Source organism: Dactylosporangium sp. CA-139114 (assembly GCF_050955725.1).
Classification (GTDB): Bacteria; Actinomycetota; Actinomycetes; order Mycobacteriales; family Micromonosporaceae; genus Dactylosporangium.
In genome coordinates this window covers 1,883,806-2,794,461 of record NZ_CP192080.1, presented here as the reverse complement: position 1 = coordinate 2,794,461, position 910,656 = coordinate 1,883,806, and the positions used below count along the sequence as shown (strand labels likewise).

At 72.8% G+C, this 910,656-nt stretch carries 826 protein-coding genes, 5 tRNA genes, 11 pseudogenes and 2 riboswitches (2 of these 844 cut by a window edge); of the genes and pseudogenes, 392 read left to right on the top strand and 450 right to left on the bottom strand.

The window, feature by feature from the left end:
• The 3 genes from ACQP2P_RS12650 to ACQP2P_RS12640 form a co-directional block, all read left to right on the top strand.
• Window positions 1-435 carry the 3' portion of a tyrosine-type recombinase/integrase gene (locus ACQP2P_RS12650; RefSeq protein ID WP_433615768.1) on the top strand. Its footprint begins 303 nt before the window's first position, so the window shows 435 of its 738 coding nt (coding positions 304-738); its start codon lies off the left edge, out of view; its stop codon occupies window positions 433-435.
• Window positions 432-1,034 carry a hypothetical protein gene (locus ACQP2P_RS12645; RefSeq protein WP_433615766.1) on the top strand — a complete coding sequence of 201 codons (603 nt, stop codon included), beginning with the start codon at window positions 432-434 and terminating at the stop codon, window positions 1,032-1,034. Before ACQP2P_RS12650 ends, ACQP2P_RS12645 begins: the two co-directional genes overlap by 4 nt.
• Before the next feature lie 187 nt (window positions 1,035-1,221).
• Window positions 1,222-1,761 (top strand): hypothetical protein, encoded by a 540-nt coding sequence (locus ACQP2P_RS12640; protein ID WP_433615764.1) that lies wholly within the window; start codon window positions 1,222-1,224, stop codon window positions 1,759-1,761.
• On the opposite strand, the gene ACQP2P_RS12635 is transcribed toward ACQP2P_RS12640, so the two are convergent.
• Window positions 1,758-1,970 carry a hypothetical protein gene (locus tag ACQP2P_RS12635; RefSeq protein ID WP_433615762.1) on the bottom strand — a complete coding sequence of 71 codons (213 nt, stop codon included), beginning with the start codon at window positions 1,968-1,970 and terminating at the stop codon, window positions 1,758-1,760. The genes ACQP2P_RS12640 and ACQP2P_RS12635 overlap by 4 nt on opposite strands.
• A gap of 137 nt (window positions 1,971-2,107) precedes the next feature.
• Here ACQP2P_RS12635 and ACQP2P_RS12630 point away from each other — a divergent pair, with 137 nt between their 5' ends.
• The 7 genes from ACQP2P_RS12630 to ACQP2P_RS12600 all read left to right on the top strand — a co-directional run bounded on the left by ACQP2P_RS12630 (window position 2,108) and on the right by ACQP2P_RS12600 (window position 6,764).
• Entirely contained in the window at window positions 2,108-2,701 is a 594-nt protein-coding gene (locus tag ACQP2P_RS12630; protein ID WP_433615760.1) for a hypothetical protein, read from the top strand.
• A 220-nt stretch (window positions 2,702-2,921) separates the two neighbouring features.
• Window positions 2,922-3,065 carry a hypothetical protein gene (locus ACQP2P_RS12625; RefSeq protein ID WP_433615758.1) on the top strand — a complete coding sequence of 48 codons (144 nt, stop codon included), beginning with the start codon at window positions 2,922-2,924 and terminating at the stop codon, window positions 3,063-3,065.
• Complete coding sequence (pqqC, locus tag ACQP2P_RS12620; protein ID WP_433615756.1) at window positions 3,044-3,742, top strand: pyrroloquinoline-quinone synthase PqqC; 699 nt, start codon at window positions 3,044-3,046, stop codon at window positions 3,740-3,742. Before ACQP2P_RS12625 ends, pqqC begins: the two co-directional genes overlap by 22 nt.
• Complete coding sequence (pqqE, locus tag ACQP2P_RS12615) at window positions 3,739-5,130, top strand: pyrroloquinoline quinone biosynthesis protein PqqE (protein WP_433615755.1); 1,392 nt, start codon at window positions 3,739-3,741, stop codon at window positions 5,128-5,130. The genes pqqC and pqqE overlap by 4 nt, the downstream gene beginning before the upstream one ends.
• Before the next feature lie 4 nt (window positions 5,131-5,134).
• Entirely contained in the window at window positions 5,135-5,659 is a 525-nt protein-coding gene (locus ACQP2P_RS12610) for an MBL fold metallo-hydrolase (RefSeq protein ID WP_433615753.1), read from the top strand.
• Complete coding sequence (locus tag ACQP2P_RS12605) at window positions 5,656-5,895, top strand: hypothetical protein (protein WP_433615751.1); 240 nt, start codon at window positions 5,656-5,658, stop codon at window positions 5,893-5,895. The genes ACQP2P_RS12610 and ACQP2P_RS12605 overlap by 4 nt, the downstream gene beginning before the upstream one ends.
• Window positions 5,896-5,945: 50 nt before the next feature.
• Window positions 5,946-6,764, top strand: coding sequence for a hypothetical protein (locus ACQP2P_RS12600; RefSeq protein WP_433615750.1), 819 nt, complete (start codon window positions 5,946-5,948; stop codon window positions 6,762-6,764).
• A 76-nt stretch (window positions 6,765-6,840) separates the two neighbouring features.
• Here ACQP2P_RS12600 and ACQP2P_RS12595 read toward each other — a convergent pair whose 3' ends face one another.
• On the bottom strand, window positions 6,841-7,551 hold the full coding sequence (locus ACQP2P_RS12595) for an SDR family NAD(P)-dependent oxidoreductase (RefSeq protein ID WP_433615749.1): 711 nt from the start codon (window positions 7,549-7,551) through the stop codon (window positions 6,841-6,843).
• Window positions 7,552-7,557: 6 nt separating this feature from the next.
• On the opposite strand from ACQP2P_RS12595, the gene ACQP2P_RS12590 reads away from it, so the two are divergent.
• Window positions 7,558-7,869 carry a hypothetical protein gene (locus tag ACQP2P_RS12590; RefSeq protein ID WP_433615747.1) on the top strand — a complete coding sequence of 104 codons (312 nt, stop codon included), beginning with the start codon at window positions 7,558-7,560 and terminating at the stop codon, window positions 7,867-7,869.
• On the opposite strand, the gene ACQP2P_RS12585 is transcribed toward ACQP2P_RS12590, so the two are convergent.
• A complete protein-coding gene (locus tag ACQP2P_RS12585) occupies window positions 7,848-8,369 on the bottom strand; it encodes a DUF6221 family protein (RefSeq protein WP_433615746.1) in 522 nt (173 codons plus the stop codon). The two genes, ACQP2P_RS12590 and ACQP2P_RS12585, sit on opposite strands and share 22 nt — an antisense overlap.
• A gap of 315 nt (window positions 8,370-8,684) precedes the next feature.
• On the opposite strand from ACQP2P_RS12585, the gene ACQP2P_RS12580 reads away from it, so the two are divergent.
• Window positions 8,685-8,852 (top strand): hypothetical protein, encoded by a 168-nt coding sequence (locus tag ACQP2P_RS12580; RefSeq protein WP_433615745.1) that lies wholly within the window; start codon window positions 8,685-8,687, stop codon window positions 8,850-8,852.
• Window positions 8,853-9,115: 263 nt separating this feature from the next.
• Here the strand turns inward: ACQP2P_RS12580 and ACQP2P_RS12575 are convergent, their stop codons facing one another.
• Complete coding sequence (locus tag ACQP2P_RS12575; protein ID WP_433615743.1) at window positions 9,116-9,727, bottom strand: hypothetical protein; 612 nt, start codon at window positions 9,725-9,727, stop codon at window positions 9,116-9,118.
• Between the two features lie 385 nt (window positions 9,728-10,112).
• Between ACQP2P_RS12575 and ACQP2P_RS12570 the strand changes: the two genes are divergently transcribed.
• The 5 genes and pseudogenes from ACQP2P_RS12570 to ACQP2P_RS12550 form a co-directional block, all read left to right on the top strand.
• Window positions 10,113-11,060: a phosphodiester glycosidase family protein gene (locus tag ACQP2P_RS12570; protein ID WP_433615741.1), complete on the top strand. Its 948-nt coding sequence runs from the start codon at window positions 10,113-10,115 to the stop codon at window positions 11,058-11,060.
• Window positions 11,061-11,063: 3 nt separating this feature from the next.
• Window positions 11,064-12,134: a glycosyltransferase gene (locus ACQP2P_RS12565; protein ID WP_433615740.1), complete on the top strand. Its 1,071-nt coding sequence runs from the start codon at window positions 11,064-11,066 to the stop codon at window positions 12,132-12,134.
• A gap of 56 nt (window positions 12,135-12,190) precedes the next feature.
• The gene (locus tag ACQP2P_RS12560) at window positions 12,191-12,811 is read left to right on the top strand and encodes a DUF4956 domain-containing protein (protein WP_433615739.1); all 621 of its coding nucleotides are present in this window, start codon (window positions 12,191-12,193) and stop codon (window positions 12,809-12,811) included.
• Window positions 12,808-13,578: a polyphosphate polymerase domain-containing protein gene (locus ACQP2P_RS12555; RefSeq protein WP_433615738.1), complete on the top strand. Its 771-nt coding sequence runs from the start codon at window positions 12,808-12,810 to the stop codon at window positions 13,576-13,578. The genes ACQP2P_RS12560 and ACQP2P_RS12555 overlap by 4 nt, the downstream gene beginning before the upstream one ends.
• Window positions 13,575-14,513: pseudogene (locus ACQP2P_RS12550) on the top strand (carbohydrate-binding domain-containing protein); the annotation flags it as partial. The gene ACQP2P_RS12555 and the pseudogene ACQP2P_RS12550, both read left to right, overlap by 4 nt.
• Window positions 14,514-14,837: 324 nt before the next feature.
• Here ACQP2P_RS12550 and ACQP2P_RS12545 read toward each other — a convergent pair.
• A pseudogene (locus tag ACQP2P_RS12545) lies at window positions 14,838-15,842 on the bottom strand (Hsp70 family protein); the annotation flags it as partial.
• A gap of 123 nt (window positions 15,843-15,965) precedes the next feature.
• On the opposite strand from ACQP2P_RS12545, the gene ACQP2P_RS12540 reads away from it, so the two are divergent.
• On the top strand, window positions 15,966-17,372 hold the full coding sequence (locus ACQP2P_RS12540; RefSeq protein WP_433615736.1) for a hypothetical protein: 1,407 nt from the start codon (window positions 15,966-15,968) through the stop codon (window positions 17,370-17,372).
• Window positions 17,373-17,385: 13 nt separating this feature from the next.
• Here ACQP2P_RS12540 and tsaA read toward each other — a convergent pair whose 3' ends face one another.
• The 4 genes from tsaA to ACQP2P_RS12520 form a co-directional block, all read right to left on the bottom strand.
• A complete protein-coding gene (tsaA, locus tag ACQP2P_RS12535) occupies window positions 17,386-17,802 on the bottom strand; it encodes a tRNA (N6-threonylcarbamoyladenosine(37)-N6)-methyltransferase TrmO (RefSeq protein ID WP_433615735.1) in 417 nt (138 codons plus the stop codon).
• A gap of 30 nt (window positions 17,803-17,832) precedes the next feature.
• Window positions 17,833-18,444, bottom strand: coding sequence for a mycothiol-dependent nitroreductase Rv2466c family protein (locus ACQP2P_RS12530; RefSeq protein ID WP_433619114.1), 612 nt, complete (start codon window positions 18,442-18,444; stop codon window positions 17,833-17,835).
• A gap of 531 nt (window positions 18,445-18,975) precedes the next feature.
• On the bottom strand, window positions 18,976-19,143 hold the full coding sequence (locus tag ACQP2P_RS12525; protein ID WP_433615734.1) for a hypothetical protein: 168 nt from the start codon (window positions 19,141-19,143) through the stop codon (window positions 18,976-18,978).
• Between the two features lie 169 nt (window positions 19,144-19,312).
• Window positions 19,313-20,539 carry an MFS transporter gene (locus tag ACQP2P_RS12520; protein ID WP_433615732.1) on the bottom strand — a complete coding sequence of 409 codons (1,227 nt, stop codon included), beginning with the start codon at window positions 20,537-20,539 and terminating at the stop codon, window positions 19,313-19,315.
• 61 nt (window positions 20,540-20,600) lie between these two features.
• On the opposite strand from ACQP2P_RS12520, the gene ACQP2P_RS12515 reads away from it, so the two are divergent.
• Window positions 20,601-21,245, top strand: coding sequence for a CGNR zinc finger domain-containing protein (locus ACQP2P_RS12515; RefSeq protein WP_433615730.1), 645 nt, complete (start codon window positions 20,601-20,603; stop codon window positions 21,243-21,245).
• A gap of 20 nt (window positions 21,246-21,265) precedes the next feature.
• Complete coding sequence (locus ACQP2P_RS12510) at window positions 21,266-22,018, top strand: alpha/beta hydrolase (RefSeq protein ID WP_433619113.1); 753 nt, start codon at window positions 21,266-21,268, stop codon at window positions 22,016-22,018.
• Between the two features lie 1,148 nt (window positions 22,019-23,166).
• Here the strand turns inward: ACQP2P_RS12510 and ACQP2P_RS12505 are convergent.
• The 3 genes from ACQP2P_RS12505 to ACQP2P_RS12495 form a co-directional block, all read right to left on the bottom strand.
• On the bottom strand, window positions 23,167-24,573 hold the full coding sequence (locus ACQP2P_RS12505) for a hypothetical protein (protein ID WP_433615729.1): 1,407 nt from the start codon (window positions 24,571-24,573) through the stop codon (window positions 23,167-23,169).
• A gap of 90 nt (window positions 24,574-24,663) precedes the next feature.
• On the bottom strand, window positions 24,664-26,997 hold the full coding sequence (locus ACQP2P_RS12500) for a putative bifunctional diguanylate cyclase/phosphodiesterase (protein WP_433615727.1): 2,334 nt from the start codon (window positions 26,995-26,997) through the stop codon (window positions 24,664-24,666).
• 593 nt (window positions 26,998-27,590) lie between these two features.
• Window positions 27,591-28,544 (bottom strand): Lrp/AsnC family transcriptional regulator, encoded by a 954-nt coding sequence (locus ACQP2P_RS12495; protein WP_433615725.1) that lies wholly within the window; start codon window positions 28,542-28,544, stop codon window positions 27,591-27,593.
• A gap of 84 nt (window positions 28,545-28,628) precedes the next feature.
• On the opposite strand from ACQP2P_RS12495, the gene ACQP2P_RS12490 reads away from it, so the two are divergent.
• Genes ACQP2P_RS12490 through ACQP2P_RS12480 form a run of 3 tightly spaced genes read left to right on the top strand, consistent with a single transcriptional unit; the run spans window position 28,629 to window position 31,407 of the window.
• Window positions 28,629-30,041 (top strand): MFS transporter, encoded by a 1,413-nt coding sequence (locus ACQP2P_RS12490; RefSeq protein ID WP_433615724.1) that lies wholly within the window; start codon window positions 28,629-28,631, stop codon window positions 30,039-30,041.
• Between the two features lie 20 nt (window positions 30,042-30,061).
• A complete protein-coding gene (locus ACQP2P_RS12485) occupies window positions 30,062-30,808 on the top strand; it encodes an MBL fold metallo-hydrolase (RefSeq protein WP_433615723.1) in 747 nt (248 codons plus the stop codon).
• Window positions 30,805-31,407, top strand: a complete 603-nt coding sequence (locus tag ACQP2P_RS12480) for a DedA family protein (protein ID WP_433615721.1) — start codon at window positions 30,805-30,807, stop codon at window positions 31,405-31,407. Before ACQP2P_RS12485 ends, ACQP2P_RS12480 begins: the two co-directional genes overlap by 4 nt.
• Here ACQP2P_RS12480 and ACQP2P_RS12475 read toward each other — a convergent pair.
• A complete protein-coding gene (locus ACQP2P_RS12475; protein WP_433615719.1) occupies window positions 31,397-32,176 on the bottom strand; it encodes a class I SAM-dependent methyltransferase in 780 nt (259 codons plus the stop codon). The two genes, ACQP2P_RS12480 and ACQP2P_RS12475, sit on opposite strands and share 11 nt — an antisense overlap.
• An 8-nt stretch (window positions 32,177-32,184) precedes the next feature.
• Window positions 32,185-34,242: an alkaline phosphatase family protein gene (locus tag ACQP2P_RS12470; protein ID WP_433615717.1), complete on the bottom strand. Its 2,058-nt coding sequence runs from the start codon at window positions 34,240-34,242 to the stop codon at window positions 32,185-32,187.
• 124 nt (window positions 34,243-34,366) lie between these two features.
• Here ACQP2P_RS12470 and ACQP2P_RS12465 point away from each other — a divergent pair, with 124 nt between their 5' ends.
• The 7 genes from ACQP2P_RS12465 (at window position 34,367) to ACQP2P_RS12435 (ending at window position 41,632) form a co-directional block, all read left to right on the top strand.
• Complete coding sequence (locus tag ACQP2P_RS12465) at window positions 34,367-35,890, top strand: CHAD domain-containing protein (protein ID WP_433615715.1); 1,524 nt, start codon at window positions 34,367-34,369, stop codon at window positions 35,888-35,890.
• A 95-nt stretch (window positions 35,891-35,985) separates the two neighbouring features.
• On the top strand, window positions 35,986-36,342 hold the full coding sequence (locus ACQP2P_RS12460) for an effector-associated constant component EACC1 (RefSeq protein ID WP_433615714.1): 357 nt from the start codon (window positions 35,986-35,988) through the stop codon (window positions 36,340-36,342).
• Between the two features lie 13 nt (window positions 36,343-36,355).
• Window positions 36,356-37,624, top strand: a complete 1,269-nt coding sequence (locus ACQP2P_RS12455; RefSeq protein ID WP_433615713.1) for a YqgE/AlgH family protein — start codon at window positions 36,356-36,358, stop codon at window positions 37,622-37,624.
• Window positions 37,625-37,641: 17 nt separating this feature from the next.
• Complete coding sequence (locus tag ACQP2P_RS12450) at window positions 37,642-39,648, top strand: SIR2 family protein (protein WP_433615711.1); 2,007 nt, start codon at window positions 37,642-37,644, stop codon at window positions 39,646-39,648.
• A 138-nt stretch (window positions 39,649-39,786) separates the two neighbouring features.
• A complete protein-coding gene (locus tag ACQP2P_RS12445) occupies window positions 39,787-40,128 on the top strand; it encodes a hypothetical protein (RefSeq protein ID WP_433615710.1) in 342 nt (113 codons plus the stop codon).
• A gap of 94 nt (window positions 40,129-40,222) precedes the next feature.
• Window positions 40,223-40,858 (top strand): hypothetical protein, encoded by a 636-nt coding sequence (locus ACQP2P_RS12440; protein ID WP_433615709.1) that lies wholly within the window; start codon window positions 40,223-40,225, stop codon window positions 40,856-40,858.
• A 174-nt stretch (window positions 40,859-41,032) separates the two neighbouring features.
• Complete coding sequence (locus tag ACQP2P_RS12435) at window positions 41,033-41,632, top strand: HD domain-containing protein (protein ID WP_433615708.1); 600 nt, start codon at window positions 41,033-41,035, stop codon at window positions 41,630-41,632.
• A 76-nt stretch (window positions 41,633-41,708) separates the two neighbouring features.
• On the opposite strand, the gene ACQP2P_RS12430 is transcribed toward ACQP2P_RS12435, so the two are convergent.
• The gene (locus ACQP2P_RS12430; protein WP_433615707.1) at window positions 41,709-42,578 is read right to left on the bottom strand and encodes a fructosamine kinase family protein; all 870 of its coding nucleotides are present in this window, start codon (window positions 42,576-42,578) and stop codon (window positions 41,709-41,711) included.
• A gap of 164 nt (window positions 42,579-42,742) precedes the next feature.
• On the opposite strand from ACQP2P_RS12430, the gene ACQP2P_RS12425 reads away from it, so the two are divergent.
• On the top strand, window positions 42,743-44,164 hold the full coding sequence (locus tag ACQP2P_RS12425; protein WP_433615706.1) for an FAD-binding oxidoreductase: 1,422 nt from the start codon (window positions 42,743-42,745) through the stop codon (window positions 44,162-44,164).
• A 251-nt stretch (window positions 44,165-44,415) separates the two neighbouring features.
• Here ACQP2P_RS12425 and ACQP2P_RS12420 read toward each other — a convergent pair whose 3' ends face one another.
• The 5 genes from ACQP2P_RS12420 to ACQP2P_RS12400 are packed head-to-tail and all read right to left on the bottom strand — an operon-like array spanning window position 44,416 to window position 48,501.
• Complete coding sequence (locus tag ACQP2P_RS12420) at window positions 44,416-45,369, bottom strand: ATP-binding cassette domain-containing protein (RefSeq protein ID WP_433615705.1); 954 nt, start codon at window positions 45,367-45,369, stop codon at window positions 44,416-44,418.
• Window positions 45,370-45,397: 28 nt separating this feature from the next.
• Window positions 45,398-46,153, bottom strand: coding sequence for an ABC transporter permease (locus ACQP2P_RS12415; RefSeq protein ID WP_433615704.1), 756 nt, complete (start codon window positions 46,151-46,153; stop codon window positions 45,398-45,400).
• 10 nt (window positions 46,154-46,163) lie between these two features.
• Window positions 46,164-47,318 (bottom strand): glycosyltransferase, encoded by a 1,155-nt coding sequence (locus ACQP2P_RS12410; protein WP_433615703.1) that lies wholly within the window; start codon window positions 47,316-47,318, stop codon window positions 46,164-46,166.
• Entirely contained in the window at window positions 47,315-47,593 is a 279-nt protein-coding gene (locus tag ACQP2P_RS12405; protein WP_433086204.1) for a hypothetical protein, read from the bottom strand. Before ACQP2P_RS12405 ends, ACQP2P_RS12410 begins: the two co-directional genes overlap by 4 nt.
• A 2-nt stretch (window positions 47,594-47,595) precedes the next feature.
• Complete coding sequence (locus ACQP2P_RS12400; RefSeq protein WP_433615702.1) at window positions 47,596-48,501, bottom strand: methyltransferase domain-containing protein; 906 nt, start codon at window positions 48,499-48,501, stop codon at window positions 47,596-47,598.
• A 727-nt stretch (window positions 48,502-49,228) separates the two neighbouring features.
• Here ACQP2P_RS12400 and ACQP2P_RS12395 point away from each other — a divergent pair.
• The 17 genes from ACQP2P_RS12395 (at window position 49,229) to ACQP2P_RS12315 (ending at window position 64,631) form a co-directional block, all read left to right on the top strand.
• On the top strand, window positions 49,229-50,650 hold the full coding sequence (locus ACQP2P_RS12395) for a class I adenylate-forming enzyme family protein (RefSeq protein WP_433615701.1): 1,422 nt from the start codon (window positions 49,229-49,231) through the stop codon (window positions 50,648-50,650).
• A complete protein-coding gene (locus ACQP2P_RS12390; protein ID WP_433615699.1) occupies window positions 50,647-50,922 on the top strand; it encodes an acyl carrier protein in 276 nt (91 codons plus the stop codon). Before ACQP2P_RS12395 ends, ACQP2P_RS12390 begins: the two co-directional genes overlap by 4 nt.
• A gap of 2 nt (window positions 50,923-50,924) precedes the next feature.
• Complete coding sequence (locus tag ACQP2P_RS12385) at window positions 50,925-51,167, top strand: hypothetical protein (RefSeq protein WP_433615697.1); 243 nt, start codon at window positions 50,925-50,927, stop codon at window positions 51,165-51,167.
• Window positions 51,168-51,240: 73 nt separating this feature from the next.
• On the top strand, window positions 51,241-52,308 hold the full coding sequence (locus ACQP2P_RS12380) for a beta-ketoacyl-[acyl-carrier-protein] synthase family protein (protein WP_433619111.1): 1,068 nt from the start codon (window positions 51,241-51,243) through the stop codon (window positions 52,306-52,308).
• Window positions 52,305-52,763, top strand: coding sequence for a beta-ketoacyl synthase chain length factor (locus ACQP2P_RS12375; RefSeq protein WP_433615696.1), 459 nt, complete (start codon window positions 52,305-52,307; stop codon window positions 52,761-52,763). Before ACQP2P_RS12380 ends, ACQP2P_RS12375 begins: the two co-directional genes overlap by 4 nt.
• A complete protein-coding gene (locus tag ACQP2P_RS12370) occupies window positions 52,760-54,022 on the top strand; it encodes a beta-ketoacyl-[acyl-carrier-protein] synthase family protein (RefSeq protein ID WP_433615694.1) in 1,263 nt (420 codons plus the stop codon). The genes ACQP2P_RS12375 and ACQP2P_RS12370 overlap by 4 nt, the downstream gene beginning before the upstream one ends.
• A gap of 29 nt (window positions 54,023-54,051) precedes the next feature.
• The gene (gene hppD / locus ACQP2P_RS12365; RefSeq protein ID WP_433615692.1) at window positions 54,052-55,152 is read left to right on the top strand and encodes a 4-hydroxyphenylpyruvate dioxygenase; all 1,101 of its coding nucleotides are present in this window, start codon (window positions 54,052-54,054) and stop codon (window positions 55,150-55,152) included.
• On the top strand, window positions 55,149-56,066 hold the full coding sequence (locus ACQP2P_RS12360) for a phytanoyl-CoA dioxygenase family protein (protein WP_433615691.1): 918 nt from the start codon (window positions 55,149-55,151) through the stop codon (window positions 56,064-56,066). Before hppD ends, ACQP2P_RS12360 begins: the two co-directional genes overlap by 4 nt.
• A 19-nt stretch (window positions 56,067-56,085) precedes the next feature.
• Entirely contained in the window at window positions 56,086-56,883 is a 798-nt protein-coding gene (locus ACQP2P_RS12355) for a DUF3050 domain-containing protein (RefSeq protein WP_433615689.1), read from the top strand.
• 11 nt (window positions 56,884-56,894) lie between these two features.
• Entirely contained in the window at window positions 56,895-57,860 is a 966-nt protein-coding gene (locus ACQP2P_RS12350; RefSeq protein ID WP_433615688.1) for a thiamine pyrophosphate-dependent dehydrogenase E1 component subunit alpha, read from the top strand.
• Window positions 57,857-58,837, top strand: a complete 981-nt coding sequence (locus tag ACQP2P_RS12345; RefSeq protein WP_433615687.1) for an alpha-ketoacid dehydrogenase subunit beta — start codon at window positions 57,857-57,859, stop codon at window positions 58,835-58,837. Before ACQP2P_RS12350 ends, ACQP2P_RS12345 begins: the two co-directional genes overlap by 4 nt.
• 1 nt (window position 58,838) lies before the next feature.
• Window positions 58,839-59,609 (top strand): SDR family NAD(P)-dependent oxidoreductase, encoded by a 771-nt coding sequence (locus ACQP2P_RS12340; protein ID WP_433615686.1) that lies wholly within the window; start codon window positions 58,839-58,841, stop codon window positions 59,607-59,609.
• Window positions 59,610-59,620: 11 nt separating this feature from the next.
• Complete coding sequence (locus ACQP2P_RS12335; protein WP_433615685.1) at window positions 59,621-61,252, top strand: AMP-binding protein; 1,632 nt, start codon at window positions 59,621-59,623, stop codon at window positions 61,250-61,252.
• Window positions 61,245-62,642: a condensation domain-containing protein gene (locus ACQP2P_RS12330; protein ID WP_433615683.1), complete on the top strand. Its 1,398-nt coding sequence runs from the start codon at window positions 61,245-61,247 to the stop codon at window positions 62,640-62,642. Before ACQP2P_RS12335 ends, ACQP2P_RS12330 begins: the two co-directional genes overlap by 8 nt.
• On the top strand, window positions 62,639-63,562 hold the full coding sequence (locus tag ACQP2P_RS12325) for a 3-oxoacyl-[acyl-carrier-protein] synthase III C-terminal domain-containing protein (protein WP_433615681.1): 924 nt from the start codon (window positions 62,639-62,641) through the stop codon (window positions 63,560-63,562). The genes ACQP2P_RS12330 and ACQP2P_RS12325 overlap by 4 nt, the downstream gene beginning before the upstream one ends.
• A 26-nt stretch (window positions 63,563-63,588) precedes the next feature.
• Window positions 63,589-63,873, top strand: coding sequence for an acyl carrier protein (locus ACQP2P_RS12320; protein WP_433615680.1), 285 nt, complete (start codon window positions 63,589-63,591; stop codon window positions 63,871-63,873).
• Window positions 63,870-64,631 (top strand): 2-hydroxy-acid oxidase, encoded by a 762-nt coding sequence (locus ACQP2P_RS12315; RefSeq protein WP_433615678.1) that lies wholly within the window; start codon window positions 63,870-63,872, stop codon window positions 64,629-64,631. Before ACQP2P_RS12320 ends, ACQP2P_RS12315 begins: the two co-directional genes overlap by 4 nt.
• On the opposite strand, the gene ACQP2P_RS12310 is transcribed toward ACQP2P_RS12315, so the two are convergent.
• Genes ACQP2P_RS12310 through ACQP2P_RS12300 form a run of 3 tightly spaced genes read right to left on the bottom strand, consistent with a single transcriptional unit; the run spans window position 64,612 to window position 67,573 of the window.
• The gene (locus ACQP2P_RS12310; protein WP_433615676.1) at window positions 64,612-65,220 is read right to left on the bottom strand and encodes a 4'-phosphopantetheinyl transferase family protein; all 609 of its coding nucleotides are present in this window, start codon (window positions 65,218-65,220) and stop codon (window positions 64,612-64,614) included. The genes ACQP2P_RS12315 and ACQP2P_RS12310 overlap by 20 nt on opposite strands.
• Window positions 65,217-66,455, bottom strand: coding sequence for a PLP-dependent aminotransferase family protein (locus ACQP2P_RS12305; protein ID WP_433615674.1), 1,239 nt, complete (start codon window positions 66,453-66,455; stop codon window positions 65,217-65,219). The genes ACQP2P_RS12310 and ACQP2P_RS12305 overlap by 4 nt, the downstream gene beginning before the upstream one ends.
• A complete protein-coding gene (locus tag ACQP2P_RS12300) occupies window positions 66,455-67,573 on the bottom strand; it encodes an alpha-hydroxy acid oxidase (RefSeq protein ID WP_433615673.1) in 1,119 nt (372 codons plus the stop codon). The genes ACQP2P_RS12305 and ACQP2P_RS12300 overlap by 1 nt, the downstream gene beginning before the upstream one ends.
• Before the next feature lie 68 nt (window positions 67,574-67,641).
• Here ACQP2P_RS12300 and ACQP2P_RS12295 point away from each other — a divergent pair, with 68 nt between their 5' ends.
• From ACQP2P_RS12295 to ACQP2P_RS12280, 4 genes are all read left to right on the top strand, one after another.
• Window positions 67,642-68,232: a GDSL-type esterase/lipase family protein gene (locus tag ACQP2P_RS12295; RefSeq protein ID WP_433615671.1), complete on the top strand. Its 591-nt coding sequence runs from the start codon at window positions 67,642-67,644 to the stop codon at window positions 68,230-68,232.
• Window positions 68,232-69,167 (top strand): alpha/beta hydrolase, encoded by a 936-nt coding sequence (locus tag ACQP2P_RS12290; RefSeq protein ID WP_433615669.1) that lies wholly within the window; start codon window positions 68,232-68,234, stop codon window positions 69,165-69,167. The genes ACQP2P_RS12295 and ACQP2P_RS12290 overlap by 1 nt, the downstream gene beginning before the upstream one ends.
• A gap of 103 nt (window positions 69,168-69,270) precedes the next feature.
• Window positions 69,271-71,118, top strand: coding sequence for a glycosyltransferase (locus ACQP2P_RS12285; protein ID WP_433615667.1), 1,848 nt, complete (start codon window positions 69,271-69,273; stop codon window positions 71,116-71,118).
• Window positions 71,119-71,128: 10 nt separating this feature from the next.
• The gene (locus ACQP2P_RS12280) at window positions 71,129-71,755 is read left to right on the top strand and encodes a class I SAM-dependent methyltransferase (RefSeq protein WP_433086155.1); all 627 of its coding nucleotides are present in this window, start codon (window positions 71,129-71,131) and stop codon (window positions 71,753-71,755) included.
• A 12-nt stretch (window positions 71,756-71,767) separates the two neighbouring features.
• Here the strand turns inward: ACQP2P_RS12280 and ACQP2P_RS12275 are convergent, their stop codons facing one another.
• The 3 genes from ACQP2P_RS12275 to ACQP2P_RS12265 are packed head-to-tail and all read right to left on the bottom strand — an operon-like array spanning window position 71,768 to window position 74,181.
• Complete coding sequence (locus ACQP2P_RS12275) at window positions 71,768-72,568, bottom strand: AfsR/SARP family transcriptional regulator (protein ID WP_433615664.1); 801 nt, start codon at window positions 72,566-72,568, stop codon at window positions 71,768-71,770.
• A gap of 6 nt (window positions 72,569-72,574) precedes the next feature.
• A complete protein-coding gene (locus ACQP2P_RS12270; RefSeq protein ID WP_433615662.1) occupies window positions 72,575-73,225 on the bottom strand; it encodes a polysaccharide deacetylase family protein in 651 nt (216 codons plus the stop codon).
• Window positions 73,222-74,181: a glycosyltransferase gene (locus tag ACQP2P_RS12265; protein ID WP_433615660.1), complete on the bottom strand. Its 960-nt coding sequence runs from the start codon at window positions 74,179-74,181 to the stop codon at window positions 73,222-73,224. The genes ACQP2P_RS12270 and ACQP2P_RS12265 overlap by 4 nt, the downstream gene beginning before the upstream one ends.
• A 276-nt stretch (window positions 74,182-74,457) precedes the next feature.
• Here ACQP2P_RS12265 and ACQP2P_RS12260 point away from each other — a divergent pair, with 276 nt between their 5' ends.
• From ACQP2P_RS12260 to ACQP2P_RS12235, 6 genes are read left to right on the top strand one after another with little or no spacing between them, the layout of a single operon-like run.
• Complete coding sequence (locus tag ACQP2P_RS12260; protein ID WP_433619110.1) at window positions 74,458-75,768, top strand: aspartate aminotransferase family protein; 1,311 nt, start codon at window positions 74,458-74,460, stop codon at window positions 75,766-75,768.
• Complete coding sequence (locus tag ACQP2P_RS12255) at window positions 75,762-76,772, top strand: NAD-dependent epimerase/dehydratase family protein (RefSeq protein WP_433615659.1); 1,011 nt, start codon at window positions 75,762-75,764, stop codon at window positions 76,770-76,772. The genes ACQP2P_RS12260 and ACQP2P_RS12255 overlap by 7 nt, the downstream gene beginning before the upstream one ends.
• The gene (locus ACQP2P_RS12250) at window positions 76,772-77,710 is read left to right on the top strand and encodes a UbiA prenyltransferase family protein (RefSeq protein WP_433615657.1); all 939 of its coding nucleotides are present in this window, start codon (window positions 76,772-76,774) and stop codon (window positions 77,708-77,710) included. The genes ACQP2P_RS12255 and ACQP2P_RS12250 overlap by 1 nt, the downstream gene beginning before the upstream one ends.
• Window positions 77,707-78,723 carry a glycosyltransferase family 2 protein gene (locus ACQP2P_RS12245; protein ID WP_433615655.1) on the top strand — a complete coding sequence of 339 codons (1,017 nt, stop codon included), beginning with the start codon at window positions 77,707-77,709 and terminating at the stop codon, window positions 78,721-78,723. The genes ACQP2P_RS12250 and ACQP2P_RS12245 overlap by 4 nt, the downstream gene beginning before the upstream one ends.
• Complete coding sequence (locus ACQP2P_RS12240) at window positions 78,720-79,736, top strand: glycosyltransferase family 2 protein (protein WP_433615654.1); 1,017 nt, start codon at window positions 78,720-78,722, stop codon at window positions 79,734-79,736. Before ACQP2P_RS12245 ends, ACQP2P_RS12240 begins: the two co-directional genes overlap by 4 nt.
• Window positions 79,733-80,803: an endonuclease/exonuclease/phosphatase family protein gene (locus tag ACQP2P_RS12235; RefSeq protein WP_433615652.1), complete on the top strand. Its 1,071-nt coding sequence runs from the start codon at window positions 79,733-79,735 to the stop codon at window positions 80,801-80,803. The genes ACQP2P_RS12240 and ACQP2P_RS12235 overlap by 4 nt, the downstream gene beginning before the upstream one ends.
• A 1,502-nt stretch (window positions 80,804-82,305) precedes the next feature.
• Here ACQP2P_RS12235 and ACQP2P_RS12230 read toward each other — a convergent pair.
• The 3 genes from ACQP2P_RS12230 to ACQP2P_RS12220 all read right to left on the bottom strand — a co-directional run bounded on the left by ACQP2P_RS12230 (window position 82,306) and on the right by ACQP2P_RS12220 (window position 89,461).
• Window positions 82,306-82,449: a hypothetical protein gene (locus tag ACQP2P_RS12230; protein ID WP_433615651.1), complete on the bottom strand. Its 144-nt coding sequence runs from the start codon at window positions 82,447-82,449 to the stop codon at window positions 82,306-82,308.
• A 986-nt stretch (window positions 82,450-83,435) separates the two neighbouring features.
• Window positions 83,436-86,468 carry an FtsX-like permease family protein gene (locus ACQP2P_RS12225; RefSeq protein ID WP_433615649.1) on the bottom strand — a complete coding sequence of 1,011 codons (3,033 nt, stop codon included), beginning with the start codon at window positions 86,466-86,468 and terminating at the stop codon, window positions 83,436-83,438.
• Window positions 86,465-89,461, bottom strand: coding sequence for an FtsX-like permease family protein (locus ACQP2P_RS12220; protein WP_433615648.1), 2,997 nt, complete (start codon window positions 89,459-89,461; stop codon window positions 86,465-86,467). Before ACQP2P_RS12220 ends, ACQP2P_RS12225 begins: the two co-directional genes overlap by 4 nt.
• A 115-nt stretch (window positions 89,462-89,576) precedes the next feature.
• Here ACQP2P_RS12220 and ACQP2P_RS12215 point away from each other — a divergent pair, with 115 nt between their 5' ends.
• The 3 genes from ACQP2P_RS12215 (at window position 89,577) to ACQP2P_RS12205 (ending at window position 92,752) form a co-directional block, all read left to right on the top strand.
• Window positions 89,577-91,139: an Hsp70 family protein gene (locus tag ACQP2P_RS12215; protein ID WP_433615646.1), complete on the top strand. Its 1,563-nt coding sequence runs from the start codon at window positions 89,577-89,579 to the stop codon at window positions 91,137-91,139.
• A 2-nt stretch (window positions 91,140-91,141) separates the two neighbouring features.
• The gene (locus ACQP2P_RS12210) at window positions 91,142-91,645 is read left to right on the top strand and encodes a hypothetical protein (protein ID WP_433615644.1); all 504 of its coding nucleotides are present in this window, start codon (window positions 91,142-91,144) and stop codon (window positions 91,643-91,645) included.
• A gap of 327 nt (window positions 91,646-91,972) precedes the next feature.
• Window positions 91,973-92,752, top strand: a complete 780-nt coding sequence (locus ACQP2P_RS12205) for a methyltransferase domain-containing protein (protein WP_433615643.1) — start codon at window positions 91,973-91,975, stop codon at window positions 92,750-92,752.
• A 236-nt stretch (window positions 92,753-92,988) separates the two neighbouring features.
• Here the strand turns inward: ACQP2P_RS12205 and ACQP2P_RS12200 are convergent, their stop codons facing one another.
• Window positions 92,989-93,270 (bottom strand): MarR family winged helix-turn-helix transcriptional regulator, encoded by a 282-nt coding sequence (locus ACQP2P_RS12200; protein ID WP_433615641.1) that lies wholly within the window; start codon window positions 93,268-93,270, stop codon window positions 92,989-92,991.
• A gap of 152 nt (window positions 93,271-93,422) precedes the next feature.
• Between ACQP2P_RS12200 and ACQP2P_RS12195 the strand changes: the two genes are divergently transcribed.
• Window positions 93,423-93,584, top strand: a complete 162-nt coding sequence (locus ACQP2P_RS12195; RefSeq protein ID WP_433615639.1) for a hypothetical protein — start codon at window positions 93,423-93,425, stop codon at window positions 93,582-93,584.
• Window positions 93,581-94,768 carry an NAD(P)/FAD-dependent oxidoreductase gene (locus tag ACQP2P_RS12190; protein ID WP_433615638.1) on the top strand — a complete coding sequence of 396 codons (1,188 nt, stop codon included), beginning with the start codon at window positions 93,581-93,583 and terminating at the stop codon, window positions 94,766-94,768. The genes ACQP2P_RS12195 and ACQP2P_RS12190 overlap by 4 nt, the downstream gene beginning before the upstream one ends.
• Before the next feature lie 15 nt (window positions 94,769-94,783).
• Here the strand turns inward: ACQP2P_RS12190 and ACQP2P_RS12185 are convergent, their stop codons facing one another.
• From ACQP2P_RS12185 to ACQP2P_RS12170, 4 genes are all read right to left on the bottom strand, one after another.
• Entirely contained in the window at window positions 94,784-95,620 is an 837-nt protein-coding gene (locus tag ACQP2P_RS12185) for a carbohydrate ABC transporter permease (RefSeq protein ID WP_433615636.1), read from the bottom strand.
• A 1-nt stretch (window position 95,621) separates the two neighbouring features.
• Window positions 95,622-96,503: a carbohydrate ABC transporter permease gene (locus ACQP2P_RS12180; protein WP_433615634.1), complete on the bottom strand. Its 882-nt coding sequence runs from the start codon at window positions 96,501-96,503 to the stop codon at window positions 95,622-95,624.
• Window positions 96,504-96,505: 2 nt separating this feature from the next.
• On the bottom strand, window positions 96,506-97,912 hold the full coding sequence (gene ngcE, locus ACQP2P_RS12175; RefSeq protein ID WP_433615632.1) for an N-acetylglucosamine/diacetylchitobiose ABC transporter substrate-binding protein: 1,407 nt from the start codon (window positions 97,910-97,912) through the stop codon (window positions 96,506-96,508).
• A 75-nt stretch (window positions 97,913-97,987) separates the two neighbouring features.
• Entirely contained in the window at window positions 97,988-98,947 is a 960-nt protein-coding gene (locus ACQP2P_RS12170; RefSeq protein ID WP_433615631.1) for an N-acetylglucosamine kinase, read from the bottom strand.
• 53 nt (window positions 98,948-99,000) lie between these two features.
• Here ACQP2P_RS12170 and ACQP2P_RS12165 point away from each other — a divergent pair, with 53 nt between their 5' ends.
• The 4 genes from ACQP2P_RS12165 to ACQP2P_RS12150 all read left to right on the top strand — a co-directional run bounded on the left by ACQP2P_RS12165 (window position 99,001) and on the right by ACQP2P_RS12150 (window position 104,035).
• The gene (locus ACQP2P_RS12165; protein ID WP_433615629.1) at window positions 99,001-99,897 is read left to right on the top strand and encodes a MurR/RpiR family transcriptional regulator; all 897 of its coding nucleotides are present in this window, start codon (window positions 99,001-99,003) and stop codon (window positions 99,895-99,897) included.
• A complete protein-coding gene (murQ, locus tag ACQP2P_RS12160) occupies window positions 99,894-100,799 on the top strand; it encodes an N-acetylmuramic acid 6-phosphate etherase (RefSeq protein WP_433615627.1) in 906 nt (301 codons plus the stop codon). Before ACQP2P_RS12165 ends, murQ begins: the two co-directional genes overlap by 4 nt.
• Window positions 100,800-100,903: 104 nt before the next feature.
• Complete coding sequence (locus ACQP2P_RS12155; protein ID WP_433615625.1) at window positions 100,904-102,127, top strand: C39 family peptidase; 1,224 nt, start codon at window positions 100,904-100,906, stop codon at window positions 102,125-102,127.
• Between the two features lie 6 nt (window positions 102,128-102,133).
• Entirely contained in the window at window positions 102,134-104,035 is a 1,902-nt protein-coding gene (locus ACQP2P_RS12150; protein WP_433615624.1) for an N-acetylmuramoyl-L-alanine amidase, read from the top strand.
• On the opposite strand, the gene ACQP2P_RS12145 is transcribed toward ACQP2P_RS12150, so the two are convergent.
• From ACQP2P_RS12145 to ACQP2P_RS12120, 6 genes are read right to left on the bottom strand one after another with little or no spacing between them, the layout of a single operon-like run.
• Window positions 104,028-104,798, bottom strand: coding sequence for an NlpC/P60 family protein (locus ACQP2P_RS12145; protein ID WP_433615622.1), 771 nt, complete (start codon window positions 104,796-104,798; stop codon window positions 104,028-104,030). The genes ACQP2P_RS12150 and ACQP2P_RS12145 overlap by 8 nt on opposite strands.
• Window positions 104,795-105,892 carry a mandelate racemase/muconate lactonizing enzyme family protein gene (locus tag ACQP2P_RS12140; protein ID WP_433615620.1) on the bottom strand — a complete coding sequence of 366 codons (1,098 nt, stop codon included), beginning with the start codon at window positions 105,890-105,892 and terminating at the stop codon, window positions 104,795-104,797. Before ACQP2P_RS12140 ends, ACQP2P_RS12145 begins: the two co-directional genes overlap by 4 nt.
• Window positions 105,889-106,668, bottom strand: a complete 780-nt coding sequence (locus tag ACQP2P_RS12135) for a serine hydrolase (protein WP_433615619.1) — start codon at window positions 106,666-106,668, stop codon at window positions 105,889-105,891. The genes ACQP2P_RS12140 and ACQP2P_RS12135 overlap by 4 nt, the downstream gene beginning before the upstream one ends.
• Before the next feature lie 5 nt (window positions 106,669-106,673).
• On the bottom strand, window positions 106,674-108,416 hold the full coding sequence (locus ACQP2P_RS12130) for an ABC transporter substrate-binding protein (protein WP_433615617.1): 1,743 nt from the start codon (window positions 108,414-108,416) through the stop codon (window positions 106,674-106,676).
• Window positions 108,417-108,425: 9 nt separating this feature from the next.
• Window positions 108,426-109,391 carry an ABC transporter permease gene (locus ACQP2P_RS12125; protein WP_433615615.1) on the bottom strand — a complete coding sequence of 322 codons (966 nt, stop codon included), beginning with the start codon at window positions 109,389-109,391 and terminating at the stop codon, window positions 108,426-108,428.
• 6 nt (window positions 109,392-109,397) lie between these two features.
• Window positions 109,398-110,345 carry an ABC transporter permease gene (locus ACQP2P_RS12120; RefSeq protein ID WP_433615614.1) on the bottom strand — a complete coding sequence of 316 codons (948 nt, stop codon included), beginning with the start codon at window positions 110,343-110,345 and terminating at the stop codon, window positions 109,398-109,400.
• 116 nt (window positions 110,346-110,461) lie between these two features.
• Between ACQP2P_RS12120 and ACQP2P_RS12115 the strand changes: the two genes are divergently transcribed.
• Both ACQP2P_RS12115 and ACQP2P_RS12110 read left to right on the top strand, forming a co-directional pair.
• The gene (locus ACQP2P_RS12115; RefSeq protein ID WP_433615612.1) at window positions 110,462-111,679 is read left to right on the top strand and encodes a hypothetical protein; all 1,218 of its coding nucleotides are present in this window, start codon (window positions 110,462-110,464) and stop codon (window positions 111,677-111,679) included.
• Between the two features lie 68 nt (window positions 111,680-111,747).
• Window positions 111,748-113,709: a methyl-accepting chemotaxis protein gene (locus ACQP2P_RS12110; protein WP_433615611.1), complete on the top strand. Its 1,962-nt coding sequence runs from the start codon at window positions 111,748-111,750 to the stop codon at window positions 113,707-113,709.
• Between the two features lie 67 nt (window positions 113,710-113,776).
• On the opposite strand, the gene ACQP2P_RS12105 is transcribed toward ACQP2P_RS12110, so the two are convergent.
• Window positions 113,777-115,981, bottom strand: a complete 2,205-nt coding sequence (locus ACQP2P_RS12105; protein WP_433615609.1) for a PAS domain S-box protein — start codon at window positions 115,979-115,981, stop codon at window positions 113,777-113,779.
• A 58-nt stretch (window positions 115,982-116,039) separates the two neighbouring features.
• Between ACQP2P_RS12105 and ACQP2P_RS12100 the strand changes: the two genes are divergently transcribed.
• Complete coding sequence (locus tag ACQP2P_RS12100) at window positions 116,040-116,795, top strand: SAM-dependent methyltransferase (protein WP_433615608.1); 756 nt, start codon at window positions 116,040-116,042, stop codon at window positions 116,793-116,795.
• A 15-nt stretch (window positions 116,796-116,810) separates the two neighbouring features.
• Here the strand turns inward: ACQP2P_RS12100 and ACQP2P_RS12095 are convergent, their stop codons facing one another.
• The 4 genes from ACQP2P_RS12095 to ACQP2P_RS12080 all read right to left on the bottom strand — a co-directional run bounded on the left by ACQP2P_RS12095 (window position 116,811) and on the right by ACQP2P_RS12080 (window position 121,944).
• Complete coding sequence (locus ACQP2P_RS12095) at window positions 116,811-117,167, bottom strand: hypothetical protein (RefSeq protein ID WP_433615606.1); 357 nt, start codon at window positions 117,165-117,167, stop codon at window positions 116,811-116,813.
• A gap of 87 nt (window positions 117,168-117,254) precedes the next feature.
• Window positions 117,255-118,886: a S1C family serine protease gene (locus ACQP2P_RS12090; protein ID WP_433615604.1), complete on the bottom strand. Its 1,632-nt coding sequence runs from the start codon at window positions 118,884-118,886 to the stop codon at window positions 117,255-117,257.
• 341 nt (window positions 118,887-119,227) lie between these two features.
• The gene (locus tag ACQP2P_RS12085) at window positions 119,228-120,574 is read right to left on the bottom strand and encodes a class I SAM-dependent methyltransferase (protein WP_433615602.1); all 1,347 of its coding nucleotides are present in this window, start codon (window positions 120,572-120,574) and stop codon (window positions 119,228-119,230) included.
• Window positions 120,571-121,944: an FAD-binding oxidoreductase gene (locus ACQP2P_RS12080; RefSeq protein ID WP_433615600.1), complete on the bottom strand. Its 1,374-nt coding sequence runs from the start codon at window positions 121,942-121,944 to the stop codon at window positions 120,571-120,573. Before ACQP2P_RS12080 ends, ACQP2P_RS12085 begins: the two co-directional genes overlap by 4 nt.
• 394 nt (window positions 121,945-122,338) lie before the next feature.
• Between ACQP2P_RS12080 and ACQP2P_RS12075 the strand changes: the two genes are divergently transcribed.
• The gene (locus ACQP2P_RS12075; protein WP_433615598.1) at window positions 122,339-123,415 is read left to right on the top strand and encodes a hypothetical protein; all 1,077 of its coding nucleotides are present in this window, start codon (window positions 122,339-122,341) and stop codon (window positions 123,413-123,415) included.
• 81 nt (window positions 123,416-123,496) lie between these two features.
• Here the strand turns inward: ACQP2P_RS12075 and ACQP2P_RS12070 are convergent, their stop codons facing one another.
• Window positions 123,497-124,069, bottom strand: coding sequence for a TetR/AcrR family transcriptional regulator (locus tag ACQP2P_RS12070; protein WP_433615596.1), 573 nt, complete (start codon window positions 124,067-124,069; stop codon window positions 123,497-123,499).
• An 84-nt stretch (window positions 124,070-124,153) separates the two neighbouring features.
• Here ACQP2P_RS12070 and ACQP2P_RS12065 point away from each other — a divergent pair, with 84 nt between their 5' ends.
• Window positions 124,154-124,801 (top strand): NAD(P)-dependent oxidoreductase, encoded by a 648-nt coding sequence (locus ACQP2P_RS12065; protein WP_433615594.1) that lies wholly within the window; start codon window positions 124,154-124,156, stop codon window positions 124,799-124,801.
• Between the two features lie 118 nt (window positions 124,802-124,919).
• Here the strand turns inward: ACQP2P_RS12065 and ACQP2P_RS12060 are convergent, their stop codons facing one another.
• The 3 genes from ACQP2P_RS12060 to ACQP2P_RS12050 all read right to left on the bottom strand — a co-directional run bounded on the left by ACQP2P_RS12060 (window position 124,920) and on the right by ACQP2P_RS12050 (window position 128,496).
• Window positions 124,920-126,683, bottom strand: a complete 1,764-nt coding sequence (locus tag ACQP2P_RS12060) for an ABC transporter substrate-binding protein (protein WP_433615593.1) — start codon at window positions 126,681-126,683, stop codon at window positions 124,920-124,922.
• A 431-nt stretch (window positions 126,684-127,114) separates the two neighbouring features.
• Window positions 127,115-127,537, bottom strand: a complete 423-nt coding sequence (locus ACQP2P_RS12055; RefSeq protein ID WP_433615591.1) for an RpiB/LacA/LacB family sugar-phosphate isomerase — start codon at window positions 127,535-127,537, stop codon at window positions 127,115-127,117.
• Between the two features lie 26 nt (window positions 127,538-127,563).
• Entirely contained in the window at window positions 127,564-128,496 is a 933-nt protein-coding gene (locus tag ACQP2P_RS12050) for a DMT family transporter (protein WP_433615589.1), read from the bottom strand.
• Between ACQP2P_RS12050 and ACQP2P_RS12045 the strand changes: the two genes are divergently transcribed.
• A complete protein-coding gene (locus ACQP2P_RS12045; RefSeq protein WP_433615588.1) occupies window positions 128,495-129,886 on the top strand; it encodes a PLP-dependent aminotransferase family protein in 1,392 nt (463 codons plus the stop codon). The two genes, ACQP2P_RS12050 and ACQP2P_RS12045, sit on opposite strands and share 2 nt — an antisense overlap.
• A 727-nt stretch (window positions 129,887-130,613) precedes the next feature.
• On the opposite strand, the gene ACQP2P_RS12040 is transcribed toward ACQP2P_RS12045, so the two are convergent.
• Both ACQP2P_RS12040 and ACQP2P_RS12035 read right to left on the bottom strand, forming a co-directional pair.
• Entirely contained in the window at window positions 130,614-130,970 is a 357-nt protein-coding gene (locus ACQP2P_RS12040) for an STAS domain-containing protein (RefSeq protein WP_433615586.1), read from the bottom strand.
• Window positions 130,971-131,294: 324 nt separating this feature from the next.
• Complete coding sequence (locus ACQP2P_RS12035) at window positions 131,295-132,440, bottom strand: cytochrome P450 (protein WP_433615584.1); 1,146 nt, start codon at window positions 132,438-132,440, stop codon at window positions 131,295-131,297.
• 364 nt (window positions 132,441-132,804) lie between these two features.
• Between ACQP2P_RS12035 and ACQP2P_RS12030 the strand changes: the two genes are divergently transcribed.
• Entirely contained in the window at window positions 132,805-133,434 is a 630-nt protein-coding gene (locus ACQP2P_RS12030; RefSeq protein WP_433615583.1) for an alpha-ketoglutarate-dependent dioxygenase AlkB, read from the top strand.
• Between the two features lie 646 nt (window positions 133,435-134,080).
• Here ACQP2P_RS12030 and ACQP2P_RS12025 read toward each other — a convergent pair.
• Both ACQP2P_RS12025 and ACQP2P_RS12020 read right to left on the bottom strand, forming a co-directional pair.
• Complete coding sequence (locus tag ACQP2P_RS12025; RefSeq protein WP_433615581.1) at window positions 134,081-134,308, bottom strand: hypothetical protein; 228 nt, start codon at window positions 134,306-134,308, stop codon at window positions 134,081-134,083.
• Between the two features lie 484 nt (window positions 134,309-134,792).
• The gene (locus ACQP2P_RS12020; RefSeq protein ID WP_433615579.1) at window positions 134,793-134,960 is read right to left on the bottom strand and encodes a hypothetical protein; all 168 of its coding nucleotides are present in this window, start codon (window positions 134,958-134,960) and stop codon (window positions 134,793-134,795) included.
• 1,426 nt (window positions 134,961-136,386) lie between these two features.
• On the opposite strand from ACQP2P_RS12020, the gene ACQP2P_RS12015 reads away from it, so the two are divergent.
• Window positions 136,387-140,682, top strand: a complete 4,296-nt coding sequence (locus ACQP2P_RS12015; RefSeq protein ID WP_433615577.1) for a galactose-binding domain-containing protein — start codon at window positions 136,387-136,389, stop codon at window positions 140,680-140,682.
• A 597-nt stretch (window positions 140,683-141,279) separates the two neighbouring features.
• Here the strand turns inward: ACQP2P_RS12015 and ACQP2P_RS12010 are convergent.
• Entirely contained in the window at window positions 141,280-142,176 is an 897-nt protein-coding gene (locus tag ACQP2P_RS12010; RefSeq protein WP_433619109.1) for a GlxA family transcriptional regulator, read from the bottom strand.
• A gap of 382 nt (window positions 142,177-142,558) precedes the next feature.
• Window positions 142,559-143,110, bottom strand: coding sequence for an isochorismatase family protein (locus ACQP2P_RS12005; protein WP_433615575.1), 552 nt, complete (start codon window positions 143,108-143,110; stop codon window positions 142,559-142,561).
• Window positions 143,111-143,259: 149 nt separating this feature from the next.
• On the opposite strand from ACQP2P_RS12005, the gene ACQP2P_RS12000 reads away from it, so the two are divergent.
• Window positions 143,260-144,036, top strand: coding sequence for a class I SAM-dependent methyltransferase (locus tag ACQP2P_RS12000; protein ID WP_433619107.1), 777 nt, complete (start codon window positions 143,260-143,262; stop codon window positions 144,034-144,036).
• Between the two features lie 224 nt (window positions 144,037-144,260).
• On the top strand, window positions 144,261-145,088 hold the full coding sequence (locus ACQP2P_RS11995) for a histidinol-phosphatase HisJ family protein (RefSeq protein WP_433615573.1): 828 nt from the start codon (window positions 144,261-144,263) through the stop codon (window positions 145,086-145,088).
• A gap of 9 nt (window positions 145,089-145,097) precedes the next feature.
• Here the strand turns inward: ACQP2P_RS11995 and ACQP2P_RS11990 are convergent, their stop codons facing one another.
• Together ACQP2P_RS11990 and ACQP2P_RS11985 are read right to left on the bottom strand one after the other, a co-directional pair.
• Complete coding sequence (locus tag ACQP2P_RS11990; RefSeq protein ID WP_433615571.1) at window positions 145,098-146,201, bottom strand: lytic polysaccharide monooxygenase; 1,104 nt, start codon at window positions 146,199-146,201, stop codon at window positions 145,098-145,100.
• Window positions 146,202-146,410: 209 nt separating this feature from the next.
• The gene (locus ACQP2P_RS11985) at window positions 146,411-146,998 is read right to left on the bottom strand and encodes a TetR/AcrR family transcriptional regulator (protein WP_433615569.1); all 588 of its coding nucleotides are present in this window, start codon (window positions 146,996-146,998) and stop codon (window positions 146,411-146,413) included.
• A gap of 50 nt (window positions 146,999-147,048) precedes the next feature.
• Here ACQP2P_RS11985 and ACQP2P_RS11980 point away from each other — a divergent pair, with 50 nt between their 5' ends.
• Entirely contained in the window at window positions 147,049-147,846 is a 798-nt protein-coding gene (locus ACQP2P_RS11980; protein WP_433615567.1) for a class I SAM-dependent methyltransferase, read from the top strand.
• A 1-nt stretch (window position 147,847) separates the two neighbouring features.
• Here ACQP2P_RS11980 and cobN read toward each other — a convergent pair whose 3' ends face one another.
• A complete protein-coding gene (gene cobN, locus ACQP2P_RS11975; protein ID WP_433615566.1) occupies window positions 147,848-151,393 on the bottom strand; it encodes a cobaltochelatase subunit CobN in 3,546 nt (1,181 codons plus the stop codon).
• A gap of 37 nt (window positions 151,394-151,430) precedes the next feature.
• Window positions 151,431-151,549: riboswitch (cobalamin riboswitch) on the bottom strand.
• A gap of 52 nt (window positions 151,550-151,601) precedes the next feature.
• Here cobN and ACQP2P_RS11970 point away from each other — a divergent pair.
• From ACQP2P_RS11970 to ACQP2P_RS11955, 4 genes are all read left to right on the top strand, one after another.
• Window positions 151,602-152,666 carry a precorrin-3B synthase gene (locus ACQP2P_RS11970; protein WP_433615564.1) on the top strand — a complete coding sequence of 355 codons (1,065 nt, stop codon included), beginning with the start codon at window positions 151,602-151,604 and terminating at the stop codon, window positions 152,664-152,666.
• On the top strand, window positions 152,663-153,301 hold the full coding sequence (locus tag ACQP2P_RS11965) for a precorrin-8X methylmutase (RefSeq protein WP_433615563.1): 639 nt from the start codon (window positions 152,663-152,665) through the stop codon (window positions 153,299-153,301). The genes ACQP2P_RS11970 and ACQP2P_RS11965 overlap by 4 nt, the downstream gene beginning before the upstream one ends.
• Window positions 153,298-154,809 carry a precorrin-2 C(20)-methyltransferase gene (locus tag ACQP2P_RS11960; RefSeq protein WP_433615561.1) on the top strand — a complete coding sequence of 504 codons (1,512 nt, stop codon included), beginning with the start codon at window positions 153,298-153,300 and terminating at the stop codon, window positions 154,807-154,809. Before ACQP2P_RS11965 ends, ACQP2P_RS11960 begins: the two co-directional genes overlap by 4 nt.
• A gap of 92 nt (window positions 154,810-154,901) precedes the next feature.
• A complete protein-coding gene (locus tag ACQP2P_RS11955) occupies window positions 154,902-155,273 on the top strand; it encodes a hypothetical protein (protein WP_433615558.1) in 372 nt (123 codons plus the stop codon).
• A 51-nt stretch (window positions 155,274-155,324) separates the two neighbouring features.
• Here ACQP2P_RS11955 and ACQP2P_RS11950 read toward each other — a convergent pair whose 3' ends face one another.
• On the bottom strand, window positions 155,325-156,077 hold the full coding sequence (locus ACQP2P_RS11950) for a siderophore-interacting protein (protein ID WP_433615556.1): 753 nt from the start codon (window positions 156,075-156,077) through the stop codon (window positions 155,325-155,327).
• Window positions 156,074-157,075 carry an ABC transporter substrate-binding protein gene (locus ACQP2P_RS11945; protein WP_433615555.1) on the bottom strand — a complete coding sequence of 334 codons (1,002 nt, stop codon included), beginning with the start codon at window positions 157,073-157,075 and terminating at the stop codon, window positions 156,074-156,076. The genes ACQP2P_RS11950 and ACQP2P_RS11945 overlap by 4 nt, the downstream gene beginning before the upstream one ends.
• Before the next feature lie 154 nt (window positions 157,076-157,229).
• Here ACQP2P_RS11945 and ACQP2P_RS11940 point away from each other — a divergent pair, with 154 nt between their 5' ends.
• The 4 genes from ACQP2P_RS11940 to ileS all read left to right on the top strand — a co-directional run bounded on the left by ACQP2P_RS11940 (window position 157,230) and on the right by ileS (window position 163,259).
• Window positions 157,230-158,120: a FecCD family ABC transporter permease gene (locus ACQP2P_RS11940; protein ID WP_433619105.1), complete on the top strand. Its 891-nt coding sequence runs from the start codon at window positions 157,230-157,232 to the stop codon at window positions 158,118-158,120.
• Complete coding sequence (locus ACQP2P_RS11935) at window positions 158,117-159,118, top strand: FecCD family ABC transporter permease (protein WP_433615553.1); 1,002 nt, start codon at window positions 158,117-158,119, stop codon at window positions 159,116-159,118. The genes ACQP2P_RS11940 and ACQP2P_RS11935 overlap by 4 nt, the downstream gene beginning before the upstream one ends.
• Window positions 159,111-159,944, top strand: coding sequence for an ABC transporter ATP-binding protein (locus ACQP2P_RS11930; RefSeq protein WP_433615552.1), 834 nt, complete (start codon window positions 159,111-159,113; stop codon window positions 159,942-159,944). Before ACQP2P_RS11935 ends, ACQP2P_RS11930 begins: the two co-directional genes overlap by 8 nt.
• Window positions 159,945-160,160: 216 nt before the next feature.
• Window positions 160,161-163,259 (top strand): isoleucine--tRNA ligase, encoded by a 3,099-nt coding sequence (gene ileS, locus ACQP2P_RS11925; protein WP_433615551.1) that lies wholly within the window; start codon window positions 160,161-160,163, stop codon window positions 163,257-163,259.
• 64 nt (window positions 163,260-163,323) lie between these two features.
• Here ileS and ACQP2P_RS11920 read toward each other — a convergent pair whose 3' ends face one another.
• The 4 genes from ACQP2P_RS11920 to ACQP2P_RS11905 all read right to left on the bottom strand — a co-directional run bounded on the left by ACQP2P_RS11920 (window position 163,324) and on the right by ACQP2P_RS11905 (window position 168,557).
• Window positions 163,324-164,049: a cobalt-precorrin-6A reductase gene (locus tag ACQP2P_RS11920; RefSeq protein WP_433615549.1), complete on the bottom strand. Its 726-nt coding sequence runs from the start codon at window positions 164,047-164,049 to the stop codon at window positions 163,324-163,326.
• 17 nt (window positions 164,050-164,066) lie between these two features.
• Window positions 164,067-166,223: a ricin-type beta-trefoil lectin domain protein gene (locus ACQP2P_RS11915; RefSeq protein WP_433615547.1), complete on the bottom strand. Its 2,157-nt coding sequence runs from the start codon at window positions 166,221-166,223 to the stop codon at window positions 164,067-164,069.
• Window positions 166,224-166,325: 102 nt separating this feature from the next.
• A complete protein-coding gene (locus ACQP2P_RS11910; protein ID WP_433615546.1) occupies window positions 166,326-166,895 on the bottom strand; it encodes a hypothetical protein in 570 nt (189 codons plus the stop codon).
• A gap of 255 nt (window positions 166,896-167,150) precedes the next feature.
• On the bottom strand, window positions 167,151-168,557 hold the full coding sequence (locus ACQP2P_RS11905; RefSeq protein ID WP_433615544.1) for a ricin-type beta-trefoil lectin domain protein: 1,407 nt from the start codon (window positions 168,555-168,557) through the stop codon (window positions 167,151-167,153).
• A 570-nt stretch (window positions 168,558-169,127) separates the two neighbouring features.
• Here ACQP2P_RS11905 and ACQP2P_RS11900 point away from each other — a divergent pair.
• Complete coding sequence (locus tag ACQP2P_RS11900) at window positions 169,128-170,090, top strand: hypothetical protein (protein ID WP_433615542.1); 963 nt, start codon at window positions 169,128-169,130, stop codon at window positions 170,088-170,090.
• A gap of 358 nt (window positions 170,091-170,448) precedes the next feature.
• Here ACQP2P_RS11900 and ACQP2P_RS11895 read toward each other — a convergent pair whose 3' ends face one another.
• Together ACQP2P_RS11895 and ACQP2P_RS11890 are read right to left on the bottom strand one after the other, a co-directional pair.
• A complete protein-coding gene (locus tag ACQP2P_RS11895; protein ID WP_433615541.1) occupies window positions 170,449-171,645 on the bottom strand; it encodes an ROK family protein in 1,197 nt (398 codons plus the stop codon).
• 115 nt (window positions 171,646-171,760) lie between these two features.
• Entirely contained in the window at window positions 171,761-172,840 is a 1,080-nt protein-coding gene (locus tag ACQP2P_RS11890; protein ID WP_433615539.1) for a hypothetical protein, read from the bottom strand.
• 135 nt (window positions 172,841-172,975) lie between these two features.
• On the opposite strand from ACQP2P_RS11890, the gene ACQP2P_RS11885 reads away from it, so the two are divergent.
• Window positions 172,976-173,710, top strand: a complete 735-nt coding sequence (locus ACQP2P_RS11885) for a LamG-like jellyroll fold domain-containing protein (protein ID WP_433615538.1) — start codon at window positions 172,976-172,978, stop codon at window positions 173,708-173,710.
• On the opposite strand, the gene cobM is transcribed toward ACQP2P_RS11885, so the two are convergent.
• The 5 genes from cobM to ACQP2P_RS11860 are packed head-to-tail and all read right to left on the bottom strand — an operon-like array spanning window position 173,707 to window position 179,938.
• On the bottom strand, window positions 173,707-174,450 hold the full coding sequence (cobM, locus tag ACQP2P_RS11880) for a precorrin-4 C(11)-methyltransferase (RefSeq protein ID WP_433615536.1): 744 nt from the start codon (window positions 174,448-174,450) through the stop codon (window positions 173,707-173,709). The two genes, ACQP2P_RS11885 and cobM, sit on opposite strands and share 4 nt — an antisense overlap.
• Window positions 174,447-175,970: a precorrin-6y C5,15-methyltransferase (decarboxylating) subunit CbiE gene (gene cbiE / locus ACQP2P_RS11875; RefSeq protein WP_433615534.1), complete on the bottom strand. Its 1,524-nt coding sequence runs from the start codon at window positions 175,968-175,970 to the stop codon at window positions 174,447-174,449. The genes cobM and cbiE overlap by 4 nt, the downstream gene beginning before the upstream one ends.
• Complete coding sequence (locus ACQP2P_RS11870; protein ID WP_433615533.1) at window positions 175,961-177,289, bottom strand: cobyrinate a,c-diamide synthase; 1,329 nt, start codon at window positions 177,287-177,289, stop codon at window positions 175,961-175,963. The genes cbiE and ACQP2P_RS11870 overlap by 10 nt, the downstream gene beginning before the upstream one ends.
• On the bottom strand, window positions 177,283-177,885 hold the full coding sequence (gene cobO, locus ACQP2P_RS11865; RefSeq protein WP_433615531.1) for a cob(I)yrinic acid a,c-diamide adenosyltransferase: 603 nt from the start codon (window positions 177,883-177,885) through the stop codon (window positions 177,283-177,285). Before cobO ends, ACQP2P_RS11870 begins: the two co-directional genes overlap by 7 nt.
• A 4-nt stretch (window positions 177,886-177,889) precedes the next feature.
• Complete coding sequence (locus ACQP2P_RS11860; protein WP_433615530.1) at window positions 177,890-179,938, bottom strand: VWA domain-containing protein; 2,049 nt, start codon at window positions 179,936-179,938, stop codon at window positions 177,890-177,892.
• A gap of 57 nt (window positions 179,939-179,995) precedes the next feature.
• Window positions 179,996-180,120, bottom strand: a riboswitch (cobalamin riboswitch).
• Between the two features lie 102 nt (window positions 180,121-180,222).
• Here ACQP2P_RS11860 and ACQP2P_RS11855 point away from each other — a divergent pair.
• The 4 genes from ACQP2P_RS11855 to ACQP2P_RS11840 all read left to right on the top strand — a co-directional run bounded on the left by ACQP2P_RS11855 (window position 180,223) and on the right by ACQP2P_RS11840 (window position 183,300).
• Window positions 180,223-181,092, top strand: coding sequence for a hypothetical protein (locus ACQP2P_RS11855; RefSeq protein ID WP_433615528.1), 870 nt, complete (start codon window positions 180,223-180,225; stop codon window positions 181,090-181,092).
• Between the two features lie 121 nt (window positions 181,093-181,213).
• Window positions 181,214-181,999, top strand: a complete 786-nt coding sequence (locus ACQP2P_RS11850; protein ID WP_433615527.1) for a hypothetical protein — start codon at window positions 181,214-181,216, stop codon at window positions 181,997-181,999.
• Between the two features lie 74 nt (window positions 182,000-182,073).
• Window positions 182,074-182,442: a hypothetical protein gene (locus tag ACQP2P_RS11845; protein WP_433615525.1), complete on the top strand. Its 369-nt coding sequence runs from the start codon at window positions 182,074-182,076 to the stop codon at window positions 182,440-182,442.
• A gap of 324 nt (window positions 182,443-182,766) precedes the next feature.
• Window positions 182,767-183,300 (top strand): hypothetical protein, encoded by a 534-nt coding sequence (locus ACQP2P_RS11840; protein WP_433615524.1) that lies wholly within the window; start codon window positions 182,767-182,769, stop codon window positions 183,298-183,300.
• A 27-nt stretch (window positions 183,301-183,327) separates the two neighbouring features.
• Here the strand turns inward: ACQP2P_RS11840 and ACQP2P_RS11835 are convergent, their stop codons facing one another.
• The 5 genes from ACQP2P_RS11835 to ACQP2P_RS11815 form a co-directional block, all read right to left on the bottom strand.
• Window positions 183,328-184,431: a hypothetical protein gene (locus tag ACQP2P_RS11835; RefSeq protein WP_433615522.1), complete on the bottom strand. Its 1,104-nt coding sequence runs from the start codon at window positions 184,429-184,431 to the stop codon at window positions 183,328-183,330.
• Window positions 184,432-184,633: 202 nt separating this feature from the next.
• Window positions 184,634-185,071: a hypothetical protein gene (locus tag ACQP2P_RS11830; RefSeq protein WP_433615520.1), complete on the bottom strand. Its 438-nt coding sequence runs from the start codon at window positions 185,069-185,071 to the stop codon at window positions 184,634-184,636.
• 123 nt (window positions 185,072-185,194) lie between these two features.
• Window positions 185,195-185,959: a phosphodiesterase gene (locus tag ACQP2P_RS11825; protein ID WP_433615518.1), complete on the bottom strand. Its 765-nt coding sequence runs from the start codon at window positions 185,957-185,959 to the stop codon at window positions 185,195-185,197.
• Between the two features lie 85 nt (window positions 185,960-186,044).
• On the bottom strand, window positions 186,045-187,616 hold the full coding sequence (locus tag ACQP2P_RS11820; protein WP_433615516.1) for an MDR family MFS transporter: 1,572 nt from the start codon (window positions 187,614-187,616) through the stop codon (window positions 186,045-186,047).
• On the bottom strand, window positions 187,613-188,062 hold the full coding sequence (locus ACQP2P_RS11815; protein ID WP_433615514.1) for a MarR family winged helix-turn-helix transcriptional regulator: 450 nt from the start codon (window positions 188,060-188,062) through the stop codon (window positions 187,613-187,615). Before ACQP2P_RS11815 ends, ACQP2P_RS11820 begins: the two co-directional genes overlap by 4 nt.
• A gap of 94 nt (window positions 188,063-188,156) precedes the next feature.
• Between ACQP2P_RS11815 and ACQP2P_RS11810 the strand changes: the two genes are divergently transcribed.
• Window positions 188,157-188,735: a TetR/AcrR family transcriptional regulator gene (locus ACQP2P_RS11810; protein ID WP_433615512.1), complete on the top strand. Its 579-nt coding sequence runs from the start codon at window positions 188,157-188,159 to the stop codon at window positions 188,733-188,735.
• Window positions 188,736-188,806: 71 nt separating this feature from the next.
• Here ACQP2P_RS11810 and ACQP2P_RS11805 read toward each other — a convergent pair whose 3' ends face one another.
• The gene (locus ACQP2P_RS11805; RefSeq protein ID WP_433615510.1) at window positions 188,807-189,145 is read right to left on the bottom strand and encodes a hypothetical protein; all 339 of its coding nucleotides are present in this window, start codon (window positions 189,143-189,145) and stop codon (window positions 188,807-188,809) included.
• A 48-nt stretch (window positions 189,146-189,193) separates the two neighbouring features.
• Here ACQP2P_RS11805 and ACQP2P_RS11800 point away from each other — a divergent pair, with 48 nt between their 5' ends.
• The gene (locus tag ACQP2P_RS11800; RefSeq protein WP_433615508.1) at window positions 189,194-189,799 is read left to right on the top strand and encodes a DUF402 domain-containing protein; all 606 of its coding nucleotides are present in this window, start codon (window positions 189,194-189,196) and stop codon (window positions 189,797-189,799) included.
• A gap of 249 nt (window positions 189,800-190,048) precedes the next feature.
• On the opposite strand, the gene ACQP2P_RS11795 is transcribed toward ACQP2P_RS11800, so the two are convergent.
• The 7 genes from ACQP2P_RS11795 to ACQP2P_RS11765 all read right to left on the bottom strand — a co-directional run bounded on the left by ACQP2P_RS11795 (window position 190,049) and on the right by ACQP2P_RS11765 (window position 192,776).
• Complete coding sequence (locus ACQP2P_RS11795) at window positions 190,049-190,333, bottom strand: hypothetical protein (protein WP_433615506.1); 285 nt, start codon at window positions 190,331-190,333, stop codon at window positions 190,049-190,051.
• Window positions 190,334-190,554: 221 nt separating this feature from the next.
• A complete protein-coding gene (locus ACQP2P_RS11790) occupies window positions 190,555-190,839 on the bottom strand; it encodes a hypothetical protein (RefSeq protein ID WP_433615504.1) in 285 nt (94 codons plus the stop codon).
• Window positions 190,840-191,044: 205 nt separating this feature from the next.
• Entirely contained in the window at window positions 191,045-191,326 is a 282-nt protein-coding gene (locus tag ACQP2P_RS11785; protein WP_433615502.1) for a hypothetical protein, read from the bottom strand.
• A gap of 1 nt (window position 191,327) precedes the next feature.
• Window positions 191,328-191,552 (bottom strand): hypothetical protein, encoded by a 225-nt coding sequence (locus ACQP2P_RS11780; RefSeq protein WP_433615501.1) that lies wholly within the window; start codon window positions 191,550-191,552, stop codon window positions 191,328-191,330.
• Entirely contained in the window at window positions 191,542-191,826 is a 285-nt protein-coding gene (locus ACQP2P_RS11775) for a hypothetical protein (RefSeq protein ID WP_433615499.1), read from the bottom strand. Before ACQP2P_RS11775 ends, ACQP2P_RS11780 begins: the two co-directional genes overlap by 11 nt.
• Window positions 191,827-191,930: 104 nt before the next feature.
• Window positions 191,931-192,215: a hypothetical protein gene (locus tag ACQP2P_RS11770; RefSeq protein WP_433615498.1), complete on the bottom strand. Its 285-nt coding sequence runs from the start codon at window positions 192,213-192,215 to the stop codon at window positions 191,931-191,933.
• A gap of 324 nt (window positions 192,216-192,539) precedes the next feature.
• A complete protein-coding gene (locus tag ACQP2P_RS11765; RefSeq protein ID WP_433615496.1) occupies window positions 192,540-192,776 on the bottom strand; it encodes a hypothetical protein in 237 nt (78 codons plus the stop codon).
• Window positions 192,777-192,994: 218 nt separating this feature from the next.
• On the opposite strand from ACQP2P_RS11765, the gene ACQP2P_RS11760 reads away from it, so the two are divergent.
• Entirely contained in the window at window positions 192,995-193,546 is a 552-nt protein-coding gene (locus ACQP2P_RS11760) for an RNA polymerase sigma factor (RefSeq protein WP_433615495.1), read from the top strand.
• Entirely contained in the window at window positions 193,533-194,276 is a 744-nt protein-coding gene (locus ACQP2P_RS11755) for a hypothetical protein (protein ID WP_433615493.1), read from the top strand. Before ACQP2P_RS11760 ends, ACQP2P_RS11755 begins: the two co-directional genes overlap by 14 nt.
• Window positions 194,277-194,293: 17 nt before the next feature.
• Here the strand turns inward: ACQP2P_RS11755 and ACQP2P_RS11750 are convergent, their stop codons facing one another.
• Window positions 194,294-194,950, bottom strand: coding sequence for a response regulator (locus ACQP2P_RS11750; RefSeq protein WP_433615491.1), 657 nt, complete (start codon window positions 194,948-194,950; stop codon window positions 194,294-194,296).
• A gap of 5 nt (window positions 194,951-194,955) precedes the next feature.
• Window positions 194,956-196,995 carry a sensor histidine kinase gene (locus tag ACQP2P_RS11745; protein ID WP_433615489.1) on the bottom strand — a complete coding sequence of 680 codons (2,040 nt, stop codon included), beginning with the start codon at window positions 196,993-196,995 and terminating at the stop codon, window positions 194,956-194,958.
• Window positions 196,996-197,130: 135 nt separating this feature from the next.
• Between ACQP2P_RS11745 and ACQP2P_RS11740 the strand changes: the two genes are divergently transcribed.
• Entirely contained in the window at window positions 197,131-197,763 is a 633-nt protein-coding gene (locus ACQP2P_RS11740; RefSeq protein WP_433615488.1) for a hypothetical protein, read from the top strand.
• A 67-nt stretch (window positions 197,764-197,830) separates the two neighbouring features.
• Here ACQP2P_RS11740 and ACQP2P_RS11735 read toward each other — a convergent pair whose 3' ends face one another.
• Window positions 197,831-198,334: a chemotaxis protein CheX gene (locus tag ACQP2P_RS11735; RefSeq protein ID WP_433615486.1), complete on the bottom strand. Its 504-nt coding sequence runs from the start codon at window positions 198,332-198,334 to the stop codon at window positions 197,831-197,833.
• Window positions 198,335-198,528: 194 nt separating this feature from the next.
• On the opposite strand from ACQP2P_RS11735, the gene ACQP2P_RS11730 reads away from it, so the two are divergent.
• The 7 genes from ACQP2P_RS11730 (at window position 198,529) to meaB (ending at window position 206,414) form a co-directional block, all read left to right on the top strand.
• The gene (locus ACQP2P_RS11730) at window positions 198,529-199,110 is read left to right on the top strand and encodes an ATP-dependent Clp protease proteolytic subunit (RefSeq protein ID WP_433615484.1); all 582 of its coding nucleotides are present in this window, start codon (window positions 198,529-198,531) and stop codon (window positions 199,108-199,110) included.
• 89 nt (window positions 199,111-199,199) lie between these two features.
• The gene (locus ACQP2P_RS11725) at window positions 199,200-199,592 is read left to right on the top strand and encodes a hypothetical protein (RefSeq protein ID WP_433615482.1); all 393 of its coding nucleotides are present in this window, start codon (window positions 199,200-199,202) and stop codon (window positions 199,590-199,592) included.
• Window positions 199,589-200,977, top strand: a complete 1,389-nt coding sequence (locus ACQP2P_RS11720) for a hypothetical protein (RefSeq protein ID WP_433615480.1) — start codon at window positions 199,589-199,591, stop codon at window positions 200,975-200,977. Before ACQP2P_RS11725 ends, ACQP2P_RS11720 begins: the two co-directional genes overlap by 4 nt.
• Window positions 200,931-201,524 (top strand): hypothetical protein, encoded by a 594-nt coding sequence (locus tag ACQP2P_RS11715; RefSeq protein ID WP_433615479.1) that lies wholly within the window; start codon window positions 200,931-200,933, stop codon window positions 201,522-201,524. Before ACQP2P_RS11720 ends, ACQP2P_RS11715 begins: the two co-directional genes overlap by 47 nt.
• A gap of 77 nt (window positions 201,525-201,601) precedes the next feature.
• Window positions 201,602-203,311: a methylmalonyl-CoA mutase subunit beta gene (locus ACQP2P_RS11710; protein ID WP_433615476.1), complete on the top strand. Its 1,710-nt coding sequence runs from the start codon at window positions 201,602-201,604 to the stop codon at window positions 203,309-203,311.
• Window positions 203,308-205,455 carry a methylmalonyl-CoA mutase gene (scpA, locus tag ACQP2P_RS11705; protein WP_433615474.1) on the top strand — a complete coding sequence of 716 codons (2,148 nt, stop codon included), beginning with the start codon at window positions 203,308-203,310 and terminating at the stop codon, window positions 205,453-205,455. The genes ACQP2P_RS11710 and scpA overlap by 4 nt, the downstream gene beginning before the upstream one ends.
• Before the next feature lie 17 nt (window positions 205,456-205,472).
• Complete coding sequence (gene meaB, locus ACQP2P_RS11700; protein ID WP_433615473.1) at window positions 205,473-206,414, top strand: methylmalonyl Co-A mutase-associated GTPase MeaB; 942 nt, start codon at window positions 205,473-205,475, stop codon at window positions 206,412-206,414.
• Here the strand turns inward: meaB and ACQP2P_RS11695 are convergent.
• On the bottom strand, window positions 206,411-206,629 hold the full coding sequence (locus ACQP2P_RS11695; RefSeq protein ID WP_433615471.1) for a ferredoxin: 219 nt from the start codon (window positions 206,627-206,629) through the stop codon (window positions 206,411-206,413). The two genes, meaB and ACQP2P_RS11695, sit on opposite strands and share 4 nt — an antisense overlap.
• Before the next feature lie 103 nt (window positions 206,630-206,732).
• Between ACQP2P_RS11695 and ACQP2P_RS11690 the strand changes: the two genes are divergently transcribed.
• The 3 genes from ACQP2P_RS11690 to ACQP2P_RS11680 all read left to right on the top strand — a co-directional run bounded on the left by ACQP2P_RS11690 (window position 206,733) and on the right by ACQP2P_RS11680 (window position 209,695).
• Entirely contained in the window at window positions 206,733-207,281 is a 549-nt protein-coding gene (locus ACQP2P_RS11690; protein ID WP_433615469.1) for a hypothetical protein, read from the top strand.
• 40 nt (window positions 207,282-207,321) lie between these two features.
• Entirely contained in the window at window positions 207,322-208,365 is a 1,044-nt protein-coding gene (locus tag ACQP2P_RS11685) for a coiled-coil domain-containing protein (RefSeq protein ID WP_433615468.1), read from the top strand.
• A gap of 73 nt (window positions 208,366-208,438) precedes the next feature.
• A complete protein-coding gene (locus ACQP2P_RS11680; RefSeq protein ID WP_433615466.1) occupies window positions 208,439-209,695 on the top strand; it encodes a hypothetical protein in 1,257 nt (418 codons plus the stop codon).
• A 31-nt stretch (window positions 209,696-209,726) separates the two neighbouring features.
• Here the strand turns inward: ACQP2P_RS11680 and ACQP2P_RS11675 are convergent, their stop codons facing one another.
• Window positions 209,727-210,623: a LysR family transcriptional regulator gene (locus ACQP2P_RS11675; protein ID WP_433615464.1), complete on the bottom strand. Its 897-nt coding sequence runs from the start codon at window positions 210,621-210,623 to the stop codon at window positions 209,727-209,729.
• Window positions 210,624-210,698: 75 nt separating this feature from the next.
• Between ACQP2P_RS11675 and ACQP2P_RS11670 the strand changes: the two genes are divergently transcribed.
• Window positions 210,699-210,998 (top strand): CBU_0592 family membrane protein, encoded by a 300-nt coding sequence (locus ACQP2P_RS11670; RefSeq protein ID WP_433615462.1) that lies wholly within the window; start codon window positions 210,699-210,701, stop codon window positions 210,996-210,998.
• Here the strand turns inward: ACQP2P_RS11670 and ACQP2P_RS11665 are convergent.
• The 7 genes from ACQP2P_RS11665 to ACQP2P_RS11635 all read right to left on the bottom strand — a co-directional run bounded on the left by ACQP2P_RS11665 (window position 210,965) and on the right by ACQP2P_RS11635 (window position 223,024).
• Window positions 210,965-212,329, bottom strand: coding sequence for a hypothetical protein (locus ACQP2P_RS11665; protein WP_433615461.1), 1,365 nt, complete (start codon window positions 212,327-212,329; stop codon window positions 210,965-210,967). The genes ACQP2P_RS11670 and ACQP2P_RS11665 overlap by 34 nt on opposite strands.
• Before the next feature lie 25 nt (window positions 212,330-212,354).
• Window positions 212,355-215,888 (bottom strand): DNA polymerase III subunit alpha, encoded by a 3,534-nt coding sequence (dnaE, locus tag ACQP2P_RS11660; protein WP_433615459.1) that lies wholly within the window; start codon window positions 215,886-215,888, stop codon window positions 212,355-212,357.
• Window positions 215,889-215,991: 103 nt separating this feature from the next.
• Window positions 215,992-217,974 carry an SWIM zinc finger family protein gene (locus tag ACQP2P_RS11655; protein ID WP_433615458.1) on the bottom strand — a complete coding sequence of 661 codons (1,983 nt, stop codon included), beginning with the start codon at window positions 217,972-217,974 and terminating at the stop codon, window positions 215,992-215,994.
• Window positions 217,971-219,110: a VWA domain-containing protein gene (locus ACQP2P_RS11650; protein WP_433619104.1), complete on the bottom strand. Its 1,140-nt coding sequence runs from the start codon at window positions 219,108-219,110 to the stop codon at window positions 217,971-217,973. The genes ACQP2P_RS11655 and ACQP2P_RS11650 overlap by 4 nt, the downstream gene beginning before the upstream one ends.
• Before the next feature lie 50 nt (window positions 219,111-219,160).
• Complete coding sequence (locus ACQP2P_RS11645) at window positions 219,161-221,509, bottom strand: DUF5682 family protein (RefSeq protein WP_433619102.1); 2,349 nt, start codon at window positions 221,507-221,509, stop codon at window positions 219,161-219,163.
• 145 nt (window positions 221,510-221,654) lie between these two features.
• Window positions 221,655-222,779 (bottom strand): ATP-binding protein, encoded by a 1,125-nt coding sequence (locus ACQP2P_RS11640; protein ID WP_433619101.1) that lies wholly within the window; start codon window positions 222,777-222,779, stop codon window positions 221,655-221,657.
• An 80-nt stretch (window positions 222,780-222,859) separates the two neighbouring features.
• Window positions 222,860-223,024 carry a hypothetical protein gene (locus tag ACQP2P_RS11635; protein ID WP_433615457.1) on the bottom strand — a complete coding sequence of 55 codons (165 nt, stop codon included), beginning with the start codon at window positions 223,022-223,024 and terminating at the stop codon, window positions 222,860-222,862.
• A gap of 186 nt (window positions 223,025-223,210) precedes the next feature.
• Between ACQP2P_RS11635 and ACQP2P_RS11630 the strand changes: the two genes are divergently transcribed.
• Window positions 223,211-223,576 carry an MmcQ/YjbR family DNA-binding protein gene (locus ACQP2P_RS11630; RefSeq protein WP_433615455.1) on the top strand — a complete coding sequence of 122 codons (366 nt, stop codon included), beginning with the start codon at window positions 223,211-223,213 and terminating at the stop codon, window positions 223,574-223,576.
• 33 nt (window positions 223,577-223,609) lie between these two features.
• Here the strand turns inward: ACQP2P_RS11630 and ACQP2P_RS11625 are convergent, their stop codons facing one another.
• Window positions 223,610-223,735 (bottom strand): hypothetical protein, encoded by a 126-nt coding sequence (locus ACQP2P_RS11625; protein ID WP_433615453.1) that lies wholly within the window; start codon window positions 223,733-223,735, stop codon window positions 223,610-223,612.
• A 101-nt stretch (window positions 223,736-223,836) separates the two neighbouring features.
• Here ACQP2P_RS11625 and ACQP2P_RS11620 point away from each other — a divergent pair, with 101 nt between their 5' ends.
• Together ACQP2P_RS11620 and ACQP2P_RS11615 are read left to right on the top strand one after the other, a co-directional pair.
• Window positions 223,837-225,555 carry a BTAD domain-containing putative transcriptional regulator gene (locus ACQP2P_RS11620; protein ID WP_433615451.1) on the top strand — a complete coding sequence of 573 codons (1,719 nt, stop codon included), beginning with the start codon at window positions 223,837-223,839 and terminating at the stop codon, window positions 225,553-225,555.
• 163 nt (window positions 225,556-225,718) lie between these two features.
• Window positions 225,719-226,261 carry an RNA 2'-phosphotransferase gene (locus ACQP2P_RS11615; protein WP_433615449.1) on the top strand — a complete coding sequence of 181 codons (543 nt, stop codon included), beginning with the start codon at window positions 225,719-225,721 and terminating at the stop codon, window positions 226,259-226,261.
• Here ACQP2P_RS11615 and ACQP2P_RS11610 read toward each other — a convergent pair.
• On the bottom strand, window positions 226,245-226,655 hold the full coding sequence (locus ACQP2P_RS11610; RefSeq protein ID WP_433615448.1) for a hypothetical protein: 411 nt from the start codon (window positions 226,653-226,655) through the stop codon (window positions 226,245-226,247). The genes ACQP2P_RS11615 and ACQP2P_RS11610 overlap by 17 nt on opposite strands.
• Before the next feature lie 94 nt (window positions 226,656-226,749).
• On the opposite strand from ACQP2P_RS11610, the gene ACQP2P_RS11605 reads away from it, so the two are divergent.
• Complete coding sequence (locus tag ACQP2P_RS11605) at window positions 226,750-228,498, top strand: DEAD/DEAH box helicase (RefSeq protein ID WP_433619099.1); 1,749 nt, start codon at window positions 226,750-226,752, stop codon at window positions 228,496-228,498.
• A gap of 37 nt (window positions 228,499-228,535) precedes the next feature.
• On the opposite strand, the gene ACQP2P_RS11600 is transcribed toward ACQP2P_RS11605, so the two are convergent.
• On the bottom strand, window positions 228,536-229,360 hold the full coding sequence (locus tag ACQP2P_RS11600) for a MarR family winged helix-turn-helix transcriptional regulator (protein ID WP_433615446.1): 825 nt from the start codon (window positions 229,358-229,360) through the stop codon (window positions 228,536-228,538).
• Window positions 229,361-229,521: 161 nt separating this feature from the next.
• Between ACQP2P_RS11600 and ACQP2P_RS11595 the strand changes: the two genes are divergently transcribed.
• Window positions 229,522-229,896 carry a DUF7662 domain-containing protein gene (locus ACQP2P_RS11595; protein WP_433615444.1) on the top strand — a complete coding sequence of 125 codons (375 nt, stop codon included), beginning with the start codon at window positions 229,522-229,524 and terminating at the stop codon, window positions 229,894-229,896.
• 636 nt (window positions 229,897-230,532) lie between these two features.
• Here the strand turns inward: ACQP2P_RS11595 and ACQP2P_RS11590 are convergent.
• From ACQP2P_RS11590 to ACQP2P_RS11560, 7 genes are all read right to left on the bottom strand, one after another.
• A complete protein-coding gene (locus ACQP2P_RS11590; protein ID WP_433615442.1) occupies window positions 230,533-230,946 on the bottom strand; it encodes a hypothetical protein in 414 nt (137 codons plus the stop codon).
• An 82-nt stretch (window positions 230,947-231,028) separates the two neighbouring features.
• On the bottom strand, window positions 231,029-232,210 hold the full coding sequence (locus ACQP2P_RS11585) for an adenylosuccinate synthetase (RefSeq protein ID WP_433615440.1): 1,182 nt from the start codon (window positions 232,208-232,210) through the stop codon (window positions 231,029-231,031).
• Between the two features lie 8 nt (window positions 232,211-232,218).
• Window positions 232,219-233,184 carry a hypothetical protein gene (locus ACQP2P_RS11580; protein ID WP_433615438.1) on the bottom strand — a complete coding sequence of 322 codons (966 nt, stop codon included), beginning with the start codon at window positions 233,182-233,184 and terminating at the stop codon, window positions 232,219-232,221.
• 9 nt (window positions 233,185-233,193) lie between these two features.
• On the bottom strand, window positions 233,194-234,144 hold the full coding sequence (locus ACQP2P_RS11575; protein ID WP_433615436.1) for a serine/threonine protein kinase: 951 nt from the start codon (window positions 234,142-234,144) through the stop codon (window positions 233,194-233,196).
• Complete coding sequence (locus tag ACQP2P_RS11570) at window positions 234,141-234,893, bottom strand: NUDIX hydrolase (RefSeq protein WP_433615434.1); 753 nt, start codon at window positions 234,891-234,893, stop codon at window positions 234,141-234,143. Before ACQP2P_RS11570 ends, ACQP2P_RS11575 begins: the two co-directional genes overlap by 4 nt.
• A gap of 334 nt (window positions 234,894-235,227) precedes the next feature.
• On the bottom strand, window positions 235,228-235,566 hold the full coding sequence (locus tag ACQP2P_RS11565; protein WP_433615432.1) for a hypothetical protein: 339 nt from the start codon (window positions 235,564-235,566) through the stop codon (window positions 235,228-235,230).
• Window positions 235,567-235,728: 162 nt separating this feature from the next.
• The gene (locus ACQP2P_RS11560) at window positions 235,729-236,121 is read right to left on the bottom strand and encodes a hypothetical protein (protein WP_433615431.1); all 393 of its coding nucleotides are present in this window, start codon (window positions 236,119-236,121) and stop codon (window positions 235,729-235,731) included.
• Window positions 236,122-236,982: 861 nt separating this feature from the next.
• Here ACQP2P_RS11560 and ACQP2P_RS11555 point away from each other — a divergent pair.
• Window positions 236,983-237,354 carry a type II toxin-antitoxin system RelE/ParE family toxin gene (locus ACQP2P_RS11555; RefSeq protein ID WP_433615429.1) on the top strand — a complete coding sequence of 124 codons (372 nt, stop codon included), beginning with the start codon at window positions 236,983-236,985 and terminating at the stop codon, window positions 237,352-237,354.
• Window positions 237,351-237,683 (top strand): helix-turn-helix domain-containing protein, encoded by a 333-nt coding sequence (locus tag ACQP2P_RS11550; protein WP_238010356.1) that lies wholly within the window; start codon window positions 237,351-237,353, stop codon window positions 237,681-237,683. The genes ACQP2P_RS11555 and ACQP2P_RS11550 overlap by 4 nt, the downstream gene beginning before the upstream one ends.
• 275 nt (window positions 237,684-237,958) lie before the next feature.
• Here the strand turns inward: ACQP2P_RS11550 and ACQP2P_RS11545 are convergent, their stop codons facing one another.
• Window positions 237,959-238,126 (bottom strand): hypothetical protein, encoded by a 168-nt coding sequence (locus ACQP2P_RS11545; RefSeq protein ID WP_433615427.1) that lies wholly within the window; start codon window positions 238,124-238,126, stop codon window positions 237,959-237,961.
• 806 nt (window positions 238,127-238,932) lie between these two features.
• Between ACQP2P_RS11545 and ACQP2P_RS11540 the strand changes: the two genes are divergently transcribed.
• The 6 genes from ACQP2P_RS11540 (at window position 238,933) to ACQP2P_RS11515 (ending at window position 243,654) form a co-directional block, all read left to right on the top strand.
• Window positions 238,933-239,247, top strand: coding sequence for a helix-turn-helix domain-containing protein (locus tag ACQP2P_RS11540; protein ID WP_433615425.1), 315 nt, complete (start codon window positions 238,933-238,935; stop codon window positions 239,245-239,247).
• Between the two features lie 56 nt (window positions 239,248-239,303).
• Window positions 239,304-239,822: a DUF6933 domain-containing protein gene (locus tag ACQP2P_RS11535; protein WP_433615423.1), complete on the top strand. Its 519-nt coding sequence runs from the start codon at window positions 239,304-239,306 to the stop codon at window positions 239,820-239,822.
• Between the two features lie 933 nt (window positions 239,823-240,755).
• Entirely contained in the window at window positions 240,756-242,861 is a 2,106-nt protein-coding gene (locus ACQP2P_RS11530; RefSeq protein WP_433615421.1) for an N-6 DNA methylase, read from the top strand.
• Window positions 242,858-243,082 carry a hypothetical protein gene (locus tag ACQP2P_RS11525; protein WP_433615419.1) on the top strand — a complete coding sequence of 75 codons (225 nt, stop codon included), beginning with the start codon at window positions 242,858-242,860 and terminating at the stop codon, window positions 243,080-243,082. Before ACQP2P_RS11530 ends, ACQP2P_RS11525 begins: the two co-directional genes overlap by 4 nt.
• Before the next feature lie 93 nt (window positions 243,083-243,175).
• Window positions 243,176-243,394: a hypothetical protein gene (locus tag ACQP2P_RS11520; protein ID WP_433615418.1), complete on the top strand. Its 219-nt coding sequence runs from the start codon at window positions 243,176-243,178 to the stop codon at window positions 243,392-243,394.
• Window positions 243,391-243,654, top strand: coding sequence for a hypothetical protein (locus ACQP2P_RS11515; RefSeq protein ID WP_433615416.1), 264 nt, complete (start codon window positions 243,391-243,393; stop codon window positions 243,652-243,654). The genes ACQP2P_RS11520 and ACQP2P_RS11515 overlap by 4 nt, the downstream gene beginning before the upstream one ends.
• Window positions 243,655-243,680: 26 nt before the next feature.
• Here ACQP2P_RS11515 and ACQP2P_RS11510 read toward each other — a convergent pair whose 3' ends face one another.
• Entirely contained in the window at window positions 243,681-245,243 is a 1,563-nt protein-coding gene (locus tag ACQP2P_RS11510; RefSeq protein WP_433615414.1) for a hypothetical protein, read from the bottom strand.
• 547 nt (window positions 245,244-245,790) lie between these two features.
• On the opposite strand from ACQP2P_RS11510, the gene ACQP2P_RS11505 reads away from it, so the two are divergent.
• A complete protein-coding gene (locus tag ACQP2P_RS11505; protein ID WP_433615413.1) occupies window positions 245,791-246,255 on the top strand; it encodes a hypothetical protein in 465 nt (154 codons plus the stop codon).
• A 128-nt stretch (window positions 246,256-246,383) separates the two neighbouring features.
• Here the strand turns inward: ACQP2P_RS11505 and ACQP2P_RS11500 are convergent, their stop codons facing one another.
• Together ACQP2P_RS11500 and ACQP2P_RS11495 are read right to left on the bottom strand one after the other, a co-directional pair.
• On the bottom strand, window positions 246,384-247,262 hold the full coding sequence (locus tag ACQP2P_RS11500) for a hypothetical protein (RefSeq protein WP_433615411.1): 879 nt from the start codon (window positions 247,260-247,262) through the stop codon (window positions 246,384-246,386).
• A gap of 317 nt (window positions 247,263-247,579) precedes the next feature.
• Window positions 247,580-249,031, bottom strand: coding sequence for a hypothetical protein (locus tag ACQP2P_RS11495; protein ID WP_433615410.1), 1,452 nt, complete (start codon window positions 249,029-249,031; stop codon window positions 247,580-247,582).
• Between the two features lie 739 nt (window positions 249,032-249,770).
• On the opposite strand from ACQP2P_RS11495, the gene ACQP2P_RS11490 reads away from it, so the two are divergent.
• Complete coding sequence (locus tag ACQP2P_RS11490) at window positions 249,771-250,265, top strand: hypothetical protein (RefSeq protein ID WP_433615408.1); 495 nt, start codon at window positions 249,771-249,773, stop codon at window positions 250,263-250,265.
• Between the two features lie 50 nt (window positions 250,266-250,315).
• Window positions 250,316-250,549 carry a hypothetical protein gene (locus ACQP2P_RS11485; protein WP_433615407.1) on the top strand — a complete coding sequence of 78 codons (234 nt, stop codon included), beginning with the start codon at window positions 250,316-250,318 and terminating at the stop codon, window positions 250,547-250,549.
• A gap of 528 nt (window positions 250,550-251,077) precedes the next feature.
• Here the strand turns inward: ACQP2P_RS11485 and ACQP2P_RS11480 are convergent.
• Genes ACQP2P_RS11480 through ACQP2P_RS11470 form a run of 3 tightly spaced genes read right to left on the bottom strand, consistent with a single transcriptional unit; the run spans window position 251,078 to window position 254,332 of the window.
• On the bottom strand, window positions 251,078-251,725 hold the full coding sequence (locus ACQP2P_RS11480) for an HAD family hydrolase (RefSeq protein WP_433615405.1): 648 nt from the start codon (window positions 251,723-251,725) through the stop codon (window positions 251,078-251,080).
• Between the two features lie 43 nt (window positions 251,726-251,768).
• The gene (locus ACQP2P_RS11475) at window positions 251,769-253,739 is read right to left on the bottom strand and encodes a hypothetical protein (protein WP_433615403.1); all 1,971 of its coding nucleotides are present in this window, start codon (window positions 253,737-253,739) and stop codon (window positions 251,769-251,771) included.
• A 41-nt stretch (window positions 253,740-253,780) separates the two neighbouring features.
• Entirely contained in the window at window positions 253,781-254,332 is a 552-nt protein-coding gene (locus ACQP2P_RS11470) for a RipA family octameric membrane protein (protein ID WP_433615401.1), read from the bottom strand.
• 67 nt (window positions 254,333-254,399) lie between these two features.
• Here ACQP2P_RS11470 and ACQP2P_RS11465 point away from each other — a divergent pair, with 67 nt between their 5' ends.
• Window positions 254,400-255,113, top strand: a complete 714-nt coding sequence (locus ACQP2P_RS11465) for a hypothetical protein (RefSeq protein WP_433615399.1) — start codon at window positions 254,400-254,402, stop codon at window positions 255,111-255,113.
• Here the strand turns inward: ACQP2P_RS11465 and ACQP2P_RS11460 are convergent.
• The 9 genes from ACQP2P_RS11460 to ACQP2P_RS11420 form a co-directional block, all read right to left on the bottom strand.
• On the bottom strand, window positions 255,089-255,856 hold the full coding sequence (locus ACQP2P_RS11460) for a hypothetical protein (protein WP_433615397.1): 768 nt from the start codon (window positions 255,854-255,856) through the stop codon (window positions 255,089-255,091). The genes ACQP2P_RS11465 and ACQP2P_RS11460 overlap by 25 nt on opposite strands.
• On the bottom strand, window positions 255,853-257,064 hold the full coding sequence (locus ACQP2P_RS11455) for an amidohydrolase family protein (protein WP_433615395.1): 1,212 nt from the start codon (window positions 257,062-257,064) through the stop codon (window positions 255,853-255,855). The genes ACQP2P_RS11460 and ACQP2P_RS11455 overlap by 4 nt, the downstream gene beginning before the upstream one ends.
• Window positions 257,048-258,331 carry an aminotransferase class III-fold pyridoxal phosphate-dependent enzyme gene (locus ACQP2P_RS11450; protein ID WP_433615394.1) on the bottom strand — a complete coding sequence of 428 codons (1,284 nt, stop codon included), beginning with the start codon at window positions 258,329-258,331 and terminating at the stop codon, window positions 257,048-257,050. The genes ACQP2P_RS11455 and ACQP2P_RS11450 overlap by 17 nt, the downstream gene beginning before the upstream one ends.
• A complete protein-coding gene (locus tag ACQP2P_RS11445; RefSeq protein WP_433615392.1) occupies window positions 258,328-259,683 on the bottom strand; it encodes an RtcB family protein in 1,356 nt (451 codons plus the stop codon). The genes ACQP2P_RS11450 and ACQP2P_RS11445 overlap by 4 nt, the downstream gene beginning before the upstream one ends.
• Entirely contained in the window at window positions 259,671-261,281 is a 1,611-nt protein-coding gene (locus ACQP2P_RS11440; RefSeq protein ID WP_433615390.1) for a PEP/pyruvate-binding domain-containing protein, read from the bottom strand. Before ACQP2P_RS11440 ends, ACQP2P_RS11445 begins: the two co-directional genes overlap by 13 nt.
• A complete protein-coding gene (locus ACQP2P_RS11435; RefSeq protein WP_433615388.1) occupies window positions 261,278-262,264 on the bottom strand; it encodes a hypothetical protein in 987 nt (328 codons plus the stop codon). The genes ACQP2P_RS11440 and ACQP2P_RS11435 overlap by 4 nt, the downstream gene beginning before the upstream one ends.
• 51 nt (window positions 262,265-262,315) lie before the next feature.
• A complete protein-coding gene (locus tag ACQP2P_RS11430; RefSeq protein WP_433615386.1) occupies window positions 262,316-262,483 on the bottom strand; it encodes a hypothetical protein in 168 nt (55 codons plus the stop codon).
• A 1,268-nt stretch (window positions 262,484-263,751) separates the two neighbouring features.
• Entirely contained in the window at window positions 263,752-265,362 is a 1,611-nt protein-coding gene (locus ACQP2P_RS11425; protein ID WP_433615384.1) for a hypothetical protein, read from the bottom strand.
• Between the two features lie 18 nt (window positions 265,363-265,380).
• Entirely contained in the window at window positions 265,381-266,289 is a 909-nt protein-coding gene (locus tag ACQP2P_RS11420) for a lipase family alpha/beta hydrolase (protein WP_433615382.1), read from the bottom strand.
• A 118-nt stretch (window positions 266,290-266,407) separates the two neighbouring features.
• Here ACQP2P_RS11420 and ACQP2P_RS11415 point away from each other — a divergent pair.
• The 3 genes from ACQP2P_RS11415 (at window position 266,408) to ACQP2P_RS11405 (ending at window position 270,767) form a co-directional block, all read left to right on the top strand.
• A protein-coding gene (locus ACQP2P_RS11415) for an IS3 family transposase (protein ID WP_433604076.1) occupies window positions 266,408-267,642 on the top strand; the annotation gives its coding sequence in 2 pieces (ribosomal slippage) (window positions 266,408-266,687 and window positions 266,687-267,642; 1,236 coding nt in all).
• 618 nt (window positions 267,643-268,260) lie between these two features.
• The gene (locus tag ACQP2P_RS11410; RefSeq protein ID WP_433615380.1) at window positions 268,261-268,542 is read left to right on the top strand and encodes a formyltransferase family protein; all 282 of its coding nucleotides are present in this window, start codon (window positions 268,261-268,263) and stop codon (window positions 268,540-268,542) included.
• A 395-nt stretch (window positions 268,543-268,937) separates the two neighbouring features.
• Window positions 268,938-270,767: a DUF262 domain-containing protein gene (locus ACQP2P_RS11405; RefSeq protein WP_433615378.1), complete on the top strand. Its 1,830-nt coding sequence runs from the start codon at window positions 268,938-268,940 to the stop codon at window positions 270,765-270,767.
• 198 nt (window positions 270,768-270,965) lie between these two features.
• Here ACQP2P_RS11405 and ACQP2P_RS11400 read toward each other — a convergent pair whose 3' ends face one another.
• From ACQP2P_RS11400 to ACQP2P_RS11380, 5 genes are read right to left on the bottom strand one after another with little or no spacing between them, the layout of a single operon-like run.
• Window positions 270,966-273,263, bottom strand: coding sequence for a UvrD-helicase domain-containing protein (locus tag ACQP2P_RS11400; RefSeq protein ID WP_433615376.1), 2,298 nt, complete (start codon window positions 273,261-273,263; stop codon window positions 270,966-270,968).
• The gene (locus tag ACQP2P_RS11395; RefSeq protein WP_433615374.1) at window positions 273,260-279,919 is read right to left on the bottom strand and encodes a DEAD/DEAH box helicase; all 6,660 of its coding nucleotides are present in this window, start codon (window positions 279,917-279,919) and stop codon (window positions 273,260-273,262) included. Before ACQP2P_RS11395 ends, ACQP2P_RS11400 begins: the two co-directional genes overlap by 4 nt.
• The gene (locus ACQP2P_RS11390; RefSeq protein WP_433615372.1) at window positions 279,916-285,375 is read right to left on the bottom strand and encodes a class I SAM-dependent DNA methyltransferase; all 5,460 of its coding nucleotides are present in this window, start codon (window positions 285,373-285,375) and stop codon (window positions 279,916-279,918) included. Before ACQP2P_RS11390 ends, ACQP2P_RS11395 begins: the two co-directional genes overlap by 4 nt.
• Window positions 285,372-288,317 carry an SNF2-related protein gene (locus ACQP2P_RS11385; protein ID WP_433615370.1) on the bottom strand — a complete coding sequence of 982 codons (2,946 nt, stop codon included), beginning with the start codon at window positions 288,315-288,317 and terminating at the stop codon, window positions 285,372-285,374. The genes ACQP2P_RS11390 and ACQP2P_RS11385 overlap by 4 nt, the downstream gene beginning before the upstream one ends.
• Window positions 288,318-288,369: 52 nt before the next feature.
• Window positions 288,370-289,446, bottom strand: coding sequence for a serine/threonine-protein kinase (locus tag ACQP2P_RS11380; protein WP_433615368.1), 1,077 nt, complete (start codon window positions 289,444-289,446; stop codon window positions 288,370-288,372).
• A 162-nt stretch (window positions 289,447-289,608) separates the two neighbouring features.
• Here ACQP2P_RS11380 and ACQP2P_RS11375 point away from each other — a divergent pair, with 162 nt between their 5' ends.
• On the top strand, window positions 289,609-289,938 hold the full coding sequence (locus ACQP2P_RS11375) for a hypothetical protein (protein WP_433615366.1): 330 nt from the start codon (window positions 289,609-289,611) through the stop codon (window positions 289,936-289,938).
• Between the two features lie 16 nt (window positions 289,939-289,954).
• Here the strand turns inward: ACQP2P_RS11375 and ACQP2P_RS11370 are convergent, their stop codons facing one another.
• Together ACQP2P_RS11370 and ACQP2P_RS11365 are read right to left on the bottom strand one after the other, a co-directional pair.
• A complete protein-coding gene (locus ACQP2P_RS11370; RefSeq protein ID WP_433615365.1) occupies window positions 289,955-290,158 on the bottom strand; it encodes a DUF397 domain-containing protein in 204 nt (67 codons plus the stop codon).
• 12 nt (window positions 290,159-290,170) lie between these two features.
• Complete coding sequence (locus ACQP2P_RS11365) at window positions 290,171-290,956, bottom strand: DUF5753 domain-containing protein (RefSeq protein ID WP_433615363.1); 786 nt, start codon at window positions 290,954-290,956, stop codon at window positions 290,171-290,173.
• Between the two features lie 255 nt (window positions 290,957-291,211).
• Between ACQP2P_RS11365 and ACQP2P_RS11360 the strand changes: the two genes are divergently transcribed.
• Entirely contained in the window at window positions 291,212-291,514 is a 303-nt protein-coding gene (locus tag ACQP2P_RS11360) for a hypothetical protein (RefSeq protein WP_433615361.1), read from the top strand.
• Window positions 291,515-291,775: 261 nt separating this feature from the next.
• Here the strand turns inward: ACQP2P_RS11360 and ACQP2P_RS11355 are convergent, their stop codons facing one another.
• From ACQP2P_RS11355 to ACQP2P_RS11345, 3 genes are all read right to left on the bottom strand, one after another.
• Window positions 291,776-292,441: a prepilin peptidase gene (locus tag ACQP2P_RS11355; protein WP_433615359.1), complete on the bottom strand. Its 666-nt coding sequence runs from the start codon at window positions 292,439-292,441 to the stop codon at window positions 291,776-291,778.
• A 10-nt stretch (window positions 292,442-292,451) separates the two neighbouring features.
• On the bottom strand, window positions 292,452-292,736 hold the full coding sequence (locus ACQP2P_RS11350; RefSeq protein ID WP_433615357.1) for a winged helix-turn-helix transcriptional regulator: 285 nt from the start codon (window positions 292,734-292,736) through the stop codon (window positions 292,452-292,454).
• 175 nt (window positions 292,737-292,911) lie between these two features.
• The gene (locus ACQP2P_RS11345) at window positions 292,912-293,250 is read right to left on the bottom strand and encodes a hypothetical protein (protein ID WP_433615355.1); all 339 of its coding nucleotides are present in this window, start codon (window positions 293,248-293,250) and stop codon (window positions 292,912-292,914) included.
• A gap of 365 nt (window positions 293,251-293,615) precedes the next feature.
• Here ACQP2P_RS11345 and ACQP2P_RS11340 point away from each other — a divergent pair, with 365 nt between their 5' ends.
• From ACQP2P_RS11340 to ACQP2P_RS11275, 14 genes are all read left to right on the top strand, one after another.
• Window positions 293,616-294,119 carry a hypothetical protein gene (locus tag ACQP2P_RS11340; protein WP_433615354.1) on the top strand — a complete coding sequence of 168 codons (504 nt, stop codon included), beginning with the start codon at window positions 293,616-293,618 and terminating at the stop codon, window positions 294,117-294,119.
• Window positions 294,113-295,018, top strand: a complete 906-nt coding sequence (locus ACQP2P_RS11335) for a hypothetical protein (protein ID WP_433615352.1) — start codon at window positions 294,113-294,115, stop codon at window positions 295,016-295,018. Before ACQP2P_RS11340 ends, ACQP2P_RS11335 begins: the two co-directional genes overlap by 7 nt.
• 156 nt (window positions 295,019-295,174) lie before the next feature.
• The gene (locus tag ACQP2P_RS11330; RefSeq protein WP_433615350.1) at window positions 295,175-295,783 is read left to right on the top strand and encodes an SAF domain-containing protein; all 609 of its coding nucleotides are present in this window, start codon (window positions 295,175-295,177) and stop codon (window positions 295,781-295,783) included.
• Between the two features lies 1 nt (window position 295,784).
• Entirely contained in the window at window positions 295,785-296,606 is an 822-nt protein-coding gene (locus tag ACQP2P_RS11325) for a hypothetical protein (RefSeq protein WP_433615349.1), read from the top strand.
• The gene (locus ACQP2P_RS11320; protein ID WP_433615347.1) at window positions 296,603-297,985 is read left to right on the top strand and encodes a CpaF family protein; all 1,383 of its coding nucleotides are present in this window, start codon (window positions 296,603-296,605) and stop codon (window positions 297,983-297,985) included. The genes ACQP2P_RS11325 and ACQP2P_RS11320 overlap by 4 nt, the downstream gene beginning before the upstream one ends.
• Entirely contained in the window at window positions 297,976-298,875 is a 900-nt protein-coding gene (locus tag ACQP2P_RS11315) for a type II secretion system F family protein (protein ID WP_433615345.1), read from the top strand. Before ACQP2P_RS11320 ends, ACQP2P_RS11315 begins: the two co-directional genes overlap by 10 nt.
• The gene (locus ACQP2P_RS11310; protein ID WP_433615344.1) at window positions 298,872-299,771 is read left to right on the top strand and encodes a type II secretion system F family protein; all 900 of its coding nucleotides are present in this window, start codon (window positions 298,872-298,874) and stop codon (window positions 299,769-299,771) included. Before ACQP2P_RS11315 ends, ACQP2P_RS11310 begins: the two co-directional genes overlap by 4 nt.
• 58 nt (window positions 299,772-299,829) lie before the next feature.
• A complete protein-coding gene (locus tag ACQP2P_RS11305) occupies window positions 299,830-300,021 on the top strand; it encodes a hypothetical protein (RefSeq protein ID WP_433615343.1) in 192 nt (63 codons plus the stop codon).
• 148 nt (window positions 300,022-300,169) lie between these two features.
• Window positions 300,170-300,523, top strand: coding sequence for a TadE/TadG family type IV pilus assembly protein (locus ACQP2P_RS11300; RefSeq protein ID WP_433619097.1), 354 nt, complete (start codon window positions 300,170-300,172; stop codon window positions 300,521-300,523).
• Window positions 300,520-301,017: a TadE/TadG family type IV pilus assembly protein gene (locus tag ACQP2P_RS11295; RefSeq protein ID WP_433615341.1), complete on the top strand. Its 498-nt coding sequence runs from the start codon at window positions 300,520-300,522 to the stop codon at window positions 301,015-301,017. Before ACQP2P_RS11300 ends, ACQP2P_RS11295 begins: the two co-directional genes overlap by 4 nt.
• A gap of 240 nt (window positions 301,018-301,257) precedes the next feature.
• Entirely contained in the window at window positions 301,258-301,623 is a 366-nt protein-coding gene (locus ACQP2P_RS11290; protein WP_433619095.1) for a hypothetical protein, read from the top strand.
• A 44-nt stretch (window positions 301,624-301,667) separates the two neighbouring features.
• A complete protein-coding gene (locus tag ACQP2P_RS11285; RefSeq protein ID WP_433615339.1) occupies window positions 301,668-304,511 on the top strand; it encodes a BTAD domain-containing putative transcriptional regulator in 2,844 nt (947 codons plus the stop codon).
• Window positions 304,508-305,386, top strand: a complete 879-nt coding sequence (locus ACQP2P_RS11280) for a DUF2637 domain-containing protein (RefSeq protein WP_433615337.1) — start codon at window positions 304,508-304,510, stop codon at window positions 305,384-305,386. Before ACQP2P_RS11285 ends, ACQP2P_RS11280 begins: the two co-directional genes overlap by 4 nt.
• Before the next feature lie 742 nt (window positions 305,387-306,128).
• Complete coding sequence (locus ACQP2P_RS11275; RefSeq protein WP_433615336.1) at window positions 306,129-307,520, top strand: hypothetical protein; 1,392 nt, start codon at window positions 306,129-306,131, stop codon at window positions 307,518-307,520.
• Window positions 307,521-307,655: 135 nt separating this feature from the next.
• Here ACQP2P_RS11275 and ACQP2P_RS11270 read toward each other — a convergent pair whose 3' ends face one another.
• The 5 genes from ACQP2P_RS11270 to ACQP2P_RS11250 all read right to left on the bottom strand — a co-directional run bounded on the left by ACQP2P_RS11270 (window position 307,656) and on the right by ACQP2P_RS11250 (window position 310,067).
• Window positions 307,656-308,315: a hypothetical protein gene (locus ACQP2P_RS11270; RefSeq protein WP_433615334.1), complete on the bottom strand. Its 660-nt coding sequence runs from the start codon at window positions 308,313-308,315 to the stop codon at window positions 307,656-307,658.
• A gap of 204 nt (window positions 308,316-308,519) precedes the next feature.
• Window positions 308,520-308,900 (bottom strand): hypothetical protein, encoded by a 381-nt coding sequence (locus ACQP2P_RS11265; RefSeq protein WP_433615332.1) that lies wholly within the window; start codon window positions 308,898-308,900, stop codon window positions 308,520-308,522.
• A complete protein-coding gene (locus ACQP2P_RS11260) occupies window positions 308,897-309,118 on the bottom strand; it encodes a hypothetical protein (protein WP_433615331.1) in 222 nt (73 codons plus the stop codon). The genes ACQP2P_RS11265 and ACQP2P_RS11260 overlap by 4 nt, the downstream gene beginning before the upstream one ends.
• Window positions 309,115-309,522: a hypothetical protein gene (locus ACQP2P_RS11255; protein WP_433615329.1), complete on the bottom strand. Its 408-nt coding sequence runs from the start codon at window positions 309,520-309,522 to the stop codon at window positions 309,115-309,117. Before ACQP2P_RS11255 ends, ACQP2P_RS11260 begins: the two co-directional genes overlap by 4 nt.
• On the bottom strand, window positions 309,519-310,067 hold the full coding sequence (locus ACQP2P_RS11250; RefSeq protein WP_433615327.1) for a hypothetical protein: 549 nt from the start codon (window positions 310,065-310,067) through the stop codon (window positions 309,519-309,521). The genes ACQP2P_RS11255 and ACQP2P_RS11250 overlap by 4 nt, the downstream gene beginning before the upstream one ends.
• Window positions 310,068-310,910: 843 nt before the next feature.
• Between ACQP2P_RS11250 and ACQP2P_RS11245 the strand changes: the two genes are divergently transcribed.
• Entirely contained in the window at window positions 310,911-311,486 is a 576-nt protein-coding gene (locus ACQP2P_RS11245; RefSeq protein WP_433615326.1) for a hypothetical protein, read from the top strand.
• A 168-nt stretch (window positions 311,487-311,654) separates the two neighbouring features.
• On the opposite strand, the gene ACQP2P_RS11240 is transcribed toward ACQP2P_RS11245, so the two are convergent.
• The 11 genes from ACQP2P_RS11240 to ACQP2P_RS11190 all read right to left on the bottom strand — a co-directional run bounded on the left by ACQP2P_RS11240 (window position 311,655) and on the right by ACQP2P_RS11190 (window position 325,388).
• Window positions 311,655-312,194 (bottom strand): hypothetical protein, encoded by a 540-nt coding sequence (locus ACQP2P_RS11240; protein ID WP_433615324.1) that lies wholly within the window; start codon window positions 312,192-312,194, stop codon window positions 311,655-311,657.
• 89 nt (window positions 312,195-312,283) lie between these two features.
• Entirely contained in the window at window positions 312,284-313,546 is a 1,263-nt protein-coding gene (locus tag ACQP2P_RS11235) for a hypothetical protein (RefSeq protein ID WP_433615322.1), read from the bottom strand.
• 470 nt (window positions 313,547-314,016) lie between these two features.
• Window positions 314,017-315,060, bottom strand: coding sequence for a C40 family peptidase (locus ACQP2P_RS11230; protein ID WP_433619094.1), 1,044 nt, complete (start codon window positions 315,058-315,060; stop codon window positions 314,017-314,019).
• Window positions 315,048-315,863, bottom strand: a complete 816-nt coding sequence (locus ACQP2P_RS11225) for a replication-relaxation family protein (RefSeq protein ID WP_433615320.1) — start codon at window positions 315,861-315,863, stop codon at window positions 315,048-315,050. The genes ACQP2P_RS11230 and ACQP2P_RS11225 overlap by 13 nt, the downstream gene beginning before the upstream one ends.
• Window positions 315,864-315,925: 62 nt before the next feature.
• Window positions 315,926-317,530, bottom strand: coding sequence for a type IV secretory system conjugative DNA transfer family protein (locus ACQP2P_RS11220; RefSeq protein ID WP_433615319.1), 1,605 nt, complete (start codon window positions 317,528-317,530; stop codon window positions 315,926-315,928).
• Complete coding sequence (locus tag ACQP2P_RS11215; RefSeq protein WP_433615317.1) at window positions 317,527-318,909, bottom strand: hypothetical protein; 1,383 nt, start codon at window positions 318,907-318,909, stop codon at window positions 317,527-317,529. Before ACQP2P_RS11215 ends, ACQP2P_RS11220 begins: the two co-directional genes overlap by 4 nt.
• 32 nt (window positions 318,910-318,941) lie before the next feature.
• On the bottom strand, window positions 318,942-320,708 hold the full coding sequence (locus tag ACQP2P_RS11210; RefSeq protein ID WP_433615315.1) for a VirB4 family type IV secretion system protein: 1,767 nt from the start codon (window positions 320,706-320,708) through the stop codon (window positions 318,942-318,944).
• Window positions 320,705-321,664: a PrgI family protein gene (locus tag ACQP2P_RS11205; protein WP_433615314.1), complete on the bottom strand. Its 960-nt coding sequence runs from the start codon at window positions 321,662-321,664 to the stop codon at window positions 320,705-320,707. Before ACQP2P_RS11205 ends, ACQP2P_RS11210 begins: the two co-directional genes overlap by 4 nt.
• A 6-nt stretch (window positions 321,665-321,670) precedes the next feature.
• Window positions 321,671-323,827 carry a hypothetical protein gene (locus ACQP2P_RS11200; protein ID WP_433615312.1) on the bottom strand — a complete coding sequence of 719 codons (2,157 nt, stop codon included), beginning with the start codon at window positions 323,825-323,827 and terminating at the stop codon, window positions 321,671-321,673.
• Between the two features lie 2 nt (window positions 323,828-323,829).
• Window positions 323,830-324,270 (bottom strand): pilin, encoded by a 441-nt coding sequence (locus ACQP2P_RS11195; protein WP_433615310.1) that lies wholly within the window; start codon window positions 324,268-324,270, stop codon window positions 323,830-323,832.
• 287 nt (window positions 324,271-324,557) lie between these two features.
• Window positions 324,558-325,388: a hypothetical protein gene (locus tag ACQP2P_RS11190; protein WP_433615308.1), complete on the bottom strand. Its 831-nt coding sequence runs from the start codon at window positions 325,386-325,388 to the stop codon at window positions 324,558-324,560.
• Between the two features lie 679 nt (window positions 325,389-326,067).
• On the opposite strand from ACQP2P_RS11190, the gene ACQP2P_RS11185 reads away from it, so the two are divergent.
• The 5 genes from ACQP2P_RS11185 to ACQP2P_RS11165 all read left to right on the top strand — a co-directional run bounded on the left by ACQP2P_RS11185 (window position 326,068) and on the right by ACQP2P_RS11165 (window position 329,951).
• Window positions 326,068-326,808 (top strand): hypothetical protein, encoded by a 741-nt coding sequence (locus ACQP2P_RS11185; RefSeq protein ID WP_433615307.1) that lies wholly within the window; start codon window positions 326,068-326,070, stop codon window positions 326,806-326,808.
• Window positions 326,801-328,141: a DNA methyltransferase gene (locus ACQP2P_RS11180; RefSeq protein ID WP_433615305.1), complete on the top strand. Its 1,341-nt coding sequence runs from the start codon at window positions 326,801-326,803 to the stop codon at window positions 328,139-328,141. Before ACQP2P_RS11185 ends, ACQP2P_RS11180 begins: the two co-directional genes overlap by 8 nt.
• Window positions 328,138-328,347, top strand: coding sequence for a helix-turn-helix transcriptional regulator (locus ACQP2P_RS11175; protein ID WP_433615304.1), 210 nt, complete (start codon window positions 328,138-328,140; stop codon window positions 328,345-328,347). The genes ACQP2P_RS11180 and ACQP2P_RS11175 overlap by 4 nt, the downstream gene beginning before the upstream one ends.
• Window positions 328,348-328,350: 3 nt before the next feature.
• Window positions 328,351-329,538 carry a tyrosine-type recombinase/integrase gene (locus ACQP2P_RS11170; protein WP_433615302.1) on the top strand — a complete coding sequence of 396 codons (1,188 nt, stop codon included), beginning with the start codon at window positions 328,351-328,353 and terminating at the stop codon, window positions 329,536-329,538.
• A gap of 194 nt (window positions 329,539-329,732) precedes the next feature.
• Complete coding sequence (locus ACQP2P_RS11165; RefSeq protein ID WP_433615300.1) at window positions 329,733-329,951, top strand: hypothetical protein; 219 nt, start codon at window positions 329,733-329,735, stop codon at window positions 329,949-329,951.
• Window positions 329,952-329,953: 2 nt separating this feature from the next.
• Here the strand turns inward: ACQP2P_RS11165 and ACQP2P_RS11160 are convergent, their stop codons facing one another.
• The gene (locus ACQP2P_RS11160) at window positions 329,954-331,279 is read right to left on the bottom strand and encodes a bifunctional 3-(3-hydroxy-phenyl)propionate/3-hydroxycinnamic acid hydroxylase (protein WP_433615298.1); all 1,326 of its coding nucleotides are present in this window, start codon (window positions 331,277-331,279) and stop codon (window positions 329,954-329,956) included.
• A 62-nt stretch (window positions 331,280-331,341) separates the two neighbouring features.
• Here ACQP2P_RS11160 and ACQP2P_RS11155 point away from each other — a divergent pair, with 62 nt between their 5' ends.
• The 3 genes from ACQP2P_RS11155 (at window position 331,342) to ACQP2P_RS11145 (ending at window position 334,578) form a co-directional block, all read left to right on the top strand.
• Complete coding sequence (locus ACQP2P_RS11155) at window positions 331,342-332,646, top strand: diguanylate cyclase domain-containing protein (RefSeq protein ID WP_433615296.1); 1,305 nt, start codon at window positions 331,342-331,344, stop codon at window positions 332,644-332,646.
• Between the two features lie 12 nt (window positions 332,647-332,658).
• Complete coding sequence (locus ACQP2P_RS11150) at window positions 332,659-333,972, top strand: ABC transporter substrate-binding protein (RefSeq protein ID WP_433615294.1); 1,314 nt, start codon at window positions 332,659-332,661, stop codon at window positions 333,970-333,972.
• A 111-nt stretch (window positions 333,973-334,083) separates the two neighbouring features.
• The gene (locus ACQP2P_RS11145) at window positions 334,084-334,578 is read left to right on the top strand and encodes a DUF892 family protein (protein ID WP_433615292.1); all 495 of its coding nucleotides are present in this window, start codon (window positions 334,084-334,086) and stop codon (window positions 334,576-334,578) included.
• Here the strand turns inward: ACQP2P_RS11145 and ACQP2P_RS11140 are convergent.
• Genes ACQP2P_RS11140 through ACQP2P_RS11125 form a run of 4 tightly spaced genes read right to left on the bottom strand, consistent with a single transcriptional unit; the run spans window position 334,575 to window position 337,888 of the window.
• The gene (locus tag ACQP2P_RS11140; protein ID WP_433615291.1) at window positions 334,575-335,348 is read right to left on the bottom strand and encodes a putative protein N(5)-glutamine methyltransferase; all 774 of its coding nucleotides are present in this window, start codon (window positions 335,346-335,348) and stop codon (window positions 334,575-334,577) included. The two genes, ACQP2P_RS11145 and ACQP2P_RS11140, sit on opposite strands and share 4 nt — an antisense overlap.
• Window positions 335,345-335,986, bottom strand: coding sequence for a response regulator transcription factor (locus ACQP2P_RS11135; protein WP_350618483.1), 642 nt, complete (start codon window positions 335,984-335,986; stop codon window positions 335,345-335,347). Before ACQP2P_RS11135 ends, ACQP2P_RS11140 begins: the two co-directional genes overlap by 4 nt.
• Window positions 335,938-337,227, bottom strand: coding sequence for a sensor histidine kinase (locus ACQP2P_RS11130; RefSeq protein WP_433615290.1), 1,290 nt, complete (start codon window positions 337,225-337,227; stop codon window positions 335,938-335,940). Before ACQP2P_RS11130 ends, ACQP2P_RS11135 begins: the two co-directional genes overlap by 49 nt.
• A gap of 49 nt (window positions 337,228-337,276) precedes the next feature.
• Window positions 337,277-337,888 (bottom strand): pyridoxamine 5'-phosphate oxidase family protein, encoded by a 612-nt coding sequence (locus ACQP2P_RS11125; protein WP_433615288.1) that lies wholly within the window; start codon window positions 337,886-337,888, stop codon window positions 337,277-337,279.
• A gap of 78 nt (window positions 337,889-337,966) precedes the next feature.
• Between ACQP2P_RS11125 and ACQP2P_RS11120 the strand changes: the two genes are divergently transcribed.
• On the top strand, window positions 337,967-339,307 hold the full coding sequence (locus ACQP2P_RS11120; protein ID WP_433615286.1) for an aspartate aminotransferase family protein: 1,341 nt from the start codon (window positions 337,967-337,969) through the stop codon (window positions 339,305-339,307).
• Window positions 339,308-339,398: 91 nt separating this feature from the next.
• On the opposite strand, the gene ACQP2P_RS11115 is transcribed toward ACQP2P_RS11120, so the two are convergent.
• The 8 genes from ACQP2P_RS11115 to ACQP2P_RS11080 are packed head-to-tail and all read right to left on the bottom strand — an operon-like array spanning window position 339,399 to window position 347,652.
• Window positions 339,399-340,532 carry an ABC transporter substrate-binding protein gene (locus tag ACQP2P_RS11115; RefSeq protein WP_433615284.1) on the bottom strand — a complete coding sequence of 378 codons (1,134 nt, stop codon included), beginning with the start codon at window positions 340,530-340,532 and terminating at the stop codon, window positions 339,399-339,401.
• 15 nt (window positions 340,533-340,547) lie between these two features.
• On the bottom strand, window positions 340,548-341,297 hold the full coding sequence (locus tag ACQP2P_RS11110; protein ID WP_433615282.1) for an ABC transporter permease: 750 nt from the start codon (window positions 341,295-341,297) through the stop codon (window positions 340,548-340,550).
• Window positions 341,294-342,052: an ABC transporter ATP-binding protein gene (locus tag ACQP2P_RS11105; RefSeq protein WP_433615280.1), complete on the bottom strand. Its 759-nt coding sequence runs from the start codon at window positions 342,050-342,052 to the stop codon at window positions 341,294-341,296. Before ACQP2P_RS11105 ends, ACQP2P_RS11110 begins: the two co-directional genes overlap by 4 nt.
• Window positions 342,049-342,921, bottom strand: coding sequence for an ABC transporter permease (locus ACQP2P_RS11100; protein ID WP_433615279.1), 873 nt, complete (start codon window positions 342,919-342,921; stop codon window positions 342,049-342,051). Before ACQP2P_RS11100 ends, ACQP2P_RS11105 begins: the two co-directional genes overlap by 4 nt.
• On the bottom strand, window positions 342,918-343,913 hold the full coding sequence (locus ACQP2P_RS11095) for a TIGR03842 family LLM class F420-dependent oxidoreductase (protein WP_433615277.1): 996 nt from the start codon (window positions 343,911-343,913) through the stop codon (window positions 342,918-342,920). Before ACQP2P_RS11095 ends, ACQP2P_RS11100 begins: the two co-directional genes overlap by 4 nt.
• A 3-nt stretch (window positions 343,914-343,916) precedes the next feature.
• The gene (gene mmsA / locus ACQP2P_RS11090) at window positions 343,917-345,401 is read right to left on the bottom strand and encodes a CoA-acylating methylmalonate-semialdehyde dehydrogenase (protein WP_433615275.1); all 1,485 of its coding nucleotides are present in this window, start codon (window positions 345,399-345,401) and stop codon (window positions 343,917-343,919) included.
• Between the two features lie 8 nt (window positions 345,402-345,409).
• Window positions 345,410-346,819, bottom strand: a complete 1,410-nt coding sequence (gene hydA, locus ACQP2P_RS11085; protein WP_433615273.1) for a dihydropyrimidinase — start codon at window positions 346,817-346,819, stop codon at window positions 345,410-345,412.
• On the bottom strand, window positions 346,816-347,652 hold the full coding sequence (locus tag ACQP2P_RS11080; RefSeq protein WP_433615271.1) for a nitrilase-related carbon-nitrogen hydrolase: 837 nt from the start codon (window positions 347,650-347,652) through the stop codon (window positions 346,816-346,818). Before ACQP2P_RS11080 ends, hydA begins: the two co-directional genes overlap by 4 nt.
• 227 nt (window positions 347,653-347,879) lie before the next feature.
• On the opposite strand from ACQP2P_RS11080, the gene ACQP2P_RS11075 reads away from it, so the two are divergent.
• Together ACQP2P_RS11075 and ACQP2P_RS11070 are read left to right on the top strand one after the other, a co-directional pair.
• On the top strand, window positions 347,880-349,196 hold the full coding sequence (locus ACQP2P_RS11075; protein WP_433615269.1) for an aminotransferase class I/II-fold pyridoxal phosphate-dependent enzyme: 1,317 nt from the start codon (window positions 347,880-347,882) through the stop codon (window positions 349,194-349,196).
• 189 nt (window positions 349,197-349,385) lie between these two features.
• Window positions 349,386-350,132 (top strand): SGNH/GDSL hydrolase family protein, encoded by a 747-nt coding sequence (locus tag ACQP2P_RS11070; RefSeq protein WP_433615268.1) that lies wholly within the window; start codon window positions 349,386-349,388, stop codon window positions 350,130-350,132.
• A gap of 54 nt (window positions 350,133-350,186) precedes the next feature.
• Here the strand turns inward: ACQP2P_RS11070 and ACQP2P_RS11065 are convergent, their stop codons facing one another.
• A complete protein-coding gene (locus tag ACQP2P_RS11065) occupies window positions 350,187-351,290 on the bottom strand; it encodes an acetate/propionate family kinase (protein WP_433615266.1) in 1,104 nt (367 codons plus the stop codon).
• An 18-nt stretch (window positions 351,291-351,308) separates the two neighbouring features.
• Between ACQP2P_RS11065 and pta the strand changes: the two genes are divergently transcribed.
• Both pta and ACQP2P_RS11055 read left to right on the top strand, forming a co-directional pair.
• A complete protein-coding gene (gene pta, locus ACQP2P_RS11060) occupies window positions 351,309-353,351 on the top strand; it encodes a phosphate acetyltransferase (RefSeq protein ID WP_433615264.1) in 2,043 nt (680 codons plus the stop codon).
• Between the two features lie 83 nt (window positions 353,352-353,434).
• Window positions 353,435-353,785: a VOC family protein gene (locus ACQP2P_RS11055; RefSeq protein WP_433615263.1), complete on the top strand. Its 351-nt coding sequence runs from the start codon at window positions 353,435-353,437 to the stop codon at window positions 353,783-353,785.
• 354 nt (window positions 353,786-354,139) lie between these two features.
• On the opposite strand, the gene ACQP2P_RS11050 is transcribed toward ACQP2P_RS11055, so the two are convergent.
• Both ACQP2P_RS11050 and ACQP2P_RS11045 read right to left on the bottom strand, forming a co-directional pair.
• Window positions 354,140-354,901 carry a M23 family metallopeptidase gene (locus ACQP2P_RS11050; protein ID WP_433615261.1) on the bottom strand — a complete coding sequence of 254 codons (762 nt, stop codon included), beginning with the start codon at window positions 354,899-354,901 and terminating at the stop codon, window positions 354,140-354,142.
• Window positions 354,902-355,575: 674 nt separating this feature from the next.
• Entirely contained in the window at window positions 355,576-356,358 is a 783-nt protein-coding gene (locus ACQP2P_RS11045) for a helix-turn-helix domain-containing protein (RefSeq protein WP_433615259.1), read from the bottom strand.
• Between the two features lie 338 nt (window positions 356,359-356,696).
• Between ACQP2P_RS11045 and ACQP2P_RS11040 the strand changes: the two genes are divergently transcribed.
• The gene (locus ACQP2P_RS11040) at window positions 356,697-358,154 is read left to right on the top strand and encodes an SDR family NAD(P)-dependent oxidoreductase (RefSeq protein WP_433615257.1); all 1,458 of its coding nucleotides are present in this window, start codon (window positions 356,697-356,699) and stop codon (window positions 358,152-358,154) included.
• A 3-nt stretch (window positions 358,155-358,157) separates the two neighbouring features.
• On the opposite strand, the gene ACQP2P_RS11035 is transcribed toward ACQP2P_RS11040, so the two are convergent.
• Window positions 358,158-358,859 (bottom strand): bifunctional nuclease domain-containing protein, encoded by a 702-nt coding sequence (locus tag ACQP2P_RS11035; RefSeq protein WP_433615255.1) that lies wholly within the window; start codon window positions 358,857-358,859, stop codon window positions 358,158-358,160.
• 104 nt (window positions 358,860-358,963) lie between these two features.
• Window positions 358,964-359,629 (bottom strand): sporulation protein, encoded by a 666-nt coding sequence (locus ACQP2P_RS11030; protein ID WP_433615253.1) that lies wholly within the window; start codon window positions 359,627-359,629, stop codon window positions 358,964-358,966.
• 38 nt (window positions 359,630-359,667) lie between these two features.
• Here ACQP2P_RS11030 and ACQP2P_RS11025 point away from each other — a divergent pair, with 38 nt between their 5' ends.
• Window positions 359,668-360,069, top strand: coding sequence for a MerR family transcriptional regulator (locus ACQP2P_RS11025; protein WP_433085848.1), 402 nt, complete (start codon window positions 359,668-359,670; stop codon window positions 360,067-360,069).
• 16 nt (window positions 360,070-360,085) lie between these two features.
• Here the strand turns inward: ACQP2P_RS11025 and ACQP2P_RS11020 are convergent, their stop codons facing one another.
• Window positions 360,086-360,712: an FMN-dependent NADH-azoreductase gene (locus ACQP2P_RS11020; protein WP_433615251.1), complete on the bottom strand. Its 627-nt coding sequence runs from the start codon at window positions 360,710-360,712 to the stop codon at window positions 360,086-360,088.
• 96 nt (window positions 360,713-360,808) lie between these two features.
• Between ACQP2P_RS11020 and ACQP2P_RS11015 the strand changes: the two genes are divergently transcribed.
• A complete protein-coding gene (locus tag ACQP2P_RS11015) occupies window positions 360,809-361,354 on the top strand; it encodes a MarR family winged helix-turn-helix transcriptional regulator (protein ID WP_433615249.1) in 546 nt (181 codons plus the stop codon).
• Here ACQP2P_RS11015 and ACQP2P_RS11010 read toward each other — a convergent pair.
• Window positions 361,311-361,865 (bottom strand): TIGR03086 family metal-binding protein, encoded by a 555-nt coding sequence (locus tag ACQP2P_RS11010; RefSeq protein WP_433615247.1) that lies wholly within the window; start codon window positions 361,863-361,865, stop codon window positions 361,311-361,313. The genes ACQP2P_RS11015 and ACQP2P_RS11010 overlap by 44 nt on opposite strands.
• Before the next feature lie 94 nt (window positions 361,866-361,959).
• The gene (locus tag ACQP2P_RS11005) at window positions 361,960-363,138 is read right to left on the bottom strand and encodes an MFS transporter (protein ID WP_433615245.1); all 1,179 of its coding nucleotides are present in this window, start codon (window positions 363,136-363,138) and stop codon (window positions 361,960-361,962) included.
• A gap of 136 nt (window positions 363,139-363,274) precedes the next feature.
• Between ACQP2P_RS11005 and ACQP2P_RS11000 the strand changes: the two genes are divergently transcribed.
• The 3 genes from ACQP2P_RS11000 (at window position 363,275) to ACQP2P_RS10990 (ending at window position 364,887) form a co-directional block, all read left to right on the top strand.
• A complete protein-coding gene (locus tag ACQP2P_RS11000; RefSeq protein ID WP_433615244.1) occupies window positions 363,275-364,066 on the top strand; it encodes a lytic polysaccharide monooxygenase in 792 nt (263 codons plus the stop codon).
• Window positions 364,063-364,656: a DUF305 domain-containing protein gene (locus ACQP2P_RS10995; protein WP_433615242.1), complete on the top strand. Its 594-nt coding sequence runs from the start codon at window positions 364,063-364,065 to the stop codon at window positions 364,654-364,656. Before ACQP2P_RS11000 ends, ACQP2P_RS10995 begins: the two co-directional genes overlap by 4 nt.
• A 78-nt stretch (window positions 364,657-364,734) precedes the next feature.
• Window positions 364,735-364,887: a hypothetical protein gene (locus ACQP2P_RS10990; protein WP_350618424.1), complete on the top strand. Its 153-nt coding sequence runs from the start codon at window positions 364,735-364,737 to the stop codon at window positions 364,885-364,887.
• On the opposite strand, the gene ACQP2P_RS10985 is transcribed toward ACQP2P_RS10990, so the two are convergent.
• The 3 genes from ACQP2P_RS10985 to ACQP2P_RS10975 all read right to left on the bottom strand — a co-directional run bounded on the left by ACQP2P_RS10985 (window position 364,888) and on the right by ACQP2P_RS10975 (window position 367,714).
• Entirely contained in the window at window positions 364,888-365,694 is an 807-nt protein-coding gene (locus ACQP2P_RS10985) for a hypothetical protein (RefSeq protein WP_433615240.1), read from the bottom strand.
• A gap of 73 nt (window positions 365,695-365,767) precedes the next feature.
• Complete coding sequence (locus ACQP2P_RS10980) at window positions 365,768-366,238, bottom strand: hypothetical protein (RefSeq protein WP_433615239.1); 471 nt, start codon at window positions 366,236-366,238, stop codon at window positions 365,768-365,770.
• A 222-nt stretch (window positions 366,239-366,460) separates the two neighbouring features.
• Complete coding sequence (locus tag ACQP2P_RS10975) at window positions 366,461-367,714, bottom strand: hypothetical protein (protein WP_433615238.1); 1,254 nt, start codon at window positions 367,712-367,714, stop codon at window positions 366,461-366,463.
• Between the two features lie 156 nt (window positions 367,715-367,870).
• On the opposite strand from ACQP2P_RS10975, the gene ACQP2P_RS10970 reads away from it, so the two are divergent.
• Window positions 367,871-368,938 (top strand): MerR family transcriptional regulator, encoded by a 1,068-nt coding sequence (locus ACQP2P_RS10970; protein WP_433615236.1) that lies wholly within the window; start codon window positions 367,871-367,873, stop codon window positions 368,936-368,938.
• Window positions 368,939-369,053: 115 nt separating this feature from the next.
• Here ACQP2P_RS10970 and ACQP2P_RS10965 read toward each other — a convergent pair whose 3' ends face one another.
• Window positions 369,054-369,740, bottom strand: coding sequence for a TVP38/TMEM64 family protein (locus ACQP2P_RS10965; RefSeq protein WP_433615234.1), 687 nt, complete (start codon window positions 369,738-369,740; stop codon window positions 369,054-369,056).
• Between the two features lie 89 nt (window positions 369,741-369,829).
• Here ACQP2P_RS10965 and ACQP2P_RS10960 point away from each other — a divergent pair, with 89 nt between their 5' ends.
• The 4 genes from ACQP2P_RS10960 to ACQP2P_RS10945 all read left to right on the top strand — a co-directional run bounded on the left by ACQP2P_RS10960 (window position 369,830) and on the right by ACQP2P_RS10945 (window position 374,329).
• Window positions 369,830-370,036 carry a hypothetical protein gene (locus ACQP2P_RS10960; RefSeq protein WP_433615233.1) on the top strand — a complete coding sequence of 69 codons (207 nt, stop codon included), beginning with the start codon at window positions 369,830-369,832 and terminating at the stop codon, window positions 370,034-370,036.
• A gap of 74 nt (window positions 370,037-370,110) precedes the next feature.
• Window positions 370,111-371,190, top strand: coding sequence for a HesA/MoeB/ThiF family protein (locus ACQP2P_RS10955; RefSeq protein WP_433615231.1), 1,080 nt, complete (start codon window positions 370,111-370,113; stop codon window positions 371,188-371,190).
• Window positions 371,184-372,356 carry a hypothetical protein gene (locus ACQP2P_RS10950; protein WP_433615229.1) on the top strand — a complete coding sequence of 391 codons (1,173 nt, stop codon included), beginning with the start codon at window positions 371,184-371,186 and terminating at the stop codon, window positions 372,354-372,356. Before ACQP2P_RS10955 ends, ACQP2P_RS10950 begins: the two co-directional genes overlap by 7 nt.
• A gap of 86 nt (window positions 372,357-372,442) precedes the next feature.
• Window positions 372,443-374,329: a diguanylate cyclase domain-containing protein gene (locus ACQP2P_RS10945; protein ID WP_433615227.1), complete on the top strand. Its 1,887-nt coding sequence runs from the start codon at window positions 372,443-372,445 to the stop codon at window positions 374,327-374,329.
• A gap of 30 nt (window positions 374,330-374,359) precedes the next feature.
• On the opposite strand, the gene ACQP2P_RS10940 is transcribed toward ACQP2P_RS10945, so the two are convergent.
• Window positions 374,360-375,112, bottom strand: coding sequence for an N-acetyltransferase (locus ACQP2P_RS10940; RefSeq protein ID WP_433615225.1), 753 nt, complete (start codon window positions 375,110-375,112; stop codon window positions 374,360-374,362).
• Window positions 375,113-375,293: 181 nt separating this feature from the next.
• Here ACQP2P_RS10940 and ACQP2P_RS10935 point away from each other — a divergent pair, with 181 nt between their 5' ends.
• A complete protein-coding gene (locus ACQP2P_RS10935) occupies window positions 375,294-378,197 on the top strand; it encodes a putative bifunctional diguanylate cyclase/phosphodiesterase (protein WP_433615224.1) in 2,904 nt (967 codons plus the stop codon).
• A gap of 12 nt (window positions 378,198-378,209) precedes the next feature.
• On the opposite strand, the gene ACQP2P_RS10930 is transcribed toward ACQP2P_RS10935, so the two are convergent.
• The 4 genes from ACQP2P_RS10930 to ACQP2P_RS10915 form a co-directional block, all read right to left on the bottom strand.
• Window positions 378,210-378,695, bottom strand: coding sequence for a GNAT family N-acetyltransferase (locus tag ACQP2P_RS10930; RefSeq protein ID WP_433615222.1), 486 nt, complete (start codon window positions 378,693-378,695; stop codon window positions 378,210-378,212).
• Window positions 378,696-378,707: 12 nt separating this feature from the next.
• Window positions 378,708-378,953 (bottom strand): hypothetical protein, encoded by a 246-nt coding sequence (locus tag ACQP2P_RS10925; RefSeq protein WP_433615220.1) that lies wholly within the window; start codon window positions 378,951-378,953, stop codon window positions 378,708-378,710.
• Window positions 378,954-379,045: 92 nt separating this feature from the next.
• Complete coding sequence (locus tag ACQP2P_RS10920; RefSeq protein WP_433615219.1) at window positions 379,046-379,267, bottom strand: hypothetical protein; 222 nt, start codon at window positions 379,265-379,267, stop codon at window positions 379,046-379,048.
• Complete coding sequence (locus tag ACQP2P_RS10915; protein WP_433615217.1) at window positions 379,264-379,746, bottom strand: hypothetical protein; 483 nt, start codon at window positions 379,744-379,746, stop codon at window positions 379,264-379,266. The genes ACQP2P_RS10920 and ACQP2P_RS10915 overlap by 4 nt, the downstream gene beginning before the upstream one ends.
• Window positions 379,747-379,853: 107 nt before the next feature.
• Between ACQP2P_RS10915 and ACQP2P_RS10910 the strand changes: the two genes are divergently transcribed.
• A complete protein-coding gene (locus ACQP2P_RS10910) occupies window positions 379,854-380,309 on the top strand; it encodes a DUF1203 domain-containing protein (RefSeq protein ID WP_433615215.1) in 456 nt (151 codons plus the stop codon).
• A 166-nt stretch (window positions 380,310-380,475) separates the two neighbouring features.
• Here ACQP2P_RS10910 and ACQP2P_RS10905 read toward each other — a convergent pair whose 3' ends face one another.
• The 3 genes from ACQP2P_RS10905 to ACQP2P_RS10895 form a co-directional block, all read right to left on the bottom strand.
• On the bottom strand, window positions 380,476-382,005 hold the full coding sequence (locus ACQP2P_RS10905; RefSeq protein ID WP_433615213.1) for a cellulose binding domain-containing protein: 1,530 nt from the start codon (window positions 382,003-382,005) through the stop codon (window positions 380,476-380,478).
• A gap of 247 nt (window positions 382,006-382,252) precedes the next feature.
• A complete protein-coding gene (locus tag ACQP2P_RS10900) occupies window positions 382,253-383,083 on the bottom strand; it encodes a helix-turn-helix domain-containing protein (protein ID WP_433615212.1) in 831 nt (276 codons plus the stop codon).
• Window positions 383,084-383,297: 214 nt separating this feature from the next.
• Entirely contained in the window at window positions 383,298-383,543 is a 246-nt protein-coding gene (locus ACQP2P_RS10895) for a DUF397 domain-containing protein (protein WP_350618298.1), read from the bottom strand.
• A 205-nt stretch (window positions 383,544-383,748) separates the two neighbouring features.
• Here ACQP2P_RS10895 and ACQP2P_RS10890 point away from each other — a divergent pair, with 205 nt between their 5' ends.
• The 3 genes from ACQP2P_RS10890 to ACQP2P_RS10880 are packed head-to-tail and all read left to right on the top strand — an operon-like array spanning window position 383,749 to window position 385,125.
• A complete protein-coding gene (locus tag ACQP2P_RS10890) occupies window positions 383,749-384,477 on the top strand; it encodes a GGDEF domain-containing protein (protein WP_433615209.1) in 729 nt (242 codons plus the stop codon).
• A gap of 10 nt (window positions 384,478-384,487) precedes the next feature.
• Complete coding sequence (locus tag ACQP2P_RS10885) at window positions 384,488-384,691, top strand: hypothetical protein (RefSeq protein ID WP_350618294.1); 204 nt, start codon at window positions 384,488-384,490, stop codon at window positions 384,689-384,691.
• A complete protein-coding gene (locus ACQP2P_RS10880) occupies window positions 384,688-385,125 on the top strand; it encodes a hypothetical protein (RefSeq protein ID WP_433615207.1) in 438 nt (145 codons plus the stop codon). Before ACQP2P_RS10885 ends, ACQP2P_RS10880 begins: the two co-directional genes overlap by 4 nt.
• On the opposite strand, the gene ACQP2P_RS10875 is transcribed toward ACQP2P_RS10880, so the two are convergent.
• Entirely contained in the window at window positions 385,046-385,792 is a 747-nt protein-coding gene (locus ACQP2P_RS10875; protein ID WP_433615205.1) for an endonuclease/exonuclease/phosphatase family protein, read from the bottom strand. The two genes, ACQP2P_RS10880 and ACQP2P_RS10875, sit on opposite strands and share 80 nt — an antisense overlap.
• Window positions 385,793-385,803: 11 nt before the next feature.
• Between ACQP2P_RS10875 and ACQP2P_RS10870 the strand changes: the two genes are divergently transcribed.
• Both ACQP2P_RS10870 and ACQP2P_RS10865 read left to right on the top strand, forming a co-directional pair.
• Window positions 385,804-387,081, top strand: coding sequence for an ArgE/DapE family deacylase (locus tag ACQP2P_RS10870; protein ID WP_433615202.1), 1,278 nt, complete (start codon window positions 385,804-385,806; stop codon window positions 387,079-387,081).
• Between the two features lie 132 nt (window positions 387,082-387,213).
• Window positions 387,214-387,552 (top strand): PadR family transcriptional regulator, encoded by a 339-nt coding sequence (locus ACQP2P_RS10865; RefSeq protein ID WP_433615200.1) that lies wholly within the window; start codon window positions 387,214-387,216, stop codon window positions 387,550-387,552.
• Between the two features lie 47 nt (window positions 387,553-387,599).
• On the opposite strand, the gene ACQP2P_RS10860 is transcribed toward ACQP2P_RS10865, so the two are convergent.
• Complete coding sequence (locus ACQP2P_RS10860; protein WP_433615198.1) at window positions 387,600-388,388, bottom strand: AraC family transcriptional regulator; 789 nt, start codon at window positions 388,386-388,388, stop codon at window positions 387,600-387,602.
• 48 nt (window positions 388,389-388,436) lie between these two features.
• Between ACQP2P_RS10860 and ACQP2P_RS10855 the strand changes: the two genes are divergently transcribed.
• The 5 genes from ACQP2P_RS10855 to ACQP2P_RS10835 all read left to right on the top strand — a co-directional run bounded on the left by ACQP2P_RS10855 (window position 388,437) and on the right by ACQP2P_RS10835 (window position 397,113).
• Window positions 388,437-388,847, top strand: coding sequence for a DUF2000 family protein (locus tag ACQP2P_RS10855; protein ID WP_433615196.1), 411 nt, complete (start codon window positions 388,437-388,439; stop codon window positions 388,845-388,847).
• A gap of 264 nt (window positions 388,848-389,111) precedes the next feature.
• Entirely contained in the window at window positions 389,112-389,879 is a 768-nt protein-coding gene (locus tag ACQP2P_RS10850) for an alpha/beta fold hydrolase (protein ID WP_433615194.1), read from the top strand.
• 976 nt (window positions 389,880-390,855) lie between these two features.
• Complete coding sequence (locus ACQP2P_RS10845) at window positions 390,856-392,319, top strand: MFS transporter (RefSeq protein WP_433615192.1); 1,464 nt, start codon at window positions 390,856-390,858, stop codon at window positions 392,317-392,319.
• Between the two features lie 295 nt (window positions 392,320-392,614).
• On the top strand, window positions 392,615-395,620 hold the full coding sequence (locus ACQP2P_RS10840; protein WP_433615191.1) for an ATP-binding protein: 3,006 nt from the start codon (window positions 392,615-392,617) through the stop codon (window positions 395,618-395,620).
• A gap of 95 nt (window positions 395,621-395,715) precedes the next feature.
• Window positions 395,716-397,113 carry an FAD-dependent oxidoreductase gene (locus ACQP2P_RS10835; protein WP_433615190.1) on the top strand — a complete coding sequence of 466 codons (1,398 nt, stop codon included), beginning with the start codon at window positions 395,716-395,718 and terminating at the stop codon, window positions 397,111-397,113.
• A 66-nt stretch (window positions 397,114-397,179) separates the two neighbouring features.
• Here ACQP2P_RS10835 and ACQP2P_RS10830 read toward each other — a convergent pair whose 3' ends face one another.
• On the bottom strand, window positions 397,180-398,190 hold the full coding sequence (locus ACQP2P_RS10830) for a TDT family transporter (protein WP_433615189.1): 1,011 nt from the start codon (window positions 398,188-398,190) through the stop codon (window positions 397,180-397,182).
• Window positions 398,191-398,261: 71 nt separating this feature from the next.
• Here ACQP2P_RS10830 and ACQP2P_RS10825 point away from each other — a divergent pair, with 71 nt between their 5' ends.
• Window positions 398,262-399,158, top strand: a complete 897-nt coding sequence (locus ACQP2P_RS10825) for a LysR family transcriptional regulator (RefSeq protein ID WP_433615187.1) — start codon at window positions 398,262-398,264, stop codon at window positions 399,156-399,158.
• A gap of 29 nt (window positions 399,159-399,187) precedes the next feature.
• On the opposite strand, the gene ACQP2P_RS10820 is transcribed toward ACQP2P_RS10825, so the two are convergent.
• The gene (locus tag ACQP2P_RS10820; RefSeq protein WP_433615185.1) at window positions 399,188-399,607 is read right to left on the bottom strand and encodes an ankyrin repeat domain-containing protein; all 420 of its coding nucleotides are present in this window, start codon (window positions 399,605-399,607) and stop codon (window positions 399,188-399,190) included.
• Window positions 399,608-399,693: 86 nt separating this feature from the next.
• On the opposite strand from ACQP2P_RS10820, the gene ACQP2P_RS10815 reads away from it, so the two are divergent.
• On the top strand, window positions 399,694-400,830 hold the full coding sequence (locus tag ACQP2P_RS10815; protein ID WP_433615184.1) for an FAD-dependent monooxygenase: 1,137 nt from the start codon (window positions 399,694-399,696) through the stop codon (window positions 400,828-400,830).
• A gap of 16 nt (window positions 400,831-400,846) precedes the next feature.
• Window positions 400,847-401,446 (top strand): hypothetical protein, encoded by a 600-nt coding sequence (locus ACQP2P_RS10810; protein WP_433615182.1) that lies wholly within the window; start codon window positions 400,847-400,849, stop codon window positions 401,444-401,446.
• A gap of 93 nt (window positions 401,447-401,539) precedes the next feature.
• Here the strand turns inward: ACQP2P_RS10810 and ACQP2P_RS10805 are convergent, their stop codons facing one another.
• The gene (locus tag ACQP2P_RS10805) at window positions 401,540-401,884 is read right to left on the bottom strand and encodes a hypothetical protein (RefSeq protein ID WP_433615181.1); all 345 of its coding nucleotides are present in this window, start codon (window positions 401,882-401,884) and stop codon (window positions 401,540-401,542) included.
• 633 nt (window positions 401,885-402,517) lie between these two features.
• Between ACQP2P_RS10805 and ACQP2P_RS10800 the strand changes: the two genes are divergently transcribed.
• From ACQP2P_RS10800 to ACQP2P_RS10790, 3 genes are all read left to right on the top strand, one after another.
• Window positions 402,518-402,895: a hypothetical protein gene (locus ACQP2P_RS10800; RefSeq protein ID WP_433615180.1), complete on the top strand. Its 378-nt coding sequence runs from the start codon at window positions 402,518-402,520 to the stop codon at window positions 402,893-402,895.
• A gap of 1 nt (window position 402,896) precedes the next feature.
• Window positions 402,897-403,094, top strand: coding sequence for a hypothetical protein (locus tag ACQP2P_RS10795; protein WP_433615178.1), 198 nt, complete (start codon window positions 402,897-402,899; stop codon window positions 403,092-403,094).
• 321 nt (window positions 403,095-403,415) lie between these two features.
• Window positions 403,416-404,204 (top strand): hypothetical protein, encoded by a 789-nt coding sequence (locus ACQP2P_RS10790; protein WP_433615177.1) that lies wholly within the window; start codon window positions 403,416-403,418, stop codon window positions 404,202-404,204.
• Between the two features lie 137 nt (window positions 404,205-404,341).
• Here ACQP2P_RS10790 and ACQP2P_RS10785 read toward each other — a convergent pair whose 3' ends face one another.
• From ACQP2P_RS10785 to ACQP2P_RS10735, 11 genes are all read right to left on the bottom strand, one after another.
• A complete protein-coding gene (locus ACQP2P_RS10785) occupies window positions 404,342-406,300 on the bottom strand; it encodes a discoidin domain-containing protein (protein WP_433615175.1) in 1,959 nt (652 codons plus the stop codon).
• A 245-nt stretch (window positions 406,301-406,545) separates the two neighbouring features.
• Window positions 406,546-407,160 (bottom strand): alpha/beta fold hydrolase, encoded by a 615-nt coding sequence (locus ACQP2P_RS10780; RefSeq protein WP_433615174.1) that lies wholly within the window; start codon window positions 407,158-407,160, stop codon window positions 406,546-406,548.
• Entirely contained in the window at window positions 407,157-408,251 is a 1,095-nt protein-coding gene (locus ACQP2P_RS10775) for an LLM class flavin-dependent oxidoreductase (RefSeq protein WP_433615172.1), read from the bottom strand. Before ACQP2P_RS10775 ends, ACQP2P_RS10780 begins: the two co-directional genes overlap by 4 nt.
• Entirely contained in the window at window positions 408,248-409,198 is a 951-nt protein-coding gene (locus tag ACQP2P_RS10770; protein ID WP_433615170.1) for an ABC transporter ATP-binding protein, read from the bottom strand. The genes ACQP2P_RS10775 and ACQP2P_RS10770 overlap by 4 nt, the downstream gene beginning before the upstream one ends.
• Before the next feature lie 201 nt (window positions 409,199-409,399).
• The gene (locus ACQP2P_RS10765) at window positions 409,400-410,341 is read right to left on the bottom strand and encodes an ABC transporter ATP-binding protein (RefSeq protein ID WP_433615169.1); all 942 of its coding nucleotides are present in this window, start codon (window positions 410,339-410,341) and stop codon (window positions 409,400-409,402) included.
• Complete coding sequence (locus ACQP2P_RS10760) at window positions 410,325-411,110, bottom strand: ABC transporter permease (protein ID WP_433615167.1); 786 nt, start codon at window positions 411,108-411,110, stop codon at window positions 410,325-410,327. Before ACQP2P_RS10760 ends, ACQP2P_RS10765 begins: the two co-directional genes overlap by 17 nt.
• Window positions 411,107-412,054 carry an ABC transporter permease gene (locus ACQP2P_RS10755; protein WP_433615166.1) on the bottom strand — a complete coding sequence of 316 codons (948 nt, stop codon included), beginning with the start codon at window positions 412,052-412,054 and terminating at the stop codon, window positions 411,107-411,109. The genes ACQP2P_RS10760 and ACQP2P_RS10755 overlap by 4 nt, the downstream gene beginning before the upstream one ends.
• Window positions 412,051-413,580, bottom strand: coding sequence for an ABC transporter substrate-binding protein (locus ACQP2P_RS10750; RefSeq protein ID WP_433615165.1), 1,530 nt, complete (start codon window positions 413,578-413,580; stop codon window positions 412,051-412,053). The genes ACQP2P_RS10755 and ACQP2P_RS10750 overlap by 4 nt, the downstream gene beginning before the upstream one ends.
• A 91-nt stretch (window positions 413,581-413,671) precedes the next feature.
• A complete protein-coding gene (locus tag ACQP2P_RS10745) occupies window positions 413,672-414,541 on the bottom strand; it encodes a hypothetical protein (protein ID WP_433615163.1) in 870 nt (289 codons plus the stop codon).
• The gene (locus tag ACQP2P_RS10740; RefSeq protein ID WP_433615162.1) at window positions 414,538-414,975 is read right to left on the bottom strand and encodes a cupin domain-containing protein; all 438 of its coding nucleotides are present in this window, start codon (window positions 414,973-414,975) and stop codon (window positions 414,538-414,540) included. The genes ACQP2P_RS10745 and ACQP2P_RS10740 overlap by 4 nt, the downstream gene beginning before the upstream one ends.
• Window positions 414,972-415,382 (bottom strand): RrF2 family transcriptional regulator, encoded by a 411-nt coding sequence (locus tag ACQP2P_RS10735; protein WP_433615160.1) that lies wholly within the window; start codon window positions 415,380-415,382, stop codon window positions 414,972-414,974. The genes ACQP2P_RS10740 and ACQP2P_RS10735 overlap by 4 nt, the downstream gene beginning before the upstream one ends.
• Before the next feature lie 102 nt (window positions 415,383-415,484).
• On the opposite strand from ACQP2P_RS10735, the gene ACQP2P_RS10730 reads away from it, so the two are divergent.
• Entirely contained in the window at window positions 415,485-416,261 is a 777-nt protein-coding gene (locus ACQP2P_RS10730; protein ID WP_433615158.1) for a hypothetical protein, read from the top strand.
• On the opposite strand, the gene ACQP2P_RS10725 is transcribed toward ACQP2P_RS10730, so the two are convergent.
• Entirely contained in the window at window positions 416,230-416,793 is a 564-nt protein-coding gene (locus ACQP2P_RS10725; RefSeq protein WP_433615156.1) for a TetR/AcrR family transcriptional regulator, read from the bottom strand. The two genes, ACQP2P_RS10730 and ACQP2P_RS10725, sit on opposite strands and share 32 nt — an antisense overlap.
• A gap of 176 nt (window positions 416,794-416,969) precedes the next feature.
• Here ACQP2P_RS10725 and ACQP2P_RS10720 point away from each other — a divergent pair, with 176 nt between their 5' ends.
• On the top strand, window positions 416,970-417,911 hold the full coding sequence (locus ACQP2P_RS10720; RefSeq protein ID WP_433615154.1) for a hypothetical protein: 942 nt from the start codon (window positions 416,970-416,972) through the stop codon (window positions 417,909-417,911).
• Window positions 417,912-417,971: 60 nt separating this feature from the next.
• Here the strand turns inward: ACQP2P_RS10720 and ACQP2P_RS10715 are convergent, their stop codons facing one another.
• From ACQP2P_RS10715 to ACQP2P_RS10695, 5 genes are all read right to left on the bottom strand, one after another.
• Window positions 417,972-419,036: a sugar ABC transporter substrate-binding protein gene (locus tag ACQP2P_RS10715; RefSeq protein ID WP_433615152.1), complete on the bottom strand. Its 1,065-nt coding sequence runs from the start codon at window positions 419,034-419,036 to the stop codon at window positions 417,972-417,974.
• Between the two features lie 10 nt (window positions 419,037-419,046).
• On the bottom strand, window positions 419,047-420,651 hold the full coding sequence (locus ACQP2P_RS10710; RefSeq protein ID WP_433615150.1) for a methyl-accepting chemotaxis protein: 1,605 nt from the start codon (window positions 420,649-420,651) through the stop codon (window positions 419,047-419,049).
• Window positions 420,652-420,726: 75 nt separating this feature from the next.
• Window positions 420,727-421,170 (bottom strand): hypothetical protein, encoded by a 444-nt coding sequence (locus tag ACQP2P_RS10705; RefSeq protein WP_433615148.1) that lies wholly within the window; start codon window positions 421,168-421,170, stop codon window positions 420,727-420,729.
• A 61-nt stretch (window positions 421,171-421,231) separates the two neighbouring features.
• Complete coding sequence (locus ACQP2P_RS10700) at window positions 421,232-421,987, bottom strand: SDR family NAD(P)-dependent oxidoreductase (RefSeq protein WP_433615146.1); 756 nt, start codon at window positions 421,985-421,987, stop codon at window positions 421,232-421,234.
• Window positions 421,988-422,196: 209 nt separating this feature from the next.
• On the bottom strand, window positions 422,197-422,400 hold the full coding sequence (locus tag ACQP2P_RS10695) for a hypothetical protein (RefSeq protein ID WP_350618232.1): 204 nt from the start codon (window positions 422,398-422,400) through the stop codon (window positions 422,197-422,199).
• A gap of 172 nt (window positions 422,401-422,572) precedes the next feature.
• Here ACQP2P_RS10695 and ACQP2P_RS10690 point away from each other — a divergent pair, with 172 nt between their 5' ends.
• The 3 genes from ACQP2P_RS10690 to ACQP2P_RS10680 all read left to right on the top strand — a co-directional run bounded on the left by ACQP2P_RS10690 (window position 422,573) and on the right by ACQP2P_RS10680 (window position 425,133).
• Window positions 422,573-423,427 (top strand): aldo/keto reductase, encoded by an 855-nt coding sequence (locus ACQP2P_RS10690; protein WP_433615144.1) that lies wholly within the window; start codon window positions 422,573-422,575, stop codon window positions 423,425-423,427.
• An 82-nt stretch (window positions 423,428-423,509) separates the two neighbouring features.
• A complete protein-coding gene (locus tag ACQP2P_RS10685; protein ID WP_433615142.1) occupies window positions 423,510-423,860 on the top strand; it encodes a YciI family protein in 351 nt (116 codons plus the stop codon).
• A gap of 70 nt (window positions 423,861-423,930) precedes the next feature.
• Entirely contained in the window at window positions 423,931-425,133 is a 1,203-nt protein-coding gene (locus ACQP2P_RS10680) for an RNA polymerase sigma factor (RefSeq protein WP_433615140.1), read from the top strand.
• Here the strand turns inward: ACQP2P_RS10680 and ACQP2P_RS10675 are convergent.
• Both ACQP2P_RS10675 and ACQP2P_RS10670 read right to left on the bottom strand, forming a co-directional pair.
• Complete coding sequence (locus ACQP2P_RS10675) at window positions 425,108-426,916, bottom strand: diguanylate cyclase domain-containing protein (RefSeq protein WP_433615138.1); 1,809 nt, start codon at window positions 426,914-426,916, stop codon at window positions 425,108-425,110. The genes ACQP2P_RS10680 and ACQP2P_RS10675 overlap by 26 nt on opposite strands.
• Window positions 426,913-429,261 carry a putative bifunctional diguanylate cyclase/phosphodiesterase gene (locus ACQP2P_RS10670; RefSeq protein ID WP_433615136.1) on the bottom strand — a complete coding sequence of 783 codons (2,349 nt, stop codon included), beginning with the start codon at window positions 429,259-429,261 and terminating at the stop codon, window positions 426,913-426,915. The genes ACQP2P_RS10675 and ACQP2P_RS10670 overlap by 4 nt, the downstream gene beginning before the upstream one ends.
• A gap of 152 nt (window positions 429,262-429,413) precedes the next feature.
• Between ACQP2P_RS10670 and ACQP2P_RS10665 the strand changes: the two genes are divergently transcribed.
• The 3 genes from ACQP2P_RS10665 to ACQP2P_RS10655 are packed head-to-tail and all read left to right on the top strand — an operon-like array spanning window position 429,414 to window position 432,381.
• Window positions 429,414-430,250: a serine/threonine-protein kinase gene (locus ACQP2P_RS10665; RefSeq protein ID WP_433615134.1), complete on the top strand. Its 837-nt coding sequence runs from the start codon at window positions 429,414-429,416 to the stop codon at window positions 430,248-430,250.
• Window positions 430,251-430,271: 21 nt separating this feature from the next.
• Complete coding sequence (locus ACQP2P_RS10660; protein ID WP_433615132.1) at window positions 430,272-431,093, top strand: class I SAM-dependent methyltransferase; 822 nt, start codon at window positions 430,272-430,274, stop codon at window positions 431,091-431,093.
• Between the two features lie 25 nt (window positions 431,094-431,118).
• Window positions 431,119-432,381, top strand: coding sequence for an aldehyde dehydrogenase family protein (locus ACQP2P_RS10655; protein ID WP_433615130.1), 1,263 nt, complete (start codon window positions 431,119-431,121; stop codon window positions 432,379-432,381).
• Between the two features lie 50 nt (window positions 432,382-432,431).
• Here the strand turns inward: ACQP2P_RS10655 and ACQP2P_RS10650 are convergent, their stop codons facing one another.
• From ACQP2P_RS10650 to ACQP2P_RS10635, 4 genes and pseudogenes are all read right to left on the bottom strand, one after another.
• Window positions 432,432-433,205 (bottom strand): S1 family peptidase, encoded by a 774-nt coding sequence (locus ACQP2P_RS10650; RefSeq protein ID WP_433615128.1) that lies wholly within the window; start codon window positions 433,203-433,205, stop codon window positions 432,432-432,434.
• Window positions 433,206-433,217: 12 nt separating this feature from the next.
• Window positions 433,218-433,412: a hypothetical protein gene (locus ACQP2P_RS10645; protein WP_433615126.1), complete on the bottom strand. Its 195-nt coding sequence runs from the start codon at window positions 433,410-433,412 to the stop codon at window positions 433,218-433,220.
• Window positions 433,413-433,585: 173 nt separating this feature from the next.
• A pseudogene (locus ACQP2P_RS10640) lies at window positions 433,586-434,704 on the bottom strand (right-handed parallel beta-helix repeat-containing protein); the annotation flags it as partial.
• Window positions 434,689-435,108, bottom strand: a complete 420-nt coding sequence (locus ACQP2P_RS10635) for a MarR family winged helix-turn-helix transcriptional regulator (protein WP_433619092.1) — start codon at window positions 435,106-435,108, stop codon at window positions 434,689-434,691. The pseudogene ACQP2P_RS10640 and the gene ACQP2P_RS10635, both read right to left, overlap by 16 nt.
• Window positions 435,109-435,186: 78 nt before the next feature.
• On the opposite strand from ACQP2P_RS10635, the gene ACQP2P_RS10630 reads away from it, so the two are divergent.
• On the top strand, window positions 435,187-436,974 hold the full coding sequence (locus ACQP2P_RS10630) for an ABC transporter ATP-binding protein (protein WP_433615124.1): 1,788 nt from the start codon (window positions 435,187-435,189) through the stop codon (window positions 436,972-436,974).
• Between the two features lie 89 nt (window positions 436,975-437,063).
• Window positions 437,064-437,300 carry a hypothetical protein gene (locus ACQP2P_RS10625; protein ID WP_433085581.1) on the top strand — a complete coding sequence of 79 codons (237 nt, stop codon included), beginning with the start codon at window positions 437,064-437,066 and terminating at the stop codon, window positions 437,298-437,300.
• 29 nt (window positions 437,301-437,329) lie between these two features.
• Here the strand turns inward: ACQP2P_RS10625 and ACQP2P_RS10620 are convergent, their stop codons facing one another.
• From ACQP2P_RS10620 to ACQP2P_RS10595, 6 genes are all read right to left on the bottom strand, one after another.
• On the bottom strand, window positions 437,330-437,791 hold the full coding sequence (locus ACQP2P_RS10620; protein WP_433615123.1) for a TspO/MBR family protein: 462 nt from the start codon (window positions 437,789-437,791) through the stop codon (window positions 437,330-437,332).
• A 126-nt stretch (window positions 437,792-437,917) separates the two neighbouring features.
• The gene (locus tag ACQP2P_RS10615; RefSeq protein WP_433615122.1) at window positions 437,918-440,194 is read right to left on the bottom strand and encodes an Hsp70 family protein; all 2,277 of its coding nucleotides are present in this window, start codon (window positions 440,192-440,194) and stop codon (window positions 437,918-437,920) included.
• Window positions 440,195-440,241: 47 nt separating this feature from the next.
• Window positions 440,242-441,105 carry a glycoside hydrolase family 88 protein gene (locus tag ACQP2P_RS10610; RefSeq protein ID WP_433615120.1) on the bottom strand — a complete coding sequence of 288 codons (864 nt, stop codon included), beginning with the start codon at window positions 441,103-441,105 and terminating at the stop codon, window positions 440,242-440,244.
• Window positions 441,106-441,112: 7 nt separating this feature from the next.
• Window positions 441,113-441,550, bottom strand: coding sequence for a nitroreductase family deazaflavin-dependent oxidoreductase (locus ACQP2P_RS10605; protein ID WP_433615119.1), 438 nt, complete (start codon window positions 441,548-441,550; stop codon window positions 441,113-441,115).
• A gap of 12 nt (window positions 441,551-441,562) precedes the next feature.
• Complete coding sequence (locus ACQP2P_RS10600; protein WP_433615117.1) at window positions 441,563-442,858, bottom strand: AI-2E family transporter; 1,296 nt, start codon at window positions 442,856-442,858, stop codon at window positions 441,563-441,565.
• Window positions 442,859-442,898: 40 nt separating this feature from the next.
• Window positions 442,899-443,798, bottom strand: a complete 900-nt coding sequence (locus ACQP2P_RS10595; protein WP_433615115.1) for a lipocalin family protein — start codon at window positions 443,796-443,798, stop codon at window positions 442,899-442,901.
• A gap of 282 nt (window positions 443,799-444,080) precedes the next feature.
• On the opposite strand from ACQP2P_RS10595, the gene ACQP2P_RS10590 reads away from it, so the two are divergent.
• Together ACQP2P_RS10590 and ACQP2P_RS10585 are read left to right on the top strand one after the other, a co-directional pair.
• Window positions 444,081-444,374, top strand: a complete 294-nt coding sequence (locus ACQP2P_RS10590; protein WP_433615113.1) for a DUF3040 domain-containing protein — start codon at window positions 444,081-444,083, stop codon at window positions 444,372-444,374.
• A gap of 392 nt (window positions 444,375-444,766) precedes the next feature.
• Window positions 444,767-445,507: a 3-keto-5-aminohexanoate cleavage protein gene (locus tag ACQP2P_RS10585; protein ID WP_433619090.1), complete on the top strand. Its 741-nt coding sequence runs from the start codon at window positions 444,767-444,769 to the stop codon at window positions 445,505-445,507.
• A 76-nt stretch (window positions 445,508-445,583) separates the two neighbouring features.
• On the opposite strand, the gene secA2 is transcribed toward ACQP2P_RS10585, so the two are convergent.
• Entirely contained in the window at window positions 445,584-447,911 is a 2,328-nt protein-coding gene (gene secA2, locus ACQP2P_RS10580) for an accessory Sec system translocase SecA2 (RefSeq protein ID WP_433615111.1), read from the bottom strand.
• A 162-nt stretch (window positions 447,912-448,073) separates the two neighbouring features.
• On the opposite strand from secA2, the gene ACQP2P_RS10575 reads away from it, so the two are divergent.
• Window positions 448,074-448,898: a Sir2 family NAD-dependent protein deacetylase gene (locus ACQP2P_RS10575; RefSeq protein WP_433615109.1), complete on the top strand. Its 825-nt coding sequence runs from the start codon at window positions 448,074-448,076 to the stop codon at window positions 448,896-448,898.
• Window positions 448,899-449,068: 170 nt separating this feature from the next.
• Here the strand turns inward: ACQP2P_RS10575 and ACQP2P_RS10570 are convergent, their stop codons facing one another.
• Window positions 449,069-449,590: a type 1 glutamine amidotransferase domain-containing protein gene (locus ACQP2P_RS10570; protein ID WP_433615107.1), complete on the bottom strand. Its 522-nt coding sequence runs from the start codon at window positions 449,588-449,590 to the stop codon at window positions 449,069-449,071.
• 91 nt (window positions 449,591-449,681) lie between these two features.
• Between ACQP2P_RS10570 and ACQP2P_RS10565 the strand changes: the two genes are divergently transcribed.
• A complete protein-coding gene (locus ACQP2P_RS10565; protein WP_433615105.1) occupies window positions 449,682-450,167 on the top strand; it encodes a GNAT family N-acetyltransferase in 486 nt (161 codons plus the stop codon).
• Between the two features lie 5 nt (window positions 450,168-450,172).
• Here ACQP2P_RS10565 and alc read toward each other — a convergent pair whose 3' ends face one another.
• The 10 genes from alc to uraD all read right to left on the bottom strand — a co-directional run bounded on the left by alc (window position 450,173) and on the right by uraD (window position 460,377).
• Window positions 450,173-451,129, bottom strand: a complete 957-nt coding sequence (alc, locus tag ACQP2P_RS10560; RefSeq protein WP_433615103.1) for an allantoicase — start codon at window positions 451,127-451,129, stop codon at window positions 450,173-450,175.
• Window positions 451,126-452,430 carry an allantoinase AllB gene (gene allB / locus ACQP2P_RS10555; RefSeq protein ID WP_433615101.1) on the bottom strand — a complete coding sequence of 435 codons (1,305 nt, stop codon included), beginning with the start codon at window positions 452,428-452,430 and terminating at the stop codon, window positions 451,126-451,128. Before allB ends, alc begins: the two co-directional genes overlap by 4 nt.
• Window positions 452,427-453,593, bottom strand: a complete 1,167-nt coding sequence (locus ACQP2P_RS10550) for a DUF6986 family protein (protein ID WP_433615099.1) — start codon at window positions 453,591-453,593, stop codon at window positions 452,427-452,429. Before ACQP2P_RS10550 ends, allB begins: the two co-directional genes overlap by 4 nt.
• A 1-nt stretch (window position 453,594) precedes the next feature.
• Entirely contained in the window at window positions 453,595-455,811 is a 2,217-nt protein-coding gene (pucD, locus tag ACQP2P_RS10545) for a xanthine dehydrogenase subunit D (RefSeq protein WP_433615097.1), read from the bottom strand.
• The gene (locus ACQP2P_RS10540; protein ID WP_433615095.1) at window positions 455,808-457,145 is read right to left on the bottom strand and encodes an 8-oxoguanine deaminase; all 1,338 of its coding nucleotides are present in this window, start codon (window positions 457,143-457,145) and stop codon (window positions 455,808-455,810) included. The genes pucD and ACQP2P_RS10540 overlap by 4 nt, the downstream gene beginning before the upstream one ends.
• A complete protein-coding gene (locus ACQP2P_RS10535) occupies window positions 457,142-457,600 on the bottom strand; it encodes a (2Fe-2S)-binding protein (protein WP_433615093.1) in 459 nt (152 codons plus the stop codon). Before ACQP2P_RS10535 ends, ACQP2P_RS10540 begins: the two co-directional genes overlap by 4 nt.
• Window positions 457,591-458,442: an FAD binding domain-containing protein gene (locus ACQP2P_RS10530; protein ID WP_433615092.1), complete on the bottom strand. Its 852-nt coding sequence runs from the start codon at window positions 458,440-458,442 to the stop codon at window positions 457,591-457,593. Before ACQP2P_RS10530 ends, ACQP2P_RS10535 begins: the two co-directional genes overlap by 10 nt.
• 205 nt (window positions 458,443-458,647) lie before the next feature.
• Window positions 458,648-459,505 (bottom strand): factor-independent urate hydroxylase, encoded by an 858-nt coding sequence (gene pucL / locus ACQP2P_RS10525; protein WP_433615090.1) that lies wholly within the window; start codon window positions 459,503-459,505, stop codon window positions 458,648-458,650.
• A gap of 4 nt (window positions 459,506-459,509) precedes the next feature.
• Window positions 459,510-459,812: a hydroxyisourate hydrolase gene (gene uraH, locus ACQP2P_RS10520; RefSeq protein ID WP_433615088.1), complete on the bottom strand. Its 303-nt coding sequence runs from the start codon at window positions 459,810-459,812 to the stop codon at window positions 459,510-459,512.
• Between the two features lie 70 nt (window positions 459,813-459,882).
• Window positions 459,883-460,377 (bottom strand): 2-oxo-4-hydroxy-4-carboxy-5-ureidoimidazoline decarboxylase, encoded by a 495-nt coding sequence (uraD, locus tag ACQP2P_RS10515; RefSeq protein WP_433615086.1) that lies wholly within the window; start codon window positions 460,375-460,377, stop codon window positions 459,883-459,885.
• 200 nt (window positions 460,378-460,577) lie between these two features.
• Here uraD and ACQP2P_RS10510 point away from each other — a divergent pair, with 200 nt between their 5' ends.
• On the top strand, window positions 460,578-461,852 hold the full coding sequence (locus ACQP2P_RS10510; protein WP_433615084.1) for an AAA family ATPase: 1,275 nt from the start codon (window positions 460,578-460,580) through the stop codon (window positions 461,850-461,852).
• Between the two features lie 531 nt (window positions 461,853-462,383).
• On the opposite strand, the gene ACQP2P_RS10505 is transcribed toward ACQP2P_RS10510, so the two are convergent.
• The 5 genes from ACQP2P_RS10505 to shbA form a co-directional block, all read right to left on the bottom strand.
• Complete coding sequence (locus tag ACQP2P_RS10505) at window positions 462,384-463,031, bottom strand: response regulator transcription factor (RefSeq protein ID WP_433615082.1); 648 nt, start codon at window positions 463,029-463,031, stop codon at window positions 462,384-462,386.
• Window positions 463,032-463,885: 854 nt separating this feature from the next.
• On the bottom strand, window positions 463,886-465,106 hold the full coding sequence (locus ACQP2P_RS10500) for a sensor histidine kinase (protein ID WP_433615081.1): 1,221 nt from the start codon (window positions 465,104-465,106) through the stop codon (window positions 463,886-463,888).
• 599 nt (window positions 465,107-465,705) lie between these two features.
• A complete protein-coding gene (locus ACQP2P_RS10495; protein ID WP_433615079.1) occupies window positions 465,706-466,464 on the bottom strand; it encodes a GNAT family N-acetyltransferase in 759 nt (252 codons plus the stop codon).
• 67 nt (window positions 466,465-466,531) lie between these two features.
• The gene (locus ACQP2P_RS10490; protein ID WP_433615078.1) at window positions 466,532-467,431 is read right to left on the bottom strand and encodes an anti-sigma-D factor RsdA; all 900 of its coding nucleotides are present in this window, start codon (window positions 467,429-467,431) and stop codon (window positions 466,532-466,534) included.
• 79 nt (window positions 467,432-467,510) lie between these two features.
• The gene (gene shbA / locus ACQP2P_RS10485) at window positions 467,511-468,083 is read right to left on the bottom strand and encodes an RNA polymerase sigma factor ShbA (protein WP_433615076.1); all 573 of its coding nucleotides are present in this window, start codon (window positions 468,081-468,083) and stop codon (window positions 467,511-467,513) included.
• 125 nt (window positions 468,084-468,208) lie between these two features.
• Between shbA and ACQP2P_RS10480 the strand changes: the two genes are divergently transcribed.
• From ACQP2P_RS10480 to ACQP2P_RS10420, 13 genes are all read left to right on the top strand, one after another.
• Window positions 468,209-469,144, top strand: coding sequence for an ABC transporter ATP-binding protein (locus tag ACQP2P_RS10480; RefSeq protein WP_433615074.1), 936 nt, complete (start codon window positions 468,209-468,211; stop codon window positions 469,142-469,144).
• Entirely contained in the window at window positions 469,141-469,890 is a 750-nt protein-coding gene (locus ACQP2P_RS10475; protein WP_433615073.1) for an MlaE family ABC transporter permease, read from the top strand. Before ACQP2P_RS10480 ends, ACQP2P_RS10475 begins: the two co-directional genes overlap by 4 nt.
• A 1-nt stretch (window position 469,891) precedes the next feature.
• A complete protein-coding gene (locus ACQP2P_RS10470) occupies window positions 469,892-470,695 on the top strand; it encodes an MlaE family ABC transporter permease (protein ID WP_433615071.1) in 804 nt (267 codons plus the stop codon).
• A complete protein-coding gene (locus ACQP2P_RS10465; RefSeq protein WP_433615069.1) occupies window positions 470,692-471,957 on the top strand; it encodes an MCE family protein in 1,266 nt (421 codons plus the stop codon). The genes ACQP2P_RS10470 and ACQP2P_RS10465 overlap by 4 nt, the downstream gene beginning before the upstream one ends.
• Entirely contained in the window at window positions 471,954-472,973 is a 1,020-nt protein-coding gene (locus tag ACQP2P_RS10460; protein ID WP_433615068.1) for an MCE family protein, read from the top strand. Before ACQP2P_RS10465 ends, ACQP2P_RS10460 begins: the two co-directional genes overlap by 4 nt.
• Window positions 472,970-473,941 (top strand): MCE family protein, encoded by a 972-nt coding sequence (locus tag ACQP2P_RS10455; RefSeq protein ID WP_433615066.1) that lies wholly within the window; start codon window positions 472,970-472,972, stop codon window positions 473,939-473,941. Before ACQP2P_RS10460 ends, ACQP2P_RS10455 begins: the two co-directional genes overlap by 4 nt.
• Window position 473,942: 1 nt before the next feature.
• Window positions 473,943-475,106 carry an MCE family protein gene (locus ACQP2P_RS10450; protein WP_433615064.1) on the top strand — a complete coding sequence of 388 codons (1,164 nt, stop codon included), beginning with the start codon at window positions 473,943-473,945 and terminating at the stop codon, window positions 475,104-475,106.
• Complete coding sequence (locus ACQP2P_RS10445) at window positions 475,103-476,473, top strand: MCE family protein (RefSeq protein WP_433615062.1); 1,371 nt, start codon at window positions 475,103-475,105, stop codon at window positions 476,471-476,473. Before ACQP2P_RS10450 ends, ACQP2P_RS10445 begins: the two co-directional genes overlap by 4 nt.
• Complete coding sequence (locus ACQP2P_RS10440) at window positions 476,470-477,672, top strand: MCE family protein (RefSeq protein ID WP_433615060.1); 1,203 nt, start codon at window positions 476,470-476,472, stop codon at window positions 477,670-477,672. The genes ACQP2P_RS10445 and ACQP2P_RS10440 overlap by 4 nt, the downstream gene beginning before the upstream one ends.
• A gap of 18 nt (window positions 477,673-477,690) precedes the next feature.
• Window positions 477,691-478,503, top strand: a complete 813-nt coding sequence (locus ACQP2P_RS10435) for a hypothetical protein (protein ID WP_433615058.1) — start codon at window positions 477,691-477,693, stop codon at window positions 478,501-478,503.
• 13 nt (window positions 478,504-478,516) lie between these two features.
• Window positions 478,517-478,987, top strand: a complete 471-nt coding sequence (locus ACQP2P_RS10430) for a hypothetical protein (RefSeq protein WP_433615056.1) — start codon at window positions 478,517-478,519, stop codon at window positions 478,985-478,987.
• Window positions 478,988-479,051: 64 nt separating this feature from the next.
• Window positions 479,052-479,582: a MarR family winged helix-turn-helix transcriptional regulator gene (locus ACQP2P_RS10425; RefSeq protein ID WP_433615054.1), complete on the top strand. Its 531-nt coding sequence runs from the start codon at window positions 479,052-479,054 to the stop codon at window positions 479,580-479,582.
• Window positions 479,579-480,178: a hypothetical protein gene (locus tag ACQP2P_RS10420; RefSeq protein WP_433615052.1), complete on the top strand. Its 600-nt coding sequence runs from the start codon at window positions 479,579-479,581 to the stop codon at window positions 480,176-480,178. Before ACQP2P_RS10425 ends, ACQP2P_RS10420 begins: the two co-directional genes overlap by 4 nt.
• On the opposite strand, the gene ACQP2P_RS10415 is transcribed toward ACQP2P_RS10420, so the two are convergent.
• Window positions 480,137-481,531, bottom strand: coding sequence for an MFS transporter (locus tag ACQP2P_RS10415; protein ID WP_433619088.1), 1,395 nt, complete (start codon window positions 481,529-481,531; stop codon window positions 480,137-480,139). The two genes, ACQP2P_RS10420 and ACQP2P_RS10415, sit on opposite strands and share 42 nt — an antisense overlap.
• Before the next feature lie 108 nt (window positions 481,532-481,639).
• On the opposite strand from ACQP2P_RS10415, the gene ACQP2P_RS10410 reads away from it, so the two are divergent.
• Window positions 481,640-482,017, top strand: coding sequence for a MarR family winged helix-turn-helix transcriptional regulator (locus tag ACQP2P_RS10410; RefSeq protein WP_433615050.1), 378 nt, complete (start codon window positions 481,640-481,642; stop codon window positions 482,015-482,017).
• Complete coding sequence (locus tag ACQP2P_RS10405) at window positions 482,017-482,892, top strand: aldo/keto reductase (protein WP_433615048.1); 876 nt, start codon at window positions 482,017-482,019, stop codon at window positions 482,890-482,892. The genes ACQP2P_RS10410 and ACQP2P_RS10405 overlap by 1 nt, the downstream gene beginning before the upstream one ends.
• Window positions 482,893-482,915: 23 nt before the next feature.
• Here ACQP2P_RS10405 and ACQP2P_RS10400 read toward each other — a convergent pair whose 3' ends face one another.
• From ACQP2P_RS10400 to ACQP2P_RS10385, 4 genes are all read right to left on the bottom strand, one after another.
• On the bottom strand, window positions 482,916-484,124 hold the full coding sequence (locus tag ACQP2P_RS10400; protein WP_433615046.1) for a vWA domain-containing protein: 1,209 nt from the start codon (window positions 484,122-484,124) through the stop codon (window positions 482,916-482,918).
• The gene (locus tag ACQP2P_RS10395) at window positions 484,124-485,293 is read right to left on the bottom strand and encodes an AAA family ATPase (protein ID WP_433615044.1); all 1,170 of its coding nucleotides are present in this window, start codon (window positions 485,291-485,293) and stop codon (window positions 484,124-484,126) included. The genes ACQP2P_RS10400 and ACQP2P_RS10395 overlap by 1 nt, the downstream gene beginning before the upstream one ends.
• Before the next feature lie 7 nt (window positions 485,294-485,300).
• Window positions 485,301-486,443: a hypothetical protein gene (locus ACQP2P_RS10390; protein WP_433615042.1), complete on the bottom strand. Its 1,143-nt coding sequence runs from the start codon at window positions 486,441-486,443 to the stop codon at window positions 485,301-485,303.
• 105 nt (window positions 486,444-486,548) lie between these two features.
• Window positions 486,549-487,019: a hypothetical protein gene (locus ACQP2P_RS10385; RefSeq protein WP_433615040.1), complete on the bottom strand. Its 471-nt coding sequence runs from the start codon at window positions 487,017-487,019 to the stop codon at window positions 486,549-486,551.
• Window positions 487,020-487,068: 49 nt separating this feature from the next.
• On the opposite strand from ACQP2P_RS10385, the gene ACQP2P_RS10380 reads away from it, so the two are divergent.
• The 4 genes from ACQP2P_RS10380 to ACQP2P_RS10365 all read left to right on the top strand — a co-directional run bounded on the left by ACQP2P_RS10380 (window position 487,069) and on the right by ACQP2P_RS10365 (window position 490,194).
• Entirely contained in the window at window positions 487,069-487,749 is a 681-nt protein-coding gene (locus ACQP2P_RS10380; RefSeq protein WP_433615038.1) for a response regulator transcription factor, read from the top strand.
• On the top strand, window positions 487,746-488,996 hold the full coding sequence (locus tag ACQP2P_RS10375) for a sensor histidine kinase (protein ID WP_433615037.1): 1,251 nt from the start codon (window positions 487,746-487,748) through the stop codon (window positions 488,994-488,996). Before ACQP2P_RS10380 ends, ACQP2P_RS10375 begins: the two co-directional genes overlap by 4 nt.
• Window positions 488,997-489,077: 81 nt before the next feature.
• The gene (locus tag ACQP2P_RS10370) at window positions 489,078-489,467 is read left to right on the top strand and encodes a hypothetical protein (protein ID WP_433615034.1); all 390 of its coding nucleotides are present in this window, start codon (window positions 489,078-489,080) and stop codon (window positions 489,465-489,467) included.
• 16 nt (window positions 489,468-489,483) lie between these two features.
• Window positions 489,484-490,194 carry a class I SAM-dependent methyltransferase gene (locus tag ACQP2P_RS10365; RefSeq protein WP_433615032.1) on the top strand — a complete coding sequence of 237 codons (711 nt, stop codon included), beginning with the start codon at window positions 489,484-489,486 and terminating at the stop codon, window positions 490,192-490,194.
• A 22-nt stretch (window positions 490,195-490,216) separates the two neighbouring features.
• On the opposite strand, the gene ACQP2P_RS10360 is transcribed toward ACQP2P_RS10365, so the two are convergent.
• Window positions 490,217-491,083, bottom strand: a complete 867-nt coding sequence (locus tag ACQP2P_RS10360; RefSeq protein ID WP_433615030.1) for a LysR family transcriptional regulator — start codon at window positions 491,081-491,083, stop codon at window positions 490,217-490,219.
• A 74-nt stretch (window positions 491,084-491,157) separates the two neighbouring features.
• Between ACQP2P_RS10360 and ACQP2P_RS10355 the strand changes: the two genes are divergently transcribed.
• Window positions 491,158-491,886 carry a CTP synthase C-terminal region-related (seleno)protein gene (locus ACQP2P_RS10355; protein WP_433615028.1) on the top strand — a complete coding sequence of 243 codons (729 nt, stop codon included), beginning with the start codon at window positions 491,158-491,160 and terminating at the stop codon, window positions 491,884-491,886.
• Here the strand turns inward: ACQP2P_RS10355 and ACQP2P_RS10350 are convergent, their stop codons facing one another.
• From ACQP2P_RS10350 to ACQP2P_RS10340, 3 genes are read right to left on the bottom strand one after another with little or no spacing between them, the layout of a single operon-like run.
• Window positions 491,887-492,660 (bottom strand): hypothetical protein, encoded by a 774-nt coding sequence (locus tag ACQP2P_RS10350; RefSeq protein ID WP_433615026.1) that lies wholly within the window; start codon window positions 492,658-492,660, stop codon window positions 491,887-491,889.
• A 30-nt stretch (window positions 492,661-492,690) separates the two neighbouring features.
• Window positions 492,691-493,827 (bottom strand): amidase family protein, encoded by a 1,137-nt coding sequence (locus ACQP2P_RS10345; protein ID WP_433615024.1) that lies wholly within the window; start codon window positions 493,825-493,827, stop codon window positions 492,691-492,693.
• Window positions 493,828-493,847: 20 nt separating this feature from the next.
• Window positions 493,848-494,708 carry a GDSL-type esterase/lipase family protein gene (locus ACQP2P_RS10340; protein WP_433615022.1) on the bottom strand — a complete coding sequence of 287 codons (861 nt, stop codon included), beginning with the start codon at window positions 494,706-494,708 and terminating at the stop codon, window positions 493,848-493,850.
• Window positions 494,709-494,790: 82 nt separating this feature from the next.
• Between ACQP2P_RS10340 and ACQP2P_RS10335 the strand changes: the two genes are divergently transcribed.
• The 5 genes from ACQP2P_RS10335 (at window position 494,791) to ACQP2P_RS10315 (ending at window position 498,661) form a co-directional block, all read left to right on the top strand.
• Complete coding sequence (locus ACQP2P_RS10335; RefSeq protein WP_433615020.1) at window positions 494,791-495,789, top strand: LLM class flavin-dependent oxidoreductase; 999 nt, start codon at window positions 494,791-494,793, stop codon at window positions 495,787-495,789.
• Window positions 495,790-496,014: 225 nt separating this feature from the next.
• Window positions 496,015-496,524: a GNAT family N-acetyltransferase gene (locus ACQP2P_RS10330; RefSeq protein ID WP_350622824.1), complete on the top strand. Its 510-nt coding sequence runs from the start codon at window positions 496,015-496,017 to the stop codon at window positions 496,522-496,524.
• Entirely contained in the window at window positions 496,521-496,844 is a 324-nt protein-coding gene (locus ACQP2P_RS10325) for a DUF952 domain-containing protein (RefSeq protein WP_433615018.1), read from the top strand. Before ACQP2P_RS10330 ends, ACQP2P_RS10325 begins: the two co-directional genes overlap by 4 nt.
• Complete coding sequence (locus tag ACQP2P_RS10320) at window positions 496,844-497,707, top strand: septum formation family protein (RefSeq protein ID WP_433615016.1); 864 nt, start codon at window positions 496,844-496,846, stop codon at window positions 497,705-497,707. Before ACQP2P_RS10325 ends, ACQP2P_RS10320 begins: the two co-directional genes overlap by 1 nt.
• A 126-nt stretch (window positions 497,708-497,833) precedes the next feature.
• Window positions 497,834-498,661 (top strand): gluconokinase, encoded by an 828-nt coding sequence (locus tag ACQP2P_RS10315; RefSeq protein WP_433615015.1) that lies wholly within the window; start codon window positions 497,834-497,836, stop codon window positions 498,659-498,661.
• Here ACQP2P_RS10315 and ACQP2P_RS10310 read toward each other — a convergent pair.
• Window positions 498,642-500,414 carry a thiamine pyrophosphate-dependent enzyme gene (locus ACQP2P_RS10310; RefSeq protein WP_433615013.1) on the bottom strand — a complete coding sequence of 591 codons (1,773 nt, stop codon included), beginning with the start codon at window positions 500,412-500,414 and terminating at the stop codon, window positions 498,642-498,644. The genes ACQP2P_RS10315 and ACQP2P_RS10310 overlap by 20 nt on opposite strands.
• 65 nt (window positions 500,415-500,479) lie before the next feature.
• Between ACQP2P_RS10310 and ACQP2P_RS10305 the strand changes: the two genes are divergently transcribed.
• A complete protein-coding gene (locus tag ACQP2P_RS10305) occupies window positions 500,480-501,682 on the top strand; it encodes a hypothetical protein (protein WP_433615012.1) in 1,203 nt (400 codons plus the stop codon).
• A 78-nt stretch (window positions 501,683-501,760) separates the two neighbouring features.
• On the opposite strand, the gene ACQP2P_RS10300 is transcribed toward ACQP2P_RS10305, so the two are convergent.
• Entirely contained in the window at window positions 501,761-502,525 is a 765-nt protein-coding gene (locus tag ACQP2P_RS10300) for an FKBP-type peptidyl-prolyl cis-trans isomerase (RefSeq protein ID WP_433615010.1), read from the bottom strand.
• Window positions 502,526-502,808: 283 nt separating this feature from the next.
• On the opposite strand from ACQP2P_RS10300, the gene aceB reads away from it, so the two are divergent.
• The 4 genes from aceB to ACQP2P_RS10280 are packed head-to-tail and all read left to right on the top strand — an operon-like array spanning window position 502,809 to window position 508,234.
• Complete coding sequence (aceB, locus tag ACQP2P_RS10295; protein WP_433615008.1) at window positions 502,809-504,368, top strand: malate synthase A; 1,560 nt, start codon at window positions 502,809-502,811, stop codon at window positions 504,366-504,368.
• A 29-nt stretch (window positions 504,369-504,397) separates the two neighbouring features.
• Window positions 504,398-505,852, top strand: coding sequence for an FAD-linked oxidase C-terminal domain-containing protein (locus ACQP2P_RS10290; protein WP_433615006.1), 1,455 nt, complete (start codon window positions 504,398-504,400; stop codon window positions 505,850-505,852).
• Between the two features lies 1 nt (window position 505,853).
• Window positions 505,854-507,047 (top strand): FAD-binding oxidoreductase, encoded by a 1,194-nt coding sequence (locus ACQP2P_RS10285; protein ID WP_433615004.1) that lies wholly within the window; start codon window positions 505,854-505,856, stop codon window positions 507,045-507,047.
• Entirely contained in the window at window positions 507,047-508,234 is a 1,188-nt protein-coding gene (locus tag ACQP2P_RS10280) for a (Fe-S)-binding protein (protein ID WP_433615002.1), read from the top strand. The genes ACQP2P_RS10285 and ACQP2P_RS10280 overlap by 1 nt, the downstream gene beginning before the upstream one ends.
• A 91-nt stretch (window positions 508,235-508,325) precedes the next feature.
• On the opposite strand, the gene ACQP2P_RS10275 is transcribed toward ACQP2P_RS10280, so the two are convergent.
• Window positions 508,326-509,003, bottom strand: coding sequence for a hypothetical protein (locus tag ACQP2P_RS10275; protein WP_433615001.1), 678 nt, complete (start codon window positions 509,001-509,003; stop codon window positions 508,326-508,328).
• Between the two features lie 113 nt (window positions 509,004-509,116).
• Between ACQP2P_RS10275 and ACQP2P_RS10270 the strand changes: the two genes are divergently transcribed.
• Complete coding sequence (locus tag ACQP2P_RS10270; RefSeq protein ID WP_433614999.1) at window positions 509,117-510,856, top strand: ABC transporter ATP-binding protein; 1,740 nt, start codon at window positions 509,117-509,119, stop codon at window positions 510,854-510,856.
• 107 nt (window positions 510,857-510,963) lie between these two features.
• Here the strand turns inward: ACQP2P_RS10270 and ACQP2P_RS10265 are convergent, their stop codons facing one another.
• From ACQP2P_RS10265 to ACQP2P_RS10255, 3 genes are read right to left on the bottom strand one after another with little or no spacing between them, the layout of a single operon-like run.
• Complete coding sequence (locus ACQP2P_RS10265; protein WP_433614998.1) at window positions 510,964-511,539, bottom strand: HdeD family acid-resistance protein; 576 nt, start codon at window positions 511,537-511,539, stop codon at window positions 510,964-510,966.
• Window positions 511,540-511,552: 13 nt separating this feature from the next.
• Window positions 511,553-512,335: a DnaJ C-terminal domain-containing protein gene (locus ACQP2P_RS10260; protein ID WP_433614996.1), complete on the bottom strand. Its 783-nt coding sequence runs from the start codon at window positions 512,333-512,335 to the stop codon at window positions 511,553-511,555.
• 29 nt (window positions 512,336-512,364) lie between these two features.
• Complete coding sequence (locus ACQP2P_RS10255; RefSeq protein WP_433614994.1) at window positions 512,365-512,946, bottom strand: Hsp20/alpha crystallin family protein; 582 nt, start codon at window positions 512,944-512,946, stop codon at window positions 512,365-512,367.
• Window positions 512,947-513,101: 155 nt separating this feature from the next.
• Between ACQP2P_RS10255 and ACQP2P_RS10250 the strand changes: the two genes are divergently transcribed.
• A complete protein-coding gene (locus tag ACQP2P_RS10250; RefSeq protein WP_433614992.1) occupies window positions 513,102-513,497 on the top strand; it encodes a DUF2267 domain-containing protein in 396 nt (131 codons plus the stop codon).
• On the opposite strand, the gene ACQP2P_RS10245 is transcribed toward ACQP2P_RS10250, so the two are convergent.
• Together ACQP2P_RS10245 and ACQP2P_RS10240 are read right to left on the bottom strand one after the other, a co-directional pair.
• Complete coding sequence (locus ACQP2P_RS10245) at window positions 513,494-514,333, bottom strand: NAD-dependent epimerase/dehydratase family protein (protein ID WP_433614990.1); 840 nt, start codon at window positions 514,331-514,333, stop codon at window positions 513,494-513,496. The genes ACQP2P_RS10250 and ACQP2P_RS10245 overlap by 4 nt on opposite strands.
• A gap of 78 nt (window positions 514,334-514,411) precedes the next feature.
• Window positions 514,412-515,443, bottom strand: a complete 1,032-nt coding sequence (locus ACQP2P_RS10240) for an NAD-dependent epimerase/dehydratase family protein (RefSeq protein WP_433614989.1) — start codon at window positions 515,441-515,443, stop codon at window positions 514,412-514,414.
• Between the two features lie 113 nt (window positions 515,444-515,556).
• On the opposite strand from ACQP2P_RS10240, the gene ACQP2P_RS10235 reads away from it, so the two are divergent.
• The 8 genes from ACQP2P_RS10235 to ACQP2P_RS10200 are packed head-to-tail and all read left to right on the top strand — an operon-like array spanning window position 515,557 to window position 521,411.
• Window positions 515,557-516,216, top strand: coding sequence for a glycosyltransferase family 2 protein (locus ACQP2P_RS10235; protein WP_433614987.1), 660 nt, complete (start codon window positions 515,557-515,559; stop codon window positions 516,214-516,216).
• The gene (locus ACQP2P_RS10230; protein WP_433614985.1) at window positions 516,213-516,842 is read left to right on the top strand and encodes a TIGR04282 family arsenosugar biosynthesis glycosyltransferase; all 630 of its coding nucleotides are present in this window, start codon (window positions 516,213-516,215) and stop codon (window positions 516,840-516,842) included. Before ACQP2P_RS10235 ends, ACQP2P_RS10230 begins: the two co-directional genes overlap by 4 nt.
• Entirely contained in the window at window positions 516,839-517,492 is a 654-nt protein-coding gene (locus ACQP2P_RS10225; protein ID WP_433614983.1) for a methyltransferase domain-containing protein, read from the top strand. Before ACQP2P_RS10230 ends, ACQP2P_RS10225 begins: the two co-directional genes overlap by 4 nt.
• On the top strand, window positions 517,468-518,580 hold the full coding sequence (locus ACQP2P_RS10220; protein ID WP_433614982.1) for a molybdopterin-dependent oxidoreductase: 1,113 nt from the start codon (window positions 517,468-517,470) through the stop codon (window positions 518,578-518,580). Before ACQP2P_RS10225 ends, ACQP2P_RS10220 begins: the two co-directional genes overlap by 25 nt.
• A complete protein-coding gene (locus tag ACQP2P_RS10215) occupies window positions 518,577-518,984 on the top strand; it encodes a hypothetical protein (protein ID WP_433614981.1) in 408 nt (135 codons plus the stop codon). The genes ACQP2P_RS10220 and ACQP2P_RS10215 overlap by 4 nt, the downstream gene beginning before the upstream one ends.
• Entirely contained in the window at window positions 518,981-520,240 is a 1,260-nt protein-coding gene (locus ACQP2P_RS10210) for a glycosyltransferase 87 family protein (RefSeq protein ID WP_433614979.1), read from the top strand. Before ACQP2P_RS10215 ends, ACQP2P_RS10210 begins: the two co-directional genes overlap by 4 nt.
• Window positions 520,241-520,249: 9 nt before the next feature.
• On the top strand, window positions 520,250-520,534 hold the full coding sequence (locus ACQP2P_RS10205) for a YciI family protein (RefSeq protein WP_433614977.1): 285 nt from the start codon (window positions 520,250-520,252) through the stop codon (window positions 520,532-520,534).
• 31 nt (window positions 520,535-520,565) lie between these two features.
• Window positions 520,566-521,411, top strand: coding sequence for an SWIM zinc finger family protein (locus ACQP2P_RS10200; protein WP_433614975.1), 846 nt, complete (start codon window positions 520,566-520,568; stop codon window positions 521,409-521,411).
• On the opposite strand, the gene ACQP2P_RS10195 is transcribed toward ACQP2P_RS10200, so the two are convergent.
• Window positions 521,314-521,835, bottom strand: coding sequence for a hypothetical protein (locus tag ACQP2P_RS10195; RefSeq protein WP_433614973.1), 522 nt, complete (start codon window positions 521,833-521,835; stop codon window positions 521,314-521,316). The genes ACQP2P_RS10200 and ACQP2P_RS10195 overlap by 98 nt on opposite strands.
• A 109-nt stretch (window positions 521,836-521,944) precedes the next feature.
• Here ACQP2P_RS10195 and ACQP2P_RS10190 point away from each other — a divergent pair.
• The 3 genes and pseudogenes from ACQP2P_RS10190 to ACQP2P_RS10180 form a co-directional block, all read left to right on the top strand.
• Window positions 521,945-522,616, top strand: a pseudogene (locus ACQP2P_RS10190) (ABC transporter ATP-binding protein); the annotation flags it as partial.
• Between the two features lie 50 nt (window positions 522,617-522,666).
• Window positions 522,667-523,683, top strand: coding sequence for an ABC transporter permease subunit (locus ACQP2P_RS10185; protein WP_433614971.1), 1,017 nt, complete (start codon window positions 522,667-522,669; stop codon window positions 523,681-523,683).
• A gap of 78 nt (window positions 523,684-523,761) precedes the next feature.
• Window positions 523,762-525,084 (top strand): hypothetical protein, encoded by a 1,323-nt coding sequence (locus ACQP2P_RS10180; protein ID WP_433614969.1) that lies wholly within the window; start codon window positions 523,762-523,764, stop codon window positions 525,082-525,084.
• 87 nt (window positions 525,085-525,171) lie between these two features.
• Here ACQP2P_RS10180 and ACQP2P_RS10175 read toward each other — a convergent pair whose 3' ends face one another.
• Window positions 525,172-525,798: a hypothetical protein gene (locus ACQP2P_RS10175; protein ID WP_433614967.1), complete on the bottom strand. Its 627-nt coding sequence runs from the start codon at window positions 525,796-525,798 to the stop codon at window positions 525,172-525,174.
• A gap of 104 nt (window positions 525,799-525,902) precedes the next feature.
• On the opposite strand from ACQP2P_RS10175, the gene ACQP2P_RS10170 reads away from it, so the two are divergent.
• On the top strand, window positions 525,903-526,670 hold the full coding sequence (locus ACQP2P_RS10170) for a DUF3105 domain-containing protein (protein ID WP_433614965.1): 768 nt from the start codon (window positions 525,903-525,905) through the stop codon (window positions 526,668-526,670).
• Complete coding sequence (locus tag ACQP2P_RS10165) at window positions 526,654-527,565, top strand: septum formation family protein (protein ID WP_433614963.1); 912 nt, start codon at window positions 526,654-526,656, stop codon at window positions 527,563-527,565. The genes ACQP2P_RS10170 and ACQP2P_RS10165 overlap by 17 nt, the downstream gene beginning before the upstream one ends.
• Here the strand turns inward: ACQP2P_RS10165 and ACQP2P_RS10160 are convergent.
• Window positions 527,539-527,952 (bottom strand): hypothetical protein, encoded by a 414-nt coding sequence (locus tag ACQP2P_RS10160; protein ID WP_433614961.1) that lies wholly within the window; start codon window positions 527,950-527,952, stop codon window positions 527,539-527,541. The genes ACQP2P_RS10165 and ACQP2P_RS10160 overlap by 27 nt on opposite strands.
• Entirely contained in the window at window positions 527,949-530,840 is a 2,892-nt protein-coding gene (locus tag ACQP2P_RS10155) for a DEAD/DEAH box helicase (protein ID WP_433614959.1), read from the bottom strand. Before ACQP2P_RS10155 ends, ACQP2P_RS10160 begins: the two co-directional genes overlap by 4 nt.
• Window positions 530,841-530,965: 125 nt before the next feature.
• Here ACQP2P_RS10155 and ACQP2P_RS10150 point away from each other — a divergent pair, with 125 nt between their 5' ends.
• Window positions 530,966-534,118, top strand: a complete 3,153-nt coding sequence (locus tag ACQP2P_RS10150) for a penicillin acylase family protein (RefSeq protein WP_433614957.1) — start codon at window positions 530,966-530,968, stop codon at window positions 534,116-534,118.
• On the opposite strand, the gene ACQP2P_RS10145 is transcribed toward ACQP2P_RS10150, so the two are convergent.
• The gene (locus ACQP2P_RS10145) at window positions 534,115-534,597 is read right to left on the bottom strand and encodes a pyridoxamine 5'-phosphate oxidase family protein (RefSeq protein ID WP_433614955.1); all 483 of its coding nucleotides are present in this window, start codon (window positions 534,595-534,597) and stop codon (window positions 534,115-534,117) included. The two genes, ACQP2P_RS10150 and ACQP2P_RS10145, sit on opposite strands and share 4 nt — an antisense overlap.
• A gap of 51 nt (window positions 534,598-534,648) precedes the next feature.
• Window positions 534,649-535,194, bottom strand: coding sequence for an AAA family ATPase (locus ACQP2P_RS10140; RefSeq protein ID WP_433614953.1), 546 nt, complete (start codon window positions 535,192-535,194; stop codon window positions 534,649-534,651).
• Window positions 535,195-535,280: 86 nt separating this feature from the next.
• Here ACQP2P_RS10140 and ACQP2P_RS10135 point away from each other — a divergent pair, with 86 nt between their 5' ends.
• From ACQP2P_RS10135 to ACQP2P_RS10100, 8 genes are all read left to right on the top strand, one after another.
• Window positions 535,281-535,664: a hypothetical protein gene (locus ACQP2P_RS10135; protein WP_433614951.1), complete on the top strand. Its 384-nt coding sequence runs from the start codon at window positions 535,281-535,283 to the stop codon at window positions 535,662-535,664.
• Between the two features lie 302 nt (window positions 535,665-535,966).
• Window positions 535,967-536,977, top strand: coding sequence for a LacI family DNA-binding transcriptional regulator (locus ACQP2P_RS10130; RefSeq protein ID WP_350622959.1), 1,011 nt, complete (start codon window positions 535,967-535,969; stop codon window positions 536,975-536,977).
• A gap of 42 nt (window positions 536,978-537,019) precedes the next feature.
• The gene (locus ACQP2P_RS10125; RefSeq protein WP_433614949.1) at window positions 537,020-537,835 is read left to right on the top strand and encodes an exodeoxyribonuclease III; all 816 of its coding nucleotides are present in this window, start codon (window positions 537,020-537,022) and stop codon (window positions 537,833-537,835) included.
• 492 nt (window positions 537,836-538,327) lie between these two features.
• Window positions 538,328-539,329, top strand: a complete 1,002-nt coding sequence (locus ACQP2P_RS10120) for an ABC transporter permease (protein ID WP_433614948.1) — start codon at window positions 538,328-538,330, stop codon at window positions 539,327-539,329.
• A 193-nt stretch (window positions 539,330-539,522) separates the two neighbouring features.
• Complete coding sequence (locus ACQP2P_RS10115) at window positions 539,523-541,280, top strand: ABC transporter substrate-binding protein (RefSeq protein WP_433619086.1); 1,758 nt, start codon at window positions 539,523-539,525, stop codon at window positions 541,278-541,280.
• Between the two features lie 148 nt (window positions 541,281-541,428).
• Complete coding sequence (locus ACQP2P_RS10110) at window positions 541,429-542,430, top strand: ABC transporter permease (protein ID WP_433614946.1); 1,002 nt, start codon at window positions 541,429-541,431, stop codon at window positions 542,428-542,430.
• A gap of 52 nt (window positions 542,431-542,482) precedes the next feature.
• Entirely contained in the window at window positions 542,483-543,562 is a 1,080-nt protein-coding gene (locus tag ACQP2P_RS10105; RefSeq protein WP_433614944.1) for an ABC transporter ATP-binding protein, read from the top strand.
• Window positions 543,563-543,669: 107 nt separating this feature from the next.
• Entirely contained in the window at window positions 543,670-544,704 is a 1,035-nt protein-coding gene (locus tag ACQP2P_RS10100) for an ABC transporter ATP-binding protein (RefSeq protein ID WP_433619084.1), read from the top strand.
• 25 nt (window positions 544,705-544,729) lie between these two features.
• Here ACQP2P_RS10100 and ACQP2P_RS10095 read toward each other — a convergent pair whose 3' ends face one another.
• A complete protein-coding gene (locus ACQP2P_RS10095; RefSeq protein ID WP_433614942.1) occupies window positions 544,730-545,146 on the bottom strand; it encodes a response regulator in 417 nt (138 codons plus the stop codon).
• Between the two features lie 17 nt (window positions 545,147-545,163).
• On the opposite strand from ACQP2P_RS10095, the gene mgrA reads away from it, so the two are divergent.
• Complete coding sequence (gene mgrA / locus ACQP2P_RS10090; protein ID WP_433614940.1) at window positions 545,164-546,168, top strand: L-glyceraldehyde 3-phosphate reductase; 1,005 nt, start codon at window positions 545,164-545,166, stop codon at window positions 546,166-546,168.
• Here mgrA and ACQP2P_RS10085 read toward each other — a convergent pair.
• Window positions 546,145-546,696: a protealysin inhibitor emfourin gene (locus ACQP2P_RS10085; protein WP_433614938.1), complete on the bottom strand. Its 552-nt coding sequence runs from the start codon at window positions 546,694-546,696 to the stop codon at window positions 546,145-546,147. The genes mgrA and ACQP2P_RS10085 overlap by 24 nt on opposite strands.
• A 132-nt stretch (window positions 546,697-546,828) precedes the next feature.
• On the opposite strand from ACQP2P_RS10085, the gene ACQP2P_RS10080 reads away from it, so the two are divergent.
• A complete protein-coding gene (locus tag ACQP2P_RS10080; protein WP_433614937.1) occupies window positions 546,829-548,124 on the top strand; it encodes an MFS transporter in 1,296 nt (431 codons plus the stop codon).
• Between the two features lie 1,411 nt (window positions 548,125-549,535).
• On the opposite strand, the gene ACQP2P_RS10075 is transcribed toward ACQP2P_RS10080, so the two are convergent.
• Window positions 549,536-551,089 (bottom strand): DUF2334 domain-containing protein, encoded by a 1,554-nt coding sequence (locus ACQP2P_RS10075; protein WP_433614935.1) that lies wholly within the window; start codon window positions 551,087-551,089, stop codon window positions 549,536-549,538.
• Window positions 551,090-551,497: 408 nt separating this feature from the next.
• Here ACQP2P_RS10075 and ACQP2P_RS10070 point away from each other — a divergent pair, with 408 nt between their 5' ends.
• Together ACQP2P_RS10070 and ACQP2P_RS10065 are read left to right on the top strand one after the other, a co-directional pair.
• Window positions 551,498-554,137, top strand: a complete 2,640-nt coding sequence (locus ACQP2P_RS10070; protein WP_433614933.1) for a hypothetical protein — start codon at window positions 551,498-551,500, stop codon at window positions 554,135-554,137.
• A 657-nt stretch (window positions 554,138-554,794) separates the two neighbouring features.
• On the top strand, window positions 554,795-555,691 hold the full coding sequence (locus tag ACQP2P_RS10065) for a glycosyltransferase family 2 protein (RefSeq protein WP_433614932.1): 897 nt from the start codon (window positions 554,795-554,797) through the stop codon (window positions 555,689-555,691).
• Window positions 555,692-556,243: 552 nt separating this feature from the next.
• Here the strand turns inward: ACQP2P_RS10065 and ACQP2P_RS10060 are convergent.
• The 9 genes from ACQP2P_RS10060 to ACQP2P_RS10020 all read right to left on the bottom strand — a co-directional run bounded on the left by ACQP2P_RS10060 (window position 556,244) and on the right by ACQP2P_RS10020 (window position 559,820).
• A tRNA-Ser gene (locus tag ACQP2P_RS10060) sits at window positions 556,244-556,329 on the bottom strand.
• 18 nt (window positions 556,330-556,347) lie between these two features.
• Window positions 556,348-556,432: transfer RNA gene (locus ACQP2P_RS10055), tRNA-Ser, on the bottom strand.
• Window positions 556,433-556,639: 207 nt separating this feature from the next.
• Window positions 556,640-556,712 (bottom strand) — tRNA-Leu (locus tag ACQP2P_RS10050).
• Window position 556,713: 1 nt separating this feature from the next.
• Window positions 556,714-556,786: transfer RNA gene (locus tag ACQP2P_RS10045), tRNA-Ala, on the bottom strand.
• Window positions 556,787-557,069: 283 nt separating this feature from the next.
• Window positions 557,070-557,513 carry an HNH endonuclease gene (locus tag ACQP2P_RS10040; RefSeq protein WP_433614930.1) on the bottom strand — a complete coding sequence of 148 codons (444 nt, stop codon included), beginning with the start codon at window positions 557,511-557,513 and terminating at the stop codon, window positions 557,070-557,072.
• Between the two features lie 58 nt (window positions 557,514-557,571).
• Window positions 557,572-557,644: transfer RNA gene (locus tag ACQP2P_RS10035), tRNA-Leu, on the bottom strand.
• Window positions 557,645-557,927: 283 nt separating this feature from the next.
• On the bottom strand, window positions 557,928-558,548 hold the full coding sequence (locus ACQP2P_RS10030; RefSeq protein ID WP_433614928.1) for a hypothetical protein: 621 nt from the start codon (window positions 558,546-558,548) through the stop codon (window positions 557,928-557,930).
• A gap of 82 nt (window positions 558,549-558,630) precedes the next feature.
• A complete protein-coding gene (locus ACQP2P_RS10025) occupies window positions 558,631-559,041 on the bottom strand; it encodes a response regulator (protein WP_433614926.1) in 411 nt (136 codons plus the stop codon).
• 59 nt (window positions 559,042-559,100) lie between these two features.
• On the bottom strand, window positions 559,101-559,820 hold the full coding sequence (locus ACQP2P_RS10020; protein ID WP_433614925.1) for a hypothetical protein: 720 nt from the start codon (window positions 559,818-559,820) through the stop codon (window positions 559,101-559,103).
• Window positions 559,821-560,308: 488 nt separating this feature from the next.
• Here ACQP2P_RS10020 and ACQP2P_RS10015 point away from each other — a divergent pair, with 488 nt between their 5' ends.
• Both ACQP2P_RS10015 and ACQP2P_RS10010 read left to right on the top strand, forming a co-directional pair.
• Window positions 560,309-561,274 carry a sodium:calcium antiporter gene (locus ACQP2P_RS10015; RefSeq protein WP_433614923.1) on the top strand — a complete coding sequence of 322 codons (966 nt, stop codon included), beginning with the start codon at window positions 560,309-560,311 and terminating at the stop codon, window positions 561,272-561,274.
• A 35-nt stretch (window positions 561,275-561,309) separates the two neighbouring features.
• Window positions 561,310-561,696: an STAS domain-containing protein gene (locus tag ACQP2P_RS10010; RefSeq protein WP_433614921.1), complete on the top strand. Its 387-nt coding sequence runs from the start codon at window positions 561,310-561,312 to the stop codon at window positions 561,694-561,696.
• Here ACQP2P_RS10010 and ACQP2P_RS10005 read toward each other — a convergent pair.
• From ACQP2P_RS10005 to ACQP2P_RS09990, 4 genes are all read right to left on the bottom strand, one after another.
• Complete coding sequence (locus ACQP2P_RS10005; RefSeq protein WP_433614919.1) at window positions 561,693-562,382, bottom strand: hypothetical protein; 690 nt, start codon at window positions 562,380-562,382, stop codon at window positions 561,693-561,695. The two genes, ACQP2P_RS10010 and ACQP2P_RS10005, sit on opposite strands and share 4 nt — an antisense overlap.
• Window positions 562,383-562,852: 470 nt before the next feature.
• The gene (locus tag ACQP2P_RS10000) at window positions 562,853-563,512 is read right to left on the bottom strand and encodes a hypothetical protein (protein ID WP_433614917.1); all 660 of its coding nucleotides are present in this window, start codon (window positions 563,510-563,512) and stop codon (window positions 562,853-562,855) included.
• Between the two features lie 125 nt (window positions 563,513-563,637).
• Window positions 563,638-564,921, bottom strand: coding sequence for a citrate synthase (locus ACQP2P_RS09995; RefSeq protein WP_433614915.1), 1,284 nt, complete (start codon window positions 564,919-564,921; stop codon window positions 563,638-563,640).
• 236 nt (window positions 564,922-565,157) lie between these two features.
• Entirely contained in the window at window positions 565,158-566,456 is a 1,299-nt protein-coding gene (locus ACQP2P_RS09990; RefSeq protein WP_433614914.1) for a hypothetical protein, read from the bottom strand.
• Window positions 566,457-566,532: 76 nt separating this feature from the next.
• On the opposite strand from ACQP2P_RS09990, the gene ACQP2P_RS09985 reads away from it, so the two are divergent.
• Genes ACQP2P_RS09985 through ACQP2P_RS09975 form a run of 3 tightly spaced genes read left to right on the top strand, consistent with a single transcriptional unit; the run spans window position 566,533 to window position 569,022 of the window.
• Window positions 566,533-567,207 (top strand): uracil-DNA glycosylase, encoded by a 675-nt coding sequence (locus ACQP2P_RS09985; RefSeq protein WP_433614912.1) that lies wholly within the window; start codon window positions 566,533-566,535, stop codon window positions 567,205-567,207.
• Window position 567,208: 1 nt separating this feature from the next.
• On the top strand, window positions 567,209-568,345 hold the full coding sequence (gene macS, locus ACQP2P_RS09980) for a MacS family sensor histidine kinase (protein ID WP_433614910.1): 1,137 nt from the start codon (window positions 567,209-567,211) through the stop codon (window positions 568,343-568,345).
• A gap of 44 nt (window positions 568,346-568,389) precedes the next feature.
• Complete coding sequence (locus tag ACQP2P_RS09975; RefSeq protein WP_433619082.1) at window positions 568,390-569,022, top strand: response regulator; 633 nt, start codon at window positions 568,390-568,392, stop codon at window positions 569,020-569,022.
• On the opposite strand, the gene ACQP2P_RS09970 is transcribed toward ACQP2P_RS09975, so the two are convergent.
• Complete coding sequence (locus ACQP2P_RS09970) at window positions 569,019-569,342, bottom strand: hypothetical protein (RefSeq protein WP_433614908.1); 324 nt, start codon at window positions 569,340-569,342, stop codon at window positions 569,019-569,021. The genes ACQP2P_RS09975 and ACQP2P_RS09970 overlap by 4 nt on opposite strands.
• A 109-nt stretch (window positions 569,343-569,451) precedes the next feature.
• Here ACQP2P_RS09970 and ACQP2P_RS09965 point away from each other — a divergent pair, with 109 nt between their 5' ends.
• Window positions 569,452-572,898, top strand: coding sequence for an SCO7613 C-terminal domain-containing membrane protein (locus tag ACQP2P_RS09965; protein ID WP_433614907.1), 3,447 nt, complete (start codon window positions 569,452-569,454; stop codon window positions 572,896-572,898).
• 24 nt (window positions 572,899-572,922) lie between these two features.
• Here ACQP2P_RS09965 and ACQP2P_RS09960 read toward each other — a convergent pair whose 3' ends face one another.
• The 6 genes from ACQP2P_RS09960 to ACQP2P_RS09935 all read right to left on the bottom strand — a co-directional run bounded on the left by ACQP2P_RS09960 (window position 572,923) and on the right by ACQP2P_RS09935 (window position 580,978).
• Entirely contained in the window at window positions 572,923-573,813 is an 891-nt protein-coding gene (locus ACQP2P_RS09960; RefSeq protein ID WP_433614905.1) for a Gfo/Idh/MocA family protein, read from the bottom strand.
• Between the two features lie 72 nt (window positions 573,814-573,885).
• The gene (locus ACQP2P_RS09955) at window positions 573,886-574,875 is read right to left on the bottom strand and encodes a lysophospholipid acyltransferase family protein (RefSeq protein WP_433614904.1); all 990 of its coding nucleotides are present in this window, start codon (window positions 574,873-574,875) and stop codon (window positions 573,886-573,888) included.
• A complete protein-coding gene (locus tag ACQP2P_RS09950) occupies window positions 574,876-575,709 on the bottom strand; it encodes a patatin-like phospholipase family protein (protein WP_433614902.1) in 834 nt (277 codons plus the stop codon).
• Window positions 575,702-577,372: a protein kinase domain-containing protein gene (locus tag ACQP2P_RS09945; RefSeq protein WP_433614900.1), complete on the bottom strand. Its 1,671-nt coding sequence runs from the start codon at window positions 577,370-577,372 to the stop codon at window positions 575,702-575,704. Before ACQP2P_RS09945 ends, ACQP2P_RS09950 begins: the two co-directional genes overlap by 8 nt.
• A 201-nt stretch (window positions 577,373-577,573) precedes the next feature.
• A complete protein-coding gene (locus ACQP2P_RS09940; protein WP_433619080.1) occupies window positions 577,574-578,833 on the bottom strand; it encodes a glycosyltransferase family 4 protein in 1,260 nt (419 codons plus the stop codon).
• Between the two features lie 216 nt (window positions 578,834-579,049).
• A complete protein-coding gene (locus ACQP2P_RS09935) occupies window positions 579,050-580,978 on the bottom strand; it encodes an amylo-alpha-1,6-glucosidase (RefSeq protein ID WP_433614898.1) in 1,929 nt (642 codons plus the stop codon).
• A gap of 221 nt (window positions 580,979-581,199) precedes the next feature.
• Between ACQP2P_RS09935 and ACQP2P_RS09930 the strand changes: the two genes are divergently transcribed.
• Complete coding sequence (locus tag ACQP2P_RS09930) at window positions 581,200-583,845, top strand: MGH1-like glycoside hydrolase domain-containing protein (RefSeq protein WP_433614896.1); 2,646 nt, start codon at window positions 581,200-581,202, stop codon at window positions 583,843-583,845.
• A 140-nt stretch (window positions 583,846-583,985) separates the two neighbouring features.
• Here the strand turns inward: ACQP2P_RS09930 and ACQP2P_RS09925 are convergent, their stop codons facing one another.
• Window positions 583,986-586,628 carry a putative bifunctional diguanylate cyclase/phosphodiesterase gene (locus tag ACQP2P_RS09925; protein ID WP_433614894.1) on the bottom strand — a complete coding sequence of 881 codons (2,643 nt, stop codon included), beginning with the start codon at window positions 586,626-586,628 and terminating at the stop codon, window positions 583,986-583,988.
• A gap of 395 nt (window positions 586,629-587,023) precedes the next feature.
• On the bottom strand, window positions 587,024-587,665 hold the full coding sequence (locus ACQP2P_RS09920) for a hypothetical protein (RefSeq protein ID WP_433619078.1): 642 nt from the start codon (window positions 587,663-587,665) through the stop codon (window positions 587,024-587,026).
• A gap of 232 nt (window positions 587,666-587,897) precedes the next feature.
• Between ACQP2P_RS09920 and ACQP2P_RS09915 the strand changes: the two genes are divergently transcribed.
• Entirely contained in the window at window positions 587,898-589,532 is a 1,635-nt protein-coding gene (locus tag ACQP2P_RS09915; protein WP_433619076.1) for an FAD-dependent monooxygenase, read from the top strand.
• Window positions 589,533-590,122: 590 nt separating this feature from the next.
• On the opposite strand, the pseudogene ACQP2P_RS09910 reads toward ACQP2P_RS09915, so the two are convergent.
• Window positions 590,123-590,893, bottom strand: a pseudogene (locus tag ACQP2P_RS09910) (PP2C family protein-serine/threonine phosphatase); the annotation flags it as partial.
• Between the two features lie 63 nt (window positions 590,894-590,956).
• Between ACQP2P_RS09910 and ACQP2P_RS09905 the strand changes: the two are divergent.
• Entirely contained in the window at window positions 590,957-595,438 is a 4,482-nt protein-coding gene (locus tag ACQP2P_RS09905; RefSeq protein ID WP_433614892.1) for a LuxR C-terminal-related transcriptional regulator, read from the top strand.
• A gap of 361 nt (window positions 595,439-595,799) precedes the next feature.
• On the opposite strand, the gene ACQP2P_RS09900 is transcribed toward ACQP2P_RS09905, so the two are convergent.
• Both ACQP2P_RS09900 and ACQP2P_RS09895 read right to left on the bottom strand, forming a co-directional pair.
• On the bottom strand, window positions 595,800-597,164 hold the full coding sequence (locus ACQP2P_RS09900) for a serine/threonine-protein kinase (protein WP_433614890.1): 1,365 nt from the start codon (window positions 597,162-597,164) through the stop codon (window positions 595,800-595,802).
• Between the two features lies 1 nt (window position 597,165).
• A complete protein-coding gene (locus ACQP2P_RS09895) occupies window positions 597,166-598,164 on the bottom strand; it encodes a LacI family DNA-binding transcriptional regulator (protein ID WP_433614888.1) in 999 nt (332 codons plus the stop codon).
• Between the two features lie 136 nt (window positions 598,165-598,300).
• Here ACQP2P_RS09895 and ACQP2P_RS09890 point away from each other — a divergent pair, with 136 nt between their 5' ends.
• The 5 genes from ACQP2P_RS09890 (at window position 598,301) to ACQP2P_RS09870 (ending at window position 603,639) form a co-directional block, all read left to right on the top strand.
• Complete coding sequence (locus ACQP2P_RS09890; RefSeq protein WP_433614886.1) at window positions 598,301-599,119, top strand: serine/threonine-protein kinase; 819 nt, start codon at window positions 598,301-598,303, stop codon at window positions 599,117-599,119.
• A gap of 178 nt (window positions 599,120-599,297) precedes the next feature.
• Window positions 599,298-599,465 (top strand): LPXTG cell wall anchor domain-containing protein, encoded by a 168-nt coding sequence (locus ACQP2P_RS09885; RefSeq protein ID WP_433614885.1) that lies wholly within the window; start codon window positions 599,298-599,300, stop codon window positions 599,463-599,465.
• A 3-nt stretch (window positions 599,466-599,468) separates the two neighbouring features.
• A complete protein-coding gene (locus ACQP2P_RS09880) occupies window positions 599,469-600,779 on the top strand; it encodes a glycosyltransferase family 2 protein (protein ID WP_433614884.1) in 1,311 nt (436 codons plus the stop codon).
• Between the two features lie 62 nt (window positions 600,780-600,841).
• Window positions 600,842-602,014 carry a non-hydrolyzing UDP-N-acetylglucosamine 2-epimerase gene (gene wecB / locus ACQP2P_RS09875; RefSeq protein WP_433614882.1) on the top strand — a complete coding sequence of 391 codons (1,173 nt, stop codon included), beginning with the start codon at window positions 600,842-600,844 and terminating at the stop codon, window positions 602,012-602,014.
• A 17-nt stretch (window positions 602,015-602,031) separates the two neighbouring features.
• A complete protein-coding gene (locus ACQP2P_RS09870; protein WP_433614880.1) occupies window positions 602,032-603,639 on the top strand; it encodes a DUF2334 domain-containing protein in 1,608 nt (535 codons plus the stop codon).
• A 1,443-nt stretch (window positions 603,640-605,082) separates the two neighbouring features.
• Here ACQP2P_RS09870 and ACQP2P_RS09865 read toward each other — a convergent pair.
• Complete coding sequence (locus tag ACQP2P_RS09865; RefSeq protein ID WP_433085325.1) at window positions 605,083-605,445, bottom strand: hypothetical protein; 363 nt, start codon at window positions 605,443-605,445, stop codon at window positions 605,083-605,085.
• A 144-nt stretch (window positions 605,446-605,589) separates the two neighbouring features.
• On the opposite strand from ACQP2P_RS09865, the gene ACQP2P_RS09860 reads away from it, so the two are divergent.
• The 3 genes from ACQP2P_RS09860 to ACQP2P_RS09850 all read left to right on the top strand — a co-directional run bounded on the left by ACQP2P_RS09860 (window position 605,590) and on the right by ACQP2P_RS09850 (window position 609,880).
• Window positions 605,590-606,885, top strand: coding sequence for a hypothetical protein (locus tag ACQP2P_RS09860; protein ID WP_433614878.1), 1,296 nt, complete (start codon window positions 605,590-605,592; stop codon window positions 606,883-606,885).
• Window positions 606,882-607,637, top strand: coding sequence for a 3-ketoacyl-ACP reductase (locus tag ACQP2P_RS09855; protein WP_433614876.1), 756 nt, complete (start codon window positions 606,882-606,884; stop codon window positions 607,635-607,637). Before ACQP2P_RS09860 ends, ACQP2P_RS09855 begins: the two co-directional genes overlap by 4 nt.
• An 89-nt stretch (window positions 607,638-607,726) precedes the next feature.
• The gene (locus ACQP2P_RS09850; protein ID WP_433614874.1) at window positions 607,727-609,880 is read left to right on the top strand and encodes a transglycosylase domain-containing protein; all 2,154 of its coding nucleotides are present in this window, start codon (window positions 607,727-607,729) and stop codon (window positions 609,878-609,880) included.
• Here the strand turns inward: ACQP2P_RS09850 and ACQP2P_RS09845 are convergent.
• The 5 genes from ACQP2P_RS09845 to ACQP2P_RS09825 form a co-directional block, all read right to left on the bottom strand.
• Window positions 609,843-611,246 carry an MFS transporter gene (locus ACQP2P_RS09845; RefSeq protein WP_433614873.1) on the bottom strand — a complete coding sequence of 468 codons (1,404 nt, stop codon included), beginning with the start codon at window positions 611,244-611,246 and terminating at the stop codon, window positions 609,843-609,845. The genes ACQP2P_RS09850 and ACQP2P_RS09845 overlap by 38 nt on opposite strands.
• Before the next feature lie 193 nt (window positions 611,247-611,439).
• Window positions 611,440-612,153, bottom strand: a complete 714-nt coding sequence (locus ACQP2P_RS09840) for an ABC transporter permease subunit (RefSeq protein ID WP_433614871.1) — start codon at window positions 612,151-612,153, stop codon at window positions 611,440-611,442.
• Window positions 612,153-613,064 carry an ABC transporter ATP-binding protein gene (locus tag ACQP2P_RS09835; RefSeq protein ID WP_433614869.1) on the bottom strand — a complete coding sequence of 304 codons (912 nt, stop codon included), beginning with the start codon at window positions 613,062-613,064 and terminating at the stop codon, window positions 612,153-612,155. Before ACQP2P_RS09835 ends, ACQP2P_RS09840 begins: the two co-directional genes overlap by 1 nt.
• A gap of 1 nt (window position 613,065) precedes the next feature.
• Window positions 613,066-613,932: an ABC transporter permease gene (locus ACQP2P_RS09830; RefSeq protein ID WP_433614867.1), complete on the bottom strand. Its 867-nt coding sequence runs from the start codon at window positions 613,930-613,932 to the stop codon at window positions 613,066-613,068.
• On the bottom strand, window positions 613,916-614,869 hold the full coding sequence (locus ACQP2P_RS09825; RefSeq protein ID WP_433614865.1) for an ABC transporter ATP-binding protein: 954 nt from the start codon (window positions 614,867-614,869) through the stop codon (window positions 613,916-613,918). Before ACQP2P_RS09825 ends, ACQP2P_RS09830 begins: the two co-directional genes overlap by 17 nt.
• 99 nt (window positions 614,870-614,968) lie before the next feature.
• On the opposite strand from ACQP2P_RS09825, the gene ACQP2P_RS09820 reads away from it, so the two are divergent.
• A complete protein-coding gene (locus ACQP2P_RS09820; protein WP_433614863.1) occupies window positions 614,969-616,093 on the top strand; it encodes a diguanylate cyclase in 1,125 nt (374 codons plus the stop codon).
• 594 nt (window positions 616,094-616,687) lie between these two features.
• Here the strand turns inward: ACQP2P_RS09820 and ACQP2P_RS09815 are convergent.
• The 11 genes from ACQP2P_RS09815 to ACQP2P_RS09765 form a co-directional block, all read right to left on the bottom strand.
• Window positions 616,688-618,052, bottom strand: coding sequence for an alkaline phosphatase family protein (locus ACQP2P_RS09815; RefSeq protein ID WP_433614861.1), 1,365 nt, complete (start codon window positions 618,050-618,052; stop codon window positions 616,688-616,690).
• Between the two features lie 118 nt (window positions 618,053-618,170).
• Window positions 618,171-619,319: a metabolite traffic protein EboE gene (gene eboE, locus ACQP2P_RS09810; protein WP_433614859.1), complete on the bottom strand. Its 1,149-nt coding sequence runs from the start codon at window positions 619,317-619,319 to the stop codon at window positions 618,171-618,173.
• The gene (locus ACQP2P_RS09805) at window positions 619,319-620,167 is read right to left on the bottom strand and encodes a TatD family hydrolase (protein ID WP_433614858.1); all 849 of its coding nucleotides are present in this window, start codon (window positions 620,165-620,167) and stop codon (window positions 619,319-619,321) included. Before ACQP2P_RS09805 ends, eboE begins: the two co-directional genes overlap by 1 nt.
• Window positions 620,167-620,757, bottom strand: a complete 591-nt coding sequence (locus ACQP2P_RS09800; protein WP_433614856.1) for an EboA domain-containing protein — start codon at window positions 620,755-620,757, stop codon at window positions 620,167-620,169. The genes ACQP2P_RS09805 and ACQP2P_RS09800 overlap by 1 nt, the downstream gene beginning before the upstream one ends.
• A 255-nt stretch (window positions 620,758-621,012) precedes the next feature.
• On the bottom strand, window positions 621,013-621,855 hold the full coding sequence (locus tag ACQP2P_RS09795) for a sugar phosphate isomerase/epimerase family protein (RefSeq protein ID WP_433614854.1): 843 nt from the start codon (window positions 621,853-621,855) through the stop codon (window positions 621,013-621,015).
• A gap of 439 nt (window positions 621,856-622,294) precedes the next feature.
• Complete coding sequence (locus ACQP2P_RS09790; RefSeq protein WP_433614852.1) at window positions 622,295-623,113, bottom strand: SCO3242 family prenyltransferase; 819 nt, start codon at window positions 623,111-623,113, stop codon at window positions 622,295-622,297.
• Window positions 623,114-623,216: 103 nt separating this feature from the next.
• Window positions 623,217-624,350: an inositol-3-phosphate synthase gene (locus ACQP2P_RS09785; RefSeq protein WP_433614850.1), complete on the bottom strand. Its 1,134-nt coding sequence runs from the start codon at window positions 624,348-624,350 to the stop codon at window positions 623,217-623,219.
• A 468-nt stretch (window positions 624,351-624,818) separates the two neighbouring features.
• Complete coding sequence (gene yidC / locus ACQP2P_RS09780; protein ID WP_433614849.1) at window positions 624,819-625,421, bottom strand: membrane protein insertase YidC; 603 nt, start codon at window positions 625,419-625,421, stop codon at window positions 624,819-624,821.
• 1,154 nt (window positions 625,422-626,575) lie between these two features.
• Window positions 626,576-626,830: a DUF6412 domain-containing protein gene (locus ACQP2P_RS09775; RefSeq protein WP_350626284.1), complete on the bottom strand. Its 255-nt coding sequence runs from the start codon at window positions 626,828-626,830 to the stop codon at window positions 626,576-626,578.
• A gap of 253 nt (window positions 626,831-627,083) precedes the next feature.
• Window positions 627,084-629,846 (bottom strand): ATP-binding protein, encoded by a 2,763-nt coding sequence (locus ACQP2P_RS09770; RefSeq protein WP_433614847.1) that lies wholly within the window; start codon window positions 629,844-629,846, stop codon window positions 627,084-627,086.
• Window positions 629,847-630,206: 360 nt separating this feature from the next.
• Window positions 630,207-630,335 carry a hypothetical protein gene (locus ACQP2P_RS09765; protein ID WP_433614846.1) on the bottom strand — a complete coding sequence of 43 codons (129 nt, stop codon included), beginning with the start codon at window positions 630,333-630,335 and terminating at the stop codon, window positions 630,207-630,209.
• A gap of 194 nt (window positions 630,336-630,529) precedes the next feature.
• Here ACQP2P_RS09765 and ACQP2P_RS09760 point away from each other — a divergent pair, with 194 nt between their 5' ends.
• The 3 genes from ACQP2P_RS09760 (at window position 630,530) to ACQP2P_RS09750 (ending at window position 633,940) form a co-directional block, all read left to right on the top strand.
• Window positions 630,530-631,297, top strand: coding sequence for a DUF72 domain-containing protein (locus ACQP2P_RS09760; RefSeq protein ID WP_433614844.1), 768 nt, complete (start codon window positions 630,530-630,532; stop codon window positions 631,295-631,297).
• A 506-nt stretch (window positions 631,298-631,803) separates the two neighbouring features.
• Complete coding sequence (locus tag ACQP2P_RS09755) at window positions 631,804-632,268, top strand: MarR family winged helix-turn-helix transcriptional regulator (protein WP_433614842.1); 465 nt, start codon at window positions 631,804-631,806, stop codon at window positions 632,266-632,268.
• A 277-nt stretch (window positions 632,269-632,545) separates the two neighbouring features.
• On the top strand, window positions 632,546-633,940 hold the full coding sequence (locus ACQP2P_RS09750; RefSeq protein ID WP_433614840.1) for a serine/threonine-protein kinase: 1,395 nt from the start codon (window positions 632,546-632,548) through the stop codon (window positions 633,938-633,940).
• Window positions 633,941-634,255: 315 nt separating this feature from the next.
• On the opposite strand, the gene ACQP2P_RS09745 is transcribed toward ACQP2P_RS09750, so the two are convergent.
• From ACQP2P_RS09745 to ACQP2P_RS09735, 3 genes are all read right to left on the bottom strand, one after another.
• On the bottom strand, window positions 634,256-635,056 hold the full coding sequence (locus ACQP2P_RS09745) for a sugar phosphate isomerase/epimerase family protein (RefSeq protein WP_433619075.1): 801 nt from the start codon (window positions 635,054-635,056) through the stop codon (window positions 634,256-634,258).
• Window positions 635,057-635,853: 797 nt separating this feature from the next.
• Window positions 635,854-637,005 (bottom strand): Gfo/Idh/MocA family protein, encoded by a 1,152-nt coding sequence (locus ACQP2P_RS09740; protein ID WP_433614838.1) that lies wholly within the window; start codon window positions 637,003-637,005, stop codon window positions 635,854-635,856.
• 9 nt (window positions 637,006-637,014) lie between these two features.
• Window positions 637,015-637,704 carry a cupin domain-containing protein gene (locus tag ACQP2P_RS09735; RefSeq protein ID WP_433614836.1) on the bottom strand — a complete coding sequence of 230 codons (690 nt, stop codon included), beginning with the start codon at window positions 637,702-637,704 and terminating at the stop codon, window positions 637,015-637,017.
• 82 nt (window positions 637,705-637,786) lie between these two features.
• Between ACQP2P_RS09735 and ACQP2P_RS09730 the strand changes: the two genes are divergently transcribed.
• Window positions 637,787-638,809, top strand: coding sequence for a LacI family DNA-binding transcriptional regulator (locus tag ACQP2P_RS09730; RefSeq protein ID WP_433619073.1), 1,023 nt, complete (start codon window positions 637,787-637,789; stop codon window positions 638,807-638,809).
• Window positions 638,810-638,878: 69 nt separating this feature from the next.
• Here ACQP2P_RS09730 and ACQP2P_RS09725 read toward each other — a convergent pair whose 3' ends face one another.
• From ACQP2P_RS09725 to ACQP2P_RS09660, 14 genes are all read right to left on the bottom strand, one after another.
• Window positions 638,879-639,604 carry an isocitrate lyase/PEP mutase family protein gene (locus ACQP2P_RS09725; RefSeq protein WP_433614834.1) on the bottom strand — a complete coding sequence of 242 codons (726 nt, stop codon included), beginning with the start codon at window positions 639,602-639,604 and terminating at the stop codon, window positions 638,879-638,881.
• Between the two features lie 120 nt (window positions 639,605-639,724).
• Window positions 639,725-640,555 carry a hypothetical protein gene (locus tag ACQP2P_RS09720; RefSeq protein WP_433614832.1) on the bottom strand — a complete coding sequence of 277 codons (831 nt, stop codon included), beginning with the start codon at window positions 640,553-640,555 and terminating at the stop codon, window positions 639,725-639,727.
• Between the two features lie 427 nt (window positions 640,556-640,982).
• Window positions 640,983-642,038 (bottom strand): LacI family DNA-binding transcriptional regulator, encoded by a 1,056-nt coding sequence (locus ACQP2P_RS09715; protein ID WP_433614830.1) that lies wholly within the window; start codon window positions 642,036-642,038, stop codon window positions 640,983-640,985.
• Between the two features lie 209 nt (window positions 642,039-642,247).
• Entirely contained in the window at window positions 642,248-642,496 is a 249-nt protein-coding gene (locus tag ACQP2P_RS09710) for a hypothetical protein (protein ID WP_433614828.1), read from the bottom strand.
• An 802-nt stretch (window positions 642,497-643,298) separates the two neighbouring features.
• On the bottom strand, window positions 643,299-643,922 hold the full coding sequence (locus ACQP2P_RS09705) for a hypothetical protein (RefSeq protein ID WP_433614826.1): 624 nt from the start codon (window positions 643,920-643,922) through the stop codon (window positions 643,299-643,301).
• Window positions 643,919-645,976, bottom strand: a complete 2,058-nt coding sequence (locus ACQP2P_RS09700; RefSeq protein ID WP_433614825.1) for an RICIN domain-containing protein — start codon at window positions 645,974-645,976, stop codon at window positions 643,919-643,921. The genes ACQP2P_RS09705 and ACQP2P_RS09700 overlap by 4 nt, the downstream gene beginning before the upstream one ends.
• Before the next feature lie 251 nt (window positions 645,977-646,227).
• A complete protein-coding gene (locus tag ACQP2P_RS09695; RefSeq protein ID WP_433614823.1) occupies window positions 646,228-647,625 on the bottom strand; it encodes a sensor histidine kinase in 1,398 nt (465 codons plus the stop codon).
• 38 nt (window positions 647,626-647,663) lie between these two features.
• Entirely contained in the window at window positions 647,664-648,350 is a 687-nt protein-coding gene (locus ACQP2P_RS09690; RefSeq protein WP_223102380.1) for a response regulator transcription factor, read from the bottom strand.
• A gap of 194 nt (window positions 648,351-648,544) precedes the next feature.
• Entirely contained in the window at window positions 648,545-649,777 is a 1,233-nt protein-coding gene (locus tag ACQP2P_RS09685; RefSeq protein WP_433614821.1) for an FAD-dependent oxidoreductase, read from the bottom strand.
• Window positions 649,777-650,325, bottom strand: coding sequence for a QsdR family transcriptional regulator (locus ACQP2P_RS09680; RefSeq protein WP_433614819.1), 549 nt, complete (start codon window positions 650,323-650,325; stop codon window positions 649,777-649,779). The genes ACQP2P_RS09685 and ACQP2P_RS09680 overlap by 1 nt, the downstream gene beginning before the upstream one ends.
• Window positions 650,312-651,229, bottom strand: coding sequence for a threonine/serine dehydratase (locus ACQP2P_RS09675; RefSeq protein WP_433614817.1), 918 nt, complete (start codon window positions 651,227-651,229; stop codon window positions 650,312-650,314). Before ACQP2P_RS09675 ends, ACQP2P_RS09680 begins: the two co-directional genes overlap by 14 nt.
• Before the next feature lie 5 nt (window positions 651,230-651,234).
• Window positions 651,235-651,999 carry a crotonase/enoyl-CoA hydratase family protein gene (locus ACQP2P_RS09670; RefSeq protein ID WP_433614816.1) on the bottom strand — a complete coding sequence of 255 codons (765 nt, stop codon included), beginning with the start codon at window positions 651,997-651,999 and terminating at the stop codon, window positions 651,235-651,237.
• A gap of 160 nt (window positions 652,000-652,159) precedes the next feature.
• Window positions 652,160-652,357 carry a hypothetical protein gene (locus ACQP2P_RS09665; protein ID WP_433614814.1) on the bottom strand — a complete coding sequence of 66 codons (198 nt, stop codon included), beginning with the start codon at window positions 652,355-652,357 and terminating at the stop codon, window positions 652,160-652,162.
• A 60-nt stretch (window positions 652,358-652,417) separates the two neighbouring features.
• Window positions 652,418-653,110, bottom strand: coding sequence for an ArsR/SmtB family transcription factor (locus tag ACQP2P_RS09660; protein WP_433614812.1), 693 nt, complete (start codon window positions 653,108-653,110; stop codon window positions 652,418-652,420).
• A 120-nt stretch (window positions 653,111-653,230) separates the two neighbouring features.
• On the opposite strand from ACQP2P_RS09660, the gene ACQP2P_RS09655 reads away from it, so the two are divergent.
• Both ACQP2P_RS09655 and ACQP2P_RS09650 read left to right on the top strand, forming a co-directional pair.
• The gene (locus ACQP2P_RS09655; protein ID WP_433614811.1) at window positions 653,231-654,208 is read left to right on the top strand and encodes a pirin family protein; all 978 of its coding nucleotides are present in this window, start codon (window positions 653,231-653,233) and stop codon (window positions 654,206-654,208) included.
• On the top strand, window positions 654,209-654,475 hold the full coding sequence (locus tag ACQP2P_RS09650; RefSeq protein WP_433614809.1) for a GNAT family N-acetyltransferase: 267 nt from the start codon (window positions 654,209-654,211) through the stop codon (window positions 654,473-654,475).
• On the opposite strand, the gene ACQP2P_RS09645 is transcribed toward ACQP2P_RS09650, so the two are convergent.
• Complete coding sequence (locus ACQP2P_RS09645) at window positions 654,450-655,322, bottom strand: SCO6745 family protein (protein WP_433614807.1); 873 nt, start codon at window positions 655,320-655,322, stop codon at window positions 654,450-654,452. The genes ACQP2P_RS09650 and ACQP2P_RS09645 overlap by 26 nt on opposite strands.
• 158 nt (window positions 655,323-655,480) lie before the next feature.
• Between ACQP2P_RS09645 and ACQP2P_RS09640 the strand changes: the two genes are divergently transcribed.
• The 3 genes from ACQP2P_RS09640 to ACQP2P_RS09630 all read left to right on the top strand — a co-directional run bounded on the left by ACQP2P_RS09640 (window position 655,481) and on the right by ACQP2P_RS09630 (window position 657,872).
• Window positions 655,481-655,663: a hypothetical protein gene (locus tag ACQP2P_RS09640; protein ID WP_433614806.1), complete on the top strand. Its 183-nt coding sequence runs from the start codon at window positions 655,481-655,483 to the stop codon at window positions 655,661-655,663.
• Between the two features lie 80 nt (window positions 655,664-655,743).
• A complete protein-coding gene (locus ACQP2P_RS09635) occupies window positions 655,744-656,313 on the top strand; it encodes a TetR/AcrR family transcriptional regulator (RefSeq protein ID WP_433614804.1) in 570 nt (189 codons plus the stop codon).
• An 89-nt stretch (window positions 656,314-656,402) separates the two neighbouring features.
• Window positions 656,403-657,872 (top strand): MFS transporter, encoded by a 1,470-nt coding sequence (locus ACQP2P_RS09630; protein WP_433614802.1) that lies wholly within the window; start codon window positions 656,403-656,405, stop codon window positions 657,870-657,872.
• A gap of 305 nt (window positions 657,873-658,177) precedes the next feature.
• Here the strand turns inward: ACQP2P_RS09630 and ACQP2P_RS09625 are convergent, their stop codons facing one another.
• From ACQP2P_RS09625 to ACQP2P_RS09610, 4 genes are all read right to left on the bottom strand, one after another.
• Complete coding sequence (locus ACQP2P_RS09625; RefSeq protein WP_433614800.1) at window positions 658,178-659,428, bottom strand: MFS transporter; 1,251 nt, start codon at window positions 659,426-659,428, stop codon at window positions 658,178-658,180.
• Between the two features lie 34 nt (window positions 659,429-659,462).
• Complete coding sequence (locus ACQP2P_RS09620; RefSeq protein ID WP_433614798.1) at window positions 659,463-660,464, bottom strand: YhjD/YihY/BrkB family envelope integrity protein; 1,002 nt, start codon at window positions 660,462-660,464, stop codon at window positions 659,463-659,465.
• A gap of 575 nt (window positions 660,465-661,039) precedes the next feature.
• The gene (locus ACQP2P_RS09615) at window positions 661,040-663,373 is read right to left on the bottom strand and encodes a chorismate-binding protein (protein WP_433614796.1); all 2,334 of its coding nucleotides are present in this window, start codon (window positions 663,371-663,373) and stop codon (window positions 661,040-661,042) included.
• 711 nt (window positions 663,374-664,084) lie between these two features.
• Window positions 664,085-665,053: an aldo/keto reductase gene (locus ACQP2P_RS09610; RefSeq protein WP_433614794.1), complete on the bottom strand. Its 969-nt coding sequence runs from the start codon at window positions 665,051-665,053 to the stop codon at window positions 664,085-664,087.
• A 52-nt stretch (window positions 665,054-665,105) separates the two neighbouring features.
• Here ACQP2P_RS09610 and ACQP2P_RS09605 point away from each other — a divergent pair, with 52 nt between their 5' ends.
• Window positions 665,106-665,492 carry a MerR family transcriptional regulator gene (locus ACQP2P_RS09605; protein ID WP_433614792.1) on the top strand — a complete coding sequence of 129 codons (387 nt, stop codon included), beginning with the start codon at window positions 665,106-665,108 and terminating at the stop codon, window positions 665,490-665,492.
• An 85-nt stretch (window positions 665,493-665,577) separates the two neighbouring features.
• On the opposite strand, the gene ACQP2P_RS09600 is transcribed toward ACQP2P_RS09605, so the two are convergent.
• Window positions 665,578-666,435: a hypothetical protein gene (locus tag ACQP2P_RS09600; protein WP_433614791.1), complete on the bottom strand. Its 858-nt coding sequence runs from the start codon at window positions 666,433-666,435 to the stop codon at window positions 665,578-665,580.
• A 485-nt stretch (window positions 666,436-666,920) separates the two neighbouring features.
• Here ACQP2P_RS09600 and ACQP2P_RS09595 point away from each other — a divergent pair, with 485 nt between their 5' ends.
• A complete protein-coding gene (locus tag ACQP2P_RS09595; RefSeq protein WP_433614789.1) occupies window positions 666,921-667,316 on the top strand; it encodes a response regulator in 396 nt (131 codons plus the stop codon).
• Window positions 667,317-668,015: 699 nt separating this feature from the next.
• Window positions 668,016-669,005, top strand: coding sequence for a YihY/virulence factor BrkB family protein (locus tag ACQP2P_RS09590; protein ID WP_433614788.1), 990 nt, complete (start codon window positions 668,016-668,018; stop codon window positions 669,003-669,005).
• A 456-nt stretch (window positions 669,006-669,461) separates the two neighbouring features.
• Here the strand turns inward: ACQP2P_RS09590 and ACQP2P_RS09585 are convergent, their stop codons facing one another.
• Both ACQP2P_RS09585 and ACQP2P_RS09580 read right to left on the bottom strand, forming a co-directional pair.
• Window positions 669,462-669,854, bottom strand: a complete 393-nt coding sequence (locus ACQP2P_RS09585; RefSeq protein WP_433614787.1) for a roadblock/LC7 domain-containing protein — start codon at window positions 669,852-669,854, stop codon at window positions 669,462-669,464.
• Window positions 669,851-671,710, bottom strand: a complete 1,860-nt coding sequence (locus ACQP2P_RS09580; RefSeq protein ID WP_433614785.1) for an ATP-binding protein — start codon at window positions 671,708-671,710, stop codon at window positions 669,851-669,853. The genes ACQP2P_RS09585 and ACQP2P_RS09580 overlap by 4 nt, the downstream gene beginning before the upstream one ends.
• Window positions 671,711-671,909: 199 nt before the next feature.
• Between ACQP2P_RS09580 and ACQP2P_RS09575 the strand changes: the two genes are divergently transcribed.
• Window positions 671,910-673,817 carry a DUF1800 domain-containing protein gene (locus tag ACQP2P_RS09575; RefSeq protein ID WP_433614783.1) on the top strand — a complete coding sequence of 636 codons (1,908 nt, stop codon included), beginning with the start codon at window positions 671,910-671,912 and terminating at the stop codon, window positions 673,815-673,817.
• Between the two features lie 5 nt (window positions 673,818-673,822).
• Entirely contained in the window at window positions 673,823-675,649 is a 1,827-nt protein-coding gene (locus tag ACQP2P_RS09570; RefSeq protein ID WP_433619071.1) for a DUF1501 domain-containing protein, read from the top strand.
• 185 nt (window positions 675,650-675,834) lie between these two features.
• Here the strand turns inward: ACQP2P_RS09570 and ACQP2P_RS09565 are convergent, their stop codons facing one another.
• Together ACQP2P_RS09565 and ACQP2P_RS09560 are read right to left on the bottom strand one after the other, a co-directional pair.
• Window positions 675,835-676,239: an SSI family serine proteinase inhibitor gene (locus tag ACQP2P_RS09565; RefSeq protein WP_433614782.1), complete on the bottom strand. Its 405-nt coding sequence runs from the start codon at window positions 676,237-676,239 to the stop codon at window positions 675,835-675,837.
• Between the two features lie 729 nt (window positions 676,240-676,968).
• Complete coding sequence (locus tag ACQP2P_RS09560) at window positions 676,969-677,853, bottom strand: IS982 family transposase (protein WP_433614781.1); 885 nt, start codon at window positions 677,851-677,853, stop codon at window positions 676,969-676,971.
• 137 nt (window positions 677,854-677,990) lie between these two features.
• On the opposite strand from ACQP2P_RS09560, the gene ACQP2P_RS09555 reads away from it, so the two are divergent.
• Window positions 677,991-678,596, top strand: a complete 606-nt coding sequence (locus ACQP2P_RS09555; protein ID WP_350615423.1) for a MarR family winged helix-turn-helix transcriptional regulator — start codon at window positions 677,991-677,993, stop codon at window positions 678,594-678,596.
• A 233-nt stretch (window positions 678,597-678,829) separates the two neighbouring features.
• Entirely contained in the window at window positions 678,830-679,174 is a 345-nt protein-coding gene (locus ACQP2P_RS09550; protein WP_433614779.1) for an STAS domain-containing protein, read from the top strand.
• Between the two features lie 91 nt (window positions 679,175-679,265).
• On the opposite strand, the gene ACQP2P_RS09545 is transcribed toward ACQP2P_RS09550, so the two are convergent.
• The 4 genes from ACQP2P_RS09545 to ACQP2P_RS09530 all read right to left on the bottom strand — a co-directional run bounded on the left by ACQP2P_RS09545 (window position 679,266) and on the right by ACQP2P_RS09530 (window position 684,339).
• Window positions 679,266-679,838, bottom strand: a complete 573-nt coding sequence (locus tag ACQP2P_RS09545; RefSeq protein WP_433614777.1) for a GtrA family protein — start codon at window positions 679,836-679,838, stop codon at window positions 679,266-679,268.
• Between the two features lie 53 nt (window positions 679,839-679,891).
• Window positions 679,892-681,247, bottom strand: coding sequence for a hypothetical protein (locus ACQP2P_RS09540; protein ID WP_433614775.1), 1,356 nt, complete (start codon window positions 681,245-681,247; stop codon window positions 679,892-679,894).
• A 256-nt stretch (window positions 681,248-681,503) separates the two neighbouring features.
• Window positions 681,504-682,505, bottom strand: a complete 1,002-nt coding sequence (locus tag ACQP2P_RS09535) for a glycosyltransferase family 4 protein (RefSeq protein ID WP_433614773.1) — start codon at window positions 682,503-682,505, stop codon at window positions 681,504-681,506.
• Between the two features lie 202 nt (window positions 682,506-682,707).
• Window positions 682,708-684,339: a RecQ family ATP-dependent DNA helicase gene (locus ACQP2P_RS09530; protein ID WP_433614771.1), complete on the bottom strand. Its 1,632-nt coding sequence runs from the start codon at window positions 684,337-684,339 to the stop codon at window positions 682,708-682,710.
• Window positions 684,340-684,364: 25 nt separating this feature from the next.
• Here ACQP2P_RS09530 and ACQP2P_RS09525 point away from each other — a divergent pair, with 25 nt between their 5' ends.
• Both ACQP2P_RS09525 and ACQP2P_RS09520 read left to right on the top strand, forming a co-directional pair.
• Window positions 684,365-685,450, top strand: a complete 1,086-nt coding sequence (locus tag ACQP2P_RS09525) for an S-(hydroxymethyl)mycothiol dehydrogenase (RefSeq protein ID WP_433614769.1) — start codon at window positions 684,365-684,367, stop codon at window positions 685,448-685,450.
• A 224-nt stretch (window positions 685,451-685,674) separates the two neighbouring features.
• Window positions 685,675-686,247 carry a PadR family transcriptional regulator gene (locus tag ACQP2P_RS09520; protein ID WP_433614767.1) on the top strand — a complete coding sequence of 191 codons (573 nt, stop codon included), beginning with the start codon at window positions 685,675-685,677 and terminating at the stop codon, window positions 686,245-686,247.
• A gap of 151 nt (window positions 686,248-686,398) precedes the next feature.
• On the opposite strand, the gene ACQP2P_RS09515 is transcribed toward ACQP2P_RS09520, so the two are convergent.
• A complete protein-coding gene (locus tag ACQP2P_RS09515; RefSeq protein ID WP_433614766.1) occupies window positions 686,399-686,761 on the bottom strand; it encodes a DUF2795 domain-containing protein in 363 nt (120 codons plus the stop codon).
• Window positions 686,762-686,916: 155 nt separating this feature from the next.
• Here ACQP2P_RS09515 and ACQP2P_RS09510 point away from each other — a divergent pair, with 155 nt between their 5' ends.
• Together ACQP2P_RS09510 and ACQP2P_RS09505 are read left to right on the top strand one after the other, a co-directional pair.
• Window positions 686,917-687,651, top strand: a complete 735-nt coding sequence (locus ACQP2P_RS09510; RefSeq protein WP_433614764.1) for a hypothetical protein — start codon at window positions 686,917-686,919, stop codon at window positions 687,649-687,651.
• Window positions 687,652-687,654: 3 nt separating this feature from the next.
• Window positions 687,655-688,074 carry a ChaB family protein gene (locus ACQP2P_RS09505; RefSeq protein WP_433614763.1) on the top strand — a complete coding sequence of 140 codons (420 nt, stop codon included), beginning with the start codon at window positions 687,655-687,657 and terminating at the stop codon, window positions 688,072-688,074.
• Window positions 688,075-688,138: 64 nt separating this feature from the next.
• On the opposite strand, the gene ACQP2P_RS09500 is transcribed toward ACQP2P_RS09505, so the two are convergent.
• The 11 genes from ACQP2P_RS09500 to ACQP2P_RS09450 all read right to left on the bottom strand — a co-directional run bounded on the left by ACQP2P_RS09500 (window position 688,139) and on the right by ACQP2P_RS09450 (window position 699,368).
• Window positions 688,139-689,026, bottom strand: a complete 888-nt coding sequence (locus tag ACQP2P_RS09500; RefSeq protein ID WP_433614761.1) for a DMT family transporter — start codon at window positions 689,024-689,026, stop codon at window positions 688,139-688,141.
• Window positions 689,023-689,871, bottom strand: coding sequence for an AraC family ligand binding domain-containing protein (locus ACQP2P_RS09495; RefSeq protein WP_433614759.1), 849 nt, complete (start codon window positions 689,869-689,871; stop codon window positions 689,023-689,025). Before ACQP2P_RS09495 ends, ACQP2P_RS09500 begins: the two co-directional genes overlap by 4 nt.
• A gap of 86 nt (window positions 689,872-689,957) precedes the next feature.
• Window positions 689,958-690,659, bottom strand: coding sequence for an ABC transporter ATP-binding protein (locus ACQP2P_RS09490; protein WP_433614757.1), 702 nt, complete (start codon window positions 690,657-690,659; stop codon window positions 689,958-689,960).
• Window positions 690,656-691,357, bottom strand: a complete 702-nt coding sequence (locus ACQP2P_RS09485; RefSeq protein WP_350615401.1) for an ABC transporter ATP-binding protein — start codon at window positions 691,355-691,357, stop codon at window positions 690,656-690,658. The genes ACQP2P_RS09490 and ACQP2P_RS09485 overlap by 4 nt, the downstream gene beginning before the upstream one ends.
• Window positions 691,354-692,445 (bottom strand): branched-chain amino acid ABC transporter permease, encoded by a 1,092-nt coding sequence (locus tag ACQP2P_RS09480; RefSeq protein WP_433614755.1) that lies wholly within the window; start codon window positions 692,443-692,445, stop codon window positions 691,354-691,356. Before ACQP2P_RS09480 ends, ACQP2P_RS09485 begins: the two co-directional genes overlap by 4 nt.
• Window positions 692,442-693,314: a branched-chain amino acid ABC transporter permease gene (locus ACQP2P_RS09475; protein WP_433614753.1), complete on the bottom strand. Its 873-nt coding sequence runs from the start codon at window positions 693,312-693,314 to the stop codon at window positions 692,442-692,444. The genes ACQP2P_RS09480 and ACQP2P_RS09475 overlap by 4 nt, the downstream gene beginning before the upstream one ends.
• Before the next feature lie 4 nt (window positions 693,315-693,318).
• Window positions 693,319-694,506 carry an ABC transporter substrate-binding protein gene (locus ACQP2P_RS09470; RefSeq protein ID WP_433614751.1) on the bottom strand — a complete coding sequence of 396 codons (1,188 nt, stop codon included), beginning with the start codon at window positions 694,504-694,506 and terminating at the stop codon, window positions 693,319-693,321.
• Between the two features lie 21 nt (window positions 694,507-694,527).
• Complete coding sequence (locus ACQP2P_RS09465; protein ID WP_433085145.1) at window positions 694,528-695,106, bottom strand: GTP-binding protein; 579 nt, start codon at window positions 695,104-695,106, stop codon at window positions 694,528-694,530.
• Window positions 695,103-695,495, bottom strand: coding sequence for a roadblock/LC7 domain-containing protein (locus ACQP2P_RS09460; RefSeq protein ID WP_223102326.1), 393 nt, complete (start codon window positions 695,493-695,495; stop codon window positions 695,103-695,105). Before ACQP2P_RS09460 ends, ACQP2P_RS09465 begins: the two co-directional genes overlap by 4 nt.
• A 57-nt stretch (window positions 695,496-695,552) precedes the next feature.
• Entirely contained in the window at window positions 695,553-698,417 is a 2,865-nt protein-coding gene (locus ACQP2P_RS09455; RefSeq protein WP_433614749.1) for a sensor histidine kinase, read from the bottom strand.
• Window positions 698,418-698,786: 369 nt separating this feature from the next.
• Window positions 698,787-699,368 carry an aldolase/citrate lyase family protein gene (locus ACQP2P_RS09450; protein WP_433614747.1) on the bottom strand — a complete coding sequence of 194 codons (582 nt, stop codon included), beginning with the start codon at window positions 699,366-699,368 and terminating at the stop codon, window positions 698,787-698,789.
• Between the two features lie 822 nt (window positions 699,369-700,190).
• Here ACQP2P_RS09450 and ACQP2P_RS09445 point away from each other — a divergent pair.
• Together ACQP2P_RS09445 and ACQP2P_RS09440 are read left to right on the top strand one after the other, a co-directional pair.
• Window positions 700,191-700,631 (top strand): hemerythrin domain-containing protein, encoded by a 441-nt coding sequence (locus ACQP2P_RS09445; protein WP_433614746.1) that lies wholly within the window; start codon window positions 700,191-700,193, stop codon window positions 700,629-700,631.
• Between the two features lie 557 nt (window positions 700,632-701,188).
• Window positions 701,189-701,980, top strand: a complete 792-nt coding sequence (locus ACQP2P_RS09440; RefSeq protein WP_433614744.1) for a helix-turn-helix domain-containing protein — start codon at window positions 701,189-701,191, stop codon at window positions 701,978-701,980.
• Window positions 701,981-702,841: 861 nt separating this feature from the next.
• Here ACQP2P_RS09440 and ACQP2P_RS09435 read toward each other — a convergent pair.
• Entirely contained in the window at window positions 702,842-703,576 is a 735-nt protein-coding gene (locus tag ACQP2P_RS09435) for a TetR/AcrR family transcriptional regulator (protein ID WP_433614742.1), read from the bottom strand.
• A gap of 289 nt (window positions 703,577-703,865) precedes the next feature.
• Here ACQP2P_RS09435 and ACQP2P_RS09430 point away from each other — a divergent pair, with 289 nt between their 5' ends.
• The 6 genes from ACQP2P_RS09430 (at window position 703,866) to ACQP2P_RS09405 (ending at window position 713,110) form a co-directional block, all read left to right on the top strand.
• Complete coding sequence (locus ACQP2P_RS09430; RefSeq protein WP_433614740.1) at window positions 703,866-705,080, top strand: fibronectin type III domain-containing protein; 1,215 nt, start codon at window positions 703,866-703,868, stop codon at window positions 705,078-705,080.
• Between the two features lie 94 nt (window positions 705,081-705,174).
• Window positions 705,175-707,754, top strand: coding sequence for a fibronectin type III domain-containing protein (locus ACQP2P_RS09425; RefSeq protein ID WP_433614739.1), 2,580 nt, complete (start codon window positions 705,175-705,177; stop codon window positions 707,752-707,754).
• 78 nt (window positions 707,755-707,832) lie between these two features.
• Entirely contained in the window at window positions 707,833-708,759 is a 927-nt protein-coding gene (locus tag ACQP2P_RS09420; protein ID WP_433619070.1) for an AAA family ATPase, read from the top strand.
• A 4-nt stretch (window positions 708,760-708,763) separates the two neighbouring features.
• Window positions 708,764-709,873 carry a DUF58 domain-containing protein gene (locus ACQP2P_RS09415; protein WP_433614737.1) on the top strand — a complete coding sequence of 370 codons (1,110 nt, stop codon included), beginning with the start codon at window positions 708,764-708,766 and terminating at the stop codon, window positions 709,871-709,873.
• Window positions 709,870-712,110 carry a DUF3488 and transglutaminase-like domain-containing protein gene (locus ACQP2P_RS09410; protein WP_433614735.1) on the top strand — a complete coding sequence of 747 codons (2,241 nt, stop codon included), beginning with the start codon at window positions 709,870-709,872 and terminating at the stop codon, window positions 712,108-712,110. The genes ACQP2P_RS09415 and ACQP2P_RS09410 overlap by 4 nt, the downstream gene beginning before the upstream one ends.
• 115 nt (window positions 712,111-712,225) lie before the next feature.
• On the top strand, window positions 712,226-713,110 hold the full coding sequence (locus ACQP2P_RS09405; RefSeq protein WP_433614733.1) for a DUF72 domain-containing protein: 885 nt from the start codon (window positions 712,226-712,228) through the stop codon (window positions 713,108-713,110).
• A gap of 71 nt (window positions 713,111-713,181) precedes the next feature.
• Here the strand turns inward: ACQP2P_RS09405 and pth2 are convergent, their stop codons facing one another.
• Window positions 713,182-713,532: a peptidyl-tRNA hydrolase Pth2 gene (pth2, locus tag ACQP2P_RS09400; RefSeq protein WP_350615380.1), complete on the bottom strand. Its 351-nt coding sequence runs from the start codon at window positions 713,530-713,532 to the stop codon at window positions 713,182-713,184.
• 176 nt (window positions 713,533-713,708) lie between these two features.
• On the opposite strand from pth2, the gene ACQP2P_RS09395 reads away from it, so the two are divergent.
• Window positions 713,709-714,350 carry a class I SAM-dependent methyltransferase family protein gene (locus ACQP2P_RS09395; protein WP_433614730.1) on the top strand — a complete coding sequence of 214 codons (642 nt, stop codon included), beginning with the start codon at window positions 713,709-713,711 and terminating at the stop codon, window positions 714,348-714,350.
• Between the two features lie 126 nt (window positions 714,351-714,476).
• Here the strand turns inward: ACQP2P_RS09395 and ACQP2P_RS09390 are convergent, their stop codons facing one another.
• Genes ACQP2P_RS09390 through ACQP2P_RS09380 form a run of 3 tightly spaced genes read right to left on the bottom strand, consistent with a single transcriptional unit; the run spans window position 714,477 to window position 716,549 of the window.
• The gene (locus tag ACQP2P_RS09390) at window positions 714,477-715,286 is read right to left on the bottom strand and encodes a metal-dependent hydrolase (protein WP_433614728.1); all 810 of its coding nucleotides are present in this window, start codon (window positions 715,284-715,286) and stop codon (window positions 714,477-714,479) included.
• A 43-nt stretch (window positions 715,287-715,329) separates the two neighbouring features.
• Complete coding sequence (locus ACQP2P_RS09385) at window positions 715,330-715,983, bottom strand: SDR family NAD(P)-dependent oxidoreductase (protein ID WP_433614726.1); 654 nt, start codon at window positions 715,981-715,983, stop codon at window positions 715,330-715,332.
• A 56-nt stretch (window positions 715,984-716,039) separates the two neighbouring features.
• Window positions 716,040-716,549 (bottom strand): DUF1707 domain-containing protein, encoded by a 510-nt coding sequence (locus tag ACQP2P_RS09380; RefSeq protein WP_433614724.1) that lies wholly within the window; start codon window positions 716,547-716,549, stop codon window positions 716,040-716,042.
• 189 nt (window positions 716,550-716,738) lie between these two features.
• Between ACQP2P_RS09380 and ACQP2P_RS09375 the strand changes: the two genes are divergently transcribed.
• Window positions 716,739-718,037, top strand: a complete 1,299-nt coding sequence (locus ACQP2P_RS09375; RefSeq protein ID WP_433614722.1) for a sensor histidine kinase — start codon at window positions 716,739-716,741, stop codon at window positions 718,035-718,037.
• A complete protein-coding gene (locus ACQP2P_RS09370) occupies window positions 718,034-718,699 on the top strand; it encodes a response regulator transcription factor (RefSeq protein WP_350615370.1) in 666 nt (221 codons plus the stop codon). The genes ACQP2P_RS09375 and ACQP2P_RS09370 overlap by 4 nt, the downstream gene beginning before the upstream one ends.
• An 82-nt stretch (window positions 718,700-718,781) precedes the next feature.
• Here the strand turns inward: ACQP2P_RS09370 and ACQP2P_RS09365 are convergent, their stop codons facing one another.
• Window positions 718,782-718,988, bottom strand: coding sequence for a hypothetical protein (locus tag ACQP2P_RS09365; protein ID WP_433085106.1), 207 nt, complete (start codon window positions 718,986-718,988; stop codon window positions 718,782-718,784).
• 148 nt (window positions 718,989-719,136) lie between these two features.
• On the opposite strand from ACQP2P_RS09365, the gene ACQP2P_RS09360 reads away from it, so the two are divergent.
• From ACQP2P_RS09360 to ACQP2P_RS09350, 3 genes are read left to right on the top strand one after another with little or no spacing between them, the layout of a single operon-like run.
• On the top strand, window positions 719,137-720,105 hold the full coding sequence (locus ACQP2P_RS09360) for an LLM class F420-dependent oxidoreductase (RefSeq protein WP_433619068.1): 969 nt from the start codon (window positions 719,137-719,139) through the stop codon (window positions 720,103-720,105).
• A complete protein-coding gene (locus tag ACQP2P_RS09355) occupies window positions 720,102-720,890 on the top strand; it encodes an SDR family oxidoreductase (protein ID WP_433614720.1) in 789 nt (262 codons plus the stop codon). Before ACQP2P_RS09360 ends, ACQP2P_RS09355 begins: the two co-directional genes overlap by 4 nt.
• On the top strand, window positions 720,887-721,522 hold the full coding sequence (locus ACQP2P_RS09350; protein WP_433614718.1) for a nucleoside/nucleotide kinase family protein: 636 nt from the start codon (window positions 720,887-720,889) through the stop codon (window positions 721,520-721,522). Before ACQP2P_RS09355 ends, ACQP2P_RS09350 begins: the two co-directional genes overlap by 4 nt.
• On the opposite strand, the gene ACQP2P_RS09345 is transcribed toward ACQP2P_RS09350, so the two are convergent.
• Window positions 721,512-722,372 (bottom strand): amidohydrolase family protein, encoded by an 861-nt coding sequence (locus ACQP2P_RS09345; RefSeq protein WP_433614716.1) that lies wholly within the window; start codon window positions 722,370-722,372, stop codon window positions 721,512-721,514. The two genes, ACQP2P_RS09350 and ACQP2P_RS09345, sit on opposite strands and share 11 nt — an antisense overlap.
• 97 nt (window positions 722,373-722,469) lie before the next feature.
• On the opposite strand from ACQP2P_RS09345, the gene ACQP2P_RS09340 reads away from it, so the two are divergent.
• Window positions 722,470-723,072 (top strand): hypothetical protein, encoded by a 603-nt coding sequence (locus ACQP2P_RS09340; protein ID WP_433614714.1) that lies wholly within the window; start codon window positions 722,470-722,472, stop codon window positions 723,070-723,072.
• Window positions 723,073-723,107: 35 nt separating this feature from the next.
• On the opposite strand, the gene ACQP2P_RS09335 is transcribed toward ACQP2P_RS09340, so the two are convergent.
• Both ACQP2P_RS09335 and ACQP2P_RS09330 read right to left on the bottom strand, forming a co-directional pair.
• Window positions 723,108-723,236, bottom strand: coding sequence for an MFS transporter small subunit (locus tag ACQP2P_RS09335; protein ID WP_433614712.1), 129 nt, complete (start codon window positions 723,234-723,236; stop codon window positions 723,108-723,110).
• The gene (locus ACQP2P_RS09330) at window positions 723,233-724,627 is read right to left on the bottom strand and encodes an OFA family MFS transporter (RefSeq protein WP_433614710.1); all 1,395 of its coding nucleotides are present in this window, start codon (window positions 724,625-724,627) and stop codon (window positions 723,233-723,235) included. Before ACQP2P_RS09330 ends, ACQP2P_RS09335 begins: the two co-directional genes overlap by 4 nt.
• Window positions 724,628-724,748: 121 nt before the next feature.
• On the opposite strand from ACQP2P_RS09330, the gene ACQP2P_RS09325 reads away from it, so the two are divergent.
• Complete coding sequence (locus ACQP2P_RS09325) at window positions 724,749-725,915, top strand: NAD(P)/FAD-dependent oxidoreductase (RefSeq protein ID WP_433614709.1); 1,167 nt, start codon at window positions 724,749-724,751, stop codon at window positions 725,913-725,915.
• Window positions 725,916-725,990: 75 nt separating this feature from the next.
• Here ACQP2P_RS09325 and ACQP2P_RS09320 read toward each other — a convergent pair whose 3' ends face one another.
• From ACQP2P_RS09320 to ACQP2P_RS09295, 6 genes are all read right to left on the bottom strand, one after another.
• Entirely contained in the window at window positions 725,991-728,243 is a 2,253-nt protein-coding gene (locus ACQP2P_RS09320; RefSeq protein ID WP_433614707.1) for a S8 family serine peptidase, read from the bottom strand.
• Window positions 728,244-728,320: 77 nt separating this feature from the next.
• Window positions 728,321-728,974 carry an SRPBCC family protein gene (locus ACQP2P_RS09315; RefSeq protein WP_433614705.1) on the bottom strand — a complete coding sequence of 218 codons (654 nt, stop codon included), beginning with the start codon at window positions 728,972-728,974 and terminating at the stop codon, window positions 728,321-728,323.
• Between the two features lie 289 nt (window positions 728,975-729,263).
• Window positions 729,264-729,509 carry a hypothetical protein gene (locus ACQP2P_RS09310; protein WP_433614703.1) on the bottom strand — a complete coding sequence of 82 codons (246 nt, stop codon included), beginning with the start codon at window positions 729,507-729,509 and terminating at the stop codon, window positions 729,264-729,266.
• A 486-nt stretch (window positions 729,510-729,995) separates the two neighbouring features.
• A complete protein-coding gene (locus ACQP2P_RS09305) occupies window positions 729,996-731,114 on the bottom strand; it encodes an XdhC family protein (RefSeq protein WP_433614701.1) in 1,119 nt (372 codons plus the stop codon).
• Window positions 731,107-731,574: a hypothetical protein gene (locus tag ACQP2P_RS09300; protein ID WP_433614700.1), complete on the bottom strand. Its 468-nt coding sequence runs from the start codon at window positions 731,572-731,574 to the stop codon at window positions 731,107-731,109. The genes ACQP2P_RS09305 and ACQP2P_RS09300 overlap by 8 nt, the downstream gene beginning before the upstream one ends.
• Window positions 731,575-731,740: 166 nt before the next feature.
• Window positions 731,741-732,256, bottom strand: a complete 516-nt coding sequence (locus ACQP2P_RS09295) for a nucleotidyltransferase family protein (RefSeq protein ID WP_433614699.1) — start codon at window positions 732,254-732,256, stop codon at window positions 731,741-731,743.
• Between the two features lie 143 nt (window positions 732,257-732,399).
• On the opposite strand from ACQP2P_RS09295, the gene ACQP2P_RS09290 reads away from it, so the two are divergent.
• Complete coding sequence (locus ACQP2P_RS09290; protein WP_433614698.1) at window positions 732,400-732,897, top strand: NUDIX domain-containing protein; 498 nt, start codon at window positions 732,400-732,402, stop codon at window positions 732,895-732,897.
• Between the two features lie 103 nt (window positions 732,898-733,000).
• Here ACQP2P_RS09290 and ACQP2P_RS09285 read toward each other — a convergent pair whose 3' ends face one another.
• The 7 genes and pseudogenes from ACQP2P_RS09285 to ACQP2P_RS09255 form a co-directional block, all read right to left on the bottom strand.
• Complete coding sequence (locus ACQP2P_RS09285; RefSeq protein WP_433614696.1) at window positions 733,001-734,686, bottom strand: bifunctional 3'-5' exonuclease/DNA polymerase; 1,686 nt, start codon at window positions 734,684-734,686, stop codon at window positions 733,001-733,003.
• A 64-nt stretch (window positions 734,687-734,750) separates the two neighbouring features.
• Window positions 734,751-735,707 carry a carbohydrate ABC transporter permease gene (locus ACQP2P_RS09280; protein ID WP_433614694.1) on the bottom strand — a complete coding sequence of 319 codons (957 nt, stop codon included), beginning with the start codon at window positions 735,705-735,707 and terminating at the stop codon, window positions 734,751-734,753.
• 1 nt (window position 735,708) lies between these two features.
• A complete protein-coding gene (locus ACQP2P_RS09275) occupies window positions 735,709-736,650 on the bottom strand; it encodes a carbohydrate ABC transporter permease (protein ID WP_433085082.1) in 942 nt (313 codons plus the stop codon).
• 30 nt (window positions 736,651-736,680) lie between these two features.
• Window positions 736,681-738,084, bottom strand: a complete 1,404-nt coding sequence (gene ngcE, locus ACQP2P_RS09270) for an N-acetylglucosamine/diacetylchitobiose ABC transporter substrate-binding protein (RefSeq protein WP_433614692.1) — start codon at window positions 738,082-738,084, stop codon at window positions 736,681-736,683.
• 22 nt (window positions 738,085-738,106) lie between these two features.
• Window positions 738,107-738,859: a sugar isomerase domain-containing protein gene (locus ACQP2P_RS09265; protein WP_433619066.1), complete on the bottom strand. Its 753-nt coding sequence runs from the start codon at window positions 738,857-738,859 to the stop codon at window positions 738,107-738,109.
• A 38-nt stretch (window positions 738,860-738,897) separates the two neighbouring features.
• Complete coding sequence (locus ACQP2P_RS09260) at window positions 738,898-739,893, bottom strand: MurR/RpiR family transcriptional regulator (RefSeq protein WP_433614690.1); 996 nt, start codon at window positions 739,891-739,893, stop codon at window positions 738,898-738,900.
• A 357-nt stretch (window positions 739,894-740,250) separates the two neighbouring features.
• Window positions 740,251-741,513: pseudogene (locus tag ACQP2P_RS09255) on the bottom strand (aspartate aminotransferase family protein); the annotation flags it as partial.
• A 53-nt stretch (window positions 741,514-741,566) separates the two neighbouring features.
• On the opposite strand from ACQP2P_RS09255, the gene ACQP2P_RS09250 reads away from it, so the two are divergent.
• The gene (locus ACQP2P_RS09250) at window positions 741,567-742,586 is read left to right on the top strand and encodes a coiled-coil domain-containing protein (protein WP_433614688.1); all 1,020 of its coding nucleotides are present in this window, start codon (window positions 741,567-741,569) and stop codon (window positions 742,584-742,586) included.
• Window positions 742,587-742,627: 41 nt separating this feature from the next.
• Here the strand turns inward: ACQP2P_RS09250 and ACQP2P_RS09245 are convergent, their stop codons facing one another.
• Both ACQP2P_RS09245 and ACQP2P_RS09240 read right to left on the bottom strand, forming a co-directional pair.
• The gene (locus ACQP2P_RS09245; protein ID WP_433614686.1) at window positions 742,628-744,142 is read right to left on the bottom strand and encodes a PucR family transcriptional regulator; all 1,515 of its coding nucleotides are present in this window, start codon (window positions 744,140-744,142) and stop codon (window positions 742,628-742,630) included.
• A 71-nt stretch (window positions 744,143-744,213) separates the two neighbouring features.
• A complete protein-coding gene (locus tag ACQP2P_RS09240; RefSeq protein WP_433614684.1) occupies window positions 744,214-745,422 on the bottom strand; it encodes a hypothetical protein in 1,209 nt (402 codons plus the stop codon).
• Between the two features lie 477 nt (window positions 745,423-745,899).
• Here ACQP2P_RS09240 and ACQP2P_RS09235 point away from each other — a divergent pair, with 477 nt between their 5' ends.
• Complete coding sequence (locus ACQP2P_RS09235) at window positions 745,900-747,231, top strand: GH1 family beta-glucosidase (RefSeq protein ID WP_433614682.1); 1,332 nt, start codon at window positions 745,900-745,902, stop codon at window positions 747,229-747,231.
• 1,021 nt (window positions 747,232-748,252) lie between these two features.
• On the opposite strand, the gene ACQP2P_RS09230 is transcribed toward ACQP2P_RS09235, so the two are convergent.
• Window positions 748,253-748,876, bottom strand: coding sequence for a dihydrofolate reductase family protein (locus tag ACQP2P_RS09230; protein WP_433614680.1), 624 nt, complete (start codon window positions 748,874-748,876; stop codon window positions 748,253-748,255).
• Between the two features lie 567 nt (window positions 748,877-749,443).
• On the opposite strand from ACQP2P_RS09230, the gene ACQP2P_RS09225 reads away from it, so the two are divergent.
• The gene (locus ACQP2P_RS09225; protein WP_433614679.1) at window positions 749,444-749,659 is read left to right on the top strand and encodes a hypothetical protein; all 216 of its coding nucleotides are present in this window, start codon (window positions 749,444-749,446) and stop codon (window positions 749,657-749,659) included.
• On the opposite strand, the gene ACQP2P_RS09220 is transcribed toward ACQP2P_RS09225, so the two are convergent.
• A complete protein-coding gene (locus ACQP2P_RS09220; RefSeq protein ID WP_433614677.1) occupies window positions 749,619-750,131 on the bottom strand; it encodes an AAA family ATPase in 513 nt (170 codons plus the stop codon). The two genes, ACQP2P_RS09225 and ACQP2P_RS09220, sit on opposite strands and share 41 nt — an antisense overlap.
• A gap of 346 nt (window positions 750,132-750,477) precedes the next feature.
• Here ACQP2P_RS09220 and ACQP2P_RS09215 point away from each other — a divergent pair, with 346 nt between their 5' ends.
• Complete coding sequence (locus ACQP2P_RS09215; protein WP_433614675.1) at window positions 750,478-751,290, top strand: TrmH family RNA methyltransferase; 813 nt, start codon at window positions 750,478-750,480, stop codon at window positions 751,288-751,290.
• Between the two features lie 374 nt (window positions 751,291-751,664).
• Here ACQP2P_RS09215 and ACQP2P_RS09210 read toward each other — a convergent pair whose 3' ends face one another.
• Complete coding sequence (locus ACQP2P_RS09210; RefSeq protein WP_433619064.1) at window positions 751,665-752,768, bottom strand: SPFH domain-containing protein; 1,104 nt, start codon at window positions 752,766-752,768, stop codon at window positions 751,665-751,667.
• 23 nt (window positions 752,769-752,791) lie between these two features.
• Complete coding sequence (locus tag ACQP2P_RS09205; RefSeq protein ID WP_433614673.1) at window positions 752,792-753,226, bottom strand: NfeD family protein; 435 nt, start codon at window positions 753,224-753,226, stop codon at window positions 752,792-752,794.
• Window positions 753,227-753,346: 120 nt separating this feature from the next.
• Between ACQP2P_RS09205 and ACQP2P_RS09200 the strand changes: the two genes are divergently transcribed.
• Window positions 753,347-754,657 (top strand): serine hydrolase domain-containing protein, encoded by a 1,311-nt coding sequence (locus ACQP2P_RS09200; RefSeq protein ID WP_433619062.1) that lies wholly within the window; start codon window positions 753,347-753,349, stop codon window positions 754,655-754,657.
• Between the two features lie 22 nt (window positions 754,658-754,679).
• On the opposite strand, the gene ACQP2P_RS09195 is transcribed toward ACQP2P_RS09200, so the two are convergent.
• Window positions 754,680-755,486, bottom strand: a complete 807-nt coding sequence (locus ACQP2P_RS09195) for a DUF3097 domain-containing protein (RefSeq protein ID WP_433614671.1) — start codon at window positions 755,484-755,486, stop codon at window positions 754,680-754,682.
• A gap of 75 nt (window positions 755,487-755,561) precedes the next feature.
• Between ACQP2P_RS09195 and ACQP2P_RS09190 the strand changes: the two genes are divergently transcribed.
• A complete protein-coding gene (locus ACQP2P_RS09190) occupies window positions 755,562-756,344 on the top strand; it encodes a hypothetical protein (RefSeq protein WP_433614670.1) in 783 nt (260 codons plus the stop codon).
• 1 nt (window position 756,345) lies between these two features.
• Here ACQP2P_RS09190 and ACQP2P_RS09185 read toward each other — a convergent pair whose 3' ends face one another.
• The 7 genes from ACQP2P_RS09185 to ACQP2P_RS09155 all read right to left on the bottom strand — a co-directional run bounded on the left by ACQP2P_RS09185 (window position 756,346) and on the right by ACQP2P_RS09155 (window position 763,237).
• Window positions 756,346-757,134: an HAD-IIA family hydrolase gene (locus tag ACQP2P_RS09185; RefSeq protein WP_433614668.1), complete on the bottom strand. Its 789-nt coding sequence runs from the start codon at window positions 757,132-757,134 to the stop codon at window positions 756,346-756,348.
• 23 nt (window positions 757,135-757,157) lie between these two features.
• The gene (locus ACQP2P_RS09180) at window positions 757,158-758,162 is read right to left on the bottom strand and encodes a ferrochelatase (protein ID WP_433614667.1); all 1,005 of its coding nucleotides are present in this window, start codon (window positions 758,160-758,162) and stop codon (window positions 757,158-757,160) included.
• A gap of 181 nt (window positions 758,163-758,343) precedes the next feature.
• The gene (gene fabI / locus ACQP2P_RS09175) at window positions 758,344-759,117 is read right to left on the bottom strand and encodes an enoyl-ACP reductase FabI (protein WP_433614665.1); all 774 of its coding nucleotides are present in this window, start codon (window positions 759,115-759,117) and stop codon (window positions 758,344-758,346) included.
• 30 nt (window positions 759,118-759,147) lie between these two features.
• Complete coding sequence (fabG, locus tag ACQP2P_RS09170) at window positions 759,148-759,852, bottom strand: 3-oxoacyl-[acyl-carrier-protein] reductase (protein WP_433614663.1); 705 nt, start codon at window positions 759,850-759,852, stop codon at window positions 759,148-759,150.
• 390 nt (window positions 759,853-760,242) lie between these two features.
• Window positions 760,243-761,193 (bottom strand): VWA domain-containing protein, encoded by a 951-nt coding sequence (locus tag ACQP2P_RS09165; protein WP_433085042.1) that lies wholly within the window; start codon window positions 761,191-761,193, stop codon window positions 760,243-760,245.
• On the bottom strand, window positions 761,190-762,053 hold the full coding sequence (locus tag ACQP2P_RS09160) for a DUF58 domain-containing protein (RefSeq protein ID WP_433089935.1): 864 nt from the start codon (window positions 762,051-762,053) through the stop codon (window positions 761,190-761,192). Before ACQP2P_RS09160 ends, ACQP2P_RS09165 begins: the two co-directional genes overlap by 4 nt.
• A gap of 56 nt (window positions 762,054-762,109) precedes the next feature.
• Window positions 762,110-763,237, bottom strand: a complete 1,128-nt coding sequence (locus ACQP2P_RS09155; protein ID WP_433614661.1) for an AAA family ATPase — start codon at window positions 763,235-763,237, stop codon at window positions 762,110-762,112.
• 271 nt (window positions 763,238-763,508) lie between these two features.
• Here ACQP2P_RS09155 and ACQP2P_RS09150 point away from each other — a divergent pair, with 271 nt between their 5' ends.
• From ACQP2P_RS09150 to ACQP2P_RS09130, 5 genes are read left to right on the top strand one after another with little or no spacing between them, the layout of a single operon-like run.
• Window positions 763,509-763,691, top strand: a complete 183-nt coding sequence (locus ACQP2P_RS09150; protein WP_433619060.1) for an acetone carboxylase — start codon at window positions 763,509-763,511, stop codon at window positions 763,689-763,691.
• Window positions 763,688-764,191 carry a PH domain-containing protein gene (locus ACQP2P_RS09145; protein WP_433614659.1) on the top strand — a complete coding sequence of 168 codons (504 nt, stop codon included), beginning with the start codon at window positions 763,688-763,690 and terminating at the stop codon, window positions 764,189-764,191. Before ACQP2P_RS09150 ends, ACQP2P_RS09145 begins: the two co-directional genes overlap by 4 nt.
• Window positions 764,188-765,585 (top strand): PH domain-containing protein, encoded by a 1,398-nt coding sequence (locus tag ACQP2P_RS09140; RefSeq protein ID WP_433614657.1) that lies wholly within the window; start codon window positions 764,188-764,190, stop codon window positions 765,583-765,585. Before ACQP2P_RS09145 ends, ACQP2P_RS09140 begins: the two co-directional genes overlap by 4 nt.
• A gap of 22 nt (window positions 765,586-765,607) precedes the next feature.
• A complete protein-coding gene (locus ACQP2P_RS09135) occupies window positions 765,608-766,012 on the top strand; it encodes a thioesterase family protein (RefSeq protein ID WP_433085034.1) in 405 nt (134 codons plus the stop codon).
• A gap of 2 nt (window positions 766,013-766,014) precedes the next feature.
• The gene (locus tag ACQP2P_RS09130) at window positions 766,015-766,809 is read left to right on the top strand and encodes an MBL fold metallo-hydrolase (RefSeq protein WP_433614655.1); all 795 of its coding nucleotides are present in this window, start codon (window positions 766,015-766,017) and stop codon (window positions 766,807-766,809) included.
• Window positions 766,810-766,966: 157 nt separating this feature from the next.
• On the opposite strand, the gene ACQP2P_RS09125 is transcribed toward ACQP2P_RS09130, so the two are convergent.
• Window positions 766,967-767,548 carry a TetR/AcrR family transcriptional regulator gene (locus tag ACQP2P_RS09125; protein WP_433614653.1) on the bottom strand — a complete coding sequence of 194 codons (582 nt, stop codon included), beginning with the start codon at window positions 767,546-767,548 and terminating at the stop codon, window positions 766,967-766,969.
• A 331-nt stretch (window positions 767,549-767,879) separates the two neighbouring features.
• Here ACQP2P_RS09125 and ACQP2P_RS09120 point away from each other — a divergent pair, with 331 nt between their 5' ends.
• Entirely contained in the window at window positions 767,880-768,929 is a 1,050-nt protein-coding gene (locus tag ACQP2P_RS09120; RefSeq protein ID WP_433614651.1) for an alpha/beta fold hydrolase, read from the top strand.
• A 653-nt stretch (window positions 768,930-769,582) separates the two neighbouring features.
• Here ACQP2P_RS09120 and ACQP2P_RS09115 read toward each other — a convergent pair.
• Together ACQP2P_RS09115 and ACQP2P_RS09110 are read right to left on the bottom strand one after the other, a co-directional pair.
• Complete coding sequence (locus ACQP2P_RS09115; protein WP_433614649.1) at window positions 769,583-770,833, bottom strand: Gfo/Idh/MocA family protein; 1,251 nt, start codon at window positions 770,831-770,833, stop codon at window positions 769,583-769,585.
• Window positions 770,830-771,609 (bottom strand): DeoR/GlpR family DNA-binding transcription regulator, encoded by a 780-nt coding sequence (locus ACQP2P_RS09110; protein ID WP_433614647.1) that lies wholly within the window; start codon window positions 771,607-771,609, stop codon window positions 770,830-770,832. The genes ACQP2P_RS09115 and ACQP2P_RS09110 overlap by 4 nt, the downstream gene beginning before the upstream one ends.
• A 107-nt stretch (window positions 771,610-771,716) precedes the next feature.
• Between ACQP2P_RS09110 and ACQP2P_RS09105 the strand changes: the two genes are divergently transcribed.
• From ACQP2P_RS09105 to ACQP2P_RS09080, 6 genes are all read left to right on the top strand, one after another.
• The gene (locus ACQP2P_RS09105) at window positions 771,717-773,024 is read left to right on the top strand and encodes an alpha-glucosidase/alpha-galactosidase (protein WP_433614645.1); all 1,308 of its coding nucleotides are present in this window, start codon (window positions 771,717-771,719) and stop codon (window positions 773,022-773,024) included.
• Window positions 773,025-773,410: 386 nt separating this feature from the next.
• The gene (locus ACQP2P_RS09100; protein ID WP_433614643.1) at window positions 773,411-773,638 is read left to right on the top strand and encodes a hypothetical protein; all 228 of its coding nucleotides are present in this window, start codon (window positions 773,411-773,413) and stop codon (window positions 773,636-773,638) included.
• A 161-nt stretch (window positions 773,639-773,799) separates the two neighbouring features.
• Window positions 773,800-774,678, top strand: a complete 879-nt coding sequence (locus ACQP2P_RS09095) for an SIS domain-containing protein (RefSeq protein WP_433614642.1) — start codon at window positions 773,800-773,802, stop codon at window positions 774,676-774,678.
• A gap of 725 nt (window positions 774,679-775,403) precedes the next feature.
• Window positions 775,404-776,729: an ABC transporter substrate-binding protein gene (locus tag ACQP2P_RS09090; RefSeq protein WP_433614640.1), complete on the top strand. Its 1,326-nt coding sequence runs from the start codon at window positions 775,404-775,406 to the stop codon at window positions 776,727-776,729.
• Window positions 776,726-777,664, top strand: coding sequence for a carbohydrate ABC transporter permease (locus ACQP2P_RS09085; protein ID WP_433614639.1), 939 nt, complete (start codon window positions 776,726-776,728; stop codon window positions 777,662-777,664). The genes ACQP2P_RS09090 and ACQP2P_RS09085 overlap by 4 nt, the downstream gene beginning before the upstream one ends.
• The gene (locus tag ACQP2P_RS09080) at window positions 777,664-778,488 is read left to right on the top strand and encodes a carbohydrate ABC transporter permease (protein WP_433614637.1); all 825 of its coding nucleotides are present in this window, start codon (window positions 777,664-777,666) and stop codon (window positions 778,486-778,488) included. The genes ACQP2P_RS09085 and ACQP2P_RS09080 overlap by 1 nt, the downstream gene beginning before the upstream one ends.
• A 211-nt stretch (window positions 778,489-778,699) precedes the next feature.
• Here the strand turns inward: ACQP2P_RS09080 and ACQP2P_RS09075 are convergent, their stop codons facing one another.
• On the bottom strand, window positions 778,700-779,770 hold the full coding sequence (locus ACQP2P_RS09075; protein ID WP_433614635.1) for a carbohydrate kinase family protein: 1,071 nt from the start codon (window positions 779,768-779,770) through the stop codon (window positions 778,700-778,702).
• Between the two features lie 269 nt (window positions 779,771-780,039).
• Here ACQP2P_RS09075 and ACQP2P_RS09070 point away from each other — a divergent pair, with 269 nt between their 5' ends.
• The 3 genes from ACQP2P_RS09070 (at window position 780,040) to ACQP2P_RS09060 (ending at window position 783,869) form a co-directional block, all read left to right on the top strand.
• Window positions 780,040-780,810: an endo alpha-1,4 polygalactosaminidase gene (locus ACQP2P_RS09070; RefSeq protein ID WP_433614633.1), complete on the top strand. Its 771-nt coding sequence runs from the start codon at window positions 780,040-780,042 to the stop codon at window positions 780,808-780,810.
• A gap of 340 nt (window positions 780,811-781,150) precedes the next feature.
• Window positions 781,151-783,049 carry a PfkB family carbohydrate kinase gene (locus ACQP2P_RS09065; protein ID WP_433614631.1) on the top strand — a complete coding sequence of 633 codons (1,899 nt, stop codon included), beginning with the start codon at window positions 781,151-781,153 and terminating at the stop codon, window positions 783,047-783,049.
• Window positions 783,030-783,869 carry a class II fructose-bisphosphate aldolase gene (locus tag ACQP2P_RS09060; RefSeq protein ID WP_433614629.1) on the top strand — a complete coding sequence of 280 codons (840 nt, stop codon included), beginning with the start codon at window positions 783,030-783,032 and terminating at the stop codon, window positions 783,867-783,869. Before ACQP2P_RS09065 ends, ACQP2P_RS09060 begins: the two co-directional genes overlap by 20 nt.
• A 375-nt stretch (window positions 783,870-784,244) precedes the next feature.
• On the opposite strand, the gene ACQP2P_RS09055 is transcribed toward ACQP2P_RS09060, so the two are convergent.
• Together ACQP2P_RS09055 and trmB are read right to left on the bottom strand one after the other, a co-directional pair.
• On the bottom strand, window positions 784,245-786,758 hold the full coding sequence (locus ACQP2P_RS09055) for a DEAD/DEAH box helicase (protein WP_433614627.1): 2,514 nt from the start codon (window positions 786,756-786,758) through the stop codon (window positions 784,245-784,247).
• Window positions 786,755-787,402 carry a tRNA (guanosine(46)-N7)-methyltransferase TrmB gene (trmB, locus tag ACQP2P_RS09050; RefSeq protein ID WP_433614625.1) on the bottom strand — a complete coding sequence of 216 codons (648 nt, stop codon included), beginning with the start codon at window positions 787,400-787,402 and terminating at the stop codon, window positions 786,755-786,757. The genes ACQP2P_RS09055 and trmB overlap by 4 nt, the downstream gene beginning before the upstream one ends.
• A 38-nt stretch (window positions 787,403-787,440) precedes the next feature.
• Here trmB and ACQP2P_RS09045 point away from each other — a divergent pair, with 38 nt between their 5' ends.
• Both ACQP2P_RS09045 and ACQP2P_RS09040 read left to right on the top strand, forming a co-directional pair.
• The gene (locus ACQP2P_RS09045) at window positions 787,441-787,998 is read left to right on the top strand and encodes a hypothetical protein (RefSeq protein ID WP_433614623.1); all 558 of its coding nucleotides are present in this window, start codon (window positions 787,441-787,443) and stop codon (window positions 787,996-787,998) included.
• 67 nt (window positions 787,999-788,065) lie between these two features.
• A complete protein-coding gene (locus tag ACQP2P_RS09040) occupies window positions 788,066-788,548 on the top strand; it encodes a cupin domain-containing protein (RefSeq protein WP_433614622.1) in 483 nt (160 codons plus the stop codon).
• A gap of 144 nt (window positions 788,549-788,692) precedes the next feature.
• Here the strand turns inward: ACQP2P_RS09040 and ACQP2P_RS09035 are convergent, their stop codons facing one another.
• The 7 genes and pseudogenes from ACQP2P_RS09035 to ACQP2P_RS09005 form a co-directional block, all read right to left on the bottom strand.
• Window positions 788,693-789,220 carry a YbhB/YbcL family Raf kinase inhibitor-like protein gene (locus ACQP2P_RS09035; protein ID WP_433614620.1) on the bottom strand — a complete coding sequence of 176 codons (528 nt, stop codon included), beginning with the start codon at window positions 789,218-789,220 and terminating at the stop codon, window positions 788,693-788,695.
• A 67-nt stretch (window positions 789,221-789,287) separates the two neighbouring features.
• Complete coding sequence (locus tag ACQP2P_RS09030; protein WP_433614618.1) at window positions 789,288-791,036, bottom strand: DUF2207 family protein; 1,749 nt, start codon at window positions 791,034-791,036, stop codon at window positions 789,288-789,290.
• Between the two features lie 108 nt (window positions 791,037-791,144).
• Window positions 791,145-791,744: a LemA family protein gene (locus tag ACQP2P_RS09025; RefSeq protein WP_433614616.1), complete on the bottom strand. Its 600-nt coding sequence runs from the start codon at window positions 791,742-791,744 to the stop codon at window positions 791,145-791,147.
• 166 nt (window positions 791,745-791,910) lie between these two features.
• Window positions 791,911-792,342 carry a hypothetical protein gene (locus ACQP2P_RS09020; RefSeq protein ID WP_433614614.1) on the bottom strand — a complete coding sequence of 144 codons (432 nt, stop codon included), beginning with the start codon at window positions 792,340-792,342 and terminating at the stop codon, window positions 791,911-791,913.
• Between the two features lie 17 nt (window positions 792,343-792,359).
• A pseudogene (locus tag ACQP2P_RS09015) lies at window positions 792,360-793,267 on the bottom strand (IS5 family transposase).
• Window positions 793,268-793,357: 90 nt separating this feature from the next.
• Window positions 793,358-794,830: an NF041680 family putative transposase gene (locus tag ACQP2P_RS09010; protein ID WP_433614612.1), complete on the bottom strand. Its 1,473-nt coding sequence runs from the start codon at window positions 794,828-794,830 to the stop codon at window positions 793,358-793,360.
• Between the two features lie 390 nt (window positions 794,831-795,220).
• The gene (locus ACQP2P_RS09005) at window positions 795,221-796,663 is read right to left on the bottom strand and encodes an aminopeptidase P family protein (RefSeq protein ID WP_433614610.1); all 1,443 of its coding nucleotides are present in this window, start codon (window positions 796,661-796,663) and stop codon (window positions 795,221-795,223) included.
• A gap of 62 nt (window positions 796,664-796,725) precedes the next feature.
• Here ACQP2P_RS09005 and asnB point away from each other — a divergent pair, with 62 nt between their 5' ends.
• The 5 genes from asnB (at window position 796,726) to ACQP2P_RS08980 (ending at window position 803,828) form a co-directional block, all read left to right on the top strand.
• Entirely contained in the window at window positions 796,726-798,654 is a 1,929-nt protein-coding gene (gene asnB / locus ACQP2P_RS09000; RefSeq protein ID WP_433614609.1) for an asparagine synthase (glutamine-hydrolyzing), read from the top strand.
• On the top strand, window positions 798,651-799,574 hold the full coding sequence (locus ACQP2P_RS08995; RefSeq protein ID WP_433614607.1) for a carbohydrate kinase family protein: 924 nt from the start codon (window positions 798,651-798,653) through the stop codon (window positions 799,572-799,574). Before asnB ends, ACQP2P_RS08995 begins: the two co-directional genes overlap by 4 nt.
• On the top strand, window positions 799,571-800,302 hold the full coding sequence (locus tag ACQP2P_RS08990; RefSeq protein WP_433614605.1) for a hypothetical protein: 732 nt from the start codon (window positions 799,571-799,573) through the stop codon (window positions 800,300-800,302). Before ACQP2P_RS08995 ends, ACQP2P_RS08990 begins: the two co-directional genes overlap by 4 nt.
• A 44-nt stretch (window positions 800,303-800,346) precedes the next feature.
• Entirely contained in the window at window positions 800,347-800,730 is a 384-nt protein-coding gene (locus tag ACQP2P_RS08985) for a hypothetical protein (RefSeq protein WP_433614603.1), read from the top strand.
• A 332-nt stretch (window positions 800,731-801,062) separates the two neighbouring features.
• Complete coding sequence (locus tag ACQP2P_RS08980) at window positions 801,063-803,828, top strand: aconitate hydratase (protein ID WP_433614601.1); 2,766 nt, start codon at window positions 801,063-801,065, stop codon at window positions 803,826-803,828.
• A 62-nt stretch (window positions 803,829-803,890) separates the two neighbouring features.
• Here ACQP2P_RS08980 and ACQP2P_RS08975 read toward each other — a convergent pair whose 3' ends face one another.
• Entirely contained in the window at window positions 803,891-806,722 is a 2,832-nt protein-coding gene (locus tag ACQP2P_RS08975; RefSeq protein WP_433614599.1) for an Hsp70 family protein, read from the bottom strand.
• 102 nt (window positions 806,723-806,824) lie between these two features.
• Between ACQP2P_RS08975 and ACQP2P_RS08970 the strand changes: the two genes are divergently transcribed.
• Window positions 806,825-807,784 carry a quinone oxidoreductase family protein gene (locus tag ACQP2P_RS08970; RefSeq protein WP_433614598.1) on the top strand — a complete coding sequence of 320 codons (960 nt, stop codon included), beginning with the start codon at window positions 806,825-806,827 and terminating at the stop codon, window positions 807,782-807,784.
• 258 nt (window positions 807,785-808,042) lie between these two features.
• Here ACQP2P_RS08970 and ACQP2P_RS08965 read toward each other — a convergent pair whose 3' ends face one another.
• Window positions 808,043-808,948 (bottom strand): serine protein kinase RIO, encoded by a 906-nt coding sequence (locus tag ACQP2P_RS08965; protein WP_433614596.1) that lies wholly within the window; start codon window positions 808,946-808,948, stop codon window positions 808,043-808,045.
• Between the two features lie 144 nt (window positions 808,949-809,092).
• Window positions 809,093-809,740: an HAD family hydrolase gene (locus ACQP2P_RS08960; RefSeq protein WP_350615256.1), complete on the bottom strand. Its 648-nt coding sequence runs from the start codon at window positions 809,738-809,740 to the stop codon at window positions 809,093-809,095.
• A 154-nt stretch (window positions 809,741-809,894) separates the two neighbouring features.
• Here ACQP2P_RS08960 and ACQP2P_RS08955 point away from each other — a divergent pair, with 154 nt between their 5' ends.
• The 6 genes from ACQP2P_RS08955 (at window position 809,895) to ACQP2P_RS08930 (ending at window position 814,379) form a co-directional block, all read left to right on the top strand.
• Window positions 809,895-810,467 carry a TetR/AcrR family transcriptional regulator gene (locus tag ACQP2P_RS08955; protein ID WP_433084963.1) on the top strand — a complete coding sequence of 191 codons (573 nt, stop codon included), beginning with the start codon at window positions 809,895-809,897 and terminating at the stop codon, window positions 810,465-810,467.
• Between the two features lie 82 nt (window positions 810,468-810,549).
• Window positions 810,550-811,506, top strand: a complete 957-nt coding sequence (locus ACQP2P_RS08950) for a TIGR04222 domain-containing membrane protein (RefSeq protein ID WP_433614593.1) — start codon at window positions 810,550-810,552, stop codon at window positions 811,504-811,506.
• Window positions 811,503-812,327: a DUF692 domain-containing protein gene (locus ACQP2P_RS08945; protein WP_433614591.1), complete on the top strand. Its 825-nt coding sequence runs from the start codon at window positions 811,503-811,505 to the stop codon at window positions 812,325-812,327. The genes ACQP2P_RS08950 and ACQP2P_RS08945 overlap by 4 nt, the downstream gene beginning before the upstream one ends.
• Window positions 812,309-812,713, top strand: a complete 405-nt coding sequence (locus ACQP2P_RS08940) for a hypothetical protein (protein WP_433614589.1) — start codon at window positions 812,309-812,311, stop codon at window positions 812,711-812,713. The genes ACQP2P_RS08945 and ACQP2P_RS08940 overlap by 19 nt, the downstream gene beginning before the upstream one ends.
• 366 nt (window positions 812,714-813,079) lie before the next feature.
• The gene (locus tag ACQP2P_RS08935; protein ID WP_433614587.1) at window positions 813,080-813,427 is read left to right on the top strand and encodes a hypothetical protein; all 348 of its coding nucleotides are present in this window, start codon (window positions 813,080-813,082) and stop codon (window positions 813,425-813,427) included.
• Between the two features lie 118 nt (window positions 813,428-813,545).
• Window positions 813,546-814,379: a caspase family protein gene (locus tag ACQP2P_RS08930; RefSeq protein ID WP_433614585.1), complete on the top strand. Its 834-nt coding sequence runs from the start codon at window positions 813,546-813,548 to the stop codon at window positions 814,377-814,379.
• A gap of 72 nt (window positions 814,380-814,451) precedes the next feature.
• Here the strand turns inward: ACQP2P_RS08930 and ACQP2P_RS08925 are convergent, their stop codons facing one another.
• The 3 genes from ACQP2P_RS08925 to ACQP2P_RS08915 all read right to left on the bottom strand — a co-directional run bounded on the left by ACQP2P_RS08925 (window position 814,452) and on the right by ACQP2P_RS08915 (window position 817,533).
• A complete protein-coding gene (locus ACQP2P_RS08925; protein ID WP_433614583.1) occupies window positions 814,452-816,386 on the bottom strand; it encodes an ABC transporter ATP-binding protein in 1,935 nt (644 codons plus the stop codon).
• A gap of 152 nt (window positions 816,387-816,538) precedes the next feature.
• Complete coding sequence (locus tag ACQP2P_RS08920) at window positions 816,539-817,312, bottom strand: enoyl-CoA hydratase/isomerase family protein (protein ID WP_433614581.1); 774 nt, start codon at window positions 817,310-817,312, stop codon at window positions 816,539-816,541.
• Window positions 817,309-817,533, bottom strand: coding sequence for a helix-turn-helix domain-containing protein (locus ACQP2P_RS08915; RefSeq protein WP_223102223.1), 225 nt, complete (start codon window positions 817,531-817,533; stop codon window positions 817,309-817,311). The genes ACQP2P_RS08920 and ACQP2P_RS08915 overlap by 4 nt, the downstream gene beginning before the upstream one ends.
• A 666-nt stretch (window positions 817,534-818,199) precedes the next feature.
• On the opposite strand from ACQP2P_RS08915, the gene ACQP2P_RS08910 reads away from it, so the two are divergent.
• A complete protein-coding gene (locus ACQP2P_RS08910) occupies window positions 818,200-819,003 on the top strand; it encodes a hypothetical protein (RefSeq protein ID WP_433614580.1) in 804 nt (267 codons plus the stop codon).
• A 75-nt stretch (window positions 819,004-819,078) separates the two neighbouring features.
• Here ACQP2P_RS08910 and ACQP2P_RS08905 read toward each other — a convergent pair whose 3' ends face one another.
• Window positions 819,079-820,677, bottom strand: a complete 1,599-nt coding sequence (locus ACQP2P_RS08905) for an ABC-F family ATP-binding cassette domain-containing protein (RefSeq protein ID WP_433614578.1) — start codon at window positions 820,675-820,677, stop codon at window positions 819,079-819,081.
• A gap of 182 nt (window positions 820,678-820,859) precedes the next feature.
• Here ACQP2P_RS08905 and ypfJ point away from each other — a divergent pair, with 182 nt between their 5' ends.
• Both ypfJ and ACQP2P_RS08895 read left to right on the top strand, forming a co-directional pair.
• Window positions 820,860-821,795: a KPN_02809 family neutral zinc metallopeptidase gene (gene ypfJ / locus ACQP2P_RS08900; RefSeq protein ID WP_433614576.1), complete on the top strand. Its 936-nt coding sequence runs from the start codon at window positions 820,860-820,862 to the stop codon at window positions 821,793-821,795.
• Window positions 821,792-822,457 carry a DNA alkylation repair protein gene (locus ACQP2P_RS08895; protein ID WP_433614574.1) on the top strand — a complete coding sequence of 222 codons (666 nt, stop codon included), beginning with the start codon at window positions 821,792-821,794 and terminating at the stop codon, window positions 822,455-822,457. Before ypfJ ends, ACQP2P_RS08895 begins: the two co-directional genes overlap by 4 nt.
• Window positions 822,458-822,573: 116 nt before the next feature.
• On the opposite strand, the gene ACQP2P_RS08890 is transcribed toward ACQP2P_RS08895, so the two are convergent.
• From ACQP2P_RS08890 to ACQP2P_RS08850, 9 genes and pseudogenes are all read right to left on the bottom strand, one after another.
• A complete protein-coding gene (locus tag ACQP2P_RS08890; RefSeq protein ID WP_433614572.1) occupies window positions 822,574-823,203 on the bottom strand; it encodes a LysE family transporter in 630 nt (209 codons plus the stop codon).
• A gap of 232 nt (window positions 823,204-823,435) precedes the next feature.
• A pseudogene (locus ACQP2P_RS08885) lies at window positions 823,436-823,756 on the bottom strand (metal-sulfur cluster assembly factor); the annotation flags it as partial.
• A 2-nt stretch (window positions 823,757-823,758) separates the two neighbouring features.
• Window positions 823,759-824,214 (bottom strand): Fe-S cluster assembly sulfur transfer protein SufU, encoded by a 456-nt coding sequence (gene sufU, locus ACQP2P_RS08880; protein WP_433614570.1) that lies wholly within the window; start codon window positions 824,212-824,214, stop codon window positions 823,759-823,761.
• Complete coding sequence (locus tag ACQP2P_RS08875; protein WP_433614568.1) at window positions 824,214-825,461, bottom strand: cysteine desulfurase; 1,248 nt, start codon at window positions 825,459-825,461, stop codon at window positions 824,214-824,216. The genes sufU and ACQP2P_RS08875 overlap by 1 nt, the downstream gene beginning before the upstream one ends.
• 13 nt (window positions 825,462-825,474) lie before the next feature.
• Window positions 825,475-826,257: a Fe-S cluster assembly ATPase SufC gene (sufC, locus tag ACQP2P_RS08870; protein WP_433614566.1), complete on the bottom strand. Its 783-nt coding sequence runs from the start codon at window positions 826,255-826,257 to the stop codon at window positions 825,475-825,477.
• Window positions 826,254-826,580: a non-heme iron oxygenase ferredoxin subunit gene (locus ACQP2P_RS08865; RefSeq protein ID WP_350615231.1), complete on the bottom strand. Its 327-nt coding sequence runs from the start codon at window positions 826,578-826,580 to the stop codon at window positions 826,254-826,256. The genes sufC and ACQP2P_RS08865 overlap by 4 nt, the downstream gene beginning before the upstream one ends.
• Window positions 826,577-827,716 (bottom strand): Fe-S cluster assembly protein SufD, encoded by a 1,140-nt coding sequence (gene sufD / locus ACQP2P_RS08860; protein WP_433614564.1) that lies wholly within the window; start codon window positions 827,714-827,716, stop codon window positions 826,577-826,579. Before sufD ends, ACQP2P_RS08865 begins: the two co-directional genes overlap by 4 nt.
• Window positions 827,713-829,119: a Fe-S cluster assembly protein SufB gene (gene sufB, locus ACQP2P_RS08855; RefSeq protein WP_433614563.1), complete on the bottom strand. Its 1,407-nt coding sequence runs from the start codon at window positions 829,117-829,119 to the stop codon at window positions 827,713-827,715. Before sufB ends, sufD begins: the two co-directional genes overlap by 4 nt.
• Window positions 829,116-829,817: a helix-turn-helix transcriptional regulator gene (locus tag ACQP2P_RS08850; RefSeq protein WP_433614561.1), complete on the bottom strand. Its 702-nt coding sequence runs from the start codon at window positions 829,815-829,817 to the stop codon at window positions 829,116-829,118. The genes sufB and ACQP2P_RS08850 overlap by 4 nt, the downstream gene beginning before the upstream one ends.
• Window positions 829,818-829,964: 147 nt before the next feature.
• Between ACQP2P_RS08850 and ACQP2P_RS08845 the strand changes: the two genes are divergently transcribed.
• Entirely contained in the window at window positions 829,965-830,903 is a 939-nt protein-coding gene (locus ACQP2P_RS08845; RefSeq protein WP_433614559.1) for a COX15/CtaA family protein, read from the top strand.
• On the opposite strand, the gene ACQP2P_RS08840 is transcribed toward ACQP2P_RS08845, so the two are convergent.
• Both ACQP2P_RS08840 and ACQP2P_RS08835 read right to left on the bottom strand, forming a co-directional pair.
• Window positions 830,849-831,400: a GNAT family N-acetyltransferase gene (locus ACQP2P_RS08840; RefSeq protein WP_433614557.1), complete on the bottom strand. Its 552-nt coding sequence runs from the start codon at window positions 831,398-831,400 to the stop codon at window positions 830,849-830,851. The genes ACQP2P_RS08845 and ACQP2P_RS08840 overlap by 55 nt on opposite strands.
• Window positions 831,354-832,085 carry a DUF4184 family protein gene (locus ACQP2P_RS08835; protein WP_433614555.1) on the bottom strand — a complete coding sequence of 244 codons (732 nt, stop codon included), beginning with the start codon at window positions 832,083-832,085 and terminating at the stop codon, window positions 831,354-831,356. Before ACQP2P_RS08835 ends, ACQP2P_RS08840 begins: the two co-directional genes overlap by 47 nt.
• 255 nt (window positions 832,086-832,340) lie before the next feature.
• Here ACQP2P_RS08835 and ACQP2P_RS08830 point away from each other — a divergent pair, with 255 nt between their 5' ends.
• Both ACQP2P_RS08830 and ACQP2P_RS08825 read left to right on the top strand, forming a co-directional pair.
• Window positions 832,341-832,631, top strand: a complete 291-nt coding sequence (locus ACQP2P_RS08830) for a hypothetical protein (RefSeq protein ID WP_433614553.1) — start codon at window positions 832,341-832,343, stop codon at window positions 832,629-832,631.
• Between the two features lie 154 nt (window positions 832,632-832,785).
• Window positions 832,786-833,976, top strand: coding sequence for a lyase family protein (locus tag ACQP2P_RS08825; protein WP_433614551.1), 1,191 nt, complete (start codon window positions 832,786-832,788; stop codon window positions 833,974-833,976).
• Window positions 833,977-834,027: 51 nt separating this feature from the next.
• On the opposite strand, the gene ACQP2P_RS08820 is transcribed toward ACQP2P_RS08825, so the two are convergent.
• The 8 genes from ACQP2P_RS08820 to ACQP2P_RS08785 form a co-directional block, all read right to left on the bottom strand.
• Window positions 834,028-834,789: an alpha/beta fold hydrolase gene (locus tag ACQP2P_RS08820; RefSeq protein WP_433614549.1), complete on the bottom strand. Its 762-nt coding sequence runs from the start codon at window positions 834,787-834,789 to the stop codon at window positions 834,028-834,030.
• A gap of 8 nt (window positions 834,790-834,797) precedes the next feature.
• A complete protein-coding gene (locus ACQP2P_RS08815) occupies window positions 834,798-835,217 on the bottom strand; it encodes an SRPBCC family protein (protein ID WP_433614547.1) in 420 nt (139 codons plus the stop codon).
• Window positions 835,214-835,534: an ArsR/SmtB family transcription factor gene (locus tag ACQP2P_RS08810; protein WP_433084916.1), complete on the bottom strand. Its 321-nt coding sequence runs from the start codon at window positions 835,532-835,534 to the stop codon at window positions 835,214-835,216. The genes ACQP2P_RS08815 and ACQP2P_RS08810 overlap by 4 nt, the downstream gene beginning before the upstream one ends.
• A 46-nt stretch (window positions 835,535-835,580) precedes the next feature.
• Entirely contained in the window at window positions 835,581-836,303 is a 723-nt protein-coding gene (locus ACQP2P_RS08805) for a TIGR03089 family protein (protein ID WP_433614545.1), read from the bottom strand.
• 3 nt (window positions 836,304-836,306) lie between these two features.
• Window positions 836,307-836,948, bottom strand: coding sequence for a hypothetical protein (locus ACQP2P_RS08800; RefSeq protein WP_433614543.1), 642 nt, complete (start codon window positions 836,946-836,948; stop codon window positions 836,307-836,309).
• Between the two features lie 80 nt (window positions 836,949-837,028).
• Entirely contained in the window at window positions 837,029-837,931 is a 903-nt protein-coding gene (locus tag ACQP2P_RS08795) for an ATP-grasp domain-containing protein (RefSeq protein ID WP_433614541.1), read from the bottom strand.
• A 39-nt stretch (window positions 837,932-837,970) separates the two neighbouring features.
• Window positions 837,971-838,294: a hypothetical protein gene (locus tag ACQP2P_RS08790; RefSeq protein ID WP_350615209.1), complete on the bottom strand. Its 324-nt coding sequence runs from the start codon at window positions 838,292-838,294 to the stop codon at window positions 837,971-837,973.
• Window positions 838,295-838,598: 304 nt separating this feature from the next.
• A complete protein-coding gene (locus ACQP2P_RS08785) occupies window positions 838,599-839,588 on the bottom strand; it encodes a heme o synthase (protein WP_433614539.1) in 990 nt (329 codons plus the stop codon).
• A 478-nt stretch (window positions 839,589-840,066) separates the two neighbouring features.
• On the opposite strand from ACQP2P_RS08785, the gene tkt reads away from it, so the two are divergent.
• From tkt to pgl, 6 genes are all read left to right on the top strand, one after another.
• Window positions 840,067-842,124, top strand: coding sequence for a transketolase (tkt, locus tag ACQP2P_RS08780; RefSeq protein ID WP_433619058.1), 2,058 nt, complete (start codon window positions 840,067-840,069; stop codon window positions 842,122-842,124).
• An 18-nt stretch (window positions 842,125-842,142) separates the two neighbouring features.
• The gene (tal, locus tag ACQP2P_RS08775; protein WP_433614537.1) at window positions 842,143-843,252 is read left to right on the top strand and encodes a transaldolase; all 1,110 of its coding nucleotides are present in this window, start codon (window positions 842,143-842,145) and stop codon (window positions 843,250-843,252) included.
• A gap of 83 nt (window positions 843,253-843,335) precedes the next feature.
• Window positions 843,336-844,811, top strand: a complete 1,476-nt coding sequence (locus tag ACQP2P_RS08770; protein ID WP_433614535.1) for a glucose-6-phosphate isomerase — start codon at window positions 843,336-843,338, stop codon at window positions 844,809-844,811.
• Window positions 844,812-844,815: 4 nt separating this feature from the next.
• On the top strand, window positions 844,816-846,333 hold the full coding sequence (zwf, locus tag ACQP2P_RS08765) for a glucose-6-phosphate dehydrogenase (protein ID WP_433614533.1): 1,518 nt from the start codon (window positions 844,816-844,818) through the stop codon (window positions 846,331-846,333).
• Window positions 846,334-846,358: 25 nt separating this feature from the next.
• Window positions 846,359-847,375, top strand: coding sequence for a glucose-6-phosphate dehydrogenase assembly protein OpcA (locus ACQP2P_RS08760; protein ID WP_433614531.1), 1,017 nt, complete (start codon window positions 846,359-846,361; stop codon window positions 847,373-847,375).
• Window positions 847,372-848,142 (top strand): 6-phosphogluconolactonase, encoded by a 771-nt coding sequence (pgl, locus tag ACQP2P_RS08755; RefSeq protein WP_433614529.1) that lies wholly within the window; start codon window positions 847,372-847,374, stop codon window positions 848,140-848,142. The genes ACQP2P_RS08760 and pgl overlap by 4 nt, the downstream gene beginning before the upstream one ends.
• 163 nt (window positions 848,143-848,305) lie before the next feature.
• Here pgl and ACQP2P_RS08750 read toward each other — a convergent pair whose 3' ends face one another.
• The 13 genes and pseudogenes from ACQP2P_RS08750 to rsgA all read right to left on the bottom strand — a co-directional run bounded on the left by ACQP2P_RS08750 (window position 848,306) and on the right by rsgA (window position 864,398).
• Window positions 848,306-848,647, bottom strand: a complete 342-nt coding sequence (locus ACQP2P_RS08750; RefSeq protein ID WP_433084896.1) for an RNA polymerase-binding protein RbpA — start codon at window positions 848,645-848,647, stop codon at window positions 848,306-848,308.
• Window positions 848,648-848,779: 132 nt separating this feature from the next.
• Window positions 848,780-849,037 carry a preprotein translocase subunit SecG gene (secG, locus tag ACQP2P_RS08745; protein WP_433614527.1) on the bottom strand — a complete coding sequence of 86 codons (258 nt, stop codon included), beginning with the start codon at window positions 849,035-849,037 and terminating at the stop codon, window positions 848,780-848,782.
• A gap of 162 nt (window positions 849,038-849,199) precedes the next feature.
• A complete protein-coding gene (tpiA, locus tag ACQP2P_RS08740; protein WP_433614525.1) occupies window positions 849,200-849,982 on the bottom strand; it encodes a triose-phosphate isomerase in 783 nt (260 codons plus the stop codon).
• Window positions 849,983-849,985: 3 nt separating this feature from the next.
• Complete coding sequence (locus ACQP2P_RS08735; protein ID WP_433614523.1) at window positions 849,986-851,143, bottom strand: phosphoglycerate kinase; 1,158 nt, start codon at window positions 851,141-851,143, stop codon at window positions 849,986-849,988.
• Window positions 851,140-852,144, bottom strand: a complete 1,005-nt coding sequence (gene gap / locus ACQP2P_RS08730) for a type I glyceraldehyde-3-phosphate dehydrogenase (protein WP_433614521.1) — start codon at window positions 852,142-852,144, stop codon at window positions 851,140-851,142. The genes ACQP2P_RS08735 and gap overlap by 4 nt, the downstream gene beginning before the upstream one ends.
• A gap of 378 nt (window positions 852,145-852,522) precedes the next feature.
• Window positions 852,523-853,503: a DNA-binding protein WhiA gene (gene whiA / locus ACQP2P_RS08725; RefSeq protein ID WP_223102186.1), complete on the bottom strand. Its 981-nt coding sequence runs from the start codon at window positions 853,501-853,503 to the stop codon at window positions 852,523-852,525.
• A gap of 148 nt (window positions 853,504-853,651) precedes the next feature.
• Window positions 853,652-854,605, bottom strand: a pseudogene (locus ACQP2P_RS08720) (gluconeogenesis factor YvcK family protein); the annotation flags it as partial.
• Window positions 854,606-854,739: 134 nt separating this feature from the next.
• Window positions 854,740-855,633 (bottom strand): RNase adapter RapZ, encoded by an 894-nt coding sequence (rapZ, locus tag ACQP2P_RS08715; RefSeq protein ID WP_433089925.1) that lies wholly within the window; start codon window positions 855,631-855,633, stop codon window positions 854,740-854,742.
• Window positions 855,634-856,542: 909 nt separating this feature from the next.
• Window positions 856,543-858,459 (bottom strand): annotated as a pseudogene (gene uvrC, locus ACQP2P_RS08710) (excinuclease ABC subunit UvrC); the annotation flags it as partial.
• A gap of 68 nt (window positions 858,460-858,527) precedes the next feature.
• Complete coding sequence (locus ACQP2P_RS08705) at window positions 858,528-858,953, bottom strand: ubiquinol-cytochrome c reductase iron-sulfur subunit (protein ID WP_433614518.1); 426 nt, start codon at window positions 858,951-858,953, stop codon at window positions 858,528-858,530.
• Between the two features lie 136 nt (window positions 858,954-859,089).
• Window positions 859,090-859,605, bottom strand: coding sequence for a Rieske 2Fe-2S domain-containing protein (locus ACQP2P_RS08700; protein ID WP_433614517.1), 516 nt, complete (start codon window positions 859,603-859,605; stop codon window positions 859,090-859,092).
• Window positions 859,606-860,276: 671 nt separating this feature from the next.
• A pseudogene (uvrA, locus tag ACQP2P_RS08695) lies at window positions 860,277-863,237 on the bottom strand (excinuclease ABC subunit UvrA); the annotation flags it as partial.
• Between the two features lie 129 nt (window positions 863,238-863,366).
• Window positions 863,367-864,398: a ribosome small subunit-dependent GTPase A gene (gene rsgA / locus ACQP2P_RS08690; protein WP_433614515.1), complete on the bottom strand. Its 1,032-nt coding sequence runs from the start codon at window positions 864,396-864,398 to the stop codon at window positions 863,367-863,369.
• A 93-nt stretch (window positions 864,399-864,491) separates the two neighbouring features.
• Here rsgA and ACQP2P_RS08685 point away from each other — a divergent pair, with 93 nt between their 5' ends.
• The 8 genes from ACQP2P_RS08685 to ACQP2P_RS08650 all read left to right on the top strand — a co-directional run bounded on the left by ACQP2P_RS08685 (window position 864,492) and on the right by ACQP2P_RS08650 (window position 871,737).
• Complete coding sequence (locus ACQP2P_RS08685) at window positions 864,492-864,926, top strand: hypothetical protein (RefSeq protein WP_433614513.1); 435 nt, start codon at window positions 864,492-864,494, stop codon at window positions 864,924-864,926.
• A gap of 10 nt (window positions 864,927-864,936) precedes the next feature.
• On the top strand, window positions 864,937-865,605 hold the full coding sequence (locus ACQP2P_RS08680; RefSeq protein WP_433614511.1) for a maleylpyruvate isomerase family mycothiol-dependent enzyme: 669 nt from the start codon (window positions 864,937-864,939) through the stop codon (window positions 865,603-865,605).
• Entirely contained in the window at window positions 865,602-866,201 is a 600-nt protein-coding gene (locus ACQP2P_RS08675) for an MBL fold metallo-hydrolase (protein ID WP_433614510.1), read from the top strand. The genes ACQP2P_RS08680 and ACQP2P_RS08675 overlap by 4 nt, the downstream gene beginning before the upstream one ends.
• Before the next feature lie 410 nt (window positions 866,202-866,611).
• A complete protein-coding gene (locus ACQP2P_RS08670) occupies window positions 866,612-867,736 on the top strand; it encodes a hypothetical protein (RefSeq protein WP_433614508.1) in 1,125 nt (374 codons plus the stop codon).
• 130 nt (window positions 867,737-867,866) lie between these two features.
• A complete protein-coding gene (locus tag ACQP2P_RS08665; protein ID WP_433614506.1) occupies window positions 867,867-868,772 on the top strand; it encodes a hypothetical protein in 906 nt (301 codons plus the stop codon).
• Between the two features lie 83 nt (window positions 868,773-868,855).
• Entirely contained in the window at window positions 868,856-869,143 is a 288-nt protein-coding gene (locus ACQP2P_RS08660) for a hypothetical protein (protein WP_433614504.1), read from the top strand.
• Window positions 869,144-869,168: 25 nt separating this feature from the next.
• A complete protein-coding gene (locus ACQP2P_RS08655; RefSeq protein ID WP_433614502.1) occupies window positions 869,169-869,876 on the top strand; it encodes a uracil-DNA glycosylase in 708 nt (235 codons plus the stop codon).
• Window positions 869,877-869,919: 43 nt separating this feature from the next.
• A complete protein-coding gene (locus ACQP2P_RS08650) occupies window positions 869,920-871,737 on the top strand; it encodes a glycosyltransferase (RefSeq protein ID WP_433614500.1) in 1,818 nt (605 codons plus the stop codon).
• On the opposite strand, the gene ACQP2P_RS08645 is transcribed toward ACQP2P_RS08650, so the two are convergent.
• Complete coding sequence (locus tag ACQP2P_RS08645; RefSeq protein WP_433619056.1) at window positions 871,716-872,222, bottom strand: DUF302 domain-containing protein; 507 nt, start codon at window positions 872,220-872,222, stop codon at window positions 871,716-871,718. The two genes, ACQP2P_RS08650 and ACQP2P_RS08645, sit on opposite strands and share 22 nt — an antisense overlap.
• A gap of 145 nt (window positions 872,223-872,367) precedes the next feature.
• Between ACQP2P_RS08645 and ACQP2P_RS08640 the strand changes: the two genes are divergently transcribed.
• Window positions 872,368-874,674, top strand: coding sequence for a DUF4236 domain-containing protein (locus tag ACQP2P_RS08640; RefSeq protein ID WP_433614499.1), 2,307 nt, complete (start codon window positions 872,368-872,370; stop codon window positions 874,672-874,674).
• A 58-nt stretch (window positions 874,675-874,732) separates the two neighbouring features.
• Here the strand turns inward: ACQP2P_RS08640 and argG are convergent, their stop codons facing one another.
• On the bottom strand, window positions 874,733-876,181 hold the full coding sequence (gene argG, locus ACQP2P_RS08635) for an argininosuccinate synthase (protein ID WP_433614497.1): 1,449 nt from the start codon (window positions 876,179-876,181) through the stop codon (window positions 874,733-874,735).
• Window positions 876,182-876,436: 255 nt separating this feature from the next.
• Between argG and ACQP2P_RS08630 the strand changes: the two genes are divergently transcribed.
• Window positions 876,437-878,272 (top strand): arabinofuranosidase catalytic domain-containing protein, encoded by a 1,836-nt coding sequence (locus ACQP2P_RS08630; RefSeq protein WP_433614495.1) that lies wholly within the window; start codon window positions 876,437-876,439, stop codon window positions 878,270-878,272.
• A 52-nt stretch (window positions 878,273-878,324) separates the two neighbouring features.
• Here the strand turns inward: ACQP2P_RS08630 and ACQP2P_RS08625 are convergent, their stop codons facing one another.
• Both ACQP2P_RS08625 and ACQP2P_RS08620 read right to left on the bottom strand, forming a co-directional pair.
• Entirely contained in the window at window positions 878,325-878,675 is a 351-nt protein-coding gene (locus ACQP2P_RS08625; protein ID WP_433614493.1) for a hypothetical protein, read from the bottom strand.
• 120 nt (window positions 878,676-878,795) lie between these two features.
• Window positions 878,796-880,604 (bottom strand): alpha-amylase family glycosyl hydrolase, encoded by a 1,809-nt coding sequence (locus ACQP2P_RS08620; RefSeq protein ID WP_433614491.1) that lies wholly within the window; start codon window positions 880,602-880,604, stop codon window positions 878,796-878,798.
• 96 nt (window positions 880,605-880,700) lie between these two features.
• Between ACQP2P_RS08620 and ACQP2P_RS08615 the strand changes: the two genes are divergently transcribed.
• The 3 genes from ACQP2P_RS08615 to ACQP2P_RS08605 all read left to right on the top strand — a co-directional run bounded on the left by ACQP2P_RS08615 (window position 880,701) and on the right by ACQP2P_RS08605 (window position 883,066).
• Window positions 880,701-881,573 carry an LLM class flavin-dependent oxidoreductase gene (locus tag ACQP2P_RS08615; protein ID WP_433614490.1) on the top strand — a complete coding sequence of 291 codons (873 nt, stop codon included), beginning with the start codon at window positions 880,701-880,703 and terminating at the stop codon, window positions 881,571-881,573.
• The gene (locus tag ACQP2P_RS08610; RefSeq protein ID WP_433614488.1) at window positions 881,570-882,052 is read left to right on the top strand and encodes an aminoacyl-tRNA deacylase; all 483 of its coding nucleotides are present in this window, start codon (window positions 881,570-881,572) and stop codon (window positions 882,050-882,052) included. Before ACQP2P_RS08615 ends, ACQP2P_RS08610 begins: the two co-directional genes overlap by 4 nt.
• Before the next feature lie 318 nt (window positions 882,053-882,370).
• On the top strand, window positions 882,371-883,066 hold the full coding sequence (locus tag ACQP2P_RS08605; RefSeq protein ID WP_433614486.1) for a C40 family peptidase: 696 nt from the start codon (window positions 882,371-882,373) through the stop codon (window positions 883,064-883,066).
• Between the two features lie 74 nt (window positions 883,067-883,140).
• Here ACQP2P_RS08605 and ACQP2P_RS08600 read toward each other — a convergent pair whose 3' ends face one another.
• Window positions 883,141-883,569 (bottom strand): cupin domain-containing protein, encoded by a 429-nt coding sequence (locus tag ACQP2P_RS08600; RefSeq protein ID WP_433614484.1) that lies wholly within the window; start codon window positions 883,567-883,569, stop codon window positions 883,141-883,143.
• 76 nt (window positions 883,570-883,645) lie between these two features.
• Between ACQP2P_RS08600 and ACQP2P_RS08595 the strand changes: the two genes are divergently transcribed.
• Together ACQP2P_RS08595 and ACQP2P_RS08590 are read left to right on the top strand one after the other, a co-directional pair.
• Entirely contained in the window at window positions 883,646-884,059 is a 414-nt protein-coding gene (locus tag ACQP2P_RS08595; RefSeq protein ID WP_433614483.1) for a WapI family immunity protein, read from the top strand.
• A 52-nt stretch (window positions 884,060-884,111) separates the two neighbouring features.
• Window positions 884,112-885,320 carry a hypothetical protein gene (locus ACQP2P_RS08590; RefSeq protein WP_433614481.1) on the top strand — a complete coding sequence of 403 codons (1,209 nt, stop codon included), beginning with the start codon at window positions 884,112-884,114 and terminating at the stop codon, window positions 885,318-885,320.
• A gap of 19 nt (window positions 885,321-885,339) precedes the next feature.
• Here ACQP2P_RS08590 and ACQP2P_RS08585 read toward each other — a convergent pair whose 3' ends face one another.
• The 3 genes from ACQP2P_RS08585 to ACQP2P_RS08575 are packed head-to-tail and all read right to left on the bottom strand — an operon-like array spanning window position 885,340 to window position 886,830.
• On the bottom strand, window positions 885,340-885,705 hold the full coding sequence (locus tag ACQP2P_RS08585) for a VOC family protein (RefSeq protein WP_433084848.1): 366 nt from the start codon (window positions 885,703-885,705) through the stop codon (window positions 885,340-885,342).
• Between the two features lie 35 nt (window positions 885,706-885,740).
• Window positions 885,741-886,391, bottom strand: coding sequence for a trimeric intracellular cation channel family protein (locus tag ACQP2P_RS08580; protein ID WP_433614479.1), 651 nt, complete (start codon window positions 886,389-886,391; stop codon window positions 885,741-885,743).
• A 46-nt stretch (window positions 886,392-886,437) separates the two neighbouring features.
• Window positions 886,438-886,830 (bottom strand): hypothetical protein, encoded by a 393-nt coding sequence (locus tag ACQP2P_RS08575; RefSeq protein ID WP_433614477.1) that lies wholly within the window; start codon window positions 886,828-886,830, stop codon window positions 886,438-886,440.
• 183 nt (window positions 886,831-887,013) lie between these two features.
• On the opposite strand from ACQP2P_RS08575, the gene ACQP2P_RS08570 reads away from it, so the two are divergent.
• Together ACQP2P_RS08570 and ACQP2P_RS08565 are read left to right on the top strand one after the other, a co-directional pair.
• Window positions 887,014-887,223 carry a hypothetical protein gene (locus ACQP2P_RS08570; protein ID WP_433084842.1) on the top strand — a complete coding sequence of 70 codons (210 nt, stop codon included), beginning with the start codon at window positions 887,014-887,016 and terminating at the stop codon, window positions 887,221-887,223.
• A 70-nt stretch (window positions 887,224-887,293) separates the two neighbouring features.
• Window positions 887,294-887,668 (top strand): hypothetical protein, encoded by a 375-nt coding sequence (locus tag ACQP2P_RS08565; protein WP_433614475.1) that lies wholly within the window; start codon window positions 887,294-887,296, stop codon window positions 887,666-887,668.
• Between the two features lie 9 nt (window positions 887,669-887,677).
• Here the strand turns inward: ACQP2P_RS08565 and ACQP2P_RS08560 are convergent, their stop codons facing one another.
• Both ACQP2P_RS08560 and ACQP2P_RS08555 read right to left on the bottom strand, forming a co-directional pair.
• Window positions 887,678-888,145, bottom strand: coding sequence for a hypothetical protein (locus tag ACQP2P_RS08560; protein WP_433614473.1), 468 nt, complete (start codon window positions 888,143-888,145; stop codon window positions 887,678-887,680).
• Window positions 888,146-888,255: 110 nt separating this feature from the next.
• Window positions 888,256-888,828 (bottom strand): DUF998 domain-containing protein, encoded by a 573-nt coding sequence (locus ACQP2P_RS08555; protein ID WP_433614471.1) that lies wholly within the window; start codon window positions 888,826-888,828, stop codon window positions 888,256-888,258.
• A 64-nt stretch (window positions 888,829-888,892) separates the two neighbouring features.
• Here ACQP2P_RS08555 and ACQP2P_RS08550 point away from each other — a divergent pair, with 64 nt between their 5' ends.
• The 3 genes from ACQP2P_RS08550 to ACQP2P_RS08540 are packed head-to-tail and all read left to right on the top strand — an operon-like array spanning window position 888,893 to window position 890,764.
• Window positions 888,893-889,351: a MarR family winged helix-turn-helix transcriptional regulator gene (locus ACQP2P_RS08550; protein WP_433614469.1), complete on the top strand. Its 459-nt coding sequence runs from the start codon at window positions 888,893-888,895 to the stop codon at window positions 889,349-889,351.
• Window positions 889,329-889,754 carry an organic hydroperoxide resistance protein gene (locus ACQP2P_RS08545; RefSeq protein ID WP_433084831.1) on the top strand — a complete coding sequence of 142 codons (426 nt, stop codon included), beginning with the start codon at window positions 889,329-889,331 and terminating at the stop codon, window positions 889,752-889,754. The genes ACQP2P_RS08550 and ACQP2P_RS08545 overlap by 23 nt, the downstream gene beginning before the upstream one ends.
• On the top strand, window positions 889,751-890,764 hold the full coding sequence (locus ACQP2P_RS08540) for an NADP-dependent oxidoreductase (protein ID WP_433614467.1): 1,014 nt from the start codon (window positions 889,751-889,753) through the stop codon (window positions 890,762-890,764). The genes ACQP2P_RS08545 and ACQP2P_RS08540 overlap by 4 nt, the downstream gene beginning before the upstream one ends.
• A gap of 73 nt (window positions 890,765-890,837) precedes the next feature.
• Here the strand turns inward: ACQP2P_RS08540 and ACQP2P_RS08535 are convergent, their stop codons facing one another.
• Window positions 890,838-892,307, bottom strand: a complete 1,470-nt coding sequence (locus tag ACQP2P_RS08535) for a hypothetical protein (RefSeq protein WP_433614465.1) — start codon at window positions 892,305-892,307, stop codon at window positions 890,838-890,840.
• 78 nt (window positions 892,308-892,385) lie between these two features.
• Here ACQP2P_RS08535 and ACQP2P_RS08530 point away from each other — a divergent pair, with 78 nt between their 5' ends.
• From ACQP2P_RS08530 to ACQP2P_RS08510, 5 genes are all read left to right on the top strand, one after another.
• On the top strand, window positions 892,386-892,964 hold the full coding sequence (locus tag ACQP2P_RS08530) for a hypothetical protein (protein WP_433614463.1): 579 nt from the start codon (window positions 892,386-892,388) through the stop codon (window positions 892,962-892,964).
• A 118-nt stretch (window positions 892,965-893,082) separates the two neighbouring features.
• Window positions 893,083-894,453, top strand: a complete 1,371-nt coding sequence (locus ACQP2P_RS08525) for a cytochrome ubiquinol oxidase subunit I (RefSeq protein ID WP_433614461.1) — start codon at window positions 893,083-893,085, stop codon at window positions 894,451-894,453.
• On the top strand, window positions 894,453-895,484 hold the full coding sequence (locus ACQP2P_RS08520; RefSeq protein ID WP_433614459.1) for a cytochrome d ubiquinol oxidase subunit II: 1,032 nt from the start codon (window positions 894,453-894,455) through the stop codon (window positions 895,482-895,484). Before ACQP2P_RS08525 ends, ACQP2P_RS08520 begins: the two co-directional genes overlap by 1 nt.
• A gap of 27 nt (window positions 895,485-895,511) precedes the next feature.
• The gene (locus tag ACQP2P_RS08515; RefSeq protein ID WP_433614457.1) at window positions 895,512-896,498 is read left to right on the top strand and encodes a hypothetical protein; all 987 of its coding nucleotides are present in this window, start codon (window positions 895,512-895,514) and stop codon (window positions 896,496-896,498) included.
• A gap of 6 nt (window positions 896,499-896,504) precedes the next feature.
• Window positions 896,505-897,686, top strand: coding sequence for an MFS transporter (locus ACQP2P_RS08510; RefSeq protein ID WP_433614455.1), 1,182 nt, complete (start codon window positions 896,505-896,507; stop codon window positions 897,684-897,686).
• Here the strand turns inward: ACQP2P_RS08510 and hrpA are convergent.
• Window positions 897,656-901,525 carry an ATP-dependent RNA helicase HrpA gene (hrpA, locus tag ACQP2P_RS08505; RefSeq protein ID WP_433614453.1) on the bottom strand — a complete coding sequence of 1,290 codons (3,870 nt, stop codon included), beginning with the start codon at window positions 901,523-901,525 and terminating at the stop codon, window positions 897,656-897,658. The genes ACQP2P_RS08510 and hrpA overlap by 31 nt on opposite strands.
• 126 nt (window positions 901,526-901,651) lie before the next feature.
• Between hrpA and ACQP2P_RS08500 the strand changes: the two genes are divergently transcribed.
• Window positions 901,652-902,434, top strand: coding sequence for a pentapeptide repeat-containing protein (locus tag ACQP2P_RS08500; RefSeq protein WP_433614452.1), 783 nt, complete (start codon window positions 901,652-901,654; stop codon window positions 902,432-902,434).
• A gap of 11 nt (window positions 902,435-902,445) precedes the next feature.
• Here the strand turns inward: ACQP2P_RS08500 and ACQP2P_RS08495 are convergent, their stop codons facing one another.
• Entirely contained in the window at window positions 902,446-902,850 is a 405-nt protein-coding gene (locus tag ACQP2P_RS08495; protein WP_433614451.1) for a RidA family protein, read from the bottom strand.
• A gap of 141 nt (window positions 902,851-902,991) precedes the next feature.
• Here ACQP2P_RS08495 and mug point away from each other — a divergent pair, with 141 nt between their 5' ends.
• Together mug and ACQP2P_RS08485 are read left to right on the top strand one after the other, a co-directional pair.
• Window positions 902,992-903,594 carry a G/U mismatch-specific DNA glycosylase gene (gene mug, locus ACQP2P_RS08490; RefSeq protein WP_433614450.1) on the top strand — a complete coding sequence of 201 codons (603 nt, stop codon included), beginning with the start codon at window positions 902,992-902,994 and terminating at the stop codon, window positions 903,592-903,594.
• Window positions 903,595-903,915: 321 nt separating this feature from the next.
• Window positions 903,916-904,260 carry a hypothetical protein gene (locus ACQP2P_RS08485; RefSeq protein ID WP_433614448.1) on the top strand — a complete coding sequence of 115 codons (345 nt, stop codon included), beginning with the start codon at window positions 903,916-903,918 and terminating at the stop codon, window positions 904,258-904,260.
• Between the two features lie 193 nt (window positions 904,261-904,453).
• Here the strand turns inward: ACQP2P_RS08485 and ACQP2P_RS08480 are convergent, their stop codons facing one another.
• Genes ACQP2P_RS08480 through ACQP2P_RS08465 form a run of 4 tightly spaced genes read right to left on the bottom strand, consistent with a single transcriptional unit; the run spans window position 904,454 to window position 906,579 of the window.
• On the bottom strand, window positions 904,454-904,771 hold the full coding sequence (locus ACQP2P_RS08480; RefSeq protein WP_433614446.1) for a hypothetical protein: 318 nt from the start codon (window positions 904,769-904,771) through the stop codon (window positions 904,454-904,456).
• Between the two features lie 10 nt (window positions 904,772-904,781).
• Complete coding sequence (locus ACQP2P_RS08475) at window positions 904,782-905,792, bottom strand: S-adenosylmethionine:tRNA ribosyltransferase-isomerase (RefSeq protein ID WP_433614444.1); 1,011 nt, start codon at window positions 905,790-905,792, stop codon at window positions 904,782-904,784.
• Entirely contained in the window at window positions 905,789-905,914 is a 126-nt protein-coding gene (locus ACQP2P_RS08470) for a hypothetical protein (RefSeq protein WP_433614442.1), read from the bottom strand. The genes ACQP2P_RS08475 and ACQP2P_RS08470 overlap by 4 nt, the downstream gene beginning before the upstream one ends.
• Entirely contained in the window at window positions 905,911-906,579 is a 669-nt protein-coding gene (locus ACQP2P_RS08465; protein ID WP_433614440.1) for an SDR family oxidoreductase, read from the bottom strand. Before ACQP2P_RS08465 ends, ACQP2P_RS08470 begins: the two co-directional genes overlap by 4 nt.
• 101 nt (window positions 906,580-906,680) lie before the next feature.
• On the opposite strand from ACQP2P_RS08465, the gene ACQP2P_RS08460 reads away from it, so the two are divergent.
• Together ACQP2P_RS08460 and ACQP2P_RS08455 are read left to right on the top strand one after the other, a co-directional pair.
• Window positions 906,681-907,805, top strand: a complete 1,125-nt coding sequence (locus ACQP2P_RS08460; RefSeq protein ID WP_433614438.1) for a GAF domain-containing sensor histidine kinase — start codon at window positions 906,681-906,683, stop codon at window positions 907,803-907,805.
• The gene (locus tag ACQP2P_RS08455) at window positions 907,798-908,424 is read left to right on the top strand and encodes a response regulator (RefSeq protein WP_433614436.1); all 627 of its coding nucleotides are present in this window, start codon (window positions 907,798-907,800) and stop codon (window positions 908,422-908,424) included. Before ACQP2P_RS08460 ends, ACQP2P_RS08455 begins: the two co-directional genes overlap by 8 nt.
• 21 nt (window positions 908,425-908,445) lie before the next feature.
• On the opposite strand, the gene ACQP2P_RS08450 is transcribed toward ACQP2P_RS08455, so the two are convergent.
• Both ACQP2P_RS08450 and ACQP2P_RS08445 read right to left on the bottom strand, forming a co-directional pair.
• Complete coding sequence (locus ACQP2P_RS08450; protein ID WP_433614435.1) at window positions 908,446-909,330, bottom strand: protein NO VEIN domain-containing protein; 885 nt, start codon at window positions 909,328-909,330, stop codon at window positions 908,446-908,448.
• 123 nt (window positions 909,331-909,453) lie between these two features.
• Window positions 909,454-910,656 carry the 3' portion of an aspartate aminotransferase family protein gene (locus ACQP2P_RS08445; protein ID WP_433614433.1) on the bottom strand. 120 nt of this gene lie beyond the right edge of the window, so only the last 1,203 of its 1,323 coding nucleotides appear in the window; its start codon lies off the right edge, out of view — the gene reads right to left on this strand; its stop codon occupies window positions 909,454-909,456.

The window sequence follows — 910,656 nt, the reverse complement described above, 5'->3', positions numbered from 1 at the left end:
GTGTGGACGCTGAGCGAAGCCCTCACCTTCCTCGACCACGTCGCCGGCGACCGGCTGTACCCGCTCTGGCGGCTCCTGCTGACCACCGGGCTACGCCGCGGCGAACTGTGCGGCCTGCAATGGTGCGACCTCGAACCCGACCTCGGCGCACTCACCGTCCGGCGGCAACGCGTCGTCGAAGACCCCACCAGCCGCGTACGCGACCAACCACCGAAATCCCATAACGGCAACCGCACCGTGATCCTCGACCGACCACCCTCACCGCACTGCTCACCATCAGGCCAACCGCGAACGCGGCGCTCGCCTCCGGCTCCATGTTCACCGGCCGCCACGGTCAGCCGCTGCGGCCGGACAACCTCAGCAACCGGTTCAACGAACTCTTCTGCCACCCGGGCTTCTATGTGCAGGACGGCCAGGTCGTCCCACAGTTCATGAGCGGGTGGCCGACGCTGCTGGCCGCCGGGTTCTGGGCCTTCGGCCGGCACGGCGCGTTCGCGCTGCCCGGGCTCGTCGGCGGCGCCGCGATCCTCGCGGTCGATGGCCTGGCGGCGCGGCTGCGCGGGCCGCGATGGGCCCCGTTCGCCACCCTCCTGCTCGCCGTCGCGTGGCCGATGCTGCGGGTCAGCCAGACCACACACTCCGAGCCCCTCGCCTGCCTGAGGCTCGCCGGTGGCCTGTGCCTGCTCACCGACGGCTGGACAATCGGTGCCGGCGCCGAAGTGGCCGGTACCGATCGGACATCAGTGCGGCGACGGGCGGGCGGCCTGCTGCTCGGGCTGCCGTACGTGATGGTCAACTGGTCGTCAGTCCGGCTCATGATCGTCATGCTGGTTGTCGTGGCCGCCGGGACGGTGGCTGCCGCGCTGGTGTTGCGGTGGCGCTCCGTCCGCCTCGAACCGCGCCGCCGGCGACGTTCTCGCCGCCGCGGCGGTGGCGGCGGTCGCCGTGGCCGGCGTAGCGATCGCCGGGCGGCCGCTGCTGGCTGGCGTTGGACGGCACCCGCGGCTACGCCGAGCACAGCTTGTCCTGGGTGACGTGGTACCTCGGCTGGCCGGCCGTGCTGCTGGCCTGGGGCCGGGCTCATGGTGGCCGGTCGCCGCCGTCACCCGCCGGGAATGGCGGCTGCTGCCGATACTGCTCGTATATGCGGGTTCGGGCGCCGCCTCGCTGCTGCGCCCGGCGATCACACCGGACCACCCGTGGGCCGACCGGCGGCTCGTCGTGGAGGTCCTCCCCGCTGTCGTGCTCTTTGCCACCTTTGCCGTCGCTCGCGCGAGCCGCACATGGCGGTACGCCGCCATTGCCCGGTCGGCGAGGCCGGCGCTGCGGATGCTCCTGCCGGCGCTGCTCATGACGGCCGCGCTGGTTCCCGCCGTGCCGGTGTACGCCCAACTGGCGCCGCTACGCACCGAGCTCGGCGAGCCCCGGGCGACCGCCGCCGGGTGCCAGACACTCCGGCCCAACGATTCCGTGATCCTGCTCGACCCTTGGTGGGCGCCGACCATCCGCGACGAGGGCGGGCTGCCCGTCGCGATGCTGACCGACCCCCCGCTGCCCCGGATGCACTCGGTGGTGGCGGCCGTTCGGGCAACCGACCGGGAACCGGTGTTGCTGGCCAGCACGATGAGCGCCCTCGCGCCGCACGGGGTGACGGTGCAGAAGGTCGTCGACCAGTGGGAACAGCACGATCAGCACCAGCTGCTCAAACGGCCGAACGGCCTCGAGCGGGAACGTCTGCAATGCTGGCTGGCGCGCCCCTAGCCGGGGTGTGACTGCTCCCCGTACAGCGCCGCGATCCGCGCCCAATCGGTGCCGGCCGTGTCGGCGGCGCTCGCGCGCTCCGCGGCGATCAGTGCCTCCAGGTGGTACCGCCCGGGCTCCTTCCCGCCCGCGCGGCCCGGCGGAACGTGGCGGCCGATGAAGTCCAGCAGCTGCAGGCCGTGGCCGATCTCGGCGCGGTTCCAGCCCACCCCTGAGGGTAGGCAACGGGCCTAGATCCAGTAGGTGAGGTGGGGCGGAGCCGGAGCGAGCTAGCGTCTGAGCTGGTTGCGCTTGAAGGGATTTCGCCATGTCATCGACTGCAGCCCTGCTCGCCCTCGTCCTGCTCGTGCTGATCATCGCCGGTGTCGCGGCTGCGACCTTCGGCCGATTCCGCCGTTCGCCGCGGCGGCGCGGGCAGCGGCTCCGCGGCGCCGGCAGGACCGGCGGTACCGCAATGCAAGACGGCAGCTCGATCGATCCGGCGGCGGGCGCGGCGCCACCGCCCTACCAGGAGCCGCCACCACCCACAGATGCCGATGCCGCCGGCGGCCCGGCCTATGCGGCACCGACCGGCGGCGACGCCTACGGGACGGACGACACGGGCGCACAGCAGCCGGCCCACCAACCGCGGGCGGCCTCTGACCCCCAGCCGCAGCAGTACCCCGCCACGCAGCAGCCGGGGATCTGGGAAACCACGCAGACCGACGAGTTCCGGCGACGCTGGCACAAGGTGGAGAGCCGGTTCGTCCAGGACCCGCCGGGCAGCGTGACCGAGGCGCGGCAACTGGTCGACGAGGCGGTGAAGGCCCTCGCCGAAAGCGTGCACAGCCGCGAGGAGCAGATCGCACGCGGCGGTGCGCGGGCGTCCGACAGCATCGCGGACATGCGCGACTCCGTGCTGCAGTACCACCGCCTGCTCGATCGGCTGTTGTCCGTCTGAGCAGCTGTCAGCGGGAGGCGGGACGGCGACGGCGGCCTTGTCACCGGCCCCGGCTGCGGCCTCGGGCGAAGGGCACCAGCGGCAGCATCAGCCACGGCCGGCACCACGGGCGGCTGCGCCGTGCGTGCGGGGCGATCGGCGGTATCGACGACGCATGCCGGCCGCCATCGCGGGTAGTGCACACGCTCCCGAGCCGATACCGAGACATGGAGGTGAGGCCATGCCGGCCGAACAGCATCAGACCCCGCCTGCGGCGCCGGCCCGGCGGAGCTGGACCCCGCCGCGCGTCGAGTGCCTGGAGACCCGGCCCGAGATCACCGCGTACTCCGGAGCCGGCGATCCGTGGCCGACGAGCAACCGCTGAGTCGCGAGGATCTCGCCGCAGCGCTGCGGGGGCTCTCGGCGCGCTACTGGGACAAGCATCCGTTCCACGTCCGCCTGCACGCCGGGGGCTGCTCGCCGGACGAGGTCCAGGCCTGGGTGGCCAACCGCTGGTACTACCAGCGCTGGCTGTCCCAGAAGAACGCCGCCATCACCGCCGGTTGCCCGCTTCCGGAGGTGCGCCGGCGCTGGGTGGAGCGCATCGCCTTCCAGGACGGCAGCGGCGACGGCGAGGGCGGCCTGGAGGACTGGCTCGTCCTCGCCGAGGCGGTGGGGCTCGACCGCGCCGAGGTTCTCGACGAGCGCCGCGTGCTGCCCGGGGTCCGCTTCGCCGTCGACGGCTACGTGAACTTCTGCCGCACGAGGCCGTGGACCGAGGGCACCGCGGCGGCGCTGACCGAGCTCTTCTCGCCGGGTCTGATGGCGGACCGGATTCGCGCCTGGCAGCGACACTACGACTGGATCAAGCCCTTTGGTTTCGCGTACTTCGAGAACCGCATCCCGGTCGTGCGGCGCGACAGCGAGTACACCCTCTCGCTCGTGCTCGACCACTGCCGCACCCGCGATCAGCAGGACGCGGCCGTCGCGGCGCTGTCGTTCAAGTGCGACGTGCTGCGGGCGATCCTCGACGCCGTCGACTACGCGGGGATGCGCCGGTGAGCGGGGCCGGCCTGCGGGTCGGGGTACGGCTCGCATACGACCGGGTCCGCGCCCGGCCGGCCTTGCTGTATCCCGAGGGCGTCCTGCTGCTCAACGAGACGGCCGGGCAGATCGTGGCCCGGTGCGACGGCGAGCGCACGGCCGATGACATCGCCGGCGACCTCGCGCGCGACTACGACGGCGTATCCGGCGAATCGGTCGGCGCGCTCCTCGGCGACCTGGCGCAGCGGCGGCTGGTCGCCCTCGACGGCACCGGCCGCCCGGCCGTGGCCGTCGGCCTCGACGCCGCGGGTGAGGACCCCGGCCCGCCGCCCCGCGAACCGGCGCCGCTCGGGCTGCTCGCCGAGCTGACCTACCGGTGCCCGCTGCACTGCACGTACTGCTCCAACCCGGTCGAGCTGTCGGCGTACCGCGAAGAGCTGACGACCGCCGATTGGCGCCGGGTGCTCGACGAGGCCCGCGACCTCGGCGTGCTGCAGGTGCACCTCTCCGGCGGCGAGCCGATGCTGCGTCCCGATCTGGTGGACCTCGTCGCCCACGCCCGCGCGCTCGGCCTGTACAGCAACCTCGTCACGAGCGGCATCCCGCTCTCCGAGGCCAAGCTGGCGGCGCTGGCCGGCGCGGGGCTGGACCACCTGCAGCTGTCGATCCAGGACGCCGAACCGGCGGCGGCGGACGAGGTCGCCGGGATGCCGGCACACGACCGCAAGCTGGCCGTGGCCCGCCGGGTGCGAGCACACGGGCTGCCGCTCACCGTCAACGTGGTCCTGCACCGCGGCAACGTCGGCCGGCTGCTCGCGATCGCCGAGCTGGCCGTCGCCCTCGGCGCCGACCGGCTGGAACTCGCGCACACCCAGTTCTACGGCTGGGGGCTGCGCAACCGGGCCGCGTTGATGCCGACCCCGGAGCAGGTCGCGACCGCACAGCGGGACGCGGAGACGGCGCGCGCGTGGTACGGCGACGCGCTGGAGCTCGTGTACGTGGCGGCCGGTTACCACGCCGAGCGCCCGAAGCCGTGCATGTCCGGCTGGGGCGCCCGCCAGTTCGTCGTGGCGCCCAACGGCGACGCGCTGCCCTGCCTCGCCGCCGCACAGCTACCGGGCCTCGGCATCGAGAACGTCCGCTCACGCCCGCTCGGCGACATCTGGTACTCCTCGGCGTCCTTCAACCGGTTCCGCGGTACCGGTTGGATGCCCGACCCGTGCCGCTCCTGCGCGCTGCGCGAGGTCGACTTCGGCGGCTGCCGCTGCCAGGCGTACCAGGTGACCGGCGACCCGGCGGCGACCGACCCGGCCTGCGGCCTGTCGCCGCACCACGAGCGGCTGACGCGCCTCGCGGCGGCGGCCGGCACCGCGGCGGCGGCCCCGGTGCCCCGGCGGATGGCGTGAGCTCGTGCGGGTCCGGCTGCTCGGCACCGCCGCGGGCGGCGGCCTGCCGCAGTGGAACTGCGCCTGCGACGGCTGCGCCCGCGCCGCCGGCGTGAACCGCACCCAGGACTGCGTGGCGGTCAGCGGCGACGGCCGCGCGTGGTTCCTGCTCAACGCGTCGCCCGACCTGCGCCCGCAGCTCACCGCCGCGCCCGAGCTGGCCCCGGGCCCGGGCCGACGGGACACGCCGCCGCGGGGTGTGTTGCTGTCGACGGCCGAGCTCGACCACGCCCTGAGGCTGCTGACGCTGCGCGAGGCGAGCACGCTGACGCAGTACGGCAGCGGCTGCATGCTCGACGCGCTCGCCGGCCCCTTCCCGGTGCGGACGATCCTGGCGCAGTACACCACCCTGCACTGCACGACAGTAGAGCCGGGCGCCGCCATCGAGCTGGACGGCGCCTGCGGGCACACGCGCTGGCCGTCGGTTCCAAGCGGCCACGGTACGCCCAGGGCCTACCCGGCGACGACTGGGTGCTGGCGTACCGCGTGAGCGACCCGCGCACCGGCGGCGTCCTCGTCTACGCGCCCTGCCTGCCGGCATGGTCCCTCGCGTTCGCGGCGCTGATCGCGCTCTGCGAGCCGCTCCTGCCACGCCGGCCCGCAACGCGGTACATGTACACCCATCTCAACAACACCAACCCGGTCGCGGTGCCCGGGACCGCTCTGCGGTCGACCGCCGAGGTGCCCGCGGACGGTGCGGCCTTCGAGCTTCAAGGCCCGTCGTAACAACGACAGTCACGGGCATGCAACCCCGGCGATGCGCAGACTCGCCGGCTATGAGATTGATCCGAATCCTCGTCGTGGCGGTCACCGTTGCGGCGACAGTGGCGATCGCTCCTCAGGCGGCGTTCGCCATTCCCCCGGGCACCGGTTGGTCCGGCTCCTGGAAGTACACCGGCGGCACCAGCGTCCAGGTCACGCTCGACGTCCCGGGGGCGAAGCTGGTGGCCAACGGCTGGGACGCGCTCGGGACGCGCGCCTTCGTCCTGAACATCACCGACACCGTGGCCGACGGCAAATGCGCCTACGTGAAATGGACCGCGGCCGCCACCACCGAGCACTGGGCCTGCGGCAACGGCACCACCACACAGGTCACCGGCCTGCCGACCTCGACCAACGCCGTCACCGCCGTCCTGTGCCGCGACTCCACCGCCCACAACAACAAGACCAACTGCAACGTCATCGACGTTCCCTCGTCATACACCGACGAGTTCATCCGCACTGAGGGCAACGGTGCGCGCTGGAAGTACTACGACGCCAGCGAACACTACGACGGCGGCGAGGACTGGGGCGCCTGGATCACCATCGGAGACGCCGACTTCGACTACTTCGGCTGGGACGACTCGCCGGCCGGGCAGCGCTGGATCAAGTCCTGGCTGACGGTCTTCGACCCCGCCTGCGCCTCGGGCACCCTGCTCAACGCCACCCCGGCGTCGTCGCTGTCCTTCTGCTCCCAGTACGACTTCATCGACGCCCTGCCGGTCACGAACATCACCGGGACGGCGTGGGGCCGGGGCTGCACCTGGGCCATCAACAGCCGGGTCCCGAATCCGCCCAAGCACTGCATCACGGTCCGCGTCCCTGAACCGAGCTGACCCTGTTTGCCTGAGAAGGTTCTCCTGCCGGGGCGGAACCACGAGATCCGCCCCGCTTGCCGTTGCTGTTCACGGCTCAGGCGGAGAGCAGGCCGCCGTCGATGACCACGGACTGTCCCGTGATGGAGGCCGCGCCGGGACTGAGCAGGTACGTGATGAGGGCGGCCACCTCCTCCGCATCGCCCTGCCGGCCCAGCGGCACCCGCGCGACAACGCCGTCCACGGCTGCCTCCCCGTCGGCCTGGGCCCCCCGGTACGGATCGTTGAACGGGGTGTCGATCCACCCCGGACACACGCTGTTGACGCGGACTCCGCTGGCCGCGAGCTCGACCGCCAACGATCGGGTCAGGCTGATGAGTGCACCCTTGGACGCGGCATAGGCAAACGTGCCGGGGCTGCCGCGGTGAGCCGCGGTCGAGCCCGTGAACACGCTGGCCAGAATCGCGGCGAAATTCCTCGTCACGACCGCGTGGAAGCGACCGCCGGCACGAACCCGGTTGTAGAGGCCGGTCACGATCGCCTCCTGGTCGGCACCGGGTCGCATCTGCACGTCGATGTCGAACTGGTAGGACTCGTACCGGCCGAACTCGCCGGGCTTGCCCAGCATGCCGCTGGGCCAGTAGGGGTCGCCGCGCTCGTCCCGGCCGGTGCCGGCGAAGAGGTCATCGCCGGCGAAGCCGAGATCGATGCCGAGCGTCTCGCCGAGCGCCGGCGGCAGCGCGACGAGTTCCTCGGTGGTGCGGGTCCGGCCGTCGGCCGGCGAGACGATCAGCGACCAGTCGGTCATCCAGTCATGAACGACGCCGAGCTGGAGGCCGCCATCGACGACCACTACGCCGGCGAGGCCCAGACGCTCACGGCGGGCGCCGAGGCGAACCTGCTCAAGCTCGCCGAGCTGCGCGGCCGGCTGACACCCGCACAGGCCGAGCGGTGGGCCGAGGTCAAGGCCGCGTCCCTGCGGGCGCGCGCACTCGGCGGCGCCGAGGACGATCCGATGAGCCGCGCGGTCGGCGCGGTCGGGCTGCTCGCGGACCGGGTGGGCGCGGTGGAAGCGGCGATCGACCGGGCAGCGGCACCGCGGGCTCAGACGGCCCACTCGGGGTAGTCGGGATGGTCGGACCAGACCGACGCGTCGTTGCGCAGCTCCCGGCACGGCGACGGCTCGGCGCAGGTCCGGCACCAGTTCGGCGCGCGCGGCTCGTCGTCCTGGACGAGGACCTCGATCGTCTTGCCGTCCTCGCGCCGGTACGTCTCACGGTGCTGGCCGAACTCCACCTGTCCGCTGGGGTAGACCGGCTTGTGCCGCTCGAGCCGCCGCCGCTTCGCCGCCACCTCGCGAACCACCCGCGCGGGGTCGTGCCGGGTGATGTGGATGTGCTGGTCGCGTTCGCCCGGAACGACCGCGACCAGCTCGCCGCCCGCGTCCGGCGCCAGAAACGGGCCGACACCGGCGCCGTCGAACGCCTGGATCTCGCGCCAGCCGCCGGGCTGGTCCGGCTTGACCCGCCACACCTGCGCGGCGTACGCGCCCGCCGAGACGATGCTGGCGAGCGACTCGTCCTCAGCGAGCCGCGCCTCGATGAATCGCACCAGGTCATTGGTCATGCTCCGATTCTGCGCAGCCGCCGCCGTCCGCGACCCCCGACCGAAATCGGTCTCACCCGCTCCCCTCACCCGCAGGGTTGAGCGCCGCCGCTGTTGAGGACGGACTTGAGCTTGCTGAGGTCGACGCCGTGGCTCTGCAGCATCTGCACCAGCTGCGAGGCGCTCGACGCCTCGGAAAGGCTGCCGGAGCTGTCGCCACCCCGATCGGTCCGGCCGACTCGGCCGAGGAGCAGGTGGCCGCCGCGGCCGCCCACGCCGATGCGATGCAGCTGGCGGTCGTGCTCGACCTGCCGATCCTGCTGGTCCTGCCGGCCGATGCTCTACGCGGGCCTGGTGGCCGGCCGCTCGAAGCTCGCCACCGCCGGGACCGCGGTGACGCTCGGGGCCGGGTACCTTCTCGCCCAGGACGTCGTCGTACAGCTGGTGGCGCAGCAGTCCGACTGGGCGGCCGCGGTCGCGATGGTCTCCGATTACCAGAGCTGAACGCGGCCGAGCTGGCCGGGCTGCTCGTGCTGGCGCGCTCCCGGGCGTCGAGGAGACGCACGAGCCCGGTGGTGACGAGCGCGTGCCCGGCCCGCCCGCGGTGCCGCGGCACCGCGGGCGCCCGCACCGCCGCCCGGTCGGCCACCAGCACCCGGCCTCGAACAGCCCCGGCGCCGTGGAGCAAGGCGACGACGGGCGGCCCCGCGGCGGTACTCGCGGGGCGGTCGTGACGGCTGGGGCCGGCAGCCGTCACGACCCCGGGCCTACCGGCCGCCGGCGTTGAGGGTGAAGGTCTTCAGGTCGGCGCTGACGTCGTAGAACACCTCCGCGCCGTCCTTCGTACCCAGCACGTCATAGGAGCCGTCCGGGTCCTTACGCACACTCGTCACGCTCACGCTGGAGTCCTTGGCCTTCATGGCCGCCGTCACCTTCGCCAGCTCGTCGCCGGTCACCGCGGTGTCGTTCGAGCCACCGCCGCCGCCGTGGCCGCCCTTGCCGCCGCCGTGGCCGCCGGAGTTGAGCGTGAACGTCTTCAGGTCGGCGCTGACGTCGTAGAACACCTTCGCGCCGTCCTTCGTACCCAGCACGTCATAGGAGCCGTCCGGGTCCTTACGCACACTCGTCACGCTCACGCTGGAGTCCTTGGCCTTCATGGCCGCCGTCACCTTCGCCAGCTCGTCGCCGGTCACCGCGGTGTCGTTCGAACCGCCGCCCTTGCCGCCGCCGGTCGGGGCGCCGGTGGAGGCGCTCGGCGACGGGGCGGCCGTCTCCGCGCTGGCCAGCGTGGCCGCGCCGAAAACCATGAACCCGGCCGCGGTCAGGCCCGCCGCCGCCAGGCCGATCCGCCGGATCTGCTTCATCGACTTCATCGACACGTCTGGTACTCCTGTCACCCCGGCACAGGCCCGCTGCCCGCGCGTTCGTGATCCCCAAGGTCGACCGCCAACCTGGGGAAACGCTGGCAACGAGCTGCCGTGGGCCTGGCATCGCGGGTTCTTAGCCGTACTGCGGCGAAGCTCTTAGCGTGTTCTTAGGCGCCCGGGGCCGCCAGGGCTTGCGATGCAGGTCGACATCTGCGCCGCACCGCCGAGGACGGCTGCAGCAACAACAGGTCGGAGGCGAGCAGCCCGGTGAGGCGGCCCGGCGTGTGACCCGCGAACCGCCGCCCGAACGAGGCGGTGCCGCGACACCGGGGTGGCTTGCGGCCGGCTCACAGGCTGGGCACACCGGACTGCCACGGTCGGCCCGTATCCACGAAGCATGCAACGTCTGAGACTGCCGAAGGGCCGGATCGCCCGCATCGTCGTCGGCGCCGTCACCGCGCTCGTGCTCACCGCCGGGGGCGGGACGGCGTGGGCGCTGGACCGCTACGTCGTCGACCACGTCCAGATCGCCGACGCCGCCGCCTACGAGGCCGCCCAGTCCTCCGGCGGCGCCGACAGCCCCGGCGACGGTACCGTCAACAACAGCTCCTACACCTCCGCCGACGCCACCGTGACGGTGTCGGAACACACGACCGGCAGCGGCACGGCCACGGTCACCTACTACGTCGCCGACGTCCAGCTCGGCGACGCCACCCGGCTCCGCTCGGCGTTCGCGAACAACGAGTTCGGGACCAACATCGTCGAGAACACCTCGGCGATCGCCGCCGACAACAACGCCGTGTTCGCGATCAACGGGGACTACTACGGCTTCCGCGACACCGGCATCGTCATCCGCAACGGTGTCGTCTACCGCGACACCGGCGCCCGCCAGGGCCTGGCCTTCTACCGCGACGGCACGGTCAAGGTGTACGACGAGACGGCCACCACCGCTAAGCAGCTGCTCGCCGGCGGCGTGTGGAACACCCTCTCCTTCGGGCCCGCGCTGCTGCAGGACGGCCAGCTCGTCGCCGGCATCGACAGCGTCGAGGTCGACACCAACGTCGGCAACCACTCCATTCAGGGCGCCCAGCCCCGCACCGCGGTCGGCGTGGTCGACACCAACCACCTCGTCTTCGTCGTGGTCGACGGGCGCAGCCCCGGCTACAGCGCCGGGCTGACCATGACCGGCCTCGCCCAGCTGATGCAGCAGCTGGGCGCGAAGACCGCGTACAACCTCGACGGCGGCGGATCGTCCACCATGGTCTTCAACGGCCGCCTGGTGAACAACCCGCTGGGCAAGGGCAACGAGCGCGGCACCTCCGACATCCTCTACGTCGAGCGCTGAGCCGTGCTGATCCTCATCCCCGCCTACGAGCCCGACGACCGCCTCACCCGCCTGCTGGAGGATCTGCGCCGCGACGCCGTTGATGCCGACGTCGTCGTGGTCGACGACGGCAGCGGTCCGGCCTACCGGGCCGTCTTCGCCGCCGCCCGGCAACTGGGCGCCACGGTGCTCACCCACCCGGCCAACCGGGGCAAGGGGGCGGCGCTGAAGACCGGTTTCCGCCATGCCGCCGCCCGCGCCGCGCCGGTGGTGGTCTGCGCGGACGCCGACGGGCAGCACCGCCCGCGCGACATCCTCGCCGTCGCCGACGCGGTCCGGCGCACCGGGCGCACCGTCCTCGGCGTGCGCCGGTTCACCGGGCCCGTCCCGGCCCGCAGCCGTATCGGCAACGCCGTCACCCGGACCGTGTACACCGCCCTGACCGGCCGGCGGGTCGCGGACACCCAGACCGGGCTGCGCGGCTACCCGCCCGGGCTGCTGGGCTGGCTGCAGACGGTGCCGGGCGAACGGTTCGAATACGAGATGCGGGCCCTGCTCCTGGCGGCACGCGCCGGCCACCCGATCGAGCAGGTCCCGATCGCCACCGTGTACCTCGAGGGCAACGCGTCGTCGCACTTCCGGCCCGTGGCCGACTCCCTAAGGGTGTACGCCCCGCTGCTGCGCTTCGCCGTCTCCTCGCTGCTCGCCGCCGCGCTCGATACGGCGCTGCTGCTGGGCCTGCACGCGGCGACCGGTGCGCTGCTGCCCTCGGTGCTGGCCGCCCGGGCGGTGAGCGCCACCGTCAACTTCGCGGTGAACCGCCGTGCGGTGTACCCCGCCTCCCGCGGCGGCGGGCGCCCGGACGTGGCCGGTGCGGCGGTGCGGTACTGGCTGCTCGTCGTCGCCCTCGCGCTGGCCAACTACGCGACGCTGGCCGGGCTGACCGCCGTCGGGCTGCCGCTGCCGGCGGCCAAGCTGACGACCGACGTGGCGCTGTTCGTTGCGAGCTACCGCATCCAGCGGCGCTTCGTCTTCGCCGCTCCCGCGCCGCGACCGCGCCGCCCGGCCGTCCTGGCCGAGCCGGGCGTCCGCTGACATTCACCAGCGCAGTGCAGCCCGCGCACAGGTGGCACACAGCCGGGACCGGCTAGATGGACGGACTTGAACGCAACATGAAGGGCGAAGCCGTGGACAAGCTGCTGATCATCGGGGTCGACGTGGTCGCGATCGCCGTGCTGACGTTCGGGGTCTACTTCCCCCGCCATCACCGCCGCGACCTGGTGGCCGCGTTCCTCGGCATCAACGTCGGCGTCCTGGCCACCACGATGGTCCTGGCCTCGGCCCCGGTCGGCGCCGGGCTCGGCCTCGGCCTGTTCGGGGTGCTGTCCATCATCCGGTTGCGCTCCAGCGAGATCGCCCAGCACGAGATCGCGTACTACTTCGCCGCCCTCGCCCTCGGCCTGCTCGCCGGCCTCAGCGACACGCTCGGCCCGTTGAGCGGCGGGCTGATGGCCCTCATCGTCGCCGCGCTCTTCGGCGGGGACCATCCGGCGCTGTTCGGCCGGCACCGCCAGCAGACCATGCTGCTGGACCGGGCGTTCACCGACGAGACGGCGCTGCGCGCACACCTTGAGGGCCGCCTCGGCGCCCGCGTGCTCAACCTGACCGTCCGCCACGTCGACACCGTCAACGACACCACCCTGGTGGAACTGCGCTACGTCCTGCCGGCCACGGTGGGAGCCGCGCGGGCCGACCGCGTCGGTGCGGCATGACGGCGGCCCTCATGCGGCTGGACGACCTGCCACCGATCTCGCTGGACGAACTGCAGGCCGGCGCCGCGCTGCTGACGCGGGTGGACCGCAAGTACCTGCTGCCCACCGAGCTCGTGCCGCTCCTGTTGGGCGAGCTGCCGACCGGCGTCCGGGCCCTGCAGATCGGCGACCGGCGGCAGTTCACCTACCGCTCCGACTACTTCGACACGCCCGGCCTGGACGCGTACCTGGCCGCCGCCCACCGGCGGCGACGCCGCGGGAAGGTCCGCGTGCGCACCTACCTCGACAGCGGCGACCGGTTCGTCGAGATCAAGACCCGCGGCCCGCGCGGCGCCACCGTCAAGCACCGCATGCCCTACACCGGCGACCCGGCCGAGCTCGATCCGACGGCACGCCTGTACATCGACGTCACGCTGCTCGGCGCCGCCCTGGCCCCGTGTGCCCCGGACCTCCGACCGGCCCTGACCACCTGGTACCAGCGCACCACCCTCTACCTGCCCCGATCCGGCAGCCGGGTCACCGTCGACACCGGTCTGCGCTGGGCCCTGCCGGACGGCTCGGCGCTCTCGCTGCCCGGCTCGGCCGTCGTCGAGACCAAGACCGCATCCGCCGCCAGTGATGCCGACCGGCTGCTGTGGCGGCTGGGCCACCGGCCCTGCGCGATGTCCAAGTACGCCACCGGGCTCGCGGCCCTGCGCCCCGACCTGCCCACGAACCGCTGGTGCCGCGTGCTGCGCCGCCACTTCCCGACCCAGGAGTCCCGATGAAGACCTTCCGCGCCCGCGTCCTCGCCGCCGTCACCTCCGCCGTCCTCGCCGGTGCCGTCCTCACCGGCTGCAGCAGCGGCAGCAGCCCCACGAGCACCGTCCAGTCCGGCAGCACCGCCGCCGCGGCCGCCACCGCCGACGCCGGCCAGAAGGCCACCGACGTCCTCGCCGCAAACTCGACCGCGGACGCCGCTGACACCAGCTGGAGCGCCGCCGACGCCACCACCATCGACCTGTCCACCGTCGCGGACAAGACGGTCAATATCACCAAGGCCGGCACCTACCGGCTCACCGGCACCCTGACCGACGGGCAGGTCGTGGTCGCCGCCGGCGACGCCGACGTCAAGATCGTCCTCGACAACGCCACCATCACCAGCTCCACCGGCGCGGCGATCGCCGTCACCGCCGCCGGGAACGTCGCCGTCATCCTCGCCGACGGCAGCACCAACACCCTGTCCGACGCCAAGACCTACGCGCAGAACGCCGACGTCAACGCCGCCCTGTACAGCGCGGCCGACCTCACCATCGGCGGCACCGGCGCGCTCGTCGTGCACGGCAACGGCAACGACGGCATCACCGGCAAGGACGACCTCACGATCGCCGGCGGCACGATCACCGTCACCGCCGCCGACGACGGCATCCGCGGCAAGGACGCCCTCGTCGTCACCGGCGGCGCGATCACCGTCACGGCCGGCGGCGACGGACTCAAAGCCGACAACACCGAGAAGGGCGACGCCGGCTACATCGCCCTGCGCGGCGGCACCGTCGCGCTCACCACCGGCGGCGACGGCGCCTCCGCCGCCACCGACCTCGTCATGACCGGCGGCACGCTGCACGTCAACGCCGGCAGCGGTACCGCATCCGGCTCCGACACCTCCACCAAGGGCCTCAAGTCCGGCGTCATCACCGTCCTGGAGGGCGGCACCGCCACCATCGCCTCGACCGACGACACCGTCCACAGCGACGGCGCCGTCCACCTCGACGGCGCCACGCTCGGCCGGCGGGAGCGGGTAGGCCGCGGACGTCGCCAGGCCGGCGCCGTGGACGGTACCGGTCGACGTGCGATCCGGCGACACCGGCTGCGGCGGCACCGGCTGCGGCGGCACCGGCTGCGGCGGGGCCGGCTGCGGCGGCACCGGCTGCGGCGGGGCCGGATCCGCCGCAGCCGGTGCCGGGAAAGGCTGCCGGTCGGTGCCGTTGGCCAGCAGCAGCGCGCCGAACGCCACGGGCAGCTCGGGCTGCTCGGGTACGACCGGAGCCAGCCCGAACCGCGCGTGCAGCCGGCTCGCCACCAGCGGCAGCCGGCTCGAGCCGCCCACCAGCACGATCGCGTCCAGCAGGGCGGGCGTGACGCCGGAGCGCTCCAGGACCCGGCGGGTCTCGTCGACGGCGCGGTCGACCAGCGGGCCCGCGACGCGATCGAGCTCCTCGCGCGTGAGGTGGGTCGCGCGGTCGCTGCCGGGCACGTGGATCGGGGCCGACGCGGCGCGTGACAGCATCTCCTTGGCCTGGCGGACCTCGGACCAGAACGTGCGGCGGTCGCGCAGCTCGGCCGGTGTGCGCGGCGCGGCCAGGCGGTGCCACAGCTGCGGGTCGGCCGCGGCGACGAGGTGCCCGACGTGTCCGACCAGGGCGTCATCGATGTCGGTACCGCCCAGGTCGGCCAGCCCGCCCGTCGCCAGCACCCGCAGCGCCGGCGTCGCGCCCGTGGCCTGGATGACGGTCACGTCGAGCGTGCCGCCGCCGAAGTCGAACACCACCGCGCAGCGCCCGGGCGCGAGGCGGCCGCCGAGGGCGCGTACGCAGTACGTCGCCGCCGACACCGGCTCGTCCAGCAGCGTGACGCGCCCGAGGCCGGCGCGGGCGGCCGCGTCGAGCAGCACCGACCGGCGCGTGTTGCCCCAGTCGACGGGGCAGGTCAGCGCCGTGGAGCCGGTCACCGGCACCCCCGTCTGCGCGGCCTCGGTCGCGGCCCGGCGCAGCACCGCGGCGAGCAGTTCGGCGACGGGCAGCTCGCGGTCGCCGAGCAGGATCACGCCCTCGTCGACGCGGCCCTTCGGGTTCGGCTCGAAGCGCGCGGCGTCGGTCATGAGGTGCCGTTCGGCGTCGCGGCCGACCAGCAGCGCCCCCGAGGAGTCGGCGAAGACGGCCGAGGGCAGCAGCGGGCTGCCGTCGAACAGCAGCGGCCGGGGCGTGCCGTCACCGCGGTCGACCACCGCGACGGTGTTGGACGTGCCGAGGTCCACCGCGAACCGCAAAGGCATCGCGGCATCCTATTGCAGCCGCTCAGCGAAGCGGCGACCCAGGCCGTCGCCGTCCGGTAGCCGACTTCGAGCGTGACCGCTTCGCGGATTCCCGAGGAAGCGCGCATCCAGTACGGTGCCTGGGTGCACGACGGGGAGAACACGGAGCCGGCCGCCGTCACCGAACCGGTGACCATGGTCCCGCAGCAACGAGGCCCGGAGATGTACCTCCCGCCCGTGTCGGCCCCGCCCGTGTCGGCCCCGCCGCCGATGCACTGGCAGCCGCCCGCCTACCCCGCGGCTCCCCCGCCGCCGCGCCGCCGGCGCTGGCCGCTGATCTCGGGCCTGGTCGTGGTGTCCGTGCTGGTGCTGGCGCTCATCGTGTGGGTCGCCGCGCAGGGCCCGAGCGGCCAGGCCGCCGCCGCCCGGTCGGCGGCTCCGGCGAGCGCGTCGGCCTCGGCGGGGCCGGTCGCGGCGACCACCGGTACCGGCGAACCAACCGTGGCCGACAAGATCCGCACCGCGCTCGACAAGCAGGCGAAGGCGCTGCTCGCCGGGGACCAGGACGGCTACCTGGAGGGCGTGGCGGCCGGGCTCAAGGACGGCTACCGGCGCCGGTTCGGGTCGCTGCGGTCGCTGGGGGTGCGGGCCTGGACGCCGAACCTGATCGACAAGCCGAGCCAGAGCGCCGACGGCAGCGGCAGCTGGGACGTCATCGTCCAGTACGACTACTGCCTCGGCGAGGGCTGCAAGCCCGAGTCCCGCCAGTTCGTGCAGACCTCGTGGACGATCTCGGGCAGCGAGGCCACGGTCACCAGGTACGCCCAGGCGACCGACCCCTGGGACGCCTCCGACCTGAAGGCGGTCACCGGGCACCGGGTGATCGTGGCCGGCTCGGGCGGCACCGCGAACAAGCTCCAGCAGGTGCTCAGCGCCGCCGACGCCGCGGCCGAGGTCGCGGACCGCTACGCGCACTGGGGCCCGGCGCCGAAGTGGTACATCGTCTACGTCGCCTCGCCGAGCGAGTGGAAGACCTGGTTCGACAACACCGACCTCGGCCCCTACTACGACGGCTACTCGATGGGCGCCCAGGGTGTCGTGATCCCGGTCGACGACCTGGGCCGGCCCTACCTGCAGATCGTGCTGACCCACGAGTTCGGGCACGTGGTGACCATCGGCGACAACTACCCCACGGCCGAGCAGTGGTGGCTGCAGGAGGGCATCGCCGAGTACATCGCGGACCGCGACGGCGAGGCGACGCGCAGCCGGCTGCCGTCCATCCACAAGTTCGTGAAGCAGGGCTGGGACGGCCAGATCGCGATGGGCCCGCCGCCGGACAAGGCCGGTGGGGTGGAGATCGACGCGCGGTACGGCATCGCCCTGCTCGGCATCGCCTGCCTCGCGAAGCGGTTCGGCGAGGCGAAGATGCTCGACTTCTGGGGCGACGTCGTGCGCGAGAAGCAGTCCCTGGAGTCGGCGTCGTCCGGCCGGTTCGGCACCGCGTGGGCCGGCGTGGCCTCGGCCTGCGCCGGCGAGGTGCGCAAGGCCTGAGGCGCGGCGGTCCTCAGCGGGCGTCGGCCTCGCCGAGGACCGGCTTCAGGTCCAGGATCGGGGTACCGTGGATCGCCTCCAGGCCCGAGACCCGCACGCGCAGGCCCTCGACCGCGAGGATCTCGGCGCCGTGCAGCCCGATCGGGTTGGGCCGGTCCGGGGCGCGGGTGCTGAACACGCCGGTGCGCGGGCGGGCGCGGTCGCCGCGCGGGTGCACCGCCAGCACGTCCCGGTCGGCGCGGTGCAGCCAGGTCAGCAGCAGCACCCGGTCGCCGGGGCGCAGGTCGGCCAGGGCCGGGGCGACCCGCTCGTCGAACACGAGCCACGCCTGCGGGGCGCCCTCGTCGCCCTGCCGCGGCGCGTCCGCGCGGTCGGTGAGGGACGACTCGACGCGGCCGACCGGCCGGACCACGAACCCGTCATGCTCCACGGTTGCGACCCTACACGCGGCCCGCCCGGGTCAGTCGACCGTGGGCGACACGCGGTTGCCGCGCTTGAGCTCGTAGAAGCCCGGCGTCTCGACCATCAGCAGCAGGCCGTCGAAGAGCCGGCCCGCCGCCTCGCCGCGCGGGACCGGCGTCACCACCGGGCCGAAGAACGCCGACGACCCGATGTGCAGCGCCGGGGTGCCGAGGTCCTCACCGACCGGGTCGAGCCCCGCCCGGTGGCTGGCCAGCAGGGCCTCGTCGTGCGCGTCCGAGTCCGCGGCGGCGGCCAGGTCCGGGTCGAGGTCCAGGGCGGACAGGGCGCCGCGGTACAGCCCCGCGCCGATCGGCTCCTTGCCGTGGTGGATGCGGGTGCCGAGCTCGGTGTACAGGTCCCGCAAGACCGGGGTGCCGTGGCGCTGCTGCGCGGCCACCAGCACGCGGACCGGCCCGAGGGTGTCGCTCAGCCAGGTGCGGTACCAGTCCTCGAGGTTCTCGCGGTGCTCGTTGAGCAGCCAGAGGCTCATCACGTGGAAGCGGGCCTCGACGGGCCGGACCCGCTCCACCTCCAGCAGCCAGCGCGAGGTGTTCCACGCCCAGGGGCACTTCGGGTCGAACCACATGTCCACGACAGTCACACCGGCGATTCAACCAGGGCACCTTGGACCGAAGAAGCGCCAATTCGCGCCCGTTCCCACTGGGCCAAGTTCGGACGCTTCGCAGGTGGGCGACTGGACGGGGACACCGCCGCCAAGGAGGGCGTCGGCTCGGCCGCCGCGTCACCTGGCGGGCAGCGCGGCGCCGAGCAGACCGACTGTGTGCTGGGCTGGTGTAGCGGAACGCCTGCACGTCGAAGGTCCCGTTGCGGTTCTTCGAGCCGTTGTAGCCGCCGGCGGTGCAGATGACGCCGCCGGAGACCGCGACCGCCTGGCCGGCCCGCGGCAGCTCCGGCTTCGGCAGCTTCGCCGTCTGCGTGCCGTCCTGGCACCACCAGTCGCAGGCGTTCGCGCCCTTGTTCCCGCCGAGCACGCACAGGCCGATCCCCGTGAGGTTCATGGCCGCGGCCCCCGCGCGCGGCCCGTCCACCTTCAGGTGCTCGCCGGTCATCTTCCGCTTGAGCATGATGTCGACGGAGTCGAGCGTGCGTTGTCCGGCTTCTGCCGCCGCCCGCCGATGAATCAGACCCGCCCGGCCCGGTCGGTGGTCGCGGTGAGCTTCTCGCGCTGCCCGGAGAGCTGCCCGATCGTCGTCCAGCCGCCGGCGCCCAGGGCCCAGCCGGTGCCGGTGGGGAAGCCGTCGGAGCTGAGGTTGGCGGCGCGGATGACGAGGTGGACCGGTGCGACCACGCGTGACCCTGGCACGGCCGCGGCCCCGAGGCGCGCCCCTGGCCGGCATGGTCCTGGCCCAAGGCTCGGTCGCGCCGCGATGGCCGCTCCGGCCGAGACGCCGACCTCTCACGCTCGTGGGCGCGGCAGGGCTTCACGCCGACCGAGGCCCGCCGCGACCGGCCGGCTCTCAGGCCGCCGCCCGTTGCCAGTCCAGCATCACCCCCTCGGCCGGTGGTTCAGCCGGCGTTTCGAGCGAGTCGCGGCTGGTGCGAGTGAGGTGGGGTTCGGCGAGGAGGAGTGCGACGGCGACGACGGCGATGAGCGCGCCGGCCAGGGCGACGGAGCGGACGCCGGCGTGGTCGATGATCACGCCGCCGACGAAGGAGCCGGTGGCGATGCCGACGTTGAACGCCGAGCTGCCGCCGGCCGAGGCGAGGTCGGTGCTGCCGGGGGCGACCAGGAGGATGCGGTTCTGCACGGCCGCGGCCATCGCACTGTACGCGAAGCCGTTGAGCGCCAGCGCCACGATCGCGGCCGCCTTCATCGTGCCGAGCGCGTAGAGCACGACCAGTGCCAGGCAGATGAGGGCCATCGGGACGACGAGCGCGAGCCACGGGTACCGATCAAGGAATCGCCCCACCACCAAGGTGCCCAGGAATCCGGCGGAGCCCGTCACCAGCAGCAGGGGGCCGAGGGTCGCGGCGGCGAATCCGGTGACGTCGAGCAGGAACGGCGTCACGTACGTCTGTGCGGTCAGCGCGCCGGTCACCACGATGGCGGTGCACAGCACCAGCAGCACATAGCGCCGGCGCGAGGGATGCGCGCCCCGCGAGGCCGAATCGGCCTCGGGCGCGGCGGACGGTACGAGTGCCACCACCACGGCACAGGTCGCGACTCCGACGACCGCCATGACGAGGAACGCGACGCGCCACCCCGCCTGTTGCCCGAGCCAGGTGCCGAGCGGCACGCCGAGCACCGGGGCCAGGGCGGCGCCGATGGACATGCGGGCCACGGTGCGGCCGCGTTGCGACGGCGGGAAGAGACTCGTGGCGGTCGAGGCGACGATGGACCAGAACAGGGCCTGGCTGAGCCCGACGACGAGCCGCGCGGCGAGCAGCACCTCGTAGCCGGGCGCGATCGCCGTGACCAGGGTCGCGGCGGAGAACACGCCGAGCGTGGTGCCGAGCAGGAGCCGTTTCGGGACGCGTTGCGTGAGTCGCGCGAGCGGGAACGACATGAGCACGACCACGGCCGCGTAGCCCGTCATCAGCAGCCCGACCTCTGACCTCGAACGGTGCAGATCGTCGGCCATGAGGGTCAGCAGCCCGACGGGCAGGATCTCCGTGGTGACGAAGGTGAAGGTCGAGACGGCCAGTGCGGCCAGTGCGAGGTTCGCGCGCCGGTGTTCGAGCATCAGCGCTCTCCCGTTCCGAGGTGATTCCAGTTAACGCCGGTACGGTGGTAGCATCGCACACATGGAGACGACGGACAAGCCCGGCGTCCGCCTCGTCGGCGGGCACACCGCACTCGACCTGGTGAACACGGTCGAGCCGCGGGTGCCGGGCGCCGAGCCGGAGAAGGAGCACCTCGGTACGCCCGAGGAGCTGCTGCGATGGGCCCTGCGCGCCGGCGTCGTGGAGCCGGAGGAGGCGCCCGAGATCCGGCTCGCGTGGCAGGGCGAGCAGGCCCTGGCGGCGGCTCTGGCGATCCGGGAGGCCCTTTATACGGTACTGCTGGTGCGGCGGGACGAGCTCCTGAAGGCACGACTGCCGTACCAGTCGGCGCTCGAACAGCTCGGCACGCGCTACTCGGCCGCGGTGGCCCGGGCAGGCGTCACGCTGTCGTTCGACGCCCCGACGGCCGCGCGCCTGCGGATCGGCGACGTGGTCGCGTTCGCCGTGCAGGACCGTCTCGCCGCGATCGCCATGGACGTGCTGACCACGGAAAACGTCGAGGACCTGCGCATCTGCCCGCTGGACGAGGGCGGCTGCGGCTGGCTGTTCCTCGACCGCAGCCGCAACCATACGCGGCGATGGTGCTCGATGACCGACTGCGGCTCACGGGTGAAGGCGCGCCGCCTCACCGACCGCCGCCGGGGCAGACAGCTACCACCAAAATAAGCTACGATGGGAGCATGACGATGGCCCGCATCCGATGCGACTTCTCCTCCGACGCGCTCGGGGTCGGCACCTCCATGACCGTCCTCCTGCCCGAACAGGCGACCAGCCACGCCGAGTTCCCGACGCTCTATCTCCTGCACGGCCTCAGCGACGACGACACCGCCTGGACGCGGTTCACCTCCCTCGAGCGCTACGCCGCCGAGCGGCAGATCGCCATCGTCATGCCGCAGGTCGAACGCAGCTTCTACACCGACGAGGTCTGGGGCCGTCCATATTGGACGTTCATCTCCGAGGAGCTGCCGCGCACCGCCCGCCGCCTGTTCCGCCTCACCGACGATCCCGCGAGGACGTTCGTGGCGGGGCTTTCCATGGGCGGGTACGGCGCGTTCAAGCTCGCACTGCGCCACCCCGACCGATTCGGCGCCGCGGCCAGCCTCTCCGGCGCCCTCGACCTCGCCACCCGGGCGCGCGAACCGGACGGGCTGGACCGGCCCGAAGACCCGCGGATGTGGGAACGCATCTACGGCACTCCGCCCGACATCGAGGGCACCGACAACGACCTGCTGCACCTGCTCGGCACCGTCGAGAACCCGCCGCCCTTGTTCGTCGCGTGCGGCACGGAGGACGCGCTGTACTCCTCGAACCTACGGTTCCGCGACGCCTGCGCCGAGCACGGCATCCCGCTGAAGACCGAGTTCTCCCCCGGCGCTCACGACTGGGCCTTCTGGGACGACAAGATCCGGGAGGTGCTCGCATGGCTGCCATTGACATGATCCCGCACGCCGACGTCGGCGCCTGGCTCGGCAGTGACGTCACCGGGACGCTACGCACGACCGGAAACGACGCTACGCACGATCGGGAACCCGGCCGTGGTGCACGTCCTGCGCCCGGCCGACGGGCGCGCGGTGGTAGTGAAGGGGCGGCCGGCGCAGGACCGGTCGGTGGAGTGCGCCCACCGACGGGCGGCTCTTCGTCGACCTGCGCGCGCACGGCAACCGGCACCTCCGGCGGGCCGGTTTCCCTGTCCTGAACCGATCGCGGGGCCGACCCGGTTCGGCGAGCTGGCGGTGAGCGCCGAGATGGCCGTGGAGGCGAGTGCCGATCCCCGCGCGGACCCGGCTGTGTCGACGACACGACGAGAGGCGGACGGGCCGGCTTCGGCGTCCGGACCGCTCGCGCCGACCGGCAACGATCACGAGATGCCGGTCAGAGAGGCCTGCGGAGACCTGCGGGCCGGCGAGCCGTAACGCGCGGCGTCACCGGCCGGGACCCCGACGGACCCGACGGACCCGACGGACCCGACGGACCAAACGCGCCAGCGCCGCGAATCAGGAGCCCGCGGTCCGGTGGTTCGTGAAGCGACGCGGCAGCCGACGGACCGGCGAACGATCGGACCGGCGGATGGACGGGGGACCGGCGGACGGACGGGCGGACCAGCGGACCGGCGGACGGGCGGCGGGCGGACGAACGATCGGACCGGCGGACGGGCGGACCGGCGGACGGGCGGCGGGCGGACGAACGATCGGACGGGCGGACCGGCGCACGGGCGGACGAACGATCGGACCGGCGGACCGGCGGACCGGCGGACGAACGATCGGACCGGCGAACGATCGGACCGGCGGACGGGCGGGCGGATGGGCGGGTTTCGCCATTGGATCGGGCCCGCACAGCGGCGGGCCACGACGGAGCGCGCGAACGAACCAGGACCGATCGTCAACCCGGCGACGGCCGAAGAGACGCTGCGGAGTGCCATTTCACCAGGAGACCGGCACGGCCAAGCGGCGAACCACGACAGGACTCGCGAACGAGCCGGGACGGGCCGTCAACCGGGCGGCGGCCTGCAGGACGGTGCCGGGTGCGCGAAGTCGCGGGCCCGGGCCGGCTGCGCTGCGGTGGGGCGTCTGCCGGGATGCCGGAAGGGCTACAGGATGGCCGGGGCTTGCGGGTTCAGGGCGGCTTCCACGGCGAAGCTTTCCATCTCCGCCAGCAGGCGGTGCAGCCGCGGGACGGTCAGGTAGGCCGTGTCCACCTCCGTGGTGATCTGGATCGTGTCGGGGACGTCGTCGATGTTCACCATCAGCTTCTCGTTGAAGTACGGCAGCTCGGTCTCGCGGATCAGCGACGTCTCGCGCCGCAGCGCCCGGATGGTCTCGTCGTCCGCGCTCGTCGTCGGCGGGCGCAGCGCCAGGCGGCGCTCGTTGTAGAAGACCTGCAGGTCGATCGGTTCGCCGCGGTCCTTGGCCACCCGCTCCAGCAGGGCCTGGCGGGCCTGCGGGTCGTAGTAGGCGTACTTCGACGCGCTCATCGACGCCTGGCGGGCCCGCAGGACCGCCTCGGCGGCCGTGATCGCCCGCGGGTCCAGCACCACCAGGCCGTTCTGCGACAGCGGGGAGACCACCTCGGCCAGGCCGGGGCGGAAGCGGTTGCCGACGATGACCTGGGTCGCGAACGGGGCGCCGCCGACGACGCGGGTGAAGGCCACCGCGTACGCGGCGAGCAGGACCGGGGCGGTGTCGATGGCCAGCCGGGCGGCCAGCCGCTCACTGGCCGCGTGCAGTGCCCGCGAGGCCCAGACCACCTGGCGGAAGCGGGGGGCGGCCGGGTCGCGGTAGCCGACCGGGAAGCGCTGGGGGTTGATCGTCCGCAGCTGCGCCTCCCAGTGGCGCATGGCGTTGTCGGTCTGGCGGGTCGCGCAGCGCTGCTGGGCGGCGATGTCCAGCGGTCCCGGCACCGGCCGCGGGCCGAGCGCGTCGCGCTGGGACAGCTCGCGGATCATCGTGGCCAGGCCCGTCACGTCCGTCGCGATGTGGGTGACCTCGACCAGGACGTGGGTGACCGGGCCGCCGGGGCCCGAGCGGACCACGGCCATGCGGATCGGCCACTCGGTGGCGTAGTCGAACGGGCGCGACTTCCACGCCGCGAACACCTCGGCGGCCAGGGACTCCGCGGCGGCCGGCAGCGCGACCGAGGCCACCGGGACCAGGGACGAGGACGACGAGGACACGGCCGGGGCCGTGACGGTGGACGCCGCGGAGTCCTCGGCGGTGTGCACCTCCAGGTACGCCTCGCCCGAGGCGAAGGTCTCCTGGGTGGTGCGGCCGTCCGGGGTGAAGCGCAGCAGGGTCCGCATCGACGGGTAGCGGGTCATGAAGAAGCGCAGCTCCTCCACGAAGTCCGCGACCGTGCGGCCGTCGTGGACGGGGACCACGCCGCCCATGCTCATGGAGCTGTTCATCTCCCGCATGGCCTGGAAGACCTGCTGCTGGCCCCATGTCAGTTCGCCGGTGGCGGCGCCCTCGCCCTCGAAGGTCACCGTGATGCGTTCCATGTATGGCGATCGTTCACTCGGACATTGACGTCGACAAGAATACGAATGGCCGGACGCGGCGGCCGAAGGACCGAGTCGGCGGCCGAGTACTCAGGTGGCGTGGTGCGCCGCGAGGCCCGCGAACGCGGGCGGGGCGAGCGCGGCCCGCTCGGCCAGGTCCTCGGGGGCCAGCGGGCGGGAGTACAGGTAGCCCTGGCCGAACGTGTAGCCGAGGCGGCGCAGCATCCGCGCCTGCGCCTCCGTCTCGATGCCCTCCGCCACGGTGTCCAGGTCGAGGGCCTGTGCCATGCGGATCACCGCCGTCGCCACGGCCTCCTGCCGGGCCACGGTCGTGATCTCGTCCACGAAGGAGCGGTCGAGCTTGAGCGCGGTCACCGGGCAGGTGAGCAGGAGGCCGAGCGAGGAGGCGGCGGTACCGAAGTCGTCCAGGGCGACGCGGATGCGGCGGTCGCGCAGTTGCTGCAGCGCGGCGATCGCGGCCTCGTCCACCACCGCGGTCTCGGTCACCTCGACGGTGAGGTGGCGCGGGTCGAGCCCGGCGTCGTCGAGGGCGCAGAGCACGTCGGTCACGAAGTCGGGGTCGGTGAGCTGGCGGCCGGCGACGTTCACGGAGACGTAGCCGGGGGCGGACGCGCCGAGCTCGCGCAGCCAGCGCGCCTGCTGGGCGCACGCCTCGCGCATGACGAAGCGGCCCAGGGGCACCACGAGCCCGGTCTGCTCGGCGGCGGGGATGAAGTCGCCGGGCGGGATGACGCCGAGCTCGGGGTGGCGCCAGCGCACCAGGGCCTCCGTGCCGGCCGTGCGGCCGTCGTCGAGGCGCACGATCGGCTGGTACTGCAGATGGAGCTGCCCGGCATCGATCGCGTCGCGCAGCCGCGCCCCGATCTCGGCGTGGGCGACGATGCGGGTCGTCATGCCCGGCACGTACACGAAGTGCCCGCCCTTGCCCCGCTCCTTCGCCGCGTACATGGCCAGGTCGGCGTTGCGCAGCAGCGCGTCGACATCCTCGGCGGGCGCCGGCTCCCCGCCGAGCGCCGGCTCCCCGCCGGGCGCGGCCGACGAGGCGGCGACGCCCACGCTGGCCCGCACCAGCAGCTCGTGCCCGGCCGCGCAGACCGAGGTGGTGAGCACGTCGCGAATGCGCTCGGCGACGCCGATGGCGTGCTCGCCGGGCACCTCGTAGAGCATCGCCGCGAACTCGTCGCCGCCGAGGCGCGCCACGACGTCCTCGGCGCGCACCGCCCCGCGCAGGCGCTCGGCCACGGTCACGAGCACCTCGTCGCCGACCGCGTGCCCGAGGGTGTCGTTGATGAGCTTGAAGTCGTCGAGGTCGATGAGCAGGACCGCGGTCGGGGCCGGGCGCCGCAGCGCGGCGCCGAGCAGCTCGGTGAAGTGGTTGCGGTTGACCAGGCCGGTGAGGGCGTCGTGGGTGGCCTGGTGGCGCAGCCGGCGCTCGTGCGCGCCGAGCTCGGCGAGCAGGCGCTGGTTGTCGCGCAGGGCCACGAGCTGGCGGGCGCCGACGACCGCGCTGACCGCGATGGCGCCGGTGGCCACGGCGGCGATGTCGCGGTGGTCGGTGTACGCCACGAACGCGAGCAGGATCAGCGTCGCGCCGACGGCGTAGTAGGGCAGCTTGCTGTACGTGCGCTCGCCGTACGCGGTGCGCTGGGCGGCCGCGGGGCGCCACTGGGCCCGGGCCGCGGCCGCGACGAGCAGGCACTCGAGGAGGGTGAGCATCGGCTGGAGCCCGGCCAGGCGCGGGTGGGTGGCGATGAGCGGCGACACCCCGGCGCTGAGGCCGCCGGCGACCAGCGTCGTGGCGAGCAGGGCCATGGAGCGGCGGCTGACGGTACCGCTGCCGAGCATGACGACCTTGAGCACCGCCACGAGCGTGACCAGACAGGTGGCGCCCACGAGGAAGAGACCGATCAGGACGCCGAGGTGGCCGTTGTGCTCCGCGATCGGGCGCAGCGCGAGGTGCCACAGGAACAGGGCCGTGGTGATGAGCACCGTGAGCCCGTCGAGGCCGAGGCGGGCCCACTCGGCCCGGGTGCGGGGGCGCACGGGGAGCCGCAGCAGCGCGTACAGCACGATGAGGATGCTCGCCACGAGCACCGGCGCGGCGATCTGGATGAGCCGCAGCGCATACGGCGACTCGGGGCTGAGGCGGCCCGGGGTCATGATGGCGGTACCGACGGTGACCAGCCCGGTCGCGAGCGCCAACCGGTGCCAGAACCGCCGCGCGCTCGCCGCGATCCCGGGCACCTCCCCGGCCAGCCAGACCATCCACGCGGACATCGCGAGGCCGAACGGGCCGGCGAACCACACGATCTGCTTGGGCAAGGGCAGGCCGGCGGCGTAGAGCGCGGCCCACGAGGCGGTGGCGAGCGTGCAGGCGACGATCGCGACCATCAGTCGCCGCACGAGTACCGCTGCCTCCCCCACGGTCTTCCATCGGCAGGCGGCACGAAAACGTGAGCAGGGTGCGGCGATGTGCCGATGAGCGAAGCGTGGATCGCACCGGCCGGCTCGTCACCCGGGTGTCGTTGCCGGCCGTCGGCGCGATCGACGCGGTGCTGCTCGCGGCCTGGGGCGACCGGCCCGGCCGGCACGGCTGGGCGGTCCCGGTCGCGGCGCTGGCGCTCAACGGCGCGGTGCTCGTGTGGCAGGCGTGGTCGCTGCGGGTCCACGCGCGGCTGCTGCGGCGGCTGGACCGCACCCTGGCGGCCCTGCGCAAGACGATGGTGCGCGAGCAGATCCTCGCCGACACCGGTACCGGCCTGCTGACCGCGGGCGACGCGCAGGCCGTGCACGACATGGCCGTGCACGGGGCCGCCGCGCTGCTGGCCGACACGCCGGACGCGCTGGCCGTGCTGCTGGTGCCGCAGGTCGACGAGCTGGTCGTGGTAGCGGCGGCCGGCACGGACCTCGACGGCGCGGGCACGGGCCTGGTCGGCCGCCGCCTGGCCCCGCCGCCGCGGCTGCGCGCGCTCATGCAGGCCGGCGAGGTGCTCGGCTCACACCACCGCGGCGACCTGCTTCACGTGGCGCAGGGCGGGCACCGACTCGAGCCGCTCCACCCCGCGCAACGGCCCGATCCGGCGGGTGACGTACGTGTACAGCTGCGCCATGTCCCGGCAGATCACGGTCGCCATGAGGTTCGTCTCCCCCGTCGTCGCCGCGACGAACACGACCTCCTCGTGCCGCGCCAGCTCCTGCCCCACCGCGGCCAGGTGCGCCGGCGCGACCGTCAGCCACAGCAGGAACCGCGCCGGGTACCCGAGCAGCGCCGGGTCCATCTCCACGTCGAAGAAGACCGCCCCGGTGGCGCGCAGGTGCTCCAGGCGCCGCCGGACCGTCGACTCCGACCAGCCCAGCGCCGCCGCCAGCGCCGGGTAGCCGAGGCGCCCGTCGCGGTTGAGCGCGGCCAGCAGCGGCCGGTCGGCGTCGGTGAGCACCGCGGCGGTGCCCGGCGGCGGCACCGGCGGGCGCAGCCGGGCGATCTGCTCGGCGGTCAGGTGCGTGTCGCGGGCCTCGCCGCCGACCGGGCCGCCGGCGAAGTGGTGCATGAGGCAGTGCGCGCGCACCGAGACGATCCGCGGGGTGCGCGGCAGCTTCTGCAGCAGCAGGGCCTCGCGGTCGGCGGTGCCCGGGTTCTGCACGACGCACGTGACCTCGGTGCCGCCCGAGCCCAGCGTCACCCAGGTGGTGTCGGGGCGGCGGGCCAGGGCCTCGGCGATCGTCCCCGCGCTGTCCGGCGTGGTCTGCAGGCGGATCATCCACATGTCGTAGCCGAGGCGCACCCCGTCGGGCAGGGCCGCGACCCGCAGGCCGCCGTCGCGCATCCGGCGGTACCGCCGCGCCACCGTCTGGTCGGCGACGCCCAGGACCTCGGCGAGGGCGCTGAAGGAGACGCGCCCGTCCAGCCGCAGCGCGTCGACGATCTGGCGGTCGAGGGTGTCGACTTCCACCAGACCACGATAAACGACGTCGGAATCCGCCACCTCGGGCCGGAAAACTCCCCAGGAACCGGCGCGGGCCGCACATTCGACGGCATGCCCAAATGGTCTGCCCTCGTCGCCGTCTCCATCGGCACGTTCATGCTGCTCGTCGACGTCACGATCGTGACGGTCGCGCTGCCCGCCGTCTCCCGCGACCTGGGGGTCACGATCGGCGGACTGCAGTGGGTCCTCGACGGGTACGCCCTCGCGCTCGCCGCCGTGCTGCTCGCCTCCGGGTCGCTGGCCGACCGGCACGGGCGCCGCCGCGTGTACCTCGGCGGCACCGTCGTCTTCGCGGCCGCCTCGCTGCTGTGCGCGGTCGCCCCGAACGCCGGCCTGCTCGTCGCCGCCCGGTTCCTGCAGGGCCTCGGCGGGGCCGCGATGCTCGCCACCACCGTCGCGATCCTCAGCGTCGCCTACACCGGCCGCGACCGCGGCGTGGCCTTCGGGGTCTGGGGCGCGGTCAACGGCGCCGCCGCCGCGGCCGGCCCGATCGCCGGCGGCCTGCTCACCGAGCACCTCGGCTGGCGCTGGATCTTCATCGTCAACCTGCCGGTGAGCCTCCTGGCCGTCTGGTTCACCCTGCGCGGCGTCACCGAGTCCCACGGCCGCTCCGGCACCGGCAACCGGCTCGACGTGGCCGGCATCGTCACCTTCACGCTCAGCGCCACCGCCGTCACGTTCGCCCTGATCCGGGGCGGGGACGCCGGCTGGACCGCGCCGAGCACCCTGGCCGCCCTCGCCGTCGCCGCCGTGGCCCTGGCCGCGTTCGTCGTCGTCGAGCGGCGCACCGAGCACCCGATGCTGGACCTGCGCCTGTTCGCCAAGCCGTCCTTCAGCGCCCTCATGGCGGCGTCGGTCCTGGCCCAGGCCTCCGCCTTCGCCTCCCTGCCGTTCACGACGGTCTGGCTGCAGCAGTTCATGGGCAAGGGCCCGGTCGACGCGGGGCTGCTCGGTGCCCTGCCGATGAGCGCCGCCTCGTTCCTCGTGGGGGCGTTCGGCGGCCGGTTCCTGCAGCGGGTGTCCCCGCGCTGGTCGATCGGCGCCGGCCTGCTGCTCATCGGCGCGGGCGCCCTGCTGCAGGCCCGGCTCACGCCCGCGTCCCCGGCGACCGCGCTCATCCCGGGCCTCGTCGTCGTCGGGCTCGGCGTCGCCGCGGTGCTGCCGACGATGGCCTCGGCCGCCCTCGCCGCCGTCCCGCCCGAGCGCAGCGGCATGGCCGGCGGCGCCGTCAACACGTTCCGCCAGCTCGGGTTCGCCCTCGGCGTGGCCGTGTTCGGCTCGATCTTCGCCCACCGGCTCGCGGGGCACCACGCGCCCACCGACGCGGTGAACCACGTGGTCGCCGTGGCCGGGTTCACCGGCCTGGCCGCCGCGGTGCTGGTGCTGCTCGTGGTGCGCACGGGCCGCCCGGCCCGGCCGGCCCCGCGGCCCGCGCCTGAGCCCGCCGTCAGCGAGGCCGTCTAGTCCGAGCACATAATGGCTGGATGGACGTCACCTGGTGGGGACACGCGACCGTGGCCATCCGAGAGCGCGGGGTCACGATCCTGACCGATCCGGTGCTGCGCGACCGGCTGGCGCACCTGCACCGCCGCCGGGGGCCGCGGCCGAGCCTGGACCGGGCCCCCGACGCGGTCGTCGTGTCCCACCTGCACGCCGACCACTGCGACCTGCCGTCGCTGCGGTCGCTGCCGGCCGCCACCCGGCTCATCGTGCCGCACGGGGCGGCGGCGTTCCTGCGCTCGCGGCTCGGCGAGCGGGACTTCGTCGAGCTGCGGGCCGGGCAGGAGACCAGGGTCGGCGACGTGACGGTGCGGGCGGTGCCGGCCTCGCACGACGGCGGGCGGACCCCGAAGTCGCGCATCCGGGCCGTGGCCCTGGGCTATGTCGTCACCGGGGACCGCTCGGCCTGGTTCGGCGGGGACACCGGGCTCTTCGACGAGATGAAGGAGATCGGTCCGGTGGACCTGGCGCTGGTACCGGTCTGGGGCTGGGGCTGGACCCTCGGGCCCGGGCACCTCGACCCGGCCCGGGCGGCAGAGGCGATGCGCCTGGTGGAGCCCGGCCAGGCGGTGCCGATCCACTGGGGCACGCTGTGGCCGATCGGCTGCGGCCGGGTGCGGCCGGACCGCTTCCACCGGCCGGGCGACGAGTTCGCCGCCCACACCCGCGAGACGGCCCCGCAGACCGGCGTGCGCGTGCTCGCGCCCGGCGAGAGCCTGACCGTTTCGTGATCACGTTCGGGGGGCTCATCGCCGCGGTGGCGATCATGTTCGGCATCGTGGCGGCCGGCTCGATCCTGCCCGTGCTGCCGACCGGCGCCGCGGTCAGCGCCACCGCGGTGCTCGCCGCCCACTACAGTCCCCTGGCCGTGCCCGCGGTGATCGCGGCGGGCGGGCTCGGGGCCTACGTGGGCGACGCCGTCACCTTCGCCATCTGCCGGGCCGGCGGCGAGGCGCTCACGCGGCGGCTGCGGCTGCTGCGCCAGCCGTGGCGGCTCGCCGAGACCGTGCGGGACCGGCTCCAGCGGCGGCCGGTGAGCGCGCTGCTGGTGTCCCGGCTGGTGCCCGGCGGACGGATCCCGGTGCTGCTCACAGCGGCGATCGTCGGGCTGTCGTGGCGTACCTTCGTCGTGTCCAACATCGCCGCCTGCGTGCTGTGGTCGGCCACCTACAGCGCGATCGGCCTGCTCAGCCGCAACGTCTTCGCGCAGCCGTGGCAGGGCGTCGTCTGCGCGATCGTGGTCGTGGTCGTGGCCGGGCAGGTCGCGAGCCGGCTGGAGAAGCGGCGGGCGCGCGGCGCCGAGGACTCGGCGGCGAAGGTCACGCCGTAGCCTCCACGTAGATCGTCTCGTCGTTGCGCAGCACCTGGTCGAGGTCGGCCACGTCCGGGACGGCACCCTCGCGGTAGGCGCGCACCGCGATCCCGTCCTCGGCGAAGCCCGCCGCGGTGAGCGCGTACGTGAGCTCCTCGAGGTCGTAGAGCCAGCGGTGGCCGTACACGTAGAACAGCTGGTTGAACATGAACGCCCCGCGCGCGGGCATCGCCGGCGCGACCCCGGTCAGGGCGCGGTTCATGCGCCGGCGGTGCTTGCCGAAGAAGCCGTCGTTGTTGACGTAGCTCTCCGCGTAGACCTTGAGATCCGGCGTGGTGACGCGCAGCAGGCCGCCGGGGCGCAGGATCCGCTTGACCTCGGTCAGCCAGGCGATGCCGGCCCGCAGGGTCACGTGCTCGATGAGGTGCTCGGCGTAGGCCCAGTCCACGGTGTCGTCGGCGACCGGCAGCCGGGCGGTGATGTCCATCTGCGTGAAGTACGCGGTGTCGTCCACGCGGTACACCTGGCCGGGCTCGGTCCGCGTGCCGTCGGCGGCGGTGAGCGGGACGAGGTCCGTGCCCAGCGCCCGCGGGTGGCTCGTCTTGAACGCCGCGAACTCGATGCCGGTCAGGCCGAGCTCGTCGAAGTGCGAGCGGTCGAGCACCTCGGCGGACAGCTGCGGCGCGAGCTTCTCGACACCCGCCAGGTCCTCGGTGAACGAGTCGACCGTGGTGGCCAGCTCCTGCGGGTCTTCCCAGTTCCAGGGGCGTAATGCGGCCTCAGACATGCGTTGATCTAAACACCTCGAACTCTGGCGGACAAGGGAAGATCCTGCTCGCCGGCGGGCGCCTCGGGCACCTCCTCGCGCAGGCCCAGCTCCTCGAGCCAGGCGACCAGCCGCTCGTGCACCGCGACCGGCCCGAGCAGCTCCCCGGCGGGCATCGGCCACTCGGCGGGGTGCACCAGGATCGCCTCGGTCTGCCAGCCGCCGATGCCGCCGTGCGAGCCGACGAGCTCCTCGAACGCGGCGACCTCGTCGGTGCCCGGGTCGACGCGGCTCACCACGACCAGGTCGCCGACGTGGGCCATGCCCTGATGCCGCAGCAGGTCGGCGGCGGCCGCCGGGCCGTAGGGCAGCAGCGGGTCGACGCCCTCGACCCGCCCGTCGCGCAGGTGGTGCCGGCCGGCCGGGCCGATCGCCACCGGGCCGTGCGCGGTCGCGGCGACGACGAGGCCGATGCCCGGGTGCTTGGCGAGCCCGTCGACCAGGCCGGGTCGCAGCTCCTCGATCGCGTCGAGCCCGGCGCGGCCGGGGACGGCGGTGAGGTACAGCATGGCGAGGTTCCCGGACGCGATCGTGATCACCTCGCCGAGCGGGCGGTGCGTGACGGGGCCGCACGAGCGGGTCTGGTGCGACACGCCCGCGAGCAGGGTGTTGGCCCGGCCCCAGTCCTCGTCGTCGGGTCCGGACGTGGCCGGCTCGCAGCCGTTGCCCGCCAGGTCGGCGACGAGCCGCTCGAGCGTCACGCCGTGGCGCTGGCTGAAGGTCGCGCCCTGGCTCTGCCCGTGGTCGGAGAGCACGACGATGCGGTAGTCGCGACCGGCGACCCGGGCGAGCTTGTGCAGCGTGCCGAGCACCCGGTCGAGCCCCTCCAGGGTCTGCAGGGCCTCCGGGCGCAGCGGCCCGGCGTGGTGCGCGACCTCGTCGTAGTCGACGAAGTCGCAGTAGATCACCGGGGCGCCCCGGCTCATCTGCTCGGCGATCAGCGAGACGTTGAGATCGCGCAGCAGCACGTTGGTGACCGCGCGCAGGGCCACGTAGGCGGCCGTGCGCGGCACCCGCGGGTACACGTTGCGAAACCGCTGCCGCCGGGCCTGCTGGATCTCCTTGAGCATCTCGCCCACGGAGAGCACCAGCGCCCGCGCGAAGCCGTAGGGGCTGGCCACGAAGGCCAGGTAGCCGCGCGCCGACCGGCCCGGCAGGGACGCGTTGCTGAACGTCAGCAGGCTCGTCGGGGCGTCGCCGGTGAACACGTTGCTGATGCTCACACCGCCGTCGGCGAGCAGGCCGCGGCCGGTGGAGATGCGGGCCTCGACGTCGGCGGCGTCGCGGGGCCGGTTGGTCACCACGAGCCGGGCGCCGTCCTTCTCGTACCACCGGAACGCCGGGATCTGCGCGAAGTCCCCGTGCAGGATCCCGGCCTGGCTCGCCGGGGTGGTCGCCGGCAGGCCGGTGTGCCAGGCTCGCATCGCGTGCGTGCCCGTGCGCAGCCACTGCCCGAGGTTGGGCAGGTTGCCGGCCTTCACCGCCCACGACAGCAGCGGCGCCGAGAGCCCGTCGAGCTGCACGATGAGCACGCCCGGCTCGGTCGCCGGGGTGCCCCGGTGCCGGCGGGCCATCTGCCGCAGCGCCTGGCCGAGGAAGACGTCCTCGCTGCCGGCGTCGGCGAGCCAGTTCACGAGCGCGGTGAGCACGGCGGCGAGCCACGAGGCGATCCAGGCGTCGGCGAACGAGCCGACGCTGACCCCCTTGGCCAGGTGCAGCGCGGTGAACATCACCACGGCCTGGATGATCACGCCGACGGCCAGCACCCCGACGCCGCCGACGAGCACCGCCACGCCCAGCAGGACCAGCCGCATGAGGGTGCCGATGACCGCGAGCAGCACGGTCAGCTCGACGAGGGCCACCGGGCCGCCGCTGGCCGTCACGCCGGGCAGCGCCCAGAACACGACGGCGAGCACGGCGAAGCTCGTCACGCCGGAGCGCAGCAGCGACTTGCCCCACGCGACGGTCAGGCGCCAGTCGCGCAGCAGCCGCAACGCGAAGCGAATCCGCTGAGCGACGACCCCCACGCAGCCAGATTACGGCCGCGCCGGTCGTTCCACGCTCGCCGGGGCACCGGCCGGGGCGCGGCGGGGGCCTCACATCGCACGTTCGTGTTCGCGACGTGCCGCGTTCGCTGCGACAATGGGTGACATGGCCGGAAAGCTGGAAATTGAACGTAAGTACGAGCTGCCGGATGCGTTCACCCTGCCCGACCTCACCGGAGTCGGCGGGGTCACCGCCGTGGGCGAGCCCGACGACCAGCGCCTCGACGCCGTGTACTACGACACCGCCGGGCTGCATCTGGCCCGGGGCCGGGTCACGCTGCGCAGGCGCACCGGCGGCAACGACGCCGGCTGGCATCTGAAGCGCCCCGCCGGCGGCGAGCGCAGCGAGCTGCAGCTGCCCGCGGACAACCGGCAGGAGTCCCCGCCGCGGGCCGTCACCGACCAGGTCCGCGCGCTCACGCGCGGGGCCGGCCTCGCCCCCGTCGCCCGCATCCGCACCCACCGCGTCGAGCGGGCGCTGAAGGCCGCCGACGGCAGCACCGTCGCCCTGCTCGCCGACGACCGGGTCAGCACCGAGTCGCTGCGCGACGGCGGCGGCGCCCGCGAATGGCACGAGCTGGAGATCGAGCTCGTCGACGGCGACCCCGAGGCCCTCGACCGCCTCGACGCCGCCCTGCGCCGGGCCGGCGCGCGCCCGGCGACCAGCCCGTCGAAGCTCGCCCAGGCCCTCGGCCCCGACTACCCCCAGCCGGCCGGCGTCCGCAAGGGCGGCTCCAGGTCCCGCCGGGCGCTCACCGCCTACCTCGCCGCCCAGCGCGACGCGCTCGTCGCGCAGGACCCGCACGTGCGCGAGGGCGACGCCGAGGCGGTGCACAAGATGCGCGTGGCCACCCGGCGCCTGCGCTCCACCCTGCGCTCGTTCGGCCCGCTGCTCACCGACGGCTCGCACGACCGGGCCGCGCTGGACCGGCTGCACGACGAGATCAAGTGGGTCACCGGCCTGCTCGGCGAGGTCCGCGACTGCGACGTGATGCGCGAGCGCCTGGCCGGGCTCGTGCACGCCGAGCCGCCGCAGCTCGTGCTCGGCCCGGTCGCGGCGCGCATCACGTCCCTGCTCGCCGCGCGGGCCGCCGAGGCCCGCCGGGCGCTCGTGGCCGGGCTGGACAGCCGGCGGTACACCGACCTGCTCGACGCGATCGACGCGCTGGTGCTGCGCAGCGTCCGGCCCGAGCGGGTGCCCCGCCGCCGGCTGCTGCGCCGCGCGCGCAAGGCCCTGCGCCGCGCCGACGCCCGCCTGGCCGCCGCGGACGCCGGCCCGGACACCGGCCTGGACACCGCGGCCGTCGACGAGCGGCGGCACGAGGCGCGCAAGGCCTACAAGCGAGCCCGCTACGCCGCCGAGCTCGTCGCCCCCGTCGCCGGCAAGGCCGCCACGCGCCTCGCCGGCCGGGTCACCGCCCTGCAGGACGCGCTCGGCGCGCACCAGGATGCCCTGGTGACCGGGGAACTGCTGCGGCAGTACGGCATCAGCGCGTACGCCGCCGGCGAGAACGCGTTCACCTACGGGCTGCTGCACGCGCGCGCCGACGAGCACGGCCGGCTCGCGCTGCGCGACGTGCCCAAGGCCCGCCGCAAGGTGCGCAAGGCGGCCGAGGCCCTGTTCGGGTGACGCCCCGGGCGAGCACCACGTCAGCACCGGGTGACAGGGGATGCGCGGGTTCGATAAGGTTCGAAGTCCGCATCCCTCTCACCCCGGGTTGACCAGTGCAGCTGCAGATCCACCTCGAGCCCCTCGGGGACGGCCCCACGCCCGACGTCGACGAGTTGCTCAACCTCCAGCGGTGGCTGGTCGGCGAGTCCGGCATCGTGCAGTCCGAGATCGGGCTGTCGACGGCCACGCGCCCCGGCGAGCTCTCCGGGGCCGTCGAGATCATCAGCCTGGTGCTCGGCACCGGGCTGTCGGTCGGGCAGCTGCTGCTCGCGGTGTCGGCCTGGCGCCGGACGCGGCCCCTGGCCCCCGCGGTCGTGCTCACCCGCACCGACCCCGACGGGCGGTCGGTGCGCATCGAGTCCTCCGACCCGTCGGCCGTCGCCGCCGCGGCGCGGGCGCTCGACGGCTGAGCCGGGCGGCACCGTGGCGGAACTGGCTGACCCGCGCGCGTCGCGGGCCGTGCTCGTCGGCGGGGCGCGGTACGCGGCGCTGCCCGAGGTACCGGCGATCACGAGGAATCTCAACGGGCTCGCCGGGGTGCTGCAGGACCCCGAGCTCTGGGGGCTGGCGCCCGAGCACTGCACGGTGCTGCACGACCCCGACGACGCCCGGGAGGTGTCCCGGGTGCTGCGCCGCGCGGCGGAGGAGACGGCCCCCGAGGGGATGCTGGTCGTCTACTTCGCCGGGCACGGGCTGGTCGACCCGATCGACGGCTCGCTCGTGCTGGGGCTGCGCGAGACCGATCCCGCCGTACCGTACGAGGCCGGTCTGCCCTTCGAGCTGATCCGCCGCGCGGTGGCCGGCAGCCGGGCCCGCCGCCGCCTGGTGATCCTGGACTGCTGCTACGCCGGGCGGGCCGCGGGGCACCTGGCCGCCGGGGAGTCCGGCAGCCAGGCGGTCGCGGACCAGGCCGGCACCGACGACACCTGCCTGCTCGTCTCGGCCCCGCGCAACCGCACCGCCCAGGCCCCGCCCGGCGAGCCGTACACCGCGTTCACCGGCGAGCTGCTGCGGGTGCTGCGCGGCGGCCTGCCCGACCGGCCCGCGGTGCTCGACGTGCGGACCGTCTGGCGCGAGGTGACCCTGCGGCTGCGCGAGCGCGGCTTCGAGCTGCCGGAGCTGCGCTCGGCCGGCGACGAGCTCGCGCTGGTGCACAACGCGGCCCGCCACCACCGCGACCTCGTCGGGCGGATCGTGGTCGCCACCGCCGCCGTCGAGGACCGTGACCTGCGCCAGGCCGCGGTACTGATCCTGCGCCACGACCGGGGGCGCGGCGCCGTCGGCGTGCGGATCAACCGGCCCACCACCGACCCGCTGCCGGCCGACATCCCGCCGGGCTGGCGGCGGCTGCTGACCACGCCGGCGGTGCTCTTCGACGCGGGGCCGCTGAGCCGGTACGAGGGGTTCATCGCGGTCGCCCGGCTGCGGCCCGACGTCGAGCCGCCGCTGCGGTGGCGGCCGGTGAAGGACCGGCTCGGCGTGATCGCCCTGTCCGCCGACCCGCAGCCGCTCGCGCCGGTGATCGCCGGGCTGCGGCTGTTCTCCGGCTACCTCGGCTGGGGCCCCGACCAGCTGGAGGCCGACATCGACGGGGGCCTGCTGCTGCTCAGCGACGCCGACGTGCGCGAGGCGCTGTCGAGCCGGCCGCGGGACCTGTGGACGACCCTGCACGCCCGGGCCGCGGGCGAGTAGAGCCCGGGAGACGAAGCATGGAACTGAGGCTGATCGACGAGATCGTGTCCGCGATCCGCCACGGCGGGACGGTGACGCTCATCCTCGGCGCGGGGATGACGATGCCGGTCGTGCCCGGGCTCGGCGACCTCGTCGAGCTGGCGGACCGGTACGCGGCCGGGCTCGGCGACGACGGCGAGCTCACGCAGGCGCTGCGGCAGGCGCGCGAGGGGCTGGACCCGCACGCCCTGCCGATCGAGCTCTACCTCGCGTACCGCCGCGTCTTCACCGCCCGCCGCTCCCCCGGCGAGTTCGACGTCGTCGCCCAGCAGGCCGTGCTCGCGGGCTACCGGGCGCCCGATCTCAACTCCTCGCCGCTGGCCACGCACGGCATCTGGCAGCGCGTCGACCTGCGCCTCGGCGAGCGGGTCGAGAACAGCCTGGACTGGTGGGAGCTGCCGGCCGGGGTCCGGGCGGTCGGGCGGCTGCTGGCCGGGCGGCCCGACGAGTTCGGCAACAGCATCCTCACCACGAACTTCGACCCGCTCTTCGAGGTCGCGGTCCGCCAGACGGGCCGGCAGGCGCTCAGCGTCCCGGTCGCGCCCGACGGCCGGCCGGACCGCCGCCCCGAGGGCGAGGGCGCCGTGCAGGTGTTCCACCTCAACGGCTTCTGGCGGCCGGTCAGCGAGGAGACGCGCTCGCCGCTGCTGCACGACCCGGCGCCGGACGCCACCGCGTCACAGGCCCACTCGCGGGCCCTCGCGGAGCTGGTCACGGGCGATGTCGTGCTCGTCGTGGGGTACAGCGGCTGGGACGACGTCGTCACCGGCGCCCTGCGGGCCGTGGCGGCGTCGCGGCCGGTCCGGGTGCTGTGGGCGCTGCACGACGCGGCTCCGCTGCTGCTGCCCGACCGCCTCGCCGGGCTGGTCGAGTTCTTCACCGACATCCACGGCGACGACCTGTTCACCGGCCTGGCGGACCGGCTCGAGGTGCCCCCGGCCGGTCCCCGCGCCGACCCCCGCCGCCGGGTGCGCCACCTCGAGTGGGAGCGCGAGCTGTTCTCGCAGCCCGGCAACACCGTCCCGGAAGCCGTACTGCCCCTGCTGCGCCAGCTCGAACGGCGCTACGGCTGGGGCGTGGACTGGGCGGCCGAGCCGCAGCGCCCCAGGCTGCTCTTCTGGCCGGTCCGGCTGCGGGCCCGGGCGTCGCTCATCAACGCCGTGCAGGCGCTGACCGCCGCGGCGCTGAGCGCCCGCGGGGTGCGCGTGGTCGTGTGCCTCGACGACTTCGGCGTCACCGGCCGGGAGGCGCTCAGCGCCGAGTTCTCCGCCGACCTCACCCGCTGGATGCGCCGCGTCGACCCGGACGCGGCCCCGGAGGTGGCGTCGCTGCAGGACTACGTGGCCACGGCGGCCGTGTCGCTGGAGCGCCCGACGGACCCGTGGTCGGTGGCCCGGATCTTCTACGGCGAGCGCAACCCGTCGCTCTACAGCGTGCTGGCCGCCATCAAGGTCGTGCCGCACCTGGCCCTGCACGACCTGGAGCGCAACGCCGGGGCGATCGTGCAGACGCTGCTGAGCAAGGACGCGAACCGTCTGCTGACGCCGCTGACCACCTGGTCCTACCTGCACCACCTGCTGGAGACCGAGCCGGCGGCGGAGGTGATGGCGTATGCGGGCTCGGACGAGCGCCTGCTGTGGGAGCAGTTCCGCGAGCACTTCGGCCTCGGCGGGACGCTGCTCTACAACCCCTACATCAAGCACCTGACGAACGAGTCGCGCATGGTCCGGTGGGCGTCGCCGGAGGAGCTGCGCGCGTACCTGTCCTCGACGCGGGGGTTGCCGGGGTGGGGCTCGGAGGGCGGGTACGTGCACTGGCTCGTGCAGAACGCGTTCCTCCTGCCGCGGTATCTGACCGGGGCGTCGTTCCCGGAGGCGGGGGGCTACCACCTCGACTCCTGGTCGGCGTTCGCGGCGGCCTTGGACGCCGGGGTGCCGGTGCTGGACCTGCTCGCCGCGGACGTGTCCTCCTTCTATCTCGGGTAGCCCTCCTGGCCTCTGCCGGGCGCTTCGCTGCCGATATGTCGGGCGCTTCGCGCCGCGACATATCGGATTTTTCGTACATGTCCGGTTATTGCGTTCGTAGGGTCGCTGACCTCGCGTTGTGCGGGTAGCGTTTGTGGCATGACGGTGGGGGTCCTGTCGGCGAGCGGGATTGATCGCTGCGTGTCGTTACTGGGCGAAGAACTGACGGCGTACATCGCGGGCGCCGCCACGGTGAGCGAGTTCCACCGGTGGCGGGGCGACCGGCGGCGCTGGTCGGAGTTCGGCGCGCGCATCCAGGGCGCGGTCGAGGTGGCCGACGCCTTCGCGCGGGCCAACCGGCTCGGCGCGGCGGCGGGCTGGCTGCGCGAGGTGGGCGCCGCGGGCATCGCGGGCCGCTCCCCGGCGAGACTGCTGCGCGAGGCGACGGGCGACACCCTCAAGCGCGTGATCGACGCGGCCGAACGGTTCACGAAGCGCTAGCCCTTCGAGGTTGGAAACCGGGCCGGTGCACGTTCGCGCGTCCGATCTGTGCCACGCTTCAGCTATCAGCTTCACCGCGACCTAAGGACGCGCCGTGGGTGACACGTTGCTCCTCCCGCGCCTCGACGTGGGCGAGCTCCTGCAGCGGCTGACCGCCGAGGTCCGGGCCGGCCGGGAGCCCGCCGGGCGCCCCTACCGCCACGTCAACGGCTTCACGAAGATCGTCGCCGCCGAGTACCCCGACGGCAGCCGCCTCACCCTGCACTACTGGCCCGCCGACCCGGCCGAGCGCGAGCACGTGTCCCGCCCGCACGACCATCGCTTCCCCTTCCGCTCGATCCTGCTGGGCGGCCGCCAGCACTTCATCGAGCTGGCCGAGACGCGGTCGGCGCCCTCGTGGCGCCGCTTCACCTACCGGCCCTACCTCGGCGGCCGGATCGCCTACGTCTCCCGCACCGGCGATGTCGGCCTGGAGCCCTTCCGGACCGTGGAGCGCGCTCCCCTGCGGGGCCAGTACTCGACGACGGCGACGATCGTGCACCAGGCCGTGACGGACCGTACGCAGGCCTGCGCGACGCTGGTGCTGCGCGGTCCCCGGGAGAAGCGGGAGTCCCATGTGTACTACCGGCAGGACGAGCCGCCCCCTCGGGGTGGCGTGCAGCTGGGCCGCCGCCTGAGCCGGGCCGAGGTGGTGCGCCAGCTCGAGGACATAGCCGCCATGCTCTCCTGACCGCCGCTGCTGGTCTCTACGCCACGACCCTGTTACCGGTGGTGACCAAGTGGTGATCGAATACGAGATCGATTAGGACGCGTCGGCTAAACTCAGCCTGAAAAATGGGAGCCGCCGCGCGGGGGTGGTGCACCGCGCGATCGATTCCTCCTCTCGCCCCGAGGGGGCACCGGGTTGCTGTCACCGAGGTTCGAGGAGGCACTCACCTACGCCGCACGCCGCCACGGTTCCCAGGTGCGGCACAACACCGGCACCCCCTACGTCTCACACCTGCTCGCCACGTGCGCGATCGTGCTGGAGGAGGGCGGCGGCGAGACGGCCGCGATCGGCGCCCTCCTGCACGACGTGCTCGAGGACCAGCCCACGGGCCGCGGCGCGCTGCGGGCGGCGTTCGGCGACGAGGTGTACCGCATCGTGCACGACTGCACCGACGCCGACGCCGACGAGCGGCGCGCCCTCACCTGGCGGGAGCGCAAGCGCGAGCACCTCGGCCGCATGAGCTCGGAGGCCGGGGCCGAGTCGCTGCTCGTCATCGCGGCCGACAAGGTGTGCAGCCTGCAGTCCCTTGTGGACGATCTGCACCGGTTCGGGCCGGCGCTGTTCGAGCGGAGCGCCCGCACGGCCGGGGAGCTGCTGTGGAACTACCGCGAGGTGCTCGGCGTGCTCGAACGCAAGCTCGGCGACCGGCCCGTGGTGACTCGGCTGCGGCGGCTGGTGGGCGAGTTCGCGGCGGCCACCGGGGATCCGCAACCACCGGCCGCGACCGCCCCGTGACCGCCCCGTGACCGGCGGCCGGACCCGCCGTGTCGTCCCCCGATCGGGTCGGGCCACACCGGCCGGGCTCGGGCGGTCACCGGTCGCGGAACGGCGCCAGCAGCCCGCGGACCGCGTCCGTCGAGCCCCAGTCGTCGTCGAACATGGCGACGAGCGCGAGCATCTGACGCAGGTGCAGCAGTGGCATGCGCTCCCGCCAGCCGCCGTCGAGGCCGGTGACGTCCGCGTAGACGGCGAACAAGCGCTCGGCGGCCGGTGGGTGCGGCGAGCACCACAGGTGGCTCAGGTCCACCTCCGCCCAGGTCCATGACACGGCGGGGTCGACAACCGCAGGCAACCCGTCCTCGGTGGTCATGATGTTCTGCGCCCAGAAGTCGCCGTGCGTGAGGCTCGCCGGGCGCTCGGGCAGGAGTTCGGGCAGCCGATCGCACAGCCGCTCGAGCGCCCGGCGGTCGGGCCCGCCGAGCTTGCCGCGAAGCCTCGGGTTCGGCAGCCACCGCAGCAGCCGGTGGCGCGCGAAGAAGATGTGGCCGTCGTCCTCCCAGGTGTTGACCTGCCGATGGGTGCCCAGCCAGCCATCGCGATGCCAGCCGAAGCGCGGCGACGTCACCGCGTGCAGACGGGCCAGGTCGTGCGCGAGCCGCTCCCATGCCCCTGCCTCGTCGCGCCGCGGCAGCAGGCGGCTGAGCACCAGCACGCCGCGACCGACAGCCAGGACGTCCGGGGTGGCCAGTCCGGCCGCGCGCAGGGCCGCGAGCCCTTCGGCCTCGACTTCGAAGACGTCCTCGCCCGGCGGCTCGGCCAGCGTCTTGGCGAAGACCTCCCGCCCGGACCGGAGGCGTACGAGGGCCGCCTCGGCCGCGAACCCGCCCGCGGCGCGCTCGACGGTGCGGACCTCGCCGAGGCCGGCGCCGGCCACCTGGTCGCGCACGAGGTCGATCGACATGCCTGACACGGTACGCGGCTGGCGGCGGGCTGGGCGGGCGCACGACATTGGGGGGATATTTCGGTGATTGTTGGGCTTCGCGGGGATGTCGGGAACGGGGAGCGCCGTCACCGAAGTGATCGAGAACGGTGGACGAAGCGTGGCTGCGGTGACAAGATCGGCCGGTGCGGTTGGACCTGACCCCCCTGGCGAACTTCCACGGCGAGCTCATCACCCCCTACGACCCCGCGTACGAGGGCGCCCGAGTGCTCTTCAACACCCGCGTGCGCACCCGGCCGGCGCTCATCGCGCGCTGCACCAGCGCCGAGGACGTCGGCGCGGCCATCAGGTACGCGCGCGAGCAGAAGCTGCCGCTCGCCGTCCGCGGCGGCGGGCACCACGCCGCCGGGTTGTCCCTTGTGGAGGGTGGCGTCGTCGTCGACGTCGGCGGGATGGGGCAGATCGAGTTCGACGCCGCGGCCCGGACCGTCAAGGTCGGGCCGGGCGTCGGGTGGCGTGAGATCGACCGGGTCACCTACGCGGGCTACAGCGAGACCGGCGAGGACGGCCTCGAGTACGGGCTCGCCGGGCCCGGCGGCGAGTGCCCCACGGTCAGCAACGCCGGCTACAGCCTCGGCGGCGGGTACGGGCCGCTCGGCCGCACGTACGGGCTCGGCTGCGACCACCTCGTGGAGGTCGAGCTCGTCAACGCCGACGGCGAGCGGCTGACCGTGAACGAGCACGAGCACGCCGACCTGTTCTGGGCGTTGCGAGGCGCCGGCGGGGCCGGGTTCGGGGTCGTGACGAGCCTGACGTACCGGCTCAACCCGCTGCCCAAGACCGTCGTCGGCGGCATGATCGCGTGGCCGTTCGAGCGGGCCAGGGACGTCTTCGCCGCCTACCGCGACCTCTACAAGGACCGCGCCGACGACCGGCTCGCGCTCTGCCTGCTGCTCACCACCGAGCCGTACCCGGACGGCGAGCCCGTCGTCGGGCTGTACGGCATGTACGTCGGGCCGCCCGCCGAGGCCGAGGCCGCGTTCGCCCCCGTGCGCGCGCTCGGGGAGCCGCTGTTCAGCTCGATCGGCGAGACCGGCTACCTCGACATGATGACGGTCATGGGCGAGGAGATCGTGTACGGCCTGCAGTCGAAGTGGCTCGGCGGGTACTTCCGGGAGGACGGCTTCGACGAGGACGCCTTCGACGTGCTGGTCGAGGGGTTCCGGCGCGCGCCGTCCGGGTTCTCCATGGTGCGGTTCGACCTGCTCGCGGGTGGTGCGATCGCCCGGGTCCCGGCCGACGCGACCGCGTTCGTGCACCGTGGCGCCCTGCACTATGTCTCGGTGATCGCGCAGTGGCCCGGTGACGAGGAGACGGACGCGAACGTCGCGTGGATCGACGACTTCCACGAGGCGCTGCGGCCGCACCTGACGGGCGAGGTGTACCAGAACTACGCCGACCGGGATCTGCGGGACTGGCCGGCGGCGTACTACGGCGCCAACTACCCGCGCCTGCAGGCGGTCAAGGCGGCGTACGACCCGCAGGACGTCTTCCACCACCCCCAGTCGATCCGGCTGTCCACTGTGGACTCCGGACACGACAGTTAACTGAAAAAGCTTTGGTTGACACCGTCCCGGCGGCGGGACGATGCTCGAAGGGAACGGCCCGGCAGCCGGGCGCGTGAGGCCTCGAGCCGAGCGCGGTTCGGACCGGCCGCCGGCCGGAAAGCCGCATCACCACCGGATCGCCGCGCTCCCTCGAGCGGCGGACCTCGCCGTGTTCGGACACGGATGACGGGCGGCCCCAGCGCGGGCCGCCCGTCTGCGTGTCCGGCGAGCACGTCCTGGCCGGTCGCGGCTCAGTCGCGCAGCGAGCGGCCGGTCTTGGTGAGGAACACGTCGTCGAGGGTCGGGCGGTGCAGCTCGATCGTGGCCAGCGAGACCCCGCCACCCTCGAGCGCCCGCATGATCTGCGGGATCGCCGTGTCGCCGGACTCGACGGTCAGCCGCAGCTCGCCGTCGTCGCGGACCTCCACGTCCCGGGCGAACGCCTGGGCCTTGAGCAGCGCCGCCGCCTCCTCGACGGCGTCGCCGACGCCGACGGTCACCACGTCGCCGGAGATCTCCCGCTTGAGCGCGTCCGGCGTGCCCTCGGCCACGACCTCGCCGTGGTCGATGATGGCGATGCGGTCGCAGAGGGCGTCGGCCTCGTCGAGGTAGTGCGTGGTGATGAAGACCGTCATGCCCTCCTCGCGCAGGCGGCGCACCTCGTCCCACATGTGGGCGCGGCTCTGCGGGTCGAGGCCGGTGGTCGGCTCGTCGAGGAAGAGCACCTGCGGGCGGTGGATGACGCCGAGCGCGATGTCGAGCCGGCGGCGCTGGCCGCCCGAGTAGGTCCCGCACTTGCGGTCGGCGAAGTCGGTCAGCTCGAAGGACTCGATGACCTCGGCGGCGCGCGTGACGGCGGTGGCGCGGCTCATGCCGTACATCCGCGCCTGCAGGATCAGCTCCTCCCGCGCGGTGACGTCGTCGGAGGTGCTGCCGCCCTGCGCCACGAAGCCGATCGCACGGCGGACGGCGGCCTGCTCGGTGCGCAGGTTCGCGCCGGCGATGGTGGCCTCGCCGTCGTCGAGCGGCAGGAGCGTGGCCAGCACCCGCAGGGTCGTGGTCTTGCCGGCGCCGTTCGGGCCGAGGAAGCCGAAGATCTCGCCCTCGGCGACGTCGAGGTCGATCCCCTTGACCGCCTCGACCTCGGTGGTCTGGCGCTTCGCCCTGGTCTTGTAGGACTTCTTGAGCCCCTTGGTCTTGATCATGACAATCTCCCGAGAGAACCGAGGCGGGCTACTTGACCGAGCGCGCGAAGAGGCTCGACGACCACACGATGGCGACGACGACGACCGCGCCGCAGAAGACGATGGAGCCCCAGACGTGCACGTCGCCGGGGTAGCCCGCGTAGAGCTTGCGCATCCCGGTGACGGCCCAGTTGAACGGGTTGTAGTCGGCGACCGTCCTGAGCCACAGCGGCGCGAGCGTCAGCGGCAGCAGCGTGCCGGACAGCAGCATCAGCGGCTGGGCGACGTTGTTGATGACCTGGCCGAGCACGTTGGCGTTGTTCACCTTGATGGCGATGCCGTAGGAGATCGCGGCGGCCGCGAGGCTGATCAGGGCCAGGATCGCGTAGCCGAGCAGGATGTGGCCGACGTTGAGGATGAGCCCGAACGGCAGCGACAGCACGGTGATGATGACCGCCTGGACGAGGACCGTCACCACGTCGCGCAGGGCGCGGCCGAGCAGCAGCGCGACCCGGCTGACGGAGGTCACCCGGGCCCGCTCGATGCTGCCGTTGGCGAGGTCGCCGAGCAGCCCGAAGCCGACGTAGAGGCCGCCGCCGATGGCCAGCGCGACCAGCATGCCGGGCACGTAGACGCGGTAGGCGTCGAGCATCGTGGGGGCGTCCAGGGCCGGCTTGAGCAGCGGGGCGAACAGGATGAGGTACACCACCGGCTGCGCGATGCCGAGGACGACCCACAGCGGGGAGCGGAGCATGAGCAGCATGTTGCGCTGGAGGATGAGCCAGGTGTCGCGCAGTACTTTCACGGGGATCGCCTCAATCGTTGTGGTGTGCCGGAGCCAGTGCCTGCAGGATGTCGGCCGCCGCCTCGGCTCCCCCGCCGGCGAGCAGCCGGTCGCCCTCCGCCCGCGCGGCCGCGGCGAAGGCCGGGTCGTCGAGCAGCCGCAGCAGGTGCCCGCGCAGCGCCTCGGGCCGGATGTGGTCGAAGGAGACCCGCACGCCGGCGCCGGCCGCCTGCACCGCCTCGGCGTTGAGCGCCTGATCGCCCTTGATCGGCGCGATGACGAGCGGGACGCCGTGCACCAGCGCCTCGCAGACCGTGTTGAGGCCGCCGTGGGCGACGACGGCGTGCAGGTGCGGCAGGAGGTCGAGCACCGGCACGCGGCGGCGGACGAGCACGTGGCCGGGGGGCCCGTCGAGGGTGCCGTCGGGGGCGACCACGATGGCCTGGAGCCGGTCGCCGAGCGGCGCGAGGGCCTCGGCGACGCGGCGGTAGAAGTCCTTGGCCAGGTCCATCGACAGGGTGCCCATGGTGACGAGCACGTGCCTGCGCCCGGGGTCGAGCCAGTCGAACGGGAAGCCGGGGTCCGGCGCGCGTCCGGCCAGGGCCGGGCCGACGAGCCGCACCCCGGCGACCGGCTCCCCGGCCAGGGCGCCCGCGGTGAAGGCGATCGTGCCGTGCGGCGAGAAGCGCAGGTCGTGCGGTGGTTCGCCGGGCCGCCCGGCGGCGGTCCAGGCCGCGGCGAGCTGCCCGAGGATCCACTCCTCGACCCGGGGCAGGCCGCGGCGGAAGGGCCGGGTCAGCTCCATGGTGGTCGGTGCGACGCAGACCCAGGGCAGGCCGTGCGCGTGCGCGGCGACGGCCCCGGCGATCGCGTGCTGGTCGACGACGAGCAGGTCCGGCCGGAACGCCTCGATCGCCGCGTCGACGCCCTTCCGGGTGCTCTTCGCGTGCGGGACGATGTAGCCCTCCCAGCGCGAGCGGGTCGCGTCGAGGCCGCGCTCGGCCTGGCCGCGGTGGGCGCGCAGCGGGATCGGGTGGATGTGCGCGGCCTCGCCGAGCAGCGGCCGCAGGAACGACTCCGAGCCGGCCCACAGCACCTCGTGGCCGCGCCGGGTCAGCACGGCCGCGACCGCCGCCATCGGGTTGACGTGCCCGGTCAGGGGCAGGGACAGGAACAGGAGCTTCATGTCGTACCGCGGGTGCTGTCCACATAGGACGCGACGTCGGCGACGCTCAGGCGCAGCAGCGCGTCGAGGTCGAGCCCGGCGACGAACCCGGCCAGGTCGACGGCCGGCCCGAACCGGGCCGCGAGGCCGTGCCCGAGCGCGGCCAGCTCGAGGCTGTCCAGGAACAGGTCCCCGTCGAGCCGCGTCGCGGGGCCGATCGCGGCCGCCCACGCGGCGTCCTCCCCGGTGACCTCCCGCAGCAGGTGCGTGACCGCGAGCTGCGTCGGCGTGGACACGGTCAGTCCCCGGCCGGCTTCGTCGCCCGCACGGCGCCGTAGGTCATCGCGCCGGTGCTGAAGCCCTTGAGCATCAGCGGGCCGGCGTAGAAGAAGCCGAGCACGTCCACGCCCCGGTCGCGGGCCAGGTCGCGCATCATCGCCCGGCCGTTGCCCAGCTCCCGCACCTGGGCGAAGGCCGGCTCCCAGGAGTTGGCGACGTTCGCGCTCCAGTCCACACTGGACACGCCGGTGAACCCGGCCGCGGTGGCGAGCCGCTCGTGCTCCTGCAGCGACGAGAAGCTCGGCATCACCTGGTGACGCAGGATCTGCTCGACGACGCGGTGCTCCTCGGCGTCGAGCTCCCCGTCGCGCACCGACCAGGTGGCGATGGCGAGGATCCCGCCCGGGCGCAGCAGCCGCATCGCCTCGGCGAAGAAGGCCACGCGGTCGGCGATGTGCATGAGGCTCTCCACGGCCCACAGCGCGTCGAAGGACGCGTCCGGGAAGCCGTTGTCGAGCGCGTCGCGCTGGTGGAAGCGGGCCCGGTCGCCGAGCCCGGCGGCGGCCGCCTTCTCGTTGGCCCGGGCGGCCTGCGCGGCGCTGAGCGTCACGCCCTCGACCGTGCAGCCGTGCGGGCCGGCGAGGTACAGCGCCGGGCCGCCGATGCCGCAGCCCACGTCGAGCACCCGGGCGCCGGCCGGGATGCCGGCGTAGGCCACCAGCTCGCGCACCAGCCGGTCGGTGGCGGCGTGGCGCTCGTCGTCGCTGCCGGGACGCTCGCCCGCGTCCCAGAAGCCGTGGTGCACGTGCTCGCCCCACAGGTCCTCGTACAGGTCGAGGGTGGTGTCGTAATAGCGCTCGACCGCGGCGTTGAGCCCCGGTCCGGCGGGCGCGGACGGGTATGCGGAACCGGTATCGGCTTTCACAGTCGCAATTCTCCGAAATACTGTACCGGGAAAGTACGCGCTGAACCCCAATGGTGGGCGAGCCCGGCCATTGTATGAACGCCGCGATGGCGCTTGTCAATGATCAGGAGTTTGCCGTGGAACTTCCACAAAGGCACGTATGCGGTCCGCCGAGATACCTGCCCAGGCCATATATCCGCAACGGCCGGAATGAACGCGCGTTCGGGTCCGCATGCAATGGTGAAACACCTCGGCTCGACCCGAAGCGGACGCACATGGGGGCGATTGTCCGAATATCCGACCGGCACAGGTGACGGGCACCCGCACTGACCAGCACCGTTGCAAGAATGCCGATCGTAACGATCCAAACGAGTTTTCCCGGGAGGTGGTGTGACAGATCGGACATCCCCGTCACATGCTCAGGCTGCCCACTCTTGTCAAACGACTTCGATTGCGTAAGGTCTATCCCCAGTCGAGGTGCCCATTCATTGCGCAATGCGGCGGGCACCTGCGTTCGGACAACGACGACGGACGTCAGGCGCCACTTTCCCTCGATCTCTTCGCAGTGTGTTCATCCCGGGATGCGCACGCTGATCGGCGGCCAATGCGGGCCGGCCCGGTCAGCGGCTCAACCCTGCGCGCGGTGTGCCCGAGCGGCCCCGGCGCACCGCTGCGCCGGCATGTCCGGCGCCGTGGTGCCCCCGGCCGCCGATGCGTCGTGCCGCAACGAGCAGAAGGGGGTGCCGCGGTGAGCGCACCGGCCCTGGACCCGAGCTGGGTCGACGACGTGCTGCTGGCCGGCGGGCCCGGCCGTCCCGATGCCGCCCCCGCCCTGGTCCTCGACGCCCCGGTGACCCGCGCCGGGCTGCGCCGGCTCGTCGAGCAGCGCCAGGCGGTGCTGGCCGCGGCCGGCATCGGCGCGAGCGGCCCCGGCGACTCGGTGGCGATCTGTCTCGCCCCGTCGCTCGCCTTCGTCGCGAACCTGCTCGCCTGCTGGCGCCTGGGCGCGCGGGCGGCCCTGCTGGACCACCGGCTCACGCCGTTCGAGATCGACGCCGCCCTGCAGCGGCTGGCCCCGCAGGCGGTCGTGTCCGCCGAGCACGCCACCGGCGGCCCGCTGCGCGGCTTCCAGGACGTGCAGGAGCGCGTCGCCACCTACCCGGGCCGCCCGTCCGAGACCCCGCACGCGCTGGTCCAGCTCAGCTCCGGCTCGACCGGGCCGTCGAAGGTCATCGCGCGCACCGCCGCCGGCCTCGTCGAGGAGCTGGAGCGCTACGTGGCCATCGGGGCCGGCGTGCCCCAGCCCGGCGAGCGCATCGTGTGCCTGGCCTCGATGGTCCACGTGCTCGGCCTCGTCGGCGGCCTGCTCCACGGGCTGCACGCCGGCGCCCAGGTGGTCGTGCCGGCCCGGATGACCGCGGACGGCATCCTCGCCGCGGTCGCCGCCGGCCCCGAGCCCACCACGCTGCTGGGCGTGCCCTTCCACATCGAGCTGCTGTCGGTCGGCCCGACGCCGCCGCGCCTGCCCCAGCTCACCGGGATGACCACCGGCGGCGAGCTCGTGCGGGCCGGCGTGCACGACACGTTCACGGACCGCTTCGGCATCCGCCTCGGCAACATGTACGGCATGACCGAGGTCGGCGTCATCGCCACCGACCTCTTCGGCGAGCACCGCCCGGCCCTGACCCCGGCGCCCGGCCTGCGGGTGCGGGAGGAGCACGGCGAGCTGCTCGTGTCGCTGGCCGAGTCGCCGTACCTGGGCCTGTCCGACCCGGCCCGCTGGGCCGACGGCTGGCTGCGCACCCGCGACGCCGGCACCGTGGACCCCGCCACCGGGCGGCTGCGCGTCCAGGGCCGCAACGACTCGCAGGTCTCCGTCGGCGGGCTGAAGGTCGACCTCACCGAGGTGGAGCACACCCTCGCCGCGCTGCCCGGCGTCGACTCCGCCGTCGTCACCCACGACCAGGCCATCGAGGCGTACGTGATGCTGCGCGAGGACGCCACCGCCGAGCAGGTCCAGGCCGAGCTCGCCCGGCGCCTCGCCGCCTTCAAGCGCCCGCGGGTGCTGCGGATCGTGCAGCAGCTGCCCCGCACGGCCACCGGCAAGCTCGTCCGCGACCGCGCCCTGCTGGTCGCGGCGTCCATGAAGGAAGGAAACACCGAGGCATGAGCGACGACACCGCCACCGAGATCCGGCAGTTCCTGCTGGACTCGCTGACCGAGATGCACTACAGCACCGACGACGTCGACGACGACACCGCGCTCGGCCCGGCCGGCGCCGACCTCGAGTCGCTGTCGCTCGCCGAGCTCGCGGTGCGCGTCGAGGACCGCTTCGGCGTGCGCTTCGACGACGACGAGGCCGAGAAGCTCGCGAGCATGACCGTCGGCGAGTTCATCGCCGCCGTCGCCGAGCGCCGGGCCCCCGCGGCCGCGGGCAGCTGACGGTGGCACCTTCGGCACCGTCGCGCGACGAGGTCGTCGCGATGCTGGCCACCTACGGCGACCGGCGCCGCGAGGACGTCGCGGAAGGGATCGACTCCCTCGAGCTGGCCTGGCTGCTCCACCAGCTCGAGCAGCACTACGGCACCGTGCTGGAGCTCTCCGACGAGGAGCTGGCCCGCATGTCCACCGTGGACGGTGCCGTCGCGGTCCTGGCGCAGGTGCGGGCCGAGACGGGCGCCCGGTGACGTCGTGACCAGCAAGGGCGAGACGGACGTGCTGATCACCGGCCTGGCCGTGCTCAGCGCGTTCGGCCGGGGCATGGGCGCGCTCGCCGCCGGCCTGGACGCCGGCCGGGCGGCGTTCGCGCCCGTCACCCGCTTCGACGTCGCCGGGCGCCGGGTCGGCGTCGCGGCCACGCTGCCGGGCGACCCCGACCTCGACGACGAGCTGTGGTGGCTGCTCGACGAGGCCTGCGACGAGGCGAAGCTGGGCACCGCCGAGCGGGCCGCCGCGCCGCTGTTCCTGGCGGTGCACGGCGACCCGCGGCTGGCCCGCTCGGCCCCGGCGCAGCGGCCCCGCCACGGCGGCAGCGCGTTCGCCGACGGCCTCGCGCGCAACACCGGGCTCGGCCCGTCGCGCGCCTACACCTCCGCGTGCGTCGCGGCGAGCACCGCGATCGCGGACGCCGCCGGGATCATCGCGCGCGGCGAGGCGGACCGGGTCGTGGTCGCCGGCGGGTACCTGGTCGAGCCCGACCAGTACGCCCTCTTCGACGCCGGCCGCGCGTTCGCCGCCGACGGGCAGGTCCGCCCGTTCAGTGCCGGCCGCCGCGGCCTGCTGCTCGGCGACGGGGCCGGCGCCGTGGTGCTGGAGTCCGCGGCGGCGGCCGGCGAACGCGGCATCGAGCCCCTCGCCCGCCTGGCCGGCTGGGGCCGCGCCGGGGACGCGCACCACCCGTGCCAGCCGCATCCGCGGGGCCGCGGGCTCGCCCGGGCCGTCGCGGGCGCCCTGCGCCGGGCCGGGGCCGAGCCCGGCGAGGTCGGCTACGTCAACGCGCACGGCTCCGGCACCGCGCAGAGCGACGCCGCGGAGACCCTCGCGCTGCGCGCCGCCCTGGGCGAGCACGCCGCGACGGTGCCGGTGTCGTCGACCAAGGCGCTGCACGGGCAGGCGCTGGAGGCCTCCGGCGTGCTCGAGCTCGCGGTGACCCTGCACGCGCTGCGCGGCGGGCTGCTGCCGGTCAACGCGGGCTACCTGGAGCGCGACGAGCAGTGCGCGCTCGATCTGGTGCTCGGGGCACCGCGCCCGGCCTCCCCGGCCTACGCGCTCAGTCTGAATGCCGCCTTCGGCGGCGCCAACACCGCGCTGCTGGTGGGCGCAGCATGAGTGGCTCGACACTCACCGTCCTCGCGTCGGCCGAGTGGCCCCGCGACGTGGGGCCGCCGAAGCTGGCCGGGTTCGTGCACTCGGACTTCAACCCGCTCGTCGCCGCCGTCGCCGGGCGTTGCCTGGAGGCGGCCCCCGGCCCGGAGCCGCAGACCGCGGTGATGCTGGTGAGCGACGAGGGCGACATCGCCAGCGCCGAGCACGTGGCCAAGGCGGTCGACGCCGGCACCCGGATCGGGCCGCTGTTCTTCTTCCAGTCGGTCCCCAACGCCGTGCTCGGCCACATCGCCGCCAGGTGGGGGCTGACCGGCCCGGTGAGCTGCCTGTGCGACACCGCATCGGCGCTCGATTCGGCCCGGGGCCTGCTGGCCGACGAGGACGCCCGACGGGTGCTGCTCATCGACGTCACCGCGGACCCCGCCACCGCAGTGCTGCTCTCGGAAGGAACACCATGAGCGCGCGCCACGCCGCCGTCACCGGCATCGGACTCGTCACGCCCGTCGGCGCTACGGCCGCCGAGGTCTTCGACGCGATGTGCGAGGGCCGTTCGGGGCTGTCCCGCCCGCCGCAGGACCATCCGCTGGCCGGCTCCGTGGACGTGGCCGCGTTCGGCCCCGCGATCGACCCGCGCTCGGTGCTGCCCGGCCCGGACGCGCGGCTCGTCGACCGGTACATCGTGATGGCCCTCGCCGCCGCCGAGGCCGCGCTCGCCGACGCCGGGATCGTCGCCGGGCGTGACGTCGACCCCTACCGGGTGGCCGTCATCCTCTCCGGCACCGGGGGCCTGGCGACCCTCGACGCGCAGGCCGTGCAGCGCGACCGGCGCGGCCGGGCCGGGGTGAGCCCGTACCTGCTGCCCGGAATGCTGCCGAACATGGGCGCGGCCCGGGTGGCGATGCGCTACGGCCTCATGGGTTTCAGCTCCTCGGTCGGCACCGCGTGCGCCGCCGGCGCCCAGTCCATCGGCGAGGGCCTGCGGCTGCTGCGCGCCGGCGAGGCCGACGTCGTCGTCTGCGGCTGCAGCGAGGCCCCGCTGTTCCCGACGCTGGCCGACACCTTCGGCAACGCCCGCGCCCTGGCCCGCGGCTGGGCCGACCCGGCCGAGGCGAGCCGCCCGTTCGACCGGCGCCGCAACGGCCTCGTGCTGGGCGAGGGCGCCGGGGTCATGATCCTGGAGCGCCCCGAGCACGCCGACGCCCGCCGCGCCGCCCGCCACGCCGACCTGCTCGGCTGGGGCGCGACGAACGACGCGCACCACCCGACGACGCCGCGCCCCGACGGCACCGCCGCGGCCGAGTGCATGCGCCGCGCCGTCGCCGACGCCGGGCTCGGCCCCGCCGACATCGGCTACGTCAACGCGCACGGCACCTCGACGAAGCTCGGCGACGTCGCCGAGTCCCTCGCCATCCGCGCCGTGTTCGGCCCGCACACCCCGCCGGTCAGCTCCACCAAGGGCGTCACCGGGCACATGCTCGGCGCCTCCGGGGTGGCCGAGGCGGCGGTGACGGTGGAGGCCCTGCGCCGCGGCGTGCTGCCGCCGACGCACAACCTCGACGAGCCCGACCCGGCCTGCGACCTGGACCACCTGCGCGCACCCCGCACGGCGCCGGTGACCCATGCGCTGTCCAACTCCTTCGGCTTCGGCGGCCACAACGTGAGCCTCGTGTTCGCCCCGCCCGGCACCCGGCCGACGAACGAGTGGACGAAGGCCTGACCCGCCCCGAACCCCGAAAGGGACCCGCAATGGATATCCAGGACACCGACCACGTCGAACTGTACGTGGGCGACGCGCGCGCGGCGGCGGCCCAGCTCTGCGCGCAGTACGGCTTGCGCGTCTACGGGCAGGGCGGCCCGGAGACCGGACTGACCGGCCAGCGCAGCGTGCTGCTCGGCCAGCGCGACATCCGGATCCTGCTCACGTCCGGGCTCTCCGGCGGGCACCGGGCCAGCCGGTACGTGGCCCAGCACGGCGACGGCGTGGCGATCGTCGCCTTCGGGTGCCCCGACGCCCGGGCGGCCTTCGCGGCGGCGGTCGCCGCGGGCGCCACCCCGATCGAGGAGCCCCGGACCGTCTCCCACGGCGGCTCGACCGTGGTGATCGCGGAGGTGTCCGGCTTCGGCGACGTCACGCACCGGCTGATCCAGCGCGACCGCGCCGACCCGCAGTTCCTGCCGGGCCTGATCGACATGCCGGCCGGCGTGACCGTGCCGGCCGCGGGTGACCTGCTGCACGAGATCGACCACGCGGCCGTGTGCCTGCCGGCCGGCGAGCTCGAGCGCACCGTCGCCTCCTACGAGCGCGTCTTCGGCTTCGCGATGATCTTCCAGGAGTACATCGAGGTCGGCGAGCAGGGCATGCAGTCCAAGGTGGTGCAGAGCCCGTCCGGCGGGGTGACCTTCACGCTCATCCAGCCCGACATCAGCCGCCGCGCCGGGCAGATCGACGACTTCCTGGCCTGGCACGAGGGCGCCGGGGTGCAGCACCTGGCGCTGAGCACGCACGACATCGTCGGCGCGGTGCGCGCGCTGGGCGAGCGGGGCGTCGAGTTCGCCCAGACGCCGGGCAGCTACTACGACATGCTCGCGGCGCGCCTCGGCGAGACCGACGTCCCCGTCGAGGACCTGCGGCCGCTCGGCATCCTCGTCGACCGCGACCACTGGGGCCAGATGTACCAGATCTTCGCGAAGTCGACGCACATCCGGCGCACGTACTTCAACGAGCTCATCGACCGCCACGGCGCGCGGACGTTCGGCACGAGCAACATCCCCGCGCTGTACGCGGCGAAGGAGCGCGAGCTGGCGGCGGTCCGCGATACCACTGCCTCGGAAAGGACCGTCCTGTGACCGTTTCCATCGAACGCGGCTTCGCGCTGTCGGCGCAGGACCTCGCGCTGCTGCCGACCGACGAGGAGGTCCTGCAGTACGCGCGCAGCGGCTGGTACCTCACCCGCAAGCTGTTCACCGACGACGAGGTCGACGAGCTCGTCGCGGCCAGCGAGCGGTTCTACGCGGGCGAGCGCGCGCGGACCCTGCCCGTCCGCCCGCCCCGGCTGGCCTACTGGACGCCCGGGCACGGCCCGGTGCAGCGGCACAACGACTACGTGCACTACGAGAGCGACGACATCGCGCGCATCCTGCGCAAGCCGGTCCTCGGCGCGGTCGCGGCCCGCCTCGCCCAGGCCGACGAGATCCGGATCTTCCAGTCGACGCTCATCTACAAGCCGCCGATCGCCGGGGAGCCCTCCAACGTCGTGCCGTGGCACTTCGACCGCCACTACTGGCAGTCGTGCACGTCCGAGGACATGCTCACCGCGTTCATCCCCTTCCACGACTGCGGCGTCGAGATGGGCACCATCACGATGGTCGACGGCAGCCACCGGTGGGAGGAGATCGGCGCGGACGACTCGACCACGAAGCACTTCGCCGACCGCGACAACGACGACCTCGAGAAGATGCTGGAGCGCAACGCGGCGCACAACGGGGCCGAGGTGCGCAAGGTGCCGATGGTCATCCCCAAGGGGCACATGAGCTTCCACCACTGCCGCACCTACCACGGCAGCGGCGCGAACGTGAGCGGGAGCCCGCGGCGGGCGATCTCGTTGCACCTGCAGCCGGGCTCGAACGAGTACCGCGCCTACCAGCTCGAAAGCGGCGACGTCGTGCAGTACAACCACGACGTCCTGGTCCGCCGTACCGCCGACGGCCGGCCCGACTACGCGGACCCGCAGTTCTGCCCGGTCCTGTGGCGAAACGCCTGAACCCCCTGAAGGAGATCGCATGTCCCGTTACGACTGGGGCCGGCGCCACCCCGGCATCGACCGCCTCGAGGAGCTCATCGCGAGCGCCCGCGAGGAGGTCGTCACCCACCCCATCTACGCCCGGCTGGACGACCTGCGAGCGGTGCGCACGTTCCTGGAGCACCACGTCTACGCCGTGTGGGACTTCATGTCCCTGCTCAAGTCGCTGCAGCGCAACCTCACCTGCGTCGAGGTCCCGTGGATCCCGGCCGGGCCGACGGGCAGCCGCCGGCTCATCAACGACATCGTGCTGGTCGAGGAGAGCGACGAGCTGCGGGGCGGGTTCATCAGCCACTTCGAGCTGTACCTCGAGGGCATGACCGAGGCCGGCGCCGACCGCTCGGCCGTCGACGCCTTCATCGACCTGCTCCGCGCCGGCACCCCGGTGCCGGCCGCGATGCGGCGGGCCGGGGTGCCGGCGCCGGCCGCCGAGTTCGTCGCGCTCACCTGGCACCTCATCGACACCGCGCCGGTGCACTGCCAGGCGGCCGCGTTCGCGTTCGGCCGCGAGGACCTGATCCCGGACATGTTCCAGCAGGTCGTCAAGGTCAACGAGCAGGTCGGGCAGCTCGACACGTTCGTGGACTACCTGGCCCGCCACATCGAGGTCGACGGCGAGCAGCACACGCCGATGGCCATGCAGATGGTCACCGACCTGTGCGGCGACGACGAGGCCAAGTGGGACGAGTGCGCCGCGACCGTCAACCTCGCCCTGGCCGCCCGGGCGAAGCTGTGGAGCGGGATCCTCGCCGAGATCGACGCGACCGTTCCGGCCTGAGGGGACCGACCGTGACCGACGCCGCCGGGCTGTACCGGACCGTCCGCCTGATCCGCCGCTTCGAGGAGCGGGCCGTCGAGCTCGTCCGGGACGGCACGATCGTCGGCGGCATCCACCCGTACCTCGGGCAGGAGGCCATCGCGGCCGGCACGTGCGCCGCGCTGCGGCCCGGCGACGTCATCACGAGCACCCACCGCGGCCACGGGCACGTGCTGGCCAAGGGCGCGGACCCGGCGCGGACGATGGCCGAGCTGGCCGGCCGCGCGACCGGGCTCAACCGCGGCCGGGGCGGGTCCATGCACGCCGCCGACTTCTCGCTGGGCATCCTCGGCGCCAACGCGATCGTGGGCGCCGCGGTGCCGATCGCCGCCGGGGCCGCCTGGGCCGCCCGCCGCGCCGGCCTGGACCGGGTCGCGCTGACCTACTTCGGCGACGGCGCGGTGAGCCAGGGCGTGGTGCTGGAGACGTTCAACCTCGCGGCGCTGTGGAAGCTGCCGGTCGTGCTCGTCTGCGAGAACAACGGCTTCGCCACCACCACCCGCGTCGCCGACGCGGTGGCCGGCACCATCACCGGGCGCGCCGGGGCGTTCGGCATCCCGGCGTCCACGGTGGACGGTGCGGACCCGGAGGCCGTACTGGCCGCGGCGCGCGCCGCCGTCGAGCGCGCCCGGGCCGGCGAGGGGCCCTCGCTCGTGGAGTGTGTCGCCTACCGGTTCGACGCCCACCACACCTGGGAGCACGCGGCCCGGCCCCGCTACCGCACCGACGCCGAGGTCGCCGACGGCACGTCCCGCGACCCCGTGCAGATCCAGGCCGCGCGGCTCGGCCCGGCCGAGCGGGCCCGCGTCGACGACGAGATCGAGGACGTCCTGGAGGCCGCCGTGCGCTTCGCCAAGGAGAGCCCCATGCCGGACCCCGATACCGCGCTCGAGCACCTCTACGCCGACGGCCTGCGGGTGCGGGTGGGTGCGGCATGACGATCCTGTCGTACCTCAAGGCGCTCAACCGCGCGATCGCGTCGGAGATGGAGCGCGACCCGGCCGTGTGCGTGTTCGGCGAGGACGTGCGCGTCGCGGTGAGCAACGTGACCACCGGGCTGCACAAGAAGTTCGGGCCCGAGCGGGTCGTCGACATGCCCATCTCCGAGCAGGCGTTCACGAGCTTCGCCACCGGTGCGGCCCTGTGCGGGCAGCGGCCGCTGATCGAGTTCCAGATCCCGGCGCTGCTGTTCCTGGCCTTCGAGCAGATCGCGAACCAGGCGCACAAGTTCTCCCTCATGACCGGCGGGCAGACCCGGGTGCCGGTGACGTACCTGCTGCCCAGTTCCGGCTCCCGGGGCGGCTGGGCGGGCCAGCACTCCGACCATCCGTACAGCCTCTTCGCCCACGTCGGCGTGAAGACCGTCGTGCCCGCGACCCCCGCCGACGCCTACGGGCTGCTGGTGACCGCGATCCGCGACGACGACCCGGTGGTGGTCTTCGCCCCGGCGGGCGCGGCCGGCGTGCGGGCCGACGTGGACTTCGCGGCCCTGGAGCCGATCCCGCTCGGGGTGGGCCGCGTCCACCGCGCCGGGCAGGACGTGACGGTGGTCGCGGTCGGCCATCTCGTCCACGACGCGCTCGCGGTCGCCGAGGAGCTCGCCGGTACCGTCTCCGTCGAGGTCTTCGACCCCCGCACCCTGCACCCCTTCGACTGGGCGGGCCTGGCCGCGTCGCTGGAGCGCACCGGGCGGCTCGTGGTCGTCGACGACTCCAACCGCTCCTGCGGCATCGCCGGGGAGATCCTCGCCTCGGCCGCGGAGGGGATGCGCCTGGTCGCGCCCCCGCGCCGCGTGACCCGCCCCGACGGCGCCGTGCTGCCGTTCGCGCGCGAGCTCGACCTGGCGCTGCAGCCCAGCCGGGCCCAGCTGCGGGCCGCGGTCGAGGACGTCGCCAAACTGGGTCAGGAGGCCTGACGTGCCGGTCGCACTCGTCACCGGCGGCGCTGGCGGCATCGGGGCCGCGATCTGCGCGCGGCTGGCCGCGTCCGGCTGGTCGGTCGTCGTCGCCGACCTGGACCTGGACGCGGCCGAGCGGGTGGCGAAGGAGTGCGGCGGGACCGCGGTGCGCGCCGACGTCGCCGACCCGGCCGGCAACGCGGACATGGTGGCGCGGGCCCTCGGCACGCACGGCGCCCTCGACCTGCTCGTGCTCGCCGCGGGCATCCAGTCCGACGTGCCGCCCGATCCCGGCGTGGACGTCGTGCGGTACCGCCGCGCCCTGGGCGTGAACCTCGACGGGGTCGTGTTCGGCGTGGACGCCGCCCTGCCGGCCCTGGAGCGCTCCGGCGGGCAGATCGTCGCGGTCGCCTCGCTGGCCGCGCTCGGGCCGGAGCGGGCCAACCCGGTCTACGCGCTCACCAAGGCCGCCGTCGTCGGCTACGTGCGGGCCCTGTCGACCCCGCTCGGGCCGCGCGGCGTGCGGATCAACGCGTTGTGCCCCGGGTTCACCGACACCCCGTTCCTGGGCATCACCGGGCGGCTGCTGCGCAAGCAGAGGATCCCGCTGCTGAGCCCGCACGAGGTCGCCGCCGCCGTCGAGACGGTCGCGGCCGGCTCCGGCACCGGCGAGGTCTGGGCGCTGATCCCCGGCCGCCCCGCCACCCGCCACGAGTTCCCCGCGTTGCCGCCCGCCCTGCGCGCCGACGGCACCGAGGTCGTCCTGAAGCCCTTCCTGCCGGCGAAATAGAGGGAGACACCATGGCTGCTGCGAACATCCGGGCGGCGCTCGCCGCCGACCCGAGCGTCGGGGCCGGCAACGTGCTGCACAAGCTGATCGAGCACGGCGCCCCGCCGGACGGGCCCGGCATGACGTTCGACACCCCGGTCGACGGGTTCCCGGCCTGGCACCCGCTCACCCTCGGCGAGCTCTACACCCGCGCCGCGGCCCGCGCCGCGTGGCTGCACGCGGCCGGGATCCGCCGCCGCGACCCCGTCGCCGTCTACGTGAGCAGCGCCGCCGACTGCTTCCTGCACTGGATGGGCCTGACCTGGCTCGGCGCCATCCCGGCGCTGATGAACCCGAACATTCCCGGGGACATCGCGGCGCAGTACATCCGCAAGCTGCGCGGCGTCGCGCTGCTCACCGACGCGGCCCACCGCGAGCGCCTGGAGGGCCAGGACCTCAGTGACCTCGCGGTGCACGACGTGGCCGGGACCGGCCGCGCCGACCCCGCGGACGCGCCCGTGGCGTTTCGCCACCACGCGGACGACCCGATCGCCATCACCCACTCCTCCGGCACCACCCGGATGCCGACCGCCGTCGTGCACTCGCACGCGAGCCTGTTCCACGCCACCCGCCGCATCCGGCTCAGCGGCCCCCGCGCCCAGGGCACCGAGCGCATCCTCAGCGCCCTGCCCGCCCCCCACGCGGCCGGCATCATGACCATCAACCACGCCCTGAGCAACCGCTCGGAGCTGGCGTTCCTGTCGCGGCAGGACGACGGCGACGCGGTCCTCGCGGCCATCCGCGACTGGAGGCCCACCGGCGTGTTCGGCTTCGCCGTCACCTGGGCCGAGCTGGCCCGCTACGACCTCGCCGCGCAGGACGTCGACTCGGTGTCGCTGTGGTTCAACACCGGCGACTGCGCGCACGAGCCGCACATCCGCAACCTCGTCAACGCCGGCAGCCGCAACGTGGTCACCCGCGAGGGCGTGCGGCGGGTCAAGGGCTCCAGCTTCGTCGACGGGCTCGGCTCGACCGAGATGGGCCACAGCGCCTTCCACATCACCCACCGCAGCGACACCGAGCGCTACGGCCGCTGCGTCGGCGTCCCGCACGTCTTCGCCGACGTCGCCCTGCTCGACACCGAGACCGGCGCCGAGGTGCCGGTCGGCGCCGTCGGGCACTTCGGGCTCAAGTCGCCGACGCTCGCCCCCGGCTACTGGAACGACCACGTCAACACCTACCGCAACCGGCTGGCCGGCTACTACCTGACCGGCGACCTCATGTACCGCGACGAGGAGGGTTACTACTACCACGTCGACCGGGCCGTGGACGCCATCGACCTCGGCGGCGGCGAGTGGCTCTACACCGCCATGTCGGAGGAGCGGATCCTGCGGGCGGTGCCCGAGGTGCGCGACTGCACCGTGGTCTCGGCCCGCACCCCGCAGGGCGCCGTCGTCACCGACGTGCTGCTCTCCCTGCACGCCGGGGCCGACCCGGCGGCGGAGCGCACCGAGGCGGTCCGGGGCGCCCTGACCGCGGCCGCGGGTGCGACGCTGCGCAACGTCGTCGTCTTCGGTGCGGACGACATCGTGGTCGGGCCGACGGGGAAGGTGCGCAAGTTCCTCATGCGCCAGCGGCACCTCGCCGCGATGGCGCATGCCTGACCCGGCCACGGCCAAAGCCACGGCCACAGTCACGGGCACGGCCGCGCGCGTGGCGCCCGGCGCGGGTGCGCCCGGCGTCGCGCTCACACCCGTCCGGCGGATCCCGGTGCGGTTCAGCGGCGACGGGGCCGGCCTGGGCGAGCTGTCCTGGGGCCAGCGCGAGATCTGGCTGACGATGCTGCGCCAGCGCTCCTGGCTGCCCATCGGCGGCTGGTCGCGGCTGGCCCCGGGCACCACGCTGGCCGGCGTCGCCGACGAGCTGCGCTGGATCATGCGGCGCTACCCGCCGATGCGCACCCGGCTGCGGTTCACCGCCGGCGGACGGCCCCTGCAGAGCGTGGCCGGCCGCGGCACGATCGGCCTCGACGTCTTCGACTGCCCGGACGACGCCGACCCCGAGGCGTTCGTGGTCGCGCTCGACGCGCGGGACCGGGCCCGCCCCTTCGACTTCGTCGAGGAGTGGCCGGTGCGCATGGCCGTGGTCCGGCACCGCGGCGCGCCCACGCACCTGTCCACGGTCATGACCCACCTGGTCACCGACGGCCTCGGCGGGCGGCTGTTCCTGGCCGAGGTCGCCGGCCGCGCGAACGCCGATCCCGACACCGGCCCGCCGCCCCTCGACCAGGCGCGGTGGCAGGCGAGCGACGCCGGCCGGCGCCAGAACGCCAAGGCGCTGCGGCACTGGGAGCGCACCATCGCCCGCCTCCCCGCGAAGCCGCCGCCGGCCGCCGGGCGGTTCCTGCGCGGGGAGCTGCGCACCACCGCGCTGCCGCTCGCCGTGCACGTGCTGTCGCAGCGGGCCGACGTCGACTCCTCGCAGGTGCTCATGGCGCTGTTCGCGCAGGCGCTGCCCGGGGCCGGGCCCGCGGTGCTGCGCCCGATGGTGAGCAACCGGTTCCGGCGCGGGTTCGAGCGGGTGGTCGCCATGGTGGCCCAGCGCGGCATCTGCGCCGCCGACGTCGCCGGGGAGCCGTTCGCCGAGGCGCTGCGGCGGGTCGGGGTCGCGGCGATGGCCGCGTACAAGTACGCCTACGTGGACCCGGACGCCGTCGCCGGCCTCTACGCGCGGGCGGGCGCCGACCCCGACGCCGGGCTGTGGTGCAACGACCGCCGGGTCGCCACCCGGCAGGGCTTCGGCGGGCCGGTGCCGGACGCGGACGCGCTGCGCGCCGCGGCCCCGGGCGCATTGCGCTGGACCGTCGAGCAGGACGACCCGTTCGACCCGCTCAGCATCGACATCGACGACGACGGTGAGGACCCCGGCGCGCTGCTGCTGACCGTGTTCACCGACACTTCCCGGCTGCCGGCGGCCGGGGCCGAGGCGCTGCTGCGGCGGGCCGAGGAGCGCGCCGTGCGGGAGGCGATCGCGATGCTGGAGGAGACGCCATGACGACGCTGGCCGGGATCGGCACCTTCGTGCCCGGGGCGCGGGTCTCCATCGAGTCCTACGCCGAGGAGTTCGACCTCACGCCGATGCAGGTGCGGGTGTTCCGCCGCTACCACAAGCTCGGCGAGGCGGCCCGCTCGGACGAGTCGCTGACCGGGCTGCTGCGGCTGGCCCTCGAGGACCTCGCGCTGGACGAGCAGCGCAAGGCCCGGGTCCGGTACGTGCTCTACGCCCGGACGTTTCCGGTCGTCGTGCCGTACCCCCGCAATCCCCTGCACGACGCGCTCGCCGCGGTGGGCCTCGGCCACGCGCAGGCGTTCGCGGTCGGGCAGCAGGCGTGCGCGTCCGGGCTGCTGGCCGTCGACCTCGCCGGGCGCCTGCTCGCGGCCGACGGCGACGACGGGCTGGCGATCGTGCTGGCCGGGGAGAAGGCGTTCACCGGCGAGGCCCGGTTCGTGCCGGAGACCTCGATGTTCGGCGAGGGGGCGGCGGCCTGCCTCGTGGCCGCGTCGGGCGAGCGGGACCGGCTGCTGGCCTACGTGGCCCGGCTGCGCGGCGAGTTCGACGGGGACCTCGACGAGGTCGCGCAGGAGTTCCAGCGCATCTACCACGACGCGCTCGGCGAGGCCGTCACCGCCGCGGTGGCGCGGGCCGGGCTCGGGCTCGGCGACATCGCGGTGATCCTGCCGCACAACGTGAACCAGGTCGCCTGGCAGCGCACCTGCAGGCGGATCGGGTTCCCGCTGGAGCGGGTGCTGCTGGAGCACGTCGCCGCCATCGGGCACGTGTTCTGCGCCGACGCGTTCATCAACCACCGGACCGCGGTCGAGCGCGGCCTGCTGCGGCCCGGGGACCGCTACGTGATCGCCGCCGCCGGGGCCGGCCGCGGCGCCACGTTCTCCGCCATGGTCTTCGAGCACTGATCAGCCCGCACTCTGGAGGAACTGCCGTGTCCGACACCACGACCATCGATCCGGTCCTGCGCGAGCACGTCGTGGAGACGATCTGCGCCCTGCTGCCCCGCGTGCTCAAGCGGGAGGTGCCCGACGCGTCCGAGGGCACCACGCTCATGGACGACCTGGGCATGAGCTCGACGACCGGCCTGGAGCTGGTGCTGGAGCTGGAGGACCGCCTGGAGCGGGAGATCAGCGTCGAGGACCTGGGCCGCGACGACTTCGAGACGGTCGGGACGCTCGCGAGCTACGTCGCGGGCAACCTGCTGGACGAGGAGTGAGCCCGGCCTGGGGTCTGCGGCGCGCGGTGGCGCGGCGGTTCCGCGAGCCGGCCGCGCAGGCCGGCGACCCGGGGCACGCCGCGCGCCTGGCGACCTACCTCGGCGACCTGCTGGAGCCGTACGCGCTGGGCGCGCCGGGCGGCATGGCGGGCGGGCAGTCCTACGGCGAGATGGCCGCGGCGCTGCTGCCGGACGAGCCGGTGGACGCGCTCGTGCTCGCGTACGACATCCCCGACGTCGAGCCGGGCCGCGCGACGGCGACCTGGCTCAGCCACGTGTGCCCGGGCGGCCCGATGGCCCTGTCCGTCTCGGACCAAGGCCGCGCGGGGGCGCACACCGCGCTGCGGCTGCTGCGCGACTACGCCGGGTCGGGCACGTACGAGCGGGCGCTGCTCGTCGTGGCCGAGCAGTCGGCGCTGCCGTACGAGCCGGGCGTGCCCGCCGAGGTGCCGGCCGAGCACTGCGCGGTCGCCCTGCACCTGGGTCCGTCCACTGTGGAGGTGGCGCGGCCGCGAATCGTGCGCGGGGCCGGCCCGCACGACGTGGTGGACCTGCTCGGCGAGGCCGGCGGCGCGACGGTCGTGCTGGGCGGGCACCTCGCGGGCGTCGGGGTGAAGGCGGACCGGGTCGTGCTCGCCGATCCCGCGCAGCCGATGACGGGCGTCTGGGAGGCCCTCGCGTCGGTGGACGGTCCCGCGGTGGTCGCGGACTTCGACCCGGCGCTGGGGTACCTCTGCGTCAGTGCCTTCGGATGCTGAACGGTTCCGGGCCGGCGAGCGCGACCGCGGCCCGGAATCCCTCCGGCGCCTCGAGGTCGGCGAGGGTGTAGCCGGTGCCGTCGTGGGTGACGGCCGGCGGCGGGTCCCCGGCCACGGGCAGCCGCAGGCCGCGGGTGAGCCGGTCCCCGGCCGCCTTCACCACCGCCTCCTTGCGCGCCCACAGCAGCGCGAAGGCCTCCGCCCCGCGCGCGGCGACGAGCTCGGCCTCGGCGGGCGGGAAGAACCGGCGCGCCATCGCCGCGTAGTCGAGCCCGGCGACCGCGTCCTGCAGGTCCACGCCGACGGGCCGCGCGGGCGTGACCGCGATCGCCGCCCACTCCCCCGCGTGCGACAGGTTCACCTGGCACGCTTCGCCGGCCAGGTGCGGCTTGCCGTTGGGGCCGCGGCTCCAGCGCACCGGGCCGACCCGCGGTTCGAGGATCCGGCGCAGGGCCGAGTGCGCGGCGTCGAAGCGCCGGCGGTCCTCGGCCCGGCCCAGCGCGTCGCGTCGCCGCAGCTCGTGGGCGTCCAGTGCGGACTCGAACGGGGCGCGGGTGTCGACCAGCCAGACGTCGACGACCGCGCTCACCGCAGCAGCAGGGCGGCCAGGCGCCGCACGCCCTCCTCGATCCTGGCCGGCTCCAGCGCGCTGCAGGACAGCCGCAGCGCCCGCTCGCCACCGCCGCCGACGTAGAAGAAGCGCATCGGGGTCCAGAGCACGCCGTAGTCCTGGGCCGAGCGCTCCAGCAGCTCCCCGGACGCGTCGGCGGGCACGTCGCAGACGACGAAGAAGCCGCCGCTCGGGCTGTTCCAGCGCACCGGGGTGCCCGCGAAGTGGCGCTCCAGCGCGGCCAGGAGCGTGCGCAGGTTGTTGCGGTAGAACGCGATCTTCGCCTGGTTCACGGCGCGCAGGCTGAAGCCGGCGTCGATGAGCATGCCGCCGACGACCGCCTGGGACAGCGCCGAGGTGTTGACGGTGAGCATGCTCTTCACCGTCGAGAGCTCCTCGGCGAGCAGGGTGTGCCGGCCGGCGGCGTCGACGACGGGCTGGTCGGCGACGAGGTAGCCGAGGCGGGCGCCGGGGAAGTAGGACTTGGCGAAGGAGCCGAGGTAGATGACCCGCTGGTCGCTGTCGAGGCTCTTGAGGGTGGGGCGGGGCTCGTCGTCGAGGCCGAACAGCCCGTAGGGGTCGTCCTCGAGGATCAGCAGGTCCTCGTCGGCGGCCGCGGCCAGCAGGGCCCGCCGCACCGGCACGGGCAGGGAGACGCCGGAGGGGTTGGCGAAGTTCGGCACCAGGTACAGCGCGCGCGGGTTCTTGCCCCGGGCCCGGGTGGCGGCGGCGACCTCCCGCACGGTCCCGGGCCGCAGCCCGTCGGGCGACTCCGGCACGCCGACGACCTCGACGCCGAGGATGCGCGCCGCGCCGGTCAGCCCGACGTAGCACGGCTCGGCCGCGAGCACCACGTCGTCCGGGCCGGCGCACAGGCCGCGCAGGGCGATGACCATCGCCTCCTGGCAGCCGGTCGTGACCATCACCGCCGCCGCCGGGACCTGGATGTGCTCGTCCACCTCGAGCATCCGGGCGATGAGGTCGCCGATGTGGCCGTTCGTCCGCCCGTACTGCATGAGCACCGGCCGGTTGGCCCGGAACGCCTGCAGGTGCTTGTCGGCGTCGGACGGCGTGTGGAAGTCGTCGAACGGGCGCCCGGCGGCCAGCGAGATCGCCTCGGGATAGCGCCCGGCGACCTCGTTGAGGAAGTTCATGGACGCCGACACCGGGTCGACGACCGAGGTGTGCAGCTGCTCGCGGGACAACACCACCATCAGGCGCCTCCTGTGCGCACGAGCGAACGGTCGAGGGCGTCCAGCGCCGGGCGGCCGGACAGCACCATGGCGTGCTCCAGTTCCCCGGTCATCGCGCGCAGGACCCCGGCCACGCCGTCGGCGCCGCCGGCCGCGAGGCCCCACAGCGGCGGCCGGCCCAGCAGCACCATCCGGGCGCCGAGCGCGAGCGCGGCGAGGGCGTCGGCGCCGCGGCGGACCCCGCCGTCGAAGAGCACCGGGAGCCGGTCGCCGACGGCGTCGACGACCTCGGTGAGCGCGTCGAGGCTCGCCACGGCGCCGTCGAGCTGGCGGCCGCCGTGGTTGGACACCACGATCGCGTCGGCGCCGTGCTCGGCCGCCAGCGCGGCGTCCTCGGCGGTCAGGATGCCCTTGAGCACCAGCGGCAGCCGGGTGCAGGAGCGCAGCCAGGCAAGGTCGGACCAGGTCAGCGTCGGGTCGAACGCGTCCGCGGTGTGCGTGGCGATCGCGGAGCGGCCGGCGTCGCGCTCGTGCGCGGAGGCCATCACGGCCGGGTCGATGTTGACCGCGGCGACCCCGCCGCCGATGGCGAAGCCGTTGCGCATGTCGCGCCAGCGGCGGCCCATGCGGGGCACGTCGACGGTGAGCATGAGGGCGCCGTAGCCGGCCCGCTCGGCCCGCTCGGCGAGGGCGCGCATGACGTCGCGGCGGCGCAGCCAGTACAGCTGCAGCCACAGCCCGGACGTGGACGCCTCGGCGACGTCCTCGACGGTGCGGCTGGCGAACATGCCCACGACGAACAGCGCCCCGGCCGCGCCCGCCCCACGCGCGGTCGCGACCTCTCCCTCGGGGTCCACGAGCCGGTGGTAGGCGGTGGGGGCGACGCCGATCGGGGTCGCGTACCGCGTCCCGAACAGCGAGACGCGGGTGTCGGCATCCGGGATCCCGGCGAGCATCCGCGGGCGCAGCCGGACCCGGTCGAAGGCCCGCAGGTTGGCCGCCAGGGTGCGCTCGTCCTCGGCGCCGCCCTCGATGAAGTCCCACACGTCCGGTTCGGCGATCCGCTCGGCGCTGTGCCGGTAATCCGAGGCGGTGAGCAGCGGGGTGAGCAGTGGCGGCCCGCTTCGCACTCGTGTCACCGGCGGGGCCTCATAGGCGGTAGCCTATCGGTACCCCCGTCCGCTCCTCCATGAGCCGAAAGGCCTACATGGCACCGGAATATTCCCCTTGGCGGCGTTACTGCGCGCTCGGCGACAGCGTGGTCGAGCAGCCCGGTGGCTTCGCCGAGCTGGTGCGCGACGCGCTGGAGCCGGACGCGTTCGTCAACCTCGGCGTGCGCAACCTGCGCGCGGCCGAGGTCCGCGACGCGCAACTTCCACGGGCCCTCGCGTTCGCGCCGGACCTGGCGATGGTGGTGTGCGGCGCGAACGACGCCATGCGGCCCGGCTACGAGGCCCGCGCGGACGAGGTCGACGCGGCGTTCGCGGGGATCGTCGAGCCGCTGCAGCGCGCGGGCGCGACCGTCATCACGGTCTCGGTCTTCGTCATGGCCGAGTACCCGAAGATGCCGGCCTGGCTCGGGACGGGCTTCGCGCGGCGGATGGCGCTGCTCGCGCGGCGCACCAACGCGCTCGCGGCCCGGCTCGGCACCGTGCACGCCGACCTGTCGCACCACCCGGCGATCGCCGCCGGGGAGGTCCTCACCGGCGAGGACGGGCTGCACGGCAACGCCTACAGCCATAGGATCGCCGCGGCGGCGGTGCTCGGCCGCCTCGCGCGTCTGGAGGAGTCCCGCTGATGCCGCTCGACCCGCAGGTGCAGGCCATGCGCGACGCCAAGGAGCGCGACGCGGTGGCGCCGCTCTACACGATGAGCCTGGACGCCGCCCGCGTCGCCGACCTCGCCTCGATCCGGGCCGCCGGCGGCCGCCCCGAGCCGGTCCACGAGGTCACCGAGCACTGGATCGAGGGACCCGGCGGCCGGCTGGTGGTCCGCGTCTACCGCCCCAGCGCCGCCCGGGACCTGCCGGTGCTCATGTACTGCTTCGGCGGCGGCTGGGTCCTCGGCACCGTCGACACCGCCGACGGCATCGCCCGCGGCCTGGCCAACGCGGCCGGGTGCATCGTGGCCGTGCCCGGCTACCGGCTCGCGCCCGAGCACCCGTTCCCGGCCGCGGTCGAGGACTGCTGGGCCGCGACCGAGTGGGTGGTCGCCAACGCGGCCGCGCTCGGCGCCGACCCGGCCCGCGTGGCCGTCGGCGGCGACAGCGCGGGCGGCAACCTCGCCGCGGGCATCACCCTCATGGCGCGGGAGGCGGGCGGCCCGGCCCTCGCCGGTCAGCTGCTGGTCTACCCGAACACCGACCAGACCGCCGACGACGAGTCGATGCGCGCCAACGACGACACCTACCTGTTCAACCGCCACTCGGTGGCCTGGTATCGCGAGCACTACCTCGCCGACCCCGACGACGCCCACCACCCGCTCGCCTCGCCGCTGCAGGCCGAGAGCCTCGCGGGGCTGCCGCCGGCGCTGGTCATCACCGCGGAGTACGACCCGCTGCGGGACCAGGGCGAGCGGTATGCGGCCCGGCTGGCCCAGGAGGGCGTGCCGGTGGCGGTGACCCGCTACGAGGGCATGATCCACGGGTTCTTCGCCATGGCCGGCTCGCTCGAGGCCGGCAAGGTCGCTCGGGCCCAGGCCGCGAAGCAGCTGCGGGTGTGGTTCGAGGGGTGACCCGCGGCGGGCCGCTCGGGCCGGACCGCCGCACCCGGGGCGCACGCTGCGTAGTCAAGGTCGCGTCGAGGTCCGGTCGATGTGGCGCCGATAGCGTCGGGCCGTGCGCGTCTCAGTCATCATCGCCAACTTCGACAAGGAACGGTCGCTCGCCGCGTGCCTCGACGCGGTGTTCGCGCAGACGGTGCCGCCGGCCGAGGTCATCGTCGTCGACGACGCGAGCACCGACGCGTCGCCGGCCATCGCCGCGCGGTACGACATCCGGCTCCTGCGCCTCGCGGTCAACCGCGGCGTGTCGCACGCGCGCAACCGGGGCGCCGAGCTGGCGACCGGGGACGTGCTGATGTTCGTCGACTCCGACGTCGCGCCGGCGCCCGACGCGCTGGCGAACGCGGTCGGGGAGCTCGAGCGGCACCCGTCCTGCGGCGTCGTGCAGGGCATCTACGCGGACCGGCCGATGTTCCCCGGCGGCGGGCCGGTCGCTGCGTACAAGACGCGGGCCGAGCACCACTGGCGCAGCCGCCGCGCGGGGGTCGCCGACGCCACGCTCTTCGCGATCACCGCCGTGCGCCGCGAGGCCTGGGCGGCCGTCGGCGGCTTCGACGAGGCGCTGCGCGACGCCGAGGACGTCGAGTGGGGCACCCGCCTGCCGGACGTGTGGCAGATCCGGATGAGCGCGGCGGTGGTCGGGTTCCACGACGACACCGACCGCCTGGTGCCGTACCTGCGGGAGGTGTTCCGCCGGGCCCGCACGTACGCGACGACGATCTCCGCCCCGTCCGTGCGCCGGCGCCGCGGGATCGACGTGGCCGCGGTCGCCACGATGACCTCGGCCGCGGCCGTGCCGCCCCTGACCCTGCTGGCGTGGTGGCGGCCCGTCCTCGGCTTCGCGCCGGTCCTGGCGCTGCTGGGCTTCCTGGTGCTCGACCGGTCCGTGCTGCGCTACGGCCCCTCGTTCGTGCTGATCCGGTGGCTCACCCACGTCGTCGAGTTCGCCGGCATGGCTTTGGGCACCCGCCGCCTGCACCAGGCGTTCACGGCCCTGTTCGGGGTCGCCCTGGCCGTGGGGCTGGTGCTGTTCCTCGGCGCGCAGGACTGGGCCCCGGCCCGCGACCTGGCCGGGCACCTCGGCGTCGCGCGCGTCGCGGGCGTCCTCGGCCTGGCCGCGCTGCTCAACGCCGCCGGCCTGGTCCTCGGCCTCGTCTCCTGGCGCGCGCTCTTCGCCGACCTGGGCGCGCGGGTGAGCGGGTGGACGTCGAGCCGGCTGTTCTTCGTGGGCTTCCTGACGAAGTTCCTGCCGGGCCGGTTCATCGCCCTGCCGGTCCTGCTGCGCATGGGCCGCGAGGTGGACGTCGGGCCCGTGCGCCTGGCCGGCCTGTTCGTCCTGAGCTGGGGCGTGGTCGCGCTGACCGGCCTGACCGTGGGGATCGCCGCGGGGCCGGGCCTGGCCGGCGGGCGCTTCGGCTGGCTGCTGCTGGCCGCCGTCCCCGTCGCGGCGCTGCTGGTCCGTCCCGCCCTGTTCAACACGGTCCTCGGGTTCGCCTCGCGGGTGCTGCGCCGGCCGCCGCCGGAGGTGCTCGCGTCCGAGCGCGGCATGCGCCGGGCGGTGGCCGCGCAGACGCTGTCGTGGATCGTGTCGGGCCACCACCTGTGGCTGCTGGCGGTGGTGGCGGGCGCGCCCCCGGCCTCGTCGTACCTGCTGTGCATCGGCGGCTTCGCCGCGGGCGCGGTCGCGGGCGTGGTGGTGCTCGTGGCGCCGGACGGCCTGGGCGTGCGCGAGGCGGTGGTCATGGTCGGCCTGGTGACGGTGCTGCCGTTCTCGGTGGCCACGTCGGTGGTCCTGGCCAGCCGCCTGGTCTGCTCCCTGAGCGAAATGCTGGTCGGCGCGGGCGGCCTCGTGACCGCCGAGCTGATGCACCGCCGCCGGCCCGCCCTGAACGTCCCCACGTAGAGGAGTCCCCGTGCTCAACGCCGTGCTGGCCCGCGTGTCGCGTCTGCTGCGCACCCCGGTCGAGCGCTACATCCGCCCCAACCCGCGCATCAACTCGATCGTCTGGGACCTGCAGTACAAGCTGGGTTTCTGGCGCTACCTCGACCGCCTCAGCGACGGCGAGATGCCGCTCGCGCTGGTCGAGACCTGGGCCCCGCATCCGACGATCCTCGACCTCGGCTGCGGCAGCAGCGCCAACATGCCCCTGCCCGCGGGCCGCTACCGCCACTACCACGGCGTCGACGTGAGCCGGGCCGCGATCGCCCAGGCCCGCCGCCTCGGCCGGCCGCACACGTCGTTCGAGGTCGCCGACATCCGCACGTTCACGACGGCCGAGCGCTACGACGCGATCCTGCTCCGCGAGGTGCTGTACTACCTCACCCCGCAGGAGGCCCGGGACCTGCTGCTGCGCCTGCCCGGGCTGCTCAGCGACCGGGGGCGGGTCGTGGTGCAGATCCACTCGGTCGAGCAGGCGCGGGACGTGGTCGAGCTCGTGCGCGGCTGCGGTGTGCCGGTCGACCGCGAGGTCCCGGCCCGGCTCGGCGACGGGCCGTCCGGCGCGTTCCTGGTGCTCAAGGCGCCCGTCGTCAAAGCCTGACCCGGCGTGCGCTCAGGCCGGGATCCGGCTGTTCCACCACGGGCGCACGCCCACCGGCTCGCTGCGCAGCAGGCGGCGGTGCAGGTCCTGCAGCTGGTGGCCCGGCTCCACGCCGAGCCGGTCCGCCAGCGTCACGCGCGCGTCCTGGAAGGCGGTCAGCGCCTCCGCGCGGCGGGAGGACTGGCCCAGGGCCACCAGCAGCAGCTCCCACAGGCGCTCGCGCATCGGCTGCTCGGCCAGCATCCAGCGCAGCTCCGAGACCAGGTTCTCGTCGTCGCCGAGCAGCAGCCGCACGCCGGCGATCTCCTCGAGCACGTCCTGGTGCAGCTCCACGAGCCGGGTCCGCTCGCCGAGGGCGAGGGGGCCCGTCGCCTCGTGCAGGGGCGGGCCGCTCCAGCGGGCCACGGCGGACTGGAACGAGGCGAGGGCGTCGGGCAGGCGACCGGCCGCCCGGGCGGTGCGCGCCCGGCGGATGTCCTGCTCGAACAGGTTGACGTCGATGGCGGACGTGGGCAGCACGAGCGTGTAGCCGGGGCGGGTCGAGCACAGGACCGTCGCGCGGGAGGGCTTCTCCCGCACCGGCTCCAGGGCGCGGCGCAGCCGGCCGATGTAGGTGTGGACCATGTTCTCCACGGACGTGGGCCGGCGCGGTCCCCAGACGGCGTCGACGACCTGCGCCACCGACATCACCATGCCGGAGCGCAGGGCCAGCACGGCCAGCACCTCCCGCTGCCGCGGCGTGCCCAGGTACAGCGCGGCGGGACCGCGCCGGGCCCGGACGGGACCTAACAGCGAGATCGCAAGATCAGACACAGCCGCTCACCCCAAGGTCGCGAAGGTCAGGCCCCGCGCGCGCAGGCGCGGGAGCACATGGGCGAGCGCGGCGACGGTCTGGGACCGGTCGCCGCCCCCGTCGTGGCAGAGCATGATGTGGCCCGGGCGGCTGCGGGACAGCACGCGCTCGATGTGCGCGGTGCCGGGGCTGCGCCAGTCGCTCGGGTTGACGGTCCAGTCGACGGGGGTGAGGCGGTGGCGGGCCGCGGCGCGCAGCACCGCCGGTGACCAGTTCCCCGAGGGGGCGCGGAAGACCCGCGGTACGACTCCCGTCGCCTCCGCGATCGCGTCCTGGGCGCCGGCGATCTCGTCCTCGATCGAGCCGGGGGTGAGCCCCGCGAACGGGTGCGGGTGCGTCATCGAGTGGTTGCCCAGCACGTGGCCGGCGTCGGCGACGCGGCGCGCGAGGTCGGGGCGCTCCCGGACGCGGTCGCCGATGAGGAAGAAGGTGGCCCGGATGTCGTGGCGGGCCAGCAGGTCCAGCAGCGGCGGGGTCCACTCGGGGTGAGGCCCGTCGTCGACGGTCAGCGCGACCGCGCGCCCCTCGACGCGGAAGACGGGGCCCAGCCGCGGCCGCAGCACGCCCAGCGCCCGGGCCGCGAACCACGCGTAGTGCAGCACCACCGCCGGTTTCATGCGGGCCCCAGCAACGGCGACGGGCGCAGCGCGCCGACGAGCGCGCCGGCCAGCACGGACCAGACGACCAGCAGGTGTACGGCGAAGAAGTACACCGCGAAGGCGGGTCCCCGCTGCCGCAGCACGAACCGCAGCAGCCCCGGATCGGCCACGGCGAACCCGAGCAACGCCAGCAGCGGCGCCCAGGCCCAGAGCACGGCGAGCGGCAGGGCCACCGCGGTCAGGCCGGCGAGGCCGACCGTGGCGGCGGAGTTCGCCCGGATGCCGGCCGGGCCGCGCTCGTGCCGGGCGACCGGCACGAGCAGCTGCGAGCGGCGGAACTGCTTGCGCAGCAGCGCGAGGAGCCGGCTGTCGTCGTCGTGCCGGCACACCATCGCGGGGCTGAGCACGATCCCGAGCCGGGCCGGCATCCGGTCGCCGACCTCGACGTCCTCGGACGCGCGCAGCCGCTCGTCGAAGCCGCCGACCTCGTCGAAGACCGACCGGCGGATCGCGCACACCGCGAAGAGGGTGGTGCGCACGCGCCCGGCGTGCTTGAGCCGCCAGTAGTGGCCGTGCAGCAGGCGGTACGCCTCGACCGGGCCGTCGTCGAAGAGCGGCCGCAGCGAGTAGATGCCGTGCACGCAGGCGACGTCGGGCTCGTCGCGCATGATGCGCAGGGCCACGGCGAGCGCGTCGGGCTCGGGGGCGCAGTCGGCGTCGAGGAAGAACAGGACGTCGCCGCGGCTGGCGCGGATGCCGGCGTTGCGCGCCGCGGCCGGGCCGCGGTTCTCGGGCTGTTCGACGACGGTGGCGCCGAAGGCGCGGGCGATCTCGCGGGTGCCGTCGGTGGAGCAGTCGTCGACGACGATCACCTCGGCGACCGGCTCCCGCTGGGCGCGGACGGCGGCGAGGCAGGCCCCGAGGGTCTGTGCGCTGTCGAAGGCGGGCACGATGACCGACACATCCGGTCGCATGATCAGAACTCCTTTTTAGAACAAAAGGACATTCACGCTCATGGCTGCATTGCCGAACCCAAAGTATCGGCCCGATCACGACCCGGGCAAGCGTTGCGGTGGGTAGTCCAGATCGGGTACAGGGTCGATTCAGGAACGATTCCGATCCCGTCGAGGTGCCGTCAGTACGGTCGCGGCATGTCCAACCTGATAGGTCTGCGGGAGTGCGAGCGGCTCACCGTCCGCGAGACGCACGAGCTCTACCGCCGCTACGTGAACGCCAGCCAGGTGAGCCTGATGACGTCGTTCGGGTTCGGCCGGGAATTGGTCGACCGGGCCGAGGGCGCATACCTCGAGCAGCGTGACGGGCGCCGCATCCTCGACCTCACCGGGGGCGTCGGCGTGCTCAACCACGGGCACAACCATCCGCGCATTCTCGCCGCCCGGCGCCACTTCGCCGAGCAGCGGCGCATGGAGGTGCACAAGACGTACTTCTCGCCCTATCTGGCCGCGCTCGGGCACAACCTCGCCCAACTCCTGCCGGGCGACCTGAACATGTCCTTTCTGCCGAACTCGGGCGCCGAGGCGGTGGAAGGCGCGGTGAAGCTGGCGTACAAGTACCATGGCGGGCGGCGCGGCACCATCCTGCGCGCGGATATCGGATTTCACGGAAAACTCCTCGGCTCCGGCGGGCTGACCGGGCAGCCGCACTTCGATTTCCCGACAATCCCGGGAATCGCGACATTCACCTACGGCGACGTCGATTCGGTGCGGGCCGCGATTCGCGAGCACGCCGGCGACGTCTACGCGTTGATCGTCGAGCCGTTCAGCGCCTCGACGATGTCGTGGTGCGACGAGGGGTTCCTGCGTGAGGTGCGCCGGCTGTGCACCGAGCACGAGATCGTGCTGATCTTCGACGAGATCTACACCGGCTGGGGAAAGACCGGCGAGCTGTTCTCTTTCATGCGGTACGACGGACTCGTCCCGGACGTGCTCACCACCTCGAAGGCGTTCGGCGGCGGCAAGTCGTCGATCTCCGCGTTCGTCGCCCGGGAGAAGATCTTCCGCAAGGCCTACGACAATCTCGGCGACGCCCTGCTGCAGTCGACCAGCACGACGTACTACGGCTTCGGCGAGGAGTGCGCGACCGCGATCGAGGCGATCAACGTCGTGGTCGAGGACGACTACCCGGCCCGGGCGCGCGCGATCGGGCGGGTGCTCGAGCCCGGGCTGCAGGGGCTGGCGAAGCGGTACCCCGACGCGGTGAGCCACGTCGCCGGGGCGGGCGCGCTGTGGGGCGTGTTCATCGACGGCGGCCCGGCGCTGCTGGACCTCGTGGCGAGGCTCGCGCCCGGCGGGATGAACAAGGACCCGCGGTTCAAGACGAAGCTCATCACGTGCGCGGTGATCAACGCGCTCTACCGCGATCACGACATCTTCGCGTACTACACCCTCAACGGCCGCAATCCCCTGGTGCTCGGCCCGTCGCTGGTCACCGACCTCGACGACGTCCAGCGCGGGGTGGACGCGCTGGGTGAGGTGCTCGACCAGGGCCTCACCCGCCTGGTGACCCGGTTCATCGCCCAGAAGGTCGGGACCCTGTGGTAACCGTCGTCACCGGCGCCGCCGGCATGCTCGGATCCCGGCTCGTGCAGCGGCTGCGCGCCGACGGCCACGACGTGCGCGGGGTGGACCTGCGGCCCGCCCCGACCGTGACGCTCGTCGGTGACGTGCGCGACCCGGCCGCCATGGCCGCCGCGGCCGCCGGCGCCGACGCGCTCGTGCACTGCGCCGCGGCCCTGCCCAGCTACCCGGCCGACGAGATCCGCTCGATCATCGTCGGCGGCACCACCAACGTCCTGGACGCGGCCGCGGCCGCCCGGGTGCCGAGGGTCGTCCACGTGTCCTCGACGGCCGTCTACGGGCTGCCCACGCTCGTGCCGACGCCGGAGTCGCACCCGCGCAGCCCCGTCGACACCTACAGCCGGGCGAAGGCCGCGGCCGAGGAGGTCGCCGAGCGCCACCGCGCCGAGGGGATGTGCCTGGCCGTGCTGCGCCCGAAGACGTTCCTCGGGCCGGGCCGGATGGGCCTGTTCGCGATGCTGTTCGAGTGGGCCGAGGAGGGGCGCAACTTCCCGGTGCTGGGCCGCGGCGACGTGCGCATCCAGATGTTCGCCGTCGAGGACCTCGTCGACGCGGTGGTGACCGTGCTCGGCGCGCCGGCGGACGCCGCGAACGACACGTACAACCTCGCCGCCGCCGAGTTCGGGACGCTGCGCGAGGACTTCCAGGCGGTGCTCGACGCGGCCGGGCACGGCAAACGGGTCGTGTCCGTGCCCGCCCGGCCGGCGCTGCTGGCGCTGCAGGGCCTGCAGCGCATGAAACTTTCCCCGGTGTACGGGCGGCTGCTGCACAAGCTCATGGCGGACTCGTACGTGAGCATCGACCGGGCCCGGGAGCGGCTCGGCTTCGAGCCGCGCCAGTCCAACCGCGACGCCATCCTGGCCACCTACGCGTGGTGGCGCACGCAGAAGACGCTCGCGTCCAAGGGCCGCACCAGCCGGGACCCGTGGCGGCAGGGCGCCCTGTCCGTCGCGAGGGTCTTCTTCTGATGTCCGCCGAGGGTGCCGCCGTCGAGCTTCCCGCCGCGCCCGCCCTGGCCGGGCAGCTGGTGCGGCTGGCCCGCCCGCGCCAGTGGGCCAAGAACCTCCTCGCCGTGCCGCTGGCGCTGCTCGACGCCGGGCCGACCTGGGCCGGGGCGGCCCGGGCGGGCTGGGCGGTCGCCGTGTTCACGTGCGCGGCCGTGCTCGTCTACATCGGCAACGACATCAGCGACCGCCGCGCCGACCGGCTGCATCCGGCCAAGCGGCACCGGCCGATCGCCGCCGGGCGGATCTCGGTGCCGGTGGCGGCCGGGTTCGCGGCCGTCGTGGCGCTGCTGCTGGGCAGTCTGCTGCTGCTCGGCCCCTCCGTGCCGCCGTGGCCGGTCGCGGCGTACCTGCTCGTCAACGTCGCCTACAGCCGCTGGCTCAAGCACGCCGCGCCGCTGGACATCTGCGTCGTGGCCTCCGGGTTCGTCCTGCGGGTGCTGTACGGCTACGGCGCGGTCGGCGCCCCCGTGTCCCTGCCCCTGCTCAGCGCCGTGTTCACCGGCTGCCTCGTGCTCGTGCTCGGCAAGCGCCGCCACGAGCTCGGCACCGCCGGGCCCGAGCACCGCCCCGCCCTGGCCGGGTACACGCTGCCGCTCACCGACCAGCTGCTCGGGCTCAACCTCGCGCTCACCGCCGGCGCGTTCCTGCTGTACCTGGCCACCGAGGCGCCCGTCGACCCCTACCGGCAGGCGGTGCTCGCCGTCGCCGCGCCCGCCGGGCTCTTCGCGGCGTTCCGGTACCTGCAGGCGATCCACGTCCACCGGGCCGGCGGCGACCCGGTCCGCGCCCTGCTGCACGACCGGCTGATCGTGGCCGCCGCCTGCGTCGTGGGCCTCGTGCTCGCCGCGGCCATCGCCGCGCACCACCACCCGACCCTGCTGACCTGGATGGGACCATGACTCTCGCCCTCCCACTCGTCTCGGTCATCGTGCCGAACTACAACTACGCGGGCGCCTTGCCGCTGTGTCTGCAGGCGCTGCGCGACCAGACGTACCCGAACCTCGAGGTGATCGTCGTCGACGACTGCTCCACCGACGACTCCCCCGCGGTCGCGGCCGGGTTCGGGTTCCGCGTGCTGCGCACCCCGCGCAACGGCGGGCCGGCGGCCGCGCGCAACCTCGGCGCCGAGCACGCGAGCGGCGAGATCCTGTTCTTCGTCGACTCCGACGTCGCCGCCAAGCCCGACGCCGTGGCCAACGCCGTGCAGCTGCTGCGCTCGGACCCGGCGATCGGGGCGGTGTGCGGCAACTACGACCCGGTGCCGCTCATCCGCGACAGCCTGCTGGAGGAGTACCGGTGCCTGCAGCAGTCGTACTGGCTCATCGCCGACGAGGGCCGCATCGCCACCCTCTACACGGCGCTGCTGGCGATCCCGGCCGCCGTGTTCCGCGAGATCGGCCCGTTCAACCCGCGGCTGCGCGAGACCGAGAACGCGGACTACGGGCGGCGCCTCGCCCAGCGGTACGAGATCTGGCTCTCCCCCCGCGTCCGCGGCGTGCACGACCACGACCACGACCTCGCGACGCTCGTGCGCAAGGTGTTCGTGCGCACCGCCCTGCACATCCCGATGTTCATCCGCAAGCCCACGTTCCCGGGCGGCATCACCAGCGGCCCGCGCGCCTGGGTGAGCGTCGCCGCGCTGCTGGCGGTGCTGTCGGTCGCGCTGCCGGTGCTGCTCGGCGCGGTGCTGTGGCTGGTGCCGGCCGCGTTCCTGGCGCTGTTCGTGGCCGGGGACCTGCCGATGCACCGGTTCGTGGCGCGGTTGCGATCACCGGCCTTCCTGCTGTACTTCGTGACGATGCACTTCCTGCTGAACCTCGTGATCGCGGCGGCGGCCATCGCGGGCGTGCTCGCGTGGCTCTGGTCGGGCCGCTTCCGCAACCTGTACGAGGTGCCGGAGCTGGCGCGATGAGCGAGCCCCTCGTCTCGGTCATCGTGCCGAACTACAACTACGCCGAGTCCCTCGATCTCTGCCTGCGCTCGGTGCTCGACCAGACGTACCCCAACCTCGAGGTGCTCGTCGTGGACGACTGCTCCACCGACGACTCCGTCGCCGTCGCCGAGGGCCTGGGCGTGCGGGTGCTCAGCACCGGCGCCAACGGCGGGTGCGGCAACGCCCGCAACGTCGGCGTCGCCGCCACCAGGGGCGAGATCGTGTACTTCGTCGACTCCGACGTCAGCCTCGCCCCCGACGCCGTCGCGACCGCCGTGCGCATCCTCGGCTCCGACCCGGCGATCGGGTGCGTGTGCGGCATCGAGGACCCGGAGCCGCTGCTGCACGACACGGTCACGGCGCGCTACCGCGGGCTGCAGTACCACTACTGGTCGATCACGGCCGAGGGCGACATCACGTTCCTCTTCCCGGCCCTGTGCGCGCTGCGCCGCGACGTCTTCGACGACGTCGGCCCGTTCAACCCGGACCTGCGCCAGACCGAGGAGGTCGACTACGGCTACCGCCTCACCCGCCGCTGGCGGATGGTGCTCACCGCCGAGGTCCGCGGCCGCCACGACCACGACCACGCGCTGCGGGGCCTGCTGCGCAAGCTCTTCCACCGCGGCCGGCTGCGGGTGCCGCTCTACCTGCGCGCGCGGCGCTTCGCCTCCGGCTTCGAGACGCAGTCCCGCGCGTGGGGCAGCCTCGCCGCGGCCGCGTCCCTCGTCACCCTGCCCCTGGCGCTGCTGAACCCGTTCCTCGTGCTGCTCCCGGCGGCCCTGCTCGTGCTCTCGCTCGCCTGCGACGCCGGGATGTACGCGTTCGTCCTGCGGCGCAACGGCCCCGCGTTCCTCGGCCTGTTCGCGGCCGTGCACTTCCTCGTCAACGTCACCATCACCGCGGGGGTCGCGACCGGGGCCGTGCAGTGGCTCGGCTCGCGCGCGTTCCGCCGCCTCTACGACCGCACCTTCCCCGCCGAGGCCACGGCGTGACGACCGTCCTCGACCCCGCCCCGGCCCCGGCCGCCGCCCGGTCCCGGCCCGTGCTGCCGCTCGTGGTGGCGGCCCTGTGGCCCGCGTTCGTGCTCGCGCACCTCGTCCTCAGTGGACGGTGGTGGCTCTGGCTCGTCCCCGACATCGTCCCGCCCCTGGTGTTCACCGCCGTCCCGGTCGTGCTCGCGGCCGGGGCGGCCCCCTTCCGCCGGCTGCGCCGCCCGGTGGCCCTGCTGAGCCTGGCCGCCCTCATCCCCGGCGTGTGCATCTCGGGCTGGAACGTCGCGGCCCTGTGGACGTCACCGACCGCGCCCCCGCCCGGCGCGCTGACCGTGTTCAGCTGGAACACCGAATACTGGGACAGCGACGGCGGCCCCTTCTACCCGTTCCTGCAGCGCCAGCACGCCGACGTCTACCTGCTGCAGGAGTACCTCAACGACGGCGACATCCCCACGCCCGTCCACGACCTGGAGCGCCTGCGGGCGGCGTTCCCCGGCTACCACATCGCGGTCGCGGGCGAGCTGGTGACCGTCTCGCGGCTGCCGATCCTGCGCACCTACCCGCTGCCGGCCGACGTCCCCCTGACCGACACCGGCTGGGTGGCCGAGTTCGTGCGCGACAAGATCCTGCGCACGGACATCGACCTCGGCTCCGGCACCGTCCTGTCCGTCTACAACCTGCACCTGCCGGTCCAGCTCTCCCCCGGCCTGAGCGTGTTCGACGGCGCCTTCTGGCGCACGGTGCGCGACCAGCACGCCCAGCGCGAGCCACAGCTGCGCGCCCTGACCGCGGACGTGGACGCCAACCGGAACCCGATCCTGGTCGCGGGCGACTTCAACACCTCCCCGGCGATGGGCGACCTACGCAAGATCCCGCCGCGCCTGCACGACGCGGGCGCGCTGCTACCGCTCTACCCCGCGTCGTGGCGCGACCGCGACGGCCTGCCGCGCTGGTGGCGCCTGGACTGGGCGTACACGACCTCGGACGTGCGCGTACACTCGTACGATTTCGGCCGCACGGATGGGCAGTCCGACCACAGCTTCCAGCTCCTGCGCATCTCGGTGTGATGCTTCCCGGGCGCGCGCGGCACTCAGGGCCTGCCTCGCACGTCGCCCTGGTTATCGCCGAGCGAACCCCGCCGGCCACCCCGGCGCGCGGCGGCACTCAGGGCCTCGCCTCGGACAGCGGCACGTCGCGCTGGTACACACCGCCCGCCACTGGCGCGCGGCGACACTCAGGGGTTCGCCTCGGACAGCGGCACGTCACGCTGGTACACATCGGCGGACCCGCCGGCCTCGGTGACTACCGAGCGTTGTCGGCCTCGGGACGGCCGAGCGTTTCCGACCGCCTCGGCCTCGGGACGGCCGAGCGCTTCCGACCATCTCGGCCTCGGGACGGCCGAGCGCTTCCGACCACCTCGGCCTCGGTGACGGCCGAGCGTTTCCGACCGCCTCGGCCTCGGTCGACCGGGGAGGGCCGCGTGCACGCCACCGGACACAGCCCTGGTCATGCACCCCTTCACCGCGAGGCGAGTCAGCCACGACCCGACCATCCCGCCGAACGCCGCCAGGTCCACCACCAGCCCCGACGACAACCCGGCGTGCCCGACCACCTCGGCCACGATCCACAAGCAACCGGCCGTATACACACCGCCGAACACAGCCCTCGTAACGCACCCCACCACCGCCAGACGACTCAGCCACGACCCGGCGTACCTGACCACCTCGGCTACGATCCACCAGCAACCGGCCGTATACACACCGCCCGACAGAGCCCTCGAAACGCACCCCACCACCGTTAGGCGACTCAGCCACAACCTGACCATCCGGCCGAACGCCGCCCGGGCCGGCGCCGGCGGATCGAGTCGGGCTTTCCGTGAACGGGTGGCCGGCGGGATTGCCGCAAGGCAGAATCGCGGCGCAGGATTTTATGCAGACGCGGGCGCGAATGTTCCGGGCGGCCTGTTCCGATTGTTCGGATATGCTGGCAGGTATCGTTTCGGCGTGGTGGTCCAATTGTTCGGTGGGATCGGATGCGGGCTTCGTCGGCACGTCCTCTCCGGGGCGCAGAGCGGGAGGCGATGCGGCCGCAGCACCGGCCGGACTGTGGCGCTCACCCACCGATTGATGCGGCATTCGCCCTGGTGACGACGCCTCCGATGGTGCAGCATCGTGAATTCGGCGCAGCTTCTCCGCGTGCCGGCGCGCCAATCCCCAGTCACGCCGCCGCTGCGCCTCCTTCCGGAACGCATCCTTTCCCGGCCACCAGTTTCGCGCTTTCGTCCGATCCCGCATAGCAGCCAACTCGCGCGAGCTGAACAACTGCATCTGCCCCATACCAAGAATTATCCCAGAATACGACTGAAGCCACGATCCCCGACCAAGCCGCCACGCACATGGTGAACATTTTGAAGAGACATTCGCCAGCGGCCTTTGACTCGGCCGACCCGCGTCACCGGTGGCTCGTGCGAACGCGGCACTGGTGTTGTCGGCGTGGTCCGCGTTCGGTGACAGGGGATCGTTGGTGACGCTGTTTTGCGTGTGCGGCACGGTATCGTCGGCGCGGTTGTCTACAGCGAGAGGCGACCGTTGGCGACGCTGTTTCGCGTGTGCGGCACGATATCGTCGGCGCGGTTGTGAACAAGCGAGAGGCGACCGTTGGCGACGCTGTTGGCAGGGGTGGGTACGCCGTCGTCGGCGAGGTCGGCGGGCATGTAGGCGTGGTGCTTGGTCGGTGCAGGCGTACCAGTCCAGCAGCATGTGCGCCCGGCTGGTGCGGGCTGAGACGGCGGACTCGCCGTCGGGTGTACCGCGTGAGCCGTTTGCCGCGCGTTCGCCTGCTGTCCGAGGCCGGAACCGCTTGGCGCTGGGCCGTCGAGAGGCGGTCGCGGGTCCAGTTCGCCGCGGCGCGCACGCGGGACGGCACGAACGACACGCCGTGGGACGGCACGGCTTGCACACCGCGAGACGGCGCGGCACAGGACCACGCGGCACGGCACGGAACAGCGCGGGACCACGCGGCACGGCACGGCACCACGCGGCGCGGCGCGGCACGGAGCGGGACCACGCGGCACGGCACGGCACCACACGGCGCGGCGCGGCACGGCATGGCAGGGCAGGGCGCGGGACCACGCGGCACGGAGCGGGACCACGCGGCACGGCGCGGCGTGGGACGGCGGGGCGGGGCGAAGCGGGATGTCGTGGCCCGAGTGGTCGTCGCCACCACGCCGAACAGCAGGGTCAGCAGTCACGTCGGCGGCAGCACGGAGCCGGCGGCAGCACGGAGCCCATGCGGCGGTACGGCGCAGGTGAAGCGGCGAGCGCGCGGGACAGTTCGTCGCGGAGCCCATGCGGCGGCGCGGCGCACGTGAAGCGGCGAGCGCGCAGGACAGTTCGCCACGGCGCACGGGAGGCGGCGCAGCGCATGTGAAGCGGCGAGCAGCGTGGGACAGTTCGTCGCGGTGCGCGGGTGGTGGGGTGGCGCAGGTGACGTGGCGAGCGGCGTGGGACAGTTCGTCGCGGCGCACGGCGGCGCGTGGCGCACGTGAAGCGGCGAGCGGCGAGCGGCGTGGGACAGTCCGCCACGGCGCACGGGAGGCGGCGCAGCCCACGTGAAGCGGCGAGCGGCGAGCGGCGCGCGGCAGTTCCACGCGGTGCGCGGGTGGCGGGGTGGCGCTGGTGAAGCGGCGAGCGGTGGGGGTCAGTTCGTTGCGGTGCGCGGGTGGCGGGGTGGGGGCGGGGGCGTCGTGGCGCGGGCCGTCGTTGCCGCCACCGTGACCAGCAGGAGCAGCGTCAGCAGCCACGCCAGTGGCACGGCCGGGCCCGTGGGCCAGTGTGGTAGCGGCAGGGCGGGCATCGGTTCGCCGAAGACGGGCAGTGCCCAGCCCGTCAGGCGCCACGCGATCAGGGCCGTGGCCAGGCCCGGCGGCGCGGCCGCGAGGACCAGGGCCGGGTAGGTCCACAGCGCGACCCGCGCCGCCGCGCGCCGTGGGAGGCCCTGGGCGCGCAGGGCGGCCAGGTCGGCGCGCCGGTCGCGGCGGTCCACGGCGATGACCAGTGCCAGGCCGCCGGCGGCGAGCAGGACCGCGAGCGCGCCGGCCAGCACGTGGAACCACAGTGACAGGGCCGGGCCCTGCGCGGCCAGGCGAGCCCGCGCGTCGGCGATGCCCGTGTCGCCGACGATCACGAGGCCCTGGGCGGCGAGGCGGTTCAGGACGTCCGGCGGGGCGGCCGGGCCGAGCCAGACCTCGGGGGCGTTGGCGATGCCGGAGTCGGTGCTGAGGCGCTCGGCGTATTCGAGGTCGACGATGGTCCCGTCGAGGCCGAGCCGCGGGACGGCGTCGAGGCGCGCGGCGAGGGTGACCGGGATGTCGAGGCCGTCGAGGCCGCGGATGGTCCCGGCGGGCGCGGTGGCGGCGACGGGGAGCGGGAGCGGTACCTCCGCCGGCTGCACCCACGCCCCGTGCGGCAGCCCGTCGGGGGCGTCGACGCCGATCCGCAGGCCGTCGGGCGCGGCGGTGAGCGTCGCGTCGGCGGAGCGCCAGCGGGCCAGGTCGGCGAGCTGGGCGCCGGTGGCCGCGGTGCGGGCCGGGTTGATCGTGCGCACGGCGTTGAGCACGACGGTGAGGCGGGTCGCGGTCGCGGACGGCTCCAGGTTCGTGAGGTGCACGCCCACGAGCCGGCAGCCGTCCGCGCAGTCGCTGACGCGCTGCTGGTAGGTGCCGGTGCCGTTGTGCACGGCGCCGAGGTCGACGTTGGCGCGGCCGTGCGGGCCGGCGAGCACGAGCTTCAGCGCGACCGGGTTGTCGGGGCGGGCGCCGGTGACGGTCGCGTCGATGGTGACGTCCTGGCCGGGGACGGTCAGCCCGGCGTCGTGCACGGGCGGGCGCAGGCGCTCGGCGAGGCGGGCCGGGTCGGTCTCACCGTAGGCGCCGAGCCAGGTGGAGGCGGCCGCGAGGCGGGTGGTGTCGACGGCGAGGCGCGGCGCCTCGCCGGGGCTGCCCGCGGGCAGCTCGACCACGGCCATCGCGTAGGCGCCGGCTGGATCCGCGGCCCGCACGGCCTGCAGCAGCTGCTCGCGGCCGACGGAGGCGACGGTGAGCACCCGGGGCGCGCCGGTGGAGATCTGCGCGGCGAGGTCGCGGTCGCGGGCCGCGAGGTCGGTGGCGGTCACGGCGTAGCCGAGCACGGCCACGGCCGCCACGAGCAGCAGGATGAGCCGCTGGGCCCCGGCCCGGCGGGACAGCTGGAACGCGGCGAGCGCGGTGGTGAGCCGGCCCCGGCGCAGCGCCCGGGTGCCGGCGAACCGGGCCAGCGGCGTGACGGCCCGGGCGGTGAGCAGCGCGAGCGCGAGGATCACCAGGGCGGGCGCGACGATCGCGACGCCGGTGAGCGAGCCGCCGGTGAGGAACAGCTGGACGGTCGCGGCGGCGGCGAGCACGGCGACGACGGCCTCGCCGGTGCGCACCCGCCAGCCGGCGGCGCGGCGGGAGATGCGCCGCAGCAGCCCGGCGACCGGTGCGGCCAGGTGCCGGCGCTGGGCCACGAGCGCGGCCGCGACCGCGCCGAGGAGGGCGACCGGGGCGTACCGCAACGCGTCCACGGTGAACACCGGCGCCCCGACGCCGGGGAACCGCCAGGCGACGAGGGCGGCGACGAGCAGCTGCCCGGCGACGCACCCGGCCAGCCCGCCGAGCAGGATCGCCGCCAGCCCCTCGCCGAGGGTCAGCCACCAGCGGGTCCACCAGCGGGCGCCGCGCAGCGCGACGACGGCGAGCTCGGGCCGGCGCCCGGTGGTGGCGTAGTCGGCGGCGATGAACAGCACCGCGTAGGCGAGCAGCAGCAGCGGGGCGGCGCCGGCCGGGACGCTGTGGCGGGCCAGCTCCTGGCTGGCGTCGATGCGCGCGAACAGCCGGGGCATCTCGGTGGTGACGATGAGCCCCTGGCCGAGCTGGGTGGCGCGGGACTTCAGCTCGGCGAGGCGGCGGCGGGTGTCGGGCAGCCCGGCGGCGGTGAGGGCGGCGGGTCCGGCGGTCACGTCGACGGACAGCGTGGTGGTGCCGTGGTCCATCGCGGCCATGGTCGCGGCGCCGGTGAAGACCGGCTCGCCGGGCCGGCCGGCGGTGTCGAGGTCGAAGTACCCGTGGCCGCCCCAGTAGGTCTCGGCCGGGTTCGAGGGCCGGTAGGTGCCGGCGACGGTGAGCCGGGCCGGGGTGCCGTCGGCGACGTAGGTCGGCTGGGAGTTGCTGCCGCCGAGGGCCGCGAACGTCAGCGTGATCGGGTCGCCGGGGCCGAGCCGCAGCCGCGCCGCGGTCTGCTCGCCGAGGACCACGTCGCCGGCCCCGGCCAGGCAGCGCCCGGCGACGATGGTCAGGTGGGCGCAGGCGTCCTGGCGGTAGGTCACCCGCGACGCGCGCACCTTCTCCGGCTCGATGCCGACCGCGGGGAAGTCGGCGCCGTAGACCCGGTCGAACCCGGGCAGATCCACGAGGCCGCCGGCGACGTCGGTGAAGTCGAACCCGTCCGCGTCGCGGGCGTTGACGGTGGCGGTGATGCTCAGCGAGCGCTCCCGCGCCGCGGCCGTCTCCACCTGCCCGGCGACGATGGAGCGGTCGACGGCCTGCAGGTAGGCCGGGGCCGCGACGGCGGCCGCGACCGCGAACATCGACAGCAGCGCCAGCACGAGCGCCTGGCCGCGCCGGGCCCGCAGCATCGACAGCAGCAGCGAGATCATCGGGTCTTCCCTTCGGCGCGCCCGGCGGTGGCGGCCCGCCAGACGAGGGCGAGCAGGAGCAGGGCCGCGGCGGCGGTCGCGAGCAGGGGCAGCGGCGGCAACGGCTCGGGCGGGTCGGGCGGGTTCCAGCCGTCGGCGAAGTACGGCAGCGACGGCCCGGACGCGAAGCGCGCCACGATCGCGGCGAGCAGCCCGGTCAGCGCCCCGGCGAGGACGACGGCTCCGGACCCGGCCCGGCCCGCGGCGGCGGCGGTGCGCGCGGCGAGCCCCTGCACGCGCAGGGCCCGCAGGTCGGCGCCGCGCTGGCGGCGCTCGGCGGCGACCGCGACGGCGAGGGCGGCGGCCGCGGCGAGCAGCCCGAGGACGGCGGCGAAGAGCCGGTAGCGCTCGGCCACGGCGGGCCCGCGGGCGGCGAACCGGGCCGCCCGCGCCCCGGTGTCGTCGGCGCCGAGGATCGTCAGCCCGGCGGCGCGCAGCCGATCCTCGACGCCGGGCCCGGCCCCGGCGGCGAGCCACACCTGGTAGGTGCCGGCCGAGGACCCGCCGGCGCCGAGGCGCTGGGCGGCGTCGAGGTCGACGAGGACGCCGGAGCCCCCGACGACGGGCAGCATCGGCGCGGTCCCGGCGACGTGGACGGGAACGGTGCCGCCGCCGAAGAGGTCGAGCGTGGGGTCGCCGAGGCGCCACGGGGCCGGGGCCTCGCCGGCGAGGACGGCGGGCAGCGGCAGCGCGGCGGCCATCACGTAGACCCGGTCGTCGAAGTTCCAGGCCACGTCGGGCAGCGTGAGCGTGAGCGCCCCCTGCCGCGCGCTGACCTGCACCGCGGGGCCGGCCGCGCCGGTGCGCCACTGCCGCGGGTCGCCGAGGAACGCCGCGTCGAGCACGCGCCCGGCCGGGGCCTCCTGGCGCAGCTCGGTGATGGTGAGCACGGCCGCGGCGACGTCGCTGGGCGGGGTGGCGGGCCCGGCCTTCGGCGGGGCGTCGTCGGCGTTCGCGGGCCGTGGCTGGAGCAGGTCGAGGCTGACCACCCGGCAGCCCTCGGCGCAGCCGGCGACGTCGGCGGCGGCCTCGTGCTCGCCCGGGTCGAGGGGGCCGAGAGTGAGCCTGGCCGACCGGCCGGTGACGGTGTTCTGCACGGCGACGGCGAGCCGGACCGGCCCGGCGCCGTCGTTGCGGGCGCGCAGCACGAGCCGGCCGCCGGTGACCGCGGGCGCGTCGGCGCCGGTGCCGGGCGGGACGAGCACGGGCCGGGGTCCCCACTGCGGCAGCCACGCCGCCACCGCCGGGAGCCGGGCCGCGTCGACGGCGACGACGGGCGGGGCCGCGGCCGCGTCGACGATGGCCGCCATCGCCTCCCGCCCGCCGGGGTCGGCGCGGCGCACGGCGCCGAGCAGCGCGGTCGGGTTGGCGGCCCGGACGGTGAGCACCCGCGGCGCGCCGAGTTCCTGCACGGCGCGCGAGTCGCGGGCGTCGAACCCGGCGAGCCAGCCCCCGGTCGCGGCGCACAGGCCGGCGACCGCGACCGCGACGAGGGCCATCAGCCGGTCGGCGCCGGGCTGGCGGGACAGCGCGACGGCGGCGAACCCGGCCCGCAGCCGCCCCGCCCGCAGGGCGCCCGCCCCGGCCCGGGAGGCGGCGGTGGCGAGCATCCGGGCGGCGACCACGGCGACGACGACGGCGACGAGCAGCGGCACGGCGGTGCGCAGCCCGGTCCCCCACAGCTGAGCGGCGGCGAACCCGGCGAGCACGACGAGGACCACGTCGACGGCGGCCCGGCGCGCCCTTCCCGGCGACGGTACCCTCCGCAGCAGCGCCCCCACCGGTGCCCGCAGCACCGCCAGCTCCCCGGCGGCGAGCGCGGCCAGCCCGCCGAGCACCCCGGCGACGGCGGCGAGCCCGGCCGGCAGCCACGGCCCGAGCACCCCGTCGAACGGCGGCGCGAACCCGGCCGCGGGCCCGCCGAGCAGGCGCCCGGCGAGCCATCCGAGCGCGAGCCCGATCGGCAGGGCGGCCAGCAACGGTACGGCCAGCTGCCCCACCCCCAACCGCAGCGCCCGCGGCCGGGATCCGCCGCGCAGCTGCAGCAGCGCCGCGTCCCCGCGCCGTTCGCGCGCGGTCTGCCGGCCGGCCAGGGCGAGCGCGAACCAGCACAGCACCACGGTGCCGAGCGTCCCGGCGAGCGCCCCGCCCCGGATCGCGGCCCGGTCGGCGGTGATCCGGTCGACGAGCTGCTGCCCGGGCGCGACGAGCGTCATCCCGCCGCGGCTCAGCGCGAAGCCGGCCGCGCGCAGCCGCTCGCCCGCCGGTGAGCCGGGGTCGGTGAACGCGGACTCGGGCAGCTCCGCGGTGTAGGCGAACACCGGCCCGGCCAGCTGCGGGCTCTCGAACGTGTCGACGGCGGTGAACAGCGGGTCGAGCCCGCCGGCGTCGGCGCGGAACAGCGAGTCGCCCCAGTAGACGCCGCCGGGGTCGGCGAGCTCGTAGCGCCCGACGACGGTCACCGGCACCGGCTTCGCCCGCGGCTGGTTGCGCAGCGTGAGCGTGTCGCCGGTGTGCAGCCCGAGCGCGTCGGCGGTGGCGGCGCTCACCAGCACCTCACCCGCGGCCTGCGGGCAGCGCCCGTCGAGCCGCAGGTGCTCGCAGACGTCGTCGCGGTGGGCGACCGAGACCCTGGGCGTGGTCTCGGCGCCGTCCAGCAGCATGTTCACGGTGATGCCGAGGCGGCCGGCTCCGGGCAGCAGGCGCTCGACGGTGTCGCGGTAGGCGGCCAGCGCCGAGCGCGGATCGCCGTCCGCGTTGGTCTGGCGGCGCACGGAGATGGTGCGCTCGGCCGCGGGCGCGGCGGCGGCATCGGCCGCGGCGGCCCGGCGCTCGGCCCCGGCGGCGAACCACGGCCCGGCGGCGGCCGCGGTCACGAGCAGCACGGCGAGGGCGAACACGGCCCACGCCTGCGCGGCGCGCGCCCGGAGCGCGCTGAGCACCAGTCCGAGCACGGGGTGCCTCCTTCGGGGTCGGTCGCAATGGGCACCTTACGCGGCGGGTCCGACAGTTTTGGCGAGCCGATCGACCGATCGCCATGTGCCGCACGGCATCCCTATGCTTCGCGGCGTGCCGGACGCTGCGCTCGGAATCGACTACGGAACGTCGAGCACCGTGGCCGTCCTGCGCCATCCCGGCGGCAAGGTGCGCCCGCTGCTGTTCGACTCCTCGCCGCTGCTGTCCTCGGCCGTGTTCCGCAACGACGCCGGGCGCCTGCTCGTCGGCCGCGACGCCGAGCACGCCGCGCGCCTCGACCCGGCCCGCTACGAGCCCAACCCCAAGCGCCGCATCGACGAGCTCGAGGTGCTGCTCGGCGACCGCGCCGTGCCGGTGCCCGAGCTGGTGGCGGCGACCCTGATCCGCGTGCGCGCGGAGGCGCTGCGCACCCTCGGCGGCCCGCCCGCGACGCTGACCATGACCTGCCCCGCGACCTGGGGCTCGGCCCGCCGCCAGGTGCTGCTCGACGCCGCCGCGCTGGCCGGGCTCCCGGTGCCGGCCCTGGTCGCCGAGCCCGTCGCGGCCGCCACCTACTTCGCGGCCGTGCTCGGTCATGCGGTACAGCCCGGTCAGTGCGTCGTCGTCTACGACCTCGGCGCCGGGACGTTCGACGCCAGCGTGGTGCAGCGCACCGCCGACGGATTCCGGGACCTGGCCTGCCGCGGCCTCGACGACGTCGGCGGCCTCGACCTCGACGCGCTGGTCGTGGCGCACGCGCGCACGGTCGTCGAACCGGCCGCGCCCGGCACCTGGACCCGGCTCACGGCGCCGCAGTCGGCCAGCGACCTGCGCCACGCCACGATGCTGTGGACCGACGCCCGGCACCTGCGCGAGACGCTGTCGCGGGAGTCCTCGGCGAGCATGTTCGTCCCGGTGGCGGACCAGGAGGTGCTCTTCACGCGGCAGCAGTTCGACGCCGCGGCCGAGCCGGTCCTGGCCCGCACCGTGCAGCTGGCCCTGACCACGCTCAAGGAGGCCCGGGTCCGGCCGGATGCGGTCGCGGGGTGGTTCCTCGTCGGCGGCGGTACCCGTACGCCCCTGGTCGCCACCATGCTGCACCGCGCCACGGGCGTCGCCCCGACGGTGCTGGAGGAGCCGCAGCTGGTGGTCGCCGAGGGCGCCCTGCACCTGGCCACGATGCCCGCCGCCGCGCCCGTCCCCGCCGCGGCACCGCCCATCACGGCACCGCCCGCCACGGCACCGCCCATCACGGCACCGCCCGCCACCGCACCGCCCGTCGAGGCCGCACTACTCGCGACCACCCCGATCACGGCCACGCCGGTCGTCGCGGCGCCGGTCGACGAGCGGCTCTGGCCCGATCCGCCGGAACGCGCACCGCAAGCGCCCCCCGAAGCGGCGAAGACGGCGCGGCGAGGAACAGGTGTCGGCACCGGGTTCCAGGAGCTGTTCGCCCTGGTGGCCGCCGCGTTCGCGGCCCTGCTGCTGCTGTCGCCGCTCGCCCTGGGCGACGTGAACGTCCTGAGCCTCGTCGCCGGTGGCGGGTTCGGGCTCGCCGTCGTCTGGCGGGTCGTGAGGCTGCGCCGCCCGGGACCCCGGGCCGTCGACTGGGTCGCCATCGCGCTCGGCGGCCTGATGATCGCGCTGACGGCGGCCCGCTATCTGGCGGTGATGTGACCATGGCCGACTTCGCGTCCTACCTGTCCGATCAGGCGAACGCCGGCGCCGTCATCGCCCTCGGCGCCACCGCGACCGCGGTCTGGGCGACCCGGACCGCGCGCTCGGAGCCGGCCGAGGCCGACGATGCCCCGGCCGTGCCGAAGCCGCTCGGGGGCGGCGCCGAGACCTGGGCGGTGGCGGCCGTGGCCGTCGCCGCGATCGTCGCGGCGCTCGCCTCGCCCAGACCGCTGGGGCTGCCCTTCGACTGGCTGGTGGTGCTCGGACTCGTCCTGGCCGCGACGCTGCGGGGCTACCGCCTGAGCCGGCCCGGGCCGGCCGTCCTGGACCGCCTGGCCGCCGTCCTCGCCGTCGTGCCCGGCTGCGCCCTGCTCGCCGGGGCGATGTTCATGGCGTTCGATGGCACGTCAGGCGGCCGGGTGCTGCTGTGGATGCTCGGCTACGCGGTCGCGGGCGCACTCGCCCTGATCGTCGGCCTGCGCTGGCAACGCGCCGCCCGGGCCTAATTCGCCGGACGGCACCGGGGCCGGGGCACGGTCGGCGGGCCGGCGCATGATCCGGACATGCCCTCGTCGGTGAGGGAGACCGCCGGTCGTACAGCGGCGGTTCACCCACGCCCGCGAGGGTCCGCCGCATGGCCACCGACGCGGCGGTCGACGAGATGCAGGCGCGCTTCGAGGGCGAGGGCGCGCCGGCGGGGCGAGCTCGCCGGGGAGCGGGGGGCGGCCGTGGCACCGTTGCCGTGGTACCGCGGCCCGCTTGTCCGCCTGATGTCGGATTGACGATCGGATTCCGGGCAGTCAGGCGGCGTGCCGCCGGGCCAGACTGGCGGGATGGCGAACGATCCGGATCCCCGCGGGCGGCTCAACGGGGCGCTGGACCAGGTGGCCGCGAACCCCGAGATCCAGCGCGTGCGCGAGGTCGCGTTCGCCGCGCTGCACCTCGAGCCGGGGCAGCGCATCCTCGACGCCGGGGCCGGGACCGGCGAGGTCGCGCGGCTGCTCGCGACCCGGCTGTGCGGCAGCGGCGCGATCGTGGCGCTCGACGCCTCGGCCGACGCGATCGCCGCGGCGGTCGCCCGCGACGAGGGGACCCGCGTGCGGTACACCCAGGGCGACGTGACCGCCCTGGACTTCCCGGATCGCTGGTTCGACGCGGTGCGCTGCGAGCGGGTGTTGCAGCACCTGGCGGAGCCCGACCTCGCCGTGGCGGAGCTGGCCCGCGTCACCCGGGCCGGCGGGCGCGTGTGCCTCGTCGACACCGACTGGGAGTCGGTCGCCGTCGACGGGCTGCCCCGGCCGCTGGTCGCCCGGGTCCGCGAGCACCTGCTCGCGACCGTGGCCGGCCAGCACCTCGACATGGGCCGCACGCTGCGGCGGCGGCTGCTGGGCGCGGGGCTGCGCGAGGTGAGCGCGGTGCCGGTCGCGCTGTACTTCCCGGACCCTCTCGCCGCCGCGGCCGTGCTGCCGATGGTCAACCCGATGGTGCCGGCCGAGTCCGGCCTGATCCCGGACGACCTGCGCGAGGACTGGTTCGGCGCGCTGGGCGAGGCGGGCGAGCGCGGCGACTTCCTCGCGACGCTGACGATGTGGGTGGCAACCGCGACCGTGTGACCCAGCGACCCAGCGACCCAGCGGCCCAGCGGCCCGGCGACCCAGCGGCCCAGCGGCCCAGCGGCCCAGCGGCCCAGCGGCCCAGCGGCCCAGCGGCCCAGCGGCCCAGCGGCCCAGCGGCCCAGCGGCCCAGCGGCCCAGCGGCCCAGCGGCCCAGCGGCCCAGCGGCCCAGCGGCCCAGCGGCCCAGCGGCCCAGCGGCCCAGCGGCCCAGCGGAAGTGTGGCCCGAGGGTAGGTCAGGCCTCGGCGGCGGCGAGCAGGTCGCGCAGGAGGGCCGACAGCCGCTTGTGGCTCGCCTCGGGCAGGCGCTCCAGCACCTCGCGCTGCGCGTCCAGCCCCATGACGACCGCCTCGTCGATGACCTCGCGGCCGCGGCCGGTGATCACGAGGCCGCGCCGGTCGGCCGGGTCCGGGGAGCGGGTCACCAGGCCGGCCCGCTCGATGCGGTCGAGCCGGCCCGTCAGCCCGCCCGTGGTCAGCATCAGCGACGCGCTCAACGCCTTCTCGCTGGTCGGCACCGCCGGGGCCTACCTGCTGTCGGTTCCGCGGCGTGACGACCCTCCCGCCCGCCCGCCCAAGTGACCCTGTTCGGCCTGCTCAGCGCGGTCGTCGCGGCCGCCGCTGGATCGCGCTGGGCCGGTCGCTGTCGGCCGGGCAGCTCGCCGGGGCCGTGACCGTGCTGATCGCGGTGCTGATCGGCACCGGCGCCGGCAACCGCGCTGCGGTCGACGGCGGCGTGCAGGCGACCCTGCGCCGCGAGGACCTCGGCGCCGTTTTCCGCAGACGATGTACGTCGATGCTGGGCACCGGTGGCGGTAGGGTCGCACCGTGAGCTTCGACGCCATCGTGGTCGGCGCGCGCGTCGCCGGCTCCCCGACCGCCATGCTGCTGGCCCGGGCCGGCCACCGGGTGCTCCTGCTCGACCGGGCCACGTTCCCCAGCGACGTCATCTCGACGCACCTCGTGCACGTGCCGGGGATGGCCCTGCTGCACCGCTGGGGCCTGCACGACGCCGTCGCGAACGCGGGCGCCCCGCGGCTCGCGCGGTTCACCATGGACTTCGGCCCGTTCGTCATCAGCGCCCCGCCCCCGCCCTCGGACGGAGCCGCGCATCCGTACTGCGTGCGCCGTACCGTCCTCGACGCCATCCTCCTGGACGCCGCCCGCGCGGCCGGGGCCGAGGTGCGGGAGGGCGTGACCGTCGAGGGCCTGCTGCGCGACGAGTCCGGCCGCGTGACCGGGGTCCGCGGCGACGGCTTCGAGGAGCGCGCCCGGATCGTCATCGGCGCGGACGGCCTGCGCTCGGTGGTGGCCCGCGAGGCGGGTGCCGGGACCTACCACGACACCCCGTCGCTGACCGCGTGCTACTACGCCTACTACCGCGGCCTGCAGCCCCGCGACAACGCCGAGATCTACCAGCTGGGCGACCGCGCGGTGGTGCTCTTCCCGACCAACGACGACGCGACCTGCGTGTTCGTGGCGTGCCCGAGCGCGCAGTTCCACGACTTCCGCACCGACGTGGAGGCCCACTACGCCGAGGCCCTCGCACGGGTACCGTCCGTGGCCGCCCGGATCGCCGCCGCCGAACGGGTCGGGCGCATGCACGCGACCGCCGACGTGCCGAACTTCTTCCGCACGCCGGCCGGGCCGGGCTGGGCCCTGGTGGGCGACGCGGGCTACCACAAGGACCCGGTGATGGCCGCGGGTATCACCGACGCCTTCGTGTGCGCGCAGCTGCTGGCCGACGCGGTCCACCGCGGACTCCGCGGCGGCGACCTGGACGCGGCCGTGCGGGCCTACGCGCAGGAGCGCGACCGCCGCTTCCTGCCGGCCCTCCAGCTGACCTGCCAGCTGGCGTCGATGGAGCCGCCGAGCCCGCAGATGGCCGCGCTGTTCGCCACGATCGCGGCGAGCCCCGCGGAGTCGACCCGCTTCTTCGGCGTCATGCAGGGCAGCACGCCGATCCCGCAGTACTTCGCCCCGGACAACCTCGCCCGCATCATGTCCGCCACCTGAGCCGCCCGGCCGCCGCTATTTGAGGTGGCCGGCGGTGAGGCCGGACTGGACCTGGCGCTGGAAGACCAGGTACAGCAGCAGCACCGGCAGCATCGCGATCGTCATGCCCGCGAACAGGCCGCCGAAGTCGCCCGCGTAGCCCTCGTTCACGGCCAGGGCGGTCAGGCCCTGCGCCAGGACCCAGCGCTTCTCGCTGCCCTCGCCCTGCATCAGCACGATCGGGAAGATGTACTGGTTCCACTGCGTGAGGAAGTTGAAGATGCCCACGCTGATCAGCCCCGGCCGGGCCATCGGCAGCATGATGCGGAAGAACAGGCTCCAGTGCGAGCAGCCGTCCACGAGGGCCGCCTCGGCCACCGCCGTCGGCAGGGTGCGGAAGAACGCGGTCAGGAAGAACACCGTGAACGGCAGCGAGTACGCGGTGTAGACGAGGATCAGGCCGGGCAGCGTGCCGAGCAGGCCCAGGTTCTTGACCACGAAGAAGAGCGGCACCAGGGCCAGGAACACGGGGAAGACCATGCCGCCGGCGAAGGCGTAGTAGACGACGCGCATGCCGCGCAGCTCGTAGCGGGCCAGGACGTAGGCGGCCATGGCGCCCAGCAGCATGGTCAGGGCCAGCGCGGCGGCGACCACGATGGTGCTGTTGAGGAAGTAGCGGCCCATGTGGGCCTCGTTCCAGGCGCGCGTCCAGTTCGAGAAGCGCAGCGACGACGGCAGGCTCCAGGCGCCCGAAAGGATCTCGTCGTCGCTCTTGAAGGAGCTGACCACCGCCCACAGCAGCGGGAAGGTGGTGAGCAGCGCCCAGCCGAAGAGGAAGACGTGGGAGAAGGCGTTGCCGAGGCGGGGGCGCACGTCAGTACTCGATGCGTTCGCGGCGGGTCAGGCGCAGGGACGCGATCGCGACCGTGAGGGTCACGAAGAACATCGCGACGCCGATCGCGGAGGCGTAGCCGAACTTGGCGTCGCCGAAGGCCGTGTTGTAGAGCCGCAGTCCCACGACGTCGGTGCTGAACCCGGGGCCGCCGTTGGTGATGATCTGCACGAGGGCGAATGCGTCCAGGGCGACGATGGCGAGGTACACCCACGCCACCTGAATCGTGTCCCACAGCAGTGGCACGGTGATCCGCCACAGGGTGGTGAAGCGGCCCGCGCCCTCGAGCATGACGGCCTCGTAGATCTCGCGCGGGATCGCGGACATCGCGGCGCCGAAGAGCACCACGTAGAAGCCGACGTTGCTCCACACCATCACGACGAGCACCGCCCAGAAGGCCACGCCGGGGTCGCCGAGCCAGGTGCGGGCGAGCGAGCCCAGCCCGGCGGCGCGCAGGAAGCCGTTGACGAGGCCGCCGTTCGGGGCGTACATCTCGCGCCAGAGCACGCCGACGATGGCCACCGAGAGCACCTGCGGGAAGAAGTACACGATGCGGTACACGGCGCCGAAGCGCACGCCGTGGATGTTCAGCATGGAGGCGAAGAACAGGCCCAGCACGATGGTGGCGACGGGCAGCACCGCGAGCAGGACGGCGTTGTGCCGCAGGGCGTTCCAGAAGTACTCGTCCGACAACAGCCGCGTGAAGTTGCCCGTCCCGACGTAGTCCCACGTCGGGCTCAGGCCGCGCCAGTTGGTCGTGGAGACCTGGAACGCCTGCAGGTAGGGCGAGACGACGAAGACGGCGTAGACCGCCACGGCGGGCAGCAGGAACGTGATGGCGAACAGGCGCCGACCGTGGCGCATCCTCAGCTGCTCCGCTTGTACTTCTTGATGGAGTCGTCCTTGGCGATCGCGTCCGCGCCCTTCTGGCACTGCTCGACGAACTGCTTGGCGTTGATCTGCTTGGTGAACAGCGCCCCGCACGCGGCGTCGACGAGCTCGCGCTCCAGCTTGCGGTAGTAGGAGTTGTACACCCAGTTGAAGCCCTTGTCACCGGAGGCCTTGAGCGCCTTGGTGACCGACGCCAGCCCGGGCGGCAGGTTCACGCCCTGGTCGAGCCCGGCGACGCAGGTGAGGCTCGCGACCCGGTTGGTGAAGTCGATCGCGCCCTTCTTCGACAGCATGACGCGCAGGTACTCCAGCCCGCCGGCGACGTTCTTCGCCTTGGCCGGCACGATGAACGGCTCGCCGGTCGTGCCCCGCAGCGCCTCGAACGGCAGCTTGTCGGAGGCGGACAGGCTCGGCGTCGGCGCGACCGTCATCTGGAAGCCGGGCGGCGTGACGGCCTTCTGCTCGCTCTCCAGCCAGGAGCCGCACGAGATGAACACGGCCTTGCCCTTGCACCACTCGGTCTGCGACTGGATGTGGTCGAGCCCCTCCGAGCCGGGCATGATGTAGCCGTCGACCGCCAGCTGCGAGTAGGCGTCCGCGGCGGTGAGGATCGCCTCGTGCTTCCACGCGTTGGGCTCGAGGTTGTCGATGGCCACGAGCACGTCCTGGCCAGCGAGCTTCGCCGCGGCGGACAGGATCGGCCACGACATGTACCGCGGATGCTTGCCCTGATAGGTCCAGGGCGAGATGCCGGCGGCCTTGACGGTCTTGCACAGGGCGATCATCTCGTCCCACGTCTTCGGGTACTGCCACCCCTTGTCCTGCATGAGCTTGGCGGAGTACCAGATCCCGTAGACGGTGTAGGTGTAGTTGAGCGCCATCGTCTTGCCGTCGTAGGTGCCGGGCAGCAGCGAGCCGGGCAGGAGCGTGTCGCGCACCTTCTTGGCCGGGTCGTCGATGCTGGGCGCGTCCAGCAGCGGCCCGAGGTCGGCCAGGGCGTCCTGCGAGACGAGGCCGTTGAAGTCGATCTGGCCGGCGCCGGAGTTGTCGATGACGTCGGGCGGGCTGCCGTCGACGAAGCGGGGCTGCAGCGTCTGGCCGATCTGCTGCGTCGCCGAGTGCTTGATCTGCGCCTGCGGGTACCGCTCGCTGTACATCGCCTCGTGCGCCTTGGCGTAGTCCTCGCCGAAGCCGCCGTTGAACACGACGATCTCCAGCGGCGCGTCCTGCTTGACGCCGAGCGGGTTCGCGGCGTTCTTCGCGCCCTGCTCGGTGCTGGAGGGCTTGTCGTCGCCGCCGGACAGCGCGCACGCGCCCAGGGTGGCCGAGGCGGCGGCCAGGGCGCTCGAGCCGAGCAGGGCCCGCCGGGAAAGAAGACTCATCGCCGCTCCTTCACAAGGGACGTCTGTCGATGACAATGAAGGTTTCCAACCAAACTTGCAAGAGGCGGTAGATTGTTACCGGGTCAGGCGGGCGTGCACCCGGGCATCCGGGGCCGCGCCGATGACCTGCGTGATCGCCAGCCAGAGGGCTCCCGCCGGGCCGTACGTCGCCGCCATGGGCACGATCCGGTAACGCTCCCGCACCGCCGCCCGGATGCGATCGGCCACCGGGCCGGGCGACAGCAGGACGGAGCCCGCGAGCACGACGGCCGGACGGGGCAACGCGGCGCGCCCGGCGACCGTCTCCAGGGTGTGCAGCAGATGCTCCGCGGCCTCCTCGACGAGCGCCACCGCCACCGCGTCGCCGTGCACGGCGAGCGCGCTCACGGCCGGCGCGAGGGCACCGAGCGCGGCGGGCGGGCGGTCGAACGCGGCGCGCAGCAGGGCCTGGTCGTCGCCGGCCGGGACGCCGAGCAGGGCGCTCAGCGTCCGGGTGAGCGCCGTGGCCGGGCCACGGCCGTCGAGCGCGCGCAGCACGGCGCGCAGGCCCGCGCGGCCGAGCCAGACCGCCGAGCCCTCGTCGCCGAGCAGCCAGCCGTACCCGTCGCAGCGATGCGTCAGCCGCCCGCCCGCGAACGCGGCCCCGACCGCCCCGGTGCCGGCGAGCAGCAGCAGCCCGTCCGGCGCCGGCGAACCCGCGGCGAAGCCGACCTCGAGGTCGGTCACCGCGACCACGCGCCCGCCCAGCCCGGCCGCGCGCCAGGCCGCCTCGGCCGCCGCCTGGGTCGCGCCCCGCGCGGCCGCCCCGCCCGCGATCCCGACCACCCCGAGCGCGACCCGCGCGGCGTCGTCCCCGGAGCGGGCGAGTAGATTGCGCAGCGCGGCCGTGAGCGCCTCCACCGGCGCCGCGCCGCTCGAGTTGCGGTTGGCACCACCCGACTCCGCCCGTGCCCGGACGGTGCCGTCCAGGTCACTCAGCGCGCACCGCGTGGTCGTGGCGCCCGCGTCAACACCGATGACCAGGGGCTCAGGCATCGCGTCACCGCATTCCATTGACGAAACCGACGAGGCAACGGAAACTTTTCCACATGACGGACGACGCTCGCCAGGTCTCCACGGCCGTGAAGATCCGCGGGCTCCTGCCCTCGCTGTCACGGGCCGAGCAGCGGGTCGGCCGGATCATCATCGAGGAGGCGGCCACCGCGGCGCAGATGACGATCACGGAGCTGGCCAAGCGCGCCGACACCTCCGAGACCACGGTCATCCGCTTCTGCCGCGCCATCGGCGTCTCCGGCTACCCCGAGCTGCGGCTCAAGCTCGCCGCCGAGGCCGGGCGGGTGCAGGACGACCCGGCCCAGGAGGCGATCGGCAGCGACATCAGCCGCTCCGACGACCTCGGCCAGGTGGTCAAGACCATCGCCTACGCCGACGCCCGGGCCGTCGAGGAGACCGCCGCCCAGCTCGACCTGCAGGCGCTGGGCAAGGTCGTCACCGCGATCGCCGCGGCCCGCCGCATCGACATCTACGGTGTGGGCGCGAGCGCGTTCGTGGCCCAGGACTTCCAGACGAAGCTGCACCGCATCGGGCTGACCGCCTACGCGTGGTCGGACCTGCACCTGGCGCTCACCAGCGCGGCCCTGCTCGGCGAGGGCGACGTCGCGATCGGCATCTCGCACACGGGCACCACCGTGGACACGATGGAGGCCTTCGCCGAGGCCGGGCGGCGCGGGGCGACGACGGTCGCGCTCACCAACTTCCCGAAGTCGCCGATCACGCGCGTCGCCGACCTGGTGCTGACCACGGCCGCGCGGGAGACCACGTTCCGCTCGGGCGCGATGGCCAGCCGGCTGGCCCAGCTCACCGTGGTCGACTGCGTGTTCGTCGGCGTCGCCCAGCGCACCTACGACCGCACCCGCACGGCCCTGGAGTCGACCCGCGACGCGGTGCGAAGCCGGCGGACCAAGGCCGATCGGGGCCGCTGGTGAGCGTCTCCCCCGGGGTCTCGCCCACCGAGGAGCGCAACCCGCACACGGTCGCCATCGACCAGCTGCCCACGCTCGACATGCTCCGGCTCATCAACGCCGAGGACGCCAAGGTCGCTCCGGCGGTTTCCGCGGTACTGCCCGACGTCGCCGAGGCCGTCGAGCTCGCGGTGACCGCCCTGCGCGCGGGCGGGCGCATGCACTACTTCGGCGCGGGGACCTCGGGCCGCATGGCGGTGCTGGACGCGGCCGAGCTGCACCCCACGTTCGGCATCGGCTACGAGCGGGTCGTCGCCCACATCGCGGGCGGGCTCCCGGCTCTGCACACCGCGGCCGAGGGCGTGGAGGACGACGCCGAGCTCGGCGCGGCCGCGGCGGCCGAGCTGGCCGCGGGGGACCTCGCCGTGGGCGCGACGGCCAGCGGCACCACCCCCTACGTCGGCGGCGCGCTGCGGGCCGCCCGCGCCGCCGGGGCCGGCACCGTGCTGATCTCCGCGAACCCGAACGCGCCGCTGGCCGAGCTGGCCGACGTGGTCATCGCGGTCGACACCGGCCCCGAGGCGATCACCGGCTCGACCCGCATGAAGGCCGGCACCGCCCAGAAGCTGGTGCTCAACGCGCTGTCGACGGCGGTCATGGTCCGGCTCGGCCGCACGTACTCGAACCTGATGACCGACATGGTCGCGAGCAACCGCAAGCTGCGCGGCCGCCAGGTGCGCATGCTCGCCCAGGCGACCGGGCTGCCCGCCGAGGCCTGCACGACCGCCCTGGCCGAGGCGGGCGGCGAGTCGAAGGTCGCCCTGGTGGCGCTGCTGGCCCAGACCCCGGCCGCGAACGCCCGCCGCGCGCTGGAGCGCTCGGACGGCGTGGTGCACGCGGCCCTGACCGAGCTGCACAGTCGGTAAAAAACCTTCGTCGGACTGGATCCGGTTGGAAGGTATCGACATCGATGCCGGTGGCGGTATAGCGTGCCATCAATCAATCGCCTCAGGTTTCCCCTGGAGGAGCGATGGCCCTCATCCCGGCCCTGGTCGCGACCGCCGTGCTCGCCGCACCGCTCGGCGCACCACCAGGCGCACCACCGACCACCCCGGCCAGGCACGACGAACAGATCTCCTTCCACCGGTGGCGCACCTTCCAGCACTGGCAGCGCGGCAGCGCGGACGGCTGGGAGACCGCCACCTGGACCTCACCGCGACAGCGGGCCGGCTTCGGCGCGAGCGAGCTCGTCGCCTCCTGGAACGCCGACACGCCCGCGGGCACCTGGCTGCAGGTCGAGCTGCTGGGCACGTACACGAACGGCGAGAGCACCCCGGCCTACGTCATGGGCCGCTGGGCCGCGGGCGACCAGGACATCGAACGGTCCTCGGTGGACGGTCAGGGCGACGCCCACTCCACCGTCTACACGGACACGTTCTCCATCGACGACGTGTCCAAGGGCGTGCTGCTGGACAGCTACCGCCTCCGCGTGACCCTGTTCCGCAAGCCCGGCCGGCCCTCGTTCCCGCACGTCCGGCAGGTCGGCGCGATGGTCTCCAACGTGCCGGACCGGTTCACGGTCGCCCCGAGCGCCGGGCACATCGCCTGGGGCCGGGAGCTCACCGTCCCGCGGTACTCGCAGAACATCCACATCGGACAGTACCCGCAGTACGACGGCGGCGGCGAGGCGTGGTGCTCCCCCACCTCGACCGAGATGGTCGTCGAGTACTGGGGCCGGGGGCCCAGCGCCGCCGACCTGGCCTGGGTCGACCCGTCCTACGCCGACCCGCAGGTCGACCACGCGGCCCGGATGACCTACGACTACACCTACGCCGGCGCCGGGAACTGGCCGTTCAACACCGCCTACGCCGCGACGTTCGGGCTGACCGGCATCGTGACCCGGCTGCACTCCCTCGACGAGCTGGAGCGCTTCATCGCGGCCGGCATCCCGGTCGTCACCTCGCAGTCGTTCCTCGCCTCGGAGCTCACGGGCGCGAACTACTCGACCTCCGGGCACCTGTTCGTGGTCGTCGGGTTCACCGAGACCGGCGACGTCATCGTCAACGACCCGGCCTCGTCGTCGGACGACGCGGTCCGCAACGTCTACCGGCGCACCGAGTTCGAGCAGGTGTGGCTGCGCACCAAGCGCCACCGCGCGGACGGTTCGGTCGCCTCCGGCAGCGGCGGCATCGCATACCTCATCGCACCGCCGGGCAAGGCGCTGCCCCGCGTGCCCGGCTCGGACAACTGGTAGGTCCACATGAGACTCTTCGCCGTCGCGGTGCTCGGCGCCACCGTCCTGGTCGCGCCCGGAGTTACACCGCAGAGACAACAAGACTTCGCCGACGCGGCCCGGGCGGCGGGTGTACCGGCCGAGGTGCTCCTCGCCGTGTCGTACCTGGAGTCGCGGTGGGACACCAACCGAGGCGCCCCCAGCACCAGCGGCGGCTTCGGCCCCGTGCACCTCACCGATGTCGCCGCGGTCACCGCCCGCCACGACGGTATCGAGGACGCGCGGGGCGACACCGCCCGACCGTCCACGATGGATACTCCGGCCGGCGCGCCGGTGCCGGGGACGCGGACGCTCGACCGGGCCGCCGAGCTCACCGGGCTCGCCAAGGACCGGCTGCGCACCGACGCGCGGGACAACATCCGGGGCGGCGCCGCGCTGCTGGCCTCCTACCAGCGCGACCTCGGCGCGCCGGGCGGGGCCGGCAGCGACCCGGCCGCCTGGTACGGCGCCGTCGCCCGCTACAGCGGCGCGGACACCGCCGACGCGGCCGGGGACTTCGCCGACGAGGTGTACGCGACGCTGCGCGACGGCGCCGACCGGGTCACCGACGACGGCGAGCACGTGACGCTGAGCGCGCACGCGGCGGTGCGCCCGCAGGTGGCCTGGCTCGACCGGCTCGGGCTGCGCCGGCCGCCGCGGCCCGACGGCGTCGAGTGCCCGCCGGACCTGCCCTGCGAGTGGATCCCGGCCCCGTACGCGGATCTCGGCGGCGGGGACTACGGCAACCACGACCTCGGCGACCGGCCGGCGAGCCAGCGGGTGCGCTACATCGTCATCCACGACACCGAGGAGTACTACGACCGCACCGTGCAGCTGGTGCAGGACCCGGCGTACGTCAGCTGGCACTACACCATCCGCTCGGCCGACGGGCACGTGGCCCAGCACGTGAAGGCCAAGGACGTCGCGTGGCACGCCGGGAACTGGTACGTCAACGCGGCCTCGGTCGGCATCGAGCACGAGGGCTTCGCGGCCGAGGGCGCCTGGTACACCGAGGCGATGTACCGCGCGTCGGCGAAGCTCGTGCGCTACCTCGCCGCCCGCCTCGACGTCCCGCTCGACCGCGGCCACATCGTCGGCCACGACAACGTGCCGGGCACCGTGCCGTCCACCGTGGCCGGGATGCACTGGGACCCGGCGCCCTACTGGGACTGGGGACACTACTTCGACCTGCTGCACGCGCCCTTGCGCGCCACGGGCACGGCGCACACCGGGCTGGTCACCATCGACCCGGACTACGACGCGAACCGGCCCGCGTTCACCGGCTGTGACGGTACGACGGCCGGCCCCTGCCCTTCCCACGGCGCCTCCGCGCTGGTCCTGCACACCGCGCCCGACGCGAACGCCCCGCTGCTGAGCGACCCCGGGCTGCACCCCGACGGCTCGGCGTCGACGATGGCCCTGTCCGACACCGGATCGCGGGTCTCGGCCGGCCAGACCTACGCCGTCGCCGGGCGCTCCGGCGACTGGACGGCGATCTGGTACCTCGGGCAGCGCGGCTGGTTCCACAACCCGCCCGCGCACCCGACGGCGAAGTGGGCGACGGGCCTCGTCGCGGTGCCGAAGCCCGGCAAGGCGACGATCCCCGTCTACGGCCGCGCGTACCCGGAGCAGGCCGCGTACCCGGCGGGCGTGCCCTACCAGGCGATCACGCCGCTGCAGTACACGTTCGCGGCCGGGCAGCGGTACGCGGTCGCGGGGATCGTGCCCGGCGAGTACTACCGCGCGGTGTCCTTCGACGGCTCCGCGCCCGGCGACCGGACGGTGATCCGGGGCCAGAACAGGTACGTGCAGATCCAGTTCGGACACCGGTTCATGTTCGTCAATCTGGACGATGTCCAGCTGGTGCCGTCGCCGTCGCAGCTCACGTAAGGATCGGGCGCGCCGCGCCGGTGAGCGTGGCGGCCCGGGCCGGGGGCAGGGGCTCCTCGACCACGACCCGCGCGTCGCCGCACGCGTGCAGCATGACGCCCGGCTCCACCACGATGCCGACGTGGTGGATCCGGGCGCCGGGCAGCGCGAAGCAGTACAGGTCGCCGCGGCGCTCCCGGCCCAGCGGCACCGGTTCGGCGGCGGCCGCCTGGTCGCGGGCGTCGCGGGGCAGCCGGACCCCGGCGCGGCGCCAGGCGAGGTGGACGAGGCCGGAGCAGTCGATGCCGTGCGGGGAGAGGCCGCCCCAGACGTACACGGCGCCGAGCAGCCGCCGCGCGGTCCGCAGGGGGTCGGGCGCGTCGGCGCGCACGTCGGACTCGGCGACCCACAACGGCTCCGCGGCCCCCGGCACGTGCACGGGCCGCCACCCGTCGCGGCTCGGGCCGGCCGCGACGAGCCGGGTGCCGAGCGCGACACCGGGCATGGCGAGCGTCCCGTTCGGCTCGTCCCGCAGGTCCGTCGAGAGCGCGTCCACCATGGACACCGGGCCGTCGAGGTCCGCCGCCTCCGCGAGCTGGGTGATCGGCAGCCAGCCGGGGTAGTCGCCCTGGCCGGGCAGGGTGACCCGGGCCCAGCCGTCGGCGTGGACCTCCTTGACCTCGGCCGCGTCGCCGAGCAGGGCCTGGGTCACCACGTTCGGCGGGGTCCGGTGCTCCGGGTCGCGGTAGAGCGTGGCGAGCGGGATGCGCACGGTGTGCGTCATGACGGCTCCTCGAGACTCAGCCCCAGTCCTGGCGCGTCGGGCAGCACGACCTCGGCGCCGTCGTAGCGCAGGCCGCCGCTCACCGGGGAGGCGCCCAGGAACCAGGCCGCGTCGAGGTCGGAGACGACCGTGGTGCCGCACGCGGCCACGAGGGCGGCCGCGGCGCCGACGCCGATCTCCGTCTCCATCATCGAGCCCACCATGGTGCCGACGTCGTGCGCGGCGGCGAGCTCGAGCAGGGTGCGGGCCGGGCCGAGGCCGCCGCACTTGGCCAGCTTGACGTTCACCAGATCGGCGGCGCGGCGGCGGATGACCTCGGTCAGGTCGCGGACCCCGAAGACCGCCTCGTCGGCCAGGATCGGCACGTCGACGCGGGCGCTGACCCAGGCCAGCCCGTCGAGGTCGGCCGCGGGCACGGGCTGCTCGACGAGCTCGACGTCCAGGCCCGCGTCCTGCATGCCGCGGATGGCCCGCACCGCGGCGCGCGGGGTCCAGCCCTGGTTGGCGTCGAGGCGGATGCGGGCGTCCGGGCCGGCCGCGGCGCGGATGCGGGCGACGCGGGCCACGTCGGCGGCGGCCGCGTCGCGCTCGCCGGCGCCCTTGCCCACCTTGACCTTCAGCACCCGGAAGCCCTCCGCGACCCGGGCGGCGGCGGCCGCGGCGAGCTCGTCGGGGCCGCCCGCGGGCAGGGTGACGTCGGTGGGCACGCGCAGCCGGGCGCCGCCGAGCAGCCGCACGAGCGGGATGCCGAGGCGGCGGGCGGCGAGGTCGTGCAGGGCGGTGTCGGCCGCGGCCTTCGCCGCGAAGTTGCGCACGGCGGCGCCCTGGACCGCGCGCAGGTTCGCGTTGAGGTCATCGGCGTCGCGGCCGGTGAGCGCGGGCCCGATGAGCTGGGCCACGCAGGCCTCGGCGCCGGCGACGGACTCGCCGGTGACCTTCCAGACCTCGGGGGCCTCGCCGAAGCCGGAGCGGCCGTCGGCGTCGACGACCTCGACGATCAGGCTCTCGGCGGTCGTGGCGGTGCGCAGGGCGGTGACGAACGGGGTGTGCAGCGCCACGCTGACCCGGTGCGTGCGGACGGCCTCGATCGTCATCGGACCCGCCCCGCCCAGGCGTCCGCGGAGATCTCGGCGATCCGGCGGCAGGCCCGCTCGTCGTAGTCGTCCGGCGGGACGCCCCGCGAGGTGGTGCAGACGGCGATCACGTACGGCTCCGCGTCGGGCGGGGTGACGAGGCCGGCGCTGTGCCGTACCCCCGTCATCCAGCCGTTCTTGTGCGCGACGCGCACCCCGTCGGGCAGGCCGGCCGCGAGGTCGACGCGCCACTGCTGGTCGGCGAGCAGGTCGAGCATCTCCGCGCACGCCTGCGGCCCGGCGAGGGTGCCGCGGTGCAGCGCGGTGAACAGCGCGGCCAGGTCGGCGGCGGTGACGACGTTGTCCAGTCCGGCGTCGCGGGCCGCGTAGTCCTCGATGCCGCGGGCGGTCACGCTGTGCGCCGCGCCCGCGAGCCGCCACACCTCGGCCACGGCGGGCAGGCCCACGCGGGCCAGGAGCAGGTTGGTGGCCAGGTTGCTGGAGCGCACGATCATCCGGCGGGCCAGCCACCGGGCGGGCACCGCGGTGCCGAGGTGCGGCCAGACCTCGTCGTCATCGTCGTAGGAGCGGTCGTTGTGGTACCGCGAGCCGTCGCCCAGGGCGCTTGCGAAGTCGTTGACGACCGGCACCGGCTCGTCGAGGCCGCCGGTGCGGTACAGCGCCGCGAGCACGGCCACCTTCATCGTGCTCGCGGCGCCGTGGAGGCGGTCGGGGTCCTGCACCTGCCGGGGCGGGCCGCCGGGGCGGCCCACCCACACCGAGACGTAGCTCGTCATCCGGCCTACTTCACATAGGTGTTCACGAACTGCGGGCTGCCGAAGATGCTGTCGACGAACACGCCGTGCACCCTCGAGCCGTGCAGCGTGAACATGACCTGCACGTAGAGCGGTACCACCGGCGCGAACTCGCGCATGATCTTCTCGTCCAGCTTCGCCCATTCGGCGCCCTGCCGCTCGACCGGCAGCGCGAGCACCCGGTCGAACTCGGCGTTCAGCGCGGGCGCGTTGAGGTAGGAGGCGCCGTTGTTGCTGCCGCCGTCCTTGATCGCCCGGCCGTCGTAGAGCACCGGCAGGATCGCGGCGCCGCTGGGCCAGTCCGCGCCCCAGGAGCCGATGTAGAGGTCCCAGGGGTTGTCCCGCTTCTTGGTCTCGTCGAGGAACGCGTCGGCCGGGATCGCCTTCAGCGTGATCTTGAAGCCGGCCTTCTCCAGGTTGCCCGCCAGCTGGGTGCTGAGGGCCTGGTTCGTCGCGTCGTCGGGGAACGCGAGCACGAGCTCCTTCGCCGCGCCGCCGAGCAGCTCCTTCGCCTTGGCCGGGTCGCCGCTCTTGCCCGCGGGGTAGGCGTCGTACTGCTTCCACCCGATCGTCGCCGGCGGCATGAGCGTCGTGACCGGCGCGGCGAACGTGGCCCCGCCGAGGGTCTTGATGAGCCCGTCGCGGTCGATGGCGTAGTTGAGCGCCTGGCGCACCTTGAGGTCGGTGACCCGCTGGTTGTTGATGGTGAGCGTGAAGTGCTGCGGCGTCGGGGCCTGCAGGATGCGGTCCTTGAGCGCCGCGTCCCCGACCACCTTGGACACCAGCGACGGGTCGACGCCGTTCCAGGAGACCGCGGTCTGGTCGGCCCCGCCGTCGGTGATGATCCGGTTGGTCTGGGTCACCGGGTCGGGCCCGAACGACCAGACGAACGCGTCCGGGTACTGGTGGCGCACCGCGTCGGTGGCCGGGTCCCACGCGGTGTTGCGCTCCATCGTGAGCTGGGTGCCGGCCTCGTTCTTGGTGATCTTGTACGGCCCGGAGGAGACGGGCCGGGCGTCGTACTGCGTGCCGGTGTCCTTCGCCGCGGGCACGGGCGCGGTCGCCGGCAGGGACGCGGCGAAGGGCAGGTCGCAGTGCGGCTTGGCGAACGTGAGCTGCAGCGTCCTGTCGTCGGGGACGGTGAGCCCCGGCGGGAGCGCGCTCTTGTCGCGCTTGAAGTCGAACGCGGTGTCGAACTGGGGCGAGTCGGCGAGCCACTCCTGGATGTAGGTCGGGCCGCCGGTGAGGGACAGGTCGAAGGAGCGCGCGATGCCGTAGGCGACGTCCCGGGCCGTGATCGCCGAGCCGTCCTCGAACCTCACCCGGTCCTTGATGGTGAAGCGCCAGGTGCGGCAGTCCTTGTTGACGTCCGTGCCCGGGGTGGTCGCGAGGTCGCCGACGAGCGTCACGTGCCCCTGCCCGTCGTCCTTGTAGGTGGTGAGCCGGCGGGCGTAGAGCTGCGAGGCGTTGAGGCCGACGAAGCTGTAGGTGCGCTGGGGGTCGAGGTGCGCGATCTTCGTCTGCCGGATGACGGTCACGGTGCCGCCCTTGGCCGCGCCGGGCACCTCGGCGGCCGGGCCCTGCGAGTCCTTCGGGTCGGTGGCGATCGCGCCGCTGGCCTGCCGGTTGGTGTCGACGCCCGGGTCGTCGCCGGTCTTGGTGTTGTTCGTGCAGGCGCCGAGCCCCGCCACGAGCGTGAGCAGCATGGCGGCGGTGCGTTCTCTGCGCATTGTCCTCCCCTATCGCAAGCGGACCCGCGGATCGATCCGGGTGTAGAGCGCGTCGACGACGATGTTCGCGACGATGATGAAGGCCGCCGCGAGCAGGACGGTCGCCATGATCGTCGGCAGGTCCCCGTCGCGCACGGCGTCGATGGCGGTGCGGCCGAGGCCGCGGAGTCCGAAGGTGGTCTCGGTGATGACGGTGCCGCCGAGCGCGGTGCCGACGTCCAGCCCCGCGGCCGTCACGAGCGGGGTGATCGCGGCGCGCAGCACGTGCCGGCGCACCACGAGCCGCTCCGGCAGGCCCTTCGCGCGGGCGGTGCGCACGAAGTCCTCGGACATCGTCTCCAGCATCTGGGCGCGGGCCAGCCGGGCGTACACGGCGGAGAAGAGGAACGCCAGGGTGCACCAGGGCAGCACGAGCGCGGTGAGCCAGGCCAGGGGATCGTCCAGCAGCGGGGTGTAGTGCGGGTAGGGCAGCACCCGCAGCGTGTAGACGAACACCAGCAGCAGGACGCCGCCGACGAAGTACAGCTGCATCGACGCCCCGGACAGCGAGAAGCCGATCGCGAGCCGGTCGAACACGGTGCCGCGGCGCAGCGCGGAGAGCATGCCGAGGCCGATGCCCAGCGCCAGCCACAGCACCGCCGCCGGGATCACGATGCTCAGCGTCACCGGGAGGGTCCGGGCGAACGTGTCGCGCACCGGCTCGTTGTTGACGTAGCTGTACCCCAAGCAGGGCGCCGGGCAGCCGTCGCGGCCGGTGAACACGCCCTTGAAGTACCGCAGATACTGCACCGGCTTCGGATCGTTGAGCCCGAGCTCGTCGCGCACCCGCTCCAGCCGCTGCGCGTCGCAGTGCTTCGGGCACATCGCGGCGGCCGGGTCCCGCGGCAGCGCGAAGAACATCAGGAACGTCACGACGCTGACCGCGAAGAGCGTGAGCAGGCCGAGCAGGACCCGGCGGACCAGGAAGGTGCCCATGCGCGCCTACCGCTGCGACTTCGGGTCGAGCGCGTCGCGCAGCGCGTCGCCGAAGAGGTTGAAGGCCAGCACGAGCACGAAGATCGTGACGCCCGGGAACAGCACGTAGGCCGGGTCGGTCTGCAGGTAGTTGAGGCTGCGGAAGATGGTGCGGCCGAAGTCCGGGGTCGGTTCGAGCATGCCGATGCCGAGGAAGGACAGGGCGGCCTCGCCGGTGATGTACGCCGGGATCGCCAGCGAGAAGGCGACCAGGATCGGCGCCCCGAGGTTGGGCAGCAGCTCCCGCAGCAGGATGCGCGGGACGCGGGCCCCGCCGGCCTTGGCCGCCTCGACGAACTCGCGCTCGCGCAGCGAGAGCACCTGCCCGCGCACGAGCCGCGCGGTCGTCGTCCAGCCGAACGCGGTGAACAGCGAGATGAGCACGACGACCCGGAACCAGCCCGGCACCGCCTCCCGGGGGCCGTAGAAGTGCAGCTCCAGCGGCCGGATCACGGCGAGGGTGAAGATGAGGAACGGCAGCGCCAGGGTCACGTCGGTCACCCAGTTGAGCACGGCGTCGACCCACCCGCCGAGGTAGCCGGCGACGATGCCGAGCAGCACGCCGACGACGGTGGTCATGAGCGCGGCGGCGAAGGCGATGCCCAGCGAGGTGCGCATGCCGTAGACCATCTGCATGAACAGGTCCCGGCCCTGCCCGGGCTCGAGGCCGAACCAGTGCGCGCCGCTGATGCCGCCGGAGATGCCGTAGGGCATCCCGTAGCGGTCGAGGCCGTCCTTGAAGTCGTCCTGCGGCCCGACGCCGTAGGCGAGCCGGATGAGCGGCGCCGCGAGCGCGACGAGCACGAGCAGCACCGAGACCACGCCGCTCACGAGCGCGGTCCGGTCGCGGCGCAGCCGCCGCCACGCCATGCGCCCGGGCGAGCGCGTGGCGAGCTCCAGGGGCGTGATGCTCATGCGGCCGCCCCTTCCCGAACGCGGTGTATGTAGCTATTCGCCGAGCCCTGCCGCGGCTCCGAAAATAAGCTACAACGACGGCGGGTGATGTGTGAAGCCCCTCTATCCTCGGCCGGGTGGGAAAGATCGTGCGGGTCCTGCTGGCCGCGCTGCTCTCGGCGTTCGCGACCGGCGCGCTGCTGCGGCTCTACGCGCCGGTCCGCGGGGCCGAGCGCCAGCTGCACCACCTGCGGGCCGAGCTCGACGCCGGGGCCGGGCAGGACGCGCAGCGGCTGTTTCCGGAGGGGTACTTCTTCCTGCACGCGCTCTACGGCCTCGCCTGGGTCGACGTCGGGCGGCGCGCGCACGACAAGGCCGAGGCCGTGCGCGAGATCCGGTGGGCGCTGGAGCGCCTGGACTCCCCCGACGGGACGGCGCCGTTTCGCGCCGGGCTCGCGCCGCGCTACGGGATCTTCTACGCCGGGTGGACGAACTGGCTGCGCGGCGGGCTGCTCAGCCTGCGACGGGATCCCGATCAGGTGCGGCGGTTCGAGTCCGGCTCGCGGGAGATCGCGCGGGCCTTCGACGCGAGCGCGACGCCGTTCCTGCCGGCCTATCCGGGGCAGTCGTGGCCGGTCGACTCCACGGTGGCGATCGCCTCGCTGGGCCTGTCCCCCGACCACGCCGGCACCGTGCGGGCCTGGGTGGACCGGGCCCGGCAGCGGCTCGACCCCGCGACCGGGCTGCTGCCCCACGTGAGCGATCCCGCGACGGGCGAGCCGCGGCAGGGGGCGCGGGGCAGCTCGCAGAGCGTCATCCTGCGCTTCCTCGCCGACGTCGACCCGAGGTTCGCCCGCGAGCAGTACCTGCGCTTCCGCGAGCTGTTCGTGGACTCCCCGCTGCACCTCGGCCCCGCGGTGCGCGAGTATCCGAAGGGGACGCACGGCGCTGGGGACGTCGACAGCGGGCCGCTGCCGCTGGGGATCTCGTTCTCGGCCACCGTGGTGGCCATCGGCGCGGCCCGGGTCAACGGCGACGGCGCGCTCGCGGACGCGATGGCCGCCTACGGCGAGGTCGCCGGGGTGCCGATCACCACCTGGCACACCAAGCGCTACGCCCTCGGCCTGCTCCCGATCGGGGACGCGTTCCTGGTGTGGGCGAACACCGCACCGGCCCGGGCGACGGGGATCCCCGGCGGCGCCGGTCCACTGTGGAAGGTGCCGCTGACCGCCCTCCTCCTGCTGCTCGCCGCCGCCCCCTGGGCTCCCCGGCGGCGCGAACGGCGCCGGCAGCGGGCCGGCCGCCCGGACGACGGCCCCGTGGTCGAGCCCGTCGTCCCCGAGCACAGCGCGTGAGGAACCGGTCAAGTCGGCGCGGCCGTTACCGATGGGTTCTGCGGGGAGCCTTGCGGTGAGGAGTGGTCGTGTCCCGGCTGACGATTCGTGCCCGGTTGGTGCTGAGTGTGCTGGTGTTGCTGCTGGTCGCGGTGACGTCCCTGGTGACGCTGGTGACGATGCGCGCCTCCGCGAGCATGGAGAACGCCGCGCTGCAGGACGCACAGCACAGCGCGGAGGTCAATGCTGCCGACGTGGAGCGCACCATCGCCACCGCCGTCGGCACCGCGCGCGACCTCGCCGGGACGCTCGGCGTCATGGCCCGGGCCAATCCGTCCCGTGACGCCGTCGACATGGTCCTCAAGGGTCTGGTCGAGTCCCATCCGGGGTACCTCGGGGTCTGGTCGGTGTGGGAGCCCAACGGGTTCGACGGGCGCGACGCCGCCTTCACCAGGAGCACCGCGGACTCCGACCCGAGCGGGCGGTACGTGCCGTATTGGCACCGCAGCGACAACGGCGGCGTGACGCTGGAGCCCATCCTGGACCTTGACAACCCGGCGACCAACTCGTGGTACACCGAGCCGAAACGCACCGGCCAGGAGACGCTGCTCGAGCCGTACCCGTACGACGTGGGCGGCAAGCCGGTCCTGATGACCTCGGCGACGGTGCCGATCGAGGTCGGCGGCAAGTTCATCGGCCTCGCCGGGGTCGACATGGCGCTGGCCGACCTGCAGACGCAGGTCGCCGCGATCAAGCCGCTGGGTGCGGGCAGCGCCATGCTGCTGAGCACCGCCGGCAACGTTGTGGCCGGCGGCAACGTCGACCAGCTCACCAAGCCGCTGTCCGGGCCCCTCGGGGAGCTGGCCAAGCGCGTCGGCGGCGGCGGGACCGCACGCGAGGTGACCAAGGTGGACGGCGCCGAGCGCATCCTCGTTGCCGTGCCCATCAGGCTCATGGCCGGGGACACGTGGTCGCTGGTCGTGTCCGTCCCGCGCGGCGTCGTGCTGGCCCCGGTCTCCTCGCTGCGCAAGCAGGCGTTCGCCTGCACCCTCGTCGCGCTGGTGCTGGCCGGGCTGGTCATGCTCGGGGTAGCCCGGGCCGTGGTGGTGCCGATCTTGCGGCTGCGCGACCGCATGGCCGACATCGCCGACGGCGAGGGGGACCTGACCCAGCGGGTCGACGAGTCCGCGCACACCGAGGTCGGTCAGCTCGGCGCGGCCTTCAACCGGTTCGTGCTCAAGGTGGCCGGCACGGTGCGCGGCATCGCGGACGCCGCCGAAGAGCTCACCGGGGCCAGCGTCGAGCTCACCGGCGTGTCGGACCGCCTCGCCGGGTCGGCCCGCGACTCGGCGCGACAGGCCGGCCTGGTCTCCGACTCGGCCGGGCAGGTGGCCCGCAACGTGGACACCGTCGCGGCCGGCGCGGAGGAGATGGGCGCGTCCATTCACGAGATCGCGCGCAACGCCTCCGAGGCCGCGCGGGTGGCCGCCTCGGCCGTGGACATCGCCGGGCAGACCACGTCGACCATGGCGAAGCTCGACGCCTCGGGAGCCGAGATCGGCGAGGTCCTCGCCACCATCACGTCGATCGCTCAGCAGACCAACCTGCTCGCGCTGAACGCCACCATCGAGGCGGCCCGGGCGGGGGAGTCCGGCAAGGGCTTCGCCGTGGTCGCCGCCGAGGTGAAGGAGCTGGCTCAGGAGACGGCCCGGGCCACCGAGGACATCGGTCGGCGGATCGCGGCGATCAAGGGCGACACGACCGAGGCGCTCGCCGCGATCGCCCGCATCAGCGAGGTCATCACGAAGATCAGCGACTACTCGACGACCATCGCGACCGCCGTGGAGGAGCAGTCCGCGACCACCGCCGAGATGACCCGATCGGTCGGCGAGGCGGCCGCGGGCACCCGCGAGATCGCCGGGGTCGTCGGCGGGGTGGCGGGCGCCGCGAGTGCGGCCACCGGCGACGCGGGTGCGGCCCAGGAGTCCGCCGCCCGCCTGGCCGCCCTGTCCCGCCGGCTCCGCGAGCTGGTCGGCTCGTTCCGCTCCTGAGGCCGGTGGCGGACGGCGCCGCCCGCGGGTACCCGGCGCCGCTCGGTGCCTGGGTCGCGGGGTGGTTTCACAGGTCCGCCAGCTGGTCCGCGACGGCGTTGAGCAGGTCCGCGCCCGTGAAGGGCTTCTCCAGCAGGTGCACGCCCGGGTCGAGGATGCCGTTGCTGGTGAGCACGGGCTGCGCGTAGCCGGACATGAACAGCACCCGGGTCGCCGGGCGCAGCTGCAGCACCCGCTCGGCCAGCACCCGGCCGAGCATGCTCGGCATCACCACGTCGGTGAGCAGCAGGTGGATCGCGCCGCCGTGCTCGGAGGCGAGCTGCAGCGCCGCGACCCCGTCGGCGGCGGAGAGCACCGAGTAGCCGCCCCGGCGCAGGATCCGCGTGGTCACCTCGCGCAGCGCCGGCTCGTCCTCGGCGACGAGCACGGTCTGGCCGCGGCCGGGCGGGCGCGCGACCCGGGCGGTGTCGTCGGCGACGAGCTCGGCGTCGCTGGCCGGGAGCAGGATCGTGACCGTGGTCCCGACGCCCGGCTCGGAGTAGATGTGCACGCTGCCGCCGGCCTGGGCCACGATGCCGTAGACGGTGGCCAGCCCCAGCCCGGTCCCCTCGCCGCTGGGCTTGGTGGTGAAGAAGGGCTCGAAGGCCTGCTCGATGACCTCGCGGGGCATGCCGGTGCCGGTGTCGGAGACCCGGACGCGCACGTACGGGCCGGGCGTCAGGCCCTCGCGGACCGCGGCGTGCCCGTCGTCGACGTGCACGAGCCCGGTATCGATGGTCAGCTCGCCGCCGCCGGGCATCGCGTCGCGGGCGTTCACGGCCAGGTTCACCAGGACCTGCTCGAGCCGGCCGGGGTCGGCGACCACGGTCGGCAGTCCCTCGGCGAGCGAGGTGCGCAGCGAGATGTGCTCGCCGATCGAGCGGTCCAGCATCAGCTGGACCTCGCCGATGACCTGGTTGACGTCCAGCGGCCGCGGGCGCACCACCTCGCGGCGGGCGAACGCGAGCAGCTGGTGGGTGAGCTCGCTGCCCCGGCGCCCGGCCCGCAGGATCTGCTCGGCGTCGCGGGCGAACGGCGTGCCGGCGCCGTCCTCGACGATGAACTCGGCGTAGTTGAGGATCACGGCGAGCAGGTTGTTGAAGTCGTGCGCGATGCCGCCGGCGAGCTGGCCCAGGCTCTCCAGCCGCTGGGTGCGCTGCTGGCGGACCTCGTCCTTCTGCCGCTCCGCCTCCTCGCGCAGCCGCCGCTGCTCGGTCATGTCCCGCACGCTGGCCAGGGTGATCTTGCCGTCGTCGCCCTTGAGCGTGCTCAGCGTGATGTCGACCGGCAGCCCGGTGCCGTCACGCCGGTGGGCGACCGCGCACTCGCCCCGCGACACGTCGACCCCGCCCGGCAGGAGCCGCCGCACGGGCATCCCGATCATGTCGAAGCGGGCGATGCCGAAGAGGCGCTCGGCCGAGGCGTTGACCAGCACGATCCGGTCGTCCTCGCCGACACCCAGCAGCGGGTCGGGAGCGGCGTCGAGCACCGCCTGGACCTGTGCCTCGGCCCGCTCGCGCTCGCTCATGTCGCGGGTGATCGAGGTGACCCCGACCGTGCGCCCGTCGGCGCCGGTGAGCGGCGACACCAGCATCGACACGGTGAGCTCGGTGCCGTCGCGCCGCTGCCGTACCGTCCGGAAGCGGTCGACCCGCCCGCCCGCCGCGACGATCGCGCGGATCTCCGCCTCGTCCCCGCGCCGGTCGGGCGGGATGATGACGTCCTTGGGCCGCCCCACCATCTCCCCCGCCGCGAAGCCGTAGAGGCGCTCGGCCCCCGGGTTCCACGACAGCACCCGCCCGTCGAGGTCGGTGGTGACGATCGCGTCGTGCGAGGACTGCACGATCGAGGCGAGCAGCGACTGGGCGGGGTCGAACCCGGCCGCGCCCGTGTCGCGGATGGTGGCCACCAGCAGCGGCCCGTCGTCGGTGCCGATCACCGAGAGCGTGATGTCGGCCAGGAACTGCGAGCCGTCGCCGCGCACCATGGTCAGCGGCTGGCCGGTGCGGACCGCGGGGTGCTCGCCGTCCATGTACGCGGCGAGCCGGGGCACCATCGAGGGCCCGTCGGCCGGCACGAGCACGTCGACGGCGCACCCGCACAGGTCCTCGCGGCCGAACAGGACCCGGGCGGCGGCGTTGGCCAGCTCGATCCGCCCGTCGTAGCTGGAGATGATCAGAGGGTCCGGCGCCACTTCGAGCAGGCTCCGGGCCAGCCGCTCCGTCCACCGCATTTCACCAAGAGTAGAAGACTTGTGACGTAGCGTTTAAATCTTCGGACATTTCGGAACCATGAGGCCTATGAGCGTTGACCCGAATCGGCCCCGCGCCGCCCGCATCTACGACCACTACCTCGGTGGCCGGCACAACTTCGCCGTGGACCGGGCCGTGGCCGCCCGCGCGCTCGCGCTCATTCCGGACCTCCCGCGCATCGCCCGGGCCAACCGGGCGTTCCTGCACCGCGCGGTGCGCTACGCCGCCTCCCGCGGGGTGCGGCAGTTCCTCGACATCGGCTCGGGCATCCCGACCGAGGGCAACGTCCACGAGGTCGTGCCGTCGGCGAAGGTGGTGTACGTCGACGTCGACCCCACCGCGGTCGTGCACGCGCGGCAGATCCTGGCCGGCGACCCGTCCACCGTGGTCGTCCAGGCCGACCTGCACGACGCCGAGCAGATCCTCGGCGATCCCCAGGCCAAGGCCCTGCTGGACTTCACGCGACCGGTCTGCCTGCTGCTCGTGGCCGTGCTGCACTTCGTGCCGGACACGCCGGAGCTGCGCGCGGCCCTGCGCACGTACCGCGACGCGCTCGCGCCCGGCAGCCTCATCGTGCTGTCGCACGCGACCGGCGAGGTGGGCGACCTCGCCGACCTGTACACGCGCGCCGGGACCCCGATGGTGCTGCGCGACCGGGGCGAGCTGGCCGGGCTCCTGGAGGGCTGGGACCTGGTCGAGCCCGGCGTGGTGCACGGGCCCGCGTGGCACCCGGACGAGCCCGTCGCCGACCCGGAGGCGTACGCGACCCTGGCCGCGGTCGCGGTGCGCCCGTAGACCTCCTCGTCGCGCTCAGAGGTCCTCGCCGGCCGTTTCGGCCTCGGCCGTGATGACGAGCCGCTCGACGTGCCGGTGCGGCGCGGGCTTGCCGTCCACGGGCGCCTCGGCGGCGACCGCCTCCAGCGCGGCCCACACGTCCTTGAGCGCGTCGTCGCCGCCGCGCAGGTGCAGGGTGGGCGAGCCGCGCAGCTCGATCACCAGCGGCCCCTCGGCGCGCTCCTGCACCACGGCGCCGTTGCGGATCGGCACCCGCGCGGCCGGGCCGGCCTCGCGCAGGAGGTCGGCGAGCGCCCGCAGGGCCGCGGGCGAGCCGGTCAGGTCGAGGTTCTCGCCGATCACGCGCAGGCGGCAGTACCGCTGGTCGTCCATCCCGCCATTCTGCCGCCACGCTCCCGGCGAAACGCAGCGGCCCGCGTTGTGGCGAACGCGGGCCGCTGCTGCGAAAGGCATTGCCGGCTAGGGGGCCTCGCCGAGCGTGACGGTGACCGTCTGCTCGGTGCCGTTGCGGTTGATCGTGACCTGGACCTGGTCGCCGGCCTTGGCGCCCTGGACCGCGTTGATGAGGCCGGTCGCGTCGTTCACCGTCGCCGAGCCGAACTTCGTCACCAGGTCGCCGGTCTTCAGGCCGGCCTTGTCCGCCGGGCCGCCCGCGACCACGCCGCCGATGAGGGCGCCGCCGTTGCCGTCGGTGAGCTGCACGCCGAGGTACGGGTGGCTGACCTTCCCGCCCTTGGCGAGCTGGTCGGCCGAGGACCGGGCGCGGTTGGCGGAGATGGCGAACCCGACGCCGATGTTGCCGCTGTTCTGCCCCGCGGTGGCGATCGCGGTGTTGATGCCGACGACCTCGCCGCGCAGGTTGACCAGGGCACCGCCGGAGTTGCCGGGGTTGATGGCGGCGTCGGTCTGGATCGCGTCCGCGATGGACTTGCCGCCCTGCTCGCCCTCGATCGTGCGGTGCAGCGCGCTCACGATCCCGGCCGTCACGGAGCCCTGCAGGCCGAGCGGGGAGCCGACCGCGAGCACCGTGTCGCCGACGCGCAGCGCGTCGCTGTCGCCGAACTTGGCCGGCGTGAGGCCCGAGACGCCCTGGATCTTGATCACGGCGATGTCACCGGCGGGGTCGGTCCCGACCACGCTCGCCGAGGCCGTCTTGCCGGTGCTGAACGTGACCTGGAGCTTCGAGGCCCCGGCCACCACGTGGTTGTTGGTGATGACCTGCCCGTCGGCGGTCATGATGACGCCGGAGCCCTCGGCCTCGCCGGTGCTGATGTCCACGACGCTGGGCAGCACCTGCTGCGCCACCCCGCCGACCGAGGACCGGTCCAGGTTGGGGGCCGGGTTCTGGGTCACCACGGAGGGCGCCGCGGCCTGCTTGCCGTCGGCGAGCCGGGTCGCGACCAGTCCCCCGCCGAACGCCGAGAGCAGCGCGAGCACGATGGCACCCGCGATGAGCAGGCCGACCCGTCCGCCGCGCTGCCCTCCCGGCTGGCCGTACGCGGGCTGGCCGGCGTGCGGCGGGTACCCGGGCGGCGGGCCGTACGGGTGGCCGGCCTGCGGGAAGGCGCCCGTGCCGGGGCCGTACGGCGCGCCCGTGGAGATCGGGGTCGCGGCGAAGGCGCCCGCCGGGTGGCCGTTGGCCGGCAGCTGCTGGGTCACGTGGGCCGCCGGGTGCGCGTGGCCGTTCGCCGGGCGGCTCCAGGGGGAGCCCGGGGGCGCGACGGCGGGCTGGGGCACGGTGACGCCGCCGCCGGGCGGGGCGAACGCGGGGGGCTGCGGCGGGGCCGGGTGCATCGAGTGCACGGCGGGCGGGGCCGAGGCCGGGTACGCGGGCGGCGCCGAGGCCGGTTCGGCCGTGCTCGACGGGGTCATCCAGGCCGGCGGGGCCGAGGACGGGGCCGGGTTGTACTGGGCCGGCGGCGTCGGCGGGTTCGCGGGGGCCGGGGCCGGCGGGTTCGCGGCGGCCGGGGCCGGTGGCGGCCAGGAGGCCTGGGGCGTCTGCGGCGGGGCGGCGAGCTCTTCCGGCTTCGGAGCGGGGCCGGGCGTCTCGGCGGGCCCCGCAGTGCTCCACTGGCGGTCCTGGTCACTCATGATGTCCAGATTGCACGCCGCGGCTGCCACGAAACTGGATTCTCCCTGGGAGAAAGCCGAGAGCCGCGATTCGACCGGCGCCGTCGGATACGTCCGGCTTCGTCCCGGGTGCCGACAACCACTATTTGCCGACATAAACGATACATCCGGACAAGCCGGGCTTGTCCGGATGTATCGCCGATGGTCGCCCACATCGAGCAGGCGACGTGCGAAAACGGTCGTCGTCGCCGCGCGTCGGCCAATCGGAGCCGCGAGCGCTCCGGGTTCGAGACCGGGCGCCCGCCGGAACCGTCGCCGCGGGCGGCCGGGTACGGAACCCGGCCGCCCGCGGCGCGTGGAGGTCAGGCGGTCCAGTCGGGCCGCAGCGGGTACGAGGAAACGCCGTCCTTCGTCGTCTTCGTCGCGAGGATCTGGTGCAGCTGGATCTCGTTGCGCTCGAACGCGAGCCGCGAGCCGGCCATGTACAGGCCCCAGACCCGCGCGGTGCCCAGGCCGACCTCGTCGACGCACGCGTCCCAGTGCTCGACCAGGTTGCGGTTCCAGCCGGCCAGGGTCAGCGCGTAGTGCAGGCGCAGGTTCTCCTCGTGCTGCACCTCGAACGCCGCGTCGTGCACGGCGCTCATCAGCCGGCCCGGCGAGGCCAGCTCGCCGTCGGGGAACACGTAGCGGTCGATGAAGGCGCCCGGCCGGTGTGAGGCGCGGTTGTCCGAGCGGGTGATGCAGTGGTTGAGCAGGCGGCCGCCCGGCTTGAGGCGGTCGCGCAGCGCACCGAAGTACCGCGGGTAGTTTTTCACGCCGATGTGCTCGGTGAGGCCGATCGAGCTGACGGCGTCGAAGTGTTCGAGGGGCGCGTCGCGGTAGTCGAGGTAGCGCACCTCCGCCAGGTGGCCGAGGCCCTCCCGCTCGATCGCCTCCTGCGCCCACTGGGCCTGCTCGCGGGAGAGCGTCACGCCGAGGGCGCGCACGCCGTACTCGCGCGCCGCGTGCCGCACCATGCCGCCCCAGCCGCAGCCGACGTCGAGCAGGCGCTGGCCCGGCTTGAGCGCGAGCTTGCCGGCCACGAGGTCGTACTTGTTCGCCTGCGCCTGCTCGAGCGAGTCGGACTCGGAGCGGTAGCAGGCGCAGGTGTAGGTCATCGACGGGCCGAGCACCATCTCGTAGAAGCGGTTCGAGACGTCGTAGTGGTGGTGGATCGCCTCGGCGTCGCGGCCCTTGGCGTGGCGCAGGCCGAGGCCCGCGAGGGTGCGCTTCCACGCCGGGGTCGCCTCCTGCGGCGGGGGCGGCGGCGGGCGCAGGCGCTCCCAGCCGAGGCCGCGGACCAGCCGCAGCGCCTCGCTCGCGGCGGGCATCCGCAGCTGCAGGCCGGTCGCCAGCGCGTGCAGCGCCGGGTACGGGTCGCCGGGGTGGGCGCCGCGGACCTCGAGGTCACCGGTGACGTACGCGCGGGCCATGCCGAGATCGCCGGGCGCGGTGAGCACGTAGGACAGGCCCCGCTCGGAGGCGACGTGCAGGCCGATCGGGGCGTCCTCGGGGCCGACCGCGCTGCCGTCGTAGGCGGTGATGCGGACCGTCGGCTCGCCGTTGGTGACGGCCCGGACGATGTCGGCGACCTTGGGCACGGCGGGCCGGCGGCGGGGCTGGCCGGGAACGGATCCTTCGGTGTTCGTCGGACGGTAGGTGCTGGTCATCTGCGCCCCACAACCTTGTCGTAGAGGTCGGTCAATCGGTGACCGGGGTCGTAGCGGTCCTTGGCGGCGCGGTACGCGGGGCCGCCGTAGAGCCGGTCGAAGGTCTCCCGGTCGTAGTAGGCATCGGAGTAGAGGGACTTGTGGCCGCCGAGCTCGAAGACCTTGTCCTCGATGCGGCGGTTCACGTCGCCGTCGGCGCGGCCCGGCTCGATCGGCACGGTGCCCCAGAAGCCGACGTTCACGTAGGCCTGCCCGGCGTGCATCGGGTAGAGCGGCCACTCCCGCTCCCGCAGTCGCAGGGGACAGAGCCAGATCGGCGCCATCGGTACCTCCCGGGCGAACCACCGCAGGAAGTCGCCCGTGCGTTCGAGCGGCAGCTCGACGTCCTGCACGACCCGTTCACGGTCGAGCTCGCCCCGCCAGCGGCCCACCTTGGCGGCGAGGCCGTAGCGGTTCTCGAGGCGGACGATGCGGTGGTACACGTCGGAGCGGCGGTACTGCCGCGGCCACAGCCGGCGCACGGCGGGGATCTGCGCCCCGAACGCGGCCGAGCACCAGAACCAGTCGGTGTCCCAGCGCCACAGGTAGTCGTACGCGCAGAGACGATCGGTGGCCTTGGCACGCAGCGAGCGGTAGTAGATGTTCTGCCCGGTGTAGTCGCTGGACGGGCCGGGCTCGTCGGTGAAGTGGCCCAGCACCAGGTAGGACTCGCCCGGCCGGAACACGACGCCGTCCATGACGTCGACCGTGCGGCCCTCGTGCTGCCCGGTCTTCATCACCTCGCCGACGACCTCGAGCAGGTCGTCGAGCTCGTCGAAGCGCACGTTGCTGGTGCGCACCCCGGCGGCGATCGGCATCAGCTCGATGCGCAGGCGGGTGGCGTAGCCGAGGCTGCCGAGCGAGTTCGGGAACGCCTCGAACAGCTGCGCGTGCTCGTTGTCGGGCCGCACCGTGAGCACCTCGCCGGCGCCGGTCAGGATGTCCAGCTCCAGCACCGACTCGTGCGGCAGCCCGTGACGGAACGAGGTGGCCTCGATCCCGAGCCCGGTGACGGCGCCGCCGAGGGTGATGGTGCGCAGCTGCGGTACGACGAGCGGCATGAGCCCGTGCGGGAGGGTGGCGTCGACCAGGTCCTCGTACGTGCACATGCCCTGCACCTCGGCCGTGCGCGCCGCGGGGTCGACCTCGATCACTCCCCCGAGCCCGCTGACGTCCAGCCCGTGCTGCACCTCGGCGCGGGGCCGGAACAGGTTCGACGTCTTCTTCGCCAGCCGCACCGTGTCGCCGGGTGGAATCGCGGCATAGGAAGCTTTGAGGGTATCGACGGCCCGGCGGTGCGCCGCCCAGCCGACCGGTTGACCACGTCCCATGCAACCACCTCGCCTTTCCCCGTGAAGTGGAGGCTTGCCTCAGTTCAAACTTGCACACTCCGCAAGATCAGCCAACGGCTGGTGACTGAACTCACGCACACGTGGAACTTCGGCGATGCCCCGGCGCCTCGGCCACCATCTCCCCCGCCCGACGCGTTTACAACCATCTCGGCGTGGGGACTCCGGTCCGTCCGGCGGCCACCCGACGCCCATCCGGGCGGGTGACGGGTGCCCGCCGGGGTGAGGCGCCCGGTGCGGTCCGGCCACCCGCGGAGGCCGGGATGTCTGGCGGGAGCGACGGTCCGGACCACCGCGGACCCGAGCCATGCCATGCCGCCGGCGTTGACCCTCCGGAGGCGACCCCGGGCGGCGGCGCGCGCGGGACCGTGGGCACATGACGGTGCAGGAGCTCGCGACCCTGACCCCGAGCGGGTATCCGGCGGTGTCCCTGCTCATGCCGACCCACCGCACGGCGCCGGAGAACCAGCAGGACCCGATCCGGCTGCGTAACCTGCTCGCGGAGGCCCGGCGGCGGCTCGAGCACGACGAGACGGTGCCGCGGGAGGTGGCCACGCAGGTGTACGACGAGATCGCCACCGCCGCCGGCCAGGTCGACATGCGGCACACCGGCGACGGGTTGGCGGTGTTCGCCTCACCCGGGCAGGTGCACGTGCGCGTGCTCGACAGCCCGGTGCAGGAGCGGGTCGTCATCGCCGACACGTTCGAGGTGCGCGACGTCGTCGCCGACGCGGCCCGCCGCCACCGGTACTGGGCGCTCGTGCTGTCCGAGCAGCCCACCCGGCTGTGGAGCGGCGACGGGGCCGAGCTCGTCGAGGTGACCACGCACGGGTTCCCGTTCACGCACGAGGGCATGGGGCTGCCGCGCGACTACGGGCAGGAGCCGAGCAAGCACGAGCGCGAGCGGCACCGGCGCTTCTTCCGCGACATCGCGACCGCGCTCGGCGAGGTCGACCGGCTCGACCCGCGGCCGGTGTTCGCGCTCGGGGTCGACCGCTACCTCGCGCACATCGCCGCGCAGTGGCCGCGCCCGTTCGCCGGCACGGTGCCGGGCAACTACGACCACGCGGGCGCGCACGAGGTGTACGAGGTGCTGGCCCCGCGCCTGGCCGCGTACACGGCGATGGAGCAGGTCTCGGCCCTCGAGGCGCTGGACGCGGCGCGCGGGGCGAACCGGTTCGCCGCCGGTCTGGCCGAGTGCTGGTCGCTCGCGCACCACGGCCGCGGCGCGCACCTGCTGGTCGAGGAGGGCTTCCACAGCCCCGCCCGGGTCCACGACGACCATCTCCACCCGCCCGACCAGGAGCCCCACCGCGACGCGCCGGGCGTGCTCCTCGACGACGCCGTCGACGACATCGTCGAGACCGTGGCCCGCCAGGGCGGCGAGGTCACCTTCGTCGCCGACGAGAGCCTCGCCGCAGACGGCCGGATCGCGCTCATCGTCAGGTTCTAACAGCGCATGGCTCGGGTCCGCGGTGGTCCGGACCGTCGCTCCCGCCAGGCATCCCGGCCTCCGCGGTGGTCAAGGCCGGCGCTACAGGCGCAGGCCCGCGATGAAGGCCGCCGCCGCCTCGTCGTCCGCGACCGGTTCGGGGGCGAAGAACGTGATGAACGCGTGCTGGAAACACGCGCCGAGGATGAGCCCGGCCAGGGCCTGCGGCGAGGCGTCGGCCGCGATGTTGCCCAGCGCCTGCTCGGCCCGCAGATATCCGGCCAGGCCCTCGTTCGCGCGGTGCGGGCCGAGGTTGCGCGCGCGCAGGTGGTCGCGGTGCGCGGCCAGGATCGCGGGGTCGGACAGGATCGACGCGAACATCGGGAAGCCGTCGCGGTAGAACGTGATGCACACGGTCGCCAGCTCGGTCAGGATCTCGCGGACCGGGGCCGAGCCCGCACGGGCCGGCAGGGTCAGGAGCATCGGGATGAACTGCGGGCCGCGCTCGTGCAGCACCACGACCATGAGGTCGAGCTTGTCGCGGAAGTGCTTGTAGAGCGTCGCCTCGGAGAAGCCCGCCTCCCGCGCGATCTCCTTCGTCGTGGCGTTGGCGAGGCCGCGCTCGCGCAGCACGCGCGCCGCGGCGTCGAGGATCACGTCGCGCGTCGTCGCCAACCAGGGCACCCCTTCCGAAACTCGCGGTCACGTGCCATCGTAGGGGTTAGTGAGCACTTACTAACCGGCAGGGGGACGGCAACCATGAAGCTGACCGTGTTCGGGGCGACCGGCGGGATCGGTCGCGAGCTCATCCGCCAGGGCCGGGCGCGCGGGCACGAGGTGACCGCGGTCTCGCGGCGGCCCGCCGACCTCGGCTGCGAGGTGGTGGTGGCCGGCCTCGGCGACGCCGGGGCGCTGGCGGCCGCGGTCGCCGGGCGGGACGCGGTGCTGTCGGCGCTCGGGATACGGCCCGCGGAGATGCGGGCCCGCCGCCGCCGCGAGCCGGGCGCGCGCAGCACGGTGCAGGCCGACGGGGCCCGGGCCGAGGCCGCCGCGATGCTGGCGACCGGCGTGCGGCGCATCGTCAGCGTCGACGCCGCGGGGCGGGTCGCGGACCGCGGCGACGGGCCGGTCATGCGGCACGTCGTCAAGCCGCTCGTGCGACGCGTGCTCGGCGAGGGGTTCGCGGACCTGGCCGTGGCCGAGCAGGTGCTGCGCGACAGCGGGCTCGACTGGACGCTGATCGCGCCGCCCCGCCTGACCGACGGGCCCAACCGTCCATATCGGACGGTGCTCGACGTGAACGTCCGCGGCGGGCGGACGCTGTCGCGCGCCGACGTGGCGGACGCGATGTTCCGGGCCCTCGACGAGCCGGAGTGGATCCATCGCCGGGTCAGCGTCGCGTACTGAACGAGGACCCCGCACGAGGGCACGACGACGGCCGGTCGCCCAAGGAGGAAGAGCGACCGGCCGGGTGACCGCGCGCGCCGGGAAGTCCCTCGTCAACCCGGCGCGTTGCCTGCGGCGGTCAGCTCATGACGCCCAGGTTGCCGAAGTCCACCATGCCGTAGTACTGCGTGATGTAGACGTTGGTCAGCCGCGGGTTGCGGTAGTTGAGCGCCTTGTCGTAGGTGAAGGGCAGGTAGGCCGCCGTCTCCGACACCTTGCGGTTGATCTGCTTCCAGATCTCGGCGTTCTTCGCCGGGTCGGCCTCGGCCGCGGCCTGGTCGATGAGCGCGTTGATCGCCGGGTCGTCCAGCTCGGCGTAGTTGTTGTTGCCCGACTCGGAGATGGCCCGGCCGTCGACGAGCGGCTTCAGGAAGCCCGACGCCGCCGGGTAGTCCGCACCCCAGCCCGCCATCATCAGGCCGTAGCCCTTGTTGTGCACGTTGCTCGGCGAGCCGATGGTCGAGCGGAAGTACAGGCCCGAGTCCTGCGGGTCGAGCTTCGCGGTGATGCCGATCGCGGCGAGCGACTGCTGCAGCGCCTCCGCCGTCTTGGGCTCCTTGCCCTGGTTGCGCGTCGCGATGACCGTCTCGAAGCCGTTGGGCTTGCCGCACGCCGCGAGCTCTTCCTTGGCCTTGTCGATCTGCGGCTTGCCCGACTTGGTGTTGAACAGGTCGTCGGCCGGGTCGTGGCCGTTGATCGTCGGCGGCAGCATGTTCGTGGCGATGTCACCACCGGCCTCCGCGCCGCCGCGGGCGGTCTGCATCGCGGTCTTGTCCAGCGCGTACTGCACCGCCTTGCGGCAGTGGATGTTGTCGAACGGCGCGACCTTGGTGCTGATGGCGACGTAGCGGATGAAGCCCGTCACCGGCGCGTCGGCGTTCTTCTTCTTCTCCGGGTCGAGCAGGATCTTCGGCTGCGCGCCCTGCTGGACGCCGGTCTGGGCGATGTCCAGGTCGACCTCGTTGGACAGCAGCTGGTTGTCGATCTCGTCGACCGCGGTGCCGTAGGTGATCTCGATGCGGTCCGGCAGCGCCTTGCGCACGGTGTCGGTCGCCGGGTCCCACTGGTCGTTGCGGACCATCGTGAGCTTCTTGCCCTGCTCCCACGACTCGAACTTGTACGGGCCGGTGGACTGCGGGTGGTTGGCGTACTGCGTGCCCGTGTCCTTGGACCGCTGCACCGGGCTCGACGCCGGCATCTGCAGCCAGTAGAGCAGGTCCGAGTTCGGCTTGGCCAGGTGGAACACGATGGTGTTGTCGTCCGGCGTCTCGACGGACTTCAGGCCCAGCTTGTTCGGGTCGGGGTCCTTGTACGCGCCGGGGTAGTTCTGGCCCTGGTCGAGCGCGTCCACGAGCCACTTCGGGCCGGCGTTGACGACCTCGGAGGCGAAGATGCGCTCGATGCCGTACTTGATGTCCTTCGAGGTGACGGGCGCGCCGTCCTCGAACTTGACGCCCGGCTTCAGGTGGAAGGTGTACGTCGTGCCGTTGTCGGTCGGCTTGGGCACCTCGGTCGCGAGGTCACCCACGAGCTTGAGCCCGTCGGCGCCCGGCTTGGCCTCGTTGGCCAGCAGCGTGCGGACGTAGAACCCCTTCATGATGTTCCACTCGCTCGCGTAGTACGCGATCGCCGGGTCCCACGAGTCGGGGTCGGGGTTGGTGGTGAGCTTGAGCGTGCCGCCCTTCTTGTCGGACGGGTTCAGCACACCGGTGATGGCCGCGTTGTAACCCGCGGAGCCTTTCTGACCGCTGTTGGTGCTGGTATCGTCGCCGTTGGCGCCTCCGCAGGCCGACAGCGCGAGCGTCGCGGCGGCCGCACCGGCCACCATCGCACGCCTTCTCATATGTGCATTCGTCATCTTCACGAGCAGGGCCTTTCAGGGTGCCGCGGTTGCAGGGCCGCGGATTCGGGGTCCCGGACGCAGGCAGCACGCATCGGCCGGCCTCCGCCTCGGCCCTCCACGGCGTGCCGCTCGGATGCGGCTCGAACCGTGTGCACAGTGGACCGTCCACTGTGCACAGGGCGTGGGCATGCACCACGCCCACCGTGTGGGTCGCCGGATGTCGGTTGACGATGGCGTTGCTACGTCACGTGGACGGCGATGTTCGTCGCCGTCATTGTGCAAAGACCTCGGGCGGCCCGGCCCGGTTGCGTCGGGAACGGCATTGCCGGATAACGGATTGGTCACCGTGCAGCGGGCCGCCGGTCAGACCGCGAGCGCGCAAACGGTTGCCCGCGTTGCCGATGCTTGTCCGGCCGCCGCGGGGCGTGCCCTCAGTCGTCGTCGAGCCGCTTCAGCAGCGCGATGTTCCCGGCCTCGTCCGGGTCCGGCCCGGGGGTCTCGAGGAACGCGCGCAGCACCTCGACGGCGACGTCCGGGGCGAGCCGCTTGAGGCTCATCGCGAGGACGTTGGCGTCGTTCCAGAGCCGGGCGCCGCGGGCGACCCACGGGTCCCAGGCCACGGCGGCGAGGACCCCGGGGACCTTGTTGGCCGCGATGGCCGTGCCGGTGCCGGTCCAGCACATCACGACACCCAGGTCCGCCCGGCCCTCGGCCACGGCCCGGCCCACCCCGGCGCCGAGGCCGGGCCAGGGCTGCTCGCCGAGGCGCAGGACGTCGTGGCCGGCCTCGGCGAGGTGGGCGAGGACGGCCTCGGTGGTCGCGTTGCTGTCGTCGGCCGCGAAGGCGATGCGCACAACCCCATTGTGCGCGCTCCGGGCGGTCAGGTGGTGACGCGGTCCGGGCCGTAGGTCTCCGGCCGCTCGAACCGGAGCCGCTGGGTCAGTGCCACGCAGGCGAGCACGAGCACGGCGGCGGCGACCGCGATCGGCGCGACGTGCTCGTGCAGCAGCCACGCGGACCAGGCCAGCGTGAGGACCGGCTGGGCGAGCTGGGTCTGCCCGACGCGCGCGACGCCGCCCCGGGCCAGGCCGGCGTACCAGGCGAAGAAGCCCAGGAACATCGAGATCACGGTGAGGTAGGCGAAGCCGGCCCACCCGGCGGCGGGGGCGGCCGGCGGGTGGCGCAGCGCCGCCACCGTGGTGATGGCGACCGTGGCGGGCAGGGCGAGCACGAGCGCCCAGCAGATCGTGCGCGCGCCGCCGAGGTCGCGGGCGAGGGCGCCGCCCTCGGCGTACCCGAGGCCGCACAGCACGATCGCCGCCAGCAGGAACAGGTCGGCCGGGCCGAGCGCGCCGGAGACGGAGCGGCTCAGCGCCAGGAACACGAGGACCGCCAGCAGGCCGGCCCCGCCCGCCAGCCAGAAGGCCGGGGTCGGGCGCTCCCGGGCGCGCAGGACCGCGAAGCCGGCCGTCATCGCCGGCAGCAGCGCGACCACGACGGCGCCGTGGGCCGCGGTGCTCGTCTGCAGGGCCAGGCTCGTGAACATCGGGAAGCCCGCCACGACGCCCAGCGCGACCACGGCCAGGCGGCGCGCTTGGGCCGCGGTGGGGCGCGGGGCGCGCACGACCGCCAGATAGGCCGCGGCCAGCAGGCCCGCGCCGACCGCCCGCCCGAACGCGACGAACCACGGGTCCAGGTGCTCGACGGCCACCCTCGTGGCCGGCAGCGACATGCTGAACCCGAGGACACCCAGCGCGCCGAGCGCGGCCCCCGTTATCGCACCCGAGCGGGTAACGTTATCCTTGCTTCTCATGAATGACGATAACGCAGCCGCCCGCGTTATCCAAGATCTGCGCGCCGCCGCGGCCGGGTCGCCGCCCGGGAGCCGGCTGCCCACCGTGCGGGAACTCACCGCGCGGCACCAGGCGTCGCCGATCACCGTCAGCCGCGCGATCCGGGCGCTGGCCGCCGAGGGGCTGCTCGACACCCAGCCCGGGCGGGGCACGTTCGTCGCCGCGCGCGCCGCCGCGGCCGTCCCCGCGCCCGACCTCTCGTGGCAGTCGATCGCGCTCGGGCCGCGACCGGCGGGCGAGGACGCGATGTCGGCGCTGCTGGCGGTGCCGCGGCCGGGGACGATCCCGTTGTCGAGCGGGTACCTCGACGAGGATCTCCAGCCGGCCGCCACGCTCGGCGCCGCGCTGGCCCGGGCGGCCCGGCACCCGTCGAGCTGGCAGCGCGGCCCGGCCGAGGGGCGCGAGGACCTGCGCGCCTGGTTCGCCCGGGGCGCCGGGGCCCTGCGCGCCGAGGACTTCGTCATCTGCCCGGGCGGGCAGGCGGCGCTGTCGACCGCGTTCCGCGCCCTGGCCGCGCCGGGCGACACGGTGCTGGTGGAGTCCCCCACCTACCTCGGCGCGCTCGCCGCCGCCCGCGCCGCCGGCCTGCGCGTCGTGCCGGTGCCGGCCGACAACGCCGGGGTGCGCCCTGACCTGCTCGCCGCCGCGCTCGGGCGCACCGGCGCCCGGCTGTTCTACTGCCAGCCGATGTTCGCCAACCCGCACGGCGCCACCCTCGCCCCCGGGCGCCGCGAGCGGGTGCTGGCCGAGGTGCGGGCCGCGGGCGCGTTCCTGCTCGAGGACGACTACGCGCGCGACCTCGCCATCGACGCCGATCCCCCGCCGCCGCTGGTCTGCGGCGACACGGACGGCCACGTGGTGTACCTGCGGTCGCTCACGAAATCCGCCGCGCCCGGCCTCCGCGTGGCGGCGATCGGCGCCCGGGGCCCGGCCGGCGCCCGGCTGCGCGCGGCCCGCGTGCTCGACGACTTCTTCGTGTCGGGCCCGCTGCAGCAGGCCGCCCTGGACTTCGTGACCTCACCGGCGTGGCCGCGACACCTGCGGGCGCTGCGGGCCGCCCTGCGCACGCGCCGCGACGCCCTCCTCGACGCGATCCGGCGGCACCTGCCGGCGTTGGATCCGCCATCGGTACCGCGCGGAGGCCTCCACGCCTGGCTCCGCCTCCCCGACGGGGCCGACGACGTGGCCGTGACGACCGCGGCGGCGGCCCGGCACGTGGTGGTCTTCCCGGGGCGGCCCTGGTACGCCGCCGAGCCGGACGCGCCGCACCTGCGCCTCACGTTCGCCGCGGCTCCGCCGGCGCTGCTGGATGAGGGCGTGCACCGGCTCGCGCAGGCACTGCTCGACTAGCGCTCCCTGCGCCTTCCCGCGGCTGAGGGGGCGGGGCGGGCGCGCGCACCGGCTCTTGCCCCGCCCCCGGGGCGGGCGCGCGCACCGGCCGGCTCTCGCGGCCCCGCCCGGGGCACGGCTCGGCTCTACCGGACCGGCCCCCCTCCCCGCGGCTCTCCCTCCGGCTCCCTCCGCGCGGCTCCCCCTCCGGCCCCCTCCGCGCGGCTCCCCCTCCGGCTCCCTCCGCGCGGCTCCCCCTCCGGCCCCCTCCCCGCGGCTCCCCCTCCGGCTCCCTCCGCGCTGCCGGCGGAGGGAGGGCGCGCACCGGCTCGCGCAGGCGCTGCTCAACTAGCGCTCCCTGCGGCATCCCGCGGCTGAGGGCGCGCACCGGCTCGCCCGGGCGCTGCTCGACCAGCGCTGCCTGCGGGCACCCTCCGGCTCCCTCCGCGCTGCCGGAGGAGGCCGCGCAGGCACTGCTCGACCGGCGCTGCCTGCGCCTCCCCGCGCCTGAGGGCGCGCACCGGCGCGCCCGGGCGCTGCTCGACCAGCAGCCGCCGTCACGACCACCGCGGCTTCCCCGGCGCACGTCGCTCGCCGCGGCTTCCCCGGCATCGCGTGGTCAGGCCCGCGCCGGCACTCACTCGGCCGGGTGGCGTGCTGCCCTTCGCGCGACGGCGCCCCGGACGCGTCCGAGCTGCTGCGGTCGACCTTGGTCCAGCGGCCGACGCTGCGCGACCCGGGCGAACCCTCAGGCGGACTTGGGCGGTGCCCAGCCGCTCGTGCCGGTCGGGGTGCCCAGAATCTCCAGGAGACCGAGGAGGCTCAGGACGCGGCGCACACCCGGGCTGGGGTTCACGATCCACAGGTCGCTGTTGTTCGTGATCGCGTGGGCGCGGGCGCTGACGAGCTTGCCGATGCCGGTCGAGTCGATGAACGTCACGAGGCTCAGGTCGACCTCGACGGCACGGGCGCGGACGTCGTCGATGGCGCGGAAGAGCACCGTGCGCAGCTCGCCCACGTTCTCCAGGGTCACCTCCCCGGCGACGCGCACGCGCAACGCCTGGTTGGGCAACGGCTCGACGGTCACGTTGAATTCGGGAAACACGGCGAAACGATCGGCGGGACTCATCGGGCTCAACACCTTCCAACATTCGAGCCGCTCTCACGATACGGGCATTCCCGCCGCGCGTCACCTGGGGCCATCACCATGGGCGAATCGTTCAATACCGAACGAGCTCGGGCCCGCCCGCCGCCCGCCCGCCGGCCCGGCTCCCCCGGCGGTCCGCAGGGCGGTCGCCGAGCCGAAGCCGAGTCAGAGACGATCGCGGATTCGAAGCCGAGTCAGAGACGATCGCGGAGTCGAAGCCGGGTCAGCGGCGGTCGCGGGCCCGGAGCCCGAGTCAGAGACGGTCGCGGGGTTGGAGCCGAGTCAGGGGCGGTCGATGGCGATGCGGAGGCCGCGCAGCTCGTACGCGCTGATGTCCGGCTTCATCGCCACCCTCGGCGGGCTCGTCATGCGCAGGCCCGGAAGCGCGAACAGGCGCGTGAGGAAGATGTCGGCCTCCTGAATGGCGACGTACGCGCCGGGGCAGCGATGCGGGCCGTCGCCGAACGACAGCGCCGCCGGGGTCACGCCCTGCGCGAGCGGGCGGGACGGGCGGACGGCGCACGGTTGCGGGCCCACGGCGGCGGGGTCGAGGTTGGCCGCGTGCACGGCCACGTCGACGACGGCCCCGGCCGGGATCGTCGCGGTGCCCTCGCCGTCCGGCACGGTGATCGGGGCCGTGGTGCGGCGCTTGAGGTTGCCGACCACCGGCTCCAGGCGCAGCAGCTCGTGGAGGATGGCGTGGCGCGCGGGTTCGGGGCTCCGGCGGTACGAATGGCGCAGTTCCCGGTCTGTGAACAGATGCCAGGCGGCCAGGTTGACGAACTCCCGAGTCGTCACCATGCCCGCGGCCGCGAACGTGATCACCTCGCCCAGGATCTCGCCGTCGCGGCAGCCCTCGTCCAGCAGGTGCGAGATCAGGTCGTCGCGGCGCGCCCGGCGGCGGGGCCGGATCGCGGGGCGCACGTCCTTGAGGTAGATCCCGAGGAACTGCAGGTTCTGGCGCACGAACCAGCGCAGGCCGGCGAGACTCGTGAACCCCGGCCGGCCGAACTGCTCCGGGAAGAAGCGCTCGAGCCGCGCGTCGATGCCCGGACGGCTCTCGGTCAGCCCGATCACGGCGGCGGCCACGTCGATCGCGAGCCGGAAGCTGAGCGTGGAGAGCTCGGCCTCCCCGTCGCGGCGCAGGACGTCGAGCTGCCGCTCGGCGATCTCGACCATGAGCCCGCGATAGTGCTCGTCCACGCGGCGCGGGGTGAAGAATTTCGCGGTTTGCCGACGGTACTCCCGATGCTCCGCCCCATCCCGATAGAGCACGGGCCGGCGAATCCTGGGCGGCAGCTTCTCCACCGTCTCCACGCCCAGCCCCGCCTGCACGGTGTCGGCACTGCGCAGGACGGCCCGCCCGGCCGCGTGCCCGCACACGTGCCACACCCCGTCGACCCCGCGAACGACCGTCCCGCCGCTCACTCCCTCATCGCCCGCGCCCTCAGCGCTACCGCTCCGACCGCTCACTCCCTCATCGCCCGCGCCCTCAGCGCTACCGCTCCGACCGCTCGCCCCCTGACCGCTGCTCACGCTCGCGGCAGTGTTCGGCCGCTGGCCTTCGTCGCCGCCCGGGCCCGTCACATCACCGTCGCCTGCCCGCATCGGCTCGCCGTCGCCCGCGGCGCGGGGCCGGGGCGCCACATCATCCCTGGTCACAGCCGGGCACCCGAACGGACTCAGACCGCGATCAACCTTGCGTGACGGCCCCATCGACATACTGTAAATCCCCAACCCGTTCGGCGGATTACGCTCGTACTAGTGTTCGAACTTCGCTAGACTCGAAGCCATGATTGACCTCGCGTACCAGCCGTCGATGTTCGACGTCGCCGGCCCCTCACTCGGGTCGCTGACCGGGCAGGTCACCCGCCACCACCTGAGCCGCGGCGCGTGGGTCGATCACCTGCCGGGCTGGGTCCTGGGCTCCGACGCCATCCTGCAGACACTCCTGCACGAGGTGGACTGGCGTGCGGAACGGCGCAAGATGTATGACGACGTGGTCGACGTCCCCCGCCTGCTGCGCTGGTATCCGGCCGAGGAGACGCTCCCGCACCCGCTGCTGACCGAGGCCCGGCGCCGCCTCACGGCGCATTACGTGGAGGAGCTCGGAGAGCCCTTCATGACCGCGGGCATGTGCCTGTATCGGGACGGACGCGACAGCGTCGCCTGGCACGGCGACACGATCGGCCGAGGATCCCGCTTCGACACGATGGTGGCGATCGTGTCCTTCGGCTCCCCGCGAGCACTGCTGCTACGGCCCCGCGGCGGCGGCGACAGCGTGCGCTTCCCACTCGGCCACGGCGACCTGGTGGTGATGGGCGGCTCGTGCCAGCGGACCTGGGAGCACTGCGTACCCAAGACAGCTCGCGCAGTCGGCCCCCGCGTGTCCGTGCAGTTCCGCCCGGCCGGAGTCGCCTGAGCCCGGCCGGCACACCAGACGAACAGGGGTCCCGGCCCGGAATCGCTCGAGCCCGGCCGGCACGCCAGACCAACTGGATCCCGTCCCGGAATCACCTGAGCCCCGCCCACCATCAGGGTGCAGGCGCGCCTGATGAACGCGGTCCCGGCCGGAGTCGCTCCAGGGCGGGGCTTCCGCGGCCCCGAGCAGCTCGCGGTAACGACACGTCCACACGCCTCTGCCGGGACGCGAGCAGGTCGCGGCAACGGCACGTCCACACGCTCCTACCGCGGCCCGGAGCAGGTCGCGGTAGCGGCACATCCACACCCTTCTACCGCGGCACCGAGCAGGTCGCGGTAGCGGCGTCTACCGCGGCCTCGACCAGGTCGCGCTAGACGCGCGTGGATGCGTCACGGAAGCCATCCGAGCCCTGCGCTCGCGCCACCACAGGCTCGTGGTGCGGAGCGGGCCTTGGACGTCGGCGCCTCGTCGCCAGCGAGCATATGCCGCTCCCCGACGACGGCGCGCACGTGGCGCTGACGATCGTCGTCCTTCTCGAGGCATTCCTCAGGCGCTGTCCCACGTTGCACGGATACGCGATCGCCACTCCCGGCGTTGTCGGCGACGCAATTCACGGACGCATTCGACGGCGAGAGTAAAGTGTGCGCTATTTGCGATCCGGTGCGGCCCGGGGTCGGGTTTTCGGGCCGATTCTGGGATAATTCCTGGTATGGGCCAGTTGCAGTTTTTCACGCGAAGTGAAATAGCTGCCATGCGGGATCGGAGCCGGCGCCGGAACTACTCGCCCATCGCTGAGCAGTTCCGGCGCGAGCACGCCCGGCATCGCGATTGGGGACTCGCGCAGCGACACGCCGCGAAGCTGCGCCGCATCCACGGCAGCACCTCGTCAGCAACCCCTGCCGCCGCGCCGCGCACAGCAACCACACCGGAGCGGAGCGCCGCCGAACAACCGGAAACCCTCACCACCGCACCGCGCACCGCAACCACACCCGAGCCGCCCGCCGCCGAACAGCCCAAAACCCCGACCACCACACCGCACACCGCAACCACACCCGAACAGCCCAACGCGGCCGCCGCATGTGAACAGCCGGAGCAGTCACCGCCCGCGGATGCAGGCGGCGGGTGGCGCTCGGCGGCAACGACGTCGGCACGGAGACGCATCCGGCGATTGCCGATCCCGCCGCAGCCCGACCCGAAAACGGCGGACCACACCTCACCGTCGAACCGTATCGTATTTCCGGAACGCTCCGTCCGTGCGAAAAATACCGCCAAACCCGCGATACGGGATTCCCCAAACAATACCCTCGAACGAACCTCCGAAGACATTTTCGAACCCCGGCGAAACAGAGCGACGTGGATCAGGGGCCGGCCAGGAGAAGCGGGGCGCGGGTCGCCACCCGGCTGGAGTTGTGCGGGGGCAGCGTCACCGCCGTCGGGTCCTCGGGCGGGTGGCCGTTCACGATCACCCCACCGCCGACGCCCACCTCGCCGGTCAGGTACACGAGGTCGTCGATGCCGGCCGCCACCGCCCCGGGTGCACTCGGCCAGCGCGGCCAGGTTGACGTCGTTGTCCACGCCGGCCCACAGGCCCAGGGTCAGGCCGTGCGCCGGTCTCGCCGTCAGCGGCAGGTCCCGCCAGCCCAGGTTCGGGGCCAGCACCACGAGCCCCCGGGCCACGTCCACCAGGCGCGGCACCGCCACCGTCAGGCCGGCCGGCGTCACGCCCCGACGCACCAGTGCGGCACAGGGAGCGCCCCGCGACCTCCGGCAGGGCCCCGATGCAGCGTTCCCACGTCTCCTCGATGCAGCGTTCCAAGTCGCGGTGCACGGCGTCGAAGCTCACGCGCTTCTCGATCACCGTGCGGCCGGTCGGGTCGGCGCCGTGGACGGCGCGGTGGTCGACGGTGATCTCGATGCCGGTGGCGCCCACGTCCGGGCTCAGGTGATCCCGCGGCCCGGGGGTCCCCAATGGCTCGGCTTCGATCTCCCGCACCGGGCGGCGGGTCAGCAGCTCGTCCACCAGGCTCGACACCGCCGCCTTGTGCACACCCGTCGCGGCCGCGACGGCGGCCCTTGACCTCGGGCCGTTCGTCCTGATGTGGCGCAGGATCCTCGTCAGGTTGGTGCGGCGCAGGGCCAGCTGCCCGGTGGGCTCCTGCACGGATCCGGCGCCCGCGCGTTCCTTGCTCACCGTTCGGCCCGCCCCCGGGGCTCCAGCGCGCGTGCGCGAACTCCCGCAGCGCCGGCGACATGAACGCAGCGCCAGCGACGTGAACACAGCGCCAGCGACGTGAACACAGACCGGGGCCGGCGCACGGGCCTTGCCGAAGGGTCCGGCGGCCGGGCGCCGCGCATCGACGCTGCTCATTCGCGGTGCGGGCGGCGAATCAACCACGAAACGTCCCGGCCGCACCAGGCTGGCGGGCAGCGAATCGCCGACGTTTCGAAACTCGCCGGGGCAGGGCCAACCACCCGCGCAGATTCCAACGCGTCAATCGAACGGGATGCCACACAACTCAAGAGTGCGAGCGATGACCGTTGACTTGCCGGTAGCTTGTCTGCAACATTTGGCGCACAGCAGTGCAAGATTCCTACAAGTGCCAGACAGACTTTCGCTACTCTCCGCAACTCGATCGCAGCCGAACCGCCAACGCGGCACGATCGCCCACCACCCGCCTACGGAGAGGGTTGCCGTGCAGAGGGGCACGTCGCCGCACGGTCGCGGACCACCCACGCGGCCGCGCTTCATCACATGCTGACCCCAACCAGATGAGCACAGAACCCCCGTGGCCGCCGCCGGCGCACCGCCAATCCCGCCCGCGCGCGGGAAGCGCCCAGCGAACACCGACGCCGACCCCCGCCAATGCCTCTTGCCGTCCAACACAAGAGCAGGTCGAACTCGCCGCCACGCCGCACCGATCACCCCGCTCAGACGCATTGAGAAGGATCCCGATGAGCAGAAGGCTCGTGACGCGAAGGGTGCTCGCGGCGTTCGCCGTGGCCGCCCTCGTCGCCGTGACGGCGCAGACGCTGCCGGCGCAGGCCGCCGGCGGCCCCAACCTCGCCAGCGGCCGCCCCGCCACCTCCAGCAGCACCAACGGCGCGAACGGCATCGGCAACATCAACGACGGCAACCAGGCCAGCTACTGGGAGAGCGCCAACAACTCCTGGCCGCAGTGGGCCCAGATCGACCTCGGCAGCGCCAAGAGCATCGACCAGATCAAGCTGAAGCTGCCCGACGACACCGCCTGGGCGACCCGCACCGAGACGCTGACCGTGACCGGCAGCCCCGACGGGACGAGCTTCTCCACGATCGTCGGCTCGACCGGGTACACGTTCAACCCGGCCACCCACAACACGGTCACGATCAGCTTCAACGCCACGACCACCCGGTACGTGCGGCTGAACTTCTCCGCCAACACCGGCTGGCCCGCGGCGCAGATCTCCGAGTTCGAGATCTACGGCGTGTCCACCACCGGCAGCAACCTGGCCGCCGGCAAGACGTTCACGGCCAGCAGCCAGAACGCGCAGTACGTCCCCGGCAACGGCGGCGACTCCAACCAGGACTCCTACTGGGAGAGCTCCGGCGCCTTCCCGCAGTGGCTGCAGGTCGACCTCGGCTCCGCCGTGCCGGTCAGCTCCGTGGTGCTGCGCGTCCCCGCCGCCTGGGGCGCGCGCACCGAGACGCTGTCCGTGCAGGGCAGCACCACTGGCAGCTCGTTCACGGACATCGTGGCGAGCAACGCGTACACCTTCGCGCCGGGCACGGCCAACACCGTGACGATCCCGTTCACGCAGACGACCACCCGCTACGTGCGGGTCAACATCACCGCGAACACCGGCTGGGCCGCCGCGCAGCTCTCGGAGCTGGAGGTGTACGGCCCCACGACCGGTGACACCCAGGCGCCGACGGCCCCGGGCAACCTCGCCTACACCCAGCCGGCGAGCGGCCAGATCAAGCTGACCTGGACCGCCTCGACCGACAACAGCGGCTCCATCGCCGGGTACGACATCTACGCCAACGGTGCCCTGCGCACCAGCGTGGCGGGCAACATCCTGACGTACACCGACATGCAGCCCGACACCGCGACGGTCGCGTACTACGTCAAGGCCCGCGACGCCGCCGGCAACCAGTCGGCGAACTCGAACACGGTGACCCGTACCGGCACCAACCCCGACACGCAGGCGCCCACCGCCCCCGGCAACCTGGCCTACACCACGCCGGCCAGCGGCCAGATCAAGCTGACCTGGACCGCCTCGACCGACAACAGCGGCTCCATCGCCGGGTACGACGTCTACGCGAACAACTCGCTGCGCGGCTCGGTCGCGGGCAACGTGCTGACCTACACGGACAACCAGCCGGACTCGGCCACGGTGTCGTACTACGTGAAGGCCCGCGACGCCGCCGGCAACGCCTCCGCGGCCAGCAACACGGTCACCCGCACCGGCACCGGCAACCCGCCGCCGGGGACCAACGTGGCGCTGGGCAAGCCGGTGGAGGCCAGCGGCTCGGTCTTCACCTTCGTGCCGGCCAACGCCAACGACAACAGCGTCACCACGTACTGGGAGGGCGCGGCCGGCTTCCCGGCGACCCTGACCGCGAAGCTCGGCTCGAACAACGACATCACCAAGATCACGCTCAAGCTCGACCCGAGCAGCGCGTGGGGCGCGCGGACCCAGAACATCCAGGTCCTCGGCCGCGAGCAGAGCGCGACCGCGTTCAGCAACCTGGTCTCGGCGGCGGACTACCGCTTCGACCCGGCCACCGGCAACTCGGTCGACATCACCGTCTCGGCCCGGGTCGCGGACGTCCAGCTGAAGATCAACTCGAACACCGGCGCCCCGTCGGGCCAGATCGCCGAGTTCCAGATCTTCGGGGCCGCGGCGCCGAACCCGGACCTCCAGGTGACCGCGATCTCGTCCTCGCCCGCCTCGCCGGTGGAGACCGACTCGGTGAGCCTGACCGCCACGGTGAAGAACGCGGGCACGGCCGCCTCGGGCGCGACCAACGTCAACTTCTACCTCGGCACCGCCCAGGGCACCGTCCTGGCGGGCACCGCGAACGTGACCGGTCTCGCCGCCGGCGCGCAGGGCACGTTCACCGCGAACATCGGGCCGCGGACCGCGGGCACCTACACGGTGAGCGCGAAGGTCGACGAGGGCAACACGGTCATCGAGACCAACGAGGCCAACAACTCGTTCACCAGCGGCTCGAACCTCGTGGTGCAGCCGGTGCAGTCCTCGGACCTGGTCGCCTCCCCGGTGGCCTGGTCGCCGTCGAACCCGTCCGCGGGCAACACGGTCACCTTCACCGTCGTCATCAAGAACCAGGGCACCCAGGCCAGCGGCTCGGGCGCGCACGGCGTCACCCTGACGCTGAAGGACAGCACCGGCGCCACGGTCAAGACGCTGACGGGGTCGTACACCGGGACGCTCGCCGCCGGCGCCAGCTCCCCGGTCGTCTCGCTCGGCACGTGGACCGCGGTCAACGGCAAGTACACGGTCACCACCGTGCTCGCCGCCGACACCAACGAGCTGTCGGTCAAGCAGGCCAACAACACCAGCGACCTGCCGCTGTTCGTCGGGCGGGGCGCGAACATGCCCTACGACATGTACGAGGCCGAGGACGGCACGGTCGGCGGCGGCGCGCAGGTCGTCGGGCCGAACCGCACCATCGGTGACCTCGCCGGCGAGGCGTCGGGCCGCAAGGCGGTCACGCTGAACGGGACCGGGCAGTACGTGCAGTGGACCACGCGGCAGAGCACCAACACGGTGGTCGTGCGGTTCTCGATCCCGGACGGCACCACGTCGTCGATCAACGTCTACGTCAACGGCTCCTTCGCCAAGGCGATCCCGCTGACCTCGAAGTTCTCGTGGCTCTACGGCAACGAGGCGTCGCCGACCAACTCCCCCGGCACCGGCCCCCGTCACATCTACGACGAGGCCAACATCATGCTGGACAGCACGGTGAACGCCGGCAGCACGATCAAGCTGCAGAAGGACGCGGCCAACGGCGGCAACATCGCGGTCGACTTCATCAACACCGAGCAGGTCGCCCCGGTCGCCAACCCGAACCCGGCCACGTACATCACCCCGGCCGGCTTCACCCAGCAGGACGTGCAGAACGCCTTCAACGCCGCGACCCAGAGCAGCACCGCGGTCGGCGTCTACCTGCCCGCCGGCACGTACGTCACGAACCAGAAGTTCCAGATCAACAGCAAGGCGATCCAGGTCGTCGGGGCCGGTCCGTGGTACACGAGGTTCACCACGCCGCAGGACCAGCAGAACACCGACGCGGGCTTCTCCGTGCAGACCTCGGCGAACGGCTCGACGTTCAAGAACCTGTCGTTCTTCGGCAACTACGTCGAGCGCATCGACGGCCCGGGCAAGGTGTGGGGCGAGCTGAAGGACAACCAGAACCTGACGATCGACAACGTCTGGGTCGAGCACACGGTCTGCATGTACTGGGGCGTACACAACAGCGGCATCAACATCTCCAACAGCCGCATCCGGGACACGTTCGCCGACGGCATCAACTTCACCAACGACACGACCAACACCCACCTGAACAACATCGACGCCCGCAGCACGGGTGACGACTCGTTCGCGCTGTTCTCCGCGACCGACGGCGGCGGCTCGGTGGGCAACCACGACAACCTGTGGGAGAACCTGTCCGCGACCCTCACCTGGCGCGCGGCCGGCCTCGCGGTCTACGGCGGGTACAACAACACGTTCCGCAACATGTACATCGCGGACATGCTGACGTACTCGGGCATCACCATCAGCTCGCTGGACTTCGGCTACCCGTTCGTGGGCTTCGGCACCCAGCCGACCAACATCCAGAACGTGTCGCTCGTCCGCGACGGTGGCCACTTCTGGGGCCAGCAGGCCTTCGGCGCCATCTGGGTCTTCTCGGCCTCGAAGGTGTTCCGCGGCATCCGGGTGTCCGATGTGGACATCGTCGACCCGACGTACTCCGGCATCATGTTCCAGACCAAGTACACCGGCTCCTCGCCGGAGAACCCGGTGACGGACACGGTGTTCACGAACATCAGCATCTCCGGCGCCAAGCGCAGCGGTGACGCGTTCGACGCCAAGTCCGGCATCGGCATCTGGGTCAACGAGATGCCCGAGCCCGGCCAGGGCCCGGCGGTCGGCTCGGCGACGTTCAACCACCTGACGTTCTCCAACAACGCCGAGAACATCAGGAACACGACCAGCACGTTCACGCTCACGATCAACCCGTAACACCAGCGCACCGAGGAACGGCCGCCGGATGCCATCCGGCGGCCGTTTTCGTGCGATGGCCGCCGATCACTTCGCTGTCCGCCGACCATTTCGGCGTCCCCGAGCATTTCAGCGTCCGCCGAGCACTTCGGCGTCCCCCAAGCACTTCGGCATCCGCCAAGCACTTCGGCATCCGCCAATCACTTCAGCGTCCCCCAAGCACTTCAGCGTCCCCCGAGCACTTCAGCGTCCCCCGAGCACTTCAGCGTCCTCCACGCACTTCGGCGTCCGCCGAGCACATGGTTGTTCGCCGGGGCATTGATGTTGACCCGCCAGGTCCATGTCGACCCGCCATGTTGATTTTCGTCAACCATGTTGATTTCGGCCCGGCGGGGTCGACTTTCGTCAACCCGGTTGAGGACGGCTCACGCTCCTGACCCCAGGCGCCACGGCATCCGCGCCGCGCATCCTCGAACAGGTCGACGACGGCTCACGCTCCGCCCCCAGGCGCCACTGCATCCGCGCCGCCCATCCTCGAACAGGTCGACGACGGCTCACGCTCCGCCCCCAGGCGCCACTGCATCCGCGCCGCGCATCCTCGAACAGGTCGGCGACGGCTCACGCCCTTGCTCTGAGCCTCCGCAGCATGCGCGCGTCCTCGAACCCGGCGGCGCGGGCGGCGGCCTCGACCGTGGCGCCGTGGCCGATCAGGTGCTCGGCGCGCTCGAGACGCAGCAGCTGCTGGTAGCGCAGCGGCGTCAATCCGGTCGCCTCGCCGAACGCGCGGGTCAGGGTCCGCTCGCTCACCCCGGCCGCGCCCGCGAGCTCGCGCAGCGGCAGGCGCTCGGCGAAGCGGCCGTCGATGACGTCCTGCACCCGGTGTACGACGTCGCTGAGATGGTCGCGGTGGCGCAGCATCGCGCTGTGCTGGCGCTCGTCGCCGTTGCGGCGGGCGTAGACGACCATCTCGCGGGCCACCTGGGCGGCGACGGCCGGGCCGTGGCGGGTCGCCACCAGGTGCAACGCCAGGTCGATGCCGCTGGCGATGCCGGCCGAGGTGACGACCCGCTCGTCCACGACGTAGAGCACGTCGCGGACCACGCGGGCGTTCGGATACCGGCGCGCGAGGTGCTCCTGCAGGCCGTGGTGCGTCGTGCAGCGGCGGCCGTCGAGCAGGCCGGCCTGGCCCAGCGCGTCGGCGCCGGCGCAGACGCTCGCGACCGTCCCGCCGCCGGCGTGGTGTCCGGCGATCCTGGCCCGGGTCGATCCGGTCAGCCGTCCGTGCTCGCCCAGCCGGCTCGCGCGCCAGCCGGGGACGAGGATCAGGTCGTCGCGGGTGAGCGGCGGCCAGCTCGTCTGCGCGCGCAGGGGCAGACCCTGCGCCGTGGGCACCTCCTCCCGCTCGGCCACGTAGTGCAGCTCGTAGCCGAGGCCGAGGTCGCGCACGGTGGAGAACACCTGCGCGGGCCCGGCCAGGTCGAGCAGGTGCACCTGCGGCACGAGCAGAAAGACGATCCTCACCGCGCGAAGACCCCCTCAACGGCCACGAACACCCGCGCAGGCCCCGCCAGGCCGAGCAGGCGCGCCCGGGGCACGAGCAGAAAGACGACCCTCACCGCGCCAAGACCCCCTCAACGGCCACGAACACCCGCGCAGGCCCCGCCAGGTCGAGCAGGTGCACCCGCGGCACGAGCAGAAAGACGACCCTCACCGCGCCAAGACCCCCTCAACGGCCACGAACACCCGCGCAGGCCCCGCCAGGTCGAGCAGGCGCGCCCGGGGCACAAGCAGAAAGACGACCCTCACCGCGCCAAGACCCCCTCAACGGCCACGAACACCCGCGCAGGCCCCGCCAGGCCGAGCAGGCGCGCCCGGGGCACGAGCAGAAAGACGATCCTCACCGCGCGAGGACCTCCTTGACGGTGGCGATGGTGGCGAAGCGGCCGGCCAGAGCATATTCCGTGCGCGCGATGACGTCCTCGGCGCTCAGCACCGGGCCGCCCGGGTCGCGGTGGGCGATCGGGAAGGTCGCGGTCGCCTCGGTGACGAAGGTGACGTCGTAGCCGAGGTCGCCGGCGACGCGGGCGGTGGTCTCGCAGCACTGCTCGGTCTGGATGCCGGTGACGATCAGGTGCCGGATGCCCTCGGTGGTGAGCAGCTGCTGCAGGCCGGTCGTGGTGAACGCGTTGCGGCTGGTCTTGACGAGCTCGGGCTCGCCGGGCAGCGGGTCGAGGCCCTCGATGTAGCGCAGGTGACCGCGCTGCGGGTCGAAGACGGTGCCGGTGCCGGGCTCGGCGTGCAGCACCCACACGACGAGGTCGCCGCGCTCGCGGGCGTCGGCGACGAGCGGGGCCACCGTGGCGGCGATGCCGGGGTTGGAGATGTCCGCCCAGCTGGGCCGCTGCCGGAAGGACTCCTGGATGTCGATGACGAGCAGTGCGCTTCTCATGCCCTCGATCCTGCGCGCGTCCGGCCGGTTGAGCCAGGGCCGGGCCGGGCTCAAAGCGGACCGATCCGGTCATGGGTCTATCTCATTATGCGAGACAAGCGTTCCGAACTTTGAGAAGACGGGGCTAGCGTACGGGCATGCCTACGAACGTGTACACCCACGGTCACCACGAGTCGGTCCTGCGCTCCCACCGCTGGCGCACCGCCGAGAACTCCGCCGCCTACCTGCTGCCGGTGCTCGTCGAGAAGATGCGCGTGCTCGACGTCGGGGCCGGGCCGGCCACCATCACCCGCGACCTCGCCGGGCGCGTCGCGCACGTCACCGCGCTCGAGGTCACCGAGGAGGCGGTCGGGGTGGCCCGGGAAGGGCTCGCCGGGGTGGCGAACGCCGATGTCGTGCTCGGCGACGTGCACGCACTGCCGTTCCCCGACGACTCGTTCTGCGTGGTGCACGCCCATCAGGTGCTGCAGCACGTCGCCGACCCGGTGGCGGCCCTGCGCGAGATGCGCCGCGTGTGCAAGCCGGGCGGTTACGTGGCCGTGCGCGACAGCGACTACGCGGCGTTCGCGTGGTACCCCGCGCTGCCCGAGCTCGACGACTGGATGGCCCTGTACCAGCGGATGGCCCGCGCCAACGGCGGCGAGCCGGACGCCGGACGGCGGCTGCTGGCCTGGGCGCACGCGGCCGGGTTCACCGACGTGACCGCGACGTCGAGCACCTGGTGCTTCGCCGACGAGCAGGACCGCGCGTGGTGGGGCGGCATGTGGGCCGACCGCGTCCGGGAGTCGGCGATGGCCCGGCAGGCCCTGGCGGCCGGGGTGGCGCAGGAGGAGCTGGACCGGCTCTCCGCCGCGTGGCGCGGATGGGCGTCCGACCCGGACGGCTGGATGTCGCTGCTGCACGGCGAGATCCTGGCCCGGCCGTAGCCGACGCCCAGCCAAAGCGCAGCGAGGCCGTAGCAGACGCCCGGCCAAAGCTCAGCCAGGCCTTAGCCGAAGCCCGGCCAAAGCCGAGCCAGGCCGTAGCAGACGCCCGGCCAAAGCTCAGCCAGGCCTTAGCCGAAGCCCGGCCAAAGCTCAGCCAGGCCATAGCTGAAGCCAGGCCAACGCCGAAGCGAGGCCGTAGCCGAGCCCGGCCGTAGCATGGGCGCGTGAGTCTTCCAGCCGACCTGCACACCCATTCGGAGTTCTCCTGGGACACCGACACCGGCGACATGGAGGGCTCGTGCGCGCGGGCGGTCCAGCTCGGCCTGCCGGCGATCGCGTTCACCGAGCACACCGACTTCGTGTCGTGGACGGTGAACCCGGACACGGTGCCGCAGCGGTGGAACCCGCACATGACGGACCCGGCGCACCTGGCGCCCCCGCCGCTGGACGTGGACGGCTACCTGGCGGCGATCGAGCGGTGCCGCGCGAAGTACCCGTCGCTGCGCATCATCACCGGGGTCGAGCTCGGCGAGCCGCACTGGTTCGCCGAGCCGGCCGCCGCGCTGCTCGCGAGCGCGCCGTTCGAGCGGGTGATCGGCTCGCTGCACTCGGTGCGGGTGGGCGACGAGGATCGGCTGGTCGAGGACGAGTACGGGTCCCGGGGCGTCGCCGAGGTGCTGCGTGACTACTTCGCCGAGGTCGTGCGCATGCTGGAGTCCTTCGGCGACTTCTCGACGCTGACGCATCTGGACTACCCGGTGCGGTACCTGCCCGCGGGCCACGTGTTCCGCATCGAGGACTACGAGGACGAGGTGCGGCAGGTGCTGAAGACCCTCGCCGGGCAGTCCCGCGCGCTGGAGATCAACACCCGCCGCACGCTCGAGCCCACGCTGCTGCGGTGGTGGCGCGAGGCCGGTGGCGCCGCCGTGAGCTTCGGCAGCGACGCGCACCGGCCCGAGGCGGTGGCGGCCGGGTTCGCCGACGCCGCCGCGCTCGCGGAGGCGACCGGGTTCCGGCCCGGCCGCCACCCGTACGACCACTGGCTGCGCTGACCTGCAGCGCTACGCCGCGCTGCAGGTCAGCGCCGGCGGGTTGTTCGTCCCCGTCCAGGTGCCGTTGAATCCGAAGCTCGTGCTCTGCCCCGCGCTCAGCCGCCCGTTGTAGCTCGCGTTGACCGCCGTGACCGTGGAGCCGCTGCTCGTCAGCGTGGCGTTCCAGGAGCTGCTCACCGTCTGGCCGTTGGCGAAGGTCATCTTCACCGTCCAGGTGCTGATGCCGGCCGAGCCGGCGGTGACCTTCACGTCCGCGCCGAAGCCGCCCGCCCACTCCGACGTCTTGGTGAAGGTCGCGGCGCACGCGCCGGTGACCGGCGGGGTCGAGGCCGAGGCGGACGCGGAGCGGCTGGCCGAGGGCGAGGTGCTCGCGGAGCGCGACGGCGAGGCGGACGCCGACGGGGACTTCGAGGGCGAGGCCGACGGTGAGCCCGTCCCGCCGCCGGTGCCGGTGAAGATGACGTCGCTGCACAGGTAGTACGACTGGTCGAGGTGGCTGGCCTGCCAGATCGTGTAGATCACGTGCCGGCCCGTGCGGGTGCCGGCGTCGACCTCCGCCTGGTACTGCGGCGCGGGCGCGTACCGGGCGGTGCGCTGGACGAGTTCCAGGCTGTTCCACGTCAGCGGCTGCGTGGCCGGGTCGAAGCCCTGCTTCGTGATGTAGATGAGCAGGTAGTCCGCGCCGTGCTGGGCCTGGTCGGTCAGCGTGAGCGTGAACCTGTTCGGCTTCGTCGCGGCGACCCACGGGCCGACGGTGTCCAGGGAGGCGTAGAAGCCGTTCTGCGTACGGCCTCCGCTGCACAGCTGCCCGTCGGGGACGGCGGCCTGGTGGTTGCCGGCGACGCCCTCGCGGTAGAGGCCGTTCCAGTTCCACATCGTGTTCGGGTTGGCCTGCCAGGCCTGGGCGCACATCGGGTCGGTGTCGGCCATGTGCGGGTTCTGGAAGTCGGAGCCCCAGCGGGCCCAGCAGCCGTAGTTGCGGGACGGGGGATCGGTGAGCGAGCCGTGCGCGGCGGCCGGGGTGGGCCGGTCGAGCACGGTCAGGCCCAGGGCGGCGGTGACCACGACGAGGGCCCCGACCGCGAGGCGCCGGGCGGTCGATGAAAGTTGCATCGGTACTCCTCGGGAGTGCGCGGCCGCCGTCGCGCGTCCGGGCGCGGCGGCGACGCGGCTGACATTCGGACGGACCATGTCAACGCGCGCGGCTCCCGCCGGGCAGGGTAGCCGGTTACACGAGGAATGTGAATATCTGTGCGGGCCGGTTCACCCGGGGACCAGGTCGAGGTCCGGGGACGGTCCGGTGCGGTCGGCGAAGAGCAGGCTCACCCGGAGACCAGGTCGAGCACGCCGCGGACCGTGCGCTCGACCGCCGCGCGGTCCGGGGACGGCCCGGTGCGATCGGCGAAGAGCAGGTGGGCGGAGCCGATGAGCATCGCGCCCAGGGTCTGCGGGTCGGCGCCGGGCGCGACGCGCCCCAGGTCCCGCTCGGCGGCCAGGTAGTCGCCGAGCATGACGGCGGCGTCGGTGAGCACCGGCACGCCGGCCGGCCACGTCTGCCGCAGCCGCGCGCGCAGCTCGTCGCGGAAGGTGATCAGCGCGACGACCGCGACCGCGACCGAGCCGAAGACGCCGATGAGCGCGTCGGCCACGTTGCCGGCGACGGTGCCGCTGCCCGCCGCGCCGCGCAGCGCCTCGGCCTGCGGCGCCATGCGGTGCACCCGGTCGAGCACGAACTCGGCCAGGAACGCGTCGAAGTCGGCGAAGTGCTTGTGCAGCACGCCCTTGGCGACCGCCGCCTCGGTCGTCACCGCGCGGCTGGTCAGGCCGCTCGGGCCGTCGCGCAGCAGGATGCGGTCGGCGGCGGCGAACAGTTGCTCGCGGACGTCGCGGATGGCCACCCCGGTCGGCACGTGTGCACCCCTCCATTGCCTAGTGGGCACTTGCCCATTAAGGTGGGCGCATGCCCACTCTACCGTCACCGGAGCACCCGCATGAGCAGCGGGCGGTCGCGGAGTCCTTCGGCGCCGACGCCGAGCGCTACGACCGCGCCCGCCCCGGCTACCCGGCCGCGCTGATCGAGCGCATCCTCGCCGCCGGCCCCGGCCGGAGGGTGCTCGACGTCGGCTGCGGCACCGGGATCGTCGCGCGGCAGCTGCAGGCCGCCGGGTGCTCGGTGCTCGGCGTGGACCCCGACCCGCGCATGGCCGGGGTGGCGCGCCGGCAGGGGCTCGACGTCGAGGTCGCGAGGATCGAGGCGTGGGACCCGGCCGGGCGCGTCTTCGACGCCGTCGTCGCCGGGCAGACCTGGCACTGGGTCGAGCCGGTCGCGGGCGCGGCCACGGCGGCGCGGGCGCTGCGGCCGGGCGGGCTGCTCGCGCTGTTCTGGAACGGCGTCGAGCCGCCGCCGCAGGTCGCCGAGGCGACCGGGAACGCCTTGCGCGAGCACATCCCGGCACCGGGCCGCATCCCGGTGCCGGCCAGGTTCTCGTTCGGCGGCGAGGCGTACCGTCCCCTGGCCGACCGGGCCGCCGAGGGCATGCGGGCGGCGGGCGGGTTCGGCGAGCCGGAGCCGTGGACGTTGCCGTGGCGGCGCGACTACACCCGTGACGAGTGGCTCGAGCAGGTGTCCACCTCGGGCGGCGTGAACCGGCTCCCGGCCGAGATCCTCGCCGGCGTGCTGGCGGACCTGGGCCGCACGATCCCCGACACGTTCCCGGTCGTCTACAGCACCGTCGCGGTCGCGGCTCGCCGAGGCTGACCTACTCGTCCTCGAGGTCGCCCTCCGTCTGCAGGTACACCTCGCGCAGACCGTCCAGTGTGGACTGCTCGGGGTGCTCCCACAGGCCCCGGTCGGCCGCCTCCAGCAGCCGCTCGGCGATCCCGTGCAGCGCCCACGGGTTCGACTCGGTCAGGAACTTGTGGTTGTCCGGGTCGAACACGTAGGACTCGGCCAGCTTCTCGTACATCCAGTCGGCCACGACCCCGGCGGTGGCGTCGAAGCCGAAGAGGTAGTCGACGGTGGCCGCGAGCTCGAACGCGCCCTTGTAGCCGTGCCGGCGCATCGCCGCGAGCCAGCGCGGGTTGACGACCCGGGCCCGGAACACCCGCGCGGTCTCCTCGCTCAGCGTCCGGGTGCGCACGGCGTCCGGGTTCGTGCTGTCGCCGACGTACGCCGCGGGCGCCTTCCCGGTGAGGGCGCGCACGGTCGCCACCATGCCGCCGTGGTACTGGAAGTAGTCGTCCGAGTCCGCGATGTCGTGCTCGCGCGTGTCGGTGTTCTTGACCGCGACGCTGATGCGCCGGTACGCGCCCTCCATGTCGGCCCGTGCCTCGATCCCGTCGACGCCGCGGCCGTACGCGTAACCGCCCCAGACCGCGTAGACCTCGGCGAGGTCGCGGTCGTCGCGCCAGTTCCGGCTGTCGATCAGCGGGAGGATGCCGGCCCCGTAGGCGCCCGGCTTGGAGCCGAACACGCGCAGCGAGGCCCGGCGCGCGTCGCCGTGCGCCTCGACGTCGGCCGCGACGTGCGCCCGGACGAAGTTCTCCTCCGGCGGCTCGACCGCCGACGCCGCCAGCTGCACCGCATCGTCGAGCAACGCCACCACATGCGGGAACGCGTCGCGGAAGAAGCCCGAGATGCGCATGGTCACGTCGATGCGCGGCCGGCCCAGCTCGGCGAGGCCGATCAGCTCCAGGCGGGTGACCCGGCGCGAGGCCTCGTCCCAGACCGGGCGCACGCCGAGCAGCGCGAGGGCCTCGGCGATGTCGTCGCCGGCGGTGCGCATGGCGCTGGTGCCCCACATCGACAGGCCGACCGAGCGGGGCCAGTCGCCGTGGTCCGCGCGGTACCGCGTGAGCAGCGACTCGGCCATCGCCTGCCCGGTCTCCCAGGCCAGTCGCGACGGGACGGCCTTGGGGTCCACGGAGTAGAAGTTGCGCCCGGTCGGCAGCACGTTGATGAGGCCGCGCAGCGGGGACCCGCTCGGCCCGGCGGGCACGTACCCGCCGTCGAGCGCGTGCAGCACCATCGTCAGCTCGTCGGTGGTGCGGGCCAGGCGCGGCACGATCTCCTCGGCGGCGAAGCGTAGGACACGCACGACATCCGGATTGTCGGAAATCTCCGACAAATCGGCGACATCCCAGTCGCGAGCCTCCATCGCCGCGACCAGCGCGCGGGCGCGCGACTCGACGTCGTCGACCGCGGTCCGGTCCACAGAGGACTCGTCGTGCCCCAGGGCCTCGCGCAGGCCGGGCAGGGCCGCCACCTGGCCGCCCCACATCTGCCGGGCCCGCAGCATCGCCAGCACCAGGTCGATGCGCGCCTCACCGGCGGGGGCCTGGCCGAGCACGTGCAGGCCGTCGCGGATCTGCACGTCCTTGACCTCGCACAGCCAGCCGTCGACGTGCAGCAGGAAGTCGTCGAACTCGGCGTCGTGCGGCCGGTCGTCCAGGCCCAGGTCGTGGTCGAGCTTCGCGGCCTGGATGAGGGTCCAGATCTGGGCCCGGATCGCCGGCAGCTTGGCCGGGTCGAGCGCGGCGATGTTCGCGTGCTCGTCGAGCAGCTGCTCGAGACGGGCGATGTCGCCGTAGGTGTCCGCCCGGGCCATCGGCGGCACCAGGTGGTCGACCAGCGTGGCGTGGGCGCGGCGCTTGGCCTGGGTGCCCTCGCCGGGGTCGTTGACGAGGAACGGGTAGATGAGCGGCAGGTTGCCCAGGGCCGCGTCCGCGCCGCAGCCGGCCGACAGCCCGACCGTCTTGCCCGGCAGCCACTCGAGGTTGCCGTGCTTGCCGACGTGCACGACCGCGTGGGCGCCGAAGGAGTCGGCGAGCCAGCGGTAGGCGGCGAGGTAGTGGTGCGACGGCGGCAGGTCCGGGTCGTGGTAGATGGCGACCGGGTTCTCGCCGAACCCGCGCGGCGGCTGCACCATCACCACGACGTTGCCCCGCCGCAGCGCGGCGAGCACGATGTCGCCGTTGTCCGGGTCCACGAACAGCTCGCCCGGGGCCGGGCCCCAGTGCTGCTCCATCCCGGCCCGCAGGTCCTGCGGCAGCGTCTCGAAGAACGCCCGGTAGTGCTCGGCCGGAATCCGCACCGGGTTGCCGCGCAGCTGCTGCTCGGTGAGCCAGTTGACGTCCTGGCCGCCGGCCGCGATGAGCTCGTGGATGAGCGCGTCGCCGTCGGACGGGAAGCCCTCGCCGAGGTCGTAGCCGCGCTCGGCCAGCGCCGCCAGCAGCCGCACGACGCTCGCGGGCGTGTCGAGGCCGACGGCGTTGCCGATCCGCGAGTGCTTCGTCGGGTACGCGCTGAGCATCACCACGATCCGCTTGTCCGCGTTCGCCAGGCCCCGCAGGCGCGCGTGGGCCGCGGCGATCCCGGCCACCCGGCCCGCGCGCTCGGGGTCGGCGACGTAGACGGTGAGGCCGTCCTCGTCGATCTCCTTGAACGAGAACGGCACGGTGATGAGCCGCCCGTCGAACTCCGGGATGGCGACCTGGGTCGCGGTGTCCAGCGGCGAGAGGCCGTCGTCACTGCCGTCCCACGTCTCGCGGCTGCTGGTCAGGCACAGGCCCTGCAGGATCGGCACGTCCAGGGCGGCGAGCGCGCCCACGTCCCAGGCCTCGTCCTCGCCGCCGGCCTGCGCGTCGGCCGGGCGGGTGCCGCCGGCCGCGAGGACGGTCACGACGAGCGCGTCGGCCCGGCGCAGGGTGTCGAGCAGCTCGGGCGGGGCGGTGCGCAGGGAGGCGGCGAAGACCGGCAGGGGCCGAACACCCTCGGTCTCCAGCGCGGCGCACAGACCCTCGACGAACGCGGTGTTCCCGGCGACGTGGTGGGCCCGGTAGTAGATGACGGCGACCACCGGCCCGTCCACCGGCGCGGCCTCGCGCTCCAGCACGCCCCACGCGGGGGTCTCGACGGGGGCGGCGAAGCCGTGGCCGGTGAGCAGGACGGTGTCGCAGAGGAAGCGGTGCAGCTCGGCGAGGTTGGCGGCGCCGCCGAAGGCCAGGTAGGCGTGGGCCTGCGCGGCGAGGCCGGCGGGGACCGTGGAGTGGCTCATGAGCTCGGCGTCGGGGGCCTGCTCGCCGCCGAGGACGACCACCGGCAGCCCGGTCGCCAGGAGCGTGTCGAAGCCGTCCTGCCAGTCGCGGTACCCCCCGAGGAACCGCACCACGACCAGCTCCGCACCCTCGGCGAGCCCCGGCAGGTCCTCGACCGCCGTGCGCGACGGGTTGGCCAGGCGCCACGCGGCACCACTGGCCCGGGCGCTGAGCAGGTCGGTGTCGGACGTCGACAACAGCAGGATCACGCCGGGTCCTCCCTCGGGGTCCGCGCCCCAAGACGGTGGGATGGGTGCGGCGGCGCGGAGTATCCTGACTTACCGGAGATCGGCTCTCCGGTCACAGTGGCGGGACCGTCCCGGATTCGCACCGGGTTCCTCCACGTCGCCGTTGCACAGCGCGGTCAACTCTTCAGGACGAGCGTGTGCGCCGTCAAGCGCAGGTAGTATCCGCCGCGTGCAGGCTCCCAGCGGGCGCGACGCCCCCGACCGGTGCCCCGGCGCCGTCCAGGTCCACGCGGCCGCCGACGGCGGGCTGGCGCGTGTGCGGCTGCCCGGCGGGCGGCTCACCGCCGCGGGGCTGACGGTCCTGCGCACCGCGGCGGCCGAGCTCGGCGACCCGGCACTGGAGCTCACCTCGCGCGGAAACGTGCAGGTCAGGGCGGTGCGGCCGGGGGCCGAGCACGAGCTCGCGGCCCGGCTCGCCGACGCCGGGCTGCTGCCGTCGGCCACCCACGAGCGGGTCCGCAACATCGTCGCCAGCCCGCTGAGCGCGGCCGTGCGCCCCCTGGTCGCCGCGTTCGACGCGCTGCTGTGCGCCACGCCGGCCCTCGCGGGGCTGCCGGGCCGGTTCCTGGCCACCGTCGACGACGGCCGCGGCGACGTGACGCCGCTGCTCGGCGACGTGGGCCTGCACGGGTCCCGGCTGATCCTCGCCGGCCGGCCCACCGCCCGGCACGGCGGCCCCGAGCTGCTCGTTCGCGCCGCCGAGGCGTTCCTGGCCGAGCGCGCCGCGCAGGCGTCGAAGGCGTGGCGCCTGGCCGAGCTGGACGACGGCCCGGCCCGCGTCGCCGCGCGGCTCGGCACCGCGCCGGCGGCGGCCGGTCTGCCCCGGGCGGACCCGCCCGCGCCCGGAGTCCACGGCGGCGACGCCGTGCTCGCGGTGCCGCTCGGGCTGCTCACCGCGCAGCAGTCGGCGGCCCTCGCCGGCGCGGCGGAAGAGATCATCGTCACGCCGTGGCGGACCGTCGTGATCCCCGCGGCCGCCATGGCCGACGCTGTGGCGTCCGGGCTCGTCGCCGACCCCGGCTCCCCGTGGGCCGGCGTGACGGCGTGCGCGGGCCGGCCGGGCTGCGCCAAGGCGCTCGCCGACGTCCGGGCGGACGCGCGGGCCGCGGTGCGCACGGGGGCGGCGGAGCCGGCGCACTGGGTCGGATGCGAGCGGCGCTGCGGCGCGCCGAAGGGAAGGCACGTGGAGATGTTGGCGACGGCGTCGGGCTACCAGCGCAGCGTGCGCGGATGAGCGGCTACAACCGCGACGGCGACTACATCCGCGACGGCGCCGAGATCTACCGGCGCTCGTTCGCGACCATCCGGGCGGAGGCCGACCTGTCCGGGCTGCCGGCGGACGTGGCCCAGGTGACGGTGCGCATGATCCACGCCTGCGGCATGGTCGACCTCCCCGCCGACGTCGGCCACTCCCCCGGCGTGGTCGCGGCCGCGCGCGCCGCGCTGCGCTCGGGCGCGCCGATCCTGTGCGACGCCGAGATGGTCGCGTCGGGGGTGACCCGGGCGCGGCTGCCCCGCGGCAACGAGGTCGTGTGCACGCTGCGCGATCCGGCGGTGCCGGCGCTGGCCGCGACCCTGGGCACCACGCGCAGCGCGGCCGCGCTGGAGCTGTGGCGGGGCCGCATCGACGGCGCCGTCGTGGCCGTCGGCAACGCGCCCACCGCCCTGTTCCGGCTGCTGGAGCTGGTCGCCGAGGGGGCCGGCACGCCCGCCGCGGTCATCGGCATCCCGGTCGGGTTCATCGGCGCCGCCGAGTCGAAGGCGGCCCTGGCCGAGTCCGGCCTCGAGCACCTCGTGGTGCACGGGCGCCGGGGCGGCAGCGCGATGACGGCCGCCGCCGTCAACGCCATCGCGAGCGAGAAGGAATGACCACGGTGGAGACTGGGCGGCTGTACGGAGTGGGGCTCGGGCCCGGCGACCCGGAGCTGATGACGGTGAAGGCGGCCCGGCTCGTCGCGGCCGCGCCCGTCGTCGCCTACCACAGCGCCCGCCACGGCCGCAGCATCGCCCGCGCGATCGCCGCGCCCTACCTGCGCCCGGAGCAGGTCGAGGAGGCGCTCGTCTACCCGGTGACGACCGAGGACACGCCCGACTACCGGGGCGTGATCGAGGAGCACTACGACGCGTGGGCGGCGCGGCTGGCCGCCCACCTCGACGCCGGCCGGGACGTGGTCGTGCTGTGCGAGGGCGACCCGCTGTTCTACGGCTCCTACATGCACATGCACAAGCGGCTGTCGCAGCGGTACCGCACCGAGGTCGTCCCCGGCGTGACGTCCGTGGCCGGCGCCTCCGCGGTGCTGGGCCGCCCGCTGGTCGAGCGGGACGAGGTGCTGACCGTGCTGCCCGGCACGCTGCCCGCCGACGTGCTCGCCGAGCGCCTCGCCGCGACCGACTCGGCCGCGGTGATGAAGCTGGGCCGCACCTTCGGCAAGGTCCGCGACGCGCTGGAGCGGGCGGGCCGGCTGGACGAGGCCTGGTACGTCGAGCGGGCCACCACCGCCGGCGAGCGCGTCGCCCCGCTGGCCGGGGTGGACCCGGCGACGGTGCCGTACTTCTCGATCGCCCTGCTGCCCTCCCGCGTCCACGACGAGACCGCCGCGGCCCTGGCCGAGCGGCCCGCGCCGGGGTCCGCGGGCGAGGTGGTGGTGGTCGGCCTCGGCCCGGCCGGGCGCGACTGGCTCACCCCGCAGGCCCAGGCCGCGCTCGCCGCCGCGGACGATCTCGTGGGGTACGGGCCGTACCTGGCCCGGGTCCCCGGCAACCCGCGCCAGCGCCGGCACGCCTCCGACAACCGGGTCGAGGCCGAGCGCGCCGAGTTCGCCCTGGCGCTGGCCAAGGAGGGGCGCCGGGTCGCGGTCGTCTCCTCCGGCGACCCGGGCGTCTTCGCGATGGCCGCCGCGGTGCTGGAGGTCGCGGCCGAGCCGCGCTGGAAGGACGTCCCCGTCCGGGTCCTGCCGGGCCTGACCGCGGCCCAGGCCGTGGCCAGCCGCGCCGGCGCCCCGCTGGGCCACGACTTCTGCGTGCTGTCGCTGTCGGACCGCCTCAAGCCCTGGGAGGTCATCGCGGGCCGGCTCGAGGCCGCGGCCCGGGCCGACCTCGTGATCGCCGTCTACAACCCCGGCTCGAAGTCGCGCACGTGGCAGGTCGAGGCGGCCAAGGCGCTCCTGCTCGCCCACCGGCCCACCGGCACGCCCGTGGTCATCGGCCGCGACGTCGGCGGCCCGGAGGAGTCGGTGCGCGTGGTCGCCCTGGCCGACCTGGAGCCCGCCGAGGTCGACATGCGCACGCTGCTCATCATCGGCTCGTCCCAGACGCGGGTCCGCGAGCGCGACGGCGAGCCGCCGGTGGTGTGGACGCCGCGGCGCTACCCGGCCTGAGGGGTGGCGCGCTTTGGGGATACGCGGGCCGGGGCGGGCGCCTATCGTTGCAGCCGAACACCCACCGCGACATTTCCCGAAGGACGGACAGCATGAGCGACTACGACGACGGCGGCCAGCTCGACCCCGGCTTCAGCGGCGACGAGCAGCCGGACTTCGGCCAGGGCGCGGACTTCGGCCACTTCGAGGCCGGCCAGGACCACAGCGCGCTGGAGCAGCTGCACGCCGACCACGGCTCGCAGACGGACTTCGGCCAGCAGTTCGGCGTGTTCGAGCACGACACCCACCAGGCCGAGTCGACCGCGCTCGAGCAGGGCCACCACGAGGCGTACAGCGCCGGCTACGACGAGGGCGAGTCGCCGTCGTTCACCGGCGGCGACATCGACGACCTGCACGACCGCCTCGGCAACCTCGGCGGCCCCGACACCACGGGCCAGGCCGGCCTCGGCGTCGCCTCCAACTGACGCGAGCCCCGGCGCCTGGCCGCGGTCCCCGGCCGCGGCCGGGCGCGGCCGTCAGGCGGCCGACTCCTCGATGAGGTCGTCCTCGGACGCGCCCCGGCGCCAGTAGCCGGTGAACGTCACCCGGCGCTTGTCGAAGCCGCGGTCCTGCACCAGGTGCCGGCGCAGCGCGCGGACCTCGCCCGACTCCCCGGCCACGAAGGCGTAGCCGGGGCCGTCGGGCAGCCGCGCGGCGCGGATCGGTTCCAGCAGGCCGTCCGGGCAGTGCACGCCGGCGGCGCAGCGGCCCGGCGGCGCGGCGACGAACGCGTGCACCGGCAGCGAGGAGCCGACGAAGGCGCTGATCGCGTCCAGGGCCGGCACCGCCGTCTCGTCGCCCGCGAGCAGGACCCACTGCGTGCCCTCCGGTGGCCGGAAGTCGACGCCGCCGTTGTCGCTCACCGTCGGGCCCAGCACGAGCAGGCGATCGCCCACGGCCACGTCCGAGGCCCACTGGATCGCCGGGCCGCCGCCCGGGTGCAGGGCGAAGTCGACGTCGAACTCGCCGGGGCGGGCGGCCGCGACCGTGTAGGTGCGCATGATCCCGCGGGTCGCCGGGTCGAGCCGGCGCCAGTGCGGATACCACGCCTCGCCCCGCGGGACGATCGCCGCGGCCTGCCCGGGGGCCGGGAAGAACAGCTTGCACCGCTGGTCCCGCCCGCCGCTGACGAACCGGTCCAGCGCGTCCCCGGCGAAGGTGACCCGGACCGCGCCCGGCGTCAGGGCCTCGTGCCGGACCACGTGGACGTCGAAGAAGTCGTAGGTCACGCCGCGACCTTCTTCGCCCCCGTCAGCGCCTTGGCCAGGGTCTCCAGCGCGCCCGCGCACCCCGTCCAGCTGAAGCGCGGCTCGCTCTGCCACGGCACGACCTGCCCGGCCTTGACCGCGGGGAGGTTCGCCCAGGTCGGCTTCGCGGTGAGGTCCTTGGGCTGCAGGGCCTGCGCGCGGTTGTCGAGCAGGATCACGTCGGCCTGGTACTTGTCGGCGTTCTCCCAGCTCAGGTTCTCGAAGTAGCCGCCGGTGACCGCGGTCGGGGCGATGACCTCGACGCCGAGCTCCTGATAGTAGCTCAGCTCGCCGTAGACCTTGGGATCGCTGATGTAGAGCAGGTCCGGGCTCGCCGAGGCGGCGAGCACCTTGAGCCCGCCGTTGGCCTTCACCGCCGCCTTGAGCGCCTCGGCGGCCGTGTCGAAGCGCGCCTGGCCCGCCGCCGGGTCGCCGCCGAGCGCCTCGGCCAGGCCGGCGTAGCGCTGGATGACCTTCGCCAGCGAGGTGCGCGACACCGTGATGCCGGCGCTGGGCGCGAGGGCGAGGATCTTGTCCTTGGACTCGTCCGGGACGTACCACAGCTGGTTCGCCTCGTACATGTTCGTGATCAGCAGCTCGGGGCGCAGCGCGGCGTACCGCTCGATGTTGAACTCGCCCCACGCGTTGCCCAGCGACTCGACCTTGCCCGGGTCGAGGTCGCCGGCGAGCGGGTCCTTGCCGCCGCCGGCCCCCGTGAGCGGGCCGAACGTGCCCGCGAACGTGGTGACGCCGAAGTCGTGCAGCGCGGCCGCGGTGCCCACGTAGGCCACGATCCGCTTCGGCGCGGCGGGGAGGGTCACGGCCGTGCCGCGGTCGTCGGTGAAGGCGAAGGGGCCCCCGGCGGTGCCGCTCGCCGCCGGGCCGGCGCCCGGGCCGGACCCGCCGTCCCCGCAGGCGGCGAGTGCGCCGAGCCCGAGGACGCCGGCGAGCAGGCCGCGGCGGGACACGTTGAAGGACATGGTGGGTTGCCTCTCTCTCGATCGGCACTTAGGGTAGCCTCACTTAAGTTGATCGTGTCAAGGCGGTGCTGTGCAGTCATTCGCTCGCCTCGCCGGGGCGGCCGGCGTCCTCGTCGTGGTCGCCGCCGCCAGCCTCGCCATCGGCGCGAGGGCGATGAGCCCCGCCGAGGTCTGGCACGGCCTGACCGACGCCGGCTCGGCCGGGGCCACCGTCGTGCGCGACCTGCGGCTGCCCCGCACCGTCCTCGGCCTGCTCGTGGGCGTCGCGCTCGGCCTGGCCGGGGCGCTCATGCAGGCGCTGACCCGCAACCCGCTCGCCGACCCGGGCCTGCTCGGCGTCAACGCCGGCGCGTCCGCGGCCGTGGTGAGCGCCATCGCCTTCCTCGGCGTGACGGACCTCTCGGGCTACGTGTGGTTCGCCTTCGGCGGGGCGGCCCTGGTCGCCGTCGTGGTCCATGCCGTGGCCGGCGGGCGCGGCGCCTCGCCGGGCAGTCTCGCGCTGAGCGGTACCGCGGTCAGCGCCGCCCTGTACGCATACGTCGCCGCCGTCCAGCTCCTGGACACCGCGTCGCTGGACCGGATGCGGTTCTGGACCGCCGGCTCGCTGGCCGCGGCCCGCCCCGGCACCGCGGCGCTGATCGCCCCGTTCGTCCTGGCCGGCGTCGTCATCGCCGCGCTGCTGGCCGGCCCGCTCAACGCGCTCGCGCTCGGCGACGACCCGGCCCGCGCGCTCGGCGCCCACCCGGGCCGCATCCGGGTCCTCGCCGCGGTGTCGATCGTGCTGCTGTGCGGGGCGGCGACCGCGGCCTGCGGCCCGATCGTCTTCCTCGGCCTCATGGTGCCGCACCTGGTCCGCCCGTTCACCGGCCCGGACGTGCGCCTGCTGCTGCCGTTCAGCGCGGTGCTCGCCCCGGCCCTGCTGCTCGCCTCCGACGTGCTCGGCCGCGTGGTCGGCCGCCCCGGCGAGCTGCAGGTCGGCGTGGTCACCGCGGTCGTCGGCGGCGGCTTCTTCCTGGCCATCGTGCGCCGCCGGAGGGCGTCGTGACCGCGCGGGCGCGCCTGCGGGTCGCCGGGGTCAGCGCCGCCCTGGCCGTCGCGGCGATCGTCGTCGCCCTGGTCGCCATCGGCAGCGGCGACTACCCGATGAGCCTGCCCGACGTCGTGCGCACCCTGTTCGGCGGCGGCTCCCCCGCCGACGCGTTCATCGTGCGGGAGCTGCGCCTGCCCCGGGTCGTGACCGCCCTCGCCACCGGCGGCGCCCTGGCCCTGGCCGGCGCGCTGTTCCAGTCCCTCGTGCGCAACCCGCTCGGCAGCCCCGACGTGCTCGGCTTCACCCAGGGCTCGGCCACCGGCGGCCTGCTGGCGGTCGTCGCGCTCGGCGGCGGCACCACGGCCGTGGCCGCCGGCTCCGTGCTGAGCGCGATCGCCACCGGCACCGCGATCTACCTGCTGGCCTGGCGCGGCGGCGGGCACGGCCACCGGCTGATCCTCGTCGGCATCGGCGTGGCCGGCATCCTCACCGGCGTCAACAGCTACCTGCTCACCCGCGCGAACATCGTGGACGCGGCCCGGGCCGTGCTCTGGCTCACCGGCAGCCTCGACGGACGCGGCTGGGGCCACGCCGCCGTCGCCGGCGGCGCGCTCGTCCTGCTCACCCCGGTCGTCGCCGTCCTCGGCCGGGCCCTGGCCAACCTCGAGCTCGGCGACGACCCGGCCCGCGCGCTCGGCGTGCACGTCGGCGCCGTCCGGCTCACCGCCCTCGCGTGCGCCGTGCTGCTCGCCGCCGCGGCCTCGGCCGCCGCCGGGCCGGTGCTCTTCGTCGCGCTCACCGCTCCGCAGCTGGCCCGCCGGCTCACCGGGGCGAGCGGCCCCAACCTGCTGCCCTCCCTGGTGCTGGGCGCCGCCCTGCTCACCGGGGCCGACGTGCTCGCCCAGCGCCTCTTCCCCGGCCACCAGCTGCCCGTCGGCGTCGTCACCGGCCTGCTCGGCGGCGGCTACCTCGTCCTGCTCCTGGCCCGAACCGCAAGGAGAGCCCGTGTCTGACCGGCTGCGCGGCGTCGACCTGACCCTCGGCTACGACCGGCGGACCGTCGCCGAGGACCTCCGCATCGACATCCCGGACGGCTCCTTCACCGTGATCGTCGGGCCCAACGCGTGCGGGAAGTCCACGCTGCTGCGCTGCCTGGCCCGGGTCCTGAGGCCCAGGGCCGGGCACGTCCTGCTCGACGGCCGCGACATCGCCACCCGACCGGCCCGTGAGGTCGCCCGAACCCTCGGCCTGCTGGCCCAGAGCGCGACCGCCCCCGACGGGATCACCGTCGCGGACCTGGTCTCCCGCGGCCGCTACCCGCACCGGGGCCCGCTGAGCACCTGGAGCGACGCCGACGAGCGGGCGGTGCGGTGGGCCATGGAGGCCACGGCGGTCACGCCCCTGGCCGGCGCGTTCGTCGACGAGCTCTCCGGCGGCCAGCGCCAGCGCGTGTGGATCGCGATGGTGCTCGCCCAGCAGACCCCGCTGCTCCTGCTCGACGAGCCAACCACCTACCTCGACATCACCCACCAGCTCGACATCCTCGAACTGTGCGCGCGCCTGCACCGCGAGCACGGCCGCACCCTCGTCGCCGTGCTGCACGACCTGAACCTGGCCGCGCGCTACGCCACCCACCTGGTCGCCATGCGCGACGGGCGCGTCCTGGCGCAGGGCCCCCCGGCCGAGGTGGTGACGGAGGCGATGATGCAGGAGGTGTTCGCGCTGCCCTGCCGCGTGATCCCCGACCCCGAGACCGGCACCGCGCTCGTGATCCCCCGGCGGCGCCTATACTCTGCGGCGGGCGTTGAAGGGGACGAGTACCTCCGCACGCAGCCTTGAGCGAACCGGGGACGGTGGAAGCCCGGCAGGCGTGCGCGGGCGGGAAGATCACCCCGGAGCCGCCGGAAGAACGGCCGTGCGCGGCTCAGTAGACCCGGCCACAACTGCACACGAGTGGGCCGCGCGCGCCGCGGCCAAGGAGGGTGGTACCGCGGGGCCGGCACGGTCTCGTCCCTCCGTCGAACGCCACGACCCGACGGAGAGGTGCCACGCATCATGTATCGGCCGGTTCCAGCGCAGGTCGACCTGTCCCAGCTGGATCATCAGGTGCTCGCGCTGTGGAAGGAGCGCGACGTCTTCGGGCGCAGCCTCGCGCAGTCCGAGGGCCGACCCGAGTGGGTGTTCTACGAGGGGCCGCCCACCGCCAACGGCATGCCGGGCGCGCACCACATCGAGGCGCGCGTGTTCAAGGACGTCTTCCCGCGGTACAAGACCATGAAGGGCTTCCACGTCGGGCGCAAGGCCGGGTGGGACTGTCACGGGCTGCCCGTCGAGCTCGCCGTCGAGAAGGAGCTCGGCTTCTCCGGCAAGCAGGACATCGAGGCCTACGGCGTGGCCGAGTTCAACGCCAAGTGCCGCGAGTCGGTCACCCGGCACACCGACGCGTTCGGCCGGCTCACCGAGCGCATGGGCTACTGGGTCGACATGGACCGCGCCTACCGGACCATGGACCCGCAGTACATCGAGTCCGTGTGGTGGTCGCTCAAGCAGATCTTCGACAAGGGGCTGCTCGCCGAGGACTTCCGGGTCTCGCCGTGGTGCCCGCGGGACCAGACCGGCCTGTCCGACCACGAGCTCGCCCAGGGCTACGAGACCGTGACGGACCCGTCGGTCTTCGTCCGGTTCCCGCTCACCTCCGGCCCGCTCGAGGACGCGTCCCTGCTGGTGTGGACGACCACGCCGTGGACCCTCGTGTCCAACACGGCGGTGGCGGTACACCCCGACGTCACCTACGTCGTGGCCACCGACGGCACCGAGCGCCTGGTGGTGGCCGAGCCCCTCGTCGGCAAGGCGCTCGGCGAGGGCTTCCGGGCGACCGGCGAGTCCTTCACCGGCAAGCAGATGGAGCGCTGGACGTACCAGCGCCCCTTCGACCTGGTGCCGATGGAGGGCGCGCACTTCGTGGTCCTCGGCACCTACGTGACCACCGAGGACGGCACCGGCCTGGTCCACCAGGCGCCCGCCTTCGGCGCCGACGACTACGCCACGTGCAAGGCCTACGACCTGCCGATGGTGAACCCGATCCAGCCCGACGGCCGGTTCGCGCCCGAGGTGCCCGAGGTCGGCGGCGTGTTCTTCAAGGACGCCGACGCCGCGCTGGTCGACGATCTGCGGGCGCGCGGCCTGCTGCTGCGCCACCTCGCCTACGAGCACAGCTACCCGCACTGCTGGCGATGCCACACGCCGCTGCTGTACTACGCGCAGCCCTCCTGGTACATCCGCACCACCCGCATCAAGGACGCCCTGCTGCGGGAGAACGAGGGGACCACCTGGCACCCGGAGTCGATCAAGCACGGGCGGTACGGCGACTGGCTCACGAACAACGTCGACTGGGCGCTGTCGCGCAGCCGCTACTGGGGCACCCCGCTGCCCATCTGGCGCTGCGAGGAGGGCCACCTCACCTGCGTCGGGTCGCTGGCCGAGCTCGGGGCGCTCGCCGGGCGCGACCTGAGCGACCTGGACCCGCACCGCCCCTACATCGACGAGGTCGAGCTGGCGTGCGAGTGCGGCCGCACCGCGCGGCGCGTGCCCGAGGTCATCGACGCCTGGTACGACTCGGGCGCCATGCCGTTCGCGCAGTACGGCTACCCGCACCGCAACGCGGACGTGTTCACCGCGAGCTACCCGGCCGACTTCATCTCCGAGGCGATCGACCAGACCCGCGGCTGGTTCTACACGCTCATGGCGGTCGGCACGCTGGTGTTCGACCGGTCCAGCTACCGCAACGTCGTGTGCCTCGGCCACATCCTCGCCGAGGACGGCCGCAAGATGTCCAAGCACCTCGGCAACATCCTGGAGCCGATGGCGCTGCTGGAGCGGCACGGCGCGGACGCGGTGCGCTGGTTCATGGCGGCCGTCGGCTCGCCCTGGTCGGCGCGGCGGGTCGGGCACACGCTCATCCAGGAGGTCGTGCGGAAGGTCCTGTTGACGTACTGGAACACCGTCGCCTTCCAGAGCCTCTACGCGCGCACCGCGGGCTGGACCCCGGCGCGGAGCGTGCCCGTCGCCGAGCGGCCGGTGCTCGACCGCTGGGTCGTCTCCGAGCTCAACCTGCTCGTCGGCGAGGTCGACGCGGCCATGGACGCGTTCGACACCCAGCGGGCCGGGCGGCTGCTCGCGGCGTTCGTCGACGACCTGTCGAACTGGTACGTGCGGCGGGCCCGGCGCCGGTTCTGGCGCGGCGACCCGGCCGCGCTGAGCACCCTGCACGAGGCGGTCACGACCGTCACGCTGCTCATGGCGCCGCTCACGCCGTTCATGACCGAGCGGGTGTGGCAGGACCTCGTGGTGCCCACGGACCCCGGCGCCGCGCAGTCGGTACACCTGGCCGCCTACCCGGTCGCGGACCCCACCCTGGTCGACCCGCGCCTGTCGGAGGAGATGGCGCTCGTGCGGCGCCTGGTCGAGCTCGGCCGGGCCGCGCGCGCCGACGCCTCCGTGAAGACCCGCCAGCCCCTGGCCCGGGTGCTGATCTCGACGCCGGACCTCGACGGGCCGCTGCTGGAGCTGCTCGCCGAGGAGCTCAACGTGCAGTCGGTCGAGCCGCTCACCGGCTCGCTGGTGCACACCTCGGCGAAGGCGAACTTCCGCAGCCTCGGCAAGCGCTTCGGCAAGCGCGTGCAGGAGGTCGCGGCCGCCGTCGCCGCGACCGACGCCGCGGCCCTCGGCGCCGCGCTGCGCGAGACGGGCTCGGCGACCCTCGAGGTCGGCGGGGAGCCGGTGCGGCTCGAGCGCGAGGACGTGTTCCTGACCGAGACGCCCCGCGAGGGCTGGGCGGTGGCCGGCGACGCCGGCGCGACCGTGGCGCTCGACCTGCACATCACGCCGGAGCTGCGCCGCGCCGGCATCGCCCGCGAGGTGATCCGGCAGGTGCAGGAGACGCGCAAGTCCTCCGGGCTCGAGGTGGTGGACCGGATCGAGGTCGGATACGCCACGTCCGGCCCTTCCGGCCCGGAAACGGCGGCGGCGCTGACCGAGCACGCCGCCGCGATCGCCGACGAGGTCCTCGCGACGGCGTTCGGCCCGGGTGAGCCGTGGCCGGGCGCGGAGGTTCACGAGGCGGCGGGCCTGCGGTACTGGCTCCGCAAGGCCTGACGCCTCGATCGCCAGCAGCGGGGGTGCGCCCGGACGCCGGGCGCACCCCTGAAGCGGGCGGGCATCAGCGGGGCGGTTCCACCCGCAGCAGGCGCGCGGCGACCGCCTCGACGGAGTCGAACACGGGGACGCCCGGGGTGACCGGCGGCCGGTCGACGACGACCACCGGGATCCCCAGGCGCTCGGCGGCCTCGAGCTTCGCGGCCGTCATGGCGCCGCCGCTGTCCTTGGTGACGAGGACCTCGATGCGGTGCCGCCGCATGAGCTCGATCTCGCCGTCCACCGTGAACGGTCCCCGGTCCCGGATGACGTCCACATTGGACGGCACCTCGTCGGGCTCGTCCACGCACCGCAGCAGGTAGTGGCTCCCGGGGTCGCGGAAGTGGCCGATGCTCTGCCGGCCGGTGGTGAGGAAGACCCGCCGGCCCAGCGACGGCAGCAGCTCGGCGGCGGCCTCGAGCGACGGGACCCGGTGGCCCGCGACCGCATAGCCGGGCCGGCGCAGCACGAGCAGCGGGACGTGCGTCTCGGCGCACGCGAGGGCCGCGTTCGCGGAGATCCGGGCGGCGAAGGGGTGGGTGGCGTCGACCACCGTGTCGATGCGCTCGGCGCGCAGGTAGGCCGCGAGCCCGGCGGGCCCGCCGAAGCCGCCGATGCGGACCTCCCCCGCCGGCAGGGCCGGGTCGGCGACGCGGCCGGCGAGGGAGGAGATCACGCGGTACGGCGGCGGCAGCACCGAGGCCAGCCGCCGGGCCTCCCCGGTGCCGCCCAGGATGAGCAGAGTCGGCACCGGGCAAGCCTAACCCGTCACGGGTAGCTGACCAGGTTCTCGACCTGGTGGCCGGAGTTGACCGCGGCGCCCGTGCCGTTGACGACGTGCGAGATGGTGCCGGTGCCGCCCAGCGAGACGGTCACCATGTCGTGGAGCTTGACGCCGGCGGTCTGCGGCACCTCGAACGAGTGCCCGAGCACCAGGCTGGGGTTGGTGCTGAAGTAGCAGTAGCTGCCCAGCCCCCAGGCCTCGTGGGTGGTGACGTTCGCCGCGACCTTGTACGCCGCCCAGCCCTGCGCCCCGCCGCCGCTGGACCAGCCCGACTGGTTCGGCACGTCGTAGGGGATCTCGTTCTGGAAGAAGTACGTGCGCCCGCCGTTGCCGTTCCAGATCACCTGGTACTGCTGATAGTGCTCGACGAAGAGCCCGTAGAACGTCACGTTGGCGCCGTTGACGACGAGCCCGTTGGCGGCGGTGTTCGTGTTCCAGCCGACGGTGCCCCCGTTGCCGTGGTCGGCGCGCCAGATCCAGGCGTGGTCGCCGATCACGTTGTTCGAGTTGATCCGCAGGCTGACCGTGGCCTTGCCGGCCGTGGCCCCGCCGATGCGGAAGAACACGTCGTGCAGCGAGACCGGGTTGGCCGAGTGGTCGGCCGACGAGCCGCTCGGGCCGACCTCGAGCAGCACCGGCGAGTTGACGGTGCCCGCGTCGAAGAGGATGCCGGCGAGCTTCACGCCGTCGACGTCGGCGACGGTCATCGCCGTCACGCCGTTGTCGGGCACGATCGTGGCCAGGCCGAGGCCGAGCACGACGGTGTCCGGGCGGGTGATCCGGATGGTGTCGCTGACGTGGTAGACGCCCGGCGTGAACAGCAGGTTCTGCCCGGCGGCGAGGGCCGCGTTGATCGAGGCGGCGGTGGCGCCGGCCTTGACGACGAAGAACCGGCTGATCGGCAGCGAGGCGCCGGCCGTGCTCCCGCCCTGCCACGAGTTGCCGGTCGCGTTGGTGCGCAGGCTCGGCACGAACACCTGGTAGTTGCCGGCGCCGTCGACGTACAGCAACGGCTTCTCCCGCACCACCGGGGTGCTCGTCACGCGGGTGTAGGGCGGGCTCGGGAAGGTGCCGCCGGGCGCGTTCGTGTCGCCGACGAACACCATGTTCCAGTTGGAGCCGGTCCAGCTGCCCATAGTCGAGTTGCGGGTGATCCACTGCTGCTGCGAGCCGGAGCGGATCTGCCCGTCGACGGCCGAGTCGGAGATCCAGCCGCCCGAGGACCAGCCGCCGTCGTCGAGCTGCAGGTTGCCGCGCACGTGCATGCGGCGGTAGGGGGCGGCCTGGGAGACGGCCCACCGGTCGGTGCCGCCGGTCGGGTTGACCGACAGGTTCTCGGCCGAGCGCCAGAAGTTCTGGGTCGCGTTGCCCTGGAACCAGTCCGCCTCGGCGTGCACGGCCCCGTTGATGCTCACCTGGTCCGGCGAGAGGCCGAGGCCGGCGACCTGGGTGTAGAAGCCGACGTTGGCGTCGACGTTGTAGGTGCCCGGCTTGAACAGCAGCGCGTAGCGCTGGGCGCCGAACTGGTTGCTCTGCTGCCCGTTGAACACGGCGTTGAGCCGGCTCTGGATGGTGGCGGCCGGCATCGACGGGTCGAAGACGGACACGTTCGGCCCGAGGTCGGGGTTGCCGGTGTTCGGCGGGTTGCTCGTGGGCGGGTTCGACGTCGGCGGCGTGGTGCCACCCGGAAGGACCCACTGCTGGTTGGCGCTCGCGAAGCAGTCCCAGATCTGCAGCGGGGTGCCGTCGGCCGAGCTGGGCCCGGTCGCGTCGAGGCACTTGCCCAGCGACCGCAGGGTGCCGTCGCTGTTGCGCGACCACTGCTGCGCCGCGGTGCCGTTGCAGTCGTAGATCTGGACCTTGGTGCCGTTGGCCGAGCTGGCCGCGGCGACGTCGAGGCACTTGCCGAGGGCACGGATCGTGCCGTCGTCGCCGACGGTCCACTGCTGGGCGGTAGTGCCGTTGCAGGTGTAGAGCTGCACCTGCGTGCCGTTGGCGGAGCTGGCCGCGGCGACGTCGACGCACTTGCCGCCGTAGCCGGTGATCCGGCCGGAGGTGGCCGCCGAGGCGCTCGTCATGGCGAACACGCCGATGCCGGCGGCGGCCAGGACGGTCGCCGAGACGGCGAGCCCGATCCTCATGCGAGGCCGTCGCCGTGTGGTGGAGGGGTTCACTGCGGTCCCTTCTGGGGGTGGGTACGGAAAGCTGTTCCCACCCCCGGGACCACCACTGGGCTCCTGCCGTCAGGCGGCGATCTGGCCCGTGCCGCCGATCGTCTCGTTGACGGACTCGAGCCAGGCCTTCATGTCCGTCGCCTGCAGGCCGGTGCCGCCGACGACGACGGTGCTGCCGGCCAGGAGCGTCGGATACGACTTCGCCTGGTCCTGCGCGTACGCCCGGGCCGCGTTGGCCGCCTTGAACTCCACGAAGAGCGCCTGCTGCCCGCGGTGCGGCAGCGCGTCGCCCTTCTTCTCGTAGCAGTCGAACTGCTTGAAGCTCGCGACGGACGAGCGGTACTTGGGCTCCACGCCGGTGGAGTTGGCGTCCCACTGCCCGAACTTGCAGTCGGGGTCCTTGGTGAACAGCTCTCCGGTCAGCTTTCCGACGGTGGAGAACTCGAGCTTTCCGGCCTGGCCGGAGGTCTTCGCCGAGGCCTTGGCCGACGCGCCGGCGGAGGTCGACGGCGCGGCGGACTCGGCGGCCGCGGGAGCGGACGCGGGGGCGGAGTCGGTCTTGGGGGCTTCCTTCTTGTCGTCGCCGCACGCGGCGGTGAGCAGCAGCACGGCGCAGACGACGGGCAGCAGGCGCTTCATCGGGGATTCCTTTATGTGGTACCGCATGTGGCACGCGGAGTGTCTTCGTCGGACGAAGAGCAACCTATGCGCGCCGCGGCCCCGTTGAATCCCGGATGTATGCCACCCGACAACCGACGTGTGCTACCTCACCCCCGGGAAAGGCGGGCCGGCCCCGGGTGAGTCGACCGGCCCGCCGTTTCCTTTTCGTGCCGGTGCCCCGGCCGTCCGCATACCGGGGCACCCGTCCGTGAGGCTCTCGACACCGAGCCTCGGCTAGCCCTGGTACTGGGCGATGACCTTCGTGTAGTCCCACGCGCTCTGCGAGACGCCGCTGCACGTGTCGTCGTTCGTGCTGCCCCCGTTGCACGGCCGGTCGCGGTTGGCCGACCAGAACGTGAACCGGGCCAGGTGGTGCTGCTGCGCGTAGGCGAGCATGGTGCGGAAGTCCGCCACGGTGACGGTCTCGCCGACGTCGGTGATCCCGTTCATCGAGGAGATGCCGGAGTGCCGGTAGGCCTGGTCGTCGGTGTAGTGGTAGCCGTTCTTGACCACGTTCTTGAGACCCTCGGCGGCCTGGACGGTCAGGTTGCCCATGTTCTGCCCGGCCGCGCCGAAGTCGAACGGCATGATGGTCCACGCGTCGACGGTCAGGCCGCTGGCCGCGGCCCGGTTGATCATCGACGAGTCCGGCCCGGTGCGGTCGCTCGGGAACGTGACGTAGACGGCGGTGTTCGGGTTGTTGGCCTTGACGGTCTTGAGCGCGTCGATGGTGCGCTGCTGCAGGGTCGGGTTGTTGTAGACCGTGCCCTCGATGTCGATGTCGATCGCCTTGAGACCGTAGGCGTTGATGACCTTCTGGTAGGCCGCGGCGAGCGCGCTCGCGCTGCTGCAGGTCTGCTCCAGCCACGGCCCGCTGGCCCCGCCGAACGACACGGCGACGTCACCGCCGGCGCCGCGGATGTTGTTGATGATGGTCTGGTCCTGCCCGCCGGTGAGCGGCCGGTTGCCGTCCCAGAGCGGGTCGCAGGCGCCGTTGGAGAGGATGAACGCCATCGTGAACCACTTGACGCCGGTCGCGCTCATGATGGTGCGCGGGTCGGGCAGGTTGCCCCAGCCGAGGTACGCGTAGGGCGCCGCGCCCATCGCAGGGTTGGACGTGGGCGGGTTCGACGTCGGCGGGTTGGAGGTCGGCGTCGTGGTGCCGCCGGGCAGCGTCCACTTCTGGTTGGCACCGGCGAAGCAGTCCCAGATCTGCAGCGGGGTGCCGTCGGCCGAGCTCGGCCCGGTCGCGTCGAGGCACTTGCCGAGGGCGCGCAGTGTGCCGTCGCTGTTGCGGGTCCACTTCTGGGCGGTGGTCCCGTTGCAGTCGTAGATCTGGACCTTGGTGCCGTTCGCGGAGCTGGCCGCGGCGACGTCGAGACACTTGCCCAGGGCACGGATCGTGCCGTCGTCGCCGACGGTCCACTGCTGGGCGGTAGTGCCGTTGCAGGTGTAGAGCTGCACCTGCGTGCCGTTCGCGGAGCTGGCCGCGGCGACGTCGACGCACTTGCCGCCGTAGCCGGTGATGGCTCCGACGGTGGCGGCGGACGCGGAGTTCATCGCCACGACGCCGACCACGCCGACGACGGCGAGGGCGGCCGCGACGATCACTCCGCGGCGGATCAGGCGGGTTCCTGCCATGAGAGGCCTTTCATGAGGGTGGCCCCGGACGGGCGCCGCTTCGGGCGGCAAGCTATCTGTTAAGCGCCCTTCCAGATTGAGGGCAGGCTATGACCAGATTCATCACGCGTCAATAAAAGAGGCGAAAAAAGGGGTGCCGTTAAGGCCCCCTTGAACCTCGCGGCAGTCCGTGAGCGGGAGGTTGCGCACCGCGGCCCGACGAGGCGAACCCCACCGGTGACGCACCTGGCCGCGGCCAGGCTCCTCGATGGCAGCCCCGCCGAGCGGACCACGTCCGCCGGCCCACCCGGATCGTCAACGTCCGTCGATCGGCTCCAGCGGCCTGGTCGCCGAGCGGCGCACGCTCGTGCCGGGACGGCGCACCTGATCACGCGGCTCGAAACGGGCTTCCGACGCCCGCTGCGTGGAGTTCGCCGCGACGACCGACGGCCTCGCCTCGTGCGGATCGGCGCGCGCACGCCGATTCCGGCCGACGACCAGGCGGCACGTGTACTCGCGGTAAAAGATCGCGTGCCGTCATGATGTCGACTTCGCGTTGTCGGCGCGGCCGGATGCCGCCACTGTGCCAGCATGTCGATCGAGAGGCTCACCGGGGCCGCGCTCCTGGTAACCATGACGCTGCTCGCGGCCGGCTGCGGCGGCGCGCAGCCCACGCCGTACGCCCCCTCGCCCGCCCCCTCCCTGACGCCCGCCGGCGACTCGCCACGCCTGCCGTCCGGGCTGGCCTGGTTCAGCGAACGCGATCGCACGGTCAGCGTCTTCGACCCGGCCGACGGCCGGACGGTGTACCGCTCGGAGGTCGCCGGCGCCGCCGGGGTGCGCCAGCTGAGCATCGCGCCCGGCGGTACCGCCGCCGTCGGCGTCGCCGACTGCCGGCTGCTGGTGTTCCGCTGGGACGGCCGCGCGTTGAGCCGGACCGCCGAACACCCCAAGCCGGCCGGGCTGTGCTTCAGCGACGCCGGGTTCCGCGACGGCCGGGGTTGGGCGGAGACCAAGAGCGACGGACCCGCCAACACCGTCGACCCGCGGCCGTGGTTCACCTTCGACCCCGCGGCCCCGCAGGCGCTGCGGCAGGAGACGCCGATGGTGCCCATCCACCGCAGCGACGTGACGGTGACCGGCCGGGACGACGTCGTCGGCGAGATGTTCGGCAACGACAAGCGGGTGACCTCGGTGGAGCTCTACAACGCGAAGGCGGCGAAGCTCAAGTACCTCTGCCGGCACCGCATCGACGACGTCCGCGTCTTCTGCACCACGCAGACAAGCCCCGACCTGACGCAGCCGTTCGGCGCCATCGCCATCGCCACCGTCGACCTGGCGAAGAAGTCCGTGACACTGGAGCAGGTCGCCCCGCAGTCGCGGACCGTGGTCCATGCGGTGACGCTCTCGCCCGACGGCCGTGAGCTCGTCGTGCGGGCGGACTCCTGGCAGCGGCTCGCCCGCGACGGCAGCCACCCGCCGGCGGGCGTCGCGGCCGAACTGCCCGCGGACGACGACAACCTCGTCGCCGGGTCACGCGTGCTCTGGCTCTGACCGTCCCGGCGGCCGGCGGGTGCCGCCGGCCGTCAGCCGACCCCCTGGTCCCACGGCGCGGGCCGGAGGACCTGGCCCGCGCCGTCGCGCGGCGGGGTGCCGGCGAACGGAAACGAGCGCGGAATCTCGTGGGCCCGCCGGCGACGATGCGGTCGGTGCGCCGGTCGGCGATGGAGGCGTCCGGTCGCTCACTGCCGCAAGACGCGGCAGATGGGCGCTCAGGGGCGCGACGCCCGGCGCCGCAGATGGGCGCTCAGGGGCGCGACGCCCGGCGCCGCAGATGGGCGCTCAGGGGCGCGACGCCCGGCGCCGCAGATGGGCACTCAGGGGCGCGACGCCCGGCGCCGCAGATGGGCGCTCAGGGGCGCGACGCCCGGCGCAGCAGCTCGGCCATGGGCAGGGTCGCGGCGCCGAAGGCCACCGCGTCGGGGCCGAGCTCGCACAGCTCGATCGAGACCTGGCCGAAGGGGTGCTCGAGGGCCTGCTCCCCGGCCGCCGCGCGGATCTTGTCGAGCAGGCGGCCGCCGAGGGCCAGGCCGGCCCAGCCGCCGAGGACCACGCGCTCGGGGTTGAACAGGTTGACCAGGTTGCCGATGCCGGCGCCGAGCATGCCGGCGGTCTCGTCGAGGGTAGCGGCCGCGGCGTCGGTGCCGTCGGCGACGAGCGCGGCCACGTCGGCCATCTCGCCCCCGGCGGCGGGGCGGGACGGGTCGAGGGCCCGCGCCCGCTCGAGGATGCCCTCGGCGCCGACGTAGGCCTCCAGGCAGCCGCGGGCGCCGCAGCGGCACTGCCGGCCGCCGTAGACGACCGTGGTGTGCCCCCACTCCCCCGCGCTGCTGCTGGCGCCGCGGTAGACGGTGCCGTTGGTGATCACGGCCGCCCCGACGCCCGAGCCGACGAGCACGATCACCGCGTTGCCCGCGCCCCGGCCGGCGCCGAACCACATCTCGGCCTGGCCCTGGGTCTTGGCGCCGTTCTCGACGAACAGCGGGGCGGTGATCCCGCGCTCGCGCAGCAGGGTGTGGAAGGAGACCCCGCGCCAGCCCAGCGTCGGGGCGTAGACCAGCGGCGGGTCGGCCTGCTCGACGGTGCCGGGCACGCCGATGCCGATGCCGAGCACGTCCTGCGCCGCGGTGTCCTTGAGCACCTCCCGGATGCCGGCCTCGAGCTGGCCCGCGACCACGGACGGGTCGGGGCGCGAGGACGGCAGCGGCTCGTCGACGGTGGCCAGGCGGGTCATCGACAGGTCGAACAGCTCGACCTTGACCCCGGTCTCGCCGACGTCGGCGCCGACGAGCCGGCCGAAGTCCGGGTTGACGCGCAGCAGCACGCGGGGGCGCCCCCCGTCGGACTCGATCTGGCCGGCCTCGATGATGAGGCCCTCGTGCAGCAGCTCGGCCGTCACACTGCTGGCGGTCGCGGCGCTCAGACCGGTGATGCGGCTCAGGTCGTGGCGGCTGAGCGGTCCCCGGAAGAACAGCTCGGACAGCAGCGTCGAGCGATTGCGCCGGCGCATGTCGCGCGTCGTCGCCCGTTCGACCTCGATGCGCACCACCGCGGTTCCGACCTCCCCCTTGATCCCTCGGTAGCGATCGTGTCACGCGCGCCGATGCGCGTCGACACCGGAGGGCCGGTTCCCCGCCGCACCACCCCCGCGACCAGGCCGACCGTCACACAGGGCCGCTCGATCGCCGCCGCGCCCGCCGTGCCACCCCCGCGACAAGGCCGATCGTCACCACCACGAAGACCCCGGTGAGCAGCGCCACCTTGCCCCGCTCGTCCGGACCGGCGGCCGCCACGGCGCCCGGGCTCGGCTTCGGGGCGGCGGCCGGGCTCGACACGACCGGCGTGGGCGACGGCTCCGGGCGCCGCACGGTGTACCGCAGGATGCTCACCGGCCCCGGCTGGTCGGACACGGTGAGGAAGTCCCGGCCGTCCGGCGTGTACGCGATCGCCTCGCCCTGCGGCTCGTCCGGCAGCGGGGTCACCCTCGGCGTGCCGGTGGTGATCGCCTTGGCCACGTCGCCGTCGGGCACGTCGAACTCGTAGGCGTCGGCGTAGGTGCGCACGACCGCCCGGGTGCCGTCGGGCGAGACGGCCGCGCCGGTGACGAACCCCTCGCCGAGGAAGCCCCACGGGTTGCTGGTGCCGGTGTGCGCGGCCTCGAAGCGGCCGACGGCGGTCAGCGGGGCCCCCTCGGCGTTGTCCGTCGGCAGCGGGGTGTCGAGCCGGAACACCTGGCCGCTGGGGTCCTTGGTGACGATGACCGGGCGGCCCGACCCGTCGATCATCAGCGCCTCGGCGTCCCGCGGGGTCCCGTCGGGGTACCGCAGCCGATGGATCTTCATGCTCTTCGCCCCGGGCGCGAGCGTCCACAGCGCGATCGTGTCGCGGCGCTTGCCGGAGCCGCCGGTGAGCGGGCTGTTGTCGCCGATGTCGGCGATCCACACCGTGCCGTCGCGGCCCACGGCGAGGTCCTCGGGGTCGCGGGCCGTCGTCGGGTAGCCCACGCTGCGGGTCACCTTGCAGTCCGGGCCCAGGAAGAACAGGCGCGTCCGGCTCGGCTCGGGGTTGGAGTCGTTCTCCACGAGGTACCCGCCGCCGGGCAGCGCGGCGAGGCCGGACGCCTCGGTGACCGCCGGGTCGGTGATGCGGCACGCCTCCCTGGCCCCTTCGGGCCGCGCGAACGCCGGCGCGGGAACGGCCAGGGCGCAGAGGACAACCGCCCCGATCACCGCCGCCCGTCGCACGCGCTCCAGTCTGACAGAGCCGCTGCCGAGCGAGACGACCAGATGACCGTGGGTCATACGAACAGACGCGTACAGTAACCGACCCGTTGGTGGAATGCGATGTTTCGCGTCCCGCAAATATGGAACATTTCGGACATGAAGACATGGGGGAATCTGGCCGGGCTGGCGGCCGGGGTCGCCGCGCTGCCGCTCCTGGGCTCGGGGGCGATCGCGAGCCCGGCCGCCGGCGAGCCGGTCGTCATCGCGCGCTACGACTTCGACGCGGCCCAGCAGGGCGGCACCGTCGCCGACGTCTCCGGGCACGGCCACACGCTGACGTCGTCCGCCGGCCGCGGGGGCAAGGTGAGGCTGCCGGCGCGCGGCACCGGGCGCGCGGCCGCGTTCCCGGCCAAGTGCACCGGCAGGAAGTGCCCGCGCGCGGTGCTGCAGGCGCCGGACGCGCCCGAGCTCAACCCGGGCGCGGACCCGATCCGCTTCGGCGCGACGGTGCTGCTGGCCAAGGGCCAGACCGGCTCGGGCGAGAACATCCTGCAGAAGGGGTACTCGGCCTCGGGCGGGCAGTACAAGCTCCAGGTCGACGGCAAGGCGGGCCGGCCCAGCTGCGTCGTGTCCGACAACGTCGTGCGCGGCATTCACGTGGCGCGCTCCGACGTCTCGATCGCCGACGGCACGTGGCACTCCCTCGAGTGCCGGCGCGCCGGCGCGAGCCTGACCCTGCTGGTGGACGGGGCCGTGCACGCCACGCTCGCCATCCCGGCCACGCTGGCCATCACGAACACCGTGCCGCTGAGCATCGGCGGCAAGGGCGACGGCGCCGACAACGACCAGTTCCACGGCACCCTCGACGACGTCTGGATCGCCCTTGGTTAGTCCCGGTGGCGGCTGGTGGAGTACAGGTGGCTGTCGGGGAACTCCGAGGCGGCCAGCGCCGGGCCGACGATGATGACCGCGGTGCGCCTGATGCCGGCCGCGCGGACCTGCTCGGCGATGTCCGACAGGGTGCCGCGCAGGATCACCTCGTCGGGCCGGGAGGCGTAGGCGACCACGGCGGCCGGGCACTGCGGGCCGTAGTGCGAGGCGAGTTCGGGGGCGAGGACGTCGATGCGCTGGACGGCCAGGTGCAGCACGAGCGTCGCGCGCGCGGCGGCGAGCGTGGCCAGGTCCTCGCCGGGCGGCATCGGGGTCGCCCGGGCGGCCGTGCGGGTCAGGATCACCGACTGCGCGACGCCGGGGACGGTCAGCTCGCGGCCGAGCGACGCCGCCGCGGCCGCGAACGCGGGCACGCCGGGCACGATCTCGCAGGGCACGCCGGCCGCGTCCAGCCGGCGCAGCTGCTCGGCCATCGCGCTGAACACCGACGGGTCGCCGGAGTGCAGCCGGGCCACGTCGAGCCCCCGCTCGTGCGCGGCGACGATCTCGGCCACGATCTGGTCGAGGTCGAGGTTCGCGGTGTCGACGAGGCGGGCTCCGGGCGGGCAGTGCTCCAGCAGCTCGACCGGCACGAGACTGCCGGCGTAGAGGCACACCGGCGCCGCGGCCAGGCGGTCCCGGCCGCGCACGGTGATGAGGTCGGCCGCGCCCGGGCCGGCCCCGATGAAGTACACGGTCACGTGCGCACCATCCACTGCGTCACGGGGAGCATCGGCCGCCACCCCAGGAACCCTCCGACGGGCGCGGCGCGGTGCACCGCGAGGCGGGTGAGCTCCCCGCCGTAGCGCTGCTGCAGCTCCGCCACCAGCCGCTCCGACTCGATGGTGACCGCGTTGACGACGAGCCGGCCGCCGGGGCGCAGCGCGCTCCAGCACGCGTCGAACACGCCCGGGGCCGTGAACCCGCCGCCGATGAAGATCGCGTCGGGCCGGGGCTGCCCGGCCAGGACCGCGGGGGCGGAGCCGAGCACGAGCCGCAGCCCGGGCACCCCGAACGTCTCGGCGTTGCGCCGGATCCGCCCGGCCCGGTCCTCGTCGCGCTCGAAGGCGACCGCGTGGCAGGCCCGGTGGGCCCGCATCCACTCGATGCCGATGCTGCCCGAGCCGGCGCCCACGTCCCACAGCAGCTCCCCCGGGCGCGGCCCCAGCGCGGCGAGCGTGACGGCCCGGATCTCGCGCTTGGTGAGCTGGCCGTCGGAGTCGTACCGCCCGTCGTCGATCCCCGGCACGACGGCGATCCCGGCGCCGCCGCGCGCCTCGACCGCCACGATGTTCAGCGGGCGCGCCGCGGCCGGGTCGTGGTGGACCCGCTCGTCCGGCGCCCCGAGGTCCTCGAGGATCGTGACGGCGCTGCCGGCGAACCCGGTCTCCTCCAGGATGCGCCAGACCTCCGCGGGCGTCTGCCGCCCGGCCGAGAGCACGAGCACCCGGCGGCCGTCGTGCAGGAACCGCCGCAGGAGCGCGGCGTCGCGCACGACGTCGGTGTCCTCGACCGCCCAGCCGAGCCGCGCGCAGGCGAGGGACACCGAGGACGGCTGCGGGATCACGGTGACGTGGGCGGGGCCGAGCAGGCGCACCAGCGTGGTGCCGATCCCGTGGTGCATCGGGTCGCCGCTGGCGAGCACGCACACGCGCCGCCCGTGCCGCTCGGCCAGCAGCCCGGGCAGGGCGGGCACGAGCGGCGACGGCCACGCGACCCGCTCGGCGCCCACGCCGGCAAGCAGGTCGAGCTGGCGCGGGCCGCCGAACACGACCTCGGCGTCGCGCAGCGCGGCGGCGCCCTTCGCGCTGAGCTCCCCGCCGGCCCCGATGCCCACGACGACGACGTCGGGCGCCGGCGCGGCGACGGCGATCGTGGCGCCCGGCGAGGAGCGCTTGCCCACGGTGAGCACCGCGGGGCCGGCCACGGCGAGCAGGGCGGCCGCCTCGGCGACGCTGGGTGTGCCGAGGGCCTGCGACACGCGCGCCGAGGGCGACGGCACCGCCACGGCCGCCAGCCGCTCGGGCGGGAAGGAGACCGCCGCGCACCCGAGCTCGGCGGCCACCGACTCCGCCAGGTCGCGGCGGGCGTCCACGGTGGCCACCGCGCCGATGCCGTCCAGTGTGGACAGTGACCCGGTGGACAGTGACTCGCGCAGGAGCGAGAGCACCTCCGCCGGGTCCGTCGACGGGCGGGCGCCGAGACCGAGCACTAGACGCACGACGCCACCAGGCGGTGCGCGAAGCCCGGGTGGCCGGCCCAGTGCAGGTGCAGGTAGGAGGCGTGCACGGCGCCGGACACGAAGCCGTCGCGGCCCTCGCGCCACGCCCAGGCCGGGGCCGCGCCCGTCGCCGGGGTGACGCGCGTGCGGTGGAACTCGTGGCCGGTCACGCGCGTGCCGGCCGGGGCGAGGACGCTGTCGGACAGGGCGACGGCGTCGCGGTAGCCCAGCGTGAGCGAGGGCGTCATGACCGCCTCGGCGTCCAGGACCCCGCACATCGGGCGGCCGTCGAGGGTGCGGCAGAGCCAGAGCAGGCCCGCGCACTCGGCCGCGATCGCGCCCCCGGCCGCGGCCAGGGCGGCCACCTCGCGGCGGAGGGGCTCGTTGGCGCAGAGCTGCTCGGCGTACACCTCCGGAAAACCACCGCCCACGACGAGCGCGCGGGCGCCGGCGGGCAGGGCCTCGTCCCGCAGCGGGTCCACTGTGGCCACCTGAGCGCCGGCCGCGGCGAGCAGCTCCACGGTCTCGGCGTAGCCGAACGAGAACGCTGGGCCGCCCGCGACCGCCACGACCGGCGCCCCGGCGACGGGCTCGGCGACGGCCGGCGTCCACGGCGGCGCGCACAGCGGCGGGGCGGCGCGGGCCACGGCCAGCACCGCGTCCAGGTCCACGCTCGCGGCCACGAGCCCGGCCAGGGCCGCGACCGACGCGGCCGCCTCCGCCGACCGCTCCACCACCGGCACCAGGCCGAGGTGGCGCGACGGGGCGGCGACGGCGTCGTGGCGGCGCAGGACGCCCAGCACCGGCGTGCCGACCTCGGCGCAGGCGTCGCGCAGGATCTGCTCGTGGCGGTCCGAGCCGACGCGGTTGAGGATCGCGCCGGCGATGTGGATGCCGTCGCCGAACGTGCGGAAGCCGTGGATGAGCGCGGCCACCGAGCGCGCCTGGGCGGTCGCGTCGACGACGAGGACGACGGGCGCGGCGAGCAGCCGGGCCACGTGCGCGGTGGAGCCGAACTCGCCGGCCCCGGTGCGCCCGTCGTAGAGGCCCATGACGCCCTCGACCACGGCCAGGTCGGTGCCGGCCGAGCCGTGCGCGAACAGCGGCCCGACGAGGTCCTCGCCGACGAGCACCGGGTCGAGGTTGCGGCCCGGGCGTCCGGCGGCGAGGGCGTGGTAGCCGGGGTCGATGTAGTCCGGCCCCACCTTGAACGGCGCCACGCGCTCGCCCCGCGCGGCGAACGCGGCCAGCAGGCCGGTCGCGACGGTGGTCTTGCCGTGACCGGAGGCCGGGGCCGCGATGACGAGCCGCGCTACCACTCGATGCCCTGCTGGCCTTTTCGCCCGGCGTCCATCGGGTGCTTGACCTTCGTCATGTCGGTCACCAGGTCGGCCAGCTCGAGCAGGTCGGGGTGCGCGTCGCGGCCGGTGACGACCACGTGCTGGTTGCCGGGCCGCTCGCGCAGGGTCTCCACGACGTCGGCGATGTCGACCCAGCCCCACTTGATCGGGTACGTGAACTCGTCGAGGACGTAGAAGCGGTACGCCTCCGCGGCCAGGTCGCGCTTGATCTGGGCCCAGCCCTCGGCCGCCTCGGCGGCGTGGTCGCGCTCGGTGCCGGGCCGCTGGATCCACGACCAGCCCTCGCCCATCTTGTGCCACACCACGCTGCCGCCCTGGCCGGTCGCGCCGAGCGCGCGCAGGGCGGTCTCCTCGCCGACCTTCCACTTCGGGCTCTTCACGAACTGGAACACGGCGATGGGCCAGCCGGCGCTCCACGCGCGCAGGGCCATGCCGAACGCGGCGGTGGACTTGCCCTTGCCCTGCCCGGTGTGCACGGCCAGCACGTGCTGGCGGCGGCGCTGGCGGGTGGTGAGCCCGTCGTCGGGCACGTTCTCGACCTTGCCCTGCGGCATCTGACTAGGCTCCCAGGCTCGCGAGTGGAATACAGGATGCGTCCAGGGCCCCGGCCAGGCGGCGGGCGAGGCCGAGGCGGATCGGGCCCTGCTCGCAGTCGACCACGACCGCGGGGACGCCGTGCAGCAGCGGTACGACGCTCAGCGGGTCCGGCCCGCTGGTCGAGCGCCCGTCGGTGACGACCACGAGCAGCGGGCGGCGGCGGGCGTCGCGGCGGCGCTCGCCGTGCAGGGTGCGCGCGGCCTGGCGCAGCCCGGCGGCCAGCGGCGTGCGGCCCCCGGTGCGCAGCTCGGCCAGGCGCACCACGCCGACCTCGTGGCTCGCGGTCGGCTCCAGCACCAGCGTGGCGTCGTGGCCGCGGAACGAGACCATCCCGACCTTGTCCCGGCGCTGGTACGCGTCGCGCAGCAGCGACAGGATCGCCGTCTTGACCACGCCCATGCGCTGCCGGGCGGCCATGGAGCCGGACGCGTCGACGACGAACAGCACCAGGTTCGCCTCACGGCCGACCTTGACCGCCTCGCGCACGTCGCGGGCCTCGGCGCGGCTCGACCCGCGCAGCGCGGCGGCGCGGATGGTGTCGGGCACGTGGATGCTCGTGAGCTTGCCGCCGAGCGGGGCGCGGGAGCGCACCACGCGGCCGTGGCGGGACAGGGCGGGCGAGCGGCGGCCGGCGTGCGCCCCCGCCTCGCGGTTCGCCCGGCCCGCGATGCTGAGCAGCTTCGGTTTGTACGGCACCCCGGCGAACGCCAGCTGCCCCGGCGCCCCGACGCTCGCGCCGGACGGGTCCCCCGCGTCCCCCGCGCCCACGTCCGCCGTGTCCGATTCGCCCCGCGAATCGGATTTGTCGGTAACGGGACCATCGTTCGGCTCGACCGGCGGCCGCTGCTCGGGCGCGACCGGCGGCGGCGGGTCCCCGGCCCCGGCCCGCTCCGACTCCGGCGAGTCGGGCATGTCCGAGATATCCGTCGGGCTGGGCGGAACCGGGTCATCGTCCGGGGGCGGGCCGCCGTCGCCGGGAGGCGGGTCCTCGTCCGGCCCGGCCTCCTGCTCGAGCACCTCTTCGAGGCGGTCGCGGTCGGCCCCCGGCGGGTCGAGCGGGTCCCGCCGGCGCCGGTGCGGCAGCGCCAGCCGGGCCGCGTCGCGCACGTCCGCCTTCGTGACCACGCTCCGCCCGTGCCAGGCCGCGAGCGCGACCGCCGTGCGGGCCACCACGATGTCGGCCCGGAGGCCGTCGACGCGGTACGCCAGGCAGATCCGCGCGATCCGGTCGAGCTGCGCGTCGGGCAGGGCCACCGCCCCGAGCCGGGCCCGGGCGCTGACGATCCGCGCGGCCAGGGCGGCGTCCTCGGCCACGTAGCGCCCGGCGAACGACGAGGGGTCGGCCTCGTACGCCAGCCGCCGCCGCACGACCTCGGCCCGCGGCGCGGCCTCCTGCGGCGCCGCGACCCCGACGACGAGCCCGAAACGGTCCACGAGCTGCGGCCGGGGCTCGCCCTCCTCGGGGTTCATGGTGCCCACGAGCAGGAAGCGGGCCGCGTGCTTGACCGACACGCCGTCGCGCTCGACGTGCGCGCGGCCCATGGCGGCGGCGTCGAGCAGCAGGTCGACGAGGTGGTCGGGCAGCAGGTTGACCTCGTCGACGTAGAGGACCCCGCGGTGCGCGGCGGCGAGCAGGCCCGGCTCGTAGGCCTTCACCCCGTCGCCGAGGGCCCGCTGCAGGTCCAGGGTGCCCACGACCCGGTCCTCGGTGGCCCCGACGGGCAGCTCGACCAGGGCGGACCGGCGGCGTTGGGTGCCCGCGCCGGGAGTGTGCGGGCCGTCCGGGCACTCGGGGTCGGGCGCGGCCGGGTCACAGGCGAAGCGGCAGCCGGCGACGACGTCGACCTCGGGCAGCAACGCGGCCAGGGCCCGCACGACGGTGGACTTGGCGGTGCCCTTCTCGCCGCGGACGAGCACCCCGCCGATGGCCGGCGAGACCGCCGTGAGCAGCAGCGCGAGGCGCAGATCGGCCAGGCCGACGACGGCCGAGAACGGATACGGCGGGGTCACGGGCACTCTTCCCTTCGGCGGGTCCGCGCCCGCGAGGCGGCTGTTGCGAGCGGCCGGAGTCTCCTGACTGCCGGTTCCGCGCCGCCCCTCGCCCGCCCCGGCCGTCGCCGGCCGTGGTCCGTGCTGAGGTGCGACTCCCCGGTCACAGTGGCGGGACCGTCCCGGACTCGCACCGGGTTCCTCCGCATACCGCTCGCCCGCCATCGTGTCCCACCGGCCACCGGCACGTCAACGTGGCGCGGTGTGACCCTCACGATCCGCACCGGCCGGCCGATGGGACGGGCATGCGGCGCGTCCTGGACTCGGCCGCGCAGACCCTGCTGTGCGCGCTCCTCGTGGCGGTCGCCCTGATCGCCGCGACGCCGCCGCGGCTGCCGGGGCTGGCCCCGGAGACCTCGGTGGCGCCGCCGGGCACGCGGGCGATGTGGCTGTGGGAGCACGACGATCCCGGGCCGGTCGTGGACTGGGCCGCGGCCAACGGGGTGCGAGCGCTGTTCGCGTACTACGACCCGCGCACCGACGACACCGCACGGCTGCGGCGCCTGCGGGAGCTGTGCGACGCGGCCGGCATCATGCTCGACGCGCTCGGCGGGGAGCCCGGCTGGACGACCGACCACGCCACCGCGCTGGCCTGGGCCGAGGGCGCCGCGGCCACGGGCCTGTTCCACGGGCTGCACCTGGACGTCGAGCCCTACCTGCTGCCCTCCTGGAGCCAGGACCAGGCATCACTGGTACCGCAGTATCTGTCACTGCTCGACGAGACGGCCACGGCCACGGACCTGCCGCTCGAGGCCGACGTGCCCTTCTGGCTGCCGACCGTGACCCTCGCCGGCGGGGTGAACCTGGCCGACGCCGTGCTCGCCCGCGTCTCCGGCGTCACGGTGATGAGCTACCGCAACACCGCCACCGGCGCCAACTCGATGGTCGGGGTCGCCGACGACCTGCTGCGGCGGGCCGGGCGGGTCGCCAAGCCGGTGCGCCTGGGCGCGGAGACGCAGGCCCTGGGCGACTGCGCGTACTGCACCTTCCACGGCACCACCGCCGGTCAGCTGCACCGGACCCTGGCCGCGGTCGACTCCGCCGCCCAGCGGTACCCGGCGTTCGCGGGCATCGCGGTGCACCAGTACGAGTCCTGGGTCGCCCTGAGCGGCTAGGCCCCCCGGGAACCCGAATCGACCCCGGCCGAACCGGAGGTGAACCACGACCGGCCTCAACCCGCCCCGTCCGCCGCCGATCAGCCGGTCGACAGCAGTCGTCATGGGAAGGACCCCTCCGATGCGCCGTACCGCCTCCATCGCCCTCGCCTGTGCCGCCGGCGCGGCCGCCATCGTTCCCGCGGCGGCCCCGGCCTCCGCGGCGGCGCCGGACTTCGGGCTGGTGGTGCCGGTGCTCGCGCCGATGCTGCCGGGCCAGACGGGGTGGGTGGGCACCATGTGGGCCGCGACCAGCGACGTCTGCGACGTGAAGGTGACCGCGAGCGGCGCCGGCGTGACGGTGAAGTACCCGGCCAACACCGCGGCCTACTCGTCGCTGTCGAAGGGCGACTCGCTGGCCAAGGGCCACGTGGACTACGCCGCGTTCAACGTCGCGCTCGCCGCCGGCAGCCCGCTCGCGCTCGTGCCGCTCAAGCTCGACTACACCTACACCGCGAAGGCCGACGGGGCGACGTCCTGCACCGGCACCCCGCGCTCCGGCTCCGTCACCGCCACGCTCCCGGTCGTCTCGGTCACCGGCGACGCCGTGGTGCAGAAGACAACCCAAGTGACCGTGCCGAAGGCGACCCCGGTCTGGTCGCAGCTGGTCTTCCAGTCCCGCAAGGCCGGCGTCGACAACCTGCAGATCACGGTCGCGGGCGCGCCGAGCGGCCTGGTTGTGTCCTACCCGGCCGAGCGTTCCTACACCGCCCTGAACAAGGGCACCGGCCTGGCCGTCGGCACCGACGACTTCGCCGCCGTCAAGTTCGACGCCACCAACGTGGCCGCCGGCACCTACAAGCTCACCGTCAAGCTCTCCTACGGCAGCACGACCGACTCGAACGACCTGACGCTCGTCGTCGCCTGACGCCCGGGCCGGCCGGTGCCCGCGCGGCGCCGGCCGGGCCGCCGTCGTTGTTCCACAGAGAGGTGGGAACGCTTGTGATCCGCTCCCGTGCCCTGCTCGCCGCGGCCACCCTGGCCCTCACGGCGGGCCTTTGCGCGTGCGGCAAGTCCGGGAACCCGGCCAAGACGGAGATCCAGGCGCCGAAGCCGTCGCCGTCGGCCTCGCTGACCCAGGACCGCCGCGAGACCATCTTCCTCGACGCGACCGCGCAGCACCTCTGCGCGGTGCAGTCGCAGGTGTACACCGACCCGTCGGCGATGGCCTCGGCCTACGCGTCCCGCCCCGTCTACACGGACCTCACCGCGGCGCAGGTCGACGCGTTCCAGCAGCAGGTCATCAGCGACCCCGCCTTCGCCGACCGGCTGACCCGGCGCATCCAGGCCACCTGCGGCACGGCCAGGTAGACCCCGCACACGAGAAGCCCCGCGACACGAGGGGGGAGGAGTGTCGCGGGGCCGGCTCATCTATGTATGCATATCGAGAGCGTTCTCGAGGTAAGCGGTGCGAGGACCCCGTCGCGGCGATCCCTTCAGTGGTGCTGCGGTCAGCATGCGGGACGGCACTTGGCGGGGACTTGGCGCGCACTTGCGCCGATGTGTCACGCACGCGACAGGGCCCCGCGCATCGACCGGGTCACGTATGTTGCCAGCCGTGAGCCGCGACGAACTCGACCTCGACTCGCTCGCGCCCGAGCCCGTGGTGCCGGCCGACCCGCGCCGGGCCGCGGCGTGGGCCGCGGGGATCGCGGGCTGCGCGGTGCTGGTGCTGTTCGTGCTGCTCACGAGCGATCTGGTGTTCGGCCGGACGGTCGGGCTGGCGGCCCGGCCGGGATCGGGGACCGCACGGCCGCCCCGGCGCTCGCCGCCGCGCTGGCCGACGACGTCCTCGGCGACCAGGAGGCGCTCGGGGCGGCGCCGTTCAGCGCGGCGTACCTCAGCGCCGACGGACGGCCCCTGCTGGTCTGGGGCGGCACCGGGCGGGCGGTCCAGCGGGCCGACGACGCGGCGCTGCTGCGGACCCTGCGTGAGCGGACGCTGCGGTTCGTGCCGGAGCCCGGCGGCGGGACGACGGCCGACGCCGACCCGGGACCGGACCGTGGCCGGGCGACGTGCACCGACCTGCGCCGCCACGGGTCCGGGTACGCGGTGTGCGCCTGGACCTTCGGCGCGGCCGCCGTGGGCGTGCTCGTGGTCGACGGGCCCGACGACGACCCGGCCGCGACGCTGCGCCGGGTCCTGGACGCCGTCGTCGTGCGGCGCTGAGCGTCCGCGGCGGCTGGGGCCGGCCGTCTAGAGCATCGCCTCGAGGGTCAGGCGCTCGGCGGCGGCCGCGCGGACCTGCGGGGTCTCGATCGGGTCGTCGCGCAGGTAGGCGACGCGGCGCTCGAGCTTCTCGTCGAGCGGGACGCGGCGCACGGCGATGAGGCGCACGTCGGCCTCGCAGTCCCACAGGCCCTCGGTCAGCGCGCCCGCGCACGCGTCCGGCTCCAGTTCCAGCCGGGCGCGCAGGTAGGCGGCGCGCTCGTACGAGTGCGGGCTGAACCACAGCGAGCGGATGCGGGGCAGCGCCTGGCGGGCCGCGTCGCCGCCGACCCGGGCGAGGCCGTCGGCCAGGCGGTCGTAGCCGCACATGTCGTCCTCGCGCCGGTCGAGCCAGTCGAGGCCGGCCAGCAGCGCCGGGCCGTCGGACTCGTCGCCGCGCTCGGCGAGCACGCACAGGGCGCTCCAGTACTGCCCCGAGGCCGGATCGGCCACGACCCGCCGGGCGGCCGGCAGCGAGTCGACCGCCGGCTCGGCCCGGCAGCCGAAGTCGTCGGCGGCGCTCAGCAGCTCGCCGAGCCCGCTCAGCGGCTCGGGCCCGTGCGCCACGGCGGCGTGGATGCGCTCGTCGCGGCCGGCCCAGTCGCCCCAGGGGGCGCCCGGCGGCAGGTGCAGCGGGCGGCCGGCGCTGGCGAGGCGGTCGGCGGCGACCGGGAGCAGGTCGTCCCACCAGTTCGCGGGCCACGCGGCGGCGATGGTGCCGAGGGCCTCGCGCCAGTAGGGGCCGATCCGGACGTACCGCCGCAGAGTCTCGACCATGTCCTCGGACCCGGCGCGGCCCAGCGCCTCGGCGACCCGCAGGACGTGCGTGAACTCCCCGCAGTCGTCGTCGGCGGTGTAGAGCCGGGCGATGATCGGCCCGATCGGCAGCTCCAGGTCGCGGACCAGGCGGGCGAGGTAGACCCCGCGGTCGTCGAGGGGCAGCCAGCGATGGTCGCGGCGGATGCAGGCGTACACCAGCTCCGGCGCGGCCGGGTCCTGTCTGGCCCGCACCGCGCCCCGCCCGAGTCCGCGCTGCAGCGCGCCGGCCCGGGTCCGGGTGGGCAGGTAGTGCCAGTCGTCGTCGAGGCTCATGGCGTCCCAGTCTGCGACGGTTGCGGCCGCAGCGCCGCCGAATTCCGGTCCCGAACCTGCTTGACACCTGACACCGGACCACGTCCTCGCTGCTCAGCAGCGCGCCCAGGGGCCGGCGTGAGTCCGGACACGACGCGGCGCCGGCCGGCGGAAGTCCCGCCGGCCGGCGCCGTGAGCGCTGGCACCCCCCGAGAGGGGCCGGTTAGGCGCTGGCGTCGTCGAAGCCGTTGCCGAGGAAGCTCTGCAGCCGCGACGTGATGCTCTCCAGGCTCGAGCCCGCCGACGCGGCGCCGAAGCCGGACTCGCCGAAGCCCGCCTCACCGAAGCCGGCGTCGGTGCCGTCGGCCTCGCCGAAGCCCGCCTCGCCGGTGCTCTCCTGGCCGTAGGCCATGAGCGAGTGGCTGTCCTCGACCTCGGTGTGCTCGTAGTGCGTGTACTCGGTGATCTCGTAGTGGTTGCCCGCGGCGTCCGTGTACTCGATGTGCTTGAGCTGCTCGAACTCCTCGTGCTCGTAGCTGTGGTGGTCCTGCTCGAGGATGCCGTACTGCGACTGGTGGTCCAGCTCCTGGCCCTGGCCGGAGTGGGCCGCCTCCAGGGAGGCGGTCTCGTGGCCCGCTTCGTACTCGCCGTACTCGCTCATGGGGGTGGTTCCTCTCGGGTGCGTCTGTATGGGGTGCTGCGCTCATCTGCTGCATTCACGGTACGGGCCAGCCGCGACGCCCCAAATCCCGGAAACGTGCCACGCGAGGTCGGCTCAACGGCCTCAATACGCGATCACGGGCGCACCCGTGTGGCTCACCTGCACCAGGTGGGTCACGCACTCACTGCCCTCGAGCCGGTGCAGCAGGAACGCGGACGGTTCGGGGACGAAGGCGACCGGGCGGCCCTCCCGCATCCCGAGGTCCACCTGACGGTACGTGCTGGGCGCGACACTCAGGATGGTCCCGGCGAACCCGGCGGTCACGACGCGGTGCAGGTGTCCGGCGAGCACCCGGACGACGTGCGGGTGGCGGCGCAGCACCTCGGCGAGCTCGGGCCCGTCGACGAGCCGGATGGCGTCCATGCCCGGGATGCCGACCCGGACCGGCGGGTGGTGCAGGCAGACGAACGCGGGCGCCCCGCCGTGCCGGCCGAGCGTGTGGTCGAGCCATTCGAGCTGCTCGGGGCCGAGGATGCCGGCGTCGCCGAGCTCGGGGCGCAGGGAGTCGAGCACGACGACGCTGAAGTCCGGGTACTCGGCGACGTACGAGGTCCGCTCGAGGCCGAACGCGGCCTGCAGCGCGGCCCGGCCGTCGTGGTTGCCGGGGACGAGGTGGATCGGGACCGGGAAGTGCCCGATGAGCTCCTTGAGCACCTCGTACTCGTCCGAGCGGCCGTGGTCGACGAGGTCGCCGGTCACGATGACGCAGTCCGGGCGCGGCTCCAGGGCGAGCACGCGGGTCAGGGCCCGGTAGAGCCCGCGGGCGGGCTCGGCGGACAGGGCGCCGGTGGTGATGTGCGGATCGCTGAGATGCGCGATGAGCGGCATGCCGGCCATTTTGCGCCTGCACGCGAGCGGGCGGGGAGGCTCCAGGGGGTGAGCCTTCCCCGCCCGTGCTGTTGTGGCCGTTCGGCTATCGCGAGGCGCCGACCGGCTCGTCCGAGGCCGGCTGCTGCGCCGAGAGGTCCAGCGTGCTGCGCAGCATGGCCGGCTTCATGAGCACCGCGGCGATCACGCCCACCACCGCGATGGCCGCGGAGATGAGGAAGATGTGGCCGGTGGCGTCGCCGTACGCGGCCCGCACGATGTGCTGGAACGCGGGCGGCAGGGCGCTGAGGTTGAGGTTGGAGGTCTCGCCGCCACCGGCCGGGGCCTGGACGCCGGCGGCCGCGAGCGAGTGCGTGATGTTGTCGGTGACCCGGCGGGCCAGGACGGCGCCGAGGACCGACACGCCGATCGTGCCGCCGAGGGAGCGGAAGAACGCGACCGTCGAGCTGGCGGCGCCGATGTCCTTCAGCGGTACGGTGTTCTGCACCGCGAGCACCAGGTTCTGCATCGACATGCCGACCCCGACGCCGACCAGCAGCATCCCGAAGCTCACGAAGACCAGCGAGGTCTGGTGGTCGATGGTGGCCAGCACGCCGAAGCCCGCGACGAGCACCAGGGTGCCCGCGATGATGTAGGGCTTGATCTTGCCGGTGCGGGTGATGAGCTGCCCGACCACGATCGAGGACAGCAGCACGCCGGCCATGAGCGGGATGGTGAGCAGGCCCGCCTCGGTCGGGGTGTAGCCGCGGCCGATCTGGAAGTACTGCCCCAGGAAGACGGCGCCTCCGAACATCGCCATGCCGACCGCGAGGCTCGCGAGGATCGACAGGGCCGTGGTGCGCTGCTTGACGATGTTCAGCGGCACGACCGGCTCGGCGGCGCGGGACTCGACCCACACGGCGAGCGCGAGCAGCACCACACCGGCGCCGACCATGGCCGCGGTCTGCCAGGACGCCCACGCGAACGAGCTGTCGACGAAGGAGACCCAGACCAGCAACACGCTGACGCCGGCCGCGATGAGCGTGGCGCCCAGGTAGTCGATCTTGAGATTGTCACGCTTGATGGTCACCAGGTGCAGGGTCTTCTGCAGCACCACGAGGGCCAGGAGGGCCACCGGCACGCCGACGAAGAAGCACCAGCGCCAGCCGAGCCACGAGGTGTCGACGATGACGCCGCCGAGCAGCGGGCCGCCGACGGTCGCGACGGCCATGACGCCACCGAGGTAGCCGTTGTAGCGCCCGCGCTCGCGGGGCGGGATCATCGCGGCGATGACCACCTGGACGAGCGCCTGCAGGCCGCCGACGCCGATGCCCTGGAAGGCGCGGGCGGCGATCAGCTCGCCGGTGTTCTGCGCCATGCCGCTGATGATGGAGCCGACCACGTAGATCACGATCGAGACCTGGACGAGGACCTTCTTGCTGTACAGGTCCGCGAGCTTGCCCCAGATCGGGGTCGTCGCCGTGGCGGCGAGCAGGGTGGCCGTGACGACCCAGGTGTACTGCGTCTGCGTGCCGTTGAGCGCGCCGATGATCTTCGGCAGCGCGGTCGAGACGATCGTGGAGCTGACCATCGCGACGAACAGCGCGAGCAGCAGGCCGCTGAGCGCCTCCAGCACTTGCCGATGGGTCATCGGCTCCTCGGTGTGCGTCTGACTCATCGTGTTGCCTCCATGGTTTGGTTCTCGCGCAGCGACTGCGCAAATCGGTGCAGCAGGCCGGCGAAGTGTTCGGCCTCGGCGGGGGTCCAGTCCCGCAGGGCGCCCGCGAGCAGGGCGCAGTAGCGCTCCTCGGCCTTGCCGAGGGCGTCGCGGCCCTCGTCGGTGAGCTCGAGGAAGCTGGCCCGCCCGTCGTGCGGGTCGGCGGCGCGGCGCACGAGCCCGTCCTGGACGAACGCGCTGACCGCCCGGCTGGTGGTCGACTGGTCGAGCGCGCACGCCGCGGCGAGGTCCTTGAGGTGCAGCCGCGGGTGGCGCTCGATCACCGCGAGCATCCCGGCGACCCCGGGCGCGACCGTGCCCGGCCCGGCCTGGTGCTGCTGCTTCAGGCACCGCACGACCCTCATGAGCTCGCGCAGCCCGTCGCGCAGCGCGACGACATGCTCCACTCGAACCCCTCCCGCAATACTTGCCTGATACAAGCATCCAAAAAACTTGCCCTTCGCGCAAGTTTGCCCAATGAGAACTAGGTAACATCGGGGCGTGGGAACAGGCCTGCGGGAACGCAAGAAGGTCGCCACCCGCCAGGCCCTGCACGAGGCCGCGGTGGCCCTGTCGATCGAGCACGGCCTGGACAAGGTCACCGTGGAGGCGATCGCGGACGCGGCGGAGGTGTCGCGCCGGACGTTCTCGAACTACTTCGCGAGCAAGGAGGAGGCGCTGCTGTACGGCGACCAGCAGCGCGTGCGCCGCCTGGTCTCCGCCGTGGCGCAGCGCCCGCCGTCGGAGCCCCCGTGGGCGGCGCTCACCGCCGCGGCCCTGGAGTTCCAGCGCGACCTCGGCGCCCGCGACCCGCACTGGGTGACGCAGGTCCGGCTGGTTCGCCGGCACCCGGCCCTGGCGGCGCAGCAGGTCTCGACGTACGCGTCGATGGAGGACGAGCTGACGACGGAGATCGCCCGCCGCTCCCCCGCGTCGCCGATGCACGCCCGCTTGATGGCGGCGGCGTTCCTGGTCGCGATGCGCGTGGCGGTGCAGGTGTGGCTGGACCGCCCGAAGGGCACGCCGCTGGCCGACGTGATGCACGAGTCCCTGACCGACATGGGCGCGGCCTTCCGCTGACCCGCACCCACAGCGAAGGCGGGTCTATCCGTCGCCGGATGAACCCGCCTCTGCCCGACACTGCAGTCGGGTCACGGTTCGGACCCGGGACGGGAATAGTCGTCCACCTCGCCAAGGCCGAGAAAGCGGCACCGGCCGGTGGCGAGGTCAACCCGAATCGGCATGTTGCCGCCGAGCTCGGCCAGCTCGCCCCCACCCTCGAGCGCCTCTACGGAGTTCCAGGAAACGATCAGGACCGAGCCGTCGACGAAGGCAATCTCCGGCACCGTCCGAACCGGGTCGGCATCGGGATAGTCCCGGTAGAACCCTGCAAGGAACGCAGCCGACGCCGCGGCCCGCTCGGCGAGCGCGGCGGGGCGCTGCGCGCGATCGGCTCCCTGAGCGACGCCATCCCGGCTTGGGCGGACCATCGATCGTGGCCGTATTCGGCCGGCATCGGGCGCGGCTACGCTTTCAAGATGCGGTTCGAGCCGGGCCAGATCATCACGCGCCGGTATGTGCGCGGCCCATGGTGCACGTGGGCACAGGCAATGCGGGTGATCGACGACGGCGAGCACGGACTGCTGCTCTGGCAGCCGGACGGCAGCGACCTTGCCACGCTCATCGACGCGGACGGCAACACCCCGCACGAGGTCACCCCGGATCGCATGCGAGATCCGAAGCTGACCGTTCGAGCCTGGCGCAACGACGTCCTGATCCTCATGCCTCCCCGCTGCACGTACTCCGCGTGGTGGTTCTTCGAAGAGGGCGCGTTCTCCGGCTGGTACGTCAACCTGGAAGCACCGTACATACGGCGTCACAACGGCGTGCAGACCAAGGACCACGTCCTTGACATCGTCGTCACGCCCGAGCGCCGCTGGGAGTGGAAGGACGCCGACGAGTTCGACCGACACATCGGCCACCCGCTCTACTTCGACAAGGCGGAGGCCGAGGCAATTCTCACGACAGCCGGACAGATTGTCGATCTCATCGAGACCAGCTCATACCCCTTCGACGGCACCCACACAAACTTCCGCCCCGACCCCGCCTGGCCCGCGCCGCGCCTCGGCGACGACCTTGCGTGACGACCAGCCAAGTTAGAACCAGTGGGATGAGGAGCGCCAGCACTAGCGCACGGCCTGGCCACCGTCCTCGATCGACAGTCGCTCCGCGTCGAAGCGTGTGACTGGACCGCCCGAAGGGGCACCGCACTGGCCGACGTGCCGCACGAGTCCCTGGCCGACATGGGCGCCGCCTTCCGCTGCCCCGGTAACGACAAAGACGGGCCCATCCGTCACCGGACGAGCCCGCCTCTGCTCGGCACTACGGTCGGGTCACGGTTCGGACCCGGGACGGGAATAGTCGCCCTTCTCGCCAAGGTGGAGAAAGCGGCACTGGCCGGTGGCGAGGTCAACCCGAATCGGCATGTTGCCGCCGAGCTCGGCCAGCTCGCCCCCACCATCGAGCGCCTCTACGGAGTTCCAGGAAACGATCAGGACCGAGCCGTCGACGAAGGCAATCTCCGGCACCGTCCGAACCGGGTCGGCATCAGGGTAGTCCCGGTAGTGCTCGACCAGGAACTCAGCCGCGGCGGCCAGCCCCGCCTCACGATCCAGCATGTCAATTCACCTTCGAGCAGGTAGTAGCGACCCCATCGCGCTCAGCGGAGAGTCCCATCCGCGCCGGTCGGCCTCCGACGATACCGATCCTTCCGTCGTCCCAGGACTGGACCAAAGCCACGTGGCCGTCGAGCGAGGCCATTCGATGCACGGCCTGGCCACCGTTCTCGATCGAGCTGACCTGCACTCACAGCGAAGGCTCCAAACCGGTCAGCGCCTGGTCAAACCGCAAACCCACGGCGCCGATACGCGATCGTCTCGTCCAGATCGAGCTCACGGCACTCACCGGTGACGGTATCCACCAGGATCGGGCCGCCGCCGGCCAGCGCGTAGTTCCTGTCCCCGCTTTCGAGAAACACCACCGAGTTGTAGGGAACGATGAGGCCTGAACCGTCGGCGAAGGCCTGCTCCGGAATCGTGCGAGCCGCATGATCCGCGGGCCAGTCCCGGCTCTCCTCCGCCAGATACGCGGCCGCGGCTCGCAGGGCCGCCTCGCGATCAAGCATCCCAATGCATCCGAAGCAGGCCGAAGTCAAGATACTTCGTCGTCGGCCGCTCGAAGTCGTAAGCCGTCACCACACCGCCCTCATGCGTCACATTGAACCAGTGGCCATAGCCTCGCCGGACATTCACGCGACGATACCGCGCGCTCCGTCTCCCAGAGGGCGGGCCCACTCGTCGCCGAATGGACCCGCCCCAACAAACGTCAGGTCAAAGCTTGTGTCCTCGCTTGCGATAGGCAATCACGTCGTACAGATGCAGGATGTCGCACTCACCGGTGACGGTATTTACCCGGATCGGCATATTGCCGGCGAGTTCGGCTTCCTCGTCTCCATCGAGGAACGCCACGGTGATGTAGGGGACGATCAGGTTCACACCATCGAAGAAGGCACGCTCAGGCCAGATGCGGACCGCATGATCCGCGGGCCAGTCTTTCGTGTCCTCGGCCAGGTATGCCCCCGCGGCGGCCAGCCCCGCCTCACGATCCAGCATCTCAGTTCACCTCAAGCACGTAGTAGCGACCATCGCGCGACGTGGCGGGCCGCCGAAGCTCACCATCTGCCTGGTGCAGCGCTCCGTTGACGGTCGGCGGGTTGTCGTCGATGCAGCGCTCCACGTCGGCCACGTAGGCCGACACGGCGCCACGCCAATCGTCGGATTCGTTGCCGTACGCGCAGCGCACCGCCAGCGACCGTCGAGAAGCCTGGTCAAACAGCAAACCCGCGGCGCCGATACGCGATTACCTCGTCCAGATCGAGCTCACGGCACTCACCGGTGACAGTATCCACCAGGATCGGACAGTTGCCGGCCAGTGCGTAGTTCTTGTCCCTGCTTTCAAGAAACATCACCGAGTTGTAGGGGACGATGAGGCCTGAACCGTCGGCGAAGGCCTGCTCCGGAATCGTGCGAGCCGCATGATCCGCGGGCCAGTCCCGGCTCTCCTCCGCCAGATACGCGGCCGCGGCACTCAGGGCCGCCTCGCGATCAAGCATTACTTCACCATCATTCGTCGCACTGGACCAGTGGCCTTAACCTCGCCGTCAGGTCAAAGTCATCAGGGCCTGCCACAGCACCTCCATCCGGCCGGTCGCACAGGTCACAGCGCGAAGCCCCGTCGGAGATAGTCACCCACCTCGTCGACGTGGAGGAAGCGGCACCGGCCGGTGGCGAGGCCGACGCGAATCGGCATGTTGCCGCCGAGCTCCTCGGCCACGTCCCCGTCGTCGAGCGCCGCCACGGAGTTCCAGGGAACAAGCAGGCCCGAGCCGTCGACGACGGCAGACTCCGGCACCGTTCGAACCGGGTCGGCACTGGGATAGTCCCGGTAGTGCTCTTCGAGAAACGCAGCCGCGACGGAGAGCGCCGCCTCATGATCCAGCATCCCAATGCATCCCAATGCATCCCAAGCAGGCTGAAGTCGATCGCTGGAAGTCGTAGAACCTCACCACTCCGACCGCTACCGTCACCTTGCATCAGCGGCCTTCGCCCTCGCCGGGTCATCCCGCGAAGATACCGCGCGATCCGTCGAACGCTCCAACTTGGCGCTGCGAGCATCGGGCGTAGGCCGCTTCCACGTCCCGGCGGGCCTACACGACGGCAGGTAAGTCCATGACTCACACGGCATCGTCGTCGTCAAGCATCGCAATGTCGCCCCGCATCCCGCAGATCGCCGGCCGAGCATGCTCGCGGATGCGCCGACGGCGGGCTACCAGGTGCGCTGGCGGACCAGGGCGGCCCCGATGCGCTCCGCCGGGGCCGGGCGGCCGTGGTAGTGGCCCTGGCCGTAGCGGCACCCCGCGCGGCGCACCAGGTGCAGCCCCGCCTCCAGCCCGTGCGCCAAAACCGTCACGCCCAGGCGACGTCCCAGGCCCACGACCACGTCGATGATCGGCGCCGCCCGGCCCGCCGTCGTCACCGGGGACGTGAACAGCGTGCGGTCCACCTTCAGCAGGCCCGGAGGCGGCCGCGGGGACGAGCGCCGCGGCGGACACGGCCAGGCCGAGCGGCGGGCCGCCCAGCAGGACCGCGGCGGAGGCCGTCAGGGTCAGCGGCGCGGACGCCGGTCCCGGACGGTGACGCCGGCCTGCCGACGCGTCACCCGCCGGGCGTACCGTGTGGCCACTGGACGGAATCGGGGCCGCTCGGCTCTCTATAGACGTGATGCACGAGATTGGTACGGCACCGGCGGACTTCGCGGAGTTCTACCGGACCGAGGCGGCGCGGGTGCAGCACGTCATGTGCGCGTTCGCGGGCCGCGAGCTCGGTGCGGAGGCGGCCGCGGAGGGCTTCGCCCGGATGCTCGAGCGCTGGGACCGGCTGCGCGAGCTGGGGCCGCCCCAGCGCCGCGCGTACGTGCTGACCACCGCGAAGCACTATGCGCAGCGGCGGGCGGAGGCGGAGTCGCGGTACATCGGTCTCGACGACCGGCCGTGGACCGAGCCCGCCGCGGACGACGACGGCCTCGGCCGGGTCGAGGACCGCCTCGGCCTCGAGGGGGCGGTGCGCCGGCTCATCGACTCGCTGCCGCCCCGGCGGCGTCAGGTGGCGCTGCTCTACTTCCTGCACGACGACGGCTACGCGCAGATCGCGAGCGTGCTCGAGATGAGCGAGTCGACCGTGCGCACGCACGTGGCGGAGCTGCGCAAGGTGCTGCGGCCGTACGTGCGCCGATTCCAGCAGATCGTGGAGGCGAGTGAGCATGGCCGAGCATGACGCGACCCGGGAGCTCGTGCGCCGCGCGTACGCCGACGAGCGCTTCGACGCCGAGGCGGGCCTCGCCGAGGTGGTGCGGCGGGCCGGGCGGCCGCCGGTCGGCGAGCCGGCCGTGGCCGTCGCGGGCCGGCACACGGTGAACGTGCGGCGCCGCCGCCGGGTCGCCCTGGCGGGCGTCTTCTTGGGGGTGGTCGGCCTGGTGCTGGTCATCGGGGTGGCCACGGGGCGCCTCGGCGGCGGGTTGCAGGACGCCTCCCAGGTCGGCGTCGCAGCCCCCAGCCACTGGACGCCCAGCGGCCGGCCGGCGAACTCGTGGCCCTCGGAGGGCCCGACCCTGACGGTCAGCGGCGGGGAGATTCCGGGCGGCCCGAGCAACCTGCTGCCGAGTCAGTGCGCGGTCGGCATGCACCTGCAGTTCGAACACGGGCAGTTCACGGCCACCGACGCGGTCGGCACCTGCCCGCCGCTGGACCCGAGGCGGATCTGGCTGCTCGACGACCACGCCAACGGGCTGCTCTTCCCGGGCTCCGGCACGGTGTGGCCGACGGTCACGACCGGCGCCACGATCTCGCCGCCGTTCACGTTCACGGTGCCGAGCATCACGACGCTGCAGGAGCACCATGCCTACGAGCTGTACTACCTGCCGGCCGACGTGCACCCGACGCCGGGCCAGGACGCCTCGCCGGTGCTGCAGCACGCCATGATGATCTCGGGCCCCGTCCTACCCTAGGAAAGGCCCGGTCGTGCCTAGGAAAGGCCCAGCCCGGCCTCGCGGGCGCGGACGATGGCCTCGGCCCGGTCGGCGACGCGCAGCTTGGCGAACACGTTGGACACGTTGTTGCGCACGGTCTTCTGGGACAGGTACAGCGCCTGGGCGATCTGTGCGTTGGAGCGGCCGGCCGCGAGCAGTTCGAGGATCTCGCGCTCGCGGGCGGTCAGCTCCGGGAAGGCCGTGCTCGCGGACGGGGGGCCGGCGGCGAAGAACTCGGCGATGCGCCGGGCGAGGGTGGCGCCGAAGACCGCGCCGCCGGCCGCGACCGTGGTGATCGCGCGCACGATCTCCTCCTGCTCGGCCCCCTTCACGAGGTAGCCGCGCGCGCCGGCGCGCACGGCCGCGAAGACGGTGCCGTCGTCCTCGGACATGGTGAGCACCACGACGCCGGACTCGGGGGCCTCGGCCGCGAGCCGCCGGGTGGCCTCGATGCCGTTGAGATCCGGCATCTGGACGTCCATGACGACGACGTCCGGCCGCCGCGCCACGGCCAGCTCGACCGCCTCGAGCCCGGTGGCCGCCGTGCCGACGACCTCGAGGCCGTCGACCGAGCCGAGCAGGACGGCGAGCCCGTCGCGGAAGATCGGGTGGTCGTCGGCGACGAGCACCCGGATGGCGCGGTCGTTGGTCATGGCCGTCAGCTTAGGGCCGGCAGGGGCAGGCGGGCGCGCACGAGCGTGCCGCCGTCCGCGGGGCACTCGATCTCGCAGCGGCCGCCGAGCTCGGCCGCCCGCTCTCGCAGGGAGACGAGGCCGACACCGCTCGGGGTGCCGGGGGCGATCCCGGTGCCGTCGTCGCGCACCTCGACCGTGAGCGCGCCGTCGCCGGCCGTCAGCGCGACCGTGCAGGTCGCGGCGTTGGCGTGCTTCGTGACGTTGGTCAGGGCCTCGGAGGCGATGCGGTACGCCGCCACCTCGACCGCCGCCGGCAGATCCGCCGGCAGCGAGGCCGAGACCCGCGTGGTCAGCCCGGGCCCGCGGAGGCGCTCGGCGAGCTGGCCGACCGCGCCGGCCAGGCCGACGTCGTCCAGCGCGGGCGGGCGCAGGTCGTGCACCAGCCGCCGCACGTCGGCGAGCGCGGCGGAGACGTCGTCGCGGGCCCGGCGCAGGATCTCGTCGGCCCGCTCGGGCGCCCGGGCCAGCAGGTTCCGGGCGGTGTCGATGCGCAGCGCCACGCCCCCGAGCGCGGGGCCGAGGCCGTCGTGCAGGTCGCGGCGGACCCGGCGGCGCTCCTCCTCCCGCGCGCCGACCAGCCGCTCGCGGCTCACCTGCAGCTCGGCCGCGAGGTAGCTGGAGCGGGCCGCGGCCGCCGCCTGCCGGACCACGTCGGCGAGCAGGCGCTCGTCGCGCGGGGAGAGCGCGGCCCGGTAGCCGCCGGCGGCGAGGATGAGGCGGCCGACGGTCTCGTCGCGGTACGTGATCGGCATCGTCTGCACGTCCGCGGGGGCCGTCCCGTGCTCGGCCAGCAGCGCCTGCCCGCCGGTGCGGTGGACCTCGACGGCGACGTAGGGCGAGCGGAACGCCTCGGCGACGCTGCGCGCGACGGCCAGCAGCTGGTGCTCGGGGCTGTCGGAGCGCTCGAGCTGTTCGGCGAGGCCGGAGATGATGCGGTACGGGTCGTGCCGCTGCCCGAGCACCACGCGCTGGACCAGCACCCAGAGGCGGTTGCGCAGCGGGCCGTAGACCAGCAGCACCACGAGCAGCCCCACCAGCGCCGCGCCCCGGTCGCCGAGCGCGGTGGTGACGAGCGCGAGGATCGCCGCGTCGACGAGCACCACGACGGCGGCCAGGGCACCGTAGAGCACCGTGCCGCCGAGCAGCCGGTCGATGTCGAGCAGCTGCGGGCGCAGCACGCCGATCGCGATGGCCCCGCCGGTGACCGCGATCGCCACGAACAGCCCGGCACCGAGCACCGGCTGGGGCAGCACGAGCGCGGAGAGCATGACGAGCACGTCGACGACGCCGGCCCACAACAGCCACCGCATGCGGGTGCGCTGCAGCCCGGTCGCCGCACGGTACCGGCGGAAGACCACGGCGAAGGGGACCAGCAGGCTCAGGGGCAGCGCGGCGTAGCCGACCCGCAGCAGCACCTGCCAGGCGGCGTCGGGCAGCGGCAGGGCGAGCAGGTCGATCGACAGGTCGCGCACGGCGGCGGGCGATGGGTCGTCGGCCATCTCCTCGGCGATGCGCGTGGGCACGAACAGCAGGCTCGTGGGCAGGATCGCCGTCGCGCCCAGGCTGCCCAGCACGGCCCAGCGCCACCGGCCGCGGGGCAGGCGCCCGTCGGGGTAGAAGACGAGCAGCAGCGGCAGGGAGAACAGCAGGCCGGCGCCGACGCGCTGGTACACCCAGTAGGCGAGCGCCGCCCCCGGCGGCGCCGGGCTGTGCACGACCGCGTGGGCGACGTAGGCGACCGCGGCCCCGTCGAGCGCCCAGTGCAGCCCGCTCGCGCACAGGATCCACGCGACCGCGTTGCGCGGCACCCGGTGCACGAGCAGCCCGCCCGGCACCGCGAGGGCGAGCCCGGCCAGCCCCGAGATCCAGCCCGCCTCGAGCCCGTCGGCCGCCCGCTGCCGCGCCCCGATCCGCGCCTCGAGCACGACGGAGGCGACGGTCGCGGCGAGCGTGAGGCACACGAACACGCCGCCGACCAGCGTGGGCACGCGGGGCTTGGACACCCGGTCATGGTGCCATCCGGGGTGTCCCGAAGGCCCGAGGACCGCGGTCCCGTCCTGTGCGGGACACGACGCGGGACGATGCCGGGGTCGCCGGCCCCTGCCGCCCGGGTCGGCCGGCGCCGCAGAGTTCCCGGCATGACGATTCGAACTGCGCCGATTCCCGCTCGTACCGACCTTTCGCCCGCCGCCACCGCCCGCATCTCGACCGGCCCGACCCGGGCGCTGGCCCTGGCCCTGGCCGCCGGCACCCTGACCTGGGCGGTCACCACGTTCACGGTCGGCAACAACCCGGCCGACTCGCTCGGGCTGACCATCTCCGACCTGGGCGGCGGCGCCTTCCAGCTCGGCCTCTTCGCCCTGCTGGCGATCCAGCTGCGCACCGCGGCCACGGGCACCTCGAAGGCGGCGCGCGGCATGCTGTACGTGGAGCACGTCCTGCTCGCCGTCGCGACCGTGTGGAGCTTCCTGCACGCGGTCCCGGCCCTGCGCGACGCCGTCTGGCTGGTGCCGATGGACGTGTTCTGGCCGCTGTCGATGCTGGGCATGTTCGTGATCGGCCTGAAGATCCTGTTCACCGCCCGCTGGCGCGGCGCGGCCCGGATCTGGCCGGCGGTCGCGGAGAGCTGGGCCGTGGTGACGGTGCCGACCTTCGCCCTCCTGGGCTCGCCGATCGCCGACTACGTGGGCGCGACGCACCTGCTCGTGGGCTACCTGACGCTGGGGCTGATCCTGGCCGCCCGCCCGGAGCTGACGGGGGCCCGCGCATGACCCGCTGGGCCGGCCCCTGCTGAACACGCCACCGTCCGGCGGCTCCGGCCGCCGGACACCGCCGTGGTCAGGCCTTCTTGGCCGTCACGGGCAGGACCGCGCGGTCCGGGTTGACGTGCAGCACGCTGAACACGATCGGGTCGCCGGTCGGCCAGCCGATCGCCAGGCGGTGGGTCTCACGCGTGGCCGGGAACAGCATCCGGCCCGTCGCCACGACCGGCAGGCCGAGCTTGGCGGGCTGGGCGCCGCGGTTCTTGATGTTGCCGCCCACGACGTTGATGAGCTCGCCCATCGCGTCCGTCACGTCGCTGTCGGTGACCTCGGCGGCGTCCATGGCCAGCATGACCGCGGTGATGTCGCCGGCCGCGCCCGGCGGGACGAGCACGCGGACGTGGCCCTCCCAGGCGCCGGTGATCGACACCGCGGCGGTGATCGACTTGGCGTCCGGCACGGGCGGGGCGTCGACCGGGGTGGCGTCGGGCTGCTGGAGGTAGGCGTCCCAGACCTCGTGCACGATCTCGGCGAGGTCCTGGTCCACCAGTCCGGACTCTGCGGTGGAAACGTCCGCCATGGCGGCTCCCGACGGTTGCGACGCGGCACCGCCTGCCGGTGCCTCCTCACCGCATCGTGCCAGCCTAGGGTTTCAACGCGACCGGTTTGCCACATTTGCGCAGGCCGGACCGGCGCGCGGCGGGGGTTTCAGCCCGGAGCGGAAACCGGGAACGGCGGGCGGCCGGATCACCGATTCTCGCCTATGTTCGGCTCATGCGCCCTTACTACGAACGGCGGGACGAGGAGCCGGGGCCGCCGCCGGCCCAGCACGCGCCCTGGCTCGACGAGCAGCTGTTCGGCCGGCGCATGGTGTTCGTGCGCGGGCCGATCGAGCCCGAGATGGCCGCCCGGGCGGCGGCGACGCTGCTCGCGCTCGACGCCGCCGGGGCCGAGCCGATCAGCCTGCACCTCAGCGCCGACCAGGGCCACCTCGCGGCGGTCTGGACGCTCGTGGACGCCATCGACTCGATCGGCGCCCCGGTGCACGCCACCGCCGTCGGCGAGGTGAGCGGGGCGGCGCTCGGGGTGTTCTGCGCCGCGGCCGAGCGCTCCGCGTTCGCGCACGCGCGGTTCCGGCTCGCCGAGCCGAAGGTCTCCTCCCCCGGCGGCACGGCCGACCAGGTCGTGGCCGAGGCCGGGCGCTACCTGCGCGACCTGGAGGACCTGATCCTGCGCATCGCGAGCGCCACGGGCCAGGCCCGCTCCCGGGTCGAGGACGACCTGCAGTCCGGCCGGGTGCTCACCGCGGCGGAGGCGATCGACTACGGACTGATCGGCGGCATCGTCAGACGCTGAGCCTTCGCGGACAGAACCACCCCGCCGCGGGGCGCGAGCTACCCACCGCGCCACGTATAGTCCCCGCCACACGGATCACGGGGGATGGCATGAGGGACGCACGGCTCGTCGCCACACGGCTGGTCGTCGCGCTGGTCGCGGTCGCGGCGCTGGTTCCCGCGGTGATCAACGCGGCGCACGCCGCGCACGCCGGGGCCTATCTCGCGGCCCGCTACCGGAGCGCCTCCGGGCAGCCCGAGCGCAGGCTCCTGACGGCGATGGAGCACCTCGGCGAGCAGATGGGGCGCGAGATCCCCGCGGGCGCGCTGGTCTACGTCGACGAGCCCGACGGCATCTGGTGGTTCCGGCTGCAGGAGCTGGCCGCCATGCACGGCGTGACCACGGTGGGCGACCGCGGGCGGGCCGACGTCGTGCTGCGCCGCCGCGTCGATCCCAGGCTCCCGGACGGGATGGGGCTCGAGCTCACGGCGGTCGCCCGATGACCAGCATCGTCGCCGTCTTCGCCCTGGCCGTGGCCGGGCTGCCGCTGGCCTGGGCGCTGACCCGCTCGGTGCCGCTGGCCGTCGTGCTCTCCCCGCTCGCCGCCGCCGCGGTGTCGACCGTCGCCGTGGTGCTCATGCTGTGGCTGCGCGGGCCGCTGCTGCCGTGGTTCGGGGCGGTGTTCCTGGCCACCGTCGCCGTGGCGTGGTTCGCGCGCGGCGCCGCGCCGGTGCCGGGCGGCTCCTGGCGGGAGGCGGGGCTGCTGGGCGTACCGCTGCTGGCGCCCTTCCTGATGATGTTCGAGAACCCGGTCGGCTGGGACGCGCACGCGATCTGGTGGCAGCACGCCGGATACTTCGCGCAGGGCGGCGACTTCGCCCGCGCCGCGATCGGCAACGAGACGATCGCGATCACCCACACGGACTACCCGCCCATCGCCTCGGCCCCGGTCGCGGTGGCGTGGCGGCTGCTGGACTCCCTCACGTTCCGCCCGGCCATCGCGGTCAACGTCGCGATCACCTGGTCGGTCGTCGTGCTGGTGGCGTACGCGGTGCGCCGGGCGACCGCGAGCGCCCCGGCCTGGCTGTCGGTCCCGGCCGCGCTGGCCGCCGCGTGCGCGGCCTGGCTGCCGCAGTACACCGCGCCGGCCGAGGGCTACAGCGACACGATGTGCGCGGCCGCGTTCGTCGCCGGGGCGGTGCTGCTGCTCGGCGCGGCCGATCCGGTGCGGGTCACGCCGCTCGCGCTGTTCCTGGTCTCGGCCGCGGTGCTGACGAAGAACGAGGGGCTGCCGCTCGCCGGGGTCGTCGCGCTGGTGGCGACGCTGCGGCTGCGCCGCGATCCGCGCCGCGCCGCGTGGTGCTGGCTGCCGGTCGGGATCGCCGCGGTCTGGTCGGCGACGGCGCGCGTGTTCGGCGCGAAGAACGATCTCATGGCCGAGGGCCGCTTCGGGCAGCTGCTGCGCGGCGACCACGCGGCCTGGAGCCGGCTGCCGGAGATTCAGGCGGCGCTGCACGACCAGGTCGGCTCCGTCGTGGGGGCCGCCCTGCTCGCCGCGGCGCTCGGCACCTTCCTCCTGCGCGGGCGCCGCCGCGCGCTCGGGCTGGCCGGCGACGGATGGCTGTGGGTGGTCTTCGGCGGCTACTGGGCCGCGATCACGCTCATCTATCTCATTTCGCCGTATCCCATCGGCTGGCACCTGTCCACCTCCGTCGACCGGGTTACGATCGTGATGGCGATGCTGGCCGGGGTCAGTGCCGCGATCTGGCTGGTCGTGAGCCTCGCACCCGCTCCCGCGAGCCCGATGATCCCGGCCCAGCCGGACCCGCCGGAGGGTGAGCGTGGAGATCGAGGTGACCGGCGCGCGGCCGGTGCCGGAGCGGCCTGAGCGCGTCCGCGGTGGCGGCGGTGGCCGCGGGGCGCTGACGATCGCCGCAGTGCTCGTTGCCGGCGTCGCGTTCGGCTACGCGCTCGCGACCGCCCGCCCCGCGGCCCGCACGATCGTCGCCGCGCCGGTCGCGCCGCCGGTCGTCGCCACCACCGGCCCCGTGCCCGCCGGGCTCTCCGGCGACCAGGTCAGCACGATGCTGCGCCGGGTGCGGGAGTACAACAAGCCCGAGTCCGACGCGGTCGAGACGACGCCGGAGCGGCTCATGAGCGGGCGGCGCGACAACCTCCTGCGCCTCGACGACGATCGCACCCTCCCGGCCGGGGCGTATCGCCTCCAGGCCATCTGCCTGGGCGAGGGGCAGGTCTGGGCGCTGCTGCGGATCGGCGGCGACGAGGCGTACGTCGACATGGAATGCGTCGCCGAGCACGTCCTGGTGTCCCAGCTGCTGCTCACCGCCCGGACCGGGGGCCACCGCGTCGTGACGGCGGTGACCGACTCCCCGTCCGGCATCGTGCTCGGCCTGCAGATTCTGCGTAGGGGCTGAGTGGGTGGCAGTGTGGAGTGGGTGGAGGTTGTCACAGGGGTGCCCACCGGCGCACACGCGGCCTTAACGTGTCCACCATGAGCACGCCCACCGAGGAACTCCTGGACTGGCAGCGGCTCGCACTGGGCGTGCTGCGCAAGTCCGGGCTGGCCGGCGACGACACGCCGCCCGAGGCGGTGGCGGATCTGCTGGCGACCGAGACCTACGACGGGCTGCGGATCGCGCCGCTCTACACGGCGGCCGACCCCGCGCCGGCGGCCGGTCAGCCGGGGCACGTGCCGTTCGTGCGGGGCACGAGCGCGACGCCGCGGCCGTGGGACGTGCGCCAGCGCCACGCCGACCCCGACCCGAAGGCGACCCGGGCGGCGGTGCTGGCCGACCTCGAGAACGGGGCCACGTCGCTGTGGCTGACCGGGATCGCCCCGGGCGACCTCGCCGAGGCGCTCGACGGGGTGCTGCTCGACCTGGCGGCGGTCGTGCTGGATCACGGGCCGCTGACCCACGAGGCCGCCCGCGCGTTCCTGGCGTTGCCCGGATCGGACAAATCGGGCAACCTGGGCGCCGACCCGCTCGGCCTGGCCGCGCGGACCGGATCGGTGCCCGATATGAGCGTGTTGTCGGCGTTGAAGGACTCCCCCGTCCCGATCGCGACCGTGGACGCGACCGTCTACCACGACGCCGGCGCGAGCGACGCCCAGGAGATCGGCTACGCCACCGCGACCGGGGTCGCCTACCTGCGCGAGCTCGTCGGCGCCGGGCTGTCCGCGGGCATGGCGCTCAAGCAGCTGGAGTTCCGCTTCGCCGCCACCGCCGAGCAGTTCGCCACGATCGCCAAGCTGCGCGCCGCGCGGCGGATCTGGGCGCGGGTCGCGCAGGTCTGCGACGTGCCGCATCTGGGCGCCCAGCGGCAGCACGCGGTGACCAGCGACGCGATGATGACCGCCCGCGACCCCTGGACCAACCTGCTGCGCACCACCGTGGCCTGCTTCGGCGCCGGGGCCGGCGGCGCGGACGCGGTCACCGTGCAGCCGTTCGACGCGCGGCTGGGCCTTCCCGACGCCTTCTCCCGGCGCATCGCGCGCAACACCCAGTCCCTGCTCATCGAGGAGGCCGGGGTCGCCCGGGTGCTCGATCCGGCCGGCGGGTCCTGGTACGTCGAGTCGCGCACCGACGCCCTCGCGCACGCCGCCTGGGACGTCTTCACCGAGGTCGAGCGCGCCGGCGGGATGGCCGCGGCCCTGCGCTCGGGCCTCGTCGAGCAGCGCGTCGGCGCGGTGCGGCAGCGGCGCGAGGCCGACCTGGCCCACCGCCGGCAGCCGATCACGGGCGTGTCGGAGTTCCCGGACCTGGACGAGCGGCGGCCGATCAGACCCCCGGCACCGGTGCCGCCGAGCGGCGGGCTGCCGCGGATGTCGTACGCCCACGGCTTCGAGGCGCTGCGCGACGCCGCCGACGCCGCGGCCGAGCCCCCCACGGTGCGCCTGGTCGCGCTGGGCCCGGTGGCCGCGCACTCCGCCCGCGTCGGCTTCGCCGCCAACCTGTTCGCGGCCGGGGGCGTGCGCCTGACCGAGGACAGCGCGGCGCCGGTCGCGTGCATCTGCGGCTCCGACCGCTCCTACGCCGAGCAGGCCGCGGCCACCGCCGCCCGCCTGCGCGCCGAGGGGGTCGCGACGATCTGGCTCGCGGGCAAGGGCGACTACGACGGCGTGGACGCCTACCTGTACAGCGGCTGCGACGCGCTCGCCGTCCTGCGCCGCACGCACGAGGACCTGGGAGTGGCACCGTGATCCCCGACTTCTCCGAGGTCGCCCTCGGCACACCGCGCGTCGAGGCGGCCGAGCGCGCTGAGGCCGGCGAGGTGTGGGCCACGCCCGAGGGCATCGACGTCAAGGGCGTCTACGGCCCCGAGGACCTCGCCGGGGTCGAGTTCCTCGGCAGCCTGCCCGGCATCGCGCCCTTCGTCCGCGGGCCCTACCCGACCATGTACACGACGCAGCCGTGGACCGTGCGGCAGTACGCCGGCTTCTCCACGGCCGAGGAGTCCAACGCGTTCTACCGGCGCAACCTGGCCGGCGGGCAGAAGGGCCTCTCGGTCGCGTTCGACCTGGCGACCCACCGCGGCTACGACTCCGACCACCCGCGCGTCGCCGGCGACGTGGGCATGGCCGGGGTCGCCATCGACTCGATCCTGGACATGCGCCGGCTCTTCGAGGGCATCCCGCTGGACCGGATGAGCGTGTCGATGACGATGAACGGTGCGGTGCTGCCGGTGCTGGCGCTCTACATCGTGGCCGCCGAGGAGCAGGGGGTGAAGCCCGAGCAGCTCTCGGGCACCATCCAGAACGACATCCTCAAAGAGTTCATGGTCCGCAACACCTACATCTACCCGCCCGCGCCGTCGATGCGGATCATCAGCGACATCTTCGGGTACACCTCGAAGCACATGCCGAAGTTCAACTCGATCTCGATCTCCGGCTACCACATCCAGGAGGCCGGGGCGACCGCCGACCTCGAGCTCGCCTACACGCTCGCGGACGGCGTCGAATACCTGCGGGCCGGCCGCGACGCCGGGCTGGACGTGGACGTGTTCGCGCCGCGGCTGTCGTTCTTCTGGGCGATCGGCATGAACTTCTTCATGGAGGTCGCGAAGCTGCGGGCCGGGCGGCTGCTGTGGGCGCGGCTGGTGCGCGAGTTCGGCGCCAAGAACCCCAAGTCGCTGAGCCTGCGCACGCACTGCCAGACGTCGGGCTGGTCGCTGACCGCCCAGGACGTCTTCAACAACGTGGTGCGCACCTGCGTCGAGGCGATGGCCGCGACCCAGGGCCACACCCAGTCGCTGCACACCAACGCGCTGGACGAGGCCCTGGCCCTGCCGACCGACTTCTCGGCCCGCATCGCGCGCAACACGCAGCTGCTGCTGCAGCAGGAGTCGGGCACCACGAAGGTGATCGACCCGTGGGGCGGCAGCGCGTACGTCGAGCGGCTCACCCACGACCTCGCCGCCCGCGCCTGGGCGCACATCGAGGAGGTCGAGCGGGCCGGCGGCATGGCCCGGGCGATCGACGAGGGCATCCCGAAGCTGCGCATCGAGGAGGCGGCGGCCCGCACGCAGGCCCGCATCGACTCGGGGCGGCAGCCGGTGATCGGGGTGAACAAGTACCGGCCCGACACCGACGAGCCGATCGAGGTGCTCAAGGTCGACAACTCGGCGGTGCGCGCGGCCCAGATCGCCCGGCTGGAGCGGCTGCGGGCCGAGCGCGACCAGGCCGCCTGCGACGACGCGCTGCGGGCGCTGAGCGAGGGCGCGGCCGGCGGCGGGAACCTGCTCGAGCTGTCCGTGGCCGCGGCCCAGGCGCACGCGAGCGTCGGGGAGATCTCCGACGCGCTGGAGAAGGTCTTCGGGCGGCACACGGCGCAGATCCGTACCATCTCCGGGGTGTATCGCGACGAGGCGGTCAAGGGCAGCACGGCGGCGGCCGCGGTCGAGCGGGTCCGCGCCGCGACCGACGCGTTCGCCGACGACGAGGGCCGCCGGCCGCGCATCCTCGTGGCCAAGATGGGCCAGGACGGGCACGACCGCGGCCAGAAGGTGGTCGCGACCGCCTTCGCCGACCTCGGCTTCGACGTCGACGTGGGCCCGCTGTTCTCCACGCCGGCCGAGGTGGCCCGGCAGGCGGTCGAGGCCGACGTGCACATCGTGGGCGTCAACTCGCTCGCCGCGGGGCACCTGACGCTCGTGCCGGCCCTGCGCCACGAGCTCGCCGAGCTGGGCCGCGACGACATCCTCATCGTGGTCGGCGGGGTCGTCCCGCCGCAGGACTACGACGAGCTGCGCGCGGCCGGGGCCGCCGCGATCTTCGGCCCGGGCACCGTCATCGCCGACGCGGCACTGGACCTGCTGGAGGTGCTGCGATCCCGGTTGCAGCACTGAGCGACCTGGTCGAGGGCGTGCGGGGCGGCTCGCGCGCCTGGATCGCCCGGGCGATCACGCTCGTCGAGTCCACGCGCGCCGACCACCGCGCCCGCGCCCAGGAGCTCCTGCACGCCCTCGCCCCGCACGCGGGCGGCGCCCGGCGCATCGGCGTCACCGGCGTGCCCGGGGTCGGCAAGTCCACGTTCATCGACGCGCTCGGGATGTACCTCATCGAGGCCGGCCACCGCGTCGCCGTCCTGGCGATCGACCCGTCCTCGACCCGCACCGGCGGCAGCATCCTGGGCGACAAGACGCGGATGACCCGCCTGGCCAACGATCCCGCCGCGTTCGTGCGCCCCTCCCCCACCTCCGGCACGCTCGGCGGGGTGGCCCGCGCGACGCGTGAGGCGATGGTGGTCGTGGAGGCCGCGGGCTACGACGTGGTGCTGGTCGAGACCGTCGGGGTGGGCCAGTCCGAGACCGCGGTCGCCGACATGGTCGACACGTTCCTGCTGCTGGCCCTGGCCCGCACCGGCGACCAGCTCCAGGGCATCAAGAAGGGCGTGCTGGAGCTGGCCGACGTGATCGCGGTGAACAAGGCCGACGGCCCCCACGAGCAGGACGCCCGCGCCGCGGCCCGCGAGCTCTCCGGCGCCCTGCGGCTGCTGCACTCCGGCACGTCGGTGCTCACGTGCAGCGGCCTGACCGGGGCCGGCCTGGACACGCTGTGGGACCGGCTGCGCCGCCACCACGACGAGCTGGAGGCCGGCGGCGAGCTGCGGGCGCGGCGGGAGCGCCAGCAGATCGGCTGGGTCTGGGCGATGACCCGCGACGCCCTGCTGGACGGCCTGCGCACGTCGCCGCCGGTCCGCGAGCTGACGCCCCGCATCGAGCGCGCGGTCCTCGACGGCTCGCTGACCCCGGTCCAGGCGGCCGAGGCGCTGCTCGCCGCCTATCGCGGCGAGGCCCCGGCCTAGGCCTCGACCGTCCGGCCGGTCTCCAGGTCCACGACGGTGATGGCCTCCATCGGGCAGTTCGCGACCGCGTCGAGCACCGCCTCGTCGCCCGGCTCGATCTGCGGGCGCACCGGGTGCGAGCGGCCCTCGGCGTCGTCGAGCTCGAAGCGCTCCGGTGCGACCCCGACGCAGCTGCCGGAGCCGATGCACGCGTCGCTGATGGTGATCCGCCACATGGCTGCCAATCTATCCGCCGCGGGCGCAAGAAACCGGCAAGTTCCCCGGGAACGCATTGATCGGCACCTCCGCGGGGCCCTAGGTTCGGCACCGGTGGATCACATGGATCTCGACTCGGGGCTGATCGAGTCGCCCTCCCTCGCGCTCGCCGTGCACTGCCTCGGCGAGCGGCACCGGGCCGACCCGGTCACGGTGCTGCTCGCGGCCGTCGCGCTGCAGCTGGCCGCGTACACGGGCGAGGACGAGGCCGCCCTGCGCGTGCCGGCGGGCGGGTTCCGGCTCGACTGCGCCCCCTCGCGCTACCGCCACGAGCCCGTCGGCTCGCTGCTGCGCCGGGCCGAGGTCGCCTACGAGGACTCCCGCCCGGACGGCTGCTGGTTCGCCGACCGGCGGTGCGATGCGACCGGGGCCACCGGGGTGCGCGGGGCCGCGCGGCTGTCCGCGGTCGTGCCCCGCGATCCGGCTCCGGCGGGCGCGCGCTTCTTCCTGTGCCTGCTGCGGCTCGGGCCGACCGCCGAGCTGCGGCTGTGCGCGGCGCACGGGTTCCTGGGCCGCCGCGGACCACTGGGCTTCCTCAGCGACCTGGAGCGGGTGCTGGTCCGGGCCACGGGGACGAGCACCACGGCCGGGCTCTACGCGGCGGTGCGGTAGCCCTCAAGTCGGCCCGCCGCCTGCCGATCAGGCGAGCGGTATGACCAGATCACCATGGATCGCGGCCGTCGTGTGCGCCCTGCTGGCCCTGACGGCGGCCCCCGCGTCGGCGAGCCCGAAACCGCAGCCCTCTCCCAGGGCGACGGTGGCGGTCGAGACGGGCTCCGACGCGCTCTCCGATCAGCTCGAGGTGGCCAACAAGGCCTACATCGACGCGCAGAACCAGCTCGCCGCCTCCCAGACCCGCCAGGCGCTCGTGCAGGCCGAGCAGGCCGAGCTGGAGCCGCGCTACCAGCGGCTCGTCGAGGCCACGCACACGGTGACCGTGGCGGCCTACCAGTACGGCGGCGGTCTGCGCGACGCGGCGACCCTGCTGGACAGCCCCAGCCCCGGCGTGTTCGCCGACCGCGTGAGCCTGCTCGAGCTCGTCGCCCGGCGGCAGTCCGCGCAGCTGCAGGAGCTGGCGAGCGTGCGGGCCACCCTCGAGGCGAACCGGGCGACCATCGACGCCGAGGTGCGCCGCCAGCAGGACCAGCTCGCGGTGATGGCCCAGCAGAAGGCGGCCGTGGAGCAGGCGCTCGCCGAGGCGCTGAACCGGGAGTCGCAGCCGATCCTCGACCCGGCGACGACCACGAGCGTGAAGACCCCGCTCGTCAACGCCCAGCCGGCCCCGCGCCGCCCCGACGGCTCGTGGCCGCCGGAGACGTGCGGCCTGCACGACCCGACGACGTCGGGCTGCCTGACCCCGCGCACCGAGCACGCGCTGGAGCAGGTCAAGCTCGCGGGCTTCGAGCACTACGTGTCGTGCTTCCGCCCGAGCGGCCCCTACGAGCACCCGAAGGGGCGGGCGTGCGACTTCGCGGCCGACCCGAAGGGCTTCGGCGGGGTGGCGACGGGGGCGGCGAAGGAGTACGGCACCGAGCTGGCGACGTGGCTCGTGCGCAACGCGTCGGCGCTCGGGGTGATGTACGTGATCTGGTTCCGCCAGATCTGGACCCCGGCCGCGGGCTGGCACCCGTACTCCAGCGGCCAGGGCGACCCGAGCAGCGACCACACGAACCATGTCCACATGTCGATCTACTGAGACATTGACCTCCGTGGTGCTCCCGTGATCTGATCCGAGAACTCTTCACGTTCTGGGATCGAGGAGACCGCCCGTGTCCAAGTTCCTCCGTGCCGCCCTCGTGGCGACCGTGGCCGCCTCCGCGGCGCTCGCCGCGACCGCCGCCACCCCGCCCACCGCTGCCGCCGCCGCCCTGCCCACCGCCGCCGTCGCGCTGGGCGACAGCTTCATCTCCGGCGAGGGGGCGGGCGCCTACCAGCCCGTCGTCGACGTCAACGGCGTGAGCCAGGGCTTCCCCGGCTGGTCGGCGCCGAACAGCAACGCCTTCTTCTGCCACCGCTCGGCCAACGCCTCGCTGCTGCAGGCCACGCTGCCGGGCATGCAGGACCGGTACAACCTGGCCTGCTCCGGCGGCCGCCCCGCCGACTTCGCCAGCCCGTCCTCGGCCCGCGAGAAGGGCCGGACCGTCGCCGCCCAGCTCGACCAGCTCCGCGCCGTCGCCCAGACGCACGACATCGACCTCGTGCTCGTCGGGCTCGGCTCCAACAACAGCCAGTTCACCTTCGGCGACGTGGCGGAGAAGTGCGCCAACCGCTTCATCGCCGACGCGTGGACGGGGTGGTGGGAGTTCTGGGCGTACCTCGGCGGCCCCGTCGAGCAGGCCCCGTGCGCCGCGGGCGACCTGGCCACCCAGGCCCAGTTCGACGCGGCCACCGCCGAGACGGTCGCGGCCGTCCGCCAGCTGCTCACCACGCTCGACCAGGTCGACGCGGACCACCAGCACCGGGTCGTGTTCCAGGACTACACCAACCCGCTGCCGTTCGACCTCGACCCGTCCTACTGGGAGGCCGACGGCCGCCAGGACGACCGGGACAAGTTCCGCGACCTCGGCGCCCTGCGGTACGCGGCCGGCTGCCCGATCCACCGTGCGAGCCTCGCCGCCGGCCATCTCTTCTCGCAGGGCCTGGGCACGATGGTGCGCACCGTGCGCAACACCCTCGCCGCCGAGCGCCCGAACGACGACCTCGTCTTCCTCGACGTCCAGCACGCCTTCGACGGCGCCCGGCTGTGCGAGAAGCCCGGGAGCCCGGCGGGCGCCCTGGCCACGCCGATCCGCCTGCAGGACGGCGCGAGCGGCACCTTCGTGACCAGCCTCTCGGGCAAGGACAAGATCGCCATCCAGCGGATCGCCAACACCTGCGTCTCGTACTTCCAGACCTGCCAGGAGTCGTGGCACCCCACGGCCGCGGGCCAGGCCGTCCTGGCCAAGTGCCTCACGGCGGCCTCGACCACGGCCGCGCGGGCGGTCACCTGCACCAGACAGCCCGACGGCACGATCGTCGCCGCCTAGCGACCCTCCCGGGCCTCGGCCGATCGGGACCCTACCGAGGCCCGGGAGCCACCGTCCGCAGGCACGACAGCAGCGCCTCCACCGCCGGCAGCTGGGCCCTCGCCGCCGTCACGTGGGCGTCCAGCCGCCGCGCGCCCGCGCCCGGCAGCGACGTCACGGTGATCTCGTCGTGGTTCGCGCCGCGCAGGGCCAGGTCCGGCACGATCGTGGCCCCGTGCCCGGCCGCGACCAGCGCCAGCACCGTCGGATAGTCCAGGCACTCGTGCACCCGCCGGGGCGTGAAGCCCTGCTCGCGGCAGACCCGGTCGAGGACCTGGCCCGTCGTCGACGACGGGGAGCCGGCGACCCACGGGCGGTCGGCCAGGTCCGCGTACGAGTGCACGGGCGGCCAGCCCACCGGCACGACCACCCGGTACCGGTCCTCGCACAGCGGCATCACGGTCAGGCGGCGGCGGGTCTCGAGGCCCAGGACCGCGTCGCGTTCGGTGATGGTCAGGTCGATGCCGCCCAGCCGCAGCTCGCGCAGGGCCGGGGCGCCCTCCAGCTCGGTGATCGCGCAGACCACGTCCGGGAAGTCCTCGGCCAGCAGCGCCATCGCCGGCACGAGCAGGTGCCGGATCACCGTCGCGAAGGCGGCGACCCGCACGAGGCCCGCGGCCCGGCCCGACATCGCGGCGAGCTCGCGCTCGGCCTCGGCCAGCTCGCGGGCGATCGCCTCGGCCCGGTCGGCCAGCACCCGGCCCGCGGCCGTCAGCACCGCGCGGCGGCCGGAGCGGTCGACGAGGGGGCGCCCGACGCTGTGCTCGAGCTGGGCGAGCTGCTGGGAGACGGCCGAGGGGGTCACGTGCAGGGCGGCCGCGGCGCCGGCCAGGGTGCCGCGGCGGGCGATCGCGGCCAGCACCGCGAGCCGGCGGGGGTCAAGCTCCATATGAAGCCTCACTGCAGTACTGCTGTAGGAATTCTCGCTCACGCGTTAGCCGCACTTGATGCGAGGATCGTCGCCATGTTGATCGGCTTCTTGGGGTGGGCGGGCGCCGCGCTGGTGCTCGCCGCCTACGGCCTGGTGTCGGCCAAGCGCCTCACCGGCGACGGGTTCGCGTTCCAGGCCATGAACATCGTCGGGGCGGTCGCGCTCGCCTGGAACTCGGCCGTCAGCCACGCGTGGCCGTCCACCGCGGTCAACGTCGTGTGGGTCGGGATCGGGGCGGTGGCCATGTTCCGGATCGCGCGGCGGGCGCGGGTGCGCAGGGCGGCGGAACAGGCGGCGGGTCAGATGGAGTACCAGGGCGCCCGGATGCGGTAGAACGCGAACTCGCCCTTGGTCGCGCAGGCCAGGTAGGTGTGGCTCCAGGTGCAGGAGTCGGGGCGCGCGTCGACGTCGCCGAGGTTGCGCGCGGTGCCGTGCTCGGCGTCGACGCCCATCCACGGGTAGGCGCCGCTGGGCGGTACCGCCGGCAGCAGCAGGTAGCTGCCCTCGTCCAGGCGCGCCGCGCGCTTGCCGGGCCAGCTGCGCACCGTCCGGCCGGCGGCGTCCAGCAGCGTCTCCGCGGTGTCGGTGCCGGAGACCGTGCGCATCATGATGCGGTCGCCGACCGGGACGGCCTGCGAGGGGCGCTCGGCCGGGACGCGGAACACCACCCGGCCGTCGGCGGTGTCGAGCTGGGTGAGGAAGTGGTCCTCGCCGACGCACACCCGCTGCTGCCCGCACGAGGCGACGAACAGGGGCCGGGCCCGCTTGTCCGGGGACACCCACGTCCAGCTGGCCTTGCCGAGGCTCTTGCGGTCGTACGCCCGCAGCGCGAACTTCGCCGCCCGGGGCGTCACGAAGATCTGGTCCTCGTACGGGTACACGAGATCGTCCGGGCCGGCGAGCCCCGTCCCGGCCCCGAGCACGTGCCCGCCGGCGAGCCCGAGGACCTCCAGGCCCCGGTCGGGGATGGCCCGCACGATGTTCGGGTCCACGGTCAGCGCCTCGTCCAGCGGCTCCCCCGCCGTGGACGTCGGCACCTGCTGGCCGCTCCAGTTGTCGGTCAGCCACCAGCTCGCCGCGCCACCCGGCTGGTCGAGCACCGCGGTCGTCTTGCCGTTGCCGACGTCGGTGACGCTCAGGCGGTGCGTGGCCTCGGCGTACCGCACGAAGTACTTGCCCACGAGCTCCCAGCGGTCGCCGGAGTCGACGTCGAAGGTCGCGAACGGCACCCCGTTGTTGGCGTTGAGCAGCGTCACCCGCCGGTGCCCGGCCGCGTCGGGCAGGCCGGTGACCTGCACCATGCCGCGGGCCGAGCGGAACGTGTCGACGTCGGTCAGCGACCTGTTGGTCCAGATCGCGACCGCGGGCTTGTCGGAGTCGACGGCCCGCAGCTCGTAGCTCCCGCCGCCGGTGGCCCGGCCGAGAAAGGCGCGGCCGCCGTCGAGGAACGCGCGGGCGCGGACACTGTCGGCCGGCAGCGCGACGCCGCCGATCCGTTCGAACCGCTCGAAGCCGTACGGGCGCTGGCTCAGCCGGTACACGAACCCGAAGACCAGCAGCACGACGGCCAGCGCGGCGACCCCGGACGCCGACCACCGCGCACGCCGGGAGAGCCACAGCGACCGACGCGGGCGCAGGTCGTCGGCTAAGGCGTGCGCATGCACCCGCCGAGGTTACCGCGCGATCCGGTCAGCTGAAACTGTTCGGGCCGAGCAGGGCCTTCAGGTCGCCCTTGAGTGCCGTCGTCGGGTTCACGTGGTAGGGCCCGAGGCGCAGCAGCGTCACCCGCGAGCCGTGGCTGAGCTTCACGTGCACCTCGGCCTTGCCCGGGTGGTTGACCAGGATCTCCTTGAGCCGGTCGACGAGCGGCGGGGTGCAGCGGGTGGCCGGCAGCGACAGCACGACCGGCCGGTTCTCGTCGGCGGCGCTCACGTCCGGGATCGACAGGTCCATCGCCATGAGGCGGGGCGTCTCGTCGCGGCGGTCGACGCGGCCCTTCACCACCACGATCGCGTCCTCGGCGATGTACTGCCCGACGAGCTCGTAGGTGTTCGGGAAGAACAGCGCCTCGACCGCGCCGCCGAGGTCCTCCAGCGACGCCGAGGCCCACGGCTTGCCCTGCTTGGTGATGCGCCGCTGCACGCCGGTGAGCATGCCGGCCAGGGTGACCACGGCACCGTCGGCGATCGCGCCCTCCTCCGACAGGCGGCTGATCTCGGTGTCGGCCGCCTTCGACAGCACCGACTCCAGGCCGAACAGCGGGTGGTCGGAGACGTAGAGGCCGAGCATCTCCCGCTCGAAGGTGAGCAGCTCGCGCTTGTCCCACTCGATCTGCGGGATCTGCACCGACATCGCCGTGCCGCCGGAGGAGTCGTCGGACCCGAACGCGTCGCCGAACAGGTCGAACTGCCCGATGGCCTCGTTCTTCTTGAGGTCGGCGTAGTTGTCGATCGCGTCGGCGTGGATGGCCAGCAGACCCCGGCGCGGGTGCCCCATCGAATCGAACGCGCCCGCCTTGATCAGCGACTCGATCGTCTTCTTGTTGCACACGACCGAGTCGACCTTGGACAGGAAGTCGTCGAAGTCCTTGTACGGCCCGTTGGCGGTCTGCCGGCAGCGCACGATCGCGTCGACGACGTTGTGCCCGACGTTGCGCACCGCGGCGAGCCCGAACCGGATGTCCTTGCCGACCGGCGTGAAGGGGCCGGTGGACTCGTTGACGTCGGGCGGGAGGACGTCGATGCCCATGCGCCGGCACTCGGCGAGGTACATGGCCATCTTGTCCTTGTCGTCGCCGACGCTCGTGAGCAGGCCGGCCATGTACTCGGCCGGGTAGTTCGCCTTGAGGTACGCGGTCCAGTAGGAGACCAGGCCGTACCCGGCGGTGTGGGCCTTGTTGAAGGCGTAGTCGGCGAACGGGACGAGCACGTCCCAGAGGCTCTTGATCGCCTCGTCGCTGTAGCCGTTGGCGCGCATCCCGTCGCGGAACGGGATGTACTCCTTCTCCAGGACCTCTTTCTTCTTCTTGCCCATGGCCCGGCGCAGCAGATCCGCCTGCCCCAGGGTGTAGCCCGCGAGCTTCTGCGCGGCGCGCTGGACCTGCTCCTGGTAGACAATCAGGCCGTAGGTCGGGCCGAGGATCTCCTTGAGCGGCTCCTCCAGCTCCGGGTGGATCGGGGTGATGTCCTGCTGGCCGTTCTTGCGCAGGGCGTAGTTCGTGTGCGAGTTGGCGCCCATCGGACCGGGCCGGTAGAGCGCCAGCACGGCCGAGATGTCCTCGAAGTTGTCGGGCTTCATCAGCCGCAGCAGCGAGCGCATGGGGCCGCCGTCGAGCTGGAACACGCCGAGGGTGTCGCCGCGGGCCAGCAGCTCGTAGGCGGCCTTGTCGTCCAGCGGCAGGGAGAGCAGGTCGAGGTCGATCCCGCGGCGTTTGATGTTCTTCACCGCGTCGTCGATGATCGTCAGGTTCCGCAGGCCCAGGAAGTCCATCTTCAGCAGGCCGAGCGTCTCGCAGGTCGGGTAGTCGAACTGCGTGATGATCGCCCCGTCGGCGTCGCGCCGCATGAGCGGCACGTGGTCGATGAGCGGCTCCGCGGACATGATCACGCCGGCCGCGTGAACGCCCGTCTGCCGGATCAGGCCCTCGAGTCCCTTGGCGGTCTCGACGACCTTCTTGACGTCCGGGTCGCTGTCGTACAGGGCGCGGAACTCGGCCGCCTCGGAGTACCGCGGATGGTTCGGGTCGAAGATGCCCGAGAGCGGGATGTCCTTGCCCATCACCGCGGGCGGCATGGCCTTGGTGATCTTGTCGCCGACCGCGAACGGGTAGCCCAGCACGCGGGCCGAGTCCTTGATGGCGGCCTTGGCCTTGATGGTGCCGAAGGTGGCGATCTGGGCGACGCGGTCGTCGCCCCACTTCTCGGTCACGTAGCGGATGACGTCGCCGCGCCGGCGCTCGTCGAAGTCGATGTCGATGTCGGGCATGGAGACGCGGTCGGGGTTGAGGAACCGCTCGAAGATCAGCCCGTGCGGGAGGGGATCGAGGTCGGTGATGCCCATCGCGTACGCGACCAGGCTTCCGGCCGCCGAACCACGCCCGGGGCCGACGGCGATGCCCTCGTTCTTGGCCCACATGATGAAGTCCGAGACCACGAGGAAGTACGCCGGGAAGCCCATCGAGAGGATGATGTCCGTCTCGTAGTCGGCCTGCTTCTGGTGGGCCTCGTCCACGCCGTTGGGGAACCGCCGGGCCATCCCGCGGGCGACCTCGGCCCGGAAGAACGACTCCTCCGTGTGGCCCTCGGGCACCGGGAAGCGCGGCATCAGGTTGACGAACTTGAACATGTCCGTGGTGTCGACCTTCTCGGCCACCAGCAGGGTGTTCCTGCAGCCGGCCTGCCACAGCTCGGACGAGTCCACGGCCCGCATCTCGTCGGCCGACTTGAGGTAGTAGCCGGAGCCGCCGAACCGGAAGCGGTTGGGGTCGTTGATGTTCGCCGCGGTCTGCACGCACAGCAGCACGTCGTGGGCCTCGGCCTGGGCCTGGTGCGTGTAGTGCGAGTCGTTGGTGACCACGGGCGGGATGTTGAGCCGCTTGGAGATCTCGGTCAGGCCCTCGCGGACCCGCTTCTCGATGTCGAGGCCGTGGTCCATGACCTCGAGGAAGTAGTTGTCCTTGCCGAAGATCTCCTGGTATTTCGCGGCCGCCTTCAGCGCCTCGTCGAACTGGTCGAGCCGCAGCCGCGTCTGGACCTCGCCGGACGGGCAGCCGGTGGTGGCCATGAGGCCCTCGGCGTGCTCGGCGATGATCTCGGCGTCCATCCGCGGCCACTTCACGAAGTGACCCTCGATCGACGCGCGCGAGTTGAGCCGGAACAGGTTGTGCAGGCCGGTCTTGTTGCGCGCCCAGATCGTCTTGTGCGTGTAGCCGCCGGAGCCGGAGACGTCGTCGTCCTTCTGGTCCGGCCGGCCCCAGCGGATGCGCTGCTTGGTGAGGCGCGACTCCGGGGCGACGTAGGCCTCGACGCCCAGGATCGGCGTGACGCCCGCGCCCTTGGCCTGCTTGTAGAAGTCGTACGCGCCGTGCATGTTGCCGTGGTCGGTGATCGCGACGGCGGGCATGCCGAGCCGGTTGGCCTCGGCGAACATCTCCTTGAGGCGCGCGGCGCCGTCGAGCATGGAGTACTCGGTGTGCACGTGGAGATGCACGAACGAGTCGGCCATGCTCAACCCCCCGGGGCTCGGTCTGACAGGTCCGGCCATGGACCCTACCCCCATCCGGACGCCTTTGGGCGGACCCCCCACGGACGTGTCGAACGGCACTGCGCTACCGCAGTTCCGCCGTCACCGTCAGTCGCAGATGGGCATCGACCCAGGCCCTCACCACCGCCTCGCCGGGGTCGGGCCCGAGCGCGTCGCGGAGCGTCTCGAGCGCGGCCGCGGCCCGGTGGAGCCCGACCCGGTGCAGCCCGTCACCGGCCTTGCGCAGCCGGTCACCGAAGCCCGGCGGGAGGTGGCGCAGTCCCCGGTGCGGCATCTCGGCGAGCGTGGCGATCGCGTGGTCGAGCGCCTCCGCCAGCGGCTCCTTGCCGACGCCGTCCGGCCGCGCGAGCTCCCCGGCACCGGCCTCGCCCAGGTCCGGGACGACGACCGTGGCCCCCGCCACGATCGCGAGCGGGTCGATCTCGATCCCGCCGCTGGTCTTGCGCACCACCCCGCTGACGAACGACGGCCCGGCCGCGAGGGCCTCGGCGACGGCGTCGAGGCGGCCCGGGGCGGCGGCGGTGTGGGTCGCGGTGAGGACGGCCCGGTTGCCGTGCCGGTCGGCGAGGCCGGCCCGCAGACGCTGGGCCCCGGGCGCGTACGCCACGGCGTGCACCTGCGCGACCTCCAGCACGCGCACCAGCTCGGCCTCGATCCGCGGCCGGACGACCCGCGGCGGCAGCCGGTCGAGCTCCCCGGCGAGCGCGGCCAGGTCCCGCACGAGCAGCGTGGCCGGGAGCCGGTCCCACGCGCCGCGCGACGCCGTGACGGTCGCCTTCGCGACCCGGCTCGTCGTCAGCCGGACGGCCCGGCCGGCGCTGCGCACCGCGGACTCCGTCACCAGCGTGCCGGCCGCGAGCGCCCCGACGCTCGACCCGGCGAGCCGCCGCCGGCCGAGCCGCGCCCCGGGCTCGTCGCCGTCCCAGACCCGCCGCAGCACGAGCACGGTGCCGGTGTCGGCGTGGGCCAGGTACACCTCGACGACCCGCCGCTCGTCCCCCGTCGCCGCGCTCCCGGCGGCCACGACGCGGCACCCGAGCCCGTCGAGCCGGACCCGGCGCAGTGCCGTCTCGGCCGCCTCCCCGGTGCCGAGCACCCGGGCCCGAGCCCCGCCGCCGAGCCCCCGGGCCGCCCGCGCCCGCGCGTGCAGCTCCCCGACCAGCTCGGCCAGCCGCTCGGGCGAGTACCCGCTGCCCCGGTCCCGGTACGCCTCCAGCTGCTCCGCCAGCTCCCCGACGGCCAGCAGCGGCCACCGCAGCCCGTCGCGCTCCAGCCGCCGGGTGACGTCCGCGATGCCGCCGACGATCCCGGCCCCGAGCTGCACCGCCCCGCCGAGCAGCACCTCGGTGGCCAGCCCGGCCGCGAGGCCGGGCCCCTCGCCGCGCTCCGTCGCCGGTTCGCCGACGTCGACCCGCACGTCGGCCTGCCCCGGCGCCTGCCGGTCGGCCTCCCGGAACGCCCACACGGCGAGCGCGATCACGTCGTCCCGCATCCCGGCCACGGCGTCGGTGTGCACGAACCCGAGGTCGTGCGGGACCAGGAAGCGCACGGTGGCCGAGCCGAGGTCGACGCGCGCGACGGGGTCGGCGGCGCTCGGCCGGATCACCCGCGCGTGGTAGCCGGCCCGCCGCGCCCGGCGGGCCGCGGCCATCATCCGCGCCCCGATCCGCTCCGCGACCCGCTCGTCGGTGAACGCTCCCGGCGACCACCCGACGGCCCCGGCGGCCGCCTCGCCGGTGCCGCCCGCCGGCGCATCCCCGCCCGCCGGCTTCTCGCCGGACCCGCCCGCCGCCTGGTACGCCAGGATCAGCCCGAGCACGTGCCGGCACACGCCGGCCGCCCCGCACGTGCAGGTGGCCCGCTCCAGCCCGCCGGTCGGCAGCGCCGGGGCGGCCCCGTCGGCGAAGCTGCCCCGCAGCGTGCCGTCGGCGTCCTCGGCGACCCCGGGCGGCGCGGCCTCGACCTCGCGGGTGGCCCGCTTGACCAGGCCCCGGTTCGTGAGCGCGGCCAGCGAGCCGGCCGTCAGCGCGAGCACGTCCGCCCTCATCGGCCCACGTGCTCCGCCACGAACGCCGCCAGCTCCCCCGGCGTCATCGCCCCCACCCCGGCCCCGGCGTCGGCGAGCCGCTGGGCCGTGTCCGGGTCGTACGACGGGTCCGCCTGCTCGTCCAGCGCGGCCAGGCACAGCACCGTGGTGCCCTGCTCGACGAGCGCCCGCACCCCGCGCACCAGCTGCGCCTGGTCCCCGCCCTCGTAGAAGTCGCTGATGAGCGCGACGACGCTCCGGCGGGGCTGCTCGATCAGCTGGGTGCCGTAGGCGACCGCCCGCGCGATGTCGGTGCCGCCGCCGAGCTGCACCTTCATCAGGACCTCGACGGGGTCGTCGACCTCGCCGGTCAGGTCGGTCACGTCGGTGTCGAACGTGACCAGGTGCGTCCTCACGCCCGGCAGCCCCCAGAGGCACGCGGCCGTGACGGCGGCGTGGATCACGGACCCGGCCATCGACCCGGACTGGTCCACCAGCAGCACGAGCTGCCACCGCTCGACGTGGCGTCGGGTGCGCGAGAAGAAGTACGCCTGCTCGACGTACACCTTGCGCTCCCGCGGCCGGTAGTGCCCCAGGTTGGCCCGCAGCGTGCGGCGCACGTCGAAGTCCCGCGCCAGCCGGAACCGGCTCGGCGTGCGCGACCGCGCCCCGGTGAAGGCCCGCCGGACCTCGGTGGCGAGGCGCTGCATGAGCTGCCGCACGACCGCCTCGACGATCCGCCGCGCCTGCCGCAGCACCTCGGGATCCATCAGGTGCTTGGTGCGCAGCACCGCCCGCAGCAGCGTCTCGTTCGGCTCGATCCGGGCCAGGACGGCGGGGTCGGTCACCACGTCATGGATCTCGTAGCGCTCCACCGCGTCGCGCTCGAGCCGCTCGATGGTCTCCTTGGGGAACAGCCTGGCGATCTGGTCGAGCCAGTCGACGGTGGTGAGGACCGACGGCCCGTCGCCGCCGTGCCGCCCGCGGCCCCGGACCCCGCGCCGCCGCAGCTCCTCGTCCCGCCCGTACAGCCACTCCAGCGCCGCGTCCTGCCCCGCCCCGGCGCCGTCGAGCACCCCCCGGCCGAGGGCCCCGTCGGCGGCGTGCCCGAGCACGAGCCGCCACCGCTGCAGCCCCGGGTCGGCCCCGCCCGGCACCGCGGCGCCCCCTGCGGCGTTCGCGTCGGCCGGGCGCGCCGGCTCGCCGGTCACGACAGCATCCCGTGCCGGGCCAGCGCCGCGTCGACCCGCGACTCCAGCACCGCCGCCCGCGCCAGCGACTCCGCGTCGACGGACGGCGCCCGCAGCATCGCCCGCCCCGACCCCGCGACCCCGCGCCGCGCCAGCACGTGCTCGGCGATGGTCTCCCGCTCCCGCGGCGGGAAATACGCGAACGCCTGCCGCAGCGCCGGCAGCGCGATCAGGAAGTCCTCCGCCCCGAGCGCCGAGACGATCTCGTCCAGCAGATCGAGCACCCCCTCGGCGTGCAGCACCTCCTCCCGCGCCACCGCGAACAGCCCGGACAGCCAGTCCCCGAGCGCCACCACGCCGCCCGCGCCGCGCACCGCCCGCACCGGGTCGTCCTGCGCCCCGAGCGCCCACCCGAACCCGAACGCCCCGCCCCGCAGGTCCGGCGGGCCGTCGCGCCCTGCCGCGACCCGCGCCATCGTCCCGAGCGCCGCCGCCCGGTCGAGCCCGAGCTGCGACCCCGCGTGCCGCACGACGTCCCGCAGCGCGACCACGGCCCCGATCCGCCCCGGGTCGGCCGCCGCCGAGGCCCCCCGGGCCCCCTCCGCCAGCCACAGCAGCCGATCGTGCGAGGCCGAGATGACCACCCCGAGCGCCGCGGACCCGGCGGTGCCGAGCAGCCGATCGTGCCGCCACAGCGCCAGCAGTACGCCGAGCAGCCGCCCCAGCTCCCCCAGATCCTGCGCCGAGGCGATGCCGAGCCCGAGGTCGCGCAGCACCTGCTCGGAGAGCCGCGTCGTGCCGCACAGGGCCGCGTCGAAGAGCGCCCCGGCCAGAGCCCCCACGTTCCCGCCCGCGTCCGCGACGCGCTCGGCGATCCGGGCGGCCGCGGCCGATTCGAGGGTCGCCCCGTAGGCCCCCGCCTCGATCAGCGACGGCAGCCGATGCTCGTGCTCGCGCACCGTCCACTGCTCGTCCAGCACCGGATCGACCCCGGTGGCCGGCCCGTGCCGCCGCTCGAACCCCGGGACGGCCAGCACGCGCAGCCGATGCAGCATCCGGCTGCGCCGCTGCCCGTCCGGCGCCGTCAGGCTCAGCGCGACCGGCCCGCCCGTGTCGAGCCCCTCCCGTTCGAGCTGCGCCGCGACGTCGTGCACGAGCGGCGGCAGCGGCGTCGCCCGGTGCAGCCGCCCGACCCGGTCCCCGCTGAGCGCCGCGACCATCTCGACCACGACCGGGTGGGTGCCGGCCCGCAGCCGCCCGCGCGTGGCCCACGGCAACGGCTCCTCCAGCGCGTCCCGCACCAGCGCGGCGGCCAGCCCGTCGAGCATGTCGGCCCGCCCCGGGTGCCGATGGCCCCGCACGAGCGCGAGCCCGGCGGCGCAGGCCCGGGCCGCGACGAGATCGGCGGTGCAGACCCCCTGCCGCCGCCGGCGCAACCGCCGGACCACGGCCCCGACCAGCCCGTCGGCCGCCGCCTGCGCCCCGGACTCCCACAGCCGCTGGTAGTACTCCGGCGACGGCATCCCCGACTGGTACCCGGCGAACGCGTCGAGCCGCCGGAACGAGTACGGCACGAGGTAGCTCCCGCCGACGGCCCCGTGCGGCAACGAGGGCGCCGCGGGCCACCCGTCCACCGGCGCGCCGTCGCCCGCCGCTGCGCGGTCGCGCTCCGTGAGCCGCATCAGCGCGGGCCGGTGGAACCCGCCCGTGACCACCACGACGGGCCGCCCTCCGGCCTCGCGTCGCGCGGCCCGCACCCATCGCGCCATGTACTCCTCCCGCGCCCGGTCCCCCTCGCTCGCCTCCGACTCCCCGCGCAGCAGGTCGAAGTAGGCCGCCAGCCGCGCCTCGATCGCGCTGCCGGACGCGGTCGCGCCCACCGCCGGGGTGTCGTCGGGGTGATGCGCCGGGCCGGCGGCGGTGGCGGGCTCGATCTCGAAGAGGTGGTCCCACAGCGAGTCCACGTTGTCGACCGAGAACGCCTCGCACAGCCGGTCGACGGCCTCGGCGTAGCGCTCCTCGGCGTCGCAGTACCGGTTCTCGCGCCCGGCCAGGGCCTCGTGCCAGGCCGGCAGGTCGATGAAGCGCACCTCGGCCCCCGCGGCGCGGCCGGCGGTGAGCGCGACCCACTCCGGCGAGTACTCGCAGAACGGCGCCCACGACCCCGCGTGCCGATGCTCGTCGCGGTAGCTGCTGAACACCGCGATCGGCAGCGTGTGCCCGAGCAGCAGCTCGTCCATGCGCTCGTTCATGTCCGCCGGCCCCTCGACGAGCACGTAGGCGGGCCGCAGCGCGGCGATCGTCGCGCCGACCAGGCGGGCGCAGGCCGGGCTGTGGTGGCGCACCCCGATGAACGTCACCGTCATCGCGCGTCGCCCCTCCCGCCGGTCGGCGTCCCAGGCGCCCCCGCCGCGACGCACGCCGCCGTCACCACGGCGAACTCCCGCTGGGCACCTGGGCGCGCCGGGCCGTGGTCGCGCGTCTCGAGGCATGCCGCCGTCATCGCGGGCCTCAGCCCGGCAGCTGGTGCCGGGCGGCGTGCAGGGCCCGCCACTGCTCGCCACCGCGCCAGGTCGCCTGCTGCTCCAGGTATCGGCGCAGCTTCGCGAGATCCTCCGGGCTGTCCTTGGCCGCGGTGCCGGCGAGGCAGGCGACGAGGTCGGCCGCGGTGCCGGGCTCCCCGCGCAGGAACCACCCGCGCAGCCCGACCGCGTGCGCGACGGACACCGCCTCGGCCGTGCTCATCACCGCCGTGAGCCGGTCCATCGAGTCGCCGCGGGCCGTGCGCCCGGTCCGCAGCTCCCGGAACGTCGTGACCAGCACCTCGAGCACGTCCCGCCGCGGCGGCGCCGTCACCCCCGAGCGCCGCAGCAGGGCCGCCGCCTCGGCCTCCACGAGCGCGAGCTCGGTCTGCAGGTCCGGGATCGGGAACACGGTCTCGAAGTTGAACCGGCGCTTGAGCGCCGCGCTCATCTCGTTGACGCCCCGGTCGCGGGTGTTGGCCGTGGCGATGACGTTGAACCCGTCGCGCGCGAACACCATCGCGTCCGGCCCGGTCAGCTCCGGCACCGCGAGCACCCGGTCCGACAGCGGCGACAGCAGGCTGTCCTGCACCTCCAGCGGGCAGCGGGTGATCTCCTCGAACCGCACCACCCGCCCCTCGGCCATCCCGCGCAGCAGCGGCGCCCGCACCAGCGAGCGGGTCGAGGGCCCCTCGGCGACCAGGAGCGCGTAGTTCCAGGAGTACTTGATCTGGTCCTCGGTCGTCGCCGCCCCGCCCTGGATCGTCAGCGTCGACACCCCGCTCACGGCCGCCGCGAGCAGCTCGGACAGCAGCGACTTGGCCGTGCCCGGCTCCCCGACGAGCATCAGCCCCCGGCTCGTGGCCAGCGACACCAGCGCCCGGTCGATGAGCGACGGATCGCCGACGAACTTGCGGCTGATCCCCGCGCCCGGGTCCCCGACGATGAACCGCCGGGCCGCGGGGAGGCTCAGCACCCACCCCGGCGGCCGCGGCCCGGCGTCGGTCTCGGCCAGCAGCCGCAGCTCATCCGCATGCCGCACCTCGGCCGGGGGCCGCTGCACCGCGCCGGCCGGCACCGTCGCCGCCTCCGCCACCGCCTCGATCCCCTCCACCTCGACGACGCCCGCCCCACCCGCACCGTCCCCGGCACCAAGCACGCCGGCACCAGGCACGCCGGCCCCGGCCGCGCCGCTCACCGGGTCGCCTCGCCGGGCGGCGTGCGGCCGGGCTCGGCGCCGAGACGGGCGAGGCCGGCCGCGGCGCCCGGTTCGGGCGCATACGGCACGGGCATCCAGTCCCGGCGCGGCAGCAGGTGCCCGCGCCACCCGGCCGGTGTGACGAACCGGTCCTCGCTCATCGCCCGTCGGCCCCCTCGTGATCCGTCCCGACGGGCGACACACTAGCGACCCCCACCGACATTTTTTCGCGGCGGCGCCCCCGACCTGCGGCAATGCGGATTCGAGCGGAGGGGTCCGACAAAGTCGCCAAATGGGGAAAATCGGATCCCGGGAAAAGTGTCGTACCGTCCTGTTACATCAGAGTCATGGGATTGCGGACCGTACGCGGGGTGAGCGCCGACGAGGCGCTACGGATGGTTCTGCTGTTGCCCGAGGTCGACCAGCGCCAGCACGGCAACCACCTCGGGTTCCGGGTCCGGGACAAGGCGTTCGCGTACCTGTGCGCCGACGACCTGACGATGCTCGTGAAGGCGACCCGGGAGGAGCAGGCCGCGCTCGTGGAGGACGACCCGCGGGCGTACAAGAAGGCCCGCGCGTCCGGGCGGATCGGCTGGGTCCAGGTGCGCCTGCGCAAGGCCCACGAGGACGAGCTCGCCGACCTGATCACGGAGGCGTGGCGGATGACGGCGCCCCGGCTCATCGTGGCGCGCGCCGACCTTCCGCTCTGCTGAACCCGCGGCCGGGTGACGGCGTGCGGCGCCGGTTCAGGTGGCGGCGGAGATGACGGTCAGGATCAGGCCGGCGGCCAGAGCGGTGAGCAGGACGGCGGCCAGGGCGATGCGCCAGCCGAGGCGGATGGCCGCGCCGGCTTGGGCGGCGGTGTGCTTCATCCGCCAAGCCAAGCAGGGCGACCTCACGTCCGGCTGTGGTGAACCTGAAGTGCACCGATGGGAGCACTCAGATCCCCCGCGGGGCTGCCGAATCCGGCGGCGTGGACGTTCGGGTGCTCGGCACGATCGAGATCATCGACCCCGCGGACGCGGGCGCGCGGCGGCTGACCGGCGAGGATCTGCCCCGCCGGGCCCGGCAGGTGCTCGGGGTGCTCGCGGCGCGGCACGACCGGGTGCAGTCCAAGGACGCGCTCGCCGACGCGGTCTGGGGCGAGGAGCTGCCCGGCAACCACGCGGCGGCGCTGGAGCACTACGTGTCGGTGCTGCGGCGGGCGCTGCAGCCGGGGGTGCCGACGGCGCGGTCGTTCATCGTGACGCGGGCGGGCGGATACGTGTTCGCGACCGACCGCGCGCGGCTGGACCTGGCCGAGCTGCGGGCGGCGGCGCGCACGGCCGAGGCCGAGCCGGACCGGATGGACGTGCGCGAGGAGATCGTGCGGCTCGCGAAGGATCTGCCGTTCGCCGAGGACGAGTACGCGGACTGGGCGGCCCCGGCCCGGGGCGAGGTCAGGGCGGCGCTCGTCGCGGCGCAGCTCGACCTGGCCGAGCGGGGCGTCGACGGCGATCCGGGGCGGGCGCTGCGGCTGGGGCGCCAGGCGCTGGAGCTCGATCCGTACGCCGAGCGCGGCTACCGCGTGGTGATGCGGGCCGTGGCCGGGCAGGGGCGCAAGGACGAGGTGCTGCGGTGGTACGAGCGGTGCGTGCGCGCGCTGACGGACGAGCTCGGGATCGCGCCCGCCGCCGCCACCACGGCGCTGCGGGATGCGCTGGTCGCCACGCTGGAGGGCGGGCCGCCGGCGTTCGAGCGGCGGCGCGGGGACCGGCGCCGGGCGCCCCGCGAAGCGGCGGTGGCGCCGGTCCGGGAGGCGGCCGGGGGTGAGCGCGGCGGGTTCGTCGGGCGCGTCGCCGAGCTCGAGGCGCTCGCGTCCGGACCCGATGTCGTGCACGTCGCCGGGCCCGCCGGGGCCGGGAAGTCGGCGCTGCTCGGGCGGCTGCGGGAGCTGTACCCGGACGTCGTCGGGCTCGGGCGCGGGCCCGGGCCGGGCGGGGCGCTGCGGCTGGGGTGGCTGCGCGCGGTGCTGCACCAGCTCGGGGCGCCCGCCGACGCGGTGCTCGACGCGGCCATGGCCGAGCGGCGGCACCTGTCGCCGGGCGAGCTCGACGAGATCGCCGGCCGGCTGCCGCGCGGAGCCGTGCGGGCCGTCGTCGCCATCGACGACGCCGAGCACCTCGACGCCGACTCCGTGGCCGAGCTGCGGTGGCTGCGGGAGCGCGGGGTGCGGGTCGTGGTGTCGTACCGCTACCCGTCGGCGATCGCCGAACGGCCGCTCGGGGCGCTCGACGCCGACCTCGTGCTGCGGCCGGCGCCGCTGACGGACGCGGACCTGCCCGACGACGTGCTCGAGGCCACCGGCGGGATCCCGGGGCTGGTCACCGCGGCGCGGGAGCTCGGGCCCCGGCTGGGCGGCGAGGTCGCCATGCACCTGGCTCGGCACCGGACGCGGTGGATGCCGCCGGCGGCGTGGGAGATCCTCCGGCTCACCGCGGCGCTCGGGTCGCTGCGGGTCGAGCAGGTGGCGGCCGCGGGCGGGCTGGAGCTCGACGACGTGCTCGGGGCCGTCGACCAGCTGGTGCACGCGCACCTGCTCGTCGAGGGGCCCGGCGGGCACGTCCGGCATCGCAGCGCCCTGGTGCGGGCGGCGGTGGCCGAGCAGGTCTCCGCCGCGCGGGGGCAGCACCTGCGCGCCCGGCTCGCCTGAGCACGCGGCTGGTGCGGGCCGCGGCGCCGGGGTCGACGTGACCGAGGTGGTCCGGGACGCGCGCGACGGCGGTCCGGGTCGTCCTGGACGGGCCGCGCAACGCGCCGTGACGCCGGAAATGCCGTGGCCCCCGCCCGCAGGACGGCGCACAATCGGGTCCGACATGGAATACCAGCAGTTGGTCAAGATCAGTAAGCGGATGTCCAAGGCGCTGCGCCACGAGCCCGCACGGGTCGGGCTGACGCTCGACGCCGCCGGGTGGGTGCCCGTCGCCGAGTTCCTCACCGCGATGCGCATCGACCGGGCCACGCTGGACGAGGTGGTCGGCGGCAACGACAAGCAGCGCTTCGCCGTAGCCGTGGGCGAGGACGGCGTCGAACGCATCCGGGCCAGCCAGGGGCACTCGGTCCCCGTCGAGCTGGGGCTGGCCGAGGCGGAACCGCCCGAAGTGCTGTTTCACGGTACCGCTGCCGCCGCCTTGGCCTCGATCCAGGCGACCGGACTCAACCGGGGCGGCCGGCACCACGTCCACCTGTCACCCGACAGCGCGACCGCGCGCCGGGTCGGGGCCCGCCGCGGGGGCGCCGTCGTGATCCTGACGGTCCTCGCCGGGGAGATGGCCCGCGCCGGGCACCTCTTCTACCGGTCGGACAACGGCGTGTGGCTGACCGAAGCGGTGCCGGCCGGCTTCATCCGGACCGGGTGAGCAGCCGCCGCAGCAGCGCCGCCAGCGGCATCGACTCGCCGTCGCGCGCCCCCTCGCCGACGATCAGGCGCGGCGGCTGCGGGCTCGGGTCGGCCCCCACGAGCAGCGCCTTCACCGACGACGGGACGAGCAGCGAGTAGTACTCCCCGTCCTGCGCGATCGCGATGGTGCGGGCGGGATTGAGGTACCACCCCCGCAGCCCCGTGCGGTAGGACCGCCCGCTGTAGGAGCGCGCCCGCAGCGGCTCCGGCGCCGGGCCCGACTCGCGCGCGGCGGCCACGAACTCGGCGATCAGGGCCCTGGCCTGCTCGGTCTCGGCCTCACGGCGGCGCTCGAGCTCGGCCCCGTGATGGGCCACCGCCCGCGCCCTCTGTTCCCGCCAGTCGTCGGTCACGGCGAAACCCTATCCGGTCGCAGATCACACTCAGCGACCGCGCCACCGGGGGGCCCGGAGGCGTTTGGGATGCTAGAAGTGCCGTCTGCATTGCCTGAGTGAGGAGCACCCCGTGACCGCGACCTTCGATGATGGGGACGTGACCGGCTTCGGCGAGCTCGGGCTACGCGACGAGCTGCTCAAGGCCCTGGCCGGCCTCGGCTACGAGGAGCCGACCCCGATCCAGCGCGAGGCCATCCCGCCCATGCTCGCCGGCCGGGACCTGCTCGGCCAGGCCGCGACCGGCACGGGCAAGACCGCCGCGTTCGCCCTGCCGCTGCTGCAACGTCTGCCCTCGCCCGGGGGCGACAACCCGTCCGCGCTGATCCTGGTGCCCACCCGCGAGCTGGCGGTCCAGGTGTCGGAGGCCATCCATCGGTACGGCCGCGACCTGGGCGTCCGCGTCCTGCCCATCTACGGCGGGCAGCCCATCGGCCGCCAGCTGCGCTCGCTCGAGTTCGGCGTCGACGTCGTGGTCGCGACCCCGGGCCGGGCGCTGGACCACCTCGGCCGGGGCACGCTGCGCCTGCACGACCTGCACGTCGTGGTGCTCGACGAGGCCGACGAGATGCTCGACATGGGCTTCGCCGAGGACATCGAGGCGATCCTGGCCGAGACGCCCGAGGACCGGCAGACCGTGCTGTTCTCGGCCACGATGCCGCCGCGGATCGACGGGCTGGCCGCGAGCCACCTCAACGACCCGGTGCGCATCCAGATCGGCCGGGAGCCGACCCCCGCGGGTGAGGCGCCGCTCGTGCGCCAGGTGGCATATGTCGTACCGCGGGCGCACAAGCCGGCCGCCCTCGGACGCGTCCTGGACGTGGAGGCGCCCGGGGCGGCGATCGTCTTCTGCCGCACCCGCGACGAGGTCGACCAGCTGACGGAGACGCTCAACGGCCGCGGCTACCGGGCCGAGGCCCTGCACGGCGGCATGGGCCAGGAGCAGCGCGACCGCGTGATGGCCCGGCTGCGCAACGGCACCGCCGACCTGCTCGTGGCCACCGACGTCGCGGCCCGCGGGCTCGACGTGGAGCACCTCACGCACGTGGTGAACTACGACGTGCCGTCGGCGCCGGAGTCCTACGTGCACCGCATCGGCCGCGTCGGGCGCGCCGGGCGCGAGGGTGTGGCCATCACCCTGGCCGAGCCGCGCGAGCACCGGATGCTCAAGACGATCGAGCGCGTCACGAAGCAGCGCATCGCGATCGAGAAGGTCCCGTCGGTCGCCGACCTGCGCGCCCGCCGCATGGAGCTCACCCGCGCCGCCCTGCACGAGAGCCTCGTCGCCGACAACGGCCTCGAGCGCTTCCGGGTGATCGTGGAGTCCCTCGCCGAGGAGTTCGACCCGATGGAGATCGCGCTCGCCGCGATCAAGCTCGCCCACGAGTCGGCCGCCGTCGGGGAGAACGACGAGGAGGAGATCCCGGAGGTCACGCTGCGCCAGCCCCGGGAGTTCTCGCGTGACGAGCGCTCGAACCCCAACCGGCGGGTCAGCGTGCGCGACTCCGACGGCCGCGGCCGGGGCCGCGAGACCGGCGGCCGGCGCGCCCCGACGGGCGGGATGACCCGCCTGTTCGTGGGCGCGGGCCGCGCGGCGGGCATCCGGCCGCAGGACCTGGTCGGCGCGATCACCGGCGAGTCGAGCCTCACCGGCCGCGACGTGGGCGCGATCGAGATCGCGGACCGCTTCTCCCTCGTGGAGGTCCCGGACGGCGCGGTCGACGAGGTCATCGACACCCTGCGGCGCACCACGCTGAAGGGCCGCCGCCCGGTCGTGCGCCGCGAACGCCACCGGCCCGCCTGACCCGGCCCTCCTGACCCGGCCCGCCTGGTCGAGGCCACTATCGCGACCCGGCGGCGTCGAGCGCCGCGGCGACGGGTTCGAGCGCGGCGATGAGCTCGTCGCGCTCGCCCGGCTCGAGGCCGGCGAGGGCCGTCGCGGCGAGGTCGTCGGTGATCGCCTCGATCCGTGCCTTGGTCTCGCGGCCCTCGTCGCTGAGCCAGCCGTCGGCGCCGATGAGACCGCGCTCGCGCATCCCGTCCACGACCGCGGCCAGCCGCGGCGCGGGCAGGTGGTGGACCCGGCCGAACTGCCCGGCGGGCATGCCCTCGGACAGGGCGTGCAGCACGTGGGCCTCGGTCCCGCCGATGCCGGCGGCGACCAGGGCGGCGTTGTGGCCGTCGCCTCGGTGCTCGCGCAGGAGCGTGGCCGCGTGCCAGAGCCGGGCGACGGGCTCCCCGGGCACGGGCAGCGTGCGCAGGGCGGCGTACAGGGGCCGCCCGTGTGCCGGGGCGCTCGTCGCCGCCTTGGTGGCCAGGTCGGCGGCGCGGGCGAGCGTGGGGGTGTCGCCGAGGATCCGGCGCAGCGCCGCGGCACTGCCCCGCTCGCGGGCGGCGATCGCCTCCTCGGGGGTGGTGATGTCCCAGACGTGGGGGATGTGGCGGGCGACCTCGCCGGGCGCGAAGTTGTAGAAGACGGCGTCGACGACCGCGGCCGGGACCCGGCCGAGCGGGGCGGCCCGCCCGGCGAAGTAGGCGTCCCAGGTGTTGCGCAGGCCGAGCGCCAGGAGGGCCTGGTCCGGCTCGTCGGCGAAGTAGGTGACGAGGTGGATCGGCTCGACGAGCCCGTGCAGGCGGCGGGCGGTCTCGGCGGGCGTGGAAACCATGGACGGCATCTGGATCGGCTCCTGTGATCGAGGTCCTGTGGGGCTGCTCGACCCTGCTACGAACAGCCCAGCCCCGATCCGACACGTCATCCGAGATTTTCGGCGAGGTCGGTCGAGCGAGCGCATCGCCCTGGCCGCCCCAGATCGCTCAGCCTCTGAGGATGAGGAAGTACGCCGCGCGCCGTGATCGGCTCCGCACGCCGGGCAGGTACGAGATCAGGACGTCCTTCGACGAGATCAGCGACCTCGTGCCGGGCGGTCTGCCATCGAGCGCGTATCGGCATGGCGCGTGGTGGCACAACGAGGGCGACGCGGGGAGCACCCTGCAACGAGGGAGAAACCGGAGTCGCCTGCGCGGGACCGACGTTCGCCCGCCGCCGCGGCCTCCCGGTCGGTGTGCTCGCGCAAGTCCGCGGAGTTCGGGCCGGCGTGGGATGCGAGCACGGTGGATGACAGCATCACTTCATGCTCGAATCTCCGAGGCTCGTCAGATCCGTGCCGAACGCCTCCTGGCTCCCCGCTGGGGGTGCCGCTGAGGTTTGGGCGGGCGCCGACATCGAGGTTCCTGAGCACGTCGTAATCGTTCGTCTTCTTCTACGTCGGCGCACGCGGGCCGGCTGGGAGTTGTTCTGCGTTCGAACGCCCAAGGGTTTCGACATCCCCACGGCGTTTCTGGGCGGCGAGCGCGGCTGGCTGCCTCATGCGGAGGCTCTCGCGACCCTGACGTCACAGTACGTGGGCGAGGCCGTGCCTACACGTTGCGTCGGTTTTGTTCGGAACATCGTGCCGGTGCCGGATGAGACGTACCGTCTGCCGGTACCGCTCGCGCACGTGCCCGTCTTCATGCCGCGCGACCCGTCCCTTGCTCCGCGGCACGATAGCGGGAGCTGGATCTGCGACCAGGATGCGCCGTCTTTGCTGGCGGAGCGCCATTGGTGGCCCATCGCATGTGACGTGCTGGGGTGGTCCCAGCATTAGCTGCCCATCACAAACGGCCGGCGTTGCCACCGTGGGCCTCGGACCGGCGTTGTTTACGAGCACAAGCGAAGAACGACGAGCAAGAAACACCAACTTTTCCAAAGAGGAAAAGCCATGGGTCGGGTTCCCGCGGCCGGCCACCGTCGACGTTGAAAAGCAGGCCGCGAGCCTGACGCATGCCGCAGGCGGGCGGGCTACAGCTGCAGGGGCAGCTGCTCGCCGTCCGGAAGCGTCAGCGTCAGGCCGGCCGTCGAGGCGGGAGCCGTGAACGACACGGTCTCGTCGGCCGTGGCGCCCGGGCGCAGGTCGAGCGCCGCCGGGGTGACGCTCAGGCGCGGCAGCGCGCGGCCGTCCGCCAGCACGTCGAAGCCGGTCAGGTGCACGGTGGTCCGGCCGGTGTTCGTGAAGCGTACGGTCACCGAGAGCTGCGCCCGCCCGAGCAGGTCCACGCTCGTCACGATCGCGGGGCGGGTCGCCGCGGGCGGGGCCGGTGGGGTGTCGACGGCCGCGGCCGAGGACGGGGCGAGCAGGCCGAAGGCGCCGCCCACCGCGATCCCGGCCGCCGCCGCCACCGAGACCGCCCGGATCGCCTCGCGTGCCAGGCCCATCGTCGCCCCCCAAGTCGTCTGTGAGGGGCCCAGCGGACCACGGCGGGCTGAGGTCCCGGTGTGGTGCGACTGAGGTGCGGGTTCAGGCCGTCAACCGGCCGGCCGGTTTCTTGTCCTGCGCCGTCGGGCCCCACGACTCCAGCACCACGCCGGCCCCCAGCGACTCCTCGACCGTGCGGACCCAGTCGGTGACCGGGGCGTACACCGGCTCGGCCGCGAGCAGGGACCGGGTCATCGCGGCCTGGCGCTCGAGGTCCCCGGGCTCGCCGACCCGCAGGAAGCTCGAGTCGCGGTAGTCGGGGCAGTAGCGGCCGACGTCGAGGTCCAGGTGGGTCAGGACCAGGCCGTCCACGCCGCCGGCGGCCTCCAGGGCGTAGCGGTGCAGCGGGGCGTCGAAGTAGCCCACGCGGAAGGGGCCCTGCCAGTCGTTCGCCGGGTTGTTCGGGTCGCCCATGCCCGCGATGTCGCCCGTGGGCAGGGGGCCGGCGCCGTGGCGGGTGGTCACCGTCCGCAGGACGCCCAGCCGGAAGACCGGGGCGTCGGGCAGCAGCGAGAAGGCGTTGGCGAACGTGGTCGTGCTCCACGTCGTGTACGGGTGGAAGCCGTGCCACTCGTCCAGCAGCACGCCCTGGGCGCCCTCGAAGACGCACGGGCCCGCCGGGCGGAAGCCGTCCACCATCGTGACCGTCGCGGCGAAGCCGGAGAAGGCGGGCAGGCAGGCCTCCACCGGCGGACCACCGACGCCGAGGCGGTCCCGCAGCCGGGCCAGCTTGCCGCGCAGCACCCGCTCATCACCGCAGTCGCCGACCCGCGGGGCGTCGTCGGGGTAGCGCAGCGCGTACTCCATCGTCGCCCCCACCCCCATCCCGCACGACCCGTGCCGGTCCGCCCCGCGCGCCAGCTCGGCCGAGCGGTTCGCGGCGCGGTGGTAGGGCGTCGCGATCAGCGCCGAGCGGTCGACGGTCAGCCGCTGCCAGATGTCCGTCACGCCCAGCGCGATCAGGCCATCGGCCTCCGTGACGAGCGCGAGGGGGTCGACGACCATGAAGCGGGACAGGTGCGTGCGGACCCCGGGCCGCAGCGAGCCGGAGCCGAACTGGGCGAACGTGTGCTGGCGCCCGTCGGCGAGCACGACCGTGTGCGCCGCCTGCGCGCCCCCGTTGAACCGCACGACGGTGTCGATGTCGCGGGTCGCGCACAGGTAGTCCACGGTCGTGCCCTTGCCGCAGTCGCCGAACCCGAGGTCCACGACGATGTAGTGCATCGCGGTGACTACAGCCGCTCGACGCTGACCGGGCCGGCCAGGTCCGCCGGGGTGGAGCCGTGCGCGATCGGGGCGCGGCCGCCGCCGATGCGGGCCAGGGCCTTGCCGACGGTCGAGGCCGAGGCCGAGCCGACCTCGCCCAGGTCCGCGAGGCCCTCGTCGAGGTCGATGCTGTCCTCGCCGAGGCCGATGGTCAGCGCGATGGTCTCGCACACGGCGTCGAGGTCGTCGAGCGCGATGACGTTCTGGCCGAGCAGGTCGCGCCAGAAGTCGAGGATCGCGGTGTTGCCCGCGTAGGAGGAGCCCGCCGGCAGGATGTAGTAGGTGTCGTACTTGCGCCGGACCTCCTCCACGATGGCGCGCAGCGTGATCGCCTCGCGGAGCGGGTCGCCGATGACGGCGCGGACCTCGTTCGGCTTGACCTTCGGGTAGGCCCGCTCGTCGCCGATGATGAAGAGGTACCCGCGCTTGCCCCGCTTCTCGAGGCAGTCGATCGAGGTGTGGCGGGACATGAAGTACATCGCGAGCTCGTACGACTCCGTCATCTGGCCCCCGCCGCCGCCTTCGAGCACGAAGCGGCCGAGGTCCTCGTCGAGGCGGTTGTCCGACTCGAACTGGCCCATCTGCAGCGGCACCCGGTCGCAGGTGGCGTCGCCGATGGCGCCGAAGAGGATCTGCGGGTCGGTCACGTAGCCCTTGCGCAGCAGCAGGCCGAGCAGCTGCGGGAGCTTCTGCTGCAGCACCCGCGGCACCGAGCCCATCGACCCGGTGACGTCGAAGAGCACGGCGATCGCGACCGAGTCGGGGTGCTCGTCGGAGTCGCGGCTCTCCCGCGTGCCGACGCCCCTCGGGTCGAGGGCGGAGTGGACGGTACGCGCCCCGGAGTCGCTGTAGGCGAAGGCGCTCGCGCCCGTGGCCCGTCGGTAGCGGTCGGCGGCGTCGTAGACGTCGGTCGACCAGGTTCCGCTTCCCATGAGGGTCTCCTAAAGGGTGAAGGGACGGAAGGTGCGCGGCCCGTACAGCTGGTGCAGCAGCTCGTCGAGCTCGCCGAGCAGCTTCCAGGCGTCGTCGGGGCGCTGGCGGGTGGAGCTGAGCCGGCAGCCGTCGGCGAACCGGCGCAGCGGCCTCGGGGCGCGCTCGCCCATGAGGCCGGCCATCACGCCGGCGGCCATGTGGATGTCGGTGTACGGGCCCGGGGCGGCGCGGGACAGCACCTCCGGCGGGTAGTCGTCGCGGTGCCCGGGCACGATCGCGGCGATGCGCTGCGAGGGGTCGCTCGCGCTGTAGCACCAGTCGACGAGGACCACGCCGTGCTCGTCGGGCTCGATGAGCACGTGCTGCGCGACGATCGCCCCGTGCACCACTCCCGCCCGGTGCGCGAGGCCGAGCGCGACGAGCAGGCGGCGCCACATCCAGGCGGCATCGCGGGGATCCAGGCCGTCGGGCCGTTTCCGCTGTACCTCCTGCAGACTGTGCAGCCGCGGCGCCGACGTGGCGATGACGTTCGCGCGCCGCGTCTGCCCCGACTCGGACCGGTGCCGGAAGGTCTCCAGCAGCCGGGGCACGTACGGCAGGTACCGCGGATCCCCGTGCTCGGCCATCCGGCGCAGGGCGGCCGCCTCGCGGGCCATGAGGTCGTTGCAGGACGGGTCGCGGACGAGCTTCAGGTGGCCCTCGGGGATGCGGTACAGATTCGCCAGGTCGCCGCGGTGGTCGAGGACGTCGGTGGAGTACACCCCCCGGGCCGTGCGGATCACGCCCCGGTCGCGCCAGAGCTCGGACAGCCGCGCGAAGGCCCGCGTGCCCCTCGGCCCCGCGGCGTCGGGGTGCACGAGCTTGGCCAGGGTGCGGTACCGCCGGTGCCCGTCGTCGCCGCCGAAGAGCTCCCCGGCCGTCGAACGCTCGATGAGCGCGATGGCCTCGTCGGTGTTCACCGCAGCGTCTCCTCCCGGCTCGGCATCAGCAGCGCGGGGTGCAGGAGCCGGGCGTCGCCGGCGCGGTACAGCTTCGCGCGGGGCCCTCCCCGAGCCCCGCCCCGCTCGGTCGTGGCCCCGGTGCTCTCGACGAAGCCGGGCACCGACAGCACCTTGCGGTGGAAGTTCCCGGCGTGCAGGGGCTCGCCCCACACCGTCTCGTACACGGCCCGCAGCTCCGCGATCGTGAACTCCTCGCCCACGAACCGGGTCGCCAGCGGCGAGTACTCCAGCTTCGAGCGCGCCCGCTCGAGCCCGTCGGCGAGCACCGTGGTGTGGTCGAAGGCGAGCGGCTCGGGCCGGTCGTCCACCGCGATCCAGGCCGCCTCCCGCGCGTCGCTGCCGGACACGGGGTCGGGCAGGTGCGGGGCGAAGGCGAGGTACGCCACCGAGAACACGCGCATCCGCGGGTCCCGGTCCGGCGCGCCGTAGGTGCCGAGCTGCTCCAGGTGCAGCCGCCGGTTGGCGGTCGCGACCCCGGTCTCCTCGGCGAGCTCGCGGGCGGCGGCGGTGGGCAGGTCCTCCCACTCCCCCACGAACCCGCCGGGCAGCGCCCACTTGTCCTTGTCGGGCGGGGCGGCCCGGCGCACGAGCAGCACGTGCAGCCGCCCGTCGCGGATCGTGAACGCCACGACGTCGACGGTGACCGCGACCGGCGCATACCGCCGCGGGTCGTAGTTGGCGAGGAACTCGGCCTCTTCATCAGCCACGTCGGGTAGTCCTTCTCGGGTGGAGTCTTTCTCAACTTGAGTCTTACTCGATCTGAGAAGAACCATAACCCCACCCGGCCGGGCGCGCAACGCCGTGTGCTGTCGCCCGCGAGACACCCGGGCACCCCACCGATCGTCGATGCTTGACCGGTGACCGGGATCGAGACGGCGTTGATCCAGCTCGGGGCCGAGCGCTGATCAACCGCCGCGGGACCGACGAGTCCGCCCGCCGCAAGGTCGAGCGCGGGATCGAGACGATGGTCGACCCGGCTTCGCCGCCGCGATGCTGGAGCGGATCACCGGGGCTCCGAACGCTGTGCGGGGCGGTTGCTCGTCAGGATTCAGACGTGACTCGGGCAGCCGGATGCACCCACGGCGTCGGCTCGCCGTCTGCGGCGGCTGGTTCGTCGTCGACCAACCCGGACTGATACGCGAACGTGAGCAGTTGCTGCCGTCGTCCGGCGTGCTCTTTCTCCGCGGCCATCTCGTCGAGGACCTTCATGAACCGCTGACGCTGCTCCGAGGGCAGGTTGTGCAGCACCCAGGAGACGCTCTCCATCATCTTCACCGCGGTGTCGGGGTCGATCTCGTCGTCGTTACAGCTGTCCAGCCACCACAGAAGATCGACAACGAGCCCGGTGAGGGCCGGCACCAGCGGATCTCGTTCCGTCATCAGGCAACGTAGCTGGCCGCTCGTCCCCGTGAGCCCACCGGACATTCGTCGCCCCCGCAGAGCGGGACGGCAGCAGGGTCGCCAGGCTTGCGAAGGCGACCCGCAGATCAGAAGGCACGACCGTGCCCTCGGTGGGTCGACTGCGGCGCCTGGCATAGCCTCTCAGCCGTCAGTCTGCGAGGCAGCCCCTGCCAGATGGGCCCGTCGCCGGCGCACCATGAACGGCACGACCACGACTCCGGCCGCCAGCGCAATCAGTGCGGCCGCCCACCACGGCAGCACCGGTATGATCAGCAGGGCAAAGAACATGCCCGGCACGATGAACGAGGCGTCGGCCACCATGTGCTCGGCCGACCAGCGGCGCACCCGCGACATCGACACCGCCCCGATGCCAAAGATCAGTCCATAAAACGCGAAGGCCAGCAGTCCGAAGACCGGACCCCGTAGGACTGTCATCCCGCTACCCATGAGCGCGGCCAAGATCGTGGCGCCGGCGAGGCGGACGGCCTTCCCCGTGCTGCCGACAGACCGGAAAAGCCCACCGCGATCATCCATGCGCATGAGCATGCTGGAAGGCCGCCCACCGTACAACATGAACCGCGGCCGGGCTGAGTTGGCCCACGACGTACAAGAGGCTCATCAAGCGCGCCGGGGTCCGGCCGATCCGGTTTCACGACCTGCGGCACGCCTGCGCGACAATGCTCCTGCTCGCCAGAGTGCCCCCGAGTCGTGACTGAGAAGGCGGGACACCGATTGGAGCCGGGAGATCGGTGTCCATGTGAAAACGAGCGAAGACGAGCGGGTTCGACTTCCGCACAAGTGTCACGCGGTGCTGAAGGTCGGAGAGATTATTGCGCGCTATACGGCTGCGAATAGGAGCCGCGAATGCTGTTGAGGAGTGTGGGTGGAGCGAAGCTCCCCCACTGGGAAGCGAGCGAAGCGAGCGCGCCAACACGAGTCCGACAACGGCAAGCGGCCCCCGCCGAGAAGCAGAGGCCGCCGATTCGAACTCGTACGCCGCGTAGGACTTGAACTACAACCCGCAGATTAAGAGCCAGCTTCGAACGTGCTTTTCCATCCTGCTGAGTCCCGCCGATCCCTGTTGTGTCCGACTCCTCCGTTGGCTGCGTCCACGGGCGTGCCGCATGGTCCAGCCCGTGTCGAGCCAGTCCTACGGCGACCGAGCACCCGTGGAGCACCCAATTGGGCGGTTCCCGCCAGCGCCGCCCTGTCGGCGATGCACAGACCTGAAGGAGTTCGGACAGGTGTAAGCCTGCAGCCCGAGGTTTCCTGCGAGGCGCCAACGGTCCACGACGCGGAGCGCAAGGCGCTCCATCAAGGCGGATCAGGTATGGCGCCTCCGGACTGTCAGGCCTGGCTCGAGCGCGCAATATAAGTTTGGTTTATACTGTGGTCGTGTGGGAGGTCAGACTGCATCCCGAGGTTGAGGCGTGGTTCTTGGAGCTGTGCCGCGTCGATCCGGTCACGTCCGACCTGGTCGCCGAGGCTATCGATGTTCTTGCCGAACAGGGACCAGCACTCGGTCGCCCATTGGTAGACCGGCTGAAGGGCAGCCTGTATCACAACATGAAGGAGCTACGGCCGGGCTCGGCCGGCGCCACCGAAGTACGGATGATTTTCGCGTTCGATCCAGCGCGGGAAGCGGTCTTCCTGGTGGCGGGAGACAAGTCCGGCCAATGGCAGACTTGGTACCACAAGGCGATCCCGCTGGCAGACGCTCGGTTCACGGAGCATCTCACGGCGTTGAAAGAGGAGGGCGAGTCATGACTGAGGCCGCGAACTGGCGAGACGTCAAGGCGAAGGCCCGTGCCGCCGACCCCACCTGGGACAGCGCTGAGCGGGTGGCTCGCCGTCGGCAGATGCGCGAGCAGATGCTCGCCTCGGTCAGCGGCGCGCAACTCGCCGAGATCCGCCAGCAACTTGGGCTGACCCAAGTGCAGTTGGCGGAGGCTACCGGGCTGACGCAGGCGAGGATCAGCCAGATCGAGAACGGTGACGCCGTCGCGCTGGAGACGTTGCGCGCCTATGTCGTCGGACTCGGGGGTCACCTCGACATCGTCGCTCGCATCGGCAACATCCAGCTCAACGTGGCCTGACGGGAGTCCTTGACCTCGACGCGTGCCTGACCGAACTGCGGGTGCGGCACAAGCGCCGGCCGACGTTCCTGAAGACGTTGGACACGGCCGGGTTCTGACTGTCGGCTACCAGCGGCAGGGTTGCTCGAACGTGTCGATCCCGGCGGCGCCGAGCAAGTGGGCGTACGCCTGAGGGACATCGGGGAGGGCGTCGTACTCGCATTCACCTTCGACTGCGGCGTACGTCTGGAGTCAGGAAGCTCGTCCGTTCGGGAGCCCGGTTGTCCGGCTCCCGATCACCGGGCCAGCCCCGGTTGTCGCAGCCTGACCGCCTGCGCCGGCTCGGTGGCAACGAGCTGTGCGACCTTCGCCTCGACTTGTGCGAGGTCGCCGACGGACGCCAAGCAGCCCCGGTCGGACACGATCCGGCCCGCATCGAGCGCGGCCTCGATCTCACGCTCCAATCGGTCGGTCTCCTCGCCTGTGTCGCTCACCGGCGGCGACGGTGAGGGGTGGAATGACAACGGAACTCCTTGTCGATGATGTGGGCAACGGCCCGCCCCTGCCGTCCAGCGTGCAGGTGGAACCCTGCCGGGTTACGCCCGGCAGGGCGGGCCGCTAGATGGCGACCAAGGCGGAAAATCCACTGTGGAGGTTTCAAGAAACGTGCCGTCCGGCGTGCGGCGGCGTGAGGTGGATCCGGGCAGGAGTCATCACCACGACCGTGGCGAGCACGTCCGTGAATGGGAAGGGACAACAGCAGCGGCGCGAACCGGCGGGCACACCCGCACCAGCAGTCCGTGACAGAGGCCACCCGCCGACACGCGTGACGTGACGAGGTGCCGGCTCAGCCTGCCGGGAGAAGATCCTTCATGACGGTCCTCCTGTCAGTCGTACCGCACCCGGCCGACAGGCCCGCTGACAACCGGGCCACAAACGACAATGAGCGCCCCCACGGAGCGCCCACCCATCGACCTATATGGCCCGGCGAACGAGACGCCGCACGGGGAGCGTGCCTCCAGTACGCCGCGCCGAGCCGATGATGTCAAGCGACTCTGCCGCCTCAATTTCGCTACGCCCGCGACAGTCCACGGTAGATAGTCCCAACCAAGGTGAATGCGTGCCAAAGCGTCCGTGAGTGTCCTCAAACTGTGCCGAACGTCCGCGCCGCGACAGTGTGCCAACTTCGCGTTGTCCAGGCCGCCGGGTTCGGTGCAGGCAGTGGCCGACGACTTGACCTTCGCGGGGAGTCGAGCGTGGATCGACGTCCGTGCTCCGCCCCATCGCCCGCGAGGAGATCGGCCCCATGGCGCCAATCGCCGACGACACCACGCTGCGCCACGACGGTGAGTCGTTCGGGGAATGGATCGCGAGGCGCCGCCGCCAGCTCGGCCTGAGCCAGCGTGATCTTGCCGACCGGATGTGCGCCACGTCGGGGCGGTCGACCGTCACTCGCCACGAGTTGTCCCGCTACGAGCGCGGGGTCAGGCGGCCACGCCGCCAGGCACTGGAACTGCTGGCCGCCTGCCTCGACGTACCGCTGCAGGAGTTGCAACGAACCAGCGCTGAGCGACTCCAGCGCTGACGAGCGACCCTCCGATCCAGTCTCACGCATGAGATCTCATCCAGGAGGATGGCGTGGTGTTGATCGTGCGTGCGACGAAGAAGCTTCGTGACCGGATCGGTCCGCCGGACCTGCGCGGCGACGAGCGGTCCACGACAGTACTCGGCGAGTGGTACGCGACCAGGTTCGCCTGGCGGCCGGATGTCCTGCTCCTGGTCAACGAGTCGACGCTGCTGCCCGTGCTGCTCCCGCTCGCCCCGGCCGCCACCGCACTGTCCCGGGCTGCGGACCAGATCGCCGCGGCAATGGCCACCCATGGCGCCTCGGACGCGATCATCGCTGCTGAGCTCGAACAAATGCTTACGCACCGGATCGGTACTACCGCCAACCGCAGTGTCGTCGGGATCATGAACGAGTTCAGCCACCTCGCCGACGCCTACCGCGACCGCGGCAGGCAACCGAACCTCGACGACCTGGCGGCACGGCTCGCGACCACACCCTGCAGCCCGCTGTACCGCACCCACATCAGTCCCGACCGTGCGTTCACCGCTCTCGTGCACGCGATCCCACGCCGAGGCGACGCCCCGACGGCATGATCAACCCGACCCGTGCCCGGACGCTGGCGGACCGTTCCGGCCGCCCGCGGACCGAGGTGGGGATCCCGGACGAGCACCCACCGACCAACCGCCCGGATGACCGCCGACACGAAAAAGCCCCTACCCGGGTGAAATCCCAGGGCAGGGGCCTTGAAGTGGAGTACGCCGCGTAGAACTTGAACCTACAACCCGCAGTTACCGAACGTAACGATCCCTAGCTTGTGACTGTTCGTCAACTCTTAGAACTGACCTGCCCAACGGCGACATGCATTGATCAACGCTTGCCGTCGATGGTCAACGCTTAGCTAGGGTTTTCGGGGGGTAAACGGGGGGGCGTTCCGGCCTGCGGGTGCTGTGGGGACGCGGGATGTCGGTGCAGGTTGGTGTCCCAGCCGGGGTGCGTCACGGGACTGCAACAGCGTCGCGCAACTGTTCGATCACTCGTTGTTGATGGCAGCTTTCGCCCGCGCAAACACGAAGATGCCTCGGTCTAGATTTCGGTCGTGCTCGATTCTCGGTCGCTATCAGGACCGCGGGCTGCACGGTCGGCATGATCATGACGGGTTGCTCGGTCCCGAGCAGCCGACCAGGCTGGCGCGGCTGACCCGCGGTGTGCTACCGGAAACGTAAGAATCCCTGTCAGTGGCCAGTTGGGCAGGGCTATGGCGTAGTCGATTGACGGGGCTTCGGACGAGGTCGACGTGCCGGCGCCGCGGGAGATGCACGGTGCTCGAGCACCACTGAAGCAGGTCGGCGCGACGCCCGGGCCTGACGCAGCGCCGGCGCGCATCGGCGCTGGCATCGCCCGGAAGATGTTGAGGGCCTCACGGGCAAGCCAGACGGTGGGGGCCTCAATGGATTTTGTTAACAGATCCTGATGCACTCGCGAGTGCACCATCGACGAGGCGGGAAGGTGTCCGTAGCTTCGTCCCCGTGAGTGACTCTACCGCTACGGTTCCTCAGGCCCGGCTCGCGCAACTCGCTGGTGTCGCACGAGCGGCGGTTACACAGTGGCGCACCAGGCACGCCGACTTCCCGGCGCCTGTCGATGCGGGGGGTGACCTGCGGCTCGCCGACGTCATCGCCTGGCTCGACAAGCGGCCCATACCCGCCAATCGCCGCGGCCTGGACGAGCCCGCCGGCGTGACCTACGGTGACCGAGTCAGGCGCCGCCTCCGGATCGCCGACGATCCCGGTCGAGACCGGGTCCAGGAGCTCGCGGCGCTCGGCACCGAGTTCGGCGGCAACGCGTTCCGGGCTGAGTTCCTCTACCTGCTGCTCTGCCTGACGTATCTACGCCTGTACGACCACGACCGCTGGTCGCGGCTGACGCGCAGCGTGCCGCCGGACGGCGACCCGGGCATGGCCCGGCGGCTGTTGCGCGGTGTCGTGGCGCTGGCCGATGAGTCGCTGGCCGCTCCGGACCTGATCAGTACCTCGGACGCACCACCGACCAGGCTTCGGCCTCGTGCGTTCGAGCCGGTCCGTAAGGTCATCGCACTCGTTGCGGGCCTCGGCCCCGCTGACTTCGCGCGGCTCCGCGCCGCATATCTGCGGCAGGTGAGCATCGGCGGCTACGTCATCTCGACACCCCAAGGCGTCGCCCGGACTATGGTCGCGCTCCTCGTCGGCACCCCGGTCGACGGCGACGCCTTGATCTACGACCCGTTCGCCCGCTTCGGTGAGCTGCCGGCCGAGTTCGTCCGTGCAGCTGGCGACCCGGCTGTGATGGCTGGCGACAAGCTGGCCGCGGTGCGGGTTCGTGCGGAGCATCCCGACCCGGCCGAGCTCCGGCTGGCCGGCATGTGGTTGGCGGCGTCCGGGACGCCAGCCGAACTCGCCGTGACACCGGCGCCGCCGCCCGGCGGAGCGACCTTCGTACTGACCAACCCGCCGTTCGGCAAGCACGTCGAAGACACTTGGCTGCGGCACTGTGTCAACTCGCTCGCTGAAGAGGGACGGGCGGTGGTCCTCATGCCGTACGGCGCCGGTTTCGCCGGCAAGGCGACGATGCGCCGAGAGCTGGTGGATCAGGGTGCGCTCATCGCCGTCGTGGCGCTGCCGGCGCGGATGTTCTCGAACACCAGGGTCGGTGTGTGCATCTGGCTGCTGCGGCGACCCACGGGACGGCCCGCTGCCGTGCGGTTCGTCGACGCGCGCCGTCGTGGCCAGGCGAAGGGCCTGCACGTCGAGTTCGACGCGACGGACGTCGCGAGCATCGTCGCAGCAGTAACGGCACAGGGCCGGGTCGAGTGCAGCGTCCTGGCGACCCCCGAGGACATTCAGGCGCGCGGGTATTCACTGCATCCGCCGGAGTATCAGGACCGCATGTTCACGCCGTCGCCGGCGGACGTGGCACGCGCGGAGCTGGAGGCGCTGGCGACCGACGTCGATTTGCCCTCGTACACGACCGGCGACGGCTGGCCCGGTCGCCCGCTGCGCGAACTTTGCGACATCCGGAACGGAGTGCCGCACCGGTCGCTGACAGCAGCGGTGGGCCGCGCCGGAATCGCAGGGGTGATCGTGCCGGTCGTGCACCCACGGCACCTGCGCAGCGGGATTGTCAAAGCCGCCGGCGCCCCGCTTGCGGACGCCGCGTCGCTGGAGCCGTACCGACTGCGCGCCGGCGACGTGCTCTGGGTACGAACCGGTGCCATGGGCCAGGCCGCGCTGGTCGGCGACGACCAATCCGGCTGGCTGCCGCACACCAACCTGCTCCGACTGTGTGTCATCGACCCGGGCGAGTTGGATCCGGCCTTCTTGCTGGCGTTCCTGTTGCAGCCCGCCGTCCTGGCCCGTATCCGCGAGCGATCCATCCGGTCCACCACCACGTCGCTCCGCCCAGACATCCTGGGCGAGCTTGTGATGCCGCTGCCGCCACTCGCCGCGCAGCGGGACATGCTCGCGGCGCTTGACGCGCTCGACGATCACGCGGCCTCGCTGCAGCGCCGCCTCGACGCTGTGCGCGCCGCCCGGCCGATCTTCGGCCAGCATCTCATTGACGGCACTATCGTCCTAACAGAGAGGGAAGCCCTGTGAACCGCTCCGGCACGACCCCCTTGTGGGTCCTGGTCGTGGGTCTCGCGTCGCTCGTCGCGGCACTCGTAACGGCGATGCTGAAGAGCAGCGTCGGTGCGCCGCTGGCCGAAGCCGTGCTGTCCGCCGGGGTGGCGTTCGGGGGCGCTTTCGGGCTGGGCCTCGGCATTCTTGGCGCGCTGCAACAGTCCCGGTCCAGGAACACCCGCCGCGGGTCGAGGTGACGCAGGGGGCACGGACGTCTTCGCCCTCATCACTACATATCGTGGACCGAGCTCACCTTCCCTGTCCGCATCGACGATGACCTGCCGACAGCGTTGCGGCGCGACGAGCCGGAGACCAAGGCGTGGTGGAAGGTGCGACTGTGCTGCGCCCACGTCGGCACCCAGGTGACGGACCTGTCCTGGCGGCCGAGCGACGGCTTCCCGAGCCGCCGCGACTTCGACACGCCCCGTCAGCGGGCCGCCGCGCACCGCCGGATCGAGACGGCGCGCGACCTTTCGGGCCGGACGGGGTTGACCACGCGCACCGGATGATCGACCTGGGCCGGCCCGAGCCGACCCCTGAGGTCACGTGCAGCTCGTGCCCGCGGGCGAGGTCGATCGTCGCCTACCAGCGGGTGGGACCGCTGGGACCGCTGGTGCCGCCGCCGAAGCCGCCGCGCGGCGTCGTCAAGAAGCAGCCGGGGAAGAGCGCGCTGACGCGGCGCCTGCGCGAGATCGAGGCCGAAGCGGCCCGGCTGCGTGCGCAGCTCGACGAACTCGACCAGGGACGATCGAAGCCGGCCCGCGGCTGAGCCCGCCCGGGACAGTCCGGCTCGGGTTATCGGTGTTTGCGCCACCAGGACGGTCGTCCGAGCATGCCATGGTGCCAGGTGTCGCCCTGTCCACGCAGCTCGGCCAGGCGTTGTTCGTCCTGCTCGTACCGGTACTCGACGCGTGGCTCGCGCGGGCTCCAGCTGCCGATGAACGGGCGAAGGTCGTCAGGTCCGGGCGTCGTGTCGAACGGGACCGCGGTGAGGCCGGCGCCGCCCGCGGTCGGATCGATCCGGTCTGCGGCGGCCCGACCCCAGGCGGTCCAGGCGGCGCGGTTGCGCACCGTGGCGGGGTCGTCGTCCGGCGAGGCAGCCTGCTCGAGTGCGTCGCAGAACGCGCGGATCTCGGCGGCCGCGACCCACGCGTCGTACGCGGCCCGGAACACCCGGCGGCGGGTCGCCTCGACCGCCTTCGGGCAGGCCTCGTCGAGGGCTGCCTGCCACAGCCGTTGCCGTTCCTCGTCTTTGCGCCGCTGCTCGGCCAGGTACGCCTCATGCTGGCGGCGGGCCTCCAGCCTCGCCTCCTGGTCGGCGGCGACGGCGGCCTCGACCTCGCGGAGGATCCGCGGCAGCCGCTGCTCGAGGGTGGAACGTTTGTCGTCGGTCCAACTGTGGTGTTCGTTGTAGCCGGCCTTCGCGATCTCCAGCCGGAGCCGGCCCGAGGGCACGTGGTCGTACTCCGGGACGTGCTCCCACGGCCGGCGCCGCAGCCGTCGTGTCTCCTCCGGGGTCGGCTCGTGGCGGATCTTGTCGTACTCCTCGTGCAGCGTCACGGCCCGGCGCAGGTCGCCGACCTGCAGGTACAGCCGGGGGTGCTTCGTCTTCGTGTTCACGCCGAGCCGGTGCCCGCGTCGGCGGGCCTCCTCGGCCAGGGCGTGGATCAGCTGGAAGGCTCTCGGTTGGGACGCTTCGGTGACGTGGAGGTTGGCCGGGTCCCGTTCGATGGCCTGGAAGACCAGTGACGGGTCGCTGGTCACCCGGCGGGTATTGAGCCGGATCCGGTTCCAGTCGGTGTCGTCCGGCGCGCTGTCGTCGGTCAGCCGGATGATCAGATCGCCGCTGCCGCGGCCGGTGTGCTTGAGGTGGAAGCCGTCCGGGACGAGGTGGTGCTGCTTCGCGGCGTGAATGATCCGCCGGTACAGTGCCCGGGTCTCATCGTCCGGGACCTCGATCGTGACCGTGCCGCCCTCGGCACGGAGCCGCTCGATGAGCTCGCTGGCCCGATCCCGCATCGGCGTGGACGGCTCCGGACGGGCGGGGCGAGCGACCAACGCGGCCGTCCGCGCGGCGCGCGTGGGTGCGCCAGCCGGTTGCTTGGGACTCTCCACGGTGGTGTCATGCCGATCGGGGCGATCGGGGTGATGCCCATGCTCGAGGTAGAACCGGCCGGCGTCGGTGATCGTGGCGCGCCAACCGCCGCCGCGGCGGCTGACGGTGACGAGGCCCCGGCCCTGCAGCCCGCGGGCCGAGACCCGCAACGGCACGCTTTCAGGGCCGCTGAGATCGTCGCCCTCGCCGATACGCTTCAGCACGAGCAACTGCCGCTCGTTGAGCGGGTCCCATCGCTGCATGCACCGACTCTTGCGCGAAGGCCAACCGCGCCGCAAGGCGATCGTATGGTCGCGCTGCCGGTCACCCGGCCCCGGCAATCGACGTTGACAGTTGGTGGCAGGCGGCGCGGGCACAATGGGCCGGCGGACGTAGTCGACTGGTGAGTGCGGCAGGATGCCGTCAATGACGCAGAGCCGGTAGAAGCCGACCACAACCGACGATCGTGGACACCGTGGACGGTTGGGAAGGCGTACATCTTGAAGCCAGCGCAGGTAACGCTCGATGTCCACCCGGACCGCTGCGAGCGGATTGAGGTCCTGGTCGGCGCACCAGCGCAGGAAGAGCCGCAGCTCCGACTTGCTGTGTAGCCGGGTCTGACCGCGGTAACGGCCGAGATATGCGGCGGCCGCCGCGCGCAGTAGGAGACCGTTGGGGGATCCGCCGCTGACAGCTGGGACGGTGACGGCAGCCATACATCACCGTGCGCCACCTGCGGCGATGAACGCCAGTGCACTTGCTGCGGCAGATCCGCGCAGCCCACAGGAGCCTGTCAGGCAGAATGCTGCCATGGAACTGAGTCTGGTTGAGCTTCGGCGCCTCGCTGGTGAGCGGTTGTGGTTTCCGTTTACGTACGATGAAGCGGGCCGCGGATTCAATCGTCAATGGTGGTATAACGACCCCGTCCGTGTTGGCTCCACGAGCGTCTTTCTGCGGGCCCTAGAGAACGATGACGAGGTCGCACGGGTTGAACTAGACCAGAAAGTCAAAATCGACCACTACGCCGAGGTTCCATCACTTGGGTCTAACGCGCTCGCGATCCAGTTTATTGAGGTGCATAACAATCATCGCCTCCGCGGCATCGGCCGCGGCGTCATCGATCTTCTCCGCAACCGCTATCCGGACCGTCGGCTTGTGGCGTTCTCCGAAGGTGCCGACGGCTTCTGGTCGTCACTCGGTTGGCGACGACACCTTCACAAAGATCCAGAAACGGCATGGCGCGCACGCCCTCTCTTCATCCAGTCATCAACGTAAGCCGAAACCGGAATGACAGGCGATTCGGAACGAGCGCGGTGCCGGCTGGGAACAGGTAGCTTGGGGACGTGCGCTGTTGGTGCCGGAGCACCTACGTACTGCCTCTGTTCGCCCGCGTCCAAGACGGATCATTCTCTGATCCATGGACCGTACAACTCAGGATCTTCGACAATTTTGCGCTGAATCTCGCCCTCAAGATGGGTGAGTAATTCAACCAGCTGAAGTCGACCCGCAACGGAAACCGCCATCGGCCAGACGGCAACTCCGCCAATCTCGATGCCTTTCTTGATGTAACTAGCAAGTCCGGGATCCTTAAGCCGTCCCGCAGCTCTAATGTAATAAAGCGGATGAGCAGTACAGGCGTGCTCGTGATCGAGACTATTGCTCCTCGCTAGCCCTTCAAGCGCGATTGCACCTGTATATGAATGGTCCCCAAAAGGTGGATTCACATCTTCGTCGCAGAGGCCGATGAGTGAGCAACAGTCCAGGTTTGCCATGCCGCCCGGTATGCAGGCGAGTATGGTCACAGCTTGGATCTCCTGATGCTCTATGAGGGCCTGACGCGCCGCGTTGAAGTCCAAATCGATCACGCCGATGCGATGTAAGACGCGAATTGCGAGAAGCCTTCGCGCAGGCCGCTTATGAAGAAGCTGAGAATGGGCTAACTCTCTTGCATCGGAAGGTGTCAGCAAGGGCAAGCAATGAAGCAGGACTCGATCTAACTTAGGGCGCATCCGTGACCGCACTCGCGCTCGAAACTCGTCGGACAGAGTCACGGCTAACTGCGTCGCCAGTCGGTCCCTCTCCTCGGCCGTGAGGTCGCGTTCCGACAGCGCTCGACATACGTAGTAATTGGCGGGATCCGGGATTTCGGCCAGGTATTCAATGAGCGATGCTGATGACTCACAGCGAATCCACGCATTACCGAGAGCGTTCCGGGCATCAGTGATGAGTCCGAAACTATCCCAACGAGCCTCTCGGCCGTGGTCTGCGCTTTCATTCGCCATGGTTACACTCTACCCGCGAGGATCGATATCATGGTGATCGGTTTGGCTCGAAGCATGGGGACATGCCAATTCGATCAAGGCAGGCCAAAGGTTCACGTGTCATGTGCCAAGACTCATTGCGTACCCCACACCCCACCACGACGCGAGCAGCTTGAGGGCATTGGGATGAGCGCCGTTCGGCAGGTGCATTGATGGGCTGCGCGTTCATTGGCGTGAGTGCGCACCTGATCATGCAGGCGGCCAGCCGCGCGGGAACAGGCCGGTGATCCGTTCCGACACACCTGTGTCGGCGTCGTTCATTGTCACCGACCCGGTAGCTAGCCTGACGCTTGGGTGGCTGTCCGGCGATGAACAGCCAGGTACGTGTCGGCGGTCGCCGCCTCGAGGTAACCGGATGGTGGGCCGTCGATGAGAGGCGGCTGGGCGTTGATCAGCTCTTCCCACCCGGCCTGCTCGCCTTGGTCGAATCTGGCGCGTACCCGGCTCGCGAGGGCCTGGCGTTGTTGACGCTGTAGCTGCCAGTACAGCCCTTCCGAACGGGCGCGCCACTGGTCCCGTTCGAGGTCGACATCGGCGTCGACAGCGTCCGAGTCCCCGTCTGGCATCGATACCTCATCAGACACTACGGCGGCGAGCGCCTGATCGGTCGCGGCGACCTGCTCGCAGGCCGCGAACAGCCGCCGTGACATGCCGAGGATCAGATCGGTGCCCGGGACTCTTGCGGTGAGCAGGTCGAAGCGCTGCTGCGGTGGGCGGCTGCGGTACCGGTCGGGCATGCGGGCGTCTTCGCGCGCGAGGCCGGTCGACGGGTCGGATTCCAGTAGCAGGACCGCACCGGCGGTGCGGGCCGACCGGGGCTGCGCGACGCTCTCGCCGACTGGTGTGACGCGTAGCTGAGCGGTCGGCGTGCCGCGCAGCAGCAGGTAGGTCAACATCCGGGCGCGGGCAAGGGCCAGGACATCGTCTGCGTCGGGGTCCGAGGTGTCCGGGCCGCCGGTCGGCACTGATGCCGGTGACAGCTTTACGTGCTCAAGGTCGAGGGTGACGAAGACCCGGTGTTCGACGCTGGTGCCGCACAGCATCCGCACGTGCGGTCCGATCATGAGGCCTGGCCGGAGCAGCTGTGTTGCGCCCTTGCGGAGGTCCGGCAGGCCCAGCCGGCGGCGGCCCTTTGCCTCGATGAGCCACGGCAGCGACGAGCCCGGTCGGTAGGCCACAAGATCTGGCAGGCCAGCCGCGGTGGTCCAACCCGGCCCGGCATGGACTGGCGGGACGGCCTCAGCATGAACCGTGGGTCCCAGGCGCAGTAGGGCTTGGCCGGCCCACTCGGCCATGGTCATGCCGAGGCGGTAGCCGAACGTGCCCAGCGCCGAGGATTCAGTGCCGTGTTGGTAGACGACGTTCGCTTGCAGCTGGTGCGCGCCGGGTACCGGGCCGCCGTGGTGTGGTGTGCGGCCCAGGTAGGCGATGAGCGGCGAGCAGCGGGCGACGATCTCGGCGTAGGCGAGTTGCGGTACCGCAGTCAGCCAGGCGATGGGGTCGCGTCCGACGCATGTAGCCGCGTCTAGTACGTCCCGCCAGGTGGTCCGGACCAGGTACTGGCCCGTCGGCGGCATGGGCAGGCCCGGCCAAGGGGCCCAAACGCCGTCAATGGTTGTTCGCCGCGGTCGGCGCTGCGGTGCCAGAGGCCCCCAACGCACCATCACCGGAATGTCGATCGTATCCGCGGCGGCGAGCAACCCGCCTGCGGCACCGGACGGCGGCAGCATGCTTAGACTCTGGCAGGCAGCGCGGTGCAGTTCCAGCCCTGCCTGATGGGCCATCGGCTTGGCTCCTGCCGAGCAAGCGACGATTTGAGTTGACAACCCCTATTCTCAACCTTCGTCAAGGCTTGTCATCTGTTGTCGAGAACCCGCAGTTACACACCGTCACGGGTTCGGGGTTGTCATTGATCGTCACGCCTTGCAGCTGACCTGCGGGAATGCCCCCGCCTGCTAACCGACGTTTGTCGCCCTTAGCCAACCCCAACGACGGGTTTTCGGGGGGTAAACGGGGGCGTCCGCGCTGGGGTTCGGCGCGGCATGCCTGCTTGGATGGTGGCGGGCCAATTCAGCCAGACGCGCTATGACGCCGCGTGCCGCGCTGATCGCGGCAACTTCCTAAATTCGATCTTCGACCTGTTTCAGGCCATGAGCGGAAACGCGATGAAGCACGCTCGGCGGCGCAAGGGTTCGCCCTGCCGCCATCATCTGGGTAGTGCTCGGCGCGTTCGATTGCGGTCGCGGCCAACCGTGGCTGGCCGGACGGTCGACACCCCGCATGGCGAGTGCGACTGCGAGCCGACTCCCGGTCGCTGAGCCGATATGGGTTCATAACGGTTACATAACAGGAATGTCGCCCGACGCGGTCCCGTAGCGTCCGGTGGTGTTCAGCCAAGTCCGGCTGTGTTCAGTATCAACACAATCCGGACAGGGGACGGGGGTATTCGACCGCGTCATACTCGTCGACATGACTGCGTGGGATCGACGGAAGATAATCGGTGACGCTCTCGAACAGCGTGTCGCTGACGAACTGAGGTCACGAGCGTGGGTCGTTAACCCGTGGGGGCAGGGAGTGTTCGAGGAGGGCATCCAGCGCGCTCTGCGCCGCACCGACAGCTCCGTGCGTTGGACCCCGGATCTGGTCGCAGCCCGAGGCGAGACGGTCTGCTTCATCGACTGCAAGGCCAATATGACCGGCGGCGCCCGGCGACGCCACGCCATCGAGCGCGCGGCGGTACGGGCTCACCTGCAGTTGGTCGCCTGGACCGACCTGCCGGTCTACTACGTGTTCGATGACCTCGGCGTCGCGACACCGTATGACGTGCTCGCGGCCGGACGGCGCGGCCCGACCTCGTTCGTCGGCTCCGGAGCTCCGTACTACCTGATCAGTACCAGCATGGACCGTCCGTTCGATACGGTCTTCGGGCCGCTGCAGCAGCCAATCGCCACGCGGGCAGCATGAGTCGCGGACCACGCCGTACTCAATCGTGCCGCTCGCCACGGCAGTCCTCGATGAAGATCAAGGAGATCATGACGCTCATCGCAGAGTTGGCCGCGCCCGACTCCCCAGCATCGCGCTTTCTTCGCGAATACCTGCCCGAGCGGGCACGCCTGGTGGCGATGTGGGCGAACCAGATCTCGCATACGCCACCGGTGGTGATGCTCTGTGGTCGGCAAGGGGAAGATTGCTGTCAAGATCAGATTCGGCCGAGGTGGTCGTGGATGCGTCAGTGTGGGGAGTGCTGAGAACGGCGAAGGCCCGACCGTCGGGGATCCCTGACAAAGATCTGGCGACTGGGACTACGCCGCACTACTGAACGCGGTCTTCGTGGCGATCTTGTCTCTGGCGGCCCGCCGCCCTGCAACTCGTCGGCACGTCTTGGCCGTGCTGCGCGCGCTGACCGGATTCGGCCGGGTGTTGCGGGACAGCGGTGAGCGCCGCGAGCGAGCCGGCCGTCGATGCGCCAAGCTCGCACGTCGCCCGGTTGAGGCCACTGCGAGAGGCACTGGGCGGTGAGAATCGGCAGAACTGCTTGCCGATGGGGTTGCCGAGCGTCTAGAGCACCAATCGTCTAGGCGCTGGCGCGATGCTCGCAGCATCCGCCACGCCGTCTGGCTATCGCGCTCGACCACGCGAAGCCCTCACGGATCTTCGCGTGCGCCGGCGAGGAACCGTGATGGTGACGGCAGCAATACGCGTACTGTTGGCGATTTCCCAAAGGGAGTATTGGCAGGAGCCTGCCCGGCGGCAGGCACCTCCACGTCCCAGGGCGGTCAAACGATCGGAATCGTCGCCAGAACCTCCTGCATTCTGTGGACCCCGACGAAATGGAAGGCGTGCCAACCGGCATCGAGCGCTACCTCAACATTGCGTGGGTCGTCGTCGAAGAACCAGACCTGCGCTGGGTCGACGCCAAGTCGCGAGTTCACGATCTTGTAGAAGTCGAGCGAGTTCTTGGTGACGCCGATGTCGCCGGACCAGGCGATATGGTCGAACAGCTCGTCGAAACCTTTGGACTCTCGCAGGTACGCCACGCGGTACTGCTCCTGGTTGGTCACCGCGGCAGTGCGGCCACCCCGGCGCTTGCGCCAGTCCAGCAGCTCGGCCGCGACTTCCTGATCAACGGTGCCGTCATTGGTGAACCAATAGGCCAGAAAGTCTTGAACAGTGACTTCCGGGTGCAACGCGGGGAGTACTGCCGCGAGCGACTCCCGCAGGTCGCGCCGCCCGACAATGACGTCCTGCCAGTGTTCGCGAAAGAACTTCGTACCAAGTGCCTTAGGATCGATTCCAAGATCCTCCTGGATCCGGCTGTCCCACGCGCCGCCAAGGTTGGGGCTGGGGTGTACGAGTACCCCATCCACGTCCACGGCCAGCACGTAGTCGCTGGCTGACGCTCCACCTGCCATCTCAGTCCTCACATCCTCAGAGGGTGGATCTTCTTGGGCGTCCACTGCCGCCGTCTTAGTGTCCTACATGACTCTCGTCGATTTTGCGTAGGGCTGCGTCCAACGCGCGAGAGATCACCTCAGGGGCGGCGTGGCGAACCGGCGCACCGAGGAACGGGGCCTTGTCATATCCGATCAGCAACCAAGGGAAGGTGCCGAGGGAGTCGCCGTACTCCGACTTGGGGTCCAGGGAGATCGGAATGATTCTTTCGGGCGGAACTGAACGACCGAGCGCTACCAGTTCGGGATAGATATTTCCGTTCGTGTTAGCCGCATTACGGACGTACGCCGGTGACAACAGAATGATGGCGGCGTCGGCCTGGCCAGCGTAAGTAGCGCCATTGGTTCGCGTGTCCCCGCCCAGACCGGAAAAGTCTTCGACGAACGCGAAATAGCGGCGCCGGGCGTCGTATAGCAGGCGGAGGACTACGCGCATTGAATCGATATCCTCCCAGCAGAACGAAACGAAGATGGCCGGGCCGGAGTGGCCACGCTCGCCGCGCGTGTCGTCGACCACCGACAGCCGGATTTTCGAATCTCGCTCGCGTGCCGCCCAGTAGAGGGCGGCCAAAGTTCCCGCCGCGCCAGCCTGCATGCGCAGAAGCCAATCAACGCGCGTCTCCGGCACATAGAGTAATACCTTGTCGCGCACCGGAGGCGAATCCCACAAAGTCCGCAAGAAGTCGCTGACGTGGCCGCCCGCGGCTTCCAGAGGAACCGTTTCCCCGAACAGCGTATACGGTGCGGCGCTGATCCGGACCGACGCGGGCCTATAAAGCCCGTGGCTCTCGTAGTCCCAATAAGTGTCGACGAAGATGTCCGGCCGTAACCGTACGTCTCCGGCTGGGGTGTGGCCTTCCGGTCGTTCGATCCAAAAGTACTCGAATCGAGCGGCGTGCGAGGAGAGCAGGTCGATCGCCTGTCGCACGTTGGCGTCGAGCAGTTCGGCCCGGGCGCTCACCCGCAAACGGTCCAGCTGGGACAACAAGAAATCATCGTCGAGTCGCTGAAAGGCATCGGCGCTTAACCCGCCATACTGCGCGCCGAAATAGTCCAACATCCAGTCCGGATGCCGCTTGAGAAGTTCAGACAGCGTCACCGCCAGCAATGTGACCCGGAAGCGCACGTGCGGCGCCGAATAGACCTGGGACCGTAGGATGGCCCTCAACATCAAGAAGTTCGAGACGGGCCCGACCGCGTCGAAGACCGGCCCGTTCTCGTCGTACGCAAGCAGCGAACCGATAACGTGCTCGGCCGACGCCGAGATACTCGCACCGATCGTGTGATAGGCGTCACGGTGAACGTAATCGAGCCGGTCGGCGTCAACGACGCCATCGACGATCTGGCGGACCGCGCCCAACGCCGGCGACTCCTTGATCCCTCCCGTCACAATGCCGGCGATCAGGTAGGCAAGGAGGTTGATGTCGAGCCGGTCTCGCAACGGGCGGTGAGCGTGCAAGATATCGATGAGCGCATTCAACGTGAAGGTATCCTTGCCCGACAGCTGAAGGGCAGCGACCTCAAGCTCGTCCGCAACCCGGGCCGACACCGTCGCGTGCGGCGCCAAGAACAGATCGGCCGCTTGGCTGTACGGCAGCTCGCCGACGTCTTGAAGCAAGCCGCACACCACCACGTGCTCACCAATCCGCCGCACGAGGTCGGCGTCGTGGCCTGGGTCACCAAGGCCCGGCAACGATTCACGCAACGACATCATCGTCTGCTCAGAAAAGAAGCCGACCCGATGGAGGCGCTGCAGGATACGCAGTGCGATGTGGGCGGTGCCGAGGGCGTGCGCGAAGCGGGTGTGGTCGGCACCGAGAAAGCCGTACGACCCGAACGGCAGCTGCTTCAGACGCCGAAGGCGCTGCATCTGCGGCGTCTCGAGGAGGAGCGCAGCGGTGTCCCGATGCGGAAAGAGTGCAGGATCATACAAGTCGATGGCACCGTGGACCGCGTCGTGGATCGACGGTGCATGGCCGCGCGCCATACCGCTCCATTCCCTTCTAAACCGGGCCGTTGGCTGATGTGTCAAGCGTTGAGCTCGAGCAGAAAAGCGGTCGCGTAGGAAAGCGCGAAGACGGCTGGCACCCACTGCTCCAAACGCGTGACCGGAATGTAGCGTGCCTTGTCTTTCCCCTGACCGATCGCTCGCCATTCGGCTGCCCAGTACGGCGATGCGGGCAGCCGTTCCTCAAGGGCGCCGATGACGCGATATTTGACCGATGCGAGCTGCCGGTACGACCGGAGCACCGAATACCACGCCACACACTGGACGATCAGCGCTACCGTGACGAGCGCCCGCAGCCCGATGTGGCCGGTGAAACGGGAGGCAATTCCGGCGCCGGCGGCTAACAGTGCAGTATTCAGGGTGAGGAAGAAGGTATTGGTGATTCCGCGGCGCGCCGATGCCCGGTCGGTCATCTCTACATATAGTTTGTACTGTTCCAGGATCGCGGCGCGGTATTTGTCCTCATCCGTGCCATAGCGCGACTGGTCGATGCCTTCCGACCACAGGCCGGCTCGTGCATCGTCGATCGATGAAGATTCGCGGAGGACTAACCTCTTCGCCGGAAAGGTCATCGGCTCAGTATCGTGGATGGCGGTCGGTGGCGCCACAGCACTTGCTCCGCCTTCGTAGGCTGGGGACATGTGGCCCAGGCAGACGGTGAACGATATGCACAAGCGACTGTTGATGCCCTCCAGCGGCGGCCAGCGGTTGCCACGGCGCCGGGTGATGCCTAGGGCGACGTTCGACGCGACTCATCGCTCGGTGGCCGCCCAGCTGGCTGCCAACTACTATCAGAGCGCACGCACCGAGGCCATCCAGCGGCTCGGATTTCGCGATGCCGGGCTGTTCCTATTCCTGGCCAGTTCGATCACGGTGTTCGGCGTGGCGGTCGGCCAGTCGCCGAACGTTGACGTACTGTACGGCGTTCCTGTCCTTGGGGTCGGGGCCGCTCATGTCTACGCGCAACACAGTCGGGTGATCGGCGCCCTCGGCCGGTATATGGCGATCGACCTGGAACGCTCGATCGAGCCAATCCTCGGCGAGCGGTGCACGCCCATGCAATGGGACAGTTCGGACACGTTACTCCGGCGCGGTGGCCACAACCTGCCGGTCTTCCTGTCTGCGCTGCTATTGATCCTCGTGCCGGAGGTGGCGGCGACGGCGATGGCAGTATTCGCCGGCGGCGTTAGTCGGTGGGACATCGTCGGTGGCACCGTCGGCTTCTTTTGCGCCGCAGTCTCGGCGTACACGCTTTTCAGTGTGCATAAGGTACGTATGGGCTACATTTTCGAGATAAACGCATTCCGGACATCGCAAGGTCGGCCGGTTCAAGAGGCGGGAAAACTCAGTTGAGTGGCGTCCCAGTTGGCTGGCGGCTCATACGGCGTATAGCTCTTCACCTCGTAGAACGCCGATCGCAGGTCGATGGCAAGCGCGCGCTTCAGCCGGCACCGCGCGTCGTTTACCAGGTAGATGCTGCGGTAGGCGGCAACCGCAGCCGGACTCAAAGCATCGCTCGATAGGAACCTTTGGACCTCGTCCTTGACCGTCCAGAGCCGCCAGTTGGCATGCCGGAGTTCGCCGAAGCGGGTACTCGAGAACACATCCTCGATGCCGTACCCGAACCAGATGTCCCGAAGTGTCTCCCAGCCGATGTCGCTGGACGCCTTCGACCGCGCGGAACGGACCTGGCCGATCGCGATCTGGTCTGCGTAGGAGTCCAGGCCAACCTCGGCCTCGACGAGTTCCATAGGGAAGGCAGCGTTGACCGTTGCCCGAGCATCAGCGCGTTCGCTGTTCAGCCATTGGATCCGCTGCACCGCATCGACGAACGACTCATCGAACCGCTTTTCTCGCTCACACCGGCGGATCTCGTTCTCGAGATCCCACAGCTCGCTGTTGATCGTCCGCAGCGGTCCGGCGTCCGTCGACACTCCGGTGTTCGCCCAAGCGGCACTCAGGCCAGCCAGCTCCCGCTCGGCCACCCGCCGCGCCTCCAGATCGCGTACCCGCTCCAGCTTCAGCTCCAGGATTGCTAGACGGTCGAGGAGGGTGCCGGGCGTCAGGTATGTCGGCAGCGAACGGTCGCCGGTCATCCGGTGGCAAGCCGGTCGGCGAGGCGAAAGAAGTCGATGCAGTTGCCGCCCAGGATCGCGGCCCGATCCTCCTGGCTCACGTCAGCGAAGGCGTCGTCGACGAGGGCACGCGAGCGCGGCCACAGTGTGCCGAAGTGCGGATAGTCGGTCGACCACATCATGTTCGTCGTCCCGATTACGTCCCGGGCCCGGACTCCCATCCGATCGTCTATGAAGGATCCGGCCATATTGGAGTGCCAGTACGACGACGGCGGCCGTTGCAGCGGTATTTGGCGTAGGTAGCGGTTGCGCTGCCAGATGTCGTCCACCGCCTCGAGCCCGCGGGGAATCCAACCCACCCACATCTCGATCAGCCCGACGCGCAGCCGCGGGTAAGCGTCAAACAGGCCGGAGAGCAGCAGGTCGCTGAACACCGACGCACCCCGACCGAGGCTGAACCCGAAGTTCGGGGAGCGGTGGTGGAACTCCAGCCGCGCGGGCGGCGCGTCACTTCCATAACCATGCAGGCGTACGGTGTCGCGGCTCTCGGCCACGTCATCCTTCTGCTGATCGTTCAGTTCCCGCCAGAGCAGCCGTTCTTCTCGTGACCGCAGCCCGACGTGAATGCAGATTGGCATCTCAAGCTCTTCTGCGCAGGCCCAAAAGGGAGCCGATTCGGCGTCGAGATGGTCACCACCGGTCGGCCAGCTCGGCAGCACCGCTGCTACAAATCCCTGGTTGGCGGCGTCCCGGAGCACCCGCATGCAGTGGTCGACTCCAGTGGTCGGCAGCTGGGCGACCGGAAAAAGCCGTCCCGGTGCCGCCGCGCAGAACTCCTCGAGCACAAAGCGGTTGTACGCGTCGACACCGGCCACCACGAGGTCCCGATCCGGATCGTCGAGGAAGTGGCCCAGCGGCCGTGCCGTTGGAAAGATAACCTCGGCAGACACGCCGTCTTCGTCTTGGTCGATCATGCGAGCGCCGCCGTCGTAGGTGCCAGGCCGAATCTCGTCGAAGCGGACGCCGCTCGGTCGCAAGTCGTCGGCCGGACGGCCGGGCAGACCGGCAAGACCAATCGGCTCGGGCCTGCGTGCCCCCGCGAACAGCCAGCCCTGTCCACCGTCCCCGTCCTCGACCAGCTTCGGGGCGCGATCGTGGTATCTGGCCGGGAGCCAGCGTGACCAGATGTGCGGCGGATCCAGGAAATGCGAATCAGCGGAGATCATCATTCGGTATTCCCCACAGCAGGTCGTCGGCAAGGTCGGCGGCAGCGACGATGGCTCGTGCGGCTGTCCGCGCCTCCTCGGTTCCAAGGGTGAACGGCGGAAACAGCAGCAGCGTCGAGGCGCGCGGGAAGGGCACCAGCACCCCTCGGTGCAGCAGATCCGACGCGACGAAGAGAGCGTGGTCGGGGCTCTCGAAATCGATCGAGAAGGCCATCCCCATCCTGTGCAAACGTCTGCCGAGGCTCGGGTTCAGGGCCGCCTCGAGCTCATCGCCGGCATCCCGAAAGGCCCGCCGGTTGTCCTCGTTCGTCAACTGCGCCACAGCCTCGGTCGCGACAACCATGCCGAGCAGACTGCCCCCGTACGTGGAACGGAAGTCGCTGCGCCACTTCAACAAGGCCTGATTCGATCCATCGGTGCGGATGCCGCACGCCGCCACTGGATATAGCCCGCCGGACAACGCCTTACCGGTAACCAGCATGTCCGGTGCCACGTGGCCCCGCTCATGCGCCCAGACCGGCCCGGTGCGGCCGAGCCCGCACTTGACCTCGTCGAAGATCAGGACCGCGCCGACTTCGTCGCAGCGGCGACGAATGGCCGCCAGGAAGTCCGGTTCGAGCGGTCGGATTGCCTCGGTCAGCTGCACCGGCTCGACGATAACCGCGGCCACGCTCTCGTCGATCGCACCGGCAGCGCTCGCGTCGGGCGCGAGGCGGATCGGCTCGGCCAGCAACGGGGGGTACTTCGCGTGTAGATAACGTGGGTCGGTTACGGCGGCGGCCAAGCCGGTCTGCCCGTGGTAGCCGCCCTCGATTGCTGCGAGTCCGGTGCGCTCGGTGGCCATCACGGCGGTACGGAGCGCGAGCTCGTTGCCCTCGCTGCCACTGACACAAAACCGCCATTGCCAGGTGCCCCGCGGCTGGCTGTCGCTGAGCGCCTTGGACAGCCGGGTACGCAGCTCGCTGGGCAGCTGCCAGTCGCCCATGTCCACTGCGCCAGCGGCGGTCACCAGTGCCCTGACCACGGCCGCGTTCCGATGACCAAGCGCGAACGCCCCGCCGCCGGTGCGCAGGTCGAGCAGCGCCGTCCCGCTCTGGTCAAAGACGAACGAACCCTCGGCGCCCGCGACCGAGAGGGGTAGCCCGAGCGCGAGCAACGGATTCACGTGTTCCTCGGCGACGCTGCGGGCGTACGCCACGGCGAGCTCGTAGCCGGGGCGACGCGCGGCCGCGCCCGTCCGCTCCCACCAGTGATGCTCGGCGCCGGTCAAAGCTTCAGCTCCCGGTAGTTCATTAGCTGGCGCAGGCGTGCCGCCGGATGCGCGATCTCGGACTCGGCGAGGTAGCTCATCACGATCTCGAGATTGGCCGAATCTGACCAGAACCGGCCCTCGTCGAACCGAGTGTTTGACACCATCGCGTCGGCCCAGCGGCGAGCGCTCGACGGACTCAGGTCGGGCTCGACGCCAGCCATTGCAGACAGCGGGACCACCTCGGTGTTCCGCACCGGAGTCCCGTGGCAGCAAAGTCCGTCCACCGCCGACGGGCGCCGCCCGGTCGTCGCCAGATAGCCGTGCGTGTGCTCGCCGCCGGTGATGAAGATCGGCCGATGTTCGTGCAGCGGTTGCAGGCCCCGACGTGACCGGATGGCGCCGTCCACCGATTCGAACGCGACGTGGTCAACGTGCCGCAGCTGGACCGCGCTGCACGCGGCATACCGCTTCAACCTACTCCGCAACACGCGCACCACGGTGTCTGCGACCAGCTGGCGGTTGGCGTACCCGAAGTTCCGCGAGGCCATGGCAGCGCCGAGAAGGGCGCCGCCGTGAGAGCTCGACAGATCCACTGCGAAGAGGCCCTCGGCGGCGTCCTCGGCCGTCGAGATTGCCTTGTCTATGGCGAGCGCGGCGAGTTCGGCGAAGACGCCGAGCTTATTGAGATGATCGCGGACCGGTGCGGCGCCGACGTGGACCACGACAATTACCCGCCCGACCGGCGGCGAGGCGGGGCTCAGCGAGCGCTCGACGACGTAACAGGCCACGAAGTGTCCGGCGGCGCTTCCCAGGCTCGCCTGCAGATCCGAGGCGACGAAGCTTGCCTCCAGCAGGTCAACGCGCGGCGACCAGCTGCTGCTCTCCTCCGCCTCGGCCGAGGCGACTCCGAAATGGACCGGCGCACCGACCGTCGAGATCCCCTCCATCATGATCGCTCGGGCCGACGTGCTCACTTTCTCCCGCTCAGGCGAACCGACATCGATGCTGGCCACGAGCCCGTCGAAAGTCTCGTTGAGCAGGTCGTCGTTGATCGCCTCTGGGTCGATCTCGATGCCAGTGTCCACCACCAGGTAGCCGCAGCCCATGTCCGGGGCGGACAGCGGATAGAGCCAACCCGGCTCAGTGGTCACGACAATCCCGGCCGGAAAGCCGAACGGCTTCGGCGACGCGTCGGGATAGATGCTGATCGGGCCGGCCAAGTACGGGAGCCGGGCGATCCGGGCGGCCTGAGCCATGATCGACGACTGGAATAGGGAGCCGAGCAGATACGAACTCATCAAGAGCCGGACACCGCGGCCCGGTGCGTCGGCGAAGTGCGCCTCGAAGTAGTCGACGTCTAGGCGTGCCACGATGTCGCACCTCCACCCACGATTTCGTCGGTCACCCTTGTCACCAGCTCATCTGGAACGCTGTCGCGCGCGTAGAGCCTCCACGTGCCGGCCGATCCGCGTGGCAGCCAGCCGGCGTCCCGGAGAGCCGTTTGCTGGTCTGTGTCACAGGCGGCCACTACGGTCTGTGACGACACGGCGGCGACCCCCACGACGACAGACTGGGGCGCATACGGAGTGAGCACCAGCACGGCTGGCTCCGGACCGGTGGTTGCACCGAGGTCGTCGGGAAACCGGAAGACGATCCCGGATGCTGTGGGCTTCGGCTCCGGGGCTTCGGCGTCCGCCACACTTGCGGTGGCCTTCACCCGCTCAACGGTCCCCGCCGTGCCGTCGACCTCGACGATCACGTCGTCCGGCAGCAGGCGGTCGGCGTCCGGTACACCGATCACACACGGCTTGCCCAGCTCCCGGGCGATGATCGCAACATGGCACAGCATGCCGCCGTCCGAGCTAACGATGGCGGCCGCGCGGGCGATCGCCGGCAGCAGCTCCGGCCGAGCCGCGCCGCACACCAGGACCCGGCCGTCAGCCGCGCTGTATGAAGTGACCTTTTCAGGATGAGACACCGGTCCGCGCCATCGGCCAGGCGCACCCGGCTCGCCGGTGACCAGTCCTGGTGCCCGCGGCCGGTTGGGCGCCGGTATGTCGGGCGTCGCCGTCAACGGTCGCAGCTGGACCAGCCACAGGCGCCCGTCAGGGTCCTCGACCCACTCGATATCTACGCCACTCGGGTGGATCGGCAGCGTGGCATCGATCGCGTCGTCGATCAGAGCGGCCAGGTCGTCGCTGATACAGGCGCATTCCGCGGCCGTGGCCCCCAATCGGAGGTAGGCCAGCCCGGCTTCCTCGTCAACGTAGACAACCTTAGCCTCGGTCGGCTCGTGGGCGTCGACCACAACGGCGTCCCCAGGGCGGAACTCGCGGCCCACCAACGGGTATACCGCCAACGGCTTGCGGTGGACGCGAAGGCTCGTCGAACCAGTGTCGGCCGAGCTCGACCGGAGGGTGTCGCCACGGCTGATTCCGCTCACCATATCGAGGGACATGCCCCAAGTACCCTCGATCATACGGTGAATCTGGCCGCCGCTGCGCCAGCCGAATGCGACGCCGCTGCTGCGGGCCGGCACGGTCGCCTGCACCACCACGCCCAGCTCTCCGCTCCCACTGCGGCCGATGCCCTGCTCGTATGCGGTGCGCTGCGGCGAGACGGCGCTGCGGACAACGTCAGCCAGGGCGGCGGCGATCAGGTCGTCTGTGACTGGCGCGAACGCTGACCGGAAGATCCCCGCGTAGCTGTGCTTCTCCTGGTCCTCGACGGTGGCGGACGACCTGATCGCGAGATGCCAGATGTGGCGGGCGCGAGCCCACTTCGCGATCTGAGCGCCGGTGCGCCGTAGCCAGGCCAGGTCGGCTTCGCCGCCCTGCGGCACCAAGTCGGCGGGGAGGAACGCGGTCGGTGGAACGCGCTGTCGGTGCCGCGTCAGTATCGATAGCCCGGCGGCCTTTCCACCCATCCGGGAGAAAAGTCGCGGGTCTGCGTCGAGCAGGTCAATCATGAGCGGGTCCACGCCCACGCCCCGTCCGACATGTCGAGCAGGCGGGGCCTCGTAACGGCCCCCGGTACCGGCGCCCCGGCATGTATCCAGGGCAGCACGGTGGCTAGGTCGAGGGCGAGGCGATCGGCGGCGACCCGGATCGCGCTCAGCGTGGCGCTCTGCCAGCGGCGACGCTGCTCTTCCTCCTCGGCGGCCAGCCTGCAGATCAGCGTCGCGGCGATTACCGGCCCGAGCGCCCGACGATCGTGCACGGCCAGGTAGAGGCGGGAGACGTCTCGGGCGAGCGACCGCTCGCTTCGCACGCGGGCGTCCCGCATCGCTTCCAGATGCGCGACATCGTCCGCGTGTAGCGACCGGATGTACATCTCTAGGTTGCCGGCTGACTCGAAGGGTCGCTCGGCCAGTCCCGGCCGCTGCAGATGACCGATGGCGTGCGCGAGGTCGGTAGCCGCGCGCGACGACCACCGTTCATCGCCGATCGCCCTGGCCGCAGACGCAGTGAGCGCCGCGAAGTCGGCGAGATGGGCCGAGGTCACGGGTACAAGCAGGCGCATGATCAGCGTGCGGGCAGCCGAGGCCCCTACGACGCCGCCGACCTCGGCTTCGAGGCGGTCCATCGGCAGCGCCCAATTCAGCACATGCAGCGCCATCAGCTCAACGAGTGCGTTCACCGCCAAGTCGATATCGACGCGCGATGCCGACAGCGCGTTCAGTCGCCCGGTCGCGGTCTCGAGCCGTGCGCAGAGCTGGCGCAGGGTAGCAAACAGGTCACGGACGAAAGCGACGTCCAGACAGCGTGCCGCGAATTCGTCCAGCACGCGTTCGTATTCAGCCTGTGGGATATCGAGTACGCCGGGGCGGCGCAGCGTGCCCCAGATCGCGGTCTCGCCGAGCACCACCCGCGGGAAGAGTACAGCGCCGCCACTGTAGAGCGCCAGTTCGAGCGGCGACGCGGCGGGGAAATCGACCTCATAGTCGAGCACGACCGAATCGCGCCAACTGCTCTCCACGATCGTGAGCCAGGGCCGGCAGCGTCAGGACGCCTTCGTCTCGGGGTCGTCCGGTGTCGACTTCGGAGTCGTGTCGTCGACCAGGAACTCGTCGGCGGCTGGACGATCTCCGATCACGCTGCGCCGTCGGCTGCCGCCGAGCCTTTGAATCAGACGCGCGATCGCCAGATCACTAGCGACACTCTCCGCCATCTGTTCCTCCCTTGGTGGTGTATGGTGCCGGGTGAGTGACCCACATCATACAGTAATGCTCCGGCGGCAAAAGATGGTCGCGGATGTGTTGAGCAGACACCTCTGGCACACGCCGACCTCAACCCTAATGCCGGGAAGATAAGCGTTCTGGCTGGTCATCGGTTCAACCAGCTTGCGCAGCCGGGCCGGCGCCCCGTACACCGCGTTGATCGCCGCGACCGACTTCTCGACCTCAGTCCGCTCCGCCTCGTCGAGCCCGACTCTGGGCTTCGTCGGCGGCCCTGTCCAGGTCCTCCTTGGTGACGGCAAGCATCAGGCGGACTTTGACCAGGCGTCGTTCAAAGTCACGGGCACTGTCGCGTCGTCGTTTACCGGTTAACGCGCCGTCGCGGCCGACTTCTTACGTCGGGCCGCCGCGTCGCCTTGCTCTCGACACTACACAATTCTCGGCATCACCGGACCAGTGAAGCGGTCTGCCCATTCGTATGGTCACCGTCTGCAGTGTTTGTCGCCGTTGTCCGGCCTGGGAGGTATGCTCGCCTGAGACGGACTGCGCTGGCCCCGCGGCCTCGCGGCGACAGAACGGGCACCGTTCGCATCGTCATTGCTCTGTGCTGAGCGATCGATGATTTGAGTTGGCAACCACCTCATGTCACCCGCCATAAGGCTTGTCATTCGTTGTCGAGAACCCGCAGTTACACACCGTTACGGGTGCGGGGGTGTCATTGATCGTCACGGCTTGCCGCTGACCTGTGGAAACGCCCCCAGCTGCTAACCAACGTTTGTCGCCCTTAGTCAACCCCAACGACGGGTTTTTTTTGGGGGGGGGGGGTAAACGGGGGCGTGTTTTCCCAGCACGGGGCGGTCGAATCAGGGATCTGGCGCAGGTTGGTGGCCGGCAGGGGGCACGTCACAGAACTGCAGAAGCGCGACGTAACTGGTAGATCGCCAATCGTAGGCGCCAGTTTCACGCCTACATGAACAACGGTGACGCTGCGGCCTGAGCAACCGGGGCATCACCGCGTTCGCTCATCGGCCCTCGGAACAAGGATCGCGCAACGTCGACGGCCGGCCATCAGCGCGGAGGACGTTCGCGTCTGGGTGACCGACGTCCAGTGTCGCTAGGCGGTTGTCGATCTTCCGAGGTGGCTGCGCCTGGACCACGACGCATGTGACTATCGCGAACTGCGAGATCCGTAACCGCAGCCATTTTGTCGAACATAGCCCTCATCTCCGGCGCAGGCTTGACGGTCGCAAAGTATCCCGCCTTAAATGCGACTAGCGGGTGGCACCTCAGCGGCGTAGCGCCGTTGCAGATACGCTTGGAGGTCTTGGACGATGAGTCGTAGCTCTGCCTCCAGGCCTGCACTGTCCTGCTCCACGGAACGCAACCGTTCAAGGGCGAGCCTCGCAAGGCCCGAGCGCGTTCCGTCGAGTTCAGCTGCGAGCATGCCCCGCGCGTCGGCGAGCGCCGCGGCAGGCGAGCGCATGCTATCGGCTGCCCGAAGAATGAGCATCAGAGCCGCCTGGAACCTGTCGGAGTGCACGTCTGCGTGCCGCTCGTCGATCGAGCTGTAGACGGCATCGGGCGCCTCCTGCCGTTGCCTCATCACACGACTGTCAGCGCCAGCGTCGTCCATCCAAAGGTCACTCGGCCTGTTAGAAGCGCCCGTTATTACGGCACGGCTGCGGTGCCGATTCGCGTTCATGACCAGATAGGGATTCACTTGGTCTTGATCGTCGCGTGATCGCTGGCGTTGCACGGCAAGCAGGCGCAGCATGGCTGAGTCGATCCGCTGGACGACGTCATGATCGGCGAGTAGACGCCGCTTAGCCTCTGGATCTTCATTCGCCAGCCGGTAGACGACCTGACTCGCCTCACCATCGACAACGATGTGTCGGCCAAAAGCCCGAAGGGTCCAGGCCATGTCTTCCTCGGAATAGACGGAGTCGGTCGGTTCCCCCTGCGGATTCGCGATTTTGGAAGCGACGGTGGCCCACACGTCTCGGGCTGGCACGCCGCGACCGTAGCCAGCCGCGAGGACTTGGAGCAGGTGCGTGGCGGTGCTGCGCCGCGGCTCCTCGAGTGCGGCGAGCTGCTGGTACAGCGACCGCGACGGTCGGGGCCGCTCGGTCTGCTCGTCGAACAACCCATCCGCGCGCCGGGCCGTCGCGGCTGGGTCGTAAAACGGGTTCGGCAGCATCGGTTGCGACCAGCCGAAACTGCCGAACCATGGTTGCTGAGTCAAACCACGGGGCCATGACCCGTGCAGCGCCTGCGCGACGTCTACACCACGGACGGCGGCGTTGTACGCGTTCCAGTGCACCCGATCGGCGGGGTTCGACGGTCCCTGACGCAGCAGATCGACGAAAGTGCTGCCAAGGACATCAGATGCCCGCTCATAACTCTGGGCAGCGGCTAACACTCCCACCCACCGGTCCTCGCCAGCGTCGTACTGCGTGTTGTCAGCATCGATGAAAGCAGCACGCAACCCTTCAAGGATGCCGTTACCTGCGTAGCAGGTGTCCAGGACGAAGAGCAGCTGACGGATGCCGGACCGAAAGACTGCACTGACCACATCGGACGGACGTACGACTTCACCGCCACAAAAGGCCGCATTTGGAAGTAGCAGGTGCAGTTCGTCGCGCTGATCCCGCCATGCGTGACCTGCCCAGTACAGAACCATGCTCCGGTGCCCGTCGACCGGCGTCACGAGCTTCTGGAGCACCGCGCTGCGGCCTTCGTTGACAATCTTCTGCGAGAGGCAGCCACGCAGCGCGAACTGTGTCCGCAGGTTCCGGACATCACGCCGGGCGCTGGGCAGATCCGGACAGTCGTCGTCACGGTACCGATCGACGCTGACACCGACATATCGCACGGCACGCTCCCTTCAGAATCACACCGCGAGGACAGGAGTCGTGACCGCGTCGAACGTCCAGTTCGACGCGCCCCGGCGGCGTACTTGTACGAGGTAGCCACCTGCTCGCAGTGTCTCGACCTCTCCTTGTCGCAGCTTGGGATCCGCGGTCGGCGCCAAGGTAAACGGTCCCGTGTGAGGGTCCAGCGCAGCGTTCAACACCCGGGCCTCCAGCAGGGCGTGCTCGTCTGCGCACATAGCTTGGATCGCGACGGGCTGTCCCGCAGCCACCAAGTCTTCGACCTCGACGCCGATCATGGCCGCCGGATCAGCCGCCCGGTGCTCGACCCACCGTTCGGTGACAATTCCCTGTACCTGGGTAAGCACGGTCCGGCTGCTGGGCAGCGCCCCGTGCTTGCCGACGACGTAGTGTGCCTCGGAGCGTTCCTGGCCTCCTTTGGGCCGGCCGGAAAGCCTCGGCACCGTACCGTCGCCGAGTTCGTCGGCGCCCGCGATCGTGAACAGTTCAGTGAGCGTATCGCTGCGGGCGTCGAAGGTGGTGATTGTCGGCTGGGCAATGCCAACGATCGCATGGGTCGTCATGGCAGCGCTCGGCGTCTCGTTGAGCTCGTCGTGGAACCGCGCGCCGTCCGCGATCATCCTCTGATCAAGATCGGGCAACTCGACTTCAGGGGTCTTCCGCAGCACTCCGGCGTCGTCAATACAGGCATATTCGGGCAACAGCTGATGCAACGACGGCAGCGTCCGTGCGATCGACGGCAAACCGAGCCGACTGCCAAGCTTCCCTCCGACACCCATGAGGAGTCGTTGCAGGGCAGTGGCGGCGCCGCGATGGGGCGTGCCGATTGTGATGATGGAGCGCACATCCCGCGGGTCGCCTGCCTGGAGAAACCAGCGTGCGATGAGACCGCCCATCGAATGGCACACGAATACGATCTTGGCCTCTGGGTGCACGCGGCGGCGGCGGTGCAGGATCGGCTCGACCTGTAAGCGTGTTCCGCCCCGGGTTTGATGGAGACATCGAAACCTGGGAGATGATGCTGCTGTGCCGGCACCGAAGAAGTACGACGATGCGTTGCGTGAGCGGGCGACCCGGCTGGCGGTCGAGGCCCGTCGGGATCCGGTGTCCGCGGTCGGGGCGATCCGTCGGATCGCTGATCAGCTCGGGGTCCATCCGGAGGCGTTGCGCACCTGGGTGAAGAAGGCCGAGACCGATGCCGGGGACCGTCCGGGCACCACCAGCAGCGACGCGGAACGCCTCGCCGCTTTGGAGCGGGAGGTTCGTGAACTGCGGCGGGCGAACCAGATCCTGAAGTCCGCGGCGAGTTTCTTCGCGGCGGAGCTGGACCGTCCGTCGCGATGAAGGTCGGCTTCGTCGACTCCCAGAAGGAACAGCACGGTGTCCAGCCGGTCCTGCAGGCGCTTGAAGGCACGCCGGCACAGATCGCACCGTCGACCTACTACGCCGCCAAGACCCGCCCTGTCAGCGCCCGGTCCCGGCGCGACGAGGAGCTGACCGTGCTGATCAAGCAGATCCACGCAGAGAACTACGGCGTCTACGGCGCCCGCAAGATCTGGCACGAGCTGCACCGCCGTGGCGTCGAGGTGGCCCGGTGCACGGTCGAACGGCTGATGCACGACGCCGGGCTGCGCGGGCTGCTGCGCGACAAAGCACCGCGCACAACCCGCCCGGCCGCCGAAACTGACCGGCCTCGTGACCTGGTCAACCGCGTCTTCACCGCAGCGCATCCGAACCAGCTGTGGGTCGCGGACCTGACCTACGTCCGCACCAGCATCGGCTGGGTCTACGCCGCGTTCGTCCTGGACGTGTACTCCCGCATGATCGTCGGCTGGCAGGTCGCCACCAGCCTCTATACCGACCTGGCGTTGGACGCGCTGAAAATGGCGATCTGGCGCCGCCAACATCAAGGCGCTGACCTGCATGAACTTGTCCATCACTCCGACCGCGGCGTGCAATATCGCGCGATTCGCTACAGCCAGCGGCTCGCCGAGGCCGGCGCCGTCGCCTCGGTCGGCTCGAAAGGCGACTCCTACGACAACGCCATGGCCGAGGCGTTCAACTCGCTGTACAAGGCCGAACTCGTGCGCAACAAGGGTCCGTGGCGCGGGCTCGACGACCTGGAGATGGCCACCGTCGAGTACATCGACTGGTATAACAACCGACGGCTTCATGGCGGGCTCGGCCACGTCCCGCCCGCCGAGTACGAGGCACTACATGCGATGACCCAGCCGGTCACCGCACCCCTGAAAACCAGCTAACCAACTGTCCATCAAACCCGGGGCTTGACAGCGTAGACGTCGAGCGTTGTACCGGTTGGACAAACGCCAGTCGTAGGGGAACGTCAGAAGGTTCTCGCCGTCACGCAGGCCGCACTCCTTCCGTAGCACGTGAACTAGCCGGTCGTACCCCACAGTCGTATTCCAGATCCCAGGCACGCTGTGGATCTCCGGCATTAGCCTGCCCGGCGTGACACCGTCGTTCGGGTGGTCGTCGCCAATGCCGTCCGGCAGGCGCAGACGCTCGAGGTTGTCGGGTAGCCGACGGAGTCCGCGCGCGATCGTCGACGGGCTGACGCCCCAGAACTCCCGGCCGTCGAAACGCAAAGTGCTGCCCATAATGCCGGGTACCACAACGATGACGTCTGTTGAAGCGCTGGACATCCGTTTCCCTTGTATTCGTGTCGAGCACGTAAGGTAACCGGTCAATAGAGCCGGAGGCGATCGTCCGACCCGCCAGTTAGGACCCAACCAGGGTGCAACATCCGCCCATCACCCTGAAAGCGGCCCTAAAGTAAACACGTCGACAGGCTCTCAATCCACGCGAATCGGACTCGCGAGACAAGTGAGCCGGCCCATGTGCAGCGACCTGACCGCCTCATGAATGACTACGGCTATGGTTTGCACTCCGGTCGAACAGCGCCTTGTACAGGCTCGTGTGATGCGGCAGATTGCCCCGCGCCGGCGTTGGCGGCGATCCGCGCGGGGGACCCGAGCATCGGGTTGACGGTGCATCGGATGGACGAGGGGTTAGACACTGGCCCGGTCCTCGTGCAACGCGATGGGATCGTCCTTGGTGAGTGGGTCACGCCGGCGCTGCTGTGGTCGCGGATGGGGCCGGTGCTGGCGGAGGCGCTGACTGAATCCCTTGACGTGGGATGACCACCACACGCGGAGCGGTCCTGGTTCTACAAGCACGGCGGACCAACCCCGCCATTGCCATAACACGGCTACCCTGGCGACCCGGGCTCCCAGGCCGACCTGTTACTCACCAACGCTGGTGACGCACGACGTTCTCATGATCGAGTACACAGCCGACGACAGTACGCCACCCGACGAACGCCGACGCCTGAATTCTCACATTCGAGCGTTGCGCCAGTAGGAGTGTGAGCGAGAGGATAAACGCCCGGAACAGTCGGTGTCGGCCTGCGCGGCCAGCGAGTCGGGCCAAGTCTTCAGGCGCTGCAGAACGCGCGAATAGCGACCGTGCGGCCGGACCATTGGCAGGCACCGTACGGCTGCGGCGTTCCCAAGTTCGATCAGGAAGGTAATCGTTGGTGAGAGAGATCCTCGGCAAGGCCCAAACAGTGCGTGAGCTGCTCAAAGGCGTGAAGTACTCGATCGACTACTACCAGCGCGAGTACAAGTGGCAGGACAAGCAGATCCGCGAGCTGGTCGAGGACCTCACCGGCAAATTCTTGGAGGGGTACGAGCCGGGTCACGAACGCCGGAAGGTCGCTGACTATCCGCACTACTTCCTGGGCTCGATCATCATCAGTAAGAAGGACAACGCCAGCTACATCGTCGACGGCCAGCAGCGGCTGACCAGCCTGACCCTGCTGCTCATACTGCTGCGTCGACTGCAGTCGGACGCCGTCGTCCAGGTCAATATCGACGAACTGATCGTGTCCGAGAAGTACGGCCAGAAGTCGTTCAACCTCCACGTCGTAGAGCGCGACCCCTGCATGACCGCGCTCTACGAGGATGAGCCGTTCGATGTCACTGACCGCTCCGAATCAGTGCGCAACCTGTACGCACGCTATCAGGATCTTGATGAGTGCTTCCCGGAGGACCTTCGCGGCGAGGCTCTGCCGTACTTCATCGATTGGCTGCTTGAGAACGTCCACCTCGTAGAGATCACGGCGTACTCGGACGATGACGCCTACACCATCTTCGAGACGATGAACGACCGCGGTCTGTCGCTGAGCCCGACAGACATGCTAAAGGGTTACCTTCTGGCGAACATCAGCGACGCGGAGACGAGGTCAATCGCCGACACTCGGTGGCGTTCGCGGGTACGACAGCTCGATGAAGCAGGCAAGGAGGTAGAGCCGGACTTCTTCAAGGCGTGGTTGCGCAGCCAGTACGCCACCCGGATCCGCGAGCGCAAGAAGGGCGCCCGGCCGGAGGACTTCGACCGCATCGGCACCGAGTTCCATCGGTGGCTCCGTGACGCCAGCCAGGGAGTCGGGCTGCGGACCAGCGACGACTTCCAGAGGTTCATCGACCGTGACTTCGACTTCTACAGCCGCTGGTACCTCAAGCTGGTAGACGCCTCACGTACACCTGCCGAGGGCCTGGAACACGTGCTGTACAACGCGCAACACGGCTTCACCTTGCAGTACATGCTGCTGCTGGCACCGCTGACGCCCGATGATGACACCGAAACCGTCCGCCGGAAGGTTCGGCTGGTGGCGCGATTTGTCGACATCCTGCTCACATGGCGGTTGTGGAACTTCCGCAGCATTGCCTACTCGACCATGCAGTACGCGATGTTCCTCGTAATGCGTGACATCCGCGGACTCGACGTGCCAACTCTCGGCAAGCGGCTCCACGAGACGCTGACCGACGAAACGGAGACGTTTGCAAGCAATGATCGTCTGCGTGTGCATCAACAGAACCGGTACGCGCTGCACCGCATCCTCGCTCGTCTGACAGACTATGTCGAAACGCAGTCGGGGCAGCCATCCCGGTACACCGACTACGTCAACGCCGGCAAGGTCCGCTACGAGGTCGAGCACATCTGGGCTGACCATCCGGAACGCCACGCGGACGAGTTCCCGAGCGCAGCTGACTTCGCCGAGCACCGTAACCGTGTCGGCGGGTTGCTGCTCTTACCCAAGACCTTCAACGCCAGCTACGGCGACTTGCCTTACGAAGACAAGTTGGCCCACTACAACACCCAAAACCTTCTCGCCCGCTCGCTCCATACCCAGTGCTATGAGCACAACCCTGGGTTCGTCCGCTTCATCGGGGATACTGGATTGCCCTTCCGTGCCCACGACCGTTTCGCGAAGGCCGATCTTGACCAGCGGAGCGACCTCTACCGGAAAATCGCCGAACTTGTCTGGGATCCAACGGACCTGTTGCGAGAGGCGTGCACCTGAAGTGCAACCAACACGCAAGCCTGCAGGTGCTACTTCAGCATCGGGGCGTGATCGGCCACGACGCTCCGCCCACAGTCGCATCCGACTTCGGCAACTGGCCGACAGGGCCGACCGACCGGCGATTTCGCCGAGAGTTGCGTCGTGCGCGGGTATGCCATCGAGCAGGAGGCAACCGCACGGGCAGCGCTTTGCGGCTTCCTAGAGTCCATGTGAGTCCCCGCCCTGCCGCGCTGCTGCGAGCAGTGGGCTGGGTTGACCGTGCCAGGTGATCGCCAGTGTGTCCCGGGCCCTGGTCGCTGCCACGAACAGCAACGCTCGCGCCTTGCGGAGTTCGCGTTCGTACCGAGCAGGATCGTCCCGCCGGTAGCGCTCGACGGCCGGGCGCGGCAGGACACTGTGGCTTGCGCCGATGATGGCGAGCTTCTGGTACTCGAGACCCTTGAACCGGTGCATGGTGCCGACGTGGACGTCACCGACGTTGCTCGGTCCGTCCTTGGTCAGTTCCGCGCAGCTGATACCGGCCTTCGCGGTGAGATACGTGATGGCTTGATCGACGTGTTCGCGATCGGCGACGCACACCGCGATGGTTCCCGCTGGGTCGCGCGGCGTGCCGTCGTCGCCGACTGACAGTTCAGCGCGCCACGCCGACACGGTGGCGGCGAGGGCGGCGAGTTCCTCCTCCCAGGTGGCGTAACCGGTGAGTGTGGGGACCGGGCCGTGCAGAACGGAGCGGTATCCGGCGAGGTTGTCTGTGCCGTCGTCGAGGTCGTCGTACGTGATGTTCTTGTCGTCAGCGACGAGCAGCGCGCGGGCGAGGATCTCTCGGGTGGTGCGGTAGCTGAGGGTGAGCCGCATGGACCGCCTGCCTCGGATGTTGATGCCAAGAGCGCCGAGGGCCACCTGATGGTCGTAGATCCGCTGGTGAGTGTCGCCGGCGATGAACATGTCGTCGGGCAGTGTCGGGTCGGCCATGGCGCGCAGCATCTTCCAGTGCGCGGCGCGGAGGTCCTGTGCCTCGTCGACGACGATGTGCCGGTAGCGGTAGGTCAGCGGTCCGGAGCTGGAGCTGCCGCCGTCCATGACGCCGGCGCGTCGTGATTCGATCATGACGGCTCGTTCGATCTCGTGGCGGGCGGCGCGTTCGGCGGCCTGGCCCCAAGTTTCCACGCCGAGTTTGTCGAGGCGGGCCGTGAGCTGTTCGATCAGCTTCCACACCTGGTTGCGTTCCGGCCGGGTGAGCGCCTTGCCGCGGCCGGCGCGTCGGACCTGAAAGTAGTCGCTGCGGCTGGTTACGGACTGGCCGAGGATAACCTGGTCCCATTCCTCCAGCAGGAAGTCGGCGTCCCAGCGTCGTTCGTCGAGCTCGGCGAGGAGCTGGCGGAGCTCTGTCAGTGCGACCTGATCGGCGATGCGCTGCCGGCGCTGCCGTTGGGTGGCGTTCTCGCCGAGGACCCGGGCGGCGAGCTGGTCGATGTGGGTGACGTCGACCCGCGCCAGCTGCGTCGGGTCGTCGATCAGCGACGCCAGGCGCAGCCGCAGGTCGGTGGCGAGGTTCATGGTGAAGGTGGTGAGCAGGATCGGCTTGTCGTCGCCGGGTGGCAGCTGCTTCGCGAGGTGTCTGACCCGGTGCAGCGCGACGATGGTCTTGCCGGTGCCAGGGCCGCCGGAGACACGGACCGGGCCCTTGTAGTGGTTGTAGGCGATGCGTTCCTGTGTCGGGTGCAGGTACACCTTCCAAGTGCGGAAGTCGCCTTCGTCGATCTTCGCCTGGACCTCCAGGTCCACTGCTGTGATCTTGGTGCGGGTTGCCGCCGCTACGAAATCGCCGAGGTCTGGCTGTTCGTCGAGCTGGACCGGTGCGGTGATCTCGGTTCGTACCTCGTCGATGTCCATCCCGGACGCCAGGCCGTAGAGGACATCCTTGGACAGCAGCGGCGCACCGTCCAGCAGCTCATCCAGTTCGGCGTCACTGGTGACGGCAAGGGCCAGGTCGATAAGCTGCTCCGCGACTCCAAGCGCGCGGAGCTGCTCGGCGGTGTATCCGCTTAGGATTGGTTCGGCCGTCGGCGTGGCCGGGTCCGGCTGTGGTGCGGGCACCGCAGAATCAGGTTCGGCCGGGGTGAGGGTGATGCCGGCCCGGCGCAGCGCGCTGCTGCCGACGACCGCGAGATCGACGAACTCGATCTCGCCGGTGACGCGGTTGACAGCGACCTGCAGCTCCTCGTAGACGTCCTTGCGATGGCGGACGGCGATGACGAGCCAGTGCTGTGTTTCGTCGGGATCGACGCCCAGGGGCGTGAGCAGCGCCCGGTACGACTGGTTGATCTTCGCGCGGTAGATCCGGGAGTCGCCCTTGAGCTTCTTCAGGTCCAATCCGGGCTGGTCGGGGTTGTTCCGGAACAGGTGGCTGAAGTCGTAGAACTGGGCTTTCACCGCGCGGTCGAGCTTATACAGCTCCTGTTCGGCCTTGCGGTACAGGCTGAGCCGGGCGGTCATCGCGTGGTGCCTTTCGTGTCAGGGATCAGATCGAGGAGTTCGTCGAGGTGGTCCAGCCACTGGGCGGCGGTGCGGATGGTCCAGCCCTCGTCGGTGTACGCCTTGTCGCGGCGTCCGGTCTGGTCGGTGTCGCCGGGTTTCGGGTCGTAGACCACGGCGACCTTGACGGTGCTGCTGTCCCAGCCGAGGTCGACGAGCCAGCGGCCAGTGCCGAGTTCGTAGCCGAAGACGGGTGCCTGCTTGCCGTGGTCGGCGAGCAGTTCGGCGAGCTGCAGCAGCAGCGGGGACTCGTCCGGTTCGTCGCGCAGGATTGACAGGATGTCCTCGTCCCAGGCTGGGTCGCGGTGCGCCGCCGCAGCCGGTGGCCTGGGCTGTTCGGGTGCCGTGCGGGCGGGGCCGCTAATGCTGTCGAGCTCACCGACGCCGCCGCACACGGCCAATGTCGTCACGTCGAACGTCGCTGCCTGGCTGGTGGCGAGCTGGGCTCCGTCGCCGCCGGCGTGGGCGAGGAACTGGGTGAGGTTGGTCCAGTACAGCCAGGCGTGCCATCGGTCGGGGTGCTCGTCGCTGCCGAGCGCGGTGTCGCTGTCGTCGAGGACCGTCAGCGCCGTCCAGCGCAGGTGGTCGGGATCGGCGGCGTCGAGCGCGACGACGATCGGCAACCCAGTCAGGTCTTTGGCTCGATAGACGTGGACTGTGGCGCCGGGGTGTGTCACTGCCGTCGGCGGCTGCGCGTCGGGGCTGCGCAGTTCGGTGTGCAGGGCGGCGGTCAGGTCGTTGCGGCTGCTGGTGGCGATGACTGGTTGGGTGCCGGGCGCCGCCAGCAACCCGCTGACGAGGGCCGCCGCACGGCGGGCCCAGCGCTCCGGGTCCGGATCGCGGAGGTAGGCGATGAGCGTGGCGACCGGGTTGGTGAACACCGCCCCGGGAAGCTGGGCGCGTTGCCCGCCGGAGTGTTCGTACGTCCGCTTGGCCTGCTCCTGAGCGGCTCCGGGGTACGGCGGCCAGACCGGCCCGGCGGTGGTCCGCTGCTGCTCGAACAGGGTGATGTCACGCCAGGTGATCTGGAAGACGGCGTGGCCGTCCGCGCGCAGGACAGTGCGCCGCTGAGCGTCGTCGGCGATGCGGTTGTGGTCCCGGGTGGCGTGGAACCGGTACCCCTCCAGGTACACCTTGACGCTGTGCGGTGGACCGTCGACGCGGGTGAACGTGAAGTCGGTGCGGGTCCTGGCCAGTTGCTGCTGTGCCGTCAGCCGCCAGTGCACGATGTCGGTGCTGCCGGTGAAGCGCAGGTGTCCGCTGGCGTGCCCGTCCTCGTCCAGCACAGCGTCCGGCGTGATCGCGGCCCACGTCCGTAATGTGGCCAGAAACCGGGCTTCGAGGTCCGACTCGACCTGACGGTCCAGGCCGACGAGCCCGGTGTGCGCGACCGGCTCGGTGCGCCAGCCGTCCTCGCCGCCGTGGAACAGCAGCGGCTCGATCATCTCGATCGCGGTGCGGCGGGAGACGACGTCGAGCAGATGCTCCGGAATGTACCGGTGCAGGCAACGGTGGCAGGCGCGGCGTTGCTCCTCGGCGCACGGGCAGGCGCGCAACGCGTCGTACGCTGCCCGCAGCGTGTCGCGGAACTCATCGGGCCGGGTGAGCCGATCGAGATAGCCGGTGCCGCCCGGCAGCTCGTCGAACAGGACCAGGAACCAGCGTCGTTCGCCGCTCTCGTCCGGCATCGACGCGACGGTGGTGTCCAGGTGCTGCGGGTCCCCGCCGAAGTGCAGGTCGACGCCCATGCGCAGCGCCGCCCGGAACGAGTGGACCCGGGCGTCGACGTCGGCGGCGGCAGCCGGCAGGAGCACCCGCAACGCCTCGGTGCGCAGCTGGTGCGCCAGCACCACCGGTTCCTGAGTGACGGTGCCGCGTTTGCCGCGCCGGAGCGGGCACCACGGCCGGTGATGCTTCAATGCCGGGTTCCGGGCCTCGGACGATGTCAGCGCGTCGGTGGCGTGGTCGAAGACGGGACGGCCGTCGGCGGTGGCAGCGCCGCAGCCGGTGCAGACGTGGAACGGGTTGAGCCGCACCTGGTGCCCGGCGAAGTCATCCCGTGCCGGGGTGTCGAAGCGGGCCGGTCCGACGTTAATCCGCCGGATCCACGCCCGCCGGCAGAAGTCGACGCCGAGGGTCTCCCGTTCGTGCCGCCACGACCCGGGCGCGATGTCGTTCGGAGGGAAGTCGACGGCGTCCACGACGGTGTAGGAGCGGCGGTCCCGTTCGTCCTTGTCGTCGCGGATCCGGGCGTCCTCGCGTTTGTCGCGGGAGGTGACGGTGACCGGTTCGACGACCTGGAACAGGCATGACCCGTCGTCGGCGATGAGCAGGCTACGGCAACGGGGGCATGCGGACCGGTCGTTGACGGCGTCCTCGGTACGCACGTAACCGCAGCCTGGGCAGATCCGCCAGTCGAGCCACTCCTTGCGACCGTCGGTGGCGACCTCCAGGCCGGTGATCTGATGCTGGTAGCCGTTAACATAGAACGTGTTGCCGGGTGCGAGCTCCTCGATGGCGATCCGGCGGGGCCGCTGGTAGCCGAACGACTCGGTGCGGATGACGACCCTGCCGGTCTTCGGGTCGATGCCCTCCTCGCCGTAGACGGTCGCCGACAACGTCGTCGGCGTGTCGATCAACGCGTAGTTGGGCAGCAGTCCGAGGTCGCACAACGCGTTCTGCGCGGGGGTGTCGCCGAGGTGCAGTAGTCGTCGGCCGACACCTTTGCGTTCGGCATCCAGTTCCGCCCGCTGCCGAGCCTGCTCTGGGTCTGAGTCGTGCAGTTCGCCGTGCGCCTCATCGATCGCGCGGAGCCGTGCGCGCAGCGAATCCTCGGCCTGCCGCCACTGTCGTTCGGCCTCCTCGGCCGCGGCGCGGAGCCCGTGGGTCGCGTACGCCGTCAGGTCCTGCCGCGCATCCGCGGTCACCCCGGTGGGGAACAGCCGCAGGAACCCTTCGGCCAGCGCGGCGCCCTGCACGACGGCGAGCTGAACCAGGTCGGTGAGGTACCCGGACGGACCGAACAGCGCGGGCGCGCGGTGCGGCAACGGTCGCAACGGGGCACCGTCAGTCCTCAGCAGCCGTCCCGCCGCGGCGAGGTCGAGCAGGTGCGCCAGGTACTGCCGGCGCAGGATCTCCACCGCCGACAGATAACAGCCCGGTGGTGTGATCGCCCCGGCGATGAGGTCCTTCGGCCGGTCCAGGAAGTACAGGTCCCGGCGACGTCGATCCGGAATGGTCAGCAGGAACGCATTGCCGGTGCGGCGTCCGGCCCGACCGGTCTGTTGGGCGTAGTTCGCCGGCCGACGTGGCAGCGCGGCGAGCACGACGGCGGACAGATCACCGATGTCGATACCCATCTCCAGCGTTGGCGTGCACGACAACACGTTCGGCGCCTTGAACCCGTCGCCGGACTTGAACGCCCGCTCGACGCGCTCCCGCTGCGGACGGGTGAGCATCCCGGTGTGCTCGGCCGTGACCACCTGGTACGTGCCGGCCTCCCGGTATAGCCGCCGGTAATAGTCGCGGGTGTAGTCCCGGTCCCGCTGATGCCGGCCGAGCCCTTCCGGCTGGTCCCCGGCGACCAACCGTCCGGTCCGGCACCGGTACGCCGGGCAGGGCTGGTCACGCCACTGCTCCAGCAGCGCCGGGTGGACCGTCTGCTCCCAGAAGCAGACCGGACACCGCACGAACGCCTGCCGGACATCGTCGTCGTCGAGCAGCAGCGCCTCGATGTTGCCCGGCCGCAGCCCGTACACCCGGGCCGAAGTGTCGTTCGGTGTCCTGACCGCCAGCAGCCCGGCACCAACCAGGTCCGGCAGCAGCCGGCTCCAGAACTCCGGAGCGAACTCCCGCGGCACGTTGAGACAACGTCCTAGCCACCGCTCGTACCAGGTCAACCGGCCGGCGGCGCTGTCGAACTCGCTGTTCGCCTTTGGCTGCGCCAGCAGGAACACCGGCGCGGCGACCCGCGACGGGAACGCCCGCATGCCCGGCTCCCGCTGACCCCAGATGAAGTACCGACTGGTCCCGGCCTCATCGATGTACCGGCTCAGCCAGTCATGAGCGACCGCGCCGCGACTACGCAACCGCTCCAGAAACACCCGCAGGAACGCCAGATAGCGGGCATCCTCCTGCGGCACGATCTCCAGGTCAGCACGGTCCAGGTCCGCGTGCACCGCCCGCACCAGCGATGCTGCTGCGGCCGGGTCAGCGATCCGCACTTGCGCCGCCGCCGTGCGGGTCAGCTCCAGCGTGCGACCGTTACGGGAGCGGAACCCGAACTCCATCAACGTCTCGAACGCCAGACGCTGCCCGATGAGCCGCCACGTGTCCCGCTCGCCGCGCCGCGACCGGCCAGACAGCAGCCGGTCGACGCTCTTGAACGAGTGAAGGTCGGGCGGCACCACCGCGGCGAGCGTGTCCGCATCGGTGGTTGCGGTGATCACGTCGGCGATCAGGTCGTTGAGGAGGGTACCGGCGTCCGCCCGCAAATGCTTGGCCAGCAGCGCCCGCAACGAGAACGTGTAGGACCGGTTCGCGACGAATCCCGCCCGGTGCGCGGCGTCCTGCACGGAGTCGTTGAACATCAACGTCTTGTTCTCGTGCAGCGTCGTATCCAGCTCGCCGCCGGTGAACAGCTGGGTGATCGCAGCGGCTGCCATCGCCGCCGCGCCGGTGCCCAGGAACCGGATCGCGTTGCGTTCCCCGCACGCCGGGCACCAGTCCTCCCGCGCCGCGGTGTTGCCGTTGACGCCGACTATCACCAGTACGAACGCGGAGTCGCGGGCAGTCAGCATCGGCTCCTTCGTCACCGGGTCGTAGTCGCCGACCGGGTTGGGCAGCCGTAGCCGCTGATGCGCCGCGTCGAGCACCATCAACGTCCCGCCGGCACCCCCACCACCCGAGGAGCTGCCCTGCCTACGGGCGCTTGCGGCCATCAGCGCCGCACCGGAACCCTCCCGGGCCTCCCGGTCGGTCGCGGCGATCAGGGCTCGAACCCGGGCCTTGTCCTGCCCTAGCGAAGCCCGGCGGATCTTGTGGCTGTCGAACTGGACGTCGTGGTCGTCGCTCTCCGGAGAGAACACCGCCCAGCCGGACCGGCCGCAGTCCCGGCAGTACACCGCTGGCAGGAAGAGGTTTGCCGTCTGCCCGGCCGTCGCGGTGGTGGCCGGGACGATCGGCGCCACATCACCGGCGTCAGTCTCACCGGGGGTGTCCCACCGGAACGTCGCTCTCGGCCACGGCAGGACGCCACGCAACAGCCGGGTTACCGCCCGAGCCCACTGGTGCACCTCGACGTGGAGCAGCGGACGCGGCTCGCCTGGCGCCGAAGTTGGGTCACGGGCGTACGACAGCAGCGCGACGAACCTGGCAAGCGCCTCCGCGGCCCTTTCCGGCTGCCGTGTGATCGCCTCCGACCAGCCGCTCGCGCCCGCCCGCCACATCAGCCGCAAGACCTCGGCGCTGGTCTTCACCTCACCGCCGAGGGCGATCATCACCGCCCTGGTGAACAGATGACGCCGCAGCCGTTCACCGAGCACGAACTCGTCCGGGTCGCGGACGCCGGTGACGGCCTCGATCAGGTCCAGCAGCGCCTCGCTGCTCCTCGCCGGGTCCGGCAGCGCAAGGAGCTGCTCCGGAGACGGCATCGGGAAGTCGTCGAGCGAGTCCATCGGGATGAACTGATCGACCGTCAGCCGGTCCTCGCCCACGATCGCCTCGGCGGTGAACTCGGTGCCGAAGACCGTGGACGCCACCCCAAGGAGATCCTGCACCGCACGGTCGTCCGTCGCCGATGCGAGAGTCGCCGACGTCGCGACCGGGCAGATCGACCCGAGCGGCCGGCCGTCCTCCGCCACGCCGAGCGCGGCAGCTAGCCGGCGCAGCAGCATCGCCACATCGGTACCCTGCGCGCCGTCGTAGGTGTGGAACTCATCGACGACCACGTACCGAAGGTCGGCGCCCTCCCACAACGGCGCGTCCTCGGATCGCTGGAGCAACAGGTCCAGCATCTTGTAGTTCGTTATCAGGATGTCCGGCGGCGACAGCTGCATCTCCGACCGGCGAGTGGAGACACGCTCGAACGGGAATGCGGCCTTGTCCCCGATGTACACCCCGGCCGTAACCCGGCCGAGATCCGTCGTGTTGCCGAGCAGCAGCTTGTTGATCCGCTCGGCCTGATCCGTGGCGAGGGCGTTCATCGGGTACAGCAACAGCGCCTTCACCCCGGTCCTGCCGGCCAGGCGCTCGCGGCGACAGTGGTCCAGCACCGGGTAGAGGAACGCCTCCGTCTTGCCGGAGCCTGTCCCGGTCGTCACCAGCGTCGGTTGCGGCGCGTGCCCGTTGGCGGACGTCAGGCGGGCGAACGCCCGAGCCTGGTGCGCGTACGGCGTCCAGCCCTCCCTCCGCCACTCCAGGTGCTGCTCCCAACCCGGCTCGGCGAGCGTGAACGGGGTGCGGATGCGTAGGAACGGTCCGCGGAACATGCCCGACGTCTCGTCGCCGAGGAACCTGTGCAGCGCCTCTCGGGCGCCCTCGTCGGCGAGGGCATACGTCGTCGACAGGTACTGCAGCAGGCTCTCCTTCAACGCCCGCGCCTGCAACGTCGGCCTCACGACGGCGTCTCCTCCCAGGTCATCGGTGTCCACTCGCCGCGGGCGGTCGCGGTCTCCAGACGGGCCTGGAACACGGCGTGCGCCGCCCGCATCTCCCGCTCACGGTCCGCCTGATGGAACGGCGCCGTGTACCCCTCCGGCACCGGCTGGCGTCGGTCGTTCTGGTATGCCTGAAACTGCGGCCACGTGGTCTTCGACTGGCGCTGGCCGAACGCGCGCGCGTTCCCGGCCAGCTTCCAACCTTCGGCGTCGAACCAGGTCACCGCCTCGTACTTCTGCAGCACGGGGAACCGTCCCCGGTAGGCGGCGATCAGCGCGTCGGCGCTCATGCCGAGCCATACCGCTACCAGCGCGTCGATCTCCACGAGGGCGCTGCGGCGCGACCGTTCGGTCCGCAACGGTGTATCCGGCTGCCACGACGGGCCGACGCCGTGCAATGGCGGCAGCCCGTCCCAGTCGTAGGCCCACGTCTCGTCCTCTTGCCAAGCGGGGTCATACAGCTCGGCCCACAGGTCCGCGTACGCGGTCGTAAGGCAGTTCAGCCGCAACGTCCGCAGCAGCAGCGCTGGCGCGAGCGGATGATCGGGGGTTGGCGTCGGCATCGCTCGTGCGCCCCCGACCCTAAGGTCGTTGCGAGCGGTTGCGCGTAAGAAGTAGTCCAGCGGCAGCGAGGACCAGAATCCAGTCACGAGCGTAGTCATGTCGCTTGCTGGCATCGCAAGGCTGTGGACTGCATCGACATGTGCGGGCCCGGGCGGTATGAGCGCTGCGTACAGTGCGCGTTCGGTGTTTGGTGCAATTTGGCGACGCCACGCCACCCGATAGAAGCCTGTGTAGGCGCGCTTCGAGGTCTCGGCGAGTAGTGCGTCGACCTTGGCCGGATCGGCCTGTGACTCCGGTACTCCGTCGGCGGCGGCGACCCGCAGGCGAGCGTCGGCGACGGCGTCCGGGTCCGCCTTGAGACGGGCAAGTTCCACGTGGTCGATCCACCGGTCCTGGGCGGCGCGGTACGCCTCTACGGATCCGGTGATGTTCACGTACTCGGTGTCCGGCACGAAGTCCGGCGGCAGCGTGACCAGGTCCCAGCCGTACGGGTCGTTGCTGTTGGCGTCGTGCCGCTTGAACACCGGCGTGGCCGTGCCGAGCTGCACGCCCTTGAGGACGACCTCGTCCCACGACCGCGGCTGGTACGGCCGACCGGTCGACGGATCCACCCGGTTGTAGTCGATGAGTCTCGCCTTCTTCGCGCCGCTCTCGTGGAAACCGGCGGAGATCTGAGGATCAAGCGAGCCGAGGCGGAGGGGGTACGACGCCAGGGCCTCGATCGCCGACGCCTCACCGGTGCTGACCGGGAACAGCAGCCGCGCCTGGTCGAGTGGCAGGTGTTCCTCGTCCAGCAACCGCCGCCACACCGCGAGCACGTCCTCGGTGACCCGCACGACCCGGCTGCGGTGCGGACGCTCGTCGAACTCCCTGTTGCGGTAACGGATGCCGGGGATCTCGCCGGATCCGTCGTGATCGCGGGAGAGCCGCAGGGCATCGGTGGAGACCAGCCACGACAGGTGATCGAACGCGATCCCCTTCGGTTGTCCATAGATGTGCACACCGAAATGCGCAGTGTCACCGACTGGTCGAGGGAAGAACCGCTGCCCTGAGTTGACGAAGTCGCCGTGCAGTCGAAGGCGACAGTATGCCGCCTCTCGAAGCGACCCTTCCTTGTCACCGGTGAAGTGACTGTCGGGGTGGAGCAGACCCGCAGTGCCCGACCCTGAGGCGTGCGTCCAGACCTGGCACATGAAGGCCCGGTACAGGTCCGGCTGTGTGCCGGCCAGCAGTGGATACACCTGTGCCGAGCTGAGAAACGCGACCTGTCCGGTGGTGGTGGTCAGCTCGCCGAGCACGAATCGTTCGGCCTCGTTGCCGGCCAGGAGCTGGCCGCGTCGTCGTTCCTTCTCCTCCTGTGTGGGTTCGGCTTCCAGCTTGAACCACGGTTCGTGTTCGGCGAGGACAGCGTCCTCATCCCAGCGTGGCCGGACCCAGGGAGGGTTGCCGACCTGGAGATCGAAGCCGCCACGGCTGGCGAAGACGTGAGCGAACTCGAGCTCCCAGTGCAAGAAACCCTGCTGCTGTGCCACGTCCCGCACGACGCGCAGCCATGGGAAGCGGGCCTCGGGGTCGGCGGTGTCCATGCGCATGAATCCCGGCAGAATGTCTTCGAGCTTCTTCAGCTCATCGAGACTGTCGCAGCCGTCGATGAAGGTGCCTGGCGCGTCATCGGTGCCGAGCATGGCTTCGAGAAAGTCGAGCCAGTCGTTGATGTCCTTGAGCGGGATGACCGGTCGTAGCGCTGGTCGCTTCGAACTCCGCTTCGGCGGCGTTGAGTTCGCCTTCTTGGCGGGCTTCTCGGCATCGGGTTCGGCAGGCGCCAGGTCGTCGAGCGTCAGCTGTTCGCCGTCGACGGGGAACAGCGTCATCGGCCGGTATATCGCCGCCGCAACTGGTGTCGGGTCGACCGCCGCCTCGATCGGTGGCTCCTCGGTGACCGAAACGCCGCCGAGGAGCCGGGCGAGACTGTCCGGGCCGACGCTGTCGGCGGGACGGCGGTACTCACCGTGACTGCCGTCGAGCAACGCAACCTGATCGGCGGGCCAGAACCACAGCGCGCACCAGGCGTCCATGACCAGCTTCAGCCGCCAGTACGGCGTGTCGGCCGCCTGGAAGAGGTCCCGTAGGACCTTCTCCTTCGACTCGGGTTGTTCCGGCGGGCTGGTGAACGCGTATTCGGGGTCGGCCGGGTCGGCGCCCCAGACCTGGATACCGCGGGCGATGTCGCGTTCGGACAGTTCCATACGTTTGACGACGAGGGACCACAGGAACTCGACGCGCCGGGCAGCGTCGCGTAGCCGGGTGAACTGCGACGGCGCTTCGGCCACTGGCTGCCGGGTGGTCTTGTGCAGCTTCGGTGTGCCGTCCTTGTTGAGGTGTGTGGCGCTGCGCGTCGGCCGCTGCAGGATTCCCTTGCGCCAGGCAGCAAGTAAACGAGTGTCGTTGGGAGCGAGCTTCTTGGCCTCGGTCGATCCGGCGACCGCCGCCCAGCCCGGGTTCGGCAGCAGGAATTGGTGGACGGCGTCGGCCGGCAGGCGGTGGGGCTGGTCGTCGTGGCGCAGCGGCAGGGGAGTGGGTGCGAGCCCGCCCTTAGGTTTGAGCCACGCTTTCGCCGGTGAGCAGATGTCGTCGCCGCTGTACACGGCCCGGCGGGCACCGATGAGGGAGTTTCCGCGGCGCAGGTGCAGCCCGAACCACGGTGCCCGCATGCCGGGGTGCATGGTGTTGAGCCACAGCGAGACCTCGGCCAGTTCGACGCCGGTGGCGTTGAGGTCGACGCCGTACGCGTTGTGCAGGGCAATGTACGCCTTGGCCCGCTGCTTCTCGGTGAGCACGTCGCCGGTCGGGATGGAGCGGCCGAGCTCGTCCTGGCGGCGTCGCAGGTACTCCTCGGCGAGCTGGTTGATCGCCTCATTGAGGAACGCGCCAGAGCCGAGGGCCGGTTCGCAGATGCGGTAGGCGAGCAGTTCGGAAGCGCGGGTGCGGATCACGTTGCCGTCGCTGTCGCGGTGCTGGTCGAGGCGTTCCTTGAGGGCGAGCTCGACGGTGACCTTGGTGAGCGACTCCGGCGTGTAGTAGGACGCCGAGGTTTCCCGGTCGCGGCCGGCGAGCCGGTACACGAAGGAGCCTTTGGGGTATTTCTTGACGCCGCGCAGTCCGCGACGGGCGTCGTTCTCGTCGTGCCGGACGAGGGTGTTCTCGGGGTACTGGTCCTGGCGGCGGGACGGGATGAGCCAGGAGCCTTCTTTCGGGTCGCCGTCCTTGGCGACCTCGCACAGTTCCTCGTCGGCGATGATGCCGGTGTAGGACATCAGGCCCTCGTAGACCGCGCCGAGCTGATTGATCCCGAGGTTGCGGTAGGAGATGAACCCGCCGCGTTCACCGCGGCTGCCCTGTTTCATGGTGAGCAGACGCAGCACCGTGTGCAGGGCGGTGTTGCGCAGCCGCAGGTCCAACCAGCTGGGTTCGAGGTCGTCGCTGCGCGGGTTGCGCGTGCCGGTGCCGATGAGGGTGATCGCGCCTGGTTCGAACAGCTCGCTGCGCAGCGGTTCGAATCGCAGCCCGAGGTCTTCGCTGCGCCGTTCGGCTTTCTCCCGGCGGGTCTGCTCGTCATCGCCGGGCTGATCGTCGCCGGGTTCGGTGCCGTACGGGCGGTGACCGAAGTTGACGTTGTTGAACAGCACGTCGAGGGACGCGTGCAGGTGGAAGCCGTGCTTGGCCTGCTCATCGACGAGTTCTTCGTCGCGGGCGACGAGCTCACGCAGCCGGGCCATCGAGTAGCCGGCCTCGTAGCTGCCGTCGTCTGCGGGCAGGATGCCCAGCTCAGGGCGGGCTTCGGCGTAGAGCAGGAACAGGATGCGGTACAGGTAGCGCAGGCACTCCCGAGTCAGCTGCCGGGCGAATGGGGCGCGGGGGTCCTCGATGTCGGCTGGGGTGACGTCGTTGTCCGGTTCGGCCATCCGGTGCAGGACCTCGTTGGCGATGATCTCCACGGAGCGTTGCAGGCCATGCCGCAGGTCCGCGGAGACGCCGACCGCCTTCGTGGTGGACGCCTTGAGCAGAGCGTCGATGCCGGGGGCGCGGTCGTTGTCGCCGGGTCGCAGCAGGTCGAAGCTGAACAGGGCGGCGATGGTGGCCAGTTCGCCGTGCTGGCCGCGGTCGTAGCGTTCGAGGGCGGCGTCGAGGTTCGCGGCGAGGTAGCGGCCTTCGGCCCAGCTGTGCCGGTCGGCGAGGACGATCACCCCGCCGTGCAGCAGCAGCACGAACCGCGGCCGGGTGCCGCCCGCGCCGCCGAGTTCGCTCTGGAACAGCCAGGAGGCGAGCGCGGCGCCAGTGTCGTAGCGTTCGGTGCCGCTGACCCGCAGGGGTGCGAGCAGCCGGTCGGCGCCGTCGGGGTCCAGGGCGGCGTCGGTGTCGGCGACCCAGCCGCAGTCGAGGGCGACGATGTCGTGGCCGTAGTACGCGACGGTGATGGTGTGGTCCCGCCCGGCGCGGTGGACCGTCAGTTCGGCGGGTGCGGCGTCGTAGCCGAGGGCGCGGAGCGCGTCCTGGTGCCAGCCGGTCAGTCGCTTGACCCATTCGGTGTCGCCGTACGTGGGCAGGTCCGCGCCGCTGTCGGCGTCGGCTTCCGCTGCGGCGGCGAAGTATCCGCGGCCGTCCTCACCGAGGTAGCTGCCGCGCAGGCCACGAAGCAGTTCCCTGGGTGTGCGACGCGGGTCGTGTTCGTCGCCTTCTCGCACCGTCCAAGTGGTGAACAGGCCCTTCTTGAGGTCGGTGGCGAGTTCCTCGGCGAAGTAGTGCGCGGTGAAGTACTCGCCACGATTGGTGATCGAGTCGAAGTCGGCGGTCATCCTTCGGCTCCCGTGGCCTCGTCGGTGTGCGGTTCCTGCGGTTCGAGGACGGCGAGCAGGCGCAGCATCGGCTCGCCGGCGGTCTCCAGCGACGCGGCGAGGTGCATCAGCCGGTCGGCGGTCGAGTCGGCGCCGCGCCGATCCGGTCGTGAGCCGAACAGCACGTCCTGCCGCCACTGCTGGACCCGGTCACGGTACGGGGCGAGGACAGCGGCGACCTGTTGGCGGTAGTCGGCCTCACGGGTACCGAGATACCGGCGGCCCTCATCGACAGCGGCCGGGATCAGCTTGGTGAGCGTGGGCAGATCCCGCGGGACGGACCGTCCCGGCATGCGCGGCCCGAGCCCGTACTGCTGCAACAGATCCGGGGTCAATGTGACGGTGTCCGGGTCGGCAGGCAGGCCGGTGACGGCCATCCACTCGACGACGGTGGGCCGGCCGAGCGCGTTGGAGTAGATCCCCTGCAGCAGGAACACCGGCCGGTCCACGGTCGCGGCGAGCACAGGCGCCTGGTGCCGGCCGATCTCGACCAGCACCTTGTCGGTCAGCCAGTCGAGAACCGGGTGGACATCGGTGACGTAGGAGATGTTCGGCCATTGCGACTTGGACGTCTCGCGGGCCGCCTTGAGCCGGGCGTCGGCGAGCCGTTTGGAGAACGTGATCCGCATGCGGGCCGGTTCGGTGCCGTGCGGCATGATCCGCTGCTCGTCCAGGTACGACTTCGGCAGTGACCGCAGCCGGTACAGCAGATCGGGTGGCGGCTCGAACGCGATCGTGCCATCGTCGTCGCGGCGCAGCGACAGTTGGTCCTCCGGGTTCGGCCGGCAGACCTGCCGCAGCGCCTCCTCGAAGTAGTCCTCAGTTGAGCCGAACAGGCTGAGCACCTTCGCCGTCGGTACATCTGGGTGGTCGTGTGTGGTATTGACCTGGCCGAGTAGACCGGCGAGGAACGCCACGCCGCCCTGCCGCGATGTGGCGATCGACTGCTCCACGGTCCGGCCGGCGACGAGGTCCTGGACGAGCCGGTTCTCCTCTTCCTGAGCGCGGAACAACCCGGTGACCGCCTCGGCCGTACCTTCGATCTTGTGTGCCTCGGCCTCCCGGGCAAGGAGCTTCTCACCGACCAGCCGGTCGTCGAGGGTCCGCGGCCGGCCGGTCGCCGGGTCGGTGCGCCACGGCAGGTCACAGGTAAGGACCAGCGCCGCGAACTGGGGCGGGTGCTCCTGGCCGTAGCGGTCGATCCGGCCGTTGCGCTGCTCGATACGGATCAGCGACCAGGGCAGGTCGTAGTGGACGAGCAGGTGGCACTGCTGGTGCAGGTTGACGCCTTCGGAGGCGATGTCGCCGGTGAACAGCAGCCGCACCGGGTCGTCCCGCAGGCCGAACTGTTCCACGATGCGGCGTTGCTCGTCGTCGGCGGTGGCCTCGCCGTGCATGACCTGCGTCGCCCCGCCGTAGGCGAGCCACGGCCGCCGGTCGTCCGGGCTCGGTCGTCGAGGGAAGCCGAGCGCGCCGGGCACAGTGTCGGCCAGCCATGTCAGGGTCGGGATCCGTTCGGAGAACACGACCACTCTCGTGTCGGACCCTGGCCCGATACCCAGGTCGCGGAGGTAGGCGACCAGGGCCTGGAACTTCGCGGCCTGCTCGTCCTGCACCTGCTCGGCGAGGGTCCGCAGCGTCACCAGCGCCGCCCGTTCACGGTTCCGGGCGGCCGACGAACCGGCCGACGCTCCGTCGAGGGTCCGCAGTCGGGTCTTGACCGTGGCCAGCAGCGCCCGGTGCGACGACAGGAACGACTTGAGCAGCTGGTACGGCACCAGCTGCGACGTGCTCACCGACGCCCCGCCAGCGTCGCCGGGAATCCAGTGATTGATCAGCTCCGCGAAGACCGCCACCTCGGCCGGCGTCGCCGGAACCTGAACCGGTCGCGACGGTCCCCGGTCAGCCCACGCGCCCCGCAGCCCTTCGCGGACCTCCGCCGACGCCTTCGTGCGCCGAATGTATAAGTGCTCTAGACGCTGCACGTCGTACTTCGCCGGGTCGGCGATCGCCGCCTCATCCAGCAGGCCGATCAGCTCGGCGAACGACTCCGCCTTGCCGTTGTGCGGGGTGGCGGACGCCAGCACCAGCGCATCCGTCCGGCGGGCCAGCACCTTCGCCAGGTCGTTGTTCTTCGTCCCCCGGTTGAGCAGATTGTGCGACTCGTCGATGACGACCGCGTCCCAGTCGGTGTGGTCCAGATGGTGGGCGTATACGTCGCTCTTGAGCGTGTCCACAGAGATGATCGCCCGTTTGAAGTACGCGAACGGGTTCCGCCCCGCCGGTATCTCCCGCTGGACCCGCTGAATACCCGACGAGTCCAGCCGCACCAGCGGGATCGCGAACCGCGTCCACAGTTCCCGCTGGAACTGCTCGAGGACATGCTGCGGGGTCACGACGAGAATCCGCTCGCCCCGGCCACGCCGGATCAGCTCGGCGAGCAGGATGCCAATCTCGAGGGTCTTGCCGAGACCGACGACGTCCGCGATCAGGATCCGCGGCTGCGGGTTGCGCCCTGATAGTGCCAGCTCGGCGGGCCGGAGCTGATGGGTCTGGCGGTCCATCAGGAAGCCGTCGGCCAAGGCCAGCCCGTGCTCGGTCTGCGGCAGCGCCGTCTTGCGCAGAACCGCCTCCATGAACAGCCGCGCCCGCCGGTGGTTCGGTGAGTCGTCGGCGACCAGGACGGTCTCCCGCGGATCGAGCACCCGGATGTCGTCGAGCCGCTGGAAGAACACGGCATCGGTACCGCGCACGAACGGTGACACGCCGGTGACCTCGACCATCCAACCGTCCTGCCGGGTCAGCGTCGCCTTGCGCACCAGCCACTGCTCATCCCGCACCAACACCTGGGCACCTGGCGGGAACCCGCCAGCACGTTCGGCGGTCGTGACCTCGACGCTCACTTCGACTCCGTCTCTTCGTACCCGCACGCGACAACCCGCTGGGCAGACCCACCTACAGGACAGACTGGCCCGCATACCTGGACCGAAGGTCCTCCGCCACCCGCTGCGCTGCCGGGATTCGCGCGGACCGCCGCCGGACCGACTGCGTCGGCGGCACTGCCGGGTTGTCCTGTTCGGGTGACTCATCCGGCTCCGGTATATCGGACAGCACCGGGACGGCGTCCAACGGGCTTTCGAACGCCTCTGTGTCGGTGGCGACGCTCAGCGCTTCTAGCCGTGCCTCGATTGACGGTGACAGCACGTATGCGTCGTCGCGCCAGGCGGCGGACGGGTCGGAGCGGGCGATCAACGCCAGCCGGGCATCTGCGGGCGTCACGCCCGCCCCCGCCAGCAGGGCAGCGCACGCCGATGCCACCTCCGCAACGCCCGGCCTCGCCGCCGGATCGTGCGACAGCATCGCGGTCAGCAACGGCACCAAACTGCTCGACACGCCGCTCAGGTCTGGGCTGAACTGCGGGTTCAGAACGTTCGCGATGATTGTCTCCACCCGCCCGCCGTCGTACGGGTAGTGCCCGGCCGCCGCGTACAGCAACACGGTGCCCAAGGCGTACACGTCAGCGGCCGCTGTCACGTGCGGGTTGCCGCCGGCCTGCTCGGGCGGCATGCACCGAACCGTACCGATGATCATGCCGCTATGTGACAGCGAGTCGTGCGGCGCGTCGACAAACGCCGACAGCCCGAAGTCGATGATCATCGGACCGTCGGTGCCGAGGATGATGTTCTGTGGCTTCAAGTCCCGGTGTAGCAGCCCGACAGCGTGCACGGCTTCCAGTCCTTCGCACAGCAACGCGCCGAGACTCGCCACTAGCGGCGACGGCAGGACCCGCTGACGATCGACGTGCTGCAGCAGCGTGGTGCCCGGCACGTACTCCATCGCCAGCCACGGCCGGTCCGCGTAAGGATCAGCGTCAAGGAAGCGTGCGACCCGATTGGTGCCGATCACCGTACGGGCGATCAGCGCCTCGCGCTCGAACCGAGCCCTCGTGCTCGCGTCCAACCGATCAGACCGGATGACCTTGACCGCCACCGGCGAGCCAGCCGGCGAATACGCCAGGAACACCTCACCCATTCCGCCCTTACCCAGCCGTCTAGCCACCGTGTAACGGCCGATCTGGGCCGGGACATCCTCCACCTGCGGCTACCGCGCCTTCCCGCTCAGTGCTCCGAGATTCACTCCGCGACAGTCTGCCCGATCAACACCTCTCGGGACGACCCCCACACGGTGAGTGACTTGTATCTTCCCGGTCGGAGCGCCGTCGCCGCCCTGGTGACAGTGGTCCGGCGCCGGTTCGAACGCAGACCCGACGCCCAAGCCGCGCTCGATGCCGCCGAAGACAACCCAAGCGACCCCGGACGTATCCAAGCGCTCAGCACCGCTCTGCGAACGGCAGCGGCTGCCGATCCCGACTTCGCCGAAGCGCTGCGGGCTGTGTGGCGGGAAGTAATCGCGCACCTCGAAGTCCCCGACCCGGCCAACGTCAACCACATCACCGGGGCCATCACCGGCAACGTCGTGCAGGCACGCGATATCAGCGGCGGCGTCACCTTCGGAAACCCGTGAGGGACTCGGTCGACCCCTACGCCTTCAGGTCGAAGTGCCCAGCCTTGGCGTCCTCGATGAACGCGGTCCACTCATCTCGGCCGAACGTGAGGATCGGTCCGCTGCCGTGCTGCTTGGTGTCGCGTACCTGGACGGCGTCGTCATGCAGGCGGACTTCCACGCACGACCCGTTGTTGTTGCTGCGCGTGGACTTGCGCCAGGTGTCGTCGAGCGTGGACATGGCGTGCTCCCATCATGGTCGCTCCGCTGCTACCTCCTCGATCAGCGTAATGGAGCGAGCAGGGCTGAGGGCAGCGGCGCGGAGGTTGTTGAACGCCACGTTATACCTGCGTACGTCGGCGCCTTCAACGAAGATTCCACCGGTGAGCAGCTCCACGTAGACCACGTCCCGGTCGGAGTCCTGCTCGAACTCGATAATCGTGAAGTTCGTTGGAGGGGCCGGGTTCGCTGTGTCCCTGAACGGCAGGACCTGGAGTTTCACGGTCGGTAGTCGGGCCAGTTCGAGCAGGCGGGCGTACTGCGCCTGCATGACGTCGGGCCCGCCAATCACGCGACGGATGACTGCTTCGTCCAGGACGACCCACAACCGAAGTCGCGCGAGAGCGGTCTGCCGCTCCATCCGAACCCGCACCTTGCTCTCGATCGTGGTGACCGAAACAGCCGGCTCCGGTGCCTGCGCGGCGGTGTTGAGGAGCGCTCGGGCGTAGTCCTCGGTCTGTAGCAAACCGTGCACCGTCACCGGTTCGTAGACCCGCAGTTCGGCGGCTTCCGACTCCAGCCCCACGTACGTGGCGTACGAGTCCGGCAACGCGTCGGCGTACTGCGTCCACCAGGCGCGTTGCTTGCCCTGCCGCGCCAGCGTCATCAGCGCTTCGACGGTCTCCACCTCGGTCACGCCGTAATGGCTCAGTAGCTCCCGCAACTCCTTGGGCTGAATGCCCTGCCGGCCGCCTTCGATCTTGTAGAGCTTGCTCGGCGACGACCATTCCATCAGCGTGGCGACCTGCTCACCGGTCATGTTGGCCAGCTTGCGAAGTCGCGTTAGCTCTTGGCCCAGCCTGCGACGAGGGACGGTCGGGCTTGCACTGGTCACGGGTCGCAGTGTTACCCATGGTTGACCTTGATGCAAGAACGTGCGTTCAGAACAATCGATCAACGTAGGCGTATTGCTCATGCGAATCGCATATGCGATTCTCTTCGACCAGGGGTGGCGGGTCGTAGCCGTGAGCATGAGAACCGCCGCGCCCATCCATCACAGCCAACGGGAGGACGCATGGCCGAAGAACAGCAGCACCCGACCTGGTGTGAGCGCGCATCGTGCACCGCGTACGTCGAGGGGATGGAGCCGCTGCACAGGAGTGCACCGTTCGTGATCGCCGACGACGATCCGTCGACAGTGGTGCTGATTCACCGAGAGACCGACGTCGACGGATGGTCCGAGTACCTGGTCATCAGCAAGGTCGACAACCCGACCCCGCAGCCGTGGTACCTCGCGGAGCCGATCGGCAACCGCGAGATCAGTCTCCCGCAGTCCTCCGCGAGCGCAGCCCTGCAAGCCCTGGCGTCGATGGCCTGACTGCGTCGACCGTTCGCGAGGTGGGCCAAGTCGAGACGGGCCTCCGTCCGAGAGTCTCAATCGAGGCGTTGCGCCGCATCCTGGTCGAGAAGATGGTGTAGCTCCTGGGACCCTTCATGTCCATCGTGGACATACAGGGTCCCAGGCGGGTTCCGATCAAGCCTGTCCCGCTGCCGCCGCGTGGACCGTTGCCGTTGCACGGCGGCGCCGCTGGCCGCGATTTGCTGCTGGCGGCCGATCGAAAATGGCGGGGTCACAAGGCTATCTGGTCGCGTAGACGATGCCCAGCAGCCAGCCGACGAAGAGGGCTGGTCCCATGGGTGTCAGCGCATCGATGGTACGCCACAATCTGATGGCGATGGCCGCAACGCCTTGTAGGACCAATCCAGCCAGCAGGCCGACGACCGCTCCCTGAATGCTCAGCCAGCCGAGGTTGAGGGTGACGGCGCCGGCGAGCACGACATCACCGAGGCCGAGCTGGCCCGACAAAATAAGCGCGACAACGAGCAGGACAGTCGCGGTGGCCGCGCCTGCACCTGCCGCCCGCAGCAGTCGCGCCATGCCTTCGCCGCTGATCGCTGCGAGCGCGAAGCACAGGCCCGACGAAGCCCACAACGCGCCCGTAAGTTGGTGCGGTAAACGTCGGTATCGCGCGTCGATGATCGCTAAGCCGGTGCCGAGAACGGCGAAGAGCCAGAATGCCGGCAGTGTGAGCGTTGGTGGAACCGCAGCTCCGATTATCGCGGCTGCGATGCCGGTAGCCGTCGCCGTGACGAGCACGACTGCCGTGGGGGCTGGGCCGCCGGCCCACCATCGCGCGGGCAGTCGCACCGGCCCGGTTGTGGAGGTGCTGTAGGCGACGGCGGCTACCGGGATTCCGGCGAGTGCACCCGCGAAGCCAAGCGCGGTCGCAGTGAGGACGGTCATGATGGTATGGCTACGGGCCGCCGATGGCGCGGTGCTGTCGGCTCCACCGGTTGATCTCCGCGAGCAGATCAACGAGTTCCGCACCGCCGGCGGTCAGCCGGTAGTCGGCGCTATCGTCGTGCTGGCGGTGCTCGATAAGCCTCTGTCTGCGCAGGTACGTCAGCGTGTCGGTCAGCGTCCTGTTGTGGACCACACGGTGGTTGACGTTCGATACCGCGTGATGAAGCTGGGTGTATCGCAGTGGCCCGTCTTTCAGGGCCTCCAGAATGGCGACGTTCAGCTTCCGGTGGGTCAACAGGTCAAGGAGACGTTGCAGATCGTTCGTCAGCGCAGCTCACCTCCCCCGAATAGAGCGCGCGACAGCTCTGTGATCACAGTCTATGAGTGGGTGCAACCGTTCGGCCAACCCATTGTGACCAAGAAGCCAAGCTCCACGATGTAGCGTCTACGACCGCTGCCTCTCGGGTGAATTAGGTACTTAACGGATCAATCGGTCTCTTGGTTGGTGCGGCCCCTGAGGCGATCCATCGCCGCAGTCGTTGAAGATGACCGAAAATTGCTTCGCCTTTCCCGGTCAGGCTGAAGCAGGTTTCGGCATGGGGGTCGGCATCGAAGGTGCCTCCGTGGGAGCTGATCAAGAAGCCCTCGACTGCTAGCGCTCGCAGAAGTGCGGTGGGGCGCGGCGACTCGGCGGAAATCTGAGCAAAGCTGGCGGAGCCGCCGCGATCATGCATCGCGGACAGCACTTCGTACACGCCATTGCGCGCCAGGAGGATCAGGGTCTCGTCCGTACGATCGTGGTCGCCCATCGCGGTTCCGCCCTTCTCGCGACCACAATTTTGGAAGCGTAGCCGCCATCGACAGCGCCTGATCTGTCGAGTAGCTGACAGAACTTCCCGGCAGCAGAGCACCGCGGAAGATCGCCGTTACCCGAAGGTGCGCACCTCAACACACGTCAGTTCTGCGGCCGTCAAGGCACGTATTCCCAGGCACGCACGTGGACATCACCAAGGGGTGCGGGTGTACACACGAGGCGTGACATTGATGGAACCGGGTTTGACCGGCCAGCGTCAGAGCCACAGACGCGGCTCACGACAGGGAGCTGCGCGCCGATTCGGGGAGGTAGTGACCGGTGGTTTTCCGTCCACTCGTCGTTGGCGTCACCGCGGTAGCGGTGGCGTTCGTCGCGGGCTGCAACGGGGGCAAGTCGAGCGGCACGAGACCGCCGTCGCCGTCAGCGTCCGCCAGCCCGAGTCCGGATGCGCGGGCGGTCGCTGATCGGGATGCGCTGGCGGCGTACACGGCGATGTGGCAGGCGATGGCGAAGGCGGGTGAAGTGCCCGACCCGGATGCGCCCGAGTTGCGGCAGTATGCAGCCGACCGGGCGCTGGCTCGGATTGTTGCCGTGATCCTCACGTATCAGCAGACCGGGGTCGTCACGCGGGGCGCACCGGTCACGAACGCGCGGGTCACCGGGGCCACTCCGGCGGACGCGCCGACCGAGGTGACAGTCGCCGACTGTGGCGACTCCACGAACTGGACCAAGCACAAGAAGGCCACTGGCGAGCTGATTCAGGACGACCTGCGGGGACGGCGCAACATCACCGCTGTGGTCAGGTCCATCGACGGTTCGTGGAAGGTGGTGTCGTTCGATGTGGGGGACATCGGATCATGCTGAAGCTGATGCGTTTCGCGACGACGGTCGTGCTCGCCGGAACCGTGCTGCTCGCCGTTTCGACACCTGCGCAGGCCGATCCATGGGGTGATACGCAGTGCGACAAGAACCACAGCGCTCCGGGCTGTGACGTCACCGTTGGGGACGGTGGAGGCAACGGCGGCTCCAGCGGCGGCCAGGCCGGCAGTGGCGGCAGGGGCGGGGACGGCAAGTGCCGCAATCCGTCGGGGCAGGAGATTCCGTGTGAGCGGGACGGGGCGTGGGCGGGTGCGGATGGTTGCTACTACGCGCCAGCGGACCCGTCGCCGTCGACGATCGCCGCGCTGGGCGGTCAGCCGTCCGGAGACGGCGGCTGGTACACGTGGACCTGCTACGGCGACAACACCGGGTTCGGTGGTGTGGTGTGGGTTGCCGGTGCGCCGCCGGTGGTCTCGCCTGCGGTGTTGGGCAGGCAGGCGCGGGCGCGGCTCAACCTGCCCGCTGCGGTCATCAAGATGAATCCGCCTGGTGATCAGCTGGTGAACCTGCCGGTGTGGATGGCCCTCGACCCGGTGTCGTGGAAGGAGCAGTCGGCCACTGCCTCGGTGCCGGGGGTGAGCGTGACCGCGACCGCTCGACCTGTGAAGGCGTCCTGGTCGATGGGCGATAGCACAACGGTGGTGTGCACCGGGCCGGGCACAGTGTGGACGCCGGGCACGGATCCGGCGAAGGCGTCGCCGGACTGCGGCCACGTGTACCGGCGTTCGTCGACGAATACGGCTGGGGGCGCGTACACCGTCACGGTGACCGTGACATGGGAGGTGACCTGGGCCGGGGCCGGGCAGTCCGGCACGGTGCCGGGGCTGACGACGACCGGGCAGGTGCAGACCCGCGTGCAGGAGTCGCAGGCGGTCGTCGGCTAACACACAAGTCTTGATCGTTTCGAGCGCCGCGTCAGGGAGGACAAGGTCATGGCGCTGGGTTCCGTGCGCCCTGAAACAGGGCTTGAAGATCGTCCGACGGTGCCGGCGCCGCGTGCCGGGCGGGGGCCGTGGCGGGCGGCGAGGCGCCGTCGGCGGATGCCGTTCGTCGCGCTGGGTGGGCTGCTGGTGATCGTGTGCGTGCTGGCGTACGCGTACGGCGCCGTTCAACTCGGCGATCGGGTGCAGGTGCTCGCTGTCGTCCGGTCGGTGGCGGCTGGGCAGGCACTCGCGGCCGCCGACCTCACTCAGGTCTCCGCCGCCCGCGACTCCGAAGTGCGGCTGATCCCGGCGGTGCAGGCGGAGCAGGTGGTGGGCCGCACGGCGGTGGTGCCTCTGGTGGCCGGCACGCTGCTCAGCCCGCAGCTGCTCGGGGATGCGCAGTTCCCGCCGTCGGGGAAGGTGACTGCGTCGGTGGCGCTCAAGCCGGGTCAGTACCCGCAGGGGTTGGCCGCTGGTGCGCGAGTCGCCGTGTACGTGTTGACCAACCCGCAGGCCGGCGCCCAGCCCGCGCCGCCAGGCAGCTCGGCAACGAGCGGCTCGAGCGCGACCCGGCTGCCCGCGGTGGTGCTGAGTGTGGACCTGGCCGGCGACGGTCAAGGCGCCACCGTGATCACGTTGCTGCTGGACGCCGCCGACGGGCCACGGCTCGCGGCGGCGCCAGCCGGTGGCGTGGTGCTGATGCAGACCGCACCGCAGGGAGGCTGACATGCCGCTGCTGGCAGTGACCTATGTAAAGGGCCGACCGGGAGCGACGACGAGCGCGCTCGGGTTGGCCGCCACCGCCCCGTCCGACGTGACGCCGGTGGTGCTGGAGTGCGACCCGGCCGGTGGTGACCTGATGCGCCGCCACGGGTTGGCGGCCGTACCGAGCCTGGTGGATCTGGCCGCCATCGCGCGGGGCTCGACTGCGGTGCGGGACATCTTCACCAGCACCAGCCAACCGGCGGTCCAGACCCTCACGGTCGGCGACACGGTGGTGCCGGTGGTGGCCGCCCCGGCGGGTGGGGCGCAGACCCGCGCGGCCCTGCCGGAGCTGACCAATGCCGGTCGGCCGGTGCTGGCCCCGGCAGACCGGCTGGTGGTGGCCGACTGTGGCCGACTGACACCGGGCTCGCCGGTATGGCCGGTGCTGCGCCTCGCCGATGTCGTGCTCGTGCTGGTCCGCGCCCGCGCTGACGAGTTGGCTCACTTGCGGGAGCTGCTGTGTGAGCTGCTCGACGCTGGTACTGGCCGACTGGTGATGCTGCTCGCACACGGCGGGGTGTACCCGGCGGCGGACGTCGCCGAGGTGCTGTCCGCGCACGTGGTCGAGGAGTTGGCCGGTGACGCCAGGGCGGTGACCGTGCTCGGTCCGCTGCCGACGGACCGGCGCGGAGCGGCGGTCCTAGACGGCGAGCTGCTCGCGGGGCGGCGGTGGCGACGCCTGCCGCTGCTGCGCGGCTACACCCGCCTCTGGTCCGACCTCGGCCCGTTGCTGCCCGGCCTGCGAGCGGTGCAGCCGGTGACGAGTTCGGAGGTCCCGCGATGACCCGCTCCCTACTGCCTGGCCCGCCGGACGAAGGCAGTGAGATCGCCGTCATCCGGCGGATTCGCCGCGAGGTGGCCGAGACGCTGACCCGCGCCGCCCGGGCCCATGAAACCGCTACCGGCGAACCGATGCGCGCCCAGGACCAGGCCGCCACCACTCGCCGGCTGATCACCGAAGCGCTCGACGCGTACGCCACGGCGGAAATGAACGCCGGTCGCCCACCGCTGCGTCCCGATGTCGAGTCCCGGGTGGCCCGCGCGGTCGGCGACGCCCTTCTCGGCGCCGGAGGGCTGCAACCGCTGCTTACTGACGACCGGGTCGAAGAGGTACACGCCAACGGCTGTGACCAGGTGTTCGTCCGCTATACCGACGGTCAGCGGGTGCAGGTCGCTCCGATCGCCGACTCCGACACGGAGATGGTCGAGTTGGTTCGGCGGCTCGCCGCCGATGCCGGCCGCGCCGAAACCGGCGGCGAAGGCGCCGAGGAACGCCGATGGGACCGCGCGGCGCCGGTGCTGAACCTGCAACTGGCCGATGGCTCTCGGCTGCACGCGATCATGTCAGTCACGAGGCGGCCGGCGTTGTCGATTCGCCGGCACGGCTACGTCAAGGTCACCTTGGCCGACCTGGAGCAGCTCGGCACCGTCAACGTGGTGCTGCGCGAACTGCTCGCGGCCGCAGTGCGGGCACGGCTGAACGTGCTCATCGCCGGGCGTACTGCCGCCGGCAAGACGACCTTGCTACGCGCGCTGGCCGCTGAGATCGGCCCGCACGAGCGGATCGTCACCATCGAGGACACCTACGAACTCGCGTTGGACGCGGACAAGACGCTGCACCCGGACGTGGTGCCGTTGCAATCCCGGGAGGCCAACGTCGAAGGCGAAGGCGCCATCGACATGAGCCAGTTGTTCCGGTCCGGGCTGCGGATGTCCCCGGACCGGGTCTTCGTCGGTGAGATCCGCGGGCACGAAGTCATCCCGATGCTCAACGCCATGAGCCAAGGCAACGACGGCTCGTTGGGCACCATCCACGCCTCCTCGTCCGCCGGCGCGTTCAACAAGCTCGTGCTCTACGCCGCCCAGGCCCCGGAACGCCTCGACCCGGCCACCACCAACCTGCTGGTCGCCGAGGCGGTCCACCTGGTCGTGCACCTCGGCTTCACCGGCGACGGCCGTCGCGCGGTCACCTCCGTGCGAGAAGTCGTCGGCGCGGACGGGCTGACCGTGGCTTCCAACGAGGTGTTCCGCCCAGCACGCGGCGGCCGCGCCGTGCCCGGCGCCCCGCCGTCCACTGCCTTGCTCCAAGCCCTCGCCGCGTCGGGATTCGACCCGGACCTGCTCGATGACGCCCGCACGACGCCCGGCGGGGGGTGGACGTGATGGCGTTGAGCGTGCCCCTGGCGGCGCTGCTGGGCGCGGGAACCGCTTCCGGGCTGCTGCTGGTGTGGTTCGGCCTGGCTGGGCGGGACGATGGCGCCGCGGACCTCGATGTCGAGTCTCGGTGGTCGAGGTGGCGTTCGGCCCAGGGGCCGGTCGACCGGCGTCGGGTCGCGCTGTGCGTGACGGTCGGCGTCGCGGTGGCGATGGTGACGCGCTGGCCGGTCGCGGCGGTGCTGTCCACTGCCGGGGCATGGGTGCTGCCGCAGCTGATCGGCCCGGACCGCGAACACACCCGGCGGGTGGCCCGCATCGAGGCCATCGCGGTGTGGACCGAGTCGCTGCGGGACAACCTGTCCGGCGCGGCCGGGCTGGAGCAGGCGATCGCCGCCAGCGCCATCGAATCGCCCGAGTCAATCCGCGACGAGGTGACCCGCCTGGCGACCCGCCTGCACCGCAGTTGGCGGCTACCGGACGCGCTGCGCGCCTTCGCCGCCGAGCTGGCTGACCCGACTGCCGACCTTGTGGTGGCCGGTCTGGCCATGGCTGCTCGGGGCGCGGCAGGGCAGCTCGGCGACGTGCTCGGAGAGCTGGCCGCGTCCGCACGGGCCAAGGTCGCCTCCCGGCAGCGCATCGCCGCCAGCCGCAAACGCAACCGCACCTCGGCCCGGGTCATCGTCGGCGCCACGCTCGCGATGGCCGGCTTGTTGGCGCTACTCAACCGGGGGTACCTGACGCCGTTCGACTCCGCGCAGGGGCAGCTCGTCCTGCTGGCCGCTGGCGGCTGCTTCGCGATGGCGTTCTTCTGGCTTGCCCGCCTGATGCGCGACCAGGACAGTGCCCGAATCCTGGCCGGGGTCGCCGCCACTGAACACGAGGCGGTGTCGCCGTGACCGGCATCGTGTTGCTCGCCGGGCTCGGTACCGGCCTCGGCCTGTGGCTGATCGTCGTGGGATGGTTTCCGCGCCGGCCTCGGCTCGATCGAGCCCTTGACGCCCCGTACGGGCTGGCACGCGCGGCCGATCCGAACACTGAAGGTCAGCCAGCCGGTTGGACCGGGCGGTGGGGCCGTCCGGCTGTACGGTGGCTACGCCGAGCCGGCCTGCCTCTTGCCTCAACCCGTCGGGACCTGGCGGCGGTGGACAAACCGGTCGACGTACACCTCGCCGAGCAGGCCACTGCCGCCGTATGCGGGCTGTTGCTGCCCCCGAGTGCCTGCGCACTGCTCGCCCTCGTCGGTGCCGGAACCGGCCTTACGGTGCCGGCCGCAGCATCGCTGATCTTCGGCGTGGTGGGGTTCCTCGCCCCCGAGCTCTCGGTGCGCTCAGAAGCAGCCAAGCACCGCGCGGCGTTCCGCGACGCGCTGTCGTCGTTCCTCGACCTGGTGGTAATCAGCCTCGCCTCCGGATCCGGCGTCGACCAAGCCCTCGACGACGCGGCGAAGGTGGGCTCCGGCCCCGCGTACACCGAGCTGCGGTACGCGCTGACCGAAGCCAGGTTGGCCCGGGTCGCGCCCTGGGACATCCTCGCCGCGCTCGGCCGCCGGGTCGGCGTCGCCGAACTCCAGCAGCTCGCCGCCACTGTCGGCTTGGCCGGCACCGAAGGCGCCAAGGTTCGTACCTCACTGCGTGCCCGCGCCATCGCGCTACGAGCACGGCAACTCACCGATGCCGAGGGCGAGGCCAACGCCGCCACCGAACGCATGGCCCTGCCGATCGTCGCGCTGTTCGCCGGGTTCTTGATCTTCCTCGGCTATCCCGCAGTGGCCGCCGTCCTCAGCGGCCTGTAGTCAGCCCGAACACCGAACCGACGCCGTACCGGAACGAATAGAACAGGAGGCACCGTCCATGTCCGCACTCATGACCTACCTCGCCGCCGAACTGCGTCACCGCTGGAACGCGGTCCGCGCCACCAAGGACGGCGGCTACTCCACCGAGGCCGTGCTCGTCACCGCACTGCTGGTGACGCTCGCGATCGTGGTCATCGCCATCATCGCGATCAAAGTCACCGACAAGGCCAACGGCATCGACCTTGGCTGAACCCGTGCCCACGACAATTACGCCCCCGGGCCGCACCGTGCGCCGCTCATCCCGAGCGCTCGGCGCGGCCGGGTGGGTACGCGCCCGCTGGCAGCGCACAGCCGGTCGCCCGGACGCGGGTGCCGTGTCGGCCGAGCTGGTCGTAGCGATGCCGCTGCTGCTGCTCATCGTCATGTTCGTCATCCAGGCCGGCGTCTGGATGCACGCCACCCACGTCGCGCAGGCCGCCGCGACCCGCGCTGCCAACGCCGCCGCCGCGTACCAACGCAGTGCCGCCGACGGACAGAGCGCCGGCAGCGAAACCCTCGCCGCGATCGGCCACAGCGTGCTGAAGAACCCATCGGTATCGGCCACCCGCACCGCTACCGAGGTCCACGTCGAGGTCACGGGGACCGCCGCCACCGTCGTACCCGGCGTTCACTGGACCGTCCGGGCCGTCGTCGTCCGGCCGGTCGAGCGGTTCGTTCCAGATGTCGCGGCGGGAACGGGAGGGTCGCCATGAGCCCGAACCGCGTCCGCGCTGGTCTGGCTGGTCGGGTGCGACGGCTGACCGCCGCACCCGACGCCGGATCCAGCACCGCCGAGGTGGCGCTGGTCACGCCGCTGCTGGTCGCCGTGCTGCTGTTCGTCGTCCTCTGCGGGCGGCTGGTCTCGGCACAGATGGACCTCGACGCCGCCGCCAGCGCCGCAGCCCGCGCCGGGTCCATCGCCCGCACTGAGTCGACCGCTCGTGCCGACGCCGAACGCACTGCCCGCGACACCCTCGCCGCACGCGGCGTCACTTGCCAACAGGCCACCGTCAGCGTGTCCACCAGCAAGCTACGCCCAGGCGGCGCCGTCACCGTGACCGTCTCCTGCACTGTGCCGCTGTCCGACCTGGTGTTACTTGGTGTGCCCGGCAGCCGCACCGTCCAGGCGACGGCCACCTCACCGGTCGACACCTGGCGCGGCCAAGCGCTCGGCTGGGCCGCGCGAGCACCCGGCCCGCCCTCATGACGGATCCCCCCACAGCAGGTGGTCAACGGCACCGGGATCCGGCCCCGCCATTGAAGGGAGCAAACGATGCCATTTGCGGTTCCCGAAACGTCCGCCGCCACACCGGAGGCAAGTGCCACGGTGGACGCCGAAAAGCAGGAGGTCCGATGGGCACCGTCTAGGTGGGGCCTTGCCGAGTGGATTCGGCGACGCGCCGGCGGAGGTGATGCCGGACAGGTAACCCCTTTCGTGGTGCTGCTCATGGTGGCGTTGCTGGGAGTGGCCGGACTGGTCCTTGACGGGGGTCTTGCACTGGCGGCAAAGGTCCAGGCTCTCGACGTCGCGCAGGCCGCAGCGCGGGCCGGTGCACAGCAGCTCGACCTCATGCAGTACCGCACCACCAACGTCGCGGTGCTCGATTCCGTCCGCGCCAGCGCCGCAGCCCGCTCCTGGCTGGCCGCCGCCGGAGTCGATGGCGACGCCACCGCGACCACCACCACCGTGACGGTGACGGTCCGGCGTGCCAGCAACACCCAGCTCCTCCAGCTCGTCGGCGTCGATCAGCTCCATGTGTCGGCCACCGCGACCGCCACCGCGGTGCAAGGCGTCATCGCACCGAACCGGTAACCCGTCCTCCACCCGGCCACGACGACCCGAACGGATTGCCCGAAATGCTGCGAGTCCTCGCCATCGGTGGCCGGCTGCTGCGCGGCCTGGTCGCCCTCGCGGTCCTCGCTGGGTTCCTCGTCGCCGTCCCGTGGCTGCTAGTGCGGTTCATCGGCTGGCCCCTCGACTGGATCGGCTGGCCCCACCCGGGCACTTTCCCGAGCCTCGACGACGTCGCAGGCGCGCTCACAACCGCCTGGTACGACGACAAGATTCTCAGCCTGCTCGCCACGATCGGGTGGATCCTGTGGCTGCTGTTCTGCCGGGACGTGCTCGTGGAAGTCCTCGTGGCATCCGCCAACACATCCCGCCGCGGCCACCCGCACAAACTCGCCCCGAGTTCTGGGCGGCACGGGCCGATCCGTTGGATCGCCGCTGTCCTCGTCGGCGCGATCGTCGGCGCGGTCCTGCTCGACACGATGCGCGGCCTCGCCGGGGCCGCCACCCCGAGCGCCGCAGCCGCCGATGCCGCCGCTCGCCGCCCCGCCGTGGCCGTCGCCCCCGCCACGGCAGCGACCCCAGCCGCGCTCACGGTCACCACCCAGACCAACTCGGCCGCGCTCCAACCCGCATCGGCCGCCACCTCGATGCCCCTCCTCGCCGTGACCACCACCAGCGGCACCCCCGGCGCCGCCCCGGCCGGGGCCAGCAACGCCGCCGGCGGCGTGCACCACGTGGTCGCCGGGGACAACCTGTGGAACATCGCCAAGGCGAAACTCGGCGACCCGCACCGCTGGCGCGAGATCTACGTCCTCAACCGAGGCAAACCCCAGGCCAACGGCTACGCCCTTACCGACCCCGACGAGATCCACGTCGGGTGGGTCCTCGTCCTGCCCGCCCGCGACCAAACCGCCCCGGCCCCACCGGCACCCACCAGCACCACCACGGTCAACCCGAGCACCTCCGCCGCCTCGACGACCCCGGCCCCGAGCACCGCCACCACACCGAGCTCACCGGCAACCGCCGAGCCCACCGCCGCCTCCACCGGCGCGGCCGAGCCCGCGGCACCACACGGCACCCGGCAGACCGGCGTCACCATGCCGTCACAGGGCTGGATCAGTCTCGGCCTCGCCGCCACGATCGCCGCCGTCGCCGCGCTGCTGCGCCTGCACCGCCGCCGCCACGCCCGCCTCAACGTCCCGATCCCGATCTGGACCGGCCCGACCCGGCCGCCCGTCCCGCAGGAGCTGGCCCTCGCCGACGCCGCCGGCCGCCGCGACCTCGCATTGGAGACGGACCCCGAGCTGCCCGACGAACCGCGCCCGGCCGTCCGGCCCGCGCCGCCGGTCCGGCCCGCCCCGATCGGCGTGGACGCCTCCGGCGCCGAGGTGAGCCTGTTCGACCTGCCCGGCCCCGGCGTCGCCCTGCACGGACCGGGCGCCCAGGCCGCCGCGCGAGCCGTGCTCGCCAGCGCCCTCGCCACCGGCGTCGCCGACGCTCCGCCGATCCGGCCCGTCGTCGTCACCACCCCGGCCACCCTCGCCCGGCTGCTCCCGGACGGCGCCGAACCGACCGGCCTCGACCCACACGGCGTCACCTTCGACGGCGAACGGCTCATCGTCCTGGCCGACACCGACGCCGCCGTCACCCACGCCGAAGAAGAGATGATCGGCCGACGGCGCATCCTCGACACCATCGACTCGCCGACAATCGCCGACCTCAACGACCGCGACGACCACATCGAGCACCAGCCGCCCTACGTCCTGCTCCTCGACCACGACCCCCGCCACGCCGCCCGGATCGCGGCGGTCGGCGCACACCGGGCCGCCCTGCACCTGCACCCGGTCATCCTCGGCGACACCGACACCATGACTGGCCTCACCGTCGCCGCTGACGGCACCCTGCCCGACGGCGGCCGGATCGCCGCCCTCACCCCAACCGCCCTCGCCCAAATCCTCACCATGATCGCCGCCGTCGCCGCCCGCCCCGAACCCGGGATCAGCATCGACGAGCCCGAGAAACCTCGCGACCATGAGACCCGCGCCGCCGGCTACCCCGCCGAGACCGCTGACATGATCGAGGCGGCACCAGCCGCGGACCTCGAACCGGTGCCCGACCTGCCCACCGCGAGCAGTGATACGCCCGCACTCGTGCGGCTGACCGTCCTCGGCCCGGTCACGGTCAGCACGGAGGCTGGGCCGGTCACCAGCGGCATGCGCAGCGGCTCCTACGCCGCCCTCGCGCTGCTCGCCGCGTACCCGCACGGGCGCACGCTGCGCCAGATCGCCGCGGACCTGCTCCCCGACATCGACCCGGACGCCGCCGTCAAACGCGTCCGCACCGACATCTCCACCGCCCGCCGCATCCTGCGGGCTGCGAGCGGCAGCCCGGAGGCGAAGTTCATCGTCTACGACCCCGCCGCCACCCGGTACCGGCTCGACCCCGACACCATCGAGGTCGACCTGTGGCGGATGCTCGCCGCCATCGGCCGCGCCAATACCGCTTCCGACGACACCACCGCCCTCGCCGCGCTGCGCGAAGCCGCCGACCTCTACGGCGGGGACTTCGCCGACGGCCAGGACCGGGCCTGGGTCACCGACTACGCCACCACCCACCGCCACCAAATCCTGGGCGTGTACGCCCGCATCGCCGAACTCCTCGAAGCCGACCAGCCCGACGCCGCCGTCGCCGCCCTCGAAACCGCCCTCCGGTACGACCCGGTCAACGAGGAGCTGTACCAGCGCATCATGCGCATCCACGGACGCCAACACCGGCCCGACGCCGTCCGGCGCACCCTTCGCCGCCTCGAAAACCAGCTCGCCGAACTCGGCGACGCCGAACCCTCCGAAGCCACCCGCCGCCTCGCCGAACGCCAACTCCGGCCCGTCACCGCTGGAGCGCGCCCGTGACCCTGGCCCGGCTGCGCCGCATGCAATGGATCCTGCGGGCCGCGCTCGCCTTCGCCCTCCTCATCAGCATGGCGACCAACGTCCTACACGCCGAACACGACCCCATCGCCCAAGCCGTCGCAGGCTGGTCGCCTCTCGCGCTGTTCGTGGCGATCGAGGTCATGATGCGCGTGCCGATCCAATCCGCCGTCCGCGCCGGGCTGCGCATCGTCGCCACCGCCTCCATCGCGGGCATCGCCGCCTGGACCAGCTATTGGCACATGGTGGGCGTCGTCGCCCGCTACGAGCACGGCGCCGTGCCCTACCTGCTACCCGTCAGCATCGACGGACTCATCGTCGTGCTGTCCGTCTCACTGTTCGACGTCGCGAGCCAACTCCGCGAACACCTCGACGCCGCATCGCCGGCCGCCGGCGAGGCACCTACGGCGCACGAGACCATCAACACCACCGAGTCCGCGCCCGACCTGCAGGCGGCATTACCTGCCCCCGTCACCGCAATCGACGTCAGGATTCCCGTCGACGTCATACCAGACGACGAGGTCCCAAGCCCCGGCCCAGCCGACGACGAGGACCAGGAACACGAGCGTGATCACGACGCAGTCGTCCGCCATGACGACGACGCCGCCACCAGCGAAGATGCCGAACCGGACGGCCGGCCGGACCTTGCCGCCGACCTCGTGCCATTGCTGCAGGCCGCGCGTGCGGCCCGAGATGAATTGCTCGACGAAGGCGCGACGGTGAGCCGTGACGCCCTCGCCGCGCGGCTGAGGCGCAACGGCACCCCCATCCGCAACAACCGCGCCTCCGAACTGCTTGCCGCACTGAAGGCGGAAGCCGGGGCGGCCAACGGATCGCGGCCGAAAGCATCCGTGTAGTAGCCTGCCCCAGCGGACGGCGCGCCCGGCTGGGCGGCCTACACGTCATGCGCTTTAGCGATGTCGCGCCATTGCATGGCCGGGTCGCGGTGTCGTCCGGCTTCCTCGTCGGCTTGCCAGAGTTCCCGAGGTTATTACCGGCAGCGTTGCCGGAGTTGCGGGGTGGCCAGAGAGCAATTGACGGCCGTTCGGGCACTCCGCTCCTGGTGGCTGTTCGTGGTCCATGCCGATCTTCGATCGGCCAGATGTCCTCCTATCGCGAACTGGCTTCAAATGAGGTCACGTCGAAGTTACAGTGGTCAGTGCATGACGTGCGCCGATGACCAGATCGGCGGCAGCGACATACCGTCGGGGAGGTCGTGTGGCTGGGACCTTGGCGTACGAACTACGTGCTGCCCACACTTTTCAAAGGCGTTTCGATAGTGACGAACTTGCGGAAGCGGTGGGCGACTGCCATCTTTACATAATCTCTAGGCGGCCCGCCGTTAGAATTGTAAAACAGTCAGTAAGGGCTTTCCCGGAAGAGATTCGGTTCGATGCATCTGTCCAAAGTTTGGATGGATCTCGCGCCGAGGAATTCCGGTTGCCGATCCCGGGAAGGCCATACGCGAGCGATTTTCGAGTCCATGATGACGGGGCTTACTTCTCCTTTCGCCGCGGCTCCGTCATGCTCCATGGAGATTCTTGGGCGCTAGCTTCATTATGCCGCCTTGTCCGTGGGGACATCGCCCGTCATGAGGTAATGTACATTGGCAAGGCGTTCGGTCAGGCTGGAGATAGCAACGCCTGGCAGCGCACGAGACGGCATGAAACTCTTCAGCGAATTTATGAGGATCATGTTGGCGGGCCGGACATCTTCGTTACGCCATTGCGTATACACCGGGCGGACTTGCACAATGTCGATCATATTGATGACGACGACCCGGGTTTCAGTCTCGCGCCGGACACACTCAACTACTTCCGGGATCCTTTTACCGGGCACCCAACAGTGCATGCTGTCGATCTTATCGAACATGCCTTGATTGCGTATTTTGTACCACCCTACAATGATAAGCTCGTGGAATGGCGATCCGACCAGCCAACAAAGCCGATGCGCCAGATGCGAAGCTTCGGTATTCGCTTACTGCATATTCATCTAAATGGCGCGGGCGGACTGGCCAGATTTCAATCACGACAAGCGTCCCGCGCAACGCGAAGTCATCTCATTCTCCACGACCTGCCACCTGAGCCACGTCGGCCGGTGTTGCGGGGGATTGGTGCCGCTCGTACCGCTTCATGGCGAGCGAAGATGGTCAACGTTGACGACCCCGAGCCGGTTCTTTCCGCAGGGGAGCGAGCGGAATTTGCCTTGAATGTATTCGGCGGCCGCGCACCTCGCGTGCGGAGGCCAGCGGCCGTGGACATTGAGGCCATCGAAGATGAATACGCTCGAATGGACCGCCTTCGACAAGACCTTCAGATGCTACCCAAGGGGGAGATCCCACCACCGGATCAATTGTTTAACGAACCAGACGGAACCGTTCTGATCGGCCAGTCAATCTACGGTGAGCCGGTAACGTGGCAACTGTTTGACGTCGAAGGCTATCCGCGCAACGGGATTATTATTGGACCGGCGGGGTACGGAAAAAGTAACAGCCTCAATATTGTGTCACTTGGCGCCCTGCAGACCGGCCGACTGCTTTTGTGGGCCGCTGATGGGTACCAACGACATCTCGAAACGATGCGCGCTTGGTACCGGGCACGCGAAGCAGGCTGTCTCACGATCGATTGGCTAGCCTGCGATCTTGAGGAGGTGCACCGTCAGCTGGTCGCAGCGTGTGCCATAATTGAGCACCGAAGCGCCAGCGGCTCGTCTCCCCCAGACCGTGATAATGCGGGCATCCTGCTCACCATCGAGGACGCTCACAAAGTTTTCAACACCATGCCCACGCTAACGCATCTGGCCGAGCGGGTGGCTGTCGATGGGCCGGCAAATGGTGTGTGCCTCGTTGTCACGAGTCCGGACGGCAATATTGCCAGATTCGGCGGCAGTGCCACGCTAAGGAGGGCTCTCGGCTCTGCCAACCGAATCATCCTCGGCGAGGAAGACGCACTGCTGGCCGCCGAGGATTTCGATGAAGAAATTGACCACTGAACAGCTAAACAGATCGAACGCCGAGCCGGGCCGCGCGTACGTCGGGGCGTTTGACCACGCCGCAGGCCGCCACAAGGGCCGGACGAAGACGGCGGCTCGTAGCTGGGCCGGGCTACGGCCGGTCCGGACGTGGCCTTACGTGGCGTGCTCGTGGACCCCACGGGCGACTGCGATTAGGCGCTGCGCGGTGCGCTCGGATACGCCGAGCTGGCCGGCCAGCTCGGCGCCCAGGCCGCGGTCGCCTCGTCCGGCGGCGTGGGCGGCGTCGAGCAGGGCGACGGCGGCGGCGAGGCGCGGGTCGTCGGCGTACGCGTGGGTCTTGCGTGGGCCGGTGGTGGTGCCGGGGGTGCGGCCGGTGGACTGGCGGCCGATGCGGGCGTCGGCGATGCCCCATACGGTGCGTCGGTACCAGCGGCGCCGCAGTCGTCCGTCGGACAGCGTCTCGGTGTCGTCGGCGCAGTCGAGCAGTTCGTCAGGGAGGTTGCGGTACGAGCGGTACCGCAGGATTTTCGCGGCGGTGCCGGAGCCGACGAGTTCCCAGGGGTCGCCGCTGCGGTCGATCTCGGTCAGAACGGCGAGTTTGGCCTCTCGGTGGGCGACCTGGAAGGTCCGGATGTCGTCGAGCCAGAACCATTCGCGGCCTGCCTCGTCGGTGAATCCGTCAGGGAACCCGGTGACGTTGCGGTGTCGGTGCCAATGGTTGACGGTGCTACGCGCCGCGCTGGTGTACGCCGCGACGCCGTCACGGTCGAGTGCGACGCGGCGGCCGATCCTGCGTCGAGTCACGTTGGCCATTGTCCCTGAACCTCGTCCCGGGCGTCTTTGCCGACGCCGGCCGTGCGGTGCGTCTCCACGCATGGAGCGGGCCGGTACCATCGCGGTACCGGCCCGGAGAAGAAGCGGCTCATGGTGTCGTGGGTGGCTTCGGGTGGGTGAGGTGGCTGGTCGGGGTTTGCGCGCACCCTCGGGTGTGTCCCACCGGCCACCGTCCCGATCGTGTCAGGCCGTGTGCTGCCCCACGATGCGCCAGCACACCGCCGCCATGGTGGCGATCGGCAGCGCGACGAGTTTCGCCCGTCCGGTCTCTCCGGCCGCCTCGTACACGGTGAGGATCGCGTTCGCGGTGCTCATGTCGAGCACGATGCCGTCGACTTTGCGCCACGCGCCACCGCGGGCCTCCCGCAGGATCGAGATGATGTCCGGGCTGCCGCTGGCCGCGTCATCGGGCATGGCCTCGATCTCGGCGAGAACCGGGCACTCCGGGCAGGTGACCTCGTGCGGGTCTTCGGTGACCCGGGTCAATGGCGCATCCTGCGCGTCGCAGACTGGTCTGGGGCCGTGGGCGGCCTTGGCGTGGATGTAGCTCGGGTGCTGGGTCACTGTTCGACCTCCGGCCGTGCACCGGCGGACTCGTCCGCGTCGCCGTCCCCGGCCAGTTGCGCCCGGATGAAGCCGAGGACTCGTGCTTCGTGTGCGGCGCACACGTAGTACAGCGGGAAGTCGTCGAGCAGGACCCGACGAGTCGCGAGCTCCATGCACTGGTCGCACGCGGTGCCGCCGGTCATGGGCTCGATCCGGACGCGTGCCATGCCGGTCACGAGGGCACCTCGTCCGTCTCGTTGCCGCCGGTCGGCGGATCGAGGTTCGCCGGGTCGAGGGTGAGGCCGAGCCGGGCCTCGGCGACGCCCAGGAGCGCCATGAGCAGGTCGATGATGTCGCCACTGAGCCGCCCGTCGTAGTCGTGCGCGATGCGGCAAGCGTCGCGCAGCGTCCGGCACGTGTCGGTGACAGCGGCGACGAGGGCGGCGTGATCGTCGGCGCGGGTGCACGCCACCACGGCCTCGGGCCGGTAGGTGCGTTCCTCGCCGGTGGCGAACCGGAGGCGGATGCCACCGATGTAGGTGGTGTGTGGGTTGGGGTAGATGATGTCGGTGACGGTGCCGAGGCGGTGCTCGACCGCGTCGCGGGGTCGGCGGACGCGGGCAGTCTCGTGCGGGTTCATCGGCTGCTCCGTATGGTCGAGGTGCCTGGGGTGGCCGGCGGTCTCGAGGTGGCCACCTCGTCAGGGTCGAGGCGTTGCGCGGTGTCGCCGGGCCGCGGGATAAAGGCCGGGGGGATGAAGGGTGCGTGCGCGGCGATCGGCGGCAGCGCGTCGGCGACTTTGCCGCCGATGCGGTCGATGGCGGTCGCGGCGTACGCGGTGAGGTGCGCGCCGACGGTGAGGGCCTGCCCGGCGGTGAGCCGGACGAGTACCGGCCGTTGCTGTTCGTCGCGGGCGCGGAGGATGACCTCGCCGGTCTGGGTGGGCTGGACCGGCAGGAACGTCTCGACCGCCGCCTCGGCGGTAAAGGCGTTGTCCAGCGTTGCGTTGAGCTTGTCGTACAGCGCGCGTGCGGCCTCGTCCCAGTACCGCAGGAAGCTAAGGTGCCGTGCCCGCATCTGCGGGTCGTCGGTGGCCTCGGCCATCGCTTGAGCGACCTCAGCCTTGCCGTGGGCGGTGTACAGCTCGGTGACGAGGCGCATGATGTCGGCGCTGTCCGCGCCCACCGTCTCGCGTGGTGGAACGGGCTGCGGTGCTGGAGATGGTTGAGGCGCGGGCGGTGCCGTGGCCGGTGATGCGGGCCGGTTGGGTGCGCCGGGAACCGGGTGGCCCGTTGACCCGTTGGCCGGGCGTTGGGGGCCGCCGGGCTGCGGTGGGCGCGCCGGGGGTAGGGACGCGGGCGGTCGCCGGTCAACCGTGGCGATGCCGATCGCGGCGGGGCGGTGGTTGCCCTGGTGTCGTCCCCACGATCGGGGCAGGAATCGGCGCATGTCAGACCCCCGCCCGATCGGGGCCGGTAGCCGGGTAAGCGGGTCGCGGCGGCCCGGCGGATGCGCGGGCCGCCCAGCCGCCGCATGGCGCGGCGGGCGTCGGGGTGGTTGCCATGGTGGGCATGTCCTTTCCTGGGACGCCGGTCGGGTGGGGCGGCACCGCCGGGGGTTTGCGGTCCCGGCGGCGCCGTCACAAACAATGTTTCCGACCTCTACGGGGCGATCAAGGCCCCCGCCCGGAGGTCGCTTCCAGGGCGCCGGCGGCTCGGTGTGATTGCCAGCGATAGATGGCGGTTACCAGCGATAGATGGCGGGACGGCGCTGCCGGCATCTCGCCGGCTCTCTTGACGTGAGCCTTGACAGTTGGAACCTGGTCGCGGGAGTTGAATCGGCCCTTGGTTAGCGATCTCGCGAACCGGCGCCAGCCAACACCCCCGCCCAGGCTGGTCAGACGCTCGTGTATGCCTGGTTGACATGCGACACACGACGACCGTCTCGACCGAGCCCAGCAGGGCAGTCGAAGTGGACGCCGTCGGTCACTATCGTTCTCGGATAATCGATCGGCGGGGAGGCCAAGAAGTGCAGGCGGGCGACTGGGCAACATGGGCAAGCGCGGCGATCGCGATTTTCGCCGCCGTCGTATCGGTTCGTGGAGCAGCAAGCGCGAAACGCTCGGCGCACGCGGACGAGCAGATGCTCCATGACCAGCGTAAACCGGACTTTAAAGTCCTCGTGGAGGATCGGGACGGCGATAGCCGCGGCCTGAACGGTACGCCCGTTGTGATGCTCCAACTCCTCGCCCCGCAGACCCTCGATCGAATCGAGGTTGAGCTCCGCACCCCAGACGTCCAGTTCGCCGCAGGCTCGGCTGAGGCCGAGGCCGACGGCCCGCGACGCCTCGCAACGTTCGCCGAAACGATGCGAGTGGGCGACGAGGCACGTCGGGAGATCAGGTTTCCCGAGCCGGTGTTCGATCCCGAGGATGGGCCGGATCCCGCGCCACTCCCGCCGGTCGATACGGTCCAACTGGTCGTCCACGCCTCCGCGGGCAAGGCCCGATGGGACGTGCTCTTGAACGCGCCCGTCGAGGCCATACGCAAAAACCGCAGACACCAACGCGAATGGATCGAACTCCATCGCCAGTTGCACCGGTAGCCGCAGGACCCGACCGGCCTTACCGCTAGGTTCGCAAGATCCTCAGTATCCCAAGGGACCATCCTGCTCTGGGCAGGTACTCGCTTCGCTCCAGGCCGCTGCGCCCTCACGGTCCAACACTCCTCCCGTGACGGTGAGGGCCGGTCGCCCCGGTCGGGGCGAGCCAGCTCACGCCGGGCCGCCGCTCACGTCGACGATCTCGATGTCCAGGTGTCGGCGCAGCTCGGCGCGGGCCTGCGTCCACCCGGCCCAGGTGAGCCGCCGCCGGATGGTGTCGAGTCCCGCACCGATCATCACCGTCTCCTGAATGTCGGCCGATGCCTCGTCGGCGAAGACGGCGACCATGTCACCGCCCGCCACCAGGTACACGACCTCAGGCGGTGTCGGGGCGGGCGCCTCGGGGCAGGGTGCCGGGTCGGCGGTGGCCGGTGACGTGGTGTCGGGTGCGGTCGACCGGGACGCCGCGACCGGCTCGGCCGGTTGCGACCCGCCCGGGTGCGCCGGGACGGGGCACAATGGGGTCCCGTCGTGGTGGGAATGCCCGGGGCGGGCGGCGGACCCGTCGAGGGGCCATTCGGTCGGCGGTACCGCGCGGGCCGGTTCCCCGCATTCGGGGCAGACCAGCCCCGGGGGTTCGGTGTGCGGGTCGGCCGGGGCCGCGCCGGTCTGGCCGGTGCTGACGGGCCGGTGGGATGGTGTCGTGGTCATGGCATGCCTCCGGTTCGGTTCAGGGGGGGACGGCCGTACACATGCGGCCGGGGCCGGGCGTGGTGCCCAGCCCCGGCAGCGGGGGTTGCTTACGCGGCGACCGGCACGGCGGGCGCGTCGGCGGTGTCCGCACTCTCGGCGGTGTCCGCGTCGGTGGTGGCGTCGGTGGCCGGGGCTGCCGTGGTCGCCTCGGTCGTGTCCGCGTCCTCGGTGGTCGCGTCGTCGGTGTTCGCGTCGGCCGTCGCCGTGTCGCTGGCCGGGGCGGTCGTGACCGGGACGGTCATGTGGGCCGCGACCTCGGCTGACGGGGCCGGGAGGTTGGGCAGGGTCTCGAACATGACCGGCGAGTCGCTGACCCGGGTGACCACGTGCGACAGCTTTTCCATGGCGTTGTTCACTGCGCCGGGGCTGCGGCCGAGCTCACGCCCGACGGTGCCGGGGGTGACCGGGTGGCCGGGGCCGAGGGTGCGCATGAACGCCTCGACCATGTTGCGCAGCTCGTTCTTGCCGAGCCGGGTCGACCCGTCGCTGTTGACGTCGGCGCGCACGGCACGCGGCGCGGGCGCGCGGCTGGCCAGGGGCTGGCGCCCCAGCGCGTACGCGCGGCGGATCGGGCTGGCGTGCCCGCACGCGTGGCACGTGACGTGCGTCGGGGCGTTGTCCGGGTCCACCGCGCCGAGGTCGCCGTCGCCGGTCAGAAACCACAGCTCCGGGCCGTCGTCGTCGCTGTGCCGTTCGGCCACGCCCACGGCCTCCATCGCGATGAGGACGTTGTCACCGACGCCGGTGGCGAGGCCGCTTTCGGTGATCGCCTCGGCGGCGCTCACGCCGTCCGGGTGCGATTCGAGTACCCCGGCCATGAGCAGCACCCGCAGATTGGGCTTACGCGCCGGGGCCGGGGTCGGCGCCTCGTCGTCCGCGTTCTCGTCGGCCGTGGTGTCGTCGGCCGTGGTGCCGTCCGCGTCCGGGGCGGGGGTGGCGTCGGCGGGGGCGGTGTCCTCGGTCGCGTCCGGGGCGGCGGGGGCGGCGGTGGTGGTGGTGTCGGGGGCGGGCATGGTGGTCTCCTCGTCGGTGGGGGTGGTCGTGGTGTCGTCGGCCGGGGTCGCGTTGGGGGTGGTGTCGCCGGTCGCGGGGTGCCAGAGGTCGGCGGGCTTGCGGTTGCCGTTGGCCGGGCCGGGGCGGCGGGTCGCGGTGCCGTCGTTCTCCATCGCGGTCAGGGTCTTGCTGGCGGTGGAGGCGCCGATCCCGGCGGCGGCGGCGAGGTCTTTCACGGTGATGCCGTCGGGGTGGTCGGCCAGGACGCGGGCGACGGCGTCGGCGGTGGTGGTCGTTTCGGTGGTGGGTGCGGACATGGCGAATTACCTCCGTACGGAAATGGATGGTTTGGCGATTCCGCGTTGCGCGTCGCGCATGTGTTTGGTGCGGTTCCGCCGGGCGTTTGTTGTTGCCCACGTCCATGGACGCTCCGTACGTTGGGATTGTCAACCCCGCTGTTCATGACTCTTTTCGGGAACCTGTTTTCGGTGTCCCCAACACCTCGACGCCGGGTCGCCTATGACAGGGCATAGCGATTGCCGGGGCTGTGCGCGCCGCTGGCGCACGCACCGGCAATGCTGGTCACTGCCGCGCCGGGCGTGTGCGCTACGGCCCTCGTACGGGCGCGGCTCGTTCGCGACCGACGCGGCACGCGCCCGGCAACCGACCGTGCGCCGGTAGCGCCGGACCCCGTCAAAACAGTGGCGAACGTCACTTCATTGGAATCGCGACCGGCCGCAATTCGGGGGCGCCATTCGAACCGCCTCCGAATGTCTCGGAAAGAGCTTTACGGGCTCGGCACGATGCGTCGTATTGCTGCTATCTGAGAAAACCACCCGGATAGTTTGCTGATCTTGACGTAGTCGCCTGTTTTCGGTGCTTGCACAATCAGCCCGGACCCGATGTACATCCCGACGTGGCCGGGGTCTGTGCGGGTGCCGTCGCTGCCCGGGATGAGGATCAGGTCACCGGGGCGGAGGTAGTCGGTGCCGGGGACGAGGGTGCCCGCGTGGACCTGTTCGTGGGTGGTGCGCGGGATGACGATCCCGGCCGCCCGGTACGCCTGTTGCATCAGCGAGGAACAGTCGCACTGATGTTGCGGGTTGCCCGAGTGCGGGGTGGTGCAATCGCCGCCGTAGGTGTACGGCGTGCCCAACTGTGCCAGTGCCCACCGAATCGCGGTCACGACCGGCGGCGGCGTGTCGGCCGGGAGGCTGAACCCTGCCGGTAGCACCCCGGTGACGTCGGGTGGGAGGCCGTCGCCGCCGTCGCAGACGATGCCGCCGGTGTAGGCGGCGACGATGGCGGCGGCCCGCGCCTCGTGTTTGGCGTACGCGTCGGGGTAGGCGCTGTGTTGCACCGCTTGTGCTGCCTCGGTGAGCGGCAGGGTCTGCCAGCGGGGCACCCGGTTGAGGGCCTGGTAGAACCTCGTCGACGCGTAGTCGGGGTTCATGATCTGTTCGGGGGTGCCCCAGCCTTTCGACGGGCGTTGTTGGAACAGCCCCAACGAGTCGGTGTCGTTGCGGTCCCCGAGGTGCCCCATGTTGATCAGGTCGGACTCCTGGAGGGCGGTGGCGACGGCGATCACCCACCCGCGCGGCGGGATGGTGAGGCGCTGGCCTACGGCCACGATCACGGCGGCGTTGCCTGCCTGTTCGGGGGTGAGCCCGGCGGGTGGCGTGCCGGGCGTGGACACGGTGGCGTGACATCCGGTGGCGCCGCCGTTGTCGCCGCCGCCGAACAGCGCCACGACCGCCCCGGCCGCCGCCGCGACGATGACGATCAGCAGCGCCACCACGCCGGTCACGGCCATCGAGATCAGGCGTCCCATGCGGCACCGTCCCCGGTCGTCGCCGGAAGGTCGGCCAGGCTGACCCGGGCCGGGTCGCCGGGGCAGCGCCACACGGCCCCGGCGGGGCCCCCATGGGCGGCGGCGTGGTCGTCGGCGCCGGTCGCCACCCGCACCCCGTCCGGGATGCCGGTGCGCGCCCACATGGCGTGGAGGTTGGCCTCGCGGGCGGCGGTGGGCAGCCAGAACACCACCGGGTAGGCGCGGCGGGGTCCGAGGGCGGCGTAGCCGGTCAGCTTGTCCGCGACCCGGGGTAGTGGTTCGGTGCCGAGGTCCATCTCGAGCCAGAACGGCACCGCCCGACCGCCTACCACCCACACGCCGTGCCCGTCCGGGCGGACGAGGTTGCCGGTCGCGTCGCGGCAGCGTTGTTCGTTCCACCACCGGCCGAGCCGCGCCTCGGGCCGGGTCCGGGCGGCACCGGTCAGCGCGACGAACAACCCGTTCGTCGCGAGGAGGTGGTTCAACCGAGGGGACATCGCCAATCGGGCCGTGGCGTCGCGTACGGCGGCGGGGCGGGGCATCGCCTCGCCTCGTGCGGCGGCGACGATGGCGGCGCCGACCGGGCCGAGGGTCCACCGCCAGGACTGCGACCCGGGCCGGTGGAAGTGCCGGAACCGGTCGAGGATGTCCCGGCCGTGCAGGGTGTTGAGCCGGTTGCGGGCACGGCCGACGGACCCGAACGCGAGGGTGACGAGGTGCTCGGTGGTGAAGGTCTGGTGCTGGTCGAGCAGGTCCAGGAGGAGCCGGTCTCGGGGGGTGACTCGGGCGAGTTCGCCGGCCACGATGGACGCCGTGAGGCGGGTGCTGCTGACAGCTTGGCTACCGCTAGGAGTGATAGTCCTTATCAGTCGGTTCCGGTCCACCAGTCCTCCTCTCCATCGTCGAGCAGCAGGGATGACGTGTTCATGGGCGAGGGTTCCGGCGAGTGTTCGCGGTCGTTGGAGTCCTCGTTGGACCGCTCGTTAGAACCCTCTAGTGAGCTCGCGCCCTGAACAGCGAAGGTGTTCCGGCCGACCAGCGGCGCCTCGCCGCCGCGGCCGGCGCCCGCGTCAGGCCCCGGCTCAACCGGGGTAGTGGCCGCGTCGCCGAGCAGTCCTCGGCGGGCGGCGATCGGCAGGCCGGTGTGTTCCCGGGCGAGGCGGCGCAGCTCGGCGGCTCGGCCGCGGATCGGCTTCGGCGGGGCGATGGTGTCGGCGGTGACCGGTGGAGCGACCCGGCCGCCGGCCACCGGGCGGAGCACGACTTCGTAGCCGCCGAGCCGCATCAGGTCGCCCTGGTCGAGGTACGGGCGGACGTGGTGGGCCTGGTCGACGGCGTCGCGCGGAGCGAGCGCGAAGTACACCTTGTTGCGGGCGTTGGCGTCGATCGCCTCGGCCATCTCCCCGGACAGCTGGCCCAGGTACTGATGGGCCAGCACGAAACTGGTGTGCAGGCCGCGCGCTTCGGCGAGGGCATCGTCGATGCCGATCGGCAGGTGCAGGAAGTTGTGGCATTCATCGAGGACCACCGCGCAGTCGAGCCGATCGGCCTCGGGGATGCGGGCACGGGCCGCGGTGGCCTGCCACAACCCGGCGAGGAGCAGCGACCCGATGAGGCGGGTGCCGTCCTCACCGATGACGCCTTTCGGCAGCCGGGCCAGCATGACCCCGCCGTCGAGCACGTCGGCGAACCGGAACGTCGTGGACGGCACCCCGAACAGCCCAGCGGCGAGGGGGTGCGCGAGGACCAGGCGCAGCCGGGACAGCAGCGGCGCGACGAGCCCGGCCCGCTGCCCGGCGGGCATGCCGTCGAAGCCTTCCCAGAACTCGCCCAGGGTGTTGCCCTCCCACGCCCCCAGGCTGCCGATGACCGCCCGCACCCGCCCGGCCCGCCACTTGGCGTCGGACAGCAGCCGCGGCAGCTGCGCCAGGGTGGAGCCGGGCAGGTGGGCGAGGGTGAGCAGGGCGTGATAGCAGATGTCGGCGGTGCGGTGTCCCCACCAGCGGGCCCACACCTTCGACATGACGGAGGTGACGTTCGCGGCCACGTCGTGCGCGGTGCCGCCGTGCACCTGCGGGTCGAGGAGGTTCATCGCCGGTGGGGCGGCGCGCTCGTCCGGGTCGACGATGACGAGCCGATCCCCGCACGCCGCGGGCAGCACGTCGAGGAGATCGCGGATGAGGTCGCCTTTGGCCGGGTCGAACGCGGCCACGCCCCGCCCGGCCTCGACATCGTCGAGGATCATCCGCAGCAACAGGCTGGTTTTGCCGGTGCCCGTCGGCCCGCACACGTGCAGGTGGTGGCGGCAGTCGGCGAGGGAGATCCCGACTCGGACGGCGGGACCGGCGTTGGCGACGCCGATCACCTTCCCGGCGAGGCCGCGCCGCTGCGCCGGCGGGACGAGGTTCAGCCGCCGGTGCTCGCCCCCGTGCTGCGGGGCGGAGCTCGCGGCGTTGCGGGCGGCCGTCACGGCGCGCTCCACACGACCGGCGGCTCCTGCGTCTCGCCCGGGTCGGCTGGCCCCATCCTGGGGCTGGGTGCCGGGCGGCGGCTCGGCCGGGCCGCGGCCGGGGCCGGTCCCGCGGTGAACACTTCGCGGCTGGCCGGGCGGCGCCGGGAGGCGGCGGCGGGCAGGCCGTGGGCGGAGGGTTCGGCGGGCAGCCCGGCCAGGGCGGCGGTCTCCTCGACGGAGGCGAGCGTCATCGCCGAGGCAGGGACCCACCGCCAAGTTGCGGCCGAGCGGGCTCGGCGGAGCCGGCGGCGGGTGAAGTGCGCCGAGAGCAGTCCGAACCCGGAGGTGATGTCGGCGGCGGCGGCCCGCGCCGCCGCGACGGTCGGCCCGGTCGTGGTGGCGTGCACCGCGACGAGCAGGTGCGGGGCGGCGGCCAGCTTGCCCCGCGCCTGCCGGGCCAGCTCGTTGAGGTACGGGTCGGATCGGCTGCCGGTCTGTTTGCGGGTGCTCGGGCCGGGCGTGACAAGGTTGAGGACGCCGATGATCAGCGCCCGCAGCCCGTCGGCGAGGAGGCCGATCGTCCGGGAGGCGCCGGTGCGGGGGCGGCGGGCACGGCCGGGGTTGATGGTGGCGCGGCGCAGCGCGGCGACCCGGCGGGCGGGGGCGCGGGTGACGTGGACCTGCAGGAGTCCGCCGCCGGTGCGCCCGGCGGCGGCGAGCCCGTCGTACACGGCCCGCAGCCGGTCCTCCTCCGGCGCCACACCAGCCGCCTCCCACCGCTGCCCTCGGCCGGGCGCCGGGTCGTCGACCAGCGGCAGCCACTCCGGTTGCGTGGCCTGCACGGCGACCGCGACGACCGGCACGCCGGGGGCGAAGCCGGGCGCGCGGGTCTGCTCGGCTCGGGCGCCGGGCCACGCCCGTTGCAGCAGCCGGAGCACGGCGGTCGGGTTGACGCCGGGCGGCAGCCACAGCCCGCACCGCATCCCGTCCGGGGTGGCGTGGACCTCCCAGACCAGGCGAGGGGGCCGCCACGCCCAGCCGCTCGAGGCGGGCAGCGCGGTGGCGAGCAGCCGCCACAGGCCGACCGTCGCGGCGGGCGTGGCCGACACCGGCGGGACGATCTCCAGCCAGCAGGCGCGGGCGGCGTGGCGGCGCCACACCGCCCGCCGCCACCACGCCCACCCGAGCCGGGCCGCGATCAGCAGCACGAGCCCGGCGAGGAGTTCGGCCCAGTGGGCGCGGATGAACAGGGACACGGTGGCCGGGGCGTTGTCGGCCCAGGTGCCGCACATGAGGCGCCCGAGTACCGAGCCGGGGACGCCGTCATGTCCGGGAACGCAGGTGGACGGGGCCGGGGTCGCCGCGGCCGGGCTCGGGGTGTGCAGAGTCAGATGCATGGGGAACTCCATCGGGGTGGCGTGGGCCTCGGTCAGCGGCGGCCGGCGGCCGGGCCGGTGACGATGAGCTGGTGTTCCACCTCGGACGCGAGGCTGTGGAAGGCGACCCGGCTGTTGCCGCACGCCAGGAGCGCGTCGCCGCGGGCCGCGGACAGCAGGAACGCCCGCTCGCCGTCGGTCAGGTCGAACGCCTCGCTCACGGCGTCAATGGCCTGCGCCGCCTGCCGCAGCAGCACCTGCGTCGCCGAGTTGCTGATGACGGCGCGGCCGATCTCGGTGCCGAGCACGTCGGCGGCGTCCTGGGTGACGACCGTCAGCCCGGCCCCGTACTTGCGGGCGGACTTCGCGAGGCGGAACAGGAACTTGGCGCCGAGCCCGGCGCGCAGCATCAGCCACGCCTCATCGACCAGCACCATCCGCCGCACGTCCGGCGAGGCCGCGTTGGCGACCTTGCGCCAGATCGCATCGAGGGTCAGCAGCGTGCCGACCGGCTTCAGCTCGTCGGGAAGGTCCTTGATCGCGTACACCACGAGGTGCCCCTCGGGCACGGTGGTGGTCGGCCCGTCGAACAGCCCGGCGAAGGAGCCGGCCACGTACGGGTGCAGCCGGGCGGCGAGGGTCTTCCCGGCCTCGCCGATGTCGGCCAGGGCGTGGGCGACGTCGGCGAGCAGCGGCGGCGGGCGCCGCCACGTGCGCGGGTCGGTCGTGATGCCCTTCGCCCGGTACGCGGCGAGCACGGCCGCGTCGAGGACCGGCACCTCAAGCGGGTCGAGCGCGGCGCTGGCGTTGTCGCCCGCAGTGAGGACAGCGACGAACGTCTGCATGAACAGCGTCCGCCGGAACAGCGCGTCATCGCCGTCCGCCGCCGACAAATCGAGGGGGTTGATCCGCACGCCGGGGGCGCCGGGCCGGATGATCGTCCCGCCGACCGCTTCGGCGAGGCGGATGTACTCGTCCTCGGGGTCGATGACGAACGCCTCCACCCCCAGGTAGAGGTTGCGCAGCAGGTCCAGCTTGGCCAGGTACGACTTGCCCTCGCCGGAGCGGGCGAGGATGACGGCGTTGAAGTTCGACTGCGCCCACCGGTCCCAGACCACCACCCCGGCCGAGGCCAGGTTGAGCCCGTACAGCACGCCCATCCCGGTGTCCCCGGCCGTCATCGGCAGGTCCGGACTGGTAAACGGGAACGACGCGGCGAGGGCGTCGGTGTCGAACACCCGGCGCATGCCGAGCGCGTCGACCGCGAGGGGCAAGCTGGTGATCCAGCCCTGCAACTGCCGCCACGTCACCGGGGCCACGTCGAGCAGCAGCGACGAGGCCAGGCCACGGACCTCGGCCACCCGGTCGGCCAGATCCTCCGGGTCGGCGCCGTGCACGGTCAGGTACAGGCCGAGCCGGAACAGCCGGGCCTCACCGCGGGCGACCCGGGCGGCGAGGTCGGCGGCGTCCGCCGCGGCCGCGTCGAGCTCGGGGTCGTCGAGGCGGCCCTTGCCGGCGTCGGACCGCCGCGACGACTCAAGTCGGCCGCGCTGCTTGCGCAGCTGCCCGGACGCCACGACCGGCGGGACGGGTTCGATGTGCAGGGCGACGTCGACCCGGCCCGGGTAGGCGAGGATCGGCTCCAGCCACCCGGCGCCGACCTCCGCCGGGTAGCCGGTCACGGCCAGGGTCGCGGTGTAGTCGTCGCCGACGCGGACCGATCGGCCGCCAACCTCGACGACGTCGGGGCTACCCGGCAGGACGCCAGGGCTCCCGGCCGCGGTGGTCGCCGAGCGGCGGCGGGTGCGGAGCAGGTTCATGCGAGGTCACCGTCTTCCAGATCACCCGGCGGCTCGGCCGCCGGGTTTGCGGCCTCGGCGATCCACCCGGTTCTCGGGGCGGCCGGGTCGAGACAGGCGGCGAGCGCTGCCTGGGCGTCGTAGCCGTCCAGCACGGCCGCGGCGACCTCGCACCCGGCCAGGGCGCGGACGGCCTCCCGGGCCTGGTGGGCGGTATGGGTCGGGCCGCGCCGTCCGCGCACGGCGACGGTGACCTGCCGGTGCAGCAGCTCCCGCTGGGCGGCGAGGTCATCGAGGAACGCGACGTGCGAACGGGCCGCCTCTTCCAGGGCCGGGTGCGGCAGGCCGGGGGCGCGGTGCTCGATGCGGTCGGCGACGTGGGTCAGGTCGACCCGCTGCGCCCGCACGAGGATCTGCGTCGGCCCGGCCAGGCTGTTCAACCAGCGGGCGAACCCGGCGACCAGGCCGTTCTGCTCGCCGGGTGAGCGCAGCCCGAACGCCACCGTCGACGCGGACACCAACGCCGTGGTGCCGTCCGGGCCGAGGTCGATCAGCCCCTCGGCGGTGATGCCCTTCGCGGGCAGCCGCAGCGGCGCCGGGAGCGGCACCTTGTCGCCGGGCCCGGTCGTGGTGGCCACCCACGGCGGCGCGGCGCGGATCGGCTCGTCGGCCGGGACGAGCCGGTGCGGCGCCTTGCGGTGCCGGATCGCGGCCAGGAGCCAGCCGTCGAGGCTCACCCCGTCGCGGCGGCCGACCGCAAGGAAGAACGCCGCCCCACCGACCGGGATCGACCCGGCGATGAAATACAACGGGTTGACCACGGTCGCGAGCGCCGACCACACCGTGTAGAGGACCAGGGCCGTCACAGCCAGGATGACGACCTGACGCAGGGTCAGACCGAACACGATCCGGTCAGCCCGCTCCACGTCTGCGGGCACACGCGCGCGCAGCGGCTCGTCAGGGGTACGACGGGGCATCGGTGATCACGCCTTTCGGGGACGGCGACGGGCCGGGCGGACGGGCGGCGGCGGAGTGTCGGGGACGGCCGCGTCCGGGACGGGACGCGGGGACGGCGGCAGGAAGGTCACCGCGGGCGGCGGGGACGGTCGGGCGGTCGGGGACGAACCGGCCGCCGGGGACGGCCGGGGGGCCGGGACGGGACGGGGCGCGGGGACGGGCCGGGGCGCCGGGGACGGGACGGCCGGGGGCACCGGCCGCGACGGACGAGCGGCCGGAGTCGGCGCCCGGCTCGTGGCCGTCGGCCGGGGCGCCTGCGCGGCGGTGGCGCGCTTCGCCGCCGTCGGCCGCGGCCGAGGCGGTGTGGACGGCGCCGCCGAGAACGCCGGCGTGACCGGCGCGGGAGGCCGCTTCGGCGCGGTCTGCGCCTTCGGCGCCGCCGAGAACGCGACCGCCGGCGCCCTGGTAGAGGCCCCTCCCACACCCGGCGTGGCCGTGCCGGACGTCGATGGGCTCGACGCCGCGGTGCTCGGTGCGTGGCTGAACGGTGCCACGCTCGGCGGCGGCGCAGCCGACGGCGCCGAGCTCGTCGCGGCCGGGGTGCTCGGTCCTGCCGAGAACACGGCGGGCGGGGCGGCGTGGGTCGGGGCGGGGCCGGGGGTGCTCGGTGGGGCGGCGTTGCTGAACGCCGGGGCGGCCGTCGTCCCGGCGGGCTGCGCGAGGGGCGTGTGGGTCACCGGGGCGTGGCTGAACGCGGCCGGTCCCGCCGTGGCCGGGGACGGGCGCCGCCGGGGCGGGACGGGACGGGGCGCCCGCGCGGGACCGCCGGGGCGGGGACGGGGCGCCGTCCCCGCCCCACGGCGGGCGGCCGTCCCCGCGAGGCCGCCCGCCGCCTTCGCGCCGCCGAGGATGCCGGCCGCCGCGCCGAGCGTCTTGATCGTCAGGATGGTGGAGACGATCTGCCCAAGCAGGCCCCGGCCCCGCGACTGGCCGAGCGGGCCGAGGATGAACATCTTCATCCAGCCGGGCAGCTTGATCTGGACCCACAGCATCGTGAGACACACCAGGATGCCCAGCCAGCTGCTCCCGCTGGCAGGGATACCGAGCCACGGCGCGATGTCCGTGCCGTTCGGGGTCAGGAACACCCGGACCGTGGCCAACATGACCACCGCCTGCGCGACCTGCATGCCGAGGCAGGCCCCGAACGCCCGCCACCAGGTGTAGGCGAGGCCCTCGGTCTGGGGGGTGGCGTGGCAGACCAGCGCGAGCGGCGAGATGCCGACCAGCAGGATCATCCCAGCCACTCGCAGGATGAAGGTCAGCACGACGATGATCGCCATGACGAGCGCGGCGAGGATCAGCAGCGACACCATGATGTTGCTGCCGCTCTGGATGTTCTGGATGGCCTGCTGGATCGCGGTCGCGGCGGCCGGGCCGTCGACACCTTGACCGGCGATCGCGGCCGTGAGGGCGTTGACCGCCTTCAGGATCTCGGCGATCAGGACGAAGGATATGTTCGCGCCGACCCCGCCGATCACCAGGCGCGGCAGGATCTGCTTCAGGCCGTGCCGGGTCTGCAGGGTCTCGTGGGATGTCACGACGAATCCGCCGATGACCACGAACAGCACGAAGACCGCGTTCGCGATTACGAGGCAGGTCGTCCAGATGGCCTTGACCTGCGCGTTGTTCGTCAGATCGGGCGTGGAGAGGATCGTCTCGCCGAGGGTCTGCATCACCGGGGCCATGCCGGTGCTGACCATCCAGCTGAAGAAGTCGTTGATCGCTTTGCGGATCTGGCCCGGGATGTCGTACCAGGCCGGATCGTCGTCGGTCGTGGTCGCGGGCGGCGGGCTCGGGTTGCCGCCGGGCGATGGGTTCGGGTTTGGTGTCGGGTTGGGGTTGGGGGTCGGGTTGCCGGTCGGCGGCGGCCCGATCGGGGTGGGAGTCGGGTTCGGGCCGGGGTTGGTCGTCGGGTTCGGGCTCGGGCGGCTGCCCGGGTCCGGGATGGCGGTCGGCGACGGCGCAACCGTGGCGCCCGGGCCGGGCATCGGGGACGGGTCGGCCATCGCCGGGCCGGTCGTGGTGAGGGCGATCGCTGCGGCCAGACCGGCGCCGAGCAGCAGTGCGAGGGCCAGCCGGGCGAGGCGGAACGTGCCCCGCCCGGCGTGCGTCGGGGAGGTCATGGCTAGGCCACCCACTGCCCGACGATGGTCACGAACAGCGGCGCCAGCAAGGCGAGTGCGTAGCCGATCGCGGCGGACTTCATGGCGAGCTTGCCCTTTTCGGTCTCGCCGGGGTCACCGTTCGCGGCCAGGTAGCGCAGGCCGCCGATGGTGAGGAACAGCGTGGCGACGGCCACGAGGATGCCGACCAGCCACAGCCGGATGTTGTTGACAACCGCCTGGATCGAGTCGGCCGCCATGATGACCGGCGCTCCGGCGGCGGCGGCGATCGCGGTGTCGCCGATGACCGTGGCGAAGGCCAGGACTCCGGCCAGGACGATCAGGATCGGCACGACGCGGGTGGCCTGGTAGAGCACCCAGTTCGAGGGGTGGATGCGGGGCCGGCGCTGGCGCCGAGACGGCTTGCGCCGCAACGGGCGCATGGCGTTGAGCTGGTTGTTCATGGGATTGGGCACCTCCGGGCGCTGGCCGCAGGCCGGGCCCCGGGCATGGCGGGGCTCGACGGCGGCGCGTGGGTGGCAGAGGCGGGAGTGAACGATCCACACGGGTGACCTGAAGTTCCGACCGGCGCGGGGCCGTCCTCCTCACAGAGGTCAGATGGGGCCGGGCGAACGGGGTTGTCAGCGCCGTCAGCGGGGGCCGGTCGGGAGGTCACCTACGCGGGAAGTCCCGCACTAAGGGAATACAAATTCGAGGGCTGTTTTGGAAAAGGCCAGGTCAGCAAGGTGCTTCAGCGGTCGCCGGACGTCGGCTCCAGCGCGGTGCGCAGGGTCGCCTCGGCGATGACATCGGCGGTCGGGTCGCTGAGGATGCCGGCCCGGATCGCCGCGACGAGCCGCTGCACGGCGGCGGTGCGCCGCTTGTAGACGCGCCAGTGGGGCAGGCCGCTTCGCTGGGCGTAGGCCGTGACGCTGACGTCCTCGAGGTAGGTCGCGCCGATCAGGTCCGCGTCCGCGGTGGTGAGCACGCCGAGGCGCACGGCGCGGGCGAGGACCAGGTCGGGGTGGCCGTACGGGGCGGGCAGCAGCGCTGAGCCGGGCGCGAAGTTGCCTTCCCCGGACGCGGCCGGTTCCTGCTCGCGCAGCGCCGCGCGGGCGCCGGAGAATGCGGCGTTGAGCAGGGCGTTCACGATGCCTGGCTGGTCGATGTCGACCTTGTGCAACGCCTTGAGGAACGCCTCGACCAACGCGGCGTGCAGATCCCCGCTGGACAGCTTCGCCAGCAGGTGCGCCCGGTGCCGCAGACCCGGCAGGGCCACCCCGACCGCGCCGACGATCCACCGCTCGGCGCCGGTGCGGGCCTGGGCGACGAGGAACCGCCAGACGGCATCCTGAGCTGCGGCGCCGCAGGACGGGTGCATGAGGATCGCCGACAGCTCCGGCAGCGCGATCCGCCGTTGCGGCAGGCCGTGGCCGAGATGGCGCCCGTCGACCGCCTGCGGCTGCGGCCCTTCCGCGGCCAGCCGGAACCGGTACTCGATCGCGTCCAGCAGCGGCGCGCCGGGCCGGGCGCCGGGGTGCTCGGCGAGCTGGCCGGCGGCCAGGCGAGTGTTCGCAGACATGGAGGAACTCCCTGAAGGTGAGGTGGGATGCCGACCCGGCCACCGGAGGCCGGTTGGCGGTGCGACACCCACGCCACCAGGGCGTTTGAACACATCATGAACACTGACGATCTTGTTTCAGATGGAACGCGACCGGCTCGGCCGAGTCCGCGGTAACGACCTTCGATGCGGCCAGCCGGGCGCTGGAAGGTCTCGCTCAGGACGTGTGCAACGTCGTGGCTGCCCGTTCAACCCGGCCGCCGCCGGGCGGTCACCTCGCCCTGGCCGCCCTCCAACCACACATCTGGTGCCCGACGCAAAAGGCCCGCGCCGAGTGGCGCGGGCCGAAGGTGTTCATGGCGTTCACGGCGGCGAGTACCGGGCGGTGATCTTGTTTATGGAGCGGCGCGAGGCGAGATGACCTTGTTCATGCCCACCGTCGATCTTGTTCATCGCCTACGTCTGGCGCTCGTCGCCCGGCGGTCGCTCACAACAAGTCGTCTCGACTGAAAAGTCTCCTCTGTGAATACCTCGCTCGGGGGCGTCGCCGGAGGTGTTCAACGCCTGACCTGCATGTTCAACCCAGGAACGATCTTGTTCATGGGCTCGAACACGGCGAAGGACGACCATGTTCGGGCAGCCGACTTGCGTGGCGGGCTCCAAATCGGGGGCCGAATTTGTATTCCCTTAATGTCAGCGCTTGTCGGCGGACGTGGCCACACCACCCATGCCGCAGACCGATCTGCACACTGCCGATCCCAGCCCCGAACGCCCGCGAGTCGGGCTGTTCCTCGTCCCCGCCCACCTGCGACGCGCGCCGCTGGCCGACGCTGCCTCCTGGCACGGACTCGACCCGCACCGCGTTGCCTGGCTGATCCGGCACTACACCCGCGCCGGTGACGTCGTGCTCGACCTCGATGCTCATCCCAGCGTCGCCCGCGCCGCCCGCTACCTGCACCGCCACCCGGCCATCGTCGTCGCCGACGGCGACACCCATCGGGTCCGGCTCACCGGCGTCCGAGCCCGGCCCACCCGCGTCCGGCGGCTCACCGAAGCCGGAGTGTCACTGCTGCTGGCCGGGCTGCCCCAGCCCGGCGGCGACCGGCTCGGCCTGCACGCCCTGACCGAGGCCACGCACCAGTGGCGCCGCCTGGTACGTCCGGGCGGGTTCGTCCTCACCGTCCTGGCACCCGCGCCGCCGCAGCCGGGCCGGGTCTCCCGGCGCAGCACCGTCATAGCCGCCGCCCGCGCCGCCGGGCTGCGCTACCACCAGCACCTCCCGGCGCTGCTGGTCCCGCTCCCGGCCACCGAGCCGCGCACCGACCCGGCCACCGCCGCGGACACCCGGCCCGCGCTGCTCGACGGGCGACACGCCCTCATCCACCTGGACGTCCTCGCCTTCCGCTCGACCACCACCGACCAGGAGGCCACCGATGCGTGAACCCCTACCATCCACCGACGCCTTCGCCCTGGGCACTGACCCGGCCGACGGCGGCGCGCTCGACGTCGCCCGGCTGTTCGAGCTCATCGCCAACGGCGTGCAGGGCTCGGTCCTGCTCACCGGGCAGACCCTCTCCCGGGACATGCGCCGGGGCCGGTACACGCCCGCCTCGATGGAGCACCCGGGCAAGATGCTGCCCACCATCCCGCGGTACCTCATCGCCACCTACACCGAACGAGGCGACCGGATCGCCGACCCGATGGCCGGCATCGGCACCACCATCGTCGAGGCGATGCACCTCGGCCGACACGGCATCGGCGTCGAGTACGAACACCAGTGGGCCCAGCACGCCGCCGACAACATCCGCCTCGCCACCAGCCAGGGCGCCACCGGCACCGGCGAGATCTACACCGGCGACGCCCGCCGCCTGCCCGTCTTGATCCCGCCCGACGTTCACGGCCGGATTTCGCTGGTGATCACCTCGCCGCCGTACGGGCCGTCCACCCACGGCCACGCTCGCACCCCCGGCCCGCGCCGGGGGAAGGTCCGGAAGATCAACCACCGGTACGGCAGCGACCCGGGGAACCTCGCCTACATCGCCCACACTGAGCTGGCCGAAGGGTTCACGCAGATCCTCACCGGCTGCGCCGCCATCCTCCGGCCCGGCGGCCACGTCGCGGTTACGGCGCGGCCGTACCGACGGCACGGCGAACTGATCGACATTCCCGGAATGGTTGCGGCGGCCGGGCTCGCCGCCGGTCTCACCTTGGTCGAGGAGCTCGTCGCGCTGATCGCCGGAGTCCGTGACGGTGTCCTCGTGCCCCGGGCCTCGTTCTTCCAGCAGAAGAACGTTCGCGAGGCGGTCGCCACCGGCGACCCGCAGTGGCTGATCCAGCACGAGGATCTCCTGATCTTCCAAGCGAGTGCGCACACCCGCATGGGTGCGACCCACAGCGGCAGCAATGAACCTCGCGAGCGAACTGTCGGCCGAGTGCCGTCGCTCTCGGATGGCTCGGCGGGGGCGCACAGCCAGCCCGGCGGAACTGGTCAGACGCCCATTGCGGCGGCCGAGGCCAGCCTTGACCCCTCCACGCCCGACCGCATGGATCGATGTCCGCAACCGGACCGGCCCGCAACCGCACCAGCAGCACCGGGCCGCGTCCCCCGTCCCCGGCAGCAACGCGGCCGGACGCCCGATAGGACACCTGACCCATGCCCACGCGATCCCCAACCCACCCCAACGGCGCCACGCACCCACGCGGGCACCGGCCCGGGTACCACGGACGGCCCGACCGTTCCGGGCGCCGATTCGACAGCAATGGGCCAGCCATGACCGCGCCGGACGGCGCCGACTGGCGGCCCGACCCGCTCCTCACCATCGACGACGTCGCCGCGTGGCTACGCAAGCCCAAGAACACGCTCTACGCCTGGAGCAGCAGGGGCAAGGGGCCACGGGCGATCCGTGTCGGCAACACCCTGCGGTACCGCCGCAGCGAGGTGGAACAGTGGCTCAACGACCAGACCAACCAGGGTCGGTGAGCCGTGGCCCGACCTCCGCTCCCGATCGGCACCTGGGGCGCCATCCGTACCGAAAAGCTCGGGCTGAACCGCTTCTGCGCCCGCGCCCGGTTCCGTGACTACGACGGCAAGACCCGCGACGTCGAGGCCACCGGCACCACCGGCCCCGCCGCCATTCGCGCGCTGAAGGAGAAGCTCCGCGACCGGGTCACGCCGAACGACGATGAGATCACGCGGGAAACCCGCATCGATACCCTTGCCGACCTGTGGCTCGAGCAGATGGTCGCCGAGGAGCAGGTGGTTCCGCAGACCCTGAACACGTACACGTCGAGTCTGCGTTCCAAGATCCGGCCGGCTCTGGGCGATCTGCGGATCCGCGAGGCGACGGTTGGTCGGCTCGACAAGTTCCTCCGCGAGATCGCCGCAGAGCATCCGTCGGCGGCGAAGACCGCCAAGGTCGTGCTCGGCCAGATGTTCGCACTCGCCGTACGACGCGGCGCCATCTCGACCAACCCGGTCCGGGACACCGGACGGCTGCGCACGCCGAAACGGAAGGTAGCCGCGCTGACCGACGACGACCTGCATGCGGTGCGTGCGGCCATCCGGCAGTGGCAGGCGCCCACTCCCGGCAAGTCGGGACCACGCCACACCGGCGACCTGGCCGACATCGTCGACCTCATGCTCGCGACCGGCGCGCGTATCGGCGAAGTGCTCGCGCTGCGCTGGGGCGACCTGGACCTCGGTGCCGAACGGCCCACCGTCACGATCTCCGGCACCCTGATCTACCTCAAAGGGCAGGGCATCGTGCGGCAGGAGTGGACCAAGAGCGACGCTGGCTACCGCACCCTCGTCCTGCCCAGCTTCGCCGTGGGCGTGTTGCTGACGCGTAAGGTCGCCGCCGTGGACAGCTCGATTGACGCGGTCTTCGCCACCCGCCGCGACACCTGGCTGGCCCCGAACAACGTTCGGCGGCAGTGGCGCCGCGCTCGCGACGAGGCCGGCCTGACGTGGGTCATTCCGCACACCTTCCGCAAGACCGTCGCCACCCTCATCGACCAGGAAGCCGACACCAAGAGCGCGGCTGCACAACTCGGGCACGGAAGCGAACAGGTGACGAACCGGCACTATGTCGCCAAACCCGCACTCGCCCCGGACGTGTCGGTGATCCTTGAGCGCCTCGGCGATCAGGGCGACACCAGCCGGGCCACGTAGCGCCGTGGCGGTCGCCCATAGTCGGGCGTCACGGGTGCCCCGGCGAACCTGACCCCTGGAACCCCATTAACGAGGGGTATTCGGGGGCAGGATTAAATCCCTGCCGAAAGACGTCAATGCCCTGAGCGGGTAAACCCCTGCTCAGGGCATTGACCGTTTGTACGCCGCGTAGGACTTGAACCTACAACCCGCAGGTGAAGAGTCTGATGCTCGGGTACACCGCGGAGGTCTACCTTCGCGTCGCCGCCGCGATCCCCTCGCTACAGGTGATCAGCCTCGGCAATGCCGCGACCCCGGTCGACCTCGCCCCGCCGGCGGGCCGGACGCTGCACGTCAACCTGACCCGCCGGCAGGAGGTGCGCGGCCTGGAGGACCTCGGGCCGGGGATCACCATCAAACGCGTGCCGGCCTGACGTCACCGGCGCAGGACCGAGTGCACGACGCCGTCGGGGCGGATGACGACCGCGCGGCCGCGCAGCCAGCGGCGCACCGGCGCGTCCGTGGCCTCGACCAGGCGATGCGTGGACGCCGGGGGCCGGCCGGTGTGCAGGACCACCCACTCGTCGTAGGCCACGGGCGCCACCGTCCCGACCAGCCGTCCGCGGCCCACGCCCGTCAGCCTGGGCGAGGTCGAGCGCAGCGCGAGGCCCTTCAGGCCCGGCACGCGCCAGATCGCGCCCAGGATCACCCGGCGCACGGCCGCCGCGCGGTCCTGGCCGCCCGTCATAGCCCAGCCGGCCACGATCGCGAGGCGGATCTGGGCGCGCACGTGCGGGACGCGCTCGCGCTCGTAGGAGTCGAGCAGGGCCTCGGCTCCCCCGGGGGTGGTCAGGTCGGCGGCGAGCTTCCAGGCCAGGTTGTACGCGTCGCGCAGGCCGGCCCCGAGGCCCTGGCCGATGAAGGGCGGGGTCTGGTGGGCCGCGTCGCCGAGCAGGAAGACGCGGCCCCGGCGCCAGGACGAGGCGATGTTGGCGCGGAAGGTGTACTCCGCCCGGCGCACGATCCGCACGGGGCGGCCCCGCAGCCAGGGGGCGAGCAGCGGGTCCAGGTCCAGGTCGGTCTCGCCGTCGAGGAGGCGGAACTCCCAGCGGTACCGCCGCGGGCCCAGCTCCATGAAGGTCGCCGCGCGGTGCGGGTCGCACACCTGGTGCACGCCGCCCCAGGCGTGCAGGTCCTCGGGGCAGACGCCGTCGACGACGAGCCAGCGTTCGGCGAAGCGCAGGTCCACCAGGTGCGCGCCGATCAGCTCGCGGACCGTGCTGCCGGCGCCGTCGCAGCCCAGCACCGCGGCGGCGGGCACGTCCACGACGGTGCCGTCGCGCTCGTAGCGCACCGACGCCGACGAGACGCCGACGACCGTGGCGCCGCCCACGAACTCGATCAGGGGCAGTCCGGCCATGCGCGCCCGCAGCAGGCGCTCCAGGTCCGGCTGGTCGAACATGTTCGCCTGCGGGTAGCCGTGCGGGCCGCCGCCGGGGGCGCGGTCGAAGGAGGCCATCACCCGGTGCCGCGCGTCGAGCAGGCGCAGGCCCAGGCCGGGGCGGCTGATGCGCAGGAAGTCCCCGGCGACGCCCACCGCGTGCAGGATGCGGACCACCTCGTCGTCGACGTGGACCGCGCGCGGCAGCGCGTACGGCTCCTCGTGACGGTCGAGCAGCAGGCTGGCGATGCCGCGCTGGGCGAGCAGGATCGCGGCGGTGACCCCGACCGGCCCCGCGCCCACGATGACGACCCGATCCACACGCTCAGGTTGCAACCGGAAAGTACTCCACGGCAACCGCGGGCCGGTCGATCAGTGACACCGTGCCGTCGTGGGTCCGCAATCGCAGCATCGCCACCAAGATCGTGGGGATCGCGATGCTGGTCGCCTCGATCTTCGCGGGCATCGCGGTCTACGGGCTGGTGAACCTCCGCGAGGTGGCGGCCCAGCAGGACGTGCAGTACCGCCGCGACGTCGTGGCGATGACGCAGATGGTCGCCGTGCGCTCCGCGGTCGGGCTGCAGATGGAGGCCGTGCAGTCGCACCTGCTCTCCCAGCCCGGCTTCTACCGCGACCGCTACGAGGCCGTGATCGCCGACACCGACCAGCAGATCGACACGCACCTCGCGGACCTGGCGCACAACGGCCTCACCAAGGCGGAGCTGCGCGAGCTGGAGCTGCTGAGCAAGGTCATCGGGCAGTACCGCACCGCCCGCGACACCGGCCTCGCCGCCAGCCGCCGCGGCGACCGGGACAACGCGGTCTCGATCGTCCTCGTGCGCTCCGAGTCGGTCGCGCGCACGGTGAAGACCCGCGCGGACGAGTTCCTGCGCCAACTCGTCGACGCGGTCGCCGCCGGCAACCGGCAGATCGGCGAGCGCACGGCCCGGACCAGCCGCAACGTGACCATCCTGCTCGTCGTGGGCGGGGTCGTCGCGGCCGGCGTCGCGATCCTCGCCGCGCGGCAGCTGAGCCGGCCGCTGCGCCGGGCCGTCACCGTGCTCACTGCGGTGGCCGCGGGCGATTTCCAGCAGCACCTGGACCTCGACTCCAAGGACGAGGTCGGGCAGATGAGCCGGTCGCTGAACAACACGGTCGGCGTCCTGCGCGACGCGTTCGATCAGCTCAACCACCGCGCGTACCACGACGGGCTGACCGGGCTGCCCAACCGGGTGCTGCTGCGTGAGCGCCTGGAGCAGGCCCGCCACCGGCCGGGCACCGCCCTGCTGCTCATCGACCTCGACGGGTTCAAGCAGGTCAACGACGTGCACGGGCACGCGGCCGGCGACCGTCTGCTGGTGGCGGTCGCGGACCGGCTGCGGGACCAGGTGCGCGGCGCCGACACCCCGGCCCGGCTCGGCGGCGACGAGTTCGCGGTGCTGCTCGACGGCGCCGACGATCCCGTCGCGGTGGCCCAGCGGGTGCTCGCCGCGCTGCGGGAGCCGGTCGCGTTCGGCTCGGTCCAGATCGTGCCGCGGGCCAGCGTCGGCGTCGCGCGGTGGCACGGGCACGACGACGTCGAGGCGTTCCTGCACGACGCCGACCAGGCCATGTACGCGGCCAAGGCGAGCGGCAAGGGGTGCGTGATGGTGGCGAACCCGGCCCGGGGACCGGCGCTCGCGGCTTAAGATCGACGTGCCATGCGGGTCCATGTCCTCCTTGTCGCACTGATCCTGGTGCTGGCCGGCTGCGCGAAGAGCACGCCGGCGGACCGGGCGGCGGACGCGTGCGCGCAGTACGCCGCGTACGGCAGCCACGAGGGCACGAAGGTCACGATGACCGGCCCGATCCGCAACGCCGAGGCGGACAAGCTCCTGCGCTCGTGGGACGACTTCGAGGACTGCACCGGCATCACGGTCGACTACGACGGCATCGCCGCGTTCGAGCAGGATCTCAAGGACCGGGCGGCCGCGGGGCACCCGCCGGACATCGCGCTGTTCCCGCAGCCGGGCCTCATCGCCGACATGGCCCGCGGCAAGGGGCTCAAGCCCGTCTCGGCCGACGTCAAGGCGCACGTCGAGCGCTGGTGGTCGCCGGAGTGGCAGACGTACGGCACCGTCGACGGCGAGCTCTACGCGGCCCCGCTCAACGCGAACATCAAGTCGCTCGTGTGGTACTCCCCCGGGTTCTTCGCCGAGCACGGGTACGCGATCCCGGACACGTGGGCGCAGCTGATGACGCTCACCGAGCGGATCGCGGCCGACGGGGTGACGCCGTGGTGCGCCGGCGCCGAGTCGGGCGCCGCGACCGGGTTCCCGATCACCGACTGGCTCGAGGACGTGCTCCTGCGCACGGCCGGGCCGGAGGTGTACGACCGCTGGGTCGCCCACAAGATCCCGTTCAACGACGCCCGGATCGTCGACGCGCTGGACAAGGCCGGGGCGATCCTGCGCGATCCGCGGTACGTCAACGGCGGCTACGGCGGCGTGCGGTCCATCGCGACCGTGGCCATGTCCGAGGGCGGGCTGCCGATCCTGCAGCACGCGTGCGCCCTGCACCGCCAGGCGTCCTTCTACGCCAACGAGTGGCCGGACGGCACCCGGATCGGCCCCGACGGCGACGTCTTCGCGTTCTACCTGCCCCCGCTCGACCCGGCCCGGCCCCGGCCGGTGCTGGGCGCCGGCGAGTTCGCCGGCGCCTTCACGGACCGGCCCGAGGTGCGGGCCGTCGCGTCCTACCTCTCGACACCCCAGTGGGCGGATCACCGTGCCCGGCTCGGCGGGGCGGTCAGCGCGAACCGGGCCATCGACCGCGACGCGCTGCGCTCGCCGGTCGAGAAGCTCTCCGCGCGGCTGCTCACCGACCCGGGCACGGTGTTCCGCTTCGACGCCTCCGACATGATGCCCGCGGCCGTCGGCACCGGCACCTTCTGGACCGGGATGATCGACTGGCTCGAGGGCAGGCCGACGAAGGACGTCCTCGACGCGATCGAGGCGAGCTGGCCGAAGGACTAGGTGCGGGCGCTTTCGCCGCGAACCACCCTCGGAACACCCCGCCATCGGCGCGGATGCCGCGAGCGTTGCGGGTAGGTCGGGTGGGTCCCCAATCAAGCGAGGGAGAAGCGCATGCCACTGGACAATCCGGCCGACCTGTTCCTCTACGAGCTGTCGGGCCTGTACGACGCCGAGCGCAGGAGCAACCAGTTCGTCGGCGAGATCCTCGGCCGGACCGAGCAGAGCCCGCTGGCCCAGATCCTGCGCGCCCAGCAGCAACAGGGTCAGCAGAAGATCCAGAACCTCGAGACGTGCTTCGCGATGATGGAGACCGAGCCCGAGGACGTCCCGTGCCTGACGGTGGACGGGATGCGCGCCGAGTTCCAGGCCTTCGCGGGGCAGGGCCCGTCGATGGAGGCGATGGAGATCTACACCGTCGACGCCGAGACGCGCCTGGCGCACCTGGGCGTCGCGGCCTACCACGGCCTCATCGACAAGGCGCTGCTCATGGGCGAGGTGCAGTGCGCCCAGATCCTGCGCACCAACCTGGTGCAGCAGCAGGAGAACGCGGGCACGTTCGAGCGCATCAGCCACGAGCTCGGGCAGCGCGTGGCGATGAACGTCTAGGTCAGGTCCCGCACCGCGACGACGACGCTGGTCTCGGTCCGCGCATCGGTGACCGTGCGCGGCCGGAGCCCGCCCGCGCGCAGCAGCGCGTGGGCGGTGCCCAGCTGCCCCTCGCCGGCCTCGGTGAGCAGCGCGCCGCCCGGGGCCAGCCAGCCCGCGGCCTCGGCGGCGACGCGGCGCAGCACGTCGAGGCCGTCCGCGCCGCCGTCCAGGGCCGCGCGGGCCTCGTGCACGCGGAACTCCGCGGGCAGGTAGGCGATCTCGGCGGTCGGCACGTAGGGCACGTTGGCGAGCAGGACGTCCACGCGGCCGCGCAGATCATCCGGTACCGGCGCGAAGAGATCGCCCGCGAAGACCTCGCCGCTCACGCCGGAGAGGTTGCGGCGCGCGCAGCCGACGGCCGCCGGGTCCAGGTCGGTCGCGACCAGCCGGACGCCGCGGAAGCCCCGGGCCACGACCAGGCCGAGGGCGCCGGTGCCGCAGCAGAGGTCGAGCACCGTGCCCCCGTCGCGCAGCAGCCCGCGGGCCGTGTCGGTGAGCAGCCGCGTGCGGTGCCGGGGCACGAACACGCCGTCGGTCACGGCCACCCGGACCCCGGCGAACTCGGCGAACCCGAGGACGTGCTCCAGCGGGGCCCCGGCGACCCGGCGCGCGACCATCGACTCCAGGGCCGCGGGGTCGGACCCGGCCGCGAGCAGCTGGTCGGCCTCCTCCTCGGCGAAGACGCACCCGGCGGCGCGGAGCCGGGTGATCAGCGCGACCCGGTTCATGCGTTGAGGTACGCGAGGACGGCGAGGACGCGGCGATTGTCGTCCTCGGACGGGGGCAGGCCGAGCTTGGTGAAGATGTTGGCGATGTGCTTGCCGATCGCCTTCTCGGTGACGAAGAGCCGGCCCGCGATGGCGGCGTTGGAGCGGCCCTCGGCCATGAGCCCGAGCACCTCGCGCTCCCGCGGGGTGAGCGCCCGGGTGGGGGCGCCGGCGTTGCGGGCGAGCAGCTGCGAGACGACCTCCGGGTCCATCGCGGTGCCCCCGGCCGCGACCCGCCGGACCGCCTCGACGAACTCGCCCACGGTGGCGACGCGGTCCTTGAGCAGGTACCCGACGCCGCCGCCGCGATCGGAGAGCAGCTCGCGCGCGTAGAGCTGCTCGACGTGCTGGGACAGCACCAGCACGGGCAGGCCGGGGACCTCGGCGCGGGCCGCGATCGCCGCGCGCAGGCCCTCGTCGGTGAACGTGGGCGGGAGGCGCACGTCCACGACCGCGACCTGCGGGCGGTGGCTGAGCAGGGCCGAGCGCAGGTCGGTGCCGTTGTCGACGGCCGCGACCACCTCGAAGCCGTACGCGCCGAGGAGCCTGATCAGCCCGTCGCGGAGGAGGGCGAGGTCTTCGGCGATGACAACACGCACGGCAGCTCCATCGTCAGCACGGTCGGTCCGCCCGGCGGGCTGTCGACGCGCAGCAGGCCGTCGAACGCGGCCAGCCGCCGCTCGACCCCGGCCAGCCCGGAGCCGGCCCGGGGCGCGGCGCCGCCCACGCCGTCGTCGCTGACGCTGCAGTAGAGGGCTCCCCCGAGGTACGACAACGATACCCAGGCGGCCCCGCCCCCGCTGTGCTTGGCCACATTGACGAGGGCCTCGGCGACGGCGAAGTAGACGGCGGACTCGACCGGCGCCGGGGGCCGGCCCGGCAGGTCGCCCTCGACGACGACGGGCAGCGGCAGGGTCAGGGCCAGCGCGCGCAGGCCGCCGATCAGGCCGCGCTCGGCGAGCACCGGCGGGTGGATGCCGCGCACGAGCCGGCGCAGCTCCGCCAGGGCCAGGCCGCTGGCCTCGCGGGCCTCGGCGATGAGCTGCTGGGCGGCGGCCGGGTCGTGGACGACCAGGTCCTCGGCCATGCCCAGGCTCATGCCGAGCGCGACGATGCGGGCCTGCGCGCCGTCGTGCAGGTCGCGCTCGATGCGGCGCAGCTCGGCCGCCTGCGCGTCGACGACGTCGGTGCGCGTCTGGGTCAGGGTGTCGACGCGGCGGGCGAGCACCGCCTTGCCGGTCGGGCCGAGGAGGCTGTGGTCGTACTTCGCCAGCGCCCACAGCAGCCACGGTGCCCCGTACAGCACGCCGGCCGTGATCAGGGCGCCCTGGAACGGCACCGACGCGTAGCTGATCGGGTGCAGCGGCCAGGTGACGCCGTAGCCGGTGTCGTCGCCGGAGACGACGTTGGCGATGACCGGCAGCAGCACGACGCCCTGCGCGCCGTAGAGCAGCCCCGCCAGCGCGACCGCCCCGAACGCGACCCCCAGCGGCGCCCCGCCGACGAGCCACAGCAGGTCGCGCCAGGTCGCCGGGTCGCGCACCAGCCACATCCACCGCCGCGGCGAGCCGATGAAGGCCCCGGCGGGCCGCGGGCGATACGGCGGCGGGATGTCGACCCCGCTCCACTCCCGGGCCAGCCGCCGGCGCCGGCCGGCGTAGGCGCGCACCATCATCTGGACGAGCGGGGCGAGCATGAGCCCGACGCCGGCCGCGGTGAGCACGAACGAGACCACGGTGAACACGATGAGCACGATGTGGACCGGCACCCAGACGATGCCGGCGAACGCCACCCGCGCGACGCTGAGCAGCCCCCGGCGAGCGAACGGCCACGGCTTCATGCAGGCCATTTTTCTCGCCGCGGGCGCCGGGCGCAGTGGGGCTAAGCCCCTAATACAGGCCGCGCGCGTAGTTGCTCTCGGCGTAGTAGGCCTCGAGCTCCTCGACGGTCTCCGGCGTGTCCTGGACGCTCTTGACGAGGTTGGCGTGGGTGGGCAGCGCCTCGGGGGTCCAGGTCTCGGGCTTCCACAGCTTCGAGCGCATGAACGCCTTCTGGCAGTGCAGGAAGATCGTGTCGATGTCGACCACCAGGGCCAGGATCGGCCGGTGGCCCTCGACGACGAGCTCGTCGAACCAGGGCGCGTCGGTGAGCAGCCGGGCCCGGCCGTTGATCCGCAGCGTCTCCCGGCGGCCGGGGACGAGGTAGATGAGGCCCACGTGCGGGTTGGCGAGGATGTTGTGGAAGCCGTCGGCGCGGCGGTTGCCGGGGCGCTCGGGGATGGCGATCGTGCGGTCGTCGATGACGTGCGTGAAGCCGGGCGGGTCGCCCTTCGGCGAGACGTCGCAGTTGCCCTCCGCGTCGGCGGTGCCGACCAGCACGAACGGGGAGAGCCCGAGCCAGTCGCGGTCGGCCGCGCACAGGCGGTCGCGTTCCTTGGTCACGGCCCGGGGCGTCGGCGACCCGAGCAGTTCCTCCAGTGCACTGACCGAGGTGATCTGCATGGCGTCAGGATACTGCCGGTAACAATCTGAAACAGAGCGGATATTGTCCGGGCGAACGTGTGCCATTAACGTCGGCTCATGACGGGACAACGCACCGACGCCTACCGCGACGACCGCGCACACGTCTTCCACTCCTGGTCCGCCCAGCGCCTGCTCGACCCGGTGGTGGTCGAGGGCGGGCTCGGGGCCACGTTCTGGGACGAGGCCGGCACGCGGTACCTCGACTTCTCCTCGCAGCTGGTGAACCTCAACCTCGGCCACCAGCACCCGCGCGTCGTGGCCGCGATCCAGCAGCAGGCCGCGAAGCTGTGCACGATCGCGCCCACGTTCGGCAACGCGGCGCGCAGCGAGGCCGCCCGGCTCATCGCCTCGGTCGCGCCCGGGGACCTCGGGCACGTGTTCTTCACCAACGGCGGCACCGAGGCCAACGAGCACGCGATCCGCATGGCCCGCGGCACCACCGGCCGGCACAAGATCCTCGCCGCCTACCGCTCATACCACGGCGCGACCACGGGCTCGATCACGCTCACGGGCGATCCGCGCCGCTGGGCCAACGAGCCCGCCATGCCGGGCGTGGTGCGGTTCTTCGGGCCGTACGCGTACCGCTCCCCCTTCCACGCCGAGTCCGAGGAGCAGGAGTCCGAGCGCGCCCTCGCCCACCTCGAGGAGGTCTTCACCCTCGAGGGCCCGCAGACCATCGCGGCGGTGATCCTCGAGCCCGTCGTGGGCACCAACGGCATCCTCGTGCCCCCGCCCGGCTACCTCGCCGGCGTGCGCGAGCTGTGCGACCGCCACGGCGCGCTGCTCATCGCCGACGAGGTGATGAGCGGGTTCGGCCGGTGCGGCGCGTGGTTCGCGGTCGACCGCTGGGGCGTGGTGCCCGACCTCATCACGTTCGCGAAGGGCGTCAACTCCGGCTACGTACCGCTGGGCGGCGTCATCCTCGGCCCGCGCGTCTACGAGACGTTCGCCGAGCGCCCCTTCCCCGGCGGCCTCACCTACTCCGGGCACCCCCTCGCCTGCGCCGCGGCCGTGGCCACCATCGAGGTCATGCGCGACGAGGGCATCCCCGAGCGCGTGCGCGACCTGGGCGAGCGGGTGGTCCGGCCGCGCCTGGAGAAGCTGCGCGACCGGCACCCGTGCGTCGGCGACGTGCGCGGGCTCGGCCTGTTCTGGGCGATCGAGCTCGTCCGCGACCGCGGCACGCGCGAGATGTTCGTGCCCTACAACGCGGCGGGCCCGGCCGCGAAGCCGATGGCGGACGTGGTCGCCGCGTGCAAGCGCCGCGGCGTGTGGCCCTTCACGCACTTCAACCGCGTGCACGTCGTACCACCGCTGATCATCTCCGAGGAGGAGCTGCTCCAGGGCATCGACGCGATCGACGACGCCCTGGAGACGGCGGACGAGCACCTGGCGTAGCCAGGCTCACCGCCGGGCCCTGGCGCAGGCCGCCCCGTCGAGGGGTGACCTGCGCCGGGACCAACGCGCGACGTATACAACGCGCTGCGCGTTATGCGCCGCCGGCCGTCAGGGTGACCGTCTTGGGGGCGAACGACGAGCCCATGGTGTCCACGCCGGCGGCCTTCGCGGCGTCCAGGGCCTTCTGCATATAGTCGTTGGTGTACGCCAGGCCCTCGGGCTTCTTCTTGAGCACCGTGTCGCCGGTCTGGTTCTTGGTGGTCTGCGAGATCTCCACCGTGCGCGCCCAGTCGGCCTCGTCGACCAGGCCGATGCCCTTCGACGAGGGCCAGATGAGCTTGTTGACCTCGTTCATCTGCCACAGCTGGTGGGTCTTGCCGAGCTTGGAGCCCTTGGCCACCACGAGGTCCCGGCACTCCTCCGCGTTGTCGCGGCAGAAGGCCCAGCCCTTGATCGTGGCGGTCAGGAACTTCACGGTCTGGTCCTGGTACGCCTTGTCCTTGAGCTTCTCGGTGTTGGCCCACACGGCGTCCTGCAGCATCGAGGAGCCGACGGTCTTCCAGTCGATGATCTGGAAGTCCTCGGCCTTGTAGAGCTGGCCGGTGGCCGGGTTGGTGGCCTCGAGCAGCTGCGCGTACTCGTTGTAGGACATCGCCTGGGCGACGTCGATCTCCTTCTTCAGCAGCGCCTGCATGTCGAACTGCTGCTGCACCAGGGTGACGTCCTTGCCCGGGTCGAGGCCGGCCTTGGTCATGCCGGCAAAGAGCTCGAACTCGTTGCCGAAGCCCCAGTTGCCGACCTTCTTGCCCTTGAAGTCGGCCGGGCCCTTGATGTTCGAGCTGGCGAACGCGACCTGGTAGGTGCCGGAGCGGGCGAAGATCTGCCCGACGTCGGTGATCCCGGCGCCCTGCTCGCGCGAGGCGAGGGCCTTGGGCACCCAGGCCACGGCGTAGTCGGCCTTGCCCTGCGCGAGGACGGTCTGCGGCACGATGTCGACGCCGCCCTCGAGCAGCTGCACGTCGAGGCCCTGCTCCTTGTAGAAGCCCTTGTCCACGGCGGCGATGTAGCCGGCGAACTGGGCCTGGTAGAACCACTGCAGCTGCAGCTTCACGGTGGTCATGCCGCCGCTGGTCGTGGTGGTGGGTGAGGTGGAGTCGGCCGTGCCGCAGGCGGACAGGGCAAGCCCGGCCGCGATCACGGCGCCGATGATCGGCATGCTCTTCATTGGGGGGAACCTCCGTCAGAAACGGGACTTCCAGGGCATCGCGAGCCGCTCGACGAGCAGCGTGGTGAGGTAGAAGGCGAGCCCGAGCACGCAGGCGCCGAAGACGAACGCCCACGCCCGGGGGTAGGCGGTGAACGCGGCGGCGGAGGTGATCCGCGCCCCGAGGCCGTCCTGCAGGCCGCCGAAGTACTCGGCGACGACCGCGGCGATGACGGCCAGCGACGACGCCTGCCGCAGCCCGGTGAACAGGTGCGGCAGCGCGCCCGGCAGGCGCACCAGGCGGGCGAAGGTCCAGCCGCCCGCGGCGTAGCTGTCCATGAGCTCGCGATGGGTCGGGTCGACCTCGCGCAGGCCCCGCAGCGTGTTGATGAAGACCGGGAAGAACACGATGATCCCGGCGACCAGCCGGCGCGGCACGCTGCTGGTGGACTCGAACATGTTGTTGAGGATCGGCGCGAGCGCGATGATCGGCAGCGCGTTGAGCACCGCCGCGAACGGCACCGAGACCTCGCTGAGCAGCCGCAGCCGGCTGGCCGCGAGCGCCGCGAGGACCGCCACGACCGTGCCGCCGACGAGCCCCACGAGGGCGTTGGCCCCGCTGGCCAGGGCCGCGTCGAGCACGTTGGCGCGCTGCTCGACGAGCTCGGCCCAGATCGCCGAGGGGGCCGGCAGGATGAAGGGCGCGATGCGGCCGGCCCGCACGACGAGCTCCCAGCCGAGGAGCCCGAGGATGCCGACGAGCACCGGGGGCAGCACCCGCCTCATGACCGCAGGGCCTTGCGCACGGCGGTCACGTAGTCGAAGTACTCGGTGGACTGGCGGGCCGCCTCGTCGCGCTCGGCGAACGCGATGTCGATGGTCGCGGTGATGCGGCCGGGGCGGGCCGACATCACGACGACCTTGTCGGACAGGAACACCGCCTCGGAGATCGAGTGCGTGACGAACACGGTCGACGTGCCGGTCGCCGCGCAGATCCGCAGCAGCTCGCCCTGCAGGCGCTCGCGGGTCATCTCGTCCAGGGCGCCGAAGGGCTCATCCATGAGCAGCAGCGGCGGGTGTACGGCCAATGCCCGCGCGATCGCGACCCGCTGCTGCATGCCGCCGGAGAGCTGGGCCGGGTAGTGGCCGCCGAAGTCCGCGAGCCCGACCAGCGCGAGCATCTCCTCCGCGCGGGTGCGCCGCTGCTGGCGCGGGATCCGGCGCAGCTCCAGCGGCAGCTCGACGTTGCGCCTGACGGTCCGCCACTCGAAGAGCCCGGCCTGCTGGAACGCGATGCCGTACTCCTGCTCGCGGCGGGCCTGCCCCGCGGGCTTGCCGGCCACGGTGACGGTCCCCGCGCTCGGCTCGATGAGGTCGGCGATGAGCCGCAGCAGCGTGGACTTGCCGCACCCGGAGGGGCCGATGAGGGAGACGAACTGTCCACTGCCGACGGTGAGGTCCACGTCGGAGAGGGCGGTCACTTCGTCGGGACGGCCCTGGTTGAACACTTTGCTGACACCCGCGACCGATACCGCGGTCATATGACGTTCACCTCGACTCGGCGCCGGTGGCGCATGAGGGGGAGCTCGAGCAGGCTGACGAACGCGGCCACGCACAGGCCGAGCAGGGCCGCGCCCAGCATCGCGGTGTAGACCTTGGCCGGGTCGGAGGTGGCCTCCCGGGAGTACTCGATGACGAGCCGGCCGATCCCGCCCCGCGTCCCCGTGGAGATCTCGCCGACCACCGCGCCGACGACCGCCGCCGCCCCGGCCAGGCGCAGCGCCGGGAACAGGAACGGCAGCGCGCTGGGCAGCCGGAGCTTCACGAACGTGCGCCACCAGCCGGCGGCGTAGCTGCGCATCAGCTCGACGCCGCTCGCCGAGGGCGACTGCAGGCCGCGCAGCAGCCCGACGGCCACGGGGAAGAACGCCAGGTACGCGGCGATCGTGGACACGGTCATCCAGTCCTGCCACGGGTAGGGGCCGAACGACAGCGCCCCGCTCCAGCCGGCCACCAGCGGCGCCAGGGCCACCAGCGGCACGGTCTGCGACAGGATCACGTAGGGCAGCAGGCCCCGCTCCACGACCCGGAAGCGCTGCATGAGCGCGGCCAGCACGAAGCCGATCACGACCCCGGCGGCGAAGCCGACCGCCGTGACGCCGAGGGTGAACAGGCACGCGTCGAGGACCACCCGCCAGATGGGCCGCCCGCCGGTGAGCTCGGGGCGGCCCAGGCGCTGCACGACGGTGTAGAGGTGGGGCATCGAAAGGTCGTCGGCGCGCGGGAGGATGCGCACCCCGAAGACCTTGGTGCCCTCGTCGTCGCCGACCGCCTTGTAGCCCTCCCACAGCAGGACGAAGACGGCGACCCCGGCGGTGGTTGCGCTCAGGGCACCCAGGACTCGTCTCATGCGACGGCCGGGATGACATGCTCGCCGTAGGCGGCGAGCGTGGACTCCTTCGCGTCGTGCTGCAGATACAGGGCGAACTGGTCCACGCCGAGCTCCCGCAGCTCGGCGAGGCGCTCGAGGTGGCGCTCGACCGGGCCCAGGATGCAGAACCGGTCGACGACCTCGTCGGGGACGAAGTCGGTGTGCGTGTTGCCGGCGCGGCCGTGCTCGGCGTAGTCGTAGCCCCGGCGGCCCTTGATGTAGTCGGTGAGCACGCTCGGCACGGCCCCGTCGGCGCCGTAGCGCTCGACGATGTCGGCGACGTGGTTGCCGACCATGCCGCCGAACCAGCGGGTCTGGTCGCGTTGATGCGCGAGATCGTCGCCGACGTAGGCCGGGGCGGCGACGCAGAACTTGATGGCCGCCGGGTCCCGGCCGGCCTTCTCCGCCGCCGCGCGGACCGCCCTGATCATCCAGGCCGCGATGTCGGGGTCGGCCAGCTGCAGGATGTACCCGTCGCCGACCTCGCCGGTGAGCGCGAGCGCCTTCGGCCCGTAGGCCGCGACCCAGACCTCGAGCCGGCTGTCCGGCGCCCACGCGAAGCGCAGGTCCCGGTCGCGCAGGTGCACCGATCGGCCGTTGCCGAGCTCGCGGATGACCTGCACGCACTCGCGCAGCTCGGCGAGGGTGGTCGGGCGGGAGCCGAGCACGCGCACCGCCGAGTCGCCGCGGCCGATGCCGCAGACCGTGCGGTTGCCGTACATCTCGTTGAGGGTGGCGAACAGCGACGCGGTGACGGTCCAGTCCCGGGTGCCCGGGTTGGTCACCATCGGGCCGACCACGACCCGCTCGGTGTCGGCGAGGATCTTGCTGTAGATGACGAACGGCTCCTGCCACAGCACGTGGGAGTCGAACGTCCACACATGGCTGAAGCCGGCCGCCTCGGCCTGTTTGGCCAGCTCGACCACGCCCATGGCGGGCGGGTCGCACTGCAGCACCACCCCGACGTCCATCCGTCACCGCACCTTCGGGAAGCCGAGGTCGACCTCGGACGTGGCCGGGTCCGGCCAGCGCGAGGTGACGACCTTGCTGCGCGTGTAGAACTGGATGCCCTCGGGGCCGTACATGTGCAGGTCGCCGAAGAGCGAGGACTTCCAGCCGCCGAAGCTGTAGTACGCGACCGGGACCGGCACCGGGACGTTCACGCCGACCATGCCGCAGACCACGTCGTACTGGAACTGCCGCGCGGCACCGCCGTCGCGGGTGAAGATCGCGGTGCCGTTGCCGTACTCGTTGTCGTTCACGAGTTGCAACGCCTGGTCGTAGGAGTCCGCGCGCACGACCGAGAGCACCGGGCCGAAGATCTCGTCGCGGTAGAGCGGCGAGTCCGGGGTCACCTTGTCGACCAGCGACGCGCCGAGGAAGAACCCGGGGCCGGAGCTGACCGCGGCCTCGCGCCCGTCGACGACGACCTCGGCCGAGCCCGGCTCGGCGAGGTAGCCGGCGACGCGGTCGCGGTGCTCGCGGGTGATGAGCGGGCCCATCTCCGAGGCCGGGTCGGTGGCCGGGCCGACCGCGATGCGGCCGATCCGCTCGCTGATCGCGGCGACGAGCGGGTCGGCGACGGCGCCGACCGCGACCACGACGGACACGGCCATGCACCGCTCCCCCGCCGAGCCGTAGCCGGCCGAGACCGCGGCGTCGGCGGCCGCGTCCACGTCCGCGTCGGGCAGGACCACCATGTGGTTCTTGGCCCCGCCGAGCGCCTGGACGCGCTTGCCGGCCCGGGTGCCGGCCTCGTAGACCGCCTTGGCGATCGGGGTCGAGCCGACGAAGCTCAGCGCCCGCACGTCCGGGTGCTCGATGAGCCGCTCGACCGCCTCCCGGTCGCCCTGCACGACGTTGCAGCAGCCGTCGGGCAGGCCGGCCTGGCGCAGCAGGTCGGCCAGCAGCAGCGAGGCGGACGGGTCCTTCTCGCTGGGCTTGAGCACGAACGTGTTGCCGCACACGAGCGCGTTGCAGAGCATCCACATCGGCACCATCGCCGGGAAGTTGAACGGCGTGATGCCGGCGACGACGCCCAGCGGCTGGCGGATGGAGTAGACGTCCACGCCCGAGCTGGCCTGCTCGCTGTAGCCGCCCTTGAGCAGGTGCGGGGCGCCGGCGGCGAACTCGATGTTCTCCAGGCCCCGGGCCACCTCGCCGCCCGCGTCGGCGACGGTCTTGCCGTGCTCGGCGCAGATGAGCGCGGCGATCTCCTTGCGGTTGGCGTCGACGAGCTCGCGGAAGCGGAACATGACCTCGGCGCGGCGGGACAGCGACGCGGCCCGCCAGGCCGGGAAGGCGGCGAGGGCGCTCGCCACGGCGGCGTCGGTCTCCGCGGCGGTGGCGGCGACGACGTACGCCTGCTGCTCGCCGGTGGCCGGGTCCCAGACCGGCAGGTGCCGGCCGCTGGTGCCGGACACGGCCTGCCCGTCGATCCAGTGCTTGATCTCTCGCATCGATGCTCCTACAGCAGGTAGTCGGACAGTCCGCGGCGGACGAACCGTCCGTGGCCCTTGGTGCCGTGATAGGTGTCGCCGGACACGATCACGGTGCCGCGGGAGATCACGGTGTCGACCTTGCCGGCGACCTCGAAGCCCTCCCAGGCCGAGTAGTCCATGTTCATGTGGTGCGTCTCGACGCCGATGCGGGTGCGGGCCGCGGGGTCGTAGAGCACGATGTCGGCGTCGGAGCCGGGCGCGATGATGCCCTTCTGCGGGAAGAGGCCGAACATCCGCGCCGGGGTGGTGGCGATGGTCTCGACCCAGCGCGCCAGCGACAGCTTGCCCTCGACGACGCCCTGGTACAGCAGGTCGACGCGGTGCTCGACGCTGCCGATGCCGTTGGGGATCTTCGAGAAGTCGCCGATGCCCATCTCCTTCTGGTCCTTGAAGCAGAAGGGGCAGTGGTCGGTGGAGACGACGGACAGGTCGTTGGAGCGCAGGCCCTTCCACAGGTCGGCGCGGTGGCTCTCGTGCTTGCTGCGCAGGGGCGTGGAGCAGACCCACTTCGCACCCTCGAAGCCGTCGGCGCCGAGCTGGTCCTCCAGGGTCAGGTACAGGTACTGCGGGCACGTCTCGGCGAACACGTTGCGCCCGAGGTCCCGGGCGGCCGCGACCTGTTCGAGGGCCTTGCTGGCCGAGAGGTGCACGATGTAGAGCGGGCAGTCGGCGGCCACCGAGGCCAGCCAGATCGCGCGGCTGGTCGCCTCGGCCTCGAGCGCCTCCGGGCGGGTGATGCCGTGGTAGAGCGGGTCCGTCTCGCCGCGCTCCAGCGCCTGCTTGACGAGCACGTCGATGGCCGGGCCGTTCTCCGCGTGCATCATGATCATGGCGCCGTTGTCCCGGGCCTTCTGCATCGCGCGCAGGATCTGCCCGTCGTCGCTGTAGAAGACGCCGGGGTACGCCATGAACAGCTTGAAGCTCGTGATCCCTTCGCTGCTCACGAGCTGGTCCATGGCCTTGAGCGAGTCGTCGTCGACGCCACCGATGATCATGTGGAAGGCGTAGTCGATGTGGCACTCGCCCTGGGTCTTCGCGTGCCACGCGGCGAGCCCGTCCTGGACCACCTCGCCGTAGCGCTGGATGGCGAAGTCGATGATGGTCGTGGTGCCGCCGAAGGCCGCGGCCCGGGTGCCGGTGTCGAAGGTGTCGCTGGCCTTGGTGCCGCCGAAGGGCATCTCCATGTGCGTGTGGGCGTCGACGGCGCCGGGGATGACGTATTTCCCGGTCGCGTCGAGCACCTCGAAGTCGCCCTCCACCGGGCCGTCGCCCGGCATGAAGATCGCCGAGACCTTCTCCCCGACGACCAGCACGTCGGCGGCGATCGGGCCCTGCGGCCCGACCACGGTCCCGCCCTTGATCAACAGGCTCGTCACGGCTGCACCAGCTCCCCGTAGGCGTCGGGACGGCGGTCGCGGTAGAACTGCCAGCGGTCGCGGACCGTGGCGAGCAGGTCCATGTCCAGATCGCGGACGATGAGCTCCGGGTTGTGCGCGTCGCCGACCTCGCCGACGAACCTGCCCTCGGGGTCGACGAAGTAACTGGTGCCGTAGAAGTCGTTCTCGCCGAGGTCCTCGATGCCGGTGCGGTTGATCGCGGCGATGAAGTACTCGTTCGCCACCGCGCTGGCCGGCTGCTCGAGCTGCCAGAGGTAGGCCGAGAGCCCGCGGCTGGTCGCCGAGGGGTTGAACACGATCTGGGCGCCGCCCAGGCCGAGCGCCCGCCAGCCCTCGGGGAAGTGCCGGTCGTAGCAGATGTAGACGCCGACCTTGCCCACGGCGGTGTCGAAGACGGGGTAGCCGAGGTTGCCGGGGCGGAAGTAGAACTTCTCCCAGAAGCCCTTGACCTGCGGGATGTGGTTCTTGCGGTACTTGCCGAGGTACGTGCCGTCGGCATCCAGGACCGCGGCGGTGTTGTAGAGGACGCCGGGCTGCTCCTGCTCGTACATCGGCAGGATCATGACCATGCCCAGCTCGGCGGCGAGGGCCTGGAAGCGCTCGGTCGTCGGGCCGGGGATCGACTCGGCGTACTCGTAGTAGGCGGAGTCCTGCACCTGGCAGAAGTAGGGGCCGTAGAACAGCTCCTGGAAACAGATGACCTTGGCGCCCTGGGCGGCGGCCTGTCGTGCGTAGTCCTCGTGCGCCTTGATCATCGATTCCTTGTCGCCGGTCCAGTTCGTCTGCACGATGGCGGCGCGAATCACGGTCATGGCTGCCCCTCTCTGGTCGGTCCACAGTGGCCGGTAGCGGGGAAATGCCCGGCGGCGGACCGCCCTTGATCCCGGGTCGGATGCCGTAGGACACTAACGACACAAATCTAGGCGGACAATGGTCCAAGCGTTACAGAATGTTTCGGAGATGTAATTTGCTCGCGCTCATCACCGGGGCGGTGGACGACCGCAGTGCCCGGGGAATCGCCGCTGCCGTCAGCCGTCTCGTGACCGCCGGAACCCTGCCCGCCGGCACCCGGCTGCCGACCGTGCGCGACGTCGCCCGGGAGCTCGGGATCAGCCCGACCACGGTCAGCGAGGCGTGGCGCAGCCTGGCCCGCGCGGGCGCCATCCAGACCCGGGGCCGCTCGGGCACGTTCGTGGCCGGCCCGTCGGTGCCGCGGCAGCGGCTGCGCTACGCGCAGCTCGGCGCCCGCGTGAGCGAGCTGCGCGGCGGCCTGCTGCGCGACTACTCGACCGGCATCCCGGACTACGACCTGCTGCCGAGCCTCACCGAGGCGCTCAAGCGCATCGGCGACGCGCGGCTGACCACCTCCTACCTCGACGGCGCGGTGCTGCCGGGCCTGGAGGAGGTGCTGCGCGCGCGCTGGCCGTTCCCGCCCGAGCAGCTCACCGTGGTCGACGGCGCGATGGACGCCCTGGACCGCATCACCGGGGTGGTGGTCCGCTTCGGCGACCACGTGCTCGTCGAGGACCCGGCGTTCCCGCCGACGCTGGACCTGCTGGAGCGGGTCGGCGCGACGGTCGTCGGGGTCGGCATCGACGAGCACGGCCTGCGGCCCGACGCGCTCACCGCGGCGCTGGCCGGCTGCGAGCCCGTCGCGCTGTTCCTGCAGCCGCGCGCGCACAACCCGACGGGCGCCGGCATGACCACGGCCCGCGCCGACCGGCTCGCCCGCGTCCTGGCCCGCCACCCCGGCGTCACCGTGATCGAGGACGACCACGCCGGGGCGATCGCGACCGCCCCGCCGGTGAGCCTGGGCCGGCGGCTGCCCGACCGCACCGTGCACGTGGTCAGCTTCTCCAAGAGCCACGGCCCGGACCTGCGCCTGGCCGCGATCGGCGGGCCGGCGTCGGTCGTCACCGCGGTCACGGACCGCCGGCTGCTCGGCCCCGGCTGGTCGTCGCGGCTGCTGCAGGCCGTGCTGCTGGACCTGCTCACCGATCCGGCGACGGTACGGCAGGTGGCGCAGGCCCGCGACGAGTACGCCCGCCGCCGCGCCGCCCTGCTCGACGCCCTCGACGCGCGCGGGGTCACCGCCACCGGCGCCGACGGCATCAACATCTGGATGGCGGTCGCGAACCAGCAGGTCGCGCTGCTCACCCTCGCCGCGCACGGGATCGCGGTGGCGCCCGGGGCCCCGTTCGAGGTGAGCCACCAGGACAGCGACCACGTGCGGATCACCGCCGGGCTCATCCGCGACGACTTCGAGGCCCTGGCCGGCATCTTCGCCGAGGCGGCCGGCGTCGAGGCGCGCGGCAGCGGCCCGCGCGCGGCCAGCCATCCCCGCGGATGGCGGTAGTTCGGCCGCGGGCGGTGGCAGGCGACCGCGAGTGCACGCGGTGCGGAGTCTGCGCCGGCGCGCTCGAGCGACCGTCCACATTGGCTCGCGGCGCCGCAGCACGCGCAGCCGCCGCGCCGCCTGGTGCGTGACGGACGCGACAACCAGGCCCGCGCCCTGGGCCGCGCGGCGCTCGGGCATGATGGCCGGGTGAGGTACGTGGCGATCGGCGACAGTTTCACCGAGGGCATGGGGGACGAGGGGCCGGACGGTGTCCCCCGCGGCTGGGCGGACCTCGTCGCCGCCGGGATCGCCGAGGCGACCGGGGAGACGGTGCAGTACGCGAACCTCGCCATCCGCGGCCGCCTGCTGGGGCCGATCCTGGACGAGCAGCTGGACGCCGCGCTCGGCCTCGACCCGGCGCCGACGATGCTGTCGCTCAACGGCGGCGGCAACGACATGATGCGCCGCGGCACCGACATGGACCGCCTGCTGGAGCTGACGGAGACGGCGGTGCGCCGCACCTCGGCGGCGGGCGTGCGGATGCTCCTGCTCAGCGGCGCGGACCCGTCGGAGCACCTGCCCTTCGGCAAGGTGATCCACCGCAAGGGCACCATCCTGTCCGCGGCGGTGCGCGAGCTGACGGAGCGCTACGACGCCCTCTTCGTGAACGTCTTCGGCGACGAGGAGATCCGCCGCGCCCCGTACTGGTCCGCCGACCGCCTGCACCTCAACGCGGCCGGGCACCGGCGGGTCGCGGGGCTGGTCCTGACGGCGCTGGGCCACGCGACCACGGCGCACCGCGTCGACCCCGGCCCGGCCCCGTCGAAGGGCCTGCTGGCCGAGGCCCGGTACTACCGCGAGCACGTCCTGCCCTGGGTGACCCGCCGCCTGCGGGGCCGCTCCTCGGGCGACGGCCGCACGGCGAAGTACCCGACGTGGACCCCGATCGGCTGAGTATCCTGGCTCGCTTCGCTCGCGGCGGGGGAGCTCCGCTCCACCCGCACCCCCTCACAGGACGAGGGCGGCCGTCTGCTCGGCGATCGCGCGCTCCTCGTCCGTCGGGATCACGCACACCGCGACCCGCGACCCGTCGGGGCTGACGATGCGCTCGTTCGCGGCGTTGCGGCACTCGTCCACGGCGATGCCCCACGGGTCCAGGCCGCTCAGGGCGGCCGCGCGCACCGCCGGGGCGTGCTCGCCGACCCCCGCGGTGAACACGATCGCGTCGAGGCGGCCCAGCACGGCGTGGAAGGCGCCGATGTACTTGCGGAGGCGGTGGCAGTACACGTCGAAGGCGAGGGAAGCGGCCGGGTCACCGGCTTCGCGGCGCTGCAGGAGGGTGCGCATGTCGTTCACGCCGGCCAGGCCGAGGAGTCCGGCGTGGCGCTGCAGGGCGTCGTCGACCGCGGCGAAGTCCATCCCCGCGACGCGGTTGAGGTAGGCGGGCACGGCCGGGTCGAGGTCGCCGGAGCGGGTACCCATGACCAGACCCTCCAGCGGGGTCAGGCCCATCGACGTGTCGACGCTGCGGCCGCCCCGCACCGCCGTGGCGCTCGCCCCGTTGCCCAGGTGCAGCACGATGAGGTTGAGCTCCTCCAGCGGCCGTTCGAGCAGGGCCGCGGCGCGCCCGGCGACATAGGCGCACGAGGTGCCGTGGAAACCGAAACGCCGGATGTCGTACCGCGCCGCGAGGTCGCGATCGATGGCGTACGTGGACGCGGCCGGCGGGATGGTCGCGTGGAAGGCGGTGTCGAACACGGCCACGTGCGGCACGGCGGGCAGCTTCTCGCGGGCCGCCTCGATGCCCGTGATGCCTCCGGGGTTGTGCAGGGGGGCCAGCGGTACGAGCCCGCGCAGCGCCTCGAGCACGTCGTCGTCGACGACTGCGGGCGCGTTGAAGCGGGAGCCGCCGTGCACGATCCGGTGGCCGACCGCCTCGATGCCGGCGTCGCCGAGCCCGCCGAGCACCTGGCCGAGGGCGGCCGCGTGGTCCGGCACCCCGCCGGGCTCCCCGATCCGCTCGATCAGGCCCCGCTCCCCCGCCCCCGGATCGCCGAGATCCACGACACGAAACTTCACCGACGACGAGCCGCTGTTGAGCACGAGGATCATGCCAGGCAGACTAACGCCGTGGCCCGCATCGTGTACCTCGTCGAGCACGGACCCGACTCCGGCAAGTCGGCCGTGGCCCTCGGACTCGCCGAACTGCTGTCCCGCAAGGTGCCGCGGATCGGCGTCTTCCGGCCCGTCGCCCCCGAGTCGCAGGACGTTCTGCTGGAGTTGCTGCGCTCGCGGTACACCATCGGGGACGATCGTCTCTACGGCGTGACGTATGCGGAGGCGTCGGCGATGCTCGCGGCCGGGCACTCCGAGGAGCTCGTCGGGCAGGTCGTCGAGCACTTCCGCCTGGTCTCCCAGCAGCACGATGCGGTCGTGGTCATCGGCACCGACATCGACGACGACCTCGCGTTCAACGTGCGCCTGGCCAACGAGTTCGGCGCGGTCGTGGTGTCCGTCGTCAACGGTACCGGCGCCGACGAGTCCACACTGGACTCGATGGCCCGCCAGGCCTTCCACGCGCTGACCGACCTCGACGCGACCGTCGCCGCCGTGGTGCTCAACCGCACCCCCGAGGCCGTGGCCGCGCCCAAGCTGCCGGTGCCGTGCTTCGTGATCCCGGACGTGCCGACGATCGGCGCGCCCACCGTGGCCGAGGTCGCCGCCCAGCTCGGCGCGAGCGTGGTGACCGCCGGCGGCGAACGGGACACGGCGCTCGGGCGCGACGTGCTCGACTACGTCGTGGGGGCCGCGCAGGTGCCCACCGTGCTGAGCCATCTGACGCCGGACTGCCTGCTCATCACGCCCGGGGACCGCGCGGACCTGCTCGTGGCCGCGGGCGCCGCGCACGCGTCGGGCCTGGTGCCGCTGGCCGGGATCGTGCTCACGCTCGGCATCGCGCCCGACCCCGCGGCCCTGGCCCTCTTCGAGCGGCTCAACCCCGGGCTCGCGGTCCTGTCGGTGCCGAAGGCCAGCTACGACACCATCGCGTCGTCCACGCGCATGGAGCACCGCCTGAGCGCGGCCAACCCGCGCAAGGTCGAGGCGGCCCTGGGCGCCTTCGAGTCCAATGTGGACACCGCGGCGCTGGCCGGCGTGCTGGAGCTGACGGCCTCGGCCCGGGTGACGCCGCTCATGTTCGAGTACGACCTCATCGACCGCGCCCGCGCCGACCGCCGCCGCCTCGTGCTGCCCGAGGGGACCGAGGAGCGCATCCTGCGCGCCGCGGACATCCTGCTGCGCCGCGGCGTCGCGGACCTGACCCTGCTCGGCGACCCGGCGGTCATCCGGGCCAAGGCGCGCGACCTGAGCCTCGACCTCGGCGGCGCCACGCTGGTCGACCCGGTGACGAGCCCGCTGCGCGAGGAGTTCGCCGCGGCCTACCGCGACCTGCGCGCCCACAAGGGCGTCACGTTCGACCTGGCCCACGACGTGGTGGCCGACGTGTCGTACTTCGGGACGCTCATGGTCCAGCTCGGTCACGCCGACGGCATGGTGTCGGGCGCGACCCACACCACCGCCGCCACGATCCGCCCCGCCTTCGAGATCATCAAGACCGTCCCGGGCCTGAGCGTCGCCTCGAGCGTCTTCTTCATGCTGCTGCCCGACCGCGTCCTGGTCTACGGCGACTGCGCGGTGAACCCCGACCCGGACGCGGAACAGCTCGCGGACATCGCCCTGTCCTCGGCCGACACCGCCGCCCGCTTCGGTGTCACGCCGCGCGTGGCCATGCTGTCGTACTCCACGGGCACCTCCGGCTCGGGCGCCGACGTCACGAAGGTCGCGCAGGCCACGGCCATCGTCCGCGCCCGGCGGCCGGACCTGCCGGTGGAGGGGCCGATCCAGTACGACGCGGCGATCGACCCCGCGGTGGCCGCGACGAAGCTGCCCGGCAGCCCGGTGGCCGGCCAGGCGACGGTCTTCGTGTTCCCGGACCTCAACACGGGCAACAACACGTACAAGGCGGTCCAGCGCTCGGCGAACGCCGTGGCGGTCGGCCCGGTCATGCAGGGCCTGCGCAAGCCGGTGAACGACCTGTCACGAGGCGCGACGGTGAAGGACATCGTGAACACGGTGGCCATCACGGCGATCCAGTCCCAGCCCACGGCCCAGTAACCACTCCTCCCCCAGGAACTCGCACTTCCCCTGCTCGGGCGGCCTCGGGTTATTTGTCATACCTAACGGGGCACGATATGGAGATGATTGCGAGACTCTCGTCAGTCGTGCTGGACGCCTCGGACCCGCATGCCCTCGCCCAGTTCTACTCGGACCTGCTCGACCTGCCCATCACCAAGGTCGACGGCGACTGGATCGACATCGGCGACGGCGCCAGCCGGATGAGCTTCCAGCACGCCCCGAACCACATCCCGCCGCAGTGGCCGGACCCGAACTACCCGCAGCAGTTCCACCTGGACATCTGGGTCGACGACATCGACGCCGCGGAGTCGAAGGTGCTGCGCATGGGCGCCCAGCTGCTCTCGTCCAAGGAGGCAGGGTTCCGGGTCTACAGCGACCCGGCCGGCCATCCCTTCTGCCTCGGGCACAGCTGAGCCCACTGCCCGCGCGCCCCCACTGCCCGCGCGCTCACCACCGGCCGCGCGCTCACCACCGGCCGCGCGCTCACCACCGGCCGCGTGCCTGCGAGCCGGGCATGCGCCGCCATCGGGCCGCGCGCTCGGCCCCGGTCACACGGTGGCCCCCTCGCGCCCGGATAACGGTCGAGCACGCGGTGCGCCCACCGGCCGGCGGAACCCGCTGACGGCGTGAGCCGGACCCGGCCCAGGCCGTGCTTTCCACCGAGGGCCACGGATTGCGCGGCGGCGGGGGCCGGCCTCATCGCGTGAGAGCCGCGGGAACGCGCCCGACGGCTCCGGTCGCGGCCGGAACTCAGGCCGGGGGCTGGTTTACCGGTCGGTGGTGGCCTTGGCCGGGCAGCCGTTCTTCTGCTGCCACGCCTCGAGCTCCGCGACCGGCGACTTCTCCTTGCCGGCCTTCCAAGCATCCAGGTAGGACCACGGCCAGATCACCCCGCGGCGCGTCCACCAGTCGCCGGTCTTCGCACACGCCGGGGACAGGCCGAAGTGGATGTGGCAGGCGCTCGCGTCGCCGGTGCGGCCGACCTTGGCCACCGGCTGGCCGGCCTGCACCACGGTGCCCGCCTCGATGCCGTTGTCGATGGACGCGAAGTGCGACATGTAGTAGCGGGCGCCGTCGTTGCCCAGGATCGACACGGACAGGCCGCCGCGGGAGGAGCCCACATTGGCCTTGGCGGTCCAGGTGTCGACCTTGGTGACCTCCAGGACGGTACCGTCCACGGGCGAGAGGGCGTTCAGGCCGCAGTTCGCGATGATGTCGCTCGCCGGGTAGTCGTGGTGGTCGTGTGAGTAGGAGCCCTTGCCCTGCAGCGGGAACACGTGCTTCGTGGTTCCCTTCGGCGCCTCGCTGCTCGCGTTCGCCTCCAGCCCGGCGCCGTTGCCCGAGGGGGGCGCGCTCTGCACCTGGCGGCCGGGCGACTGCTGCGCCGCCGGCGCCTGGCTCGTGGGGGCCGGGTCGTCGCCGCAGGCGGTCACGCCCAGGGCCACCGCAAGCAGGGCCGCACCGGCGAGGGCCGCGCGGGCCGGGCCGGTCCGATGGCGCGCCCGCGTACTCACTCGCTGGACAGACATCGCCCGCCACCCTACGCGCTGCCGTCAACCGGCCCCAAGTCACCGCCTGGCCACTGCTCGCCGCCGCTCGAATCCTCTGCTCCGCGCATGCCTTGCTCCGCGCATGCCCGGCTCCGCGCACACCCTGCTCCGCGCATGCCCGGCTCCGCGCATGCCCGGCTCCGCGCACACCCTGCTCCGCGCATGCCCGGCTCCGCGCACACCCTGCTCCCCGCATGCCCGGCTCCGCGCACACCCTGCTCGGCGAATGCCCTGCTCCGCGCATGCCCGGCTCCGTGAATGCCGCTTGACCGATTTTTCGCCTGGCGGGGTATAAATCCGGCGCGAAGCGCCGGATTGATCAAACGAGCCCGAGCACTCAAGGACCACGCAGGCCGAACAACGGAGACGCGGGATCACGAGCCTGAGCAGTGAAGACGCGGACCGCGACGCCCGAGCAGCGAAGACGCCGGACCGCGACGAGCGAGCAGTGGAAGCGCTGGAACACGAGCCTGAGCAGTGGAGACGCGCGAACGTGAGCCGGGGAAACGGGGCACGCGGCCGAGGGGGTCGGAACAGGACTCCGCGAACAGGCCCCGAGCACGCACGAAACGGGGGCGGCGCGAGCCGGCCCCGGGCGCACCGGGAAAGGAACGGCCCGAGCGCACACGAAAGAGCGGGAAACCGCAGGCGCGTCAGTAGCGGGCGGCGTAGGACGTCGGGGGCTCGCCGAACATGTTCGTGAAGTCTCGCGTCAGGTGGGCCTGGTCCGCGTAGCCCAGGTCCGCGGCCAGTGTCGCCCAGTCGATCGGGGTCCGCGCCGCCATCCGCTCCGTCACCTCGTGCAGGCGGAAGCGGCGCAGCACCCACTTCGGGCTCACGCCCACATGCTCGGCGAAGAGCCGCTGCAGGTGCCGTTCGCTCACCGCCCAGCGCGCCGTCAGCTGGTCGACCCGGCGCAGGTCCGGCGAGCCGGCGATCTCCCCGACCCGCGCGGCGGCCTCGTCGCCGGGTGGGTCCGGCTCCGGGCGGGTGGTCAGCAGGTAGTGGTTCAGGGCGTCCACCGGGGGTGCCGGTTCCGCCTGCGTGGTCAGGCTCGTCAGGTCCAGGGGCGGGAGGCCGGTGAACGCCGCCTCGGCCGGTAGGGCACGGTCGGTGATCGTGTCCACCGGGGCGTTCAGGTAGCGGCGGAAGACGCCCGGGCGGAAGGCCACGCCCACCACCGCCGCCCGGCCCGACAGGACTCTCGTCACGCGGCCCCTGGCCACGCCCCGGACCATGGGCGGGCCGGTGGTGGAGAAGGTCAGCTGGACGTTGGGCCGCGGGACCATGAGCTGGATGTAGTCCGGCTGGCCGCGCAGGTCCCAGCGGGCCCACCAGTAGTGGGAGATCAGCTCCGCGAGCTCCGCGGCCGGGGGTGCGAAGCCGTGGGACTGGAAGGACGACCAGGCTCCGGCCAGCTCGCGGCGGTCGCGCATCCGGCACATTGTGCCAGCACCCCCGCCTGGTGCGGTCTTGCCCCACGGAGGCCGGGATTCCTGGCGGGAGCTACGGTCCGCCGCTGACGCGGGCCCGAGCCATGGAATCAGCCCCAAAGAAGGAACGTGGGCCGCATTATGCGGATATGTCGGATTTGTCGGCGGAGGTCGGCTTTACTGAACCCCGTCACGAGAACAACGCGGAACCGTCGAGGGTGCCGGACAGCGCACACGGGGGACGACGGACGCCGCGGAGCAGCGGGTCCGGGGGGCAACGGCGCCAACCGGACCCGTTTCTGTTTGGTGTGGTGGCGGGGGCGTTGCGTACAGTTCCCGTCGTGACCCCGCACGACCCCCGTGATGAAGCCGGCTTCGGCCCCGGCATCGACCCCGAACGCCTGGCCATCTGCCTCGCCGTGTTCGACGAGCTGGCCGAGCTGCCGCCCGAGCACCCCGACGTGCTGCTCGTGCGGCGGGCCACCTCGCACCTCTACAAGCACGTCAAGCGGCAGCGTCGCAGTGAGCGGCGGGCCGCCGTCACCGAGAACGACCGGCTCGTCACCGCGGCGACCGCGACCGGGGCGCCGGGGCGGATCGACGACGAGACGGCGGGCATCGCGCTGGTGTCGCCGACCATCGGGGCCACCGCGGGGCGGCTGAAGCGCGCGCGCTCCTGCTACACGTGCAAGACGCGCTACGTCGACGTCGACGCGTTCTACCACCAGCTCTGCCCGCCGTGTGCCAAGCTCAACCGCGAGCGGCGCGACCAGCGCGCGGACCTGAGCGGGCGGCGCGCCCTGCTCACCGGCGGACGGGCCAAGATCGGCATGTATATCGCGCTGCGGCTGCTGCGCGACGGGGCGCACACGACGATCACCACGCGGTTCCCCAACGACGCCGTGCGGCGCTTCGCGGCCATGCCGGACAGCGCGGACTGGCTGCACCGGCTGCGGATCGTCGGCATCGACCTGCGGGACCCGGCCCAGGTCGTCGCGCTCGCCGACGACGTGGCCGCGCAGGGGCCGCTGGACATCCTCATCAACAACGCGGCGCAGACGGTGAAGCGGACCGCCGGCTCCTACTCGCACCTGGTCGCGGCCGAGTCCTCGCCGCTGATGCTCGACGGCCCGATGCCCGACGTGGTGACGTTCCACAAGACCGACACGGAGCTCGTGCTCGAATCCGGGCGGGCGGGCGCCCTCATCCCGCCGGACGCGCTCACCGCGCTCGCGCTGACCAGCCGGAACACGACCCCGGAGAAGATCGCGGCGCTCGCCGCCATCGACGCGGGCGGGCTGGTGCCGGACCTGGCCGCGTCCAACAGCTGGGTGCAGACGGTCGAGGAGGTCGACCCGCTCGAGCTGCTCGAGGTGCAGCTGTGCAACGTCACCGCGCCGTTCATCCTGGTCTCGCGGCTGCGGCCGGCGCTCAAGGCGGCGACGGCGCGGCGCAAGTACGTCGTGAACGTCTCCGCCATGGAGGGGCAGTTCAGCCGCCGGTACAAGGGGCCCGGCCACCCGCACACGAACATGGCCAAGGCCGCCCTGAACATGCTCACGCGCACGAGCGCCGAGGAGATGCTCGGCGACGGCATCCTCATGACGGCCGTCGACACCGGGTGGATCACCGACGAGCGGCCGCACCCGCAGAAGATGCGGCTGCACGAGGAGGGCTTCCACGCGCCGCTGGACCTCGCCGACGGGGCCGCGCGGGTCTACGACCCGATCGTGCGCGGCGAGCGCGGCGAGGACCTCTACGGCTGCTTCCTCAAGGACTTCGAGCCGTCGAGCTGGTGAGCGCTACCGCAGCTGGTACATGAGCATGAACTTGCCGACCTGGACCTCGTCGCCGTCGTTCAGGTTGGCGCTCTTGACCCGCTCGCCGTTGACGTAGGTGCCGTTGAGGCTGCCCAGGTCGAGCATCGAGTAGCCGAAGCCGCCGCTGTTGCGGTGGAACTCGACGTGCTTGCGCGACACCGTGTTGTCGTCGAGCACGATCTGGTTGGCCGAGTCGCGGCCGCAGCGCACCACGTCGCCGTCGAGGGCGAACTCCGCCCCGGCCTCGGCGCCCTTGCGGATCAGCAGCGTGGCGCGGCCCGAGGGCAGCTTCTCCATGTGCGCGGTCAGGTCCAGCGGCTGGGTCGGGCCGTCGGGCGCCTGGACCGAGGCCGTGTTGAGCAGCTCCTCGGTGGTCAGGATCGGCACGCCCCAGTGCCGGGCCAGCGCGATCGCCTCGAGCGGCGCCGCCGGCACCCGGATGCCCTGCCCCAGCACCAGCTGGAACGGTCCGTGCGCGGCCACCACCTCGATCGCCCGCAGTGGCGCGTTCAACGCCATCAGCGCGCGCTGGAACAGCTCCGCGCTGATCGGCTCGTCCATGCTGCGCGGACCGCCCTCGACGGGCAGCTGCAGGTGCCGGCCCGTGGCTTCGTCCTTGAGCAGGACCACGGGACGGCTCTGCCAGGTCTGCGCACGCACACCCACCACGACGAGCTCTCGCATGCCCCGCCTCCCGAGTCCGTAGTCAACGGCTGTCAACCCCTGTGCGCCTAACGGTACCGTGCCGTGCGATCGGCACCCTGGGCCGGTCAGGTGGAGGTCTATCGTCAGATCTGCCCGATCTGCCGCATCAGCCGGTCGACCTCGGCCGCCCAGTCGACCTCTTCGCCCCGGTCGCGCCGCGTCCGGGCGGTCCCGGCCAGCACCAGCTCGACGAATTCGGCTCCCGTCGTGAAGCCGACAGCGACCTCGGTCGCGATCGGCTGGTACTGCGGCGCCACCCAGAACTCGAACACCTGCGACACGTCGGCCGAGTTGAGCCGGAACCCGAGCGCACGCAGCGCCTCGAGGGCCGCGGCCTCGGCCGGGAGCGGGTGCACGGCCACGAAGTCCAGGTCGCCGGGGTCGTGGGCGAAGGCGACCCCGAGCTCGGTGCGCACCCCGACGGCCAGGCCGGGGACCCGCTCGCCGTACACATGCGTGATCGGCGTTTCCAGCGGAAGATCCAGCGTCACCGGTACGGCCCGAGCCTCCCCCGCCCGCAACCGGAACTCCCCCGCCAGCTCGTGCCGGCCCAGCTCACGGGTCCCGGAGCCGTCCCGGGTCACCAGGGTCAGCACGATGCGCTCGATCTCGGCGTCGCGCTCGCCGCCGGTGAGGTGCACCGCCCCGGCGAGTGACTCCCCCGGGCGGCACACAGGATCATCGAGTACCGTATCGACGGCCGGGCCGCCCACGCCCAGCGCGGCGCGGCGCAGGCTCCGGAAGACCATGGCGGGCACACTAACACGCGGCACTGTAGGGTTGGATCGTGTCAAAGCTGCTGCGGATCGGGGAACTCGCGAACCAGGCCGGTGTGTCGACCCGGACGGTCGACTTCTACACCGGGCTCGGCCTGATCGAGTCGGCCGAGCGGACGGCCGGCAACTTCCGGCTCTACGACGCCTCCTGCATCGAGCGCATCGCGGCCATCAAGGCGCTGGAGGCCAACGGCGTGAGCCTGGCCGACATGGCCGACGCCCTCGAGCGCGGCGCGGGCGACCTCACCGGGCAGCTCAGCCAGGTGCAGGGCGACATCGAGACGCTGCGCGAGGCCGCCGTGCATGCCGGGCCGGCCGCGCACCAGCTCCTGCTCGCGCTCACGGCGCGGCTGCAGTCGCTGGTGCACACGGCCATCGAGCTGACCCAAAACCTGCCGCCGCTCGGCGGCTGAGCGCTGACGCCCCGGCCTAAGCCCGGACCAGCGCGGCGATGCGCCGGCCGTGCTCGGCCGCGTCCTCGTGGCCGGTCTTCAGCAGCTCGGCGGCCAGCCCGCGCAGCGGCTCCATCGCCGGGTTGACGTCGGCGAGCGTCAGCTCCGCCTCGGCCACGTGCACGTCGAGGTGCAGCACCTCGGCGAGGACGCGCCGCACGTAGGGGCCGTTGTGGTCCCAGCCCTCCTTCGGCGTGCCCGGGCCGTAGCCGCCGCCGCGGCTCATCGCGAGCACCGCCGGGCGCCCGGCGAGGGGGCGGTCGCCGTTGCCGCCGAAGCGCTGGTTGAACAGGACCAGGTCGATCCAGGTCTTGAAGCTCGCCGGCACGCCCCAGTTGTAGAGCGGCACCGCGAACACGTACGCGTCCGCGTCGAGCAGCTCGGCGCTGAGCCGGTCGACCAGCTCGAGCGCCTCGGGGGACTTCTGCGCCGCCAGCGCGTTGCGGGCCCACAGGTCGGCGGGCAGCGGCTCGAGCCCGATGTCGCGGCGGGTCACGGTGGCGCCGGGGTGCTCGGCGAGCCAGGCCTGCTCGGCGGTGTCGGCGAGGGCGCGGCTCACGGATCCGGTCGTGCGGATGCTCGCGTCAAGACGGAAGAGATGCATGATGCGGTACCTCCATGAAGTCCTGCTGTACGAGAGAAAGTCTGCTTCACAGAACATCTGGTGGCAAGAGTGCGTGACCTGCTTATCATTGCTGACATGACGCACGCGGCTGACTCGCACGTCGAGCTCCAGGCGGACCTCGGCTGGGCGCTGGGCGTGCTGCTGCGCGGCTACGCGAAGGGCGCCCAGTCGGTGATCGCCGACGTGCCCGGCGGCCCGCGCGGCTACCAGGTCCTGACCTCCGCCGTCGACGGGGCGGCCTGCACCCAGCTCGCCCTGGCCAACAAGCTGGGCATCGACCGGACCGTCATGACCTACCTGCTCGACGACCTCGAGAAGGCCGGCCTGATCGAGCGCAAGCCGGACCCGGCCGACCGGCGCGCGCGGCACGTCCTGGCCACCGAGGCGGGCCGCGCGACCCTGTGCGGCCTGCAGCGCAAGCTGCGCCACGTCGAGGACCGGGTGCTGGGCGCCCTGCCCGACGAGGACCGCGGCCGCTTCCGCGAGATGCTGCGGGCCGTGGCCGTGGACATCGACGCCCACGACCCGCTGAGCGACGCCTGCTCCGTGGTCGAGACCTTCAGCGGCGTCGAACCCGCTACTCGGGCCCGCCGCTCTTCCAGTTCGGGTCGCGCCCGCTGAGGCCGAGCACGCGCGCGAACCACGGCGCGTCGCCGGCGACCGGGACCTCGGGCCCGTAGACGCCCATCGCCCGGCCCTGCTCGGCGGAGCGGGCGACCTCGGCGTACACGGCTTCGAGCACGTCGTCGCCGAACGCGATCGGCACGCCGAGCGCCCGCGCCAGGTCCCACCCGTGCAGCACGAACTCGCCGAGCACCATCCCGCCGACGAGATCCGCGGGCAGCTCGGCCGTGGCCATGACCGTGCCGCCCGTCCACGCCGCCGGCTCACCCCAGGCCGCCGCGAGCCGCTCGACCTGCGCGCGCACGTCCCCGTCACCGTTGCCGGGCGGCACCGCCTCCTTGCGCGCCGCCCCCTCCAGCGGCGGCCCCCACTCGAGCAGGTGCGCCCGCAGCGCGCGCACGTCCCACTCGCCGCACGGCGTCGGCCGGTCGAGACTCTCCGGCGTGATCCGCCCGAGCAGGTCGAGCATGACGGGGGCGGCCGCGGCGATCAGCTGGTGTTTGTCCATGCCGCCAACCTCTCGCACCGGCCCCGGCCGCGTCTTGGACAAACCCGCCAGGCGCGTGGCCGAGGCGTGGTTTCCGCAGCTGTGCCAGACCGATTCAGCTCAACGTGGCCTGACTCGGCCCCTTCGCGGGCGCGTGGCGGGCGACCGGGCGCAGCCAGGGCACGGCCAGCAGAATCGCCACGGGCGAGAGGATGAAGCCCGCGCGCGTCGAGGTCACCGCGTCCAGGATGGCGCCGTCGACGGCCGCGCCGGCCGCGGCCCCGACCGAGAAGGCGGTGGCCACCCAGGCGAAGGCCTCCGCGGCCGTGCCCGCCGGGGCGATGCGGTCCACGGTCAGGAACGCCCCGGCCAGCAGCGGCGGCAGGAACAGGCCGCACAGCACCGCGAGCGGCACCATGAGCGCCGCCGGGGACGGGGTCAGCAGCAGCGGTACGTAGCCGAGGCCGAGCAGGGCGCCCAGCAGCGGCAGCCGGCGCGCGTCCACCCGCACGCGGGTGTTCACCAGGCCGCCGATGAGCGCGCCGAAGGCCTGCGCGGCCAGCAGCCAGCTGGAGAACGAGCGGTGTCCGACCGACTCTGCGTAGTCCAGCATCGCCACCGGCAGCGAGCCCACGCCCGCGCCGATGAGGACCACCGCGGTCAGCAGCAGCCGCAGCGGGCCCGAGCGCAGGGCGCCCGCCCAGTGCCGCTGCGCGCGCTCGCCGCGCCAGGTGCGCACGGCCGGGGTGGTCACGAACCAGACGGTGCCGAGCAGCTGGAGCGCGGCGGTGCTCAGCACGCCGGCCGTACCGCCGCCGAGGGCCACCGCCACGCCGGCGACGAGCGGGCCGAAGATGAAGATGAGCTCCTGCACGGCGATGTCGAGGGTGTACGCGGTGGGGACCTGCTCCTCGTCGAGCAGGTCCCGCCAGAGCACCCGCAGGCCGGCCTCGAACGGCGGGGCGCCCAGGCCCGCGAGGAGCACGGCGACCAGCGCCGCCCAGAGCGGTACACCCTGGACCAGCACGACGAAGCCCAGCGTGGACACGGCGGCGCCGGCGAGCATGACCGGCGGCTGGCGGAACCGGTCCGCGATGCGCGCCAGGACGGGGCCGCCCACGGCCAGGCCGGCGGTGTAGACGCCCACGAGCAGGCCGGCGGCGCCGATGGAGAGGCTCTCGCGCGCGTACAGCAGCAGGGCCACCGGGGCCGCGCCCAGCGGCAGCCGCCCGACGCAGCTGGCGGCCAGGACCCGGGCGACCTGCGCGGCGCGCAGCACGGTGGTGAGCGACATGGTCGCGATCATGCCAGCCCGGTCCTGATGAACGACAGCTTAAACGGGCGTTAGGCGGGATTTGCAAATCGTACGAGGCGTCTTTAAGCGCAGCTCGGATACGTTTTGGCACACCCGAGAGAAATGGTGTTCGACAATGCGCAGAACGGTGCTGTACCCGCTGGTCGCCCTCGGTGCCGCCGCCGCCGGGACGCTGGTCTACGCCGAGCCGGCCTCGGCCCACGGATATGTGTCCTCGCCGCCGAGCCGGCAGGCGTTGTGCGCGCAGGGCAAGGTCTCCGGCTGCGGCGCGATCCAGTACGAGCCGCAGAGCGTCGAGGGGCCGAAGGGGCTGCGCAGCTGCGACGGCGGCAACGCGCGCTTCTCGGTGCTCAGCGACGACAGCCGCACCTGGCCGGCGACCGCCGTGGGCACCTCGGTGACGTTCAACTGGGTGCTCACCGCCCGGCATGCGACGAGCACGTGGCAGTACTTCATCGGCGACAAGCAGATCGCCCAGTTCGACGACGGCGGCAGGCAGCCCAACGCCACGGTGTCGCAGCAGGTCAGCCTGGCCGGGTTCAGCGGCCGGCAGAAGATCCTGGCGATCTGGAACATCGCGGACACGGCGAACGCGTTCTACAACTGCATCGACGTGCAGATCGGGGGCGGCTCGACGCCGACGCCCACGCCCACGAAGACCGCGAACCCGACGCCGACGAAGACCGCGACGCCGACGCCCACGAAGACCACGACGCCGTCGAAGACCACGACGCCGGTGACGAGCGCGAGCCCGGCCAGAGGCACCTCCGGCTGGGCGCCGGACACGCTGTATCACGTCGGCGACGTGGTGACGTACAACGGCAAGCAGTACCAATGCCGCCAGTCCCACCGCTCGATCTACACGTGGGAGCCGATCTACACCCTCGCCCTCTGGCTGCCGGTGTGAAGCGCCTGCTGATCGCGGCCCTGCTGCTCTTCGCGGTGACCGCCTGCGGCTCGAAGCCCGCGCCCGTGCCCTCGCCGGAGGCCGGCCAGGGCATCGCCGAGGCGGACGCGGTCACCGCGGCTGGCCCGCACAACGACTTCGACGTGATGTTCCTGCAGATGATGATCGCCCATCAGCAGCAGGGCCGGCAGATGCTGCGGCTGGGCCAGCGCAAGGGCGTGCGCGAGGAGGTCGTCGACCTCGCCGGCGCCATCGACGTCGTCGAGGCCGAGGAGGTCCGCACCATGCAGCGGTGGCTGCAGGCGTGGAACGTGCCGCAGACCGAGGTCTCCGACCCGGCCCTGCACGCGGCCCACGGCGGGCGGCCGGCGACCGGGCCGGAGGAGATCCAGGCGTTGCAGGACGCGACCGGGGCCGACTTCGAGACGAAGTTCCTCAACCTGCTCATCGCGCACCAGCACAACGCGGTCGAGCTGGCCCAGCAGCTGGCCACGACCGGCCAAAACGTGACGGTCAAGCAGTTGGCGGAGCGCGTTCAGCTGTCCCGCCGGCAGCAGATCCAGCAGATGCTGGCGCTGGCCGCGGGCTGAAACGATGTTCCGGCGGGCCGGACCCTGGGCACTACTACCAGGGTCCGGCTCTGCCGTTCTCATCGGAGGTGTACCGCCATGTCGTCGACGGCCACGCAGGCCATCAGCCGCTGCCCGAGCTGCGGCGCCCGCGTCCACGTGAACGCCGGCTCCCCCACGCCCGCCCACCAGCCCGACGGCGCCGGCCCGGGCTCGGGCGAGTGCCCCGGCAGCGGCCGGCCCAGCCGCTGACTAGTCCCGGGCCGGCCTCGGCCCGCGGCGCAGCCCGAGCACCACGGCCACGGCCAGCGCGAGCAGGCCGGCCGTGGTGAGCGCGCGAATGCCGAAGAAGAGGTAGTCGCCCCACAGCGCGGGCGGTGTGACGTCGGCGGGCAGGAACCGCGCGGCGATCAGGTCGCCGATCGTGATGACCGTGCCGGGCAGCAGCAGGAGCAGGGCGCCGGCCAGCACATGGCGCTGGGCCCGGCGGCCAAGGAGCCAGCCGACGGCCAGCCCCAGCAGGAATCCGGCGGCGGTGAGCGGGGTGACGAGGCCGGGCTCGGCCCGCTGGAAGTCGACCGCGAGCACCTTGGCCACGCGGGAGTCGGTAGGCGAGCCGTCGACCTCGGCCGGGTAGGCCCACACCGACCACTGCCCCTTGCTCGCGGCGATGCCCTCGTAGTCGGGGTCGTCGCTGGTGTGCCAGCCCTGCGCGGCCAGGCCGGCCCGCAGTGTCTGCGGCGACACCCCGGCCGTCAGGACCACGCCGCCGGCGTTGTAGTCGTCGTCGCCGATGAGCCACGTCATCGGGCCCGGGGTGTGCTCGTAGGCGAAGGGTGCCTCGTGGCGGGCCACGGTGGTGAAGCGCGCGTCCGGCGCGGCGGGCTGGACCAGGGCCAGCACCGCCGCGTCGGACGGAAGGGCCGGCGCACCGAGCCAGCCCAGCCAGGCGCCGAGCGCCGCGCCGGCCGCGGCCACCGTGAGGGCGCAGACCCCGGCGGCGATGGTTCGGACCAGACCGGCCCGCGATAGGACGGCGGGTGCGGAGGTGGTGGTCATCGTCGCCTTCGTTTCCTCTCGGGGTGAGCCGCGGCCGGCTCGATCAGTTCAGCGGAATCGGATCACGAGCGGGTCAGTAGATCCAGACGTGATTGTGGATGTTCGCCCAGTGCCACGGCCGGTGCCAGCCCATATAGAAGAACCACGAATCGGGCGAGGTGAACGAGTCCACGTCCACGACATAGATCGGCCAGGCGTTGGAGTTGCGGCGCGGGCCGAGGAACCACGTCCAGCCGTGGCCGTTGCGCTCGTTGGCCACCACCAGCCAGCGGTTGCTGCGATTGTGCACGACCGTGCTCACCATGACCGGCTGCGCCGGCGACTGTGACCCGGCCCAGCTCGCCGAGCGGCGCTGGAGCGTGTCCTGCCTCGACGCCGCGACGGGCGCCGAACGCGGCGGCCCGGCGGTGCCCGCGGTCGGCGGTGCGGCCGTGCGGGCGCTGGGCTGGCACGGGGACGCGCTGGTCGTGGTGCGGTACGAGGCCGAAACCGCCCCGGCCTCCGGCCTGGACGAGACCGGCTGGTCGCAGACGAGGCACGTCAAGGTGCTGACCCTGCGCCCGGGCGCCGATCCGCGGGTGGTCCTCGATCCGCCGGCCCACGTCAGCTCGATCGACGTGGCTCAGGACCTCATCCGCGACGGCGCGTTCGGCGGGCCGGTGCCCCCGGCCTCGCTGCTGCCGGCCTGCTCATCCGCCGCCGGGTGCTGCGCAGGCGACAGGCCGCGGCCTGATCAGCCGAAGACGGTGAGACATCGTGGAGTGGCTCACCGTGGCTTGCGGCTGATGCGGTACTCCAGCGTGAGGAACGGCAGCCCGAACACCGAGAACGCGTGGTCGGCCCGCAGCTGCCCGCCTTCGACGTACACGTCGAGCTCCTCGGCGAACCCGTGCACCGCGAGGGTCGTCAGGGCCCGGTTCTCCGCGTCGATGTAGCTCAGGTAGTGCCCGGTCTGCCCGTCGCCGGCTCTGCTCGTCAGGCGCAGCCCGCCGCCCGGCCGCTCGCGGGGTGCGAGGGTGGCCGTGAAGTTGGCCTGCGGCAGCGGGAAGCCGACGCTGACGTACCCGCGCTCGCCGTGCCGGTACGTCGTATAGATGCCCACGTAGATCGGTTCGCCGGTTCCGGCGACGCTGCGTATCCAGCCGCGGGTGCAGACGACCCCGTCGGCGCCGGTGATGGTGTCGATGCGGCTGTGCACCCCGCGCTGCGCCTCGCGGAGGTTCATCGGCACGTTGGCCTGCCCGAGCGGCCGGGCGACGAGGGTGCGGTACAGCAGGTATCCGGGCCGCACCCAGGCCCGCCACCGCGGCACGATGTCGAGCGTGAACCGGGTCGTGTGCTCGTAGAACTCCCGCACCAGCGGGTCCACGGCAGCCGGGTCGAACTCGGGCCCGGCCAGCGCGTCCAGGCTCGCCACGATGCCGATGCCGGCGGTCGCCTCCTCGTAGGTGCCGCCGGTCGCCGCGGCGAGGTCCCGCACGTAGCCGGTGCCGACGTAGCGGGTGCGGGCCTCCAGCGGTACGACGAACGGGAGCTGCTCCGCGGTCGCGCGCTCGGCGAGCAGCTCGACCTGCGGCTCCCGGAACAGCAGCTGCGACACGGTCCGCAACGCCACCACGCTCGCCGCGGCCACCTGCGCCGGCGGCCGGTTGCGCAGCGCGGCCCCGACTGCCAGCCCGACCACGGGCCCGAGCGCCACCTTGTGCGGCCGCACGCCCATCGCGCCCGCCACGGCCCCGGCCGCGACACCGACGGCGAGCGGCGACGCGCCGGCCCGCCCGGCCACCCACCCCGCGGGCGCCGCGATCGCCCCGCTGGCCGCGATCCGCGCCCACACCGCGGGGATCTCGTCGGGCCGCTGCAGCGCCCGGGCGGCCCCGTCGATCGCCGCGAGCGCCCCGCCACCGAGCGCGGCGCCCTGCAGCGCGGCGCGCGGCCCCCGGTGCGCGGCGAGCGCGGCACCGGCCGCGGCGCCCATGAGCGCGGCGAACCCGATTCCCTGCAGTCGCTTGGCATCCACGGCATCTTCTTACACCAGGCCCGCCGAGGAGGCGGCCGGGCGGCACACCCGCAGCCACCACGCCTCGCGCCGGTGCCCGGTGCTTGACCTTGCCCCTTGGGCAAGCCCCAGCGTGGTCCGTGCCGGCCGCCAGGCCGGCACGAGGAGGATGACACCGTGGAGCTGCTCACGATCGGCGCGTTCGCCCGAGCGGCGCGGCTGACACCGAAGGCGCTGCGCCTGTACGACGAGGTCGGCCTGCTGCCGCCGGCTGCGGTCGATCCGGAGTCGGGCTACCGGTTCTACGACCCGGAGCAGCTGGCTCACGCCCGGCTGATCGCCCGGTTGCGCCGTATCGGCATGCCGCTGGCCGACATCCGCACCGTGTGCGACCTGGAGCCCGGCGCGGCGGCCAAAGCGGTCGCCGCCTACTGGCAGCGGGTCACCGCCGACACCGCGACCCGCGCCCACCACGTCGCCCGCCTCGTCGAGCACCTGTCCCAGAAGGGCGGCACCATGTCCGACACCAGCCCCACCCTGACAATCCGCTACGCCGTGCGCTGCGAGGTCGGCCACGGACGTGACAGCAACGAGGACGTCGCCTACGCCAGCGACCGGCTGCTGGCCGTCGCCGACGGCACGAGGGGAGCCGGCGCCGCCGCCAGCGCCGCGGCCGTCGACGCGCTCAAGGCGCTCGAGCTGGCCGACAAGCCGGCCGTCGACCTGCTCGCCATGCTGGCCACGGCCGTCGACGACGTCGACCGCGCGGTGCACGCCACCAGCACCGGCGACAACCAGCCGGCGACCACCTTGACCGCGCTGGTGCGCCGCGGCTCGCAACTGGCGCTGGTGCACATCGGCGACACCCGGGTCTACCTGCTGCGCGGCGGTGAACTCGCACAGCTCACCCAGGACCACACCTGGGTGCAGAGCCAGGTCGACTACGGCAAGCTCAGCCCCGGCGAGGCCGCCGCCCACCCGCGGCGCGCGCTGCTCACCCGCGCTCTCGGTGCCGGCCGCCGGCCCGTCGAAGCCGACCTCGCGCTGCGCACCGCCCTGGCCGGTGACCGCTACCTGCTGTGCTCCGACGGCCTGTCCGCCGTCGTCAGCCGCAGCGACCTGCACACCGCCCTCGCCGAGGCCGGCGAGCCCGAACCCACGGCGCAACGGCTGATCGACCTCGCCTACGCCGCAGGCGCGCCGGACAACATCGCCTGCGTCGTCGCCGACGTCGCCGCCGCGTAGCAGCGACGTGGGCACGGCAGCCGGCCGCAGCCCGGCCCGCGGTGCCGGTGGGCCGGGGCCTCCGGCACCATGTCGCAGCTCGCAGGCCCAGGACCGCGATCGGGCACCGCGTCGATCACGAGCGATCTCCCGGCAGGTCACGGTCACCCGGCGAGGCCGCCGCCCGGCGGCCGCGACGACGGCGTTCGGCCAGCAGGCCGCCCGCGGTGAGCACGACCAGGGCCGCCAGCGCCGCCCACAGCGGCCACGCCCCCGGCTGCCACCCGTAGGCGCCGACGGTCACGTAGGCGGTCGTGGCCGGCAGGATGCCCACGGCCGTGCCGAGCACGAAGTCCCGCAGCCGCACGCTCGTCACGCCCGCGAGGTAGTTGACGGCGGTGAACGGTACGACCGGGATGAGCCGGGCCACGACGACGGCCCAGATCCCGTGCCGGGTCAGCCGCGCGTCGAACGCGTCCAGCCGCCCGCCCGCGAGCCAGCGCACCGCGTCGCGGCCCAGCAGCCGGCCCAGGTACAGGGCCGCCATCGCGCCCAGCAGGGCGCCGCAGACGACGACCGCGAGGCCGCCCGCGACGCCGAACAGGGCGCCCGCGGCGAGGGTGAGGACCGTCTTCGGCAGCGGTGACAGGCAGGCCACGGCGTAGAGGCCGGCGCACGCCACCGGTGCCCACCAGCCCAGCCCCGCCATCGCGGCGCGCAGCTCGTCGCGTCCGGGCAGGCCGACGAGGATCGCGACCGTGACGAGGCCGCCGACGAGGGCGACCAGCCCGGCCAGTCGCAGCAGCCGAGCCGTGCGCGTCATGCGCGCATCATGCCCCGCCGGCCGCGGGTCCAACCAGGCGGTCCGGGAAAGGAGATCAAGGCTTCGTCGTAGATCAATATGAGGTCGTCTTGGCGACCGGCGACCAGTCGAATCAAGGACTGTCGGGCGTCGATGCGTCGCATACGTTTCCTGCACCGCAACGGGCAACCGCCCGCCGGAGACCGACATCCCCGACCGAATGGGAGAGACACGTGAAGATCAAGGTCAAGAAGGTCGAGCCGATCGAGGCGACCCGGATCCACCTCGACCCGGACGCGCCGCAGGGCGCTGCCTGATCCACTCGACCGGCCGGCCTGGCGCGACCCGCCGGGCCGGCCGAGCTCTTCTCTGCGATCGGAGATTCTGCGTCATGCGGGTCATCCCCCAGCTCAAACCGATCTCGGTCATCCAGCGCCCCGACGAGGTCATCCTTCTCGGCCGCGCGCTCGAGGCCACCTACCTCGACGACGACAACGGCAGCGTCACCGCCCTGCTGCGGCTGCTCGCCGAGGGCTCCCGGACCGTCGCCGAGCTCCCCGCGGCCATGCGCGAGCGCGGGTTCGAGGTCACCGAGGACGAGATGGCGGCCGCGGTCGGCGCGCTCGACGACGTCGGGGTGCTGCTGCGGGCCGGCGACGACGGGCTCGACGCGGCCACGCTCCGGCGGCACGAGAGCAACCTGCGCTTCTACGACCTCTTCGCGGGACTGCAGCGGACGAGCGCGCAGTTCCACCGGGGCATGGCGAGCGCCGACGTGCTCCTGCTCGGCGCGGGCGGCATGGGCAGCGGGGTGCTGCAGTCGCTGGTCGGGCTCGGCGCCGGCCGCGTACGGGTCGTGGACTTCGACCACGTCGAGGAGAAGAACCTCGCCCGGCAGTTCGCCTACGGCCACGCCGACGTCGGCCGCCCGAAGGTGGAGGCGGCGAAGGACTGGGCCGCCCGCTACTGCGGCGAGACCACCGTGGTCGAGTCCGTGCACGCCCGGGTGTCCGATGTGGACGGCATCGTCGCCCTGGGCCGGGGCGCCTCGCTGGTGGTCTGCGCCATCGACTCCCCGGACGACGTGCACCTGCTGGTCAACCGGGCCTGCTTCGAGCTGGGCGTGCCGTTCGTGACGGGCGGGCTGCAGTACTCCACCCTCTTCTACTGGTCCGTGCACCCCGGCGTGAGCGCGTGCCGCCTGTGCCTGCAGCTCAACCGCGAGGACGAGGGCGGCGCCAGGCCGGAGCTGGCCGAGCAGTCCGTGGTGCTCCCGGCCGGGCGGGTCAACCGCGCCACCGGCCCCGTCGCGCAGCTGCTGGCCGGGTTCGTGGCGATGGAGGCCGGCCGGTACCTCACCGGCACCGACGAGCCCGTCGCGGCCGGCGTGTACCACACCGTCGAGCTCGCCGACGGCATGCGCACGACCCGGGTGCCGTGGCCGCGCAACCCCCGGTGCCCGCTGTGCTGAACCAGCTCACGCTCGTGCGCGACGGCGACGGCTACGTGGTGGGCAGCCCGGGCACGGCCGCCTACGTCGAGGTCCCCGAGATCGGCGCGCGGATCATCGAGTGGCTGCAGCAGGGCGCGAGCGTCGCCGAGGCCGGGCGGCGGGCCGAGGAGCTGGCCGGGGAGCCCGTCGACGTGGCGGACTTCCTGACGGTGCTCGCCGGCGAGGGCCTGCTGAGCGGCTCCGGCGACGACGGGCGGATCGACGGCACGCGGCGCCAGCGGGCCGGCACGCTGCTGTTCGGCCGGGTCGCCTGGGGCCTCTACGCGGTGCTCGCCCTCGCCGTGCCGGTGCTGCTGGTCGCGGTGGCGGGGCTGCGCCCGACGTACCGTGACGCCTTCCCGTTCACCACCCAGCTGCTGAACATCCTCGCCGTCAGCGGCCTCGGGATGCTGGCCGTCGCCGCCCACGAGGGCGCGCACGTGCTCGCCACCGCCGCGCTCGGGCTGCCCAGCCGCCTGTCCGTGAGCCGCCGCCTGTACTTCCTGACCTTCCAGGCCGACCTCACCCGCCTCTGGAGCGTCCCCCGTCGCGCCCGTTACGGGCCCCTGCTGGCCGGCCTCGCCTGGGACGCGGTCGTCCTGGCCGGGGCGCTCGCGGCCCAGGAGCTCCTCGCGCCCGGCTCGGTCGCGGCCCGCCTGCTGCGGGCGCTCGTGCTGCTGCAGTTCACCGCGATCCTGGCCCAGGCCATGGTCTTCGTGCGCACCGACGTCTACGCGCTGCTGGTGAACGCGACCGGCTGCAAGACCCTGTGGGCCACGAAGGGCGCGCTGCTGCGGCGGTACCTGCGCCGCTCGACCCCCGCCGACGAGCGCCAGCTGGCCGACGCCGACCCGCGGGAGGTCGTGTGGGCCCGGCGCTACCTGTGGCTCTACGTTCCCGGCACCGCGGTGGCCCTGTACTACCTCGCGACGTTCGTCCTGCCCGGCCTGCCGCACCTCGTCGCCCTGTGCGTGGCCCCGATCCGCGCCGACGGCCTGACCACCGCCGCGGCGTGGGAGGGCCTCGCCGCCCTGACGGTCGCGGTCATCCCGTCGGCCCTCGCCCTGTTCGGGGCGATTCGCGGGGGATGGGGGGTGGTGCGGCGCGTCATTTCCGCGCGCAAATCCACGCGCACTTCAGCCTGACTCAGGTCTTCGGCCGTATGGACGATGTAGACGGCACCTCAGGGTGACCGCCCAGGCGGTAGAGTCCGGCGCAATGAAGGAGTGCCGTGAGCACATCCCATGAGCAGCGGCCTCGCCCGGCGGCGAGGGCAGCGCTGCTGCGCGATCCGGTCCTGCGTGCCCTGCTGCTGGTCACCGCGGCCTTCACGGTCTGGTATGCCCTGCCCGGGACCGGGGCTTCCGGTGATGCGAGACTCGCCCTGTTCTGGCCGATTCAGGTGCTGCTCGACATCGTCTTCGCGGTCTTCGCGGCGCGGATGAGCGTGCTGCCGGGCGTGTCCGCGGCGCACCGGCGGTTCTGGCGGCTCATCGCGGCCGGGGCCGTGTTCCTCACCGCCGGCGACGCGGCCCAGGGCGTGCAGACCTTCGCCGCCCCCGTCGACGGCATGGTGCAGGGCGGCGCGCTGCAGGCCGGGCTCGTCACGTGCGGGTCGCTGGTCTGCCTGCTCGCCATGGTGCTGCACCCGACCAACACGGCCGGCCGGGAGCGGCTGCGGTTCATGCTCGACGCGGCCACCGTCGTCGCCGCCACCGCGATCTTCGTCTGGTACCTCTCCCCCAGCGTCAACCTGCGCGAGGGCGGCGGAGCGCTGCTGCTCGCCCTGGCCTCGGCCGGGGTCAGCCTCGCGGGCTCGTTCGGGCTCGTGAAGCTCATGCTCGGCCGCAACATGCCGTTCACCCCGATCGCCGGCTGGTGCGCCGGCCTGGCCAGCGTGCTCATCGGCCTGTCCACCGGCCTGACCGCGCCCCTGGTGGAGGTGGCCCGGCCCGAGGTCGCGATGCTGGCCCGGCTGCTGCCGTGCGCGCTGCTGGCCGCCGTGCCCCGCATCAACGAGGTGAACCTGCGCGCCGACCCCGACATCCTCGCGCGCCGCCCGGTGCGGCCCTTCAGCCTGCTGCCCTACATCGGCGTCGCCGCCGCCTACGTGCTGCTCATCGTCTCGCTCACCCGCGGCTCGCTGGACGCCCGCGTCTGGGGCGTGGTCATCGGCGTGCTGCTGGTGACCGGCATCGTGGTGACCCGGCAGCTGATCGCCTTCACCGACAACGCGCGGCTGCTCGGCGAGCTCGACCGCAGCATGCGGGCCCTCGCCGCGCAGGAGGAGCGGTTCCGGGCCCTGGTCCAGCACTCCTCCGACATCACCGTCATCGCCGGGGCCGACCATGTGGTGTCCTACGCGAGCCCGGCCGTCGAGCGCACCTTCGGCGTGCCGCCCGAGTCGGTGATCGGCCGGCGCATGGACGAGCTCACCGTGGCCGAGGGGCGCGACGAGTGGCGGGCCCGCCTCGACGACCTGCTGACCCGCCCGGGCGCCAGCATCACCGTGCGCCTGCGGGTCCCGCACCTCGACGGCCGCGACCGCTGGCTCACGGCCGTGGCCACGAACCTCACGCACGTGCCGAGCATCGGCGGCGTGGTCTACAACGCGCACGACATCACCGACGTCGTGGCGTTCCAGGACCGGCTGCGCCACGAGGCGACCCACGACGCGCTGACCGGCCTGGCCAACCGGGCCCTGTTCGCCGAGCGCATCGCGGCCGCCGGCGGCCGGGCGTCCGTGCTCATCATCGACCTGGACGGCTTCAAGGCGGTCAACGACACCTACGGCCACCACGCCGGCGACGCGCTGCTGCGTGCGGTGGCGGACCGGCTGCGGCAGTGCGTGCGCCCCGCCGACACCGTGGCCCGCCTCGGCGGCGACGAGTTCGCGGTGCTGCTGCCCGACACCGCGCTCGCCTACGCCGATGACCTGACCCGCCGGCTGCACCAGCGCTTCGCCGAGCCGGTCGAGATCGACCAGGCGCTGATCCCGATCCGGGCCAGCATCGGCGCGGCGTGCGGCGCCCTGGCCGACGCCGACCGGCTCCTGCGCGACGCGGACGCCGCGATGTACTCGGTGAAGCACGGCCTGCGGGACCGCGCCGCCCTCTGATCGCCGCGGCCGCGTCGCAGCGGTCGCGTCTCAGAGGTCGTGGCGGTACCAGGCGTTGGCCTCCACGTAGGTGGCGAGATCCCGCTCGGGGTCGCACACGACCGGCCCGAGCCCGCCGGCGACGACGACCGGCCCGGGCGCGTCGAACGGCAGCCCGGTCCACGCCCGCCACCGCTCCAGCGGCGCCGTGATGGTCATCGAGTGCGGCGCGACCGCCACGAACCGCCCACCGGCTCGCTCGTGCACGCGCAGCCACGGGTCCTCGGCGGTGCCGTCGGCGCGGCGGCGGGCCACGTACTGCCCCAGGGGCACCAGCGGCTGGAGGTGCTTGTGGGTCGGGCGCACCGGGGCGAACAGCGCCGCATGCCCGAGCGCGGCGGCGTTGCGCCGGGTCAGCGCCAGCAGATGGCCGGAGACGCCGCGGCCGCGCAGCTGCGGCCGGACCGTCGCGAACAGCGCCGACACCTGCGGCCCGGTGGTCCCGGCGAGGGCGTCGGCGGCCGCGGACAGCAGCACCGCGTCGTAGCCGCCGCCGGGCAGCTGTCCGTCCTCGCCCGCGGTGAAGGGCAGCGTGCACAGCATCCCCGCGGGGGCGCCGGTGTCGCGCTCGACGGCCAGCAGCGTGTACTGCGGATGCCGCTGCACCAGGGCCGGGAAGAGCGCCGCGGAGACCGGGTCCTGATACAGGAACGGGGCCACGGTGGGGTCGTCGAACGTCGTGATGAGCGGCATGCGGTCGGGCCGCTCGGCCAGCGTCGTCACCTCGAGCCAGGCGAAGTCCATGGAGATCAACCTATCGGTCCGCGCCACCGGGTCCGCGGAACGCATGTCCTGGCCGGCAAACGCATGCGGCGCGGGCCTTCAGCCGCCATTCGACCGGCCGATGGGTATACCGGTGGATCAGACCTTGCCCCGCCCGGGATCGGCGGGACAAAGTAGCTTGCAGCGCTCGGGAAGGAGCGGCGTGACAAGGCGGGTGACCTGGGCATATGCGCTCTGTGCGCTCGTGCTTGCCGTCTGTTACCGGCTGTTCCCGGCCGTGGGCCTGCTCTGCTACGTCGGGCTCGTCGCGGCCACCATCGCCGCGATCGTCTACGGCGTGCGCGTCCACCGGCCCCGGCGGAAGCTGCCGTGGCTGCTGTGGGGCGGCGGCTCCCTCGGCCTCGCCGCCGGCACCGCGGCCGCGCTGGTGCAGACCGAGGTGCTGCACTCGGACCGGTTCCCGTCGGTCGCCGACGCGATCTCGCTCGGCGCGACGTTCCCGCTGCTGCTGCTCGGCCTGCTGATGCTGAGCCGCTCCGGGGCGGCGAACCGGGACTGGGCGACCGTCATCGACTCGCTCATCTTCACCGCCGGGGCGGGGCTGCTCGCCTGGGTGATCCTCATCGACCCGTACCTCAGCGACCCCGGCCTCAACGCCGCGCAGAAGGCCGTCGCGAGCGCCTACCCGCTCGCCGACGTGATGCTGCTGGCCATCATGGTGCGGATGGTGCTGGAGGCCCGCCGCAGCTGGAGCGTGGCGCTGCTGCTCACCTCCGGGGCCGTGCTGCTCGTCTCCGACGTCGCGTTCAGCCTGCGCCGGCTCGACGGGGAGTGGGGCCTGGGCAGCGTCGTCGACGTCGGCTGGATCGTGTTCTTCGCCGCGGGCGGGCTCGCCGCGCTGCACCCGTCGATGGCGCAGCTGTCCGAGCCGCGGGTGATCGGCTCCACGCAGGTCAAGCCGCGCCGGGCCGTGCTCGGCGTCGCCTCGCTCGTCGCGCCCGGGATCCTCTTCGCCGAGGCGCAGTCCGGGCCGGTGCACAACGGGACCGTCATCGCGGTCGGCTCGGCCGCGCTCGTGGCGCTGTCGCTCGGCCGGGGCGCGCTCGCCGCCCGCAGCGTCGGGCACACGCTGTCCCGCGAGCGCGCGCTGCGCAAGGCCTGCGAGGCGCTGCTGTCGGCGACCGAGGTGGCCGCGGTCGAGGCCGTCGTGCGCCGGGCGGTCGGCTCGCTGCTGCGCCCCGGCACCGCCCACCGCACCGTGCTGCGCGTCGGCCCGGCGCACCGCGAGGCCGTCATGAGCATGCAGTACGTCGCGAAGCTCCCCGAGGAGTTCGCGCGCGAGCTGGACGGGTTCGAGCTGGCGCTGTACTGCCCCCTGAGCATCGGCGGCGCCCGCCTGGGCGAGCTGTGGGTCGCCGCCGACGAGCGGGCCCTCGTCACGCTGCAGGAGTCGGCGCGCGTGCTGGCCGGCCAGGCCGCGAGCATGCTCGACCACATCGCGCTGAACCGGGAGATCGTCCGCCGCGACAGCGACGCCTACTTCCGCACCCTGGTGCTCAACGCCGCCGACGTCATCCTCATCGTCGGCGACGACGACCGGGTCGGCTACGCCAGCCCCTCGGCCCAGCCGCTGTTCGGTCTGGACCCGGTCGGCGCGCACGTGTCGGACCTGCTGGTGTCGCACGAGCGGATCCGGCGCGCCGACGGGTCCACCGCCGACGTGGAGGTGACCGTCCGCGACCTGACCGACGAGCCGACCGTCGCCGGGCGGGTGCTCACCATCCACGACGTGACCGAGCGCCGCCGCCTCGAGCGCGAGCTCATCGACCGCGCGTACCTCGACCCGCTCACCGGCCTCGGCAACCGCCTGCGCTTCCAGGACTGCGTGCAGAGCGCGACCGCCGCCGCCGTGCTCATCCTCGACATCGACGGCTTCCGCATGGTCAACGACGCCATGGGCCAGGACGTCGGCGACGAGCTGCTCAAGGCGTTCGGCGAACGGCTCGTGGAGGTGTGCCCGCACGCCGCCGTCGTGGCCCGCCTCGGCGCCGACGAGTTCGGCGTGCTGCTCGAGCGCGCGGACGTCGCCGAGGTCGAGGCGCTCGCCGCGCGGATCGTCGAGGACTTCCGCCCGCCGTTCCTGGTCCGCGGCAGCGTGGTGACGGCCCTGCCGAGCGTCGGGGTGGCCATGACCGCCGACGCCGCCGACGCCGCGCAGGTGCTCAGCGAGGCCGACGTCGCCCTGGACAGCGCGAAGCGGACGCCGGAGCGCTGGCGGCGGTACGAGTCCGCGATGCACGCCGACACCCTGCGCCGGATGCGGCTGCGCACCGACCTGGACCAGGCCCTCGCCACGGACGCGTTCGTGCTGCACTACCAGCCGATCGTCGAGCTGGCGACGGGCGTGCCGCACGGCTTCGAGGCGCTGGTGCGCTGGCAGCACCCGACCTTCGGGCTGGTGCCGCCGCTGGAGTTCATCGAGATCGCCGAGGAGTGCGGGCTCATCGTCCCGCTCGGGGACTGGGTGATGCGCAACGCCATCGCCACCGCGGTGGAGTTCCGCACGTTGTACCGCTCCGACGCCGCCCCCACGATGAGCGTCAACGTGTCCGTGCGCCAGTTCCGCTCCCCCGGCTTCGTCCAGCGGGTGCTGACCGAGCTGGCCCAGGCCGACCTGCCGGCCGGCGCGCTCACGGTGGAGATCACCGAGAGCCTGCTGCTCGGCGACGACGAGCACATCCACGCCGACCTGGCCACCCTGCGCGCCGCCGGCGTGCGGGTCTCGATCGACGACTTCGGCACCGGGTACTCGTCGCTGTCCTACCTGCACCGCGTGGCCGTCGACGCGCTCAAGCTCGACAAGTCCTTCGTGGACACGATCGGGACCTCGCGGCGGCAGTACGACCTGGTCCGCGGCATCGTCCAGCTCGCCCGCACCCTGGACCTGGAGGTGGTGGCCGAGGGCATCGAGACCGAGGCGAACCGCCAGCGTCTCGTGGACCTGCGCTGCGGGTTCGGCCAGGGCTACCTGTTCACCAAGCCGCTGCCCCGCGCCGAGGCGCTGGCCTGGCTGCAGTCCCCGGGCCTGGTCGAGCCCGCCGCCTAGCTCCAGGTTGCGCTAGAGCTCCAGGATCCAGTGCTCGCACCGGATCGGCACGCCCTCGTAGTCCACGTCGCACGGCCCGTGGTTGACGAACCCGGTCCGCCGGGCCACCACGCCCGCGGCCCGGTTCTCGGCCCCGATGAACGCGTGCACCTCGCGCACCAGCCCCGACGCCCGCACCTCCTCGACGGCGAGGCGCACCGCCCCCGCCGCGAGCCCGTGGCGCCGCGCCCGCCCGGGCAGCAGCATGATGCCGAGCTCGTGGATCTCGCGCCCCTCCCAGACGCTGCGGAACACGGCCACGACGCCGGCGGGCTCGTCATCGGGGTCGGCGAGGATCGTGCGGTACCACTCCCCGTCGCGCCCCGCGACCCGCCGCTCGTGGACGGACTCGGCCCGCCCGCCCGGCGCCGGCCCGCCGAGGTGCGCCATGACCTCGGCGTCGCCCTCCAGCTCGGCCGTGAGCGGGCGGTCCTGTTCGGCGTACGGCCGAAGCCTCATCCATTGATCATCTCAGACCTCGGCCGGAATGATCGCCAGGAGCTGCGTCGGCGGTTCGAGCGCGTCCACGATCGTGTCCCCCTCGAGCCACAGCCCCCCGGCCCGGCACACCAGCGCGGCGGCCGCCTCGACGGGGCAGGGCAGCAGCGCCCCGCAGGCCCCGCACCGCGAGGGGTCGTCGGGATCCCGCTCCAGGTGCCGGGTCTGCAGCTCGGCGGCGGTGGTGACGAGAACGCTGTCAGGATCGAGACGCAACATGCGCCGATCGTGCCGACGGGCGGCGTGACCGGTCCGCACAGAAACGGGTGATCCGCCCTTTCACCCTCCTCCGGAGGCCGCCCGGCGCGACGTCACCGGCCGCCGGGCAGGAAGAAGGACGCGCCGAAGGACACCAGCACCGCGGCCGCGGCCACCACGCCGATCAGCACCAGCTTCCCGGCCGGGCCGAGGCCCCGGCGGCGGGGCGGGCGCAGGCCGCGCCGCACGCGTCGCACACGGGCCGCGCGCACGGCACGACGCTCGACGTCCCGCGCCCACCCGGGGTCCAGGCTCTCGAAGGGATCACCGCTCACGGCGTCCGAGTATGCGGCACCACGGGCGCCGCGGCTGTCCCCTGACCGGCCGCCTCGATGCGGTCCAGCGCGGCGTTGCGCGGCACATGCCGGTGCAGCAGGTTCGCCTGGCCCGCGGCCAGGATCCCGGCCACCACCGGGGTCTCGGCCTTGCGGATCTCCAGGTCCGCCTCCTCGGCGGCGGCGAGCGCCAGCTGCGCCGCGACCGGGCCGGGCAGCGCCTGCCAGGCCGGCAGCAGGGTGTCGTTGATGGCGTCGTCGTACCACTGCGGCACGGTCGGCGGCGGCAGGTGCCCGGAGCGCCAGCGGCGCACGAGCGTCAGCGCCCAGCGATCCCAGAACGCGAGCTGCGCCAGCACGGTCGCGGCGCTCCAGCCGGGCGCCACCGGTTTGCCGAGACCCTCGTCGCCGAGGGATTCGATGAGTGCAGTAAGCCGTTGCCGCGCCGCGGCGTTCTCGTCCAGGGGTACCCGCTCCACCCACACAACGGTACGGACCACGGCGCCGTCCCGCATGATCAACTAGGCGCCGATGCGAAGACCGATTCCCGCCGGCACGAAGCGTTTCGCGGGGGCACGCTGAGGGCATGTTCACTGTTCACGCGATCGACGCCGGGACGCTGGAATCCGTTCGCCGCACCGGCCGGGACGCCTCCGGCAACCCGCCCCGGCCGTGGACGGCCGAGGGCGGCGAGCCCGTGCGGTGCTGCCTGCGCGACGCCGAGCCGGGCGAGCGCCTGCTGCTGTTCGGGTTCGACCCGAAGCTGCCGCCGGACAGCCCTTACCGCGAGCTCGGCGCCGTCTTCGCCCACGCCGAGCCGTGCGCGGGTCCGGCGGGCACCGGCTACCCGGCGGGCTGGCGCGGCCGCCCGCAGGTCCTGCGCGCCTACGACGCCCGCGGCTGGATCCATCCGTCGACCCGCACCCACGACGGCACGGACCCCGAGGCGGAGCTGGCCGACATCCTGGCGCATCCGGAGGTCGTGCGGGTCGACAGCCGCAACATCGCCTACGGCTGCTACATGTTCACGGTCACCCGCTGATCCGTTGGCCCCGGTCGCCGCCGACCGGGGCCAACGAGCACGCGCGCACGTTACGAGCAGGTCACCGCCGGCACCGCGTTGGTGCCGTTCCACGACGCGAGGAAGCCGAACGTGGCGGGCGGGGTGGCGTTCCACGGCGCGGGGGTGACGGCGATCAGGGCGCGTCTCACGACGAAACGCCCGCGAGGTGATCCTTGATGCCCTGGCCGAACGCGGTCGCAGTGCCGTTGTAGTTGCTGATCAGCGACGGGCCGCTCGAGCAGTCCCAGGTGTTCCAGGTCCAGCCGAGGTAGCCGATCCCCTTGCCGTCGGCCCAGTTCATGAGCGTGTCGACGAAGCCGTGCGAGCAGTCGTTCTCGCCGATCTCGGTCAGCGACAGCGGCACCTGGGCCGCCACCGGGGCGAGCTGGCTGTCGTAGCAGGAGGTGTTGGAGCAGGTGTTGAAGTTGTAGATGTGCGCGAACGCCGCGAGGTTGTTCTGCGGGTCGGCCGGCTTGTACTGCAGCCACTGCGTGAGGTCGTTGGAGTACGCCAGGCCGCCGATCATGATGACGTTCGTCGCGCCCGTCGCGCGCACGGCGTTGACCAGCGACTGGAAGCCGGCCACCGGGTAGCCGATGCCGTTGCAGGTGCCCCCGTCGCGCCAGCAGGCCCAGCCGGTGCTCGCGCTGCCGGTGGCCCGCTCCGGGTACGGCTCGTTGAACAGGTCGAAGATGACCGCGTCGTTGCCCTTGAAGGCGTTGGCGACGCCGGTCCAGAAGCTCGGGGCGTACTGCGCGTCCGGCATCGGCTTCTGGCAGGTCGCCTTGACGTCGGAGCAGCCGGCCGACGGGCCCGTGTACTGCCCGTAGTTCCAGTGCATCTCCACGATCGGCGTGATGCCGTTGCTGACGAGCAGGCTGACGTACGCCTTCACCGCGTTCTGGTAGTTGGCCCCGCCGTAGGCCGCCTGCACGTCGCTCGTGCCGAGCCAGCACTCCTCGTTCAGCGGCACCCGCACGGTGCGGATCTTCCAGGTGCGCATCGCGGTGACGGAGGCCTGGTCCATCGGCCCGTCCCAGATGCCGTTGCCCTGGATGCAGGCGAACTCGCCGCCGGAGCGGTTGACGCCCAGCAGCCGGTACGTGGATCCGGTGCTCGTGACCAGCTTGTTGCCGCTCACCTTGAGCTTCGGGGCGGCCCCGGCCGGCGGCGGCGACACCGACACGGACGGCGACACCGACGGCGACACCGACGGCGACACCGACGGGCCGGGCGAGGCGCTCCTCGACGGGCTCGGGGAGTTCGTCGTGGTGCCGTTGCAGGCGACCCCGTTGAGCGTGAACGCGACCGGCTTCGGGTTGGAGCCGCTCCACGACCCGTTGAAGCCGATGCTGGTGCTCGCGCCGGTGGCGAGGGCGCCGTTGTACGACATGCTGGCGGCCGTCACGTTCGCGCCGGACTGGGTGTAGGTCGCCGACCAGCCCTGGTCGACGTGCTGCCCGGCGGCGAAGGTCCAGCCGAGGGTCCACGACGACACGGCGTCGCCGAGGTTCTTGATCGTGATGGCGGCCGTGAAGCCGCCGGGCCAGTCGTTGGTGGTGTACGTGACCTGACAGCCCGCGGCGGCCTGTGCCGAGGCCGGCAGCAGGACCGCCCCGGCCGACGCGAGCAACAGGCCGCCGGCCACCGCCAGGGTGGTTGTGCGGTACCGCATGGGGGCTCCTTGGGAAGCTTCTCGGATGGCGGTTGGAAGCGCTCCCATCCTTCGCCGCACCCCCGGACAGTCAAGCGCTTCGACACGTTTGCCCCCGTTGTCCGAGACAAGGGCTGAAATTTCCACCGGGCGCTGTTCGCAGCGCGCCGTGCCGGGCTCATGCCGGCGCGGCTGGAGACGACACGGGAGGAGCTGCGGGCCCGCCTCCGCGGCCGCAGCTCGCCGCCGCCCTCCCGGGCCGAGAGACCTAGGCGAAATCCTTGCGGATGTCCTCGAGGATCTTCGAGGTGTCCATGGGCGGGCGGGCCTCGACGCACAGCCGCTCCATCGCCTCCGCGTAGAGGTCGACGTCGTCGCGCTTGTCGAGGTAGAGCGCCGACGTCAGCTGCTCGATGTAGACCACGTCGGGCAGGTCGTCGTCGGGGAAGCGCAGCAGCGTGAACGCGCCGCCGGCCGCCGCGTGGCCGCCCGCGTTGAACGGGATGACCTGCAGGCGCACGTTGGGCAGCGTGTTGTTGATCTCCAGCAGCGCCTCGATCTGCCCGCGCATGACCTCGTTGCCGCCGATCGGGCGGCGCAGCGCGGCCTCGTCGACGACCATCCACAGCTTCGGCGGGTCCGGCCGGTGCAGGATCTGCTGGCGCTGCATGCGCAGCTCGACCCGCCGCTCGATCTCGTCCTCCTTGGCCCGGCCGTGGCCGAGCAGGACGACCGCGCGGGCGTACTGCTGCGTCTGCAGCAGCCCGGGCACGAACTGGACCTCGTAGGTGCGGATGAGCGCCGCGGCCGCCTCGAGCCCGAGGTAGGAGTGGAACCAGCTGGGCAGCACGTCGCCGAAGCGGTGCCACCAGCCCGGGTTGTTGGCGTCACGGGCCAGCGCCAGAAGGCGCGAGCGCTCCTCGGGGTCGTCGACCCCGTAGAGGGAGAGCAGGTCGGCGACGTCGCGCTCCTTGAAGCCGACGCGGCCGAGCTCCATCCGGCTGATCTTCGACTCCGACGAGCGGATCTCCCAGCCGGCGTCCTCCCGGGTCACCCCCTGAGCCTCGCGAAGGCGCCGCAAATGGGCGCCCAGCAGCATCCGGAGGACCGTTGGGCCTCCGGATGCTCCTCCTTCAGTTAGACCGGTCGTCACCGTGCTGCCTCCGGGACCGTCATGGTCGAACAGTCGCGAGCCGCGAGCCTCCCCCGCGACCGGAGTAAGCATGCCATGACCCGACAGTAAGCGGGAGTGGGCTCGCGCGGGACGGCGGCGGCGAGCCTGCTCGATCTTCGGACGTGGATTACTCAGCCGCTTACTCGGCTGCCAGGAGATTGTCGAAGTCACCGTCGCCGGCGCCGCCGAGGAACGCGGCGATCTCCTCGTAGGTGTAGATGAGCGCCGGCCCCTCGGGGTCGCGCGAGTTCCGCATGGCGAACCCGGCCCCGCCGGGCAGGCGGGCCAGCTCGACACAGTTGCCGCTGGGGTTGCTGCGGCGGCTCTTCTGCCAGGTCACACCGGGGAGGTGGCCGGCCGGCATCCCGTTGTACGTCTGCTCCATCGACATCTCTCTGACGACCTTGGTTGAAAGTTCACCAAGCACCCGGCATCTGCACGTGCATCGGCTCTTGCTTCTGCAGCCGATAAAGCGCATGCTAGCGCATGTGCGGATGTCAGGGGTCGCTCACAGCAGGTGATCAAAACCAGACATTCGGACCCAAATGATCGGGTGACTTCCCCAGCTGCGATCTGAAGGGACGACGCGCATGGATCCCCTCGCCTTCATGGCCGGCGCGGCCGCGGCGGCTGGGGCGTGCGCGGCTCTTCCTCTTTACGTGCGCGCGCGACGCGCGGAGCGGCTCGCGGCCCGGCTCGGCGCCGAGCTCGAGATCGAGCGCCACGCGGCCAGCCACGACCCGCTCACCGGCCTGCCCAACCGCCGCGCCTTCTACCTGCGCGGGACCGAGCTGGTCGCCGACCGCGCGCGGCACCCCCTGGTCGCCGTCGTGCTCGACGTCGACGGGTTCAAGCAGATCAACGACGTGTTCGGGCACTCCGCCGGCGACGAGGTGCTCGTGACGACCGCCCGCCGCCTGCACGCGTACGCCGACGGCGGGCTGGTGGCCCGGCTCGGCGGCGACGAGTTCGCGGGCCTGCTCCCCGGCCGCGCCGCCGGCGTGCAGGAGCAGGCCGACCGGCTCGCCGAGGCCCTCGCGGCCCCGATGCGGCTGGCCGGGCAGATCGTCACCGTGAGCGTGTCCGTCGGGCTCGTCCCCGTCGAGCCCGACGCGCACCTCGCCGACGCCGTGCACCGTGCCGACGCGGCCATGTACCGCTCCAAGGGCACCCGCCGCCGCCCCCACGCGGCCGCGCCGCCCCCGCTGACCGTGCACGCGGCCGCCCGCCTCGGCGACCACCAGCACCTGGTGCACACCACGCTTCGCCTCGGCAAGCCCCGCGACACCACCTCCCCCCGTCCGTCCACGGCGCCTTAGAGGATTCGCAATGGAGCTCCCAGACCTCGTCCGCCAGCGCCGCCGCCACCAGCCGCGCCCGCGCGGGTGGCTGGCCGCCAAGCTCAAGCGCGGCGAGCTGTGCCGCGACTGCGGCCGCCCGTGGCCGTGCGACGAGTACGTGACGGCCCGCAACTCGGTGCTCGTCTACGCCCTGCGCCGCCTCGAGGTCGTCCGGCCCGGGAGCCTTGGGTGACGTCCGCGGCCCACATGCCGGCCCGCCCCGAGTGGCGATGCACGGGATGTGCCGATCCGTGGCCGTGCGCGGCCAAGCGGGCCCAGCTCGTCGCCGAGTATGCGGACAACCCGGCCGAGCTGCGCACCCTCATGGCCCTGCGGGTCGCCGACGCGGCCGAGGACCTGCGCCAGTTCGGGGCCGAGCAGCTCTGGCAGCGCTTCCTCGGCTGGACCCCGGCGCCCGGCCAGGGCCCGGTCATCCGCTGGGTGGCGAACCCCCCGCTGGGCGGCGACCGGCGCCGCCCGCCGATCCGCCAGCAGATCGACCCCCGCACCTGCGGCACCGCCGCCCAGGCCGCCGCCGCCCAGGTCTCTACGCTGCCCGGGCCACTACCGGGTAGTGGTCAGAACCGGATTCCGCCGCAGCGCCGGTCACGACGCGGCACTCGGTGAACCGGGCGGCGCTGCCCGGCGTCGCCCACAGGTAGTCCAGCCGCATCCGCGTGAACTCGGCGCCCCCGCCCCCGCGGGTCGGCACCGTCCAGCCCTCCCCCGAGCCGCACCGGCGGAAGAGGTCCACGAGCCCCCGCCGGGCCAGCAGCGCCGTCGCGCGCACGTCGGGCCTTCCGCGATCGAGATGGCGGCGGCGGTACTGCGGTGCCAGCGCCGCCAGCCGCTCCTCGTGCGAGTCCCAGGGGTCGAGCGTGTTGAGGTCGCCCAGCAGCACGCCCTCGCCCCGCCGCCGCAGGAACGCGGCCAGCCATCCCGCCTCGGCGGCGCGCACCGCGCCCCAGTAGGGGCACAGGTGCGCGGACACGAGCGTCAGGGCCCCGAGCGGCGTGGCCACCCGCACCCAGGCCGCCGCGTGGAAGAACGGCCGGGCGACGCGCCCCGCGCCGAGCACCCGCAGATGCCGCGCCACCAGCAGCCCGACCGGCTGCCCGCGCCACGAGCGCGCCACGACCGGCCGCATGCCGGTCAACGCGCCCAGATCCGGCTCCCCGCGAAGCTCCTGCACCGCGACGACATCCGGTGACTGCTCCGCGATCACGCGCCCGATCTGCTCGAGGCGACCGGCGCCGCCGAGTTTGATGTTGTACGTCATGAGCGTCAGCGACATATCGTGCCCTCGTGAATCATGCAGCTCAGCCGGCCGTGCAAGCGGCCACGGACGCCCTGCGCGACGCTCGCGCCGAGGCCACCCGCACCCTGACCGACCTGATCCGGATCCCCAGTGTGGGCGGCACGCCCGAGGAAAGCGAGATCGTCCACCACGTGGCGGATCTGCTGCGGGCCGAGGGCGTCGAGCTGGACCTGTGGCCGATCCCGGTGGCGCAGCTGGAGTCCCGCGAGGACTTCCCGGGCATGGAGGTGGCGCGGGCCGAGGCCTGGGGCCTGGTCGCGCGGATCGGCGGAACGGACCCGGACGCCGGGTCGCTGATGCTCAACGGCCACCTGGACGTGGTACCCCCGGGAGATCCCGGCACCTGGTCCACCTCGCCGTGGTCGGGCGACATCCGCGACGGCCACGCCTACGGCCGCGGCGCCTGCGACATGAAGGGCGGATTCGTCGCGGCGCTGCAGGCGTTCCTGGCCATCCACCGCACCGGCACCCGCCCCCGCGGCGACCTGCTGCTGGCCGCCGTGATCGGCGAGGAGGACGGCGGCCTGGGCACCTACGCGACCCTCGATCGCGGCTGGCGCGCCGACGCCTGCGTGATCACCGAGCCCACGGCCCTGGACGTGCTGGCCGCGAACGGCGGCGCTCTGACCTTCCGCCTGCGGGTCCCGGGCCTGGCCGCCCACGCCTGCGCCCGGACGTCCGGCGTCAGCGCGGTGGAGAAGTTCCAGCTGATCTTCCCCGTGCTGCGGGCGCTGGAGGCCACCCGGAACCGCCGCGTCGACCCGATGATGCGCCGGTGGGACATCGCCTACCCGCTGGAGGTCGGCACGGTGCGCTCCGGCGACTGGGCCTCGACGGTGCCGGACCTCCTGGTGGCGGAGGGCCGGTTCGGCGTCGCGCTGGACGAGCCGGTGGACAGCGCCCGGGCCGAGTTCGAGTCCACGGTGGCCGAGGCGTGCGCGCAGGACCCTTGGCTGCGGGAGCACCCCGTGACCGTCGAGTGGTGGGGCGGGCAGTTCGCCAGCGGCCGCTGCCCCGACGGCACCGGCCTGGTGCAGCGGGTCGTGCGGACGCATCGGGCGCTGACGGGCGCCGAGCCGGCCGTGGTGGGCGCCCCCTACGGCTCCGACCTGCGCCTGCTCACCGCCGCCGGCGTCCCGTCCGTCCAGTTCGGCCCGGGCGTCGGCTACGGCCACTGCCCGGACGAGCGGGTCTGCCTGGACCAGGTCCACGCCTGCGCCGAGACGCTCGTGCACCTAGCGCTGAAGGATGGTCACGAAGGGTAGTTCTTGCGAAAGTTCCGCATTCGAGGGTGCGGAGCCATTGACCCGTTGCTGTTAAGACAGTTAACTAAAAATCCGGGTCGGCCATCCGATCGGTCGATTGCATATATCGATGGTCTTCATATAGTGATGGGTATGACTGGCTTACCGTTACGCGAACCGACGTTCCTGGTCCTCACCGCCTTGGCAGCCGAGTCACAGCACGGCTACAGCATCCTCGACGATGTCCGGCGCATCTCGGAGGGCCGGGTGCGCCTGCAGGCCGGCACCCTCTACGGCATCCTGGACCGCCTCCGGGCCGACGGCCTGATCGAGGTGGACCGCGAGGAGGTGGTGGCGTCGCGACTACGCCGCTACTACCGGCTCAGCGGCATCGGCCGGGACCTGCTCAGCGCCGAGACCCTGCGCCTGCACCGGAACGCGGCCGCGGCCGACCGAAGACTGCACCTGGCCGCTGGCGAGGCCGCGGCCTAGCACCGCCGGCCCCACCGTGCGCACGGTGGGGCAACACCCTCGCGCCGCTAACGCCCGGCGGCGAAGACGCCGGGGGTCACCCCGACGTGGCGCCTGAAGTGCCGGTGCAGATGCGCCTGGTCATGAAACCCGGCCTCGGCCGCGACCTCGGCCGGCTTCCGCCCGGCCAGCAGCAACCGGCGGGCCAGCTCGATGCGCCGGCTCACGAGATACCGGTGCGGCGCCAGCCCGAACGTGGCCGTGAAGGTCCGGACCAGGTGCCCCGGATGGCTCCCGAGCAGCAGCCCGGCCTCCCGCAGCGAGATCCCCTCGGCGAGCCGGTCCTCCAGCAGCTCCCGCAGCCCCTCGGCCAGCCGCCGGGGCCGAGCCGGGTCCTCCCGGTGCCCCCGGTCGAGGTGCGTCAGCAGCCGCGACCGGATCAGCGCCAGCCGGCTCTCCGCCTCCAGCTCCTCGCCGGGCCGGCCGAGCGCCTCGTGCAGCTGGTGGATCCGCAGCCGCAGCGCCGCGTCACGCAGCCCGGACGCGTCGACGGCCGCGCCGGCCAGGCCGGGCGGCAGCACCGACGCGTCCAGGTAGACGACCCGCTTGCGGAACCCGTCGTGGGTCGCCGCGCGCCCGTCGTGCGCCACCAGCGGCGGCAGCAGGGTCACCGAGGACCCGGCCGCCCCGCGCCGGTGCCGGTCGAGATCGAACCGGATGGCCCCGGCGTCCACGATCAGCAGCGTCCAGACGTCGTGGACGTGCGGCGGGTACGCGTGATCGACGAAGTGCGCGTGGAAGACCTCGGCCACCCCGGGCACCCGGGGCCGCCACGCGGCCACAACCTCGTCGCCCACGTGCACAACGTACAAGCCACGGACCGCCGCGGCGGCAAGGCTCGACCCATGACCTTCACCACCAAGATCGCCGTCCTGCTGCGCGACGACCTGCCGACCTGGCAGCGCCTGAACGTGACCGCCTTCGTGATCTCCGGGATCGCCGGCACCGAGCCCGGCCTGCTCGGCGCGGCCTACGAGGACGCGGACGGCACGCGCTACCTGCCGATGCTCGGCCAGCCCGTCATGATCTTCGAGGGCGACGCGGCGCTGCTGCGGCAGGCCCACGCGCGCGCCGTGGACCGGGCTTCAGCCTGCGCGATCTTCACCGACGAGCTGTTCAGGACCGGCAACGACGAGGACAACCGGGCCGCGGTGCGAGCCGTGCCGAAGGACGCCCTGTCCCTGGCCGGCCTGGCCGTCCACGGCCCGAGAAACGCGGTCGACAAGATCCTCAAGGGCGCGCGGCTGCACGGCTGAGCCGCGATCTCAGCGGTACGCCAGCGGCCACCCCGACCCCGGCGCCCATGGTCACGACTCCCCAGGCACCCCCAGCTCCCGCCGGGCGCCGCCCCCGACGCGATCATCGAGCGGCTGCCGGTACGCGACCTGCTCCACCGCCTCCCCCCGGGCCGCCGGGCCGTGCGGACGCCCGGTGCGCGCGTTGGCCACGCTGCGTACCCAGGCGGCCCGGGCCGGCCTCCGACGCGGGTTTTTGTCGTACCCGGATGCCAGGATGCGGTCATGTATTTCGTGGAGCGCGGTGGCGGAGTCCCGGTCCTGGCGGTGCACGGCTTCACGCCCGACCACCGCCTGATGCTCGGCTGCCTGGAGCCGCTGTTCGACCGGGTACCGGGCTACCGCCGCCTGTATCCGGACCTCCCCGGCATGGGCCGCACCCCCGGCGCCGGCATCGACTCGTCGGACGACGTGCTGGCCGCCCTGGACGCCTTCGTCACCGAACACATCGGCACCGAGCCGTTCCTGCTCATCGGCGAGTCCTACGGCGGCTACCTCGGCCGCGCCCTGGCCAACCGCCGCCCGGACCAGGTGCGGGGCCTGGCCCTGATCTGCTCGATCGGCACCGCGGTCGAGCACGCCACCCGCACCGTGCCCGAGCACGTGACCCTGCGCGACGACCCGGACCTGGACGCCGACCCGGGCTTCACCGAGATGGCCGTCGTGCGAACCGCCGCGGCCTACGAGCGCTTCAAGGCCGAGGTCCAGCCCGGCCTGGACGCGGCCGACGAGCCCACGGTGACCCGAATCCTGCGGCGCTACGCCCTGTCGACGACCCCGGAGTCCGGCAAGGCGTTCACGAGACCCACCCTGATCCTGTGCGGCCGCCAGGACAGCATCACGGGCTACGAGGACCAGTGGGCACTGCTCCCCCACTATCCACGGGCAACGTACGCAGTCCTGGACGTGGCCGGCCACAACCTGCAGTTCGAACAGCCGGAGCTCTTCGAGGCCCTGCTGACGGAGTGGCTGTCACGCACAACGACCGGCTGAACACGCAGATCCTTCGCTCGCGCGGATCTCTCTCTCGCCACCCGATCCGTCGCGACGTGCCGGGCGGCACGCTGTCCGTCGCGGCGGCCTGAGCCGAGCCTTCGGCCCCAGCCCCCGGCCCCGCCCCGGCCCCGGCCCTGGCCGAGCCTTCGCCCCCAGCCCCAGCCCCCGGCCGAGTGCCCCTGCCCCGGCCGAGCCTTCGCCCCCAGCCCCAGCCCTCAGCCCCGGCCCCGGCCCTGGCCCGGGCCGAGCCTTCGGCCCCAGCCCCCAGCCCCGGCCCTGGCCGAGCCTTCGCCCCCAGCCCCCCGGCCCTGCCCCGGCCGAGCCTTCGGCCCCAGCCCCACCGTGTACCCGTCGCCCACAGCGCCCGCAACATGCCGAAGCCGGGGCCGCCCCGGTGAGTACGGCCCCGCAGCCAAACCACAAACGCTAGGCGGCCCCGGCTTCGGCATGTTCCCCTAGGTGTGGGCGACGGGTACACGGTGGGGCACCCCCCATCGGCACCCAAAGCCCCCGCCGGAGGCGCCCTTTGCCCCTCAACGAGTCGCCACAAGTGTCGCCCGCGGTGTCGACAACTCCAGCGGGGCCCCATCGCCGTCTCCGTTGCCGCTGTCCTCTGTCAGCTTCGGCTCCGGTGCCGACTCCGGCGGGCGCCGCAGCCAACCCAGGAGAATCTCGCAGCCGACCCCGGCGGGCGCCGCAGCCAACCCCGGCGGATGTCGTAGCCGACCCCCGGCGGGCGCCGCAGCCAACCCAGGAGGATCTCGCAGCCGACCCCCGGAGGGTGCCGTTTGCTGGAGAGCCGAGACGACCGGAGAGCCGAGACGACCGGAGAGCCGAGACCACATGCGTGGCGAGCAAAGCCCCCACACGTCCCGGCCGGGCCGATCGCTCAACCACGCAGGCGAAACCGACATCACACCCACCCGCCGCAGGTGAAGGGTTTGCACCGAACCCGCTCGGGAACGGGCAAGCGATGAGCGGCGAATCCTCACCCGGTCGATGGCGGGCCATCAGCGTAGTGCTGGTGGCCGGATTCATGACGCTGCTCGACGTCAGCATCGTCAACGTCGCGCTGCCCTCGATCAAGTCCAACCTGGGGCTCAGCTCCGGCGCCCTGCAGTGGGTGCTGTCCGGGTACGCGCTCACGTTCGGCCTGCTGCTCGTGCCCGCCGGCCGCTTCGGCGACGCGCGCGGCCGGCGCAACGTGTTCATCGCCGGGCTCGCCGCCTTCACGCTCGCCAGCGCCGCCGCCGGGCTCGCCACCACGGCGCTCTGGCTGGTCGTGGCGCGGCTGGTGCAGGGGGCCGCGGCCGGCGTGGTGAATCCCCAGGTATCGGGGCTGATCCAGCAGCTCTTCGCGCCGGCCGAACGCGGCCGGCCGTTCGGGCTGCTGGGAGCCACCATCGGCGTATCCACCGCCGTGGGTCCGCTGCTGGGCGGCCTGCTGATCCAGCTCTTCGGGGCGTCCGACGGCTGGCGCTGGATCTTCTACATCAACCTGCCGATCGGCATTGTCGCGATCGTGCTCGCCGCGAAGTGGATTCCCGCGCGGGACGAGCCCGGGCAGCGCGAGACACTCGACCCGGTCGGCGTCGTGCTGCTGGGTCTCGGCGTCGTGCTGTTGCTGCTGCCGCTCGTGCAGGAACGCGAATGGCACGGCCCGGTGAAGTGGCTGCTGGCGGTGGCCGCCGTCGCGGTGCTGGCCGGGTTCGTGGCGTGGGAAAGGCATTTTGCCCGCCACGGTACGTCGGTGATCGACCTGGACCTGTTCCGTGTCCGCTCCTACGCCCTGGGCACACTGCTGGGCCTGTGCTACTTCGGCGGCTTCACCTCGATCTTCTTCACGTACACGTTGCTGCTCCAGAGCGGCCTGCACTACACGGCGCTGGAGGCCGGCCTGGCCATCACCCCGTTCGCGCTGGGCTCCGCGGTCGCCTCGGCCGTCGGCGGCCGCACCGTGAACCGCTTCGGCCGCCCGCTGGTCGTCGCGGGCCTGGTCCTGGTGGTCGCCGGCCTCGTCGGCACGGTGTACGCGCTGCACCTGGTGCCCGGGCACGGCGCCGGGTTCGCCACCGCGATGCCGCTGCTCGTCGCCGGAGTCGGCAGCGGCCTGGTGATCAGCCCCAACCAGACGCTGACGCTGGCCGAGGTTCCGGTCCGCCGGGCCGGGAGCGCGGGCGCGGTGCTCCAGACCGGCCAGCGCATCGGCACCGCGGTCGGCATCGCCGCCGTCGGCGCCATGTTCTTCAACCAGCTGGCCAGCCACGACAACAACTGGGCGCGGGCGTTCCAGGCCTCGCTGCTCGTGACGATCGCCTTGGTCGTGGCCGCCCTGATCGCCGCGACGATCGACGTGGTCGCGGCCCACCGGCAGCGCCCAGCCCCGGCCGAGGACCGGGGCGCACACGCCGACATGCCCGGCGAGCAGGGACGCTGACCGCGACTCGGCCGCGGCACCCGGCACCCGGCGCCCGGCCCAGGAGAACCAGCGGCGACACCCGCAGCAGCAGCCCCGGCACCGCGGCGACCGACGGCACCACGGCGACCGACACGGCACCGCGGCAACCGCGCCGGCGGTGCCGAGCGGAGCGAGGCGAAACGAGGCAGAACGAGGCGGACACCGGCGGGCGGGCCGCGCCCAGCGAGTCGCGGACGTGGGGCGGGCCGGGCGCTCAGCGGAGGGCCGATCGGGCGGGTGGCGGGGCCGCGGTGGGGCTGTCCGAGAATGTGGCATGCGTTTTGGCATTCTGGGGCCGCTCGAAGTCCTCGATGACGACGGCAGCGTCGTCTCGGTCGGCGGTCCCAAGCCCCGGGCGCTGCTCACCCTGCTGCTGCTCGAACCCGGCCACGTCGTCCCCGTGGAGCGGCTCGGGGGCGAGAGCCCCAATGCGCTGCAGGCCCAGGTCTCCCGCCTGCGCAAGGCGTTGCCCGGCGGTCTCGTCGAGTTCGTCGCCGGTGGCTACCGTATCGACGTCGACCCCGAGGACGTCGACGCCCACCGGTTCGGTGCCCTGGCGCGCGAAGGCCGGCAGCGGCTCACCGCCGGCGACGGGCGCGGCGCCGCGGTCGTCCTGCGCTGCGCGCTGGCGCTGTGGCGCGGCCCGGCCCTGGCCGACCTGGCCGGAGCCGCGCAGGCGGTGCCGCTGGAGGAGGCCCGGCTCGCCGCCGTCGAGGACCTTGTCGAGGCCGAGCTCGGGCTGGCCGAGGGCACCCCGGTCGGGCCCCTGCGCCGGCTCGTCGCCGAGCACCCGTTCCGGGAGCGGCTGCGGGCGCAGCTGATGCGGGCCCTGCACGCCGGTGGGCGCACCGCGGAGGCGCTCGCGGTCTTCGAGGAGGGGCGGCGGCTGCTCGCCGAGGAGCTGGGGACCGATCCGTCGGCCGAGCTCAGCGCCGTACACCTGCGGCTGTTGCGACCCGAACCGACGGCCCCGGCGCGGCGCAGGGCGCCGGCGCCGCTCACCCGCCTCATCGGGCGCGGGGCCGAGCTGGAGCGGATCGCCGCGCTGCGGGGCGCCCGGCTCGTCACGCTCGTCGGGCCGGGCGGGGCCGGGAAGACGCGCCTCGCCGTCGAGGTCGCGGGGGCGGACGCCTGCTTCGCCGACTTGTCCGCCGTGCCCGACCGGAAAACCGTGCCCGACAGGAAAACCGTGCCCGACCGGGAAGCCGTGCCCGGCGGGGAAGCCCTGTCCGACGGGGAAGGGGTGCCCGACGGGGAGGCCGTTCCGCACGCGGTGGCGGCCGCGCTCGGGCTGCGCGACGGCGGGCTCGCGCCGGCGGCCGCGAGCGATCCGGTGCGGTTCATCGTCAACGCGGTGGGCGAGCAGGAGCTGCTGCTCGTGCTCGACAACTGCGAGCAGGCGCTCGCGGCCTGCGCCGCGCTCGCCCGGGCGCTGCTCGCCGGGTGCCCGCGGCTGACCATCCTGGCCACCAGCCGGGAGCCGCTCGGGCTCACCGGGGAGGCGCTGGTGCCGGTCGGGCCGCTGCCCGCCGACCCGGCCGTCGCGCTCTTCGCCGAGCGGGCCGCCGCCGTGCGCCCGGGCTTCACGGTCGGGCCCGGCAACGCGGCCGCCGTCGCCGGGATCTGCGCGCTCGTCGACGGGTTGCCGCTGGCCATCGAGCTCGCCGCGGCCCGGCTCCGCCAGCTCGACCTCGACGAGCTGGCGGCGCGCCTCGCGCAGCACGAGCACTTCGCGCTGCTCTCCCGGGGGGACCGCACCGCGGCGGACCGGCACCGCACACTGCACGCCGTCGTCGACTGGAGCTGGCGGCTGCTCGGCGCCGGGGAGCGCTCGGCCGCGGCGCGGTTCTCCGTGTTCGCCGGCGGCGCGAGCCGGGCCGCCGCGCTCGCCGTGTGCGGGATCGACGAGGACACCCTCGCCGATCTGGTCGATCGCTCGCTGCTGGTCGCGCGCGACGGGCGGTACCGCATGCTCGAAACGATCCTGCTGTTCTGCCGCGAACGGCTCCCGGCCGGGGAGCGCGACCGGCTCCAGCGCGCCCACGCCGAGCACTTCCTCGCGCTCGCCCGGGAGGCCGACCCGCATCTGCGCCGCGCCGAGCAGCTCACGTGGCTCGCCGCCCTCGCCGCCGACCACGAGAACCTCATGGCCGCGCTGCGCTGGTCCGCGGCCGCCGACCGGCCGGTCGCGATGCGCCTGACCGCCGCCCTGGCCGCGTACTGGTGGCTGGCCGGCCGCCGCCACGAGGTCGCCCCGATCGCCGCCGCGCTGCTGGACGGCCCGATCGAGGGCCTGGAGGAGGAGTACGTCAGCTGCGTGGTCCACGCCGAGTCGCGCGCCTGCGCCGGGCACCGCCGCCGCGCGGACGAGGTGATGACCGCCCTCGACCGCCCGCTGCGCCACCCGTTCGGCGCCGCGGTCTGGGGCATGGCGCGCGTGCCCGGCGCCGGCCCCGACCCGAACCCGGTCATCCTCGCCGGCGATCCTTGGCATCAGGCGCTGCACGACCTGGGGCTGGCCCTGCTGGCGGTCCTCGGCGGCCACCCCGGCGAGGCGGAGCTGCTGGACGTGCTGGCCCGGTTCCGCTCCCTGGGCGAGCGCTGGGGCATCGCCCAGGCCCTGGACTGGCTGGCCCAGCTCGCCTCCTGGCGCGGCGACCACGCCCTCGCGCACGAGCGGTGGGCCGCCGCCCTGACCGCGCTGGAGGCGCTGGGCGCGGTGCGGGAGGCCGCCGACGTCCTGTGCCGCCGCGCCTTCGACCACCTCCGCCAGGGCGATGCGGCCGCGGCCGAGTCGGACTTCCGCCGCGCGACCGGCTCGCCGGCCGCGGAGCTGGGCCTGGCCGAGGTCGCCCGCCACCGCGGCGACCTGCCGGCGGCCGCCGCGCACCTGGCCCGCGCCGGGCACGGGACCCGCGCGGGCGACCCCGGCACCGTCTACGTCCGCGCGAGCGTCCTGACCGCCGAGGCCCGCCTGGCCGAGGCGGAGCACCGTCTCGCCGACGCCGCCCGGCGGCACGACGAGGCGTGGGCGGCGGCGCAGCTGGCCCCGCTCGCGTCGAGCCTCGCCGACGTGCTGGAGGGCCGCGCGGGCCACGCCGTGCTGACCGGCGACGCGCGGGAGGCCGCCCGCCTCCTGGGCCGCGCCACGGCCCTGCGCGGCACCGCGGTGGCCGGCGACCCGGACGTGAGCCGCACCGCCGCGGCCGCGACGGAGCACCTCGGCGCGGACGGGTTCGCCGCGGCCTATGCCGAGGGTCTGCGCGGCGACGCCCGGTGACGGTGCGCAGCCGGGCGGCCACGCAGCAGCGATGCGGCCGGGGCAGGCCCCATCGCATCGATCGTTCTCGCAGCGAAGCATTTAACATCAACTTCATGGCACCCTCAGCAGCGCAGCAATTCGCCGAGATCAGCACGCCCGAACCCCCCGGGCCGCCCCGCATCCTCATGCGGCAGGCGGTCGTGCTCGGTGGCAGCATGGCCGGGCTCATGGCCGCGCGGGTCCTGTCCGACCACGCCGAGCAGGTGCTCATCATCGAGCGCGACCCGACCGAGGGCACCGGGCCCCGCCCGGGCGTGCCGCAGGGCACCCAGGTGCACGCCCTGCTGCCGGCCGGGCAGACGCAGCTGGACCGCTGGTTCCCCGGCTTCAGCGAGGGTGCGGTCGAGGCCGGGGCGCCGGACTACGGGCGCACCGACGGCCGGGTGTACATCAACAACAGGCTCCGCGAGGTGCCCGACCCACCCCCGCAGCGCCCGATCCTCATCACCACGCGGCCGTTCCTGGAGTCGCAGGTGCGCCGGCGGGTGCTCGACCTGCCGAACGTGACGATGGTCTTCGGGCGGGCCGAGAACCTCGTGTTCACCGAGTCGGCGGTGCGCGGGGTGCGGTACGTGCCCGAGGGCGCCGAAGAGGTCACCGAGATCGCGGCCGACCTCGTCGTCGACGCGATGGGGCGCTCGAGCCGGCTCAACGACTGGCTGGAGGAGCACGGCTGGCCACGGGCGCCGATGCAGCGGATGCCGATCAAGCTCAACTACGCCTCGGCGCTGTTCGAGCGCGACGAGTCGGTCAGCGACGCGTGGGTCGTCATCACCCAGGAGACGCCCGGCGAGGGGCGGATCCCGCGCATCGGCGGGGTGCTCTCGGTGGAGGACAACCGCTGGCTGATGCTGGTCGCCGGGTACGACGAGGATCGCCCGTCGCGCGACGCCGCCGAGTACGCGCAGCGCTGCCGGGCCTACTTCCCGTCGATGTTCGGCGACATCGCCGAGCGCGGGCGGATGATCGGCGGGGTCATCACGTACCACCAGGCCGACAGCCGGCGCCGGGACTTCCACACGCTGGAGCGCCTGCCCGCCGGGCTGGTCGCGGCCGGGGACGCGGTGGCGTCGTTCAACCCGGTGTACGGGCAGGGGATGACCTCGGCCACGCTGCACGCGTCGTGCCTGTCGGCGTGGCTGCAGACCGGGCCCGACGTCACCACGACGCCCGCGAAGCCGTACTTCGACAAGGTCCGCGTCATCGTGGACGCCGCGTGGCAGGTGTCGACCTTCGCCGACCTGGGCCTGCCGCACATCACGTCGGGGCAGCCGCGGGGCTACCGCGTGATCCGCTGGGCCGGCGACCTGCTGCTGCGCGCGTCCATGAAGGACGAGCCCACCTGCCGGCGCCTCAACAGCGTGACGGCGATGGAGCAGCACCCGGCGGCGCTGGCCAAGCCGGGCGTGGTCCTGCGGGCGCTGCGGCTGCGGCTGCTCGGCCGGGTCTAGCCGCACCCGGGACGCGAACCGGGGCCGCGGCCACGATCGGCCGCGCCCCCGGCGTGACCCGCGTGATCATCGGGCCGTGGCACGCAGGGGGCCGCCGAGGCGGAGCCGGCCGCGGGTCACGCTCCGGGTGGCGACGGTGAGCCAGGCGGCCACGAGCAGCACGTAGAGGGCGACCGCCAGGGTCGCGAACATGGGCGAGCCGGTCTGGCGGGCCAGGCCGGCCGCGCCCGTGACGCAGGTGCCGACCGGGAACGTGAACGCCCACCAGGCCGGCGTGAACGGCAGGCCGCCGGGGGCCCGGGCGGTGCGCAGGGTCACGGCCGCCGCGAAGGCGAGCCACAGCAGGGCGAAGCCGAGCGCGGCCACGCCGTAGAGCAGGGCGAAGACCTCGGCGCCGCGGCCGTACTCCGGGGGCAGGACGGTGCCCGCGGGCCCGGCCAGCGCGTGCGCGGCGGTCACCGACTGGCCGAGCGGGCCGAGGACGATCCACAGCGTCGGTACCGTCGCCGGCTCGCCCGGCCCGTGGTGCAGCAGGCGGCCCCAGAGCTGGGCGATGATCGCGACGGCCGCGAAGAGACTGACGCCGAAGAGCGCGTAGCAGCACAGCAGGGCGTCGGGGCGTACCGATGCCGGGACATGGGCGACGAGGGGCGCTCCGGTGGCCGCGGACACCATCGGGGGCACCACGGGCATCAGCCAGGCGCCGGTGACGACGGCGTCGCGGCGGGCGCTGAGCAGCAGCGGCACGGCGACGGCGGTCACCAGGCCGAGCAGCGTGCCGGCCAGCCACAGCGCGACGGCGACCGCGACCAGCGGCGTGAACAGCAGCGTCCCGGCGCCGACGGTCATCAGCGCCATCGGCAGCGCGCCGAGCAGCGGCGCGGTCGCGGGGTCGATCGGGCGGCCGGCCGCGTCCACGACGGCCTTCACCAGCAGCGCGGACGCGAGCACCCAGACGACGGTGGCGGCCGGGTGCAGGCCCGGCACGTGGCCGGGCAGCGCGACGGCGGCGTTGGCGACGATGCCGGTACCCATGACCGCGCTGAAGTCGCCCGGCCGCAACGGTGCTCTGTCCATGGCCTCGAATCTGCCGGTCCCGGGCGGGGTGCGGTAGCCGGGCACTGCCTGTGAGGTCATAGGCTTCGGTTATGCCCCTGCCGAGCACGGTGACCGACCTGACCAGCTTCGACCTGCTGCTGTCGGTGGCCCGGCTCGGCTCCGTCGGGCGCGCGGCGGCCGCACACGGGATCTCCCAGCCGGCGGCGAGCGCGCGGCTGCGGCAGCTGGAGCGGCGGCTCGGCGTGACGCTGCTCGACCGCGGGCCCCGGGGCTCGTCGCTGACCGAGACCGGGGCGCTCATCGCCGACTGGGCGCGGACGGCGGTCGGCGCGGCCGACGCCCTCGCGGCCGGGATCGCGGCGCTGCGGGCCTCGCGGCACAGCCGGCTCGCGGTCGCGGCGAGCCAGACGGTCGCCGAGTACCTGCTGCCGGCCTGGCTCGTCGCGCTGCACGCCGGCAGCCCGGGGCTCTCGGTGACGCTGCAGGCGCTGAACTCGTCGGACGTGGCGGCGCGGGTGCTCGGCGGAGAGGCCGACCTCGGGTTCGTCGAGGGGCCGTCGGTGCCGGGCGGGCTCGACGCGGCGGTCGTCGGGGCCGACCGGCTCACCGTGATCGTGGCGCCCGGGCACCCGTGGGCGCGGCGGCGGCGCGGCATCACCGCGGCCGAGCTGGCGGCGACGCCGCTCGTGTCGCGCGAGGCGGGCTCGGGGACGCGGGGCGCGCTGGAGGCGGCGCTGCCCGGGGCGGTGCCGGCACCGCTGCTGGAGCTGTCCTCGACGACGGCCATCAAGCACGCGGTCGCCGCCGGCAACGCGCCGGCGGTGGTCAGCTCGCTGGCGATCGTCGCCGAGCTGGCGGCCGGCACGCTGGTGGCGGTGCCGGCGGGGGACGTGTCGCTGCAGCGGCGCCTGCACGCCGTGTGGCCCGCCGGTCGGCAGCTCGCCGGGCCGGCCCGGGACCTGCTGGCCATCGCCCGCCGCCGCTGAGACCGGGCGGGACTCGCGCGGAGCGCGGGCTACCGGCCCGGGGCACGCTGCGCGCCCAGCAGCTCCAGGGTCGAGCGGTGCCCGCCGGCCGCGGCCCACTCCGCCGCCGTGCGCCCGGCCCCGTGGTCCTCGCGCCGGCCCGGGTCGGCCCCGCCGGCAAGCAGCTCCCGCACGGCGTCGTCGTGCCCCCAGCACGCGGCCCCGCACAGCGGCAGCCCCTCCTCGCCGGTGCCGCTCTCCACGTTCGGGTCGGCCCCGGCCGCCACGAGCACGCGCACGTTCCCGGCACGGCCCTGCACGCCGGCCCGGTAGAGCGGCGTGCTGCCGTGCCGGTCGGGCCGCCCGGGATCGGCCCCGGCGCGCAGCAGCGCCGCGACCTGCCGGGCATCGCCCCGGGCCACGGCGGCCATGAGCCGATCCTGCACCTTCTTGCGCCGTCGCCGGTTCATGCCGCTGACGGTAGCCGGGGGCATGAACCGGCTCCTGTCAGCGGACCGGTCGTGGGCTGTCAGCGGGGGCCGCGACCGTGCACGGCATGCGGCACACCACGGTTCTCATCTCCGGCGCGAGCATCGCCGGCCCGGCCCTCGCGTTCTGGCTCGCCCGCTACGGCTGCGACGTCACCGTCGTCGAGCGGGCCGCCGAGCTGCGCCTCGGCGGGCAGGCGGTCGACTTCAAGGGCGAGACGCACCGCACGGTGCTGGAGCGCATGGGGCTGCTCGACGAGGTCAGGGCGCGCCAGACCGGCGGGCACGACCAGACGATCGTCGACGAGCACGGCCGGGCGCTCGCGGTGATCCCCGGCGAGTTCACCGGCGGGGAGATCGAGATCACCCGGGGCGATCTGGCTTCCCTGCTGTACCAGCACACGCGCGGCCGGTGCGAGTACGTCTTCGGCGACACGATCACGTCGCTGACCGAGGTCGCCGACAAGGTCCACGTCACCTTCGCCCAGGCCGCGCCGCGGTCGTTCGACATCGTCGTCGGCGCCGACGGCATCCACTCCAACGTCCGGCGGCTGGCCTACGGGCCCGAGGAGGACTACGTGAGGTTCCTCGGGCACTACTACGCGCTCGCCGGGCTCGGGACGGACGGCGACGCCGTGATGTACAACGAGCCGGGCCGCATGGTCGCGATCGGCGGCCCCGAGGCGCCCGCGTTCTTCGTGTTCAAGTCCCCCCAGCTGCGCTACGACCGCTATGACCCCGAGGCCGCGAAGCGGATCCTGCGCGAGGCCTACCGCGGCGCGAAGTGGCGCGTCCCGGAGCTGCTGGCGCGGCTCGACGGCGCCGAGGACGTCTACCTGGACTCGATCAGCCGCTGCGAGGTCCGCGCGTACGCCAAGGGGCGCGTCGTCCTGCTGGGCGACGCCGCGTACGGCAACACCCTCGGCGGCTTCGGCACCGGGCTCGCGGTCGTCGGCGCGTACGTGCTCGCCGGCGAGCTGCGGGCCGCCGGCGGGGACCACCGCGCGGCGTTCGCGGCCTACGAGTCGGCATTCCGCGACTACGCGAAGATCTCCGAGCGGGGCAGCGCCGGCCCGTTCCTCGCGCCCGCGAACCGCGCCCGGATGGCGATGCGCAACTGGATGTTCCGCTCCCCGCGACTGCTGGGGATGCTGCTGAGGATGACGGACAGGTACGCCACGGGCATCGAACTCAAGCAGTACTGAGGTACCCTTCCGCGTCATGACGGGGATGCCGATCACGGCGCTCGATCTCACCGGGTTCGAGCCGTTCGAGCACGAGCAGATCGCCTGGCGCGACGCCGACGGGACGGCGCTGACGCTGCACTACTTCGAGCTGCCGCCGGACCTGCCCGCGCCGCTGGATGAGGTCGCGCGACTGCAGGCCGGGCGGGCCCGCAGCGCCGCGGAGGCGGGCGGCGGCCTCGTCGAGTGCGAGGTCGAGCCCGTCGACGGCGTCCCGGCCCTGCGGCAGATCATCAAACTCCCCCACTGGCAGGGGCACGGCCAGGTGTTCCTCGGCTCGTACACGATTCCCCGGGCGACCTGCAGCACCGTGATCAAGCTGCAGGCGCCCGAGTACGGCGATACCGGCATGCGCGAGGCGGTCATCGCGGCCCGGATCGGGTTCGAGGACTTCATCACGCCCTCGCCGTACGCGCCCGGCCTCACCGGCGGGCTGCCGTCGCACCGGGCGGACGACCCGCGCTACGACGAGGAGTTTCCGCAGCACCCGCTGTCGCTGGTCCGCGCGAAACTGGCCCGGCTCGGCCCCAGCATCCGCCTCGACGAGCGGTTCAAGGCGCTGCCCGCGTTCGGTTAAGCGTCTCTTCGCGCCGGCCCGGGGCTGGAGGAAAGACCGCGGCCGCCATGCCCGCGCCGGGGCCGGCGGCCGCAGTCGTGTCGCGCCAGCAGCTCAGCCAAGAAAATGCAGAATGCGGACCTCGCCATTGGGCATCTGGACACGCAGGCTCCGGCCGTCGCCCTCGTCGACGAGTTCCACTAGGGCCTCATAGGCCATGACGGCCATATTGAGGACATCTGTTCGAGAATCGCCGGTTTTTTCCGATACGCGGTCCAAGGCGGCCATCGCCCGGGGCGTGAAGTTGGCGGTGACTCGAGTCAACGAACCCCCCGTATGCGCGGAATTCCGTTCCGTCGGCGCGGGCGGCTGGCCCGAACGGCGCCGCCGTCGATTGTCAGGAACCCGACTGTCGGCATCGATGTGTGTTTCTTCAGACACGTTCTGTAGCACACTCATGGAGTTCTGTCCTTCGCCTCATCGTTGGACGGGATGGCGGCGCTCCGGGTTCGACGGGGCGCCGCCGCTTTTTACCACTGCGAGTGTCGATCCTTTCACCCAGGGCCAGCGTTCCGGTTCGTTCCGCCCTTGACGGCTGGTACGTCTACGCCACGCCCGATGGTTCATGCGTCCGGACCTCAATCAGTCGCACATTCGGTGCGTCTTATGCGTGTGACGTTAGCCGTACGAGCGTCCGACGTCCACGGGCATCTGGCCGAAACTCCGCCCGAACAGCAGGTTCACCGCTTGCCGACCCGACGAAGCGCCAGCGCAGCCGACAGCTCACGCCCTACGTTCCGTATAGACCGAGCTACGTTCGGGCCACGGAACAGCGGAACGTGAATAGCTGAAACCTTTGCACTGGACACGAGCCGTCAACGATGCATCGACATACCGTGAAGTGCACTTTTAGTGCACCCTTAAGTTGAACAACGCGCACATCCATAGGTGCGCATCACGACATCAATGCGCTATGTTCTTCGGCACGCGGTCACGCAGCGCTACCCACCACAACTGCGAGGACCCGCACGAGCCACCGAGGAACGAGCCCGCATGCGAAGCCGGCCGGTCCGAGTAGGAGGAGCGCGAAGGGTGACAAGTCCCAGCGAGGGGAGCCACCTGCAGCCCAAGGCTGCCGATCAGCTGGATCTGTCGGCAGAGGTCCCGACGGCGAAAAGCCACCGCCGGCCGTTGCAGGTCCAGGACGAGTTCAGCGTGCACGCGGAGCTGACACCCATCCGGGTCAAGGTGTCGTTGGCAACCAGAGTTCGCAGCAACCTCGGGGCCCTGCTGACGTTCCTGTTCATCGCGATCATCGCGCTGGGCGCCGGCAGTGTGGTCGCCGGCTTCGGCCGCCTCTGGGACGCGCCAGGCTTCGTCGCGTTGCTGCTCGGCATGGCTGCCGGCACGGGCACATTCATCGCCGGAATCCGGTTCTGCACGCCGTCGAGGCGTGGAAAGAGAGGATGAGATGCACTGGTTCGTCGTCATTCACCGGCACCCCATGAACGTGGAATACTCCGACGTTCCGGAGTCCCAGCTCATGGGTCTCATCCGGGGCCACGTCGAAGACCCGCAGGTCTACGGCTTCCAGGCGGTCCCGGTGAACCCGGCTGAACGCGCCCAGCACACCGTCGCGGCCTCCCCGCGGTATCCGTTGGCCGCCTGAGGCGACCGTCCGACCGGAATCTCGCCGGACAGCAGCCGGCTTCGCTCATGGCAATGCCCAGTAACCAGACCCAGCAGAAGTAGAGGACCACGTACATGCCCATTCCTTCGGCGGGCGGTCTCGCCATGTCTACCTGCCCGGCGATCCAGATCGCGCAGCACGGCTCCCGTTCGCGCGAGAGCTGAGACGTGTCGGGTGCGGCCTCGGCGACGGGGTTCGCACCGGCGCGCCACGGACGGGGACACGATGCCGAGTCGTAAACAATCACCGGCCGACCCGGACTCCGGACCGGTCGCGCAGTTCGGCTACGAACTGCGTCAGTTGCGCCAGGCCGCGCGACTGACCTACACCGCGCTCGCGCAGCGCAGCCGGTACTCCACCAGTGCCGTGCACGCCGCCGACCAGGGCCACGTCCTGCCGGGCGAGACCCTGACGGAGAGCTTCGTCCGGGCGTGCGACGGCGATGTCGAGGACATGCTCGACAAGCGCAAGAGGATCGCCACCGCGCTGCAGACCGGGAGACCCACGGCCGGGCCACGACCGACCCCGAAGACCCGCGGCCTTGCCCCACCGGACCCGACCGAGGCGACAAATCCGGTTGCGTACATCGATGCGCTCAAGAAGCTGCGTGAGTGGTCCGGCATGACGTACCGCGAGATACAAGCCATCGCCGCTGACTACGCTCGACCGCTGCCGATGTCCACCGTCTGTGCCGCGTTGAGCCGGGGCACCCTGCCCCAGCGGGACCTCACCGCGAGCTTCGTGCGGGCCGTCGGGATGCCAGAGGCCGATCAGCTCGTCTGGCTCGCGGTTCGCGACGCGCTCGCCACCGGCAAACCGGTTGCGCGTGGGCCCGCGTGGAAGCGGTGGGCCGCCGGCAGCCGCCGGCCCGTTCCAGGCGGCGCCGAGGTGCCCGCCCACGAGGACGTTGTCGCCATTGAGGACGGTGTGGTGCCCATCTCGCACCTGACCGACGGCGCGCTACGGGACTGGGTGCTCGTGGACGGCCGATGGCGGTCCACCGACGACCTGCAGTCGCCTCGCCGTCGCGAGAGCTGGCCGGCCAGGGTCACGGTCCTGCTCACTCGCTGGCGGCGACGTCACGCCTAACCGCGGCGGGTGGCGGCCGGACGCCTGGCCGCCACCCGCCCTTTCGGGGGTGGTGCGTCTCGCACCCCGGGTCCGCGCACCGGCCTTCGGCGGTGACCGGTGCGCGGACGTCGCGCGAGCTCGGCGGCGTGGGCCGGCTACCCGTTGTAGACGCGGAACTCGGAGACCTGGCCGGCCGGCCAGCCCGTGTTCGCCGTGAAGGTGAGGCGCAGGTAGCGGGTCGTGACCGTGGACGGGAACGCGATGGTGACCGTGTTGCCGGTGGCGGGATCGAAGGTGTACCCGGCCGAGCCCACGATCGTCGAGAAGGTGCTGCCGTTCGTGCTGCCGCTCACCGACAGGGTCTGCGTGCGGGTCGCCCACGCGGACTGCGGCGGCAGGGTGAGCACGATCCGGCGGGTGGCCACGGCGCTGCCGAGGTCGACCTGCAGCCACTGCGGCCACGCGTTGTTCGCGCTCTCCCAGTAGGTGCCGGTGTTGCCGTCGACCGCGTTGCCGCTGCCGTACACCTGCGTGTGGCTGCTCTCGGCCGTCGGGCGGCCCGCGGCCAGGTTCGTGTTGGTGTTCGGCGGGGCGCTGGTCGTCACGGTGACCGCGTTCGAGGCGCCGGAGGCGTTCCCGGCCGCGTCGAAGGCGGCGACGGTGAACGTGTAGGCCGTCGAGGCGGTCAGGCCCGTTGCGGTGAAGGCCAGCGTGGTGGTGGTGCCGATGACGGTACCGCCCCGGCTGACGCGGTAGCCCGCGACGCCGACGTTGTCCGTGGCGGCGTTCCAGGCCAGGGCCACCGTCGTGTCCGTGGTGCCGGTGACGCGCAGGCTGCCGGGGACCGACGGCGCGGTCTGGTCCGGGCCGGTCGGGAACGGGACCGTGAACCGCGTCTCGGTCAGCGCGACCTGGCCCTTGAGCATCCGGCCGCCGTCGTTGGTCAGGCGCAGGTAGTAGTCCGACGAGCACGGGGTGCCGTCCTCGTCCAGCGCGCGCATGCCGGCGTTGGCCGGCTGCCACGCCCCGCTCTCGGCGGTCTTGGCGATCTGGTTGCCCTCGTTGAACTCGTCGAACATCGAGATGTAGACGCTCTTCACGCCGGCCCGGGTGTGGTTGTAGAACTGCCGCCACATGAGCTCGCCGTGGCGGCGGTGGCCGGCCGCGAGGTCGCCGGGGATGACGCACGGCTGGTAGTCGATGCCGCGGCCGTTGAGGTCGGCGAGGTCGCCCAGGACGCGGTTCTGGTAGAACCAGTCGGCGCCCGCGTTGTCGCTGATCCGGCCGACCATCCACGGGGAGACCATGTCGAAGGCGTGGTAGACGTCGATGAACCCGGCGCGCGAGTCGTCGGTGCCCAACCGCCAGTGCGTCGGCACCCCGCCGATGACGTAGCAGCCCTGGCCCTTGAACCAGTTGATGACGTCGAGGCAGGCGGCCGGGGCGAACGGGCGGCCGTCGTCGTTGAAGCCGAAGCCCCAGATGCACACGACGGGCTTGCCGTTCTGGCGGGCGTAGGCGGACGAGGCGGTGTGCGCGGCCATCTTGTTCGTCCAGTCGGCCTTGATCTCGTTCTGCATCGTCAGCCACCAGGTGACGTCGTACATGATGTAGAACTTCCGGCCGTAGGCCTCGGCCGCCGAGCGCACCTTCTGGGCCATGGCGTCGCGGGTCGCGCCCTCGCCGCCGTTGGGGTTGAAGCGCTGCAGGGCCGCGGTGTCGCAGCCGTTCTGCTGCATCCAGCGGAAGTGGGTGTCGACGGTCTGCTGGTCGTAGGACGAGAAGAGGTTCGCCGGCTGGCCGTTGCCGAGGTTGGCGAAGTTGGTGCGGTACCCCTTCGTGAAGTCGCGCATGTCCGGCCAGCACGTGATCGAGCACGCGCCCGGGGCCGGGCTCTGCGACCAGTTCGGGCTGTAGTGCCACCAGCCGTTGATCGGGGCGCCGTCGCCGATGCAGGCGAACCAGCCCTGGTAGCCGACGGTGACCTTGCCGACCACGTCGCCGGGTGCGCTGGCGGCGAACGCGGTCGAGGCTCCCTCGACGGCGAGCGGCAGCGCACCGGCGGCGGCGCCGGCGAGGGAGGTGGCGATGACGGAGCGGCGGGAAACTCCCATGTGGACTCCTCGGGTGTCACCCCGGCGACGGCCGGGCGCCCGCCGGGGTGCTCGGCGGGGGCCGGACGTGTCGGGGCATGGCGGGGAACGGGCCTGGGCGGGGCCCGCACACCGGCACTGAGCAGCTCACGCGGGTGGGGACGCGCGGTTGGCGGCGCTGACCAAATGTCGGCTTCTGGCGTGGAATCCTGCCAGCAGTCGCGCCTTCACCGCAATACTTCGATGTGTCGATCGCAATTTCTCGACTAGGCGACGGCCAGGATCGGTGCCGCGGCCGGGTCGGCGCGCAGGCGTTCGAGCCACTGCACCACGTGCGCGGCCACGGTGCGGTGCGGGGCGTCGTTGAGGACGTCGTGACGCCCGTCGCGCACCACGGCGAGCTCGGCCCGGGGCAGCCGCGCCGCGAGGGCCCGGGCCCCGGCGAGCGGCGCGACCGGGTCGGCGGCGCCGTGCAGGAGCAGCACCGGCACCTCGATCTTGACCGGGTCGACGGCCGCGGCGAGCTCCGGCGGGACCGGGGTGCTCAGCGCGCCGCGCGCGAAGCCGGCGTCGCCCTCCAGCCGGTCCCGGTGCGCCGGGCACGCGGTGCGCGCCGCCAGCTCGTCCGCCCAGCGCAGGACGGGGGCCACGGGCGCGGGCGCCCAGGGTGTACCGACCGCGATGACCCCGGCCACGGGCAGCGCCGGCGCCGCGGCGAGCGCCGCGAGGGCGCCGGTGTCGGAGCCGACGAGCACCAGCGGGGCCTGGTCGCCGTCGCCGAGCTGGTAGCCGTCGAACGCCAGCCGCCGCGCGAAGCGCTCGTAGACGCCGGGGTGCTCGCCGCGGCCCGGGTAGAGCCGCAGCGTGCCCCGCACCGTCACCGGACACCGACCAGGGACTCGCGGCGGGCCAGCTCCTGACGGACCAGCGGCAGCAGGTGCCGGCCGTAGTCGATGGCGTCGTCGAGCGGGTCGTAGCCGCGGATGAGCAGCGTGGTCACGCCCAGGTCCACGTAGTCGAGCAGGGCCTGGGCGACGGTCTCGGGCGTGCCGACGAGCGCGGTCGAGTTGCCGCCGGCCCCGGTCGCCCGGGCCGGCGCGGTCCACAGGGCCCGGTCGTGCAGGTCGCCCTTGGCCGCGGCGGCGAGCAGCCGCTGGGAGCCGGTGTTCTCCGGCTTGCCGTCGGTGCCCCAGGCGCGCCGGGGCCAGTCGGCGCGGCCGGTGGTGATGGTGTCGAGGATGGCGTGTGCGCGCTCCCAGGCCAGCTCCTGCGTCGGGCCGAGGATCGGGCGGAAGGAGACGCTGATGCCCGGCGGCTCGGCGCGCCCGGCGGCCTCGGCGGCGGCGCGGACCGCGGCGATCTGCTCGGCGGTCTCCCGCAGCGGCTCGCCCCACAGCGCGAAGGTGTCGGCGTGCTTGCCGCCGACGCGGTACGCGGCCGCCGAGGATCCGCCGAAGTACAGCGGAATCCGGTGGGCCGGCTGGACGTGCGCGGCGAAGTCCTCGAAGCGGTAGTAGGTGCCCTCGTAGTCGAACGGCTCCGGCGAGGTCCACGCCCGGCGCAGGATCTCCAGGTACTCGTCCGTGCGCGCGTACCGCTCGTCCTTGCCCAGGTAGTCGCCGTCGCGGCGCTGCTCGTGGTCGTTGCCGCCGGTGATCGTGTGCACGGCGACGCGGCCGCCCGAGAGCTGGTCGAGGGTGGCGAACGTGCGCGCGGCGAGGGTCGGCGCGACGAAGCCGGGGCGGTGCGCGACGAGCAGGCCGAGCCGCTCGGTGTGGGCGGCGACGTGCGCGGCGACCTGGCCGCCCTCGGGCCAGCCGGAGCCGTAGCCGATGAGGATCCGGTCGAAGCCGGCGTCCTCGTGGGCGCGGGCGAACCGGCGCGTGTAGGCGGGGTCGATCACCGGGCCGGAGGGCGCGTGGATCTCGGAGGCGTGCTGGGTGCCGATCATGCCGACGAACTCGACGGTCATGGCGTGAGGATCCTTTCGTCTCGCCAGGTCTTGGCGTGGTGGCAGGCGACCGCCCGGCTCTCGTCCACAGTGGACAAATGCGGGACGATCGCGCAGGACTCGGTCACGAAGGGGCAGCGGGCGGCGTACGAGCAGCCGCCCGGAAGGCCGGGCCCCTCGCCGCGCAGGGCGGCGGCCGGGATCGGGCGCTCGCGGCGCACGCTGGGCGCGGAGGCGGCCAGCAGCGCCGTGTACGGATGGTGCGGGGTGGTGAGCACCTCGCCGATCGGGCCGTGCTCGACCAGCCGGCCGCCGTAGAGCACCGCGACCCGGTCCGCGATGCCCGCGAGCGAGCTCAGGTCGTGCGAGATGACCACGAGCGTGACGCCGGCATCGCGCAGGCCGGCGAGCAGGCGCAGGACGTGGTTGCGGCTGGAGGCGTCCAGCGCGGACACCGGCTCGTCGCACAGCAGCAGGCGGGGGCCGACGGCGAGGGCGCGGGCGAGCAGGACGCGCTGGCGCTGCCCGCCCGAGATCTGCCCGGGCCGGCGTCCGGCCAGGCCCTCGTCGAGGCCGACCCGGGCCAGGGCCGCCGCGACCCGCGCCGCGATCCGCGCCGGGTCCACTCCCGCGACCGCGAGCCCCTCCCCCACGATGGTGGCGACGGTGTGCTGCGGATCGAGGGCGCGCAGCGGGTCCTGGAAGACGTACTGCAGCGCCCCGGTGCGCCGCCACGTGCGCAGCGCGCGGCCGCGCAGGCCGGTCAGCTCGGTGCCGCCGAGGGTGACGCGTCCACTGTGGACCGGCGCGAGCCCGGCCACGGCCCGGGCCAGGGTGGTCTTGCCGGAGCCGGTCTCGCCGATGACGCCCAGGATCTCGCCCTCGCGCACGGACAGCGTGACACCGTCCAGGACCCGGCGGCCGGAGTACTCGACCACGAGATCATCGACCGCGAGGAGCACGCTCATGCCGCCCCCTCCGCAAGCTCCGGACCGCTCATGCCAGCACCTCCGCAAGCTCCGGCGCCGACATGAGAAAACTGCGTTCCATGATGAGCGGCCCCTCCGCTTCGCTCCGGACCGCTCATGCCGGCACCTCCGCAAGCTCCGGCGCCGACATGAGAAAACTGCGTTCATGATGAGCGGCCCCTCCGCTTCGCTCCGGACCGCTCATGCCGCGACCCGGTGGCAGCGGACCGACCGGTCGCCCACTGTGGACAGTGGGACCGGTTCGGCGCACGCGTCGGTGGCGACGGGGCAGCGCGGCGCGAAGCGGCACCCGGCCATCACGGCGCCGGGCTCGGGCGGGTGGCCCGGGATCACCTCGAGCGTGCGCCGGCTCCAGTCGCCGAGGGAGGCGACGCGCAGCAGGGCCTCGGTGTAGGGGTGCCGCGGGTTCGCGATGACCTCGGCCGTCGGCCCCTGCTCGACGATCTCGCCGGCGTAGAAGACCGCGACCCGGTCGCAGACCTCGGCGACGACGGCGAGGTCGTGGCTGACGAGCAGCAGGGCCAGGCCGCGGCTCTCGCGCAGCCGGCCCAGCAGGTCGAGGACCTCGGCCTGCACGGCCGGGTCGAGGGCGGTGGTGGCCTCGTCGGCGACGAGCAGCTCCGGCTCGCCCGCGACCGCGATGGCGATCAGGGCGCGCTGGAGCATGCCGCCGGAGAGCTCGTGCGGGTACTGCCGGTACACGGCCTCGGCCCGGCGCAGGCCCATGGCCGCGAGCAGGTCCACGGCCGCGGCCCGGGTCGCCCGGCGGGGCAGGCCGCGCTTGAGGCGCAGCTGCTCGGCGAGCTGGCGGCCGATGGTGAGCGACGGGTTGAGGTACGACGCCGGGTCCTGGAAGACGGCGGCGATCCGGCTCCCCCGCACCCGGTCCCACCCCCGGCGGTCCAGGGCGGTGAGGTCGGTCCCGGCGAGCGTGACCCGGCCGGCGGACACGGCGACGCCGGGCGGGAGGACGCCGAGGACGGCGCGGCAGGTGAGGGTCTTGCCGGAGCCGGACTCGCCGACCAGGCCCAGCGACTCCCCCCGGCGCAGGGCCAGCGACACGTTCCGCACGGCGGTGACCGCGCCCGGGACGGTCACACTCAGGTCATCCACGCGCAGCATTGAGCTTCCTGTCGTCGGCGAGCGTGTTGAGCGCGGCCACGGTCAGCGCGATCAGGGCCGCGGGGATGAGCGGCGCCCACGGCTGCTGGGCCAGGAACCCGAGGTCACTGGCGAGCACCCCGCCCCACGTCGGCGCGGGCGGCTGGACGCCGATGCCGAGGAACGTCAGCGACGACACCGCCAGCAGCGCCCCGCCGGTGGCCTGGGCGGCGGTGACGGCCACGGTCGGCAGCACCTTGCCCCACACGTGGGTGCGCAGGATCCGGGTCCGGGAGGCGCCGAAGAGCTCGGCCGCCTCGACGTACTGGGCCCGGGTCAGGCTCAGCCCCGCGGCCCGGGTGACCCGGAAGAACAGCGGCGCGAACAGCATCCCGATCGCGACCATCGCCTGCGGCAGGCCGTTGCCGAGGATGCCGGTGACGGCGACCGCGAACACGATGAAGGGCAGGGTCATGAGCGCGTCGGCGGCCCGTAGCAGCACCCACTCCACGCCCCGGCCCAGCCACAGCGAGGCGAGGCCGGGCGCGACGCCGAGCAGCAGCCCCACCCCGACGCTCTCGATCGCGGCGACGACGGTGGTGCCGGTGCCGGCGACGAGGCGGCTGAGCACGTCGCGGCCGAGGTAGTCGGTGCCGAGCGGGTGCGACCAGGACAGCCCGCGCAGCGCCAGCTCCGGGTCCTGGTGCAGGGGGTCGTGCGGGGCGAGGTACCCGCCCGCGACGGCGAGCACCCCGACGACGCCGAGCGCGGCGAGCGCCGGCCGGTTCACGCTCGCCGTCCCTGCGGGGTGAGCTGCCACAGCGCCAGGTTCACCAGCGTGTTGCACACCAGGACCACGGTCACGGTGACGAGCAGGGTGCCCTGGATGAGCGGCACGTCGTGCTGGGCGGCGGCCTGCAGGGCCAGCTGGGCCAGGCCCGGCAGGTTGAAGATCTTCTCGGTGACCACGGCGCCGCCGAGCACCATCGGCACGCCGAGGCCGAGCACGGTCAGCGCGGGCCCGGCGGCGTTGCGCAGCGCGTGGCGCAGCAGCACCCGGCGGGCGCCGAGGCCGCGCACCACGGCGCCGGTCACGTAGTTCTCGCCGAGCTGCGCCACGAGCGAGGTGCGCAGCTGCCGGGCGATGGACGCGGCGGTGTCCAGGCTGAGCGCGAGCGCCGGCAGGATCGCGAAGCGCAGCCACGGCCCGAGCCCGTGCTCCGGGCCGGCGTATCCGCCCGCGGGCAGCAGGTCGAGCAGCACCGAGAAGACCACGACGAGCCCGATGCCGAGCGCGAACGGCGGCAGGGTGCCCAGGGCCGAGGCGGCGAACGTGATCGCGCGGTCGAGCCGGCTGTCGCGGCGCAGGGCGGCGGCGATCCCGGCCCCGCCGCCGAGGAGCACGGCCAGCAGCACCGCCAGGGCGGCCAGGGACAGGTCGACCGGCAGGGCCGCGAAGATGCTGTCGGCGACCGGGATCGTGGTGAAGTACGAGCGGCCCAGATCGCCGGTCAGCGCGTGTGCGAGCCACTCGAGGTACCGCAGCGGCAATGGCTTGTCGAGCCCGAACTCGTGCGTCATCCGGGCGATGTCGGCCGGCGTCGCGGTCTCCCCGAGCACGGCCGCCGCCGGGTTGCTCGGCGACAGCGCCCCCAGGCCGAACGTGATCAGGGACGAGAACAGGAACACCACGACCGGGACGGCGGCGGCGGCGAGGAGCGCCCGGGCCTTCACGCCACGCTCACCCCCTCGAAGCGCTGGACGACCGTGCACTCGGGGATCGCCGACACGTTCGCCCGGCGCGCGAGGATGCGCGGGACGGTGTAGAGGAACACGTTGGGCATGCTGCGCACCGCGACCGCCGTGGCCTCCTGCAGCACCGTGGGGTAGGCCGGGTCGTCCAGCGGCGTGCGGCTCACCCTCGCCAGCGCGTCGGCGAGCTCGGGCGGCTGGACGCGGCCCGGGTTCATCAGCCCCTCCTTGCCGAAGAGCACCTGGAAGGCCTGCACGGCCGCGTCCCGCCCGGCGAACTGGTCGACGAAGAGGGCGCGGGAGTGCTGGACGTAGACCAGCTGCGTCGCCTGCGCGGCCGGGATGACCTCGATGGTGGGCCGGAACCCGGCCGCCTGCAGCTGCGACTGGAGCTGCTCGGGCACGCCCGCCGCGGCCGAGGTGGTGATGACGACGTCGACGGGCGCGCCGCCGTAGGTCGACTCGGCCAGCAGCTGCCGGGCCTTCCCGGGGTTGTGGGCGTAGATGCCCTCCAGCGCCGGGTTGTAGCCCGCGTAGCCCTTGGGGAACGGCTGGTACGCGACGTCGCCGTGGCCGAACTGGGCGGTCTTCAGCAGCGCGGCGCGGTCGACGGCGTAGCGCAGCGCCTCGGCCACCTTGGGGTCGTCGAACGGCTTCTTGGCGATGTTCACGTCGAGCACCGCCACGACGAGCGACGGGATCACCTGCACCGTCAGCCCGGCCGCCTTCGCCGCCTCGACCTGCGAGCCGGGGATCTGGGCGACGTCGTACTGCCCCGACTGCAGCGCCGCGACGACGGTGGCCGCCTCGGGCAGCGGGTAGGCCTCGAAGCGCTCCAGCTTGATGCTCGCCGCGTCCCAGTACGCCGGGTTGCGGGCCAGCACCGCCTTCGCGTTCTGGGTGTAGGACGTGAGCGTGAACGGCCCGGCGCCGACCGGCCGGGTGGCGAGGGCGGCGGCGTCGGCCTCGAAGGCCGCCGGGCTCACGATCATGCCGGTCTTGCCCGCGAGGAGGTTGGGGATCTGGAAGTCGGGCGCGGCGAGGCGCAGGGTCACCGTGGTCGCGTCGGGCGCGGCGATCTCCCGGACGTTGACCAGCTGCGGCCCGACCAGCGACTTGGGGAAGTCCCGGCCGCGCTCGAGGCTCTTGCGCACCGCGGTGGCGTCCAGCGCGGTGCCGTCGCTGAAGGTGAGGCCGGGCCGCAGCGTGAACGTCACCTCGGTGCCGTCGGCGTTGTACTTCCAGCCGGTCGCGAGCGCCGGGACCGCGTTGCCGCGCTCGTCGAGCTTGGTCAGGCCGGCGTACACCAGCGACAGCACGTGCACGTCCCAGCCGGCCGACGAGGTGACCGGGTCCCAGCTCGTGGTGAGCGCCCAGCCCCACTTGAGCGTGCCGCCCGCCCCGCCGGTGCCGGGGCCGGCGGTTCCGTCGCCGCACGCGGCGAGCAGCGTGGCGCCGCCCAGCGCGGCACCGAGACCGAGGAATGACCGGCGGCTCAGATGCGTCATGGGCCCAGCATGGGGATCGACGTTCAGACACGTCAATAGCCATCGGGATGTGTCTTATATTTCGAGACCAATCCGATGGGGTCAGTATGATTTAGCGCGCTCGTGTGGCAGGATGGGTCGCGGCCTCGCCCGGGTCCAGGAACACGGGGCCGCCCGGCGTGTCCACCACGACGGCACCCTCCGGCGCGGTCTCGACGCCCAGCAGCAGCCGGGCCTCCGGCTCCGTCAGGCTGCGATAGGCCCGCAGGTCCCGCCGCGCGAACGGCCGCACGCACCCGGGCGCGACCGACTCGGCCGCCTCCAGGTAGCGCTCCAGCGGGCGCCAGCCGGGCACGGCCGCGCGGCCGCCCGGGCCTTCGAACACCAGGGTCGGGAAGGCGTACCGCAGGCCGCCCTCGGCCTCCTTGGCCGCCCCCGGATGCGGGCCGCCCGCGCGCAGCCCGACAACCTCGGGCACCGGACGGCGGCAGTCGCGGAAGTCCCGGGCGGCCGCACGGACGGTGCGCGGCGAGCGCAGGTCGGCCGCGAGACGGTCGCGGTCCAGCCCCGGCACGCCGTCGGCGGCCGCGAGGGCGCGCTCCTCGGTGTCGGCCGGCTCCCCCAGCACGAAGAACGTCTCGCGCAGCCGCCGCAGCACCCGGTCGGCGATCTCGCCGCCCTGCCAGCCCGCGGCGGTGGCGACCCGGGACGAGGGCACGCTGGAGCGGGCGACCCGCTCGAGGGCCGCGGGCCAGGGTGCGCCGGTGTGCCCGGCGATGTCCTGGACGTGGCGGTGGTACCACGCCGTCTCCGCCGCCTCGTCCGGCGCGGGATCGTCGTCGGGGTGGAACAGGATGCCGAACACCCGCCGCCAGCCCGCCGGGGCCAGGGCGGCCCGCAGATAGCGGAACGACGGCTCCGAGCCCCACGCCCACGGGCACATGGGGTCGGTGTACTCGACGACCGCGAGCCCCTCGCTCACGGACGCTCGACCGGCGCCCACAGGCTCGGCAGGTTGACCACGACGCCCTCCTGGCTGCTGCGGGCGATGACGACGACGGCCTCCTGCGCGCCCGGGTTCTCCTCGCGGTGCGGCACGTAGGGCGGGACGAAGATGTAGTCGCCCGGCCCGGCCTCCAGCCGGATCTCCTCGCCGCCCTCGGCCGCGTCCTTGGCGAACACGAAGACCGGGTGGCCGGAGACCACGTAGATGGCGGTCTCGGCCTCGCCGTGGTGGTGGTCGCCCGAGCTGGTGGCCGGGGCCACGTGGGTGCGGCCCATCCACAGCTTCTGCGAGCCGACGGTCTTGCCGGAGATCGCCTCCAGCCGGGTCATGCCCGAGGTCTGGCCGGTGTCGCCGGTCAGCTCGGCGCCGCGGATGTGCCGCAGCGGGGCGTGCCAGTGCTCGTCGCTCATCGCAGGGCTCCCTCGGGTTCGCGCAACAGGTCGGCGACGGTCGTGCCGGTGAGGATCTCCTCGGTGCGGGCCTGGATCTCGCGCCACACGGCGGCCACGGCGGGCGCGCGGCGCGCGTCGTCGTCGGGCCCCTCGCCGTGCACGCTGAGCAGCTCGCCGTCGACGGCCGCGACCGCCTCGGCGAGGGTGATGGACTCGGCCGGCCGGCCCAGCCAGTAGCCGCCCTCACAGCCGCGCTGGCTGCGCACGAGCCCGGCCCGGCGCAGGTCACGCAGGACGGCCTTGAGGAAACGGAAGGGGATGTGCTGCTCGGCGGCGATCGCCTCGCAGACCAGTGGGCGGCCCGGGTCGGCGGCGAGGCCGGCCAGCGCGCGGATCGCATAGTCCGCCTTCGCCGAGATACGCATCGTCAAACCATACCAATGGACTCTGGTTTAGAGCACTTCGGCTCCGGTGACCTTTTGTCCGATTTGTCGTTGAGCCGGGCAGACACGAGACGGGAGCTTCGAATGAACCGCAGGAGCCTGCTGCTGGCGGCCGGCGCCGTCGGCGTCACGACCGTGGTCGGGGGCGCGGGCGCGGCCGCCGCGATCGCCGCCGGCGACCCCGAGGGCAGCCGCACGCCCCGGCCGATGCTGACCTGGGAACTGGTCGGCGGCTTCGTCCCGGCCGGCTGGAGCGCGCTGCGGGCGCCGCGCCTGGTCGCCTACGACGACGGTGTGCTCATCGCCGACGCGGGCAAGCGGCTGCGCATCGGCCAGGGCGAGGTGCGCTCCCTGCGCAACCACGCGACCACGGTGCTGCGCGACCCGGCCAACGCCCGCCGCCGCCCCGGCGCCCCGATGATCGCCGACGTGCCGTCGACGGTGTTCACGGCGCGCACGAACGGGCGCAAGTTCAGCCTGCAGTTCGAGGGCCTCGAGGAGACGCGGCGCGACCGGGCCTACCCGACGCCGGCGTACTCCCTGCTGGACCACTGCACCCAGCTGCTCGACCGGGTGAACCGCGCCGGCACGGCCTGGCACCCCGACGCCGTGCGCATGATCGTCGTGCTCCTGGACGCGGCCCAGCCCGTCACGACGCCGGTGCGGGCGTGGCCGGCGGGCGTGCCGGTGCCGCAGCTGCGCAAGAACGAGTTCCTGGCCCAGCAGGACCTGCGCGACCGCCAGGCCCGCGCCCTCCAGCGGGCCGTGCCGCACGCGGACACGGTCCAGTGGCCGGTCTTCCGGCTCCCGGACGGCCGGCGCGCCCAGATCAACTGGCGCTTCCTGCTGCCCCACGAATAGCCTTCAGGGTCTCCACCAGCACCCGGTACGTCACCTCGACGTCCTGCCCCATCTGGAACCCGGTGCGCAGCACCGCGAAGCCGTGCAGCGCGGCCCGCAGCACGCGCGTCGCGTGCACCACCTGGTCGTCGGTGAGGTCGTAGCCCTTGAACACGGCGAAGACGACGGCGAGGAAGCGATCGGCCGCGGCCGTGACGCCCGGGTCCGGGTCGATCCGCTGGGGCAGGAACGCGTAGCGGTGCGGGCACCGGGTGACGTAGTCGCGGTAGGCGAACGCGAGCGCCTCGAGCGCCGCGTCGCCGCTGCGGCCGAGGATGGCCGCGGTCGCCTCGGCGGTGAACTCGTCGATGATGCGCACGGCGAGCAGCGCGCGCAGCTCGGGCAGCCCGGCCACGTGCTTGTAGAGCGAGGGCGTCGCCACCCCGCACTCCGCCGCCACGGCCGCGAGCGTCAACGCCTCCGGGCCGCCGGCGTCGACCACGCGCAGCGCGGCGTCGACGACGGCGGCGGGGCTGAGCCCGGCCCTAGGCACCGGCCACCCCGGCCATCCGAATCCACATAGCCCAAAAGCTAACGCGATTAGCCTGGCCGGTCAAGCCCGCCGTTGCCGCATCGCGGCCCCCACCGGGCGCTTGCCTTCCGCAAGCACGTCGGCCGCCGCTGCGCGCGCTGGGCGGAGGTGTTGAGCGCGAGCAGTAGGGTGCGGGGATGAGCGCACTCGCACAGGCCGGACGGGACTATCGCGCGCAACAGCCGATCTCGCTGCTCGGCGGCCGGCTGACGGTCACCCTGCCCGATGGGGCGCGGGCCGAGGCGCGCGGCCGGTCGCTCATGGGCGTGGCCGCCACCGAGCAGGCCGAGACCCGGGTCCTGCTCGACCTCGGCGGGGAGCGCCTGGTGCTGCTCGCGTCCGAGCTCTTCCGCGTCGTCGAGGGCGACCTGCGCCCGGCGATCGCGGCCATCGCCCAGACCTGGCAGCTGCCCGCGGGGCAGCGGCTCGTGCCGCTCGACACCGCGGCCGAGACGGTCGCCTACGGCTACTTCCCGCTCGACTCCCACCGCCAGGCCGTGCCGATCGCGGACGCCTTCGTGCGCACGGCGGATGCGGCCGTCGTACGCGTCCAGCTCTTCGTCTCCCCCAACGCCGCCGACGACCGCGAGGGCCTGACCGAGCTGGCGACCCGCATCCTGGGCACGCTCGAGCGCGGCGGACGCACCCTGGCCGCGGGGGCCGGCGAGCGCGTGCTGACGAGCCTCGACGGCGAGAGGATCCTGACGCTGGCGGCGCCGCAGGGCTGGGTGGCATACCAGGAGCCCGGCCTCTCCTTCGTCGTGCTCCGCCTGTTCCGCCTGACCCCGCTGGGCGGCCCGTTCGCGTCGGTCACCCTGTATCGCGGCAGCGCCCCGTCGCTCGTCCACGAGCGCTTCCCGGCCGACGCGGTCACCCGCTCCGGCGGCCGGCTCCTGGGCCTGCCGACCGACTGGATCCACGTGCACACCGGGATCGGCGGGACGTCGGCGGTGCACATGCGGGAGGCGCTCGTCGAGGACGGCTCGGGCCAGTTCGTGCACGCCCTGGCCGAGACGGACGACCCCGCCTTCGAGCCCGAGATCGACGCGCTCCTCGGCTCGATCGTCCGGGCCGGCTGAGCGAGCATCGTCCGGGCCGGCTGAGCGAGCATCGCCCGGGCCGGACCCGACCGGTGGAACTCAGCCGATGCCGGCCGCGCGGCACGCGTCGGCGTACTGACCCGCGCACAGAGCGCCCGGCGTCACGAACCCGTCCTTGATCACGGTACCGGCGATCGTCTCCTTCGTGACGGCCACCGGGTCGAGCAGGATCGACGGCACCTGGCCGGCGCCGTTGTCCACAGCGGACGTCTCCGTGGGCCTGCGCCCGCGCACCAGGTCGTCGGCCAGGGCCGCGGCCGTCTCGGCCTCGGCGCGGATCGCCTTGTAGACCGTCATGTACTGCTCACCGACCAGAATCCGTTGCAGCGCCGGGGTCTCGGCGTCCTGCCCGGTCACCGGGACTGCCGGCATCCCGGCCGCCTTCATGGCCGCGATCGCCGCGCCCGCGGTGCCGTCGTTGGCCGCGTACACGCCGACGATCGTGCGCCCGCGCAGCGTCGGCAGGATGCCCGCCGTCCAGGCCTTCGCGTTGTCCGGGTTCCACTCGGCGGTGTCGGACTCGGCCGCCACCTTCACCTTGCCGTCCAGCCCCGCGTGCGCGCCCTGCTTGAACAGCGTCGCGTTGTTGTCGGTCGGCGAGCCGTTGATCCACAGGATCTCGCCCTGCGACGCCTTCGGGCCGAGCGCGGTCAGCAGCGCCTGGGCCTGCAGCGCGCCCACCTTCGCGTTGTCGAAGGAGATGTAGTAGTCGACCGCCGTCTTCAGCACGAGCCGGTCGTAGGAGATGACGGGCACCCCGCGGTTCCTGGCCTCGGTCACGATCTCGCCCGCCGCGACGCTGTCGACCGGGGTCAGCACGAGCACCTTCGCGCCCTGGTCGAGCGCGTCCTTCGCCTGCTGCAGCTGGGTCGCGGCGTTCTGCTCGGCGTTGCGGTAGTCCACGGTGCAGCCGGGGCACAGCTCGGAGAGTTTCTGCGCGAAGTACGGCTGGTCGCCGGCCTCGTAGCGGCTCGCCTTGCGCTCGGGCAGCAGCAGCGCCACCCGCGCGGTGGGGCCGCCCCCGGTCGCGTCGGTCTTGAGGGTCTCGGTGCAGCCCGACGCGAGCAGGGCGACGGCGAGCACGGCGGCGAAAGCCTTACGCATCAGGGATTCCTCAGTACTTGAAGCGGGAGACGAGGACGCGCATCTCGGAGGCCATCGCGGCGAGCTGGTCGACCGCCTCGCCGGTGCTGGACACGCCCTGGTTGGTCAGCTCGGTCGCGTCGGCGACCCCGGCGATGGTGCCGGCGATGTCGGTCGAGCCGCTGGCCGCCGCGCCGACGCTGTGGCTCATCGAGCGGGCGGTGGCCGCCTGCTCCTCGACCGCCGCGGCGATCGCGTGCTGGTACTCGCTCATCTGCGCGATGACGTCCCCGATCTGCCCCATGGCGGCGACCGCGTCCTCGGTGTCGAGCTGGATCGCCTGGACCCGCCGGCCGATGTCGTCGGTGGCCCGCGCGGTCTCCCGCGCCAGGTCCTTGACCTCCTGCGCGACGACCGCGAACCCCTTGCCGAAGTCCCCGGCCCGGGCCGCCTCGATGGTCGCGTTCAGCGCGAGCAGGTTCGTCTGCCCCGCGATCGAGGTGATCACCTTGACCACCTCGCCGATCTCGGTGGACGAGGCGCCGAGCCGGCCGATCGTGTCGTTGGTGGTGGCCGCGATCGCGACCGCCGACGCCGTCACCGTCGCCGCGTGGGCGGTGTTGCGCGAGATCTCGTCGATCGCGTCGCCCATCTCCGACGCCCCGCCGGCGACCGCGGCGACGTGCTCGCTGACCGTCCCGGCCGCCCGCGCCACCTCGCCCGCCCTGGTGTTGGCCGACCTCGCGCTGGTGTCGATCTGCCGGCTGATCGCGGAGAGCTCCTCGGCCGCGGCCGCGAGCGTCGCCGAGTTGTCGCCGAGCGAGCGCACCGCCTCGCGGGTGCTGGCCGTCGCCGCCCCGAGCGCCCGCGCCATCTGCCCGACCTCGTCGCGCTGGGCCACGTCGGCCTCGGCGGTCAGATCGCCCGCCGCGACCGCGGTGAGCACCGCGTGCACGCGGCGGATCGGGCGCACGATGAGCCCGGTCAGGTACCGGCTGAGCACCATCGCCAGCGCCAGCCCCACGAGCAGCGCGACGACCATCGCGATCCGCGCGGTGCGGTAGGCGCTCGCGGCCTGCCCGGCCCCGGCCTGACCGCTGGACTGCTCGAAGCGCATCAGGTCCTCGAGCGCGGCCATCGCGTTGCCGCCGACCGTGTCGCCGTCGCCGAGGTACGCCTGCTGGAATCCCGCGTTGTCCCCGGCCTGGATCAACGGGAGCAGCCGATGGTCGCGGATGTTGCGAAACGCGCCCCACCAGATCGTGAAGCGGTTCAGGAGCTGGCGCTGCTTGACGTCGCGAATCGTCGCCCGGTAGGCGGCGACCTCCCCGTCGACCTGCTGCTCGGCCGCGGCGATGTCGTCGGTGAACGCCTTGCTCGCCACCGGCCCGTTGGACAGTGCCAGGTTGGCGACGTCGTTGCGCACGCGCAGCGCGGCCCGGTCGAGCGCGGCGAGATGCGCCGCGGGCACCAGGTTGAGCTTGTACAGCTCGGCCGCGCGGTCGTTGACGCGCTTGAGGCTGAACACCCCCACGCCGAGCACCACCGCGCCGACCAGGCACCCCACGAGCACCAGCAGCATGAGCTTGCGGGCCATCGGCTGGTCGGCCAGCCACCGTCGCTTTCCGGCTGCCACGCGCACGCCCCTTCACCAATGAACGAACCGGCAGTCTCATCGGCGTGAGCGACCGGTTCCTGAGGGGTTGCGCACTCAGAGGCGGCGCAGATGCGCGAGCCCGAGCACCAGCGCGGAGCTGCCCTCGGCCCTGAGCCGCCGCGCCGCCACGAACGCGAGGGCGGCCGAGCCCACGTACACCGCGAACGGCACGAGCAGCGGCACGAACCAGAACACGAGCACACCGGTGACGATCGCGGTGACCGCGTTGACGGTGACGTAGAGGCGGGCCAGGTGCAGGCCGAGGCGGTACGCCCACAGCCGCTCGTGGCGCAGCCCGTCGCACGCGATCGCGGTGGCGACGGCGAGCAGCGCCGACAACGCGTAGTCGGCCACCCAGACACCGCCGGCCAGCAGGTCGATCGGGCCGAACAGCGGACCGATCGCGAGGAGGCTCAGGGCGCTCATCGCCCCGCGGATCAGCACGGACAGCACCAGCCCGAGCAGCAGCGGCCGCTCCGGGCGATCAGACTTGAACACGTTCAAATCATAGCCCCGCCGGGCGCGTTGCCCGGCTGGGACCCGCCCGGCCCGGGCACGGTCACGCCGCGGGCCTGACCCGCAGGCCGTGCATGCCGCCGTCGACCGACAGCACGGCGCCGGTGGTCGCGCTGGCCAGCGGGCTCGCGAGGTAGGCGATCGCGTGCGCGACCTCCTCGGGCGTGACCAGCCGGCCGGTGGGCTGGCGGGCCCGCAGCGCGGCGAGCTCCGCGGCGGGGTCGGCGGCCTCGTCGAGCAGCCGGCGCACCCACGGGGTGTCGGCGGTGCCCGGGTTGACGCAGTTGACGCGGATGCCCTCGCGCACGTGGTCGGCGGCCATGGCCGCGGTCAGCGCCTGCACGGCACCCTTGGTCGCGCTGTAGAGGGCGCGGTCCGGCACGCCCGCGTGCGCCACGATCGAGCAGGTGTTCACGATCGCGGCGCAGGCCGAGCGGCGCAGGTGCGGCAGGGCGGCGCGGGTGACCCGGACCAGGCCGACGACGTTGACGTCGTAGACGCGGTGCCACTCGGCGTCGGCGTTGGCCTCCACGGTGCCGGTCGCGCCGATGCCGGCGTTGTTCACCAGGATGTCGATGCCGCCGAGGCGGGCGGCCGCGGCCTCGACGCCGGCGCGCACGGCCTGGTCGTCGGTCACGTCGGCGACGAACCCCGCGACGCCCTCGGGGATGCCGTCGACGCGCAGGTCCAGTCCGGCCACGCGGGCACCGCGGGCGGCGAGGTGACGGGCCGTGGCCAGGCCGATCCCGGAGGCGGCCCCGGTCACGACGGCGGCGAGGCCGTCGAACTCTGCAGTCACGAAGCGCTCCCGAACATCGGAGGACTGTTGTCTACCAGCCGGGGAGAACGGCCCGCAAGGGGTCGGCGAGCATCGATACTATCGGCGATACATCGGAACCTTCGCCGGGTGCATTGTCGCAATGCATCGGACATCCGGGCTTCGGACATCGCGAGGGCCCGGCGCCGAGTCCGGCTCCGGGCCCCGCGGACGCCCGTGCGGGCGCCCTGCTAGATGTCCTCGTCCAGCTGCGTTCCCCGGCGGGGGTCGCGGATGCTGCGCCCGGTGGAGTCGACGGCGCCGTCGTCCACGCGGCCGCCACGGGCCAGCTGGTGCTCCAGGCTCTGCTTGCGCTCGGCCTCGAAGCGCGCCGCCTCGCGGGCCGCCGCCTCGGGGCTGTTGGGGTCGATTCCGGTCGGGTCATGCGCGTTCATGCTGCTCACTCCCAGTGCTCGGCGGGTCGGGTCGGGCGGGTCGGGACACAGTACCCACGGCGAACTGCACTAATCCAGAGCCGTGGCGCTCCGGATTCTCACAGCGCCCTCGGCGGCCGGCCGCACGCGTGGCTAGATTCGGAGGCGAGGACTAGCGAAGGAGAACTGACGCATGTCAGCACAGAGCAGCGCGGCGAACGCGGGCACGATCGACGTCGGCGGCGACCTGACCGTCAACCGGCTCGGCTTCGGCGCGATGCGCATCACCGGCGACGGGATCTGGGGGCCGCCCCGCGACCGCGAGGAGGCCAAGCGGGTCCTGCGCCGCGCCGTCGAACTGGGCGTGAACTTCATCGACACCGCCGACTCCTACGGGCCCGACGTCAGCGAGGAGATCATCGCCGAGGCCCTGCACCCCTACGCCGACGACCTCGTCATCGCCACGAAGGGCGGCCTGACGCGGTCGGGCCCGAATGAGTGGGCGCCCGACGGGCGGCCCGAGCACCTGCGCGAGGCGCTCGAGGGCAGCCTGCGCAAGCTGCGGGTGGACACGATCACGCTGTACCAGTTCCACCGCGTCGACCCCCGCGTCCCGCTCGAGGAGTCCGTCGGGGCCATCGCCGAGCTCAAGGCCCAGGGCAAGATCCGGCACATCGGCGTGTCGAACTTCAACGAGGAGCAGCTGCGGGCCGCGCAGCGGATCACCCCGGTGGTGTCCATCCAGAACCGGTACAACGTCGACGACCGCGGCTCGGAGGGGCTGGTCGACCTGTGCGAGCAGGAGTCCATCGCCTTCCTGCCGTGGGCGCCGATCCAGAACCTCGACGGGAACGCCACGATCGAGGCGGTCGCGAAGAAGTACGAGGCCACGCCCCGCCAGATCGTGCTCGCCTGGCTGCTGGCCCGCTCGCCGTCGATCCTGCCGATCCCCGGCACCGGGTCGGTCGGGCACCTCGAGGACAACATCGCCGCCGCCGGCATCGAGCTGACGGCCCAGGAGGTCTCGGACATCACCCGCAACGCGTAAAAAGAACTCCGGGCGCGATGTCGGATCCGGGCCCTCCCCTTCGAGGAGGGGATGCGGGACCACTTCGCGTGAGGAGACTGTTGTGCGGTACGTGATGCTGCTCGAGGCGACCCAGCCCCAGACGCCGCCCCCCGCCGGGCTCATGGAAGCGATCATGAAGCTCGGCGAGGAGGCGACGGCCGCGGGCGCCCTCATCGACAACGCCGGCCTGCTGCCGAGCGCGGCCGGCGCGCGGATCACCGTGACCGGCGGTGACCTGACCGTCACCGACGGGCCGTTCGCGGAGACCAAGGAGATGATCAGCTACGCGGTCTACGAGGTCCGCTCCAAGGAGGAGGCGGTCGAATGGTGCAGCCGCTTCATGAAGGTCCACCGCGACCTGTGGCCGGAGTGGACGGGCTCGTGCCGCATCCTGCAGGTCATGGAGTTCTGAGCCGATGAGCTCGGACGGGCACGCTGACGGGCACGCTGACAGGCACGCTGACAGGCCGGACGTGCGCCGCGTGGTGGAGGCGGTCTACCGCATCGAGTCCGCCCGCATCATCGGCACGCTCGCCCGGCTGGTCCGCGACGTCGGGGTGGCCGAGGACCTGGCCCAGGACGCCCTGGTGCTGGCCCTGCAGCAGTGGCCGGCCCGGGGCGTGCCGGACGATCCGGGGCCGTGGCTCATGGCCACGGCCAAGCACCGGGCGATCGACTACCTGCGGCGGCAGGAGACCTACCGCCGCAAGCTCGCCGTCGTCGGGGCCGAGGACGGCTTCAGCGAGGAGACGGCGATCGTCGACGCCCTCGACGACCACATCGGCGACGACACGCTGCGGCTGATCTTCACCGCCTGCCACCCGTCGCTGACGACCGAGTCGCAGGTCGCCCTCACCCTGCGGATGCTGGGCGGCCTGCGCACGGACGAGATCGCCCGGGCCTTCATGACCACGCAGGCGTCGGTCTCGCAGCGGATCCTGCGGGCCAAGAAGGCGCTGCGGGGCGTGGCGTTCGAGCTGCCGCCCGCGAGCGAGGCGCCGGCGCGGCTCTCGGCGGTGCTCGGGACCGTCTACCTGATCTTCAACGAGGGCTACTCGGCGACCGCGGGCGCGGACTGGTCGCGGCCCGAGCTGGTCAAGGAGGCCCTGCGCCTGGGCCGGGTGCTGTGCGGGCTGATGCCGGACGCGCCCGAGGTCCACGGCCTGACGGCGCTCATGGAGCTGCAGGCCTCCCGGATCGGCGCCCGCACCGACGCCGAGGGCCGCCCGGTGCTGCTGGCCGACCAGGACCGCCGCCGCTGGGACCGGCTGCTGATCCGGCGCGGGCTGGCCGCCCTGGCCCGCGCCGAGGAGCTGGGCACGCTCGGCCCCTACGGCCTGCAGGCCGCGATCGCCGCCGGCCACGCCCGGGCGCGCACGTTCCAGGACACGGACTGGGCCCGCATCGCCGCGCTGTACCGCCTGCTGTCCCACGTCGCCCCGTCGGCCGTCGTCGAGCTCAACCGGGCCGTGGCGGTCGGGATGGCCGAGGGCCCGGCCGCGGCCCTGGAGCTGCTCGACGGGCTGCACCTGCCCGGCTACCCGCACCTGCCGGCCGCGCGCGGCGAGATGCTCGGGCGCCTGGGCCGCACCGGGGAGGCCCGGGCCGCGTTCGCCGAGGCCGCCCGGCTGAGCCGGAACGACGCCGAGCGCGCGGTGTTCACGAGACGCGCGTCATCCGCTTGAGGCGGTACATCTCCGCGTCCGCGCGCCGCAGGAGACCGTCCGGGTCACCGGTCGGCCCATCGGCGCAGCCGACGCTCGCCCGGATCGGCAGGAGCCGGCCGTCGACCCGGACGGGGGCCTCCATCAGCGTCAGGAAGCGCGCGGCCGTGGCCGCCGCCGCCCGCTCGTCCGCGCCCGGGAGCAGCACGGCGAACTCGTCGCCGCCCAGCCGCGCCGCCAGCCCCGGCGACGGCGTGGCCGCGGCCAGGCGCTCGGCCACCGCGACCAGCACCGCGTCGCCGGCGTGGTGGCCGTAGGTGTCGTTGACGAGCTTGAAGTCGTTGAGGTCGACGAGCAGCACGGCGCTGGGCGAGTCCGCGGCGGCGAGGCGAGCGTCGAAGAGCGCCCGGTTCGCCAGCCCCGTCAGGCCGTCGTGCGTGGCCTGGTGCCGCAGCTCGTCCTGCAGCAGCCGGGCCTGGGTGGCGTCGCGGGCGTTGCTGACGTAGGCCCGCACCCCCGGCACGTGCAGCAGGTTCCGGCTGACCACGTCGAGCCAGCGCCAGGAGCCGTCCGCGTGGGCGTAGCGGACCTGGTAGGTGACCGTGGCGTCCGGCGCCGAGCGCAGCTGCGCCATGGCCGGCAGGAAGACCCCGAGATCGTCGGGGTGGATGTGCGCGACGACGGGCGTGCCGAGCACCAGCGCCGGCTCCTTGCCCAGCAGCCGCTCGGTGGCCGGCGAGACGTAGGTCAGGGTCCCGTCGGCCCCGGTGAGGGAGGTGATGTCGGTCGAGTGCGCCAGCAGGCTGCTCATCCGCTGCTCCTGGCCCTTGAGCTCGCGCACGAGGGCCGCGTTCTCGGCGAAGGCGAGCAGCTGGCGGCTGACGGCCAGCACGGTGGCGACGAAGAGCCCGCCGAGCAGGATCCACGCGTCGGCCCCGACGCCGTCGCGCAGCACGAAGGGCAGCCCGGCGAACATGCCCGCCAGCGTCGTGTACGGCAGCAGGCTGTAGGGCTTCGCCCCCCGCTGGGCCGCGGGGACCGGCGGGCCGCAGACCTCCTGCAGCCGCGGGCCGAGCACCAGCAGGACCGAGGACAGGACCTGGGTGCCGAGCAGCACGTCGAGGTGCGCCGAGCCGGGCGACACGAGCGACCCGGCCGCCCCCTGCAGCACGCCCGCCGCCAGCATCGGGGCCGCCGCGGCGACACTCAGCGGCGCGTTGCCGCTCAGGATCAGCTTCACCGCGGCGAAGCCGGCCACCAGGATGATCGCCGTGCCGAGCAGCTGGGCGACCAGGGCCCCGACCGGCCGCCCGGTCTGCGCGGGCAGGAGCAGCAGCCAGGCCAGCACGGCCACGCCGGCGAGCACCGAGGCGGCGTCGAGCCAGAAGCGCAGCCGTGCCGCCCGCGTCGGCAGGCGGCCGGGGTGGGTCAGCATGATCCATACCATGTACGCGACGCCCACGAGGATCGCGCCGGCCTGGAACGCGTTGGGCACGGCCGCGGCCGCCCCCGGGCGCACCCACGCCACGACCGTCTGACTGCTGTCGCCGAGCACGAACAGCAGCGAGGTGCGGCTCACCGCGCGCCAGAACCGCCGCGCGTCGGCGGGCAGGTCCATCCGGGTGACCCGGCGTGAGGCGTGCCAGATCAGCAGGTCGGTCAGCGGCAGCAGCGTCCAGAAGAGCCGGACCCGCGCGGCGTCGGAGCCGGGCCCGAGCAGGAACCAGAGCACGAGCACGCCGCCGGCCGCGACCAGAGCCCGCACCCAGGGGTCGCGGCGCACGGCGGCGAGGCTCCGGCTCATGCGGGCCGCCCCGCCGCCGCGTCGCGGGCCGGGTTCAGCCGGGCGAAGGCGGCCTCGAGGTCCTCGGCCGGGCCGGGCCGGGCGAAGTAGTACCCCTGGGCCAGCCGGCAGCCGAGCTCGTGCAGCACCTCGGCCTGCTCGGCGGTCTCGATGCCCTCGGCGATCGCGGGCAGGCGGCGGCTGCTGCCGAGCTGGAGCACGGCCCGGGTGAAGGCGTGGTCGCCCTCGGACGCGGGGCCGGACGGCACGAACGAGCGGTCGATCTTGAGCATGTCGACCGGGAGCTGGTTGAGGTACGACAGCGACGAGTAACCGGTGCCGAAGTCGTCGATGGCGATGCGGACCCCGTGCCCGCGCAGGCGCGTGAGGGCGCCGGGCAGCGCGTCGGCGTCCCCGGCGAACACCGACTCGGTGATCTCCAGGACGAGGGCCGTCGCCGGCAGCCCCGTGCGGGCCAGCACCGTCAGGACCTCGTCGGCGAAGCCGGGATCGGCGAGCTGGCGCACCGAGACGTTCACGGTGATCGAGGTGCCGAAGCGCTCGTACCAGCCACGGGCGTCCCGGCAGGCCCGCTGCAGCACCCAGGCGCCGATGGGCACGATGAGGCCGGTCTCCTCGGCGACGGGGATGAACGCGTCCGGCGGTACCGGCCCGCTCGCCGGCGTCCAGCGCAGCAGCGCCTCCACGGCCACGATCCGCGCGCCCGGCAGCTCGACCACCGGCTGGTAGTGCACCGCGAGCTCGCCGCGCTCGATCGCGTGCCGCAGCCCCGCGCTGATCCGCGTGAAGGTCTCCCGGGCGCTTCTGAGCTGCGATCGGTACCGCACCACACGGTCGCGCCCGCCCCGCTTGGCGGCGCGCAGGGCCAGGTCGGCATCGGCCATGGCCTCGCGCGGCTCCTGCCCGTCGAGGTGCACGAGCCCGATGCTGGCCGCGAGGTGCACGACCCGCCCGCCGACCCGCAGCGGCGCCTTGACCTCGGCCCGCAGGAGCTCGGCGAGCTGCTCGGCGCGCTCGTGCGACCCCGGCGCGGCGCCGTGCTCCACGAACAGCGCGAACTCGTCGCCGCCCAGCCGGGCCAGGGTGTCTCCGGGCGCCGCGACCGCGCGCAGGCGGTGCGCCAGCGCGATGAGCACCTCGTCGCCGAACGCGATCCCGTGGGCGTCGTTGAGGTCGGTGAACCGGTCGAGGTCGAGCAGCAGCAGCGCGTGCCCGGGCCCGGCGGCGGCCCCGTCCGCCCGGTCCAGGCTCCACTCCATGCGCTGCGCGAGCAGGGCCCGGTTGGCCAGCCCGGTCACCGGGTCGTGCAGGGCGCCGTGGCGCAGCTGGTCCTCCAGCGCCGCCCGCTCGTCGAGCGCGGCCTGCAGCCGGCGCCCGTTCGCCTCCAGCTCGGCCTGGCGGCGCTGGGCGAGCCGGGCCAGGCCGCCCAGGCGGGTGACGAGCAGCACCGACAGCACCGCGGCGAGGATCGAGGGCACGACGAGGTGCTGCCACTCCCCCGACCCGTGCGAGCCGTCGGTGGTGAGCAGGCGGTAGACGGTCGCGGCCGGGCCGAGCAGCGTGGCCGCGCCGAAGAGCAGCAGCCGGCGCGAGGAGACGACCCCGGCGGTCGCCGCGGGCACGGCCGAGCGCTCGCCGATCGGCCGCGGGTGCAGCCCGGCCAGGCCGAGCGCCAGGTAGGAGCAGAGCCAGAGCGCGTTGTCGAGCCAGGCCACGTCGCGGGTGGAGCCGGACGCGGCGTGCGCGAAGAAGATCGTGTTGGCCGCGAGCAGCAGCCCGGCGCCCGCGAGCACCAGCCGGTTCGCGCGGTTGCGGGCCGCCCCGGAGAGCAGGGCGCGCACGGCGGCGGCGAACAGGACCAGGTCGCAGATGGGGTACACGAGCGCGAGGCTCAGTGCGAGGGGGCCGATGGCGGCGTGGTGCAGGTACGGATGCAGCAGCAGCATCCAGTCGATGACCGCGAACCCGGCCATCAGGATGGACGCGTCCAGCAGGGCGAGCCGCGCCCGTCCCCCGGCGGCGCCGATGAGCCCGGCGATGAGCAGCGCGTAGGAGGTCAGGTACCCGAGGTCGTTCCACGACGGGAAGGGCACCCCGCCGCGGTGGGTCAGCGCCTCGACCGTCCACACGAGGTCGGAGAGCAGCCGGACGGCGAAGCCGGCGCCGACGAGCCGCCACGCGGGCGCGACCGAGCGGCGGTCGCGGACCATCCGCACCAGCAGCGGGGCGGCCCCGGCCAGGCAGCCGAGCATCCACAGGACGCGCGCGAGCGGGCCGGCGGCCAGCGACGAGCCCAGGCTCGCCGCGGCGCCGGCCGCCACCAGGAGTCGGGCGCGTCCGTGCATGCCTACCAGCTCACCGGCCCCGGGTTGCGCGTCCGGTGCACGGGCGGTGTCCTGCGGTTGGTCTTTTGAACCGGCCGCCGGGTGGGAAACAGGATGATGTGCGGGTTCTCGGCGGACGGTACCGACTACGACGCAAGCTGGGCGAAGGCGGCATGGCCAGCGTGTGGGAGGCGCACGACGAGGTGCTGGACCGCGAGGTCGCTGTGAAGCTGCTCACCCCCGAGCACACCGCGGACCCCGAGGCGTTCGACCGGGCCCGCAACGAGGCCCGCTCCGGTGCCCGCTTCGCGCACCCGAACGTCGTGTCGGTCTACGACTTCGGCACCTCGCGCCGGGCCGGGCGCGGGACCGCCTACCTGGTGATGGAGCTGGTCGAGGGCCAGCCGCTGGACGCCGTGATGAGCGAGGGGCCGCTGGACTGGCGGGTCGCCGGCCGGGTGTGCGCGGAGGTCGGGGCGGGTCTGGCCGCGGCCCACGGGCACGGCGTCGTGCACCGCGACATCAAGCCGGCCAACGTGGTGCTGACCTCGGCCGGGGCCAAGATCCTCGACTTCGGGGTGGCCGCCCGCACCGGGCAGCCGGACCAGCTGCCGGACGGGACGCTGATGGGGACGCCGGCGTACCTCGCGCCGGAGCGCCTGGACCCGGGCCCGGCGGCCCCGCCGGCCGACGTGTACGCGGTCGGGGTGCTGCTCTACCAGTGCCTGAGCGGGCGGCTGCCGTACCCGGCCGACACCGACGAGCAGATGCTGCGCGCCCACCGCCACGCTCCGCCGGAGCCGCTGCCGCGCATCGCCGGGATGCCGGAGGAGGTCCTCGAGGTCTGCGAGGCGAGCCTGGACAAGCTGCCGGAGGCGCGCCCGACCAGCGTGGCGCTCGCGCTGATCCTGTCGGCCGCGGTCGACGTGCCGGTCCACGTGCCGCCCGTGCTGCGCCCGCACGTCATGTCGCCGACCCTGCACGCGGCGACGGAGGCGATATCCGCTTGACCTGCGTGTGAGGGTCGCCTTGTGGATGATTCCTTCCGGCTCAACCGGGCGCAGTGGGACGAGCGGGCACCGGCGCATGCGGCGTCGCGCGGGTACAACCTGCAGGGCTTCGACGATCCGGAGCACCTCAGCGACGTCGTGCGCTTCGACCGGCCCCGCCTCGGCGACGTGCGCGGGCTGCGGGCCGTGCACCTGCAGTGCCACATCGGCACCGACACGCTCTCGCTGCACCGGCTGGGCGCGCGGGTCACCGGCCTCGACTTCTCCCCCGCCTCCCTGGCGCAGGCCCGCGCCCTGGCCGAGCGCTTCGGGGCGGACATCGACTACGTGGAGTCGGACGTCTACGGCGCCCCCGCCGTGCTCGAGGCGGGGGCGTTCGACCTGGTCTACACCGGGGTCGGCGCCCTGTGCTGGCTGCCCGACATCCGCCGGTGGGCCGGGGTCGTGGCGAGCCTGCTGCGCCCCGGCGGTCGGCTGTTCATCCGCGAGGGCCACCCCGTGCTGTGGGCGATCGACGAGACGCGCAAGGACGATCTGCTGGTCCTGCGCTTCCCATATTTCGAGACGCCGGAGCCCCTGGTGTGGGAGGAGTCCGGCTCGTACGTCGACACGACCGAGCAGTTCCAGCACAACGTCAGCCACTCGTGGAACCACGGGCTGGGCGAGATCGTGAGCGCGCTGCTGGCCGAGGGGCTGCGGCTGACCATGCTGGAGGAGCACGACAGCTGCCCGTGGGACTGCTACCCGGGGCGGACGGTCCAGGACGCGGCGGGTGAGCACCGGCTGGCCGAGGGGCGTGCGCGTCTGCCGCTTACATACACTCTGCAGGCGCGTAAACCGTAGATCTCATCCTTTGGGAGGCCGTGCCGTGGGCGAGGAGCAGGACGTCAACCAGGTCGTGGCCGAGGCCGCCCGTGCCGCCCGCGCCGCGGCCGCCTCGCTCGCCGCCGCGCCGGCCAAGACCATCGACGAGGCCCTGCGCGGGATGGCCCGCCGGCTCGCCGCCGGCCCGGACGCGATCCTGGAGGCCAACCGCGCCGACGTGGCCGCGGCCGAGGCCGGCGGGATGAGCGGCGGCCTGCTCGACCGGCTCCGCCTCGACGAGGCCCGGCTGGCCGGCATGGCCGAGCAGCTGAACATCCTCGCCGACGTGGAGCCGGAGCCGGCCCGCCGGACGGTCCGCGAGCTCGGCGGCGGGCTGGTGCTGCAGGAGTGGCGGCGCCCGGTCGGCGTCATCGGCGCCAACTACGAGGCCCGCCCCAACGTGACCGTCGACGTCGCCTCGCAGCTGATCAAGAGCCAGAACGGCGGCGTGCTGCGCACCGGCTCGGCCGCCTTGGCCTCGGCGATCGCGCTCATGGACGAGATCGTCGCGCCGGCCCTGGCCGAGGCCGGCCTCGACCCGGCCGCCGTGCAGCTCATCCGGGCCCGGGGCCGCGAGACCGCCGACGCCCTGGTGTCCCAGCCGGGCCTGGTCCCGCTGGTGATCCTGCGCGGCAGCGGTGAGAGCACCCGGACCCTGGCCGAGAAGGCGGCGCTGCGAGGCGTGCGCACCCTGGCCCACGCCGACGGCGGCGGCGTGCTCTACATCGACGCGGCGGCCGACCTCGGCAAGGCGTTCGCGCTCGTCACCGCGGGCCTCGACCGGCTCGGCGTGTGCAACCGGCTCAACCTGCTGCTCATCCACCGCTCGCACTACGAGGACCTGGTGCCGCGGGTCACCGCCGCCGTGGCGCCCCGCATCGCCGTCTCGCTGCCGCCGCACGCGCACGCGCTGGGCTACGAGTGGGCGCTGGACGCCGACCGCGAGGCGACGATCACCGTCGCGCCCGTCGACTCCCCGCTCGCCGCCGCGCGCCTGGCCAACGACGAGACGTCGGGGCTGGCCGCGGGGATCGTGACCGAGGACGCGGCGGCGGCCCGGGAGTTCCTCGGCGCCTACGCCGGCACCGGCGCGTTCTGGAACGCGACGACCCGGCTGCTGGACGGGTTCAAGCTGCTCAACGTGCCCGAGACGGGGATCAACATCGACCGGGTGCCGGGGCCCCGGGGGCCGGTGACGTTCCGGGACCTCTCGCTGCGGCAGTACGCGGTGGTGCCGGCGGATCGGCTCGCCGAGCTCGACCAGTAGCGGAACACGGCCACGGTGCGGCGTAGATCGCCCGCGATCGGCCGCACACGCTAGGTGAGCAGTGTGCCGCGAATCCAGTCGTGGAGGGGGTCCACCCGGGTGGTGGCCTCCTCCTGGTCGTGGGGGCAGGACGGGCCGGTGCTCTCCACCGAGACGAGCACCGGGAACCTGGCGTTGCGCCCGGTCTCGGTGAAGTAGGGCGCGCCCGAGTCGTACTCGCACGCGCTCGTGCCGGGCGCCGGGCGGTAGCCCTTCACCCCGACCGTGCCCGCGGCGAGCGCGGACACCTTGAGCTGCCCGGTCCGCAGGTGACCGGCCGGGGCCGGGTCGGTGGCCACGAGCTTGCCCCACCCGGTGATGCGCAGCACGTCGCCGACCGCGGGCGGCCTCTCGGCCACCCGCAGCGGCACGACGTCGTACACCGGCCGGTCGAGCTTGGCCATCGCGATGTCGCCGCTGGGGCCCTGCCGGACGGAGACCACGTGCACCACGTGGCCGCCGCGGCGCGACAGGTCCGCGCGCCCGATCGTCGCGGTGGTCTCGTAGGGCACCGGCCCGGAGACGGGGTCGCGCCGCGGATCGTGGAAACAGTGCCCGGCGGTGACGATCCACCGCGGCGACAGGAGGGCCGCCGAGCAGGCGCTGTCGTAGTACGTGCCGCCGGGCTTCGGGATGCCGGTCATGGTCAGCTTCACCGCGAAGCGGTACCGCCCTTCCGGCACCGGATTGCCGTTCGCGACGGCGTTGGCGGGTGTGGCGAGGCTCGTCCCGGCCGCCGCCGCCACCGCGGTGAGGGCGACCAGGCGAGTGCACCGTGACGCCATGTCCAAGGTCGTCTACACATCGACGAACTGCATCCGCCTTGCGGGGCTCCTCGCCGGCCGGCGGCGCGTCGACGGCCGGATCAGCGGCCGCCCCCGGGGCGGCACGGTCTCCATGCCGGCGAACATCGCGTCCACCAGCGCGAGCACCCGCGCCTCGAGATCGTCCGGCGGCACCGCGTCCAGCGCCGCGCCGACGTCGACCCGCACGTCGTGGACCGGCCTCAGGACGTGGCGGGCATGTCGGTGTAGACGGGGTCCTCCAGCTCACCGTCCGGCGTGACGCACAGCGCGGCCAGCTGGGTCGGTGGCGTGCGGCGGTCCCAGATGCGCTGGTTGCGGATCGTCGCCGAGCGGACCCGGGCGTTCACGCGGATGCCCGCGGCCGGGTGGACCGCGGTGCCGTTGCCCCGGATGCGGTTGCCCACGAGGAACGGGTCGATCAGCTCGCCGTCGAGCCGGATGCCGTCGCCCGCGTTGTCCCAGATGTCGTTGCCGTCCAGCACCACGTCGCACGCCGGGGCCGAGACGGCGCCGGGGAGGTTGTGCTGGCGGTAGCCGTTGCCCCCGTTGCGGCTGATCCGTGACGCCGTGACCGTGTAGCCGCCGGGGGTGTTGCCGATGCTCACGCCGTCGCCCGTGTTCGAGTCGACCAGGCAGCCGGTCACCATGCCGTAGCGCCCGGCGACGTGCGTGGTGCCCTGGCCGGACACGTCGAAGCCCGCGGTGTGGTTGCCGATCATGGTGCAGCCGGAGACGAGCAGGCCGTCCGCGCCCCAGTCCGAGATGCCGTACCTGTTGTCCTCCGCGTGGCATCCCACGATCCGGATCCCGCGCGGCGGCGTCCAGGCCGCGTCCTGCAGCTCGACGAAGATCCCGTTGGTGCCGTTGCGCCGGGTCACGCACTCGGTGACGGTCAGCCGCTCGACGGTGCCCCAGCCGCCGACGCCGATCCCGATCCCCGCGCCGCCCCGCTCCCAGCCCGTGTCGAGCCGGCCGCAGTGCACGGCGACGACGCGCTCCACGGTGCAGTCCTGCAGGAAGTCGCAGCCGAACCCGGTCGCCGGGGTGTCGTGGATGTAGAGGTCGCGGAAGGAGCCTCGCAGGACGTACTGCAGCCCCAGGCCCTTGGCGAGCACGTCGTAGGTCGGCAGGCGCAGCTGCGAGCCGTCGATCTCGAAGCCGGCGAAGCGCACGCCGGCGATCGGGCGCTGCGGGGAGGCGCCGTGCTGCAGGGTGGTCCAGAACGCCAGCGGCACCGGGGTGCCCGGCGCGCCCGGGTTGGACACCAGGAAACGCGTGGCCGACGGCCCGTCGCCGACGAGTGACACGCCGGTGCGCCAGACGGTGCCGGCGTCCCGGATCGCGTACGTCGCCGCCGGGCAGTAGATGACCTCGCCCGGCGGGGTGGAGTCGACCAGTTTCTGCAACGCCGGCTGATCATTGGTCACACCGTCGCCGGCGAGGCCGTGGTCGAGCGCGTTGATCACGGAGCGTCGGATACCCGCAGGGCCGCGAGTATGCGCGCGAGCTCGGCCCGATCCCCCTCCGGCAGCGCCGCGAAGAAGCGCTCGCCCTGCGCGCCCCGCTCGGCCTTGATCCGCCCGGCGGCGTCCTCGCCCGCCGGCGTCAGGCCCACCAGGGTGGCCCGGCGGTCGGCGGGGTCGGGGAGCCGCCGCACCAGCCCGCGCTCCTGCAGCCCGTCGACGACCTCGGTGGTCGAGCGCGGGGCGATGCGCAGGTGGTCGGCCAGCTCGCTGAGCCGCATGGTGCCGTGCTTGGCGAGCACCAGGAACGCGCGCCCCTGCCCGGGCGTGATCCCGAACGGCTGCAGCGACTCGTGCGACTGGTGCCGCAGCCGCCGCGCGACGCTCCAGAACAGCTCCGCGAGGTTCTCGTCCTCCACGGGAACACGATACCAAGGGTTTGTGTTGCTACCTCATAGTGAGGTACCCTCAGCATATCCGACGGAAGGGAGCTCCCCTTGGAGCCCAATCCCCCCACCCGCCCGCGCGGGTCCCGCAAGCTCTCCGCCGCCGAGAAGGCGCAGGCCAAGCAGGTGTCGCTGGCCCGCATCGGCCGGCTGTTCACCCAGCACCGCGGCCGCCTGGCCGCCGTCGTGCTCATCATCGTGGCGTCGTCCATCCTGTCCATGGCCTCGCCGTTCCTGCTGCGCGAGGTCATCGACCGCGCGCTGCCGGCCCGGGACGTGCGCCTGCTGGTCTGGCTGGTGCTCGGCATGGTCGCCGTCGCCGCCGTGACCTCCGCGCTCGGCGTGATCCAGACCTGGCAGTCGACCAAGGTCGGCCAGCTGGTCATGCACCGCCTGCGCGTCGACGTGTTCACGCACCTGCAGCGGCAGTCGGTCGGCTTCTTCACCCGCACCCGCACCGGCGAGGTGCAGTCCCGCATCACCAACGACATCGGCGGGATGGAGGCGGTCGTCACCAACACCGCCACCTCGATCGCCTCGAACCTGACCACCACGGTCGCCACCGCCGTCGCCATGGCGGCGCTGTCCTGGCGGCTGTCGCTCGTCTCCCTCGTCGTGCTGCCGCCCGCGATCTACCTGACCCGCCGGGTCGCGAGCATGCGCCGCGAGATCACCGCCCAGCGCCAGCGCGAGCTGGCCGACCTCAACGTGACCATCGAGGAGGGCCTGTCCGTCAGCGGCGTGCGCCTGTCCAAGACGATGGGCGCGGGCGGCGCGGTCGTGCGCCGCTTCACCGAGTCCTCCGAGCGCCTGATCGACCTGGAGCTGCGCTCCGAGCTGGCCGGCCGCTGGCGGATGGCCTCGATGAGCATCATCTTCGCGGCCATCCCCGCGGTCATCTACCTCAGCGCCGGGCTGCCGATGACGGCCGGGACGCTGAGCATCGGCACCCTGGTGGCGTTCACCTCGCTGCAGGCCGGCCTGTTCCGCCCCCTCATGGCCCTGCTCGGGGTCGGGGTGCAGCTCACCAGCTCGCTGGCGCTGTTCGCGCGCATCTTCGAATACCTCGACCTGCCCGTCGAGGTGGCCGAGCCCGAGCACCCGAAGCGCCTGCCCGAGGTCCGCGGCCACCTGCGCTTCGAGGACGTCACCTTCACCTACCCGGGCAGCGACGCGGCCGCGGTGGCGGGCGTCAGCCTGGACGTGCCGGCCGGCACCTCGCTGGCCCTCGTCGGCGAGACGGGCTCGGGCAAGAGCACGATCGCCGCGCTCATCGCCCGCCTGCACGACCCCGGCGCCGGGCGCATCACCATCGACGGCGTGGACCTGCGCGACCTGAGCCTGACCGACCTCGCCGGCATCGTCGGCGTGGTGAGCCAGGAGACCTACCTGCTGCACACGACCGTCCGCGAGAACCTCCGCTACGCCCGGCCGGACGCGACCGACGCCGACATCGAGTCCGCGGCGCGCGCGGCGCAGATCCACGAGCTCATCGCCGCCCTGCCCGAGGGGTACGACACGGTCGTGGGCTCGCGTGGGTACCGCTTCTCCGGCGGCGAGCAGCAGCGCATCGCGATCGCCCGCACCCTGCTGCGCGACCCGCGCATCCTGGTCCTCGACGAGGCCACGAGCGCGCTGGACAACGAGACCGAGCGCGCCGTCCAGCGGGCCTTCGACGACCTGGCCCGGGGCCGCACCACGATCACGATCGCGCACCGGCTCTCGACGATCCGCGACGCCGACCAGATCGCGGTCGTCGACCACGGGCGCATCGCCGAGCGGGGCACGCACGCCGGGCTGCTGGCCGCGGACGGGGCATACGCGACGCTGGCGGCCTGAGCGCGGCCCGGCCGCGCCGGTGCCCTGAGCCCGGGAGTCCGGGAACTCCCTGATGACGAGGGTGGCGCGGCCGGGGCATGCTTGGTGGCATGGGTCGTTTCCTGATTGGTGCCGTCGCGGTCGTCGTGGGCCTGTTCGTGGTCGGCGCGATCGCCGTGTGGGTGTTCCACGCCCTGCTCAGCGTGCTCGGTTACCTCATCGTCGGGGCCCTGGTGGTGGGGGGCGGGCTGTGGCTGTACGCCAAGGCCAAGCGCGGCCTCGGCGGCTCCCGCAACCAGCGCCGCCTCGAGGCCGGCCTGGCGACGTGGAAGCAGCGCAACCGCTGAGCTCCCCCTGACGCCCGGCCCGCCGAGCGTCAGTTCCGGCGCGCGATCGCCGCGTTCAGGGCGGTCGCGAAGCCGGTCCAGGCCACGTAGGGCACCAGGGCGGCCCCGGCCGTCCGGTCCGCCTGCCAGGCCCGTCGCAGCAGGTCGAGGTTCGACGCGTTGAGCAGCGCGATCTCGGCCAGCGCGGCGCGGGGCCGGCGAGCCCCGAAGAAGATCGCCGTCCACGCCGCGTTGAGCGCCAGGTTGGCCCCGTAGGCGACGGCGAACGAGCGCCGCCGCGGCCCCCGGCGGGCGTCGAGCGCCCGCGCCCCGGCGAAGGCGATCAGCCCGTACAGCGGCGTCCACACCAGCGGGAACGCCCGCGGGGGCGGCTGCCACGAGGGCTTCTCGAGCCGCCGGTACCACGGGTCACCCGGCCGCGTCACCAGCGACCCGATCCCGGCCGCGGCCGTGACCGCGGCGGTCGTCCTGAGCCATGTGGGCACGCGCATGCCGTGCTGGTACCCACCGCCGCGGGCAACTCACCTCAGCCTCACCTCGGCGTCACCTCGAGCACGCGGGTGGCGGGGACGGCGGCGCCGTACCGCTCCCGCAGCACCTGCCGGTCAGGGATGGGCTCAGCCGACGTCCCAGACGCGCACCACGCCGTCGCGGGATCCCGTGGCCAGGCGGGTGGCGTCCTTCGGGCTGAAGGCGAGCGCGTCGATCGGGCTGCCCGCCTGGTCGTACGAGCGCAGGCGCGCATACGTGACCGGATTCCACAGGTGCACCCGCTGGTCGTCCCCGGCCACCGCGAGCACGGAGCCGTCCCGGGAGAAGGCGACGGCGTTCACCGGCGTCCGGTCACCGGCCAGCCGCGCCGCCACCACGCCCGCCTCGCCGGGCCACAGCAGCACGTCGCCGTCGGCCCCGGCGGTGGCCAGCGGGTAGCCCCCCGGGCTGTACGCCAGCGCGCGGACGGTGTCGCCGTGCGTGACGGTGGCGTCGAGCGGCTGCCGGGCGCCGTCGGCGCTGCTGTAGACCACCGGCGCCGGGGCCGTCCCGGCGAGCGCGACGTCGGCCGCGTCCTCGGCGCCCGGGTTGAACGCGGCCGCCGTGACCGCGCCGGGGTTGAACGCGCCGAGCTCGGCGCGCCGGCGCCCGGCGGCGACGTCGTAGACGAGGCCGAAGCCGGTGTCGCCGCCCACCACCAGCAGGGCGCCGGTGCGGTCGAAGCCGAGCGCGGTGATCTGGAACGGGCGGTCGAGGACGATGCCCTCGCCGCGCTCCTGGCGCGTGGCCACGCTCCAGAGGTGCACGCGACCGTCGTCGCCGCCCGCGGCCAGCAGCTTGCCGTCCGGGCTGAACGCGACCGACCGGGTCGCGGCGTTCCTGGTCAGCGTGGTCGCCTGCTCGTCGCCGACGTCCCACAGGCGCAGCGTCCTGTCGTCGCCGACGGCCGCGAGGAGCCGCCCGTCGGGGCTGAACGCGACGGCCCGCACGGCGCCGACGGCCCCGCGCAGTTCGGCCACGACCGGCCCGCGGTGCAGCCAGGCCCGCACGCCGAGCACGCCCGCGACCACGACGAGGATCACGACCACGGTGGCGACGTGCCGCCCCAGGCCCCGCTTCCCCGCGGCGGCCTCGGGCTTCGGCTCGGGCTTCTGAGGCGTCACCGGCTCGGGCCTCGGAGGCGTCGCCGGTCCGGGCTCCGGATGCGTCACCGGTTCGGCGACGGCCACCGCCGCGACCGGGGCGGCGGCCGGGGGAAGCGTGACGACGGGTGGCGGCGACACGGACTCCGGCGCGGCGAGGACCGGGGTCAGGTCCTCGGTCGGCAGGGCGGTCTCCCAGCGCGCGGCCGGGGCCAGCAGGCTGCCCTCCGCGACGGCGAGCTCCGGCTGGTCGACGATCGTCGGCGCGATCCGCAGCGCCCGGTGCAGCAGCGTCGCGGCCAGCGGGATGCGGGACGAGCCGCCGACGAGGAACACGCCGGCGATGCGCTCCGGCACGGCGCCCGACTCGCGCAGGACGCGCACGGTCAGCGCGACGGTCCGGTCGAGGTACGGCCGCGCCGCCGCCTCGAACTCCTCCCGGGTCAGGTGCAGGTCCCGGTCGAGCAGGGGCAGGTGCAGCTCGGCGGTCGCGTGCCGGGTGAGCTGCTCCTTGGCCGCGCGCGCCCCGGTCCACAGGGCCCGCCGGGCCTGCTGGTCGGCCTGGTTCTGCGGCCAGTCGAGGCGCGCCCAGGCCTCGGCGGCGCCGGGGGTGAGCGCGCGGGCGTGCTGGACCACGGCCGCGTCCAGGTCGAGCCCGCCCACGTCGGCCAGCCCGTCGGCGGCGAGGACCTCGAAGCCCCCGCCGGCGGCCGCCCGGCGCACGACGCTCACGTCGAAGGTGCCGGCGCCCAGGTCGTACACCACGACGGTGTGGCCGGGCCGCAGGTCGTGGACGGTGCCGAAGTGCGCCGCGGCGGCCACGGGCTCGGGCACCAGCCCGACCTCGCCCAGCCCGGCCCGGCGCGCGGCCTCGGCCAGCAGGCCCAGGCGGGTCCGGCCCCAGGCCGCGGGGTGGGTCAGCACCGTCTCGGCCATCGGGCCGCCCGCGACCCGCCGCGCCTCGGTGCCGACCCGGTCCAGGATCGCGGCGAGGACCTCGGCGACGGGGAACTCCCGCTCCCCCAGCCAGACGGTGCCGTCGTCGATGCGGCGCTTCGGGTTGGCCTCCAGCCCCGCGGGCTGGGCGATCGCGGCCCGCTCGGCGTCCTGCCCGGTCAGCAGCTCGGGGCCGGAGCCGGCGAACACGGCGGAGGACAGCAGCGGCGAGGCGTCGAACAGCAGGGGCCGCGACGCGCCCGGGAACGCCAGGACGGCAACGGTCGTCGACGTGCCCAGGTCGATGCCGAGCCGGTATGCCACCCGCACACTGTACGAGCCCCGGCCAAATCCACGAGCCCTGGCCGATCTCAGCCCGCGGCGGCCTCCGCCAGCAGGTGGAACGCCTGGGCCTCGGCCGAGGTGCCCGGGCGGTCGAACGTGGGCGCGCCGCAGACCGAGGTGACGAGCCCGTCGACCACGAAGGGGGCCACGGCGGCGCGCAGGGAGCCGGCGACGTCCGCGTAGGAGCCGGGGAGCCAGCCGTCGGCGACGCCGGTGTACGCCGCGTACGCCAGCATCTGCGCGAGGTTCGCCTCCCGGAACGAGCCCGGATCGTCCAGGACGTCCCCGAACAGCCCGTCGCTGCGGCGCCACCGCAGGCAGGCGTCGATCACCTCGCGCGCGTGGCCGGCGAAGGGCGCGGCGAGGCCCGGGTCGTGCCGGATGGCCCGCGCGAGCCCGGCGGCGACCCAGCCGCTGCCGGTGCCCCAGCACGTCGGGCGGCTGTCGGCGGCGAGGTAGAGCCCGTCGCGGCACAGCCGGGCGCGGTGGCCCTCGGCCTGCCGCACGGCCAAGTCGGGGCGGCCGGCGAGGGCGAGCATCGGCACCACCATGTAGACGGAGTCGGCCCAGACCTCCGGCGCGTCCAGCAGGTGGTAGAGGGTGCCGTCCGCGGCGCGCGGCGCCCGTTCGGCGATCCAGTCCAGTTGGCGGCGGGCGGGTTCGGGGTCATCGAGCAGGACGACACCCTGATAGATGGCGGCCGAGTTCACCGATCCGCGCTCGCCGCCGATGGTGCCCAGCCGGCCGTCCGGGCTCTGGTGCACGACCGCGTCGCGGGCCAGCCGCCGGGCCAGGTCGGTGAGGCCCAGGTCGAGCAGGGCGTGGATGGCCACGCCCTGCTCCCAGTTCTGCCGCTGCATCGCCAGCAGCGTGACCAGGACCGGGTTCACCCTCGCGTCACTGCTGGGGCGTGAGCACGAAGAGGGGGATCTGCCGGTCGGTGTTCTGCTGGTACTCGTCATACGCCGGCCACGTCTCGGTGGCCCGCTTCCACCACAGCTCCTTCTCGGCGCCGGTGGCCTCGCGGGCCGTGTAGTCGCGCTTGACCGGCCCGTCCTGGAGCTCGACGTGCGGGTTGGCGACGATGTTGTAGTACCACACCGGGTGCTTCGGCGCGCCGCCCAGCGAGGCCACGACCGCGTACTGCCCGTCGTGCTCCACCCGCATGAGCGGGGTCTTGCGGATCTTGCCCGACTTGGCGCCGAGCGTCGTCAGGACGATGACGGGCCGGCCCTGCATCGTGTTGCCCTCGGCGCCATTGGTGCGCTCGAACAGTTCGACCTGCTCACGCGACCACTGCGACGGGCTCGGCTCGTACTCACCGGACAACGGCATGGTGCATGCTCCTCACTGATCCTTGATGTCGTCTTCGACGCTACCCTCCGGCTCCGGCTCCGGCTCCGGCTCCGGCTCCGGCTCCGGTTCGGGTTGGTCGACCTCCCCGTCGGTGTCCTGCACTCCCGGCGGCTCCTCACCCTCGTCGGTGGGCTCGCCGTCGGGGTGCTGGGAGAGGTACCGCACCGCGGTGTTGCTCACCGCGAGCAGCGGCACCGCGACGAGCCCGCCCACGATCCCGGCCGCCACCACGCCCGTCGTGATCGCCAGGATCACCGCGAGCGGGTGCAGCGCGACCGCCCGGCCCATGATCAGCGGCTGGAGGACGTGCCCTTCCAGCTGCTGTACGGCGATGACGACGCCGAGCACGAGCAGCGCGCTGACCGGCCCGTTGGTGACGAGCGCGACGAGCACGGCGACCGTGCCGGAGAGCGTGGCCCCGATGACCGGGATGAACGCGCCGAGGAACACGAGCGCGGCCAGCGGCAGCGCGAGCGGGATGCGCAGGACGGCCAGGCCGATGCCGATGCCGAGCGCGTCGACGAACGCGACCAGCACCGTGGCGCGCACATAGGAGACGAGGGTGTACCAGGAGTAGTGCCCGGCCCGCGCGACGGGCAGCCGGGCCTGGTGCGGCAGCAGCCGGCACAGGAACGCCCAGATCTGCCCGCCGTCGCGCAGGAAGAAGAACAGCGTGAACAGCACCAGGAAGAAGCCCGTGACCACCTCGCCGAGCGTGGTCGCGGTGCTCAGGGCCCCGGAGGTCAGCGCGCCCCGGTTGGCCGTGAACTGCTTCTCCAGCGAGCTCACCGTGTCGTTGAGCTGTTTCTCGGAGATGTGCAGCGGCCCGGAGGAGAGCCAGCGCTGGATCTCGCCCACGCCCTCGCCCACGCGGCCGGAGAGGTTGTCGAACTGGGCGATGAACGTGTAGATGATCACGCCCAGGCCGCCGAAGACCACGATGAGGCCGCCGACGAGCACGATCGCGGCGGCCAGCGAGCGGTGCAGCCCGTGCCGGCGCAGCCAGCCGGCCACGGGTTCGAGCAGCGCGGCGAGCAGGATCGCCACGGCGACCGGGATGACCATCAGGCGCAGGGCGGCGATGACCTTCAGCAGCAGGTACCCGGTCAGGATGAACAGCACGATGCGCCAGGCCCAGGCCCCCGCGACCTTCACGCCGCGGGGGATGCCGTCCTCCACAGTGGACGCGGGCCGCACCTCCACCGGCCCGGCGAAGGGCGGCACGGCACGCGCCGCGCTCAGCCGCGTCCGTGCACGCTCACCGACCTGGGTTATCCACTGCGCCATGCCACGGCTGTACCCCTAACGAGCTGGGATCAACCGGGTATTACTTCTGCCGATCGTACCGGGAGAAGTCGTCGGGGTTGTCCTTGCTCGACGTGCGCCAGATGTCGCCGTTGCACGTGTAGTTCGCCGGGTCCAGGTTGGGCTCGAGCTGGATCTTGCCGGCCTCGGTGCCATCGACGCTGATCGTGACGACCGTGGTGGCCTCGCCGCCGGCGTAGGAGATCACGCCGTCCTTGGTCGTCAGCTTCCACTCCGTGCGGCCGGCCCAGGTCGCGGTGACGGTCCGGCCGTCGTCGGTCTTGCCGCTGTAGGACGTGCTGGTGTCGTCCTCGATGGCGTTGCCGTCGTCCTTGATCTCCCAGATCTTGCCGCCGCCGTTCATCTTGACCGTCGTCAGGTTCCCGCGCTTCGCGGTGTCCGTGCCGGTGAGGTCGACGACCTTCTGGTACGAGGTCTGCTTCCACTTGCCGACCAGGCACTTGTCGATCGGGCCGCTCTGCGAGGCGCCCGCCTGCGGGGTCGCCGGGGTGTCGGGCTTGCGGTTGAGCGAGACCACGACGATGGCGACGACGACGACCACGAGCAGCACCGAGCTGAGGATGAGCGCGGGGAAGAACCTGCTGCGGCGGCCGGAGCCGTCGCCGCCCGGCATCGCCGGGCCGGACGTCTGGTACGCCGGGGGCTGCTGGTACGCCGGGGGCGCGCTGTACTGCTGGGACGCGTACGGCACGGCCGAGTACGGCTGGGCGGCCTGGGGCTGCTGCGGCTGCTGGTACTGGGGATACTGCGGCGGCGGCTGCACCGGATACTGCGGCGGGTACTGCTGCGGCGCGGGCTGGGGCTGACCGTAGGGCGGCTGCGGCTGGGGCGGGCCGTAGGGCGGCTGGGGCGGGTAGTTGCCGCTCTGGTCGGGCTGCTGCCACTGCCTGCTCGGGTCCACGTCCCTATCCTCCCCTGTGCGGCCGCACGGCTACCTTGGCTCGCGAAGTTCACGCATCCTCGCGCGTGAACCCCTCGCGTCATTCGCCGTCGAGAATGGCACACGCACACATCTTTCGCAGGTCGCACTTTCCGGCAAAAGCCGCGTATCACCACGGCGCTGACCAGCGAAATCGCACTTGGCGCCAACTGGCCGACCCACGGCGGGGGTTTGTGTGTGACGATCGATCGCAGCGGGTACACGTCGCGCACCGGGCAGGCCCGTCGGAGGAGGTTGGGCGTCATGCTCAGCGAGAGCGAGCAGAAGCGGCTCGCAGACATCGAAGCCGCGTTGCGCAGCGATGCGCGCTTCGTCAATGGATTCAACCGGGCCATGACTCGCCGGATCACGCCCCGCCGCGTGACCTCGGTGATCATCGCCGTAGCCGCGATCGTCGGCGCCGTCATCGGACTGGCCGCCGGCAGCGTCTTCGGGACGGTGCTGGCGATCTGCGCTCTCGGCGTCGCCGGCGGCGTCTGGACCTACCGCCCGGCCCAGGCCGAGCCCGTGATCCCCCGGATAGACACCGAACTCTAGAACGTTCCCCCATCGCGTTCCCCGGCCCCGCCAGGCGCCGGGGAACCGTCGTATCAGCGCGGCGGGCGCCATGACGCTGCGGCGATGACCGAACCGCGGCGCACCGTGCTGTTCGCCGGCTTCGCGCGGTTTTCCCGGCCCGCCGCCGCTGGTCGCCGACGCCGACACGTCGCGGAGGCGGCCTCGACGTCCCGTCCGGGTGGCGTCAATCGTGGGCTGCGCCCAGCCGGCCGGCAGCTGGAGAAGGTGCGCCGCGGCCCCACGAGCAGGAGCCGCCCAATCGGGCGCGGCGATCGGACGTTCCGCCCGGCCGGGGGATGTGTCCCGAATAGGCGGAATCCGGGCGTGTCGATCTTGCACCCTCCGAGGCGAGGGGTGACAGTACACCGGTGATGCCTCCGATCGCCCGGCTCAAGGCGGCGCTCAACGGTGGCCGGGCGCCCGGCGAGCACCCGGCCCTGCCCTGCTCCCCCGCCGAGCTCGCCGACGCCGCGCAGCGCGCGGTCGCGGCCGGAGCCGAGGCCGTGCACCTGCATCCGCGCGACGACGCCGGTGCGGAGTCGCTGGCGGCGGCCGACGTGGGCGCGGCGGTCGCGGCCGTGCGCCGCACCTGCCCCGACACGCCGGTCGGGGTCACCACGGGGCTGTGGATCACCGGGCGGGACGTCGCCGCGCGGCAGACGGCGGTCGCGGGGTGGGCGGGGCTGTCGCGGTACGAACGCCCGGACTTCGCCTCCGTGAACGTCTCCGAGCCCGGGTTCACCGCGCTCGCCGCCACCCTGGGCGAGCTCGGCATCGCGGTCGAGGCCGGGGTGTGGACGCTCGAGGACGCCGGGGCGCTGTCGATCGCGGGCGGGGTGCCGCGCGTGCTCGTCGAGATCATGGGGCCGGGCGCGGACGCCGAGGCGATCCTGGCGCGGCTGGACGAGGTCGGGGTGGCCGGCGAGCGGCTGCTGCACGGCGAGGGTCCGCGGTGCTGGCCGATGGTCGAGCTGGCGGGGCGGCTCGGGCTGCCGACGCGGATCGGGCTCGAGGACACCCTCACCGGTCCCGACGGCGGGCCGGTGGCCGACAACGCGGCACTGGTACGGCTCGCGCTGTCGGTCTGGTCGTCGGCCCGATCAGCATCGTAGCGGCCCGCCGGACCGCGGCCGGCAACGGAGCACGGCCGCCGCGCGGGCGCGACGGCCGTGACCCGAACCGGAGCGACTAGCTCTTCTTGACACCCTTGCCGCTGCGGAACAGCTTCACCATGCCGGCGAAGAACCGCTCCATCTCGGAGCCGAACGGGTTGTCGCTCACCACGTAGGTCCAGGTGGCGCTCGGCCGCACCAGGCCCGCGTTCTCCGGCTCCCAGTCCGGCCCGTCGATCTCCAGCTCCTCGAACTCGGAGACCGTGCGGTTGTCGATCTCGGCCAGCAGGCCGCGGAACGCCGGGATCGCCTCGCGGTGGAACTCGTCCAGCGGGTCCTGCGAGCCGAGCACCCGCAGGTGGATGCCCTCCCGCAGCTCGCTCATGTCGGCCAGGTGCTCCGACCACGCCTGGTCCGCGTGGAACAGGGCGATCTGGCGCGCGATGCGCAGCAGCGTCTCCTCGCCCAGCTCCTCGGCGAGCTCGTTGTACTTGTCCGGGGAGCGCTCCGCGAGCAGCTCGCCCGCCGCGTCGGTGGTCAGCAGCTCCTCGCGCCGCTTGCCGTGCAGCTGGCGGTGCTGGTCGAGCAGGTAGTTGTACCGCCAGGTGTTGCGGTGGATCTCGAGGTTCACCGTCTCGGCGACCCGCTGGGCGGAGCCGATGGCCCACCGCACGTCCTCGTCCTCGATGGCGCCCTCGGCGTCGGCGCGGCCCATGGGCATGGGCTCGGGACCGTACCGCTGCACGAGCTCGTCCTCGAGCGAGACGAAGAACATCGACTCGCCCGGGTCGCCCTGCCGGCCGGCCCGGCCGCGGAGCTGGTCGTCGATGCGGCGCGAGTCGTTGCGGGCCGTGCCGATCACGAACAGCCCGCCGAGGTCGGCGACCCGCTCGCGCTCCTTCTCGTCGCTGCCGCCGAGGCGGATGTCGACGCCGCGGCCGGTCATCTGCGTCGAGACCGTCACCGCGCCCACCGCGCCGGCCTCGGCCACGATCCCGGCCTCCGACTCGTCGTTCTTCGCGTTGAGGACCACGCACTCCACGCCCTCCTCGGCGAGGGTGGCGGCCAGCCGCTCCGACTCGGCCACGCTCAGCGTGCCGATCAGCACCGGGCGCCCCGTGGCGTGCATCGCGACGATCTCGGCGACCACGGCGATGTCGCGCTCCTCGGCGGAGGCGTAGACGCGGTCGGGCCAGTCCTTGCGGACGTTGGGCAGGTGCGGCGGGATGACCGCGACCTCGAGCTTGTAGAACTCCCGCAGCTGGTCACCGACCGGCATGGCCGTGCCCGTCATGCCGCAGATCCGCTTGTACTGCGTCAGGAACGCCTGCACCGTGATGGTCTGCAGCACCGTGCCGCCGCCGCTGGAGCGGATCTTCTCCTTGGCCTCGACCGCGGCCTGCAGCCCGTCGGGCCAGCGGCGCCGCTGCGCCACCCGGCCGCGGAACTCGTCGATGAGCTCGACCCGCTCCTCGCGCACGATGTAGTCGACGTCGCGGACCAGCAGCGCCTCGGCGTGCAGCGCCAGGTTGACCGCGGTCAGCGTGTCGACGTTCTCCTCGGCGTAGAGGTCGATGTCCAGGGCGGCCTCGACCTTCGCCAGGCCCCGCGTGGTCAGGTGGGCGGTGCGGCCCTCGTCGACGACCTCGTAGTCCCGGTCGCGGTGCAGCCCGCCGACGATCTCGGCGATCGCGATCGGCTGGTCCTCGCCGGCGATGGTGGAGCCGGCCAGCACCAGCGGCACCCGGGCCTCGTCGATGAGAATCGAGTCCGCCTCGTCGACGATGACCGTCGCGAGCTCCCGGTGCACCCGGTCGGCGGTGTTCGTCACGATCGAGTCGCGGAGCAGGTCGAAGCCCGCCTCGCTGACCGAGACGTAGGTGATGTCCTGCGCGTAGGCCGTGCGGCGCTCCTCCGGCGTGGAGGACTCGTTGACCCACCCGACGGTCAGGTCGAGCAGCTCGTAGACCGGCCGCATCCACTCGGCGTCGCGGCGGGCCAGGTAGTCGTTGACCGTGATCACGTGGACCGGGCCCTGCGCGGCGTAGCCGGCGGCGGCGATCGCCGCGGTCAGCGTCTTGCCCTCACCGGTGGCCATCTCGACGACGTGCCCGGCCAGCAGCACCTGGGCGCCGAGCAGCTGCACGTCATACGGCCGCTCGTCCAGGGCCCGCTTGGCCGCCTCCCGGCCCAGCGCGCACGCCTCGACGAAGTCCTGGGTGTCTTCCCGCTGGTGCAGTGCCGTGGCGGCGGCACGAAGCTCGTCGTCGGTGAGCTCGGACAGCTCGGCCTCGCGCTTCTCGATCTCCGGCAGCAGGGCGCGCATCGGTTCGAGGTCGATCGTGGTGCCCGGCTGCTCCTGCAGCTTGCGGCGCCACGCGTTGAATTTGCTCACCAAACCCATGCCGAACACGATACGTCGCCCGGGGCGGCCACTGTGCGCCCCATCACGCCCTGGCTCAGGACCGGTCGAAACCGGTTGAAACTTTCCGCGCCGGCGGCATGGACGGCGCACCCCCGGCGGCCTTGGGCCGAGGGCCGTGCGGCGCGAGGCAGTATTGATGCCGTGGAACAGTCAGTCGCGGCGCTGAGCGCGCTCGTCGGCAAGGGCGGCGTGCTCGTGCTCAGCGGGGCCGGCCTGTCGACGGAGTCGGGCATCCCCGACTACCGGGGGCCGAGCGGGGTGCGGCGCAACGCCCAGCCGATGACCTACCAGACCTTCACCCGCGACCCGATCGCCCGCCGGCGGTACTGGGCCCGCAGCCACCTCGGCTGGCGCACCATCGCGCGGGCCGCCCCCAACGCCGGGCACCACGCCGTCGGGCGGCTGCAGCGGCTGGGCCTGCTCACCGGCGTCATCACGCAGAACGTCGACGGCCTGCACCAGGCCGGCGGCGCGGACGGCGTGGTGGAGCTGCACGGCGCCCTCGACCGGGTGATCTGCCTCGACTGCGGCGAGCTGTCCGGGCGCGACGAGCTCGACGCGCGGCTGGGCGCGGCCAACGCCGGCTTCGACGCGGTCGCGGGCGGCATCAACCCCGACGGCGACGTGGACCTCACCGACGAGCAGGCGGCCGGGTTCGCGGTCGTGGACTGCACGGGCTGCGGCGGGATGCTCAAGCCCGACGTCGTGTTCTTCGGGGAGAGCGTGCCGCCGCCGCGGGTGCGGGCGTGCTTCGACCTCGTGGAGCGCTCCGCCGCACTGGTGGTGCTCGGCTCCTCGCTCACCGTCATGTCGGGCCGCCGCTTCGTGGTGCGCGCGGCCAAGATCGGCCTGCCCGTCGCCATCGTCAACCAGGGTCCGACCCGCGGCGACGCCCACGCCTCGCTGCTGCTCGACGCGCCCCTGGGGGCCGTGCTGTCGAGGGTCGCCTGGGACCTGCGCACCTGACCGGCCGTCAGGGTCGAGCGGAGCATGGCTCGGGTCCGTCGTGGTGCGGACCGTCGCTCCCGCCAGACACCGCTGGGCGCTGCGCGCCGACGCTGCCGGGTCCGCCGTGGTCGCCCTACGGCTGGTGATTCCCCCGGCGGGCGCCGCGCTCAGCGCAGCGCCCGTCGCGGTCAGCGCTCCAGCTGCTCGACCAGCGCCTGGCAGAAGGCGGGCAGGTCGTCGGGCTTGCGGCTGCTGATGAGGTTCCCGTCCACGACGAGCTCCTCGTCGACCCAGGTCGCCCCGGCGTTGCGGTAGTCGGTCCGCAACGACGGCCACGAGGTGAGGCGCTTGCCGCGCACCGCGTCGGCCTCGATGAGGACCCAGCCGCCGTGGCAGATGACCGCGATCGGGCGTCCCAGGGCGGCGAAGCCGCGGACGAACTCGACCGCCTCCGGCTGCCAGCGCAGCAGGTCACCGTTGGCCACCCCGCCGGGCAGGACCAGGGCGGCGAAGTCGCCCGGCCGCGCGTCGGCCGCCGTGACGTCCACGTCGAACCGGTCGGCCGGGTCGAGGTGGTGGTATCCCTGCACCTGCCCCGGCTCGAGCGAGACCAGCCGCGGCGTGTGGCCGGCGTGCTCGACCGCCTTCCAGGGCTCGGTCAGCTCGGCCTGCTCGATACCTTCCTTGGAAACAAGAAACGCGACATCCATGACGATCGGGTACCCGTCAGGAGGCCGCCCAACCGGATGCGGCCGAATTCGCCGTTGCGGGCCGCACCCGGGTGTCCGAGGCTTACCAGCTGTGAAGCCCACCGCACGACGCGCCGTCGCCGCCGACACCGAGCAGCTCGTCCGGCTGCGGGTCGTGATGCTCGAGGACATGCACGGCGCGCCCGCCCCGCCCGGCGAATGGTCCCGGCACTGCGCGGCCACGCTGCGCCGCCGCCTGCCCGTCGCGGACCCCGACGCCACCCTGGCCGCGTTCGTGGTCGACCGCCCGGACGGGCCGGGCCTGGCCGCGTGCGCGGTGGGCACGATCGAGGATCGCCTCGCCTCGCCCGGCAACCCCGGCGGCCTCACCGGCTACATCTTCAACGTGGCCACCGACGAGCCGTACCGCCGCCGGGGCCTCTCCACCGCGTGCCTGGACGCGCTGCTGGCCTGGTTCGAGGCCCGCGCGGTGCCGGCGGTGCGCCTGTTCGCCTCCCGCGACGGCCTGCCGATGTACGAGCGGATGGGCTTCCGGCACGAGACCAGGACGTCGATGGAGCTGGTCCTGCCGCGCTGACGCGCTCAGGGGCCGGTCTCGCCCCACAGGCGCAGCCGGGACATGCCGCCGTCCGGGTAGATGTCGAGCCGCACGTGGCTCGCCGGCCGGTCGCAGTCCAGCCGGAAGAAGTGGCGCGTGTCCGGCTGCGTGGGCGTGCGCGGCAACAGGTCGAACCACGCGGACTCGTCCGCCGGGTCGGCCGTCGCCCGCAGCGAGGCCGAGCCGGGGGCGTTGCCCTTGAAGTGGGTGGTGTCCAGCTCCACGAGGCGGATGCGGCCCGCGGCGGCCAGGCGGACGAGCACCCACTCGTTGCCGGGCTCGCGGCGCCGCGCGGTCTCCCAGCCCTCGCTCATCTGCCGCGGCCGGTCCGGCAGCAGCAGGTTGCCCGGCGAGCCGTAGAACCTGTCGCTGCACCCGGCCACCACCGCGCCCAGCTCCATCGCGGCCAGGTTCGCGGTCAGCCCGTGCAGCAGGGCCGGGTCGGGCACCGCCTCGCCGTGCACGCGCAGCCGGGCGACGCCGCCGTCCGGGAAGATGTTCAGGCGCACGTGGGTGTAGCGGGCCGGGTCGGCGACCGGGAAGTGGTTGCGGTGGTCGCCCCGCACCGGGGACTTCGCGACGATCCCGGTCCACGCGGCCGCGGCCAGGTCGTCCGGGGACGGGTGGCCCGGCAGCTCGGCGGCGTCGACGGAGACCTGCGGCGGGTAGTTGCCGGTGAAGTGCGCGGTGTCGACCACCACGCCGTGGATCCGCCCCGGGGCCCCGAGCCGGACGATCGCCCAGTCGTGGCCGGGCGAGCGGCGCCGGCGGGTCTCCCAGCCGTCGTACACCTTGCCCTTCGGCCCGTAGGTCCACGTCTCGTGCCCGGACGGCTCGGGGTTGACGAGGTTGTCCATGGCCGCGAAGAACTCGTCGTTCGCGGCCACCACGCCGCCGCCGAGCACCCGCGAGGCCAGGTCGGTCAGGTCGGTGAAGGTCATGCGTCCTCCCGCAGCAGCAGCCGGCCCCTCGCGGGCCCGCCGGTCGGCTCGCCCCGCAGCCAGGTCGTGCGCACCGCGCCGGTCAGCTCGCGGTCGGCGTACGGGGTGACCGGGTGCCGATGGTGCAGGGCCGCCGGGTCGACCGTGAAGACCGCCTCCGGGTCGAAGGCGACCAGGTCGGCGTCGGCCCCCGGCGCGATGCGGCCCTTGCGGCGCAGGCCCACCAGGTCGGCCGGGCCGGCGGCCATCCAGCGCACCACGTCGGCGAGGGTGAAGCCGCGCTCGCGGGCGGCCGTCCACACCGCGGGCAGGCCCAGCTGCAGCGACGCGATCCCGCCCCAGGCCGCGGCGAAGTCGCCGGAGTCGCGGCGCTTGAGGTGCGGCGTCGACGGCGAGTGGTCGGACACGACGAGCGAGATGGTGCCGTCGGCGAGGCCGCCCCAGAGCCGGTCCTGGTTGCCCGCGTCGCGGATCGGCGGGCAGCACTTGAACTCGGTCGCGCCGTCCGGGACCGCGGCGGCGTCCAGGGTCAGGTAGTGCGGGCAGGTCTCGGCGGTGGCGCGCACCCCGTCGCCGCGCGCGCGGCGCAGGGACCCGAGCGCGTCGGCGGCGGACAGGTGCAGGATGTGGACCCGGCGGTCGGTCGCGCGGGCCGTCTCCAGCGCGGTGTCGACCGCGCTGACCTCGGCCGCGGCCGGCCGGGACGCGAGGAAGTCGGCGTAGGCGCGCGACGGGCGGGCGTCGTGCAGCCGGGCCGGGTCCTCGGCGTGCACGATGAACAGCGCGTCGACGGCGGCGAAGGCCTCGGCCAGCCCCGCGGGGTCCAGCGGCGGGAACTCGGGCACGCCGGAGTCGACGAGGAAGCTCTTGAAGCCGAAGACGCCGGCCTCGTGCAGCGGGGCGAGGTCGGCGGCGTTGCCGGGCACCGCCCCGCCCCAGAAGCCCACGTCGACGTGGCACTGCCCCCGGGCCGCGGCCTGCTTCTCGCGCAGGGCCGCGACCGTGGTCGTCGGCGGCAGCGAGTTCAGCGGCATGTCGACGATGGTGGTGACGCCGCCGGCCGCGGCCGCGCGGGTCGCGGTCGCGAAGCCCTCCCACTCGGTGCGGCCGGGCTCGTTGACGTGCACGTGGGTGTCGACGAGGCCGGGCAGCAGCGACAGGCCCTCCAGGTCGGTGACCGGGCCGTCGCCGTCCGCGGCGTAGTCGCCGACCGCGACGATCCGCCCGTCGTGGACGGTCACGGTGGCGGCGCGGGGCCCGCCGGGCAGATAGACCTGGCGGGAGCGCAGGGAGAACGTCACAGGGCCTCCAGCACCTCGAGGGGATGGCGCACGTCACCGGGGCGCAGCGCGCCGCAGTGCAGGCCGCGCAGCAGGAACCGGGCCATGGCCCGGGCGGTCGCCGGCTCGTCGAGGTGCCCCCGCGTGCGGCGGCCCAGGTAGTGCCCGAGGCGCCGGCTCGCCTCGCCGGCGCCGTCGCGGAAGAACTCGAACGTGGTCCCCCAGCGGGTCACCAGGTGCCCGGGGTGCAGGTCCCAGCCCTGGTAGATGCCGCGCTCCAGGCTGCGGCGCACGAGCCGGGCGTGCAGGGCCCAGGCGCGGTGCACCTCCTCGGTGCCGCCGGCCGGGATGACGTTCGTGGAGCCGTCGGCGACGGCGACCCCGGTGCCCGCCGCGGCCGCCTGCATGACGGCCTTGGCGTGGTCGGCGACCGGGTGCTCGAGGCTCTGGTACGCCGGGGCGACGCCCAGCGCGGTGCTGTAGTCGTAGGTGCCGTAGTGCAGGCCGGTGAGCCGCCCGTGCGAGCGGACGATCATCTCCGGCAGCGGGCTGCGGCCGTCGGCGCCGAGGATCGCCTGCGGGGTCTCGACCTGCAGCTCGAAGCGCAGCGCGCCCTCGGCGAGGCCGTGCGCGTGCTCGAGCTGCCGGCACAGCAGCACGGCGGCGTCGGCGTGGCCGGCCGAGGTGGCCTTCGGGAACGTGATGACGAAACCGTCCGGCGGCGGGCCGAGCGCGGCGAGGAACACGTCGAGCGTGCGGGCCGCCCGCAGTACCGTATCCGGCTCCAGGCTCTTGCACCGCAGCCCGGAGAAGGCCGGCGGGCTCGTGCGCAGGGCGGCCCCCGCCGCGGTCGCGTGGGCGTCCTCCTCGTCGTCGCCGCGGCGGCCGTAGCCGTCCTCGAAGTCGACCCGCAGGTCCTCGATCGGCTCGGTGACGAGCTTGCCCAGCACCAGCTCCACGATCTCGTCCGGGAACGGCGGGCGCCCGTGGTCGCGGACCAGGCACCGGGCCTCCTGCCCCCACTGCCCCACGGTCGCGGCCGAGAAGCGGTCGGCGGGCACGTAGACCGTGTGCACCGGCTGCCGTACGACCGCCGTGTCCGCCACCTGGCCGGGCAGCCGCAGGCGGTCCAGGTGCTCGGCCCGCGCCCGCAGCTGCTCCAGGTCCCGTTCCGGCAGCGCCATCTCACGTCCCCGTCAGGTGCTCGGGCCGCACCGGCACCCGCTTGAGCGGCAGGCCGGTGGCGGCGCGGATCGCCGCGACGATCGCCGGGGTGGACGAGATGGTCGGGGGCTCGCCGACGCCGCGCAGCCCGTACGGCGCCTCGGGATCGCCCAGCTCAAGCACGTCGATGAGCATCGGCGGCACATCCAGCATGGTCGGGATGAGATAGTCCGTGAACGACGGGTTGCGGATGCGCCCGTCCACGACCTGGATCTCCTCCATCACCGCGAGCCCGAGCCCCTGGGCGGTGCCGCCGGCGATCTGGCCGCGCACCGACTGCGGGTGCAGCGCCCGCCCGACGTCCTGCGCGGTGGCGATCTCGACCACGCGCACCAGCCCGAGCTCCACGTCGACGTCGACGGTGGCCCGGTGGGCGGCGAACGCGTACTGCACGTGCGCGTCCCCCTGCCCGGTGCGCGGGTCGAGCGGGAACGTGGGCCGGTGCCGCCACTCGACGGTCTCCTCGATCGGCCCGTCGCCCAGGACGGTGACGAGGACGGCGGCGAGGTCGGTGGCCTCCCCGCCGGCGCGGCGCTCGGCCTCGCGGCGCACGGCCTCGCAGGCGGCCTTGACCGCGCCGCCGGTGACGTAGGTCTGCCGCGACGCCGACGAGGACCCGGCGCTGCCGATCGTCGTGTCCGCGGTGGCCACCGTCACCTGCCGCACCCCGAGCTCGGTCCGCACGATCTGCGCCATGACCGTGACGAGCCCCTGGCCGACCTCGGCGGCCGCGGTGTGCACGACCGCGACCGGCTCGCCACCGACGAGCTCGAGGCGCACCCGGGCGGTGGAGGAGTCGTCGAAGCCCTCGGAGAAGCCGACGTTCTTGATGCCGATGCCGTAGCCGACGCCCCGCCGCACCCCCTCGCCGTGCGTGGTGTTGGCGACGCCGCCGGGCAACCCGCGGGGGTCGCCGGTGCCGGGCGGGGCCGGCGGCAGGTCGCGGACCCGGCGCAGGAGCTCGGCAACGGGCGCGGGCCCCGTGACGACCTGGCCGGTGGGCATGGTGTCGCCGGGCTCGAGGGCGTTGCGGGCGCGCAGCGCCACCGGGTCGAGCCCGAGCGCGGCGGCGAGCCGGTCCATCTGCGACTCGTAGGCGAAGCAGGCCTGCACGGCGCCGAAGCCGCGCATCGCGCCGCACGGCGGGTTGTTGGTGTAGACCGCGTAGCCGTCCACGGTGACGCTCGGCACCCGGTACGGCCCGACGCCGAGCGTCGTGGCGTTGGCGACCACGGCCATGGAGGTGGACGCGTACGCGCCGCCGTCGAGCACGATCCGGGCCCGCACGTAGAGCAGCCGGCCGGTCTCGTCGGCGCCGTGCTCGTACCGCAGCCGGGCCGGGTGGCGGTGCACGTGGCCGAAGAAGGACTCCTCGCGGGAGTAGACCATCTTCACCGGCCGCCCGGTGTGCAGCGCCAGCATGCACGCATGCACCTGCATGGAGACGTCCTCGCGGCCGCCGAACGCGCCGCCGACCCCGGCCAGGCTGAGCCGCACCTTCTCCGGCGGCAGGCCCAGGCAGTCGGCCACCTGGGCGAGGTCGCCGTGCAGCCACTGGGTCGCGATGAACAGGTCGACGCCGCCGTCCTCGGCCGGGATCGCGAGCCCGGACTCGGGGCCGAGGAACGCCTGGTCCTGCATGCCGACCTCGTAGTCGCCGGTGACGACGACGGGCGCGACGACGTCCTGCGGGCCCTTGCGGATCGGCACGTGCCGCAGCAGGTTGCCGGACTCGTGCACCGGCGCGCAGGCCGGGTCGAGGGCGGCCTCGCTGTCCACGACGGGCGCCAGCACCTCGTACTCGACGCCGATGCGCGCCGCGGCCCGCCGGGCGGTCTCGGGGTGGTCGGCGGCGACGATGGCGACCGGCTCGCCGGCGTAGCGGACCTGCCCGATCGCGAGCACCGGCTGGTCGCGGTGCTCCAGGCCGTAGTGCTTGGCCCCGGGCACGTCCTCGGCGGTGAGCACGGCGTGCACGCCGGGCAGCCGCAGGGCCTCGGTCAGGTCGACGGACACGATCCGGGCCCGCGGGTGCGGGCTGCGCAGGGTCGCGCCCCACAGCATCCGGTCGGCCCACAGGTCGGAGGAGAACGCGAACTCCCCGGTCACCTTGAGCGTGCCGTCGGGGCGGACCGGCGAGGTGCCGATGCCGCCGGCCGTTGCCACCGAGGTCGTCATCGCAGCCTCCTCGCCGCCCGCGCCAGATCGGTGGCGACCCGCGTGACGTCCACGGTGGACAGCGAGCCGTCCTGGACCACCGCGCGGCCGCCGACGAGCAGCAGGCGCAGCGGGGCGGCCGGGCCGAGCACGAGCGCGGCGACCGGGTCCTCGATGCCGGCGTGGCCGAGCCCGCCGAGGTGCCACAGCGCGATGTCGGCGAGCTTGCCGGGCTCCAGCGAGCCGAGCTCGTCGGCGCGGCCGAGGCAGCGCGCCCCGCCGATGGTGCCCAGGGCCAGGGACTCCCGCGCGCTCAGGGCGGCGGGGCCGCCGCGCAGCCGGGCCAGGTAGAGCGCCTGGCGCAGCTCCGCGCCGAGCTCCCCGGCCTCCTGCGAGGCGGCGCCGTCGACCCCGAGGCCGACCGGGACCCGGGCGTCGAGCAGGTCCCGGACGGGGGCGATGCCGGCGCCGAGGCGGCCGTTGGAGCTCGGGCAGTGGGCGACGCCGGTGCCGGTCGCGCCCAGCCGGGCGATCGCGGGCGCGTCGAGGTGCACGGCGTGGGCGAGCCAGACGTTCTCGCCGAGCCAGCCGAGGTCCTCGGCGTACTCGACCGGCGTGCAGCCGTGGACCTCGCGGCAGTACGACTCCTCCTCCACCGTCTCGGCGAGGTGGGTGTGCAGCCGCACGCCCTCGGACCGGGCCAGCTCGGCCGCCTCCCGCATGAGCCGCGGGGTGACGGAGAACGGGCTGCACGGCGCGACCGCGACGCGCACCATGGCGCCCGGCGAGGGGTCGTGGAACCGGTCGATCGCGTCCTTGGTCGCGGTGAGCGCGGCGTCGGTGTCCTCCACGACGGAGTCCGGGGGCAGTCCGCCGTCCTTCTCGGAGAGGTCCATCGAGCCGCGGCACGGGTGGAAGCGCAGCCCGACGGCGGCGGCCGCGTCGATCTCGGCCGCGAGCGGGTCGCCGCCGCCGCGCGGGAACACGTAGTGGTGGTCGGTGCTCGTCGTGCACCCGCTCAGCGCCAGCTGGGCCAGCCCCGCGGAGGCCGCGGCGTGCACGGTGCCCTCGTCGATGCGGGCCCAGATCGGGTACAGCTCCCGCAGCCAGCCGAACAGGATCTCCTGCTGCGCGTAGCCCCGGGTGGCCCACTGGTAGAGGTGGTGGTGGGTGTTGACCAGCCCCGGGGTGGCCAGGCAGCCGCGGCCGTCGACCCGCGTGACGCTCTCGTCGCCGGTGTAGGGCCCGGCGCCGACCGCCACGATCCGGTCGCCCGCGACGACGATGTGCCCGTCGGCGTGCTCGGTGCCGGCGGCGTCGACGGTCGCGACCGCGCACCCCTCGATGACGATCATCGGCGGGCCGCCAGCTTCACCGCGGCGACGATGTGCTCGTAGCCGGTGCAGCGGCACAGGTTGCCGGCGAGGGCCTCGCGGATGTCCGGGTCGCTGGGCTCCGGGTTGCGCTCCAGCAGGTCGTGCACGGCCACGATGAGCCCCGGGGTGCAGAAGCCGCACTGCACGGCGCCGGCGCTCAGGAACGCCTCCTGGATCGGGTGCAGCGCGCCGGACTCGGCCAGCCCCTCGACGGTGCGCACCGCACGGCCCGCGGCCTGGCCCGCGGCGACCAGGCAGGCGCAGACCGGGGTGCCGTCGAGCAGCACCGTGCAGGAGCCGCACTCGCCCTGCTCGCACGCGTTCTTGGCGCCGGGCAGGCCGAGCCGTTCCCGCAGCACGTAGAGCAGGCTCTCGCCCGCCCAGACGTCGTCGGCGGTGCGTTGCTCGCCGTTCACGGACAGATTCAGCCGCATCGGTACTCCTCCCACGCCCACCGGAGCGTCCGTCCACCGAGGACGGCGAGGGCGTGGCGGCGGTAGGCGGCGCTGCCCCGCACATCGTCGATCGGGCGCGCCGCGGCCGCGACGAGCTCGCCGAAGCGCGCCACCGCCGGCTCGGGCAGCGGCTCGCGCGACTCCCACGGCAGCTCGGCCGCGAACGACTCCGCCTCGGCGGCCCGCAGCGGGGTCGGGCCGGCCGAGCCGATCCCGGTGCCCGCGGCCCGGCGCACCGGGTCCAGGGCCAGGGCGAACGAGCACACCGCGATCACCATCGCGTTGCGCGTGCCGACCTTGGCGAACTGCTGCGGGCCGGCCGCGGGCGGGATGCGGAACGCGGCGATGAGCTCGTCCGGGGCCAGGGCGCTGCGCTTCGGGCCGGCGAAGAACTCCGCCGCCGGGATGCGCCGGGCGCCGCGCACCGAGGCGACCTCGACCTCGGCCCCGCACGCGAGCAGCGGCGGGTGGGCGTCGCCGGCCGGAGAGGCCGAGCCGAGGTTGCCGCCGACCGTGCCGCGGTTGCGGATCTGCGGGGAGCCGACCGTGCGGGCCGCGAGGGCCAGGCCGGGCAGGCGGTTGCCGAGCTCGTCGATGAGGCGGCGGTACGTCACCCCGGCCCCGACCCGCAGCACGTCACCGTCGGCGGCCCACTCCGCGAGCTCCCGGACGCGGGTCAGGTCCAGCAGCGCGGGCGGGCGGCGACGGTCGAAGTTCAGCTCGACCATGACGTCGGTGCCGCCCGCGATCGGCACCGCGCCGGGGTGCTCGGCCTTGGCCGCGAGGGCCTCGCCCCAGGTGGACGGGCTCAGAAACTCCACACGACCTCCTCGGGGATCACCACGCGGCCGCGGCCCGGAAGGTCCGCACGGCCCTGTCCGGTCTCGCGGCCCCGACGCGCACGGCCCGCTGCGGTCTCGCGGCCCCGACGCGGCGCACCACGCCGTCGACCCGGCCGGGACAGGCTCAGAAACTCCACACGACCTCCTCGGGGATCACCACGCCGTCGACCCGGCCGGGACGGGCTCAGAAACTCCACACGACCTCCTCGGGGATCACCGCGCCGTCGCGGCGGACCACGCCCTCGATGAGCCCGTAGGGACGGTCGGCCGCGTAGTAGACCTCGTTGGGGTTGTCGAGCCCGAACGGCGCCAGGTCGACGAGGAAGTGGTGCCGGTTGGGCAGCGAGAGCTTCACCTCGACCACGTCCGGGCAGCGCAGCAGCACCCGCGAGCCCATCGCGAACAGGGTCTGCTGCAGGGCGAGGCTGTAGGTGTCGGCGAACGCCTCGACCAGGGCCGCCCTCGCCGGGCCGGGATCCGTGAACCCCTCGGCGGCGCGCCAGGTCGCGTCCACCGACGTGGCGAGGACGCGGTCGCGGGTCTCGGGCAGGGTGGTGTAGCGGTCCTTGATGTACCCGTGGAACTCCGAGTCCGTGGTCTTGAGCAGCACGAGCCCGGTGATGCCGGAGACGACCTGGGTCCCGTAGTGTCCATGGTGGACGGTGGCGGTGCGGATCTCGCTGGCGTCGCGGCGGAAGGCGTGCCTGGTGCCGAGGCTCTGCCACGGGTACTGCTCAATCGTGACCTTGGCCTCGTGGATCGTGGGCTGGGTGGCCACGAAGTGCTCGGCGAGCCGGGCCGCGAACGCCTCGATGCTCGCGATCCCGAACTCGCGGGCGAAGGCGTAGACCGTGTTCTTCTGCGTGTCGGTGGGCAGGACGGCCGCGTTGTCGCCGGTCAGATGGCTGGCCGCGAGGTCGCCGCGCAGGGCGACGCTCACGTTGAGGTCGGTGAGGCGATCCCCGCCGGCGGCGCGCTCGACGCGCACCAGGCGCGTCTCGGCCTTGCCGTACTGGTTCGGGCCCAGCTCGAAAGTCGGCAACTGCTCAGCTCCCTCGGTAGGTCGAGTATCCGAACGGGCTCAGCAGCAGCGGGACGTGATGATGGCGGGCGTCGGCGATGGTGAACACGATCGACACCTCGGGGAAGAAGGCGTCGGGGCCGAGGTAGGCCGCGGTGTCGATGATCATCCGGTAGCGGCCCGTGCCGACGTCGTCCCAGCGCAGGCGGCCGTCGACGTCGGTCAGCCCGTCACCGACGAAGATCCGCTCGGCCGTTTCGAGCCGGATCGGCACGCCCGAGGCCGGAATGCCGCGGGCCGTGTCCAGCACGTGCGTGGACAGGCTCATACGGCGCCGGCCCGGGCTCTGGCTCGGGCACCGGCTCCGCCGCGGTTTCGGGCGCTTCGCCGGGGTTCGCTCATGCGGCCTCGGCTTCCTCCGCCAGGCGCTCCAGCCGCAGCTCGACGATCTTGCGGAGCTCGCCGCGGACCACGACCTGCTCGGTGTCGTCGTCGTTGCCCAGCCGGCCACGGGCCTCCGCGAGCACCTCGTCGGCCGACTTGCCGCTGGCGAAGATCAGGAACAGGTGGCCGAAGCGGCGCTCGTAGGCCTCGTTGACCTCGGCCAGCTCGTCGTCGGCGCCCTCGACGCCGGACTGCTCGCGGCGGGACCAGGCGGCCTCGGCGCCGTCGCCGGAAGGTCGCCGGCCGATGCGCGGATGCGCGGCGAGGGCCCGTTGCAGGTCCCCCCAGCCGAGCTCGTCGAATGCCGTCACGCCCGCCACCACCAGGTCGGCGGGCGTCTGATACGGCCGCCGGGCGACCACCCGGGCGGCCCAGCCCCGCGACGCGCAGCAGGCGAGCAGGGCCTCCTCGGCGGCCTCGGGCGCGAGGCCGTTGAACCGGTCGAGCATGGCATTCCTTTCGTATCCCCGGCACAGTACTCCGGGGATGTTTCATGTCCAGCCCTTCGCGTTCCTGTCCAGTATCCCCGTTTTGTCCGATGCCCGGTCCGGAAACGTGCCCCCTTTTTCCCCACCGGCCGCTCACCGTCGCCCCGGCCGGACGCCTCGGGCGGCATCGAACGTCAGCGAGCCGTGGCAGACTCGAACACATGACCGAGCATGCGTTGCGGCCCGCGGTGGAGGTCGTCGACGTCGGCGGGCGGGTGGTGCGCGTCGTCGACGGGCACCTGCTCGCGGCCGGCGACGTGGTCGGGCACGACCTGCCACACCGCGGCGTCGAGATCGTCGTCGACGGCGAGGGCTACCGGGCCCGCTGGGCCCGCGGCGCCTTCAACCTGCCCGCGTTCGCGAAGGTCTTCGCCGGCGGCGCGGCCGGCGGCGCCCTGTTCCGCCTGCTCGGCCTGCCCGGCGCCGTGCTCGGCACGATCATCGCGGTCGGCCTGGCGCGCAGTGCCCGCCCCGCCCGCGCCACCGACGTGCACGACCCGGCCGTCGACGTCGAGGAGGACGGCCCGGATCTCGTACTGCGCTCGCCCTCCCTCCCCGCCCTCGTCCTCGCCGTCATGGAGCTCACCGGCTCGTCCGGCCCGGTGACGGTGAGCCCCGCGGCCGCGGCCCCGGCCGGCCCCGAGGGCGTCCGGCTCGACGACGTCGGCGGCCTCGAGGACGTCGTCGCGCAGTTCCGCGACGTCGCCGTGTCGTTCCGCCACCCGGACGTGATGGCCCGCTGGGGCGCCACCCGGCCGCAGGGCATCCTCCTCTACGGCCCGCCCGGCACCGGCAAGACCATGCTCGCGCAGGCCCTGGCGAACGAGATCGACGGCGACCTGCGCGAGATCCGCACCCCCGAGATCCTCGACAAGTGGGTCGGCAACTCGGAGAAGAACATCCAGCGCATCTTCACCGAGGCCCGCGCCCTGCGCCGCCCCACGGTCCTGCTCTTCGACGAGTTCGACTCGATCATCAGCTACACGGGCGCCGCCTTCGACGCCGCCGGCCAGATGATCAACGCGGTGGCGGGCATCTTCAAGCAGGAGATGAACTCGCTCATCGAGGCCAACCCGAACGTCATCGTCGTGGCCACGACGAACTTCCCCGACCGCGTGGACGCCTCCCTCGTGCGCTCCGGCCGCTTCGACCTGAAGCTGGCCGTGCCGCCGCCGGGCCCCCGCGCGCGAGCGGAGATCCTGGGCAAACTCATCCGGAGCCTGATCGCCCGGCACGAGACGGCGGCGTTTCGCATGTTCGCCGACGACGTGGACCTGGACGCCCTCGCGGCCGCGGCGACGGGGCTGACGGGCGCGGACCTCAAGGAGGCCTTGCGGCGGGCGCAGCTGGACAAGGCGATGGGCGAGGCTCGCAGCGGGACGGCGGCTCCGATCACGCAGGCGGACCTGCTGGCGGCGATCATGCGCCTGACCTGACCCCACGACGCTCGCTCACCAGCTCACCAGCTCACTGCCCGGCGCCCGCGCCGGGCACGTGCATGGCCGCGCCCGCTCACTCGACGGCTCCCGGCGCCGCACGTTTCTCGCCACCTCGGACCTCTTCGCAACGCCCCATCGCACACTTTCATCGGCGCCGCAGCCGCACCTTTCGTCGCCGCACCTCGACGCGCACGTTTCGCCGCCGCACCGTGCGCGTTCGCCGCCGCACCACGAACGCACACGTTTCGCCGCCGCACCGTGCGCGTTCGCCGCCGCACCACGAACGCACACGTTTCGCCGCCGCACCGTGCGCGTTCGCCGCCGCACCACGAACGCACACGTTTCGCCGCCGCATCGTGCGCGTTCGCCGCCGCACCGCACACCTGCCTCGCCACACCACGAACGCACACATTTCGCCGCCGCATCATGCGCGTTCGCCGCCGCACCGCACGCCTGCCTCGCCACACCACCAACGCACACGTTTCATCGCCGCATCATGCGCGTTCGTGGCGCAGCGCTGCCCGGGTCTCAGGAGGCTTCGAGGTAGTGCAGCACCGCGGCTACCCGGCGGTCGGTGCGGTCGTCGGGGGCCAGCTCCAGCTTGGCGAAGATGTTGCGGATGTGCTTGTGCACGGCCCCCTCGGTGACGAAGAGACGCTCGGCGATCGCGGTGTTGCCGAGGCCCTCGGCCATCAGGGCGAGCACCTCGCGCTCGCGGGCGCTGAGGCGCTCCAGGCGGGCGTCGGGCCGGCTGCGGCTGAGCAGTTGCGCGACGACATCGGGATCGATCGCGGTGCCGCCGCCGGCGACTCGGTGCAGGGCGGTCAGGAACTCCTCGACGCGGCCGACACGCTCCTTGAGCAGGTACCCCAGCCGGGAGCCGCCGCTGGTGAGCAGGTCGGTGGCGAAGGCCTGCTCGACGTACGCGGACAGGACCAGCACCGCAAGCTCCGGCCGGCGGCGGCGCGCCTCGACCGCGGCCACGATGCCCTCGTCCGTGTGGGTCGGGGGCATCCGCACGTCGACGATCGCCACGTCGGGCTGATGCTCGTCGACGGCGGCGAGGAACGTGGTCGGGTTGTCCGTGGTGGCGACGACGTCGAGATCCTCGGCCCGCAGGAGCATCGCCAGCCCTTCCCGCAGCAGGGCGTCGTCCTCGGCAATCACGATCCGCACGGCATGCTCGCTTCCAGGTTCGCCAGGTCTACGCCGCCGCTTGGCGACGCTTCTCGCCACGATTCTCGCGCCACTGCCCGCACCGTCGCGCGGCACTCCTCGCGCGGCACCCCTCGCACGGCCGCATGCGCCGCCCTCGCGCGGTCCCGCGCACCGCCACGCACGGTGCAACCCGCGCCGCCACGCACGCCGTTGACAACGCCGCCACGCCCGCCGCTTCCCGCAGCATCACGCGTGTCGTTGCGCGCGCCGCCACCTACGCCGGCCCTCGCGCCCTCTCGCGTGTCGTTGCGCGCGCCGCCACCCCCACCGCCCCTCGGCCACCACGCGTCTCACCCGACGCGCCCCCGCCCACGCCCGCCAGCGCGGCGTTGCGCGTGCCGACGCGCCCACTGCGGGCACCGTCAAGGCCAGCGTGTTCGCCGGCGCCGTGTCGCAGGTCGCGACTTGCAGCACCGCATACGCCGCGACCGGCCCTCGCGCCCTCTCACGTGTCGTTGCGCGCGCCGCCACCCCCACCGCCCCTCGGCCACCAAGCGTCTCACCCGACGCGCCGCCGCCCGCACCCTCCCGCGCGCCGCGTTGCGCGCGCCGACGCCCCCGCTGCGGCTTGCAGCGCCGCCTGCGCCGCGACCCGCACCCTCCCGCGCGCCGCGTTGCGCGCGCCGACGCCCCCGCCGTAGCTTGCAGCGGCGCCTGCGCCGCCTGCGCCGCAGCCCGCGCCCTTCCGCGTGTCGTTGCGCGTGTCGCCACCCGCGCCGCCCCTCGGCCGTTACGCGTCTCACCCGACGCACCGGCGTTCGCGCCCGCCAGCGCGGCGTTGCGCGTGTCGCCGTTCGCGGTGTCGCTCGCGGTCATGAGCCGCACGGGATGCTCACGCTCAGGATCGTCGGGCCGCCCGGTGGGCTGCTCAGCTCCACGGTGCCGTCGTGGGCCGCCACGCGCTGGCGGATGCCGGTCAGGCCGGAGCCGCCGCGCTCGTCCGCGCCGCCGCGCCCGTCGTCGGTGATGGTCAGGTGCAGGCGGTCGCCGGCACGGCGCAGGCGGATCGTCCCGTGCTGCGCGCCGCTGTGCTTGGCGACGTTCGTGAGGGCTTCGGCGGCGACGAAGTACGCGGTCGCCTCCACCGACGCCGCGCACCGCACCGGCAGGTCAGCGTCCACGCCGACCCGCACGGCGCAGTTCGCGGCCAGGGAGCGCAGCGCGTCGGGCAGGCTGCGGTCGGTCAGCACCGGCGGCAGGATGGTACGGACCACCGCGCGCAGGTCGGCCAGGGCCGCCTCGGCCGCGCCCTGGGCTCGTTCCAGGATCTCGTCGGCCCGCTCCGGGTTCTTGGCCACGGCCCGCCGCGCGGCACCGAGCAGCACGTTCACGGCGACGATGCGGTTCTGCGTGCCGTCGTGCAGCGCCCGCTCGATGCGGCGCAGCTCGGTGGCGTGGGCGTCGAGCGCGGCGGCTCGGGTCGCGGTGAGCTCGGCGACGCGCAGCAGCAGATCGGTGCCGGGCGCGGGCGCCAGCAGCCGACGGCCGGGCGCCTCCTGGAGGCGGGCCATGAGCGGCGTGGCGTAGAAGACGAGCAAGAGCCACACGAGCGCCAGGGCCGACACGCCGAGCGCGCCGCGGGCGTCGTGGACCTGCGGGAAGCCGAGCGACGAGGTGGCCCCGTCGGGCGGGACGAGCCGCCACCAGAGCGGGAACGACCCGTCGCGCAGCACGTTGGTCGGCAGCGCGATGGCGAAGACGCCGAGCGCAAGACCGACGCTCGCGTGTACCGCCGCCCACGCCAGCTCCCGCCGGACCGCGCGGTCGGCGACGGCGTCGCGCAGCCGGGTCGGGGCGGGCAGATGGCCGAGCAGCTCCGGCCCGGTCTTGGACAGCCGGTCCCGCTCCCGGTCGGCGACCACGCGCACCAGCCGCACCGCGAAGGGCACCAGCACGATGCCGATGCCGACCACGCACGCGATCGCCGTCGCCGCGGCCGTGAGCAGCGCGATGAGCGCGAGGAACGCGGTGCCGAGCCCGCCGACGAGCCGCTCCAGCGCATCGAGCGCGGCTCGGAGCCTGACCTGAGCCATGGGCCGAACGTACAGCCCTCCGCACCCGCCCCGCGCGGCGCTCGGCGCGCCCGCCACACCGTCCGGACCTCGCCGGCAAGCCGCCCCACCGGCCCGAATCCCGTGCACGGTCCGGCCGGCCGCGTGGGCGGCGCGCGTTGCCCACGCGCACGCACCGCGAACCGCACGAGCGCGCAACGCCAAGGCGCTGCGCAACACGCGCACGCACCGCGAACCGCACGAGCGCGCAACACCGAGGCGCTGCGCAACACGCGCACGCACCGCGAACCGCACGAGCGCGCAACACCGAGGCGCTGCGCAACACGCGCACGCACCGCGAACCGCACGAGCGCGCAACGCCGAGGCGCTGCGCAACACGCGCACGCACCGCGAACCGCACGAGCGCGCAACGCCAAGGCGCTGCGCAACACGCGCACGCACCGCGAACCGCACGAGCGCGCAACGCCAAGGCGCTGCGCAACACGCGCACGCACCGCGAACCGCACGAGCGCGCAACGCCAAGGCGCTGCGCAACACGCGCACGAACGCACGCGCGTGCGCGTGAAGCGCTGCACGAACGCGCGGAAACGGCGTGCGGGGCAGCGCTGTGCAGATGCTCGTCAGCCGTGGACGAACGGGATCGTGGTGGCCAGGCGCTCGAAGCCCAGCCGCTGCAGAATCGGCCGGCTGTCGTCGCTCGCGTCGACCTGCAGGTAGCGCAAGCCCGCCTCCGCGGCCCGGGCCGCCCGCCAGGCGACCACGGCCTTGAAGACCCCGCGCCCGCGCCACTGCGGGTCGGTGCCCCCGCCCCAGAGGCTCGCGAACTCGGTACCCCGGTGCAGTTCGACCCGCCCGGCGCAGATCGGCCGGTCGCCGGCCATGGCGACGACGGCCCGCACGTCGTCGGGGCGCTCCAGCAGCAGCCGGCCGACGGCGGCATGGTCGCCGCCGAACACCTCGTCGTGGAGCCGGACCACGTGCTCGGCTCCCTCGGCGTCGGTCACCGGCACCAGGCGCACCCCCTCCGGCGGGCTCGGCTCCCGCGGCAGGGCCTCGACCTCGGCGACGAGCAGCGCCTCGGCCGGGCCGGGCTCGAAGCCAGCGTCCAGGAGACGGTCGGCGAGGTCGTGGGGCTGGTCATGGGAGTACAGCTTCCATTCCCACGCGACGCCGGCCTGCGCGAATCGCCGGATCTGGGCCGCGATCACCGCGTCCGCGTCGAGGTCGCCGAGGCCGGACCACGGGATGCCGGTCCAGCCGTCGGCGGCGTGGAGCACGCGCACCACGCCGGGGTCGTGCTCGACCAGGGCGCCGGGGCCCTCCCGCGGCTGCTGACGGATCTGCCGGTCGAAGCGCGCGAGGATCTCGTTCACGTCCATGCCGCCACCTGACACCCCACCGGGCCGTGCGGGCAACCGATTTGGCCGCCGGGTCCGGGCACCACGGTCACAGCGTGGGCAGCGGCAGGCCCGGGACGGACGGGAGGATTTGGCTCGGCAGCGGCCGGCCTCCCGGGCCCGTCGGGACGATCTGGGTCGGCAGGCCGGGCAGGATCTCGCCGCTGCCGCCCGCCGTCTTCGTCGCGCCCCCGCCGCCGCCCGGGTTCGCGCCCGCGCCCGGTGTCGTCGCGCCCGGGACCGGCGCCGGGGTCGCCGGGGCCACCGCCGTGGTCGGGGCCGGTGGGGTCGCCGGCGACGGGGACGGCGGGGTCGCCGGCGGCAGCTGGGAGCGCAGGTCGGCGATCCGGTCCAGGAGGCGCCGGCGGGTGCCGGCGTTGTCGACCTGCTCGGCCTCGCTCGTGGCGGTGTCCAGGTGGCGCCGCGCGTCGTCCCACCTCGCGGCGGCGATCGCGTCCGCGGCCTCGGCGATGGCCTGTTCGGCGGCGCGGGCGTGGGCCTGCTCCGGGTACAACACCTGGGTCAAGGGCCACAGCGGACCGCTCGGGCTCGACTGCTCGGCGCCCAGGGCCAGGCCGCCGAGGATCACGATGGCGGCCGCGACCGCCGCGAAGGTGCGGCGCAGGCCCGAGCCGGGGCGGCGGGTGCGCGGGGCGGCGACCGGCAGTTCCTGGGTGCCGGCGACATCCGGGGCGGCGGTGCGCAGCTCGGGGAGGTCGGGCAGCGCGTCGCCGGAGGAGGGCTCGCACGACCGGTCGAAGTCGGGCAGATCCGCCGAAAGCTCGTCGTGCCAGTCCGCGAGCAGGCCGGTCAACGCGTCGTCGCCGGCGGTCGGGGACGCGGGGCGCGAGCCGCGGGCGAGGGCGTCCAGCAGCGCGTCGTCGGCGCGAACCGTCGCCAGGTCGACCGGCGCCTCGCCGCTGCTGTCCATGTCACCTCGATCCGTCATGCCGTCATCTTCCCAACCAGCGTACGCAGGCCGGGGCGGGCGCCGGGACCGACGATCGGGCCGCCGCAGGGAAGCGCCGTCACGCCGCCACCTCCCCCAGCGAGTCCCCGGCCAGGGTGCGCAGCTTGGCCAGGGCGCGCGACTGGTTCACGCGGACCGCCGCCGCCGACATCCCGACGATCACGCCGACCTCCTCGGCGGAGAGGCCGGCCGCGACGCGCAGCACGACGATCTCGCGCTGGGCCTCGGGCAGGCGGGCGAGCAGCGCCGAGAGGCGCCGGGCCAGGTCGGTGCGGACGGCCTGCTGCTCGGGCCCGGGCGCGCCGTCGGGGCTGTCGGGGAAGGTCGGGATCGGGCCGGGGTCGCGCACCGCGGCGCGCTGGGCGTCGGCGACCTTGTGCGCGGCGATCGCGTAGACGAACGCGGTGAAGGGGCGGCCCTGGTCGCGGTAGCGCGGCAGAGCCCGCAGCAGCGCGATGCACACCTCCTGGGCCACGTCGTCGGCGGTCGTGTACGCGCCGCCGACGCGCCCGAGCTTGGCGCGGCAATAGCGCACCACGCCCGGCCGCAGCTGCTCCAGCAGCTCCGCCGTGGCCTCCGGCTCGGACCGCACGGCGCGGCCGACGAGCCCCGGGTCGATTGTGGCCGTCATCGTGAACGCACGGTAACCGGACCGGCCCCGCAGCACCACCCGGAGAAAAATTTTCCGTGACGGCTGTTACGCCCCGCGCGCCCGCCGCGATGCAACCCGTGAACCGCGCTACCAACGGAGGAGCCATGGGCGTCGAGGTGCACGTGGAGGGGCTGACGAAGTCCTTCGGCGCCCAGCCCGTGTGGTCCGACGTCACGCTGACCCTGCCCGCCGGGGAGATCTCGGTGCTGCTGGGCCCCTCGGGCACGGGCAAGTCGGTGTTCCTCAAGACGCTCGTCGGGCTGCTCAAGCCCGACCGGGGCGCGATCCTCATCGGCGAGCACGACCTCACGCGCCTGCGGGAGCGGGAGCTGTACGAGGTCCGCAAGCTCTTCGGCGTCCTCTTCCAGGACGGCGCGCTGTTCGGGTCCATGAACATCTACGACAACGTGGCCTTCCCGCTGCGCGAGCACACGCGCAAGCCGGAGCGGGAGGTGCGCGAGATCGTCGCCGAGAAGCTCGACATGGTCGGGCTGACCGGCGCCGAGGGCAAGCTGCCCGGCGAGATCTCCGGCGGGATGCGCAAACGCGCGGGGCTGGCCCGCGCGCTCGTGCTCGATCCGGAGATCGTGCTGTTCGACGAGCCGGACTCGGGTCTCGACCCGGTCCGCACCGCGTACCTCAACCAGCTCATCATCGACCTCAACCAGCAGATCGACGCCACGTTCCTGATCGTCACGCACGACATCAACACCGCGCGCACGGTCCCGGACAACATCGGGCTGATCTACCACGGCCACCTCGCCATGTTCGGCCCGCGCGAGATGCTGCTGTCCAGCACCGAGCCGGTGGTGCGCCAGTTCCTCAACGCCCAGCGGATCGGCCCGATCGGCATGTCCGAGGAGAAGGACGCCGACGAGCTCAAGGCCGAGGCCGAGGCGGGGATCGAGCCGCCGCCCCTGCCGCCGATCCCCCTGCAGCTGCCGCCCTCGGACGGCCGGCCGAGGAAGGCCGAGCGCCCGCCCGGCCAGTGGTGCGCGGCCAACGGCGTCACCCCGCCCGAAGGGTCGTTCCGCGCATGAGGGCGACGGGGCTGTTCTTCGTCTTCGCGCTGGACGCGCTGCGCGGCCTGGCCCGGCGACCGTGGCAGGTGCGGGAGTTCATCCAGCAGGCCTGGTTCGTCAGCTCGGTGTCGATCCTGCCGGCCGCGCTCGTCTCGGTGCCGTTCGGGGCGGTGATCGCGCTGCAGCTCGGGTCGCTGGTGCGCCAGCTCGGCGCGCAGTCGTTCACCGGCGCCGCGTCGGTGCTCGCGGTCGTGCGCGAGGCCGGCCCGATCGTGACCGCCCTCATCATCGCGGGCGCCGGCGGCTCGGCGATCTGCGCCGACCTGGGCGCGCGGAAGATCCGCGAGGAGCTCGACGCGATGCAGGTGCTGGGCATCGACCCGCTGCACCGCCTGGTCGCGCCCCGGATCGCGGCCACGATGCTGGTCGCGGTGCTGCTCAACGGGCTCGTGAGCGTCGTGGGGGTGTCGGGCGGCTACTTCTTCAACGTGGTGCTGCAGCACGGCACGCCGGGCGCGTACCTCGCCAGCTTCCAGGCCCTCGGGCAGTTGCCGGACCTCGTTGTCGGCGAGGTCAAGGCGCTGGTGTTCGGCGCGGTGGCGGCGCTCGTGGCCTCGTACAAGGGGATGACCGCGAAGGGCGGGCCGAAGGGTGTCGGGGACGCGGTGAACCACAGCGTGGTCATCACGTTCATGCTGCTGTTCGCGCTCAACTTCGTCATCACGGCCGTGTACTTCCAGATCGTGCCGCAGAAGGGGAGCTGACGTGGCCATCCTGCAACGGCTCGACGACCTGGGCGGGCAGCTCGCGTTCTACCTGCGCGCGTTCGCGTGGGCGCCGCGCACGATCGTGCGGTACAAGCGCGAGATTCTCCGCCTCCTCGCCGAGGTCAGCTTCGGCACCGGCGCGCTCGCCGTGGCGGGCGGCACCGTGGGTGTCATCTGCTGCATGACGTTCTTCACCGGCACCGAGGTGGGCCTGCAGGGCTACCAGGCCCTCGACCAGATCGGCTCCAGCGCCTTCACCGGGTTCGTCTCGGCGTACTTCAACACCCGCGAGATCTCCCCGCTGGTCGCCGCGCTCGCGCTGTCGGCGACGGTCGGCTGCGGGTTCACCGCCCGGCTCGGCGCGATGCGGATCTCCGAGGAGGTCGACGCGCTCGAGGTGATGGCGATACCGTCGCTGCCGTTCCTGGTGACGACCCGGATGATCGCCGGGCTCGTCGCGGTGATGCCGCTCTACGTGGTCGGGCTGCTGTCGAGCTACCTGGCCACGCGCACCATGGCCATCGTCTACTTCGGGCAGTCGGCGGGCACCTACGACTACTACTTCCACCTGTTCCTGCCGCCGGGCGACGTGCTGTGGTCGTTCGGCAAGGTGCTGGTGTTCAGCGTGATCGTGGTGCTGGTGCACTGCTACTACGGGTACACCGCGAGCGGCGGCCCGGCCGGCGTCGGCGTGGCCGTCGGGCGCGCGGTGCGGCTGGCCATCGTGGCGGTGAACGTCGTGGACTTCTTCCTGTCGCTGGCCATCTGGGGCGCGACGACGACCGTACGGATCGCCGGATGAGACGACTGCTGGGGCTCGCCTTCATCGTGCTGCTGACCGCCGCGCTCGGGCTGGCGGTGCTGCAGTACAACAAGGTCTTCACGCCGGTCACGTGGGTGACCCTGAAGACCGCGCACACCGGGCTGCAGCTGAGCCCGGGGGCCGAGGTGAAGTACTACGGCGTCGTCGTCGGCGAGGTGCGCGCCATCGGCAGCGACGGCTCCGGCGCCACGCTGCGCCTCGCGCTCGACCCGTCCCTCGCCCCGCAGATCCCGGCCTCGGTCAGCGCGCGCCTGCTGCCCAAGACGCTGTTCGGGGAGCGGTACGTCGCGCTGGTGCCGCCGGGCACCGGCGGCCGGGCCATCCGCGACGGCGACGTCATCGGCCAGGACCGCTCCGCGAGCGCCGTCGAGCTCGAGCGGGTCCTCGACGACGCCCTGCCGCTGCTGCAGGCGATCCAGCCGGACAAGCTCGCCGCGACCCTGGGCGCGCTGAGCACCGCGCTGGAGGGCAAGGGCGAGCAGATCGGCCGCGACCTGGTGACCCTCGACGACTATCTCAAGGCCCTGAACCCGGACATGCCGCTCATCGCCGAGGACGTCAAGCGGCTCGCGGCGGTCCTGGACGTGTACGACGGCGTGCTCCCGGACCTGCTCGACCTGCTGCGGGACGTCTCCGTCACCGCGGCCACCGTCGTCGACCAGCGCGCCCAGCTGGCCACGTTCTACGCGGACACCACGGCGGCGGCGGACACCACGAAGTACTTCCTGGACCGCCACGGCGACCAGCTCATCAAGGTCGGCGACGTCAGCCGCCCCGTGCTGGAGCTGCTGGCCGCGTACGCCCCGCAGTACCCGTGCCTGCTGCAGGGCCTGGTCGCGCTGCAGCCGCGGGTCGAGCAGGTGTTCAGCGGCGGCCGGATGCACATCACGCTGGAGATCACGCGGGACAACGGCAAGTACGTGAGCGGCGACCAGCCGGTCTACGGGGCGAAGAACGGGCCGGACTGCCGCGGCCTGCCCGACCCGCAGATGCCCGCGCCCGGCGTGCCGATCAACGACGGCTACGACTACGGCGCCGCCCGCCCGGGCCCCGCCAAGCTCCCGGTCGGCACGGCCGGGACGGCCGCCGCGCCCTCCGTCGAGGCGGGCACGCAGGACGAGCGCAAGCTGCTCGAACCGCTGATCGGCGCGGCCACCGGCGTGCCACCGGCCGAGGTGCCCGACATCGCGATCCTGCTGTGGGGCCCGCTGCTGCGCGGAGTGGTGGTGAACGCGAAGTGATCCGGGACCTGCTCAAGCTCGGCGCGTTCGCGACGGTGACGATCCTGCTCACCGCCCTGCTCGCGCAGACCCTCGGCGCCTTCTCGGGCGGCGGCACCCGCTACCGGGCCCGCTTCGCCGACGTGACCGGGCTGCTCGCCGGGGACGACGTGCGCATCGCCGGCGTGAAGGTCGGCGAGGTCAGCGACATCCGCGTCGCCGACAACCGGGTCGCCGAGGTCGCCTTCACCGTGGACGACGACATCCCGCTGACCACGAGCGTGCGGGCGACGATTCGGTACCGCAACCTCGTCGGCCAGCGCTATGTCGCCCTCAGCGAGGGCCCCGGCGGCGGGCAGACGCTGCGCGCCGGGCAGACGATCCCGCAGTCGCAGACCACCCCGGCGCTGGACCTCACCGTGCTGTTCAACGGGTTCCGGCCGCTGTTCACCGCGCTCAGCCCGCAGGCGGTGAACCAGCTCGCCTACGAGATCATCCAGGTGCTGCAGGGCGAGGGCGGGACCGTCGCGAGCCTGCTGCGCAGCACCGCGTCGCTGACCGGCACGCTCGCCGACCGGGACGCGGTCATCGGCCGGGTCGTGACCAACCTCAACAGCGTGCTGTCCACCCTGAGCGACCACCGCGACGACCTGGACACCACGATCGCCATGCTGCAGCAGTTCGTCTCCGGCCTCGCCGCCGACCGGGCCGCGATCGGCGACGCGCTCGCCAACGCGAGCACGCTCACCGGGGCCACCGCCTCGCTGCTGCAGGACGCCCGGCCCTCCCTGCAGGCCGACATCGACCGGCTCGGCACGCTGTCGGGCACCCTCAACGACAACGCCGGCGTGATCGACAAGACCCTCGAAGGACTGCCGCAGCGGTACTCGGCCCTGACCCGCGTCGCCTCCTACGGCTCGTGGTTCAACTTCTACCTGTGCGACTTCGACGGCCAGGTGACGCTGGCCGGGCAGAAGCTCAACCCCGCGACCTTCACCTCGACGGCCGCCCGCTGCAGCACGGGAGGTGCCGCGTGAAACCCCTGCGGGAGCGCAACCCGCTCGTCGTCGGCGCGGTCGGGCTCGCCGTGCTCGGCGCGCTCGTGCTCGGCGCGTTCAAGGTCGACGCCGTCGCCGGGCTGACCGCCACGAGCTACCGGGCCGCGTTCCGCGACGCGAGCGGGCTCACGCCGGGCAACGAGGTCCGGGTCGCCGGCGTGCGCGTCGGCAAGGTCACCGGCGTCGGGCTGGCCCGGGGCGGCGGCGGCCCCTACGTGCGCGTGACGTTCCGGCTGGAGGACGACGGGGTCCGGCTCGGCACCGCCACCCGCGCGACGATCCGCATCAAGACCGTGCTCGGGCAGAAGTACCTCGCGCTGGAGCCCGCCGGCGGCGGCACGCTGGCCGAGGACGCCGAGATCCCGCTCGAGCGCACCGCCGCCCCGTTCGACGTGGTGCAGGCGGTCACGGGGCTCGCCGACACCCTCGACCAGATCGACAGCACCCAGCTCGCGGACGCGTTCACCACCCTGGCCCAGGCCTTCGCCGACACCCCGGGCAGCGTGCAGGCGTCGCTGGACGGGCTGTCGCGGCTGTCGAAGACCGTCTCCGACCGCGACGCCGAGCTGCGCACGCTGCTGACCCGCGCCCACGAGGTGACCGGCGTGCTGGCCCAGCGCGACGAGCAGTTCCGCAAGCTCGTGGCGGACGGCGACGCGCTGCTGGCCGAGGTGAGCAAGCGCCGCGACGCGATCCACGACCTGCTCGTGGGGACCAACGCCCTGGCCAACCAGCTGGCCGGGGTGGTGTCGGACAACAGGCAGCGGCTGGAGCCGGCCCTCCGGCAGCTGCGCGGGGTCGTCGGCATCCTGCAGCGCAACCGCGACAACCTGGAGCTCACGCTGCAGCGGATGGGGCCGTTCGTGGCCGCGTTCGCCAACGTCACCGGCAACGGGCGCTGGTTCGACTCCTACGTCGCCGGCCTCCTGCCCGGAAGTGGTGGCTGACATGACCCGCAAGCGCATCATCGCCTTCGCCGCCGCCGTGCTCGTGGGCGCGGCCGTCGCCCTGGTCATCGCCGGCACCGGGCACCCGCAGCGGCGCCTCGTCGCGCACTTCACCCGGACGGTCGGCATCCACAAGGGCTCCTCGGTGCGGGTGCTCGGGGTCGGCATCGGCGAGGTGACGGCGGTGGTCCCGCAGGGCCGGACGGTCCGCGTGGAGATGACCTACGACGCCCAGTGGCCCATCCCCGCCGACGCGCAGGCCCTGATCATCCCGCCGAGCGTGGTCAGCGATCGGTACGTCCAGCTGACCCCCGCCTACACGAGCGGCCCGGCCCTGGCCGACCGGGCGGAGCTCCCCGTCGAGCGCACCGCCGTTCCCATGGAGATCGACGACATCTACAAGGCCCTCAACGACTTCAACGAGGCCCTCGGCCCCGGCGGCGCCAACGCCGACGGCGCGCTCAAGCAGCTCGTGCAGGCCGGCCAGGCCAACCTGCGGGGCAACGGCGACAACCTGCACACCACCATCGAGGGGCTCGACAAGGCGCTGACCACCGTCGCCGACGGCCGCCAGGACCTCTTCGGCACCCTGGTCAACCTGCAGTCGTTCACGACCGCCCTGGCGCAGAGCGACGCCGCGGTGCGCGGGTTCAACCAGCGCCTCGCCGAGGTCGCCGGGCAGCTCGCGGGCGAGCGCGACGACCTGGCCGCGGCCCTGCGCGGGCTGGCCACGGCGCTGTCGCAGGTCACCGCGTTCATCCGGGACAACAAGGACGAGCTGGTGTCCAACGTGGACGCGCTCGCGGACGTCACCGGCATCCTCGCCAAGCAGCAGAAGGCGATCATCGAGATCCTCGACCTGGCGCCGCTGGCGCTGTCGAACCTCAACCTCGCGTACAACCCGCGCTCCGGCACCCTCGACACCCGCGACGACGCCCTCGGCCCCTACGACGCGGCCACCTACGTCTGCAACGTCCTCAAGCAGGCCGTCCAGCAGCTGCCGAAGGAGTGCGTCGCGCTCGGCCAGATCCCGGGCCTGCCGGCGGCCGCCCCCGCGCCGTCTCCCTCGACGCCCGCGACCCAGTCCAGGGCGCCCGCGCTGCCGGTGCTGCCCGAGGTCACCCAGGACCTGACCCTGGGCGGAATCCTGCGGGGTGTGCGATGAGACGGGCCCTGATCATCGCGGCCTGCCTGCTCGTGGGGGGCTGCGACCTCCCCGGTGGCGCGCCGGCCGGCGACGGTTTCTCGGTCACCGCCGAGTTCGCCGACGTCCTCGACCTCGTCCCGCAGGCCGCCGTCAAGGTCGACGACGTGACCGTCGGCAGCGTGGAGCAGATCTCGCTGTCCGGCTGGACGGCCCGCGTGCGGCTGCGGGTCGACAAGAAGGTGAGCCTGCCCGGCAACGCCACCGCGGCGGTGCGCCAGACCAGCCTCCTCGGCGAGAAGTACGTGGCCCTGGAGGCGCCGACGACCGAGGCGCCGCAGGGCACGCTCCACGACGGCTCGGTCGTGCCCCTGAGCCGCACCCGGCGCTCGGCCGAGGTCGAGGAGGTGCTCGCCGCGCTCGGCATGCTGCTCAACGGCGGCGGGCTGGCCCAGCTCAAGACGATCAACGAGGAGCTGGCCAAGGCGTTGCAGGGCCGCGAGCCGGCCGCGAAGGACGCGCTGCACCAGCTCGACACGTTCGTCAGCGGGCTCGACGCGCAGAAGGCCGACATCGTGCGGGCCCTCGACGCGCTGGACCGGCTCACCACGTCGCTGTCCAAGCAGCGCGACGTCATCGGTACCGCCCTGTCGTCGCTGGCCCCGGGACTGACCGTGCTCGAGCAGCAGCGCGAGCAGCTCACCGCGACCCTGACCGCGCTCGGGGACCTGGGCAAGGTCGGCACCCGCGTGATCGAGCAGAGCCGGGACGACACCCTGGCCTCGCTCAAGGCGCTCCAGCCGCTGCTGGAGCAGCTGGTGAAGGCCGGGGACGCGCTGCCGAAGTCGCTGGACTTCCTGCTGTCGTTCCCGTTCCCGCCCAACGTCAGCGGCGCGATCGTCGGCGACTACGTGAACCTCGGCGCGACCGCGGACCTCGACGCCACCACGATCCTGTCCAACCTGCTCGTGCAGACCGCTCCCCCGGCTCAGGCTCCGCCCCCCGCCGGCAAGTCCTCGTCCGCTTCGCCGCCGAAGGGCGGCACCACGGACAAGACCAAGCCGCCGGTCACCACCCCGCCGATCGTCGGCGTGCTCCCGCTGGGCTGCCTGCCGGTCGGCGGTCTGCTGCCGCCCGGCTGGGTGCCGCCGAAGGGCTGCGAGCTGCCGAAGGACTGCCAGATCCTGCCCCCGGGCAGCAAGGTGCCGGCGGGGAGCCTGATCCCGCCCGGCGGGATCGTGCCGCCCGGCACCGTCTTCCCGCCCGGCACGCTGCTGCCGCCGGGCACCGCACTGTCCCCCGGCTGCCTGCTGGCCCCGGTGACCGGCCAGACCAACGGGCAGCAGGGCGGCCTCACCGACGTGCTGGGCGGAGGGCTGCTGCCGTGATCGGTCGCTCCACGAAGCTGCAGGTGCTCGCCTTCCTCGTGGCCGGGCTCGTCGGGATGGTGTACGTCGGGCTGGAATACGTCGGCCTGGGCGACCGCCTGCTGGGCCGCGGCACCGTCGTCTACGCCGATCTGGCCCAGGCCGGTGGGCTCTTCGCGAACGCGCCCGTCACCTACCGCGGCGTGCCCGTGGGCCGGGTCGAGTCCGTGACGCTGCACGACGCCGGCGCCCGCGCCCGGCTGCACCTCGACGACGGCGTGCTCGTCCCGGCCGGCACCCGGGCCGTGGTCGCTCAGCGCTCGGCGGTCGGCGAGCAGTTCCTGGACCTGCGCCCGGACGGCGACACCGGCCCGTACCTGCGCGACGGCTCGGTCATCCCGCGCGAGCGCACCGGCGTCCCGCTCGCGCCGGAGACGCTGCTGGCCAACCTCGACGCGCTCGTGCGGTCGGTGGACCCGCAGGCGCTGAGCGTCGTCATCGACGAGCTCGGCACCGCGTTCGAGGGCAACGAGCAGGCGCTGCGGCACCTGCTCGACGCGAGCGGGGCGATCCTCGACGCGGCCACCGCGACCCTGCCCCAGACCCGCACGCTGCTCGCCGACGGCCGCACGGTGCTGCGGACCCAGCAGGACTCGGCCGAGGCGATCCGGCAGTGGGCGTCGGGCCTGGCCCGCATCGCCGAGACGCTGCGCTCCTCCGACGCCGACCTGCGCCGCGTCATCGCCGACGCGCCGCCCGCCGCGCGCGAGCTCGTCTCCCTGCTCGACGGGGTCGAGCCGTCGATCGGCCCGCTGCTGGCCAACCTCGTCGCCGTGAACGGGGTCGCGGCGCGGCGCCTGCCCGGCATCGAGCAGATCCTGGTGGTGTACCCGCTCGTCGTCTCCGGTGGCTTCACGGTCACGCCCGGCGACGGGACGGCCCACTTCGGGCTCGTGCTCAATGTGAACGATCCGCCGCCGTGCAAGTACGCGGGCTCGACGCGCTGCAGCGGCGCGGATCAGGCGGCCGGTTCGAGCGTGCGGGGCACCAACAACGCCCCGCGCCCCGGCTCGTCGGGCGACCCCTCGTACGACCCCGGGTCGGGCACCGTGCTCGGCTCGGACGGCAACCCGCTGCTGTTCGGCTCGACCGGCGGGCAGTACGCGCTCGCCGGCGACCAGTCCTGGAAACAACTGCTCCTCGCCGGGCTGGCGCCATGATGTTGGTTGGAGGCTTCCGTGTCCGAATCTCCTGAGCGCGGCCTGCGGCTCGTGCCGGGCGGCGCCGACGCTCCGGCCGCCCCTCGAAGCGTCCGGCAGCGGGCCGCCACCCGCCGCCGGATCCCCAAGCGCCGCGACACCCTCACCCACGTCCTGTCCCATCTGGACGAGGAGCCCGAGGTGCTGTCGCCGGTCGTCGCGGAGCCCAAGTCCACCGTGGACGAGACAGACGTTGCTCTCGACGAGGATGACGCCGGGAAGCGTCCTCGCCGGCGAACGGCGCCGCACCGGCGGGGGCCCGCCCGCTCGGTGCGGCGCCGGGAGCCGAAGCCCCGTTCCCGGCTCGCGCGCCCGTCGCTCACCACGGCGCTGCTGGCCCTGCTGGTCTGCGCGGCGGTGGCCGCGGCCGCGGTGCTGGGCAACCGCTGGTACGACGCGCGCACCCTCGACCGGGCCCACCAGCAGGCCCTGGCCGCGGCCAAGCAGACGACGGTCGACTTCGTCTCGGTGAGCGCGGCGAGCGTCGACCGCGACCTGCAGCGGATCGTGGCCGGCGCGACGGGCGACTTCCGCGACGAGTTCACCCGCGGCCAGGCCCAGGTCCGCGCCGCCGTGGTGGAGAACAACGTGGACTCGAAGGGCACCGTGCTGCGCGCCGCCCTCGTCTCGGGCGACCGCGACGCGGCGGTCGTGCTCGTGGCCATCGACGCGACGGTGCGCAACAGCAAGTCCCCGGAGGGCCGCGCCTCGCACTACCGCATCCAGGTGGACATGGCCCGCGACCGCGACTCGGGTCGCTGGCAGGTCGCCAAGCTGCAGTTCGTCGGGTGAGAGGGGTACTGTCATGACGCGTCGCTCCTGGGCGTTGCTGGCGGCCATCGCGGTGGCCCTGGGCGTGGCCGGCGCCGGCTGGTACAACGCGGACGAGCACCACCGCCGCGACGTGGCCGTGCGCCAGTCCACGGCCGCCGCCAACGCCGCGGCGCAGGCCATCTTCTCGTACGACTACCGCAGCTTCGACGCGAGCGTGGCGAACGGCAAGGGCTTCACGACGGGCGACTTCGCCGACGAGTATGCGCAGACGACGGCGGCGCTGAAGTCCAACGCGGTGGCGGAGCAGGCGATCGTGCGCGCGTCGGTCTCGGCGACGGGCGTGGTGACCGCCACTGCGTCCCGCGTCGAACTGCTGCTCTACGTGGACCAGTACCGGCGCAACGCCAACATCACGGGCGAGAAGGTGGACCAGAACCGCGTGGTGCTCACGATGATCCCGATCGCCGGCGCGTGGAAGGTCTCCCACGCCATCGCCGTCTGACCGCCCCGGCGGCACTCAGCGGGGCAGCAGCGCTCAGGCGGGACGGTAGTTGCTGTAGAAGCGGGTGATCACCGCCTACCTCCCGGGAGACGGGCATCAGCCGCTCTGGACCCTCGCGGAAGGCAATCTGGACGGGTATAGTGAAGCCACTACACTATGTAGGAGGCACACCATTACCCAGCCGGAAGGCGTGCTCGGGCTGCTGCTCGAGCTCGTCGTGTTCGTCGGCGACGACATGCAGCAACGGCTCGCCCGTGACGATCTCACCGCCGCGCGCGCCGGGGTGCTGTGGGCGCTGCGCGCCCGCGGGCCGGTGACGCAGCGGGAGCTCGCCACGGCGCTGGCCGTCACCCCGCGCAACGTGACCGGCCTCGTCGACGGCCTCGCCGCCGCCGGCCACGTCACGCGCGAGCCGCACCCCACCGACCGGCGGGCGACGCTCGTCACGCTCACCCCGGCCGGCACGCGCCTGGTGGAGCGGCTCGAGGACGAGCAGCGGGAGTTCGCGGGCCTGCTGTTCGACGACATGCCCGCCGAGCGGCTCGACGCGCTCGGCCGCGGACTCGCCGAGATCCTGGAAAGGATGCGTCGATGACCAGTCCCCCAGGCCGGATGCGGCGGTACACGGCGCTCGAACGGCGGATGTGGCAGGCGCTGATCCGGTGGGTGACCCGGCGCGGCCCGCGCGACGGGTTCGGCTACGCCGGGCCGGTCCGGCCGCTGCTGTGGGCGTTCGTGATCGTCTCCGCGGTCGAGACCGTGGCCGTGCACCTCATCCTGCCGTGGCTCGTCGTGCGCGTCGTGGTCGACGTGCTCAGCGTGTACGGGCTGCTGTGGATGCTCGGCATCGTCGCGTCCTACCGGGTGTATCCGCACCGGCTCACCGACGACGGCATCCGCATCCGGCACAGCCTCTTCGCCGATCTCACGGTTCCGCGCGCCGCGATCGCCGAGGTCCGCGCCCGGCGGCGGCTCCTCGCCGGCAGCGAGATGCTGCAGGTCGAGGAGCACGCGGCCGGGCGCGCGCTGTCGATCCCGGTCTCGGGGCAGACCAACGTCGAGGTCGTGCTGCGCGAACCGACCACCGTGGACGATGCGAGCGGGCCGGTCACCGAGGTGCGGTGCTACGCCGACGATCCCGAGGGCTTTCTAGCGGCGGCGCAGGACCAGCGGCGTCAGGCTCAGCAGTAGTCCGACCACGGCCACGCCGGTCACCAGGTTGACGCCCGGGTGGAACTGGCTGAAGTCCGCGCGCGAGGCCGGGCTCGCCGCCGCGACCAGCGCGGTCACCACGGCCAGGACGAGCGCCGCGCCCACCTGCCCCGAGGTCTGCACGAGCCCGGAGGCCAGGCCCTGCTCGGCGTCGGCGATGCCGTCCGTGGCCTGGGCCATGATCGAGCTGAAGCCGAACGCGAAGCCGCCGCCCAGCAGGAGCATCGTCGGCAGCGTCGTGATCGCGTAGTGCGGGGCGTCGCCGGCGGTGAGCAGGAACCAGCCGTACCCGAGGCTCATCGAGAGCATCGCGCCGGCGATGAGGGGCGCGGTGCCGAAGCGCGTGATGAGCCGCCCCACGAAGGGCGACCCGAACGCGACCAGCAGGCCCGCCGGCAGCAGGGCGAGCGCCATGCGCAGCGGTGACCAGTGCAGGACGTCCTGCAGGTAGAGCGTCATCATGAACTGGAAGCTGAGGTACGACCCGAACAGCGCCACCATGCTCAGGTTCGCCCGCACGACGGAGCCGGCCCGCAGGATGCTCAGCCGGATGAGCGGGTGGGGCACGCGGCGCTCGACGACGAGGAACGCGGCCAGCAGCGCCACCGCGGCCGCGGCGAGCCCGAGGGTCGCCGGGTGCAGCCAGCCCCGCTCGGGGGCGGAGACGACGGCGTACACCGACAGCAGCATGCCCCCGACCAGCGTCGCGGCGCCGGCCAGGTCGTGACCGCCCTCGGCGGCGGGGCGGTCGCGCGGGATGAGGGCGATGCCGGCGGCCAGGGCCGCGACCGCGAGCGGCACCGGGATCAGGAACGTCCAGCGCCAGCCGACGCTGGTGAACAGGCCGCCGAGGATGAGGCCGCAGGAATAGCCGCTCGCGCCGAAGACCGAGAACACCGACAGCGCGCGGTTGCGGGCCGGGCCCTGCGGGAACGTGGTGGTGAGGATGGACAGGGCGGTCGGGGCGGTGAACGCGGCCGCGAGGCCCTTCACGAAGCGGGTCGCGATCAGCAGGCCACCGTCGTCGACGAGCCCGCCGACGAGGCTGGCCGCCGCGAAGACGCCGAGCGCGACGAGGAAGACGCGGCGCCGCCCGAGCAGGTCCGCGGTGCGGCCGCCGAGCAGCAGCAGGCCGCCGTAGCCGAGCACGTAGCCGTTGACGATCCACTGCAGCGAGGTGGTGGACAGGCCGAGCTCGGCGCGGATCGACGGGAGGGCCACGCCGACCATCGAGACGTCGAGGCCGTCGAGGAACAGCACGGCGCACAGCACGGCGAGCACGGCCCAGAGTCGCTGCGGGGTCCGGGTCCGATCGGCGTGCGTCAAGGTCATGGTCACGAGAGGCGACACTAGATGCATGCGCATTCAATGTCTATGCACTAAACCCGCGTACATTTAATGCGTGTGCAATGTCTTGGCCCGGGGGGTAGGATGCCGCGCATGAGGTCCGAGGGAGCCCTGATCGAGCGCTGGCGATCGCTGCTGACCAGCTACAACGAGGTCGCGGGCCACCTGGAGCGGGCCCTGTCGGACGCGCACGGCCTGACGCTGAGCGAGTTCGAGATCCTCGACCGGCTCGTCGCGCAGGACTGTGAGAAGCGCCGCATGCAGGACCTCGCCGCCGACATGTACCTGAGCCAGAGCGCCCTCTCCCGCGCCGTCGCCCGCCTGGAGAAGCACGGCCTCGTCGCGCGCGCCCTGTGTGAGGCCGACCGGCGCGGCGTGTTCGTGAACCTCACCGAGCAGGGCCTCGCGCGGCACGGCGCCGCCCGCCGCACGCACCTGGCGATCCTGGCCGAGCACCTGCAGGCCGCCTGATGCCGTTCATCGCGCCGTCCTGCCGCCTGGGCCTGGGCCTGGCCGCCGTCGGGCGGCCCGGCTACATCAACCTGGGCCGCGACCACGACCTGCCCGCGCGGCGCTCGGTCGACGCGCTGCGCCGCCGCAGCCACGAGCTGCTCGACGCCGCGTACGCCGCCGGGGTCCGCTACGTCGACGTCGCGCGCTCCTACGGCCGCGCCGAGGAGTTCCTGGCCGCCTGGCTCCCCGGGCACGACGACGTGGTGGTCGGCTCGAAGTGGGGGTACACCTACACCGCCGGCTGGCGCGTGGACGCCGAGGTGCACGAGGCCAAGGACCACTCCCCCGCGACGTTCGAGCGCCAGCTCGCCGAGTCCCGCGCGGTGCTGGGCGATCGCCTGGACCTCTACCAGATCCACTCGGTCACGCCGGACAGCCCCGCGCTCACCGACCGCGCGCTGCACCGGCTCCTCGCGGACCTGGCCGCGACCGGCGTGACCGTCGGGCTCTCGGTGAGCGGCCCGGGCCAGGCCGAGGCGATCCGCGCGGCCCTGCGCGTCGAGGCGGACGGTGCGCCGCTCTTCCGGACGGTCCAGGCGACGTGGAACCTGCTGGAGCGCTCCGCGGGACCGGCCCTGCGCGAGGCCCACGCCGACGGCCGCCACGTCATCGTCAAGGAGGGCATGGCCAACGGCCGGCTGGCCGGCCGCGACGCCGAGGCCCTGGCGGCGGTGCTCGCCGAGCCGTTCACGGATGTCGTACTGTCCGGAGCCGCCACCGTCGCCCAGCTCACGAGCAACCTGCGCGCCCTGGGCACGCCCCCCGGCCGCGACCCCGGCCCCGAAGCGCCGGAGGACTACTGGCGCACCAGGTCCTCCCTCGCCTGGTCCTGACCCGTCGGGGGGCGGCCGCGGGCTCAGCCGATCCTGACCACCTTCGCCCACTCCGGCGGGGTGCCGGGCACGTAGCCCGGGTCGTCCTCGTTCCACCGGGAGGGGCGCGCGAAGAGGCCGATCACCGTCCGGCACCGCGGCGCCCGCTCCGGCCACGGCGTCTGCCCGTCCGTCAGCACCACGACCACGTCCGGCCGCGGGTGCTGCCGCAGCGCACGGTCGAAGCCGGCCCGCAGGTCGGTCCCGCCCCCGCCGACCAGCGCGATGCCCTCGGCCCGGCACAGCGGGAACGCCAGCGGCGCGGCCGCGTCGCAGGGCAGGACGGTGACGAGGTCGCGGCGGCCGCCGACGGCGCGGCTGATGGCCGCGACCTCCAGGATCGCGCTGCCCAGCTCGGCGTCGCTGACCGAGCCGGAGGTGTCGATGACGACGCAGACGCGGGGCGGGCGGCGGCGCAGGCTCGGCAGCACGACGCCGCGCAGCGCGGCCGAGCGGCGGGCCGGGCGGCCGTACGTGTAGTCGTCCCCCGCCCCCGCGCTCGCCGCCGCCGTGCGCACCGCCGCGCCCAGCAGCCGCCGCCACGGCTGCGGCGGGTGGAACGCCTCGTCGGCCCAGCGCCGCCAGCCCGCCGGGGCGCTGCCGGGCGCGCCCCGGATGCCCTCCGCCACCCGGAACCGGACCGCGTCGCGCTCCTGCGGCGTCAGCCCGTGCGCGCCGGCCGGGCCGAGGTCCCAGGGGCGCGCGAGCCCGTCCGCGCCGCTGCCGCAGTCCAGCCACGCGTGGTCCTGGGTGTGCGGCCCGAGCCGGAACTGCGGCAGGTACTCCTCCATGAGCTGCCCCGGCGTCAGCGCGAGCCGGTGCGGGTACACCGCGCCCTCGGGCGCCGGCAGCCCGTCGCCGAACGCGTCGTCGTTGATCTCGCAGTCGGCCGCGATGTTCATGCGCAGCCGCTCGCCCGGCCCGTCGAGGCCCTCGGCCGCGGCGATCCGGTCGCCGCGGCCGTGGTGGTCGCGCAGCAGGTGCGAGACCTCGTGCACCCACACCGCGGCGAGCTCCTCCAGCGGGGTGGCGTCGACGAAGGCCGGGTTCACGTAGCAGCGCCAGTACCGGTCCACGCCCATGGTCGGCACGAGCCGCGACTCGATCGGGTGCAGGGCGAACAGGGCGCTCGCGAGGTAGGGCCGGGCGCGGGTGGCGAACAGCCGGGCCGCGTAGAGCTTGGCGGTGTCCATCAGCGCGACGCCGCCAGGGAGATGGACACGACACCGGCCAGGCGCTCGATGGAGCTCGGCAGGTCCCAGTCGTCCTCGCGCAGCGCGGCCAGGGTCTGCGCGGGCACGACGACGAGGTCGGGCGCGCCGCCGGCCAGGGCCCCGGCGAGCACGGCCCAGGCCGCGTCCCAGCGCTCCCGCGACGGGTGTTGCCGGACCGCGTCGACGACGGCATCGAGGACGGCCTGGCGCAGGTCGCCGCGCTCGGGCAGGACCGCCGCAGCGGGCTGGGCCAGCAGCTGCTCGGGGTCCGGCAGGTCCATCCGGTCCAGGCTCGCCAGCAGCTCCAGGCCCGGTCCGTCGCCGACCGCCCCGCGGACCAGCATCGACAGCGCCTCCCGGGATGCTCCGGCGGCCGTGCCGAACGCGATCAGCCGCAGCGCCATGTCCCAGCTCCGCGGCGACGGCCACGCCCCGCCGCGGCGCGTCTCGCTCGACGGCAGCTGGTGTACGAGCTTGGGCCGGGCCGCCAGCAGCCCGCACACGGCCCGTCGCGCGAAGGCGACCGCCGCGCCCAGCCGCCCCGGGTCGAGCTCGGGCAGCCGCGCCCGGGGCCAGACCCCGCCGAGCCCGCGCACCACGACGTCGTGCTGGAACGCCCACTGCAGGTGCACGAACCGGTTCGCGAGCGGCGCGCTGAGCTCCCACCCGTCGGCCGCGGACCCGCGCGGGTTGGCCGCGGCCACGATCCGCACCCCCTCCGGCAGCGTGAGCGCCCCGATGCGCCGCTCCAGCACCACCCGCAGCAGCGCGGCCTGGACGGCGGGCGGTGCGGTCGACAGCTCGTCGAGGAACAGCAGCCCGCGCCCGGCCCGCACGAGCCGCACGGCCCAGTCGGGAGGGGCCATGGGCACCCCCTGCACGGCCGGGTCGTCGCCGAGCACCGGCAGCCCGGCGAAGTCCGAGGGCTCGTGCACGCTCGCGATCACGGTGGTGAGCGGCAGGTCGAGGGCCTCCGCGAGCTGGTTCAGCGCGGCGGTCTTGCCGATGCCGGGCTCGCCCCACAGCAGCACGGGCAGGTCCGCGGCCACGGCCAGGGTGAGCGCCTCGAGCTGGGTGTCGTCGCGGTGCTCGGTCTCGGTGTCGTACAACAGCTTCAGCAGATCGGCGGCAGTGTCCAAAGTAGGCATGCGGGCATCACCTTGTGGGAGTCAGGCCGTTACGGAAAAGTCCATGCAGGATGCGTTGCCGCGCGGCGGCCTCCAGGGCCTCGCGCAGGGCCCCGGCGCGCAGCAGCGCGTTCGGGCCGAGCAGGTTCTCGACGGCGGCCAGCGCACCGGCCGCGTCGCCGTGCTCGAGCCGCGCGCGGATGTCGTCCAGGCGCTCGGGCCGGCGGTGCACGAGGTCGATGGCGCGCAGGCAGGGCAGCGGCGGCCCGCCCAGCGCGACCAGCAGCTCCTCGCGGCGCAGCTGGGCCGGGTCGTGGTCGAGCGCGCTCAGCACGCCGTCGACGAGCGCGATGCGGTGCTGCGCGCCCCGGCACTCGACGAACCTGGTGGGGGCGCCCGGTTCCGGCCCGGCAAGCGGCACCGAGCCCGGAGCCAGCGCCTCGGCCACCAGCGGGTGCAGGGCGCCCGGGTCGATCGCGCCGGCCTCCAGCAGCTCGAGGTCGGGCGCCGGATAGGTGGAGGCGTAGGGCAGCACGGGCACGCGGCCGTCGCGGGTGCGGGCCGGCCGGGTCGTGCCGGTCCGCGGGTCGAGCAGCAGCCGTCGCCCCGCGGCCCGCACGAGCACCGGGCCCTCGGTGCGCAGGAGCGCCGCCTCGGCCGCCCAGCCGGGCCGGGCGCGGGCCCGCAGCTCACCGCAGCGCCGGGCGTCCCAGAGGTGGCGGTGCAGGTCGAGGCGGAAGTACCGGTCCGGGTGCGGGCCGCCGCCGGTGCCGTCCCACAGGGCCAGGCTGAAGCGCTGCCCGCCCGCGGCCCACGCCGGCGGGGTGCGGGCGACCAGGTGCAGCTGCGCGTCGTAGCGGGCCAGCGTGATGGTGAGCCCGGGCCGCAGCAGGCCGGCCGGGCCGATCCGCGGCAGGTGCCAGCGCAGCAGGTCGGGCGCGAGGTGGCGCAGGTCGGCCCGGACGCGGGCGGCTATGTCGGGGCCGCGCAGGCGGGCGAGTTGCCGCAGGTTGAGGTCCACGTCGACGCGGGCGGCCGCGCAGGCTCCGGCCCAGTCTCCGGCGATGCGCCGGGCGGTGGACGTTTCGATCATCGGCGGCGGGACGGCGAACTCACGCACCCGCAGCCACAGGTCGAGCCGGGTCTCTCCGTTCGCAAGGGATGGGTGCATCAGCACTCACCTTGTGCGGACGGGACCCCCAATCTCACGTTGGTAGCCATCGGGCACCAGCGTAGCGGCAAGGCCCGCGCCGGGCCAGGTGCGGCCCGGACGTCCTCAGTCGTCGCCGGGCAGGGCCAGCGTCGGCTCGCCGTTGACGCACGTCACCTGGGCCCGCACGGAGCCGCCGCCCGAGCGCGCCTTGAACCGCAGCGACGCCGTCGTCGCGGGGCCCCGCTGCAGGTGGTCGGTCTCGAATCCCGAGCCCGGAATCCAGGAGTCGAGGTAGGCCTGCCCACCCGGGCAGGAGGCCACGATGCTGCCCCCGGCGGTGCTCAGCGCGCGGCTCGCCCCGGTCGGCGCCGCCGGCTGGGCGGGCGTGGTTGCGACGGGCGCCGAGGGGGCGGGCGAGGGGCTGCTCGCGGGCGCCGGGGTCAGGTGGGCCTCGACGTCGGCCTCGCTCATGGGCGCGTCCGAGGGGCCGAAGAGGCCGTTGCTCAGCGAGCCCACCGCCCCGATCGAGGCGGCCGTCGCCAGCGCCGCGGCCGCCAGCCACGCCGCGATCGCCAAGGGCCAGCGCATCCGCATGCCTCCCAGTGTCCGTCGCCCGACGATAACGCGCGGTTAAGCTCGCCCTATGGCGAAGGTGTTGATCGTGGAGGACGACGCGACGATTCGCACCGGGGTCCTGAAGGCGCTCACGGGGCGGGGTCACGTGGTCGTGGCGGCGGCGACCGCCCTCGAAGGGCTCAAGCTCGCCGTCGCCGAGGCGCCCGACGTGGTCCTGCTCGACCTCGGGCTGCCCGACCTCGACGGGCGCGAGGCGCTGCGCATGCTCCGGGCGGTCAGCCGGGTGCCGGTGATCGTGGTCACCGCCCGGCGCACCGAGGGCGAGATGGTGCGGGCCCTGGACGCCGGGGCCGACGACTACGTGGTGAAGCCCTACGGGGCCGAGCAGATCGACGCCCGGATCCGTGCGGTGCTGCGCCGCACGGCGCCGCCGGAGCCGGTCTCGCTCGTCGTGGAGGCCGACGGGGTGCGGATCGACCCGCGGGCCCGCACGGCGACGCTCGACGGGGCCGCGCTGGAGCTCACGCCGCGGGAGTACGACCTGCTGCACTATCTGGTCGCCCGGGCCGGCGAGGTGGTCACGAAGCGGGAGCTGCTGACCGAGGTGTGGCAGGTGGCCTACACGGCCGCCGACAAGACCGTCGACGTGCACCTGTCGTGGCTGCGGCGCAAGCTCGGGGAGACGGCCCAGGAGCCCCGGCGCATCCACACCGTGCGGCGCGTCGGCGTGCGGTTCGGCCTGGTATGAGACGCCGGCTCGCCCTGCTCGTCGCGGCCGCGATGGCCCTGGTGCTCGTGGCCTTCCTCGTGCCGCTCGCGCTGCTGCTGCGCTCGGCCGCCGAGGACCGCGCGGTCGCCGCGGCCACCACGCAGGCGCGGTCCCTGGCCGCGCTCGTGGCCACCGCGGACGCGAACGCGCTGCGGCTCACCGTCGAACAGGCCAATGTGGACGGTGCGCACCCGGTGACGGTGTTCCTCGGCGACGGCAGCGTCATCGGCGCCCAGGTCGCGGCGACGCCCGCGGTGCGCCTGGCCGCCCAGCGGGGCAGCCTCAGCGTCGCCCATGCCGACGGCCGCGAGGTCCTCGTCGCCGTCCAGGGCCTGCCGGGCGGCACCGCGGTCGTGCGCTCGTTCGTGCCCGAACAGGACCTGCGCCGCGGCGTCACCCGCTCCTGGCTGATCCTCGCCGCCGTCGGGCTCGGCCTGCTGCTGCTCGGCCTGGCCGTGGCCGACCGGCTCGCGGTCGCCGTCGTGCGCCCGATCCGCACGCTCGCCGCCGTGTCCGAGGGGCTCTCCGCCGGCGACCTCGACCGCCGCGCCCCGGCCGGCGACGGGCCGGGCGAGGTGCGCGCGGTCGCCGCGGCCCTCAACCGCCTCGCCGGGCGCATCCGCGACCTGCTGCGCCAGGAGCGCGAGGCCGCGGCCGACCTGTCGCACCGGATGCGCACCCCGATGACCGCCCTGCGCCTCGACGCCGAGGGGCTCACCGACCCGGCCGAGGCCGCGCGGATGCTCGAGCACGTCGGCGCGCTGGACCGGGCGCTCACCGCGGTCATCGAGGACGCCCGGCGGGAGCGGTCCGCGCCCGAGTGCGACGCGGCCGCGGTCGTCGCCGAGCGGGTCGCGTTCTGGTCGGTGCTCGCCGAGGACCAGGGCCGCGCGGTGCGCACCGCCCTCGACCCCGGCCCGCTGCCCGTCGCGGTGGCCGCCGCCGACCTGGCCGCGGCCCTGGACGCCCTGCTGGGCAACGTCTTCGCGCACACCGACGAGGGCGTGGGCTTCGCGGTCTCGCTGCGCGCCCGCTCCGGCCGGATCGAGCTGGCCGTGCAGGACGACGGGCCCGGCTTCGACCCGGCGGCGGGCGCACGGGGCGTCAGCGGCGGCGGCTCGACCGGGCTGGGCCTGGACATCGCGCGCCGCACCGCGGAGGCGACCGGGGGCCGGCTCGCCATCGCCGGCTCCCGGGTGTCCCTCGAGCTCTTAACCGATCCTTAGGGTCGCGCCAGGACCCCGTTGACCAAGGTGCCGGGAGATTTGGTCGCACAGGCAAGAAGCGATCAGGAAGGTGTACCTCCCATGCGCAGACTCATCATCTTCGGCGCGACGACCGCCGCGGTCCTGGCGGTCGGCGGCACGGCGCTGGCCTCCTCGGGATCCGGCCGCCACGACGACCGCCCGTCCCACGTAGTGGTCAGCACCAGTGCCAGTGCCGAGGACAACCCGTCCCGGGGCGCGGACGACAACCCGACCTCCCACGCCACCGCCTCGACGGCCCCGGCGGCGGGCCCGTCGGCCGGCACCGGCGTCGATGACCACGGCGGACTCCGCACCACCCGCACCGCGGAGCCGGGCGACGACCACGGCGGCCGGCGCACCGCCGAGCCCGGCGACGACCACGGCGGGCACGGCCGCGGCGGCGACGACCGTCCCGGTGACGATCATGGGGGTTCCCGCCACCGCCGATAACTGGGATCATGTCGCCGTGCCCCTGCTCGACGACGACGCCCTCGCCGGATCGGCAGTGGTGGCGAACTCCGCGATGAACCGCGAACGCGGCCTCGACGGCGTCAACAGCTACGAGCGCGAGCTCGGCTTCAACCCGGTCGAGGTGATCACGGCCCTGGCCCGCGTCACCGGCGCGCCGGACACGGTCGCGTGGCTCGACCTGTGCTGCGGCTCCGGCCGCGCGCTGATCGAGGCCGCGGCCCGCCTCGACGAGCAGGGCGTGGCGGCCCGGGTGCTGGTCGAGGGCGTCGATCTCGTCGACGCCTTCGACCCCGCGCCCGAGGTGCCCTGGCTACGGCTGACCGCGGCGCCCGTGCTCGCCTGGGCGCCGCGCCGCCGGTACGACCTCATCACCAGCATCCACGGCCTGCACTACGTGGGCGACAAGCTGGGCCTGCTGACCCGGGCGGCGGGCTGGCTCACGGACGGCGGCCGGCTGGTCGCCGACCTGGATCTGGCGGCCGTGCGGCTGCAGGACGGCGCCCCCGCCGGTCGCCGCCTGGCCGCGGACCTGCGCGAGGCCGGCTTCAGCTACGACGGCCGCCGGCGCCGGATCGGCCGGGACGACCGCGGCGACGTCGAGCTGCCCTACGCCTACCTCGGCGCGGACGACCGTGCGGGCCCGAACTACACCGGCCAGGACGCCGTGCACTCGTACTACCGCCGCACGACCGGCAGGCCCGCGTAGCCCGGCGGCTGCCAGGCCGGGCTCAGGCCATGAACGCGTCGCGCACGGCCGCGGCCGGCTCGGTCAGGGAGCCGTGGACGAGGTCGGTGCGGTGCACCAGGCGGGGCTCGGCGACCGGGACGCCGCGCACGCCCGGGCGCAGCGCCGACTCCGGCAGCAGCGCCAGTCCCGCGCCCGCGGCGATCAGCGACGAGAAGACGCCGGCGTCGGTGCCGGGATAGGCCAGCCCGCCCCGGAAGCCCTCCGCCCGGGCCAGGGCCCGCAACCGCTCCAGCGGCGTGGCGATCTCGGGCGCGTCGAGCCACACCGCGTCGGCGAGGTCCGCCAGGCGCAGCCCGCGCCGGCCCGCGAGCGGGTGCCCGGCCGGCAGCGCGACGACGGCCGGGCGCTCGGCGACGGGCGCGGTGGTCAGCCGGCCGGTGTCGGGCAGCGGCAGCGGGTCGCTGGGCGCGGTGACGCCGTCGACGAGCCCGAGGTCCAGCTCCCCCACGGCGACCCCGGTCGCGACCGCGGCCGCGCCCGCGACGTGCAGGGTGAAGGTGACCCGCGGCATGGCCCTGCGCACCCGTACCACGGCAGCGGCGTCAAGGCCGGACAGCGGCGTCGCGCCCAGGACGACCGCGGCGGGCGGCGGCCCGGCGAGCCGCACGACGTCGGCCCGGGCCGCGGCCAGCCGGAGCAGGATCGGCCCGGTGTGCTCGAGCAGCCGTGCGCCGGCGTCGGTGAGCGCGACCGGTCGGCGGCGCAGCAGCGGGGCGCCGACGTCCTGCTCGAGCGCGGCGATCTGCTGGGAGACCGCGGACTGGGTGTAGCCGAGCTCGTCCGCGGCCGCGGAGAACGAGCCCAGGCGCGCGACGGCGGCGAAGGTGCGCAGCAGGTGCGGGTCCACGACATCATGATTGCTTATCTCGGCACAGCAAACAGTCGTTGGACTCATCTCGGCGCCGCGCGCAGGCTGGGGACATGACGACGACTCGCACCGCCCGCATCGCGCTCGTCGGCGACCGTTCGCCGCACGTGCGCTCCCACACCCGCATCCCGGGGCTCCTCGAGCTCCTCCGCGAGCAGCACGGGATCGCGCTGGACGCGTACTGGATCCCGTCCGAGGACGCCGACGCGGCGAGCCTCGCCGGGTTCGACGGGATCTGGCTGGTCCCGGGCTCGCCGTACCGCTCGGAGGCCGGTGCCCTCGCCGCCGTCCGCGTGGCTCGCGAGCTCGGCATCGCCTTCCTCGGCACCTGTGGCGGCTTCCAGCACCTCATGCTCTGCGTGGCCCGCGACCTGGCCGGCCTGCCGGACGTCGTGCACGCCGAGAGCGACCCGGACGGCGAGCGGCCGCTCATCGTCCCGCTCGCGTGCTCGCTGGTCGGGCACTCCGGCGCGGTGACCTTGCGGCGGGGCAGCCTGGCCGAGCGCGTCTTCGGGGTGGAGCGCTCGGTGGAGCAGTACCACTGCTCGTACGGCCTCGACCGGGCCTACCTGCCCGCGCTGGAGGCCCACGGGCTGCGCTTCACCGGGCACGACGACGACGGCGAGGTGCGGGTGGCCGAGCTCGACGGGCACCCGTTCATGGTGGGCACCCTGTTCCAGCCGGAGCTGGCCGGCGACGGCACGCGGGTGCACGCGGTGATCCGGGCCTTCGCCGAGGCCGCCGTGTCCGTGGGCGCCGCCCGCTCGCCCGCGGCCGTCTAGCTACTTCGTAGGGACGTTGCCCAGGGCGGTACGGCCGATGCGGGCCATGATGTCGTCGAGCTCCAGGGCGTTGAAGCGCTGCCGGTTGTAGCCGTGGAAGGTCAGCATGACGAAGACGTCGCTGTCCACGCACCACAGCCTCGCGTCGGCGTTCTCGCCCGCGGCGTCGACCTTGTGGCCCGCGATCGCCTGCTTGCCGCACTCGACCGGCAGGCGGGACAGGCCGGCGCCGCCCTGCTGGGACTCGTAGCGGGCCACGGCCGACGTGCTCACCTCGACGTACAGCCGCAGCTTGCTCCCGGTCGCCTCCGGGCTGCGCGAGTCGTGCTGGAAGGTGTAGTCGCAGGTGCCGGCCTCGCCCTTGGCGGACTTCTCCAGCGTGCCGCCGAGGTCGGTGCCGAAGGCGTCCTTGTTCAGCAGGGCGCACGGGTCCGTGGGCTGGCGGTGGCTGAGGGAGCCGTCGCCGCCGATGCCGCCTATGCCGTTCTCGATGACGTATGCGGCCGACGAGCCGCCGGCCACGCACAGCGCGAGCAGGCCACCGACGATCGCCAGCAGCACGCCCGTCTTCGGCCGCCACGGCGTGGGCGCGGGCGGCGGCTGGTAGCCGACGGGCTGCTGGTAGCCGACAGGGTGCTGGTAACCAGCGGGCTGCTGGTGACCGGCCGGCGGCGGGAACGGCGCCCCCGAGTACGGCCCGGGCACCGGCGGCTGCGGCTGTGGCTGCGGCGCGAGGTACTGCGGCTGATACGGGTCGAACTGCGGCGACGTCACGAACGGCAGTATGGCAGGCGGGGACCTGGCTCACGGGGCCAGTCGCGGCCCCCCGGCCGGCGGCTCGGCGGCCAGGGCCAGCAGCGCGCGGTCGTGCCCGGGCGGGGCGACGAGCGCGATCCCGGCCGGCGGGGAGGCGCCCGTGGGCAGCGACACGCTCGGCAGGCCGTAGGCGCTGGCCGGCACCGAGCAGCGCAGGATGTCCCGCCGCCAGGCGTCGCGGCCCGCGAGGCCCAGGTCGCGCGCGTGGCCCGGGCCGCCCGCGGGCAGCACCAGCCAGGCCTCGTCGCCGAGGAGGTCCAGCAGCTCGGCCCGCCACGCGGCGAGCCGCGCCCGGGCGTCCGCCTCCTCCGCCGCGCTCACCCCCGCGCCGAAGCGGAAGCGGCCCTCGACGTCGGGGGCCAGCACGCGCGGGTGCGCCTCGACCCATGCCCCGTAGGCGCGCCACGCCTCGGCCGACTGGACCCGGCGGAACGCCAGCAGCAGCGGGTCGGGATCGTCCCAGGTGGACAGGGACGTCTCGCGCACGGGAAGCCCGAGGCGGGCGGCATCCGCGGCCGTGCCGCCGATCGCCAGCAGCCGCCGCGGCGCCGCCACGGGCCCGGGCGGCAGCAGCACCTCCCCCACCGCCGCGAGCGTCGCCGCGTCGCGGGTGATCCAGCCGACGGTGTCGAACGACGGCGCGAGCGGCTGGACGCCCTCGGTCGGCACCGCCCCGTGCGTGGGCCGCAGGCCGAACAGCCCGCAGCAGGAGGCCGGCACGCGGACCGAGCCGCTGGTGTCGGTGCCCAGGCCGATGTCGGCGTGCCCGGTCGCGACGGCCGAGGCCGGGCCGCTCGACGAGCCGCCGGTCACGAGGTCGGGCGCGGCCGGGTTCGGCGGGGCGCCGTAGTGCGCGTTGGCGCCGGAGAGCGAGTACGCGAACTCGTCGGTGTGCGCGATGCCCTGCACGACCGCGCCCGCGGCCCGCAGCCGGGCCACCGCCGGCGCGTCCTCGGCGGCGGGCAGCGCCTCGGCGAGCCAGGCCGGGTTGCCGCCCCCGACGGCGAACCCGGTCACGGCGAAGAGATCCTTGACCGCGAGCCGCATGCCGTCCAGCACACCGTGCCCGGTGGCCGGCGCCAGAGGCATGCCCTTGACCCGCCACACGCTGGGGTCAGCTGTCACGCCGAGCACACTACGCGCATTCACCAGGTTGGCGAACCGGCCCAGGCGGCGGAGGCCAGCGCCGTCTGGCCCGCGGCGTTGGGGTGGAAGAAGTCCTGCGCGGCGACCATGTCGAGGGTGAACCGGACCCGGTGCACGGCCCCGCCGTCGGTGCGGCAGCGCGGCCCGTAGGCCCGGCAGGCGGCGGCCAGCTGCTCGTTGTAGGCGTCGACGCGCTCGGCGAAGGCGTTGCGCCGGGCGACCACGTCGGGCGCGTTCGACGTGGGCTCGGCCAGCAGCGCCGGGCAGAGCCCGAAGTTCCACGCCTGCACCGCGAGCTTGTTGGTGTGCCCGATCTCCCAGAGCCGGTTGATGTCGGGGATGCTCGCGACCAGCACGCGCGCGTCCGGCGCCCGCTGCTTGAGCACCGCGAGCGCCGCGTCGACGCCGCGCCGGAACTCGTCGGCGGGCGTCATGTCGGCCAGACGGCCGCGGCAGGCGTCGTCGGCGCCGATGAGGACGGTGACGTACCGCGGCGAAACCCGCACGGCCTCGACGGCCTGCCCGGCGAGCGCGTCGGCCCGCGCGTTGGCCGCGGCGAAGTTGTGGTTGCCGCCCTTGAGCCCCGGATCGTCCTTGAACAGGCGCTTGTAGTGGCTGTTCACCTTGGTGCCGTCGCCGGTGGCCCAGGAGTTGCGCGGGCACGGGCTCGGCGCCAGGCAGGAGGCGAACCCGTTGGAGATGGAGTCCCCGAGCGCGGCCATGGCGGTGATGCCGCCGGCCGGGCGCGCCGACGCCCCCGGTCGCCCCGACGCCCCCGGCTGCGCCCCGGCCTCGGCGTCGCACGCGATCGCGAGCAGCGCCAGCCCGGCCAGCAGCAGGATCCACCCGCGCTTGCCCACGCTGCGTGCCCAGATGTTGACGATGGGCGACAGTGTACCGGCAGTGGGAATACTGCCGCGCAAGCCGTTGTTGACCTTGGTTGTGAGGGAACTACCGCTTTCCGTGCTCGATGTCGCCCCCGTCGCCGCCAGCGGCTCGACCGGGGAGGCCCTGCGGCACACGACCGAACTGGCCCGGCGCGTCGAGGCGCTGGGCTACCGGCGGTTCTGGGTCGCCGAGCACCACAACATGCCCGCCATCGCGAGCTCCTCGCCGGCCGTGCTGCTGGCCCACCTCGCCGCGGCCACGTCGACGATCCGGGTCGGCTCCGGCGGGGTGATGCTGCCCAACCACGCGCCGCTGGTCGTGGCCGAGCAGTTCGGCACCCTGGAGGCGCTGCACCCGGGCCGCATCGACCTGGGCATCGGGCGGGCGCCCGGCACGGATCAGCACACGGCGCTCGCCCTGCGCCGGACCATGGAGGGGCTCTCGGCCGAGAACTTCCCCCAGGAGCTGCAGGACCTCATCGCCTACTTCGAGGGCGACACCCGCATCCTCGCCTCGCCCGGCAAGGGCTCCAAGCCCGACGTGTGGCTGCTGGGCTCGAGCGGCTTCAGCGCGCAGCTCGCGGGCCTGCTCGGGCTGCCGTTCGCGTTCGCGCACCACTTCAGCGCGCAGAACACGCTGCCGGCGCTCGGGCTCTACCGGCAGCATTTCCGCCCGTCGCAGTGGCTCACGGAGCCCTACGTGATGGTCGCGGTGAGCGCGGTCGCCGCCGAGACCGACGAGGAGGCCGAGTTCCTCTCCGGCCCCAGCGACCTGTCGTTCCTGCGGCTGCGCTCGGGCCGGCCCGAGCCGCTCGCGACGCCGGAGGAGGCGGCGGCGTATCCGTACAGCGCCCGGGAACGCGAGTTCGCGCTCTCCCGCCGCGAGGGCCAGGCGCTCGGCTCGCCCGCGACCGTCCGCCGGCAGCTCACGGACCTGCTCGCGGCCACCCAGGCCGACGAGTTCATGCTGACCTGCATGGTGTACGACATCGAGGCCCGGGCCCGGTCGTTCGAGCTGATCCGCAACGAGGTCGCGCCCGCCCTCACGAAGTAGCGCGCCCGCTCCTTCGTGAGGCGCCCCGGACCAGGCCCCGCCGGCTCGCGCGCCTGAGGTGGCCGACGGGCGCGCCCGGTTCGGCCCGTGCGGTGCCATGCGCGCCCGGCCGCGGGGCGGGTTCGCGCGCCCGGGGTGACCAAGCGGCGCGTCCGCCCGGTAGCGTCACCCGCGAACTTCGGCGAAGATGGCGGGCGATCTTGCTGGTCGAGTGAGGTGGGGCGTGTGAACAAGACCTGGGTGCGGCTGCGGCCGGTGGTCGAGGGGGACCTGGCCATGTTCCGCCGGTTCGCGACCGAGCCGGGCCTCGCCGGTCCCGCCTGGACCGGGTACCACGAGCCGAACGGGCCCGCCCGGCGCTTCGCGCTCGACGGCTACCTCGGCGCCGACGACGGGCGGCTCATGGTCGAGGCGGACGAGACCGCCGCCGGGTTCGTGCAGTGGTTCGCGATCGGGTCGGGCCCGGCGCAGTACTGGGGCGTCGGCATCGTGCTGCTGCCCGAGTGGCGCGGCCGCGGGGTCGGCTGGCGGGCGCAGACGCTGCTGTGCGACTACCTGTTCGCGAGCACGCCGACGCAGCGGATCGAGGCGCGCGTGCAGCCCGAGAACATCGCCGAGCAGAAGGCCCTCGAGAAGGTCGGCTTCCTGAGCGAGGGCATCCTGCGCTCGGCCGAGTTCCGCGACGGCGCCTGGCGCGACGTGCTCGTCTACGGCCGCCTGCGCGGCGATCGATGATCTACAAGATCCTGCTCCCGGCCGAGTGGGCCGGGTTCGAGGCGGCCGGCGTGTTCGCGGGCTCGCCGCTCGACCTCGCGGACGGGTACGTCCACCTCTCCACCGCGGAACAGGTCCACCGCACGGCGACGCGGTTCTTCGCCGGCGTGCCCGAGCTCGTGGTGCTCTCGGTCGACCCCGGGCCGCTGGGCGAGGCGCTGCGGTGGGAGGCCAACGAGCACGGGACGTTCCCGCATCTCTACGCGCACCTCCCGCTGGCCGCCGTCACCAAGGTGCGCCGCATCACCGACGTCGCCGAGCTGCAGGACCTGGCCGACTGATGCGCCGGTTGACGCTCGTGCTCGCCGCGCTTGCGCTGACGGGCGGTTGCGGGGGCGAGGCCCCGCCCGCCACTGCCCCGGGCCCGCCGCCGTCGTCCGCGGCCGCGCTCGCCGAGCCGAAGGCCGGGGACTGCTTCGACAAGCCGATGCGCACCACGCTCTCGCCGCCCGCGAAGGTCGACTGCGCGCAGGAGCACCAGTCCGAGATCGCCGCCGTCGGCACCCTGACCGGGGTGTCGTCCGCGACGCCGCCGCAGCCGAACGACCCGTCGCTCGCGGCGGCCGACGCGGACTGCCGGACGAAGACCGCCGCGTTCCTCGGCACCCCGCTCGGCCGCCACGGCGCCACGCTCGAGATCGGGCTGCCGGCCGACCGGGACTGGCAGACCGGCAGCCGCTGGTACGCGTGCGAGGCGGTCGTCGTCGACGCCGCCCCCGGCCGGGCCGCCTTCGCCACGACCAGGGGCACGCTCGCGGGCGGCCGGACGCCGCTGCCGCAGCACTGCTTCAACCTCGCCAAGGCCGGCACGACCGCGGGCATGACCGAGACCCCGTGCACCGGCAGGCACGCCGCGCAGTACATGGGCGCGGTCCGGGCCGGGTTCGCCGCGCCCGTGCCGGCGGACGACGAGACCTGGAAGCCGTACGCCGCCGCCTGCCGCGACGAGGTCGCCGACCAGATGGGCGTGACGGCCCAGGCGGTCGACGACAAGTGGGGCTACGACGGGTACCGGTCGCAGGAGCTCCACGGCTACGGCGTCACCGTCACGCAGTGCTACTTCGTGCTGTGGCAGGGCCGGACGATGACCGGCTCGGTGGCGGGCACCAGAGGCAACGGGGTGCCGCTGTCCAACGCGCGTTAGCGCCGGCGGCCGTGCGGGCAACGCGCCGTCAGCGCCGGCGGCCGTGCGGGCAACGCGCCGTCAGCGCCGGCGGCCGTGCGGGCAACGCGCCGTTAGCGCCGGCGGCCGTGCGGGTACGGTGTCGCCATGCCAGACGCGCCGCCGGTATTCGTCGTCATGGGTGTCGCCGGCACCGGGAAGACCACCGTGGGCGCGATGCTCGCCGGCCGGCTGGGCTGGACCTACGCCGAGGCCGACGACTTCCACCCGCCCGCGAACGTCGAGAAGATGGCCGCGGGCGTCCCGCTCACCGACGCCGACCGGGAGCCCTGGCTCGCGGCGATCGGACGCTGGCTCGACGAGCGCGCCACGGCCGGCGAGCCCGGCGTCGTCACGTGCTCCGGGCTCAAGCGCGTCTACCGCGACCGGCTGCGCGAGGGCCGTCCGCAGGTGCGCATGGTGTTCCTCGAAGGCTCCCGCGAGCTGATCGCGCGCCGGCTCGCGGCCCGTCACGGCCACTTCATGCGCGTGGAGATGCTCGACAGCCAGTTCGCCGCGCTGGAGCCGCCGCAGCCGGGCGAGGGCGTGACCGAGGTGTCGGTCGAGCCGCCGCCCACCGAGATCGTCGACGCGATCCTGCGCGCCCACCCCGAAGCGCTGCGCGCCGCCACCGCGGTGAGCGGACCGGGGCTACTCGAAGAGGGAGCCGCGGCCGCCGCCCTCGCGGGCACGGGCCCGCCGCCGCAGCTCGACCACGACCGAGTCGGCCAGGGCGCTCGCCGCGAGCACGAGCAGGATCACGCCCAGCCAGGTGAAGCCGGCGGACAGGGCCAGGGCGCCCAGCACCGCGCTGGTGAAGAAGCCGAACACGGCCAGGACGAGGCGGAGGTTCAGGGCGGAGTACGGGTGCCCGAAGGTGCCGCGGGCGCCGCGAGGCTGGGCGCGCATCACGAGGTCATCCCTTCAGCTGAGTGATCTTGTCCTTGAGGATCGTGGTCGCGATGGCGGCGCGGTGGGGCTGGCCGCGCAGGAACGACTCGGCGAAGCGGACCGCCTGCTGATACGTCACCTTCGCCGGCATCGGCGGCTCGTTCGCGTCCACGGCGACGTCGACCACGGCCGGGCCGGCGAACGCGAGCGCGTCGCGCAGGGTCTCCTCCAGCGCGCCGGGCGAGGTCACGCGGGCGCCGAAGCCGCCGCAGCCGCGGGCCCAGGCCGCGTAGTCGGGCGCGGGGTCGCCGAAGCGCACGCCGTACTCGGGCAGGCCGAGCACCATCTGCTCCCACACGATCATGCCGAGCGCGTTGTTGTTGTTGATGACCACCTTGACCGGCAGGCCGTAGCGCGCGGCGGTGTGGAACTCCGCCATCAGCATCGCGAACCCGCCGTCGCCGACGAAGGCGATGCACTGGCGGCCGGGGTACTCGTGCTGCAGCGCGATGGCGTAGGGCAGCCCCGGGGCCATGGTGGCGAGCGTGCCGGACAGGTAGAACTCGCGGCCCCCGACGATCTGCCAGTGCCGGGCGGCCCAGGTGGCCACGGTGCCCGAGTCGCAGCACAGGATCGCGTCGGGGGCGGCCGCCCGGTCCAGGGCCGCGGCCAGGTACTGCGGCGCGATCGGGTCCCGCTCCGGGTTCTCCAGGGCGGCCAGGCCCTCCCGCCAGTCGTGCATCTTCTGCTGGTACCGCTGCAGATGCCGCCGATCGGTGCGCCGCTTCAGCCGGGGCAGCAGCGACTCCAGGGTGGCGGCGGCGTCACCGACGAGCGGCACGTCGGTCGGGATGCGGGTCCCGGCGCGGGTCGCCTCGGCCTCGATCTGGATCACGTGGGCCTGGCCGGGCTCGGGCAGGAACTTCGTGTAGGGGAAGTTGGTGCCGACCATGAGCAGCGTGTCGCACTCGGCCATGAGGTCCTCGCTCGGCGCGGTGCCGAGCAGCCCGAGGCCGCCGAGGGAGAACTGGGAGTCGTCGGGCACGACCATCTTGCCCAGCAGCGACTTCACGATGGGCGCGCCGAGCACGTCCGCGGTCAGCTCGACCAGCGCCCCGGCGCCCCGCGCACCGATGCCGGCCAGGATCGCCGGGCGCTCGGCCACGTTGAGCAGGTCCGCGGCGGCCTGCAGGTCGTCGTCGGCCGGGCGGACCGGGGGCGGGACCCAGACCGGGGACGTGACCGGCGCGCGGACCGGGCCGACCTCCTCGAACGGGTTGTCGCCCGCGGTCGCGACCTGCACGTCGTTGGGCACGGTCAGGTGGGCCACCCCGCGGCGGGCCAGGGCGGTGCGCACGGCGATGTCGACGAGCGCGGGCACCTGGGCGGGGTTGACGATCGGCTCGTTGTACTCGGCCACGTCCTCGAAGAGCCGATCCAGGTGTACCTCCTGCTGATAGCCGGTGCCGAGCACCACGGACTCCTGCATGCCGGTGATCGCCAGCACGGGGGCGTGGTCGAGTTTGGCGTCGTAGAGCCCGTTGGCGAGGTGGATCCCGCCCGGGCCCGACGTCGCCAGGCACACCCCCAGCCGCCCGGTCGCCTTGGCGTGCGCGACGGCCATGAAGGCGGCGGCCTCCTCGTGGTGCACGAGCACGAACCGCACCCGGTCCGCGTTGCGCCGCAGGCCCTCCATGAGCCCGTTGATGCCGTCGCCGGGCAGGCCGAACACGGTGTCGACGCCCCAGGCGGCCAGCCGCGCGATGATCGCCTCGCCGACGGTCGGTTGCTTCGCCATACGGTATGGCTTGCCGAATCCGCCGGGTCCAAACCCGTCGCGGTGATCCGGTACCGTACGGCCACATGGGGATGCTCGACCGGCTCCGCGGCACGCCACAGCAGCGCTTCGCCCGCCGGGTGCTCACCGCGATGCGCGACGCCGGCGTGGTCTCGGCGCGGTACCTGCCCGACCAGTTCGCCATCGAGGTCCGCCGCGACGCGGCCCAGGCCCAGCCGGCCATCGCCTACCTCGGCAACATCTACCGCGAGTGCGAGCGGGCCGGCCGGGCGGAGCGCCGCGAGCGCATCGCGTCGTTCCTCAGCGCCGTCGTGTTCAACCCGGGCGCGCCGGACAGCTGGGAGGAGGTCGCCCCGCTGCTGCGGCCGCTGCTGCGCACGGTCACGTTCGGCACCGGGATGCCCGCCTCCGCGCCGCGGCCGCTGCGCCGGCCGGCGTGGGCGTACCTGGCCGAGTTCGTGGTCGTGGACCAGCCGACGTCGGTGATGTACGTGACGGACCGGCAGCTGCGGGACTGGGGCGTCACCGAGGGCACGGTGTTCGACCGGGCGCGGCGCAACATGGCCGCCATCGCGCGGGCCGGCGGCGGGACGGACGAGGCCCCCGGGCCGCGCCCGCTGATCCGGATGGTCGAGGACGGCGACGCGTACTGGGCCTCGCACCTGTTCGTCGACGGCTGGCTGGCCGCCCAGCGCTCCCGGCTCGGCGGGGTGCCGCTCGCCTTCGTCGCGGACACGACGGGGATGCTGCTCGTCGGCCGCGGGTCCGAGGACACCCCGGAGACACTGGGCAAGGTGTTCGAGCTCGCCGAGCAGGAGTACCGCGACGCGGCCCGCCCGATCTCCCCGATGGCGCTCACGGTCGACGAGACCGGCGCCGTGGTGCCCTTCCTGGTGCCGGCGGGGCACCCGATGTACGGCCTCACGCACCGCACCGAGGTGATCCTCGCGGCCTCGGAGTACGCCGCCCAGGCCGCCCACCTGGAGTCCGACGCGTTCGTGGCCTCGTGCACGAGCGCGCAGCGCCCGGACGGGACGGTCTTCACGGTGGCGAGCTGGGCCGAGGGCGTGGACACGCTGCTGCCCCGGGCCGACTACGTCGCGTTCCCGTCCGACGGCGCCGACCCGTTCTTCGTGGCCTGGGACTCGGTGGCGCGCGAGGTCGACCTGGAGCCGGAGCCGGGCCTGGACCCGGAGCGCTACCGCCTGCGCGAGTGGCCCCACCCCGGCGTGGTGGAGCGCCTGCGCCGGGTGGCGACCCGCCCCTGAGCCACCTCGGCACCCCGCGAACGGCGAAGGGCGGCCCCGGTGTGCCGGGGCCGCCCTGTGCGCGCGGGGAGCCGGGGGCTAGTTGCCCGGGACCTGCAGGCCGCCGCTGCTGTCGGCGGCCTGGATGTCCAGGATGTCGACGTAGAAGCGCAGGTCGCCCTGGGGGTAGCCCTCGGCGTTGTTGTAGGCCTCCTTGACCGGGATGTCCAGGATGACCCGGCTGCCGACCTTCAGGCCCACCAGGCCGCGGTCCCAGCCCTCGATGACCTGGGCCTGCTGGCCCTGCTCGAGCATGCCGACCTGCACCGGGAAGGTCTGCTTGTGCTGCCAGGACGAGTCGAAGACCTTGCCGTCCTTGTAGGTCAGGCCCACGTAGTTGACCACGACGGTGTCGCCGGCCTTGACGGTCTTGCACTTGCCCTGGATCAGGGTCTTGACCGTGCGCACGCCGACACTCGGCTCCGTGCCCGCCTCGGTCTTGGGCTCGTCGGCCAGGCGCTTGTCGAAGCCGCCGAGCAACGGCGGGTAGGCGCTCTGGTCCGGCTTCTTGCACTCCGTCTTCTGCTGCTCGGCGCGGTCGCCGAAGTACCACACGCCGGCGAACGCGCCGCCGATGGCGAGCAGGACGATCACGGTGCCGGCGATGGCCTGGCCGATGCGGCGGCGGCGGGCGGACCTCGCGGCGGCGACCCGCGCGGCGGCGCGCTTCTCGGCCCTCGTCAGCGGGGCCGGGCCCTTGCCCTTGGCCGGCTTCCGCTCCGCTTCCTCGTCCTCGTCGCCGTCCTCGTCGGACCCCACGGCCTCCGCGTCGTCCACACTGTCCGGTTCGTCCGCGGTGTCCACGGAGTCCACCGTGCCCGCAGTGTCCACAGTGTCCGATTCGACCGAAGCCGCATCGTCCGCCGTGGTCGTCTCCTCCGCCTCGACCGCATCCGCCTTCGGCGGGGTGGCCTTGGTCGACCTTGCCGGGCGGCGGTTCCTGCCCCGATCGCTCACGATTCGTCGACTCCCCTGGTGGACGGACCCGCACACAGACGGACCTGAGTTTCGTTCGGCGAAGCTTCCCATACCACACGCCTCGCGGCACGCACCGGGGTAGGCCGCGATATGGCCTAAGGTCGGTCGTATGGGCAACGCTACGGGCGTCGAGATTACCGGACCGCTCGGCGATCGCTTCGCTGAGATCCTGACCGAAGAGGCTCTGAGTTTCCTGGCAGATCTGCACCGCCGCTTCGACGCGCGCCGGCTGGAGCTGCTCGCGCTGCGCCAGGAGCGCGAGGCGGCGCTGCAGGCCGGAGGCACACTGGGCTTCCTGCCCGAGACCCTCGGCGTGCGGGAGGCCGAATGGCGGGTGGCCGAGCCGGCGCCCGGCCTGATCGACCGGCGGGTCGAGATCACCGGGCCGACCGACGCGAAGATGACCATCAACGCCCTGAACTCGGGCGCGAAGGTGTGGCTGGCCGACCACGAGGACGCCAACACGCCGCTGTGGGACAACGTGGTCCAGGGCCAGCTCAACCTGCGCGACGCGGTGGCCGGCACGCTGGCGTTCACGTCGCCGGACGGCAAGGACTACCGGCTGACGGACGGCCCCCGGCCGACGATCGTGGTGCGCCCCCGCGGCTGGCACCTGCCGGAGAAGCACATCCTGGTCGACGGGCAGCGCACGTCGGGCTCGCTGACCGACTTCGGGCTCTACTTCTTCCACAACCACCTCGCCACCAGGCCGTACTACTACCTGCCCAAGATGGAGTCGCACCTCGAGGCCCGGCTGTGGAACGAGGTGTTCGCCTACACCGAGGAGCGCTTCGGCCGCCCGACCGGCACGATCCGGGCCACGGTGCTGATCGAGACCTTCCCGGCCGCCTTCGAGATGGAGGAGATCCTCTACGAGCTGCGCGAGCACTCCGCCGGGCTGAACGCGGGGCGCTGGGACTACATGTTCAGCGTCATCAAGAAGTTCCGCACGCGCGGCCGCGACTTCCTGCTGCCCGACCGCAACTCGGTGACGATGACGGTGCCGTTCATGCGGGCGTACACCGAACTGCTCGTGCGCACCTGTCACAAGCGCGGCGCGCACGCGATCGGCGGGATGGCGGCCTTCATCCCGAGCCGCCGCGACGCCGCCGTGAACCGGGCCGCGTTCGAGAAAGTTTCCGCGGACAAGACCCGCGAGGCCGGCGACGGCTTCGACGGCTCCTGGGTCGCGCACCCCGATCTCGTCCCGGTCTGCCGCGAGATCTTCGACGGCGTGCTGCGCGACCGGCCCAACCAGCTCGACCGGCTCCGCGAGGACGTGAGCGTCACCGAGGCCGACCTGCTCAACGTCGCGGCCACGCCCGGGCGGCGCACGGAGGCCGGGCTGCGCAGCGCGGTGAGCGTCGGCGTGCAGTACCTCGACGCGTGGCTGCGCGGCAGCGGCGCCGTCGCGATCGACAACCTGATGGAGGACGCGGCGACGGCGGAGATCTCCCGCTCGCAGGTGTGGCAGTGGCTGCACAACGGCGTCACGCTCGACGACACCGGGGAGCTGGTGACCCGCGAGCTGGTCGAGCGGATCGCGGACGAGGAGCTGGCCGGGCTCGGTGGCGACCTGAGCGCGGCGCGCGATTTGTTCATGGAGGTGGCCGTGGCCGACGAATTTGTGGACTTCCTGACGATTCCGGCGTACGAACGGATGCCATGAGCGGTCCGGAGCGCAGCGGAGGAGCCGGCATGAGCGTCGATGCGCTCGCCGTGGCCGTGCGGCAGCACCTGCGGCCCGATCAGATCATCACGGACCGGGCGCGGTTGCGGACGTACGAGTGCGACGGGCTGGCCCACTACCGGGTCGTGCCGGCGATCGTGCTGCTGCCGCGCACGGCCGAGGAGTGCGCGGCCGTGGTCCGCGCCTGCGTCGCGCACGGGGTGCCGTTCGTGGCCCGCGGCTCCGGCACCGGCCTGTCCGGCGGCGCGCTGCCCCACGCCGACGGCGCGCTCATCGTCACCTCCCAGCTGCGCGCCATCCGCGAGGTCGCGCCCCAGGACGAGCGGGCCGTGCTCGAGCCCGGCGTGATCAACCTGCAGGTCTCCAAGGCCGCCACGCCGCACGGGTACTACTACGCCCCCGACCCCTCCAGCCAGCAGATCTGCTCGATCGGCGGCAACGTGGCGGAGAACTCGGGCGGGGCGCACTGCCTGAAGTACGGCTTCACGGCGAACCACGTCACCGGCGTGCAGATCGTGACGCCGGACGGGGAGCTGGTGCGGCTGGGCGGGCGGGCTCCCGACGCGCCCGGCTACGACCTGCTCGGCGCGTTCGTCGGCTCCGAGGGGACGCTCGGGATCGCCACCGAGGTGACGGTACGGCTGGTGCGCCTGCCCGAGACCGTGCGCACCCTGCTGGCCGCGTTCACCGGCCCGGACGCGGCGGGCGCAGCGACTTCGGCGATCATCGCGGCCGGCGTGGTGCCCGCGGCCGTGGAGATGATGGACGCCCTGGCGATCGAGGCGGCCGAGGCCGCGGTGCACTGCGGCTACCCCGCCGGGGCGGGCGCGGTGCTCATCGTCGAGCTCGACGGCCCCGCGGCCGAGGTCGAGGCCCAGTTCGCCGCGGTCGAGGAGCTCTGCCGCGCGCACGGCGCGTTCGAGATCCGCATCGCCGCCGACGACGCCGAGCGGGCGCTGTTCTGGAAGGGCCGCAAGTCCGCGTTCGCCGCGGTCGGGCGCATCTCCCCCGACTACATCGTGCAGGACGGGGTCATCCCCCGCACGGCGCTGCCGCAGGTGCTCACGCGCATCGGCGAGCTGGCCCGGGAGCACGGCGTGCGGGTCGCGAACGTCTTCCACGCCGGCGACGGCAACCTGCACCCGCTCGTGCTCTTCGACGAGGCGGTGGCCGGGCAGGCCGAGCGGGCCGAGACGGTGTCCGGGGCGATCCTGGACATCTGCGTCGAGCACGGCGGGTCGATCACCGGCGAGCACGGGGTCGGCGTGGACAAGGCGAAGCACCTGCCGAGGATGTACACCGAGGCCGACCTCGACACCATGCAGCTGCTGCGGTGCGCGTTCGACCCGCGGGGCCTGGCGAACCCGGGCAAGGTGTTCCCGACCCCGCGGCTGTGCGGCGAGGTGCCCGGCCGGCGCAAAGGACCGAACCCCTGGCACGACGCGGGCGTGGAGGTGTTCTGACGTGACGGTCGTCGATGAGATCGCCGGGGTCCCCGCGGCCGCGGTGGCCGAGCCGGCCTCGACCGCGGAGGTGGCCGACGTGGTGCGCGGCGCGGCCGCCGACGAGCTCGCGCTGGTGGTGCGCGGGGCCGGCACGCGGCAGGACTGGGCGCTGCCGCCGCAGCGGCTCGACCTGATCGTGGAGCTGCGCGGGGTGTGCGGCCTGGTCGAGCACGCGGCCGGGGACCTGGTGGCGATCGTGCGCGCCGGGACGCCGCTGCGCGAGGTGCAGGAGGCCCTGCGCCCGGCCGGGCAGCAGCTGGCCCTCGACGAGCCGCTGCCGGGCGCGACCGTGGGCGGCACCGTCGCGGTCAACGCGTCCGGCCCGCGCCGCATGCTCTACGGCACCGTGCGTGACCTGCTCATCGGCGTCACCGTGGTGCGCGCCGACGGGGTCGTGGCCAAGGCCGGCGGCAAGGTCGTCAAGAACGTCGCCGGCTACGACCTCGGCAAGCTCGTCGCCGGTTCGTACGGCACCCTCGGCGTCATCACCGAGTGCGCCTTCCGCCTGCACCCGCTGCCCGCCGCGGCCCGCTACGTCTCGGCCCGCGTGGCCGGGCCCGACGAGGCCGGCCGGGCGGTGGCGTCCGTGCTCGCCGCGCAGGTGGTGCCGAGCGCGCTGGAGGTCGACATGGCCGCCGGGGAGGACCCGCTCACGGTGACCGCGCTCGTCGAGGGGGTGCCGGCGGGCGTCGAGCGGCGCGCCGCCGACCTGCGCAAGCTGCTCGGCGAGGAGACCGAGCAGGCCGAGTCGCCGCCGCCGTGCTGGGGCACCTACCCGTGGGCGCCGGGCGACGTCGGGATCAAGCTCACCTGCGCGTTGTCGCGGGTGCCGTACCTGCTCACCGCGGCCGGCGTCACCGCGCGCCTGCACGACGTGCCGGTGCGCGTGCGCGGCTCGGCCGGCACCGGGGTGCTCTACGCCGGGCTGCCCGGCGACACCGACCCCGGCGTCGTGGCCGGGGTGATCAGCGACCTGCGCGCCGCGACCCGGGCCGGGGCCGGGCACTGCGTGGTGCTGACCGCCCCGCCGCCGGTCCGCGCGCGGGTCGACGTCTGGGGCCACGTCGACGGGCTCGACCTCATGCGCCGGGTCAAGGAGCAGTTCGACCCGGCCGGCACGCTCGCGCCCGGCCGGTTCGTCGGGGGCATCTGATGAGCGACGAGCGGCGGGACCTCATCGGTGACTGCGTGCACTGCGGGTTCTGCCTGCCGACCTGCCCGACCTACGTGCTGTGGGGCGAGGAGATGGACTCGCCGCGCGGGCGCATCCAGCTCATGCTCCAGCAGACCGAGGGCGAGCCGCTGACGCCCGCCATGACCGGGCACTTCGACGCGTGCCTGGGCTGCATGGCGTGCGTGACCGCGTGCCCGTCGGGGGTCCAGTACGACAAGCTGATCACCGAGACCCGCGCGATGGTCGAGCAGGTGCGCCCGCCCGCGGGCCGGGCACTGCGGGCGGCCGTCTTCGCCCTGTTCCCCTACCGGCGCCGGCTGGAGGCGGCGAAGGCGCCCCTGACGGGGTACCGACGGCTGGGCACCCCGTTGCGGCGCGCCCTGCCCGCGACCCTGCGCACGCTGCTGGACCTGGCTCCCCCGGCCCGCCGATCGGTCCGGCTCCCCGCGGTCGTCCCGGCGCTGGGCCGCCGCCGCGCGCGGGTCGGCATGCTCACCGGCTGCGTGCAGCAGGCGTTCTTCCCCGGCGTGAACGCCGCGACCGCCCGGGTGCTGGCCGCCGAGGGCTGCGAGGTGGTGATCCCGCCGGAGCAGGGCTGCTGCGGCGCGCTGAGCCGGCACAGCGGCCGCACCGCCGAGGCCGACCGGTTCTCGGCCGGCCTCGACCGCGTGTTCGCCGACGTCGACGCGCTGGTGGTGAACGCGGCCGGGTGCGGCTCGTCGCTCAAGGAGCACGGGGAGCTGGCCTCGCGGACCCGGGACCTGTCGGAGTTTCTGGTGGAGCTCGGCCCGGTCGCGCCCCGGCATCCGGTGCCGGTGACCGCCGCGTACCACGACGCCTGCCACCTGGGCCACGCCCAGGGCGTGCGCGCCCAGCCGCGGGCGCTGCTGCGCGCCGTCCCGGGCCTGGACCTGCGCGAGATCCCGGATGCGGAGATCTGCTGCGGCTCGGCCGGCATCTGGAACGTGCTGAACCCCGGCCCGGCCGCGGAGCTGGGCGACCGCAAGGCGCGCGACGTGCTCTCGACGGGGGCGTCGCTGCTCGTCACCGCCAACCCGGGCTGCCTGATGCAGATCGCGGCCGCGGTCAGGCGGGCCGGCGCCTCGATCCGCCTGGCCCACACCGCCGAGGTCCTCGACGCCTCGATCCGCGGCGTGCGCCCCTGATCCGCCGCCGATCCACCGCCGGCGGGCCGGACACGACGACGCCGGGGTCGCGCATCAGGCGCGGCCCCGGCGTGGAGTCGTCCGGCGGTGCTCAGTTGGGGCGCAGCGGGCGGCCCTGGCCGTCGACCGGGCGCCCGGCCAGCATCATGATGCCGTCGATGACGAACCACAGCCACAGGCCGGCGGCCGCCAGCCACGGAACGAAGAACAGCAGCCAGCCGCAGACGATCGACGTCCAGCCGACCACCACGCTCAGCACGAGCTGGGTCACGCCGAGCGCGATGTTGCCCGCGTAGAGCCGGCCGATGCCGCCGAGGCAGAAGAACAGGCCCGGCAGCAGCTGCAGCAGGCCGCCGACGAGCTTGCTCTTGTCGGAGTAGGGCTGGCCGGTCAGCGGGTCGTAGGCCGCCACGGTGGCCGGGTAGGCCGCGGGCTGGCCGTAGGCGGCCTGCGGGTATCCGGCGGCCTGGCCGTAGGGGTCGTACGCGCCGCCCGAGGCCGGGGCGCCCGAGACCGGCGGCAGCTGGTAGGCGGTGCCGTAGGGCTGGCCCGAGGCCGGCACGCCCGACGCGGGCGGCGCAGACATCGGGGGCGGCGAGGCGGGCAGCGCGGGCTGGCCGTACGGATCGGACTGTCCATAGGGCACCGGCTGCTGGCCGTAGGGCGGCGGCTGCTGACCGTACGACGGCTGCTGACCGTACGGCGGCTGCTGCCCGTAGGGGTCCGGCTGCCCATACGGATTGGGGGTTCCATACGGTGGCTGCGTCATGACGTGCAGGCTACAACGCCGGTACGCGGATTTTCGCCCCGCTTTCGGGTGTGACGCGGCCGACGTCCGGCACGACTTCCGGACGCCCCGGAGCACCGAAAAGAATGAGCCGCATGGACTTCGACGGCCGCCGTCCGGTGCGCACGATCATGCGCCTGCTCGCGCCGGGCAAGAGGCGACTGCTCCTGGCCACGCTCGCGTTCGCCGTCAAGGACAGCCCCATCTGGCTGCTGCCCCTGCTCACCGCCAACATCATCGACGTCGTGGTGCAGCACCGGCCGATCGCGCAGCTGTGGCTCAACGCCGCCGTGCTCGCCGTGATCCTGCTGCAGAACATCCCGATGCACATGCTGTGGGTGCGCCAGATGAGCCTCATCGTGCGCCACCTCGGCACCGACCTGCGCTCCGAGCTCGCCGGGCGGCTGCAGCAGCTGTCGATCGCGTTCCACGCCCGCGCGGGCGGGAGCCTGCTGCAGACGAAGCTGGTGCGCGACGTGGAGAACGTCGAGCTGATGCTGCAGCAGGTGGCGGCCTCCGGCAGCTCCGCGATCCTCACCCTGCTCGGCGCGCTCACGCTGACCGCCATGCGGGTGCCGCAGTTCGTGCCGCTGTTCCTGCTGGTCGTGCCGTGCACCGCGGCGCTGGTGGCGATGGTGCGCCGCCGGTCCGGCGCGCGCAACGCGGAGTTCCGGCGGCGGGTCGAGGAGCTCTCCGCGCGCGTGGACGAGATGGCCCACCTCATGCCGATCACCCGCGCCCACGCGCTGGAGCAGGAGGCCGTGCACCGGCTGCGCGGCACCGTCGAGGACGTCCGCACCGCGGGGCTGCGCCTGGACATGGTCAACGGGCGGTTCGGCGCGATGTCCTGGGTGACCTACCAGCTGCTCGGCGCGGCCTGCCTGGTCGGCGCGGGCTGGGCCGCGTGGACGGGCGCCGCGCCGGTGAGCGCGGGCGACGTGGTGCTGCTCAGCACGTACTTCGCGGTGCTCACCAGCTCCGTCATCGGCCTCTTCGGCCTCGCCCCCATCGTGACCAAGGGCCTCGAGTCGATCCGCTCGATCGGCGAGGTGCTCGGCGCGCCCGACCTGGAGCTCAACGAGGGCAAGGAGCGCGTCGGCGCGGTGCGCGGCGAGATCGTGCTGGAGGGCGTCGGCTACCGGTACCCGGAGTCGGGCGCCCCGGCGCTGACCGGCATCGACCTGGCCGTGGCCGCGGGCGAGACGATCGCGTTCGTGGGGCCGTCCGGCTCCGGCAAGTCGACGATGCTGAACCTGCTCATCGGGTTCATCCGGCCGAGCGAGGGCCGGGTCCGCCTCGACGGGCGGGACATGCAGGAGATCGACCTGCGGACCTACCGGAGGTTCGTCTCCGTCGTGCCGCAGGAGCCCGTCCTGTTCGACGGGACGATCTGGGAGAACGTGACGTACGGCCGCCGCGACCTGGACGAGCGGACCGTCACGCGGGCCCTGCGCGACGCCAACGCGCTGGGCTTCGTGGAGGACCTCCCGCACGGCTGGGACACGATGGTCGGCGAGCGCGGCGCGCTGCTCTCCGGCGGGCAGCGGCAGCGGCTCGCGATCGCCCGGGCGCTCGTGCGCGACCCGCGGGTGCTGCTGCTGGACGAGGCGACCTCGGCCCTGGACAGCGAGTCCGAGGCCCTGGTGCAGGAGGCCCTGGCGCGGCTCATGCGCGGGCGCACCACGTTCGTCGTCGCGCACCGCCTCGCCACGATCCGCAACGCCGACCGGATCGCCGTGCTGGCCGGTGGGCGGCTGGCGGAGCTCGGCACCCATGCCGACCTGCTCGCCCGGGGCGGCCTCTTCGCCCGCCTGCACGGGCTCCAGTCGGTCTGAGGCCGGCCCGCGGGGACACGACTCCACTGTGGACACCGACCGGCCCGGGGCCGGGCCCCGCGCACGGCGCGCGGCCCCGCCCGGTTGACACCACCACGCGGCGACGGTCAGTGCGCGGCCGCCATCCGGCCCCGGCCCGTGCCCTGGTGCAGCAGCTGGTACGCGGCCACGATCAGCAGCACGCCGCTCACGATCGCGTACACCCCGATGGCCCAGGCGATGGCCAGCGCCCCCGCGGTCGGGCGGACCATGATGAACAGGCCGGCCACGATCGCCAGGGCGCCGATGAGGGCCATCGACCAGCCGCCGTGCTGGCGGGTCGCGAGCCACAGGTCCGCCAGGCCCGTGACGACCGCCCAGACGCCGACCAGGATGGCGAGCGCCACCGCGGTGACCCCGGGCCAGGCGATCGCGAGCACGCCGAGGATCAGCCCGACGAGCCCGGCCACGCCGCGGGCCACCCGCGGGCCGGTGCCGTCCGCGAATCCGGTGACCGGGTTCGACGGCCCGGGCGCCGGGCGGATCGCGTGCACGATCTGCTCGATGCCGGTCACGATGGCGAAGACGCCGAACAGCAGGGCCAGCGCGATCACCGTCACGCCGGGCCAGATGACCGCGAGGATGCCGAACACGACGGCGAGGACGCCGCGGATGCCCAGCAGCCAGGCTTCCCTCTTGAGCATGGGATCCCCTCTCTCAGGCTGTTTCGTCTCGGGGGTCGAACGGCGACTCGCGGGCCAGCGAGCCGAACAGGGCGCGCTCACCCGGGGTGAGGCGCTCCGGCACGACGATGCGCAGCTCCGCGAACAGGTCACCGGGCGCGCCGCGGGGGTTGGGCAGCCCGTGCCCGCGCAGCCGCACGCGCCGGCCCGACGACGAGCCGGCCGGCACCTCCAGCCGCACGTCGCCACCGGGCAGGCCGACGGGGACCACGGCGCCGAGGGCCGCCTCCCACGGGCTGATGGGCACCGCGACCCGGACGTCGCGCCCGGCGACCCGCAATCGAGGGTGGGGCGCCAGGTGGACCTCGAGCAGCAGATCTCCCGCGACGCCGCCGCGCACGCCGGGCTCGCCGCGCCCGGGCAGCCGCAGCCGCTCCCCGTCGGCCACGCCGGGCGGGACGTGCACGTCGTACTGCCGCGGCCGCCCCGCCGGCCCGGCCACGGTCACCCGCCGCCGGCCCCCGGTGTAGGCGACCTCGACGCCGACGGTGACCTCGGCCCGCAGGTCGGCCCCGCGCGCGCCGCGGAAGAGCCAACTCGAGAGGTCGACGTCGCCGCGTGGGCGGGTCCGGCCCCGGGTGACGAGCCAGCGGTACGCCGCGCTGATCTCCTTGAACCGCTCCTCCGCGCCCGGTTCGGTGCTGACGTCCGGGTGGTGTCGGCGGGCCAGGCGCCGGTACGCGCGCTGGATCTCCTCCCGCCCCGCCCCCCGGGCCACGCCGAGCACCGCGTAGGGGTCGCGGGTCGCGGCGGCCACGACGGCCGTCCCCGCGCCGCGGCCGCGCCTCAGACCGTCGCGCTGCGGCCGACCTGCCCGGTGCTGCCCACGCCCGTGGAGCCGACCTGCTGGCTCGCCGGGCCGGGACGCCCCTGGCCCTCCTTCATCTGCTTCGCCTGCGCGGCCGGGGTGTCGGGCACGCCGGGCCGCACCTCCGAGCGCTCCTCGCGGCGCTCTTCGCGGCGCTCCTCCCGGCGCTCGTCGCGGCCGTGGATCGCGATCCGGCGGGCCTGCCGTCCGGCGGTCTTGGGCGCGATGATCGTGAGCACCCCGCCCTCCAGGTCGGCCGCGACCGCCTCGGCGTCGACGTCACCCGGCAGGGCCACCAGGTACTCGAACTCGCCCGTCCGCCGCGCGTGGTGGCGCAGCGTGCCGGTGCGCTCGGGCTCCCGGATCGAGCCGTAGACCCGAAGCTCGCTGTCGCGCAGCTCGATCTCCACGTCGCCGGGGGCCACCCCGGGCAGGTCCAGGTCGATGCGGAACGCCTCGCTCGTCTCCTCGATGTCGACGGGCGCGCCGCTCGTCACGGGCAGGCCCAGCGCCGGATACATGCCCAGCGACCGGCGGGGACGGGTGACCAGCAGTGTCATGGTGAGCCTCCCAGGGAAGCGGGCTGCCTGTACCCCGCCATGCTGGGCGAGCACCGGGTGACCCGGTCCCACCCGGGCGGGATGACCACATTCACGTCCCGCCCGTCCCGCCCGAGTGATGGCCGCTCACCTCCGCGAAGGGCAGCGTTCGCGGCATGTACGAAGACGTGTTCATCGCGGAGGTACGCGACAAGACCGGCATCACCGATCCCGAACGCGCGCGCCGGGCCCTGCGCGGCGTGCTGCACGCCCTGGCCACCCGGCTGCCGGACGGCTGGGTGCACCACCTGGCCGCCGAGTTGCCGCCGACCCTGGCCGAGCCGCTGTGGTCCTTCCAGCACCTGTACGACCAGGAGGTCCACCTGGACTTTCTCGCCGACGTGTCCGCGCGCGCCGCGGTGCCGCCCGAGGAGGCCGAGCGCCTTGCCCGGGCGGTCTTCGCCACCGTGGCGAGCGCCTGCGACCCGGCCCTGCTCCGGCGGGTGTACCAGCCGCTGACCAGCGACGTGCTCGCGCTCACCGAGGCCGACGCGTCGCTGCTGCCCGCCTAGCCCGCGCGCAGCTCCTCGACCAGCGACGGGCCGCTCGGGGTCCAGCCGAGCTCGCGGGCCTTCGCGCCGGAGGCCTGCTGGTCGAGCAGCAGCGCGTCCGCGAACTGCTCGCCGAGCCGCGCGCGGGACTCGCCGGCCGTCTCCGGCGCGACGCCGGCCCCGCCCGCGGCCGCCTCGGCCAGCTCCCGCACGGTCGGGTTCACGCCGGAGGCGACGACCAGGCGGCCGAGGCCGGAGCCGCGCTCGAGGACCAGGCGGTACACGACCGCGACGTCGTCGACGTGCACGGTCGTCCAGTGCTGGGAGCCGTCGCCGACGAGCCGGACCCTCCCCCGCTCGTCGCGGGCGGGCGCGAGCACGCCGGCCGGGATGCCGCCGCCGCGGCCGTAGACGATGCCGGGCGCCACGATGCTCGTGGGCTGGTCCGCCTCGAGGACGGACCGCTCGACGGGCACCCGCCACGCGGTCAGGGCCGGCGGGGCGAGCGGCGAGTCCTCGGTGATGTCGGGGTTGTCGCCCCAGATCCAGATGCCGCTCGTGTGGACGTACGGCGTCCCCGCCCGCTTCGCCGCGGCGACGATCGCCTGGTCGAACTCGACGGTGTCGGGCCCGCCGGTGGCCGCGATGTGCGCGGCGGCGTCGCCCTCGGCGAAGCGGGCCGCGGTCCAGCCGGCGTCGAACAGATCCCCGACGGCCGGCTCGGCCCCGTGCTTGCGCGCCCTGTCCGCGGCCTCGTCGCTGCGCACCAGCGCGGTGACGGCGTGCCCGGCGGCGACGAGCTCCCGCACCACGGCCGACCCGATGTACCCGGTTCCCCCGGTCAACACGATTCTCATGGAAGCTCACGCTAGGCCGTGGGGCGCCGTCGCGCGCCGTGTCGTACGACTCGGAATAACGCGGTCGGGGACGGGGTTTCAGGCGCGCAGCGCGGCGGTGGCGAACTCACGCAGGCCCTCCGCGAGCCCGATCGCGGCCGTGAAGCCCAGCTCGCGCCGGGCCCGGGCCGCGGAGGCGACGACGTGGCGCACGTCCCCGGCCCGGAACTCACCGGTCACGACCGGCTCGGGGCCGCCGGCCGCGGTGGCCAGGCCCGCGGCCAGGTCGCCGATCGTCGTGGGCCGCCCCGAGGCGATGTTGTACGCCCGGAAGCCCGCCCGCCCGGTGGCCTCCACGGCCGCCAGGTTGGCCGCGGCGACGTCGGTGACGTGCACGAAGTCGCGGCGCTGCCCGCCGTCCTCGAACACGCGCGGCGCCCGCCCGGCCTGCAGCGCCGAGCGGAAGATCGCCGCCACGCCGCTGTAGGGCGTGTCGCGGGGCATGCCGGGGCCGTAGACGTTGTGGTAGCGCAGAGCGGCCACGGCCCCGCCCGCGCCGGCCGCCCACGCCGCGGCGAGGTGTTCCTGGGCCGTCTTCGTCGCCGCGTACACGCTGCGCGGCCGCAGCGGGGCGTCCTCGTCGACCTCGCCGGGCTCGAGCGCCGCGCCGCAGGCCGGGCAGCGCGCCTCGAAGCGCCCGGCGGCCAGGTCGGCGGGCGTGCGCTCGGCGGGCTGCGTCGCGCCGTGGCGCGGGCAGGCGTACGCGCCCTCGCCGTAGACCACCATCGAGCTGGCCAGCACCAGCCGGAGCACGCCGGCCCGGGCCATCCCGGCCAGCAGCACCGCGGTGCCGAGGTCGTTGCAGCCGGCGTACTCCGGCAGGTCCGCCAGGTCCACGCCCATGCCCACGAGCGCGGCCTGGTGCACCACGGCGTCGACGCCGGCCAGCGCCCCGGCGACGGCGGCCGCGTCGCGCACGTCCGCGCGCAGCAACGGCCCGCCCACCGGCTCCGTGCGGTGGGCCTTGGGGTGCAGCAGGTCCAGGACGGTGACGTCGTGGCCGGCCGCCCGCAGCGCGGCGACGACGTGGGTGCCGATGAACCCGGCGCCGCCGGTGACGAGGATGCGCATGCCGCGACGCTACGGGGGGCCCGGGCGCGGCGGCGGCCCGCGTTCGCGGTTCGTAATGGTCTGTCAGCGTCTCGTAAGACCTCGCGTCCAAGATCATCGGTACCGTCCGGACCATGCCCGTGATCGATGTCGTCCTGCCCTGCCTCAACGAGGCGGCCGCCCTGCCGTGGGTGCTGTCCCGGCTGCCGGCCGGTTTCCGCGCGATCGTGGCCGACAACGGCTCCGCCGACGGCTCCCCGCGGATCGCCGCGGCCCACGGCGCGACGGTCGTGCCCGCCGCCCCGCGCGGCTTCGGCGCGGCGGCCCACGCCGGGCTCTGCGCCGCGACCGCGGACGTCGTGTGTTTCATGGACGCCGACGGCTCGTTCGACCCCCGCCAGCTGCCCCGGGTCGCCGGCCCGGTCGCCGCCGGCGAGCACGACCTGCTGCTCGGCCGCCGCCGGCCCACCACCCGCGGCGCCTGGCCGCTGCACGGCCGTGCGGGCAACGCCGTGGTCGCGTGGCGCCTGCGGCGCACCGCCGGCATCCCCGTGCACGACCTCGGCCCGATGCGGGCCGCCCGCCGCGAGGCGCTGCTCGCGCTCGACCTGACCGACCGCCGCTTCGGCTACCCGCTGGAGATGATGGTGCGGGCCGCGGCCGCGGGCTGGCGGATCGCCGAGGTCGACGTGGACTACGCGCCCCGCGCCGCCGGCGGCCGCTCGAAGGTGACCGGCACCGTCCGCGGCACCCTGCGCGCCGTGCGCGACATGTCCCGGGTGCTCGCGTCGTGAACGTCCAGGTGCTGCTGCTGGCGAAGACGCCGGTGCCGGGGCGGGTGAAGACGCGCCTGTGTCCACCGTGGACGCCCGAGCAGGCCGCGTCCCTCGCCGCCGCGGCGATCGCCGACACCGCGGACGTGCTGAGCGCCACCCCGGCGATGGCCCGCACCCTCGTCGTCGACGGCGACCTGGCCGCGCCGCGCGGCTGGGGCCGGGTGCCGCAGCGCGGTGCCGGGCTCGGGCCGCGGCTCGCGGCCGCGTACGCCGACACCGCCCGCCCCGGCGTCGCCACCATCCTCGTCGGCATGGACACGCCGCAGCTGCGCGTCGGTCACCTCGTCGCCGCCACCGCGGGGCTGGCGACCGCGGACGCCGTGCTCGGCCCGGCCGAGGACGGCGGCTGGTGGCTGCTCGGTCTGCGCGACCCCGCCGCGGCCGAGGTGCTCGCGGACGTGCCGATGTCCGCGGCGGACACCGGCGAGCGGACGCGCGCGGCGCTGCGGGACCGGGGCCTCGCCGTGTCCACCACCGCGACGCTGCGGGACGTGGACACCGCGCCCGACGCGTTCGCGGCGGCGCGGGCGGCGCCCGGCGGCCGGTTCGCCCGCGCGCTGCTGATCGCCGAGGGGGCCCGGTGACGGCGCCCGTGGCGGTGTTCGGGGCGGCGCTGCGGCGCGCCGAGCGCGGCGAGCCGGCCGCGCTGCGGCTCGTCGGGCCCGACGGCACGGCCGTGCGGGCGCTGGACCCGCACGCGTGGCACGGCGAGGCGCGGCCGGGCGACGGCGCGCTCGTGGCCAAGTGCCCGGACGGGACCGTCGACCTCGGCTGCGGGCCGGGCCGGCTCACCGGGGCCCTTGCCGCGAGCGGGCGGCGGGTGCTGGGCGTCGACGTGAGCCCGCAGGCGGTGCGCTACGCCCGCCGCCACGGCGCCCCCGTGCTGCGCCAGGACCTGTTCCGCCCGCTGCCGGGCGAGGGCGGCTGGCCCGGCGCCCTGCTCGCCGACGGCAACATCGGCATCGGCGGTGACCCGGTCCGCCTGCTGCGCCGCTGCCGCCGGCTGGTAGGCCCGGGCGGGACGGTGCTCGTGGAGGTCGACCCGCCGGGCGCCGGCAGCTGGAGCGGCCCGGTCGCGCTGGCCGACGAGCGCCGCGGCGGCCGCACGAGCGCCCCGTTCGCGTGGGCGTTCGTGGCCGCCGACGACCTCGCCGCGCCGGCCGGAGCCGCCGCGCTGGAGCTGGTCGAGACGTGGACGGAGGCCGGCCGATGGTTCGCCCGCCTGCGTGGCTGACCCGGCCGGGCGGCGTGCGCGGCCCCCGGCTGACCGTGCACCTCGGGGCCTGGCTGGGCATCGCGTTCACGATCTGCCTCGTCACCGGGGTGCTGAGCCACTACGTCCAGCACCCGCCGGGCTGGTGGCACTGGCCGGCGCGGCCCGTGCAGCTGTACCGCATCACCCAGGGCCTGCACGTGGCGAGCGGGCTGGCGGCGGTACCCCTGCTGACCGCCAAGATCTGGTCGGTCTTCCCGAAGCTCTTCGCCTGGCCGCCGGTGCGCGGCCTCGGGCACGCCCTGGAGCGCGGGGCGGTCGGCCTGCTCTCCGCCGCGGCCGTCTTCGAGCTCGTGACGGGGGTGCTCAACATCGCGTACTGGTACTCGCTCATGCCCTTCGGCTTCATCGGCGCCCACTACTGGACCGCGTGGATCCTCGCCGGAGCGCTGCTGCTGCACCTGGCCGCGAAGCTCCCGGTGATCCGCGACGCCCGGCGGCCCGAGCCGGCCGGCGACGGCGGCTGGACGCGGCGCGGCGTGCTGGCGCTCACCGGCACCGCGGCCGGGGCGATCACGCTCGCGACCGCGGGGCAGACCGTGGCCCCGCTGCGCCGCGTCTCGCTGCTCGCCCCGCGGCTGCCCGGCGTCGGGCCGCAGGGCGTGCCGGTGAACAAGACCGCCGCCGCGGCCGGGATCGTGCGGGTCGGCGAGTCCTACCGCCTGCTCGTCACCGGCCCCGCCGGGCGCCACGCGCTGAGCCTCGCCGACCTGCTCGCCCTGCCCCAGGCCGAGGCCGAGCTGCCGATCGCGTGCGTCGAGGGCTGGAGCGCGGGCGCCGTCTGGTCCGGGGTGCGCGTGGCCGACCTGCTGCGGCTCGTCGGCGCGGCCGGGACGGACCGGCCGGTCACCGTCGAGTCGCTGCAGGCGGACGGGCCCTACCGCGCGTCGGTCCTCGAGCCCGGCTCGGCCCGCGACCCGCTGACCCTGCTCGCCCTGCGCCTCGGCGGGGAGCCGCTGCACCTCGACCACGGCTACCCGTGCCGGCTCATCGCCCCGAACCGGCCCGGCGTGCTGCAGACCAAGTGGGTCGCGCGGGTGATCGCATGAGGGTGCTCCTCGCCCTGGCCGGCCTGGCCCTGCTCGGCTACGGGGTCGCCGGCTGGCTCGACGCCCCCGGCCACGAGCTGTGGGGCCGGCTCCTCTTCGCCGCGGCCGCGCTCGTGGCGCACGACTTCGTGGTCGTACCGCTGGTGCTCGCCACCGCCGCCCTGACCACCCGGTTCGTGCCCGAGCCGGCCCGGCGCCCGGTCCAGGCCGCCCTCGCGGTCGGCGCGGCCCTGACCGCGGTCGCGCTCCCGTTCGTCATCGGCGCGGGCCGCATCGCCGACAACCCCTCCGCGTTCCCCCAGCACTACGGCCGCGGCCTGCTGATCCTGCTCGCGCTCGCCGGGCTGGGCGCGGCCGTCTGGACCGCCGCGCGCCTGGCGCGCGGGCGGCGCCGGAAGCCGTGAGGCGGACCGCCGCCGCCGCGGCCGCCCTGGCCCTGCTGCTCGGCGCGCTGCTGCTGCCCGGGCGCTGGTACCTGCTGGCCTGGCTGCCCTTCGCGGCGGGCGCCTGGCTCGTCGCGCGCACCGGCCGCCGGGCCGCGCTCGTCCTCGTGCTGCTCGGCGGCGCCCTGCTGCCCCTGGCCGCGGCCGCCCACCCGCCGAACAGCAGCGACGACGTGTACCGCTACCTCTGGGACGGCCGCGTGCAGCGCGCCGGCATCGACCCGTACCGCCACCCGCCCGCCGCCGCGCCCCTGCGCCCCCTGCGCGAGGACACCCTGTGGCACCCGGGGGCGCCCTGGTGCGTGCCCGACGGCTGCACCCTCATCAACCGCCCGTCCGTGCCGACCATCTACCCGCCGGTGGCGGAGGCCCTCTTCGCCGCGCTCCCGGCCCGGGTCGGCGCCTTCCAGCTGGCGATGGCCGCCTTCGCCGCCGCGACCGGCGCGCTGCTGTGGTTCGCGCTGGCCTCCCTCGGCCGCGACCCGCGCGGCGCGGTGCTGTGGGCCTGGTGCCCGCTCGTGGCCCTGGAGGCCGGCAACAACGCGCACGCCGACGCGGCCGCGGTGTTCCTGGCCGCCCTCGCGCTCCTGCTCGCCGCGCGCGGCTCGAACGCCCGCGCGGGCGCGGTGCTGGGGCTCGCGATCGCCACCAAGCTCACCCCGGCCCTGCTGGTCCCGGCCCTGTCGCGGCGCCGCCCGCTCGTCGTGCTCGCGTCCGCGGCCGGCGCGGTCGCGGCCGTCTACCTCCCCCACGTGCTCGCCGTCGGGCCCGCGGTGCTCGGGTACCTGCCCGGCTACCTGCACGAGGAGGGCTACGCCGACGGCGCGCGCTTCGCCCTGCTCGGCCTGGTCCTGCCCCGCGCGCTCACCGCGCCGGCGGCCGCCCTGATCCTCGTCGTGGCCGCGGTGCTGGTGCGGCGGCGCGCCGACCCGGGCCGGCCGTGGCGGGCCGGGGCCGCGATGGTCGCGGTGACGCTGCTCGTGGCCGCCCCCGCCTACCCGTGGTACGCGCTGCTGCTGGTCATGCTCGTGGCGTACGGGGCGCCGGCCGAGTGGCTCACCGTCGCCGCGGCCGCGTACCTCCCCCAGTTCGCCGGCGATCTCGGCCTGTCCACCGCGACCGCGCAGCGGATCGGCTACGGCGCGGCCCTGCTGGTGGTCGCGACCGGCCTGGCGCTGCGCTCGCGCAGGTCACAGCGGCCGGCCCGGGCTGGGTAGACTCCCGGCATGTTCGTCATCACGCTGCGGTACACCGCCGGGCTCGACCGGATCGACGAGGCCCGCCAGGCCCACACCGACTGGGTCGACGGGCAGTACGACGCGGGCGTGTTCGTCGCCTCCGGCGCCATGGTGCCCCGCGAGGGCGGCGTGATCCTGGCCACCGGGCTGGAGCGCTCCGAGCTGGAGGCCCGCCTCGCGCTGGACCCGTTCCGGCAGCAGGGGCTGGCGGAGTACACCGTCGTGGAGTTCACCCCGCGCCGGGTCGCCGCCGGGCTGGAGCGTCTGCGGTGAGCGGCCGCCGGAGCGCGGCCGAGGCGCCGGCGTGACGACGCCGGAGTACTGGGGGGCCCGGACCGTCCGCGTCGAGGGCGGCATCCGGGCCCGCAGCACGCGCGGGGCGATCGGCGAGAGCTGGTGGTCCAAGCGCTTCCTGGCCGTGCTGGAGTCCTTCGCGCTCGGCACCCGGCTGACCCGCGGCCGCAACTACGCCCGCGCCGGGCAGGTGCTGCGCCTCGACGTGGCGCCCGGCACGGTGACCGCGAGCGTGCAGGGCTCGCGGCCCCGGCCCTACGAGGTGAGCATCGGCCTCGCCGTCTTCGGCGACGCGGTGTGGGCCGGCGTCGAGCGGGCCCTGGCCGCCGAGGCGCTCGGCGCGGCCAAGCTGCTGGCCGGCGAGCTGCCGCCGCACGTCGAGGACGTCTTCCTGGCCGCGGGCGCGCCGCTGTTCCCGGCCCGCTTCGCCGACCTGACCATGCGCTGCAGCTGCCCGGACCAGGCGGTGCCGTGCAAGCACCTGGCGGCCGCGTGCTTCCTGCTCGCCGAGCGCTTCGACGCCGACCCGTTCGACATCCTGCTCTGGCGCGGCCGTGGCCGGGCCGACCTGCTGGCCGCGCTGCGCACCCTGCGCGGCGGCGGTCCCGCCGAGACGGACGAGCCCGAGCCGGTCCCCGCCGAGGTCGCGTCCCCCATCGGTACGGCCGGTGCGCTGGCCGCCCTCGCCGAGCCGGACGTGGAGATCGAGCGCTTCTGGCTGTCCCCGGTCCCGCTGACCGGCCCGCCGCCGTCGCACGTCACCGAGCGCGATCTTCTGCTGCGTCAGCTCCCGGCCCCGCCCGCGGAGCTCGGCGGCCCGCAGACGCTGCGCCGCCTGCGCCGCTGGTACCGCTGACCCGCGCCACGACGCCGGCGGCGAACCCCAGCACCCAGGCGGCCGCGTTGACGACGGTGACGGCGGTGAACCCGTCGTCGTCCGGCAGCGCCGTCGCCCACGTCGCCGCCACCACGGCCAGGCCCCCGGCGGGCACCAGCCGCGCGCCCCGGGCGACGGCCCGGGCGGTGAGGACCGCGAGGGCCAGGGCCGCGGCCGGGCCCGGCTCCTGCGGCTGATCGGCCACCCCCGCGGCGACGGCGGCGGCCGGGGCGACCGCGAGCGCCGCCCAGCCCCGGCGCAGCAGGACGAGCGCGAGGACGGCCGCGCCGCAGACGGTGTCGAGCAGCCAGTACGTGCCGCCCCAGCTGTTCGCGAGCATGACGGCGGTGACGGCCAGGGCCGCGGCGCCGGCCGCGGCGAGGGCGAGGTCGATGAGCTTCATGCCCCCCGACGCTAGGAAGGGCGCGGCCACCGCGAACCGGCCGAAAGCACGATCGCGCCCCTGCTTCGGCACGATGTCCGGGCGCCCGCCGCGGCCGAGGATTCGACGCATGGCGAGATCTCATGCGGTACTGCGGGCGGCCGCGCTGGACAAGCGCTACGGCCGCCGGAGCGCGCTGAGCGGCGTCGACCTCGACGTCCCGGCGCGGCGGATCATCGGGCTGGTCGGGCCCAACGGCGCCGGGAAGTCGACGCTGCTGCAACTGGCGTGCGGGCTCATCGAGCCGAGCGCGGGGACGCTGACGGTGCTCGGCGCCCGGCCCGCGGCCGGCCCGGCGCACCTGGCGCGGGTCGGGTTCGTGGCGCAGGACGCGCCCGTCTACGGCGGCCTGACCGTCGCCGAGCACCTGCGCATGGGCGCGCGGATGAACCCCGGCTGGGACGATGCCCTGGCGCGGCACCGGATCGGGCAGGCCGGGCTGCCGCTGAGCCAGAAGGCGGGGCGGCTCTCCGGCGGCCAGCGGGCCCAGCTGGCCCTGACCCTGGCCGCGGCCAAGCGCCCCGAGCTGCTCATCCTCGACGAGCCGGCGGCCGCCCTGGACCCGCTGGCCCGCGACGGCTTCCTGCGCGGCCTGCTCGAGTCCGTCGCCGAGCTCGGCGCCGCCGCGATCCTCAGCTCCCACCTGCTCGCCGACGTCGAGCGGGTCTGCGACTACCTCGTCGTGCTGGCCGGCGGCCGGGTGCGGCTGGCCGGGGACGTGCGCGAGCTGCGCGCGAACCACGGCGCGTCGCTGGAGGACCTGGTGCTCACCGCGCTGCGGGAGGTCGCGGCATGCTCTGGGTGAGCTGGCGGTTGTTCCGCGCGCAGGCGATCGCCGGCGTCCTCGTGCTGGGGGCCCTGGCGGCGTACCTCGTGATCACCGGCCTCGACATCCGCGCCGCGCGCGACGGGTACTCGGCGCAGTGCCGGGCCACCGGGGACTGCGCCGCCGCGATGGTCCGCCTCGCCGGTGACTACCGCACCCGGCTGCTCCTGCTCGCCGGCGTGCTCGGCCTCGTCCCGGTGCTGATCGGCATGTTCTGGGGCGCCCCGCTCATCGCCCGCGAGCTGGAGGCGGGCACCCACCGGCTGGCCTGGAACCAGAGCGTGACCCGGCGCCGCTGGCTGGCCGTGCGCCTCGGCACGGTGATCCTCGCCGCCGTGCTCGTCGCCGCGGCCGCGAGCGCCCTGCTGAGCTGGGCCGCGTCGCCGGTGGACGCGATCGCCGGCGACCGCTTCGGCACCGTCAACTTCGGCGCCCGGGCCTTGTCGCCGATCGGCCAGGCCGCGTTCGCGACGGTCCTCGGCGCGGCGACGGGCCTGCTGCTGCGCCGGACCCTGCCCGCGATGGCGGCCACCGGCCTGCTGGTGCTGGTCGTGCTCTTCGCGATGCCCAACGCGATCCGCCCGCACCTGATGCCGGCCCGCCACGAGACCCTCCCGATGACGGTGGAGGCGATCGACGCCGCCCACGGCCTCGGCACGCTGGGCAGCGCCCCGGTCCTGAAGGGCATCGAGCTGCCCGGCGTGTGGGTGACGTCGGTGAGCGAGCTGCGGACCGCCGACGGCCGCTCCCTGGACCCGAAGGTCTTCGACGACTGCCTGATGCGGGCCCCGAAGACGGGCGCGACGGGCACCTTCGGCGACGCCTCGGTGTGCCTGGCCGCCCGCGACCTGCACCTGGACGTCGCCTACCAGCCCAATGGGCGCTTCTGGACCTTCCAGTGCCTGGAGACGGCCCTGTACCTGCTCCTGACCGCCCTGGCCGGCGCCCTGTCCCTGTGGAGGGTCCGGCACACCTCCCGCTGACCCCGTCAGCCACGCCGCCCGGTCGCCGGGTGGCAACGCCTCGGCCCGGGATCGGCTCGCTACGGCTACCATTGCGCGGTGAATGCGTGGGATCAGGTCGAGGTGCTGCGGTTTCCCGGACGGGAGTTCGACCCCGCGACGGGGGTGGCGCGCTTCCACTATGCGCTCGGTGACCTCGTCCTGACCGAGACCGTCGACTTCGGGCCGCCCTCCGTCGGGTCCCCGGCCCTCGACCGGGTGCTCGACCTGCTCTACGTGGCCGCGTCCACCTCCTACTACAAGATCGCCGCGCCGCGCCGGGTCGAGCTCGGGGACCTCGCGCTCGCCGAGGGTGCGCTGCCGTGGGTGCGCGCCTTGTACCACGAGGGCCTGGGCGAGTTCGCCTACCGCAACAAGCTCGAATACGTCCTCGACCTGCCCATCGACGCCGGGCGCACCGCGGCCGGCCCGGGCTGGGAGCACACCCCGGACGGCCCGCCGCTCGCCGCCGTCGGCGGGGGCAAGGACTCGATCGTGTCGATGGAGGCGCTGCAGCTGGCCGGGCTCGACCCGGTGCTCTTCTCCGTCAACCCGAACGCGATCATCACCAGCGTCATGGCGGTCTCGCCGCAGCCGGTGCGCACGGTGCGGCGCCGGCTCGATCCGCGCATGCGGGAGCTGAACGAGGCGGGGGCGTACAACGGCCACATCCCCGTGACGGCGATCAACTCGCTGATCGCCGTCGCCACCTCGGTCATGCACGGGCTCGGGCCGGTCGTGATGTCCAACGAGAGCTCGGCCTCGGTGCCGAACCTCAGCTGGCTCGGGCGGGACATCAACCACCAGTGGTCCAAGGGCCTGCCCGCCGAGCGGCACCTGCGCGACGCGCTGCTGGCCCACGCCGGCCTGCGGGATGCCTACTTCTCGCTCCTGCGCGGCCTGTCGGAGCTGCACATCGCCGGGCTGTTCGCCAAGTTCACCACCTACGACGAGGTGGTGACGAGCTGCAACGCGGCCTTCAAGCTGCGCGACGCGAGCGAGCGCTGGTGCGGGCACTGCCCGAAGTGCCGGTTCGTCTTCCTGGCCCTCGCCCCGTTCACCGGGCGCGAGCGGCTGGTGCACATCTTCGGCACCGACGTGTTCACGGACCTGTCGCAGCTGGAGGGGTACCGCGAGCTGATGGGCCTCACCGCGCACAAGCCGTTCGAGTGCGTCGGCGAGATCGAGGAGTCGCTGGTCGCCCTGCGGATGCTGACCGAGCACCCCGACTGGCACGACGCGCCGATCGTGGCCGCCCTCGCCGCGGAGGTGCCGGCGCTGCCCTCCGACGCCGAGGTCGAGGCGGCCTTCAAGGGCGACGCCCCGAACGTGGTGCCGCCGCGCTACCTCGACGCGCTCACCGCGCTGGGCTCGCCGCGCTGACCGCGGCCCGGATCGCCGGGCTGGGCTCCGCGCTGACCGTGGCCCGGCTCACCGCGCCGGGCTCGCCGCGCTGACGATTGGCCCGGCTCACCGCGCCGGGCTCGCCGCGCTGATCGTGGCCCGGATCGCCGCGATGATCCGCGGGATCTCGCGCCGCTCCAGCTGCGTCCAGCTGTCCCCGTAGGGCGCGTCGCGCACCAGCGTGGCCAGCCCGTCGGCCACCTTGCAGCGCGCGACGGCCCGGGCGACCATCGCGACCGGATACCCGCCGGCGGGCCGCGCGAGCAGCCCGGTCGTCCACTCGCGGGTCTCCGGGATCTCCTGCATCTCGGTCCACTCGAAGCGCCCGATCACCCACAGCGCCCCGACCTCGATCTCGTCGATCTCCTCCCGCGCCCGGCCGAAGCGCTGCTTCACGAACCGCGAGTGCCGCTCGACCACGGGGATCGGCGCGATCCCGGCCGCGTAGAGGTCCATCGCCGCCTGCCCGGACGTGACCCAGGTGCGCTCGGTCGCGGCCCGCGCGTCGGCGCGCGCGTCCGAGCCGCCGGCCACCCGGGCGCGGCGCTCGAGGCACTGGATGCACAGCGCCGTGTGCCCCTCGCCGGTCACCTCGTTGTGCGCCTGGTGCGACATGCAGAACGCGCGGCCGCACTCCCGGCACCGGCCGATCGCGAGCACGGCGCATCCATCGATCGCACACTCTGCCGCCATGCGGCCGACCATATCGCGCCGCATCCACCCCCGCATCGGACGACCGCCGCGGCCCGAGCGCATGACCCGGGTCGCGGTCAGGGCATTCCGGTAATCTCGGCGGCATGACGGGCCCCTTCCCCGAGCCGCCCCCGGCGAGCCCCCACCCGCCGCCCCACGCCGCCGGGCCTGCGCCGCACCCTGCCGGGCCCGCACCCTACGCCCCTGCCGGGCCCGCGCCCTACGCCCCTGCCGGGCAGCCGCCCTACGCCCCCGCGCCGCCGGCCTTCGCCCCCGCGCCGCCGCCGAAGGGCAACCGCGGGCTGGTCATCGCCGTCGTGAGCGTCGCCGGGGTGCTCGCGCTGCTCTGCGCGGCCGGGGCCATCGGGGCGTTCTGGCTCGTCAACCGCGCCGACGGCGGGAAGCGCGACGGCGGCGACATCGCCGGGCTCATCGACTACCGGCTCACCCACCCCGACTGGCTCGAGCGCGACCACCTGCCGGCCGACGTAACGCCGTCGTACCAGATGGTGCCGGCCGCGGGCGGCAAGCACTTCGGGATCTGGCAGCGCTGCGCCGGGGACGTCTACGACAAGCCGGTCATCGAGGGCCGCGCGGTGCACAGCCTCGAGCACGGGGCGGTCTGGATCACCTACCGCCCGGGCCTGGCCAAGGGCGACGTCGACCGGCTCGCCGGCAAGGTGCGCAACAACGACTTCATGCTCATGAGCCCGTACGAGGGGCAGCCCAGCCCGGTCTCGCTGCAGGCCTGGGGCTATCAGCTGCGGGTCGACAAGGCCGACGACCCTCGGGTGGACGCGTTCGTCAAGCGGTTCCGCGAGACCGCCAGCCTCGAGCCGGGGACCCCCTGCAGCAATGGCCTCGCGGAGTAGGCGGCTGCCGTTCCTGCTGGCCGTCGTCCTCGCGACGGCGGCCTGCGGCGCGCCCGCGGGCGCCGACGGCGACCTGGTGAACGGGTGGGCGATGCTGCCCGCGGCCCGGTACGTCGCGCCCGTGGCCGGGCAGTGCCTGGCGCCCGGCCCGTTCAGCGCGTTCGAGCAGCCGAGCGCCGCGGTGCTCACCGGGATCGACTGCGCCGAGCAGCACAGCGTCGAGGTGGTCGCGACCGGCACGGTGGCGGCGGACGCACTGCCGGCGTGGGACTCCGATCCGGTCCGGGCCGCGTACGCCGCGTGCGACCGGGCCGCCGGCGACTACGCCGGCGGCGACTGGCACACCGGCCGGCTCTTGCCGTTCCTGTCCCTGCCGAGCGGGCCGGCGTGGGCGGGCGGGGTCCGCACCTGGGTGTGCGGGCTCGCCGAGGCCGCCGACGACCTGTTCGCGCCGAAGCCGCGCACGGGCTCGCTGCGGGGAGGGCTCAAGGACCCGAGGCCGCTCGCGCTGTCGTGCGCGGCCCTCGACGGCGGGGACCTCACGCCGGACGGGTTCTACCGCAGCGTCGACGCGGTCACGCCGGTGAGCTGCACCGACCCGCACGACACCGAGTTCGTCGGGGTGTGGGCGGCCCCGGCGGGGGCGTTCCCGGCCGACGCGCAGGCGCTCAACGCGACCGTGAGCAAGGCCTGCTTCACCGAGGTGGCGGCGTTCATGGGGCTCAGTGCGCTGCAGCTGTACCAGCGCAAGGACGTCTACACCTTCTGGGACGGCCTCACGAGGTCCCAGTGGCAGCTGGGCGACCGCACCGCGCACTGCTTCCTGAACGTCTCGACCGCGAAGATCCTGCACTCGTCGCTCAAGGGGCTAGGCACCGAGCCCCTCCCGGCCTAGCACGACGTCCAGCACGGCGCCGGGGTGGGCGGAGGGCGACTCGGCCAGCCGGGTCACCTCGATCGTCGCGGCCTCGGGCCGGCCCACGGCGGCGGCCAGCCGGATGCGCACGGGCGCCTGGCCCTCGGCCGGCAGGCCGCCGCGGAACACCTTGACCAGGGCGGCGAACGCCCGCGGCTCGTTGACGCCGGCCGGGAACACCACGAGCGCCCCGTCGCCGAGCATCTGCAGGTGTACCGCCAGGAAGTCGATCCCCGCCCGGGCGGCCGCCTGCTCGATCGCCCCGTGCAGGCGCCAGTGCAGCTCGGTGCGCGTAGGCGCCGGGGTGTCCGCGACGAGCGCGACGAACGCGCACAGGCGCCTGGCCTCGGCTAAGCCGTCGCTCATGCCGGCACCGCCGCGGCGGGGTCGAGGGTGAGCAGGTCGCGCAGGTCGGCGGTGGACAGCTCGGTCAGCCAGCCCTCGCCGGTGCCGACGATCTGCTTGGCCAGGCCGCGCTTGCCGGCGATGAGCTCGGCGATCTTCTCCTCGACCGTGCCGGCGGTGACGAACTTGCGCACCTGCACCGCGCGGCGCTGGCCGATGCGGAAGGCGCGGTCGGTCGCCTGGTCCTCCACCGCCGGGTTCCACCAGCGGTCGACGTGGATCACGTGGTTGGCCGCGGTGAGGGTCAGGCCGGTGCCGCCCGCCTTGAGGGAGAGCACGAACAGCGGCGGCGAGGACGGCGACGCCTCCTGGAAGCGGGCCACGAGCGCGTCGCGGGCCGCCTTGGGCACGCCGCCGTGCAGGAACGCGACCTCGCGGCCGAAGCGGGCGGAGAGCTCGGCGCGCAGCATGCCGCCGAACTCGGCGTACTGGGTGAAGATCAGCGCCCGCTCCCCCGCGGCGAGGATCTCCTCGGCCAGCTCCTCGAGCCGGGCGAGCTTGCCGCTGCGGCCGGGCAGGCGGCTGCCGTCGCGCAGGGCCAGGGCCGGGTGGTCGCAGATCTGCTTGAGCCGGGTCATGGTCGCCAGCACCAGCCCGCGGCGCTCGATGCCCTGGCTGCTCTCGATGCGGGCCAGCATGTCGTCGACGACGGCCTGGTAGAGGCTGGCCTGCTCTGGGGTGAGGCTGCAGACCACGTACATCTCCAGCTTCTCGGGCAGGTCCGAGATGATCGTGCGGTCGGTCTTCACCCGGCGCAGCACGAACGGCTGGGTGATCCGCCGCAGCCGGGCGGCGGCCTCGGCGTCGCCGTCGCGCTCGATGGGCTCGGCGAAGCGCTCCTTGAACTTCGTCGCGCTGCCCAGCAGGCCCGGGTTGGCGAACTCCATGATCGACCACAGGTCGGCGAGGCGGTTCTCGACCGGCGTGCCGGTGACGGCGATGCGGTGCCGGGCGGGCAGCCGGCGTACCGCCGCCGCCTGCTTGGTCGCGGCGTTCTTGACGGCCTGGGCCTCGTCGAGCACGACCCGGTGCCACGGCACGGCGGCGAGCGCGTCGGCGTCGCGGGTCGCCACCGAGTAGGTGGTCACGACGACGTCGAAGTCCGCCGGGTCCAGCGCCCGCGCCCGGTCGGCGCCGTGGTGGACGTGCACCCGCAGCTCCGGCGCGAACTTCGCCGCCTCCCGCTGCCAGTTGCCGACGAGCGACATCGGGCAGACCAGCAGCGTCGGGCCGGACGCGGCCCCGGCCAGCAGGGCGAGCAGCTGGACGGTCTTGCCCAGGCCCATGTCGTCGGCCAGGATGCCGCCGAGCCCGGCGGCCTCGAGGAAGCGCAGCCAGTTCAGCCCGCGTCGCTGGTACGGCCGCAGCTGCCCCCGGAACCCGCCGGGCACGTCGCCGTCGCCGACGCGCAGCTCGGCCTCGCCGCTGAGCAGGTCGCCGAGCCAGCCGTCGGCGGCGACCTCGACCACGGGCAGCCCGCCGGGCCCCTCCGCGGCGCCGCCGGCCAGGTGCAGCAGGTCGGCGACGGTCATCGCCTCCTGCTCGCGGTGGCGCTCGATGAAGGAGAGGCCCTCGGCGAGCCGGCGGGGGTCGAGCTCGACCCACTGGCCGCGGAGCCGGATCAGCGGGGCCTTGAGCTCGCTGAGCCGGCGCAGCTCGTCCTCGCTGAGCGGCTCGTCGCCGATCGCGAGCTCCCAGCGGTAGTCCACGACCGCGCCGAGGCCGAGGCCGCTGTCGGTGGCGACCGTGCCCGGTGCGGTACCGCCGCCGCCGTCCTTGATCTTCAAGCGGGCGCCCAGGCGGGCCGAGGCCTTGCGCCACCAGCCCGGGAGCACGACGCCGAAGCCGGCCGCGGCCAGCAGCGGGGCGTGCTCGCTGAGCAGGCGATGGGCGCCGTCGGTGTCGAGGCGCAGTGCCACCGGGCGGGCCTCGCGCAGGGCGTCCTCGAGCGCCGGGTACAGCCGGCTGGCCCGCCCGAGCTCGGCCAGCAGCGTCTCCTGCGGGGCGGGGATGTGCCGCTGCAGCGCCTTGAGCGCACCGCGGGAGCGCCACACCCGCTCGGCCGCGACGACGAGGGTGGGCTCGTCGGCGGCCTGCAGCGCGAACTCGAGCGTCCAGTGCGGGTCGGGCGCGGGCTCCTCCCCGGCCTCGGGCTCCGGCGGCTCGACCAGCCGGAAGCAGGCCCGCACCGAGCCGCCGACGGCGTCGGCCTCCCAGGCGGCGAGGCGCTCGGCGAGGGCCGGCGGCACGTCCCCCGGCAGCCGGCGATCCCGGCCGGTCAGGGCCGTGAGCCAGCCGATGCCGTCCTCCCGCTGCGGCCGGGCGGCCGCGTCGACGAATGCGTCCAGCGCCTCGGCGACGGCGGCGGCCCGGGTCACGCCGGGCGTGGCGGCGAGGGCGGCGGAGGGCAGGGCCAGGGCCAGGGCGCGGGCGTGCGCGGCGTCGCGGCCGGTGAGCACCGGCGCCCAGCGGGCCTGCTCCCCCACGATCGCGGGCAGCATCCGGCCGCGGGCGACCAGCGTGGCCGCGAACCCGGCCAGGCTCACGAACCACTCGGTGGACTGGGCCAGCGCGATGTCCTCGCCCGCCAGAGCGGGCAGCCCGCGCAGCAGGCCGAGGGCGTCGTCCGGCTCGTACTCGACGGTCGCCACCGGCCAGGGCCGCAGCCGCGCCCCGGCGGTGACGGCCGGCCAGGGCTCGGGCCGACGGTCGCGGGTCGGCAGATGCAGGGTGCGTTCGGCCGCGATGCCGGTGTCGCCGTCGAGGTTGAGGCCCGCGAGCGCCCGGCCGGCCTCCTCGGCCCACAGGCCGACCCGGCCTTCCACCCAGAGCGCATGGACCACGAGCACCGGTGCAGCGTAGTGGAGTCCCAGCGTATCGACGGGATGAGACCTCTATTCAGTGACCGGTGTCGTTGTTACCATCCGGTAATCCGAGTCGTTTTCACGTTGACGCTTTCCGGAAGGGATCCGCCATGTCCCTGCCTGTCCGCAAACGCACCCTGGCGGCGTTACTGCTCGCCTCCGCGGTGCTCGTCGCCCCCGCCCTCGCCGCCGCCCCGGCCGAGGCCGCCGTCCTCGCCCCCAACGACTACTGCCTCGGCCAGTGCAACGACATCCTGCCCCCGGGCCAGAACGGCAACGCCACGCTCGCCGACATCCTGGCCCACAAGGCCCTGGGCTTCCGCCCGGCGCACTCGGCCGACCAGCTCGGCCCCTACGCGAACCTCGTCTCGGCCTACACGGGCCTCACCGACGAGCAGATCTCGAACTTCTACGACGACGCCTCGTTCGGGGTGCCGGCCGGGCAGGTCGAGCGCAGCTACAGCCCCCGCTCCGACGTGACGATCGTGCGCGACAAGGCCCTCGGCGTGCCGCACGTGACCGGCACGACCCGGGCCGGGACCATGTTCGGCGCCGGGTACGCCGGGGCCGAGGACCGGCTCTTCGTGATGGACCTGCTGCGCCGGGTCGGCCGCGGCAAGCTGACCCCGTTCGCGGGCGGCGCGCCGGGCAACCGGGAGCTGGAGCAGAGCATCTGGCGGCAGGCCCCGTACACCGAGGCCGACCTGCAGGCCCAGGTCGCGGCGCTGCGGACCAAGGGCCCCCGCGGGGCGCAGCTCTACGACGACGTGCAGAGCTACGTCGCGGGGATCAACGCCTACATCGCCGCGTGCATGGCGGGGCGCAACTGCCCCGGGGAGTACGTGCTCACCGGCCACCTCGACGCGATCACCAACGCGGGCGGGCCGGAGCCGTTCCAGATGACCGACCTGATCGCCATCGCCGGCGTGGTCGGCGGCCTCTTCGGCGGCGGCGGGGGCGGCGAGGTGGAGTCGGCGCTCGTGCGCGTCACCGCCCGCGCCCGCTACGGCGCCGCCGAGGGCGACCGGCTCTGGGCCGCGTTCCGCGAGCAGAACGACGACGAGACCGTGCTCACGCTGCACAACGGGCAGTCGTTCCCCTACGGCGCGGCCGACCCCGACGCCGCGAGCGTCGCGCTGCCGGACGCGGGCAGCGTGACCGCCCAGCCGGTGGTGTTCAACCCGACCGGCTCGGCCACGACGACCGCCGGCCTGGCGCCGGGCTCCGCGACCAGGCGGGGCATGTCCAACGCCGTCGTCGTGGACGCGGCCCACTCGGCCACCGGACATCCGATCGCGGTGTTCGGGCCGCAGACCGGGTACTTCTCCCCGCAGCTGCTCATGCTGCAGGAGCTGCAGGGCCCGGGGATCAGCGCGCACGGGGTCGCCTTCGCCGGGCTCAACCTCTACGTGCTGCTCGGCCGCGGCCAGGACTACGCGTGGAGCGCCACCTCGGCGGAGCAGGACATCACCGACACCTACGCGGTCCCGCTGTGCAACACCAACGGCTCCCCCGCCACCACCGCGTCGACGGCGTACCTCTTCCACGGCACGTGCACGCCGATGGAGGCGCTGACCCAGACCAACGCCTGGACGCCGACGGTCGCGGACGGCACGGCGGCCGGGTCCTACCAGCTCATCACGTACCGCACGAAGTACGGCCTGGTCGCGTGGCGCGGGACGGTCGGCGGGCAGCCCGTGGCCTTCACCCAGCTGCGCTCGACGTACCGGCACGAGGCCGACTCGGCCATCGGCTTCCAGGCGTTCAACGACCCGGCCGCGATGGGCTCGCCGGCGCAGTTCATCGCCTCGGCCTCCGACGTCGGCTACGCGTTCAACTGGTTCTACGTGAACGCGACCGACACCGCGTACTTCAACTCCGGCGCCGACCCGGTGCGCAAGACGGGCACCAACCCGAACCTGCCGGCGAAGGCGGAGCCGGCCTATGAATGGTCCGGATGGAATGCGGATACGAATACGGCCGACTACATTGCGGTGAACCAGCATCCGCAGTCGACGGGGCAGGATTATTTCGTCTCTTGGAATAACAAGCAAAGTAAGGACTTCTCGGCGGCCGACGGAAACTTCAGTTTCGGTGCCGTGCAGCGCGCGGATCTGCTCGACCAGCGGGTCAGAGCGGCGCTGAGCGGCGGCCGGAAGGTCGACCGGGCCGGCGTGGTGCGCATCGTCGAGGACGCCGCCGTCACCGACCTGCGCGCGGAGCAGCTGCTGCCCGAGCTGCTGCGCGTCCTCGACCCGTCCGGGACCGGCACCGACCCGAACGTGACGGCGCTGCGCGCCTGGCTGGCGGCCGGGGCCAGGCGGGTCGAGACGTCGCCGGGGTCGCACGTGTATCAGCACGCGGCCGCCATCCGCACGTTCGACGCCTGGTGGCCCAAGCTCGTCGACGGCACCTTCCGGCCCGGGCTCGGCGACGACGTGTACGGGGCGCTCACCCGGGCGCTGCAGATCGACGAGTCGCCGTCCGGGGCCACCGGGCCGACGAACGCGGGCTCGCTGAACCAGACCCAGGGGCACAAGGGGTCCTCGTTCCAGTACGGGTGGTGGGGCTACCTCGACAAGGACCTCCGGTCGGTCCTCGGCGACCCGGTGCGCAGCGGCCTCGGCAAGACCTACTGCGGCGGCGGGAACCTGGCCGCGTGCCGGCAGGTGCTGGCCACGACCCTCGCCACGGCGGCGACCGAGCCCGCGACGACCACCTACCCGGGCGACGCCAACTGCTCGGCCGGCGATCAGTGGTGCGCGGACACGATCATCCAGTCGCCGCTCGGCGGGATCACGCACGACAAGATCTCGTGGCAGAACCGGCCGACGTACCAGCAGGTGGTCTCGTTCCCGGCCAAGCGCGGCGACGACCTCACCAACCTGGCGCTGGGCCGTGGCGTGAGCGCCAGCAGCACGCAGCTGGGCTACTCGGCCGGGGCCGCGGTCGACGGCAACCCGACCAGCCGGTGGGCCAGCGGGTGGAGCGACAACCAGTCGATCACCGTGGATCTCGGCTCGGCCCAGCCGGTCCGGCGGGTGATCCTGCGCTGGGAGGCGGCGTACGGGTCGCGGTACCGCATCGAGGTCTCCACGAACACCAGCACGTGGACGACCGCGGCGACGGTCGACGCGGGCAACGGCGGGATCGACAACGTGACGTTCGCGCCGGTCAGCGCCCGGTACGTGCGCATGAGCGGGGTCGCCCGCAGCACCGGCTACGGCTACTCGCTCTGGGAGTTCGAGGTCTACAAGAGCTAGACGGCCGCGCGGTGGCAGCCGCCGGGGAGCTCGTGCGCGGGCACCTCGGCGGCCGCCCAGGTCACGTACTGCCCCGCCCGGCTCAGCACGCACGTGCTCACGAGCAGCTCGACGAGCACCTGCTGGCTGAAGCCGGGCGGCGGCGCGGCCAGGGCCCGCTCGGCGACGAACGCGGCCGCCACCGAGCGGCGCAGGGCCGGCTCGCGCGGGAACACGGCCCGGCCGGTGACGTAGAACGCCTCCTCACCGGGGTCCATGGGGAACGTGTGCAGCGCGAAACGGCTGTCGCGCAGCAGGTCCTCGAGCTTCGGCGAGACCATGAGCAGGGTGAACAGCCCGTCCTCGACCAGCAGGGGACTGATCGGGTGCACCCGCGGGCCGCCGTCGGCGCGCACGGTGCCCAGGTAGGCCAGGCCGACGCCGCTGCGGTAGAGCAGCGCGCGACCGGCCGCGGCGAGGTCCGGCGCCGATCGCCGCAAGCGCCCCCACGAGAGCATGGCGCCCAGACTCGCGCACCGGCGCCCGCCGGGTCAATGCGTGTCCGGCTGCCGGAATTTCTGGATGAGCTCCTGCACCTCGTCGGCGACCTCGCCGGCGAGCAGGTCGTCGGTGTCCACGACCTCGCCGAGGGAGTACAGGTCGCGGCGGGCGGTCAGGTACCTGCCCAGATCCTCCAGCCGCCACCCGCCCGAGCCCGCGCCGTCGTCGGCCTCGACCCGCTCGACCAGGGCCGGCGCCGAGACGTCCAGCAGCACGTGGCGCACCTCGTGGCCCCGGTCGCGCAGCGCGCCCAGGATCTCCTCGAGGTGCCCGCGGCGCAGCATGGTCAGGGGCACGAGCAGCGGGTCGGCGCCGCGGGCCTGGCGGGCCGCGGCGACGACGGTGGCCGCGCGCCAGGCCGGCAGGTCACGGTAGTCGCCGTGGCGCACCGCGGGCCGGACCAGCCCGGCGGTGTGCCGCAGCACCCAGCCGATGCGCTCGGCGTCGAAGGCCCTGGCCCGCGGCTCGCGGCGGCACAGCTCGGCGGTCACGGTGGCCTTGCCGACGCCCGACGGGCCGTTGAGCCAGACGATCACGGGTCCTCCCCACGGCCGGTACGGCTTCCAGGATTCTCGCAGGTGGAACCGAGGGGCATACCAGCTCGGCACGCGATACATGAGACATGACGATCCTGACTCTCCCCCCGCGCGCCTCCGCATCGCTCGGCCAGGCCCGCATCGACGTGCTCCTCATCGCCCCGGCCCACCGCCTTTCGGAGCTGGACCGGCATCTGCCCCAGGGCTGGGTGGTGACCCGGCGAGCCGAGATGCCGGCCGGATGCCGGGAGCCCGACATCGTGGTGCTCGACGACCCCGGCCCCCGCTCCGTCACCGCCGCCTGCCTGCGCCATCCGTCGGCGTCGATCGTGGCCGTGCTGAGCCCCTACAGCGACCACCAGGCCGTGGTCGACGTGCTGGAGGCCGGCGCCGACGCCTGCGTGCGCTCGTCCACGGCCGCGGTGATCGCCGCCCATCTCGAGGCCTGCCGGCGGCGCCAGGCGGCATAAGGGGATTTGGCGTTTCCCACAACATATTCCAGAGAGCGCTCTCAACCGATTCCGTGATTGACATTGGGCTAGTCATGGGCCAGTCTGATTCCAGTCTTGAGAGCGCTCTCCGGCCGATACGACGGCTTGGGTGACCGGCGTATCGTGTCCCGGCGAATCGTGATCAGGGTGTAACCGGTGTGAGGGTGCGACGGGCGATGGAGCGACATGCTCCATCGCCCGTCATTGTTTGTGCGCTACACATTGCTGAGCTTCAGTCATGATGGTCCGGCAGAACAGATATGGGGGACGCCACAATGGTGATGTCGGGGCGGGACCGGCCCACGCTCGAAAACGTCGCGCAGCGCGCCGGGGTGTCACGCGCGACCGCCTCGCGCGTGGTCAACGGGTCGACGTCCGTCGCGCCGCACATCCGCGACAAGGTGCTCAGCGCGGTCGAGGCGCTGGGCTACGTGCCCAACCAGGCGGCCCGCAGCCTCGTCACCCAGCGGACCGACTCGATCGCGCTCGTCGCCTCGGAGACCGCGAGCCGGGTCTTCTCCGACGACCCCTTCTTCTCCAGCATCATCCGCGGGGTCAGCCTCGAGCTCGAGGCCGTGGACAAGCAGCTCGTGCTCATGATGGTCGGGCCCAGCGGGCCGAGCCACGACCGCGTGGAGCGCTACTGCACCGGCGGGCACGTCGACGGGGCCATCATCTTCTCCATGCACGGCGCCGACCCGCTGCCGGAGCGGCTGAGCCGGGCCGGGGTGCCGGTGGTGTGCAACGGGCGGCTGCTGATCCAGTCGTCCGTGCCCTACGTCGACGTGGACAACGAGGACGCGGCCCGGGCCGCGGTGCGCCACCTGCTCGACACCGGGCGCCGGCGGGTCGCCACGATCGCCGGGCCGCAGGACATGAGCGCCGGCATCGACCGGCTCAAGGGCTACCGCGCGGCGATGCAGGACAGCGGCCGGCGCTCGCTGGTGGCCGTCGGCGACTTCACCCGGCAGTCCGGCGCCCTCGCGATGAGCCAGCTGCTCGGCGACGACCCGCAGCTCGACGCCGTCTTCGCCGCCTCCGACGCGATGGCCGAAGGAGCGCTGCGCGCGCTGCGGCAGGCCGGGCGCCGGGTCCCCGACGACGTGGCCGTGGTCGGCTTCGACGACATGGACTTCGCCCGCGACACCGAGCCGCCGCTGACCACCGTGCGCCAGCCGATCACCGACCTCGGCCGGATGGCGGCCCGCCAGGTGCTGCGGATGGCCGGTGGCGAGACGATCGAACCCGTTCTGCTCCTGCCTACGGAACTGGTGAAGCGGGAATCAGCCTGAAAGGCGGCCGGGGATCCGCTGCGGACGTGTCATGCTGCTGCGGTGAGGCTCGCCACCTGGAACGTCAACTCCGTCAAGGCCCGGCTGCCCCGCCTGCTCGAGTGGCTGGAGCTGGCCGGGCCCGACGTGCTCTGCCTGCAGGAGACGAAGCTGGCCACGGACGCGTTCCCGGCCGACGAGGTCAAGGCGCTCGGCTACGACACCGTCCACCACGGCGAGGGCCGCTGGAACGGCGTCGCGCTGCTGTCGCGGGCCGGGCTGGACGACGTGCGCCGCGGCTTCGCCGACGCCCCGGGCTGGAGCGGCGAGCCCGGCGGCGAGGAGCCCCTGTTCGAGGAGCCGCGCATCGAGGCCCGCGCCGTCTCGGCCGTCTGCGGCGGGGTGCGGGTCTGGTCGGTCTACGTGCCCAACGGGCGCACGCCGGAGTCGGCGCACTACGGGTACAAGCTGAACTGGCTGGCCGCCCTGCGCCGGACGGTGGCCGCGGACCTCGCCGCCGGCGGCCCGGTCGCCGTCTGCGGCGACTTCAACGTGGCCCCGCGCGACTCCGACGTCTTCGACATCGCGGCCTTCGCCGGCTCCACGCACGTCACGAAGCCCGAGCGGGACGCGGTCGCCGCGCTGCTGGACACCGGGCTGACCGACATCGTCCCGAAGCCGATGAAGGGCTCCAACCCCTTCACGTACTGGGACTACCGGGCGGGGATGTTCCACCAGGACAAGGGCATGCGCATCGACCTGGTCTGCGCCAGCGCAACGATCGCGGGTGCGGTCAAGGGTGCCTACATCGACCGGGAGGCCCGCAAGGGCAAAGGGCCCTCTGACCACGCTCCCGTCGTGATCGATTTCGATATTTGAGTACGCTGTGTCACCATGGACGCCGTCCGGACCGTACTGTTAAGTGTGAAACGATCAACGATCGTCCTGGATAGCCCGTTCTCGCCGTTCTTGACGCCATGTTTCCGGCACGTTGCGTGATCACACCGTTACGATTCGCCGGTAAATCGCCCGTTTAGGGGGTGTATGATCCAAAAGTCGCTGTGCTTGGATCACGCCCTCATCACGGCGCGGCGTGGACTTGGTTACAGGACAGGGGGTGACCCTTGACGATCGGCCGAACGGGAGACAGGGTTCGTCCAACGAAGGCGACAACACCACGTCGGCTTCGTGCACGCTCTGCCCGTGGACCGAACCTGCGGATAGGGCACCAGGAGTCCACGAAGACACAGCCGATCGGCTGCTGACTGCCACGGGCCCCGGTCTGGCCGACGCATGCTCGCTGCACGGTGCGACGGTCATCGCTGGCGGCTTGCAGGCGGGCAGACGGCCGGGGAGAGGGGCACCACGCCCATGACTATGGGACCCGTCACGTCGAAGAGCGACGAGCAGGTGCCGACGGTCGAAGAGGCGACCGCCACGCCTGCCGGTGTTCCCGCGAAGGCCATCGAAGGCCGCTCGCTCAGTCAGATTGCGTGGACCCGGCTCAAGCGCGACAAGATCGCGCTCACTGGAGGCGGGTTCATCATTTTCCTGGTGCTGGTCGCGGTGTTCGCCCCCTTGATCAACAAGGCGTTCGGGCATCCGGTCAACGAGTTCCACCAAGAACTGATCGACCCATCGCTGGGCGGCATCCCGCCCGTGGGAACCTGGGGCGGCGTCAGCAAGGACTTCCTGCTCGGCGTCCAGCCCGTCAGCGGCCGCGACCTGTTCTCGCAGATCATCTACGGCGCCCAGGTCTCGCTGCTCGTGGCGCTGTCCGCCACGATCGTCGCGGTCGCCATCGGCGTGGTGCTCGGCGTCGTCTCCGGCTACTTCGGCGGCGTGGTCGACAGCATCATCAGCCGGCTGATGGACCTGATCCTGGCCTTCCCGTACCTGCTGTTCTCGATCGCCCTGATCTCCGTCGTGCCGGCCAGCACCGGCTGGCGGGTCGGCGTGGTCATCTCGGTCATCGCGTTCTTCAGCTGGCCGTACATCGGGCGCATCGTCCGCGGCCAGACTCTCTCCCTGCGGGAACGCGAGTTCGTCGAGGCGGCACGCAGCATCGGAGCGGGCTCGCCCCGCATCCTCTTCCGGGAGCTGCTGCCGAACCTGACCGCACCGATCCTCGTCTACGCGACGCTGATCATCCCCACGAACATCCTCTTCGAGGCCGCGCTGTCGTTCCTCGGTGTCGGCGTGCTGCCGCCCACCCCCTCGTGGGGCCGGCTGCTCTCCGACGCCGTGCAGTACTACGAGTACGACCCGATGTACATGTTCGTGCCCGGCTTCGCGATCTTCCTCATGGTCCTCGCCTTCAACCTGTTCGGCGACGGCCTGCGTGACGCCCTGGACCCGAAGGCCAACCGGTAGCCCCTCGGGCCACCGGTGGCCTTCGGCCGTCACGCACACCTCGCACCACCTCGTCCGGCATGCGGCTGAGCCGATGGCTCAGCCGGTCCGGTCGAACCCTGTGTGCACACCCGGCTTCACTCGCACAGCAGCACAGCTCGGACGGCCCGTCCCTCGGCGGGTCGCGCCAAACAAGGAGGGAAACCCAGTGAGAATGAGGACAGGGGCTCTGGTGGCCGGTTCGGTCACCATCGCCCTGGCGTTGTCCGCCTGCGGTGGCGGCGGCGACACGCCCAAGACCGGTGAGAGCGGCGGCTCGGGTGTGTCCGGCTTCAACGCCGCCACCAAGGGCATCGTGAACCCGTCCACCAAGAAGGGCGGCACGCTCAAGCTCGTCAACCAGTCCGACCCGGACTCGTGGGACCCGGCGCGGGCCTACTACGCGTACGTGTGGAACCTGATGAAGGGCTACTACGTCCGCACCCTCGTCACCAACGAGGCGAAGCCCGGTGAGGACGGCCTCAAGCTGGTTCCCGACCTGGCGCAGGCCATGCCGGAGATCTCGGCCGACGGCAAGACCTACACCTTCAAGCTCAAGTCGGGCATCAAGTTCGAGGACGGCTCGCCGATCACCTCGAAGGACTTCAAGTACGGCATCGAGCGCATCTTCGCGCAGGACGTGCTGTCCGGCGGCCCGACCTACCTGGTCGACGTGCTCGACCAGGGCCAGAAGTACCCCGGCCCGTACAAGGACACCGACCCGAACAAGCTGGGTCTGAAGTCCGTCGAGACGCCGGACGACAGCACGATCGTCTTCAAGCTGGCCGAGCCGCTGTCGGACTTCATCTACCTGCTCGCCGCGCCCGACGCCAGCCCGATCCCGCAGGCGAAGGACACCGGCGACAAGTACGGTGAGAAGCCCGTCTCCTCCGGCCCGTACAAGTTCCAGTCGTACGACCAGGGCAAGAAGGCCGTCTGGGTCCGCAACGACCAGTGGGACCCGAAGACCGACACGGTGCGCGCCGCGCTGCCGGACCAGATCGAGATGACCATCGGCACGGCGGTCGAGGAGATCGACAACCAGCTGCTGAGCGGTGAGATCGACATCGACACCGCGCAGACCGGTGTCCAGCAGGGTGCTCAGCCGAAGATCCTGCTCGACCCGGAGAAGAAGAAGAACGCGGACACCCCGAACACGGGCTTCATCCGCTACTTCTCGATCAGCACCAAGGTCGCGCCGTTCGACAACATCCACTGCCGCAAGGCCGTGCAGTACGCGACCGACAAGATCACGATGCAGACCGCTCGTGGTGGCGCCGACGCCGGTGGTGACGTCGCCTACAACATGCTGCCGCCGAACATCGCGGGTCACGACGACTACGACCCGTACAACACCAAGTCCGGCAAGCCGCAGATCGACAAGGCCAAGGAAGAGCTCGCGGCGTGTGGCAAGCCGAACGGCTTCGACACCGTGATCGCGACTCGTAACGCCGGCAAGGAGCCCAAGACGGCCGAGGCGCTGCAGGCGGCGCTGAAGAACGTGGGCATCAACGCTCGCCTCGACCCGACCGAGCCGTCGCTGTACTTCCGCTCGACCATCGGCGCGCCGTCCAACGTCGCGGCCAAGGGCTACGGCCTCATGATGGCCGGCTGGGGTGCCGACTTCCCGACCGCGTACGGCTTCCTGTCCGTGCTGGTCGACGGCCGCAACATCCTGCCGTCCGGGAACAACAACTACGCCGAGCTCAACGACCCGGAGATCAACAAACTGATCGACCAGGCGAAGGCGGAGAAGGACCCGGCCAAGGCCGCGGCCATCTGGACGACCATCAACCACAAGGTCATGGACGCCGCGGTCATGGTGCCGTTCGTCTACGACAAGGCGCTCAACTACCGCAACCCCCGCGTCACGAACGTGTTCGTGACGGAGTACTACGGCATGTACGACTTCGGCAGCCTGGGCGTCAGCTGACCCTCGGGTCGCAGTAGCCCTGGCACCGAAGCAGCAAGCCTGAACAGCCGGTAACCCGCCCTTCACGAGTACAGAAGGCAGGTGAGGGCCACGGCGCCGGCCGGTGAGACGGGAACACCGTCGATCCGGCCGGCGTCAGGCCGCACACGTGATCAACTACATCCTGCGCCGCCTGGTCACCGCGGCACTGCTCATCGTGGCCGTCTCCATGGTCACCTTCGCGATCTTCTTCCTGATCCCGAAGGCGGCGCACGCCGATCCCGCTGAGATGTACGTCGGTAAGTCGGCGACCCCGCGCGACGTCGAGCTGACGCGGATCAAGCTCGGCCTGGACCAGCCGATCTACATCCAGTACGGCCGGTTCGTGAAGGGTCTCGTGGTCGGCCGCGACTACAACAGCGGTCCCACGGTCACGCACTGCTCGGCCCCCTGCTTCGGGTACTCGTTCCGCACCGACCGCGAGGTCTGGCCCCTGCTGCTGGACCGTCTCCCGGTCACCATCTCCCTCGCCATCGGCGCCGCGATCCTCTGGCTCTTCGGCGGCGTCGCCGGCGGCGTCATATCCGCGCTGAAACGCGGCAAACTCGCCGACCGGGCCGTGATGATCATCGCGCTCGCCGGCGTCTCCCTCCCGGTCTACTTCACCGGTCTCGTCTTCCAGTCGCTGTTCGTCCACCAGTGGAAGATCTTCCGCGGCGGCGAGTACATCAACTTCGTCGACGACCCGTGGGGCTGGGCCAACAAGCTCTTCCTCGCCTGGGTGAGCCTCGCCCTGCTGTTCGCCGCCACCTACGCGCGGCTGACGCGGGCGCAGATGCTCGAGACCCTCGGCGAGGACTACATCCGCACCGCCCGGGCCAAGGGTCTGAAGGAGCGGGTCGTGATCGGCAAGCACGCCATGCGCGCGGTGCTCACGCCGATCGTGACGATCTTCGGCCTCGACCTCGGCACGCTGCTCGGCGGCGCGATCCTCACCGAGCGGGTGTTCTCCCTGCCCGGCATCGGCAAGCTCAGCGTCGACGCGGTGACCCAGAAGGACCTGCCGATCATCCTCGGCGCGACCCTCTTCGCCTCGTTCTTCATCGTCATGGCCAACCTGGTCGTCGACGTGCTCTACGCCGTGATCGACCCCCGGGTGCGGCTGTCGTGACCCGTTCCCCGTCCCGGTCCACGCTTCACGGCACCCCAGGAAAGGAGTGAGCATGTCCAGCAGCCTGCTCACCGACGGCACGCCGAGCCCGTCCGGACCCGGCTCAGGCACCGCAGCGTCGTTCCTCGACGTGCGGGACCTGCGGATCCACTTCAAGACCGACGACGGCGTGGTCAAGGCCGTCGACGGCCTGACGTTCCAGCTCGAGCGCGGCGAGACCCTCGGCATCGTGGGCGAGTCCGGCTCCGGCAAGAGCGTGACGAGCCTGGGCATCCTGGGCCTGCACCGGCGCGGCTCCGCGAAGATCTCGGGCGAGGTCTGGCTCGACGGCGAGGAGCTCATCGGCGCCTCGCCCGAGCGGGTCCGCCTGCTGCGCGGCGCCAAGATGTCGATGATCTTCCAGGACCCGCTGACCGCGATGCACCCGTACTACACGGTCGGCGCCCAGATCGTCGAGGCGTACCGGGTGCACAACAACGTCAGCAAGAACGACGCCCGCAAGCGCGCGATCGAGATGCTCGACCGGGTCGGCATCCCGCAGCCCCAGCGGCGCGTGGACGACTACCCGCACCAGTTCTCCGGCGGCATGCGCCAGCGCGCCATGATCGCCATGTCGCTGGTGAACAACCCGCAGCTGCTCATCGCCGACGAGCCCACCACGGCGCTCGACGTGACGGTCCAGGCGCAGATCCTGGACCTCATCCGCGACCTGCAGGCGGAGTTCAACTCGGCGGTCATCATCATCACGCACGACCTGGGCGTGGTGGCCGAGGTGGCCGACGACATCCTGGTGATGTACGGCGGCAAGTGCGTCGAGCACGCGACCGCGGAGACCATCTTCCGCCGCCCCGAGCACCCGTACGCCTGGGGCCTGCTCTCGTCGATGCCCCGCGTCGACCGGGAGGTGCGCGACCGGCTGGTGCCGATCAAGGGCAGCCCGCCGTCGCTGATCAACCTCCCGAGCGGCTGCTCCTTCCACCCGCGCTGCCCCTACGTGGAGCGCAACGGCATCCCTTGCAAGACGGTCGAGCCGACCCTGGCGGAGGGCACGCCCGAGCACGGCGTCGCCTGCCACATCCCGCCCGCGGAGCGGCTGGCCATCTTCAAGTCGGACATCGCCCCGAACCTCTGAGGAGCACGACAGTGTCGACGACGACCCAACCCCAGCCGGCGGCGGCGCCTCAGCGCGACGGCGAGAACCTCCTCGAGGTGCGCGGCCTGGAGAAGCACTTCCCGATCATGCGGGGCGCGTTCATCAAGCGAAAGGTCGGCGCGGTCCGCGCGGTCGACGGCATCGACCTGGCCGTCAAGACCGGCGAGACGCTCGGCCTGGTCGGCGAGTCCGGCTGCGGCAAGTCCACCACCGGCCGGCTCATGACCCGGCTGCTGGAGCCGACCGGCGGCCAGGTGCTGCTGGAGGGGCAGGACATCTCCCACTACGGCGTGGGGAAGATGCGGCCGCTGCGGCGCGAGGTCCAGATGATCTTCCAGGACCCGTACTCGTCGCTGAACCCGCGCCACACGGTCGGCTCGATCGTCGGGGCGCCGCTGCAGGTGCAGAACATCAAGACCGCGCACGGGCAGAAGCGCGAGGTCCAGCGGCTGCTGGAGCTCGTCGGCCTCAACCCCGAGCACTACAACCGCTACCCGCACGAGTTCTCGGGCGGCCAGCGCCAGCGCATCGGCATCGCCCGGGCGCTCGCGCTCCAGCCGAAGCTGATCATCGCCGACGAGCCCGTCTCGGCCCTGGACGTGTCGATCCAGGCGCAGGTCGTGAACCTGCTCGACGACCTGCAGCGCGAGTTCAACCTGACGTACGTCTTCATCGCCCACGACCTGTCCGTCGTCCGGCACATCTCGGACCGCGTCGCGGTGATGTACCTGGGCAAGGTCGTCGAGGTCGGCGGGCGCGACGGGCTCTACGTCAACCCGCTGCACCCGTACACGTTCGCCCTGCTCTCCGCCGTGCCGGTGCCCGACCCGTCGCGGCGGGACAAGGCGCAGCGGGAGCGGATCCTGCTCACCGGCGACGTGCCGAGCCCGATCGACCCGCCGTCCGGCTGCCGCTTCCGCACCCGGTGCTGGAAGGCGCAGGACCTGTGCGCCCAGGAGGAGCCGCCGCTGCGCGAGCTGCTGCCGGGCCAGACGGTCGCCTGCCACTTCCCGATCACCGACGAGGAGCGTTCGGCGCGCGGGGCGCAGGCGGCCCGGGCCGCGGCGGCGGAGATCCCGGTCGACACGGCCGAGGACCCGCTCGCGGGGCCCATCGTCTAGCTGCTGTGTTGTGGGGGCCGTCCCGTCATGAGCGCATGACGAGGCGGCCCCCCAGCATGGTGTCGACCTTGCTGATGAGCTGGCTGGGGCGCAGGGGCTTCATGAGGTAGTCGCTCGCGCCCGCTAGCTTGGCCTCCTCCCGGCCGCGCAGCCGCCCGTAGGCGCTGAGCATGAGCACGGGCAGGTCCCGGGTGGCCGGCTCGGCGCGGACCCTCTTGCACAGGTCGAGGCCGGAGACGCGCGGCATCCACATGTCGGTGACGATCATGTCGAACGCCCGGTGCTGCAGGGCTTCCAGGGCCGCGGCGCCGTCGTCGACGGCGGTCACGTCCGCGCCGGCGCCCTCCAGGGCCATGGTGAACAGCTCGCGGATGTCGGAGTCGTCCTCGGCCACCAGGATCGATGCGACCGCCGCGGGTTTCTCCACGGGCTCCTCGTCCATCTGGCCAGTTTAGGATCATGGCCGTGGTGTACGAGGCGGCTTCGGGCCGATACCAGGACATGCTCTACCGGCGCAGCGGACGCAGCGGGCTCAAGCTGCCGGCCATCTCGCTCGGGCTGTGGCACAACTTCGGGCGGGAACGGGCGTTGCAGACCCAGCGCTCGATCGTGCGGCGCGCCTTCGACGCGGGCGTGACCCACTTCGACCTGGCCAACAACTACGGGCCGCCGCCGGGGTCGGCCGAGGAGAACTTCGGGCGCATCCTCGCCGAGGATCTGCGGCCGTACCGCGACGAGCTCATCATCTCCACCAAGGCCGGCTACGACATGTGGCCGGGGCCGTACGGGGAGTGGGGGTCGCGCAAGTACGTGCTGGCCTCGCTCGACCAGTCGCTGCGGCGGATGGGGCTCGACTACGTCGACATCTTCTACTCCCACCGCCCGGACCCGGACACCCCGCTGGAAGAGACCATGGGGGCGCTGGACGCCGCGGTGCGGGCGGGCAAGGCGCTGTACGTCGGCATCTCCAACTACAGCCCCGAGCAGACCCTCGCGGCCGCCCGCATCCTGCGCGAGCTCGGCACGCCGCTGCTGATCCACCAGCCGTCGTACTCGATGCTGAACCGCTGGATCGAGGACGGCCTGCTCGACGCGCTCGAGGAGGCCGGGGCGGGCTGCATCCCGTTCTCGCCGCTGGCGCAGGGGCTGCTGACCAACCGGTACCTCGACGGCATCCCGGACGACTCCCGCGTGCGCACCAGCCGCTTCCTCAACGAGAGCGACCTGACCGCGGCCCGGATGCAGCTCATCCGGGCGCTGGACCAGGTGGCCCGCGAGCGCGGCCAGAGCCTGGCCCAGCTGGCGCTGGCCTGGGCGCTGCGCGACCCGCGGGTCACCTCGCTGATCATCGGGGCGTCCAGCGTGCAGCAGCTGCTGGACAACCTCGGGGCCCTGCAGAACCTGGCCCTCTCCCCCGACGAGCTGGCCCGGATCGACGGGCTACTTGCTCAGGAAGGCGCCTAGCGCGCTGACGACCGGCTGGAGGGCGGGCGGGATCGACCCGTCCTTCGCCGTGATCTGCTTGCCGCCGTACGTGACAGTGTAGGTGTAGGCGTCGGCCACGGCGCTGTTGTCGTTCGTGGTCGGCAGCTTGTTGAAGTCGGTCGACGCCAGCGCGGTCTTGAGCGCGTTGGCCTCCTCGTCGGTCAGCTTGCCGGTCTTGGTGCCCTGCTTGGTCGTGATCGTGTAGGACCCGTCCGGCTTCACGACCAGCGAGTCGTTGTTGCCGGCCAGGCCGCCGGTGCGGGTGAAGGTCACCAGCGCGTCGGTGGCGGTGACGTTGCCGCCGCTGTTGGTCTTCGAGCTCGGGTCCGTGTTCGGGCCCGCGCTCGTGCCCGCCCCGGCGCTCGCGCCGGCGCTGCCGCCGGCGGCCGGCACGCCGTTGGACGCGGCACCGCTGGCTCCGGCGCCGGCCTGGTCGGTGGCGTCCGAGCACGCGCCGAGCGCGAACGTGAGCGTGAGCAGTGCGGCGGCGAGGATCCGCGACTTCATCGTGGTTCAGCTCCATCCATAGGTCTTGCTCATTGGACTGTGCCCCGACCTCAACGGTTCCCCGGTGACGACGACCACAATCCACCTGGATACTCGGGCGATTTTGTCGTACCCCCGCGACATGATGGCCCCATGCGTCTCGACCCCTACCGCCGCGTCCTCGCCCTACCGGGCGTGCGGCCCCTCATGGTGCTGGCGATGCTGGCCCGCATCCCGATCACGGCGATCGGGGTGACCATGACCCTGCACGTCGCTCAGGACCTCCACAAGGGGTGGGGGGCGGCGGGACTGGTGGGGGCGGCCCTGACGGTCGGAACGGCGCTCGGCGGCCCGCTCAACGGCCGCTTCGTGGATCGCCGCGGCCTGCGCCCCATGCTCGTGGTCACCACGGTGGCCGAGGCGCTCTTCTGGTCCGTCGCGCCCTTCCTGGGCTTTCCCGCGCTGCTCGTCGGCGCGTTCGTCGCCGGCGTCTTCTCCCTGCCGGTCTTCTCGGTGATCCGCCAGTCGATCGCCGCCCTGGTCCCCGCCGACCAGCGCCGCCAGGCCTACGCGCTGGACTCGATGTCGGTCGAGCTGTCCTTCATGGCCGGCCCGCCCCTGGCCGTGCTGCTCACGAGCACCCTGTCCGGCCGCACCGCGATGTGGTCGATCGGCGGCGCCCTGGTCGTCGCCGGCCTGGCGCTGTGGCTCACCGACCCGCCCGTGCACACGCCGGAGACGCCCGGCGAGTCCGCCCCGGTCCGCCGCCGCGACTGGCTGACCCCACGCTTCGTGGCCGTGCTGGCGGCGGCCTCGGCGACCACCATGGTCCTGGCCGGCACCGACCTCGGCATCGTGGCCCTGCTGCGCGGCGCGGGCCAGGTGGGCCTGGTCGGCGCGCTGCTGGCCGCCTGGGCCGTCTACTCCCTCGTGGGCGGCTTCGTCTACGGCGCCCTGCCGCGCGGGGTCCCGCTCGTCGCCCTGGTGGGCGCCCTGGCCCTGTGCACCATCCCCGCGGGCCTCGTCGGCTCCGCCTGGCCGTTGCTGTTCCTGACGCTGCTGCCGGCGGGCGCCCTGTGCGCCCCGACCCTGACGGCGACGGTCGACCTCGTGAGCCGCCTGGTGCCGGCGTCGGCCCGCGGCGAGGCGATGGGCTGGCACGGCTCCTCGCTGACCGTGGGCCTGGCGATCGGCTCGCCGCTGGCGGGCTGGGCCATCGACGCGGGGTCGCCCGCTTGGGGGTTCGCGGCGGTCGGCCTGGTGGGCGCCCTGGCCGCGGGCGCGCTGTTGTGCTTCCGCCACTTGGACGGCCCAGCGCCCGCGGCGCCCGCGGCGGCCGCCGCCTCGGCTGCGCCCACTCCCCCGGCGCCGGAACCGGCTTCGGCGCGGCCCGCGGCTCTGCGCGGCGACTTCGCGACTTCGTCGGAGCAGCCGGCCCCGGTCCGCTGACAGCGGCGCCCGAGCCTGAAGGCCTCAGGGGCACCGGGGCCGGGGGCGCTCGGCTCGTCGGCCGTTCGAGTGCTCTCGCCGACGACGACCGCCACGCGACCGTCGGAGCATTCGGCGCTGACCCGGCTGATCGCCCGCCGCGCCATACGGGCTCCGGACCGCACGGCTTCCCCGGCCGCTCAAGTGCTTGACGCGCTCATCGCCCGCCGCGCCACACGGAGCTCCAGACCGCACGGCTCCCCCGGCCGCCCAAGTGCCTGACGCGCTCATCGCCCGCCGCGCCACACGGAGCTCCAGACCGCACGGCTCCCCCGGCCGCCCAAGTGCCTGATGCGCTGATCGCCGGCCAGGCCGCCGGCTGGTCAACTGGTCGCTGCCTCGCGTCCGACGCCACTCGCAGCCGCACGAGCTTCGGAGCGCTCGGGCCGCCGGCCGCCGAGGTGCTTGACCGGCTGACCGCACTCCGAGCTGCCCGACCCGCTGGGCGCCTGTTCTTCGGAGCGCTCGGCGTGCGACCCGTCTGACTCTGGCGACTGGGCTCGTGGATTTCGATAAGTCGGGCGCTCCGCGCCACGACTTATCGGATTTATACCCTGACAGGGGATGTATCCGATGTGCGGCATTCTCGGGCGTGATCGCTTCATGGGGCAGCAAGCGGGCTGCTCGCGCCACATCGCGAGCAGTTGCGGCGTCCCGCGCCGGGAGATGCGGTGGACGTCGCAGGAGCTGTGCTGGAGATGAGACCGGTGGACGCTCGGCCGCGACCGGGCGCCGGATTGCGATGTGTCCCGCGATTGCGTGCGGTGCGGCCTGCTCGGCGATCGGTTGCTCCGCTGGTGCCCGGCATCGCCCGCCCGGCGCGCGGGCGTTGTCGGATGCGTTGCGCGCCGTCGGGCGCGAGACGCCGCCAAGGGTCGGTCGCGTGGAGTGAACGGCGGCCGGTCGCGCCCGGAGATCGGCGGCCGGTCGCGTGCAGTGGCCGGGGGGGCGGGTCCCGAGTGGCTCGCCACGGTTCCGCCGCCGTCCGGCGCTCCGCTGGCCGGTCCTCGGGAGGCGGCGCCGAGCGGGGGCCGTGGCCGAGTGCCCGGGCGGCCGGCCCACCCAGGAGGAGGCGGCGCCGAGCGGGGGCCGTGGCCGGGCGCCCGGGCGGCCGGCCCACCCAGGAGGAGGCGGCGCCGAGCGGGGTCAGCCGGATGGGTGGCTTCGCGGGCGAGACCGGATGCGGTGGGGTCGCCGCGAAGAAGGGTCACGGAAGGGGTGGTGGTCGCGGGGGACTGCTGGAAGGCGACGGTCGACCGTGTTCAAGGAGCGGCGGCCGACCGGGCGAAGTGCTCAACGTTCGGCCAGAAAACCATGGTTGTCAGTTAAGAGTGAAAGACTGGACGGGTTCCAGTCTTCGGATGGTGGTGGTTCACAGGAGGGACGGGGCCGACACGAAGGTGTACCCCAGCTGCTGCATGCCCTCGATCAACTCCGGGAGGTACTGCAGGCCCAGAAACGGGTGGTAGAAGAAGCTTGCCACGTTGTCGCGCACCACGAGTTGACGCCTCGCCGAGGCGAGCAGATCCGGGACCAAGCGGACGCCGTGCTGGTTAAATCTTTGTGTTGCAACGTTTCCAAGTGTTTCCGGGATGACCGGCGTTCCGTATGCGTCTTTTACGAGGTATGGGAAGTATTGGCTCACGGAGCGTGTACCGCTGCCGCCGAGTATGCCGTTGAAGTACAGGACCTGCTCATAACGGGCGCGGATTCCCGGGGCCGAGGCGATCGCGCGGTAGTCGGTCTCGCTGGCTGTGTAGTGCGGAAACTCCCAGATGTCCGGCGGCGTCAGGCCCGCCTTGGTCCACTCCTGGCGGGCCGCGTCCAGGCGCCCCAGCGCCCAGGCCGCGGAGTCGCCCGGCACGGGGCCGTCCAGCACCACGGTGCCCGCGGTGTCCACGTGGGCGCGGTAGAACTCGTAATCCTCGGCGCTGACACCGTACGGATTCGGGGCGCCCGCGAATCCGTGCGTATATCCGTGCATGATCAGGGTGCCGCCCTGCTGCTGCATGTACTGCAGTGCCGCCACGACCTGCGGTGATCCGCTCAAGGTCCGGCGCACGGGCACGCCGCCGGAATAGATGCCCGCGGCGTCGTCGTACACGGGGAAAACCGCCACGGCGAACGGCGCATTACGAGAATGCAGATAATCCGCGATCTGGCGCAGTTGTGCGGGGTCGGAGTGGGGGCCCACGTCCTCGATGCGCACCAGGGCCCGGTGCCGCTGCGGCGTCTTCGGCGCCAGCAGGTCGCACAGCAGGTCCGCGATCACGAGGTACCGGTCGTCGAAGCTGACGTACGTGAAGGGGACCTCGGCCACGTACGTGACACCGCCGACGCGCACCGCCCAGGGCCGCGACGTGCCGTCCGGCATCTCGGCCTCGGCCAGCGTCGTGGAGTACACACCCTGGGAGAGCACGGCGTGGACCAGGCCGCCCGCGTTGGCGTTGCGGGTCAGCTCGGTGCCGCGGTACCGGATTCCGGTCGGTGCGGCATCGTCGATCGTCGCTGTCTGAAAACCGATTCCGGGGTACTTCGCGATCAACTGCCACAGGTTGCCCCCGAGCCACAGCACGCGCGCGCCCGCGGCCACGTCGGCGAGGAACGCGGCGGGCAGCGGCTCGTCATACGTCGATCCGATATAGATCGTCAGCAGGTACTTCTGTGCCGTTCCCGACGTGTACTTCGTCACTGGCACGGCCTGCCAGGCACCGAAGTGTGAGGCCAGATTCCCTGCTTGGACCGCATACAGCTCGCCCAGCGAGCCGTATTGCCCGCCAGTGTCATACAGGACGAGCACCCCGCTCTGCGGGTATGCAGGAGAACGGCCCGGTGACGGGCCCGCCCCGGAAGTACCGATTGGAGAGGTTTTGCAGGCGCTCAGCGATGACGCGGCGACGAGGACCAGCGCGATCCCGATGACCATGAAGGCGAGGCGCCGGACGGGCCCGAAGGTGACAGCCAGTATTCGGCGGACTGCGGCTCGAAGCATGAGCAACTCTCCGGAGAAGTCGCCACCAAGCCTAGCAAATCGGGCGCAATCCCCCCGTCGGTTGGCGTTTCTCGGCACATCCGCCGACAAACGAGATGGTTGCGTCCGTCACTCAGCGCGGTACGATCCGGCAGAGCCGCCCTGCGGTGATCGGTGTGGAACCCCCTCCGCACCGCACCGCTCGTGGCACACCCGACGGAGGGCGATCTTGTTTTCTCGCTGCCCGCTTGCAGCCAGCACACCGGACGAGCCGGGCCGTACGCGGCCTGGCGCCGGGACGGTGGTGCCGCAGCCGGCAGCCGCCTTCCACGGGGCACGGCTCCGTAGCGCTGAGAGGTCCGCATGAGCACGGCGATGCAGGTGCGGCTGCGTCACTGGCCCGGGATGAAGGTGTCCTGGCTCGGTGCCGGTGCGGTCGTCCACTCCGGTGAGGAGCCCAGCCCGGGCTCAGCGGCCCTGGTCGTCTCGCCGCACGGGTCCACCGAATGCGCGGTGGTGATCAGCTCCCACACGGTGAAGCTGCAGCCGGCGATGATCGAGGAGCTGGCCGAGGTCCTCGCCAACGGCCTGCCCCGCGGGTTCACCGCGATGCGCTTCGTCGCCTGGGACGGCGCCTGCGCCACCAACGAGCGCCCCGCCGCCGCGCACATGATCGCGATGCGGCTCGGCATCGACGTCATCGCCGCGGCCGGCCCGCTGCTGGGCGTCCCCGGCGGCTCGCTCTTCGCCCCCGTCGGGCGCGGCGAGCAGCGGCCCGGCGGCTTCTGGCGCTTCCGCACCGGCGCGCCCGCGGTCCGGGTCGGCTGGCGCTTCCCCGCCCCGGCGTGGGAGTCGCAGCTGTGCACCGAGATACCCGAGCTGCCCGGCGACCTCGTGCTCGACCAGATCCCCGCCGGCCTGTGGCTGCACCGCCGCCGCGTCGGCAGCGTGACGGACCTGGCCTACTCGGTGCCGACCGACCACGAGAACCCGGCGATGATCCTCGGGCACCCCGGCGACGAGCCGCTGCACCGTGAGGAGCTCGCCCAGGCGGTCTCGGCCGTGCCCACGCTGTCCGCGGATCGGTGCGTCTTCACGCCGTACGGGCAGAACCCCATCGCCGAGGGCCCGGTCGGTCCGGTCGTCGCCGACGTGCTCGGCCGGGCCGTGCACGTGCGCACCGGCCTGCCGCTGTGCGCGCCCGCCGGCCAGCGCGCCGTCGTCACGATCGACAACAAGGGCCTGCCCCGCTGGCGTACCTTCGCCCGCGAGCTGTGGCACGCCCCCCGCACCAGCGCGCCGCGCCCGGTCGACTGGATCAACCCGTGCCCGGAGGTCCTCGACGCCCCGGCCGGGCAGGCCACCTTCTCGCTCGGCTCCGGCTGGGTGCTCGAGGTCGTCCAGGCGGGCCTCTGGCTGCGCCCGGAGCACCTCAACGACCCGGCCGACTGGGTCCGTCAGCTCCCGGTGGACGTGAACCGCTGCGCCGTGATCGTCGGGGCGCCCAACGCCGCCGAGATCCCGCCGCCCGCGCACACCATCGCCGAGATCCTCGAGAAGCTCCCGATCGACGCGCGGAAGCGGGCGTACATCGCCGTGCCGCGCGCCGCCGCCCCCAACGTGTTCATCCTGGCGACCGGGCTGCTCGAGTCGCTGCCCGAGCCGGGCGAGGTCGAGCTGGTCTCGCCGTCCACGCCGAGCACCAGCGGCTCGTTCCCGACCATCACGCCGGACGCGCCCCGCCACGGCGCCGGGCGCCACGGCGACGCGAACGGCCCGTATCTCGTCGACGGCCGGCCCGCCAACGGCCACCCGTCCGGCGCGCATCCGACGGTGCCCCGCTCGGCCGCGCACGAGCGCTCGCCCGAGCAGGATTTCGAGCGCGGGTACTCCTCCCGCACCGGCTCGTTCCCGGCGGTCGACGGCGGCTCCCGCACCGGCTCGTTCCCCGCCTATCCGGCGGCTGACGCCGAGCGCGGTTCCCGGACCGGGTCGTTCCCGGCCTTCCCGCCGGCCGAGGCCGAGCGCGGCTCGCGGACCGGATCGTTCCCGGCCTTCCCGCCGGCCGACGCGCCGACCACCTCGTTCGACGCGCCGCGGATGCCGCGCAACGGCTCCTCGCCGGCGACGGGCGCGTTCCCGGCGGTGCCCGAGTCGGCGACCGGCTCGTTCGCGCCGCTGTCGCCGAATGGTTCACAGCGCCCCGGGCGTCCCAATGGGTACCAGTCCGAGCCCCCGATGCAGCAGCCCCGCCAGCGGCCCGGCGACACGACGGGCTCGTTCCCGGCGGCCGCGTTCCGCAACGGCAACCCGGACGCGACCGCGCCGATGGTGCCGATCGTGCCGGGCCCGGGTGCTCCTTCGCCCATGAACGGCCACGGACCCGCCAACGGGCACGGTCCGGTCAACGGGCATGGGTCGGTCAACGGGCACGGGCCGGGCAACGTGTACGGCGCCGCTCCGCAGGGTCCGAACGGGTTCAACGGCGGCGGGCAGGCGCACAACGGCTTCAACGGCGGCGCCGCTCCCATGAACGGGCACGCGCCGATGCACCCGGATCTGCACGTCGCTCCCCCGCGGGCGTTCCACCGCGAGGACCAGCCGCTGCACCCCTCCGGGCCGGGCGCGCCGCACGGGTACAGCTTCGACGCCCCCGACTACGACGAGCACCACTTCGATCCGGTCACGCCGCCGACCCGGCACCACGAGGAGCCGACCGGGCGCATGCCGGCGCAGCGGGCCCCGATGGCGGACGAGAGCGAGCAGGACGACTCGGCCTCGACGAACACCGGGCGGGAGATCCGCTCGCACAACAAGAAGGGCAAGACCGTCCGGGCGGACGACAAGACGAGCACGCAGGAGCTGGACCGGCTTCTCGGGTTCTTCGACGAGATCCGCCGCGCGAAGGCGTGGGACGAGGACCCGGGCACCCCGGAGCAGCAGGCCGCCAAGCGCGCCGCGGCGGGCCAGCCCCCGGCCGGTCCGCGGCGAGCCCGACACTGATGTAGACGCACCGAGCCGGCCCGTCCGTTGACACGGACGGGCCGGCTTTTTTTGCCGCGTCCTCGTCGATGACGCCGCTGCGCCCGAGCACCGATCGTTCACCCCATGCATGTGTGCACGACCCGCGCGGCGCGATGGCCCGGCTGCGCGCGGATGTGCACGACCCGCGGCGCGTACATCGGACCGCGCGCCGCGAACGCCCGGTGTGCTGGGCCTCGCGCGATGCCAGTCGTCCCGGCTGCGCGTAGGCGGGCGACTCTGGCGCGGCGCGATGGCCCGGCTGCGCGCGGATGTGCACGACCCGCGCGGCGCGAACGTCCGACCGCGCGCCGCGAACGCCCGGTGTGCTGGGCCTCGCCGTGATGCCAGTCGTCCCGGCTGCGCGTAGGCGGGCGACTCTGGCGCGGCGCGATGGCCCGGCTGCGCGCGGATGTGCACGACCCGCGCGGCGCGAACGTCGGACCGCGCGGCGCGAACGTCCGGGTGTGCGCATGTCCACATGACCCGTGCGGCGCAACCGTTCGCCTGCGCGCGTATGCACGGCCTGCGCGGTTCGATCGTTTGGCTGCGCGCGTGTGTGCGACTCGCGGGTTGGGGGTGGCCGGTCGTGCGGATGTGAGTGCGCGGTCGTGCAGTTCGGGTCGTTAGGATCGCACGGTGCTCGACATCATGCTGCCGCACTACGGTGAGCTGCCCCTGCTCAAGATCGCCGTGGAGAGTGTCCTCGCGCAGACTGATGAGCGGTGGCGGCTCACCGTGTTCGACGACAATCCGGCCGAGCGGGTGACCGGCGTACCCGAGTACTTCGCGGGGCTGGACGATCCGCGCGTGCGGTACGAGCGGAATCCCCGGAACCTGGGCATCACCCGGAACTTCCAGCAGTGCGTGGACCGGGCCGAGGCGCCGTTCATGGTCATGATGGGGTGCGACGACGTCATGCTGCCGGGGTATGTCGCGCGCGTTCACGCGCTGATCGAGCAGTACCCGGACGCGGTGCTCGTGCAGCCCGGCGTGGAGGTCATCGGGACCGACGGGGCCGTGGTGCGCACGCTGGCGGACACGACGAAGCGGAAGGTGTACGCGCCGAAGATCGACGGCACCGTGCGCATGGCCGGCGAGGAGCTCGCGGTCAGTCTGCTGCGCGGGAACTGGCTCTATTTTCCGTCGCTGGCCTGGCGCACGAGCGAGGCGCAGGCGGTCGGGTTCGACCTCGAGCTCACGGTGATCCAGGATCTCAAGCTCATCCTGGCGCTGGTGAGCCGCGGCGGGTCGCTGGTGGCCGACTCCGAGGTGGTGTTCCAGTACCGGCGGCACAACGAGAGCCTGTCCGCCTCCTCGGCGGTGACCGGCGGCCGTTTCAGCGAGGCTCGGGCGTTCTTCCTCTCGGCGGCGAAGGACATGGACGCGCACGGGTGGCCGCGCGCCGGGAAGGCCGCGCGGTGGCACCTGTCCTCGCGCATCCACGCGCTGACGATGCTGCCCGCCGCGGCCAAGCAGCGCAGTGCCGGGAGTGTGCGGGTGCTGACGAGGTACGCGTTCGGCAAGCCGCGCTGACCCCAGGGCGCGGGGCGACCGATGCGCACAAGCGACCGCGCGGAGCGCACGAGGCGGCACGGTTGCGCGGTTCGCACGGTTGCGCGGTTGCGCGGTTGCGCGGCGGCGCGGTTGCGCGGTTGCGCGGCGGCACGGATCGCACGGTTGTGCGGTTGTGCGGCGGCACGGCTCACGCGGCGGCGCGGTTGCACGGCTCGCGCGGCGGCGCGGTTGCGCGGTTGGACGATCGCGGCGTGCACAACATGCATCGCGCTGTGGCGCGTGTTCGTGCAGTCCGGTGATGCACGACCGAGCGAGCGGAGCCGAGCGAGCATGGCCGCGTAAGGCGGCGCGCAGATGCCTCATCGGGTGTCCGGATATCCGGGGGCCGTTCGTCGTGCTCTTGAGACGACAAGCAGTCGGGCTCTCGAAACGACGAAGGAGTTCTCGATGTTGCCGGTGTGGCAGGAGATGGCCGTGAATGCCTCCGCGCGCGCCGAGGCCGATGCGAACCTCGGCCGCCTCGCGAAAAGCGCTCTGCGAGCCCTCCAAGGGCTCCGCACAGCGATCCTGCGGGAAGGGTGGGAGTCGAACCCACACGGGCGTGAACCCAACGCCGTTTTCGAGACGGGTGCCGGCACCAATCGGCTGGCCTTCCCAGATGGGGTGCACTGTCGCGGAAAGTGAGGGGATCGAACCCCCGCGGGGTTGCCCCCGTCGACGGCTTAGCAAGCCGCAGCCTTACCTCTCGGCCAACCTTCCACTGTCGGACCGGCCCGAACCGGAGCGACGAAAGACGCCGAACCAGCCAAGACCGGAGCAACGAACACATCCGACCGGCCAGAGCCGGCAGCGACGAACACATCCGACCGGCCCGAACCGGAGCGGCGAAAGACGCCGAACCAGCCAGAGCTGGAGCGACGAACACGTCGGACCGGCCGGGGCCGGGGGCGACGATGACGTGCGAAGTACCCGGAAGAGGATTCGAACCTCCAACCTTCTGGACCTGAACCAGACGCCTCTTCCGTTGGGCTATCCGGGCGTGGACCCGACCGGACTCGAACCGGTCGCCTCCGCTTTGCAAAAGCGGCGCTCTTCCTGATGAGCTACGAGCCCTCGTTGGCCGAGATGCGAAACCGTGCAACCGCGTGGACCACGCCGCCAACCGCGTGAACCGCGCCGCGAACAAAACCGAACAAAGCGAACAAAGCGGACCTACAAACCAGACCGACACAGCGGACCGACACAGCGGACCGGCACGGCAGACCGGCACAGCGGACCGGCACAGCAGACCGACGAAGCAGACCGACGAAAAGCAGGCGAGGCGAACCCGCACCGCGCCCTGGAGGCCCCGGCGAAGCCGGCGGTAGCGAAGGAGCCGGCCCGCCGGGGCCATCGTTCAGCGCTGGACCAGCGCGTGCCACGTCGGGATCGACGGCCGCACGCGCAGCACCATGCCCGCTTCGGCGGGGGTGCGATCGCCCTTGCGCTGGTTGCAGGCCGTGCAGGCCGCAACGGTGTTCTTCCAGGTGTTCCGGCCGCCGCGGGAGCGGGGCTGGATGTGGTCGATGGTCGTCGCCTCGGTGCCGCAGTAGCCGCAGCGGCGGCCGTCGCGGGCGTGGACGCCGGCGCGGGACCACGCCGGGCCGCCGGTGAAGCGCCAGCGGGTGACGACGTAGGACACGAGCCGTACGACCCGTGGGAGCGGATAGACCCCGATCAACCGGTCCGGCTCCGCCTCGTGCACGACGGCCACCTCACGCAGGAGCATGCGGATGGCGTGGCGGAGTGAGACCCGGTGCAGGGGTCCGAGGTCGGCGTTGAGAACGAGAACCGCGGTCACCGGGCCTCCTCCCTTCATCTGCACTGCGAAACCGACTACCAAACCAAACGATCTTGCGTACCGCGAGCGGGATTCGAACCCGCACCGATCCCCTTTTGAGGGGGACGCCTCTGCCGTTGGGCTATCACGGCATTCATAGACATCAATGCAAATGGCACGGAAAAACCGCCCGGCAACAGCTCGGGCGGCTGGTGTGACGCGAGGTCGAGCCTCTAGTCGAACCACCTGCCCGTGCTCGTCGACAAGGCGCTGAGCAGCGATGACCAGCCGTCGGCGGACAGCCGCACGGCGGCACCGGTCGCGCGGAGCGCTTCCAGTCGCAGCTCGCGGTGCCCGTTCATCGTCCGATCTCCTCTGCTCGTTGTCGCCTTGACGTATGCAAAGATAGGCTCGCCGCCGCACCGGCGCAAGCGATTAAATGGCGGCGGTGTAATGCGCGAGGTACAGGTTCATCTCGTCGGTGGGCTCGTCGCCCTCGTTGACGCTGAACCACAGCGAGTTCTCCAGCCAGAACCGGTGGATGAACTGCTCGAAGGAGTCGGCGACGTGGACCATGTTGGCGATGAGGGTCTCGCGGTCGACGTCCTCGAGGCCGACGATCTCCAGCAGCCACGGCGAGGCGATCACGAACGGCTCGGTGCCGGGGCGCAGGTAGAGGTACCAGATGACGGCGTCCTGCTGATCCCGCAGGAACCGCACGAGCTGGGCGGAGGGCTCCACCGGGCTCGGGACCGGGCGCGGGGCCAGGTCGAAGTCGCAGCCGGTGCAGGACGGGATGGCGTCCATCAGCACCTGGCTGCTCATGAACCGGGCGAACGGCACCGGCAGCTCGATGTGCTCGGCCAGCGCGGCGACCTCCATGGCCCGCAGCGGGTCGTGCGGGGCGCCGGGGACCAGCCAGGAGAAGGTGCCGTCGCAGCGTGACTCGTCGACCGCCGGCAGGCTCTCGGTGGAGTAGAGCTCGTAGGTTCCGATGCTCGCCCGGGCGGCGCCCAGGTCCGTGCCCCACCAGCCGTGCGGGAAGTCGATCGTCATGGGTCGCACGGTAGTTCGGCGCGTGGGGTTCTTCCGTCGCCTATCGGACCCAGTGTCGTGCCTTTCCTGAGAACCTCGCAGATCAGGCGGTCACCGCGGGCTCGGCGCCGGCCAGCGGTACGAGTCCGAGGTAGGTGAGCTTGTCGATGATGGCCTCGGCGGTGAACGGCTTGATCACGTATTCGTGCGCCCCGGCGGCCAGGGCCCGCACGATCTGGCCGTGCTCGCTCTCGGTGGTGACCATCATGAGCGTCATCTGGCGCAGATGCTTCTGCTTGCGTACCGCCATGACGAACTCCAGCCCGTTCATCTCCGGCATGTTCCAGTCGATGAGCGCGAGCGCCGGCTTGAGGTCGTCGTCCCAGATCACGTCGAGCGCCTCCTTGCCGTTCGTGGCCTCCCGGACCTCGAAGCCGAGGGGCAGCAGGATCCGTCTCAGGATGCCTCTCATCGCGCGCGAATCGTCGATGACCATGGCGAGCGTGTTGTCCATGCAGGCGCCTCCTCCGGGTGCATGATCGGCACCGGCCGGAGGCACCTGAGTATTACCAGCTAGGGAGCCTTGCTGGTGCGTTTGAGCTGGATTGTGGTGATCTGGTTGGTGAGGCTCATGGCCACGGGGCCGCAGTTGACCTGCATCGGCGGGGGGACGCGGGCCTCGAGCTTGCCCTTGTAGTCGACGTGGCCGTTGCGGATGAAGGTCTCGGTGCCGTCGGGGCGCGGCGAGGAGTAGGTGACCGTCCGGCCGTCGAACTTGAACTGGTAGGAGATGAAGCCCTCGAAGATGTACTCGAACTGGGTCGAGCCGTTGCTGCCGCGCAGGTGCATGCCGTCGCCGTAGTCGATCACGACCCGGCCGCTCTCGTTGTACCGGTGGTAGGCCCCGTTCCCGGTGAACTGGAACGTGCCCGTGTTGATCACCGTGACCTGCTCGGCGTGCTGCTCTTCGAGGAACACGCCCCAGATGCACGGCACGGCGGTCGCGCTCGGGGCCGCGCTGGCGGAGGCGGAGCCGCTCGGGCCGGGGAGCCCGCCGAGCGCGCCGGTGGGCTCCGGGGTCGGCTCGTCCTCGGTCGGGGCGACGCTCGGGGCCGAGACGGGGTTCTCGCCGCCGGTCAGGCCCTGGTCCGCGGGCTTCCCGCCGCCGGCGGTGACCGCGTAGACGATCACGCCCCCGACGAGCAGCAGCGCGACGACGCCGAAGATGATGCCGGGGATCAGCAGCGGGTTGCGCGGCCGCGGCGGGGCCGGGGGCGGCGGATAGAACGGCATCGGCGCCGGCGCCGGTGGCTGACCGTGACCCGGGCCGTAGCCGGCGGGCTGGACCGGCGGCCCGGCAGCCGGAGCAGGAGCAGGAGCGGGAGCGGGACCCGGCGTGGGAACGGGACCCGGAGCAGGAGGCGGGGTCTGGCCGCGGTGCAACTTGCAGCCGACACAGAAGCCGCCCGAGTCGACGCCCTCGGCCCCGCAACGTGGACAACGCACCTGATCGCTCCCTCCGCCGGGAACACAATCTACCCCGGCGGTCCAAAGTGGAGGCAGGTCGCGAAGCTGCGGAAGCACAGCGCTGGAAACATGGTGAGACCGGCGTCCACGGGGGAAGACGCCGGTCTCGATGAAAACTGTAGAACGCGGCGCGCCTTTGCGCCAGCGGTGGAGGCTGTCAATCCGCCGGAACCGGTTTCGGATTTTCACCCGGCCCAGCGCGGAGCTCCCGGACCGGTATGGTGTCGTGCCAGGCGCGGTGGTGGAGGAGGCGGATGTCGACCCTGTTCGTGGCCGGGCTCGGCATCGTGGGCCTGGCGCTGCTCACCGTGGGCGCCGACCAGCTCGTCGTGGGCGCGGGCCGGCTCGCGACGGTGCTGCGGGTCGCGCCGGTGGTCGTCGGGGTCGTGGTGATCGGGCTGGGCACGAGCGCGCCGGAGTTCGTGGTCTCGGGCACGGCTGCGGTGCGGGGCAACGCCGGGCTGGCGCTGGGCAACCTGGTCGGGTCGAACATCCTCAACGTGACGCTGATCCTGGGCGTGGTCGCGGTGGTCTCGCCGGTGCTGGTGCGCTCGTCGGTGCCGGTGCGCGAGGCGCCGCTCATGGCCGCCGGGGTCGCCATCTTCGGGGCGTTCGCGCTGGTCGGGTTGAAGTTCGTGGCCGGTGTACTGCTGGCCGTGCTCGGCCTCGGAGCGCTCTGGCTGCTGGTGCGGCTGTCGCGGGTACCGCCGGATGATCCCCTGCCCGATGACGTGGCCGCGTTCGTGGAGCCGCCGCCCGCCCCGGGCCGGTGGTGGGTCGAGGCGACGCGGTGCGCGGTGGGCCTGGCCGCGACCCTGGGCGGCGCGCAGCTGCTGGTCGCCAACGCCTCCACGCTCGCGCACCGCTGGGGCGTCAGCGACACGGTGGTCGGCTTCACGATCGTGGCCGTCGGCACGTCGCTGCCGGAGCTGATGACGTCGGTGCAGGCGCAGCGGCGGGGCTGGGGCGACCTGATGGTCGGCAACCTGCTCGGCTCGAACCTGTTCAACAGCCTGGTCGGCGGGGCGGTCGTCGGGATCGCGGCCGGGCGGCAGACGATCGCGCCGTTCGGGTTCCTCGCGGTGACCGCGATGGTCGTGGCCGGCATCCTCGCGTGGCTGCTGCTCAAGCGGGGCAATCGCATCACCCGGCCGGAGGCTTGCGTGCTGCTGTGCGCGTACGCGTTGATGCTGCCGCTGTTGATCTCCGCCAGCGCGTGACGTTTCCGGTTCCGCACGCTGGGTACGCGAACTGAATGGGCGATGCGATGGTCCGGACCCACCAGTCCGGCGAGGTACCCGGCGGAACGGTCGTGGTGGAGGTGCTCGGCCCGCTCGAGGCGGCCACCGTGGGCGCGCTGCGCTCCGTGGTGCTGGACACCGTGGCGGTGTACCGGCCCCGGCTGCTCGCGATCGACCTGCGCCGGGTGCCGTTCATGGACTCGATGGGCATCGGCGCGCTGGTCGCGGCGAGCAACAAGGTACGCGAGGTCGGCGGCAGCATCGAGGTGCGCAGCCCGTCACCGTTCGTGCACCGGCTCCTGCAGATCACCGGGCTGACCGAGGTGTTCGGCCTGCCCGACCTGCCCGTTGACGCGCCCGTGTCGGGCGCGCCCGTCGAGCTCGGACGGGACCCGCGCTAGAAACGGTCGACCGTGATGGTGGACACGCCACCCGCGGCGTCCACGTCGTAGCGGTCCGTGGCGGTGTCCCAGCCGCCGGTGCCGAACGCGGTCCCGGCGGAGATCCCGGTGTGCTCCTCGCCGTCGAGGGCGACCCGCCCCGCTCCCCCACCGGCCCTGACCCGCACCAGCACCGAGCCGGGTGCGTGGACGCGCACGGCGCTCGCCCCGCCGTCGACGCGCACCGGGACGGTGCCGGCCGGCGCGGGCAGCGCGAGGTCGATGGCGGAGACGCCGCCGACGTACTCGACGCTCGCCAGGTGGCGCAGCTCCCGCAGGTCGGCCGCGTTGCTCTGGCTGCCGCCGGTGAAGCGGACGTCCCAGCGCACGTCCCGGTTGAGCCGGATCGTGACGGTGGCGTCGCCGCCGGTGAGGTGGACCTCGACGCGGTCGCGGGTGCCGGTGACCGCCGGGTGCTGGGCGCTGTCGACGCGGAACAGCGTGTCGCCCAGGTCGGCGGCCTGGACGGTGACCGAGGCGGCGCCGGTGACGAGGTCCAGGGTGGCGTGGTCGCGGCCGTCGACGGCGCCGGTGACGGTGCTGGCCGCCCCGCCCGCGCGCTCGCCGGCCAGCCGGGACCGGAGGGCCACCGCGACGGCGGCGATCACGATCAGCGCGACGATGATGAGGCCGCCGATGAGGTACACCGTGCGAGGCGGCGGACCCGGGGGCGCGGCGGAATGCTCAATCGGTCGCGTATCGACGGATGCCATGCCGTTCTGGTGTCCCGGCGGGTCGCGGGACAAACCCTCGGCGCGAAATGCTCGAGCGCGAATTCGGGCGCGGAAGCCAAGACCGGGGCCGCCGCCACGGGGGAAGCGGCGGCCCCGGCTGTCCTTGGGTTGCAGGAAATGTACTCCCCCGACCCGGCTCTGCACAGCCCCCAAACCGTGCCGTCTTCCCGACCGTCCAATGTAGATCAGGAGCGCGTATCCGTTGCGCCACCAGGGATTCCCAAGCCGAAGATCAAGAAGGGTTCTTGACGGTTGCCGGGCAGCATGCATTTGCCGGCGGCGATCGTCACGAGGACAACGGCGCGGGCTGCCTAGAAGCGCTCCCATCAATCGACCGCCGACAATTCGACCGCCGTCGCGGCGAGAGCCGGGGCGGCCGTGACTCAGGTCAGCTGGGCGGCGCGGCGACCGGCCTCGGCCGGGGTGAGCAGCTCCCCGTCGAGGACGACGGCCCAGAAGGCGTCGAGCGGGATGCGCTCGAACAGCGGGGAGCCCAGGCCCTCGAAGACGTCCTCCGGCACCAGCTTCAGCGAGGTGGTCACCACGATCGTGGGGATGCCGCGGGCCAGCTCCAGGGTGCCCTTGATGTTGAGCACGCGGGTGGGGCTGATCGCGTCGGCGCCGGCCAGGCCCGTGACGGGCTCCAGCCCCTCGGTCCCCGGCGCGTCGACGGTGCCGGCGGGCAGGGCGGCGACGACGGCCTTGACGAGGGCGCTGCTCGGGGCCGTCCGGACCCAGCCGCCACGCTGCTCGAGGACTCTCGTCGCGATCGCGACCGAGCGGGCGACGTCGTGGTCGAGCTGCTCGCGGATCGCGCGCAGGGCCGGGCCCGGGTCGGCGCCGCCCGCGGCCCGGGCGATGTGCCACATCGAGGCGTACCCCGGCAGGAGCCCGGGCAGCGGCGCCACCATCGCGCGCAGGGTCGCCGGATCGTGCACGAACTCGGCGAGCCCGTCGAGGACCTGCCGGGCCACCCCGGTGGCCCCCGACGTGCGGTCCTGCACTGCCGCGGTCAGTAGCGGCGACAACGTTGGCGCGCTCATGCTGGCTCCGTATGCTCACTCGTCCAAAACGGACATCGACCCCAGACAGACCCATGTATGAGACAGCCGGGGTCGATCTCCGTCAAGTAGACAAACGAGCAAGAACCACTTGGCGCAGCGGGTCTTTACCGTGCGGCAATCGGCGTGTAATCGCGGGCGCCGTAGCCGGTGTAGACCTGCCGCGGGCGACCGATCTTGGTCTCCGGGTCGTTGATCATCTCGCGCCACTGCGCGATCCAGCCGGGCAGGCGGCCGAGCGCGAACAGCACCGTGAACATCGTCGTGGGGAAGCCCATGGCCTTGTAGATCAGGCCGGTGTAGAAGTCGACGTTCGGGTACAGCTTGCGCGAGACGAAGAAGTCGTCGGCCAGCGCGATCTCCTCGAGCTGCATGGCCAGGTCGAGCAGCGGGTCGGGCGTCGCCATCCGGCCGAGGACCTCCTGGGCCGCCTTCTTCACCAGCGCCGCGCGGGGGTCGTAGTTCTTGTAGACGCGGTGGCCGAAGCCCATGAGGCGGACGCCCGCCTCCTTGTTCTTCACCTTGCGCACGAACGACTGGATGTCGCCGCCGTCGGCGTGGATGTCCTGCAGCATCTCCAGCACGGCCTGGTTGGCCCCGCCGTGCAGCGGGCCGAAGAGCGCGTTGACGCCGGCCGAGACCGAGGCGAAGAGGTTGGCCTGGCTGGAGCCGACGAGGCGCACCGTGGAGGTGGAGCAGTTCTGCTCGTGGTCGGCGTGCAGCAGCAGGAGCATGTCGAGGACCTTGACCGCGACCGGGTCGATCTCGTACGGCGTGGACGGGACGCCGAACGTCATGCGCAGGAAGTTCTCGACGTAGCCCAGCGAGTTGTCCGGGTAGAGCATGGGCTGGCCGATGGCCTTCTTGTACGCGTACGACGCGATCGTGGGCACCTTGGCCATGAGCCGGATGGTGGAGATCTCCACCTGCTCCTTGTCGAACGGGTTCAGGCTGTCCTGGTAGAACGTGGACAGCGCGCTGACCGCGGAGGACAGCACCGCCATCGGGTGCGCGTCGCGCGGGAAACCGTCGAAGAAGCGGCGCATCTCCTCGTGCAGCAGCGTGTGGTGCTGGATGCGGTTGGTGAACTCCTCGAGCTGGGTGGGGCTCGGCAGTTCGCCGTGGATGAGCAGGTAGGAGGTCTCCAGGAAGGTGGACCCCTCGGCCAGCTGCTCGATCGGGTAGCCGCGGTAGCGCAGGATCCCCTCGTCGCCGTCGATGTACGTGATCGACGAGACGCACGAGGCCGTGTTCACGAAGCCGGTGTCGAGGGTGACCTGGCCGCTCTCCTTGAGCAGCGACCCGATCTCGAGCCCGCCCGGGCCCTCGGTCGCCTTGCGTACCTTGAGCTCGAGCTCGCCGTCGGGGTATGTGATGTTGTACTCACTCATGCGCGTCGTTCCCGTCTCGTCCCGCAGTCCGGCTCCTGGCCGCGGCCGCCATTGCCCGCGACCGGCGCTTATGGCGCCTCCGCGCAGGATTACACGTGAACCCGGCCCACCGTTCGGCGGGGCGCGTCACTGCGATATTTCCTACTCGTGACATCCGGTCGCGCCCGAAAAACCATCGTCGCATCGACCTCGCGGCCGGACCATCTTTCTTCGCCCCGGTTCCTATGGACTTTGCCTCACGGCGCGCTGATCGGCTCGAGCGTCACCGTGTGGATGCGCCGGCCCTCGACCCCCCGTTGCAGCAGCATGTTGCGCATGACGCCGACGGCCAGGGGACTGCCGCTGAGGTACACGTCGTGCGCGGTCCACTCCCCGAAGTCCACGACCACCTGCGGCAACGAGCCGCTCGTGTAGGGATGCGCGGGCCCGCGGGCCACCACCGCGTGCACGAACGCGTGGGCGCAGCGGGCCGCGTGCTCGCGCAGCGACTCGAGGTCGTAGAGGTCGTCGCGGGTCGACACGCCCCAGAACAGGTGCACGACCCGGTCGTCGCCGCGCTGGGCGAGCTCGCTCAGCAGCGCCTTGACCGGGGTGACGTGCACGTCCTCGGCGACGATGAGGATCGCCCCGCCGGCGCCGGCCTCGATGACGAAGTCGCCCTCGGCCCGGTGCAGGCGGATCGGGTCGCCGACCCCGCCCTCGCGCACGAGCGCGCCGGTGGCCGCGTCGCCGGGCAGCGCCTGCACGTGGATCTCGATGTGGTGGTCGGCCGCGGGCGGGTCGCCGATCCAGCAGGCCCGCCAGGCGCCCGGCACCGTGTGGCACTCGACGATCGCGCGCTGGCCGGCGCGGAACGGGTACGGCAGCTGCGTGCCGACCGTGAGCACGGCGACGTCGTCGCGGCGCCGGTCGTGGCCGAGGATCGTGCCGGTCCAGAACGGGGTCTCGCCGGCGTGCAGGTGGGCGCCCTGACGCAGCCAGCCGACCCCGAAGCGCCAGGCGTCGCGCCAGGCGCCGGCGTCCTCGTCGCTCCAGCGCTCGCCGCGGGTCTCGCGCGCGGCCGCCACCAGCGCGTCGCCGAACAGGTCGAGCTGGCGCGGCCGGGCGCCGATGAGCGCGTCGAGCGCGGGCGCGAGCCGGCCGAGGGCGGGCACCACGACGCTGGGCTGGTCGAAGTGCTCCAGCAGCCAGACCAGGCCCCGCTCGGCCGCCGCCGGGTCCTGCACGAGCGCGGTGTGCAGGACGGTGCGCTGCTCGGCCGGGGTCTCGGCGAGGCGGCGCACGATCCCGCTCACGTCGCCGAGCGCGTCGCGCAGGCGGGCCTGCACCTGCGGCAGATAGCCCTGATCGCCCTGTTTCGGCCCGTCCAGCGGCCCGTCTTGTGCAAGACTGTCCTTTGGCTCGGGGGATTTGCGCCGTTGAGGCGATTCACGCTCTTTCGGCTTTTCGTCCCCTTGTTCGAGCCGCTGCCGCCACGACCACAGCACCGTGAGCGGCTCACCGCCGTTGCTGCCCACGGGCCCCACCTGCGTCATGGTCCGATTTTATCCGGATAAATCCGCTTTACGGCCGGTACTAAAAATGTCGCACCCTGCTCGTAGAGTGCCGTGCATGTCGTTGGATCTGCTGGAGCTCCTCCCCGCCGGCTGGCGTGACGTGATGAAGCCGTATCTCGACCTCGACGTCGTGCAGCGCCTGCAGACGTTCGTCGAGCATGAGTACGCGACGGAGACGGTGTACCCCCCGCAGGAGGACCTGTTCACCGCCTTCCGGCTGTGCTCGCCCGAGCAGGCGCGGGTGGTGATCCTGGGCCAGGACCCGTATTTCAAGCCGGGCCAGGCCCACGGGCTGAGCTTCTCGGTGCGCCCCGGCGTGACCGTGCCGCCGTCGCTGCGCAACGTCTACAAGGAGCTGCGCGACGACCTCGGGGTGACCCCGCCGGCCAACGGCGACCTGACCGGCTGGGCCGCCGACGGCGTGCTGCTGCTCAACACGCTGCTGACCGTGCGGGCCGGCAAGGCGGGCACGCACGCCGGGAAGGGCTGGGAGCACTTCACCGACGCCGCGATCCACGCGCTCAACGCGTTCCCCCGGCGCGTGGTCTTCGTGCTCTGGGGCGCCCCCGCGCGCAAGAAGGCCGCGCTGGTCACCAACCCGCAGCACGTGGTCGTCGAGGCCGGGCACCCCTCGCCGATGAACCCCGCCGGGTTCCTCGGGTCGCGGCCGTTCAGCAAGATCGACGCGGCGCTGGCCGAGGCCGGGCTGCCGCCGGTCCACTGGGTCTGACATGACCGCCGGCGGAGACGAGCGGCGCCGCCTGCCCGGCCTCGAGGGGCCGCTGTGGCGGGCGCTGCTCGTGTTCCGCATCACCGCGCTCGGCTACGCCGCGGTGCTCATGGTCAACAACTTCCGCGAATACGCCTGGCCGCCGGGCGGGTGGCTGATCCTCGCGGTGATGACCGTGTGGACGGTGGTGGCCAGCCTCGGCTACGCCCGCCGGGAGCGCCGCGGCTGGCCGCTGCTCGTCGCCGACCTGGCGGTCGCCGCGGCCTGCCTGCTCGCCTCCCGCTGGATCGTGCAGCCGGCCGGGCTCGCCGTCGGGGCGCCCACGCTGCCGATGGCCTGGGTCGCGAGCCCGGTCGTCGCCTGGGCCATCGCCGGCGGCCGCCGCCGCGGGGCCGTCGCCGCGATCCTGCTCAGCATCGGGGACATCGTCGTGCGCGACGGCCTCAGCCAGGCCACCGTCAACGGCCCGGTGCTCATGATCCTGGCCGGCATCGGGGTCGGGCACATCGCGCGGCTGGCGATCGACGCCGAGGCCCGGCTGCAGCGGGCCACCGAGCTCGAGGCGGCCACCCGGGAGCGGGAGCGGCTGGCCCGCGGCATCCACGACTCGGTGCTGCAGGTGCTCGCGCTCGTCCAGCGCCGCGGGGCCGAGCTCGGCGGCGAGGCGGCCGAGCTCGGGCGGCTGGCCGGCGAGCAGGAGTCGGTGCTGCGGTCCCTGGTCGCCGCCACCTCGCCGGCCGCGCCCGCCGACGCGGCGACCGACCTGCGGCCGCTGCTGGACGCGTTCGCCTCGGCCACCGTGACGGTCGCGGCCCCGGCCACGCCCGTGCTGCTGCCGGCGTCGGTGGCCGGCGAGGTCGCGGCGGCGGTCGGCGCGGCGCTGGACAACGTCGCGCGGCACGCGGGCGACGGCGCCCGGGCCTGGATCCTGCTCGAGGAGCTCGACGGCGAGGTCACGGTGTCGATCCGCGACGACGGGGCCGGCATCCCCGACGGGCGGCTGGCCGAGGCCGAGCGCGACGGGCGGCTCGGGGTCGCCCAGTCGATCCGGGGCCGCATCCGGGAGCTGGGCGGCGCGGTGAGCGTGACGTCGGGGGCCGGAAACGGTACCGAGGTGGAACTCACCGTGCCGCGCTGAGCGTTTATGGTGCTTGGGTGGACAGCGGGGCGAATCTGCGCGTGATGGTGGTCGATGACCATCCGATGTGGCGCGAGGGCGTGGCGCGCGACCTCGCCGAGGCCGGCTACGAGGTGGTCGCCGCGGTCGGCGAGGGTGCCCAGGCGGTGCGCATCGCCGGGTCGGTGCGCCCCGACGTCGTGGTGCTCGACCTGCAGCTGCCCGACCGGTCCGGGGTCGAGGTCATCCAGGGGGTGCTGGCGTCCTGCCCGCAGGCGCGGATCCTCATGCTGTCGGCGAGCGGGGAGCAGCAGGACGTGCTCGACGCCGTGAAGGCCGGGGCGACCGGCTACCTCGTCAAGTCCGCGGCCCGGGAGGAGTTCCTGGCGGCCGTGCGGCGCACCGCGCAGGGCGACCCGGTGTTCACGCCGGGGCTGGCGGGCCTGGTGCTCGGGGAGTTCCGGCGGCTGGCGAGCGTGACGCGGGCCGAGGACCCCGACGCGCCGCGGCTCACCGAGCGCGAGACCGAGGTGCTGCGGCTGGTCGCGAAGGGCGTGACGTACAAGGACATCGCCGAGCGTCTGGTGCTGTCGCACCGCACGGTGCAGAACCATGTGCAGAACACGCTGGGCAAGCTGCAGCTGCACAGCCGGGTGGACCTCGTGCGCTACGCCATCGAGCGCGGCCTGGACGCCTAGGCCCGGTCCTGGCCGCCGTCCTGGACCCGCATGATGTCCAGCAGGTAGTGGCCGAGCACGACGTTGTGGTTCAGGTCCAGCACGATGACCAGGAAAACGTTCGCGCGCTCGCAGTTGACGAGCACGTGCTGGCGGTTGCCCCGGGGCATGTGCCAGGCGTACGTCACCTGGCCCTCGGAGAAGTCGTGGCCGCGCAGGTCCGCCTCGGGGATCTCGTCGAAGTAGGGCCAGAAGTCGAACGGGGGCTCGTCGTCGGGTCCGAGCTGGACCGGCTCCGGCTCCATCGTGGCCCGGTACTCGTCCTCGCTCAGCAGCCGCATCACGACAGCATGCCCCTTGATCACGCGGGACCCCAATCGCGGGTACTCAGGCCCGGTTGAGTAGCCGAGCCGATGCGGCCTCGCCACCCGCCGCGGCACCCTGTTGGGCATGGTGAGCTACCCGTGCCCGTTCTGCGGCGCGCCGGCCGGGCTGGAGTCCGGGTGCGGCGGCTGCGCAAGGCCGCCCTTTCCCGACGCGGCGGAGGTCGTACGGCTCAATGCGCGCACGCGCGAGCTGTACTCGGAGGTGGAGGCGGCCCGGGCGCGCTTCGGCTCGGCCGTGCTGGCGTACAACGCGGCGGTGTCGCAGCGCAACCTGCTCGCCGCGCGGGTGAAGGCCTCCGTGGCCACCGCCGCACCGCGCCCGCCGGAGAAGACTCCCGCGGCCACCACTGCATCGGCCACCACTGCTCCGGCCGCCGCTGCCCCGGCGCTCGCCGGTGGGTTCGAGCGGCGGCCCGAGGCGGCGCCGCGAACCGTGCAGAACCTGCTGTTCGTGCTCGGCGGCCTGCTCCTCGGCGCGGCCGCCATCGTGTTCACGGCCGTCGCCTGGGCGAGCTTCGGCGTGCTCGGGCGCGCGGCCGTCCTCGCGGTCGTCACGCTGCTCACGCTCGCCGTGCCGCCGCTGACCCAGCGCCGCGGCCTGCGGGCTACCGCCGAGACGTTCGCCGCGCTCGGGCTGCTGCTGGTGGTGCTCGACGGGTACGCCGCGTGGTACGTCAACCTCGCCGGCCTGGCCGACGCCGCCTCCCCCACCACGTACGCGGGCATCGTCTTCGCCCTCGCGGCGGTGGCCGGCGGCGGGTACGCGGCCCTGACGAGGCTGCGCGCCCCGGCCCTGGCCGCGGTGCTCGCCGTCCAGCCCGTGCTGCCGCTGCTCGCCCTGCACCGCGGCCTCGGGGCGACCGGCTGGACGCTGGTGTTCGTGCTCGTCGCGGCGGCGGACGCCGCGCTGGCCAACCGGCTCGCACGGCCGGGCGCAACGGTGGCCTGGGTCGCGTCGGGCCTGGCGGTGCTGGCGGCGCTGCCGCCGGCGCTGCACGCGCTGGCCACGCTCGACGGGGTGCCCGCGGCGCTGCGGATCGCGGGCGTGCTGGCGGCGCTGGCCGCGCTGGTGCTCGCGGCCGGGGCACAGCACCCGGGCACGACGCAGCCGGCCGCCGGGGTCGCCGTCGGGATCGCGGCGGTGGGCCTGGCCCGGCTGGTGGCCGAGGTGGTCCCGGGGCAGCGGTACGCGGCGTTCGCCGGACTCGGGCTGGCCGTCGCGGCCCTCGCGCTCGTCGCGCCGGGCCGGGTGCGGGCCGGGGTCCGGGCCGGGGCGCTCGTGGTGGCCGGCGGGCTCGCGGTGCCGTACGCGGGGTTCGCGCTGCTCGCCGCCGCCCGCACCGCCGTGCACGCGCTGCCGGCGTGGCACGCGGCCGGCCCGGCGGCGGGGCGGCTCTTCGACTGGCAGGAGCCGGTTGCGCTCGTCCTGCTCGCCGGGGCGGTCTGGCTGCTGGTGCGGCATCCCGCCGTACCGTGGACGGCGCTGCTGCTCGTGACCTTCGCGGCGCCGTCGGCGTTCGCGGACCCGGGCCCGGCGCTCGCGGCCCTGGCGGACGGGATCGCGCTGATGATCATGGCCGCTGTCGCCGTCACGGCCGCAGGCGCCGTCGTCAAGCCGGCCGAGGGCGCGAAGGTGTGGAGCCCCGGGTTGCTCGCGCTGCTGGGTATGCCCGTCCTGGGGGCGCACCTCGCGGTCGTCGGGCTCGTCTCGCCCGCCGTGACCCTGGCCGCCTACGCCCTGCTCGGCGTGGTGGCCGCCGCGCTCGCCGCCCGGTCGGCCGGGCCCGCGACCGGGTTCCCCGCCGCCGTGCTGGGGCTGCTGGCCCTGCCCGTCGCGGGGGCCGCCGGGTTCCGGCTCGCCGGGCTGGGCACCACCGCCGTTCCCCCGGCGCTCGCCGGCGCCGCGGCCGGGCTCGCGCTGGTGCTGGCCGCCGCGCTCGCGCTGCACGACCGGGCCTCGGGCTCGGGCCGGGGCTGGGTCTCGGGCGCGGGCACGGTCGCGACCGCCACGGCCGGGGCCGGGGTCACGATCGCGGCGGCGGTCGCGGCGGCGGCGAACCACGGCGCGACCTGGTTCGGCACGTTCGGCGCGGCCGCCCTCGCCGGCACCTGGGCGGCCGCGCGCGCGTTCCGCCCGGCTCGGGTGCGTGGGCGGCACGCCGTGGCCGCGGTCGTGCCGGCGCTGCTCGCGACGGTGTCGCTGGTGCCGGCCGTGCTCGAGGCGCTGCTGCGGCCGCTCGGCTGGGTCGGGGCGATCTGGCGGGGCGCGCCCGGCGGGGTGGGGCTGGGACCGGACGGTACCGCATGGTGGCGGGACCAGCCGTCCGCCTTCGGGGCCTCGGCCTCGGCCGTCACGCTGGCCGTGCTCGCCGGGCTGGCGGTGCTCGTCGCCGGGCGGTTCGGGATGGCCCGATGGAGTCTCGCGGCTCCCCCGGCGCTGCTCGCGATCGTGCTCGGCTGCGTCGCGGCCGGGACGCCGTGGCCGGTCGTGCCCGCGGCCACCCTCGCCACCGGGCTGACCACCGCGCTCGGGGCGGCGCTGCGCCGGCCCTCGCGCGGCACCGCCATCGCGGCGGTCACCTGCTGGTTCGGGATCGTGCCGGGGCTGGCGGGGCTGCTGGCCGCGGCCTGGTCCACCCTCGCCGGGCTCGGGCTCGTCGTGGCGGCCGCGGTCGTGGCGGGGGTCGCGGGGCGCACCGCCGTCGCGCGGGGCACGGGCTGGACCGTCGCCGGGATCGCCGGCGCATGGCTGGCGTTCGCGGCCGGGCGGGCCGCGGGACTGCCGCTGACCGCCACCGCGTACCTGGTGCTGGCGGCCGCGGGGCTCGCGCTCGGCGGGGGCTTCCTGCTGCGCGGGCGCGGGGCCGAGGCGCGGCCGCTCGACGGTGTCGCGCACGCCGCGGCGGTGGTGGCGTTCCTGCTCGCGACCGGGGACGTCGCCGCGGCCGGTGGGGTCGCGGGGCTGTGGGGCGTGGCGCTCGGGCTGCGCGGGCTCGGCGGGCCGGCCCGGATCGCCTACGCCGCGGGGGCCGTCGCCGCCGAGCTGGTCGCCTACGAGCTGGTGCTCGTCGCGCGGGAGGTGTCGCTCGCCGAGGCGTACACCGCGCCGGTCGCGCTGGCCGCGCTCGTCGCCGGGTGGTTCGCGGCGCGGCGCAACCCGGCGCTGACCAGCTGGACCGCGTTCGGGCCGGCGCTGCTGGCCGGGCTGCTGCCCAGCCTGGCGCTCGTGATGACCACGCCGGGGGCGCCCGGGCGGCGGCTGCTGCTCGGGGCCGCGGCCGTGGCGGTGGTGCTGGCCGGGGCCCGGCTGCGGCTCAAGGCGCCGATCGCGGCCGGCGGGGCGGTGCTGGCCGTGCTGGCCTGGCACGAGGTGCTGCTGTTCTGGGACTACCTGCCGCGGTGGGCTCCGCTGGCGGTGGCGGGGGCGCTGCTGGTGGGGTTCGCCGTGACCTACGAACGGCGGATCCGCGACCTGACCCGCCTCCGCGACGCGATGGGCCGGATGCGCTGAGCGCACCCGGCCCCGCGACGGCGCTCAGACGGTGACGATCGTGGAGGAGCTGCGGGCCCGCTCGGCGGCGGCCAGGATGCGGGTCACCTGCGCGCCGAAGGCCGCGTCGCACGGGTGGGGCCGGCCGGCGGCCGCGTCCATCAGGGCGTTCACGGCGTTGCCGAAGGCCTCGACCTGGGTCGCGTTCCACTCGGGCAGGGTGGTGGCGCCGTGCTCGCCGAAGTAGGCGAAGCCGAAGCTCGTCGCGTCGGGCGCCGCGTCCAGCGTCAGCGAGAGGGTGCTCGCGGCCCCGCCCTCGTGGCGCAGCAGCAGGTGGGCGGTGTCGCGCGGGCCCTCGGCGGCGGAGAGGTCGACCACGGGGCCGAGCAGCGGCAGGATCACCGAGAGGGCGTGCGGGCCGAGGTCCCACAGGCCGCCGTGCTCCTTGCGCCAGACCGAGCCGGCGTAGGGGTTGCCGGGCTGGAAGATCGACGTGTACATCGTGCCGTGGGCCGCATACCAGCCGCCGAGCTGCGCGTTGGCGGTCAGGAAGCTGTCGACCGACGGGACGAAGCGGTTGGTGAAGAAGACGACGGAGGCCACGCCGGCCGCGTCGGCCGCCGCCACCACCTCGTCGGCCGCGGCCGGGTCGAGGGCCAGGGGCTTGTCGAGCAGCAGGTGCTTGCCGGCCTGGGCCGCCTTCACGGCCAGCGGGGCCTGCACGTGCGGGGGCAGGGCGATCGCGACCGCGTCGACCTCCTTGAACAGGGCGTCGACGTCGGTGTACGCCGGGACGCCGTAGCGCGAGCCCAGGTCCTCCGCCTTGTCGGCGCTGCGGCCCCAGACGCCCGCGAGCGTCGCCGAGGGGTGCGTCGCCAGCGCGGCCGCCTGCGTGACCGTCGCCCAATGTCCCGTGCCCAGCACACCGAATCGCATCGGACCATTCTCCCCCACGGCGCGCGGCACCGGATCACCGCCCGCGCGGGCGACCCCGGCATACCCGATATTTCACGGGTTGTGGTGATCGATCCAGTCGTCGATCCTGGCCCACCACTCGTAGAGCCACTCGACCCGCTCGTCGCGGCCGGCCGGGATCTGCTCGGGCTCGACCGACCACCAGCGCATCGTGATCGTCAGGTCCAGGGGGAGATGGCGCCAGAGGTCGGCGACCGTGAGCAGCTTGTCCAGGCCGGTGTGCGCGACCCAGATCACCCCGGCCTCGGGCGCGGCGTCCAGCGCGGCCAGGGTGCCGCCCGGCCGCGGCGCCAGCACGTGCCGCATCCGCTGCGCGCGCTCGGCCATCGTCGTCAGCCCCAGGTCCCGCAGCCGCTGGATGGCCCGCTCGCGCCGGCTCGGGGTGAAGTTGCCGCCCTCGGGGAAGAGCACGAGCACGTCGTTCTCGTCGAGGCCGGTCGCCAGGGCCGTGATGTGCTCCTCGCTGTCCGCGGCGACGGTCACGAAGTGGTTCGGCAGGCGGTTGAGCATCACGTCGATGACCGGGTCCCACTGCAGCGTCTGCTTGAGCACGATGCGCGGCTCACGGTCGAACCAGTCGATCAGGGAGTGGACCAGCAGGAACGAGTCGCCGGGGCCGGCGTGGCGGCAGAAGACGAGCTCGGGCTGGCCGGGCGCGGCCACGTCGGGATCGGTGCCGACCACGCGGACCTTGACGCCGAGGGCGAAGCGGGCCTGGTGGTACAGGATCCGCAGGAACGTGCCGGTCAGGACGTAGTGGATGCGCTGGAACCGGGGGCCGCGCAGCCGCCAGCCGAAGCCGCTGGCGACCCACAGCGCGAAGAGCACGACGAGGGCGACGACCTCCAGGAAGAGGTAGACGGCGACCATCCACCCGACCCGCAGCGCGCGGAGGCGGCCGGAGCCGAGCGGGCCCAGCACGGCGGCGAGCAGCAGCCAGACCGGCATGACGGCCAGCAGCACGGTGATGATGACCAGGGCGAGCGGGGTCAGCACGAGCCGGCGGATCCAGCGGGGCGGCATCTAGCCCAGCGCCTCGAGATAGGCGAGGCTCGCCTCGTACGCGCGCCGGATGCGGCCGCGGGCGAGCTCGACCTTGCGGTACGACAGCGGCGAGTCGTCCTTCGGGGAACCGCCACCGGTGGGCAGGACGTGCACCGACACGTCCCCGGGCGCCTCCTGCAGCTCCCGGGCGAAGCGGTGGCGGCGGGCGACCTCGAAGGCGACCTGGGCCACCTCCCACGCGCGGCGGGGCGGGCGCAGGGGCCGCTCGACCCGCCCGACCTGCATCACGAAGACGGTGCGGGCGCCCAGCGCGACCGCGCGCCCGACGGGCACGGAGTTGACGATGCCGCCGTCGATGAAATGCTCCTGCCCCAGGTGTACCGGCGGCAGCAGCCCCGGCACCGCCGAGGACGCGAGCACGGCGTCGATCAGCGGGCCGGACGAGAACCAGTGCTCGGCGGCCCGCTCGATGCTCGCCGCGCAGCACTGGAACGGCACCTGGAGGTCGGCGAACGTGGTGGCCTCGCCGAGCTCGCGCTCGAGCAGGCGCCGCAGCGGGGCCGGCGAGTGCAGGTGGGTGCGCTTGGCGAAACGGCTCAGCTGGCGGGGCAGGGAGTCGCCGTACACCGTGCGCGCCTGCGGCGAGGACCACAGCTCGGTGAGCCGCTCGGCGACGTGCTCGTCCGGGGCCGCGGCCACGGCGGCGCCGTTGAACGCCCCGATCGAGGTGCCGACGATCAGGTCCGGCCGGATGCCGTGGTGCAGCACCGCGCGGACCATGCCGACCTCGTAGGCGCCGAGCACCCCGCCACCGCCGAAGACGAAGCCGACGGGCGCCGTGACCTCACGCATGCCGCTTGCGGCGGGTGCGCTGGGCGGGCGGGGCGGCGCTCTGGAAATACGCGGGCGGGCCGGACTGCCCGGGCTGGGCCGGCCGCCGGCTCGGGTCCGGGTTGCCGTCGGGGTCGTCGGGGTCGAAGCCGCCGGGCGGGCCGCCGCCGGGCGGGGGGCCCTGCGGCCGGCCCGGGGGCGGGCGGGACGCGTCCGGCGGCGCCTGGACGTTCTCGGCGATCGGGGGCAGCTGGTCCTCGGGGCCGCGCATCTCGACGCGCAGGTCGCAGGCGGTGTCGTTGAGCACGAAGTCGCTGGGCGGGCCCGGCCGGCCGCCGTGGCCGTAGACGCCGACGGTGACCGCCTTGCCGGGCAGCAGCGGGGACTGGCCGGTGATCCGCAGGCCGCCGACGCCGGGGGTGTAGGCGCCGGAGCCGTCGACACGGTCGACCTGCTGGCCGCCCCGGAAGAGGAAGACCAGCTCCCACGGGTCGAGCGTGCGGTTGCCGATGTTGGCAACCGTAACGCGAGCCTCGAAGCCGCGCTCGGTGCCGGGCCGGAGAACCGGATGGATGTAGAAGTCGATGTTGCAGCCCGGCTTGGGCGCCCACGGCTTCCAGATGATCATTCCGGTCGTGGCCCCGGCCGCGAGCACGGTCGCCAGGACCGCGACCCAGGCGCGCCGGGCGGTGCGGCCGGGCACGACCCGGTGGTGGCTGCCGCCGCCGGGGCGCCGCACGGCCGGTAACTCCGCGCGCCGGATCGGCGGGGTGTCCTCGCTCGGCGGCGGCGCGTGCACCTCCTGCGTGGAGGAGCCGTCCTCGCCGGGCAGGACCACGTGGATGCCGGTGGCGGCGGCGAGCACGCGGGAGACCTCGGCCGCGGACGGGCGGGCGTCGGGGTCCTTGGCCAGGCACCGGGTGATCAGCCGGGCCACCTCGGCCGGCATGCCGGGGATCTCCGGCAGCGGGTGCGGCGGCTCGTACACGTGGTTGGCGATCATCTGCGTCGGGGTGTCCGCGTGCCAGGGCAGCCGGTCGGTCAGGCAGCGGTAGGCGAGCAGCCCGACGGTGTAGACGTCGGTGGCGGCCACGACCCCGCCGCCGAGCAGCCGCTCGGGGGCCAGGTAGGCGGGCGTGCCGAAGACGGTGCCGTCGCGCTCGTCGTCCGGGTCGTAGGAGCCGGCCAGGCCCGCGACGCCGAAGTCGAGGATCTTCGCCCCGGCCGCGGTGAGCATGACGTTGCTGGGCTTGATGTCGCGGTGGACGATGCCCTTCTCGTGCGCGGCGGCGAGCCCGGCGCCGACCTGGGCGCAGATCTGGGTGGCCCGGCGCCAGGACATCGCCCCGGCGCGCAGCCGCTCGCTGAGCAGCTCGCCCTCGAGCAGCTCCATGACGACGTAGGGGCGGCGGCCGTTGCGGCCGGCGGAGACGTCCCCGGCCTCGCCGTAGTCGTGCACGGCGGTGATGTTGGGGTGCTGCAGGCGGGCGACGACCTGGGCCTCGGAGCGGATCCGCTCGCGGTTGCCCGGCTTGCCGGCCAGCGACCCGGCGAGCAGCTTGACGGCGACGTCCCGGTCGAGCACGAGATCGCGGGCCCGCCACACGACCGCCATGCCGCCGGTGCCGACGGGTGCGATCAGCCGGTATCTGTTGCCGAGGACCTCGTCGGCGCTACCGCTCACCCAATGCCGTCCTGATCGATTCCGGTCGCTTTTCCTGGCAAACCGTACCGGGGATGGAACGCCCTGGCGAGACCCAAAATATGACCGACCCCGGCAAATCCACATGCCGGGATCGGTCCTGTGCGGGTCCCAGCCCGGATTGACTCCGCGAAGCGCCCTCGATCCGGGCTGGGTGCAAATCTGATGTATTTGGGAGGGGGATTACAGCGTCAGCAGGTTACCGTCCGGTACGACGATCTGCGGCCGCCCGTGCTCGAGGAACGCGGCCGCCTGGCGCGCGGCGAACCCCGGCGCCTCGCAGATCGCGGTGCCGTAGACGCTCGCCGTGTCGGCCGCGATCGTGGACCAGCCGTAGCGCTCGCTGACCATGGAGCGGGCCTGCTTGGCGACCCGGCGGGCGAACGGCTCGTCCTCCAGCAGGGTGCCGACCGAGGCGGCGAGCCCGTCGGGGTTCTTGGCCGGGAACGTGACGCCGGTGACGCCGGGCTCGACGATCTCGGCCAGGCCGCCGGTCGCGGCCACGGCCAGCGGCGCGCCGGCGGAGGCGCCCTCCAGCGCGACCATGCCGAACGGCTCGTAGATGCTCGGCACGACGAGCGCGTCGGTGGCGGCCATGAGCGCGGGCAGCTCACCCTCGCCCATGAAGCCGGCGAAGGAGACGGCCCGCTGCAGACGGAGCCGGCGGACCTCCTCGAGCAGCTCGCCCTTGTGCGGGCCGTCGCCGGCGATGACCACGCGCAGCCCGTTGTGCCGGGCCCGCAGCTCGGGCAGGGCCGCGATGAGGTCCTGGACGCCCTTCTCGTAGACCAGGCGGCCGGCGTACCCCAGCAGGGGGCCCTCGCCCGCGAACCGCGCCCGGGCCGCGTTGACCGCCCGCGCCGGGGCCCGCCACACGCTGGCGTCGACCCCGTTGGCGACCACCGACACCCGCGCCGGCGCGAGGTCGAGCAGGCGGGTGACCTCCCAGCGCATGTATTCGGAGCAGACGATGACACGGCAGGCCTCGTGCCCCAGCCACCACTCGACGGAGTGGATGCACTTGTTCATCTCGTCGGGCAGCCAGCCCTGGTGCCGGCCGGCCTCGGTGGCGTGGATGGTCGCCACCAGCGGCAGGTCGAGGCTCTCCTTGAGGGTGACCGCGGTGTGCGTGACGAGCCAGTCGTGGGCGTGGATGACGTCGTACTCCCCCGTCGCCGCGGCCCGCAGCGCGGCCCGGGTCAGGGTGTGGTTGAACGCCATCGTCCAGGCCAGCAGGGTCGACGTGGCCAGCGGGAACAGCGGCGGATCCTCGGCCGCCCGCACGATGCGCACGCCCTCCGCGTATTCCTCCAGCGGCGCGCCGGGCGCGTGCCGCGTGACGACGGTCACCTCGTTGCCGGCCGCCACCAGGGAGGTGGCCAGCGCGTGGACGTGCCGCCCGAGCCCGCCGACGACCACCGGCGGGTACTCCCACGACAACATCAGAATGCGCAACGGTCGTCGTCCTCCGGTCCCGATGGTCTCGCTCACGTGGCCGCCCCCACAGATCGTTGATCAAAACGCTCGCCCATGTACCCCCGCACGGCGCTGCCACACACGCGATTTCTCCCCCGCGTGTGAGCCGTTGGGTGGGTTTGAGACTCATCCTGCCCCGTGAGGGTTACCAAGGCGGCAAATCTCATTTCTAGGGTGTAACGCTCAGCCGACATTCCTCCGGACGCGCAGCACCTCCGCGACCGACCAGGCCTGGAACGGGCACCCCGTGGCACGGTGCGGGGCGTCGCCGTCGGCGGTCTCGCTGACCGAGCCCACGCCCCACTCCCACAGATGCGCCTCGATGCCCTGCAGGAGCTCAGCGTGACGGCCCGGGGCCCCGGCCGCGTGGGCGTCCACGTACGGGCCGAGCATCCAGGGCCACACGGTGCCCTGGTGGTAGGCGGCGTCGCGCCGGGCCGGGTCGCCCGCGTGGACCCCGGCGTATCCCCGCTCCCCGGCCGCCAGGCTGCGCGGCCCCAGGGGCGTGATCAGGGCGGACACGGCCTCCGGGACCGCCCGCCCGCGCATCGGGCCGCGGGGCAGGCTCCACGCGAGCAGCTGGTTGGGGCGCAGCGCCGGGTCGTCCCCGCCGGGCCCGTCGACCACGTCGAAGAGGGGGCCCGCGTCCGGCCGGCCGGTCGCCGAGGGCAACGGCGACGGGATCGGGAACCGGCGCTCGAAGCTCGCCCGGGCGGTGGCGAGCAGGGCCGGGACCGGGCCGGCGGGGCGGCCGGTGCGCTCGGCGAGGGCGGCGATCGCGGCGAGCCCGTTGATCCACAGCGCGTTCACCTCGACCGGCTTGCCGGCCCGGGGTGTGACGGGAATCTCCCCGACCCGGGCGTCCATCCAGGTAAGCGCGACGCCGGGGGCACCCTGGGTGACGAGACCGTCACCGTCGACCCGGATGCCGTAGCGGGTGCCGCGCACGTGGGCCGCGACGACCTCCTCGAGCGCGGGCAGCAGCTCGGCGGCGAGGTCGTCGTCGCCGGTACCGCTGACGTGCCGCTCGATCGCGTGGAGGAACCACAGCGTGGCGTCGACGGTGTTGTGCTCGGTCCGCCCGGTGTCGGCCGTGTTCGCGAGCATGCCGTCGTCGAGGGTCGCGGCGTAGGCCCGCAGCAGCTCGCGGCCCTCGTCGTACCAGCCGGTGCTGAGGAACAGCCCCTCGTAGGCGGTCATGGTGTCGCGCGACCAGGTGCCGAACCACGGGTACCCGGCCACGACGTCGGGCGCGCCCGCGGCCCCCGCGACCACGAAGGCGTCGGCCGCGAGCACGAGCGCGGCGTCGGCCGGGTCGGCCGCGTCGTGGGTCAGCGCGCGGTTGCGCAGCCGGGCCCGCTCCACGATCCGCCCCGCCCCGCGGTGCGCGTCCTCGTCGCCGGCCCAGGCCTCGACCTCGAGGGTGTCGCCGGGCTCCAGGCGGGCGGTGAACCGGCCGGCGCACCACAGGTCCTCGTGCGCGCTCAGGCCCCGGTCGGCCTCGAGGCGGGCGTGGGCGCCGCGGTACCACTGCGAGATCCGCTGGAAGCCGGGCCCGCGCAGGCGGAAGGAGCGCTCGACCACGGCCCCGCCGTCGTGCGCCTCGACGAGCGGCTCCGGCCCCGCGGCGGACCGCTCGCCGTGCGCGTCACGCCAGGTGACCAGGGCCTTGAGCGCCAGGGTGACCGGGCCGGGGGCGCTGACCAGCCGGTGCACGACGCCGAGGTGGGCGCGGCCGTGGACCATCGCCAGCTCGCGCTCGATCACGACCGGGCCGATCCGCCAGCGCCAGCGGGGCAGGCCGTCGACGAGCTCGAAGCGCTCGAGCAGGGTGTGCCCGGCGGGGCTGATCGCGCCGCCGGCCCACTCGTGCACGGCCAGCTCGACCTCGGCGCCCGAGGGCAGGGTCAGCACCGGGTCCAGGGCGGCCAGGGCCAGGTGGCGGCGGGCGGGCTGCCCGGGCTCGGCCACCACCAGCAGGCCGTGGTACCGCCGCGTGCGCAGCCCCGAGACCGTGCCCATCGCGTAGCCGCCGGTTCCGTCCGGGACGAGCCACTCGAGCGCCGCCCCGTGCGCCAGATCACCGCATACCTGCGTGCCGTACACCACCATGCGCACAATCTTGGTGGCTGCGGGTGGCAGGAGGCGACTCGACCCCAGCAGAATTATTGATCAATCGAGCCTGCATCGATCGAGCCGGGGCGACGGCGCCGCGGCGTCCAAGATCCAGGAGGGTGCGGTCGCCAGCTTTTTGGTGTAGGAACAAATGCCACCTATGGGTCGAATGGTCGGGTCTCAACTTGGCCGAAACATGAACAACGGAGAATAGCCGCGTGATCGAGGACGATGGGAACGCCGAGCGCCGGCGGCTGGCCGAAGCCGACAGCGGCGAGCGCCCATGGCGGGGCTGGGGGCCCTACCTGTCCGAGCGAGCCTGGGGCACGGTCCGCGAGGACTACAGCGCCTACGGCAACGCCTGGGACTACTTCCCGCACGACCAGGCCCGTTCCCGCACGTACCGCTGGAACGAGGACGGCATGGCCGGCATCTGCGACGACCGGCAGACGTTCTGCTTCGCGCTCGCGCTGTGGAACGGCAAGGACGCCATCCTCAAGGAGCGGATGTTCGGCCTCGGCGGCGACCTCGGCAACCACGGCGAGGACGTCAAGGAGTACTGGTGGTACACCGACTCCACCCCGACGCACTCGTGGATGCAGTGGCGCTACCACTACCCGCAGGAGGCGTTCCCGTACGACGACCTCGTCGCCGAGAACTGCCGGCGCGGGCGTGGCGAGCCGGAGTACGAGCTCGTCGACACCGGCATCTTCGACGAGGACCGGTACTGGGCGGTCGAGGTCGACTACGCCAAGGCCGGCCCGACGGACATGTGCATCAAGATCCGGATCCGCAACATGGGGCCCGAACCCGCGAGCCTGCACGTGCTGCCCACCCTGTGGTTCCGCAACACGTGGGCCTGGGGGCTGCCCGGCCGCGACTACCGGCCGGAGATCCGCGCCAAGGACAACGGCCTGCTCGCCGAGCACCGCCTGCTCGGCCGCCTGGCGCTGACCGGCGACGGCGCGCCCCGCCCGCTGTTCTGCAACAACGAGACCAACGGGCCGCGGATCTGGGGCAAGCAGGGCGAGGAGTACCCCAAGGACGGCATCGGCGACCACATCATCCACGGCGCCGACAGCGTCAACCCGGCCGGCGTGGGCACCAAGGGCGCCCTGCACTACCTCGTCTCGGTGCCCTCCGGCGGCACGCACGAGATCCGGCTGCGGCTCAACCTCAACGCGCCCGGCGCCAAGGACCTCGCCCCGGCCGACCTCAAGGCCGACTTCGACTCCACGATGGCGCGGCGGCGGGCCGAGGCCGACGAGTACTTCGACGCGCTCGTGCCCGCGGCCGCCACCGCCGAGGAGAAGATGATCGTCCGGCAGGCCGTCGCCGGGCTCATGTGGGGCAAGCAGTTCTTCCACTTCGACGTGGCCCGCTGGCTGCAGGGCGACCCGGTGTCGGAGCCCCCGCCGGACAGCCGCCGCTACGGCCGCAACTCCCACTGGTGGCACATGAACAGCTGCGACGTGCTGTCCATGCCCGACCCGTGGGAGTACCCGTGGTACGCCGCCTGGGACCTCGCGTTCCACTGCGTGGCGATCGCGCGCGTCGACCCCGGCTTCGCCAAGGAGCAGCTGCTGCTCCTGCTGCGCGAGTGGTACATGCACCCCAACGGGCAGATCCCGGCCTACGAGTGGGCGTTCGGCGACGTGAACCCGCCCGTGCACGCGTGGGCCGCCCTGCGCGTGTTCGTGCTCGACGGCTCGCGCGACTTCGACTTCCTCGCCCGGGTGCTGCACAAACTGCTGCTGAACTTCACCTGGTGGGTCAACCGCAAGGACGCCGAGGGCAACAACGTCTTCGAGGGCGGGTTCCTCGGGCTGGACAACGTCGGGCCGTTCGACCGGTCCGCGGCGCTGCCGGTGGGCGGGCGGCTGGAGCAGAGCGACGGCACCGCGTGGATGGCGATGTACGCGCTCAACCTCCTCGACATGTCGCTCACCCTCGCCGTGCACGATCGCGTCTACGAGGACATCGCCGCCAAGTTCCTCGAGCACTTCGCCTACATCGCCGACGCCGCCTACGAGTTCGGGCTGTGGGACGAGGAGGAGGCGTTCTTCTATGACGTCCTGCGCACCGCCGACGGCCACCAGATCCCGCTCAAGGTCCGCTCGGTCGTCGGGCTCCTCCCGCTCACCGCGACCACGATCATCAGCTCCTCGACCCTGCGCCGGCTGCCGGACGTGGCCGCCCGGCTGCGCTGGTTCCTGACCAACAAGCCCGAATACGGCGACGTCGTCGGGGCGAAGAAGAGCCGCGGCGGGCAGCAGCTGCGCCTGCTGTCGATGGTCGGGCCGGACCAGCTCATCCGCATCCTGCAGCGGATGCTGGACGAGGACGAGTTCCTGTCCCCCTACGGCCTGCGCACCCTGTCGCGGGCCCACAAGGACGAGCCCTTCACGGTGCACCTGGGCGACCACGCGTACACGGTGGGCTACGAGCCCGGCGAGTCGACGAGCGGGCTCTTCGGCGGCAACTCGAACTGGCGCGGCCCGATCTGGATGCCGGTCAACTACATCCTCATCGAGGCGGTGCGGCGCTTCGCCGAGTTCTTCGGCGACGACCTGCAGGTGGAGTACCCGGCCCGCAGCGGGCGGATGGCCACCCTGGCGACGGTCGCGGACGACCTGTCGCACCGGCTCGTGAAGCTGTTCCTCAACGACGAGTCGGGCCGGCGGCCCTTCTTCGGCGACGTGGAGCTCTTCCAGTCCGACGGCGCGTGGCACGACCTGCTGCTGTTCTACGAGTACTTCCACGGCGACACGGGCGCGGGCCTCGGGGCGGCGCACCAGACGGGCTGGACGGCTCTGGTGCTCGACCTGATCCTGACCCTGCGGACGCCGCCGGCGGCGACGTAGCTCGCTTCACGGTGCCGAGGACCGCATCTGGGGGCAGGGTGACCAGCGGCGGACCTGGCAGCGTCGGCGCGCCAGCGCCCAGCGGTGTCTGGCGGGAGCGACGGTCCGCACCACCACGGACCCGAGTCATGGCCCTGCGCTCAGAGCATCGGGGCGCGGTGACGTTCGAGGTAGGCCTCGACGTGCTCGGCATGGTCGGGCGGGCTGATCAGGTAGCCCTGGCCGAGCGGGCAGCCCGCCGCGCGCACCACGTCCACGTGCGACCCGGTCTCCAGGCCGCACGCGATGACGTCGATGCCCAGGCGCCGGGCCAGGCCCACGACCACGTCGACGATCGGGGTCGCCGGCCCGCGCCGGCCCGCCGGCTCGCTGAACACCGACTGGTCGATCTTCAGCATGTCGATCGGCAGCCGGCGGAGGTGGGCCAGGGCGGTCGGGCCGGTGCCGAAGTGGTCCAGGGCCGTGCGCACGCCCAGGGCGCGCAGGCCGGCCAGCTGCTCGACGGCCAGGGTGTCGTCGGGCAGGGCGGCCTCCGTCACCTCGACGACCAGGGCCTCCGGCGGCACGTCGTGGGTGTCCAGGGCGGTCGCGACCGTCGGCAGCCAGCCCTCGGCGGCCAGCCGCCGGGCCGAGACGTTGACCGAGACCCACAGGTCCCGCCCGTCGCGGCGCCAGCGGGAGAGCTGGCGGCAGGCCTTGTGCAGCACCCAGGTGCCGATCTCCTCGGCCAGGCCGGTGCCCAGCTCCTCGGCGATGGGCAGGAACTCGGCCGGCGGCACGGTCCCGAGCCGCGGGTGCCGCCACCGCACCAGGGCCTCGGCCCCGACGGGCCGGCGGGTGGCGAGGTCGGCGATCGGCTGGAAGACCACGTCGAGCTCGCCGCGGCCGATGGCGCCGGGCAGCTGCTGCTCGATGTCGGTCCGGCGGACCAGCGCGACCTCGAAGGACTTGTCGTAGCACTCGACCCGGCCGCCGTCGCGGGAGCGGGCGAGCTGGCGGGCGCGGCGGCGGGCGACGTCGGCGTGGCGCAGGGCCTCCTCGGCGGTGCCGGCGCCGAGCAGGTCGGCCACGCCCACGTCCGCGGCCAGGTGCACCGTGTGCCCCGGCAGGTGGAAGGGCTCGGCCAGGGCCGTGGCCAGGCGGGTCGCGAGGGCGAAGGCGTGCACCAGCGGCGCCTCGGTGAGCACGGCGAACGCGGCATCCCCCAGCCGGGCCGGCAGGTCGCGCCCCGCCGTGGCGATGCGCAGGCGCCGGGCCGCCTCGATGAGCACGGCCCCGGCGACCGCCTGGCCGTGCAGGTCCGCGACGCTGGAGAAGCGCTCCAGCTCCAGCACCAGCAACGACCCGGGCCGCCCCTCGTGGCAGGCCTGGCCCGCGGCGGCGACGAACCGGCGGCGGTTCGCGAGGCCGGTCCGGTCGTCGGTCCACGCGACCTCGTCGAGCGTGCGCTGCAGCTGGGCCCGGTCACCGACGTCGCGCACGTGCACGACCAGGCCGGCGACCTCGGGCGCGGTGCGCTGGTCGCTGACCGTCGACTCGGTGTCGCGCCAGCGGCCGAAGCCGTCGCGGAGCCGGGCCTGCACGAGCACGTGCTGGCGGCCGCCCAGCACGGCCCGCAGCGCCCCGGTCACGGGGCCGTGGTCGTCCGGGTGGAGCAGGTCGGTCAGCGGGCGGCCGAGGGCGTCCTGGTCGGACAGGCCGAACTGGCGCGCGGCCGCGGGGCTCTGCCAGCGCACGACGAGGTCGGCGTCGAGCACGATCGTCACGTCGGTCGAGCCGGACACCAGTGTGCGGAAGCGCGCCTCGCGGCCGGCGAGCCTCAGGGCGTACCGGCGGACGTCGCGCGCGGCGAGCAGCTCCCGCACGGCGAGCGCGCCGAACGCGGCCAGGCCCAGCGCCACCGACGTGGCGTCGAACCGGCCGCCGGTGAGCAGGTGGAAGGCCGAGACCGTGACGGCGAGCAGGGCGGGGCCGACGAGCAGCGGGTACGCCGCGAGCGAGCCGCCCTCGTCGAACACCTCCGCGCGCGTCGGCTCGTCGTCGGCCCGGCGGGCGCCGGCGGTGATCAGGAACGGTCCGGCGACCATCGCGAGGCCGGCCAGCACCAGCCCCGCGGTGACGGTCGCGGGGAGCGCGGGCCAGGCGCCGTGGTGGCCGAGGAGCAGCAGGGAGTACACGTCAAGGCCCAGGACGGACAGCGCGGCCCCACCGGCGCAGCCCAGCGCCGCGGGCCGATGCCGCACGGCGCGCATCCCGGTCACGACGGCCACCGCGATGGCCACGGACCCGGTCACGGCCACCGCGAGCCGCAGCGGCGCGGTCCCGCTCGCCGCGCTCTTCAGGGCCAGGACCCAGGCACAGTAAAACAGGCTCACGCCGATGCCGGCCCCGTCGAGCAGGCGGCGCAGCCTGGCCCCGAGGGTCGGAGCGGTGCCGGGGAGCAGCAGCAGGCCGAGCAGGTAGGTCGGGGCGGCGACCAGCGTGGTCCCGGCCGCGATCGGCCCCTGGGGCAGCGCCGGCACCCCCGTCAGGGCCACGCCGGCGCCCGTGACCAGCGCGCCCATGCCGAGGAATCCCGCCCCGCGGCACGGCCCGAAGTCGCTGCGACCGTGATGGATGCGCAGGGCCAGGCGAATCAGCGCCCCGGCGTGTAACAGCGCGGCTCCCGCGGCCGCGGCGGCGACCACGACCAGGCCGAGGACCGGCCCGGTGACGGCGGCGGCGGCGAGGGCCGCGGCCGCGGTGAGCAGGGCGAGCCAGAACGTGCGCGGGTTGCCGATCATCGTAGGGCCGCTTTCGCGAGGGGGAACGCTGGGGATGCGCTCATCCCGCTCAACGACGGGGGTCGCCCGGGGTTACTGGACGGTTCGCTCTTTTTCATGACCTTTGTTTGGGGTTGCTTCCTATGTACCGCTCAGCCAGGCCTCCTCCACCGCTCGACATCTCTTCGCCGCTCGACCACCCGGCCGCTTCGCCGCTGGGCCGCTGGGCCGTTCGACTTCGCCGCTGGGCCGTTCGACCGCTTGGCCGCTTTGGCGCTGGGCTGCTCTGACGCTGGATTGTTTTTGGCGCTGGGTTGTTTTGGCGCTTGGCCGTCTCACCGCGGGGGCCGTTTCGCCGCTCGCCCGCTCCACCGCCCGCCGTCCTCGCAGCTCGGTCGTCCTCGCTGCTCGGTCGCTTACTCTCCGGCCGCGACGATCCGCCGGACCGCGTCGAGGCGGTCGCGGCGCTCCTCGGCGGTGACCGGGCCGCGGATGACCTCGTCCAGCAGCAGGCCGTCGATCAGGCCGATGAGCAGCCGTCCGCGCCGCCGGGAGCCGGTGAGCGCCTCGGCCCGGTCGACAAAACCGTCCGCCAGCCGTGCCGCGGACTCCCCCAGCTCCCTGCGCGCCTGCGGGTCGAGCATGAGCATGAACCGCGCCCGCGCCCGGTGCGAGGTCGCCCAGCGTTCGATCACCGCGGCGAGATCGCGGCCCTCGATCCCGGCGAGGCGCTCGGCGCCGGCGAGACCGCGACCCTCGTCCCCGGCGAAGCGCTCGGCGTCGGCGAGACCGCGACCTTCGATCCCCGCGAAGCGCTCCGCGCCGGCGAGACCGCGACCCTCGGCCCCCGCGAAGCGCTCCACATCGGCGAGACCGCGACCCTCGATCCCGGCGAAGCGCTCCGCGTCGGCGAGATCGAGTTCGGCGATGCGCTCGAGGGCGGCAGTGAGCAGGGCATTGCGCGTCGGAAAGTGATAGCTGCACGTACCTTGCGGCAACCCAGCGCGAGCATCAACAGCACGGTGCGTGAGCGCACGGACTCCCTCATAACCGAGCACTTCGATAGCGGCGTCGGCGAGCCGGCTCTTGCGATCCGCGTCTCGTGGCTTCACAGCCCGGATGCTACAGGTGTAGCGTCTCTTACTACAGCTGTAGCGAATCCCCGCCCGGCACCAAGCTCTACGCCTTTCCACAGCCAGCGCAGTGACGCCCCGGACAGTGCGTTTCCGTTCGCCGGGCCCTCTGTCCACCCATCGGCCTGCACCACCAGCGGCATCCAGGGAGACCGACATGCATGCGATCGTTGTCGGCGCCGGAATCGGCGGCCTGGCCACGGCCCGGGGACTGCGACAAGGCGGCTGGGACGTCACGGTGCTGGAGCGTCAGCCACGGCTGGAGGCGGCCGGCGCCGGGCTGTCGTTGTGGCCGAACGCACTGCGCGCCTTGGACTGGCTCGGCGTGGGCGACCGCGTGAGGGCCGCCGGCGCGCCGATCACGCACGGCGGCCTGCGCACCGCGCACGGCACCTGGCTCACACGCGTGTCGATGTCCGGCCCAATCGTCGTACACCGCGCGGATCTGCACGAAATCCTGGCCGCGGGACTACAAGTGCACACCGGCGTGAACGTCACCGATGTGCACACACTCGAAGCCGACCTGATCGTCGGCGCGGACGGAATCGGGAGTGTCGTGCGCGCGGCGTACGCCCCGGCTGCTCGCATCCGCAACAGCGGCCAGGTGTCATGGCGCGCGGTGACGACAATCGGCCCGGCCACTCCCGGCGGCGGCAGCAGCAGCGAGGGCGAGCGCGGGAGCAGTAGCGGCAACCGCGACGACAACGGCGGCCGCGGCGGCAGCGGCGGCAGCGGCGCCAGCGGCGGCAGCGGCGCCAGCGGCGGCAGCGGCGCCAGCGGCGACGACGGCAACAGTGGCGACGACGGCAGCGGCAGCGGCAGCGACGGCGACGGCGACGGCAGCGACGACGGCACGGGCAACAACAGCGACGGCAACCGCGATGACGGCGGCAGCAGCGGCAACAACAGCGACAGCATTGGCGGCGGTAGCAGCAGCGACCACTGCCGCGGGGGCGATGGCAGCGACGACGGCCGCAGGGGCGACGGGGGCGGGGGCAGCACTGAGGGCGACGGCGGCGGGGACAGCAGCGCCAGCGGGGACGGGGACAGCAGCGGCGGGGACAGCAGCGCCAGCGGGGACGGGGACAGCAGCGGCGGGGGCGGAAGCAGCACCGAGGGCGGCGGCAGCAGCGACGGGGGCGGCGGGGACAGCAGCGCCAGCGGGGGCGGCGGCGAAACCATGGGACCTGGCGGCCTCCGCTTCGGCTACCTCTCCATGGGGAGACGCGGCGTGTACTGGTATGCCGCCGCACCCGCGCCCCTGCGCACCACGAGCCCGGCCGAGCAGCTCAGCGAGCTGAAGCGCCTGTTCGGCGACTGGCACGAGCCGATCCCGCAACTGCTCGCCGCGACCGATTCGCGCACATTGCTGCACCATCCGCTGCTCGATTTGCACCCGGTGGCGCCGATGCGGTTCGGCGAGCGGGTGGCCCTCGTCGGCGACGCGGCCCATGCGATGACGCCGAACCTGGGCCAGGGCGCGTGCCAGGCGCTCGAGGACGCGGTGACGCTGGCCGCGCTCATGCCTCGCGCAACCGCGAACGTGGCGACCCCGTCGGAATTGGGTGCGTTGGTGGCGGGGGCTTTGGCGGAGTACGACAGGATGCGACGGCCGCGGGTGGCGTTTGTTGCACGGCGGAGTTGGCAGGTGGGCCGGCTCGCCGGGGCTCGGGGCGTCGTGGGCGGCGCGGTGCTGCGGACGCTCGCTCGGCTCACGCCCGCGAGGCTCACGGTGCGCGGCGCGGAGCGAATCTCGGCCTGGGAACCGCCCGGGCGAGCCGACGCTCGCTGATCGCGTCGCGGCCGCGCCCGCATGCGCGTTCGACGCGAGCGACGAGACTCGCGCCGCCGATCCCGTCGCAACCCCAGCCAGCGCCCGAGCCCGCACGCGCGTTCGACGCGACAGGCGCTGGCGATCCCGTTGCGACACGGGTCACGGCCGCATCCGCACAAGCGTTCGACGCGAGGGGCGAGGCTGGCGCTGCCGATCCCGTTGCGGCCCGGGTCGCGGATGAGAACGACACACCTATCAGTGCCGCTGGGTGGCGGACCGCATAGCTAACACTCGGCACGCCCCTATCAGTGCTGCCAGCACGCCCGCACATGTGCTCGGCGCGAAGTGGGATCCGGGCGCTGCTCGTCGCGGACGGTCGGTTTGCACACTTCCGCTGTCCGTCTCTGTGTCTGCGCCTTTGCTCGGCGTGAGCGGGATCGGCGTGAGCGGGATCGGCGCGAGCGGGATCAGCGCGAGCGGGATCAGCGCGAGCGGGGAGCCGGGCGCTCGTGGGTCTCGCTGTGGGAGTCGGCCTACGCAGGGAGGCGGGCGTTACTGATCTCGTCGCGGCCCAGCCAGTGGCGGAGGCGGTGGCGCAGGCCTTTGCGCTCGGGTACGTCGTCGCCGACGATGTCCGCCACGACCGCGGTGATGTTGTCCGGGCCGCCCGCGCGCAGGGCGAGGTCCACCAGGCGATCGACGCACTCATCGACGTCTGCGTACTCGCGCAGTGCCTCCTCGATCGTCTCCGCGCGCAAAACGCCCGACAGGCCGTCGCTGCACAGGAGGTAGCGGTCGCCGGCTCGGGCGGCTGTCACGGAGTACATGGGATCGGTCGGCTGGCCCTGGAGCACCCGGCTGACCAGGGAACGCTGCGGGTGGGTGGCCGCCTCGTCGAGCGTGATGCGGCCTTCGTCCACCAGCAACTGTACGTATGTGTCGTCTTTGGTGATCTGCGCGAACTCGTCGCCGCGCAGCAGGTAGGCGCGGGAGTCTCCAATGTGGACCAGGCCGATGCGGTCACCGGAGAACAGGATCGCGGTCAGGGTCGTGCCCATGCCCAGCTTCGCCGGGTCCTCCTCGACCTCGTCGCGGATGCGGCGGTTGGCGTCGGAGACGGCCGTACGCAACGCTGTGAGCAGGTCGTTCCCGGCGAACTCCCCGTCGAGCGGGCCCATCGCCTCGATCGCGAGCCGGCTGGCGACGTCACCCGCTGCCATCCCGCCCATGCCGTCGGCGACGGCGAGGAGCCTGTCGCCCGCGAACACCGAATCCTGGTTGGATGTGCGCACCAGGCCGGTGTCGGTGCGCGACGCCCAATGCAGCGCGAGCGGTTCAGGTCCGCCGTCGACCACGTCCTCTGCGACACCCTCTGCCATGCCTGACAGCGTGCCGTATCGATACGGCGGGCGTCACTACGCACTTGTGCGTATCGTGGCCGCATGCCGACCGCCCCCTTCATCGGACGAGCGGCCCAGCTCGCCGAGATCGAGGCGGCGTGGGCGGCCCGGCGACCGGGGATCGTGCTCATCACCGGCGAGGGCGGCAGCGGCAAGAGCCGTCTGGTCGCGGAGGCTCTGAGACGCCTTGACCTGGCCGGAACGACGGTACTGCGCGGTTCCTCCCGTTCGCAGGGCGCCGCACCGTACGACTGGCTGGCATCGGTCCTGACCGACCGCCCGGCGGCGACGCTCCCGGTCGAGGAGTCGCTGCTCAATCACCTGGCGCAACGATCATTGGACGCCGCCGAGCCCCGACTCGCCCCGGCGACGACATTGCGCGCGGCGGTCGACGTGGTGCGCGCGTTGTTGCGCGGTACTCCCCCATCGAAGCCAAACTCGAACATCGACGACGGCGCCGGGCGCGGCTCGGAAATCAGCTCCGGCATCAGCGGCTCCCGCTCCGGGAGTCGTTCCGGCACCGGCAGCTCCGACTCCGGGAGTCGCTCCGACATCACCGGCTCCGACTCCGGGAGCAGCTTCGGCGTCAGCGGGTCCGGGTCGGGTAGTCGCTCCGACGCAAGCAGCTCCGACTCCGGGAGTCGCTCCGGCACCGGCAGCTCCGGCTCTGGCGTCCTTGACACCACCGGCTCGGGCGACGGCTCCGCAACTCGCGGCCCTGCCACCGGCGGCTTTGGCGACGGAGGTTCCGCTGCATTCGACGGCGGCTTCAGCATCGACCCGAGCGACCCAACGAACACCGACGACGGCGACCACCCCGGCCGCGGCTCCGACGCCGACGGCCCTGGCAACGGGTCACGCAGCAGCGCCGGGACCCGCGTCGGCCCCGGAGGCTCCGTTGGCACCGATGACTCCAGCACGCCTTCCGCCGCTCGCATCGGCGGCGACGGCGCGAGCGGCGATGGCATCGGCGGCGGTGCCAGCGCGAACGGCAGCTCCAGCGCGAACGGCAGTTCCGGCGTGAGCGGCAGTTCGGTGGTGATCGGTAGTTCCAGCGCGAACGGCGGTGGCGCCGGACTCGGGATCATCGTCGTCGAGGACCTGCACGATCTCGACCCGGCCAGTCTCTCGCTCGTCGCCGAGCTCGCGGCCGCGGCCGAGTCGCTGTGTGCGTTCATGCTCGTTACGAGCCGGCCGCCGCAGGAGGCTGCGTTCGCGCCGGCCGCCGCGCGCACATTGCGACGTCTCGGAGGGTCGCCTTCTGTTCTTCGTGTGCATGTCGCGCCGTTCACGGCGCGCGAGACCGCCGAGCTGATCGAGGCCACGTACGGCAGTGCGCCCGCACCCGAGGCCGTGCGCGGCGCGCGGAGGCGCACCGGTGGGAACCCGTTCTGGCTGGCGGAGCTGCTCGCGGCGTACGACACCGCCGACGACCTGCCGGCCGCTCCGCTGCCCGCGCACGTCGTCGGGCTGTTGGTGGAGCCGCTGTCGAGCGAGCCCGCGCTGGTCGGCCGGGTCGCGCGGGCGGCGGCGCTGCTGGGCGACCCCGTGGAGAGCGACGTGCTGTTCCACGTGTGCGGCGGGGACGTCGAGCCCGCGCTGCGCCGGCTGCTCGACCTCGGCCTGTTGCTCATCGCGCCGGACCTGGCGCCGGCCGGGTCGCTGCGGTTCCGGCACCCGCTGCTGCGCGAGGCGCTCGCGGCCGGTGCCATGCCGCGCGAACGCACACGAGTGCACACACTCGCGCGGGGCCTGGCCGTCGAGCTGGGCGACGACGCCGCACTGGCCCGGCATGCGGCATCCCTGGGTCGTACGGCCGAAGCGCGCGCAGCCGCCGCCCGCGGAGCCGCCGCGAGTCTGGCCGCGGGTCTGCCGGAGGCGGCGGTGGAACTGGTCGCGCTGGGCCTGAGCCTGCCCGCGAAACCGAACCGCCCGACGATCCCGCAACCAAACGCACACGATCCGTTGTTCACTGCGCGCAATCCGCACGCTGATGCCGACGCCGCTACCGACGCCTCCGTTGGGGCCGCACCGAACCTCGCCGCCGAGACCGGGGATGCGCGTGGCGAGCACTCCGGCGTGATCGAGGTGGCTGCCGGCGAGACGTCCACGCACACGAATGTGCACGACACGGACGCGAAGGCGCGCGACGTGCACACAAACGTGCGCGACGTGCACGCAGACGTGCCCGACCTGCGCGACCTGCACACAGACGTACGCGACACGCGTGCGAACGTGCACGACACACGCGCGAAGGTGCGCGACGTGCACGCAGACGTGCCCGACCTGCGCGACCTGCACACAGACGTACGCGACACGCGTGCGAATGTGCGCGACACGCGTGCGAAGGTGCACGACGTGCACGCAGACGTGCGCGACACGCACGCGAACGTGTACGACACGCGCGGCGACGGGCCGGGTGGGCGGGAAGATGCGTTTGGCGCGCGACCCCGGATGGCGGTCGATGCGCCCGATGAGGTTCGGGTTGTCCTTGCTGCCGTCGGGGCCGAGGCGGCTTTTGTCGCGGCACGCTTCGAGGATGCGGCGAACTATGCGAGTGACTGGCTGCAGGAAGTACAGCAGACGGATGATCTCGACGGGACCGCTGACGCGCATCGGCGGCTCGCTGGGGTGCGCTGGTGTCTCGGGGACCCGGCCGGGCATCGGCGGTCGCTCGATCGGGCCGCGGCCGTCGGCGGGTCGGCGGCGTCGCGTGCGCGGCAGCGGGCGGCTGAGGCTGAGAGTGCGCTGCGCACCGAGGACGCCGCTCGCGTGCTGCCCCTGGCCGAGGCTGCGGTTGCCGCCGCCGAGCGGGCCGGGGTCGAGATCGCCGCGGCATCCGTCACGCTCGGTACCGCGCTCGCGCTGACCGGGGACTTCGAGCGCGGGGTTGCGCTTTTGCGCGCGGCTCGGCAGCTGGCGGCGCGCGAGCACGATCCGATCACGATCGGGCGCGCAGTGCACAACCTGGTGGCCGTCAGCCTGCCGCGGCTGGGCGAGGTGATGGGTTGGCGGCTGTTCGACGAGGCGATGGCGACTGTTGCACGGTACGGGTTGGAATTCTGCGCGGGTCGGACCACAACGCTCGGAATCGCGCATGCGATGCGCACCGGGGACCTGGCGCGGGCGGAGGCGCTGGTCTGGTCGCGCCTGCCGATCGAGAGCGATCCGGTCGAGCGCGTCCGTTTCACCGCGCGGGCGGGACTGCTCGCTCTTGAGCGCGGTGACGATCCGCTCGCGGTGCGCATGCTCGCTCGCGCGGATGCGGAGGGTCGCGACTCGGGGCTGGTTCGGGTGCTGCGGGTGGCGGTGGCGGCACGGGGGGTACACCCGGCGGATCCCGCCGAGGCATTGCGCGACTGTGTCGGACGGTGCGGGCCGGGTCGGCTGGCCGAGGCCGCGCGCTGGGCGTTGCATGGCGGGGTGCCCGCGGCGGTGGTCGAGGAGCACGTGCCCGATCGGCCCGTCCGGCTGGAACTGCTGCTTGCGGTGGCTGCGGGCCGCGATGCCGACGCGCTCGACCTGCTGCCCGCGGCCCTTGCCGGCGCGGCGGTGAGCGAGGCGAGCGGTCGGGACAGTGCGAATGTGCGCGCCTTCGACGTCGGTGGCTTCGGACCGGGAGGGTTTGGGGCGGGGGGCACGGGGATCATCGGGTTCGTTCCGGGCGCGCGCGGAGTCGGCGATGGAGCCGGCGCCGGGGGCGGAGGCGGATTTGGCGGCGGAGTCGAAGGCGGACGCGGCGAACACGTCGGCGGCGGATACCCCGGCGGCGGACGAGTCGGCGGCGAAGGCGGAGTCGGCGGACGCGGCGGACGCGGCGACGGCGAAGGCAGGGGCGGCGGCGTTGGCGGGGGCGAAGGCAGGGGCGGCGCCGACCAAGGCAGGGGTGGCGGCGTTGGCGGGGGCGGCGGAAGCGGCAGCGAAGGTGGGGTTGGCGGCGTTGGTGGGGGTGGCGGCGTTGGCGGGGGTGGCAGAAGCGGCGGGGGCGGAAAAGGAGTCGGCGAAGTTGGTGGAGGCGGCACTGGTGGAGGCGTAGGCGGCAAGCGTGGTTCGCGTCGCGCGAGGGCCGGGGCTGTCACGTACGGTGTCGGGGCGGACGACGAAATCGGTGCCGCGATGGCGATGGGCGCCGCCGCGATCGGAGACGACGGTGGGCGGGCCGAGGAGGCGGCAGTGCACACGGCCGTCGCCCACGCGCTCGTGCGGCTCGGGCGCGCCGGGGAGGCTCGGCGGCACGCGGAGCGCGCGGTGGCGTTGCTCGCGCACTGGCCCGGATGGCGCCTGGCCGAGGCCGAGACGCTGCTGCACAGCCTGCGCGCTGGTGGTGACCTCACCGCGCGGGAGATCGAGGTGCTCGGGTGCCTCGCCGCGGGGATGACGAACCAGCAGGTCGCGAGCTCGCTCGGGATCTCGGTCCGGACGGTCACCGTGCACGTCTCAAATCTGCTGCGGAAGACGGGTGCGGCTTCTCGGACGGAGGCGGCGCTGTGGGCGGTACGGCACCGGCTGGCTCCTGAGCGCTGACCGGCCCGGGCGCGCTTCCTGGCAGACACCGGGAACCCGCGGACTCGGACATATGCGAAATATCCGATAAGTCGCGGCGCGGAGCGCCCGACTTATCGGACCCACCCGCCCGACCGGCCTGAGCCAAGCCCGCATCCGCATACGCCGGAGACCGAGCCGACCGACCGGCCTGAGCCACGCCCGCATCCGCCGAGACCGAGCCGGTTGACCGGCCTGAGCCACGCCCGCAATCCGCATGAGCCGGAGACGAGAAGAGCGGCAGCCGACTGACCGGCCTGAGCCACGCCTGCATCCGCATGAGCCGGATACGAGATGAGCGGCAGCAGCCGACTGACCGGCCTGAGCCGCGGGCGACGGAGCGTCACGTCGTGAAGGTGCGGCCGAACTGGACCACCGCCGCGTCGAGCTCCTGGTACGCCGCGTCGCTGATCGACTGGTCCCGCGTGCGGTCCGAGAGGTTCCGGCGCAGCGCCTCGATCCGCCGCGCCGCGTCCGTCGAGTCCCACAACAGGTTGTTGACCTGGTTGCGGATGTCCAGCGCCACGTCCGAGCGGATCTCCCCGGCCTGCGAGCGCCGGTCCACGATGTCCAGCACCGCCCTCCCCGCGGCCGGGCGGGTCAGCGGCGGCGACTGGGCCGCCGGCGACGCGGGCGGGCTCGCCGGGCCGCCGGTGGTGGGCGGGCCGGATCGGCGGGCCTGGGTGGTCGGCGTGGGCGTGGACTGGCCGTTGGTGGGGGCCGGCACGACCGACACGAGGATGCTGATCGTCGGTGCGGGGGCCGCGTTCTGGCCGGAGCCGGGGTCCGGGGTGTCGTCGTGGAGCAGGAGCACGGCCAGTACCGCGGCGGCCACCAGGACCGGGACGGCCACCAGCGCCCGGCGGCGGGTGATCAGCGCGGACGTCCCGGACTTCGCCCCGAGGATGCTCGCCATCTCCGCGGCCGTCGGGCGGCGCAGGGGGTCGGCCGCCAGGCAGCGCAGGCACACCGCGGCGGCCGCGGCGGGCAGGCCGGGGACGTTGAGGGCGGGGCGGCGCTCGGCGGCCAGGGCGCGCTCGAGCTCCTCCCAGGTCGCGGCCGGGTAGGGCGGGGCGCCGGTGAGCATCTCGTAGAACAGCACGCCCAGGGCGTAGACGTCGGTCGCGCCGCTGGCGGGGGCGCCGGTGAGGCGCTCGGGCGCGACGTACGGCGGGGTGCCGAACGTCATCGCCTCCTCCCGCTGGCCGATGTCGGCCGCGATGCCGAAGTCGAGCAGGCGCACGCCGTCGGTGGTGAGCATGACGTTCTCGGGCGTGACGTCGCGGTGCACGACGCCGCGGCGGTGGGCGGCGTGCAGGACGTCGGCGACCGTGGCGGCGACCGCGACCGCCTCGGGCACCGGCATGGGGCCCCTCTCGAGGCGCGCGGCGAGGGAGATGCCGTCGAGCAGCTGCATCACCACGTATGCGGCGATGCGCCCGCGCGGGGTGACCGTCTCGCCGTAGTCGTACACGCCGATGGCGTTGGGGTGCTCGATGCGCGCCGCGGCCCGGGCCTCGCGGCGGATGCGGTCGCGCTGGCCGCCGTCGGACGCGATGGGGCCGTCGAGGACCTTGACCGCGACCGTGCGCTCCAGGGTCGAGTCCCAGGCCCGCCAGACGACCGACATGCCGCCCGCACCGACGGGCTGTTTGAGGACGTAGCGGCGGGCGAGGATGTCGCCCTCCCGCAGCTGAGCATCGCGCATCCTATGTGGATGCCCGCACAACGAGCTCGGTCGGCAGGACCGGGTTGCCGCTGTCCGGGTCGAGCAGCAGGGCGGCGGCGACCGCGCCGAGCTCCTCGACGGGCTGGCGGACCGTGGTCAGGGCGGGCGCGGTGAAGGCCGCGAGCGGGGCGTCGTCGAAGCCGACCACGGCCACGTCCTCGGGCACCCGGCGGCCGGACTTGCGCAGCGCCTGGAGGGCGCCGGCGGCCATGGCGTCGGAGGCCACGAAGAGCGCGTCGAGGCGCGGGGTGCGATCGAGCAGCCAGGCGGCGGCGTGGCCACCGGACGGGGTGCTGTAGTCACCGTAGGCGACCAGGGGCTGGCGCCCGGCGGCGATCACGGCCCGGCGGTACCCGTCGAGGCGGTCGGCGGCCGCGGGCGAGTCCGGCGGGCCGGCGATCGTGGCGATGGTCCGCCGGCCCCGCAGGAGTAGGTGCTCCACGGCCTGCCGGGCGCCGTCGCGGTTGTCGACGTCGGCATACGGCACCGAGAGCTCCGGGCGGCCCGCGGAGCGCAGCGGCACCCGGGACGCGGCCAGCGACACGGCGAGCGGGTGCTGCCCGGGCGCGCCGACGAGCAGCACGCCGGCGAGCCCGCCCGCGGTCAGGAACTGGGTGGAGCCGGCCACCGTGCCGCGCGTGGCGGACATGGTGAGCAGCGGCACCCCGCGGGCGGACAGCTCCTCCTCGGCCCCGGCGAGCAGCCGCGCGACGAAGCCGTCGCGGAACAGCCGGGCCGCCGGCTCGAACACGACGGCGGCCACGGGCAGGCCCGCGGCCTGGCGGTCGACCCGGCGCGGGGCACGATGGCGGACGTACCCGAGCTGGGCGATGGCGTCGTGCACCGACACCCGGGCGGAGGTGCTGACCCGCACCCGGCCCGTGAGGACGCGGGAGACGGTGGCGGCGGAGACCCCCGCGGCGGCGGCGACCTCGGTGACGGTGGGTGATGGTGCTGGCTCGGCGGTGTGCTCAGGCATCAAATCTCCTGTGGGAGCGATTCCTGCGGTCAGCGTCAGTCAGAGTTACCGCGATGTCAACTATAGGTTTCGATCACACTTATGAACTTCGCCAGGGCTATCGCTGGCACGGCCGGATAAGGAATAGTCGTCGTCTGTGTCCGGGATCGAGGTTGGCCGCAGGGTGCTCGAGCGCTACCTGCTGGTCCGCCCGATCGCCCGGGGCGGGATGTCGCTGGTCTACGAGGCCTTCGACCTCGAGCGGATCCGGCCGGCGGCGGTGAAGGTACTCGCACCGGCGTTCGCGAACAACACCCGCGCCTGTCACGCGGCGCGACGAGAGCCGCACCTCATGCAGCGGATGCGCCACCCCACGGTGCCGAAGGTCTTCGCGTTCGGCGAGATCGAGGCCGAGGGCGTCTGCGTGCCGGCCGTCGCGATGGAGCTGCTCAACGGGGTGCCACTGGCCACCCGCCTCGCCGAGGGCCCGGTGCCGTGGCAGGAGGCGGTGGAGATCGCGGCCTCCGTCGCCGAGCTGCTCGCCGTCGCGCACCGCCGCGGCATCGCGCACCGGGATTTGACGGCCGACAATGTCATGTTGACCACCGCCGGCGTAAAGATCATTGACTTCGGGCTCGCGGTGCCCTTCGCGCACCCGTCGGCGTCGCGGGTCGAACACGCTCCGGCGTGGGACGTGTACGCGCTCGGCGTCCTGCTGTACCACATGCTCACCGGCCGCTCGCCCCACGCGCCCGGCGCCCGCCTGCTGCAGGCCGCCCCGACGCCCGTGGTGCTCACCCCCGGCGTGCCCCGGTCCGTGGCCGAGCTGTGCCGGCAGTGCATGGCCAAGCGCCCCGGCGAGCGGCCGGACAGCGCCGCCGTCGCGCTCTCCCTGTGGGCCGAGTTCGCCCCCGGCTGGCAGCAGCCCCGGAACCTCACCGAGAGCTACGGCACACCGTCTCGACACGGTGCGTAATCGCCGGGTTTTGCCTGCGTAAGCGCCCTGTCGGGTGCTCGGTTGGACTTCCCCCCAGCGACCCTGTCACCCATTGTGATCGGCGCAGCGGCAAGCCAAGCTTCTCGGACCAGGTGCACGACGGTTGCCGGCAAGGAGCCGCCGGGCACCACCACCGGATAGCCGAGGGGAAGCTGTCATGTCAGGTTCGAAGGTCACCGGCGTGGTCGTGACCGGCGGAGCCACCGCCGGGTCGCTGCCCGTCACCGGAAGCCCGGTCTTCGCCATCGTCGTCGCCGGGGTCGCGCTCGTGGTCACCGGTTTCCTGATGGTCCGGGCGTCGCGCTTCAACCGCAGCGCCGCCTGAGCGATGACGGCGATCCTGCTGGTCGGCTTCGCGCTGCTGACGCTCTGGCCGGCGTACAACCTGGCGCTGGTGGCGTTCTCCACCGGCGATGCGGTCACCGCCGGACGCCGCCGCCGGCGCGATGCCATCGCGCCGAACGGCAACGAGCCGCTGACCTTCTGGATCGTCGTGCCCGCCCTCAACGAGGAGCGGGTGGTCGGCCGGACCGTCGGCGCCGCCCTGGCGCTGAGCGGTCCGGAGGGCACACGCACCAGGGTCCTGGTGGTCGATGACGGATCGGACGACGGCACCCCGGACGTCCTGGCCGCCATCGACCACCCGGGCCTGACGGTCCTGCGCCGCGACTTCCCCAACGCCCGCAAGGGCAAGGGCGAGGCGCTCAACGCCGCCTTCCGGGCGATCCGGGACCTGACGCTGTTGCACGGCGAGGACCCGTCCCGGGTCGCGGTCGGGGTCATCGACGGCGACGGGCGGGGCAGCGCCAACCTGCTGCCGGAGATCTCGCGGCTCATGCGGGACCCGGAGGTCGGCGCGGTGCAGGTGCGCGTGCGCATCCACAACCGCAACAAGGTGCTCGGGGCCGTGCAGGATCTCGAGTTCGCCGCGATCGCCAACGCCAGCCAGCTGCTGCGCGACACGGCGGGCACGGTCGGCCTCGGCGGCAACGGGCAGTTCGCCCGGCTGTCGTCGCTGATGCGGCTGGGCAACGCGCCCTGGTCGCACTGCCTGGTCGAGGATCTCGAGCTCGGACTGCGCATGCACCTCAACGGGGAGCGGATTCGGTACACCTCGCTGGCCCACGTCAAGCAGCAGGGCCTGGTGGACGTCAAGCGCCTGGTCCGGCAACGGACACGCTGGGCCCAGGGCAACCTGCAGTGCGTGTCGTACGTCCCGAGGCTGATCGCCTCGCGCAAGATCCGCAACCACGCGCTGCTGGAGATGCTGTACTACCTGCTCGCGCCGTGGATGAACGCGTTCGGCACGGCGGCGGTGTTCGGGTTGTGGGGGTACGCCATGTGGCACCTGATCCCGGGCCACGGGGACACCTTCCTGATCCACTCGTGGGGCCAGATGGGCGAGGTCGCACTCTTCTGGGTCGTCGGGATGACGGTGCCGGGGCTGGTCTGGGCGCTCGTGCACCGCGCGCAGCTGCGCGACGAGACCACGCCGACGCTGCTCAGGGCGGCGCTGGCCTACCCGTTCTTCCTGCTGCTCGGCCTCGTGGCGACCTGGCGGGCGATCGGCCGGCAGGTGGCGCGGCGCAACGCCTGGGCCAAGACCGAACGGCTCGCCGAAGAGCCGGTCGCCGCCTGAACCGCACGACAAGGATTTCTCCGCACGGATGCGGCACTTCCTCCTCCCAAGGTGACGCACACATGCTTCCTGAAGTCTTCCTGATCGCCGGTACCCGTCCCGAGGCCATCAAGCTCGCCCCCGTCGCGGCCGCCATGCGCGCCGCCGGCCGCCTCAGCCCGGTCCTGGTCGCCAGCGGCCAGCACCCGACGATGGTGACGCAGGCCCTGGCCGCCTTCGACGTCGAGGCGGACGTGACCCTGCCGCTGCAGCGCGTGACCGGCAGCCAGCCGGAGCTCCTCACCGAGATGATCAAACAGCTCGACGCGCTGCTGGAGACCCGCAAGCCCGCCGCCGTGATCGTGCAGGGCGACACCACCACGACGCTCGCCGGCGCGATGGCCGCGTTCTGGCGCCGCATCCCGGTCGTGCACCTCGAGGCCGGCCTGCGCTCGGGCGACCTGGACTCGCCGTTCCCGGAGGAGGCCAACCGCAAGCTCGTCGGCCAGCTCGCGGCGCTGCACCTCGCCCCGACCGCGCTCGCCGCGACGAACCTGCTCGACGAGAGCGTGTCCCCGTCCAACGTGCTCATCACCGGCAACACCGTGGTGGACGCGGCGCTGGAGATCGCGGCGAAGGAGCTGCCGTTCGACGACGCCGGCGTGGCCGCCGCGGTCGACGCCGCCGAGCACGGCGAGGCGCGCCTGGTGCTGGTCACCGCGCACCGCCGCGAGTCGTGGGGCGAGCCGCTGGACCGCATCCTCGGCGCGGTGCGCCGCCTGGTCGAGGCGTACCCGGACATCCGGGTCGTCCTGCCGGCCCACGCCAACCCGGCGGTCCGGGCACAGGTCGAGGCCGGCCTCGCGGGCGTGCCGCGGGTGACGATCACCGACCCGCTGCCCTACCCCGCGCTGGCCCGGCTGCTCTCCCGCGCCTACCTGGCCCTGACCGACTCGGGCGGCATCCAGGAGGAGGCCCCGTCCTTCAAGGTTCCGGCACTGGTACTGCGTGAGGTCACCGAGCGCGTCGAGTCCCTCCAGGCCGGCTGCGCCAAGCTGGTCGGCACCGACGAGGACCTGATCGTCGCCGAGGCCGCGAAGCTGCTCGACGACCCGATGCTGCGGCAGTCGATGACCGCCAGCGGCAACCCGTACGGCGACGGTCTCGCGTCGCAGCGCACCGAGCAGGCGGTCGCCGCCATGCTCGGCCTCGCGCCCCTGCCCGCCCCGATGCCCACGTCCGCCTCGCTCGTCTGATGGGGTTCTCTCCGCTCATGCGCAAGCTCTCAGCTCTGCTCGGCCTCGTGCTCGCCGCGGCGCTCGGCCTCGCCGCTCCCGCGGCCCCGGCCCTGGCCGCGACCACCGCGAAGACCGTCTCCGGCGCCGGCGCCACCGGCTCCAGCGCCTCGACGAAGACGCTCGTCCTCTACGACTACACCGGCGAGTACGCCTGGCTCGGCGAGGACTACGGGATGATGGCCACGAACCTCGTCTCGCACTTCGGCGCCTGGACCGCGCACCCGGTCGGCGCCTACACCAAGGGCGAGCTGGAGCGGTACAGCGCGGTCGTCTACGTCGGCTCGACGTACGACGAGCCGATCCCCACCGCCTTCCTCGACGACGTGCTGGCCACGAGCAAGCCGGTGGTGTGGCTGTACGACAACATCTGGCAGCTGACCGCGCGCTCGGCGGACTTCGCGACCAGGTACGGGTACACCTGGAAGGGCTTCGACGTCTCCACCGTCGCCGAGGTCGACTACAAGGGCACCGCGCTGACCCGCGACACCCGCAACCTCGCCGGCATCATGGACTACGCCGTCTACGACAGCGCCAAGGCGGTCAGCGTGGCCGACGCCGTGCGCGCCGACGGGTCGACGTTCCCCTGGGGCATCAAGTCCGGCAACCTGACCTACATCGGCGAGATCCCGTTCTCCTACATCACGTCGAACGACCGGTACCTCGCGTTCTCTGACCTGCTCTACGACGTGCTCGCCCCGCGGACCGCCGCGCGGCACCGCGCCCTGGTCCGCATCGAGGACGTCGGTCCCGACGCCGACCCGGCCGAGCTGCGCGCCGTCGCCGACTACCTGTCGAGCAAGAAGGTCCCGTTCACCGTCGCCGTCTACAGCCGCTACCGTGACCCGAAGGGCGTGAACAACAATGGCAAGGCCGAGGACTACACGCTGCGTCAGCGGCCACTGGTGGTCAGCGCCCTGAAGTACATGCAGAGCAAGGGCGGCACGCTGCTCATGCACGGCTACACGCACCAGCTCGACGCCCGGAACAACCCGTACGACGGGGTGAGCGCGAACGACTTCGAGTTCTTCCTCGCCCACGTCGACGCCAACGACGCCGTCATCTACGACGGCCCGGTGAAGAACGACTCGGCCCTCAACGTGACCGCCCGCGTCACCGCCTCCCGCGCCGACTGGCTCATGGCCGGCCTCTCCCAGCCGACCATCTTCGAGCCGCCGCACTACGCCGCCTCGGCGCTGGACTACAAGACCATCAACACGCTCTTCGGCGTCCGGTACGACCGCGGCCTCTACTTCCCGGGCGTGCTCTCGGGCACCACGGTGGACAACCGCGTCGCCCACATGGTCGGCCAGTACTTCCCGTACACCGTCCGCGACGTCTACGGCTCGACGATCATCCCGGAGAACATCGGCAACATCGAGCCGGAGCCGTTCAACCAGCACCCGGCGGTGCTGCCGGCCGACCTCGTCGCGAACGCGAAGGCGAACCTGGCCGTCCGCGACGGCGTGGCGAGCTTCTTCTACCACCCGTACCTGGGCACGTCGTACCTCAAGTCGACCGTCGAGGGCATCCAGTCCCTGGGCTACACGTTCGTCTCGGCGTCGTCGATGACCACGGTCGCCTGATTCGCTCCTCCCTCCGCACTGCGGCTCGACGAGGCCGGACCCCGCTCCCGGGGTCCGGCCTCCGCCGTTGTGCAAGCCCCCTCGCCGCACACAACGGCTGCACGCTGCGCGGTGTTCGATCGCCGACGTGACCGGTGTGCCGCTGCCCCGCATCGCGCAGCGTCGCAGCGCAGCGCTGGACGCCGACCGCCCCTGTGGCGCTCGATGTCCATGCGGCGCCAAGCGCCCCCGTGGCGCTCGATGTCCATGCGGCGCCAAGCGCCCCCGTGGCGCTCGGTGCCGGTGTGCCGCTGCCCCGCATCGCGCAGCGTCGCGGCACAGCGCTGGACGCCGACCGCCCCCGTGGCGCTCGATGTCCACGTAGTGCCAAGCGCCCCGGTGGCGCTCGATGTCCATGCGGCGCCAAGCGCCCCCGTGGCGCTCGGTGTCCACGTGGCGCCAAGCGCCCCCGTGGCGCTCGATGTCCATGCGGCGCCAAGCGCCCCCGTGGCGCTCGGTGCCGGTGTGCCGCTGCCCCGCATCGCGCAGCGTCGCAGCGCAGCGCTGGACGCCGACCGCCCCCGTGGCGCTCGGTGCCGGTGTGCCGCCGCCCCGCATCGCGCAGCGTCACGGCACAGCGCTGGACGCCGACCGCCCCCGTGGCGCTCGATGTCCACGTGGTGCCAAGCGCCCCCGTGGCGCTCGGTTCCGGTGTGCTGCGGGTCGCGGCCGTCTCGGCCGGGAGGTGGTTTGGGCGCGGGCGTGACGGGGCGGGCGGGGACTGGGCCGACCCTGCGCGGCGGGTCGGCCCGGCCCCGCACTGGGCGGCGCGGCGTGGCCTTCGCGGCGGCGTACGCACTCCGGCGCGGTGCGGGTTCCGCGCGAAGGAAGGAGCGCGGGCAGCCGCGAGGACGGCGCGGCCGTTCCGGCGTCGCCCGGCGTTCGGGAATCTCAGGGGCGGCCCGGCGGGCCGCGGGTGATGGTGTGGTCGTCTGGCCGGCGGCCGACGGATGGAGCCGGGATTTCCTTGTCGCTCACGAGTTCCAGCATTCCCCTCCCGCCGCCCCCGCGGAAGAGCGACTTCCAGCCTGTGGATAACCCGCAAAGACGCAGGTAGAAGCGCGAGAAGGGCAGGCGCAAGCCACCGGCCCGGGCGGGCAACGCGCGAGCGGGCGAGGTGCACGGGCCGGGGCCGCACACGCAACGCGCGAGAAGGCGACGTGCACAGGCCCGGGCCGCACACGCAACGCGCGAGAAGGCGAGGTGCACAAGCCGGGGCCGCACACGCAACGCGCGAGAAGGCGAGGTGCACAGGCCCGGGCCGCACACGCAACGCGCGAGAAGGCGAGGTGCACAAGCCGGGGCCGCACACGCAACGCGCGAGACGGCGCGGTCGCGAGAGGGCGAGGTGCGTAAGCGGGTGCCGGACACACAACAGCGCGGGAGAGCGCCGGCCGCGGGCGCTCAGTGTTCCAGGAGCAGGTGGGGCATCAGGCGTTCGATGGCGTTGAGGTCGTACACGCGGCGGATCTCGGTCACCAGGCCCGCCTCGTTCACGGTCAGGAACTCCGCCAGGCGGAAGGTCTCGCCCGACAGGGTGCAGTCGTAGACCAGGGCGGCCCTACGGTCCAGGACCGTCTCGGCGAAGACCGTCACCGAGTCCAGGGCGGCGGCGTAGTCCGTCAGGAGTTCGATGAAGTCGCCGTCCGGGTCCAGGTTCGTCTCGATCGCCGGGGCCGCTGCCAGGAGTTTGAAGAGGTCTGTCGTGCGTCCCGTGGTCCAGGCGGTGACCCAGCGGGCGGTGACGTCCTCCACCGCGATGTCCATCGCCGCATATCCTCGCACGCGCCGGTCACGCCCTCGCATCCGCTCGGCGAACGACACGGCACGGCACGGTGGCGCAACGCCAGGAGGCCCGGCGAACGACGCCGGGGCTTTCAGGAAAGGGCTTTCCTCGGTAGCATCCCCCGCATGCTGCGCACCGAATCGGGGCTCACCGGCAAGGACCTCGTTGCCGACGTCGAGCGGATGTTCGAGCTCTCCGCCGGGAAGATCCTGGCCCTCGACCCTCACGGCGGGGGCGGCTCGCCGGTGTTCACCGTCGACGGGCGGTACACGGCCCGCGGCTGGACCGAGTGGACGCAGGGCTTCCAGGTCGGCTCGGCGCTGCTGCAGTTCGACGCGACCGGCGACGAGCGCTTCCGGACCCTCGGCCTCGAGCAGACGCGAACCCTGATGGCGCCGCACGTCAGCCACGTCGGCGTGCACGACCACGGGTTCAACAACGTCAGCACGTACGGTGCGATTCTGCGCCTGGTCGGCGAGGGCCGCGTCGAGGAGACCGAGCGGGCCGCGGCCGAGCTGGCGCTGAAGGTCTCCGGCGCGGTCCAGGCCGCGCGCTGGCAGCGGATCGAGGACGGCAGCGGGTACATCTACAGCTTCAACGGCCCCCAGTCCCTGTTCGTCGACACCATACGGTCGTGCCGCTCCCTCGCCGTCGCGCACCGGCTCGGGCACGTGCTGATGGGCGAGCACGACGAGCGGATCGACCTGCGGGAGCGGATGCGCCAGCACGCGCACAACACCGCGAAGTACAACGTCTTCTACGGCACCGGGCGCGACGCCTACGACGTGCGCGGGCGCACCGTGCACGAGGCCCTGTTCAACGTCAGCGACGGGCGGTTCCGGGCGCCGAGCACGCAGCAGGGGTACTCCCCCTTCTCGACCTGGACGCGCGGCCTGGCCTGGGCGATGCTCGGCTTCGCGGAGCTGCTCGAGCTCGAGCACGACGACGTCTTCGAGCAGGCCGCGCGGGCCACGTGCGACTTCTACATCGGCTCGTCGCCGGCCGACGGGGTGCCCTACTGGGACACCGGCGCCCCCGGGATCGCGCGCCTCGACCTCGACGCGCCCGCGGACCCGTTCAACGAGCACGAGCCCGTCGACTCCAGCGCCGCCGCGATCGGGGCCCAGGGCCTGCTGCGGCTCGGGCGCGCGCTCGGCGAGGAGCGGTACACCCAGGCCGGCCTGACGGTCGCGAGGACGCTGCTGCGGGAGCCGTACCTGAGCACCGACCCGGACCACCAGGGCCTCCTGCTGCACTCGGTCTACCATCGCCCCAACGGCTGGGACCAGGTCCACGAGGGCCAGCGGGTGCCCAACGGCGAGTCGAGCATGTGGGGCGACTACCACCTGCGCGAGCTCGGCCTCTACCTGCTCCGCCTCGACAACGGGCCGTACTACACCTTCTTCGGGGGCACCGCGTGAGCGCCGCCCTCGTCACCGGGGCCTCCCGCGGGATCGGCCGGGGCATCGCGCTGGCGCTGGCCCGGGCCGGCTGGGACGTCGTGGTCAACTACGCGAGCAACGCCGACGCCGCGGAGCAGGTCGCGGCCGAGGTCGAGCGGCAGGGGGCGAAGGCGGCCACGGTACGGGCCGACCTCGCCGAATCCGCGGACCGCGCCCGGCTCGTGCAGGAGGCCTACGCGGCCTTCGGCGAGATCGAGCTGCTCGTGAACAACGCCGGTGTCGCGCCGGACGTGCGCGCCGACATCCTCGAGGCCGGCGAGGAGTCGTTCGACCGGCTCGTCGGGATCAACCTCAAGGGCCCCTACTTCCTGACCCAGCTGGTCGCCAACCGCATGATCGCCGCCGGCACCGCGGGCCGCATCGTGACCATCTCCTCGATGAGCGCCTACACCGCGAGCGTCAACCGTGGCGACTACTGCGTCACGAAGGCCGGCCTGTCGATGCTGACCAAGTTGTACGCCGCGCGCCTGGCCGAGCACGGCATCACCGTCTTCGAGGTGCGCCCCGGGATCATCGCCACCGACATGACCGGCGGCGTCAAGGAGAAGTACGACCGGCTGATCCTCGACGAGGGCGTGACCCCGATCCGCCGGTGGGGCACCCCGGACGACGTGGGCAAGGCGGTGGTCGCGATCGCGAGCGGGCTGCTGCCCTTCTCCACCGGCCAGGTCATCGACGTCGACGGCGGGTTTCACCTCAAGACCCTGTAGAGCTGCGTCAATGCCGCAATTCGGTTGTCATGGCACCCGGTGTGGTTTTTCACGTGTCGGCGGCGGCTCGATGGGGTAGGGCTTGCAGGGTGCGTCTGCGTCCCTTGCCGGCCCTGAAGGCCGTCGCCTCGTTGTTGCTGTGCGGACTGTTCGCCGGGGTGGTGGTCGCCGCGGCCACGTTCCCGGGACTCGCCTTCTCCGGCCTGGCCGCGAAGTCCGGGGCCGACACGTTCGAGGACATCCCGGTCGATCTCGACGTGCTGCCCTCGCCGCAGATCTCCTACATCTACGCCAGTGACGGCAAGACGCTGCTGGCGATGATGTACGACGAGAACCGCCGCGACGTCCCGATCGCCGACGTGGCCCCGGTGATGCAGCAGGCCATGGTCGCGGCCGAGGACAACCGGTTCTACGAGCACAAGGGCGTGGACCTCAAGGGGGTCGCCCGGGCGTTCGTGAACAACGAGAACGGCGGCGACCAGCAGGGCGCCTCGACGCTGACGATGCAGTACGTGCGCCAGGCGACCTCCTACTCGGCCCGCACGCCGCAGGAGGTCGTCGACGCGACCGCGAAGACGCCGGCGCGCAAGCTCAAAGAGATGAAGCTGGCGATGGCGCTGGAGAAGAAGCTCACCAAGCAGCAGATCCTGGAGCGGTACCTCAACATCTCCACCTTCGGCCACGGCGCCTTCGGCATCTACGCGGCCGCGCACGTCTACTTCGGCAAGGACCCCAAGGACCTCACGCTCGCCGAGGCCGCGCTGCTGGCCGGGCTCGTGAAGGCGCCCTCGACGAACGACCCGGCGACCGCGGCCGGGCTGCCGAGGGCGATCGGGCGGCAGGGGTACGTGCTCGACCAGATGGTGGCGATGCGGTACATCACGGCGCAGCAGCGCGACGAGGCCAAGGCGCAGAAGCTGACCATCGTGGGCCAGCGCACGCCCGAGGGCTGCGAGTCCGTGCAGCGCGGCGACCTCGGCGCCGGGTTCCTCTGCGACTATCTGCGCCGCTGGTGGGACGAGCAGCCCGCCTTCGGCGCCGACGCGTTCGACCGGGAGAACAAGCTGCGCTCGGGCGGGTACACCATCATCAGCTCGCTGAACGTGCAGACCCAGGCGGCGGCGTTCAAGTATGCGAAGAACCAGCCCGACGTCGGCTCGGCGAACGTGGGCCTGGGCAACCCGGAGGCGGTGATGGTCGCCGCCGTGGAGCCGGGCACCGGCCGGGTGCAGGCGCTGGCCACCAACCGCAACTTCAGCAACGACCAGAGCGCCAACGGCCAGAGCACCAACCCCGACCGCAAGGGGCAGCGGGGCAACTACCCGAACACCACGGTGCCCTTCATCACCGGCGGGCCGGACGTGCCCGGCTACCAGGCCGGCTCCTCGTTCAAGATCTTCACCGCGGTCGCGGCGATGGAGTCCGGGCTGGCGCTGTCGCACACCGAGGACGTGCAGGCGCAGTTCGTGTCCGACTACCCGATCAGCGCGAGCAGCCCCGCGGCGTGCAACGGCCCGCACTACTGCCCGAAGAACTCCGAGGGCGACCCGACCGGCACGTTCAACATGTGGCAGAGCTTCGGCATGTCGCTGAACACGTACTTCGTCCCGCTGGAGCAGCGCGTCGGCGCCGACCACGTGGTGGACGTGGCCAAACGCCTCGGCATCCAGTTCCGCTCGCCGCAGGACGCGAACTTCGCCAAGGACGCCAAGCAGTGGGGCGCGTTCACCCTCGGCGTGTCGGACACGACGCCGCTGGACCTCGCCGGCGCCTACGCGGCCCTCGCCGCCGACGGCAACTACTGCGCGCCGACGCCGATCACCGAGATCCGTGACGTCAGCGGCAACAAGATCGACGCCGGGCAGCCGCAGTGCAAGCAGGTCGTCGATCCCGACATCGCCCGCGCGGCCGTGGACATGGCCCGGTGCCCGGTCGGCGACCAGTCCGCGTTCGGCGCCTGCCCCGGCAGCGGTACCGCCACGAACGTGCGCGGCGCCGTCGGGCGCCCGGTCGCGGGCAAGACCGGCACGACCGACAGCGGCAAGAGCGCGACGTTCGTGGCCATGACCAAGCAGCTGGCCGTGGCCGGGATCCTCACGGACCCGGACAACCCGCAGACGAACCGGACCATGTCGCACCCGGTCATCAACAACGCGGTGGCGTACACCCTGAAGGCCGCGCTGGAGGGTCAGCCCGTGGTGCAGTTCACCCCGCCGAGCCACCAGCGGGCGTTCGGGAACTGACCTCGGCGGCCGCCCGGCCCCGCAGCAGCTCGTGCACCTCGCCGATGTCCTTCGGCGAGGTGCGCGACGCCAGCCAGTACATGATCCCGGTCGGGATGAAGAAGACCTGGAACGCGGCGAGCCCGATGGCCAGGTTCGCCGGCGGCGGGAACGAGCGCGCGAGGGCCGCGAACACGGCCCCGACGAGCCCGTTGCCGGCCGCGCGGCCGACGCCGTTGACGAGGTTGCCCATGGAGTACACCGTGCCGCGGTGCTCCGGCGGGTTGACGTCGGCGATGAGCGCGAACCAGTTCGGCGAGTTCGCCGAGGTCAGCGCCAGCGCCACCACGGCCAGCAGGAACGCCCCGAGCAGGCCGGGCGAGGTGAACAGGGAGCCCAGCACGATCTCCAGCGCCGGGCGGCCCCGCGGCTCGGGCAGGCCGATCGGGGCGAAGAACAGCAGCACGTACAGCGGGACGCCGGCCAGCATCCCGATCGCCGCCACCTTCGCCCGGCCGCCGAGGTCGCGCCGCTGCCAGCGGTCCCCGAGCAGCCCGCCGACGATCGACAGGACCCCGCCGAGCTGGAAGAGGATCGCGAGCAGCCCGCCGACGGCGATCGCGGTCGCCTCGTCGTAGCCCTGGGCCTCGGCCCGGGCCTGGAAGAGCCGCGGCAGCCAGACGAGCGACCCGAACGCGGCCTGGGCCGTGAGCCCCTGCAGCACGAGCCACACGTTCGTGCGCCGCGCCGCGATCCGGGGCAGGTCGGCCCGGGAGATGCGGTGCTCGTACTCCTCGCCGGCCGCGAACACCGCGGCGAGGTCGGGTTCGCTCTGCCCGCGGCGGATGTCGGCGGTGGTGAAGTACGCGACGCAGGCCACGACCCCGAGGGCGGCCAGCACGAAGAACGGGACCTTCCAGTCCGTGCCGCCGAGCTGGCTGGCGACGAGGACCCCGGCGAGGGTGCCGACGCCCTGCGACAGTCCCCAGAGGCTCATGACCAGGCCCCGCCGCTTCGGCGAGATGAGGTCGCTGACCACGGAGAACCCGACCGAGCCGACGGCGCCCAGGCCCACGGCCGCGAACAGCTGGGCGGCCAGGAACGTCCAGTACCCGTCCGTGAGCACGCTCGCCCCGGTGCCGGCCGCCCAGATCAGCGTGCCGATCATGAGCACGGGTTTGCGGTCGGTCCGGTCGCCGGCGTACGCCCACGCGACGGCGGCCACGGCGGTGACGAGGTAGCTGACGGCGGTGACCACGCCGAGGGCGCCCTCACCGACGCCGAGGGCGCGGCTGATGGGTGAGTAGAGGGGCGGGACGAGGCCGATCGCGACGTTGTCGAGCGAGGCCAGGACGATGAAGACGGCCACGCTGTAGACCCGATGCACGATCACACCCAACCATCGCCGGTCCGGGCCGCGCCACCCGGGCTTCGCCGGGGGCCGGCCGGTTGCCCGACATGCCGGACACTTCGTGATCCGACATTGCGGCGTCGGGGCGCGCAGAAGCGGCTCAGCGGGAAAGCGGCGGCGCGCCCCCGTGGTGCTGGAGCGCGCCGCCGCCGCTGGTGCCGGGAGCCGATCAGCCCGTCTCCCCCGCGACCGAGAGCGTGCGCAGCCGCTGGATCGCATAAGCCGTCGACGCCACCGTGAACACCGCCGCCATCACGCAGCTCAGCGGCACCGCCACGTTGCCGTGCAGCAGGTCCGTCGGGGCGAGCCAGTCGACGATCGCCTGCACGTACTGCTGGATCGACAGCTTCTGCGTCCCCGTCAGGATGTTGCCCAGCACGCCCTCCCACAGCACCACGTACGCCAGCCCCACGAGCACCGGCCGCCGGGTCACGACGCTGAGCAGCAGGAAGATCGAGCAGTACGCGAGCGAGCCGATCACCCCGCCGACGAAGAGCGCGAAGGCCAGCGGCGGCTGGCCGGCGATCAGGCCCACGATGAACAGCGGCACGCCGGCGAAGAGGGCGGTGACGCCGGAGGCCACGGCGAGCTTGGTGAAGATGATCTCCGAGCGCGGCAGCGGCTTGCTCAGGATGTGCGTGATGGTCCCGTCGTCGATCTCCGAGCCCAGGACGCCGGTGCCGACGATGAGGGCGATCACGGGCAGTACCGCGGAGAAACCGAGGCCGCCGATGACCCCCTCGCCCCACTCGGCCGGGTCCGGGCCGAACGCCTTGACGATCAGCGTGAGGCCGATGAGCAGCAGCGGGAGCGGCACCAGCAGCCAGATCCGGCGGCGGCCCAGCAGGCCCCGGGCGGTGATCATCGCGACAGTGGTGTTCATCAGGCACCCACCAGGTAGGAGAAGACGCTTTCCAGGGATTCGTCGGCCGGGATGAGGCGGCGCACCCGGACGCCCTCCTTGAGCGCGACGCGCGGCAGGGCACGGGTGAACGTGCCGTAGTCCGAGGCGCGCACCTGCAGGCCGGTCGCGTCGATGTCGACGCCCGCGACCGATCCCAGGGTCATCAGGGCGACCGCGAGGCGCCGGTCGTCGCTGGAGCGGATCGTGAACACGTGCGGGCGGTTGGTCATCAGCCGCCGGATGGTGCGGAACTCGCCCGAGGCGGCGAGGCGGCCGGCCACCATGACCTGCACGGTGCCGGAGACCTGCTCGACCTCCTCCAGGATGTGCGAGGAGAACAGGACCGTGCGGCCCTCGTCGCCCATCTTGTGCAGCAGGTCCATCATGTGGAAGCGCTGCCGCGGGTCCATGCCGTTGAAGGGCTCGTCGAGCAGCAGGACGCTCGGCTCGTGCACGAGCGCGGCCGCCACCCGGATGCGCTGGCGCATGCCCTTGCTGTACGTCTCGATCCGGCGGTCCTGGGCCGGCTCCATCTCCACGAGGGCGAGCGCCCGGCGGGCGGCCTCCTCGGGGTTGGCGAGCCGGAACAGCTTGGCGCTGGCGAGCACGAACTCGTGACCGGTCAGGAAGCCGTGCACGCTCTCCCGCTCGGAGACGAGGCCGAGCGTGCGGTACACGTCGGGATTGCGCCAGGTCGGGGCGCCGTCCACGGTCAGCGTGCCGCGCGACGGGGCGAGGAAGCCCGACATCATGTGCAGCAGTGTCGTCTTGCCGGCCCCGTTCGGGCCCAGCAGGCCGGTGACGCCCGGCGCGAGGCTCATGGTGACGTCGTTGACGGCGACCACGTTGCCGTACCACCGCGAGACGTGCTGCAGGTCGACGGTACTCATGTCAGGCGGCCACCTTCCGGTAACGCAGCAGCAGGAGCCCGACGGATCCGGCGAGCAGGATGCACGCGCCGGCGCCGTACACCGGGCCGAGGTCGCCGATCGGCAGCCGGTTGTTCTCCTCGGCGCCGAAGATCCACTGTTCGAGGCCGAGCATCATCGTCATCGGGTTGGCCATGAACGAGAGCTTGGCCAGGGTGGCGTTGCCCAGGAAGTTCAGGATGCCCACGATCGGCGAGGTGATGAGGAAGACGCCGACGATGAACGCGGCGGCGAACGCGCGCCGGCCGGTCAGCGAGGCGACCAGCAGCGAGACGCCGGCCAGGATCAGCGCGCGGATGAGCGACGCGGCCAGGCCCGGGGCCAGGTCGCCCAGCTCGTGCCAGGCGCCGGAGAAGCCGTCGGTGCGCGTGAACACGGCCCCGATGTAGATCAGCAGCTGCGGCACGCCCAGGAGCAGCAGCACGGCGGTGACCAGCGCGGCGAACTTGGACAGCGCGTAGTCGGTGCGGGCGAGGGGGCGGGAGAAGTACAGGGGAAGCGTCCGATCGCGCAGGTCCCGCGACACGAGCTCGGGGGCCACGATGGCCAGGAAGAGCATGACCGGGTAGCTCAGACCGGCGACATAGTCGCGGTACGACATCAGGGTCTGGCCACTGATCGACCGGTAGGCGATGACGACCACGGCCACGAGCAGCACGATGCCGATGATCATCCAGGGGAAGATCTTGGCTTTGGCCCCGCGCCCGATGCCGAACGCGGCGCGCACGCTGTGCTCATAGAGGGAGCGGTTGGCGTACCACCGGCCGAGCCGCGGTCCCGTGTACCGCTGATAGCCGATGTCGTGGATGACACTAGTCTGCGGCGCCACGGCCGGCCTCCTGAGCGCTCAGCGCGGGTGCGGTGACGGTGTGGGTCTGGAACAGCTCGGCCACCCGGTGGCGGCGCTGGTCGAGCCGGTGCAGCGGCAGGTCGAGCTCGGCGACCGCGACGAGGATCCGGTCGTACATCTCCTCGGAGTCCAGCGGCACGGTGAGCGCGGCCCCGTCGCGCCCGGCCGGGATGCCCAGCTCCGCGAGGCGCGCGGTGAGCTGCTCGACGCCCTCGGACACCTCGACGGTGAGCACGTCGCGGCTCGTCGTCATGTCCTCGACCGACGCCGAGCGCAGCAGCCGCCCGCCGTCGATGGCGATGATCGAGTCGCAGATGCGCTCGACCTCGCCGAGCAGGTGCGAGCAGACCACGATGGAGATCCCGAACTCGGTGCCGATGCGGTGCACCAGCTCCAGCATGGCGTCGCGCCCGGCCGGGTCGAGGCCGTTCGTCGGCTCGTCCAGCAGCAGCAGGTCGGGGTCGTGGGCCAGGGCCTGCGCCAGCTTGACGCGCTGCTTCATGCCGGTCGAGTAGCCGCCGATCTGACGGTACCGCTCCTCGTAGAGCCCGACGTGGCGCAGCGCCTCGGAGGCGCGCTCGCGGGCGGCCGTGGCGGGCAGGCCGCTCATCCGCGCGAGGTGAGTCACGAACTCCGCGGCCGAGACCTCGCCCGGCAGGCAGTCGTGCTCCGGCATGTACCCGACCCGCGACCGCACGTCCTCGGCGTTCGTGGTCGGGTCGAGCCCGAGGACCCGCAGTTCGCCCGTGGACGGCGGCAGCAGGCCCAGCATGATCTTGATGAAGGTGGACTTCCCGGCGCCGTTGGCCCCGACGAGGCCGATGATCCCCGGCTGCACCGCCAAGGTCAGGTCCGACAGGGCGGTGACGCCACCCCCGTAGCGCTTCGTCAGCGCACGCGTCTCGATGAGTGTCACGTCGGGAACACTACGGACCGTACACTCCCCCGACTATCCGGAACGCACCTGAAAGCCGTTCCTTAGGGGTTCTACCTGTGATACTTCTCAGGTTCGCCCATGGCTCAGGTCAGGGCCCGGCCCGCCGAGACAAACTCCATGCAACCGTTCCAGGTCGACGACGCGCTCATGCGCATGCGCCGCAGCCTGGAGTGGGCCGGCCTGCTCAGCCGCTCGGCCGCGGTGCTGTGGATCGTCCTGAGCCTGGCCGTGCTGCCCCGCGTGCCGGGGATGTCGACGGTACTGGGCATCGCCGCCGCGGTCGCCGAGGCGCTCATCAACCTGCTGGGCGTGTACGCGCTGCGCAGCGTGGGCCGCCGCCGCTACCCGCTCATCAGCGCCGCGCTCCTGGCCGTCGACACCGCGGCGATCATCGCCATGGTCTACAGCTCGGCGGCCTCACCAGACCTCGTGTTCTGGCCGCTGCTCATCATCCCGATCATCGTGGGCGCCTACCGGCACCAGCTCACGGGCGCGCTCACGGTCTTCGCGGCCGAGTCGGTCGCGGGGACACTCCTGTTCCTGTACTCGCCGCGGATCACCGGCCACCAGGTGCCGGCCGATCTCGTCACCGTCGCGCCCGGCCTCGAGCTCGTGGTGGCGGTCATGACCGGGCTGCTGTCGCGGGCGCACCACAACCATCTCGGCCAGCTGGCCGCGGCCCGGGCCAGTCTGCGCGAACAGGCGGCGGGACTGCGCGAACAGGCACTGCACGACCCGCTCACGGGCCTGGGCAACCGGCACCTGCTGCACGAACATGCGCGCAGCACCGTCCACCCCGGCGTACCCGCGTCCGTGCTCGTCCTCGACCTCGACGGGTTCAAGGCGGTCAACGACACGCTGGGACACGCGGCGGGCGACGAGTTGCTGCGGGTGACGGCGGCGCGGCTGCGCGCGGAGGTGCGCGACCACGACCTGGTCGCCCGGCTCGGCGGCGACGAGTTCCTGGTGCTGCTGCACGACACGGACGCGCACCGCGCCCACGAGGTGGCGGCGCGGCTGCGCGCGGCGCTCACGGAGCCGGTGCGCCTGGGCGCGGGGACGGTGTCGGTGGACGCGAGCATCGGCACAGCGACAGCGCGCGACGGCGACTTGGACAATCTGATGCGCGTGGCGGACGCGGAGATGTATCGCATCAAGGCCGCGCACCACCTGTTGCAGACGGGGGCGGCAGTAGCTTCCTGACCTCGTGCCGCTGGCTGCCGCTGGCTGCCCGGCTGCCGCCGGTTGCCGCCAGTCACGCGGCCTCGGGCGGGGCCGGGCGCCACAGTGGATGCGCGTCGTCACATCACCCCCGCGCATCACCCTCAGCACATTCGCGCAGACAGGGGCCAGCCGCCCCAGCACATCCACCGCGTCACGTCCTCCGCACCGCCCTTTGCACGTTCGCGCGCCGAAGCGGCCGCCCGCCGCACCAAACTGACCACACCACGCCCACGCACCGCCCCCTGCACATTCGCGCGTCGAAGCGGCCGCCCGCTCTGCACATTCGCGCGCCCAAACGGCCGGGCGCCACACCAACCACCAACTCACCACGCCATGCCCGCGCACCGCCCTTTGCACGTTCGCGCGTCGAAGCGGCCGCCCGCCGCACCAAACTGACCACGCCACGCCCACGCACCGCCCCCTGCACATTCGCGCGTCGAAGCGGCCGCCCGCTCTGCACATTCGCGCGCCCAAACGGCCGGCCGCCGCACCAACTCACCACGCCACGCCCACGCACCGCCCGCTGCACATTCGCGCGAACGGGCGGCCCGGCGCCTCAACTGACGTGTCGCGTCACTCCCGCGCGCCGTCCCCCTCGAGCAGGCGCATCAGCAAACCCTTGACCTCGGTCGCGTGGACGCGGGCCGGAGCGACCGCCGGATCGTCGCAGAGCCAGACCGGCCCGTCGGCGGAATCCGCGGGCAGCAGCCCGTGGGAGCCCCGAACCGCCCGCGCACCCGCGTCCAGCCCGACGGCGCTCATGCGATACCGCAGCCCCAGCTTCTTCCTGGCCAGCGCGAGTCCCGCCCGAGCCTTCGCCGCCCCCGGCCCGGCCGGGTCGAAGAACAGCTCCGCGGGGTCGTAGCCAGGCTTGCGGTGAATCTCGACAAGCTGCGCGAAGTCAGGCGCCCGCGCGTCGTCGAGCCAGTAGTAGTACGTGAACCACGCGTCCGGCTCGGCGAGCAGCACCAGCTCGCCGGAGCGCTCGTGCCCGAGCCCGTCCCGGATCTCGCCGACACCCGGCAGCTGCTCGCACACCTTGCGCACCTCTGGCACATCCCGCGCGTCACGAACATAAACGTGCGCGATCTGGTGATCGGCGACGGCGAACGCGCGCGACGTCCACGGGTCGAGATACTCCATCCCGTCCTGCGTGTGCACGTTCAGCCAGCCCTCCGAGCGCAGCAGCCGGTTGATGTCCACCGGCCGGCGCACGTCCGTGATGCCGTACTCGGAAAGCGCCACAATCGTGCGTCCACTCGCGCGCGCCGCGCGCAGCAGCGGCGCGATCACCGTGTCGAGCTCGGCCGCTGCCCGTTCGGCCCGCGGGTCGGACGGGCCGTAGCGCTGCAGGTCGTAGTCGAGGTGCGGGAGGTACACGAGCGTCAGGTCGGGGTTCTTCGCGGACATGATCCGCTCGGCGGCCCGCGCGATCCACGAGGACGAGGGCAGCCCGGCGGTCGGCCCCCAGTACGTGAACAGCGGGAACGGCCCCAGATCGGCGACCAGCTCGTCGTGCAGCTCGGGCGGGAACGTGTAGCAGTCGGGCTCCTTGCGCCCGTCCGCGTAGTAGATCGGCCGCGGGGTGACGGTCCAGTCGACGTCGGCGCCCATCGCGTACCACCAGCAGACGTTGGCGACGGTGAACCCGGGCTCGGCCCGCCGGACGGTGTCCCAGAGCTTCTCGCCGCCGACGAGCGCGTTGTGCTGGCGCCACAGGAGAACCTCGCCGAGATCGCGGAAGTACCACCCGTTGCCGACGATCCCGTGCCCCGACACCGGCTCGCCGGTCAGGAACGTCGACTGCACCGAGCACGTGACCGCGGGCAGCACCGGCTCGAGCGGCACCGCTGCGCCAACGCTCATCAGGTTCGGCATGTGCGGCAGCAGCCGCGGCGTCAAACCGACAACATCGAGCACCAGCAACTGACGACTCATGCAAAGACCTCCCCTTCGCTCCGGCCCCGGCCCGCGCGGCGACCGACTTGCACAGCACTTCGCCCCGGACCGCTCACGCCGCCAACCCCAGACCGAACGCCCTTGCGCAACGAGCCGCTCATTCCTTCAACCCCAGGTCGTGAAGCGTGTCGCGGGTCCAGGCGAGCTCGGCGGCCATCCCGTGGGCCAGCTCACGCGGGCTCTGCGGGCGGCGCTCGGCGGGCAGGACGCCCCAGGTGTACGTCTCCACCTCGAGGTGGTCGCAGGCCGCGACTGGACCCCCGACGAGGACCCCGAGCCCGGCCCGCAGCACCGGCGTGGTCGAGCGCAGCGGCGGCTCCGGCTCCGCGTGCAACGGCACGTGGTAGTGCACGCGCCACGGCTCCCCGCCCGCCTCGGCCGAGGCCAGGGCCTCGTCGAGGTCGTCGTAGGAGTGCCGGCAGCCGGCCGTGCGGGTCTGGTGCAGGAAGCGCGGCTCGGCGTACCGGGTCACGACCTCCCGGGCACCGGCGGGGTCGGCGACCTCCAGCGCGGCCGAGACCTGGACCTTCACCACCGCCAGCCCGGCCCGGGCGAGCCGCTGCACCGCCGCGACCGGGTCCTCCCACTGGCAGGCGAGGTGGGCCAGGTCGACGCAGACGCCGAGCCGGCGCCGGTCGACCCGGGCCAGGTGCACGGTGGCCTGCAGCGTGTTCTCGATGACGCAGCCGGGCTCCGGCTCGAACGCGACCCGCACGGCGCGCCCGGTGAGCGCCTCCAGCCGGGCCAGCCCCTGCGCGAGCGCGTCGAGGGCCTGGCCGACCCGGGCCGACTGCGGGCCGTCCCACGGTTCGCGCCAGCCCAGCGGAAGCGTGGAGATCGAGCCGCGGGCGGCGTCGTCGGGCATCAGGTCCACAAGAATTCGAGCCAGATCCAGGGTGTACCGCAGGCGCGCCGGATCGGCCCAGTCCGGGAAGTACACGGCGCGCTTGACGACCGGAGCGTGGAACGCGCCGTACGGGAAACCGTTGAGCGTCACCACCTCCAGGCCGCGCGCGTCGAGCTCGCGGCGCAGCCGGCGGCGGGCGGTCCCGTCCGCGGCGAGTTCGGCGGCGACGCCGGCGCTGAGCCACAGGCCGAGGCCGAGCAGGTCGGTGCCGAGCCGCTCGCGCATGGGCGTGGCGTAGGTGCCCAGCTGGGCGACGATGCCGTCGAGGTCCTCGGCGGGGTGGACGTTGGTGCCGTACGCCAGGTGGACCGTCTGCCCGTCGGGGTGCCGCAGCCGCATCACTCGCCCCCGCGCCGGATCGAGTTGCCCTCGTGCGTCTCCGCCCTGTCCACTGTGGAGAAATCCAGCTTCTTGGACTGGCCGTAGAACTCGACCGGGTTGCGCCACAGCACGCGGTCCACGTCGTCGTCGGAGAACCCCGCGGCCAGCATTGCTTCACCGGTACTTCTCGTCAGCAGTGGATCCGAGCGCCCCCAGTCGGCGGCGGAGTTGACGAGCATGCGTTCCAGCCCGTACTCGCGCAGGATGTGCACCATCCGCTCGGCCGTCATCTTCGTCTCCGGATAGATGGAGAACCCCATCCAGCAGCCGGACTCGGCCACGGCCGCGACCGTGACCTCGTTGAGGTGGTCGACGGCGACCCGGCCGGGCTCCAGCCCGGACTCGCGCACGACGGCGAGCGTACGTGCGGTACCACGCGCCTTGTCCCGGTGTGGCGTGTGCACGAGCGCCGGCAGTTCGTGTTCGATCGCGAGCGCGAGCTGCGCGGCGAAGACCTCGTCCTCGGCCGGGGTCATCGAGTCGTAGCCGATCTCGCCCACCGCGACGACGCCGTCCTTCTCGAGATAGCGCGGGAGCACGTCGAGCACCTCGCGGCAGCGCGGGTCGTTGGCCTCCTTCGGGTTGAGCGCGATCGTGGCGTGGTGGCGGATGCCGAACTGGCTCGCGCGGTACGGCTCCCACCCGACGAGCGAGTCGAAGTAGTCGGTGAACGAGCCCACGCTGGTGCGGGGCTGGCCGAGCCAGAACGCGGGCTCGACGAGGGCCTGGACGCCGGCCGCGGCCATGCGCTCGTAGTCGTCGGTGGTACGCGAGGTCATGTGGATGTGGGGGTCGAAGATGCGCATCACTGTCCCCTCTCCTGGAGTCGCTGGATCAACGCTTCGGCGTCGGCGGGCATGGCGCGGCCGGCGGCGCGGCGCTCCTCGGCCAGGCCCGCGAGCATGACGCCCAGCTCGGCGTCGGCCCGCTCGTCGAGGTCGGCCACCTGGTCGAGCGGGAGCTGCATGAAGACGGCCTTGAGCACGCCCTGCCGCCACGCGGCCGCGTCGAGGTGCCGGGCGGCCGGCCCCAGCGCGGCGGCGACGAGCCGCGCGTCGTTCGTGCGCAGGGCATCCTCGAGGATGGGCGTCACCGTGTCCGCTTCCGGTTCGAGCAGCGGCAGAGCGCGCAGAATCGCGCGTTTCTCGGCGGCGTCGCCGTGGCGGTACAGCTGCGGGATCTCGCTCCTGTCCTGCAGTCGCGTCAGGAGCAGCACCCTGGCGGCGTCATCGACGCTCCAGCCTGGCGGCTCTTTGAGCATCCAGCGCCCGCAGCGGCGGCCGACGGCCGGGAACAGCCGGCCGATCGCGGCCGGCTGACGGGCCACGGTCTCCAGCGCGGTGTCCAGCCACACGGTGTCGGCGAGTTCGGCGCGCAGTCCTGAAACGAGGTTCACGTGGCCTCCTTGGCTTTGGTCGCGCAGTCCCGTCGCGGCTTCACTGGGCTTCCCCGGCGAATCGCACAGTGCGGTCGCTCATTTCCGCCGCGCTGCCCACGGCGCCACCCAGACCCGATCGGACAGTCCGTCGCGCGTTGCGCAGCGCCACCCTGACCGATCGCGCAGTCCTTCGCGCGTCTCGCGGCGCTCCGCCGGCCTGTTGGCACGGTCCGTTGCGCGTTTCGCAACGCCTCGCCGACCTGGTTGCGCGATTCACAGCGCCTCCTTGGCCTTTTCGCGCAGGAACGCCAGCGAATCCCGAGCGACGGACGGGGCGGCGTGGCTGTGCCGGGGCAGCTCGACCGCGATCAGGCCGCCGTACCCGATGTCGGCCAACGCCCGCAGCACCGGCGGGAAGTCGACCTCGCCCTGCCCGAACTCAAGATGCTCGTGCACACCACGGCGCATGTCATCGATCTGCACGTTCACGAGCGAACCGGCCGCTTTTCGCACACATTCGTCAGCCGGCACCGGTTCCAGACACCGGCAGTGCCCGATGTCGAGTGTGAGTCCGAAGTGGATGGGCGCCCCGAGATCGGCCCGCAGCCGCTCCCAGTCGGCCATCGACTCCACGAGCATCCCCGGCTCCGGCTCGAAGCCGAGCATCATCTCGGCCCCTTCGGCCGCGGCCAGGACCTCGGCGCATCCGCCGACGAGCCGCCGCCAGGCCTCGTCCCGGGCCAGGCCGGCGCGCGGCACCCCGGCCCAGAAGCTGACGGCCTCGGCCCCGAGATCGGCCCCGATCCGCACCGCGCGGCGCAGGAACTCCAGCCGCGGCCCGGGCTCGTCGTCGATCAGCGTGGGAGCATGCTTGTGCCAGGGATCGAGCAGGTAGCGCGCACCGGTCTCGATCACCACGCCGAGCCCGAGCTGACTGAGCCGGTGACTGACCTCGCGCACGTGGCGAGCGACACCGGCGTCGAACGGGTCCAGGTGATGATGGTCGAGGGTGAGCGCCACGCCGTCGTACCCGAGCCCGGCGATGACCGCGAGCGCGTCGTCGAGGCGGTGGTTGCTGAAGCCGTTGGTGCCATAGCCGAACCGGAGCGCGCTCACGCCACCCACCCCTTCCCAACCGCCGGCGCCTCACCTGAGGCCACCGCGCCCGAGGCCGCCCCATCGGAGACCAGCCCACCCGAGACGGCCCCACTGCAGAGCAGCCCACCCGAGGCCGCCCCACCGGAAACCAGCACACTCAAGGCCGCCCCACCGGAAACCGGCGCAGTCGAGGCCAGCCCACCGGCGGTCGCCGCAACCGAGGCCGACTGAGCCGAACCCGCCGTGCCCCCAGGCATCACCGCCCGCGACATGGCACAAGCTCCTCCGCACGCACTCGCACGAGTCGCCATTCGTCCACTCGATCGCATCGCCTCGCGCCCGATCGCGTCGGCCACCGCTCGCTCAATGGAGCCCGTCGCCTTGCGCGCGAACGCGCAAGCCGCCACTCGCTCAGTCGTTCGCGTCGCCTTGCGCGCGAACGTGCATGACGGTGCACTCACGTCGGGCTCACCTTCTTCGCGAGGCGGCGAGCCAGTTCGCTCACCGCGGCGACGGCAAGGCCGAGCCGAGGCGCCCCGGCGCGAGCGGTCAGCGCGCCCTGCAGCGCGGGCATGTTGACGATTCCGGCCCCGACCGCACGCTGCATGTGCGAGGCGTCCGGGTTCCGCACGGCGTCGAGCTGCGGCCGGCCGTACCGGATCGCGTACCACCCGGCGAGCGCCCCCGCCGCCGGCGTCCCGCCCGCGGCCGTCGCGACCACGGCCGTCCCGGCAAGCGTCCGAGTCGGCAGGTCCGGCGTAGCGCCGTCCACTTCAGCTTGCGACAGTGCGGTGACGGTGTATGTGTGCGCGAACATGGTCGCCGCCGGCCAAACGGCCTTCCCGGGTTGCTCATGCGCACCGAGCAGCACATTGAGCGCTCGACAGGTGGCCATGAGCGCCGGTGTCTTCGGCCCGAGGTCGTACGCCCAGATCGCCCCGGCCAGCGGCGCCGCGACAAGCAGCGCCTTGCGGCCGCCGGCGAGACCGGCCGCGACCACACCGGCGGTGGTCAGGCCGGCCGCGATGCCGAGCGCGGCCCCGGGCGAGACGCGGCCGGAGGGAATCGGCCGCTCGGGCCGCTCCTTGGCGTCGATCTCGCGGTCGGCCCAGTCGTTGGCGGCCATGCCGGCCCAGTACAGCAGCACGCTCGCCCCGGCCAGTCCCGCCGTCTTCGGCCCGAGTCGCCGCGCGGCCGCCGCGCCCGCGATGATGTCCCCCGGCACCGACAGGGCCGCGGGTGCTCGAACGAGTTCGACCAGGTCACGCCACTTCATCGCGACCCTCGAGCAGCTCGGCGAGCGTCGCGTCCCGGGCAGCCATGCCGTGGACGCTCCAACGCTACGGGCACACGAACGACTTCGGCCGACTCGTGCCACCTCATCGCAGGCCCTCGACGAACTCGGCCAGCGTCTCGAACTGGGCGCCCAGGGCGTGGTCCGTGTCGCCGAGCGGGTCCTTGAAGAAGAACGCGAGCGCCGCGAGCGGCCCGACCTGTCCGTTCCTGTGCGCGGCCGCGGTGAGTCGCGCAAGGTCGAGCACAAGCGGCGCCGCGAGAGCGGAGTCGCACCCGTGCCAGGTGAACTCCATGCGCATCGCGGTGCCGAGGAAGCCCTCGAACGTGACGAGATCCCAGGCGGTCTTGAAGTCGCCGAGCCCCGGAACGTACTCGATGCGCGTCGTCCCGTCCGGCACGTACCCGAGCGTTTCGCCGAGCACGCGCTGCTTGCTCGCCGACTTCGCGGCGTTGGCGGCCGGTTCGGCGAGCGTGGCCCCGTCGCCGCCGCCGAGCAGGTTGATGCCCGACCACGAGGTCGCGTGCAGCCTCCGCATCGCGAACATCGGAGCGAGCACGGACTTGAGCAGGGTCTCGCCCGTTTTGCCGTCGTGCCCCGCGTACGGGGTGCCACGCTCCAACGCAAGTTCGTGCAGTGCCGGGAGTCGCGCACCGGTGGACGGAGTGAAGTCGACGTACGCGCACCCCGCGCTCATCGCCGCGTAGGCCGCGACCGAGCTGCCGGGAAGCACCTGCTCAGGCGTCGCCATGGCCGCGCGGAGCCGGTCGAGCCCGGCGTGCGCGGGGTGCGGCGCCGCGGCGGCCTCGGTGGACGAGACGTTGACGACGACGACCCGCTCCAGCTCGTGGCGGTCCCGGAACCGTTCCAGGTCGCCCTGCATGACCGCGGCCGTTTCACGCTGGGTCGGCGCGTGGGGCACCGGCCGTACGTCGTCGTCCACTATCGACAGTTCACTGTGGAGGGCCGCGACCAGCCGCGCGGGAACGACCCCGGCCGCGGCGAGCGCCTCGGCCCGCTTGAGCAGGCTCGTATTGACCACGTCGTGACCACCGAACACGAGGTCCGCGAACGCGGGCAGGGCCCCGGTTCGCAGCCGCGGATGCTCGGTGACACAGCCGATCGGCTCGGCCAGCCCGGACCGCAACGCGGCGGCTCCGACAATGCTGGTGACGGCGACAGAACCGCGTGCGCCGACCAGCCACACACCCGTACGCACGGGCTCCTCCTAGCGGGTGAGGAACGTGGCGATAGGGATCCATGGATGACGACATCGCCAAATGTCGCTGGATTAGGAGCCTAGATCGAACCCCAGGCTTTCCGCCAGACCCAACCGAACTTTTGTCAAAATCAAAAAAACTTCCGCACTCGTACCGCGAAAGTCCCGCCCCACCCGCCAGCCGCCCACGCTCCTGAGCAGCGCTTTCACGTCCTCGCCACCCATCGGCCCCCTTCGCGCCCGGCTCTCCACCCGCGACACCAGCAGCCCTCCCGGTGCGGTGCTGCACCCGCTGCCCGTCACCAAGCTGTGCGGTGCGGGCCTGGCGAACTACAGCCTCACCGCCAATTGCCATTTGGCCGACGGACCAAGGTCGCAACTCTCGGTTGTGGCGGCCGCCCGAACTCAGCCGCCACAACCGTCTCCACCCGAGCAGGCATCGCCAACGGCTTGATGGCGAACGCCCGGTCAGACCGGCACGCCACTCCGCTGCCGGAAGACGAATCGCTCAACAGCCGTCCACAACCCGGTAGTCACCAAATAGATCCCGGCCGCGACCGGCACGAACGCCGCGAACGCAACCGTCGCGAACGACAACACCCGCACATATACGGGCGACCCGGCCGGCAACTGGCGAACATTCCACACCGCGATCCCGACGAGCGCCGCAACGATCAACCACCCGGCGAGCAGCCCCGGGTGTCCGATCAGCCGCTGGGTGAGATCGAACCCGAACAGCGAATGCCCGCGCATGTCCCCGTTGGTGAACTCCCGGTACAGCAGCCAGATGAACGGCGCCTGAGCAAGCATCGGCACCAGCCCGGCGAACGGCCCGGACCCGGCTTCCCGCATGAGCGCAGTGGTCTTCTCGGCAAGCACGACAGGCTCGTGCCCGTGCCGCTCCCGAATCTGCGCGAGCTGGGGCGCCAGCTTCGCCCGCACCCGCTCCGCGCGATACGCCCGAATGCTCAACGGCAGCAGCCCCGCACGCAGCAGAAGCGTCGCGACAACGATCGCCAGAGGCACCGACCCGAGCAGTCCGGCCAGCCCAAGCAAAATCTCATGTACCACGTTTCTGACCCCTTCACATCCGCCAAAGCAATGGCATTTCCGACGGCCGACACCGCCAAGGCGCACAATCGAGCGCTCAACGCCGCGACCAGGTAAAACGTCAGTAGCGAGCCCGACCCGCCCGGCACCGCGCCACGGCGTCAACGACCGGTCGGCACTCGCGCGCGGCGACTCGCCGCACCAACCCGAAAGCGCACAATCCCGCCGCACAGTCGTGCCTGCCCAGACTCGCGCGAAACGCGGCAGCGGGCCGCGGCCGCACTCACCGCAAGCGCGCAAATCCGTAGCCACACAAAGCCCGTAGCCACGCAAAGCCCGCAACACCCGTAGCCGCACAAAGCCGGCGAGCACGCAAAGCCCGCAACGCCCGTAGCCGCGCAGAGTCGGCGAGGACGCAAAGTCCGCAACCGACAGAAGCCGACAAGCACGCAAAGCCCGCTGGGCTTCGCAAAGTCGCGCGGCTGAGCGATTCGTCAGTACGCAACGAGCGAACGCCCACCGCTCGCCCGATGACCGATTCGCCACCGAACGCACAACGAGCAGTGACCAAACGCGCACCATTGCCCAGTCAGACGCGACCTCGACAGCCACGCAACGGACACCGAGGCAGCTCGCTTAACACGCGCATTGAGCAGCCGCCAAGCGCGCGATGAGCGATCACCCAGGAACCGGCGATCAGCGACCGCCCAGGAACCCGCGATGAACAGTCATCAAGGAACGCGCGATGGGCAGCTCACTCGACAGCCCCCGGCGAGCAATCCCGCGCAACCGCGCACTGCGAGCCAGCAGCAACCGCGCACTGAGCAAACAGCGATGTGCACGATGCACCGAATCACTCATCCGCGCACGGCGAACGATTGGATCGCGGTGCACGCTGGGCGAGTCGGTCGGCAACGCGCGCTCACCGATTCCGTCACCGTCGTGCGCACTCGTCCGATCAGCGCCCGGCCCCGGCGACTGAGCGAGTCAGCTCCGCGGTACGCGGTGAACGATCAGCGCTCGGTGCCGCGACTGAACGAATCAGCTCGGCGGTACGAAGTGAACGCTCAGGACTCGGCGCCGCGACCGAACGAATCAGCTCCGCGGTACGAAGTGAACGCCCAGCGCACGACGCCGCGACTGAGCGAATCAGCTCCGCGGTGCCGGATGAGCGATCAGACTCCGGGCGCCCGGGGCCGCGGCCGACCGTCTGCGTCGGGGTCCACGGAGCGAATGGCCTGCCCGAGGCCGATCCGGGCCCGGGCCGGCAAGGCCAGCAGCCGCGCGGGAGCCGCCGGTGCCCCGGCCACGAACCGGGCCGCCAGCACGACCGCGAGCGCGGCGAGTACGGCCGTCGCCACAGCGACGACGTCACCGGGTGAGCCGACCAGGGCCCACGCGGCGATCAGGGTGGTCATCGACCACGACATGCCACCGATGGTAGGCACCTCCGGCAACGCGCACATCCGCCCACGGGAGTACTCGGCAGCCCCGAACACCATCCGCCGGGCGTAGCCGTCCAAGCCAGGCGGGTGAGCCGGCGACCCCCGAGAACCACAGGCCGACCATGATCCGCATCGCTAGAGAAGCGGGAAGCGCGAAGCGGGAAGCGCGAAGCGGGAAGCGCGAAGCCGGAAGCGCGAAGCCGGAAGCCGGAAGCGCGAAGCCGGAAGAAGGGTGCGGCTACCTGGCTGGCTCGCGGGACTTGACCCAAGCCGCGACCTGCGTCCGGGACTCCAGGTTCAGCTTGCTCAGGATGTTCGAGACGTGGACGGCGGCCGTGCGGGGCGAGATGTACAGCCGGCGGGCCAGTTCGGCATTGGTCAGGCCCTCGGCGAGCAGGACGGCCACCTCGCGCTCCCGCGGCGTCAGCGACTGGTCGCCCGACGCCGTCGGGGCGCTCAGGCCGAGGCGGCCGCGCAGGCCGGTGAGTTCGGCGACGCGCCAGCCCGCCCAGCGGGTGAGGAACGGCTCGGCCGTGCGGACCGACGTTCGCGCGGCCTCGAGGTCGCCCAGGGCGAGCAGGCAGCGGGCGGCGCCCAGGTGCCCGGTGCCGCGCTGGGCCGGCAGGAGCATGGTCGGCTCGGCCACGGCGCGGCGGTAGAGGCGCAGCGCCTCCGTGGTGTCGCCGGCGGCCTCGGCGATCTGGGCGTCGGCGAGCCAGCGGTACGCGTCGTCGAAGAGCGGGTCGTCGATCGCGGCCGCGATCGGGCGCAGCTCGTCGACGGCGAGGCCGGCGGCCAGGCCCGCGGAGATGAGGTCGTGGGCGAAGTCGCGGCCGGTGACGCCGGTGACGCGGACGGCGGCGAGCACGGTGCGCAGCAGCTCGCGGGCGAGCTCGGCGCGGCCCAGGCGGCAGGCGAGGTGGAACTGCAGGCCGGGCACCGAGGTCTGGGTGAGCATCGTGTAGGCGTCGGTGGACTGCTCGATCAGGCCGCGGATGACGGTGTCGGCCTTGTCGAGCTCGCCGGCCTCCAGCAGCAGCCCGGCGAAGAGCACGCCGTGATAGTCGCTGCCGTTGCGGGTGCGCAGCAGGCCACGGTCGCGGCGGCGGGCCGCCTCCAGCTCGGCGAGGGCGGCGCCGAGGTTGCCCTCCTGCACGGCGAGGCGGGCGCGGCCCTGGAAGTAGGCGGCGACGGCCAGCGACTCGAACCCGGCCCGCTCGGCGAAGGTGCGCATCCGCTCCAGCGCGGCCGCCCAGTCGGCGGGGCCGCCCGGCAGCAGGCTGTAGAGGTTGTTGAGCGAGCGGGCGGCCAGCAGCCACTCGCCCGCCTCCTCGGCCTCCTGGGTGGCCTCGTTGAGCAGCTTCACGCCCTCCTCGACGCCCGCCGCGACGTTGACGAGGGCCGAGCCCTTCTCGACCTTGCCGGCGAGCCACACGGCGGGCAGGCCGAGCTCCTCGCCGAGGGCGATCGCCATGTCGGCCCAGGCCACGGCGCGCTCGGTGTCGTCGTGGAGCATGTACGCCTGGGCGATCGCCGCATACGCGTGCGCCTTGGCCGGCCCGTCGTCGAGGTGCGCGATCTCGCGCCGCAGCTGGGCCGCGCGCTCCTGCATGCTCCCGCTGCTGCCGATCTCCCAGCTGAGCCGGACCAGCAGCCGCAGCGCGTCGGCGCGCTCCTCGCGGGTGCCGGCCGCGTCCAGCCAGCGCCGCCCGAGCTCCTGCGCGTCGTCGAGGAGGCCGGCCAGCCAGGCGGCCCGGGCCCCGCAGGAGAGCAGCTCGACGTCGTCGGGCAGCTCGTCGAGGCCCATCTCGGCGAGCTGGAGCGCCTGATAGGGCGAGCCCATCGCGAGGTAGACCACGAGCCCGCGCCGGGCCGCCTCCACCATGTCGAGGTAGCGCCCGGCGCCCCGCGCGTGGTGGGCCACGAGCGCGTAGTCCTTGCTGCCGGTGGACAGCAGCGTCTCGAGCGCGAGCTCGTGCAGGCGGCGCCGCTGACGGGCGAGCAGCTCGTCGACGATGGCCTCGCGGGTCAGCGCGTGGCGGAAGCTGAACTCGTCGTCGCCGGTCTCGACCATGAGCCCGCGGCGCACCAGGTCCCGCAGGCCGTCGATGAGCTCGTTCTCGTCGAATCCGGTGACGGCGGCAAGCAGGTCGAAGGGCACCTTGCGGCCCAGCACCGCGGAGGCCTCGACGATGCGCTTCTCGCCGGTGTCGAGGTCGTCGAGCTGGCGGCGCAGGGCCTCGGCGATGTTCCACGGCAGCGGCCGGTCGCACAGGGTGTCGAGGTCGGCGTCGCCGTTGGCCTTGAGCAGTTCCTCGAGGAAGAACGGGTTGCCGCCGGTGCGGTTGTGCAGCGACAGGGCGGTGCGGTAGGCGGGCGGCCGGCCGGTCGCCGACTTCAGGAACATCGACGTGTCGGCGAGGCTGAGCCGCTCGAGCCGCACGTTGGTGATCGTGTACCGCCGTTCGAGCCGGGTCAGCAGGTCGGCGAGCGGGTGCCGGCGGGTGACCTCGTCGGGCCGGTAGGTCCCGATGAGCAGCCGCTCCCCCGGCAGCTCGGCGATCCGCTCGAACAGCGCGACGCTCTCGGAGTCGGCCCAGTGCAGGTCCTCGAAGAGGACGATGGACGGGCCGGGCGTGGTCAGCAGCCGCACGATCTCCAGCCCGGCCTGGATGCGGTCGATCATCGAGCGGGACGCGTCGGTGACGACGCGCAGCAGTTCCGGGTCGAGCAGCTCGGCGCGGCGGCTGCTGTCGATGGCGTCGAGCAGGACTTCGAAGGGGCGGCTGAGGGCGCCGGGATCGGCCTGGCCGTCGAGGACCGGGACCGTCTCGGGCAGGCCTGCGATGAGCTCGTGGACCAGGCGGCTCTTGCCGATGCCCGGTTCCCCGCCGAGCATGGCGATGGAAGGCTCGGACCCGTCGACGAGCCGGCGCAACCGGCGCAGCTCGTCGTCGCGGCCGACCATCACCTGGCTCATTCCGCTACGGCTGGCCCGCACGGCACCAGCCTACCGGCGGGCGGCCGATGCTCCGGCAGTGATGGACGCGACCTGCGCCACCACGGCCGGCGTGCGCCCCGCTCGTCCGCGCGACGGTGTGCCTCGAGGCCGAGCAGGCCCTGCTGGCGGTGCTGGAGCTGGCTGTAGAGAAAGACCGGGTGCATGGTTTCGACTCCCTGGATCGACCGTGGGCCCAATCCTGTCGGGGTGAGCCTCGCCTGCCATCCGCACCGATTGCGTATCTTCGGCCCCGCGACCGGCCTAGTCATCGCCGGGCCGACTAGTCACCGGCCTCGGGCACAAAAGAGCAGCCCCGGCAAGGCCGGGGCTGCTCTCCCCCGCGGTTCGGTCGCGGGTGGCTCAGGCGAGGTGCTCGCGCTGGTTTCGACGGCGCAGCCGCACGCGGCTTGTCCAGTGCTTGTGGTCGTCGAGCATGTCCTGACGACGCTGGCGAAAGATCTCGCTGAGCAGGCTCTCGTGGACGTTCATGGTGTCGGGCCCCTTTCAACCTTGTGACTCCATCCTGTCGGAGCAGGGGCTGCGTTCCATCTGTCACGCTTACGTAATCGCGACGCCCGGACATACGTAGACGACCCCCACCGGCGTCTACGTATGTCCGGCCCGGACTAGTCATGCCGCATCGCCGCAGGTTACGGGCGTGTGGGACGGGGAACGGGTCGAGCATGATGCGTATCGGGACCTCCGGCTGGCAGTACAAGGACTGGCGCGATCGCTTCTATCCCCGCGACGTGCCGCACCGTCTGTGGTTGGAGCACTACGCGGCGGCGTTCGGCACCGTGGAGGTGAACAACGCGTTCTACCGGCTGCCGGAGCGCAAGACGTTCGAGGACTGGCGGACGCGCACCCCGGCGGACTTCAGCTTCGCGGTCAAGGCGAGCCGGTTCCTCACGCACGTCAAGCGCCTGCGGGAGCCGGAGGAGCCGGTGGGCCGCCTCATGGATCGGGCGGCCGGGCTGGGTCGCAAGCTCGGACCGGTACTGCTGCAGCTGCCTCCGACCCTCCCCGCCGACCCGGAGGCGCTGGACCGGACGCTGCGGGCGTTCCCGCGCGGCGTCCGGATCGCGGTCGAGCCACGGCACGACTCCTGGTGGAACGGCGACGTGAAGGCGGTACTGACGCAGCATGATGCGGCCCTGTGCTGGTCGGACCGCAAGGGCCGCCCGCAGTCGCCGCTGTGGCGCACCGCGGGCTGGGGTTACCTGCGCCTGCACGAGGGCCGCGCCACGCCCTGGCCCCGTTACGGCCGCGCATCCCTCGATTCGTGGACGGCGCGCCTGGCCGGGACTTTCACGAACCAGGACATTTACGTGTACTTCAACAACGACCAGGGCTGCGCGGCCGTCGCCGACGCCGTGGCCTTCGCGCGGCTGGCCGAGCGCCGGGGGTTCGCGGTCGGGCGCGCCCCGCAGCGGCTGCCCCGCTGGTCGTAGGCTTCCCCGGTGGCCAAGTTCTGTTGCGCGGCGTTCGTGGTCGTCGCCTTCTTCGCGGTGCTCGTCTGGCAGCGGCGGCACCTGATGAACCGCAAGCGCGACGATCTCGACTAGTACGGCCTTCGACTACCCAGCGCTACCACCGACCGGCAGGAATACCGGCAGAACCGGCGGTGGCTCCTTCGCCGGTTCCCGCCGCCCACGCGGTGCCGGGCAACGCCGATGTATCAGGCGGGCGGGGCGCTTGCTCTTCTCCGGTGGAACGTCTCCCGATGATCGTAGGACGTTTCAATTCATCGGATATCCGGCAGAACCGCCGGACAAACGCGGTGAATGCCGAGAAGGCAGGCACCGGAGGTCGCCATGAGATCGCACAGAGTGATGAAGGGGCAACGGAACCGGGACGTTCCCGATATTCTGTGTGTTCGATGTGGGGACCGGAGGGGGGCCGCCCATATGGGCAAGCACGGGGTCGCGTCGGCACACGCACACCTGCGCGGAACACGGTGACCGCAACGGTGGGGCGGGACGGCGGCGCGTTCACCGGCGCGACCGAGGCCGTCCTGCACCTGCACCGGGCCGCCAACGCCGTCCGGCAGCACGTCGAGCAGGAGGTGCTGCGCCCCCGCCAGCTGACCTGGACCGGCTTCGTGGTGCTGCGCACCGTATGGGCCGCGCGCCGCATCGAGACCCGCCACGTGGCCGAGCAGGCCGGCATCTCCAAGGCGACCCTCACCGGCGTGGCCGACACGCTGTCCGGGCGCGGCCTGATGAAGCGGGCCGACCACCCCGGCGACGGCCGTCTGGTGCTGCTGCAGCTGACCCGCAAGGGGCACCGGTTGATCCGGGAGCTGCTCCCGGAGGCCGAGCATGCGGAGTCGTACGCGCTGTCGTACCTGGAGCCCGGCGAGCTCGCCCGCATCACCGCAGCGCTGCGTGGACTGGTCGATCACCTGGAGCGATCACGGTAACGCCCTTTGCCCGAATGACACCCCAAGCGGGGAAATGCGTCATTCGAACGGGGCCGGCTCGTTAGGCATGCAACCTGAACAGTGCCATAACGGGTGTGACCTCCAGCGCGGAGAATCCGACCCGGCTGGACTACTGTTCGAGGCAGCGCCGCCAACCCAAAAGGTGTCCGAACGGGCACAATTGATGCATACAGCACGGTCTTTTCATCTCCCCGTGAAGAGATCAGACTGCTGGTGAAAGCCGCATGTCCCCCCCGAAGTCCCTGGAAGGATCCCGATGACCGAGGCAGGCAACCACGACGACGCCGGTGAGTCCGGTTCGCCGGACCTGCCGCTGCGCTCGGCCGCGCCCGCCCGGCGCGCCTCCGTCGGCGACCTGACCCAGAACGACCCGATCCGCATCGACGACTACCGGCTGCTCGGCCAGCTCGGCGTCGGCGGCATGGGCACCGTCTACCTCGCGCAGTCGCCCGAGGGCAGCCGGGTCGCGGTCAAGCTGGTGCACCAGCACCTCGCGCGCGACCCCCGCTTCCGGGTGCGCTTCGCCGGCGAGGTCCGCGCCGCCCAGCGGGTGCCCGGCTTCTGCACCGCGCGCGTGCTCGACTCGGGCGTGTACGAGGAGCGGCCGTACCTGGTCACGGAGTACCTCGAGGGCATCCCGCTGTCCCGCCTCGTCGCCGACGACGGCCCGCTCGACCCGGCCATGCTGCACAGCGTGGCGCTCGGGGTCGCGGCGTCGCTCGCGGCCATCCACAACGTCGGCCTCGTGCACCGCGACCTCAAGCCGAGCAACCTGATGGTCACGCTCGGTGGTGTCCGGATCATCGACTTCGGCATCGCGCGCGCACTCGACGCCGCCAGTGACATCACCGGTACCGGCAACATCGTCGGCAGCCTCGGATGGGCCTCCCCCGAGCAGCTGCGCGCCGAGGAGCCCACGGCGGCGATGGACATCTTCGGCTGGGGCTGCCTCGTCGCGTTCGCCGCGACCGGCCGCCACCCCTACGGCGGGGAGGAGGCGGCCGCCCGGGCCTGGAAGATCCTGGAGGGCGAGCCCGACCTCAGCGGCATCCCCGACCCGGTGCGCGACCTCGTCGCCGCCGCCCTGAGCCGCGACCCCCAGGACCGCCCGGACGCGCGCCAGCTGCTGCTCGGCCTGGCCATCGACGACCTCGAGGCGGCCACCGTCCCCGTGCAGCGGCGCTGGCTGCGCGCCCCGGCCCAGATGTCCCGGCGCCGGGTCACGTCGATGGCGATCGCGCTGCCGATGGCCCTCGCGCTCGTCTTCGCCGCGGCCGAGACGACCTCGGACCTCATCGGCGGCAACCCGGGCGGCGACACGCACCACGGCACGACCGGCGGCGACTCGGTGACCACGAACCTGTCCCCGGCCCCGGCTCCGGCCGCGACGGCCGGCCTCGGCAACGGCAACGGGGCGAACAACGGCTCGAACGAGAAGATGATCGGCAACCCGACCAACACCGCCCAGCCCGCGGCGCCGACGCAGACGGTCGACGGTGGCGTGGTCACGCCGACGCAGACGACGCCGGTCGTCGTCACGACGACGCCGACCCCCACGCCGACCACGCCCGCTCCGACCACCGCCGGCCCGACCACGCCGACGTCGGAGCCGCCGACCGAACCTCCCGTCGCCGCCCCGCCGGTGGCGTAGCGCTCACAGCTTCCCTACGGCGCGGCGCTCACGGCCTTCGCCGCGCCGTGACCCTCACGGCTTCCCACGGGGCGGCGCGCTCGGCTTCTCGTGGTGCGGCGCTCACGGCCCTCGCCGCGCCGTGGCCCTCACGGCTTCCCACGGGGGCGGCGCGCTCGGCTTCTCGTGGTGCGGCGCTCACAGCCTTCGCCGCGCCGCGACACTCACGGCCCTCGCCGCGCCGTGACCCTCACGGCTTCCCACGGCGCTCTCGGCTTCTCGTGGTGCGGCGCTCGCGGCGTCCCGGTGCTGAACGTTTCGGGGCGAACCGTCGCGCTAGAAGAGCTCGAGGTAGCCCCGGATCGCCTCGTCGAGCACCTCGGCTCCGGGGCGTGACCACACGCCCTCGTGGAAGACCTCGACCTCGATCGGCCCGCGGTACCCGGTCGCGTCCACCGCCTCGCGGAAGCGACGCAGCTCCACGCAGCCGGTGCCGGGCAGCCCACGCCCGAGCAGCACGCCCTCGGGCAGCGGGGTGATCCAGTCCGCGAGCTGGAAACACGCGATCCGCCCGGCGGCCCCGGCCCGCGCCAGTTGCGCCCAGACCTGGTCGTCCCACCACACGTGGTACGTGTCGATCGCAACCCCCACCGCGCCGGCCGGGAACTGCTCGGCAATGTCGAGCGCGTTGCCGAGCGTGGCGATCACACAACGGTCCGAAGCGAACATCGGGTGCAGCGGCTCGATCGCGAGCTTAACGCCGGCCGCCTGCGCATGCGGCACCAGCTCCGCGATCGCGTCCGCAACCCGCCGCCGCGCGCCGTCGATGTCGCGACTGCCCGCGGGCAAACCGCCACTGACGAGCACGAGCACCGGCGCGCCGAGCGTGGCCGCCTCCTCGATCGCGCGGAGATTGTCGTCGAACCAGTCATCGGCGGTGAAGAACCCCCCGCGGCAGAGCGTGGTGACATCGAGCCCGGCCGATCGCACGAGCGCCGCCGTGCGCTCGACCCCGAGCTCCGCGACCTGGTCGCGCCACAACCCGATGCCGGGCACGCCAGCGGCTACGCAGCCGGCAACGGTGTCCTCCATGGGCCAGCGCTTGGTGGTCGCCTGGTTCAGCGAGAACCGGGACAGGTCGCTCACAGTGCCCTCCATCAGCTATTTCTTCCATGTACCGCACGTGCAACCCCACCCCGCGCCTCACCCGACTTCGCGTGGCGCGCCGACTTCGCCCCCTGCCGCGTTCAACCCGGTGCACAAACGAACACCCACCCGCCCTGGGGAGCCCCGCATCCAACTCGCGCACGACCCGCCGAGCGAACGCGCACCCACTCGCCTCCGTCCGACCCGCACACATTCACGCGTGATCGAACACAATCGTCCGGACGACCGCCGCGAACGCCTTCGAACAATCGCGGTGAACGCGTTCGCGCGGGCGTCCGAGCGTCCGAGCGTCCGAACCGAGCCGTGACTACGTGAACGTGCGCACACGCGTCCGAGCGTGCGAACCTGAACGGCTGCGCGAACGCGACCACGTAGACGAACGCTCACACGAACGCGAACGGCAACGCGCGGACGAACTCGAACAAGAATGGGCATCGGACCGTCGGAACCAGAACGGGTGCGCGAAACGTGCGAACCCGAACGGGTCCCGCAACCGTGCAACCCGAACGGGTGCGCGAAACGTGCCACACCCGAACGAGTGCGCGAACGTGCAACCCGAACGGGTCCCGCGAACGTGCAAACCCGAACGAGTGCGCGAAACGTGCGAACCCGAACGGGTCCCGCGAGTGTGCAAACCCGAACGGGCCGGCGAATGTGCAACCCGAACGGACGCGAACGTGCAAACCCGAACATGCCCGCGAACGTGCGAAACCGAGCGTGCGAACCTGAACGGGCGTGGCCGGACGCGCGAACGCGGGCGAGTGCGGCTACAGGTCGAGAGCGGGGATCTCGATGCGCCGGCCGGTTCGGGCGGACTCCAGGCCCAGTTCGGCCAGCTGGACGCCCCGCGCGCCGGCTGCGAAGTCCCACGGGAACGCCGCGTCCTCGACCACGTGGCGCAGGAACAGCTCCCACTGCACCTTGAACCCGTTGTCGAACACCTCGTTGTCCGGCACCTGCTGCCACTGCGAACGAAAACGCTCAGTAGCCGGCAGATCCGGGTTCCACACCGGCTTCGGCGTCGACCCGCGGTGCTGGATGTGGCACTCCCGCAGCCCGGCGACCGCGCTGCCGTGGGTGCCGTCCACCTGGAACTCGACGAGCTCGTCGCGGTACACGCGCACGGCCCACGACGAGTTGATCTGCGCGATCGCGCCACCCTCGAGCTCGAACGTGCCGTAGGCCGCATCGTCCGCCGTCGCCTCGTACGCGGCGCCGGACTCGTCGACGCGCGACGGGATGTGGGTCGCGATCGTCGCCTGCACCGAGCGGACGGGGGCGAAGATGCGCTCCAGCACGTACTGCCAATGCGGGAACATGTCCACGACGATCCCGCCACCGTCGGCCGACCGGTAGTTCCACGACGGACGCTGCGCCGCCTGCCAGTCGCCCTCGAAGACCCAGTAGCCGAACTCGCCCCGGACCGACAGGATGCGGCCGAAGAAGCCGCCCTCGACGAGTCGTGCAAGCTTGCGCAGACCAGGCAGGAAGAGCTTGTCCTGTACCACGCCGTGTTTGACGCCCGCAGCGCGCGCGGCGCGGCACAGGTCGACGGCGGCCGCGGTGTCCTCGGCGAGCGGCTTCTCGGTGTAGACGTGCCTGCCGGCCTCGATCGCCGCGCGGATGGCCTTCTCGCGCTGCTGGGTCACCTGCGCGTCGAAGTAGATCTGCACGTCGTCGCGGTGCAAGGCGGCGTCAAGGTCGGTTGTCCATTCGCTCAAGCCGTGCCGCTCGGCGATCTCCTGCAGCTTGGCCTCGTTGCGACCGACGAGGATCGGCTCCGGCCAGATGCGCCGGCCGTCGCCGGCGGGCAGGCCGCCCTCCTCCCGGATGGCCAGCAGCGAGCGGACGAGGTGCTGGCGGTACCCCATGCGGCCGGTCACGCCGTTGAGGACGATGCCGATCGGAACGCGGTTCACGGGTCTCCTTCAGGGGATGTAGGTCTGGAGCAGGCCGCACATGCCGTGCTTGCCCGACTCGGTCGGTCCGGGCAGCACCTCGATGCCGCCCTCGGCGAGATGGGCGATGTCCGACCGCTCGAGCGCGTCGAGCTGCCGGCCGGTCTCGAGCGCGGTCTCCAGCGCGCCGCTCTGCCAGCGCTTGCGCCACTCGCCGAGGCGCGGGGCGACCAGGCCGGCGGCGGCGCGGCAGAACTCGGTGAACGCCTCGGGGCCGCCCGCGCGCATCGCCAGGAAGCCGGTCACGGCCAGGTCGCGCCGCCGGTACGCGGGCGAAAGGTCGGCGCCGCCCGGCAGCGTCGCCGCGGCGCGATACTCGTCCGGGTCGCCGAGGATGTGCGCGGGGAACGTCAGCACCGCGTCGCCGGCCTCGGGCAGGCCGCTGTTCTGCATGAGCACCACGAGCTGCAGCCCGCCGTCGTTGACGAGCCGGTGGATGGTGCCCGGCCGGAACCAGGCGACGGTTCCGGCCCGCAGCGGGGTCTCGCGGTAGCCCTCGCCCGACAGCGTCTGCACCCGCCCCTCGCCGGCGATCACGACGTACCCCTCGGAGCACGTCAGATGCATGTGCGGCGTGCCACCGTGCAGTCCGTCGGGGGCGGTGGTGTCATACACCGACAACCGCGACACGCCGATCGCGCCCGGCATTTGCGAACTCATGTGTAACCCCCGGATGCAGGAAACCGCTTTCCTGAGGCTAGCCGGTACGCTGATCGCGGGTCAATGCGCAAAGGAGACCATGATGGCGACGCTCGCCGATGTTGCTCGCCGCGCGGGCGTGTCACCGGCCACCGCTTCCCGGATCATCAGCGGCAGCACCAAGCTGGTCACCGACGAGCTGCGGGCCCGGGTGCTGCGGGCCGTCGACGAGCTGCAGTACGTGCCGAACGCGCACGCCCAGCTGCTCGCTCGCGCACAGCGCACCGCCGTCGGCGTGATCGTGCACGACGTCTCCGACCCGTACTTCGCCGAGATCACCCGCGGCCTGCAGCAGGTGGCCACGGCCCACGGCCGGCTGAGCATCATCTGCAACAGCTACCGCGACCCGGCCCGCGAGCTCGAATACGTCGAGCTGCTGCGCGCCCAGCAGGTGGCGGCGATCGTCCTCGCCGGCTCCGGGTACCACGACGCCGCCTTCACCAAGGCCCTGAAGGCGAAGCTCGCCGCGTATACGCGCACTGGCGGGCGCGTGAGTGTGATCGGCCGCCACGAGCTGCCCGGCGACGCGGTCATGCCGGCCAACGAGGAGGGCGGCTACCTGGCCGGCTGCGAGCTGTTCGGCTCCGGCCACCGCCGCGTCGGGGTCATCGCGGGCCCGAAGGTGCTCACCACGACCACGGACCGCCTGGCCGGATTGCGCCGCGCGGCCCGCGAGCTGGGCCGGACGCTGCCGGCGCGGCGCGTGGCGTACGCCGGCTTCGACCGAGACGGCGGCGCCGAGGCGGTGGCGGCCCTGCTCGACGCCAACCCCGACCTGACCGCGGTCGTGGCGCTGAACGACCAGATGGCGGTGGGTGCCCTGAGCACGCTGCGCGCGCGGGGCATCGCGGTGCCCGACCAGATCTCCCTGGTCGGCTTCGACGACATGCCGATCGCCCGCGACGTGACGCCGGCCCTGACCACGGTGCGCCTGCCGCTGGCCGAGATGGGCGCCCGCGCGATGTCGATGGCCCTCGACGAGGCCCACGACATCGACGCTCCGCGCATCGAGCCGGCCGAGGCGACCTTGATCCGCCGCGACAGCACACAACCGCTGACGTCCTGAAGGTTCTCGCGCCACGGTTCCTTGAGGTGTACCGCCAATGCCTCGCCCCACCGCCAGCGACAACAGTGCTCAGCCGTTGATGTCCTGATAGGACGGAAGGTCCGCGCGCAGCGGTTCATGCAGCCGTACCGCCGAAGCAGTCTCCGCCACCGCCGCGAGCGCGGCCCGGAAGAGCAACGAGCCGGTGCTGACCCGCGCGACCCCGAGCGCGGCGAGCTCACGGACGGACGGCCCGGACGGCATCACGAGCACGTTCAGCGGCGCGTCGACCGCCGCGGCCAGCCGCTCGATGTCGCGCGGGTCGGTCACGCCGGGCACGAAGACGCCGTCGGCCCCCGCGTCCCGGTACAGACGAACACGCCGAATCGCCTCGTCCACGTCCCCGCCCCGCAGCCAGTGGGTGTCGGTTCGCGCATTGACGAACAGCGCGGGCGCCGCGGCTTTCACGGCCCGGACGAGCGCCGCGTGTTCGTCCGCGTCCCCGTACGCGTCCTCGATGTTCACCCCCGCGGCCCCCGCCTCCGCGGCGGCCACGGCCGCGGCGACGGAACCGCGCTCGATGTCGGCCGTGACGTACAACGGCAGCGACGCCAGCCGCCCCACCAGCCGCAGCGTCTCGTCGACGCTCGCGTCCTCGCCGTCGGCAAGCCCGATGCTCGCGGCGACGCCGAGGCTCGTCGTGCCGACCGCGGCGAACCCGGCCGCGGCCAGCATCCGAGCCCCGGCCACGTCCCAGACGTTGGGCAGCACGAGCGGCCGGCCAGGCACGTGCAACTCCCGGAATCCGTCACGCATCGCAAAGCTCCTTCCACAACTGCGCATCCGCACACCCGCCGAACCCGGACCCAACTCCCCACGATGCGCCACCCACGAGTGCCCATTCGCGCAACGGCCGTCAACGCCGTCCAGGTCTGGTCATCGCAGTGCCCCTTCCACGAGGGCGAGGGCGTGCTCCCGGCCGGGACAGGCTCGGGGTCCTTCGCCGAACGGGCGCCCGGCCAGGGGTACCGCGACGATCGAGCCGTCCGGGGCGACCCGCCGGGTGGCGAGCACCGGAGGGTCGTCGCGCAGCACCTCGTCCACCGGGCGGGTCCTTGCGCGTTCGATCAGCGTTGCCGTCGCGTCGCACGCCTGGACGAGTAGTTGGATGCGCGCGGCGGTCCGTTCGCCGTGCGCGCCGCCGAACGCCGCGACCAGCCGCTCGACGGCCTCGTCGGCCGCGGTGTCCCCGGTTTGGTAGGCGGCCGCCGCGATCCGCACGTCCTCGACGATGCCCTCGATCCGTACGCCCGCTGCCGTCCCCTCGCCACGCAGGTCCGTGGCGGCTCCCCCGACCCGCGGCCCCTTGGCGGCTCTCCCGACTCCACCAACCCGGGGCTCCTCGGCGGCTCCCCCAACCCCCTCGACCCGCGGGTCCTCGGCGGCTCCCCCAACCCCCTCGACCCGCGGGTCCTCGGCGGCTCCCCCAACTCCCCCGACCCGCGGCTCCCCGGCCGCTCCCCCGACTCCCTCGACCCGCAGATCCTCGGCAGTCCCCGTGAACCCAAGCGCCCGTGCGAGGCGTGCGACCGGGTGCTCGTCGTAGGGGCGGCTCAGCTCAGCGGGGTCGATGCCCGCGAGAAGGTCCTCGACGATCGCGCGGCGGCGGGCGTGGACGGCGCCGTTGGCGAAGCGGCTGACGGTCGAGCGGAGCCAGCCGATGCCGGTGGGAGTGGGGTCCGGCTCCGGAACCGGGAAGGTGAGCATGTCCCCAAAGCTAGGTCCGTAATGGTTCGGAGGTGGCCGAACCATTGCCCCGCTGACGCAGAGGGAGGACACACGGTAGGGGGAGAAGAGCAGCGACAAAAACCGTCAGCTCCGGATGACGGCAAGCCCCAGCCAGACTCAGACGGAAGACGCACGGTTTGGGGGCAAAGAGCAGCGACGCAAACCGTCACCTCCGGATGGTGACGGCCCCCAGGCCAGACGACCCGGGTGCTCAGCCAGTCAGCAACGGCGTCGGGCACCGCCCGGGCGCGCTTCTTCGCCGAGTGGGGGCACGTGGTGCTGCTGTCGTCCGGCATGGTGCTGGACCGCCCGAGACGATCTTGCGGATGCCCTCGGTCGCGGTCAGGGGGTGATGACGCCGTCCCTCCTGGTTCGCCACGGCGTGGCGAAGTGGTGCGCGAGGGCGTTACGTGCGCGGAGGGGCGGTGCTCGAGCGGACGATCAGGTGGGCCGGGAGGCACAGGTGCTCGGCCGGGGCCGGGTCGCCGGTGCGGCCGGCCTCGATGGCCCTCGTCAGGGCGGCCGCCGCGGCGTGGCCCTTCGCGTGGATGTCCTGGCGGACCGTGGTCAGGGGCGGGCGCATCCGGGCCGCGGCCGGGCTGTCGTCGAAGCCGACGACCGAGAGGTCGTCCGGCACCGAAAGACCCGCGTCCACCGCGGCCTCCATGACGCCCTGGGCCAGAGCGTCGGAGAAACAGAGCACGGCGGTGGGGGGTTCCGGGGCGTCCAGCAACATGCGCGCGGCCCGGTAGCCCGAGTCGGGGTCGCCGTGGGCCTGGCGGGCTATGGGCGGGGTGATGCCGGCCGGGGTCAGGGCGTCCAGCCAGCCCGTCAGGCGCTGGCCGGCCACGAAGCCGTCGATGATGTCGTCCGTCGCGTCCGGACCCATCAGGCCGTGGCGGCCGCGGATGCCGGCGGTCACGATGCCCACCCGGCGGTGGCCCAGGTCGACCAGGTGCTGGGCCGCGGCCCGGGCGCCCGCGCGGTCGGCCACGTTGACGGCGGGGACGCCCTCGGCGGGCACCTGGTCGATGAAGACGAGCGGCATCTTGCGGCGCATCAGCCACTCGACGCCGGTGTTCTCGGGGTCGCAGGAGTACACCAGGGCGCCGTCCATGGCCACGTCCCGCGCCGGGATGACGTTGCCGGCGGCGGTGGTGGTCAGCAGGGTCAGGCCCAGGCCGGTCGGGGCCAGCTCGTCGGCGATGGCGCCGAGGAACGTGGTCGCCACCTCGTCGCTGAAGGCCGCGCTGAGCGAGTCGGTCAGCAGGATGCCCACGGCGCCGGTGGTGCCCTTGGCCAGGGCCCTCGCGGCCGGGTCGGGGCCGACGTAGCCGAGCTCGTCCGCGACCGCCAGGATCCGGTCGCGCAGCGTCGGGGACAGCTGGTCCGGACGGGAGAACGCGTTGGAGACCGTCATCCGGCTCACGCCGACCCGGTCGGCGATCGTCTGCAGGGTCACCCTTCCCACCGCAGCGCCTCCCATGTCGTCGATGCCTCCCCGCAGACCTTAACCCGCCGTGCGGGAACCCACCGCCGGGGCCGGGCCGCCGTCCCGCCACCCGGGCGGATCGGGTCGCAACGCGCAGGCCTGATCGCTCGGATGGACGGGGACTCGCCGTGGAGGCGGCAGGAACGGACGCTTGGTGGTGAGCGCAGCGCGCGGGGGCGTTATCTGGCCGGGTGGGAGCGGACCGCCGGGGCGGGGGCGACGGCCTCGGCGGCCTTGCGCAGCGTGGCGGCCAGGGCGATGCGCGTGCGGTAGGCGCGGGGCGGGCGAGCCGGTGCGTCGTGGCCCGATACGACGGGGGCGTTGGGCAGGGCGCTGGCGTACTCGAACGCCTCGCCGTTCCACGAGCCGCCGAACTCCTCCGCGAGCGCGGACTGGGACACGACCATCGCGAACGGGAACGTGCTCATGGCAGATCTCCCTCGTCTGTACCGGTAAACATTGACTATACCGGTACAGTAGACGCACGTCCCTGTACCGGTCAAGTCCATATCGGTAAAGCGACGATGGATGGCTGACAACGCGGAGGAGCCGCACCCGAAGCGGAGCAACGGAGCAACGGAGCAACGGAGCAACGCGAGGAGCCAAGCACAAGCCGAAAAAACCGCCAAAGCGAAAGAACGCAGCAAAGCGGACGAGGAAAAGAGCCGCGAGCCGGAAGCCACGAGCCGCAAGCCGCGCGCCGAGAGCCGCGCGCGAGCCGGGAGCCGCGCGCGAATCGAGCCGCGAGCCGCGCGCGAGCCGCGCGCGAGCCCGGAGCCGGGAGCCGGGAGCCGGGAGCCCGGAGCCGGGAGCCCGGAGCCCGGAGCCGGGAGCCCGGAGCCGGGAGCCCGGAGCCGGGAGCCCGGAGCCGGGAGCCGGGAGCCCGGAGCCGGGAGCCCGGAGCCGGGAGCCCGGAGCCGGGAGCCCGGAGCCCGGAGCCGGGAGCCCGGAGCCGGGAGCCCGGAGCCGGGAGCCCGGAGCCGGGAGCCCGGAGCCCGGAGCCCGGAGCCCGGAGCCCGGAGCCCGGAGCCCGGAGCCCGGAGCCCGGAGCCCGGAGCCCGGAGCCCGGAGCCCGGAGCCCGGAGCCCGGAGCCCGGAGCCCGGAGCCCGGAGCCCGGAGCCCGGAGCCCGGAGCCCGGAGCCCGGAGCCCGGAGCCCGGAGCCCGGAGCCCGGAGCCGGGAAGAAGGACCAGAGAGAAGCAGCAAAGAGGGAAGCGAAAAAAGGGCGGCTCAGCGACCTCGGGAACGCGGCTTGGCAGGCTTCTTCGCGGGCCTCTTCGCAGGAGCAGCCTTCGACGGGCGGAAGAAGACGAACCCGAGGGCGCCGGCGACGACGACCACGCCCAGCAGGTACCAGACCCAGGTGAACGACGTCGAAGCAGGCGCCGGCGCCGGCGAGGCCGACGACGGGGGCGGCTCGCACGTCTTCTCGTCCGGTGTCGCAGTCGCGGCCGCCTCGGCCACGTGCAGGACCCCCTCGCACCGCCCGATCGCCGGCGTGCCCATGTCCGCCACGATCGTCCACGCGCCGGGGGCCAGGGTGCCGCTGTACGTCACCGCGTCCCCGTTCCGCTTGAGCGGCACCGGCCCGACCCGCTCGCCCGTGCTGGACGTCGCGAGCATCGTCATGCCGATCGGCTCCGTGACCGGGTGGCCGTCCTGCCAGACGGACGTGACCCAGACCGAGCCGCGGCCGTCGCCGTGCAGCGTGAGCACGACTCCCCCGTGCGCGTCGGCGTCCCCGGCGAACCCGAAGACGGCGACGGCGACCGCGATCACGGTCGCCACCAGGCACGCCGCGGCCCGGCGCCACACGGGCGCCGGGCCGGGACGGTCGAACGTCGGGTGCGTCATGCCTGCTGCGGCACCCAGCTCTGGTACTTCGCGCCGGAAGCCTTCTGCAGCACCAGCAGGCGGCTGCCGAAGAACTGGTTGCCGCTCACGCCGACCACCAGGCCGGACGGCGAGGTGAGGGCGACGCCGGACTCGGTCTTGGTGACCGTCCACTTGAGCGCGTTCGCGCAGTCGGTCTGCACGATCGTGGCGCCCGCCGCGTCCTTGTCACCCGCGGTGCTCAGGCACTCGTCGGTCGCCTTCGAGCGGACGATGAACCGGTCGCCGGCCGCCTCGAGCTTCCACTGCTGGTTCGCGCCGCCGTGCTGGCGGTACAGGATGACGGGCGTTCCCGCGGCGCGCCGGGCGCCGAAGAGGTCGACGACCCCGCCGGTCAGGCTGTTGCCGAACACCATCCACGCCCCCGCGGCCGGCGCGGCGGCCGCGGCGGTGTGCACCGTCACGGTCTTCGTGTACGGGGTCAGGGCGTTGCCCTGCGCGAGCGAAATCCCGATCTGGTAGTCGGTGTCGGCGCGCAGGCCGACGATCCGGACGTTGGTCGCGGTGGTGCGGCCGATGACCCGGCCGCCGACCAGGACGGCGTACCGGGCGCCGCTGCCGGCCGGGTCGAAGGACAGCCGAACAGAGGTCGTGTCGAGCGCACTGGTCCGCAGCTCCTTCAGGCCGCCGGTCGACGTCCTGGTCGGCGTGGGCGTCGGGCCGGCGGTCCTCGTCGGCGTGGGCGTCGGCGACGCGGTGGTCTTCGACGGCGTGGGCGTCGGCGAGGACGTCGTCTTCGACGGCGAGGGTGAGGCGGACGTCTTGGTCGGCGTCGGCGTCGGCGTCGGGTTGGTGGTGCCGCCGCCGTTGCCGGCGATCAGGAACTGGTTGTTGGCCACGTTCCAGTTGTTCGCCAGATAGCTGCCCGGGCTCGGGTTGGTGTTGTAGTAGTCGTCGTGGTTGCAGTCGAGCCGGTCGTCGTGCTTCTTGTCGGCGCACTTGACGCTCGTCTTGAGGCCGCCCGAGTCGTTGTAGCACATGATGTCGTACTCATCGAGGCAGTGACCGGCCTTGCTGGAGTTCGGCGCGTTGTTGTTCACGGCGCCGAGGTTGTGGCCCAGCTCGTGCGCGGCGACGCTGGCCGCCCAGCAGCCGTTGTCGCTGCGGCCGTACCCCGGGCCGCCGTTGCTGCGGTTGTTCGCGCCCGGCTGCGTGTCACCGGCGAAGGTGCCGATGCCGCAGTAGACGTTCGCGTCGCCGAAGATCACGTACTTGCGGTCGGTGCGGTTGTAGCCCAGCGCCTTCAGCCCGTTGATCGTGGCGTCGAAGGTCGCCATGCCGCCGTTGGCCAGCTCGACCTCGCGCACGTCGACCTTGCAGTCGGCCGTGGTCACGAAGCGCACGTGGCGCTCGCCGCCGGTCTCCTGGGCGCTGGCGTTGTAGATCGTCTCGATGCCGGCCGACCAGGTGCGGAAGGACTCGAGGTACTCGGCGAAGCGGCTCTTGGTGCTCGCGTCGCGCACGTAGAGGACCTGCACGCGCTTGCCGGTCACGCCGTCGCCGTCGCAGACCACGCCGCTCGCGCCGACGCTCACCGCGGCGCTGCCGTCGGCGGCCACCGCGTCCGGGACGACCGCGAAGCCGCCCTCGGAGCCCTCGGCGGCGTGCTCGTCGGCGAGCACCGTCTGCTCCTGGGGCGCGGCGGCGGTGTCGGACGCCGGGACGTCCTCCTGCGTCACGGCCGCGACCGCCTTGACCTGGGTGTGCACGCTGAGGCCGGTCGGCGGGACGTCCGGGCCGTGGCTGCACTGGTCGCGCTCGGTGAGCGCGTAGCCGCCGACGCAGGGCTCGCCCTTCTTGGCGGGCGTGAGGCCCTGGTAGATCAGCCCCTGCTCCGGGTTGTCGGCCGGGACCTGGGAGATCGCGGTCGGGTGGTCGCCGCGTCCATGCTCGTGGAACAGGGACTGGAAGGCGCCGGGTCCGGCGATGGCCGCGCCGGCACCGAGCACCACGACCGCGGCGGTCGTGAGCACTCTGCGCAGATGGCGGCGGGACTTCTCGGGTCGCGCTTGCACGCTCGGTTCCTCCGGGAGGGGAAACGGGAGGGGAAAGAGGCGCGCGGCAAGGATCGGCACAGGGCAGAGGTACCGATCCCCGCCGCGCGAGGGACGCCGGCCTTCGAGGGTGGCAAGGCGGGTGAGAGCCGGGCGTCCACGTGGGAACGCGCTGACATTAGCCAGGTGGCACGCGGGCATTCCACCTGGAACGCCACAGTTAAGAAAGTTCTAAGTCAGACTTGTCCCGGCGATATGTACGCCACTTTGCCTTATGACTGACGGCGACGGAACAGCCGCTCGTTGGGCTCCTTCGACGAGCGTCCGACCAGCCAGCGCGACGGCGGCGGGGCCTCCTGGGGGGCCGGATCCGCGTCGGTCATGACGATCACCACGCTGGCCCCGCCGAGGGTGCTGCTGGTGCCGATGTTCACGGTGCCGTTGCCGGCCACGGCGACCCGCCGCACGATGTCCAGCCCGAGGCCGGTCGATCCCTGCTGGCTCTCGCCGCGCTGCATCGCCAGCTCCGGGTCGGGGATGCCGGGCCCGCCGTCCTCGACGCGCAGCACAACGTAGCCGTCCTCCCGCCGCGTCACCGCCACCTCGAACGGCACGCCCTGCGGGGTGTAGCGGATCACGTTGCCGATGAGCGCGTCCAGCGCCGCGGCCAGCTCGCTCTTGGGCACGGTCACGGGGGCGGGGGCGTCGGTGCCGGTCGCCTTGCACTCGCGCTCCTGGTCGCCGGCGACCGCGGACCAGAACTTCATCCGGTCCCGCACGACCTCGGCGACGTCGCAGCCCTCCTCGCCGGTCGAGGCCGCGGCCCCGTCGGCCCGCTCGCCGCGGTCGGGGGTGGGCGAGTGCGCGTCGATGGGCTCGCGCATGGCCCGGATGAGCTTGTCGACCTCGACCTCGAGGGCGGCGATGGCGTCGCGGATGCGCTCGGCGTCCTGGGAGTCGTCGAGGGTCTCGGCGTCGAGGCGCAGCGCGGTCAGCGGGGTGCGCAGGCGGTGCGAGAGGTCGGCGACGAGCTCGCGCTCGTTGGACAGCAGCGCCATGATCCGGTCGGCCATGACGTTGAGCGCGAAGCTGGCGTCGGCCAGCTCGCGGGGGCCCTGCGGGTCGATGCGCACGTCGAGGTAGCCCTCGCTGAGCGCCCCGGCCGCCCCGGCCAGCTGCCGGGCCGAGGCGATGATCTTCGAGGCGAGGCGGTCGGCGACCCAGACGGAGGCGACGATGAGGCCCAGGGCGACGGCGCCGAGCGCCCACCAGGCCCCGGCGACGCCGTTGGACAGCTCGGACTCCGGGATGAAGACCTCGACCACGGTCGTGCGGCCGGCGCCGAGATCGACCGGCTCGAGGTACGACAGCCCGCCCGGCACCTCGGCGACCACCGGCGCGGCGGCGTCGGCGGCGCGGGTCAGGTCGCCGCCCGCGGCGTGGCCCGTGCCGATCTCCGCGCCGGCCTCGCCGAGGTTGTGCACGGAGACGCGCGTGACCGCCGGCCCGCCCGTGCTGGCGATGGCCCGCTCGATGCTCAGCGGGTCCGTGGTCACGGTGAGGACCGCCACGACCACGGCGGTCTGGCGTTCGGCGTCGGCGAGCGCCCGCTCGCGGGCGAGCTGCTGCACGACGAGACCCAGCGGGATCAGGAACGCGAGGGCCACCATCGCGGTGACCGCCGCGGAGACGTAGGCGAGGGTCCGCCTCAGTCCGGGGCGCTGAACCTGAAGCCCACGCCCCGCACGGTGTGCAGGTATCTGGGCGCTGACGCGCTCTCGCCAAGTTTCCGGCGTAGCCAGTACAGATGCACGTCGATCGTCTGGTCCTCGCCCACTGAGGGTTGCCGCCATACCTCCTCCAACAGCTCACGGCGTGAGACCACCCGGCCGGGCCGGGCGGCGAGGTACGCCAGCAGGTCGAACTCCTTGCGGGTCAGGGTCAGCGGCTCGCCGTGCAGGTAGGCCTGGCGCTGGCCGATGTCCACCCGCAAGCCTCCCACCTCGATGGCGGTCGGCTCCTCGCGACTCGCCCGTCCCGTGCGGCGCAGCACGGAGGTCATCCGGGCGTCGAGGTGGGCCGAGGTGAACGGCTTGATCATGTAGTCGTCGGCGCCCGCCTTGAGCAGCCGGACGATCTCCGCCTCGTCGTCGCGGGCGGTGGCGATGATGATGGGCGTGTCCGCGATGCCGCGCAGCATGCGCAGCGCGTCCGCGCCGTCCAGGTCGGGCAGGCCGAGGTCGAGCACGACCAGGTCGGGGGTCTCGGCGGCGAAGCGGCGCAGCGCCTCCAGCGCGGTGCCGACCGCGTGCACCGTATGACCCCGGTCGGTCAGGGAACGCAGCAGGGCACCCCGCACGACATGGTCGTCCTCAACCAGCAGCACCGTGGCCATGCGAAGACGGTACTGCCTGTGTCCAGCGGCAGCCCGGGCGGTCGATGGACGAATCCGACATGTACTAATTTATGCCGTCCGGCGGCGCGGTGAGGCGCGCCAGGACATGACTCGGGTCCGCGGTGGTGCGGACCGTCGCTCCCGCCAGACACCGCTCGGCGCTGGCGCGCCGTCGCTGCCAGGTCCGCGGCTGGTCACCCTTCCGAGCGCTCAACCGTCCGGCACCTTCCGGCGGCCGCGCCGCCGATGTGCTCGGGGCGCAGGCCGACGCCGATCACGCGGGCCGGGACGGTGCGCAGGCGCGGGTAGCGGTCCAGCAGGCGCACGGCGAGCGGCGGCCGGACCGGGTGGCCGGTCACCGCGGGCGACAGCACGGCCCGCTGCAGCACCCGCTGCACGAGCTGCGTCCCCGCCGTCGGCAGGGCGCGGCGGCGCTGCACCGCGGCCAGCTGCCGTTGCGTGGGCGGGCGGCCCCGGGCGAACGCGGCGGCGATGACGCGGGCCGCGGCGACCGCGTCCTGGATCGCGAGGTTGATGCCGACCCCGCCGACCGGGGACATCGCGTGCGCGGCGTCGCCGATGAGCAGGGCGCCCGGGACGTGCCAGCGGCGCAGGCGGTCGACGCGCACGGTCAGGGTGCTCACCTGGTCCCAGCCGCGCAGCTGCCCGACGCGCCCGGCCAGATACGGCACCGAGGCGGCGATCCCGGCCCGGAACGCGTCCAGCCCGGCGGCGCGGATGCGCTCGTCGCCACCCTTGGGCACCACCCAGCCGAGCTGCCAGGAGTCGCCGCGGTCGATGCCGATGAAGAACCGCCCGTCGCCGGCCCGCCCGGCCAGGCCGTCGGGGTCGCCGGGCTCGCGCGGGAGCCGGAACCACAGCACGTCGATCGGGGCGCCGAAGTCCTTCGAGCGCAGGGCGAGCGCCCGGCGTACCGTCGAACGGCGCCCGTCGCAGGCGACCGTCAGCGGCGCCGAGACCTCGACGGGGCCCTGCGGCGAGCGCGCCGTCACGCCGACCACCCGGCGCTCCCGCCGGATCACCCCGAGCACCTCGCAGCGGCGGTGCAGCGCGAAGTCGCCGTGCGCCGCGAGCAGCTCGAGCAGGTCCCACTGGGGCAGCATCATCACGTACGGGTGCGCGACGCGCAGCCGCTCGAAGTCGACCGGGTGGAACGTGCCCTCGTCGTAGGTGATCCGCAGCCGGCGCACGATCCGGTGCGGCAGCCGCGCGAGCTGCTCGCCGAGACCGAGCTCGTCCATCAGCCCGAGCGTCGAGGGGTGCACGGTGTCGCCGCGGAAGTCGCGCAGGAACGTCGCGTGCTTCTCCAGCACGACGGTGTCGATGCCCTGCCGGCCGAGCAGCAGCGCCAGCATCAGCCCGGCGGGCCCGCCGCCGACCACACAGACGTCCGCCTTGAGCAGCATCAGGATCCTTCCAGCAACCGCCCGATGATCTCCAGTGCCTGTTCGACGTCCGGCTCGCCGTCCGCGATGGCGTCCGCGTAGAGGAACGACTCCCCGATCCGCACGATCACAAACGCGAGCGTGCGGGCGTCCAGGCGCGGCGCGAACGCCCCGGCCGCGATCTCCTCGTGCATGAGCTGCTCGAGGTGGTCGACCACGCGGCCCTGCACGATCCCGCGCTTGGAGGTCAGGATGCGCAGCGCCGCCTCCGGCTCGGTGGCCAGGAAGTGGCGCAGGCTCGGCTGGTCCTGCACCGAGTGCAGGAAGTGGCCGATCACCCCGACGACCCGCTCGGGGCCGCGCAGCCCCTCGGCCGCCCGCACCGCCCGGTCGAGGTTGCGGTCGGTGAGGTACCACAGCACGTGCCCGAGCACCTGGTCGCGCCCGCCCGCGCGCCGGTAGAGCGTGGCCCGGCCGATGCCGAGCTCGGCGGCGAGCTGGCGCATGTCGACGCGCTGCTGGGCGAGGAACCGCTTCAGCGCCGCGTCGAAGACCTCATCCGGCGGCATGGGCCGGCTCGGCGTACAGGGTCGCCGGGTCGGTGTTCGCCCCGCACAGCACCACCACGACGGTGCCGGCGCCGTCGAGGCGGTCCAGCCCGGCGAGCGCGGTGGCGGCCCCGTGCTCGACGGCGAGGCGGTGCTCGTGCCACAGCCGGCGGCGGGCCTCGACGATCGCCGCGTCGGACACCAGGACGCTGCCGACCTGGTGGCGTACGGCCAGATCGAACGCGATCGTGCCCGCCCGGCGAGCCCCGAGGGAGTCGCCGGCCACGCTGCCGACGGCGACGTCCACCGGCGCCCCCGCCGCCAGCGCCGCGTGCAGGGTCGGCGCCCCTTCCGGCTCCACGGCCACGACCCGCGCCCGGTCGCCGACCGCGGCCGCGATCCCGGCGACGAGCCCGCCCCCGCCCACCGCCACGAGCACCGTGTCGGCCGGCGGCAGCTCCAGGCCCACGGTGCCCTGCCCGGCGACGACCTCGGGCTGGTCGTAGGCGTGCACGAGCAGCGCCCCGGTCTCGGCGGCCCGCAGCTGCGAGGCCGCGTACGCCTCCGCGTACTCGCGCCCGTGCTCCCGCACCCGCGCCCCGAGCTCGCGCAGCCGCGCCACCTTCGGCGCGGGCGCGGTCACCGGGACGAAGACCTCCGCGGGCACCCCGAGCGCCGCCGCGGCGAAGGCGACGCCGAGCCCCGCGTTGCCGCCGGACGCGACGACCACCCCGGACCCGGGCAGCGTGCCCTCCTCACGGGCGGCCAGGAGGCGGTTGAACGCGCCGCGCGCCTTGAACGACCCGCTGTGCTGCAGCAGCTCGAGCTTGAACCACAGGCCCGGGCGCACCTCGTACGACGGCGTGGGCCGGACGTAGGAGCCGATCCGCCGCGCCGCCACCTCGACGTCATCCCTGTTCACCACGGTGATCACCCTAACGCCGCGCCACCGCGCCCCTCGCCCGCGGCGAAGCGGGCCGCGCCGTGCAATGCGCCACTGCCCAGGGAGGCGACCCCGAGCCGGTGCTCGATGGCCAGACCCTCCTCGACGCTGCGGCCGATGGAGTCGTACAGCGAGCGCCGGTCGTTGCGCAGGCACTCCTGCGGCAGCGCGGCGAGCCCGGCGGCGAGCGCCTCCGCGGCCTCGCGCGCGGTCCCGGTCGGCACCACCCGGTCGGCCAGGCCGATGCGCAGCGCCTCCGCGGCGTCGACGGACCGCCCGGTCAGGATCAGGTCGAGCGCCCGCCCGGTGCCGATGAGCCGCGGCAGCCGCACCGTGCCGCCGTCGATGAGCGGGACGCCCCAGCGCCGGCAGTACACCCCGAAGATCGCGTCCTCCTCCACGACCCGCAGATCGCACCAGACGGCCAGCTCCAGGCCGCCGGCGACCGCGTGCCCGGACACCGCCGCGATCACCGGCTTGGACAGCCGCATCCGGGTCGGCCCCAGCGGCCCGTCGCCGTCCGGCTCGACCCGGTTGCCCTCCCCCGCCGCGACCGCCTTGAGGTCGGCGCCGGAGCAGAAGGTGCCACCGGCACCCCACAGCACCGCCACGTCCGCGCCCGGGTCGGCGTCGAAGTCGCGGAAGGCCGCCGCGAGGGCCTCCGCGGTCGCCCGGTCCACGGCGTTGCGGGTCTGCGGCCGGTCCAGGATCACCGTCAGCACCCGGTCGCGGTGCTCCACGCTCACGCTCATGCGGCCAGTGTGCTCGACCCGGCCCCCGCGCGGTGCCCCCGGGCCGCTCCGCGGGCTCGCGCCCGGCGATCCGCACCTGCCGGCGCCTCGCCGCGCGGGCGCGGGGCGCAGGGCAGGTGGATCAGGGCAGGTGGATCAGGGCAGGTGGATCACGTGACCGCTACCGGCGGGCGTAGCGGCGGCGGCGGTTGCTCCAGCGGCCCGACGTCCACGCGCCCGCGCCCGCCAGGTGCAGCGCGATGCACAGGAAGCCGGCCAGGCTCAGCGTCCCGGCGTCGAAGATCGGCCCGGTGTCGGCGCCGAGCAGGTCGACCAGCAGGGCGACCGCGAACAGGATCGCGGCGATCACAGCGAACACGATGGCCTCCGGGGGTATCCAGGTCGGTGTTGAGCGCTGTCTACCCACCGGCGCCGCCGGCTAATCGATGCCCAGCAGTTCGCGCAGCCCGGCTCGCCCGGCCGGGGTCACCCGCACCGCGCGCGAGGAGCCGATGCGCACCACCCAGCGCTGCTCGAGGAACCGCTCGCAGAGCCGCGCCCCCGCCACGCCCGCCAGGTGCGCCCGCCGCTCGGTCCAGTCCAGGCACCCGCGGGCGAGCGGCCGCCGCGGCCGCCGCAGCGCCGCGGGGTCGATCCCGGCCTCGGCCGTGAGCCAGTCCACGCCCGCGGCCGTGAGCGCGAAGCCGCCCCGCTGGTCGAGCAGCCCGCGCGCGGTCAGCGCGTCGGTCACGGCCACGCCGAGCTCGCCGGCCAGGTGGTCGTAGCAGGTGCGGGCCCGCTTCAGGGCGGCCGAGACGGTCGCCTGGCGCAGCCCCCGCACCGGCGTGCGCGCCGGTTCGAGGCGTGCGGTGAGGTCCTCGATGAGGTGCGCGACGGAGGCGTCGGCCAGCCGGAGGTACCGATGCCGCCCCTGCCGCTGCTCGGCGAGCAGCCCGCCGCCGACCAGCCGGTCGAGGTGCTCGGTGGCGGTGGACCGCGCGACCCCGGCGTGCGCCGCGAGCTCCCCGGCGGTCCAGGCCCGCCCGTCGAGCAGCGCCAGGCACATCGCGGCCCGGGTCTCGTCCGCCAGCAGCGTGGCCAGGCCGGCGAGGCCGGCGGCGTCGGTGGTCATGGGTCCATCTTCCCCGCCGATGCTTCGGCGGCGGCCGAACGGATTTAGTTGACTTGCGGAATACTTGGTCGGCAAGTACTGTTGGGGCAGGCGACAGAGCTGGACCTTTGGAGGCGTCACATGCCCGCGATCACCGTTGACAACGTCCTCGCACTTCCCCGCGTCGCCACGCCGGACCCGATCTCGGCGCAGCCGCGGCCGGTCGTCTCCGTCACGACCGCACCCAAGGGCTACGAGGGCGAGGGATTCCCGGTCCGCCGCGCGTTCGCGGGCGTCGACCTGCGCGCCCTCGACCCGTTCATCCACATGGACCAGATGGGTGAGGTCGACTACGCGCCGGGCGAGCCGAAGGGCACCCCGTGGCACCCACACCGCGGCTTCGAGACGGTCACCTACATCATCGACGGGGAGTTCGTGCACCACGACTCCAACGGCGGTGGCGGCACCATCACCAACGGCGACACGCAGTGGATGACCGCCGGCAACGGGATCCTCCACATCGAGACGCCGCCGGAGCACCTCGTGGTCAGCGGCGGGCTCTTCCACGGCTTCCAGCTGTGGGTGAACCTGCCGAAGGTGAACAAGCTCGTGACCCCGCGCTACCAGGACATCCGCGGCCGCCAGGTGTCGCTGCTGACCTCGCCCGACGGCGGCGCCCTGCTGCGGGTCATCGCCGGTGAGCTCGACGGGCACCCCGAGCACGCGGGCCCCGGCGTCACCTACACGCCGATCACCCTGGTGCACGCGACGCTCACGGGCGGCGCCTCGCTGACGCTGCCGTGGCGCAAGGACTTCAACGCCCTCGCGTACGTCATGGCCGGCAAGGGCACCGCCGGCGCGAAGGGGCGGCCGGTGGAGCTCGGCCAGCTCGCCGTCTTCGGCGCCGGCGACACCATCACGGTCACGGCCGACCCGAAGCAGCCCACGATGGACGTGCTGTTCCTCGGCGGTCAGCCGATCCGCGAGCCCGTCGTGGCGTATGGTCCGTTCGTCATGAACACCAAGGCCGAGGTCATGCAGGCGTTCGAGGACTACCAGGCCGGCCGGCTCGGCAGCATCCCGGCGGCGCACGCGGACGTTCGGGGAGAGGCGTCCTGAGTGGACTTCGCAGTCAGCGACAACGCCGAGCACCACCGGTTCGAGATCCGGGTCGGCGGTGAGCGCGCCGGGATGGCGTTGTACCGCCTCGACGGGGACTCGATCGTCTTCACGCACACCGAGGTGGAGCCGTCGTTCGAGGGTCAGGGCGTCGGGAGCAAGCTCGCGAACGGCGCGCTGACCCTGGCCAAGGACCGGGGACTGACGGTCGTCGCGCAGTGCCCGTTCATCGCGGCCTACCTCAAGCGGCACCCCGAGCTGGCATAGGCAGCCGGATCCAGTTCGGGTAGAACGGCGCGAGCCCGGCGTTGATCCGCTCGGCGACCGGGGTGAGCAGCGTCGCCAGGCGCTCGGTCCGCTCGGGGCCGAGCGCCTGCCACGGCCGCGCGGCCAGCTGGTCGGTGGTCTCCTCCAGGGTGTCGTACGCCGAGTGCGACTTCGGCGTCGCCACGCCCTCGCCGTCGAGGTAGCCCCGCTGGTGCAGCCGGGTCCGGGCGGCGTCCCACTCCTCGTCGCTCCAGCCGCGGGCGGCCTGGGCCGCCGTGCGCCCGCGGCCGTCGTTGAGCGCGACCCGCCAGACCATCGCCTCGGCGCCGTCGAGGCCCTCGACCAGCAGCGCGGCGAGGTGACCGTCGCCGCGGTGCTCGCGCAGGATCGTGGCGGCCTGCCAGACGGTGCCGAGGGCGTCCCCGGGCCAGGGCAGGGCCGCGTTGGCGGCGGCGAGCACCCGGCCGTGGGTCCCGGTCGCGGTCGCGGCCTCCCGCAGCAGCTCGGCGGCCTCCTCGATACCGTCGAGGCCCGCGACCGCCGGCTCGAGCGCGCGGCGGGCGCCGTCGAGCCGGGCGGCCAGGGCGGCCTCGGGCGTGATGCGCGTCCAGAGCTCGGGCAGGGCCCGCTGCACCATGGACGGGGCGAAGCCGTAGAAGGCGGCGACCACCGGCGCGGGCCCGATCGGCCCCAGCGGGGCGCTGCGGCCGGCGAAGTACCCCCGCCAGAACCCGCGCAGGCCGGCCTCCTCGAACGCGGCCCGGCCCGCCGGGGCGAAGTAGGTGACCGCGTGCAGTGGCTCGTAGAGCGCCCAGAGGCGGCGCTCGGTCGACAGCTCTGTCGTCATGAACCTGACGATATGCGCTGGCGGGCCCCGGCAGTACCGCCGGGACCCGCCAGTTCGTCACAGGGTCACCGATGCCGGTGGCGGGGGTCGCCCGCGGCCGCTCACCCATGCCCGCGCCGCTCTGGTCGCACCAGTTGCCGGCGTGGATGCGCCGGTCGATGCGGCTGGTGTTGACGAAGGTGCTCACGTCGGTCGAGGTGCTCGGGCCGGCGGGCCGGGCGGAGCCGCCCCAGCCGATGCTCACGGTCGGCGCCTGGTTGGTGGTGGTGCCGCCGCTGCAGGCGACGCCGTTGAGGGTGAACGCGCCCGGGACCGGGTTGGCGGTGGCCCAGGAGCCGTAAAATTTTGGTGTGGCACCGTTCACACAAGTGGTGAACGAAACGGTTTCGTTTCGCTTTCCGGGCGCGGTAGATTCGAGCACGTGACCACCGCGACGAGGGCCGACCGGCGCGCAGCCATCTGCGAAGCCGTCTTCGAGCTGCTCGGCGAGGTGGGTTACGACCGGATGACGATGGACGCCGTGGCGGCGCGGGCCCGCGCGAGCAAGGCGACCATCTACCGCGGCTGGCCCAGCAAGCCCGAGCTGGTCATGGAGGCGATCGAGCACCGGTTCGGCGGGTCGATGGAGCCCCCCGACACCGGCTCGCTGCGCGGCGACCTGCTCGCCCAGCTCGGGGCCGTGTGCGCGGCGGCCGAGGGGGCGGACGGCGCCGTGTTCACGGGGCTGCTCACGGCGGCGACGCACAACGAGGAGCTGGCCGAGTGCCTGTTCCGGTGTGCGTACTCCACCAAGCACCCGATGTACGAGGCGATGCTCCGGCGCGCGGAACAGCGGGGCGAGGTCGCCCCCGGCACCACCGCCGAACTGCTCCACGAGGTGCTGCACGCCATGGTCACGAGCCGGCGCCTGTGGCAGAACGGGCCCCTGGACCGGGCCTTCGTGGAGCGGCTCATCGACGGCGTCCTGATTCCCATGCTCACGCGGTCCTGACTCTTCCCCTTTTTTTGCCCTGGAGGCTGGCTCTCATGGCGAACGATGCTGCCCTTTCATCGGACATATCCGTAAAATCATCTTCTTTGGTGCCTCCTGATCCGCGGCGCTGGCTCGCGCTCGCGGTCATCGCGGTCGCCCAGCTCATGGTGGTGCTCGACGCGACGATCGTGAACATCGCGCTGCCGTCGGCCCAGGAGGCCCTGCACATCTCGACCGCCGACCGGCAGTGGATCGTCACGGCGTACACACTCACCTTCGGCGGCCTGCTCCTTCTCGGGGGCCGGATCGCGGACTTCTTCGGCCGCAAGCGGACCTTCCTCATCGGCCTGCTCGGCTTCGCGGGCGCCTCGGCCCTGGGCGGCGCCGCGGTGAACGCCGGCACCCTGTTCGCCGCCCGCGGCCTGCAGGGCCTCTTCGGCGCCCTGCTCGCCCCGGCCGCGCTGTCGCTCATCACCGTCACGTTCACCGAGGCCAAGGAGCGCGCGAAGGCCTTCGGCGTCTTCGGCGGCATCTCCGGCGGCGGCGCCGCGATCGGTCTGCTCGCGGGCGGCGTGCTGACCGAGTACGCGGACTGGCGCTGGTGCCTGCTGGTGAACATCCCCATCGCCGTGCTCGCCTTCGCCGCGGCCGTCCCGCTGGTGCGCGAGAGCAAGGCGTCGGGCGACACCCGCTACGACATCCCCGGTGCCGTGCTGGCGACCGCGGGCCAGGTCGCCCTCGTCTACGGCTTCACCAAGGCCGCGACCGACGGCTGGAGCTCGGGGGTGACCATCGGCTGGCTCGCCGCCGCGGTGGTGCTGCTCGGCGCGTTCCTGTTCTGGGAGGCGCGCACCGCCCACCCGCTGCTGCCGCTGCGCGTGCTGTTCGACCGCAACCGGGGCGCCTCCTACCTGGTGTCGGTCCTGCTCGGCGCCGGCATGCTGGGCATGTTCCTGTTCATGACGTTCTACCTGCAGCAGACCATGGGCTGGTCGGCCCTGAAGAGCGGCGTGGCGTACATGCCGTTCTCGGGCGGCATCATCGCCGCCGCCGTGATCGCGTCCCGCCTGCTGCCCCGCACCGGCCCGAAGGTCCTGATGACGGTCGGCGGCGTGCTCGCCACCGCGTCGATGGTCTGGCTGACGCGGCTCGACCTCGACTCGAGCTACGCGGTGCACATCCTGCCGTCGTTCATCGCCATGAGCCTGGGCATGGGCCTGGTCTTCGTCCCGCTCTCGAGCCTCGCGCTGTCCGGCGTGGCCGACCACGACGCGGGCGTGGCGAGCGCGATGGTGAACACGACGCAGCAGGTCGGCGGCTCCCTCGGCACCGCGCTGCTGAACACCATCTTCACCACGGCGGTGACCGGATACGTGGCCGACCACGCGGCCTCGGCGGCCTCGGGCGGCGCCCAGCTCCTGCAGGCCCACGCGGCGATCCACGGGTACAACGTCGCCTTCACCGCGAGCGCGGTCCTGCTCGCCGTGGCCACGGTGGTGGTGATCGCCATGGTGCGCAACACCCCGGCCGGCCGCACGACGGAGACGACCGAGGCGGCGCCGGTCCACTTCGGCTGATCGTCACACTCCGCCCGGGCCGACCGGCCCGGGCGGGCGCAGCCGGTGCCCGAGCTCGTGAGCCGCGCCGAGCCCGCGGTTTCGCATGTGACCCTCCTTGGTCAGGGTGTGCTGAGGACCTCCAGGAGCGGGGCGAGGGCGCCCTCGGATGCGCGAACGAGCGCTGGTTCGCCGCTCGATGCCGCCTCGGCCCGTCGCCTGCCACTCGCGCAGGATCGGATGCACGAACGAGCGCCGGTTCGCCGCTCGATGCCGCCTCGGCCCGTCGCCTGCCACTCGTGCAGGATCGGATGCGCGAATGAGCGTCAGTTCGCGGCTTCCGGGGTTGCCGGCGTCACTGAGGTCGCTGGGGGCGTGGCCGGTTCCGGGGCGTGGGTGCGGAACGACGGGGACAGCACCACGATGCCCGCCGCCAGCAGCGCGGGCACCACGAAGGCCCAGCGCAGCGACAGGCTCTCGGCCACCGCGCCGATCAGGCCCGCGCCGACCACGAAACCGACATAGTTGAACAGGTTGACGCGCGCGATGGCGATGCCGGTTCCGGCCGGGTCCAGGCGACCCGCCGCCGAGAAGGACTGGGGTACGACCAGGGACAGGCCCAGGCCCACCACCGCGAAGCCCGCGATGCTCAGGGCCGGTGTCGTCGACGCGGCCACCAGGATCAGGCCGAGGCCGCCGACCACGCCGCCGACCGACACCACCATCGTCGGGCTGAAGCGGCTCACGAGGCGGTCGCCCGCGGTGCGGCCGACGAGCATCGTCGCCTGGTACGCGGCGAGGCCGAGCGCGGCCACCGCCGTACTGGCGTGCAGGGCCTTCTCGATGAAGACCGAGCTCCAGTTGGACACGGCCGAGTCGGCGATGAACATGAGCATCATCGCGATGCCGATCAGGATGATCGGGCGCCACGGGATCGCCGCCTCCGCCGCGGCCACCGTTGCGGCCGGGATCTCCTGCGCCTCCTCGGCCTTGCGGAGCTGTCCGGGGCCCGCGGCCAGGGCCAGGATCGCGCCCACCACGGCGACCGTCGCCAGGGACGCACTGATCGACCAGCCCAGATGCGCGGTGCCGGATGTGGCGAGTGCGCCCAGGATGGCGCCCGCGCTCCAGACGGCGTGGAAGGAGTTGAGGACGGGCCGGCCGTAGCGGCGCTCCACGCCCACGCCCTGCATGTTCATGGTCGCGTCGACCAGTCCGAGCATGAGGCCGACGAACGCCAGCGCGAAGTACAGCTGCCAACGCTCCGCGGCGAAACCCGTCACGGTGATGGCCAGCGCCACGCCGGGGCCGCCCGCTCGTAGCACCGGTGAGCTGCCGAAACGCGTGGTGAGCAGGCCCGCGACCACGCTGCCGACGCCGGCGACGACGGGCACGGCCAGCAGCACCAGGGAGAGCTGGGTGTCGTCGAAGCCGAAGCGTTTCTGCAGGCTCGCGACCTGGGTGAGCAGGCCGGCGAAGCAGAAACCTTGCACGAAGTACGCACCGGCGACGGCGATTCGTGCACGGCGGTCGCGCGCGGTGGCCTCGGGGCTCACGCTGGCGGAGAGCTCATCCACGGGCCGGCTCCTCAAACGCGACAAAGAAGTGAAATTAATTCGGAAGCATTGTCGACCGCGCGGCCGAACGCAAGAGCAGCACGCGGTGTGCTTGAACGGTCGCGGCGTACCCGACGAGTGTGAGCATATGGAAGAGATACAGCCACAAACCAACAGCGACCGTTGCACCAACGGCGTCGAGACCGCCGAACGGGGCGCCGAGGTTCAGCGGCAGTGTCCAGAAGAGCACAAAACCGTGCGCGAATCCGGAGACATTCGCGGCGGTGAACGAGCCGACGGCCGCGGTGACCGCCCAGCCGGGGCGGAGGGGTGCGATCAGGCGGTACACCAGGATGAACACGGGGCTGAGCACGAGCCAGACGATCAGGAAGCTCAGGACCACCGACCAGACCGCCGTCCAGCCGCCCGCGTGCAGGAGACGGGCGGGCGCATTGAGCGCGGCGAGCAGTGCAAGAACGAGCACCGGGCCGCACGCGAGCAGTGGTAGCACCAGGATGCGCCCACGCCAGCCGGCGGCCGCCCCACCCGGCTCGCCGGACAGCGACGCGAGGGCGCGGCGCAGGCCCTCGCCGTAGAGCGTCGCCGGGACCAGCGCGACCAGGGTCAGCCACCAGGTCATGGACACGCCGGCGCCGAGCAGCACGCTCGCGCCCGCGGCCATGCGCTCGGGCATGGCCGCGATCACCGGTTCGGCCAGGTGCCGCACCCGGCCGGGTCCGGCGACGGCGGCGGCCAGGCGCAGCACCAGCAACGCCACCGGCACCACCGCGATCCCCGCGTAGAAGGTGACCGCGGCGGCGTGCAGGTTGAGGTCGCGGCCCTGGAAGAAGCGCGCGACGAGCCTCGCGAAGCGGACGATCACTCCGGTGAAGTACCCCGGGGAGCGGTGGGCGGAACGGGCGACTGTTCGCGCGGTGCGTACGTGCGTGCCGCTGATCGCTTGATGCGTGTTCGATGCTGTTCGCGCGGTCTCGGCTGCTCGAACGCGCGCTTGTCGCCCTTCGCGGGAGCCGAACACTCCGGTGATGAACTCCATCAGTTTCGAGGGTGACTGCCCGCGCAGTGCGTACGTGCGCGCGGCGGACGTCGCGGTCCGCCTGCATCGCTGCCTCGCACGTCCACCTGGCGCTGTACTCGGTCGCGGCCCGCGCGTGACCCGACGAGACCCTCGGCTATCCGTACACCTCGCTGTCCGCGGGTACGTCGCTGTCCGCGGGTACGTCGCTGTCCGCAGACGTCCCTATCCCCTGTTCCGCGCGCGTCGCCGTCCGGACTACTCGCTATCCGGGCGCCTCACTGTCCGCGCGTGTCGCTGTCCGCGCATGTCGCTGTCCGCGCGTACGTCGCTGTCCGCACGTCCCTGTCGCTGTCCGCGGACGTCCCTGGCCCTGTCCGCGCGCGTCGCCGTCCGCACAACTCGCTATCCGTGCGCCTCGCTGTCCGCGCATGTCGCTGTCCGCATGTCGCTGTGTTCATGGTGTGCGGCGCGTGCGCAATCGCTAATCCGCTCGCGCGGCCGGCGAGACGGACGGTCGGCCGGGTTGCAGAGTTGGGGGATGCACGTTTGCGCAGCTGTCGCCGCGCAAACGTGCGTCGTCTCAGCGTGAACGCTCACTCCGGCGACGTGCCCACCGGCGTGTCGAGCAGAACCGACAGCAACTCGCGCAGCAGGCCGATGCCGTCCTGGCTGAGCACGGACTCGGGATGGAACTGCAGGCTCGCGAAGCCGCGGCCGCGCAGAGCGTGCACGTCACCGTTGGCGGGGTCGCGGGCGACGTCGACCGGGCCGTACGCGGTGTCGAGGACCGGGCCGTCGTGCGTGGCCGCGAACGTCGAGTAGAACCCGACCTTCGCCGGGCGGCCGAACAGGTCGATGTCGCGCTGCATGCCCTGGTACGGCGATGCCTTGCGCCGCAGCGGCAGGCCCAGCAGGCCGGCCGTGAGCTGGTGGCTCAGGCAGATCGCGAGCATGGGCCGGCCCGCGTCGAGCAGCCCGGACACGATGCCCCGCATGCGCGCGATCTTCGGGTCGTCCAGCTGCCGCGGGTCGCCCGGCCCGGGGCCGGGGATCACCAGGTCGAACTCGTCGACTGGGATCTGGGAGTCGTACCGTACGAGCGTCGTCGACAGCCCCAGCACTCGCAGCTGGTGCACGAGCATGCCAGTGAACGTGTCCTCGGCGTCGACGACGAGCGCGCGACGGCCGGCGAGCGCCGGGTCCGCGGTGAGCCCGTCGCGAGCCTGCAACCAGAACGGCGCGAGCGTCGCATTGCGCGCGACGAGCGCGGCCTGCACCTCGGGATCAGCGGCCAGGCGCGCTTCGGACACGGTCGGGCTGTCGTTCTTGTGCGTTGTGTGCGCGTCTGTTGTGCGTGTGGACAGAACCCCGTGTGCGGTTGGCGCTGCCGTGGCAGTCGCGGCGGCTGCGGTGTGCGCGGAGGCTTGGTCGGCGCCGAGGCCTAGCGCTCGTAGTACGGCTGCCGCTTTTGTGTGCGTCTCCAGCACCTCGCCGTCCGGCGTGGAGTGGCGCACCAGCGTGGCTCCGACCGGGACGCGGAGGCGGCCGGCGGCGTCGATGTCGGCGGTGCGGATGAGGATCGGCGCGTCCAGCGTCTGACGGCCCTGCGCGTCGCGGCCGACCAGGGCCAGCACCGCACCGTAGTACCCGCGGCCGCGGCGTTCGTGGCGTGCGACCACTCGGCAGGCGTTCTCGATCGGGCTGCCGACCACGGTCGGGGCGAACATCGTTTCGCGCAGTACTTCGCGCACGTCCCGGGAGCCGCGGCCCGCCAGCATGTACTCGGTGTGGACGAGGTGGGTCATCTCCTTGAGGTACGGGCCGATGACCTGGCCACCGAGGTCGGCGACGGTCGCCATCATCTTGAGCTCCTCATCGAGCACCATCGACAGCTCGTCGATCTCCTTGCGGTCGGCGAGGAACCCGAGCACCGCCGGCTTGGACGGGGCGCCGCGCAGGGTGCCGCTGATCGGGTTCATCATCACGAGGCCGTCGTCCACGCTGACATGGCGTTCGGGAGTGGCTCCGACGAGCGTTCGCTCACCGGTGTGCACGACAAACGTCCAGTAAGCGCCACGTTCGCGCGTCAACAGGCGGCGGAACACGGTCAGGGCGGCCGCGACCGGGTCGCCCTGGAGATCGGCCTCGAACACGCGATGGATGACGAAGTTCGAGCCCTCGCCGCGGCCGATCTCCTCGCGCAGGACCGTGTCCACGATGGACGCGTACTCCTCGTCGCCGACGTCGAAGCCGGCGTTCGCGAGCTCGATCGGCGTGTCGGGCAGGTGCGCCAGGACATCGGCCACCGGTAGCTCGCGGCGTGTGGCGATGCGCAGGACGGACAATGGCGTGCCGTCGTCGACGCAATCGAACCCGCGCTCGCGGACCTGGCGGAACGGTACGAGCGCGAGGCATTCGTCGGGGATGTCGGCGAGGGTTTCCACGGTCGATATCGGGCCGGTGAGCACTTCGACGGCGTCGCGGCCCTCGCGGCGTAGCAGGGCGAACGGGGCTGCCGGGTCGAACAGGCCGGCGAACGACGTGGACTGGTCGAATGAGGCGGGCTCATCGGACGAACGGCGTTGATCGAACGGAGCGGACTGATCGAGCGGTGCGGACTGATCGAGCGGTGCGGACTGATCGAGCGGTGCGGACGAGTCCAGCGGCGCGGTGCGTGGCGCGGTCTCGTCGTGGTGCTGCGCGGACGGCGCGGTGTTGTCGAGCGACACGGCCGGGCTGCGTCGCGCGAACGGCGTGGTTGAGTCGAGCGACGCGGACGGCGTCGTGTTGTCGAGCGACACGGCCGGGCTGCGTTGCGCGAGCGGCGTGGTGTTGTCGAGCGACGCCGACGGGGTGTGCTGCGCGAGCGGCGTGGTGGTGCTCAGCGACGGGGCTGGGTTGTGCGGCGCGTTCGGGTCGAGCGGCATGGCGTTCCCTTCAGGCTCGGGTGGCCACCTGCAGAGGCGGCCCCGGCTCTTCCGGGAAAGCAAAACGGCCGCCTCGTGGGCGGCCGCGAAAGTGTCACGCGGGAGTGGGCCGCCTCGTCAGGCGGGCCACCAGCTGTTCATTCGCGCGGTCACGAGCAAGAGCGTAAAGGGAGCAGACCGGTCTGCGCCAGCACCTCGGGCGGGCATATCCAAAGATTCGTGCGCCACTGGCTGAGCGAACGGTCAAGGAAACCCGGTCACGCCGCTTGCCCAGCAGTCGTGTGCCGCAAACGCGCAGCCGGGCCTCAACGGCGCCATCGAGGTCAATGCCGATCGAGCGGGCAGCCCCGGTGTCACTGGTTGAGCGAACGGCCGACAGAACGGTTCGCGCCGAGCATTGCGTGCACGCCACCGCCCGCATCAGTCACGGCTCCGACGCCGATGCCCGGACCGCGCGGCTCGACCCGGCCATGCGCGAGCGGCTCGACCCGGACCGTGCGCGAGCGGCTCGACCCGGACCGTGCGGAAGCGGCCCCCATCGGCCGCGGCTCCGAGGTCCCCGGCCTAGACACCGAACGCTCCACCGACCACGACTGAGCTGTCGATCCGGGAACGCGTGGCCGGCATCCAACGGCGCCGCCGGGCCCGGCGTGGCGGGTGTGGCCGGCCGGCATGCGCGCCCGTCGTTGCACGAGCGCGCATGCCCGGGTGTCACTTGTTGAGCGAGCCCATCTCCGCGTACCGCTCCCCCGCCACGTCGCGACCGATGGAGAGCTTTTCGATGGCCGCCAGGTCGTCGGCGGTGAGCTGGATGTCCAGGGCGGCCACGTTCTGCTCGAGGTACGAGCGGCGCTTGGTGCCCGGGATCGGCACGATGTCGTCGCCCTGGGCCAGCACCCAGGCGAGGGCCAGCTGGGCCGGGGTCGCGCCCTTGGCCTCCGCCATCTGCTTGACCTCGGCGACCAGGTCGAGGTTCTTCTGGAAGTTCTCGCCCTGGAAGCGCGGGTTGGTCGCGCGGAAGTCGTCCGGGTCGAACTGGTCCGGGCTGGTGATCTCGCCGCTGAGGAAGCCGCGGCCGAGCGGGCTGTAGGCGACCAGGCCGATGCCGAGCTCGCGGAACAGCGGGATGATGGCGTTCTCGGGGTCGCGGCTCCAGAGGGAGTACTCGTACTGTCCGGCCGTGACCGGGTGCACGGCGTGCGCGCGGCGGACACTCTCCGGTGACGCTTCGGAGATTCCCAGGTGGCGCACCTTGCCCGCGGTGACCGCCTCGGCCAGCGCGCCCCACGTCTCCTCGACGGGCACGCTCGGGTCGACGCGGTGCTGGTAGTACAGGTCGATGTGGTCCACGCCGAGGCGCTGCAGCGACGCGTCGACGGCCCGCCGGACGTACTGCGGGCTGCCGTTGACGCGCCGCGTCCCGCCCTCGCGCTGGATGCCGAACTTGGTGGCGAGCACGACCTCGTCCCGCCGACCGGCGATGGCGCGCCCGACGAGCTGTTCGTTCGTGAACGGACCGTACATGTCGGCTGTGTCGAGCAGCGACACGCCGAGGTCGAGCGCGCGGTGGATGGTGGCGATGGACTCGGCGTCGTCGCCGGGCCCGTAGAACTCGCTCATCCCCATGCAGCCGAGGCCGAGCGCGGAGGTGGTCAGTGCACCGAGGTTTCGCGTTTGCATGCCACCAACGTTCCCCCTTAGAGCGCGCTCTAAGTCAAATAGACTGAGGATTGTGGAACCCGGTTACACGATCGCTGAAGTGTCCGAACGCACAGGATTAAGTGCACATACGCTGCGGTACTACGAGCGCGCCGGACTGCTGGATCCGCCTGACCGCGGCACGAACGGGCACCGCCGGTACTCCGATGCCGACCTCGGCATGCTGCGCATTCTCACCCGGCTCAAGGCGACCGGGATGTCGATCGCGGAGATGCGGCGGTATGCGGAGCTGTGCCGCGTCGGGCCGGACACGTTCGAATCGCGGCGGGTGTTGCTGGAGGAGCACCGGCAGCAGGTGCTCGACCGTATCGCCGCTTTGCAGAACGACCTCGAGCTGATCGAATCCAAGATCAAGTTCTACGCCGAGGGTGATACGCGCGATTTGAACGGTCAGTCGTGAGCGGCAGAACGGTGCGTCGCGAGCGGCAGTCGGTGAGCGTTTGAGCACGACTCCCGTGCACAAGCGCGCAGGCCCCGGTCGCGGGCTACGCCGAGGGTGATTCGCGCGGGGGTGATTCGCGCGATCTGGCCAGGCCGTAGAGGCAGACCAGGGCCGCGATCACCATCGGGGTGCCGTCGCGGATCAGGCCGTCCACGCCTAGTAGGAGGTAGCAGAGCGTGGGCTGCACCAGCAGTACGAATGCGGAAATCAGAGCCAGGAGCAGCCTGGCCCAACCGTGACCGAAGAGGGTCACGAAGCTGATGATGCCCGCCACCAGGCCGATCACCAGGCCCAGCACGAACCAGGACACCACCAGCGGCACCGCGATCTCCGGTCGCAGGCGCGGGGTGTCGAACAGCGTTGCGAGCGCGACCGCGCAGGGAACGAACATGAGCGCGGAGTACGACAGGGCGGCGACACGCGCGGTCAGCACCCACGGGGCGACCACGCGCCGCGGCTTGCGCCTGGTCAGGTGCTCGTCTATCCCGGGTGAGCGGAACAGCTGCCACACCACGGCCGAGCACAGTGCCACGACGACGACCAGGCCGGCCACGACCGGCAGCCGCGGCAGGAAGTCGCCCTCCTTCGGCTGGACCAGCCGCGCCGAGGCGAACACCGTGGTCACGGCGAGGATCAGGCCGAGCGGGCGGGCGGTCAGGCGGCCGTACCGCACCTCGCGCATCAGGAACAGGAAGCCGATTGCGCGCAGAACCGCCCAGAATGTGCGTACGCCGAGACCGAAGCCCGCCTCGGCCGAGTACTGCAGGTTGATCACGTCGACGGCGACGGTCGCGATGGCGGTGAGCAGCAGCAGCCGACGCAGGCGCCGACTCGCCGGTGTGGGCGGGGGTGGCCGCTCGAACCGTACGAGATCGGCGAATGAGCGTCCGCCGCCGTTCATGGAACCGCACGCTAGCAGCCGGCACGGTTGGCCGCTCGTTGGCGGGGACGGGTGGGCCCCCTGGGCTGGGACGGGTGGCCCCCGGATGATGGGTACGGACGGACCCTCATCGCGAAGACGGACAGATCCCAGGTAGCGGAGACGACCGGGCCGGTCGGGCCAGCGCGTGATGAGGGAACGAACGGCCGGTCCTGTTCGCATGGAATCGCGTGCTGGGTGCGGGCAGCGGCGGAGGTTCGACCTGCGGGCGATGAGCGAACGAGCGGCTGCTCCTGTTCGCACGGAATTGCGTGCTGGGTGCGCGCAGCGGCGGAGGTTCGACCTGCGGGCGATGAGCGAACGAGCGGCTGGTCCTGTTCGTGCCCGGACCAGACGTGCGTGTTTGGAGGGTTGACCGCACGGACGGTGCTTAATGAGCGAATGTACCGGTGGTGCCGTTCAGGGAACCGCACGCTTGTGCGCGGTACGCGGCATATCGTTGGGACATGCTCGAGCACCTGCGCATCCTGGTCGTCGACGACGAGCCGGATCTGTGCGAGATCGTGTGTAGAGTGCTTTCCCGGGCGGGGGCCGAGGTGCTCACCGCGTCTGGGCTGGCCGGGGCTGAGCGGGTGCTGGCCGAGTATCCCAAGGGCATCGACCTGGCCATCACCGATCTGAAGCTCAATGACGGGTCCGGGGTTCAGGTGGCCGAGGCCGTACGGGGCAGCAGCCCGGATGCGCTCATCATGTACATGTCCGGACTGCCGTACTTCGATGCCGCCGTCATCGAGCTCGGGGAGGACGCGTCGGTGATTGCCAAGCCGTTCCGGGCCACCGAGCTGGTTGACACCGTGCAGAGTGCGCTTGTCAGGGCCGGAAGGGTTCCACCCGAGGCGTGACGGCGCACCTGATGGCGCAAGTCGGGGTGGGCCGCGCGGCCGGCACACGCCAGGGCGATCCACACGATCAGTGAAGGGCCCCGGCGAGCTGCGCCGCCTGCGAGAGCAGGGTTCGCGGTCCGATGCGCACCACCGGCGAGAGCAGCGTTCGCGGCCCGCGCACCACCGGCGAGAGCAGGCTCCCCGACCCGCGCACCACCAGAGAGAGCAGGCTCCGCGGTCTGATCCGCGGCCACTGGTGTCCCGCAGCGCCGCAGAGCCGATGTGCAGCGGTTGTCGGTGAGGTGACCTGCGATTGGACTGAACGGCACCATGCGCCGCGCTCGTCAGGGCGCCGAGGGTACTGCTCGGATCGATGAACGACGAGGCCCGATGTGGGGACACGCGCATGACACGCCGGGTGTCGGCTGCCCCGCCTGCGCGACCGGTGGGCCACTCCTGCACAGCGCGCTCATCGGCGCGAAGCGGCGCGTCCTGGGATTGACGAGGGAAACAGCATCGGGGCGTCGGTCCGCGGCGCTCATGTGTTCGCGGAACTGGCCAGGGCGTCGTCGTGAGTCGCCTCGGCCGCTCGCGGGCCGGCTGTGGCGCTGAATCGGGCGGCAGGGCGGAAACGACGCTCATCGGGGGCGGAAGGGGCGCGGTTGAACGTTAACGGGCAGGTCTGTGGGGGCATAGAGACCCTGGAGGTGGCGCTCGATGGCTGACGATGCAACTAGTGCTGACGACCCCGTGTCGGGTGGTCCCGACCGTCCCACCGAGCTCAGTAAGCGCTCGTGGTTCGAAGTGCTCAAACGGACTATCAAAGAATTCAACAATGACAACCTGAGCGATTGGGCCGCCGCGCTCACGTATTACGGTGTGTTGTCCATTTTCCCGGGCATTCTCGTGCTGCTGTCGATTTCCGGGCTGCTGCTGACGGACACGACACAGTCGGCTGTGCTCCAGAACGCGCAGCATCTGTTCCCCGGCTCGATCGCCAGGCCGATGACGGACGCGATCGACGAGCTGAGGCGGGGCTCGCACGCGGCCGGGCTGTTCGCGATCGTCGGTCTGCTCGGTGCGTTGTGGACGGCCTCGGGGTACGTCGGCGCGTTCATGCGCGCGGCGAACGCCATCTATGACGTACCCGAGGGCCGGCCCATCTGGAAGGTCCTGCCCCTCCGACTCGGGATCACCGTCGCGGTCGGCACGCTGATCGCGCTCGCCGCGCTGAGCGTGGTGTTCACCGGGCGCTTCGCCGAGGAGGCGGGCGGCTGGGTCGGGCTGTCGAAGGAGTCGGTGCAGATCTTCGACATCGCCAAGTGGCCCGCGCTGCTCCTGGTGGTGCTGCTGATCCTGGCCATTCTGTACTGGGCCTCGCCGAACGCCCGCCAGCACGGCTTCCGCTGGATCACGCCGGGCGGTGCGCTGGCCGTGGTCATCTGGCTGATCGCCTCGGGCGCGTTCGCTATCTACGTGTCGAACTTCGGGTCGTACAACAAGACGTACGGCACCCTGGGTGGCATCATCGCCTTCCTCGTGTGGCTCTGGATCTCGAACATCGCCATCCTGCTGGGTGCCGAGTTCGACGCGGAACTGGAGCGGGAGCGGGCGATCGAGGCGGGGCTGGAGCCGAACGAGGAGCCCTATGTGCCGCTGCGCGATGACCGGAAGGTCGACGAGGACCATGAGACAGGGCTGAGCTGACCACTGCCGGCTGTTCGAGTCGGGGGCAGTTGCGCCCGGCTCGAACAGTTTCGCGCATTCGGGGGTGTTCGTCAGCGCCACGGACCAGGAGTGCGGGAAACGACGGGCTCGCTGGAGACACGAGCGCAGAAGACGACAGTGAGGATCGGCAAAGGCGCGGTGGGCGAAGCCCGGGAACACCCACGGCGCTGTGGACGAGCAGCGGCGGACGAAGTTCGGGAACACCCCGGCGGCGTCAACGAACAGCAGCGGACGAAGTCGCGAACACTACGGCGCCGTCAACGAACAGCAGCGGACGAAGTTTGGGAACACCCCGGCGCCGTCAACGAACAGCAGCGGACGAAGTCGCGAACACTGCGGCGCTGTCAACGGAGATGGGTTGGCGTTTGCCGCACGGTACAAGTGGCGCAAGAAAAACTGCGAAACGCGGGGCTGGACGCAACCGGGGCGCGGGGCTCAGCGAGTCGAGGGCGTCAGGGCCGCGCCGATCTGCTCGACCAGGCCGGACATCTCGAAGGCGACCTGCCCCACGTCGCAGCCCGGCTGGACCATCGCGGCCAGGCTCGCCAGCGTGTCGCCCTCGCCCAGGGCCATGACGAAGAGCAGGCTGCGGCCCATTTCCACGATCGTGCGTACGACCGGGCCGGCCTCGGTGCAGGCGGACAGGCCCTGCGCCAGGGAGACGACGCCGGCGACCATGGCGGCGAGCTGGTCGGCGCGCTCCGGCGGCAGCTCGTTCGACGCCGCGACGAGCAGCCCGTCGCCCGAGACCGCGACGGTGTGGCGCACGCCCGTGACGCGTTGCGTGAAGCCGCTCAGCAGCCAGTCCAGCCCCGTGGTCGGTGTCATGCCGAAGATCGTCCTTCCGTGGTCGCGTGCTGGTAACCGGTCATGAGTTCCTTGGCGGCGCCGGGATCGAGGTCCACCGTAGGACCGTCCGGGGTGTGCACGGGACCGGGTACGACGGGGGCGAGGGTCGAGCGCGGGTGCGGTATGTCCACGGGCTCGCCGCCGGGAAGCGCCTGTCCGCGCTCGAAGGGTCGCGGCGGGAGCCTGCGCGCGGCGGGCGGGTCGGCGGCCGGGGCGGGCGTGTCGAGGACGAGCGTGGCGGGCAGTTGCACGATCGCGCGCAAACCGTGTCCGGATGGGGGCGGACGCAGCGTGACGGTGAGGCCGTGCCGGGCGGCCAGGCGGGCGGCGACCGCCAGGCCGGTGCGGTGGGCCTCGGCGGCGTCCAGCGGCGGCGGGTCGGCCAGGCGCGCGTTGAGCTCGGCGAGACGCTGCCGGTCGAGGCCGGGGCCGCGGTCGGCGACCTCCACGACCGCGGTCGCGCCCTCGCGGCGGCCCTCGACCAGCACCGGGCGGTCGGGCGGGCCGTAGCGGGTGGCGTTGTCGAACAGTTCGGCGAGCACGTGTACGACGTCGTCGACGGCGTCGGGGGCCACGTGGACGTCGGGGGCGATCATCGAGTACTCGATGCGCGGGTAGTCCTCGATCCGCGACTGCGCGGCGCGCAGCAGGTCCAGCAGGCTCACCGGGTCGCGGCGGCCCACGCCGGTGTCGGCGCCGGCGAGCACGAGCAGGCGCTGGTTGTCGTGGCGGATCCGTGTGGCCAGGTGGTCGAGGGCGAAGAGCTGGCCCAGGCGGTCCGGGTCGGCCTCGTCGCGCTCGGCCGTGTCGAGGTGGTGCACGAGCTCGTCGGCGAGCCGCTGGCTGCGCCGGGCCAGGCCGATGACCGCGGCGGAGGTGCCGGCGCGCAGGGCGGCCTGTTCCGCCACGGCCCGGGCGGCCTCCTGCCGTACGACCTGGAACTCCTCGGGGTCGAGCGGCGGCGACGATCGCGGGCGGGGTCGGCGGGTGGCCCGCGCTGCGCGAACGGTCAGCGCGATCGAGCCGGCCACGACCGCGATCGTCGCGGCGAGGCCAAGGATGAGCGTTCGGTTCTGCTCGTTGCGTGCGGAGTCGGCGAGGCGGGACTCGTCGGTGCCCGTGTAGGCGGTCAGGTCCGTGAGCGCGTCCAGCGCCGGCTGGGGGTCGCCGGCCAGGCCGTTCGGCACGCGGGCGAGGCGGTCGCGCCAGGCCGCGGGTGCGGTCTCGGCGAAGCGGCGCAGGGCGTCGAGGTGGGCGGCCCGGTGCGCGGCGAGGTTCTCGTGCCAGGCCTGGGTGTCGGCGCCGCGCCGTTCGAGCAGCTGAACTTGCGCGAGTTGTTCGCGGGCGACGGCGAGCCAGCCAGAAGCGCGCATCGCGGCGTGCACGGGCGCCGGGGTGGCCGCGTGCGGCAGATCCTGCCGGAGCGCCACGAACTCGCTGATCATCTGGGTGTACTGCATGAGGAAGTCGCCCGCCGCGACCTCCTGCGATGCCACGGTCACCCGGGTGCGCAGGTCCGCGAGCCCGTCGGGCCTGGCCGCCAGTGCGGCGTCGGTGGCCGCGACCTGCGTGTTGTACGCGGCGCGGGCCTGGTCGGAGCCGGTGAGCAGCAGGCTCAGCGCGGCCAGGCGCTCCTTGGACAGCTCGGTCGCGGCCCGATCGGCGGCCACGCCGGCGGTGACGGCCGTGCGCGGGTCGTCCATCCGCCCGCTCGGCCCGGTGTAGAGGTATGCGGCCACGCCCGCCGCGGCCAGCAGGCCCAGCAGCGGCAGGAGCAGCACGGTCGCCAGGCGCGGCCCCGTGGGGCGCCCGGCGGGAGCAGCATCGACCAGCACCGCTACCCCCTGCCATAGTCCGGTTACTTATGCGTATCACTCTTAGCAGTCGGTACGGAAGAGATGACTTTGCGTTAATGCCCGGTTTGTCAGTATTCACGAGGAAGGCGACACACTTAAGCAAGAAGAAAGGCAAAGTTGAGGCGTCCTCGCACGACGCGCCTTGAGGCCTGATCAGCGGCTCACTAGATTCGCTAACGTGCCAGAGCGGCTCTTCCCGGACGACGAGCCGGGCGACGCGCCCAAGAAGGTCAAGGGCGCGTTCTTCTCCGACTTCACGGGCGAGTTCCCGGTGCCCCGCATCCTGCAGCGGAAGCCGGAAGAGCAGGTGGCGGGCGACGAGCCGAGGCGGAAGGCCGGCGGCCCCGCGCCCGCGTGGATGCGCACCGGCCGGCCCGCACTGCACGAACTGACCCGCAACCGGCGCCAGGCGCTCATGGCGCTCGGTGGCGGCGCCATCGCGCTCGGGGCGCTCGGGACCGGAGCCGCGGCCGTGTTCGGCCAGCCGTCCGCCGACCCCGCCGACTTCGTCAAGACCGGCAGCGGCGGCGGCAACGTCTCCCCCCGCGACGCGGGCTCGTTCTCCAACCGCGACGCGAGCTACACAAGCGGACAGGGAGACTTGAACGACCTCGGCGCGTCGGGCGTCGCCGACACGCCGTCGGCCGCCGCTGTCGCCGCGATGCGGGCCACGCCGCGCTTCCCGACCCCACTGAACCGGGACCCGGTGCTGCACCTGCTGCGCCGCGCCACCTTCGGCCCGACCCCGGGCGACGTGGCGCTGGTCAAGCAGATCGGCATCGACGCCTGGATCGACCAGCAGCTGGAGCCGGACAAGATCGACGACCCGGTCGCCGACGCCGCGCTCAAGGCCGTGCCGACCGCGACCATGACCACGGCGGAGATCCGCTCGACGGTCAAGGACGGCGACAACAAGCCGATGATGGAGCTCACGCGGGCCGTCATCGCGCGGCAGATGTGGAGCAGCCGCCAGCTGTTCGAGGTGATGGTCGACTTCTGGAACAACCACCTCAACGTCACGAGCCCGTTCGACGGCGGCTGGGACGTGCGCGGACCCTACGACACCGGCGTGATCCGCAAGCACGCGCTGGGCAAGTTCTCCGACATGCTCATCGCCTCGGCCCGCGATCCGGCGATGATGCGGTACCTCGACAACACCTCCTCGGACAAGCGCAACGTCAACGAGAACTACGGCCGCGAGCTGCTGGAGCTGCACACCGTCGGCATCGACGGCGGGTACAACGAGAAGGACGTGCGCAACTCGGCCTACCTCATGACCGGGCGCACGGCGACGCGGGACGGGACGTTCAAGTACGACGGCAACAAACACTGGACCGGGGCCGTGAAGGTGCTGGGGTTCCAGCACGCCAACAAGTCCGCCAAGGACGGGCTCGCGGTCGGGGACGCCTACCTGCTGTACCTGGCGACACACCCGTCGACGGCGCGGTACGTGGCGCGCAAGCTGTGTGTGCGGTTCGTGTGCGACACGCCGCCGCAGGGGCTGGTGGATCGGCTGGCGAAGACGTACCAGGAAAGCGGCTCGGCCATCGTGCCGGTGCTCAAGGTGCTGTTCCGGTCGCTGGAGTTCTGGATCGCGACCGGGCTCAAGACGCGCCGTCCGCTCGAGAACTTCATCGCCACGGGGCGTGTCGTCGGTACCGCTCCGGGCTCGGACACCGCCAAGGCCCTCGATGACCTCTACAACTTCACCAGCAAGCTCGGACAGCCGCCGCTGGGCTGGGGGCCGCCGGACGGGTACCCGGACGTGGCTACGGCGTGGAGCTCGGCGGCGGGCATGCTGGAGACGTGGAACGCGCATCGCGCGTTTGTGCAGCAGCAGTGGAAGGGTCTGAACAACCCGAAGGCGGACAGTCTTGTCGCGCAGCCGGCGGCGACGCTCGGGACGTATCTGGATGTGCTCGCGAACCGGCTCGTGTTCCAGCCGATGCAGGCCGGTGAGAAGGACGCGCTCATCAAGTTCCTCGGGTCCAAGGCTGATGCCCGGATCACCGACAACAACCTCGGCGGCAAGTTGCCCCTGCTTGCGCCGCTGATTCTTGACTCCGTCTACCACGCGCTGCGGTGAGGCCCATGAGCTCATTTTCTGACGGCTCCGCTTCTGACGGATCTCCTTTTGACGGCTCCGCCTCCGGCGGATTCGTTTCTGAGGGCTCGGCTTCGGCGGGATTCGGTTCGGGCTCGGGGATCGACGGCTCGGGCTCGGGGATCGACGGTTCGGGCTCCGGGGTCGACGGCTCCGGCTCGGGGGTCGACGGCTCGGGCTCGGGGGTCGACGGCTCGGGCTCGGGGATCGACGGCTCGGGCCCCGGGGTCGACGGCTCGTCTCGTGGTCGCTCGCTGCGCGAACGCTCACTTCGTGATGGCGCTTCACGCGATCGCGGGTCTTATGAGCGTTCTCTGCGCGAACGCTCACTTGGTGATGGCGCTTCGCGCGGTCGCGCGTTTTCTGAGCGTTCGATGCGCGATCACTCAGGGCGGGGTGACGCTTTGGACAATCACGCGTTTCGTGAGCGCTCACTACGCGATCGCTCACTGCACGATCGCTCACTGCCGGATGGTGAGCGGCGGCCGAAGAGCCTTGAAGAGCTGCATCGCCATGGGCCGAACCTGTGCGAGGCGGCCATTCGTGTGCACGCCGAGAAGGTCACCGACGAGCTCGCGGCCGAGCGCGACAAGTGGAGCAAGGGCTTCACGCGTCGGCGGCTCGTGCAGGGCGCCGGCTTCGTCGGCGTGGCCGCGCTCGGCACGCAGCTGGTGACCAGCCGGGTGTCGTTCGCCGCGCCCGAGGACAACAAGAACACGCTCATCGTCATCTTCCTGCGCGGCGGCATGGACGGCCTGTCGGTCGTGGCGCCCGGCGACGACGCGAACTACCGGCAGATGCGGCCGAACATCGCGGTACCGATGGCGTCGATGAAGGCGGCCGGGCGCGGGTTCGGGCTCAATCCGGCGATGACCTCGCTGTATCCGCTCTGGGACGCGGGGAAGATGGCGGCGGTACACGCGGTCGCCTCGCCGGACGCCTCCCGCAGCCACTTCCAGGCCCAGGACGCGCTCGAGCGCGGGGCCGCCTCGGTCGCGGTCCGCACCGGGTGGCTCGACCGCGTGCTCGCGCAGATGGGCCCGGGCACCACCTTCCGCGCGATCGCGCAGGGTTCGGCGCTGCCGCGCTCACTCGTCGGCGGCGAGCAGGCGATCGTGCTCAACGGCATGCGCGACTTCCGCATCGACAACGACAACATGCGCACGCAGACGATGGACGCGCTCAAGACGCTGTACACCGGGCTGGACCATCCGCTGGCGGGGACGGCGGGCTCGACGCTGCAGGCGATCTCGACGGCGCAAAAGCTTGCGAACACGCAGTACCGGCCGGCGGAAGGTGTCCAGTACCCCGGCGGCGGCCTGGCCGACCGCCTGCGCGACATCGCTCAACTGCTCAAGGCGAACGTCGGCCTGCGCATCGCGGCGCTCGACGTCGGCGGGTGGGACATGCACACCAACCTGGGCCGCGTCGACGGCGGCGACATGAAGAACTCGCTGACGAACCTGTCCGACGCGATCGGCGCGTTCTGCACCGACATCGGGCCGCTGCTGGACAACACGACCATCATCACGATGAGCGAGTTCGGCCGGCGCGTGCAGGAGAACGGCAACGTGGGCGTCGACCACGGACACGGCAACGCGATGCTGCTCTTCGGCGGCGGTCTCAACGGCGGCAAGGTCCACGGCAACTGGCCGGGCCTGTCCCCGTCCTCCCTGGACCAGGGCGACGTCGCCGGCGCGAACGACTACCGCGACATCCTGGCCGAGATGCTGAAGAAGCGCTTCGGTGTCGGCGACTCGGCGGCGATCTTCCCGAACCACGACTTCAAGCAGCTGGGCGTCTTCAAGGGCTGAGCGCTCTGGTCCGATGCAACCGGCCGGGCGCGAGGACAGCCGCGCACGAGACCGGCCGGGCACGAGGACAGCCGGGCACGAAGCCGACCGAGCACAAGACCGACCGAGCACGAGACCGACCGGGCACGAAACCCACCGGGCACGAAACCGACCGGAGTCGGTGCCGGTGTCGGTGGTGGCACGGCTCAGAGGCTGAAGACGGAGCCCGTCGTCGTGCCCAGCGTGCAGGCGTTGCTGAAGGTGTGGGTGTAGGCGACCTTGCGGCCCTTCCACGTGCCGTTAGCGGTCACCGTCACCGGGTCCCACAGCATTATGCACATGCTGCCGTCGCTCTGGAGCTTGTCGATCCGGCCGCCGACCTTGGCGAGCTGCTGGCATGCGGTGCGAGCCTGGCGGTGGCTGCCCCCGGCGGGCTGGCAGGTCAGCGACGCGCGGCGCTGGGCGGGCTTGGTCGATTCGCCCTTGGCCACGGTCAGCACCAGACGGATCGTTTTCGCGTTCTGCGCCTCGGGGGCCGCGAGCGCGCTTCCGGGCGCCGCCGCCTCTCCCGCGCCGACCGCCGCCAGCAGCACCGCCGCCGACGCAACCATCCGTGCTGCCCGCATTCGTGACCCCCGTTGCACCTTGCCTGGTGCGCAGAGTCTACGCTTGCCGGTCCGGCATTTCGGGAAAATCGGATTTCGCGGAATTCGGGTCACGCGGTTGAGGGAATGCGCGTTCGCGCATGTGGTTGTGCGTAGCCGTGCGAGGAGAGCCACAGTGCGCGAGCGACCAGGCGACCGTCGATGGCCGAGGACGACCAGGGGCACCTGCGGCCACCGGCGGGGCGAGTAACCAGGGGGTGCCTGCGACCACCGGCGGGGCGAGTAACCAGGGGGTGCCTGCGACCACCGGCGGGCGGGGTAAGCAGAAGGCGTCCGCGGCCACCAGCGGGGCGGGCGACCAGAGGCGCCTGCGGCCGCCGGTGGGTCCAGTGACCAGGGTGCGCCTGCGGGCCCAGTGACCAGGGTGCGCCTGCGGCCACCTGCGGGGCCGGTGACCAGGGTGCGCCTGCGGCCGCCGGTGGGTGCGGGCAACCGGCGGCAGGATCGCCGCGCCGCGCCGTCGCCCAGGCCTCGGGCTCCGCGGCCGCGGGTTGCGTGGTCGTGTGGTCGTGCGGCTTCGGCAGGGCGCCGGGCGGGCATCCGGGAGAGCGCCCGTCGCCGGTGCGCCACCGCGCCGTGGGCGTGCCGGAGAGTGCGAGGTCGCCGCGTGACATTTTCATGCGTCTCGTTCCCATGGATCGACGTGCGGGACTAGATGATTGATGCCTTGAAGGCTCAGTGGTCGTAGGCGATGAGGGACCGTTTGCTGGGGGCGCCGATGGTCCAGTTGTGCCAGATCACGGCGGTCAGGGCGAGGAGGCGTTGGGCGACGCGGGTGAAGACCCCGGCCAGGGTGCGGCCTCCGTGGGCTTCCAGGTCGAGTTGACCCTTGAGGGTGTCGAAGACGGCCTCGACCCATTGCCGGACGCGGGCGAGTTTGCCGAACCGGGCGGGTTCACCCTTGCGGTCGGGGCGCACGAAGTGCGCCCCGAGCTGCCCGGTGATGAACCCCTCAAAGTCCGCGCCGGCGAAGCCTTTGTCGCCGAGCAGCACCTGCCCGGCATGGACGAGGTGATGGTCGGCCTCGAGGAGGGCGGCCATGACCTCGCGTTCGCCGAGTTTGGGGTTGGCCAGGCCCCAGATGACCGGCATGCCCTCCGGGGTACAGACGAGGTAGAGGCGGAAGCCCCAGAAGTAGCGGGAGTGGGAGGCGCAGTAGCCGTAGCCGGCGTCGCCGGCCAGGTCGGACCGTTTGACGGTCTCCCGGGAGGCGCCGCAGGGCAGCGGGGTGGAGTCGATCAGGCGGAGCTGGTCGTACCAGGACGGTGTGCGGGTGGCCAGATGCCGCATCACCGTGGCCAGCAGCGGACCGGCTTTGCGCATCCGCTTGTTGTAGCCGTCCTGGTCGGGCAGGTAGGGGAACATGCCGCGCAGGTGCTTGCGGGCGTAGCGCAGCCAGTGCCGCTCCGATGGGTAACGCAGCAGCACCTGCATCACCGCCAGGCACAGCAGCTCGGCGTGGGACAGCAACGGCCGGCGACCCCGGCCCCGGGGCCGCTCGATCAGGTCATCGATCTCCACGTACAGTGCGGTCACGAGGGTGTCCAGATCAGCGTCCAACGACGGGCTCCAAGAGTTCGGCGGCTGGGTCAGCAACGCCGATCTTGGACACCCTCCCCGCATCTACCAAGCAGCGACACACGCCCGAATCTTCAAGGCATCAATCATCTAGGGTGCTGCATGTTGGAGGTTGCCCAGTGCCGATGGAAGCGCAGGCCCAGAAGCTCGTCGCCGGCTTGGTCCGGGTCGCCGTCATGGCGCCCGTTGACGGGCCTGAGCCCGCGCACGGGTTGCCGCCCGCGCATCGGCAGGTGATGTTGCTGCTCGGCCGGCGGGACCGGGAGTACCGGCTGTCCGACCTCGCCGGGGATCTCGGCGCCACCGTGGCCGCCACGATGGCGCTGCTCTCGCCGCTCATCGCGGACGGGCTGGTCGAGATGCGGCCGGCGCCCTCGTACGCGGCCCGGGACATGCGCGTGGCCGCCACCGATCGGGGGTTGTCCACCACGCCGGCGCCGGCCAACTGGGCCGATCAGCTGCTGGGCGAGGTCGAGGGGTTGAGCGACGGCCAGCAGGCCCGGCTGCTGCGCATGGTCACGGCGAAGATCGGGTTGCTGCAGCAGCAGGGCAGCATTCCCGTGACGCGGATGTGCCTGTCGTGCCGGTTCTTCGACGGGTATCGCCATCCCGGCACGCCCACGCCGCATCACTGCTGGTTCGTCGATGCGCCGTTCGGGTATCGCGAGCTGCGGCTGCACTGCCCGGACCACATCCCGGGGGAACCGCCGAAGCCGAAGTTCTGACCCGCGCGAAGCCGGCACGGCCGTTGCCGCCAGGGTGGAACCGTACAGGCGCGCAGACAGGCACGGTGTCCACGCCGGAGCCGCGGGTCCGAACACGCTGCGTGCATGGTCACGCACGGCTACGGAGGAATCTCGCGGCCATCGACGCTCGCACCGGTGAACCTCGGCATGCCGCCCGCTGCGCATGACCCGCGGTGCTTTTATGCTGATCGCGTGACAAGCTGGGGTGCGCCATGAGTATGTCGGTGACGATCAACGTCGTGATGGACGGATCGACCGTACTCTCCGTCCGGGGCGAGATCGACCACAGCAACGCGGCCACGCTGCGTCAGGAGATCGTGTCGGCCGCTACCGACCGGCGGCCCAGCTCGCTCCGCCTGGATCTCGGGCTCGTGACGTTCCTGGACTCGGCGGCCGTCGGGGCCCTCGTCGCGGCGCAGCGCGAGGCCGGGGCCGAAGGGGTTCGCGTGGTGGTGTGGCGGGCCAGTCCGTTCGTGCACCGGCAGCTGCGCATCGCGGGTGTCCACGAGATGCTGGGCGCCCCGGCCGAGCCGGACAGCGACCACAGCGTCTTCTGACGAAAGCACAGGACCGAAACGGCAGGACCGGACCACAGGGCGATACGGAGACCCCGGGACCACGGGGGTGGCACGGAGCGAAGCGCGGGCCTCAGGCGTTCGAGATGTCCGAGGCCGACGACGGGGCCGGGACGGAAGCGGCCTGCGGCGGGACCTCGTAGCGGTTCGGAGCCGGCCGCACGTCGTCGTGCGGGAACACCCAGAGCCGGTAGGCCCACAGGCGGAACACCATGGCCACGGCCACGCCGATGACCATGCCGAACACGAAGTCCGAGGCCTCCTCGACCGCCGGGCTCACGTTCGGCGTGTGCAGACCGAAGACGTACTGCGCGACCCACAGCGGCGCCGAGTTGAGCGCCACGCCGATGCCGTTCACCACGGTGTACAGCAGCATCTCGTGGTGCCGCCGCCGGCCGCCGCGCGTGCGGAACGACCATTCGCGGTTGAGGAAATACGAGACGATCGTCGCGATGACATTGGCGATCGTCAGCGCGGTGACCGGCTTGTGCTCCATCACCGTCAGCCGCAGCCCATAATTGAGGACCAGGCTGACCACGTAGCAGAAGCCGCCGACGATGATGAACTTCACCGTCTCGCGCCGCTTGCGCAGCAGCGAGGCCACTTGCTCCGGCAGCAGATTGAGGGTCCGGTCTGTAAGCCGCATCGCCGCGACTATACCCGGCGAACCTTGCGTTACGCCCACCGCCGGGTCGGAAACTATCCGCGACCGGCCGTGCACGCTGACGTAGCGGGCGTGATCGAGACCGCCTCGTCGACGGGGCCGAGGACCACGCAGTAGGCGGCAGCCGGGTCGACGTCGCGCACCACGTACTCGGTGGTGCCGGGCGGCAGGGTGCCGAGAACGCTGGCGGGGCCGCCCGCTCGGGACAGCGCGATCACCACGCTCACCGGCAGCGCGGCCCAGGTGACGGTCAGCTCCCGGCCGCGGTCCTCGATGCGCAGGCCGGCGACGGCGAACGGGGCGGCTGAGGAGGCCGGGGAGGCAGGGGAGGCCGGGCCGGAGGCGGCGAACGGGTCCGGCGGGCCCTCGTGATGCCACACCAGCAGCCCCGCGAACACCGCCGCCAGCAACGCGACCAGGCACAACAGCGGCCACACCGACCGCAGCGACGACGGCTCCCCGGCCGCGGGAGCCGGACGCGCGGGAGCCGGACGCGCGGGAACCCGGCGCACCGGGGCAGCAGGCGCGCAGGCCCAGGGCGGCGGGTCGGCGGGCGCGAGAGCCCGGGGTGCCCGGGGCGCCGGGGCGGGAGGCGCGGGGATGGGGGGTGTGGCTGTGGGAGAGGGTGTGGCGGTGGGAGGCGTGGGGGTGGAGACCACCACCGGGTCGACGACGACCGGCGGCGGGGGCATCGAGATCGGCGCCGAGGGCATGGGCGGCTCCACGGCGGCCAGCTCCCACTCCACGGCCTTCGTGAACGGGTGCCGGGTGCCGAGCCGCGCCCGGGCGGCCGCGTGCGCGAGCGTGAACAGCCGGCGCGCCTGCAGCACGTCGCCGGTGGCGTACAGCAGTGCCGCCAGCTCCGCCGCGATGCGGATCGTGTCGAGGTCCTCCGCGCCGTACTCCCGCCGGTGGATCACGTACGCGGCGTTGAGCAGGGCCAGGGCGGGCGCGGTCTCGCCGCGGTCGCGCTGGAGCAGGGCCAGGTTGACGCGGGCCAGGCGCACGGCCCGGGCGACCGAGTCCCGGCCGTCCTCGTCGACGCCGCTGTCGAGCACGCGGTGGTAGAGCCGCTCGGCCTCGTCCCACTCGTCGTGGTCGTGGCGGACGGCGGCCAGCACCGCGACCGCGTGCACCGTGCGCGGGTCCGTCTGGCCGTAGCGCCGCTCGGCCTGGCTCGCGACCGCCTCGGCGAGGTCGTAGGCGGCGTCGAGCTCGCCGAGCTCGCGCAGCACCTCGGCCAGGAGCCGGCGCGCGGTGAGCCGGTCGTCGTCGGACAGGCCGGGCTCGTCGAGCAGGCGCTGGACCTCGGCCCGGGCGCCCGGGAAGTCCCAGCCCACGATGCGCTGCTCCACGAGGTCGAGCCGTTCGGTAACATCGACAGCACTCACAGTATCCCTCCGCCCCGCAGAGCTTAGGGATACCGGTGACGCAACGCCAGCTTTCGATCACGGAAAGGGAGCCGGAACCGCGTACGCGAACGCGACGGAGCCACCTGCACGAGGCGAGAGCACCGCGGCGGCGAAGGCATCGGCTCCGGCAGCCTGCCACGTCGCTGCCGGAGCCGAGCCGTCCGCGTTACCGCGTCGAAAGCCGCGGGCGCCGCACACTGTGAAGGTCGGCCACCACCGGGAACCCTTGAGGGATTCAGCCCAGCATTCGCCGGTAGAGCGCCAGATAGTCCTCCACCATGCGGTCGGCCGAGAAGCGCTCGAGCGCCCGGGCGCGCACCCGGGCCCGGTCCAGCTTCAGCGCGTCGTCGAGCACCCCGGCCGCCTCGGCGGCGTCCGCGGCCAGGTAGCCGGTGACCCCCTCGTCGACGATCTCGGGCATCGAGCCGAGCGGATAGGCGACGACCGGCGTACCGCACGCCATCGCCTCGACCACCGAGAGCCCGAACGGCTCGGCGAACCCGATCGGGTGCAGCAGCGCCGCGGCGGAGCCCAGGATCCCGGCGCGCTGCGCCGGCCCGACGTTGCCGCCGTAGACGATCTGCTCGCCGTCGACGTGCGGCAGCACCTCCTGCCGGTGGTACACCTCGTCATGGACCGGTCCGCAGATCAGCAGGCGACGCCCGGTCGCGCGGGCGATCCGCACGGCCTCGGCGGTGCCCTTGTCCGGGTGGATGCGCCCGAAGGCCACCAGCGTCTCCCCCGGCGCCGGCTGGAACGGGAACTGGCGCACGTCGATGCCGTGGTAGATCGTGGCGGCGTAGTCCAGCCCCGGCCCCCGGTCGGCGTCGGAGATCGAGACGAAGGCCGACCGGGCGCGCTGGTACGCGGGCAGGATCGCCGGCGAGCAGAAGCCGTGCACGGTGGTCAGCAGCCGGCTGCGGCAGAAGGCGCTCATCGCCAGCGGCAGCCAGTCGAGGTTGTTGTGCACCAGGTCGAACTCGCCGCTGCGCTCGAAGCAGCGAGCGATGTGGATGGCCTCCCAGACGCGTCCGTCGTAGCCGGCGTCCTCGTTGTAGGGGTGCTCGACCACGCCGTCGAGGCGGGCCGTGGTGACGGAGTCGAGGCTCGCGAAGAGCGTGACGTCCACGCCGCGGGCGACCAGGCCCTCGGCCAGCAGCGAGACGACCTGCTCCCACGGACCGTACGCCCGCGGAGGTGTGCGCCAGGCGATCGGCCCGAGTAGTGCCACCTTCATCGCCGCCCCCTACCCGCGCGCCCCCGCGCGAATCCTCACGTCCGCGTCCCCGGCTGCCGATAGGCACACAGCCGGGGCCCCGTGACGAACATAACGGACAAAAGCCCCAGCCGCCGGGAGAACGACGGCCGTAAGATCGGCGCGGGGCTGGTCCCGCCCGCGGCTCGGGCGGTGGGCTCGGCGGGCGGGGGGCTCGGCGGCGCTACGCCTTGCGCAGCAGCCGGTGCTGCCTGACCACGGGAACGGACAGCGTCTTGTACCCGACCTGCTCGAACAGCACCGTCATCTGCTCGCCGGCGTAGGAGAGCACGACGCCCTTGCCCCACTCGCCGTGGCGGACCTCGGCGTGGATGGGAAACGGCGCGTCCTGGGCGGCGGCCAGGCCCGCGGCCGCGCTGCCGTCGGTGCAGTTGTCGCAGTGCCCGCAGATGCCCTCGAGGTGCTCGCCGAAGTAGGCCAGCAGCGTGCGGCCGCGGCACTGCTCGGTCTCGGCGAAGTTGCGCATCATGTCCAGCCGCGAGCGCGACGTCGTCTGCTGCCGCTCGGCCTGCGCCTCGGCCAGCTCGGCGGCCTCGGCCGGCGTCGGCGCCCAGCGCGGGGCCTTCACCTTGCCCCCGTGCAGCATCCGCGCGCCGCCGACCTCCTCCAGCAGGGCGAGCAGCTGCCCGAGCTTGCGCTCGCCGAGCCCGGTGCGCTCCTGCAGCTCGTCGCGGGTCATCGGCTCCTTCGCGGCCCGCAGCAGGGCCGCGAGCGAGGCGACCTCCTCGCGGTCGACGGAGACGGTGGTGAAGAACTTCCGAAGACCGGTGTCCTCGCTACGGTGCAGCAGCAGGACGTTCGCCGGTTGCCCGTCGCGCCCGGCGCGGCCGATCTCCTGCAGGTAGGAGTCGGGCGAGTCCGGCAGCGAGACGTGGTTGACCCAGCGGATGTTGGGCTTGTCGATGCCCATCCCGAACGCCGTGGTGGCCACCATGACGGGCACCTCGTCGGCGAGGAACGCCTCGTGGGCCCGCTCGCGCTCGCCGGCGCTCATGCCGCCGTGGTAGGCGACGGCCGGGATGCCCTCCTGGCCGAGCCGCTCCGCCAGCTCCTCGGTGGCGCGGCGGGTCGGCGCGTAGACGATGCCGGGCGGGGTGGACTCCCGCACGCGGGCGATGAGGCGGCGCAGGCGCGTCTCCTCGTCGGGGCAGTGCACCGACTCCAGGTAGAGGTTGGGGCGGTCCAGGCCGGTGACCACGACCTCCGGGTCGCGCAGGCCCAGGCGCTCGATGATGTCCTCGCGCACCGGCGGCGAGGCGGTCGCGGTCAGCGCCACGATCGGCGGGCGGCCCAGCTCGCGGATGAACTGGCCGAGCTGCAGGTAGTCCGGCCGGAAGTCGTGGCCCCACGCGGAGACGCAGTGCGCCTCGTCGACCGCGACCAGGCTGGGCTTGAGCGCCTTGATCTGCGCGACGCGGGCCGGGTCGGCGAACTGCTCGGGCGTGAGGAAGACGAACTCGGCGTCGCCCTTGCGCAGCGACTCCAGCGCCTCCTCGCGCTCGGTCTTGCCCTCGGCGGAGGACAGCCGCACGGCGACCAGCTCGTCCTGGTTGCGCGCGCTCAGCGAGGCGATCTGGTCCTGCTGCAGCGCGAGCAGCGGCGAGACGACGATCGTCGGCCCGGGCAGCAGCGGCGCCGGCACCTGATAGATGGCGGACTTGCCCGCACCGGTCGGCAGCACGGCGAGGGCGTCACGGCCCTGCATGAGCGCCTCCATGGCCCGCAGCTGCTCGTCGCGCAGGCGCTCCCAGCCAAAACTGTCCTTCGCGACGCGCCGCAGTTCCTCCGCACTCATGGAAGGCATGGTAGGACCTTGGGGTATGCCTATCGAGACGCAAGGCGTGGTCGCCCTCGGCAAGGGCCGGCCGGTCAGCTTGGAAACCATCATCGTCCCGGAGCCCGGACCCGGTGAGGCGCGGGTCGAGGTGCAGGCCTGCGGCGTCTGCCACACGGACCTGCACTACCGCGAGGGCGGCATCAGCGACGACTTCCCGTTCCTGCTCGGACACGAGGCCGCGGGCGTCGTGGAGTCCGTCGGCCCCGGCGTGACCGACGTGGCGCCCGGCGACTTCGTGATCCTCAACTGGCGCGCCGTGTGCGGGCAGTGCCGCGCGTGCCGGCGGGGGCGGCCGTGGTACTGCTTCAACACCCACAACGCCAAGCAGAAGATGACGCTGGCCGACGGCACGCCGCTGTCCCCCGCCCTGGGCATCGGCGCGTTCCTCAAGCACACGCTGGTCGCCTCCGGCCAGTGCACGAAGGTCGACCCGCGGGCCCCCGCCACCGTCGCCGGGCTGCTCGGCTGCGGCGTCATGGCCGGCATCGGCGCCGCCGTCAACACCGGCAACGTCGGGCGCGGCGACTCCGTGGCCGTCTTCGGCTGCGGCGGGGTGGGCAACGCGGCCATCGCCGGCGCCCGCCTGGCCGGCGCGTCGACGATCATCGGCGTGGACGTGGACGAGCGCAAGCTCGGCTGGGCCACCGAGTTCGGCGCGACCCACGTGGTCAACTCGCGCGAGACGGACCCGGTCGAGGCGATCCGGGCGCTGACCGGCGGCCACGGCGCCGACGTGGTCGTCGAGGCGGTGGGGTCCCCGCAGGTGTACGAGCAGGCCTTCTTCGCCCGCGACCTCGCCGGCACCGTGGTGCTCGTCGGCGTGCCGCGCCCCGACATGCAGCTCACGCTGCCGTTCCTGGAGGTCTTCGGGCGGGGCGGGGCGCTGAAGTCGAGCTGGTACGGCGACTGCCTGCCCTCCCGCGACTTCCCCGTGCTCGTGGACCTGTACCTGCAGGGCCGCCTGCCGCTGGACAAGTTCGTGACGCAGACCGCCGGCCTGGGCGACGTCGAGGACGCCTTCCACAAGATGGAGCGCGGCGAGGTGCTGCGCACGGTCATCGAGCTCTGACCCCGGCTCCGGTGCAAGGCCCGCGGCGCCTCGGCGTCGCGGGCCTTGTCGTGCGACATGTCGGGCGCTCCGCACCGCGACATGTCGGATGTATACCCCGGCAGGTCCCATGTCGGATCTCGTGCCACGTTGCCGCGCCATGATCGGGAGGGGTTGTCGGCGATAGGTTCCCGATATATCGTCGAACTATCAACGAAGCGATCCGACGAAATGGGGGATGCGACATGAGGTCGCGACACGGCTTGTTCGACACGGGGGCCTGGCAGCGCGGGTTCGGCAGTTTCATCCCGCCCTTCCCGCCCGAGGGCGGACGCGGCGGCGGCTGGGGCCGCGGCGGGCACGGCCACGGACGGGGGCGCTCCCGCGGGGGGCGGCCCAACGTGCGCAACGCGGTGCTGGCGCTGCTGCACGAGCGCCCGATGCACGGCTACGAGATGATCCAGGAGCTCGAGCAGCGCACCGGCGGCATCTGGCGGCCGAGCCCGGGGTCGGTGTACCCCACGCTGCAGATGCTCGAGGACGAGGGGCTGATCGTCGCCGAGGAGAGCGGGGGCCGCAAGCGCTTCGTGCTCACCGACACGGGCCGCCCCGAGGCCGAGACGGCGGCGCAGCACGCGCCCTGGCAGGAGTACGGCGACGAGAACGTCTCGCAGGCCCAGGAGTTCCGCGACGCCGCGTTCGGCATCATGGACGCGCTGCGCCAGGTGGGCTTCAACGGCACCGGCGAGCAGCGGGCCCAGGCGCTCGAGGTCCTCACCGAGACCCGGCGCAAGCTCTACGCCATCCTCGCCGACTGAGGCGGGCACCCACAGACGCGATCCCCGGGGCGTGCGGGCCCCGGGGATCGACCATCTCCGACGAAGGAACGCGTCATGCGCTGGTGGACCGTTCGCCCGTCGCCGCCCTCCGGGCCGCCGCGGGAACCACGGCAGCCCGGACCGGCCCCGGCTACGGCCGCCGCGTCGGATCCTCGTTCCGGCCGCCCAGAGCGGCCCACACCTGATTGACCGTCTCGAACCGCGTCCCGGCCGGCAGCAGGCGCAGCGCGTCCAGTACCTCGTCGGGCGCGCCCAGCTCCCTCGCGCCGGCGATGAGCGCGTCGCGGTCTCCGGGGAGACAGCTCTTCGGGATGTACCGTCCGAGATTGCTCCTGCCCTCGACCTCGTCCGGCGTCATGCCGACGGGTGCCCCGCCGGTGCGGTCTCCCTCGCCCTCCGGATCGACCCGGCGAGCCTCGATCTCGTCCTCGCGCCGGAGCCGCTCGTCGAGGGCCACTCCGTGCTTCGTGTTGCCTCGCTGCATGGCGTCCATGAAGGTGCACGTACCCGGGCGAAATCCCCCCAAACGGGCTCACCCTCGATTGGAAACCGGCGGCCCTGGGTAGCCGATGGCTATCCGCCCGATACACCGCACGCCGAATCCCCCCGACGTGCCGGCCCGGGCGCTTCGCAGGAGGTGAGCACACAGTGGCACGCATCGGGCAGCTGTTCGGCGGGCGCGGGAGCGCGACCGACCGCGACGGCGACGGCATCGACGACCGCGCCGAGCGGCCGGTCGTCGACCGCGACCGTGACGGCGTGGACGACCGTACCCAGCGGCCGGTCGTCGACCGCGACCGTGACGGCGTGGACGACCGCGCCGAGGCGGCGGGCGAGACGCGCACGTGGCGCCTCGGGCGCCGGCACGACAAGGACGGCGACGGCATCGACGACCGCACCGAAGCTCCGAGCGCGGCCAGGACCACGGGCGCCGTCCCGGCGGTCGGGGTCATGGACCGCGAGAGCGACACGGCCGCCATGCGCCGCACGATCGACCGGGAGCCGGTCGCCGCGCCGGAGCCGGTGGTCGAGCCCGTACCGGTCCGCCAGGCCCCCGCGCGGGTGAGCCTGCTCGCCACGTTCGGCGTCATCCTGGGAGTCGCGGGCGTCGCGGCGGCGCTGACCGGGCTGCTCGCGCCGTGGGCGATCCCCGTCGGCGCGCTCGGGCTGCTGTTCTCCTTCGGCGGCATCATCGCCGGGGTGCGGCCCAACGTGGCCGGCCGCGGGCTCGGCACGCTGGGCGTGCTGATCAGCGGGGCGGCCGTGGTCTTCGGCATCCTCGCGATGACCGGCCAGGTCAGCTGGCTCGACAGCAACGCCGACCAGGTGGCCCGGCTCAACGACTGGCTGGACACCCAGCTGCCCTGGATGAAGGACTGGTGACCGATGGCTCCCCGTAGGCCGCGCTCCTCGGATCTGCCCGCCACGCTGCGGCGCTCGGACGAGCACGCGCAGGCGACCTGGCAGCAGACCCACGACTCCGCCGCCGAGCAGTACGGCGACGGCGAGCGCGCGCACCGCACGGCCTTCTCGGCGCTCAAGCACACGTACGAGAAGGTCGGCGACCACTGGGAGCCCAAGGACGAGGCCGGCCCGAGCGACGCTCAGGCCGCGCAGCACGGCGCCGCGGCGCGCAACCGGCCGCGGCGCACCGCCGAGGGCGTGGACGCCAACGCCTCGAAGCAGCACCTGCTCGAGCTCGCGCGGCGCCTGGAGATCCGGGGGCGTTCGCGGATGACGAAGGCGGAGCTGGTCGAGGCGCTCATGCAGGCCAACCGTCGCGAGACGGCCCGCGCCCGCGGCTGAGCATCGGCTTTGCCGAGGCCGGACAGGTGTTCTCATCTGTCCGGTCTTCGCACTTCATCGGCCGTCACTGCGCGGCGGCGGGTTCCAAGGCGGGTGAGCCGCGCCGGGTCGCGAGGATCGAGCCCGCCAGGATCAGTGCGAAGGCCACCCCGGTCAGCCACGTCACCGGCTCGCCGAGCACGAGCGCGCCGAGCAGCACGGCGACCGCGGGGTTGACGAACGTGATCACCGTGGCGCGGACGCCGCCGACCTCCGCGATGAGCGCGAAGAACAGGACGAACGCGAGCGCCGTGCAGATCACCGCGAGGACGAGCGCGGCCAGGGCCGGGCCCGGGGTCACGGCGCGGGCGAGGGCGGGCAGCCTCGGCACCGACACGGGCGCGAACAGCAGCGCGCCGACGACGAGGGAGGCGGCGGCGACGCCGTAGCGCGGCACGTCCGAGAGCCACCGCTCGATGATCAGCGGACCGGCCGCGTAGCACACGACGACGCCCCCGAGCTCGAGCAGCGGCACGGCCCCGCCGCCGCCCGCATGGAAGCCCAGCAGCACCGCGACGCCCGCGAGCCCCACCAGCAGCCCGCCGGCCCGGCTCGCGGTGAGCCGCGCCGCGCGGTCGGTGAGGCGGGCCAGGACGGCCGCGACGAGCGGGACGCCGGCGATGACCAGGCCGGTGAACGAGCTGTCCACGTGCCGCTCGGCGTCGCAGAGCAGCAGCCAGGGCAGGCCGATCTCGACCACGGTGTAGACGAGCAGGGGCAGCCACGGGCGCAGGGACGCGCGGAGCTCGCGGCGGGCGAGCGCGATCGGCAGCAGCAGGACGGCCCCGAGGGCGGTGCGCACGAAGACCAGCTCGGCCGGGCCGATCTCGCGCACGGCCACCTTGATCAGCAGGTACGGGATGCCCCACACCACGCACATGGCGCTGAAGAGCAACCAGCCACGACGACTCATGCCCCCGATCTCACGCCGGTGCGCGGGTGCGCGTCTTGAACGCTGTTGCGGAATGCGGCCGGGGTGACGCCCGTCACCCGCTTGAACCAGCGCGTGAGATGGGCCTGGTCGGCGAAGCCCACGGCCTCGGCGACGTCGGCGGGCGGGCGCCCCGCGGCGAGCAGGTGGCGCGCGTGGCACACCCGCTCCAGCACGAGCCAGGCGTGCGGCGGGAAGCCGGTCGCGTCGCGGAAGAGTCTCAACATGTGGTACGGCGACAACGCCACGCCCTCCGCCAGCTCCCGCAGGCTCGGGGCGCACCGCAGGTCGGCCAGCAGCCGATCGCGGATCTCGGCGACCTTGCGCGCCGCGGCCGCGTCCGAGGCCCGGATGCCGCCCCGCGCCTCCCGCAGCGCCCCGTGCCGCTGGATCACCGCCTCGAACGCCCAGACCAGCCGGGAGTGCGCGGCGAGCGGGTCGCGCCCGGCGGTCAGCTCCTCGTGGGCGGCGCGGACGAGGTGCACGCTGCGCGGGTCGGTGACGATGGGCTCACGGAACCCGGCGCGCTCGGGGCGGCCGTCGAAGAGCAGGGCCTCGCTGGGGTACAGCACGCGGTAGGCCCACCCCTGCGGGTGCGCGGCCATCCCGTCGTGCGGCTCGTCCGGCTCGAGGATGGCGAGACTGCCGACGCCCGCGCGCAGCAGCTCGCCCCGGTAGTGGAACTGCTCCTCGCCGCGGGTGACCACGCCGATCGCGTAGGTCGCGTGCGAGTGGCGCGCGAACTGGTGCCGCCGGTAGCTGGCGGTGAGCAGGTCGAGCGTGTGGCGGCCGTCGTCGACCCGCGACCACTGCGCCGTCTCACCCATGGCGCGCACGATACTCCGGCCGGGGCTGCGGCCAGGGCTGTCACGGTGCTCGCCCCCCGCGGGGCGCGGCGTCCGTCAGGACCCGATCACGCGTGCGTCGCGACGCTCAGGACGTGGTCGGTCAGGGACGGGTTCGCGCGCAGCTCCGCCGCGGTGTGCTCCGCCGCCACGACGCCGTCCGCGAGCAGGGCCACCCGGTCGGCGACCGCGAGCGCGTGCTCCGGCTGCTGCTCGACCAGCAGCACCGTCAGCCCGCCCCGGGCCAGCTCGGCGACGACGGCGCGGACGCGGTCGGCGAGGTCGACGGCCAGGCCCTCGCACGGCTCGTCGAGCAGCAGCACCGCCGGCTGGGTGAGCAGCGCCCGCGCGATGGCGAGCATCTGGGCCTCGCCGCCGGAGAGCTGGTCGCCACGGTTGCGCATGCGCTCCCGCAGCCGTGGGAGCAGCTGCAGGACCCGGGCCTGGGTCCACTCGCCGCGGCGGCGGGACAGGCTCAGGTGCTCGGCGACGGTGAGGCTCGGGAAGACGCGGCGGCCCTGCGGTACCAGGGCGACCCCGGCCCGGGCCACGCGGTGCGCCGGGCGGCCCGCGAGCTCGGTGCCGTCCAGGGCGACCCGGCCGGACCGCGGCTTGATGAGCCCGCAGATGGTGTGCACGAGCGTGGTCTTGCCGGCGCCGTTGCGCCCGAGCACGGCCAGCGCGCCGCCCGTCGGGACGGTGAGGTCGACGCCGTGCAGGACGGTGCCGCCGCCGTACCCCGAATGCAGACCCTGAACGGTGAGCGTCACGGTGTCACCCCCGCGTAGGCGGCCTTGACCTCGGGCGAGCGCCTGGTCTCGGCGACGGTGCCGGTGTGGACGTGCCGGCCGGAGTGCAGGACGGTGACGTGGTCGGCGAAGCCGTACACGAGGTCCAGGTGGTGCTCGACCAGCAGCACCGCGACCGTCTTGGGCAGCTCGGCGAGCAGGCCCGCGAGCAGCTCCACCTCCGGCGGGGCCAGGCCCGCGGCCGGCTCGTCGAGCAGCAGCAGGCGCGGCTCGCCGGCCAGGGCCATCGCGAGCTCGAGCTGGCGGCGCTGGCCGTGCGAGAGGCTGCCGGCCCGCGTCCCGGCCACGTCGGCGAGGCCCACGGCCGCGAGGTACTCCCGCGCGTTCGGCCGCAGCCGGCCCCACGGGCGCCGGGCGGCGACGAGCACGTTCTCCATCGCCGTGAGCGTCGGCCACACGGCCGGGTGCTGGTGCGTACGGCCGATGCCCAGACGCGCGCGGCGGGCCGGGGCCAGCCGCGTCACGTCGCGATCGTCGAAGTGGATCCGGCCCGTGGTCGGCCGCTGGGCGCCCGCGATCAGGTTGAGCAGCGTGGACTTCCCGGCGCCGTTGGGGCCGATGAGGGCCCGCCGCTCCCCCGGGGCCAGCTGCAGCGCGACGCCGTCGAGCGCGGCCAGGTCGCCGTAGCGCCGGCCGAGGTTCTCCACCCGCAGGATCATCGCGCCGCTCCCGGTTCGGAGATCTGCTCGGAGACCGGCTCGGAGATCTGCTCGGAGACCGTCTCGCCGGCCGCGGCGGGCGTGCGCGGCGCCGGGATCCGGGCCGCCGGGGGCGGGCCGGACGGGGGCGCCGGGCGCGACCGCGGGCGCACGAGGCGGTTGAGGTAGGACAGGGCCGCGTGGTCGCCCAGCAGACCGTTGGGCAGCAGGTACACGCACGCGATGAACAGCAGCCCGAGCAGCAGCGGCGCGTGGCCGGCCTCGGCCACCCAGTCGCGGGTCGCGACGACCAGCCCGGCGCCGATGAGCGCGCCGAGCATCGACGTCGCGCCGCCGATGACCACGGCGAGCAGGATGAGCGCGGCGACGTCGAAGCCGCCGTCGCCCGGGGAGACGTACGACTGCTCCGTGAACAGCAGCGCGCCGGCCACCCCCGCCAGGGCGCCCGCGGCCACGTAGGCGACCGTGAGGTATCCGGCGACCGGGTGCCCGCTGGCGCGCATGCGGCGGGCGTCGTCGCGCGTGGCGCGCAGCAGCGCCCCGGCCGGGGAGCGCAGCACGAGCAGCACGACGCCGACGAGCACGCCGACGACGGCGAGGGTGTAGAGGTACCGCGACGACTCCGTGTCCAGCTCGACGAGGCCCGGCAGCGGGGTCACATCGGTGAGCACGGAGATGCCGTCGGTGCCGTGGGTGACCGACTTCCAGCGCCCGGCGAGCGTCGACGTCAGCTCGCCCAGGGCCAGCGTGATCATGAGGACCACGACGCCGCGGGCGTACACCACCAGCGGGGCGGTGATCAGCGCGAACGCGGCGCCCATGCCGGCGGAGGCGAGCAGGTGCACGACGCCGATGGTGTGGCCGTGCTCGATGAGGTTCGCGGTGGTGTACGCGCCGACGAGGAAGGGCGCGGTCTGCCCGAGCGTCGGCAGGCCCGCGACGCCGGTGAGCAGGGCGACGCTGACCGCGAGCAGGCCGATGATGAGGATGCGGGTCAGCATCCCGGTGGCGTAGCGGTCGAGGGTCCACGCGAACGAGACCAGCAGGGCGAGGACGGCCGGCGTCAGCAGGTACCGCAGCAATCTCATGCCGACCGTCCCGACGGCAGCAGACCGCGCGCCCGCGCGGCCAGGGCGAGCGCCATCGCGCCGAAGAGCACGAAGGGCGCGATGGTCGACAGGTCCGGGTTCGCCACGCCGATGGTCTGGATCTCGCCGACGGCGATCGCCGCGACCAGGGCGCCGGCGATGGAGCCCATGCCGCCGAGGACCACCACGACGAGGGACAGCATCAGCACCAGGTCGGCGGTGCGCGGGCCGGCGCCGATGATCGGAGCGCCGAGCGCGCCCGCGAGCCCGGCCAGGGCACCCGCGCCCGCGAGCACGCTGGTGCGCACGGTGAACGGGGAGACGCCGAGCATGGCGACCATCTCGCGGTCGTCGACCGTCGCGCGCACGAAGTGCCCGGCCCGGGACCGGCTCACCACGAGGAAGAGCCCGGCCGCGATCAGCGCGGCGACGACGATGAGGGCGAGACGGTACCCCGGGTAGCTGTGCCCGGCGAGGTCCACGGAGCGGTCCAGCGACTTGGGCACGGTCAGGGCCAGCTCGTCCTTGCCGAACATGGCGGTGAGCCGGTCGCCGGCCACCAGCGCGACGCCGAACGTCAGCAGGGCCTGGGCAAGGTGGCCGCGGCCGGCCAGCGGTGTCAGCAGCAGCGCGAGCAGGGCGCCGCCGAGGCCCGCGGCCGCGGTGCCGACCAGCACCGCGAGCGCGAGCGATCCCCAGCTGCCGTCGCTGATCTTCGCGGCGGCGTACGCACCGAACGCGAAGAGCGTCCCGTGCGCGAGGTTGAGCACATCACCGACGCCGAAGGCGAGGGTGAGCCCGGCGGCGACGACGAACAGCAGCAGGCCGTAGGCCACGCCGTCGACCGCCGGGATCAGGTACGCGTCCAAGGAACTACTGGCCGACCGTCGCGAGGTCCTGCACCAGCGTGTTCGCCAGCGCGCGGCCGTCGGCGCGAACCTGGCGCAGGTACCACTTCTGGACCGGCGCGTGGTTCTTGCCGAACTGCCACTGCCCGCGCGGGCTGGAGATCTGGCCCAGCTTGGCGACCTGCTCGTTGATCGTCTCCGACGTCACGTTGCTGCCGGCGGCGGCGATGGCCCGGTCCAGCACGGCGGCGGCGTCGTAGGACGCGACGGCGTACGTGGTCGGGGTCGCGTCCGGGAACTGCTGACGCCAGGCGGCGACGAACTTGCGGTTCTCCTCGTTGTCGAGGTCGGGCGAGTAGTTGCAGGTGGTGAAGACGTCCTTCGCGGCCTCGCCCTCGGCCTGCAGCACCGTGCCCTCGGTCAGGAACGCGCCGTACAGCGGCAGGTCCTTGATGTCCGACTGCTTGTACTGCTTCACGAAGTCGATCGCGGCCTTACCGGCGTAGAACGTGTAGACCGCCTTGGCGCCGCTGGACTTGATCTGGCTGAAGTACGGCAGGAAGTTCGTGGTCTGCGGGAACGGCGTCCACAGCGTCTTGCCGCCGGAGTTGGCCAGCTGCCCGCCGATCTTGGCGAACTCGGTGGTGAAGCCGCCGACCTCGTCGTAGCCACCCTGGTAGTCCGGGCCGATCGCGAAGACCGGGCCGTTGACCTTGTCCTTGATGTACTGCGCGATCGACTGGCCCGGGTCCGAGGACATGAAGCTCGTCGTCCACACCCCGTTGAGGTCCTTGAGCTCGGGGCGGCCGTTCGAACCGATCAGCGGGATCTTCGCCTGGGCCAGCAGCGGCGCCACGGCGGCCACCGAGCCACCGCCGACGATGCCGGTCATGGCGATGACGCCGTCCTCCTTGACCAGCTTGGTCGCGGCGGGAACGGCGGTCTGCGCGCCGTCGCCCTCGTCACCGATCTTGAGGTCGATCGGGTGGCCGCCGAGCTTGCCGTCGTGCATCTTCAGGTACAGCTCGAAGCCGTTCTTCAGGTCGGTGCCGACGGACTGGTAGGTGCCGCTCAGCGAGCCGAGGAAGCCGATCTTCAGGGTGGACGCCGCACCGGCGCTGCCGGACTTGTCGTCGTCCTTGGCGCACCCGGCGCCGGCAAGCACCAGGCCGGTGGCCAGCGCGATGCTGACCAATCGTCGTGGCAGGAACATTGTTCTCCTTGAGGGGGGTTTCTAGCGGCGAGCGCCGGCGCGCTGCGCAAGGGCGTGCTCGGTCACGGCGACGAGGATCTCCTTGGCCGACGCCCGCGACCGAACGTCGGCGTCGAGCATCGGAACGCTGCGGTGCACGGCCAGCGCGTCCCGGATGTCCTCGAGGTGGTAGCGCGCCGCGCCGTCGAAGTTGTTGACGGCCACGACATAGGGCAGGCGACGGTTCTCGAAGTAGTCGATGGCGCCGAAGCAGTCGGCCAGCCGCCGCGTGTCGGCGATGACGACCGCTCCGATGGCCCCGCGGCACAGCTCGTCCCACATGAACCAGAACCGCTTCTGGCCCGGGGTGCCGAAGAGGTACAGCACCAGGTCCTGGTACAGCGTGATGCGGCCGAAGTCCATCGCCACCGTGGTGCTGCCCTTGTCGGGCACCAGCGAGGCGTCGTCGTGCGCGAGGCTGGCGGCGGTCATGACGGCCTCGGTGGTCACCGGCGGGATCTCGGAGATCGCGCCGACGAGGGTGGTCTTGCCCGCGCCGAACCCGCCCGCGATGATGATCTTTACGGCGGTCGGGCGTCCGCGCCGGTGCGGGTCGGTCACATCTGTCCCCGTATCGCGGGCGTCAGCGCGTCGCCGATGCGGTTGGCGAGCTCGGTCATCTCGTAGGAGACCTTGCCGACGTCGGCGTTCGGCGAGGCCAGCACGAGCATCGACGCGCCGTCGCTGAAGGCCATGCAGAACATGAAGCCGCCGTCGAGCTGGGTCACGTTCGAGATGACCTGCCCGGCGTCGAAGAAGCGCGCGGCTCCGGCGAGGAGGGCGACGAGACCGCTGCCGGTGGCGGCGAGCTGGTCGGCCCGGTCCCGGGGCAGGGCCCGGGTGTGGGCCAGCACGAGACCGTCAGTGGAGATCGCCAGCGCGTGGCTGACGTCGGGGGTGCGGCTCGCGAAGCTATCCAGCAGCCAACCGAGATTACTCGGGTCGGTCACAGACGTGGTCCTCTCCAGCTGTTGCATATACATCCCAACGGTTCCCCCCGGAGCCGATCAGCTCTGCGGGCGTCGGTTCGCGACGCCTCGTGCGTATGCCGACATCGCCGCGGCCACCCGCGAGGGGTCGCGCTTGGGCGTGCCGGTCTGCATCGGTGCGCCCGGCCGCTGCTGCGTCGGCTCGGCCGCGCCCGGCACCAGCTGCCGCCCGGCCGCGCGGACCGGCAGGCCCGCCGCGGTGGTGGAGCTGACCTGCGGTGTGGCCGCCTCGGCGGCGGCGCGCCATCCGGCGTCGGCCGCGCTCTGCCAGTTCTTCGGCTCCGGCGCGGCCGCCTGCGTGGCCCCGGACCCGGCCGAGGCCGAGGCCATCGCGCCGACGGGCTCGGGCTCCAGGCCGGGCGGGGTCTCCACGTGGAACCAGCCGCTGACCGAGTTGAAGATCGGCAGCTCCATCGCGTCGTCCTCGGCCGAGGCCAGGATCGGGGAGACCTCGGGCTCCGGCAGCGGCGGCCACATGCCGGGCCCGGGCGGGGCCGGCTGGGCGTGCGCGGGCGGCGGCGGGTACGCGGGCGCCTGGTAGGGCACCGCCTCGCGGTACTGCGCGTCCTGGTACGACTGCGCGTCCTGGAACGGCTTCTGCGGTTCCTGGTACGGCTTGTCGTAGTCCGGCGCGGTGAACACCTGCGTCGTCGCCGACGACTCGATCGGCGCGAGCTCCTGGGTGGCCCACTGCTGGGCCGGCACCTCGAACAGGCTCGGCTCGCTCGGCCGCGCCTGCGGCGTGAACAGGTCGTTGCCCGGCCGGGAGCCGTTGCCGTTGTGCTCCGGCGCCCCGACGGCCGCCAGCTGCGGCCCCCGCTCCGACGCCATGATCGGGCGGAAGACGTCCTTGGGGATGACGATCTCGGCGAGCGTCCCGGTGTGCTGGCCGGGGCGAAGCGCGACCGTGATGTTGTACCGCGCGGCGATGTGCCCGACCACGGTGAGTCCCATGGCTCGCACGGCGGCGATGTCGATCGCCGGCGGCTGCGCGAGGAGCTGGTTGAGCTGCTCCCGCCGCGCCGGGGAGAGCCCCACGCCGACGTCCACGATCTGCACGATCACCCGGTCGCCCAGGCCGCTCGCGGTGACCCAGACCTCCGACTCCGGCGGCGAGTAGCCGGTCGCGTTGTCCAGCAGCTCGGCGAGCAGGTGCACGATCTCGTCGACGGCCTCGGCGACCACGGCGACGTCGTCGTCCACGCTGCCGAAGCGGACCCGCACGTAGTGCTCGATCTGCGAGATCGCGGCCTGCAGCACCTTGCCCAGCGGGGCGTCCTCGCGCCGGACGCGGGCGGCGCCGGAGCCACCGAGGACCAGCAGGCTCAGGTTGATCCGGGCCATGCGGGTGGCCAGGTGGTCGAGCTGGTACAGCTCCTGCAGCCGGTCCGGGTCGGTCTCGTCGCGCTCGACCTTGTCGACCTGGGCCAGCACCGCGTCGACCAGTCGCTGCTCGCGGCGGGAGAGGTGGACGAAGATCTCGGCGACGTTGGACCGCATGACGGCCTGCTCACCGGCGATCTTGACCGCCTCGCGGTGGACGGCCCGGAAGGCCTGGGCCACGTCGGCGACCTCGTCGGAGCCCGCGACCACGAGGGTCGAGCTGGCGCGGTCGGCGACCTCGTCCGGATCGACGGTGCCGGGCGCGGCGGCGCGCAGCTCGGCCACGACGGAGGGCAGCTGGTCGTAGGCGACCGTCCGCGCGGCGTCCTGCAGGTAGCGCAGCCGCCGGGTCAGGCGCCGGGCGACGAAACCGGTGAGCACGATGGCGACGAGCAGGACGACGACCACGCCGGCGGTCTGCAGGGCGGCCCGGGTCATCTGGTCGTCGTGCACGACCGAGACGGCCTGCTCGATGTTCTCGTCGACCTGCTGCTCGACCTGGTACAGCAGGCCCTCGTAGCCGGACATCGCGTTGATCCAGGCGGCCGACTCGAAGCCGATGCGCTGGCCGGGGGCGGTGCGGCCGACCTGGTCCTGGAGGCGCTGGGCGGCGACGACCTGGTCGCCCATACCGGCCTGCTCGTACCAGGTCCGCCACTCGGCCGGGGCGAGCTGGTTGAACGCGACCGACTGCTCCGTGAAGCTCGTGCGGGTCGCGGTGATCTCCTGCTGCAGCGCCGGGGTCAGCTCGCCCGCGGCGATCGCGCGGAGCACCGCCGCCTGCTGCTGGCCGATGGCCTCGGCGGCGCGGGAGAGGGCCGCGGCGGCGCGGATCTCGTCGGCCAGGTCGGTCGGGGCGCCGGAGCGGGCCACCGACTCGCGGTACTCCAGCAGGTCGGCGATGGTGATCCGGTAGCTGAACGCGACGGCGGAGACCGAGGCCCGCTTGTCGTTGCGCACCTGTTCGCGCAGCTTGCCGAGGGCCGCGAGGTCGGCGTCGATGCGCTTGAGCGTCTCGGAGTCACCGCCGCCCGCGAGGTTGTGGCGCTGGTCGCTGTACTTGCGCACGGCGTCGTCGGTCAGCATCGACTGCTGCTGGAAGGCGTCCTGCTGGGTCGCCTCGTTGTGCAGGACCACGTTGACGGCCGCGGCGCGCTCGCGTTGCAGCGCGTGCGCGAGACCACCGGCGTCGGTGGCCAGGGCGGAGAGGTCCTGCAGGGTCCGCGCCCGGTTCACCTCCTGCACGGTGGAGATGAAGGCGACGCCGGCGAAGACGACGACGGCGACGAGCGGCAGGGCGACGATGAGGCGGAGCTGGTCGACGATGCGCCGGCCGGCGCGCTGCCCGGAGCGCACCTCGGGGGCGCGGCCCGGGGGCAGCGGCTCCTCGCGGCGGGCCACGGCAGCGGTGTGGCGGGTTGGCCGGCGCTCGGGGCTCTGCCGCGGGTCGCGACCCTGCCGTTGGGCGGGCACGGGCAGCGAGCTCTGGCTTTGGGTCACGAAAAGTCCCCGCAGGCATCCGAGATTGACAATGCACGTCGGACGCGGATCCATCCGGAACGAGCAAGCGGCTCATTCCCTGGCTGTCGCATCGACGTTGTGCACAATCACAGAGCGGCCGATCCGTGTCAATACCGACGTACGTGATCGAACGACGATCGCCTCTTTCCGGCTCATCCGTTCGCCGCCGGTGAGTCAACCCGTACGGACCCAAACGGCTGTACCGGACCGATTTCCGACTGATGCCTTCCGATATAGGCAACCCCGGTGTGATGTTAACTTTACGTTGCCGCAATGATCACAGAATGCATTGTCGACAATGCATACAGTCACTGATTGTCGTATGGGAATATCTTTTACCGACAATGTTCATGCGCAGGCAAATATCTCGGCGGCCCGCGTCAGCTGCTCGTCACCTTCGCAGAGCCGCCCGCCGAAGCCCAGCCTGAACAGGCTCTCGCACGACTCCTCGAACCGGCCCGGATCAGGGCATACGTCCGCGACGGGCCGCCCGAGCCCGGCGGCGGCGCCGGCCACGACGGTCATCGTGCACAGCCACAGCAGATCACGCTCGGTCGCCGCCCCCATGCCGAGCTCGGCCCGCAGCGCGGACTCGCCGAGTAGCAGCCTGGTGACCCTTGGTGCGCGGGCCAGCTCGGGGGCGGCGAGGAGACCGGCGGCGGTCTCGACGGCGGGCATGACGGCGATGCTGCCGACCGGGAGGCCGATCGACTCCTCGGCCTCGGCGAGGGCGGCACCGAGGGCGGCGAGTTCGGGGGCCGAGTGGGCCTGGGCGGGGCAGACGCCGGTCAGGCCGGGGGTTATTACGGCTCGGGTGGCTCGGAGGCCTTGGTCGCCGGGTGGGAGGCGGACCCAGGCGCCGGGGGTGATGGGCGCGTGGTCGTGGAGGCGGGCGGGGTGGGCGCCGGCTACGAACAGGTACGTACCCATGGTCTGATCTTCGGGGTGGTCGGGGGATTCGGCCATTCGGAGGGGGCTTCGGTCCTGGCACGGGCTCCTCGGCGTGCGGCTCTGCCTCGCGGCGCTCGCTTGTCGCCGCACGACACTCACTGCACGGCCGCTCACTGCACGCCGCACGACGCTCGCTGCACCGCGTTCGCCGTTCGCCGCTCGCCACAGCACGTTCGCTGCTCGACACTCGCTCCTCGACGCCCGCTGCACCACGTTCGCCGCACGGCAGTCGCTCTTCAGCGTGTTGGCTGCACCGCACTCGCTCCATCACGTTCGCCAGACTGCGCGCGTCCCATCGCGCCCGCTGCGCGACTGATGCAGCAACGACCACCGTCCGGCGTGGCGCTGACAGCACTCCACTCACTGCACCGCGCTCATCGCCCACCCCGCGCCGAGTCCTCGCGTTCGTTGCGCGGTTCTCGCTGCACGACTGATGAGCCGGCGCCCGCCGCCGGCGTGCACTGACCGCGGCGCTCACACTGCGACGCGCGGAACTGAGCGCGACCCTCACTGCCGCGCGCGGAACTGAGCGCGACGCTCACTGCTCCGCGCTCGATCCTGCAGCGCGCGGAACTCGGCGCGACGCTCACTACTCAGTGCTCGTTCGCGCAGCGTGAGGCTGGTGGGCACCGTGGGGTCGTGTCGCCGGGCCGGTCACGTTGGGCCCGCTTGGCTGTCTGGCGCGCCGTTTCGGGTTCCGGCCTGCGTGGACCCGCGTTGCCGCTCGGCCGATTTTGGCTTTTGGCCGCGCCGCCGTGCCCTCACGCGCGACCGTGGAAGGTGACGATCCAAGGAGGAGACATGGCTTCCGACGCCGTCACGCTGATCACGAACGACCACCGGATGATGGAGCAACTCTTCGACCGTCTGTGCGACGGCGACGGAGACCGTCAGCTTCTGCTGGACGAATGCGCAGCGCGGCTGACCGCGCACAGCCACGCCGAGGAGCAGAAGGTGTATCCGCAGCTACCCTCGGCCGAAGAGGCGCACGATGGCGCCGACGAGCACCACGAGGCCGAGCGGATGCTGCACGACCTGCAGCGCATCTCGCCCGAGGGGCCGGACTTCGAGGACAAGCTCGAGCAGTTCGTCGCGGCGGTGCGGCGCCACATCGAGCACGAGGAGACCGTGCTGCTGCCCGAACTGCGCGCCTCGCTCACGCCCGAACGGCTGGATGAGCTCGGGGCGGCGTTCGAGGAGGTTCGTATCGCCGAGCTCGCGGTGGCCGGCATCCGGGTCTAGGCCGTCGGCTTCAGTGCGGCCTGGCGAACACTGCGCGGACCGGCGAAGGTCATGCCGACCGGGCGAACACGGCTCGGCACAGACCGGCGAGCACCGTGCGGCACGGACCCGCGAACACCGTGCGGCACGGACCCGCGAACACCGTGCGGCACGGACCCGCGAGCAGCGAAGACGGTGCGGGCCGGCGAACACAGCACGGCGCGGCGCAACCCAGCGAACCTGGTCTGCGGCACAAACCGGCGAACGTGGTGCGGGGCGCGGACCGGCGAACGTGGCGTGGCGCGGACCAGGGCGGACACGGTGTGGGCGGTGAACACAGCGGTGAACACAGCACGGCCAAGTGAAGGCGGTGCGGCCCAAGGTGAAGGCGATACGGCTCAGTGAGGGCGACGCGGCTCGGTGGGGCGTGAATCGCTGGGCTGACGACAGGCCGGGTGCGGGTTGCCGATTGGCGGTCCTTCGGTACAGTCGGGCTGGTCATGGTCAGTTTCGGCGGCCTTTCCAGTGACCCTGTCGGCGCGGCGCGCCTGAGCGACCTGCCCGTGGGGCGTTTTCCCGTGCGAACCACTGACCACGTCGTCATCCTCGTCAGTGCGGGGCAGGGTACGCATGCGGTGGACTTCGTGACGTACGCGTGCCGCCCGGGGACCCTGCTGTGGGGCCGTCCGGGGCAGGTTCACCAGTTCGGCGGGCAGGCCGGCTTCGACGCCACGGTGCTCACGTTCGCGCCGTCGATCTTGCCCGAACTGCCGCTGCCCGAGCTCGTCGCCGATCCGTTCGCGCCCGCGTGCTGGCAGCCCGCCGGGGAGGACGAGGACGCGATCGTGGCCGAGATCGCGCAGATCGGTGTGGACCAGGTTCGCTTCGGCGGGACCGCGTTCGGCTCGACGCTGCTCGCGCACTCGGTCGCGGTGCTGCTCATGCGGATTTCGTCCCTGGCGCCGGTACCGCGCCGCAGCCCCGCCCACCTCCTCATCGGTCAGCTGCGCAGGGAGCTCGAGCGCGAGGTGCGCCACCGGCGCGTCGAGGACTACGCCGAGCAGTTGCGCTGCTCGGTGCGGACCCTCACGCGGGCGAGCCTGGCGGTGACGGGGCGCAGCGCGAAGCAGCTCATCGACGAGCGCGTGGCGCTGGAGGCCAAGCGCGTCCTCGCCACGAGCGAGCTCCCGGTGTCGGACGTGGGGCGGCGGCTGGGGTTCGAGGAGCCGACGAACTTCGGGCGCTTCTTCGCCCGCGAGACCGGCCAGTCCCCGGGCAACTTCCGTGCGGCGCTGCACCGCTCCCCCGCGCCCCGGGTGCCGCACCAGCGCTCCGCGTTGCCCGGCCGCCTGACGCCGCGCACGGCCTGAGGCTCAGGTGCGCGGGTGCCGCATCAGCGTTCCGCAGTTCGGGTCCGCCTGAGCTTGCGCACAGCCTCAGCTTCGAGTACCACGGTGCCGCATCAGCGTTCCGCAGTTCGGATGCGCCTGGCCTTGCGCACAGCCTGAACTTCTAGTACTACGGGTGCCGCATCAGCGCTCTGCAGGGCCGCCTTGCTCCGTGCGCCGGGTGGGGTGCTGAGCCAGAGGGCCTCGGCGCTTGCCGGGGAAGGCGCGGCGTAACCGAATCGTCACGGCGTTCGCCGCATTCTCACTTGCCGGAAAGCGATGGAGTAATCGCATCGCACGCATGCGGTAGTGCTGCGGGGCCGGGTGGAGTAATACAGGAAGAAAGCGATTCCGGCGGTCCTGAGCCGCCGTTTCGGTGCGACAATTCGGATACAACCAGCTAAGAGTGAATTAATCCGGCGCCACGGACTGATGCGGCCCCGCCACAGACTGATTCGGCCGGGCCATGGGCCGACTCGGCCGAGTCACGGACCGACTCGGCCGCATCACGCGTGACTCACTGGCGTCGCGGCGTTACTCGGTGGCGTCACGGCGGGACTCAGCCACACACCGCCGGGCCGCTACCGCGCTTCACGCGAGTCCGGACGAGCACGAAACGGCCATCCTCACGGATCGATTCGGCAACGTCACGGGCTGAGACGGCCGCAGCAGGGGAGCGGGTGTTTCCGCGGCGTCACGGGCTGGGGCGGCCACGTCACGGAGCGGCCACGTCAGAGGGCGGCCGCGTCACGGGGCGACCGCGTCACGGAGCGACCGCGTCACGGAGCGACCGCGTCACGGGGCGGCCACGTCACGGAGCGGCCACGTCACGGAGCGGCCGCGTCACGGGGTGATTCGGCACTCCGCCGGCTTGGCCGGACCCGTGGACGAGGAGTCGATGCCCAGCTCCAGCGCGGCCTCCTCCCGCCCCACGAAGGGCACCAGCGTGAAGTAGGTCAGCGTGGGCAGCAGAGCCGGGAGATCCTGAACGCGGCCGGCGGCGACAAAGCGGTACACCGTGGCATAGATCCCGCCCACGATCGTCTCCACGAGCTCCTCCGGCATCGGCAGGTCCGCGGCCCTCGGGGCGTCGGCGAAGAAGCGGTCGAAGCGGCGCAGCATGCGGGCGCGTTCGATGCGCCCGTGCGGGCCGGCCGCGTCGATCTCCACGATCGCCATCGTCGCGAAGGCGGGCAGCTCGGCCAGGACCTGCAGCATGACGCGCAGGGCGGCGCGGGCGCCCTCGCGCCAGCCGGGCTCGCCGCGGTAGGCGTCCTCCATGATCTTGAACAGCAGGTCGGCGCCGTGGCGGCAGGTCGCGATGAGGGCGTCGTCCTTGCCGGCGAACAGGGCGTAGAACGCGGGACGGGTCACGCCCGCGGCGCGGCAGATGTCGCTCACCGTGGCGTTGGCGTAGCCCTTCTCGGCGACGGTGTGCACGAGGGCGTCGAAGAGGCGTTCGCGCTGGTTGGCCGCGATGACCTCGGGCGGGACCCGGCTCGGGCCGCGCTTGATCGCGCGGGCGGGGTCACGGCCCTCGCGCGCACCCGGCAGCTGGCCCAGCGAATCGGTCGCCATGCGACAAGTATCCGTCGATCCGCCCGGGGCGGCCCGGCGCCGGATCGGCACCGTGCGCGAACCGAACCGGGGCCTCGCGCAACGGCCAGGGGCACGGGCCGGACCGGCCGGGCGCCGGGCACCGCCCCGCCCGGCGAGCCGCCGAGCGTGACCGATCGGTCGCGGCCCGCGGGTCGGGTGGCCGCGCCGGGACGGACAGGGGCCGCGCGATGACACCGTTCGGCGGCGATCTCGTTCGCCGGGCGACCACGGGTGGCGTGGCACCCGGCCGACAGGGCAGAGTATCGGCGTGTCCTCGTCCGCCCAGTTGGCCAACGCCCTGCAAGGCGCCCGAGCAATCGCCTCACACGGGGACAAACGGGGCGCGCTCGCGCTGCTGGACCAGGCGCTCGACGCCGCGACCACGGCGCTCGGCGGCGACGACCCGGACGTGCTCGCCGCCACGGCCCAGCTCGCGCGGTACCAGGTCGAGGTCGGCGAGCTGGGCGACGCGCGGCGGGCGCTCGAGGAGGGACTGGCGGCCGGATACCACCGGCTCGGCGACGGGCACGCGGTCATGCTCGCGCTCGCGTTCGAGCTGGCCCGCGTCGCCGACGAGCTCGGGAACGTGTTCGAGGCGAAACGGCGGTACGGCCAGGTCGCCAGGCTCGGGCCCCAGGTGCTCGGCGACGGGCACCCCGACGTGCGGGCGGCGCGGCAGTACCTCGGCCTGCCCGATCCGCAGGGCCCGGTCCACGTGCCACCCCCGCCGGTCACGTTCGACCCCGTCACGCCCCCGCCCGCCACGTTCGACCCGATCACGCCCCGGCCCCGGCCACCGGCGGACGACCGGCCGATCTTCCGGCCCGAGCCGCGTGACGACGGCTTCGACGAGCCGGACGAGGAACCGGACGAGGACGACTACCAACCGGCGCCCTGGCAGCAGGCCGCGCCAGGCGTCCTGCAGCGCACCGGCTACCGGCCGGCGCCCGAGCACCGGCCGGCACCCGCGCCGCGGTGGGACCAGCCACCACCGCCGCCGCCGAGGCCCGTCGAGCCGGAGCTGCCCCGGCAGCGACGCTCGCCGATGGTCGCGATCGTCGTCATCGCCGTGGTCGCGGTGCTCGGTGGCGCCGCCGCGGCCGCCGTGGCCTTCGTCAGCGCCGGCGGCAAGGGCCCCGGGCCGGCCCCGACCGTCGCCGCCCCGCAACCGGGCGACCCGGCCTCGGACGAGCCCTCCGCCGCCGCGATCGGCGGCGGCCGCGCCCCGCGCGAGCTGCACCTGCGCGACGACAGGACGAGCGTGACGCTCACCTGGCAGGACCCGGCGAAGGGCACCGTGCCGTTCATCGTGGCGGGCGGCACCGAGGGCGGCATGCGCGAGCTGCAGGGGCTGCCGGCGGGCACCACGAAGTACACGATCAACGGCCTGAACCCGAAGCTCGAGTACTGCTTCACCGTGGCCGCCGTCTACGGCACCCAGGACGTCCAGCTGTCGGACCTGGCGTGCACCAGGCGCAAATAGTGCAACAACCACGCTCCGTGACCGGGTATCCGCCACCCATCGACGGGAATATGATGGTCGCCGGTTTCGGGGAGGGGGCCGGGATGGTGAGGCAATGCGTCTGAACCTGGGCTCGGGGCGCAGCGGTGCGCTGATCACGGGCGGCACGATCGCCGCCCTGGTCGCGGTGCTGGGCCTCACGCTGTGGGGCACGGGCTCGGCCAACCACGCCGTCGCCAGCTTCGACGTCAGCGCCTGGCTGTGGAGCGCGGACAAGGGCGAGATCGCCCGCGTGAACGGCGTCACCGGCAAGGTCGACACCCGCACGAAGATCAGCGACGCGCAGGGACACTCGATGGAGGTCACCCAGAGTGACCGCTTCGTGATCCTGCGAGATTTCAATACGGGCAAGATCAGCGTGCTCGACCTCTCCAGCCTGACGCTCGGGGCGACCACCCAGTCGACGCCGGGCATCGGGGTGACGGTCGCGGTGCACGACGACACCGCCTTCATCATCGACACGGTGCAGGGCCAGGTCCGCCAGCTCGACCCCATGACGCTGCTGCCCGTCGGTGAGACGCTGAGCTTCCCGCCGGGCATCTCCGGCGGCCTCTTCGACGACAAGGGCCGGCTGTGGCTGCTGGTGCCCTCCGAGGGCACGGTCGTCGCGATCGACGCGGCCAGGAGCCGGCCCGCCTCCCCCGCGGGCGGCCAGGGCGGCGGGTTCGCCGGCGACCCGGTGAAGGTCAAGACGGTCGGGGTGGCCGAGCCCAACCACGACATGGCGCTGTCCATCCTGGACACCGGCGTGGCCGTGCTCGACAAGACCGCCACGACGCTGACCACCCTGCACGGCGACACGGTGAAGAAGGTCCCGCTGCGGCTCGGCGGCGAGGGCGGGGTGGCGGAGCGGACGGTCGGCGGCGACGTGCCGGTCACGGTGGTCGACGGCAGCCACGTGTACGTGGTGAACAACGACAGGATCAGTGACTTCGCGGTGCCGGGCGACAGCCCCCGGCTCAAGCCGTGCGTGGCCTGGTCGGGCCGGTTCTACTGCGCCGACGACGCGACCGGGACCGTCTACGTGCTCGACGCGCAGGGCAGGGCGCTGGACCCGATCCGCATCCAGGCCGGCGGCAAGGCGCTGGAGCTGGAGGTCCGCGAGGACCGCCTGTTCATCAACGCGCCCGGCGGCTCGACCGCGCGGGTCGTGGACGGCAAGAACCACGTGACCACGGTCGACAAGTACGCCAACGACGTCCTCGGGGGCGAGGCGCCGCCCGCGCCGCCGCCACCGCCGCAGACCAAGCCGCCCGTCGGGCCGCCCGGCGCGCCGGCCCGGGTCAACGCCGTCGCGGGCAACGCGACCGCGCGGGTGACCTGGTCGGCGGCCCCGCCCAACGGCGCCGCGGTCACGAAGTACGTGGTCGAGGGCGACGGGCAGCCGCCGCACGAGGTCGGGGCGAGCCAGCGGGCGCTGGACGTCACGGGGCTGACGAACGGCCAGACGTACAAGTTCACGGTCTATGCGGTCAACGCCAAGGGCAACGGGCCGAAGAAGGCCGCGAACCCGGTGGTGCCGACCCGCGACGTTCCCGACCCGCCGGCGAGTGTCGCCGCGACGGCCAACCCGGACGGGACGGTCGCCGTGACGTGGCCGGCCGCGAACGGGCAGGGGCACAAGATCGCGAAGTACGTCATCACGACCGTCGGCACCGGCGAGTCCAAGACGTTCGAGTCGGCCCAGCCGCAGTTCTCGGTGCCGGCCGGGGAGCTGACGTACGGCACCCAGGTCGCCTTCAAGGTGGCCTCGATCAACGACATCGGGGCGAGCTCCGAGCAGTCGCCGCTGAGCCCGTCGGTCGTGCCGTTCAACAAGCCGGGCGCGCCGTCCGGGCTGACCGTGAAGGCCTCGACGAGCAAGCGCGGCACGATCGTCGCCACGTGGAAGGCGCCGGCCGACAACGGCTCGACGATCACCGGGTACGAGGCCACCGTCAACGGCACGAAGTCGGCCATCGACACCGCGCTGACCCACGAGTTCACCGGGTTCAAGGACGCCGAGGCGGTCACGATCCAGCTGCGGGCCGTGAACAAGGCCGGGGTGGGAGCCGTCGCCACCGGTTCGGGGAGCACGCTCGCCCAGCCGAAGATGACCGTGAACGACGGCGCGGACACCGCGGCGCTCAACTCGATCACCGTGCACTTCACCGCGACCGACGGCGGCTCGCCCGGCACCTGCGTGCTCGCCGTGGCCGGGGCCGGCAGCACGTCGGGCAACTGCTCGGGCTCGCTCACGCAGGGCGGTCTGTGGCCCAACACGGCGTACACGTACACCGTCACGATCACCAACGGCGCCGGGATGACCGCCAGCGGCAGCGGGTCGATCAGCACGCCGGTCTACAAGGGCACCGTCGTGTGCAACGACCCGAGCTACTGCGGGAGGACCGCGAACGGTGGCGGCATCTGGGTCTACCGGACGCCGTCGCAGTCCGGCTCCGGCATCGGCGACACCTTCAACGGCGAGAGCTGGGTCGCGATCTGCCAGACCAACACCAGCGTGAGCATCAACGCCGAGCCCTACGGCGGCAAGACGAGCACACAGTGGATCAAGATCCAGTTCCAGGGGGAGAACTACATCCCCTACGCCTGGTTGAATCTGCCCAGCGGCACGGGGCCGCTGCGGCAATGCTGATGGAGCACCGTGATCTCGGCTGAACAGTCAACGCCCCAGGGTCCACCGAGCAGCGAGGAGGTCGGCGCCGCGGCCGAGCTGGTGGGCCGGCTCGCGCGCAACATCGAGTCGATCGTGCTCGGCAAGCCGCAGGTCGTGCGGCTGACGGTGACCGCGCTGCTGGCGGAGGGGCACGTCCTGCTCGAGGACGTGCCCGGCGTCGGCAAGACCACCCTCGCGCGGGCGATGGCCGCCAGCGTGCAGGGCCAGTGGCGGCGCATCCAGTTCACGCCCGACCTGCTGCCCTCCGACGTCACCGGCGTGACGATCTTCAACCAGGCGACCCGCGGCTTCGAGTTCCACCCCGGGCCGGTGTTCGCGAACATCGTCATCGCCGACGAGATCAACCGGGCGTCGCCGAAGACGCAGTCGGCGCTGCTGGAGGTGATGGAGGAGCGGTACGTCACCGTCGACGGCGTCCGCCACGGCGTGCCCCGCCCGTTCCTCGTCGTCGCCACGCAGAACCCGATCGAGATGGACGGCACCTACCGGCTGCCGGAGGCGCAGCTGGACCGGTTCCTCATGAAGCTCTCGGTCGGCTATCCGGCCGAGGCCGTCGAGATCGAGGTGCTGCGCGGCGCCGTGAGCCGCTCCCCCGAGGCCCTCGACCCGGTCACCGACACCCCGGCCGTCGCCCAGCTCGTGCGGCTGGCCCGGCGGGCGCACATCGCCGACCCGCTGTTCGCCTACGCGGTGAAGCTCGGCAACGCGACCCGCGCCCACCCGCAGATCCGCATCGGGGTGAGCCCGCGCGGCATCATCGCGCTGACCCGGACCGCGAGCGCGTACGCGCTGACCGACGGCCGCGGCTACGTGGTGCCGGAGGACCTCAAGGCGCTCGCCGAGCCGGTGTTCGCGCACCGGCTGGTGCTCTCCCCCGACGCCCAGGTGCGCGGCGTGTCGCCGGCCGACGTGGTGCGCCAGGTGCTCGAGGCGGTGCCCGTGCCCTCTCCCGTCGCGGCCTGAGCCGGTGCGCCTCACCGCCCGCGGGGCCGGGCTGTGCGCGGCGGCCGTGGTCCTGCTCGCCGTCGGGCTCGTCTTCGGGTACCGCCACCTGGTCGTCCTCGGCACCGCGGGCGTCGCGTCGCTGCTGTTCGCGGCCGGCTACGTGTGGTGGCGCCCGCGGCTGAGCGTCGCGCGCGGCGTGGAGCCGGACCGGGTGATGCGCGGCGAGTCGAGCACGGTGACGCTGACGGTCGGCAACACCAGCCGCCTGCGGGGCGCCACGCTGGTCGCGCACGACCGCTGCGGGACGGCGTCGGTGCCGGTACCGCTGCTGCGGCTGAAGGCCGGCGGCGAGACGACCGCGCAGTATCCCGTGCCCACCGACCGCCGCGGCGTGGTCGCCATCGGCCCGTTGCGCGTGGTGCGCCGCGACCCCCTCGGGCTGATGGCGCTGGCGCGCGGGTACGGGGGGACGGCGCAGGTGTGGGTGTACCCGCGCGTGCACCGCCTGACCGCGGTGCCGACGGGCATCACGCGCTCCCTCGACGGGCGCGACGACCGGGTGCCGCACGGCACGATCACGTTCGACACGCTGCGGGAGTACGTCGTCGGCGACGAGCTGCGGCGGGTGCACTGGCGGACCTCGGCGAAGGTCGGCGAGCTGATGGTGCGCGAGCAGCTGGACACGTCACTGCCCCGGTTGGCGGTGCTGCTCGATGACCGCCGCGGCTCGTACCCGGATCCCGAGCGGTTCGAGGCCGCCTGCGAGGCCGCGGCCTCCCTGGTCATGGCCGCCTTCCGCGACGAGCTCCCGATCGCCCTGCGGCTGCTGTCGGGCCGCGGCGCCGCCGGCTCCTCGGCGCGCGACTTCCTGGACGTGCTCGCCGAGGCGGACTTTTCGGAAATGTCCGATAACTCCATCGAAGAGCTCCGCACCCAGCGCGTCGGCGACACGCTCGTCTACCTGACCGGCGACCCCGACCTGACCCGCGTCAGCACCCTGCGCACCGCCTACCCGACGCTGGTTGCCGGGGTGTTCGGCGACGCCCGTCCGGCCCTGGAGCGGATCGTCGTGCTGGCCGTGCGCGACGGCGAGGAGTTCGCCGCGGCCTGGGACGGGGTGCAGCACTGGTGAGACGCGTCGTCGTGCCCCTGGCGCTGCTCGGCATGCTGGTCCTGAGCGGTCTCGCGCTGGCCCCGATCTACAACGGCACCCTGCTGCCGCTGCTCACCACGATCGCCGCGGCCGCCTCGGTGCTCATCAGCGTCGCGGTGCGCCGGCTGCCCGCCTACACGGCCGCGCCCGCCTCGGTGCTCGGCCTGGCCGTGATGGTGTACGTGACCGTGCTCGTCTCCGCGCGGGCCGGGCAGATCCCGGGCGCCGTGCCGGACGTCGCCCGGGAGGCCCTGCGCAACAGCATCCCGCGCCTGCTCACCGCGCTCATCCCGATCGAGCCGCAGCCGGACACCGTGCTGCTGCCGGTGATCGCGACCTGGCTCGCGGGGCTCGCGGCGGCCGAGGCCGGGGTGCGGTACCGCCGCGTCCTGCTCTCCTACAGCGCGCCCACCGCGCTGTTCGGGGCCGCGCTCTACCTCGTCGGCCCGGACACGACCGCGGCCCGCGCGACGACGTGGATCCCGATGGCGTACGCGGCCCTGGCGATCCTCGGGCTCATCGCGAGCGCACGGCCGGACCTGGGCGGCGACACGCTCACCGGGGCCCAGCGCCGCACGCTCGGCCTGCGGGTGGGCGCGGGCGCGGCGGCCGGGCTCGCCGTCATCGTGCTGCTGTCGCAGCTGCTCGGCCCGGCCGTCGCCCAGCAGGGCAACGACACCCCGGTCGACCCGCGCAACTACGTCACCCCGCCGCAGCTCGACGCGCTCGACGAGAACCCGCTCGTGCGGCTGTCGGGCTGGAACCTCAACAAGGACCAGCACCTCTTCGACGCCGTCGTCACGCCCGGGCCGGGCGCCGAGCAGGAGCCCGTCATCCGCCTCGCGGTGCTCAACGACTACGACGGCATCACCTGGCGGATCGGCTCCGTCTACCGCAACGCCGGCCGCGTGCTGGGCCGCTCCGGCGGCGAGGGCCCCGAGGTCACGCAGACGATCACCATCGACGAGCTCGACGGCCGGCTCCTGCCCGGGATCGCCAGCCCCGAGCGGGTCGAGGGCGTGCGCGTGGCCTACGACGCCGAGACCGGCACCGTCGCGCTCGCCGACAGCCTGCGCAAGGGGCTGACGTACACGGTCACCTCCCGCCAGAAGCCGCGCCCCGACGACCAGGCGCTCCTCGTCGCCGAGGTCCCGGCGCCGCAGGAGGCGGCCCGGTTCCTGGCGCTGCCGGGCAAGGTGCCCGACTCGATCGCGCAGCTCGGAAGCCACCTCGGCGAGGGCGTCTCCAACCCGTACCAGCGCGCCTTCGCCATCCAGCAGTGGTTGGAGGAGCACTACAAGCTCGTCTCGGACGCGCCGAGCGGGCACGCGTACCCCAACGTCGAGCACTTCCTCTTCGGCAACAAGCGGCTCGGCGGGCAGAAGGGCACGTCGGAGCAGTTCACCGCCGCGTTCGCGGTGCTCGCGCGGCTGGCCGGGCTGCCGACGCGGGTCGCTGTGGGCTTCCAGACGCACCAGGGCCGGCGCGACATCCGCGGGGCGGACGCGGTCGCCTGGCCCGAGGTCGAGTTCAAGGGCTTCGGCTGGGTGGCGTTCGACCCGCTGCCGAAGTCCGACACGGTGCAGCGGCCGGTGGAGGACGACTTCAAGCCCAAGGCGCCCCCGTCGCAGCCGCCGCCCCCGTCCGTCCCGCCGCCGCCGGCCGACGGCAGCGCGCCGCCGTCGGCCTCCGCGCACGCCTCCGCCGCCCCCGCCGCCGCGGCCGGGGACCACACGACGCTGCTCGCGGTGTCGGCCGCCGGGGCCGCGCTGGTCCTCGTCATCGCCTATCTGGCAGCGGTACCGGTTGTGCTGGCCCGCCGCCGCCGGCGCCGCTTCACCGAGGGGCCGCCCGCGGTGCGCATCGACGCCGCCTGGCACGAGGTGCTCATCGGCCTGCGCCAGGCGGGACGACCGGCGCCGGCGCACCTGACCGCGGGCGAGATCGCCCGCTACGCCGCCGGCGCCGCCGAGCCCCGCGCCCACGCCCCGGGCCGCGGACTGCGCCCCGCCGTGCCGCCCGTGGACGAGCTGGCGACGCTGGTCAACGCCGTGGCGTTCGCGACCCCCACGGCCGGCCCGGGCGAGCCCCAGGCCGCCCGCGCCACGGCCCAGGCGACGGCCTACGTCGACGATCTACGCTCACGCCGCCCCTGGTGGCGGCGCCTGCTGTGGACCTTCGACCCGCGCCCGCTGCGCTGGCACCGGCGCCGCTGACCCCGCCCTCGACTCGCCGCCGGACCCGTCCGGCGTTCCCACGTGGGCTTTCGACCCACCCGCTGAGCCCGCCCTCGACTTGCCGCCGGACCCGTCCGGCGTTCCCATGAATAACATGGGTGTGATTCGACTCGGCACAGCGTCCTGGGCGGACCGGCAGCTGCTCGCGTCCGGCTGGTACCCGCGCGCGGCGCGCACCCCCGCGCAGCGCCTCGCCCACTACGCGAGCCGGTTCGACATCGTCGAGGCCGACACGAGCTACTACGCCATCCCGGCCCCGGAGGTCACCGCCGCCTGGACCGCCGCGACCCCACCGGGCTTCACCTTCAACGTGAAGGCGTTCTCGCTGCTGACCGGCCACCCGACCCAGGTGCGCGCGCTGCCGGCGGACCTGCGGCCCGAGGGCGCCACCGGCTCGATCCGCCGCTCCGGCCTGCCGGCGGGCACGCTCGACGCCCTGTGGCGCCGGTTCCACGAGGCCCTCGAGCCGCTGCGCCCGCGCCTGGGCTCGGTGCTCCTGCAGTTCCCGCCGTGGCTCGCGCACGGCGAGGCCGCGATCAGCCGCATCGAGGACACGATCGCGCGCTGCCGCCCGCTCCACCCCGCCGTCGAGCTGCGGCACGGCTCGTGGTTCGCCGACGCCCGGCGCTCGCTGGACACCCTGCGGCGGCTCCAGCACGCGGGCGCGTCGTTCGTGGCGGTGGACATGCCGCAGGGGTTTGCGTCATCGGTACCTCCCGTGCTGGCCGTCACCGCCTCCCCCGCGATCGTGCGCTTCCACGGGCACAGCCCGGCCTGGGAGCGCGGCTCGAAGGAGGAGAAGTTCCGCTACGCCTACTCGGAGCGCGAGCTGGCCGACTGGGCGGAGCGCCTGCGCCTGCTGAGCACCGACGCGGACGAGGTGCACGTGCTGATGAACACCTGCTGCGCGGGCCAGGCCCAGCGCGACGGCGCCCGGCTGGCCGAGCTCCTGGGCGTCAACCTGACCATAGCGAGCTGACCCCTCCACTGCCCTTCGCCCGTTGCGCGTTCGCCCAGGACTCCGTCGGCTGCGCGGTTGTGCACGATCGTTCAGAGCAGCGAGAGCGAACCCGTCACCGGCCTCAGGGCGTCGTGCGTCGCGGGGCCGATCGCGCAGCACGTCGCCGTGCCGGCCGCCACCTGCGTGCGCCCCGCGTCGTGCACGACCTCGACCGGCAGCCCCGCCTCCCCGGCCGCCGCGACCACGAGCCCCAGCGTGTCCTCGTCCGCGACCTTCAGCACGACCTTCGGCTGCCCCGCCCGCCACCAGTCCGCGAAGGCCGGCGTGGACTGGTTGCGCAGCGCGGCGATGACGGCGGCGTGCGCGGCCTGGGCGGCCATCTTGCCCTTGCCCATGCCGAGATCGGTGCGCATGACGATGACGAGCCGGGTTTCGCTCATCCCACAAGGCTATGTGCAGACCGCCGCATGAGGATGAGCGCCCCGAGCACCCACGCGCGGACACGCCGACCGGGGCGAACACGGGTGCGCAGGAAACGGTCTCGTCACGGGGCAAGGGGCAACCGCCTGCCCTGCCAAGTCTGTGCGTGTCGCCCGGCCGGGTATGACAGCATGGCATGGTGACCGGCAGCATCGACTGGCACGACTGGCACCGGCCGTATGCCGACGACACATCGGCGTTGTCGCGGCGGCTGCGGCTCGTGCAACAGCACATCAATGACTGGCTTGACGAGCGACCGGAGCGCTCGCTCCAGGTCGTCAGCGTCTGCGCGGGGCAGGGACGTGACCTCATCGGCGTTCTTGCCCAGCGACCGGACGCCGGCCGGGTGCGGGCGGCGCTCATCGAGTCCGACCCGGGCAATGTGGCCGCTGCCCGGGAAAGCATCGCTGCCGCCGGACTCGCCGGGATCAGCGTGACCCGGGCCGACGCCGGTGACTTCGCCGCCTACCGAACCGCGATCCCGGCGGACCTGGTCCTCCTCGTCGGCGTGCTGGGCAACGTCAGCGACGACGACGTGCGGGCGACGATCGATGCGTTGCCCCGGCTGTGCGCGCCCGGTGCGACGGTGATTTGGACCAGGACCCGTCGCGCCCCTGACCTCACTGCGGCGGTTCGCGGTTGGTTCGCCGACGCCGGCTTCCACGAGACGGCCTTGCACGCACCGAACGACACGCTGTTCTGCGTCGGCGTGCACCGGTTCCACGGACAGCCGCAGGACGCTGCGCCGAACGGGAAGATCTTCAGCTTCGTCGTGTAGGCGCAGCCGGAGCGTGCAGGTCCGCAGGGCGCCGGTCACCGGGCTCGGGCCGCGACCCGGGCCGAGCAGCAACCGCCGAGTCTCGTGCGGCAGTGCTGGATGGCGGCGCGCAGGAAGACGATCCGGTCACAGGGCTATGTGCAACCGCTGCATGAGGATCGGCGCCACGAGCACCGCGCCCGCGAAGATGGCGACCGTCGCGAACACGGTGCGCAGGAAGACGGTCTCGGTCTTGTCGCCGGCGGTCAGCGCGATCCGGTGCGGCAGCCCGAAGCAGCGCCACATGCGCCGGCCGGTCGGTATCGGCCACAGGATCGGCGAGCCGTGCCGGGTGACCATGTCGCCGAGCAGATGGACCAGCCCGCCCACGCCGACGGCCACGCCGAGCAGCGGATAGCCGCGGTCGCCGGGCAGCCGCTCGTAGACGACGAAGGCCGCGCCCGCGGCGGCGAGCGTCACGATGACCCAGCCCGCGCGCTCGGCCCACTTCTCGAACAGGCCGCGCAGGGCGAGCGCGAACGCGACGAACAGGACGCCCATGACGGCCCACTTGCCGTAGGCCTGGCAGAGGGCGAGCGTGCCGTAGCCGACGCCGACGTTGAACACGATCGTGTGCGTGAGCGTGCGGTGGCCGTTGCGCCGCGGCGGGTCGTACTTCATGCGCGTGATCTTGTAGACCCCGAGCGAGAACTTCTCGATGCACTCGGCGAGGAACAGCGAGAAGACGCCGAACGTGTGCGCGACCGTCGCCCCGCCCTGGCGGGTGGTGACGCGGCCGGAGAGGTCCAGGTCCGGCAGCAGGGCACCGCCGGCGCAGATCGCGGTGCCGACGGCGAGCTGCAGCGGCGTCTGGTGGAAGTGCGCGAGCTGCTCCAGCGCCAGCGAACCCGTCAACCAGACGGCCGCCCCGGACAACGCATGCGAGGAGCCCATCATGCGCAGTGACTATCCCAGGTGGACGGTCATTCGTACATAGGATCTACAGCCGCATCAATGTGCCCGCCACGTCGAGTGTCGTTGCCGTCATGCGCGCGGCGGCGTCCGAGGCCAGGTAGAGGGCCGCATGGGCGGCGTCGTCGACGGTGGACTCGCGAGGTGTCCAAGACACGACATTCGCGCGTACGCCGCAGAGCGCGAACAGCCGCGCGTAGTGCTGGGTGAGGGCGGTCACACCGCCGCCGACCGCGTTCGTGGCCGGGTCGGTGCCGACGGGCGCGAGCGTGACGACCGCCCCGGTGCCGGACTCGGCCATGGCGGGCACGAACGCCTGCAGCGCCAGGAAGGTGGCGGTCAGTCCACTGTCGACGGTGCGCTGCCAGCCTCCGGTGCCTTGGGGGCACGGCAGCACGAAGAGCAGCTCGGGGGCGCCGAGCTCGCCCATGACCGAGAGCCGTACCGCATCCATGGCCGCGGCATCGGCGTGCTCCAGGCCCGTGGTGACGATGCCCACCGCCTCGGAGCCGTTCCAGCGCAGCTCGTCGACCAGGTCGGCCAGCGACGACTCGTCCGCGCCGACGACGGCGACCCGCGCGCCGCGCTCGGCCAGCAGCCGGCTGACGGCCGCGGCGACGCCCTCGGGGCCGCCCAGCACGACCGCGATCCGGCCCTTGAGCTCGAAGGATGATCCGAACACGACGCCCTCCCCGGGGTCGGGGGGCCGCCGCGTGGCGACGACGGCCCCCGATGGTGTCAGCGGCTCCAGCCCTGCTGGCGGTCCGACGCGGCCCCCCACGGTCCACGCCCCCAGTCCCCCCGGCCGTGCCCGTGGTGGCCCCACGGTCCCCGGCCGAAGCGCGGGTGGCCGCCGTACGCCCGCCAGCGCGCATGCCTGGCCAGGCCGAACACCATGAAGAAGAGCGGGATCGCCGGCCAGAAGAAGTGCGCGCCCGACAGCGCCCACAGCCCGGTCAGCGCGGCCGCGACCACGGCGATGAAGCCCGCGTGGCCCCACAGGTGCCGGCGGCCGTCCCGCGCGAACCGCTCCTTCGCCTCCGGGGTCTCGTACAGCCCGCGCCGCCCCCCGTCGGGCAGGTCGGCGGTGATCGGCGGCAGCTCGTCGCGGAACTTCGTGGCGTACACCGCGGCGAGCCGCTCCTCGCCCTCCTCGAGCGTGAGCCGGCCCTCGGTCATGCCGGCCCGCACCATGTTGGCGTACTGTTCGCGCTCCTCGTCCGAGGCGCGCACCCTCTCGCCGGCCATGTTCCCGGCCCCCTTCCGTCGATGGGATCCAGCGTGCCGAACCGCGGCCGGGCGCGCGTCGCACCGGGGACGGCTCGTGCGGTACCGCCGGCGGCGCAGCCGCACCGGGCACGTACTCCCGCGGGAGTAGACCCCGCCGCGCCGGGAAGGCGATGCCGCAGGTGAACCGGCTCCACTACGGTTTGAGCTGTGAGCAGAGCGCACCGGGCGGACGAGCGGCGAGCCCACTGGGCGCGCGAGCGGGCGCACTGGGCGCACGAGCGGCGGGCCGAGCGCCTCGAGCGCAAGTTCAAGCGTTTCGAGGAGCGGATCGACCGCCGCCGGGCGAACCGGTTCCGCGGCCCGCACGTCGTGCCGCTGGCGATCTTCCTCGCGCTCGTGCAGGTCTTCGGCACCCGCGCCGCCGCCTACGGCTCGACGGGGCACCCCCTGGACGAGACCGGGTACCTCCTGCTGATCGCCGGACCGGCGGCGCTGCTGTTGCGCCACCGGCTGCCGCTGTTCGCGCTGGCCGGCGCCCTCGCGGCGACGGTCGCCTATTTCTCGCAGCTGTACCCGAACGGGCCGGGCTTCATCGCCGCGCTCGTGGCCGTGTTCTGGGCACTCAACGCCGGGTTCCGCTGGCTCACGTGGCTGTCGGTGATCGTGGCGTACACCAGCTTCGTCGTGCTGGTGGCCCCGCACGCCTCCGTCGCGCGGCTCGTGGTCGTCGGCGTGTGGTGCCTGATCATCTCCGTGTTCGGCGAGGCGGCGCGCGTGCGCGGGATGCGGTACCGCCAGATGGCCCGCGACCGCGCCCACCAGGAGGCCCTGGCCCGCGCCGAGGAGGAGCGGGCGCGCAAGGAGCAGCACCGCCGCCAGGCCAGCGACGAGCGCCTGCTGATCGCCCGTGAGCTGCACGACGTCATCGGCCACCACCTGTCCCTGATCAACGTGCAGGCCGGGGTGGGCCTGCACCTCATGGACGAGCAGCCCGAGCAGGCCCGCGTGGCGCTGAGCGCCATCAAGCACGCCAGCGCCGAGGCCCTGCGCGAGACCCGGGCCGTGCTGGCGGGCCTCAACCCCGGCGAGGCGGCCCCGCGCACGCCCGCGCCGGGCCTGGCCGACCTGGAGCGCCTGGCCGGCGAGGCCCGGGGCGCCGGGCTGCCGGTCACCCTCGACACCGTCGGCACCGCGCGGGCGCTGCCGCCGCAGGTCGACCGGGCGGCGTACCGCATCGTGCAGGAGGCCCTGACCAACGTGCGCCGGCACGCGGGCCCGGACGCGTCGGCGACGGTGCTCGTCGCCTACGCCCCGCGCGAGCTGACGCTGACCGTGACCGACGACGGGCCGGGCGTCCCGGCGGCGGCCGGCGAGGGCGGCAACGGCATCGCGGGCATGCGCCACCGGGCGGCGACCTTCGGCGGCTCGGTCGAGGCCGGCCCGCGCGAGGGCGGCGGCTTCGAGGTGCGCGCGAGCATTCCCCTGAGCGACGAGGAGACGACGTGATCAAGGTGCTGCTCGCCGACGACCAGGCCCTGGTGCGGGCCGGCTTCCGGGCGCTGCTCGACGCGCAGGCCGACATCGAGGTCGTGGGCGAGGCCGCGGACGGCGCCGAGGCCGTGCGGCTGACCGCCCGGACCCGGCCCGACGTGGTGCTCATGGACATCCGCATGCCGGTGCTGGACGGGCTGGAGGCGACCCGCCGCATCGCCGCCGACGCGGACCTCGCCGACGTGCGCATCGTCATCCTGACCACGTTCGACCTGGACGAGTACGTCTTCGAGGCGCTGCGGGTGGGCGCGAGCGGGTTCCTGGTGAAGGACACCGAGCCGGTGGACCTCCTGCGCGGCGTGCGCGCGGTCGCGGGCGGCGACGCCCTGCTCTCCCCCGGCGTGACCCGCCGGCTGATCGAGGAGTTCGCCAGCCGCTCCCGGGCGCCGCTGGCCCCGATGTCGCTGGACACCCTGACCGACCGCGAACGCGAGGTCATGGCACTGGTCGGCGCCGGGCTGTCCAACGAGGACATCGCCGCGAAGCTGTACGTGAGCCCGGCGACGGCGAAGACCCACGTGAGCCGGGCGATGATCAAGCTCGGCGCCCGGGACCGTGCCCAGCTGGTCGTCTTCGCCTACGAGGCCGGGCTGGTCCGCCCGGGCTGGCTGGGCTGATCGGCGTCCGGGCCGTTGCTCGCGATGACGACGAAACGGCCGCCCCCGCGATCGGGAGCGGCCGTCGTGACCCGGGCGTGTGTCAGTCGGCGAGCGCGACGATGCCCTGCGCCCAGCGGAAGTACTTGTTCGTGCCCAGGTCGCGGACGGTCTTGATGTTGAAGGCGGCCTGCAGCTTCTCGGCGTCGCCCTCGCTCACGCCGGCGATCACGGTGACGGGGGCGTCGGCGAGCTCCTGCGCGCTCTTGCCTTCCCACTCCTTCATGAGCTTCTTTTCCAGACCAAGCATGGTGTGCTCCTTCGCTCGATGAAACCCGCGACAGGCTACGTCGCGTGCCTACCGGCTGCAACGTGGGAGGTGACGGAGTTGTCCGTCGTTCTGCTTGCCACATCGGCCGTTTCGCGGAGATGATCGGCGCATGAACAGCCAATGGGGGCTGACGATCCCGTTGACCGGGATGCCACTGCCCGATCACGCTGCGTTGCTCGCCACGCTACCGGATCTCGGGTTCACGGACGTCTGGTCGTCCGAGGTCAACGGCGCGGACGCGTTCACCCCCCTGGCGCTCGCCTCCGCGTGGTCGCCCCGCCTGCGGCTCGGCACCGCGATCGTGCCCGTCTTCACCCGCGGGCCCGGCCTGCTCGCCATGCAGGCGGCCACCCTCGCCGAGGCCGCGCCCGGGCGGGTCGCGCTGGGCATCGGGGCGTCGTCGCCCGTCGTGGTCGGCGACTGGAACGCGGTCGAGTTCGACCGGCCGTTCGAGCGCAGCCGGGACCTCCTGCGGTTCCTGCGCCCGGCGCTGGCCGGCGAGCTCGTCGACGGGACCTTCGACACCTTCACGGTGCGCCGGTTCCGGCTCGAGCGGCCACCGGCGGTACCACCGAAACTGCTCCTGGCGGGTCTTCGCGGGCGCATGCTGCGCCTGGCGGCGGCCGAGGCCGACGGTGCGGTCCTCAACTGGCTGTCGGTGGGGGACGTGGCGAAGGCGCGGGCCGAGCTGGCGGGCGCGCCCGACGGCTTCGAGGTCGCGGCGCGCATCTTCGTGTGCCCGACCGGCGACGCCGCCGAGGCGCGCGCGACCGCGCGGCGGCTGATCGCGGCGTACCTGACGGTGCCCGCGTACGCGGCGTTCCACCGCTGGCTCGGGCGCGGCGAGGTGCTCAAGCCGATGTGGGACGCGTGGGCGACCGGCGACCGCAAGGGCGCGCTCGCCGCGATCCCGGACAAGGTCGTGGACGAGCTGATCGTGCACGGCTCGCCCGCGCAGTGCCGGGCGCACGTCGAGCGCTACGCGGCCGCGGGCGTCACCACCCCGGTGATCGCGCTGCTGCCGACGCGGGAGCTGGCCGCCGGGGGCGCCACCGCGCTCCTGGACACGTTGCGGGAACTGGGGGCGCGGTCATGAAGGTGGACGGGAAGGTCGTGGTCATCACCGGCGCGGCCGGTGGGATCGGGGCCGCGCTCGCCCGGCGGTTCGCCGCGGAGCAGGCGGCCGCGCTGGTGCTCGCCGACCTCGACGGGGCGGCCGTGTCCGCGCTCGCCGCGTCGCTGCCCGGCGAGGCGGTCGGGGTCGAGGCCGACGTGACCAGCGAGGAGCAGATCGCGGAGCTCGTCGGGGAGACGCTCGGGCGCTTCGACCGCATCGACCTGTTCTGCGCGAACGCGGGCATCATCACCGGCGCCGGGCTGGAGGCGTCCGCCGAGACCTGGGCGCGCACGTGGGCGGTGAACGTCATGTCGCACGTGTACTCGGCCCGCGCCGTCCTGCCCTCGATGCTCGAGCGCGGCTCCGGGTACCTGCTGCACACCTGCTCGGCCGCGGGGCTGCTGACCGCCGTCGGGGACGCGCCCTACACGGTGACCAAGCACGCGGCGGTGTCGTTCGCGGAGTGGCTGTCGATCACGTACGGCGGCCGGGGCGTGAAGGTCAGCGCGCTGTGCCCGCAGGGCGTGGACACGCCGATGCTGCGCGACGGTCTCGGGCAGGGCCACATCGGCGCGAAGGTGACCGCGGCCGGCGGGGCGGTGCTGTCCGCCGAGTCCGTCGCCGAGTCCGTCGTCGCCGGGCTGGACGCGGAGAAGTTCCTGATCCTGCCGCACCCGGAGGTCGCCCGGTACTACCTGCACCGCGCCGGGGACACCGACCGCTGGCTCAACGGCATGCGCGGTCTGCGCGACAGCCTCGCATGAGGCAGCCGGACGTGCTGCGGCCGGCCCTGGAGGTGGTCGCGCCCTTCGTGCGGGGCCGTGCGGGGCGCACCATCATCGGCATCTGCGGCCCGCCCGCCGCCGGCAAGTCCACGCTGTCCTCGGCGTTGTCCGGCGCGCTGAACGTCCACGAGGGACTGTCCAGTGTGGCCGTACCGATGGATGGCTTCCACCTGTCCAATGTGGAGCTCGACCGCCTCGGCCTGGCCGACCGCAAGGGCGCGCCGGAGACCTTCGACGCGGCCGGGTTCGTGCACCTGCTGCGCCGCCTGCGGGCCGGCGAGGAGCTCGTCTACGCGCCGAGCTACAGCCGCACCCTGCACGAGTCGATCGGCGGCGTCATCCCCGTCCCCGCCGACGTGCGCGCGATCGTCGTGGAGGGCAACTACCTGCTGCTCGACCACGGCCCGTGGGCGTCCGTGCGGGGGCTCGTCGACCTCGTGCTCTACCTCGACGCGCCGGACCCGGTGCGCCAGGAGTCGCTGGTGCGCCGGCAGCTGGCCAAGGGCCTCGACCTGCCCGAGGCCGAGGACTGGGTGCGGCGCAGCGACGAGCGCAACGCCGCGGTGATCGCCGGCACCCGCGACCGGGCCGACCTCATCCTCACCCGCTGACGTCCGCGGCGCCGTCGTCCGCGACGCCGGGGAACAGGCGGGCGGCGTTGTCCCAGCAGACCGCGGCGAGCCAGTCCTCGCCGAGCCCGAGCCGTTCGAGCGACTCGAGCTGGTGGCCGTACGGGTACGGGATGTTGGGGAAGTCGCTGCCGAGCAGCACCCGCCCGGCGAGCCCCAGCTCCCGCACCCGCGGCAGCAGCGGCGCGGGCGGGCCGCCGAAGAAGTCGGTGAAGACCATGGTGGTGTCCAGGTGTACTCCGGGGTGCCGCTCGGCCAGCCCGAGGAACCCCGCGTACTCCGGCGCCCCCATGTGCGCGACGATCGCGACGAGCCCCGGGTGCCGCCGCAGCACCTCGCCGAACGGCTCCGGCCCGGTGAACCCGTTCGCGACCGGGCCGGAGCCGGCGTGCACGACGACCGGCACCCGCAGCTCGGCGAGGCGGCCCCACACGGGGTCGAGCACGGCCTCCCGCGGGTCGTAGCCGCCGACCTGCAGGTGCACCTTGAACACCCGGGCCCCGCCGGCGACGGCCCGCTCGACGTATCCGGCCACGCCCGGCTCCGGGAAGAACGTCGCGCTGGGCAGGCACCCGGGCGTGCGCGCCGCGAAGCCCATCGTCCACGCGTTGAGGTCCTCGGCCATGCCCGGGCGGTGGGCGTACGCGAGCGCGGTGAAGTACCGCACCCCGAACCCGCGCAGGAGGGCCACCCGCTCCTCGTCGGAGCCGCGGTAGCGGATCGGCCACGGCCGCCCGACGAGCGGGCCGGCCTCGTCGAAGTACGCCCAGACCTTGCGCAGCATCCGCTGCGGCAGGAAGTGGGTGTGCACGTCGAACAGCGCTCGGGTCACGGCTCGAAGTCTATGGTCGCCCGGGCCCGCCACCGCCGGGCACCGCCGGTGCGGGGTGGCGGCGTTGAGCCGGACAGCGAGCAGGCATCATGGGTCCGTGACGCACGAGACGCGACGATCGCTGCACGGGCTGGCGGAGCTCGTCCTCGCCGGGCCGCAGTACCGGGCCAGCGGGACCATCCGGCTGCGGATCGTCGGTGGCGGGTTCGCCACCGTGGCCGCGCCCGACCTGCGGGTGACCGCCGACGCGCTGGTGGTCGGCGGCGAGCGGCGGGTGGCGCTGGCCGGGCGCACGCTCGGGGAGGTCGCCGCCGAGGCGGGGGTCGAGCCCGGGGCGCCGGCGGAGCTGTATCCCGACGGGTCCGGCGCGGCCCCGGGCGACTGGCTCGTGCTCGACCGGGCCGAGGAGATCCTGGCCGCGTTCGTCGCCGGCGACGCGGCGCTGCGGGCGCTGAGCGCGCAGGCCACGCCGGTGCTGTGGCCGGAGCACTTCGACCTCGGCATCTCGCTCGACGAGGTGAACTACGGGGTGTCGGCCGGGGACTCGGCGATCGGGGAGCCGTATGCGTACGTCGGGCCGTGGCGGGCGCGGACCGGGGACTTCTGGAACATGCCGTTCGGGGCCGCGCATCCGGTGCGGGAGCTGCCGGATCTGGGGGCGTTCTTCGAGCAGGGGCGCCGCCGGGCCGCCGAGGGCTAGACCCTGCCCTGCCTGGGCCTCGGCGGCCGGGGACGTCAGCCGAAGAGCTTGGCGGCGGTGATGACGGTCTCGATCACGCCGTAGCCGAGCAGGAGGGCCACCAGGGCCCAGCTCACCACCAGGCGGGCCGTCCGTGCGTCGGTGCGGGGCCGCGGGTCGCTCATGACGCCACCTTCTCCGGTTCGGCGGTGACCGGCTCGTGGAAACGCTGCGGCACCGGGCGGATCAGCAGATTCGCGATGAAGCCGACGGCCAGGACGCCGACCATGGTGAACAGGGCCGGCTGGTACGCCGACGCCGTCAGGGTGCCCGGCTTGCCCTGGGCGTCCAGGAAGCCGTTCACGATCAGCGGGCCGGCCACGCCCGCCGCCGACCAGGCCGTCAGCAGGCGGCCGTGGATGGCACCGACCTGGTAGGTGCCGAAGAGGTCGCGCAGGTAGGCCGGGACCGTGGCGAAGCCGCCGCCGTAGAACGACAGGATGACCCCGGCGAGCAGGACGAACAGGGCCGTGGCGGTGTGGCCGACCGAGGCCAGCAGCGCGTAGAGGACCATGCCGACGCCGAGGTAGATCATGTAGATGGGCTTGCGGCCGATCGCGTCCGAAGTGGCCGACCAGGCGAAGCGGCCCGCCATGTTGAACAGCGACAGGACACCGACGAAGCCCGCGGCGGCCGCGACGCTGACGCCGGAGGCGCCCCCGGACCGGAAGAAGTCCTGGATCATGGGGCTGGCCTGCTCCAGGATGCCGATGCCGGCGGTGACGTTGCAGAACAGCACGATCCACAGCAGCCAGAACGAGCGGGTACGCAGGGCGTTGGCGGCGCTCACGCTCGCCGTCGTGACCAGCGGCTTCTCGCGGATCGAGGCGGGGTCGAAGCCCGGGGGCCGCCAGCCCTCGCGGGGCACGCGGACGTTGAGGACGCCGAACATCATGACGAGGAAGTAGCCGATCCCCAGCGTGACGAACAGCAGGACGAGGGCGGAGCCGCCGGCGACGGACTTGGCGTCGTCGGGGTTGTAGCCGGCGTCGTAGAGCGACAGCAGCTGCCGCGACAGCGGGCTGGCGATCAGCGCGCCGCCGCCGAAGCCCATGATCGCCAGGCCGGTGGCGAGGCCGGGGCGGTCCGGGAACCACTTGATCAGCGTCGAGACCGGCGAGATGTAGCCGATGCCGAGTCCGATGCCGCCGAGGACGCCGTATCCGACGTACACCAGCCACAGCTGTTCGGTGCCGATCCCGAGCGCGGCGACGAGGAAACCCGCGGCCCAGAAGCAGGCCGAGACGAACATGGCCTTCCGGGGCCCGTTGCGCTCGACCCAGGTGCCGCCGAGCGCGGCCGACAGCCCGAGCATGACGATGGCGATGCTGAAGATGATGCCGATCGCGGTCTGGCTGGCGCCGAAGTGGGCGATGAGCGAGTTCTTGTAGACGCTGGTGGCGTACGCCTGACCGATGCACAGGTGCACGGCGAGCGCCGCGGGCGGGATCAGCCAGCGGCTGTACCCCTCCGGCGCGACCGTGTGCCTGGAGTCGAGCGCCGAGAGCAGGGACATCGGGCACCTCCTGAGGCAGAACCTCAGTGTAGATCGCAGTACGTCTATCTTGCAGCGCAACTTTCCTCTGATCAGCAAGGTCGTGATCCAAATGTCGCCATAGTTGAGGAACAATTGCCCGGTGGATCGTGTGACTGTCTGGGACGATCGGCGCACCGCGGACGAGCGCGCCCTGCTCGCCCCCGGCCGCCCGCCGGACCTGGACCGCAGCCCCGACGTCCTGGTGGTCGGCGGCGGCGCGATCGGGCTGGCCGCCGCCGTGTTCGCCCGCCGCGCCGGCCTCGGGCGCGTGGTGCTGATCGAGCGCGCCCCGCGGCTCGCCCCGGGCGCCTCCTCCGGCAACGGCGGCGCGATCGCCCCCGACATGCACGTGCTCACCGACGAGCCGCGGTTCGTGGCGTTCGGGCGTCGGAGCCGGCAGTTGTACCGTGACCTCGACGCCGAATGGCAGGGCGCGCTCGGCATCCGCACGACCCGCTGGCTCGACATCCGCCCGGCCGGGACGGTCCCGGACCCCGGCGACCCGGCCCTGCGGGTGCTCGGCGACGACGACGTGCGGGCCCTGGAGCCCGACGTCCGCCTCCCCGACGGCGCCGCCGCGCTGCTCGCCGAGGACCAGCTCGCCGTCGACCCGCTCCGGCTCGCCGCCGCGCTCGCCGCCCGGGCCGGGCAGGTGGTCACCGGCGTCGGCCTGCTCGGCGTCTCGGTGCGCGGCGACCGCGTCGCCACCGTGCACACCACGGCCGGCGACCTCACCCCCGGCGCGCTGATCGTGGCCACCGGGCTCGTCCCGCCGCCGTGGCACCACGGTGTACCGCAGCGCTGGGTCAAGGGCCACATGCTCGCCATCTCCCCCGGCCCGTGGCGCCTCGGCAGTGTCCTGGCCGGCCCCTACGGCGGCGGCACCCCGCTGCCGGGCGGCGGCGTCGTCTGCGGCGGCACCTTCGACGAGGGCGACCACAGCGCCGACGTCCGGCCCGAGGTCAGCGACCCGATGGCGAAGGCGCTGGCCACGCTGCTGCCGGCCGCCGACGGGGCGCGCATCAGCCACCGCTGGTGCTGCTTCCGCCCGCGGATCGAGCAGCGCCAGCCCGTCGTGGACCGGCTGCCCGGCGTCGCCAACGCGTGGTTCGCCGGCGGCCACTTCACCACCGGCATCATGATGGCCCCGGCGACGGGCGCGGCGCTGGCCGACTGGGTCGGCTCGGGCCGCACGCCCGCCGGGGTCGAGACGTTCACGCTCCCCCAGGCGCCGCACCCGTGGCCGACCCTGGGGCCCACGCACTGAAACAGCACGGTGGCCCGCGCCGGAGCGCGGGCCACCGTGGACGTCTGCGTCACAGGTCTGCGTCACATGCCTGGATCACGGGGTCACGTCGACGTACGTCGACCACCCGCCGGCGTAGTACTTGTAGTACGTGTGCCCGTCCTGGGCCAGGGTGTACGCCTCGGTGGTGCCGAACCGCGGGTTGTACAGCACCGACGGGGCGCCGGTGTTGCTGCCGCCGAGGTTGTTCCAGCCCGACCAGCCGCCGAGGTAGTACACGTACTGCAGCTCGCTGCCGGTCGTGTGCACGTAGACCTCGGTGGTGCCCGAGGACCGGTTGTAGACCACCCCCGGGTCCTGGTCCAGGGTGCCGCCGAGGCCGGTCCAGCCGCTCCAGCCGCCGAGGTAGTAGACGTAGGACAGCTGGTTGCCCGACGTACGCAGGTACACCTCGGTCGTGCCGTACTTCGGGTTGTAGAGCACCGCCGGCGTGCCCTGCACCGAGCCGCCCAGGCCCGTCCACCCCGACCAGCCGCCGAGGTAGTAGACGTAGGCCAGGCCACCGCCGGTCACCGCGTACGCCTCCGTGGTGCCGAACTTCGGGTTGTAGAGCACCCCGGGATCGCCGGTGAGCGCCCCGCCCAGGTCCGTCCAGCCCGACCAGCCGCCGGCGTAGTACACGTAGGCCAGCGAGTTCGCCGACGTGCGGGCGTACACCTCGGTCGTGCCGTACGTCGGGTTGTAGATGACCGCCGGGTTCCCCGCGAGGGAGCCGCCGAGGTCGATCCACGGCGACCAGCCGCCGGAGAAGTAGCGGTAGCCGAGATGGTTGTTCGACAGCCGCGCGTACACCTCGGTCGTGCCGAACCTCGGGTTGTACAGCACCGCCGGGTCGCCCTGGATCGTGCCGCCGAGGTCCATCCAGCCCGACCAGTCCGCGGACCAGTACGCGTACATGAGCTTGTTCGAGTCCGCCGAGCGCGCGTACACCTCGGTCGTGCCGAACTTCGGGTTGTAGAGGCTCTGCGGCCTGCCCACCGGGCGCACCGGGTCGGTCTGGCGGACGAACAGCAGCCGGTTCGGCGTGCCGTTGCGGGCGTACGCCGGGTACGACGACATGTTCAGCACGCCGACCGAGGAGCCCTGCACCAGTGCGTTGCGCACCTGGGCCGGGTTGTAGTCCTGGTGGGCCTGCAGGATCAGCGCGGCCGCGCCCGTGACGTGCGGCGAGGCCATCGAGGTGCCGTCCAGCGACCTGGTCGCCGAGTCGCTGTCCTTCCAGTCCGAGGTGATGCCGACGCCGGGCGCGTAGAGGTCCACGCAGGGGCCGTAGTCGGACCAGGGCACCGGCTTGTCCTCGATCGTCGACGCGCCGACCACGATCGCCTCGGCGACGTTGCCGGGCGAGTTGTTGCAGGTGTTGGTCGGGTTGCCGTTCTCGTCGCCGTTGCCGGCCGCGACCGACCAGGTCAGCCCGGAGCCGATGGAGCGCTTCAGGGCCGCGTCGAGCACGATCGTCGGGCTGTCGGAGCCGAGGCTCATGTTGACCACCGCCGGGTGCTGCGCGTTCGCGGTGATCCAGTCGATGCCGCCCACGACCTCGGACAGATAGCCGTTGCCGCTGCAGTCGAGCACGCGCACGGCCTTCAGCGTGATCTGCTTCGCCACGCCGTAGGTGGCGCCGCCGATCGTGCCGGCGACGTGCGTGCCGTGGCCGTCGCAGTCGTTGGCGTTGTTCGGGTCGTTGCTGTTGTTGGCGTTGTCCGGGTTGTAGTAGTAGTTCTTCGCCCGGTCGACGAAGTTGCGCCCGTAGCCGGCCCGGCCGCCGAAGTCGTTGTGCGTGATGCGGATGCCGGAGTCCAGGACGTACGCGGTGATGTCCGGGGCCGCGTTCGGATACGTGTACGTGGTGTCGGCAGCGTTCGCGTGCGTGTCGATGCGGTCCAGGCCCCACGGCGGCGAGGGCTGGGTCGCGTCGGCGTGCAGCATGATGTTCTTCTCGACGCTGAGCACGCCCGCGTCGGCCGCGATCTGCCTGGCCTTGGCGTCGTCGATGTTGTCGATCGCGAAGCCGCGCACGGCCGTGCTGTACTGCTCGCGGACGTCGCCCCCGACCTGCTGGGCGATCTTGCCGGCGGCGTCCGCGACCGCCGCCTTCGCCTGCCCGGCGCTCTGCGCGCCCGGCGGCGTCTTCAGCATGACCACGTATCCGTTGGACTCCCCCGCCACGGCCGCGTTGAACACGGTTCCCATGGGGGGCGCGGCGTTCGCCGGCAACCCTGGAGCGATCACGGCGGCCGCCGCGACCGCCAGGGTGCCGAGGCGGCGCCGTCTTTCGATGCCGATCATGCGCCATCACCTTTGGTCATCGAATGGTAACTCAACGTCACCTTATCGGATGAACCGCCGGTGTGGATCAAGACCGCTCAGCGGCGGCGGATCCACCAGATGATGCCGAGCACCACCGCGAAACTCGTCGCCGCCGTGACCACGTACGGCACCGCGCGGCGCACCAGCAGGCCCACGCCCGGGACGGCGAGCGGGTCGACCGGCTCCGCGTCGGGCCGCACCGGCGCCATGGGCTCCCCCGCGCGGGCGTCGTCGACGGCCACGAGCGGCGAGGGGGCGGACGGCTGCTTCGCGGCCAGGCAGTCCGCGAGCCGGCCGATCAGCCGTTCGCCGGCGTCGCCGACGAGCCCGGGGTCGACGTGCGCGGCCTCGCCCGTGAGGTCGAGGTCGGCCGACACGTGCACCCGGGTCCCGTCACCCTCCGCGACCAGGGCCGCGGTCACCAGGGCCCGGGCGGTGCCCCCGTCGCCGTCGGCCCCGGACGCGCTGATCACCACGCGCCGGGCGGCCTCGTCGCGCTCGACGAACGTCCCGGACCCCGTGAACGTCAGGCCGGCCGGGCCGAGCCCGACCTCGACGGTGCCGGTGAAGTCGTCGCCCTCGGCCGCGGTGAGCGTCGCGCCGGGCACGCAGGGCGCGATCCGCTCGATGTGCGACAGCGCCGCCCAGGCCCGCTCGACCGGGACGGGCACGGTGAAGGTGTTCTCCAGGTGCACGGGCCCTACCTCCATAGGTCGACGGCCCGGCCGAGTCAGGCGGGCCATCTCGACGGTAGTCACCCCGGACGCCGAGCGCCCGGCGGACCACCCCTACGGCGGGCGACCCGTGCGGCTGGTGCGCTCCCGCCGGCATCCCGCGCGGCGCGGTTCGAGGTCGCCGCCGAGCAGCCGCTGCGCCGCGCGGCACCACCGGCGGGCGCTCGGCGGCGGCGTCGTCGACGGCCGTCTGTGCGCCTGGAGCCCGGTGCGGACGTCCGGCGCGGCGCGGTCGGGCCCGCCGCCGGCGGCAGTGCCTGTGCGGCTAGCGCTCCGCCGCTGGCACCACCAGCGGACGCCCGGCAGCGTCCAGCGCGGCGAGCATCTCCAGCTCGGCGCGGTAGCCGGCGCGGTCGAGGTCGCCGTTGAGCAGGCGCGCGGCGGCGGCGCGCTCGGCGCCGGCCAGGCGGCGGTGCGGGCGGCCGGTCGCGGCGGCCTTGTGCAGGTGCCGGGCGATCAGCAGCACGTAGACGCCGGCGATCACCGCGGCGGCGAGCATGGTCGCGAGCATTCGCAGGACGATACGGGGGCCGGGGTGCGCTTCGGTACCGGCCCTGCGGACCGAATCCGTTGCACTCCTCGGCGGCAACCCGGCGGCAACCGGCCGATCGGGCACATGGGCACATGGGCATTCGCGATGCCGGCGGGGTCGTGGGCTTTCCCCGGCGCCGGGCCGCGGGCCGACACGGCGGCCGGGACCTCGCGGCGGGGCGGGGCAACGCGAGTCGGACCGGCAACGCGCGAGGCGGACCGGCGGGTCGTGGGCTTTCCCCAGCCGGGTCGTGGGCTTTCCCCAGCGCCGGGCCGCGGGCCGACACGGCGGCCGGGACCTCGCGGCGGGGCGGGGCAACGCGAGTCGGACCGGCAACGCGCGAGGCGGACCGGCGACTCGGGGCGGGGCGAGACGGGGCAACGCGAGGCGGACGGGGCTACGCACGGCGAGACGGGGCGGGGCGGGGAGACGGGGGCGGGAGGACGAGGCGACGCGGGAGGTGGCTCACACCGTGTCGTGGTGGATGCGGCCCGCCGTGGTGGTGAGCCGCGCTCCACCGCCGCCCCAGCGCCCGGCGACGATCTCGGCCGCGATGCTCACCGCGGTCTCCTCCGGCGTACGCGCGCCCAGGTCCAGGCCGATCGGCGACGAGAGCCGCGCGAGCTCGGCCGCGCTCACCCCGGCCTCCCGCAGGCGGGCCAAGCGGTCCTCGTGGGTGCGGCGGGAGCCCATGGCACCGACGTACGCGAACTCACGGCGCAGCGCCACCCGCAGCACCGGCACGTCGAACTTCGGATCGTGGGTGAGCACGCACACGACCGTGCGGCCGTCGAGGCGGCCGGCGTCGATCTCGCCCTGGAGGTACCGATGCGGCCAGTCGACGATCACCTCGTCCGCGCCCGGGAAGCGCTTCGAGGTCGCGAAGACCGGCCGGGCGTCGCAGACCGTCACGTGGTAGCCCAGGAAGCCGCCGATCCGCGCGACCGAGGCCGCGAAGTCGGTCGCGCCGAAGACGAGCATGCGCGCGGGCGGGGCGAACGAGGCCACGAACACCGTCAGGCCCTCGCCGCGGCGCTCGCCGTCGGGCCCGTAGCGCAGGGTGTCGGTGCGCCCGGCCGCGAGCAGCCCGCGCGCGTCGTCGGTGACCGCGGCGTCCAAGCGCTGCGAGCCGAGGGTGCCGTCGTACGACTCCGGCCAGACGACGAGCCGCCGGCCGATGCGCTGCGGGGGACCCTCCACGATGGACACCACGGCGACCGGGTCGCGCCGCTCGATCGCGTGCGCCACGCGCTCCAGCTCCGGGAACCGCGCGCGGTCGACGGGCTCGACGAGCAGCTCGACGGTGCCGCCACAGGTGAGTCCGACGGCGAAGGCATCGTCGTCGCTGACCCCGTATCGCTGGACGACCGGCACGCCGGACCCCACCACCTCGCGGGCGAGCTCGTAGACCGCGGCCTCGACGCAGCCGCCGGACACGCTGCCGACCACGGTGCCGTCGGGGCCGGCGAGCATCGTCGCGCCGGGCGGCCGGGGCGAGCTGTGCCAGGTGCGCACCACGGTGGCCATGCCGACCGGCTCGCCCGAGCGCCACCAGCCCAGCAGATCGTCGAGCACCTCACGCACGGCGAGCCTCCAGGGTCCACGACCGCCCCTCCAGCGCCGCGACCACCCGGCCCGCGACGAGGGCGCGGGCGTGCGGGCGAGCGGCGAAAGAAGCGCGGAAACGAGGGCGAGCGGCGGCGACAGTGACAGCGACGACAGCGATGGCGACGGCAGCGACGACGACAGCGGCAGCGGCAGCGGCGACGACGACAGCGACGACAAGGGCGCGGACCCGCAGGCGAGCGGCAACGAGGCCACCGGCGCCCCGCGCGAACCCGGGCCGCTCAGCGCCCGGACTCACCCGGACGACGAGCACGTCCGAACGGCGACGGCGCGAGCGAGCCCAGACGTCGCATGCGGCCGGGCGGCGACGGTGCGGGCGCAGCGCGAGGAAGCCCGCCATCGCAGGCCCCTCTTCGGTCAGGTGACCCGCGTCGGCCAGGCGCGCCGCGGAAGCGGCCGGCGACGCGAAGTCCGGCACGCCCCAACTATGCCCCTCCGTCCCGCCGGCCGGAAGTCAATCGACTCCGGAGCCGCCGATCCGTCACGCCGGGTGACAGCGCGATCACGGTCACGGAAAATGCGGCTACGGGGCCTACCGTCAGCACCGACCCAGGGGCCGCCGTCAGCACCGGCGGCGGAGGCGGTCACTCCTCCGCTTCGGCCGGCACGTCGAGGTCGGTGTCGTCGGCGATGTCCTCGCACGGCACGCCCTGGACCTGGTCCGCGTGGGCCACCAGGTAGGCCCGCGCGCCCACGTCCGCCGTGGCCAGGGTGGTCACGCCCGGCCAGTGGCCGCGGCCGAGGATCACCGGGTGGCCCCGCTTGCCCTTGTACGTCGCGGTCAGCAGGGCGCCGGGGCCGGACGGGGCCGCGTCCAGCAGGCGGGCCACCGCGTCCGGGCCGATGCCGGGGGTGTCGACGAGCAGGACCATCACGGCCTCGGCGTCGGTCTCCGCCAGGGCGGCCAGCCCGACGCGCAGGGACGAGCCCATGCCGCTCTTCCACGCCGGGTTGTCCAGCAGCGTCACGTCGCCCAGGGACGCCTCGGCGCGGACCCGGGCGGACTCGGCGCCCAGGACGACCCAGATGCGTGTGCAGCCGCCGTCGCGCAGGGTGGCGACGGCGCGTTCGACCAGCAGGTGGCCGTCCTCGTGGCGCACGAGGGCCTTGGGACCGCCATACCGGCGGCCACCACCTGCGGCGAGTACGAGTCCGGCAATCGCGCTCAGCGGGCTCTCCTACGTCCGACGGTTTCAGCACCGATTCGGATCAGATTAGTACGCGCTCGATAGGCTCCATGCTCATGGCCCTCCACGATCACTGTTCGTACTGCGGCGCCGCCTATCCGCAAGGGGCGCCCTGGCCGCGGGTCTGTGCCGCGTGCGGCGAGACCACCTGGCGCAATCCGCTGCCGGTCGCGGTGACGCTGCTACCCGTCGACACCGGCCAGGGGCGCGGCATCGTGGTGGTGCGCCGCGACATCGAGCCGATGCGCGGCGAGCTCGCGCTGCCGGGCGGGTTCATCGAGGTCGGCGAGTCCTGGCAGGAGGCGGCCGTGCGCGAGCTGCGCGAGGAGACCACGATCCTCGCGGACGCGGCCGACGTGCGGCTGTTCGACGTGCACAGCGTGCCGAGCGGGAACCTCATCGTCTTCGGGCTGCTGCCGCCGCGCCCCCTCGCCGACCTGCCCGCCTCGACGCGGACGGAGGAGTCGCTCGGCTTCGAGATCGCCCTCGGCCCGCGGCCGCTCTGCTTCTCCACCCACACCGACATGCTGGCCGCCTACTTCGCGTCGAAGTAGCGGTCGGCGATCGGCACGTCCAAGGGCAGACACGCCGGCCGCCTACTTCGCGTCGAAGTAGCAGTCGACGATCGACACGTCCAAGGGCAGACACACCGGCCGCCTACTTCGCGTCGAAGTAGCAGTCGACGATCGACACGTCCAGGGGGAACCGCACCTCGGTGTCGCCGAACAGCAGGCGCCGGGCCTCCTCCCCCGCGGTGTGCACGGCGGCCGAGACCGCCTCGGCCTCCTCGCGCGGGCAGTGCACGATGACCTCGTCGTGCTGGAAGAACACCAGCTCCGCCCGGCGCCCGGCGAGCGCCGCGCGCAGGCGGGCCAGCAGCACGAGGGCCCACTCGGCGGCGGTGCCCTGGATGACGAAGTTGCGCGTGAACCGGCCCCGGGCCCGGCCCCTGGCCCCGCCGCGGGACTCGACCTCGGCCCCGGGCTCGTCGAACCCCTCCCGCCAGGTCACCGACGCCGGTGGGCAGGTGCGGCCGAGCCAGGTGCGCACCAGGCCCCCCGCCTCGCCGGTGCGGGCCGCCTCCTCCACGAGGTCCCAGGCCACCGGGTAGAAGCGGCGCAGGGCGGCGAGCGCGGGCGCGGCGCTGCCGCCGGTCTGGCCGTACATCGCGCCGAGCAGCGCGAGCTTGCCCTTCATCCGGTCGCCGCCGAACGCCTCGGCGGCCAGTGCCGCGTAGAGGTCCCCGGCCGCGCCCGCGCGGGCCAGGCGCCGGTCGCCGGAGACGGCGGCGAGGACCCGCGGCTCGAGCTGGCCGGCGTCGGCGACCACGAACGCCCAGCCCGGGTCGGCGACCACGGCCCGGCGCACGGTCCGGGGGATCTGCAGGGCGCCGCCGCCGCGGGTCGCCCAGCGGCCGGAGACGACGCCGCCCGGGATGTACTCGGCGCGGAACCGCCCGCCCGTGACCCACTGCTCGAGCCAGCTCCACCCGTGCGCCGTCCAGAGGCGGTAGAGCTCCTTGTACTCCAGCAGGATCGGCACCGCCGGGTGCTCGACGTGCTCCAGCTCCCACTTGCGGGTGCTGCGCAGCATGATGCCGGCCCGGGCGAAGGCGCGCAGCAGCTCGGCCGGGGAGTCGGGGTGGACGCGCTGGCCGAGGGCCTCGTTGAGGCGCACGCCGAGCTCGGCCAGGCGCGCGGGCGGGCCGCCGACCGGGGAGGGCGGGCCGAGCAGCTCGCGCAGCAGGGCGTCGTGGACGTCGGCGCGCCAGGGCAGGCCGGCCAGGCCCATCTCGACGGCGACGAGGGCGCCCGCGGACTCGGCGGCGATCAGGGTGCGCATGCCGCCCGCCCGGGGCGCGAGGGCGTGTGCGGAGCCGAGCTCCGGCAGCGCCTCGACCCGGCGCCGTTGCGCCCGATAGACGGCCGTCAGCTCTTCCAGCGGTACCGCCGCCGCGTCGAAGGCGTCGAAGAGCGAATCCTGTGACAGTCCGGGTGGCTCGGCCGCCCGCGCCGGCGGGTCGGGCGGCACCGGCCGTCCCGCCAGGCGGGCGCTCGCCGCGGCGAGCGTGCGCGGCTGGCCCCAGGCGCCCTCCGCGCCGAGCAGGAGCGCCTCGGCGAGCTCGAGATCGTGGCAGCGTTCGACGCGCACGCCCGCGCGCACCAGGCGCGGGTAGACCTCGGCGGTGGATGCCCAGAGCCAGCGGGGGCGATCGCGTGACTCGACTCGAGCGACCGCCCCCGCCAGGTCCTGGACGTGCTGCTCGGCGCCGGTGGGCGTGCCGTCGTCGGCCAGCGGCCGCAGGAGGCCGCCGGTGCCGGAGGGCGAGAGCGCGACGAGCATCCGGTCATTACATCGCACGGCCCCGGTACTGCTCGTGGAAGCGCCGGGGCCGCGCGGGCTCGGGTTACTTGGAGATGCCGCCGGTGAGGCCGGCCTGCACCTGCCGCTGGAACGCGATGTAGACGATGAGCACGGGCAGCATGGCCATCGTGAGACCGGCGAACAGGCCCGACCAGTCGGACTTGTAGCCCTGCTGCACCGACAGGCTGATCAGGCCCTGGGCCAGCACCTCGTGGACCTTGCCGGCGCCGGTGGTGTCCTGCATGAGCACGGTCGGCAGGTACCACTGGTTCCACTGGCCCAGCACGTTGAAGATGCCGATCGAGATCAGGCCCGGCTTGGCCATCGGCAGCATCACGCGGAAGAACAGCGTGCTGTGCGAGGCCCCGTCCACCAGCGCCGCCTCGGCGACCGAGGTCGGCAGCGTGCGGAAGAACGAGTGCATGAAGAAGATCGTGAACGACAGCGACCAGGCGACGTACACGAGGATGAGCATGAACCGGGAGTTCAGGCCGAGCAGCGGGAACGACACGCCGGAGTTGAAGACGCCCTTGTACAGCGGCACGACGGCGAGGTACACCGGCAGCGTCAGGCCCGACAGGAACAGGAAGTAGATCGCCCGGTTGCCCGGGAACTCGTAGCGGGCCAGCACGTAGGCGGCCATCGAGCCCAGCAGCATCGTGAGGATCACGCCGCCGCCGACGACGATCACGGTGTTGAAGAAGAACTCGCCCAGCCCGCCCTTGGTCCACGCGCGGGAGAAGTTGTCCCACTGCAGCGCGTGCGGGTTCAGGGAGAGCGGCTCCTTGATGATGTACTTGTCCTCCTTGAAGGACGAGATCACCACCCACAGGATCGGGTAGACGACCATCACGGCCCACACGATCAGGAACAGGTGGGAGAAGCCCCCGAACACCTTGTCGCCGATCTTGGCCAGCTCCGGCGCGGCCTTCGGTACCGCGCGGCGCGAACCACCGCCGCGGGAGGCCGTGCGCCTGTCGTTCACCACCACGTCAGCCATGTCAGAACTCGATTCGTTCGCGGCGGGTGATCCGCAGCTGGAGGGCGGCGATCAGCATCGTGAAGATGGCGAGCGCGACACCGAGGGCGCACGCGTAACCGAACTGACCGCGGTTGAAGGCGGTGAACTGAATCACCGAGGCGAAGATCTCGGAGGCGTGGTCGGGGCCGCCCTGGCTGGGGGTCATGACGTAGACCAGGGCGAACATGTCCAGGGCGGTGATGCCCAGGTAGACCCAGGCGACCGAGATGTTGTCGCGCAGCAGGGGCAGGGTGATCCGCATGAAGGTGTGCACCCGGCCGGCGCCGTCGAGCAGCGCCGCCTCGTAGATGTCCTTCGGGATGCCCTGCATGGCGGCCGAGAAGAGCACCATGTAGAAGCCGACGCCGCTCCAGACCGCGATGAGCAGCAGCCACCAGAGCACGGCGGGGATGCCGAGGATCGGGGTGGGGTCGGCGACGAACAGGTTGGGGTGCTGGGGGTCGAGCAGGCCGAACTTGATGAGCAGGCCGTTGAGCAGCCCCTGATCGTCGGTGCGGTAGATCTGCTGCCACATGACCGCGATGAGGACCAGCGACAGCACCTGCGGGAAGAAGAAGATGACCTTGTAGACGCTGGACCCGAACACACCCCGGATGCCGGCCTTGTCTCCGCGTCCGCCCACATTGAGCAGGAACGCGAAGAACAAGGCCAGCGCGATCGTGAACAGCGGCACGGTGACGAGGAAGAACACGTTGTGCCAGAAGGCCTTGTGCACAAGCTCGTCCTTGAACAGCCGGACGTAGTTGTCCACGCCGACGAAGTTCTGCTTGTCCGAGTAGCCGCCCCAATCGGTGAACGAGTACCCCACCGCCTGGGCGAACGGCCACACCACGTAGAACGCGAAGAGCAGTACCGGTAGGGCGAGGAAGCCCGTCACGAACCGCGCTTTACCGTGCCGCATGATCAGTCACTACCTAACCGGGAAACGGGGTCAGTTGGTGCGGGTCTGCTTCTTGATGTTCGGGTCCTTGGCGATCTTGTCCGCGGCCGCCTGCATCTTGCTCACGAACCCGGCGGCGTCGACGCGACCGGCCATGAGGTCCTCGCAGAGGTTCTCGCTCTCCTTGCCGTAGTCGGCGTAGAAGTCCGGGAAGCGGAAGGAGATCAGGTCGGCGGGCGCGCTCTTCATGAGCGTGTTCGCGCTCGCCAGCGCCGAGTCGTCCACCTTGTCGCCCGAGCCCTTGACCGACGCCAGGGACTTGGTCAGCGAGGCGAAGGCGCCCGCGCCCTCGGTGGACAGCATCGCGCGCAGGTACTCCTTCGCGCCGGCCGCGTTCTCGGCCTTGGCCGGGACGACCCAGTCCTCGCCGGCACCGGCGAAGACCGCACCGGGCGCCTTCGCGCCGGCGACGTCCCAGTAGTTGGCGAGGGTCAGCTTGAAGTCCGGCGGCAGGGTCTTGGCCATCTCGTTCTTGTACCAGGTGCCGACCTGGATGAAGGCGGCCTTGCCGTCGAGGTGCGCCTGCTGCGACTGGGTGTGGTTGAGGCCCTGGCTGCCGGCCAGGATCAGCTGGTCCTTGACCATCTTCTCGATGTTCTGCAGGCCCTCGAGGATGCCCGCGGCCTTCCAGGCGTCCGGCTTGAGGTTGTCGATGTCGACGACGGCCTGCTTGCCGGCCGCGTTCCACACGGTGGCCATGACGTGCCAGCGCGGGTAGTAGCCGTGCACGCCGTCGTAGACGAACGGCGCGATGCCGGCGGCCTTGATCTTCGGGGCGAGGGTGAAGAACTCGTCCCAGGTCTTCGGCGCGGTCCAGCTGTTCTTCTCGAACAGGGCGGCGTTGTACCACATGCCCCACACCGTGTAGGCGTACTTGAGCGTGTAGAACTTGCCGTTGTAGCTGCCGTCGTTGATCGTGCCCGGCAGCAGCGAGTCGCGGATCTTGCCGGAGCCGTCCCAGGTCGGGGCGTCGAGCAGGTCGTCCAGCGGCTGGATCGCGTTCTCGTTGATCAGCGTGCTGGTGTCCATGATGTCGGCACCCGAGTTGTTGATCAGGTCGCTCGGAGTGGTAGCCATCTTCGGCTGCTCCTGCGTCTTGATCTTCTGGGTGGCGCTCTGGTTCACCGTGATGTTGGCGTGCTTCGCGTTGAAGATCTGCACGTCCTTCTTCGCGTATTCGGTGCCCAGGCCACCGTCGAAGACGACGACCTTGACGGTGCTGCCGTCCTTGACGCCGAACGGGTTGTCGGCCGACTTGGTCCCGGTGTCGCTGCCCTTGTCGGACGAGGCGTCCGAGCCGGCGCAGGCGGCGAGCAGCCCGGCGGCGGGGGTGGCGAGCAGGCCCGCCGCAGCCGCGCGCCGCAGGACGGTACGACGAGTCAGTTCATTGGACATTAGGGGGTCTCCTCGGTTCGGGTCAGGCGGTTCGCCGGACACGCCCGGCGTACCGCGACTCGAGGGTGTGGTTGTGCTCGTCCCCGCCGGGGACGTTTGCGGACAGGTAGACGGGAGCCACCTCGCCCGCAGCCTCGATGCGTCGCACGACCTCGGCGACCACCAGCTGCGCGAGCAGCGCGTTGGTGACCGATGAGACCGGGCAGACCGCGCCGCCGCTATCCAGCGACAGCAGTGCGTCGCCGTACGGCGCGCCGTTGTCCAGCACGACGTCGGCAATGTCGGCGAGCCGCTGACCCGAGGGGTGCCTGGGGGACACCCGGACGGTGTGCTCGACCGATGTGATGGCGATCAACTTGTGCCCGCGCTGCTTGATCAGCAGCGCCATTTCGACGATCCCCCCGTTGATCCCCGACTGCGAGGCCATCACGAACACGTCCTCGGGACGTGGCGCGGCGATCTCGTAGAGCCGGGCCGCGATCTTCGGATCGCGCTCCAGCTTCTCGTTCTCGAGGATCTTCGGGTCCTCCCCGCCGTAGACGACGAGGTCCCGCAGGAGGATCTTGTTCGTCGGCACGAGGCCTCCGGCGCGGCCGGCGAAATCCACCGCCACCGCCTCGGAGTGTCCCGTGCCGAACGCCTGGAGGAGGCCGCCGGCGCGCAGCGAGCCGGCGATGTGCTCCGCCGCCTTGCTGACGTTGTCGGCCTGGGTGGAGGCGATCCGGTCGATGACCGACTGGATCGCGGAGACGTAACCGTGAGCGGTGACGGCCATCCCGTCGCCCTTTCCCGCGCGAGCGTCCTGGAGTGTGGTCACGACGCGTCCTTTCCGGAGGCCGACCGATGGCCGGCGACCGCCTGGGCCGTGACGGAGAACGCTGCGTGGGCGCGCTCGTGGGTGCGCTGGGCGACCGCGATGTACAGCAGGTCGAGCACCACGAGCTGCGGGTGCCGGGCCGAGAGGGCGTCCGGCCGGAAGGTGGTCGCCTGCGTCGCGGTGAGCAGGACGATGTCGGCGACCTCGGCCAGCGGCGAGCGCGGGAAGCTGGTCAGCGCGATCGTCGTCGCGCCCCGGCTGCTCGCCTCGGCGATCATCTCGATCGTCTCGCGGGTCTGGCCGCTGTGCGAGACGCCGAGGGCCACGTCGCCGCCCTTGAGCAGCGCCGCGCTGGCCAGGCCGTTGTGCACGTCGGTCCAGGCCCAGGCGGCGATGCCGATGCGGTGCAGGCAGAACTGCATCTCCCCGCCGACCAGCGCGCTGCCGCTCGCGCCGTAGATGTCGACCCGGTCGGCGCGGGCGATGGCGTCCGCGGCCCGCTCGACCTCGCCGAGGTCCAGCAGGGAGGCGGTGTCGTGCATCGCCTGGGTGTCGGCGGCCATGATCTGGCCGAGCACCCGCTCCAGCGGGTCGGTCGGCTGGATCTCGCGGCCGATGTCCATCGTCCAGCCGCCGGTGCGGGCGGCCCGGCCGGTCTCGCCGGCGATGGCCAGCCGCAGGTCGGCGTAGCCGACGAAGCCCAGTGCCCGGCAGAAGCGGGTCACGGTGGCGGGCGAGGTGCCGGAGCGCTCGGCGAGCTCGACGATGGTCGAGCGGGCCGCGGCGGCGGGGTCGGCGAGGATCAGCTCGGCCACGCGCTGCAGGGCCCCGGTGAGCTCGGGGAGCCCGGCGCGGACGCGGACCAGGACGCTCTCGCCGTTACCGCCGGCGGCGAATCCGTCGACCGGGGCGGGCGAGGTCGGAGCGGATGCCGGCGGCGAGGCACTGACGGCGGTCGGCACCACCGTCGTGAGCTCCTCGCGAGACACCATCGCGCTCCCTTTCAGCAAGGTTCCTTAACTGTTAGTGGTAAAAGTTCTTACTGAGGCCCCCTTCTTGTCAAGGAGTTGGGCGAAGTTTTCAAACTGTTACCTGTGAAGTGGATCTTAAGAGGACCTAAAAGGCCAGCTCAGAGTAGATCTCGATCTTGAGACGCGGGCGTCCGGCGCTCGCCCAAGCAGACCACCTGAGACCGTTGCGGGGGCAGTGGCGGGCCGGATTTATGCCCGATTTGTTACGTGGCCCGGTCGGCCCGAATCTGCCGGTTTTCAGGGAAAAGGCCGAACCAACCCGCTTGGGATGGTTCGGCCCGACCGAGAAACATCAGGTTGACCTGGGCGTTCTAAGATCGCAACGCTCCCGTGCTCGACGAGAGCCCTGGTCAGAATTTCCAAACCTTCGCGCGCGTCGGCCTCGGTGAGGTTCAGCGGCGGGCCCATCCGGATCACGGTGCCGTAGAGGCCGCCCTTGCCGACCAGCAGCCCGTCGCGCTTGCAGGACTCGAAGACCGCCGCGGTCGCCGCCGCGCTGGTCAGCTCGATGCCGATCATGAGCCCCTTGCCCCGCACCTCGGCGACGATCGGGCTCTCGACCGCGCGCAGGCCGTCGAGCAGGAGCGCTCCCACGCGCGCCGCGTTGGCCTGCAGGTCGTGGTCGAGGATGTAGTCGAGCACCGCGTTGCCGGCCGCCGTGGAGATCGGGTTGCCGCCGAAGGTCGAGAACGAGATGCCCTGCACCGACTCGAGCACCTCCGCGCGCCCGACGACGCCGGCCAGGGCGAAGCCGTTGCCGATGCCCTTGGCGAAGGTGAGCAGGTCGGGCGTGACGCCGTGGGCCTGGTAGCCCCAGAAGTGCTCGCCGGTGCGGCCCCAGCCGGTCTGCACCTCGTCCGAGATCAGCAGGATGCCGTGCTCGTCGAGGACCCGCTGCCAGACGGCCATGAGCTTGTCCGGCCCGTGCGTGAACCCGCCGACGCCCTGGATCGGCTCGGCGATGAGGCAGGCGACCGGGCCGGCGGTCGTGGTCGCGAGGACCTCGCGGAGGTCCTCCTCGGCCGCCTCGAGGTACCGCTCGTCGCTCATCCCCCGCAGCAGCCCCCGCAGCCGGTCGCCGGAGTGCAGGTAGCTCACGTTGTACGGGCTGTACGCCGACGCCGACCAGGCCCGGTTGCCGGTCACCGCGATCGTCGCCGCCGTGCGGCCGTGGTAGCTGTTGCGCACGGCCAGGATGCTGTTGCTGCCGCGGGTGTTCGTCGCGACCTGCAGCGCGGCCTCGTTCGCCTCGGTGCCGGAGTTGGTGAAGAAGACCCGCGCGTCGGGGATGCCGGAGAGCCGGGCGATCTTCTCGGCCAGCTCGACCTGCTGGCGGATCAGGTACAGCGTGGAGGTGTGCACCAGCCCGGTCGCCAGCTGCCGCTCGACCGCCTCGCGCACCTCCGGCAGGTCGTAGCCGAGCGAGTTGGTGAGAACCCCGCCGAAGAAGTCGAGATATGTTCTTCCGTTACTGTCCGTGACGCGAGAACCCTTGCCGGTGACGAGTTCGAGGGGCTCGTCGTAGTACACGGGCATCCAGCCGGGCATGACCCGCCGGTGCCGGGTGAGGAGGTCGTCCATGGGGTCCATTCTCGCGCTGGCGTTTTCAGGTCGCTTCGATATGCTGTGCCGCGATGTCGATGGCACCGAGACGGCTCCTCACCCTCCTGGTCACCGCGCTGGTTCTGGTGACCACGTTCGGTAGCGCCGCACTGGCGGAACCGACACCCGGCGCGGACGAGGACGGCGGTCAGAACCTCACCGTGCGTCAGGCCCTGGACAAGGCGACGGCCGAGTACAACGACGCCAAGGGCCGGCTGGACAAGTCCACGGCCGACCAGGCCGCCATCGGCGAGCAGATGGCCAAGAGCCAGGCGCGCCTCGGCGAGCTGCAGGCCTCCGCGGGGACGATCGCCAACGCGGCGTACCGCGGCAACCGGGCCAGCATCGCCAACGTCGTCATCGGGGCCGACAACCCCGAGGACATGCTGCACAACATGGTCACCGTCGAGTACATGCTGCAGCAGGAGAACAAACAGCTGCACGAGATCGCCGAGACCCAGCGCCGGCTCGAGCAGCAGCGCAAGGACGTCGACGCGGCCGTGGCCAACCAGCAGGCGCAGCTGAAGATCATGGAGGCCAACAAGAAGGCCGCCGAGGACGCGCTGCGCAAGGCCGGCGGCGGGGCGGACGTCAGCTCGGGCGCCCCGGCGGGCGGCAAGGTCACCACGAACCCGGTGGCGCGCAACTCCGACGGGTCCTACCCGAAGGAGGGCTGCACCGGCGACGATCCGACCACCTCCGGGTGCCAGTCGCCGCGCACGACGAACATGTACAACGAGGCCCGCAAGGCCGGGTTCACGCACTACACGTCGTGCTACCGCAGCGGCGGGGGCGGCGACCACCCGCTCGGCAAGGCGTGCGACTTCTCCGCGAACGCCTCGACGTTCGTCAACGCGCGGGCGACCGGGGCGGACAAGACCTACGGCGACAACCTCGCCGCGTGGGCGCTGGCGAACGCGAAGAACCTCGGCATCAAGTACGTGATCTGGTACAAACGGATCTGGCAGCCGAGCAGCGGCTGGAAGTCCTACGGCGGCGACGGCACCCCGGCCGGCGACCACTACAACCACGTGCACATCTCGATGCAGTAGCCGCGGCGCCCCTGGAAGCCCCTGGAAGCCTCTTGCCCCGGTCAGCTGCGCAGCGCGTCCAGGGCCAGCAGGGCCACGTGCAGGGACAGGCATGCCTGCACCGAGTCGAGGTCGGCGCCGGAGACCTTGCTGATGCGCGCGAGCCGCTCGTAGAACGCGGGCCTCGACAGGTGGCTGTGCTCGGCCGCGGCGGACTTGTTGCGGCCGCACTCGAGGTACACCCGCAGCACCTCCAGCAGCTGCTCGCGCGGGTTGCGGGCGTCGTAGGCCAGCAGCGGGCCGAGCTCGCGCTCCACGAAGGTCTGCAGCCGCGGCTCGTCGCGCAGCATGTGCAGCAGCCCGGCCAGGCCCACGTCGGCCAGGCGCACGACCCCGGGTGCCGGATGCCGCACGGCATCAGCCACCTGGGCCGCCTCGAGCAGCGATCGGCGCGCCTCCCGTGCGGTGGACACGATGTCGCCCGCCGCCACGATCGCCCCCTGGTTCGATTTCTGGACTTTTTCCGCGAATATGCGGACCAGCTGGTCGGTGGCCCCGGCGATGAGCACGCCCGTAGAGTTCGCGTCGAGCGCGGCCGCCAGCCCCTTCACCGACATCTCGGACAGGATCCGGGGCGCGTCGACGTGGGGCCGCACGACGACGCCGACCAGGTCGCGGCGCTCCAGGGGCACGCCGAGCGCCCGCGCCCGCAGCATCACCTCCTCGACCGGCATCGAGTGGTTGAGCAGCGCCTGGAGCAGGGTGCGCTGCGGCCCCTCGGGGTCGGGGTCGATCAGGCGCCCGAGCGCGAGGGCCGAGGCGGCGCGTTCGATGAGGATGACGTACCGCGCCTGCGCCGACGGCACCCGCATGAGCAGCCGGCCCCAGTCCTGCCCGCGGGCCCCCACGGCGGTCACCAGCCAGCCCGAGCCCGGGTCGAAGCCGGTGCGCCCGGCCGGGCGGATGGCCCGCGAGTGCGCCTCCCAGCTGGCCAGCAGCAGCTGCGCCGAGCCGCCGGCCGCGTCGTAGGCGAGCACCTGCCGCGAGAGGTTCTCCAGCACCACGGGCACCCCGGACAGGGCCGCGGCCTGCGCGACGACCTCGGCCGGCCCGGCGCCCTCGACGGAGAGGTCGGTGAAGCGCTGGTGGATCTCCTCCGCCGCGCGCAGCTCGGCCAGCTGGGCGTCGATGATCATCGAGTGCACGGCCTCGGTGATGGCCACGAACGGCGTCCCGCGGTGCAGCTCGACGAGCGGCAGGCCGACCGTGTCGGCCGTGCGCACCAGGACCGCCGGCAGCCGCCGCGCGTAGCGGCGCCCGAGCTCCACGGCCAGCCCGCACGCGCCGACCTCGGCGAGGTCGGTGATGTAGCGCCGCAGCCCCTCCTCGTGCGCCGGCAGCCCGATCCCGGTGGTGAGCACCAGCTCCCCGCCGCGCAGCAGCGTCGCGATGTCGGGCACCTCGGAGCTGTGCACCCAGCGGACGGCTTCGTCGAGCCCGCGCTCGCCCGCCACGACGCGCGGGGCGCCGTTGCGCACCGGTTCCAGCGCGAGCACCTCGCGGACGGTCGGAAACATCAGCGCGGATGCTACAACGGCGGGCACGCCGCACAAGGTCGCCCGTCGCCGCGCCGGGCGGGTGCGCCCGGTCAGGCCGGCTGGTCGGCGGGGCGGCGGGCCCGGCGCCGCATCGTCGCCGTGCGCAGCACACGCAGGCCGCTGCGGGCCGCGCCGAGCAGCGCCAGCAGGGACGGCACGACGGCGATGAGCAGCGCGGCCAGGCCCGCCCAGGCCGCCGCCGTGCCCAGCCCGCCGGTGCGGATCGGGGCCAGGCAGAGCCGCACGAGGTACAGCGTGCCGGGCACCGCGAAGGTCGCGAGGTACCCGAGCGCCAGCGCGACCCCGGGCACGTACAGCCACAGGTACCGCCGCGCCCACGCGATCTCGCCCGCGGCCGTGCCGGCCAGGTGCTCCTCGTCGGCCGGGGTCGCGCGGCGCAGGTAGCGCCGCAGCAGCGCGCCCTTCGTGGCCCACAGCGTCTTGCAGCCGGTCGCGTTGACCAGCAGCGCATAGACGTCGGTGCGCATGAAGACCAGCAGCTGGGCGACGAGGGCGGTGACCTGCAGCAGCACCAGCGCCCGCAGCAGCCGCACGACCACCGGGCCGAGCGCGCCGGCCGGCGTGGCCTGCGCCAGCAGCGCGGCGGCGAGCACGAGCAGGTCCCAGGCCACACCGGCCAGCAGCGGGCCGTAGCGCGCCCGCCGCGGCAGGCTCCACAGGCGGGTCAGGTCGGCCTGGAAGGTGACGAAGTACAGCCGGCGGGTCACGGCGAGGCGGCTGCGCAGGCCGTGCCGGGCGGCGGCGAGCACCTGGGCGGCCTCGTGCAGGGCGGCCGCCGCGATGCCCAGCGCGCTGACGGCCACGAGGTTCAGCAGCTGGGTCTGGAACGGGAACCCGTCGCGGTAGGACGGGCGCAGCGACGGCACCGCGACGAGCAGCACCGGCACCGCGAGGGCGGCCAGGGCGTAGACGGCCCAGGCCAGCGGATGGAAGAGCGCCGCGCCGAGCCGCCGTCGCAGGCGGGGGCCCGCGTCGGCGCCGTCGTCGCCGGCCGCCCCGGTGAAGAGGCCCTCGCCGGCCAGGGTGGTCAGGAATCCCGGCACGTCGACCGGCTCGCCGGCCGCCTCGGCCGCCCGCCGCTCGCACTCGGCGACGTCCACGCCCTCCTGCAGCCACTCGATGATCCGCGCGCCGAGCGGCGGCACCTCGACGTACTCGGCCGTGTGCGGGCTGCCCACCACGTAGCCGTCCCCGTCGGCGACCAGCGTCAGGGCCCTGATCTCGGTGAGCGACGGCATCTCAGGCCGCCGCCGCGGGGCCGCACAGGGCGCAGGCCGGGTCCCGCGGCCACGGCTCCCGGGTCGTGCGCATCCCGTCGGCCAGCTCGAAGGTGTGGTACGTCGCCGCCGCCACCGGCGGGTCGGTGCGAGTACTGCAGGCCGCCGGTCACGAATGGCACGCCCAGCTCGAAGCAGGCCTCGTTGACCAGCAGCTGGATGTCGGGCGGGGAGTCGATGCAGCTCACCACGACGGACGCGCCCGCACCCAGCCGTCGCTGGAACGCGCCCTCCGCTCGCCAAACGCAACAGCGCCTCCTCGACATGTAGCCGTCCGAAAGGTCACTTCCTCACTATGCAAGGTGATTTTTGTGGTTATAGCCGGAGTCACGCTACTTTCGCCGCATGCGACGGCGAGATCTCCTCACTTTGGCCGCCGTGGGCGCAGTAGCCGGTTGCGCCCGCGGCGGCACTCAGTCCCCCGGCCAGAACCCAGCCATGAAGCCGGTCCAAAACCCGAGCGGCGCACCGGAACTGCGGTTCCCGGAGGGCTTCGGCTGGGGTGCGGCCACGTCGGCGTACCAGATCGAAGGCGCCGCGAACGAGGACGGGCGCGGCCCGTCGGTGTGGGACGTGTTCAGCCACCGGCCCGGGCGGGTCCGCGAGGGGGCCACCGGCGACGTGGCCGCCGACCACTACCACCGTCTCACCGGGGACCTCGACCTGATGCGGGACCTCGGCCTGCGCAGCTACCGCTTCTCGATCGCCTGGCCCAGGGTCCTGCCGACCGGCCGGGGCACGGTCAACGCCAAGGGACTCGACTTCTACAGCCGGCTCGCCGACGGGCTGCTGGAGCGCGGGATCGCCCCGGTGGTGACGCTGTTCCACTGGGACACCCCGCAGGCCCTGCAGGAGCTGGGCGGCTGGGAGAACCGGGACTGCGCGAAGTGGTTCGCCGACTACGCCCACACCATGTTCACCGCGCTCGGTGACCGGGTGCCGACCTGGCTGACGCTCAACGAGCCGAAGACGGTCGTGGACGTCGGCTACACCGCCGGCACCCACGCCCCCGGCAAGCAGGACCGGCAGCTGGCCAACGTGGTCGGGCACCACCTGCTGCTCGGGCACGGCCTCGCGGTGCAGGCTTTCCGCGGTACCGCCGGAAAAGGCCGCATCGGCGCGGCCCTGAGCCTGTCGCCCACCTACCCGGCCGACGACTCCGCAGCGGCGCGCCTGCAAGCGACGAGGGCCGACGCCGAGGAGAACCGGCGCTGGCTCGACCCGCTGCTGCTCGGGCGCTACCCGGCCGACTGGCTGGCCACCCAGCCCGCCGACGCACCGCTGCGCGCGGCGATCAAGGACGGCGACGCGGCCGTCATCGGCGCCCGGAACGACCTGCTCGGCGTCAACTACTACGGCACGACCCACGTGACCGGCACGGGCAGCCGGGTCATGCTCCACCCGACGTCGCAGGCGACCTGGCAGGAGATCGACCCCAACGGGCTGTTCGACCTGCTGACCCGCATCAAGCGGGACTACGGCGACCTGCCGCTGACCATCACCGAGAACGGGATGGCCACCACCAACCCGATGCAGGACCAGGACCGAGTCACGTTCCTGCGCGACCACCTCGCCGCCGCCCACCGGGCAATCCAGGCGGGCGTGCGGCTGGAGAGCTACCACCTCTGGTCGCTGATGGACAACTTCGAATGGGCCGAGGGCTACACCCAGCGCTGGGGCATCGTGCACGTCGACTTCGCCACCCAAAAGCGCACCCACAAGGCGAGCGCGGACTGGTACCGCACCGTCATAGCCCGCAACGGCGTCTGAGCCCCAGCGCCCGGCGCATCAGGGCCGGTGCGGGTGTCACGGCGAGCACCTGAGTGCTCAGCGGCGTCCTCCCGAACGCCAACCCGGCGTGCGCAGGCGGGCGGTCGACGGGCCGATGTTGGTCTTCCGGCCCATGTAGATCCCGGCGCCCGGCCAGTCGGCCCGGGCAGCTCGACGAACCGACCTGACTGAGGCGGACAGTACGTCGCGTACCCATCGGCTCCCATACGTCGCCCTCGATGGGTAGTCCGGCCCGCTCCACTGCTCGACGCAGGCGGAACACGATGGTGCTCCGCCAGAGCGGACGAGCACCGACCGGCCCTCGCGCCCCCGCCAACCCCATCGCATCAGATCAGGTGCGCTGTCATGCCGCCGATAGCACCTGCTTGATCACGTTTCCGCACATGCCGCCGTTGGTGCGCGGCGGCAGGCACGTGCACGTTACAGCGGGTGACCAGCGCGGCGAGGCCAAGACTTCCTGTCCTGCCGATGACAGCGCACTCGATCATGCAGGTGCAGGACCCGGCGCGGCCGGGTGGCCATGTCGGAATGTGCGACCCGCATCCGGAGTTGGGAAGGCGGCGCCGCCTTACGGCGAATACCGGGTGGCTGGATTTGCGACCGAGGTCAAGAGATCATGCATCGGTGAAGGCCTCTTGGAGGGTCGCTGACGGCCATGTGGCGATGCCCGATCGGTCGCTGGTTGACGGGGCACGGCCGGTGGAGCGGGTGGAGTTGACTGCACACTCGGTTGCCGATCCGCCGCATCCACACCGGGTGCGTCTGCCGATCGGGTCGGCCGACGCGGCGCGGTTCCGGCGGTTCAACCGGATCGTCCGGGAGCAGCGGATCGTGTTCTTCGTGGTGCTGGGCGAACGGTTGCCGGAGATTCGATCCGGATCGAGCCACAGCGCAAGCCGAGCGACGATCGGCCGCAGCGTGGATCCGGTCATCACAGGCCATCTGTCTGATCATGAGCTGAAGGTGCGCGCACACGCCGCTGATCGAGTCTTGCGTTGCTTCATGCCGGATGACGGAGGTCGGGGTTCCGGTCGTGGTCGATGGTGTAGTGCAGGTGCAGCACGCGGTCGCCCTGGACGATCATGTCCGGGTCGTTCAGCAGGACGGTGCCGGTGTGGCTGCCGAAGAACCGTTTTCCCCCACCCATGACCACCGGGGCGACGTCCATCGCGACCTCGTCGACGAGGCCCGCCGAGAACGCTTGTCCGCCGACGTCGCCGGCGGTCACGCAGACCAGACCGTCACCAGCGATTTCCTTGGCCAGCGCGATGCCGGCCTGGACCGAGCCGGCGGTCCGGAACGGTGCTGCAGGAAACCTGGCAAGCCACTCGGCGGGCAGCGGCCGGTGCGTGACGACGATGACGACGTCCCCGGCGGCGGGCACGCCCGACCAGCCGTCGGTCATGTCGAACAGATGCCGGCCGATTACGGTGACCTTGACTGCCTCCCAGAAGGGCTTCACGTAGTCGGCGGAAGCGCCGCTGACGCGGAACGCCCACTGACTGTTGGCCTGGACCGTGACGTCCCCGTTGCCGTACCAGTCGAACAGCGGCCCGGCCGCATCGCCGGAATCGGCGATGTAGCCGTCCACCGAAACCACGGCTTGCAGGACAACCTTGGCCATCTCACTCGCTCCTTCAGTTACCGGCCGGCACGGCTCCTGCCGACCGGCACCACTCGTGCAGTGAAGACGTCGGAGCCGCTGCTTGCATCCGGACACACCCGCGATCCGGCCTCCATTCTGCGTGCCACCATGACGGCTTCCGTCCGGGTCCGCCGTGCGCACGGTCTCCTCGTTGCGACCAACGGGTGATGCAGTCGACGCTGCGGAAGCTACACATCGACGGCCCGGCAGGACCGACCAACTGTGGACCGCCGAGCAGCGACGAGCCCAGCCCTTGCCGACAGTCCCCGGCCTGAACCCATCGGTCGCCGACCAGCGATCTTGACATCCTCATCTGCCGCGAGCCGATCGCTGCCGCCGGTCAGCGTCGAGCCGGCTTGGTTCGAGGGCGTGGGAGAGCTGGGTCGTCCCGGGTGGCGTAGCCGGTGGTCCGGCCTGCGGGGCATACCGCACCCGGCAGCGTCAGGAGGCGGTTCGCCAGTCCGGTACACCGAAGGCGCGGCCGCCGGACGCCTGCCACAGCATGGTGGTGAAACCCGCGGTGCGGGGTGCGGACACTACAGGAGTGTGGCGGTGATCGAGCAGGGCGAGGCGTTGCTGTGGCGGCGTGCATGCGGCGGTGACGCGCAGGCGTTCGCCGCCGTGTTCGACCTGCATCGCAACCGGGTCTACGGGCAGGCCGTCCGGCTGCTCGACACCCGAAGCGACGCCGAGGACGTCGCCGCCTCGGCGTTGCGCGCCGCTACCGGCTTTGCGCAAGTCGTCGGTGTGTTGCCTCGATGACCGTCTCCAGCGGCGCGGAGGTGTCGATCAGGACGTAGTGGTCCGTCCACGGCTCATAGGCGCAGGCCCGAGATTCGACGTCGCCCCAGGTTGGCTCCGGGAGGTGGCGCAACCCTCGACGCCGGCTCTCCAGACGGCGCCGATGCTCCTGCTGATCGGAGCAGGTGAGCAGTACGAATCGCAGTGCGACGGCCGCATGTTCGGCCGCATGACGCCAGGTCTGGCGGGCTGGTTCGCTGTCGTTGACGGCGTCGACGACGACATCCCAGCCCAGCGCGAGGTTCTGTTCGGCAGCGGCCCTGGTCACCTCGTATGCCGCGACTCCGGTCTCCCAGCCAGGTGTCAGCCCGGCGCCGAGCATGGCGTCTTCGGCGGTGTCGATGGACAGATGCACGGCATGCAACCTGGCGGCGACACCGGCGGCCACGGCGGTCTTGCCGGTGCCCGGCAAGCCAGAGATCACGATCAACACAACTCAGCGTACGTGGGTCACCCGGCCGGCGAAGCGTGCGGTCGCTCGACCGCGCTCGTGCCGCGAACCGGACGCCGGCACAGGACCGACACGGGCATATCGTCCAATGTGGATGGTGCTGGAACGGGCGTGGAGTCCGCATCCGGTGGAAACGCCGCGACGACATCCACGAAGCCTCGCCACCTGCATGTCGGGGGCGCGGCAGCGGCAAACGAGCTGCGGGCCAGTGAACCGAAGGCCTGCTGGCCCAGGCCGGTGGCGGCGACCTCGCCGGCGAACCACAGACCAATGGCCGAGGTCGGCTGCGGTTGGTGGCCCTCTCGTCCCGCACGGCAGAATCGACCTGATGCAGGCCACGGAGATGATCACCACCCCGCTCGACGAGCGGCTCGCCGACTACCGAGCACTCACCGACCTCGAGCTGCGGACCCGCTGGGAACCGCCCAACGGCCTGTTCATCGCCGAAGGAGAGCTCGTCCTGCGCCGAGCCCTCCGAGCCGGCTACCGGCTCCGCTCGGTCCTCATCGACGCCAAACGCGTCTCGCAACTCGAAGACCTGAACCTGGCGGACACACCCGTGTACGCCGGCGACCAGGCGACGCTCGAGGCCATCACCGGCTTCCACGTGCACCGGGGCGTCTTGGCGTCGTTCCACCGCAAACCCGAGCTCGACGCCGCCGAGATCCTCAGGACCGCGCGACGACTCGCCATCCTGGAAAACATCAACAACCACACCAATCTCGGTGCCCTCTTCAGAAGCGCGGCAGCCCTCGGCATGGACGCCGTGCTGCTCTCCCCCACCTGCGCCGACCCGCTCTACCGCCGCAGCGTCCGCGTCAGCATGGGCGAGGTCTTCGCCGTCCCCTACGCCCACCTCCACCCATGGCCCGACACGCTCACCGACGTGCGAAAGGCGGGCTTCACCGTCCTCGCGCTCACCCCAGCAGCCGACGCCATCCCCATCCAGCACCTCACCGCCGCACAACGCGCCAAGCCGGCCCTGCTCCTCGGCGCCGAGGGCCCCGGTCTCACAACCGGGGCCCTCGACGCCAGCGACGCCCGCATCGTCATCCCCATGCACCGAGGCGTCGACTCACTCAACGTCGCCAACGCCGCAGCCGTCGCCTTCTGGGAGCTCAACCGCACCGAACACCCGTGACACCCCGGCGCTGCCGCCGAGGAAGGTCATGGCTCGGGTCCGCGTCAGTCACTGACCGTCGCTCCCGCCAGACATCCCGGCCTTCGCGGTGGCAAGGGCAGGACCAGTCCGCGTGCACGGTCGCGATCCGTGGACCGGGCCATGGCGGCCGGCCGCGCGAGCACCGCGGGGACGAGGAACACGAGCCCCCGATCGCCCGCTGGGAGGGGTCCACCCCGCGCCGGCGAACAGCTCGATGGCCCGCCGCTGCCCGGCCTTGCGGTACGGCCGCTCACACTCCCCGGCGCCGTCCGCCCGCGCGCCGGACGGAGCGGCACCGGTGCGGCGACGAGGGCCGCCCGGAGCGAACCGGACGGCCCTCGGCCATGTGCTGATCAGGCGTTGTCGCGCTGCTCCGTCGGCAGGGAGCCGAACGCCGAAGCCGCCGCGCCCGGGCTGCTCGGCAGCTCGCGCGGCGGCTGGTCGCCCGACACCTGGGCCGCGGCCGCCGCCGCCTCCGCGTTGGCCGCCGCGGCGGCCTCCTCCGCGGCGCGCCGGGCCTCCAGGACCTCCTCGGACTCGGCCTCCTCGACCGAGGACTGGTCGACGTGGCGCGAGCGCTCCTCGTTCGACATGGTGCTCATCCCGCCCAGGGCGCCCCCGATGCCCTCCAGGGCCTTGGTGAGCTCGACCGGGAGGATCCACAGCTTGTTCGACTGGCCGGCGGCGATCTGCGGCAGGGACTGCAGGTACTGGTACGCCATGACCTTCGAGTCCGGGTTCGCCAGGTGGATGGAGTCCACGACGGTCCGGATGGCCTTCGCCTGGCCCTCGGCGGTCAGGATGCGGGACTGCCGCTCACCCTCGGCCCGCAGGACCGCGGCCTGCTTCTCACCCTCGGCGGTCAGGATCTGCGACTGCTTGAGGCCCTCGGCGTGCAGGATCGCGGCGCGGCGGTCGCGCTCGGCGCGCATCTGCTTCTCCATGGAGTCGCGGATGCTCGGCGGGGGCTCGATCGCCTTGATCTCGACGCGGGTGACCTTGATGCCCCAGCGGCCCGTCGTCTCGTCCAGCACGCCGGAGAGGTGCCGGTTGATCTCGTCGCGGCTCGTGAGGGCCTTCTCCAGGTCGAGGGAGCCGATCACGTTGCGCAGCGTGGTGACGGTCAGCTGCTCGATCGCCTGCAGGTAGGAGAAGATCTCGTAGGTCGCGCGCACGGAGTCGACGACCTTGAAGTACAGCACCGTGTCGATCGAGACGACCAGGTTGTCGGACGTGATGACCGGCTGGGGCGGGAAGTTGACGACCGCCTCCCGCTTGTCGACCTTGTTGCGCACGGAGTCGATGAAGGGCACGAGGATGTTCAGGCCGGGCGTGAGCGTCCGGCTGTACTTCCCGAGCCGCTCCACCACGTACTCGACCTGCTGCGGCACCACCTTCACCGACTTGACGACGGTGATGATGGCGACGAGGGCGGCGACGATGACGACCACCGCCAGGAACACGCTTGGATCCACTGGGCTCAGTCCTTCCACACCATTGCGGTGGCACCCTTGATCTCGATCACCCGGACCCGCTCCCCTGCGGCGAAGGTCTGCGTGGCGTCGTACGGGCGGGCCCGCCACAACTCCCCGTCGATCTTGATCATGCCGCTGTCGGTGTCCACTTCCTCCATCACAAGCGCCATCGAGCCCTCGATGGCCTCGACACCCATCTGGGTGTCGCGTTCGTCGCGGTGCATGTACCGGCGCAGCGTGGGGCGCACCGCCACGAAGGACAGCGCGCTCACGACGGCGAAGACGGCGGCCTGGATCGGCTCGCCCGCCCCCAGGGCGGCGGCCCCGGCGGCGGCGAACGCGCCGATCGCGAACATCAGCAGCACGAATGTGGTCGTGAAGATCTCCGCCGCGACGAGCGCGGCGCCGACGATCAGCCAGACGATCAGCCAGACATCCACCCCTCGATCGTGTCACGCCGATGCACGTCGTGCCGCCTCCGGCGCCCGCCCGTTGCGGGAACCTTGCGAAAGTCCCGCCACCCTTGCGCGATGTGGACAGTTGGGCTGATCGTGACCCCCGTGCCCCTCCTGCCCGAGACGACCGCCCGCATCGATGCCCTCGTCGCCCGCGCCCACGCCGGCGCGCGGGTGCCGACACTGGTCGCGGGCGTGGTCCGCGACGGGGCCCTGGCCCACACCGCGCACGCCGGCCCCTTCAAGCCCGGGACGCAGTTCCGGATCGGCTCGATCACGAAGACCATGACGGCCGCGCTCGTGCTGGCCCTGCGCGACGAGGGCCGGCTGGCCCTCGACGACCTGCTGTACCGCCACCTGCCCGGCACCCCGGTGGGCGCGGTGACGCTGCGCCAGCTGCTCGGGCACGCCGGCGGCGTCCAGCGCGAGCCCGACGGCGAGTGGTGGGAGCGTCACGGCGGCACCGACGTGGAGACGTTGCTGTCCACGCTGACCGCGGACAAGGTGGCGTACCCCCCGCTGCACGGCTTCCACTACTCCAACCTCGCCTACGGGCTGCTGGGCGCGGTGGTGAGCCGGCTGGGCGGCGAGGACTGGACCGAGATGCTCGGCAAGCGGCTGCTGCGCCCGCTCGGGCTGGAGCGCACCACGTACGCCGCGGCCGAGCCGTACGCCCGCGGGTACGTCATGCACCCCTGGCTCGACCAGATGCGCGAGGAGCCGCACCCGGACGCCGGCGCGATGGCCCCGGCCGGGCAGCTGTGGTCGACCGTCGAGGACCTGGCGCGCTGGGCCGCGTTCGTGGCCGACCCGGACCCGGCGGTGCTGGCCCCCGCGACGGTGGACGAGATGTGCGCGCCGTTCGTGCTCAGCGACCTCGAGTCGTGGCGCGCGGGGCACGGGCTCGGCATCCAGCTGTGGCGGCGCGGCGAGCGGGTGTTCGTGGGCCACAGCGGCTCGATGCCCGGCTACGTGGCCGTGTTCGCGGTCCACCGGCCCTCGCGCACCGCGGTGGTCGCCTTCGCCAACGCGTACACCATGCATCACCCCGGCGGGCTGAGCGCCTTCGGCCTCGACCTGCTCGAGACGGTCCTGGACCGCGAGCCGGTCCGTCCGGCGCCGTGGGCCCCGGGGCCGCCCCCGCCGGCCGAGATCGCGCCGCTGACGGGGCGCTGGTGGTGGATGGGGCGCGAGTACGAGGCCGGCTGGGCGGACGACGCGCTCGTGGTGACCCCGCTGACCACCGGCGACACGCCGTGGCGCTTCGAGCCCGACGGGCCGGCGGCCGACCGCTGGCGGGGTCGATCCGGCGAGAACGACGGCGAGGTCCTGCAGGTGCGCCGCTCGCCGTCGGGCGAGGTGGTCGCGCTGGACATCGCGACCTTCGTGTTCACCCGCGAGCCCTGGCCGATCTAGAGGTCCGGTCTAGAGGTCCGGTCTAGAGGTCTTCGTCGGGTTCGGTCACGAAGTCGATGAGCCGCTCCATCGAGTTGATCAGCGGCGTCTCCACGTCCCGGAAGCTCGACACCGAGGCGAGGATGCGCCGCCACAGCTCGGCCGGCTCGGCGACCCCGAGAGCCGCGCAGACGCCCTCCTTCCAGGGCTGCCCGGGCGGGACGACCGGCCACGCCCGGATGCCGACCGCCGAGGGCTTCACGGCCTGCCAGACGTCGATGTACGGGTGCCCGGTCACGAGCACGTAGGGCGACTGCACCGAGGCGACGATCCGGCTCTCCTTCGAGCCTGGTACCAGGTGGTCCACGAGCACCCCGAGCCGCGCCACGGGCCCGGGCCCGAACGCCCGCACGGCGGCGGCGAGCTCGTCGATGCCGTCCAGCGGCTCCACGACCACGCCCTCGACGCGCAGGTCGTCGCCCCAGATGCGCTCGACCAGGGCGGCGTCGTGGATGCCCTCGACCCAGATCCGGCCGCGGCGGGCCACCCGGGCGGTGTGCCCGGCCACCGCGATCGAGCCCGAGGCGGTGCGCTGCCGCTGCGGCCGGGCCCGCTGCGGCGCGGGCCGCACCAGGGTCACCGGGCGCCCCTCGAGCAGGAACGCGGCCGGATCGAGCGGGAAGTTGCGCCGGTTGCCGTGCCGGTCCTCCAGCACGACCGCGCCGAACTCGAAGCCGACCACGGCCCCGCAGAACCCCGAGTCGGCGTCCTCCACGACCAGCTCGAGCTCGGCCTCCACCACGGGCACCGCCCGCCGGCGGCGCCAGTCGTTGTTCGCCAGGACATCCATGGCCGGCAAGCGTATCGGCTGACGGCCTGTTCGCCTGCGAGACATACCGGCACGTCAGCACGTACCCTTGCTCCCATGTCCCCCGCAGCACGCGCGGCGACCCTCCAGGCGCGCCGCTCGGCGCGTTTCGTGGCATGGGTCCGGGCGTGGCGCGCCGGCCTGGTGCCGTGCGACGACGCCGCCGCCGAGATCTCCGGCGACGAGGAGCACATGGTCTCCGACGTCCCCGGCACCTGGACCGACGTGTCGCTCGCCGACGCCCTGCCGTCGCTGGCGAAGCTGCACCCGGACGAGGTGCGCCTGGTCCTGCCCGCACCCGGCGACCCGCGCGGCCTGCCCGGCCCCGGCCCGTTCACGGGCGCGGCGCTGCTGGCCGGCGAGGGGGTGCTCGCGGGCGCGCTGGGCTTCGTGCCGGAGGTCCGCCTGCACACCTCGGGCTCGGGCGACGAGTTCGAGACCGTGCGCTGGCAGGTCTTCGCCCTGCCGCAGGAGCGCCCGCCGGCCCACGAGCCGACCGCGGCCGAGGCCGAGGCCGAGCTCTCCGCGGAGCTGGTCACGGCGACCCGGACCCTGGCCAAGCTCGACATCGCCCAGTGGCGCCCCGAGCTGGCGGGCGCGATCGAGGCCATCCGCAAGCCCGACGGCGCGACGGACCTCCCGCCCGGCTACGACCCGCGGGCGCGGCGGCTCTACGCGCGCGCCAGCACCCTCGACCGCGTGCTGGCGCTGGCCGAGCACGCGGCCCCGGGCGGCGCCGTCAACGGCTACGAGGTCCAGCAGCGCGACGCCGCCCTGCGGCCCCTGACCACGGCCTGCCGCCGGGCCCTGGTGGCCGCCTGCAACGCCCCGCTGCTGTAGCTCAGACCTCGTCGATCAGGTGCGCCACTGACGGGATGATGCGCGAGGGGCGGTAGGGGTAGCGCTCCACGTCCGCCGTCGTGCTGATGCCGCTGAGCACGAGGATGGTCTCCAGGCCGGCCTCCAGCCCGCACAGCACGTCGGTGTCCATGCGGTCGCCGATCATGGCGGTGGTCTCGGAGTGGGCGTCGATGCTGTTGAGGGCCGAGCGCATCATCATCGGGTTGGGCTTGCCGATGAAGTACGGCTCGATCCCCGTGGCCTTCGAGATCAGCGCGGCGACCGCCCCGCAGGCCGGCAGCGCGCCCTCGTTGGACGGCCCGGTGGCGTCGGGGTTGGTGCAGATGAACCGGGCGCCGTTGTTGATCAGGCGGATCGCGGCGGTGATGGCCTCGAAGGAGTACGTCCGGGTCTCGCCCAGCACCACGTAGTCGGGCTCGGTGTCGGTGAGGATGTACCCGACCTCGTGCATCGCCGTGGTGAGCCCCGCCTCGCCGATGACGTAGGCGGTGCCTCCCGGCCGCTGCGTGTCGAGGAACTCGGCGGTCGCCAGCGCGGAGGTCCAGATCGCGGACTCCGGCACGTCGAACCCTATGCGGCGCAACCGGGCCTGCAGGTCACGGGCGGTGTAGATCGAGTTGTTGGTCAGGATCAGAAACGGCTTGCCGGACGAGCGCAGCCGGTTGACGAACTCCGGTGCGCCCGGCACGGGCTCGCCCTCGTGCACGAGGACCCCGTCCATGTCGGTGAGCCAGGACTCGATGGGCTTGCGTTCTCTCACGCGCAACATACTCCCTCAGCAACGTTTCGAACCTATGCGCGTTTCGGTGACACGCAGCAGTCGGCCGGGCAGAAATCCCAGGTGGGGACGGCTCCGAGCGCGTGACGCACATTACTGTGAGCAATAACGCGCTCGTCGACGAGCTCGCGGACCATGTCGGCGAACCGGGGGTCGGCGCCGGGCGTCCCGGCCCGCGCGTAGGCGAGCCCGAGCCGGGCCGCGGTCGCCGCGGCCTCCTCGTCGAGGTCCCAGAGCACCTCGAGATGATCGGACACGAACCCGACCGGGCTGACGACGACCTCGGCGACCCCGTCCCCGGCCAGCGCCTCGAGGTGGTCGTTGATGTCCGGCTCCAGCCACGGCACCTGCGGCGGCCCGGAGCGGCTCTGCCACACCAGGTCCCACGCCAGCCCGGGCGCGGCCCGCTCGGCGACGAGGGCGGCGGCCTCGCGCAGCTGGGCATGGTAGCGCCCGGTGCCCCCGGGCCCGCTGGCCGCGTTCATGGCGGCCGGGATGGAGTGCGCGGTGAACACCAGCCGCGCGGGCGCCTTTCCGGGCAGGGTGGCCAGGGCGGCCCGCACCGCGTCGGCGTGCGGCTCGATGAAGCCGGGATGGTCGTGGTAGTGCCGGATCTTGTCGATGACCGGGGCGCCGGGCACCTCGGCCCGGGCCCGGTCGATGTCGTCGAGGTACTGCCGGCAGGAGGAGTACGACCCGTAGGCGCTCGTGACGAAGGCGATCGCGTGCCGCACGCCGTCGTCGCGCATCTGCCGCACCGTGTCGGCGAGCATCGGGTGCCAGTTGCGGTTGCCCCAGTAGATCGGCAGGTCGAGCCGCGGCCGCAGCGCGTCGAGCAGCTCGCGGCACTGGGCGTTGATCGGCGAGACCCCGCCGAAGTGCCGGTAGTGCCCGGCGACGGCCTCCAGGCGCTCGCGCGGGATGCCCCGGCCGCGGGTCACGTTCTCCAGGAACGGCAGGACGTCGTCCTGCCCCTCCGGGCCGCCGAAGGAGAGCAGGAGGAACGCGTCGTAAGCCACGCGCACCATTGTGCTCCTGGGTGATCCGCCCGCTGCCCGGGCCCGGGGGCTCGGTGCGGTCTTCGCTCTTGGCCCGCGGACCTGGCTGGGCGGCCCTGCGCGGCCGAAGGCCTTCAGGGCCGCCCATTGTCTGGCGGGAGCAACGGTCAGCGACTGACGCGGACCCGAGCAGCAATCTTGCTCAGGAAGTGCCGCCGATGGCGTGGTAGCCGCCGTCGACGTGCACGATCTCGCCCGTCGTGGCCGGGAACCAGTCCGACATCAGCGCGCAGCAGGCCTTGCCCGCGGCCTCCTGGTCGTAGAGGTCCCAGCCCAGCGGCGCGGCCTTCGACCAGGTGTCCTCGAACACCGCGAAGCCCGGGATCGACTTCGCCGCCATCGTGCGCAGCGGGCCCGCCGCCACCAGGTTCACGCGGATGCCGCGCGGGCCGAGCTCGCGGGCCAGGTAGCGCGACGTCGACTCGAGGCCGGCCTTGGCCACGCCCATCCAGTCGTACACGGGGTAGGCCCGCGTCGCGTCGAAGTCCAGGCCCACGATCGAGCCGCCGGTGCCCATGAGCGGCAGGCAGGCGACGGCGAGCGCCTTGAACGAGAACGTCGACACGTGCACCGCCGTGGCCACGTCCTCCCACGGGGCGCTCAGGAAGTCACCCCCCAGGCAGGACGCCGGGGCGAAGGCGATGGAGTGCAGCACGCCGTCGAGGCCGTCCACGTGCTCGCGCACCTTGTCGGCCAGGCCGTCGAGGTGCTCCTGGTTGGTCACGTCGAGCTCGATCACCGGCGCCTCCTGCGGCAGCCGCTTGGCGATGCGCTCCACCAGCGACAGCCGGCCGAAGCCGGTGAGCACGACCTTGGCGCCCTGCTCCTGGGCGAGTTTCGCGGCGGCGAAGGCGATCGACTGGTCGGTGATGATGCCGGTGATCAGCAGGCGTTTGCCTTCGAGAAGTCCACCCATGATTGCGCAATCTCCCTCAGAAAAAAGTAGTCAGTGGCCCATGCCCAGGCCGCCGTCCACGGGAATGACGGCGCCGGTGATGTAGGCCGCGGCGTCGCTGGCCAGGAAGGTCACCACGTCGGCGACCTCCTCGGGCTTCGCCATGCGCCCCAGCGGGATGTTCTTGCGGTACTCGGCCTGCGTCGCCTCCGGCAGCACCGCCGTCATGTCCGTCTCGATGAACCCGGGCGCGACCACGTTGGCGGTGATGTTGCGGCTGCCGAGCTCGCGGGTGATCGATCGGGCCATGCCCACCAGCCCGGCCTTGCTGGCCGCGTAGTTCACCTGGCCGGGGCTGCCGTAGAGGCCCACGACCGAGGAGATGAAGACGATGCGGCCCCAGCGGGCGCGCAGCATCTTGCTCGCGGCGCGCTTGGCGCAGCGGAACGAGCCGGTCAGGTTGGTGTCTACGACGCCGGTGAACTGCTCCTCGCTCATGCGCAGCAGCAGCGTGTCCTGGGTGACGCCGGCGTTGGCGACGAGCACCTCGACCGGGCCGAGCGCCTGCTCGACCTCGGTGAAGGCGGCGTCCACGGCAGCACTGTCGGTGATGTCACACTGCACGCCGAACAGGCCCTCGGGCGCCCCGGAACCGCGGTGCGTCACCGCCACGCGGTCACCCTGCTTGGCGAACGCCTGCGCGATCGCCAGTCCGATGCCCCGGTTGCCGCCGGTGACCAGTACGGTCCTCGCCACGGTGCCGCCTCTCCAAGCTCATGGAAATCTGTAGGGAGCGTAGGTGTTACCGCATGGTAGGTCCCAATGTGCCGGGCGGCTGATGCCGGGTTTGGCGACAGGGCGTAGCATTGGGGCCGTCCGGCACCCGGCCGTATTGACGGCTGGGTCCCTTCCGCTGACCGTCCGGCACGGCAGCTGCTCCCAGGAGGTGATCGCTGTGCGAAGTAGCGATCCCTCCAGTCGTGGCCGGTAACAGCAGATCACCCGCCACGGCTTCCGTGTGTCTGTTCTCTCCTTCTGCCTGAGACAACACCCGTTGGAGCATGTCGTGAGCCGTTTCGTCGCGCCCGTTGGCTTCTTCCTGGCCGCCGCCTGGGTGGCCGCGCTCTTCTACCTCGTCGGCGCCCACTAGGGCAGGCGCGAGCCCCACAGCAGGCTCAGCCCGCCCGCGCACAGCGCCAGCAGGAACCCGAACCCGAGGTACCACTGGGTGATCTCCCGCGGCTTCGTGCGGAAGCCGATGGAGCTGCCCATGTCCGAGTAGACCCGCTTGAGCTCGTCTTTGCTGGCGGCCTCGTAGAAGTACCCCTTGGTGACCTCCGCCACCTTCTGCAGCGAGGGCCGGTCGACGGGCACCCGCTGCGGCGTGTTGCCGATGCGCACCACGCCCTCGTCGGTGCCGAAGGCGATCGTCGACACCGGCACGTTGGCCGCCGACGCCGCCGCGGACGCGTCCTCCAGCGAGCGGCCCGCGGTGCGGAAGCCGTCGGAGAGCAGCACGATGCGGGCCGGCGGCGGGCCGGCCGCGCCGTCCGCGGGCACCGTGCGGATCGCGTCGAGGCTCGTGAAGACCGCCTCGCCGGTCGCCGTGGACTCCTGCAGGGTCAGGCCCTCGATGGCCTGCATCACCGAGTTGCGCTCCTTCGTCGGCGAGACCAGCACGCTCGCGGTCTTGGCGAAGGAGACCAGCCCGACGTTGAAGCTCGGCGGGAGCTGCTTGACGAAGTCGACGGCCGCGGCCTTGGCCGCGTCGATGCGCGTCGGCGCCACGTCCGTCGCCTGCATCGACAGCGACACGTCGATGGCGAGCATGATCGTGGCCCGCTCCAGCGGCTCCTTGGTGTCGACCGACGGGCGGGTCAGGCCGAAGGCGAGGATCACCAGGCTGAGCAGGAACGCCGCGGCGCTGACGTGCCGGCGCGCGCCGATGCCCTTGGGCACCAGGCTGCTGAGCAGGTCGACGTTGGTGAAGCGCACCGCGAACGCGCGGCGGTGCACCTGCCGCCAGATGTAGATGCCGATGACGCCCGCGACGGGAATCAGGGCGAGCAGCCACCACGGCGAGAGCAGACGGATCATCGGGTCGTACCTCGAGTTCGAGCGTGTCGCTGGGCCGCGACGAACCGGACGATGTCCAGGAGCCAGTCGGAGTCGGTGCGCAGCCGCAGATGGGCCGCGCCCGCGCCGCGCAGGGCCGAGGCTATCTCGGCCCGCTGGGCGGCGGCCGCGTGCGCGTAGCGGTGGCGCAGCTTCGGGTCGGCCGTCTGCACCTCGTGCATCCGGCCCGTCTCCGGGTCCACGAGCGCGATGACGCCGACGTTGGGCAGCTCCAGCTCCCGCGGGTCGACGACCTCGACGGCGAGCAGGTCGTGGCGCACGCCGAGCTTGCGCAGCGGGCGCGCCCACTGCTCCGGCGGCGTCATGAAGTCGGAGATCACCACGGCCAGGCCGCGCCGGCGCGGGGGCCGGTTGAGCATGTCGATGAGCGCGCCGAGGTCCGCGCGGCCGGGCCGGCCCCGGGTGAGCGCGATCGTGCGCAGCAGCCCCTGGGCGTCCTTGCGGCCGGGGCGCGCGGGCAGGCGGGTCAGGTCGTCGGCGGTCCCGACGACGGCCCCGATGCGGTTGCCGCCCCGCACGGTCAGGTGCGCCACCGCGGCCGCCGCGGCCACCGCGAGGTCGCGCTTGAGGTACTGCGCGGTGCCGAAGTCGAGGCTCGCGCTCAGATCCACGGCGAGCCAGGTCTCCAGCTCGCGGTCGGCGACGGTCTGGCGGACGTGGGGCAGCGTGGTGCGCGCCGTGACCGGCCAGTCCATGCGGCGCACGTCGTCGCCCGGGCGGTACTCCCGCGACTCCCCCGCCTCCGTGCCCGGCCCGGGCAGCAGGCCGAGATAGTCGCCCTGCAGCAGCCCGTCGAGCTTGCGCGTGACGAGCAGCTGCATGCGGTTGAGCACGACTTCCGCCCGGGCGTCCTCCAGGCCGGTGCCGCTGTGAAGCTTCACCGACCCGGCCACGTGGTGATCGTGGTCGTGCCGCCCGGCCCCGGCTGCCCGGGCTGGCCCGGCTGGCCCGCGGGGGCGGTGGTCGCCTGCTGGCGGGGCGCGACGGTGGGCGGCGGCACGGCGGCGAGCACCCGGCGCACGACGTCGTCGGCCGGGATGTCGTCGGCGAGCGCGTCGTAGGACAGCACGAGCCGGTGGCGCAGGATGTCGGGGGCGATGTCCTGCACGTCCTGGGGCAGCGCGTAGTCCCGGCCGCGCAGCAGGGCCAGCGCGCGCGAGGCCCGCACGATGCCGAGCGAGGCGCGGGGGCTGGCACCGTACTGAATCAGGTGCGCGATGTCCCCCAGCCCGTGCTCGGCCGGGGAGCGGGTCGCGACCACCAGCCGCACCGCGTAGTCCACGAGCGCGTTGTGCACGAAGACGTCGTCGGCCTTGTCCTGCAGCGCCATGAGCTCCTGGGTGGTGAGCACCGCGGCCGGCTCCGGGGTCTTCACGCTGACCCGGTAGACGATCTCGCGCTCCTCGGCGTCGGTCGGGTACCCCACCTGGATCTTCATGAGGAACCGGTCGCGCTGGGCCTCGGGCAGCGGGTAGACGCCCTCCTGCTCGATCGGGTTCTGGGTGGCCATCACCAGGAACGGGCGGGGCACGTCGTAGGTCTCGCCGCCGATCGACACCTGCTGCTCGGCCATGACCTCCAGCAGCGCCGACTGCACCTTCGCGGGCGCGCGGTTGATCTCGTCGGCGAGCAGGAAGTTCACGAACACGGGCCCGAGCTCGACGTCGAACTTCTCGCTGGACTGCCGGTAGATCCGGGTGCCGACGATGTCGGCCGGGACCAGGTCGGGGGTGAACTGGATGCGGGAGAAGGTGCCGCCGACGACCCGGGCGAGGGTCTCCACGGCGAGCGTCTTGGCGACGCCCGGCACGCCCTCGAGCAGCACGTGGCCACGGCACAGCAGGGACACGAACATCCGCTCGATCATGCGGTCCTGGCCGACGATCACCCGCTTGACCTCGAAGAGCGCCCGTTCGAGCACGGTCGCGTCCTGAGCTGGGGTCGAGACAGGGTTGTTCGGCTCGGTCACCGGTCCTCCACGCGCGCGCTTGTACTTCCCAGTCAACCTAACGTCGGAACAAACCTAACGCCGGTCAACCTAGCGTCGCACGGCGCGGCGACCGATCGCGATCCGATGCTCCTGAGAGCCTACTGGGAGTTGCCTTCCCGTCACCTTGGTCCGATATATCGCATATGTGACTATCGATCCGGGGGATTTTCGTCACCGGCCGGGCGCGACGACTGGACACCACCCGTACCGCAGTGGGTACGATTCACCCGTCGCCGGGCGGCTTCCCCCGTGGCCGCCCGGCGCTCACACTCTTGGCGTGGACGAGATGATCTGCTCCGCGAAGGGCTGCCGTTCCGAGGCCCGCTGGCAGCTGCTCTGGAACAACCCCAAGCTGCACACGCCCGAGCGGCGCAAGATCTGGCTGGCCTGCGACGAGCACCGGGCCTCGCTCGGCGAGTTCCTCGCGGCGCGCGGTTTCCTGCGCGAGACCACTACGCTCGAGGGGTGAACGCTCCGGTCGCGCCCGACCCCCTGCGCCCATGGCCCGACACGGTCCAGTGGCGGCCGATCTCCGCGCGGTACTACCTCGTCCGCCTCGCCGTCCTGGGCGTCTGGGTGCTGATCCTCACCCTCGCCGCCCTGGTCGCCGCGGTCCTGTGGTCGGCGTGGTGCTACGCCGCGGCCGTGGCGATCGTCGCCGGCGGCGCCCTGCGCGCGGTGTTCCTGCGCCGGTCCGTCCGCGCCTGGGGCTACGCCGAGCGGGCCGAGGACCTGCTGGTCCGCCACGGGCTGCTCGTGCGGCGGCTGTCGATCGTGCCGTACGCCCGGATGCAGTTCGTCGACGTGACCGCCGGGCCGATCGAGCGCGCCGCGGGCCTGGCCACGGTCACCCTGCACACGGCCGCCGCGGCGAGCGACGCCACCGTGCCGGGCCTGGAGGCCGCCGAGGCCACCCGGCTGCGCGACCGGCTCGCCGCCCTGGGCGAGATCCGGGAAGAGGGTTTGTGACCGAGCCCCTGACCCTGCCGCGGCAGCGTCTGCACCCGCTGACGCCGCTGGTGCGCGGGGCCAAACTGGTCGCCCTGGCCGCCGTCGCCGTCTCCTGGCGCGGCCTGTCCGACCTCGGGCTGCTGCACTGGCTGATCGCCATGGTCGCGATCCTCGTCGGCGCGGTGCTCGTCTCGGCGGTGGTGTGGGCGGTGACCGGGTACGAGGTCGTGGGCCGCGAGCTGCGCGTCCACGAGGGCCTGCTGTCGCGGCGGGTGCGGACCATCCCGCTCGAACGGGTCCAGGCGATCGACGTCGTGCGGCCCGCCCTGGCCCGCGTGTTCGGCCTGGCCGAGCTGCGCCTCGAGGTGATCGGGGGCAGCAAGGCGGAGGCGCCGCTGGCGTACCTCACCGTCGCCGGCGCCACCGAGCTGCGCGCCTGGCTGCTCGGCCTCGCGACCGGAGCCGCGCCCGCCGCCCCCGCCGACGAGCGCCCGCTGTTCGGGGTGGACAACCGCCGGCTGCTGCTCGCCCAGGTGCTCACCCCGCAGCTGCTCGCGGTGCCGGTCGGCGCCGCGTTCGTCATCTGGCCGGCGCTCGCCCACCCCGACTGGACCCTCATCGGCGTGGCGAGCACCGTCACCGCGTTCCTCGGCGTCTTCCAGGTGCCGGTGCGCCGCGTGCTCGACGAGTGGGACTTCCGCATCGCCGACGACACCGCGGCCCTGCGCGTGCGGCAGGGGCTGCTGAACAAGCGCAGCCAGTCGGTGCCGCCGCGGCGCGTGCAGGGGGTGAAGCTGACCTGGCCGCTGCTGTGGCGCCCGGCCGGCTGGGCCCGGGCGCGCATGGACGTGGCCGGCTACGGCGGTGACGGCGACGAGCAGCTGCGCGCGGGCACGCTGGTGCCCGTCGCCGCGGCCTGCGACGCCGCATCGGTGGCTGCTTCGGTACTGGCGCAGGCCGTCATCGCCGCCCCCGTCGACGTCACCGCGCTGCCCGTGAGCCGCCCGCCCCGCCGCGCCCGGTGGCTCGGCCCGTGGTCGTGCTCGCGCATCGGGGTGGCCGTGACCGACGACGTGGTCGTCGTGCGGGAGGGCGTCCTCAGCCGCGAGCTCGTGGCCGTGCCGCTGGCGCGGGTCCAGAGCGTGCGGGTCGTGCAGGGGCCGCTGCAGCGCGCGCTGTCGCTGGCGACGGTGACCGTGGACACGGCGGGCGGCCTGACCGCGACCGCCCGCCTGCGCGACGCCGGGGACGCCTACCGCCTCGCCGGCGAGCTGGCCGCGCGCTCCCGGGCCGCGCGCCACACGTTCGCGGCTCGCCTCGCCGCGGCCGCGCCGGCGCCGTCGCCGTCACCACCCGCGGCGCTGGAGCCGCCCGCGGCACCGGCGTTCGGATTTCCCGCGCCCGGGCAATGACCGCGGTCGCTAGTCTTGAGGGATGCAGCCGAGCGAGCGCCCCACGGTCGATGCCGCCTCCTGGGTCGGCGCCGTCACCCGCGTCGAGCTGACGGTCACCGACGCCGACACCGCCCAGGCCCTCGGCTCGGGCGACGTCCCGGTCCTGGCCACGCCGCGCGTGCTGGCCCTGGCCGAGGCCGCGACCGTCGGCGCCACCGCGAGCCGCCTGCCACCCGGCTGGACGACCGTCGGCACCCGGGCCGACCTCGAGCACCGCGCCGCCACCCCGATCGGCGGCCGCGTGGTGGCCGAGGCGCGCCTGGCCAAGGCCGACGGCCGCCGCCTCACGTTCGAGATCGTGGTCCGCGACGGCCGGCAGGTCGTGGCGGAGGGGCGCGTCGAGCGGGTCATCGTCGACCGTGCGCGGTTCCTGGCGTCGTTGTGACCGTGCTGCGCGAGATCGCCGCGGGGGTGCACGTGCTGCGCCACCCGGTCCTCGACGTGAACGCCACCCTCGTGGTCGGCGGCGAGGCGGCCCTCGTCGCCGACACTCTGTCCACCGCCGCGCAGGCCCGGGACCTGCTCGCCGCGGTCCGCCGCGTGACGCCGCTGCCGGTCCTCGTCGTGAACACCCACCACCACTTCGACCACTGCTTCGGCAACGCGGTCTTCGCCGCCGGCGGCGCCCCGATCTGGTCGCACGAGGAGGCCGCCCGGCTGGTCGGGCCGGCCCTGCGCGACCGGGCCGTGCACGAGCACCCCGACCTCGCCGCCGACCTCGTCGCCGTCACCCCGACACCCGCGACCCGGCTCGTGCGCACCGCCGCCGAGCTCGACCTCGGCGACCGCCCGGTGCGGCTGCGCCACTACGGCCGCGGGCACTCGATCGGCGACCTCGTGGCGCTCGTGCCCGACGCCGACGTCGCCGTCGCGGGCGACCTGGTCGAGCAGAGCGGCCCACCCCAGTTCGACGACGCCTTCCCGCTGGAGTGGCCGGACACGGTCGCCGCCCTCCTGACCGAGATCGGCCCGCAGACGCAGGTCGTGCCCGGCCACGGCGCCGTGGTGACACGCCGGTTCGTGGCGGCGCAGCACGAGCAGCTCGCCGCGCTCGCCTGGCTGATCCGGGAGGGCGACGCGGACGGCGCGCCACCGGAGCGCGTCGCGGCGAAGTCGCCGTTCCCGCTCGAGATCTCGCTGCCGGCCGTCCACCGGGGCTACCTGCAGCTGAACCAGGCCTGATCCTGCCGGTTCTCGTGGTCGTCCGATCTTCGCGTCCTGCCGGCGCTCGTCTCTCCCCCGGCCGATCCTCCTTGGTGGTCACTGCTTGCTTCTTTGGTGGTCACTGCTTGCGGGTTGCTTCTTTGGTGGTCACTGCTGCGGGTTGCTTCTTTGGTGGTCACTGCTTGCGGGCGAGGCGCTGGCTGATGTCGCGGAGGGCGAAGGCCAGGTCCCGGCCGCTCATCGCCTGCTGCGGCACCACCAGGTGCTGCACGACGACACCGGTGAGCAGCGCGTGGTAGAAGCCGCCGATCACCCGGGCGAGCTCCGGCTCCGCCTCCGGGTCGATGCCGTGGAACAGCGCGGCGAGCCCGGCCTGGGCCTGCCCCTGCGCCTCCGTCCACGCCGGTGACGGCTCCGCCTCCCGACCCAGTTGCGTGACCACCTCGAACTGCGTCGTCCACAGCGCACGGTTCGCGGTGACCGAGGCGATCACGCTCGCCCACACCGCCTCGAAGCGCCCGGCCGGGTTCGCCACGTCCGCGGCTGCGTGCAGGGCCCGCTCCATCTCGTCGCCCCACTGCTCCAGCGCCCGCCGCAGGGCCTCGTTGAGCAGCGCCTCCGTGGTCCTGAAGTGATAGTTGATCGCGGCCAGGCTCACCCCCGCCGCGCCGGCGATGTCCCGCGCGGTCGTGGCCGCGTACCCCTTCTCGAGCAGGCACTGCAGCGCCCCGTCGAGCAGCTTCTCCCGGTTACCCATGTCTGAATCATACGTCTGAGAAATTTGTCTTGTACGTTTGTCTCATACTTCTGTACAGTCAGGTGCATCGAAACCCGGCACCACTGCATCGCCGCCGAGCTCCACCGACTCGACACCGAGCTCCACCGACTCGAGCCGAGCTGCGCCACATCGACGCCGTGCACCACGAAGCCGTCGCTCGGCACCACTACATCGACGCCGAGCTGCGCCAAGCCGGCGCCCGGCACCACTACATCGACGCCGAGCACCACCACATCGACGCCGGACACCGCCAAGCCGTCGCTCGGCACCACCAGGTCGAAGCCAGGCACCACCGATCGGGAGGCCCACCATGTCCGCGCTCGCCATCACCGCCATCGCTGCCGCCGCCGCCACCATCGCCGCCGCGCCGCTCGCCTACCGCGCCGTCCGCAAGCGCCAGCGCGCGAACGACGCGCGCATCGACACGCCGAACGGTGTGGTCGAGGGCCGCTACGTCGCCATCGGCGGCGTCGAGCAGTGGCTGCAGATCCGCGGCGAGGACCGCGCCAACCCGGTGCTGCTCGTCGTGCACGGCGGCCCGGGCTCGCCGTACTCGGTGTTCACCCCGGTCCTGCGCGAGTGGGAGCGGCACTTCACCGTCGTGCACTGGGACCGCCGCGGCGCGGGCCGGACGCTGCGCCGTGGCGGCCTGCGCCCCGAGGAACTGGACTTCGAGCTGATGGTCGAGGACGGCATCGAGGTGGCCGAGCACCTGCGGCAGCACTTCGGCCAGGAGCGCATCCTGCTCATGGCCGGCTCGATGGGCACGATCGTGGGCCTGCCCATGGTGCACCGGCGCCCCGACCTGTTCTGCGCCTACGTCGGCACCGACTTCTACGTGAACATGGTCGAGAACGAGCGCAAGGGCCGCGTGGACACCATCGAACGACTGCGCGCGGCGGGCAACCGGCGCGGCGTGGCGGCGCTGGAGCGGCTCGACGCCGACCCGCGCACCTGGGACGTGAAGAGCTGGGGTACCCGCATGCAGTGGAGCATGGGCACCGACCCGACGACCGGCAACGCGGCCCTGACCACGCTGTTCAAGCTGCTGCTGACGAAGCCGGACTACTCCCTCGCCGACGTGGCGGCCTGGCTCAAGGGCTTCGGCAAGTCGCGCGACCTGATGTTCGAGCAGTTCATGCGGTGGGATGCCCGCGCGCTGGGCATCTCGTTCGACGTGCCGTTCTTCCTCTTCCAGGGCGCGCAGGACGTGGTGACGCTGACCGAGCCGGCGGTGGAGTACTTCGCGGAGGTCGTCGCGCCGCAGAAGGAGCTCGTCCTGATCGACGGCGCGAGCCACTTCTGCGCGTTCAGCCAGCCGGCACAGTTCCTGAGCGCACTGCGCACGGTCCGCTGCTGAGTTTGAGCGGGCCGCGCACGGTTCGCTGCCGGCTTTCGAACTCGCCGCGCCCGATCGGCTGCTGACGCAGGGGACGCTACGAACGGTCCACTGCCGACCCTTGAGCACACCGCGCACAGTCCGCTGCCGACTTTTCGAGCGCGCCGCGCACGCCCGGCTGCTGACGCAAGGGCGCTGCGGACGGTCCGCTGCCGACCTTTGAGCGCACCGCGCAAAGTTCGCTGCCGACTTTCGAGCGCACCGCGCACGCCCGGCTGCCGACGCAGGGGACGCTACGAACGGTCCGCTGCCGACCCTTGAGCGCACCGCGCACAGTCCGCTGCCGACTTCTCGAGCGCACCGCGCACGCCCGGCTGCCGACGCAGGGGACGCTACGAACGGTCCGCTGCTGAGTTTGAGCGGGCCGCGCACGGTTCGCTGCCGGCTTTCGAACGCGCCGCGCCCGATCGGCTGCTGACGTTAGGGCACTGCGGACGGTCCGCTGCTGATCGGCGCTCGGCGAGCTATCGATGCGCGACTTTGTTCATTCGACCAGAGGCGCACACCACTTCGCCGCCGCCCGACGACCACGACAAGCCGGTGCGCGGGTTTGTTCATTCGAGCAGACCCGCGCACCGTTCGGTGTCCGGCCGACGATCACGACCCGTGCGCGGCTACGGCAGCGACACGACGGTCCCGCCGCGGCGGGCTTCTTCCGCGGCCCACACGACCTGATGACCCGCAAGACTCGTGCGCACATCCGAGCGCAGCAGCCCGGCGTCGCCCGCGGCCACCGCGGCCACGAACGCCGAGACCAGCCCGGCGTCGCCGTCCGAGTGATCACCTGACCCGCGGGCGTCGATGCTCACCGTCTCGTCCGCGCCGGTGCGGAAGTCGACGAGCCGGATCGAGTGTCCATCCCCGTCGATGTAGCCGTGGGTGCCGAACATGCGCGTCTTGCGATGCTCGGCCGGCGTGAACGCGGTCATCGTGAGCGACACGGTCCCGCCCCCGGCCAGTTCCATCGCCACCACCTGATGGTCCACCACGTCGTTGTCGCAGGCGTAGACGCAGCGGCCGTACGGCCCGGTCCGCAACGCCTCCGTGACCGCCGCCGTGCTCGCCTCGGCCGAGACCACCGACAGCGGCCAGTGCACGGGTTCACTCGGCGGCTGCGCGTCCACGAGCGGGAAGTAGAGCTTCGGCGCCGAGTACGGACACTCCGGCTCGATCGAACAGTCAAGGCACCGGTCCGCGGCCCCCGCGGGTCGCTGGTCGGCCCGGAAATGTGCGAGCCCGCCGAACGAGCTGACCCGGCGGACCGGCTCGTCCGCGAGGTACAGCAGCCAATCGACGTCGTGGCAGGCCTTGGCGAGCAGCATCGGCGACGACACCGCCGCGCTGCGCCAGTTTCCCCGCACGAAGGAGTGCGCCTGGTGCCACCATCCGACGGGCTCGAGGTGCTGGATGCTCACGATCCGGCCGATGCGCCCGGCATCGAGCAGTTCCTTCAGCGCGGCCGTGTAGGGGGTGTACCGCAGCACGTGACACACCGCCGCGATCACGCCGGCCGCGGTGACCGCCTCCGCGATCCGGCGCGCCGGCGCCTCCTCGGGCGCCATCGGCTTCTCGAGCATGAGGTGGTACCCCTGCGCGGCGAGCAGGACCGCGGGCTCCTCGTGCATCGCGTCCTGCGTGGCGACGATCGCCGCGTCGGCGAGCCGTTCCCGGCCGGCGAGCCGCTCCCAGCTGTCGAAGACGCTCACCTCCGGCAGTCCGAACTCGCGCGCGAACGCCGCGCGGCGCGCAGGATCGGCCTCGGCGACCGCAACGATCTCGGCGTGTCCGGTCTGCACGGCGAGCCGCGAGTACCACGTGCCCCGCTGCCCGGCCCCGACCACCAGCAGCCGCACCGGCGCGCTCAACCCGCCACCACCACGGCGGTGCCGGTGCGGCGGATCGCCTCGACCTGGTCCAGGTCGGCGCTGCGGTCGGTGATGAGCGTGGTGACGGAGTCGAGCGGGCTGATCTGCGCGAGGCAGACACGGCCGACCTTCGAGCCGTCCGCGACCACGATCACCTTGTCGGCCTGGCGGAGCATCGCCCGGTTCGTGTGCGCCTCGGCGTCGTCGTGGGTGGTGAGGCCGCCCCGGGCGCTGATCCCGTCGACGCCGATGACCGCGATCTCCATGTTGAGCCCGCGCAGCGCCTCCTCGGCGATCGGCCCGACGAGCTCGTAGGACTGGGTGCGCGAGACGCCGCCGGTCATGATGAGCTTGATCCGGGGCCGCAGCACCAGCTCGGAGGCGATGTTCAGCGCGTTGGTGACGACGGTGAGGTCGACCCGGACGGCGAGCAGGCGGGCCAGCAGGAGCGTGGTCGTGCCGCCGCTGAGCCCGAGCGTCAGCTGCCCGTGCGGCAGCAGCCCCGCGGCGCACTGGGCGACGCGGACCTTCTCCTCGCGATGCTGGCCTGTTCGGTACCGCACGGGCAGCTCGTAGGCCATGTCCACGGCCACCGCACCGCCGTGCGTGCGTGAGACGAGCCGCTGCTCCTCCAGCACCTGCAGATCGCGGCGGATGGTGGCGGGCGAGACCTCGAACTCCTCGGCGAGGACGGCCGCGTCGACGGACCCCTCCCGCGACACCCGCTCGAGGATGGCCGACACGCGGTCGGCCCGGCGCAGCGAACTCTGGGTCATTTCCAGCTCCGGTCTGATGATCAAACGCGCAGTGAAGATAGTCCACTTGCGCGCGAATCGCGACGATACCTTGTGCGAGTGTGCACGTGCTGCCGAGAATCCCGTCCATGACTGTGATCGCGTTCCTCGGCGCCGGCAGTGTGGTGTTCACTCGCGAACTGCTCGCCGACCTGCTGTCCTTCGACGAGTTGCGCGGCGTGACCCTCGCACTGCACGACATTGATCCCGAGCGGCTGGAGACGGCCGAGGCGATCGCCCGCCGCACCGCCGAGCAGCTCGGCGCATCGCCCGTGATCACGGCCTCGCTGGATCGGCGGGCCGCGCTCTCGGGCGCTGGGTACGTTATCAACGCGATCCAGGTTGGGATGCACGCTGCGACAGTTCGTGACTTTGAGCTACCGGCGAAGTACGGAGTGCGCCAGACCATCGGTGACACCGTCGGCGTCGGGGGCATTTTTCGCGCCCTGCGCACGTTCCCTGTACTCGACGGGATCGCGGCTGATATGCGCGAGCTCTGCCCGGACGCATGGCTGCTCAACTACACCAACCCGATGGCGATGAACGTCGCGTACCTGGCCGCGATCGCGCCCGACCTGAACGTGGCGGGCCTGTGCCACTCGGTCTTCTGGACCGTGCACGATTTGTGCGCGCTGCTGGACGTACCGCTCGATGAGGTGGACTACCGCGCGGCCGGAGTGAACCACCAGGCGTGGCTGCTGCGGTGGGAGCACCGGGGCGAGAGCCTCTACCCGCGGCTGGACGAGCGGCTGTCGGGCGATCCCGAGCTGCGCCGCCGCGTGCGCATGGACATGTACCGCCGCCTCGGCTACTTCCCCACCGAGACGAGCGAGCACTCCGCCGAGTACGTGCCCTGGTACCTCCACCACGACGCCGAGATCGAGCGTTTGCGCATTCCCGTGGGCGAGTACGTGCGCATCAGCGAGGCCAACCTGGCGGACTACGCCACGACCCGCGCCGCGGTGCTCGCCGGCGAGCCGCTGGATCTGCACCGGGAGGCGACCGAGTACGCGCCGCAGATCGTTCACAGCATCGAGACGGGCACCCTGCGGCGCATCCACGCCAACGTGGCCAACCGCGGGCTGATCAGCAATCTGCCGGAGGGCTTCGGCGTCGAGGTACCGTGCACGGTCGACCGTCTCGGGCTGCACCCCGAGCGTGTGGGCGCGCTGCCGCCGCAGTGCGCGGCGGTCAACCGCGGCTTCGTGAGCGTGGGCGAGCTGACCGTGCAGGCCGCTCTGACCGGCGACCCGCGCCTGGTCCGGCAGGCCGCGATGGTCGACCCGAACACGGCCGCGACCCTGACGGTGGACCAGATCTGGTCCTTGTGCGACGACCTGACGAACGCCCACGGCGACCTGCTGCCGGAACCGCTGCGCGCTCCGGCACGGCTCTGACCCGTTGACGGTTCGCACAGACGACAGCGCACATTCGCGCAGAACCCCCGCCCCTCTCCACTCCGCCGACCGCACTGCACGTTCGCGCATCCATCCCGCACATCCATCCCGCGCATCCATCCCGCACATCCGCCCCGCGCATCCATCCCGCACATCCGCCCCGCACTTCCGCGCCCGACCCCACTGCGCGTCCACCCACCCACCCCGCACAACCGCGCACCTCTCCCCCGCACCTCCGCGCCCACCCCCACCGACTGCACCGCACTGCACTGCACATCCACGCACTTCTCTCGCACGTCCGCGCACGTCTCGGCCGAGCTGCGCGTTCATTCGGATGACCGCACGCGGACGCATCCGAACGCAACGGCTGGACGCTCGCGCCCCGCATGTCCGCGCCTCCGCGCTTCCCCGCGTGGAAGGGCGGCGCCGCGTGGAAGGGCGGCGCCGCGTGGAAGGGCGGCGCCGCGTGGAAGGGCGGCGCCGCGTGGAAGGGCGGCGCCGCGTGGAAAGGCGGCGCCGCGCGTTTTGCGGACGTATTTCGGGTGTTCGCGCTCGTGGGGCCTCGTTGCGCATTCGCGCACAACGCCCTGCACACCTTGCGGGATCGGCTGTGATGGCGCACGTTCGCACAAATGGGCCGGCGGATGGGGACTGCGCGGATGGCCTGGCCAAGATGCGCGTTTGGAGAGGCAGTCAAGGTCAAACGCGCAACGAGGAATGTTCACTTGTGCAGGGAACCTTGTGGAACGAACGCAAGCGCGCATAGCGTTCGCGCATGAACGACACTTCGCTCGAAATCGCCAGCCAGCCGGACGTGTGGAGTCGCGGGGTCGGGTTGGCGGACGAGGGGCGGGCCGCGCTCGGCGCGCGCGGCGAGCGGATGCTCGTGCTCGGCTGCGGCACCTCGTGGTTCGTCGCCCAGAGCATCGCCGAACTGCGTGAGGCCGCGGGGCTTGGCGAGACCGACGCCGTGTGCGCGTCGGAGTTCATGCCCCGCCGCCGGTACGACCGCGTCCTCGCCGTCACCCGCTCGGGCACGTCGACCGAGGTGCTGGAGGCTCTGCGCGCGGTGCCGGCCGAGACGCACCGGGTCGCGATCACGGCCGTGGCCGGCGAACCGGTGGACGACCTGGTCGACACCCGGGTGCTCCTGGACTTCGCCGACGAGCGCAGCGTCGTACAGACGCGCTTCCCCACCACCGTGCTCGCCTTGGCCCGGGCCGCGTTCGGCGAGGACCTCGCCCATCTGATCGCCGACGGCGAGGCCGCGCTGGCCGCCCCGCTGCCGGCCGACCCGGCGGACATCGAGCACCTCGTGTTCCTCGGCACCGGCTGGACGGTCGGACTCGCGCACGAAGCCGCACTCAAGGTGCGCGAGGCCGCGCAGGCGTGGTCCGAGTCGTACCCGGCGCGGGACTACCGGCACGGCCCCGTCGCCGTAGCCGGCCCGCGCAGCCTGGTCTGGTCGTTCGGGGCCGTGCCCGAATCCCTCGACGAGGCCGTCCGCGACGCCGGTGCCCGCCCGTACCGCGACTCGCGCGACCCGCTCGCCCAGCTGGTCCTGGCGCAGCGCTTCGCCGTGGCCCTCGCCGCGCACCGCGGCCTCGACCCGGATCATCCGCGCCTGCTGACCCGCTCCGTCGTCCTCGCCTGACACTCCGCCTCGAGGCCCGCGCTCGCGTCGTCCTTGCCTGCCACCCCGCACCGAGGCCGGCGCTCGACACGAGACCAGCACGGCCACGAAAACCGGGACTCGCACCAAGACCAGCACCACCGCGAGACCAGCACCACCGCGAGAACAGCACCGCGAGACCAGCACGACCGCGAGACCAGCACTATCGCGAGACCAGGACTCACCCCGAAACCCAGCACCGCCACAAGGCCGGGACTCAGCACGAGGATCAGCACCCAGCACGAGGATCAGCACCCTCCACGAGGCCGGGAATCGCGACGGGACCAGCACACGAGCACAAAGCGACACAGGCTTCGGCAACCGGCGCCAGGAGACCGGGCCGGTCAGCAAACGCACTGGAAAACGACACGAACGGCCGGACGCGAACAGCCGGCACGGACGACGCGAACAGCACGACACGAGTAGTGCCCGGTGACCGGAGCCGGGCATCGACTCGCGAAGCGACACCAGCCCCTCAGCAGCGAAGCGACCAGGCGGGCCGACGCGGCTACCAGTGCTCGATGTCGACATCTGGATGCGGAGCAACACGCAGTACCGAAGCAGCATCTGAACGCAAAGTGCCACTCGAAGACGCACGAGCACTCATGTGGCGATGCATCGCCCCGCTTGTCGGAGATATGGCCCGGCAGGCGGCATACACCTATAAACCGACAGCTCTCCACATCCCCCAGTGAAGAGGTGCAGCGATGATGCTGATCCCCAACCGAGGCAGTCGACGGACATCAATGGTCGCCGGTGTCACCGGTCTGGCGCTGCTGCTCGGCGCGTGCGGCGGCGGCTCGAAGGCGGACAACGGCAAGGACGCCGCCGAGGGGTACGACCCCGCCGCCCAGGTCACGCTCACCTGGTGGACCGGGCAGCCCTCCGAAGGCGAGCAGAAGGCCGAGGAGCTGGCCGCCGAGTACACGAAGGCACACCCCAACGTCACGATCAAGACGTCCTCGGGTGCGGCGACCACCGACGACCTGCTCACCAAGCTCTCGGCCGGCTTCACGAGCAACAGCTACCCGGACGTCTCGTACGCGTACGGCAGCTGGGCCGGCGAGCTGGCGACGAGCGGCAGGACGCAGGATCTGGCCAAGTTCGTCGCGGACCCGTCGTTCGGGTGGCAGGAGATCCCGGCGGCGGCGCGCGAGACGGCCACCTACGACGGCAAGGTCATCGGCGTGCCCGCGCTCGTGGACAATCTTGCGCTCATTTACAACAAAAAACTGTTCGATGATGCGCACGTCGCGTACCCGACCGACCAGTGGTCGTGGGACGACTTCCGCGCGGCGGCCAAGAAACTCACCAATCCGTCACAGAATTTGTACGGAACCGCGTACTCGGTGTCGGGCGGCGAGGACACGACCTGGCACCTGTGGCCGATGTTGTGGCAGCGGGGCGGGAAGATCCTCGACGGCAACAAGCCGGCCTTCAACTCCGACGCGGGCGTCGCCGCGCTCGAACTGTTGCGTGCGATGGCGGTCGATGACAAGTCGATGTACCTCGACCAGACCGATGAGCAGTACGCGAAGCTCTTCAACGACGGCCGGATCGGCATGATGATGTCGGGTCCGTGGGCCCTGCTGGAGATCAAGGAGGCCGGGCTCGACTACGGCGTCGCGCAGCTGCCCGGGTACAACGGCGACCACCAAACGGTGTCGGGGCCGGACCTGTGGGTGCTGTTCGATCACAATGACGCAAACCGGGCCGGCGCTTCGCGCGATTTCATCAAGTGGCTCACGAGCAAGGAGACCGACGCGAAGTGGAATCTCGCGATCGGGAATCTCCCGCTGCGCTCCTCCGAGCAGGGAACTCCCGAGTTCGCGGCGTACGTCAAGGAGTACCCCGGCGGCCAGAAGTTCTTCGAGAACCTCGCGAACGCCAAGCAGGCCCGCCCCACCGTCGCCGGTTATGAGGAGATGTCGCGCAACGTCGGCGACGGGATCTCGAAGGTGCTGCAGGGTGCGGCGAAACCGAAGGAGGCGCTCGACGAGGCCGCCAAGAAGTCGGCCGGGGCGATCGAGTGACGCTGACGTTCGCGGCCTCGAAGTACGCGCCGGCGCCGGCCGCCGCCGGGCCCCGCACGAGCCGGAAGCTCCGGCGGACGCTCACCGGGTGGGCGTTCGCCGGGCCGGCGACGTTGATCGTCGTGGGGCTGTCGCTCTTCCCCGCGGTGTGGGCGTTCTTCATCTCGCGCACCAAGTGGAACGGAATCGCGCAGCCGACGGACATCGGCTGGGCCAACTATGAGCGACTCGCGCAGGATCCGGACATGGCCGCCGCCGCGCAGCACACGCTCGTGCTCACCGTGCTGTTCGTTCCCGGCTCGATCGTGCTCGGGCTGCTGCTCGCGATCGCGCTCAATCAGCGCATCCGGCTGATCGGTTTCTACCGAACGTGCATCTTCGTGCCGTACGTGGCGTCGGCGGCGGCGACCGGCATCCTCGCCGGGTACGTGTTCAATCCGCAGTTCGGCCTGGCGAACGATGTGCTGCGCCGGGCCGGCCTGCCCGCGCAGCAGTTCCTGGAGAGCCCGCGGCAGGCGCTGGTCGTCGTGTGCATCGTCGCGCTGTGGGGCGAGGTCGGGTTCACATCGGTGGTGTACCTCGCGGCGCTGCAGGATGTGCCCAAAGAACTGATCGAAGCTGCAACCGTCGACGGCGCCGGGAAGTGGCGCGTGCTGCGCAGCGTGACCCTGCCGCAGCTGCGCCCGGTGACGCTGTTCGCCACGGTGTGGCAGACGATCACGGCGCTGCAGCTGTTCGACCTCATCTACACGACGACCCGCGGCGGCCCCATGAACAGCACGCAGACGGTCGTCTACTACGTGTACGAGCTGGCCTTCCAGACGCGGCGCCTCGGCTACGGGGCGGCGGCGGCGTACATCCTCTTCGCCGTCACGCTGCTGCTCACCGCGCTCGTGATCTGGCGCAGCCGCCGCAGTGGCGAGGAGGCGTTCTGATGCGTCGGAAAGTGCTCCCGTTCAGCGCGTGGCACCTCGTGTTGATGCCCGTGTCGCTCATGTTCGTGCTGCCACTTGTGCACATGGTGCTCGCGTCGTTCATGACCAAGGCCGAGCTCAACCGCTTCCCGCCGCGGTTCATCCCCGATGGCCTGCATCTCGACGGGTACCGCCGGCTGTTCTCGGAGTCGCACATCCTGCTGTGGCTGGGCAACACCGTCCTGGTCTCGACCGTGTCGGTGGTCGCCCATCTCGTGCTGTGCTCGGCGGCCGGCTACGGGTTCGCCCGCCTCAAGTTCGCGGGGCGCGGGGTCGCGTTCGCCGCGGTGCTGGCCACGGTGATGATCCCGATCCAGCTGCTCATGATTCCGACGTACCTCATGTTCGCGCGTCTGGGCATCGTCGACACCTTGGCCGCGGCGTTCGTGCCGTGGCTCGCGTCCGCGTTCGGCATCTTCCTCATGCGCCAGTTCTTCCTGTCGCTGCCGGTGGAGCTCGAGGAGGCCGCGCGCATCGACGGGTGCGGCGTCCTGCGCACGTTCGTGAGCATCGTGCTGCCACTCGCGCGCCCGGCACTGGCGACTCTTGCGGTGTTCACGCTGCTTTCGAGCTGGAACGACCTGTTGTGGCCGCTCGTGGCGATCAGTGACGACCACAAGTACACGCTGCAGGTCGGCCTCGCCTCGTTCCAGGGCATGCGGCGGACCGAGTGGTCGCAGCTCATGGCCGGCAATGTGGTCGCGACGCTGCCTCTGGTCGTGGCGTTCCTGGTCGCTCAGAAGCGCTTCGTGGCGACGATGACGATGACCGGCCTGAAGGGATGAGCCAGCCGGGCCGGCGAGCGGCTCAGGACGTACCGGATACCTCGGGCGTGGCCTGGGCCACGCTGCCGCCGGAGAGGCGCGCAACTCCGGACGCCCCGAGCTCCCCCCGCGTGGCCTGCGCCGCGGCACCGCCGGAGAAGCGCGCAACTCCGGATGCGCCGAGCTCCCCCCGCGTGACCTGCACCGGGACACCACCGGGGAAGCGCGCAGCTCAAGACGCGCCGAGCTCCTCCGGCGTGGCTTGGGCCGCGGTGCCGCCGGCGGCGCGTGTGCTCAGTGAACCGGCCCTGGCCGCCCAGGCCAGCGACTCGGGCACGTCACGGCCAGCCAGCCGGGCCGCGAGGAAGCCGGCGTTGAAGCTGTCACCGGCGCCGGTGGTGTCGACGACGTCGACGGCGAGCCCGGGCGCGGTCGCGTACCCGCCGCCCGGCCACCAGGCCCGTCCGCCGCGCGCGCCGTCCTTGAGCACGACGGTCGTGCCCATCGCCACGAGTTGTTCCGCCGCCGCCTCGGTCGAGTCCGCGCCGGTGACCGCGAGCAGTTCGGCCGTGTTGGGCAGGAACACGTCGGTCACCGCGAGGATGTCGTCCAGCCCGCTCCACCGGCCGGACGGGTCCCAGTTGGTGTCGAGCGAGGTGGTCACGCCGAGCGCGCGGGCACGAGCGAACACGCCGGCCAGCCCCGCGTGCAGTCCTGGTTGCAGGAACAGCGACGCAACGTGGACGTGTCGCGCGGAAGCGAGCAGTGCATCGGTTGCGTCCTCGGGTCGCAGCGTGGGGATGGTGCCCGGCAGCGTCAGGATCGCGCGGTCGCCCGGCGCCGAGAGGATCACGCTCAGCCCGGTCGGCGTGCCGTTGCCCGGCGCGGCCGCGGCGGACGTGCGCGCGTCCGCATTGGACACGGTGGTTGCTGCTGCGGCTGGTGTGCCGTCACCCGGAGCCGCCGCGGTGGATCCTCGCGCGTCCATATTGGACGCGTCGGGCGCGCCTGCGGTCGGTGCGAGCGAGCCGGTGCCGGGTGCGGCGGGGAGCACCAGTCGGACGCCGCGCCCCTCCAGGCGTTCGCGGGTGAACGCGCCGAACACGTCCGGGCCGATCGCGGCGAGCAGCCCGGTGCGCAGACCCAGGCGTGCGCAGCCGGTCGCGGTGATCGCCGCGGAGCCGCCCAGCACCAGGTCGGCCGCGTCGAGCAACTGCTCCTCCTGGCCGAAGCGGGGGTGCACGTCGCCGCGTAGCACCAGGTCCGGGTTGGCGTCGCCGATCACCAGTACGTCGAACACCATCGTCGCCCCCTCGGGTCTGTGTTCGATCGGACAGTACCAGCTGAAGGATCATGTCCGTATTACGAGTTTTCGCACGCAAACAGCCATTGACAGCAAAGAATCTAAGCGGTTGAATCGGCCCGAGCGATCGAGCCCAGCCGGTAATGGAGCGCTTCCCGAGTCCGGCACACAGGTCGCCAGGGTGCTCGGCACCCGAGGCGGGGCAGATCCCGAAACCCCTCGGAGCTCTCGCTGTGATTCCCGCACTGCGTCGCATCGGCGTGCCCGCGATGGCGGTACTTGCCGTCATCGGACTCGGCATCGGAACGGCCGATGCCGCCTCGTTCACCCCGCCGCCGGCGAACGCCCAGTTCGACTACCAGATCGGCGGTGCGTACTCGCCGCCGTCCGGGGTCCGGGTGGTCAGCCGCGACCGGACGGCCTCGCCGGCGTCCGGTCTCTACAACATCTGCTACGTCAACGTGTTCCAGACCCAGCCCGACGAGATCTCCTGGTGGCAGGCGAACCACGACGACCTGCTGCTGAAGGATGCGAAGGGGCAGTACGTCGTGGACAGCGCCTGGGGCGAGAACCTCATCGACGTCTCAACGGCGGCCAAGCGCACGGCGGTGGCCGGGATCGTCAACGACTGGATCGACGGCTGCGCGGCGAAGGGCTTCAAGGCCGTGGAGCCGGACAACATCGACTCGTACGAGCGCTCGAAGGGGCTGCTGAAGCAGTCGAACGCAATCGCACTGCTGAAGCTGATCGCCACGCACGCGCACGACAAGGGACTCGCGATCGCGCAGAAGAACACGACCGCTCTGGGCAGTGCGGGCAAGGCCGCCGGCCTGGACTTCGCGATCGCCGAGGAGTGCGGGCGCTACGACGAGTGCGGCGACTACACGTCGGTCTACGGCAACAACGTGATCGTCATCGAGTACACGAAGAGTGCCTTCACCAAGGCGTGCAAGGCGTACGGGTCGTCGCTGTCGATCGTGCTGCGCGACGTCGACGTCACGGCGCCGGGCAGCGGGTCCTACAAGTACGACGCCTGCTGAACCTCCGGGCTCGCGCCGCATCCTCGACCGGGGGTGCGGCGCGACCCCCGATTGGCCGCCGGGGTCAAGCCGAACGCTCGCCTGGGACCGCGTCACGATTCCGGCCTGACCACCGGCGTCACGTCCATTCCGTGACTGCGGATGCGGCTCAGCACTGGGATCGCGCCACATCGTCGGCTACGGCCGCGGGCCCGCGCACGCTGAGCCGCCGACACCGGACCCCGCTCCCGAGGGGGTATGCGGCACGACTCGCATTGAGCTGTCAGCCTCACGCGGCGTCATCCATGCGGCGGCCGCTGCGCCGTCGGGTCCAGGCCGCCCTACCGACCGGGGGTGCGGCGTGATTCTCACGGTGACGCTCAACGCCGCGCTCGATCTGACGTATGCGGTCGACGAACTCCGTCCGTATACGACGCATCGGGTGCGAACCGTGCACGAACGCGCAGGCGGCAAGGGTCTGAACGTCGCGAGCGTCCTGCACGCGCAGGGCGAACCGGTGCTCGCGACCGGGCTGCTCGGCGGGGCGACCGGCACGCGGATACGCGAGCTGCTCGCCGCGGACGGTGTGCCGCACGCGTTCGCGCAGATTTCCGGCGAGACGCGACGAACGGTGACGATCGCCGACGGCGTGGACGCGACCGGGCTGTGGGAGCCCGGCCCGAGTGTCGAAATGGCGGAATGGCTCGAGTTCCTGCAGCTGTACCGCACGTTGCTCGCCGACACCGCCGTTGTCGCGCTGTCGGGGTCGCTGCCGCGGGGGCTTCCGGCGGATGCGTACGCGGTGTTGATCGAGCTTGCGCATTCGTGCAACGTGCGCACGGTGCTCGACACCAGCGGGGAGCCGTTGCGTCTCGGGCTCGCTGCCGGGCCGGACGTGGTCAAGCCCAACGCCGATGAGCTTGCGGCGCTGCTTCACGCGTCGGCAAACGAGCACGCGTCACCGGAGGAACGCGCCCTGACCGAGGGGCACGCCCCAACCAAGCGGCGCGCACCAGCCGAAGGGCACGCCCCAACCGAGGGGCACGCACCAGCCGAAGGGCACGCATCAGCGGGCGAACGCATACCGGCGGATGAGCACACCTCGACGGACGAGCAGGCACCGATGGGCGAACGCGGGTCGGCGAGCGCCCACGGGCCCATACGCGAGCACGCACCAGCAGCCGAGCGCGCATCGACCGAGCACGCGCTGGCAGCCGAACGCGCGCCAGCCGGGGAACACATACCAGCGGACCCGCGCACGCCGGCAGACCGGAGCGCGGTGACGGTCCAAAGCGCAAGGGCCGACCAGAGCGCGCCGGCGGATCAGAATGCACCGGCGAGTCAGAGTGCACTGGAGGGTCAAAACGCACCGGCGAGTCAAAGCGCACCGACGCACCGGAGTGCAGCATCGGACCGCGCGGTGGGCGCAGAACGACAGGCACGAGCAGCCCGCGCTGCGCGATTGGATCGGGATGCGTTGCGTGGGCTTGGTGCCGGGTGCGTTGTCGTTTCGCGCGGCGCCGATGGGCTGATCGCGGTGCGGGGCGAGGAAGCCTGGCTGGCCTCGCCGCCGGTTGTCGAGGCCGGCAATCCCACCGGTGCCGGGGACGCGTGTGTCGCCGCCCTCGCGCGCGGGTTGCGTGATCGCTCACCGTGGCCGGAACTGCTCTCCGATGCCGTCGCCCTGTCCGCGGCTGCTGTGGCCGCACCGTTTGCCGGGGCTGTTGACGAGGGCCGTTATCGGGAGCTGCGCACGCGGGTCGACGTCTCCGCGCTACCGCCTGGCGAACCGCTGCCGGCGCGGGTGCGCGGTGCCGACGAGCACAGGCCAGCGCCGACGGCCCGGCACGACCCGAACGAGCACAAACAAATATCGGTTGCCGCACCAGGCGTTGATGCGCACAAGCGAAGGCCGGCCGGTGCACGGGGCCTCGACGGACACGAACGAACACCGGCGGAGACGTGCGGCACGAACGGACACGAGCAAACGCCCGCAGAGGCGCGCGGCACGAACGGACACGAGCAAACGCCCGCAGAGGCGCGCGGCACGAACGGACACGAGCAAACGCCCGCAGAGACGTGCGGCACGAACGGACACGAGCAAACGCCCGCAGAGGCGTGCGGCTTGGACGGGCACGAGCGAGCGTCGGCGGCGTTGTCCGGCCTCGATGAGCACGAACGAACGCCTGCGGGGGTGCGTTTCGGAGATGAACCAGCAGAGTTGAACGAGGAGAGTTCCGATGTTGACCCCGACCGGTGAGATTGTTGCCGACGCCAGGCGCCGTGGGGTGGGGGCGGGGGCGTTCAATGTCATCACCGTCGAGCACGCCGAGGCCGTCGTCACCGGGGCGGAGGCCGCTGGTTGTGCGGTCATTCTGCAGATCAGCGAGAACGCCGTGCGGTTTCACCATGGGCGGCTCGGGCCCATCGCCGCGGCGGCCAAGGCGGTGGCCGAACTCTCGTCCGTGCCGGTCGGGCTGCATCTCGACCACGTGGAGAGTGACGAGCTCTTCGATCAGGCGGCCGGCAACGGGTTCGGGTCGGCGATGTATGACGCCTCGAAGCTCGAGTACTCCGGCAACGTCGCCGCCACTGCTCGGGCCGTTGCTCGCGGGCATGCGTGTGGGCTGTGGGTGGAGAGCGAGCTCGGCGAGGTCGGGGGCAAGGACGGTGCGCACAAGCCGGGGGTGCGCACGGATCCGGACGAGGCCGCGCAGTTCGTTCGCGCGACCGGGGTCGACGCGCTCGCCGTCGCGGTCGGATCCGCGCACGCGATGACGACCCAGGATGCGCGGCTCGATCACGACCTCATTGCACGTATCCGCGACGCGGTCGCCGTTCCGCTGGTGCTGCACGGGTCGTCGGGGGTTCCTGATGACGAGTTGCGCGCGGCGGTGCGGGGCGGGCTCGTCAAGGTCAACATCGGCACGGCGCTGAATGTCGCGTTCACCGGGGCGATCCGGGAGGCGATTCGGCGGGATGCGAACGTCGTCGATCCGCGCAAGTACCTCAGGAATGCGCGAGACGAGATGGCCGAAACGGTCACGCGCGCGCTGCGAGTGCTGACCGCCGCCGCCTAGCGAACCCGGACGAACCAGATCGCGCAGAAACGAGCACGAACGGCCACCCGAAACGAGCATGAGGCGATACGCCGGGCCGCAGCCGGGAAACACAGCCGAAGCCCGCGAATCGAGCCCGCGGATGGAGGCCCACGGATGGAGGCCGCGGGACAGGGGCGGAGGCAGAGAGGCAGGAAAGACGGAAACGGAAGGCGGCAACAGCAGCGCCGGTAGACGACCGGGCACCAACGACCGCAGCAGCAGACGCCAGGGCACCAACGACCGCAGCAGCAGACGCCAGGGCACCAACGACCGCAGCAGCAGACGCCAGGGCACCAACGACCGCAGCCGCAGCCGCAGCCGCAGCCGCAGCCGCAGCCGCAGCCGCAGCGAAGTCTAGAAGCCCTTGGCCGGGCCCACCGAGACGATGCGAACCGCGGCGGCGCCCTGGGCGTCGGACTCGGCCAGGTCCACCTCGGCCACGATCGCCCAGTCGCGGTCGCCCTCCGGGTCGTCGAAGATCTGGCGCACGTGCCAGCGGTCCGGCTTCTGGTCGATCACGAGCAGCGCCGGGCCGCGCGCGTCCGGGCCGACGCCCATCGAGTCGTACTCCTCGAAGTACGCCTCCACCGCGTCCTGCCACGCGTCCGCCGTGAAGCCGGCCTCTCCGTCGAGCTCGCCGAGCTCGTCGAAGCGGCGCAGTGCCGCGAGCTCGACGCGGCGGAACAGCGCGTTGCGCACCAGGACCCGGAACGCGCGCAGGTTGCGCGTGACAGCCGGTGGTTTGTCGTCGCGGGGGCCGCGCTCCTCGACGTCGCCAGGGTTGCGCAGCCGCTCCCACTCGTCGATGAGGCTGGAGTCGACCTGGCGAACGAGCTCGCCGAGCCATTCGATGATGTCCGTGAGGTCCTCGGTGCGCGCATCCTCGGGCACCGTCTGGCGCACGGCTTTGTAGGCGTCGGCGAGGTACCGCAGCACCAGTCCTTCCGAACGCGACAACCCGTAGAAGCCGACGTATTCGACAAACGTCATTGCGCGTTCGAACATGTCGCGCACGACGGACTTGGGCGACAGGGCATAGTCGGCGACCCACGGGTGCCCCTGCTTGTACAGGTGGTACGCGTTGTCGAGCAGGTCGGCGAGCGGCTTGGGGTGCGTGACCTCGTCGAGCAGTTCGAGCCGCTGCTCATACTCGATGCCGTCGGCCTTCATCGCCGCGACCGCCTCGCCGCGCGCCTTGAACTGCTGCGCGGAGAGCACCTGGCGCGGGTCGTCCAATGTGGACTCGATGATGGAGAGCACGTCGAGGGCGTAGCCGGGCGCCTCCCGGTCCAGCAGCTCGATCGCGGCCAGCGCGAACGGCGACAGCGGCTGGTTGAGCGCGAAGTCCATCTGCAGGTCGACGGTGAGCCGGACGCGGCGGCCCTCCTCGTCCGGCTCGGGCAGCTGCTCGACGACGCCGCCGGCCAGCAGCGCGCGGTAGATGGCGATCGCCCGGCGGATGAGGCGCCGCTGGGAGTGCGCGTCCTCGTGGTTCGCGGTGAGCAGGTGGCGCATCGCGGCGAACGCGTCGCCGGGGCGGCTGATCACGTTGAGCAGCATGGCGTGCGACACCTGGAAGCTGGACTTGAGCGGCTCCGGTTCAGCCTCGACGAGCCGTTCAAACGTGGGCCGGCCCCAGCCGATCGAGCCCTCCGGTGGCTTCTTGCGCACCACTTTGCGGCGTTTCTTGGGGTCGTCGCCCGCTTTCGCAAGCGCTCGCTCATTGTCGATGACGTGTTCGGGCGCCTGCACCACCACGGTGCCGATGGTGTCGAAGCCGGCCCGGCCCGCTCGGCCTGCGATCTGGTGGAACTCCCGCGCGTACAGGAGCCGCGTTTTCTGTCCGTCGTATTTGGACAGTGCCGTGAACAGCACCGTGCGGATGGGCACGTTGATGCCCACGCCGAGCGTGTCCGTGCCGCAGATGACCTTCAGCAGCCCGGCCTGGGCGAGGGTCTCGACGAGGCGGCGGTACTTCGGCAGCATCCCCGCGTGATGCACCCCGATCCCGTGCCGTACCAGCCGCGACAGGGTCTTGCCGAAGCCGGCCGTGAACCGGAAGTTGCCGATCGCTTCGCCGATCATGTCCTTTTCTGCGCGAGTGGCGACGTTCACGCTCATGAGCGCTTGTGCACGTTCGAGCGCCGCGGCCTGCGTGAAATGCACGATGTACACCGGCGCCTGCCGCGTGGACAGCAGCTCCTCGATCGTCTCGTGCATCGGGTCCATGGAGTAGGTGAACATGAGCGGCACGGGCCGTTCCGCGTTCTTCACGACCGCGGTCGCGCGCCCGGTGCGGCGAGTGAGGTCCTCCTCGAACCGCGTCACGTCGCCGAGCGTGGCGGACATGAGCACGAACTGGGCCTGCGGCAGCTCGATCAGCGGCACCTGCCACGCCCAGCCCCGGTCGGGGTCGGCGTAGAAGTGAAACTCGTCCATGACGACGATGCCGACGTCGGCTCGCTCACCGTCGCGCAGTGCGATGTTGGCGAGGATTTCCGCGGTACAGCAGATGATGGGCGCATCCGCGTTGACGCTCGCGTCGCCGGTGAGCATTCCGACGTTTTCGGCGCCGAACATGTCGACGAGCGCGAAGAACTTCTCCGACACCAGCGCCTTGATCGGCGCGGTGTAGAAGGTCGTGCGATCGGTCGCGAGCGCGGCGAAGTGCGCGCCCGCGGCCACGAGGCTCTTGCCGGAGCCGGTGGGGGTGTTGAGGATCAGGTTCGCCCCGGTGGCGATCTCGATGAGCGACTCCTCCTGGTGCGGGTACAGGCTGAGCCCCTGTTCCTGCGCCCAGGCCGAGAACGCCTCGAAAACGGCATCGGGGTCGCCGCCTCTGGGGACCCGCGCGGCAAGATTCGTCATCGCTTCTCGTACATCACGTCGAAGGAGGGCCGGCCAGCGCGCAGCGCACGCTGTTCGAACTTGGTCACCGGCCGATGGGCGGGGCGCGGCGCGAATCCGTCGTAAACGTTCACCAATTCCTGATCGGCGGTGAGCGTTTCGAGCATCGCCTGCGCGTATCCGGCGTCATCGGTTGCGCAGTGCAGGATGCCGCCGGGCTTGAGCCGGTCGCGGAGCACGGCGACGCGCTCGGGCACGATGAGCCGCCGTTTGTGGTGGCGCGCCTTCGGCCACGGGTCGGGGAAGAACACGTGCACCGCGGCGAGGCTGCCGGAAGGAATGTTGCTCGCGAGCAGTTCGAACGCGTCGACGGCCGCGATGCGCACGTTGCCGAGCCCGGCCTCGTCGATCAGGTGCAGCAGGTTGGCGACGCCGGGCGTGTGGACCTCGACGGCCAGGTAGCGCCGCCCGGGGTCGGCCGCGGCCATGAGCGCGGTGGCCTCACCCATCCCGGAGCCGATTTCGAGGACGTCGACGTTCCATCCGATTTCGAAGGTGTACCGCGCAGCAAGCCGCTCCAGCGCGTCGAAGTGCCGACCGCTGAGCCGACCCCGGCGGGGGTGATAGGTCCGGACGATCCGCAGCGGCCGGTCGACGGTAGTCATGGAAACTCAACTCTACCGGAACCGCGCCGCACCTGCTTGTGGTCCTGTGGCGACAAGGCCCCCTCCCGCCGCGAGGTCACCGCCGCAGGTCCCCCTGCGCCGAGCCTGAGCGAAACGACATGGTGCAGTGTTTCGCCGAGCATCTCGACGGTTTCGCGGTCACGCACCATGGGTGGGTGCAGTCGTACGGCTCGCGCTGCACCCGGCCGCCGATTCTGCACGGCGACGTGCACCGGCCGGAACCGATCACGGTGCGGTGGGCGACCTATGCGCAATCGCGCACCGAGCGGCCGGTGAAGGGCATGCTCACCGGGCCGGTGAAGGGCATGCTCACCGGGCCGGTGAAGGGCATGCTCACCGGGCCGGTGACGATCGTCGCCTGGTCGTTCGTGCGCTCCGACCGGCCGCTGCTGGACGTGACGATGCAGGTCGCCGACGCGGTGCGGGCCGAGGTGCGCGACCTGGAGGCGGCCGGCATCCAAATCATCCAGGAACACCGTCGCGCTGCCGGCCGCGGTCGGCCCGATCCTCGGCCCGGTGATCGACCAGCCGGCTCTGCACGAGCTGCTGCAACTGCGGCGCAAGGAGCAGCCTGAGTGCGCGCGGCGCTCACCAATGTTGTCGCGGCCGCGCACAAGATCCGCGAGTCCGTAAGGTGAGGGGATGTCGTATCCACCACCGAGGTACCACGGCGAGAACGGCGAGATCAACGCCACGTATCGGCCGGTCGGCACCGCGCCGGAGTTCACGTACGCCAACGGCAACACCGTGCACTACCTGGCGACGGGCGCGTCGACCAACGGGCAGTTCGGCCTCTACCGCTGGGTGATGGGCCCGCAGCCCAGCGGCCCGGACCTGCATTTCCACCGCTCGATCTCGGAGTCGTTCTTCATCCTGAGCGGTTCGGTGCGCATTTATGACGGCAAGCGCTGGATCGACACGGAACCGGGCGACTTCGTGCACGTCCCGGAGGGCGGCGTGCACGCGTTCCGCAACGAGTCCGGCGCGCCGGCCGAGATGCTCCTGCACTTCGCGCCCGGTGCGCCCCGGGAGGCCTACTTCGAAGGCCTCCCGGAGCTCGGTTCGATGACCGATGACGAACGTGCCGCGTTCATGCTCGAACACGACACGTTCTGGCTTTCCTAACTGTCCGTTCGCTCAAAACCGAAGCCGGCGACGCCGGCCAGAAACCGAACCCGACGACCCGGCCAGAAACCGAACCGCCAGCGACCTGGGTCACAAGCCGAACGCCAGCGACCTGGGTCACAAGCCGAACGCCGGCGACCTCGATCAGAAGCCGAAGCTCGCGACGAGAATCGCGCGCCCCAGCGTGTGGGCGGTCAGGTTGAAGCCCACGACGTTGGGGCTCGCGTCGGCGTCGACGCCCAGCGAGTCGGTGTCGAGGGCGTGGACGACGAAGTAGTACCGGTGCGGCGCGTCCTGCGGCGGCGGGGCCGCACCGCCGAAGTCCCGGCTGCCGTAGTCGTTGCGGGCGTGGATGGCCTCGTCGGGCAGGCCGTCCTTGTCCCCGGTCCCGGCGCCCGTCGGCAGCTCGGTCACCTCGGCCGGGATGTCGTAGACGAGCCAGTGCCAGAAGCCGCCACCGGTCGGGGCGTCGGGGTCGTAGCAGGTCACCGCGAAGCTCTTGGTGCCCGCGGGGGCGCCCGACCAGGCCAGGTGGGGCGAGGTGTTGCCGCGCTCGTAGACCTGAGCGTCGGGCAGGGTGCTCCCGTCCGTCAGGTCCTCGCTGGTCAAGCTGAACGCCGGCACCGCGGGCAGGAAGTCGTAGGGCGACGGCGGGCGCGGACGATCGGACATGCGCAATCTCCTTGCGAGGTGGCTACAGCTGTCTCTCGGGAATCCTCTTACCCAACGACCGTCAACCTCAAGTGAGGCGGCCGAGAGCTACCCCGAGCAACCACACCAGATACGGCTGATGGATCGCGCCGGCGCTGCGCTGTTCGAGGCTGACCACCGTCTGGCCCCGCCGGGCGACCGCCCACTGCCCGGACGCGAACGCCTCGTCGCCCACCCCGGGGACGGCGGCGCCGGCGCGGTGCGCGCGGATCGCGAGCTCGGCCGAGTCGCCGGTGGCCACCGTGACGACGAGCGCCGAGCCGTCCGCCGCCCGGAACTCCGCCATCGTCATCGGCCCGACCGCCACGCCGCGGTCGGCTCCGGTGAGCGTCACCGGCCGTCCCAGCACGCGGCCGGCCTCCTCCGCCGTGACCAGTTCGGCGGCCGCGACCCGGATCGGGCGGACCGCGGTGGCCAGGGCCGGGGCGCCCGCGTTCATGGCGCGCAGGATGAGGGCGTCGGTGTCGTCCTCGCCGTAGGTTGGTGATCGTGTGCGCGCGCTGGTGTCCACGCGCAGCTCGATGACGCGCCGGGTCCAGCGCCGGGCGGTCAGCGTGATGACGTCGCCGATGTCCGCGCGGTGCACGATTGAGGACGGACACGCCCAGGCGACGACACGATCGGCCGTGCCGGAGTCGATCGCCAGGTAGTGCAGGACGGGAATGGTCGGCCCGTCCTGCCGCTCGGTCTTCGTGCGCCAGGTCTCCACCCACACCACCTCGCCGGTGACGGTGACCGGGGTGAGCACGTCGATGAGCGTGCCGATCAGGGTGTACCCGCCGTAGAGCAGCGGCCACACGATGAGCAGGCGCACGGCGAGCGTCACCCAGCTCGATATGGAGCCGGGGGTGAAGTCGAACGCGATCGCGTTGAAGCGGACGATGAACGCGGCGATGGCGAGGGCGATGCAGGCTTTGACGGTGAGGCGTGCGGCTTTCTGTCCGTACCGTGGCCAGAACGACGGATATCGCACACGAATTCGGTGCCAAGTGCCGCCGAACGAGCTCCAGACCCGGCGCCGGTTGCCCATGCCGAGGTCGATGACGGCGGCGCAGACGCGGGTGGCTCCGACGGCGTCGCCGTAGGAGAGGTACCGGTCCCACACGGCGACGGCGGCGGGCGGGAGGTCGGCGAAGCTCTCGTGGGCGCGCAGGAACGCCTTCAGGCCGAGCCAGCGCACGGCCGCCTGGCGTCCCGCGGGGGTGTCCCGTTCGCCGCGCGACTTGCCGGCGAAGATGCCGAGCGCGGACCACAGGATGATGACCGCGACGAACGAAGCGCCGTTGCGGTTGTGGAGGAACATGGCGATTCCGGCGGCAAACGCCGGGATTCCCGCAAGCATCGTGAGCGCGGCGACCATCGCTGAGGAGAACCGGCGCTGCGAGAGGCCCTGCGATCGGGCGTCCGCGACGATCGCCGCGTTGAGCCGCTTCGTCCAGCCCTGCGCCTGCGCGGCGTCGCGGAACGTGAGCGCGGTGAGCGGCACCACGCCGTGCATCGTGAGCGATTGGACACGTTTGAAGATCATTCGCTCGTACGCGTTCAGCCCGGTCGGCTGCTCATTGCGCACATGGACGGTCGTTTGCAGCGGATCGTTGCCGGGTTGCCGGAACTCGAGGATGCGCCGGGCCGCGAGATCGATGAACGTGGACTCGGCGGCGTCCTCGGTGAGCTCCCATCGCCCGGTGATGAGGCTGACCACGGCGGGCGACTCGGGGCCGCCGAAGTCCTGGGTGGCCGGCGGCGCGAGGAGCACCGGCGGCCGCGTTGCGTACAAAAGCCCCCAGAATGCCGCAAACCATATCAAAAGCCCGAGTGCGACGATCCCGATCTCGACCAGGAGCCGGGGCTCGACGACGAGGTCCACGACGCGCCGCCCGGCCCGTCAGAACCGGACGTTGACGTCGGCGCGCTCGCCGCCCGCGGCCTCGAAGTACGGCCGCGCCCGGAACCCGCCGACGCCCGCGATGATGTTGGACGGGAGTGTCTGGGTCCGCTGGTTGTACGTCTGCACGGCGCTGTTGTAGAACTGCCGCGCGTACGCGATCTTCTCCTCCGTGGTGCCCAGCTCCGCCTGCAGTTGCAGGAAGCTCTGGTTCGCCTTGAGGTCCGGGTACGCCTCGGCGAGCGCGAACAGCCGGCCGAGCGCCTGGGTCAGCATCCCCTCGGCCTGCACCCGCCGCGCGGGGTCGGCCTCGCCGCCGGTGGCGGCGGCCGGCCCGGCCCCGACGGCCGAACTCGCGGCGGCGTTGCGGGCGGCGATCACGGCCTCGAGGGTCCCGTGCTCGTGCGCGGCGTACCCCTTCACCGTCTCGACCAGGTTCGGGATCAGCGAGTGGCGACGCTTGAGCTGCACGTCGATCTGGGCCCATGAGGCGTCGACCTGGGTGCGGGCCTTGACCAGCGCGTTGTACGTGGCCACGGCCCACCAGAGGAACACGAGCACGAGCACGACGACGACGCCGAGCACGATCAGAGCGGTCATGGGCGCATGGTGACCGCCCAGGGTTACCCAGCGCGTGCCACGGTCACCGATCCGACAGCGGTCCGGCGCGCGCTGAAGAACACCAAGCTAAGCCAACGCCCCGAGCCGAGCCGAGCCGAGCCGGGCTAAGAGCGTGTTTGAGAAGTCGCTGCCTCGTCCGTGGCGGCTATCGGCGGCGGGGACGACGGCTGGCTTTGTGGCCTCGGCCTGCGCGAGGTTGCGGTCGGGTTCGGGCGGTCAGGCTTTCCACTTGGTCGAGGTCGGTTGCGGTGAGCACTGGACGCCCGAGTCGGGTCGACAGCCAGCGGCGCTGGTAGGCGCTCAGGTCATTGGCGAACACGACAGCGTCGATGCTCTGGCTCGAACAGGTCGTCGCGATCTCTTCGAGCTTTCCCGGGCCGATGAGGAAGCGCCGGGTCAACGGGGCGGTCATGAGCCGTACCCCACCGTCGGAGACGCCCCTGCGCTGGACGAAGCGTTCCAGCACCTGCCCTCCCAGCGCTGCCACCCGCGCGTCCAGAGCGTCGAGCCGTGCCTGGTAATCGCGGTCCTTCGCTGAGAACAGCCCCACCAGGACTACGGAGCGGATGGCGGTCACTGGTACACCATCCCAGCTCAACCACTCCGTGTCACAGGAAATCCGGTCGCTGAGCGACTGCCGGGCCCAATGTGTGACGACGTATTTCCCGGCTGCTCATCTGCCGTCGGGCCAGCGCCAGCGTGGTTGGCGGGTTGGCCCCGGGCGATCCGGCTTGTCATCGAGTTGATCGCGGCCCAGCGGATGATGGCTTCGGAGGTGGCGGGGTCGCGTTCGTAGTCTCTGGCGAGGCGGCGATGGGCGGTGAGCCAGGCCAGGGTCCGTTCCACGCACCAGCGGCGCGGGATGACCGCGAAGCCTTGCTGGCCTTCAGGTTTGCGCACGATGTGCAGGGTGGTGCGCAGGATGGTGGCAGCCCAGTCGACGAGCTTGCCGGCGAAGGCGCCGTCGGCGTAGACGAACCGGATCGGCGCGGCTAGGTACATGTGCAGCAGGGTGGTCTTGGCTCCGTCGCGGTCCTGGACGCTGGCGGCGAGCACGACCACGACGATGAGCAGGCCGAGGGTGTCAGTGACGATGAACCGTTTCCGGCCGTTGATCTTCTTGCCGGCGTCGTAGCCGCGGCTGTCGCGCCCGACGGTGTCGGCGCCCTTGACGCTCTGGGAGTCGATGATTCCTGCGGTGGGCTGCGGGTCGCGGCCCTGCTGGACCCGTAGTTGCTCGCGCAGCACGGCGAGCATCGCGTCGGTGACCTTGTCCCGTTCCCACTGCTTGAAGTACCAGTACACGGTCTGCCACGGCGGAAAGTCCGCTGGCAGGTACCGCCAAGCGCAGCCGGTGCGGACCACGTACAGGATGCCGTCCACAATGGATCGTCGAGGGTGACGCTCCGGTCGGCCGCCGCGTTTCGGCACTGGCAGCAGCGGTTCGACCAGAGCCCATTGCTCGTCGTCAGGTCCGAAGGGTACCGCCGCTGCCGGGACATCCGGCCACCTTCGCGGCATTGACGTCGGTGGTCACGCAGGCGCGCCGACCCTAACCTGAAGACTTCTCAAACACGCTCTAAGCTTGATCTTTAACCTCGTCGTCGGGGTCGCGGCTTGGTTGTGGCTGTGTTCTTCTTCGATGTCCTTGTGCTGGTTGTGGCGGTGACGATGTGGACGTCGTGGCGTTGGGCGGGTCGTTGGTTGGGTTGGCCGGCGGGTCGCCCGGGTCCTGGTCGGGTCGGTTTCGGTGCTGCTGTGGGGCAGGCCGTTTTCGTGCGTAGGTGCCGAAAGTCCCGGCGGACTCGGGCTGGGGTGAGTCGGTGCGCTGCAGCGGGTTTCTCCCATGGGCGGCGCAGGTCCGCAGCAAGGGGGCGGGCGAGGCGGAGTTGGATGTAGGCGGCGAGGACGAGCCAGGTCCACCGGTCGGCGGCGGCAGGGCTGCGGATTTTGGGGCAGGTCCAGCCGAGTGTCTGTTTGATCATGCGGAAGGTGTGTTCGATGTCGAACCGGCGTAGGAAGGTCTGCCAGAGCCGGTCGACATCGGCAGGGCTGGTGGTGTCGGTGGCGTGGACGCCGGACCACCACAGCCACACCGGTTTCGGGGTGGCTCCGGACGGGAGCCGGTCGACCTGAAGGTGGATGACAGTGCCGGCGATGATCGGCAGATCACCTGATCCGGTCCACGCCGCGCGGCGGGTCAGTCGCGGGTGGAGACGGTCCCATGCCTGTGCGGTGGCGGTGCCGTAGAGGCGGGTCTCGGTGGTCGTGGACACGTCCGGAACGCCCCAGGTGGCGGGGTCGGCGAAGATGAACTCGCCGCCGTGGCGGGGCGGCCGGCCGATGAAGGTTGGGTCCCGCGGGGGCGCTGCCCGTCGCAGCACCCGATCCGACCGTAGCCGGGTCAGGATCTGCACCGGCAGATCACGCAGCAGCCACGCCAACCGCGGTCCGTCATAGCCGGCATCGGCGACGATCAGGACGTCCGGATCTCCTTGCCGCCACTGCCCGGCGGCCATGAGCCGGTCCAGAAGATGCCGCAGTTGGGCTGCGGTGACGGAGGCGGCATCGTCACCCGGGGCCAGGCGCTGGAAGTCCAACGGGGCGGTCCACGAACTGCGTCCGGGTTCCAGAGCCGCGATCATCGAGTACGGCCAGCCCGGAATCATGATGGCCTGGCCTTTGCCACGGCCGCGGGTGTGGCACAGGATCCGTTCCGGCGAGGTCTGTGCTTCCGGCCGCAGCCAGCATGTGATGTCCACGGCCAACACCAGCCGCCCGTCCGCAGCGCGCGGCAACGACACCCCGGCAAGCGCGGTCCGCAGACGCTCGACGTCGATACGGCCATCGACCACCGCGGCATAGGCCGAGCCATGACCGCGGCGGTGCTCAGCGACCAGCGACAGTTCCGCGAGCGACCGCACCGGCCCGTCCGCACACAGCACGGCATCGGCCAGCTCGAACACCGCATCCGCACGCGCCGTCAAACAGGCGTAGAACTCTTGCCGGAACCGTCGCAGCTCCCCGAACGCCGCCCCACGAACCGGATCATGCACACTGACCACCAGACAGCTCTTGGTTGTTGATCTCTTCCCTAGACAAGAAGAATGATCAGCCAAGAGCTGTCGTCACGATCGGCCGGGGCCGTCGGTCAGCCCGCCGACGTTAAAGATCAAGCTAAGCACGAACCAGGCCAGGTCCGCCGAATGCCGGCGCCCATGTCTCGGCAGAACAATGCCAGGCCACGAGAGCCGAACATCATCGTCGAGCAAAAGAATCAAGCAACACGGCGAAGCGATGACCAGCGAACGGCAGCGGAGTGCAAAACAGAGCAAGAAAGCGATGAGCAGTGCGGGCGGGGGTGGAGAAAGGTAAATGCAGAGCGGGCGGGAGTGCGCCTTCTTATTTCCCTATTCTACCCGGGCCGACCTAATCGATCTTGCCGGGAGTCACGCTCAGTGAGGCAGGCGGAACTCCTCGGCGCGGCGGGCGGCCAGCCAGGATTCCACGTCCGACGAGGTGCGCGGCAGGCCGTCCGACAGGTTGCGCGCCCCCGTCGGCGTGACCAGCACGTCGTCCTCGATGCGCACCGCGATCCCCCGCAGCTCGGCCGGCACCAGCTCGTCCTCCGGCTGGAAGTACAGGCCCGGCTCGACCGTCAGGACGTAGCCGGTGTCCAGGGTGCCCTCGCGGTAGCGCTCCTTGCGCGCCGCCGCGCAGTCGTGGACGTCCAGGCCGAGCATGTGGCCGAAGCCGTGCAGGGTCCACCGGCGGTAGAGGATCGCGCTCTTGTCCATCGCCTCGTCGACGCTGACCGGCAGGACGCCCAGCGCGTGCAGGCCCTCGGCGAGGACGCGCATGCACGCCTGGTGCACGTCGTCAAAGGCCACGCCGGGGCGGATGGTGTCGATGCCGGCCTGCTGGGAGCGGTACACGATGTCGTACACCTCCCGCTGCAGCGGCGTGAACGTGCCGGAGACGGGGACGGTGCGGGTCACGTCGGCGGTGTAGAGGTTGCGGTTCTCCACGCCCATGTCCATGAGCAGCAGGTCGCCGCCGCTGGTGCGGCCCGTGTTGCGCGTCCAGTGCAGGATCGTGCCGTGCGCGCCGGCGCCGACGATCGAGTCGTAGCCGACGTCGTTGCCGTCGTGGCGGGCGCGCATCGCGAAGATGCCTTCGATGAGGCGCTCGTTCACGGGGCGGTCGGCGGGCAGGGCGCGGGCCGCGTCCTCGAAGCCACGGACCGTCGCGTCGATGGCGTCCTGGAGCTGCTCGAGCTCCCAGGCGTCCTTGACGAGCCGCAGTTCGCCGAGGACCCGGGCGAGTTCCTGGTCGCGGGCCGGGTCGGTGCTGCGCACGGCCGCGTCGACGGCCGGGTCGAAGCCGCGCAGGACGCGGGTGCGGCCCGGGGCGCTGTCGTCGAGGACGGCGGCGAGGTCGTCCACGTGCGCGGTCTGCACCTGCAGCTCGGTGGCCTTCTCGGCGAGCGTGTGCCGGCGGCCGATCCACAGCTCGCCGTGGTTGCGGTCGGTGAAGAACTCGTCGGTGTCGCGGGGCGAGCGGGGGCGGACGTAGAGGGTCGCGTCGTGGCCGCCGTCGGTGGGGCGCAGCACGAGCACGGACTCGGGGTCGTGCTCGCCGGTGAGCCACACGTGCTCGCTGCCGGGGCGGAACCGGAAGTTGGTGTCGTTGGAGCGCACGTGCTCGATCCCGGAGGGGATGATGAGCGTCTCGCCGGGGAACGCGCCGGAGAGCTCGGCGCGGCGTTTGGCGTGGTCGGGCGCCTCGGCGCGGGGCGTGACGTCGAGTGTGGTGTCGCGCCAGCCCGTGCGCATGAACGCCCGGAAACGCTCCGGAAAGTCGGGGTCGTGGGACTGACTGCCGACTGCTTCCGCCATGTGAACCTCCGCCGCGAATTCGTGCTCCACCTGCGACCGTACCCCGTGCGAGGATGCATGCCATGGCGGGACTTCTCACGTTCGTCAGCGCGCGGGGCGGCGCGGCGGGGCAGCGGGATGCGGTCGCCGACGCGCTGGGGCTGCTGCGGCACCGCGGGCCCGACGACGAGGGTATCGTCGCCGACGACGACGTGGTGTTCGGCGCGGAGCAGCTGACGGTGAGCGAGCACCGTTCGGCGCAGCCGGCGAGGTATCCGCCGTTGGGCGTGACCGCCGGGCGGTATCTGATCGTGCTGGACGGCGCGCTGTACAACGCCGCGCAGCTGCGGGCCGAGCTGGTGGAGGAGCGCCGGGCCGAGTTCGGCACCGACGGCGACGCCGAGGTGATCCTCGCCGCCTACCACCACTGGGGCCCGGGTGCCGTGAGCCGGCTGCGGGGCATGTTCGCGTTCGTGATCTGGGACGGTTCGGCCCGGCGGGCGTTCGGGGCCCGCGACCCGTTCGGCATCAAGCCGCTCTTTCAGCTGCAGACGCCCCAGGGGGTGTACCTCGCCAGCGAGAAGAAGGCCCTCCTGCCGTTCGTCGCCGACCGGGCCGCGGTCGACACGGTGCGCCTGCAGCACTATCTGACGATGCAGTACGTGCCGGAGCCGGCGACGATGCATCCGGAGGTGCGCCGGCTCGGGGCGGGCGAGTCGTTCGTCTACACGCCGGGCGGGCCGCTGGCGAACCGGCGGTACAGCCAGCTGACCTTCCGCCCGGCGCCGGTCGCCGACGAGGAGGCCGTGGTGCGCCGCATCGGGGAGGCGCTGCGGGAGAGCGTCCACGCGCACATGCAGGCCGATGCCCCGGTCGGCGCGTTCCTGTCCAGCGGCATCGATTCGACGGCGATCGTCGCGCTCGCGGCCGAGCGGGATCCGGGGCTGCGGACGTTCACCGTGGGTTACGACGCGGCGGGGCCGGGCGCGCAGTTCTCGGAGATCGACGTGGCCGAGCAGTCGGCGCGGGCGCTCGGTGTCGCGCTGACGGCGACGGTGGTCACCGCGGGTGACTTCATGCGGGCCCTGCCGCGGATCGTGTGGCATCTCGACGACCCGGTCGCGGATCCGGCCCTGGTGCCGTTGTTCTTCCTGGCGGAGCGGGCGGCCCGGGACGTGACGGTGGTGCTCGGCGGTGACGGGGCGGACGAGCTGTTCGGCGGCTATCCGATCTACCGGGAGCCGCTGTCGCTGTCGAGCGTGAGTCACCTGCCCGACTCGATGCAGCGGGGGCTGCGTGCGGTGTCGCGGGTCATTCCGCAGGGTGTGAAGGGCAAGAGTTTCCTGGAGCGGGGCACGACCCCGATCGAGGAGCGCTACTACGGCAACGCGCGGATCTTCACCGACGAGGAGAAGGCCGCGCTGCTGCGCCACTTCGAGCCGGACGTGCGGCACACGGACGTGACGGCGCCGGTGTTCAAGGAGGCCGGGGCGCTCGACGACGTGACGACGATGCAGTACGTGGACCTGTACACGTGGCTGCGGGGCGACATTCTGGTGAAGGCGGACCGGATGACGATGGCGCACTCGCTGCAGCTGCGCACGCCGTTTCTGGACCGGGCCGTGTTCGAGGTGGCCGCGGGGCTGCCGAGCGAGCTGAAGGTGCCGCCGCGCTCGCAGGAGACGAAGGCGGCGCTGCGCCGGGCGCTGGCCGGGGTGGTGCCGGAGCCGATCGTGCACCGCCGGAAGCTCGGCTTTCCGGTGCCGATCCGGCCGTGGCTGCGCGGGGAGATGTACGACTGGGCGCACGGCGTGCTCGACGCGTCGGGCGCCGGGGATCTGCTGGACCTCGACGTGGTGCGGGGGCTGCTGCGGGCGCATCGTAAGAAGGAGGCCGACCATGCGCGCAAGCTGTGGACGGTGCTCGTCTTCTGTGTGTGGCACGCGGTCTTCGTGACCGGATCCATGCGCCCGGGGTTCACCGGGGCCGCGAACGAGGAGGTGTTCCCGTGACCGGGTACGGCGTGGTCATCGGTGAGGCGCTGATCGACCTGCTGGAGTCGACGGCGGGCGGTGAGCTGGTCTACCGGCCGGCGGTCGGCGGCGCGCCGTTCAACGTGGCCGTCGGCATCGCCCGTCTCGGCGCCGAGGTGCACTTCCTGGGTTCGTTCGGCGACGACCCGTTCGGCCACCGGCTGCTGGACTTTCTGGACAAATCCGGCGTCGGTACGGACGGTGCCGTCACGGTCGCGGACGTGGCCACCACGCTCGCCGTCACCACCTTCCAGGGCCACGAGCCGACGTTCCGCTTCTACGGGGAGCCGCCGTCCTACGGGCTGTTCGACGCCGGCAGCGTCGACGAGTCGCTGGTGGCGGGGGCGCGGCTGCTGTACTGCGGCTCGATGTGCCTGCTCGCCCCGCCCGTGCTCGCCGCCGCCCGCCGCGCCTGGGCGGTGCCGGGGCCGGTGCGCGTCTTCGACCCCAACGTGCGCCCGATCGTGGGGCTCAACCCGGAGGTCGTGGAGGAGTTCGCGGCCACGGCCGACCTGGTGAAGCTGAGCTCGGCCGACGCGGTGGCGCTGTGGGGCGACTCGCCCGAGCAAGCCGCCGACCGCCTGCTGTCCTGCGGCGCGGACGTGGTCGTGGTGACCCTGGGTTCGCAGGGCGCGCTGGTGGCGCAGGGTTCCTCGACGGTACAGGTGCCGGCCCCTCGCATCGCCCCGGTCGACGCGACCGGCGCGGGCGACGCGACGATGGCCGGGCTCAGCTGGGGCATCCTCGCCCACGGCCGGCCGGTGGATCTCGGCGGCTGGGCGACCCTCACCCGGGTCGCGGTCCACGTCGCCGGCCTGGTGTGCGAGTCGCCGGGCGGCGCCGTGTCCATGCCGACGGTCGCCGACCTTCGCACCCGGTTCGTAGACTTGGCGGTGTGACGCCCGGGCGGTTCGGCCGGTACGTGATGGCATGCAAGGCGGCAGCCGCGGGCGTCGCCTTGCTGATCGTCGTGCTCCGCGTCGTCTACGAGTTCGGCGTCACCTCCGCGAACACCCCGATGTGGGCCGCGGCGGCGCTGCTGTTCGCCCCGGTCGTCGTGCTCAGCGGCGCGTTCATCGCCTTTGGCGTCGTGTTCCGCCCGATCCTGCACCCGCCCCCGGCGGCGCTGCGGGTGCGGGGGGACGCGTTCGTGGTGCCGGGCTCCCCGGTGCTCATGGGCCGGCTCACGATGGGCTGGGCGCTGCTGGGCACCGTGTTCCTGGAGAGCGACCCGGGCCTGTCGCCGACGACACGCTTCGGCATCAACGCGGGCGCCTTCCTGGTGATCGCCGGGGCCGCCCTGCCGCTGCTGCGCGGCCCGCGGATCGTGGTCAGCCCGGCGGGGCTGAACATCCGCGCCGGGGGCCGGCGGGTCCTGGCCTGGGACGATCTGGTGCGGGTGCCGGCCAACCCGCTGCCGATCCCGGTGCGGGCGCCGAAGCTGGCGCTGAGCATCCGCCGCCCGGGCCGCCCGGAGCCGGGCTGGCTGCTGGTGCCGCTGGAGCTGCTGGCGGTCGAGCCCGTCTTCCTCGGCTCCGTCGTGGAGCACTACGTCGAGCACCCGGATCGCCGCGGGGCGATCGGCACGAAAGAGGAGTACACGCGCCTGACGGGGGTGCCCGTCTGACGGTTGGCAAGGCGTTTGCAAGGCCGGCGGCGGATGCTTGGGCTGTGACTGCTCTGCTGCTGGTTCGCCGGGTGCCGCCGGCCCGCCTGGAACTCACCCGCACGACGGCCCGGCAGTGGGACGCCGCGCTGGCGGGTGACGCGACCGTGCAGTGGTGGGAGCTGGTCGACCCGGCGGCCGACGACGCCGCCCCGCCCGCCGCGCTCGCGGCGCTGCGCCCGGACCCGGTGACGGTGCGCCTGGCCGGCGTGGCGACCCCGCCGGGGCAGCGGGACCGGGCGGTGCAGGTGGTGGTGGCGCTCATCGACGCCCTGCGGGCCACGTCCGCGCTGACGCTGGAGGCGCTGCCGTCGGCGGAGCTGTCGGCGATCCTGCGCGACGCCGGCTTCCTGCCCGCCGGGGACGGCCGCGCGGTCCTCGAGCTGTAGGCGGCCCGCCGACGCCCGCGTCCCGATCGAGCTGGGCCACCCGAAGCAGCGGGCCGTCCTGGCGCTGCCGGCGACCCGCCCGGGCCGGGTGGTGCCGGTGCAGACGCTGGTCGACGAGCGGCGACCGCGCGGAGCTGGAGCGGGCCCTGGCCCTGGCCCTGGCCGTGAGCTGGGGCAGGCGCCGGCGGTGGCACGGATTGGGACGACGCTTGCGTGAATAACAAGACGGACGTACGGTTTTCTTGACTGAACCCCCCGCGGCACGATCCCGGCGCGCGCTGGGGAAGACTGGCCTACCGGAACGACGACTTGACGGAAGAGGAGCACACGCCGTGGCGAGCCTCGACTCCTTCGGAGCAAAGAGCCAGCTGAGCGTCGGTGACGCCAGCTACGAGATTTACCGGATCGGCCAGGTCGAGGGGGCCGCTCGGCTGCCGTACAGCCTGAAGATCCTCCTGGAGAACCTGCTGCGGACCGAGGACGGCGCGAACATCACCGCCGAGCACATCCGGGCCCTGGGCGGGTGGGACGCGTCGGCCGAGCCGAGCGTGGAGATCCAGTTCACCCCGGCCCGCGTGCTGATGCAGGACTTCACCGGCGTGCCGTGCGTCGTCGACCTCGCCACCATGCGCGAGGCCGTCGTCGAGCTCGGCGGCGACCCGAAGCGGGTCAACCCGCTCGCCCCGGCCGAGCTCGTCATCGACCACTCCGTCATCGCCGACCTGTTCGGCCGGCCGGACGCGTTCGAGCGCAACGTCGAGCTGGAGTACGGGCGCAACAAGGAGCGGTACCAGTTCCTGCGCTGGGGCCAGACCGCGTTCAACGAGTTCAAGGTCGTCCCGCCGGGCACCGGCATCGTGCACCAGGTGAACATCGAGTACCTGGCCCGGGTCATCATGGCCCGCGGCGGCCAGGCCTACCCGGACACCGTGGTCGGCACCGACTCGCACACCACGATGGTCAACGGCCTCGGCGTGCTCGGCTGGGGCGTCGGCGGCATCGAGGCCGAGGCCGCGATGCTCGGCCAGCCGGTGTCGATGCTCATCCCGCGGGTCGTGGGCTTCAAGCTCTCCGGTGAGCTGCCGGAGGGCACCACCGCCACCGACCTGGTGCTGGTCATCACCGAGATGCTGCGCAAGCACGGCGTGGTCGGCAAGTTCGTCGAGTTCTACGGCCCCGGCGTGAGCGCGGTGCCGCTGGCCAACCGGGCCACGATCGGCAACATGAGCCCCGAGTACGGCTCGACGGTGGCGATCTTCCCGATCGACGACGAGACCATCAAGTACCTGAAGCTGACCGGCCGCGACGAGGCCCAGGTCGCGCTCGTCGAGGCCTACGCCAAGGAGCAGGGCCTCTGGCACGACCCGGCCGCCGAGCCGGACTACTCCGAGCGCCTCGAGCTCGACCTGAGCACCATCGAGCCGTCGCTGGCCGGCCCGAAGCGCCCGCAGGACCGGGTGCCGCTGTCCAGCGCCAAGCCGATGTTCCGCTCGGTGCTCGACCACTACGTCGGCGACGGCGTCGAGGGCCCGGCCGACGAGGCCAGCGCCGAGTCGTTCCCGGCCAGCGACGCCCCCGCCAACAGCGTCAGCGCCAACGGTGACCGCCCGCACGACCTGGTCTCGGCCGCCTCGGGCGCCGACGGCCGCACGTCGAAGCCGGTGCGGGTCGAGGACTACGAGCTCGACCACGGCGCCGTCGTCATCGCCGCCATCACGTCCTGCACGAACACGTCGAACCCGCAGGTCATGATCGGCGCGGCGCTGCTGGCCCGCAACGCGGTGGAGAAGGGCCTGTCCCGCAAGCCGTGGGTGAAGACGACCCTGGCCCCGGGCTCGAAGGTGGTCACGGACTACTACGAGCGCTCCGGCCTCACGCCCTACCTGGACAAGCTCGGCTTCAACCTGGTCGGCTACGGCTGCACCACCTGCATCGGCAACTCCGGCCCGCTGCCGGAGCCGATCAGCGCCGCGGTCAACGAGCACGACCTCACCGTCGTGTCGGTGCTGTCGGGCAACCGCAACTTCGAGGGCCGGATCAACCCGGACGTGAAGATGAACTACCTGGCCTCGCCGCCGCTGGTGGTCGCCTACGCGCTCGCGGGCACGATGGACATCGACCTGACCAGCGACCCGCTGGGCACCGGCTCGGACGGGCAGCCGGTCTACCTGCGTGACATCTGGCCGAGCCCGAAGGAGATCGAGGACACCATCGCCGCGGCGATCGGCGCGGACCTGTTCTCCACCCGCTACGCCGACGTGTTCGCCGGCGACGAGCAGTGGCGGTCGCTGCCCACGCCGACCGGCGACACGTTCGACTGGGCGGGCGACTCGACGTACGTGCGCAAGCCCCCGTACTTCGAGGGCATGGCCACCGAGCCCTCGCCCGTCAGCGACATCGCCGGCGCCCGGGTGCTGGCCAAGCTCGGCGACTCGGTCACCACCGACCACATCTCGCCGGCCGGCTCCATCAAGGCCGACTCGCCCGCCGGCAAGTACCTCGCCGAGCACGGGGTGGAGCGCAAGGACTTCAACTCGTACGGGTCGCGCCGCGGCAACCACGAGGTGATGATCCGCGGGACGTTCGCCAACATCCGGCTGCGCAACCAGCTCGCGCCGGGCACCGAGGGCGGCGTGACCGTCAACCACCTCACCGGCGAGCAGACCACGATCTACGACGCCTCCGTCGCCTACGCCGAGGCCGGGGTGCCGCTGGTGATCCTGGCCGGCAAGGAGTACGGCTCCGGCTCCTCGCGCGACTGGGCCGCCAAGGGCACCGCGCTGCTGGGCGTGCGCGCCGTCATCGCCGAGTCGTACGAGCGCATCCACCGCTCGAACCTCATCGGCATGGGCGTGCTGCCGCTGCAGTTCCCGCAGGGCGAGAACGCCGACTCGCTGGGTCTGTCCGGCACCGAGACGTTCACCGTCACCGGCGTCGAGCAGCTCAACGACGGCAGCACCCCGCGCACGGTGCGGGTGAGCACCGACAGCGGCGTCGAGTTCGACGCGGTGGTGCGCATCGACACCCCCGGCGAGGCGGACTACTACCGCCACGGCGGCATCCTGCAGTACGTGCTGCGCAAGATGATCGCCGCCTGACCCGGTAGCCGGACACGCGACGGCGCCCGTCCACTGTGGACGGGCGCCGTTTGCCGTCCGGCCTACTTGCCCGCGGGGATCTGGAAGCGGTACACCTTCGCCTTGTCCTTGTCCAGGAGCACCAGCGAGTCGTTGCTCAGCGACACGTCCTGCAGCAGCGTCGGCACGCCCGCCGAGCCGATCGGCTTGCCGTCGAGGCCGTAGACGTAGGCGTTCCACGTGCCCTTGCCCGGCACGACGCTCTCGATGACGAGCTTGTTGCCGTAGCCGGCGTAGGCGTCCTGGCTCGCCAGCCCCTGGCCCAGCACGACCTGGTCGTTGCCGGTCGCCGGGTCGAGCACGGCCGCGTCGCCGACCGTGTCGAACACGCCGTGGCCGCCGACGAGCTTGCCGTCCATCACGACCCAGATGGGGTCCTCGGTGCCCGGGATGGTGCCGCTGCGGTCACGGATCGACTGCTTGGTCCACTTGGCCTGGCCGTTGGTGGCGTCGATGGCGATGAGCACGTCCTTGCCCGAGGTCTGCGTGCCCGCGACGCAGACCAGCTTCTCGCCGCACGGGCGCACGTTGTCGACCTTCGTGCCGGACGGCGCCCTGAACTCCCACGCCTGCTGCCAGTTCCTGATGCTGTACGCCACCACGTTGCCGTCGGCCTCGCCCTTGAACATCGCCAGGTCGTTGTAGACGATCCACGAGTTCGAGGAGAAGTTCTTCTTGTAGGCGCCGGACGCCGTCTGCTTGCCCGTGTTGAGGTCGATGGTCGCGGCCTTGGTGTCGCTGAGCAGCTGCACCGCGGAGGCGCCGGCGCTCAGCGACTCCTGGAACGGCCACAGGCTGGAGAACGTCAGCCCGTAGGTCGGCACGATGGTCGTGGCCTGGGTGTCGGAGGTCGGCCAGGTCTGCGCCGGCTTGGCGCCGCGGCCGGTGATGCGGTGGCTGTTCTGGTCGACGCCGGCCGACCACTTCGCCGAGCCGTCGGCGAGGTTGATCCGGTCGAGGGTCGGCTTGTTCCAGTCGTTGTGCTCCACCACGGCGTCGGTGCCCAGGTAGACGAGGTCGATCCGGTCGTTCCAGGGCTTCGTCCACAGCAAGCCGTGCGTGGCCAGGTCGATGACCGAGCGCGACTCCTGCTTGCCGTCGCCGCCGAGCCTGGCGTCGTCCTTGCCGTCGACGATGAGCAGGTTGCCCACGACCTTCAGGGCGAGCTCGGCCGGCTCGGCCTGCAGCTGCACGGTCCAGGTCTGCTTGCCGGTGGTCTCGTAGCCGGAGACGACCGTCGCGCCCGCGTTGACCTGCGCGGTGAAGACGGTGCCGTTGCCGGCCGTGGCGGCGATCGCGCCGTCGGAGCTGAGCTGGATCACCTCGCCGGCCTTGAGCCCGTCGACCTGCCCCGGCCCGTCGGCGCCGGTGTCGAAGCCGGGGAAGCCGTTCCTGGCCGACTCGAACTGCTCGCCCATCCAGGTGAACAGCCGGTTGCCGCCGTAGACGCAGCCGCCGACGATCGCGAGGACCACCACGAACGCGATCCAGGGCGCGCGGCTGCGGCGCTTGCGCGGCTGCACGACCGGGACGCCCACCCCGTAGGCGGGAGGCGGTGGCGCCATCGGCGGCGGGCCGGCCTGCTGCGGGCCCATCCGAGGCGGCATGGGCGCCGCGGGGGACGCCGGGGCGGCGGGGAACGCCGCCGAGACCGGATACGCCGGGTTGCCCGGCGGGGACCCGGGCACGCCCGACACCGGGAAACCCGTGGGCGGCGTCGGGGAGACCGGCCGGGGGGCGGGGGCCTGCTGGGGTCCCGGCGCCTGCTGCGGGCCCGCGGCGCCGACGGCCAGGATGCCGCCGTAGGCCACCGGGAGCTCCGGCTGCTCGGGCACGACCGGCGCCACCCCGAAGCGGGCGTGCAGGCGGCTGGCCACGAGCGGGATCCGGCTGGACCCGCCGACGAGGAAGATCCCGGCGAGCTGGCGCGCGTCGACGCCGGCCCGCTCCAGCACCCGGCGGGTCTCGTCCACGGCCCGGTCGATGAGCGGGCCGGCGACCCGCTCCAGCTCCTCGCGGGTCAGGTGGACGGCCTCGTCGGTGCCGGGCAGGTGCACGGGCGCGGAGGCGGCCCGGGACAGCATCTCCTTGGCCGCGCGGACCTCGCTCCAGAACTCGCGGCGGTCGCGCTTGGCCGCGGTCGAGTCGGGGTTGGACAGCCGCTGCCACAGCTGCGGGTGGCGCAGGCTGATGAGCTGGCCGAGGTGGCCGACGAGGGCCGCGTCGATGTCGACGCCGCCGAGGTCGTCGAGGCCGCCGACGCCGAGGACCCGCAGCCCGTCGAACTCGCGGCGCACCACCGACACGTCCAGCGTGCCGCCGCCGAAGTCGAACACCGCCAGGCTCTGCAGCGGGGCGACCTGCTGGCCCAGGACGCTCAGGCAGTAGGTGGCGGCGGCGATCGGCTCGTCGACGAGGACCACCGGGCCGAGGCTGGCCGCCCGGGCCGCCTCCAGCAGCACGCCGCGGCGCTGGCCGCCCCAGTCGGCCGGGCAGGTGAGCACCGTCGAACCGACCGGGTTCACCCCGGCCTGCAGCGACTCCTCCGCGGCCCGGCGCAGCAGCGAGGCGAGCATCTCCACGACCGTGACCTCGGCCGCGCCGAGCAGGACCGAGCCCTCGTCGACGCTGCGCTTCGGGTAGGGCTCGAACCGCTCCGGGGCCAGCTGGGAGAGCCGCTCCGCGTCCCGGCCGACGCTGAGCCGGCCCTGCTCGTCGGCGTAGATGCCGGACGGCATGACGGGCGAGCCGTCGAACAGCAGCGCCCGGGGAGCCTCGTCGCCGCGGCGCACGACGGCGACGGTGTGGCAGGTGCCCAGGTCGATCGCGAGACGATGGGTCGGGGTCGGGCCCACGCGCTCACCTCCAATGACCTCCGGGATGCTACGGCAGGGGTACGACAATTCCGATCGACGGTTTGCGGTAGACAAGAACCTGACAATCGAGGAGGCAACCCCATGCGCGCGGTGGTGTTCGGCGAGTACGGCGACCGTTCGGTCCTGCACGTCCAGGAGCGGCCCGACCCGAAGCCCGGCCCCGGCGAGGTGCTGGTGCTCGTGGAGGCCAGCGGCGTCAACTACGTCGACGTGTACCAGCGCGACGGCACCTATCAGGTCCCGCTCCCGGCGGTGCTGGGCAGCGAGGGGGCCGGGACCGTGCTCTCCTTCGGCGACGACGTGCGCGGCCTCGCCCCCGGCGACCGGGTGGCCTGGGCCGGCGTCCGCGGCAGCCACGCCGAGCAGGCGCTCGTGCCCGCCGACCGGCTCGTCCCGGTGCCCGGCGAGGTCACCACCGAGCAGGCGGCCGCGGTCCTGCTGCAGGGCCTCACCGCGCACTACCTCACCCACGACTCGTTCGCGGTCCGGCCCGGCCGCGTGGTGCTCGTGCACGCCGCCGCCGGCGGGATGGGGCTGCTGCTGACCCGGATCGTCACGCACCTCGGCGGCCGGGTCGTCGCGACCGCGTCCACGCCCGGGAAGCGGGAGCTGGCCCTGGCCGCGGGCGCCGTGCGCGCCGTGCCCTACGCCGAGGCGCTGGACGCCGTGCGCGAGGTCACCGGGGGCGCGGGCGCCGACGCGGTGTACGACGGCGTCGGCGCGGACACGTTCGACGCCAGTCTCGAGGCCCTGCGCCCGCGGGGGACCCTGGTGCTGTTCGGCGCGGCGAGCGGCAAGGTGGCGCCGTTCGACCCGCTGCGCCTGATGGCCGGTTCGTATTTCCTGACCCGGCCGACCCTCGGGCATTTCATCGCGTCCCGCACGGAATTGCTCGAACGCGCGGAAACGCTGTTCGGCTGGGTGGCCGAGGGCGTTGTCGACCCCGCCGTCACGGGGCGGTATCCGCTGGACGCGGTGGCGGACGCATATGCGGCCCTGGAGGGCCGCGAGTCCACCGGAAAGCTGCTCATTGTTCCGTGATCATGGTCTCACCGCGGGAGCCTGGCGGCATTCGCGCCGCGGCGTGACAGTACACCTGCAATGGTTCAGGAGGGTTCCCGGCCGGGGCGCCGTCCGGCGGCGCGAGCAGGCTGAGGCCGGGCGCGCCGGCGCGGCGGTCCACCTGGGCCGAGGCCCCTCGAACCGCGGTCCGGCGGACCACCCTCCCCGCCGAGGTCCGCGCACACCGCGGCTCGCCCGGTCACGAATCCGGGCGAGCCGCGGTCTTCTCCGCGCCGCTCAGCGCACGCCGGCGTCGTACAGCAGCTCGCCGACGAGCGGCTCCGGCTCGACGGCGAGGCCCTTGCCCGTGAACCAGCGCGCCACGTTGGTCACGTCGCGGGCCAGGAACTCGGCCCCGTTCGGGTTGGCGACCACGTCGACGATCTGCGGCAGGTCGATGAGGACCAGCCGCTCGCCGTCGACGAGCAGGTTGTACGGGGACAGGTCGCCGTGGGCCAGGCCGGCCCGGGCCAGCACCCGCAGCGCGTCGGCGAGCTGCTCCCACAGCGACGCCAGCTCCGCCCGGGAGGGGCGGGTCTGGGCGAGCCTGGGTGCGGCGGTACCGTCCGCAGCCCCGACGAACTCGAGCATGAGCTCGGTGCCGAGCAGCTGCACCGGGTACGGCACGCTGACCCCCAGCGCCCAGAGCCGCCCGAGCGCCGCGAACTCCGCGGCCGCCCACTGCCCGGCGATCGCCTCCCGCCCGAAGGCGGTGCGGCCCGCCATCGCGCGGGTGACGCGGGACTCGCGGACGCGGCGGCCCTCGAGGTAGCCGGCGTCGCGGTGGAACATGCGGTGCTCCGCGGACCGGTAGCGCTTGGCCGCCAGCAGCGCCCGGGCGCCGGCGGTCTCCGAGCCGGGCACGGCCCGCTCGACGAGATGGACGTCGGCCTCCTTGCCCGTCTTGAGCACGCCGAGCTCGGTGTCCCGGGCGGCGAGCGACGTCACCACCCACTCGGGGCGGGGCTCGGGGCCGTGCAGCACGCCGGGGGCGTCCCAGGTCGTGTACTGCGCCTCGTCGCCGGACGGATCGTCCGACGTCTCCCACGCCGTGTCGAAGTCGTGGGAGAGGCGCTTCAGGAAAGTCGGGTCGTCGTCGTCGAAACGGCGACGGCGTGGTGATGCGAAGTCATGGTCGCGCAACGCGAGTGCTCCTGAGTCGGAAGGGTCAACGGGTTGTCGGGCATGCGAAAACGCGCCATGACGGCAGCCATGCGAATCAACCCCCTTCCGTCTCGAAGTCGGGGACAGCCTGCGGTACACCCGGATCGGGCGCAACCGAATTGTTCAGCGGGAGGCCATGACCTCGGCGATCGCGGCGATCACGCCGTCGGCCGACCGGGTCGGCGCGTAGCGCCGCTCGATCCACTCCCGCCCGCGGTGCAGCCAGACGCTGCGCATCCCGGCCGCGTCCGCCCCGCCGATGTCGGCCTCGGGGCTGTCGCCGATCATCCACGCGCCCGACAGGCGCATCCGGGCCCGCTCGGCCGCGATGGCGAAGATGCGCGGGTTCGGCTTGCGCACGCCCGCCTCCTCGGAGATGACCCAGTCGGCGAGGTACCGGTCCAGGCCGGTCTTGCGCAGCTTCTCCTCCTGCTGGCGGGACTCGCCGTTGGTCACGACCACCGGCACCCAGCCGGAGTCCTCGGCGATCGCGAGGGCGCACGCCGTCAGCGGGTCGAGCCGGATCCGGTCCATGATCGCCTGGCGGATCTCCTCGACGAGGTCGAGCGCGCTGTACCGCAGCCCGTAGCGTTCGCGCAGCCCCTCGGCCACGTCCCACGCCGAGCCCATCCCGTCCGCGTCCACCGAGAGCAGCCACTCGAGGTCGTATTCGGGCGCGCCGATCTCCGCGAGGAAGCCGCTCGCCCACGCGCGGAACGCCCCAGCCCTGTCCAGCAGGGTGTCGTCCAGGCTGAGCAACAACAGGGGCACGCGGGCAGGGTACGTGACGAGCCCCATATCGAACAGATCCTCATGTTCGCGCTGGGCTCGGGAAATCCCCGCAAACCCGGGCCAAACGGCGGGAAGAAACACTGGCGAAACGACCCTGTTCGCAAACCGTATGTACGGCTTGCATAATCGACAGGTGCCCCGGGTGAGCCAGGACCAGCTCGACGCGCGCCGGAAGGAGATCCTCACCGGCGCGCGGACGTGCTTCGCCCGCCACGGCTACGAGGGCGCGACCGTGCGGCGGCTCGAGGAGGAGATCGGCCTGTCCCGCGGCGCGATCTTCCACCACTTCCGCGACAAGGACTCGCTCTTCCTGGCCGTCGCCGAGGACGACGCCGCCACCATGGTAGCGACGGTCGCCGAACACGGCCTGGTCCAGGTGATGCGCGACCTGCTGGCCTCGGCCGACGCCTCCGACACCGGCGGGTGGCTCGGCAGCCAGCTCGAGGTGTCACGGCGGCTGCGCACCGACCCCGAGTTCGCCAAGCGCTGGGCGGCCCGCTCCGAGGCCGTGGCCGCCGCCACCCGCGAACGCCTCCAGCGCCAGCTCGAGGCCGGCGTCCTGCGCGACGACGTGCCCATCGGCATCCTCGCCCAGTTCCTCGAGCTCGCCTACGACGGGCTCGTCCTGCACCTGGCCACCGGCCGCCCGGTCGCCGACCTGGAGGCCGTGCTCAACCTGGTCGAGGCGGCCGTTCGGCGTAACTGACCGGTGGCTGTCGGCCACAAGGTTTCCTCAAGTGTCCGACCGGCGAGGTGCCCCGCTCGACATCGACACCCACACTGAGCGCATGACGACATCGATCGTGGCGGGGCCGGGTGACACCTGGGGCATCCCGGGCCCGCAGTTCCTGTGGCTGTACTTCGGCCTCGCCGCCGTTGCGATCGTCGGCGTGCTCATCCACCGCCGCTCGATCACGGGCGGCCCGTCGTTGCGCCACGCCCGCGACCTCACCCCGACCCAGGCCGCGCTGATCAACGGGGATCGCCGCCTCGCCGTCTACAGCTCCCTCGCCGCCCTGCGCGCCGCCGGCAGCATCGAGAGCGACAAGCGCGGATACCTCCGCCAGACCGCTCCCCCGCCGACCGGCGCCTCCGAGCTCGACCGCGCCGTCCACGCCGTCACCCGCGACGGCATCTCCACCACCGGCGTGCTCACCCACGCGAGCGTGCGCGCTGTGCTCGACCGCACCGAGGCCGAGCTGGCCCGGGACGGCTGGATCCTCGACGCCCAGGCCCGCCGCGCCGTGTCCATGGGCGCCCTGGTGGTCTTCGCCGTCGTCGCGCTCGGCATCGTCCGGGTCTTCGCCGGCATCAGCAACGACCGGCCGGTCACGAACCTCATCCTGCTCATGATCCCGGTCACCGTGATCGCGTTCCTGCTGGCGTCGGCGCCGCGGGTCTCCGCCGCGGGCAAGAAGCAGCTCAACCGGATGCGCGCCGCGGTACGCCACCTCGCCCCGAGCCAGAATCCGTCCTGGACCACCTACGGCCCGCAGGCCGCGGCCCTGAGCGTCGGCCTCTTCGGCGTCGGCGCGTTCTACCTCGCCGACCCGGCGTTCGCGGCCGGGGCCGAGCTCCAGCGCCACATCGCGCTGACCAGCAGCGGCTACTTCTCCAGCCCCAGCGGCTCCTCGTCCTCCGGCACCTCCTGCTCGAGCAGCAGCTCCAGCTGCTCCAGCGGGTCCAGCTGCGGCGGTGGCGGGGGTGGCGGCGGCTGCGGTGGCGGCGGAGGATGCGGCGGATGACCGGTCCCGCATACGGCGTCGGCATCGGCTGGCGCCCCGAGATCTCCGGGTATGTGGCCGGCCTGCCCGGCCTGCGCTTCGCCGAGGTCGTCGCTGAGTCGATCCACACCCACGCACCCCTGCCCGACGCGCTCGCCGAGCTCGTCGGGCGGGGGGTCACCGTGATCCCGCACGGCGTCAAGCTGTCCCTCGGCGGGGCGGAGCCGATCGCCGACGAGCGCGCCGCCCACCTCTACGAGTGCGCCCGGCTCCTCGACGCGCCGATGGTCAGCGAGCACATCGCGTTCGTCCGCGCCGGCGGCCTGGAGGCCGGGCACCTCCTGCCGGTCCCGCGCACCCGCGAGGCGGTCGACGCGATCGTCGCCAACGTCCGGCGGGCCCGGTCCGCGCTCGGCGGCGTACCGCTGGCCCTGGAACCGATCGCCGCCCTCTTCGACTGGCCGGACGCGGAGCTCACCGAGGCCCAGTTCCTGACCGAGATCCTCGACCGCACCGGGTGCGCGCTCCTGCTCGACATCGCCAACGTGTACGCCAACGCCCGCAACCGCCGCGAGTCCCCCACGGCCCTGCTCGACGCGCTGCCCCTCGATCGGATCGCGTACGTCCACGTCGCCGGCGGCATGGAACACGGCGGCTACTACCACGACACCCACACCGACGCGATCCCCGCCGAGGTCCTGACCCTGGTGAAGGACCTCTGCGCCCGGACGACCCCGCCCGCCCTCATGCTCGAACGCGACGGCGACTATCCCCCCGCCGCGACGCTCACGGCCGAGCTCGACGCCATCGCGGAGGCGGCCGGATGGCCGGCGATCACCTGAGCGGCCTCGCCGCACAGCAGGCGGCGCTCGTCGCGTCCCTGGTGGCGGGCGGCGAGCTGCCGCCGGGCTTCGACGGGCCGGCGGTCCAGGCCACGCGGGTGGCGCTGCGGCGCAAACGGGCCGGCGAGGTGGCCCGGACGTGGCCGATGCTGGCCGCGTCGTACGGCCGGTCCTGGCCGGCGACGTTCGCCGCGTGGGCGCAGGGGCGGCCGCCGAACGGCTCCCTGCGCGACGGCTGGGACTTCGCGCGCGCGATGGGCCCGGCCCTGCCGGAGCTGGCGCGGGAGGAGCTGGCGCAGCGCGAGAGCGCCTTCACCTACGACGGCGAGTCGGCCCCGGTCCCCCGCCGTCGCGCCGGCCTGTGGTCCCGCCTGCGCAACCGCTGAGCCTCCCCGCCGGCCAGGCGTCGTCCCGATCGGCGGCGGGAGCGTCGCGAGCGCCGGCGGTGGCCGATTCCGGACAGTACGAACCCGAACGACAGCTCCCGAGCGAAGATCCCAGCACGACGGAATCCGAAGCTCAACGCCCTGCCACCCGCCGACCGGGACAGATCGGCCGGACGCGAACGACAGGATCCGAACGATCTGCCCCACCTTGTATCAGGAACAACCAGCCCGTCCTCATGTCACCGGAAACGGCCGCCACCACCCCCAGCCGGCGGCGCCGCAGCGGGGACGGAGACACACCTTGCACCCACGAACCGCACGGTTCCGCACGGCGTCCACCCGCCGGAGCCCCAGACGCGCGCGGTCATGACCGCCCCCGACGACGAGGACGAGGCCCTGCTGGCCGAGCTGCGCCGCGTGTTCGCCGCGCTCGACGCGCCGTCCCCGGGCCTGCCCCCCGCCGCGGCCCCACCGGCCGCCCGCCCACCCCGCGCGGCCCGGCGCACCCCGGCACCACCGGGCGACGCCTCCGACGCTTCCGGCTCCCCCGACGGCGCCCGGCCGGCAAGCCTCGATCTCGACGCGCCCGGCCGGGCCGGCCGGCAGCACCGGCCCGGCCAGGCGGGCGGTGCACCCTTGACCGGCGGCCGGTCGCTGCCGCCGGTCAAGGGTGCACCGCTCCCTGAGCGCCGGCCGGGACCGCCCGCGCCGTAGCGGTCCGATTTGTGCGTTTGAGCGACGGGCGCCGATCGAGCGACGCCGCCCACCCAACCGCGGCCACCCTCCGTGACGCCATCTGTGCGTAAGGTCCACATCCGACCACGGGGGAACCATGAAACTCGCACTGTGCATCGGGATCAACGACTATCCCGGCACCGAGAACGACCTCGCCGGCTGCCGCAACGACGCCGACGACTGGGCCGCCGCGCTCGTCGCGCGCGGCTTCGACACGCGGCTGCTGCTCGACGCGTCCGCCACCGGCGCCGCGATCCGGGCGGGCATCCGCGACCTGCTGGCCGATACGACCGGCGGCGACGCGGTCGTCATCACGTACTCCGGCCACGGCACCTGGCTCCCCGACGCCGACGGCGACGAGCCCGACCACCGCGACGAGGCCATCTGCCCGCACGACATCGCCGCGAACGGCCCCCTGCTCGACGACGAGCTGCACGACATGTTCGCCCTGGCCGCCCCCGGCGTGCGCACGGTCCTGATCTCCGACTCCTGCCACTCGGGCACCCTGACGAGGCTGCACCACCCGATCGGCGACCACCCGTCCCGCACGCGCTTCCTGCCCCCGGCCACGTTCCTGCCACCGCACCAGCACCTGCGCGCGGCCCAGCTCCCGCCCGCCGGCCCGGCCCCGCAACGGCTCACGGCCGCACCCCGGCCCACGACCCGCGAGGCGACGACCGACCGCCGCCCGACGGCCCTGCTGCTGGCCGGCTGCCGCGACGCCGAGTACTCCTACGACGCCACCTTCGACGACCGCCCCAACGGCGCCTTCACCCACGTCGCGCTGTCCACCCTGAACCGGCTCGCCCCCACGGCGACGTACCGCGACTGGATGCGCGCGATCCGCACCGTGCTCCCGAGCCAGGACTACCCGCAGACCCCGGCCCTGCAGGGGACCAAGGAACAGCTCGCCTGGACCCTGCTCGCCTGACCCGCGGCACCGCGACGGGCCGCCCCGCGCGTCCGGGCTCGCCGGGACGCGCAGGGCGGCGGCAGGGGACGGCTAGGCGGTGGCGGCCGGGCGGGGCAGCGGGGAGTCGACCGGGGGCAGCGGGGAGTCGACGACGGCGAACTGCGTGCGGTACAGCTCCGCATACAACCCGCCCGCCGCCACCAGCGCGTCGTGCGTCCCGCGCTCCACGATCCGCCCCGCGTCCACGACCAGGATCTCGTCGGCGTCGCGGATGGTGCTCAGCCGGTGCGCGATCACCAGCGCGGTGCGCCCGGCCAGGGCCTCGGCGAGGGCGCGCTGCACGGCCGCCTCCGACTCCGAGTCGAGATGGGCCGTCGCCTCGTCCAGGATCACGATCGACGGGGCCTTGAGCAGCAGCCGCGCGATCGCGATGCGCTGCTTCTCGCCGCCGGAGAAGCGGTAGCCCCGCTCCCCCACCACCGTGTCGAGGCCGTCCGGCAGCGACTCCACGAGATCGCCCACCTGGGCCCGCCGCAGCGCCGTCCACAGCTCCTCGTCCGTCGCCCCCGGCTTGGCGTAGCGCAGGTTCTCGGCGATGGTCTCGTGGAACAGGTGCGAGTCCTGGGTGACGACGCCGATCGTGTCGCGCAGCGACTGCAGCGTCGCCTCGCGCACGTCGACGCCGCCGACGAGGACCGCGCCGCCCGTCGCGTCGTACACCCGCGGCAGCAGCATCGCCGTCGTGGACTTCCCGGCGCCGGAGGGGCCGACGAGCGCGACCATCCGGCCGGGCGCCACGGTGAACGACACGCCCCGCAGCACCTCCTCGGTGACGGTGCGGTCGAGCGCGGCGACGTCCTCGAGCGAGGCGAGCGAGATCTCGGCGGCGGACGGGTACCGGAAGCGGACGTCGCGGAACTCGACGCTCGCCGCGCCGCGGGGGATCTCGCGGGCGTCCGGCCGCTCGGCGATCGACGGGGCCAGGTCGAGCACCTCGAAGACGCGCTCGAAGCTGACCAGCGCGCTCATGACGTCGACGCGCACGTTGGACAGGGCCGTCAGCGGACCGTAGAGCCGGGTGAGCAGCAGGGCGAGCGTCACCACGGTGCCGGCGGTGATGCGGCCGTGCACCGCGAACCAGCCGCCCAGGCCGTAGGTGAGCGCTTGGGCCAGCGAGGCCACGAGCAGCATGCTGACGAAGAAGACGCGGCTGAACATCGCCGTCTGGATGCCGATGTCGCGCACCCGCCCGGCCCGCTCGGCGAAGCGCTCGGCCTCGTCGTCGGGGCGGCCGAAGAGCTTGACGAGCAGGGCGCCGGCGACGCCGAACCGCTCGGTCATGGTGGCGTTCATCTTCGCGTCGAGCTGGTAGGCCTCGCGGGTGATCGCGGCCAGCCGCTTGCCGACCCGGCGCGCGGGGAGGATGAACAGGGGCAGCATCACCAGCGAGATGAGGGTGATCTGCCACGACAGCGTGAGCATGACGGCCGCGGTGAGCACGAGCTGGATGACGTTGCTGACCACGCCCGACAGCGTCGAGGTGAAGGCGCGCTGGGCGCCCTGCACGTCGTTGTTGAGCCGGCTCACCAGGGCCCCGGTCTGGGTGCGGGTGAAGAACTGCAGGGGCATGCGCTGCACGTGGTCGTAGACGAGCCGGCGCAGCGCGAGGATGATGCCCTCGCCGATGCGTGCGGAATACCACCGTTGGGCGAGCGACAGCAGCGCGTCGACGATCGCGAGCCCGCCGATGATCAGCGCGATCCGCACGACCGCCGCCCCGGCGTCGGGCCCGCCGCGGCCGATCTTGTTGACGACGTCGCCGGCAAGATAGGGGGTCGCGACCCCGATGCCGGCCCCGATCACGACCGTGAGCAGGAAGACGGTGATGTCTCGCCGGTAGGGCCGGGCGAAGCGCAGGATGCGCCTGGTCGTGTCGCGGCCGAGCTTCTTGCCGGCCAGCTCGTCGGCCTTGCGCAGCGAGCGCAGGGTCTCCCACCCCGTCATGCTGCTCATCGGCGAGGACATGCCGCACACCCCCGAACAAAGAAGTACCTGCCGGGTGATTGTGCCCGGCAGGTACGACAACTTCCGGAGGACGCCCCGGCTTCCCGGCGGCGACCAGGCCTTTGGTCCTAGGACCGTCGGCTGGTCCTAGGACCGTCGGCCTGGCTCGCCGCTCACTCGCCGCGACCGGTCAGGTCGGCGATCCGCCGCAGCTGGGCCGCGCGCTCGGCGGCCTCCTGCTCGGCGAACGTGTGCGCCGCGGCCTGCGCCAGCAGCGCCTTGATCTCGATCACCGCGTCCCGCGGGCCGGCGAGCACGGCCGCCGCGAGGTCCTTGGCGGCGTCGTCGAGCTCGTCCCGCGGTACGACCACATTGGCCAGGCCGATCTGGGACGCCTCGGCGGCCGTCACCCGCCGCCCGGTCACGCACAGCTCGAGCGCCCGGGCGTAGCCGACCAGCTCGACCAGGCGCTTGGTGCCGCCCAGGTCGGGCACGAGGCCGAGCTTGATCTCGGCCATGCTGAACGAGACGTCCTCGGCCGCGACGCGGAAGTCGCAGGCGAGGGCCACCTGGAAGCCGGCCCCGATGGCGTGGCCCTGCACGGCGGCGATCGAGATCAGCGAGGGCCGGCGCAGCCAGGCGAATGCCTCCTGGAAGCCCGCGATGCGGGCGTCGGAGTCCGGACCGGCGGCGATCTCGCCGAGCATCGCGGTCGCGGCGGTGGTGTCGAGCCCGGCTGAGAAGGCCCGTCCCTCGCCGCGGACGATGACGACACGGATGTCACCCGGCAGTGTCCGCCCGAACTCGCGCAGATCGGCCCAGAGCGCGGGGGTCTGCGCGTTGAGGACCTGGGGCCGGCACAACGTCACCGTCGCGACCGGCCCGTCGAGGTCGAAGCGCGCCTCACCCGACCCGGGTGCGGCGCTGGCCGAGGAGTTGGTGCTCACGCCTTCTTGCGGCGGCGCGCGCCGCCACGCTGGCGAAGCTGAACGCCGGATTCGGTCAGCACACGGTGCACGAATCCGTAGGAACGGCCGGTGGAAGCGGCGAGTGCACGGATACTCTCACCGTTGGTGTACCGCTTCACGAGGTCCTTCGCCAGCGTCTGCCTTTCGGCGCCGATGATCCGGCGGCCCTTCTCGGTGCTGGTGGTGGCGGTGGCTGCCATGCTGATCCCTCACGTCCCAGACAGAGCGGTTGGTGCGGTCCCACCTATTAGACCGCCTCGAACGATCATGCGCTAGATATCGACGGGGCGCCAACCGACACGCAGAGCATTGTCCGCCACCCGATACCGTGTTGCACCGTGTTGAGCGAACCGGCCACGGCCCCACCACGCACTGCGCACCGTGAGCGCATCGATGCGCTGTGTTGGCTGCTCCTGGCCCTCGGCGGCCTCGCCCTGGCGGCGCTCGCGGTGCAGCTCGACGCGCGTCTGGGCACCGCCAGCGCCCCCTTCCTCGGAAGGTACAAGATCAGAATCGGTCTCGGATCGATCCTGGCCCCCGTCGTCGCGGCCGGGACCCTGTGGACCGCCGCGGCGAGCCGGTTCACCCGGTGGAGATGGCACGAAATTCAGCTTTTCGGGTACACGGCAGGCCTGCTGTGGGCAATTGCTTTGGCGCTTGTCGATGGCTGGTCGGGCCTTACGAAAGCCTTGGGCTCACCGGAGGAATATCTGGGGGACGTCGCACAGGTGGGCGACTCCCCACGCACATACCTCAGACATTTCACGGCCGACGCGGCGTACCACTCGGTAGCTTCGCGGGGCCATCCTCCGGGCCCCGTACTCTTTTTGTGGGCGCTGCAACGAATCGGCGTCGACGACCACATTGTGCTCGGTTTCCTGATCACCGCGGTATCGGTGCTCACGATTCCCCTCGTGCTCGCCGCGGTGCGCGACTCGGTCGGCGAGGTGGCGGCGCGACGGTACCTGCCGGTGCTGGTCCTCGCCCCGTACGCGATCTGGACCGCGGTCAGCCTCGACGGCCTCGTCGCCGTGCTGGGCGCCGCGGCGATCGTTTCCGGCCTGCGCGCGAGCCGGCGCCGGGTGCGCGGCTGGGCGGCGACGGGCTGGGCGGTGCTGGCCGGCCTGCTGATCGGGGTGGCCGCGCTGTTCTCCTACTCCGCGCCGTGGCTCGGGCTCTCGCTGGTGTGTGTGTACTTCGCCCGCCGCCGCGCCTCCCTCAACGTCCTCAGCGGCGTGGGCGCGCTGCTGCCCGTCCTGGGCGCGCGGCTGCTCGGGTTCGGGTGGGCGGACGGCCTCGTGGCCGCGGAGACGGACTACGCGGTCCGCGTGGCACCGTACCGTTCGGTGCTCTGGTGGAGCGCCATCAGCGTCGTCGTGCTCCTGCTCGCGGCCGGTCCGCCGCTGTTCGCCAGCGCCCGCAAGGTTCGCAACACCGCCATGTGGCCGTTCCTCGTGGGCGCGGGCGCCGCCGTGGTGTTCTCGATCACCGCGGGCCTGGCCCGGGGCGGGGTCGAGCACGCCTGGCTGCCGTTCTTTCCCTGGCTCACGGTCGCGGCCGTGGCCCCGCAGCGCCCGGCCGGCGACCCGCCGCCCACGCCGCTGCTGCTCGCGGGCCTGGGGGCGCTCGTCGCGGTGATCATCGAGGGCGTGCTCGTGACCCCCTGGTAGGACAGGTCACCCGGCGGGCGAAACACCCGGAATGTCGCGGCGCGAAGCGCCCGGCATGCCGGCCCCGGGCGCACGTCAGGCGAGCTCGACCAGCTCCAGCAGGTCGTCGCTCCACGCGTCCTCCACGCCGTCCGGCAGCAGGATCGCCCGGTCCGGCTTCAGCGCCTGCACCGCCCCCGGGTCGTGCGTCACCAGCACGATGGCGCCGGGGTAGCGGGCGATCGCGTCGAGCACCTGCTCGCGGCTGATCGGGTCGAGGTTGTTCGTCGGCTCGTCCAGCAGCAGGACGTTCGCGCCGGAGCAGACCAGGGTCGCCAGCGCCAGCCGGGTCTTCTCGCCGCCGGACAGCACCCCGGCGGGCTTGTCCACGTCGTCGCCCGTGAACAGGAAGGCGCCGAGGATCTTGCGCAGCTCGGTGTCGTTCTGCTCGGGCGCGGCCGAGCGCATGATCTGCAGGATGGTGCGGTCGACGTCGAGCTGCTCGTGCTCCTGGGCGTAGTACCCGCGCTGGAGGCCGTGGCCCGGGGTCACCTCGCCGGTGTCGGGGTCGAGCTCGCCCGCGAGCATGCGCAGCAGCGTGGTCTTGCCGGCGCCGTTGAGGCCGAGGATGGCCACCCGGGAGCCGCGGTCCACGGCGACGTTGACGTCCATGAAGATCTCGAGCGAGCCGTAGGACTTCGACAGCCCGCGCGCGGTCAGCGGGGTCTTGCCGCAGGACTTGGGCTCGGGGAAGCGGACCTTCGCCACCTTGTCGGCGGTGCGGACCTCTTCGAGACCGTCGAGCATCCGCTCGGCGCGGCGGGCCATGTTCTGGGCCGCGACCGTCTTCGTGGCCTTGGCGCGCATCTTGTCGGCCTGGGCCATGAGGGCGCCGGCCTTCTTCTCGGCGTTGGCGCGCTCGCGGCGGCGGCGCTTCTCGTCGGTCTCGCGCTGCTGCTGGTACAGCTTCCAGCCCACGTTGTAGAAGTCGATCGTGGCCCGGTTGGCGTCGAGATACCACACCTTGTTGACGATCGCGTCGAGCAGGTCGACGTCGTGGGAGATGACCACCAGCCCGCCCTTGTGGCTGGACAGGAACCCGCGCAGCCAGGTGATGCTGTCGGCGTCGAGGTGGTTGGTGGGCTCGTCGAGCAGCAGGATGCCGCCGCCGGTGGCGCTCGCGTCGCGGAAGAGGATGCGGGCCAGCTCGATGCGGCGGCGCTGACCGCCGGACATGGTGCCGATGGTCTGGGCGAGCACGCGGTCGGGCAGGCCCAGGTTGGCGCAGATGCGGGCGGCCTCGGCCTCGGCCGCGTAGCCGCCGAGCCCGGCGAACTGGTCCTCGAGCTGCCCGTACCGCCGGATCAGCCGCTCGTCGTCGCCCAGCCGCTCCTCGAGCGCCTTCATCTCGGCGTAGATGGTGTCCAGGCCGCGCGCGGAGAGCACCCGGTCGCGGGCCGTGACCTCGAGGTCGCCGGTGCGCGGGTCCTGGGGCAGGTAGCCGACGGGGCCGCGCCGCTCCACGCTGCCCGCGTGCGGGGTGCCCTCGCCCGCGAGCACCTTGAGGGTGGTGGTCTTGCCGGCGCCGTTGCGCCCGACGAGACCGATGCGGTCCCCGGGCTGCACGCGCAGGTTGATGTCACTGAGCAGGATGCGGGCGCCAGCGCGCAGCTCGAGGCTGTTGGCCGTGATCACGGAGAGCTCTCTTTCTCAATGGGGACAGACTCCTGGTGTCGTGCCGGAGTCACTCCCTCTGCGTGATCACGGCGATAGTCTACCGTGCGACCCGGGTGGCCCCGCCACACGATTACGTCACAAGATCAACGGGTACGTGCCGCTCAGCAGATGCCGGTCGATATCAACCCCCGAGGTGTGCGATGGAGTTCAACGACGACGCCGATCTCGACACCAGCCAGGTCAATGACCTGCGCGGGTCGGGCGGCGGCGGTGGAGGCGGTGGCATCGGTGGCATCCCGATCCCGATCGGCGGCGGCCGCGGCGGCATCATCGTCACGGTCATCATCCTGGCCGTGGTGCTCTGCGGCGGTGGCGGCCTCTTCGGCAGCGGCCTGCTGGGCGGCGGGGGCGGCGGCAGCGCCAAGCCCGACAACTCCGCGCTGAACCAGCAGTGTGACAAGTCGAACAAGGACCGCTTCAAGAACGCCGACTGCCGCAACGTGCTCTACATCAACTCCGTCCAGGCCTACTGGAAGACGGAGATGCCGGAGGCGTTCGGCAAGCAGTACCAGCCGGCGAAGACGAACTTCTTCAGCCAGTCCGTGAACACCGGCTGCGGCGCGGCCGACTCGGGCGTCGGGCCGTTCTACTGCCCGGCCGACAGCCAGGTGTACATCGACCTGACCTTCTACAACGAGCTCAACAGCCGCTTCGGCGCGTCTGGCGAGTTCGCGGCGCCGTACGTGCTCGCGCACGAGTACGGCCACCACATCCAAAACCTGCTCGGCACCAACGCCAAGGCGCAGCAGGGCGCCCAGCAGGGGGCCAGCTCCGCCTCGGTGCGCCTGGAGCTGCAGGCGGACTGCTACGCGGGCACCTGGGCCAACCACGCGACGCAGACCAAGGACCCGCAGGGCGACGCGCTGTTCAAGTCCATCACGGACCAGGACATCGCCGAGGCCATCCAGACCGCCGAGGCCATCGGCGACGACGCGATCCAGAAGAAGGCCGGCCAGAAGGTCAACCCGGACGGGTTCACGCACGGCACGTCGGCCCAGCGCAAGAAGTGGTTCACGCAGGGGTACAACACCGGCGACCCGCGCCAGTGCGACACGTTCAACACCAGCAACCTGTGATCCTGCGGCGACTGGAGCACCTCTTCGGCGCGGCCGCCGATCCTGGGCAGGCCGCGCCGATGCGTGCGTACATGCGGGACCGCTTCGAGTTCCTCGGCATCACCAGCGTGCCGAGGCGCGAGCTGACCCTCGACGTCCTGCGCGGCCAGCCCCGACCGAGCGAGCCCGAGCTGCTGGCCACGGCCCGCGCGTGCTGGGAGCTTCCCGAGCGGGAGTACCAGTACTTCGCCTGCGACTACCTGCGCAGGCACGTGAAGGTGCTCACCCCGGCCGCGCTGCCCGTGCTGCGCGAGCTCATCACCACCAGGTCCTGGTGGGACACCGTCGACACGCTGGCGTCCAACGTGGTCGGCCCGCTCGTGCTGGCGCACCCGGCGTGTGTGTCCACCATGGACGCGTGGACGGCCGCGGGGACCGACCTGTGGCTGGTGCGCACGGCGATCCTGCATCAGCTCCGGTACCGCGAGCAGACCGACCGCGCCCGCCTCTTCGACTACTGCGACCGCTGGTCGGGCGAGCGGGACTTCTTCATCCGCAAGGGCATCGGCTGGGCGCTGCGGCAGTATGCCCGCACCGACCCGGCCGGGGTCCGCGCGTTCGTCGGCACCCACCCCGGCCTGTCCCCGCTGTCGGTGCGCGAGGCGCTCAAGCACCTGGGCTGACCGACAGCGCTGCCGGTGCGCGAGCCGCTCAAGCACCTGGGCTGACCGACAGCGCTGCCGGTGCGCGAGCCGCTCAAGCACCGGACTGACCGGCGGCGCTGCCGTGCCCGAGGCGCTCAAGCCCCCGGGACGACCAGCAGCACGGCCAGCACCGCGATCACCGCGCTCGACACGATCGCCGACCAGAACCGGCCCCGGGCCCCGGTGAGCACCCGCCCCAGCAGCGACCCGCTCGCCGCCAGGAACAGCTGCCAGCTCGCCGACGCCACGAACGCCGCCGCGACCCACAGCGCGTCGGCCCCGGCCGGCGGCCCGTCGCCGGCCCGGCGCCCGAGCACGAGCGAGCCGAAGTAGACGATGGTGACCGGGTTGAGCAGCGTGAGCCCGAGCAGCGTCAGGTAGGCCCGGCGCCCGCCGGCCGGGCGCGGCGTGGCGCTCTCGTGCCGGTGCCGCACCGCGTCCCGGGCGGTTCTGCCGGCCAGGATCATCAGGACCGCGAACGCCACCCAGCGCAGCGCCCCGGAGACGGGCGCGATCACCCCGGCGAGCGCGGCTCCCCCGAGCACCGCGACGACGGCGTAGAGCCCGTCCGCGGTGGCGGCCCCGAGGGCCGCGGCCGCGCCGACCCGCCACGAGTGCCGCGAGGCGAGGCTGACGATGAGCGCCCCGATCGCGCCGACGGGGACGGCGACGCCGTAGCCGGCGAGCAGGCCGCTGCCGACCACCGCGCCGAGCCCGGCGCTCACGAGCGCGGCTTGCGGCTCGCCTCCGTCACGGCGCCGGCCTGCTGTCGCGTGCGCCCCTCGCCGGCGGCGGGAGACAGTGCGCGACACGAAACAGGACCTCGGCTCATGCGGCGATGATGCCGCCGGGAGCCGAGGTCCCGCCAGTCAATTCCTCGGACGTCGCAGTCCTCGGACGTCGCAGTCCTCGGACGTCGCAGTCCTCGGACGTCGCAGTCCTCGGGCGTCGCGGTGCTCAGACGTTGAAGCCGAGGGCGCGCAGCTGGTCGCGGCCCTCGTCGGTGATCTTGTCCGGGCCCCACGGCGGGAGCCAGACCCAGTTGATGCGGATGTCGGAGACCAGGCCGCCGCCGGGGCCGGTGGTCAGGGCCTGGCGGGCCTGGTCCTCGATCACGTCGGTCAGCGGGCAGGCCGCCGACGTCAGGGTCATGTCCAGCGTCGCGACGTTCTCGTCGTCGACGTGGATGCCGTAGACGAGGCCCAGGTCGACGACGTTGATCCCCAGCTCGGGGTCGACGACGTCCCTCATCGCCTCTTCGATGTCGGCCAGCGCCGCGGTCATGGGGTCTCCTCAGAAGGTGTGCCGACCGCCCGGGACAGGGCGTCCTTGTAGGCCATCCAGGGCAGCAGCGCGCACTTGACGCGCGCCGGGTATTGGGCGACGCCCGCGAACGCGACCGCGTCCTCCAGCACGTCCTCGTCCGGCTCGACCTGGCCCCGGCCGCCCATGAGCTCGGCGAAGGCCTCGTGCCGGCGCAGGGAGTCGGCGACCGTCGCGCCCTTGAGCAGGTCGTAGAGGACGCTGGCGGAGGCCTGGCTGATCGAGCAGCCCATGCCCTCGTAGGACACGTCGGCGACGCTGCCGGCCTTGAGCTGCACGCGCAGGGTCACCTCGTCGCCGCAGGTCGGGTTGACGTGGTGCGCCTCGGCGTCGAAGGGCTCGCGCAGGCCGCGGCCGTGCGGGTGTTTGTAGTGGTCCAGGATGATCTCCTGGTACAGCTGGTCGATCTGCATCAGGCGAAGACCTTCCAGACCCGCTCGACCCCGCGGACGAGGGCGTCGATCTCGTCGTCGGTCGTGTAGAGGTAGAACGAGGCGCGGGTGGTGGCCGGCACCCCGAAGCGCACGCACGTGGGGCGGGCGCAGTGGTGGCCGACCCGGACCTGCACGCCCTCGTCGTCGAGGATCTGCCCGACGTCGTGCGGGTGGACGCCCTCGACGGTGAACGAGATCGTGGCGCCGCGGTCCTCGGTGGACGCCGGGCCGATGATCCGCACGTAGGGCAGCGACCCGAGCGCCTCCAGGGCGCGGGCGGTCAGCGCCTTCTCGTGCGCGACGACGTTGTCCATGCCGACGCCGGTGAGGTAGTCCACGGCCGCGCCGAGCCCGACGGCCTGCGCGATCGGCGGCGTGCCGGCCTCGAAGCGCGCGGGCGGCGGCATGAACGTGGTGCCGGTCATCGACACCGTCTCGATCATCGAGCCGCCGCCGAGGAACGGGGGCATCGCGTCGAGCAGCTCGAAGCGGCCCCACAGCGCGCCGATGCCGGTCGGGCCGAGCATCTTGTGCCCGGTGAAGGCGACGAAGTCGGCGCCGAGCGCGGCCACGTCGACGGGCACGTGCGGCACCGACTGGGAGCCGTCGAGCAGCACGAGCGCGCCGGCCGCGTGGGCCTTGGCGATGAGCAGCTCGACCGGGTTGATCGTGCCCAGGATGTTGGAGTAGTGCACGACCGACACGAGCTTGGTGCGCTCGTTGATGAGCTCGTCGATGGTGCTCAGGTCCAGCCGGCCCTCGTCGGTGAGGCCGAACCAGCGCAGGGTCGCGCCGGTGCGCTGGGCGAGCAGCTGCCACGGCACGATGTTGGAGTGGTGCTCCATCTCGGTCACGACGATCTCGTCGCCGGGGCCGAGCCGGAGGCGCGGGTCGCCGGCGTTGCTCGTGAAGGCGTGCGCGACCAGGTTGATGGCCTCGGTCGAGTTCTTCGTGAAGACGATCTCGGCCGCCGACGGGGCCCCGACGAAGCCCGCGATGCGCGCGCGGGCCCCCTCGAAGGCCTCCGTCGCCTCGGTGCCCAGCGTGTGCACCGAGCGGGCCACGTTGGCGTTGTGCCGCTCGTAGTGCTCGCGGATCGCGTCGATCACCTGGCGCGGCTTCTGCGAGGTGTTGCCCGAGTCGAGGTACACCAGCGGCTTGCCGTTGACGGTGCGATCGAGGATCGGAAAGTCCTTGCGAACCGACTCAACGTCGAGGGCGGTCATGTATGGGCCTTTCTCAGGCGATCGAGGCCGGGCCGGCGCCGGCGCCGGCGAGGAAGCGCTCGTACCCGCTGCTCTCCAGCTGCTCCGCGAGCTCGGGGCCGCCCTCCTCGACGATCTTGCCGCCGACGAAGACGTGCACGAAGTCCGGCTTGATGTAGCGCAGGATGCGCGTGAAGTGCGTGATCAGCAGCAGCCCGGTGTTGCCCTGCTCGCGCACCCGGTTGACGCCGTCGCTGACGATGCGCATCGCGTCGATGTCGAGGCCGGAGTCGGTCTCGTCGAGCACGGCGATCTTCGGCTTGAGCAGCTCCAGCTGCATGATCTCGCCGCGCTTGCGCTCGCCGCCGGAGAAGCCCTCGTTGACGTTGCGCTGGGCGAAGGCCGGGTCCATCTGCAGCTTCTCCATGGCCCCGCGCAGCTCGCCGGACCAGGTGCGCAGCTTCGGCGCCTGGCCGTCGATGGCGGTCTTGGCGGTCCGCAGGAAGTTCGCCATGGAGACGCCGGGGACCTCCACCGGATACTGCATCGCCAGGAACAGCCCGGCGCGGGCCCGCTCGTCGACGGTCATCGCGAGCACGTCCTGGCCGTCGAGCGACACGGCGCCGCCGGTCACCTCGTAGCGCGGGTGGCCCGCGATCGCGTAGGCCAGCGTGGACTTGCCGGAGCCGTTGGGGCCCATGATGGCGTGGGTCTCCCCCGCCCGGACGGTCAGGTCGACGCCGGCGAGGATCGGCTTGAGCTCACCGTCGGGCAGCTTGACCGAGACCTGCAGGTTGCTGATCGAAAGTTCGCTCACTTCAAGACTCCGTTGCTCGGGTTCAGGTCGATGTAGACGTCGCCGTCGCGAACCTCGACCGGGTAGACCGGGACCGGCTCGGTGGCGGGCAGCCCGGTGGGGGCGCCGGTGCGCAGGTCGAAGCGCGAGCCGTGCAGCCAGCACTCCAGGGTGCAGCCCTCCACCTCGCCCTCGCTCAGCGCGACCGCCGCGTGCGAGCACTCGTCGTAGGCGGCGTAGAAGTTGTCGTCGTCGGCGTGGACGAGCGCGATCTCGGTCCCCTCGACCGTGACCTGCACGACCTCGCCCTTGGCCACCTCAGCCGCGGAACAGACCCTGATCACGAGCCCGCCTCTTCCAGCCGCGCGTCGATCGCGGTGCCGAGGCGGTCGCGGAGGTCGTCGACCGGGATCTTGCCGAGCAGCTCGTGGAAGAAGCCGCGCACGACCAGCTTGCGGGCCTGCTCGTCCGGGATGCCCCGGGACATCAGGTAGAACAGCTGCTCGTCGTCGAAGCGGCCGGTGGTGCTGGCGTGCCCGGCCCCCGCGACCTCGCCGGTCTCGATCTCCAGGTTGGGCACCGAGTCGGCCCGGGCGCCGTCGGTCAGCACGAGGTTGCGATTGATCTCGTACGTGTCCGTGCCCGTCGCCTCCGCGCGGATGAGCACGTCGCCGACCCACACCGTGTGCGCGTCGGCGCCCTGCAGCGCGCCGCGGTAGGCGACGTAGCTGCGGCAGTCCGGCACCGAGTGGTCGACGAGGAGCCGGTGCTCGAGGTGCTGGCCAGCGTCGGCGAAGTAGAGACCGTACGCCTCGATCTCGCCGCCCCGCCCGGTGTAGTCGACGCTGGTGTACTGCCGCACGAGGTCGCCGCCGAGCGTCACCTGCACGTGGGTGACGCGGGCGTCGCGGCCGAGCCGGAAGCGCACGTGCTGCGCCTGCACCGCGTCCGCGGCCCAGTCGGTGACGGTGACGAAGGTCAGCTTGGCGCCGTCGGCGACGAGCACCTCGACGTTGTCGGCGAGCGTGACCGAGCCGGTCTGCTCGAGCACGACCACGGCCTCGGCGAACCGGCCCACCTCGACGATGGTGTGGCCCGCCGCCGGCTCGGTCGTCGCGCCCACGAGGCGGACGACCGCGGCGCTGTCCAGCACGGCGTCGGGGGCCACGGCGATCAGCAGGGCCTCGGTCGCACCCCCGGCGGCCAGCGCGCTGATGCGGTCGAACGGCGTCAGGGCCGAGCCGACCCGCGGGTCGCCGCGGTCGATGGTCGACACCGTCGCGCCGGGCGGCAGCTCGCCGACCTCGACCTTCGGCGCCGGGGCGCCCGAGAACACCGCGCGGTCTAGGCCGCGGAGGCGCTTGAGCGGCGTGAAGCGCCACTCCTCCTCGCGGCCGGTGAGCGCCGGGAAGTCGCCGGCGTCGAACGAGCGGACCTGCTGGGCCCTGGTCTTCGGGGGAACGAGAACGGGAGCGCTCATCCGACCGCGCCCTCCATCTGCAGCTCGATGAGCCGGTTGAGCTCCAACGCGTACTCCATGGGCAGTTCCTTGGCGATCGGCTCGATGAAGCCGCGCACGATCATCGCCATGGCCTCGTCCTCGGTGAGGCCGCGCGACATGAGGTAGAAGAGCTGGTCGTCGCTGATCTTCGACACCGTCGCCTCGTGACCCATCGAGACGTCGTCCTCGCGGATGTCGACGTAGGGGTAGGTGTCGGAGCGCGAGATCGTGTCGACGAGCAGGGCGTCGCACTTGACCGTCGACTTCGAGTGGTGCGAGCCCTCGAGGACCTGCACGAGGCCGCGGTAGGAGGTCCGGCCGCCGCCGCGGGCGATCGACTTGGAGATGATGCTCGAGGAGGTGTGCGGGGCCGCGTGCACCATCTTCGCGCCGGCGTCCTGGTGCTGGCCCTCGCCGGCCATCGCGACGCTGAGGACCTCGCCCTTCGCGTGCTCGCCGGTCATGAACACGGCCGGGTACTTCATCGTGACCTTGGAGCCGAGGTTGCCGTCGATCCACTCCATGGTGGCGCCCTCGTGGCAGACCGCCCGCTTGGTGACCAGGTTGTAGACGTTGGTCGACCAGTTCTGGATGGTGGTGTACCGGCAGCGAGCGTTCTTCTTCACGACGATCTCGACGACCGCGGAGTGCAGCGAGTCCGACGAGTAGATCGGCGCGGTGCAGCCCTCGACGTAGTGCACGTAGGCGCCCTCGTCGACGATGATCAGGGTCCGCTCGAACTGGCCCATGTTCTCGGTGTTGATCCGGAAGTACGCCTGCAGCGGGATCTCCACGTGCACGCCCTTCGGCACGTAGATGAAGCTGCCGCCGGACCAGACCGACGTGTTGAGCGCGGCGAACTTGTTGTCCCCGACGGGGATGACGGTGCCGAAGTACTCCTTGAAGAGGTCCTCGTGCTCCCGCAGCGCCGTGTCGGTGTCGAGGAAGACGACGCCCTGCTCCTCGAGGTCCTCGCGGATCTTGTGGTAGACGACCTCGGACTCGTACTGCGCCGCGACGCCCGCGATCAGCCGCTGCTTCTCGGCCTCGGGGATGCCCAGCTTGTCGTAGGTGTTCTTGATGTCCTCGGGCAGCTCGTCCCAGCTCGCCGCCTGCTTCTCGGTCGAGCGCACGAAGTACTTGATGTTGTCGAAGTCGATGTGCGACAGGTCCGCGCCCCACGCCGGCATCGGCTTGCGGTCGAACAGGCGCAGGCCCTTCAGGCGAAGGTCGAGCATCCACTGGGGCTCGCGCTTCTTCGCCGAGATGTCGCGCACGACGTCCTCGTTGAGACCACGGCGCGCCGAGGCGCCCGCGGTGTCGGAGTCGGCCCAGCCGTACTCGTACCGGCCGAGACCGGCCAGCTGATCGGCAGTCGTCATCTCACGATCCTTTGCCTATCGGGACGGGCTCCGGGTTGGACCGGGGCCGGAATGTGGGTGGTGCAGACGCCGTCGCCGTTGGCGATGGTGGCGAGCCGCTGGACGTGCGTGCCGACGAGGCGGGAGATCACCTGGGTCTCGGCCTCGCACAGCTGGGAGAATTCCGCGGCGACGTGCGCCACCGGGCAGTGGTGCTGACACAGCTGCCCGCCGGTGGCGATGGTCGACGCGCCCGCAGCGTAACCCTCCGCGGTCAGGGCGCGCGCGAGGGCCTCGGCCCGCGCGAGCGGGTCCTCGCCGGCCTCGGCCATGGCCGCCCGGCAGCGCTCCTCGAGCCCCGCGACCTGGGCCGCGGCGAACGCGGAGACCTCGCCCGGCCCGCCGTGCTCGGCGATCCAGCGCAGCGCGGCGGCGGCCAGGCCGTCGTAGGTGTGCGGCAGCGTCTCCCGCGCGGCCGCGGTCAGCGTGAACACGCGCGCCGGCCGGCCCCGCCCGCGCGGCCCGCGCTCGGGCCGCTCGCGGCACTCGACGAGCCCCTCGGCATGCATGGCGTCGAGGTGACGGCGCACGCCGGCGGGGCTCAGCCCGAGGGCGAGCCCAAGTTCCGTCGCGGTGGCCGAGCCCTCCTGCAGCAGCAGCTCCGTGACGCGGTCACGGGTGCGCCCGTCGAGCGCAGCGACCACTTCCGCGTTTTTCACAACACCAACGTTACGTAAATCGCGGGACTCGGGCAAACCACCGCCCGGGTGATCCATCGCACGGAAGGTAACCCTAACCAAACCTGGCCGCTCCCCGGCCGCAACCTGCCGCCGGGGCCGATATGTAGCCTGGCGTAGTATCGCCGCGTGACGTGGCTCGGAGAGTGGCTGGACCGGCCCGAGACGCTGCGCCGGGCGGCGCTGGCGCTGCTCGTGGCCAACATCGGCATCGTGTGCACGGGCGGCCTCGTGCGCCTCACCGGCTCCGGGCTCGGGTGCCCGACCTGGCCCCGGTGCACCGACGACTCCTACGTGACGACCCCCGAGATGGGGTACCACGGGGTGATCGAGTTCGGGAACCGGACGCTCACGGGTGTACTCAGCGTGTTCGCGCTCGTCGCCATCGCGGCCGCCTGGCGGCAGCGGCGTCACTCGAAGGCGGCCCTGCGCGCCACCGTCTGGGTGCTCGCCGGCATCGCGTTCCAAGGCGTCCTCGGTGGCATCACGGTGCGGCTGGCGCTCAACCCGTGGTCGGTGGCGGTGCACTTCCTGGCCTCGATCGCGCTCATCGCGCTCGTCTTCGTGCTGTGGGACCGCACCCGGGGGGAGCCGCCGCGCTGGACGGCGCCGCGGGCCATGCGCACCGCCGGAGTCCTCGTGACGGTCGTCTCCGCGGTCGTGCTCGTCCTGGGCACGATCGTCACCGGCAGCGGCCCGCACTCGGGCGACACCAAGGCCACCCGCACCGGATTCGACCCGCAGGCCATGTCCCAGCTGCACACCGACGCCGTGATGGTGCTCGTCGGACTCTCCGTGGCCATGTGGTTCGGCCTGCGCGCGCTCGGGGCGCCGCTGCGGGTCACCCGGGCCGCGGCGATCCTGGTCGCCGTCGAGCTGGCGCAGGGCGTGGTCGGCTTCGTGCAGTACTTCACCGGTCTGCCCTGGCCCGTCGTCATCCTGCACATGCTGGGCGCCTGCCTGGTGTGGACGGCGACGCTCAACCTCCTGGCGCGGGTGACGGCGCGACCGGCTCAGGCCGGGTCGGACGACGCGGACCGCGACCACTCGCTGGCCAGCACGGCGTAGCGCAGGTCGTCGGTCCACTCCCCCTTCCACCACTGGCTCTGCACCTCCAGCCCCTCGCGGCGGAAGCCGAGCCGCTCCAGCAGCCGCGCCGAGCGCTCGTTGCGCGCGTCGACCGAGGCGTGCACCCGGTGCAGCCCCTCCTCGGCGAGCAGATGGTGCACCACGCGGCCGACGGCCTCGGCGGCGTAGCCGTGCCCCTGGTAGCGCGGGGCGAGGGTGAAGCCGATCTCCGCCTGCCGGCCCCGGTCGTGCCGGTTGGCCCCGACGTCGCCGATCAGCGCGCCGGTCCCGCGCAGCTGCACGGCGAACTGAAACCAGCCCTCGGCCCGCGGGTCGCGCCCGTCCAGCCCGGCGACGAACGCGATCGCGGACTCGATCGGGAATGGGGCGTCCCAGCCCTGGTACCGCGCCACCTGCGGATCGGAGCGGTAGGCGGACAGCGCGGGGGCGTCAGCGGCGCGGAACGGCCGCAGCAAGAGGCGCTCGGTCAGCAGCACGATCAGACTGTACGGCCCGGGCCCCGGCCACCAGCGCCAGCGACCCCGCGACCATCAGCCGCACCAGGAACACGTGCACGTTGCCGGCGTAGTAGTGCCGATCGCCCAGCGCGCACGTGAGCGCCACCCCCGCGGCCAGCGCCGCGGCCGTCACGCCCCAGAAGCGGGCCGGGCGCACCGGCACGGCGGGCGGCTCCCCGTGCCACTCGCGCAGCTTGCGGCGCATCCCGACGTACACCACGAAGACCGGCAGCAGAATGACGCCCGCCGCGTCGCTGGCCTCGCGGATCGGCCACCAGGCGGCGACCGGCCCCGGGTGCGTCACCAGGTCCCACAGCAGGTGGCTGACCGCGCCGAGCAGGGCCGAGTACGCGGTGATCCACCACCGGTGCCGGACGGTCCCCAGCACGCCGAAGTCGCGCACGTGGAACCAGGGCGGCAGGTGCGCGGCGACGGCCGGGGCGCCCCAGCGGCACAGCTGGGCGACCACGACCGCCGTGGGCAGGCTCCACCACAGCAGCGCCGGGATCGTGTGGCTCGGGATGAGGATGCCGGGGCCGTCGAGGGCGTACGCGAAGTCGGGCGCGCACGCGCCGGTCGCGAGCGCCACCCCGTCGAACCAGCGGGGGCGCCACAGCTTCAGCGGCAGGACGGCGAGCGGATGGGTCGGCAGCGTCGAAGGCACGGGCCGATGCTGCCCCGTGCGGACGGCTCCAGTGGCCGCCTCCACGGGATCACCACGAACCCCTCACCTGTTGCGCCGGTCACGCGAAACCCGCGCGAGGGTGCAAGGATCACCCGCCTCGAATGACACGTTGCGGATGAGCGCGACCATCACACCTACCCATCATTGCCAAGTTGTAAATTCATCTGCACTTTCTATGGTGCCGGTTGGCGGGTGTGCAACTCTTCTGCAATGGGGCACACGGAACCGCTCATCATGCAGATCTACTGCCGCCTGGAGGTTGCGGTCACCGATCCGCAGGCCGTTGCGAAGCTCGCCGGTCAGCAGCTGCGAGAGGCAGACATCGACTGGTCACGGCGGGAGGAGGACCTCGACGAGGCGGTCCACCAGCTCGAGTCCGATCTCACACAGTCATTGGCGTGTGTCATTGAACACGATCGAATGATCGAACACCTCCCGGGCGTCGAACCGCGGGGCGGTCTGGCGTTCACGGCATTCGGCAAGCCCGATGACCGTTTCCGGCCGGGATTCACCGACTTCCTGTAACCCGGGTCACGGCGCCGGCGGCGACGACGCCCCGGCGCCGTGCCGTCGATCCGATCCGCGCCCCCGCCGGCCTCGGCGAGGTTCACGCAAGGTGACCGGGCGCGGACGGACGGCTCGATACCATGGTGTGCCTTCGACACACAGCAGGGAACCCATGGGACCGACTTCGAGCCTCTTCGGCGAGGTGCTGGCCCGCGGCGAGGTCGCCGCGGCCGTCGGCGACGACGCCTGGCTGACCGCGATGCTGCAGGTCGAGGCCGCGCTGGCCGACGTGCAGGCGTTCACCGGCCTGCTCGAGCAGGCCGCCGCGGACGCGATCGGCGCCGCGTGCGCCCGCCCCGAGGCGTTCGACGCGGCGGCGATCGGCCGGGCCGCGGCCGGGAGCGGCGATCCCGTCGAAGCGCTGGTCGAGGCCCTGCGCCGCGCCGTGCCCGAGCACGCCACGGCCGTGCACCGGGGCGCGGCGAGCCAGGACGTCATCGACACCGCGGGCATGCTGGTCGCCGCCCGCGCGCTGCGCCCGCTGCTGGCCGACCTCGGCGCCTGCGCCGAGCTCACCGCGCGGCTGGCCCGGGAGCACCGGGACACCACCATGACGGGCCGGACGCTGCTGCGCCCGGCCGCCCCGACCACCTTCGGCCTCAAGGCGGCCGGCTGGCTCGGCGGCCTCGACGCCGCCCGCCGCCGCCTGGACCAGGTGCGGGCCGACCGCCTGGCCGTGCAGTTCGGCGGCGCCGCGGGCACCCTGGCCCCCTTCGGCGACGCCGGCCCCGACGTGCTCGAGGGCCTGGCCACGGTGCTGGGCCTGCGCGAGCCCGCCCTGCCGTGGCACACCGAGCGGACCCGCATCGCCGACCTGGCCGGCGCCCTGGGCTGCGCGGCGGGCGCGATGGCCAAGGTCGCCCGCGACCTGACGCTGCTCACCCAGCACGAGGTCGACGAGGTCTCCGGCGCCCCGGCCGACCCGCAGCCGGGCGCGGCCCAGCCGAACGGCTCCGCGGCCGGCGGCGCACCGGCGACGGCGCACCGGCGCGACCCGATCGCCGCGGTGTGCGCGCTGGGCTGCGCCGCCTCCGCCCCCGGCCTGGTCGCGAACCTGCTGGCGGCGATGGCGCACGAGCACGAGGGGGCGGCCGGCGCCTGGCACGCGGAGTGGCGCCCGCTGCGCGAGCTGCTCGTGGCCACCGGCTCGGCCGCGTCCTGGCTGCGCTCGGCGCTGGAGCGGCTGCTGGTGCACCCCGACGTCATGCGCGGCAACCTGAGCCGCAGCGGGGTCACCGGGGACCTGCACGCGGTGGGGCCGCTCATCGACCGGGCACTGGACGCGTTCGGGTCGAAGCGGTGACCGCCGGCCCCGACCGGATCAGCCCCGGCCCCGTCCGGGCTCAGGGCCGGGTCACGACAGCAGCTTGACGAGCAGCGGGGCGAGGGCGGCCGGCTCGACGCCGTGGGTCTGGCCGTCCAGCACCTCGAACCGCGCGCCCGGGATCGCGGCCGCGGTCGAGCGCGCCGCCTCCCGCAGGGGCTCGGGGCTGGCACCGCCCGCGATCAGGGTCACCGGGACCGTGATCGCCGCGGCGACCCCGGGCCGCAGGTGGCCGGGGCCGAGCACGGCGTCGTCGTACGCGAGCGTCGGCGCGATGCCCTCCAGCACGGCGAACCCGGGCGAGGCGCGGAAGGCGGCGATGGCCTCGGGCGGCATCCCGACCCGCGACTGGAACAGCGCGACGGCGTCGCCGCGGCGGCCCTCGGCCAGCAGGCCGGTCAGCCGCTCGGTGTAGGCGGGGTCGGCGCCGAGCAGCGGCGGCTCGTACACCGCCAGCGCGGCGATGCCCGAGCCCTCCGCGGCGGCCTCGAGCCCGATCACCCCGCCCGAGGACATGGTGCAGACGCTCGCCGCGCCGCCCGCGGCCGCCACGACCGCATGGAGGTCCTCGATCTCGCGCCGCACGGCGTAGGGCTGGGTGTCGCCGCTCTCGCCGCGGCCGCGGCGGTCGTAGCAGTACACCGTGAAATGGTGCTGGAGGGCGGCGGCGAGGGGGCGCATCGGGCCGGCGGCGCGGAAGCAGCAGGCGCCGTCGACCAGCACCAGGGCCGGGCCGGAGCCGGTGGACTCGTAGCCGATCGGCGTGCCGTCGGCGGACATGACGGTGGGCATCGGGACTCCTAGAGCGAGGCCAGGTAGGCGTCGAAGCGGTCGAGGCTCGTGGCGAAGCCCGCGCGCGCCTCGGCGCTGCGGTAGGCCTCGGGCACGTCGGTCTGGTGGGTCGTCACCTCGGTGCGCCCGTCGCCGAGGTCGGCGAACGTGACCTCGGTGCGCATCCGCGTGTCCGCCTCGATCCAGACGAGGCGGCGCGGGCGGTCGATCTCGGCGTAGACGGCCCGCATGGTGTACGCGGAGCCGTCCGCGCCCACCATCGTCGTCTCGAACCGGCCGCCGGGCCGCAGCTCGACCACGATCCCGTCGAGCGGGGTCGTGGTGCCGGCCGGGCCCCAGAAGTGCGTGAGGTGCTCGGGCCGGGTCATGCAGTCGAACAGCAGCTCCGGCGAGGCGCGGTGGACGCGGCTGAAGGTCAGCTCGCTCACAGCCGCTCCAGGTATTCGCCGAGCCGGTCGTGGCGGCCGGCCCAGAGGGCCCGGTGCCGCTCGATCCAGCCGCCCGCCTCGGCCAGCGGCTCGCCCGCCAGCGCACAGGGCCGGGCCTGGGCGCTGCGGGTGCGCGAGATGAGCCGGGCCTTCTCCAGCACCTTGAGATGCTTCGAGACCGCCTGCTGGGTCATCGCGAAGGGCTCGGCGAGCTGCTGGACCGTCGCCTCGCCCTCGGCGAGCCGCTCCAGGATGGCCCGGCGCGTCGGATCGGCCAGGGCCGCGAAGACGAGGCTCAGCTCGTCGGTGACCACCATGCCTCGACGGTACCGACAACTGAGCGGTTTAACAACCGAATGGTTGTCATTGCAGGCTGTGGGTCGTCCGCTCGGACCGGGCCAGGGCGGCGAACGCCTCCGGGTCCGCGTTGGCGGCGATGACCACGGACGCGCCGGCCGACAGCGGGGCGAGCAGCCACTTGAGCGGGTGCTCCTGGGTGGCCGCGTTCACGAGCAGCCGGTCGCCGCCGCGCAGCCCGATCCGCTCGGCGAGCTCGGCGGCGATCGCACCGAACGAGCCGTAGGTGGTGCCGTCGGGCGTGACGGCGTCACCCGCCCGCGTGCGCCCGGGCGCGGGCACGTGCGGGGAGAACTCGTCGACGGCGGACTCGAGGTCGCGGTAGCCCTCGGGCGCCTCCTCGGCGAACAGGGAGAACCGGTGCTTGGCCTCGGGGATGCGCTCCAGCCAGGAGCCGATCCGGTCGGCGGCGACGAAGAGCACGTCGTAGGGCAGGTCCGCGCCGGGCTCGAGCACGTCGAGCCCGGCGGTCGCCGTGCCCTGCAGCGACACCCGCAGCCCGGCCGACCAGGCGCCCATGAGCACCGCGGCGGTGAGCCAGTGCGGCGGGAGCAGCACCGCGGCCCGGTCGCCCTCGGCGAGCCCGCAGCCCTCGCGCAGCAGGCCGGCGACCTGGGCCGCGCAGCCGCCGAGCTCGGAGGCGCTGAGGTCGACGTGCTCGCCGGTGGCGGCGTCGTGGAAGGTGAGAAGGGTCGGCTCGGTCAGCTCCGGCGCGCGGTGGGTGCCCATGCCCTACAGCATGATGGTCGCGCTGCTGCGGGCCACCTCCGGCTCGACCGGGGGCAGCGTCTCGTACTTCTTGAGCACGGCGTGCACGACGAAGACGTAGGGCACCTTCGAGCCCAGCCCGGTGACGGTGGCGCTGACCCGGCTGCAGCCCTTGCCCGCGGGCACCGTCTGCCAGGTCCAGGTCGGCTGCGGGCCCATGTAGAGGTGCTGGGACACGGCGGCGAGACGGTACTCCACCAGCGCCGGGTCGCCGATGTTCCACCAGCTCACGACGGCCGAGGTGGTGCCGGGGGCCACGTCGGCGCCGTTGACCACGCCCTGGCGGTAGGCGCCGGTGCACTCGGTGGGGCTGTAGCCCGGGGTGGCGGTGCGCGGCGTGCGGGACGGCAGCGGGGACATGGACGCGATCGGGCCCCGCACCGGGGCGCCCGTGGTGAGGCCGGCGGACGGGTCGGCCGCGTCGCCGCGCAGGTACACCGTCTTCTCCGGCAGGTTCACGACCTTCCCCGAGCCCTTGGTGGCGTCGGTCGAGCCGCCGGTGCCGGCGCCGCCGAGGCCGGGCAGCATGCCGCACCCCGCCACCCCGGTGGCCAGGGTCGCGACGAGGACCAGGCCCGCGCCGATGCGCCGCTTCACCCCGGTCACATCGGCACGGGCGGCGCCGAGCTGAGCGCTCGATCGGCCGCCGCGGCGCGGCCGGCGCCCTCCCGCGCGACAGGCGGACCCTAGCCGCGCGACAGGCGGCGCTCGACGGCCGCGGCGAAGCGCTCCGCCGAGCCCTCCGCGTGGCCGAAGAACAGCGACGGCTCCGCCAGCTCGACCTCGATGACCACCGGGCCGTCCGGGGAGGGCAGCAGATCCACGCGGGCGTACAGCAGCTCGCCCGCCGGCACCGGCAGCGCTTCGAGCACGCGGGCGGCGAGCGCGCGCTCCTCGTCCGACGGGGTGCGCGGGGAGATGTTCTCGTTCTGGTACAGCAGGTCGCCCTCGACGTACGGGCCGGTGAGGATCGCGCCCTTGCGGATCGCGTGGCTGAACTCGCCGTCGAAGTGCAGCAGCGCCGTCTCCCCCGCGGTGTCCACGGCGTCGAGGTACGGCTGGATCATCACGAGCCGCCCGTCCGCCTGCAGCCGGCGCACCTGCTCGGCGGCGAGGGCGGCCTGGGAGCCGAGGTCGTACCGCCCGGTGTCGATGCTCCCGGCGCTCACCGCGGGCTTGATCACGATCTCGCCGGTGCCCTCCGGCACGAAGGCGTCGCCGGGCTCGACCCAGGTGGTCGGGACGATCGGGATGCCGGCCGCGGCGAGCTCGCGCAGGTAGCGCTTGTCGGTGCTCCACTCGATCACCGCCGCCGGGTTGGCCAGCCGCGGCACCGAGCGGGCCCAGGCGACGAACTCGGCCCGGCGCTTGGCGTAGTCCCACGTGTTGCGCACGATCGCGAGGTCGTAGCCGGCCCAGTCGGCGCCGGCGGCGTCCCACGCCACCGGCTCGGCCGCGATGCCCCGCGCGGCGAGGGCCGGGATCAGCGCCCGGTCGTCCTCGTCGAGATCCGGCAGGTCGGCGCAGGTAACGAGAGCGACCCGGGCGGCGGCCCGGGTCGCGTTGACAAGGGAACGATCATGATTCACGCAGCGAAAGATACCCGCGGCGGGCGGGTTCGGGGTGTTCTAGCGCGACAGCGTGCGGCGCCCCATCGAGCGCCAGAGGTCGTTGCTCGGGCGCATGTGCTCGAGCAGCTCGCGCTCCCAGGCGTTCTCGATCGTGACGCCGGCCTGGGCGCAGGCGGAACGCGCGATGTCCGTGCCCTCGGCCATCTGGTCGCCCCAGACGCCGTCCTCTCCGACGAGCACGATGCGGGCACCGCGCCGGCCGACGTACTCGATGACTGCCTTCGCGCCGCCGTGGTCGTCCGCGAAGGACTTGAGGCCCGCGATCAGCCCGCCCGGAACCGGACGGTTGAGGGTCATCGTCGTATCGGAACCATCTGCCATGACGGCCACATTAGAGGGACGGCAGGCCACGTGCGGGGGAAGTCGGCGTCGGTTGTGATCGTTCTTACCAACACGTTTACACCACACGTCAGGCGTTTGGCGCGGCAATGTCCGTAAATATCGGGATTTTCTGCGAGTGTTTCGGACGCGTAAAGCGAGACATGCATCACGTGCGGTGTCCGCCTGAGGAGGCGTGCCAAAAAATCGGGCGTTTCCGGCTTAACTTTCGCTTAGGCCCCCAAATGGCCAGGGGTTTGGGCCACTGCTCTTTGCCGTGCGGTGACCCGCGCTTCGCGGGCCGGCGCTACTGGATGAGGGCGTCGATGGCGACGGCGACGAACAGCAGCGTCAGGTAGGTCACGGACCAGTGGAACAGCCGCATCGGCTTCAGCGGCTCCTCGCGCCGGGCGCGGCCGTGCAGGCGGTGCGCCTCCACGAGCAGCAGCGCGCCGGTGACGACCGCGACGACGCCGTAGAGCGGCGTCATCCCCATCGGCCAGAGCGCGACGGATGCGCCGACGGTCAGCCAGCTGTAGATCACCGTCTCCAGGCCCACGCGGCGCAGGCTGCGCACGACGGGGAGCATCGGGATGCCGGCCCGGGCGTAGTCGTCCTTGAACTTGATCGCCAGCGCGTAGAAGTGCGGCGGCTGCCACAGGAACACGACCGCGAAGAGCACCCACGCCGTCCACGACAGCCCGCCGGTGACCGCCGCCCAGCCGATGAGCACCGGCGCCGCGCCGCACGCGCCGCCCCAGACGGTGTTCTGCGGCGTGGTCCGCTTGAGCCACATCGTGTAGACGAGGTCGTAGTAGGCGATCGCGCCGACGGTCAGCAGCGTGGCGAGCAGGTTGGTGAAGGTGGCCATGAGCACCGTCGACACCGCGGCGAGCGTGAGCCCGAAGATCAGGGCGCTGCGCGGGGAGACCGTGTGCGTGGCCAGCGGGCGCCGCGACGTGCGCTTCATGAGCTGGTCGATGTCGCGGTCGATGTAGCAGTTCAGCGCGTTGGCGGCGCCGGCCGCGAGCGAGCCGCCGACGAGCACGACGAGGACGAGCCACAGCGAGGGCAGGCCCTTGTCCGCGAGGAACATCACCGGGACGGTCGTGATGAGCAGCAGCTCGACGATGCGCGGTTTGGTCAGCGAGACGTAGGCCTTGACGATCGCACCGAGACCCGAGCGTCGCCGGGCCTCCTGCTGGCGCTGGGCCAGGGCGAGGGCACCCGCCGTGGTCGGACGGACCGGGGCGGACGTGAGCTGGTCAGCGACACCGTGGTCGACGAGTTGCGTCACGTCTGGTTTGCCACCTTCCCGGGGCGAGGCCATGCGGCGGAGCGGAGAGCCGCCGAGATCAGCGGGCTCCCGCATCGTAGAACAGGATCGTGGCTGCTCGGACGGCGACCCCGGGGGACCGTGACCCTCACCGGCGAGCGGAGAGTCAGGACGTGTCCGATTTCGCTGACAGCTGAATCGATCCAGGTCGGGGCCATCGCGGCTCATCGGCGCCCTGGGGGCGGATGCGGCCATCGACTACCGTTGCCGCAGGCAGTGTCGCCGATGTCCGAAACATGGTCGACTGCGCGTGGGGCTACCCGATCGTGGGTAGGGTCGACTTGATAACCCCTTCAGAACAGAACCCTTTCGAGGAACTACGCAAACCTCGCCGTTCGACAGGAGCAGCACCGCCGTGAGCGTTGAAGAGGTCAAGGGTCCCGAGCTGTCCTGGTCCGACGTCGACCGGCGCGCCGTCGACACGGTCCGGGTGCTGGCGATGGACGCCGTCGAGAAGGCCGGCAACGGCCACCCCGGCACCGCGATGAGCCTGGCCCCGGCCGCCTACCTTCTGTTCCAGAAGGTGATGAAGCACGACCCGACCGACCCGAACTGGCTCGGGCGCGACCGTTTCGTGCTCTCCTGCGGTCACTCCAGCCTGACGCTGTACATCCAGCTGTACCTGGCCGGCTACGGGCTGAGCATCGACGACCTGAAGTCGCTGCGCCAGTGGGGCTCGCTGACCCCGGGCCACCCCGAGCACGGCCACACCGCCGGCGTCGAGACCACCACCGGCCCGCTGGGCCAGGGCATCGGCAACGCGGTCGGCTTCGCCATGGCCGCCCGCCGCGAGCGCGGCCTGTTCGACCCGGAGCCGGCCCTCGGGGAGAGCCCGTTCGACCACGACGTCTACGTGATGTGCTCCGACGGCGACATCGAGGAGGGCATCAGCCACGAGGTCAGCGCGCTCGCCGCGCACCAGAAGCTGGGCAACCTGACGGTCATCTACGACGACAACGAGATCTCGATCGAGGACGACACCCGGGTCGCCAAGAGCGAGGACGTGGCCAAGCGCTACGAGGCCTACGGCTTCGACGTGCACGTCGTGGACTGGCGCAAGGGCCACGACGCCGGCGACGGGGTCTACAAGGAGGACGTCCAGGCGCTGTGGGACGCGATCCAGGCCGGCAAGCGGGTCACCGACAAGCCGACGTTCATCGCGCTGCGCACCATCATCGGCTGGCCGGCCCCGAAGAAGCAGAACACCGGCAAGATCCACGGCTCGGCCCTGGGCGCCGACGAGGTCAAGGCCACCAAGGAGGTCCTCGGCTTCGACCCGGCGCTGTCGTTCGAGGTCGACGAGGAGGTCCTCGCGCACACCCGCGGCGCCATCGAGCGGGGCAAGGCCCTGCACGCCAAGTGGGACGAGGCCTTCGCCCAGTGGCGCGAGCGCGCCGGCGAGCGTGCCGCGCTGCTGGACCGGCTGCTGTCCGGCGCGCTGCCGGCCGGCTGGGAGAAGGCGCTGCCGGAGTTCCCGCCCAGCGAGAAGGGCGTGGCCACCCGCAAGGCGTCCGGCGACACCCTCGCCGCGCTGGCCCCGGTGCTGCCGGAGCTGTGGGGCGGCTCGGCCGACCTCGCGGAGAGCAACAACACGACGATGGAGGGCGAGCCCTCGTTCCTGCCGTCGGAATACGCCACGAAGGCGTTCCCCGGCGACGAGTACGGCCGCACCCTGCACTTCGGCATCCGCGAGCACGGCATGGGCGCGATCCTCAACGGCATCAAGCTGCACGGCCCGACCCGCCCCTACGGCGGCACGTTCCTCGTCTTCTCCGACTACATGCGCCCCGCGGTGCGCCTGGCCGCACTCATGCACCAGCCGGTCATCTACGTGTGGACGCACGACTCGATCGGCCTCGGCGAGGACGGCCCGACGCACCAGCCGATCGAGCACCTCTCGGCGCTGCGCGCGATCCCCAACCTCGCGGTGGTGCGCCCCGGCGACGCCAACGAGACCGCGCAGGCCTGGAAGGCGGCGCTGGAGCGCAAGGACCAGCCGGTGGCGCTCGCGCTCACCCGGCAGAACCTGCCCACCCTGGACCGCACGGTCTACGCCCCGGCGGAGAACGTGGCCAAGGGCGGCTACATCCTCAAGGACGCCTCCGACAGCCAGCCCAAGGTGATCATCATCGCCACCGGCTCCGAGGTGCAGCTCGCGGTCCGGGCCCAGGAGCGCCTGGAGGCCGACGGCACCCCCACCCGGGTCGTGTCGATGCCGTGCCAGGAGTGGTTCGAGGAGCAGGACGCGGCCTACCGCCAGCGGGTCATCCCGACCGGCGTGAAGGCCCGCGTGACGGTCGAGGCCGGCATCGCGATGTCGTGGCGGGGCATCCTCGGCGACTGCGGCGTCCCGGTGAGCATCGAGCACTACGGCGCCAGCGCGCCCTACACGGTGCTGTTCGAGCAGTTCGGCTTCACCGTCGACAGGGTCGTGGCGGCCGCGCACGCCTCCCTCGCCAAGGTCGGCGAGATTACCGGCAGCACCACCGGCAACTGAAGCACTAAGGAGAATGCGATGAGTTCCGATCGGCTGGCCGAGCTCGCCGCCGCTGGTGTGGCGATCTGGCTCGACGACCTCTCCCGTCAGCGGCTGACCAGCGGCGGGCTGGACAAGCTCCGCCGCGAGCAGCACGTCGTCGGCGTGACCACCAACCCGACGATCTTCGCCAAGGCCGTCACCTCGGCCGAGGACTACGCCGAGCAGGTCAAGGACCTGGCCCTGCGCGAGACCTCGGTGCCCGAGGCGATGCGCTCGATCATGGCGCACGACGTGCGCTGGGCCTGTGACGTGCTCAAGCCGGCGGCCGAAGCCAGCCGGGGCATCGACGGCCGCGTCTCGATCGAGGTCGACCCGGCGCTCGCCGCCGAGACCGCCCGCACCCTCGCCGAGGCGAAGGAGCTGTGGTGGCTGGTCGACCGCGACAACCTGTTCATCAAGATCCCGGCGACCAAGGAGGGCCTGCCGGCGATCACCGCCACGCTCGCCCTGGGCATCAGCGTGAACGTGACGCTGATCTTCTCGCTGCAGCGGTACGAGGCCGTGATCAACGCCTTCTTCGCCGGCCTGGAGCAGGCGAAGGAGAACGGCCACGACCTGTCCAAGATCGGCTCGGTGGCGTCGTTCTTCGTGTCGCGGGTCGACACCGAATACGACAAGCGCCTCGACAAGATCGGCACCGCCGAGGCCAAGGCGCTCAAGGGCAAGGCGGCCATCGCCAACGCCAAGCTCGCCTACCGGCTCTACGAGCAGCAGTTCTCCTCGCAGCGCTGGCAGGCCCTGGCCAACGCGGGCGCGCATCCCCAGCGGCCGCTGTGGGCCTCGACCTCCACCAAGAACCCGGAGTACCGCGACGTCATCTACGTCGAGGAGCTCGTCGCCCCGGGCACGGTCAACACCATGCCGGAGCCGGTGATCCACGCCTTCGCCGACCACGGTGTGGTTCGCCCCGACGCCGTGACCGGCAGCTACGCCGAGGCGCAGCAGGTCATGGACTCGCTGGCCGCGCTGGGCATCGACTACAACGACGTCGTCGAGGTCCTCGAGCGTGAGGGCGTCGAGAAGTTCAGCGCCAGCGGCAAGGAAATGATCGAGACGGTGCAGAAGGCGCTGGACGCCGCGTCCTGACGTTCGCGCGTTCTGTCGTTCGCTCATTCGGTATTCGCCCGTCGTGCACGGGCGCCAAGATGAGGGCATGCGGGGAGTGGCGGGTGTCTGATCTGCTCGACGACGTCGTGGCGGCGGCCGGACTCACGGTGTTCGGCGTCGCCTCGGCCGCGCGGCCGGTCGGCGCCCCCACCCCCTTGCCTTTTCTCCCCGGTCCCGAGCTGACCGACCGGATCGCCGCCGTCCGCCCGCGGGGGCTGGACCGGGTCGTGCTCTGCGGGCCGGGCGCCGGGGCCGCGGCGATCGCCGCCACCCTCGGCCTGGACCTCACCGTGCTCGACACCGCCGACCCGCACCGGGTGCGCGCGGCCCTGGCCGACCGGCTGGAGCGGACGGTGGTCGTGCTCGCGGTGCCGGAGCCGACCGTCGTCGCGGACGCCCACCGGCGGGCCTTCCTGCAGGCGTTCGAGGACGCCGGCCTGCACGACGTGGGCCGGCGTTTCGTCGTCGTGACCGCGCCCGGCTCCGGGTTCGAGACCGTGGCGCGCGAGATGGGCGCGCCGCTCTTCCTCGCCCCGCCGACGACCTCCGCGCTGAGCGCGTACGCCCTCGTCCCCGCCGGGCTGGCCGGGGCGGACACGGCGGCGCTGCTGGCCGAGGCCGCGGCGTTCCAGGCTCCTCCCCCGCCCCGCGCCGCGGCGGGCTTCGCCGCGGCGGCCCCCCGCCGGGCCGGGCCGGCCGCGGAGCCGGCCGCGGAGCCGGTCGCGGAGCCCGTGCTGCCGGGCGTCGCGCTCGGCGAGACGATCGCCGCGGCGGTGCGCGACGGGCGGGACAAGCTCGCCGTCGCCCCCGACGGCACCGGCATCGACGGCCTCGGCCCGTGGATCGAGCGCCTCTTCGGCGACGCCGTGGTCACCGTCGCGCTGGAGAACCCCTCCTCGTGGGGGCACGAGGGCCCCGACGTGCTCGGCGTGACCGTCGGCGGCGTCCTGGGCCGCGCCATCATGCCCGGCGGCGGCATCATGCCCGACCTGTCCGTCAACGGCCCGCTCGGCGCGCACCTGTTCGCCTGGGAGCAGGCCGCGATCGTGGCCGGGGCGGCCCCGCGGCCCACCGGCGACGGCGACGCGCTGCTGCACCGGCTCGACAGCGGCGGGCCCGCCGGGGCGCCCGCCCTCGTCGAGGGGGCGATCGAGGTGTACGGCGAGACGACGGCCACGACGCTCATCGCCGCGATCGACGGGCTGGCCCGCACCGTCCCGCCCGGCGGCCGGGTGGCGATCGAGGCCCACCTCGACCAGGGCGGCGACGCGGCAGCATCCGGGGTGCGTGACGCCCTCGGCGGGCGGGTATCACGGGCGGTGACCTTCGGCTGGGGACCGCGTGCCGCCCCGGGCACCGGGGCCACGCTGCTCATCACCGGCGCGGTCACCCACGACGTGCCGGTGCCCGGCCGGCCGTACACGTTCGGCGAGCTCCAGGCCGCCTCCGCCGCCCCCGGCGACGGGCCGTGGCTGCGTTTGCATCTGACCGACCGGGCAACCGGTATCGAACAACTGTTGGCCGCCCTCGGAGGGTGAACTGATGACCAATCCGCTGCGGGACCCGCAGGACCGGCGACTGCCTCGGATCCCCGAGCCGTGTGCGCTGGTCATCTTCGGCGTCACCGGTGACCTGGCCCGCAAGAAGCTCATCCCGGCCGTCTACGACCTGGCCAACCGGGGGCTGCTGCCGCCGAGCTTCGCCGTGCTGGGCTTCGCCCGGCGCGACTGGGGCGACGGCGACTTCGAGGACCTGGCCCGCAAGGCGGCACAGAGCGGCGCCCGCACCACGTGGCGCGAGGAGGTGTGGGCCCGCCTCGCCGGCAACATCAAGTTCGTGCCCGGCTCGTTCGAGGACGACCAGGCCTTCGACCACCTGGCGCGGACGCTGAACGACCTGCACGACGAGGCCGGCATCCCCGGCAACGCGGCGTTCTACCTGTCGATCCCGCCCTCGGCGTTCCCGGTCGTGCTCAAGCAGCTCGAGCGCACCGGCATGTCGGACAACGCGAAGTCCGGCGGCTGGCGCCGGGTGGTGGTGGAGAAGCCGTTCGGCTACGACCTCACCTCGGCCAAGCAGCTCAACGACCTCGTCGACGACGCCTTCACCGCCCAGGACGTGTTCCGCATCGACCATTACCTGGGCAAGGAGACCGTCCAGAACATCATGGCGCTGCGCTTCGCCAACAACCTGTTCGAGCCGGTGTGGAACTCCAACTACGTCGACTCGGTGCAGATCACCATGGCCGAGGACGTCGGCATCGGCAGCCGGGCCGGCTTCTACGACAAGGTCGGCACCGCCCGCGACGTGCTGCAGAACCACCTGCTGCAGCTGCTGGCCCTGGTGGCGATGGAGGAGCCGACCGCGTTCGACGCCGACGCCATCCGCACCGAGAAGCTCAAGGTGCTCAACGCCATCAAGGTGCCGTCCGACGTGGCGACCAACACGGTCCGGGGGCAGTACCTGACCGGCTGGGTCGCCGGGGAGCGGGTGCCGGGGTACCTCGAGGAGAAGGACGTCCCGCCGGACTCCAAGACGGAGACCTACGTGGCGACCCGCCTGGGCATCCAGAACCGCCGCTGGGCCGGGGTGCCCTTCTACATCCGGGCCGGCAAGCGCCTGCCGCGGCGGGTCACCGAGCTCGCGATCCTGTTCAAGAAGGCCCCGCACCTGCCGTTCAGCGAGGCGGACGTGGAGATGCTCGGCAACAACCAGCTCGTCATCCGGGTCCAGCCGGACGAGGGCGTGATGCTGAAGTTCGGCTCGAAGGTGCCCGGCACGACCATGGAGGTCCGCGACATCGCGATGGACTTCCAATACGGCGAGGCCTTCACCGACGCGAGTCCCGAGGCCTACGAGCGGCTCATCCTCGACGTGCTCGTGGGCGACAAGACGCTGTTCCCGGACTCGGCCGAGGTCGAGGCAAGCTGGAACGTGGTCGACCCGCTCGAGGAGGCCTGGGCGGGTTCGACGCCCGAGCCGTACCGCGCGGGCGAGTGGGGCCCGCGGGCCGCCGACGAGATGCTGGCCCGCGAGGGCCGCGCCTGGCGCCGGGCCTGACCGGGGCCGAAGAGGAGACAGAGACATGATCGGTTTGTGGGACACCACCGGCATCGAGGTGGTCAAAGCCCTGGCCAACGAGCGGCGCAGCGCCGGCGGCCTGACCAGTGGCCTGGCCCTGACCCTGATCGCCGTGGTCGACGAGCGGCAGGTCCGCGAGGCCGAGGCGGCGGCGACCATCGCCGCCTCCGCGCACCCGTGCCGCCTGCTCATCATCGTGCGCGCCGACGTCACCCAGCAGCGCTCGCGCCTCGACGCCGAGATCGTCGTCGGCGGGCGGCTGGGCCCGTGCGAGGCGGTCGTGATGCGCATGCAGGGCCGGCTGGCGCTGCACGCCGAGTCGGTCATCATGCCGCTGCTCGCCCCGGACGTGCCGGTGGTGACGTGGTGGCAGTGCGCGCCGCCGGAGCGGATCGCCTACGACCCGCTGGGCGTCGTCGCCGACCGCCGCATCACCGACAGCGCCCAGGCCAGCGACCCGGTCGCCGCGCTGCGGGTGCGCTCCGACGACTACGTGCCCGGCGACACCGACCTGGCCTGGTCGCGCATCACCCCGTGGCGGACCCTGCTGGCCGGGGCGTTCGACGCCAACCGGACCGGCGTGCGCTCGGCCGAGATCGTGGCGCCCGAGCACGACCCGACCGCCCTGCTGCTCGGCGGCTGGCTGGAGGCGCGCCTCGGCGTGCACCCGACCCGCAAGCCCGGCGACGGCAAGATCATGCAGGCGGTGAACATGGTGCTCGACAACGGCGACTCGATGAACCTGATCCGCGACCTCAACGCGGGCGTCGCCACGCTGCAGCGCACCGGCCAGCCGGACCGCATCCTGCCGCTGAGCCGCCGCCCGCTCGGCGACGAGCTCGCCGAGGAGCTGCGCCGGCTCGACCCCGACCAGCCCTACGCGGCCGCGCTGGCGGCCGGCACCGGCAAGCGCCGGCTCGGCGAGCGCGGCGGCCCCCGCGTGCACATCTGGAAGGACCCCGCCCTGGCCGAGAAGCCGGAGGCCGGCACCGCGCCCGCGCCGGAGCCCGTGGCTTCATGAGTCAGTCGAAGATCGTCGTGCACACGGAGCCGCGGCTGCTCGCCGAGGCGGCCGCCGCCCGGCTCATCGTCCGGCTCACCGACGCCCAGGCCGAGCGGGGCGAGGCCACGGTCGTGCTGACCGGCGGGCGCATCGCCGCCCAGATCTACCAGGCGGTCCGCGAGAGCCCGGCCCGCGACGCGGTGGACTGGTCGCGGGTGAACGTCTGGTGGGGCGACGAGCGGTTCCTGCCCTCCGGCGACGGCGAGCGCAACGAGACCCAGGCCCGCGCGGCGCTGCTCGACGCGCTGAACCTCGACCCCGCCCGGGTGCACCCGATGCCGGCCTCCGACGGTCCGGACGGCGAGGACGCCGAGGCGGCCGCCGCGCGTTACGCCGCGGCGCTGGCCGATGCCGCCCGCCCCGGCCACGCCGAGCTGCCGCACTTCGACGTGGTGCTGCTCGGCGTCGGCGAGGACGGCCATGTGGCCTCGGTGTTCCCGGAGCACCCGGTGACGCTGGAGTCGCGGCCGGTCTCGGCGGTGCGGGGCAGCCCGAAGCCGCCGCCGGTGCGCATCACGCTGACCCTGCCGGCGATCAACACGGCGGCCGAGGCGTGGCTGATCGCCTCGGGCGACGGCAAGGCGAAGGCGGTCGGCCTGGCCCTCGCCGACGCGGGGCCGCGCCAGATCCCGGCGGCGGGCGTGCACGGGCGGGAGCTCACGCTGTGGCTGCTCGACACGGCCGCGGCCCACGAGCTGCCGCCCCGCTTCCGCAGCCTCGTCTGAGGATCGCCGATCAAGGCAGGGTGACCAGCCGCGGACCTGGCAGCAACGGCGCGCCAGCGCCGAGCGGTGTCTCGCGGGAGGGACGGTCCGCACCACGGCGGACCCGAGTCAAGGCCCTGGTTCGTACAGCGGGGCGCCGGCATCGCATCCGGCGCCCCGCTGGCTATCGGCCTGTGCGCTGACGCAGACGCGCCAGCGCTTCCTGGAGGATGGCCTCGCCGTCGGCGTCGGTGCGCCGCTCCTTCACGTAGGCCAGGTGGGATTTGTACGGCTCGGCCCGCGGACGCTTCGGCGGGGCCTGCTCGTCACGGCCGGCCGGGAGGCCGCACCGGGAGCAGTCCCAGGTGTCCGGGGGCTCGATCTCGGCGGCGAACGCCGGCTCGGTCACGTGCCCGTTGGCGCACCAGTAGGCCACGGTGCGCCGGGGGGCCTGTTCACCACGCTCGGCCCAGCGCACCGGGCCGGAGCCGACTCGTGTTCCGCGGATGGCATTGCCAGCTGCCACGGCTGCTCGCTCCTGTTCGTCGGGGGGTACGACGTCTTACGGAGTGCAGGAGTGTGGGCGTAAACACCTGCGCGCGGCCCGTAAGTTGCACGGACCGCGCGCCGAGTCTAGCGCTGATGGCAGCCGAGGTGCTCAGGCGCCACCGTTCTGCACGATTTTGAGCCAGAGGCCGAGGCCGACGATGCAGGCGAACCAGATGATGCCGACCAGCACGGTGTAGCGGTCGAGGTTCTTCTCCGCGACCGACGAACCGGCCAGGCTGGAGGACACGCCGCCGCCGAACATGCTGGACATGCCGCCGCCCTTGCCGCGGTGCAGGAGCACGAGCAGGGTCAGCAGCACGCTGGTGATGACCAGCAGCACGATCAGGGTGTAGGCGAACGCCGTCATGGCGCGGTCGTCCTCTCGGCAAGGCGGTCAGGGAACGGTCGTACGTAGAGCGGGTGCCAGCTTACTAGGCGAGTCCGATCGCGCACAGGCCGGGCCGCCGGAACCGCGGGGCCGCAACGTCGCGCGGCCCCGTGGACCGCGCGACGCGCTGTGCCGCTGCTGTTACTTGCCGAGGCGGACGATCCGCGCGAAGCCCTCGGCGTCGATGCTCGCGCCGCCCACGAGGGCGCCGTCGATGTCGGGCTGCTCGATGATCGCCGCGACGTTGTCGTGCTTGACCGAGCCGCCGTAGAGGATGCGCACGCGGTCGGCGGTGCCGCCGCTGTACTTCTCGGCCAGCCGGGTGCGGATCGCCCCGATGACCTCCTGCGCGTCCTCGGGCGTCGCCACCTTGCCGGTGCCGATCGCCCAGACCGGCTCGTACGCGATGACGATCTTCTCGACCTCGTCGGTCTTGATCTTCTCGAGGCCGGCGTCGAGCTGCGCGAGGGTGTAGCCCACGTGCTCGCCCGACTCGCGGACCTCCAGGCCCTCGCCCACGCACAGGATCGGCGCGATGCCGTTGGCCAGCGCCGCCTTCACCTTGGCGTTGACCAGGGCGTCGTCCTCGTGGTGGTACTGCCGCCGCTCCGAGTGCCCGACGACCGCGTACTGGCAGCCGAGCTTGGCCAGCATCGCCCCCGAGACCTCGCCGGTGTAGGCGCCCGACGCGTGCGCGGAGATGTCCTGCGCCCCGTAGCCGATGAGCAGCTTGTCGCCGTCCACCAGCGTCTGGACGCTGCGGATGTCCACGAACGGCGGCAGGACGACCGTCTCCACGGCGTTGAGCTGCTGCTCGTTGAGCGTGAAGGCCAGCTTCTGCACCAGCGCGATGGCCTCGAGGTGGTTCAGGTTCATCTTCCAGTTGCCGGCCATGAGCGGGCGGCGTCCGGTGACCTCAGCCATCGCTCAGGCCTCCAGCGCCGTGATGCCCGGCAGGGCCTTGCCCTCGAGGAACTCGAGGGAGGCGCCGCCACCGGTGGAGATGTGGCTGAAGCCGTCCTCCGGGATGCCCAGCGCGCGCACGGCCGCGGCCGAGTCGCCGCCGCCGACGACGCTGAAGCCGTCGATCTTGGTGATCGCCTCGGCGACGCCCCGCGTCCCGGCGGCGAAGGGCGCCAGCTCGAACACGCCCATCGGGCCGTTCCAGAAGACGGTCTTCGCCCCGTCGAGGGCCGCCGCGAAGGCCGCCACCGACTCCGGGCCGATGTCCAGGCCGAGCTCCCCGGCCGGGATGGCGTCCACGCCGACCGTCTGCGTCGCCGCGTCGGCCGCGAACTTGTCCGCGGTCACCACGTCGGTCGGCAGCACGATCTTGTCGCCGCCCCGCTGGAGCAGGTCCTTGCAGGTGTCGACCATCTCGTCCTGCAGCAGGCTCTTGCCGACCTCGTGGCCCTGGGCCTTGAGGAAGGTGAAGCACATGCCGCCGCCGATGAGCAGCTTGTCGACCTTGGGCAGCAGCGCCTCGATGACGGCGAGCTTGTCCGAGACCTTCGAGCCGCCGAGGATCACCACGTAGGGCCGCTCAGTGCCGTCAAGGTCGCCGGTGAGCTTCGAGAGGACCTCGAGCTCCTTGGCGACCAGGTAGCCGCTGTAGTGCGGCAGAAGCCCGGCCACGTCGAAGACGCTGGCGTGCTTGCGGTGCACGGCGCCGAACGCGTCGTCGACGTAGACGTCGCCGTGCGCGGCCAGCTCCTGCGCGAACGCCTTGCGCGCGGCCTCGTCCTTGCTGGTCTCCCCCGCGTTGAAGCGGAGGTTCTCCAGCAGCACCAGGTCGCCGTCCTCGCCGTTGAAGGCCACCGGGGCGCCCAGCAGCTCGCTCAGGCGGGCGGCGACGGGCGCGAGGGTGTACTTCGGGTCGGGCTCGCCCTTCGGGCGGCCCAGGTGCGACATGACGGTGATCTTCGCGGCGCCGGCCTCACGCAGGGCGTTGATGGTCGGCAGGACCGCGCGGATGCGCCCGTCGTCGGTGATCTTGTCTCCGTCGAGCGGGACGTTCAGGTCGGCGCGCAGCAGCACGCGCCGACCGGCGACGCCCTCGCTCAGGAGGTCGTCGAGCGTCTTCACAGGCCGGTGCCGACCAGGGTGACGGCGTCGACGAGACGGTTGCTGTAGCCCCACTCGTTGTCGTACCAGCCGACGACCTTGACCTGGTTGCCGATGACCTTGGTCAGGCCCGCGTCGAAGATGCACGACGCCGGGTCGGTCACGATGTCGGTGGAGACGATCGGGTCCTCGGTGTAGACGAGGATGCCGGCGAGCGGGCCCTCGGCGGCCGCCTTGATCGCCGCGTTGACCTCCTCGACGCTGGTGTCACGGCCGACGGTGACCGTGAGGTCGGTCGCCGAGCCGGTCGGGACCGGCACGCGCAGCGCGTAGCCGTCGAGCTTGCCCTTGAGCTCGGGGATGACCAGGCTGATCGCCTTGGCGGCACCGGTCGAGGTCGGCACGATGTTCAGGGCCGCGGCGCGGGCGCGACGCAGGTCCTTGTGCGGGCCGTCCTGCAGGTTCTGGTCCTGCGTGTAGGCGTGGATCGTGGTCATGAGGCCACGCTCGATGCCGAACGTGTCGTTGATGACCTTCGCCATCGGGGCGAGGCAGTTGGTCGTGCACGACGCGTTGGAGATGATCGTGTGCTTGGCCGGGTCGTACTGGTCCTCGTTCACGCCGAAGACGATCGTCAGGTCCTCGTTCTTGGCCGGAGCCGAGATGATGACCTTCTTGGCGCCGCCGGCCACGTGGACCTTGGCCTTCTCGGCGTCGGTGAAGATGCCGGTCGACTCGATGACGACGTCCGCGCCCAGGTCGCCCCAGGGCAGCTTCGACGGGTCACGCTCGGCGAGGGCCTTGAAGGTCTTGCCCGCGACGGTGATCTCGTCCGCGGTCGCCTTCACCTCCTCGCTCAGCCGGCCGAGGATGCTGTCGTACTTGAGCAGGTGCGCCAGCGTCTGGTTGTCGGTCAGGTCGTTGACGCCGACAACCTCGATGTCGGCGCCCTTCGCCAGGGCCGCACGGAAGAAGTTGCGCCCGATACGGCCGAAGCCGTTGATGCCAACCCGGATGGTCACTTCGACACATCTCCTCGTCTCTTCGCGCCAGCGGCCACGCCGATGTGCCGGTGTGCCGTGCGCCAGATGAGTGTTATTGGCTCGCCCACCCTGGTCCCGCCGGTCCGGACCCACCCGTTGGGTGCGGGGTCCGGCCGCGTGTCGCGGCGGCGATCGAACAGCGAGGAGCGACCCGAGTCGGCCTCATCGCCGAACACGGCAAACCCTATCGTCTCGAACCGGTCACGATGCCGCGGGGGTGTCGGAGCCCACGTTCGATCGTACGGGGGCACCCGCTGCCGGGCCGGGTGACCCGAGGCGTTATGGCCGATAAGTCGGGCACTGCGCGCCGCAACTTATCGGATTTATACCCCGACGGGGCTTATGCCGGATTCTAGTTCAGCCGACCAGCATCTCCGGGGTCACGGCCGACTCGGTGTCGGGAATGCCCAGATCACGGGCGCGCTTGTCGGCCAGCGCCAGCAGACGCCTTATGCGGCCGGCGATCGCGTCCTTGGTCAGCGGCGGGTCGGCGAGCGCGCCGAGCTCCTCCAGCGACGCCTGCCGGTGCTCGAGCCGCAGGGTGCCCGCGCTGGACAGGTGGTCGGGCGCGGTGTCGGCGAGGATCTCCATGGCCCGGGCGACCCGGGCGGCGGCGGCGACCGCGGCCCGCGCCGAGCGGCGCAGGTTGGCGTCGTCGAAGTTGGCCAGCCGGTTGGCGGTGGCCCGCACCTCGCGCCGCACCCGGCGCTCCTCCCAGGTCAGCACGCTCTGGTGGGCGCCGATGCGGGTGAGCAGCGCGGCGATCGCGTCGCCGTCCTTGACCACGACCCGGTCGACCCCGCGCACCTCGCGCGCCTTCGCGGTGATCCCGATGCGCCGCGCCGCCCCGACGAGCGCGAGCGCCGCCTCGGGACCCGGGCACGTGATCTCCAGCGCACAGCTGCGCCCGGGCTCGGTCAGCGAGCCGTGCGCGAGGAAGGCACCCCGCCATGCGGCGACCGCACAGCACATGTTCGCCGACACGACGTGCGGCGGGAGCCCGCGCACGGGACGTCCGCGCACGTCGAGCAGGCCGGTCTGGCGGGCGAGGGCCTCGCCGTCCTTGACCACGCGCACGATGAAGTGGCTGGCCTTGCGCAGACCGCCCGACGCGAGGACATGGATCTCGCTGCCGTACCCGTACACCTCCGACACCTCGCGACGCAGCCGGCGCGCGGCGGCGTTGGTGTCGAGCTCGGCCTCGACGACCACCCGGCCCGAGACGATGTGCAGCCCTCCCGCGAAGCGCAACAGCGCGGCCATCTCGGCTCGCCGGCAGCAGGGCTTGGCCACGTCCACCCGGCTGAGCTCGTCCTTGACCGCAGCGGTCATCGCCATTCTGTCGTCACCTCGCGGATTTCGTGTTCACAGTGATGTCCCCGTCCGTACCGGCACGCGCCCGACCCCCGTTGGTCCGCGAGCCGTGCTCACTTCTCATCCCGGCACCGCGCGCGATCCTGGCGGTCGTCCGGGCGGTCTTGCCTGCGTCGACCTGCAGCAATGGGTCGAGCGCCGCCGCCAGCGCCTGCGGGTCGTGCCGGGGCCCGCCGTCATCGACGGCGACCGGGGCCAGCACCAGCCGCGCACCAAGCGATTCTGCCGCACGATGGACCGGTTCGGGGTCGCCTACGGCTTTCCCGTCGGCAAGAACTACATCGACGTGCAATCCAGGTAGGTAACGGGACAGGGCGGCCAGGTGCTCGGGCAGCGTCAATCCCGCGGTCTCGCTGTCGGCCGCCAGGTTGAGCGTGACCAGCCGCCGGCCCGCGCTGTCCCGGATGGCGTCGGCCAGCCCGGGCACGAGCAGGTGCGGAATCACGCTGGTGAACCACGAGCCGGGCCCGAACAGCAGCCAGTCGGCCTCGCGCGCGGCCCGCACCGCCTCGGCGCACGCCTCGGGCGTGCCCGGGGTCAGCCGCACCCGGTCGATGGTCTTGGTGGTGACCGCGACCTCGTGCTGCCCGCGCACGGTGACGACCTCCCCGTCCCCGGACAGGTCCGCCTCGATGTGCAGCGGGGCGCGCGACATGGGCAGCACCCGCCCGCCGCAGCGCAGCAGCGCCGCCGCCCGGTCGAGCGCGGCCACCGGGTCGCCGGCCTGCTCCATCAGCGCGACGAGCACGAGGTTGCCCACCGCGTGCCCGGCGATGTCGTCCTCGCCGGTGAACCGGTGCTGGAACAGCTCGGCGGTGGCCGTCTCGTCGGCGAGCGCGGCGAGGGCCTGGCGCAGGTCGCCCGGCGGCAGGATGTCGCGCGTCCGGCGCAGCCGCCCGCTGGAGCCGCCGTCGTCGGCGACGGTCACGACGGCGGTGATGTCGAGCGGACGACCCCGCTGCACGATGCGCAGCGCGCGCAGCGTCGCGGACAGCCCGTGGCCGCCCCCGAACGCGACGACCTTGACCGCCTCGCGCGCGGCCGGTTGCACGCGCGGCGCGTGCATCTGGCCGCGGCCGTTGTCGTCGGCCGGCGCCTCGGCGGATGCGGATCCGGACGCCTCGGGGCGCCGGCTGCCGGGCGCGGTGTCCGTCGCGGCCGGGTTCCGTGCGGCGTCGCTGCCGCCCGTGGGCCGGCTCGTCATTCGCGTCCCAGGTCGCGGTGCTGCGGCGAGGCCGCGAGCCGCATCTCGCGCAGCCGCCGGGCGAGCTCCTCGGCGATGGCCACGCTGCGGTGCTTGCCGCCCGTGCAGCCGACGGCGATCGTGAGGTAGCGCTTCCCCTCGCGCTCGAAGCCCGGCGCGGTCGCGTTGATGAGGCGGGCGTACGTCTCCACGAACGTGATCGCCCCGCGCTGCCCCAGCACGTACCGGCTGACGTCCGTCTCCCGCCCGGTGTGCTCGCGCAGCTCCGGCACCCAGTACGGGTTGGGCAGGAAGCGCGCGTCGAGCACGAAGTCGGCGTCGGGCGGCAGACCGTACTTGAACCCGAAGGACAGCACCGTGACCCTGATCTGGGTCGTGTCCTCCTCGCCGAACATCTCCTCGATGCGCCCGCGCAGCTGGTTGACGTTGAGGTGGCTCGTGTCGATCAGGACGTCGGCCTGCTCGCGCGCCTCCAGCAGCAGCTTGCGCTCGGCCGCGATGCCGTCGGAGAGCCGCCCGGCGCCCTGCAGCGGGTGTGAGCGCCGCACGCTCTCGAAGCGCCGGATCAGCACCTCGTCGTCGGCGTCGACGAAGACCATCCGCGGGTTGAAGCCCCGCTCGCGCAGCGACTTCACCGCCCCCGGCAGGTCGGTCGAGAAGGCGTGGCTGCGCACGTCCAGCACCATCGCGGTGCGCCGGACCGCGCCCTGGGCCGCGTGCGCGAGCTCGGCCATGTCGAGCAGGAGCGCCTGGGGCAGGTTGTCCACGACGTAGTACCCGACGTTCTCGAGCGCCCGCGCCACGGTGCTGCGGCCGCCGCCGGACACGCCGGTCACGATCACGAGGTCGGTGGTGTTGCGCCCGGGCAGGATCCCCTCGGCGGGGTCCACCTCCCCGGCGCCGAAGCCCTCCCCCGCGTCCGTACGCCCCGCGATCCCGGCACGGTCAGCGGTCTCGGCACCCTCCTGGGTCCCGGCACGCCCCTGGGTCCCGGCACGCTCCGCATCGACGGACGCACCCTCCGCGAGCTCGCCGGCGCTGCTGGCCGTCGGTTGGGCACCGCCGTCGTCCGCGGTGGCGCCTCTCGGCACGTCGCCATCTCTCGACACGACGATGAGTTTATGTCGTGCGGCGCGCGGCATCGGACGGTCGGTCGGTTTGCACTAGTTCGCGGTATCTCCAGCCCCGGCCTCCTCCACGACCTCGTCGACCGCTCCGCCCCTGCTGACCCCGTCTCCTGACCCGCGTTCGGGCGTGTCGCCGGCCTCGACGATCACTTCCGGCGTGTCCCCCATCCGTGTCACCTCCACCCGGGGAAGGACGACCTCCGGGGCCCCCGCGCCGAGCTCCACGGCCACGTCCGGATCGCTACCGGCGTGCGACACCTCGCCGCGCGGCCACCCCGCCCCGCGCACGTCCCCGGCCGACCGGCCCGACGCACCCGGCCCGCCCTCGGCCCCCGCCTTCGCCGCGCCCGCATCAGCCCCGGCCGGCGAGCCGCCCTCGGCAGCACCCTCCCCCGCGCCCGCATCGGCACCGGCCCGCGAGCCGCCGTCGGCCCCCGCCGCCACCGCCCACGAGCCGCCGGACGCGACCGACCAGCTCTCGGACCGCACCTCGGCCGCGTCCGAGCCCGGCGAGGCGTCCGGATCCGGGCCAACGACCGGGTCCGGATCGGTGCCAATGGCCAGGTCCGGAGCGGGGCCGACGACCGCGTCCGCAGCGGGGTCCGCGGGCGACGGGTCCGAGGACGGCGCGGGATCGGGCACGGCGTCGGCGGGGCGGCGAGCCGACGCGAGCGGGTCGGTGTTCAGCGCCGCCTGAATCGCCTCCGCCGTGCGCCGCCCGATGCCGGGCACCTCCGCGATCTCCTCCAGGGTCGCGGCCTTCAGCCGTTTGAGCGACCCGAAATGCCGCAGCAGCGCCTTGCGGCGGATCTCGCCGAGGCCGGGCACCGAGTCCAGCGACGAGGCCGTCATGCGCTTCGAGCGCTTCTGCCGGTGGTACGTGATGGCGAAGCGGTGCGCCTCGTCGCGGACGCGCTGCAGGAGGTACAAACCCTCGGAGGTCCGGGGCAGGATCACCGGGAACTCGTCGTCCGGCAGCCACACCTCCTCGAGGCGCTTGGCGAGGCCGCAGACGGTGATGTCGTCGATGCCCAGGTCCAGCAGCACCTGTGCGGCCGCGTTGACCTGGGGCTGGCCGCCGTCGACGACGACGAGCTGGGGCGGGTAGGCGAACTTGCGCGGCCGCCCGGTCGTCGGGTCGATGCCGGGGCGGGACGGGTCGGCCTCGGCGGCCTCGTCGATCTCGACCTTGGCGTCGAGGTAGCGGGCGAACCGCCGCCGCAGCACCTCGGAGATCGCGGACACGTCGTCGGTGTCGCCGTTGATCGCGAACCGCCGGTATTCGCTCTTGCGCGACAGCCCGTCCTCGAACACCACCATGCTCGCGACCACGTCGGTGCCCTGGATCTGCGAGATGTCGTAGCACTCGATGCGCAGCGGCGCGGTGGGCATCGCGAGCGCCTCGGCGATCTCCTCGAGGGCCTTGCTGCGCGTGCTCAGGTCGCCGGCCCGGCGCAGCTTGTGCTGCTGCAGCGCCTGCTCGGCGTTGCGCGCCACGGTCTCGGCGAGCGTCTTCTTGTCCCCGCGCTGCGGCACCCGGATCGACACGCGGCTGCCCCGCAGCCGGGTCAGCCAGTCGGCGAGCGCGTCGACGTCGGCCGGCAGCTCCGGCACGAGCAGCTCGCGGGGCAGGTCGGCGGCCTCGGCCCCGGCCTCGCTGCCGTAGATCTGCGTGCAGAAGTGGTGCACGAGGTCGCCCGGGGTCAGGTCCTCGGTCTTCTCCACGATCCAGCCGCGCTGGCCGCGCACCCGCCCGCCGCGCACGTGGAAGACCTGCACCGCGGCCTCGAGCGGGTCGTCGGCGAACGCGACCACGTCGGCGTCGGTGCCGTCGCCGAGCACGACGGCCTGCTTCTCCATGGCCCGCCGCAGCGCCCCGAGATCGTCGCGCAGCCGCGCGGCGCGCTCGAAGTCCAGCTCGTCCGAGGCCTGGTACATCTCCCGCTCGAGCGGCTTGACCATGGTGTCGGTCTTGCCGGCCATGAAGTCGCAGAAGGCCTCGACGATCGCGCGGTGCTCGTCCTCGCTCACCCGGCCGACGCACGGGGCCGAGCACTTGCCGATGTAGCCCAGCAGGCAGGGCCGGCCGATCTGGCCCGCGCGCTTGAAGACGCCGGACGAGCACGTGCGGGCCGGGAACACCCGCAGTAGCAGGTCGAGCACCTCACGGATGGCCCAGGCGTGGGCATACGGCCCGAAATAGCGCACGCCCTTGCGCTTGCTCCCGCGCATCACCTGCAGCCGGGGATACGCCTCGTCGAGCGTGACGGCGAGGTAGGGATAGCTCTTGTCGTCGCGATACCGGACGTTGAACCGCGGATCGTAGGCCTTGATCCAGTTGTACTCCAGCTGCAGCGCCTCGACCTCGGTGCCGACGGTCACCCAGTCGACCCGCGACGCGGTCGTGACCATCTGCTGGGTGCGCGAGTGCAGCGTCCAGAGATCGGCGAAGTAGCTGCTGAGCCGCTGCCGGAGGCTCTTGGCCTTGCCCACGTAGATGACCCGGCCGGACGGGTCGTAGAAGCGGTAGACACCCGGGGTGTCCGGAATGGTCCCCGGTGCTGGTCGATACGTGGACGGGTCAGGCACCCTTCGAGACTATCCGGGGGGTACGACAGAAATCGGGGGCCGGTCGCGCGGACCGGCCCCCGATCGGGTCACGTCGCGATGTAGATGTCGTCGCCCTCGAAGCGGAGCTTCTTCTCCTGCAGCGGGCTGGTCGCCGGCGGGTTGGTCGCGGATCCGTCCGCGGCCGAGAACGTGCTGCCGTGGCACTTGCAGTTGATGTTGTTGTTCGCCACGTCCGTGACCACGCACTGCTGGTGGGTGCAGATCGCCGTGAAGGCCTTGTACGTCCCGGACTCCGGCTGCGTGATGACCGTGCCGCCGTCGTCGGAGACGATCTTGCCCCCGCCCACCGGGATGTCGGCCTTCTTCGCGATCGGGCCACCGGGGCTGGAGCCGGAGCCGGAGCCGGCAGTGCTGTCCGATCCACCCTTGTCGTCTCCGCAGGCGGCCAGGACGGACGCGGCCGTCACACCGGCCGCCCCGGCGAGGACCGCGCGGCGGGTCGTCTCACTCATCTAGCTCCTCCAATGGTCGTGTGCCCGCAGGCTGCGCCCAGAGATACACAAAGCATGGAGGGTACGGTTCAATGCTCAACAAAGACTGTGAATCCAGCACCCAAACCGCAATCGAGACATCACGCAGCGCGACGAGTCATGCCCGGACGACGTACCCGCTCTTGACGCCCACCTTGATGCTCTTGAGCCCGCTCGGCGTCGGGCCCTCGACCTTGGAGCCGTCGGCGACCTTGAACTTCGAGTTGTGCCGCGGGCACATGATGACCGGGTTGCCGTCGAACGGCGGGTCGACGATCGCGCCCTGGTGCGGGCACACCGCGTCGTACGCCTTGAACGACCCCTTCGCCGGCTGCACCACCAGCACCGTGTCCTTGACGATCACGCCGCCGCCGACCGGCACCTCGCCCACGGCGACCAGCGCGTTGTCCGGCACCTGAGCCCCGGCGCCGCCGCCCGTGCCGCTGTCGTCGAACGGGTTCCCGCCGGTCGTGGCGGGCGCGGCGGGTGTGCTCGAAGCGCCCGGGTTGCCGCCGGCGCTCGGTGCGGGCTCGTCCACGCCGCAGCCGGCCAGCACGGCGATGCCCATCGCGCCGGCACCCAGCAGCAGCGTGCGCCGGGCGGCGCAGCGGTTGAAGACGTCCTCGTCTGGCACGTGGTTCCTCCTGAGGTCAGCCTCGCCAGCGGCCACCGTAGCAGCGCCGCCTGTGTGCCCGTGCCCGCCCTCGAAACCGGCGAATTCCGACTTGTCGCCTGGCGGGGGATAAATCCGATATGTCGCGGCGCGGAGCGCCCGACATATCGCAGGACGGCCCCGGACCGGAGCGCCCGACACGTCGAAGAACCTCGCGGCGCGGAGCGCCCGACACGTCGCACAACGGCCCCAAAGCGAAGCGCCCGACACGTCGAAGAACCTCGCGGCGCGGACCGCCCGACACGTCGCACAACGGCCCCAAAGCGAAGCGCCCGACACGTCGAAGAACCTCGCGGCGCGGACCGCCCGACACGCCGCACAACGGCCCCAAAGCGGGGCGTCCTACCGGGCCGCGGCCGAGATCGAGCGCCCTTCGACGCCCACGCCGACACGGGCGACACCGCCGACGTCGAGACGGGCTCGCCGGTCGGCCACGGGCAGCCGGATGCGCCGCCTGGGGACCACCCTGCCGCTCCCGGCACCTCGCACCATGGCCCCGGAGCGGCGAACACCGCCCCGGGGCCACGCACAGCAAACACTCAGCGTTTGGCCGTCGCCTTCTTCGCCGCCGTCTTGCGCGGCGCCGCCTTCTTCGCGGCCGCCTTGACCGGAGCCGCCTTGGCCGGGGCAGCCGCCTTGGCCGGAGCCGGAGCCGCCGCCTTGGCCGCCTTCCGTGGCGCGGCGGCCGGCTTGGCCCCGTTGGCCTGCGCCGCCCGGTCCCGGGCCGCCGAGTCGCCGCCGCCCTCGCCCGAGAGCCCCAGCACGTGCCGCAGGAACTGCCCGGTGTAGCTCTCCGGCAGCTCCGCGATCTCCTCCGGCGTCCCGGCCCCGACGACGGTCCCGCCCTTGTGGCCGCCCTCCGGCCCCATGTCGATGATCCAGTCCGCGGTCTTGATGACGTCGAGGTTGTGCTCGATGACAATGACCGTGTTGCCCTTGTCCACGAGGCCCTGCAGCACGAGCAGCAGCTTGCGGATGTCCTCGAAGTGCAGGCCGGTGGTCGGCTCGTCGAGCACGTACACCGTCCGCCCGGTCGAGCGCTTCTGCAGCTCCGAGGCCAGCTTCACCCGCTGGGCCTCGCCGCCGGAGAGGGTCGGCGCGGGCTGGCCGAGCCGCACGTAGCCGAGGCCGACGTCGACCAGGGTCTTCAGGTGGCGGTGGATCGCCGGGATGGCCTCGAAGAAGCCCGCGGCCTCGTCGATCGGCATGTCGAGCACCTCGGCGATGGTGCGGCCCTTGTAGTGCACCTCGAGGGTCTCGCGGTTGTACCGCGCGCCCTTGCACACCTCGCAGGGGACGTACACGTCGGGGAGGAAGTTCATCTCGATCTTGATCGTGCCGTCGCCCGCGCACGCCTCGCAGCGGCCGCCCTTGACGTTGAAGGAGAAGCGGCCCGGGCCGTAGCCGCGCACCTTCGCCTCCGTCGTCTCCGCGAAGAGCTTGCGGATGTTGTCGAAGACGCCGGTGTACGTCGCCGGGTTGGACCGCGGCGTGCGCCCGATCGGCGACTGGTCCACCCCGACGACCTTGTCGACGAGGTCGAGCCCGGAGATGCGGGTGTGCCGCCCCGGCACCAGCCGCGCGCCGTTGACCGTGTTGGCCAGCACCGCGTGCAGGATGTCGTTGACCAGCGTGGACTTGCCGGAGCCGGAGACCCCGGTGACCGCGGTGAGCTGGCCCAGCGGGAACGGCACGGTCAGGTTGTGCAGGTTGTGCTCGCGCGCGCCGACCACGACGAGCTCGCGCCCGGGCGTGCGGGGTCGGCGGATCTGCGGCGTCGGAATGCTGCGGCGGCCGGAGAGATAGGCCCCGGTCACCGACTCCTCGCTCGCCACCAGCCCCTCGTAGGGCCCGCTGTGCACGACCTTCCCGCCGTGCTCGCCGGCGCCGGGCCCGATGTCCACGATCCAGTCGGCGGTGCGGATGGTGTCCTCGTCGTGCTCGACCACGATGAGCGTGTTGCCGAGCTTCTTGAGCCGCACCAGGGTCTCGATGAGCCGGTGGTTGTCCCGCTGGTGCAGGCCGATGCTGGGCTCGTCGAGCACGTAGAGCACGCCGACGAGTCCGGAGCCGATCTGGGTGGCGAGCCGGATGCGCTGGGCCTCGCCGCCCGACAGCGTGCCGGCGGCCCGGTCGAGCGAGAGGTAGTCCAGGCCGACGTCGACCAGGAAGCGCAGCCGGGCGTTGATCTCCTTGAGCACCCGCTCGGCGATCAGCTTCTGCCGGTCGGTGAGCTCCATCGCGCCGAGCAGCTCCGCGCACTCGCCGACGGAGAGGTTGCACACGTCGGCGATGCTGCGCCCGGCGATCGTCACCGCAAGGATCTCGGGCTTGAGCCGGGTGCCGCCGCAGGTGCCGCAGGGGACGTCGCGCATGTACCCCTCGTACTTGTCCCGCGACCAGTCGCTCTCGGTGTCGGCGTGGCGCCGCTCGATCCACTGCACCACGCCCTCGAAGCCGGTGTAGTAGGAGCGCTCGCGGCCGTACTTGTTGCGATACCGCACGTGGACCTGGTCGTCGGAGCCGTGCAGGATCGCCTTCTGGCCCCGCGACGACAGCGCCCGCCACGGGGTGTCGAGCGTGAAGCCCTCCTCGTCGCCGAGCGCCTCGAGCAGCCGCAGGAAGTAGTCCAGCGTGTGCCCGGTGGCCCACGGCGCGATGGCGCCCTCGCGCAGCGTGCGCTCGGGGTCCGGGATGATCAGCTCCGGGTCGACCTCTTTCTTGGTGCCGATGCCGGTGCAGTCGGGGCAGGCCCCGTAGGGCGCGTTGAACGAGAACGAGCGGGGCTCGAGGTCCTCGATCGACAGCGGGTGCTCGTTGGGGCACGCGAGGTGCTCGGAGAACAGCCGCTCGCGGTGCTCGTCGTCCTCGGGCAGGTCGACGAACTCGAGGATGACGATGCCGGCGGCGAGCTTGAGCGCGGTCTCCACCGAGTCGGTGAGCCGCTGCTTGGCCGTCTTCTTCACCGCGAGCCGGTCGACCACCACCTCGATGGTGTGCTTCTCCTGCTTCTTGAGCTTCGGCGGCTCGGTCAGCGGGTGCACGACGCCGTCGATGCGCGCCCGGGCGTAGCCCTTGGACTGCAGCTCGGCGAAGAGGTCGACGTATTCGCCCTTGCGCCCCCGCACCACCGGCGCGAGCACCTGGAATCGGGTGCCCTCCTCCATGGCCAGGACGCGGTCGACGATCTGCTGCGGCGTCTGTTTGGTGATCAGCTCGCCGCAGACGGGGCAGTGCGGCTCGCCGACGCGCGCGTAGAGCAGGCGCAGGTAGTCGTAGACCTCGGTGATGGTGCCGACCGTCGAGCGCGGGTTGCGCGAGGTCGACTTCTGGTCGATGGAGACCGCCGGGGACAGGCCCTCGATGAAGTCCACGTCGGGCTTGTCCATCTGGCCGAGGAACTGCCGCGCGTAGGACGACAGCGACTCGACGTAACGCCGCTGCCCCTCGGCGAAGATCGTGTCGAACGCCAGGCTCGACTTGCCCGAGCCGGAGAGCCCGGTGAACACGATCATCGCGTCGCGCGGCAGGTCAAGACTGACGTCGCGGAGGTTGTGCTCCCGTGCGCCACGGATGATCAAGCGGTCGGACATGCTTCCCCTTGGCAGTATTCGTCCGGTTGGAACACCGTCCCGGTGCCAGCCGACAACTCTAGCCAGGGGGTATGACATTTTCCGGCCGCAGCCCGCGCGAGGGGACCTCGAACGGGGGAAGCGGCCCAGCTAGCCCCGGGCCGGACGGCGGCGCTCGCGGCTTTCGCGACGCACCCGGCGTACCGCTGCAAGCTTCTGCTCTTTTTGCAGTTTCTGCCAGCTCGCGTAGCGGCGCGGGCTCAGCTCGCCGTCCTCGACGGCCGCCCGCACGGCGCATCCGGGCTCGTCGGCGTGGCGGCAGTCCTGGAACCGGCAGTCCTGGGCGAGCAGCGTCACATCCGTGAACGCCCGGTCGAGGCCGGCCACCGTGTCGAACATGCCGACCAGCCGGACTCCGGGCGTGTCCAGCACCGCGCCGCCGTCCGGCATCGGGATCAACGCCCGATATGTGGTCGTGTGCCGCCCGCGTCCGTCCGCGCGCAGGGCCCGCGTCTGCATCACCGGCGCCCCGGCGAGCGCGTTGACCAGGCTCGACTTGCCGGCGCCGGACTGCCCGAGCAGCCCGAGCGTGCGGCCGTGCGCGACGAGCGGGCGCAGCGCGGCGAGGCCGAGCCCGGTCCGCGCGCTGACCGCGTGCACCGCGACGCCCGAGGCCCGGCCCGGCATCTGCGCCGCGATCGCCTCGGGATCGGCGGCGAGATCGGACTTCGTGAGGACCAGATGCGGCTGCGCCCCCGACTCCCACGCCAGCGCCAGCAGGCGCTCGATGCGCCCGAGGTCGGGCGACGGGTCGACGGGCTCGACGACCGCGACGGCGTCGACGTTGGCCGCGAGCACCTGGCCGAACGACTCCTCGCCGGCGGTCGCGCGGACGATGGCGGTGCGTCTGGGCAGCACCGCCTCCGCCGTCAGACGCCCGTCCGGCCAGTCGCGCACGACCAGCCAGTCTCCCGCGCACGGCAGCGCGCCGGGCTCGCGCACGGCCCGGGCGAGCAGTCCGCCGGCCACGCTGGCGCGCACGGGTCCGCCCGCCGTGAGCGCGGTGCAGACACCCCGGTCCACGCGGCTCACCCGCGCGGGCCGCTGCCCGGGCACGGCGAAGGGCCCGAAGGCCTCGGCGAAGCCGTCGTCCCACCCGAGGGCCGACAGATCGATACTCACGGTAGTCCTTCCAATCCGAACGGGCGTTCGGAAACCCACGGTAGGGAGCGCGTCCGCGACGCGAAACCGAATATCGGGGCTATGGTCGGTGGCGTGCTCCCCTCGCATGTCTTGGCCGGTGCCGTCGGACTCCGCCTCGAGCGGGCCGACGTGCAGTGGCACGTCTCCCCCGGGCAGGACGACTCGCTCATGCGGTTCTGGCTCACCTTCGGCGGGGCGTGCTACGGCTTCCACGTCGGCGCCGAGGACGAGATCCTGGACGTGATCGTCGAGGAGCGCGGCACCGACGCCGACATGGGCATCTACGGCCGCCTGGAGGTGCGCGCGGCCGCGGGCGACGACCCCGCGGCGTTCGCGGTCGGCCAGCGGCTGGTCGTGGTGCATGATCTTTTCGCGGGGTACCTCGGCAAGCCCATCGGCGCCCGCCTGTCCTTCGAGTCCGTGGACCTCAGCGTCGCCGACTGGGAGGACGAGCTGCACTGGGCCATCGGCGACCTGCCGCCCGCGGTCGGGGTGCGGCAGCGATAGTGTGGAGCGCGTGACCGCCGATCCGCTGGTCCTCGCCCCCGAGCTCGAGCGCGCCACCGAGCGCCTGCTCGCCACCGTCGATTCCCTGTCCCTGGACGAGCCGTCCCTGTGCGCCGGCTGGACGAGGGGCCACGTGGTCACCCACCTGGCCCGCAACGCCGACGCCTACGTCAACCTCCTGACGTGGGCCCGCACCGGGACGCGCACCCCGGCGTACGCGAGCCGCGAGGCCCGCGAGGCCGACATCGAGGCGGGCGCCCCCCGCCCGCCGTCGGTCCAGCTGGCCGACCTGGCCGCGTCCGCCACCCGCCTGTCGACGGCGATCGACGCAATGCCGGCCGAGGCCTGGTCCACGGTCGTGACCACGCCCTCCGGCACCGAGATCCCCGCCGCCCGCCTGGTCTGGTCCCGCCTCTGCGAGGTCGAGCTGCACCACGTCGGCCTGGACGCCGGCTACGGCCCGGCCGACTGGCCCGAGGCCTTCTCCCTGCGCCTCCTGCACGACCCCGCCACCCCGCGCGCGGCCACCCTCGAAGCCCCCGACGGCACCGTCCTGCTCACCGTCCCCGGCGCCGCGACCGTGCGCGGCCCCGTCCACGCGCTCGCCGCCTGGCTCACCGGCCGCGGCGACGGCGCCGAACTGACCGGAGCACTGCCCGACCTGGAGGCCTGGAAATGAGCACCGGACTCGAGATCTCGTCCATCTCCGTCGGACCGATGGACAACAACGCATACCTGCTGCGCTGCCGGGCCGGCGGCGACGCGGTGCTCATCGACGCCGCCAACGACGCCCAGCGCCTGCTGCGGTTCATCGAGCCGGGCGGCATCCGCGCGGTGGTGACCACGCACCGCCACCCGGACCACTGGCTCGCGCTGCAGGACGTCATCGACGCGACGGGCGCCCAGTCCCTGGCCCACCCCGCGGACGCCCCCGAGATCCCGGTCGTGACGGGCCACCTGCACGAGGGCGACACCCTCGAGGTCGGCGACTGCACCCTGTCGGTGATCCACCTCGTGGGGCACACGCCGGGTTCGATCGCCCTCTACTACGCGGGCGAGGGCGGCCACCTCTTCACGGGCGACAGCCTGTTCCCGGGCGGCGTGGGCAACACGCACGGCAACAAGGCCGACTTCGACTCCCTGATCCACGACGTGACGACGAAGCTCTTCGACCGCCTCGACGACGGCGTGACCTTCTACCCCGGCCACGGCAAGAACTCCACGATCGGCACCGAGCGCCCGAACCTGGAGCAGTGGCGCGCCCGCGGCTGGTAGTCGTCATCTCCACAGCGCGTCGAGGGGCACGACCAGCGCACCCCTCTTCATGGCGACTCGCCGTTCGGCAGTCCCCGCCCCCGGCGTGCGCCCGCACCGCGGCGATCACCGCCTCGCGCACGAGCCTCACGAGCCCGGTCCGGCGCGCCTCGACAAATCGGACTGCACGGCTGTTGCCCGGGTACGGCGTTCCTTAGCGCGCAATCCGCGTATATCGCACCACCCGAGGGGTGGTGTTTCCGCCGCTCCGTGCCCGGGAAGGCCACGTCGCGAGCGCCCCGTTCCGCCGCGTACACGGCCGTGATGCCCACGGTCCGCGGTGACGGCCGCGCATTTCGGGCGGCCGTGGAATCCATTCGAATCCGGCCGTCCGAATCAGGCGATCCATTTACAGGAAGGCACGTACAGTCGTGAGGTTCGCAGTCAAGGCGGTCGTCTGCGCGGCAGTGGCCGCACTGGCCGTCGGAGCGTTCGCTCCGGGCGCCAACGCCAATTCGACGGACGATTGGTTCTCCGGCCTGGCGTTCATCAACAGGTTCAAGAATACCGACGTCATCGCATCGACCGTGCCGGCAAACGGTGACGTCAACCCGTACGGCGTGGCGGTGGTACCGGTGAGCAAGGACAAGTTGCGCACGGGCGAGGTACTGGTCAGCAACTTCAACAACGCCGACAACAAGCAGGGCACCGGCACGACGATCGTGCAGATCAGCCGCGACGGCCGCGCCAGCCTCTTCGCACAGATCGACGCCAGTGCCTTGCCCGGTGACTGCCCGGGCGGGGTCGGGTTGACCACGGCGCTCGTCGTGCTCCGCACCGGCTGGGTCATCGTGGGCAGCCTGCCCACCGCGGACGGCACCTCCGCGACCGCCCAGGCCGGCTGCCTGATCGTGCTCGACAGCAAGGGCACGGTCCGCGAGACGTTCGCCGGACACGGCATCAACGGCCCGTGGGACATGACCGCACGCGACAACGGCGCGTCGGCCGACCTCTTCGTCACCAACGTCCTCAACGGGATCGTCGGCGGCCAGCCGCCGACCACGAACCAGGGAACCGTGCTGCGCCTGTCGCTGAAGGTCGACCGGAACAATCCCCCGGAGCTGCGCGAGGTCACCACCATCGGCTCCGGGTTCACGGAGCAGACCGACCCGGACGCTCTGATCATCGGTCCGACCGGGGTCGGCCTGGGCTGGGACGGCACCCTGTACGTCGCCGACACCGTCAACAGCCGCATCGCGGCCATCCCGAACGCGGTCCTGCGCAACACCAGCGCGGGCACCGGCAAGACCGTCACGGAGGGCAACCACCTGTCAGGTCCGCTCGGCCTGGCGATCGCCCCGAACGGCAACGTGCTCACGGTGAACGCCGGCGACGGGAACATCGTCGAGACCAGCCCGCTGCTCAGGCGGCAGATCGCGTTCCGCACCCTCGACGATCTCGGCGCCGGCGCCCTGTTCGGTCTCGCCGTCGCACCGCTCGGCCTCGGCGTCTACTTCGTCGACGACACCGGCAACCAGCTTCAACTGCTGCACTGATCCCCGAACCGCGCGCCCCGCACCGGCGAGGCGCGCGGTTCACCTTGAGCCAACTTGAGTCACGCTGCGTGATACATGACTCGACCATTCGTGATCACTGTGGCTAGTCTTCCGCTTCGTGCCATCCCACTTGCACGAGATCCTGATCGAGATGTTCCGCGACCGGCCCGCGCTGGCGGCCGAGATTCTCGGCGGCCCGCTCCACGTCGCCCTGCCGGAGTTCGACGAAGCCCGGCTGTCCTCCGCCGACCTCACCGACGTCGCCCCCACTGAGTACCGAGCCGATGCGGTCGTCACCCTGCACGGCAGCGCATCGCCGGTGATGGCGGTCGTGGTCGAGGTGCAGCTGCGCCTGGACCCGCGCAAACGACGCAGCTGGCCGGCGTACGTGGGCACGCTCCACGCCCGGCTGGGCTGCCCGGTCGCGCTCCTGGTGATGTGCCCCGACCAGGCCGTCGCGGACTGGTGCGCCACCCCGGTCGCGATCGGCCCGCCGGGCTCGGTACTGACCCCGGTGGCCCTCGGCCCCCGTCAGGTGCCCGTCGTCACCGACCCCGGGGCGGCCCGCCGCATGCCCGAGCTGGCAGTCCTGTCGGCCCTCGCCCACGGCGCCGGACCGGAGCCCACCGCGGTGTTCAAAGCCCTGTGCACCGCCCTCGACGTCGTCGGTCAGGACCACGCCGACATGTACACTGACCTTGTCCTCTCCAGGCTGCCAGCGGCGGCCCGGGAGTGTCTGGAGGAACTCATGACCACCGCCGGCTATCGATTCCAGAGCGATTTCGCCCGCCGCAACTTCGCCGCGGGCAAAGCCGAAGGCAAAGCAGAAGGCAAAGCCGAAGGCGAGGCCAAGGGCAAAGCCGAAGGCGAAGCCCGCGCCGTGCTGGCCGTGCTCGACGCTCGCGGCGTGCAGGTTCCGGAGACGGTCCGCGCCCACATCACCAGCTGCACGAACCTCGACCAGCTCGGGACGTGGATTCACCTCGCCGCGACCGCCGACAAGATCGAGGACCTGGGCATCAACGACGCCGAATGATCGCGAGGGCCCGCGCCGCTTCCGGGCGGCGTGGGCATCTTCTGTGCCGTGCAGCGGCGGCCCGGGAGTGTCTGGAGGAACTCATGACCACCGCCGGCTATCGATTCCAGAGCGATTTCGCCCGCCGCAACTTCGCCGAGGGCAAAGCCGAGGGCAAAGCCGAGGGCATGGCCGAGGGCATGGCCGAGGGCATGGCCGAGGGCGAAGCTCGCGCTGTGCTGGCCGTGCTCGATGCCCGCGGTGTGGAGATCCCCGACGAGACCCGCGCCGACATCGCCGCGTGCACCGATCTCGACCAGCTCGGTGTCTGGATCCGCCGGGCCGCCACCGCGGACAGGATTCAAGACCTGGACGACCCCGCTCGCGGGTAGGCGACGGCTGCTAGCTTGTGCGCCCATGACCGCGACCGCGAAGCCCGTGTATCTGCTGGACTTCATGCCCGACGACTGGCGCGAGGCGGTCACCCCGCACGTCGACCCCGCCGTCGTCGCCGCGCTCTCGGCGTTCGTCGTCGAGCAGTACCGCTCCGCCGTGGTCTACCCGCGCAAGCAGGACATCTTCGCCGCGTACCGGCTGTGCTCCCTCGCGGCCACCCGCGTGCTCATCCTCGGCCAGGACCCGTACATCCGGCCCGGCCAGGCCCACGGGCTCAGCTTCAGCGTCCCGCCCGGCGTCCCCGTCCCGCCGTCGCTGCGCAACGTGTACCAGGAGATGCGCGACGACCTCGCCGTGGAGCCGCCGCCGTCCGGCGATCTGACCGCGTGGTGCCGGCAGGGCGTGATGCTGCTCAACGCGGTCCTGACCGTTCGCGCCGGCACCCCCAACTCGCACAAGGGGCACGGCTGGGAGAACATCACCGACGCGACGATCCGGGCCCTGAACGAGAAGGCGGAGCGGGTCGTGTTCGTCCTGTGGGGCGCGGCCGCGAAGGCCAAGGCGCCGCTGGTGACCAACTCCCGGCACGTCGTGCTGCGCGCCGGCCACCCCAGCCCGATGAACCCGACCGGCTTCCTCGGCAGCCGCCCGTTCAGCCGGATCAACGCGGCGCTCGTGGCGGCCGGGGCGCCGCCGGTGCGCTGGTCCCCCGCGATGCCACGGCAGTGAGCGACGGCCGGGAAGATGGACCCGCCCGGCTGCGTTGCACCGCATGTCCATCATGCACTCGGCTCGCGGGGCGGCCATGGTCATCACGCTGGTCATCGACACCTTCGGCGTCGCGAACAACGGCACCACGATCTCGGCCATGCGCTTCGCCGAGACGCTGGTCGAGCGGGGGCACACCGTGCGCGTGGTCGCGTGCGGCGAGGCGGGCGGGTCGCCGGTCGAGCTGTATCGGGTGCCGGAGCTCGTGGTGCCGATCGCGAGCCGGTTCGCGCACCGCCAGCACACGCTCTTCGCCAGGCCCGTCCGCGCGACGCTCGTCGCCGCCATCGCCGGGGCCGACATCGTGCACATCTACCAGCCGTGGCCGCTCGGGCGGGCGGCCGAGCGCGTCGCCCGGCGGCTCGGGGTGCCGGCGATCGCGGCGTTCCACATCCAGCCCGAGAACATCACGTACAACATCGGGCTGGGCTGGTTCCCGCCCGCCGCCCATCTCGTCTACATCCTGCTGCGCCTGCTGTTCTACCGGCGCTTCCCGGACATCCACTGCCCGTCGACGTTCATCGCGGCGCAGCTGCGCCGGCACGGGTACCGCGCCCGCCTGCACGTCATCTCCAACGGCGTCGGCGGGGCGTTCCGGCCCGGTCCGGCCCGCGAGCGCGCGCCCGGCGAGCCGTTCCGCATTCTCATGGTCGGGCGCCTCTCCCCCGAGAAACGCCAGGACGTGCTCATCCGGGCCGTCCGCCGATCCCGCCACGCCGGGCGCATCGAGCTGCACTTCGCCGGGCACGGGCCCCGCGAGGCGCGGCTGCGGCGGATGGCGGCGCGGCTGCCGGTCCCGGCGCGGTTCGGCTACCACGACCAGAGCGAGCTCGTCGAGATCATGCGGCACGCCCAGTTGTACGTCCACGCCTCCGACGTCGAGATCGAGGGCCTCTCCTGCATGGAGGCGTTCTCGTGCGGGCTCGTCCCGGTGATCTCGGACAGCCGGCGCAGCGCCACGAGCCAGTTCGCGCTCGGCCCGGCGCACCGGTTCCGGGCCGGCGACCCGGCCTCGCTCGCCGAGCGCATCGACGCCTGGATCGAGGACCCCGAGGCGCTCGCCGCCGCGTCGCGCACGTACGCGCGCTACGCCGAGCTGTACACGGTCGAGCGCAGCGTCAAGGCGATCGAGCGCGTCTACGACCGGGCGGGCCGCGCGTGGGAGGCGCCCTCGGGGTACAGCGGCCGGCTCTTCCGCCTGGTGTCGAACGCCTTCTACTACGCGGTCGCCATCCCGCTGCTGTTCCTGTGGACCCGCGTCATCCTGGGCGTGCGCACGGAGGGCGAGAAGCGGCTGCCCCGCACCGGCGGCGCCCTGACCGTCTGCAACCACGTGCACCTGCTGGACAGCGTGCTCGTCGGCCTGGCGGTCTTCCCGCGCCGCCCGGTCTTCACCGCCGCCCCGGTCAACCTGGAGAACCGCTGGTACGGCGGCCTCGTGCGGCTCCTCGGCGGCATCGCGGTGCCGCGCACCCCGGCGGGCCTGCCGGCGTTCTTCTCCGAGCTGCAGTTGTTCCTGGCCCAGGGGCGGATCGTGCACTTCTTCCCGGAGGGGGAGCTGCGGCCGTACGACACCGGTCTTCGCGATTTCAAACAGGGCGCCTTCCACCTGGCGGCGCAGGCCCGCGTGCCGGTCGTGCCGCTGTCGATCCGCTTCCGGCCGCCGACGGGCCCGGCCCGGCTGCTGCGCCGCAAGCCCACGATGGTCATCGTCGTCGGCGAGCCCATCGTCCCGACGCTGACCGACCCGCGCGTCGACCGCCGCATCCGCATGGAGCAGGCGCGCCGGACCATGCACGATCAGATCACCCGCGCGGCCTGACCCTCGAGCCCGTCCGGGACGGGCCAGCCGAGCCGCTCGAGCAGCACCGCGAGCTTGCGATCGAGCTCGGCCCCGACCGCCGCGATCTGCGGCGTCCCGAACGACGCGAACTGCCGGCTGGGCTGCTCGATCGCGAACCGGACCGCCTCCCCCTCCACCTGCGAGATGACCGTCCGCAGCGGCGCGTAGAGCATCGCGGCCGGGTCGTGGCGATACATGCGCTCGGCGAGCAGGTGATTGCCCATGAGGTACACGCGGCAGCGCGCCGGGTCCCCCGCGATCCCCATGAGCCGGTCGGCCGAGAACCGCCAGTAGAGCAGAAACCCGTTCACGGCGACCCGGTCCGTGATCGCCCTGACCTGCCCCCAGTCGGTGAGCCCCTCGATCTCGCCGGCCGGATACCCGGGAACGGCCGCCTCGTACTGCGCGACGGCCTCGTCGAACGATGCGCCGGGCTCGATCACGAGCCGGCGAGCTTCCCACATCACCGCCGTGCGCTACCCCGGCTCGGCGAGCGAAACCCCCATACCACCCGGAACGACCCGGCCGGACAACCGAGGCGCTGTGCGCCGACCTCGCAGTACCGTGTCGCAGTCGCACAACGCGGCGAGCGTCGGAGGGTCTGCGTCGATGGGACTTCGCATACGGACGAGCCTGCGGGCCGGACCGTTCCGGATGAGCCTCTCCCCGCGCGGGATGAGCGTGAGCGCCGGGGTTCCCGGATTTCGCGTCGGGGCGGGGCCGCGCGGCAACTACGTCAGCGTCGGCGCCGCCGGCATCCGCTACCGCGCGACGATCGGGGGCGGCCCGAGCCGCGCGCGGGTCGCCGGGGCGCCCGGGCCCGCCCCGGTCGGGCCCGCGCCCGCCACCGGCGTGGTGCTGCACGACACGACCGGGCACGACGCCGTCGCGCTCCAGCCGACCGGGCCCGGGGATCTCGTCGAGCAGCTCAACCGGGCCGAGGGCCGGCCCCTGCTGTGGCCCTGGCTCGCGGTGGCCCTGTTCCTCACGTTCGTGTCCACGGTCGTCGTCCCGCCGGTCGCCCTCGTCGTGCTCGTGGGCGGGCCGTTCGTCGTGGTGTGGTACCGGCTCTGGGAGCGGGCCCGGCGGACCGTCGTGACGTTCTACGAGGTCGACGGGCCGGCCGCGTTCTGGTTCGAGCACATCGCCCAGGGATTCGACGGCCTGCGCGGGCTCGGTGGGGCCTGGCGCATCCGGGAGTCGGGGGCGATCACGGACGCGTACCAGCGCAAGGTCAACGCCGGCGCCGGCAACCTGGTCGGACGCGCGGACGCGCGGTTCTCGCTCACGTCGCCGCGGGCCCTCACCACGAACATCGACGTGCCCACCCTGACGTGCGGCCAGGACGCGCTGCTGTTCCTGCCCGACCGCGTGCTCGTGCGCGCGGGCCGCCGCTGGAGCGACGTCGCCTACCACCAGCTGCACGTCGCCCCCGCGACCACGCGGTTCATCGAATCCGGCAGGGTGCCGCGCGACGGGCGTCAGGTCGACACGACCTGGCAATACGTCAATGCCAAGGGCGGGCCCGACCGCCGGTTCAAGGACAACCGCCAATTGCCGGTCATGGTGTACGGCCGGCTCGAGCTTCGATCCCCCGGCGGACTCCGCTGGATCGTCGACTGCTCGCGCACCGACGCGGCCGAGTGGCTGGCGAGGGCGCTGCGACCCCCTGCGCCGGTGGAGCGGACCGTTGCGGCGCGGATCGCCCGGGTCGCCCCGACGCCGCTGGCCGCGCCCGGGCACCAGGGGCGGCTGTTCGCGTACGCCGACCTGCTCGCTCGGGCCCCCGGGCTCCGGCCGCACACCGGGCCGTACGCGATCGTCGACGTGGAGACGACCGGGCTCGCGCCCGAGGCCGGCGACCGGATCATCGAGATCGCGATCGCCCGGGTGGACCGCACCGGCCGCATCGAGGACGAGTTCGTGACGCTGGTGAACCCCGACGGGCGCGACACCGGGCCGGTCCTCGTGCACGGCATCGACCAGGACGCGGTGCGGGACGCGCCGCGGTTCGCGGACATCGCCGGCGAGGTCGTGCGCCGGCTCGACGGGTGCGTGCTCGTCGCGCACAACGCCGCGTTCGAGGAGCGCTTCCTCGCCGCCGAACTCGCGCGCGCCGGGCTGCGCGTGGGTCCGGTGCCCGCGCTGTGCACGCTGTGGCTGGCCCGGCGGTCCATGCCGACGCCGAACCACAAGCTGGCGACGCTGGCCCGCCACGCCGGGATCGCGATGCCCGACGCGCACGCGGCGCTCGGCGACGTGCGCGCGGTGGCGGCGCTGCTGCCGGTGCTGCTCGGCCGGGCCGGGGGCGAGCTCGGGTACGCCTGCCCTCCGCTCACCGCCGCCGCCCTGCGCCTGCCGCCGGCCGTGGCGTTCCGGCCGCGGACGCGCGCCGTCGGGCTCCGCCGCGGTACCGACGGGTGGATGGCCTCGATCCTCGCCCGGCTGCCGATGAGCGCGGCGGAGGCCGGCGGCGCCGAGGCCGAGCGGTACCTCGACCACCTGGCCATCGCCCTCGCCGACGGGCGGATCGTCGGCGACGAGGCGCAGGCGCTGGCGCGGCTCGCGGGCTCGGCCGGCTTCGGCTCGGCGCAGGTGGCGGCGCTCAACGAGCGGTTCCTCGAGTCGATGCGGGAGGCCGCGTTCGCCGACGGGGTGCTGACCGCCGCCGAGCTGCGGCAGCTCGAGGCGGCCGCCCGGGCCCTGGGGGTCGCGGACTACTTCGACGACCTGCGCGCGCAAGCGGTACGGCAACCGGCTCCGGCTCTCGCTCCGACGCAGACTCCGATTCCAGCTCCGGTTCCAGCTCCGGTTCCAGCTCCGGCCCAGGCCGGGCCGGGACGCCGGCGGTGCGGGCACTGCCGGACGCCTGGGCACTATCGCAACACGTGCCCGGAGCTGCTCGGGGCCGTGTGAACGCGAAGGCGCCGGGCACCCCTGCGCGAGGAAGGCGGTGCCCGGCGCCCCGGGGGCATCAGTCGGTGCCGAACTCCATGGCCGCGTGGTCCAGGGCCTCGGCCTCCTCGGCGGCCGGGCCGCCCGAGGCGATCGCGGCCGCGCCGCCGGCCGGCATCGCGCCCAGCAGGTCCGCGGACGGGGTCTGGTTGGCGCCGATGAGCATCGGGTGCGGGCTGCCGATCACGTTCAGCGTGACGTACTGCTCCAGCTTCGCCCGCGAGTCGGCGATGTCCAGGTTGCGCATGGTGAGCTGGCCGATGCGGTCCACCGGGCCGAACGCCGCGTCCTCGGTGCGCTCCATCGACAGCTTGTCCGGGTGGTACGACAGCGCGGGGCCCGTCGTCTCCAGGATCGAGTAGTCCTCGCCCCGGCGCAGGCGCAGCGTCACCTCGCCGGTCACGGCCGAGCCGACCCAGCGCTGCAGCGCCTCGCGCAGCATGAGCGCCTGGGGGTCGAGCCAGCGGCCCTCGTACAGCAGGCGCCCGAGCTTGCGGCCCTCGTTGTGGTACGCCGCGACGGTGTCCTCGTTGTGGATGGCGTTGATGAGCCGCTCGTACGCGGCGTGCAGCAGGGCCATGCCCGGCGCCTCGTAGATGCCGCGGCTCTTGGCCTCGATGATGCGGTTCTCGATCTGGTCGGACATGCCGAGACCGTGCCGGCCGCCGATCGCGTTCGCCTCCAGCACCAGGTCGACGGCGCTGGCGAACTCCTTGCCGTTGATGGTGACCGGGCGCCCCTGGGCGAAGCCGATGGTCACGTCCTCGGACGGGATCTCGATGGAGGAGTCCCAGAAGCGCACGCCCATGATCGGGTCGACGATCTCGATGCCCGCGTTGAGGTGCTCCAGCGACTTGGCCTCGTGGGTGGCGCCCCAGATGTTGGCGTCGGTCGAGTAGGCCTTCTCGGTGCTGTCGCGGTACGGCAGGTCGTGGGCCAGCAGCCACTCCGACATCTCCTTGCGCCCGCCGAGCTCACCGACGAAGTCGGCGTCGAGCCACGGCTTGTAGATGCGCAGGGCCGGGTTGGCCAGCAGACCGTACCGATAGAAGCGCTCGATGTCGTTGCCCTTGAAGGTCGAACCGTCGCCCCAGATCTGCACGTCGTCCTCGAGCATCGCGCGCACGAGCAGCGTGCCGGCCACGGCCCGGCCCAGCGGGGTCGTGTTGAAGTAGGCCCGGCCACCGGAGCGGATGTGGAACGCGCCGCACGCGAGCGCGGCGAGGCCCTCCTCGACGAGGCTGGCCCGGCAGTCGACGAGGCGGGCGACCTCCGCGCCGTACGCGGTCGCGCGCCCCGGCACCGAGGCGATGTCGGGCTCGTCGTACTGGCCGAGGTCGGCCGTGTACGTGCACGGGATGGCGCCCTTGTCGCGCATCCACGCGACGGCTACCGAGGTGTCGAGACCACCGGAGAAGGCGATTCCGACACGCTCACCGACAGGCAGGGAGTTGAGGACCTTGGACACGACTCAAGCATATACGACTGAGTGCATAACCATGCAACCCCTTCCGCGCATCCGGACGCTGAGCCCGCCGCGCGGAGCCGGGCCGCCGGCACCGGTCGTGGCGCGCTCAGCACACCGGTCGACCGCAGACTCAACACTTGTCAACAAGTTCTCCCAAAGACCACCGCGAATACGCATACTGAGACACCAGTGCCCGCCGCCAATCGGGCCTTGCGCGCAGTGCTGCGCGAACACCCTCGAAGAAAGAGGTCTCCCGTGGTCAGTCGATCACGACCGGGCGGGCGCCGGAGAGTGCTCATCTCCGCCGCCGCGAGCCTGGCCCTCACCGCCGCCGTCATCGTCGGGCTGACCGGCACCGCCCAGGCCGCCGGCACCCTGCCCTGCGACATCTACGCCGCCAACGGCACGGCGTGCGTGGCCGCCCACAGCACGACCCGCGCGCTGTTCTCGGCGTACAACGGACCGCTCTACCAGGTGCAGCGCGCCTCCGACGGCGGCCTGCACAACATCGGCCTGCTCGCCGCGGGCGGCTACGCCAACGCCGGCGACCAGGACGCCTACTGCAACGGCACCACGTGCCGCATCACGCGGATCTACGACCAGACCGCCAACCACAGCGACCTGACGATCGCCCCCGACGGCGGGGCCGGCTCCGGCGACCGCGGCGCGGACGCGAGCGAGATCGCGGTGACCGCGGGCGGCCACAAGGTCTACGGCGTGTGGGTCTCCCCCGGCGTCGGCTACCGGTTCAACGGCCGGGCGCCCGGCGTGGCGGTCAACGGCCAGGCCGAGGGCGTCTACATGGTCGCCAGCGGCACGCACGTCGGCTCGGACTGCTGCTTCGACTACGGCAACGCCGAGGCGACGCCGTACGACACCGGCAACGGCCACATGGACGCGATCAGCATCGCGACGACGTGCTTCTTCCCGCCGTGCCAGGGCTCCGGCCCGTGGATCGAGGCGGACATGGAGAACGGCATGTTCCAGGGCGGCAACGGCTCGAACCCGAACCCGGGCAACAACTCGGCCTACGTCACCGCCGTGCTGAAGAACAACGGCCAGACCACCTACGCGCTCAAGGGCGGCAACTCGCAGTCCGGCGGGCTCACCACCTGGTGGAACGGCGCGCTGCCGACCGACAAGCAGGGCTACCGGCCCATGCACCAGGAGGGCGGCATCATCCTGGGCATCGGCGGCGACAACAGCAACCGCAACCGGGGCACCTGGTTCGAGGGCGCGATGGTGGCCGGCTACCCGGCCGACGCCGCCGAGAACGCGATCCAGGCCAACGTGGTCAGCGTCGGCTACAGCGGCCAGACCAACGTCCCGAACGGCCCGCAGGGCACCGTCACGGGCCCCGGCGGCAAGTGCGTGGACGTGGCCGCGGACGACACCGGTTCCAACGGCGCCGGCGTGCAGCTGTGGGACTGCCAGACCTACGCCGAGGACCAGCACTGGACGCACTTCGCGGACAACTCGCTGCGCACGCTCAACCGGTGCCTGGACATCAACGGCAACGGTACGGCCAACGGCACCCAGGTCGAGCTGTGGGACTGCAACGGCGTCGGCGGCCAGAAGTGGGTGCAGCAGGCCGACGGCTCGCTGAAGAACCCGCAGTCGGGCCGCTGCCTCGACTCCCCCAACGGCGCGACCGGCAACGGCACCCGCCTGCAGATCTGGGACTGCAACGGTTCGGCGGCGCAGAAGTTCGCCGTGAACGGCGGCGGCACGAACGTCGGCCCCGGCGGCAAGTGCGTCGACGTGGCCGCGGACGACTCGGGCACGAACGGCACCGCCGTGCAGCTGTGGGACTGCCAGTCCTACGCCGTGGACCAGCACTGGTTCCACCAGTCCAACGGCTCGCTGCGCACGCTGGGCCGCTGCCTGGACATCAACGGCAACGGCACGGCCAACGGCACCCAGGTCGAGCTGTGGGACTGCAACGGCGCCGGCGGCCAGGTCTTCCAGCAGCAGGCCGACGGCTCGCTGAAGAACCCGCAGTCGGGCCGCTGCCTCGACTCCCCCAACGGCACGCGCCTGCAGATCTGGGACTGCAACGGCAGCGCGGCGCAGAAGTTCGCGCTGAACTGAAGCACCGGCCGGGCGCGGGTCACCCCGCGCCCGGCCGCCTCCCGCGGTGGCGTCAGAGGTAGGCCGGCAGCCCCGCGCGCAGGCAGGCCAGCATCGCCGCGCCCTCGGCCGGGGGCATGGGCGCCGCGGCGCGGCCGATCGCGGCCAGGACGTCCTCCAGCGACACGTCCGCGTCGGCGCCCGGCGCGTGGTAGCGCACCTGGGCGGTCAGGTCGGCGACGTACGGTACGACGTCATCGCTCTCGATCTCCCACAGCCAGGCCAGCACCCGGCCGAACGCCTCGCCGGCGTGCAGGGTCGTGCCCCGGGACCGCTGGGCCAGCAGGGCGGCCGCGGACTCGCAGATCAGCGCGCCGATCAGCTTCTCGAAGATGGGGTCGGGCACCTCGCGGGTTCGCACCATCGCACTCCTGCCGATCGATGTAACGACCGGTGAGCCTACCGCTTCGATGTGTCATCGGCGAGCGTTCATCGCCAGGTTTCACACCCCGATCGGCCGTATCGGTGAGCGTCGACGCGAGGGCTACGGTTCGTAGATGACGATCCCCGCCGGCGGCAGGGTGAGCTGGACGGCCTTGCCGTTGCGGGCCGAGACCGAGACCTGGCCGCCCGCGAAGGCCGGCTCGCTGGAGTAGCGGCAGGTCAGCCGGTCGCCCTCGGCGTGCAGGTCGTTGTCGACGGTCACCCAGGCCGTGCGCACGCGGTCCGGGTCGGTGTTGACCGCGACCAGCACCTCGTGGTCGGCGAAGATGCGCGACCACGGCAGCAGGCCGCGGGCGGCCGGGGCGGCGAAGCGCACGCCGTCGGCCGAGATCGGGCGCAGGTACTGCCGGCCCCGCCGCAGCGCCGGGAGCCGCCGCCGGACCGCCAGGATCTCGCTGAGCTGCCGGTACGTCTCGTGCTCCTCGTCGAACGCGTGCCCGCCGCGGCTGCGGAACGGGCCGAACGCGCCGCCGAACATGGCCTCGCGGATGTACCGGTCGTGCCCGCCCTCGCCGTCGAACTCCTGCTCCGAGCCGTAGTAGACGCACGGGATGCCGAGGGTGGCGGCGTTGAGCGCGAGCGCCACGAGGGCCAGCCGGCGGCCCGGCTCGCCCGCCGCGAAGCGGGCCTTCCACGCGCCCTTGCGCACCTGGTCATGGTCGTCGTAGCTGGTCACGACCTTGTCCCGGAACCAGGTGTGCGACTCGCGGCCGACCTGCAGCGAGTTGCGGAACAGCGCGAAGTACTCGGCCGGGTCGGCGGCGCCCTTGACCACCCGCTCGAGGCGGTCCTGCACGTCGGCCAGGCCGAGCGCGGCGTCCATGCCGACCGCGTCGAGGGTCTGGCAGGCGAACGCGCGGTCGCCGGTGATCTCGGCGACGAGCAAGAAGCGCTCCTTGCCGATCGACTGCGCGAACTCGTGGATCGCGGCGGCGAAGAAGCGGGCCGCGCCCGGGTCCATGTGCTTGACCGTGTCCACGCGGAAGCCGTCGAGGTCGGCGTAGGCGATCCAGTACTGGTACGCCCGCACGAGGGCCAGCAGCGCCGCCGAGGGCCGGTAGTCGTCCAGCGGTCCCTCGCCGAGCGCGATGTCCTTGAGCTCCTCGAAGTCGCCCTCCAGGTACTCCGGGAACCGGTCCCAGTCGGCGATGCGCCCCTTGCCGGTGAACGTCGCGGTGCTCTGCAGCTCGGCGGGCCAGACGCCGCCGTGCGGGTGCGACTGCGGAACCGGGCCGATCGGGAGCACGGCGGCCCCGTCCTCGTCGCGGAAGCCCTTGACGGGGTAGCGCTGCCCGGTCCAGACGGGCCGGCTGTCGCCCTCGTAGCCGAACACGTCCCCGGCGTGGTTGAGCACCACGTCGAGGATCACCCGCAGCCCCTGCGCGTGGGCGTCGGCGACCAGGGCCCGCAGGTCCTCCGGCCGCCCGAAGTGCGGATCGACGTCGAGAAAGTCCCCGATGCCGTAGCCGTGGTAGGACGGCTGCCCCGCGACCTGCCGCAGCACCGGGCTCACCCAGATCGCGGTGACCCCGAGCCGGCGCAGGTAACCGAGCTTGCTGCGCAGCCCGGCCAGGGTGCCGCCGGCCCAGTCCGCCCCGGCCTCGCGCCACCGGGCCGCGTCCTCGGGCGTCGTGACCGCGTTGCCATGATCGGCCTCGCGCAGCGGCGGCGTGGCCCCGGTCGCGACGGTCGCGCCGTCGTTGTCCCGGTAGCCGCGCTCGCGGCCGTCGGAGAAGCGGTCGACCAGCAGGAAGTACAGGACCTCGTCGGCCCAGTCGTCCGGGGACGGGTGGAACGGACCCCGGGTGAGCGCGGCGAAGTCGATGTCGGCGATCCGGCGGTACGACACCCCCCGATGGTGCCACGATTCGTGCCTGCGCGGTCGCCGGGCGTCGCCGCCCCGGCACCCGGTCGCGGCGGGGCGGCCGGTGGAAGACTGATCTTCATGACGACGCTCGGTGCTGTATTTCTGCCGCAGTTGCCGCCCGAGCGGCTGCGGTCCATCGTGACCGCCGCCGACGAGGCCGGCCTCGAGGAGCTGTGGCTGTGGGAGGACTGCTTCCTGGAGGGCGGCCTGACCACCGCCGCCGCCGCGCTGGCCTGGTCGCGGCGGCTGCGGGTCGGGGTCGGGCTGCTGCCGGTGCCGCTGCGCAACGTGGCGGTCGCCGCGATGGAGACCGCCGCGCTGCTGCGGATGTTCCCGGGGCGGGCGACCATCGCCGTCGGGCACGGGGTGCAGGACTGGATGGAGCAGGTCGGCGTGCGGGCGGCGTCGCCGCTGACGCTGCTGCGGGAGTACACGCTGGCCCTGCGCGCCCTGCTGGCCGGCGAGCGGCTGTCCACGCGGGGCAGCTACGTGCGCCTCGACGGCGTCGCCCTGGACTGGCCGCCGGCCGGGCCCGCACCGATCCTGGTGGGGGCGATGGGTCCCAAGACGCTCCGGCTGTCCGGGGAGGTCGCCGACGGCACGGTGCTCACGGCGGGCGTCGACGCCGACGGGGTACGCCGCGCCCGCGCCCTGGTCGAGGAGGGCCGCACGGCCGCGGGCCGCACCGGCGACCACGAGATCGTGATGTACCTGCACGCCGCGACCGGGCCCGGCGCCGAGGCGCGGCTGGCGGCCGAGCGGGTGCGCTGGGGCTACACCGGCGACGCCGACGTGCTGGTCGCCGGGGACGAGCACGCGATCGCCGCGGCCGTGCGCCGCTGGGCGGAGGCGGGCGTCGACCGGGTGATCCTGCAGCCGACGCCCGACGATCCGGATCCGGAGGGTTTCGTACGGTTCGTGGCCGAGCGCGTCCGGCCGCTCGTCCCGTGAGCGCCAATCCGGCCGTCGCGGCGGTGGCCGCCAGCGGCATCGAGTTCCGGGTCGTCGAGCACGGGCCCGTGCGCAGCCTGGCCGAGGCCGCCGCGGCCCGCGGGGTCGCGGTCGCCGACGTGGTGAAGACCATCGTGGTCCGCCTGGCCGACGACGACTACCGCTTCGTGCTCGTCCCCGGCGACCGGGTCATCTCCTGGCCGAAGCTGCGGGCCCTGCTCGGCGTGGCCCGCATGTCGATGCCGGACGCGGCCACGGCCAAGGCCGTGACCGGGTTCGAGCGCGGCACGATCACCCCGTTCGGCTCCACGACGGCCTGGCCGGTCATCGCCGACGAGCGCATCCGGGGCCGCGCGATCAGCCTCGGCGGTGGTCGCCACGGGGTCGCCCTCGCGGTCGCCGCCGACGCCGCGATCGAGGTCCTCGGCGCCACGGTGGCGGACATCTCCGAGGCGGAACCACCGGTATCGAAACCTTGATCGACGAGTCTGTTTTCCGCCGGTACATCCGGAATGAACCCCCGCCGATGTGGGAATTTTTCGGCAAATGACCGGCAAATCGGATGTGGCGGTTCTACTTTGACTCTCGGCAGAGATCATTGCCCGGGTCTTCCGATCCGGCGCGGCGGGCACCATTCGCCGCCGCGCCGGCCGCGGTTTCGTCAGCGGATCGGAGGAGCGCACGAGTGCCCCGGGCCGAACGGGGAGCCACACCTGTCCAGACATGACGTACGCCGCACCCTGGCGGCGGCCACGACCGCCTGCACCATCGTCTGCACCGTCCTCGGCGGCGCGCTGATGAGCGGTCACTCGACCCACGCGGCCCAGCCGGCCCCGGCTCAGGCCGCACCCGGCCCCCGCACCACCGCCGAGTTCCCGGACCGCCTGGCCGAACTGCGCGGCGTCTCCCGGGGCATCCGTCCCGCGCAGCCGCCCGCGCCCGCCGCACCCGCCCCGGCGGCCGCACCGGTCACGGAGTCCGCCCGGGCCACCGGCGCCCGGGCCTCGCGGTCGACCCGGGCCTCGCGGTCGACCCGGGCCTCCCGCCCGCCGAAGACCGCCCCGGCGACCCGGTCGCGCGCGACCCGGCCGCCCACCGCGAAGCCGGCCCCGCGCCCCAAGACCCGCCGCACCGCCGCCGCACCCAACGGCGCCGGCTACTCGGGCGGCGTCGTCGGCTTCGCGATGGCCCAGGTCGGCAAGGACTACTCGTTCGGCTCCGCCGGCCCGGACGCGTTCGACTGCTCGGGGCTCGTCGTCGCCGCGTACCGCAGCCTGGGCATCGCCCTGCCGCGCTCGACCGGCGGCCTCGCCGGCGTCGGCCGCCCGGTGTCGCGCGGCGAGCTGCAGCCGGGCGACCTGGTGTTCCCGAGCTCGGGCCACGTGGGCATCTACATCGGCGGCGGCCGCATGGTGCACGCGTCGACCGAACGCGGCGGGGTGAAGATCTCCGGCATCTACGCGTTCCGTTTCGCCCGGCGAGTCATGAACTGACGGCTCGTGCACCGCCGGTGAGCACCGGACGACACCCGTGGAATGCGCGAGGAATTGTCCCGGGAATCGCGCGCTCAGCCGGCCAGGCGGAAGTCGGCGAAGTCGAAGCCGGGCGCGACGACACAGCTGACCAGCACCGGCTCGTCGCCGGCAGGGGCGGCGGACTGCCACACGCCGCCGGGCACGAGGATCTGGGGGCGCTGACCGGCCGCGACATCCGCGCCGAGCAGCGCCTCCGGGCCGGGGCCGGGCCGGTCGCCGGAGCCGCCGAGGCGCAGCGTCAGCGGGCCGCCGCGGTGCCAGAACCACAGCTCGTCGGAGCGGACCACGTGCCAGGCGGACTCCTCGCCCGGGTGCAGCAGGAAGTAGATCGCGGTGGCGGCGCTGCGGGGGCCGTCGTAGCCGGGCGGGTCGAGGGCGACCGGCGAGCGCCAGGTCTCGCGGTACCAGCCGCCCTCGGGGTGCGGCTGCAGGTCGAGGTGCTCGGCCAGGTGCGGTCTCATGGGGGTACCGTATCCGCCCTTGCGATCCGCCCTTTCGCCTGTAGTGGGGCGCCCGGCGGTTTGCGATGCTGGGCGCGTGAGACTGCAGACGCGCACCGGGGCCTTCGTCGAGCTGCGAGCGATCAAGGCGGCCGGCGAGCCGCTGCTCGTCGAGGGGGCCGTCGACGCGCTCGACGGGCGGGCTTGGCGGTTCCGGGCCCCGGCCCTGACCGCGCAGGAGGCCAAGCTCCTGGCCGACTGGCTGCTCAAGGCCGCGAAGGGCCGCATCGAGCGGCAGGAGCGCCTCACGTTCGCGGACCTGTCCTTCACCATCGACGAGCACGAGGTCGGCGAGCCCCGCCTCGTGGTCGGCTTCTCGCGCTCCACCGCCCCCGAGTGGCTCGGCCCCGAGCGGGCGATGACGTTCGACTACCCCGTCACCCTCGACCTGACCACGGAGGCCCTGGAAGCGGCGGCCGTGGACTGGGACCGCGAGCTGCGCCGCCGCTGAGCGTCACCTGGGCATCATCGGTGCGCTGCCGCCCCCGGGCTACCATCGCCCAATGCGAAAGCGCTTCGGGGCAATGCTGCTGGTGGCGGCGCTCGCGCTGGCGGGCTGCGGCGGGGACGGGCCGGGTGCGGCCGATCCCGGCGGGCACGAGTCCGCCGCGGCCGCCGGCTCCTCCGCACCGGGCGGCGCCGAGGCGGACCCGGCCGGCGTCGGCGCCCTCGGGGCCGCCCCCGGCCCGTCGAGCACCGGCCAGCCCGCCGCCGCGGCCCCGTTCGCCTTCGGCAACCCGTCCGGCAAGGCGGCGATCCCGGCCGAGGCCAGGGCCGAGAGCACGGCCCAGCCGACGAAGGTGGTCGGCGACGGCAGCCCGGCCAGTTGCACCTCGGAGAGCTTCGTCTCGGCCGTCTCGGGCGGCGGGGTGATCACGTTCAACTGCGGCCCGGGCGCGGTCACCATCGTGGTCAAGCAGACCGCGAAGGTCCGCAACCGCTCGGCCAAGGTGGTCATCGACGGCGGCGGCAAGGTGACGCTGAGCGGCGAGGCCAAGCGCCGGATTCTGTACCAGAACACCTGCGACAAGAGCCTGGAGTGGACCACGGACCACTGCCAGGACCAGGCGACCCCCGCGCTGACGGTGCAGAACATCGTCTTCGCCGACGGCAACTCGACCGGCGACAAGAGCGAGGGCGGGGGCGGCGGCGCGATCTTCGTGCGCGGCGGGCGCTTCAAGGCGGTCAACACCAAGTTCGTGCGCAACCGCTGCGACGACACCGGCCCGGACCTGGGCGGGGCCGCGGTGCGGGTGCTCAGCCAGTATCAGAACAAGCCCGTCTACATCGTCGGCAGCACGTTCGGCGGCGCCTCCGGCCAGGGCGGCGTGTGCGCCAACGGCGGCGCGCTGAGCAGCATCCAGGTGTCCTGGGTGGTCCTCAACAGCCTCTTCTCCTACAACTCGGCCGTCGGCCGCGGCGCCAACCCGGCCCGCTCGGGCACCCCCGGCGGCGGCAGCGGCGGCGCGATCTACTGCGACGGCGACAACTTCACCGTGCGGCTCGCCGGCACGCTGATCGAGCAGAACAAGGCCAACGAGGGCGGCGGTGCGGTCTTCTTCGTGAGCAACGACCGCACCGGCACCATGTCGATCGAGGGCTCGACCCTGCGCAAGAACCCCAGCGCCGGCTTCGAGACGGACGGCTTCCCCGGCATCTTCTTCCTCGGCGCGCGGCCGCCGTCCGTCTCCGGCTCCACCTTGAGCCGCTAGGTGCCGGTCCGGCCGGCCCCTACGAGCGCAGGCAGAGGCAGAGCGGGTGGCCGGCCGGGTCCTGCAGCACCGTGTAGCGCTCGGCACCCGGCTGGAACTCCGGCTTCGTCGCGCCCAGCTTGAGCGCGCGGGCCTCGGCGTCGGCGAGGTCGTCCACGTAGAAGTCGAGGTGGAACTGCTTCGGCGACGGGCCCTCGGGCCACGTCGGCGCCTCGTACGCGGGCACCTGCCCGAACCCGATCGACGTCGTGCCGTCGCTGATCATGGCGTACTCGGCCTGGCTGTGCGTCACGTCCCAGCCGAGGACCTCGCTGTAGAAGGTGGCCAGCACCGGCGGCTCGGCGCAGTCGATGTTGACCATGATGAGGCTCGCGAATCCAGTCATGCCCCGATCTTCACGCCTATTCCTGCCATCCAGTGTCAGGAATGCTCGTCCGTGTCGGGATGTCCGCCGCGGCTCGGGCCGGCCGGGGTCGGGGCGGACCAGTTGCGGCGGATGGCCACCATGCGCAGCACGAAGGTGAGGGTGGCGGCCAGCGCGATGGCGATCGGCCGCCGCACGTGCGCCACGTCCAGCGCCGCGACCGAGGCGCACCCGATCAGCCCGGCCACGGCGTAGATCTCGCGGCGCAGCACCGTCGGGATCTCGCCGGTCAGCAGGTCGCGGGCCAGGCCGCCGCCGATGCCCGTGATCATGCCGATGATGCAGGCGCCGATCGGCGGCACGCCCGCGTCGAGCGCCTTGAGCGTGCCGGTCACCACGAACAGCCCCAGCCCGGCGGCGTCCAGCACGAGCACCGTCCAGCGCAGCCGGCTCACGGCCGGGTGCAGCCAGAAGGTGGCGGCCGCGGTCAGCACCGCGACCACGGCGTAGCGCCAGTCCACGAACGCGTTGGGCTGGACGTTCACGAAGACGTCGCGCATGATCCCGCCGCCCAGCGCCGCGGTGAAGCCGACGAACACCACGCCGAACAGGTCGAGCCGCTTGGCCACCCCGGCGGTGGCGCCGGAGGCCGCGAACACGGCGATGCCGACGAGGTCGGCGACGAGGAGAGGGCTCACAGGCACCATGTATAACGGCCGCCCGGTGCCCCGGGCGGCCGTTTCACGGCGCGCGTCAGATGTTGTTGATCACCGACATCGTCGCCTCGTGCTGCATCGCCATCATGTCGGAGACGGCGGCCGCGTCGTAGTACCCGCCGTCCGAGGACCCGCCGCCGGCGCCGCTCACGTCGCCGTCCAGGTTGCCGCCGGAGCCGTCGTAGTCGGCGGCGACCGAGGGGTCCGAGTCGCCGGTCAGGTCCGTGACCTCGCCGGTCCTCGCGTCGTACAGCTGCTCGTAGACGCCGTCGCCGTCGCTGTCGAGGGCCGCGACGTCCATCTGGCCGTCGTGGTCGAGGTCGCCGACGAGGACGTTGCTGCCGTCGTCGAGCGTGTAGATCGCCGCCGGGTCGTCGGTGCCGTTGCCGTCGAGGTCGGCGCTGAAGCCGGTGTAGTCGTCGTCGCTCATATCGGTGGTACTCCCAAAATCCGTCGGAAGAACGTGCGAGAGCCACGCTAGGAGACCGGGGACGCCGTTCACTCCCCCTTTGCTGCCAAGCCGACAGCGAAAGCGACGCGGGTCACGGGCGGGGTTTGCGGCAGGTGCGCCCCGGGGTATCTATCCGTCGATCTCTTCAGAAGGAGGCAGGCAGTGGGCCGGGGTTCCTCGATCGGCGGGGTCATCCTCGTCATTTGGCTGATCATCGGTGTCATCGCGGCGGGTCAGCGCGGCTACTTCAACAGCGACGACGCGAACTGCGCCAAGGCCGGCACCATCGCGGTCACCATCATCGCGGGGCCGCTGAACTACCTCGGGGTCAACCCGAAGATCAATTGTGAGCTGCCGCAGCCGTCCAAGTAGGCCGTCGTCGTCCACGATCCTCGCGCCTCGCGCTCAGCCGTCTCCCAGCGTGCAGCGGTAACGTTCCGGGATGGACGAGTTCGAGGCGCGCAGGGTCGTCGACGCGCTGCGTGAGCGCGGCGTGCCGGCCCACGTGGAGATGGCGAAAGCCGGGATCAGCGAGTTCGGCGTGCGGGTGCAGCTGTTCGACGGCCGGGTCGCGGTGTGGGACACCGACGGCACCGCCGGGCTGGAGGCGCAGGTGATGCGCGACGGCATCCTCGTCGGGTTCGTCCCGATGATCGAGGGGTCCGAGCAGTTCAGCGAGGCGCAGGTCGTCGACGCCATCGCGCGGACCGACTACGACCGGCCGATCGCCCGCCGGCGCACGAGCGCGCCCCCGGCCGCGCCGCCGCTGCCGCCGGAGGGCGGCTTCTTCCGCCGGCTGCGCGGCGGGTTCCGCTGAGCCGGTCCGTCAGTCGTTGATCTCCGCGCGCTCGATCTCGGCGAAGGCCCGGGTCAGCAGCTCGGCGAAGCTCCGCTCGCCCAGCAGGTCGTCGATGAGCAGCGGTGCGTGGGCCGCGAGCGCGCGCGGCGGCACCGGCGCGTCCTCGTCGGTCTCGTGAATGCCGAGCGCCCCGACCAGCAGCACCACCATGACCTGCGGGTCGACGTCACGCCACTGCCCCGCCGAGCGCACCGCGTGCTCCAGCGCGGCCCGGATGTCGTCGCCGTCGAGCCCGTCCGGGTGCCGCTGCTCCAGCAACGTGCGCACCACCGCCCCCAGCACCCGCCCGGTCTGCTCGGGGTCGAGCCCGCCGAGCCGCTCGACCGCGTCCGAGTAGGCCGCCTCGTCGCGCGCCCGCGCCGCCTCCACGGCCTCGGCCGAGGCGACGGCGATGGCACGGGCGGCGGGCGGCAGGTGCCGCCAGGTCGAGGTCATGCCGAAACCCTAGACAATCGGCGCCCCTGGACCGCCGGCGGATGGAGCGCTCCGGCCTCGCCTACCGCAGGCCCGGCCGCGTCCACGACGCCGAGAACGTGCTCCAGGGCTCATCGGTGGCCGGCCCGGCGCAGCAGCAGCACCGTGGCGAGCGGCCAGACCGCCTGCGCGCCGGCCGCGAGCCGCTCGGCCAGCCCGACGAGCACGCCGGTGCCCAGGGCCACGGTGAAGAGCAGGACGAGCGCGGCGAGCGCCAGGGCGGCCGGGACCATCACGCCGGCCGGGGGCCGGGCCGCCGCCGCGCCCGGGTTGCGCCACAGCGCCGGCCACAGCGCGAGGCAGGCGAAGGCGATCGTGGCGGCCGCCTGATGCGGGCCCGACGTGCCGCCGGCGGGCAGCGGGAACGCGGCGACGAGCACGGTCGCGACCCCGCCCACGGCGAGCATCACCCGGGCGGGCACCGCGATCGGGTCCAGCCCGCGCGCGGTGACCACGTGGCAGATCCCGACGCCGAGCAGCGCCAGCGTCATCACCCAGCGGTGGTCGGCCTCGACCCCGGCCAGGGCGCTGATCGTCTCGCGCAGCGAGTCGAACCCGCCGGCCTGCACGGCCGCGGCGACGGTCCACCCGCCGACGAGCAGGACGGGCGCGGCGGCGGAGGACCACAGGGTGTACCGGCGCATGCGACGAGTATGACGGCCGCAACTTCAGTCGCGCACGACTGAATCGTGCGATAGGCTTCGGCTCGTGGACGTCCTCCCACTCGACCGGCAGGTCTGCTTCGCGCTCTACACCGCCACCCGCGCGGTCACGGCACGCTACCGGCCCCTGCTCGACGAGCTCGGCCTCACCTACCCGCAGTACCTGGTGCTACTCGCGCTGTGGGAGCAGGACGAGCGGACGGTCAAGGACCTCGGCGCGGCGCTGCGGCTGGACTCCAGCACGCTGTCGCCGCTGCTGAAACGCCTCGAGGCGGCCGGCCTCGTGGCGCGGGAGCGACGCGCCGACGACGAGCGCTCGGTCACCGTGCGCCTCACCGCCGACGGTTCGGCGCTGCGGACGCGGGCGGCCGGCATCCCCGCCCGCCTGGTCTGCGACGGCGGCCTCGGCCTGGGCGAGCTCGAGGAGCTCCGCGACACCCTCGTGCGGCTCACCGCCGCACTCCAGCGACAGGGAGAAATCGATGCAGGTGCTGTACACCGCTGACGTGACCGCGTCCGGGGACGGGCGCAACGGGCACGTGACGAGCGCCGACGGGATCCTCGACCTCGACGTGCGCATGCCCAAGGAGATGGGCGGCGCGGGCGAGGCGACCAACCCCGAGCAGCTCTTCGCGGCCGGCTACGCGGCCTGCTACCACAGCGCGCTGCGCAGCGTGGCCCGCCGCCAGAGCGCGCTCCCGGCGGTCGAGGGCTCGCAGGTGCAGGCGCGGGTCGGCATCGGCCCGAACGACGCCGGCGGCTTCGGCCTCGAGGTCTGGCTCACGGTGACCCTCCCGGCCGCGGACGCGGCAACCGCGCAGGCCCTCGCCGACGCCGCGCACCAGGTCTGCCCCTACTCCAACGCCACCCGCGGCAACATCGACGTGCACATCGAGGTCGCGGCATGACCGAGGTGAACCGTGTCTGGTATCTCGCGGCCCGGCCCGACGGGTTTCCGTCCACTGCGGACTTCGAGCTGCGGACCGAGCCGGTGCCGCAGCCAGGCCCCGGGCAGGTGGTCGTCCGCAACGAGGTGATGTCCGTCGACCCCGCGATGCGCGGCCGGATGAACGACGTGCCGTCCTACGTCGCGCCCTTCCAGCTCGGCGCCCCGCTGGACGGCGGCGCGGTCGGCACCGTGGTGGCGTCGCAGAGCCCGGACGTCGAGGTCGGCGCGAGCGTCCTGCACGGGCTCGGGTGGCGGGAATACGCGCTGCTGGACGCCGAGCGCGTCCGCACCGTCGACACCGCGGCCGCCCCGGCCTCGGCCTACCTCGGCGTGCTCGGCATGCCCGGCCTGACCGCCTACGCCGGGCTGCTCGACGTGGCCCGGATGCGGCCCGAGGAGACGGTGTTCGTCTCCGGTGCGGCCGGGGCCGTCGGCACGCTGGTCGGGCAGATCGCCCGGCTGCGCGGCGCCCGCCTGGTGATCGGCTCGGCCGGGTCGGCGGAGAAGGTGCGGTACCTCACCGAGGAGCTCGGCTTCGACGCCGCCTTCAACTACCGCGACGGAGACATCCGCACCCAGCTCAAGCGCCTCGCGCCGGACGGCATCGACGTCTACTTCGACAACGTCGGCGGCGAGCAGCTCGAGGAGGCGCTGTTCCGGATGAACCTGCACGGGCGGATCGCGGTCTGCGGGGCGATCTCGCAGTACAACACCCCCGACGCCAAGGGCATCCGCAACCTGAGCCTGCTCATCAGCAAGCGCCTCACGATGCAGGGCTTCCTCGTGCTCGACCACTGGTCGCGCCGCGAGGCCTTCACCGAGGAGATGGCGGGCTGGCTGCGGGAGGGCAAGGTCACGGTCGCCGAGACCTTCGTGGACGGCATCGACCACGCCGTGGACGCGTTCCTGGGCATGCTCAAGGGCGAGAACCTCGGCAAGATGGTCGTCCGGCTCGGCGACGGCGCGTAACACCGCGCCGGCTGACCGGCCCCGGCCTCGCCGGCGAGGACGGGGCCGGCCCGCCAGCGGGGTGACGCACGGCTCAGGAGGCGGCCGGACCGATCGGCAGGTGCAGCTGGAAGGCCACCTCCGTGTAGTGGATCGCCGGGGGCGGCAGCGCCTGCAGCTGCCGCTCCAGCACCACCAGCAGCTCGCGCGGCGGCGCGATCGGGCGGGCCATGATGCGCACGGCCACCGCACGGTTCGGGGCCAGGCGGAACTCGACCATGAGCTCCTCGGTGTGGTGGCGCACGCCCGCGAAGAGCCGCTCGACCACCCGCCGCGCGCGGTCGAGGAAGTCGCTGAGCTCGGCCGGGGTCGTCGCCTGCCGCAGCTGCTCCTCGCTGGTGAGCAGCACGATGCGGCCCGGCGGCCGCGGCGCCGGCGGGCTGCCGGTGGCCGCGGCCATCGTGGTCGCCGCCGGGACGCCGTTGAGCAGCGTCGGCGGCAGGGCGTTCACCGCGTCCGGGCCCTCCGCGGCCGGGGCCGGCTCCGGCGAGCCGTCGCCGACCCGGAACGCCACCGCCCGCACGGCGCCGCCCGGCAGGCCGATCTCGACCGGGCGGCCGGCCTCCACGGCCTGCAGCAGCCGGGCGTGCATGGCGCCGGTCAGCAGGACCGCGAAGCCGTCCTCGACCTGGCGGGCCGTCGGCGGCCGCGGCCCCTCCCCCGCGACGCGGCCGCTCCCGCCGAGCGTCGCGTCGCGGATGATGAGCAGGAAGTTGCAGGCGAGCCGGGTGGCCCGCTCGCCCCCGGGCGCCACGATCGCGGCCGGGCCCGACTGCCCGGGCGCCCACACGTAGGTCTTCGGGGTGCCGGCCAGCCCCGGCAGGTAGGCGCAGACCTCCGGCGCCTCCCGCATCGCGTCGCGCAGCGCGGGCAGCTCCTCGGCCGCCACCGACAGCTCCAGCCGGTCGCCGTCGTGCACGACGCGCAGGAACGGCAGGTTGTACGCGGGGGCGCGGGACAGCATCGTGGCCGCCCGGAACTCGGCGTCGTCGAGCACCGGGGCGCGCCCGGGCCGGAACCACCACGGGTGCGGGTAGTACCGCTCCTGCGCGCCGAGCAGCGCGAGCACCCGGGCGTGGCCGAAGCGCTGCACCACCGCGGTCTCCCCGCCCAGCAGCGGCAGCGCGATCAGCGGGGGCCGGGGCAGGTCCACAGTGGACGCCAGGGCGGCGGGCGGGTCGGCGTAGACGAAGCCGGTGACCCGCTCGTCGACGTCGACGCCCGGGCGGCCGAAGACGCTCACGTCGCCGGCGTCGACCAGCCGGCCCTCGGCGGCGAAGCGGTGCACGGTGCGGGCCATGGTGAGCGGGAAGCCGGCCGCGGGCGCGCCGGTGCGCGCGACGGCGAAGACCATCTCGCGCTGGCCGTGCCGCTCGAGCCCGTCGGTGGTGTAGAGCAGCGCGGGCAGCATGCCGGAGGCCGTGCGGATGCCACCCTCGTCGATGGCGACCGACAGCTCGCCGGGGATGAGGACCTCCCGGCCGACGGGTAACGCGGAGCCCACGGGGCCGATCATGCCACCCGGACGCAAACTCCCCGGGGGCCCGTTGAAACGTTCCGGGGCTCGGTCCACGATGAGAGCATGCGCGTTGGTTCGATGCGGATGACGTCGGAGCCCCCGGCCGGCTACGTCGCCTTCGTCACGCGGCACCTGGAGCCGCTGCGCCGCGACTCGTCCCGGGTCGTCGGCGGCGACGAGGACGCCGACCACCTCTACGTCGACGTGCTCACCGACGTGGCCACGCACTGGCCCTGGCTGGAGCTGCGGCGCACCCGGCTGCACCGGCCCGGCGCGGCCGAGGAGTTCCTGGACCGCACGTTCCACCGCCGCTGCGAGCGCTGGACCCTGGCCGGCCGGCGCGAGCCCGATCCCGGGCTCGACGACGAGCACCAGATCACGGTCACGCCGGAGCGCGACGAGCGGCCGGGGCCGGACCGGCGGGTGCAGGTCAGCAACGCCGTGCGCCGCGCCCCGCTCGTGCTGCCCCGGCCGCGGCCGCGCGCCCGCACGTTCATCGCCGGCCCCACGTCCGAGGCGGCGATCGCCTGGTGGCACGCGTACGAGAACATCCGCCGGCGCCGGCTCGTCTACGCCGGGTTCGCCGTGCTCGTGCTGCTGCTGGCGCTCGCCCAGTGCGGCGGGCCGGCCTCCGAACTGTAGGCACGGAACATGTAGTGATGCTACTCGTAGAAAGCGGGAAAAGTTCCCGAACGTGGCCAACGCCGCTTTCGCGTGCACCGATGGGCGGTTACGGCGCGCGCGGGGATAGAACGTCCCTGTGGAACCGTTGACCGTTCTCGCCGAGGCCGCGACACCCGGGGACTTCGCGGCCGCACGAACGCAGATGGCGCTGTCCCTCGGCTGGCACATCATCATCGCGAGCTTCGGCGTCGCCATGCCCGCGATCACCCTGTTCATGCAGTGGCGGGGGTACCGGACCGGGCAGGTCGAGTACCGCCTCCTGGCCCGCCGCTGGGCCCGCGCGATGGGCGTGCTCTTCGCCGTCGGGGCCGTCTCCGGCACCATCCTGAGCTTCGAGATGGGGCTGCTCTGGCCGGGCCTCATGGGCACCTACGGCCAGGTGATCGGGCTGCCCTTCACCCTGGAGGGCTTCGCCTTCTTCGTCGAGGCCATCTTCCTGGGCATCTACCTCTACGGCTGGGACCGGCTCCCGGCCCGGGTCCACCTGTGGTCGGCGGTGCCGATCCTGCTGGCCGGCATCGTGGGCACCTTCTGCGTGGTCAGCGCCAACGCCTGGATGAACCAGCCGCGCGGGTTCGACCTGGTGGACGGCAGGATCACCGGGGTCGACCCGCTCGGCGCGATGTTCAACCCCGCCACCGGCCCCCAGTCGGTGCACATGCTCGTCGCCGCGTTCATGGTCACCGGCTTCTGCATGGCCTCCGTCTACGCCGTCGGCCTGCTGCGCGGGCGCAACGACCGCTACCACCGCCTGGGCTTCCTGGTGCCGTTCACCGTCGCCGCCGTGATGGCCCCGGTCCAGGTCGGCGTCGGCGACTGGGCCGCGCACTTCGTCGCCGACTACCAGCCGGTGAAGCTGGCCGCGATGGAGGGGGTGTACGAGACCCAGCGGGGCGCGCCGCTGCACCTCGGCGGGGTCGCGGTCGACGGGGAGCTGCGCTACGCCATCGAGATCCCCAACGCCCTGAGCCTGCTGGCCCACTGGGACCCGGACGCGCAGATCACCGGGCTGAACACGGTGCCGGCCGACCAGCGCCCGCCGGTCAACGTCGTGCACTGGTCGTTCCAGCTCATGGTCGGGGCCGGCTTCGCCATGCTGGGCGTCGCCGCGCTGTTCGGCTTCAGCTGGCGATGGCGGCGCGGCTGGCTCACCAACCGCTGGTTCCTGCGCGCCGCCGCGCTGTGCGGCCCGGCCGCCGTGCTCGCCCTCGAGGCCGGCTGGACCACCACCGAGACCGGCCGGCAGCCGTGGGTCGTCTACGGCGTCCTGCGCACCCACGACGCCGTGAACACCGCCCCCGGGCTGCGCACCGGGCTCGTCGTGCTGACCGTCGTCTATGCCCTGCTGACCGTCGCCACCGTCTTCGTGCTCCGCCGCCTGGCCCGGGACCGGCCCGTGCCCGTCGCGCCGCAGGAGTCCGACGTCGACACCTTCCCGGTGCCGTGATGCGGGCCGCCGACGCGCTCCTGGTCGTGCTCTTCGCGGCCGTGACCGCCTACGCCCTCTTCGGCGGCGCCGACTTCGGCGCCGGGTTCTGGGACCTCTTCGCCGGGGGCGCCCGCTCGGGCCGGCGCCGGCGGTCCCTCATCGAGCACGCGATCGGCCCGGTGTGGGAGGCCAACCACGTCTGGCTCATCTTCGCCGTGGTGCTGCTGTGGACCGGCTTCCCGGCCGTCTTCGCGGGCGTCGCCGCGACCATGTACGTGCCGCTCACGGGGGCCGCGCTGGGCATCATCGGCCGCGGCGCCGGGTTCGCGTTCCGCAAGACCAGCGACACCGTCGGCCGGCAGCGGTTGTTCGGCGCCCTGTTCGCGTTCTCCTCGCTGGTGACCCCGTTCTGCTTCGGCGCCGTGGCGGGCGGCATCGCCTCCGGGCGCGTCCCGCCCTGGACGGCCGGGCGGGGCGACCTGCTCACGGCCTGGTGGAACCCGGCCTCGGTGGCGACCGGGGCGCTCGCGGTGGCCGTGTGCGCGTACCTCGCCGCCGTCTTCCTCTGCCGCGACGCCCAGCGCCACGACCCGGACCTCGTCGCCGGGATGCGCCGTCGGGCGCTCTGGGCCGGGGCCGGCACCGGGGTCCTCGCCGTGGCCGGGCTGCTCGCGGTGCGGGCCGACGCCGGCTGGCTGGCCGACCGGCTGCTGCGCCCGGTGCCGGCCGCGCTCGTGGTGCTCTCGGCGCTGGCCGGGGTGGCCTCGATCGCGCTGCTGGCGGCCGGCCGCTACGTGGCCGTGCGGCTCACCGCCGGCCTCGCCGTGGCCGCGGTGCTCTGGGGCTGGGCGGCGGCGCAGCACCCGTACCTGCTGCCGCCCGCGACCACGATCTCCGCCACGGCCGCGGCCCCGGCCGTGACGCGCGCCACCCTGTGGGCCGTCCTCGGCGGTGCCGCCGTGCTGGTGCCGTCGCTGTGGTGGCTGTTTCGGCTGTTTCAGTCGCCCGCGCCCGATTCGTCCGGCCAGAGGGCCGACAGCGATCGTTGACCAAGCCTGCTATCGTCCGCCGAAGCTATGACTGACATCAGGAGGACGCGGCGCTGGAGCGCGGCGGCGGCGGCCGTCGCGGCCCTCGGCGTCGGCCTGATCGGGGCCGCCGCGACGCCCGCCTGGGCCGCCGACCAGCTCGAGATCAAGGTCGACAACAGCGTCCAGGGCAAGGTCGGCGACAAGGTCCAGGTCCGCTTCGTGGTCAAGAACAACACGAAGCAGCCGGTCACCGGCGTGACCGTGGCCATGACGGCGCCGGGCAACGCGATCCTGGACCCGGCCGACAACCCCGGCTGCGCGGTCGGCGGCGGCGGACGGGCGGCGAGCTGCCGCTCCAACGGCACCCTGGCCCCCGACAAGTCCGCCGGCGGCCAGTTCACGCTCACCGTGAAGACCGCCGGGCAGGCCCCCGGGCGCGTCCAGGTCGAGCACGGCAACGCCGACACCTTCCAGCTGCGCGCCACCGGCGGCCCGACCCCGTCGGCGACGACGAAGTCGGCCAAGCCGACGAAGACCTCGAGCCTGTCGGCCAGCGAGACGCCGGGCATCAGCGAGGGCAGCTTCGCCGTGCCCGAGGCCGGCAACGGCGTCGCCATCGAGACCACCGGGCCGGCCACGAACCGCACCGGTGGCAGCGGCGGCGGGATGAGCATGGGCCTGTGGGTCGGCATCATCGCGATCGTCGGCGCCCTCGGCCTGATCGGCAGCCTCTTCTACTTCCGGCGCAAGGACCGCAACGAGCCCGACACGGGCATGCACCCGGTCGTCCCGGCGCCGCAGGGCTTCTACGGCTCCCAGCCGCAGCCCACGACCTACGGCGCGCCGCCCCAGCCGCAGACCTACGGCTCCCCGGCGGCGCAGACGCAGATGATCGACCCCGGCCTCGGCGGACCGCCCGGCCCCACCCAGATCATCCAGCCCGGCGGCCCCGTTCCCGGCCCGGGCCCCGCCGCGGGAGCCGGGCCCGGCAACGACCAGACCGTCATCTTCCGCCGCCCCGAAGACCTCTGACCGACGGTGCGGAAGGCCGCGCTCGGCACGGCCCTCGTCTTCACGGCCAGCGGCGCGGTCGTCGGCGGCTGGGTGTCGCGCATCCCGGCGGTCGTCGAGCGGCTCGGCATCGGCCCGGGTGAGCTCGGCCGGGCCCTGCTCGCCCTCGGCCTCGGCTCGCTGGTCTCCATGCCCGTGACCGGGCACGCCTGCCGCCGCTTCGGCAGCCGCGCCTGGGTGGCCGGCACCGCGCTCGTCTCCGCCGCCGCCCTCGCCGCGGCCGGGCTCGCGGGCTCGCTGTGGGCGCTCGCCGGGGCGCTGTTCGTGCTCGGGCTCGCGTACGGCTCCTGGGACGTGGCCATGAACGTGCAGGGCAGCTTCGTGGACCGGCGGGCGGGGCGGGAGTGGATGCCGCGGTACCACGCCTGCTGGAGCCTCGGCTCGATCGGCGGCGCGGCGGCCGGCTCCCTCGCGGCCCGGACGGGGCTGGGCGCCGGCCCGCACCTCGCGGTCGCCGGGGTGGTGTCGCTGGCGGTGACGTACGCCGGCCTGACCCTGTTCGTGAATGAGCGCACAGACGAGCGCACGGCCGGGCGCACGGACGCCGGGACCGCCGCGGCGCCCGGACGCCGGCGCAGCCGCGCCGGCCGGGCGCTGCTGCTCATCGGGCTGGCCACGCTGTGCGCGACGGTCGTCGAGGGGGCCGCGGGCGACTGGCTCGCGCTGTTGCTGCACACCGGGCGCGGGCTCTCGCAGTCCTCGGCGGCGCTGGGGTACACCCTCTTCGCCACCGCCATGACCGCCGGCCGGTTCGCCGGCAGCACCGCCGTCGCCCGCCTCGGCCGGGCCCGCGCCGTCCGGCTCGGCGCGCTGCTCGGCGTCGCCGGGATCGCCGCCGCCGTGCTCGCCCCGGGCACCGGGCCGATCTACGCCGGGGCCCTGCTCTGGGGCCTGGGCGTGTGCCTGGTGTTCCCGGCCGCCGTCAGCGCCGCCGGGGAGACCGCCCGGCCCGCCGAGGCGATCGCGCTCGTGACGAGCATCGGCTACGGCTCGCTCCTGGTCGGCCCGCCGCTCATCGGCGCCCTGGCCGACGCGATCGGGCTGGGCCGGGCGCTGCTGGGCCTGGCCGGGCTCGCCGCCGCCATCGCGGCGCTCGCCCCGGTGCTGCGCGGCCCGGCTCAGCCCGGCAGCGCGTCCATCGCCCGGTAGATCCGCACGTCCGAGACGGGGTAGGCGGTGCCGAGGGCCTGCGCGAAGAGCCCGACCCGCAGCTCCTCGATCATCCAGCGGATCTCGCGCAGCTGGGGCGTCATGGTCATCGAGGCCACCAGCTGGTCGTACTCCTTCTGCACCTCCTGCACCGTGAGCATCCGCTCGCGGTCGCGCCCGGTGTCGGTCGGCACCTTCTCCAGGCGCCGCTCGATGCCGCGCAGGTAGCGCTCCAGGTCCGGCAGGCGCTGCCAGCCGGTGTCGGTGACGAAGCCGCGGTACACCAGCCGCCCCAGCTGCCCGCGCATGTCGGTCAGGGCCGGCAGCAGCAGCGGGTTCTTGGTGCGGGTCAGGCGCTGCTCGACGTCGTAGGCCGCGGCCAGGATCTTGCGCACGCTGCCGACCACGTCGAGGGTCAGGTCGACGAGGTCGGCCCGCACCTTGTCCCGCAGCGCGGCGAACCCGGCCTCGTCCCAGGCCGGCCCGCCCGCGTCGGTCATGAGCTGGTCCACGGCGCAGGCCGCGCAGTCCTCGAGCAGGTCGACGGCGTTGCGGTGCGGGTTGCGGCTCAGCGCCAGCTTGGCCTCGTTCGACAGCCGGCCCTGCACGAAGCGGGCCGGCGGCGGGAGCGTGAGCTGCAGCAGGCGGCGGGTGCCGCGCCACATCTCGAACTGCTGCCGCGCGGGCAGGTCGAAGGCCTGCACCGCGACCGAGGCGCCCTCGTCGACCAGGGCCGGGTAGACGGTGAGGGTGTGCCCGGCGACCGTGCGCGACAGGCTGCGCGGCAGGGTGCCGAACTCCCAGCTCGTGGCGCCCTTGCGGGTCACGTCCACGGCCGCCTGGGCGACCGTCTGCTGCACCTTGGGGGCGAGGCGCTCGCGCAGTACCGCCGCGTCCTTGCCCTCCCCGAGGATTTTCCCGGCGTCGTCGACGACGCGGAAGGTCATCTTGAGGTGCTCGGGCACCTTCGACCAGTCCCACTCGGCGCGCGGCACCGAGACCCCGGTCATCCGCCGCAGGGCCAGCTCGAGCGCGTCGAGCAGCTCGCCGTCGCGGGGCGCCATCTCGGCGAGGGCGTCGCGGGCGGTGTCGGGGGCCGGGACGAAGTTGCGCCGGGTGGCCTTCGGCAGGGACTTGATGAGCGCCGTCACGAGCTCCTCGCGCAGCCCCGGCACCTGCCAGGCGAAGTCGCCGGCGCGCACCTGGCCCAGCAGCGGCAGTCCGATGTGGACGGTCACGCCGTCGGCCTCGGTGCCGGGCTCGAACTGGTACGTGAGCGCGAAACGGCGCCCGTCCTGCTCCCAGGCGTCGGGGTACTGCGCCTGCTGCACCGCGTCCGCGCCGGCGTTGACGAGCATCGCCGGGTCGAACGTGAGCAGGTCCGGGGACTCCCGGCGGGTCTTCTTCCACCAGCTGTCGAAGTGGCGGCCGGAGACCACCTCCTCGGGCAGCCGGCCGTCGTAGAACTCGAACAGCGTCTCGTCGTCGACGAGCAGGTCGCGGCGGCGGGCCCGGGCCTCGAGCTCCTCCACCTCGCCGAGCAGCCGGCGGTTCTCGGCGAAGAACGCGTGCTGGGTCTCCCAGTCGCCCTCGACCAGCGCGTGGCGGATGAACAGCTCGCGGGACAGCGCCGGGTCGATGCGGCCGTAGTTGACCTTCCGGTTGGTGACGATCGGCACTCCGTAGAGGGTCACCCGCTCGACCGCCATCACCGCGGCCTGCTTGCGCTCCCAGTGCGGCTCGCTGTACTGCCGCTTCACGAGATGCTGGGCCAGCGGCTCGATCCACTCGGGCTCGATGCGGGCCACCACCCGCGCCCACAGCCGCGTGGTCTCGACCAGCTCGGCGGCCATCACCCAGCGGGGCGTCTTGCGGAACAGCGCGGAGCCCGGGTTGACGGCGAAGCGGGCGTTGCGGGCGCCGAGGTACTCGTGCTTGTCCGCCTCCTTGAGCCCGATCTGCGACAGCAGCCCGGCGAGCAGGGAGATGTGGATCGGCAACGGCGCCGCGGGCTGCTCGTTCGGCGTCACGTCCATCGTCTTGAGCACCTGGCGCAGCTGGCTGTAGATGTCCTGCCACTCGCGCACGCGCAGGTAGTTGAGGTATTCGGCCCGGCACAGCTTGCGGAACTGGTTGCTGGAGAGCTCCCGCTGCTTGTCCTGCAGGTAGTTCCACAGGTTCAGGTAGCCGACGAAGTCCGAGTCCTTGTCGGCGAAGCGCGCGTGCGACTGCTGGGCCTGGGCCTGCTTGTCGGCCGGCCGCTCGCGCGGGTCCTGGATGGACAGGGCCGCGGCGATCACCATGACCTCGCGCACGCAACCGTTCTTCTCCGCCTCCAGCACCATGCGGGCCAGGCGCGGGTCGACCGGCAGCTGGGACAGGCGGCGGCCCAGCGGCGTCAGGTGCGGGCCGGGCTCGAGCGCGCCGAGCTCCTCCAGCAGCTGCACGCCGGCGGTGACGTTGCGCCGGTCGGGCGGGTCGATGAACGGGAACGCGCTCAGGTCGCCGAGGCCGAGCGAGATCATCTGCAGGATGACCGACGCCAGGTTGGTGCGCAGGATCTCCGGGTCGGTGAACTCCGGCCGGGCGTTGAAGTCGTCCTCGCTGTAGAGCCGGATGCACACCCCGTCGGACGTGCGCCCGCAGCGGCCCTTGCGCTGGTTGGCCGAGGCCTGCGAGACGGGTTCGATGGGCAGGCGCTGCACCTTCAGGCGGTGGCTGTACCGCGAGATGCGCGCCGTGCCGGGGTCCACGACGTATTTGATGCCGGGGACGGTGAGCGAGGTCTCGGCCACGTTGGTCGCCAGCACCACCCGGCGGCCGGAGTGCGGCTGGAAGACCCGGTGCTGCTCGGCGAAGGAGAGCCGGGCGAACAGCGGCAGGATCTCGGTGCCGGGCAGGTCCAGCTTGGTGAGGGCGTCGGCCGCGTCGCGGATCTCCCGCTCGCCGCTGAGGAACACGAGCACGTCGCCGGGGCCCTCGTCCTGCAGCTCCATGACGGCCATGCAGATCGCGTCGAACTGGTCGACCTCCTCGGCCCCCTCGTCGGGCGCCTCGAGGGGCCGGTAGCGCACCTCCACCGGGTAGGTGCGCCCCGACACCTCCACGATGGGCGCGTCGCCGAAGTGCCGCGAGAACCGCTCCGGGTCGATCGTCGCCGACGTGATGATGACCTTCAGGTCGGGGCGGCGGGGCAGGAGCTGTTTGAGGTACCCGAGGATGAAGTCGATGTTCAGGCTGCGCTCGTGGGCCTCGTCGATGATGAGCGTGTCGTAGCGCCGCAGCAGCCGATCCTGCTGGATCTCGGCCAGCAGGATGCCGTCGGTCATCACCTTGACCATGGTCTGGTCCGAGGACTGGTCGGTGAAGCGCACCTTGAAGCCGACGGTCGCGCCCAGCTCGGTGCCGAGCTCCTCGGCGACGCGCTCGGCCACGGTGCGGGCCGCGATCCGCCGCGGCTGGGTGTGGCCGATCTGGCCGGTCACGCCGCGGCCGAGCTCGAGACAGATCTTGGGCAGCTGGGTCGTCTTGCCCGACCCGGTCTCGCCCGCCACGATCACCACCTGGTGGTCGCGGATCTTCTCCAGGATCTCGTCCTTGCGCTGGCTGACCGGCAGCTGCTCGGGGTAGCTGATCTCGGGCCGGGCGGCGCGGCGGGCGGCGACCCGCTGCTCGGCGCGCTCGACGTCGGCCCGGATGGCCTCGGCGATCGCCTGCGCGTTGCGGGAGCGCTTCGCCCCGTCGATCCGGCGTCGCAGCCGATGCTGGTCCTGGGGCATGAGCCCGGCGAGGCGAGCGCGGAGCTCGCTCAGGCTGGTCGGCTGGGGCGTTTCAGACATGACGCTCGCAAGGATAGGCACCCGGCGCCGGGATTGCCCGTCGATTTTGCCGGGGTGCCCGGTTTCTCGCCGACACGTGGCGGCCCGCCGTGACGGTCTGTCACTCCTGCCACTAACGTCACACCCATGGCGATGCCCGCGGTCCCTTCCCAGCCGTCACCCTCCGGCGTGCGCCCCGCCCCGCGCCACGCGGCCGAGGGCCGCACCTTCTCCGCCGGCACCTTCGCCACCGGCGCGTTCCCGACGGTCTCCCCCGCCCGCCCGGGACCGGCCCGGCCCCGCCCGCCGCGGGCCCTCACGCTGGGCACCCTGGAGGAGGACGACCTCCGCGACGACGCCGCCTACCAGGCCATCGGCTTCTACGACCTGGCCCTGACCGGCCGCAGCGCCAAGTCGGCCCAGTTCGTGCAGTGCCGGTTCAACCGCGCCGACCTGACCGGCACCGCCCTGTCCGGCGCGATCCTCACCGACTGCCTGCTCGAACGCACCGCACTCGACCACGTGCACGCCGATCACTCCGTCCTGCACCGCGTCACGCTGCGCGACTGCGGCCTGGCCGACCTGCAGTGGCTGGGCGGGACGCTGCGGGACGTGACCGTGCGCGACTGCCGGGCCGAGCGCAGTGTGTTCCGCGACGCCCAGCTGCACGCGGTCTTCTTCACCTCGACCGACCTGACCGGCGCCGACTTCACCGACGCCGACCTGACCGGGGCCACGTTCAGCGGCTGCGACCTCTCCGGCGCGACCTTCTCCGGGGCCGCCGCCGCGGGCGCGCGCTTCGAGTCGTGCACGCTGGCGGGGGCGACGGGCATCGAGGGGCTGGCCGGGGCGAGCATGACCGGCGTGGACGCCGAGGAGCTCCTGGGCCTCTTCGCCGCGGCGCTGCAGATCACCCTGACGGATGACTGACGGCTATCCGACTAACCCGGCCACCCGAGCTGCGCGGCCTTGCGGGCGGTGACCTCGATCTCGATGCGCATCCGGGGGTCCGACAGCCCGCACACCTGCATGGTCGCGGCCGGCCGGACCTCGCCCATCCAGCGCCGCAGCACCGGGAAGCACGGCTCGAAGTCGGCCGCGTCCGGCAGCAGGTAGCGCACGCGCACCACGTCGGCCGGGGACGCCCCCGCCGCCCGCAGCGCCGCGTCGATGTTGCGCCAGCACTGCTCGGCCTGCTCGACCACGTCGCCGGAGATGGTCATCGTGGCGTAGTCGAAGCCGGTCGTGCCGGAGACGTGCACCCAGTCGCCGTCCACGACCGCGCGGGAGTAGCCGATCTCCCGCTCGAACGCCGACCCGCTGGAGATCAACCGCCGCTCGCTCATGTCTCAGACGCTAGACGGCAGCTGCCCGAGCCGGCGCACCAGGTCGACGTCGTCGCTCATCACCACTGCGCCGGCACGGCATCGATGTCCATGGCTCAGCTGTGGCCCGGCCGGGGCGTGCGCCCTGGCATGCTTGTCGGCATGCCGTCGCCAGTGAACCGCCAAGCCGAGCCACGCGTGCGGTACAGCCGCGAGCAGCTGCTGGCCGCCGCGGACCGGCTCCTGCCGGACGTCATCGCGCCCGGGCTCGACGTCCTGCTCTGCGGCATCAACCCGGGGCTGTGGTCGGCGGCGAGCGGGCACCACTTCGCCCGGCCCGGCAACCGGTTCTGGCCGGCCCTGCACCGGTCCGGCTTCACCCCGCGGCAGCTGCGCCCCGACGAGCAGGACCTGCTGCCCGGCTGGGGGCTGGGCATCACGAACCTGGCCGCCCGGGCCACCGCGCGCGCCGACGAGCTCAGCCGCGACGAGCTCACGGCCGGCGGCGCGATCCTGCGCGCGAAGGTCGCCGCGTTCGCCCCGCGCTGGCTCGCCGTGCTCGGCGTCACCGCGTTCCGGGTCGCGTTCGGCGTGCAGGCCGCGAAGGTCGGGCCGCAGGAGTCGGACGCGCCGGCCCCCACACGGCTGTGGATCCTGCCGAACCCGAGCGGCCTGAACGCGGCGTGGCCGTTACCCAAACTGACCGAGGCGTTCGCGGACCTGCGGAGGGCGACGCTGGACGAAGCGAGACCACCGGCCGGTTGATCCCCCACGAGGACGTAATACGCCGCGTTATACTTCGTGCGTGACCGAGGTGTACCGATGGCCCAGCGAAGGCGCGGCAGACCTTCGTGACGGCTTGACGCCGCGAGAGGTTGTCGAGGCGTAGTACGCGCCGGCAACGCTGCGGCTGGACAACAGGGCGCCGGCACGGAAACCAACGTTCATGGCGGTGTGTGCGCCGACCGACGACCAGCGACTCATCGTTGTCGTGTGCATACGTACCGAGCAAGTCGAACCATGGACCATCAGCGGGGCTCGCGACGCCGGCATGCATGAGCGACAGATGTGGAGGAAGCACACGTCATGACCGAGAAGCGCACAGATCTTGCCGGCATGCCGGGGCACGACGCGGCCGCATTTGCGATGAACAACGACCTGGGTGAGCTGTTTGAGGATGCGGACGTCGTGAAGGAGCGTCGGCCGGCGAAGATGGTGACTGCACTCCGCATCGACCTGGATATTCAGGCTGAACTGGAGGCCGCTGCTGCCGCTCGGGGCATCGGAACGTCCACGCTGATGCGAGAGATCATCGAGGATTGGGTCCGCACCCACCGCGACGCGCCGGCGCCTGATCAGCTCGGCGAGCTCGTGCGTCATCTGGACGCCGCCCGCCACGCCGCCGCATCACTCCGGCAGGACGCCGCCTGAGCCGCGGACGGACGGGCATCTCACCGCCTTGAGCGGCCTGAACGCGCACGACCCGCTCCCGGACCTCGCCGCGGAGTTCGCCCGGCTGCGGTCGGCGGCTCAGACCGGCTCCTAGCGGCCGGCCCGCGCTGAGGCGACGGCTCAGGCCGGCTCCGCCGGCTCGTAGCAGCCGGCGGAGCTCCGAGGAGGCGGCTCAGGCCAGCTCGGCCGGCGGCTCGTAGCGGGCGGCCCGCTCGGCGAGCAGCTGACCGAAGACGCCGCTCGGGCGCCCGCAGTCGGCGCAGACGAAGTTGTCGTCCAGCCGCGGGCCGCCGCAGTGGTCGCAGCGCCCCCGGTCGCGCGGGTCGGCGTAGGCCCGCAGCGCCTCCGCGAGGGCCTTCGCGACCGGCGCGCGCAGGGCGATCACCTGCTCGCCGACCCGCACCTCGGCCACGGCCGGCCCGGGCGCCGGGTCGTACACGTCGATGCGCTCGTTGAACTCCCGCAGGGCCCGCGCCACCAGTTCGTCCACGCGCCCGACCTTACCGCCCGGGCAGCAGGAGGTTCACGTCGCCGAACTCGTGCCAGAGGTAGCCCTCGCGCACGGCCGCGTCGTACGCCGCGGCCAGCACCGCCGGCGCGGCCACCGCGGCGAGCAGGTCGAGGTGCGAGGCGCGCGGCTCGTGGAAGCCGGTCAGCAGCCCGTCGACCGCGGTGACGCCGCGGGCCGGGGTGACGACGAGGTCGGTGTACCCCTCGCGGGCCGCGACCGTCCCGCCCGGCGCGGCCGCGCTCTCCAGGGCGCGCACCGCCGTGGTGCCGACGGCGATGATCCGCCCGCCGGCCGCCCGGGCGTCGTTGACCAGGCGGGCCGTCGTGGGCGGGACGCGGAACCACTCGGGGTAGGGCCGCTCGTGCGCCTCCGGCGAGGCGACCCCGGTGTGCAGCAGCAGCGGGGCGAACTGCACGCCCGCGGCGACCAGGCGGGTCACGACCCGCTCGCTGAACGGGCGCGCGGCCGAGGGCATCTCGGCGCTGCCGGGCTCGCGGGCGAAGACGGTCTGGTAGGTCGCCAACGGCCACCGCCGGCGCACGTAGGGATAGCGGATCGGCTCGCCGTACCGCCGCAGAAACTCCGGCACGGGCACCGGCGTGCGCACGGCGGCGGCCCACAGCCGCCCGTGCGTGTAGGGCTCCTCGAGCGTGACGCCCGCCCCGCCGGGCAGCCGCAGCTCGCCCGGCTCCCCGGGGTGCGGGCGCCGGTCCGGGCCCCGCACCTCGACCGCCCACCGCCCGTCGGGCAGGCGGGTGGAGAAGTGCAGGCTCAGCGGTACCCCCACCACCCGCACGGCCGCCGCGAGCGTCCCGGACGTGTTGACGACCAGCACGTCCCCGGCCCGCAGCAGCTCCGGCAGCGCGTCGAAGCGGTGGTGCGCCAGGCCCTGCGGGGACGCGACCAGCAGCCGCACCTCGTCGCGGGCCAGCCCGCGCGCCTCCGGGGGCTCCCGCGCCTCCAGCTCGGCCGGCAACACGAAGTCCAGCACCGCCGTCACCGCTTCACCGGCCCCTCCAGCTCGGCCGGCAACGCGAAGCCCAGCCCCTCCAGCTCGGCCGGCAACGCGAAGCCCAGCCCCTCCACCTCGGCCGGCAACGCGAAGCCCAGCACCGCCGTCACAGCTTCACCCGCCCCGACGCCGGACGCTCGGCGAGCAGCCGCAGGAACGCGGGCGCGACGGTCCCGGGCTCCGGCCGGTCGCCGATGTCCTCGCCCGGGAACGCCTCCTGGTGCATCCGCGTGCGCAGGTCGCCGGGGTCGGCCCACCACACGCGCAGCTTCGGCTCCTCCGCGGCGAGCACGTTGCTGAGCTGCTCGACGGCGGCCTTGGCGGCGCCGTAGCCACCCCAGCCCGGGTAGGCTCCCACGGCCGCGTCCGAGCTGATGTTCACGACCGCGCCGCCGTGGTCGCGCAGGGCGGGCAGGGCGAGCTGGGTGAGCGCGAGCGGCGCGACGAGGTTCACCTCGAGCACGGCGCGCAGCGCGTCCGCCGGGTAGTCGGCCAGCGCCGGCTGCGGGCTCGGCCCGAGGATGCCCGCGTTGTTCACGAGCAGGTCGAGCCGCCCGGTCTCCAGCGCGGTCTCGACGAGCCGCGCCCGGTGCCACGAGTCGGTGACGTCCCCGGGCACGGCCCTGACGCCGCCGCGGCCGGACGGGCCGAGGGTCCGCCCGTCGCCGTAGACGGCCCAGCCCGCCGCCGCGAGCGCCTCGGCGAGCGCCCGCCCCAGCCCGCGCGAGACTCCGGTGACGATGGCGGTTCCCGGTGTGTCCATGGGTGTGTCCATGGCTTCGACGCTAGGAGCGACGCGGGCGCGTGCCATCGGGCCGCGGACCGGGACGCGCCTAGGTCCATGGTCCTAGGTACCGCCTGAGTACCGTGGACGTCGTGGGCGGATGCGATCGGGACGAGCTGCGCGAGGTGAGCGCCGCGGTGCTGGCCGTCACCGCCCACCGCTCGATGCGCGAGGTCCTGCAGACGATCGTCTCGGCCGCGCGCAGGCTCCTCGACGCCGAGTACGCGGCGCTGGGCATCCCCGACGAGCTCGGCTCGTTCCGCGAGTTCCTGGCCGACGGGCTGACCGACGAGCAGTGGCGGCGCATCGGCCCGATCCCGCGCCAGCACGGCCTGCTCGGCGCGATGCTGCGCGACCCGAACCCGGTCCGCTCGGCCGACATCCGCACGCACCCGAGCTTCGAGGGCTACCCCGCGGCCCACCCGGAGATGGCCGACTTCCTCGGGATGCCCATTGTGGACGGCAGCGAGATCCTGGGCGAGCTGTTCCTGGCCAACAAGCGCGGCGGCCCCTTCGACGCCGCCGACGAGGAGCTGCTGCGCCTGCTCGCCGCGCACGCCGCGATCGCCATCGTCAACGCCCGGCTCTACGAGCGCGCCCGCGAGCTGTCCATTGTGGAGGAGCGCCAGCGCATCGCCCGCGAGCTGCACGACGCGGTGACCCAGAAGCTCTTCAGCCTCCGGCTCACCGCCGAGGCCGCGGCCGCCCTGGTCGAGCGCGACCCGGCCCGGGCCGCCGCCGAGCTGGACGTGGTGCGCCGCCTGGCCGCCGAGGCCACGGACGAGCTGAAGTCCATCGTGGTCGGCCTGCGCCCGATCGAGCTCGCCGGCGACGGCCTCGCCGCCGCCCTGCGCCGCCAGGCCGAGCTGCTCGACCGGGTCCACGAGGCCGAGGTCACCTTCGCCGCCGACCGGGTCCCGCGCCTGCCGGCCGCCCGCGAGGAGGCCGCGTACCGGGTGGCCCAGGAGGCCCTGCACAACGCCCTGCGCCACGCGTCGGCCGCGCACGTCTGTGTGCGGCTGCGCCGGTCCGGCTCCGGCGTGGTGCTGAGCGTCACCGACGACGGCCGCGGCTTCGACCCGCACGGCGACCTGCCCCGCCCGCGGCTGGGCCTGGCGTCGATGCGCGAGCGCGCCCGGGCCGCCGGCGGCCGCCTGCTGATCCGCTCCACGCCGGGCGCGGGCACGGTCGTGACGATGGAGGTGCCGGGTGCCTGATCCCGTGCGCGTGCTCGTGGTCGACGATCATCCGGTGGTACGGCAAGGCCTGCGCACCTTCCTCGACGTGCAGGACGACATCGAGGTCGTGGGCGAGGCCGGCGACAGCGCGTCCTGCGTCGCGGCGGCGGCCCGCACCGACCCGGACGTGATCCTGCTCGACCTGCGCATGCCGGGCGGCGACGGGGTGCAGGCCCTGCACGAGCTCGCCGCCGCGGGCACCCGCGCCCGGGTCCTCGTCGTCACGAGCTTCACCGAGCCGTCGGCGGTCCTGCCGGCCGTCCGCGCGGGCGCGGCGGGATACGTCTACAAGGACGTGGACCCGCCCGCGCTCGCGGCGGCGATCCGCGCCGTGCACGCCGGGCACGTGCTGCTGCACCCGGACGTGGCGCGCCTGCTGACCGAGGGCGGCCCGCCCCCGGACGCGGCGCACCTGACCGCACGCGAGCGCGAGGTCCTGGCGGAGGTCGCGCGGGGGCGCTCGAACCGGGAGATCGCGCGGGCGCTGGGCCTGGCCGAGAAGACGGTCAAGACGCACGTGAGCGCGATCCTGACGAAGCTCGGCGTGCAGGACCGGACGCAGGCCGCCCTGTACGCCGTGCGCAACTCCCTCGGCTGAGCCCGTGCCCCCGGACGGCGGTCAGGCGTCGTAGTCCGGCCGGTACCGGAACTGGACGGCGGTGAGCTGGTCCGGCCGGGGTCTCCAGCCCTGCTCACGCCACAGGACGCCGTCCGTGACCCGCCAGGTGCCGTCGCCGTCGAGGGTCGCCACGAGGCTGTGGACGATCATGAGGTCGGTGGTGATCCCGCCGGTGAGCGCCGAGTCCACCTCGTTGCGGGTGACGATGACGTCACCGGGGCCGCCCAGGGTGCCCTTCACCTCGACGCGCAGGGCCGGGCGGTGCTCCGGCCCGACCTCGAAGTCGTACGGGTGGCCCTGGGACGTGTCCCGGATGTCGTCCTCGTGCCAGCCCTCGTCGAGCAGCGCCCGCCGAGCGCGGGCCATCGCGGCGAGCTCGGTCTCGCGGCGCAGGCCGGCGTCGTCGGCACGGCCCTGCCCGGCGGCGCCGCTCGGCCCGGGCCCGCCGACGGTCAGCCGCGGCAGCTGCGCCCACCCGGTTCGCGGCAGGTCGTGGACACCGCGGACGCGGGGCCGGCCGATGTATCGGACCGGCGCGTAGGTCCAGCCGAGGACGTAGTGCTCGCCGTCGTCCAGCCGCTGGGAGTAGGGGTCGTCGCGGAACATGTCCTCGTCGACGCCGGCCGCGGCGGCGAGCGGCCGCACCAGGTTCCACGCCTCGTCGACGCCGGCACATCGCGCGCTCACGACGTCGACCACCTCGACCTCCCAGCTGAGGATGCCGGTGTCGATGTCGCCCTGGACCATCACGACGTGGTCGCCGGGGGCGAGGTCATGGTACGGCGCCAGCCGGCGTTGCCACACGTGCCACTCCAGGCACAGCGATCCCGACTCCAGGTCCTCGTCGTGCAGGACCTGGGTCTTCAGCCGGACGGGTCTGGGCATGGAAGGCGGGCCCTTCTGCGGCGGCGGTTCCCGGGGGTGCGGGGGCGAGACGAACGGTATCCGAACCCGGGCGCGCCGCGCTCGCCTCCGCGTCCCCGGCCGCGGCGGGCACCACGCTGCGGCTCAGGCCGTGCTGAGCGCGCCGGTGAGCGCCTCGTCCAGGATGGCCAGGCCGCGGTCGATCTCCTCCTCGGTGCTGGTCAGCGGCGGGGCGATGCGGAACGTGCCGCCCATGCCGGGCAGCTGGACCACGTTCATGTGCAGGCCGAGCGTCAGGCACCGCCGCGTGACCTGCGCGCCCAGGCGGTCCGCGCCGGTCTTCGTCGCGCGGTCGGTCACCAGCTCCAGGCCCTGCAGCAGGCCGCGGCCGCGCACGTCGCCGACGACCTCGTGGCGGTCCCGCAGCTGCAGCAGGCCCCGCCGCAGCCGCTCGCCGAGCTCCGCCGCGCGGCGGTCGAGGCCGTCGCGCTCCAGGATGTCGAGCACGGTGTTGCCGACCGCCGCGGGCAGCGGGTCGCTCACGTGCGTGGTGTAGAAGAGGAAGCCGCGCTCGTACGCCTGCTGCTCGATCGCCTCCGTCGTCACCACGGCCGCGAGGGGCAGGCCCGCGCCGAGCGTCTTGGACAGCGTGATGATGTCGGGCACGACGCCGTCGCGCTCGAACGCGTACCAGGTGCCGGTCCGGCCCAGGCCGGTCTGGGCCTCGTCGAGGATGAGCAGCATGCCCCGCTCGCGGCACTTCGTCCGCAGGGCGGCGAGGTAGCCGGGCGGCGGCTCCAGCACCCCGCCCGAGCTCAGGATCGGCTCGACCAGGCACGCGGCCGGCGCGCCGGAGGACTGGGCGTCGAAGAGCGCGAACGCGTGGTCGAGCTGGCGGCGCCAGTCGAGCGTGCCGTCGGGGTGGGTGAAGTCGGGGCGGTACGCGTCGGGCGCCGGGATCGCGAAGTTCCCGGGCGCGGTCGGGCCGTAGCCGCGGCGCCCCGCGCTGTAGGTGGCCCCGGCCGCGGCCTGGGTCATGCCGTGCCAGGAGCGCGCGAACGACACGATCTCGTGCCCGCCGGTGACGAGCTTCGCCAGGCGCACGGCCGCCTCGTTGGACTCGGCGCCGGTCGTCAGCAGCAGGACCTTGGACAGCTGCGCCCCCTCGAACGGTGCCTGCGCCTTGCCCAGCGACTCGGCGAGCCGGCGCGACAGGTCGACGACGGGCCGCGAGAGCATGCCGCTGAAGAGGTGGTCGAGCTCGCCGATCTGCCGCCGTACCGTTGCCACGATCTGCGGATGCGAGTGCCCCAGGATCGCGCTCATCTGCCCCGACGTGAAGTCGAG

Bases quoted from the DNA above. Each gene is read 5' to 3' on its own strand.
- ACQP2P_RS12645 (WP_433615766.1), top strand. From the start codon at position 432: ATGAGCGGGTGGCCGACGCTGCTGGCCGCCGGGTTCTGGGCCTTCGGC.
- ACQP2P_RS12625 (WP_433615758.1), top strand. From the start codon at position 2,922: ATGCCGGCCGAACAGCATCAGACCCCGCCTGCGGCGCCGGCCCGGCGG.
- ACQP2P_RS12600 (WP_433615750.1), top strand. From the start codon at position 5,946: ATGAGATTGATCCGAATCCTCGTCGTGGCGGTCACCGTTGCGGCGACA.
- ACQP2P_RS12595 (WP_433615749.1), bottom strand. From the start codon at position 7,551: ATGACCGACTGGTCGCTGATCGTCTCGCCGGCCGACGGCCGGACCCGC.
- ACQP2P_RS12590 (WP_433615747.1), top strand. From the start codon at position 7,558: ATGAACGACGCCGAGCTGGAGGCCGCCATCGACGACCACTACGCCGGC.
- ACQP2P_RS12585 (WP_433615746.1), bottom strand. From the start codon at position 8,369: ATGACCAATGACCTGGTGCGATTCATCGAGGCGCGGCTCGCTGAGGAC.
- ACQP2P_RS12580 (WP_433615745.1), top strand. From the start codon at position 8,685: ATGCTCTACGCGGGCCTGGTGGCCGGCCGCTCGAAGCTCGCCACCGCC.
- ACQP2P_RS12570 (WP_433615741.1), top strand. From the start codon at position 10,113: ATGCAACGTCTGAGACTGCCGAAGGGCCGGATCGCCCGCATCGTCGTC.
- ACQP2P_RS12560 (WP_433615739.1), top strand. From the start codon at position 12,191: ATGGACGGACTTGAACGCAACATGAAGGGCGAAGCCGTGGACAAGCTG.
- ACQP2P_RS12555 (WP_433615738.1), top strand. From the start codon at position 12,808: ATGACGGCGGCCCTCATGCGGCTGGACGACCTGCCACCGATCTCGCTG.
- ACQP2P_RS12520 (WP_433615732.1), bottom strand. From the start codon at position 20,539: ATGCTCGAACACCGGCGCGCGAACCTCGCACTGGCCGCACTGGCCGTC.
- ACQP2P_RS12515 (WP_433615730.1), top strand. From the start codon at position 20,601: ATGGAGACGACGGACAAGCCCGGCGTCCGCCTCGTCGGCGGGCACACC.
- ACQP2P_RS12510 (WP_433619113.1), top strand. From the start codon at position 21,266: ATGGCCCGCATCCGATGCGACTTCTCCTCCGACGCGCTCGGGGTCGGC.
- ACQP2P_RS12505 (WP_433615729.1), bottom strand. From the start codon at position 24,573: ATGGAACGCATCACGGTGACCTTCGAGGGCGAGGGCGCCGCCACCGGC.
- ACQP2P_RS12490 (WP_433615724.1), top strand. From the start codon at position 28,629: ATGCCCAAATGGTCTGCCCTCGTCGCCGTCTCCATCGGCACGTTCATG.
- ACQP2P_RS12485 (WP_433615723.1), top strand. From the start codon at position 30,062: ATGGACGTCACCTGGTGGGGACACGCGACCGTGGCCATCCGAGAGCGC.
- ACQP2P_RS12475 (WP_433615719.1), bottom strand. From the start codon at position 32,176: ATGTCTGAGGCCGCATTACGCCCCTGGAACTGGGAAGACCCGCAGGAG.
- ACQP2P_RS12465 (WP_433615715.1), top strand. From the start codon at position 34,367: ATGGCCGGAAAGCTGGAAATTGAACGTAAGTACGAGCTGCCGGATGCG.
- ACQP2P_RS12450 (WP_433615711.1), top strand. From the start codon at position 37,642: ATGGAACTGAGGCTGATCGACGAGATCGTGTCCGCGATCCGCCACGGC.
- ACQP2P_RS12445 (WP_433615710.1), top strand. From the start codon at position 39,787: ATGACGGTGGGGGTCCTGTCGGCGAGCGGGATTGATCGCTGCGTGTCG.
- ACQP2P_RS12430 (WP_433615707.1), bottom strand. From the start codon at position 42,578: ATGTCGATCGACCTCGTGCGCGACCAGGTGGCCGGCGCCGGCCTCGGC.
- ACQP2P_RS12420 (WP_433615705.1), bottom strand. From the start codon at position 45,369: ATGATCAAGACCAAGGGGCTCAAGAAGTCCTACAAGACCAGGGCGAAG.
- ACQP2P_RS12410 (WP_433615703.1), bottom strand. From the start codon at position 47,318: ATGAAGCTCCTGTTCCTGTCCCTGCCCCTGACCGGGCACGTCAACCCG.
- ACQP2P_RS12390 (WP_433615699.1), top strand. From the start codon at position 50,647: ATGAGCGACGACACCGCCACCGAGATCCGGCAGTTCCTGCTGGACTCG.
- ACQP2P_RS12380 (WP_433619111.1), top strand. From the start codon at position 51,241: ATGGGCGCGCTCGCCGCCGGCCTGGACGCCGGCCGGGCGGCGTTCGCG.
- ACQP2P_RS12375 (WP_433615696.1), top strand. From the start codon at position 52,305: ATGAGTGGCTCGACACTCACCGTCCTCGCGTCGGCCGAGTGGCCCCGC.
- ACQP2P_RS12370 (WP_433615694.1), top strand. From the start codon at position 52,760: ATGAGCGCGCGCCACGCCGCCGTCACCGGCATCGGACTCGTCACGCCC.
- hppD (WP_433615692.1), top strand. From the start codon at position 54,052: ATGGATATCCAGGACACCGACCACGTCGAACTGTACGTGGGCGACGCG.
- ACQP2P_RS12355 (WP_433615689.1), top strand. From the start codon at position 56,086: ATGTCCCGTTACGACTGGGGCCGGCGCCACCCCGGCATCGACCGCCTC.
- ACQP2P_RS12345 (WP_433615687.1), top strand. From the start codon at position 57,857: ATGACGATCCTGTCGTACCTCAAGGCGCTCAACCGCGCGATCGCGTCG.
- ACQP2P_RS12335 (WP_433615685.1), top strand. From the start codon at position 59,621: ATGGCTGCTGCGAACATCCGGGCGGCGCTCGCCGCCGACCCGAGCGTC.
- ACQP2P_RS12330 (WP_433615683.1), top strand. From the start codon at position 61,245: ATGCCTGACCCGGCCACGGCCAAAGCCACGGCCACAGTCACGGGCACG.
- ACQP2P_RS12325 (WP_433615681.1), top strand. From the start codon at position 62,639: ATGACGACGCTGGCCGGGATCGGCACCTTCGTGCCCGGGGCGCGGGTC.
- ACQP2P_RS12305 (WP_433615674.1), bottom strand. From the start codon at position 66,455: ATGGTGGTGTTGTCCCGCGAGCAGCTGCACACCTCGGTCGTCGACCCG.
- ACQP2P_RS12295 (WP_433615671.1), top strand. From the start codon at position 67,642: ATGGCACCGGAATATTCCCCTTGGCGGCGTTACTGCGCGCTCGGCGAC.
- ACQP2P_RS12290 (WP_433615669.1), top strand. From the start codon at position 68,232: ATGCCGCTCGACCCGCAGGTGCAGGCCATGCGCGACGCCAAGGAGCGC.
- ACQP2P_RS12270 (WP_433615662.1), bottom strand. From the start codon at position 73,225: ATGAAACCGGCGGTGGTGCTGCACTACGCGTGGTTCGCGGCCCGGGCG.
- ACQP2P_RS12265 (WP_433615660.1), bottom strand. From the start codon at position 74,181: ATGCGACCGGATGTGTCGGTCATCGTGCCCGCCTTCGACAGCGCACAG.
- ACQP2P_RS12260 (WP_433619110.1), top strand. From the start codon at position 74,458: ATGACGTCGTTCGGGTTCGGCCGGGAATTGGTCGACCGGGCCGAGGGC.
- ACQP2P_RS12250 (WP_433615657.1), top strand. From the start codon at position 76,772: ATGTCCGCCGAGGGTGCCGCCGTCGAGCTTCCCGCCGCGCCCGCCCTG.
- ACQP2P_RS12245 (WP_433615655.1), top strand. From the start codon at position 77,707: ATGACTCTCGCCCTCCCACTCGTCTCGGTCATCGTGCCGAACTACAAC.
- ACQP2P_RS12240 (WP_433615654.1), top strand. From the start codon at position 78,720: ATGAGCGAGCCCCTCGTCTCGGTCATCGTGCCGAACTACAACTACGCC.
- ACQP2P_RS12230 (WP_433615651.1), bottom strand. From the start codon at position 82,449: ATGCCCGCCGACCTCGCCGACGACGGCGTACCCACCCCTGCCAACAGC.
- ACQP2P_RS12225 (WP_433615649.1), bottom strand. From the start codon at position 86,468: ATGATCTCGCTGCTGCTGTCGATGCTGCGGGCCCGGCGCGGCCAGGCG.
- ACQP2P_RS12210 (WP_433615644.1), top strand. From the start codon at position 91,142: ATGGCCGACTTCGCGTCCTACCTGTCCGATCAGGCGAACGCCGGCGCC.
- ACQP2P_RS12205 (WP_433615643.1), top strand. From the start codon at position 91,973: ATGGCGAACGATCCGGATCCCCGCGGGCGGCTCAACGGGGCGCTGGAC.
- ACQP2P_RS12180 (WP_433615634.1), bottom strand. From the start codon at position 96,503: ATGCGCCACGGTCGGCGCCTGTTCGCCATCACGTTCCTGCTGCCCGCC.
- ngcE (WP_433615632.1), bottom strand. From the start codon at position 97,912: ATGAGTCTTCTTTCCCGGCGGGCCCTGCTCGGCTCGAGCGCCCTGGCC.
- ACQP2P_RS12170 (WP_433615631.1), bottom strand. From the start codon at position 98,947: ATGCCTGAGCCCCTGGTCATCGGTGTTGACGCGGGCGCCACGACCACG.
- ACQP2P_RS12165 (WP_433615629.1), top strand. From the start codon at position 99,001: ATGACGGACGACGCTCGCCAGGTCTCCACGGCCGTGAAGATCCGCGGG.
- ACQP2P_RS12155 (WP_433615625.1), top strand. From the start codon at position 100,904: ATGGCCCTCATCCCGGCCCTGGTCGCGACCGCCGTGCTCGCCGCACCG.
- ACQP2P_RS12150 (WP_433615624.1), top strand. From the start codon at position 102,134: ATGAGACTCTTCGCCGTCGCGGTGCTCGGCGCCACCGTCCTGGTCGCG.
- ACQP2P_RS12145 (WP_433615622.1), bottom strand. From the start codon at position 104,798: ATGACGCACACCGTGCGCATCCCGCTCGCCACGCTCTACCGCGACCCG.
- ACQP2P_RS12140 (WP_433615620.1), bottom strand. From the start codon at position 105,892: ATGACGATCGAGGCCGTCCGCACGCACCGGGTCAGCGTGGCGCTGCAC.
- ACQP2P_RS12135 (WP_433615619.1), bottom strand. From the start codon at position 106,668: ATGACGAGCTACGTCTCGGTGTGGGTGGGCCGCCCCGGCGGCCCGCCC.
- ACQP2P_RS12130 (WP_433615617.1), bottom strand. From the start codon at position 108,416: ATGCGCAGAGAACGCACCGCCGCCATGCTGCTCACGCTCGTGGCGGGG.
- ACQP2P_RS12125 (WP_433615615.1), bottom strand. From the start codon at position 109,391: ATGGGCACCTTCCTGGTCCGCCGGGTCCTGCTCGGCCTGCTCACGCTC.
- ACQP2P_RS12120 (WP_433615614.1), bottom strand. From the start codon at position 110,345: ATGAGCATCACGCCCCTGGAGCTCGCCACGCGCTCGCCCGGGCGCATG.
- ACQP2P_RS12105 (WP_433615609.1), bottom strand. From the start codon at position 115,981: ATGCGGTGGACGGAGCGGCTGGCCCGGAGCCTGCTCGAAGTGGCGCCG.
- ACQP2P_RS12100 (WP_433615608.1), top strand. From the start codon at position 116,040: ATGAGGCCTATGAGCGTTGACCCGAATCGGCCCCGCGCCGCCCGCATC.
- ACQP2P_RS12095 (WP_433615606.1), bottom strand. From the start codon at position 117,167: ATGGACGACCAGCGGTACTGCCGCCTGCGCGTGATCGGCGAGAACCTC.
- ACQP2P_RS12090 (WP_433615604.1), bottom strand. From the start codon at position 118,886: ATGAGTGACCAGGACCGCCAGTGGAGCACTGCGGGGCCCGCCGAGACG.
- ACQP2P_RS12085 (WP_433615602.1), bottom strand. From the start codon at position 120,574: ATGACCAGCACCTACCGTCCGACGAACACCGAAGGATCCGTTCCCGGC.
- ACQP2P_RS12080 (WP_433615600.1), bottom strand. From the start codon at position 121,944: ATGGGACGTGGTCAACCGGTCGGCTGGGCGGCGCACCGCCGGGCCGTC.
- ACQP2P_RS12075 (WP_433615598.1), top strand. From the start codon at position 122,339: ATGACGGTGCAGGAGCTCGCGACCCTGACCCCGAGCGGGTATCCGGCG.
- ACQP2P_RS12065 (WP_433615594.1), top strand. From the start codon at position 124,154: ATGAAGCTGACCGTGTTCGGGGCGACCGGCGGGATCGGTCGCGAGCTC.
- ACQP2P_RS12060 (WP_433615593.1), bottom strand. From the start codon at position 126,683: ATGAGAAGGCGTGCGATGGTGGCCGGTGCGGCCGCCGCGACGCTCGCG.
- ACQP2P_RS12045 (WP_433615588.1), top strand. From the start codon at position 128,495: ATGAATGACGATAACGCAGCCGCCCGCGTTATCCAAGATCTGCGCGCC.
- ACQP2P_RS12050 (WP_433615589.1), bottom strand. From the start codon at position 128,496: ATGAGAAGCAAGGATAACGTTACCCGCTCGGGTGCGATAACGGGGGCC.
- ACQP2P_RS12030 (WP_433615583.1), top strand. From the start codon at position 132,805: ATGATTGACCTCGCGTACCAGCCGTCGATGTTCGACGTCGCCGGCCCC.
- ACQP2P_RS12015 (WP_433615577.1), top strand. From the start codon at position 136,387: ATGAGCAGAAGGCTCGTGACGCGAAGGGTGCTCGCGGCGTTCGCCGTG.
- ACQP2P_RS12005 (WP_433615575.1), bottom strand. From the start codon at position 143,110: ATGAGAAGCGCACTGCTCGTCATCGACATCCAGGAGTCCTTCCGGCAG.
- ACQP2P_RS11990 (WP_433615571.1), bottom strand. From the start codon at position 146,201: ATGCAACTTTCATCGACCGCCCGGCGCCTCGCGGTCGGGGCCCTCGTC.
- ACQP2P_RS11980 (WP_433615567.1), top strand. From the start codon at position 147,049: ATGCCCACTCTACCGTCACCGGAGCACCCGCATGAGCAGCGGGCGGTC.
- ACQP2P_RS11965 (WP_433615563.1), top strand. From the start codon at position 152,663: ATGAGCGGCTACAACCGCGACGGCGACTACATCCGCGACGGCGCCGAG.
- ACQP2P_RS11960 (WP_433615561.1), top strand. From the start codon at position 153,298: ATGACCACGGTGGAGACTGGGCGGCTGTACGGAGTGGGGCTCGGGCCC.
- ACQP2P_RS11955 (WP_433615558.1), top strand. From the start codon at position 154,902: ATGAGCGACTACGACGACGGCGGCCAGCTCGACCCCGGCTTCAGCGGC.
- ACQP2P_RS11945 (WP_433615555.1), bottom strand. From the start codon at position 157,075: ATGTCCTTCAACGTGTCCCGCCGCGGCCTGCTCGCCGGCGTCCTCGGG.
- ACQP2P_RS11940 (WP_433619105.1), top strand. From the start codon at position 157,230: ATGAGCCCCGCCGAGGTCTGGCACGGCCTGACCGACGCCGGCTCGGCC.
- ileS (WP_433615551.1), top strand. From the start codon at position 160,161: ATGTATCGGCCGGTTCCAGCGCAGGTCGACCTGTCCCAGCTGGATCAT.
- ACQP2P_RS11915 (WP_433615547.1), bottom strand. From the start codon at position 166,223: ATGAGGATCGGGCTCGCCGTCTCGGCGACCGTCCTGGCCGCCGCCGGC.
- ACQP2P_RS11910 (WP_433615546.1), bottom strand. From the start codon at position 166,895: ATGAAGCGCCTGCTGCCCGTCGTCTGCGCCGTGCTGCTGCTCACCGCC.
- ACQP2P_RS11905 (WP_433615544.1), bottom strand. From the start codon at position 168,557: ATGGCAGGAACCCGCCTGATCCGCCGCGGAGTGATCGTCGCGGCCGCC.
- ACQP2P_RS11900 (WP_433615542.1), top strand. From the start codon at position 169,128: ATGTCGATCGAGAGGCTCACCGGGGCCGCGCTCCTGGTAACCATGACG.
- ACQP2P_RS11885 (WP_433615538.1), top strand. From the start codon at position 172,976: ATGAAGACATGGGGGAATCTGGCCGGGCTGGCGGCCGGGGTCGCCGCG.
- cobO (WP_433615531.1), bottom strand. From the start codon at position 177,885: ATGCCGCAGGGCAAGGTCGAGAACGTGCCCGACGACGGGCTCACCACC.
- ACQP2P_RS11855 (WP_433615528.1), top strand. From the start codon at position 180,223: ATGCGGCGCGTCCTGGACTCGGCCGCGCAGACCCTGCTGTGCGCGCTC.
- ACQP2P_RS11850 (WP_433615527.1), top strand. From the start codon at position 181,214: ATGCGCCGTACCGCCTCCATCGCCCTCGCCTGTGCCGCCGGCGCGGCC.
- ACQP2P_RS11835 (WP_433615522.1), bottom strand. From the start codon at position 184,431: ATGAGCCTCGACGACGACTGGCACTACCTGCCCACCCGGACCCGGGCC.
- ACQP2P_RS11830 (WP_433615520.1), bottom strand. From the start codon at position 185,071: ATGAGCGAGTACGGCGAGTACGAAGCGGGCCACGAGACCGCCTCCCTG.
- ACQP2P_RS11825 (WP_433615518.1), bottom strand. From the start codon at position 185,959: ATGCCGCTCATCGCGCATCTCAGCGATCCGCACATCACCACCGGCGCC.
- ACQP2P_RS11820 (WP_433615516.1), bottom strand. From the start codon at position 187,616: ATGAGTCAGACGCACACCGAGGAGCCGATGACCCATCGGCAAGTGCTG.
- ACQP2P_RS11805 (WP_433615510.1), bottom strand. From the start codon at position 189,145: ATGGTCCGCCCAAGCCGGGATGGCGTCGCTCAGGGAGCCGATCGCGCG.
- ACQP2P_RS11800 (WP_433615508.1), top strand. From the start codon at position 189,194: ATGCGGTTCGAGCCGGGCCAGATCATCACGCGCCGGTATGTGCGCGGC.
- ACQP2P_RS11795 (WP_433615506.1), bottom strand. From the start codon at position 190,333: ATGCTGGATCGTGAGGCGGGGCTGGCCGCCGCGGCTGAGTTCCTGGTC.
- ACQP2P_RS11790 (WP_433615504.1), bottom strand. From the start codon at position 190,839: ATGCTTGATCGCGAGGCGGCCCTGCGAGCCGCGGCCGCGTATCTGGCG.
- ACQP2P_RS11785 (WP_433615502.1), bottom strand. From the start codon at position 191,326: ATGCTGGATCGTGAGGCGGGGCTGGCCGCCGCGGGGGCATACCTGGCC.
- ACQP2P_RS11775 (WP_433615499.1), bottom strand. From the start codon at position 191,826: ATGCTTGATCGCGAGGCGGCCCTGAGTGCCGCGGCCGCGTATCTGGCG.
- ACQP2P_RS11770 (WP_433615498.1), bottom strand. From the start codon at position 192,215: ATGCTGGATCATGAGGCGGCGCTCTCCGTCGCGGCTGCGTTTCTCGAA.
- ACQP2P_RS11760 (WP_433615495.1), top strand. From the start codon at position 192,995: ATGCACGAGATTGGTACGGCACCGGCGGACTTCGCGGAGTTCTACCGG.
- ACQP2P_RS11755 (WP_433615493.1), top strand. From the start codon at position 193,533: ATGGCCGAGCATGACGCGACCCGGGAGCTCGTGCGCCGCGCGTACGCC.
- ACQP2P_RS11750 (WP_433615491.1), bottom strand. From the start codon at position 194,950: ATGACCAACGACCGCGCCATCCGGGTGCTCGTCGCCGACGACCACCCG.
- ACQP2P_RS11740 (WP_433615488.1), top strand. From the start codon at position 197,131: ATGACGATTCGAACTGCGCCGATTCCCGCTCGTACCGACCTTTCGCCC.
- ACQP2P_RS11735 (WP_433615486.1), bottom strand. From the start codon at position 198,334: ATGGCGGACGTTTCCACCGCAGAGTCCGGACTGGTGGACCAGGACCTC.
- ACQP2P_RS11730 (WP_433615484.1), top strand. From the start codon at position 198,529: ATGCGCCCTTACTACGAACGGCGGGACGAGGAGCCGGGGCCGCCGCCG.
- ACQP2P_RS11725 (WP_433615482.1), top strand. From the start codon at position 199,200: ATGAGGGACGCACGGCTCGTCGCCACACGGCTGGTCGTCGCGCTGGTC.
- ACQP2P_RS11720 (WP_433615480.1), top strand. From the start codon at position 199,589: ATGACCAGCATCGTCGCCGTCTTCGCCCTGGCCGTGGCCGGGCTGCCG.
- ACQP2P_RS11710 (WP_433615476.1), top strand. From the start codon at position 201,602: ATGAGCACGCCCACCGAGGAACTCCTGGACTGGCAGCGGCTCGCACTG.
- ACQP2P_RS11695 (WP_433615471.1), bottom strand. From the start codon at position 206,629: ATGTGGCGGATCACCATCAGCGACGCGTGCATCGGCTCCGGCAGCTGC.
- ACQP2P_RS11690 (WP_433615469.1), top strand. From the start codon at position 206,733: ATGGATCTCGACTCGGGGCTGATCGAGTCGCCCTCCCTCGCGCTCGCC.
- ACQP2P_RS11685 (WP_433615468.1), top strand. From the start codon at position 207,322: ATGACCAGATCACCATGGATCGCGGCCGTCGTGTGCGCCCTGCTGGCC.
- ACQP2P_RS11675 (WP_433615464.1), bottom strand. From the start codon at position 210,623: ATGGAGCTTGACCCCCGCCGGCTCGCGGTGCTGGCCGCGATCGCCCGC.
- ACQP2P_RS11670 (WP_433615462.1), top strand. From the start codon at position 210,699: ATGTTGATCGGCTTCTTGGGGTGGGCGGGCGCCGCGCTGGTGCTCGCC.
- dnaE (WP_433615459.1), bottom strand. From the start codon at position 215,888: ATGGCCGACTCGTTCGTGCATCTCCACGTGCACACCGAGTACTCCATG.
- ACQP2P_RS11655 (WP_433615458.1), bottom strand. From the start codon at position 217,974: ATGAGGGCGGACGTGCTCGCGCTGACGGCCGGCTCGCTGGCCGCGCTC.
- ACQP2P_RS11645 (WP_433619102.1), bottom strand. From the start codon at position 221,509: ATGACGGTGACGTTCATCGGGGTGCGCCACCACAGCCCGGCCTGCGCC.
- ACQP2P_RS11635 (WP_433615457.1), bottom strand. From the start codon at position 223,024: ATGAGCGAGGACCGGTTCGTCACACCGGCCGGGTGGCGCGGGCACCTG.
- ACQP2P_RS11630 (WP_433615455.1), top strand. From the start codon at position 223,211: ATGGGATTGCGGACCGTACGCGGGGTGAGCGCCGACGAGGCGCTACGG.
- ACQP2P_RS11625 (WP_433615453.1), bottom strand. From the start codon at position 223,735: ATGAAGCACACCGCCGCCCAAGCCGGCGCGGCCATCCGCCTCGGCTGG.
- ACQP2P_RS11615 (WP_433615449.1), top strand. From the start codon at position 225,719: ATGGAATACCAGCAGTTGGTCAAGATCAGTAAGCGGATGTCCAAGGCG.
- ACQP2P_RS11600 (WP_433615446.1), bottom strand. From the start codon at position 229,360: ATGGTTTCCACGCCCGCCGAGACCGCCCGCCGCCTGCACGGGCTCGTC.
- ACQP2P_RS11595 (WP_433615444.1), top strand. From the start codon at position 229,522: ATGAGGAAGTACGCCGCGCGCCGTGATCGGCTCCGCACGCCGGGCAGG.
- ACQP2P_RS11590 (WP_433615442.1), bottom strand. From the start codon at position 230,946: ATGGGCCTGGCACGCGAGGCGATCCGGGCGGTCTCGGTGGCGGCGGCG.
- ACQP2P_RS11585 (WP_433615440.1), bottom strand. From the start codon at position 232,210: ATGCACTACATCGTCGTGGACCTCGGGTTCGGCGACTGCGGCAAGGGC.
- ACQP2P_RS11580 (WP_433615438.1), bottom strand. From the start codon at position 233,184: ATGGGAAGCGGAACCTGGTCGACCGACGTCTACGACGCCGCCGACCGC.
- ACQP2P_RS11565 (WP_433615432.1), bottom strand. From the start codon at position 235,566: ATGACGGAACGAGATCCGCTGGTGCCGGCCCTCACCGGGCTCGTTGTC.
- ACQP2P_RS11560 (WP_433615431.1), bottom strand. From the start codon at position 236,121: ATGGATGATCGCGGTGGGCTTTTCCGGTCTGTCGGCAGCACGGGGAAG.
- ACQP2P_RS11550 (WP_238010356.1), top strand. From the start codon at position 237,351: ATGACTGAGGCCGCGAACTGGCGAGACGTCAAGGCGAAGGCCCGTGCC.
- ACQP2P_RS11515 (WP_433615416.1), top strand. From the start codon at position 243,391: ATGATCGACCTGGGCCGGCCCGAGCCGACCCCTGAGGTCACGTGCAGC.
- ACQP2P_RS11510 (WP_433615414.1), bottom strand. From the start codon at position 245,243: ATGCAGCGATGGGACCCGCTCAACGAGCGGCAGTTGCTCGTGCTGAAG.
- ACQP2P_RS11505 (WP_433615413.1), top strand. From the start codon at position 245,791: ATGGAACTGAGTCTGGTTGAGCTTCGGCGCCTCGCTGGTGAGCGGTTG.
- ACQP2P_RS11500 (WP_433615411.1), bottom strand. From the start codon at position 247,262: ATGGCGAATGAAAGCGCAGACCACGGCCGAGAGGCTCGTTGGGATAGT.
- ACQP2P_RS11495 (WP_433615410.1), bottom strand. From the start codon at position 249,031: ATGCTGCCGCCGTCCGGTGCCGCAGGCGGGTTGCTCGCCGCCGCGGAT.
- ACQP2P_RS11490 (WP_433615408.1), top strand. From the start codon at position 249,771: ATGACTGCGTGGGATCGACGGAAGATAATCGGTGACGCTCTCGAACAG.
- ACQP2P_RS11485 (WP_433615407.1), top strand. From the start codon at position 250,316: ATGAAGATCAAGGAGATCATGACGCTCATCGCAGAGTTGGCCGCGCCC.
- ACQP2P_RS11475 (WP_433615403.1), bottom strand. From the start codon at position 253,739: ATGGCGCGCGGCCATGCACCGTCGATCCACGACGCGGTCCACGGTGCC.
- ACQP2P_RS11470 (WP_433615401.1), bottom strand. From the start codon at position 254,332: ATGACCTTTCCGGCGAAGAGGTTAGTCCTCCGCGAATCTTCATCGATC.
- ACQP2P_RS11465 (WP_433615399.1), top strand. From the start codon at position 254,400: ATGTGGCCCAGGCAGACGGTGAACGATATGCACAAGCGACTGTTGATG.
- ACQP2P_RS11460 (WP_433615397.1), bottom strand. From the start codon at position 255,856: ATGACCGGCGACCGTTCGCTGCCGACATACCTGACGCCCGGCACCCTC.
- ACQP2P_RS11455 (WP_433615395.1), bottom strand. From the start codon at position 257,064: ATGATGATCTCCGCTGATTCGCATTTCCTGGATCCGCCGCACATCTGG.
- ACQP2P_RS11440 (WP_433615390.1), bottom strand. From the start codon at position 261,281: ATGATTGACCTGCTCGACGCAGACCCGCGACTTTTCTCCCGGATGGGT.
- ACQP2P_RS11430 (WP_433615386.1), bottom strand. From the start codon at position 262,483: ATGGCGGAGAGTGTCGCTAGTGATCTGGCGATCGCGCGTCTGATTCAA.
- ACQP2P_RS11410 (WP_433615380.1), top strand. From the start codon at position 268,261: ATGAATGACTACGGCTATGGTTTGCACTCCGGTCGAACAGCGCCTTGT.
- ACQP2P_RS11400 (WP_433615376.1), bottom strand. From the start codon at position 273,263: ATGACCGCCCGGCTCAGCCTGTACCGCAAGGCCGAACAGGAGCTGTAT.
- ACQP2P_RS11390 (WP_433615372.1), bottom strand. From the start codon at position 285,375: ATGACCGCCGACTTCGACTCGATCACCAATCGTGGCGAGTACTTCACC.
- ACQP2P_RS11380 (WP_433615368.1), bottom strand. From the start codon at position 289,446: ATGGGTGAGGTGTTCCTGGCGTATTCGCCGGCTGGCTCGCCGGTGGCG.
- ACQP2P_RS11370 (WP_433615365.1), bottom strand. From the start codon at position 290,158: ATGTCCACGCTCGACGACACCTGGCGCAAGTCCACGCGCAGCAACAAC.
- ACQP2P_RS11365 (WP_433615363.1), bottom strand. From the start codon at position 290,956: ATGACCGGTGAGCAGGTCGCCACGCTGATGGAATGGTCGTCGCCGAGC.
- ACQP2P_RS11360 (WP_433615361.1), top strand. From the start codon at position 291,212: ATGGCCGAAGAACAGCAGCACCCGACCTGGTGTGAGCGCGCATCGTGC.
- ACQP2P_RS11355 (WP_433615359.1), bottom strand. From the start codon at position 292,441: ATGACCGTCCTCACTGCGACCGCGCTTGGCTTCGCGGGTGCACTCGCC.
- ACQP2P_RS11345 (WP_433615355.1), bottom strand. From the start codon at position 293,250: ATGGGCGACCACGATCGTACGGACGAGACCCTGATCCTCCTGGCGCGC.
- ACQP2P_RS11335 (WP_433615352.1), top strand. From the start codon at position 294,113: ATGCTGAAGCTGATGCGTTTCGCGACGACGGTCGTGCTCGCCGGAACC.
- ACQP2P_RS11330 (WP_433615350.1), top strand. From the start codon at position 295,175: ATGCCGTTCGTCGCGCTGGGTGGGCTGCTGGTGATCGTGTGCGTGCTG.
- ACQP2P_RS11325 (WP_433615349.1), top strand. From the start codon at position 295,785: ATGCCGCTGCTGGCAGTGACCTATGTAAAGGGCCGACCGGGAGCGACG.
- ACQP2P_RS11320 (WP_433615347.1), top strand. From the start codon at position 296,603: ATGACCCGCTCCCTACTGCCTGGCCCGCCGGACGAAGGCAGTGAGATC.
- ACQP2P_RS11305 (WP_433615343.1), top strand. From the start codon at position 299,830: ATGTCCGCACTCATGACCTACCTCGCCGCCGAACTGCGTCACCGCTGG.
- ACQP2P_RS11300 (WP_433619097.1), top strand. From the start codon at position 300,170: ATGCCGCTGCTGCTGCTCATCGTCATGTTCGTCATCCAGGCCGGCGTC.
- ACQP2P_RS11295 (WP_433615341.1), top strand. From the start codon at position 300,520: ATGAGCCCGAACCGCGTCCGCGCTGGTCTGGCTGGTCGGGTGCGACGG.
- ACQP2P_RS11290 (WP_433619095.1), top strand. From the start codon at position 301,258: ATGGTGGCGTTGCTGGGAGTGGCCGGACTGGTCCTTGACGGGGGTCTT.
- ACQP2P_RS11285 (WP_433615339.1), top strand. From the start codon at position 301,668: ATGCTGCGAGTCCTCGCCATCGGTGGCCGGCTGCTGCGCGGCCTGGTC.
- ACQP2P_RS11275 (WP_433615336.1), top strand. From the start codon at position 306,129: ATGTACATTGGCAAGGCGTTCGGTCAGGCTGGAGATAGCAACGCCTGG.
- ACQP2P_RS11270 (WP_433615334.1), bottom strand. From the start codon at position 308,315: ATGGCCAACGTGACTCGACGCAGGATCGGCCGCCGCGTCGCACTCGAC.
- ACQP2P_RS11255 (WP_433615329.1), bottom strand. From the start codon at position 309,522: ATGAACCCGCACGAGACTGCCCGCGTCCGCCGACCCCGCGACGCGGTC.
- ACQP2P_RS11240 (WP_433615324.1), bottom strand. From the start codon at position 312,194: ATGACCACGACACCATCCCACCGGCCCGTCAGCACCGGCCAGACCGGC.
- ACQP2P_RS11235 (WP_433615322.1), bottom strand. From the start codon at position 313,546: ATGTCCGCACCCACCACCGAAACGACCACCACCGCCGACGCCGTCGCC.
- ACQP2P_RS11230 (WP_433619094.1), bottom strand. From the start codon at position 315,060: ATGGGACGCCTGATCTCGATGGCCGTGACCGGCGTGGTGGCGCTGCTG.
- ACQP2P_RS11215 (WP_433615317.1), bottom strand. From the start codon at position 318,909: ATGCATCTGACTCTGCACACCCCGAGCCCGGCCGCGGCGACCCCGGCC.
- ACQP2P_RS11210 (WP_433615315.1), bottom strand. From the start codon at position 320,708: ATGAACCTGCTCCGCACCCGCCGCCGCTCGGCGACCACCGCGGCCGGG.
- ACQP2P_RS11205 (WP_433615314.1), bottom strand. From the start codon at position 321,664: ATGCCCCGTCGTACCCCTGACGAGCCGCTGCGCGCGCGTGTGCCCGCA.
- ACQP2P_RS11200 (WP_433615312.1), bottom strand. From the start codon at position 323,827: ATGACCTCCCCGACGCACGCCGGGCGGGGCACGTTCCGCCTCGCCCGG.
- ACQP2P_RS11195 (WP_433615310.1), bottom strand. From the start codon at position 324,270: ATGAACAACCAGCTCAACGCCATGCGCCCGTTGCGGCGCAAGCCGTCT.
- ACQP2P_RS11190 (WP_433615308.1), bottom strand. From the start codon at position 325,388: ATGTCTGCGAACACTCGCCTGGCCGCCGGCCAGCTCGCCGAGCACCCC.
- ACQP2P_RS11180 (WP_433615305.1), top strand. From the start codon at position 326,801: ATGCGTGAACCCCTACCATCCACCGACGCCTTCGCCCTGGGCACTGAC.
- ACQP2P_RS11175 (WP_433615304.1), top strand. From the start codon at position 328,138: ATGACCGCGCCGGACGGCGCCGACTGGCGGCCCGACCCGCTCCTCACC.
- ACQP2P_RS11150 (WP_433615294.1), top strand. From the start codon at position 332,659: ATGCGGGTCCATGTCCTCCTTGTCGCACTGATCCTGGTGCTGGCCGGC.
- ACQP2P_RS11145 (WP_433615292.1), top strand. From the start codon at position 334,084: ATGCCACTGGACAATCCGGCCGACCTGTTCCTCTACGAGCTGTCGGGC.
- ACQP2P_RS11140 (WP_433615291.1), bottom strand. From the start codon at position 335,348: ATGAACCGGGTCGCGCTGATCACCCGGCTCCGCGCCGCCGGGTGCGTC.
- ACQP2P_RS11130 (WP_433615290.1), bottom strand. From the start codon at position 337,227: ATGAAGCCGTGGCCGTTCGCTCGCCGGGGGCTGCTCAGCGTCGCGCGG.
- ACQP2P_RS11125 (WP_433615288.1), bottom strand. From the start codon at position 337,888: ATGCAGATCACCTCGGTCAGTGCACTGGAGGAACTGCTCGGGTCGCCG.
- ACQP2P_RS11120 (WP_433615286.1), top strand. From the start codon at position 337,967: ATGACGGGACAACGCACCGACGCCTACCGCGACGACCGCGCACACGTC.
- ACQP2P_RS11115 (WP_433615284.1), bottom strand. From the start codon at position 340,532: ATGAAGAGCATGCCGATCATCGGCGCCGTGATCGCGGCCGGGCTTGCC.
- ACQP2P_RS11110 (WP_433615282.1), bottom strand. From the start codon at position 341,297: ATGAGGCGGGTGCTGCCCCCGGTGCTCGTCGGCATCCTCGGGCTCCTC.
- ACQP2P_RS11105 (WP_433615280.1), bottom strand. From the start codon at position 342,052: ATGACCGCGGTATCGGTCGCGGGTGTCAGCAAAGTGTTCAACCAGGGC.
- ACQP2P_RS11100 (WP_433615279.1), bottom strand. From the start codon at position 342,921: ATGAGACGAGTCCTGGGTGCCCTGAGCGCAACCACCGCCGGGGTCGCC.
- ACQP2P_RS11095 (WP_433615277.1), bottom strand. From the start codon at position 343,913: ATGGACGTCGGGGTGGTGCTGCAGTGCGACCCGCCCGCCATGGGCGTG.
- mmsA (WP_433615275.1), bottom strand. From the start codon at position 345,401: ATGCGAGAGATCAAGCACTGGATCGACGGGCAGGCCGTGTCCGGCACC.
- ACQP2P_RS11080 (WP_433615271.1), bottom strand. From the start codon at position 347,652: ATGACCGTGATTCGCGCCGCCATCGTGCAGACGAACTGGACCGGCGAC.
- ACQP2P_RS11065 (WP_433615266.1), bottom strand. From the start codon at position 351,290: ATGATCCTCGTGCTCAACAGCGGCTCGTCGTCGGTGAAGTTTCGTGTC.
- ACQP2P_RS11055 (WP_433615263.1), top strand. From the start codon at position 353,435: ATGATTGCGAGACTCTCGTCAGTCGTGCTGGACGCCTCGGACCCGCAT.
- ACQP2P_RS11050 (WP_433615261.1), bottom strand. From the start codon at position 354,901: ATGTCTGTCCAGCGAGTGAGTACGCGGGCGCGCCATCGGACCGGCCCG.
- ACQP2P_RS11045 (WP_433615259.1), bottom strand. From the start codon at position 356,358: ATGCGCGACCGCCGCGAGCTGGCCGGAGCCTGGTCGTCCTTCCAGTCC.
- ACQP2P_RS11035 (WP_433615255.1), bottom strand. From the start codon at position 358,859: ATGCGAGAGCTCGTCGTGGTGGGTGTGCGTGCGCAGACCTGGCAGAGC.
- ACQP2P_RS11030 (WP_433615253.1), bottom strand. From the start codon at position 359,629: ATGGTCTTCCGGAGCCTGCGCCGCGCCGCGCTGGGCGTGGGCGGCCCG.
- ACQP2P_RS11020 (WP_433615251.1), bottom strand. From the start codon at position 360,712: ATGCATCTCTTCCGTCTTGACGCGAGCATCCGCACGACCGGATCCGTG.
- ACQP2P_RS11015 (WP_433615249.1), top strand. From the start codon at position 360,809: ATGACGCACGCGGCTGACTCGCACGTCGAGCTCCAGGCGGACCTCGGC.
- ACQP2P_RS11010 (WP_433615247.1), bottom strand. From the start codon at position 361,865: ATGGACAAACACCAGCTGATCGCCGCGGCCGCCCCCGTCATGCTCGAC.
- ACQP2P_RS11005 (WP_433615245.1), bottom strand. From the start codon at position 363,138: ATGTCGCTCACCACCGTGCTGCGCGCCGCGCAGGTCGCCCGGGTCCTG.
- ACQP2P_RS11000 (WP_433615244.1), top strand. From the start codon at position 363,275: ATGCGCAGAACGGTGCTGTACCCGCTGGTCGCCCTCGGTGCCGCCGCC.
- ACQP2P_RS10990 (WP_350618424.1), top strand. From the start codon at position 364,735: ATGTCGTCGACGGCCACGCAGGCCATCAGCCGCTGCCCGAGCTGCGGC.
- ACQP2P_RS10985 (WP_433615240.1), bottom strand. From the start codon at position 365,694: ATGACCACCACCTCCGCACCCGCCGTCCTATCGCGGGCCGGTCTGGTC.
- ACQP2P_RS10965 (WP_433615234.1), bottom strand. From the start codon at position 369,740: ATGACGCGCACGGCTCGGCTGCTGCGACTGGCCGGGCTGGTCGCCCTC.
- ACQP2P_RS10955 (WP_433615231.1), top strand. From the start codon at position 370,111: ATGCGGGTCATCCCCCAGCTCAAACCGATCTCGGTCATCCAGCGCCCC.
- ACQP2P_RS10940 (WP_433615225.1), bottom strand. From the start codon at position 375,112: ATGGACTTCGCCTGGCTCGAGGTGACGACGCTGGCCGAGCGGCCCGAC.
- ACQP2P_RS10930 (WP_433615222.1), bottom strand. From the start codon at position 378,695: ATGAGGCTTCGGCCGTACGCCGAACAGGACCGCCCGCTCACGGCCGAG.
- ACQP2P_RS10925 (WP_433615220.1), bottom strand. From the start codon at position 378,953: ATGTTGCGTCTCGATCCTGACAGCGTTCTCGTCACCACCGCCGCCGAG.
- ACQP2P_RS10910 (WP_433615215.1), top strand. From the start codon at position 379,854: ATGTTCACTGTTCACGCGATCGACGCCGGGACGCTGGAATCCGTTCGC.
- ACQP2P_RS10905 (WP_433615213.1), bottom strand. From the start codon at position 382,005: ATGCGGTACCGCACAACCACCCTGGCGGTGGCCGGCGGCCTGTTGCTC.
- ACQP2P_RS10900 (WP_433615212.1), bottom strand. From the start codon at position 383,083: ATGCTGCTGGGCGCCCATTTGCGGCGCCTTCGCGAGGCTCAGGGGGTG.
- ACQP2P_RS10895 (WP_350618298.1), bottom strand. From the start codon at position 383,543: ATGGAGCAGACGTACAACGGGATGCCGGCCGGCCACCTCCCCGGTGTG.
- ACQP2P_RS10890 (WP_433615209.1), top strand. From the start codon at position 383,749: ATGGATCCCCTCGCCTTCATGGCCGGCGCGGCCGCGGCGGCTGGGGCG.
- ACQP2P_RS10885 (WP_350618294.1), top strand. From the start codon at position 384,488: ATGGAGCTCCCAGACCTCGTCCGCCAGCGCCGCCGCCACCAGCCGCGC.
- ACQP2P_RS10875 (WP_433615205.1), bottom strand. From the start codon at position 385,792: ATGTCGCTGACGCTCATGACGTACAACATCAAACTCGGCGGCGCCGGT.
- ACQP2P_RS10865 (WP_433615200.1), top strand. From the start codon at position 387,214: ATGACTGGCTTACCGTTACGCGAACCGACGTTCCTGGTCCTCACCGCC.
- ACQP2P_RS10855 (WP_433615196.1), top strand. From the start codon at position 388,437: ATGACCTTCACCACCAAGATCGCCGTCCTGCTGCGCGACGACCTGCCG.
- ACQP2P_RS10850 (WP_433615194.1), top strand. From the start codon at position 389,112: ATGTATTTCGTGGAGCGCGGTGGCGGAGTCCCGGTCCTGGCGGTGCAC.
- ACQP2P_RS10845 (WP_433615192.1), top strand. From the start codon at position 390,856: ATGAGCGGCGAATCCTCACCCGGTCGATGGCGGGCCATCAGCGTAGTG.
- ACQP2P_RS10840 (WP_433615191.1), top strand. From the start codon at position 392,615: ATGCGTTTTGGCATTCTGGGGCCGCTCGAAGTCCTCGATGACGACGGC.
- ACQP2P_RS10835 (WP_433615190.1), top strand. From the start codon at position 395,716: ATGGCACCCTCAGCAGCGCAGCAATTCGCCGAGATCAGCACGCCCGAA.
- ACQP2P_RS10830 (WP_433615189.1), bottom strand. From the start codon at position 398,190: ATGGACAGAGCACCGTTGCGGCCGGGCGACTTCAGCGCGGTCATGGGT.
- ACQP2P_RS10825 (WP_433615187.1), top strand. From the start codon at position 398,262: ATGCCCCTGCCGAGCACGGTGACCGACCTGACCAGCTTCGACCTGCTG.
- ACQP2P_RS10820 (WP_433615185.1), bottom strand. From the start codon at position 399,607: ATGAACCGGCGACGGCGCAAGAAGGTGCAGGATCGGCTCATGGCCGCC.
- ACQP2P_RS10815 (WP_433615184.1), top strand. From the start codon at position 399,694: ATGCGGCACACCACGGTTCTCATCTCCGGCGCGAGCATCGCCGGCCCG.
- ACQP2P_RS10810 (WP_433615182.1), top strand. From the start codon at position 400,847: ATGACGGGGATGCCGATCACGGCGCTCGATCTCACCGGGTTCGAGCCG.
- ACQP2P_RS10805 (WP_433615181.1), bottom strand. From the start codon at position 401,884: ATGAGTGTGCTACAGAACGTGTCTGAAGAAACACACATCGATGCCGAC.
- ACQP2P_RS10795 (WP_433615178.1), top strand. From the start codon at position 402,897: ATGCACTGGTTCGTCGTCATTCACCGGCACCCCATGAACGTGGAATAC.
- ACQP2P_RS10785 (WP_433615175.1), bottom strand. From the start codon at position 406,300: ATGGGAGTTTCCCGCCGCTCCGTCATCGCCACCTCCCTCGCCGGCGCC.
- ACQP2P_RS10775 (WP_433615172.1), bottom strand. From the start codon at position 408,251: ATGACCGTCGAGTTCGTCGGCATGATCGGCACCCAGCACGCCTCCGAG.
- ACQP2P_RS10770 (WP_433615170.1), bottom strand. From the start codon at position 409,198: ATGAGCGTGCTCCTCGCGGTCGATGATCTCGTGGTCGAGTACTCCGGC.
- ACQP2P_RS10765 (WP_433615169.1), bottom strand. From the start codon at position 410,341: ATGCTGCGCGTGGATGACCTGAGTGTGACCGTCCCGGGCGCGGTCACC.
- ACQP2P_RS10750 (WP_433615165.1), bottom strand. From the start codon at position 413,580: ATGACGCATCTGAGCCGCCGGTCATTCCTCGGTCTCGGTGCCGCGCTG.
- ACQP2P_RS10740 (WP_433615162.1), bottom strand. From the start codon at position 414,975: ATGAGCGACGAGCACTGGCACGCCCCGCTGCGGCACATCCGCGGCGCC.
- ACQP2P_RS10735 (WP_433615160.1), bottom strand. From the start codon at position 415,382: ATGCGTATCTCGGCGAAGGCGGACTATGCGATCCGCGCGCTGGCCGGC.
- ACQP2P_RS10730 (WP_433615158.1), top strand. From the start codon at position 415,485: ATGAACCGCAGGAGCCTGCTGCTGGCGGCCGGCGCCGTCGGCGTCACG.
- ACQP2P_RS10720 (WP_433615154.1), top strand. From the start codon at position 416,970: ATGAGCGCACTCGCACAGGCCGGACGGGACTATCGCGCGCAACAGCCG.
- ACQP2P_RS10715 (WP_433615152.1), bottom strand. From the start codon at position 419,036: ATGCGTAAGGCTTTCGCCGCCGTGCTCGCCGTCGCCCTGCTCGCGTCG.
- ACQP2P_RS10695 (WP_350618232.1), bottom strand. From the start codon at position 422,400: ATGAACGCGCATGACCCGACCGGAATCGACCCCAACAGCCCCGAGGCG.
- ACQP2P_RS10690 (WP_433615144.1), top strand. From the start codon at position 422,573: ATGTCAGCACAGAGCAGCGCGGCGAACGCGGGCACGATCGACGTCGGC.
- ACQP2P_RS10675 (WP_433615138.1), bottom strand. From the start codon at position 426,916: ATGAGCCGGAGCCTCGCCGCCGTGCGCCGCGACCCCTGGGTGCGGGCT.
- ACQP2P_RS10670 (WP_433615136.1), bottom strand. From the start codon at position 429,261: ATGCACGGACGCGCCCGACTCCTGGTGGCGGCCGGCGCCGCGGCGAGC.
- ACQP2P_RS10665 (WP_433615134.1), top strand. From the start codon at position 429,414: ATGGCCAGCGTGTGGGAGGCGCACGACGAGGTGCTGGACCGCGAGGTC.
- ACQP2P_RS10650 (WP_433615128.1), bottom strand. From the start codon at position 433,205: ATGGCGTCACGGTGCACTCGCCTGGTCGCCCTCACCGCGGTGGCGGCG.
- ACQP2P_RS10625 (WP_433085581.1), top strand. From the start codon at position 437,064: ATGGGTCGTTTCCTGATTGGTGCCGTCGCGGTCGTCGTGGGCCTGTTC.
- ACQP2P_RS10620 (WP_433615123.1), bottom strand. From the start codon at position 437,791: ATGCGCGTGCCCACATGGCTCAGGACGACCGCCGCGGTCACGGCCGCG.
- ACQP2P_RS10605 (WP_433615119.1), bottom strand. From the start codon at position 441,550: ATGCCGTTGTCCGGTGAGTACGAGCCGAGCCCGTCGCAGTGGTCGCGT.
- ACQP2P_RS10600 (WP_433615117.1), bottom strand. From the start codon at position 442,858: ATGGCGCAGTGGATAACCCAGGTCGGTGAGCGTGCACGGACGCGGCTG.
- ACQP2P_RS10590 (WP_433615113.1), top strand. From the start codon at position 444,081: ATGCTCAGCGAGAGCGAGCAGAAGCGGCTCGCAGACATCGAAGCCGCG.
- ACQP2P_RS10585 (WP_433619090.1), top strand. From the start codon at position 444,767: ATGCCTCCGATCGCCCGGCTCAAGGCGGCGCTCAACGGTGGCCGGGCG.
- secA2 (WP_433615111.1), bottom strand. From the start codon at position 447,911: ATGGGTTTGGTGAGCAAATTCAACGCGTGGCGCCGCAAGCTGCAGGAG.
- ACQP2P_RS10570 (WP_433615107.1), bottom strand. From the start codon at position 449,590: ATGGATGTCGCGTTTCTTGTTTCCAAGGAAGGTATCGAGCAGGCCGAG.
- alc (WP_433615103.1), bottom strand. From the start codon at position 451,129: ATGACCTTCACCGACCTGACCGACCTGGCCTCGCGGGTGCTCGGCGGC.
- ACQP2P_RS10550 (WP_433615099.1), bottom strand. From the start codon at position 453,593: ATGGCGCTGCCGGAACGGGACCTGGAGCAGCTGCGGGCGCGGGCCGAG.
- pucD (WP_433615097.1), bottom strand. From the start codon at position 455,811: ATGACGACCTCGGTGGCAACGGCCGGCGGCATCGGCACCTCGCCGGTC.
- ACQP2P_RS10540 (WP_433615095.1), bottom strand. From the start codon at position 457,145: ATGATCGTCATCGAGGGGTGCGCGGTCGCGACCGTCGACGCCGCCGGC.
- ACQP2P_RS10535 (WP_433615093.1), bottom strand. From the start codon at position 457,600: ATGCGGCTGAATCTGTCCGTGAACGGCGAGCAACGCACCGCCGACGAC.
- uraH (WP_433615088.1), bottom strand. From the start codon at position 459,812: ATGAGCCTGTCCACGCACGTGCTGGACACGGCCCGCGGCATTCCGGCC.
- uraD (WP_433615086.1), bottom strand. From the start codon at position 460,377: ATGCTCGACCGGTTCAACGGCCTCGCGCCCGAGGCCGCCGAGGAGGCC.
- ACQP2P_RS10510 (WP_433615084.1), top strand. From the start codon at position 460,578: ATGACCGAGCATGCGTTGCGGCCCGCGGTGGAGGTCGTCGACGTCGGC.
- ACQP2P_RS10500 (WP_433615081.1), bottom strand. From the start codon at position 465,106: ATGGCTCAGGTCAGGCTCCGAGCCGCGCTCGATGCGCTGGAGCGGCTC.
- ACQP2P_RS10495 (WP_433615079.1), bottom strand. From the start codon at position 466,464: ATGGACGTGAACGAGATCCTCGCGCGCTTCGACCGGCAGATCCGTCAG.
- ACQP2P_RS10490 (WP_433615078.1), bottom strand. From the start codon at position 467,431: ATGACGGATCGAGGTGACATGGACAGCAGCGGCGAGGCGCCGGTCGAC.
- shbA (WP_433615076.1), bottom strand. From the start codon at position 468,083: ATGACGGCCACAATCGACCCGGGGCTCGTCGGCCGCGCCGTGCGGTCC.
- ACQP2P_RS10480 (WP_433615074.1), top strand. From the start codon at position 468,209: ATGGGCGTCGAGGTGCACGTGGAGGGGCTGACGAAGTCCTTCGGCGCC.
- ACQP2P_RS10475 (WP_433615073.1), top strand. From the start codon at position 469,141: ATGAGGGCGACGGGGCTGTTCTTCGTCTTCGCGCTGGACGCGCTGCGC.
- ACQP2P_RS10465 (WP_433615069.1), top strand. From the start codon at position 470,692: ATGAGACGACTGCTGGGGCTCGCCTTCATCGTGCTGCTGACCGCCGCG.
- ACQP2P_RS10450 (WP_433615064.1), top strand. From the start codon at position 473,943: ATGACCCGCAAGCGCATCATCGCCTTCGCCGCCGCCGTGCTCGTGGGC.
- ACQP2P_RS10445 (WP_433615062.1), top strand. From the start codon at position 475,103: ATGAGACGGGCCCTGATCATCGCGGCCTGCCTGCTCGTGGGGGGCTGC.
- ACQP2P_RS10430 (WP_433615056.1), top strand. From the start codon at position 478,517: ATGACGCGTCGCTCCTGGGCGTTGCTGGCGGCCATCGCGGTGGCCCTG.
- ACQP2P_RS10420 (WP_433615052.1), top strand. From the start codon at position 479,579: ATGACCAGTCCCCCAGGCCGGATGCGGCGGTACACGGCGCTCGAACGG.
- ACQP2P_RS10415 (WP_433619088.1), bottom strand. From the start codon at position 481,531: ATGACCTTGACGCACGCCGATCGGACCCGGACCCCGCAGCGACTCTGG.
- ACQP2P_RS10410 (WP_433615050.1), top strand. From the start codon at position 481,640: ATGAGGTCCGAGGGAGCCCTGATCGAGCGCTGGCGATCGCTGCTGACC.
- ACQP2P_RS10405 (WP_433615048.1), top strand. From the start codon at position 482,017: ATGCCGTTCATCGCGCCGTCCTGCCGCCTGGGCCTGGGCCTGGCCGCC.
- ACQP2P_RS10400 (WP_433615046.1), bottom strand. From the start codon at position 484,124: ATGGACACCGCCAAGCTCTACGCGGCCCGGCTGTTCGCCACCCGCGCC.
- ACQP2P_RS10395 (WP_433615044.1), bottom strand. From the start codon at position 485,293: ATGCCTACTTTGGACACTGCCGCCGATCTGCTGAAGCTGTTGTACGAC.
- ACQP2P_RS10390 (WP_433615042.1), bottom strand. From the start codon at position 486,443: ATGCACCCATCCCTTGCGAACGGAGAGACCCGGCTCGACCTGTGGCTG.
- ACQP2P_RS10385 (WP_433615040.1), bottom strand. From the start codon at position 487,019: ATGCGGATGCGCTGGCCCTTGGCGATCGCGGCGTGGCTGGCGGCCGCG.
- ACQP2P_RS10380 (WP_433615038.1), top strand. From the start codon at position 487,069: ATGGCGAAGGTGTTGATCGTGGAGGACGACGCGACGATTCGCACCGGG.
- ACQP2P_RS10375 (WP_433615037.1), top strand. From the start codon at position 487,746: ATGAGACGCCGGCTCGCCCTGCTCGTCGCGGCCGCGATGGCCCTGGTG.
- ACQP2P_RS10370 (WP_433615034.1), top strand. From the start codon at position 489,078: ATGCGCAGACTCATCATCTTCGGCGCGACGACCGCCGCGGTCCTGGCG.
- ACQP2P_RS10355 (WP_433615028.1), top strand. From the start codon at position 491,158: ATGACGACGACTCGCACCGCCCGCATCGCGCTCGTCGGCGACCGTTCG.
- ACQP2P_RS10325 (WP_433615018.1), top strand. From the start codon at position 496,521: ATGATCTACAAGATCCTGCTCCCGGCCGAGTGGGCCGGGTTCGAGGCG.
- ACQP2P_RS10320 (WP_433615016.1), top strand. From the start codon at position 496,844: ATGCGCCGGTTGACGCTCGTGCTCGCCGCGCTTGCGCTGACGGGCGGT.
- ACQP2P_RS10315 (WP_433615015.1), top strand. From the start codon at position 497,834: ATGCCAGACGCGCCGCCGGTATTCGTCGTCATGGGTGTCGCCGGCACC.
- ACQP2P_RS10310 (WP_433615013.1), bottom strand. From the start codon at position 500,414: ATGGCGAAGCAACCGACCGTCGGCGAGGCGATCATCGCGCGGCTGGCC.
- ACQP2P_RS10305 (WP_433615012.1), top strand. From the start codon at position 500,480: ATGGGGATGCTCGACCGGCTCCGCGGCACGCCACAGCAGCGCTTCGCC.
- aceB (WP_433615008.1), top strand. From the start codon at position 502,809: ATGGGCAACGCTACGGGCGTCGAGATTACCGGACCGCTCGGCGATCGC.
- ACQP2P_RS10290 (WP_433615006.1), top strand. From the start codon at position 504,398: ATGAGCGTCGATGCGCTCGCCGTGGCCGTGCGGCAGCACCTGCGGCCC.
- ACQP2P_RS10280 (WP_433615002.1), top strand. From the start codon at position 507,047: ATGAGCGACGAGCGGCGGGACCTCATCGGTGACTGCGTGCACTGCGGG.
- ACQP2P_RS10275 (WP_433615001.1), bottom strand. From the start codon at position 509,003: ATGACGCAGCCACCGTATGGAACCCCCAATCCGTATGGGCAGCCGGAC.
- ACQP2P_RS10270 (WP_433614999.1), top strand. From the start codon at position 509,117: ATGGACTTCGACGGCCGCCGTCCGGTGCGCACGATCATGCGCCTGCTC.
- ACQP2P_RS10265 (WP_433614998.1), bottom strand. From the start codon at position 511,539: ATGCTCAAGAGGGAAGCCTGGCTGCTGGGCATCCGCGGCGTCCTCGCC.
- ACQP2P_RS10255 (WP_433614994.1), bottom strand. From the start codon at position 512,946: ATGACACTGCTGGTCACCCGTCCCCGCCGGTCGCTGGGCATGTATCCG.
- ACQP2P_RS10250 (WP_433614992.1), top strand. From the start codon at position 513,102: ATGTACGAAGACGTGTTCATCGCGGAGGTACGCGACAAGACCGGCATC.
- ACQP2P_RS10245 (WP_433614990.1), bottom strand. From the start codon at position 514,333: ATGAGAATCGTGTTGACCGGGGGAACCGGGTACATCGGGTCGGCCGTG.
- ACQP2P_RS10240 (WP_433614989.1), bottom strand. From the start codon at position 515,443: ATGCGCATCCTCGTCACCGGCGGCGCCGGGTTCATCGGCACCCACGTC.
- ACQP2P_RS10235 (WP_433614987.1), top strand. From the start codon at position 515,557: ATGCCCGTGATCGATGTCGTCCTGCCCTGCCTCAACGAGGCGGCCGCC.
- ACQP2P_RS10220 (WP_433614982.1), top strand. From the start codon at position 517,468: ATGGTTCGCCCGCCTGCGTGGCTGACCCGGCCGGGCGGCGTGCGCGGC.
- ACQP2P_RS10215 (WP_433614981.1), top strand. From the start codon at position 518,577: ATGAGGGTGCTCCTCGCCCTGGCCGGCCTGGCCCTGCTCGGCTACGGG.
- ACQP2P_RS10205 (WP_433614977.1), top strand. From the start codon at position 520,250: ATGTTCGTCATCACGCTGCGGTACACCGCCGGGCTCGACCGGATCGAC.
- ACQP2P_RS10195 (WP_433614973.1), bottom strand. From the start codon at position 521,835: ATGAAGCTCATCGACCTCGCCCTCGCCGCGGCCGGCGCCGCGGCCCTG.
- ACQP2P_RS10185 (WP_433614971.1), top strand. From the start codon at position 522,667: ATGCTCTGGGTGAGCTGGCGGTTGTTCCGCGCGCAGGCGATCGCCGGC.
- ACQP2P_RS10175 (WP_433614967.1), bottom strand. From the start codon at position 525,798: ATGGCGGCAGAGTGTGCGATCGATGGATGCGCCGTGCTCGCGATCGGC.
- ACQP2P_RS10170 (WP_433614965.1), top strand. From the start codon at position 525,903: ATGACGGGCCCCTTCCCCGAGCCGCCCCCGGCGAGCCCCCACCCGCCG.
- ACQP2P_RS10165 (WP_433614963.1), top strand. From the start codon at position 526,654: ATGGCCTCGCGGAGTAGGCGGCTGCCGTTCCTGCTGGCCGTCGTCCTC.
- ACQP2P_RS10160 (WP_433614961.1), bottom strand. From the start codon at position 527,952: ATGAGCGACGGCTTAGCCGAGGCCAGGCGCCTGTGCGCGTTCGTCGCG.
- ACQP2P_RS10150 (WP_433614957.1), top strand. From the start codon at position 530,966: ATGTCCCTGCCTGTCCGCAAACGCACCCTGGCGGCGTTACTGCTCGCC.
- ACQP2P_RS10135 (WP_433614951.1), top strand. From the start codon at position 535,281: ATGACGATCCTGACTCTCCCCCCGCGCGCCTCCGCATCGCTCGGCCAG.
- ACQP2P_RS10130 (WP_350622959.1), top strand. From the start codon at position 535,967: ATGTCGGGGCGGGACCGGCCCACGCTCGAAAACGTCGCGCAGCGCGCC.
- ACQP2P_RS10120 (WP_433614948.1), top strand. From the start codon at position 538,328: ATGACTATGGGACCCGTCACGTCGAAGAGCGACGAGCAGGTGCCGACG.
- ACQP2P_RS10115 (WP_433619086.1), top strand. From the start codon at position 539,523: ATGAGGACAGGGGCTCTGGTGGCCGGTTCGGTCACCATCGCCCTGGCG.
- ACQP2P_RS10105 (WP_433614944.1), top strand. From the start codon at position 542,483: ATGTCCAGCAGCCTGCTCACCGACGGCACGCCGAGCCCGTCCGGACCC.
- ACQP2P_RS10100 (WP_433619084.1), top strand. From the start codon at position 543,670: ATGCGGGGCGCGTTCATCAAGCGAAAGGTCGGCGCGGTCCGCGCGGTC.
- ACQP2P_RS10095 (WP_433614942.1), bottom strand. From the start codon at position 545,146: ATGGACGAGGAGCCCGTGGAGAAACCCGCGGCGGTCGCATCGATCCTG.
- mgrA (WP_433614940.1), top strand. From the start codon at position 545,164: ATGGCCGTGGTGTACGAGGCGGCTTCGGGCCGATACCAGGACATGCTC.
- ACQP2P_RS10085 (WP_433614938.1), bottom strand. From the start codon at position 546,696: ATGAAGTCGCGGATCCTCGCCGCCGCACTGCTCACGCTCACGTTCGCG.
- ACQP2P_RS10080 (WP_433614937.1), top strand. From the start codon at position 546,829: ATGCGTCTCGACCCCTACCGCCGCGTCCTCGCCCTACCGGGCGTGCGG.
- ACQP2P_RS10075 (WP_433614935.1), bottom strand. From the start codon at position 551,089: ATGGTCATCGGGATCGCGCTGGTCCTCGTCGCCGCGTCATCGCTGAGC.
- ACQP2P_RS10070 (WP_433614933.1), top strand. From the start codon at position 551,498: ATGAGCACGGCGATGCAGGTGCGGCTGCGTCACTGGCCCGGGATGAAG.
- ACQP2P_RS10030 (WP_433614928.1), bottom strand. From the start codon at position 558,548: ATGACGATCGACTTCCCGCACGGCTGGTGGGGCACGGACCTGGGCGCC.
- ACQP2P_RS10025 (WP_433614926.1), bottom strand. From the start codon at position 559,041: ATGGACAACACGCTCGCCATGGTCATCGACGATTCGCGCGCGATGAGA.
- ACQP2P_RS10020 (WP_433614925.1), bottom strand. From the start codon at position 559,820: ATGCCGTTCTATCCGCCGCCCCCGGCCCCGCCGCGGCCGCGCAACCCG.
- ACQP2P_RS10015 (WP_433614923.1), top strand. From the start codon at position 560,309: ATGTCGACCCTGTTCGTGGCCGGGCTCGGCATCGTGGGCCTGGCGCTG.
- ACQP2P_RS10010 (WP_433614921.1), top strand. From the start codon at position 561,310: ATGGGCGATGCGATGGTCCGGACCCACCAGTCCGGCGAGGTACCCGGC.
- ACQP2P_RS10000 (WP_433614917.1), bottom strand. From the start codon at position 563,512: ATGAGCGCGCCAACGTTGTCGCCGCTACTGACCGCGGCAGTGCAGGAC.
- ACQP2P_RS09995 (WP_433614915.1), bottom strand. From the start codon at position 564,921: ATGAGTGAGTACAACATCACATACCCCGACGGCGAGCTCGAGCTCAAG.
- ACQP2P_RS09990 (WP_433614914.1), bottom strand. From the start codon at position 566,456: ATGACGCAGGTGGGGCCCGTGGGCAGCAACGGCGGTGAGCCGCTCACG.
- ACQP2P_RS09985 (WP_433614912.1), top strand. From the start codon at position 566,533: ATGTCGTTGGATCTGCTGGAGCTCCTCCCCGCCGGCTGGCGTGACGTG.
- macS (WP_433614910.1), top strand. From the start codon at position 567,209: ATGACCGCCGGCGGAGACGAGCGGCGCCGCCTGCCCGGCCTCGAGGGG.
- ACQP2P_RS09975 (WP_433619082.1), top strand. From the start codon at position 568,390: ATGGTGGTCGATGACCATCCGATGTGGCGCGAGGGCGTGGCGCGCGAC.
- ACQP2P_RS09970 (WP_433614908.1), bottom strand. From the start codon at position 569,342: ATGCGGCTGCTGAGCGAGGACGAGTACCGGGCCACGATGGAGCCGGAG.
- ACQP2P_RS09965 (WP_433614907.1), top strand. From the start codon at position 569,452: ATGGTGAGCTACCCGTGCCCGTTCTGCGGCGCGCCGGCCGGGCTGGAG.
- ACQP2P_RS09960 (WP_433614905.1), bottom strand. From the start codon at position 573,813: ATGCGATTCGGTGTGCTGGGCACGGGACATTGGGCGACGGTCACGCAG.
- ACQP2P_RS09955 (WP_433614904.1), bottom strand. From the start codon at position 574,875: ATGCCGCCCCGCTGGATCCGCCGGCTCGTGCTGACCCCGCTCGCCCTG.
- ACQP2P_RS09950 (WP_433614902.1), bottom strand. From the start codon at position 575,709: ATGCGTGAGGTCACGGCGCCCGTCGGCTTCGTCTTCGGCGGTGGCGGG.
- ACQP2P_RS09940 (WP_433619080.1), bottom strand. From the start codon at position 578,833: ATGTTGTCGTGGGAGTACCCGCCGGTGGTCGTCGGCGGGCTCGGGCGG.
- ACQP2P_RS09935 (WP_433614898.1), bottom strand. From the start codon at position 580,978: ATGGTGGTGTACGGCACGCAGGTATGCGGTGATCTGGCGCACGGGGCG.
- ACQP2P_RS09925 (WP_433614894.1), bottom strand. From the start codon at position 586,628: ATGATCGGCAACCCGCGCACGTTCTGGCTCGCCCTGCTCACCGCGGCC.
- ACQP2P_RS09915 (WP_433619076.1), top strand. From the start codon at position 587,898: ATGCATGCGATCGTTGTCGGCGCCGGAATCGGCGGCCTGGCCACGGCC.
- ACQP2P_RS09905 (WP_433614892.1), top strand. From the start codon at position 590,957: ATGCCGACCGCCCCCTTCATCGGACGAGCGGCCCAGCTCGCCGAGATC.
- ACQP2P_RS09900 (WP_433614890.1), bottom strand. From the start codon at position 597,164: ATGCGCGATGCTCAGCTGCGGGAGGGCGACATCCTCGCCCGCCGCTAC.
- ACQP2P_RS09895 (WP_433614888.1), bottom strand. From the start codon at position 598,164: ATGCCTGAGCACACCGCCGAGCCAGCACCATCACCCACCGTCACCGAG.
- ACQP2P_RS09885 (WP_433614885.1), top strand. From the start codon at position 599,298: ATGTCAGGTTCGAAGGTCACCGGCGTGGTCGTGACCGGCGGAGCCACC.
- ACQP2P_RS09880 (WP_433614884.1), top strand. From the start codon at position 599,469: ATGACGGCGATCCTGCTGGTCGGCTTCGCGCTGCTGACGCTCTGGCCG.
- wecB (WP_433614882.1), top strand. From the start codon at position 600,842: ATGCTTCCTGAAGTCTTCCTGATCGCCGGTACCCGTCCCGAGGCCATC.
- ACQP2P_RS09870 (WP_433614880.1), top strand. From the start codon at position 602,032: ATGCGCAAGCTCTCAGCTCTGCTCGGCCTCGTGCTCGCCGCGGCGCTC.
- ACQP2P_RS09865 (WP_433085325.1), bottom strand. From the start codon at position 605,445: ATGGACATCGCGGTGGAGGACGTCACCGCCCGCTGGGTCACCGCCTGG.
- ACQP2P_RS09860 (WP_433614878.1), top strand. From the start codon at position 605,590: ATGCTGCGCACCGAATCGGGGCTCACCGGCAAGGACCTCGTTGCCGAC.
- ACQP2P_RS09840 (WP_433614871.1), bottom strand. From the start codon at position 612,153: ATGAACACCACTGTCGCGATGATCACCGCCCGGGGCCTGCTGGGCCGC.
- ACQP2P_RS09835 (WP_433614869.1), bottom strand. From the start codon at position 613,064: ATGAGTACCGTCGACCTGCAGCACGTCTCGCGGTGGTACGGCAACGTG.
- ACQP2P_RS09820 (WP_433614863.1), top strand. From the start codon at position 614,969: ATGGCTCAGGTCAGGGCCCGGCCCGCCGAGACAAACTCCATGCAACCG.
- ACQP2P_RS09815 (WP_433614861.1), bottom strand. From the start codon at position 618,052: ATGAGTCGTCAGTTGCTGGTGCTCGATGTTGTCGGTTTGACGCCGCGG.
- eboE (WP_433614859.1), bottom strand. From the start codon at position 619,319: ATGCGGCTGCGGCACCCCGACGGGCAGACGGTCCACCTGGCGTACGGC.
- ACQP2P_RS09805 (WP_433614858.1), bottom strand. From the start codon at position 620,167: ATGCGCATCTTCGACCCCCACATCCACATGACCTCGCGTACCACCGAC.
- ACQP2P_RS09790 (WP_433614852.1), bottom strand. From the start codon at position 623,113: ATGAAGTGGCGTGACCTGGTCGAACTCGTTCGAGCACCCGCGGCCCTG.
- ACQP2P_RS09775 (WP_350626284.1), bottom strand. From the start codon at position 626,830: ATGTCGTGGTCGATGACCACCCTGATCGCCGCGTGGGCCCTGGTCGGC.
- ACQP2P_RS09765 (WP_433614846.1), bottom strand. From the start codon at position 630,335: ATGAACGTCCACGAGAGCCTGCTCAGCGAGATCTTTCGCCAGCGTCGT.
- ACQP2P_RS09760 (WP_433614844.1), top strand. From the start codon at position 630,530: ATGATGCGTATCGGGACCTCCGGCTGGCAGTACAAGGACTGGCGCGAT.
- ACQP2P_RS09750 (WP_433614840.1), top strand. From the start codon at position 632,546: ATGACCGAGGCAGGCAACCACGACGACGCCGGTGAGTCCGGTTCGCCG.
- ACQP2P_RS09735 (WP_433614836.1), bottom strand. From the start codon at position 637,704: ATGAGTTCGCAAATGCCGGGCGCGATCGGCGTGTCGCGGTTGTCGGTG.
- ACQP2P_RS09730 (WP_433619073.1), top strand. From the start codon at position 637,787: ATGGCGACGCTCGCCGATGTTGCTCGCCGCGCGGGCGTGTCACCGGCC.
- ACQP2P_RS09725 (WP_433614834.1), bottom strand. From the start codon at position 639,604: ATGCGTGACGGATTCCGGGAGTTGCACGTGCCTGGCCGGCCGCTCGTG.
- ACQP2P_RS09720 (WP_433614832.1), bottom strand. From the start codon at position 640,555: ATGCTCACCTTCCCGGTTCCGGAGCCGGACCCCACTCCCACCGGCATC.
- ACQP2P_RS09710 (WP_433614828.1), bottom strand. From the start codon at position 642,496: ATGAGCACGTTCCCGTTCGCGATGGTCGTGTCCCAGTCCGCGCTCGCG.
- ACQP2P_RS09705 (WP_433614826.1), bottom strand. From the start codon at position 643,922: ATGACGCACCCGACGTTCGACCGTCCCGGCCCGGCGCCCGTGTGGCGC.
- ACQP2P_RS09695 (WP_433614823.1), bottom strand. From the start codon at position 647,625: ATGGTGGCCCTCGCGTTCCTGATCCCGCTGGGTCTCGTCGTGCAGCAG.
- ACQP2P_RS09690 (WP_223102380.1), bottom strand. From the start codon at position 648,350: ATGGCCACGGTGCTGCTGGTTGAGGACGACCATGTCGTGCGGGGTGCC.
- ACQP2P_RS09685 (WP_433614821.1), bottom strand. From the start codon at position 649,777: ATGCTGCTCAAGGCGGACGTCTGTGTGGTCGGCGGCGGGCCCGCCGGG.
- ACQP2P_RS09680 (WP_433614819.1), bottom strand. From the start codon at position 650,325: ATGCCGCCGGATGAGGTCTTCGACGCGGCGCTGAAGCGGTTCCTCGCC.
- ACQP2P_RS09670 (WP_433614816.1), bottom strand. From the start codon at position 651,999: ATGAGCGTGAGCGTGGAGCACCGCGACCGGGTGCTGACGGTGATCCTG.
- ACQP2P_RS09660 (WP_433614812.1), bottom strand. From the start codon at position 653,110: ATGACCACCGACGCCGCCGGCCTCGCCGGCCTGGCCACGCTGCTGGCG.
- ACQP2P_RS09655 (WP_433614811.1), top strand. From the start codon at position 653,231: ATGCCCGCGATCACCGTTGACAACGTCCTCGCACTTCCCCGCGTCGCC.
- ACQP2P_RS09645 (WP_433614807.1), bottom strand. From the start codon at position 655,322: ATGACGACAGAGCTGTCGACCGAGCGCCGCCTCTGGGCGCTCTACGAG.
- ACQP2P_RS09640 (WP_433614806.1), top strand. From the start codon at position 655,481: ATGCGGCTGGTGTTGACGAAGGTGCTCACGTCGGTCGAGGTGCTCGGG.
- ACQP2P_RS09620 (WP_433614798.1), bottom strand. From the start codon at position 660,464: ATGGAGTTCATCACCGGAGTGTTCGGCTCCCGCGAAGGGCGACAAGCG.
- ACQP2P_RS09615 (WP_433614796.1), bottom strand. From the start codon at position 663,373: ATGCCGCTCGACCCGAACGCGCCGCACAACCCAGCCCCGTCGCTGAGC.
- ACQP2P_RS09610 (WP_433614794.1), bottom strand. From the start codon at position 665,053: ATGCAAACGCGAAACCTCGGTGCACTGACCACCTCCGCGCTCGGCCTC.
- ACQP2P_RS09600 (WP_433614791.1), bottom strand. From the start codon at position 666,435: ATGAACGGCGGCGGACGCTCATTCGCCGATCTCGTACGGTTCGAGCGG.
- ACQP2P_RS09595 (WP_433614789.1), top strand. From the start codon at position 666,921: ATGCTCGAGCACCTGCGCATCCTGGTCGTCGACGACGAGCCGGATCTG.
- ACQP2P_RS09590 (WP_433614788.1), top strand. From the start codon at position 668,016: ATGGCTGACGATGCAACTAGTGCTGACGACCCCGTGTCGGGTGGTCCC.
- ACQP2P_RS09585 (WP_433614787.1), bottom strand. From the start codon at position 669,854: ATGACACCGACCACGGGGCTGGACTGGCTGCTGAGCGGCTTCACGCAA.
- ACQP2P_RS09570 (WP_433619071.1), top strand. From the start codon at position 673,823: ATGAGCTCATTTTCTGACGGCTCCGCTTCTGACGGATCTCCTTTTGAC.
- ACQP2P_RS09565 (WP_433614782.1), bottom strand. From the start codon at position 676,239: ATGGTTGCGTCGGCGGCGGTGCTGCTGGCGGCGGTCGGCGCGGGAGAG.
- ACQP2P_RS09550 (WP_433614779.1), top strand. From the start codon at position 678,830: ATGAGTATGTCGGTGACGATCAACGTCGTGATGGACGGATCGACCGTA.
- ACQP2P_RS09545 (WP_433614777.1), bottom strand. From the start codon at position 679,838: ATGCGGCTTACAGACCGGACCCTCAATCTGCTGCCGGAGCAAGTGGCC.
- ACQP2P_RS09535 (WP_433614773.1), bottom strand. From the start codon at position 682,505: ATGAAGGTGGCACTACTCGGGCCGATCGCCTGGCGCACACCTCCGCGG.
- ACQP2P_RS09530 (WP_433614771.1), bottom strand. From the start codon at position 684,339: ATGAGTGCGGAGGAACTGCGGCGCGTCGCGAAGGACAGTTTTGGCTGG.
- ACQP2P_RS09525 (WP_433614769.1), top strand. From the start codon at position 684,365: ATGCCTATCGAGACGCAAGGCGTGGTCGCCCTCGGCAAGGGCCGGCCG.
- ACQP2P_RS09520 (WP_433614767.1), top strand. From the start codon at position 685,675: ATGAGGTCGCGACACGGCTTGTTCGACACGGGGGCCTGGCAGCGCGGG.
- ACQP2P_RS09515 (WP_433614766.1), bottom strand. From the start codon at position 686,761: ATGGACGCCATGCAGCGAGGCAACACGAAGCACGGAGTGGCCCTCGAC.
- ACQP2P_RS09505 (WP_433614763.1), top strand. From the start codon at position 687,655: ATGGCTCCCCGTAGGCCGCGCTCCTCGGATCTGCCCGCCACGCTGCGG.
- ACQP2P_RS09500 (WP_433614761.1), bottom strand. From the start codon at position 689,026: ATGAGTCGTCGTGGCTGGTTGCTCTTCAGCGCCATGTGCGTGGTGTGG.
- ACQP2P_RS09495 (WP_433614759.1), bottom strand. From the start codon at position 689,871: ATGGGTGAGACGGCGCAGTGGTCGCGGGTCGACGACGGCCGCCACACG.
- ACQP2P_RS09485 (WP_350615401.1), bottom strand. From the start codon at position 691,357: ATGATCCTGCGGGTGGAGAACCTCGGCCGGCGCTACGGCGACCTGGCC.
- ACQP2P_RS09480 (WP_433614755.1), bottom strand. From the start codon at position 692,445: ATGAGATTGCTGCGGTACCTGCTGACGCCGGCCGTCCTCGCCCTGCTG.
- ACQP2P_RS09470 (WP_433614751.1), bottom strand. From the start codon at position 694,506: ATGTTCCTGCCACGACGATTGGTCAGCATCGCGCTGGCCACCGGCCTG.
- ACQP2P_RS09450 (WP_433614747.1), bottom strand. From the start codon at position 699,368: ATGGGTACGTACCTGTTCGTAGCCGGCGCCCACCCCGCCCGCCTCCAC.
- ACQP2P_RS09445 (WP_433614746.1), top strand. From the start codon at position 700,191: ATGGCTTCCGACGCCGTCACGCTGATCACGAACGACCACCGGATGATG.
- ACQP2P_RS09435 (WP_433614742.1), bottom strand. From the start codon at position 703,576: ATGGCGACCGATTCGCTGGGCCAGCTGCCGGGTGCGCGCGAGGGCCGT.
- ACQP2P_RS09425 (WP_433614739.1), top strand. From the start codon at position 705,175: ATGCGTCTGAACCTGGGCTCGGGGCGCAGCGGTGCGCTGATCACGGGC.
- ACQP2P_RS09405 (WP_433614733.1), top strand. From the start codon at position 712,226: ATGGGTGTGATTCGACTCGGCACAGCGTCCTGGGCGGACCGGCAGCTG.
- pth2 (WP_350615380.1), bottom strand. From the start codon at position 713,532: ATGAGCGAAACCCGGCTCGTCATCGTCATGCGCACCGATCTCGGCATG.
- ACQP2P_RS09395 (WP_433614730.1), top strand. From the start codon at position 713,709: ATGGTGACCGGCAGCATCGACTGGCACGACTGGCACCGGCCGTATGCC.
- ACQP2P_RS09390 (WP_433614728.1), bottom strand. From the start codon at position 715,286: ATGATGGGCTCCTCGCATGCGTTGTCCGGGGCGGCCGTCTGGTTGACG.
- ACQP2P_RS09380 (WP_433614724.1), bottom strand. From the start codon at position 716,549: ATGGCCGGCGAGAGGGTGCGCGCCTCGGACGAGGAGCGCGAACAGTAC.
- ACQP2P_RS09365 (WP_433085106.1), bottom strand. From the start codon at position 718,988: ATGCTTGGTCTGGAAAAGAAGCTCATGAAGGAGTGGGAAGGCAAGAGC.
- ACQP2P_RS09355 (WP_433614720.1), top strand. From the start codon at position 720,102: ATGAAGGTGGACGGGAAGGTCGTGGTCATCACCGGCGCGGCCGGTGGG.
- ACQP2P_RS09350 (WP_433614718.1), top strand. From the start codon at position 720,887: ATGAGGCAGCCGGACGTGCTGCGGCCGGCCCTGGAGGTGGTCGCGCCC.
- ACQP2P_RS09335 (WP_433614712.1), bottom strand. From the start codon at position 723,236: ATGAGCGACCCGCGGCCCCGCACCGACGCACGGACGGCCCGCCTGGTG.
- ACQP2P_RS09330 (WP_433614710.1), bottom strand. From the start codon at position 724,627: ATGTCCCTGCTCTCGGCGCTCGACTCCAGGCACACGGTCGCGCCGGAG.
- ACQP2P_RS09320 (WP_433614707.1), bottom strand. From the start codon at position 728,243: ATGATCGGCATCGAAAGACGGCGCCGCCTCGGCACCCTGGCGGTCGCG.
- ACQP2P_RS09315 (WP_433614705.1), bottom strand. From the start codon at position 728,974: ATGGAGGTAGGGCCCGTGCACCTGGAGAACACCTTCACCGTGCCCGTC.
- ACQP2P_RS09310 (WP_433614703.1), bottom strand. From the start codon at position 729,509: ATGCTCGCGACCATGCTCGCCGCCGCGGTGATCGCCGGCGTCTACGTG.
- ACQP2P_RS09290 (WP_433614698.1), top strand. From the start codon at position 732,400: ATGGCCCTCCACGATCACTGTTCGTACTGCGGCGCCGCCTATCCGCAA.
- ACQP2P_RS09285 (WP_433614696.1), bottom strand. From the start codon at position 734,686: ATGCTCGTCGCGCTCTCGCCCTCCGGCACCGGCGGCCTCCTGCGGCCG.
- ACQP2P_RS09280 (WP_433614694.1), bottom strand. From the start codon at position 735,707: ATGGCTGACGTGGTGGTGAACGACAGGCGCACGGCCTCCCGCGGCGGT.
- ACQP2P_RS09275 (WP_433085082.1), bottom strand. From the start codon at position 736,650: ATGCGGCACGGTAAAGCGCGGTTCGTGACGGGCTTCCTCGCCCTACCG.
- ngcE (WP_433614692.1), bottom strand. From the start codon at position 738,084: ATGTCCAATGAACTGACTCGTCGTACCGTCCTGCGGCGCGCGGCTGCG.
- ACQP2P_RS09265 (WP_433619066.1), bottom strand. From the start codon at position 738,859: ATGGCCGTCACCGCTCACGGTTACGTCTCCGCGATCCAGTCGGTCATC.
- ACQP2P_RS09260 (WP_433614690.1), bottom strand. From the start codon at position 739,893: ATGGTGTCTCGCGAGGAGCTCACGACGGTGGTGCCGACCGCCGTCAGT.
- ACQP2P_RS09250 (WP_433614688.1), top strand. From the start codon at position 741,567: ATGTCGATGGCACCGAGACGGCTCCTCACCCTCCTGGTCACCGCGCTG.
- ACQP2P_RS09245 (WP_433614686.1), bottom strand. From the start codon at position 744,142: ATGTTTCCGACCGTCCGCGAGGTGCTCGCGCTGGAACCGGTGCGCAAC.
- ACQP2P_RS09240 (WP_433614684.1), bottom strand. From the start codon at position 745,422: ATGCCGTCGCTCACCGAGATCAGGGCCCTGACGCTGGTCGCCGACGGG.
- ACQP2P_RS09235 (WP_433614682.1), top strand. From the start codon at position 745,900: ATGAAGCCGGTCCAAAACCCGAGCGGCGCACCGGAACTGCGGTTCCCG.
- ACQP2P_RS09230 (WP_433614680.1), bottom strand. From the start codon at position 748,876: ATGGCCAAGGTTGTCCTGCAAGCCGTGGTTTCGGTGGACGGCTACATC.
- ACQP2P_RS09215 (WP_433614675.1), top strand. From the start codon at position 750,478: ATGCAGGCCACGGAGATGATCACCACCCCGCTCGACGAGCGGCTCGCC.
- ACQP2P_RS09195 (WP_433614671.1), bottom strand. From the start codon at position 755,486: ATGGATGTCCTGGCGAACAACGACTGGCGCCGCCGGCGGGCGGTGCCC.
- ACQP2P_RS09190 (WP_433614670.1), top strand. From the start codon at position 755,562: ATGTCCCCCGCAGCACGCGCGGCGACCCTCCAGGCGCGCCGCTCGGCG.
- ACQP2P_RS09185 (WP_433614668.1), bottom strand. From the start codon at position 757,134: ATGTTGCGCGTGAGAGAACGCAAGCCCATCGAGTCCTGGCTCACCGAC.
- fabI (WP_433614665.1), bottom strand. From the start codon at position 759,117: ATGGGTGGACTTCTCGAAGGCAAACGCCTGCTGATCACCGGCATCATC.
- ACQP2P_RS09165 (WP_433085042.1), bottom strand. From the start codon at position 761,193: ATGATCCGTCTGCTCTCGCCGTGGTGGCTGCTCGCCCTGATTCCCGTC.
- ACQP2P_RS09160 (WP_433089935.1), bottom strand. From the start codon at position 762,053: ATGCAGCTGCTCGTCACGCGCAAGCTCGACGGGCTGCTGCAGGGCGAC.
- ACQP2P_RS09150 (WP_433619060.1), top strand. From the start codon at position 763,509: ATGATCTGCTCCGCGAAGGGCTGCCGTTCCGAGGCCCGCTGGCAGCTG.
- ACQP2P_RS09135 (WP_433085034.1), top strand. From the start codon at position 765,608: ATGCAGCCGAGCGAGCGCCCCACGGTCGATGCCGCCTCCTGGGTCGGC.
- ACQP2P_RS09125 (WP_433614653.1), bottom strand. From the start codon at position 767,548: ATGGGTAACCGGGAGAAGCTGCTCGACGGGGCGCTGCAGTGCCTGCTC.
- ACQP2P_RS09120 (WP_433614651.1), top strand. From the start codon at position 767,880: ATGTCCGCGCTCGCCATCACCGCCATCGCTGCCGCCGCCGCCACCATC.
- ACQP2P_RS09110 (WP_433614647.1), bottom strand. From the start codon at position 771,609: ATGACCCAGAGTTCGCTGCGCCGGGCCGACCGCGTGTCGGCCATCCTC.
- ACQP2P_RS09105 (WP_433614645.1), top strand. From the start codon at position 771,717: ATGACTGTGATCGCGTTCCTCGGCGCCGGCAGTGTGGTGTTCACTCGC.
- ACQP2P_RS09100 (WP_433614643.1), top strand. From the start codon at position 773,411: ATGTCCGCGCCTCCGCGCTTCCCCGCGTGGAAGGGCGGCGCCGCGTGG.
- ACQP2P_RS09095 (WP_433614642.1), top strand. From the start codon at position 773,800: ATGAACGACACTTCGCTCGAAATCGCCAGCCAGCCGGACGTGTGGAGT.
- ACQP2P_RS09090 (WP_433614640.1), top strand. From the start codon at position 775,404: ATGATGCTGATCCCCAACCGAGGCAGTCGACGGACATCAATGGTCGCC.
- ACQP2P_RS09080 (WP_433614637.1), top strand. From the start codon at position 777,664: ATGCGTCGGAAAGTGCTCCCGTTCAGCGCGTGGCACCTCGTGTTGATG.
- ACQP2P_RS09075 (WP_433614635.1), bottom strand. From the start codon at position 779,770: ATGGTGTTCGACGTACTGGTGATCGGCGACGCCAACCCGGACCTGGTG.
- ACQP2P_RS09070 (WP_433614633.1), top strand. From the start codon at position 780,040: ATGGCGGTACTTGCCGTCATCGGACTCGGCATCGGAACGGCCGATGCC.
- ACQP2P_RS09060 (WP_433614629.1), top strand. From the start codon at position 783,030: ATGTTGACCCCGACCGGTGAGATTGTTGCCGACGCCAGGCGCCGTGGG.
- ACQP2P_RS09055 (WP_433614627.1), bottom strand. From the start codon at position 786,758: ATGACGAATCTTGCCGCGCGGGTCCCCAGAGGCGGCGACCCCGATGCC.
- trmB (WP_433614625.1), bottom strand. From the start codon at position 787,402: ATGACTACCGTCGACCGGCCGCTGCGGATCGTCCGGACCTATCACCCC.
- ACQP2P_RS09040 (WP_433614622.1), top strand. From the start codon at position 788,066: ATGTCGTATCCACCACCGAGGTACCACGGCGAGAACGGCGAGATCAAC.
- ACQP2P_RS09035 (WP_433614620.1), bottom strand. From the start codon at position 789,220: ATGTCCGATCGTCCGCGCCCGCCGTCGCCCTACGACTTCCTGCCCGCG.
- ACQP2P_RS09025 (WP_433614616.1), bottom strand. From the start codon at position 791,744: ATGACCGCTCTGATCGTGCTCGGCGTCGTCGTCGTGCTCGTGCTCGTG.
- ACQP2P_RS09005 (WP_433614610.1), bottom strand. From the start codon at position 796,663: ATGGCGGAAGCAGTCGGCAGTCAGTCCCACGACCCCGACTTTCCGGAG.
- asnB (WP_433614609.1), top strand. From the start codon at position 796,726: ATGGCGGGACTTCTCACGTTCGTCAGCGCGCGGGGCGGCGCGGCGGGG.
- ACQP2P_RS08970 (WP_433614598.1), top strand. From the start codon at position 806,825: ATGCGCGCGGTGGTGTTCGGCGAGTACGGCGACCGTTCGGTCCTGCAC.
- ACQP2P_RS08950 (WP_433614593.1), top strand. From the start codon at position 810,550: ATGACGACATCGATCGTGGCGGGGCCGGGTGACACCTGGGGCATCCCG.
- ACQP2P_RS08945 (WP_433614591.1), top strand. From the start codon at position 811,503: ATGACCGGTCCCGCATACGGCGTCGGCATCGGCTGGCGCCCCGAGATC.
- ACQP2P_RS08940 (WP_433614589.1), top strand. From the start codon at position 812,309: ATGGCCGGCGATCACCTGAGCGGCCTCGCCGCACAGCAGGCGGCGCTC.
- ACQP2P_RS08935 (WP_433614587.1), top strand. From the start codon at position 813,080: ATGACCGCCCCCGACGACGAGGACGAGGCCCTGCTGGCCGAGCTGCGC.
- ACQP2P_RS08930 (WP_433614585.1), top strand. From the start codon at position 813,546: ATGAAACTCGCACTGTGCATCGGGATCAACGACTATCCCGGCACCGAG.
- ACQP2P_RS08925 (WP_433614583.1), bottom strand. From the start codon at position 816,386: ATGTCCTCGCCGATGAGCAGCATGACGGGGTGGGAGACCCTGCGCTCG.
- ACQP2P_RS08915 (WP_223102223.1), bottom strand. From the start codon at position 817,533: ATGGCAGCCACCGCCACCACCAGCACCGAGAAGGGCCGCCGGATCATC.
- ypfJ (WP_433614576.1), top strand. From the start codon at position 820,860: ATGGAGTTCAACGACGACGCCGATCTCGACACCAGCCAGGTCAATGAC.
- sufU (WP_433614570.1), bottom strand. From the start codon at position 824,214: ATGCAGATCGACCAGCTGTACCAGGAGATCATCCTGGACCACTACAAA.
- ACQP2P_RS08875 (WP_433614568.1), bottom strand. From the start codon at position 825,461: ATGACCGCCCTCGACGTTGAGTCGGTTCGCAAGGACTTTCCGATCCTC.
- sufD (WP_433614564.1), bottom strand. From the start codon at position 827,716: ATGAGCGCTCCCGTTCTCGTTCCCCCGAAGACCAGGGCCCAGCAGGTC.
- sufB (WP_433614563.1), bottom strand. From the start codon at position 829,119: ATGACGACTGCCGATCAGCTGGCCGGTCTCGGCCGGTACGAGTACGGC.
- ACQP2P_RS08830 (WP_433614553.1), top strand. From the start codon at position 832,341: ATGCAGATCTACTGCCGCCTGGAGGTTGCGGTCACCGATCCGCAGGCC.
- ACQP2P_RS08825 (WP_433614551.1), top strand. From the start codon at position 832,786: ATGGGACCGACTTCGAGCCTCTTCGGCGAGGTGCTGGCCCGCGGCGAG.
- ACQP2P_RS08820 (WP_433614549.1), bottom strand. From the start codon at position 834,789: ATGCCCACCGTCATGTCCGCCGACGGCACGCCGATCGGCTACGAGTCC.
- ACQP2P_RS08810 (WP_433084916.1), bottom strand. From the start codon at position 835,534: ATGGTGGTCACCGACGAGCTGAGCCTCGTCTTCGCGGCCCTGGCCGAT.
- ACQP2P_RS08805 (WP_433614545.1), bottom strand. From the start codon at position 836,303: ATGGGCACCCACCGCGCGCCGGAGCTGACCGAGCCGACCCTTCTCACC.
- ACQP2P_RS08790 (WP_350615209.1), bottom strand. From the start codon at position 838,294: ATGGCAGATGGTTCCGATACGACGATGACCCTCAACCGTCCGGTTCCG.
- tkt (WP_433619058.1), top strand. From the start codon at position 840,067: ATGGACGCCGTCGAGAAGGCCGGCAACGGCCACCCCGGCACCGCGATG.
- tal (WP_433614537.1), top strand. From the start codon at position 842,143: ATGAGTTCCGATCGGCTGGCCGAGCTCGCCGCCGCTGGTGTGGCGATC.
- zwf (WP_433614533.1), top strand. From the start codon at position 844,816: ATGACCAATCCGCTGCGGGACCCGCAGGACCGGCGACTGCCTCGGATC.
- ACQP2P_RS08760 (WP_433614531.1), top strand. From the start codon at position 846,359: ATGATCGGTTTGTGGGACACCACCGGCATCGAGGTGGTCAAAGCCCTG.
- pgl (WP_433614529.1), top strand. From the start codon at position 847,372: ATGAGTCAGTCGAAGATCGTCGTGCACACGGAGCCGCGGCTGCTCGCC.
- secG (WP_433614527.1), bottom strand. From the start codon at position 849,037: ATGACGGCGTTCGCCTACACCCTGATCGTGCTGCTGGTCATCACCAGC.
- tpiA (WP_433614525.1), bottom strand. From the start codon at position 849,982: ATGGCTGAGGTCACCGGACGCCGCCCGCTCATGGCCGGCAACTGGAAG.
- whiA (WP_223102186.1), bottom strand. From the start codon at position 853,503: ATGGCGATGACCGCTGCGGTCAAGGACGAGCTCAGCCGGGTGGACGTG.
- ACQP2P_RS08705 (WP_433614518.1), bottom strand. From the start codon at position 858,953: ATGAGTGAGACGACCCGCCGCGCGGTCCTCGCCGGGGCGGCCGGTGTG.
- ACQP2P_RS08675 (WP_433614510.1), top strand. From the start codon at position 865,602: ATGAGCACCGGACTCGAGATCTCGTCCATCTCCGTCGGACCGATGGAC.
- ACQP2P_RS08660 (WP_433614504.1), top strand. From the start codon at position 868,856: ATGACCACCGCCGGCTATCGATTCCAGAGCGATTTCGCCCGCCGCAAC.
- ACQP2P_RS08655 (WP_433614502.1), top strand. From the start codon at position 869,169: ATGACCGCGACCGCGAAGCCCGTGTATCTGCTGGACTTCATGCCCGAC.
- ACQP2P_RS08650 (WP_433614500.1), top strand. From the start codon at position 869,920: ATGTCCATCATGCACTCGGCTCGCGGGGCGGCCATGGTCATCACGCTG.
- ACQP2P_RS08645 (WP_433619056.1), bottom strand. From the start codon at position 872,222: ATGTGGGAAGCTCGCCGGCTCGTGATCGAGCCCGGCGCATCGTTCGAC.
- ACQP2P_RS08640 (WP_433614499.1), top strand. From the start codon at position 872,368: ATGGGACTTCGCATACGGACGAGCCTGCGGGCCGGACCGTTCCGGATG.
- ACQP2P_RS08625 (WP_433614493.1), bottom strand. From the start codon at position 878,675: ATGGTGCGAACCCGCGAGGTGCCCGACCCCATCTTCGAGAAGCTGATC.
- ACQP2P_RS08615 (WP_433614490.1), top strand. From the start codon at position 880,701: ATGACGACGCTCGGTGCTGTATTTCTGCCGCAGTTGCCGCCCGAGCGG.
- ACQP2P_RS08605 (WP_433614486.1), top strand. From the start codon at position 882,371: ATGAGCGGTCACTCGACCCACGCGGCCCAGCCGGCCCCGGCTCAGGCC.
- ACQP2P_RS08600 (WP_433614484.1), bottom strand. From the start codon at position 883,569: ATGAGACCGCACCTGGCCGAGCACCTCGACCTGCAGCCGCACCCCGAG.
- ACQP2P_RS08590 (WP_433614481.1), top strand. From the start codon at position 884,112: ATGCGAAAGCGCTTCGGGGCAATGCTGCTGGTGGCGGCGCTCGCGCTG.
- ACQP2P_RS08585 (WP_433084848.1), bottom strand. From the start codon at position 885,705: ATGACTGGATTCGCGAGCCTCATCATGGTCAACATCGACTGCGCCGAG.
- ACQP2P_RS08580 (WP_433614479.1), bottom strand. From the start codon at position 886,391: ATGGTGCCTGTGAGCCCTCTCCTCGTCGCCGACCTCGTCGGCATCGCC.
- ACQP2P_RS08575 (WP_433614477.1), bottom strand. From the start codon at position 886,830: ATGAGCGACGACGACTACACCGGCTTCAGCGCCGACCTCGACGGCAAC.
- ACQP2P_RS08565 (WP_433614475.1), top strand. From the start codon at position 887,294: ATGGACGAGTTCGAGGCGCGCAGGGTCGTCGACGCGCTGCGTGAGCGC.
- ACQP2P_RS08560 (WP_433614473.1), bottom strand. From the start codon at position 888,145: ATGACCTCGACCTGGCGGCACCTGCCGCCCGCCGCCCGTGCCATCGCC.
- ACQP2P_RS08555 (WP_433614471.1), bottom strand. From the start codon at position 888,828: ATGCGCCGGTACACCCTGTGGTCCTCCGCCGCCGCGCCCGTCCTGCTC.
- ACQP2P_RS08545 (WP_433084831.1), top strand. From the start codon at position 889,329: ATGCAGGTGCTGTACACCGCTGACGTGACCGCGTCCGGGGACGGGCGC.
- ACQP2P_RS08540 (WP_433614467.1), top strand. From the start codon at position 889,751: ATGACCGAGGTGAACCGTGTCTGGTATCTCGCGGCCCGGCCCGACGGG.
- ACQP2P_RS08530 (WP_433614463.1), top strand. From the start codon at position 892,386: ATGCGCGTTGGTTCGATGCGGATGACGTCGGAGCCCCCGGCCGGCTAC.
- ACQP2P_RS08520 (WP_433614459.1), top strand. From the start codon at position 894,453: ATGCGGGCCGCCGACGCGCTCCTGGTCGTGCTCTTCGCGGCCGTGACC.
- ACQP2P_RS08515 (WP_433614457.1), top strand. From the start codon at position 895,512: ATGACTGACATCAGGAGGACGCGGCGCTGGAGCGCGGCGGCGGCGGCC.
- hrpA (WP_433614453.1), bottom strand. From the start codon at position 901,525: ATGTCTGAAACGCCCCAGCCGACCAGCCTGAGCGAGCTCCGCGCTCGC.
- ACQP2P_RS08500 (WP_433614452.1), top strand. From the start codon at position 901,652: ATGGCGATGCCCGCGGTCCCTTCCCAGCCGTCACCCTCCGGCGTGCGC.
- ACQP2P_RS08495 (WP_433614451.1), bottom strand. From the start codon at position 902,850: ATGAGCGAGCGGCGGTTGATCTCCAGCGGGTCGGCGTTCGAGCGGGAG.
- mug (WP_433614450.1), top strand. From the start codon at position 902,992: ATGCCGTCGCCAGTGAACCGCCAAGCCGAGCCACGCGTGCGGTACAGC.
- ACQP2P_RS08485 (WP_433614448.1), top strand. From the start codon at position 903,916: ATGACCGAGAAGCGCACAGATCTTGCCGGCATGCCGGGGCACGACGCG.
- ACQP2P_RS08465 (WP_433614440.1), bottom strand. From the start codon at position 906,579: ATGGACACACCCATGGACACACCGGGAACCGCCATCGTCACCGGAGTC.
- ACQP2P_RS08450 (WP_433614435.1), bottom strand. From the start codon at position 909,330: ATGCCCAGACCCGTCCGGCTGAAGACCCAGGTCCTGCACGACGAGGAC.